We start from the raw sequence: 894,984 nt of genomic DNA, 5'->3' as shown, positions 1-894,984 counted from the left end.
TGTGCCGTAAATGACCTGAACGCCGCCGGGTGTTGCGATGATCCTTGCGCTCGACACTTCCACTGCCGCATGTACGGCCGCTCTGTTCGCGGCGGACGGCACGCTGCTGGCCAGTGCGGACGAACGAATCGGGCGTGGCCATGCGGAGCGGCTGGTGCCGATGATCGACGCGATGCTGGCCGGGCGGCAGCCCGACCGGATCTTGGTCGGCTGCGGTCCGGGAAGCTTCACCGGGCTGCGCGTGGCGATCGCTGCGGCTCATGGAATGGCGATCGGGTGGGGCGCCGAACTGGCGGGCTTTTCCTCTTTGGCGCTGTTGGCGGCAGGGGCACCCGGTGCCGGAAACGTTGCTGCCGCAGTCATCGGTGGTCACGGGGAATTGTTCGTCCAGGACTTCGCTCGCCCGCCGCTGTGCGCCACGGCCCCGCTTCGCAATCTCCCTCCCGGTGACGCGGCACCGGTCACCGAGGCGCAATTGGTGGTCGGTTCGGGCGCCGGGTTGCTCGTCGAAGCGCGCGGTTATGGGGAGATCCTCGACCTGCTCCCCTCTGCCCGTCATGCGTTGCTGCTGTCCGGCGGCCTTGCCAACCTCGATCCCAAACCGATCTACGCGCGCGCCCCGGACGCGAAACCACGCGTCGCATGAGCACCGTCCAGCCTCGATTGATCACCCTGCATGCCGCGGGCTGGGACGATCTCGACATGGTCATGCAAGTGATGGTCGACGCCTTCGAACCTGAGTTCGGGGAAGCCTGGACCAGGGCGCAGTGCGCGGGCATCCTGCCCATGCACGGGGTGCGGATGAGCATCGCCCGGCTGGCCGACCGGCCGCTGGGCTTCAGCCTCGTCCGGTCCGTCGCCGACGAGGCGGAGCTTCTTTTGCTGGCGGTCTGCAAACATGCACGCCGAGCCGGCATCGGCAGCCGGCTGGTTGAACATTTCATCGACACCGCTCGCCAGACCGGCGCCCACCGCCTCCATTTGGAGGTTCGCGACGGCAACCCCGCAGTGGCGTTGTATCGCAATCATGGCTTCAGCGAAGAAGGACGGCGGCCGCGTTATTATCGTGGGCCAGATGGCCAGCAATACGACGCCTTGACCATGTCGCGTCAGGTCTGAAACGAGCCTTTATTGCTTGCTCTCGAAGAAGCAGGAGCTTAAGTCGCGGCGCGTGTAGCAACGACTGTGCTACTATTCTTGAACTTAAGTCGGGGAGGCTCGGTCCCATGAACGATAATGACGAAGTCAACGAAACACTGATTGCTTTGACCGCGGATATCGTCGCGGCCCATGTCAGCAACAACAGCGTGGCGGTCAACGATCTGCCGCAACTCATTCAAAATGTTCATGGCGCCTTGTCGGGGCTGAGTGGCAAGCAGAATGTTCCGGAAGCCAAGCCGGAACCCAAGGTTCCGATCCGCTCGTCGATCAAGCCGGACTATATCGTCTGCCTGGAAGACGGGAAAAAGCTGAAGATGCTGAAGCGGCACCTGATGACCCATTATCAGATGACCCCGGACCAGTATCGGCAGAAGTGGGGCCTGAACGCCGATTACCCGATGGTTGCGCCCAACTATGCCGAGCAGCGGCGCACACTGGCCAAGTCGATCGGGCTTGGCACCAAGCGCAAGCGGGGCGCACGCACAGCCAAGTAACCACCTTCGTCACGTCGGTGAAGACCAGCGTTCGGGCAGCATGATGCCGAACATCCGCCGGATGCTGGTCTCCACCGACTGACGCTTTCCTCTTTGACGTTGCGCGCACCCGCGCCTACCTCTGCGACAATGCACCGCACCATCGACATCGAGGCTCTCTGCGCCGAAAAGGGCCTGCGTATCACCGAACAGCGCAAGACCATCGCGCGCGTCATTTCGGAGGCCGAGGATCACCCCGACGTGGAATCGCTTCACGCTCGCGCTTCGGCGGTCGATCCCAACATCTCCATCGCGACCGTCTACCGGACCGTTCGGCTGTTCGAGGAGGCCGGCATCCTCGAGCGGCACGAATTCGGGGATGGCCGCTCGCGATACGAGGCTGTTACCGACGAACATCATGACCATCTGATCGATGTCGAAACGGGCAAGGTGATCGAGTTTCATGACGAGGAACTCGAAAATCTGAAGAAGCGCGTCGCCGAAAAGCTTGGCTTCCGCCTCGTCGATCACCGACTGGAGCTTTACGGCGTCGCACACGACCGCGATCGATAGGCCGTCCTCACGGCTGCTGGCGAGTGCCCGCCTGCTGGCGATGGTCGTGTGGCTTGGCCTCTGCGTTCCACTGCATTTGCTCGCCCGGCTTATCGGTCGCTCCGGCTGGCCCCGCAGATTCCTGCGCGGGATCGGGTGGATCGCGGGCGCGCGGGTCCGGCAGGACGGCACCCCCGCTGCTCCCCATACCTTGCTCATCGCCAATCACGTCAGCTGGCTCGACATCCCCGTCCTGGCCGGCGCGACCGGGTGCGCTTTCGTCGCAAAGGACGAGTTGAAAGGTCATCCGGTGATGCGGTGGCTGTGCGTGGAGAACGGAACGGTCTTCGTTGATCGGGCCGACAAGCGCGGCATCGCCGGTCAGGCGGCGGACATGGTGGAGGCCATCGGCCGCGACCGCCCGCTGACCCTGTTTCCCGAGGGCACGGTGGGCGACGGCGGCCGCCTTCTCCCCTTCCGCCCGGCTTTGCTAAGCGCTTTCGCGCCGGCTCCTCAGAATGTGAGCATCCGTCCGCTCGCTATCGACTACGGCCCGGCCGCTCGAGAGTTCGGCTGGCCGCACGGCGAGAGCGGCAAGGAAAATTTCCTTCGCCTTCTTGGACGGCGCAGAACGGTGACAGTCACTCTTCACCTCCTGCCGCCGCTGCCTCCGCTCTCCGATCGCAAGCGTCTCGCTCGCGCGGCACATGACGCGGTGGCGAACGCTCTGGCTCCTAGCGGCGTCGCTCCGGCTGCCGTATAGACGGTCGAAATGACGCTTCCCACGACTTACCGAATCAAGTCCTTTGGCTGCCAAATGAACGTCTATGACGGCGAGCGCATGGCGGAACTGCTCGGCGCCGAGGGCATGCGGGCCGCGGCCGATGGCGAGGACGCCGACCTGGTCGTGCTCAACACCTGCCATATCCGTGAAAAAGCCGCCGAAAAGGCCTATTCGGACGTCGGCCGGCTCCGGCGTGAAGACGGCAGCAAGCCGTTGGTGGCACTGGCTGGCTGCGTCGCCCAGGCAGAAGGGGCGGAGGCGCAGCGGCGTTCGAAGCTGATCGACATGGTGGTCGGACCGCAGGCCTATCATCGGCTGCCCCAAATGGTTGCCGACGCGGCCTCCGGCCGTCGCACCGTCGACACCGACATGCCGGCAGCGGCCAAGTTCGACTTCCTGCCGCGCCGCCGGCGTTCCGGACCCTCCGCTTTCCTGTCGGTCCAGGAAGGCTGCGACAAGTTCTGCACCTATTGCGTGGTGCCTTACACGCGCGGAGCGGAAATCAGCCGGCCATTCGCCGATATCGTGGCCGAGGCCGAGCAGCTGGTTTCTGGCGGCGCGCGGGAAATCACCTTGCTGGGACAGAACGTCAACGCCTGGGAAAGTGACGGTCGCGACCTTGCCGCGCTGATCCGCCACCTTGCGACCTTCGGCGAGCTGCGGCGGATCCGCTACACGACGTCGCACCCCGTCAACATGGGCGATGCATTGATCGCGGCGCACGCCGAAGTTTCGAAGCTGATGCCGTACCTTCACCTGCCGGTTCAGTCGGGCAGCGACCCGATCCTGAAGGCGATGAACCGCAGCCACTCGGTCGACAGCTACCTCAAGACGATCGGGCAGGTGCGCGCCGCCCGACCAGACATCGCCATCTCCGGCGACTTCATCGTCGGCTTTCCCGGAGAGACGGGCGAGGATTTCGAGGCCACGCTGCAAATCGTCGATGCGGTGCGTTATGCGTCGGCCTTCAGCTTCAAATATTCACCCCGGCCAGGCACTCCGGCCGCCACGATGGAGAACCAGATTCCTCACCAGGTCATGGACGAGCGGCTCCAGCGTCTCCAGGCGCGATTGGCCGAGCATAGCACCGCCTTCAATGCCGCCAGCGTCGGCCGCACGACCCGGGTGCTGATCGATCGGGTCGGTCGCCGGCCCGGCCAGATGATCGGCAAGTCACCTTGGCTCCAATCCGTCTTCCTCGAAACTAAGGCGAAGATCGGCGACATGATCGACGTCCGCCTTACCGCGGCGTTGCCCAACAGCCTCGCGGGTGAGGAACTGGCGCATGAAGCGGTGGCAGCCTGATGGCCAAGCGTGAATTTGCCGGTCTTCCGGCCGCCGTCGACCTGCCCGAGCGAGCCCGGCTGGAGATCGAGTTCGAACAGCCCTACCTGCTCGGCCCGCTGTTCGGCGATTACGACCGTCACCTTCTCGCCATCGAGGACCGGTTGCAGGTCAACATCGCCGCCCGCGGCAACCGCGTTCAGATCGAGGGCGAACCCGACAATGCGGCCCGCGCCCGCGACGTGCTGGTCGGCCTCTATAACCGCCTCGACCAGGGTCATGACATCGACATGGCTGCTGTCGAAAGCGTCATCGGCATGGCCGCTCAACGACAGCTGGACGGTATCATCGACGACGAGGTCTCGGCCGCACCGCGGGTGATGATCCGCACCCGCAAGAAGACCATCGTTCCGCGGTCCACGGTGCAGACCGCCTATATGGAGGCGCTCGCCCGCGAGGATATGATCTTCGCCCTTGGGCCGGCAGGCACTGGCAAGACCTATCTCGCCGTCGCGCAAGCGGTGGCAATGCTGATCGGCGGACAAGTGGATCGCCTGATCCTGTCGCGTCCCGCGGTGGAAGCGGGCGAGCGGCTCGGCTTCCTGCCCGGCGACATGAAAGAGAAGGTCGATCCCTATCTTCGCCCGCTCTATGACGCGCTCTACGACATGCTCCCGACCGAGCAGGTCGAGCGGCGCATTGCGAGCGGCGAGATCGAGATCGCCCCGATCGCCTTCATGCGCGGGCGGACGCTGAACGACGCTTTCATCATCCTCGACGAAGCGCAGAATACCACCCCGCAGCAGATGAAGATGTTCCTGACCCGCTTCGGCATGCGTGCGCGCATGGTGATCTGTGGCGATCCCAATCAGACCGATCTTCCGCGCGGGGTCGAAAGTGGCCTCGCCGATGCGGTCGGCAAGTTGGAAGGTATCCCCAAAATCTCCATGATCCGCTTCGGCGCCGCCGATGTTGTCCGCCACCCACTCGTCGGCCGGATCGTCGAAGCGTATGAAGGCCCGGCTCGATGATGCTGGAGATAGCGCTGGAAGCCGATGGGGAATGGGACAGTAGCACCGACTGGGCGGCGCTTGCCCAAGCTGCCGCCCGGGCCGCCATTGCCGAAAGCCGTTTTCCGATGCTGACCGACATCGATCGGCCGGTCGAGGTGTCGCTCCGCCTCGCCGCCGACGAGGAGGTGCGGGCGCTCAACGCCGAATGGCGGGGCAAGGACAGGCCGACCAATGTCCTGTCCTTTCCCATGGCGGAGGAAGAGGAATTAATCTCCGCCGCTCGGCCCGGCCCCGAACTCATGCTGGGGGATATCATACTCGCGCATGGCGTCTGCGGACGCGAAGCGGACGAGAAGGGCCTGCGACTGGCCGACCACGCTGCGCATCTGATGGTGCATGGGACTCTGCACCTGCTGGGCTATGATCACCACGACGAGACCGAGGCCGCCGACATGGAGGCGCGCGAAACCCGCGCCCTGGCCCGGCTCGGAATCGCGAATCCTTACGAGGATGCGGCCTGATGGCGACCCAGCCTGACACCGGTTCCCGCTTGTGGCGGGGGATGCGTCACCTGCTGTTCGGCGACGAGAACGAGCCGACACTCCGAGATCAGATCGAGGAAGCGATCGAGGAGGCGGAGGACAGTCGTCCCGTCAGCGGGGACCTGTCGCCCCTCGAACGGCAGATGCTGAAGAATCTGCTGCATTTCGGCGACCGGACCGCCGGCGACATCTGCGTACCGCGCGGGGAGATCGTATCGGTCCCGGGCACCATCAGCATGGATGACCTCTACAACGCTTTCGCCGAGGCTGGTCACAGCCGCTTGCCGGTGACGGGCGACAGCCTTGATGAGGTCATTGGCATGATTCACATCAAGGACGTCTTCAACGCTCACCTCGACAACGGCTTCTCGCCAAGCCTGGCCGACATCCTGCGCGATCCGCTGTTCGTTCCCGAGTCCATGGGGGTCCTCGACCTTCTTGCCCGAATGCGTGCTCAGCGGGTCCATCTTGCGATCGTGGTGGATGAATTCGGCGGCACCGAAGGCCTCGTCACCATCGAAGACGTGGTCGAGGAGATCGTCGGCGAGATCGAAGACGAACATGACGAGGCGGAGGTGCAACTGCTGGCGCACCTTGAGGACGGCTTGTGGGAAGCCGATGCGCGGCTCGAGCTCGAAGAACTGGCCAAGACGGTGGATGCGCGGCTGGTCGCCGAAGAAGATGAGGTCGATACGCTTGGCGGCCTGACCTTCATGCTCGCCGGCCGGCTGCTGGACCCTGGGGAGAGCGTGGAGCATCCTTCCGGCTGGCGGCTGGAATGCGTCGAAGCCGACGAGCGCAAGATGAAACGCCTTCGCCTGCATGCCCCGGACGCCGCGGCGGCGATCGACTAGGCCGGATCGAGCAACTTGCCTTACTTCCCGACCGTCCGCGCGTAGGCTGTCGCATGTCTACCGCTGCCAGCGCCGAGTCAACGCCGACGCCTACAAAGATTGCGCCGGCGCCGCGGGATCAGGACCGGGGATTCTCGAACGGCTTGGGCCGTCTTTCGGGAACAGCGCTGCTCGTCGGGCTGCTTTCGGCGCTTAGCTTCGAGCCGCTGGGCTGGTGGCCGCTCATGCTTCTTGCCTTCGCGGGGCTGGCAGAGGTGATCGCCAGAACCCGATCCTTGCGCGGCGCGCTCTTCACCGGCTGGTTGTTCGGGGTCGGGCAATTTGTGCTTGGCCTCAACTGGATCGCCACCGCCTTCACCTATCAGGCGGCCATGCCGGCCTGGCTGGGCTGGATCGCAGTGGTGCTGTTGAGCCTTTACCTGGCGGTGTACCCGGCGCTCGCCGCCGGGCTGGCGTGGCGCTTTGGACAGCATAGCCGCATCGCGCTGGTATTGGCGCTGGCCGGCGGATGGGCGGCGACCGAGTGGCTCCGTGCGAAGATGTTCACGGGCTTTGCCTGGAACCCGGCGGGCGTCACGCTGGTCGACACTTGGTGGCGAGAGCCCGCGCCCCTGCTCGGCACCTATGGCCTGTCGATGCTGGTCGTGCTGGTCGGCGGGTCCTTGTGGTTGCTCGTTCGAGGAATCAGCTGGCGCTTTCCGTTTGCTGTGGGGACGGCGGCGGTGCTGCTGATCGCCTGGCCTTCGCCGACCGCCTATCTCGGCGGCGATGCTGTTCTTAAGAGTTTTGATGCCGACGCTCCGACCGCAGGCCCAAGATTGGAAGCCGACCGGACCGCCATGGCAGCACAGATGGCCGCGGTGGCTCCGCCGGCACCGGCGGCGGCACCGGTACCGACTGCGCCTCCACCACCGCAATCGCGGGGCGGGCCACTTCCGTCCACGGCAACCAAGACCTGCCCTGGCGGTACGGTCGTCCCGGCGACGGACAACTGCCCTGCGGTCGCACCCGCGCCCCCGGCCTACCCGCCCCCTCCCCCGCTCCCGCCCGAGAACCGGGTGCCGCCGCTGCCGCTGACATCGGCGCAGGTCGACGAAGAATTGCGCAACTGCGGCCAGTGCTTCAGCGCCATCCGCGTGGTGCAGCCCAACATCGGGCAAGAAGACAAGTGGCGTCAGGGACTGGAGGACGAGGCCTTTGCTCGCCTCGGCGCGCTGTCTTCCGGCGGCGAGAGCGGACCTCGGATGCTGATGTGGCCGGAAGTGGCGGTGCCGGTGCCCTTCCAGATCCTCGGCCCCAATGGATTGGCGCTGCCCGTAGCGCTGCCCGGGCTCAACCGCGCCGACCGCTTGGGGCGCGAAGGCGACACGCTGGTGACCGGCGCCTTTGCCCTCGCGTCCGACGCGCAAGGCCGGATCACCGGCAACACCAATAGCGTGTTCGTGGTCGACTGGATGGGCCGGGTCACCGGGCGCTACGACAAGGCGCACCTGGTGCCCTATGGTGAATATCTGCCGATGCGGCCGCTGCTGGAAGCCATCGGCCTCTCGCAGCTGGCGCCGGGCATTGGCGATACCATCCCCGGCCCGGGCCCGCGTACCCTCGCCGTTCCCGGCTTCGGCCGGATGGGCGTGCAGATCTGCTACGAGATCATCTTCTCGGGCGAGGTCGTCGATCGCGCCAACCGCCCGGACTACATCTTCAATCCGTCCAACGATGCCTGGTTCGGCGCCTGGGGCCCGCCCCAACATCTTGCCCAGGCTCGGTTGCGAGCGGCGGAGGAAGGCCTGCCCGTGATCCGCTCCACCCCGACCGGGATCAGCGCACTGGTCGACGCGCGGGGCGAACTGCTGCAGTCGATTCCCTGGCGCACGGCGGGCGCGTTCGACGCCGCCATTCCCCCGCGCACCAACCAGCCGACCCTCTTCGGCCGCTTGGGCAACGCGCTGCCGCTGACCCTGGCCTTCATCACCCTCATCATCGCCATTGGCATCGACGCCCGTCGTCGCTACAGGCGCGTCATATAAAGCTTTCCTTATATCCTTATCCGCCGTCTGTCGGCCTCAAGGGAAATCATGCGCCAGTCCTACCTATTCACCTCCGAATCCGTCTCCGAAGGCCACCCCGACAAGGTCGCGGACCAGATCAGCGATGCGATCGTCGACCTGTTCCTGTCGAAGGACCCGGAAGCGCGAGTCGCGTGCGAGACCTTGGTCACCACCCAGCGGATCGTGATCGGCGGCGAAATCCGCTGCAAGGGCGCGTATGACGAGGAACAGTTCGCCGACACCCACGGCTGGGCGCCGGGCGTGCGCGACGAGATCGAGCAGGTCGTGCGTCACACGGTACAGCGCATCGGCTACGAACAGGAAGGCTTTCACTGGCAGACCGCCAGCTTCGACAACCACCTCCACGGCCAGTCGGAGCATATCGCTCAGGGCGTCGATGCCAGCGGCAACAAGGACGAGGGTGCCGGGGACCAGGGCATCATGTTCGGCTATGCGACCGACGAAACGCCCGACTACCTGCCGGCGACGCTCTACTACAGCCACAAGATCCTGCAGCGCATGGCGGCCGACCGCCATTCCGGTGCGGCGCCCTTCCTTGAGCCGGACGCCAAAAGCCAGGTAACCTTGCGCTACGAGAATGGTGAGCCGGTTGCCGCGACCGCAATCGTCGTCTCGACGCAGCACGCCAAGGGCTATCACAACGGGCCGCAGGAAGCGCACCTCAAAGACTATGTGAAGGCGGTGGTGGCCGACATCCTGCCGGCCGGGCTACTCTCGGACGAGACGGTCTACCACATCAACCCGACCGGCGCGTTCGAGATTGGCGGCCCGGACGGCGACGCTGGGCTCACCGGACGCAAGATCATCGTTGATACCTATGGCGGTGCTGCCCCGCACGGCGGCGGCGCGTTCAGCGGCAAGGACCCAACCAAGGTTGACCGGTCAGCCGCCTATGCCGCGCGCTACCTCGCGAAGAACATCGTTGCCGCGGGCTTGGCCAAGCGCTGCACAATCCAGCTGGCCTATGCCATCGGCGTGTCGGAGCCGCTGTCGCTCTATGTCGACACGCATGGCACCGGGACGGTCGCCGACGATCAGCTGGAAGCGGCGATCGGCCGGATCGGCAAGCTCGGTGGCCTGACCCCGCGCGGCATCCGCACCCACCTGGGCCTCAACAAGCCGATCTATGCGGCGACGGCGGCCTATGGCCACTTCGGGCGCAAGGCCGAAGGCGACCTTTTCCCGTGGGAGAAGACCGACCTTGGCGACGACCTGAAGGCTGCGCTGGCGGCCTAGCTGGCGACCGGAACAGCGGTGAGCTTTCCCGAAGCAGTTTCGGGCCGTCGGCCCATCGACCAGTTCGACTGCATTCGGACCTTCGGATTCGGCACGCACCAGATTTCGCCGCCGTCATCCATGGCGACCACCCACAACAGGTCGAATTCAGGACCATAGTCGATGACCGCCATCGCGGCGCCCTTGCCTCGATCGAGCACATGCATGGGGAGTGGCGGGTTGAGTTGGGTAAACGCCATGAATGAACCTTTGCGACGAGAGCTGCCAGCTAGAACGGATGGCAGGCACTTGGTGTCCCGACCCGTGCCAAGGACCGTAGTCAAAGAAGGATCGGGCCGATGACCGCGCACAAATCGGGCGATCCCCTGACGCTCAATCGGCTTTACGGCCGTTCGAGCGGACATAAGCTGCGGCAAGGCCAGCAGGAACTGATCGACCGCCTCCTTCCGCAACTGGAGGTGCCGGCGGACGGGGAAATCAGCTCGGCCACCCTGTTCGGGGACGATCGCCCATTGCATTTCGAGATCGGCTTCGGCTCGGGCGAGCACCTTGCGCATCGCGCGGACCTGCTGCCGGATCACGGGTTCGTCGGCGCCGAACCGTTCCTCAACGGGGTTGCTACCGCCCTCGGCCACGTCCGCGACGGCGCGCTGGGCAATGTCCGGCTGCACATGGGCGATGCACTGGAAGTCTTGCGGCGGGTGCCGGACGGCGCGCTGACGATGCTGTACCTGCTGCACCCCGACCCGTGGCCCAAGGCGCGCCATGCCAAGCGGCGGATGATGAACGACGGCCCCCTCGACCTGTTCGCGGCCAAACTGAAGCCTGGCGGCGAGTTCCGGCTCGCGACCGACCATCCGGTCTATCTCGAATGGGCACTCACCGTCATGGCCCGCCACACTCACCAGTTCGAATGGTTGGCAGAGAAGCCGGACGACTTCTTGCAGCCCGTCGGCGGCTGGATCGAGACCCGCTACGGCGCCAAAAGCCGCCGCGAGGGCCGGCGACCTTACTATCTGAGATACCGACGGGTCTGATCATACCGAGCTGATGTCCGACTCGGGTGGCCCGCGGTCATCAACCTGTCGCGACTACCTCCGCGTCAGCCTCAGCAGTCGCCCCTGACTCGCATTGCGCTCATCCTCCAGCACATACAGCGCTCCGTCCGGCCCCTGCTCGACCTCGCGAATGCGGGCCCCCAACGGGATGCGCTCCACCTCGCGCGCGGTGTTGCCGTTGATGATGACCCGCACCAGCCCCTGCGAAGACAACCCACCGATCAGGGCGCTTCCCCGCCAGTCCGGAAAGTCGCTGCCGGAATAGAAGATCATGCTGGAGGGAGAGATCACCGGGGTCCACACGACCTCGGGCGCGTTGAATTCGGGCCGGGTGCTGTGATCTGGAATGACCCGGCCGTCATAATGGTCGCCGTCTGACACGAGCGGATAACCGTAGTTGGAGCCGCGCTCGAGATGATTCAGTTCGTCGCCGCCGGCCGGACCCATCTCCGCGCCCCACAACCGTCCGTCCGCAGCCCAGGCGAGCCCCAGCACATTGCGATTGCCCATCGTCCAGGCCTGGGCGCCGACACCGCCCCGCGACGCCCAGGGATTATCGCTCGGTACCGACCCGTCCGGATTCAGTCGAACAATCCGGCCGAGGTTGGCGTTCTCGTCCTGCGCCGGGTCGAACTTCTGCCGCTCGCCCGAGCTGATGTAGAGCTTGCCGTCCGGGCCGAAAGTAATGCGGTGCGAGAAGTGGCCGGATCCGCTGACCTTGGGCGACTGCTTCCAGATGGTCCGCACATCTTCCAGCCGAGGCGCACCCTGACCCATCACCAGTCGGGCTGTGCCGACCACTGCCCCGCTTAGTTCCCCTTCAGGCTCGACCCAGCTGAGGTAAACCCGCTGGCTGCCGGCGAAGTCGGGCGCCGCGACGATGTCGCCAAGACCGCCCTGCCCCTCGACCTTGATATTGCCCGGAACGCCCGAAACTTCCTGCCGCCGGCCGTTCGACACATCGACCAGCCACAGTTTGCCGCCCTTTTCGGTGACCAGCGCCTGGTTGGTCAGCGCGCGTCCGCTACCCGGGAGAAAGGCCATCGCCCACGGCGCGTCGAAATCTGCGATCGGTCGCGCCTGGACCGACCCGCCGCCTCCGCCGCGAGCCTGGTTCGCCGTTGGCTGCGCACCGGTCCCGGTGGCGTTCGCCTTGTCGGAAGGCGCTGCCGAACAGGCGCCGATGAGAAGGATGAGCGTTGCTGCTTGCAATCGTACGTTACGCATTCCCATCTCCTGCCTATCCTCTTTGCCGCCGGCCAGCCGGTAGAAAGTCCAGTCTATCGTGCGCCCAACGTCATTACTCAGTTTGGCCACGGCTGTTCCGCCGCATTCGGTGAATCAATCCGAAGCCAAGGCCAAGGCGCGGGAGATGTTCTCCGGTCGAAAGGCGCTTTTCGATCGGCTGCAAGGCGTTTTCGACAACGCCGGCATCGATCAGCGCAACATTGTCGCCCCGGTCGAATGGTATGAAGGGGATCACGGCTGGCAGGCGCGCAACCAGCTTTACCTCGAGGCCAGCGAGCGGCTGTTCGCCAAGGTGGCGGCCAAGGCGATCGCTCAGGCAGGGCTGGCGCCCGACGAGATCGACGGGGTGGTCACCGCTTCGACCACCGGCATCGCGACACCCAGCCTGGAAGCGCGGGTCGGTCCGGCTCTGGGCCTTCGCAACGACGTCAAACGCGTACCGCTGTTCGGATTGGGCTGCGCGGGCGGCCTTTCGGGGCTGGCGACCGCCGCGCGGCTGGCCGCGGCCGATCCGGGTAGCCGCTGGCTGTTCGTCACGGTGGAAACCTGCTCCATCTCAATCCGCCTCGACAGCGACGATCCGGCAGCCTTGGTGGCGACTGCCCTGTTCGGCGATGGCGCCGCCGCGGTTGTGGTGGGTGCGCCGGGACCCGCCAGGGTCCTCGGACAGATCATCGCGGCGGGCGAGCAGATGTGGCCGGACACGCTCGGCATCATGGGCTGGCGGGTCGAGGATCCCGGTCTCGCCGTGGTCTTCGACCGAGCAATCCCGCCCTTTGTCACCGCCGAACTGCACGACGCGCTGACGACGCTCCTCGCGTCCTTCGGCGTCCCGTGGAGTGACATCGGCCGTCTCTGCTCGCACCCCGGCGGAGTGAAGGTGATCGACGCGATCGAGGCGGCGATGAGCCTTCCTTCCGGATCGCTCGACCTCGAGCGGGACGTTCTGCGCGATCATGGCAACATGAGCGCGCCGACCGTCTTATTCGTGCTGGAGCGCCTCCTTTCACGCGGGCTCCCCGAGAAAACCTTGCTGACCGCCTTCGGTCCTGGCTTCACCTGCGCCGGAATGCTGCTGGAGCGCGCCGCCTGATGTGGCCGGCCATCGCCATCCTCGCCTTCGTGACACTGCAGCGCCTGGCCGAGCTGATGCTGGCCCGCAGCAACACCCGCGCGCTGCTGGCGGCGGGGGCGAAAGAATATGCGCCAGGTCATTACCCGCTGATCGTGGCCGTTCACACCGGCTGGCTTGCGGCACTCTGGTGGCTGGCCCCCGGCGAGGCGATCCATCTGCCGCTGCTGCTGCTCTTCCTTCTTCTGCAGCTTGGCCGGGTATGGGTCATTCGCACCCTTGGCCCGCGCTGGACCACGCGAATCATTATGCTGCCCGGAGCGCCGCTGGTCACCGGCGGTCCGTTCCGGTTCGTGTCCCATCCCAATTATCTCGTGGTGGTTGGGGAGATCGCGGTGCTCCCGCTAGTGTTCGGCCTGTGGCAGGTGGCGTTGCTGTTCAGCCTTCTCAACGCAGTTGTGCTCACGATCCGCGTGCGCGCCGAGAACCGCGCGCTGGCAGGGCTTGCGGCCTCGCGCTAAGCTCGCGCCATGCGTGCCTTCGCTGTTCTCGCCCTGCTGATCAGCAGTTGTGCTACCATCCCGCCGGCCGCTCCGGCCCAGGGATTTTTCGATCACCTTGGCTCGTTCTGCGGACAGGCGTTCGAAGGTCGGATCGTTAGCGCACCTGTTCCCGCCGACTCCTCATTCGCGGACAAGCGGCTCGTCATGCATGTGCGCGATTGCTCTGCCGACACCATCCGAGTGCCGTTCCATGTCGGGGACGACCGCTCGCGCACCTGGGTCATCACGCGCACCGGCAGCGGGCTCCGCCTGAAGCACGACCACCGGCACGAGGACGGAACCGAGGACAAGGTCACCCAATATGGCGGCGACAGCACCGGCGCCGGCACGCCGACGAAGCAGGACTTCCCCGCTGACGCCTTCACTCGGGACCTGCTGGTGCGGGAAAATAATCCGGCTGGCGTGGACAATGTGTGGACGCTTGAGTTCACCGCCGCACCAGCCTTTGCCTACCAGCTTCGGCGGCCGAACCGCCACTTTCGCGTCGAGTTCGACCTGGCCCGCCCCATCTCGCCACCGCCACCGCCGTGGGGCACTCGCTGACGGCGCTTGCCTGTCCCTTGTCCGCCGCCTATATGCGCATTTCCTCCTCACATCGTTGATGCTGGCGAGGCTGCTCCGGGGTCCGGGGTGGCACGAGGGGGTTTGGATTTTTGCCTGAGGCCACATGGACCTGAACACGCTGCAAGAACTGATCGAACCCGAGGCGAAGGCGCTCGGCTTCGATCTCGTGCGGGTCGCCTGGTTCCCGCGCGGTCTTGAGGGCAGTGACGAACCCACGCTGCAGGTGATGGCCGAACGCCCGGATACGCGTCAGTTGATTATCGATGATTGCGCCGCTCTCTCGCGTGCGATCTCCGAGCGACTGGATGCGCTGGAGGAAGCGGGCCGCGACCCGATTCCCGAAGCCTACCGGTTGGAGGTCTCGTCGCCCGGGATCGATCGTCCGCTCACACGCCTCAAGGACTATGCCGACTGGGCCGGGCACGAGGCTCGCCTTAAGCTCGCCCGCGAGGTCGACGGCGCGAAGCAGGTGACTGGCGATATCGAGGGTGTCGACGGCGACACCGTCCGTATTGCCGGCTCCAGGGGCACGCGCGAGATTCCGTTCGACGCCATCCAGTCGGCCAAGCTCCTGCTGACCGACAAGCTTATTCAAGCCACTGCGCCCCTCTCTACCGAGGGCGCTGACGAACTACTCACCCAAGAGGAAGACTAACGACATGGCCACTGCCGCGCCCGCAGCACCGACCGCCAACAAGGCCGAGCTGCTCGCCATTGCCGACAGCGTCGCCCGCGAGAAGCTGATCGACCGCGGCATCGTGATCGAGGCGATGGAGGACGCCATCCAGCGTGCCGCCCGCGCCCGCTACGGCGCCGAGAACGACATCCGCGCCAAGCTGGACGGTGAAACCGGCGACCTGCGCCTGTGGCGGGTGCTGGAGGTGGTGGAAGAGGTGGACGACCACTTCAAGCAGGTCGACCTCAAGGGCGCGCAGAAGCTTCAGGCCGACGCGTCCATCGGCGACTTCATCGTCGATCCCCTGCCCCCGATCGAGTTTGGCCGGATCGCCGCGCAGGCCGCCAAGCAGGTGATCTTTCAAAAGGTCCGCGACGCCGAGCGCGAACGTCAGCACGAGGAATTCAAGGACCGCGTCGGCGAAGTCATTACCGGCGTCGTCAAGCGCGTCGAGTTCGGTCACGTAGTGGTTGATCTCGGCCGCGCGGAGGGTGTCATCCGCCGCGACGCGCAGATCCCGCGCGAAATGGTCCGCGTCGGCGATCGCGTTCGCTCGCTGATCCTGCGCGTGGCGCGCGAAACCCGTGGGCCGCAGATTTTCCTCTCGCGCGCACATCCGGACTTCATGAAGAAGCTGTTCGCCCAGGAAGTGCCGGAAATCTACGACGGCATTATCGAGATCAAGGCCGCTGCCCGCGATCCCGGCTCCCGCGCCAAGATCGGCGTCATCAGCCACGACGGCTCGATTGATCCGGTCGGCGCCTGCGTCGGCATGAAGGGCAGCCGCGTGCAGGCTGTCGTCCAGGAACTGCAGGGTGAAAAGATCGACATCATCCCCTGGAGCGAGGACACCGCGACCTTCGTCGTCAACGCGCTCCAGCCGGCAACCGTCAGCCGCGTCGTCATCGACGAGGAAGAAAGCCGGATCGAGGTGGTGGTCCCCGACGACCAGCTGAGTCTCGCCATCGGTCGACGCGGCCAGAACGTGCGCCTCGCGTCGCAATTGACGGCGTCGCAGATCGACATCCTGACCGAGGCCGACGCCAGCGAAAAGCGTCAGCGCGAGTTCGTCGAGCGCTCCGAGATGTTCCAGAACGAGCTGGATGTCGACGAGACGCTTGCCCAGCTGCTGGTCGCAGAGGGATTCACCAGTCTGGAGGAAGTCGCCTACGTCGAGGCCGACGAGATCGCTTCCATCGAAGGCCTGGATGAAGACATCGCGTCCGAATTGCAGAGCCGTGCCGGCGAAGCGCTTGAGCGTCGCGAGGCGGCTGCTCGTGAAGAGCGCCGGGGGCTCGGCGTCGAGGATGCGCTGGCCGAGTTGCCGCATCTTACCGAAGCGATGCTGGTCACGCTGGGCAAGGCGAATATCCGCACGCTCGACGACCTCGCCGATCTCGCCACCGACGAGCTCATCCAGAAGAAGCGTCCCGAACCGCGCCGCCGCGCCGAGAACGCGCCCCAGCGTGAGCAGGACAAGGGTGGGGTGCTGGCGGAATATGGCTTGTCCGAGGAACAGGGCAACGAGATCATCATGGCCGCCCGCGCCCACTGGTTCGACGACGACGCAACGGCGTCGGACGAGCAGCACGAGGCGGTGACGCCGCAAACCGAGGAGGCCGCCGATGCGGAGTCCTCGCAATGATCGCCTGACGCCGCAAAGCTCCGAACGAACCTGCATCCTCTCGCGTCGCACCGGGTCGCGCGAGGATCTGATCCGGTTGGCGCTTGGCCCTGACGGTCAGGTCCACCCCGACGTGCGCGCCAAGGCTCCGGGCCGGGGCGCGTGGGTCGGCGTGCCGCGGATCGCGCTCGACACCGCCAACGCGAAGGGCAAGCTGAAGGGTGCGCTGGCGCGAGCGTTCAAGACTGGTGCGCTCACCGTTCCGGACGATCTGGGCGAACGGACCGAGACTGCCCTTCGCCAGGCGGCACTCGACCGGCTCGGTATGGAGGCGCGCTCGGGCAACCTGATCAATGGCAGCGACCGGGTCGAACAGGCGTGCCGCCAGGGCAAGGTTCGTCTGCTCCTCTATGCCCGCGACGCGGGCGAGGACGGCCGGCGAAAGCTCGATCAGGCGTGGCGGGTCGGCGGAGCCGAGGATCTCGGCTATCGCGGCGGCTTGGAAATCCCGGCGGAGCGCACCATGTTGAGCATGGCGCTGGGCCGCGAAAATGTGGTACATGTCGCGTTGACTGACCCCGCTGCCGCGGCGCGTGTCCTGCACGCGCTCTCGCGGTGGCGCGCTTTCATTGATCCCGATGCTGGGTTAGGGCGCGGCGACGCTGCCCCGAACGACGCTTCGGCTGAACTCGAGACGAAGGAATAGAATGACCGACCAGACCGACAAGCCGAAGCTCGGCACCCGGCCGCCGCTGGGGATCAAGCGCACGGTTGAGACCGGCAAGGTCAAGCAGAGCTTCAGCCACGGACGCTCGAACACGGTGGTGGTCGAGGTCAAGAAGCGCCGCATCCTGGGCAAGCCGGGCGAAACCGCTCCGGCCGCCGAGGCGCCGAAGCCGGTCGAGGCAGCGCCGGCTCCTGCTCGCCCGGTGCAGCAAGCACCCGCTCCGCGCCGCTCTGCCGCCGACGACATTGCCGCTCGCAAGGAAATGCAGACCCGCCTGCTGCGTGAGGCCGAAGAAGCGCGCATGACCGCGCTGGAGGAAGCGCGTCGCCGCGAAGAGCAGGCCAAGCTCAATGCGACCGAGGACGAAAAGCGCCGGGCCGAAGAGAATCGCCGCGCCGAAGAAGAAGCTGCCCGCCGCGCCGAGGAAGACACCAAGCGCCGCATCGCGGAAGAAGCCGAAGCCGCGCGCCGCGCCGACGAGGAAGCGCAGGCGGCGGAGAACGCCCCGGTGTCGACCGCTCCTGCCCGCCCGGTGGGTCAGCAGTTCACGCCCGTTCGGCGCCCGGAACCGGCAGCAGCACCGCGCCGTCCGGAACCGGCTCGTCCGTCACGTGGCCGCACCGATGATCGCCGCCACTCGGGCAAGCTGACCGTCACCCGCGCCCTTTCGGGTGAAGGCGACAGCCGCGCCCGTTCGCTCGCCGCGCTGAAGCGCGCCCGCGAGAAGGAAAAGCGCGCTCACCAGAACAGCGGACCGCGCGAAAAGCAGGTCCGCGACGTGGTCGTGCCGGAAAGCATCACTGTCGGTGAACTCGCCAACCGCATGGCCGAAAAGGCCGCTGATCTAGTGAAGGCGCTGTTCAAGATGGGCAGCCCGGTCACGGTCAACCAGGTGATCGACCAGGACACTGCCGAGCTGCTGGTGACCGAGTTTGGCCACAACATCCAGCGCGTGTCCGACAGCGACATCGACATCGACACCTCTGCCGACACCGACGCCCCCGAAACGCTGCAGCCGCGTCCGCCCGTCGTGACGATCATGGGTCATGTCGACCACGGCAAGACATCGTTGCTTGACGCCATTCGCGGCGCAAACGTGCAGGCGGGCGAAGCGGGCGGCATTACCCAGCACATCGGCGCCTATCAGGTGAAGGTGCCGTCGGGCGACCGGGTGACCTTCCTCGACACCCCGGGCCACGAAGCGTTCACGGAGATGCGCGCCCGCGGCGCCAACGTCACCGATGTTGTGGTGCTGGTGGTCGCGGCCGACGATGGCCTTCGCCCCCAAACTGTGGAGGCGATCAACCACACCAAGGCTGCCGGCGTTCCGATGATCGTCGCGATCAACAAGATCGACAAGCCGGAAGCCAAGCCGCAGCGCGTCCGCGAGGAACTGCTGCAGCATGAGATCGTGGTGGAGGCGATGGGCGGCGACGTGCAGGATGTCGAGGTCTCGGCGCTCAAGGGCACCAACCTGGAAGGCTTGCTCGACGCCATCGCGCTGCAGGCTGAAATTCTCGAACTGAAGGCCAACCCCGACCGCGCCGCCGAAGGCACTGTGATCGAGGCGAAGCTGGACAAGGGTCGCGGTCCGCTCGCGACCGTGCTGGTGCAGCGCGGTACGCTCCGGGTCGGCGATGTCATCGTCGTGGGCGCCTCCAGCGGAAAGGTTCGCGCCATGATCGACGATCATGGCAAGCAGGTGAAGGAAGCCGGACCGTCGACCCCGGTGGAATTGCTCGGTCTGGGCGCAGTTCCGTCGGCCGGCGACCAGCTGACCGTTGTCGAGAACGAGGCCCGCGCTCGCGAAGTCGCCGATTATCGCCAGGGCGTGCTCGATCGGAAACGGACCACTGCGGCGCCGATGAGCCTGGAGAACATGTTCGCCAACCGCGCCTCCACCACCATCGAGTTCCCGCTGGTGGTCAAGGCCGACGTGCAGGGTTCGGCCGAGGCGATCGTCAATGCGCTCAATCGCCTGTCGACAGACGAGATCAAGGTCCGCATCCTCCACTCCGGCGTGGGTGCGATCACCGAGAGCGATGTCACCTTGTCCAGCTCGACCGGCGCGCCGATCATCGGCTTCAACGTCCGTCCGAACGCCAAGGCACGTGAGTTCGCGGAGCGGAATAAGGTCGAGCTGCGCTACTACGACGTGATCTATCACCTCACCGACTGGGCCAAGGGTGCCATGGCGGGCGAACTGGGACCGGAGATCATCGAAACAGTGGTCGGCCGAGCCCGCGTCCAGGAGGTCTTCCCGGCCGGCAAGCGCGACAAGGCGGCTGGTCTGCTGGTGCTGGAAGGCGTCATCCGCAAGGGCCTCAACGCCCGCCTCACCCGCGAGGACGTCATTGTCTCCAAGACCACCATCGCTTCGCTGCGCCGGTTCAAGGACGACGTGGCGCAGGTCGTCGCGGGGCTGGAATGCGGCGTGCTGCTGGCGGACACCAACGACATCAAGGCCGGCGACAGCCTGGAAGTCTTCGAAGTGGAGGAGCGCGCACGGACGCTATAGGCGCTCGTGTTGTCATCGCGGAGAGCGAAGCGACGACCCAATTCGTGCCGCAACGCTGAATTGGCTCGCTTCGCGCGCAATGACGATAAGGCTTGATCATGCGCAAACAAGAAACAGCCGAAGGCCGCTCCGTTCGCCTGCTCCGAGTGGGCGAACAGGTGCGCCATGTCTTGAGCGAGGTGCTCCAGCGGGGCGACGTGCATGACGAGACGCTGCAAAGCCACCTCGTCAGCGTCACCGAAGTGCGCATGTCACCCGACCTCCGCCACGCGACCGTGTTCGTAAAGCCGTTACTCGGGCAGGATGAGGAGGTCGTGCTCAAGGCATTGCGGACCAACACCGCCTATCTGCAGAGCGAGGTCGCCCGCCGGGTCAACACGAAATATGCGGCCAAGCTCAAATTCCTGGCGGATGAAAGCTTCGATGAAGGCGGCAAGATCGACTCGATCCTGCGCTCGCCGAAGGTTGCCCAAGACCTGGACGAGGAATGACGCGGCTCTGCAATCCCATCACCGGCGATCGCTGCACTGCACTTCCCTTCTCCGAAGAACATCGCGCGGCCTTGAAGGCGGCCTGCGCTGAAGACGGCGACATCTGGCAATTGTACATGGCCGACTTCGGCCCCAACGGTTGCGACACGGCGATCGATGCGCTGCTTGCCCGTCCGGACTGCTGCACCTTCGTGCTGTTCGACGGAGAAGAGTTGGCCGGAATGTCGAGCTACCTCGGCATCGACCAAAGCCGCGGCGTGCTCGAGATCGGCAGCACCTATTATGCGCCACGCTTTCGCGGGACGGGATTCAATCGCCGAATCAAGGACATGAGGCTCCGCCGCGCTTTTGCCCGCGGTTTCCGCCGGGTCGAGTTCCGTGTCGATCAGCGCAACGAACGCAGCCAGGCGGCCTTGACCAGGCTTGGGGCGGCCCGTGAGGGCGTGATGCGTGCCGACCGGATCACCTGGACCGGCCATGTGCGCAACACGGTTCTCTTCTCCATTCTCAAGGATGAATGGCGCGGCTAGACCCCGTGCGTGGCCAAGCTTTATTTCTACTACGCCGCCATGAATGCGGGGAAATCGACCACACTGCTTCAGGCCGACTTTAACTATCGCGAACGCGGCATGCGGACCATGCTGTGGACCGCCGCCCATGACGATCGCTCCGGTTACGGCCGAATCGCGTCCCGGCTGGACATCGGCGCGAATGCGCACGTCTTCCACCCCGACACGGATTTGTTCGCATCCGTCGAGAAGGAACGGTCGAAGCAGGATCTCCATTGCCTCCTGCTCGACGAAGCGCAATTCCTCACACGCGAACAGGTGCTGCAGCTTTGCCGACTGTGCGACGAGGCGGACCTGCCGGTCCTCTGCTACGGCCTTCGCACCGACTTCCTTGGCGCATTGTTCGCCGGCAGCGCCGCGCTTCTGGCGCTGGCCGATGCCCTGGTCGAACTGAAGGCGGTGTGCGAATGCGGGCGCAAGGCGACCATGAACCTTCGGGTCGATGCGCAGGGGCGGGCGGTCAGTAGCGGCGAGCAGACCGAAATCGGCGGCAACGATCGCTATATCGCCCTGTGCCGTCGCCATTTCTTCACTCGATTGCGCGACAGCGACGCTTATCGCCCCGCCATCGCCGGCTAGTCTTCGTCATCCTCTTCGTCGATCTGGTCGCTGGCATAGCGCCACCACATGAGGGCGGAGGTTCCGGTCGCCGACAACCGGGCAAAGGCAGCGCTGGCCAGCAGGGCCGCAGGCTCACGGCTGACCGCAAGGAAAGACACGGCGGCGCCCGCAGTGCCCAAGGCGAACAGGATCATGCTGGGCCGGTTGCGCGGTACGAGCCTTGCCAATCGGCTGTCCAGCTTCCCCACCTCGCGGCCGGTTCGCGCAGCGAAATTGCCGAAGGGGCCAAGGAAAACCGAGGCCAGCGACTTGATCAGACGATAGCTCAAGCGCCGCCGCGCACTGGCTTCGGTGCGGCCAGCGACGAGCCCGAATGCCAGCGGCTCGACCGGCGGTCGGTTGCGCGGGGCACGTCGCGGCGCAAAGAGCAGCGTGGCGATCAGGCCGCCCCAGTCGCGTGCGGCAAGGACAACGGCCGCCGCCACCCACGGCAACTTCAGCAGCAAAATGACGGCCGCGCTGACCACCAGTGTCACTGCCGACCCCATGCGCCAGGTAACGACCCGCTGCTTGTCGGCCACCAGCAACAGGCCCGGATTGCGGGCCGGGATGCTGGCTCCGACGATGGCAACGATTGCCGCCGCCTTGTCCATGTCGCGCAAGTGGAGAAAGGTGACGAGCGCCGCCAGCAGCAAGGCACTAGCGAGCAGACCGAACAGATCGATCCGCCACGCCCGCCGGCGTGATCGTCGCAGCACGTCCGGCTCACAATCGACGTGAGATCCCAGCACCTGCCCGGTCTCTAGCGTCCCGATCGCGCGAATGGCCTGCACGAACGCGGTTGCAGCAAGCAACCGCACCGCGTCCGCGTGACCGATCGTGATCCCGATCATCAGCCACGCCAGCAGCCAGGCGCCGAAGGGCAGATACTCCTTCAGCGCGAGGCGGACTGCCATCGGCCCATATTTGTCGAGGTGCTTTATGGTTCTGACTTCGCGTCTGACGGCCTGGCCTGGCGCTGCCCGTCGCACAGGCCGGTGATGACCTCTACATATTTGTACAGTGATGCGCGCCGCGAAAAGGCCAACGCTCGCTCGCCTGGCCGAATGGCATCCGGGCCGGCCTGCTTGAGCAGGGCTGCGGCCATTCCGGCGGCATCGCCGGGATCGACCAATATGCCAAAGCGACCATCGTCGAGGACTTCCGCCGCGCTGCCGGCGGTGCGCGATGCTACCACCGGCGTGTCGCAGGCGATGGCTTCGAGCAGCACGTTCGACGATCCCTCTCGCCAGGATGGGAGCGCCACCACCGCAGCGCGCGCCATATAGGAGATCGGGTTGGAGGTATGCGGCAGGACCATCATCGCTTCACCGACCCCCAACGCCTCTGCCTCGTTCAAGAGCGCCCGGTATTCGGGACCTTCGCCGATAATCACCAGTTTCAGGGGACGCGACCGGCGGGCGATTGCGAGCGCCTCGACCAATGTGGCGAAATTCTTCTGCTTGACCAGTCGGCCAACCGCAACGACCACCGCATCCTGGCCTCCGCTCGTCAGCCACGGATGGGGGCACTCTGCCGCCGCGCGCTCGCGTACTTCCGACAGGTCCACACCGTTTGGGATGACGATGGCACGACTGGCAAGCTTCGGGCCCGCCAGTGCCTGTTCGCTCAGCAAGTGGGGAGATACGACGATAATGCGGTCCGCGCGGCCGATAATCAGGCCAAGTTTTCGACCCCGCCACCACCGTCTGATCCGCCCTTCCCGCTCCTTGGCGGAAGTGCGCCGGGGATCGTTGCTGATCCGCACCACCGTTCGGCACTGAGGCCAGGCCGGAGCGGCCAGCATGCACAGCAGATGCCCTTGGTTGCCGGCGGAAAACAGGACATCCGGCCTGACCTCCCGAAGTGCGCGCCGCAGCGCCGCCAGCGATCGGCGCATCCGATCCCGGCGCGTGCCGATCACCGCTTCGGCAAGCGCCGTGACAGCGACCCCTTCCGGAACATCACCGCGCTTGGTGCCGGCCGAACTGGCGGCCAGCAAATGGACTTCGCAGCCCGCGCGGCGCAGCGCCGCCGCGATGGCGATCGCGTTGGTGACCACGCCCGTCGGGCTGAAATCGTCGACGAAGATCGCCACCTTGATCGGCTGATTACCGTTACCTGGCACGACCACTCCGCTGTTTCGCGGCCATCGTTTGGCATGTCGCACAGCCAAAGGCGAGACGGCGGACCGCTTGAACGAGCGCATCGCCCCGCCTAACGCGCCGCTGCCATGAAGATCGCCTATCTCGCCCGGCGGCCCATTCCCTCACGCAACGCTCATGCCGTGCAGATCGTGAAGATGTGCGCGGCCTTTGCGGGCGTCGGGCACCAGGTCGATCTATTCGCCTACCCCGGTGAGGACGAAACCGACCTGTTCGGCCGTTACGGCGTCCCACATAGCTTCGATGTCCATTACCTGCCGCACAACTGGGGCGCTTTTGCGAAATGGCGGCACGTCGCAGGCCTGCTGCGCTCCCGGCGGCTGCGCGAGGCCGACCTTCTGTTCGGCCGCGACATCCTGTCCTTGAGCGCCTGCGCCCGCCTCGGCACTCCCTTGGTCTATGAAGCTCACCTCATCCCCGCACCCGGCTCGCCCGGCGCGAGAAAGCTCGGCTATCTGTTCGGACGGCCGAACTTCTCCCACTTGGTTTGCGTCACCTCCACGCTGGCCGAACGCTACCGGCGGCAATTTCCGGCGCTTGGTTCGAAGCCGATCCTGGTCGAGCCCAACGCCGCGGCCGAACCCGCTGAGGGCGGGCCCGCGCAAGATTGGCCGGGACGACTAGGCGCAGTGCAGGTCGGGTTTGTTGGTCGGCCGTTTCCCGGCAAGGGAATCGAGATGCTTGCGGCCGCCGCCGAACGCTTGCCGGGCATCGATTTCCACGTGGTTGGGGCCCACGCATCGGAGGCTCAGTGGCTGACGGCCGATCTTCCGGCTAACCTCCGGTTCCACGGTTACAGGCCGCACGGCGAGTTGCCCGGCATCTATCGACGCCTCGATATCGCGGTGGCCCCCTATGGAGCCGAGGTGATGAATGCTTCCGGGGTGGAAAGCGCGGCGATCACCTCGCCGCTCAAGCTGCTGGAATATTGGGCGGCGAGTCTGCCGACGATCGTATCCGACCTGCCCGGAGTCCGCGACGTCGTGCAGGACGCGGCGGTGACGATCATCGTCCCGCCCGGCGACGCGGCCGCTTTCATCGCTGCCCTCCAACAACTCGCGGCCGACGCGCCGCTACGTGCTAAGATGGCGACGGCCGCGCGCGAGCGCTATCTTTCCCACCACACCGTTGAATCACGCGCCCGGCGGGTGCTGGCACCGCTGGAGCAATCATGAACAAAGCGAATATCGAACCACTGAACGGCCGCGTGTGCGTCATGGTCCACGGCTGGCCGCGGCTGTCGATGACGTTCGTGGCCCAGGAACTGCTGGGGTTGGAACAGCACGGGATCAAGCTGCTGATCGCAAGCTATGGTCCGCCCGACACCATTCGCCACCCGATCCACGACCGCATTCAGGCAGACGTCCTGCGCCTGCCCGACGGCCGCCCCCAGCGCAGCCGGCTTCGCGCCGCCTGGCGAAAGGTGCGCGGCCTGCCGGGATATCGCCGGGCCCGCAAGGAATTCGCCGCCGCGATGCTGGCCAAGCCGAAGCGCCGCACCTGGCGCTGCTTCGCCCGCGGCGTCATTCTCGCGGCCGAGCTGCCATCCGACACCCGGATGATCTACGCGCACTTCATCAACACGGCGACGGATGTCGCGCGCTACGCCGCCATCATCACCGGCCTGCCCCTCGCGGCCAGTGCTCATGCCCGCGATATCTGGACCAGCCCCGACGGCGATACGCGGCAGAGGCTGCGGTCCCTCGAGTGGGTCGCCACCTGCACCAGGTCCGGCGCCGACCACCTGCGCACGCTGACCGACCGTCCGGACAAGGTACACCTCATCTACCACGGTCTCGATTTCGGCCGCTTTCCTGCCGACCCGCCCGAACGGGCCCGGCGCGATGGATCCGATCCGGCCGATCCGGTGGAGCTGCTTTCGGTCGGGCGTGCGGTCGAAAAGAAGGGCTTCGACATTCTCCTTCAGGCGCTGGCGACCCTTCCGCCAGACCTCCGGTGGCGCTGGCACCATGTCGGCGTAGGCCGGATCCTCGACCGGTTGCGGCGACAGGCGCAAGACCTTGGCCTCGGCGATCGTCTCGTCTGGCACGGCGCCAGGGACCAGACCTATGTGATCGACCGTTATCGCGACTGCGACCTGTTCGTGCTCCCCTCGCGCGAGGACTCCGCGGGCGATCGGGACGGTATGCCCAACGTGCTGATGGAGGCACAAAGCCAGGGCGTCGCCTGCCTTTCGACCAACTTTTCCGGCATTCCCGAATTGATCGACGACGGTGAGACCGGCCTGCTGGTCCCCCCCGGAGAGGTCGAACCGCTACGTGCCGCGCTGGAGCGATTGATCCGTTCGCCCGACTTGCGAGAAACGCTTGGTCAGGCCGGCTTTAGGCGCGTGCGGGACGTGTTCGAAGCGGACACCGGCATTCGCAAGATCGCCAGCCTCATTCGCAGCACCGTCAGGTGAACGCAGCGGAAATTCACGGCTGGATCGTGCTCGACAAGCCGGTCGGCAAGGGCTCAACCCCGTGCGTGGGGGCGGTCAAGAGAGCGCTTCGAACCGCAGGCTATGCGAAGCTTAGGGTCGGCCACGGCGGCACCCTCGATCCTCTGGCCAGCGGCGTGCTCCCCATCGCGATCGGGGAAGCGACCAAGCTGGCCGGCCGGATGCTGGACGCAACCAAAGCCTATGACTTCACCATCCGCTTCGGCGAAGAGACCAGTACGCTTGACGCCGAAGGAGAAGTGGTGGCCCGAAGCGACCATCGCCCGACCTTTGGACAAATCCTGGACGTTCTGCCCCGCTTTACTGGCGAAATCGAGCAAACGCCGCCTGCCTTTTCAGCGCTGAAGGTGGATGGCAAGCGTGCCTATGACCTCGCCCGCGCGGGCAAGTCCGTGATGCTCGACGCGCGCCGGGTCACTGTCCATCAGCTTGAACCCGCCCCGGTCGGCGACGCCAAGGGACTGGTGGAGGAGATCACCCTGTCGGCCACCGTCAGCAAGGGCACCTACATCCGCTCGCTCGCACGCGACATTTCCCACGCCGTGGAGACGGTCGGCCATGTCGTAATGCTTCGCCGAACGAAGGCGGGTCCGTTCACCCTGGATCAGGCGATATCGCTGGACTTTCTCGATGAACTCGCTAAGGCGCGCGACCTGACAAGGGGGGTACTCCCGCTGACCGCGGGGCTGGACGACATCCCGGCTCTTCCTGTCACCTCCGAGGATGCCCTGCTGCTCCGCCAAGGACGGCAGCTTCTCGGAACGCTCGCGAAACCGGGCCTTTATCTGGCGACCGACGATGATCGTCCGGTCGCGCTAGTGGAGGCATCGGCCGACGGCTGCAAGGTCGTCCGCGGGTTCAACCTGTAGACTTTTTCAAAGGAGTAAACCCGATGTCGATTACCGCTGAGCGCAAGCAGGCGCTGATCAAGGAGCACGCCCGCGACGCCAACGACACTGGTTCGCCGGAAGTGCAGGTCGCGATCCTCACCGATCGCATCCTGACCCTCACCGAGCATTTTAAGACCCACGCGAAGGACAACCACTCCCGCCGCGGTCTGCTGATGATGGTCAACAAGCGGCGCTCGCTGCTGGACTATCTCAAGCGCGAAGACGCGCAACGCTACACCGACCTGATCGGGAAGCTGGGTCTCCGCAAATAACAACAAAAGGGCGCCTTCGCGGCGCCCTTTGCCTATCCGGGCACCTTGCAATCCGGTGAGTTGCCCAAGGGGTTCAAGAACACACCCCGAACCGCCCGTGAGCCGGACAGCTCACGAACAGCTGCCCCCGCTTCGCATCCGGCGACGGGGTAAAGGAACGCAAATGTTTGACATCAAGACTGTAGAAATCGACCTCGGCGGCAAGACGCTGAAGCTTGAAACCGGCCGCGTTGCCCGTCAGGCCGACGGCGCCGTGCTCGCCACCATGGGCGAAACCGTGGTGCTCTGCGCCGTGACCGCTGCCAAGTCGGTGAAGCCGGGTCAGGACTTCTTCCCGCTGACCGTCCACTACCAGGAAAAATTCTCCGCCGCCGGCCGTATCCCGGGCGGCTTCTTCAAGCGTGAGCGCGGCGCGACCGAGAAGGAAACGCTGACCAGCCGCCTGATCGACCGCCCGATCCGCCCCTTGTTCCCGGAAGGCTTCTACAACGAAGTCCTCGTGATCGCGCAGGTCCTGTCCTACGACGGCGAGAACGAACCGGACATCGTCGCGATGATCGCCGCGTCGGCCGCCCTCACCCTGTCGGGCGTGCCCTTCATGGGCCCGATCGGCGCCGCCCGCGTCGGCTTCAAGGATGGTGAGTACATCCTCAATCCCTCGCCCGAGCAGACCAAGGAAAGCGACCTCGACCTGGTCGTCGCCGCCACCGGCAGCGCCGTGATGATGGTCGAATCCGAAGCAAAGGAGCTGACCGAAGAGCAGATGCTCGGCGCCATCGTCTTCGCGCACGAGGCGTCCAGGAAGGTCGTCAACGCGATCTGCGACCTCGCCGAGCAGGCCGCCAAGGATCCGTGGGAGCTCAACCTGATCGACGACAAGTCGGCCACGCTCGCCAAGCTCAAGGACGTGATCGGCGCGGACCTTGAGGCTGCCTACAAGCTGACCGGCAAGCAGGACCGGCAGAACGCGATCAACGAGGCGCGCACCAAGGCGCGCGACGCGTTCAAGGACCTCGAGGAGAGCGACCCGGCCCAATATCTCGCCACGCTGAAGCTGGTGAAGAAGCTGGAAGCCGACGTCGTCCGGGGTGCCATCCTCAAGGAAGGCCGCCGCATCGACGGTCGCGACACAAAGACCGTTCGCCCGATCGAAGCGATGGTCGGATTCCTGCCGCGCACCCACGGTTCGGCGCTGTTCACCCGTGGTGAAACGCAGGCGATCTGCACCACCACGCTTGGCACCAAGGACGCCGAACAGATGATCGACGGGCTTGAAGGCCTCTCCTACCAGCGCTTCATGCTGCACTATAACTTCCCGCCCTACTCAGTCGGTGAAGTCGGCCGCTTCGGTGCGCCGGGCCGCCGCGAAGTGGGTCACGGCAAGCTGGCCTGGCGTGCGCTGCACCCGATGCTGCCGAGCGCTGAAGAGTTCCCGTACACCATCCGCGTCCTGTCCGACATCACGGAGAGCAACGGCTCTTCGTCGATGGCCACGGTCTGCGGCGGTTCGCTGTCGATGATGGACGCGGGCGTTCCGCTGAAGCGTCCGGTCGCTGGCATCGCCATGGGCCTGATCCTCGAAGGGCAGGACTTCGCGGTGATCAGCGACATTCTTGGCGACGAGGACCACCTCGGCGACATGGACTTCAAGGTCGCGGGCACGTCCGAGGGCATCACCAGCCTGCAGATGGACATCAAGGTCGCCGGCATCACCGAGGAGATCATGACGGTGGCCCTCGCCCAGGCGAAGGACGGCCGCGCGCATATCCTCGGCGAAATGGCCAAGGCGCTCGACAGCACGCGTGGTGAGCTTTCCGCTCACGCTCCGCGGATCGAGACCATGCAGATCAGCAAGGACAAGATCCGTGAAGTGATCGGCACCGGCGGCAAGGTGATCCGCGAGATTGTCGCCACCACCGGCGCCAAGGTCGACATCGACGATGAAGGCCTGATCAAGATCAGCTCGTCCGATCTCAAGCAGATCGAGGCGGCTCGGCAGTGGATCCACGGCATCGTTGCCGAACCGGAGCCCGGCACAATCTACACCGGCAAGGTCGCCAGCCTGGTCGACTTCGGCGCATTCGTGACCTTCATGCCCGGCAAGGACGGGCTGGTGCACGTGTCCGAGATCAAGAATGAGCGAGTCGAGAACGTCCGCGACGTCCTGACCGAAGGCCAGGAAGTGAAGGTCAAACTGCTCGAGGTCGACCAGCGCGGCAAGGTTCGCCTGTCCATGCGGGTCGTCGATCAGGAAACGGGCGCGGAGCTGGAGGATACCCGTCCGCCGCGTGAGCCGCGCGGCGACCGTGGTGATCGCGGTGACCGCGGTGACCGGGGCGGCGATCGTCGCCGGGGCGGCGGTGACCGCGACCGTGGGCGTGGCGGCGAAGGTCGGGGCCGGGATGACCGCGGCCCCCGCAGCGACCGCGACAACCGCGGCGAACGCGGCCCGCGCCGGGACCGTGAAGGCGGCAACGATGACGGCCCCGCGCCCGAGTTCGCGCCGGCCTTCCTGACTCGCAACGACGACTAATCATCCCCAACGACTTTGGCGATCTCGTCGAGACGGAGGGCTCCGTAGGGCAACCTGCGGAGCCCTTTTCGTTGGGCGCCGATGGGCGCCCACCCAAAGCGGAAGAGGGGCTGGCGATTTAGGTAAAGGATGGTGGAAGCGGTCTGGGTAGATGGGCCGACGGTTGCTGGTCGGGCCAGGCGCACTTTCCTTTTTGCTGCTGGTCTAAGTCGTGGGGGGCGGCAGCCGCCTGGTGATTCCGGCCTGCCGGACCGCATGGTGGCCCGGAACATGGCTGCCAACCAAGCGCTCTCTCACTTCAATCAGCGAAGGAGTCCCAGATGCCGCAAGCCACGATCTACCGAATGGTCTTGCCCGATCACGAATGCCCGTTTGGCCGGCGCGCCAAGCAAATGCTTGAAGACAACGGGTTCGAGATTGAAGAGCACATCCTTGCTTCCCGGGGTGAGGTCGACGATTTCAAGGCGAAACATGGCGTTGCAACCACTCCGCTCATTTGGGTGGATGGGGTTAAGGTCGGCGGCTCCGACGACCTGTCCAAGTTCCTGAATGCCCAAGCCTGATTACCACCCGAACCGTTACGCTATCGATTCGGCGGGAACACTGGTTCAGCAAACCCGTTTAGCTTCTCGAAAAGTCAATAACAAAATGAGTTACGTAAATGAGAAAGCTAGCGATCGCGCTGGCGGCGTCGGGATTGTACGCCCTCAGCATTCCTACGGTGGCCAGCGCGGCCATCGAAACTGAAGAAGCCAAGTCCGAAGCCGCGGCGCACGCCGATGAGGCCCGGTGGGACATGGTGGAGACTTTTGGGCCGAAAGCCCTTCGGCCGGGCCAGTTCTTGTGGGCCAAGGATATGGGGTCTGGCGACGCAAGGGTTGTCGTCAGCTTGTCGGAACAGATGGCCTATGTTTATCGCGGTGACCGGCTTGTCGGGATCAGCACCATATCCAGCGGCAAGCCTGGTAAGGACACTCCGACCGGCATCTTTCCGGTAAAGTTCAAGAAGCCGATGCATTACAGTCGCAAGTACGACAACGCTCCCATGCCGCATATGCAGATGCTCGATGACTACGGTATCGCGCTCCACGCGGGTTTCGTTGCCCCTACTCCGGCCAGCCATGGTTGCGTCCGGCTTCCCAAGGCCTTCGCGGCCAAGCTTTACCAGCTGACCAACGTCGGCACTCCCGTTCTGATCGCCGCCTGAAGCGGCGTTCTCCCGGCGGCGGCGTCTCCCCTGCGTCGCCGCCGGCCTAACCCTTCGACCGTTCGTCGCGCCGCGCCTCGGCCCCGACGCAAGCACGCTTGACCTTTTGGGCGTTTGCCGATGACCTTTGCCGGATAACGATAACATAAGGGTTCAGGTGTCATGATCGTCGCTGCCCGGCAGCACCTGCAGCAGGCAGGTGAGACCTACTTCGAGCATCTCCGCTTCGCCTCTCTGGTTGGCGCATTGCTGGTGGCGGCTGGGATCGCCTGCGTGGTCCATGCCATCATCCCTGCCCTGTGCCGAACCTCCGCGAGCGGCATCGTGAAGCTGGTGAGCGCCTTGATGCTCAACCGCTCGCGCACCCGGGCAACTGCCAGGGCGGCATCGGGGCCGCTAGTTTTCATCGGCCTGCTCGGCTTGTGCACGCTGTCCGCCGCCTTGTTGATCGCAGGTGGTCTGCACGTCGTTTCCGCGGCGCTGGCACTGCTTCTTGCGGGCGTTCCGGCGGCCTATCTCCTCAGCAATCCCGATCTCGAGCCGGTCGACTAAGCCACGGTTCTTAGCTGCGGGCGCGCGGAGGCCCGCCGCGGCCTGCAACAGCGGCGATATCCGGCGCGGCTTGTTCGACCTGCTCAACCGCTGGCTCCGGGCGCGGCGGCTGGCCGGGCTTGCTGTCAAGTTCCATCCAGTCGCGGAACTCGAGGTGGTAGAGCATGTCCATGACCTCGAACTCCAGGCCGCCAGGTTGGCTGGTGCTGCTGTTCCACATGGCGACGACCCCGCTCTTGCGGGCAGGGTCAAACAGGATCAGCGAGCGATAGCCCGCGACTCCGCCGCGATGACCGACGATTTGATGCCCCGCATAGTTGTAGCTGCGCCAGCCGAGACCGTAGTGAGCATCGCCCACGCGCTCCAGGAATTTGCGCAGCCGGCCACGTTCGCCGGGCGTCTTCACCAGCGGCTGATGAATGGTCTGCAGCAGATTGGCGGGCAGCACCGATGGCATTCCGCCGGTCTGCGCAATCATCCACAGCGCCAGATCCTTGATGTTGCTGTTGACACCACCGGCGGCCGGTACCCGATAGTATGGCTCCAGAACCTCCAGCGGACGCCGACCGGCGCTGTGCGGTCGCGCCCAGCTCCTGGCATTGACCAGGCCTTCGCGGGTCATGGTTGCGCTGGTCATGCCGATCGGGGCGAACAGTTGCTCGCGAACCGCTTCGCTGTAGGGGCGGTTGGTGGCGCGCGCGACGATGTCGCTGGCGGCGTCATAGGCGATGTTCTGATAGCTCCAGCAGCTTCCGGGTGGGCAGATCGCATTTAGCGAGGCAAGCTGCGTCCGCAGCGCTGCGGGCTGCTGCCCTTCCTCGAGCTTGTTGTCGAGCGCGTTCCGGTAAAGCCCCAGCCGGTGGCTCAGAAGATCGCTGACCGACGCACGATACTCCGCTCCGCCCGGAAGCTTCAGCCCCGGAGCGTAGTTCACGACTGGCGACGAAAGATCCACTTTGCCCTGCTCGGCAAGCTTGGCGACCATGGTTGAAGCGACGCCCTTGCTGACGCTCGCCCAGCGGAACACGGTTTCCGGCGTCACCTTCTCGCCCGACCCGGCCAGGGTTTCGCCGTAGCCTCCGAGAAAGGTGATCCGACCATCTTCGACCACGCCCACGGCCAAACCGACCATATTTGGTTTCTGCACCATCCGCTGCAGGCGTGCGTCGAGGGCACGATAATCGATGTCGCGCCGGGCCTGCGGGGCAACCTTCGCGAGATGAAGGTTCGCGGCGGCCGGGTTCGTCTGTGCCTGGGCGGGCGCTGCCGGCTCGACGACGCGGACGCTCGCAAGCGCAGCGACGACGAACAGGGCGGCCCCAGCCCCCAGCATGATGGTTTTCTTCAGTGTAACGTCCTCCCCAAGCGGCGTTCTGGTGCGGCTTGGCGCGGCACTCAACGGCCTGCCGTGCAGCGTGCGGCGAAGCGATGCGGCGGCGAGACAGAGCGCCAGCTGCTGGAAATACCAACGTCCGTCGCCTACAGTGGGTCCATGCAATTCCTCCGCACCCTGTTCTGGGTCCTTTTGGCGGTATTCCTGGCGATCATGGCGCGGAACAATTGGTCCGACGTCACGCTCAACCTGTGGGGTACTCTACAGGCTGACATCAAGATCCCACTCCTGATCGCCATCGCCTTCACCCTTGGGTTCCTGCCAACCTACCTGATTTTACGAGGTCAAGTGTGGGCGCTGAAACGCAGGCTGCTGGTGCACACTCGTTCACCCGAGGTGGTGCAAACTCCTGCAGCGGCGCCGACGACCGTATCTGATCCAGTCCAACAAGAACCATTGCAGGCGTGACCAACCCGGTATTCGTGGCGATCGATACGCCGGATCGTGCACGCGCCCGCCATCTGGCCGAAGCGGTGAGCGGGCATGTCGGCGGACTGAAACTCGGACTGGAATTTTTCGCTGCCAACGGACCGTCTGGTGTTGCCGCGCTTTCCGATCTTGGTCTTCCGGTCTTTTTGGACCTGAAGCTGCATGACATTCCAAATACCGTCGCGAAAGCGATTGATGCTCTACGGCCACTTCGGCCCGCGGTGCTGACCGTGCATGCTGCGGGGGGCGCTGCAATGCTGGCGGCCGCAAAGACTGCCGCACCGGCAGGAACAAAGGTCGTCGCGGTGACCGTGCTTACGAGTCTGGACCGGGACGATCTGGAGGACACTGGCGTTAGCGGCAAACCAGCGGACCAAGTTGTCCGACTTACCCGCCTTGCTCAGCGCGGCGGCTGCGACGGAATCGTTTGCTCGGGCGCGGAAGTCGCGATGGCGCGACGGCTGTGGCCGGGTGGTTATTTGGTCGTGCCCGGCATCCGGCCGAGCGGCGGCGAGCAAGGCGATCAGAAACGCATCATGGCGCCGGCTGAAGCCATTGCGGGCGGGGCGTCCATGCTGGTCATCGGCCGCCCGATCACGGGCGCGGAGGATCCGCGCGCGGCCGCGAAAGCAATCGCAGCTTCCCTCTAGGGGCCAGCGGGGCTAGGCGCGACCTGATTTTATTGAACGAGATGAACCGATGAATTGGCTCAGCCGGGTCCGGAATGGCATTCCTTTCCTCCCCAAGCGGCAGGTCGCCGACACCCTCTGGCACAAGTGCAAGAAGTGCGACTCGATGATCTTCTCAAAGGAGTGGGAAGACAATCTGTGGGTCTGCCCGCGTTGCGATCATCACGACCGGATCCGCGCGCGGCAACGGTTCGACACGCTGTTCGACGAATCACAATATCAGCTGCTTCCCTCTCCAGAGGTGCGCGAGGATCCACTCAAGTTCCGCGACACCAAGAAATATGTCGATCGGCTTCGCGTCGCCCGCTCCACTACGGACGAGCGCGATGCCTTTTTGAATGCCCGGGGTCGCATTGACGGCCGAGAAGCGGTCATCGGCGTCCAGGATTTCGCCTTCATGGGCGGATCGATGGGAATTGCAGTTGGGGCAGCCTTCGTTGCCGGCGTAAGGGCCGCAATCTCAGCCGGCGCGCCCTACATCGTTTTCACTGCGGCCGGCGGCGCACGGATGCAGGAGGGCATTCTCAGCCTGATGCAAATGCCGCGTACCACGGTTGCGCTGGCGCAGTTGCGCGAAGCCGGACTGCCCTACATCGTGGTCCTGACCGATCCGACGACCGGCGGCGTTACCGCTTCCTATGCAATGCTCGGCGACGTTCAGCTTGCGGAACCTGGCGCCCTCATCGGGTTCGCTGGACAGCGTGTTATCGAACAGACGATCCGCGAGAAGCTGCCCGAGGGGTTTCAGCGGGCCGAATATCTGCTGGAACACGGCATGGTCGACATGGTCACACCCCGGGGCGAGCTCAAGCAAACCTTGGCGAAGCTGATCGGCTATCTGGTGCCGGAGAAAGCGGTCGCCTGATGGCCGGAGCCGTTTAGTGAGCGATTGGGCGCGCTCGGACCATCGGGGCGTCCAACGACAGTTGGATCGGCTTGCGACCCTTAGTCCGGGCGGGGACCGTCTAGGATTGGAGCGGATAAGGATCCTGGCCGACAGGCTCGGCCGTCCACAGGACTCGCTACCGCCGGTATTTCACGTCGCCGGAACCAACGGCAAGGGTTCAACCTGCGCCTTCCTCCGCGCGTCGCTGGAGGCTGCCGGCTACCGGGTCCACGTTTTCACCTCGCCGCATCTTGTCCGCTTCAATGAACGCATCCGCCTTGCGAGCGAGCTGATCGGCGACGAGCAACTCGCCTCGCTTCTTGAAGAAGTGCTGGGTGCAAGCGATGGCGTCGGTCCGAGCTTCTTCGAAGTGACGACCGCAGCCGCCTTCCTCGCCTTCGCCAGATCGCCGGCCGATGCGCTGGTGCTGGAGGTCGGCATGGGCGGCCGCCTTGACGCCACCAATATCGTCGAGCGCCCGCTCGTGACCGGCATCGCCTCGCTGGGCCTCGATCACCAGCAATGGCTCGGCCAAAGCATGCACGAAATCGCCGGCGAAAAGGCGGGGATTTCCAAGCCGGGGGTTACGCTGGTCACCCTCGATTACGAAGAAATTGCCAGCCAGCGCATCCGCAAGGTCGCAAACGAGCGGGGATCTCCGCTCAAGGTATTGGGCCACGACTGGCACATCGCACCCGATAATGACGGCAGTGTTTACCGCGACGGAGCAATAGAGCTGCGACTTCCGCAGCCCGGCTTGCCGGGCGCTCACCAGAGCCTGAACGCCGGCCTCGCCGTCGCCATGCTCCGCCAACAGAGCACGCTCAAGGTCTCTCCCGAAGCCCTTTGCGCTGGCATCGCGCGGGCGCGTTGGCCGGCGCGGCTCCAACAGCTGAAGGATGGTCCTCTCACCGATGGCCGGACCGTCTTCCTCGATGGAGGACATAATCCGGAAGCCGCGCACGCCGTGGCCCAGGCAATCCGACCGCACGCGCCGTTCACACTCATTACCGGATGTCTACGCGGCAAAGACGCGCGCGGTATCCTGCAGCAGTTCCAAAACCTTGCGAGCAAAGTCGCAACGGTGCCCGTGCCCGCCCATGACTGCTACTCGCCAGACGAACTTGCCACCATCGCACAGAACCTAGGTTTTGCGGCAAGACCGTTTCAAGATGTAGTCGCCGCAGTCCAAGGAACCTCGCCAGACGGGCCGATTCTGATCGCCGGTTCGCTGTACCTCGCCGGGGAGGTGCTGCGCCTGAACCACGAAGTCCCGGTTTAGGCCACGTCTCCCTCAGCAGCACGCGCGGCATCCGCCTGGGACATCATCTCCGGCGTTGCCCGCGACCGCTCCCGCTTGTCGCGCATCCATTCCAGTACGCAGAACGCAACAGCGATCAGGCCAAGGGCAGCGGTAAAACGGAAAACCGGAGCATAGCCGACCTGCTCGATCGCTTCGCCAAGCGCCGCGCGCCCAAGGGAGCCAACCAGAAATGTCAGGGAGGACAATAGCGCGTACTGCACCGCGCTGTACCGCTTTGACGCGATGGAACTTAGGTAGGCCACGAACGCCGCCCCCGCCAAACCGCCGGCAATGTTCTCGCCGGAGATAGCGACCATCAAGCGGATCATCCGCATATCCGGATAAAGCTGATCAAGCAGGAAGAGCCGCGAGAAGCCGTCGATGAACGGCGCCCCGGCGGCTAGGTCGGCGTACAACAGGTTTGATCCAGCAGCGACGGCCGCGCCGATCATGAGTGTCGGCATGCGTCCGATGGTGGCGAAAAGTATGCCGCCAAGCGCGATGCCGGCAATGGTCATGAACACGCCGAAAATCTTGGACGCGAACGCAACCTCGTCGTTGGTGTAGCCCAGCTCGTCGAGGTAGAATGGGAAGGCAAACGGTCCCCAAATACTGTCGCACAATCGGTAGCTGAGGATTAGGCCGAGCACGAGGATCGCGCCCCACCGTAGACGCGCGACAAGCTCCACCAGCGGGAGAACCAGAGCAGAATAGGCATGATCGGCGGCCCGGCGGCCGGTCGACTTCGCGGGCGCAGCTGACTGTAGAACGCTGCCGGGCCGGTTGCGCACACCATGCAACCAGGCAGCGACCGCCGCCGGCAGAATGACTGTCGCCGCCACAATCCACGGACCGATCTGCTTGGTGAAGTCACCCGCCTTGGGGGTCGCAGGATCGTCCGGATAGAGCAGTGCTACCGTCATGAAGCGGCCGATGGTCCAAATCGCCCAGGCCCATCCAAGACCGACAACGGCGAGCGCGATGCCCCGCAGGCGTGGATTGATCGCACCGGCTTGGCCGAGTTCGCCCTCTATCCCGCTGCTTGCCGGCCGTGGGGTGTCGGGTGCGGCCAACGTGGCGATTATCGCGATCGCCATCATCCCGCCCATGATCGCATAGACCAGCGGCCATCCGATCCTCGCGGCCAGAACCAGCGCAAGAGCGCCGCCGACCAGCGCCGCCACCCGATAGCCAAATTGGTAGATGGTCGAGAGAATCTCCAGCGGTGCCTCATCGTCCGCCACATCGATCCGCCAGGCGTCGATAACCACGTCTTGGGTCGCGGAGAAAAAGGCCGCCACCGTTGCGATCAGCGCGAAGGTTCCGATCGCCGCCGTGGGGCTGGTCATAGCAAGAAAGACGAAGCAGGCGCCCAGGATCAGCTGGCACAGCAACAGCCAACTGCGCCGCCGCCCGAGCCGTTCGAGCCCCGGCAGCCGCAAGGAATCAACCGCTGGAGACCACAGGAATTTGAAGGCATAGGCAAGTCCGATCCAAGACAGGATGCCGATGGTTGCCAGATTGATCTGCTCTTCGCCCAGCCAGGCGTTCAGGGTGCCGATCAAGAGGGTGTATGGGAGGCCCGCGCCGAAGCCGAGGGCCAGCATGACGGCGGTCTTCCGGTGTTGCAGGGCAACTTTCAGCAGCCTCCAGCCTTTCAGCTTTCTCGGCTCTTCCGCCACCCCAGCCGCCACAGTCGCCATTCAGTAACAACTCCACCGTTTCTCCCCGAGACCCTAGCCGCTTGCACCGCGCGCGCAACAGGCGCAGTCTTCAGTTGAAATGGACGCACCGCTCCGCTCGTCGCGCCCGACTGCTGGGCAACGCGCGCTGGCCGATCGGCTTGCCCTCGGCCAGCCGGAACTTGGCGGCGCCATCGACCGTCTGCAGTCCAGCATCTATCTCGATCCGGATCGGTACCGGCGCGAACAGGAAGGGCCCTTCACGCAACTCCCGCTGCTGCTCGGGCCGTCGGCACTGCTGCCGAATTCGAATACTGCTGTGACCCATGACGAATACGGCGTTCCGCTGATCATCAGCCGCGACGCACGTGGCCGGATCCGGGTCTTCGCCAACGTCTGCCGCCACCGTGGCACCCGGCTGCTCGAAACGTCAGAGGTGGTCCCCGCCACTCGGATCGTTTGTCCCTATCACGCCTGGGCCTACAAGGCGGACGGCCGCCTGGCCGGGGTTCCCCGCGCTGACTGTTTTCCAGGCCTCGACAAGACCGATTATTCTCTCCGAGAATTTCCGAGCCTGGAGAGCGGCGGCCTCATCTGGTTCAGCCGCTCAGCCGATCCGAACTTCGCTGGAGTGGAAGCGCTGGCGTCCGATATGGACGCGTTCGGCATGGCCGGCCTTTATCTTTATCGGCGAAAGACCCATCGGGTCGCCAGCAACTGGAAGCTGGTGATCGACGCGTTTTTAGAAAGCTATCACGTCCAGCGGTTGCATGCCCAGACGATCGCCGCTTTCTTTGCCGACGGCGTCACGGTCTCCGACCAAATTGGACTTCATCAACGCGCCGTGGTCGGGCGGACCGATTACCTAGCTGGGATCGACCGCGACGACTGGACCCAGCTGCGCCGCGCGGTCACTTATACCTACCAGCTCTTCCCCAATTCCGTCGTCATCGTCTCGCCCGACTATATCAACTTGCTCATCAGCTACCCACAGGGGATCGGCTTGACAGCCGTTGAGGATCTGATGCTGATCCCCGAGCCACCCCAGACGAACGAAGCGGAGGCGCATTGGCGCAAGAGCTGGGAGCTGTTGGACGGGGGCACTTTTGGCGCGGAGGATTTTCGCGCCGCAGCCCTCTGTCACCGAGGACTTAAGTCGGGTCTGATCGATGAAATCACGCTCGGCACGCTCGAGCATGGAATCACCGAATTTCACCGCAAAATGGAAGGGGCGATCGCCTAGTAAAGCACCAGGCCATCGACCTTGGGAATTTTTTCTCCGCCCAGTTTCCGGTCGATCGCCTTCAATGCCGACCGCAAGGTCCGCTCTTGATAAGGCTTTAGCATATACCCGAGCGCGAGTTCTTCGGCGCCCTGCGGCGGCGTTGCAGTTACGAACAGGACTGGAATGCCGCGCCGCTTGGCCTCCCGGGCAACATCATAGCCGTCGCGCACTCCGGCGAGGCTGATGTCGGTCAGAATCAAATCGACACCGCGCGGGTCCTCGTCATCATCGCCGCTTGCTGGCAATTCTTCCAGTTCGCTGTCGAGCGCCTTTACCGCGTCATCATATTCGTCGACGGTCGCAACCACTTCGTAGCCAGCATCGGCGACCATGGTCTCATTGTCGAAAGCGACCAGCGGCTCATCTTCGACGATGAGGATACGCTTGACGATCCGCTTGCGCTTGCTGAACAGCACTCGTGCACCCCTAACCCAAGGAAATTGACTTGCCGCCGGAACGAACGAATGGCGCCCCTGTGCCGCAAAAGCGGACGCAGAAAAAGAGCGTCCCGGCGAAAGGGCCCAAACCTGGCGGTCCACCGCCAGCACGCGAGGCCGGTGCGCAGCGAATCGCCAAGCTGCTGGCCCGTGCAGGCATTGCCTCGAGGCGGGATATCGAGCGTATGATCGCAGACGGTCGAATCGCTCTGGACGGCAAGACGCTCGACACACCGGCGACTCTGCTGACCACGCTGGCGGGTGTCACGGTCGACGGAAAGGCGGTACGGGCGCCTGCTGCCGCACGACTTTGGCGCTTCTACAAGCCGCCTTCCTGCCTTACCGCCGCCAATGATCCCAAGGGGCGCCCGACCATCTATGATCGCTTGCCGGAAGGCTTGCCGCGGGTAATTCCGGTCGGGCGCCTCGACTTCATGACGGAGGGCCTGTTGCTGCTCACCAATGACGGCGAGTTGAAGCGGCAGCTGGAGCTTCCAAGCACGGGCGTGGTCCGGCGCTACCGGGCACGGGCTTTCGGCGAGGTGACCCAGGACCAGCTCGAGTCTTTGAGCGAAGGCGTCGAAATCGAGGGCGTTCGCTACGGTTCCATCGATGCCAATCTGGAGCGGCGCACCGGTCGCAATTGCTGGATTGAATTGTCCCTCACGGAAGGGAAGAACCGGGAGGTCCGGCGTGTGCTGGCCTACCTAGGACTACAAGTCTCTCGCCTGATCAGAACCGAATACGGCCCCTTTAACATCTACGACCTCGACCCGGGGCAAATCGGCGAGGTGCCGCGCGAAGATCTCTTCCGCTTCGGCCAGACTTTGAAATGAGAATCATTGCTGGACGCTGGCGGGGGCGGAAACTCATTGCGCCGGCGGGACAGGCAACACGGCCGACCGCCGACCGGACTCGAGAGACCCTTTTCAATATGCTTTCCAGTCGCGTCGGCAGTTTCGACGGACTTGCAGTTGCGGATCTGTTCGCCGGCAGCGGCGCGCTTGGGCTGGAGGCCGTATCTCGCGGTGCGGCCACCATTCTGTTCGTCGAGAACGACATGGCCGCTCGCCGCACAATCGAGGCAAATACCAAATCCTTGGAATGCGACGTTTGCACCATCGCCGCCCATTCCGCGCTGCATCTCCCGCCGGGCCGCAGTTTCGACCTTATCCTGGCCGACCCCCCTTACGCCCCGAACAGTGGCTCCAAGGTTCGGACTGCGGTTGAGGAAGCAGGCTGGCTTACCCTGGGAGGCTGGCTCGCGATCGAAACGTCGCGCGGGGACACAGTCGATCCGGGGAATCTGATCTTAGAAGCGGAGCGGGACAGCGGGGCTGCTCGTCTGACGCTTCTACGCCGGCCAGCCTAACTTTTCGCGGTCTTGTTCCCGCTGCTGCTCATTTCCTTAAGCAGCCGCGCTCCGATTGCTGCCGCTGCTGCCTTGCCGGCAGTCTTCACGGCCGCGGTCGACTTGACCTTGGCGGGATCGTTCGCTCCGCTTTCGGCGATCGCGGCGACCGCAGCCAGAGCGCCGACGGCCAGCAAATCGCCAACCAAAGGATGATCAAGCACCTTCGCGAGAGATTCCAGACCACCGTGATCCTTCTTGAACTTCTTGTCGGATTTCTTTGCTTTTTGCGTTTTAACGCTGGGGCCGCTGGCGATGACCTCTAGCCTCGGGGCCGCATCTTTTGATTTTTTGGCCTTTTTGTCCTTTGCCACGACCGTCGACCTCCCTGTTCCGTGCCCTGCCATAATGGGTGGCGTGGTTCGTCCGCGCAAGGCAGCAGATAGATCGTCGCCCAGCTAACCGGAGGCAACCATCCGTTAACCTGATTGTTGACACTATTGTCAGCAGTAGACAGGCTACCGATATGAGAGCCGCAATGTATCGTTACGCCGTGGGTATCCAGCCAGCCGACATCGACCATATGGGTCACGTCAATAATAGCGTGTATCTGAAGTGGGTTCAGGACGCGGTAGTCCAATATTGGGAAAAGGTCGCGCCTGCTGAGGCGGTGACCAAGCACCTATGGGTCGCCCTGAAGCACGAGATCAATTACCGCCGTCCAACCTTTTTGGAAGATGCGGTAGTCGCAGATGTGATCGCCGAGCGCGTCCAGGGAGCCAAGGCACTCTTCACAACGGTCATTAAGCGGGGCGAGGAGGTGCTGGCCGAGGTTAAGAGCACCTGGTGCTGCCTTGATGCCAATTCCCTGCGTCCGGCCCGACTGGCGAAGGATATCACGAGCCGATTCCTGCCAACGTCAAATCAGGACTGACGCACCTTCATGTCGTCCGCCAACGGTCTCATCCGTATCGGTATCGGCGGTTGGACCTATCCTCCTTGGCGTGGCCTTTTTTACCCGCCGGATTTACCTCAGGCCCGCGAACTCGAATATGCCGCCCGCCAGCTAGGGGCGATTGAGATCAACGCGACCTTCTATGGACGGCAGAATCCGAAGAGCTGGGAAAAGTGGGCGGCAGCGGTGCCGGAAACATTTCAATTTGCTGTCAAGGGCAGCCGTTTTTGCGTGACGCGACCTAGGCTTGCCGACGCCGCGGAGGGAGTGAAGCGCTTTCTAGACCAGGGGCTGGAACGACTGGAAGGCAAGCTTGGTCCGATTCTCTGGATGTTTGCCGCACGGCGGCAGTTCGATCGGGAGGACATCGCGCAGTTTCTAGGTTTACTGCCTAAACAGCTTGGCAGTACGAAGCTTCGTCATGCAATAGAACCGCGCCATAACAGTTTTCACGACGACGCCTTCTACACGTTATGCCGTGATCATGACGTTGCAATAGTCTTTGGCGATAGCGATGAGTTTCCAAGCATAGACTTAGACACCGCCTCATTTAGCTACGCCCGCCTCCAGCGAATGCGAGAAGATGAAAAGACGGGCTACGGCGATGCTGAATTGGAAGGCATTGCGAAACGCGCGGCTTCCCGAAGCTCGCAAGGCAAGGACGCCTATATTTTCATGATCAACGGTGCGAAAGTCCGCGCCCCAGCCGCCGCTGCCGCCCTTCAACAGCGGCTTGGCATTGCGCCACCGCGGTAGCTCCTCCATCACATTGCCATGCGTACCGACGATCAGCCGATCCGCCTCTCTCTCATTGCTCCCAACGGCCGCATGGGACAGGCCATTACCAAAGCAGTTGCGGAGACCGCCGAATTCTTGATCGATCAGGATCACGCCGACGTTCTGGTCGACTTTTCCGCTCCGGAGGCGCTCGCTGCAACGCTCGAGCGCGCGCAGACAAGCGCAGTTCCGGTGCTGATTGGAACTACCGGTCTGGATGATCTTTCCGGCAAGCGACTTGAGGAAGCGGCACGAAATGTCGCTGTTCTTCGTGCTGCAAATACCTCTCTCGGCGTCGCCCTGTTGTCAGACCTGGTGGAACGGGCCGCCCGCGTCCTTGGGCTGGAATGGGACATCGAAGTCCTGGAGATGCACCATCGCCACAAGGCGGACGCGCCTTCCGGAACCGCTTTTGCGTTGGGCGAGTCTGCGGCCCGCGGGAGAGGCCAGGCGCTAGTTGCGGAAGTGGGGCGGAGCGGTACGGACTTGGTCCGAGAGGAAGGTGCAATCGGCTTCGCGGCCCTGCGTGGTGGCACGGTCGCTGGCGACCATGACGTAATTTTTGCAGGCCCCAAAGAGCGCCTGATCCTCTCGCATCGCGCTGAAAGCAGGGTCATTTTTGCACGTGGCGCGCTTGCCGCCGCTCGCTTCCTTCACGGCCGAAAACCTGGCTTATACACAATGCATGACGTTATCGAGGCCATGTGAAGCGGACGCAAGTCTTCGAGTTCTACCGCCGCCTGGCAGAGCTTAACCCGCATCCAGAAGGGGAGCTCGAATGGCTTAACCCGTACACCTTGTTGGTGGCCGTTGCGCTATCTGCTCAGGCGACGGACGTCAGCGTCAATCTCGCTACGAGGAAGCTTTTCGAGGTCGCCGACACACCGGAGAAGATGCTCGCGCTTGGTGAGGATGGCGTGCGCAAGCACATCAAAACGATCGGCCTGTTCAATACGAAAGCGCGTAACGTCATTGCTGCAGCCAGGCAGCTGGTCGACCGCTTCGGTGGGCAGGTTCCGAAAGATCGCGACCTGCTGCAATCTCTTCCAGGAGTGGGCCGCAAAACCGCTAATGTCGTGTTGAATATCGCTTTCGGGGAGCACACGATCGCGGTCGATACCCATGTGTTCCGCGTATCCAACCGCACCGGTCTCGCTCCTGGCAAGACGACGCTGGAGGTGGAGGAGAAACTCGAGAAAGTGACGCCGGAAATCTTCCGCTTGCATGCCCATCATTGGCTGATTCTGCACGGCCGCTATATCTGCAAAGCTCGCAAGCCCGAATGTTGGCGCTGCCCCGTCGTCGACCTATGTCGCTATAAGCCCAAGACGCCTGCTCCGCGCAGCTTAGTGCCAGCTACGCTCGAAGCGGCGACCTAAGCCGGTCAATAGCTCATATTGCGACTGGCCCGAGGCTGCCGCAGCCGTCTCGAGCTCGAAGTCGAGCATGACCCAGTCGCCCTCAGCAAGCTCCGGTGCCGCTCGGCAGTCGAGAATGACAAGGTCCATGGAGACCCGTCCAAGCACGGCGAGTGTAGTGTCCCCGATCCGGCCTGAGCCGCTGGCTGAAAATCCGCGCCAGTAACCATCGGCATAACCGACATTGATGACGGCCGCCTCCATGTCCTCCTGTGCCGTGAAGGTCGCGTTATAGCCGCACGATTCGCCAGCTTTGACGACACGACGCTGAACCACCTGAGCTTCAATGAAGGCCACTTGCCGAATATTTTCCTTCGCCTCGGTACGCGGAATGCCACCGTAAAGAGCTAGGCCCGGTCGTACCAAGTCGAACGAATATTCGGCCCCCAGCATGATACCGGCGCTATTGGCGAGGCTGTATCGGCCAGCGGAAATGCTCGCCCGCGCCGCCAGAAAGCGCTGGAGTTGTAACGCATTGAGATCATGATCCTCATCCGCACAGGCAAGGTGGCTGTGCAGGGTGTGGATCGTTAAGCCTTCGAGGACCCCCGCTTCCTCCGGTCGCAGTCCCAGCCGATTCATCCCGGTGTCGATCATCACGTCACAGCTTCGCTCTGGCCACATCTGCCGCCAGCGCGCGACTTGCAGTGGCGTGCTGAGGACAGGTCTCGCGCCGATCTCTCCGGCGATCGCCACATCGTCGGGTCCGAATCCATGAAGCACGGCGAGGTCGGCGGCGAAGGGGGCCAGCTCGGCCGCCTCCCACCAACTCGAAACGAAGAAGTCACGGCAGCCGGCCGAGATCAGCTGGTCAGCAACAGCCCGGGCGCCAAGCCCATAACCATCCGCTTTGATCGCTGCCCCGGCGGGAACCCCCGCCTTGCTTGAAAGCCATTTCCAATTGGCCGTCAGGGCAGCCTTGCTGCAGGTTAATCGAAGGGGCCGGTGCATGCCCAGGCCCTATCGAGCGCCGCTTGCCGCGTCGAGGTCGTAGATCCCTCCCCTTCCCTGCCCAACCAAAAAAGGGCCGGCATGAAGCCGACCCTTCTCTAGTGTCACCCGCGTTCGGGAGCAGGTGGCGGCGGCGGCGGCGGCGGAGGAGGTGCCGGGCACGCGTCAGTCGCCAATATCACCGAACCATCCGGACACGTCTGGGTCGCCGGTGGCGGAGGAGGCGGAGGTGGCGGGGGCGGAGGTGGTGGTGGAGGCGGAGGCGGCGCCCCGAGGTTGAAGATCAGCGACGCCAGCAACGAATGAGACCGGAACTTCCCGTCCAATTCCAGCGGAAGTCCCTGAACATCCTCGTCTTCGAAGTCGAACTTGGTATTGAAGAAGCGATACTTCAGCCCAAGATCGATATTATCGCTGACCGGAAGTCGCACTCCGGCGAGTGCTTGCCAGGCAAAACTGCGATCCTTACCGCTGAAACCGCCAACGAACGGGTCGAGATCAGCCTTCATCTTGAGCCGAGCAAGACCGGCACCGACGCCGACAAAGCCGTTCAGCCCATCGTCGCTTCCGAAATCCAGCAAGCCATTGACCATTCCCGACCAGACCCGCGTCCTGGCATCGAACTCCGCGTCCGCCGGGGCACCGACGAGCAGGTTAGCCGCGCGGGCATCGCCCTTCGCGCGCTTGTAACCAAGCTCACCCTCAAGCCGGAAGGCACCAAAATCATAGCCCCCGATCAGATCCAGGTCGACGCCTAGCTTGTGATCGATCGTAATCGCATCGTCCGTATCGACGTCACCGATCGAATAATCGATATCGGTGTCCTGTGCGCGCAGCAGGCCCCCTTCTATGCCGACGTATGGACTGCCGTCCCGAGCGAGCGCAGGCCCGGCCCCGATGCTTGACGCCAGAGCAGCTGCTAAAACAAGCTTACGCATGCGATCCCCTTTCTTGGTAGGACTCGATCGCACCATAATGGTGAGACTGGGTCGGGGGAAGGGCGTAAGCCTTTGCCTTCGCTCGTCTTGCCGCAAGCGCGTTCACGAAGTCGCTCTCTTGATCGGGTCGACCTGACCGGTGAAGCTGTTTTGCCTCTGCAACTCCCCGAAGCTCGATCATCACTAACCGCAGAAAAGCGTCATCTACGCTATCCAGTCGACCAGGACCGAAGCGGCCCGGGAAGGCAGGAAGCCGCCAACGTCAGCAACTTCAACCTTAATTTGTTCGCCTTCAAACGGCTGCAACGAACTCCTTGAGATAACGGCACCTTCGCCCGTAACATCAAGGGAGATCGAGCTTACAAGTCCACTGATAAGCACGCTGTAAATCCGGTCTTGCGCGGACCCCATATCTTGACCAACTGTTGCTTGATTGAGGTCTAGAAAAGCGCGCCCGCGCCAGCTTAGCATGAGATCACGGCTTTCGGTGACTCGAGCCTGAAGGTCCACCGGGCTGGGCCTTCGCATGCTTTCCCCCGTGACCAAGATCCGTGCAGTGCTCTTCCCGTCGTCATCGCGCAGCCCATGCGCAGTACCGGTCACCTCCAGCCCAATGCATTGTCGGGTCAACTCGACAGGAACGAGGGCGTTTTCCTCGATAAGACAGAAAAACTCTCCAGCCTGATGCAGGCTCATCGCCCATTCGGTTGCTCGCACGCCGCGCCTGAGTTCGGTCAACCGGAACCGCCCGGCGCCTAGTGGCTCCGCATTTCCAAACTGCAGCATTTCTTGCCCCAACAACGCGAGGTTTGCCCCTGCGGCCAACCCACCAGCGTCAGCGTTTGAAAGCCAATCGCTCGCATGATGAAGCTGAACGATCACCGCGCTGGCGTCGCCCGCCACCCCGCCAGACGCCGCTTCGAGGACGGTCTCGGATCGGCCAAAGACCGTACGCTTCCGCGGAGTCGAGGTCGCTACGATCACACCACCGGTCGCCACGCTGACAGGAACCGGCCGCCACGGGGACGCGCCACCTGCCGCCGCAACATAAATGATGGGCTGAGGGGAAACCTCATCGCGAGGTGGTAACTCAATCAATCGAAGTTCGGTCCGTGAGGCAACGACGTCTGGTTCCTGCACGGGACGGCCACCATCGGAGGGCCGTGCGGCTGTCGGAGCAGTGCGGAATTGAACGCAATCCACGATCACCACAAAATCGTGGAGGCCTACCTTTTCAACGAGCCAGTGCTTAGCCTGCCCGTCGAGACTCAGAAGGTCCCCGGGTACTAGATCCGAGAACGCTAAGGGAAGTCGGACCCTAACCTTTGCTCGCTGATGCCACACCTCAACGAGTGCTTTGGCGGCCCAATCCTTTGCTTCGTTGGAACCTACTGCGGCCGGAAGCTCGGCTCGTTCTACTACCCGCCCTTCGCTTCCGGCATGCACGTGCTGCTCGCCCCGTTGGTAGTTCAGCGCCGGGTCGTAATAGGCGAGCGACAGCGTGGCGGGCAGTTCCGAAAGGGGAACCCGACTATGTTCAATCGGCGGGGTGGCCGCGGAACCACACCCCATCCATTGGCTTCGGACACCGGTCACTCGCTCACCGGTTATCTCATGAATCCGTCCGTCAAGGTCCGCCGCCTTGAACTGGGTGATCGAAAGAAGCGGTTCAATTGCTTCGCCGATCGACCCACCGTAAGCGGCATAACCGACCAACGCTCGATCGTCTTTCGCCTTGATGATGGATGCGCTCGCATCGTCGAGGATGTCCTTGATCGCAACAGGCCCCGGATCGGACTCCAATTCAAAGGTAATAGCCGGAATGCGGTTGCCGAAGCTGGCCAGCTGCATCTGTTCGAACACAGCCACAACCAACCCACGGAAAGCCGGCGTGCGCCCGATACCTTCGATCGACGAGATCAACGGGTCGATCGGCTGGTCCTCCGAACCGTCGTAGAAGCGAAACTTCGTCGGGACCTTGAAGTCGCCCTTCACTCCCCGCAGCAGCCTCCCGTCAGCCCAAATTCGACGCACGCGCTGAGCTGGGCGGGACGAAAGCGCTACCGCGAAGCTGGCAGAATAGCTGTAGGTCTGTGTGCCGGGACCGCCCTTCCCCGTTGGAACCAGTTCCCCGCTTTCGATAAGGTCCGTGGACCAGATCACTGTTCCTGCTACCCGCATCGTCCCGTAGACCCGCGGGATCAGGCTTCCATACTGGGACGTCTGCACCGACAGATCGCCGAGGCGCGGACCCTGCCGCACCTGACCGAACAGCGATCGATCGATGGACTGTCCGGCTACACTTCCCAGGACCGCGCCCCAGGGTCCGGCAAGGGCCGCCCCCGCCGCTCCAAGAACCAGAGTTGCCAATTCTACCTCCCTTGCCGCTTGCGTCGGCGGTACACGCGCCGCACAGGCCAATCGCGAGTGGTTGGAGTTTCGACGACCCGGCCGATGGCCCCGTCGGCGTGAACGAAGCTTTCTCCGCACCAAATTGCCAGGTGCAGGCAACCATCCATAGGCTCCATCACGATTACGTCGCCCGCTCGAGCGTTTGCCTTTGAGACCCTTCGAAATATCGGCGCAGCACATCCATCCAGTTCGGGAAGGTGCTTTCCAAGCAGCCGATAATTAGATCGGCCAAAATCGCCCGGAAGCTGGTGCGCCGCAAGCACCAGGCCAATGCAGTCCAGGCCAAGTTCGGTACTTCTGCCATGGACGCGAAAAGGCGTTCCGATCGCCGATCGGGCACGCTCTACCACATCGCTATGCATATCAGTTGCCCGGGTAGCGGGTAAGCAGGTCGTTCCCGGGGAGATAAGGCTCCGCTCGAAAATTTTCGGCGTTTCGAAAGCGCTCGATGCAGGTTGCAAGCCGCCTGTCGCAACCTTCGGTCACGAGCAAGACGTCACCTGGCCGGATGGTGTCGTGCGGCATATTCTGCAGGCTGATTTTTTGTCCTTCCGCATGGAGAACCCTCGTCTTCAGACCCGTGTTATTCCCCCGAATCCACCGCGCGAGGCCTTGATCGAAACGCTGGTCGACCACGTCCTTGACGACCAAGCCGTCGCCCTCTGCTTCGATAACCGTCAGGCGAACTGATCGGCCGGCCAGATCAACGCGACATTTGCGGTCACCAAGTTCAGCGCGACACTCCGGCGAAGTATGGGGGCATACCGGTGCTTTAAGTTTTGCGCTGGCGCCAACTAGGTCGGCCCGGACGCTGAAACTCTCGACTGTTAACTCGCCCAATTCGCCCGTGATCAGCCGCACCGTTCCGCCAGCCGGATCCGTCCAGTCCACTTCGTCCAGAATTACTCGGGCACCATCCCATCGGCCACCAAGTAGATCCTCCTTTGACAAGGCCGCGCTTGACAGGGTGCCCTCAAGTTCCCCGGGCATCTCGCCGATGCCGCCTTTATTCACCGCTGCTGGCGATGGACCGGCGTCCGGATGATAAACAATGCCTTCACGGTTAAGTGGGCGATCTCCACTCGTCAGCGCGATTCCGGCACCATCTCTTCGCTCCATCTGCCAGCAGAAAGTCTTGCTGGTGACCGGTTGGTCCAATGGGTCGCCAGTCATGCCGCTTCCCTGATCTCAATCAGCGGAACGCTAGGCGCGTCACCCGCTCGGAAGGTGGCGCGACTGATTTCAAGCCGATCCTCGGCGAAACGCACGGGCACATCGAACAGAAATCCTGCGCGCACTTCCGAGCCTTGGGCGGGCGGGGCATCGAACTGAATGACTCCACCCGCTTCCAGGGTCCAGCCAGCCACATCTGTTCCATCGATGGTGACGGTGATCGTGCCATCGATTGGCCGCGTTATCCGCCTGACTTCTCCGGAGCCATAACGTTTCTGGAGCGGGAAGTTGCTACGCAGACCATCGCCTGTTCCGAGCAACTGATCCGTACCGGACGGCTCCCCAGTCATCTCGGCCGAGCTGAAATCATATGGATCGCGAAACCGGAAGCCGATTGCATTGCCTCGCCGCTCGCGAAAGAAGGCGAGCAGCGTTTCCATCTCTCGATCGCTTCGAACCCCCGGGCCGGCGTCGAACCGCAGCCGGGCCTGGCTCCAGTTCGCGTTGCGGAATTCAAAGCCACTGGCGCTGGTGACCACTGCTGTCGAAACGATGGGACAGACACTTGCCTCTGCCCCGATTTCAATTGGAAACAGAACGTCGTCGAATGCCGGTAAAGCCACTTCTTCGCCCCTGAATAAAGTTAGGCCATCCCGCACCACCTGTGGGAAAGCCCAGATGAAGATCTCTCCAACTCCTCGCTGCTGCGCCTCGGTCGCGGCCTTCACGACTTCTTGCCATTGCTGGCGGTCTTCGCTCGTAGCGACGAACCCGGATAAGTAGTGCTGCTGTTCAGGCTGATAGCCCAACCGCTCGCTAGCGAGTGCAATCGCCGCCTGTCGCTGCTTTGCCCGCCCTTCGGTCACCCATTCGTAATCCTCCAACTGCAGAATATCGAATGCAGGTCGTGACCAGCCCGCCGGTAGGTTCAGGTTCAACAGTCCAGGCGCATTCGGCCGGATGGAACCGGGCAGGTAAGTCAGCAGAAGCAGCTCTGCATTTGGCGCGGCCGACCGAACATGCGCCGCTATCCTCGCGGTCGCGTTCGCGAGCATGTCTCCTGCCCGTTTCAGCAGGTTGGCCACCTTAGGCGCCTGCTCGCCCCGGACATCATCGATCCGCACTATATCGGCCCCCCAGGCAGCTTTCGCTGTCTCATCGTAAATGCAGGGCGTCTGATCCCTCGCGATCCACCACCAAGGTTCACCGATCTGGATTTTCGGCTTCAACCCCGCTGCGGTTGCAAGCTCCGCAAGCTTGACCGCGACGCGACCGATGAATGCTATTCCCTCGCCACTTGCCGGCGATACCAAGGTGCTTGGCGGATCGTAGCCCGTTAGGGCGGGCGACCCATTCCAGTCCCGCTGCTTCCAGGAGTCAGGGCAGAACATGTCCAACAGCTCGAAGGACACGGACCAAATCACGTCGAAGCCAGCACCCGCCGCAGCGTTGGCAAAGGACTGGTGCCATGCCCAAGCCGCATCGTTGAAAGCCTCGCCTTCACTTACGAGGCCAGCGGGATTTAGCGCAAAGTAATGGCTCATCCCGATGTAGTGATTAATGACCCCGCGATATCCGAGGCGCTCGATGCTCTCGACCGCGCGTTCCGGGGGAATGTTGTACATGTCGTCGTATGCGGTGCAGATGCGCAGCCCGTGTTCCGGGACCCATGCGTCATTGCGCCCGAGAACGCTGCCTGAACCCTCCGCGCGGAGATTGCTGATAGTGACCGATCCGCCGGTCGGCGGCGACACAAACGCCTCGCTTCCGGCCTCATACCCCGGCGGCGCCAGGCTGATGAACATACGGTCGATGTCATGCGGGTTCACCCGCGATGCTTCGGACGGAAGATTGAAACCGCCATCCAGTTGATCGAAAGACAGGCTGATCTCGGCCGCCTCTGGCGTCCCGACCGCGTAATTCCATAAGCGAACGAACCATGTCTGCGAGGTTCCGTCGGGATCGCGACCCTCGATCGTCAGCGTCGGTCCGTTCAGCTCATTGAGCTTGATCAACCCGCTCGATTGCCACCGAAAGCTCAGTCGACAATTGCTGTAGTCGCGCTTTTCCTCACGGCGATGTGCCGGGTGGGCGAAGCGATCGACGCTTTCATAAATGAGCCCAACAAGATCGCCCTTACGAAGATGGCAGGTCCGCACGACGAAACTGTTCGGATCGGATCCACGAACGATGCTGGCCATCGAACCACGCGGGAAATCGACGGTCCAGTGCATCGGGTCGAAACGTTTGACGAAGCCCTGCTCGATGGGCGCATCGTCCCTTGTGAGCCAGTACTTCATTGTCCGCCCTTCAGCATGGCGGTTCGCACCGCCCGTGCGATCTGCCGTGAGGATTGGCGCAACGCCTGAGGCTCGGACATCTGGTGCCCTTGAACCGAGATGTTCACACGCACCTCCCGGCTTGCCGCCCGGGGAAGTTGTTCGACGCGGCCACCCCCACGCGGCACGAACACTTCCGGCCCACGTTCGCCCACCAGATACGGCCGACCGCCATCGACCGGGCCGCCGGTCGCGCGCCCGGGCAATCCGATCAGCGAGCTCAGTATTCCCGGCGCCGAAGTCGCCCCCAGTCCGCTGCCCATAGCCGAGCGAAGCGACGCCGCGGCGATCTCGGCCATTGCGCTCAGGGCAACCCGCTTGAGATCGTCAAAACCCAGCTTTCCCGAGATGATGGCCTTCGCCAATGCCCCTTCGATCATTCGGCCGGCACGGCCTGCCCCTTGGGCCAACGGGCCTTCCAGCTGGTTGCGCATCGTTGCGACGTCCCGGGCGAAGGCGCCGGTATCCGCACGGACGCTGACCACCAGCCGTTCGATTTCATTGTCCAATGCTTGTCACTCCGTCTGGAAAGCGAGCCCGCAAATGTTCCAGCAGGCGCCGATCGCAGCTTTCTCCTGGCTCCGCGGGTGCTTGAAGCGCTGACAGGAACTCAGAAGGCGTCGACGCCCAGAACTCTGCCGGTCGCCAGCCGAGATGCGTCGCCGCGACATGCCAACAGCGCAGGGCCGAGTGCGCGAAAGTCACGGCTCAGCTGCCCTGCAGGATTTGACCCAGGATTGCCCGAAGCGCTGGCGTCGCCGACGCGAGTCCGTTCGCCACGACCGCCTGGCCGATCTGCAGGTGACTGAGATCCGGCTCCGCCTCACGCGCGAGATGGTGAAACAGCGTCGTCATCTCACTCAGCTTCAGCTCCCCCGCCGAAGCGCGCTCCACCAGCGAGAACAATGGGCCCAAATCTTCTTCCGCTGCCACAAGGGCTTGAAAGGTCGGGCGAAGCACGACGGTGCGGCCCGCTACATCGATGCTTGCTTCACCGCGGGCCTTGTTTGCCCGGCTCACAGCGAAACTACCTGTCCCGAGCTTTCGAAGGCCAGCGTATAATTGCGCTCCCCGTTGAAATCGCCGGCATATTCCAGCCTCGTGACCAGAAACGTGCCGCGCATCCGTTCGCCGCTTTCAAAGCTGAGCTGGTAATCGTGCAATTCGCCATTCAGCGCGAATGATCGCAGCTGGATTTCCGCCTCACTCCCCGTGAAGATGCCGCTTGCAGCAACCGACACGGATCGGACTCCGGCTCCCGAAAGCAAGTCGCGCCAGCCGTCACTGCCTTTGTTGGTGATGTTTACCGCGTCTCCATTGATCGCAAGCTGCGTGGTTTTGAGGCCCGCGACGGTCCTGAAGGTGGATGGATCGCCGTCGTCGGCAACCTTCAACAAAAACGCACTACCCCTTTCGGCTGCCACTTTATTCTCCTTCCGATTTCAATAGCCGCGCGCGATAATCGAGCGCGGCGGCCCACGGCCCCGCGACGTCGCGGACGATCCGCTTGCGAGTGAATTTCAAGGAAACAAGCTTCCACCCGTCGACACGGGCGACCTGCGTCATCAACTTTTCAAGGCGGTCTGCGATACGCTGCAGGCGGGTCGGCTGGTCGTCCCACAAGGTCAGTGCGACGGCGACCTCCCGTCCTTCGCCGCTCTTGTGGCTCCAATCGGTTTCAAGTCCCGCATCGACGATCACATACGGAAAGGCCGCCCTCGCCGGCGGCCCATCGAACAGCCCGTTTACTTCTTCGATCTCTCGAAGCAGCTCGACTGCCGCGGTCTGCAGCGCCAGCCCCGCGCTCATTGGTGACCTCGCAGCTTCGCATTCAGCAGCCAACGCCGCAGAAGGTGGCTTCCGGTTATTACAACAGTGTCCCCGCTTTGCTCGATCAGCGCGTCGGGAAGCTCATTTTTTGCTGACCTCGCAGCTTCTTCCAAACGCTTTCGCACCTGCTCTTGCAGGATATTCTCGGCCCGTTGTTTAAGTTGGTTCACGCGCGCACCTCCTCGCATCTCAGCACAAGCCTGTCGGGCGTTCGCGGATCGTCGATGATCTGCCTGACTGTGAGGATCCGGTCCCGCCATTGCACACGTTGATCGATGGAAACGCCGGCAAGCGGGCGGAGGGCGATGCGGTATCGCGGCATCTGGCTTAGCGTCATGCCCTCGGTCTCGGTGCCGACCCCATCCGGTGCCACCGCGGCACTACATTCGGCGAACGCGATCCAATCGCCGACCAGTAAGCCGGCTGTGGTCCTCGCATGGTCCTGGCGCAGCAGCGTCACTCGCTCGCGCAGCGTTCCAGCAAATTCACTCATCGGCCGAAACTCAAGATCCGGTAGGGCCTCCACAAAGCGGTTACTGTCGCCGGTGGTTCGGCTGCTCCACTATCCCGGGACGCATAGAGGTGAGCGATCATGCGCAGAACGCCATGCCGGATCGGCTCCGGCACCCCGTTCCGATCTGCAGCCAGCCCCGCGGTCCCCCGCACCTCGATCCGGCTTGCCTGCGGATTGCGCACGCGCAACCAGGCCCGTCCGTTGGCGTCCAGGTCAACGTCGTAGGCGCTGGTGCCCAATTCCTCGGCTGCGTCGAACCCTCGCACTTTTAGAACCTGATCGATCGATCGGATCGGCATGGTCGAAAGCGGCTGGAAGGCCCCTGTGGGAGAAAGCTGCTCTTCGAATGGACGCTTCACCACCGCCTGATTGATGAAGCTTTCACAAAGCTCGCTGACGGTTCGGATCAGGCCGGCGAGGATCGCATCGTCATGCCCTTCGTCCAACCGAACGAATGCTTGCGCCTCGCCAAGACTGACGATCGGAGAAATCCGCCCGCCCATCAGCGTTGCTCCACGCGGATCGTGATCGACCTGCGGTCCTTTGCACCGGCTGCGGTCTCGACCAAATTGAACGCCTGATAGACCTTGCCGTTCTCGCCCCCGCCAAGGGTGACAGCGGTGGTACCCTCGCTCATCTGACTCGCCATGACGGTCAGTCCGCCCGGCTCCTCGGGTTCAATCGTCCAGTCGCTGGCGGCGAGAATGTCGCCGTCCAGATAATCGCTGCTCCAATCGATCGCGTAATCGATCTCGGCAGCCGGATCCTTCAGCAGGAGCGGCATCGGCTTTCCTTCTTGTTCTGATTTGTCGAACGATCCTGCTCAGCGAGGCTGAGGGCGATGTTCGCGGTCGGCAACGGCTTTTGCGGTTCGTTCGGAGGGCGTTCGCTTGATGGGCACACGCCCGGTTTCCGCTACACTGCCATCGGCGAGCGATTGGCTCCCGAGGCTCATCGCCCCGGCTCCGCAGGGAGCATCGCTGATTTACCGGTCATGCGATTAGCCCATGTCCGGTCGCTGCCCTCAATCGAGCGAGCAGGGCGTTCAGCTTCGCCTTCGTTTCGTTCGCAACGGATATGGCGCTGGTTAGGTCGGTGGCGTCGGCTGCCGCGACGTCCGCTACAGCTTCCCCGCGCGGACCGACCACCTTGGTGTCGCCGACCCGGATATTTCCGTAAGCCACGTTGATCCCCAGGGTGTCCACGATGAACACCTGCGGACCGTTCGAGATCTCGAAGATATGGGCAAGGTTTTGCGGCGCCATGTACAGGTTGTGGCCGTCAAGGCTTGCCACGATGTAGCCCTTGAAGCCCTGGTCGACTCCCCCGAGCACTTGCCGAAGCCGGAACTGCTGTGCCTGGATCTGCTTCTCGGCGTAAAGATTTTCGCCGCTCTGGATCGTCCCTTGGGCGACCACGTTGCCGTCGGTGGCCGACATCACCGCAGCGCGAATGTCGCCGCTCATGCTTCGGACGACACTATTGCCACGGCTATACACGGTCACCCGGCTATCGATGAAACTGAAGCCGCAATCAGTCTCGACATACGGGTTAAGAACGCCCGACGAGTTGTTCGGCCCTGCGACGCAGAACCCACCTCCCGGTCGGAGCGGCAGGCCGCTCCTCCACGCAGGCAGCCCTCCCGACCCGGTGAAGTCCACGTAAAGCCAACCCTGGTTGTCGGCCGTGGTACCGGATGGAGGATTGGTCGTGGCCCAGGTCACTTGATTGGGAACGACTTGGTAGAGCTTGCCGGCGTGCGTGACCATGCTGGCCGGACGATGGACGGTCCCCGGCCCGCGTCCGCACGTCGCAAGGTGCATATTGGTATAGGTGTTTCCCAGAAACGAGAGGTCGTGGATGCCGAACTGGCGGGCTCCGACAACCGACAGGTCCACGACATTGATCGCGTTGACGTCCCCGCCCTGGCAGTAGAAGCCGTTGCGAACGCTCTCGACCCACACATTGTCGATCTTCGAGCAGTTCGCGTTGCCCTTGAACGGCGCCGCCACGTCCGCCACCGCATGGATGCCGTCGCCTGCCCAATACTGGACCATGCAATCGCGGATCGTGAACTGGCTGCGGCAATGGATGCCGTGCGCCTCGCTCTCTGCAATGGTGCCGTCGTAGTTGCCGATGATCCACAGACCCTCGATGACAACGCCCGAAGCGCCTTCCAGGCCTGCTCCCGTTCCACTGGCGCCGACAGTGTTACCATTCTGGATGCGCAGGCCGGTGACCGTGCTTGTCCAGCGCAGCTTGGCACCAGCGCTCATTCGGGTACCGGTCGACCTGATGCGTAGGCCGGCTCGCAAATCGATCGTCGCGTCGAAGTCGTATGGCCGCGGGTCTGGAGGGAAGAACAGTTCGAACCCACCCTTGCCATAGCCGCCCGCAACGCCGAGTGCGCTCAAGGTTGCCAAGCAGGCGTTCAGCGCCGCAACGTTCTGCGCGGCAGTCTTGCCTGGCAGGACGCCGAACCACTGAACGTTGACCGGGCCATCGAACTGCCGGATCCAAGCACCGTCCGCAGCCGATCCGCCGACAGGTGGCACTAATATGCCTTGCGCTTCATCAGCCGCCGCCAACGCGCTGAAATCACCGGACTGGAACAGGAACGTTCCTTCCCGGCCATTCTCGCAAAGCAGCACAGGCACGTTGTTCCGAACCTCGGTCGCAGCCATGGCTGCACGGTCGGCAGCGTTGAAGACCGTCGGTGATGTCGCGCGACCGGCCTTGTCGAACCACTCGGCGGCAGCAACCAGCGCGATGGTCTTCGGACCAGCGCTGAAATTAACGAGCGGTCCGCTGATCGGCTCGCGGCTGATGGTGCCGTCGGCGTGCAGCGTTCCCCGGCCGACCTCGCGTTCTGCGGGACGGGCGCTGTTCTGAACGCAATAGTAGAACCGGTCACCGGCGCTCAGCGAGTCCGCGAAACTCGAATAGCCCGGTATGGCGGCACCCGGTACCAATGACCCAGTGCCCTGACTGATGCTGGTGGTCCGCACCAGGTCGACGAACCTGGGCGTGAATGGGACGGCCATGCCCTCTCCTGTGATAATTGTGATGCTGTGATCGCGGCAGCGCCGGCCGGGCGGAACGCTCCGCCCGGCCGGCCTCTGGTCAGGCGAACTTCAGAAGCTTGATCGCTTCGGAGTTGACCACTTGGCCACCCACGCGCTTGGTCGCGTAGAAATAGACGTACGGCTTGCGCGTGTAGGGATCGCGCAGGATGTTGGTCTCCGCCCGCTCGGTGATCACATAACCCGCTTTGAAGTTGCCGAAGGCGATCGACAGGCTATTGGCCGCGACGTCCGGCATGTCTTCGGCCTCGACAACCGGATAGCCGAGCAGCGTCGACGGCTGTCCCGCCGCCAGCCCCGGCTGCCACAGGAAAGCACCGTCCGCGGTCTTGAACTTCCGCACCGCTGCCGCCGTCGCCGAATTCATCACGAACACCGCGCCCTGCCGATAAGGCTGGCGCAGCGACTGGACGAGGTCGATCAGCTTGTCTTGCGGATTGCTCGCCGGGAAACCGCCCGCCACGCCCGTGCCGATCGTCTGCAGCGTACCCATCGGCCGGACGCCGTCCGCCGTGGCCGCATTGGGCGATGCCAAGAAGCCGAGCGGCTGGTTGACACCCGTGCCCTTGACGAAGGCGACACCTTCGGCCCGCGCGAATTCGCTCGCGATCTCGTTCGCCAGCCACTCCTCCACGTCGAACATCGCGTCGTCCAGCATGTGCTGGGAAGCGGCCGGATTGGCGTACAGCTCACCGCTTGCCGGAACCACTTCAGTGAATACCGGAGTGGCAGTCTCCGGCCGCGCCGCCTCGAGCCCGACCCAGCCCGATGGCGCACCGCCGGTGGTGATGAGCTTGCGGTAGTTGGAGCTGCCGACCTTCACCACATTTGCGATCGCTCGAATAGGCGAGATCGCGACTAGCGTGCGGTCGATCCGCTCGTCGATCTCCCGCGGAATCGCAAAGCCGCCCGCTCCCATGCTGGCGTTGTCCAGCGACTTAGCCTCCAGCCCGCTCTCGATCCCCCGACGCAGGAACTGGTCCACGAAGCCGCTCGTCTCCTGCGACTTGACGCCGTCCAGCATCGGCCGGCTACCAGCGATGACGCCCTCGGCGACACGCGCCTTGAGCAGATCGAGCTCTTCTTTCAGCGACAGCCCGCCGTCTTCCAGCTCGAGCATTTCGAACGACTGCTCCAGCGTATCCGCCTTCACTTCCACCATGCACTCTTCTCCACGCAAAAAAGCCCCGACCGCGGTTGCGGACGGGGCGGCTGCTTGCAGCCTGTTGGAAAGGGTCATGCCCTGACCCTTCGAACCTGTTGTGTCAGCTCTCCAGCGCGTGAATCCGCGCTGACGGCTGCATCGGATTGCTGACGACGCTGACCTCGATCAGATCCAGATCGATCAGTTCGCGCACGCCATCCTGACGCTTCGCCTCCCGGACCCGATATCCAAAGCTCAACCCGGCAAGACTGCCGGCCCGAAGCGCTCGTGCGACCTCCCCGGACCGGCCGGCCCCGCCGACCGTCCCAATTACCCGCAGGCCGCGTTGGTCCTCGCCGATCCGCTCGATCCTGCCGATCACGGCGCCGGGCTTGTGTTGCCATAGCAAGGGTATAGACCCCCGGCGTTTCAGGGTTTCGCGGAACGCGCCGGCCCTGACTACGTCGCCCCCATTATCCAACCGGTCGAACACTGCGGCATAGCCGGCGAAGCGGACAGCCCTTCCCCGCTCAGACACGGAACAGCTCGGTCAGCCCGAACCGCACCGCCAATCCGATTAATAGCGTGGCCATCAGGATCCGGATGACCCACGCCACGACCGCCTGCCACGCGCTGCGTTTGGCGTCGCGCCACGCGCTCAGCAGCTGACGCAGCTCATCCATGTCGCGCCGGGCCTGCTCGTCCGACAAACCGAGGCTCGACAACGCCCGGGCGGCGCCGACCTCGCTCGATTCCTCAACAATCGCCCGCAGCGTGACCAGGTCAGCAACCCGGCCATCCGCCTGCGCGACCAGCTGCGCCAGCAGCGTTTCGCGCGCTCCTCGATCCACGCTCATCATTCCCCCTCCCCTGATCCGTAGCCGACCAGTTCGCGCTTCTCCGCCCGCGACAGGAACCCCGCAGCCTCGACTTGCGACCACAGCCGCTCCCGCTCTTCGGACAATTCGCTGACCTTGTCGGTGTCCACCGCGACCCGGGACTTGCCGTACCAATCCGACAGGCCGGTCGAGAGGCCGTCCAGGATCTGCGTCGCCAGCGGCAGCACGGTTTGGCGGAACAGGGCCCGTCCAGCCTCTCGCAAGTTGGCGTAGCTCGTGTCGCCGGGCAGCCCCAGCAGGACCGGCGGCACTCCGAACGCCAGCGCGATGTCCCGCGCGGCCGCCTCCTTCAAGGCGATAAAATCCATGTCGGCGGGTGTCAGGCTGATGGCCTGCCACTTCAGCCCGCCCTCCAGCAGCAGCGGCCGCCCGGCATTCTCGCTGCCGGAAAAGATCCCGTCCAGTTCCGACCGCAGCCGAGCGAACTGCTCGGCGCTAAGATGCGCTCCGTCGCCCGGCTCATAGACCAGCGCGCCCGACGGCCGTGCCGCATTGTCGAGCAATGCCTTGTTCCAACGTGTCGCCTGATTGTGCAGCGCCGCCGGCGCTGCCGCCGCCTCCAGGCAGCCGAGTCCCAGCTGATCGCTTCCCGGGTGAAGCGCCTTTAAATGAATGATCTGCCGCCTTCCCAAGGCGTCGCGGGCCGCGATCCGCTCTGGCTGGCCGGGGCCTACCCGATACAGGTAGGCCGTCGGCCAGCCACGCGGGTCCGCCACCACCGACACCCGCTCCGGCCGCAGGGCATGAAGCTCCCCCACGCCGCGACCCTGCGCCACGCATTGCACGAACGCATTGCCGTGAAGCAGCAATTGGGCGGTGATGGCCTGGAGGAATGCGGGGTTCTCGATCAGTTCGACCACCCGCTGCTTTCCCTCCAGCGCGTAGATGGGCAACGCTGCGGTGGCCCCGGCCACCAACCGCACGGCGCGCTGCCCAACCGGGTTTTGGACGTAAACTTCGTTCAGCTTTGCCTGATAGCTGGTCGGGAAACCGCCGCGGTCACCGGCACCACCACGCGCCCACTCCGGCAGCAGTGGCAAGGGTGCCAGCGCTTCTACCGACTTGCGTCCGAACCAGCCCATCAACGCACTTCCTTCCGTGACCGAATGCCAACAAAAAAGCGGACCGTTTCCTCGTAAGGAAGCGATCCGCCCCAGGCCGAAGCCCGATTCGTCCAATGTTCACTTATGTGCCGGGATAGCGTGACGATGTCAAGCCTTTTGTGCCTATATGGTTCTTCAAAAAGTTCTAAGGCGTCTCATTTTGAACCATAAGGTAGCGGAGTCGGAATTGAAGATGACCGAAGGGTGAAAGCGCTGCCGAGGTCAGTCTTGCCCCTTGGGACTTTCTCGTGCATAGGCCCCCGCAACCGGGGTTCGGCTGTGGCCAGACCCCGGTTTGCTTTTGAGAACGACAGCCGGAGGGGCTTGCCACGGGGGCAAGTCAACGATCGGCCAACATGTGAGACAAGCAACATGCCTCTTTACGAGCATGTTTTCCTTGCGCGTCAGGACCTGGCCCAGGCCCAGGTCGATGCGCTCGCGGAAAACGCTACCAAGATCATTCAGGACAACGGCGGCTCGGTGGTCAAGACCGAGACTTGGGGCCTTCGCAGCCTCGCCTATCGCATGTCCAAGAACCGCAAGGCACATTATGTGATGCTGGACATCGACGCCCCGGCGCCGGCGCTTGCCGAACTGGAGCGCCAGACGGGCATCAACGAAGACGTCATCCGCTTCATGACCATCCGCGTCGACGAGCATGAGAAGGGCCCGTCCGCGATGATGCGCCGGTCCGAGCGTGATCGTGAGCGGGGTCCTCGTGGCGACCGTCCTGACCGCGGCGATCGACCCGATCGCGGCGACCGTCCCGACCGCGCCGAACGTGCGCCCCGTGAAGACATGGAGGCTTAACCCATGGCCCGTGCATTTTTCCGCCGCCGCAAGTCCTGCCCCTTTTCCGGCAAGGACGCGCCGAGCATCGATTACAAGGACGTCCGTCTCCTTCAGGGCTTCGTGTCCGAACGTGGCAAGATCGTTCCCAGCCGTATCACCGCGGTGTCCACCAAGAAGCAGCGTGAGCTGGCGAAGGCGATCAAGCGCGCCCGCCACATCGGCCTGCTTCCCTATGTCGTGAAGTAAGGAGCGCCCAGATGGACGTTATTCTGCTTGAGCGCGTCGAAAAGCTTGGTGGCATCGGCGATGTCGTGACCGTCAAGAACGGCTTCGCTCGCAACTATCTTCTTCCGCGCAAGAAGGCGCTTCGCGCTAACGAAGCGAACCGCAAGGTCTTCGAGGCCAATCGGGCCAAGATCGAATCCGACAACGCCGAGCGTCGCACGGCGGCCGAGGCTTCGTCCAAGGGCATCGACGGCAAGACCGTACAGTTGATCCGCCAGGCTTCGAACACGGGCCAGCTCTACGGCTCGGTGTCCGCTCGTGACATCATCGAGGCGCTGGAAGCGGACGGCGCCAAGGTGACGAAGAGCCAGGTGGTCCTGGATCGCCCGATCAAGACGATCGGCATGCACGAGATCAAGGTCTCGCTGCATCCGGAGGTTTCTGTGACGGTGAAGGTCAACGTGGCCCGCTCGCCCGAGGAGGCCGATCTCCAGGCCCAGGGCGTCGATGTCATGGCTCAGATGTTCGAGCGCGACAACGCCGGCTTCACCGAGGACTACGACCCCAACGCGGAGCCCGGTGCATCGGCCGAAGGCAGCGCCGATGCCGCTCCCGCAGAGGGCGAGGAAGCGACCGAAGCTTAAACCGCTACGGCATTTTGCAGGTAGAAGGGCCGTCGGATCACTCCGGCGGCCCTTTTCCGTTGGGCGCAACCGCCTCGGTCCATCGCAAATGGCGGGAACGGACACCGCCTAATTCTTGTTGTCATCTCATGAGCTTGGGGCAGCCGTGAGGAGGAACAAGATGAATCAGGATAACAACCAGACCGGTCAGCAAGGCTACGGCCGCGATCGGGATACCGATCGGCAGAACCAGGCCCCCCAGGGACAGCAGCAGAACCAACCCGAAGGACAGCAGTCCGGCCAGCAGCCGGAAGGCCAGCAGCAGTCGCCGGCATTCGGCCAGCAATCGCAGCAGCAACCACAAGCGTCCCAAAATGCTCAGCCGCTGGGTGGAAACGACAGCAGCAGTGGTTCCGGCACGACCATGAGCAGCGGCAGCAGCACCGGCGACACTGGTCAGGCGAGCTATGGCAATAGCGGGCAGTCCGATCAGATGACCCAGTCGCAAAACCGCCCGGACATGGGTCAGCAAAGCGACATGGGTCAGGGCAACGCCGGCAGCCAGTCCTCCTCAGCTTTTATCGGCGGTCAAAGCAGCGGTGACGACATGGGTCCCGGTGGCACGGGCTCCGCTGGCTTCTCACCCGACGGTCAGCCGCTTGGCAGCGCTGGCGGCGGCTATGGCGGATCCGATCAGACGTCGGGCGGGTCGCCCGTTCAAACGGGTGGTCAGTCCGGCACTGGCATGGCGCAGGGGTCCACCGGCCAGGACTTCGCCGATCAGGGCCAGGGCGCGATGAACGAGGATCTGATGGGCTCGGACGAAGATGACTCGGGTACAACCGATATTGAGACCGAGCGTAGCCAGGGACGCGAAAACGACATCGAGGGCAGCTCGCTCTAAGCCCGATCGATGCTGAACAGGCGCCGCGTCTCCCTCGTGGAGGCGCGGCGCTTCACTATTTGCCGACCTTCGCCAGGAAGGCTTGCTCGCGTGCCAGCAGCGGAGCGAAGCTCGGCCGCGACAGAATGCGCTCGGCGAACGCCGTAGTTCGTGGATAAGCGACCGGATCGATCGTCGCTCGGGCATAGGCCGCGTTGGCCAGCGGACTCGCGACCGCAATATCGGCGAGGGAGATGCAGTCGCCGACAAGGAAACCTTCGGCGGGAATGGTGCGCTCGAGATAATCTAGGATAAGAGGAAACTCTTCGCGCTCCGCCGTCGACGCAACCTGCTCATTGCCCTCGCGCTTGAGAAACACTGGCGCCACGACCCGATTGAAGAAGATCTTGGCGAGGCAGCCCATCAGGATGGTATCGGCAAATTCCTCGAACCATATTGTTGTCCCGCGTCGCTCGGGTTCGCTGGGGATCAGGACCGGTTCCGGAAACTTTGCTTCCAGATAATGTACGATCGCGCTTGAGTCCGATAGGCTGAAGTTTCCGTCGATAAGCGCCGGCATCTTGCCGAAAGGACTTGCGGCTCGAAAATCCGGATTCTGGTCACCGATCCCGACGGGGCGACTTTCCACGGCCACCTGCTTCTCCGCCGCGAACGCCAGTGTCTTGCGGACGAACGGTGAAAACGACGAACCGTACAGGATCAAGGCAGCCTCCCCCGCAAACATTCATGTGCGCCCGATGGGCCGCTCACTTCAGTCGGTAATAGTCCGCTACGCGATCGAGCGCGAGTGTTAGCACCAGCTTGCCGGCACGCGCCGGCCAGCCCAGCGCGGTCTCCGCGTCTCGCATCCCCTCGCCGGCGCACACCACACGCCACAGGATGTCCGACAGGCCCGGTCCCGCGGCGTCCACCGCGGCTTGGAAACGCTCTTTTGCCTTCATCTGCGCTTCCGCCGGGTGCCAGTCCGCACTTCCCCCGCGCCCGCGCGCGACCGGTGCCGCGTCCCAGCGCATCGTGACGCTCGGCGATAACTGCGCCCGCTCCCAATCGAATCGTAACTGTTCGCCGGCATCGAACTGACGCCGGCTGATATGGCCGCGGGACATGAGCCACCCAAGGGGAGACTCGGTCAGGTTCACGGTCACGCTGCGCGCTGGCCGACCGCGCGGACCATTGCCCCGACCCACTGGTCGCTCCTCCATCAATCGCCCGGATACCTCCACCACCGATCATTCTCCCGCTAACTCGATTCGCAGGTCCTCTTGCCACGACGATGATTATGTAGGACAGCATGTTTTCACCGTTCTGGTTAGGGGGACATTGACTTGATCACGCGCATCCGGGAAGTCAGAAAAGCCAAAGGATTGACGCTCGATGACGTGGCCCGGCGTTGTGCGCCACCCACCACGCCTCAAACCGTAGGACGGCTGGAAACCGGGATGCGAACCGTGTCGGTTGGATGGCTCAACCGGATCGCGGCCGCACTTAGGGTCGATGCGACCGATCTGGTTGACCATCCGCAGCCCGACGATCTGGAAGTTGTTGCGACAGTCACTGCGGTCGGGGCCGTCGCGCCCAAACGTGCAATCCGCATCCTCCCGCCGCGTACCTCACCAGGCCAGATCGCCATCAAGGTTGCCGGCGCAATAGGCGACTACCGCGCTGGTGACGAACTCTGGTGCGATCGCCTTGCTTCCGAAGAATTCGGCCGCGCTCTCAACCGCGACGTCTTAGTCCCGCGGCCAGGTGGGCGGTTCCTGTTCGGGCGGCTTATCGGACGCGAAGGAACGAAGCTTCATCTGCTGCCGCTGGGTACGGGAACTCGTCAGACGGTGGTCACAGACCCCACCTGGATGGCGCTCGTAGTCAAACTGGTTCGAGATTTCTGATCCGAGGCCGGTCATGGTGGGCGCTGACGGGCTCGAACCGCCGACCCTCTCGGTGTAAACGAGATGCTCTACCAACTGAGCTAAGCGCCCGGCCGGCTGCGCTGCTGCCCTGTCTGGCCCTGCCGGTCAAGCGCCCATCCTTCAGATCACAGCGATCTTGCCGACCTCCGCGAGATAGTGGCGAAGCGCGGCGCTGGTGGTCGAGGCAAGCTCGATAAAAACGCGTCGGCCGTCGTGCGGATCGTCGCGTCGGATCAACATTCCCTGCTCGGTCATGCTCCTTATCCAGCGCAGCGCCGTGGTCGGCGGTACCGCTGCGGCAATGCACAGGCTCGACACCGGAACGCGGTGCTGCACAATCTCCGCCTGCAGAAGGTCCAGCAGCATGTCCCACGCCGGGTCGGCGAAAAGATCGGCGGGCAGATAATTTGCGCGTAGGCGGCGGGCCCGGATGATCTTGCGTACCGTATCGGCTGCCACCATCGGGCCATCGCCCGGTTCCACGGGCTTGGAGGTGCTCTCCGGGGCGGGCGCACTCGACAGCCGAGCCAGCGCGGAGGCAATGCGGTTGACCTCTTCGCTCAGCTGACGAAGCCGCACCGTACTGCCGTCGGAAGCCACGTCGGACAGATGCCGGGCAACGCCCGCGCCCGATGCGGCGAGGGCCAGGGCGGCGACGCGCTCGGGCTCGTCAGCATCAATCAGCAGTTCGACCGAAGGCTCGGCAAGGTTGCCGACCAATTCATCCACCAGGCTTACCGGCGCGGCCACGATCGCCGGATACCGCTGCTCCGTGCGGTCAGCGCCGACCCGGTCAAGCAATTGCCGATCGGCGTCGCTGATGGCGTCGTCCAATTCGATCCAGACCAGGCTGGTCCGTGCCTGCTGGTCGAGACGCTGGATGGCGCTGGTCGACGGAAGGGCCGCCGCCACGCGCCAGCCGGACTGCTCGACATCGTGACGGGCTCTTTCGAGCGCGGCGTGGGAGTTGCCGAACACCAGGGCCGGTGCGGACTCCCAACCAGGAAATGCATCAGTGGTACAGGCAAAAGCTGCGGTCATGGCATTCATCCAGAATGGTCAACCGAGCAACGTCCGCCTACACGAGCACGCGCCAACGACAAACCTAGATTTTCGGTCCGAAATGGATTGGTCTCCTCACGCTCACCGCTCGTTGCACTCCCGCAACTGTATCCGTCGTGTTACTTCGCCGCCATGATCGAGGATCTGGCTGCACTCACTTTAGCGCGCTGCCGGTGGCTCGAGCGGATTCAGGCGGCCCTGGACACCGCCGAGGCTGTGGCAGCCCCGTTGCTGCTTGATCCGACGACTGCAATCGATGCAGCCGCTCTCGACTTGCGGCTGAGGCAAATCAGGGCAGAAGTGATGGACCTTGCCCAGCGGATTGAGGCGGTTACGCTCGCCCCTGAGTGGATGCAGCTCATAGGGCAAAAGCCGCTCACACGCCTTGTGGCAGATCACCTCCGCCCGCAAATTCGATCATGAAGGGCCCTGCGGGCGGCGCGGCGAACCCGCCAGTGGCGACAAACCCGCGGTTGAGGAACGCGGTCTTGCCATAGCGCAGTCCGGTTCCATCTGGCGCATCGACCCGCCCGCCAGCGGCGAGCAGCACCGCATGGCCGGCCGCGGTATCCCATTCGCTGGTCGGCGAAAGACGCGGATAAAGGTCCGCCTTGCCCTCAGCCACGATGCAAAATTTCAGACTGGAGCCAATCGACACATTCTCGCAGCCTGGCGCCGCCGTTTCGAGATAGTCGGCAGTGATCTGATTGAAGTGCGACTTGGACGCGACAGCGACCGTTTGATCGGGTCGCGAACGCGTCGCAATCGACGCGCGCTTGGTCCCTGTTTCGATCCAGGCGCCTTTGCCGACAATACCGGCGAACAGGCGGCCCTGCTCCGGCGCCAGCACGACGCCAAGCTTGGGAAGCGCGCCGATGATAAGCCCGATGTTGACAGTGTAGTCGTCGCCGCCGCGAACGAACTCCTTCGTGCCGTCGAGTGGGTCCACCAGGAAATATAGCTCGTCGTGAGCCGGAATGCGGCCGGCGGCAACCTCTTCCTCCGCAATCACCGGCACGCCGGGCGCTGCCTTCGCGAGTGCGTCGAGAATGATCGCCTCGGCCGCGTGGTCGGCTTCGGTGACGGGTGAGGCATCCGCCTTGCTGGTGATGTCGAAGCCGCGCCGGCGCACGGCCAGGATCGCCTCGCCCGCCTCCCACGCGGCGGCGGCAAGAGCATCGATCAGCGCCCGTTCGTCCATTTACTTGGGCGCCATGCGGATGCCGCCGTCCAGCCGCACATGCTCGGCGTTCATGTAGCCGCTCTCGACCATGAAGACGGCAAGCTGAGCATATTCTTCCGGTCGCCCGAGTCGCTTGGGGAACGGCACCTGCGCCGCCAGCGCATCCTGGACCTGCGGCGGCATCATCGCCACCATCGGCGTCTTGAACACGCCCGGCAGGATGGTGTTGACGCGCACGCCTTCGTTCATCAGGTCGCGCGCGATCGGCAGGGTCATTGCCAGCACGCCGCCCTTGGACGCGGAGTAGGCCGCCTGCCCGATCTGACCGTCCTCGGCCGCGACCGAGGCGGTATTGATGATCACGCCCTTCTCGCCATCTTCCAGCGGCGCCGCGTCGACCATGCCGGCGGCGGAGTGGGCGATGCAGCGGAAGGTGCCGACGAGGTTGATGCCGATCACCAGCTCGAACTGGTGCAGCGGATACTTCTTGACCTCTTTGGTCTCGCGGTCGCGGCCGACGGTTTTCACCGCATTGGCGACGCCGGCGCAGTTGACGAGCACCCGCTCCTGCCCATGCGCCGCGCGAGCCTGCTCGAACGCCGCCGCGACCTTCTCGTCGCTGGTGACGTCGCACTCGCAAAAGATGCCGCCGATCTCGGAAGCGACCTTCTGGCCCCGATCCTGATCACGGTCGAAGATGGCGACCTTGGCGCCCTTGGCGGCCAGAGCGCGGGCGGTTGCTTCGCCCAGTCCTGACGCGCCACCGGTGACTACTGCCGATATGCCGTTGATGTTCATGCGCTTGCCTCCGTCACCCCGGACTTGATCCGGGTCTGCCTGTTTTTGTCTCCGCCAGTCAGAAGAAGAAGGCGGATGCCGGGTCAAGCCCGGCATGACGCCTAAGTGGAAGCATCCACCCGAGCCAGCACCGCATCCACCTGCACTTGAGCGCCAGCCTCCACGTTCAGTTCCGCCACCACGCCGTCGAACGGAGCGACCATCGCATGCTCCATCTTCATCGCCTCGAGCGTCAGGAGGCGCTGGCCCTTCGCGACCTGCTCGCCGGCCGAGACGTCGACGCTCGTGACCTTGCCGGGCATGGGAGCAAGAAGCGCTCCGTCGGAGGCCCCACCGCCGACACTGCCGCGAGAGGCGAGCGCAAATTCATAGGCCTGCCCTTCATAGAAAGTGACGACCCGTTCGCCATCGGTGAAGCCGGAGACGGCCGCGGCCGGTCCGTCGTCAAGGGCAGTGGTCTGGAATCGGCCGCCCGCGCCGAGCGCGACACTTCTGCGGGGCGTGGCGTTCAATCGGAAGCCGGCGAGCCCGCCAGCGGCGGAGTCGTCCATGTCAGCCAACGCCACCATCGCCGCTCCGCGACGAATGAACTCATCCGCCTCGACCGGCGGGACAAGGCTATCGAGCTTTCTTTCAATGAAGCCGGTATCGATCCGGGCGCTGCCGAAATCATCGTCCAGCAAGGCGTTGAACAGGAAGGCGGCATTGGTCCGGACCGGCCATACCTCGACGGCGTCAAGGATCGCGGCCAGTTCACCGATGGCCTCGTCGCGGTCGTCGCCCCGGGCGACAAGCTTGGCGATCATCGGATCGTAGAATGGGGAGATCGCATCACCCTCTTCCACCCCGGTTTCGATGCGCCCATCGTCGCCAAGGTCGAAGTGATCCAGCCGTCCGACACTCGGGAGAAAACCCTTCGCCGGGTCCTCCGCATAAAGCCGCGCCTCGATCGCCCAGCCGTTGATCGATAGCTCGCCCTGCCGCTTCGGCAGCGGCTCGCCGCTCGCGACGCGGAGCTGCCATTCGACCAGGTCCTGACCGGTGATCTCCTCCGTCACCGGATGCTCGACCTGCAGGCGGGTGTTCATTTCCATGAACCAGATGCGGTCGGCGCGGAGACCTTCGCTAGCGTCGGCGATGAACTCTATCGTCCCCGCGCCTTCGTAATTCACTGCCTGCGCTGCCCGCACCGCCGCGCCGCACACCGCCTCGCGCGTGGCCTCGTCCATGCCCGGCGCGGGAGCTTCCTCGATCACCTTCTGATGCCGGCGCTGCAGCGAGCAGTCGCGCTCGAACAGGTGGACGACGTTGCCGTGGGAGTCGCCGAACACCTGCACCTCGATGTGCCGCGGCGAGAGGATGTATTTTTCCAGCAGCACGATGTCGTTGCCGAAGGAGGACGCCGCCTCGCGCTTGCAGCTGTCCAGCGCGTCGGTGAACGCCGCGCCGTCGTCGACCCGCCGCATCCCCTTGCCGCCGCCGCCCGCGACCGCCTTGATCAGCACCGGGTAGCCGATCGCATCCGCCTCGGCCCTCAATCGCTCGGGCGACTGGTCCTCGCCGAGGTAACCCGGGGTCACCGGCACGCCCGCGTCCGCCATCAGCTTCTTGGCCGCGTCCTTGAGCCCCATCGCGCGGATCGAGTCCGGTTTCGGCCCGACCCAGATCAGCCCGGCGTCGAGCACGGCCTGGGCGAATTCGGCATTCTCCGACAGGAAGCCGTAGCCGGGATGTATCGCATCGGCGCCGGTCTGCTTCGCAGCGGCGATAATGCGCTCGCCAACGAGATAACTTTCCCGCGCCGGCGACGGCCCGATATGCACGGCCTCGTCGGCCATGCGCACATGCAGGGCCTTGGCGTCGGCGTCCGAGTAAACCGCCACCGTCCGCACCCCGAGCTTCCGCGCGGTCCGGATGATCCGGCAGGCGATCTCGCCGCGATTGGCGATGAGGAGGGAGGTTATCATTTCGCTAATATTCCCGTCCACATCGATGCGTGACTGCCTTCATGATTCCGCATTCCGGGTTCGGTCAGGATCCGCGGCGTCTCAATCCAGTTGTGAATGCGGCGCTTCGGCTTCTCATGCCAGCTCAGGTTGAAGGCCCAATAGGTACGAAAGAAATCCATTTCGCTATAGGGTAAGTGGTCGTGTATCCACCAAGCTAGGCGCTTCCAGTCTCCTGTGGCCTGAAACCTATCGTAGAACCCGGGAACGACTATGCACGCTGTGGCGCCGATGCAGCCGTTCTCGTCGTGAAGATCCCAGATGTGCTTAGCTGCATTCGCCTGATTGGAGGCGCAGTTCAGTCCGTGCTGGCTACCGAATGCGTTAACTTCCGGCGAACGGTACGCAGAACGGATTGAGATCCGGCCGAATGCGTCCTGAAGCGGCTCGAGCAATTCCTCGCACAGCTTCGATCCGACCGCGATAGCAAGCTCGGGGCGGCTAGGAACGTTTCTAAAGCCGTGCATTGCAGCAATGTCGGAGAACAGGAAGTCTCTTAGGAAGAAGGATTTGGAGAGGCGAACGCGCCCCAACTCCTCAAGCCCCTTCACTGACGCGGGCGTTCGCATCCTCACATCCTGAACACGCCGAATTGCGGCCGCTCCGGTATGGGCGCGTTCAAACACGCCGCGAACGCCAGTCCCAGCACGTCCCGCGTCTGCACCGGGTCGATGATTCCGTCGTCCCACAGCCTTGCCGTCGCGTGCCACGGGTTGCCCTCGTCCTCGTAGCGCTGGCGAACGGGCGACTTGAATGCTTCCGCTTCCTCCGCCGTCCACTTGTCGGCGTCGCGGTGAACCGTGGCCAGCACCGATGCCGCCTGTTCGCCGCCCATCACGCTGATGCGGCTGTTGGGCCAGGTGAACAGGAAGCGTGGGCTGTAGGCCCGGCCGCACATCCCGTAGTTTCCGGCTCCGAACGACCCGCCGATCAGAACCGTCACCTTGGGCACGCTCGCCGTCGCCACCGCCGTCACCAGCTTGGCGCCATGCTTGGCGATGCCCTCCGCCTCATACTTCCCGCCGACCATGAAGCCGGAGATGTTCTGCAGGAACAGCAGCGGAATGCGCCGCTGACAGGCGAGCTCGATGAAGTGCGCGCCCTTGACCGCGCTTTCACTGAACAGGACGCCGTTGTTGGCCAGGATCGCGACCGGCATGCCCCAGATGTGCGCAAAGCCGCAGACGAGAGTGGTGCCGAACAAGGGCTTGAATTCGTGCAGCTCGGAGCCGTCGACGATGCGGGCGATCACCTCGCGGACATCGTACGGCGCGCGGACGTCGTCGGGAATGACCCCGTAGAGTTCTTCCGCGTCGTAGTAAGGGGGGCGCGGCTCGCGCGTGCCGATGCCCGCGCCCGCTTCGTCGCCGAGGTGGCTGACGATATCCCGAACGATCGTAAGCGCATGCTCGTCGTTTTCGGCGAGGTGGTCGACCACGCCCGACTTGCGCGCATGGAGGTCGCCGCCGCCGAGATCCTCCGCGCTGATCTCCTCCCCCGTCGCGGCCTTCACCAGCGGCGGGCCGGCGAGGAAGATCGTGCCCTGGTTGCGGACAATGACGCTCTCGTCGCTCATCGCCGGCACGTAGGCGCCGCCCGCCGTGCACGACCCCATCACGCAGGCGATCTGCGCGATGCCCTTGGCCGACATGTTCGCCTGGTTGAAGAAGATGCGCCCGAAATGCTCGCGGTCGGGGAACACCTCGGCCTGATGCGGCAGGTTGGCGCCGCCCGAGTCCACCAGATAGATGCACGGCAACCGGTTCTGCTCGGCGATCTCCTGCGCGCGGAGATGCTTCTTCACCGTCATCGGATAATAGGTTCCGCCCTTCACGGTGGCGTCGTTGGCGACGATCATCGCCTGTCGGCCGGACACGCGGCCGATCCCCGCGATCATGCCCGCGCCGGGCACCTCGCCCTCGTACAGGTCGCAGGCCGCGAGCTGCCCGATTTCCAGGAATGGTGAGCCGGGGTCGAGCAGGCGTTCGACGCGGTCGCGCGGCAGCAATTTGCCGCGGCTTACATGCCGCTCGCGCGACTTCTCGTTGCCGCCAAGCGCCGCCTGAGCGACATCGGCGCGAAGCTTCTCCGCCAATGAGCGATTGTGCGCGAACCGCGCGCGATATTCCTCGCTGTCGGTCTGAACCTTGCTGTCGATCCGGGGTGCGCTCATTGGGCGAGCGGCGCCCCGGCCCCAATCACTTCGCGCCCGATCAGCATGCGCCGCACCTCATTGGTGCCCGCGCCGATGTCGAGCAGCTTGGCGTCGCGGTAAAAGCGCTCCACCGGCCAGTCCTTGGTATAGCCCGCACCGCCCAGCGCCTGCACCGCCTCGTTCGCGACCTTCACCGCGCTTTCGCTGGCCAGCAGGATCGCGCCCGCCGCGTCGAAGCGGGTGGTCTTGCCGGCATCGCAGGCCTTGGCGACCTGATAGACATAGGCCCGGGCCGAATTCAGCGCGACGTACATGTCGGCCACCTTGGCCTGCATCAGCTGGAAGCTGCCGATCGGCTGGCCGAACTGCTTGCGTTCGCGGACATAGGGCAGGACGACGTCAAGGCAGGCCTGCATGATGCCAAGCTGGATCCCGGCCAGCACGGTGCGCTCATAATCGAGGCCGCTCATCAGCACGCCGACGCCGCCATTCTCCGGTCCCATGACGTTCTCCGCGGGCACGAAACAGTCGTTGAACACCAGCTCCGCGGTCGGCGAGCCGCGCATGCCCATCTTGTCGATCTTCTGACCGATGGAGAAACCCTCCATGTCCTTTTCGATCAGGAAGGTCGTGATTCCGCGGCTGCCCTCGCCGGTCTTCGCATAGACCACCAGTGTGTCGGCATAGGCTGCGTTGGTGATCCAGAACTTCGTGCCATTGAGCCGATAACCGTTGCCGCTTCTATCCGCGCGAAGCTTCATCCCGACAACGTCGCTTCCGGCGCCCGCCTCGCTCATCGCCAGCGCGCCGACATGCTCGCCACTGATCAGCTTGGGCAGATATTTCGCCTTCTGCTCCTCGTTCGCCCATCGGCGAATCTGATTGACGCACAAGTTGGAATGCGCGCCGTAGCTGAGGCCGACCGAGGCCGAGGCTCGGGCCACTTCCTCCTGTGCGACGACATGTTCGAGGTAACCGAGGCCCAGCCCGCCCCATTCCTCTTCGACCGTGATGCCGTGGAGGCCAAGCTCGCCCATCTGGGGCCATAGTTCGATCGGGAAACGGTCGGCGTGATCGATTTCCGCAGCGATGGGAGCGATTCGGTCGGTTGCGAACCGCTGCGTCGTATCACGGATGGTTTCCGCCATCTCGCCAAGGTCGAATTCAAGGGTCGGTGTTGACATGGCCTCGCGCTAGCAGAGCGCGAGAGGCTTGGACAAGGCAGCCTTCAGGCTTATGTGCGCTGCAACATTTTTTGCCGGAGCATTTGTCATGGCCTCTGCAGCCACCGATCCCGTCGTCATCCTTTCCTATGCCCGCACCCCGATGGGCAGCATGCAGGGCGCGCTTGCCGACGCCAGCGCGACCGATCTCGGCGCCACGGCGGTCAAGGCCGCGGTCGAGCGGGCCGGGGTATCGGGGGAGGACATCGACCGCATCTACATGGGCTGCGTGCTTCCCGCGGGCCTCGGCCAAGCGCCCGCGCGACAGGCGGCAATAAAGGCCGGCCTTCCGGCCAGCGTGCAGGCGACCACCGTCAACAAGGTCTGCGGATCCGGCATGCAGACGGTGATCATGGGCTCCGAAGCGATTGCGATCGGCAATGCGGACCTGATTGTCGCGGGCGGCATGGAGTCGATGACCAACGCCCCTTATTTGCTGAAAAAGCATCGCTCCGGCGCGCGCATCGGCCACGACACGGCCTATGACCATATGTTCCTCGACGGCTTGGAAGACGCCTATGAGGAAGGCCGCGCGATGGGCAGCTTTGCCCAGTGCACCGCGGACGAATATCAGCTCACCCGCGAGAGCATGGATGCCTATGCGATCGAGTCCTTGAACCGTGCAAAGTCGGCCATTGATCATGGCGGCTTCGCGGATGAAATCGTGCCGGTGACGATCAAGAGCCGCGCCGGCGAGACCGTGGTGGACACCGACGAGGCACCGGGCCGCGGCCGCCCCGACAAGATCCCGCAGCTGAAGGCCGCCTTCGCCAAGGAAGGCACCATCACCGCGGCGACCAGTTCCTCCATCTCCGACGGCGCGGCCGCCGTGGTGCTCGCCCGCGAATCGCTTGCTCGTGAAAAGGGCGCGCAGCCGATCGCCCGCATCGTCGCGACCGCCGCTCACGCCCAGGCTCCGGCCGAGTTCACCGTCGCCCCCATCGGCGCCATCCATAAGGTACTCGACAAGGCTGGCTGGTCGATTGGCGATGTCGACCTGTTCGAAATCAACGAGGCGTTCGCCTGCGTCGCCATGTTTGCGATGAAGGATCTCGGCATCGGACACGACAAGATCAACGTCCACGGCGGCGCTACCGCGCTCGGCCATCCGATCGGCGCCAGCGGCACGCGCATCATCGTCACTTTGCTGAACGCATTGAAGCAGAAGGGCCTCAAGCGCGGCATCGCCAGCCTGTGCATCGGCGGCGGCGAGGCGACCGCAGTGGCGATCGAATTGGTTTAATCGAAGGATGCAATGATTGGGCAGGGTCCGGCGCGACCTTCCCCACATTCTTTCGCAAGGCGGCTTAACGACCGCCGGGCGGCCTGCAACTCGGCGATCTTCCCGTCGAGAACCGCGATGCGTTGTGTCGCCAGCTGGTGGGCCCTCGCGCGATCCTCGCCCGCATCGAGCGTCAGCAACTCGCCGATCTCGGCCAGCGTGAAGCCCGCCGTCTGCGCCTGCCGAATGAAACGCAGCCGACGCAGGTCGCGCTCGCCATAACGACGGATTCCGCCCGCCCGTACAGGCTCGTCCAGCAGCCCTTTGCGCTGGTAGAAGCGAATGGTTTCCACTCCAACCCCGCCTGCCCGCGCCAATGCGCCAATCGTCAGGTCGATCATGCTTGACTCCGTACCATGGTACGGGAGCTAAAGACATGGCCTGTTCGTTGAACCAATTTAAAAGGCACGTCTCATGACCAAGTTCGAAAAGATCGAGGCTGCGTCGGGCAAGGCCGCGGCGCTCTACCGGATGGTCATGCCGGGCCACACTTGCCCCTACGGGCTGAAGGCCAAGCACCTGCTAGAAAGCCGCGGGTACAGGGTCGATGATCATCACCTCACAACCCGTGACGAGACCGACGCCTTCAAGGCGCAGCATGGTGTCGCCACCACGCCCCAGATTTTTATCGGCGGCGAGCGCGTCGGTGGCTACGACGATCTGCGCCGCTTTCTCGGCAAGCGCGTGCCCGCCCAAGGCCAGACCAGCTATGTGCCCGTCATCGCGCTCTTTGCGATGACCGCATTGACCGCGCTGGCGCTCAGCACCGGACTTTTCGGAACGCCCTTCACCATCCGCGCCGCAGAATGGTTCATCGGCCTGTCGATGGTCGTCCTCGCGCTCTTGAAACTGCAGGACGTGGAGAAGTTTTCCTCCATGTTCCTGAACTACGACCTGCTGGCGAGACGGTGGGTGCCGTATAGCTACGTCTATCCATTCGCGGAGGGGCTGGCCGGCGTCCTGATGGTCGGCGGACTGTTGCACTGGCTTTCCGTGCCGATCGCCCTGTTCGTTGGGACCGTCGGCGCCGTGTCGGTCTTCAAGGCAGTCTACGTCGACAGGCGCGAGCTGAAATGCGCCTGCGTCGGTGGATCGTCGAACGTGCCGCTCGGCTTCGTCTCGCTGACCGAAAACCTGATGATGATCGCCATGGCGCTGTGGATGGCGCGCATGTGGTGGTGATCAGTCCAGTGTTTCCCCGGCGTTGATGCCCCAGATATCCGTGAAACGGATGAAGCCGTCTCGCTTGCCGATCTGGATGTGGCACCAGTTGTTCTGGCAGTCCTCGATTCGTCCGACGACGCCGGGCTGAGCCTGATAACGGACTCGGCTCCCTTCCTCCGGACGGGCGTGGATCGGACGGGGCTCCTCCCCCCGAACGATGGCCGTCCGCCGGTCGCTGAGCAGGGTGACCAGCATCCAGCCCTGCACGCCGTCCGGGTCCTCGATCAGCCGCCAGTTGGGATAAAGCTTGAGCACGCGGATCGGCAGGTCGCGGCGTTTATAGAGCCACACGCCAGGATAATTCTTGCCCGGGCCGGTCCGCATCATCGCCTCACCTGACGCGATCGACGCCCAATAGGGCGGCGTCTTGTCTTGGGCCGACCCGGACGCGGCAAGCGCCAGTGCAACCGCCGCGAGAACACCCCTCTTCACGCCTACGCCCCCGTCCGGATCCGATCCACCAACTGCCCGACCGTAGGCACGAAACCGTTGGAATAGAACGGGTCCGTCTTGAAGCGGAAGGCGGCGTGACCGGCGAACATCAGGTTCTGATCGACCGGCCCGCCATGAGCGATATCCTGGAGCGTCTTCTGAATGCAGAAGCTGCGCGGGTCGGCCAGCCGCCCAGTGCTGTTCTTTTCATTGTCCGCCCAGCTGGAAAAGCTGCACTGCGACAGGCACCCCATGCAATCGGCCTGGTCCTTGCGGATGATCTTCTCGTCTTCCGGTGTCACGAATACCAACGTGTCGTCCGGCGTCTTCATTGCGTTGGTGAAGCCCTGCCCGAACCATTCGCGCGCATGCTGAAGGTCGCCCTTGGTCACCCAATAGTTTTTCTTGGTCCCGATGCCGACATCGAGTTCGAACGCATGGTCGCCGACCGCCTCCCTGGTGAAAGCGATCTGGCGCTCCGACCGGGCTTCCAGCCAGCGCAGGAACGGGTTGCGCACGGCGGACGAGTAAAAGCCGGTGGGCGAGAATTTGTGCAGCAGAACATCGCCCTCTTCCAGCGTCATCAAACGAGCCTTCCATTCGGGCGGGATCGGGCTTTCCTGCGTCAGCAGCGGGCGGGTGCCGAACTGGAACATGATTTGCCCAAGTTCCGGATTGTCGATCCAGTCTTCCCACTCGTCCAGCCGCCAGACCCCACCGGCCATGACGATCGGCACGCTGTCGGGGATGCCACCTTCGCGCATTACGGCGCGCAGCTCGGCGACGCGTGGGTAGGGATCCTGCGGCGCGCGGGGGTCTTCGGCGTTCGACAGGCCGTTATGGCCGCCCGCCAGCCACGGATCCTCGTACACCACCGCGCTGAGCAGGTCAGCGACCTTTGAATAAGCGCGCTTCCACAGGGCGCGGAAGGCCCGGCCGGACGACACGATCGGCAGGTAGGACACGCCGTATGACGCCGCGATCTCGCTCAATTTGTAGGGCATGCCAGCGCCGCAAGTGACACCCGCGACCAGACCCTTGGTCCGTTCCAGCACACCGTGCAGGACGCGTTGGGCGCCGCCCATTTCCCAGAGGACGTTAATGTTTATGGCGCCTTTGCCCGAGGCCATCTCGTAGGCCTTCTTCACCTGCGCCACCGCGCCTTCGATGGCGTAGTGAACCAGCTCGTCATGCCGTTCGCGGCGCGTCATTCCCTGGTAGACCTGGGGTATGATGCGGCCTTCGGGATCGTAGCTGTCAGCATTCACCGCGCTGACCGTGCCGATGCCGCCGGCCGCCGCCCATGCGCCGGAGCTTGCGTGATTGGTGGCGCTGACGCCCTTGCCGCCTTCCACCAACGGCCAGACTTCGCGGCCGCGATACATGATGGGCTGGAGCCCCTTGAACAACGCTTGTCTCCTTGAGTGCTTGCGCGCGCTATACAGGCGGCGTAGCCAAACGCGCTACAAAAACGCTTCAAGCTCAAAGTCGAGCCCGACATCGACCGCCGGCGCCGATTGGGTGATGCGCCCCACCGAGATGTAGGTGACCCCGGTCTCGGCGATGGACCGGATCGTATCAAGATTGACCCCGCCCGACGCTTCGGTCGGTACGCGTCCGCCGACCAGTGCCACTGCCTCGCGCAGCAGCGGTACCGGCATGTTGTCCAGCAGCAGGCGCTCGGCGCCCGCCGCCAGTGCAGGCTCGATCTGCTCGACCCGGTCGACCTCGACCTGGATCTGCAACTCCGTGTTCGCCGCCTTTGCCCGGCGAACGGCCTCGGCCACGCCGCCATTCACCGCGACGTGGTTGTCCTTGATCAGCACCCCGTCGTCCAGCCGCATGCGGTGGTTTTGTGCGCCACCCATGCGCGCCGCATATTTGTCGAGCAGCCGCAGCCCGGGAAGGGTCTTGCGCGTATCCAGCAGGATCGCGCCGGTGCCCTCGATCGTGTCGACATAGCGCCGCGTCAGGGTGGCGATGCCGGACAGGTGCTGCAGCGTGTTGAGGGCCGACCGCTCCGCCGTCAGCATCGCGCGCGCATTGCCGGAAAGGCACATCAGCACGGTGCCCGAGGCAACCTTGTCGCCGTCCTGCACCGGCGTGTCGATCCGAACCTCACCATCCATCGTCCGGAAGAAGGCGGCGGCGATGTCGAGACCCGCGACCACGATCGGCTCCCGGCAATTCATGGTGGCCGAAAAGCGGGCATCGCCGTCGATGGTCGCCGCGGAAGTCACGTCGCCGCCCGATCCCATGTCCTCGGCGAGCACGCGGCGGACAAAATCGGCAAGATCGAATTCGGTGAAGCTCATGGGGTCCAGCCGTTACGGCGCGGCGCGCAGGCGGACAAGGCTCAGGCCGGGCTGGCTTCCTCTGCGGCCGCCCGACTCTGCTGCTTCCATCCTTCGGCTCCCTTGCGGAACTGGGTGGGCTCGGCCGCTTCGAAGGCGGTGCCTGTCCAGCGCTTCAGCGCGATGGTGACCGTCGCGCCGTCAACCTCGATAATATTGAAACTCTGCTCTTCCTCCCGCGTGCGGACGGACGTGGCCGTTCCCGCCTGCACGACCAGCGCGCCGCCGGCGCGGGTGACGAGCTCGCTTGCGTGGTGAGTGGATGCCCTGTGATTGTGCCCGGCCAGCAGCAGGTCGACGCCGATCTCATTGACCGCATCGATCGCCAGTTCCTGCCGGCCGATCGCCTCGCCCAGTTCGCCCCCGTCGTTCACCGGCAGTGCAAACAGCGGATGGTGGGTCACGAGGATCCGGACGTACTCCGTCGGAACCCGCGCGAAATTGTCGCGAATAAGCTCGATCTGCTCGCGGTTTATCCGCCCGTCCTTGAAGGTCAGCGAACGCGCGGTGTTGATCCCCAGCACCGCGGCCCCGGGCAGTTGGTGAAAGGGACACAGCGTGTCGTCCACGAAGCGGCGATAGCGCGTCAGCGGAGACAGGAAGCGGCGCAGCACATCGTACAGCGGGACATCGTGATTGCCGGGCACCGCCAAGACTTCATGCCCCGCGTCGCGCACCCGTTCGAGGAAGGCGCACGCCTCCTGGAACTGCTCGGTCCGGGCCCGCTGGGTGAAGTCGCCGCTGATGACAACAAGGTCGGCTTCGGCCCGGTCCACCTCGCGCTCGACGGCGGAAACAATGACGGGATCATGAGCGCCGAAGTGGAGATCGGACAGGTGGATGAGACGAGGCATGATCCTCTAACGACCGCTCGTCCGTTCTGTTCACCGTCCGCTGGCCTGAGCTTGTCGAAGGACTGTTCGTGCCTTTACCAATGCCTAAGAAGGACAGCCCTTCGACAAGCTCAGGGCAGCGGGTAAACGAAAGCCTATGGACCGTACCTCCGCCAACACCGGCACGCGTGAAGTCTCCGATCGGCTGCGCTTCGACGAGGCCGCACTCGCCCGCTGGATGGAAGGCCATGTCAGCGGGTTCGCCGGGCCGCTGACTGTCAGCCAATTCAAGGGCGGCCAGTCCAATCCGACCTATCAACTTCACACCCCCGGCGCGTCCTATGTCCTGCGTCGCAAGCCGCCGGGCAAGATCCTGCCGGGCGCCCATGCGGTGGAGCGCGAATATCGGGTGATGAAAGCGCTTGGCGGCGAGGGCTTTCCAGTTCCACGGGTGCATGCGCTGTGTGAGGACGACGGGGTCATCGGCACCGCCTTCTTCGTGATGGACATGGTTCCGGGGCGGATCGTTTGGGAAGCCCAGTTTCCCGGATTGTCCCACGATGCGCGAGCGGCCCACTTCGACGCGATGAACGCCACCATTGCCCAGCTGCACGGCCATGACCCAATTGCCATCGGCCTTGGCGATTATGGACGGGCGAGCGGTTATGTCGAACGACAGGTCGCGCGCTGGTCAAAACAATATACCACCGACACCGACGGCGGCCGGGTCGCGGACATGGACCGGCTGGTCGACTGGCTGGCGCGACATCTGCCGCCGGACAGCGGCGAGGCGCGGGTCACCCACGGCGACTTTCGCTGCGACAACATGATCTTCGACGTGGAGCGGCCGCGGGTTCGTGCGGTGCTGGACTGGGAACTGTCCACCCTGGGCGACCCGGCAGCGGACTTCACCTACCATTGCCTGATGTTCCGGATGCCCGCCGGAATCTTCACCGGCCTTCAGGGCCTGGACCTGCAGGCCCTCGGCATTCCGTCCGAAGAGGAGTATGTGGCAGACTATTGTCGGCGCACCGGGCGGGATGGCATCGCGGGGTTCGATTATCTGATCGTGTTCAACCTTTTCCGGCTGGCGGCCATCATTCACGGCATCAAGGGCCGCATGGTGCGCGGCAGCGCCAGCAGCGCGCACGCGGAAGCGACCGTGCAGGCGCTGGAACCGCTTGCAGCATCCGCCTGGCAACAGGCGCAGGCCGCCAGGCTGTAAGGTGGACGCGCCGCGGCAGCGTTCGAGCGGGACCACCCTCGACGATGCCGCACCCAGCATGGCGGAGGTGCAGCGGACCTTTCGCCGCATCCCCGTGGTTCGAGTGGCGACCACGGCAGTCCTGCTGGCCTTCGCCATCCTGCTTGCCCGCTTTGCCTGGGAATTGCCGCTCGCCCGCAATGCCGAACGCATTTTCTACGACACGCGCGCGCTGCAGGCGGCGATGTACCGACCGGTCCCCCAGGACAATCGCATCGTGCTGGTCACCTATAACCAGGACACGCTGCGCAATACCGGCAAGCGATCGCCGCTCGACCGCGCACTGCTTGCCCGGGCCCTGACCGCGCTGGACGCACTCGGCCCTCGCGCGATCGGGATCGATATCCTGATCGACCAGGCCCAGCCGGAAGATCCGCAGCTGCTTTCCACCCTCGGGAAGATGCAGACACCAGTGTGGCTGGCCTATGCCACCAACAGCTACAATGCCCGCGACGTCGAGGACTGGCAGCAGCAGTTCATGGACCGATTGCGTGCGGGTCTGCGCGGCACCAACGTTCGATCGGCAAGCATTCGGCTGGAGGCCGATCCCGACAATGTCATGCGCGCCTGGCCTAGTCCGCGCCCGGGCCTGCCGCCATTCCTTCCCGTCGCCATGGCCGGGCAGACCGGCGCGCCCCAATACACCGGAAGCATCCGCTACCGGATGCCCGACACCGCGGACGGGGCCGTGTTCCTCAACCTGCCCATCGACAGTTTCGCCGATCCGGCGGTGGCAGCCGCCTTTGCCGACTTTGTGCGCGGCCGGTTCGTGTTGATCGGCGGCGACTTCCCTGATCTGGACCGGTTCGGAACGCCTGAAAGCCTGCTTGCCGACGAGACCACCAGTTTCGGAAGCAATTACCGGGAAAGCATGCCGGGCGTGGAGGTGCACGCGACCATGCTGGCGCAACTGCTGGACGGCAGCCTGCCCAGGCCGACCGGCGCCGTCGGGCTGTGGCTCCTCGCCCTGCTGGTGGTGTTGAGTGGTGCGTTCACCGCCATGCTGGACGTGCGCCCCTGGGTGCTGGCGCTGGCGTTGGTTGGCCAGGTCGGATTCTTCGTCGTGATTCCGTTCTGGTTGCAGATCATCGGGGTCGACACCCGCGACCTGCCGGCGGCGGGTTGGCTGGCCGGCTGGCTCCTCGGCTTCTTCGCGACGGAGGCGGCGGTCCGCGCCCTCAGTTCCGAGCAGCGCCGCTTTGCCCAATCGGCTCTTGGCAAATATCTGCCCAAGGACATTGCCGCGCAAATCCTTCGGGAGCCCGAGAAGCTCTCGCTCACTGGCGAGAAGCGACCGATCTTCGCGCTCTTCACGGACCTCGAGGGGTTCACCAAGCTTTCGCATCGGATGCCGCCGGATCAGGTCGCGGTGCTGTTGAATGCATATCTGGACGGCATGTGCGCCATCGTGCTGAAGCATGGTGGCACCATCGACAAGTTCGTGGGCGATGCCATCGTTGCGATCTGGGGCGCGCCGATCGCCCGGCCCGACGACGGGGAGCGGGTCGGCAGGGCCATGCTGGAGATGATCGCCTTTGCCCGCTCCTTTTCGCCCGCCGAGGAGGATTCGCCGACCCTCGGCCGCACCCGGGTGGGCGTCCACCATGGGGAGGCGATCGTCGGCAACTTCGGCGGCCGAGACCGTTTCCAGTACACCGCGCTGGGCGATGTCATGAATTGCGCGGCGCGCCTGGAATCCGCCAACAAGGCGCTGCGCACCTGCGGCCTGATCAGCGACGATGCGATGCGACTGACCGGGCTCGACCTGTTCCGCCCGATGGGCCGGATCGTGCTTGCCGGGCGGCACACCCCGATCGTGGTCTGGGAGCCCGCACCCGACATGAACCCCCTCGACCGGCAAGCGCTCAAAGACGCCTGGACGGCCTTCGATGACGGCGACCTGTCAGCAATCAACACCGTCAAGGCGTTAACTCTCGCTTATCCGGATGATGCAGCATTGCAGCTTTTCGTGTATCGGCTGACGGAATCGACGCCTGGCGGGCATGTCGAGTTAAGGGAGAAATAGGGGATGAAAGCCGCTGTTCTTCTTGGCGCGCTGCTGTTCGGTGCCGCCTCTTCGGCCACGGCCGCGGTCATCGTGGTGCGTTCGTCGGGACCGTCGGCCGGGCAATATCCGACCGGCAAATCCCTGCCTGACGGCGCTCGCGTGACGCTGCGCGGCGGCGATACGCTGGTGCTGCTCGACGCCAAGGGGTCGCGCACGCTGCGTGGTCCGGGCAATTATCCGGTGGCCGGTGGCGGGAAGGCGGCCGCGACCAGCTTTGCCGCGCTGGTCGCACAGGGGTCGGGTCGGCGCGGGCGCGTCGGCGCCGTGCGGCCGGTCCCATTCCCGCGGCAGATTTGGCACGTCGCCGTGGACGGGAGCGAGACCTTCTGCTTCGTCCAGCCCTCGGGCATTCGGCTTTATCGCGACAATGTCACGGATGAGCGGGCGGTCACCGTGCGCGATCTCGACACCGGCAAGTCGGCGACCGTCACCTTCGCCGCACGGCAACAGATCGCTGATTGGCCCGAAGCGGTTCCGCTGCGGGATGGCGCGCGCGTTCGGGTCGGATCCGGCGAGCTGCGGGCGGAGGCGGTCAACGCCGGCACCGGCTTCACCGACCTTGGCACTGCCCTGATCCAGGCCGGCTGCACCCAGCAGCTGGACTTGCTCAGCGCCGCGGCTGCTCCCGCGGCCGAGTAAAGAAACTCCCCGTCGGCGGTGCCGACGGGGAGCGGGTTCACTCAGTTCACCGGAAAGCCACGCCGACGCAGCAAGGCGGTGACGTCGGGGTCGCGTCCGCGGAACTGGCGATAGGCCTCTGCGCGGTCCGTCTCGTTGCCGGTCGAAAGTAGATAGGTCCGGAACGCGTCGGCGGTCTTCTTGTCGAAGGGGTTCCCAGTCTCTTCGAAGGCCGCCCAAGTGTCGGCGTCCATCACTTCCGACCAAAGGTAGGAATAATAGCCGGCCGAATAGGCGTCGGACGAGAAGAGGTGCCCAAACTGAGGCAGCCGGTGACGCATCACCATCTCCCGCGGCATGCCGAGCGACGCCAAGGTTTCCCGCTCGAACCGGTCGGGATCGACGACGCCATTGGGATCGGTGTGAAGCCGCATGTCGACCAGCGCCGATGACAGATATTCCACCGTGGCGAAGCCCTGGTTGAATGTCTCCGACTTCTCGATCTTGTCGACCAGCGCCTTGGGCATCGGCTGCCCGGTCCGATAATGTTTGGCGAAGCGGTCGAGCACGGGCCGGGTGAGCAGCCAATTCTCGTTCACCTGGCTCGGATACTCGACGAAGTCCCGCTGCGCCCCGCCCAGGCTGGGATAGTTTACGTCGACCAGCAGGTAGTGGATCGCGTGCCCGAATTCGTGGAACAGGGTGGACGCGTCGTCCAGGCTGATCAGCACCGGCTGGCCCTCGGCCGGCTTGGTGAAATTATTGTTGTTGGACGCCAGCACGAGGTTGTCATTCAACAGCCGCGCCCGGCTGCGGTAGGTCGTCATCCACGCGCCCGACCGCTTTCCCTCGCGGGAGAAATTGTCGAGGTAGAAGAGTCCGACCGGCTGGCCCTCACGCGTGACCTCGAAGGTGCGCACGTCCGGGTGGAAGACCGGCACCTGGCCCGTGTTCTCCTTGAACTGGAGCCCATACAGCTGGCCTGCCGACCAAAACATGCCCTGCACCAGATTATCGAGTTGCAGGTACGGCTTGATCTCGTCTTCGCTAAGATCGTACTTCGCCTTGCGGACCTTCTCCTGATAATAGCGGAAGTCCCACGGTTCGATGGTGCGGACCCCATCGCGGCGGGCGAACGGCTGCTGGTCGCGGACCTCTTCCTTGACCCGCGCCACGGCCGCCGGCCAAACCCGCATCATCAGCTCCATCGCGCGCTGCGGCGACTTGGCCATCGTGTCCTGCATCCGCCATTCGGCATGGCTGCCGAAGCCAAGCAGCCGGGCGCGGTCGGCCCGAAGCTTCACGATCTGGGCGATCAGCTGGTTGGTATCGTTCGCCCCACCATTGTCGCCGCGGTTCGTGAAGGCCTTGAACACCTTCTCGCGCAACGCCCGGTTGGAGCCGAAAGTCAGGACCGGTTCGACCGCCGACCGGGTATTGCGGATGGCGAAGGTCCCCGCCGGCAGTCCCTTGTCCTTGGCCACCGCGGCGGCGGCGTCGCGCACGTCCTGCGGGACGCCGGCCATCTCGGCCGCACTCGCCTGGGTGAAAGTGCCTTCATCGGCCAGCAGGCGCGAATTGAACTCGCTGAACAGCGAGGCGAGCCGCTGGTTGTAGCCTGACAACTGCTGCTTCTGCGCGGCGTCCAGCTTGGCGCCGTTGCGGACGAAATACTGGTAGCTGCGCTCCAGCAGGCGGGTCTGCTTGGCATCGAGGCCAAGCGAGGCCCGGTTGTTGTACAGCGTCTCGACCCGCGCAAACAGCTTGGGATCGAGCGTGATCTCGTCGCTCGCGGCCGACAGCTTGGGCGACCATTCTTTGTCCAGCGCCTGGACTTCCGGCGTGGACAGATTGTCGGTGTAGACGCCAAAAACCGAACCGACGCGGCCCAGCCGCTGCCCGGCGCGCTCCATCGCCTCCACCGTGTTGGCAAAGGTCGGCGCTTCCGGATTGTTCGCGATCGCCTGATATTCGCGGCGCTGTTCGTCGATCGCGAACTGGAAGGCCTCGGAAAAGTCCGTCGCCTTGACCTTGTCCCAGGGCGGCACCCCGTCGAACGGTCCGGTCCAGTCGGCCAGGAGGATATTGTCGGGCACCGCCGGTGCCGCCGCCACCGGTTCGGCCGCCGCGGGAGTCATGCCGGCGGCCGCCACGGGAGCACCGCTTTCGGCGGTAGTGCAGGCCGACACCGCCATCAGCGCGGTTCCGGCCAGGAAAAATTGCTTGAGCATGCAGTCAGCCTCTCGATCGTTTCGCCGCCGCACTGCCCCGGCTGACCCGGATCGGCAAGCGGCGGATCGACAAATGGACAGACGGCGGCCATCGCCACCTCCTCTGCACTTGCGGGCCTGAATGCAAGCTTAGCTAAGCTGCTGATTTTTCCAGCATATCGCCTGCAAGCAGAAGCAACAGCTTGACGTCCATCGCAACCCCGGCCGAACGCCGCTCCGCAACGAAGCGCCCGATCTCCCCCTTGGGCACCAGATGGACCACGATCTCCTCTTCGCCGTGCACTCCGCCGCCTTCGCCGATACGGCGCACGTCATGCGCGCGCACCAGGGTAAAGCCTTCGCTGAGCATCCCGGGTGAGGCATGAAAATCGCCCAGCCGCTCGATCCGCCCGGCAGTGAACCCGGTCTCTTCTTCGAGTTCCGCCACCGCCGTGCCTTCGATCGTCGCGGATGGATCATGATCACCGACCAGTCCGGCCGGCAGTTCCAGGCAACGCCCGCCGACGGGCGCTCGCTCCTGCTCGACTAATATCCAGCAGCCGTCATGTTCTGCCAGGACCACGACCGCGCGCACCCCGCCGACCCGACCCGCATATTCCCATTTGCCACGCGTGACCGCCTGCACGAAGCGACCCTGCCACCGGATCTCGGGAGGCTGGTCGAAGTCCGGGTCCCTAGAGCTCAATCAGCTTGTCCGGAATCTCGTTGGTGTCCGCAGTCGAGCGCGGGAAATGCTGCTCAAGCACCTCGCCGACGATCTCGATCGCACCGATCAAGCCGTCGGCGGCACGCCCTGCCCGCATTTCGGTGACCAGCGTCGCCATGGCGTCGGCCCAGGTGTCAGGCGTGGTCACTTTCACGATCGCCTCGTCGGCGACGAGCTCCGCGCGATGCTCGGCAAGCGACAGGTAGATCAGGACCCCCGTGCGCCCGATCGTGCGCCGCTCGGCAGCCGCTCGAAACAAGGCGATCGCGCGCCTTCGCACCCGCCGGCTCTTGGTCGCACCCGGGGTCATGGCCAGCCGCAAGGGGCGGTATTTGAGGACCAGCAGCGCCACCATGAAGGCCAGCACGGCCAGGCACATGAGGAAGAACAGCACTCCGCCCAGCGCCGGCTCCGCGCCCCAGCCGAGGTTGAAGACGAGGACGTGCAAGGATTTCAGATGGTCGGCGAAAGCCGCTGCGAGAGCGAGCACTGCGATTAGCGCCAGCACGGCCCAATGCAGTGCGACATCATGGTAAGCGTCAGATTCCCCGCTTACCATTGTGACAATCTCGCCATCGCTTTTGCCTTCAGCAGCGGCGATCGCCTGGCTGACGCGCTCGTGTTCCTCGTCCGTGAACCGCAGCGTTACCATGATCCGGACGCTCCCCCGCCGCCGAACGACCCGCCGCCGCCGGAAAAGCCGCCAAAACCGCCGCCCCCGCCGAAACCGCCGCCGCCGCCCCAGCCGCCGCTGCCCCTTGACCCTCGGGAAAGCGCGTCGAGGCCCCACAAAATCACCGCCGCGTCGCCGGAATCGAACCCGCGCCGCCGCTTGCCACGCACCCTGCGCCCCCCGGCGCCTCGCGCGAACGAGAGCAGCACGAAGGCGACGATCATCCCCCAGAAGATCAGCGAAACGGGATTGAACCCGCCGCCGCCGGAGCTGCGCTGCCGTTGCGCCGAACGCGATTGCGCCGCCTCGACCGCTGCCCGCTCGGCCACTTCCGGTGGCGCCGCCAGCTGGGCGATCAGCGCATTGACCCCGGCCTTGATTCCGCCCGGCATGTCGTTCGCCTTGAAGCGGGGAATGATCTGCTCGTCGATCACCCGGTTAGAGAAGGCGTCAGTCAGGATCGGTTCCAGGCCGTACCCGACCTCGACTCGGACCTTACGCTCGTTGGGCGCGACCAGCAGGATTGCGCCATTGTCGGCGCCTTCCTGCCCGATGCCCCACTGCCGGCCAAGCCGATAGCCGTAGTCCTCAATCTCGTAGCCACCGAGGCTTGGCACCGTGGCGACCACCAGCTGCCGGCTGGACCGATCCTCCAGCGCCTGCAATTCGCCGGTGAGTTCCGCTTCGTCGGCTGGCGACAGAAGGTTCGCCTCGTCGACGACACGGCCCGTGAGCTTGGGAAAGTCCTGCGCATGGGCCGATCCCGCGACAAACAGCAGCAGCAGCAACAATGCTGTCAACCCGGCGAAAGCGGAGGCCCTTCTCCCCAGCCATCCGCGTCGCCGAATGGACAGGCGATGGATCCCCGCGGTCGCGGGAATGACGGAGGTATGGATCACCTGCCGCAGCTTATTGAACGTTGAAATTGACCTGGGGAGCGACATCGGCGTTCGGGGTCACCGCCTGGAACGGCACCTTGGGCTTGGCGCCGTAGAAGATCTTGGCGCCGATCGCATCGGGGAAGGTGCGGATGGTGGTGTTATAGCTCTGCACCGCTTCGTTGTAGTCCTGACGAGCGATGTTGATCCGGTTTTCCGTGCTTTCCAGCTGCTGCTGAAGATCGCGGAAATTCTGGTTGGTCTGCAGCTGCGGGTAAGCCTCCTGCAATTGGCGCAGCGGAATAAGCGCGGTGGATAGCTGCCCCTGCGCCTGGCTGAACCGGCGAACGGCTTCCGGATCCGACAACTGTTCGGGCGTCAGGGTGATCTGCGCCGCCCGGGCGCGCGCCTCCGTGATCTCGCGCAGCGTGTTGCGCTCCTGCGCCGCTGCGCCCTGCACGGTGGCGACCAGGTTCGGGATGAGGTCCGACCGGCGCTGATACTGGCTTTGCACGTTGGCCCACTTGGCGTTGACGTTTTCCTCGGATGTCGGGACCGAGTTGAGGCCGCATCCGGCGAGGCTGACAGCAGCGAGCGGAGCCAGGAGGCCCAAGCGGCGAGAAATGGTCATGGCAGGTCGTTTCCCCTGAAAAACGAAACTGTGCCTTAGGTAGATGACACACTTCGCGCTTTCAATGCGCATCGCATGATCAGGGAAAGGCAAGTGGAGGGCTTCTGTTGCTCGGTGCCCTCCGGACCGCCGGAATCCCCTTCTGTTGCCCGGTGGGGTCCAACCGCGCTTTTGTCTTTGTAACTTAGTCCGTTAGGACATCAGTTACGCAGCAATCGCGAGCGCCTCGTTATCGTTGGCACTTGTGTGAAAAGCGGTTTTACGGCTCACTTCAGCCGGCTGGCAGCCAGAACTTTACTGCATCCGTCGATCCTGTTTCGCCCCCATCAGCAACGGCGCGATAGAGCCCCCGCTCCAGTTCCCTCGCGCCGCTGCTGGTGGAGGCGCCGGGGTACTGCCCCCCGGGTCCGAAATGCCTATTCCAACCAGCAATCTACCAACATAGCCGGTTGCCCGGCCTGACCTATTTAACCCTTTGTCGCTTGAGTCTCAAGGAGAGACCCGTCACAAAGCGTGACGGAACCGAACCGAAAGCACTCGCGTTTGGACGGACCAAGCGGATATTCAATGTTCGCTCAACGAGAACCGTAAGGGGAAAGCACATGAAGAAGATTTCTTTCGCGCTGGTTGGCGCCGCTTCGCTCGCGCTGGCGGCTTGTGGTGGCCAGGGTGACGATTCGCTCGGCGACAACGTCAACGACAACTACGAAGCCGCCGCTGACAACCTGGAAATGATGGCCGACAACACCGGCAACGCCGCTGCTGCCGCGACTCTGGAGAATCAGGCCGACGCGCTCGAAGCCGAAGGCGATCGCCGCGAGGAGGCCATCGACGAGGCCGACGTGAACGCCGCCAGCCCGGCCGAAGCGAACGCCGCCGTCAACGCGATGTAAGCTTCCTGCCCTCGTGGCAAGCGGAAAGGCCGGCCTCCCGCGCGGAGGTCGGCCTTTTTCTTTGCTTCCCGGACGCCTAGGTCGGGCGAGCGATGAGCGACCAAGCAATCCCCGCCGCGACCCTGGTCGTCATGCGCGATCGGACGGACGGTCCTCCGGACCTGCTGATGGTCACCCGGACCAAGCGGATGGCTTTCGCGGGCGGGGCGATGGTTTTCCCCGGCGGGCGGATCGACGATGCCGACGTCGCGCTCGCGAACAACGAGGTGGACGCCGCCCGCGTGGCCGCGATCCGCGAGACGATCGAGGAGACCGGGCTGCCGGTCGCTCTTTCCCCCACCCCCGCAACAGACTTGCAGCACGCGCTGCACACAGGCGCGCCCCTCACCGAGCTACTCCAGCGTCACGAACTCACCCTCGACCTTGAGGCCCTAATTCCCTTTGCGCGCTGGAAGCCCGCCTTTCATCAAGCGCGCCGGTTCGACACGCTCTTTTTCCTGGCCCGTGCACCGGCAAGCGATTGGCCGCTTCGTCCGCAGCCCGGCGAGTGCGACAGCGCCGAATGGGCGTCCGCCGCCGAGGTCCTGCGCCGCATTGCCGCCGGCGAGGCCAGCGCGATCTTTCCGACCGTGCGCAATCTGGAGCGACTGGCGCGGCTCGGCTCCTTCGACGAAGCGGTCGCGCATGCCCGCGCGCACCCGATCGAGACCGTAACCCCCTGGATCGAGGACGCCGACGGCGAGCGCTGGCTTCGCATTCCCGATCATCTTGGCTATCCTGTGACCCGCGAACGCCTGACCGACGCGATCCGGGCCTGAATCCCGGTTGGCGCGTTGGGCCGCGCATGCGTCGCTCAATTTTCTGGTTCCTGCTCCTCTCCGCGCTCGCCGTTCTGCTGATCGAGGCGCGCAGCTGGATGTCCCGTCACCCGCAGGAAATGCCATGGACCAAATTAACGCTCGATCAGCCCATCGGCCGCTTCACCGCCGCCAAGATCGCGAACCTGGGCGATGACGCGCCGCGCTGCCGGACCTTGTTGGAGCAAGCCGGTGCGAGCGATCGGCCGGCCCCTTCCCGTGAGCCAAGCGCGCAATGCGGCTATAGCGACGGGACGCTGCTGCGACCCGGCAATGCTCGCACCGCCGGCTTTTCCCCAAGCGGACTCGTCACCAGTTGCCCGGTCGCGGCCGCGCTGCTGTTATGGGACGAGCGCGTGGTCCAGCCGGCGGCGCGAAAGCATCTTGGCGCGCCCGTTCAAAGCTTCGTCCATGCGGGGAGCTATTCCTGTCGGCGCATCTACGGCCGGGGCGAGGGCGCATGGAGCCAGCACGCCACCGCCGATGCCGTCGATATCCTCGGCTTTCGCCTGAGCGACGGACGCACGGTTTCCGTGCTGGGCGACTGGGAGGGCGAAGATCCCTCGGCATTGTTCCTGCGCGAGGTCCGGGACGGAGCCTGCCGCCTATTCAGCACGACTCTTTCGCCCGACTATAACGCGGCGCACCGCGACCATCTGCATCTCGACACCACCAACCGCGGCCGCGCCGGCTGGACGGTCTGTCGCTGACGAATCGACGCGTCTGCAAACGAAAAAGGGACCCGCCGGCCCCGGCGAGTCCCTCCTCGAACTGTTTCAGCCCTGTCGGACGATGCTTACGACAGATGCTTGGACAGGTGCTTGTTCATTTCGAACATGGTGCAGCGGTCCGTGCCGAAGACCTTCTTCAGCTTGTCGTCAGCCACGATTTCGCGCTTGTTCTGCGGATTCTGAAGGTTGTTCTTGCGGATGTGATCCCAAACCTTCGACACCACCTCGCTGCGCGGCAGCGGATCGTTACCCACAATCGCGGCGAGGTCCGGCGACGGCTGTACTGGCCGTGCGAGACCGCCCCCTGCCTTACGCCCAGTCCCGCTCGATGCTTTTGCCATTAGGCCCTCCTGTTGTTCCGACCGAGAGGTAGAGCGCAAACAGACGGCCTTTGCAATGGCCCTTACAGAGGGAATCGGACTTAACGGCGCAGAGGGAACGGGACGACCTTGTTGGCGGCGTCGTGACCGATATCCGCGCGCCCGCCGAAGGGGACGCCCGACCGTTCGCACCAATCGCGGACGATGGCTTCCTCATCGGAACCGAACGGCCGGTCGTTCTCCCTGACCGCGCAACGACCGAGGCGGATTTGCCGAAGTCCTTTCAACGCAGCCTGCGAAGTCACATGAAACAGGAAGCGGTCGAGCCGGTAATGCTCCTCGTCCACTTCCTCGACCAGCAACTCGGCCCCGGCGAAGTCCGGCTCCAGCGGCGTCCCCAACAGGCTCGACAGCACGACGAGGTTGAAGGCGAAGGCTGGCCCATTCAGTCCGGGTTCGAGAGCGTCCGCGGCGTCGTCCACCAACCAGTCCAGCGCCCGGGACGCAGCCCCTTCCCCGCCGCTGCGGAGCACGTCGCTGGGCATCGGGCCGTGCGCGACCCGGGCCCCGGCCTTGTGCAGCGCGGCGAGCAGGAAGCCGCCGTCGCTGTAGCCGAGATAGGTTTTCTTCAGGGCTGTTGCCGGGAGGTCCCGGGCCGCCAATTCCGCAATCCGGTTGGAGCCATAGCCACCGCGTGCGAACCATATGGCATCAACCGACGGGTCCTCCGCGACCTCACGGAACGCTGCGAGCCGCGCGGAGTCGCTTCCTGCAAAATGACCGTCTTCAACGAAGCATTGCGGATGGATCACCAGGTCGACGCCGCTTCGCGCGGCAGCCAGCGCCTTTACCGCTTCCGCCGCGTCGCGCTTCAACGGGCAACTCGGCGCAACCACCGCAATCCGCATGCTTACTCCGTTTGCCTGTGTGCTCCGGACCCAATAGGGCGGCGGCGATGAATCAATCCAGCTTCTTCTTCTGCGGTATCGGCGGCAGCGGCATGCTGCCCCTCGCCTGTATCGTTCGTGCGACCGGCGCCAAGGTGGCCGGCTCCGACCGCGCCCTCGACGCCGGGCGGCTCGCGGCCAAGTTCGACTATCTCCGCTCGCTCGGCATCCAGCTCTTTCCGCAGGACGGCAGCGGGCTTGGCGAGGGCATGACGCTGGTCACCTCGGCCGCCGTCGAAGAAACGATCCCGGACGTCCAGCGGTCGCGCGAGTTGGGTCTGGTGCACCTCACCCGACCGCAGCTGCTCGCCCAACTATTGAACGCAGCCAACCGTAGCGTTGCCGTCGGCGGGACGTCGGGCAAGTCCACTGTCACGGGAATGATCGGCTGGATCCTTCATGCCTGCCATCTTCAGCCGACCGTGATGAACGGCGCGGTGATGAAGAATTTTGCCGCGCCTTCGTCACCCTTCGCGTCGGCGCTGGTCGGCGATCCGGAGCTGTTCGTGTCCGAAGTGGACGAGAGCGATGGCTCCATCTCGCTGTACCGGCCCGAAGTCGCGGTGCTGAACAACATCAGCCTCGACCATAAGGAAATGGACGAATTGCGCAGCCTGTTCGGGGCCTTCGCCGGGCGGGCTCAGAGGGCGGTGGTCAACCTCGACGATCCTGAAACGCGCGCCATTGCCGACGCGGTGCGGGGCGCGGTCGGCTACGGCTTCGACAGTCCCGGCGCGGAAGTCATGGGGCGCAACCTTCAGCTACGAGCGGACGGCGCATCCTTCACCGTGCACGCCGGCGGCGACAGTCACGAGGTCAGCCTGGCGGTGCCCGGCCGCCACAACGCGTCCAATGCGCTGGCCGCGCTCGCCGCCGTCCGCGCCCTGGGCGTCCCGCTGGCCGAAGCCGCGCCGGCGCTTGGTCGGTTCGCCGGCTTGAAGCGGCGGCTGGAAACGGTCGGGGTCGGCAATGGCGTGCAAGTGATCGACGATTTCGCGCACAACCCGGACAAGATTGCCGCGACCTTGGCCACGCTGACCGCCGATCAAGGCCGTCTGCTGATCTTTTTCCAGCCGCACGGATATGGTCCGTTGGCCAAGATGGGTGACGAGCTGGCGCGGACCTTTGCCGCCGGCCTGCGTGGCGGCGACCTGCTGATCCTCTCCGATCCGGTCTATCAAGGCGGGACGGTGGATCGCTCCCGCGGCTCCGACTGGCTGGCCGATGCGGTCCGCTCCGCGGGTGGCAAGGCGGAGCATGTCCCCGCCCGTCCGGAGATCGCGGACCGCCTGCTCTCCGAAGCAAGGGCAGGCGATCGCATCGCCATCCTAGGCGCGCGTGACGACACGTTGAGCGAGTTCGCGGGCGACCTCCTGCGGAACCTTGAGGGTCAAGCCGATTTGTGAGGCGATGCCTCACAGCGGACAAACGACAGGCTGGAAACTCGACCGCTCGGAGCGAGAGAGGCTGCTGGAGCAGTTTCCGCCGAACTATGATCAATCGGTCGCCGACCATGTCACGCTCAAACCGGGCGGCACCGATCTACCCGGCGAAGTGGTCGCGGCGATTGTCGGCCGAACCGATGACGGCCGCGGCGTGGAAGCGCTGGTCGTAACGATCGACGGCAGCGTCGACCGGCCGGACGGGTCGACCTACCATATCACCTGGTCGCTGGCAGCTGGACGGCGCGCAAAGGAAAGCAACGATGTGCTGAAGGAGCGCGGCTGGCGGGAGCTCGATCATCCCGTGCCTATCACGCTGACGCCCGCGCGTTTCTGATGCCCCATCTTTTCCTCGATGCCGACGGCGTGCTTGCCGACTTCGACACGGGCGCAAAGCAGCTGCTCGGCATGCTTCCCCATCGCTTCATCGAACGATACGGGAGGAAGGAATTCTGGCGCCGCTTGGCGACCGCACGGGATTTCTACGCGAACCTGCCGCTGCTGCTGGATGCGATGGAATTGTTCGATGCGGTGGAGCATTTGCGCCCGACGATCCTGACCGGCTTGCCACTAGGCAATTGGGCGGCGCCCCAGAAGGTCGAATGGGCGGCCAAGCATTTTCCTGGCACGCCGATCATCACCTGCATGGCGCGCGACAAGTATCGATACATGCAGCCCGGCGACGTGCTGATAGACGACACCCCAACCCACCGCGGGGCGTGGGAGAATGCCGGGGGCATTTTCATTCTGTACCAGAGCGCGCGGGCGAGCCTGATGGAGCTCGCCCGCATATTTCCGTCGGTAACGCTGGCCGCTTAAGCCGCGGCGGCGACGTCCACCTTTTCCACCCATTCGGGCCAGAATACCGGCTCGCGGTTCGACCAGCCAGGCGCGGTCGCCGCGCTTTCGCTGATCGATTGGAGCAGGCTCCGGCGGCGGTCAGGATGCAGGTGCGGCAGGGCCGAGGCCGCGCAGAAGGCAGCGGGAAGCCACGGGCGCGCCGCGGCGCCTAGCAAGCGCTCGTAAAGGAACCGATAGGCCGCGAAATTCGGGATGCGGTCCTGTCCAAGGTCGAACGCGGTCAGGGTAATCAATATGCCCATGAAGGGCTCGATCGTGTCCAGCCCGCTGTCGTCCGGCACCTGGAGGCGCAGCGCGTCGAGCTGCTTGTAAAGCCGGCCCTGGGCCCGGATCGAAGCGGCCTCGCCCTCGTCCCTTGCCCAGCATTCCAGCGCGTCACGGCGGCCGTAGGCGACGTCGAGCGAGCGGCGCAGGTACCGCTGGGTCGCCTTTGGAAAAGCGGCGAACTCCTTGATCTCGCTCAGCAGCAGCGCGCCCCCGGCAGGCTGGCTGGTCCGCGTCGTCATGATCCCGACTCCTTTACCTTCAGGCGGGACCATGCGGCCAACTCGGTTGCAACTTGCTTAACCAAGATCCCACCCCCCGTTCACAATTGAACAGAGGGATTCCCTGTCAGCAAGCGATGATGCGCACGGTTCGTCGCATGCGCATCACCTGTGACTGCCGTGCAACGGGTGACTTTTTCACCTTGCCCGCGCGTTAGCAGGCCCGACCCTCAGTCCGGAAAGCCGGACGAGGCCACCGGCTCGTCCTTCTGCCCCGGCTGGGACGAGGACGGCGGGTCGGAGGCGTCCATGGATTCGTCGCTGCCCACATCGACCTTGGTGTCGAGATCGTGGGGGTTCTTGCGCAGCTTCTTTTCCAGCTCATGCTCCGGGTCGGCCGACAAAACCGGCGGCGGGCAATTCTCGTCGAGCTTCCTGTCTTCCACGATCATTCTCCTTTTGGCTCCGTAACGGACGGCCGCGCGGCGCGTTCCGATCTGGCTGCTTTCGACAGGCGGCCTTCCTGCTTCTGCCAGCCGCCCGCCCCTCCGTTGCGCTTCGCGGCACCTCCGCGCAAAGTCACCGACCGATGAATATGCTTCCCGATGCGGAGGCCATGCTGGACGGCAGGGCTTCGACCGACCCGCGGCGTTTCGCCGACTGGCGGCTGGCGGCCAAGATTATCCTCGGTTTCTGGGTCGGCTATGCGCTGACGGTGGTGGCGCGCGCCTTCCTCGGCAACGATCCCGTGACGGTGCTGCAGAACAAGGTGCTGACGCTCACGGCCGGTTCCCTGCTGACCTGCGTCATCTATCTGGCGATCAAGCTGTTCGCGCCCGGCAGCAATTTGCGCCGGCAGGCGATGGTTGCCGGACTGGCGTCGATCTTCGCCGCCGTGGCGCTGGCGTCCACGCTCATCGCGGCCGAGGGTCAGATGCGGTCCAGCAAGGAAGAGTTCCGCTTCCAGGCGCGCGAAGGGTTCGTGGTCGTGCAGAAGGGCGACCAGATCCGGATCGAGAAAAGCGCCGCCGATCCCGTCATTTTGACCATGCCCAAAATGAGCGAGCTCAAGCAGTGGGATCAGTTCCGGCTGGCGGCGGACACCACGGTGGTCTGGCTGTTCTTCTTCGTCGCATGGAGCGCGGTCTATCTCGCCACCGTGAGCCAGAGCCGCGCGCTGGCCCTTCAGCGCCGCGCCGCGCTGGCCGAAAGCGCCGCGCAGGCCGCGCAGGTGCGGGCGCTCCGTTATCAGGTCAATCCGCACTTCCTGTTCAATACGCTCAACAGCCTGTCCTCACTGGTGATGACGGGCCGGCCGCAGGAAGCGGAAACCATGATCCTGAAGCTGTCGACCTTTTTTCGCACCAGCCTGTCGCTCGATCCCAATGCCGACGTCACGCTGGCCGAGGAAATCGAGCTGCAGCGCCTGTATCTCGATATCGAGAAAACCCGCTTTCCTCGCCGGCTGAAGGTCGAGATCGACGTCCCGGCGGAGGTCGCTTCGGCCCGGCTGCCGGCGCTGATCCTGCAGCCAGTGGTTGAGAATGCGATCAAATACGGCGTGTCGGCGACCAAGGACAAGGTGACGCTGCGGATCGCCGCGCGCGAATCGCAGTCGAACGTGCTGGAGCTGGAAGTGACCAACCGCGGCGGCGTTGCCTTGAAGGCGCCGCGGCACCAGCATCCCGCAAGCACCGGCGTTGGCCTGACCAATGTTTGCCAGCGCCTCGACGCCCGCTACGGACGCGCCGCACGGTGCAGTTTCGGTCCGCTCCACGACGGCGGCTATCGTGTACTCATGACCCTGCCCCTTGATCGCGATCCCAGCCGTCCAGATGAGTGAGCCAGCCTTAAAGGTCCTTGTCGTCGACGACGAGCCGCTCGCGACCGAGCGGCTTCAATTGCTGCTGGCCAGGGTTCCTGGCGTCGACCTGGTCGGGACCGCGTCGGACGGCGAAGCCGCCGTGCGCATGGCGGAGGCGCTGGCGCCAGACCTCCTTTTGCTGGACATTGCCATGCCCGGCCTCGACGGGATCGATGTCGCCAAGGCGCTGTCGGGCCGCTCCACCCCTCCCGCCGTCGTGTTCGTGACCGCCTTCGACCAATTCGCAGTCGCCGCCTTCGAAGTGGCAGCCGTCGATTATCTGATGAAGCCGGTCGACCCCGCCAGGCTCGACCTTGCCTTGGCGCGGACCCGCGCCCACCTCGATCGCCGCAACGAAGGCGGAGCGGCCGAGCCCGCGCAACCGCTCTCGACCGGCCGCTTCCTGGAAGAATTCTGGGCGTCAGACATCACCGGCCTGGTTCGCATCGCTACCCGTGACATCGACCGGATATCGGCCGAGCGTGACTATATGCGCCTGCATGTCGGCCCGCGCAGCTGGCTCATCCACCACAGTATGAGCGCGCTGGAGGAAGGCCTTGATCCGGCGGTTTTCGTCCGGCTGCACCGATCCGCCATCGTTCGCCGCGACTTCATTGCCGGCTTTCAACGCAACCCCTCGGGCCGCTGGATCGCGCGCCTGTCCGACGGCACCGAACAGCCCGTCGGCCGGCTCTACGCCGAAAACGTCAGGGTCATCGCCGGCCGCTGATCGCCCGCGTCATGTCTACCGGCCCCACTAAGGAGCTGGAGGCTGCCTGTATTCGTGTCCGGCAGGGGCCGCTGGACGCTTGCCTGGGCCGGCAGGGGCCGCCGGCCCTGGGGAGGCGACCGGCGGCGGCGACTTCATATTGGTGAGGGGTTGCGGCGCGAGCCCTTCGTCATCGGGAGAAGAAGGTCCTGCCCTCGCGCCGCCCCTTCCTGTTAGGAGCCGAGGCAGCGTTCGTCGTGGCGGTATCGACCGGCGCTGCGCAATGCTCGGTGAGCCGACGAAGCGCGGGCAGGAGATTACCAATCGACGAACGACGACCGCCTCAGGCGGGCTGGCTTAGCTCGTCTTCCGCGTCGTCGGTCAGCGTGTCGCCTTCCTGCCTCGCGACCGCCCCGGTCACCGCAACGTCGGCGGTGACATTGCCCAGCGTGCGGAAGATGTCGGGAATCGTCTCCAGCGCGATCAGCAGCGCCAGTGGCTCGAGCGGGATGCCCATTGCTAGGCTGATCGGACCAATCGACGTGACAAAGCTGACCTGCCCCGGCAGGCTGACCGCTCCGATTGAGGCCATCGTCGCGACCGCAACGCCCGCGGCAAAGTTCCACGGGCTGACCTCCACGCCCAGCCAGTGCGCGACGTACATCGCGACGCCGACGTTCATGGCAGGACCGGTGGCCCGGAACAGCGCCACCGCCATCGGCAGCAACACATTGGCCTTGCCCTCGTCCACGCCCAGCCGGTCGGCCGCCTTCAGCATGGCCGGCAACGAGGCAAGCGACGAGCGGGTGGAGATCGCCACCGCCGATGGTCCCGCCATTGCCCGCAGGAAGGCCACCGGCCGGAACCGGGCGACCGCCAGCGCAATGAGGTAGGCGACCAGCGTGATGCCCACGCCCAGCAGCGAGATCAGAACCACATAATGCGCGACCGCACCTAGCGCCGCGCCGCCTGCGCCCGCGCCGACGGCGAAGCTCAATGCCAGCACGCCGACGGGCGCGACCCACAGCACCCAGCCGATCACGATCAGAAGCGCGTCGGCCACGGCCTCGAAAAAGGCGAGCGCGACGTTGCGCTTGGCCTGATCGATCCGTGACAATGCAAAGGCGAAGATAACGGTGAAAAAGACCAGCGGTAGGATCTGGTCCTCCGCCGCCGCCGCGATGGGGTTGGCCGGGATGATCGACCGGAAGAAGTCGGCAAAGCCCGGCACGGCCCCCTGGGTGACCGACTGATCGACGCCCGCGAGTCCGGCCCGGAGCGCTTCGGCACCCGCCGGCGGCAATGGGAACAGCGCCACCAGCGCCGTCATGCCCACCCCTCCGAACACCGCCGAAAAGATATAGAAGGCCAGGAACCACAGCACCGCTCGCGCCGCGATCCCGCCGGCCCGCGCAGCCTCGGCGCTGCCGCAGATCCCGTTCACCAGCAGCGCGACGATCAGCGGAATGACCGTCATCTTCAGCGCATCGAGCCACAGCCCGCCGACCAGGTTGGCAACCTGCACCAGCGGCTCGCGCAGACCGTCGCCGGCACGAATGGACAGGATTCCCAGCGGCAGCCCGGCGATCAGCGCCAGCAGGATCGGCCAGGGGGAGGTCCGGCCGGTGGAGATGCGGCCGCTGGGCTGATGATCGGTCATTGAAACTTTCTTGAAAGGGCAAGCAGCCGGATCATCGATCAAGCCGGCATGGCTGCCGTCGCCCGAGCCGGCAAGATGGCATCATCGTTCAACGGCTTTCAAGACCATTGGATCAGCCATCCGCTCAATCGCCCATGAGCCAGCGGATCTTCCCGGTATCAACGGCCCGGGCAGGCTTTCCGTCGAGGCCGACTGCCGGGATATATTTGGCCCGTCGCTGCACGATCGCACAGCTCTGAGCATCCAGAGCGGCAATCCCGCTGGTTTGAACCAGCGTGCAGTCCGCCACCCGTCCCTGTTCATTGACCAGCACCACCATGACGACGGTGCCCTCCTGCTCCTGACGGAAGGCGGGACGGGGATAGTCGTCCGACGAGAAATAGCTTGCCAAGGCAGCTTTCGGCCCCGTCTTGACCGTGGCCGGTCCGTCCTTCTCCGCATAATTCCAGTGTCGGCCGAGATCGGCGACGCATTCCCGCACCACTTTTAGCAGCGGCGTGAGCCCCCGCACGGTCAGCGTTTCCTCCAGCCCGTCGCCCGCACGGATCTCCAGCGCGCCGCCATCCCCCCAGGCGGCCACGTCCGCGCTTGGGAGATTGAACAGGGTAATGCGGCGCTTGCCCTCGGCACCGGAAAACGCGAGCGCCGTAGTCGGCTTGGCCACGCCGCCGTTCAGCCGGATGCTGCCATTCAACTGTTGCGGCGACAACGTCCCGCGGCTCTCCTTAAGGACCGCCAGTTGGAGCACGTCACCCTGCACGGGGGCCTTGATCGCAAGCGTCAGCGGCCGCTCCGCCGTTCCGAATTCCCGCGAGGCGAGACATTGACTGTCGGCGAAGTTCACCACCCATTTGCCCGTGGGCGCTCTCGCCGCGGCAGGCTCCGCAGCGGTCAAGGTAACGGACGCGAAAGCCATCAATACGCCGAACATCGTTTCCCCCTGAATGGTTGGACCGGCGGTTAGTACCGGCGGGGACCTGGCCGGTCCATCGCCCGCTTGGTCGAAAAGTTTCTTGGCACGCGCGAACCTTGAGCGCCCCGCCCGCGTTAGTGCCCCGTAACTTTCATCTTCAGGGAGATAGCATATGGCTCATGACGGTACCGGCGTCCTCGAAACGCTCACCACGACCCTTATCGACAGCATCAACGGTTACCGCGACGCGGCCGAGAATGCCCACAACAACGAATTCCAGCAGCTCTTCCGCCGCATGGCCGATGACCGCAGCCGGGTGGCCGAAGACCTGCGAGCCGAGGTCCGGCGCCTGGGCGGCAACCCGCCCGACGATGGCAGCTTCCTGGGCAGCGCGCACCAGAGCTTCCTCGACCTGAAGGCCGCGATCACCGGCCGCGACGACAAGGCGATCATCAACGAGGTCGAGCGTGGTGAGGACTATCTCAAGGAGAAGTTCGAAACCGCGCTCAACAACGCCGATCTGGCACCCGAAAGCCGCTCGGTGGTGGAACGCGCCTACCAGTCGGTACGCGAAGGCCACAACAAGGTGCGTGATATCAAACACGGTTTGGAGGCCTGAACCGTGGGTATTTTCGACAAGATCAAGGGCGCCATTTTCGGCCACAAGGATCCGGGTCCTGGCAATCGGCCCCAGATTCCCGCCGGAATGGCCGGCGGTCCGACGCTTCAGCACGGGCAGCAGCCCGGCCAGACCTCATCGGTCGGACAGCAGGCCGGCACTTCGCCCCAGCCCCAGCCGCAGGGGCAGCAGCAGCCGGTGGATGTCGACCAGACGCTCGCCCGCATCGCCAGTGAGAAGGGGAACCCGGACCTCAACTACAAGACGTCGATCGTCGATCTGATGAAGCTGCTCGGCATCGATTCCAGCCTCGACAATCGCAAGGAGCTGGCGCGTGAGCTGGGCTATACCGGCGAACTGGACGGCAGCGCGGAGATGAACATGTGGCTGCACCAGGCCACCATGAAGCAACTCGCCCAGCATGGCGGCAACGTTCCGGCCAGCATGCGCGATTAAGGTGTCACGCTTCCCCAGGGCGTGCCGAGGAAGGGCGGCGGGAGCAATCCCGTCGCCCTTTCGCTATCGTGTCACCCGGGTCAGAATCAACTCGATGAATGCGGTTCGGGGGCCGGCCGCGTCGCCGTCGTCCGCTGCCGCGACCGAATAAGGTCCGGGAAACAATCGCTTGCAGTCTGGCGGAGTCACCGCTGGTCCCGGTTGTAGCGAGTCGCGCATTGTGCAACCGGTCAAGCTTCCGTCCGCGCCGACCTGCAGCTCGGCCGACAGGTGACCCAGCTTTTCGCCGATGATCGAGCGGTTGGCGGACGGGGCGCCCGGCACCATCCGGGCGTAGGATCGGATGGTGACTTCTTCCGCATTCTCACGCTCTCGCCAAGCCAGCATCCGCGCGATGTTCTGAATGCTTCGATTTTCGCAGCTGTTGACGAAGCGCGGCGCCGGCGGCGTCAATTGTTCAGTACAGCGGATCTGGTGATCGCTGCCGACCGCGAATGTCACTTCGCTTTGCCACGGTGCGAACGGTACCCGGCGCTGGGGTGGAAGGACCCAGCGAATCCGGGTCGTCTCGGCCGAAGTCACCGCGCGTCCGCTCGCATCACGCGCCGGTTCGAAGCGGGCCCGGGTCCGCAGAATGCGGCAAGTCGCGACATCGAGCGCGGTGGATCCGCTCGACTTGATCAGGCTGCAACGCTCTACCCGCCCATCCTCGCCAATGGTCAGGGCGACCTCCGTCAGCCCCTCCTGCCCCAGCCGCAAGGCCTCCGACGGGTAATCATTAGCCGAGAGCAGCCGCGGCAGCGGCTGGGTCGCGACCGGCTTGACTGCGCGGCCGAACAATTCCGCCGCTGGCGGCTGCTGGTCGATGATGGGCGGCACGGTAATGACCGGAACGGGCCGGACAGGAGGCACGATCCGCGGCGGCGCGGCCGGCACGAACGCAAGAGCAAGCGAAACGGACAAGGGCACGGACCTCGTGATGCAACTAGCAGGCGGTCCATCGTGCCGCCCGAAATCCGCCGCGTCCAGTGACCATGCGGTCGCGCTCACGGCGTTTGGATCAAGTCTTCCGGCAGCCAAGTCATACAGCGCCCGCTGCTCTGCGGCTAATCGATCGGCCAACTTCCAGCAGGGGCAGGGTTTATCATGAACTATCTTCCGCAGTTGAACCGCATTTTCCTGACCGACGGCGGGCTCGAGACCGACATGATCTTCAACCGCAAGATGGAGCTTCCCTTCTTTGCGGCCATCGACCTGCTCGGAAGCGCAGCGGGCAGACAGGCCCTCGACCGCTACTTTCGGGAGTATCTTGAGCTCGCCCGTACCCACGGCGCCGGCCTGGTGCTGGAAAGCCCGACGTGGCGCGCAAGCCAGGATTGGGCCGAGGCCCTGGGGCTGACCCCGCAGGAACTGGACGGGCGCAACGCCGAGGCGATCCGGCTGCTTCATGCTCTTCGGCTCGAATATTGGCCGCTGGGCGTGGCAAGCGTGATCAGCGGTTGCATCGGGCCACGCGGAGACGGCTACGATCCCGGCCGAATCACCACGGCGGAGCAGGCCTTCGCCTACCACCACCGGCAGGCCGCTGCACTGGCCGCGGGCGGGCCGGACATGATCTCGGCCATCACCATGACCAACGTGCCCGAAGCGATCGGGATCGCCAACGCCGCCCGCTCGGTTCAGCTTCCGGCCGTGATCTCCTTCACGGTGGAAACCGACGGGCGGCTGCCGACCGGTGACACGCTTTCCGGCGCAATCGCCGAGGTCGATGAGGCCACCGGCGGTTACCCGGTCTATTACATGGTGAACTGCGCCCACCCGACCCATTTCGCCGACGTTCTGGCCAGCGGCGAGGCTTGGACGCGACGCATTCGCGGCATTCGCGCCAACGCATCGCGGTGCAGTCACGCCGAGCTGGATGACGCAATCGAACTCGACATCGGCGACCCGCAGGACCTGGCCCGTCTGTACCGCGACCTTTGCGCAGTCCTGCCCGGCCTCACGGTTCTCGGCGGCTGTTGCGGCACCGATATCCGCCACCTGGCGCAGATCGCCGCCACCTGCGTGAAGCCCGCCTTGGCGGAAGCCTGTTGAAGCGAAATACGCTACAATGAGGACGCCTCGTTGGAAGGAATTCAGACATGAACTGGCTTCATTCGGCCCTTGCGGCTGGACTCGTCATTTCCGGCGCTGCAACATCGGCCCAGCCGACCCCTCCACCGACCGTCACGGTTGTCATGAGCAGCTACGCCTACGCTCCGGCTCCGCTCACGCTGACCGCCGGTCGACCGGTCCGGCTGCAGTTCCGGAACATCGCGGGCAAGAGCCACGACTTCACCGCGCCGGAGTTCTTCGCCAAGGCGCGCATGCTCTCCGGCAGTGCCCCGGGCGGCAAAATCACACTCGGCGCCGAACAGACGACGGTCGTGGACCTGGTTCCCGCTGCCGGCACCTATCGGGTGCATTGCAGCAAGTTCCTCCACTCGGGGCTCGGCATGAAAGCGCAGATCGTCGTGCGGTAAGGATTAACTAGCGCCGTGCGATAAGCCGCTCGATGGCATGGTGATGGGCTTGCTCGTCGCCGGCCAGCCGTTCCAGCACGGCACGTAGTCCGACCAGTTCCTGTTCGGACAGGTGCTCGATCCCGATGAAGGCGTTACGCGCCGCCTTGTTGGCGCGAATGAGCTCGTCCAGCTTTGCCTGGATTGCGGACGCATCGCGGTTCTGCGCGTTCTGGATCAGGAACACCATCAGGAACGTGACGATCGTGGTGCCGGTGTTGATAACCAGCTGCCAGGTGTCGGACCAGCCGAAGATCGGGCCGGACAGCGCCCACAGCAGGATGATCGTAAAGGCCAGCACGAAGGCCCACGGTTGCCCCGCCGCCGCCGCGACCCGCCCGCTGATCCGTTCGAACAGTCTGTTCATTGCCGCCTGTCCCCCTGCCAAGGGTCCAGCTTGCCCCCAATCGGAACTTCCCTGCAAGCTGGCGCGCTATTCTTTCCTTGCCTAGGGTTCCGACCTGGATCGGGAGCGCAATAATGCTTGGGTACGGGCCTTTCGAACATTGCCGCGCCGGCCTTCCCGGTCGCGAGCCAGAAGCCGCCTGCGGTCACGCGACTGCGGCCCGGGCGGAATGAGGCGCGAAAGGCTTGCAATTCTCCTGCACGATTTTGCGGGGGGCGGCACCGAGCTCGTCGCTTTTCGAATGGCCAGGCTGTGGGGCGAGCAGGGGCGGCAGGTCAACTTCATCTGCGGCAACCCCGGCGATCCGCTGCACCGGACGCTCCCTCCCGGGGTGAGCCTGATTCATCCGCCGCAACCCATCCCGCGCGGTGAAGGGTCGCGGCTGCGGCTGGGGCAGGCCGCTGCCGAGATCTGCCGGCAACGCGACATTGAGGGATTGTTCATTCCCGGGAATTTCTATTTTCCGGCCCTGGACGGCTTCACCCACAAACGCCGGGATGAGAAACCCTTCATCGTCTGCAAGCTCAGCAGCAAGCTCGACCGACCGGACCGTCCCTTCTTCCGGCGGTGGGGCGCGCTCAGGGTGAAGCGGAAGCATCTGCGCAAGGCGGATGCGGTCATCGCCATGTCTCCGGCGCTCGCCGAGGAAGCGCTGCGGCTTCTCGGACGGCTGCCTCTCCAGGTCATTCCCGACCCCATCCTCGATCCCGAACGCGATCGTCCGACCGGCGACAGCGTTCCCAGAAGCGGCCTTGTGACCGCGGGACGTCTGGATCCGGCCAAGGATTTCGCGCTGGCGATCCAGACCCTGTCGCATTTGCGCGATCCAGTAATGACGTTAACGATTCTCGGTGGCGGGCCAGAGCAAGCGGCGCTCGAACGACAAGCGCAAGACCTTGGCCTGACCGAACGCGTCTTCTTTCCCGGCCGCATGCTCGACATCAAGCCGTGGCTGAGGAGCGCTCAGGCCTTCCTGCTTACCTCGCAGTTCGAAGGCTATCCGGCGGTTGCGGTCGAGGCCCTCTCCCAGGGAACTCCGGTCGTTGCCACGTACTGTTCGCCGGCAATGCGCGAGATCGTCAATTCGCCGGCGCGGGGCGAGGTCGTGGCGTCCTCACGCCCACAGGATCTCGCCCGTACAATCGATCGGGTGCTCGCCCGCCCATTGCCGGCAGCGGCCGACACGGAGGATTTGTGGCGGCTGCACGACATTGACACCGCAGCCATGCGATACCTGCAATTGTTCGACAGCTGACCACGGCGCTTGGAGTGCGCTCGCCGCTTCCTGAGCGCGCAACCCTCGCCCGTTCAGCGCACAGCCAAGACTGGCACATGCGAAATGGGGGCTGGCATTGCTGCCAGCCCCCACTGCGCCGAGCGTTGGATTTGCCGGTGTTCCTTGCCGATCGCACCCTTGCGGGGCATTCGTCCGGATCCTTGCGCACCAGCTCAGGCGTCGCGTTGTCGAAAAGCCATGTCCTTTCATCAAGGACCCTTTCCCCGCCTGTCTCCTCCGGTCCCTTGCGGGTGCCGGTATCCTCAAGCGGTTCCGCCGTCGCTCGCCCCGTCTTCCGACCATGGAGGATTGCTCCTCCTTACCGGAATTCGTTTCCGCCCCGAGGGGCTTGTGAGCAGCCCTTCCGTCTTGCGACGTCCAGGCTTCGCTTCGGCTGTCTCCGGTTCCGGCCGATCCAGCGCTGCTCTTTCGAGCGGCATGCCTTCACTTGCCGGTCCTTCGACCCGGTCATCCCGGGCTCGTCACCCGTTCGACCTAACCTTTCGTTCCGCGGCCCTTCTTGGGACGATCGCTCACCGTGCCGTCCTGACGATCCTTGCGGACCTTCCGACTTGCCTGGCGAGGAAGATCATCTCTTCCGGCGCCTCTTGCCGACCATGCTCCGGATGTTCCCGGGCCTTCTGGCCACGACATCCTGGGGAAGCCGTCGCTGAACTGACCACATGTTCATTCCGTCGCCTTGCCGGCGGAGATCGGATGCTTGTCGTTCCTGCCAGCGTCTGCCTTTCGGCGTGTTCCGGCCGGGGCGTCTGCTCCCGATCACCCATGCAAGGTGCGCTCAAAAGTGAGTCGCGCAAAGCGAAATCTTTCTCGGCTCGTCTGTGGATAACGGGGATATGACGCATAACTGTTCCGCTTCCGCAACCTCCCTCGCGGTTGCCGTTTCGTTCTCCTCAGCCTACCTCCCGAATCGTGTCCGAAGTCCCCGCCCCCACCGCCGACCCCGCCTATCTGCAAGGCTTGAACGAGCCGCAGCGCCAGGCCGTGCTCACGACCGAAGGCCCGGTCCTCGTCCTCGCCGGGGCGGGCACCGGCAAGACGGCCGCGCTCACCGCCCGGCTTGCGCACCTGCTCGCCACCCGCCGCGCCTGGCCCAGCCAGATCCTCGCCGTCACCTTCACCAACAAGGCCGCGCGCGAGATGAAGGAGCGGATCGCGCACATCACCGGCGGCGCGGTGGAAGGCATGCCCTGGCTCGGCACCTTTCACTCCGTCGCCGCCAAAATGCTTCGCATCCACGCCGAGCTCGCCGGGCTGCAGTCGAGCTTCACCATCCTCGACACCGACGATCAGCTGCGGCTCTTGAAGCAGCTGATCGCCGCGGCCGACCTCGACGAGAAGCGCTGGCCGGCCCGTCAGCTGATGGGCTGCATCGACCGCTGGAAGAATAAGGGCTGGACGCCCGAGCACATCGACGTGGGCGAGAGCGAAGCCTTCGCCAACGGCCGCGGGGGCGAACTCTACCAGCAGTATCAGGACCGCCTCCGCACCCTCAACGCCTGCGACTTCGGCGACCTCCTGCTCCACATGCTCACCATATTCCGCAAGCATCCGGACGTGCTGGAGCAATATCGCGACCGCTTCCGCTATCTGCTGGTGGACGAATATCAGGACACCAACGCCGTCCAGTACGAATGGCTGAAGCTGCTGGCCGAACCGCGCCGCAACCTGTGCTGCGTCGGGGACGACGACCAGTCGATCTACTCGTGGCGCGGGGCGGAGGTCGCCAACATCCTCCGCTTCGAACAGGACTTCCCCAACGCGACGGTGATCCGGCTGGAGCAGAACTACCGCTCCACCCCCCACATCCTCGGCGCCGCCTCCGGCCTCATCGCCAACAACTCCGGCCGCCTCGGCAAGACGCTGTGGACGGAGCTCGACGTCGGCGACAAGGTCCAGGTGGTCGGCGTGTGGGACGGCCCGGAGGAGGCTCGGCGCATCGGCGACGAGGCCGAGGCGCATCAGCGGGACGGCGGCTCCCTCAACGACATCGCTATCCTCGTCCGCGCGCAGTTCCAGACCCGCGAGCTGGAAGACCGCTTCATCGCCATCGGCCTCCCCTACCAAATCGTCGGCGGTTTCCGCTTCTACGAGCGCGCCGAGATCCGCGACGCCCTCGCCTACCTCCGACTGGTGCAAAGCCCGGCGGACGACCTCGCCTTCGAACGCATCGTCAATACCCCCAAGCGCGGGCTTGGCGACAAGGCGGTCCAGCGCATCCACGCCGCCGCCCGCGCCACACGCCAACCCCTGCTGCTCGCCGCCGCGCAGATGCTCGACAGCGACGAGCTCACCCCCCAGGCACGGCGCAGCCTCGGCCGCTTCGTCGGCGATTTGGCCCGCTGGCGGGAGATGCACCTAAACAGCTCCTCTCCCTTGGGGGAGGTGGCAGCGCGTAGCGCTGACGGAGGGGTACCCCCTCAGTCGGCTGCGCCGACAGCTCCCCCAAGGGGGAGCAGCAGCGGCGTCTTCGCGGCAGCCGCCGAACTCACCAAGGGCAACCGCTCCGCCCCCCACGCCGAGCTCGCCAAAATCATCCTGGAAGAGTCCGGCTACACCGCCATGCTCCAGGCCGAGCGCTCCGCCGAAGCCGCCGGCCGGCTCGAAAACCTCACCGAGCTTGCTCGGGCGATGGAGGAATACGAATCCCTCTCCGCCTTCCTCGAGCACGTCAGCCTCGTCATGGACAACGACGCCAACCGCGACGGCGAAAAGGTCACGGTGATGACCATCCACGCCGCCAAGGGGCTGGAGTTCCCGATCGTCTTCCTCGCGGGCTGGGAGGAAGGCGTCTTCCCCTCACAGCGATCACTGGACGAAGGCGGCCTCGCCAGCCTGGAGGAGGAGCGCCGCCTGGCCTATGTCGCCATCACCCGCGCCCGCCGCCGCGCCACCATCCTCCACGCCGCCAACCGCCGCATCTACGGCCAGTGGACCAGCTCCATCCCGTCGCGCTTCGTCGCCGAACTGCCGGACGAGCATATCGAACAGGAAACCACCATGACCGGCGGCGAGAGCCTCTGGCGCGCCCAGTGGAGCGAACGCGAAGACCCCTTCGCGCATCTGGCCTCCGGCGCAAGCAACCGCGCTAGCACGAGAGGTCCAGGCTACCAGCGGGCCGCCGGCCTCGGAAATTCGGATGCGGCGGCAAGCTTCCGGGCGCAGCTGAACGACCGTTCCGGCCGCCCGCAGCTAAGCCGCTACACCACCCAGCCGATCGAAGCCAAAGCCTCCGCCGTCTCCCTCGGCAACAAAGGCCGCGCCGACCTGGCCCTCGGGCAGCGCGTCTTCCACGGCAAGTTCGGCTACGGCACCATCGCCATCATCGAAGGCAATAAGCTGGAGATCGACTTCGAGCATGCGGGGCGGAAGCGCGTGCTGGATAGTTTTGTGAGTGTGGGGTGAGCGGCTCGGCTATTCGTGTAGTGTCCACTTAGAGCCCGCCGCGCCCATGATGGACGTTTGCGCCGGCCTAGACGATGCCGGTAATCGGACGTTCGTTCAGCGAGTTCAGCCTTCACGCATTCTTCGCTTTCTAAGCTTTGCTCAAGAACGAGGCTTTGGTGGAAACGCCAACCCTTCGTAGCTAGCTTGATCCAGAGTGCAGTCAACTAGTTCAAGGAATTTCGGCTTGGTTAAGCCGACTTGTCGAGCCATCTGCCCCAGAAGGCTATCACCAATAGTCTTGTATGAGCTGCCCCCGCTCATCATCGTTTTCACGCGGCTGATGATCGCCGCGCTGATCCCCGCCACCCGCGATCCCGCCGAACGCGCCCGCATGCGCGACGCCCGCGATACCCTCCCAGGCTTTGGAAGCGATTTGCCGTGACCGGCACATCGACGGGACGTACCCGTCACCTTATCGCCGCGGCGGGCCCTTGCGCGGTCCCTTCGGTCCCCGCGGGCGCGGCGGTCCGCCGCCGGCCGCGATATGCTCGGTGGGAGAGGTGCTCGGCTCCACCAGGATGCCGTCCTGGGCCATCGCCGCCGAATTGCGGCGCAGCGATTTCACGAAGTTGGGCACCGACTTGGCGCTCACCTCGAAATAGGTCTCATTAGCTGCCATGCGGATCGCGCCGATGTCATTGCGCACCACATGGCCGATGCGGCAGATCAGCGGCAGCAGCCAGCGCGGGTCGGCCCCGTGCCGCCGCCCGGCATTGATCTTGAACCAGCTCGACCCCTCGAACCCGGCGCGGGTCCGTGGTTCGCCCTCGGCGCTGTCACCCAGAATGTCCTCCGGCGCGGGCAGCTTGGTCGCCAGGGCCTTGACCAGCGCGGCCGCCACCGCGTCCGGACCCAGTTCGGTCAGCAGCTGCGTGGCCAGGGCCCGCTCCTCCTCCTCGACCTCGACCGGCGCGCGGAGCTTGTCCAGCATCCGCTCCCGGTCCCGGCTCTTGATCTCCTCGGCGCTTGGCGGCGCGATCCACTCGACCGGGATGCGCGCGCCCTTCAGCATCATGTCGACCCGCCGCCGACGCATGTTGGGCACGATCAGCACCGCCGTGCCCTTGCGTCCGGCCCGCCCGGTCCGGCCGCTGCGATGCTGCAGCGCCTCCGCGTCGCGGGGCAGTTCGACGTGGATCACCAGGCTGACCGACGGCAGGTCGATGCCGCGTGCGGCAACGTCCGTCGCGACCAGCACCCGCGACTTGCCGTCGCGCAGCGCCTGCAGCGCGCGGTTGCGCTCGTTCTGCGCATGCTCGCCCGACAGGGCCACCGCCTCGAACCCGCGCTCGGTCAGGCTGCCGTGCAACCGCCGCACCGCCTCGCGGGTGGCGCAGAACAGGATCGCCGTCTCCGCGTCGTGGAAGCGGAGCAAGTTCACCACCGCATGCTCGATATCCGGCGGCGCCACCGCCACCGCCTGGTATGCGATGTCGCCGTGCCCCTGCGCATTGCCGATAGTCTCGATCCGCAGGGCATCGCGCTGGTACCGCTTGGCCAGCGCCACGATCGGCCGCGGCATGGTGGCGGAAAACAACAGCGTCCGTCGCCCGTCCGGGGTCGCGTCGAGGATTTCCTCCAGCTCTTCGCGGAAACCCATGTCCAGCATCTCGTCCGCTTCGTCCAGCACCACGGCCTTCAGCGCCGACAGGTCCAGCGCCCCCCGCTCCAGATGGTCGCGCAGGCGGCCGGGCGTTCCGACCACGATGTGCGCGCCGCCCTGCAATGCGCGCCGCTCCTTCAGCGGGTCCATGCCGCCGACACAGGTCACCACCCGCGCGCTCGCCTCGGCATACAGCCAGGTCAGCTCGGTCGAAACCTGCAGCGCCAGTTCGCGCGTCGGGGCGATCACCAGCGCCAGCGGTTCGCGGCTCCAGGGCAGCTTGCCGTCGTCCAGCAGCTCGCCCGCGAACGCCAGTCCGAAGGCGACGGTCTTGCCCGAACCGGTCCGGGCGGACACCACCAGGTCGCGGCCGGCGGCTTCGGGAGCGGACACGGCGCTCTGAACTTCGGTCAGCGTGTCGTAACCACGCGCGGCAAGGGCCTGCGCAAGCACAGCGGGCAGATTATCGTGGGGCATGTGGCCGCCCTTAGCCGCGAATTGCGGCCACGGATAGGCGGCGTTCCTACGCCTTGCAAATCACGGCGCCGACCGCGGCGATCCGCTCCACCCCGGCTTCGGCGTAAACCCTGTTGTCCAGTTCTTCGCCGAACACATCCGGATCCAGCTCTTCATAGCGCAGGGTGCAACCGGCCTCGTCGATCGCTTCGGACAGGGCCGTCAGCAGCGCATCCTCGCCGTTGACGATGGGCGAGCCGGTGTAGAGCAGCATCGTACCGCCCTCCGCCAGGCGCGCCGCGCCCTCCCTTGCCCAGTCGAGCGACGTGCGGGCGCCCAGCATGTCGCCACCGTCACGATAAGCCCGGCCCTGCGGGTCGGCGACATAAGGCGGATTGGCGATGATCAGGTCGACCTCGCCATCCACCGCCTCCAGCCCGCCGTTCACTAGGGCGACCGTGATCCCGGCCGCGGCGGCGTTCGCGGCCGCGATGTCCAGCGCGTTCGCGTTTATGTCGGTCAGGCTGATTCGCTCGGGCTCCAGCATCAGCGCGGCGCTGATCCCCGCCGCGCCACTGCCGGTGCCAAGATCGACCAGATGATGGACCTCGTCCGGCGCTTCGGCCTCGACAAAGCGCATGAACCGATAGGTGTCCGGCCCGAAGAAGACGCTATGCTGCTGGTCCGTCGGGAAAGCCGAGTGGAGGAACAATCGCCCGTCCAGGGTCGATACCCGCACCGCGCTGCGCAACGATCCGCCTTCTGCTTCCAGCACGCCTGCGTCGCGCATCAGTTCCGGCAGTGGTCCGGGTAGCAGCCCGTCGGCGAACGGCATGCTCCACCCGAACACATCCCTGAGGTCGCGGGCCTGCTCCCCCTTACGACGCTGCAGCACCCGTTCATGGGTTTGCGGGGTCACAGTGGTGAAATCATATCCCAGGTCGTCCAGCTCACGCAGCAGGGCGACCAGCGCGGCGCGTTGGTCCTCGGTCATGCGAGGGCTTTAGCGGGTGGGTGGCGGCTGGCTAGGCCCAGAGTTCCCGGCGATAGCGCTCAAAGCAGCGCTTGCCGGCCGTCAGCCGCATCAGCGCACCTTCGGCCATTGCCGTGGCGCGTCGCGGATCCTCCGTGACCAGCGGCAAGATCGCCTCCTTGTTCCACTCCTCGCTGTGCTTGACGTCGAGTGTGGCATGCAGGTCGAAATAGCGGCGCGTGGGCGCGTCGAGGCCAAGCCGGCGCATGCCCCGACCGGTCGCCGCCGAACGGGCGGGCGCCGTGAGCTCGATCGCGCCAAGCGCGCCGACCGAATGCCAGGCATAGCGCCGGTTTGTCGCCATCGCGGTCATGGAGTTGGCCAGCGCCAGGCTTTCCCACACCGTCGACTCGATGCTCGGCTCTAGCCCAAGTGTCTGCACGACATAATGCAACATCGGGCCATGCATTCCCTTTGGATTGCCGCGTCCCATCTCATCCCAATAGTTGCGCGCCAACTCCAGCTTGGCACGATCGGGGATGCGGACCTGCGTCAATGCGACAAGGTCATCGAAGCCCGCCTCCCCGGCGGCTTCCTGCGTCAGATACCATTTCAGTTCGTCGAGGGACGCCTGATGCTCGATCCACTCGAACAGCGGATCATGCTGGCCTGGGCCATTCGGCTCCAGGTCCTCGAACCAGGCGATGAAGCCGTCCGGGTCGGTCGGCGCCATCGCCGCCTGCTCACGCACCTCCGACCGGGCCTCTTCCAGGAAACCCAGTTCCAGCCGAGCCCAATTGAAATCGCGCTCCAGAGCACCGGGATTTTCGTCCGGGAACGCCGGCGCGAGCCGATCCCGGTTCCAGTGCGCAAGTGCCTGCTGGAACCGATCGTTGAGAAATTGCGAGCTTGTGTTCGGCTCTGACTTGAAGCGGGTCGCCACGTGCTGTTCCGATACAAAGGGATTTGCATCGAATAGCGCTCCGGTCAGGCGCTGGTTCCCCGTCCTAACCTCGATCAGGCCGAAAGACGGTACTGTTTCAGCAGGTCATACAGGGTCGGACGGCTAATCCCGAGCAGCTTTGCGGCGCCCGAGATATTATGCTCCGTCCGGACCAGGGCCTGGTGGATCGCTCGCCGATCGGCAGCCTCCCGGGCCGCGCGCAGGTTGATTGCCAGCCCCTCCCCCTCGACGGCCGGCGCCCGAAGATCGAGGTCGGCGGCCGTAATCTGCTTGCCGTCGGCCATGATCACCGCCCGCTTGATGCGGTTTTCAAGTTCGCGGACATTGCCGGGCCAGGCATGCCCGTCGATCAGCGCCACTGCATCGGGGGCAAGGCCGGCCACCGGCCGCCCGAGTTCACGAGCGAATCTGGCGACGAAGTGGCGGGCCAGCAGCACCGCATCGCCCGGGCGTTCGGACAGGCTCGGGATCGGGATCACGATCTCGGCCAAACGATAGTAAAGATCCTCGCGGAACCGTCCGTCCGCACACATCGCGTCCAGATTCTGATGGGTTGCGCATACGACCCGGGTGTCGACCGCAATGGGCGCACGGCCGCCGATCCGCTCGATCACCCGCTCCTGCAAGAATCGAAGCAGCTTGACCTGCAGCGGCAGCGGAATGTCGCCCACCTCGTCCAGAAACAGAGTGCCGCCCTGCGCCAGCTCAATCTTGCCAGGGGTCGTCTTGATCGCACCGGTGAACGCGCCGCGCTCGAACCCGAACAATTCGGCTTCCAGCAAATTCTCGGGGATCGCCGCGCAGTTGATCGCGATGAAGGCGCCGGCGGAACGTGGACTTTTCTCATGGACCGCGCGCGCAAGCAGTTCCTTGCCGGTCCCGCTTGCACCGAGCAGCATTACCGACACGTCCGCTGGCGCGACCCGCTCCACTGTGCGCGCCACCTTCAGCATCTCCGGCGCCGCGGAGATGATCGAACCGAGGACGGTGGTGCCCGCGCCCACGCCCTCCGCCAGCCGGCGGTTCTCCGCCTCGATGTCGTGCAGGTGGAAGGCCCGCGCCACGATCAGGCCAAGCTCATCGATATCAACCGGCTTACGGTAAAAGTCGTAGGCGCCGAGCGCGATCGCCTTGAGGGCGCTTTCGCGGGCGCCGTGTCCCGACGCGACAATCACCTTGCTATCTGGCTTCACGCTCAACAGCTCGGTGAGGCAGGCGAAGCCTTCTGCCGTTCCGTCCGGGTCGGGCGGCAGCCCGAGGTCCAGCGTGACCACGGCGGGCTCGTGCAGCCGCAACATGTCGACCGCCTCCGCCCGCGTGCCGGCAATCACGACCTTGTAGCCGTCATAGGCCCATTTCAGCTGCCGCTGCAGGCCTTCGTCGTCCTCGACGACCAACAGGACGGGTAGCTCGGTGTCGCTCATGCGGTCATGCTTTCCGGTGTTGCGCCCGCCGCGGGCAAAAGAATGGAAAAGTGCGTTCCGGCACCCGGCCGGCTGGTGACGGACAATTCACCCCCCATCGCCAGGACGAGCGCGCGGGCCTCATAGGCGCCGATCCCAAAGCCGGAGTCCTTGGTCGAGGCGAACGGCTGGAACAGGCGGGAGCGGACGAATTCGGCGTCCATTCCGCAGCCCTTGTCGATGATCTCGACCGCGACCTGCTCCCCCGCTGCGCTGACCCGGATCGTGACGGGCTGGTCGGGTTCGCTGGCGTCCAAGGCATTCTGGACGAGATGGGAGATCGCCTGCTCGAGGCCGGCCGCATCGCCGCGGACCAGCAGCCCGGTCGGGCCCAGCAGCCGCACTTCGCGTCCGCCCTTGCGGGCCGCCACCACCGAGGTCAGCAGCGACCGGAGAGAAAACACGGCACTGCCGGGAGTCCCCGCCGTTCCGGCCTTTGGGGCCAGTCGGGTCAGCAGATCATTCATCTTGCCGACCGAACTTTTCAGTGTCGCCACCATGTCGGCGCGGAATTCCGGATTGTCCGCATGGCGCTCGGCATTGCGGGTCAGGAGGCTCAGCTGACTCACCAGATTCTTGATGTCGTGAAGGATGAAGGCGAAACGCCGGTTGAATTCCTCGAACCGCTGCGCATTCATCAGCGCCTGCTGGCCATGCGCCTCGGCCAACGACGAGGCCGCCTGCCGGCCGGCGGTGCGGAGAAGGTCGAAGTCCTCCCAATCCAGCGGGCGGCGATGGTCCGGTGCAGCCATCAGCACCAGCCCGATCGCGCGGTCGCGGTGGATCAGCGGAACGCCCGCCCATAGCCGTTCCTCGTCGAGCATCGCATCGGGCACCGGAACGGCCGCTTCGCCAATACCAGCGCGAACCGGATCGAACTCGACGATGCGTCCCTCCGGCGCGAGGTCCTGCCAGAACGCTTCGATTTCAGTTCGAGAGCCAAGCGGCGGCAGGCGGTTCGGCCAATTCCAGCTGGCCTCGATCGCAAATCCGCTTTCGTCCATGCTCAGCAGCAAGCCCGCGGGCGCGTCGACGATATCCGCCAGCGCCTTGATTACGCGCTCGGCCAAGGGCGCATCGGAACCGCTTCGCCCCAGCGTTCCGGCGAAGCGAAGCCACTCGGACCGATAGTCATAACGATGCTCGAACAGATGCTTGGCGACCTTGACCTTCAGCCACGCGCGCGCTTTGGGCGAGGGCAGCAAGACGAGCGCGGCGACCGTCATCGCTGCGAGCGCCAAGACGGCCAGGCCCCTGGCCCATTGCCAATCGCTGTTGTCCAGCACGGTCGCAAGCACGGCCATCACCACGAAGTAGGAGCAGATCCCCAGCAGGGAGAGCGATTGGAAGGTGGCTGCCCGGGACAGGCTGAAGCGCCAGCCGTTTTTCTGGTTCATGCCGAGCGCGAACAATGGCGCAATCGCCGCGATGAAGGCACCGCGAGCATCATAAAGGCCGCGGCTCAACACTGGATCGATAGAGTTGAAGGTGTAAAGATTAAGATCGTAGATCCAGGTCAGGGCCAGCGCGAGCATGACGAGGCGGATCGATGTCCGGGTCGAAGTCGCGGCTTGGCCGTAAAGATTGTGCACCAGCACCAGCGCTCCCGCCGCTGCTGTGAGACGCAGCACGGTCGCGGTCTGGCCGAGCCCCGCACCGCCGTCCGAACCCGCGCGAAGGGGGGTGAGCAGATCCAGGACGAACTGCAGCGCCAGCACGGCGGCCACCGCCGCATAGACCAGCCGGACACCGCGCAACTGGCGCTCTTCTTCCTGCCGCATGGCCGCCAGCGCGTAGAGCAGTCCGATCCATATGAGGTTGCGGGCGGTTTCCGCGTGACCGGCGAGCAGGCCCTGCGGCGCAATGGCGGTCAGCCAGCCCCAAGCGGCGGTCAGCAGAAGCCCGGCCAGGAGGACGCGCTGCACCGGTGCCCGAACCCCGTCCCGCAACTGCCAGATCAGGAGCGCGGCGAACATCAGCGCGGCCAGCGCATGGCTCCAGAACGAGAGCAGCGCGCTCACGTCCGGCACCGGATTGTCAGAATAACCGACATGCCGAGCACTGTCGGTAGAATTTACAAATATACTCCTAACGCCCGCGGGCGAGCGCGCGACTTCGCTACTTCTTCAATATGTCCAGGGCGGCGAGTGTCATGGCTTCGCTCGCCGTCGCGATCACGGCTTCGGCGTCGGGCGCCCAGAAGGGCGAATGGAGCGAAGGAAGCCTGGCCGCGTCACCGCCCGCCGCCTGCCATTGCTGCGCGGGGGTCCCGCCGACCCAGAAGATCAGGCTTTCCATGCTCTTGTCGGCCAGCCAGAAGCGGCTGAAATCCTCGCCGCCCATAACGGCCGGCACCTTCTTCACCCGCTCCGCGCCGAAGCTGGCGGTGAACAGCTCGAGCGCGCGATTGGACAGCCGGTCGGTGTTGAAGGTGGACGGCGTGAACATCTCTTCGCGCACCGTCACCACCGGCATGCGGTCCTCCGGCATTCCCGCAGCGATGGCTTCACCCCGGGCGATTCGACGGATCCCGTCGAGCAGCAGCTTGCGCACTTCGGGGGTGTAGCTGCGCACCGTCAGTTGCAGCCGCGCTTCGTCCGAGATGATGTTGTGCTTGGCGCCGGCCTGGAAGCTTCCAACCGTCACCACCGCCGGATCCTGCGGGCTGTTCTCACGGCTTACCAGGGTCTGCAACGTGGTCACGATGCGGCTGGCAAGGACGATCGGGTCCTTGGTGGTCTGCGGATACGCGCCGTGGCCGCCGACGCCCTTGACGGTGATGTCGACGCTGTCGACGTTCGCCAGTGCATAGCCGGGCGTCACTCCGATGGTGCCGGCTGGCAATGCGGCCGCGTCGTGAAAGGCAATCACCGATGACGGTTTCGGAAAGCGGCTGTAGAGGCCGTCGTCCAGCATCGCCTTGGCGCCCTCGCCGGTTTCCTCGCCCGGCTGCAGGATCATCACCAGCGTGCCTGACCACTGTGCCTTCATGGCCGCAAGCCGGCGCGCAGTGCCAATGAACGCCGCCATGTGGGTGTCGTGGCCGCAGGCGTGCATGACGCCCGTTTCCACGCCGGAATTCGCCTTGGCCCGCGTTTTGGAGGCGTAGGGCAAACCGGTCTGTTCGATGACCGGCAGGCCGTCCATGTCGGCCCGGATCATCAGCACCGGCCCAGCCCCATTGGCCATGACCGCGACCACGCCGGTCTTGCCGACCTTGTCCGTCACCTTGAAGCCCAGCTTGCGAAGTTCCGGCGCCAGCCGTGCGGGCGTCTTCACCTCCTGCATCGAGAGCTCGGGGTTGGCGTGCAGTTCCCGATACAGGCTCATCAGCTGCGGCATGTCCCCCTGCACCGCCTCACGGACGGTAGCGGCGGAAGCAGGTGCCGCAATGATTGCGGCGGCGGCAAGGAGGAGGATCTTCATGCCTCTTTGTACTCCGGCACAAGCCGCGGTCCAGCCACTCATTCAGGGGGATGTCGGAACCAGCTCCAGCACGTCCACCAGACTTTCGAACCGCGGATAAGGCATCACCAGCCGCCAGCGCGCCGGCCCGATCCGCTCGACATAGCCGGCCAGATCGCGGTCGCGGTCGCCGCCGTACTGCATTGCCCGGGACTCATCACCCAGCACCAGCGTGCCGAGGAAAACCTGCCGCAACGGACTATCGGGAAAGATCAGGCCGACCTGGCGCTGCGACCCCGACAGCTTGGCAAATCCCTGAAGGTCGCGCTCCTGCCTGATGCGGCAGCGGAAGGCGGGATAGGCGATGTAGTCCAACAGTCCGCTGCTCTTCGCGCCGACCTTGATCACCCGGCAGCGATATTCGCCGTTGGGAATGGGCCCGCCGCCCAGCGCCGCATCCGGCTGCAGCAACGGGCCTTCGGCGCGAATGCTGGCCGCATGCCCGGCCCGCTCTGCTTGCCGAAGCGCCCGAAGCCAGGCCTCGCGCCAGTCCCGCAACCGCGCGCGATCCTCGTCGGTCACGACTTGTCGCCAGTCCCGGACGGCGGCTGATCCCTCAAACTCCGGGCGCCCCGGGACCGCGCATCCGGCAAGCGGCGCCACGGCGGCAAGCAGAAGCAACAGGTTACGCATGTCCGGCAGCCTATTGCGCTGTCCAGCCCCCGTCCATCGACAAGTTGGCACCGGTGATGGAGCCGGCCTCGGGCCGGCACAGGTAGAGCGCCAGGCTGGCGACCTCGACCGGCTCGACGAAGCGCTTGGTCGGCTGGGCGGCGAGCAGAACATCGTTCATCACCTGCTCGCGGGTCAGGCCGCGGGTCTTCATCGTGTCCGGGATCTGCGCCTCGACCAGCGGGGTCCAGACATAGCCCGGGGAAATGCAGTTCACCGTGACACCGTCCCGCGCCGCCTCCAGCGCGACCGACTTGGTGAAGCCGGCGACGCCATGCTTGGCGGCGACATAGGCGCTCTTGTTCGGGCTCGCGACCAGGCTGTGGGCGCTGGCGGTATTGATGATCCGGCCCCAGCCGCGCTGGCGCATGGACGGCAGGCACAGCCGCGTCGTGTGGAACACGGCCGACAGGTTGATCGCGATGATCGCGTCCCACTTCTCCGGCGGGAAGTCGTCCACCGGCGCCACATGCTGCACGCCCGCATTGTTGACCAGGATGGAGGGTGAGCCAAGCTCGTTGGTGCACAGCGCCACCATTTCGTCGATGGCGTGCGGATTGGACAGGTCGGCGTCCGAATAACCCGCCTCGTCGCCGGCGAGCGTCGAGAGTTCCTGCCGGATCGTTTCGATCTCCGCCTTGTCGCCGAACCCGTTCAGCATCACCCGCGCGCCTTCGGCGGCCAGCGTCCGCGCGATCGCCAGGCCGATGCCGGAGGTCGATCCGGTAACCAGCGCAACCTTGTCTTTCAGAAGCATGCTATAGTCCTCCACTCACACGGCCTGTTGCGCGCCGCCGATTGGTTTGCAACCGTTACGGGTCCCGAGGCATTTGCGTCGGCAAGGGAGACAAGAATGCGGCTCGACGATCCTGGCAGCAGCGACAATTTCATCGACCGTACGGGACAAAGCGGCGGATCGCCGCTGCTGGGCGGTGGCGGCGGGCTCATCGGGCTGTTCCTGCCGCTGATCCTCAGCCGCTTCGGCATCGTCGGCATCCTGATCCTTGCGCTTGGCTATTGCGCCCTTTCCAGCATGGGGGGTGGCGGCATCCTGTCCGGCGGGGGCAGCAGCACGCAGCAATCCGCCCCCGGACAATCGCGCCTGTCGACAGAAAATGAGCGGCTGTTGACCAGCGTTCTGGAATCGACCGACCGAACCTGGGGCGCGCTGTTCCAGCGAGCGGGACAGCGATACGCGGAACCGCGTCTGGTCGCCTATACGGGTGGCACCCAAACGGCGTGCGGCCTCGGCCAGGCAGCGATGGGACCATTTTATTGCCCGGGCGACCAGAATATCTACATCGACCCGGCCTTCTTTAATGAGCTCAGCCAGCGCTTTGGTGCGCCCGGCGACTTCGCCCAGGCTTATGTGATCGCGCATGAGGTCGGGCACCACGTCCAGAATCTCGAAGGTACGCTGGACCGGGCGAGCCAGGCGCAGAGCCGGTCGAACACGGTCGCCGGCAATCAGGTGCAGGTCGGCGTCGAACTACAGGCCGATTGCTACGCGGGGGTCTGGGCCGCCAATGCCCGCAACGCTGATGGCAGCGCGATCATCGAGGCGGGCGACATCGAGGAAGGGATGCGCGCGGCCGAAGCCATCGGCGATGACACGCTGCAGCGCCAGACGCAGGGTCGCGTCGTACCGGAAAGCTTCACCCACGGCTCCTCGGCCCAGCGCATGGAAGCCCTTCGCCGCGGCCTCAGCACCGGCAATCCGGCAAGCTGCAACTACAACCAGGTGTAAGCGATAGGCGACGAACCCCGGCTTCGCGCCGGGGTCGTGCTTTACAAGCGAACCAGCATCTTGCCCGTATTGGCACCCGAAAAGAGGCCCAGGAACGCGTCCGGGGTCTTCTCCAACCCGTCCATCACCGTATCCCGGCTCTTGACCTGTCCGCCGGCGACCCACGGCCCCATCTCGCCATAGAATTCGGCCATGCGCGGCATGTAGTCGGTGTAGATGAAGCCTTTGAGCATGATCCGCATCGCGATCACGCGCATGATGTAGCGGAAGCACATCGGCTCGGCGGCATTGTAGCCCTCGATCATGCCGCAAATGGCAAAGCGCGCGTCCTTGCGGGCGTGGGCGAAGGCGGCGTCGAGATGGTCGCCGCCGACATTGTCGAAATAAACGTCGATGCCCTTCGGCGCGGCCTCGGCCAGGCTCTTCACCAGCGGCCCGGCCTTGTAGTCGACCACCGCATCGGCACCGAGCGAGCGGACAAATTCGCACTTCTCGGCCCCGCCGGCCGAGCCAATTACCGTCATGCCCCTGGCCTTGGCGATCTGCACCACCGCCGACCCGACCGCGCCGGCGGCGGCCGACACGAACACGATGTCGCCCGCTTTCGCCTGCGCCGCCTCGAGCAGGCCCCAATAGGCCGTGCCGCCGGTGAGCCCCAGATTGCCGAGGAACGCCTGCGGCTCCACGCCCGGAATTTGCGGCAGTTTGTTCAGCGCACTGCCCGGCACGACCGCCTCGTCGCGCCAGCCGGCCATGTGCAGCACGCGATCGCCGGGCGCGAAGTTCGGATCGCGGCTCTCGACCACCTCGCCGACCGCGCCCCCCTCCAGAGGTTCGCCGATCTGGAATGGGGGAACGTAACTCTTCACGTCATTCATCCGGCCGCGCATGTAAGGGTCCACCGACAGCCACTGGTTGCGGACATGGACCATGCCTTCGCCAAGCTCGGGCAGGGCGATGTCCTTGAACTCGAAATTGTCGCTGGTGGGCAGCCCGGACGGGCGGCTCTTGAGGTGCCAGGCGCGGGGCATGTCGGATCTCCTGTTGCGGGTACTGCTGGGCTCTAGGCTTTCGCGCTCAAACGGAAAAGGCCCGGCCGCCTTTCAGCGGCCGGGCCTTCCTCAGCACCAGGATATGGCGCTTCAGGACGTCTTGCTGTCGTCCTCGTAGGTGCCGGAGAAGCTGCGATCCAGCATGTGCGGGCCATCGCTGCTCGAGGACGTCGTCGAACGCTGCTCTTCGCGCATCCGCTCGGTGCGATCCTCGTCGCGGTCGCTTCCGAAAAGACCGCCCAGGATCCCGCCGCTCGAACGGCTGCGATCGTCCTCGCGCTCTTCGGTCAAGCGGCTGCGGATGCTGTCCTTGGTGCCGGACAGATAGACCTTGTTGTCCTCGACCTTCTCCAGCAGCGTGCAGGAGAAGCTGCGATGGACGCCGCCGGCTTCAGGGTCGTTCTTGGTCAGGATGACCTTGTCACCCCGAACCTTGTCGACAGTGCCGATGCGCTCGCCATTCTGGTCGACCACCTCGGCATGCTCCTGAATGGAGTTCAGCATCTGCCGCTTGGTCTGCTTCTGCTGACGCCAGCCCGAGAATTCATTCTCGAACTTGGACTGATGCTCGCGCCGATAGTCCTCGTAATCATTGTCGAGGTCTTCGATCTGACGCTGGCGCCAGCTCGAATAATGATCGTCGTGCGCGCTGCGACTGCCGCCGAACGCCGCCGCTCCAGCCGCTGCGGCGCGGCCCATCATGCCGCCGCTCTGGCGACGGCTGTCGTCATCGCCCCAGCCGCCATAGTTGTAGCGCTGCCCGCCCGAGCGGTCGCGGTCCTGGTCCTGGCTGAAATCCTGCCGGCCATATTGCTGCTGGCCGTAGTTCTGGCTGCCCATGCCCGAGCGGCTGCTCTGGCTGGAGCCGCGGCCATAATCGCCGGTCATCGGCCGGTAATCGTCGTCGCGATCGCGGCCGCTGCTGCTGCCGAAGAATGCGCCGCGATCGCGCTCATAGTCGCGCCGGAACTCGGACCCTTCGTCATCGCGGCCGCGCGACTGGAAGCTGCCGCCACCGGTCTGACCATAGCCAGATGGATAGCGCGAGCTCTGCCGCTCATAGCCGCCGCCACCGAAGCCGCCGCTTTCGCCGCCACCGCGACCATATTGATTGCGATAATCGGCCTCGTCACGGCCACGGCCGTAGCTGCTGGACTGACCGCCGCTGAACAGGCTGCCCCGGTCGAAGCCGGAGCGCTCATCGTCGCGCCCGCGGTGATCGGAAGAGCCGCCAAAACCACGCTGCTCGCTGCGCTCACGGCCTGGGCCGTAGCGGCTGCTCTCATTGTGGCTCATGCGGTCGTCCTGGTGACGCCGGCGCTCCGCTTCCTCATCGCCGAACCAGCTCTGCACCTCGTCCCGCGCGCGCTCGAAAAAGCCGCGGTCGTCATCCCGTCCACGGCCTTCGCTGCCGCGATAGCCGCGCTCGCGCTGGTCATTGTCACGCCAGCCGCCTCGGTTCTCATACCGATCGTAAGCCATTACAACTCCTCCAAAGGGTCATGCGGCCGCGGGCGGGGGTGCCCGCCGCATGGAGACTTTTAAACGAGCCTCGAGAGGGGCTGGTTCCAGCCGGGAGAAAGGTTGCCGGGCCGGAATGACAGGGACCAGCGGTGAGGCGATGACAGCCGTTGCAAGGGGGGCGAACCACCGCTAGAGGGGCGCGCAGCAACCGGTGCGGGGCTGTAGCTCAGATGGGAGAGCGCTGCAATCGCACTGCAGAGGTCAGGGGTTCGATTCCCCTCAGCTCCACCAGCCGCCCGGTGCTTTCCGTCAGGTCGAAGTCGTCCGGATCCGTGCCCACGGACCGGTGATCGCCAGCGTCCGCCCAGGCGCATAGGCGTTCACGAACAGGGTCGTGCCGTCCGGGGAGAAACACGCGCCGGCAAGCTCCGTGTCCGCGTGCAGCCGGGCGAAGGTGTAGATGCGCCCGTCCGGCCGAACCCCGCGCAAATGGTTGGTCTTTCCGTCCGTCCGGTCCTCGCAGACGATCAGGTCGCCCCACGGCGCGATGGTCAGGTTGTCGCCATAGTCGAAGACGTCGGCATCGCCGCTTTCCACGAACAGTTCGATGCTGTCCGGCGATCCCGGGCGATAGCGCATGATCTGGCCATGCCGTTTCGGCCCGCCGGAGGTGCAGGTGAAGTAGAGCTCGCCGCGGCCGAACTCGATGCCTTCACCCCGCGCGAAAATCGCCGCGCCCGCCGCCCGGCCCCGCTGCCGAAGGTCGTCTTCGGGGCTGTGGACCGCATCCAGATCGATCCAGCGGACGCCAAGCGGCTGCCGGAGCGGCATATCGCCGCTGTTCCAGTTGCGCGTGTCTGCGCGCGCCTGTCCGGTCAGCGCCAAGGACTGCAGTCGGCCGCCACGGCCGATGCGGCGTTTGTCATTGGGCAGGAAGCGATAGAACAGCCCGTCGTCCCGGTCCTCCGTCAGGTAGACGACGCCGCTCAGCGGATCGATCGCTGCCGCTTCATGCCGAAACCGGCCCATGTCGGTCAGCCGAACCGGCTGCACGAGGCCGCGGTGCGCGGACGGCACCTCGAAGATCCAGCCGTGCGAGCGGCTGACCTCCGGCCGGGCGATCGTGGTCTCCTCACAGCTGAGCCAGCTACCCCACGGCGTGGCACCGCCCGCGCAATTCACCGCGGTGCCCGCCAGGCTCAACCATTGCTGCAACCGCCGCCGCGACGCGAGATCGACGATGACGGTGCTGGTGCCGCCCGGCAGCACCCGCCCGCTCCCATCGGTCCCGAAGTGCGGCGATTTGCGCAGCCGGTCGCGCAGCCGCTCACTGGCTCCCGCCGGTCCTTTGGCCCCGGCGTCGGCCTTCAATTCGTGGTTGCGGACCAGCGCGACCTTGCCGCGCCCAGCGGCAAAGCAGGCCATGCCGTCGAAATGATCGGGGGCGATGAAGCCGTCGTCCATCGCCTCGCCGGCCTGGCTTACGACCGCATAGCTGAAGCCGGCCGGCAAATCGAAATAGGCCCGGGGGTCGGGGACCAGCGGCCCAAATCCGGACGTTTCGTTGCGATAGGGTGCCGGGACCTGTGCAGCCCTTTGATGAAGCCAGTCCGCGCGCGCGGGCAGCGCTCCGAACGCGATGCCGGCCGCGGCTGCTCCGGCGAACCCGCGGCGATCAACCAGCACCATTGTCAAAGGCCCAGCGCGCGTTGCACGTCGGACCAGGCAACCAGCTTGAAATTCTGCCGCTCACCACCTTGCGCCGGCTGCTTCAGGCCGTCCTGCACCACCAGCAATCCGCCCGGATAGTCGAGGCCGAAATCGCCGAGCACCAGTTCGATCCCGTCCGTCTCCTCCGTGCCGTCGAACCGGCCGGCTCCGATCCGGAAGCGTCCGGCGAAGCGCATGTCGGGCAGGGTGAAGACGGCATAGGCGTTGTCGCCCTGGCTCGAGGCCACCAGATAGCCACCGTTCGCCCCGTTGGGCGCCAGCGCCAGCCCTTCCACGTCCGCGAACAAGCGTTGCGAATCCACCCGCGCCACCAAAGCGCCGCTCGGCTTCGCGGTCGGTCTGGCATCGAAGCGCCAGATCCCTGTCGCCTCTTCGCCGACGTAAAGCTCCGCCCGGCGAGGGTCGACCACGCAGCCCTCCGGCTGGCTGGCCAGCTTCAGCGATCGCACGATCGTCCCCTTGCCGGTCCGCGGATCGAGCCGGACCTGGTGAACGGCCCCTTCCTTCAAAACGGAAAAAGCGAACAGGTCCGCGCCGGCGCGCCACAGGCACACGCCGTAGGCCTCCCCGGCCCCGCCCGGCGCGGAGCCGACCGGTGTCAGCCGGGCCGCGGTCGTGTCGAGCCGGTACATCTGTAGCCTGGCATTGGTGAGGTCGTTGCGATCGCTCGCCACCACCACCACGCCGTCGGCGCCAAGATCGATGAGGTCGACATTGTTGACCTGTCCCGCGGAAACGAAGGAGCGCACCCGCCCGTCGAGGCCGTAGACGTAGAGGCCGGCTTTCTTGTCGGTCGCGACGATCAGGCTGTCCGCCGGCCGCTGGACGTTGCGCCAGATTGCAGGGTCGTCGGCGGCATCGGCGTTGGCGGTGCCGACCGGGACCGTCTCCCCGCGGGCGGCGACGGTCGCGGTAGGCACGGCGGAGTTGCCGGCCGGCGACGTGCCGGTGCACCCGGCAAGCAGCAGCGCGGACAGGGCCAGGACGAGACGCATCAGAAGGCGTACCGGGCGATCAACTGGAACACGGGCCCGGCCTCTTCCTGTTCAAGCTCATACTCGTCGAAGTCGCGATTGAGCTGGTCGTCGATCGTATCGAACTTGTTGAACACTTCCTTCTTCTTCCCGTTGAGGAGGTTCGATCCGACGGCGCGAATGGTCAGCTTGTCGAACAATCTCTTCTCCACGAACATCTCCAGGTCGGCGCCGTAGGTTGTGCGAACCTCTTCGCCAACGATCCGGTCCCGGGCCGGACCCTGCTTGCGATAGGTCACACCGAACGCTGCATCCCACGCCCGCAGGTTCTGGATGAAGCCGACGTTGTACACAAATCGCGACTGGCCGTTGAACCGGCGCTTGCCTGCGAAATCGCGGACGGAGCTGTCCAGCAGCGACAGATTCCCGAATACGCCCGTGTCCCGCAGGCCGATGACGCCGAGGCTCGCCGACAGGTCGAATTCGATGCCCCAGGCCTTGCCGTCGCCCGTGTTGCGCGGCTGAAGCACGAACGTCCCCTCGCCCTCCGACCCTTCGAGGCCCGTATTGGCGACTTCGACCAGGTCCTTCACCTTGCGATAGAAGACATTCACCCCGGCAACGCCGGTGCGGCCGATGCGGCGTTCATAGCCGACGTCCGCGCCCCACGCCGTTTCGGGTTTCAGGTCCGGGTTGCCGAGCAAATCGTTCTCGCCCAGCTCGCCTTCCAGCAGCGCCGGGGCGATGAAATCGAAGCGTGGCCGCCGATTGGTGCGGGCGACCGAAACCGTGAATCGGTCGCGCGGCGTCAGGTCCGCCTTGATCGAGGCGGACGGCAGCCACAGGCCGTAATCGTTGCCGAAGCGGTCGCCTTCCACCAGGTCGCGGATGCGCACCCTGGTATGTTCATAACGGACGCCGACTTCCCAAGAGACGACCCGGCCCTTGCCTTCGACCAGTGCAAACAGGTCTCGGCGATGTTCCCTGACCTCGTTGAGGCCGCCCGTGACCGGCTCATATTCCGCGAACGGTTCGGCCAGTTCGTCGGGCAGATTATCGGACCGATCCCAACCGCGCAGCGCCGGGTCCAGCTCCAGTTCCTGCTCGCCCTCGCGAATGTCGGTATCGCGATCCTTGTTCTGCATGAAGCCGCCGAACTGCAAATCGATTCCGGCGCCGAGCGGCAGGCGGTGATCCAGGCCCAGCGAGAGTTCCTTGTCCTTGATTCCGGTCAGCGTGCGAGCGCCTTCGAACGCAATGTCGTCATCGTCGAAGTCGATCTCGAACTCGGTCTCGTCGCGGTCTTCGTCGAAGCTGGCATAGGTCGCCCGGAACCGGGTTTCTCCCGCCGACCATGTGTGCGCAAGTCTTAAGCTGGCGTTCCAGCTGTCCTGATCGATCCGCGCGATGTTGGAGTTGTCGGTGAGCAGCCCTGCGACGTCGCCTTCGCCGTCAGGCACCGGGTCGAACTCTCCGGACGGCGCGTTATACTCGAACGACCGCTCGGTCTCCTTGCGGTCGGTGTGCACGTAGAAGCCGCCAAGCTCGATCCTGGTCGCGCCAAGGTCGACGGCATATGAGGCGTTGGCATTATAATCCGTCCCGTCGCGGACGTCCGTCTGGTCCTCGCGATTGTCGAAATCCTCGGTTTCGAAGTCGGGGTTGTTTTCGGGCGAATCGCCGTAGCGCAGGCTGCGCTTTTCCTTGGGATTGTAGCGCCCCTGCACCGTTCCCCCGACCAGCAGCCGGCCCGGCCCGACCTTCCCGCCGTAGACCAGCCCGACGCTCGCCTTCACCTCGCCGTCGTCGAACAGCAGGCCGCCGGCGCGGACGTAGCCACCGTCCAGCGCATAAGCGTCCCGCAGCACGATGTTGAGCGTGCCCGCGACCGCGTCGGCAGCGCGCCGGGCGGAGTTGGAGCGGACGATTTCGACCCGATCGACCAGTTCCGCCGGAATGCGGTCGAGGAAAAAGCTGCGGTCCACATTCGACCCCGGCACCTTTTCCCCGTTGATCAGGATCTGGGTGTAACCGGGATCAAGCCCGCGTAGCCGGGCACCGTCGCTTTCGATCACGTCGGACAGGAAGGTGACGCTCGGCACCCGCTTCAGCGCGTCCCCGATGGTCAGCGGCTCGAAGCGCTGAAAATAATCGGTGTCGTAGACCAGCACCGGCTCCGTGGTTTCCGACCGATTGCGGAACCCGATGTCGGCCTGCACGACCACTTCGTGCGCGGTTCTCTGCTGATCGTCGGTGACGGCCGTATCGGTGACCGCGGCCACATCGGTGCCGGCTGTGACCGAGACTTCGCTCGCCAGAGCCGGCGACGCCAGCATTGCCAGGCAGGACACGCCGGCCAAGGCGCCGGTTCGAACCACGTTCATTTGCAACAACCCCCGTTCAAATGACTGAAACCGGGGCGCTAGGGCGTGGGAGAGACTTCGCCGTTACCCGCGTTTGTCAGTTCGGGGTCTGGTCGGGGACAGTTCGATTAAGCCAGTGTCCGCTGGACCGCGGCATGCCAATTGCCGAGCAGCGTCGCCCGCCGCGCCTCGGCCATCGCCGGCGTGAAGCGATCGCGCGCCTGCCAGGTTGCGGCGATCTCCGGCAGCCCGGACCACAGCCCAGCGACAAGTCCGGCAAGGAAGGCGGCGCCCACCGCGGTCGTTTCGAGGTTCGCCGGCCGCTCGATCGGCACCTCCAGCACATCGGCCAGGAACTGGCAGAGCCAGCCGTTCGCCGCCATGCCGCCATCGACCCGCAGGGCCGACAAGGCACCGCCGTCGGACACCATCGCGTCCAGCAGGTCCCGCGTCTGAAAGGCCACCGCCTCCAATGCCGCGCGCACCAGCTCGGCCGGGCCGCTGTCCAGCGTCAGCCCGTAGAGCGCAGCGCGCACGTCCGGCTTCCAGTGCGGTGCGCCGAGGCCGGTGAACGCCGGGACCAGGGTCAGCCCATGATCCTCCCGCGCCTCTCGTGCCAGCCGCTCGGTGTCACCCGCCTCGCCGACCAGCATCATCCGGTCGCGCAGCCATTTCACGGCCGATCCGGCGACGAAGATCGATCCTTCCAGCGCATAGCTGGTCCGCCCGCCGATCCGCCACGCCGGCGTGGTCAGCAGCCGGTGGCCGGACTGGACCGCCAGGTCGCCGGTGTTCAGCAGCAGGAAGCAACCGGTGCCATAGGTCGACTTCGCCATTCCCGGCTCGAAACAGGCCTGCCCGAACAGCGCGGCCTGCTGGTCGCCGATCATCCCGCATACCGGCAGCGAGCGGCCAAAGAGGCCCTCCTCCGTGCTGCCGTAAAGCTCGCTGTTGCCGCACACCTCCGGCAGGACGGCCTCGGGCACTTTGAACACGCCGCACAATTCCCGGTCCCAGCAACCGCGGTGGATGTCGAACAACATTGTCCGGCCGGCATTGGTCACGTCGGTCCGGTGCACCGAACCGCCAGTCAGCCGCCACAGAAGAAAGCTGTCCACCGTCCCGAAGGCCAACTCGCCGCGCTCCGCCCGTTCGCGCGCGCCCGGCACATGATCAAGCAACCAGGCGAGCTTGGTGGCGGAGAAATAGGGGTCGAGCAGCAGGCCCGTGCGCTGCTGGACGAGCGGCTCAACGCCCTCCGCCCGAAGCCTGGCGCAGGAGTCTGCCGTCCGCCGGTCCTGCCATACGATCGCCCGATGAACCGGCTCGCCCGTGGCGCGATCCCACAACACAGTGGTTTCCCGCTGGTTGGTGATGCCGATGGCGGCGACGCTGGCCGGATCGACCGTCGTCAAGGCCTCCTGTGCGGTCGCCGTCACCGCTTGCCAGATCTCCTCCGGATCGTGCTCCACCCAGCCGGGCTCGGGATAATGCTGGGTCAGTTCCCGGCGGGCTTCGAAAACCACCCGGGCCGCCCGGTCGAACAGGATGGCGCGGGTGGAGGTGGTGCCCTGGTCGATCGCCAGGACGTGATCGGCGGTCATCCGCCCGGCTGGTCCTTGCCGGCTTCGGAATCGCTTTCCAGCATGGTCGCGCCGGCCCCGGTGGTCTGGGCGTCCACCCCGGCGCGAGTCACCAGCACGGTCGTGCCGGGCACGATCACCGACCGCATGGCGGTCACGAACGGCGCGGGCAGCCCCATCTGCTCGACGCCGCGCGTGCTGGTCACTTCGCCCGACCGCGTGCTGACCACCTCCCCGCCGTCCTGCCGGATCGCCGACACTCCGACCTGGATCCATTCGTTTCGGCCGTCGCGAGCCCTGGTCATGGTCAGGACCTGCGGGGTCAGGCCCTCCTGCCGGATCACGGCGCGCGCCCGGCCGATCTCCACCCCGCCGCGGAGCACCACCACCTGCTGGTCGCCGGTCGACACGATGATCGACACCGGCCCCTCCGGAGCCAATTGCGGGTTCCAGCTGAATTCCTGCGCCGTCCCGAGCGGAAGCCGGCGGGCGGCGGGACCGCCGACGTCGGCCGGTGTCAGCACGCCCGCCGCAGGCCGCTTCACCGGTGCCCCATGTTGCCCGGCGATCACCACCGTTCCGCCAAGCTCGGTGATCCGGAACAGCAGGCGGCTGAATTCCATCGGCAGGCGCACGCAGCCATGGCTCGCCGGATAGCCGGGCAAGTTGCCGGCGTGCAGCGCCACGCCCTTCCAGGTCAGCCGCTGCATGTTGGGCATCGGCGCATTGTCATAGGTCGAACTGCGATGATCGCGGTTCTTCTGCAGGATGGTAAACACGCCCGAGGGGGTCTCATACCCCGGCCTGCCCGAGGAAATGGTGCTGACCCCGATCCGGACGCCGTTGCGGTACACCGTCGCCCGCTGCCGATCGAGGTCGACATAGACAAGGACCGGCCCGCGCGGTGCGACGTCCGGCGCCCACACCCAATCGCCCGGCTTCAGCCGTTCGGCCTCCCGCGCGAGCGCGGCCGGAGACGACACTTTGGCCCCTGCCGCGACGGCCGGGGCGGCGGCACAGGCGAGGGCCGATGCGACAACCGCAGTCGCAAACCGGTGGGTCATGTCACCGCCGTCCTTTCCGCTCGGTTCAACGCCGCAGTTCATCGCTGCGGATAAGCACAAAGCTAACCCGTCCCGGCGACGCTTTCAAACCGGCGGAGCGGAGCGCGTGGGATCTTCCTCCGCAAGCCCGTCCGGCTGACTGGAACTGCCGGCCAATCCGGCCCCCATCCCCACTCCAAGCCCGCCGCCGGCCGCCATGCCCGCGCCCGCGCCCGCGCCCGCGCCGCTGCCGCGACCGCCCCGTTCACCCCCTTCGCGACTGCCCTCACCCCGCCCGCGCCCGCCTCCGGTCACCGGCCGCAGCGGCCCTTGCCGGGGAATTTCCAGGTCCGGCGGAATGCCGTCGAGGTCCAGCGCTTCACGGATGAAGTTGCGCAGCGATACCACCAGCTCCCCGGTGTGCACCGCGCGGCCCGCCACCATTTCACGCGCGGCCGCGGCGGCCAGCCGGACCTGCTCGTCGGTGCCCAGCAGGATGATGTCGGACAGGGCTGCTTCCACCGCGTCGCGCATCCGCCGGGCGCGCTCGTTGGCCGTTGCCTGCTCGATCAGCGGGTCCTGCCCGGCCAGTTCCCGCAGGTCGCGCAGGTGACGCGGATCGACGCTCAGGTCGCCGGTGAAGGATCCGCCCAGCGTCTTGTAGGCCGCGATCAGGGTCCGCAGCCGCTCGTTGATCTGGCGGTTCTCCCGCTCGCGCTTTTTCTGGATGGTGGTCATCACCAGCAGGCGGATGCCGACCGCAACCAGGGTGATCAGCGCCAGGCCGAGGACAGTGGACAGCAGGCCGCTCCAACTGGTGAAATCCACTTCGCGCATCGTCAGCCTCCCGCCAGTTGCTCCGCCATTTCGGCCACCTCCAGCCAGCGGTGTTCCGCGGCGTCCCTGTCCGCTCGCAGACTGGCGATGTGGTCCATCAACGCGGCGAACCGCTTGGGGTCGCGGGTATAAAGGTCCGGGTCGGCCAGCGCGGCTTCGTCCTTGACGATCGCCGCCTCCAGCTTCTCGATCTCGCCGGGCAGCCGGTCGAGGTCGCGCTGGTCCTTGTAGGACAATTTGGTCGCGGCCGGCGGCGGAGCGGGCGGCGACCCGGCAGATGCCTTGACCCTCGCCGGCGTCCCGCGCGGTCCACTGCGCTGCCGCACCCAGTCTTCGTAGCCGCCGGCCACGATATCCACCTTGCCCGACCCGTCGAGGCCCAGCGTCACCGTCACCGTACGGTCGAGGAAATCGCGGTCGTGACTGACCAGCAGCACGGTGCCTTCATAGTCGGCGATCACCTCTTGCAGCAGGTCCAGCGTTTCCAGGTCCAGATCGTTTGTCGGCTCGTCCAGCACCAGCAGGTTGGACGCCCGGGCGAATTCGCGCGCCAGCAACAGCCGCGACCGCTCGCCGCCGGACAGCGCACCGACCGGCGTTTCCGTCATATCGGGCGAAAACAGGAATTCCTTCAGATAGCCCTTGATGTGTTTCTTGACGCCGCGCACGTCGATCCAGTCCCCGCCCCCCGCCAATACGTCGCGAACGCGCTTGTCGGGCGACATCAGCTTGCGCTGCTGGTCGATGACGATGCCCGACAATGTCTTGGCCAGCGTGATGCGGCCCTGGTCGGGCTGCAGTTCGCCGGTCAGCAGCTTCAGCAAGGTGGTCTTGCCTGCCCCGTTCGCACCGACGATGCCAATCCGGTCGCCACGCTGGATCCGCAGGGAGAAGTCGCGGATGACGGTGCGGTCGCCGCCTGTCCCAGGCTCAGCCGCGGGGTAGGACTTCCACACCCCTTCCGCCTCGATCACGCTCTTGGTCTTGCTGTCGTCCTTGACCAGCCCGAGTTTCGCGACCCCGGGTCCACCGATCATCGCGGCCCGCGTAGCGCGCATCTCGTTGAGCTTGGCCAGCCGCCCCTGATTGCGGCGGCGGCGGGCCGTAACCCCGCGCTGCAGCCAGTGCAGCTCCAGCTTCAGTTTGGCGTCCAGCTTGTCGGCGGCGCGCTCTTCCTCTTCGTAAACCCGTTCCGTCCACGCATCGAACCCGCCGAAGCCGATCTCGGCCCGCCGCATGATGCCGCGGTCCAGCCACAGGCAGCTTCTGGTCAGCCGAGTTAGAAAGGTCCGATCGTGGCTGATCACCACGAAGGCGCCCTTGAACCGCCCAAGCCATTCTTCCAGCCAGTCAATCGCGGCCAGGTCGAGATGATTGGTCGGCTCGTCCAGCAGCAGCACGTCCGGTTCCTGGGCCAGCGCCCGGACGATCGCCGCCCGCCGCCGCTCGCCACCGCTCGCGGTAGCCGCGTCGCGCGAAAGGTCGATGCCAAGCTGCGTGGCGATCGCCGCCGCCTCGTGCGCGGCCGGAGCGTCGTCGCCGGCCAGGACCCAGTCCTCCAGCCTTCGGTGTGCGCCCATCGGCGGGTCCTGCTCGAGCAGCACCACTTTCGTGCCCGGCACGATGGTGCGCCGCCCCTCATCGGTGTCGATCGTGCCGGCCAGGCATTTCAGCAGCGTCGTCTTGCCCGCGCCGTTGCGCCCGATCAGCGCCAGCCGGTCGCGGGCCCCGATATGAATGTCGAGCTGGCGGAACAACCAGCCGTCGCCCTGCACGAGGCCGAGGTTTTCAAATGATAGGATCGGGGCAGCCATGACGCCCCTCTACCCCGGCACGCGCCCGGGTCCAGCCGTCAACGCGCCCAAATGGCTGCCGGAACGCTGACCGCACTATTCATAACTCATTCAAAGCGCTGTGCTACAAGCCGGTTCAAGAGATTCGCATGAACCTGTTTCGTACCCTTCTTGCCGCGACCATTGGCGCCGGCCTGCTTGCCGCACCCGCGACGGCCCAGCGTCCGCGTGACCAGGATCGCGCGTTCAAGGCGACCCAGGAAGGTCGCTCGATGCCGCTCCGCTCGATCGAGCGCCGGGTCATGCCGTTCATGGACGGCGCCGACTATCTTGGACCTGAATTCAACGGCCGCAACTATCGGCTGAAGTTCATGCGCGGCGGCCGGGTCATCTGGGTCGATGTCGACGCCGCGACCGGCCGCATCGTTGGGCGGTCCGACAACTGATTTTCGTCATTGCGAGGGGCGGAGCGACACGCCAGTCCAGTCCCGGGAGCTGGCGTGTCGCTATGCCCGCAAGGACGATCAGGCGTTTCGCGCCCTCTCCCCCTTCTTAATCGTTCCGTCTAAGCAACCGTTCAGCTTCGCGGGTGTTCATCGCCCCAAACGGAACAAGGAAACGAACTGATGCGCGTGCTGATCGTCGAGGACGAACCCAATCTGGGGCGGCAGCTTCGCTCGACCCTGGAAGGCGCCGGATATGCCGTCGACCTCGCCACCGATGGCGAGGACGGCCACTACCTGGGTTCGACCGAAAGTTATGACGCGGTCGTTCTCGACCTCGGTCTGCCCGAGGTCGACGGCCTGACCGTGCTCGATCGCTGGCGCAAGGAGGGGCGCAAGATGCCGGTGCTGGTGCTGACTGCCCGCGACAGCTGGTCGGACAAGGTCGCCGGCCTCGACGCCGGGGCCGACGACTATCTCGCCAAGCCCTTTCAGACCGAGGAACTGATCGCTCGTCTGCGCGCGCTGATCCGCCGTTCGTCCGGCAATGCCTCGTCTGAACTGATCGCCGGCGATATCCGGCTCGATACGCGCTCGGGCAAGGTGACCAAGGCGGGTGAGCCAGTGAAGCTGACCGCGCAGGAATACAAGCTGCTGTCCTACCTGATGCATCACAAGGGCAAGGTGGTCAGCCGCACCGAACTCATCGAGCATATCTACGACCAGGACTTTGACCGTGACTCCAACACGATCGAGGTCTTCGTGACTCGCATCCGCAAGAAGCTTGGCGCCGACGTCATCACCACCATTCGCGGCCTCGGCTACAGCCTGGAGGAACAGGCGGCGTGAATGCCGAAGCCCCCGGCCTAGCCGCGGGCTCCAAGGCTCCGGCGGAAGGTCCCGCGGTGGCATTGCGACCGCGCGGCACCGGATCGCTTACCCGCCGCATGATCGTTGTCGCGGCGCTGTGGATCTCGCTGCTTCTGCTTGTCGGCGGCTTCGCGCTCGACCGCGTGCTGACCAACAGCCTGGTGCGCAATTTCGACGCCCAGCTGGAATATGTCGTCAACGCCATGATCGCTGCCTCGGAGATCGATCCGGAAGGCGAGGTCGCCTTCAACCGCCCGCCCGCCGACCAGCGCTTCATCGAACCCAACTCGGGGCTCTATTTCCAGATCAGCGGGATCGGCGCGGATAGCTTCCCGTCGCGGTCGTTGTGGGATCGCCGGCTGGAGGTGAAGGACAATTACTTCCACGTCGAACCGCACTTCTACGACAGCAGCGAATTTGTGGACGAGCCACTCCGGATCGTCGAACGCGACGTAATTCTCCCCGGCTCGGAAACACGCTGGCGTTTTCAGGTCGCCCAGAGTCGTGAAGCCATCGACAAGGACGTAGCCGAACTCCGCACCACCCTCGGCTGGAGCTTCTTCGTCCTGGGCCTTGGTCTCGTCGTCCTCGCCGCGCTGCAGACGCTCTATGGCCTGTGGCCGCTCCGCCGCGTCCGAAGCGAGGTGATGGCGATCCGCTCAGGCGCCAAGACCCGCATCCCCGACGACTTCCCGGACGAGATCAGGCCCCTGACCGAAGAGATCAACCAGCTCCTCGCCCACAACGAGGATCAGGCGGAAGAAGCGCGCCGCCATGCCGGCAACCTCGCCCATGCGCTGAAGACTCCACTCACGGTCATCACCAACGCCGCCACAGCCGCTGCGCCCGACCTTGCCGACACCGTCTGCCGGGAAGCGACGACCATGCGGCGACAGGTCGACCATCACCTCGCCCGCGCCCGCGCCATCGGCCGCCGCGCCTCCGCACAAGCCCGCGCGCCGGTGTGGGAAAGCCTCACGGCGGTCCAGCGGGCGGTGGAGCGCATGTACGAAGGCGTTGCGGTGGATATCGCCGGCGAGAAGCGCGCCGAGGTCCGGGTCGAACGCCAGGACCTCGACGAAATGCTCGGTAACCTCGTCGAGAACGCCGCGAAATACGGCGGCGGCCGCGTGTTCGTTACCGTTGAGCGAAGCGGCACCGACATCTCCATCGCGGTCGAGGACGACGGCCCGGGCATTCCCGCCGCCCTGCGCACCGAACTCTTTACCCGCGGCAAGCGGCTCGACACCACCGGCAAGCCGGGCACCGGCCTCGGCCTCGCCATTGTCCGCGACGTTGCTGAAATCTACGGCGGCTCCGTCACGCTGGAGGAAAGCGAGGACCTCGGGGGCCTGCTTGCCCGGCTGAAGCTGCCCGCCGGCTAGGCTTGCCCCCACTCCCAACCGCGACTAACTCGCCCCCGTGACCGCCTCCCTCCACTCGCTGACCCCAAGCCGCGCCCCGTCGCTCGACCCGATGATCGCGCTGACCGCCGCCGACATGAACGGCGTCAACGCCATCATCCTCGACCGGATGCAATCGGAAGTGGTGCTGATACCCGAGCTTGCCGGCCACCTCATCGCGGGCGGCGGCAAGCGCATGCGGCCAATGCTGACGCTCGCCAGCGCCTGTCTGCTCGACTACCCCGGCACCCGCCACCACAGGCTGGCGGCCGCGGTGGAGTTCATCCACACCGCCACCCTGCTCCACGACGACGTGGTCGACGGCTCGGGCATGCGGCGGGGCAAGCGGACCGCCAACCTGATCTGGGGCAATCCCGCCAGCGTGCTGGTCGGTGACTTCCTCTTTTCCCGCGCTTTCGAACTGATGGTCGAGGACGGGTCCTTGAAGGTGCTGCGCATCCTGTCCCACGCAAGCGCCGTCATTGCCGAGGGCGAGGTGGATCAGCTGACCGCCCAGCGTCAGATCGGCACGGATGAGGACAAGTATCTGCGCATCATCCAGGCCAAGACCGCCGCCCTGTTCGCCGCCGCCTGCCGCATCGCCCCCGTCGTGGCCGAGGCTGGCGAAGAAGCGGAAGACGCGCTCGAAAGCTACGGCCGGAATCTTGGCATCGCCTTCCAACTGGTCGACGACACCATCGACTACACCAGCGAGAAAGCGACCAGCGGCAAGGACCTCGGCGACGACTTCCGCGACGGCAAGATGACCCTGCCGATCATCCTTGCCCATGCCCGCGGGTCCGAGGCGGACCGGCGCTTCTGGGCTCAGGCGATCAGTGGTGAGCGGGTCGGCGACGACGATCTCGTCCACGCGATCGGGCTGTTGCGCGACACCGGTGCGATTGTCGATACGCTGGAACGCGCCCGCCTTTACGCCCGCCGCGCGATCGACGCGCTCGCCATGTTCCCGGCCGGCAAGGCCAAGTCCGCCCTGACGGACGCCGTCGAGTTCGCGGTTGCCCGGGCTTACTGAGGCCGCGCTTGCCTACTGCGGCGGGAACTCGGTCTCCGGATAGAGGCGCACGCAGGTCGGGAAATCCGAATATCCCTCGGCGGGCAACTGCCCGGTTTCCAGCAGGAACCGGCATTCCAGGGCTGCACGGCCTTGGGCCGAGACGCGCTCACCCGCGATGCACTCTCCCAGGCTGATCGGGAAACCCTCATAGTCGTTTCGCAACAGAGTCTCGCACGTCGACTTGATCTCGCGATTATCCTCGCGCGGAACAGCCGCGGCCAGGGTGCTCAGGGGCAGACTGGTCAGGACGGTGGCGCAAACCGCCATCAGGCAGAGCAATCTCATGGAACCCTCCACAGATACAGGCTTACCGGAGTCGGGAGTATATCATGAACCAATGGCTTCCCGAGTCCTGCTCCCCTCAATGCGATTGCTTCGGCAACATCTAGTTGAAATCCGTGGTCTTTTCTGACAATTCAAATGCATGATCAACCGCAAGAGCATCTACGGCCTCGTCGCCTTCGCCGCCCTCACCCTCGGCTCCGCCGCCCACGCCGCGACCATGACCATGTTCAAGTCGCCGACCTGCGGCTGCTGCGGCAAGTGGGCCGAATATGCTCAGCAGCACGGCTTTCAGGTGAAGACGGTCGCGACCGAGGGCATGGCGGCGGTCAAGAAGCGTCTGGGCGTTCCCGACAGCCTTGCCAGCTGCCACACCAGCGTCGTGAACGGCTATGTGATCGAAGGGCATGTTCCTGCGGCCGACATCAAGCGCCTGCTCGCGCAAAAGCCGAAGGCGCGCGGGATCGCCGTTGCCGGCATGCCGATGGGCTCGCCCGGCATGGAGCATGGCAATCACCGCGAACCTTATGCCACCATGTTGATCGGCAAGGACGGCAAGGCGACGGTCTTCGCCCGGCATTAAAGGCTGGCGGCCTTGCCGGGCTGCCTGGATTTTCAGAACTTTATTTTGAGCCGGACCATGATCCGGTTCGACGGGAACCCGCCCACATTGGCGTGTTCGGTTTCGGCTGCGAGGACCGTTCCCTTTCCCAGGCTCTTCTCGGCCTTGATCGGCCCGGTGGGCTCTTCGGCGATCTGCGGCAGCCGGTAAGGGCTGCGGCTGTCCTTTCGGCCGCAGACGACGACATCGGCATCTTTTCCTCGGCGCGAGCATGGATCCGTCAGTGTAAGATCGATCCGGCCGGGCGCGTCAGCACTCGCCTGCAACAGCATCGACAACGCCAGGAACACGGCTGTCTCCCGCTCACTCCTCAGCCGGTATAGCGACGCTGAGAGACGAAGCCATCGCCTTTCCTCCGCGCTCGCTTAGTTCAGGTGGGCTGGCCCAACCCCCGCTGCATCGTCGCCGCGCACGTGCGCTCGTTCAGCCGGCGAATGGCGATCCGGGCCGGTGTCTCGAAATAGCGATAGCTATAATGCGAGGCCGCCAACACGAGTGCGGCCGAAACGATATTCGCGACGCCCCACCACGCTTCCGGCACCGGCTCCACTCCGACGACCAGCGGCCGCAGCATATAGATCGGCATGTGCAGCAGATAGACCGAGAAGCTGATTGCCCCGAGCCACTGCAGCAGGCGCGTCCGGGCCAGCCGTGAGAACGGCTCCCGGCATGCCAGCGCGATCAGCGCCGGCCAGACCAGCGCGGACGACAGCAGCTGGTCCAGCCGCCCGATGTCCAGCACCCGAAAAGTGACGATGAAGCCGGCGACCAGCACCATCCCGAGCACCGCCGCGGGGATCCTCTGCACCTGTGGCCAGGCGTGCCACAGCAGGCATCCGGCGGTGAAACCGAACAGGCCGCGCACAACATACAGGTTCAGTACGCCGCTCAACAGCAGCACGAGCGACGCCAGCAACACCAGCAGATAGCGGATTGGCAGGCGCCCCGGCATCCAACGCACGGTCGTGAAGAAGACCAGATAGGCAGCTATCTCCGACGTCAGCGACCAGGCCGCGATATTGAAGCTGTGATACTCCTCAAGCCCGCTGCGCTGCAGGAACAGCAGGTTGAGCACGAAGTGATACGCGTCGTGTGGCCGCCCGCCATAGACCGCCAGAATCGAGGGCATGGTCAGCAGCAGCGCGACCAGGATCAGCGTTGCCAGATGCAGCGGGTAGAGCCGGGCCCAGCGGCTAACGATGTAATCGCGCCAGGTCACGCCGTCGCTCAAGCCGCCGCGCTCCCGGTCGAGATAAACATGCGACATGACGAAGCCCGACAGCACGAAGAACAGGTCGACCAGCGACGTGCCGTCCTCGTACAACCACCCGAACGGACCCACCTCCGCCAGCGGACCACCGCGCACGCCGCTCAACAGGTTGAAGTGCGAAAAGAAGGCGACGCCGCATGCCGCCAACCCGCGCAGTGCGTCGATCTCGGGCAAGTGCTGGCGGTTCATTCGTCCCGCATAGTGCGGCTTGGTTAAGCGGACGTCAAAGCATCGACCGACGGATCAAAACCCTGTCCTACTTGCCGCCGATCTGCCACTGCAGACTTCATGACCGAGCCCGCTCGCCCGGCTAGCCTCCCCCCGATCCCGCTGCCGCTTCGCAACCGTAGGCGAACAAATGGGGGACCTAATGTCCAACTCGTCCAAGTTGCACTTGCGGAGGGGGCGCAATGAGCGGCCGTCCGCTCCCGATCCAGGCCGTCCTCCCCGACCTCGTCGCCGCCCTGCGCGACCAACCGCGCGCGCTGCTGATCGCCCCGCCGGGTGCGGGCAAGACTACCGCCGTCGCGCCGGCTCTGCTTACGGAATCGTGGTGCACCGGCCAGGTCCTGCTGCTCGTCCCCCGACGCCTTGCCGCCCGCTCGGCGGCCGAGTTCATGGCGTTGCAATTGGGCGAGGAGCCCGGCGGCACCATTGGCTACCAGACCCGGCTGGACAGCCGGACGGGCAAGTCCACCCGCATCATCACCATGACCCACGGCGTGTTCCTGTCGCGCATCCAGGCCGACCCGGAGCTTGCCGGCGTGTCCGCCGTCCTGTTCGACGAAGTGCACGAACGCAGCCTCGACAATGACCTTGCCCTTGCCCTGACGCTCGATGCCGCAGCGGCACTGAGGGATGACCTGCGGATCGTCGCCATGTCCGCGACGCTGGACGGCGAGCGTTTCGGCCGGTTGCTCGGCGACCCGCCGCGCATCGAGAGCGAAGGCAAGAGCCACCCACTCACCCTCCACCATATCGGGCGCGATCCGGTTGCACGGATCGAGCCGCAGATTGCGGCCGCCTGTCGCCGTGCTCTGGCCGAACACTCCGGATCGCTGCTCGCCTTCCTGCCCGGCGTGGCCGAGATCGAGCGCACCGCCGACTCGCTTGGCGCGCTGCCGGCCGGAACCGTTCTCCACAAGCTGCATGGCGGTGTCGATCCGCGCGACCAGCGGGCCGCGCTTGCGGCGCCTGCGCCCGGCACCCGCAAGCTGGTGCTCGCGACCAGCATCGCGGAAACCAGCGTCACGCTGGAGGACGTTCGCATCGTGATCGACAGTGGGCTTGCCCGCCGTCCGCGCTACGATCGGGGGGCCGGCCTTACCCGGCTCGTCACCGAACGCGCCAGCCGCGCCGCCATCACCCAGCGCGCCGGCCGCGCCGCCCGCCAGGCGCCCGGCATCGCGATCCGCTTGTGGGAGGAAGGCGCAAACGCCGGCCTCCCGGCCCATGACCCGCCCGAAATCCTCGAGGCCGACCTGTCGAGCCTGCTCTTGACCTGCCTGTTGTGGGGGGAGGCGGACCCGGCGCGCCTGCCCTTCCTCGATCCGCCCCCGCCGGCGGGTCTGGCGGAAGCCCGTGACCGGCTGCTCGCACTGGGAGCTCTTGGGAACGACGGGCGTATCACCGACCACGGTCGCGCCATTGCCCGTCTACCACTCGAACCCCGCCTCGCCCACATGCTGATCGAGGCGCAAGCGCGCGGGTACGGGGCGGCGGCCGCGCATGCCGCCGCTTTGCTGACCGAGCGCAAACTTGGCGGTAATGACCCTGATCTGGAGCTTCGACTGCGGCGCTGGATGAACGACCGCTCGCCACGGGCCGAGGGCGCAAGGCGAATGGCGCGGCGCTGGGCTGCTTCCGATCAGCCGAAAGGACAGGCAGAAGGACTGCCGCTCGCAATCGCCCTCGCCTTCCCCGATCGCCTGTCACGCCGCCGCGATACAAGCGGGGAACATTGGCAAAGCGTGGGCGGTCGCGGCTTCCGCCTCGACCCGACCTCCCCGCTTGCCCGTTCGCCCTGGCTCGCGGTTGCGGAGGTCGCCGGCGCTGCGTCGGGGGCACGCATCCTCTCCGCCGCCGCGATCGAGGAAGCGGACGTGCTCGCCCTATTCGCGGATCGCGTTGAAAGCCGGCACGACGGCAGCTTCAATCCAGCCACCGGGGCGGTGACCCCGACCCGCACCCGCCAGCTTGGCGCCATCCGCCTGTCGAGCGGCCCAGATCCCAGGCCCGACCAAGCCTCCATCGAGAATGCGTTGCTGGCGGGCGTTCGCGCGCATGGCCTCCACCTACTCCCCTGGACCGATACGGCCGCTCAGGTCCGGGCCCGTGCCGCTTTCGCCGCCGCCCATGACCCCGCCATTCCGTCGCTCGGCGACGAGAGTTTGCTTGAGCGGCTCGAGGAGTGGCTCCCGGCCTTGCTTGCGGGCAAGCGGCGGCTGTCGGACATCGATGTTTTCGCCCTGCGGCAGGCACTCGACAACCTCCTCGGCTACGACGGCAGGCGTCGACTGGACCAACTTGCCCCGGCCGATTTCGCGTCTCCGGCGGGAAGCCGGCACCCGATCGACTACCTCGCGGCCGGCGGTCCGACCGTCGAGGTTCGGGCGCAGGCGCTGTTCGGGCTTGCGGACCACCCGATGCTGGCGAACGGCCGAGTGCCGCTGACGCTCGCCATCACCTCTCCTGCCGGGCGGCCCATTCAGACCAGCCGCGACTTGCCCAGCTTCTGGACCGGCAGCTGGCGCGACGTCGCCAAGGAGATGCGCGGGCGCTATCCCAGGCATCCCTGGCCCGACGATCCCGCCACTGCCGCCCCGACGCTGCGCACCAAGCGGGCCGAGGGCCGGCGCGCTTGATTTGTCGGGCATCATCCGCCACGTGAGCCGCACCATGCCCACCGCCCGCATCATCGAGCAGGATCGCAAGACCACCTCTTCCGGCCGTGCCAAGACCGGCAAATGGACGCTGGAGTTCGAAAACAGCCGGCCGCAGCGGCATGACCCCCTGATGGGCTGGGTCGGCAATGCCGACACCCGAACGCAGGTTCGGCTCGCGTTCGACACCAGGGAAGAGGCCGTCGCCTATGCGGAAAAACACGGCTTTGCCTACCACATCGTCCCCGCGCCGCCGGTGAAGCTGAAGCTGCAGGCCTACGCCGACAACTTCCGCTAGGGCTCAGCCGGTTCCGCGTTCTGCCAGAAACGCTTTCATCATCGGCTGAAGATTGGAATCATAGGTCGCGAGCACGTGGCGCGGCCCGGCGACCTCGAAGTGCGTAAGCAGCCGTTCGCCGTCCCAGTCGTGCAGTGCGAAGGCAGGCGGATCGGCGATGATCAGCGCTCGCCCATCGGGGTACATCGGGTCGACATCATCAAGGTCCAACGCGACCAGCGGCGCGGTCGAGGGCGCCACCACCAGCGGCTTGCCGGCGAAGCTTGCCGCGATCGGCCGGTGAACATGGCCACACAGCATCGCCTTCACCTGCGCAGCAGGCGCGACCACGGCGCGCAACCGCTCTACCCACCCTTCATGCGGCAGTGCACTCATCCATGGAATGCCGGTGTCCAGCGGCGGGTGGTGCAACACCAGCACCGTCGGCTGGTCGGGCCGCTCCGCCAGCCGCTCGGCTAGCCATGCCGCGCGCGCCTCGCAGAAGGTCCCGCCATGCCGCCCCTCGTCGAGCGTATCGAGCACGATGAACCTCAGGCCGCCGTGCTCGGCTTCGTACTGAACGAAGCCATTGGCATCTCTGGGCACGTTCGGAAATTCCGCCGAAAATTCCGCACGGCTGTCGTGGTTGCCGACGGCGAACAGCACCGGTCCCTGCCATCGCCCGACAAGCGCGTGAACATGGTCATAAGCCCCCTGGTCGTCGCCATGCTCGACCAGGTCGCCGCTGACGATCAGCAGATCGGGGCGGGGCCGGATTTCGCCGATCTGGTCGACGACCATGTTCAGGCGGCGGACGTTCAGCTCATGCGGATTATCGCGGTCGAAGCCGATGTGAAGGTCCGTGATCTGCGCGATCAGCATCGTCCATCGTCCTGCTGCCAGCCGCGCATCGATCCCCCCAATCTGCTCCCCTTATCCCGTTATAAACAAACTCCCGCAGTGCGCCAGCTTGCCAAGCGCGGAGTTTGCGTCCACTTCTCGCCGCGCCGGATCGCTCCTCTTTTCAGGGGCTTCCTTCGTGTTTTCTGCGTCCGTCTGGATCGTCATCGGCACTCGGCCCGAAGCGATCAAGCTTGCCCCGGTTGTCCACGCCCTCGAAGCGCGAGGACTGGTCCCGCTGCTGGTCGTCACGGGCCAACATCCCTCGCTCGACCTTGCCGCCTTCGGCCTTGCCGGCCGGGCGACGCTGCTGCTCGGCTGCCGCGGCCGTCCCAATCCGCACCTGTTCAGCCGCGATGTCTGCGAGACGCTGGTCCCTGCCCTAATGTCTCAGCGACCCGAGCTACTGCTCGTCCAAGGCGACACCTCCAGCGCGCTGGGCGGCGCGCTCGCGGGCTTCGTTACCGGAACGCCGGTCGGGCATGTCGAGGCGGGCCTGCGCACCCACGACCCCCTGCTTCCCTGGCCGGAAGAAGATAACCGCGTCGCCATCGACGCCGACGCCGAACTGCTCTTCGCCCCCACCCAGCTGAGCGCAGCCAATCTTCGTGCCGAACGGGTGCGCGGCGAGATCCATGTCACTGGCAACACCGCCATCGACGCACTCGCCGGATTGGTCGGCCCGCTACCTGCGTCGTCCACGCCGACCTCCGGGCGCCAGCGATTGTTGGTGACCTGCCACCGCCGCGAGAATTGGGCCGACGCATTCCGCCCGATTGCCACCGCCCTTGTTGCCCTCGCCGATAAGGGCAACCGGCAGGTCGATGTCGTTCTGCATCCCAACCCGGCCCAGGCCGCGACCATGACAGATATGCTGGCCGGCCGGTCTGGCGTCGCATTGCTCCAACCGATGGAGCATCCGGAAATGATCGCTGCCGTTCGATCGGCCACGCTGGTGCTCAGCGATTCCGGCGGCCTTCAGGAAGAGGCCCCTGCGCTCGGCGTTCCGCTGCTCGTCCTGCGCGACAAGACCGAACGCCCGGAAGGCATCGCCAGCGGCAACATGCTGATGGTGGGAACCGAGACCCTTCGCATCGTTGCCGCTGCCCGATCGCTGCTGGAGAATCCGGACGCGCTCGCCGCGATGGCGCGGCCATGCCTGCCCTATGGTGACGGGCACGCCGCCCCCCGCATCGCCGCGATCATCGCCCATTGGCTCGCCGCCCGTCAGGCCCCAGCGGAGCGGCTGATCGCCTGATTGACTAGCACCGCCCACGCCGCCATATGCGCCCCTCTCCCGCTTCACGGCCCCTTCGTCTAGCGGTCTAGGACGTCGCCCTCTCACGGCGAAAACACGGGTTCGAGTCCCGTAGGGGTCACCAGGCCGGTGCCTGGCCTGCAGTCGAGCAAGGGATCTGACGCGTCCGTAGCGACCCCGTCAGATGTTGCTCTGGTCGGCGGGCACGTCGCTGGGGATTGTGGCAGCGCCATCGGCCGCTATCGGACATTCCGCATCCACGTCGACGCCGTAGCAGGTCATCGACAATGACCCCATCGCATAGCCGCGTACCAGCGCCTTCGCGCCCTTGTTCTGCGCTGCGGCCAACCCCGCCGTGTAGAGCAGCGGGATGAAATGATCTGGTGTAGGGACCGCCATCGCGTAATCTGGATGCTCAACGAGCTTCAGGACTGCCGAGGGATCTTCCGTCAGCAATTGCTCGGCGGCTCGATCGAAGCGCTCGTTCCAGTCGAACGCGCCATCGGGATCGTGCCATTGCACCCGGGGCAGGTTATGAACGACGTTGCCGCTGGACAGCACCATGACCCCGCGGTCGCGTAGCGCGGACAGCCGGGCACCCAGGTCCAAATGATAGTTCATCGGTTTTAGCGCGTTGATGGAAAGCTGAACCACCGGAATATCCGCGTCCGGATACAGGTGGGCAAGCACGCTCCAAGTGCCATGATCGAGGCCCCATTGATCCTGGTCGAGACCGACCCAGGTCGGCTTCACCTCTTCCGCGATTTCCTCTGCAAGCTCGGGAAGCCCGGGCGCCGGATACTGGAACTCGTTGAGCGCGGGCGGAAAGCCGTAGAAATCATGAATGGTCCGCAGTCGCGCCATGGCCGTGACCGCCGTCGCGCCAATGAACCAATGGGCCGACACGACCAGAATGGCGCGCGGTCGCGGCAGGTCTCGACCCATGCCGGCCCATGCGCGGGTGAAATCATTCTGTTCCAGCGTGTTCATCGGGCTGCCATGACCGATGAACAGAGCCGGCATGCGCGCTTCGGTGTCCGCCATCTCAAAGTCCTTCGTTCAAAAGTGCTTGGTCATCGGCAACAACCGGGTTCCTGCCCGAGCCGACAGAGTTGAGTCGCTAGATCCGTCCAGCCGTTACGGCGATCTCATAACAACCATTCCACCGGCAATAGGGATAGGCCTGCAATGACCAGCCGGCTCCAGCCCGTGGTGCCGGGCTCGGTCCGGTGAACGATTTGCCGACCGCCCTGCCGCTCGACCCATTCCAGACCTCCGTCACGATCCAGCCGGACCTCGTAGGCGGCAGCGGGTAACGCATCAGCCAGACGCTGCTCGACGAAGCCGGTCAGCGCGGGACTGTCGATGACGAAGCCAAGCTCCGTATTGAGCCGCGCCGAGCGCGGGTCGAGATTGAAGGAGCCAACGAACAGTCGGCGCCCGTCAACCGTGAAAGTCTTGGCGTGCAGGGCCTGCCCGGCGCCTTGCGGGACGCCGCTGGCCGAACCGCTGCCGCCACTGCCCGGAGTGCCACTGCCGCGCCCCGTTCCGCGCCAACTTCGTGCGGCCGCGATCGCTCCGACCTCCCGTTTCAATTCCCACAAACGCACCCCGGAGCGCAGCAGCGGCGTTCGATCACCTGCGTATCCGGAGTGGACAATCGGGACGTCCGTGGCCTCGAAGGCGTTCGTGACGACCTGTACGCGAGCCCCGCGATCGACTGTCGCGCCAAGCTTTGCCACCAGCCCTTCGGTCGGCACGAAGTAGCCGGAAACCAGCCCCAGCCGGTTCGTAGGCACGCCCAGGATTTGCTCCAGCTGTGTGATCAGGAGCTCGCTGCGTTTGACCTGGCCAAGCGCCTTGGCGGGGTCGTCACTGACCAGCGTGACATTGGCCCAGCTGAGCGGAAGATTACCAGCGCTTAGCCGCTGAACGACCTGCGTTTCCCGAATGGACCGCATATAGTCCCTGGCCGCCTCAGTACGGCGATCAGCGCGCTTAGGGGGAACCGCAAGTGCGTTTTCGTCCAGGATAGTCTCGGCGGGATAGGCGGACGCGCTGTTCCAGTAACCATCAAAGTCTTGCGACGTGTCCTGTACGATCGGGCCGATCGCGAGGGTATCAAGATCCACGAACAGAGCTCCGCCCCCCGCCCCGAAATATTCGTCCCCGACATTGCGGCCTCCGATCACCGTTGCCTGATTGTCGACGGTAAACGATTTGTTGTGCATCCGGTGATTCAAGCGGCCAAAGTCGGCGACCCAACCCAGCAGCCTCGGCCAGCGAATCGTGAAAGGATTGAACAGCCGAAGTTCGATATTCGGATGCGCTGCCAGCCGCGCCAGCAGCGGATCGAGGCCGGCCGTGTTGTTGTCGTCAAGCAGAAGCCGGACCCGAACGCCCCGATTCGCAGCGGCGCGCACCTCGTCGAACAGCAAGCCGCCCGTCAGGTCGTCGTGCCAGATGTAATATTGAATATCGATGCTTCGTTCCGCTGCCCGCGCCATCAGGATGCGGGTGGCGAATGCTTCGCGCCCGTCCCACAGCAGTCGGAGCCCGGACTGACCCGGGCGGGTCCGCAGCTGATCCCGAATTGATCGAGCGAGCGAAGTGGTGCCGTCGGGCTCGATTGCTCGGGATATCTGCCGGCCGGCTAGGCCAGGAAGCGGATTGAGCGCCCGAACAACAAGGATGGTCGCGAGGAAGCCGACGACTAGCGAGCCAGTCCAGACGACCCAGCGCCTCACTGTGCGAGACCCGCCGGACCCGCCCTACCAATCACCAATCATTACCGCTGAAGGCGGTCGCAGGGGAGGGTTGCGTTGTTGATGTCGGTGTACACGTAGTTGTCGCCCGAACGGAGGACGGAAATGCCTTGACCGGCATAACGGACGCCGAGATCCGACGGCACGCGCGACAGAACGAACTCGCGCCCTTCGCTGTCGCGAACGGTCGCGGCGCTGCCGTCATGACTGATGTCGAGACGGATCGTCGATCCACAAACGAGGTGGGTAACGCCGGCAGCGGAATTGTTTGTCGTCGCGCAGCCGCCCACCAGGGTCGCGCCCAAAACCATCATCGACCACCGCATCGCCGTTCCTCGCCCTTCGTGCCGAAGTATGGGGAATGAGTGGCAGCAGTCAGGGTTCCGCGGACTCAATCGAGCGACGCCCTTTGCTGCCGCCGCTGCTCATCGCATAGGGCGAACCGTCGTTCGACAGGAGCACCGCTACCCAGCGGCTGCTGTCGAACTTTGCGCAAATGAGCATCAGGATCAGGGTCAGCGGCACCGACAGGAAGGCGCCGGTCATGCCCCAGAGCGACGTCCAGAATGCCAGCGACAGCAGAGTCGCGACCGGGCTGATGTTCTGCGTCTGGGCTTGCATGGTTGGATAGACCAGGTTGCCGATGATGAAGGCAACCACCTGGATGCCGCCAAAGATCGCGATCGCCTGCCAGAGGGTCGGGAATTGCAGCAGGGCGAACAGCGCGGGCGCGACCGATCCAACGGTCACGCCAAGGATCGGAATGAACGACAGCAGGAAGAGGACAAAGGTCCAGAACAGCGCATTGTCGAGGCCGACCGCGAACATGATGAGGCCCGAGCCGGCGGCGAGCATCAAGCCGGTCAGCGTCTGCACCCAGACATAGGTCTGGATATCCTCGCCGACCTGTTCAAGCCCGTCGAGGATGATCGCCGAGCGCGACCGGCTGCCGGCCATGTTTCGCACCTTGCGCGCGACCTTGCGTTGCTCGGCGAGCAAGAACACGAAGTAGAGAACCACCAGCAACAGGGTCGAAAACAGCCCCTGCACCCCGGCCAGGAGCTGGCCGGCGATGCGCGGCACGCTGATCTGGCCGATGACGGTGGAGATATGCAGCGGCTGTTGAAGATCCCACGACTGGCTCGCCTGCTGCAGAAGCCCTTCGATCCTCGCCACCAGAGCACTGCCCTGCTGCACGATCTGGGTCACGCCCTGGACGAGGACGGTTACGGCCACGGAAAACATGGCGATGATCACGACCGCAGCCACGACCGACACCAGCAGGTCGGGCATCCAGCGCCAGCGATGACCAATCGCTCGGACCAACGCCTGGACCAGCACCATCAGCACCAGCGCGATCACCAGTGGGATCAGGATGTCGCGCAGGAAATACAGCATCGCCAGCCCGGCGGCAGTACCCACGATGACAGACGCGACATTGATCTGCCTTGCCCTGTCCATCCACTGATCCTTCGACTGACGAATTAGGGATGCTGGATACCGAATGGAGCTTGGGATGACGAGCCGCTTGGCATGACTTCACAATCGGCGCTAATTGTCGCTGCCGCAGCTATCAGCCGCCGGCAATTCGCGGAGATGACGATGGCCGACGCAGATGTTCGCAAGCCCAGCCCCGCCCCCGCGACCACCGCAATGCGGGCGCTGTTCGATGCGCAGCACCGGGCGTCCCGCCGCGAAGCGCCGGCAGACCTTGGGCGGCGGCTCGACCGCTTGAATCGGCTGGCCGCGCTGGTGAAGACGCATGGCGATGCCTTCGCCGACGCCATTTCCAAGGATTTCGGCACCCGGGCCCGGATCGAAACCGAATTGATGGAATTGGTCCCGACCCTTGGCGCGATCCGTCATGCCCGAAGCAACCTCGCCCGCTGGATGCAACCGGAGCGGCGCCACGTCGGCATCAACTTCCGACCCGGCAAGGCCTGGGTCCGGTACGAACCGCTGGGCGTCATCGGCATCATCTCGCCGTGGAACTACCCGCTGAATCTCGCCCTCTCGCCGCTCGTCGACGCATTCGCCGCCGGCAACCGGGCGATGCTGAAGCCGTCCGAACTGACCCCCGCATTCAGCGAGACCCTCAAAGCCGCCATTGCGGAATATTTCGATCCCGAAGAAGCAACGGTCGTAACCGGCGGCGTGGAAGTGGGGCAGGCTTTCGCCTCCCTCCCATTCGACCACCTGCTGTTTACCGGTTCCACGTCGGTCGGGCGCCAAGTCTATAAGGCGGCGGCGGAGAACCTGGTGCCGGTCACGCTGGAACTGGGCGGCAAATCACCGGTCATCCTGTGTGACGATTACCCATTGGAAAAAGCCGCCCGAAGCATCGCGTTCGGCAAGTTCCTGAATGCGGGTCAGACCTGCATCGCGCCCGATTACGTGCTGGTCCCTGAAGACAAGGCGGAGGCCTTGGCCAACGCGCTGCTGGCCGAGGTCCGCAAGGGCTACCCCAAGATTGCAGGCAATCCCGACTATTCGGGCGTGATCAGCGAGCGGCATCGCCAGCGGCTGCTCGACGCAGTGGCCGCGGCGCGCAACGGCGGAGCCACGGTGCTGACCTATGAGGAGGAGGAGGCGATCGCGGCCGGCAAGGTACCGCCGACTGTCGTGCTGAACGCGCCTGAAGAGACGATCCTCGCGAGTGAAGAAATCTTCGGCCCGGTCCTGCCGATCGTCCCGTTCCGCAAGCTGGACGATGCAATCGCCTATGTGAATGAGCGTGACCGCCCGCTGGCGCTCTATTGCTTCAGCAACAACAAAGCCGCGCACCAGCGCGTGCTCGACGGGACACTATCGGGCGGAGTGACGCTTAACGGCACGCTGCTCCACATCGCGCAGGAAAGCCTGCCGTTCGGCGGCGTGGGTCCAAGTGGCATCGGGGCCTACCACGGGCAGGAGGGATTCAAGCGCTTCAGCCATGCCCGCGCGGTGCACAGGGTCGGCTTCATCAATATGTTCGAGCGGCTTGGTCCCCCGTGGGGCACGATGGCCCGGCGCATGGCCGGGATGATGCTGAAGCGAAGCTAGGCCGCGGCGCTCAGCGACGGGCAACCGCGGATCAAATCGGCTGCCTTTTCGGCGATCATGATCGTCGGCGCGTTGGTATTTCCGCTGACCAGCCGGGGCATGATCGAGGCGTCCACCACGCGCAGCCCGTCGATTCCGTGAACGCGCAACTCCGCATCCACCACCGCGCGGGCGTCGCGGCCCATCGCGCAGGTCCCGACCGGGTGGTAGATCGTCGTCCCATATTCGCGCGCATAGTCGAGCAATTGCTGATCGGTCCGGACGTCCGCACCCGGCTTGGTTTCATGATCGATGTAGCCGTCGAGCGGGTCGGTCGCCGCGATCCGCCGGCCCCAATGCAGCGCTGCGATCACCACCTGCTGGTCGATCGGGTCGGCCAGATAGTTGGGTGCGATCGCCGGGTGATCGTCGGCGTCGGCCGAGCGCAGGTGCACCGATCCGCGCGATTCCGGCCGCAGCTGGCACGGCGCGATAGTCAGGCCCGGTTCCCTTTCCAGCTCCATCTTCTGCTCGTTGCTGAGCTTCTCTGCGTCCATGGTCGCAGGCAGGATGTGGAACTGGATGTCCGGCCCGGCGAGGTCCGGCCGCGACCTGCAGAACACGGCGACATGCGCGGCCGACAGCGTTAACAACCCACGCTTGTGGGTCAGGTAGCGGCCTACCTCGCGCAGGAAGCGCGGGCCGCGCGCCAGTTCGTTGACCGACACAATTCCCTTCTTCAGCCGGTAAGTTTCGCCGACCACGAAATGGTCCTGCAAATTCTCGCCAACTCCGGGCAGGTCATGCACCACCTCAATGCCGAGCGACCGTAGCCGCTCGCCCTGCCCGATGCCCGACAGCTCGAGCAATTGCGGCGAATTGATCGTGCCGCCGCACAGGATGACCTCGCGGCGGGCGCGCACGACCCGGGTTTCTCCGCCTTGCCGATATTCGAGGCCCGTCGCGCGTCTGCCGTCGAACAGTAGGCGGCGGGCCAGCGCTCGTGTCTCGACCCGCAGGTTCGGTCGGCCCATGGCCGGATGCAGATAGGCCACCGCCGCCGAACAACGCCTGCCGTCCCGGATGTTTACCTGGAACCAGCTGACGCCTTCCTGCTCGGGTCCGTTGCAATCGCGCTGGGGCAGGCCGAGCGATTCACAAGCCTTGATGGCCGCCTCGCTCACCTCATGCGTGTCCGCGGGGTCGCCGACATATAACGGGCCACCGGTCGCGTGGGTGTCGCAAGGTCCCTTCGCCTGGTGCTGCGCCTTGCGGAAATAGGGAAAGACGTCGTCCCACGCCCAGCCCTCGCAGCCGAGTTGGCGCCAATGGTCGTAGTCGCTGCGTTGTCCGCGCACATAGAGCATGGCGTTGATCGAAGACGACCCGCCCAACACCTTGCCGCGCGGCCAGACGTGCTGGCGGCCATTCGTTCCGGGGTCCGGCTCCGTCTGGTAAAGCCAGTTGACCTTGGGATCCTTCAGCGTTTGCGAATAGCCGATGGGGACATGGATCCACATGTTGCTGAGGAACTGGGACGGTTCCTTGAACGGACGATCATCGCCGCCCGCCTCCAGCAGGATGACTCTGGTGCGCGGATCCTCGCTCAATCGGGCAGCAAGCACGCAACCGGCCGAGCCCGCGCCGACGATCACATAATCCGCTTCGAGCTCGTCCCGCGCCATCGTCGCCGCTGCTCCTATTCGATCACGCTCCGCACGAAGCGGGCGCTTTCCTGTGGCACGGTGAACGGCAGCATATGCCCACCGTCCGTCAGTGTAAGCTTCGCGCCGGGGATTTCGCGCGCCGTCTTCTCTCCGTGCAACCGGTAGTCGAGGATGTTGTCGTGCCGCCCGTAGAAGATGCCGACCGGCATTTTCATCTCAGCATAGGCCGAAACCAGCTGCTCCGCCTCGCTGCTTGCGTCGGCGAGATCGGTTGCCGCACCCTGAAAAGCGCCGGGCCGAAGCCCCAGCGCGCCGCCGCCGTCGACAAGGAAATTGTCCGGCACGGGGTCCGGCTTGAACACGGCCGCCAGCGTTTTCTCGCTCATGGCCTGCCCGACCGGCACGGCGATCGTCCACGCTACCAGCGGCAGCAGCGCGGGCGGAACCACCAGACCCTTGAAGACCTCAGGCACGGATTCGATCCGCTGGGTCGCCGGGGCGATCAGCGCCAGCGCGCCGACCTTCTCGGGATGCCGGATCGCAGTCGCGAGGCTCAAGGCACCGCCGAGCGAATGGCCGACCAGCACCGGCCGGTCCAGGGCCAGGTGGTCGATCAGCGCGGCGATCGCTTCCGCCTGTTCGGCCAGATGCGCGCGGCCGCTGGCGAGCCGGGGCGAATAGCCCGATCCTGGCCGGTCGACCCGGATCACCCGATAGTCGCGGGCCAGATCGTCGATCATCTCTTGCGCAAAATTTCGCATCTGGCCGGCGAGACCGTGGATCAGCAACAGAGGACGGCCCTCGCCGACCTCATGGACGTGCAGCCGGTACTCGCCGGCCTGGACGATGCGCCCGTCCATGGGAACCGTCGCTTCCGCCTTTCGCGCAGTCCGCGCCGAGTAGAAGCCAGCGCCGAGCAAGCCAGCGCCAAGGGCAACGCCACCAATCAGCCAGTTCCTCATGACATGCTCCGCTTCAGGATGTTCCAGTAGCCGACCGGTAGCAGTCGTTCGAACAATGCGCCCGCCCTGGCGTCCTTGCCGACGATCACCCGCGGCTTGCCGCGCTCCGCGCCCGACACGATGATTTCGCCGGCCTGTTCCGGGGGCATCACCAGGAACTGCCTGGTGAACCGCTCCCGCTCCGACTCGATTAGATCGGTTTCCGCGTTCGACAGGCCCTTCGGCGTTCGCGCATTCCGGGCGATATTGGTGCGGACGCCCCCGGGATGCACGGTCGTGACGCCGACACTGGACCCGGCCTCCTCGAGCTCTTTCCGGAGCGATTCGGAAAAGCCGCGCACCGCGAACTTGCTGGCGCAGTACGACGTATTGCCTGGGGGCGCGATCAGCCCGAACAGGCTGGAGATATTGATGATCCGCGCGTCGTCGCTTTTTTTCAGGTGCGGCAGGAACGCGCGGGTCAAGCGGACGACGGCATGGAAATTCACCTCCATGCACCAGTCGAAATCGTCCTCGCCGACCTGCTCGAACGTTCCGCCCACCGCAACGCCCGCGTTGTTGACCAAAATGTCCACGCGCCCATGTTGGGCCAAGACCAGCTCCGGCAAGGCAGCGGTGGCGGCGCGATCCGTCACGTCGAGCACATGAGTGCTGACCTTGACGTCGCGCAGCAGCGCCGCGGTTTCCTTCAGGCCGGCGGGATCGCGGTCGACCAGCGCGAGGTTGCAGCCGCGCCGGGCCAGCGCCTGGCTGATGCCGCGCCCGATCCCGCTGCCGGCTCCGGTGATTACCGCCACGCGTCCGGCGAGTTTCATGCTGTCTCCCTGGTCAACGATCGGCTGGGCGGGATCGCGGCCACTCGCCCGAATTCCATGACGCCGTCCTCTACCTTGCCGAGCTTCAGCGACGCCATGTCCAGAGCGTAATTCTGGTGCAGCTTCCACGGCGCGCGATTACCCTGCTTGGGCAGGATCTTCAGCGCGCGCTGCACATAGCCCGACGTGAAGTCGAGGAAGGGGATTTCCTCGACGTCCGACTCACGCGCCGGCAGTGCGATGTCCAGTTGCTTGGCCGACATATGATTCAGCAGGCGGCACAGATAGCCCGATGTCAGGTCCGCCTTCAGCGTCCAGGACGCATTGGTGTAGCCGAAGCTGTAGCTGAGATTTGGCACGTCGCTGAACATCATGCCCTTGTAGGTCATGCTGTCACTGAGATTCCGGCGCACTCCGTCAACTCGAAACTCGACATCGCTCAGCAGTTGCAGCTTCAGGCCCGTCGCCGCCACGACGATGTCGGCTGGCAATTCCCGCCCGGAGTTCAGCCGCACCCCCGTTTCGGTGAACCGCTCGATCGTATCGGTGACGACCTCCGCCCGGCCATCGCGGATGGCGGCGAACAGATCCGCATCGGGCACCAGGCAGAGTCGCTGATCCCACGGATTGTAGGCAGGCTTGAAGTGGGTATCGATCTCGTAATCCGGCGGCAATTCCTTCATCAGCCCCTTGCGAAGCAGCTTTTTCATAATTGCCGGGCGGCGCCTCGAAAGCTGGAAGAAGGCCTGCTGCATCAGCACGTTGCGCCAGCGCACGACGCCATAACTCGCCTTGTCGCCGAGCAACCGTCGAAGCCGGTTGGCGGTTTTGTCGACCGCGGGCCGGCTGACCATGTAGGTCGGTGAACGCTGTAGCATGGTGACGTGGGCTGCACCGTCCTTCGCAAGTTCGGGCACGATCGTGACAGCGGTCGCGCCGCTACCGATCACCACCACATGTTTGCCGCGGACATCGAGCTTTTCGGGCCAGAATTGCGCGTGGAAGAATTCACCCTTGAACCGGTCCACATCGGCGAAGTCCGGCAGGTACGCCTCCCGGTAATCGTAATAGCCCGAACACATGTGAACCCAGTTGGCGGTCAGTATGATCGACTCGCCGGTATCCATCCGCTCTGCCGTGACCGTCCAAAGGGCGCGCGCCGAGTCGAACTTCGCGCTCTTCACCTGATGGTGGAAGCGGATGTGGCGGCGGATGTCATACTTATCGGCGACGCGATTGACGTAATCGAGGATCGACGGCCCGTCCGCGATCGCCTTGCACTCCGTCCATGGCTCGAAGCTGTAGCCGAGCGTGTACATGTCGCTGTCCGACCGGATGCCGGGATAGCGGAACAGGTCCCACGTTCCCCCGATCGCGGGCCGCCCTTCCAGGATCGCAAAGGAGCGTCCCGGACAGTAACGCTGCAGATGCCAGGCAGTACCGATCCCCGACAGGCCGGCGCCGACGATCAGCACGTCATGGTGGCCGGCGGCGGTTTCCGGCCCGGTGCCTGCTTGCAAGCGCTGCTGTTCCGTCATGTGCAGCGTCGATGCTGCCCTTGACAGGTTGCGATAAGCAAGCGGAATGTTGGTCGGTGCCCTGGAGGCGGGCGCGCAGTCCTGGATGTGCAGGCAATACGTTGCCCAAACCTCCAGGTGATCCGCTCAGGTGGGCTCGGAGGGGGGAACCGACCATGTTGACCAAAAACCTTGTTCTGTTTGCCGGCGTTTCGACCGTCGCATTACTCGCGAGCCCCGCCGCCGCGCAGACGGTCCCGGAACCGGAGGGAACGACCCAGAGCGATGTGCAGACCGGCGCCGGTGCCGACGGGACCCAGTCGGGCGATGCGCAGAGCGCAACCACCCAAAGCGCCGAGCCCGAGGCCAGCGCCACGACCGACGCCAGCGGCGACATCATCGTGACCGCCCAGCGCCGCTCCCAAGCCTTGCAGAGCGTCCCGATCTCCGTCTCCGCTTTCACCGGCGAAGCACTGGAACGGCAGCAGATCGAGAATGCGTCGGACCTGCAGCTGACCCTGCCCAACGTCACCTTCACCAAGACGAACTTCACGTCATCCAGCTTCACCATTCGCGGCATCGGCGACCTGTGCGTCGGTTTCTCGTGCGATCAGGCGACCGGCATTCACGTCAACGACATGCCGCTGACCAGCACCCGACTGTTCGAGACCGAATATTTCGACCTGGAACGAGTCGAGGTGCTGCGCGGTCCGCAAGGCACGTTGTTCGGCCGCAACGCCACGTCCGGTGTGGTCAACTTCATCACCGCCCGGCCGAAGCTAAGCGACTTCGAGGCGAGCGTTTCGGGCGAAGTTGGCAGCTACAAATCCCGCAAGCTGACCGGCATGGTCAACATTCCGCTGGCCGAGGATGTCGCCGCTGTTCGGCTAGCCGGTTATTATCTGAAGCGCGATGGCTTCACGAAGAACATCTTCGACGACAGCCGGATCGACGGGCGCGACCTGTACGCGATCCGCGGCACTTTCCGGCTGCGGCCTTGGGAGGGCACCAACCTCGATCTCATCTACTATCGCTTCCGCGAAGACGACGACCGCAGCCGGATCCAGAAGCAGCTGTGCAACAACGATCCGACCGGCATCCTCGGCTGCTTGCCCGACAAGCTCGACTTCGAGACGGTGAACGGCAAGGCGACGCTGGCCGCAACGCTGTCGTCCCGGCAGTTCATCAACGCTGCCTTCATCGGCGCCTATGCCCCGCCCGGCGGCCCTTCCCTGGGGTCGTTCCTGTCGGTTCTCGGCTCCGGACTTGGCCTCGTCGACCTGAACAATCCGATCGACCCCTTCTACGCCGGTGTTGAGAACCCGAACGACCTGCGCACCGTCAACATCGACTTCAAGCCGCAATACAAGGCCAAGGAAACCCATTTCATGGCCAAGCTCGACCAGGAGCTTGGGGAGCGGTTCACGCTGAACGTGACCGGCGGCTACGCCAAGAACATCGTCGACAGCCGCACCGACTACAATCTCGTCGCCGCCAATTCTTTGGTCGGTAACACCGGACTTGCGGCCCTCGCGGCCCTCGCGGCCCGGCCGGGGACCGACTTTCCCTTCTTCGGCAACATCAATCCCTATACGCAGGCTGCGGCGGCCCTGATCCCCAACGGCCTCGGCGGGCCGTTCTGCGTGTCGGAGACCAACCTCAACTACACCGGCATTTTCGGCGGCAACCGCAACAGCTGCTCCAATGCCGGGGGCGATTACGATCGGTCGCAGTCGACCGCGCGGCAATATTCGGTGGAGGCGCATCTCGACTCCAATTTCGAGGGACCGTTCAACTTCCTGCTGGGCGGTATCTGGCTCGATAACCGCTTCACCGATTCCAATTATTACGTCGCGTCCTACGGGCTGGACTATGCCGCGGGCGTCATCGGCGCGGTTACCGCCGCAGCACTGCGCGAGCAGGGTTTGCCAGTACCGAACGCGTTCCTGGCGCCGCCGTTCTTCAACTCGGAGGTCAAGGACTTCCGCTTGAAGAGCTACGGCATCTTCGGCGAGGCCTATTTCGAGGCGACCGACCGCCTGAAATTCACCCTTGGTCTGCGCTATAACAACGACCGGAAGCGGCAGGTTGCGCGCGCGCCGATCCTGTCCTGGCTGGTGCCCTATGGGCTGGGCGACGCGAACGATTCTCCGCTGATTGCCGAATATGACGCTGACGCGACCACGCCGGGCAATCAGGAATATGCCGTCAGCAAGGTGAAGTTCGGCCGGTTCACCGGGCGTGCGGTGGTGGATTACCAGCTGACGCCCGACAATCTGCTCTATGCGTCAGCCTCGCGCGGTTACAAATCGGGCGGCCTCAATCCGCCGATCGACCCGACCTTCAATGTCAGCCCGACCTTTGATCCGGAAACGATCAACGCGTTCGAAATCGGGTCGAAGAACACGTTCCTGGACGGGATGATCCGATTGAACGGGTCGGCCTTCTACTATGACTACAAAGGCCTGCAGCTTAGCCGCATCGTCGGCCGTACGTCGGTCAACGACAACACCGATGCGACCATCTGGGGCGGCGAACTGGAGGCGATCTTCCGGCCGACCCCCGACCTGTTGATCAACGCAGCGGCGAGCTACCTGAAATCCAAGGTCAAGGGCCTGAAGCTGGTCGATCCGCGCGATCCGTCGGGCGGGCGCAGCGACGCCGTGATCATCAAGGATCTGCAGGGCGGCGCGAACTGCGTCGTGACCTCGTCGTTGGGGGCACCCTTCGCCAACGGTTACGTCGCGGCAGTCAACGGGTCGCTCGGCCTCAACGGTCCGATCCCCGTTCCGGCGACCAATACCACCGGCGCGTTCAGCCTGTGCGACGTGCTTCGCGCCAACGCGACGCCGGACATCACGGTGAACGAAGGGATTGCGGAGGATCTGTCGGGCAACGAACTGCCCCAGGCCCCCAACGTGAAGCTGTCGCTGGGGGCGCAATACACCTTCCGCCTCGGCAAGGGCCTGACGCTCGTGCCCCGCGCCGACGTCGCTTACACCGGCAGCTTCTTTGCGCGCAGTTTCAACCGCCCGATCGACAAGGTGGACAGCTTCACCGTCGTGAATGCGCAGATTCAGCTGAACGGTCCGGACGATCGCTGGAACCTGCGGGCGTTCGTGAGCAACCTCACCAACACCGACGCGATCACCGGGCAATATGTGACAGACGCCTCGTCAGGCCTGTTCACCAATGTCTTCACGGTGGAGCCGCGAGTGTTCGGCGTCGGGGCCGGGATCAAGTTCTAGCGTGCGGGCGGCCGGGTGCCGATCGCCCGGCCACCGTTACAGTCGCAGCGCGGCAAACCCGATGCCGGCCAGCAGGACGGCCGTACTCGCCGCCAGTGCAGCGGCAGCCGTCCGTCCCTGACGGCCGGCGTAGGCAAGCGTCACGCCGATCTTCAGGGCCATGTTCGCCACGATCGTCCCCGCGAGCGCGATTGCCGCCAGTGGCCGCGCCAGGGATTCGAGCGGAAGCTGGGAGAGTGTCACGATCGCAGCGTCCACGTCGAAGCTGCCGGTGATGAACAGGGACAGCGCCGCCCCGCCGGAGCCGTAGCGCGCTTCCGTCCAGCGGGTCAGCACCGCCCCTGCCGCAACGATCGCCACGAACCCGAAGGCGGGCAGTAGCTCGATCGGATTGCCGGGTTGCTCGCAGGTGGCGTCGGTTTCAGCCGGACGCCGCCGCCAGAGGAGCCAGAAGACCAGCAGTCCCGCCAGCGTGGCCGGCCCGACCAGCATTGCGAAGGCCGGCAGCGTCGACGGGGACAGCAGCGCGGTCAGCAGCAGCACGCGCAGATACATGACCGCGGACGCAAGGGCGATGCCGGCCGCATAGGGCCCGCTATCCCCCGCCCCCAGCCGACGGGCCAGCGTCGCGGTCACGGCCGTCGAACTATAGGCCCCGCCGATCAGCGCGGTCGCAAGCGTTCCCTTGCTTGCCCCCACCCACCGGTTGGCGATGTAGCCGGCGAACGAGAAACCGGTGACCAGCACGACGACCAGCCACAGCTGGAAAGGGTTCCAGGCGCCATAGGGGCCGAAGCTGCGGTCGGGGAGGAACGGCAGCACGGCAGCGACGATTACCGCGTATCGCGCAAAAGCCTGGACATCGTTGGCGTCCAGCCGTTCGATCAGCCCGTGCAATTGGTCGCGTGCGGCGAGGACCAGCGTGATCACCGCCGCAGCTGCCACCGCCAGTGCCGCTTGGCCTGCCCCGGCCAGCAGCCCCAGGCTCACCGCCAGGATCTGCGCGACAAGATTGGTGACACTTTTCTCGCTGTCCTTGCGAGCATAGGCGATCAGCAGGGGCGCCACCATCGCGAACGTCAGGACCGCCGCGACCGCGGGATGGGCCAGGCTGCCCAGCAGCGCAGCCAATCCGCCGCCTGCGCCAAGCAGCGTGAAAGTGCGCACGCCGGCTACCCGCGTACCGGCCTCCGCCTCGCGTTGCTGCCAGCCGCGTTGGACACCGATCATCGCCCCGCAGGCGAACGCCGCGCCGAGCTGCAGGAGCGGGGCCGTACTGATCGCCCCCGAACTCACGTCAGAGAACGTATTTGAACCGGATGGTCTGGCTGGAGGCGCCGGCCGGCAGAGCGAATCGAACATCCTGGAACGCCGGCGGGCGCATGCGGATGGTCGGGTTATTGGAAAAGGCGAACCCTTCGCGCGGAATCCGCATCATCATGTCGAGCTTCGAATTTGCGTTCTCGTCATGGAATGCAAGGAGCGCATAGGTACCAGGCGCGACGTCATGGAACGCCACCCGCCCCGCTTTGGCCGCCGGAACAGTCAGGCGAACGGCGCGCGGGTCCTTCTGGCACTCGAGGAAGCGGCTCGCCGCCTGTGTCAGGCAGAAGTGCACGACGCCCTTGGCGTTTCGCAGGCCCTGCGTGGACACCGTCAGATCGTTCGTTGGCGCTGTGGGCGACGCAGCAGCGAGGGACGAGAAGCAGGCTAGGAGGACAAGTAAACGGTTCATGGAGACGAACTATCAGGCAAAATCCTGCCGGTCCATGAACCGAACGGCGGATTTGGCACTTGGGGGTGCACCGCGACTTGGCTAAGGCCCCTGAGGTGACGGCGCCGCGTTTCGACCTGCTGATCCTGGGCGGCGGCCTCGCGGGGGGTCTGTGCGCGCTCGCCCTGGCTCAGCGCCGACCGGAGTTGACTGTCGGCATCGTCGAGCCGGGCGACCGACTTGGTGGCAATCATCTCTGGTCGTTCTTCGACACGGACGTCGCGGAGCGCGACCGAAGCTTTGTGGATCCGCTGATCGTCCATCGCTGGCCCGACTATTCGGTTCATTTTCCGCAGCACCGGCGGCGGCTCGCGCAGGGCTATCGCTCGATCGAAAGCGAGAGGCTCGACGCCGCCGTCCGCGCGGCCCTGCCCGCCGATGCGATCATTCGGGCGGCTGTGACGTCGGTGACGCCGGCCTCGGCCACCCTCGACATTGGCGAGACGATCACCGCCCGCGCAGTGCTGGACGCTCGCGGCGGCAAGGGCGAAGGGCTGCTTCTTGGCTGGCAGAAGTTTGTCGGCCAATTGCTGCACATCCCGCAAGGTCATGGGATCGGTGAGCCAATCGTGATGGATGCAACGGTCGATCAGACCGATGGCTACCGGTTCGTCTATTGCCTGCCCTTCGGCCCGACCGAGCTATTCGTCGAGGATACTTATTACACGGACGGTCCAGAACTCGATCGTGACCTGCTACGGGACCGGATCGGCGAATATGCGGCGGAGCGGGGGTGGCAGATCGCGGGGCGCAGCCGCGAGGAAGAAGGCCAGCTGCCGGTGGTGATCGGAGGTGACTTCGAGCGATTTTGGCCGGGCGGAGATCCCGTAGCCAGGGCCGGTGCTCGCGGCGGGTTTTTCCATCCTTTGACCAGCTATTCACTGCCGGAAGCGGTGCGTTTCGCCTCCTGGCTTGCCGACGATCTGCCGCTCGAGCGCCTTGGCGCTGCGACGCGGCGCCGGGCGAAGGCCCATTGGCGCCGCAGCTGGTATGACCGGTTGCTCGCCCGGATGCTGTTTCGCGCCGCGGACCCGGCAGACCGTTATCGCGTGCTGCAGCGCTTTTACCGCCTTCCGGCCCCCTTGATCGCGCGCTTCTACTCCGGTCAGAGCACGCTTGCCGACCGCATCCGCATTCTTGTCGGCAAGCCGCCCGTTTCCATCTCGAGGGCGCTCAAGGTTCTGAAGGAGCCCAGGTGAAGACTGCAATTGTCATCGGTGCGGGGTTCGGCGGCCTTGCACTCGCCATCCGCCTGCAATCCGGCGGGGTCCAGACGACCATCGTCGAAGCGCGCGACAAGCCGGGTGGCCGGGCCTTTGTGTGGGAACGTGATGGCCACGTGTTCGACGCCGGACCGACCGTGATTACCGACCCAGACTGCCTTCAGCGGTTGTGGAAACTGTCCGGGCACGACATCTCGCAAGACGTGGACTTGCTACCGGTGACGCCCTTCTACCGCCTCGATTGGCCGGACGGCACGGTGTTCGACTACACCAACGACGACGCCAAGCTGCGCGCGTCGATCGAACGGCTCAACCCGCGCGACTGGGAAGGCTATCAGCGCTTCCTGCGCTACTCGGAAGGCGTGTTCCGGGAAGGCTATCTGAAGCTTGGCACGAAAGCGTTCGAAAGCCCGATCGACATGCTCAAGGCCGCCCCGGCGCTAGCCAAATACCAGGCCTGGCGGTCGGTCTATTCGATGGTGGCGAGCTTCGTCGAGGAAGAGCATCTTCGACAGGCGCTCAGTTTTCATACGCTGCTGGTCGGCGGCAACCCGATGACCTGTTCGTCCATCTATGCGCTGATCCACAAGCTGGAGCGCGACGGCGGCGTGTGGTTCGCCAAAGGTGGCACCAACCAGTTGATCGCCGGCATGGTCCGTCATTTCGAACGGCTGGGCGGCCAGCTTCGGCTCGCCGATCCGGTCGTGGCGATCGAGGTCGAGGATGAGCGTGCCACAGCGGTCCGCACCCGTTCCGGCTGGCGCGGCAACGCCGACGCGGTCGCCTCGAACGGTGACGTGGTTCACAGCTATGGCCTGATCGAAGGCTCTGCTCGAGGCCCTGCGCAAGCCCGGGCAATGAAGCGCAAGCGGTTCAGCCCCTCGCTGTTCGTGCTCCATTTCGGGCTGGAGGGGACGTTTCCCGATATCCCACACCATACGATCATGTTCGGCCCGCGTTACCAGGGGCTGCTGGGCGACATCTACAATCGCGGCAAGCTGGCCAGCGATCCGTCGCTGTACCTGCACCACCCGACCGTCACCGACCCGGCGATGGCTCCGCCGGGGTGCTCGACCTTTTACGCCCTTGCTCCCGTGCCGCATCTCGGGAAGGCTGAGATCGACTGGGATGCCGACGGGGAACGCTATGCGGATGTCATCCTCGACACGCTTGCGGAGCGTCTGATCCCCGACATTCGGGAGCGAATCCGAGTGCAATTTCACTACACGCCAACCGATTTCGGCCGCGATCTCGGCGCGCACCTCGGCTCCGCCTTCAGCCTGGAACCGGTGCTGTGGCAAAGCGCCTGGTTCCGCACTCACAACCGGGACGACAAGATCCGCAACCTGTTCTTCGTCGGTGCTGGAACCCACCCGGGCGCCGGCATTCCCGGCGTGGTCGGCAGCGCCGAGGCAACCGCGGGTTTGATGCTCGCGTGATTGCAGCGGATGAACGGGCACGGCTGGTCGAAGCGGCATTGCGGAGCATTTCCGCAGGCTCGAAAAGCTTTCGATTTGCCAGCCAGTTATTCGATCTTCCGACCCGCGAGCGAAGCTGGCTGCTCTACGCCTGGTGCCGGGCCTGCGACGATGTGACCGATGGGCAGACGCTGGGGCATGACGCGGTGGCCCCCAGCGATCCGGCTGAACGCCTCACCTTTCTGAAGGCGATGACGGCCAAGGCGCTGGCCGATGAGCCGACCGAAATCGTCGCATTCGAGGCGCTGCGCACGGTTGCAAGGGAAAGCGCGATCCCCAAGGCGGTCACCGACGATCACCTCGCCGGCTTTGAGCGGGATGCGGCCGGCTGGCGACCACAGACCGAAGACGACCTTCTGTCCTATTGCTATCAGGTGGCCGGAGCCGTTGGCGTGATGATGGCATTGGTCATGGGTGTCGAACCCGGCGACGAGGAAACACTGGATCGGGCCGCCGACCTGGGGATCGCCTTCCAGCTGGCCAACATCGCCCGCGACATCGTCGACGACGCGCGGGTCGGCCGGGTCTATCTTCCCGCGGACTGGCTGCGAAGCGAAGGCCTGGAACAGGCTGATCTGGCTGAGCCCCGGCACCGGCCGGCGTTGGCGCGCCTGGCGATGCGGCTGTCGCGGATGGCGGACGCCTACCGCCGATCCGCCCGGGTCGGGGCCGCGCGCCTGCCGTTCCGCAGCCGCTGGGCGGTCCTGTCCGCCAGCGGCATCTACGGCGAGGTCGCGACCCGCGCGGCCGCACTCGGCCCCCGCGCATGGGACGAGCGGATCACCACGTCGAAGGCGGAAAAGGCGGCGCTGGTAATGGAGGCTTTTTGGGAAGCGCTTATGCCGGCTCGGCCGGTTCCGCGGTCCGGTCTGTGGACACGTCCGCGCCACGGCCCTTCGGCGCCCTGACCTTCGCGCCTCGGCTGTCCGCCAATGCCCGCTTCAGTCGCTCGACGGGCGGCGCATAGATAAAGCCGAAACTGACCGCCCCGTCCCGGCTTTCGACCGCGTGGTGAAGCTTGTGCGCCTGGACGATCCGCTTGAAATAGGTCGAGCGCGGGACGATCCGATGTGGCACGCGACCATGAACGATTGCGTCATGGAAGCCGAAGTAGATGATGCCGTAAAAGGCGACGCCGGAACCCACCCACGTGGCCCAGTCCCCCCAGCCGAGGTTCAGCCCGCCGTAGATCAGCAGCACGGACGGCAGTGCAAACACGACGGCGTACAGGTCGTTGAGCTCGAACCAGCCGTTGCGTTCGCGATGGTGGCTTTCGTGCAGGAACCAACCGATGCGCGAGTGCATCACCCACCGGTGCATGGCGTAGGCAAAGCCTTCCATCAAAATGACGGTGGCGACGAACAGACCGACGCCGGCAAGCAGGGACATGAGCGCCATATAGGACGGCTCAGTCCCGGACGGAAGCTGGTCAGCCGTGCTCGCTCAAGAACCGCATCAATTCGGCGAGCGTGCTTTCCATCTGGTCCTGCATCTGGCTGACCAGCTCATTCTCGCGCATGCCTTCATGATCGAGCGGCTTGGAGTAGCTTTCGCTGAATGCCTTCAGATCGCTGGCGTCGAACACCCCGCGGGCGACCAGCTTGGCCAGGATCACCAGCAGGCCGTTGGTGTTGGCGATGGTACCAGCGACCAGTGCCTCGTCGACCATGGAGAGACTCTGGCCAGGGACGATGGACGATGTGTCGGTTTCGCTATCGGACATGGGCTCGAGGTAAGCCGACAAAAGCGCCTGTCAATCGACCCAGCGTTTCAGCAAGGCCCACCGCGCCGCCTTGTCGGCGAAGGGCAGCGTGTAGGCCGGCGAGGAGGACGGAAGGTCGATTAGCGTATAGGCCGTGTCCTGGAGGGCCCTCCGCCCAAGCCGCGCAGCGGTGCCGCCATTGAACGCGATCGCTTCGAGCGCCGGAAGCGTTGCGGCCAGTTCCGCCAGCGGGTTCGACTGGATCTGCCGCATCGCGCCGTCCAGGCCGCCGTGCCGCCGTGCGCTTGCCACCGCGTCCCACAGCCCGACACGATGGTGCAGCAACGTTTCGAGCCGTGAAGCATAAGGCAGATCGTCCAGCCGCTCGTCCAGAACTCCTCCGATCAATCGCCAGAAACCATTTTGCGGATGGGCGTAATAGCGCTCGGCCCTCAGCGAGGCTTCGCCGGGAAGGCTTCCGCACACCAGCAGTCGCACGCGCTGGTTCACGACCGGCGGCAGGCAGGACTTGGGCGGCGGCTCCTCCACCCCCATGTTCCTGCCATGCTCAGAGCGATCTACCTAGGCGCAATCATCGCCGCGATCCTTGCCTTGCGACAGAGCACGCAAGTGGAAAGACGCCCCGACCGCCGCTAGAGCGGCTTCGATGGACGCGTCCGACCTTCGCATTGCCCTCGTCTCCGGCAATTATAATTACGTCCGCGATGGGGCCAACCAGGCCCTGAATCGACTGGTCGATTATTTGCTGCGGCACGGTGCCAAGGTCCGCGCCTATGCTCCGACGGTCGCCAATCCCGCCTTTCCGCCTACCGGCGATCTGGTCTCCGTACCGTCCATCGCTGCACCGGGCCGGGGTGAGTATCGGCTGCCGATGGCGCTGACCCGGCGCGTCCGCCGGGACCTTGCCGACTTTGACCCGAACATCGTCCATATCGCCAGCCCCGATATCGTCTCCCACCGCGCCGTGACCTGGGCGCGGCGGCGCAATATTCCAGCGATCGCGTCCGTTCATACGCGCTTCGAAACTTACCTTACCTATTACCACCTCGAGCCGCTGGAGCCGGCGGTCCGCGCGATCCTGCGGCGACTGTATCGTCGCTGCGACGCGTTGCTGGTTCCCGCACAGTCAACCGCTGCGGTGCTTCGCGCGCAACGCATGAACCGCAATATCGCGATGTGGTCGCGCGGAGTGGATCGCGAGCAGTTCAATCCTGACCGTCGCAGCCTGGATTGGCGTCGCTCGATCGGCATAGCGGACGATGAGCTCGCGATCGCCTTTCTCGGTCGGATCGTGATGGAGAAAGGGCTCGATGTGTTTGCCGACACGGCCGACGAACTCACTCGCCGAGGGGTCGGTCACAAGGTGCTGGTCATCGGCGAAGGGCCGGCCCGCCCCTGGTTCGAGCAGCGGTTGCCGGCCGCGATCTTCCTGGGTCACCAGGAAGGCAACGACCTCGCCCGCGCGCTCGCCAGTGCGGACCTGTTCCTCAACCCGTCGGTGACGGAAACCTTCGGCAACGTGACACTGGAAGCCATGGCCTGCGCACTGCCGGTGGTGGCGGTATCGGCAACCGGCGCGACGAACCTGGTTCGCGACGGAGAAACGGGAACGCTGGCCGAGCCGGGCGACGTGGGCGCGCTTGCCGACGCCCTTGCCGCCTATATCGCGGAGCCGGACCTCCGCCGCCGTCACGGGAAGGCGGGACTCGCCTTTGCGAAGACGCAGGACTGGGACACGATCAATTCGGCCGTGGTCACCACCTACCGCCGCGCGATCGAACGCCGGGAGCGATTGCAGCGGATCAAGGGCTGATCATTTCAGCCGCTCGATCCGCCGGGCGGCATCGTCCAGTATATCGGTCACCTCCGCCAGCAAATCATCGTTCCAGCCGTCGCGGGCGACCCGATTGCGCATGGCTTGCATGAGGTTGCCGACGGCTCGTCCAATTTCGGGGCGGCTGTGTTCGCGTCGCGAGGAGCCGGTTGCCTCCAGCCGCTCGAACAGGCGTTCGATCTCTTCCTCATTCTCACCAAGATGGACCCGCCCCTCGTTGGTGGCAGCGAACTTCTTTCGAGTGCCGTCGCTGGCCTGGGCCTCGATCAGTCCCATGTCCTCCAGCAGCGTCAGGGTCGGATAGACGACCCCAGGGCTTGGGGCATAATCGCCGTGCGTCAGTTCCTCGATCGCCCGGATGAGGTCGTAGCCATGACGGGGCTCATCGGCGATGAGTTTCAGGAGCACGAGCCTGAGCTCGCCCGAACCGAACATCCGGCGCCTGCCGCCATGACGCCCGCCACCCCGGGTCCCGGAGCGAGGCCCGTCGCCGAACTCGAAATGGATGCCGCCTGGAAAGCCCCAGCCCCGTCCGCCCATCAGGAACAACGGATGCGGCCAACGTTCGCCTGAACTTCCGCAGCCACGATACCAGCCCATAGCTTATCTCCTATCTAAGCTGTATTGAGATATATCTTAGATCGGGCGGACGCAAGAGGTCTGGCGAAGTCAGCGGCGCACTCCTAAAGCGGCGGCAATGGCCGACCTGTTTGAAGATGTTGCGCCGCCCGACGCGTTCACGCCCGCCGCCAGTGCGCCCCTCGCGGACCGGCTCCGGCCGCAGCGCCTCGACGAGGTGGTGGGGCAGGAACATCTGACCGGTCCCGACGGCGCGATCGGCCGCATGGTCGCCGCCGGAAAGCTTTCCAGCCTTATTCTCTGGGGGCCTCCGGGCACCGGCAAGACCAGCATCGCGCGGCTGTTGGCCGATGCGGTGGGCCTCCGCTTCGTCCAGATCTCTGCCGTGTTCAGTGGCGTCGCCGATCTAAAGAGGGTGTTCGCCGAGGCGCGCGATCACGTCAGGCTCGGACGCCGCACCTTGTTGTTCGTGGACGAAATCCACCGTTTCAACCGCGCGCAGCAGGACGGATTCCTGCCTTACGTGGAAGACGGCACGGTCACGCTGGTCGGCGCCACGACCGAGAACCCCAGCTTCGAACTGAACGCCGCGCTGTTGAGCCGCGCGCAAGTGCTGATCCTGCGCCGCCTAGACGCCGCGGCGCTGGAAAAGTTGCTTGGTCGAGCCGAGGAGGATGTGGGGCGTCCCCTCCCCACCACAGCGCAGGCGCGCGCTGCCCTGCTCGCCAGCGCGGACGGCGACGGCCGCTTCCTGCTCAATCAGGTCGAAACGCTCTACGATGTCGAACTTGAGGGGCCTCTCGATCCGGCAGGTCTTGCGGCTTTCCTTCAACGGCGGGTGGCGGTCTACGACAAGGATCGCGAGGGTCACTACAACCTTATCTCGGCCCTGCATAAGTCGATCCGCGGGTCCGATCCGCAGGCCGCACTCTATTATCTCGCGCGGATGCTGACGGCTGGAGAGGAACCGCTATTCGTCCTGCGCCGCCTGACCCGCGCCGCAGTCGAGGATATAGGCCTCGCCGACCCGCAGGCACTGGTGCAATGCCTCGCCGCGAAGGACGCCTATGATTTCCTGGGTTCGCCCGAAGGCGAGCTCGCCATCGTGCAGGCCTGCCTGTACCTCGCCACGGCGCCGAAATCGAACGCTACCTATCTGGCGCAGAAGGCTGCGTGGCGAACCGCGAAGGAAACCGGTTCGCTCATGCCGCCGCAAACCATCCTTAACGCGCCGACCAAGCTCATGAAGAGTGCCGGATATAGCGAGGGCTATCGTTATGACCATGACCTGCCCGACGCTTTCTCCGGCCAGAACTATTGGCCCGACGAGCTGGTAGCGCAAAACTTCTATGAGCCGACCGACCGCGGGTTCGAAAGCCGAGTGCGCGAGCGCCTTGGCTGGTGGCAGGAGCGTCGAAAGGCGTTAAGCGAACAAGGATAAACAGGAGGGCAGCCGTGTACCAAACACCCACCACCGATTATTATCGGGATCAATTGATCCTGTGGGGACCGAAGATCCTCATCGCGGTCATCATCCTTGCGGTTACCTGGGTCGTCGCTCGAGCGGTCAGCTGGGCCATCGCCAGAACGATTTCCCGCACCCCAGCTCTCCAGAAGCATACCCCGGGAAACCAGCATGAGACTGTTGGCCACCAGCTGGGCACGATCGCCAAGCTGATCATCTGGCTGGTCGGAATCATGGCTGCGCTGCAGTATTTGGGCATCGGCCAGATTCTGGCGCCGATCAATGCGCTGACCAACGACATCTTCCACTTCCTGCCGAAGCTCCTCGGCGCCGGCCTGATCTTCTTCATCGGCCTGATCTTGGCCCGCATTGCGCGCCGGCTGGTGGAAACTTTGCTTGCTGCCGCCAATGTGGACGGGTGGATGGCCCGCGCAGGGCTCGGCGATCATCCGAGCACAGTTCGGAGCGACCCGGCGGCAGTCCCGCCCGGCGCGGTGCCGGGAGCGCCGCGCGCCACCGTTGCCCGCGCGCTAGGAATCCTGGTCTTCGCACTGATCATCATTCCGACCAGCATCGCTGCGCTGCAAGTGCTCGGCATCGAGGCGATCAGCGGCCCGGCGATCAATATGCTGAACCAGATCAGCGCCGCCATTCCCCGCATCCTGACGGCCGCGCTATGGCTCGGCATCGCCTTCATTGCGGCCAAGTTCCTGAAGACCATCATCGAAGGCATCCTGCCCCCGACTGGATTCGACAACGCGATCCGCTCGACCGGCATGCTCCCGACGGGAACCCAACCCTCGCGCGTGGTCGCCAATGTCGCGTTCATCGTCATCATGCTGGCGGCGTCGATCGAAGCGGCGCGGCAGCTGGGTGGCGACACCATCGCCATCTTCCTCATTCAGGTGACGGAGCTTGGCAGCAAGGTGATCTTCGGCACGCTGATCATCGTCGCCGGCATCTTCCTGGCGCGGGTGATCGCAAAGCTGGTCGGCTCCAGCACCGGCGAGGGCGGCTATGCCCAGACCATCGTGCGCTACGCCATCATCGCGCTATTCACGGCCATCGGCCTCACATTCATGGGGCTGGCCAATGAAATCGTGATCCTGGCATTCGGCTTGATCCTCGGGTCCGCGGCTGTGGCGACGGCATTGGCATTCGGCCTTGGTGGGCGCGATGCCGCCGCGCGAGTGCTCGAGCGCTACGCTGACGAGGTGCCGCCGCCTTCCAGCCGTCCGCGCACGCCGCCGCGGCTGAAGGGCAGCACCCCGCCAACCGACGAGAGCAAGGCGCCATTGGTGTGAGGGCGAGCTTCACCCGCTTCGTTGCGATCGATTGGTCGGGGGCAAAGGGGCGGCGGCATAAGGGAATTGCGATCGCCGAGGCGCGGGGGGACGATGCTCCGCGCCTCGTTCGCCCCGATCATGTCTGGAGCCGGGAGGAGGTCGCCGACTGGCTGATCCGCGAAGCGGCGCGAGAGCCCACGCTGTTCGGGTTCGATTTCTCCTTCGCACCCCCCTTTCACGAGCATGGAAGTTACCTGCCGGGCGAGACTGACGTCCCTGAGTCCGCTCGCGAGTTCTGGGCCTATGTTGATGCTGCTGCTCCCGACGAAGACCTCGGCGCGGCCAGCTTTCTGGAACAGGTCCACCGCCGGCACTTCTACTTCGGCATCGCGGATGGGGTGAAGGCTGACTTCGTCCGGTTCCGCCAGTGCGATCACCGGCTGAACGCCCAAGGTGGCCGCAAAACGGCCAGCGCTTATGACGCGATCGGCGCAGCGCAGGTGGCGAAAGCGAGCTTTTCCGGCATGCGGCTGCTCCATCGGGTCGACCCGCACATCGCCATCTGGCCCATGGACCCGCTGCCGCCGGAGGGCAGTGCGGTGGTCGAGATTTATACCCGCATCTACCTTCGCAAAGCCGGAATGAGCGGCGCCAAGCTGCGCAGCCGCGCCGACCTCAATCGCGCGCTCGCCGGCCTTGGCAGCCCGCCCGTGCGACTCGGCTTCGAACCGAACGACCACCAGACCGACGCGCTGGTCACGGCCGCCGGAATGCAAGCCCACGCGGCAGACCCCGCCACATTCGCTCCGGAGGGACTAGCCCCCCACCTCGCCCGCACCGAGGGCTGGACCTTCGGCATCGTCTGACGCATGGGAGCCGGCACGTAGGACGTAAATCTGGGCCGGCTTAGCACAGTGGTAGTGCAGCGGTTTTGTAAACCGAAGGTCGGGGGTTCAAATCCCTCAGCCGGCACCAGCGCGGACACCCCTGTCGCAATCAAAAGTCGCTGAACAGCGGCCCCGATGGGGCGGCCCGCGCGGGGCGAGGAAGTCGGTCGCCCCAGCGAAGGATGACGGTTTGCGGCATTTCGGCGGCTATCTGGTGCCATCCGGCGCCAAGCTCGATTACGTCCGTGGGCTGGCGAGCGATGCCATCGATCACGACTGGGCTGCCGCTTTCTACCGTGTACGGCCCGGCGGCCAGCAGTTCGAATCTGACCGGCTGCGGACCCGCCCGGAGCTGTCGGCCGAGCACCCAGATCGGTCCATAATGCTGCACAAACTGCTGGCGGAGCATCGTTGCGTCCGCGGGCAGGAGGCGACCGGGGGTTGCTCCGGTAAGACCCGCTTCGAGCCAGGGGCTGTTCACGATGACGAACCGGGCGCCCCGCTCAACGATGGACTTGCGAAACCGCGGAACGCCCGCTGCTTCATAACTGCTCATCCCCCAGCCGCTCATGAAAAATCCGGCCTGCGGCTCACCCGCCAGCATCGAACTGCGATCAATGTAAGGCGTGCCTGCCGGAAAGATTTCGCGAGCAGCAGCAATGATGCGCCGCTGCCCATCAAGCACCGATCGATCAATGGTCGAGGCGTGCCACAAGGCGCCTGCCATCATCGCGATCGCCAGGAATGGCACCAGCCGCCGAACCTCGGCACGCTCGGCAGCGATCGCGATCAGGGCAGAGGCTGGCGCAAGCATGAAGGGGAAGAAGTACGGAAAGGCGTTGCGATAAAGCGGCAGGCTTGCCAGCGGGAGCAAGAAGACCAGCGGAAAGAGTGCCGTGAACCGGTCACCTTGCTTTGCCGTTCTGAGGATCGAGGCAAGGCCCAATATCAAGAGCAGCCAGTGAAGCGGATTGGCGATCAGGCTGCGAATGAATTCCAGCTTACGCGGGAACAGGGTCTCACCGCCGAGCACCTTCCGCGCCTTGCTGGAAACCTCGACCTGCGACGCGTCGACCTGGCCTAATGCGGCATGATGGACCGCGAACAGCAGCGCGAACACAACAATTGCGGCAATCGCTCCACCGACCAGTCGCGTGCCGGTCGTCCGTCGGGTGCAGCGCTCGCGAAGCCGATGGAGCGCAACGGCGCCGAGCAGCGGTAGGTAGATCGCCGACTTGATCGTGATCAGCCCGGCAAGCGCGATAGCAGCGCCTGCTCCTCCACAATCCAGGCTTTTCAGACGGGTCCTAAGCAGCAGGACGGTCGCGCTCATCAACAAGAAGGTGACGATCGGGTCGTACCGCAGGCTGGCGCCGTGTTTGAGGACGAAGCTGAAACTCACGAATGCCAACGCCGCAAACAGTGCGCTCTCTCGCCCAACGAATGAGCGGCAAAGGCGATAGACCAGTGCAACGGTGGCCCATTCCAGCAGGAGCATCACCAATCGGCCAACGATGATCTGGTCGATCTGAGTTCCGGGAAGCAAAACCAGCCAGCCCAGCAGATGGACGTGGAACGTCTGCAGCGGCGACGTCAGCTGTCCCTGGCGATAAAGATAGATGTCGGCGAGAAAGCGGAACTCGTCCCAATTGATCGGTTGCAGGAAGGCGAGGCCGAGCTGCAGCATCAGGCACAAAGCAAGGCCTGCATACAAAAGCCCTGTTCTGACCTGCGCAGAGGTGCCGAAGCCTGTGCGCCAAGAGAGCGGAACGGCGGTCACCGTGCGCTGCTGCGCTTCGCCTTGCCATTTGCCGGGAAAGCATCTTTTGCCGGCCGCTCCCCTCCCTCCATTCGCCGGACACGCTCAAGCGTCGTTTCCAGCAACTGACGATTGCGGCCGATCAGGTCGGCGATGATACCGAACATGATTGCAAACACGCCCAGGATCAGCAGCACTCCGCCCAGGATCAACGATTGGATATGTCCATCGCCTTCCCCGACGGCGTAGAAGTATAGAAACCGCACAATCGGCAGAAATCCGGTCACCACTGCCAGCAACCCGACCAGTACGAACAGTTTCAACGGATTGTACATCGCCCATGACCGGGCCATCGCCAGGCCGGTATTCATCATGAAATGCGGGATACTTCTAAACAGCCTGGATGGACGAACGGCCGCATTAGTACGCACAGGAACCGACTCGATCGCCATCCGCTTGCGCCCGGCCTGGATCAGCATCTCCACCGTGTACGAGAAACTCGACGTGATGAAGATGCGCTGCGCCGCGGACCGGCTGATGGCGCGGAAACCGCTGACCGCGTCGCTGACGTGCGTTCGCGACAGGCGCTGAACCGTTGTTGACCCCAGCACCTGGAGCATCTGTTTCCCACGGCCGAAGTGGGCATTGCTGCGGACCTGGCGATCGCCGACGACGATGTCCGCGCGCCCTTCCAGGATAGGAGCGATCAGTGCGGGAATGTCTCTCGCGTCATACTGATTATCGGCGTCAGTATTGACGATAATATCGGCCCCGGCGGCGAGTGCGCCGTCGATCCCGCTTTGGAAAGCCGACGCAAGGCCCCGGTTGGTGCGATGGCGGACGACATGATGCACGCCCCAGCGGCGGGCCACCTCGGCCGTGCCGTCATGGCTGCCATCGTCGACAACCAGATATTCGATCGTGTCGATGCCGGGGATTTCGCGAGGCAGTTGAAGCAAGGTTTCCGCAAGCGAGGCGGCTTCGTTGTAGCAGGGGATCTGAATAACAAGCTTCACGTCGCGTCGTCCCGAAGGCGCCGAACCGGCGTCTTTGTGCCTCAGGAACTAGGGCCACGTGGTTAATAAAGCGCTATCCATCAGGGAATGGCAAGTGCGCCGCCGTCTTGCGCCGCGCGGTGCAACCCGTGTGGGGCATCGGTAGTTCTGATAAATATGCGGACACTGGTTCTGGTGCTTGGCGATCAGCTGTCGGCAAACCTTTCCTCGCTGCGCGTCGCCGAGCGCGCCGATACGACCGTTCTGATGGTCGAGGTGGCCGAGGAAACCACCTACGTCCGCCATCATCGCCGCAAGCTGGCCTACATTCTGTCGGCCATGCGCCATCACGCGGAAGCGCTCCGTTCGGCGGGATGGGAGGTCGACTATGTGCGGCTCGATATGGAGCACCGCCCGACCAGCTTTACGGGGGAAGTTGCAGCGGCCATTCAGCGCCACACCCCGGACCGGCTTATTGTTACCGAGGCCGGTGAGTGGCGGGTGCAGCAGATGCTGGATAGCTGGCAGACATTGTTCGGACTGCCGGTCGAGATCCTGCCCGACGACCGCTTCATCGCCAGCCATTCCGTGTTCCAGGACTGGGCAGAGCGCCGGTCGGACCTGGTCATGGAATATTTCTACCGCGAACAGCGTCAGCGCACCGGCCTGCTCTTGACCGACAAGGGCAAGCCGGAGGGCGGCCGCTGGAACTACGACAAGGAAAATCGCAAGCCGGCGGAAAGCGATCTGTTCATGCCGGAGCCCCCTTGCTTCCCCGCCGACAGGATCACGGCCGAAATTATCGCCATGGTCGAGCAACGCTTTCCGAAGCTGGGCGGTAGCCTGACGGACTGGGACCTAGCCGTGACCCGAGATGACGCGCTGAACGCGCAAGCCGCATTTCTCGATCAGGCGCTATGCAACTTCGGCGATTATCAGGATGCAATGGTCTCCGGCGCGCACCGGATGTGGCATTCGCATCTGTCGCCCTATCTCAATTCGGGTCTGCTGGATCCGTTGGAGCTTTGCCGTGAGGTGGAGGCGCGCTACCGGGCCGGGGCTGTGCCGCTTAACTGCGCCGAAGGCTTCATTCGTCAGATCATCGGATGGCGCGAATATATGCGCGGCATCTACTGGCTCGCCGGTCCGGACTACATCGAGCGCAATTTCTTCGGCGTGGAGCGCCGCCTGCCGAGCTTTTACTGGACCGGTCGGACGGACATGCATTGCATGCGCGACGCGCTGCAGCAGACCTGGCGCTACGCCTATGCCCATCACATCCAGCGGCTGATGGTCACCGGCAACTTCGCCCTGCTGATCGGCGCCGATCCGCACGCCGTGCACCTGTGGTACATGGAGGTCTACCTCGACGCTTACGAATGGGTGACGCTGCCCAACACGCTGGGGATGAGCCAATTCGGGGACGGCGGCATGGTTGGCACCAAGCCTTATGTCTCGACCGGCCAGTATATCAACCGGATGTCAGATTATTGCGGAGCCTGTCGCTACGACGTGAAACAACGCCTTGGGCCCGACGCCTGCCCTTTCAACAGCTTGTACTGGCACTTCCTGGACCGCAATCGCGAAAGGCTTGGCGGCAATCGGCGCATGCGCAACGCTTACGCCAGTTGGGACCGGTTCGAAGCGGATATGCAGGACGCGATTCGCGCCCAGGCCAAGGCCTTCATCGGCGGGCTGGACGAGGCCCCCTATGGCCCCGAACCAGAACGGCAGGCTTAGGCGGCCTCCGCCAGCTCGCGTACGTCCTGCTCGGGCGCGGCATTTGCCGACGCCAGGGTCGGCTGAGCAGGGCTCATCACTCCGGCGGCAACGGTCCTCACTGGAAAGATCAGGCGTGACACGAGGACCAGCAGGCCCAGACCGAAATAGGTCGCGAATGCACCGATCGGCGAGAACAGGATGGCGCTGGCCAGCGGAATGCGCAGCCACAGCGGATTAAACCCGAAATCGTCGCCCAATGCCTGGCATACGCCGAACAGCGTGTCGGCGCGGAGGAGCGGGTTGGTGGGCGTGGCTTCCATGATCTTCAAAACTCCTGCGACGTTGGGGCGGGCAAGCCGCCTTCACGCCAAGTCGATGCATAGCCCGTGCCAGCTTTCAGAAAGCTTGCGTTTTCAGCGATTTGGCTTTTGTCGCCGCTCCGACCGGCTCGACATCCTCGGGAAATACAACGCCTAGTTGGTAAGGCCCACCAACTGCTGCAAGGGCGTTACAAGCTGGAGCCTGTCGTTTCCGCCAGCCGGATCCGGGTCGCGGTGTCGGGCAGCGGGTATTTGTTGCCGGCGGCGCAATTGAACAGCATGACCCGCTCATTGCGCCCGATCAGCCCGCGTTCTAGCGCCAGCCGCCAGCCGGCCAGGACCGCACCGCCCTCCGGGCACAGCAATACGCCATCATCATGCGCCGCGTCGCGGACGCCCGCCGCAATTGCGTCTTCCCCGACCGCCAGCGCCGCGCCGCCGCTCTCCCGCACGGCGCGCAAAATGAGGAAGTCGCCGACCGCCTTGGGTACGCGAATGCCCGTCGCCATCGTCGCCGCGCCTTCCCAGCGTTCGGCGAATTCGTCGCCCTGTTCCCAGGCGCGCACCATCGGCGCGCAGCCTTCGGCCTGAATAGCGTACATCCGCGGCCGTTCAGGGCCGATCAGACCGATCGCCTCCAGTTCGGCGAAGGCCTTCCACATGCCGATCAGCCCGGTCCCGCCGCCCGTCGGATAAAAGATCGCGTCCGGCAGCTTCCAGCCAAGCTGCTCGGCGAGTTCCAGGCCCATCACTTTCTTGCCCTCGGCCCGATACGGCTCCTTCAGGGTCGACAGGTCGAACCAGCGCCCCGCCGCCGCACCCTCGGCCACCAGCCGGCCACATTCATCGATCTGCCCGTCGGCGACGAATACCCGAGCTCCATAGGCCGCAGTCTCCGTGACGTTGATCAGCGGCGTTTCGGATGGACAGATGGCGGTCGCCTGCATGCCGGCCGCCGCCGCATAGGCAGCGAGCGCCGCGCCGGCGTTGCCGTTGGTGGGCAGGGCAACCGATTTGATGCCGAAGTGCCGGGCCATGCTGATCGCCATCGCCAGCCCGCGCGCCTTGAACGATCCGGTGGGCAGCCGCCCCTCGTCCTTGACCAGCAATGGCGCGACGCCGGCCCGCTCCGACAAGCGCGTCAGTGGCAGCAGCGGCGTTTCCACCTCACCCAGACTGACCGGCTCCGCCCCTTCCGGCAGCGGCAGCAACTCGCGCCACTTCCACATGCCGGCGGGGCGCTCCGCCAGCATTTGACGGGTCAGCACGCCGCGGATCGCGTCCGTGTCGTACCGCACCAGCAGCGGCCGATCGGCCTTGCTCAGATTGTGGGGAACGCCGGCGGGATAATGCTCGCCGGTCAACGAGCACTCGAGGTGGGTCACGTACATGACCCAACCCCTAGGCGACTGACGTCAGAAGCTGAAGCGTGCCGACAACCGGATATCGCGGCCCGCCAACGGTACGAAGTCCTTGGTGAAGCTGGCATGTCGCCGCGCGTCGACGTCGAAGATGTTGTTGGCGCTCAACACCACGGTCGTCTCGTTCCGCTTGCCCCACGGGTGCCAGGCCAAGGAGGCATTCACCAGCGTGTGACCGTCGGTCGTGGTCTCGAAGTCCGCGACTCTATCCTGATCGGCGACCCATTCGACCTCGCCGCGCAAGTCGAAGTTACCGCTCTGCGCCTCGAGACCTCCAAGCACCCTGAGCGGCGGGATACGCGGCACCGGGCCCTCGCCCTTGATGGTGGCACGCACATAATCGACCACGCCGTCGGCGACGAAGCTGACACCGCCCGTCTCGAACAGGCGAGCCGACGCCTCGACTTCGATGCCCTTGTAGGTCGCGTCGCGCTGGAAATAGCGGAATACCGGCAGCTCATCCTCTTCCTCGCCGGTCGCCGTTTCGTAGATGAAGTCGTCAAAACGGTTGATGAATCCGGTCACGTTGAAGCTGTACCCCGGCCGGTCGTGGCGGAAGTAGAGCTCGGCGCCGAGGCTCTTCTCGTTCTTCAGGTTCGGGTCGCCGATTTCGAACGCCTGAGTCGCGATGTGTGGCCCATTGGAGAACAATTCCTCCGCGGAAGGCGCGCGGGTCGTGCGCGAGAGGTTCAGGCCAATTTTCGTCTGCGGTGCGACCGAGTAGCTTGCACCGGCGGCAAGCGAGAAGGCGTTGAACTTCCGTTCGATATCCAGATCACGCGAACGCACGTCGGTTCGCTCGAACCGGGCGCCGGCTTCAAGGCCGACCTTGCCCAGCGAGAGCTCCTGCAAGGTGAAGAGGCCGAGCTGGTCCGTCTTGTTGGGCGGTACGAAGGCCTCGGCACCGATGGCATCGAAGTTCCGGTGAAAAAATTGCACGCCTGATGCTCCGCGCCATCCGTTGCGCTCGGCCTGGGCCAGTTCCAGCCGGCCCTCGACGCCCTTGGACTTGAAGACCGTGCCGACCTCATCGCCCTCGAACTCGGTGTGCTTGTAGTCGGACAGGCCCGCGCGAAGGCGAATGCTGTCGATGAATGCTCCGCCAAGCTCATACTCGCCGCGCAGATCCCACCGGTTCTGCTTCAGGCCGATCGTGACGAATTCCTCGCCATGCTCCTCCTCGGCGAGCAGCTCGACCCCTTCTTCCTCTTCATGGGCATGCTCGGCACCCGGACGAGTCGGCACGCCATAGTCGCTCTCAAAGCGGGTGTAGGCGACGCCGATGTTCAAAGGACCGCGGATGTAAGCCAGGCCTGCGCCATAGCTCTTCTGCTCGGTCGCGGAATTCGGGATCTCGCCCCTCCGGTCAGCGAGTTCCAGTGCCTCGACGGCCTCCTCGGCATGCTCCTCCGCCAACTCCTCCTCGGCGATTTCGCGCTGTTCGGCGCGCAGCCGCGGGCTGAGCACATAGCCGCCTGCCCTCAGGTCATCCGTTTTGATGAAGCTGCCATGGACATTTAGCACCAGGCCGGTCCCGCCAAACGCCACGTCCGCCGCCGCGCCGATCGAGCGCTCATTCGCCGCGGATGCGAGGCCGCCGGTCACGTCGACGTGATAACCGCCTTCGGGTGCGGCCCGCGGAATGCGGCGGTCGATCACGTTGACCGCACCGCCGATCGCCTGACTGCCGAACAGCAGCACGGCCGGACCACGCAGCACTTCCACGCGCTCGGCGGTCAGCGGATCGATCGTCACCGCGTGATCGGCCGATGTGTTGGAGACATCGATCGAACCGATTCCATCAGTCAGGACGCGGATGCGCTCACCCTGGAACCCGCGCAGCACCGGGCGGGACGCTCCCGGCGTGAAGCTGGTCGCGGAAACCCCCGGAAGGCGGGTCAGCGTATCGCCAATCTGCGCGCGCACGTCGCGCTGCAATTCCTCACCCTGCAACACGGATTTGCCAGCAAGCAGGTCCAGCCCGACATAAGGGGCCGTGACAACGATGTCGTCCTCCTCATGGGTATTATGCTCATGACCGGCAGCAGTGTGCGGAACCTCGTCCGCCGGCGACGACTGCTGGGCGAGGACAGGAGCGGACATGGCGAAACCGGTCGAAGCGAGAAAAAGAAAGGGAAGTCGCACTTATAGCCTCCAGAAAGCTGCAGCGCGCCCCTATCGGATACGTTGTTACATCACAACCGAGCCGTAGGCTGTGCGCGACGAACGAACATGAAAAAAGGGACGGACTGCATCCGCCCCTTTTGCCGGTGGGTGGTCTGGTTCAAGTCAATAGTCGATTCCGCTGGCGATCTGCTCCAGCTTGCGGACGCGTTCCTTCAGGTCGGCGATCTCTATCCGACCGCCCGTCATCCGGGAAAGCTGATCATGCTCCAGGGCAGGGCTGGCCAGCTCCATCTTGCGGACTTCCAGCCACGCTTGCCAGCCTTTGAGCGCAACCGCTGCGGCGATCACCAGCGCCGTCAGCCCGAGGGCGCCGATCGCGAGGATGCTTTCAAGCGGCATCATTTTTCTTCTCCTCCTTGCGCAGCGCTTCGATCTCGCGCGCGAGTTCGTGATTTTGGCTGTTGAGGTGATGGTCGATGGCCATCATCCGGCGATCGGTCGGGTCCAGCTTTTCGCGCAGATCGCGGATCGAGTGACGGTCGCGAGCCGAGTCTTCCATGCGGTCGAAGTCGGATCGTTCGCGGCGGCCCAGCGCCCTGTTGCGGGCGGCGGCGCCGATCACCCCCAGGATGATGTACGCCACGACCGCCTGCCAGAAGGACACAAAGGTCAGGACGGGCACTGCGACGAAGGCGATCCGGACGAAGGTCGGGTCGATGTTCACCGCGCGGCCGATGCCGGCGCACACTCCCAGCAGCTTCTTTTCGCGAGTGTCGAGCATGAAGGGGGGCAGCTTGCGGTTCATGGGTACAGGTTCCTTAGCGCCGCACGGCGGAAAACAGCGCGCCGAGCGAAGTGGCGAGAATGATATCGAGTGTGTCCAGCAACTGGGCAACTGGAGCAGCAGGCGCGAGGACGGCAGTTTGCGCCTCGATCCGCCCGATCTGCTCCAGTCGTCCGCGGCGGACTACCGGGCCGTTGGTCGCGTCAAGCATTGGCGGCGATCCGGACCGGAAGATTGACGGCCTGTGCCGGAGCGACGGCCGAACCGACGGTAATGGTGCTCACCAGAATGGCGGCAATGGCGGCAAGGAATGCGGACTTGACGTTCATTTCTTTTACTCCCTGTCGGCCCAGCCAATCAGCGGCGAGGCCATGCCCCTTCTATTCAAGGGGCGTGCCAAATCCGGATTTCTGTCGTTTTCATGAATGAACCCGTATTCATGGATGGCGGTTTGGGACTTCGCACCAACCACAGTTGGGAATTCCCACCAATCGGTGTGCGGGGAACTTCGTTGCAGTTCCGGCGCTGTGCCGGCAACGAACCATCAAGTAAGCAGGAGACAAGGTCATGTTCGGCAAGATCGCCGGTGCATTCGTCGGCAGCAAATTGGCTGGCCGCAACGACGGCCTCAAAGGCGCTATCCTCGGGGCGGCGGGCGCTCGCGTCGCAAGCCGCGGACTGGGCCGGTTCGGCACCGTCCTGGCGCTCGGTTACGGCGCAAAGAAGCTTTACGACTGGAATCGCTCGCGCAAGGCGCCGCGCTATCCGTCAAGCGCGACCCCGGGGAGCCGCGGGAATCGCACGCAAGGGGTGTAATGGATTGAGCAGCGCCGCTTCCACCGGGAAGCGGCGCTTCGCTCAGGCCTTTTCGGCCTCGCCATCGCCCGCTTCGTCCGCTGGCGGGTTTTCGTAATAGGGTTCGACGATTCCCTTGAGCTTGACCGTCATCGGGTTGCCGAACCGATCCCGGCTGCGGCCGGCGGCGACCTTTATCCAACCCTCGGACACCGAATATTCCTCGACGTTGGTCTTCTCGGTTCCGTTGAAGCGGATGCCGACCCCTCGCTGCAGCAGGTCGGCATTAAAATGCGGGCTGCGCGGGTCGAGTGAAAGGCGATCGGGAGGAGTGTCGGACATGGGACTGCGCCCTAGCGCCCGGCCCAAGCGACGGTCAACCGTTGCCGCCCCTGCCCCCTTGGACTAAGCGGCTTGCCGACATGAGCGAAGCTGACCCTCAGGCCCGCCGCAACGCACCGGCGCTGGCCCTGCACGTGCCCGAGCCGCCCTTCCGGCCCGGCGACACGCCCGATTTCTCCTCGATCGAGGTGCCGCCCGCCGGCGCCGCGCCGCGGCCCGATACGGGCGTCGAGGCCCGCGAAACCTTTGCCCTCACCAATCATATCGTCCGGGTGCTGGACGAAACCGGTCGTGCGGTTGGCGCCTGGGACCCGAAGCTCGATCCTGACACACTGCGGAAGATGCTGCGCGACATGGTCACCGTTCGGGTGTTCGACGATCGCATGTACCGCGCCCAGCGGCAGGGCAAGACCAGCTTTTACATGAAGTGCACCGGGGAAGAGGCGATCGCGGTCGCCACCGCTGCCGCGATGGATCGCGACGATATGCACTTCCCGACCTATCGCCAGCAGGGTCTGTTGGTATCGCGCGGCTACCCGCTAGTGAAGATGATGTGCCAGATCTACTCCAACTCCGGCGATCACATGAAGGGGCGGCAGTTACCCATCATGTATTCGGACAAGGCGCATGGCTTTTTCTCGATCTCCGGCAACCTGGGCACTCAATATCCCCAGGCGGTCGGCTGGGCGATGGCGAGTGCGATCAAGGGCGACAGCCGGATCGCGATGGGCTGGATCGGCGACGGAGCTACCGCGGAGGGCGACTTCCACTCGGCGATGACCTTTGCCACGGTCTACAATGCGCCGGTCGTCCTGGCCGTAGTCAACAACCAGTGGGCGATCAGCAGCTTCAGCGGCATCGCGGGCGCGGAGCGTGCTACCTTCGCCAATCGGGCGATCGGCTATGGAATGGCCGGGCTGCGGGTCGACGGTAACGACGCGCTGGCCGTCTATGCCGCCGTCCAGTGGGCAAGCGAGCGGGCCCGTTCGAACAATGGGCCAACCTTGATCGAATTCTTCACCTACCGCGCCGAGGGCCACTCAACGTCGGACGATCCGACCGGCTACCGCCCCGCAGGCGAGGCCCAGGCCTGGCCGCTCGGTGACCCGATCGAACGGTTGAAGCAGCACCTCATCCTTATTGGCGAGTGGGACGAAGAGCGTCAGGCGGAGCTTCAGAAGCAGGCTGACGCCGAGGTGCGCGCCGCCCAGAAGGAAGCCGAAAAGCTCGGCATCCTGTCGCAACAGGGATTCGAAGACATCGGGTCAGTATTCGAGGACGTCTATGCCGACGTTCCCTGGCATCTGCGCGAGCAGCGCGAGGCCGCGCTGGCCGAAGCCCGCACCTATCTGGGACGCGACGTCCGATGACTACGCGCAACATGATCGAGGCAATCAATGACGCCCACCGCGTCGCAATGGCGGCCGACCCCGACATCGTCGTCTTTGGCGAAGATGTCGGCTATTTCGGCGGCGTCTTTCGCGCCACCGCCGGGCTGCAGCAGGAATTCGGCAAGACCCGCTGCTTTGATGCGCCGATCAGCGAAGGCGGGATCGTCGGCGCCGCGGTCGGGATGGCGGCCTATGGCCTGAAACCCGTGATCGAGATTCAGTTCGCCGATTATATCTACCCCGGCTACGACCAGATCGTCTCCGAGGTCGCGCGCATGCGCTACCGCACGGCGGGCGAGTGGACCATGCCGATGGTCATCCGCACGCCCTACGGCGGGGGCATCTTCGGCGGGCAAACCCACTCGCAATCGCCCGAAGCCCTTTTCACGCACATCGCCGGCATGAAGGTGGTGATCCCCTCGACGCCATACGATGCCAAGGGATTGCTGATCGCGGCGATCGAGGATCCGGATCCCGTTCTCTTCATGGAGCCGAAGCGGATCTACAACGGTCCATTCGATGGCCACCACGATCGCCCGGTGAAGCCTTGGGCGAAGCATCCGGCGAGCGAAGTGCCGGACGGTCACTATACAGTGCCGCTCGGCAAGGCTGCCGTCGTCCGCCCAGGAGGCGACCTTACCGTGCTCGCTTACGGCACGATGGTGCATGTCGCGCTGGCGGCAGTCGAAGAAAACGGCATCGATGCGGAAGTGATCGACCTTCGCACCCTGCTTCCGCTCGACATGGACACGATCGAGCAATCGGTGAAGAAGACCGGCCGCTGCCTTGTCGTGCAGGAGGCGACGCGCACGTCCGGCTTTGCTTCCGAACTTGCGACCCTGGTGCAGGAACGGTGCTTCTATCACCTCGAAGCGCCGGTGGGACGGGTCACTGGCTGGGACACCCCCTACCCCCACGCCTACGAATGGATCTACTTCCCCGGCCCGATCCGGATGAAGACTGCCCTAGAAAAGGTCATGGCTGACTGATGGCTACTTACCAGTTCAAGCTCCCCGACATCGGCGAAGGCATTGCCGAGGCCGAGATCGTCGCCTGGCACGTCAGTGTCGGCGACCGGGTGGAGGAAGACCAGCAGCTTGCTGACATGATGACGGACAAGGCGACGGTGGAGATGGAATCCCCGGTTGCCGGCACGATCAAGGCGCTGGCCGGCGAGGTCGGTGATCAGGTGGCGATTGGATCCGTCCTGGTCGAGATCGAAACCGAGGGCACCGAAAGTGCTCCGGCCGAAGCAGAGAAAGTGCCGCTGGCCGATGGGGCTGCGGTCCCGACGCACGCGCAGGAAGAAGCCAATCCGACCTTGGATGTGACGGAAGAAACCACTTCCGCGAAGCCTGAGGTCCAACCCGAAGCTGCGAAGCTAGAGCCGCAGCCGTCCGAGCCGCCGCGAACCTCGAGCGAAGAGCACCAAGTCCTTGCCTCGCCTGCCGTGCGGCAGCGTGCCCGCGACCTCGGCATTGACCTTGCTCAAGTGAAGACCGCATCGGATCGCATCCGCCACTCAGATCTCGACGCCTATCTTCTCTACAACGGCGGTCAGGTCTCAAGCCGCGGTTCTGCACCGCGCTCCGACGAGCAGATCAAGGTTGTCGGCCTTCGGCGCAAGATCGCGGAGAATATGCAGGAGGCGAAGCGCCGCATCCCGCACTTCGCGTTGGTCGAGGAATTCGACGTCACTGCGCTGGAGGACGCCCGCGCGATGATGAACCGCGACCGCGGCTCCAATCCGAAGCTGACCCTGCTTCCGTTTCTGATCACGGCGCTCACTCGTGCGCTGGGCGATTGGCCAATGATCAACGCGACCTACGATGATGAGGCGAACGTCATCACCCGCCATGGCGCGGTCCACATGGGCATGGCAGCGCAGACGCCTTCGGGCCTGATGGTGCCGGTCATCCGCAATGCGGAGCGACTTTCCGTGTGGGATCTCGCGTCCGAGATTGCCCGCCTGTCGGATGCCGCCAAGACCGGCAAGGCGACCCGGGAAGAACTGTCGAACCCGACCTTCACCATCTCCTCGCTCGGGCCGATGGGCGGCATTACCTCGACCCCGGTGATCAGTCCGCCTCAGGTCGCGACCATTGCGGTCAACAAGGTCGAGGAAAAGCTCGTCCCGCTGAACGGCGAGATCGAGGTCCGCAAGCGGATGAACTTGTCATTGAGCTGCGACCACCGCGTCGTCGACGGTTGGGACGCAGCGAGCTTCCTTCAGGCGTTGAAACCCCTGATCGAAAACCCGCTGCGCCTGTTGGCCTAGACCGCGGGCCGACGGTCGCGTTCAAGAGAGCCGTCCACGCTGAGCCGGCCGGGACCTGAGAAGAAGAAGAACAGGAAGACGAAGCAGTAGAGGATTGCTGCGTCACCCATGTTGTTGACTGGCCAGAAGTTCTGCGGCGCGTGAGCGATGAAATAGGCGGCGGCCATCGTTCCGGACGCAAGGAAAGCTGCCGGCCGGGTGAACAGGCCGAGCGCGATCAACGCACCGGTGACCAGCTCGATCAGGCCCGCGATGGCGCCGGGTCCATCCAGCGCCAAACCGCTGCCGGCCCGCTCGCCAGCCGGAAAGGACAGGAACTTCTGGGTGCCGTGGGCCAGGAACAAAAGCCCGCTCATAATCCTGAGCACACCCAGCATCAGCGGCGTCATTTCCGTCAAACGATTGGTCATCGATTTCCCCTGGTAAGAGCTTCGCCACCGCGAACGTGCCCATCAGGCCGCGAGCATTTCCATTTCGCCCAGCGCGTTCGCGACGGCCTTCTCCCGCACCTCGGGTCCGACTGCAATGCCATCGCCCGCGACGAACCCGGGCGTGATGCCACGCAAGATGACCTATGCGCTGACCGAACCGAACTCGGCAGCTCATTGCGTGAGCCGGTGAAAGCGCTCGGAGACAGGGCAATCGCGCATATCAACTATATCCGAGCGGCGCAGGACCGGTTCGATCAGCGCATCGACGCTGCGACCTAGTTCCCGAGCGCGCCTTCAACGGCTAGGGCGATGCCATGCTGAAGCCCGCTGCCGCCCCCGATATCGAAGCCCTGAAGCTGCTCGACGAGCGGCTGCGCTGGCTGTCGTCATGGACCATACATCACGCCAACCACGTCCGGGAGAGCGCGGACGGGCTGAAGGTCGGCGGCCATCAGGCCAGCTGCGCGTCCATGACGGCGATCATGGCCGCACTTTATTTTCACACACTCGGCCCCAACGATAAGGTGGCGGTGAAGCCGCACGCCGGGCCGGTGCTGCACGCCATCCACTACCTGCTCGGTACTCAATCGCGCGAGCAGCTGGAGAACTTCCGCGGCTTTGGCGGAATGCAGAGCTACCCGAGCCGGACCAAGGACCGAATTCCGGTCGACTTCTCCACCGGCTCAGTCGGCCTTGGTGTGGCGATCACCAGCTTCGCCTCGCTGATCCAGGACTATCTTACCGCCAAGGGCTGGCTGCCCGAGAAGGATCGCGGGCGGTTCGTGGCGCTGGTCGGGGATGCGGAGCTCGACGAGGGGAATATCTACGAGGCGCTGATCGAAGGCGCCAAGCACGACGTCCGCAACCTGTGGTGGGTACTCGACTATAATCGCCAAAGCCTGGACGCGACCAGCTCCGACAGGATGTTCCAGCGGTTCGACGAGATTTTCCGGGCGTGCGGCTGGCGCGTCGTGGATCTGCGGTACGGCAAGGCCCTGGATGCGGCGTTGACCCATCACGACGGGGCGCCCGTTCGGGCTTGGCTGGAGCGTCTGCCGAACGCCGATCATAGCGCGCTGCTGTATCAGGGTGGGGCTGCGTGGCGCACCCGGATCGCCGGCGATCTTGGCAAATCGGCCGACAACTTCCTGAACGCCCACGACGACGCGGCCCTGGCCAGATTGATGACCGACCTTGGCGGCCATTGCATGGAGACGCTGGTCGAAGCCTTTGACGAATGCGCCGCCGATGACGTGCCGACGCTGTTCATCGCCTGGACGGTGAAGGGCTGCGGACTGCCGTTTGCCGGGCACAAGGACAATCACGCCGGGTTGATGAATCCGACCCAGATGGCCGCCCTGCGCGATCAGATGGGCATCGCGGAAGGGGCCGAGTGGGAGCCGCTGGCCGGTATCGGCGACAACGCCCGGGCCGGAGTGCAGGCGTTGATCGAATCGGCTCGGATCGCGCGCGAAAAGAAGCCGCGCAGTTTCGGGCAGGTTGCCGTCCCGTCCCTCCCCGCCCCCTCCGGCGAGGAGCAGAGCACTCAGGCGGCCTTCGGGCGCATCCTTCTCGACCTTGCCAAGTCGGGTCATCCGCTGGCGGATCGCATTCTCACGACCTCGCCCGACGTAACCGTGTCGACCAACCTCGGCGCCTTCGTGAATCAGCGCGGGCTGTTCCGGCGACAGGACGTGGCCGACGTGTTCGCCAAGGCGAGGATACCGTCGGCGCAAAAATGGGGCATGTCCGCGACCGGCCAGCACATTGAGCTGGGCATTGCGGAGAACAATCTATTCCTGATGCTCGCTGCCGCGGGTCTCGCCGGCGATCTCTGGGGCGAGCGGCTGGTGCCGATCGGCACCCTTTATGATCCGTTCATCGCCCGCGGCCTCGATGCGCTGAATTATGCCTGTTACCAAGACGCGCGCTTCCTGCTGGTGGCCACTCCCAGCGGCATCACGCTGGGGCCGGAGGGCGGCGCACACCAGTCGATCAACCCGCCGCTCATTGCTTTGGGCCAGCCGGGACTGCGACACTACGAACCGGCCTTCGCGGACGAACTGGCCGCCATGATGGAAGAAGCCTTCCGGCTGATTGATGATCCGGCCGGTGAAAGCACCTACCTACGGCTGTCCACCCGCAACCTTCGCCAGGTTGAGCGCGCGGATGAAAGTTGGAAGGCGGATGCGCTGGCCGGTGGCTATTGGCTGCGTGAGCCCGGCCCAGGTTCGGAGGCCGCGATTGTCGCCATGGGTGCGGTCATGCCGGAAGCTCTGTCCGCATGGGAGGAGCTTAGCGCCGACCTGCCGGGCATTGGGCTACTGAGCGTGACCTCACCCGACCTGCTTCATCGCGGCTGGACCGACGCGCAGGCGAAACGGTGGAGCGGACAGCGCGTGCCGAGCCATGCCGAACGGTTGCTTTCCCGCCTGGCCCCTAAAGCCGGGCTCGTCACCTTGTGTGACGCAGCACCCGCGTCCCTGTCATGGCTGGGCGGCGTGCTGGGCCAGCGCGTCGCGCCGCTCGGGATCGAACGGTTCGGCCAGACCGGCAGCCTGCCCGACCTCTACGCCGCCTACCGGCTGGATGGAGATGCGATCACCGAAGCCGTTGCCGAGCTACTCCTGCCCGCTTAGGACGGGGTATGCCCGGACGCTTCTTCAACGAATGGCAGGTCGGCGATACCGTCGCTCACCCGATCACTCGAACGGTGACGGAAACGGACAATCTCCTGCTGTCCACTCTCACCCACAATCCTCAACCGCTGCACCTCGACGCGGAGGTCGCCGGCCAGACCGAGTTTGGCCGGATTCTCGTCAACAGCTGCTTTACGTTCAGCCTGGTAGTTGGCGTATCGGTCGGAGAGACCACGCTTGGCACACTGATCGCCAACCTTGGCTTCGACGAGGTACGCTTTCCCAAGCCCGTCTTCATCGGCGACACGCTGCGGATCGAAAGCGAGGTGGTTGACACCCGCGCCAGCAAATCGCGACCGGGCGCGGGCATCGTTACGTGGGAACACCGGGCCATCAATCAGCGCGGCGACGCGGTCTGCACCATGAAACGCTCCGCTCTTCTGCAGGGCCAGCCGACATGAGGGAGCCGCGGAGCTGGCTGTTCGTCCCTGCGGACAGCGAAAAGAAGATCATCAAAGCACTCGAAAGCGAAGCCGACGCGGTTATCTTCGACCTCGAAGACAGCGTTGCAACGTCAGAAAAGGCGCGCGCCCGCGAGATTCTCAAGGGCCTCGACAAGAGCGCCAACGGTCCAGCGCGCTGGGTTCGGATCAATCCGTTGGGGTCCGACCACATCAAGGACGACATCAGCGTCTTCGCTTCGCCCGCTTTCGCCGGCGTCGTCCTGCCCAAGGCGGAAAGCGGAGCGGACGTCGCCGAGTTGGCCCATCGGACCGGCAACCTGCCGATCCACGCCATCGTCACGGAGACCGCGGCCAGCCTGTTCGGCCTGTTGTCCTACCGGGGTGCGCCCTCGCTCGCCGCCATGAGCTGGGGCGCCGAAGACCTCTCCGCCGCCCTTGGCGCCGCCTCCAAATATGACGGCGATGGAGGCCTCAGTTTCACTTATCGGATGGCCCGCTCGCTTTGCCTGGCAGGAGCGGTCGCCGCCGGGGTGCAGCCGATCGACGGCGTGTTCGCTGACTTCCGGGACGAGGTCGGCCTCACCGCCGAGGCGCGCGCCGCGGCCGGCGAAGGCTTTACCGGCAAGCTTGCCATCCATCCGGCGCAAGTTGCCCCGATTAACGCAGCTTTCACGCCTTCGCCGGACGAAGTCGCCCACGCTCAGGCCATTATCGACGCCTTCGCTGCCGATCCGACTGCCGGAGTGCTCAGCGTGAACAGCAAAATGGTGGATCGTCCGCATCTGATGCAGGCGCGGCGCGTTATCTCCCGCACGCAATCAGGAGATTAAGACTTGCCGACACCAGCCACCGGTTGGGGCACCGACGCGCCCGATCAGCCGCTCCGCCCCATGCACTTCGAGCGCCGCGACCTGCGGCCGGACGACGTTGCCATTCGCATTACCCATGCCGGGATCTGCCACAGCGACCTTCATACCTGCCGCAACGACTGGCGCGGCAGCCGCTATCCGGTGATTCCGGGTCATGAAATCGTGGGCGAAGTTACCGCCATCGGTGACGAGGTGACCCGCCACCGAGTGGGCGACATCGTCGCGGTCGGCTGCATGGTCGACAGCTGCATGGAATGCGACCAGTGCCTGGAAGGCTGGGAAGTCTTCTGCCGCAAGGGCTGCGTCCAGACCTATAACAGCAAGGACTATCACGACGGAACGGTCACCAAGGGCGGCTACACCGACCACATTGTCGTTCGCGATCACTTCGTGCTCAAGGTGCCCGAGGGGATGGATGTCAGCCGGGTCGCGCCGTTGCTGTGCGCAGGGATCACCACCTATTCGCCGCTCCGCCAATATGAAGTCGGCGCCGGCGACAAGGTCGCGGTGGTGGGCCTTGGCGGGCTCGGCCACATGGGCGTGAAGCTCGCCGCGGCGATGGGGGCCCACGTCACCATGATCACCACCACCCCCTCCAAGGGCGAAGACGCCCGCGAACTCGGCGCCCACGACGTCATCATCTCGACCGACAAGGAGCAGATGAAAGCTGCGGCGACCCGCTTCGATTTCATTCTCAATACCATTCCGGTCAGCCACGAGATTGACCAGTATCTCGAACTGCTCGGGCGCTCCGGCCGAATGGTGATCGTCGGCGCTTTGAACGAGATGCCGGGATTCACCGGCGGCAAGCTCGTCTGGTGGAACCGCGCGGTCGGTGGTTCGGCGATCGGCGGCATTCCAGAAACGCAGGAGATGCTCGATTTCTGCGCGGCCAAGGACATCTATCCGGAGATCGAGACCATCCGCATGGACGAGGTCAACGAGGCCTATGAGCGGCTGCTGAAGAACGATGTCCGCTATCGCTTCGTAATCGACATGAGCACATTGGAGGCCCTTCCCGCATGAGCGACCATTCCGTCTTCCCGGTTCCGGCTGACTTTCAGGCCCGGATCGGGCGGGCGGAACTCGCTGCCTTGCACGAGGCGCATGCTCGCGACCCTGACGCATTCTGGCTGGAGCAGGCACGGCGGCTGGATTGGGCGCGGTTCCCGCACACGGCGGGCGACTGGTCGTTCGATGCCGGTGATTTCCACATCCGGTGGTATGAGGACGGGCAGCTCAACCTTTCGGTGAACTGCCTCGACCGTCACCTCGTCGAGCGTGGTGACCGCAGGGCCCTGATCTTCGAGCCGGATGAGCCCGGCACCGGCCGCGCCGTCACGTATCGCGAGCTGCACGAAGAAACCTGCCGCTTCGCCAATCTCCTGAAGCAGCGCGGAGTCGGGCGCGGCGACCGGGTGATGATCTACATGCCGATGATCCCGGAGGCGGCGGCGGCGATGCTTGCCTGCGCCCGGATCGGAGCGGTCCATTCGGTGGTGTTCGGCGGCTTTTCGCCCGAAAGCCTCGCCGGGCGCGTCGAGGATTGCGGCGCCCGCGCGATCATCACCGCGGATGAGGGCGTTCGTGGGGGGAAGAAGATCCCACTCAAGGCCAATGTCGATGCGGCGTGCGCTGCAAGCCCAGGCATCGAGACGGTAATCGTGGTGACCCGCACCGGCGCGGACGTCGCAATGACGGACGGGCGCGACGTTTCCTATGCCGCCGTGCGCGACAGCCTGCCGACCGTTTGCGAACCGGAGGTGATGAACGCCGAGGACCCGCTGTTCATCCTTTATACTAGCGGATCGACGGGAAAGCCGAAGGGCGTGGTCCATACGACCGGCGGCTATGCGGTTTGGGCGGCAACCACCTTCGACTGGATATTCGGCCCGAACGAGGACGACATCTTCTGGTGCACCGCCGACATCGGCTGGATCACCGGGCATAGCTATGTAGTCTACGGTCCACTGATGAACGGCGCGACCAGCGTCATGTTCGACGGAGTCCCCAACTATCCCGATTTCGGTCGTTTGTGGGACACGGTCGATCGGCTGGGCGTCACCATCTTCTACACCGCCCCCACCGCGATCCGAGCGCTGGAACGCGAAGGCGACGAGCCGGTCAAGCGCCATAGCCGCAGGTCGCTGCGCCTGCTCGGAACGGTCGGCGAGCCGATCAATCCGGAGGCCTGGAACTGGTATCATCGCGTGGTCGGCGACGGGCGCCTGCCGATCGTGGATACCTGGTGGCAGACCGAGACCGGTGGAATCCTCATGTCGCCGTTCCCCGGCGCGACTGACCTCAAACCCGGTTCGGCCACTCACCCACTTCCGGGCATTGAGCCATTGCTGGTCGATGCGGAGCACCGCGTGCTGGAGGGTCCGGCAAGCGGCAATCTTTGTCTCGCGTCTTCATGGCCGGGCCAGATGCGAACCCTGTGGGGTGATCACGACCGCTTTTTCCAGACCTATTTCACCGCCTATCCCGGTCTCTATTTCACCGGGGACGGCTGCCGCCGGGATGAGGACGGCTATTATTGGATCACCGGCCGGGTGGACGACGTGATCAACGTCTCCGGTCACCGCATCGGCACCGCCGAAGTGGAGAGTGCGATCGTCGCGCACCCGCTCGCCGCCGAAGCGGCGGTTGTCGCGGTCCCGCACGACATCAAGGGTCAGGCGATCTACGCCTTCGTGACGCTGACCGCCCGCAGTGAGGGCTCCGACGCGCTCAGAACCGAGATCAACGCGGAGGTTCGCAAGCACATCGGCGCTCTTGCCGTGCCCGAACGCGTCCAGTTCACGCCAGCCCTGCCCAAAACCCGCTCCGGCAAGATCATGCGCCGGATCCTGCGCAAGATTGCGGAGGGCGATCTTGGCGCCTTGGGGGACACCTCGACCTTGGCCGATCCCGGCGTGGTCGACGCGCTGGTCGCGGGCCGGAACAGCTAGGCCAGGCGTTGGCGCCTCTCATGCGCTCCGTTCTCATTCTCACCCTGCCTCTCACCGGTTGCGCCAGCGCGCAACTCCCCGCGGCGGAGCAGGCAATATTCGATCCGCTGACCTTTTTCGCGGGACGGAGCCACGGAAGTGGCTCGCTGAAGGTCTTGTTTTCGCCTGCTGTGCCAGTCGGGGTGGAAAGCGCAGGTCTCGGCCAACCTGATGGCTTGCTTTTGCGCCAGACGATCCGTGAAGGGGACAAGCCACCGCGGACCCGGGAATGGCAGATGCGCCGCGTCTCGCCAGGACGCTATGTCGGCACGCTTACCGAAGCAGAAGGGCCCGTGATCCTCAGCGCTCGCGGGCCCAGGGCCTTCATCCGTTACCGTATGCGTAACGGGATGACCGTGCGGCAGCAGCTTGCCCTGCAGGCCGATGAGCGCACGCTGCTCAACCGGCTCGAAGTCAGAAAATGGGGTGTGCCGGTCGCCCGGCTGTCCGAGACGATCCGCAAGCTCGACTAGAAATTCACCGGCGCCTGGACATAGCCGTACCAGCTGACGGTCGGCCGGCCGCTCGCGTCGGTGGCGGGCCGAAAGCGCAAACGCTCTTCGACCAGGCGGCAGGTCCATTGATCGACAATCGGATTGCCGCTCGATCGATCCACGCGGCAGTCGGTGGCGCGTCCGTCGAGCTGAACGCGGACCGCCACGAAGATCCGCCCGCGCCGCGGCCACGCGCGTAGCACCTCGCGTGGATAGTCGCGGCCGGTCAGGGTCGTCTCGGGCAACACCGACGGTCGCGTACCCTCGCCGCCACGGCCGCCGCCGCCAGTGCCTGACCCGGCGCCGCCGCTGCCCGTGCCGGTATCCACTCCGCCGGCGCCGGTTCCGGGACCGGGAACCGGCGCTGCGCCTTGGGTCGGCTGGGTTCCCTGAGCCGGAGTTTCGCTTGCCACTACCGGGGTCGGTCTCGGAAGCTCGACCCGCGGAGGCGGCACGACCACGGGGGTTGCGCGGCTTTCGATGTTCGGGGGACTTGCCTCCCCTTCCTCGCGTTCCTGGCGTTCTTCCGGAATTTGCTCGACCTCCGGCCGCGGGGGAACCGGCTCGATCACGTCGAAAGCGTCGATCGGCGGCTCGGTCTCGCGATCCGCGACCCGCACCTGCCCCGCATAAAGCAGCGCCAGCACGATGCCGGCGTGCACCAGCGCAACTGCGATGATGGCGCCAGTCCGGTCGCGGGAAGTGAGGACAGATCGTTGCATTGCCGACATCAACGCAATTGCGCGGCTGCCGCTCCCTCTAGCCGAAGATCCAGTCGAGGCTCATCATCGTGGCCAATCCCGCCATCAATGCCGCGGTGGCGACGCCCTCGTTATGCTCGCGGTGGGTTTCGGGAATAATTTCGCTGGAAACAACCCAAATCATTGCGCCGCCGGCGAAACCGAGACCCCAGGGCAGCAATTCGGAGGAGATGCTGATCGCGGAGATGCCAAGCAAGCCGCCGACCGGTTCGATCAGTCCCGTGAGCAGGGCGATGAAGAACGCGAACAAACGGCTATAACCAACCGCCGCCAGACTTAATGCTACCGCCAGCCCCTCCGGCATGTTCTGCAAGCCGATGCCAAGCGCAGTGGCATAGCCGGCCGATTGGTCCGGACTGCCAAAGCTGACCCCGACGGCCAGCCCTTCGGGGAAATTGTGCAGCGAGATGGCGATCACGAACAGCCAGATGCGCGCCAGCTTGCTGCGCTCGGCGCCCGACTGCGGACCGGAGATGAAATGCTCGTGCGGGGCGAGCCGATTGACGAGGTGCAGGGTCCCGGCCCCAAGCAGCACCGCCCCGGAGACGATGAACGCGGCGACAGTCCTGCTGCCACCATGCAGGTCGCCTGCAGCTTCGAGGCCCGGGATGATCAATGAGAAAAAAGATGCCGCGAGCATGATCCCGGCGGCAAACCCCAGGAAAGCGTTCTGCACTTTCTGGGACATGGACCGGACAAAGAAGACCGGGAGCGCGCCAAGCGTCGTGGCCTGCCCGGCAAGAAAGCTTGCCAGTGCGCCCGTCGCGATCAGCCCCCAATCCATCGTCTTCGCTCATAGCGGCAATGCGGGCGCTGCCAAGCGCGTCAGGCCGGAAGGATGTCGATCCGCATTTCCAGCTTCATTTCGCCGCCCGGCTCCAGCACTTGCAGACCTAGATCATGCCAGCGCTCTTCCGGCTCATTCAACGCGGCATTGGCATGGGTAACCGGCTCGGCGACGAAGATGCCGCCGTCGGTCGGAGAATAAAGCTGGAAAAAGCCAGCGGTCGGCGAAGTCAGGCGGATTTTGAACGGCCAGGCTGGATCGCGGATCGTCGCAAGTCCGCCCCACCCTGCGAAGCCGTGATCCAGACCCTGGCCACACACGTGCCTTTCGCGAAGGTCATAGCGGTCGATCGCCGGGCGTCTAACGGTCGGCAGCACGATGTCGTTGATCTCCCACACATCGGTGACATGGGTGTCGAGGATCGTCTCCGACGAGCAAGGGAAATAGGGGTGCTGCCCCAGGCCGCAGGGCATGGGATTGTCGGAATCATTGCGACAAATCAGTCGGACGAGCAGCCCACCTTCATCAAGCGCGAACTGTTGCAGCGCTTCATACGTCCAGGGCCACTCCCCCGCTTCATGGGCATAACGCAATGTTGCATCCTGGTTGCCCTGCGCTTCCACGACCCACTCCCCGAGCCAACCTTGGCCATGCAGCGGGCTGGGGTCGCCCGCCATGTTTGGCTGCAGCCGGATTTCCCGGCCGCGAAAGTCGAAGCGCCCATCCCGGATGCGATTGACGAATGGCACCAGCGGGAAGCTAGCCATGGCGAGAACGTTATCCGCGCCGGTGTGGCTTTCCCGCAATATGGGTCGGCGCTGCTGGTCGCTCACCCAAGTGAAATTGCGGATACTTCCACCGATAGAAGGGCTTAGCTCCAACTCCAATTGCCCCGCGCGAAGCTGCAACGGATGTTCCATCGGCACCGAACTGAACCCTTCCATTCATTCGCGTTCACCCGGACGCAACGGCGTTGGGGATAAGTCGCAATTCTTCGTTGCGCCGAGATTCTTGACGGCGCAACTAGTCCTTCGAGGGGACTGGGGAGGAGAGGACCATGCGTACGCGCGTGAAAGACTTCATCGAAATCGGCGACCTGACGTCGCTCGACCGGCTGATCACGACGCTGACCGCGCTGCGGGACAGCTTGCCCGAAGGCGCCGAGCCGGAGTTGAAGATGCGCGGTGACGACGTCTTCGGGCGCCGTTTCTCGATCAGCTACTTCCGCGAGCTGACTGCCGAAGAGATGGCGCTCGACGCCAAGTACAGCCTCGGCAAGACGGCCGGCGAGCAGATCGCCGCGCTCGCCCGGAAGCTGGAAGGCGTCGAACTGGGCACACGGAAGCGTAAGGCGGCGTAACCTTCGGGCAGCGCCGGCTAAGACCGGGGCACACCGCTCACCATTCCGCGAACGTACCGTCCGAGTGACGCCAGACCGGGTTGCGCCAGCGATGCCCGTCCTTCGCCACCTCACGCACCGCCGCTTCGTCGATGGTAACGCCTAGTCCTGCCTTCTGCGGGATCGCCAGATGACCGTCGTCCGGTGTCAGCACTTCCGGGTCCGTGACATAGTTCAGAAGGTCGTGCCCGACGTTGTAGTGGATGCCCAGGCTCATTTCCTGGATCGCGACGTTGGGTGTGCAGGCGGCGAGCTGCAGGCAGGCCGCGAGCGCCAGCGGACCGAGAGGACAGTGCGGCGCGACCGCCACGTCGTAAGCCTCCGCCATCGCCGCGATCCTGCGGCATTCGGACAGCCCGCCGGCGTGGCTCAGGTCCGGCTGGATGATGTCCACCGCTCCACGTTCGAAAAACGGTTTGAAGTCCCAGCGTGAATAAAGCCTCTCCCCGAGTGCAATCGGGGTCGAAACGAGCTCGGCGATTTGTGCCAGCCCTTCCGGGTTTTCGCTAAGCAGCGGTTCCTCGATGAATAGCAGGCCGAGCGGCTCCAGAGCCTTGGCGAGTTGCTTCGCCATCGGACGGTGCACCCGGCCGTGGAAATCGAGCCCGACGTCCATCCCCTGGTTTTGCGCGGCCTCGACCCGCTTGATAACCTCGTCGAACAGGCGTGGCGTGCCGATCCAGTCGAGTTCGGCCGTGGCGTTCATCTTGACCGCGGTGAAGCCCTGTCCCTTCCGCGACGCAGCGGCGCTCTCGATCTCGTCGGGACGGTCACCACCGATCCACGCGTAGGCGCGAACCCGGTCGCGGACCCGTCCGCCCAGCATCTCCCATGCAGGTACGCCGAGCGCCTTGCCCTTCAGGTCCCACAACGCCTGCTCAAATCCGGCCAGCGCGCTCATCAGCACCGGTCCGCCGCGATAAAATCCGCCACGATAGGTGATTTGCCAGATGTCCTCGATGCGCCGGGCATCGTGCCCGATGAAGCGGTCGCGGAGCGGCTCGAAGGCGCCCAGCACAGCCTCGCCATGCCCTTCCAGGCTAGCTTCCCCCCAGCCCACTGCGCCGTCGGTGGTTTCGACCCGGACAAACATCCACCGCGGCAGGACCAGAAAGGTCTCGATCCGGTCGATCTTCAGTTCGGCCATGGCCATCACGCGGCCTCCGGATTTGCAGCTTGCTGCGGTTCCAGCGCCAGGCCCTTGTTCTGCGCATCGTCGGTCGGCCGCGGCGGCCAGCATTGCTGGCCCGGCGGCACGACCGGCACCGCGAGACATAGGGAGGAGGCCGGCAAGACGTCCCGCCAGTCCTTGATCAACTGCTTGTAGGCCTTGCCGACGTTGCGGATGTTGCGATCCAGGTCGAACAGGCCGAGCGGATTGATGTTGCCGTTCTTCTCACGCAGGGCCGTGTCCCAGTCGACCTGATCGGTCAGCGAATACCAGGTGAAGCCCACGGTGGGGATGCCGACGTTGCGCAGACGCAAGACGTTGGCCCATTCCTTCCATAACCACTGCACCGCTTCCTGGCCGGTCGGGCCCTCGCGCATGTTGGTCTCGGTGTGCATGATCGGCAGTCGATACCGGTTGTGGTACTGACGGGTAATCTCCGAATAGCCGAACACCTCGCCTGCCGCCTCGGTACGGCCGTCGGCGTGCACGCGATGCTCGTTCGTTCGGTAATAATCGTTGCCAAGGATACAGTGCTGCTTCAGTCGATTGTGCAAGAAGAAGTGATACTCCTCCCGGCTCATGCCGTTATCCATCAGATACTCGTACATCTCGCTATCGACCCGACGGCCGTAGTTGAGGTCCAGGCTGAGGAATCGGCGGGCGTTGAGCAGTTCGGCAGGTCCGATCGCAGCTGGTGAGTCGGCATGGAAATATTCCGATGACTCCGACTGGATGAAGATCGCGTCCGGCCGCAGCTTCAGAATCTCGATCATCGCTAGCACGTTAGCCTTCACGATATGCTTCAGTGCCGTCACGAAGCCCAGATCGGTTCGCAGCTGCTCATTCCACCAGCCGTAGCGAGCGGAGAAGACCGCGCAGATGAACATCTCGTTCACTGGGGTATAAAGCTGCACCCATGGGTAACGCTCGGCAAAGGCGTGCGCGTAGGCGGCGAAGAGCGCGGGGAAATCGGGGTTCTGGAAGTTTCCAATCCAGTCCGGCACCCCGAAATGACAAAGATCGACGATCGGCGTGATTTCGCGGCGCCGAAGATCGTTCAGCGTGAGGTCCGCGAACTCCCAGTCGTATTTGCCCGGCCCCAGGAAGGCCTTGTGCAGCGGCGGCCCGAAACGAAGATACTCGATCCCGATCTCTTCAACGCAGTCGAAATCCTCGCGCCATCGGCGATAATGATCGCTTGCCTCCATCTGGTCGACGCGGGTCTTGCCGTTATGGATCGTGGGGATGCTGTTTTCGATCCCGGTAGCGAACATGAAATTAGCGATGACGGCCTCCGGTCGGTCGCGTGGTGATCAGTAAAGTCAGCCGGCGAACGGCTGATCGGCGATGCCGTTCACATCAACATCGAGCATAAACAGTCCGCCGGCATTTGGTTGCCTCGCAAGTTGCTCCGGATCCAGTCCGATGCTGGCCGAGGTGACATACAGCCGGTCAAGATCCGGTCCCCCAAAGGTGCAGCTCGTGGGCCGAGACACGGGCATCTGCCACTCGCCAAGCCGATCTCCTTCGGGGGAGACCCGGCGGACGCACCAACCATCCCAGAAGGCAATCCACAGGCAACCCTCACCGTCCACGGTCAATCCGTCGGGGAAGCCTTCGCGTTCCTCCCATCGGGCAAATTCGCGGCGGCCGCCCGGCATCCCGTCAGGGCCCACGGTGTAGGCGTACGTCAACTGCCGCGCGCTGTCGTTGGCGTAAAGGTAGCGTCCGTCCGGGCTGAATGCCGGACCGTTAGTGACCCGGAAACCGTCATCGAAGCGGGCGCAGGTGAGGTTCTTGTCGATCCGGTAGAATGCCCCGGACGCTTCAGCTTCCAGATCATCCATCGTGCCTGCGTGGAAGCGGCCGCGTCGATCGACCTTCCCGTCGTTAAAGCGGTTGGTCGGACGATCTTCCTCCGGGTCGAACAGCAATTCAAAGCGATTGGCTTCGGGGTCGATATGGGCGATCCCGTGTTCCGTGCCGGCGATGAACCCTCCACTGCTTCGAGGCGCGATCGATCCGACCTTGAACGGGGTCGGCCAGGCGTCCACCGCTCCGTCGTCGCGCAGCCGGAAAATCAGCCGTCCCTTGATATCGACCCAGTAGAGCGCCTGCTCCGCCGCCAACCAGATCGGACCCTCGCCCAGCACTGCGTGGACGTCGGCGACGAGGATAGCAGCTGAATCACCGGTCATGGCCTGCTGGGATAGCGGCCCCGCCAGACAAAAAACAGCGGAGCCATCGTGCGGCTCATCGCTTTTGGTGCAATGGACGGCGGCATGTGGACAAACGGCATCATCGCGGTTGACTGGGGCACGACCAACCGGCGCGCCTATCGGCTGGACCCCACGGGCAAGTGCACGGCCGAGTTCGAGGACGACAAGGGCATTACCGCAATTGCGGAGGGCGGCTTTCCCGCGGCCGTCGCCGAGATCCGCCAGCGATTGGGCGACTTCCCGCTGCTGATGGCGGGCATGATCGGCTCCAACCGAGGCTGGATGGAAGCACCCTATGTCCCCTGCCCTGCCGGGGCAGATACGCTTGCGGGCAAGCTGCTGCATGTTCCGGGCGAACGAGCTGCCATCGTTCCCGGTCTTTCCTTTCTCGACGATCACCGCGCCGATGTCATGCGGGGCGAGGAGGTACAGCTGTTCGGCGCTGTCGCCGCTGGTCTGATCCCGCCCGACAGCGACGTCTGCCATCCGGGCACACATAATAAATGGGCCGACCTCAGCGGCGGCAAGGTCGTGCGGTTCCGCACGGTGATGACGGGTGAGATGTTCAATCTGCTGCGCGAAAGCAGTATTCTCAGCCAGTGGCTAGAAGCGGAGGTGAAGCCGGACGACGCCTTCCGCGCCGGGGTGCACCGCGGCCTCGCTGGCGGCGCCATCACCGCCGAACTGTTTTCTGTCCGCGCCGGTATCTTGCTTGGCCGCCACGACCCGGCCGGAGCATCGGCGTTCACCAGCGGCTTGCTGATCGGGGCGGATGTCCGGACCGGGCTCGCCGATGGTCCGGCAAACCGCGAGGTTGTCGTAATGGGTCGTCCAAAATTGACCGGTCTCTACGCCGCCGCCGTGGCGGAAGCCGGCGCTGCTGCGCGGGAGGTGGACGGCGAACGGGCTTTTCTTGCCGGCATCAACGCCATCGTGGAGCAGCTAGCGTGACAGCCCTTGCCGAATTCGAACGACGGTTCGCCGCCTGCCCGTTGGTCGCGATCATCCGCGGGGTTCGCCCCGATGAGGTCGAGGCGATCGGCGAAGCGCTGGTTGCCGGCGGCATTCGTATCATCGAGGTTCCCCTGAACTCCCCGGACCCGCTTGATAGCATCCGGCGATTGTCCCGCACCCTCGACGGACGCGCGCTGGTGGGTGCCGGCACCGTGCTCGACGAGCGCCAGGTTGGTGAAGTCGCCGAAGCCGGCGGGCGGCTTGCGGTTTCGCCTAATACCAATGTGGCGGTGATCCATGGGACGGTCATGGCCGGCATGGTCTCAAGCCCCGGCTATTTCACGCCGTCTGAGGCGTTCGCCGCCCTTGCTGCCGGCGCCCACGTGTTGAAGCTGTTTCCTGCTGAAGGTGCGACACCCGCAGTGTTGAAGGCACAGCGGGCGGTCTTGCCCAAGGACCTGCCGGTGCTCGCCGTTGGGGGAATTCAGCCGGAGGGAATGCGACCGTGGCTTGAGGCCGGCGCAAACGGCTTCGGCCTTGGCGGCGGCATCTATCGACCGGGCCAATCGCCTGAGGAGACCGAGCGCCGCGCGCGCGCCCATGTCGAGGCGCTGGGCAGATGAAACCTCTACGCACCGCGATCATCGGCTTCGGCAAGATCGCCTCCGATCAGCATGTCCCGGCCATCGAAGCCAATCGGCGGTTCGAACTGGCGGCAAGCGTCAGCCGACAGGGCAAGGGACCTTCGCCGAACTTAACAAGCCACCAGGATCTGCTTGCGGCTGGGCTCGATCTCCAATGCGCGGCGATCACCACGCCGCCCGGTCCTCGCTACGAGATCGCCCGCGACTGCATCGCCGCCGGTCTTCACCTGTTGCTGGAAAAGCCCCCCACCGTCACCTTGGGAGAAATCGAGGAACTACAGCAATTGGCCCAGGCCAAGGGGACCACCTTGTTCACCAGCTGGCATGCGCAGGCCAACCCTGCTGTCGAGGCGGCGGCGGCGCTGCTCGAGGGCAAGCGCATCGCATCGATGGAGATCATCTGGCACGAATATGTTCACAAATGGCATCCCGGTCAGCAGTGGGTCTTCGAAGCAGGCGGGTTCGGCGTATTCGACCCCGGTATCAACGCCTTGTCCATCGCCACCCGCATCTTTCCCGGCGCCTTGTTCGTGCGGCAAGCCTTGCTAAGCGTGCCGCAAAACGCACAGACGCCGATCGCCGCCGAACTGATCCTCGGAAGCCCAGCCGCCGATGGGGAGCTTCGCTGCAGTCTCGACTGGAGAAAGACCGATGGCGAGGAGTGGACCATCGCGATCGTCACTTCTGACAACCTTCGGGTAGAGTTGCGCGATGGCGGGTCCAGGCTGCTGGTGGACGGTCATGAGGAAGATGCCAAAGGCCCCGGCGAATACCCGGAGCTCTACCGCAAGTTCGCCGACCTCATCGACAGCCGAGAAAGCCTGGTCGACGTCGCGCCCCTGCGGCTGGTGGCAGATGCGATGCTGGTCGGCCGGCGCGAACCGGTCGCGCCTGTGCAGGTCTAGTCGCGCAGCGAAAGCCGGTCTTCGCCGTCGTCATTGTCGGCGTGAGGTACCGCCGGGCGGATCATGGGTGCGGGCCGATCACCGCGCGAGGGCCCTTTTCCCTCGACCTCCGGCCACCCGTCCCGCCAGACGATCTTGTCCATCAGCAGCACGCGACGAGTATTGATCTCGTCTGACGCCTTCGCCCGTGGGCGCAAGCGGTCGACCCCATGGTAAAGGATCCAATCGTCGCCCGCGTCATCCTGCGCGATGGCATTGTGGCCGACCGCGAGCCAGCGATCGTTCTTTTCCACCACCAGATATAGCGGCCGCGACCTGAGCTCGAACGGGCCAGTCGCGCGCTTCGAACGGGCCACCATCACCGCATAATGCGCGCGGGGTCCGCAGCAGTTGTCGCCTGAATAGAAGAGATAATAATAGCCATTGCGCCGGATCACCCACACGCCTTCGACCAGCCGCTGATATTCTTCCGTGTCCTCGGTCGCGATGACGGGAATGAGGTCGACCGGCTCGCTGCCGGGCTTGAAGGAAATGCGGTCGTCGGCAAGTTCCTGCACCTTGATCGGGCCGAACCCCGAGCCCCAATACAGAAGCTTCTTGCCCGTCGCCGGATCATCGAAGGCAAAAGGATCGATGTTCACGAAACCTTCGCCGGATTGCAGCGGTCGTCCGCTGTCGACGAATGGACCTTCCGGCTTGCGCGAGGTCGCGACCGCCAGGCAGAGGCCGTGCTGGTCGTCGGACAAGGCTGTGTCGGGCTTAGCCGAATAATAGAGATAATAAATCCCGCCGGAATATCTGATGTCGGGTGCCCAGAAGTCCTGGGTCTTGCTTGCCCAGACCGGTTTCTGCGGCAGCACGTCGGGCAATTGCTCCCAGTTCACCAGGTCGGTGGACCGTGCCGCCTGGATATTGCGCATCGTCTCGCCACCTTGCGTCGCGTAGACATAGAAATAGCCGTCCTCCGCTCGGATCACCGTGGGATCGGGAAAATCGCTGTCAATCACCGGGTTGCTATAGGTCGGTGCAGTCTGCGGCGTGGGAGTCGGGCGGGCGACTAGGCCGACAGTCGCCGGCGCAACAAGCAAGTTTTGCATCTAGCCGTTGATAGCCCGGCTCACCTGGCAGGCAATCGAGCCGTAGGACCAGTTGCGCATTTCCGGGAACCGCGGCACCCGGGCAACAGGCCCGGCTTTGCGTCTTCCAATGCCTGTCGACGATTCTACATCTGCCGCCATGGCAGATTGTCCAACCGCGCCTATGCTCTTCGACGTCCAAGCGTCCGAGAACGGCGATGGTACTGATATCTCCGTCAGCGCGAACGACGGGAAGACGCGCCGCTACCACATTGGTGGCGGCGACCCGGTTCATTACGATCATTTCTATGTCGAACTCGCGCGTGATTTCGGGACGCGCCCGCCACGCCATTTCGATGAGTCATTGCCGTCGACAAGCGAACCGCCGTGGCAGCCGCTCATCACCGACAATCTTCATCCTCGCATCCTCACTGGTTACGGCGACCCCGCTGTGCTTCGGACGGAAGAGGGCTGGATCCTTGTCGCCACCTCCAATGACGCGCCGGACGCCTTTCCAATCCTCCGTTCGACCGATCTTCAGACGTGGGAACCGCTGGGCTTTGTGTTCGAGGAGGGGGGGACTCCGGCCTGGGCGCGGGCCGGACGCACGCAGGCCGATTTCTGGGCGCCGGAGATTGCTCGTGTCGGCGATGAATATTGGTTGAGTTACACAGCGCGCGCGCTGGACAACAGCTTGGCGATCGGTCTCGCGCGTTCGTCTTCACCCGCCGGTCCCTGGGACGACTTGGGCAGGCCACTTCTGACGGGCAGCGTGATCGACAGCCACATCCATGTGGACGAGGACGGGTCGCCGTGGCTGTTCTGGAAGCGCGACACCAATAGTCATTGGCCGCGCCCGCTGGCCGGCCTTCTGCGCGAGCATCCGAGTTTGATCGCGGAGCTTTTCGACCACGAGCAAGATCGTCGCATGGCCGCCTTTTGCGCGGCCATCCAGCCATGGGCCAACACGCGCCGGCCAATGGAGCGCTTTTTCCTCATGCAGCCGCTGATCCGGGCGGCGCTGGGCAATTGGCGCAAGGTCCGGGCCGCCCTGACCGACAGCGGAATCGCTACCCAGATCGTCGAGGACATGTCCACGCCGATCCTTGCGCAACGGCTCAGCGTGAACGGCTCCGCCCTGATCGGACAAGCGCAACAGGTCCTTGCCAACGACCTCGACTGGGAAGGACATCTCATCGAAGGCCCGTGGGTGACCCGGCAGAACGGACGATACTGGCTGTTCTACGCTGGCAACGACTTTACCTCGCCAATGTACGGGATCGGGGCGGCAGTCTCCGACCACCTGCTTGGTCCGTACGAGAAACAGACCGAGCCGTTGCTGCGATCCACGACAAGCTGGTTGGCGCCCGGCCATGCGTCCGTAAGCGAAGGGATCGACGGTCGGCCCCAATTGTTTTTCCACGCCTTTCACCCGGGTACGGGCGGCTATAACGAGTTCCGCGCTTTGCTGACGGTCGGGCTAGATTTCTCCGATACGCACGTAACGTTGCGGCCGATCTGACCAAAAGGAATTCGGTGTCGGTGCATCTCGTCGCTCCTTGTCTTTCCCCTACGGTGGAGCCCTTCCGCACCGGCACCCGCCGGTCGGGCACCGTACTATCCTTCAAGGATTTGCGAATGCTGCGAATCTAACACCATGCCACCTGCCCCCCTGAGGCGAGTGGCAGGACGCCCTCGACTAGCGCGAAAGAGCCATGATCGCTTGTTCGAACAGCGCCGGGGTCGCGGCGGCGAGGACGTCCCCGCCCGACAAATCATCGCCCCCACGCCAGTTGCCGATGACCCCGCCGGCCCCCCGCACCACCGGCACCAGCGCGTGCCAGTCATGGCGCTTCAAGCCCGTTTCGGCGACCAGATCGATGTGCCCCGCCGCAAGTCGGGCGTAAGCAAGCGCGTCCAACCCGTAGCGGGTCACCCGGCTGGCGCTGCGGAGACGAGCGAAAGCGTCCGCCTCAATCTCATCGAACAGAAACGGGTCGGTGGTCGCAAGCCGCGCGTCCGCCAGGGTGGTGCAACTGGAGCTCCGAAGCACCGCGTCGCCGAGCCATGCCTCGCCGGGCAAGCCGATCACGAGCTCATCGAGCACCGGCGCATCGATGAAACCGCCGACCACAGCGTCGCCCTCGGCCAGACCGATCAGTGTCGTCCAGCTCGGCAGTCCGCAAATCAGCGCGCGGGTGCCGTCGATCGGGTCGAGCACCCAGCGTCGGCGTGCCTCCGCACGGACCAGGCCAAACTCCTCGCCCTCGATTCCGTCCTCGGGGAAACGCTCTTCAATGGCCGCCCGCAAGGCCAGTTCGGTGGCTCGGTCCAATTCGGTGACAGGGTCATAGGCTCCGGCCGCCGCCTTGTTATCGGCTTCGGGTACCGCGGCCCCAAGGGTGACGGAACGCGCAACGGCGGACAAATGACGGAAAAAAGCGTGCAAAGCCTGGGACACGCAGGATTTCTTAGCGGCTTCACCGCGTTCGGCCAGTGCCTTGCGCCCTCGCCGTGGAACAAGGGGCTGATACAAGAGCTTGTGGCCCTGATGTTTGGGCTAGACAGCAAGGTCTGCTAGCGCCGCGCCGGCCAAGTCTGCTTTGCTGATCCGGCAAGGCAGATTGCGGCGTTGCAGGACCTCGACGAATATCGGACGGTCGTGATTTGGGAGGCAGCCACAAGGACAATGGGGAGCCAAGTGTACGCATGAGGTCGGAGAAGAGCATGAGCGAGTTCCCCATCAAGCGCGCGCTGGTCGCTGGCGGCGCCGGCTTCATCGGCTCCCACCTGGTGGATCGCCTGCTGAATCAGGGTGCGGAAGTCGTCGTCATCGACAATTTCCAGACCGGGCGTGAGGCGAACCTCCGTCACCTGACCGGCGAACGGCGCCTGACTCTGGTCGAGGGCGACATCTGCGACCCGCTGCCGGCCGCGCTGAAGGGCCACTTCAGTCATATCTTCAACGCCGCCTGCCCCGCCTCTCCGCCCGCGTACCAACTCGACCCAGAGCACACCATGCTGACCAACGTGCTGGGCACCCGGAACCTATTGCGGCGCGCCGAATCCGACAGCGCTCGCTTCCTGCAAACCTCGACTAGCGAAGTATACGGCGACCCGGAGGTACACCCACAGAAAGAAGATTACCGAGGCTGGGTGAGCTGCACCGGGCCGCGCGCCTGCTACGACGAGGGCAAGCGGGCGGCGGAAACGCTTACGTTCGACTTCGAGCGACTGGGCCGTGCGCATGTGCGGGTCGTGCGCATCTTCAACACTTACGGACCACGCATGGACCCCGAAGACGGCCGGGTTGTCAGCAACGTCATTTGCCAGGCGCTGACCGGCGAACCGATCACGATTTACGGTGACGGCAGCCAGACTCGCAGCTTTTGCTACGTCGACGACACGGTGGAAGGCATTTTAAGGCTGATGGCTTACAACGGTGCGCAGCCAGGACCGGTGAATCTTGGCAATCCCGACGAAATGACCGTATGCGATCTGGTCGACCGTGTCATAGCACTGACCGGGTCGACCAGCGATATTGTTCAGCAGCCCCTCCCCCAGGATGACCCGCGTCGGCGCAAGCCCGACATCGGACGGGCGCGTAGCTTGTTGGGCTGGGAGCCGAAGGTGTCGTTGCAGGCGGGTCTCGAGGCGACAACCGCTTACTTCGCGCAGGAATTGCTCGCTGGGCAGCTTTTCCACGGCGGACCTGCGCATCGGCCAGCGCTGGCCGCCGCGGAATAAGCACAGGGCGCGGGCGAACCGTTAGAGGATGAAGTCGCTCGCGTTCAGCTGGATGGGACCCACGACCACAATCGCGAAATCCGCCACGCCATCGCCGTTCACGTCGCCAGTCACGACCGTATGCGCTGGATCGCTGGTGTCCGCCCGAAGCTGTCCTGCCACTCCACTGAAAGCCGCGCTGCCAATGAACTTGAAGGCCTGGTCGCCGGTCGTGGCGCTGACGGCGTCGATGGTTTTCAAGTCGATCTTGTCCTTGCCGACCTGGAAGTCGAAGATCTGATCCGGCGCCGCGACCGAGCTTTCGGCCACGGAATTGAAGTCGAACACGTCGCTTCCGCCATTGCCCCACAGCCGGTCCGCGCCGGAGCCGCCGACGATCGTGTCCTTGGCCGCGGAGCCAAGGATCGTATCGTCGCCGCTGCCGCCCTTGATGCTGCTGATTCCGACCAGCGTCACATTGGTAAAATCCAGCACGTCCGCAGCGCTGGTTCCGGAAATGGTCACGGATGCAAAGCCGTTGGAGGTGATGAGCTCGACGCCGCTGATGCTCGAAAGACCGATGACCGTGTCCTTGGCCGCCGCTTCGATCCGGTCGATGCCGGCGCCGCCGTCAACAGCATCGAAGCCGTGGCTGCTGCCGCTGAAGCGAATAACGTCATCGCCCGTGCCGGCCGCGATCCGGTCATTGCCCGTCCCGCCGGTGATCCGATCGTTGCCGCCGAGTGTGGTGATCACATCGTTTCCGCCAGCTCCGTCGACCACCCAATTCTCGTCGCTGGTGGCGTCGAGGACGTTGGCGGAACTGGTCCCGGTCAGCGTCCGGGTGGTCGGCATCGCGGCGGTCGCGGACTGGTTGAGCATGATCTCAATCACCCGCCCGTCCGCCACCTGGTCTCGGCCGTAGTCCGCAACCCACAGGCTGAGATTGCCCGATCCGTCGCTCGAAGGCGCAAGCACCAGGCCCTTGGGATAGACCCGCAAGCCATCGGCCTGTGGATACTGGCCAAGCACATCAATGACGTCGATGACCAGGCCGGCGCGGGACACGACGAAGATGCTCGTGCTGAAGCCCCCGCCAATGTAGAACACATCACGGACCGGGTCGTAGGCCAGCCCCTCAGCACCTGAATCCGCGGCGTTCGGGTCCACGATCGGAGAGAATGTCGCGGGCAGTTGCACCATCGAAACGAGCTTCCCGGCCTGGGTCACCTCGTAGATGCGCCGATCGTTCTCGCTCATGATGAACAGGTTGCCGTTCACCGGATTGATACTGATGTCTTCCGGATCTTCCGCCCCGAACGAAGTGGTGGAGAAGGAACTGATCACGACGCCGGGGTTGGCCGGGTCGATCTGGAATATGCGCTTTAGATTGTCGTCGGCGATGAACAGGCGCTGCGTCCCATCGGGAGCGGTCCAAGCGGCGACGCCGGTCGGCTCGCTGGTGAAGCCCGTCATGGCCGAGTTGGCCACCCGCTGACCCTGACCGTTCATCTCGATAAGGTTGAGCGAGCCGAAGAACGGGGTTTCGTCGATCTCGGAATCGACGATGAAGAAGCGCCCGCTTACCCAGTCGTAGGCAAGGCCGGTCGGATCCGGAGTTCCAAGGGCCTCTGCGTCCGTGCTGCCGGGAACGCCGTAGGAGGATCCGGCAAAGACGTTCACGCCGCGAACCAGCGTTCCCGCATCGTCGTTCAAAATCGTCCCGCTCGCGCTGCCCGCGGTGATCGAAGCGCCTCCGGTTGCGCCGGACAGAGTGAGCTGAAACGCCTCGTCCGCCTCGATCGCATTGTCCCCAGCGACCAGGATCGTGATGGCCTTGGACGCCTCACCGGCCGCGAAAACCACGGTTCCGCTAGGCAGGACGCCGCCGGAGAAGTCGGCGAAGCTGGCTGCACCGACACCCGCCGCGGACACGGCATAGTTGACGCTTACGGCATGGGAGAGGTCACCGGACCGATTGACCGTGAAGCTGAATTCGGTCGGAGCCGAGGAACTGCCCTCCGCCGCGCTAACCGGCCCACTTAGCGCCAGCTGGCTCGATGCTTCGGAAGCGAGCATGTAGGTTACGGAGAGGCGCGGCGCGACAGACCCCTCCGAGGAACGGAAGTCCCAGCCATTGGTGCTTCCGGCCGCGAACAGCCACCCCTGGTTGGCCTGGTTCGCGCTTGCTGCATCGCTGGCCGAGGCCACCCAGCCGAGCAGGCTGGAGGTCACATCGAAGCTGCGCAGGCCAGTCGAAACGGAGCCGATGACCAGGTCCGCGTCGCTCACTGTTTCCGCGCCGATCTGCACTCCGCCGATCAAGGAATTCCAGGTCGACTGCTCGTTCCACCCCGCCGTCATTCGATAAAGCGATGCGGCGTTGCTGGATTCGTTGGTGGTATCCAGCGTTAAGGTGGCCGATGTAATGCTCGCGCCGAACGGGATTTGTCCCGGCCCGTCGCCCCAAAGATTGTCGAACGCCAGCAATGCCTGGATGTTAATACCGGAGCCACCGTCCACCTGGACCGCCGTGCCGTCGCCCGCGATCGAAGGCTTCGCCTCAAACAGGGTCACGTCACGCGTGCCGGTATAGCCGGCACCCTGCTGGAACGTAACGGTGGTCGGCATTTCTATCCCCTTTTAACGCAACGCACTACCGCGGACGATCCGTGCAAAAGCACATAACCGCGTTGTTAACCATAAGCGATGCACGTATGTTGAGTTCCAATTTAACACACATGTAATCAAAGGTTAATGCAATCGGCTGTCTTGGCGATGCAGAATGGGTTACTGATTGGCGTTGAACGAGCGGAAAACCGCGGTTGTAGGGTGGTAGTGGAGAGGTGGCTCGTCCTCTCGTTGGTTGCGGAGGGGACGTGGCGGAAGATTTACCGGTTCGCCTGGAAGGGGTCCTCGAGGCCGGTTCGGCTGAAGAGATGAATGGGTTGACTGTCGGAACGGGGCCAACACTCTCCATCGTTATCTGCGTGTACAACACTGCGCCCTACCTGCAGCAATGCCTGGACAGCCTGTCGGCGATCGTCGGAACGTCCATTGAGATCATCGCCGTCGACGATGCCTCGACCGATGGCAGCCGCGGCATCCTCGATCAGCATGCGGCTCGCGAGCCACGGTTGAAGGTCGTGGCCATGCCGGCAAACGCGGGCGCCGGACCGGCCCGCAACGCCGGCCTCGTCATTGCCCGTGGCGATTATATCTGGTTTGTCGACAGCGACGACTGGATCGCGCCCGACGCGCTGGCAACGATCGTTCCCGCCCTGGCCGCCGACCCGGACGTGTTGCTGGTCGGCTGGCAGCGGATCTTCCCGGATGGCCACACATTGCCCTGCCCAGCAGAGGGCCTGCTCGCCGATGCGCCTCCCTCGTTCACGCTCGACGAATGGCCTCAGGCCATCCGCATCCTCCACACTCCGTGGAACAAGATCGTCAAGCGCAGCTTCCTGGCCCAGACCGATTATCGTTTCAGCCCGGGCCGATACCAGGACATTTCCTTCACCTATGTTCTGCTTGCGGCGGCCAAGCGGATCAGCGCAACGCCCACGACCCTCGTTTATTATCGCCAGCATTGCCTCGCGGCGACCCGATCTCCCGGGGTTGCACATCTTGCCGTGCTGAATCAGTGGGATCAGACCTTCTCGTCGATCAAGCAGGCCGGCCACGGCCGCGCGACCATTCTTCACCCCCTCTTCAAATACATGAACTGGCATCTGCAGGAGGTCGTGAAAAACGTCGAGCGCCTGCCTTCCTCTGCGCTGCAGGACTATTCGGACGGTGCCAAAGCGCTTTGGCGCAAGCATCGACCGGCTGGATACCAGGGCGCTTCCGCCGGCCAACGGATACAAGGCGTCCTGCTCCGAAGCGGTCGCAAGGGCGCGACCCTTCTCCGGCTGGGAGCCAAGGTTTCCGCCATGGCTCGCCGCGCCCTGGGCTTCCCGCACCGCCCTTTGTCCCGACTCGGCGCGTTTTCGAATCCGCCGGCTGCCGCCGAAACGAAGCCGCCTCTTCCCTCGCTCGAGCCCTGAAGTTCGACCTTCCCACGCGCGGGCACCGCCATGACGCGCGCAGCAAACTATCCTGACTGGGCGGCTCAACGGCCAATGGGGGCCCGGTTACGAGATCTGCGCTTAGCGATCTTTAAACAGCAAGAACTGCGGCAGCAAAACTGCGCTTGCTCATTTACTACGCATTTAACGATTCTTGGTCTTTTTAATGTAACTCCCCGTTTTAACTAATCTTTTCCAATTGGGTCCTGATTAAAGACCGACGACATCGAATCGTCGGTCAGTTGAGATGACGTAACGAACTGCAAAGTTCTAACAGAAGTCATCTTCAACACCGCCGATTCCCGGGGGGGAAACACCTTGGCTACTATTTATGTAAGCCCGCTTGCGAGCGGAAACGGTTCTGGTTCGTCCATCAGCAACGCGATGGCGTTCAGCAATCTCAATGCGGCCATCAAGGCCGCTGGCCCCGGTGGCTCCGTGTTGCTGCTGGCCGACAAGGGCGTCTACAAGACCAGCGGCACGATTTCGCTTAGCGCTGGCGGAACCGACGCCGCACCGGTGACCTTGAAAGGCATCGATAGCTCGGGGGCCGCAGCCGACATTCAGATCTACGGAAACCGGGGCGCCTACTCGCCCGGCATGACCGCGGTCGGGAACGATGTCTTCCGCCTGTTGTCGGGTGCGAACAACCTGAAGTTCGAAGGCTTCGACTTCTACAACGTGCAAACCGGCTTCCGGTTCGGCGCCGATGCTCGCAACATCACCATCCAGAACATGGAAGGGACCAACGTCCGCTGGTTCATCAACGACGTGGTCAGCGGAACCGCGACCAGCGCCAGCGTGACCGGGCTGACGATCCGCGACGTTGACGTTCAGGGCTTCTCGCGCAGTGTCATCACCCTTCGCTACGACACGAACAACGTCTTGATCGAGCGCGTGACGGGCAACAGCAAGTATCAGGACGGCGATGGCCTGGCGACCGGCATCCTGCTCGACGGTACGGTTCACAATGTCGTGATCCGCGACAGCACGATGATGAACGCGATCGCCAGCGGTGCGACCGGCAGCTACTGGAACGGCGACGGTTTCACTGCGGAACGGGGCGTTTACAATCTGAAGCTTGAGAACACCCGCGCGATCGGCAACGCCGACGGCGGCTACGACCTCAAAGCCAGCAACGTCGTCATGACCAACGCCTATGCCGAGGACAACGGCCGCAACTTCCGGCTGTGGGGCCAGAACGTGCAGCTGATCAACCCGGTCGGCGTCGACCCGCATATTCGCGGCGGAAGCTCGAGCCAGGGTCAGATCTGGATCGGGGACGGCGCGACAGTGACCCTGACCGGAGGCAAATTCGCCGACGCCGGCAGCGCAACCCGAGTGATCGACAGCAGCGGCAAGCTGGCGCTTAGCGGTCTTACCATCTGGCATGCCGCGGGCGGCACACTGACGGTCGGTTCCGGGATTTCGGGGATGAGCGGCACGATCATCAAGGACGTGACCGCCACCGGCAAATACTCCCTCAACGGCGAGACATACCTCGGTAGTAATGCGGGCACGACGACGACCACGCCAGAACCGACCTCGCCGCCACCGCCGACGGTCACCGCGGACCCAGTTCCGACCACCAGCGGAACCTTGAACGGTACCAGCGGCGACGACGTGTTGACCGCGACCGGCAGCGGTGCCTGGACCCTGTCGGGCGGTGCCGGCAACGACGCCCTGACCGGCGCGGGCGGAAACGACCGTCTGATCGGCGGGTCGGGGAACGACACGCTGAGCGGCGCTGCGGGCAACGACCGGTTCGAGTTTTCCGGCACCAGTGGCGGCTATGACCGTGTGGATGGCGGTACCGGCACCGATCAGATCGTCGCGACCGCCAACGGGACCATCATCGGCCTTCGCAGCATCACGGGGGTGGAAAGCGTCTCCGCCAACGGCTTCACCTCGGTCACGATTGGCGGCAGCAATTCGTCCGACGTGCTCGACTTCAGCAATGTGACGCTGACCGGCATCTCCTCGATCAAGGGTAACGAGGGCAACGACACCATCCGCGGCTCGGCCGGCGCCGACGTCATCTATGGCGGTTCGGATGCGGACGTGCTGACCGGCAACGGCGGCGCGGACATCTTCGCCTATTCCTCGATCAGCAACTCAAACATGAGCAACATCGATCGCATCACGGACTTTAAGGTAGGCGTGGATCGCATCGACCTGTCAGCGCTGGATGCCTCAAGCAGCGTGACCGGTAATCAGGCCTTCCGCTTCATCGGCGAGGCTGGATTTACGAAGAGCGCCGGCGAGCTGCGGATCGACCGTACCACATCGGGCGTGACCAAGGTGTTTGCCGACACCAATGGCGACGGCGTTGCCGACTTCTCGATCAACCTGACCGGCAGCCATGCGCTTAGCTCCGGCGACTTCATCCTGTAAGACGAAGTCATATCGGCGACTGACGGAAGGGGAGCACTGCGGTGCTCCCCTTTTTTTTGATCAGGATTCGCGCAACGAGCGGAACAGATGCTGTGACAGCGGCTCGAACAGATACTGCAACGCGGTCCGCTTGCGCGTCGTGAAGACAAGTTCGACCGGCAGACCGGGTCGAAGCTGCCCGCTACCCAGCACATGCCGAACCTGGCGCAACTCCTGCGGGGTCACTTCGACCTCCGCACGGTAGAAGGAACGTCCGGTCTTCTCATCGTTGAAGGCGTCGGCGGAAATCGTCCGCACCCGCCCGCTGAGCAGCGGCAGACTGCGATCCTCGACGCTGCTGAATCGCACCTGGGCGACCTGACCTTCATAGATATCGTCTGCCCCGCGTGGATCGACCTGTGCCTGGATGACCAGCTTGGGATTGCTCGGGACGATGTCCATTAGCGTCTGACCGGGTGCGACCACCCCGCCGACGGTGAAGACGCTGAGGCCGACCACCGTTCCGGCGACCGGGGCACGGACCCGCGCCCGCGCCAGTTGTTCGCGCGCAGACACCAGCCTCGGCAGCACTTCTGACAGCTTGGCCTGCGTGTCGCGAATCTCCTTGGCGACGTCCGCCTTGCTGGCGCTGCTGACACTGAGCGATTGCATCCGCGTTTCGCCCATGCCCTCACCGGCGCGTGCCACCTCCGCCGTCATGGCCGACTCGCGGCCACGAAGCTCCTCGAGCAGCCGCTCGGCTTCGCGCACCCGGTTGGTCGCCGCAAAGCCCCGCTTCTCCAGTTCCTTCAGGCCGGCAATCTGATCCGCCAAAATCTTCTGCTGCCGCTGCAGGGAGGCGCGCTGTTCGGCATAGCCGGACTGCTGCTCGGACAATTGACGCGACCGCTGCCCAAGAACCCCCTGCTGCGCCTGGAGGCTGGCTTGAGTGGCGCGCAGCTGCGAACGTTGCAACGCCAGCGCCTGCGCCGCGATCGGCTGATCGTCGGCCGGCAGCTCCGCGAACTCGGCCGGGACCGGGAAATTCGACTGGCCTTCAGCCTCGGCCATCAGGCGCGAGCGCTGCGCCAGCAACGTCAGATAGTCGCTCGTCAACGCCCGTTCAGAGGCGCGCAAGTCGGGTGCCGACATCTCGACCAGCAGCTGACCCGCCGCGACATTCTGCCCTTCACGAACCCGGATCGCGGTCACTACGCCGCCCTCCCGGTGCTGGACGGACTGCCGGTTGCCCGACACCGCAACCGCGCCGGCCGCATGAACGCCGGCATCCAAGGGGACAAAGGCGGCCCAGCCGAGCAGGACGACAAAGAAAAAGAAGGCAATCGCACCGCCCGTCCGCACGTCCGACCGCGGATCGTCGAGCGCTTCGGTGCCGCCTTTGACCCACTGCGGCTGGATGATCTGCAACTGGTTCATTGAGCCGCCTCCGGGCTTGGCAGGGCAAGACGCTCCATGACCTCCCGCGCCGGCCCGAGCAGCTTGGGTCGGCCGGAATCGAGGACGAGCAGGCGGTCGGCGCACTGCAATATGGACCGGCGATGCGCGATCAGCAGCACGGTTGCGCCGCGGGTCTTGGCCGCGACCAGTGCGCGCATCAGCGCCTCCTCACCCTCCCCGTCAAGAAAGGCATTGGGCTCGTCCAGAATGAGCAAGGCCGGCCCCCCATAAAGCGCACGCGCGAGGGCGATCCGTTGCGCCTGCCCGCTCGACAAGCCTGCGCCTAATGGGCCCAGCTGCATATCGTAACCGCCGGGCAACCGCAGGATGAGGTCGTGGACTCCCGCAGCCTTGGCAGCGGCGATGACCTGCTCATCGAGGTCGGCCGCACCACCGTCGCGCCACACGTCGAAGCGGGAGATATTGTCCTTGATCGACCCCTGCAGCAGGCTCGGTTCCTGCGGCATGTAGCCGATAAACCGGCCCAGCACGTCCGGGTCCCAGTCCAGCTGATGCGCGCCATCGATGCGTACCGCGCCGATTTCCGGTGTGACCGCTCCGGCAATCACCCGCGCCAGCGTCGATTTGCCCGACCCGGTAGGGCCTACGATGCCGAGGATCTCGCCAGGAGACGCCTCGAACGACACGCCGGCCAGTGCCGCTCGTCCGTCGCTGCCCCGCAAGGCGACGTTCTCGACGGCGAGCTTGCCGCTCGGGGCAGGCAGCGCCGTGTAAATCCGCGCGCCTGCGTCCGATCCGAGCGCATCCGCCAGCCGCGCCAGCGCGGCACGGGCGGAGGACAGGCTCGACCAGCCCCCGGTCAAGGCATCGATCGGCTGGAGCGCACGTCCGATCAGGATGGAACTGGCAATAATCGCGCCGGCCGAGATCCGCCCCTCGATCGCCAGCAGCACGCCCAGGCCCAGCGCAGCCGACTGTACGAAGAGGCGCAGGAAGCGGCTGAGCGCTGAATAGCGGCCGCCTTTGAAGCCGGCGGAAACCAGCGTCCGGATGGCGCCTCCGCGTTGCGCCATCTGCCGGTTCACGACCGCCCCGACCATGCCCAGACCCCGCAGCGTTCCCGCATGGACCGCGGCACCCTGCTCGGCCGCATGCGACGCCGCCATCACTTGCGACGCCTGCCCGACTGCATCGCTGGTGACCTTCTGGTTCCTCAAGGCGACCGCGATGAGCAGGGCGATGCTGGCAATGGCCAATATGCCGACCCAGAAATGGAGTAGAAAGCAGACGATCACGAAAATCGGGACCCACGGCAGGTCCATCAGCGCCGCGGTCGCCGGGCTGCTGACCGCCTGCCTGACATTGTCCAGGTCTCGCATGGCCTGCACGCTTGGTCCATCGCCCCGCGACAGGGCGCGCCGCAGCAGCTGCGGGGAAAGCAGCGCGTCCAGTCTTGCGCCCGCCCTGACCAGCAGCCGGCCGCGGATCACGTCCAGCAAGGCCAACGTTACCAGGGCTGCAGCCAATGCGAGCGTCACGAACAGCAGGGTCAGTTCGCCGCCGGTCGGCAGGACACGATCATAGACCTGCAGCATGTAGATCGCCGGCGCGAGCATCAGCAGATTGAGCAGCGAACTGAAGACCGCGGCCGCGACCAGATGCGTCCGGCTGGCCCGAACCGCGTCGGCCAGCGTAGGTGGAAGGGTCAGGCCTGCAAATTTCAAGCGTTATGTCCAAGCTGGTCCGCCACGCCGACGCTATTTGCGCCAGCGTGAAGGTCAACGATGCCGCGCCCCCATTGTGCGCCTCCTAGAGGAGCGCGACCGCCCTGCCAAGAAGAAGACGGCAACGGGTTGGTCGACGAGCGGCAAACCACAATTTAGAGGATCGAGCGCAGCAGCAGTCCGATCTCAAGCCATAAGATGGTGGTCAGTCCGACGATCGCCAGAAGTCGGAACAAGGGTGGCAGCTTACGCTCGGCATTGTGTCCGGCGGACAGGGTCATCGCCCCGGCGCGTGTCGCGTGCGCAGGCCGCAGCCCGTGTCGCAACGGTCGCCACCGCCTGGAAGCCGCCGCCATCGCACCCTGCCATATGGCCGGCGCAACTTGGTCCCGTTCTGTCCAACGGGCCGGTGCATTAACCAATAACCCCTCCCCCGACTGTGCTGGAATGACGCAGTTTCAACGGAGGATCAAGCGCTTGCTCGCACTTGAATATCGACTCGGTGGAACAGATCGGTTAACAAGTCATTTAAGACTTTGAGTTGAGTCGCTTAATGCTTGCGCAACAGAGGGGAATTTTATGATCGGTTCGGCCTCCAAAAGGACGGTAGCGATCTTGGCGGCGGCGTCCTTGCTGAGCGCAGGCGGTGCAGCGGTCTGGTTTTCCGATCTCGCGCCGGTCGATGCATCGGCCAAGTCGCCCAGCCTGTTGAGCATGTTGCGCGACCGTTCGCCCGGCGATCGCGCCAAGGGCGCGGCGTCCAGCAAGAAGGCCCCGGTCAGTGCCGTATTGGCGGAACGCACCCCGGCAGCCAAGATGCGGCCGGCCGTGGCCCCAGTCGCGCTTGCTTCCCCCGCTGCGGTGACGCCCGCTGTTGCCGGCGCTGCCGTCCCTGTTCCGCTTGCGGCGGCCCCGCTGGCGGCTGCCGCGCCTGCGCTGCTTCCGGCGGCCGCGACTGGCAGCTCCTTGTTTGTCCCGCCGCTGTTCCTCCCGGGCGGCGGCGGCGGATCTTCGCTCATCATCCGGACCGTGACCCCTCCAGGTGGCGGACCTCCGCCCGTTCCCGGCGTTCCCGAACCGCAAAGCTGGGCGATGATGATCCTGGGCTTCGGCTTCATCGGGGCGCTGCTCCGGCGTCGGCGCCGGCTTGCTGGCGGTAGTCTTGCCCCGACCCTGGCGACTGCTGCCTCCGGTCGGTGATCTTCTCCGGCGGAGCGGTTATGCTCCGGAGGTCCAGCAAGCTTTCCGGCCTTTGGTTTCGTGGTTGCGCCTCGATTGTCGCAACCTTGGCGATTCCCCTGCTGGTCGGGGCTTGTCAGGATTCAACCCAATCTTCGCCATCCCTGCCGGTCGAGAACGCCGCGCTGACCGGCGTCCGCACGCAATTCGCCGAGCCACAAACCCTCCAGCTGCCGGAGTTTGGCCGCGAAGGCCGACCGATCCAGAGCCTCCTCAATGTCCCCCGGCGGATGAGCTTCGGCGAATATGCCTGGGAGGCCCAGGGCGTCCCGCCGGGGCGGATCTGGATGGTCGTCGATCTGGAAGCGCAGACAATGTCCGTGTTCCAAGGCAATAACGAGATTGCGACGACCGTGCTGTTGTTCGGAATGGACAAGAAGCCGACGCCGACGGGACGCTTCCGGATCAAGTTCAAGGATGCGGACTATTGGTCGCGCACCTATGATGCGCCCATGCCATATGCGCTGATGCTGACCGACGATGGTGTCGCGATCCACGCCAGCGAAGTCGAGTCCGGCTCCGCCACTCATGGATGTATCGGCGTGCCGGTCGATTTCGCGCGGCGCCTGTTCGCCGTGGCGAAAACCGGCGATGAAGTGGTCATCTCCCGAAGCCTTCGATCGACGACGGCGTAAAAGCTGACGATGGCCTCGGCACCGCTGTCCCTGTCACTCGCTCAAGACGCTGAGCCGAGAAACTGGCCCGCGAGGCCGGCGGTGCCGATGCTGCTGCTCTTGGCGGGAATCGCCGCGCTGGCCGTTCCGACGCTGGTCACACTTGCCCGCGAATATTGGAGCACGGAGAACGGCGTTCACGGCCCGCTCTTGCTGGTCTCGGGGCTGTGGCTGCTGCTTCGTTCCCATGACAGCTTGACCATCCGGTCCTCACGGCCGCCGGTTGGCTGGCTCCTGCTCACCCTGGCGCCGCTATTACTGCTCTATGTTTACGGACGCGCCATGGGCGTGCTTACCGTCGAAAGCGGCGCGTTGTACCTCCTCCTTTTGGTGCTTGCGCAGCATTACTGGGGCTGGGCGACCTTGCGACAGCACTGGTTTCCGCTGCTATATCTGGCCTTCCTGATCCGCCCCCCCTCAGGCGTCGTTGCGGAATTGACGCAGCCTATCAAGCTATGGATTTCTGAAGTCTCCACCGATCTTCTTTATTGGCTGGGCTATCCGATCGCGCACTCGGGCGTGAGAATTCAGATCGCGCAATATGAACTCCTCGTGCAGCAGGCCTGCGCGGGGTTGGGGTCGATTTTCAGCCTTGCGGCGATCGGTCTTTTATATCTTCACCTGGTGTCCCCGGCGCGCGGTTCGGCAAGGGTGTTCCTGATGCTTTGCATCATCCCGCTGGCGGTTCTCGCCAACCTGTTGCGGGTCATCCTGTTGATCCTGGCGACGACCCATCTCGGGGAATCCTTCGCCCAGGGCGTGCCGCATGAGCTGGCCGGGATCCTGACTTTCGGCCTGTCGTTGCTAGGTCTCTTCCTGCTGGATCAGGCCGTCGGTGCGGTCATGCGCAGGCGCTCCGGGGTCCCCGCGCAATGAACGCGGTAGCGACTCCGCTTTCCACCCGGCGGGAGCTGTTGGTCGGCGGCGTTCTTGCCTGCACAGCCGTGGCCGCCGGCACATTACGTTACCGCGCCGACACTGGTTCGACCCGGAGTCAGGGGCAACTGGATCGACTCGTTCCCGGTCGCCTAGGGGCCTGGGAGCAGGCCCCATTCGCAAACCTTCTCATCCCCGTCGGCGAAGGGGCTGAGGAACGTAGCTACGACGACTTGGTGACCCGATTTTATCAGCACCCAGACGGTACCGGCATCATGCTCTTGATCGCCTATTCGGCCTCTCAAGCCGGCGAAACGGCACTGCATCGTCCGGAGGTATGCTACCCTGCGGCGGGTTTCGACCTGTCGCGGGCACCGGACACCCGCGTCGCCTTTCCTCCGCTGCAGATCCCCGCAGCGACCATGACGGCGATGGCCCCGGGCCGAGTGGAGCAATTGCTATACTGGAGCAGGGTCGGTCACACCTTTCCGACGACCTCCCTCGAACAGCGCATCGCAGTGCTGAGGCAAAGTTTGTCCGGGCGCCTTCCCGATGGCGCGCTGGTCCGCATGTCGATGATCAGCGACGACCGGGCCACCGCTCTTGCCCGTCTGAAGGGGTTCGCTGGCGCCCTTCTGACGGCTGGCGGAATAGACCTGCAACGCTTGTTGATCGGCCGTCAATGACGGGTGCCGCGTCGTCCCACTCCGAGGATGAACCAAGCCGTATAGGCCAGCACCAGGCCGATGGTCAGCGTTGCCGGAAGGTGCATGCCCTCGTTGCCCATCCAATTGGCGAATGCACAACCGACCGCGGCGAGCAGGTAATGCCACAAGCTCGCGTCCTCATTGTCGGCCGCGATCGATTGCTGCAGGAACCGGGTGACCAACCCGGCGAAGATGAACATCGTTATCCAGTCGTAAGCTGTTTCCATTGCTGAACAACCCTATGTCACTTGCACGGGCTTCGTCCAATCGGCCAAGGTTTTGGACTGGATCGGTCGCGGCGCTGGTCTTGGCGGCCTTGGTCGCCGCCTGTCGGAACGATGCCCCCAAGGGCCAAGTGATCGCCGACGTGAACGGTGAAGAGGTCACGATCGCCGAGTTGAACGAGGAGGCACGGGCTCGCGGACTTTCGATCGGCGCCGACCCGTCCCTTCAGCAGGCTCTCTTGCAGGATCTCGTCGATCGCAAGCTACTGGTCCAGGCGGCAAGACAGGAGAAGCTGGATCGTACGCCCGAATATCTTTTGGCCAGCCGGCGGGCGAGCGAATTGGCGCTTGCCCAGCAATTAATCGCCAGGCGAACGGGCGAGGTGGGCCGACTGACAAGCGAGCAGCTTCGCGGGCTGGTCGACGACAATCCCCACATCTTCGGGGCGCGTGCCATGCTCGCGGTCCAGCAGGTGACTTTCAATGTGCCTCAAGAGACCGATCCGCGGTTCCTGTCGGACGTAGACTCCCTTGCTTCGCTCAAGGCGGACCTCGCGAGTCGCAACATCCCCTTTTCCGAGTCGCGGGAAAATTGGGACTCGGCCGCCCTCGATAAGCGATCGGCGACCCGGCTTTTATCGGCAGAAGCGGGCGACGGGGTTCTGCTCTTGCAAACGCCCGGAAAAACAACCGCAGTGCAGCTGTTGGCCAAGAGCCCGCAGCCCGTGGAGCCCCAGCGACTCGAGCCTACAGCGCTGGAATTAATACGAAATCAGCGCGCCCAGCAGGCTGCGGAACAATCCATCGCCGCAGCTCGGAAGGCAGGGAAGATTAGCTTCCAGCGAGGATATGAGCCCGAACGCTGACTTAGAATCGTCCCGCGATTGGCCACAAATAACAGCAACGAACGTTAGGAACTTGCCAACTGTCAGCACGTTGTCATATTACTTAACGGAAATTTAAGACCGCTAGCCGATCGTTGCTGGTGGCCCCGGGCAAGGGCAGTAAAAGTGAGCGGGAGCGCATTGAACCAATCCGAGCGCGCAAGGCGCGTGACTGCTCCCGCGGCGCCGGCAGTCGCGATCCCGAATCCCGTCGTTCATCCCGTATCGCAGGTTGCGCTGAATCCGATCTTTCCGGCCAATAGCCGGCGGCAGCGGGTCGCGGCCTACCGTCTGCTGCTTGTCACCGATTTGCTATGCATCTTCCTCGGCTTTGCAGCCGGAACGCTGGTGCGATTCGGCGATTTCGGCGACTCGACCTGGCTTAGGATCGGGATGGCCGTCGCTCCGCTGTTCCTCATCAGCGCCATGCACAATCGCGCTTACAGCCTGGAAACGCTGCAGTCGGTATCGCTCGGCGTGTATCGCGCGATCCTCGCATTCGCCAGCGCCCTCGCCGTCCTCTTTGTCATCTCCTATTTCCTCAAAGCCGAGCAGGATGTTTCGCGCCTTTCCGTCGGCGCCGGCATGGTCGTCGCCCTGCTCGCCCTGGCGGTGTCGCGCAACATCGCCGGAGCGCACCTGAAGCGTTCGTTCAACGGTGCCCTCACCTCCACGGTTGTGATCACCGACGACGAGAACCCTGACCCGATTCCTGGCGCACGCGTACTCAACGTAGGCGAACTCGGCATCCGGCCGGAGCCTCGGAATCCGGCGATGATCCAGCGCCTTGTTCGCCTGCTCGACGGGGCCGACCGGGTCGTGATCTTCTGCTCACGCGACATCTGCGCTGCCTGGGCGGCGATGCTCAAGGGCGCAAACGTCCGCGGCGAGATCGTCGCCGACGAGGTATCCGCGGTTGGCCCGGTCGCAATCGGTCGTCTGGGCAGTCACACCACCTTGATCGTGTCCAGCCGCCCGCTTTCAGCCCAGCAGCAATTCGTGAAGCGGGGATTTGATTTGATCCTGACCGTGCCGGCGCTGATCTTCCTTGCACCACTGATGTTGGTGGTGGCGATGGCGATCAAGCTCGACAGTCGGGGTCCGGTCCTGTTCAAGCAGCAGCGCGTCGGTTTCGGCAATCGGCTGTTCAACGTGTACAAGTTCCGCAGCATGGCCGCCGCCGCGTCCGACGACCTCGGCACGACCTCGACCGCGCGCGACGATGCGCGGGTGACGCGGCTGGGTCGGTTCATCCGCTCCACCAGCATTGATGAGCTGCCGCAGCTTTTCAACGTATTGAATGGGACCATGAGCCTGGTCGGACCGCGGCCTCACGCCATGGGCTCGTTTGCCGGATCGCGCCTGTTCTGGGACGTGGACGATCGCTACGCCCACCGGCACATGCTGCGTCCGGGAATCACCGGCCTGGCCCAGATCCGGGGCCTGCGCGGGACGGCCCATCACGAGGAAGACCTCAGCCGCCGCCTTCAGTCGGACCTTGAATACATGGCCGACTGGTCGATCGGGCGGGACATGATGATCATCGTCAAGACCTTCAGCGTCCTCGCCCACCCCAACGCTTATTGATCAGCCCGAAGCGGCGTGGCCGCTGACGCGGTCAGGCGGCTGCCCGGCGGTAAACGGCGAGCGTCTGTTCGGCGATGCGGTCCCAATCGAATCCCTTTCGCATCCCCTCGACATCGTATCTGAAACGTTCGGCAGGCATACCAAGGCACGTTGCCAACGCGTCGACGTCGCCCACCGAAAAGTAATTGTCAGGCCCAAGCCCCACATCGAGATTCGGCTGAATGTCGCTAAGCAGCAGCGGGGTGCCGCATGAAGCTGCCTCAAGCGCCGAGATTGGCAGGCCTTCATGGAAAGACGGAAGCACGAAAAGATCGGCTTGTTCGTAGAGGCGGCGCAAGATCGCCCGTGGCTGGGAGCCAAGGAAGCGGACCCGGTCGTTCGCCCGATCGAGCAGCTTCCGTGACCAGGCCGAATCGTGGATGTCGGAACCGGCAATCACGAGCGTACGCGTGTCCCCACTGCGTTCGAAGGCTTCCACCAATTGATCGAAGCCCTTCTCCGGGACGAGACGGCCGACGGCAAGAACATAACGGTGGGGGCGGAGGCCGAAACGTTCCATAACTTCGGTCGCGGGTACGTCGTCCGGGAGGGTCGGAGCGCCATTGGGAATATAGTGGATCGTGTCGGCCTGCCGCGGATATCGCGCCTGTAGATCCCGCGCGAGGCTCGGCGCGACGGCAATCACCTGATGGGCCCAGCCGACCCCCAAACGCTCGCCGAGGCGCAGCATGGTCTTGGCGAATCTGCCCCACTTGGCACGGTCGTAGTCGGCGCCGTGATGGGTCATCACGACCCGCAATCCCAGCAATCGGGCCAGCGGCGTGAGCAGGGCGGGGCCGATCGCATGGATATGGACGACGCGGCCATGGCGGGCTGCGTGCAAAATCGCGAAAAAGGTGGCGACGATCGCTTCGCTGCTGGCCTGGCTGGGCGCCGGAAAGCCGCGAACGGCAACCCCCCGATATTCGCTGCGGCCGGCCGGAACGAAGCCGTTGCGACCCAGCACCTCCAACGACAGGTCCGGCGCCAAGTCCGCAACCCGCGGCAGAAGCTCTTCACAATGCGTCTCCACGCCGCCCATCACGCCCGGAATGCCGCGCAGCCCGGTCACGAAGAGGGGGGTCAGCGGCACTGATCTTAGCGTTCGGCGGCGAGCAATGGCTCCACCGCGCGGATCACCTGGGCGTAACTGCCCTGCTCCGTGATGCGGCCCTGCTTCATACGATAGACGATATCGCAGCCACGTAGCGTCGTGACACGGTGGGCGATCATCAACACGGTGTAGTCGCGTCCCAGGCGATGCAGCGACCGCATGATCCCGGCTTCGGTTTCATCGTCGAGCGCGCTTGTCGCCTCGTCGAGCACCAGGACCGATGCCTGCTTGTACAACGCCCGGGCGATGCCCAGCCGCTGTCGCTGTCCGCCCGACAGACGCACGCCACGCTCACCGATTTGCGTGTCGAGTCCCTGAGGAAGGCCTTCGATCAGTTCCTTCAACTCGGCCTGCTCGCACGCCCGCCACACTCTTGCATCGTCCACGTCCTTAAGTGGAACACCGAATGCGATGTTCTCGCGGATGGATGTGTCGGCGAGAAAGATTGCCTGCGAGACATGGGCGATCTGCTTTTGCCAGCCGCGCACATTGCGTTCGTCCAGCGGTTGGCCGTCGATCAGGATGCGACCCGATGTCGGCGACAGGAGGCCCATGACGATGTCCATCAGCGTGCTTTTGCCACTGCCGCTTTTCCCCACGATTCCGACCCAAGAACCGCGCGGAATGGTGAGGCTGACATCGCGGACAACGAACGGGCCGTCGGCACCATAACGATAGGAAATGTCTTCCAACGTCAGGCTTGAATTGAGCGGAAGGGGCGCGATCTTACCTGCGAAACGGGGCGGGATCGGCCGCTGCAGCAATTCAACGATGCTGATGAACATGGCCTGGTTGCCAAGAATGTTGGCCCAGGCGTTGTACATCTGCTGCAGCAGCGGCAGCAGCCGTTGCGCACCAAGCGCCAGAACGGCGAGGATCGGCAGCGACCCCGCAAGCGTTCCGTTGACCGAATTGAGCACCACGGCGATGCCCACGATGAACACCATGCCCAAGGCTTCGACGATGAACCGTGGTGTCACCGCGATCAGCGCGTTGGCCGCCTCTGCCTTGCGCAGTCCGTTATCCAGCCGCGCAAACTTGCGCTTGTAGACCTTCTGCGAATTGTCGATCAGCACGTCGCGGATGCCGCCGAGGCCTTCCTGCACCGCCTGGATCCGCTCTCGCCGCATGACGCCGATCGAATCGGCATTCCGCCGCAGACGGGCCCGAGTGATGACTGACACCACCAGATAGATACTACCAAACCCGAAAAGGGCAGCCAGTGCGACGGTCGGGTTCAGCAGCAGCAGACCGCCCAGGATGAAGATCGACAAGGTTGCAGCGGACAGGCCCTGCATAAAGGGCAACAGCATGCCCGACAGCAGGCGCTGGACGTTGTTGACGGCCGAGATGATCTTGCTGCTGTTGAGCTGTGCATGGAATGGATAGGGCTGGTGCAGCATCCGGTCGTAGAGCCCGACGCCTAGATCGTAGGTCAGGCGGAAGGCAAAGCCCTGCGTCGACCAGGCGAGTACGATCCGGATCACCGCGGCGACCAGTGCGACCAGGCAGAACAGACCGGCCAAGATCGGCAGGGTCAACGCTGCCGGATCGATCCCCAGCCGTGCAATCTCGAGTCCTGCTCGGGAGTTTTGCAGGCTGGCTGGGTCGGCCATGAACGACAGCAACGGGAACACCGCCGCAAGAGTGAAAACCTCAGCCAAGCCTCCGAGCAGCATCAGCGCTAGTAGGCCGAGCGCCTGGAAGCGGCGCCGCTTGGGCAGGAAATCGATCACAAGCCACCGCGCAGCAGACTTCAGACCCGCCTCGGTGAGCGGCGCACCTTCACCCGCTTCCCGGCGCACCGCCTCGAGGATCTCGGCTTCGCTGTCGATCACAGATTTCAAAGGTCGCTGTCTCATACTTTGACCGGATGGAGCGCCGGCCGCTCGTTGAAGCGGACGAGCCCGAACTTCCGTTCCGTTTGGAAGAACAGGGTATAGCCCCACAACAGCCCGAACACGATGTTCCCCTCGATCAACCACAACGGCATTGTCGCCAAATTCAAAACCAGGAAGCTCAAGTGCGCGGCGACAAGCTTCCAGCGGTGCGCCCTGGCGCGCAATGCGGCGAACAGACCGACGGCGAATAGCGCAATGAGCGTCAACAGGCCGACGATGCCATATTCGTAGAGATAGCTTACGAAACTGTTGTGGGCGTAGGTGAGGAAGGTCCCCTGCCAGCTTTCCGGTCCATGGCCGACGAGTTTCTGCAGTTCTCCCCCCTGCTTCCACCCGTCGATATATTCGCTCCAGATTTGCGTCCGACCGGACAGCAGCTGGCGGTCATCCCGGGTAATGTCTGCTGGATCCTTGATGATGCCGGCGCCGCTTTCCACCACTGTGCGCAGATCCTGAAAACGTTCGAAGCTGATGAGCGCGACGCTGGCGCCCGCGACGAGCAGCAGCCCGATCAGCGCGCTGATGGTGCCACGCAGGCGTGGCGCCACGGGACGCGAGGCGGCGTAGAGGAGGAAATAGAGCAGCAGCGGAAATGTCGCCAGGATCGCGGTCCGGTAATTGGCGAGCAGGATGCTCGCGATCCCCGTCGCAAACAAAATCAGTTTGACTAGCGCGGGCAGCGTTCGATCGAGTGCGACCGCGACCAGGAGGGCAACCACTCCGATCGAGAAGGCCGCTTCATGGTAATAGCCGCCAATGTAGGAGGCGCCGCCCGAACCCTCGGTGGACTTGGGCACATCGAACAGGAACGACAACGCCTGCAGCAAGAGCAGCGGTGCAAAGCTAAGGATCAGGGCACCGATGAAACGACGTTCCTCCCCGCCCTCGAGCGCTCGCATGGCATGCAGCGCGATCATTAGGAACAGTCCGTATTTGGTTATCGGTTCGAATGCCGCCATCAGCGCGCCGTTGGCCAGAGCACTGAGAAAAATCGCGCCGACCACGGCATAAAGCACCGGCGGGGTACGCCGCAGCAAAAGGGCTTTCGGTAAAAGCACCGCGCCAAGCAGGAACAGGCTCGCCGAACCGAGCGCGGTCAGCGACAAAGACCCGGCAACCTGCTGGAACGTCACTTCGTGGAAGGACGACAGCATGAAGCGCAGCCAGCAGGCAAATACCACGTAACGCGCGCTGGTGGACGGCGCGATGCGCAGCGCCACGAACAGTGTCAGCATGAGCAACCCGCTCGCGGGCAGCTGCGCCGACATCGGCAATCCGGGTGCTTCGAAGGCGTTCACGGACGACCTCCCGACCTGGCATCAAGAGTCTGCGACACAATCAGCCAGTAGCTCTGAACCTGCCGCGCGACGGAAAAGTCCGTCACGCGCTGGCGGCCTGATTGGCGTAGCCTTTCGTAAAGGAGTGGCTCGTCGAGCATTCGCAATGCCGTCGCCATCGCCTCGACGTCGTCCACCGCCACCAGCAAACCGCCTTCGCCGACCTCGACCATGCCGGCAGTCGGGGCACTGGTGACCTGCAGGATTTCCGCCGGGCTGAAGCGGCAATCGCTTGCGACCACCGGGACTCCCAACGCCATGGCTTCGAGCAGCGAATTGCAAAAGCCCTCGTGGCGGGAAGACAATAAAAAAGCTTTGCTCCGGGCGAGCACCGCGAAGGGGTTCACGACGTAGCCGGGCAGGACAAGACGATCGCCTAGTCCCAGCCTGTTGCCAAGAGCGCGAAGTCCCGCCCGTTCCGAGCCCTCGCCCAGGATCAACAGCCGCCCAGGCCGGCCACTGCGGGCGAAGGCCAGAATCGCCGTCGGCAGATTTTTCTGGGGCTCGAGGCGCGCCATCATCACGATGTCGTCGTCGGTTACCGGAACGGCCGGCGCCTTGCGACCCTCCGTTCTGACGGCTTCGAGATCGACCGGATTATTAACGACATCGATCCGGCTCGGATCAATTCCATACTCGACACGAAGGGCGTCGCGGATGCCCGCCGATACGGCGATGATTCGGTCGGCGCGACGATAGCCAAGTCGCACGACGCTTCGCGCCAGCCAGGGGAAGCGGCCATGGCCAAGCTGCGCGGTCGTGTCGTTCCGCTCACTGATGACTACCGGGCAACCTACCGCCCGCCCCGCTACGGATGCCGCGACGTTTGCTCGGGTCAGGAAGCTTATGATCATGTCGGGCTGCAGTTCACGCGCGAGCCCCGCCAATTGCGTGGTGCTGCGGACGAGCGAGCCGCGACCGTCGAGCCTGTGCAGCACAATCTCGGCCGGCAACTGGTAGGCTGATGGCTCGCGATCAATCAGGGCGACGTGGACATCATAGGCCTGCAACTGCCGAGGCGAACTTCGCAGGACGGTCGTGAAGACTCGTTCCGCCCCGCCGCCCGCCAGCGAGTTGATGACGAACAGCAGGCGAGGCCGTTTCGCGGACGCGACGACCTCGTCGTTCGCAAGGGACGACTCTGGTCCGGCAGGCTGGGGCCGGCCGGCGGACGTTTCCGCAAGCTTCAGCAATTCGCTAGGCCGCCTTCGTTCCGTAGCTTTGATAGTAATAAACGTCGTCGCCAAGGCTACCCATGGAGCTCCAGCTCAAGGAGACCCGCGTCAGGACCGAACCGACAATCTTGGCTTCGGCCCGGTTGAGAAGCTTGATCGCCTTCCTCGCCACCTCGACCGGCGTGCGGCGCCAGCGGACCAGCAGGATCACCCCATCCGCCATCGCCGAAAGCGCCCGGCTCTCGGCGACGGGCAGGACCGGCGGCGTTTCGAGGATGACGAGATCATACTGGTCGCGCACCTGGCGAAGCAGGGCCTGCATTCCCGGCGATGTCAGGACGTCGACTGCGGGCTGCGGGGAGACGCTGGCAGCCAGCACCTCGACCCCGGTGACGTGATCGCGGACGATTGCGTCCGCCAGACGTGCCCGGCCCTCCAGTACCTCGTAAACCCCGGCGGTCGCGCCAGGCGCAAGATAGTCGGTGCAGCTGTGATGCCGAAGGTCGGCGTCAATGATGAGCACCCGGCTGCCGGCCATGGCGCAGGATCGCGCCAGGCAGATTGACGTCGCAGTCTTGCCCTCGTCGGGAACGGCCGACGTGATGGCCAGCACCTTGCCCGCCTGCTTGTCCTGACCGAGCCTCAGGCTGGTGCGGATCGTGCGCAGCGATTCGGCGAACAGTCCGGTCGGATGCTCGACCAGATGATCGGCAATCGATCCGGGCGTGGGATCCTTCAGCGGCGCGTCCTTGACGGTCTCGACGTCGGGGATCGCGGCCAGCAAGGGAAGGCCAAGTTCCTTCTCAGCCTGCGCCTGATTCAGCAATCCACCTTCGAAATTCTCCAGCGTGCTGACAACCAACCCGCCCGCGAGCAGCGCCATCAGCACGCCGCCGAGCAGGTAAGCAGTCGAATTCGGCGATGACGGGGTGGCCGGAGGCGCCGCATAGGCAACCACATAGGCCTTGCTGCGCTCCGTGCCCTGAGCGGCCAGCTTCTGGCGATACTGATCGAGCAACGAGGCATAAAGCGTGCGCGCCGCCTCGGCGTTGCGCTGCAGTTCCCCCAGCTGAACGGACGCGCTGTTGGCCCGCATGAGGTCGCCTTGTTGACGGTTGACGGAGCTGCGCAAGGAAGCAGCGCGATTTGAGGCGACGCCCGCTTCGGCCGCGACGCCCTGCTGCACCCGCGACTGCTCCGCCGCCAGCGCCTGATTGATCGACGCGAGTTGCTCGTTCACCGCAACCAGCGCCGGATAGCCGTCTGCATAACGCTCGCGCAGCTCGGCCTGACGCGCCGACAGCTTCGCCTGCTCTTCGCGCAATGAATTGATGGCCGGGGAAGACGTGACGTTGGCGAGCGACGCCCGGCTGCCGGCCTTTGCCCGAGCCGCCGCGGCTTCGGCCTGCGCCTGCGCCAGCTGCGCGTTCAGGTCCTGCATCGTCTGGTTGGCAGCGTCGCTGTTGGCGGCGAGATCGATTAAGCCCGTGCGCCCGCGATAGGCCGCCACCGCCCGTTCCGTCCGCAGCAGGTCGCCGCGCACCAGGCCGATCCGGTCGCGCAGCATGCCGATCTCCTGCGATAGCCGTTCGGCTTCGCTGGACCGCTGACCGCCGGTGTAGGCGTTGATCGCTGCGTTCACCACACGAGCGGCGAGGATCGGGTCGTTTGCATCATATTTAACGGCGATGGCGTAAGATTCGCCTGCTCGGCTAGCCTCAAGCCCGCCCTGCACCGCACGAATGGCGCTATCCCGCGATCCCGGCACCTCCGGCGCGGCGCCCTGCGGCTTGCCGAAGCCAGGCATGTTGGTGAGGTTAAGCCCGTCCACCACCGCTGCCGCCACGGCAGGCGAGCGGATCACCTGCACTTCGGTGTCGACCGAAGAGGAGTCGGTGGTGAGCGGCTTCTGATCGTTGCGGGTGGTAGCAACCAATTCATCCAGCCGGCGGTCCAGCGCGACGGTCCCGATCGCTTCATAGCTGCGCGGGGTCAGGACATAAGCCATCGCCACCAAGAACAGTACGCCACTGACGGTCAGCATCAGCGGAATGGCGCGGCGGCGCAGCATCTGGATGATGTTGCGAGGGTTGAGCAGCCCGTTTTCGCCTTCCGCTTCCTGCTCGCGAACAAGGGTGAACTGGGTCATGCAAACGCTCCTTGGCCCTGGCGACAGGCGGGTAACTGGAAGGCTGAAAGATTCGGAAAGGTCATATCGTCAGGTCCGACAGCCCGCGCCCAGGCTGATGCGCGAGCCGCTTCTGTCGCCAGCGATTAGCGGCGTCCCGGGGGGCAGGCGCAGGTCGCAGCGATCGATGACGATGGTAGCCGGCCCATCGATCCGGATCAGCGGCGCTCGTCCGCGAGATGTTGCAACGAAGCGCGCGATTCGCACCTCGGCTCCGCGGGCCAGCCATACGTGCGCATTGCGTGGGTCGGCACTGGTCAAAGTGCCGGCCCGCACGGTGCGCCAGAAGCGATAGTTGCGTCCGTTGCGCTCGGCCGTCAGCCCGTCGAGCGACGTTCGACTGCTTTTAAGATCGAAGCCACCATCGCTGTTATCGGAAGCCCGCACCCGATTGATGGTCAGCCCGTCGACGGGCCGTTCCGAAGCGACGCCATCGCCGTTGGTGTATTTCCCGATCTGCTCAACCATGCGGAAGCCTGTGGCGGTCCCGTTCTCGATCAGAATGTCGCGACCCGTCTGCACGGCGATACCGATCGGCAGGTTGCGGCCCGCTTGCGGCTGTGCGCGCATCGCCAGGCGGAAGTCGCGGATTTGCACGCCAGCTGCGTCTCCGCGAATCCTAATTCCGTCGCGCTGCAATTCGGTCGCGGTGATTCCCCGAATGGTGAGGTTGCGCACCCGGACCTTGGGGTTGCTTTCGATGGCCCGAAAGGCGCCGCTGAGATTCAGCGGACCAATGACCCGATTCCGGACCTCGCCCTTGAGGTTGATCGCCGGGGCCTGCGGATTTGCCGCTGCCGTGACTCCAATCGCCACCAGCAGCAAGATGGTCGCGCGACAAGCCCCGGTCACCCTTGCGCTCCGAACGCGGGGATCAGCCGGGTCGGGCGATCGCCATAGTCATAGACGTAAAGGTTGGCGGACGCAGACCGGGACGGGTCGAACTTGGTCAGCAGCACGCCGGCAAAGCGGGCGCGGCCGTCGGCCAGTCGCCGCAACGCTCCACGCACCTCATTCATCCGCGTTCGCGCTGATTCGACCACGAAGATGGTGCGGCCGGCCGCGGCGGCCATGCGCGGTGCATCGGCCAGGCCCAGCACAGGCGGCGCATCGATGATCACCACTTCATAGTCCCTCGCCAGCCGCTTCAGCAGCGCCTTGAACTCCTTGCCGCTCAGCAGCGAGGCGGGGCTGGCCGGCGCGGGTCCGGCCGGCATGATATCGAGGTCGGGCGTCGAGGTCCGCAGGATGGAGGCTTCCACCGTGGACATGTCCGCCAGCAGGGTCGACAGTCCCAATGGCGATGAGACGTCGACATAGTTGTGGAGCGAGGGCTTGCGCATGTCGCCGTCGACGATGATCGTGCGCCGCCCGCTCAGGGCGAAGTCGCGCGCCGTGCCCCAGGCAGCGGTCGATTTGCCCTCGCCGGGACCACTGCTGGTGAACAGCAACACGTGCGGCGTGTTGCGGGGTGCGGATGCCTCCAGCGAACCGCGCAGTGCGTAATGCGCTTCCGACAGCTGCGAACGGGGGTCGAGCAGGGCTTCGGCGGGACTGCGGGTCTTGGGCAATACACCCAGCACCTTCAGGTTCAGCTCGCGTGCCAGGCTATCTGGCGAATAAAGCGCGTCGTCGCGCAGCCAGCTCACCAGCAGGTAAAGCAAACCAAGCGCCAGCCCGATCAGCCCGCCAATGAGGCTCGCCAGGATCGGCTTGGGTGAAGTCGGCTCGGTGGGAGGAGTGGCAGGGTCGATGACCTGGCCGAAACCGGAGATCTGTCCCGATTGCACCGCGGCCTGATTGAGCTGGGCCAGCAGCGTATCGTGCAGCTGGCGCTTGCTGTCCGCTTCCCGCTTAAGCCGATTGTAGGCAAGGCCTTTGCCCTGGTCCGACAAGGTCTGGCTCTGCAGTCGGCTGACCGCGCCAGCCATGTCCTGTTCCTGCCGAAGGGCGACTTGATAACGCTCGCGGATGGAGCGCTTGACGTTGGTGCCGACCGCTTCGACCTGCCGATTGATCTCGGCGATCTGGGCCACGGCGCCCTGGACCTCCGGGTGGGTTTCAAGCCGGCGTTGACGCTGTTGTTCCAGGACCGCCTGTGCTTCCGCGGACTTCTGGGTCAGCTGCTGCACCGCCGGGTTGCCAAGCACTTCGGGCAGGCTCGACACGGGGGTGCGCTGCGCCTCCTGCCACCGCTGCTCGGCGGCGATACGCTCGGCCCTGGCGCGGGTGTAGGCCTCCGTCATCTGGCCAAGTTTTTCGCTATTGAGCGAATGCGGCGCCGACCCACCGGTCACCGAGGAAGTGCCTGCGCTGGGATCGATCAGTCCGGCCGCACGGGTGTAATCGACCAGCGCCCGCTCCGCGCTCGCCAATTCCGTTCGGGTCTGCGCCAGCCGCTCGCCCAGGAAGCGGCGTGTGCGGTCCGCGCTTTCCTGCTGCTGCTGAAGTTCCGATTGCTGGTAAACGTCGAGATATTGGTTCGCGAGAGTGGCGGAAACCGCCGGATCACGGCTGGCGAGGCCGAAGGTGACCACGGCCGAGTCTGCCGGAACATCGGCATCGACTGCACTGTGAAGCCGGTCGACCAGGGCATCCTTTCCGATCCCGGACCCGGTTGCAGTTAAGCCGAATGCACGGGCAACGGCCGGGTTTCGCGCAAGTCCGCCCGCATCGGCGACCTTTTCCGCCAGTGCGCGGCTTTCCAGCACCCGCACCTGACTTGCAGCTTGCGTCCGCGCGCCTTCGGCGTCCCCACTTCCGCCAAATTGAAGCGCAGCTTCCGCTCGATATACCGGCGGCGAAAGATAGGCGTATAGCGCACCAGCCGCGACGCCGAGCAGGGTCAATGCGAGGATGATCCAGCGGGCCCGATGGAGCGCCTCCCAAAAGCCGCTCCGCTTCTCGACCTCGTCACGGAATGGCGGAACAGGGGCAAAACCAGCGTCGGGAGAAATCTCCCGCCCACCGTTCACCGGAACAAGGTTTCCCCCGACGTTCACGCCTGCGTCCTCACGGAATACCGGTCAGGATCCGGAACACGCCGTTCAACGGGTTCACCGCCAGCACGTTCTGCCAGGCTTCCTTGCTGCGCGAGTGACCAACGATCACGACGTCGCCCGGGGCGAGCGCGGGATCGGGCGCTGCGCCGCGCCGGATCTGGTCGACGTCGAACAAGGCCCCCATGCGCTGTCCGTTGATGGTTCGGAATACCGCAACCTCGTTCGTCGCGGCGAGCTTGGTTTCGCCCCGCGCAAGCGAAATGGCCTGCAGCAGGCTGGTCGCCCCGCGAATATCGAACACACCAGCCTGGTTGACCTGGCCCTGCACCGTGATCTTCTCCGGCGCGGAGCTGGCGATTGCTACGGACACCTGCGGACTGCGCAGATAACGGCCGGCAAGCGAGGCCGCGATCGCCGAGCTTAGCTCAGTGGTGGTTTTTCCGGCAGCCGGAATGGCGCCCACCAACGGCATGTTGATGTTGCCGCGGGCGTCGACCTGCAGCGGCGCGTTGGCCGGAGTGGACAGGTCCGGCTCCTGGAACACGTTGACTGACAAAGTGTCAAAGGGGGCGATGCGATACTCGCCGGTATTCGGGGCTTGTGGCAGCGCAGTGTACGCCGCAGCCCCCGAAGGAATATTCGCTCCGGACAGGCTTGCCCCGGTGGCGCACCCTGCCAGAACAACCATCATTCCGATGGCAATCAAACCCCGGTACATGAACCCCTCCATCAACGCAGTGGGACGTTGGCCGAACCGCAGGAGCCCAGCTTTCGAACAAGCCTTAAGGTTGCAGTGTGACGAATGTTCCGCCTCCGGTCCAGATTTTTAACAACAATGTTACAATGCAGATTAACTCATGTTAAACGCAGATCGACCTTGTGTCTCTTATTCACTCGGCTCGCCGAAAGGCACGATCAATCTGCGGGCTTATGAACCTGTTTACCACGGATTGTATAAATCCGGATTAAAAGTTTTCGGCCGCTGAAGGGGTTTATAACCGAATTGTGATCCATAATCAGACAACCCTGCCCTCCATCTTCCATGTGGAACGCAGAGCGCTCGACCAGGTGAGGGACGTGCTCGAAGAGCATGGGCTGTCCACTGCGCGGGCCGTGGTGCTGTGCGGACGGAGTCATTCACACGGGTTGGCAGTGTCGGTCGCGAAGCAGTTCGAAACTGCCGACGTCGAAGTGGTGCGTGACTATTCGGAAGCGGAGGCCACGCGCCTCACGATGCGATTGGCGGCATCGCGCACCACCTTGATCGTGGCGCTTGGCGGAGGTGGCGTCATCGACGTCGCGAAGCGGGTGTCCAAACTCTATGGAATCGCCTGTCTCGTAATCCCGTCGGTCGTCTCGAACGACGGGCTGATGTCCCCCATCTCGGTATTGAAAGCATCACGCGGGCGGTTCGACAGCCTGCCCGCGGCAATGCCGATCGGTGTCATCGTCGATCTCGACGTCGTGATGGCTGCGCCTAAGCGCTATCTTCGCGCATCCGGCGGCGACCTTCTGTCCAACCTCAGCGCGACAAGTGACTGGCGTCATGTGGTGGCCCGTGGCGATGGCCCACGAATGAACGACATCGCCTATCACTTGTCGCGCAACTCGGCCGAAACGTTGGTCCACTGGCGCGACTGCGACGTACGCGACCCCGATTTTGTCCGCAACCTCATCATCGCCCAGATCTATTCCGGCATTGCCATGAGCATCGCGGGCACCAGCCGACCCTGCAGCGGTCCCGAACACCTGATCAGCCATGCGCTCGACGAATTGGATCTTACGTCCGACGTGTTGCATGGGGTGCAAGTGGGCAGCGCGTGCCTGTTTACCTTGCACCTGCTCGGCGAGTTGACCCCGGCGGTAGTGCGCTTCACGGATGCGATGAAAATACCGTTGCGCTGGGTCGACCTACTTCCAGACGGGGCGCGAGCGGCCGACGTGATCGCCCGGGCTCGCAAGGTTCGCTCGGAGCGGCGGACCATCCTCGACGATTTTTCCGACGAGCATCTGGTTGTCGAACTCAAACGACTCGACGAGGCGATCGCGGAGCTCGCCGTCCCGGACCCTGCCGAAGGGTCCGCGGATCCGTTGCCGAACAAAGCTGTCGCCTGACCGTTGGGGCGCCGGCCAAGCATGAGCAATGAAGACGTTGGAGGGGGCGTGAGCGAATCGCGGACGGAGACTGTGTTGGTGGTCGGCGTGTTCGATCTCTTCCATGCCGGACATGTCAGCCTGCTCCAACGAGCGCGGGCGTTGGGCGAGCGGCTGGTCGTGATCATCAACGGCGACAGGCTAACGGCAAGCTACAAGCGCCAGCCAATCATGAGCGAGAGCGATCGTCGGCAATTGCTCGAAGCGTGCCGCTTCGTCGACGCGGTGGAAATCAGCAACGACTACAGCATCCGCGACGCCGTGCTTCGGCACCGGGTGACCAAGATTGTCCATGGCGACGACTGGGACGAAGAATCATACAAGCGCCAGATCCGCTGCGATGACAGCTTCCTCGCCGAAGCAGGGGCCGAACTTGTCTGGCTGCCCTATACCCCCGGGGTAAGCACCTCGGACATCATTCGAGCCTGCGCCGAACGCTTTAACGAGGATCGCCCTTCAGGAACCGCGACCAGCGCGGGGGCCTAGCATGCAGTTTCTCAAGTCCGTTTCGACACTGTTCGGGAATGCGGTGGTGCATCCGCTGGCCGCGACGTTCCCGCGCAATCCGGACTTGTGGTTGTTCGGCGCGCCGGCCGGCCGGTTCGAGGGCAATAGCAAATATCTTTATCTCTGGCTCAGCCAGAACGGTCATCGACCACGCCCTATCTGGCTAACGCCAAACGCCCATCTTGCTCGGCAATTGCGGGCTCGAGGCCTGCTGGCCGAATGCAGCGAGAGCGCTGCCGGCATGCGGTTGGCCGCACGCGGCGGGGTATTGTTCGTCAATGACAACAGCAGCGACGTGCACTTCGGGCTGACTGGTGGTGCAAGGGTTTTCAACCTTTGGCATGGGGTCGGGTTGAAAAATGTGATGTTTGGATCGTCGGTCGGGGTCAGCGCCGCGCTTCGCCGTGCGACGGCTGGCGCGGTTGGCCGACTTCGGTCGATGCGGCGGCTACAACGGCCGGACTGGATCCTGTCGACCTCTCCCGAAATGTCCGACCGCTTCTTCGCGCGCTGCTTCGACGTGCCGTCCGATCGCGCGCCGGCGCTTGGCTATCCGCGCCTCGATCCGCAGCTCGATCCGGCACTGAAGGAGCTGGCGCTTTCGTTCGAGGACTATTCGCCGGTTGCCACCCGGCCAGGCGAGCGAGCCATCCTCTACGCCCCGACGCTGCGCGAAGGCGCCGACGGTGATTTCCTCTCCACCGCGCTGCCCGACCTTGGCAAGCTGGCGAACGCTCTCGCGAAACAGCAGGCACGCCTGTTCCTCAAGCTCCACCCGAAGATGGGCGAGGCCAGCAACCGGGAACTGCCAGCATCGATCACCGTGCTGCCGGACGCCATGGACCTGTACCCTGTCCTCGACCGCTTCGACGCGCTTGTTACGGACTATTCGTCGCTCTTCTTTGACTGGATCGCTACCCGGTCGGCGGGCGCGGTGCTCTACAGCTTCGACCTTGCCGAATATATCCGCGTCGAGCGCGATCTCGCGTGGGACTATGACGAAGCCACCGCCGGGGAGCGTGCCGGCAGTTTCGAGGAACTGTGCCGGCTTATCGCCGACGGGCGCGTGTTCGCGCCGATCGCTCCTCTTCGCCTCAGGCTGCTGCGAGATCGTTTCTGGGGAGGCGACCTGCATCTGCCGACCGCGTCCGAGCGAATTCGCGATTTCATGATGGCGCAGCAGGTGGCGAAATGAAGCCTCGGCGCTATCTTCGCGGCCCACGCAGCCGCTCCCTGCTGTGGCTGCCCGGCGCGATCTTTCGCAAATTCGTGACGACCGTGATGGGCTTGCTCGATCAGGCGGTCGCCAAGCAGCCCCGCCGGGTGGTGCTGGGGAGCGACAAGGCGCTCAAATACAACGGCAATCCGCGCAGCCTCTTCGAATATCTCGCGGACAGGCCCGGGTGGGACGCTTGGTGGCTGACCTCGTCCCCTCAGGTCATGCGGCAGATCAACGAGCGATATCCCGGGCGAGCGCTGCGCGCCTGGTCCTGGAAGGCGCTGCGCATGGGGCTCACCGCGCAATGGCTCGGCTTTTCCCACTCGCGCTACGACCTTGGCTGGTTCGCCTATCTCTGCCGTCCGCGCTTCATCTACCTTAATCACGGGGTTCCGCTGAAGACCATGGGCTTTGCCAAGGCCTATCACGATCCGACAGTTGCGAGCGCCGCTCGCGGCATGGGTGCGGTCATCTGTTGTTCTGAGGTCGAGGCCGATCTGTGGGCCCGCGCCTATGATTTACCACTAGAAGCGATGTGGATCACGGGCACGCCGCGCAACGATCGACTGTTTCAGGACGGTTCGAAGGAGCGCAGTCGTCTCGGCACCGCGCCAGGGCAGCAGCTCATCCTCTATGCGCCCACCTACCGGGAGTCGGGACCGCTGGCGGATTACCTGCCGGTGCCTGGGCTGGAACCCATGGCGCTGGTCGACCAGCTCGATCGCTACGATGCCGTGCTGCTGGTCCGGCCGCATTATTACGAGTGGAGCGCTGCGAACGCGATGGTGGAGCGGATCGGCTCGCCGCGCATCCGGCTGGCGGACGAGAGCATCGTTCCCGATGTCAACGAGCTCCTTCCGGGCGTCGACATTTTGATCACCGATTACTCGTCGATCTACTTTGACTTTCTGTTGCTGGACAGGCCGATGATCTTTTCCTGCCACGATCTGGATGATTATATCCGCGATCGGGGGCTGATGATGGATTACGATCCCAACACGCCGGGTCCAAAAGTCCGGACCGCCGAAGAATTTCTGGAACAGCTGAAGCTGACCCTTCGAGGTCTGGATCCCGCGCGTGCACTTCGGGCCGAGCTGCGACGGAAATTTCACCGCTTTCCTGACAATCGATCGGCCGAACGGATTGCACGGCGGATCGCAGACGGCCCCTAACTTCGCCGGGCAGTCGCGGAGCCGAATAGGGTCGAGCGGAACTCCTCCAAGGTCGCGAAGATGTGCCGGTTTGCCTCATATTCTTCCAGCAGGCGCGCGAGCCCGGGGACCAGTTTCCCGCCTGCCTTCACTTCGGCCGCCATCTGTCGATCGCCGGCTTTTTGCCCGTCTTCGCGCGCTCTGATCCTGACCAGCATGGCCGCCACAGCCTGCCGCTCGGCATCACTTGCGCAGCTGTTTCCGGCCTTGTCGACATAGGCGATCGCAGCGTCGACCAACCAGCGGGACGCGGTGTCCGTTGGCGCGCGACCGCGACGAGTGTTGGGCGCGGCGCAGCCGGACGTCGTAGCGGCGAATTCGCCGAGCGCCGGGATCGCGAGCAACTTCACATTCTTGATCTCAATGCCGGCATAGGGTTGCAGTTGGCCCAACAGGGTCCGCAGTTCTCCTTGGAGCCGGGTCCGCTCTTCGCGAAGCAGACTGCCTTCGCGCAAACTGACATAGCTGCCGGTCGCGGCGAACTTGTCGAGTTCGGCATTAAGCGCCGCGACCTGCTCGCCCGGGTTAGGCTCAGCCAGTTGCCTGGAGATCAGAACCGGGTCAGGCGTGCCCTTCAGCGTTGCAAGATAGTCCCGATATTGTTGAACGGCGGGATGGTTCGCGACTTCGCTCATTTGCCGTCGGATTGCGTCCCCGGCAGGAGACTGGACCTTGCCATCGGCAAGCAGGTGAACGACGCTGATCAGATCGAGCCGCGGATCCTCGGTCAGCGCGACCTCGACCGGTTCCGACAATTGGGTGTTCCGACCATTGCCATGCAACGCCAGCGCGGCAGTGCGAAGCTGGGCCGGATCCGACCGCTCGCCGGCATAGCGTTGGGTGAATGCGGGGCGTCGGCCCCAGGCGCCGTCCCAGCGATAGAAGATATGACGGCCGATCTGGCTGCTTTTGGCCAGCGAATAGGCCCAGTACGGCACGACATAGTCGGCGTGGTAATGGGTCGCCGTTCCCACGGCCGGCAGAACCGACCCGGTCAGCGCCGCCTCTGCCACCTTCCGCGCGGCGGCCCACTTTTCGCGAGCGGGAGCGCGCGTCAGGGCGCCGTCGCAGGTGAAGGTGAACTGGCAACCCGTGTCCCGGGTGAACCCTTGATAGACGACGGCGCAGACGCTCGCCGGAAAGGCAGGATGGCGAACCCGGTTCAGGATCACCTGCGCGACCCCGCGTTGCCCGTCGAGCGTCTCATTGGCGGCTTCGTAGTAGATGGCCGCGGTCAGGCAATCGAGCGCCCGCAGATAGTCGTTCGACCTTGGCGTAAGCTTAAAGGGGCGGGCGGCCTGGATGGGGTCGCTCGTGAAGGGAATGGTGGCGTTGACCGCGACCGCTTCCTCTGGCGCGACGGGTTTGAAAATCATGCTCGGCAAGGCTGGGGGTGGGCCGCTGAGCAGGCTTTTCGTCGCCGTCCCATTCGGCGGGGTAAGGCCGCGGGCCTGATTGTGAATATCGATGACCGTCAGGCCGCCCGCAAGAAGCAGAAGGCAGGTTAAAAATGCGATGCTTTCCCGCGAAGCAAGAATGCCCTCGGCATGCTGAAACTTGCCGCGCAGAATGATCGGGTCCGTTACCACCGCACCTCTTGGGCCAAGCAGAATAGCCGCGGCGCATAACAGCGACGCGGCGGGCTTGGGAACGGGACAACGAAGCTTGTCCCGACCTGTTCCGGAAACCTTGCAAACAGCGCCGGCAGCGCTTAGGCCCCATCCTGTTGCCGGGCACGCTCGCGAGCGCCCGTAATCCGGCCACGGCAGCCGTGCAGATGATACTGGGCCTTGAAACGGGTTTCGGCATTGCCGACGACGCTGGCGACCAACGATTTGGCGAAGTTCTTCAACAAGCTGGCGTACAACCGGACGGGAACCCCGTTGGCGGTCAGCCTGCCGCTTGCCCCCTCCCCGCGCAGCGCCCTCGACATGGTGTTCCGGTAATGGCGATGAAGCGCCCATTCCGGCGTGCAGGACTCGGCTTCGACATAATGACATACCACCGCTTCGGGTACGTAGACTTGCCGATATCCGGCGGCTGCCAGCCGCATCTCCAGGTCGGTTTCAAGTCCGGTCGGATTGGACGCAGTGCCGACGCGCATTGCCCCTGGACCAAGGGTCAGACTTAGACCACCAACGCGCTGGATGGCTTCCACGAACGCACCGTAGTTCGCCCCGAGAAACCAGGGCCAACTATGGTCGGCATTCCATCCCGTTACGGAAGGAGGAAGAAATTTCATCAGCCACGGGGGCGGCGCTTGTTCGCATTCCGTCGTGATGGGACCGCCATAGAACGCCTGCGACCCGTGTTGAGCCACGGCGCGTTCGTACGCGACAAAAAGGTCCGGAGCGATGCTCACGTCATCGTCGAGGAACAGCACGAACCCGTTTTCGAGCTGATCGAGTGCATGCTGCCGGGCACGGCCGGAACCAGCCTGTTCCACGAATTGATACTCAACCGTCAGCGCAGATGAAGCGCAAATCTCCTCAGCCCCTGCCCGCTCGCCATTTTCCACTACGATGATTCGAAGTTTGCTCTGTGGTGGAGCGGCTTGTTCGAGGCTCCGCAACGTCCGGCGCAGCATTTCCGGCCGCTTGTAGGTGGCGATAATCACGGTGAACGTCATTGAGCGAACTCTCCATGCCTCAAGCTCCGCCGTCTATGCCGGGCAGCTGAGAGCGCTTTCGACCTACGGATAACCGGCCTAGCGCTGCACATAATAAATTTGCAGCATGGAAATTAGTAAATAACGATTCAACGGATAGGTTAGCGTGGGATAGCGGGTCCAACGAGACCATGCGGAAGGCATTTGATGGGTTGGGGCATCCGGACCAAGATCGCGAAACTAGTCGGACGCCCGCGCCGACGGAGTTTGCGCGCGCGGCGTTTTCTTCAGAAAGGCGTGTCGGTCGACCAATTCCTCAGCCAGCTGACCTCCGCCGGAATTCGTTACGCAGTGCTCAGGTGGTTCGATACGCTGCCCGAAGTCGCACCAGGCGAAGATATCGACTTGCTCGTCGCGGACGGTGATCTTGCCAGCGTGGAGCCACTACTCACCCTGTCGCCACGCGACGACACTTGCCAGAAAGTCGATATCTATACGGAGAGCGGCATTCGGGGGACGAGCTTCCGGAACGTGGGCTACTTTTGTCCGGAACTTGCCTCACGCATTCTTGCAAATGCTGTGCTGCTCAAAGGGCGCTACAAGGTGCCATCGCCTGCAGATCATTTTGACTCGTTGGCCTTTCACGCCGTCTATCACAAAGGCGACGCCTCCGGCCTGCCACGCAGCGCTGGAGCGCCCGTCCAGCCGGCGCGTTCCGACCATGATTATCTTCAAACCCTCACCGAATTGCGGCCGCATGCAACGGCCGCCGTCGAACTCTCCCTGGAGGGACTGGACCGCTATCTTTCGGAAAAAGGCCTGGCTCCAGCATGCGATACGCTCGACCGGTTTCAAACCGGCAACACATGGCTGCGGGAACGCCAGCTCGCGTCCCGTCAGGACATCGGGGCACTTGCAGGTTTGATTGTTTTCGTCGTCCGTCAGGCGGCTGTGGATTTCCTTCCGGACATCACCCGAACGATTGACCGTTACGGGCTGGAAGTCCTCCGCACGGCCCCCTTGGCCGACCGAGACCGGGAGCGCGTGCGCCGCACCATCCGCGGCGGTAATTGGGGTCAAGGGCCATTCCCCCGGAGCGGTGGCGATCCCGCAACCCTTATCATGGCCTATGATTACACCCGCGGGACCGAGACCGGACCGGATGGCCAGGCCATCAACCGCAGAGGACTGCAGGCTAAATATGCTGTTCGAGCCCTGATACAGGCCCGCCTTCCGACGGAAGAGCGGTTCAACCCTTTGCATTCATCCGATAACGGCTGGCACAGCCTTCACTGCCTCGAAGCGCTCGAAGATCCGGCTTTGATCGATGAACTCAAGACCCAGATCGACGACATCGATCAGCAGCTTGCCGCAGCCTGGCCGGAGATCAAGGAACTGAATAGGGGCCGCCGCGCCCGGAGCGTGATCGTCGATCACCCGGTCCACGGTCAGACCGTTGCGAAGCTGTTTCGCCCGGGAGCCAGGCGATTCCTGGAACGGGAGATCATGGCACGCCAAGAACTGGCCGGCGTTGCACTGGTCCCTCGCCTCCTCGAGCATGGCGACAATTGGATCCTATCACCATTCTTTCGCGACACCCACGAGCACGTCCGCCGGTGGTTGCGCGGCACGTCCCAAGTCCAACTTACCAAAGCTGCAATCCGCTCGACGATTGACTTTGTTCACGAACTAAGGAAGCGCGGCCTGTTCCTCTTGGACATGACAAGTCACAATCTCATAACGGATCCGAGGGATGGCCTCCTCCTGCTGGATTTCGAATTTCTTCAACAATATGGGCAGGAACTACCGCCGCTCGAGCAAGACTATACGGTGCGCGGGGAAGCTGCTTCCGACCATTTCGACGGGCCCGTTTGGGGAGCGAAAAAGCGTTGGGGATCGCATTTCTCGAAATCTCTTTTTCACCCCGGCATTATCGGGCTTTCCCACTCGGATCTGACGCGTTCAGGCTGGGGAGTTTACGGCGCCTTGAAGATGCATGCAGTGCTGCTCTGGTGGTATGCACTTGCGCGGTGGAAGGATCGTCGCCGGCTCAAGCGGTAAAGGGTCGCTCTCGCAGTCAGCCTTGCCAGCTTAATTACCGAAGGATCGCCCTTGGGCTTCCTCGATCTTCAAGCAGATCTCCAGCGAGGTGAGGACCCGCAGTCGTTCCGTATGGTCGACCGCGCCGGAAAGATGCTCTGCCCAGAGCGCTGCGGGGTCGAGCCACGTCACGACGCCGCGGCGATGGAGATCGGCGATGTTCTCGCTGACAACGGTTCGGAGCCGCTTGTTCTCGCGCATCTCATTGCCTGTCCGCCGATGCGGATTGGAATTGCGCGTCGACTCCCGTCCAACCAACCGGGCCGAGCGCGACCTTATGCGTCGCCTAAGCGCAGTCAGTTCCTTGCGCCAACCCGGTGCAGCTATCGCGGCGCGACCATTGGTGGCCGGGATGGCGTACAGTCCCGGAAAAGCTCGGCCGAGCGCCTGCTTGTAAACGACCTGTTTGTACCGAAGATGACGCGGAAGGCCGAGCCAGAACCGCCAGCTCTGCTCCAGCGCGAACGGCGTCACCGTGTTGTAGCTGCCGGGAATCCTGTTCGCAATGTAATAGGTCTGACGAACCGCGACATCCAGTTGATCATCGTAAGCGAGCGCAGCCCCCTCGAGCAAAGGATTGGCGGGAAGCTTCGCAGCATAGTCGAACCCCGGCGGGGCCAGCTTCAACCTCGCGACATTGCCGGCGAAAAAGTCGACCGCGTCGCCCCACGCCGTCGGAGCCAGCGGCTGCTTGAGGTGCGATCCGGACATCGCATCCCCCAAAAACCCATCCCAGAATACGCAGTCGTCTCCGAAGGCCTTGTAGATGCGGTAATTCTGGAAGCGCGCTCCAACGATGAACGAGGGCGGAAACGAACGGTCCAGGGCCGAATTGACGAGTTCCTCGGTACTCCATTCCGTGTCGGGGATCAGAATGCGCTGGTGCCTTACCCCTGCAGCGCGCGCCACCTGAGTGGCGAGTTCCAATTCCTCGTTGCCGGCGTATCCATAGGTACAGGCCGTGATGCGGCTGGGGTCGACGCCCTGCAGCAGGCTCCCCAGAACGGCCCTTGAATCGAGGCCGCCACTCAACAGTACCACATGCTGGGCGCGCGGTTTTGCTGCAACGCCGGTCTCGGCCATTTTGCTGAGAACCCGTTGCGCCTCGCGCACCGCCGTTTCCTCTTCGATGTCGTAGTCGTTCGCGGCAAAGCTTGCGTCGAAAGCCTGAAGGATGGCGAATGGATCGCCCGCTCGAGCCGACGGAAGGTAACCAAAGCTTGCATAGGTGCGGATAGAAGCGTCATCGTCGAGGAGGGTCGATACCGCCATCGTTGTCATCAGTGACACGGCCTACGGACGCTAGCAAGTTTAGTGGCGCGACGTCGGTGCGTCAGGCCGGGACACGCATTCAGGGTTCAGGATCGTGCAAGCCAGACGGACATGCCGACGGTCGGACCCATCTCGAAATGCCGAAACTGGCGGAGTGTCAGCTTTGATGGTCCCGCCTATTGGGAAGCCGGCGATGACTGGCGACTCTAGAATCGTGCGTCGATCGGATAACCAATGTGAAAGTCGTTATCCGCGATGAAGTTGGTGAAGCTCACACTGATCGATGCGTCGAGCGCCTCGACGTGGTGCCACCAGCCGACGGGCAAGAAGATCGCATCGCCCGGCTCGATGATGCATTGCAATAAGGTCGGAAAATCCTGTTCGGACCGTTGCTCCCACTGAGCGGGAACACGATCGCTGAAACAATATATTCTGTTCTGCATCCGCCCCGTTTCCCACGGCGGCACCATCAGCACTCGCTTGCGACCCATCAATTGCACAAGCAGGTTGTTGGTGAGATCGTGATGGAACGGGGTCAGCGTGTCCTTGGGTCCAAGCCAGAAGATTCTTTGGTCAGGACGTGTGCTGTCAAGAAAGGGGAGCGGACCGATGTCGCCCCAGATCGGCTCCAACGACTTCCTGTTCGCGGCGTTGTTATAAGCGGTCACATAGAAGTCGTTGCTGGGGACATCGGCCCTGATCGCCTCCGTAACCAATCGCAGCGGCAGACATCTTCTGTGCCGGTCTTTCGCAAGCTCGTAATCTGCCGCGCTTTCACGTTCGCCCTGCAGCTCGACGACGGCATCACCAACGCGGCTGTCGAGGTAATCGAGCGACCACAACTGGCGCGCTGGCCAGTGCTCAACCATGCCGGTGAGGATCACCGGACGGTTGGTTCTGTAGTACCGCTCGAGGAACTCTCCAGCCCCGATTGCGTGAGCTCGGTCGACCGAAAGCTCTGCAGTCCCGGTGGCGGCGAGTCGACCGTGGATTTTGAGGAGCCAATCGCGCTTCTCGAGACGTCGTCGGAGCGTGTCTGCGGCCCGAAAGAACGGGTCTCCAGCAGCGCGGCGGAGCTCGTAATCGGCAACGGAAGGCTGACAGCCCGCAGCAATCAGGCGTTCACGGATCTCAGGGATTTGCGCGCCCTCGAGAAGCGCCTCGGCAATTAGCGTACGCTTGTCGTTACCTGCTGTAGCCGGCTTGTTCATGACGTCGCGCTTTCGACCTGCTTAGTGCACGAGGTCCCGGGCCCGCTCTATGGCGGCGATTCCGCGCTGGCCACTACGGCGGTCGAGCTGGACCACGATATCGATCACCGACGCGGCATAATCGAGCGTTTCAGCACGGGTCAGGCCAATCCCTGTTTGCATCGCCATCAACCCGATTTGTTCGAGAGCTCCGCGAGGCGAATTGGCATGGACGGTCGAGAAGGATCCGGGGTGACCCGTATTGATGGCGCGGAGGAAGCTGACCGTTTCCTTGCCACGAAGCTCGCCTAGCACGATGCGGTCGGGCCGAAGCCTGAGCGAGGCCTGCAGCAGATCATCGGCGCCGATCTTTGCTTCGCCAAGCTCCCCCTTCACGGCGATCAGCCCCACCCCGTTCGGACCGGGAAGGCGCAGCTCCGCCGTATCCTCGACGAGAACCACCCGTTCCTCCGTCGGGATTTCCCGGAGGAGGGCATTCAGGAAGGTCGTTTTGCCTGTGGACGTGCCACCCGCGATCAGGATGGTGCGCCGGGCCCGCACCGCATGGCGCAGATAGGTAATCGGTTCGGCAATGGGGTCTGGCTCTTCTGCCTGCTCGACCGGCCGGATGGGACCTCGATCATAAGCATCGAGCGGAAGGTCTAACAGTCGATGCCGGCGGATGGCCAAGGCCCAGTGCTGACGCGTCGAAGGAGGTCCGCAGAGCTGAATGCGCGCTCCGTTTGGCAAGGTCGCGGAAAGCAGCGGATGTTCGCGATTGATCCCCTGGTGGCTGATCCGCGCCACCTGCTGGGCGAGGCGATGGAGGAGAACATCGTCCACCGCAGGCGCATCGATGCGCTGCATCCCGGAACTGCTCGAATCCTCGATCCAAAGCTCGCCCGGCCTGTTGACCAGGATCTCCGTCACAGTTTCTTTCGCAAGCCACGTCCTGAACGGCGCTAGATATGCATCCAGATAGGCGCTGCGCAGAGTGGCCTGCTCCTCGCCGGGCCGTAGCGGCAGGATCTCACCGGTCACTCCGTTGCAACCCGCGAGAAGTCGAGGTCGCGGGCCGTGAAGACCCGGATCGGCTCTCCTTGCCGGACGCGAACCGTCGGGCCGATTTGCCCGTTTTGATTGAGGGCCGTCGAGGCCGCGGATTGACCGCCGCCGACGAAAGTGGTGGCACTCCCGGCCAGATTGGCCAAACCCCCGATAACCGACAACAGCATGGCCGAACCGAAGCGTTCGAAGAAGTGGCTGTTAACCTTGCCGGCAAGGCCGGCAGTGCCGGAGTAGCCGACTGCCGGCGAGGCCAGATTGACGGAAACACCGTCGGGCCGGATCAAGCGCGTCCAGACGACATAAGCCCGCTTCTGACCCGCTTGCAGGCCGCTTTTGTACTCGCCGATCAGGCGGGAAGATCTTGGAACAAGCACGCGGCTCCCATCAAAGGAGCGGACGTCCGAGCTGACCATCGCCCGCACAAAACCCGGAACGTCCGTGTTGATCGCCGTCTCCAGAACCGCCGGAATCAAGGTGCCCTGGGTGACGGTGGTCTTTGGATCGACCATCGCAGTAGCGGTGGCCTTCGAACCTCCGACCCCGCCGATGCGTGAAGCGAAATCTTCGTTGCTGTTGCCGGTTGCGGCGGCGGCGGGCGTTCCCGAAGGGCTGGGGAGCCCGGGCAAGGCGCTGGCGTCGAACACCACCGTGGGAGATGACAGAGGATCCGGCCGGGCAGCAGTGACGGCCTGGTTTTGCGGCGGCTGTGCGAGGACGGCGCTCGGCGGCGGTGCGGGCGCAACGCCGGCTGAAGGTGCGGGAGTGATCGCCTGCGGAGGAACGGCCGGGGCCTGCTGCGGCGCCGCATCAGATCGTGCGGACGGCTGGGCCTCGGCGGGTGCAACGGGCCGCGTCTGCTCTTCGGTGCGCGTTCCGCTCATGCTCCAGAAGGTAATCGCCCCCAGGGCAACCACGAAGGCTACACCCGCAGCCATGCCGTAGCCCTCGGAGCGGGGCTTGCGCTGGGAAACCATCGGTAGAACGTTGCGGGTTGCAAGATCGATGACCTCCGCACCCATGTTCTCCCTGGGATCGGAATCGTTCGCTGCCGACAGGCGATCGCGTGACCTTGTTTGCAGGCGCATTGCATTATCCTCCTACGGACGCGCGATGTTGCCGGCGGCAGCAACTTGGGCCGGCTTGGTTGCCGGCTCTGCGGCCCGAGCATACTGGAGTGTTGCCATGTCCTTGCCGGCCCGCAGAACGATCAGGGTGGGCACGCCCTCAATCGCAATGACATCATTGCGAACGGCATAATTGACCGGACCTTCCTCGCCCTTCTCATTGCGCATGAGAATCGCGGGCACCTGGACGCCCGGAGTCCAGCTTAGATAGGTCGTATTCCCATCATCGTAGACGCGCGCGGGAAGCAGCTTGGTCTTGCCCTTGGAAATCCAGCCATAGTTCAGAGTGGCTGGGTCGGAGGGACGAGCCCCAAGCGCGATCTGCGTCTCCTCGGTTGACAAGGCCGGACCGCGCATCTGAGGCTTGGTCGACTTGTCGTCGGCCGGGTAGCTGAACCGAAGCAGGTACACCGGCTTCGCGGCCGGCGACGCGACGAGGTCGAAGAAGTAGCTGCGCTTGTCGGTTACCACGGTGAGATTGGTTTGGGCGCGGGGCGCAAGCGGTTTCACGAACAAAAGGTTTGCACGCTTGTTCGGGGTGACCTGCCAACTGTTCGAATCGCCGATTGCGACATTCTCGATATGCTCGTCTTCCGAGAAGGCGATTGTCGCCTGAACGCCTGCACGGCCATCGATACGGACGACCTCGTCGGCGGCGTACAGGCGCGACGCCAGCCGGCCGTCGGCGGCGAAAGCTGACGGGGTCCCCGCCAGCAAACTCAAGCTGAACAAAGCCAAGCGGATCATCGAAACATCTCCCGGGGGATCGCGGTAGTTGGGCGGAACCGGCTCCCGACCCCGCGGGGTCGGTGCCGGGCAGGCGTTTGCAATGGACCAGCGGCGGCATGAACCGGGGTCACTACCCCCGGGCGGTTAGCGATCATCGGAGCGGTCGGATGTGCGGGGAGGACATTCGCGGCACTGGACGCAGCAAGTGCCGCGCCCATCGTCCGGGCGCTTCCGGCTGAGGTAGTCTGCTGCGTGGCAAGCATGCTGGAGGTGCTGACGGTTTCACCGCGTATGGACGAGGGAGAAGGTTTGGCGTTGCCCCCTTCGCGACCATTCTCCGCCAGCCCGAAAACGGTCCAGCCATTCACCATGGTCGCGGCAACCTTCATGACCATGACCATCAGCGCGACATGGACTGCCGCGATCAAAAACAGGGCCATGGCCGCACGACCGTCGACCCCTTCTGCCCCTCGCAATTGCACAACGACCGGGACCGCGAGCTCAATCATGAAGCTCCCGCCGAGCACGGCGAACAGGGGCGCGACGGAGGTCAGGACAACGCCGCGCAACCAGCCGGCGAACAATCCGCGGGTTCCGCCAAACAGGGCGAGCACGACAAAGACGGGGCCGAGCGTAAGCAGGACCGCAAGCGCGATGCGGGCCGTCACGAGGACACCGACCGTACCGAGCATCAACAAAACGGCAGCGAACCAGATTAGATTGGTCGGCGTGAACGTCCCTGAGGCTGAGGCTGCGGCGGCAGCGGCTGCCCCCGGATCGCCGCCGGCTGCGGCCTGAGCGGCATCAGCGGATGCCGATACCTCCGCAATCGAGGCGAACAGAATGTCGATCTTGTCGCCGAAAATCTGGGTCGCGGACCCGCCCGTCCCGGTCAAGACCCCGGCGATCTGGTCGGGCGCGCCAACCGCGAGGTTCCAAACGACACCCTGGTATGCGACCCAGCTGGTCGCAAATGTGAGTACCAGCCCCAGGGTCAGCATTCGGGGGGTCAGCGCGGAAACGCCCAGCCTGCTCCGGCCGGTCAAAAGGGAAAAGGCGAAGAACGCGATATAAAGGGTCAGCAGGATCGTCAGCGCGGGGAGCAGCGAACCGCTGCCGCCGAACAGGCGCCCGAACGCACTCGCCGTCGCCTCGTTGGAGAGGCAATCGACTGCTCGAAGCGCTGGCGCAACGCCGGCGCTGGCGCCTGCGGCGAGTTCCTCGCATCGGCTCATTCGGCGGCCACCCAGATCGGCGCGGAATTCTCATCCGGTTCACCCGGCCATGCTTCCCCGGTAAGCGAGGAATACCAAGCGGCCGGCGCGTCCCCGTAGGATTGACGCAAGGAATCCAACCGCCGGACGCTGCTTTCGCGACCCGACAGAATGGTGATCAGCTCCGGCATTCCGGACAGGTCCAGGCGAACCACCACGGACGCGTCGGCCTGTCGGATGAGGAAGCAGCGGCTGTGAACCGGAAGGGTGCGGATGAGGTCCAGCTCATGCGCCGTGAGCCCAAAACCGTCGCAATAATCCTCGGCACGCGCACGGGCATTCGGCATGAAGATCATGGTGGCGGTCTGCTCCACCAGCGCCGCGGAGATGCGGCTGTCGAGCGCGTCCCGGGCCGACTGCGTGGCAAAGCCGACGAGCGCATTGCGCTTACGAAGGGTCTTCAGCCAGTCACGGATGCGCGCGGCAAAGACTTCATCGTCGAGGGCCTTCCAGCCCTCGTCGATCAGGATCATGGTCGGGTCGCCATCGAGCCGTTCTTCAATTCGATGGAACAGGTACATCATCACCGGAGTGCGCAGCCGCGGAGACTCCAGCAGCGCGGTCATGTCGAAGCCGATGACTTTGGGCGACAGGTTCAGTTCGTCACTCGGATTGTCGAACAGCCAGCCATGCTCCCCGCCCTGCAACCAAGGCTCCAGCCGGCTGGCAAGGTCTCCTGGCTGAGGACGGCGAGCGCCCGCGAGCAATTCGCGGAAATGGGACAGCTGCCGAAGAGCCTCATCGTTGGCATAAGCGGCATCCACCGCCTGCGCGATGACTGCGGTCTCCTCCGGACCATTCGCGTTCAGCAGCACGCCAAGCCAGTCGCGCAGGAAGGAGCGGTTAAGGGCATTGTCGGACAAGGCCAAAGGATTGAAACCGGTTGGCAGTCCCGCCGCGATACGGCTGTAACAGCCGCCGGTTGCCCGCACGAACACTTCTGCACCGCGGTCCTTGTCGAACATGATCGTGCGCGGAGAGAACTTCTGCGCTTGTGCGGCAAGAAAGTTCATAACGACCGTCTTGCCCGAGCCCGACGGTCCGATCACCGTGAAATTGCCAAGATCACCCTGGTGGAAATTGAAGAAAAACGGAGTGGAACTGGTGGTCTGCAACAGTGTGACCGCATCCCCCCAATGATTGCCGGACGCTTGGCCGATCGAAAAACCATGGAGCGAACTGAAGCACGCCATATTCGCGCTGGAGATCAATGCGCGCCGTACAAGGTAGCCCTCATTGCCCGGAAACTGACCCCAGAACGCTGGCTCCAGGTTGACGTCCTCACGGACTCCGACCGCGCCTGCATCGGCCAATGCGCTTGCACAGGCGGCGGTAAGCTCGTCCAGTCGATCAAGCCGGTCAGAACGGACCAGCACGGTCAGGTGATGATCGCCGAAGCCGACCGATCCCACGCCAAGTGCGTCGCGAGCAGAATGCATCTCGCGGCGCTCCGCCATAGCTTCTTCATCGGCCGACTTGAGCCGGCGGATCGCAAGGTCGATCCGTTCACGAGCGACCTGGCGATCCGCCGGGGCATAGGTTTCGGTAAGAACCAATTCACAAGGCAGTCGAAGAAGCGCATCGGTGAGGCCAGGCCCGGTGCTGTCGGGGTAATCCTTCAAGGACAGGATGGATGCGAACTCGCTACCTCCCGCCCCGCGCAATTCCAGGGCATCTAGCCCGAAGTTCACACGGCGGTACGGCAGCATTCGACCGAGGTCCGTACCATCCGAGGGACGGCGCACCGGGCGCATTTCCCCGTTGTAAAGAGCGGACAGTAGTTCGAGCACTTCGGAGCAATTCCCGCTCGTCCCTTCGTAATCGCCGATTAAGCGCGCGCCATATCCGCCTAGCGAGGCGGCAATCGATGTCGCCGCGGCTCGGAGAGCGCGAAGATCGGTGGGGTCGGCCTCGATCTCTGAAGCGCGCTGTTTTGCGCGGCGCTGCAAGCGCTCTGCCCAGCCGACCTTCCCCCTGGCCGGCCGTCGAACAAGAGTGACGAACTGGTCGTTCACAAAAAGCGCGCCGCCGCGGAGGCTATCTCGCCAGCGCGCATCGATGTGCGCAGCCATCGGATCGTCGAACGCCGCCTCCAGTTCAACGTCGACGCGACGTCGGACGACGTGGTGGTAGAGAACGAACCGAGCGTCGAGCGTGCTCCGCAACAGCAGCTCCCGCGTCGCGGAGTGGGAGTTCAGTTCGATGGTGTCGGCCGTTTCGAAAGGAAGTCCTGGAACCAACAGGGACAACATCACCGAACCGTCGCGCAGGAGTACGACGTTCTCGTCGATCATGGACAGGTAAGGCAACCGATCTCCGGCGTGCGCTTCCTTCTTTGCCCATGCGAGGCCTGAAGTCATCTTGGGCACGACGCGGTCTCCTCTCAGGCCGAGTAGCTGTTGCAGCCCCACAGCTTCCAATTACGGACGCGGGGGCAGCGACTGACCTTGGTCAGCCAAAGGTCGAACACTCTTGGTTCGCGCATACAGGCGAGATAGCCGACAGCGTGGATCATCAACGCGATCGGCAGCGCGAGAAAGCTGCGAGTGATCAGAAACAGCTCAGTCGTGACTGCAGCGTTGATGATAAAGAAACTGTAGGTCACGCCGGCAAACATCTGCGGACGGGTGAGCGCGCGATGCACCGGATAGCGGGAGAGTTCCACGTCCGATCAGACGCCGCTGACGGCCTGAATGCCGGAGACGATTGCCCCAGCTCCGAACAATACGAAGCAGCCGATGATGACGGTGGCGCCCATGCGCCAGTTCAGACGTCCGGTCAGCATCATGAAGCCAACCGCCGCCACGGCCATCACGGCGATCGCGGTGGCTACGTTGCCCATCAAAGTGCCCTGCAGCCACTGAAGCGCCGAGACGATAGGGCCGGATCCTTGCGGGTCAGCGGCCTGGGCCGAGGCTGCCTGCGCAGTCAAGGAAAGGCCGAACGCGACAATCAAGCGGTGCAGATGCATCTTCATCTCCGAACGTTTTGCGACAGCCGCGTTAGAATGGCGGCGACATAATTCCGTGTTTCCGAAATAGCGGGTACTCCGCCCGCGCGACGAACCCGGCCGGGCCCAGCATTGTATGCGGCAAGTGCCTTCTCGACGTCGCCACCGAACGCATCAAGCTGCATTCGGAGGTAACGCGCGCCGCCCTCCAGGTTGGCAAAAGGATCATCCGGGTTGACGCCCAGGTCGCGCGCGGTGCCAGGCATAAGCTGGGTCAATCCGCGAGCGCCGGCACTTGAGACAGCGCCCGTTCGCCACCGGCTTTCCTGCCAGACCAGCGCTTCGATCAGGCTTGGACTAAGATCATATCGAGCTGCAAGGTCGGCGACCTTGGCCCGCCACGGAAGCGGGCCCGCGCTCCACGGGGCCTCAGTCAGGTGAGCCGACGCTTCCGCAGAAGTTGGAGGCGGTTCGACAATGCTCGCCGCCGGCGGGCCGCCAGCGACCCAAGCGGCTCCCCCTTTCCCCACTTCCATGACGTCCGCGCGAGCGCCAGTTGCGCCTAACAGCAACATGGTCGCGGCTACCGGATATCTGATAGATTTCATGCGACTCATGCCCGTTTGCCCTCGACGTCATTTGCATACGCTATGTGACACAGCTGTTACTTCCGGCAGGCAGTTTGGCCGACTTCGTGTTGCCCTCTGCCGCCTCATTCCCTCGGCTCGTTGTTAGCCGCGCTCCGCCTGTGGCTCGGGCGGAGGCGGGGGCGCCGGCGGCTGCGGACATGTCACCGAAATCTCGACGACGCTGCCATCCGCACAGGTTTGGGTCGCAGGTGGCGGCGGCGGCGGCGGCGCTGGCGTAGCGACGACATCCGGCATCGCTCTCCCAACCTTGGGAGCAAGCTTCACTGACGCACTAATCGAGAAGATGCGGCCTTGGTCGTAGGTGTTGACGTTGATCTCGTTGTCGCCGGCGCTCTGGGTTTCGATGTGGCGTCGACCAGTGAGGTTTCGGGCCTCAAACTTCAGCTCGAGTTCGCGGTCGAGAACAGTGAAACCTTCGCGCGCGACGAAGTCGAGCCGCAGGCCTGGCCGCTCGATCACGTCCGGCTGCGGGAACAGGCCATTGAGGCCGCGGCTGACGACCCGCTTGCTGGCGTAGGTCAGCAGGAAGGTTTGCTGCGAAAGGCGGTCGCGGTGCTCCGGTCCAAGCTGAAGATTGAGGAGGTGCTTGGATTGGCCGGTCATCGGCGAGCCATTCTGGAAGTAGTCGCTTGCGACTGCTTCCCCGACACCGAAGATGTTCGTGGTGTCGCCTTCGCCGACCTTCAACTTCGATTTGCTATAGGTGTAGTTGCCCACGGCCACGAGCCGGCGGCCACGGAAGATGCCGCCCAGGCTATCGAGACCGAAATACTTCTGCACCTCGAACTCGGCGCCATAGAGCGTCGCTTCCGGCGCATTGGCGAACGATGTCTGGAGATCGCCACCGGTAACGAAGGTTTCGATCGGTCGCTTGATCTTCTTGTAGAAGCCGGCGGCCGCAACCCGCTGGTCAGGGCCGAAGTACCACTCCAGTCGTGATTCAGCGTTGAACAATTCGCTGTCCACCAGGAGCGGGTTGCCGCGGTAGAGGCGGTTCGACTCCGGATCGAAATAGAATTGGAAGATCAGCTCACGGAACTGCGGCCGGGCAATGGTCTTCGACGCACTCAACCGCCACTGAATTTCTGGCGTGATCTGGAAGGTCGCCGTCGCGGCCGGCAGCCAATAGGACTTTCGCTGGAGAGTGGCCGGAATATCGGCGATATCGTCGTCGAACACGGGAACCGCGGCGACTTCCTGCCTGCCCTTTTCATAGCGAACGCCAGCTTCGAGACTGAGCCAGTCCGTGAACTGCAGATTGGCTTTGCCATAGCCGGCCAACACCTTGAGCTTGGCGTTGAATTTCGGCGCGGTCTCGTTCGTTTCGACAAGATCGATATCGAAGAAATCGATCACACCGGGTGAAAGCAGCAGATCCGGTCGCAGGGTCGCGACTGCGGTCGGAAGGGTGCTTGGCGCGATGAACGAGAAATCGCGCCGCTCGCTGTCGCGGTCCTGATTGGAATATGCAGCGCCGAAGGTCACCGAATATCCGGGTGCGAACTTGTAGCTCAAGTCGGCGGCCGCCGAATAAAGGTCTTCGTTCAGATTGGAAAAACTGACCGTGGCATCGCCGCCGTTGCCGTTATTGAGACGATTGATGAAAAGGGCGCCAAACGGATCATCCGGGTTGTTGGTCCGAACGGACTCGTAGAACAGCTCGAACGGCGCTTCCCGCTGCGAATTTGCATAGCCCGCACGCAGGTCCAGGCTGATCCGGTCGGTCGGCTTCAATTCGCCAGCGAGTTGCGTGTTGATGAGCTGACGCTCGTACCAGCCGGTGTCCTGTTGCAGGAAGTCGACGTTGGTGCCCTGCCGGTTCCCGATGCCCAGTCGCGCCTGCTTCAGGGTGTCTCGAATGAACAGGTTGGTCCAGCGGATCTGGTTCTGGTTAAATGTCAGACCCAGTCCAAATAGTCCGTTAACGACGATCCGGTTGTCGGTGATGACCCGCCGGAAATCAGTCTCGAGATCGGAAACGTCCGCACTCAGGGAGCCTTGCTGGATTGCGTCGCGGGTCAGCCATCTGTTGCTGTAACCGACGCCCGCAATCAGGCCGAGGTTGCCAAAGCCCAGTTCCCAATTGGTGCCCCCCGAAATATTCACGGACCAGTTTGCCGGGATGTTGTTGTTGCGCTGAACGACAGAGTTGCGCCCGGTGGCGATCTGGCCGGCAATCTGCTGGCGGTCTTCACCGGTCAGCTGGGGCAACCGTTGTCCGCTATCGAAGAAATTCTGGAGACCTGACGGAATGTCGCGCGTTCCGTTGTCGAAGCCGGTCCAGTCACTCCGACTGCCGTAGTAAGTGTAGCCAAGATTGTTGGTGGTGAATGTATCCCAGCCGACGCCTGCCCCCACGGTTAGGAACGGCTCCCGCGGCGCGGACTTCGTCGTCAGATTGATGACGCCGCCGCCGAACTCGCCGGGGTAATTGACCGAGTAGCTCTTCTGCACGAGCGACGAAGCGATCACGCCGGTGGGAAACAGGTCCAGCGGTACCACGCGCTTGAGTGGTTCAGGACTTGGGAGCGGCGAGCCGTTGAGAAGCGCCAACGAATATCGATCGCCCAGTCCGCGGACATAGACATAGCCAGAGCCAACGACACTCAAACCGGTGACGCGGCCAAGCGAGCCGGCGATGTTGCCCTCGCCGGTACGGGCGATCTGTTCGCTCGACAGCACGCTCACGACCTGAGTCGAGGTCCGTTCCGGATTCGCGCGCCGGCGACCGCGGACGACGATCTCCTCGCCGCCACCGGGGGTCGACACCTCTACGGGGGGCGCATCGGCGGCTTGCGAATCCGCCGCATCGGCGGGCGGCTGGGCGACCTCTTCGCCAGCCGTCGGAGTGGCGGCAGTCGGGGCGTCTGGCGCATTCTGCGCAACGGCCATCGACGGCAAGACAACAGCGGTTGAACCCAAGAGCGCGCTTGCGAGCCGCGACTTTATCGACATGGAAAATTCCCCAGAGTTTAGGTGCGGCAATGGGGGGCGGCATTGCGGCCGCCCCCCTCTATCTCTCAATGTGTCCTGCCCGTCAGGTCGTCGGCAGCGAGGTGCAGTCCGTCACCGCGCCGAAGTTCGCGATGTCGCTGTTGCAGGTCCAGCCTTGATACCAAGTATCACTACCGGTCCACGCGGCGCCGATGCGGTTCGGCGAGGGAAGGTTGAAAAAGCCCGAGAAGGTGGTCGGGTTGGTGGCAACAACCGCATTCTCGTTGGCGCCATTGATGAAGAACCCGGTCAGGGTGTTGGTGAACGCGTCGTTGTTGTTGTTGCCGGCGAAGATGGCGGCAACCTCGGCGGGAGTGTAGGCGAAGGCACCGTCCGTAATGTACTTCGTCGCTCCGCACTGGAGCACAACCGAGCGGGCCGTCAGCGTTACTCGATCCGACGTGCTGCCGGAGCCCGTCAGGCGAACGCATTCATTGTCCGGTGTCACCACGACGCCGTTGATCAGCGTATTGTCGGAGTTGCCCCGGAAATGCAGAGCGGCAAGGGCGTTCGCGCCGTTGTTGCTGGCACTGACCTGGTTCTGTCGTGCGACGAAGTTTGCAACCTGCAGCTTGGTCCGCGGCAGGTTGGTTTCGTTGCCGTTGGAGTCGATCTCCATGAGCGCGTCACCAAACCCGGGCCGCTGAAGCAGCAGGGCCCACTGGAGGTTCATCTGAGCCCCCGTGTCAACGTCCAAGCTGTCGTCGTCGGCGCCGGTGGTGATGAAATACTTCATGTTCACGGCGCCGCCGAAGAACTCGCCACCGTCATCCGAACTGTTGTGCGCCTGGATGTGGTCGAGGATCGTCCCGGTTCCGGTTGCCCCGGTCGTGATCGCCTGCAATTCCCGGTTGGCGCCGAGCACAAAGCCGGAATAGCGGATCTGGACATAGCTCATCCGCCCAGCGCTGTACCCGTTGTCCACACCACCGAAGCGAGCCGAATCGGCCGCACCCTCGGTGTCGCGCTCACAGGTATGGGTCGCCGCAGCACCGGTGGCGACGCCGACGTTGCAGTCCGTCGTGAAACCGCGGCCCAAAAGCACGACCCCGCCCCACTGGCCCTGGGACGAATTGGTGGCGGTTCCAATGACGTTTTCACGGCTGGTGAAGATGATCGGTTGAGACGCGGTGCCGACCGCGTTGATCCTGTTGCCGCGATTAACCGCAAGCCACGAAGCGCCAGGCTCGGCCATGAAGATCACGCCCGGATCCACGCCAAGGGTAACGTTGGTGTCGGCAGTCAGCGAGGTGCTGCCGCAGCCGACTGTCGGGGTGACGAAGGGTGCGCCAGCGGTCGGCGCCACGCGGCCACCGTCGCAGCCGACGTTCACCCGGCCGGCGATCTGGTAGACGAGACCGCTGACCTTGGGCAGGTTGACGGATGCCGAGATGACCCCGGGCAGGCGGCACACGCGATAGGATCCGGTCGGGCCCGAGACGGTGCCCTGGTCGGCAAGCGTCAGTCCAGTGATGGTCGGGCATGCCGCCGCCGCGGTTGTCGGCGTGGGCGTCGGGGTTGGCGTTGGGGTCGGAGTGGGGGTGGGCGTCGGATTGACGATGACGGTGCCCCCGCCGCCGGAAGCGACATCGTCCGCTCCTCCGCATGCGGTCAGAATCGTGGCGCCGACGCTGACCAGCAATAGTTTACGGAATTGATTGCGATTGAACATGCCCTGTCTCCGCTCCCTGGAGTCTTAAGAAGACGCGCGAGGCGGTCGGCGTGAGTCGCCTGCCCCGTTCGATCTCATGGGCTGGGCTAGGAACGGTCAGTGACAGCGCAATGTGCCAAACATGACAGAACGCGGACTCTCCACCGGTGTGCGAACTGAGCACCACATGAACGAAAAGTTACAGAACGTTTGCTCGTTGATGACAGGAGTGTTACAAATCCGCGGCTAGAGGGGAGGCATATGGACCGCATCAGAGCCCTTTTCGTGGCAGCGTCCGCGCTGTCGTGGTCCGCATTGGCGACTGCTCAACCGGCGGAGTTCGGCTATCCTCGGGATTCCCTGGGGATGAGGGCTATTCTGTCAGGGGATTATTCCACTGCGGAACGCCAGATCCGTGCAGGAAAGGTGTCCCAGGACGACCCCGCGCGATCCCTGAATCTTGGCCTGGTGATGCTCAAGACCGACCGCCCGGCTGAAGCGGCCAGACTTTTCGAGAAGGTCCTGCTCGCAGACAATGTCGAATTGATGCTTGCGGATGGGCGGCTGGTTACGTCCCATTACGTGGCCTTGCGGGCGATGGACCGGATTCAGCGCCAGGGACGCTGAGGATCGCTAATCGAGAATGCTAGCTGCCGACCGGCCGCTCGCGAAACCATTTGGTCAGGATGTACTTGGTCCCCTTCCGGACCTTCATGCCTTGATGAAGTGTGGCCTCGTTCGTTGAGCTATCCGGCAGCAGGTTATTCCAGGCGAGCAATTTGCCGGTCTCCGGCTGAACCGTTTTGCCGATCCGCTTGAACCGTGTCGCGCCGCCTTCATCGGGCACGTTGAGGTAGACCATCGCGGTCCAGGTCCTTTGCCCTCCGTGAGCCGTATGAACCAGGAAATCGTACCCGCCCGGATTGAACGTGTCGGTGTGCGGGCCGAACTCCTGACCCGGGGCGTAGCGTTGTCCCTGCAATGGCTCCCCGAAAGCCGCCGGAATACCAAGAAGCGCCGAGATACGATTATCGATCGCGCCTATCACCGGTATTCTGGAATCGAGATCGCATGTCTCGCTGGTGCGGTAATTGGCGATCCCGACGTCGTCCGCGATCGTCGAAGGTCGTCGGTTGCGGTCAATAAGCTCCATCAAGGCTGCGCATTCGCGAGGGTCAACGAACTCCCGAACGATAAAGAGTTCGAGCTCACGCGAGGGCACGCGCTGGACACGCGCTGTGGTGGCTTCGCCCTCAAGACTCTTATTCAAGAGAGCCGATCCTGGTAGTCCGGCCACCTCAACCTCCAGCCTTCGCGCCACGTTGCGATGCCTACGCTAGAACAACAGGCTCGCAAAATAGAGGGTAATTTTGGGCGCTCTCGAAACCGGTTCAAAGGCACGGCGCGGCTCCGCGCTCGACCGCTACGCAAGGCTTCCGGTGACAAAGGCTGAATGGCGGAGAGGGTGGGATTCGAACCCACGGTACGGTTGCCCGCACGCCGCATTTCGAGTGCGGTGCTTTCGACCACTCAGCCACCTCTCCGCGAGTATGAGCCAGCAAGGGTCCGGCGGGAGGGCCGGATGGTCGCGGGCGGCGCTTTAACAGCGCTCCTCATGCTTGCCTAGCCCGTGCTCAAGGGCGGGTCGAAATCGTTCGGCAGCCGCCCGATAAGCGGATGGTGACCAGTCTTGTAATCGGCGCCTCGGGCGGCATCGGAGCGGCGCTGGCCGACGCGATGTCGGCTGCGGGCGACACGGTTGTGCGGCTCGCCCGCCGTCACGGGGATATCGATTTCGAGGCGCCCGCCAGCATCGAGGCCGCTGCCGAGAAGTGCGCCGGCAAGGCCCCGTTCACCAGGATCATCATTGCCGTCGGCATGCTTCACGACGAGGCGCTGCAGCCGGAACGCAGCCTACGCGATCTCGATGCAGAACGCCTCGCCCGAAGTTTCGCGATCAACGCCATCGGCCCCGCCCTGGCCCTGCGTCATTTTCTACCGCTGCTTGCGTCGGACGGCCGGGCCGCCGCCCTGTCCGCGCGGGTCGGCAGCATCACCGACAATCGGCTGGGCGGCTGGTACGGCTATCGGGCGTCGAAGGCGGCGCTCAATCAATTCGTTCGCACCGCCGCGATCGAGCTTGCTCGGACGAAGCCACAGGCGCTGTGCGTTGCGCTTCATCCAGGGACCGTCGACACCGGCATGAGCAAGCCGTTCCAGCGCGGCGTGCCGTCAGACAGGCTATTCGGCCCCGGCTATGCCGCCGAACGGCTGCTGGCGGTGCTTGACCGCCTGACGCCGGCCGATAGCGGCGGCTTCTTCGATTGGGCGGGTGAGACCGTCCCCTTCTAGCGCTTGCCTGTACGGCGCGGCGCACTAGATTGCAGCCATGACGAGTGTCGAACGTTCCCTCGATATGACCGGCGAGACCATCGCCCCGCCCGTGGCCCGCGCCCGTTTTGGGATCGGTGAGGTGGTGCGCCATCGCCTGCTCGACTTCCGCGGGGTGATCTTCGATGTCGATCCGGTGTTCGCCAATTCGGAGGAATGGTATCAGGCCATCCCGCCCGAAATCCGGCCGCACAAGGAACAGCCCTTCTATCACCTGCTCGCCGAGAACGCCGAGTCGAGCTACGTCGCCTACGTCAGCCAGCAGAATCTGGTGCCGGACGAAGAGGATGAACCGATCGATCATCCTGCGATCGACGGTTTGTTCGACGGCTTCCAGCCCGGCCGCTACACCTTGCGCCGCGAACACAAGCATTAGGGCTCGGTCGCCCCTTGCCGCGGTCTTCCGGCGAGCGCGGATTTCGCCCGCGGGTGCCGCCTCTTCCGGTTGACACCATAACCACCCTCCCCTAGGCGGCACGCTTTCCGCGCATCGCCGTGCCCCATGGCGCGCGTCCGCGTGGGAGCGAGACATTCTAGACCAAAGAGAAGAGCCAATGTTCGCAATCGTGCGCACGGGCGGCAAGCAATACCGCGTTGCCCCGGGAGACAAGATCGTTGTCGAGAAGCTGGACGGCAATGCCGGCGACAGCATCACCCTGTCCGACATCCTCCTTGCCGGCGATGGTTCGGACCTCAAGGGCACGGACGGACTGACGGTCGGGGCCGAGATCATCGCCCAGGCGAAGGGTGAAAAGGTGACGGTGTTCAAGAAACGCCGCCGCCATAATTACCGCCGCAAGAAGGGCCATCGTCAGCAGCACACGATCCTGCGCATCGTCAGCATCGGTGACCAGAAGGCAGAGCAGGCTCCCGCCAAGAAGGCTGCCAAGGCCGCTCCGGCCGCTGAGACCGCTCCGGCCGCCGCCGAGGCTGCTCCCGCGGCTCCGAAGAAGAGCAAGGCCAAGGCCGCGCCGGTCGACACGGCCGAGGTCGCGAGCTCCGAGGGCGTGGTTCCGGCCGATGCCGGTACCGAGGCAACCAACGACGTCTCGACTCAGAATGCTGCACCTGCTAAGGGCAAGGGCAAGAAGGCGGCTCCGGCCCCCACTCAGACCGAAGAGTAATCGACGATGGCACATAAGAAGGCAGGCGGCTCGTCGCGTAACGGCCGCGATTCAGAATCGAAGCGCCTCGGCGTGAAGAAGTTCGGCGGCGAAGCGGTTCGCGGCGGCAACATCATCGTGCGTCAGCGCGGCACGCGCTGGTATCCGGGCGACAACGTCGGCCTGGGCAAAGACCACACCCTGTTTGCGCTTACCGACGGCCGTGTTGCGTTCCGCGATGGCCGCCAAGGCCGCAAATACGTGCATGTGGAAGCCATGCCGGCAATTACGGAAGCAGCGGAATAGGGACTGGTCAAGGAAGGGCTGGTCTCCACGAGGGGGCAGCCCAGCCGAGGTCCGAACAGGGTTTCGAAAAGGGAGAAGAGGGAAGCCCCCATGAGGGGCTTTTCTTATGCTCCCAGCATAAGAAATTTTCCGCCGCCTGACGGCGAAGAAGCACCCCTCATTCCCGTTTCTTTTTCTTCTCCCGAAACTGTCACGAGGACCGGTTAGCGGGCCTCGAGCGGGGAGAAGTGAAGTGTTCGCACGGACCACAAGACTGCTGCTGAGACCGGGCTGGGCCGAAGATGCGCCCGCACTTGCCGCGGCGATCGCCGACGAGCAGATCGTTCGCAATCTGGCCACGGCACCCTGGCCCTACGGCCTGAAGGAAGCCGAAGCCTTTCTGGCGGCACCGCGGGATCCAGCGCTACCGACCTTTCTCCTGTTCGCCCGGACCAGCGGCGACCCCGAGCTCATCGGTTCGTGCGGCCTGGGCCGGCGGCCGTCGGGGGCGGTTGAACTTGGCTACTGGATCGCCCGGGCGCATTGGGGAAAGGGCTACGCAACGGAGGCATCGCGCCACCTGCTCGAGATCGCACGGACCCTCGGCCTTACCCGGCTGGAAGCCAGCCACTTCGTGGATAATCCGGCAAGTGGCCGCGTGCTGGAGAAGCTTGGCTTCGTGCCGACCGGCCTGACCGCGCCTCGCCTCAGCTGCGCCCGCGGCGTGGAAGCAATGAGCAGGGTTCTGCGGCTGAGCCTGACCGCGCGGTCGGAACGCCTGGCGGCCTGACGGTGTCACTGTGGCGCGGGCGTGGGAGGCCGCTCAGACGGCTCGCCGCACCCGCCTGGTCGGCGGCTCCTGCCGATAGTCATAGGTCGCGTCCCAGCCTTTGATCAGGTGACGGTCGTCCTCGTTCCACGGATGGAAGCGAGGCAGGAAAAAATGCAGCCAGCCGCCGCCGACCTTGCGGAACATGCCCGGCGAGCCCCACAGGGTCCATTGCAGCCGGAGGAACACGCGCCATCCGGTCAGCCCGTCCTGGCGCAGAAGCTCCATCGCCCCTTCCGTCCGGTGGACAATGAAATTGCGCGTGACCAACAGCATCATCAGGCTCTTGATCTTCCACCGCTTCCAGCGAGACCAATCTTTCGTGGCCGCCAGCCAGGTGTCGTAGGCCACGCCCTTGTGCTCGATCTCCTCGACCGCGTGCCAGCGCCACAGGTCGGCAGTTGCGGGGTCCGCGTTCTTCAAATGTCGCGGGTTGGCCAGCAACTCGTGCGCCACGATGGCGGTAAAATGTTCAAGGCACATGGTCGACGCCAGACCGGCGATCTTCGGTCGGGAGCGAACCAGCTCCAGCTGCTCGTCGACACGCTGTTCCAGCAGGGTCAGGTCGTAACCGGCATCCTCGGCCCGCTTGTTGAAGGCGACATGCTCCCGGCTGTGAATGACTTCCTGGGTGGTAAAGGCCTTGATCTCACCAGCCAGCTTCGGGTCGGCCGCGCCGGCGACGTCACGGAAGTCACGCACGGATTCGACGAAGTGCGCTTCGCCCTTGGGAAAGGTCGCGGACAGGGCGTTGTAGATGGCGGTCTGATAGGGATCGCCGCCCAGCCACCAGCGCGCCGTCTTGTCGCCGCGTCCGAACCGCCGATCGCGCGGGGTGATGGTCAGGTCCTCGGGCGTGACCGAGATCCGCTTCAGGGTTGCAACACTCATGCCTGTCCTCCACCAGAGGGTGTTACGCCTATGCGGTATTGCTTACAAGAATGTCAATAAAACTGCTCGGACGCAAAAGGGTTTCACCGCAGGAAAGCCGCGCGGCAGCGCTCGCTGCTGCGCGCGCTCTGCTGAAGGCGGACGGTGCAGCGGCGGTCACCCTGCAGTCGGTGGCGAACAGGATCGGCCGCACCCACGCCAATCTCCTGCATCACTTCGGCTCCGCGGCCGGCCTGCAGCGCGCGCTGGCCGAGGACATCGCCCTCACCGTATCGGCGGCAATCGAGGGCGTGATCGAGCAGCGCCGGTTAGGCCAGGCCACGGAACGCCACGTCATCGACGCCATGTTCGATGCCTTCCGCCGCGAAGGCGCAGGCGAACTGATCGGCTGGATTGCGCTGACCCGCCAGCGAGAAGCCCTGGAACCGGTTGTCACGACGATCGAGCGCATCCTTCGTGTCATGAAGGCGACCGGCGACGACCGCCCGGTGGACCGAATGACCCTGGGCCTGACGCTGCTGGCGATCGGTGACAGCCTGGTCGGTGAGGAAGTCGCGCGCGCCTGCTCCCTTCCTCGGGAAGCCGTGCGCGAAGTGGCGGTGACCCAGATCGAGGCGCTGGCCGGCGAAGCGCTGCGGGACTGAACCGCCCATCTGGCAAAGCTATTGCTGGGCGACTATCGATCGACGAAACCGATGGCCTCCTATCTCCCCACGCTCCGTCAGCTGCAATATCTGGTCGCCCTGCGCGACAGTGGCCATTTCGGACGTGCCGCCGAACGCTGCTTCGTCACCCAGTCGACCCTTTCCGCCGCGCTGCGCGAACTGGAAGCCGTGATGGGCATCACGCTGGTCGAACGCACCAGCCGGGTCGTGCGCTTCACGCCCGCCGGGGTTGCACTGACCGAAAAGGCCCGGCGCGTCCTGCGCGAAGCGGAAGAGCTGGTGGATATGGCGCGCGCGGCGGGCCAACCGCTCGCCGGAGACCTCAGGATGGGCGTCATTCCGACGATCGCGCCATTCCTGTTGCCGACCGTCCTGCCCCGACTGCGCGAACGCTTTCCCGACCTTAAGCTCTACTTGCGCGAGGAAACGAGCCAGGCCGCCTGTGAATCGCTCCAGCGGGGCCAGCTCGATTGCGTGCTGCTTGCGATGCCGTTCGCGTGCGGCGACGTGGATAGCGCGCCGCTGTTCGACGACCCACTCGTCGTCGCCTTTCCCCCAGGCACGAACGATCTGCCCGATGCGGTCGAACCCGACGAGCTGGCCCCCGGTCGCCTGCTGTTGCTGGAAGACGGCCATTGCCTGAAGGAACACGCCCTGGCCGCCTGCAATCGACCGGATCTGCGAACTGGCTCCCTGATGCTCGGCACGTCGCTGCACACGCTGGTGCAGATGGTGGATAACGGGCTCGGCGTGACCCTTATCCCGCAGATGGCGGTCGACGCCGGGGTGCTGGCGTCGACCGGCATTACCGTGCGGCCACTCCGGTCGGAAAGCGCCGCGCGTGAAATCGCGTTGATCTGGCGCCGGGGCAGCCCGCGGGCGGAGGAGTTTCAGCTGCTTGCCGAAACCCTCCGCCCTTGAGGATTAGGCCGCGCCGGTCGCCACGTCGCGGGACACCTTGCGGTCCGGCAGCAGGTCGAAGCGGTCCGCGTTCATCACCTTGGTCCAGGCGTGCACGAAGTCGCGCACGAACTTCTCTTCGTTGCCGCGCTCCGCATAGACTTCGGCGGTGGCACGCAATTGGCTGTTCGACCCGAAGACCAGGTCGGTCCGGGTCGCCCGCCACTTGGGCTCACGACCCTTGCGGGCATAGCCGATGAATTCTTCGTCGCTCGACGAGTCTTCCAGATCCCAGAAGGTTTCGTTGTCGAGCAGGTTGACGAAGAAGTCGTTGGTCAGCTGCCCCTTGCGGTTGGTGAGAACGCCCTCGGGCTTGTCGCCATAATTGGCGCCGAGCACTCGTAGGCCACCGAGCAGAACGGTCATTTCCGGCGCGGACAGGCCAAGCAGCGATGCCTTGTCCAGCAGCAGTTCTTCCGTCTTCACCGGCTGACGCGACTTCAGATAATTGCGGAAGCCGTCGGACTGCGGTTCCATCCAGACGAAGCTGTCGACGTCCGTCCACTCCTGCGTCGCATCGCCGCGACCGCCGTGGAACGGAACTTCGACATCGAAGCCAGCGTCCTTCGCCGCCTTCTCGACTGCTGCCGAACCAGCCAGCACGATCGCATCGGCCAGGCTCATCGACCCGCGAAGCTCATTGAGCTTGTCGAGCACAACCTTGAGCTGCTCCGGCTCGTTGACCTGCCAGTCCTTCTGCGGCGCAAGTGCAATGCGCGCGCCGTTGGCGCCGCCGCGGTGATCGGACTTGCGATAGGTCGACGCCGACGCCCAGGCCGTCTTGACGAGCTGCGACACGGAGAGACCGCTCGCCAGCACCTTCTCCTTGAACGCGCTCGCCTCGGCATCCGATGGCGCGGTGCCCGCCGGCACCGGGTCCTGCCAGATCAGGTCCTCGGCCGGGATTTCCGGCCCGAGGTAGCGGATCTTAGGCCCCATGTCGCGGTGGGTCAGCTTGAACCAGGCGCGAGCAAAGGCGTCGTCCAGCGCCTTTTGGTCGTCCTTGAAGCGGAGTGAAATCTCGCGGAATTCCGGATCCATCTTCAACGCCATGTCCGCCGTGGTCATCATGGTCGGTACGCGCTTCGACGGGTCGCGGGCGTCAGGCGCCAGGTCCTCGGGATCGGGGTTGATCGGGGTCCACTGCTTGGCCCCGGCCGGGCTCTCCACCAGCTCATAGTCGTATTTGAACAGCAGGCGGAAATAGTCGCCGGTCCACTTGGTCGGGTTGTTTGACCAGCTGCCTTCGATTCCAGAGGTGGTGATGTGGCCCTTGGCGATCTCGTCCACGTCGGTCATCCAGCCGAAGCCCTGCCGATGGATTTCTTCTGAGCTCGGGTCCTTGCCGAAGCTTTCCGCGGGCTTGGCGCCATGCGCCTTGCCGAAGGCGTGCCCACCGGCGGTCAGCGCCACCGTTTCCTCGCTGTTCATCGCCATGCGCAGGAAGGTCGCCTTCATGTCGCGCGCCGACTGCAACGGGTCGGGGTTGCCGCCCGGCCCTTCCGGATTGACGTAGATAAGGCCCATCTGGATGGCGGCGAGCGGCCCTTCGAGCTCGGGCAGTTCCTCCGTGATGCGGGTCTGGGCGCCCTGGTTGACCCAGATCTCTTCAGCACCCCAGAAAGTGTCGCCCTCCGACTGATAGACGTCCTTACGGCCGCCGGCAAAACCGAGCACCGGGCCGCCCATGCTTTCGATTGCGACATTGCCGGCGAGGATGAACAGGTCGGCCCAGCTGATGTGCTTGCCGTACTTCTGCTTGATCGGCCACAGCAGCCGCCGGGCCTTGTCCAGGTTTCCGTTGTCCGGCCAGCTGTTGAGCGGCTCGAACCGCTGCTGGCCCGAATTCGCTCCGCCGCGCCCGTCCGTGACGCGATAGGTGCCGGCCGCGTGCCAGGCCATGCGGATCATGAACGGCCCGTAATGGCCGTAGTCCGCCGGCCACCACTCCTTGCTGTCGGTCATCAGCGCCGTAAGGTCGGCCTTCAGCGCCTGATAGTCGAGTTGGCCGAACGCTTCCGCATAATCGTAGTCGGGGCCCATCGGATCCGGCGACGTGCCATGCTGGTGAAGCATGTCGACGGGCAGCGCGTCGGGCCACCAATCCTTGTTCTGCCGCCCCAAGAGCGAGCGGACCTTGGTTTCGCGCATCGGGCAGCCGCCGCCGAGATCACCAGTCTTCGCGTCCATGATCATATCCTCCTGAATTCCAGATGGTCGCCCTACGGCAACTCGGCAACAGTCGGAAACGATTAAACTTGGTTGGTAGCAAGGACAAAATCGATGGATGGTGGCCTGGCTCAGTCCATGTGCTTGAGACCGGTCCGCAAATAATCCCATCCCGTGATCAACGTAAGGGTCGCAGCGGCCCACAGGCTCGCAAGGCCGACCCAATGCACCCACTCGGCCTGCGGTACCGCGCCGGCCAGGATCAATGCGCCGAGCGCCACCAACTGGAAGGTGGTCTTCCACTTGGCGAGGCTGCTGACAGGCATCGAGACCTTCAACGGCGCGAGGAATTCGCGAAGGCCCGACACGAAGATCTCTCGCAGCAGGATGGTCAGGGCCGGAAGGATGTGCAGCCCGTGGATCAGTGGCTCGCCACTCTCCTTGCGGGTGGACACCAGCATCATGATCACAGCGGCGACCATGATCTTGTCCGCGATCGGATCGAGGAACTGGCCCAACCGGCTGATCTGGCCTTGAGCCCGCGCCAGATAGCCATCGAAATAATCGGTAATCCCGACCAGGCAGTAGAGGATGAAGGTGATGAGGTAATCGACTGGCGTGGGCCGCCACAACAGGAACACCAGGATCGGGACCGCAAGGATTCGCGACAGCGTGAGAAGGTTGGGCAGCGACAGCATGGATCGTGTGCCCCTAGCGCACTCGAAGCCGGCTGTCAGTTAACGAGGGACCAGGCGATAAGGGTTTGGCCGGATCGGGAAAGCTGGCTATGCCCGCCGCCTCTGCCACCGGGAGAGCCCCGCCCCCTTGTTTCAGAATGTCACCCATCTGCTTCGATCGCGGCGCTTCCTGCCGCTATTCGTGACGCAGTTCCTCGGCGCCTTCAACGACAACCTGTTTCGCACCGCGATGGTGATGCTGGTGATCTACGGCATTTTCCGTTCCGCCGAACAGGAAGCGGCCTTCAGCGCGGTCGCGGGCGGCTTGTTCATCCTGCCCTTCTTCCTGCTGTCGGCGCTTGCCGGACAGCTGGCCGACGCGATCGACAAGACGCGCATCATTCGGGCGGTGAAAACGGCGGAGATCGGCATCATGGTCTTCGGGGCGGCCGGCCTGCTGCTACATAACATCCCCCTTCTGCTCACCGCGCTGGCCGCGATGGGCGTGCATTCGACTTTCTTCGGACCGATCAAATACGCGATCCTGCCGCAGCACCTGCGCGACGATGAGGTCCTGGGCGGGACCGGACTGGTGGAAGCGGGGACCTATATCGCGATCCTGGGCGGCACGATCCTGGGCGGTATCCTGGTGCTGCAAAATCCGGACGGCAGCTACCATGCCGAGTGGGCCGCCGCCGGCGTACTGATCGTGGCTGTTCTCGGGCGCATCTCCGGTCACTTCGTCCCCGCCGCGCCACCGGTCGATGAGCCGGATAACGACCCGGAGTTTCCCTCCCGCGGGCTGGACTGGCATATCCTTCGCGCCTCCGTCCGCCTGATCAAGGCCACCATGCATATCCCGCGGCTTTTCATGGCGATCATGGCGATCAGCTTCTTCTGGGCGATGGGCGCGGTTCTGGCCGCCCAGTTTCCGCCACTCGTCAAGAACGTGTTCTTCGGCAATCAAAGCGTCGCTACCCTGTTCCTGGCGATATTTTCGGTGGGAGTTGCGGTCGGATCGGTGGCGATCAACCGGCTGCTGAAAGGCGAAGTTTCCGCCCGCTATGCCCCGGCATCGGCCCTGGGCATGGGCTTTTTCGTCCTGCTGTTGTTCGTCCTGGCCCGCACCTGGCCCACCAGCGACCGGCTGCTCTCGCTTGGACAGTTCCTCGCCGATCCGAAGGCGCTGCTGGTCGTGGCCGTCCTGTTCGGGGTGGCGGTCGCAGGCGGAATGTTCGTCGTGCCGCTCTATGCCTTCCTAACCACCACCGTGCCCAAGTCCGAAACTGCCCGCACGGTCGCAGCGAACAACATTGTCAACTCGGGCGCGATGGTCGCGGCGACGCTGATCCTGACCGGCCTGGTCACGGTGGGGGTGTCGATCGCGGGAACCCTGCTGCTGGTGTCGGTGGGAAGCCTGGTTTCCGCTTGGCTGGGGTGGAAGCTGCACCTGGCGTGCGACCTGCCGTCCTCGGCGATCAGGCGATGAATAGGCTGACGCTCAAAAAACCCGCCGCATAGGTCAACAGGAACAGCTTCAGGTCCGCGGAAACGTCGCGCTCCCCGGCCGAGGCGGTGACGGCCTGTGGCCCGATGATCTTCGCCCGGATGGCATGAACCGGCATTCGCATGGCAAAAGTCCTAACAAGACGTTTACCATTCGCAACGCGGCTTTTGCGTCGCTTGCTCCCGCCGTCCCGCCGCGGGACAGGATGCAACCAATATCGCTGGACTTTCCCCGCGGGGCTGTTGGGCTGAGGTGAGCGGCGGCGACCCGGTGATTGCTGCCGCCAGCACCTCGCTGGCTGTTTTCGCGCACAGGTTTGAAGTTGTGGCCGCGGCCACGGGCTGGGTCCCCGTCCGTGCGGACGGCGGGACTCGAACCCGCACGCCCTGGGGCAGAAGATTTTAAGTCTCCAGCGTCTACCGGTTCCGCCACGTCCGCACGGCGTGCTTGTTGGGCGGAGGATGATCGAGGTCAAGGGCTGAGATTTGCAGGATGGACGCCTGCTTCAAGCCACTGAGAGCGTGAGTTCGGCTCGCGCTGGTCGGGGCCGGAGAGTCAGCCTTCCAGAACCCTGATGCGACTTACGCGTCGCTGGAGCCAGAACGCTCCGCGGACGCTATTCGGCAGTCACTTCGCCAAGGTTGAGCCGCTCACGCATTTCCTTGCCGGGCTTGAAGTACGGCACGCGCTTGGCCTCCACGTCGACACTGGCGCCCGTGCGCGGATTGCGGCCGACGCGGGCGTCCCGCTGGCGGGTGGAAAACGCGCCGAAGCCGCGCAGTTCGACGCGGCCGCCGGTGGCAAGCTGTTCGGTGATCGAATCAAACAGCGCGGAGACAAGATCCTCCACCTCGCGCTGCGTAAGGTCCGGAAAGTCGCCGCACAGCTTGTGCACCAGTTCCGATCGGATCATGCCTGCTCGTTCCCCGCTTAGCCTTACAGTCCAGACGCTTACCCCGACCCAAGCTGTCAGAAGATGAACGGGTGCGCAAGCAAGCGAGCTGTTCAAAAAAGTCAAAGGGCGCGACGATCCCGGCCGCCGCGCCCTTTGATGCCTTACTTCTTGGTGGCCGCATCCTTCAGCGCCGCGCCCAGGATGTCGCCGAGCGACGCACCCGAGTCGGAGCTTCCGTACTGCGCAACCGCCTGCTTTTCCTCGGCGATCTGCAGCGCCTTGATCGAGAAGGTCGGCTTCTTGGACCGGTCGAAGCCGGTGACGAGTGCGTCGAACTTCTGACCGACCTGGAAACGCTCCGGCCGCTGCTCGTCACGATCGCGGCCAAGATCGGTCCGCTTGATGAAGCCCGTCGCGCCATCGTCGCCGACTTGCACCTCAAGACCGCCGTCGCGAACTTCCAGAACGGTGACCGTCACGGTCTCGCCCTTGTTCGCGCCCGTGCCGGTGCCACCGCCGACGGCGACCCCGCCCCGCTCGAGCTGCTTGATGCCCAGGCTGATGCGCTCCTTCTCGACATCGACGTCCAGGACCTGCGCTTCGACGCGCTCGCCCTTGCGGTGCAGCTGAAGCGCATCCTCGCCCGACACGCCCCAAGCGATGTCCGACATGTGGACCATGCCGTCCACGTCGCCGTCGAGGCCGACGAACAGGCCGAATTCGGTGGCGTTCTTGACTTCGCCTTCGACGGTCGAACCGACCGGGTGCTTCTCCGCGAAGTCGGCCCAAGGGTTGGTCTGAGCCTGCTTGAGGCCCAGCGAAATCCGACGCTTCTCCTGATCGACCTCGAGGATCTTGACGTCGACTTCCTGGCTGGTGCTGACGATCTTGCCCGGGTGGACGTTCTTCTTGGTCCAGCTCATCTCCGACACGTGGACGAGGCCCTCGATGCCCGGCTCGAGCTCGACGAAGGCACCATATTCGGTGATGTTGGTAACCCGGCCGCGGAACGTGCCCTCGATCGGATACTTGGCCGATGCGCCTTCCCACGGATCGCTTTCCAGCTGCTTCATGCCAAGGCTGATGCGCTGCGTATCGCGATTGATGCGAATGATCTGCACCTTGACCGTGTCACCGATGTTTATGACCTCGCTCGGGTGGTTGACGCGCTTGTAGCTGATGTCCGTGACGTGCAGCAGGCCGTCGATGCCGCCCAGGTCCACGAACGCGCCATAGTCGGTGATATTCTTGACGACGCCGTCGATCACCTGACCCTCGGCCAGCGACTGAATAAGGCCGCTGCGCTGCTCGGCGCGGGTTTCTTCCAGGATGGCCCGGCGCGACACCACGATGTTCCCGCGGCGACGATCCATCTTCAGGATCTGGAACGGCTGCGGCAAGTCCATCAGCGGCGCGACATCGCGCACCGGACGGATATCGACCTGGCTGCCCGGCAGGAAGGCCACGGCACCGCCCAGGTCGACCGTGAATCCGCCCTTCACACGACCAAAGATCACGCCGTCGACACGGTTGCCGGCCTCGAATTCCTTTTCCAGCTTGTCCCAAGCTGCTTCGCGACGGGCGCGGTCACGGCTGAGCATCGCTTCGCCGTTCGCGTTCTCGACCCGGTCGACGTAAACCTCGACCTTGTCACCGACGTTGAGCTCCGCCTTCTGACCCGGCGCAGCGAACTCACGCAGCGGCACGCGGCCTTCGCTCTTCAGGCCGACGTCGATGACCGCGAGGTCGTTTTCGATCGCCGTAACCGTACCTTCGACGACGCGGCCTTCGAATGCCTCGTTCTCGCCGCCAAGTTGTTCGTTCAGGAGAGCCGCGAAATCATCGCGCGTTGGGAAAGCCGTAGTGGCCATGAGGATGTGATACTTTCAGTCTTTGTTTCGTTTGCCGCCAGCCGGACCACCATGGTCGGCTTGCCATCTGGCGGGCCTGGAAACCCGGTAAACGCCTGCCCGGCCCCATGCCGGCACAAGCGTCCCGTGAGCAGGAAGAGCGAGCAAACCTGCCGATGCGACAAACGCGTCAGGGGGCGTGGCCTCATGACGACCGACCTGACCTGCGCACGCAAAGGACGAGCTTGCCCGCGAGTCTGACTACTCGCAGGACGTGGCGCCCTTAGCCCAGAGTAGCTCGGGAGGCAATGAAGGCGGCACGCGCGGGAATCGAAAAGGCCACGGGGACATGCCCCGTGGCCTCTCGATCGTCAGGTCGGACCTGGGCGAACCCGGATCCATCCCGACAAAAGCGCTTAGCCGCGCTCCGGAGCCGGCGGCGGCGGCGGCGGCGGGGGCGGCGGCAGCGGGCAGCTGTCGGTCGCCAGGATCACCGAACCGTCCGGGCAGGTCTGCGTCGCCGGGGGCGGCGGAGCAACCGGAGCAGGCGGCGGCGGCGGCGGCGGCGGAGGAGCCGCTTCCGGAGCGCCGAAGTTGAAGATCAGGCTGGCCAGCAGCGAGTGGCTGCGGAACTTCTGCTCGAAGTTGCCGAACGCCGCGATCCCGGCGCCGTCGTCAAAGAACGGCGTGGTTTCGTCGAAGAAATCGAGCTTGCCGGTGCGGAAGTAGCGATACTTCAGGCCGAGATCGATGTTGTCGCTGACCGCAGTACGAACACCGGCGATGAGCTGGTAGGCCCAGGCGTTGTCCTTCTCGCCAGCGAACTTGACGCGAGCGCGACCGACGCCGCCACCGGCGTAGAAGCTGACGCCGTCTTCGTTGCCGAAGTCGACGAGGCCGTTGAGCATGCCGGACAGAACCTTGGCGCGGCCGTCGAGGTCGAAGTCTTCATCGGCGATCGGGCCGAGGTCGTCTTCGAGCTCGCCGCTGAACTCGAGGTTGTCGAGCTTGGCGCGCTTCTGGCTCAGTTCGCCTTCGAGGCGGAACATGCCGAAGTCGTAGCCGACGATCACGCCGAGATCGAGACCACGCTTGTAGTCGATGCCGATCGCGTCGTTGTAGTCGGTCGTGATGGTGCCATCACCGGTCGCGTCAACGATCGTGATGTCGACATCCTGGTCCTTCGGGAACAGGACGCCCGCTTCCAGACCGAGGTAAGCGGAACCGTCGCGCGCGGCGGCCGGGCTGGCCATTGCCGCGGCCGAAACGGCAGCCGCCAGGAGGAACTTCTTCATTACTATCCCCTTCTATTGTGGGTTGAGCAGGTGCAGCCCTAACCGACCCGCACCTTAAGAGTTGCAGAATTCTGCCGACATCCGGGGAAACAGCGGAGCACTGTTGCAGCGCAGCAACATTCCCTGTTAGCAACCTTTCGTTACCGCAATCGCCGAAATGCAGAAAAACTATTTGGCGCCAGTTCGATAGCTGCGGCAGCCATGTCAGGACCAATGAAAAGGCCGGCTCGAACACGAACCGGCCCTAACATGCAGCCTTAAATCCGAAAGCAGCCAGTTCGAGAAACTAGCCGAGCATTTCCTGCTCGAGCTTCTTGGCCATCTCTTCAATATTCTCGGGCGGCCAGCCCGGGATGTCCATGCCTAGGCGCAGACCCATGGACGCAAGCACTTCCTTGATCTCGTTGAGGCTCTTCCGGCCGAAGTTCGGCGTGCGCAGCATCTCGGCCTCGGTCTTCTGGACGAGGTCGCCGATGTAGATGATGTTGTCGTTCTTAAGGCAGTTGGCCGAACGGACCGACAGCTCCAGCTCGTCCACCTTCTTGAGCAGGTAACGATTAAGCTGGTTGGTGTCGGCGGTCGCTTCCGGCATGGACGAACCGGCGCTCGGCGCCGCGGCCTGGCCGATCATCGGCGAGGAGCTCCGGATCTGGCCGTCGTCGAAGCCGACGAACAGGGCCAGCTGATCCTGCAGGATGCGCGCGGCATAGCCGACCGCCTCTTCAGGGCTGACCGTACCGTCCGTCTCGACCGTCAGGGTCAGCTTGTCATAATCAAGCTCCTGCCCGACGCGGGTGTTCTCGACCTTGTAGGCGACCTGACGAACCGGGCTGTACAGCGCGTCCACAGGGATAAGGCCGATCGGCGCGTCGGCCGGGCGGTTCGCCGAAGCGGCGACATAGCCCTTACCAATATCGGCCGTCAGTTCCATGTTGAGCGTCGCACCCTGGTCGAGGTGGCAGATGACGAGTTCGGGGTTGGTGATTTCGATGTCGCCCGAGGTCTGGATCTGGCCGGCGGTGACTTCACCCGGGCCGGTGGCGGTGAGGTGCAGCCGCTTGGGCCCCTCGCCTTCCATCTTCAGCGCGACCTGCTTGATGTTGAGAACGATGTCGGTGACGTCCTCACGCACACCGGCAAGGCTCGAGAACTCGTGAAGCACGCCTTCGATCTTGATCGACGTGACAGCGGCGCCCTGAAGCGAGCTCAGGAGCACGCGGCGCAGCGAATTGCCCAGGGTCATGCCGAAGCCACGCTCCAGCGGCTCGGCCACGAACACGGCCTTGCGGCGAGCATCGCCGCCGACCTTGCGCTCCAGCGCGTTCGGCTTCTTCAATTCCTGCCAGTTCTTTGCGTTGACGGCCATTTTGCTTCCTTGGCAGCGGGGCGGCGACGTCTCGCCAGGCCCCTGTTATCGTTATCGTTTGCAAACCTTGCGGCCGAAGATCACTCCGGCCGTGAGGCTTAGACGCGGCGACGCTTGGACGGGCGGACGCCATTGTGCGGAATGGGGGTCACGTCGCGGATGGACGTGATCTGGAACCCGACCGCCTGCAACGCCCGAAGCGCGCTCTCGCGGCCCGAGCCCGGACCCTTCACTTCGACTTCCAGCGTGCGAACACCGTGGTCGGCGGCCTTGCGGCCCGCATCCTCGGCCGCGACCTGCGCGGCGTAGGGGGTCGACTTGCGGCTGCCCTTGAAGCCCATCATTCCGGCCGAGCTCCAGGCAATCGCATTGCCCTGCGCGTCGGTGATGGTGATCATGGTGTTGTTGAAGCTGGCGTTCACGTGGGCGACACCGGCCGTGATGTTCTTGCGCTCGCGGCGGCGAAGGCGCTGGGGTGCTTGAGCCATTGGTCTCTACATCCTGAAACTATGTTGCGTGCGGAGGCGAGCCTCCGTCGGAAAGAGGAAGGGTGAGGCACGTCACCACGCATGTAGCGTGGCGCCGAGCGCCCCAGCTTGGTTACTTCTTCTTGCCTGCGATCGGCTTGGCCTTGCCCTTGCGGGTGCGCGCATTGGTGTGCGTGCGCTGGCCGCGGACCGGCAGGCCCTTGCGGTGACGCAGGCCACGATAGCAGGCCAGGTCCATCAGCCGCTTGATGTTCATCGCGGTCTCGCGGCGAAGGTCACCCTCCACCGTGTGATCGGCGTCGATGGTTTCACGGATCTGCAGGACCTCCTGGTCCGACAGGTCCTGAACCCGGCGCTCGGAAGCGATGTTCAGCTTGGCGGCGATTTCCTTCGCCTTGGTCCGGCCGATGCCGTGGATGTAGGTCAGCGCGATTTCCACGCGCTTGTTGGTCGGGATGTTCACACCCGCAATACGTGCCATGTGTTCCTAGTTCTCCGTCTGCTCCACAGGGCACTCTCGAGTGCCCCATCTCGTCGCTGGGACCCGCCACCAACGGAAAAACGGCGGACGCAAGACATGCGCCGCCGGTCACCGGAGGAACGGGATGCGGCGCAGATATGTGTAGGAGAGCCTTGAGTCAACCGCTTTGCGGATGGATTGCACCTCCGCTACAGCCGAACGCAATGGAGCGGCTTTCCCTGTCGGACGGCATCCCCGATCGGTTCCGCGGGGCTATCGTCGCACTTGGCAATTTCGACGGTTTCCACCTCGGCCACCAGGCGGTGGTGGGGCGGGCGGTCGCGCGGGCGGCGCATGAGGGACGCCCGGCGATCGTCGCAACCTTCGACCCGCATCCGGTCCGCTTCTTTCGCCCGGATGTGCCACCGTTCCGCCTGACCACACTGGATCAGCGGCAGCGGTTGTTCGCCGGGGCGGGCGCGGACGCGATGCTGGTGTTTCGTTTCGACGCCTGGCTGGCCGGCACGAGCGCGGAGGATTTCGTGGCCAGGCTGCTGGCAGAGCAGATCGGCGCGGCCGGGGTGGTCACGGGCGAGGACTTCACCTTTGGCGCGAAACGCGGTGGCAATGTCGAGGTGTTGCGTGAACTTGGTGCGCGATACGGTGTCACGGCGGAGGCGGTGGCGCCAGTGGCGCTGAGCGAGGAACCGGTCAGTTCAAGCCGCATCCGCGACGCGCTCCAGTCCGCCGACCCGGGCACCGCCACCCGTCTTCTCTCTCGCCCCTTCGCCATCGCGGGCAAGGTGGAGCATGGCGACAAGCGTGGCCGAACGCTGGGCTACCCCACCGCCAACATGCGACTTGGCGACTACCTGCGGCCCACCTACGGCATCTACGCGGTTCGGGCCCGGCTGGACGACGGCACCGAGCATGCTGGGGTGGCGAGCCTCGGCATCCGCCCGACCTTCGATCCGCCGGCGGAACTGCTGGAGACCTACCTGTTCCACTATGGAGGCGATCTTTATGGCCGGACGCTGGATGTGTCGCTGCACGCCTACCTGCGGGGTGAAGAGAAGTTCGAGAGCATGGACACGCTGGTCGAGCAGATGAAGCAGGACGAGGCCGAGGCCCGGCGGCTGCTGCTGCCCTCGTCATCCCGGCCTTGAGCCGGGATCCGCCTTCCTTTTGCTTAGGAAGAAGAAGTCAGACCCCGGATCAAGTCCGGGGTGACGACGCATTTTGCATTATCGACAAGCCCCGCTAGAGCCGCGCGCAAATGTCAGACGCCGAACAAAAGCCAGACTACCGCTCCACCGTCTTCCTGCCGAAGACCGACTTTCCGATGAAGGCCGGCCTGCCGCAGAAGGAGCCGCAGATCCTCGCCAAGTGGCAGGAACAGGACCTCTACGCCCGCATCCGCGAGGCGCGCGCCGGGCGGGAAAAGTTCATTCTCCACGACGGCCCGCCTTACGCCAACGGCGACATGCACATCGGCCATGCGCTCAACCATATCCTGAAGGACATGGTGGTGCGCACCCAGACGCTGCTGGGGAAGGACGCGCCCTACGTGCCCGGCTGGGACTGCCACGGGCTGCCGATCGAGTGGAAGGTCGAGGAGCAGTACCGCAAGAAGAAGCGCAACAAGGACGAGGTCCCCCCGGCCGAGTTCCGTGCCGAGTGCCGCGCCTATGCCCAGCATTGGGTCGACGTGCAGCGTGAGCAGCTGAAGCGGCTCGGCATCGGCGGTGATTGGGACCAGCCATATCTGACGATGGACTTTCAGGCCGAGGCGACCATCGTCTCCGAGCTGATGAAGTTCGCGGAAAGTGGCCAGGTCTACCGTGGCGCCAAGCCGGTGATGTGGAGCCCGGTCGAAAAGACCGCGCTGGCCGAGGCCGAAATCGAATATGAGGACGTCACTTCGACCCAGATCGACGTGGCGTTCGAGATCGTCGAAAGCCCTATCCCTGAGCTGGTCGGCGCCCATGCAGTGGTGTGGACCACCACGCCGTGGACGATCCCCGTCAACCAGGCGATCGCTTATGGTGAAGAGGTCGAATATGAGTTGATCGAGTGGGGCGATCCAGCGCGGAAGTTCCTCGTCGCCAGTGCGCTTAAGCCTGCCCTGATCAGCCGCCTGAGCGACGAGTTGCTGCGGGACCAGGACGCACCATCGATCGACCTGCCGCTGGAGTGGCACGAAAATTTCCTCGCCGAGATGGATGCGATCGAGGCGGCCGACCCGTCCCCCGAACCGACCCGCTGGACGGGCTCGGACCTCGCCGGCACCATCGCCCGCCACCCGATGCACCACCTCGGCGGCTTCTTCGCTCGTCCGCGACCGCTGATCCCCGGTCACCACGTCACCACCGATGCCGGCACCGGCCTCGTCCACATGGCGCCCGACCATGGGGAGGAGGATTTCGAGGTCTGCAAGGCGCACGGCATCGACCCGGTGTTCGCGGTCGAGGGCGACGGCAAATATCGCGAGGATTGGGCGTGGCTCGGCGGCCAGGGTTCGGTCATCAACCAGAAATTCAATGCACCGGACGGCCCGATCTGCTTCGACCTCCGCGAAGCGGGCGCGCTGCTCTCCGCCGGCGATTTCCGCCATAGCTACCCGCACTCGTGGCGCTCCAAGGCCCGCGTTATCTACCGCTGCACCCCGCAATGGTTCATCGCGATGGATAAGGAACTCGCCCCTCTCCCAACAGGGGAGAGGGAGGGGCCCGCTGCGCAGCAGTGGGAGGGTGAGGGGTGTGACAGCTCACCCAAGCACACCCCTCACCCTTCCGCGGCTTCGCCACTCCCTCCCTCTCCCCGCGGGGGAGAGGGGCTAACTCTGCGCGAAACGGCCCTCAACGCCATCGCCGCCACCCGCTTCATTCCCGAAAAGGGCCGAAACCGGATCGGCTCCATGGTGCAGGACCGCCCCGACTGGGTCATTTCCCGCCAGCGCGCGTGGGGCGTGCCGATCACCCTGTTCGTTGAGCGCAAGACCGGCAAATACCTGGTCGATGCAGAGGTCAACGCCCGCATTGTCGTCGCCATCCGCGAGAAGGGCGTCGACGCCTGGAGCGAAGAGGGCGCTGCTGCCCGCTTACTCGGAGAAGGCCGCAATCCCGACGATTTCGAGCAGGTCACCGACATTCTCGACGTCTGGTTCGACAGCGGCTGCACCCATGCCTTCGTATTGGAAAGCGGCCGCTGGCCCGAGCAGCGCTGGCCCGCCGACCTCTACCTCGAAGGCTCCGACCAGCACCGCGGCTGGTTCCAGAGTTCGCTGATGGAAAGCTGCGGCACCCGCGGCCGAGCGCCGTACGAGGCGGTCCTGACCCACGGCTTCACCATGGACTCCAAGGGCATGAAAATGTCCAAGAGCCTGGGCAACACCATCAACCCGCTCGACCTGATGCGCGACAATGGCGCGGACATCCTGCGGCTGTGGGCGCTGTCGGTGGACTTCACCGAGGACCACCGCATCGGCAAGGAGATCCTGGCCGGGGTCGCGGACAGCTATCGCAAGCTCCGCAACACCTTCCGCTACCTGCTCGGCGCGCTCGACGGGTTTGGCGAAGACGAGCGGGTCGCCGACGTGTCCGAGATGCCGGAGCTGGAGCGCTACATGCTCCACCTGCTCGCCACCTTGGACGCAGAACTGAAGCGCGCCACCGCCGAGTTCGACTTCAATGCCTACACGCGCGCATTGACGGACTTCTGCAACAACGACCTGTCAGCCTTCTTCTTCGATATCCGCAAGGACTCGCTCTACTGCGACGCGACCGAGGACGCGAAGCGCCGCGCTTATCGCACCGTGCTCGACACGTTGTTCCATGCCTTGGTCCGCTACGCCGCCCCCGTGCTGGTGTTCACCGCCGAGGAAGTCTGGGGCACGCGCTATCCGGACGGTGGGTCGGTGCATCTGCTGGAGTGGCCGCAGGTCGGCGAGTGGGCCGACCCGGCACTGGCGGAGCAATGGACCGCCCACCGGATCCTGCGCGAGCAGGTCACCGGCGAGATCGAGCCGCTGCGCCGCAATAAGACGATCGGCTCCAGCCTGGAAGCCCGCGTCGCACTCGGGGTCGCCGATGCCCAGGACCGCCCAGCCCTGTCGTCGGATGAGCTTGCCGAGCTGTTCATCGTCTCGGAAGTGCTGGTGGACACGACCAGCGTCACGGAAGGACCGGCAGTCATCGTGCACCGCACCAATTACCAGAAATGCGACCGCTGCTGGCGCCACTTGCCGGAGGTGACCCCGGACGTCGGCCTCTGCGCTCGCTGCGAGGAGGTGGTCGCGTGAGCCATTTTCCCCGCACCGGCCTGCTCGTCGCACTGGTCATCTTCATCGCCGACCAGCTGACCAAGTGGCTGGTGGCCGGGCCGCTCGGCCTGACGGAGCTTGGACAGCAGCTGCACCTCCTGCCCTTCTTCGACCTGACGCGCGTCCACAATCACGGCATTTCGCTCGGCCTGCTCACGGCCGCCAACGACACGCATCGCTGGCTGCTGGTCGCCTTCACGGCCGGCATCGCGGCGGTCGTCAGCTACTGGCTGTGGAAAGAGCCCAAGCGCGGCGACCAGATCGCGCTTGGCATGGTGCTGGGCGGAGCGTTGGGAAATATCGTCGATCGAGCTCGGTTCGGCTATGTCCTGGACTTTGCCGACCTGCACATCGGTGACTTCCGACCCTTTTTGGTCTTCAATGTCGCCGACGCAGCGATTAGCATCGGCGTGGTGATCCTGTTATTGCGGGCGTTCCTGATTAAAGACGCCCGCCCTGAGGAGAAAGTGAACAATGCGTAGCTCCACTGCCCTGCTGACCGGGCTTGTCGCCGTCAGCCTTACGGGCTGCAGCTCCATCTTCGGCGGGGGCGAGGCAAGCCGGCTGGACGAGTTCGCCGTGGCCCGCAACGCGCCGCTGGTGATCCCGCCGGATTATTCCCTCACTCCGCCCGCGCCGGGCACTGCCAGCCTGTCCGCCTCCGATGCGCAGCAGCAGGCGATCCAGGCCCTGTTCGGCGGTCCGGCCCCGCGCTCGGCCGGTGAGACCAGCCTGCTTGAAAAGGCCGGTTCCGACCGTGCCGCACTCGGCATCCGCAGCCTGGCGGGTGATGCCGGCACGCAGGTGGTCGACAAGGGCGAGACCACGCGGACGATCATCAATGCACCGGAAGGCGACACGCAGGTCGCGTCGGTTTCGACGCCCTGATGAACGGAGGAGACGGGGCGATCATGGACGATAATCTTTCCGCACGGTTGGTTGAGGTCGAAGCCATGCTTGACCGATCGCGCCGCCGCTTCGAGGAAGGCGCCAAGCTGGTCGAGGAAGCCCACCGGGCGATCGCCGAGATGCAGCAGCAATTGATCGGGGCTCCATCGACCCACGGCCGCGACGATGGCGACGAGGTCGCCTCGCGAATGCTCCAGTCGCTCCGCGCCAGTGGCGGCGAAATGCCGGCGACCCTGTGTGGTGGCCGACTGGCGGTCGACCAGGTCCAGCGGCTGATCCGGATCGACGGGCATCCCATTGCCATTACCGAGATGGAATATCGCGTGCTGGAGCTGCTGGCATTCGCCCGCAACAACGTCGTCACGCGCACGATGCTGCTGAAGCATCTCTATCGCCGAGCCGACGACCAGCCGCAGCCCAAGATCATCGACGTGTTCATCTCCAAACTGCGCAAGAAGCTTCGCATGGCCTCCGGCGGTGCGGAGTTCATCGAGACGATCCCGCAACGCGGCTGGATCCTGCGCGACCTGGAAACCGCTCCCGCCGCCGCCTGAATGCGCGATTGGGGGATCGCATGAACCGCCTCGTCCCGCTGCGGGACGGGTGCAGCGCGCGATCTTCACATTTTGTTAGCCATTGCCCACCACACCCAAGGGCATGGCGCAACCGCTTCCAAGCCCCTTAACGCCGGACGGCTCCTTCGCTCCGGCCGTCGATGACACCGCTCACGCGGTCGCCCATCTCGCGAGTCTGCGGCAGGCCTTGCGCACGGCGGACATGATGGCCGGCAAGACGAGCGAGCAATTGGCCCAGCCGATCGCCCTTCAGGAGGCCTGGATCGACCTTCCACCAGCGACCCGTCGCTGTTTCGAAGCCCGTGCCAACCGGGCCGCCCGCTCCGCCGGACGCGGTTTCGAGGTGATCTTCGCAGGACCGGTCAACCCGGCCGCCACCGAGGTGCTGTCCGAGCGACTGCGGGCCGACCTTGCCCGGATCGAACAATTGTTCGCGGGCCGCTAGGCCGCCGGACCAAGTTCCTTGGGCGTGGCCGGGTCGCTGCCCCACTCGCTCCAGCTACCGTCATAAAGTCGGACCGCGTCGTTCCCTAGCAGGTGCGCGGCAAAGATCAGGCTGTTGGCCGTGACCCCCGACCCGCAGGTGGCGACGAAGGGCCTGGATGGATCAACACCGGCCTGCTCGAACGCGGCGCGAAGCTCGTCGCGCGACTTGAAAGTGCCATCTTCGCGGTAGAGCGCGGAGTAAGGCAGGTTCCGCGCGCCTGGGATATGGCCGGCTGCAACCCCCGGCCGCGGATCCTTGTCGCTTCCCTCGAAGCGCGCCTGGCTCCGTGCGTCCACCAGCGGCGCGCCCAGCCCCGCCAGCACCGCGGCCTTGTTCACCACCCGCCCCGCGTCCGCAACGGCTTCGAAAAATGCATGGTTCGCCGGCGGATATCCGCGCTCGACCGGACGGCCTTCGGCCAGCCACTTGCCCAGCCCGCCGTCGAGGATCGCGACATGAAGTGGTCCGAAAAGGCGGAGCATGAACCAGGCGCGGGCGGACGTCTTGAGCGCACTGTCGTCGTAGATGACGATCCGGTCGTCCTCGGACACGCCGAGGTCGCGCATGGCGGAAGAAAACTGCTGCGCGGACGGCAGCATGTGAGGGGACGCTGCGTCATGGTCGCTCAACGCGTCGATGTCGAAGAAGCGGGCGCCGGGAATGTGGCGCTCCTCATATTCGGCACGCGCATCGCGATTGTCCGCGGGCATATGCCAGCTGGCATCGAGGACGGTCAGGCCCGGACTGCCCAGCTGGCCCGCCAGCCATTCCGTCGTCACCAGATCGTCCATCATCCTCTCCCGCGATAGCTGGCCACACCCTGGTCCGGGACCCACAACCCCTCGGGCGGAGCGCCGGACTGCCAGAACACGTCGATCGGGATGCCGCCCCGGGGGTACCAATATCCGCCAATGCGCAGCCAGCGCGGCGTCATCTCCGCGAACAGCCGCTGACCGATGCCGACCGTGACATCCTCGTGAAAGCCGCAATGATTGCGAAACGCGCCGAGGAACAGTTTCAGGCTTTTGCTCTCGACGATCGTCTCGCCCGGCGCATAGTCGATCACCAGGTGCGCAAAGTCCGGCTGACCGGTGACGGGACACAAGGACGTGAACTCCGGCGCTGCGAACCGGACCAGATAAAGGCTTCCTGCCCGCGGATTCGGCACATAGTCGAGCTCCGCTTCCTCCGGGGACGCGGGAAGCCCGCTGGTCTGGCCCAGGTGCTTGGGGGTCATCGGACGTTGGCCTCACGCGGGGGGATCTCGGCGGGGTCGTGCGGGGCGGTTGCCGCCGCGTTACGCCGCGTCCAATTGTACAGATAGGCGATGGCGGCCGCGAACAGTAGCAGGCCGAGCGGGACGGCCAAGGGGAAGTCTTCGACCAGGGCCAGCGGCGTGTCGTCGTCGGTCGCCGCGACGATCCCGGCAAACGCCACGCCGAACAGGCTTTCACCCACGATCAGCCCGGTCGCCATCAGGACGCCGAGCCGCTCCTTGAATTCGAAGTTGCCCGACCGCGCGGCCCAGCGATTGTAGAGATGTCCGATCAGCGCGCCCAGCGGGATCAGCAGGGTCAGCGCCATCGGCAGGTAAATGCCCATGCCGACGGCCAGGGGCGGCATCGCGCCCCGCTTCGAACGCCGCAGCGCCTCGTCCACGACGATCACCGCAACGCCGATGAGTGCACCATAGCTGATGAGGTCCCAGCGCAATGATCCGCCTAGAACCCCTTGGGCGATCGCTGAGATCAGCGCGGCCTGGGGGGCAGCGAGCGCGTTCTCGCCGGCGCCCGGCGCACCCTGGAAACCAAAGGCGCTGTTGAGCAGGTCGAGGATGGGCGGGATCACCACCGAACCGAACAGCACGCCAAGCACCAAGGCCACCTGCTGCCGCCAGGGTGTTGCGCCGACCAGCTGTCCGGTCTTCAGATCCTGCAGATTGTCGTTCGAGATGGTCGCGACGCCGAACACGATGGCGGTCACGAACAGGGCGAATGCCACCAGGCTCTGCGCCGACGCCTCGTCCACCCGTCCGAACAGCGCCGCGAGGATCAGGGAGATGCCGAGCACCGCGAGGATGCCCACGCCGGAGATCGGGCTGTTCGATGCGCCGATCAGCCCGGCCATGTACCCGCATACGCTGGCGATGATCACTCCGACGATGAGGATATAGCCGATCGACAGCCCGATGGTGGCGCCGGGGTTGGCCGCGATCGGGCCGGTCTGGGCAAAGCCGTACAGCAGCAATCCGATCGGGATCATCGACAGCAGGATCGTGCCGGCGATCAGGCCGATCGGCAGATCCCGCTCGGTCAGTGCCAGGCTATCCTGTCCGCCGGCCTTGCGCGCCCGGCTGGCGGCTATCGCACCCGAAATGCCGCGGCCGATCGGGCCGAGGATCTTGAGCAGGGTCCAGATCGCCGCGACGCCGATGGTCCCCGCACCGATGAATCGAACCTGCTCACGGAAGACCCCACCGACGAAGGCGTCGAGCTCGGTCCCGGCCGGCGCCGGGGTCAGCCCGGTCAACCACGGGACCAGCACGGCCCAACTGATCAACAGGCCGACGAACATGGCGATGCCGACGGCCAGCCCGACCAGATGACCGACGCCGATCAGCGCCATCGACAGGCTCGTGGAAACCGTGGTGGCGCCTGCTCCAACCCGGAAGGTCGTCGCAGCCTCGGCCGCGACCAGCTTGAACTGGGCGAACAGCGCGAAGGCCGCGCTCGCCAGCGACGACAGGGTGATGGCGCGCAGACCCTTGCGGTTCTCCTCGGCCCCGCCGACGCCAGCGCCGACCTTGAGCACTTCGGCCGCCGCAACGCCTTCGGGATAGGGCAGGTCCGATCCCGTCACCAATGCCCGCCTGAGCGGCACCGAATACATCACGCCCAGCACGCCGCCGATGGCGATCACCGCGACGCTCAACCAATAGGGAAAACCGGTCCACCAGCCGACCATCACCAGGCCCGGCAACACGAAGATGATCGCGCTCAGCGTTCCCGCCGCGGAGGCGATCGTCTGGACGATGTTGTTTTCCTGGATCGTCGCATTCCGCAGTGCCCGGAGGACCGCCATCGAAATCACCGCCGCCGGAATAGACGTGGCGAAGGTGATGCCGATCTTGAGGCCCAGATAGACGTTTGCGGCCGTGAACAGCAGCGTCAGGATCGCGCCCAGAATGATGCCGCGGAAGGTGAGTTCCCTCAGCGGCATGGTCGCCGCGGCAGGAGACGCCGTCACTGTTGCCAAGCTCTTACTCCCAACCGCGCGCAAGGAAGCGCGTTGCAAAGGCGCAGTGAAGCGCAACGCCCCGCTGCAGCCACTCTTCGTGAATGGTCATCTTGGCATTGTGCAGCGGCGCCCGGCTGGCCGCCTCCTCGCCGGGCGGGGCAACGCCGATGAACGCCATCGCGCCCGGCACCTTCTGCAGGACATAGGCAAAGTCCTCGCCGCCCATGATCGGGTTGGGTATTTCCTGGTACGCCTCCGCCCCGAACAGGTCGCTGCTGACCTCCTCGACCAGCCGAACGGCGCGCGGATCGTTGCGGGTGGCGGGATAGCCCTCGTCGATCCGCGCCTCCGCTTCGCATTCGTGGGCGGCGGCGACATGTTGCATCACCCGCACAAAGGCGCGGCGTCCATCCTGGCGGGTGTCGTCGGACAGGGTGCGCAGCGTGCCGAGCACGTCCACCTCGTCGGGAATCACGTTGTGCGTGAAGCCGGCATTGATCCGCGTAATAGAGAGGACGGCCGGGTCGAAGAACCGGGTCCGGCGAGCGATCCAGCTTTGCAGCGCGCCGACCGCCTCACAGGCGACGGGGATCGGGTCCACCGCATCATATGGCATCGCGGCATGGCCGCCCTTGCCGCGGATCTTGGCGATCACCGTGTCCGTCGAGGCCAGCAGCGCGCCCGGCCGGCTGACGACCTGCCCGCCCGGCAACGTCGGCCAGATGTGCAGCGCGAAGGCGGCGTCGGGGACAGGGTCGTCCAACAGCCCGTCCGCCATCATGTGCCGAGCGCCATGATGCCCTTCCTCGCCCGGCTGGAACATGAAGACGACCGTGCCCTGCAGGCTCGACTGCTGGGCGCACAGGATCCGCGCCGCCGCCGCCAGCATCGCCGAATGGGTGTCGTGGCCGCAGGCATGCATCTGGCCGGCAGTCCGCGACGCGAAGTCCAGTCCGGTTTCCTCATGGATCGGAAGCGCGTCCATGTCGCCGCGCAGCAGCACGGTCCGCCCGGGTTGGCCGCCGCGCAAAATCGCGACGAAGCCACTGGTCGAGGTGGAGTCGCGGATCTCCAGCGGCAAACCGTCAAGCGCCGCTTTCAGCTTGGCCGTGGTCCGGGTGCAGTGCAGCCCCAGTTCGGGATCGGCGTGAATGGCGCGACGAAGCGCGATCATGTCGTCGAACTCGGCCGCAGCCGCGGCGGAGAAATCGGTGTTCAACAGGCTCATGCGGTGCGGATGCGCCGTCACGCGCCCGCAATCAAGTGTTCGTCATCCCGCACCTGTTCCGGCACCTTTGCCCCTCGGCAGCCGGGCGAGGCCTAACCCAGCCTGTGATGACGAAGCCTATTTCAACAATCCGCCAAGGATTCCGCGCAACAGGCGGTTGCCCAGGCTCCGTCCGACCGAGCTGGCCGCCGACCGGGTGGCACTTTGCACGGCCTTGTCGAACATGGTGGGTCTGGCCGCTTCACGCGCCCGGCGGGCTTCCTCGCGCTCGGCCTCGCGGCGCGTGCGCTCCTCAAGGCGTTCCTGCTCGCGCTGCAGGCGCTCCTCCTCGCGCCGCGCCGCCGCGTCGGCCCGAGCCTGTTCCTTTGCCAGCCGCGCATCCTCTTTGGCTTTCAGCGCTGCCTGCTTGTCAGCCTCCGTTTGCGCCTTCGCGGCGGCCGCGGCAGCGCTGGCCTCGGTCGCCTTCGCGCCAAGCACTTCCTCGGCACTGTCTCGGTCGAGCAGTTGGTCGTATTTGCTGCCGATCACGTCCGTGGTCAGCAGCACGGCGCGCTCGTTCTTCTCCAAGGGTCCAACGCGGCTGCCCGGCGGCTTGATCAATGTGCGCTGGACGGGGGACGGCGCGCCGTCCGGCTGCAGCAGTGATACCAGCGCTTCGCCCACTTTCAGCTGAGTGATCGCGCTCGCCACGTCGACCTCGGGGTTAGGGCGGAAGGTCTCCGCCGCGCTTTTGACCGCGGCCTGGTCGCGGGGAGTGAAGGCGCGCAGGGCATGCTGGACCCGGTTCCCGAGCTGTCCCGCGACCTTGTCGGGAATATCGATCGGGTTCTGGGTGATGAAATAAACGCCGACGCCCTTTGAGCGGATCAGCCGCACGACCTGCTCCACCTTTTCGAGCAGCGCGGGCGGCGCGTCCTCGAACAGCAGATGCGCCTCGTCGAAGAAGAAGCACAGCTTGGGCTTGGGCTGGTCGCCGACTTCGGGCAGCAGCTCGAACAGTTCGGAAAGCAGCCACAACAGGAAGGTCGCGTACAGGCGAGGGGAGGCCATCAATCGGTCGGCAGCCAGGATATTGACCACCCCGGCCCCGCTCTCGTCCAGCTTGAGGAAGTCTTCGAGCGCGAGTGCCGGTTCGCCGAAGAAGTTGCTCGCGCCCTGACTGCGGAGCTGCAGCAGCGAACGCTGGATCGCGCCGACGCTCGGTTTGGACACATTGCCGAACCGCAGCGTCAGCTCGTCCGCTCGCTCGCCCACGCTGATCAGCATCGCCTGCAGGTCGTCGAGGTCGAGCAGCAGCAACCCTTCCTCGTCGGCGACGTGAAAGGCGATGGTCAGCACGCCCTCCTGCACCTCGTTGAGGTTCATCAGGCGGGCCAGGAGCAAGGGCCCCATTTCGCTGACGGTCGTGCGGACGGGATGGCCCTGCTCCCCGAACAGGTCCCATAGCTGGACGGGACAAGCCGCATAGCGCCAGTCGCTGTCGCCGATGTCGGCCGCGCGGGCGGCGAAGGGCTCGTGGGTCTTTGCGGTCGGCGAGCCGGGCATGGCCAGCCCGGCCAGGTCGCCCTTCACGTCGGCGACGAAAGTCGGAACGCCCGCTGCGCTGAAGCCCTCGACCAGCCCCTGCAGGGTCACCGTCTTGCCGGTGCCGGTCGCGCCGGCGATCAGCCCGTGGCGGTTGGCCCGACTTAGCTCCAGCCGCTGCGGATTGGCACCACCGCCGGCCGCGCCGATGAAGATGCTGGTGATAGGCTGTGTCGCCAAGGCTCGCTCCCCCATATGATCAGGGAAGCGAGCCTAGCGGTTAGCGGGCCGCGATGTCGACCGCGAAGAAGGCTTCGGGTGCCTGCCCGCGCTTCACGAGCAGCAGGACCGAACGCCGGCCCGCGGTGCGAGCGGCGTTGACCCGCGCGGTGACGTCTGCGGCACTGGTCACGACCTGGCGGTCGACAGAAATGACCAGATCCCCACGACGAAGCCCCTTCTCGGCCGCATCGCTGTTGGGATCGACCCGGGCGATGATCACGCCGCGAGCATTGGTCGGCAGGTTGACCGCGCGCGCGATCTCCGGCGTCAACGGCTGCAGCGAAAGCCCGAGCGCCTGTGCCGGGGGCACGGGGCTCGACTGGTTCTCGTCGCTGTCGGGGAAGGCGTTGCCGCCCGATCCCACCTGCCGCGCCAGTTCTTCTTCGGTCGGGCGCTGCTGCACCTGCACCTGGGCCACGCGGCGGCGACCGTCGGCACCCACCACTTCGACCGGTACGCGCTGGCCGACCGGCGTGTTCGCGATGAGGAAGGAGACGGTGTTCTCTTCGGTCACCGCCCGCCCGTTGACCGAAAGGATCACATCGCCCTGGCGGATGCCGGCCCGATCGGCCGATGCGCCCGGAACAACCGAGCGAACCAGTTCGCCCCGGCCCTTCGGAATATTGAGCGATGCGGCGAGATCGTCGTCGTTGATCGGCTGAAGGCCGACACCAAGATAGCCCCGCTCCGGCCGCTGGCCGCGGCGCAGGCTGTCGATCACCGGCCGGGCCAGTTCCGCCGGGATGGCAAGGCCGATGCCGACGTTGGCGCCGGTCGGGCTGATCAACGCCGAATTGATGCCGATCACGTTGCCGGCCATGTCGAACATCGGGCCGCCGGAGTTGCCCATGTTGATGCTGGCATCGGTCTGGATGTAGCGATCATAGGCGCCTGCCCCGGTGATCCCGCGGTGAAGGGCCGAGATGATGCCGGCCGTGACCGAGCCGCCCAGGCCATAGGGGTTGCCGATCGCCACCACCCAGTCGCCGACCCGCGCGCGGGTGCTGTCACCCCAGTTCACGAACGGCAGGTTGCGGCCCTCGATCTTCAGCAGCGCAAGGTCGGAGGGCGGATCGCGACCGATGATCCGGGCCGGAAACTCCCGCCGATCCGGGAGGGTCACCGTCACTTGGTCCACCGTGCCGTTGCCGCCGGCGCCCTGGATCAGGTGATTGTTGGTGACGATATAACCGTCGGCCGAGATGATGAAGCCGGATCCCAGCGAACCCGTCTCACGCGTGCGCGGACCCTGGCTGCCGCCCTGCCCGCCTTCGGGCGTCGGCGCACCGAAGCGGCGGAAGAATTCTTCCAGCGGATCGCTCCCTTGCGCCCGGACCGGTACCCGCTGGCGGGTGGAGATATTGACCACGGCGGGTTGCAGCCGGGCCGCCAGATCGGCGAACGAACCCGGTGCTCCGGCACGGGGCGCCATTTGCGCGGGGGCATTCTGGGCAACCTGTGCGCCGACTGGCCCGGTAGCGACCGAAAAGGCCGTCCCTCCGATCAACAAGGCTGCCGCGACACCATAGGCATAGCGCACTGGGGAAAACTCCTTCGGCGACGTCATTGCATGTCCTTTAAACGAGTTGGCCGTGTTCAGCGGTGCTAGGTCAAGCGCCTGAATGCTGTTTGAATAACGAAACTATCTCCGCTGTGGTTCTGTGAACTCACGCAGGAATTCGTTCTGCGGGGAGAGAATCATGGTGGTCGGGTTCTGCGACCGGCCGCCGTTCTCACCGAGGAACGTCGCTTCATAGCTCTGCATGGCGCGGTAGAAATTATAGAATTCCGGATCCTTGCCGAAGCTTGCGGCATAGGTCTGCGCGGCTTCCGCGTCGGCATCCGCCCGGATGATCTGCGCGCGCTTGGCGCCTTCGGCCCGGATCGAACGCGCTTCCTGTTCACGCGCCGTGCGCATGCGCTGGAACGCGGACTCGAGCGGGCTGCCGTCGGGAAGGTCCGCGCGCTTGATGCGAACGTCGACGATTCGGACGCCATATTGCCGCGCGACCCGGTCCACACCCTGGCGGATGGCCTCCATGACACCCTCGCGCTCGGGACTGAGCAGGGACGCGAACTCGCGCTTGCCGAGCTCGTTGCGCAGAGCGGAGCCCAGGATGGGGCGAAGCTGGTCGGTCACCCGCTCTTCCGAACGCGCGGTGATGTACATTCGCAGCGGATCGACCACGCGGTACCGGGCGAAGGCATCGACCTGCAGGCGCAGCTGGTCGGTCGACAGCACCTGCTGCCGCTCCATGTCCACATCGCGCACGCGCTTGTCGATCCACACGGTGTTCTCGATGAACGGGATGCGCCAGTTCAGGCCTGCCTGGGTTCGCCCGAGAATCCGGTCGGGAGCGCTCAGCCGGACGATCAGCGCCTGCCGCGTTTCGGGAACGATGATCACGCTCGACAGCAGGGTTATCAGCGCGAACAGGATTACGAAGCCCCACAGGATGGGCCGGCGAAGGATCGCGTCGATCATCGGCCTGCCCCCTGCGGTTGAGCATTCGCAGCGGGAGGATCCTGGACGGCGGGCGCGGTGGTCCGCTGGCCCTGGTTCTGATTGAGCGGAAGATACGGAGTCACGCCCGGCGCTTCCACGATGGTCTTGTCCACGTTCTTCAGCACGCGCTCCATGGTTTCATAGTACATGCGACGACGAGTGACCTCGGGCGACAAGCGATATTGTTCGTAGATGCGGTCGAACGCGCCCGCCTCACCCTGTGCCTTCTGCCGCAGCTGAAGTGCGTAGGCATTGGCCGAGTTGATATAGCTTTGCGCCTCCTGCTGCGCGGCCGTCACGTCCTTGAAGGCTTCGTTGACCGCCGCCGGCGGATCCGCCTGGCGGATGGCGACGCCCCGGATGACCACGCCCGACTGATAGCTGTCGAGGACCCGCTGCATGGTTTCCTGGACCTGCGCCTCGATCTCGCCGCGACGCTGGCCGATCGCCTCGTCAAGCGTGACGGTGCTGAGGGCCGCCCGCATGGCGCTTTCGGCGACCTGCTGGATGGTTTCTTCCGGGTTCTGGAGCTCGAACAGATATTGCTCGGGATCACGAATGTTCCACCGGACCGAGTAGGCGATGTCGATGATGTTCTGGTCGCCCGTCAGCATCAGCGTCTCTTCGGCGGCCGAGCCGAGATCGATGTTGCGGATATTCTCGACGTCGATCTTCTGTACACGCTCGAGCGGCGCCGGAAGGGTTATGCCGATGCCGGGGCTGAGCGTTCGGCTGTAGCGGCCAAGCTGGGTCACCACGCCGCGCTCTTCGGGCGCGATGCGATGCACGGTGGTGAAGAGCAGCCACAGCGTCGCAAAGGCAATCAGGCCCCAGACGACCATCGACCGATTGGGACCGCGTCCGCGTCCCGCCGGGCCGCCGAACCGCTCGCGGCCGCGGCGCAGCAGTTCATCCAGGCTGGTGACATTCCCGGTTGCCGGGCCGGTTGGCCGCCGCGGCGCGCCATCGCCCCAGGGGCTGTTGCCGGCCTTGCGGGGCGGCTCGCTGCCACCCGTACCGCCACTACCGCCGCCCATCGGACCCCAGGGTCCCTTGCTGTCGGCCCACAATCCGCGGGCCCTGTGGGCCCACCCCGCAATCATGCTCATGGCGCAAGATATAGAAGCGGACCGGCAGATTAACAGTGGGGCCCCGGAACAATCGGCGCGATTGCGCGAAAGGGGCACCGCGCCTAGTCCGCACCGATGAACCTGGCGGACCTTCTTGCCCAAACCACCGATGCTTCGCGCGTCCGTTCCGCGCGCCTGGTGGATGGTGTCGCAACGGTGGTTGCCGATGCCACCGGTCTGTCGGCCGCGGATCGCAAGGCGCTGGAACATCGCCTTCAGACGGCGGCACTCTCGCTTCCGGAGGCTCGTGACGCCCGCATCGCATTGACCGCGGCCAAGTCCGCTGGTCCCCGGCTGATCGCGGTGGGCAGCGGCAAGGGCGGGGTCGGCAAATCCACCGTGTCGGTGAATCTGGCGGTTGCTCTCGCGCGCCTCGGCAAACGGGTCGGGATCATCGATGCCGACATCTATGGCCCCTCCCAGCCACGACTGTTGGGGACGAGCGAACGGCCCGAGGCCCGTGAGAAGCAGCTGATTCCGGTCGAGGCGCACGGCGTGAAGCTGCTGTCGGTCGGCCAACTCGTCAGTGAAGGCCACGCGCTCGCCTGGCGCGGGCCGATGGCTTCGGGCGCGCTGACCCAGCTGGTGGAAGGCGACTGGTCCGACCGCGATCTGCTGATCGTGGATCTGCCGCCCGGTACCGGGGACGTGCAACTGTCCCTTTTGCAGAAGTCGCGCCCGTCGGGCGCCGTGATCGTATCCACGCCCCAGGACCTCAGCCTGATCGACGCGACCCGGGCGGTGGACCTGTTCCGCAAGTTGTCCGTCCCGATCCTCGGCCTGATCGAAAATATGGCCGGCTACGATTGCCCGCATTGCGGCAAGCCCTCCGACCCGTTCGGGAGCGGCGGCGCGGAGGCGGAGGCGCAGCGGCTCGGCATCCCCTTCCTCGGCCGACTGCCGCTGTCCGCTACCCTGCGCGAAGCATCCGACGCGGGAACACCGCCGGCCGCCGGCACCGGCCCCGCTGCCGACGCCTTCCGCTTGCTTGCCGAGAAGCTGCTCGGGCAGTTGGATACCGCCGACGCCCCGACCGTTAAGCCCTGATGCTGACCCGCGACGACGAACTCGCCAAACTCCTCTCGACCAGCCGCACCATCGCCGTGATCGGCGCATCCGACCGCCCCGACCGGCCGAGCTATGGCGTCTCCAGGTTCATGGCCGATCGCGGCTGGCGCGTTCTTCCCGTCAATCCGCAGATCACCGGCGAACACCTCCACGGCGAATACGTCTGGCACGACCTCGGGCAGATCGGCGTGCCAATCGACATCGTGAATATCTTCCGCCGGCCGCAGGCAGCCGGCGAAGCGGTCGATCAGGCGATCGCGGCCGGCGCCAAGGCCGTCTGGCTGCAGCTGGGCGTGATCAACGAAGACGCGGCCGCCCGTGCCGAAGCTGCCGGTCTGAAGGTCGTGATGAACCGCTGCATCAAGATCGATGCGGCACGGCTCGGGATCAGCCCGCCGCCACCGTCATCTCGTGAATAAGCACGGTCGGCGCATCGATCCCGCGCCGAAGCGCAAGGTCGCTTCCCGGCTCCAGGGTCGCGAACATGTCCTTGAGGTTCGACGCGACCGTGATCTCCGCGACGGGCCGGACGATCTCGCCCCCTTCGATCAGGAAGCCGGACGCGCCGCGCGAATAGTCGCCGGTCACGCCGTTCACGCCCTGGCCGATCAGCTCGGTAACCAGGATCGCTCGAGGGTAAGCTGCCAACAATTCTTGCCGGCTCCGTTTGCCGGGCAACAACGTGAGGTTGCTCGGCGCGGCCCCAGGGGCCCCGCTGACGCCCCGCGCCGCGTGGCCGGTGGGCGCAATCCCCAGCTGCCGGGCGGCGGCACTGTCGGCAAGCCAGGTGGTCAGCACACCGTCCGCCACGAGGTCGATCGCCCGCACCGGCAGGCCCTCGCCGTCGAACGGCCGCGACCGCAGGCCGCGCGGCCGATGGGGGTCGTCCCGGATCGTCACGCCGGCGGCAAATACCTGTTCGCCAAACCGTTCCAGAAGAAAGCTGGTCTTCCGTGCGATCGCCGCGCCGCTGATGGCACTGCTCAGGTGACCAAGCAGAGAGGTCGACACTCGCGAATCGAACAACACCGTATAGCGGCCCGGTTGCGGCTTAATGGGACCGACCCGTGCAACCGCCCGCTCCGCCGCCTCGCGACCGATCCCCTCCGGATCGTCGAGATCGGCGAAATGGCGGGCGCTATGATAGTCGTAGTCCCGCTGCATCGCCGGCCCGTCGCCCGCAACCACGCTGGCCGATATGCTGAACCCCGACGAGCGATACGACCCGGCAAAACCGCCCGAGGTCGCCAGCGCGACCGTGCTGCGCGAGGCAGAAGCGGAGCCCCCGTTGCTGTTGGTGACGCCTGAAACGGCGCGGGCCGCGTTCTCCGCCCGAAGGGCCATCGCGCGCAGCTCGGCCGGCTGGGGCTCATGGGGATCGAAAGTGTCGAGATCCGGAGCGCCATCGGTCAGCAGCAATTCTTTCGGCGCAAGCCCGGCGTACGGATCTTCCGGCGCCTCGCGCGCCATCGCCACGGCCCGCTCAACCAACCCCGCAAGCGCTTCGTCCGAAAAATCGGACGAGGCCACCGAAGCCGACCGCTGGCCGTCGAACACACGCAGCCCGATCTCCTGCCCTTCGGAACGGCTGACGTCCTCAAGTTCGCCCAACCGGACCGACACGCTGCTGGACATGTCGGCCACCAGCATGGCGTCCGCCGCGCTGGCTCCGCTCCTTTTGGCCAGCTCCACGAGTCCGGTGGCGATATCCTGTGCGTGATCGGGGGTCAGCATGGCGTGGCTGTAGCGCCTACTCGGCGGCGCTCAACCCCACGACCAGGCAGGCGAGAAAGACCAGCAGGCCGGTGGTGCGATTGGATCGGAACAACGCCAGCGCCTTGTCGCCGTCATCCGGATCGGCCTGCACTACCTGCCCGGCAAGGTGCAATGCCGCCGGCAGCAGCGCGAGCAGCGCCAGCCACTCCGGCCGCACCCGCCAAAGCGCGGCACCCCAACCGACCACCGCCAGCAGGTAGAAGACCGCGACGCCCAATGCCGCCCGTCGCCCCAGCGCCCGAGCGCTGGACTTTACGCCGACCAGCGCGTCGTCCTCCTTGTCCTGAATGGCGTACAGCGTGTCGTAGCCGACGACCCAGACGACGCTTCCCAGCCATAGCCACAGCGGCGCCCAATCGAACGAACCGGTCACCGCTGGCCAGCCGACCAGTCCGCCCCAGCTGAAGACCAGTCCCAACCACGCCTGCGGCCACCAGGTGATCCGCTTCATGAACGGATAGGCGGCGACGAGTGCAAGGCTGCCGAGAGCGATGATCTGCGCCAGCGGCTGAAGCTGGAGCAAGACGACCAGTCCAACCAGCGACAACGCCACCAGCAGGGCCCAGGCCCCCTGCACGCTCACCCGCCTGGCTGCCAGGGGCCGCAAGCGGGTTCGCTCTATCTGCGCATCGAGGTCGCGATCGACGATGTCGTTGTACACGCAACCGGCCGAGCGCATGGCAAAAGCGCCCAGGGCGAGCCACAGGAGCAGGCCCCAGCGCCCGCCGACTCCAGCGAGCGCCACGCTCCATGCGCAAGGCCAATACAACAGCCAGGTCCCGATCGGTCGATCGAGCCGCATCAACGAGGCGAACGGCCTTGTCCGCCGCGGCAGTACGCCGATCAGCCCGCGTCGTTCGCTGTCGGGTACCAGGTCGCTTACAGTCATGAGTATCGTTGCTTAGCGGAGGAAATCGGCAGTTTCGAGCAAGCGCCGCAGGCCGCAAGCGGTTTGCAGGGTTGTTAATTTAGGCGTAAACGGACCCCTGCTTCCAGCCCTCGGAGGCACTGCAAGATGAACCAGCTCACCGTTGTTGCGTGCTTGGCGTTCGACCATCGCGCTCCTGCCGAAGGTATGCAGGAGTTCAAGAATTGCATTCTCGGCTGCCCCTATGTGGACCGGGCGATGGAGGTTTGCGGCACGTTCGATCTGATCGTCCAGGGGCACTGCGAGGACATCGCCGAGTATACCGCCAAGATGGAGCTGTTGCGGGAACCTCTTTCGGCGTTCGTGTCGCGCATCGAAACCAGCTTCGTGGTTCGCACCATCGATCGCAGGGTCGAGGGCGGGGCCACGACCGCGTTGTGGCTCCCCTGCCAGAACGGCCGCAAACGGGTAGAAAGCCACCTTATCGACAAGGTCGTCGCCGAGGGCGATTACATGAAGGTCCACGTCGGTGAATGGCACTGCCTTGTCCACGCCACGATGGAGCGGCTCTATAAGCGACTGAAGGGGTGCGGTTTCGTGAAGCTGCACCGGTCCTGGCTGGTCCGCGTCGGGTTCATCGAACGGCTCGTCCACAACGATAACCGCTGGGTCGCACGGCTGCTCGATGGAACCCACGTCCCGGTCGCCAAAAGTCACGTGCAAGACGTGCTTCGGATCATTTCCGACGAGTCGTCGAAGGCTGAAGCCATTTCATCGTCCACCGAACAGCCAGCCGAGTTGCCAAGTGTTATTAACGAAAAGATAATGAACTCTCACTCCTGATCGTCGAAAAGGCACCAGCGGTTGCACTCGGAGCGATCGTGCAGGAGGACATCATGGACAGCCGGAAAATCGCATGCCTGATAGCTGCAGGCTTTCTCGGGTTCGGACTGGTCGGGGCGGCGACCCAGGCTGCAAGCGCGCCGAGCCCCGATGTCACGGTAAAGGGACAGACCATCGATCCCGAGCTTCAACGGGCCGTCTATTATGGTGACCTGAACCTTGCCCTTCGTCCCGCTCAGAAGACCTTGAAGCGGCGGATCTCCAACACCGCGTCCGATCTTTGCTGGGAACTGAATGGCATCAACGAGACAGACATGTGCACCGTGTTCGCGATCCGCAGCACGGATGATCAGGTCGCTGCCGCCATCCGTCGGGCGGAGCGCCAGATGGCCGGACTTCCGGTCGGACCTCAGGTTGCCATCTCGATGGTGATCGGCGCGCAATAGCGAGTTGATCCGACCGAAGCGAAGGAGCGGCGTCAAGCCGCTCTTTTGCTGCCCAATTGCTCGGTTGGCAGTCGCCAGCGGTGGGTAGGCAGCGTCGGCATCATCCGCGCCGCGGGCGGTGCAGTTCCTTGATCCACGGCAGGATGACTTGCCAGCTAAGTTCCCGTTCGAAGCAAACGCCCGCCAGATCGCCGCGCTTCCAGATGACTTCGCCAGGTGGAATGCCCAATCCCTCCAGGAACAGATTGATCGGCTCCCCGACCGGCGGGATCTCGCCACCCTCCACCTGCACACCGCCAGCGGAAATGTTGCGAATCACGGCGGGCAGGAACCGGTCGGCGACCTTGATCCACGCGCTGCAGCGCACTTCCACCCGTGGCATGGTGCGTCGATCGGCCGGCTGCGCCACCAATTCCCTGGTAATCAGCGCCATGACGTCGATCGGCCGGGTGAAGCGCAGCCCGACGTCCTGCTCGCCGCGCCAGGCAACCACCGCGTCCACTCGCTGACCGTTTCCAAGCTCGGCCGCGACTCCGGCCCCCAACGGCAGGTCCAGCGCCCCGCGCAAGGTCGCGCCCAGGGGCGAGATTTCCTGAACCTCCGTGTCCACGGCGATCCCGCCGATCATCAGCCGGACCGGATCGAGCGGCTGCTCGTCCCGCGGAGCCGACGCAGGCACGTCCAGCCAGGGCAACCTGGATGGCAAGACGAAGGTCGTGGCCGTGGCGGCGTTGGTCACCTAGCGTCCCTTTGCATGCGCTTGGGGCCACAGCCTTGCGCCTTGACCCTAAGAAAATGCTAACGGAAGGCGGTTTCCATGTTCCCCGCCACCGACTCCCCGCTGGCCGTTGCCCAGACCGTTCAACTGGCAGTCGCGCCCGTGTTCCTGCTGGCCGGGGTCGGGGCCTTCCTCAACGTGTGCGCATCCCGTCTTGCGCGGATCGTCGATCGGGCCCGCGGGCTCGAACCGAGGGTGCTCGCCAGCCGCGGCGATGAGCACGACCGGTTGATCCGCGAAATCCGCATCCTCGATCGCCGGATGGCGCTGGTCAGCCGGGCCATCTTCCTGTCGGTCCTGTCGGCTGTGCTGACGTGCCTGGTGGTCGTGCTGTTGTTCGCCGCCGGCCTGACGGGCGCCCATGTCGGGACGGCCATCGCGCTGCTGTTCATCGCGTCGATGATCAGCCTGGCGTTCGGTTTCACCATCTTTCTGTTCGAAACCCGCATGGGCGCGCGCGCGGTCCGAATCCGCCCCGCCATCCTTGAACATGAAGAAGACGAAGCCGTCGGCGACTAGTTCGCCAGCAGCGTTCTGACCGATGGTGGCGTCGGCACGCTGGCCCCCGGGGTGTTGTAGCGTTGCCAGCCGCCCGGCTTCCTCAACCCAGCCTCCATCGCATGGTCGCCCGGTTGCAGAACGAGATAAGCCGCCCCGCCGTCCCCGATCGTCACCAGCACGCCATCCTCTCGCGTCAGGTGGCTTCCCCGGCCCATCTGCAGCCGGAAATTGCCGACGTCGGGGCCGAGCAGGGCGTTCAAGTCGACAGTAATCGGACTTTGCTGCAGCAGCCCGCTTTCCGCTGGCCTGCGACCCACCAGCTGCGCCAGGGCCGACCAGTCCCCCGGCGCCTCGGTCATGGTGCCAAGGTCCGGCGGAACCGTGTTGGCGGCGATGGTGTCGTCACCGCCGCAGGCCGAAAGGGCGGCCGTCACGAGTAAGATGATCAATGGCTTCATGACAACCTAACGCGCGGTTCGCTCGACAGGAGCCAGCCGGCCCCGTAAGCGGCTGCCGAAAACCAACAGATATCCAACAGGAGCCGCCCCTTGATCACCGCCAGCAGCCTCCTCGACCGAGTCCTGGTCCTCGAAATGGTTCGAGTAACCGAAGCCGCCGCCATCGCTGCTTCCAAGCTGGTCGGCCGAGGCGATGAAAAGGCCGCGGATCACGCGGCAGTGGAAGCGATGCGCGCGGCCTTGAACGAGTTGCCGATGGACGGCACGGTGGTCATTGGCGAGGGCGAGCGCGACGAGGCTCCGATGCTCTTCATCGGCGAAAAGGTCGGATGCGCCCAAGGCAGCGGCCCGGCGATCGACATCGCGCTCGATCCGCTTGAAGGAACCACCATCACCGCAAAGGCCGGGCCGAACGCGCTGGCGGTACTGGCCATCGCCGAGAAAGGCTGCCTCCTGAACGCGCCCGACGTCTACATGGACAAGCTGGCGATCGGCCCGGGCTATCCGGACGGCACCATCGATCTGGCGAAGAGCCCGACGGAGAATATTCGCGCGATTGCCGCCGCCAAGGGCGTGGAACCCAGCGAGATCATCGCCTGCGTACTCGATCGTCCGCGCCACGCGTCCATCATTGCGGAACTTCGGGCGCTGGGCTGCGGAATCGTGCTGATCCCGGATGGCGATGTCGCCGGGGTGATCGCGGTGACCGATCCGGAAACCACCGTGGACGTTTACATGGGCCAGGGGGGAGCGCCGGAAGGCGTGCTCGCGGCTGCGGCGCTGCGGTGCGTGGGCGGGCAGATCCAGGGCCGGCTCGTGTTCCGCAACGATGACGAGCGGGCCCGCGCCGCCCGCTGGGGAATCGAGGATCTCGACCGCATCTACCGCCTTGAGGACATGGCCAAGGGTGATTGCATCTTCGCGGCGACCGGCGTCACCGACGGCTCGCTGCTTGAGGGCGTGAAGCGCCACAAGGGCTATCACACCACCGAAAGCATCGTCATGCGCGCCAGTTCCGGCACGGTGCGGCGGGTCTATGGCGAGCATAACCGCGGCCGCTGACCCTTGAAGCCCGGAGCGGTGACCGTATTATAAAGCTATGACAGCTGCCGTCGCAGAATTCGAAGAACTGACGTCGGGCACCGGCCTCGAACCCGTGGATCGCGGCTACATCAACGTGCTCCGCGGACGGACGCTGATGAGCTGGCTGCCGGTCGTGATCGGCGCGCTGGTGCTTGATGGTGTCGGACTCGACGGCACTCGGTGGCAGGGGGCGCTCAGTGTTGGCGTACCCCTGCTGGCGCTCATCACGGTGGTCACAGCGCCGCCGCGCATCTGGAAGCGGCTGGGCTACCGCCTCCACCCGGCCTTGCTGCAAGTCGTGCGCGGCTGGCTCTTTCATGCCGACACGGTCGTTCCCTTCGTTCGGGTCCAGCATATCGACGTGACTCGTGGCCCCCTCGACAAGCTGTTCGGCACGGCGACGCTGATCGTCCACACCGCCGGCACGCACAACAGCATCGTCACCCTGCCCGGTCTCGCGCCGGAGCGGGCGGGAGAAATCCGCGATCTTATCCGCGGCCACATCCGTTCGGACCTGGACTGATGGACGCGCCGGTGAGCGCGGACCTCGCCGCGCCCGAGCGGCTTCACCCGCTGATCCTGTTGACCGGGCTGGGCGGCACTCTGCGCGGCGTCGCCGGGGGCTATGCGGGCATCGGCTATCTGGCGGTGACCGGCCGGCTCGAAATCGCCCTGATGCTTGCCGGCTTCCTCTTCGTCGGCCTGCTGATCGGCCTGTTCCTCTACTGGCGGCGATTCGAATATCGTGTCGGCGCCCATGAGATCCGGATCGACAGCGGCATCATCAGCCGCACCCACCGCTCGATCCCGTTCGACCGCGTGCAGGATGTCGACCTGGAACAGGGCCCGATTGCCCGGCTGCTCGGCATCGCCAAGGTCAGGTTCGAGACGGGCGGCGCCAGCGCCGGTGGCAAAGAGGAAGGCGTGCTGCCGGCGATCGCCCTCCGCCGGGCCGAAGCGCTCCGCGACCATGTCCGCGCTCGCCGCGGAGTTCAGCCGCACCCGCACGCCGAAGCCGCGGAGGAACAACCAACAGTCTTCGCAATGGATCTTCGCCGCGTACTGCTGGCCGGATTGTTCAACTTCAGCCTGGCGATCTTCGCCGGACTGTTCGGCGCTACGCAGACGATGGGCGACCTGATCGGCTTCGATCCATTCGAGCGGCAATTCTGGGAACGACAGCTTAGCGGCAACCCGCTGGTCGAATATGCCGCACAGCACCGGGTGGCCGCGGTTTTGGCAGGGCTTGCGCTGCTGGTCGCGGCCGGCCTCGCCACGGGTCTGCTGCGCACGCTGCTGCGCGACTACGGGTTCCGGCTCGATCGCAGCGGCAATGGCCTTCGCCGCCGGCGCGGCTTGCTGACCAGAACGGACGTGACCGTTCCCATCCGCCGGGCGCAGGCAGCACTGATCCGGACCGGCCCGATCCGCGACGCGTTCGGATGGGTGGAATTGAAGTTGCAGAGCCTTGCGCAGGACGAGGGCGGCAAGGGCGACACGGTTGTTGCCCCGCTCGCCAGCCATGCGGAAAGCCAGCGCATTCTGGCCGAACTCGATTGGCAGACCGCTCAGCCGGAAGCTGGGTGGGAGCGCGTTTCGAAGGCTTACATCTGGTCATTGGCGCTTGGGCTTGCCCTGCCGTTCATGATCGTTGCTTCGGCGCTGGGGGTCCTCATTGCCTTTCCGATCTATCTGGCCCCGGGGGTTCAGGATCAGATCCTCGAACGGCTCGCACCTGCGCTGATCGCCCTCTCCATCCTGCTCGGCGCCATGCTGCTTGGCGTTGCCGCGCGCTGGCTGGCGTGGCACCGGACCGCGTTCACCTTTGCCGATGATGCACTGCATGTGCGGACCGGCTGGTGGCGGCGGCGAACAACGATCCTCCCGCTTCGAAACGTCCAGAGCGTCGATCTTACCGAGAATGTGGTGAGCCGGCGCTTCGGCATTGCCCAGCTGACAGTCGGGGTTGCCGTCGGCACCGGCTTCTCCGGCCATTCCATTCCCGCCCTGCCGCGAAAAAGGGCGAGTCAGGTTCGCGACGCTCTGCTATCCCGCTTCGCATGAGTTTTGCCTTGGGGGTGGAAAGGTCGCTGGGCGGACAGCCCTGGCGCTGGCGGCGGCCGCAGGACGGGGAACTGACGCCGGACGCGCTGGTGGACGAACTGCTGCTCGCCCGCGGAGTGGAGCGCGCCGATCTTGCGCGCCACCGCCAGCCCACCATTCGGGACTTCCTGCCCGACCCCTCCGTGTTCCGGGACATGGACAAGGCGGCGGCCCGGGTCGCCGATGGGATCGAACGGGGCGAGCAGATCGCGATCTTCGGCGATTACGACGTCGACGGCGCGACCAGTTCGGCGCTGTTGACCCTGCTGCTGCGCCGGCTCGGGATCGACCCGGTCACCTACATCCCCGATCGAATGACCGAGGGTTACGGCCCCAACGCCGCCGCCTTGCTCCAGCTCAAGGCCGGAGGGGCCGGACTCGTCATCACCGTCGACTGCGGCGCGCAGGCGTTCGACGCATTGCAGTCCGCGCATGATGCAGGGCTCGATGTGGTCGTCGTCGATCATCACCAGTGCGCCTCTGCCCTGCCCCTGTGTCACGCGTTGGTGAACCCGAACCGTCTGGACGAGGACCAGCTTGGCGCGGCGCACGGCCATGTCGCTGCGGTCGGAATGGCTTTCCTGCTGGGAGTGGCCCTAATTCGGGAGTTACGTCGCCGCGGGCATTTCGCGGCGCGGCCGGAGCCGAAGCTGCTCGATCTGCTCGACCTGGTGGCGCTTGGTACCGTGGCGGACGTCGCCAAGCTTCACAGCCTCAATCGCGCGTTCGTCGCGCAGGGCCTCAAGGTCATGGCCGGCGCGCAGAACATCGGCCTGGCCGCCCTGGCTGACGCCGCCCGGCTGACCAAGGCACCCAGCTGCCGCGACCTGGGCTTCGCACTCGGGCCGCGAATCAACGCGGGGGGACGGGTCGGCAAGTCGGACCTTGGCGTGCGCCTGCTGACCACCACCTGCGCGCAAGAGGCGCGTGATCTGGCAGCCGAGCTGGATCGTCTCAACGAGGAACGTCGGGCCATCGAACAACTCGTGCTGGACGAAGCCATGCTCCAGGCCGAGCAGCAGGGCGACGCGCCGGTAATTCTCGTGAGCGGCGCCGGCTGGCATCCCGGCGTGATCGGCATTGTCGCGGGCCGCATCAAGGAACGATTCGGCCGCCCGGCGATCGTCGTTGCGCTCGACGATGGGGGCACCGGCAAGGGTTCCGGCCGTTCGATCAGCAAGGTGGACCTGGGTGCCGCGGTTCTCGCAGCGAAGGATAGCGGACTGCTGGTGGCCGGCGGCGGACACGCGATGGCGGCCGGCCTGACCGTCGCTCCAGGCGGGGTCGAGCCACTGCGCGCTTATCTTCAGGATCGGATGGCGGCCGATGTCGAACAGGCTTTGGCCGGCCGTGCCCTGCTGATCGATTCCGTTTGCGCCCCGCGCGGCGTTTCGGCCGGCCTGTGCGAGGCGCTGGACGCGGGCGGCCCCTACGGCGCCGGCTGGCCAAGCCCGCGCATCGTTTCCGGCCGCGCACGTCTGCTCAAGGTCGGAATCGTCGGCAATGGCCACGTTCGCGGGCTCGCCTGCGGCGATGACGGGGCCTCATTCAAGTGGATCGCCTTCCGCTCCGCCGACACGCCGCTCGGCCAGGCCCTGCTTGCTACGCCCGGCGATCGCCACCTGTGGCTCGCCGGATCGATCAAGCGGGACGAGTGGAACGGTGGCGACAAGGCGGAAATGCACCTCGATGACGCCGCACTCGCTTGACCGCCACGGACCGCTCCCCTAAGCGCACCTCCGCCTGTTCATGGCCCCTTCGTCTAGCGGTTAGGACGCGGCCCTTTCACGGCTGAAACACGGGTTCGATTCCCGTAGGGGTCACCACCACCTTCCTGCGGTGGCGATTTGACGACAGAACACCGGCATTTGAAATGGTGGCCAATCGCCGCTTCAGCGGGCAAGGCAGCCCGATGCTAGCCAAGCCGCCTGCGACCCTTCTTTCCAGCGCAAGCCTGTTCCTCGATTTTGACGGAACGCTGGTCGAACTCGCCCCATCGCCGGATACGATCGCAGTCGATGGCGGGCTCACAAGCCTGCTGGACCGTCTCGGCGAATTGCTGGACGGCCGCCTGGCCATTCTCACTGGCCGTTCGGTCCGCGACGTGCGTTCCTACCTCCATCCGACCGGTCTTGCGGTCGGGGGCAGCCATGGGCTGGAGCATGCGGAGGCGGGCGAAGACCCGGCCGCCGTCGATCGCCCCGCGTCACTCGACGGCGTGATCGAACAGTTACGGCGATTGCAGGCCGCTCATCCCGGCGTACTGGTCGAGGAAAAGCCGCTTGGCGTTGCGCTTCACTTTCGGCAGGCCCCGCACGCCGAGGAGCTATGCCGGGCCGCGGCGATGGAGGCTGCGACGGCCACCGGCCTCGAGCTCCAGCCCGGAAAACTGGTGTTCGAACTCAAGCCTGCGGGAGCCGACAAGGGCCGGGCGCTTTATCGCTTCATGCAACAACCGCCCTTTGCCGGAACCCGCCCGATCTTCCTTGGGGACGACCTCACCGACGAGCACGGGTTCGCCGCTGCCCGCAGGCTTGGCGGTGCCGGCGTCCTGGTCGGCGATCAGCGGCCGACGGAGGCGCTTTATCGCCTGCCCGATGTGGACTCGGTCATGCGGTGGCTGAACGAAGCAGTCGAGGCGCTGGCATGAGCGATCTCAACCTCTGGCCGATCGGCAACTGCCAGGTCAGCGCGCTCATCGATCGAGCCGGCTCATTGGTCTGGGCTTGCGTTCCACGGATCGACGGCGATCCCGTCTTCTCCAGCCTGCTGGGCGGCGAGCAGCCCGAGCATGGCTTCTGGGCGATCGATCTCGACGACTGCGTGTTGGTGGAGCAATCCTACCTCCGCAACACGCCGATCCTGATGACTCGCAAAACGGACGCCAACGGCAGCGCCATCGAGATCATCGATTTCTGCCCGCGCTACCGCCGCGACGGACGAACCTATCGGCCGGCCGCGTTCGTTCGGCTGATACGGCCGCTCAACGGAAGTCCGCGCATCCGGGTCCGGCTCCGTCCGACCCGCGACTGGGGCCGGCCCGCGGACCTGCTTCCGGGCGGTTCCAATCACTTGCGGGTGGCCAACTCCGACATGAACATGCGCCTCACCACCAACGCCCCAGTCGGCCTGATGCGGGAGGAACGCATGTTCCGCCTGGAACAACCGCTGACCTTTTTCCTGGGACCGGACGAAAGCTTTAGCGGCGAGCTTCACCGGTCCGGACAGGACATGCTTGCCCGCACCACGTCGGAATGGCGCGAGTGGGTCCGGGGCCTGGCGACGCCGCTGGAATGGCAGGAAGCCGTGATCCGCTGCGCCATTACGCTCAAGCTTTGCCAGCATGAGGAAACCGGTGCGATCGTCGCGGCCCTAACGACTTCGGTGCCCGAACACGCGAATTCCGGCCGTAACTGGGACTATCGCTACTGCTGGGTGCGCGATGCTTATTATACCGTCCAGGCGCTGAACCGGCTCGGTGCGCTCGATGTGCTGGAGGGTTACCTTCAATATCTCCGCAACATCGTCGACTCCGCCCGGGGCGGACATATCCAGCCGCTGTACGGCGTCGCCGGCGAGGCCACTCTCGCCGAGCGCGAGGAGCCCGGGCTGCCGGGGTATCGCGGGATGGGTCCGGTTCGGGTCGGGAATCTTGCCTTCGAACAGGTTCAGCACGACGCCTACGGGCAGATTGTTCTGTCCAACGTGCAGGCCTTTTTCGACGAGCGTTTGTTCCGAAAATCCACCGTCGAGGATTTCCAGTCGCTCGAACAAGTCGGGGATCGGGCCTTCGCGCTTCACGATCAGCCCGACGCAGGGCTGTGGGAGTTGCGCGGCCGCAAGCATATCCACACCTACTCTGCTGCCATGTGCTGGGCCGCCTGCGACCGCCTGTCGCACGCCGCCATTGCCTTGGGCCTTCACGATCGGGCTGCCCATTGGGCGGATCGGGCGGAGGTCATCCGCCGGCGGATCGAGGGCGCAGCCTGGCGGGAGGACAGCAAGCGCATGTCGGCCACCTTCGAAGACGACAACCTCGATGCCAGCCTCATCCAGCTGCTCGACCTGCGCTTCCTCTCCCCCGACGATCCCCGCTTCGAAGGAACGCTGAAGGCGGTGGAGGATGGGTTGCGGCGCGGATCGCACATGCTCCGCTACGCGACGGAAGACGATTTCGGCCTGCCGGAAACTGCTTTCAACGTTTGCACCTTCTGGCTGATCGAAGCCCTGCACGCGACCGGGCGGGAGGAGGATGCCCGCGCGTTGTTCGACGAGATGCTAGCACGTCGGACCGACGCCGGCCTCCTGTCCGAAGACATCGACCCGCAATCCGGCGAATTGTGGGGCAACTATCCGCAGACCTACTCGCTGGTTGGAACGATCAATTGCGCCGTCCTACTCAGCAAACCCTGGAGTGCCATTCGATGAGCCGCCTGATCGTCATCTCCAACCGGGTCACCGTCGCGTCCGACGGATCGCAGGGCGGGCTTGCGGTCGCGCTGACGTCCGCCCTTCGCCAATCGGGCGGGCTGTGGTTCGGGTGGTCGGGCGAACAGACCGAAGAATTCAGCGGGCAGATCACATTTCGCCGCGAGGGCGGGGTCACGACGGCAACGGTGGATTTGGAGGAACAGGACGTCGACGAATATTACAACGGCTACGCCAACCGGACGCTTTGGCCGCTGTTTCACTATCGGATCGACTTGGCGGAATATGAGCGCGACTTCGCCGGTGGCTATCAGCGGACCAACCAGCGCTTCGCGGATACGGTCCTCCCGCTGATTGAGCCGGACGACGTTGTCTGGGTGCAGGATTATCACATGATCCCGCTGGGGCGCGAGCTGCGGGCCCGCGGGTGTCGCAACCGGATCGGCTTCTTCCTCCACATCCCGTGGCCCCCACGGCGCCTGCTCGCGACGCTGCCCGAGGCAAATGAGCTGGTCCGGTCGCTCGCCGCTTATGACGTGGTCGGCTTTCACACCGACGAATGGCTGCAGAGCTTCGTCGACTATGCCGTCGCGGAATGCGGTGCGACCTATGCGGACGAAGTGCTTCAGCTGGACGGCCAGGAGGTGCGCCTGCTGACCTGTCCGATCGGCATCGACGCCGCCGAGTTCAGCGAGCTTGCCAGTAGCGAAGAGGCCCGCGCCACCTGCGATCGGATGCGGGAAAGCTCCAACGGCCGGGCGCTGATCGTCGGCGTCGACCGGCTCGATTACTCCAAGGGACTGGAGGAGCGGTTCCAGGGCTACGAGCGCTTTCTGGTGGAAAACCCCGAGGAGCGGAAGGAAGTGTTCCTCCTGCAGATCGCGCCGCCGTCACGCGGGACGGTGGAAAGCTACCAGCGCATCCGCAACGAGCTGGAAGGACTTTCCGGCCGCATCAATGGGGCGCACGCCGATCTCGACTGGGTGCCGATCCGCTACGTCAACCAAGGCTACCCGCGCGACGTGCTGGCCGGCGTTTACCGCTCCGCGCGGATCGGGCTCGTCACCCCGCTGCGTGACGGGATGAATCTGGTCGCCAAGGAATTCGTCGCCGCGCAGGATCCCGAAAACCCCGGCGTGTTGATCCTTTCGCGTTTTGCCGGTGCGGCCTGTCAGCTGCCGGATGCCCTGTTGGTGAATCCCTACAGCGCGGAGGAACTGTCCGACGCGATTCGCACTGCGCTGGCCATGCCGCTGGGTGAGCGAAAGCGGCGTTGGCAGGCGATGTTCGATAACGTCCAGACCGAAGACGTGATGTGGTGGCTGAAGCGCTTCACGGACGCGCTGGTGCCGGCAGCAGTCCAGGCCTAGCCGGCCGCGCGGGCGCTCGCGGGGCGGTGGCGATGCGCGACTCCGGCGCGACGCAGCCGGTCCGGGTAAGGGGGTAGCGCCCCCAGCGTCGGCTTGCCGAACAGATACCCCTGGACATAGCGGACTCCGAACAGGCGAAGCACGGCCAGTTCTTCCTCCGTTTCCACGCCCTCCGCGATGACCTCGGTCCCCAGCCGCCGCATCAGCAGCACCAGGCTTTCCAATATTGCGCGCTTGCGGTTGTCGCGGTCGATGTCGCGGATCAAGTCCATGTCGACTTTGACCATGTCGGTGTGCACGGTCGACAACCGGGCAAGGCCTGCATGACCGGTGCCGAAATCGTCGATCGCGGTCGTGAAGCCAAGTTCCCGATAGGCGCTGACGATCGCCTGGATATGAGCCGCGTCGACCTTTTCGTTTTCGCTATATTCGAAGATCAGGCGATTGGCCGGAAAGCCAACCTCCCGCGCCGTATCGAGCGTGAGCTGGGCGCCCAGGCGGGGCGAGGTCACGGCGGAAGGCAGGAAGTTGATCGACAGCTTGGCCCCTGTCGCGACGATGCCGGCCGCGGCCGCGTCCCGGATCGCGGTCACCCGGCAAGACTGGTCGAAACTGCCGATCTGCTCGGCATCCACCTGTCCGAGCACGAACGCCGCGCCCTGCCCGTCGCCACCGCGGATCAGCGCCTCATAAGCAAACACCCGTTCACCCTGGAGGTCGATGATCGCCTGAAACGCGGCGCGGGTTGCAAGCTTGAAGCCATTGGTCATGAAGAGCTTTGTAAGACCCAAGCGTAAAGAAACCCGCACCACCGCCACCGAATGGGCGGCAGTCCGCATTTACTTTTTGCGCCGCCCGGTGAAGAGCGGCCACCATTCTGGAAAGAGAGCGCCGCGATGATTGAAGCCGAGTTCTGGGACTATGAGGAGCCGGGCGAGTGGGCCGACGCGGTCGCCGGCGACATTGGCTTCATCGTCGAAAGTGCCGTCGAAGCGCGCGACGCCGCACTGCTTGCGCTGCCCGGCGATGCTCCGGCTGCGGTGCTCGACAAGCTGTCGTCTGCCAAGCTGCCGTGGAAGAAGGTCGCCATCATCGCGACGGACGATCTGCCCGTCGCCGTGGACAACCCCAACAGCCGTGCGCGCGCTCTTGCCCAGCGCTTCCTGCCGCTCGGCGCGCGGGTCGTGCCCTTTGGAACTCCCAACGCCGATCTCGCGATGGCCGGCAACGCGGCCGATGCCCGCCTGCAGGACCTGCCCTGGCCGCCGGACCTTGCCTGGCTGACCGTCGGTTCAGCTGGCGAGGTTGCGGGTCTGGCCGACGGACCGGACCTGCAAAATGCGCTCGATGCCCCCAAGGCGAGGCGCGCCGTCGGCCTGGCGCCCGCTTCGGGCGAGCCGCGCGTGACCTTGACCCGCTCGGCGCTGCTTTCCGCCCGCGCCATCCTGATCACGGTCGAAGGCGAGGAACGCAAGGACCTCGTGGAGCGCGCGATCGCCGATGGGCAGAGCAGCAAATTGCCGGTCGGCCGACTGCTGGCGGAGGCCGAGCAGCCGATCGACATTCACTGGATCGCCTGAGGGCTACCTCAACCGCTCGGCGTGCCAGCCGATATGCTCGGCCATGAAGGTCGAGATGAAGTAATAGCTGTGATCGTAACCGCCATGGCGCCGCAGGGTCAGCGGCTGGCCGGCACTGGCGCAGGCCTCCTCGAGCAGCTCGGGCTTCAGCTCCCGCTCCAGGAATGGGTCGGCCTCGCCGATATCCACCAGGAGGTCCGGCAAGCGTCTGCCCTGCCCGATCAGCGCGACGGCATCGTGCTGCCGCCACTCCGCCCGGTCGTCACCCAGGTAGCGTGAGAACGCCTTCTCCCCCCACGGAACCTGCGCCGGCGCAACGATCGGCGCAAAGGCCGACACGCTGCGGAACGATCCTGGGGAGCGCAGGGCGACCGTCAGCGCGCCATGACCACCCATCGAATGTCCGCTGATTGCCCGCCGGCTCATGTCGAGCGGAAACTGCGCCGCGACGAGGTTCGGCAGCTCCTCGGTGACGTAGCTCCACATGCGGTAATGCCGTGACCATGGCTCCCGCGTGGCATCCACGTAGAAGCCCGCGCCCAGGCCGATGTCCCAGCCCTCTTCGTCGGCCACCCCCTCGCCCCGCGGGCTGGTGTCGGGAGCAAGGAACGCCACGCCATGCTCAGCGCAGGCGGCCCGATATTCGCCCTTGTCGGTCACGTTGGCGTGGGTGCAGGTCAGCCCCGACAGATAGGTCAGCAATGGCACCGGCTGCCGCTCCGCCTGTGGCGGCAGGAACAGCGAGAAGGTCATGGGCGTGCCGGTCGCCCCCGACTGATGGGTGCAGACCAGCTGCCGTCCACCATGGCTCAGCGCCTCGCTGACAATCTCCAACGTCATTGCGCCGGGCGATGGATGGCGCACAGCTTGTTACCGTCCGGGTCGCGGACGTAGCTCAGGTGCATGGCGCCGAGTGCGCCCTGGCGAAGGCCGGGCGGATCTTCGGCCGAGGTGCCCCCGTTCGCCACCGCCGCGTCGTGGAAGGCGCGGACCTGCTCGGGCGAATCGCACTTGAAGCCGATGGTGCCGCCATTGGCGGGGCTGGCCGGCTCGCCATTGATCGGCTCCGACACGCAAAAGGTGCCGCCGTTGTGCCGGTAGAATAGCCGAGCGTGCCCGCTGTCGGCCACGTTGCGAAGTGGCTCGCCGGAGAATCCCAGTGTTCCAAGCACCGCATCGTAGAAGCGGCGGGACCGATCGAGATCGCCGGACCCGACCATGATGTGATTGAACATGCGCCTGCCTCCTTCAGTAAACCACGACCGACCGGATGCTTTTGCCCTCGTGCATCAGGTCGAACCCCTTGTTGATCTCGTCGAGGCTGAGCACATGGGTGATCATCGGGTCGATCTCGATCTTCCCGTCCATGTACCAGTCGACGATCCTCGGAACATCCGTCCGCCCCCTCGCTCCGCCGAATGCGGTTCCGCGCCAGTTGCGGCCGGTGACGAGTTGGAATGGCCGCGTCGCGATCTCCTTCCCGGCCTCGGCAACACCGATGATGATGCTGGTCCCCCAGCCCCGGTGACAGCATTCCAGCGCGGTCCGCATGACCTCGGTATTGCCGGTGCAGTCGAAGCTGTAGTCAGCCCCGCCGTCTGTCAGCTCGACCACCTTGGCGACGATTTCCTCCCGGCTCATGCCCTTGGTATTGAGGAAGTCGGTCATGCCGAACTTGCGACCCCACTCTTCGCGGTCCGGATTGATGTCGATGCCGATGATCCGGTTGGCCCCGGCCAGCCGCGCGCCCTGGATGACGTTGAGCCCGATGCCGCCGAGTCCGAAGACCACCACATTCTCGCCGACCTGGACCTTGGCGGTGTTGACTACCGCCCCGACACCGGTCGTCACGCCGCAGCCGATGTAGCAGCTGGTCTTGAAGGGGGCGTCCTCGCGGATCTTCGCCACGGCGATCTCTGGCAGCACAGTGAAGTTCGAAAAGGTCGAACAGCCCATGTAGTGGAAGATCGGCTGGCCGCGGTAGCTGAAGCGGCTGGTGCCATCGGGCATGACGCCCTTGCCCTGCGTCGCGCGGATGGCAGTGCACAGGTTGGTCTTGCCGGACAGGCACGACTTACACTGGCGGCATTCGGGCGTGTACAGCGGGATCACATGATCGCCCGGCACGACGGACGTCACACCGGCCCCCACCTCACGGACGATGCCGGCCCCTTCGTGGCCCAGGATCGAGGGGAACAGCCCTTCGCTATCGAGCCCGTCGAGCGTGTATGCGTCCGTATGGCAAATGCCGGTGGCCATGATCTCGACCAGCACCTCGCCGGGGCGAGGTCCCTCCAGGTCGACCTCGACGATCTCCAGCGGGCGTTTGGCTTCAAAGGCGACGGCGGCTCTGGTCTTCATGAAGGCATCTCCTCGGCGCGCCTGTTGCCACGCGATGCGGGGTCGGCCAAGCTCTTCGTCGGGAGGAATGTCGGATGGGCTGGGCTGGCGGAAAGCATGCGCTGATTACCGGTGGAGGTACCGGCATCGGTGCGGCTGCCGCCCGAGCGCTTGCGCAGGAGGGCGCCAGGGTCAGCCTGATCGGTCGCCGGGCGGAGCATCTGGGTCAGGTCGCGGACGAAATCGGCGGTGTCGCCGTCACTTGCGACGTGACCGACCGGGACGCGACCGAACGTGCCTTCGCCGATGCGCGGGCGGCGAACGGGCCGTTCGACTTCGTGATCCTGAACGCCGGCATCGGTGACAGTGCGCCATTCGTCCGCACCCCGCGTGAGACATGGGACCGGATTATCGCCACCAACCTGACCGCCCTGTTCGACGGGGCGCAACTCGCCTTGCCCGATCTGCTGGAAGGCAATGGAAAGCGGCTGGTGATCGTGGCGTCCGTCGCCGGCCTGCGGGGCGCAGCCTATGCCGCCCCCTATGTCGCGTCGAAGCATGGCGCTGTCGGCCTGACCAAAAGCCTGGCGCTGGAATATGCCAGGACCGGTTTGACGGTGAACGCCGTGTGCCCGGCCTTTGTCGACACGCCGATGGTGGACGACAGCGCCGCCAGGATCGCCCGGGTCACCCGGCGCAGCGAGGCGGAGGCGCGGCAAAGCCTGGCAGCATTGAATGCCAATGGCCGATTGGTCAGCGCGGCCGAGGTCGCGCACGCGATCCTGTATCTGTGCCATCCCGACGCGGGCTCCGTCACGGGCGCCTGCCTGACGGTCGATGGAGGCACCACGGCATGAGCGTGGACCCGCAAACGCTGGAGCCGACCCACTTCCTCTGGTCGTTCGCCGATGGGGTAGCGACAATCACCCTCAACCGGTCGGAGCGGAAGAATCCGCTGACGTTCGAAAGCTATGCCGAACTCAGGGACCTGTTCCGGGAACTCGAGCATACCGGCGCGGTTCGGACGGTCGTACTGACTGGGGCCGGAGGCAATTTCTGCTCCGGCGGGGACGTGCACGAAATCATCGGCCCGCTGACCCGGATGGACGAAGGCGGGTTGCTGAAATTCACCCGAATGACGGGCGATCTGGTAAAGGCGATGCGCGCCTGTCCGCAACCCATCATTGCCGCGGTGGAAGGGGTCTGCGCCGGCGCGGGCGCGATCCTGGCGATGGCCAGCGACCTGCGGATCGCCTCGCCCGAGGCCAGGACCGCCTTCCTGTTCACCCGGGTCGGACTGTCGGGCGCCGATATGGGGGCATGCGCGATCCTGCCCCGGATCATCGGTCATGGCCGGGCAGCCGAGCTCCTGTTCACCGGTCGGACCATGGACGCCGAAGAAGGCTTGCGCTGGGGCTTCTGGAACCGCCTGTCCGACGATGTCGCCACAGAAGCGGCGAAGCTTGCCGAATCGCTCGCGCGCGGACCGACGCGGGCCCATGCCGTGACGAAACGGCAGCTGGATGCCGAGTGGGATATGTCCATCGACGAGGCGATCGACGCCGAGGCGGAGGCGCAGGCCGAGTGCATGCAGACAAAGGACTTCCATCGGGCCTATCAGGCCTTCGCCGCCAAGCGGACGCCTGAGTTTCGCGGTGATTGACGCTGCTGTCCTACAACCAATGGCTTGGGCTAGGCTCCTCTCGATGAGCCACTCGCAAGCACTGCGGATGCTTCCTTGTTCCTGCGCGGCGACGCTTGCAGGAATGGCATTTCCGAATGCACGTGGGCGTTACCTTTGTCACCTTACTGCGCCCGCCCGATGACCGAACACTGCTTCCCGGCCGCAGTTTCGTCGGCACCAAGCGGCCACCTGGACTGGCCCTTCTATGAGCCACACCATCGTGAAGTGTGGGGTTGGGCCGACGACTGGTGCGCCGCCAACCCGCACATCGACCACTTGGATGTGGATGCCAGCTGCCGCACCTTGGTCCACGCTCTGGGTGAAACGCCGCTGCTGCAGCTGGCCGATCCCTACAGCGTGCTCGGCTATTCGATCCGCTCCATCGCCATCGTTCGCGAGCGGCTGGCCTTTCACTCCGGCCTTGCCGACTTCGCCTTTGCCATGCAGGGGCTAGGCCTCGGTCCTGTTATCGATCGCGGCAGTGACGAGCAGAAGCTGGATTGGGGTTCCCGGGTCGCTCGCGGCGATGCTATTGCCGCCTTTGCCCTGACGGAGCCCGAGGCTGGCTCCGACGCAGCCAACCTCCGCATGGAGGCAAGACAAGTCGACGGCGAGTGGCTGTTGTCAGGCGAGAAGAGCTATATCTCCAACGGCACCATTGCCGACTTCTTCACCGTCTTCGCCCGCACCGGTGGCGCGGGTCACGGCGGCCTGTCCTGCTTTCTTGTCCCCTCCGCCACGCCGGGCCTCAGCGTTGCCGAGCGGATCGAGGTGATCGCCCCGCACCCGCTCGCCCGCCTGCGTTTCGATGAGGTTCGCCTGCCGCTGGACGCGCTGGTTGGCGCTCCTGGAGACGGCTTTGCCATCGCCATGCGCACGCTCAATCGCTTTCGGGTCAGTGTCGGTGCCGCAGCCCTCGGGCTCGCCCGCCGCGCGTTGGCCGAGGCCTTGGGGTTCAGCCGCTCCCGCCGCCTCGGCTCCGGTACGCTGGCCGACAATGCCGTGACTCAAGCGAACCTGGCGGAAATGGCAACGATGATCGACGCGTCCGCCCTGCTTATCGCTCGGGCCGCTTGGGAACAGGATACCGAGCGCTACGCCAGCCAGCGGCGCACCGCCGCAATGGCCAAGCTCCACGCGACCGAAGCGGCGCAGAAGGTGATCGACATGGCGGTCCAGCTGCACGGCGGCCTTGGAGTCACCAAGGGCGCCAAGGTGGAGGAACTTTATCGGGAAATCCGGGCGTTGCGCATCTACGAGGGAGCCTCCGAGGTGCAGCGCCAGATCATCGCCCGGGACCTGTTGAAGGAGCAGCGCTGATGAAGGCCCTACTGCCGCCCGGCTGGCCGCGGCCCAAGGGCTACAGCAACGGCATGGCGGCGCGGGGGCGCGTGATTTTCACGGCCGGCGTGGTCGGCTGGGACACGGACGAGCGCTTCGGCAGCGACGCGCTCGCGGGGCAATTCGCCCAGGCGCTGCAGAACGTCCTGACGATCCTCGCCTGCGACGGGGCGGGGCCGCAAAACATCGCCCGGCTGACCTGCTATGTAACGAGCATCGAGGAATATCGCGCATCGCTTGCGGACATCGGCGCCGCCTGGAAGACGATCATCGGCGCACATTATCCAGCGATGGCGCTGGTCGAGGTCGTGCGACTGGTGGAACCCGCCGCCAAGATCGAGATCGAGGCAACGGCGGTCGTGCCCGAATGAGTTACGATCGCTTCGTTCGGGACCGGCTGCCCCCGTCCGAGCTGCTGCCCGAGTTCCGCTTCGACTTGCAGGAATTGCACTATCCCGAGCGATTGAACGCCGCCGTCGAATTGCTGAACGGCGGCGCGCCGGACGCGCTCGCGGTCCTCAACGAGCACGGACGGTGGACCTACGGCGAACTCGACGATTTCTCCGGGCGAATCGCCCGCCTGCTGGTCGAGGAGCATGGCCTGCAGCCCGGCAATCGAGTGCTTCTGCGAGGGCCGAACGGCTACACGCTGTTCGCCGCCTGGCTCGGTGTGCTGAAGGCGGGGGGCGTGGTCGTCGCCACCATGCCGCTCCTCCGTCCAGGCGAGATTGCGACGGTGATCGACAAGGCGGAGATCAGCCACGCGATCTGCGACAGCCGCTTTATCGGCGATCTTCGCGAAGCCGTGTCGCAGACCCGCTTCGTCAAGACCATCGTCAAATATGATGGCGACTACGGCCGGGGGGAGCTGGAAACCCGGACCCGTGAACTTGCGCCCCTGCCCCCGCATGACACGGCCAGCGACGACCCCGCCCTGATCGCCTTCACCAGCGGCACTACGGGAGCGCCGAAAGGCTGCGTCCACTTCCACCGCGATGTACTCGCGCCTTGCGACAGCTTCGCCAGCCACCTGATCGGCCTGAAGCCGGGCGACATCGTGCTGACCTCGGCCCCGATTGCATTCACCTTCGGGCTTGGAGCGACTTTGCTGTTCCCGCTGCGCGCCGGTGCCGCGACGGCAACGCTGGAGCAGGCAAGCCCACCGGCCATGCTGGAAGCAATCGCCCGGCACGGAGTTACGCACCTGGCCACCGCGCCGACCGCCTACAAGGCGATGCTGGCCCATCCCGGACTCGATCGCGCGCTCAACAGCTTGCGGGCCTGCATCTCCGCCGGAGAGCATCTTCCCAAGGCGACCTTCGAGGCGTGGGAGCAACGGACCGGCATCCGCATCATCGACGGCATCGGTTCGACCGAGCTGATGCACATCTTCATCTCCGCCAGTGGCGACGACATCCGCCCCGGTGCGACCGGCCGCGCAGTGCCGGGCTACACGGCCACCCTGCTCGACGCGCAAGGCGACGAGATCGCCGGCGAAGGTCCCGGCCGCCTCGCGATCAAGGGGCCGACCGGTTGCCGATACCTCGCCGACGAACGTCAGCGCGACTATGTCTGCAACGGCTGGAACGTCACGGGCGACACCTATCGCCGCGATGAGGACGGCTATTTCTGGTACCTGGCTCGCAGCGACGACATGATCGTCAGCTCCGGCTACAACATCGGCGCGCCCGAGGTGGAGAGTGCGCTGCTGGCGCACCCGGCCGTCGCCGAATGCGCCGTCATCGGCGTTCCCTGCGCGGAACGGGGGCAGAAGGTGAAGGCCTTCGTCGTGCTGGCCGACTTCGCGGAGCCAAGCGCCGAGCTGACCGAAAAGCTGCAGGCATTCGTCAAGGACAGCATTGCCCCCTACAAATATCCGCGCCTCATCGAGTTCGTGACTGCCCTTCCCAGGACCGCCACCGGCAAGCTTAGGCGCAGCGAATTGCGCGGCCGCTGATCACTCGAATTCGACGATGACCTGATCCACGCTGAGGCTTTCCCCCGCGCCCACCGGGGTGGCTTTTACGGTGGCGCTCTTCTCCGCGCGCAGGATGTTCTCCATCTTCATCGCTTCGACCACCGCGACGGGCTGCCCCGCCTCGACATGATCGCCGACCTTGACGTCCAGCCGGGTCAGCAGGCCGGGCATGGGCGCGATGAGGAACTTGGAAAGGTCCGGCGGGACCTTCTCGATCATGTGCCGGGCAAGCTCCGCGACCAGTGGCGTCATGACCGTAACCCGATGCGTCGCACCGCGGGTCGTCATCTTCCATGAGCGGCCGGCCTTGGCCACGAGGACAGTGCGCTGACGCGGGCCGATCCGGGCGCGGACAAGACGCTGTCCCGGTTCATAGTCGGCATCGAGCACCTGCGGATCGGCGCCATCCACGACCACCCGGTCGAGCTCGAAATGGACCCTGTGCTCGGCGCCGCCATCCAGCCGCACGACATGATCGTCGGGAACGGAGACCGGTCCGCTGAGCTGTCCATCGATCAACGAGGCGCGCCGCTCCTGCACCGCGCCGATGAAAGCGGCAATGGCGGCAAGGTCGGCGCTCAGCATCTCGTCGGTCGGAGCGCCGGTGAAGCCGTCGGGATATTCCTCGGCGATGAAGCCGGTGGTGAGATTGCCTTCCCGGAAGCGCGGGTGCTGCATCAGGGCGGAGAGGAAATCGACGTTGTGGCCGATGCCCTGGATGTCGAACGCGTCCAGCGCCTCGATCTGCGCGTCGATCGCAGCTTCGCGGGTCGGGGCCCAGGTAACGAGCTTGGCAATCATCGGGTCGTAGAACATCGACACCTCGCCGCCTTCGAACACGCCGTCGTCGATGCGAACGATTGGAGTGTCATTGCCGTCATTCCCGCGAAGGCGGGAATCCATCTCCTGATCTTGCTGAAGAGTCGATGCCTTGGGAGTTGGACCCCCGCCTTCGCGGGGGTGACGGGTAGGAAGTGGGGGCTGATAGCGAACCAACCTCCCCGTGCTCGGCAGGAAACCGCGATAGGGGTCTTCCGCGTAGACGCGGTTCTCTACCGACCACCCGTTCAGCTTGATGTCGTCCTGGGTGAAGGCGAGCTTCTCGCCGGCGGCGACGCGGATCATCTGCTCGACGAGATCGAGGCCGGTCACTTCCTCGGTCACCGGATGCTCCACCTGCAGTCGGGTGTTCATCTCGAGGAAGTAAAAGCTCTTGCCTGTCGGATCCTTGCCCGAGACGATCAGCTCGACCGTGCCGGCGGAATAGTAGCCCACCGCCCGCGCCAGCGCGACCGCCTGCTCCCCCATCGCCTTGCGCATTTCGGGCGTGACGAAGGGCGACGGCGCTTCCTCGACCACCTTCTGGTGGCGGCGCTGGATCGAGCATTCGCGTTCGCCCAGGTAAAGGATGTTGCCGTGCTGGTCGCCCAGCACCTGGATCTCGATGTGGCGCGGGTCCTCGATGAACTTCTCGATGAACACGCGGTCGTCGCCAAAACTGGCGAGCCCCTCGCGCTTGGTCGCCTCGAAGCCTTCGCGCACGTCCTTTTCGCTGTACGCCAGCCGCATCCCTTTGCCGCCGCCGCCGGCCGAAGCCTTCATCATCACCGGATAGCCGATGTCGGTCGCGATCTTTACCGCATTGTCGGTGGTCGCGATGTCGCCGAGATAGCCGGGCACGACGTTGACCCCCGCGTCGCGAGCCAGCTTCTTGGACTCGATCTTGTCGCCCATCGCCGCGATTGCGTTCGGCGGCGGGCCGATGAAGGCGATGCCGGCGTCCTTCAATGCTTCGGCGAAGCTGGTCCGCTCCGACAGGAAGCCGTAGCCGGGATGCACCGCCTCCGCGCCGGTCGCCCTGCACGCGTCGATGATTAACTCGGCCTTGAGGTAGCTCTCGCTCGCCGGCGCCGGCCCGAGCCGGACGCTTTCGTCCGCCATACGTACATGCGGCGCGCGAGCGTCGGCGTCGGAATAGACCGCCACGGTCTTGATGCCCATGCGCTTCGCCGTGCGGATCACGCGGCAGGCGATTTCCCCGCGATTGGCGATCAGGATCTTGGAGAACATTCTTATTCTTTCCAAAGGATACGGCCGGTGCAGTAGGCGTAGCTCACCAACCCGAGCAAGATGACCACCAGCCCTACAAGAAACTGAGCACCGCCGTCCCACAGATCATGCTTGGCGATCAACGTGGTAGAGAACCAACCAGCGACAAACGTTACGAAGCTCCAAGCGATAAGAAGCAGAATCGCGGCGAAGAGTCGCGCTAAGCCAATCACTCAGCCGCCTCATCCATCGGCGGCTTGTTGTGTCCGAGTAGGCGCAGCACTTCGTCGGCGGCGTCGGCGAGGTTGGTGCCGGGGCCGAAGATCGCCTGCACGCCCGCGGCGCGGAGCATGGCGTAGTCTTGGGGTGGGATGACGCCGCCGGCGACGACCTTGATGTCGGCTCGGCCCATTTCCTTGAGGGCGTCGATCAGTTCGGGGATGAGCGTCTTGTGCCCGGCCGCGAGGCTGGAGGCGCCGACCACGTCGACCTCGCTCTCAACCGCCAGCTCGGCCGCCTCGCGCGGGGTCTGGAACAGGGGGCCAGCGACGATCTCGAAGCCGAGGTCACCGAATGCGCTCGACACCAGGTTCGCGCCGCGGTCGTGGCCGTCCTGGCCCATCTTGGCGACCAGCATGCGCGGCTTGCGGCCCAGGCGGGAGGCGACGGCGACCGTGCCCTGCTTGGCCTCTTCCCAACGGAGGTCGGAACGCTTGCCGTAGATGCCGGAAACCGGCTCGGGCTTGGTGGCGTAGCGGCCGAAGGCGCGTTCCAACGCGTCGGAGATCTCGCCCAGCGAGCAGCGCACCCGCGCCGCTTCCACGGCGAGCGCGAGCAGGTTTTCACTACTGCGCGCACCCTGTTCAAGCGCCTCGAGCGCCGCGCGGGCCTGCGCGTCATTACGGCTGGAGCGCATGGCTTCCAATCGTGCAATCTGTCCGGCGCGGACCTTGGCATTGTCGACTTCGAGGATGTCGAGCTCAGGCTCGTTCTCCAGCCGGTAGCGGTTGACGCCGACGATGACCGTTTCGCCGGTATCGACCTTGGCCTGGCGCTCGGCGGCGGCTTCCTCGATGCGACGCTTCGGCAGGCCCTCGGCGACCGCCTTGGTCATCCCGCCGTGCGCTTCGACTTCCTGGATAAGGGTCCAAGCCCGCTCCTCCAGTTCGCGCGTGAGCGCTTCGACATACCATGACCCGCCGAGCGGATCGGCGACGGCGGTGACGCCGCTTTCCTCCGCCAGGATCAGCTGCGTGTTGCGGGCGATGCGAGCGGAGAAGTCGGTCGGCAGCGCGATGGCTTCGTCGAAGCTGTTGGTGTGCAGCGACTGGGTGCCACCGAGCACCGCGGCCAGCGCCTCGATCGTCGTCCGCACGATGTTGTTGTAGGGATCCTGCTCGGTCAGCGACACGCCGCTGGTCTGGCAGTGGGTGCGCAGCAACTTGGACTTCTCCGACTTGGCGCCGAGATCGGTCATGATCCGCGCCCACAGCGTGCGCGCGGCGCGCATCTTGGCGACCTCCATGAAGAGGTTCATGCCGATGCCCCAGAAGAAGCTGAGGCGCGGTGCGAAGGCGTCGATGTCGAGCCCGCTCTTCACCGCGGCGCGGACATACTCCATGCCGTCGGCCAGCGTGTAGGCCATCTCCTGCACCGCCGTCGCTCCGGCCTCGTGCATGTGGTAGCCCGAGATGGAGATGCTGTTGAACTTCGGCATCTCACGGCTCGTGAAAGCGATGATGTCGCTGACGATCCGCATCGAGGGTTCGGGCGGATAGATGTAGGTGTTGCGGACCGCGAACTCTTTGAGGATGTCGTTCTGGATGGTGCCCGAGAGCGCGGCTCGCGGCACGCCCTGCTCCTCGCCCGCGACGATGTAGAAGGCCATGATCGGCAGCACCGCGCCGTTCATGGTCATGCTGACGCTCATCTCGCCGAGCGGGATGCCGTCGAACAGCAGCTTCATGTCCTCGACGCTATCGATCGCGACGCCGGCCTTGCCGACATCGCCGGTAACGCGCGGATGGTCGCTGTCGTAGCCGCGGTGGGTGGCGAGGTCGAAGGCGACCGACAAGCCCTTTTGCCCGGCGGCGAGGTTGCGGCGGTAGAAGGCGTTGGATTCCTCGGCGGTGGAGAAGCCCGCATATTGGCGAATGGTCCACGGTCGCCCGGCGTACATCGTCGCATAGGGGCCGCGGGTATAGGGCGCGACGCCGGGATAGCCGCTGTCGATGTGCGCGGCGTCCTGTGGGCCGTAGACGGTTTTGAGGGTGATCCCTTCGGGCGTGGTGCGGCGAAGGTCGGCGCCACGCGCTTCTTTCGTGGCCAGGCTATGCCAGGCTTCGTACTTGTCGTCGGACATGAAGACCCCTCTACTCCCCGGGGTCGGCGGGTCCAGTGCAAACGATGTTGTCGAGCCTAAAGCATTCCCATTCGCCGCATGCTGCAGCATTGCTTTCCGGCAAAGATCATATGGTCCAGCAGCGTCACGTCCAGCGCTTCGGCGGCGGTGGCAAGGCGCCGGGTCGCGCGCGTGTCCGCAGCGCTCGGCCGCGGATCGCCCCCGGGATGGTTATGAGCGATCACCAGGCCGGCGGTGCCGTGCCGGGCCGCGTCCGCAATGATGGAACGAAGCGGCAGATCCACCATGGCGCTCGTGCCCTCGTAACGGGCAAGGTGGATGCATCGCGCGCCCTCATCGACATGGGCGACGAGCAGCACCTCGTCGCCCCCTGTCGGGAGGCACTTTTCGAAGAATGCCTGGGAGGCTTCGGCTCCCGCCAGGATTGCAGCAGATTCGGCACGCTGAAGCATGGGGGGCGGGTGACCCAGACCCCGTCGGGCGACAACAATGATTGAGTCCGATGCGGCGGGACCCCGCCGTGCCCCCAAGCAAAACTATATCCGTTTCGGACCAAACTCCCGCTCTCGCGTCCGGAGAGCGGCCCGGCTAAGCTCCGTCTTATGCAGCAGTATCATGAGTTGATGGCGCGAATCCTCGAGGAAGGGGTGGCGCAGCAGGATCGAACCGGAACCGGCACCCTGTCGATCTTCGGCGCCCAGATGCGTTTCGGCCTGGCTGATGGGTTCCCGCTGGTCACGACCAAGAAATTGCACCTCCGGTCGATCATCGTCGAGCTGCTGTGGTTTCTGCGCGGCGACACGAACGTGCGCTGGCTTCAGGACCAGAGGGTGAGCATCTGGGACGAATGGGCCGACGAACACGGCGACCTTGGTCCGGTCTACGGCCAGCAATGGCGCCACTGGCGAACGGCGGATGGACGCGAGATCGACCAGATCAAGGGGCTGGTCGACCTGATTCGGCGTGATCCCGCATCCCGGCGGCAAATCGTGACCGCGTGGAACCCGGGAGAAATCGAACAGATGGCGCTGGCCCCGTGCCACTGCCTGTTCCAGACCCAGGTCGCGGCCGGACGGCTGCACCTGCAGCTGTATCAGCGCAGCGCCGACTTTTTCCTGGGAGTGCCCTTCAACATCGCGAGTTATGCGCTGCTCACCCACATGCTCGCGCGCGAATGCGGTCTCCAGCCGGGCAGCTTCGTATGGACCGGTGGCGACGTCCATCTCTATTCGAACCATCTTGAACAGGCACGGCTGCAGCTGTCACGCGAGCCCAGGCCCTTGCCTCAATTGAAGATCAAGGATCGCGGCCAGGACCTGTTCGGCTACGAGCTGGAAGACTTCGAGGTGGCCGGCTACGAGCCCCATCCCCACATTCCTGCGCCCGTGGCGATCTGATCGGCTCGCAGAAAAAAATATTCGTTATGGCACCGTCTCGTCTAAGCCGCGTTTGTTCAGCCGTTAGACAGGAGAACGAACCATGCTTCGCAAGGTAATGACTCTGGCCCTGATCGGCAGTTCGCTGGCGATCGCGGCCTGCAACACGGTGCGCGGTGCTGCGGAAGACGTGAACTCGGCGGCCAACGCAGTCGACAACCAGTTGTAATCTGGGCCATGGGTCATTTCGGTTTTGCAACGGAGATGACCAATGGTTCGTAGGATTGTGACGGTGGCATTGATTGGCAGTTCGATGGCGATTGCCGCATGCAACACCGTCCGCGGTGTTGGCGCGGATATCACCACCGCTGCCAATTGCACCGAGAACACCATCCAGGGTGGTCGCTGCTAAAAATCACCACCTAGCCAAGCGAAAAGCCCCGCCGGAGTTCGCTCCAGCGGGGCTTTTTTATCGCCAGTCGCTAACCCTCCCCCTCCAACACGGAGGGGGAGTTTATAGCATTAATCTTGCAGGTAATCCCCAGCGTCGGCGTCGGAGCCGTGACCGCTGGTCACGACATCCGCCAAGGGATCTTCGCCCGTCCCAGCGGTGTCGTCACGGGTCGAACGGGCAAGCTCCGCCGCCCGCAATTCCTCCGCGGAATCCGGCGCGACCAGCGCTTCGGCCAGCTTGCGCTGAGCGGCGCGCAGCGAAGCGTCGCGGCTCGACGCCGCCACCCGCAAACGGTTCATTCCGGCACCCGTACCGGCCGGGATCAGGCGACCGACGATCACATTCTCCTTGAGGCCGTTCAGCGTGTCGATCTTGCCCTGGACAGAGGCCTCCGTGAGGACGCGCGTCGTTTCCTGGAAAGACGCCGCCGAGATGAAGCTGCGGGTCTGCAGCGACGCCTTGGTGATGCCCAGCAACACCGGCTTGCCCGACGCGGGACGCTGCCCCTTGCCAAGCTTGCTGTTGATCTCGTCCATCTCCTCGCGGTCGACCTGCTCACCCTTCAACAGCGTGGTGTCGCCGTCGTCGGTGATCTCGACCTTTTGCAGCATCTGCCGGACGATGACTTCGATGTGCTTGTCGTTGATCTTCACGCCCTGCAGTCGATAGACCTCCTGAATCTCGGACACGAGATACTCGGCCAGTGCGACGACACCCAGCGCCTCCAGGATATCGTGGGGATCGGGCGAACCGCCGACGAGGTTGTCGCCGCGCTTCACATAATCGCCCTCCTGCACGTCGATGACGCGCGACTTGGGCACCAATTCCTCGTGCGGATCCGAGCCGTCGTCCGGAACGATCGCGATCTTCCGCTTGGCCTTATAGTCCTTGAGGAACTGCACCCGGCCGGAAACGCGGGCGATGATCGCCTTGTCCTTGGGCGTGCGGGCCTCGAACAACTCGGCAACGCGCGGCAGACCACCGGTGATGTCACGCGTACGCGCGGCTTCCCGCGGCATGCGCGCCAGCACCTCGCCGGCCTCGACCTGCTGGCCGTCCTCGATCGCGACGATCGCGCCGGCCGCAAGGCGGTAAACGCCAGCCTCCGCAGCGTCCTGGCCAAGCAAAGTCAGACGGGGACGCAAATCCTCCTTCTTCGACTTGGCCATGTCCTCGGTCACCACGCGCTGCGCGATGCCCGTGGACTCGTCGGTCTGCTCGGTCATGGTCCGATTCTCGATGAGGTCCTGGAACTTCACCGTGCCGGCCTTTTCGGTGATCACCGGGCTGAAGCTGGGATCCCACTCGGCAATGCGATCGCCCTTGCTGACGATATGCCCGCTCTCGCACAACAGATGCGCACCGTACGGGACGCGGTGCGTGGACAGCTCGCGCCCGTCCATGTCGAGGATCGCGATCTCGCCCGAGCGCGACAGCGAGATGTGCCGTCCGCGGGGATCGGTGATGGTCGGCATGTCACGCAGTTCGACGGTACCGTCGACCGGCGCTTCGAGGTTCGACTGCTCGTTGAGCTGGGCCGCGCCGCCGATGTGGAACGTCCGCATCGTCAGCTGAGTGCCCGGCTCACCGATCGACTGAGCCGCGATGACACCGACTGCCTCCCCGATGTTGACCGGCGTACCGCGGGCAAGATCACGCCCGTAGCACTTGCCGCACACGCCCTGACGGCTTGCGCAGACCAGCGGCGAGCGGATCTTGATCCCCTGCACGCCGGCAGCCTCGAGCTTGGCGACCATCGGCTCGTCGAGCAGCACGCCCTCGCCGACCAATGTCTCGCCGGTCTTGGCGTCCACCACGTCTTCCGCCGTGGTCCGGCCAAGCACGCGGTCGGAAAGCGACGCGATCACCGCGCCGCCCTGGACAATGGCGCGCATCTCCAGCGCCTGGTCGGTCCCGCAATCCTCTTCGATGATCACCGCGTCCTGCGACACGTCGACCAGCCGGCGCGTCAGGTACCCCGAGTTCGCCGTCTTCAATGCCGTGTCGGCCAGGCCCTTACGGGCGCCGTGGGTCGAGTTGAAGTATTCAAGGACGGTCAGACCCTCCTTGAAGTTCGAGATGATCGGCGTTTCGATGATCTCGCCCGACGGCTTGGCCATCAGGCCGCGCATGCCGGCGAGCTGCTTGATCTGCGCCTGGCTGCCACGGGCGCCCGAGTGCGCCATCATATAGATGGAATTCACCGGCTTCTCGCGCCCATCCTCGCCCTTCGGCGTGGCGGAGATTTCCTTCATCATCTCCTGCGCCACGCGGTCGCCGCAACGCGACCAGGCGTCGATCACCTTGTTGTACTTTTCCTGCTGGGTGATCAGGCCGTCCTGATACTGCTGCTCATAGTCCTTCACCAGCGCGCGGGTTTCCTCGACGAGGTCCTCCTTCGACGCCGGGATGACCATGTCGTCCTTGCCGAAGCTGATGCCGGCACGGAATGCGTGGCGGAAGCCGAGCGCCATGATGCCGTCGGCAAACAGGACGGTCTCCTTCTGGCCCGTGTGGCGATAGACTTCGTCGATCACGTCGCCGATGTCCTTCTTCGTCAGCAGCCGGTTGACGGTTTCGAACGGCACCTTGTGGCTCTTCGGAAGAGTTTCGCCGAGCAGCATTCGGCCAGGGGTGGTCTCGAAGCGCTTCATGTAGGTCTTGCCCGCTTCGTCGGTCTGCGGGACCCGGCTGATGATCTTCGAGTGCAGGGTCACGGCTCCGGCCGCGATCGCCTGGTGCACTTCCGCCATGTCGGCGAGCAGCATGCCCTGGCCGGGCTCACCCTCCTTCTCCATCGACAGGTAATAGAGACCAAGCACCATGTCCTGCGACGGAACGATGATCGGCTTGCCGTTGGCGGGGCTGAGAATGTTGTTGGTGGACATCATCAGCACGCGCGCTTCCAGCTGCGCCTCGAGGCTCAGCGGAACGTGCACGGCCATCTGGTCGCCGTCGAAGTCGGCGTTGAACGCAGCGCAGACCAGCGGGTGAAGCTGGATCGCCTTGCCCTCGATCAGCACCGGCTCGAACGCCTGGATGCCCAGACGGTGAAGCGTCGGCGCGCGGTTCAGAAGCACGGGATGCTCGCGGATCACCTCGTCGAGGATGTCCCAGACTTCCTTGCGCTCCTTTTCGACCCACTTCTTCGCCTGCTTCAGGGTCATGGAGAGACCCTTGGCATCGAGGCGCGAGTAGATGAACGGCTTGAAGAGCTCGAGCGCCATCTTCTTCGGCAGGCCGCACTGGTGAAGCTTGAGCTCCGGACCAGTGACGATGACCGACCGGCCCGAATAGTCGACGCGCTTGCCGAGCAGATTCTGGCGGAAGCGGCCCTGCTTGCCCTTGAGCATGTCGCTCAGCGACTTGAGCGGACGCTTGTTGGCGCCGGTAATCGTGCGGCCCCGGCGGCCGTTGTCGAACAGCGCATCAACGGCTTCCTGCAGCATGCGCTTTTCGTTGCGGACGATGATGTCCGGCGCGCGCAGCTCCATCAGCCGCTTCAGGCGATTGTTGCGGTTGATGACGCGACGATACAGATCGTTGAGATCCGACGTCGCGAAGCGACCGCCGTCCAGCGGCACGAGGGGGCGCAATTCGGGCGGGATGACCGGAACGACGTCCAGGATCATCCACTCCGGACGGTTACCGGATTCCAGGAAGCTCTCGACGACCTTGAGGCGCTTGATGATCTTCTTGGGCTTCAATTCGGACTTGGTGACCGCAAGCTCCTCGAGCAGAACCTTGCGCTCGCCCTCGAGATCGAGATCCATCAGCATGATCTTGACGGCTTCGGCGCCGATCCCGGCCGAGAAGGCGTCCTCGCCATACTCGTCCTGCGCGCTCAGCAGCTCGTCTTCGGTCAGCAACTGATACTTCTCAAGCGGGGTCAGACCCGGCTCGATCACCACATAGCTCTCGAAGTACAGGATGCGCTCGAGCTGCTTCAGCTGCATGTCGAGCAGAAGGCCGATGCGGCTCGGCAGCGACTTCAGGAACCAGATGTGGGCGACGGGCGCGGCCAGCTCGATGTGGCCCATGCGCTCACGGCGGACCTTCGACACGGTCACTTCCACGCCGCACTTTTCGCAGACGATGCCCTTGTACTTCATCCGCTTGTACTTGCCGCACAGGCATTCGTAGTCCTTAATCGGACCGAAGATGCGGGCGCAGAACAGGCCGTCACGCTCCGGCTTGAACGTGCGGTAGTTGATCGTCTCCGGCTTCTTGATCTCGCCAAAGGACCAGCTGCGGATCTTGTCCGGGCTCGCGATGCCGATCTTGATCTGGTCGAAGGTCTCCGGCTTGGCCACCGGGTTCGCGAAATTGGTCAGCTCGTTCATCTTTTCTCGTCCTCACTCCCCTCGCAACACCGGAGGGGCTGGGGTGAAATCTCTCGTCAGGCGTTGCCCCTCCCCACCGGTGGAGAGGGGCATCGGCTCGATTATTCGGCAGCCAGGGCGGGCGGCTCGTCGTCGAGGTTGTCGACGCTGTCGAGCTCCACGTTGAGGCCCAGCGACCGCATTTCCTTGACCAGCACGTTGAAGCTTTCCGGAATGCCGGCCTCGAACGTGTCGTCGCCCTTGACGATCGCCTCATAGACCTTGGTCCGGCCGATCACGTCGTCGGACTTCACCGTCAGCATTTCCTGCAACGTGTAGGCGGCGCCGTAGGCCTGGAGCGCCCAGACCTCCATTTCGCCGAAGCGCTGGCCCCCGAACTGCGCCTTACCGCCCAGCGGCTGCTGGGTGACGAGGCTGTACGGCCCGATCGAACGCGCGTGGATCTTGTCGTCGACCAGGTGGTGCAGCTTCAGCATGTAGATGTAGCCGACGGTCACCTTGCGATCGAACGGCTCGCCGGTGCGGCCATCGAACAGGGTGACCTGGCCCGACGCGTCGAGCCCGGCCTTTTCCAGCATGAACGCGACGTCCGGCTCACGTGCGCCGTCGAACACCGGCGTGCCCATCGGCAGGCCGCCGACGAGGTTCTGCGCCAACTCATGCACACCCGCGTCGTCACGCTCGTCGATCGCAGAGGCGTATTGCTCGCCATACATGTCCTTCAGCTTGGCGCGCATTGCCTGCGCATCCTTGCCGGCGAACTCGGCACCGCGATGATGCATGTCCTCCAGCATTTCCCCGATCTGCTTGCCAAGACCGCGAGCGGCCCAGCCAAGGTGCGTTTCGAAGATCTGCCCGACGTTCATGCGCGACGGCACGCCAAGCGGGTTCAGGACGATGTCGGCATGGGTCCCGTCCTCGAGGAACGGCATGTCCTCGATCGGCAGGATCCGCGAGATGACGCCCTTGTTGCCGTGACGGCCGGCCATCTTGTCGCCCGGCTGCAGCTTGCGCTTCACCGCCACGAACACCTTGACCATCTTGAGCACGCCCGGCGGCAGCTCGTCGCCGGCTTCCAGCTTCTGGACGCGGTCCTCGAACTTGCGCGTGATGACACCCGCAGCTTCGTCGTACTGTGCCTTCAGTGCCTCGATGTCGGCCTGGCGGCTGTCGTCCTTGACGGCGATCTTCCACCAGTCGTGCTTTTCCGCCGCTTCCAGCGTCTCGGCGTCGAGCGTCGCGCCCTTCTTGATGCCCTTGGGCACAGCGGTCGCCACCTGGCCGAGCAGCATTTCCTTAAGACGCGCGAAGGTCGCACGGTTGAGGATCGAACGCTCGGACTCGGCGTCGAGGCGCAGGCGGTCCTTTTCCTCCGTCTGGATGGCGCGGGTGCGATCGTCGATGTCGATGCCGTGGCGGTTGAAGACGCGCACGTCCACGATCGTGCCCGTGACGCCCGGCGGCAGGCGGAGCGAGGTATCACGCACGTCGCTGGCCTTTTCGCCGAAGATGGCGCGAAGGAGCTTTTCCTCCGGCGTCATCGGGCTTTCGCCCTTGGGCGTGATCTTGCCGACCAGAATGTCGCCCGGCTCGACCTCGGCGCCGATATAGACGATGCCCGCCTCGTCGAGGTTGCGCAGGGCTTCCTCGCCGACGTTCGGAATGTCCCGGGTGATGTCCTCCGGCCCAAGCTTGGTGTCGCGGGCCATGACCTCGAACTCCTCGATGTGAATCGAGGTGAACACGTCGTCCTTCACGATCCGCTCGGAGATCAGGATCGAGTCTTCGTAGTTGTAGCCATTCCACGGCATGAACGCGACGAGCACGTTGCGGCCGAGCGCCAGCTCACCGAACTGGGTCGAGGGACCGTCGGCGATGATCTCGCCCGCTTCCACCGTGTCGCCGACCTTCACCAGCGGACGCTGGTTGATGCACGTCGACTGGTTGGAGCGCTGGAACTTCATCAGAGTGTAGATGTCGACGCCCGACTCACCCGGACGAAGCTCGCTGGTCACGCGAATGACGATACGGGTTGCGTCGACCTGATCGACCACGCCGGCCCGGCGCGCGCCGATCGCCGCACCGGAATCGCGCGCGACCGTCTCTTCCATGCCGGTGCCGACCAGCGGAGCGTCCGCCTGGATCAGCGGAACGGCCTGACGCTGCATGTTCGAGCCCATCAGCGCGCGGTTCGCGTCGTCGTTCTCCAGGAACGGGATCAGCGAGGCCGCGACCGAAACGAGCTGCTTCGGGCTGACGTCCATCAGCGTGATCTGTTCGCGCGGAGCGATCAGGAAGTCGCCCGCCCGGCGCGAGGAGATGATCTCTTCGGCGAAGCTGCCGTCCTCGTTCAGCTCGGCGTTGGCCTGCGCAATGGTATGCTTGGCCTCTTCCATTGCCGACAGGTAGACGACCTCGTCGGTGACCTTGCCGTCGATCACCTTCCGATACGGGGTCTCGATGAAGCCGTACTTGTTGACCCGGCTGAAGCTGGCGAGCGAGTTGATAAGGCCGATGTTCGGGCCTTCCGGCGTTTCGATCGGGCAGATCCGGCCATAGTGGGTCGGGTGGACATCGCGGACTTCGAAGCCCGCACGCTCACGGGTCAGACCACCCGGCCCGAGCGCCGACACGCGGCGCTTGTGGGTCACTTCCGACAGCGGGTTGGTCTGGTCCATGAACTGCGACAGCTGCGAGGAGCCGAAGAACTCACGCACCGCAGCAACGGCCGGCTTGGCGTTGATGAGGTCGTTGGGCATGACGGTCGAGACGTCGACCGAGCTCATCCGCTCCTTCACCGCGCGCTCCATGCGGAGCAGGCCGACGCGATACTGGTTTTCCAGCAGCTCGCCGACCGAGCGGACCCGGCGGTTGGCGAGATTGTCGATGTCGTCGATATCGCCCTTGCCGTCCTTGAGGTTCACCAGCTCCTTGACGACAGCGAGGATGTCCTCGCGGCGGAGCGTCGTGACCGTGTCCTCGACGTCGAGGCCCAGGCGCATGTTGAGCTTGACCCGACCCACGGCCGACAGGTCGTAGCGCTCCGGGTCGAAGAACAGGCCGTAGAACAGCGCGTCCGCCGTCTCACGCGTCGGCGGCTCGCCGGGGCGCATGACGCGGTAGATGTCGGACAGGGCCTGGTCACCGTCCTCGGCCTTGTCGGCCTTGAGCGTGTTGCGGATCCAGGGACCGGTGTTGACGTAATCGATGTCGAGCAGCTCGAGTCGGTCAACGCCGGCCTTGTCGAGCTTTTCGAGGTTCTCGGCGGTGATCTCGTCACCGGCCTCGACGTAGATTTCGCCGGTCGACTCATTGATGAGGTCGAAAGCCGAGAAGCGGCCGAAGATTTCCTCGGTCGGGATGATGAGGTTCTGCAAGCCTTCCTTACCGGCCTGGTTGGCGCGGCGCGGAGTGATCTTTTCGTTGGCCTTGAACACCACTTCGCCGCTGTCGGCGTTGGCAATGTCGAACTGCGGCTTCTGCCCGCGCCACTGTTCGGCGACGTAGGGGATCTGCCAGCCGTTCGGTCCACGAACGTAGGCGACCGTATTGTAGAACTCGGCCAGGATGTCCTCGCTGGTCAGGCCCAGCGCGTGCAGCAGCGCGGTGACCGGCAGCTTGCGCTTGCGATCGATGCGGACGTTGACGATGTCCTTGGCGTCAAACTCGAAGTCCAGCCAGCTGCCGCGATACGGAATGACGCGGGCGGCGAACAGATACTTGCCCGACGCGTGGGTCTTGCCACGGTCATGGTCGAACAGCACACCCGGCGACCGGTGCATCTGCGACACGATCACGCGCTCGGTGCCGTTGATGATGAAGGTGCCGTTCCACGTCATGAGCGGCATGTCGCCCATGTACACGTCCTGCTCCTTGATATCGATGACCGACTTGGCTTCGGTATCCGGATCGATCTCGAACGAGGTCAGGCGCAGGGTGACGCGCATCGGCGCGGCATAGGTCAGCCCGCGCTGGCGGCACTCTTCGGTGTCGAACTTCGGGTCCTCGAGGACATAATGGTCGAAGTCGAGATGGGCGGTGCCGGCGAAATCCTGGATCGGGAACACCGAACGCAGGGTCTTTTCCAGGCCCGAGACATAACCGGTGGCGGGGTCGGAGCGGAGGAACTGCTCATACGACTCCCGCTGAACCTCGATAAGGTTCGGCATGTCGCTGATCTCGTGGATGTTGCCGAAGATCTTGCGGATGCGGCGCTGCTTGGTGAAGCGGCCCGAGGAGGTGTTGTTGGGAGCGTCGATCGCCTTGGTGGCCATGGTTCTTCCTGCGCTTCGGACGCACGGCATGGCCGCGAGCCCTGATCAAAGTCGGCGCGGTTCCTGGGAGTTCCTCACCATACGTGCAGGCCGATGCGCGTTTTCGGCCCGTGTCCCGGTGAGGACAGGAAAAGCCCCGGGCGCACGAAAGCGTGCGGCGGAGCCGTTATGTGTTGGATGAACTCCATATACGCCGCCCTGTAGGAATTGGAAGGGGGCGCGAGATCAATTTATCAGCGCGTGGTTTCGCGCTCCGACGGGCAATTTTGAGGGAAGGCGCGCTGAGTCGCCAATCCCTCCAATCTCCCATTCCCTCCCAGCCGCGGCGCAATTTTGCGGATAATCTCCGTTTAAGGTAAAGTTCGGCGGAGCTTACGGGGGTAACGCCATGCCATTTCGTCACGCCCACTGGTGGATTCTGGGCAGTTTCCCGCTTGCCGCCCTGGCGTTCTGGCCAAACTATCTGTCGGCTTTCGGTACCAGTCCCTGGTCCTACCACCTGCACGGCGCAACCGCGTCCCTGTGGCTGGTCCTGCTGGCATCACAAAGCTGGACCATTCACCACCAACATCGCGCCTTTCATCGCTCCGCTGGGCTCGTCAGTTTCGTCCTGTTTCCCTTGTTTCTTGCAGGCGGCGCCGCGATTTTCGTCGTGATGGCGCAACGCTTTGTGGAAGGCGCGTCGCCTTTTTATCAGCTTTACCCGCCTCGTCTTGCCTGGCTCGACTTCGTCGCGATCGGTGGGCTCGCCTGGTTCTACTTCCAGGCTCTGCGTTTTCGCCACAACGTCGGTCGCCACTCAAGCTGTCTGCTTGCCACTGCGATCTTCCTGTTGCCGCCCATGCTCGGCCGACTTGCGCCCCTGGCGATGGGCCTCGACCCGTCGATGCCGGATTTCTTCGAGCGGCTTCACGCGGGGTTTCATTGGGGCAACATCGCGACCGCCGCGATCGCTTTCCTGCTCGCCTGGCGAAGCGGCCGGAACGGGAAGCCGTTTGCGATCGCCGGGTTGCTGGTCCTGCTTTCCAGCGCCTTGTTCGAGGTTCCCGGAGGCACTCGTGCCTGGTGGTCGGTTTATCCGGTTTTCGCGAGCCTCCCCACTGCTGCCCTCGCTCTCGCCGCCGGACTGATGGGCGCGATAGTGGGCTGGGCGGGCTGGACCGCGGGCAAGCGAGCCGGCACGTCGCCCACCGGCACGCTCCCGGTATGAGGACCGAGAACGCTACGAGGGAACGCTAGGCCCCTTCCCTGTCTATTGTCCTAGCCGGTGCCGCGTCGGAGCCGTCAGTTCCAGCCTTGGCGTCGCTGTCGCCCTGCTCCGCGATATCGAGGGCGGGTGCCGTCTCGACCATGCCGTGGAGCGTGCCGCCGTGTAGCCCAAGTTCTTTCATCAATCCGTCGATCATCGGCACCTGCGCGCGGTAGGCCAAGGCAAGCGAAACCGGTCAAAGCGCTGGGTCAGCGTGGGTCGCGGTAATAGACCAGTTGGTGACTGGTCGCGAGAAGCTGGCCATTGGGGCTCCACAGCTCGGCCGACTGATCGTGAAAACCGCGATCGAAGATGCGGCTGTCGGCAACACCAAGCAATGGTTGGCATCCGAGCTCAGCAAGATCGTCTTGAGTGGCATGGAAGAATACGGTCAGCGTGACCGTCCCGAAGGGCAGCATCTGGCGCCTGAGATGGATGATGCGTCCGAAGAAGACGTCGCACAGCGCCGTGAGACTGATATGGTCAAGCGACCGGGGCGGATCGTCGGCGATCCACAGGACGGATCGAAGCCGACCAGGCTCCTGCCCCGTCTCCAGCGGACCGTGCCCAAAGCGCATGTCGTAGCGCTCGGTCCATCCGGGGCCGACCGGTGGGAATCGCTCCAGTTGTTCGCGGGGTTGCGCGTCCGGCGGCAGCGAGGCGAGATGCCCGAAGGTGTCCGGTCTGGTCGCTGTCAGGGCGGTCGCCGTGGTGACCACCTGACCGTCCTGGCTCATGATCATCGACCAATGCTGCGTCGATCCACCGGTCCGCACGGGCATCGCCTCGATCAGCATCTCGCCGCGCGCGACGGGTGCACAGAAATTGACGGTGAGTGCAACTGGCTGGCCTCGCCGCTCCGAATGATCGAGCACAGCCCGCATCATCAGCGCGGCAACGATGCCGCCGAACGGTCCCACCATATTCCAGTATGCATCATCTGACCGCGCGCGGAACAAGTTGACGCCGGCCGGCTCCAACCGGGTGGCAATATCGAACGGGTGAGGGTCGGCCATTGAGGGACCTCTGACTTGGCGCGGGTCCGGAGGGCAAGAAAAAAGGGCGGTCCCGAAGGACCGCCCTTTCCTATTGCAGTGTAGGAAACCGAGTGCTTACTTGAGCTCGACGGTGCCGCCGGCTTCCTCGATCTGCTTCTTGATCTTCTCGGCTTCGTCCTTGCCGATGCCCTCCTTGAGAGCCTTCGGAGCGCCTTCGACCAGCGCCTTGGCTTCGCCCAGACCCAGGCCGGTGATGGCTCGGACTTCCTTGATGACGTTAATCTTCTTGCCACCGTCGCCGGTGAGGATCACGTCGAACTCGGTCTTTTCCTCAGCGGCCGGAGCAGCGGCGCCACCGGCGGCCGGAGCGGCGGCAACGGCGGCAGCGGCCGAAACGCCCCACTTTTCTTCGAGGGCCTTGGCCAGCTCAGCGGCTTCGAGGACGGTGAGCGCCGACAGCTGGTCGACGATGTTGTTGATGTCAGCCATTTGAAAAACTCCAGATCAGAAAGAGAGAGATAATTTTGCGCGCTTAGGCAGCGTCTGCTGCGGCGTAAGCGCCGAAGACCCGTGCCAGCATCGCGCCCGGCTCGTTGATGGTCCGCGCGATCTTGGATGCCGGAGCCTGAATCAGGCCGATCATCTTCGCACGAAGCTCATCAAGGCTGGGCAGCTCGGCCAGCGCCTTGATCCCATCGACGTCGAGGACAGTGTCGCCCATCGCCCCACCCAGGATCTCGAACCGATCCGTGGTCTTGGCGAAATCGACCGCAACCTTGGCGGCTGCGACCGGGTCAGGCGAGGTGGCCAGCGCGGTTGGGCCCTTCAGCAGTTCGCCGAGGGGCTGGTAGCGCGTGCCGTCCAGCGCGATGAGAGCAAGCCGGTTCTTCGCAACCTTGAACTGCGCCCCGGCGTCGCGCATCCGCAGGCGGAGATCGGTCGACTGGGCGACCGACAGACCGAGATTACGGGTGATCACCACCACGCTGGTCTCGGAAAACACCTGCTTCAGCTCGGCAACCAGATCCGCTTTTTCATTGCGATCCATGCCAACTCCAATGTTTTCGGCCAAGGCACGAGCCAAGGCCGAGGTTCAACCGACTTCCCGAGGGAAGCACGAGTGTCCGTGGGGTTGGGAGTGTGCGCCATTGAACGCACATGGGCCTGCGAGAAACCGCAGGTCGTAAATCTCTCTTCCCCGTCTAGGCCGGAAATTAAGGGCAAGCCCACCAGCTGTCTCGGACGGAACGCCCGGCACGAAGCCGAGCGACGAGCGCGCCTATAGCCGAATGGCTGCGCCGATCAACCCCGGCCCTGCGGCAAGCGGTGCGGCGGGCCTGCCGGTTCATGCGTTCAGGGCCGGAAGTTCAAGCGACGAGGAGGATCTTATGTCTGGGTATCGCGGCGATGGATATGGCGAGCATGGGAACGTCGGCGACGAGAATTTCCGGTGGGGCGACGGGCAAGGCGGCGCCCCCGAGCGCGGCGCCGCCCGCGGGAATCTGATGGGCCGGGCCGAGGAGAAGGTGCGCAGCTTCGTGGAACGCGACGACGATTCCGGCCGCGGCCGCGACCGCGACCGGCCGTTGGCGGAGGATCCCCGCGCCGTGCGCGCGGCCGACGAGTGGCGGCAGCGGCACGGCCGCGAGGGTTACGAGGGCAGCTATGGCCTACATGACGAAAGCTATCGCCAGTATCGCGAGCGGCATCTGGAGGAACTCGACAACGACTATCGCGAATATTGCCGCGAGCACGGCCATGAGTTTTCGAGCGCGTTCGAAAACTGGCGAACCAGCCGGCGGGAGCCGGGCGCCCGGACCGGCGCGTCGGGACAGGGTGATCCCGTGATCGACGGGACCGGTGGAAGCCCGATCATTGAGCCCAGCGAATCATCGTCGATCGGCAGCCCGCCGTCGGTAACCTATGGTGCGGGTGATTCCAGCGGCGGCCTGATGGGGGACGAGAGCGGCGGCGCGATCAGCCTGGGCGATGCCACCGGTGCACAGTCGCCAACCGGGACGACGAGCAAGCGTACCCGGCGCTAAAGGACAACCGGCACTCGCGTCCTTGCCAAAGCTTGGAGCGAGTGCCGGTGAAGCTGGGCGGTCGCGGTTTAGAAGCTGACCGCCGCCCGGCCGTAGATGTAGCGGCCGTTGAAGCCGAACGGCGAGAAGATCGAATACGGGATGTAGATCTGGTTGGCCGGGTAGAAGGTCGCCGGTGAAGAGCCCGGACGCTGGCCGAACGGAGAACGGTCGGGATAGACGTCGAACAGATTGTTGGCGCCCAGCGCAAATTCCATCCGGCTGCCGCCCGGGTTGTAGCGAAGCTCCAGGTCCGTGATCCACTTGCGGCCGAGGAAGATGTCGTCGGGGCCGTAGGCGGTCAGGCTAAGCGGATCGTCGAGCGGCGCGGCGGCGCCCGGCGAGACCACCTTGCCGTAGCGGGTGGTGCGCGCGGTGAGGCCGAAGTGACCAAGATCGCCGTCCGCGCTGAGCACGATCTTGTCGCGCGGCTGGCCTTCGGTGAAGCGGAGGCCCTCGACCCGTCCGAACAGGACGATGCCCGGAATTTCGGCCAGCGGCCCGACCGCATCCAGCCGCTTGTCGATCTTGGTCTTGTTGTAGTTGTAGGCCGCGGTCAGCGTCCAGCGGCCGAGGTTTCCGGCGCGGAAATTATAGGCGGCGACCAGGTCGACACCCCGGGTGGTGGTGTCGAGGCCGTTGATGAAGAAGCGGGCCGCGGCGACCTGGGGGAAGCCACTGGCCGCCAGCAGCGCGGTAACTGCAGCCTGCACCGGCGCGGTGTTGCCAGTGCCGCCCGTGCCGAGCGTTTCGGTCAGCACGATCCGGTCGTCGATGCCGATCTGATAAAGGTCGGCCGTCAGCGTCAGACCGCGGAAGGGATTGGCGGTCGCGCCAAGGCTGAGGTTGATCGACTTTTCAGGCTTGAGGTCCTGCGCGCCGAGCGCCCGGGCCGCCGGCGCCTCCACCGCCAGTGTGGCGATGTCCACCGGCACGCCGTTGATGAAGTTGGTCGACGTGGTGGTGAAGAATTGCTGGTGCAGCGACGGCGCGCGGAAGCCGTTGGAAACCGAGCCGCGGATGGCATAGCCCTGGATGGGCTCCCACCGCGCGGCGAATTTGCCGTTCCAGGTCGAGCCGAAGTCGGAATAGCGTTCGAACCGGCCGGCCAGCGTGGTGGTGAGGCCGGCGACGATGTCGGTGTCGAGTTCGGCATAAGCCGACCAGCTGTGGCGGGCCTCGTTGGTGCGGCTGGCCTCCGGAATGCCAGGGAAGCCCTGCGCACCGACCGGCGCGGCCCGGCCGGGGAAGGCGCAAGTGCCAACCAGCGGATCGGCAACCGACGCGGTGAACACGCCTCCCTGCACGGTGCAGTCGGCCGCCGTGGTCGTGATGGTGGCACGGAAGAACGGGCCGATGGCGTAGGACTGGAACTCGCCGGGACGGATCTTGAAGCGTTCCCGGCGATGTTCGGCGCCGACCGCGACCGACAAGGGCTTGGCGAGGCCGATCGCAAATTCACGGCTGAAATCGGCGTTGATCAGCCACTGGCCATAGCGCAGTCCACCGGCATCGAAGTCGCGCTGGCTGTCGGGCCCGAAGGAGGTGTTGAGGGTGTCCTCCACCCGGTAATCGAATTTGTTGTGGCCCCGCCCAACGGAGAAGTCGGCATTCCAGCCGGCAATCTGGCCCCGGGCGCCGAACGTCAGCGCATAGTCCTTGAGGTCGGTGTTGATGAGCGGAAGGAAGCCGATGTCGGTCAGCGGAACGAAATTCAGCGAATTGGGCGCCTGTCCGGGGAGCAATACGCTGAAGTCACGGTTCTGGACGCTGCCACCCTGGCGCCAGTTGGCAGCGCTTTCCGCCTTGCGTTTGCCGTAGGAGCCAAAGGCATAGGCCTCCCAGTCGGGCGTGATATCCAAACCGGCATTGAGCAGCAGGTTGAGATCGCGCGACTGCGGGTCGCCGAACCGGAACTGGAGCCGGTCGAAGGTCACTTCCCGCGGGTCGAACGCGCCGCCCGGACGATTGAAGTTGGGCCGCAAATCATATCCGGCGCGATTGGTATCGTCGCGCTGGCGGAACTCCGCCGTCAGGTTGACGAAGCCGGATTGGGCGATGGGGAGGCCGAAGTTGATTCCGACCGTCGCCTGGGTGCCGTCGCTGATCCGCCGTTCGCCGTCCGTGCTGGCGAGCAGATAGCGATTATCGGCCGGGTCGAGCTGCGGCTGTCCACCGGGCGTCAGAACCAGTCCGGTGACCCGGTCCACGTCGTCGGGCTTGGTATAATATTGGCCATAGGTGAAGCTCGCCCGGCCCCCGCGCGATGCACTTTTCAGCTGGATGTTAATGACCCCGGCGATAGCGTCCGAGCCATATTGGGCGGCGGCGCCATCGCGCAGCACTTCGACCCGACTGATGGCGAGCCCGGGGATCAGGTTGAGGTCGACCGCGGCGCTACCCCGGCCGACGGTGCCGTTGATGTTGAGCAGCGCGGAGACATGGCGGCGCTTGCCGTTGATGAGCACGAGCGTCTGATCGGGACTCAAACCGCGCAGCGTTGCCGGGCGCAACGTATCCGAGCCGTCGGCGATCGAGGGCTGCGGGAAATTGAAGGACGGCACCAGCTGGTTGAGGATTTTGTTGGTTTCGGTCTGGCCGGTGTTGGCGATTGCTTCCGACCCGATCACGTCGATCGGTACCGGGCTGTCCGCCACCGTCCGATCGGAGCGGCGGGTGCCGGTGACGATCACCGTCTGTTCGGTCGGCGCCTCGGCCTGGGCCTGGGCTGCCGGCTCCTGAGCGACGGACTGGTTTTCCTGGGCGAGCGCCGGGCACGCGAGCGTCGCGGCACCGGCAAGAAGCACTAGCTTGGTGGTCTTCAGCATCGATCATCCCCCGTTGTCGCGGAGCACCGCCAACGAGCGAGAGGTTCAACCCAATAATGCCTTATGGCAAGGGGATTTAGGACGGTATCCGGCGAAAGCCATGATCGACCCCGGCCGCCCATGGTCGGTGCAGCACCATTGCCCGGAAAGGGCGCGAGATTGAAACAATCTTGCCGCCGAGCGTGACTTCGAACTCGCAAAACCTTCGGCCTTGGGTTCGCCACGATCAGGCCGTAAGGGGCCGGCCATGCTGACCATCAATGGAATCACGGTACGCCTCGGCGGGCGTACGATCATCGACCGCGCGTCCGCGACGATCCGGCCCAACAGCCGGGTCGGGCTGATCGGCCGCAACGGGGCGGGCAAGTCGACCCTGATGAAGGTCATGATCGGCCAGCTGGAACCCGACGAAGGCGAGATCGAGATGCCCAAGCGCACCCGCCTCGGCTACATCGCGCAGGAAGCGCCGAGCGGCACCGCAACGCCTTTCGACACCGTCCTTGCCGCCGACGTCGAGCGGGCGGCGCTGATGGAAGAGACGGAAACCTGCACCGACATGGATCGGTTGGGTGATGTCCATGAGCGATTGCTTGCGATCGACGCCTACAGCGCTCCGTCGCGGGCGGCGCGGATCCTGCTCGGCCTCGGCTTCGACGAGGAGATGCAGGGGCGACCGCTCGACAGTTATTCGGGCGGATGGAAGATGCGCGTCGCGCTTGCGGCGCTGTTGTTTTCCGAACCCGACATCCTGCTGCTTGACGAGCCGTCCAACCACCTGGACCTGGAAGCGACGCTGTGGCTGGAAAGCTTCCTCAAAAGCTATGCCGGGACGCTGGTGGTGATCAGCCACGAGCGCGACCTGTTGAATAATGTGGTGGACACGATCCTGCACCTCGATGGCGGCAAGATCGCGCTGTACGCGGGTGGCTACGACGACTTCGAGCGGCAGCGCGCCGAGCGGGCGGCCCAGCTGGCGGCGGCCAAGGCGTCGCAGGACGCGCAGCGGGCGCGCCTGCAGGACTATATTGCGAAGAACAGCGCGCGGGCATCGACCGCCAAGCAGGCCCAGTCGCGGGCCAAGATGTTGGCCAAGATGCAGCCGATCGCGGCGCTGGCCGAGGACCCGATGCTGAGCTTTGCCTTTCCCAGCCCGACGCAGCTGAAGCCGCCGCTGATCACGCTGGAGATGGCGGCGGTCGGCTATGCGGAGGCGCACCCGGTGTTGAGCAAGCTCAACCTGCGGATCGATCCGGACGACCGGATCGCGCTGCTCGGGCGCAACGGCAACGGCAAGACGACGCTGGCGCGGCTGCTGGCGGCGCAGCTGGCGCCGATGGAGGGCGGCATGAACGCCTCGGGCAAGATGCGGGTCGGCTATTTCACCCAGTATCAGGTGGAGGAACTGCACGGGTCGGAGACGCCGTTGCAGCATATGACCCGGGCGATGGAGGGCGCGACCCCGGGCGCGGTCCGCGCGCAGCTCGGGCGGTTCGGCTTTTCCGGCAACAAGGCGACGACGCAGACCGACAAGCTGTCCGGCGGCGAGCGGGCGCGGCTGGCGCTGGCGCTGATCACCCGCGATGCGCCGCACCTGCTGATCCTCGACGAACCGACCAACCATCTCGACGTCGACGCGCGCGAGGCGCTGGTGCAGGCGGTGAACGATTATGACGGCGCGGTCATCCTGATTAGCCACGACCGGCACATGGTCGAGCTGACCGCCGACCGGCTGGTGCTGGTCGAGAATTGCGCGGCGGTCGATTATCCGGGCAGCATCGACGATTACATCGACTTCGTGCTGGGGCGTAACCAGCCCAAGGCGCCCGCGAAGCCGAAGGCGGCCAAGCCCGATCGCAAGGCCGAGGCCAGGGCGCGCGAGGATGCGCGATCCTTGAAGCGCGCGGCGGCGGAAGCGGAAGCGGAGAGCGCGCGGCTGGCAGCGCAATGTTCCGACATCGACAAGGCGATGTTCGACCCGGCGGGAGCGGACCCGAAGCTTGCGTCCTTGCCGATGAGCGAACTGGTCCGGCGGCGGGCGGAAGTGGCCGCCGCGCTGGCGCTCGCGGAAGCCCGCTGGCTCGAGGCCAGCGAGCAAATGGAGCGCCAGGCCGCCTAGCGGCGCTGCGTCAGTGGGCGTGGGCTGGGGTGCTCCTGCGGCCGGCCGCGGGATCGTCGCTGTCTTCCCACCAATAGGGCTGGCGCTGTCGGTTGCCGGTCACCTGCTCGTTGAGGGTCGCCGCATCGTAGAGCCGCCCGCCGAGCATGACCTGGCGCACCTTGTCGGTGTTGCGGATGTTGGCGAGCGGATCGGCGTCGAGGATGACGAGGTCGGCAAGCTTGCCCGCCTCCAGAGTGCCGAGGTCGCGGTCCATGCCGAGCGTCCTGGCGGGCATGACGGTCGCCGCCTGGAGGGCCTGGAGCGGGGTCCAGCCGCCCTTGGCGAAGCTCCACATCTCCCAATGGGCGCCGATGCCGTCCTGCTGGCCGTGGGCACCGATGTTCACCTGGATGCCGCGATCGGCGAGCTTGCGCGCCTCGCGCGCGGCCCAGGTGTCGGCGTAATCCTCCTCGGGCGCGATTTCGCGGCGGGCGCTGCCGGCGGCGAGCGTTCCGGGCGGGACGTGCGCCTTCAATAGCGGGTGTTCCCACAGGTTCATGCGGGCGCGCCAATAGGGGTCGGCGCCGGGACCGCCATAGGCCACGACCAGGGTCGGCGTGTAGTTGACCTTCGTCTGCGACCACAGCTGCAGCACGTCGCCATAGAAGACGCTGCCCGGCACGTTGTGTTCGACCGTGGCGTTGCCGTCCTGGATGAGGCTCATGTCCATGTTGAACAAGGAGCCGCCCTCCGGCACCACCAGCATGTTTTCGGCCTGGGCGGCGGCGACGACCATCTGGCGCTGTTCGCGGCGGGGCTGGTTGTAGTTCTTGACGCTCATTGCCCCCTGCGCCTTCAGGCGGCGGACATGGGCCAGCGCGTCCTCGAACTTGCCGATCTCGGCGAAGGCGCCGGCGGCCCTGGCGCCGTAGATGATTTCCCCGGTGGAGAAGATGCGGGGCGCGAGGATGAGCCCGGCGCGCTGCATCTCGGCGGCGGCGAAAATCTCGGTAGCGCTGTTCGATGGGTCGTGAATGGTGGTGGTGCCGAGCGCGAGGTTGGCCATCGCCGACCAGTTCTGCTGAGGCGTGAAACCGCCCTCCCCCATCGGTCCGTGGGCATGGGCGTCGATGAAGCCGGGGACGATCGTCTTGCCGGTGACATCGACCGTCGGAACGCCGGCCGGGACGGCGAGCTCGCCGCGGCGGCCGACAGCCTCGATCCGGTCGCCGCGCACCAGGACCACGCCGTCTTCGACGATCCCGCCGTCGACGCCGCGCATGGTGATGACTCGGCCCCCGACCAGCGCGACGCGGCCGGTCGGCTTGGCGGCCGCGACCGTCCGCGACAGGCCGATGCCGCTGGTCGGAATCGTGTACGAGCCGCCGAAAATCGCGCCCGTGTCGGCGGTGAAGAGCGTCGGGCCGATGCTCCAGTGCACCCGCCGGCCACCGCCCGAGAAGTGCATGAAGTCGCCGCCCCCCTGGCTCAAGCGGACGGCGGGAAGCGCGCCTTTTTCCGTTGCCGCCGCCACGTCCTGCGCGCCGGGCAGGAGGGGCATGAGGAAGGCCTCGTAATTCTGCCGAAAAGCGACCGACTGACCGTCCGGCGCGACTTCGAAGTCGCTGGCGAGGTCACCGGAGGCATGGACCCGGCGAGCCTCACCCGACAGATCGGTGCTGATCAGCTGCAGCTTGTCGTCGGCTCGCAGGGTCATGAACAGGCGGTCGCTGGACGCCCCGAATTGCGGCGTCGCCGTGCCCCGCTCGACGAGCCGCGGCTTGCCGCCGCTGGCCGGGACCACATAGCTGCCGGAATCGCGGTTCCACTTGTCGGCAGTGAGCCCGCCCCCGGACCCGGCCTCGAAGGCGATCAGCCGACCGTCGGGGGAGAAGCTGGGCGCGGCGTAATGGCCGGGTTCGGTGGTGACGACGCGGGCCCTGCCCCCGCCGGCGCCCACCGTCATGATGCGGCCGAGCGTGCGATCGGTCCAGCTGACAAAGGCGATCGAGCGACCGTCGCGCGACCAGCTTGGCCAGCCTTCGAAGGCCCGATCGTCGCCCCGGGTGAGCCGCCGCGGCGCACCGCCGGCCGCGGGCTTCACCCATAGCTTGCCGAGGCTTTCGAAGACGATCCGGCTGCCGTCTGGCGAAGCCTTGGCCCAGCGCACCATGCGCGTTTCGAAACTGTCGGGCGCAACCGACACCTGCGGGTGGAGCGAGGTCGCGACGACCCGGTCGTCGGACACCTGGAAACCGATGTCCCGCGCAGCGCCGCCGTTCACCGGCACCCGGCGAATCTTGCCGCCGCTCCACAGCACGACCTCCCGGCTGTCGGCGGTCCAGTCCATGTTCGGATAGACGCCGGTGACGGCCCAGGTTTCCTGCATGTCCTGATCCGGCAGGTCGAGCAGCTTGCGTTCGTTGCCGCTGGCGAGATCGCGGACAAACAGCTTGGATTTGGCGCGTTCGCGGCGGACGAAGGCGAGGAACTTGCCATCGGGGGACGGGTTGGGGCGGACCGCGCCGCCATTGCCGCCCGTCACCCGGTGGGTTTCGCCCGTTTCCAGTTCGTAACGCTCGATCGCGAACAGCGCGCGGTTGCTGTCCTGCGCATATTGAAAGACGCCGCCGGGCGTGATGTTGCGCGTAAAGTAGATGTGCTTGCCGTCCGGCGCGAAGGTCGGTTCGCCAAGCTCCTTCTGGAATTTCTCGTCGACCCGCTTGACCAGCTGGACGCCGGTGCCGCCATCCACATGGTAGAGCCACACCTCACCGGTGCCGAGCGAGCGAGTGGTGGTGAAATGCTTCTTCGCGACGATGTAGCGGCCGTCCGGGCTCCAGCTCGGCTGGTTCAGGAGGCGGAAGTCTTCCTTGGTCAGCTGCTTCGCGTTCGAGCCGTCGGCATTCATCACCCAGATATTGTCGCCGCCGCCCCGGTCGGAAACAAACGCGATCCGGGTACCGTCGGGCGACCAGCGCGGCTGCTGTTCATAGGCCAGCCCGGCAGCGATCCGGGTCGGTGTCCCACCGACGATCGACATGACATAGATGTCGCCGAGCATGTCGAACGCGATCCGGCGTCCGTCGGGAGAGACGTCGACGTTCATCCACGTCCCCTCGTCCGTGGCGATCGGCACCCGGCGCAAGGTCAGGCCGCGCGGCGATTCCACGTTCCACTTCGGCGCCTCGGCGTTGGCGCCTTCCTCGCGCGGGGAGGTGGCCGGCGGCGCATGGGCGGACGCGGCATCGGCCGGGGAAACCGGCGGGGGCGGCACATCCTGCGCCAGAACCGGAGCCGCGCTGGCAAGAAGGACACAGGTGAACGCGAGTTTGAGGGTCATCGAAAGCCTTGTTCCCGGGGAAGAGGGCGGAGTGCGGGCGCAGCCGCCGGCATGGGCCGTGCTGGCAGGATGGCGAACCCCGGCGAAGCACGCAACCGGTTAAAGCAGACCCGCAAATGATCGCCGCCAGCCGGCCGAGTGCATGGTCGGTTCGCGCTTGGGCAAAAGGACGACCGCCCAGCTATTGCAGCAAGCGCTTCAGCCCTTCGGCCACGCATTGCCGCGGTTGATCGGCAACATGGGTTGCAACCCCCGTTTCGGCCGCGATGTGCTCCGACAACAGCGCGCTAAGCGCGCCGCCGCCGGTGAGCGTGATGCCGTCTTCCAAGATGTCCTCGGACAGTTCCGGCGGCGTTTGTCCAAGGGCGTCGCGAACGGCGCGGCCGATCAGTTCCACCTGCCTGATCCAGACCGGCCGAAATTCCTCGGCCGGGAGCGACAGGGTTCGCGGCAAACCCGAGGCCGTGTCCAAACCGCGCACCGGGACGAGCTCGTCCAGCCGGCCGGTCGCCAGCAGGGTCGAGAGCCGCAGCTTGAACTGCTCGGCCTCCTTTTCGCCGATCTGGAAACGATGATGGAACATCAGGTGGTCGGTCAGCGCCTGATCGAGCGCGTCGCCCCCGCCCCGGACCGACTTGCTGAGGCAGATCGAACCCAATGAGATCACCGCCACCTCGGTCGTGCCCGCACCGCAGTCGACGACCATGCGGCCGCGGGCTTCGTCGACATCGATCCCGAGGCCGATGGCGGCGAGCAAAGGTTCGGGAACCAGCCGGGGCGCCCCGAAGCCCGCGTCGAGGGCCGCCGTTTCGAGCGCCCGCCGTTCGCTGTGGGTTGCGTCCGCCGGGATGCCGATGGTCGGGCGGATCCGGCCAAAGCGGCGGCGAAGCGTAATGGTATCGCGTACGAAATGAAGCAGTTCGCGGGTCGCCCGCATGTCGCTGAGCACGCCGTTGCGGAGCGGGCGTACGATCTTCAGCGGCTTGGCGACGCGGCCGACATAGCTGCTGGCTTCCTGGCCGGCGGCCACGAACCGCGGCACGGCGTCAAAGCCCTGAAAACAGCAGACCGACGGCTGGTCGAAGACCACGCCGGTTCCGGCCGCGACCACGATCGTGTTGGCCGTGCCCAGGTCGATGCCGATGGCCGGCGCGGAGGCGATGTCTTTAGCGAACATGGACGGTCTCTAGCATGGACGGCGTGAACTCACATGGGGGAGATGCAAGGCGTCACCGACACCGTGCGTCAGCGCTGCCGGACGGCAAGGATGGTGAGCGAGCGCGGCCGGCCATCCGGATAAGGCCAGTCGATCCGGCCGCCCACCGGCATGCCGATCAATCCCGCCCCAACCGAGGTCATGACGGAAACGCGCCCTTCCTCGATATCGGCGGCAGCCGGCAGCACCAGTTGGACGGTCCGTTCCGCCCCCGTGGCATCGTCGCGGAACACGACCTCCGACCCGATCCGGACGACGTCGGCGGGAAGGTGTTCTGCGGGATGCACCTCGGCTCGCTCGATCTCGTCCATGATCGCCTGGGCAAGGTCCGGATTGCGACCCTGCATGGCGAGGGCGAGGCCCGCAATTACGTCGTAGTCGGCCTCGGAAAGATGGATGCGCGGCTGATCGGGTGCGCGGCCCTGGGCGTCGATTGTCATGATGCGTGATCCGATTCTGGCAGCTTGAAAGACTGGGACGATCCGTCGCTGACCCCAGGCTGAAGCTTTACCAAGCGCAACCTGGGGCTAGCAGCCCGCGAGGAGCTGTCCCGAGCGGTACAAGAACCGATGGAAGAAGGGCGCGTGGCTCACGTGCGAAAGGTCGGCCCCGGACAGGTCAATGTCAATGCACGCGTTCGCCGCCTGGTTGGCCGGCGCCGTGTTCGCCCGAGTCGAACAGCGGCCCGATAGTGGCCTCGCCCGCGCTTACGCAAGGTGACCGACCACCCGCCCTATCGACTTGGGTCAGGGCAAGTTTGTTCCTGTTTGGTTTGTTTTACCTTGACATTGTAACGCTGTTTCGGTAAACCGCCAAACGGTGGGAGCGAGCCGCGGATCTTCGGGTCCGCGGCTTTTTTGTTGGGGAGAGCAATGAGCGAAGACCTGGACATCAAGCGCACGAACGGGCGTGCACTACAGCGGCGCAAGGAGCGAAAGGACGCGTTCGGAAAAGCCAAGCAGAAGCTTTTCCTCGGGCACTTCGCGGGGACGTGCAACATCAAGAAATCATGCGAACTGGCGGGCGTGGACCGATCGACCGTCTACATGCGGCGCAACAGCGATCCCCAATTCAAGGCGGCCTGGGCGGCAGCGCAGGAGCAGGGCTATGCCACCCTGCGAGCCGAGCTGGTTCGGCGGAGCCTGGAGTTCCTGCAGGCAATCGTTCCGGATGAAAACGCGGAGGCGACCCTGGCCGGGATGGACGCCAAGCTGATCCTGAGCGTCCTGCAGCACAACGACAAGACGATCGGTCGCGAACCGGGTGACGTTTATCCGCAACGGTCGGACGTGGCCGGCGCTACCGAGCGGCTGGCGAAGCTGCTGAAGCGGATGAAGTTGGAAATGGAAGATGCGGCGCCGGCAGCCCGCCCGGCCCTGCCTGCGCCGGACGCAGGAAAATGACCGCCGCCGATCCGCGCGCGCTGCTGCGGCGCCTGGCGCGCGAGCCGGCGGAGCGGCAGATGCGCTTCTGGAAGGAAACCAGCCCGGCCGACAAGCGTGCGCTGGCCTGGGCATGGGCGGCCCACCTGCGCGACAACCAGCGGCCGCCGCTTGGCGACTGGCGGGTGTGGCTCGTGCTGGCCGGACGCGGCTTCGGCAAGACCCGGCTGGGAGCGGAATGGGTGCTGGAGGAGGCACGGCGCAATCCAGGGGCGCGGATCGCGCTGGTCGGAGCAAGCATCGAAGAAGTCGACCGGATCATGGTCGGCGGCGAAAGTGGGATCATCGCCTGCTCGCCGCCGGGAGAGGAACCGGAATGGCTCGTTTCCAAGGGCCTGCTTCGGTTCCGGTCGGGTGCGGAGGCGCAGGCTTACTCGGGCGCTCATGGGAATGGGCTGCGCGGGCCGCAGCACCATGTCGCCTGGTGCGACGAGCTAGGCAAATGGCGCGAGGCGGACGCGACCTGGGACAATCTGCTGATGGGGCTGCGGCTGGGCGATCACCAGCAGGTGGTGGTGACGACGACGCCGGGGCACGCCAAGCTGCTGAAGCGGATCAAGGGCCAGCCCGGCACGGTGGTGAGCAACGGCCGCACGCGTGACAATCTGGACCTGTCGGCCGGCTTCCGCGAGGCGATCGAGGCGGCCTATCGCGGCACCCGCCTGGGGAGGCAGGAGCTGGACGGCGTGGTGCTGGACGAGGCCGACGGCGCGCTGTGGACCCGCGAGCTGCTGGACCGCTGCCGAGTGGCTGGTGGCACGCTGGACCTGCGGCGGGTGGTGATCGGGGTCGACCCACCCGCGAGCGAGAAGGGCGACGCGTGCGGCATCCTGGTGTGCGGGATGACGGGCGACGGACGGGCCGCGGTGCTGGCCGACGCAAGCTGCCGGGGCGAGGGGCCGAGCGGCTGGGCCGGGCGGGTCGCGGCGGCCTTCGACCAGTGGCGGGCGGACCGGGTGGTGGCGGAGGCCAATAACGGCGGCAACATGGTTCGCAGCGTGCTGGAAACGGTCGCCCCCACGCTGCCCCTCACATTGGTCCACGCGACCCGAGGCAAGGGTGCGCGGGCCGAGCCGGTGGCGGCCCTATTCGAAAGCGGCAAGGCCTGCCTCGCCGGTTTCTTTCCCGAGCTGGAGGACGAGCTGACCGCACTGACGCCGGGCGGCTTCGTGGGCAGCGGATCGCCCGATCGGGCCGATGCCATGGTGTGGGCGATCACCAACCTGATGTTCGCAGGCGGCCATGCGCCGGCGCTGCGGCAGCCCTAGGCGGGGGCAAGCGGGGTTGCTACGCCCCGCGTCCATGAGCCTTGTCATCCGTCCGGTCGCCAGCAAGGCCGACCGCCGCCGCTTCGTCGATTTCCTGTGGGCGGTGTACCGGGACGATCCCCATTGGGTGCCACCCTTGAAGGACGAGGAGCTGGGGCTGATCGACCCGGCGAAGAATCCGTGGTGGCAACATGCCCGCGCGAAGCTGTGGCTGGCGGAGCGCGACGGCCAGGTGGTGGGCCGGATCAGCGCCCAGGTCGATCAGCTGGTGCTGGAGCATATGGGGGCGGGCACCGGCATGATGGGCATGCTGGAAGCGCTGGACGAGCAAGCGGCCGCAGCGTTGCTGTCGACGGCGGAGGAGTGGCTCCGCGCGCAGGGCATGACCCGCGTGCTTGGCCCGGTCAGCCTGTCGATCTGGGACCAGCCGGGGCTGCTGGTGGAAGGCTTCGACGAACCGCCGACGGCGATGATGGGGCATCACCGGGGCGAATATCGCGAATGGGTCGAAGCGGCTGGCTACGCCAAGGCCAAGGACCTTTACACCTATGAACTGGACATCCGGATCACCATGATTCCGATGATCCAGCGGCTGATCGATGCGGGCAAGCGCAGCAGCCGGATCCGCATTCGGCCGGTCGACAAGAGCCGCTTCGGGGAGGAGGCGGAGATCATCCTGGGGCTGCTGAACGATGCATGGTCGGACAATTGGGGCTTCGTCCCGTTGACCGAGGCCGAGATCGCCTACGCCGGCAAGAAGCTGAAGCCGATCATCTTCGAGGATCTGGTTTATGTGGCGGAGGTGGACGGCGAGCCGGCGGCGTTCATGATCACCATTCCCGACATCAACGAGCTGATCCGCGATCTTAACGGGCGACTGTTTCCGTTCGGCTGGGCCAGGCTGTTGTGGCGGCTGCGGAGGCCCCGGGTCAAACGGATGCGCGTGCCGCTGATGGGAGTGGCGAAACGGCTGCAGGGAACGCGGCTGTCGGCGCAGCTGGCATTCATGCTGATCGAGCAATCGCGGATCCATTCGGTCGAGCGCTATGGCGCGACGCATGGCGAGTTCGGATGGGTGCTCGACGACAACCAGGGGATGATGAGCATCGCCCAGTTGCCGGGCGCCGACATCAACAAGGTGTACCGGGTCTTCGAGAAGGCGCTTTAGCGACCTAGCGGGCGAAGCGAACGCCCGAGCGGTTGGCGAACGACCAGCGGATCTGGCCTGTCAGGTGGCCGATGCGGGCAAGTTCGATGGTGACCCGCTCCCCGATCGGAAAACTTCCGGTGACGCAGCAGCCTTCGAGCGACAGGTCGCTGACAACGCTGTCGAGCGTTTCGCCATCCTGTCGGATCAGCCGGGCATCGAGGCATACCGGATGACGGTTCTGCCGCTGCTGGCGTGCGCAAGACGGTGCCTGGTCCACGACGCAAGGCGTTAATCGCCGGGTCGTGAAGCCTGGGTTTCAAATGACGGTAAGCGGCGCGTTAGGCACGCGGCCATGGCCACCCTAACGGCGAGTAAATTCCCCGATTCCGCGCATGGCAACGGGCGTCCAGGTGCGGGGGCCCTCGTCGGTACGGAACGGCGCCAGCTTGTCACTGCCCCTGGCTGGCGGGCCGACCAGGAATGCGGCGGACGAGCGGCCATGCACACCGCCGGCCCGATAGCCGATGTTGAGCGCCAGGATCGGAACCACCGCCTGGCCGCCACCGACCGCATATTCGCGAAAGGCCGAGCGCGCCATCCGCACCGTCGGCTGCAGCGGAAGCTGGCCGAGGGGCGAGAGGACCTCGGCGGCGAAGGCGGTGCCGTCGGGCCGGGCGTAAAAGGCCGCCAATTCCTTTTCCTGATCGGGGCCGGCGTTCAGGACCAGCGCCTCGATCGCGATGTCGCGGGCCGGAACGCTGCCGCTGTTGGTGAGCGTCAGATCGAAGTGGATCTGCAATTCGTCATCCGTCAGCACCACGGCCCGGGTCGTGATTTCATTGTCGAGCCAGGCGCGCAGCCGGGTCGAAACGATCCCGCCGGACGGCGCAGGAGTCGGTGCCGGAGTTGGCTGGGGAACGGAAACCGGCGGGCTGGGCGCCGGCGCGGGCACTGCCCGGGGGGCCATAGCCGGGGCCGGGCGCGGCTGAGGCGTCGGCAGCGGCGGCAGGTCATCGGCCTGGGCTGCAACGCCGGCAAACGCGAGACGGCCGGGGTCGGCCTGTTGGGCGGAGCGGCGGCGATAAAGGAACCACAGCCCGGCCGCGACCGCCAGCAAGGCCAGTAGCCAGGGCAGGACTGCGGGAAGGCCGGTCGCGCCGTCGGTCGGAAGCGGGGCCGGGACGAAGGGCGTCGGTGCGGGCACTGCGACCGGCGGCGGCGCAGGTGTTGCCGACCCCGCGTCGAATCCCGGCGATGCCGCGGCGTCGGTGGCGGGCGGAAGGACGACGCTGGCCCCACCCGGAGACGCGACGGAGGTCGCGGGCGGGCTCGCGGGCCGCTGAGTGGTGGAAGGAGCCGGACGCTCGGCCGGTGCGGAGCGAGGCAGCGCCGCGGTTTCCGAGGCGGGGGTACGATCGGTGGATGGCGGGGTAGAGGGCTGGGCGGGCGCCTGTTCCGCCGGCTGTTCCCGGTTGCCGCCGAGCGAGAAGTCGCGCAGCTGTTCGGGGCCGACCGTGCCTTCACGCGGCGGCGGCGGCGGGGCTACGACATTGCTTTGCGCGCCCGCCGCGGAAGCGGAGGCCAGCAACAGGGTGGCAAGCAGCGGACGCGGGGCGCGGAGCACGAGAACGATCAGTTTCCTATTCCGATAGCCGGCAACCCGACGGGCGCCCCCGCGCCCGGGCCGGCCTTGCAAAGCGCGCGCCTCATGCCCGCTCCGCCGCGCCGGGGCAAGGGTGTTTGCGCCCTGACGAGCGTCCACCAGCACCAGCCCGGCGTTCGCCAGCGCCGCGATTCGGAGCGAAGCTTACCCTGCTACGCCTGCGGGATTTGGATCAGCGCCGCCGCATATTTGCACGCCTTGTCGGCGTAATGGGCGGCCGAAACGAGAAGCATCTGCCGTTCGGCTTCGGTTAGCGGCCGGATGGCGCGGGCCGGGCTGCCGACGATCAGGGTTCCGGGATCGAAGGTCTTGCCTTCCGTCACCAAGGCGCCAGCGCCGACGATGCAGCCGGCGGGTATGACCGCATGGTTGAGGATTCGCGCGCCCATGCCGATCAGGCTGCCCTGCCCCACCGTGCAGCCGTGGAGGATCGCCTGATGTCCGACCGTGACCCTAGCCCCGATCGTCAAGGGCGCGCCCGGGTCGGAATGGCCGATCGCGCCGTCCTGGAAGTTGCTTTCCTCGCCCAGCACAATCGGCGTGTTGTCGGCCCGGATGACCGCCCCGAACCAGACGCTGGCCCGGGCGCCGAGGCGAACGTCGCCGATGAGGTCGGCGGATGGAGCGGCCCAGGCCCCGTCGGCCAGGGTCGGGGCGGCATCGTCGATGGCGTAGAGCGGCATGCGCCAAGTCTAACGGGATGGCCGGACAGCGTCACCTGTCCCAAAACAGGATGGTTAACCGGTACCGGCTGCCGCGTCGTGGTCCGGCGGCATAACAGGGACACAGCCAGTCCGGAGTTTGCTTTGGCATGAACGACAACCACCGCCGCAGCGACCGCCGCCAAGGGACCGCAAAGGTCACCTTTCGCCGGCCTTCCGGCTTGTCCCATGCGACCCGTCTGCGCGACCTGTCCTGCCATGGGTGCAGGATCGATATCTTCGAACGACTGGAACCCGGACAGACGATCTGGGTCACCTTGCCTAGTCTTCGGATGCTGTTGGCCCGGGTCAGTTGGGCCGACGAATGGATGGCGGGGCTGGAATTCGACCGCCCGATGCATCCGTCGGTCTTCGATCATCTGGCAGCGAGACTCGTCGCCTAACAGCTTCGGCCAAAAGTTCGCTTCTTTTCTGTTCCTTTACGGGTTAGCCGCGCGGTGATGCTCGATATAACGACTCGGGACAGTGACGCGTTTCTGGAAAACGGGGGCGAGTGCGGGCGGCTGATCGCCGAGCGCGACTGGTCGGCCACGCTTGGTCCGATCGAACAATGGTGCCCCAGCCTTCGGACCGCCACCTCCATATTGCTCGCCTCCCCCGTGCCCATGGTGATGCTGTGGGGCGAGGACGGGGTCATGATCTACAACGACGCCTATTCGGTCTTTGCCGGCAGCCGCCACCCGGCCCTGTTGGGATCGAAGGTGCGCGAAGGCTGGCCGGAGGTCGCCGATTTCAACGATCATGTGATGAAGGTCGGGCTGGCCGGGGGAACCCTGCAGTTCCGCAACCAGGAACTGACGCTGCACCGCAATCAGGGCCAGCCCGAACGGGTTTGGATGAACCTGGATTATTCGCCGGTGCCGGGGGACGATGGGACGCCGGCCGGGGTGCTGGCGATCGTGATCGACACCACGCAGCAGGTGAGGGCCGAGCAGCGATTCAAGCTGCGGTTCGAACTGGACGAGCAGTTGCGGGCGGCCACCGGACCCGAGGATGTCGCCAGCATCGCTTCGCGCCTGGTGTCCGAACAGTTCGGCGGCATGGAAGCCGGTTACGCCGAACTGGTCGACGGCGGCGAGCGGATCTTGCCCATCGCGATCTGGAAGGCCGGCGCGGCTCAGCCGTTCGTCGGCAAGCCCTTGCCCGCGGACGATTTCGGAGCGCATTTCGCCGAGGTCAGGTTGGGCCGGGACGTGGTCGTCGACGACGCGGCAAGCGATGCGCGGACCAGCGCGTCGTTCGACCGGCTGACCGAGGTCAGCGCCGCGGCCTTCATGATCCTGCCGCTGGTGAAGCAAGGCGCGCCGATCGGATATTTCTTCGTAGTTTCGGAGCAGCCGCACAAGTGGAGCCGGGACGAGCGCGGATTGGTGCGCGAAGTCGCCGAGCGGGCCTGGGCGTCCATGCGCAGAAGCAAGGCCGAGCAAGCCCTGCGCGAAAGCGAGCAGCTGTCGCGCGAAACGTCGCTGCGGCTGGACGCCATCCTGAACAACACCACCATGGCGGTCTTCCTGATGGACGACCAGCAACATTGCGTGTTCGCCAATGCGGCAGCCGAGCGGCTGACGGGCTACAGCTTCGAGGAATTGTCGGCGCGGCCGCTGCACGACGTCATCCACAATAAATATCCGGACGGCCGGCCTTATCCCCTGCACGAATGCCCGATCGACCGCGCCCTGCCGGAGCGGGCGAACATGCAGGGCGAGGAATTGTTCGTTCACAAGGACGGGCATTTCTATCCGGTCGCCTTCACGGCGAGCCCGCTGCTGAACCAGGACGGGGTAGCGGTCGGGACGGTGATCGAAGTCCGCAGCATCGCCGAGGAAAAGGCGGGCCAGTTGGCGCTGCGGGAAAGCGAAGAGCGCTTCCGCAACATGGCGGACAATACGCCCGTGATGATGTGGGTCACCGATCCGACCGGCTATTGCACCTATCTCAACAAGCGCTGGTATCAGTTCACCGGCCAGGGCGACGGCGCTGGCGAGGGACTGGGCTGGATCCAGGCCGTCCACCCGGACGACCGGCCGATTGCCGAAAAGGCGTTCCTCGACGCGAATGGACGCGAGGAGGATTACACGGTCGAGTTCCGGTTGCGGCGGGCGGACGGAACCTATCGCTGGGCGCTGGATGCGGCCGCAGCCCGGTTCGACGATTCCGGAAAATTCCTCGGCTATGTCGGATCGGTCGTGGATATCGACGAACTGCGCGAAGCCGAACAGACGGTGCGCAACAGCGAGGCGATGCTGCGCGGGGTGCTGGAACAGATGCCGGTAGGCGTCGTCCTGGCCCGCGTGCCGGGCGGCGAGGTCATGTTTCAGAACGAGGCCGCCGAAGACATTTTGGGCGCCCGGATCCTGCCGGACAATGCGGCAAACTACGACCACTACGGCGGGATCCACGACGATGGTCAAGCACTGAGCGCGAGCGAATATCCGCTGGCGCGTACCGTGCTGACGGGCGAGACCGTGACCGCCTTCCCGATGCGGTATCGCAAGCCGGACGGGACCATCGTCTTCCTCGAGATCGATTCGGGGATGCTGGAAGACAGCCCGACCGGGTCCGACCTTGCCATCTGCGTGTTCAGCGACGTTACCGAGCGCAAGAAGGCGGAACAGCACCAGCGCCTGCTGATCGATGAACTGTCCCATCGGGCGAAGAACCTGCTGGCGATCATTCAGTCGGTCGCGCAGCAAAGCTTCAAGGGTGAACGCGAGCCGGCCGAAATGGTCCGGGCGTTCGAAGGGCGGCTGGGCGCGCTGGCGGCGGCGCATGGCGTGCTGACCCGTGAGAAGTGGGAAGCGGCGCCGATCAAGCGGATCATCTGCGACACCATCACCGCAGTGAAGGCGGACGACGACCGCCTGGTGCTGGTCGGGCCGGACCTGCTGGTCGCGCCCAAGACGGGGGTCAGCCTGGCGATGGCGATCCACGAGCTTGCCACCAACGCGACCAAATACGGCAGCTTCAGCGTCGACGGCGGCTCGGTGCACATCCACTGGCGGGTCGAGGACGCCCGGCTGAAGCTGGAGTGGCGCGAGCGAGGCGGTCCTCCGGTCTCGCCACCCACCCGGCGCGGCTTCGGCAGCCGGATGATCGAGCGGGGACTCGCGGCGGAATTGGGGGGTGAGGTCAGGATCGACTTCCAGCCCAATGGCCTGGTTTGCACGGTCGACGCACCCCTGCCGGAGATGGGGAAGTGAGCCTGGCGGGCAAGCGCATCCTGCTGGTGGAGGACGAAGCGGTGATCGCCTTTGCGGTCGAGGACATGCTCGACGAGCTGGGCTGCCAGGTGGTGGGTCCGGCCTTCCGCCTGGACGAGGCGGTGGAGCTGGCCGGCAGTGCGGCAATGGATGCGGCAATCCTGGACGTGAACCTCAACGACCAGCGCAGCTTTGCCGTGGCTGACGAACTGAACCGGCGCGGCGTGCCGTTCCTGTTCGCCACCGGCTATGCCGAGGGCGGCGTGCAGTGGGACGGACGCGAGGTCGAGGTGCTGCCCAAACCCTACAAGAAGGACGAGATCGCCGCGGCCCTGGCCCGGCTGCTGACCGCCTGACCCTTGGGAGGGGTTGCGGAGCGCGTGCCTGCTCGCTAATCGCGTTACATCGTTTTAACACGTTGTAACGGATATGATCGCACCGACCCGGGATTTCGAGCGGCTCACGGACGAGCTTTGCAACGCGCTGCTGGCGCCGAACGACGCGGCAGAGATGCGGCTGTTGCTGACCGACCTGCTGACTCCGGCCGAAGTCCGCACCCTGGCCGAGCGCTGGCACGTCGCGCGCCTGCTGGACGGAACGGACCTGTCCTATCGCGAGATCCACGACGCCACTGGGGTCAGCACCACCACCATCGTTCGGGTCGCGCGCTTCCTGAAACAGGAGCCGCATCAGGGGTACCGGCGGACCATCGACGCGCTGGAGACGACCCATGCTGATTGATGCGGAGCGGTTGCACATTGCGGTGCAGAAGTCGGGGCGGCTGTCCGACCTGTCGCGGAAGCTGTTGTCCGACGCCGGCCTGCGCATTGCCAACGGCAAGAATGCCCTGACGGCCCGGATCGAGAATTTTCCGGCCGACCTGATGTTCGTGCGCGACGATGACATTCCGACCTTCGTCGCGGATGGCGTATGCGAATATGGCATCGTCGGCGAGAATGTGCTGCGCGAGTTCACGCTGGGCGACGGCGCGGAACGGTGCGAGGTGCTGGCGCCACTGGGCTTTGGTCACTGCACGCTGAAGCTGGCGATCCCCGAGCGCGAGGAATGGCACGGCGCCGAGGCGCTGGCCGGCAAGCGCGTCGCGACGTCCTATCCCAGGATCGTGGGCGACTGGCTGCGGCAGCGGCAGGTCGATGCGCAGGTGGTGGAAATGAACGGCGCGGTGGAGCTTGCCCCGCGGCTGGGCATCGCGCCGATCATCTGCGACCTGGTCAGTACCGGGGCCACGCTGGAGGCGAATGGGCTGAAGGCGGTGGAGACCGTGCTGGACAGCGAAGCGGTGCTGATCCGCACGCGAAAGGCGGTCGCGCCGGTGAAGGCCGAACAGGGCGAGCGGCTGGTGAAGCGGGTCGGCGGCGTGCTGGCGACGCGGGACGCCAAGTACATCATGCTCAACGCGCCGAGCCAGGCCCTGCCGGCGATCACGCGATTGCTGCCGGGGGCGGAGGCGCCGACAATCCTGCCGCTGCATGGGCGGCCGGGACATTTCGCCGTGCACGCCGTGTGCCGCGAAAGCGTGTTCTGGGAAACGCTGCAGGAACTGAAGGGAGTCGGCGCATCGGCGATCCTGGTGCTGCCAATCGAGAAGATGCTGCCATGATGCGTCTGATATGGAGCGCGCTGTCAGCGGACGAGCGGCGGGCAGCGCTGGCCCGTCCCGAAGGGCGGGCGGCGGCCGGGTTGAAGGACCGGGTGCGGGCGATCGTCGAGGATGTGCGGGCCGGCGGCTGGGATGCGCTGGTCGCTACGGCGGAGCGGATCGACGGCAGCGCGCCGAAGCTGGTTGCGGTGGCGGCTGGCGCGGCCGAGGCGCGCGCCTCGCTGAGCGGCGAGCAACTGGCGGCGTTCGAGTTGGCGGTGGGCAACATCCGTCGCTTTCACGAGGCTTCGCGGCCGGCCGATTTCAGCGTCGAGACCATGCCGGGGCTGACGGTGCGCAAGCTGTGGCGGCCGATCGACCGGGTCGGGATCTATGTGCCGGGCGGCGCCACGCCGCTGTTCTCCACGCTGCTGATGCTGGCGTTGCCGGCACGGGCGGCAGGAGTAGATGAGCTGGTGGTGGTGACGCCGCCGCGGGCCAACGGCAGCCTCGATCCGGTGGTCGCCCTTGCGGCCGAAGCCTGTGGGATCGAGGCGGTGTGGACCGTGGGCGGCGCGCAGGCGATTGCGGCGCTGGCATTCGGCGCTGGCGAGATCGCCCGATGCGACAAGATCTGTGGGCCCGGCAATGCGTGGGTCGCCGAGGCCAAGACCCTGGTGTCAGGCATGGCTGGTGGGCCGGCGATCGACCTGCCGGCGGGCCCGTCGGAACTGCTGGTGATCGCCGATGACGGGGCCGAGCCGGAAGTGGTGGCGGCGGACCTTTTGAGCCAGGCGGAGCATGATGCGGCGGCGCAGGTGGTGCTGGCGACGAATAGCGAGGCGCTGATCGGCGCGGTCGAGCGCGAAGTCGAGCGGCAGCTTGCGGCCCTGCCGCGCCGCGAGATCGCGGAGCGGTCGCTGGATGCGGCCCGGCTGCTGCTGGTCGCGTCGCTGGAGGAAGCGGCGGAGGTGGCGAACGCCTATGCGGCGGAGCATTTGTCGCTGAACGTGGCGGAGCCCGATGCGCTGTTGCCGCTGATCCGCAACGCCGGGGCGGTGTTCGCCGGGCGAAACGCGGCCGAGACGTTTGGCGATTATTGCGCCGGGTCATCGCATGTCCTGCCGACCGATGGCGCGGCGCGGGCCTGGAGCGGTGTGTCGGTGGCGAGCTTCATGAAAGCCATGACCGTGCAGGAACTGACCGCTGACGCGGCCCGTGCGATCGCTCCGGCGGCGGCGGCGCTGGCGCGGCTGGAAGGGCTGGAAGCGCATGCGCGGGCAGCGGATACGCGATTGCAAACGGTGGCGGCATGAGCCTGGCGGAGAGGTTGGCGCGGCCGGAGGTGCTGGCGCTCGCGCCCTTCGATCTCGGCCCCCGGGCCGACGCGTTCGGGGCGGAAACGATCAAGCTGGACGCCAATGAGAACCCCTTCCCGCCGCTTGGGCCGGCAGGAGTGAACCGGTATCCCGAGCCGCAGCCTGGGGCCCTGCGGGCGTCGATGGCGGCGCTTTATGGGGTAGCGGCGGATCAATTCCTGGTCACGCGCGGCGGCGACGATGCGATCGACCTATTATGCCGGACCTTTCTTCGTCCCGGCGTGGATAGGGTGGCGGTGTGCCAGCCGACCTTTTCGGCCTATGCGCACTTCGCCAGATTGCAGGGCGCGAAGGTGATCGAGGCGCGGCTTGCGGCCGACTTCCGGTTCGACGCCGAAGCAGTGCTGGCGGCGGTCGCAAACCTGCCGGACGTCAAGCTGTTGTTCGTCTGTTCGCCGAACAATCCCACGGGGACGCCGGTCGACCCGTCCGAAGTGCTGCGGCTGTGCGATGCGCTGCCGGATACGCTGGTGGTGCTGGACGAGGCTTATCTGGAGTTCAGCGCCACGCCGACCTTGGGGGCCGAGGCGGTGCGACGCGAAAACCTCGTGGTGTTGAAGACCCTGTCCAAGGCATTCGGACTGGCAGGTGCGCGCATCGGCGGCTTGCTTGGGCCAGCACAAACCATCGCAACCATCGCTCGGGCTGCCCCGCCTTACCCGTTGCCGACCCTGTGCATCGATGCCGCCCTGGCGGCGCTGTCGCCGGCGCGGCGGGCGGTGCACGAGGAGCGGATCGAGCAGATCGTCGCCGAGCGACAGCGCCTGGCGCCGCTGCTGGCGACCTCGCCCATCGTGACGCGCATTCATGAGAGCGCGGGCAACTTCCTCTTCCTGGAAGTGGACGATGCCCCGGCGCTGGCGGAGCGGTTACAGCGGCTGGGCATCAAGGTGCGCTTTCGGGAGAATGCCGCCCCCGGTGGCGTGCGGCTGACCATCGGCATGCCCCCCGAGAACGAGGCTGCGCTGCGAGCGTTCGGAGTGCCGGCCCCTGCCCTTCCCCGTTCGCGGGCCGCCGCCGTTGCGCGGGACACCAAGGAAACGAAAATCGCGGTGGCGGTCGACCTCGACCGGGCCGAGCCGCGGCGGATCGACACCGGCCTGCCGTTCTTCGATCACATGCTGGATCAGGTCGCGGCGCACGGCGGCTTCAGCCTGGTGATGAGCTGCGAAGGCGACCACCAGATCGATGCGCACCATAGCGTGGAGGACTGCGCCATCGCGCTGGGCCAGGCGCTCGACAAGGCGCTGGGCGACCGGCGCGGCGTCGGGCGGTTCGGCTTCGCGCTGCCGATGGACGAGACGGAAGCACAGGTGCTGATCGACCTGTCCGGCCGGCCCTTCAGCCGGTTCGAGGGCGAGTTCACGGCCAGCCATGTCGGCGCTTACCCGACCGAGATGACGCCGCACGTCTTTCGCAGCCTGGCGGACAGCCTGCGGGCAGCGATCCATGTGACGGTGAAAGGCGAGAACGACCATCACAAGGTCGAGGCCTGCTTCAAGGCGTTCGGGCGGGCGTTGCGGCCGGCGCTTGCGATCGAAGGGCGCGGCGACTCGCTACCCAGCACCAAGGGGCTGTTGTGAGGCTGGCGCTGGTCGATCTGGGCTTCGGCAACCTCGGCTCTGTCGGCATGGCGTTCGAGCGGCTGGGCGTAACGCCGGAGCGGACGAGCGATGGCGCGGCGATTGCGGCGGCGGACAAGGTGGTGCTGCCAGGTGTCGGCCATGCGGGCTTTGCGATGCGGCAGATCGACGCGGCCGGCCTTAAGCCGGTGCTGCGCGGGCTGCGGCAGCCGCTGCTGGGCATCTGCCTTGGCATGCAGCTGTTGTTCGAAGCGAGCGATGAAGACGGTACCGAGTGCCTCGGCCTGCTGCCCGGACGCGCTCGCGCTCTGGAGGCGGCGCCGGGCCGGCCGGTGCCGCACATGGGCTGGAGCAGGCTTGAGGTCGAAGACGAGCGCATCGGGCTGACGTCCGGCGAGCATGTCTATTTCGCGCACAGCTTCGCCTGCGACGACGGTGCCGCGACCGTGGCCCGGACCCAATATGGGCGCAGCGTCCCGGCGGTCGTCCGGTCGGGCAATCGCACCGGGGCGCAGTTCCACCCCGAGCGATCGAGCGCGCCGGGGCGGCGGTTCCTGGAAAGCTGGCTCGCGGCATGATCATCTATCCCGCCATGGACCTGATGAGCGGCGCGGCCGTGCGCCTGAAGCAAGGCCGGTTCGACGAGCAGACCCGCTACCCGACCGATCCCGCCGACGCGCTGCGCGGATTTGCAGCGGCGGGCGCGGCCTGGGCGCATGTGGTCGACCTGGACGGCGCGCGAGCGGGCGAACCGGTGCAGCACCGGCTGATCGGGGAGCTGGCGCATGCGGCCGACATCAAGCTGCAGGTTGCCGGCGGCATTCGCACCGCCGGACATATCGCGCGACTGTTCGAACGCGGAGTCGCGCGGGCCGTGGTGGGCAGCCTGTGCGTGACCCGCCCCGAACTGGTGAACAGCTTCCTGGAAAGCTTCGGCCCCGATCGGATCACGCTGGCGCTGGATGTGCGGGTGGTGGACGACGAGCCCAGAGTGGCGACGCACGGCTGGCAGACCGATAGCTCGCTGTCCCTGTGGGAGGCGGCAGCGCGCTTTCCTTCGGCGCGGCATTTGCTGCTGACCGATATCGGTCGTGACGGGATGCTCGAAGGGCCGAACTTTGCGCTTTACGAGAAGGTGGCGCAGCGGCTGCCGGGCCTTGAGGTCCAGGCCTCGGGGGGCGTGACGTCGCTGGAGGACCTGACGCAGCTGAACACCGCGGGCGCGATCGTCGGCAAGGCGCTGTGGGAAGGCCGCATGCAATTGGAGGACGCCATTGCCTGCGGCTAGGATCATCCCCTGTCTGGACGTTGCCGGCGGGCGCGTGGTGAAGGGCGTGCGCTTCGCCGGCCACCGCGACGTCGGCGATATCGAGGAGCATACGGCCTTTTACGTCGAGCAGGGCGCGGACGAGCTGGTGTTCTACGACATCGGCGCAAGCCCGGAAGGGCGGACGGTCGACCTGTCGTGGGTCGAGCGGGTCGCGCGGCTGATCGACATTCCATTCAGCGTGGCCGGCGGCATCCGCTCCCGCGATCAGGCGGCGGCGGTGCTGGCGGCCGGCGCGGACAAGGTGTCGATCAACTCGCCGGCGCTGGAACGGCCCGCGCTGATCGAGGAGCTGGCGCGTGATTTCGGCAGCCAGTGCGTGGTGGTCGGGATCGACAGCCTGGCGACGGCAGACGGCTATCTGGTCAAGCAATATACCGGCTCACCGGACGCGACCCGCGATGCGGGCCGGCACACGCTCGAGTGGGCCCGGGAGGCGGCAGAGCACGGTGCGGGCGAGATCGTCTTGAATTGCATGGCCGAGGACGGCGTGCGGCGGGGCTACGACATTGCCCACACGCGCAGCGTGGCGGAGGCAGTTCCAGTGCCGGTGATCGCGTCCGGCGGAGCCGGTGCGCCCGGGCACTTCGCGGCGGCATTCGACGCCGGTGCGAGCGGCGCGCTGGCGGCGACGGTGTTTCACGACCGGCTGATCCCAATCCCCGAGCTGAAGGAGTACCTCGCATCATGCGGGATCGACGTTCGCCGCTGACGATCGAGGCGATCGATACGCTGGCCTGGGACAAGATGGAGGGGCTGCTGCCCGCGGTCGTGCAGGACGGGGCGAGCGGGCGGTTGCTGATGCTCGGCTACATGGACCGGACGGCGCTGAAGGCAACGCTGGAGAGCGAGTTCGCGACCTTCTGGAGCCGATCGAAGGACCGGCTGTGGCAGAAGGGCGAAACCAGCGGCAACCGGCTGGCGGTGCGGGCAGTGCACGAAGACTGTGACGGGGACGCGCTGCTGGTGCTGGCCGAGCCGCAGGGACCGACTTGCCACCAGGGAACGACGAGCTGCTTTGGCGGCGAGCCGGCCGGGCCGGGCTGGTTGGCCGACCTGTCGCGGATCGTGGCCGAGCGGGCCGGGGCGGACGGAGCGAGCAGTTATACGCGGCGGCTGCTGGATGAAGGTATTGGCCGGATCGCGCAGAAGGTCGGCGAGGAAGGGCTGGAAGTCGCGCTGGCGGCGGTCTCACGCGGGCGGGCCGACGTGGCGAGCGAGGCGGCGGACCTGCTTTACCATCTTGCCGTGCTGCTGGAGGCGACCGGTCTGGACTGGGGCGACGTGGTCGCGACCCTGCGCCAGCGCCATCGCGGCTAGTCTGCCGCGGGAGCGGTCAAGCGCAGTCCGAGCCACAAAGTGCGCGGTGTGGCGCGTTCGGTCAGACCATCGCTGGAGATCGCCGCGACCACACGCTTGTCGAGCAGATTCTCCGCCCGGAACTGAAGCTGCAGGTGGGGCGAGATCGGCAAGGTACCGGCCGCGTCCACCGTGAGTGCTCCGGGCAGACGCGTCTGGTTGAGATCGTCCTCCCATTGCTTGCCGACATAGCGGAACAGCAGCGACGTGCTGCGGCCGCGATCCTCCCAGCTGCCGCCGAGCGAACCCGTATGGCGCGGGGTCTGCGCCGGCTGAAAGCCGTCAAGATCGCCCGGGTCGTCGATGCGCGGATCGAGCAGGCTCGCGGCGGCGGTAAGGCTCCAGGCCCCGGATCGCCAGCTGCCGGTGGCCTCAACACCGCGCACCCGGATTGCCGAGAGGTTCTGCCGCTGGCGATAGGCGCCGCCAGCCGCGACGAAGCCGACGCCGGGAAAGAGGCCGGGTCCCTCGCCCAGGGTGACGTTGGCAATCGGGTCGCGCAGGCGATTGGCGAAGGCGGTCAGCGAAAGATTGGCCGAAGAGCCCTCCAAGCGCAGGCCCGCCTCCGCCCCGGCCAACCGCTCCGGCTTCAGCAGCGGGTTGGCCGCGGTCGCATCGGGACCCGCGCGAAAGGGGCGGAATAACTCGTTCAGCGTCGGCAGGCGCCAACCCGCATAGGCAGCCCCGCGCAGGCTGGCGCCCCGGCCGAGTTCCACCCCTGCGGCCGCCCGGCCGGTGGGTCGCCAGCCGGTGCGAACGGGAAACCGCTCGTCGGTCAGAAGTGCGCCGGTCAGCAGCGAGCGCTCGCGCCGGACGCCGTCCGCGATCCGCCAGCGATCCAACCGGACCGCGCCGCTCAGGCTCACCGGTCCGCTCGTCCAGCCAAGCTCGGCAAAGGCGCCGGCGGTTGCGCTGCGTCCGCCGGCGACCCGGTCGCGGGTCGGCTCGGCATCGACATAATTGGTGAGTTCCTCGGAGCGGCCGCGGGCGAAGCGGGCATCGGTGCCGACCCGAAGCTGCAGGCCGGGCCCGAGCGAGGGCCTCAACTCGGCGCTCCAGCCGATGGCGGTGCCGGGCACATGGTCCTGCAGGGACACCCGGCGAACCTGTGTCCGTCCGTCGTCGATCGCGGCGAAGCTGCTGCTGAAGCGGCGGGCCTGGGCATAGCCGAGCAAGGTCCACGGCAGCCGCCCCCGGTTCACCAGCCGGACCGATCCGTCCAGTCCGCGCGTGGTGTTGCCGGTGAAGGCCAGGCCCCGCTCCCGTCGGTCGACGAACCCGGCCAGGTTTGCTTGCAGCTCGGTGTCGGTGGCGAGCGGCACGAGCCAGCGCATCCGGGCGGCGGCGTTGCGGTAGGGCGACGGGCGGTCGGCGGGCCCGCGCTGATCCGCGATGATCGGGACGAAGCCGTCGCCGCGTGCCGCCTGGACACCGACCTGGAGACGGCCGCCGCCCACGGCGACGCCGCTGCGGAATCGTCCCTCGGCGGCCGTTCGGCTGCCGACTTCGAGTTCTGCCGCCGTTGCGGGATCTGCGGCGCTGGTCAGGAGCACCGCACCGGCCAGTGCCCCAGGCCCGTAGGACACGCTGCCACCACCCCGCACGACACGAACCTCGGCGAGGTCGAGGACAGAGAAAGCGGGCCAGTTGATCCAGCCGCCGAACGGGTCGCTCTGCGGCACGCCGTCCAGGACCACGAGAGCACGGCTGGCGGCGTTGCCGCCCAGCCCGCGAAGGGTGAGGCCCTGGCTGGTGGGATTGGCGCTGGCGGCATCCGAGCGGCGGAACAGCTGCACACCGGGCACCTGCTTCAGCAATTGATCAACCCGGCGGGTGGGCGATAGACGGATATCGCGCTCGTCCAACGTAACCACGTCGAGCAGGGCTTCGGGCGCAGGATCCGGCAGGGCGCGTCCGGTCACAACGACCTCCTGCACCGGCTGATCCGTCACGAGAATTGGCTGCGCATCCATCACCGGGCCATGCAAGGATGACTTGGAGATCGCAAGGCTCCACGGAAGCTGCGCATTTCGTCGGTCAGCCTTGCTCCGGCGGCGGCTAGCGGACAGGATTGCAGGAGCATATTTTCACGGGGGCCTCCAGCGCTTGAAAGCGAATACACTCGTTTTGTTCGGCGCCACCGGCGACCTTGCCGCACGCATGCTGCTGCCGTCCCTTTATGGTCTGGAAGCGGACGGGCTGTTGCCCGATCGTCTTCGCGTGATCGCGACCGCTCGAACCGAGCAGGACAACACGGCGTTTCACGACCATGTGCTGGTCGCCCTGAAGGCGCATGTGCCGGACGGTTTGCACGATCCGGACACCGCGGGCCGGTTTGTCCAGCGGTTCCATTACGTACCGCTCGATGCCCGTGATGCCCCAGGCTTTGCGCGGCTGGCGGAGGCGGTAGGCCCCGAACCTGGGGAGATCGCGATTTTTCTGTCGACGGCGCCCGAGCTGTTCAAGCCCACCATCGACAACCTTCAGAGCGCCGGACTGGCAGGTCCGAATGTCCGTCTCGCCCTCGAAAAGCCGCTTGGGTCCGACCTCGCCTCCAGCCGGGAGATCAATGACGCCGTCGCGGCGGCCTACCCGGAAGAGCATATCTTCCGGATCGATCATTACCTTGGCAAGGAAACGGTCCAGAACCTGCTTGCGCTTCGCTTCGCCAACATCTTGTTCGAACCCTTATGGAGCGCGCAGCATATCGATCATGTCCAGATCACGGTCGCCGAGACGATCGGGCTGGAGGGGCGCGGTCACTATTACGACGGCGCCGGCGCCTTGCGCGACATGGTTCAGAACCACATGCTGCAATTGCTCGCGCTGGTGGCGATGGAGCCGCCGGCCAGCTTCGATGCGGCGGCCATCCGCGATGAAAAGGTGAAGGTGCTTCGCTCGCTGCGGCCGATCACGGCGGAGCGGGTCCAGGAGTCCGTGGTGACCGGCCAATATGGCGAGGGCGCGGTGCTCGGTCAGCCGGTGCGGGGTTATCTCGATGAACTTGGCCACGCGTCCGGCACGGAAACCTTTGTCGCGGCGAAGGCGCACGTCGACAATTGGCGCTGGGCCGGGGTGCCCTTTTACCTGAGGACCGGAAAGCGGCTGCCCGAGCGCCGGACCGAGATCGTGATACAGTTCCGCTGCATCCCGCATTCGATGTTCGCGTCGCGCGGGGCCAGGACGTCCCCAAACCGCCTGCTGATCGCCATCCAGCCCGAGGAGAATATCCGCCTCGAGTTGATGGCCAAGATGCCGGGCCTCGATCGCAACGGTATCCGCTTGCGCGAAGTGCCGCTGGACATCCGGCTGCCTGACGCATTCGCCGACACGCGCCGGCGGATCGCTTACGAGCGCCTGCTTCTCGACCTGTTGGAAGGTGACCCCACCCTGTTCGTCCGCCGCGACGAGGTGGAGGCGCAATGGCAGTGGATCGATCAGCTTCGCGCAGCCGCCGCTGCGGCCGGGATGACGCCGCGGCGCTATGCGGCCGGCAACTGGGGTCCGTCGGCGGCGATCGCTTTGGCCGAACGCGACGGGGTCAGCTGGAATGACTGACGCGCAGTGGCACCGCCATGGCGATCGCGATGCGTTCGTCACCGCTGTCGCCGGGCAAGTGGCGGAGGTCATCGAACATTCGGTCGCCGCCCGCGACCAGTGTCTGCTTGCAGCGCCGGGAGGAAGCACGCCGCGGCCGATCTTCCAAGCGCTGGCGAGAGCGCCCTTGCCGTGGGACAAGGTGACGCTGGTGCCGACCGATGAGCGGCTGGTCGGGGAGGGCAGCGCGCTCAGGAATGACCGCCTGCTCCGCGAGAGTTTCGCACTCGCTGGCCCCAATATCCGTTCGCTCGTTCCAGCCGACCTTGAGGTCGCTGCGGCCGGCCTGGCAGCCCAAGTCGTCCTTCAGGAACTGCCCTGGCCGCCGGACCTTGTTTGGCTGGGCATGGGAGAGGACGGACATACGGCCTCCCTCTTCGCCGGCCCCGATCTCGAGGCGGCACTGAACGCTCCCGATGGCCAGCGGGCAATCGGGGTGCGGCCGGAACCCCTGCCGCCGGAAGCGCCCGTGTCTCGGGTGAGCCTGACGAAAGCGGCCATCCTTTCCGCCAGATCGTTGATGGTCACTATCACCGGCGAAAGGAAGCAGGCGTTGCTGGAACAGGCGTTGCGAGAGGGTGACAACTCCCGACTCCCGATTGGCCGGGTGCTGGCCGGCGCTGCACAACCGGTCAGCATCCACTGGTGCCGGACATGACCCTGGACCCCCGCATTGCCGCAGTGACCGAGCGGATCGTCGAGCGTTCGCGCCCCTTCCGCCGTCGCTACCTGGAGCTGATGGCCGCACAGGCCGAGCGCGGGATCAGCCGGCGCCGGATGAGCTGCGGCAACTTTGCGCATGGCTTTGCGGCGGCCGAGGACGACAAGGACCGTATTCGGGCCGATACCGCCCCCAACATCGGCATCGTTACCGCCTACAACGACATGCTGTCGGCCCATCAACCCTATGCGCGATACCCCGAGCAGATGAAGATCTACGCGCGCGAGGTCGGCGCCACGGCGCAGGTCGCGGGCGGCGTTCCGGCGATGTGCGATGGGGTCACGCAAGGCCAGGACGGGATGGACCTGTCGCTGTTCAGCCGCGACACCATTGCCCTGTCGACGGCGGTCGCCTTGAGCCATGGCATGTTCGAAGCGGTCGCGCTGCTGGGCATTTGCGACAAGATCGTGCCGGGGCTGCTGATCGGGGCGCTGCGTTTCGGCCACCTGCCGATGCTGCTGGTGCCCGGCGGGCCGATGCCGACCGGGCTGCCGAACAAGGAAAAGCAGCGGGTCCGGCAGCTCTATGCCGAGGGCAAGGTTGGACGCGACGAGCTGCTGGCCTCCGAAGCGGCGAGCTACCATTCGCCCGGCACCTGCACCTTCTACGGCACCGCCAACAGCAACCAGATGATGATGGAGTTGATGGGGCTGCACATCCCCAATGCCGCCTTTGTCCAGCCCAACACACCGTTGCGCCAGGCGCTGACCCGCGCCGCGGTGCGCCGGTTGGCCGAGCTGGCCGCAAGCAAGGCGAGGCCGCTGGCGCAGTGCGTGGACGAACGGAGCATCGTCAATGCGGTGGTCGGCCTGCTCGCCACCGGCGGGTCCACCAATCATGCGATCCACCTGCCGGCCATCGCCCGCGCCGCCGGCATCGTCCTCGACTGGGAAGACCTGGACGCACTGTCCGCCGCGGTGCCGCTGCTCGCGCGGGTCTATCCCAATGGGTCGGGCGACGTGAACGACTTCCATTATGCCGGCGGCATTGCCTTCGTCGCGCGGGAATTGCGGGCGGCCGGGCTGCTGCACGGCGACATTCTGACGGCCGGTGCGGACGCGTTCGAGAGCTATACGCAAGTTCCCGAACTGCGAGGCGATCGGCCCGTCTGGCGCGACGTGGGTGAAAGCCGCAACGACACCTTGCTGAGGCCAATCGCAAACCCGTTCATGCCTGATGGCGGCATGCGGCTGGTGCAGGGCAATCTCGGCCGCGCGACATTCAAGACCAGTGCGGTCGATCCGTCGCGGTGGACGGTCGAGGCCCCGGCGCGAATCTTCGCGGATCAGAACGCGGTACTGGCCGCATTCCAGGCCGGCGACCTGGACCGCGATGTGGTGGTGGTGGTTCGCTTCCAGGGCCCGCGCGCCAACGGCATGCCCGAACTGCATAAGCTCACCCCCACGCTGGGCGTTCTGCAGGATCGCGGCCACCGGGTTGCGCTGGTCACCGATGGACGCATGTCGGGGGCGAGCGGCAAGGTGCCCGCGGCGATCCATGTTTCGCCCGAAGCGCTCGGCGGTGGTCCGCTCAGCCGTTTGCGCGACGGGGACATCGTGCGGCTGTGTGCCGAACGAGGAGAGCTGTCGGCGGTCGGCATCGACCTCGCCGCGCGAGACCCCGCCGCTGCGCCGCCGCCGCCCGAGGGAACCGGCCGGGAATTGTTCGCCATGATGCGGCTGGAGTGCGACGATGCCGAGCGCGGCGCCTCGGCGATGCTTGCGCTGATGGAGCAGGAGCGCAGCGCATGAGGCGGATCGTGACGGCGGACATCGGCGGCACTCATGCCCGCTTCGCCTTTGCGCAGATCGCGGCGGGCCGAGTGGTCGAACTGTCGGAACCGGTCACGCTGAAAACGGCGGAACATGCCAGCTTCCAGACGGCCTGGGAGGAATTCGGCCGCCGCTCGGGGTCGCCGCTTCCGGACGAACTGGCGATATCGTTCGCTGGACCGGTGGGCGGCGAACTGCTGAAATTGACCAACAACCCGTGGGTCATCCGGCCGGCGCTGATGATGGACCAGCTTGGCGTCGCGCGGTTCACAATTGTCAACGATTTCGGCGCGGTCGCGCACGCGGTTGCGTCCCTGGACGGCAGCGCCTTCACCCATCTGTGCGGCCCAAGCCGCCCCCTGCCCGATGCGGGCATGGTGACGATCCTTGGTCCCGGCACCGGGCTTGGTGTCGCTGCCCTGCTCAGGCGCGATGGCCGAAGCGAGATCATCGAGACGGAGGGTGGCCATGTCGACTTCGCGCCGCTCGATGCGCTGGAAGACCGCATTCTTGTCGAGCTTCGCCGCAGCTTCCGACGGGTGTCCGTCGAGCGGCTGATCTCCGGCCGTGGCCTCGTCAACATCTACGAGGCGCTGGCGACAATCGAGAAGCGGCCGGCAGCGATCCATGACGAAAAAGAGCTGTGGGCGGCGGCGCTGGAGGGCCGCGACAGTCTGGCGGGGGCGGCACTGGACCGTTTCTGCCTGACGCTTGGTGCGGTGGCCGGTGACCTTGCACTGGCGCAGGGCGCAGCGGCGGTGGCGATTGGCGGGGGCCTTGGCCTGCGGCTGGCGGCGCACCTTCCCCGATCGGGCTTTCGCGACCGCTTCATTGCCAAGGGTCGGTTCGAGCGACGGCTCGACGAGATGCCGGTGAAGCTCATCACCTATCCCCAGCCCGGCCTGTTCGGCGCCGCAGCAGCTTTTGCAGGACAACACGGATGATCGCCATCGACGAGATGATGAGTGCGGCCCCCGTGATTCCGGTGCTGGTGCTGGACGGCAGTATCGATCCCGTCGCCTTGGCCGAGACGCTGGTCGGCGCGGGGTTGCCGGTACTCGAAGTCACCCTGCGCACTCCGCAAGCGCTTTCCGCCATTCGGGAGATGGCCAGGGTGCCGGGCGCGATCGTCGGAGCGGGAACGGTGCTGAACGAGGGCCAGCTCGATCAGGCGCTGGCGGCCGGAGCGCAATTCATCGTCGCCCCGGGCCTGACCGACGGCCTGACCCGGGCCGCGATCGCGCGCGGGGCCGCCTACCTGCCCGGGGTGGCGACGGCCGGAGACATCATGCGCGGTCTCGACCACGGGCTGACCCGGTTCAAATTCTTCCCTGCCGAGACGTCCGGCGGCCTGAAGGCGCTGAGCGCGCTTGCCGGGCCGTTCGGGGAGGTGACCTTTTGTCCTACCGGCGGGATCACGGCCGATTCAGCGCCGCAGTGGCTGGCCCATCCGGCGGTCCGCTGCGTCGGCGGCAGCTGGATCGTGCCGAGGGGCAGGCCCGACCTCCGGCAGATCGCGGATCTCGCCCGATCGGCGTCGAAGCTGCGGACTTGACCGCTTGGAGATCGACGCGGCGCTCAGGCCCAGCCTGATGGCCATCTGGCTATGAGGCGGAGCCGTCGGCGACCGTGACATCCTTGACGTTGTCGTCGCTGATCCGGTCGATCCGGAAGTTATAGGGGTCGACCCCGGCGAATGTCGGCTTGGCCTTGCTGCGCAGCACGATCTTCTGGACGCCGCCGCGCACCGGCTGCCGGCCAAGCGCCAGCACTTCCTTCCGCGAGAAGGCGCCCAGTCCCGGGCGGGCGGTGAACAGGCCGATCTCGATCGGTTCGGCCAGCGCCACCCTGGTCTCCACGCCCTTACCGTTGGCCGTGAACTTGTCGGCGGCAATGGTCAGCGTCGTTTCCCACTCGTCCTCGACCTTGCGCGTGACGGCATCGACGACCTTGAGATCGTACAGCGTGATCCGTTCGAACAGGTCGCCGATCAGCCGCTGCTGCTCGGGGGTGCGGGCTTCCCGACGGAGTTCGGCAATCAGGTCGACCGACCGGTGGTAGGGCGGACCCTTGAAGCGCTGGGCCGCGACAAAGCGTTGCAGCGCGCGGTTCACCGCCGCCTCGCCCAATTGTTCCTGCAGCAGGTACATCACCACCGCGCCCTTGCGGTAATGGATGTAGCCTTGGCTCTCGACCCGGTTGAGCGGCAGCTCTTCGACCGCCTCCCCTTTGCGGCCGCCGAGGTAGGAATCGAGTTCATATTTCAGGAAACGGCGGATCTGGTCCGGACCGTACAGCTTCTTCATCACCATCAGCGCGCTGTACTGCGCCAGCGTTTCGCTGCTCAGCGTGCCGCCCTGCATGTCGGACCCGACCGCCTGGTGGCCCCAATATTGATGCCCGATCTCATGCGCGATCACGTAGGTGGTGAAGTCGATCTTTTCCGGATCGTTGGTGTTCGCGTTGAACCCGATCGATTCCGAATAGGGCATCGTCCCGGCAAAGGCCTGCGCAAAGCTTTCGTAGCCCGGAAACTCGATGATGCGGGCATGGTTGAATTGATAAGGTCCGAAGTTCTGCCGGTAGTAGTCGAGCGACAAGGCCATGGCGCGCAGCATCTTGGGCACGTTCCAGTCGTGGCCGGGATGATAGAGCACCTCCAGCTCGACGCCGTTATGGTTGCGCCGCGCCACGTCGTAATCCGCCGATTGGACCGAAAAGAAGTTCAGGATCGGCGCCGGGCTGACGAAGCGCGCGGTCCGCCGGCCGTTGGCGGTCGTGTCGGATACGCGATTGCCGGGGGCGACGGGCATCTGGCCGGCATCGGTGGTGAGGCGGATGTCCGACATTACCCAGTCGGCATTGCCGATGTCGTTCCAGCGGGTGGCGGACATGTCTTCCAGCTTGGCCGGGCGCAATTCGGCCGGAAGGCCCTGGCGCCGGCGCTTGGTCCGGTCGCTCAACAGGCCCTGGCGGTTCATGCCGATGATCGGAGCGAAGCTGGCGTTGTTGATGAAGGTGCCGTTTTCCAGCACATCCGTCGCCGGGGCTCCGGCGCGAAACCCGCGCCGCCACACTTCCGAGCGGAAAGCGAGATCGGCGGTCTGCCCCGGCATCAACGGCTGGTCGAAGCGGTAGATGCGATATTTGAACCGGTCGTCGTTGCCGACCAACCGCGCGCCCGTCAGTTCCAGCCGTGAATAAACGGTATCGTCGCTGCCCTGCCGGATATGCACGTCGCGGATCGGGACGTCCCACTTGTTGACGAGGCGATAGCTGCCGGCCGTCACCATCCGCCGTTCTGCCGGATAAAGCTGCACGTCCAGCTTCACAGCTGTGACGTTCGGCTGCGGCAGCCGCTCATAACGCAGGTATTTCTTCTCGAAGTCGGCGAGGTCCCGTTCGGCCATGTCTTCGGTGACGTAGCGATTGTGGACCTTGATGTTCTGATAGGCGTAGGCACCCGTCCCCGCCATCGCGACCGCCGCAGTGCCGGCGATGGCCCACGGCAGCCGGTTGCCGGGACGGCCCAACCGCCGGAGCCGGGTGCGAACCCCCAGATCCGTGCCGCGCGGCCACAGCAGATGCGCCACGACCGCGAGAATTACCGCACACATCAGCCAGTAGAATTGCAGGGTCGCCGCACCCTTCCAGAAGCTGCCTGCGCCGACGAAATCGCTCAGCGGCACCGATGGTGATGCGGCGTAGATATAGAGCGGGTTGGAATAGCCCATGTTCGACAGGAAGATTGTGCCCACGAACCAGACGAAAATAATCCCCCAACCGACATATTTGTTGGGGCTGAGGACCTGCACGACCACCGCGAGAATGGCGATCAGCAGGCCGTCGATCGCGGCGGGAATGATGAACCACGCGAAATATTCGGGGATGCCCAGCCGGGGTGCGCCGGCAGTCAGCTGATAGACGAGGCCGGTCAGCATTGCGACGATGTTAAGCGTGACCAGCACCAGCAGGATCGCAAGGATCTTGGGCACCGTCATGACCCAGGCCGGCACCGGAGTGGAATCGATGAGTTCGTTGAGCTTTCGATCCCGCTCCCGCCAGACCAGTTCGCCACCGTAGAAAACGGCGATCATCAGGATCACCGCCGAGAAATTGTTGCGGGCCGTGCTGATGGTATCGGCCAGCGTCGGGTAATCGGACGTGCCGTACATGCTGCTGCCCAGCCACAGGCCGAAGCACGTGTTGATGATCGCGAACAGCGCCAGCACGCTCAGGCCGGGGCTGGTCAGCACCTGCCGCATCTCGATCCGCAGCCGGGTGGTGAACTGGGTCAGACGTGACGGGGTCCGGTCGCGCGCCACCACGGTGTCTCCGCCGAGGGTCGGCGCCGCCGCCGCCGCAGTCGCCTCGCGAGCCTCGCGCCGGGCAAGCTTGCGGAGCTTGCGTTTCGACGGCGCCCGCTCGGTCATCGAGAAACGCCAGAGCGTTATGCCCAGGAACAGGAGGCCGAGCACGATCGCCCACGCCCGGTTGAAGGCAATGGTCCCCGCGAAATCGACCAGCCGACCGTTCATTTCGGCCTGGGTCCAGTAGCGCGTCGCTTCGCGGAGCGCGCCGTTGCCCAGCGGTTCCCACTGGGCGAAGGCCTCACGATATTCGATCTTCTGACCGGCGACGCTGATGGTGATGAGATATCCCATAACCAGCAGGACCGCGCCGATATAGCTCGCCATCATCGACCTCAGCGTGGTCGCGAGCGCGAACAGCACCGCACTGGTCAGGAAGATGTTGGGAATGGCGAACAGCAGGAACGGCCAGGCGTAGTAGCCGAACCGCTGCGGCCCGATCGTTTCCGGATCGACCCATGGCATGGCGGCGCCGATCGCCAGCCCGAGCGGGACCGCGAGGAACCCTGCCCAGGCGATGGTCACCCCGCCGAGGAAGCGGCCAATGACGATCTGCGCACGCGTCACCCGCGTCGCGCGGATGATGGGGGCAAAGCCGCTGGTCTCGTCGCGAACGATGGCGTTGGCCACGAACGCGGTGATCACGAAAAGGTAAAGGATCGTGAAGCTGGAATGCGCGATGGCGATGGCGAACGGCGCATTCTCATGCACGGCCCCCGGGGTGCCGATACTGACGTTTTCGCTGGCGGTAAGGCCGAAGCCCAGAAGGAAGAAGATCGCGACCGAGACCCAGAACACCGGGTTCTTCAGCTGGTAGCCGATCTCGAAGCGGGCGATGCCGAGCAGCATCTTCATCGCTCAGGCCGCCCGGCGAACGGTGGACAGGGTCGAGAAATAAACGTCTTCCAGCCCGCCCTCGACCGGGTCGAACCCCGCGATCGGCGTATCGGACAGGACATGGATGATGGTTTGCCCGGCGAACAGGCGGGTCGAGATCACTTCATGATCGGCCTGGTACTGTTCCAGCTCGGCATGGCTGATCGCCTTGCGCCACACCTTGCCCCGGGTCGAAGCGATCAGGTCCGCCGGCCGGCCTTCCAGCTGCAGGCGGCCATTGGCCAGCACGGCCATCCGCGGACAAAGGTCTGCGACGTCGTCGACGATGTGGGTCGACAGGATCACCACCACATTGTCGCCGATCGCGGCCAGCAGGTTAAGGAAGCGGTTGCGCTCTTCCGGGTCCAGCCCCGCGGTCGGCTCGTCGACGATGATCAATTCCGGGTTGCCGATCAGCGCCTGGGCAATCCCGAACCGTTGGCGCATGCCCCCAGAGAAACCGGCGATCGACTTGTCGCGCACCGCCCACAGGTTGGTCTGATTGAGCAGCGTTTCGACCACCGCCTTGCGCTCGGACTTGGCGGTGACGCCTTTCAGCACCGCCATCTGATCCAGCATCGCGTAGGCGGAGACGCGCGGATACACGCCGAAATCCTGCGGGAGGTAGCCAAGCGTCCGCCGCAGCCGATCCGGCTCCGCCAGGACGTCGATGTCGCCGAACCGGATCGACCCGGCCGTTGGCGCCTGCAGCGTCGCGACGGTCCGCATCAGCGTCGACTTGCCCGCGCCATTCGGTCCAAGGAGCCCGAACATGCCGCGCGGAAGGGACAGGTTCACATCGTCCAACGCCACCGTGCCATTGGCGTAGGTGTGCGAAAGGTTGGCGATCTCAAGCATTTACTGGCCCCCCGGCCGCCTGCCCCGATGCCGGCCGCCCACCTTCATTGGCTAGCGATGAGGGTCGGGCCGGGCAATCGGCCCTTCGACAAGCCGACGAACTGCGGTTTCGGTTACCTGGAGGAAATGGCTCCTGCTCAGGAAGCCGTGGTGCCCAGGAGAGGACTCGAACCTCCACGCCCTTGCGAGCGCCAGCACCTGAAGCTGGTGCGTCTACCAATTCCGCCACCTGGGCACAGGAGCTTGTTGTTTCGCTGGTAGGCGGCGGCGCTTAGAAGGGGGTGGGGCAAGCTGTCAACGCCTCGGGCCATCAAAATATCACTGGCCTTCCGTTCGCCTTGTCCACTCCCCTGCCGGGCGCTAGGGCAACGCCCCATGATCGACCCTGCGATTGACTGGCGAACCCGCATCATCACGGTGCTTGGCGGCGGCGGCTTTATCGGCCGGTATGTTTGCGAGCAGCTGCTGAAGACGGGTGTCCGGCTGCGGGTTGCACAGCGCAACCCGCGGCAGGCCTATTTCCTTCAGCCCCTCGCCGCTGTCGGGCAGCTCGATGTCATGAGCGTCGACATGACCCGGGCGGAGACTTTGGATCGCGCGGTCGACGGCGCATGGGGCGTCATCAACCTGGTCGGAGTGTTCAGCGGCAACCTGCAGGCGATCCATGTCGATGCGCCGGGTCATGCCGCCCGGCGTGCCCGCGAGGCGGGGGCGGCAAGCTTCGTCCACATCTCCGCCATCAATGCCGATCCGAGCAGCCCGTCGGCGTATGGTTCGACCAAGGGCAAGGGCGAAGCGGCGGTGCTGGCGGGCTTCGATACCGCGACGATCATCCGGCCAAGCCTGGTGTTCGGCCAGGAGGATCAGCTCACCAATCGCTTCGCGGGAATGGCGCGGATGCCCTTCCTGCCGGTGCTTGCAGCCGGCCGGAAGTTCCAGCCGGTCTATGTCCGCGACCTGGCGCAGGCGATCGCGCAGGCGGCGCTCGATCCGGAAGATCATGGCGGTCGCACGTACGAGATCGGTGGCCCTGAGGTCATGACCATGCATCAGCTGAACGCCGCCATCGCAGCGGCCGCGGGGCAGAAGCCGGAAATCATCGACCTTCCGGACTTCGTGGGCGAAGCGATGAGCCGGCTGGGCTTTCTGCCGGGCGCGCCGATGACCCGGGATCAGTGGCTGATGCTGGCCAAGGACAATGTGGTGCACGACGGCATGCCGGGACTGGAAGCGTTCGGAATCGCGCCGACCCCGCTGGCGGCGGTCGCGCCCGACTGGCTGGGCCGGTTCCACAAGGGCGGGCGGTTTCAGGGCAAGCACCGCGCCAGCCAATCGAGCGCAGGCTAAGTCCACAGCGTGCCGATCCTCTGGCTGGTCATCATCCTCGGCGTCGTCGAGGGTCTTACCGAATATCTGCCGGTCAGCTCCACCGGCCACCTCATCCTCGCGACCGAGTTGCTCGGCTTTCGCGCCGAGGATTGGGAAGCCTTCAACGTCGCCATCCAGCCCGGCGCGATCCTGGCGATCATCGTGCTGTATTGGCGCACGTTCTTCGACGTCTTTGTCGGCCTGTTTCGCCGCGACCCCGATGCCTGGCGGTTCACCCGTAACCTGATGGTTGCCTGCGTGCCGGCGATCGTGCTGGCGCTGATCATCGGCGACTATATCGAGGCGCTGCTGGCGAACGCGCTGGTGGTGGCCTGGGCGCTGATCATCGGCGGGGTCGCGATCCTAGTGATCGAACGCAAGGTTAAGCCGCAGGAATGCGGGGGCGTGCACAAGCTGACGCTGCGTCAGTCGGCGGGGGTCGGGCTGGTCCAGTGCCTGGCGATGATCCCCGGCGTGTCGCGGTCGGGCGCCACCATCCTTGGCGCCATGAGCCTTGGCGTCGACCGCAAGACCGCCGCCGAGTTCAGTTTCTTTCTCGCCATGCCAACGTTGAGCGGGGCAACCGTTTATTATCTCGCCAAGAACCACGACCGGGTGCCGGCCGAGATGTACGGCAATATTCTGATTGGATCGGCGGTGTCGTTCGTCGTGGCGTTGATCGTGGTAAAATTGTTCGTCGGCTTCGTAACGCGGTACGGGTTCGGCCCGTTCGCCTGGTACCGCATCATCGCAGGCGCGGCGGCACTCGTCTGGCTGACACTGCGCTGAACGGACGTTCAGGCAAGCACAAGGCTTCGGGTGTAGATTGGCCCTGGTAATTCGATTCGGGAACCGACCATGCGCCTAATGATCCTCCCCTTGCTGCTGCTCGCAACGCCGGCCGCTGCCCAGACCGCGGTGCCGCAGCACTTGCCGCCCGAGGTGGCGAGCGGTCAGGTCGTCGACCGGCTGCAACCGATGCTTCGGGCGATGAGCCGCGCCTTTCTCAACCTGCCGGTGGGCGAGCTGGAAGCGGCGGTCGAAGGCCGGCCGGTCACCCAACGGGACCGCACCAAGACGCTGAAGGACGCGACCGGCATGGACGAGCGCGAGCTGGACCAAAGCATCGCTGCCAGCACCGGCACGCTGAAGGCCGGCACCCAGGCGATGGCCCGGTCCTGGCCGGTGATCAGCCGGGCGTTGCGTGAGGCCGGGGAGGAGATGGAGAAAGCCATCGCCAACGCGCCTTCGCCCGTTTATCCGAAGCGATAGCTGTCTTCGTCGTCGCGAGGGTGCGCGGACCAATGGGACCTCACGCCGCTGGGTTGCCGCGTCGCTGCGGTCCCCGCGATGACGCACGAGTATAGACGCCACTCCACAGCGCGCTAAAGCTTCCGCCCCATGTGGCAGCTACTTCAATTTCCCCTGTGCCCCTTTTCCCGCAAGGTTCGTCTGGTGATGGCGGAGAAGGGCGTGGCGGTGGAGCTGCTGCGCGAGCATCCATGGGAGCGGCGGGACGAGTTCGTCGATCTGAACCCGGCGGGCGAAACGCCGGTGCTGGTCGAGCCGGACCAGGGCATCACCCTGATCGGATCTCAGCCGATCGCCGAATTCTTCGAAGAAACGATCGACCGGATGCCGCTGATCAATGGCAATGCCGTGATGCGGGCGGAAATCCGTCGGCTGGTGGAATGGTTCGACCAGAAGCTGTTCCGCGAAGTGGTCGAACCGCTGATGGTCGAGCGGATGAGGAAGCGGCTGGTCAGCCACGAAAGCCCCGACACCCGCATCCTGCGCGACGCCATGCGGGTTGCCAACAACCATCTGGATTATGTCGATTATCTGCTGGACCATCGCCGCTGGATCGCGGGTGCCTCGCTCAGCCTGGCCGATTTCGCCGCCGCCGCGCATCTGTCGGTGATCGACTATCTCGGCGCCGTCGACTGGCGCGGGCACAAGCAGACCAAGGACTGGTATTCGGTAATGAAGTCGCGCCCGTCGTTCCGTCCGCTATTGGGCGAGCGAATGGACGTCATCGTTCCGCCGACCCATTACGACAAGGTCGATTTCTAGCGCGATTAGGCGTCCTGCCGCCGCCGTGGTAATGCCGACCCATCGCGCGGATGATCTTGTCGGTAGGCTGCGCGGCTGAGAGACCTTTTGCGCTCCCGCTACCAATAGCCGGAGCTGCCCCATGACTTTCATCTTCTCGAACGACAGCACTACGAGCGCCGCCGCATGAGCCGCGTTCTCAACCTGAAGATCGACGAGGCCACCGCCATCGCCCACTGCCAGGCCGCCAAGGTCGGTATCTCGGCATTGGAGAACCTGCCCGAAGGCGGCGTTCGCCTGGTCGCGCAAAGCGTCGACGGGGCTGAGCGCTTGCGCAAGAAGCTGAAGAGCCACTTGCTTGCCGGCGAAGTCCGCCGTGCGCGTTACCGGCCGCTTCGCTCCTATTCCTAGGGGCGAACGTTCCTAAGGCCACCCATCGCGCCTGGACCGCTGGCAGCAACGACGGGGAAACGCCGGTGGCTTGGCGGCCGATCAGCCGTTTAGCGGAACTGCGGCGACCAGATAGTTCAGCCGCAAATCCTCGCTGAGGTGCAGTCCGCGCGCTGGCGAGACGGCGATACCCTCCATATCGCAGACCTTCAGCCCCGCGTCCGCCAGGAGCGCCGTCATGCGGTCGGGCGGAATGAAGCTGTCATAATCGTGAGTGCCCTTGGGAATGCGTCCCAAGCCTTCGGCCAGGGTGATGGTCAGCAGCTTCGACCACGCCGTGCGGTTGGGCGTGCTCAGGATCAACAGTCCGCCGGGAGCGAGGCGGAGCGCTAACGAGCGCAGAAAGGCCGACGGCGAGGCGACGTGCTCGATCACTTCCATCGCCGTCACGAGATCGAATTGGCCCTCCAGCTCCTCCACCCCGCAGGCCCGATAGGTGATGGACAGGCCCTGCCTCTGCGCATGTTCGCGGGCGGCAGCGATCAGTTCAGGGGCCGCGTCGACCCCCGTGACCTGCGCACCCAGTCGGGCGAGCGGTTCGCACAACAGGCCCGCGCCGCAGCCGACGTCCAGCGCGGTCCTGCCGGCCAATGGGCGGAGCGAGCGCTCGTCCGACTGCCAGTGCTGGTCGACCTTGTCGCGGATGTAGGCGAGGCGCACGGGATTCAACTTGTGCAGCATGGCCGAGGCGCCGTCGGGATCCCACCAGTCGCCCGCCATGGCGCCGAAGTGCTCGGCCTCGCGGGCCACGATGCTGGTGGGCGCCTGGGACAGGCCCTCGCTCGTACTTGTTTCAGCCATGCCTCACCCCTAACAGGGCGCGGCTTTCAACCCAAGGAACTCTCGCGCCCACCATGCCCCGCATCGTGATGAAATTCGGCGGCACCTCCATGGCGGGGATCGAGCGCATCCTGAACGTCGCGGCGCTGGTTCGGCGCGAGGCGCAGGCGGGCAATCAGGTGCTGGTGGTCGTCAGCGCCATGGCCGGCGAGACCGACCGGCTGGTGCAGCTGTGCCGCGAGGCGGCCGCGCTCCATGACCCGCGCGAATATGACGTGGTAGTGGCGAGTGGCGAGCAGGTCACCGCCGGGCTGCTGGCGATGACCCTGCAGAACATGGGACTGGAGGCGCGCAGCTTCATGGGCTGGCAGCTGCTGAAAGCCAGCGGCACGCACGGCAACGCGCGGGTCGAAGCGGTCGAAAGCGGCGCGCTGGACGAGGCGCTGAAGGCCGGCACCGTGTGCGTCATCCCCGGCTTTCAGGGCGTCAGCGAGGATGGGCGCATCGCGACGCTCGGCCGCGGCGGATCGGACACCAGCGCGGTGGCGATCGCGGCCGGGGTCAAGGCCGACCGCTGCGACATCTACACGGACGTGGACGGCGTCTATACCACCGACCCGCGGATCGTGCCGCGGGCACGCAAGCTGGATCAGATCACGTTCGAAGAGATGCTGGAATTGGCCGGTGTCGGCGCCAAGGTGCTGCAGGTGCGCAGCGTCGGGCTGGCGATGCGCGAAAAGCTGCCCCTGCGTGTATTGTCAGCGTTCGAGGACGCGCCCGGCACCGAAATCGTAGAGGAACTCGACCCCGCCATGGAACGCCACGCCATCGCCGGCATCGCCGCCGACCGCAATGAAGCGCGCATCACGCTGACCGGGATCGCCGACAAGCCGGGCACGGTCGCAGCCGTGATCAAGCCGCTTGCCGAGGCGGGGATCAGCGTCGACATGATCGTGCATGCCGCAACCCCGAATGCAGGAGCGAGCGATCTGACCTTCACCGTGCCCCGGGCGAGCCTTGGGCAAGCGGTGGCTGCGATCGAGAACTGGAAGGGCGACATCGGCTACCAAGCGCTGTTGACCGACGACCAGGTGGCCAAGGTGAGCATTGTCGGCGTCGGCATCCGTTCAAACCCGGAACTGGCGGCGCGCATGTTCGATACGCTCGCCGAGCGGCGCATCAATCTGCTGGCGGTCACCGCGAGCGAGATCAAGGTCAGCGCGCTGGTTGCGCTGGACGAACTGGAACTGGCCGTGCGGGTGCTGCACACCGCCTTCGGCCTGGACAAGGAACAGGTTTCTTGAGCGAACAACGACTGGCCGAGCTGTGGAAGCGCGGCACGGATTTCCTCGGCACCGAGCACGCCATCATGGGCGGAGCGATGAGTTGGGTGTCGGAGCGCAACCTGGTGTCGGCGATCAGCAATGCGGGCGGGTTCGGTGTGATCGCATGCGGGGCGATGACGCCCGATCTGCTCGATACGGAAATCGCGGAAACCAAGGCGCGGACGGACAAGCCGTTCGGCGTCAACCTCATCACCCTGCATCCGATGCTGTCCGATCTGATCGACGTGACCGCGAAGCATGGCGTCGGCCATGTGGTGCTGGCGGGCGGGCTCCCGCCGGGCGGAGCGATCGAGAAGATCAAGGGCACCGGCGCCAAGTTGATAGCCTTTGCCCCGGCACTCTCGCTCGCCAAGAAGCTGATGCGCTCGGGCGCGGACGCGATCGTGATCGAAGGCATGGAGGCCGGTGGTCACATCGGGCCGGTTTCGACCAGCGTCCTGGCGCAGGAGATCCTGCCGCACATCTGCAACGATATTCCGGTGTTCGTCGCCGGCGGCATCGGCCGGGGCGAGGCAATCGCGGCCTATCTGGAGATGGGCGCGGCCGGCGTGCAACTCGGCACGCGGTTCGTCTGCGCGACCGAGAGCATCGCCCATCCCAACTTCAAGAAAGCCTTCATCCGCGCCTCGGCCCGCGACGCGGTACCGAGCGTGCAGCTTGACCCTCGCCTGCCCGTAATCCCGGTGCGAGCGCTCAAGAACAAGGAAACCGAGCGGTTCGCCGCCAAGCAGCGCGAGATCGCCGATCAGCTGGACGGCAAGGCGCTGGAGATGGCCGAAGCGCAGCTGCAGATCGAGCATTACTGGGCGGGAGCGCTGCGCCGCGCGGTCATCGACGGCGATGTGGAAACGGGCAGCGTCATGGCCGGCCAATCGGTCGGCATGGTGAAACAGGAAGAGCCTACGACCGCGATTATCGCCGAGTTGGTGGAGGAAGCCGCCACCGCACTCGCCCGTCGCGGCTGAAAGCGTCACAAAAGGGCAACGCTTCCACGCGGAGTGCGGAGGTGGCCGAATGGCTCCCTTGCAAGTCGTCATGGGGCGTGGAACGTCGGCGTCATCGCAATTTATACCTCGGGGGAGGGATTCATGTTTAAATTCAATGCGGCCCGCGCCGCCCTGCTCGCTTCCGCACTGTTGGCCACTCCGGCCGCGGCGCGCGACACGTTCAATCAGACCGTCTTTTTTGGCGACAGCCTGACCGATGCGGGCTTCTTCCGGCCGTTGCTGCCGGTCAGCGTGCAGCCGTTCACCGGCCAGTTCACCACCAATCCGGGCGATGTCTGGGCCCAGGTTCTGGCCGATTTCTACGGTACCAATTCCGATCCTAACGGCAACGGCCAGACCGGCGACAATTACGCGGCCGGCGGGGCCCGCGTGGGCGTGGACACGGTGGGCGCGCTTGGTCCCATTCCGTCGCTCGCGACCCAGGTGAACACTTATCTCGCCAGCAACGGCGGCGATGCCAATCCCAACGCGCTTTACACCGTATGGGGCGGCGCGAACGACCTGTTCACCGTTACGAATGCCGGCGCCAATCCGGCCGTCGTGGTGCCGTCGGCCATCGCCGCGCAGGTCGGGATCGTGCAGACCCTGACCGATGCGGGCGCCAAATATATCCTGGTGCCGACCGTTCCGGACTTCGGCGTCACTCCGGCGTTCCGCGCGCAAGGGCCGCTGGCGCAGGCGCAGGGCACCGCCCTCGTGACCAGCTACAATAATGGCTTGTTCGCGGCCCTTGGGGCGGCCGGCCTGCGGGTCATCCCGCTCAACACCTTCAGCCTTATTCAGGAGGTGGTCGCAGACCCCCGGGCCTATGGCATCGTCAACGTCACCGGCACGGCCTGCAACCCGCAGATCACCGCCAATTCGCTGACCTGCAACCCCACCAGCTACGCGACGCCCAATGCGCCGAACGAATATCTCTTCGCCGACGGCGTCCACCCGACGACCGCAGCGCATCGGGTCGTCGCGCAATATGCGATCTCCGTAATCGAGGCGCCGCGCCTGATTTCGCAGCTGTCGCATAATTCCGCGATCACCGGCCGCAGTCGCGCCGACCGGGTCGCCCAGCATTTCGCCGGCGGCGAGGGCCAGGGCCTGCGCTGGTGGGCAAGCGGCCGTTACGACGTGCAGGGCGATGACCGGACGGAGAACAAGGGCCCGGGTCTGTTGCTCGGCCTCGACTGGGCGAGCGGCGATCTGGCGCTCGGCGCATTCGGCGGATGGGGCCGGACCAAGTTCGACCTGTCGGCCCAGGGTGGCGACGCGCGGCAGACCGACAAGACGCTGGGTGTGTTCGCGGGTTATTCCGGCTCGACCTTCTGGGCGAACGGCCAGGCCAGCTACAGCTGGCTCGACGCCGACGTCGATCGCGAGGTCCGTCTTGGAACGGCAACGCGTGTCCACAGCGGCTCGCCCGACGGCCGCAACGTGACGCTCGCCGCGCAGGCGGGCGCCAACTTTGCGTTCGGGGCCCTCACCGCGGGTCCGGTGGTCGGGCTGACTTCCCAGAAGGTGCGGATCGACGGCTATTCGGAATCGAACGGCGATCTTTCCACTGCCATCCGCTTCGGCAAGCAGAAGTATAATTCCCTGCTCGGCAGCGCCGGCCTTCACGCAAGCTATGCGGTGAACGAGGTGACCAGCCCCTACATCCGTGCAACCTACGACCGGGAATTCAACAAGGTCCGGCGCGACCCGACGGCCGAGCTGCAGACGATCGACACCCTGCCCTATGCCGTCCCCGGCATCGACTGGGACCGCAGCTATGGCACGGTGACAGCCGGGTTGCGGACGACCTTTGCCGGGATCGACGCCAACGTCGGTGCCAGCACCACGGTCGGTCGCGATGGCGGCCAGGATATCTCGGGTTTCCTGACGGTCGGTCAGCGCTTCTAAATCGGCACAACGAACTGAAAAAGGCCGCCCAACCGGTTGGGCGGCCTTTTTTGCGTGCGTCGAACAAGAATGGCGACCACGCGTTCTGCGGGTCGTGCCACGCTATTACCTTCATCTGTTCAACCATTTCGGTTTCGTCCACGACGAAGAGGGACATGATTATCCGGACATCGATTCGGCGCGCGAAGCGGCGGTGGTGAGTGTGCGGTCGATCCTGTCGGAGGAAGTGCTGAAGGGGCGGCTGGACCTGAACGGCCGGATCGAGATTGCCGACGGCGGGCGAGCCACCTGCGCCACCGTCCCGTTTGCCGAGGCCCTATCCCTCCACCTGCCTGGCTGCGAGGCATGATCGATGCGCATCTGAAGCGCCTTCGGGCCCGCGACGACATCAGCCCAGACGAGGAGGCTGCGATCCGCTCGCTGGTCAGCGAAGTGCGCGACCTTCCGGCCGATCATGTCGCTGTACAGCGTGGGGTGACGCTGGAGTTCAGCACGCTCCTGCTCAAGGGCCTGATGGTCCGCTACAAGGACCTGCCGACCGGAGCGCGTCAGGTTACCGAAATTCATGTGGCCGGCGACTTTGCCGACCTTCACAGTTTCACCTTGAAGAATCTGGATCACGACGTGGCGACGATCACCCGCTGCCAGATCGCGATCGTGCCGCACGAACGGCTTATCCGGCTGACCGAACAACATCCCCATCTCACCCGGCTTTACTGGTTCCAGACCAATCTCGACGCGTCGATCCACCGCGAATGGGAAGTGTCGCTGGGACAGCGCAGCGCGCTGGAGCGAATGGCGCATCTGTTCTGCGAAATGGAGGTGCGGCTGGGCATCGTCGGGCTTGCCAACGGTGGCGTGTTCGACCTGCAGCTGACCCAGGAGGAGCTGGGGCACTGCCTCGGCATCACCTCCGTGCACGTGAATCGGACGTTACAGCTGCTGCGTGACCAGGATGCCGTCGAGTTTCGCAGTGGCCGGGTCTTCATTCGCGACCGCGAGAAGCTCCGCAGCATCGCCGGCTTTTCGCCCGACTATTTGTATATCGATAAGCGCCGGCTCTGATCAGGAACGATCTCGTGTCTTCGAAGTCACAGCCTCGGCTGGAATAAATCGTTAATTGCTTGCTGCTGGACGGACTTTAACGAGCTGTTACGACTTGCCCGCCCATCGGGCCGTGCCGAATAGTTCAAGTGTTTCAGGGGGATTTTCATAATGTCGAAGGCTTTCATCGCCTGCGCGCTGTTGTGCGCGCCGGCCGCCGCTGCCGCGCAGGTCCTTGCGCCAGTTTCCGCACCGCCGATCGCCGCGCCTGCCACCAGCAACGCCGTCCTGCGGACCGGCACGGAAGTGCCACTTAAGTTGATGGAAGAGCTGACCACCAAGGGCAAGATGCTGCGCGTTGGCCAGCGGTTCCGGATGGAGGTTGCCTCGCCGGTTATGGTTCAGGGCGTCACGGTCATTCCGGTCGGCAGCCCGGCGGTGGGCGAGATCATCTCGGTCCGCAACAAGGGCATGTGGGGCAAGTCCGGCCACCTGGGCGCCCGCGTCCTTTACGTGACCGTCAACGGCCGCCAGATTCGCCTCAGCGGCGCGTTCGACGACAAGGGCGTGGCCGGTGGCATCGGCGCGGTTGCGGTCTCTGCGATCGTCTTCGCCCCGGCCGGCTTCTTCATGACGGGGACCAGCGCCCGCGTGCCTATGGGTGCGGCGGTAAAGGGTTTCGTCGACGAAGACGTCCAGCTGTCGATCGCGTCGGCGGCGCCCGGTCCGATGACGGTCAGCGCGGCGGCGCCGGTCGCCCAGTAACGGCCTGAAGACGGGGCCGGTCGTTCTTGCCGCCAGCCCCGCTTCTACCGCTCGCTTGGCGCTTGGGCAGGTTCCTGTTAGCCCGTTCGCATGCCCACCGCCGCCGCCAGTTCCGCTCGTGAGATCCTGACCGGGCTTCACGACGTGATGGCCAAGCGGGCGACGGCGCAAGCCAAGCTCGATCATGTGGTGGACCTCATCGCCGAGGCGATGAAGAGCGAGGTCTGTTCCATCTACCTGTTGCGCGACAACAGCCTCGAGCTGTTCGCCACCCACGGCCTGCGCAAGGAAGCGGTGCACGTGACCAAGCTGGCGCTCGGCCAGGGGCTGGTGGGCTCGATCGCGGCGGAGGGCCGAATCCTCAACCTCGCGGAGGCTTCCTCCCATCCGGCCTTCGCCTATCGGCCGGAAACGGGCGAAGAGAGTTTCCACAGCTTCGCCGGCGTTCCCATCGTTCGCCGCGAAGCCGCCATCGGCGTGCTCGCCGTCCAGCACGCCGAGGCTCGTCGCTATGACGAGGTCGAGATCGAGGCGCTGCAGACGGTGGCGATGGTGTTGTCCGAACTGATCGCCGGGGCCCGGCTGGTCGATGGATCGGACCGCGGGCGCAGCCGGGAAGGCATGGTCCGCCTGGCCGGCCTGAAGCTGGTCGCCGGAATGGCCCGTGGCAGTGCGGTGTTTCACCAGCCCCGCGTCCTGGTCGAGCACACGGTCGCCGAGGACACCGAGTTGGAGCGGGCGCGGGTCTATTCCGCGTTCCGCAAGATGCGCGAGCAGATCGAGCATATGACGCGGGAGGCCGAATTCGGCACTGCCGGCGAGCATCAGGAGATCCTCGAGACCTACAAGATGTTCGCCTACGACGAGGGCTGGTCGCGGCGGATCAACGAGGCGATCGACAGTGGTCTCACCGCCGAGGCCGCGATCGAGCGGGTCCAGCAGCGCACCCGCGCCCGGATGCAGGAGATCGACGATCCGCTGCTGAAGGAGCGGATGCACGACCTGGAGGATCTGTCGAACCGCCTTCTCCGGATCGTCTCCGGGCGGCTGGGTACGGCCGCGCAAACGGGGCTCAATCGCGACACGGTGCTGATCGCGCGCAACATGGGGCCCGCCGAACTGCTGGAATATGATCGCCGCCGGCTGCGCGCGGTGGTGCTGGAAGAAGGCTCGCTGACCAGTCACATGGTGATCGTCGCCCGCGCCATCGGCGTCCCGGTGATCGGCCGGGTGCCCGATATCCGGCACATCGCGAACGAAGGCGACATGGTGCTGGTCGATGGCGACCAGGGCAGCATTGTCGTCCGCCCGACCGGCCAGACCGCGACGGGCTTCGACAACCGCATGGCGATGAGCCAGCGGCGGCGGGCGGAATATGCCGCCATTCGTGCCGAGCCGCCGATCACCCGCGATGGCCGTCGCTGCACCCTGATGGTGAATGCGGGATTGGCGGAAGATGCTTCGTTGCTCGAACAGACCGGGGCCGACGGCATTGGCCTGTTCCGGACGGAATTCCAGTTCCTCGTATCGGCGACCCTGCCCGGCCGGGACAGCCAGATGCGCCTTTACCGCTCCGTGCTCGACGCGGCTGGCGACCGACCGGTGGTATTTCGCACGGTCGACATCGGCGGCGACAAGGCGCTGCCCTATCTGATCGATGAAAAGGACGAATCCGAAAACCCGGCAATGGGCTGGCGCGCGCTGCGCCTGTCGCTGTCCCGCACCGCACTGATGAAGGCGCAGGCACGGGCCTTGATCGAAGCCGCCGACCGACGGGTGCTCAGGGTCATGTTCCCGATGGTCTCCGAGCCATGGGAATATGAAGCGGCCCGGACCTTGTTCGAGGAACAGATCGCCTGGGCGCGCGCCAACAAGCGACCCGCGCCCGAGCGGGTCGAGTTCGGCGCCATGCTGGAGGTGCCGAGCCTCGCCGAAGTGCTCGACCTGATCCTGCCGCGGGTCGACTTCCTGTCGATCGGCACCAACGACCTGACTCAATTCCTGTTCGCCGCCGATCGCGCCGACCCGCGGCTGGCCGAGCGATATGACTGGCTTAGCCCGGCAATCCTGCGCTTTCTGCGGCGAGTCACACGGCAAGCAACCGAAGCGGGGGTCCCGGTCCGGGTCTGCGGGGAGATGGGCGGCCGTCCGCTGGAGGCGCTGGCGCTGATCGGCATCGGCATCGACAATTTCTCGATCACCCCGGCCGCCGTCGGCGCAGTCAAGGCCATGATCCGATCGCTCGATGCGTCCGCGGCGCGGGCCAAGCTGGAGACCCTGCTCGCCCGGCCACCCCGCGACATGCGCAAGACGCTGACCGACTGGGCGAAACGACAGGGCGTGGCGCTGGGCTAACGAAGCGAAGCGCAAGCGTTGACAGCGCTGGCCGCCTCCACAACAAGGCGCGGAGCGAGTGCGTCACCGGGCGGGGAACGGCATGGCCGAAGAAACGGAATTCGAAGGACCGGCAAGGCAAACGGTAGGCGAGCGCCTGAAGGCCGCGCGCGAGGCCGAAAAGATTAGCCTTGAGGACATCGCGGCCCGGACCCGCATTCCGACCCGGCATCTGCAAAGCCTGGAGGCGAGCGACTGGTCGAAGCTTCCAGCGATCACCTACACGGTCGGCTTCGCCAAATCCTACGCCGGCGCGGTCGGGCTGGACCGGACGGAAATCGGCGAGGCGTTGCGCGCCGAAATGGCCGGGCTGCCGGGGCGCGCGACCTCTTCGCCCGAGGTGTTCGAGCCCGTCGATCCCGCGCGGGTCATGCCCAAATGGCTGGTGCTGGTGGCAGTGCTCGCGGTGCTGGCCGTCGCCGCTTTCTTCCTGTTCATGCGCCAGCGCGACCTGCAGGGCGAAGAAACGCCGGTAGTCGCCGAGGGCCCAGCCGACACCGCCGTAGCGCCTGCAGCGGGGGCGCCTGCCTCGGCTCCGGCTGCCACGCCGACTGGTCCGGTGGTGATCACCGCCAACGAGCCGACCTGGCTTCAGGTGTCCGAGCGGGCCGGAGGGCCGTCGCTGTTCCAGGGCGAACTGGCGGCCGGGCAGAGCTATGAGGTGCCGGCCACCGCGACCGCGCCGGTGCTTCGGACGGGCCGTCCGGAAGCCATCCGTATTTCGGTCGGAACCGCGGACGCGCCGCCGGTCGGGCCTGCCGCCACCACCGTGCGCGACGTCAGCCTGCTGCCCGCCGACCTGATGCGTGGCGGCGGCGCAACGGCGCTTCCGCAACCGGCCCCGCCACGTCCCTGATTCATCGGCGCGCAAGGCAGTCTATGAGCAGCCTTCCGGACCGGTTCGACCTTTCAAGAGACAGATAGATCATGCGCCTCCTGCTTTCCTCCGCCGTTCTTTCCCTTCTCCTCGCCGCTGCCCCGGCCGCGGCGCAGCGCCAGCTGAGCCCCGAGCAGCGGGTCGATCGGCTGGAACGGCAGGTGCGTCAGCTGCAGGGACGGGTCTTTCCGGGTGGCCAGCCCGCCAGCACGGCGGGCGTGTCGGACGATCCCGCTGCCAGTCAGGTGGTGGTGACGGCCCTGTCCAACCGGCTCGACAACATCGAACGGCAGCTGGCCGAGATCACCCGCCTGTCGGAGGAGAACGGCAACCGGCTGGCGACCATGGAGGCTGAGCTGGCGCGCGTTCGCGCCGACAGCGACGGGCGCCTCCGCGCACTGGAGCGTGGCGCTCCCGCAGCCGCCACGACACCGGCTCCGGCGGCCGGCGGCGGGACTGGCAGCGCGGCTGCGGAACCCGCGCGTTCGGCCACGGCGCTGCCGGCGGCGACCGGCAACTTCGCCGCGGACGGCGAGGCGGCGTACGATGTCGGCTACCAGCTATGGACCCAGAAGCGTTACGATCAGGCCGTTTCAGCGCTGCGGGCGATGGCCTCGGCATTTCCCGGCCACCGCCGGGTCAGCTGGGCCAACAATCTTGCCGGACGGGCGATGCTCGACAAGGGCGAGCACCGGGCGGCGGCCGAAGCCCTGCTTGCCAACTATCGCGGAAATCCGCGCGGCGAACGTGCGCCCGACAGCCTCTATTACCTCGGCCAGGCACTGGTCGCGCTGAAGCAGTCGACCCAGGCGTGCAAGGCCTATGCGGAGCTGGAAGAGGTTTACGGCGCCAACCTGCGCGCCGACCTCAAGAACCTGCTGCCGGCCGCCAAAAGCAAGGCGGGCTGCCGCTAGCCGGATCAACTTCCCGGTTGCGGGAAGGGTCGGAAAGACGCAAGCGGGCGTAAATCCCCAGCTGGTTCAATCCGTCTCATGACGATCCCGCCCGACGACCTGTCTCGTTTCTGCGCCGATCTCGACCGGCTGGTCTCGCCGGGCGATCAAATCGGCGTTGCCGTGTCCGGCGGCCCTGACAGCCTGGCGCTCCTGCTCCTTGCGGCGGCCGCTCGCCCAGACCAGGTTGTGGCAGCGACGATCGATCACCGCCTCCGGCCCGAAAGCGCGGCAGAAGCGGCGGGCGTTTCACGGATCTGCGACCGGTTGGGCGTGCCTCACGCAATTCTGCCAGTCACCGTGGCACCGGGCGCAAGTGTGCAGGCCCGGGCGCGCCAAGCGCGGTACGAAGCACTGGCGACCTGGTCGGCCAAGCGCGGCATCGTCGCCCTTTTGACCGCTCATCACTTGGACGATCAGGCCGAAACGCTGCTGATGCGGTTGGCTCGCGGCGCGGGCGTTGGCGGCCTTGCCGGCGTTCGCGAAAGCCGGGAACTGGCGCCGGGGACTCGCTTGGTCCGCCCGCTCTTGCGCTGGCGCAAGCAGGAACTGGTGACTTTGGTGGAGCGTGCAGGGCTGGAGGCGGTGGACGACCCGGCCAACCGCGACCTGCGCCACGACCGGACCAAGGCGCGCGCTGCGCTTCGCCAACTGCCCGTCCTCGATCCCGAGGCGCTGGCGGCCAGCGCAAGCTGGCTTGGCGAAGTCGACGTGGCCTTACGCTGGACGGTCCAGCAACTCGCCGCCGAGCGGATGGAAGCCAAGGACGGGACGGTGACCATGGCAGCAGGCGATCTTCCGCCCGAGTTGCAACGGCGGCTGCTTATTGCGGCGATGAAGCAATTGGGCGCTCCGCCGCCGCGCGGCGCCGACCTGCAGCGCGCGGTGGCGAAACTGTCGGCAGGGGGCCGCTGCACCCTTGGCGGACTTGTGTTGAGCGGCGGCGATTGCTGGACCCTGCGGCGGGAGATCAGGGGAGCGCGCCGGTCCCAAGGGGCGCCAGCGGGTCGCGCCCGCCGGACATGAAACTGCGTACGCGGACGGCGAACCCATCATAGACGGCCCGGGCGGCTTCGGCGATGGAACGCGGCCGGTCGGACCCGCCCCGGGCGAAGAAGGCCACCGCGACCCGGCGCCCGTCCGGCATCGTGATATAGCCGACGTCGCTGGTGTAATTGTTCAGCGTCCCAGTCTTGTTCTGTACCTGCGCACCATAGGGCATCAGGCCGCGAATGCGGTTCTTGCCGGTGATGCAGCGCCCCATGGTGGTCAACAGATACTGGCGGCTGGGCGACTTCAGGACGTTGCCGCGATCGAGCGTGCGAAGCAGTGCGACCATCGCTTCGGGCGTGCTGGAATCGCGGATGTCCCACAGGTCCCGCTTGTCGGCCAGAAGGCGCGCAATGGTGCGGTCTACGCGAATGCCGTGCATTCCGTTGAAGTTCAGCCACGTCTGCACGCTGCGCGGGCCGCCCAGGTCCCGGATCAACAGGTCGGTGGCGTAATTGTCGCTGCGGATCATCATCGCCTGGATCAGCTGATCGGCGGTGCGGCTGCCGATCCGATCCCGCAACGAGCGCCGGCCATGATCGACTTGCGCAAGGTAAGCGGCCGCGACGGCGATCTTGACCGTGCTGGCCATGGGATAGGGCTGATTGCCGTTGATGCTGACGGTTTCACCTGTCGTGAGGTCAAGCGCCGCAAGGCCGATGTCGCCGCTCCGCCCCGCCAGCAACCAGGACAGCCGCTGCTCCAATGGCTTCAATTCCGGCGACGAAGCCGCGAACGCTGGCTGAGCCGCAAACGCAAACATCCAGCAGACGAAGGCAAAAAGGCGCATCGCCACTCCTCGTGAAACAATCCGGTTGGTTAGCGGTATCATCGTTAACAAAACCCTATTGTTCCAGCTCGTCCCATCGCGGAACGGACTCGTCTCGTCGATTGCCACCGCTTCGGACATATCTGTACACCTTCCTTAACGACGGCTGCACCATCCGGTAGTCATGCGAGAACTGGCGTCATGATCACGGTCGAGACGATCGTCGGCGACGGTGAGACGCGCGCCCCGCGAACCAACCTGTTTCTTGCAGCAACCATGTCGTCGGCCGGCGAAGGCCAGCAGCCGGTCAAGATCCGCAACCTGTCCCCGAGCGGCGCGATGGTTCAGGCGGCCGTCCTCCCCGTCCGGGGAGCCACCGTCCGCTTGTCGCGCGGCCGGTTGCAGGTGGGCGGAACCGTGGTGTGGACCGACGGAGCGCGCTGCGGGGTGGCGTTCGACGGCGGCGTCTCGGTGCGCGACTGGATGGCCAACCCTGCCCCGGGCGCGGGGTCCGCGCGGCGGGCTGCGGAACCCCTGTCGGTGCCGTTTCACCTGCAGCTTGCGGCCCGTCTGCTCGAGCAGTTGGGGGAGGCGCTTTGTGCCGACGCCGACATGCTGATGCGGCATGGCACAGATCTCCAGAAGCTGGATATCGCCGTCCAGATGCTGAACGCCAGCGCCGGCGCGCTGCAGAACCGGGCCGACCAGCAGCAGCGCCTCGGCGATCTTCGGACCAGCGCCGAGGAAGCGCTGCGCCCGATGCACGGGTAGGCAAGCCGGGCCCCGCAGCATTCGGTTGTTATTCACCGGTCCGGTCCTACATTGCAGGTCGACCATTCTCAGCGGACTCGGGAACAGATGAACGACAAGGAAAAGAAGCCCGGCAACCCCTGGACCAAGAGCCTGCTCATTTGGGCAGCGGTCCTGTTCGGGCTGGTGTTGTTTGCGCAGATGATCGACGGCGGCAGCCGCGCGGCGCAGGGCGATCCGATCGCTTATTCCGATTTCGTGCGCCAGGTCGACGAAGGCAACGTTCGCTCGGTCACCACCGCCGCCGGAACCACTGGCATGCAGGTGATCACCGGCAAGCTCGCCAACGGACAGAATTTTCGTACCACCGCCCCGGCCGATGCGCAGGTCACCGACCGGCTGATCGGCAAGGGCGTGACGGTGCAGGCGAAAGAAGCCGAGCAGTCGAGCTTCTGGCTGATCCTGTTGTACCAGTCGCTGCCGTTCATTTTGATCCTAGGCGTCAGCTTCTTCATCATGCGTCAGATGCAGAAGAATGCCGGCGGTGGCGCCATGGGCTTTGGCAAGAGCCGGGCCCGGATGCTGACCCAGAAGGAAGGCCGCGTGACCTTTGCCGATGTGGCCGGCATTGATGAAGCGCGCGAAGAGCTGCAGGAAATCGTCGAGTATCTGAAGGATCCGGGCAAGTTTGCGCGCCTTGGCGGCAAGATTCCGAAGGGCGCGCTACTGGTCGGGTCGCCCGGAACCGGCAAGACGCTGCTGGCCCGCGCCATCGCGGGTGAGGCGGGCGTGCCCTTCTTCACCATCTCCGGCTCCGACTTCGTCGAGATGTTCGTCGGCGTCGGCGCGAGCCGCGTGCGCGACATGTTCGAGCAGGCCAAGAAGTCCGCGCCCTGCATCGTCTTCATCGATGAGATCGATGCGGTCGGCCGTCACCGCGGCGCGGGCCTCGGCAATGGCAACGACGAGCGCGAGCAGACTCTGAACCAGCTGCTGGTCGAAATGGACGGCTTCGAGGCGAACGAGGGCATCATCATCATCGCCGCGACCAACCGTCCGGACGTGCTGGACCCGGCCCTGCTGCGCCCCGGCCGGTTCGACCGCCAGGTGGTCGTGCCGCGCCCCGACATCGAGGGCCGCGAGCAGATCCTTGGGGTGCACATGAAAAAGGTGCCGCTGGCGCCCGATGTGGATGCGCGCACCATCGCCCGCGGCACGCCGGGCTTCTCGGGCGCTGACCTTGCTAATCTCGTCAACGAAGCGGCGTTGCTGGCCGCCCGCAAGGGCAAGCGGCTGGTCGCCATGCAGGAGTTCGAGGAAGCCAAGGACAAGGTCATGATGGGGACCGAGCGCAAGTCCATGGTCATGACCGAGGATGAGAAGAAGATGACCGCCTACCATGAGGCCGGCCACGCCGTGGTCGCGCTACACGAGGCGGCGTCTGATCCGATCCACAAGGCCACGATCATTCCGCGCGGCCGCGCGCTCGGCATGGTGATGCGCCTGCCGGAACGCGACAATTACAGCTATCATCGGGACAAGATGTACGCGAACCTGGCCGTCGCCATGGGCGGGCGCGTCGCCGAGGAAGTCATTTTCGGCTACGACAAGGTCAGTTCGGGCGCATCATCCGATATCCAATATGCCACCAGCCTGGCCCGCGACATGGTCACCCGCTGGGGTATGTCGGATGCGCTCGGGCCGTTGCAATACGCCGACGCCGACGAGGAAGTGTTCCTGGGCTATTCCATGAACCGGCAGAAGCAGATGTCGAACGAGACCGCGCAGCTGATCGACAAGGAAATTCGGCGCATCGTCGACACTGGCTACGACCGCGCCAAGCAGGTGCTAACCGAGCATAGCGAAGAGCTAGAAACGCTGGCCAAAGCATTGCTTGAGTATGAGACGCTCAGTGGCGACGAAATCCGGATCGTCCTGGACGGCGGTTCCATCGATCGCGGCTCGAGCAGCGCACGGCCGGCCATTCCGACCGCGGGATCGTCCGTTCCGAAAAGCCGCAAGCCCGCGGGAGGTCTGGGCGGGGCGGCTCCGGCGGGCGCCTGAGCGCGCGCTTTGTTCACTTCGCGTTCAAACAGATAAGCCCTTCTTCGCGTCACCGCGGAGAAGGGCTCATCTCTTTGCACCGACTGTTCTTGCTTCCGTTGCTGCTGATCGCCTCGCCGACCCTGGCGGCCGGGTCCGGGACTGCGCAGCACTTTCTCGATCGCGCGAATCGATTGGTCGCCAAGGGCCCGCTCGCGCTGTTCGACGCCGACTATAAGCGCCTCCGGGCCGAAGCGGTTCGGGCCGGCGATTCGATCCGGCTCGACCGCGAGGCCGCCGAGCGCGCCCGCCGCCCGATCCTCTATTGCTCGCCCAAGCCGCGCGCGGAGCTGGGCAATATGGAGTTCATCCGCGGGCTGGAGGCAATTCCCTCCGCCCAGCGCCAGCGCATGAGCCTCAAAGACGCCATGCTGCTGGTGCTTCAACGCAAATATCCCTGCCGGCGCTGACCGGCATCACCTCCGGAGGACCGATGCGCCCATCCCTGTTGCTTGCCGTCTTCGCATTGCTGGTGCCGTCGGCCGCCGCCGCCCAATCCATGAACGCGGAAGTCTTTCACAAGCGAGCCACCGCCTTGGTGAAGAAGGGGCCGATGGCGCTGTTCAGCCGTGGCGAGATCAAGGCCCTGATGACGGAAGGCCAGGCTGCGGGCCAGCGCGCGAGGGACATCCGGCTCGCAACCCTGAAGGCCGGTGGCAAGCCCCGCTCCTGCCCGCCCGAAGGCAAGCAGAGCATGAGCAGCGACGAATTCATGAAGCGGTTGTCCGCCATTCCCCAGGCGGAACGGGCCCGCATTGACATGACCGAGGCGATGATCCGGATCTCGGCCCAGAAATTCCCCTGCCGGGCCTGACCTTTCAGGTCAGAGCACCGACCGCCGTGACGATCCCCATCCACAGCAGCAGGATGGTTGCCGCAGCGAACAGCAGCAGGATCGTACGGACCAGCGCCCCTGTCCTGTTCAGTCGGTAAGCGCCCTTCAGCTGGCGATAGATATGCCACGGCGGGATCAGCGCCAGCCAGGGGATGTAGCCGCCGGCACCGATGGCCGACATCAAGCCGCCGAGGATGACCAGCAGCATCATGAAGGCGAGCGAGTAGGTCACGAAGACGGTGTGATCGAACATCTTGCGCCGCCGTAGCGGAAACAGCAGCCGCAAGGCCGGAACCGACAGCGGAATAAGCAGCCAACTGTAGGTCGACGCGGCTTCCTGAACCTTGGTCATTGCCTGCTGCGGATCGGCGGCTGCCTTGGTCACCGCACGTCGCACCCACTCGGGGCTTCCGTTCAGTCCCTGAATGGGCGCGTCGGAGCTTCCGGATCGAAGCTTTTCCAGATCGGCAATGTCCGACTTCGCTCGCTCTATCCGCAGTTCCACCTGCGCAATGCCCGCATCCCCGGCCCGCAGCCGTGCTCGCTCCGCCTGCAACTTCTGCAGGTTTGCCTGCTCTTCGCGCACGGCTTCGGCGTAGAAATTCTGTGGATCGCTGATCGTCGGCATGGTGCCGGTGACGCCAAGCACCGCGAACATCAGGAAGACGGTGAAGAGGTAGAGGCCGACCGGCGAGATGTAGCGGACCCGCTCGCCCTCGACGTAGCGACGGGTGAGGTCGCCCGGACACCAGGCGAGCATCGGCAGCGTCCGCCAGAATTTGCCGTCGAAATTGAACAGGCTTGCGATCAGATCGCTGCCGAAGGCGCCAAGCGAACGGTGCACCTCCGCCTTCTGGCCGCAATTGGAGCAATACGCTCCGCTCAGCGGGGCGCAGCAGTTGAGGCACCAGCGCGGACGGCCCGCTTCGGCAATCGGCTCCGCTGCGTTCATTCCTTCCTTCCCCCGCAACAGATTGGCAGAGCTGCCGCCGCCCTGCTAGCCCCCGTCTGTGCGGCGCATCGGCCTACTTGGGGGAAGCTTCAATCCCGCCCATCGCGGGCACCGGCGGATGAGCCTGGCTGCGCTCGACGCTCTGGCACTGGACGAGGTGTGGTGGTTGGTGAGTCCCGGCAACCCGTTGAAGCCCGCCGCCGGCATGGCGCCATTCGCGGCGCGCATGGCCTCCGCCGCCGGCATGGCTCGCCGGGCGCCCATCCGGGTCAGCGATTTAGAAGCGAGGGTCGGCACCCGCTTCACGGTCGACACCCTGCGCCTGCTGCTCGCCCGCCATCCCCGCGACCGGTTCGTGTGGCTGATGGGTGCAGACACTGTGGCGCAATTTCATCAGTGGAAGGATTGGCGGGGTTTGGCGAAAAAGGTCCCGATTGCCGTGCTTTCCCGTCCGGGGTATGAGGATGACGCCCGCGCGGCTCGCGCGATGGGCTGGCTCCGGCGCTTCGTCCGCCCTCGGAGCCAGGCACGGCAATGGACGCGTTGGAGTGCACCGGCGATTATCTTCCTGAGGCTTCCGCCCGACCGGACCTCCGCCACCGCCCTCCGCGCGCTCGACCCCGATTGGCATCTTCGTTTCGCCGGCAACACGACGCCCGGTTCACGCGTTGACGCCGCAACCAGCAACAGGAGAAAACTTGGCCGACGACACCACTAAGACGGCCCCGTCCGTCGAAGAACTGCACCGCACCGTCCTCCAGTCACTGGATGACGATCAGGCGGTGGAAGTCGTCTCCATCCCGCTGGCCGGCAAGTCCAGCATTGCCGATCATATGGTGATCGCTTCCGGGCGCTCGACCCGTCAGGTCGCCAGCATGGCCACCAAGCTCGCGGAAAAGCTGAAGCGCGAATATGGCAAGATCGCGCGCATCGAAGGCCTGCCGACCGCCGACTGGGTGCTGATCGATGCCGATGACGTGATCGTGCACCTGTTCCGGCCCGAAGTCCGTACCTTCTACAATCTGGAACGGATGTGGGCATTCGGCGACGACGAAAAAAAGCCGGCCAGCGCGTCGGCCTGATTGCCGCAAGTGACAGCGTGGCCGAGGGTCCGCAGCCAGCTATTGGCCGTTGCGCAATGACGCGGATCTGAGTTCTTGCTCCTTCACATCATTGCCCGGGGGAAGATCGGCCGCTCGCCGGAGGCGGAATTGGTCGATCGCTACCTGAAGCGCGTCGGCTGGCCGACGAAGCTGACCGAACTGCCCGACCGCGGTGGCGCCGCCCCGGCTCCTGCCAACAATCCGGTTGTCGTTGCTCTGGATGAACGCGGCGAGGCTTTGTCCTCCACTGCCTTTGCCCGCAAGCTGGAGGGGTGGCGGGATAGCGGACGACGCGAAGTGCGCTTCCTGATCGGTGCAGCCGACGGGCACGGCGAGGAACAGCGCCGGTCCGCCGACCTCCTGCTGAGCTTCGGTCCCGCGACCTGGCCGCACCTGCTGGTCCGGGCCATGTTGGCCGAGCAGCTGTTTCGGGCCACGTCGATCCTTGCCAACCATCCCTATCATCGCGAAGGCTAGCGTTCGATGCGCCGCCTTTTCCTCCTTGCCGCCGCACCCCTGCTCATCTCTGCCGCCGACCCCGTTGCCGTGGCGCGTGCGGAGGCCGCGGCGGCCGAACGCGAGGTGCGCCGCCTTGAGGCGGTCGCGGCCGAAGCGCGAAGCGAGGCGGAGCGTTTGGCGGCCCAGCAGGCCGCTGCGGGCGCCGCGATCCTGGCCGCCGAGGCATCATTGAGCGCGGCGGAAGAACAATCGCGCCGCCTTTCTCGCCAAGTCGAACGCTACCGGCAGCGCCTGGCCGAAGGACAACGCCCTGCCGCCCTGCTGTTGGCCGGGGTGGCGCAAATGGGTCGCCGGCCGCCGCTGCTCGCGCTTGCCGACGGTGCCAGCCCGCGCGAATTCGTGATCGCCCGGGCCCTCGTCGACTCCAGCATCCCCGCCATCGAAAAACGGACGAGGGTCCTCCGCGCCCAGGCCGAACAGGGCGAACAGCTGGCAGCAGCCGCCGCCGCCGCCCGCGGCGAGCTTCTCGACCGGGGCGAAGAACTGCGGTCCAGGCAGTCACGGCTCGCCTGGCTGGAAGCACAGGCGAACGCTCGTTCGATTGCTCTGGGCGGTGAGGCCCTGGCTGCCGGCGATGTTGCGCTCAGCCGGGCCGTGCAGGTTGGCGGCGCATCGTCCCTTGCGGCCCGGGAGGCAAGCGCCCGACGGCTCGCGGCGCAGCTCGCCACCTTGTCCCCAGCGCCAGCGCGCCCGGCACCCGCGGAAGGCAATCCGGTGCCGCCGGGCCTTGTCTGGCAGATGCCGGTCACCGGCGCCGTTCTCAGCGGGTTTCACGAAGTCTCGGCCAGCGGCGTCCGTTCGCGCGGCCTGACGGTGCAGGCGCCGCGCGGAGCTCCGGTGATAGCCCCTGCCCCGGGCCGTATCGTTTTCGCCGGTCCGTTCCGCCGCCATGGCGGGGTGCTGATCATCGATCATGGCGAAGGCTGGATGACCCTATTGACGGAGGTCCGCAGCAACCTCGCCGTCGGCAATCGGGTCGCCCGGGGCGATGTCATCGGGCGGACGCTGGGCCCGCCGACGGTGGAGTTGACCCGAAACGGGAGGCCGCAGGACGCCGCTCTCATCGCCCGTTCATCTGCCGCCCTGTCAAATGGCGGTCGCAACAGTTAAATGGGGCAGCAGACCCCCACAGGATTCGCGCACATGATCCGCAAGCTCCTTCCTCCTCTAGCCCTCGTCGGGGCCCTCGCGCTGGTGCCGGTGACCACGGCCTCCGTCGCAGCGGCGGATGTCGACACCTACAAGGAACTCGAGACCTTCATGGGCGTGTTCGAGCGCGTGCGCGCCAACTATGTCGACCAGGTCGATGATCACACGCTGATCAAGGGCGCCATCGACGGCATGCTGGCGGCGCTCGATCCGCACAGCGGCTATATGGAAGGCGCCGACTTCCAGCAGCTCAAGACGACCACCGATGGCAATTACGGTGGCCTTGGCCTGTCGGTCTCGATGGAAGACGGCACGGTCAAGATCATCACTCCGACCGAGGATACCCCGGCCTATCGCGCCGGCCTGAAGGCAGGCGATTACATCACCCATATCAATGGCGAGCTGCTCTACGGGCTCGACCTCGACGAAGCGGTGGAAAAGATGCGCGGCGCGCCGGGCAGCGGGATCAAGCTCAGCATCGTCCGGCCGGGCCGCGACAAGCCGTTCGACGTTTCCCTGGTCCGCGAGCGAATCGTGCTCCGCCCGGTCAAGTGGGAGATCAAGGACGGTGTCGGCATCGTCAATATCAACAGCTTTTCCGGCAATGTCGGTCAGCAGACCGAAGCCGCGCTGACCGCGATCGACAAGGCGCTGGGCGGCAAGGCGGTCGGCTATGTGGTCGATCTTCGTTCTAATCCGGGCGGATTGCTCGACCAGGCGATCCAGGTGTCCGACGCTTTCCTTGAGCGCGGCGAGATCGTGTCCGAGCGCGGTCGCGCCAAGGACGATATCGAGCGCTTCTATGCCAAGCCCGGCGATCTGACCGGCGGCCGGCCGGTGGTCGTGCTGGTCGACGCGGGCTCTGCATCAGCCGCAGAGATCGTCGCCGGCGCGCTTCAGGACCAGCGCCGTGCGGTGGTGATGGGCGAGAAAAGCTTCGGCAAGGGCTCCGTCCAAAGCGTGATCCAGCTCGGCCAGGATAGCGCGCTGCGCCTTACCACCGCCCGCTACTACACGCCGTCGGGCCGTTCGGTGCAGGCCGGCGGGATCGATCCGGACATCTATGTCCCGCAACTCAGCGATCCCGACTACAAGGACCGCAAGGTGGTCCGTGAAGCGGATCTTCGCCGCCACTTGCTCAGCCAGACCAAGGTGGACGACGAGCTGCTGCAGCGCGACGATTCGCCCGATCCGCGTTTCACCGCCACGGCTGCAGAGCTGGAGAAGAAGGGCATCAAGGACTTCCAGCTCGACTACGCCATCAAGACGCTGAAGCGGCTGGCGCCGGCGACGCCGAAGACGGCGGGCGGCGGCGGACCGGCCAAGACCCGTTAGTCCAATGAACGCTCCGACCGGCAGGCTGGACAACGGCGCCGACGTGCGCGGATCGGTCGGGCTGGCCCAGTGGCTCAGCATCCTGGTGCCCGCGGGCCTGCTCGGCGGAGCGCTGGGCTCGCAATATCTGGGCGGCCTGAACCCCTGCGAGATGTGCTACTGGCAACGCTGGCCGCACTGGGCAGCCTTGGCGCTTGGTGGCTTGTCCTTTTTCGTGCCGAACCTGCGCCGTCCGCTGGTTCTGCTGGCAGCGCTGGCCATCGCCATCTCCGGCGCGATCGGGGTGTTCCACGCAGGCGTCGAATGGGGTTGGTGGGAGGGTCTCACCAGCTGCACGGCGACCGGTGCCCAGTCGCTCGAGAATATCCTGTCCGCACCGATCGTCCGCTGCGACCAGGTCCAGTTTCAATTCCTCGGCCTCAGCATGGCCGGCTGGAACGCCACCATTTCCATTCTTGCCGCGGGAGCGATCGCATGGCTGACCTTGCGCCAACGCTGAGCAATTCCCTGCCCGAACGACCGCGCTGGCGGCCTGGAGATCGGCGGCCGGACCGTGCGTCCATGCTGCGGGTCGACCAGGCCGGCGAATATGGCGCGACCCGCATCTATGCCGGGCAGCTGGCCGTCATGCGCAGGTCCTCGCCGGCCGCACACCTGGTGACGCACATGGCGTCGCAGGAAGACCGTCACCTGGCCCGCTTCAACCAGATGATGGCGGAGCGCCGGGTCCGACCGACGCTGTTGCAGCCGCTTTGGCACGCCGGCGGCTTTGCCCTTGGCGCAGTCACGGCGTTGATCTCCGAAAGCGCCGCCATGGCCTGTACGGACGCCGTGGAGACAGAAATCGATAAGCATTATGCCGAGCAGCTCGAGCAGCTTGGCAATGACGATCCGGAGCTGTCGGCCGACATTCTCCAGTTCCAGGCCGAAGAGCTGGAACATCGCGACACGGCGCGGGAGGCGGGCGCGATGGACGCTCCGGCATACCCGGTGCTGACTGCGGCCATCCGCGGCATTTGCAAGGTCGCGATCGGCCTGTCCAAGAAGATATGAGGCAACGCCTGGGCGGTGTCGGCCGTTGTGAGCATCGAAAGGAAGCCAAGATGTTTCGAGTTCTGACTGCCGCCGGACTGTTCGGCAGCGCCGCGTTGGTCGCGCTGTCCCCTGCGACCGCCCAGCAAGCCACCGGAACGGACGACAGCATTTCCGAGATCATCGTCTACGGCAACGACCCCTGCCCGCGCTCGACCGACGATGATGTCGTGGTTTGCGCGCGCAAGCCGGAAAGCGAGCGCTACCGCATTCCCGAACGGCTCCGCCAGGGCGGCGCGCTCCAGAGCCGCCAGGCCTGGGCTGCCCGCGCGCGCAGCTTCGAGATAAACACCCGCCGAGGCGTGAACAGCTGCGACGCTGTGGGCCCGTCGGGTCAGAGCGGCTGTCTGCAGCGGATCATCGATGAGGCGCGGGCGGAGCAGCAGGAAGCCGTTGCCGGGAACACCCCGCCCGAGCAATGAGCTGCACGGAATTCGCCGCCTAGGATCGCGCCTTTTCTGCCGCGATCCAGGCGGTGATCTGCGCGTCGAGCGCATCCATCGGCACAGAACCCTGGCCCAGCACCGCGTCATGGAAACGGCGCAAATCGAACTTCGCCCCCAATTCGCGCTCGGCGCGTGAGCGGAGTTCGCGGATCTTCAACTCGCCGATCTTATAGGCCAGCGCCTGCCCGGGATTGGAGATGTAACGGTTCACCTCGGCATCGATGTTGGCTTCGGTAAGCGTGCCGTTGTCGCGGAAATACTGGACCGCCTGTTCCTTGCTCCAGCCCTTGGAATGGATCCCGGTGTCAACCACCAGCCGAATGGCCCGCCACATCTCGTAGCCAAGGCGGCCCATATCCTTTTGCGGAGTATCGTAGATGCCCATCTCGATCCCCAGCCGCTCCGAATAAAAGCCCCAGCCCTCGACGAAAGCGGTGAAGAAGGCGAGACTGCGGCGCCACTGCGGAATGGTCAGCTCCTGTTGCAGGGCGATCTGCTGGTGGTGGCCGGGCACCGCTTCATGCACGGTGAGCGCCGGTATCTCCCACAAGGGCCGCTGATCGAGCTTGGTCGTGTTGACGAGGTAAAAACCCGCAAGCCCGGTTTCCGGTGAGCCAGGCTGATAGCGGGCCGTCGTATCGCCCGGCGCGGTTGCCAGGTTCATCGGCCTGATGCCGTAGGGCAGGCGCGCCATCCGGCCGATGACGGATGGCATCTTGCCGTCGATGACCTTGGCTTGAAGTGCGGTCGCCTCCAGCAATTCCGTATCCGACTTCACGTACCACTTCGGGTTGGTCCGCATGTCCGCGATCATCGCTGCACGGCTAGCAAAGCCTGCTTTGGCCGCGACCTGATCCATCTCGCCCCGGATCCGCGCAACCTCGCCAAGGCCGAGCTGGTGGATCCGGTCTGGCGTCATGTCTGTCGTGGTGAAAGATCGCACCAGTGCCGCGTAATATTCGCGTCCCTGCGGAAGCGCCGACACGCCAACGGTCTGGCGACATTTGGCTTTCAGTTCACGCTCATAAAGAGCACCGAACTCGCGATAGGCGGGATTGATGCGCCCGCTGATGAGGTCACGCGCCTGCCCCTGGAAGGCGGTCCAGTCGGCCGCGGCGATGCTGGCTGGCTTCGACGCCGCAAAGGGCAGGTAGAAGCGTGATTTGGTGGCGTCGTCGGCGATCTGGCCGCTGATTGTCTCGCCGAAGCGGGTCATGGTGACACACGGCTGGACGAAGCCCTCACGCGCGGCCTTGCGGCTGATCTCTCCATAGGCCCGCATCCGGTCCGGAATCTGAGCCAGCCGAGCCAGATAATTGGCGTAATCCGCGCGGGTGCGGAAGGCGAGATTCTCCGCCAGTCCGGCAAGGTTGTCATGATAGCTGCCGAGAATCGAGTACAGCATCTGACGCTGGCCGAAGCGGTTGAATTCAACCTGCTCGCTCAGCAGTGTCCGGAGAATCGCTGCGTTGGTCCGCTCGTCCCCGTTGAATCCATTCTGCGGAATGGCATTCAAGCGCCGCAGAAAGCCGGCCGCAACGGCCGCCTGACGGTCGAACTCGGCGAGGCTCAATGGTGACAGCTGGCGATCATAGTCTCCAACACCCACCGAGCTTGCCAGCGTCGGGTTGGAGCGGAGCGCTTCGGCCCAGATCTCTTCCTGCAATGTGCTGAAATCTTCGGATGGGCCGGCTGCGACGGGCGCCGCCAACGACAGTGCCGTTGCCGCAAGTGCGAACGAAATGAAGCGCATCGTTATTGTCCCCCCTGGTCACGGCAGGAAGGCCCATCGGCGACGACCCGTCAAGCGAGCGTTGCTCCGGCTTGCCGTCATCCAACTACCGTTGCGCGCGCGGAACGGATGGACTGCCCCCTTCGTTGCCAGCGCCAACAGGAGGAACGACATTCATGAACGCCAGTGCGCGCCTGACGACCTTGACCCGCCTCGGCTTTGCAGCACGAGGCCTGCTTTACCTGACGATCGCCTACCTGATCGTGCAGACGGGACGCGCGGAGGATACCACCGGCGCGCTCGAAGCGCTGGCCAGCGGTGCGGGCAAGTGGTTGATGATACTGGTGACGCTTGGCCTTGCCGCTTACGGTTTGTGGCGGCTGTCGGACGCAGCGTTCAACATCGAAGGCCACGATCGCGACAAGAAGGGAACGGTTGAAAGGGTTGGCGCTGCCGCCAGTGGCCTCGTGCACTTGTTCTTGGCTTGGCAGGCCGTCCGCTTGATCGGAAGCGCCCGGGCCAGCAGCGGTTCGGGCGGTCAAAGCGGTGCCGAGGAAGGCGCGCAGACCGCCCTCTCCTTGCCCGGCGGCCAGCTGCTGCTCCTGATCGGCGGTCTGGTGCTGATCGGAGTCGGCCTCTACCAGTTTGTGAAGGCCTACAAGTTCAGCTTCTGCAAGCATCTGGACCGCAGCGTCGCGGACGAACCGTGGGTGCGCTGGACTGGCCGCGGGGGCTATGCCGCGCGCGGACTCGTCTTTCTGATCAGTGGTTTCTTCCTCGCCCAGGCCGGTATGCAGGAGCAGGCCAGCGAGGCGGGCGGAATGGCCGAGGCCCTCGCCTGGTTGACCAGGCCCTGGGATACGCTGGTGGCCATCGGATTGGCGTTGTTCGGCATCTTCAGCCTGATCGAGGCGCGGTATCGGATCATCCACGACGTCCCCGTCGATGGCATGGCCCAAAAGGCCCGATCCAAGCTTCCCATCTGACGGTAAGCGGCGGAAATACAAAGAAAAGCTTGCTCGTCCTAGCGATAGAACATATATCGAACAAATGGCGCAGCTCGACACTCGGGAAAAGTTGGCGATCCTTGCGGACGCCGCGAAATACGATGCGAGCTGCGCCTCATCCGGCACTACGAAACGTGACAGCCGGGGAGGCAAGGGCATCGGATCCTCGGAAGGCATGGGCATCTGCCATGCCTACGCGCCCGACGGCCGGTGCATCAGCCTGCTTAAGATCTTGCTGACCAACAGCTGCATCTTCGACTGCCATTATTGCATCAATCGCAAGAGTTCGAACGTTCGCCGCGCCCGGTTCACGGCGCAGGAGGTCGTCCACCTCACGCTCGCTTTCTACAAGCGCAACTATATCGAGGGTTTGTTCCTTTCCTCCGGCATTATCCGCTCGTCGAACTACACGATGGAGCAGCTGTTCGAGGTCGCGCGCTCGCTGCGTGAGGACCATGATTTTCGCGGCTACATTCACCTGAAGACGATCCCGGATGCCGATCCTGAACTTGTGCGGCAGGCGGGTCTTCATGCCGATCGCGTGTCCATCAACGTGGAGCTGCCGACCGAGCCGGGACTGCAGCGGCTCGCTCCGGAAAAAAGTGCCGGTCAGATCGAAGATGCGATGCGCGACATGAAGGGCGCGATCGAGGACACGCGCGATGCCAGGAAACGATTCAAGTCGGCGCCCAAATTCGCTCCAGCGGGCCAATCGACGCAGATGATCGTTGGCGCGGATTCGGCGACCGATACGGACATCGTGCGAAAGGCGTCGACACTCTATGATCGGTTCGCGCTTCGGCGGGTCTATTATTCGGCTTTCTCTCCAATTCCGGATGCCAGCGCGGTTCTGCCGTTGCAGCGACCGCCGCTCATGCGGGAGCATCGGCTTTACCAGTCGGATTGGCTGATGCGCTTCTACGGGTTCAAACCGGCCGAGGTGGCAGATGCGGCCGAGCCTTCCGGGATGCTTCCGCTCGACATCGACCCCAAGCTGGCCTGGGCGCTCAAATTTCGCGAACATTTTCCCGTCGACGTCAATCGCGCCAGCCGCGAACAGCTGCTGCGTGTTCCGGGGCTTGGGACTAAGGCGGTGGATCGGATCATCAAGTCGCGCCGGTTTCGGACCTTCACGCTGGACGACGTGGCCCGACTGACCGTCAGCGTCGCCAAGCTACGTCCGTTCATTGTGACCAGCGACTGGCGGCCGACACTGCTTACTGACCGCGCCGATCTCAGGAGCCTGGTCACGCGCAAGACCGAGCAGTTGGAGCTATTCGCCGCCTGACCCGTTCGGCTCGCGTAACAAAAAGGAGCGAACCATGGCCGGCGCCGACATCTTCGATCGTTTGAAGCAGGATCACGACCGTCACCGCGAGTTGCTCGACAAGCTCGGCAAAACGTCCGGCGATTGTGACGAACGGCGGGAGCTGTTCGAAACATTCAAGGTCGAGGTGACGGCCCATGCTGCCGCGGAAGAAGAGACGCTGTACGCCACAATGCTCGCTCGCGAGGAATTGCGGCACGATGCCGTTCACTCCGTCAGCGAGCACAAGGAAATCAGTGACCTCATCGAGGAACTTGAGGAAGCCGACATGAGCTCGTCCGGCTGGCTGGCCAAATTCAAAACCTTGGCCGAGCGCTACACGCATCACATCGATGAGGAAGAGGAGGAGATGTTTCCCGAAGCCTCTGACGGACTGAGCGATGAAAAAGTGGTCGAGCTGAAGGCCCTGTTCGACAAGCGCAAGCCGGCAGAAATCGAGCGGGCGAAAGTTGGCGCCGACGAAGGCGACGAGCGGGAGTGAAACTTGCCTGCTGACGGTTCGCGATCCGGCCCGCGCCGGGTGGTGCTGGGTTCGCAGGACGACTTCGAGGGCTGGCGCGATGCTGCGCGCAATCTGGCCGAAGCAGGAGTCGCACCGGCCGACGTCGTCTGGTCGGTCGAAGGCGGCGACGCGGAACTGTTCGGCGGCGACGCCCCACCACCTGCCACCGCGCCCAGCTTTGCCGTTCCCCGCCAGTTCGTCGACCTCGCCAAGGCGGCGATCTGCCATTCCGATCCGGAGCGCTTCGCCCTACTCTACGCTTTGCTGTGCAAGTTGCGCGGCAACCGGCGGGCGATGGAGGACCGCGCCGACCCCTTGGTCGACCGGCTGGAGGGCCTCGCCAAGGAAGTGCGCCGTGACGCGCACAAGATGCATGCCTTCGTCCGGTTTCGGGAAGTAGCGGACGACGAAGGCGAGCGCTTCGTCGCCTTCTTCGAACCGGATCATCATATCGTCCGGCGCGAAGCCGGATTCTTTCAGCGTCGCTTCACCAACATGCGCTGGTCGATCTTGACGCCGGAACTGTCGATCCATTGGGATGGCGAAAAGCTGACGGAGGGTCCGGGTGCGACCCGCGCCGAGGCGTCGGATGGCGATCCCCTCGAGGAGACGTGGAAGACCTATTACGCCAGCATCTTCAACCCGGCACGGCTCAAGAAGAAAGCCATGTTGAAGGAGATGCCAAAGAAATACTGGCGCAACATGCCGGAAACCTCGCTCGTTGCGCCGCTAATGGCGGGTGCTCGCGCACGGGAGCTGGAAATGATCGAACGATCGGCGGTGAAGGATGGCAGGGCTGAGGCAGTCGCGGCCGAACGCCAGCTGCAACCCGGCGGCAATCTGCGCGCAAGCTGGGAAGCGCTGCTGGCCGAAGCACGAGCCTGCACCCGCTGCCACCTGTACGAATGCGCGACCCAGACGGTCTTCGGCGAAGGCCCGCTCGATGCCCGAATCCTATTTGTCGGCGAACAGCCGGGCGACCAGGAGGACCTGGCCGGGCGCCCGTTCGTGGGGCCGGCCGGCCAGCTGTTCGACGAATCTTTGCAACAGGCCGGGATCGACCGGGCACAGACCTACGTCACGAATGCGGTCAAACACTTCAAGTTCGAACAGCGCGGCAAGCGGCGCATCCATTCCAAGCCCGACGCCGGCGAAATCGAGGCCTGCCGCTGGTGGCAGGAACAGGAGCGCGCGCTGATCCGGCCGCCGCTGACCGTCGCGCTTGGGGCCACGGCGGCGCGCTCGCTCATCGGCAAGACGGTGACGATCAGCCGCGCGCGGGAGGCCCCGCTGACCCTCGCCGATGGCAGCGAATGCTGGGTGACGGTGCACCCAAGCTTCCTCCTGCGCATACCGGAAGAGGATCGCCGGGCGAACGAACGGGCGCGCTTCGTCGAGGACCTGAAGCGCATCCGGGCGAGGAGCGAGGAGCTCGCCTAAAAATCCGCCCGCAACGTGACCCGTGCCGATCGCGGCGCCCCCGGGGCGATGTTGTTGTTGTTATGCGCGGTCGGAAAATAGTCCTTGTCGAACAGGTTTTCGACATTGACCTGCGCCTCGATCCCAGGGGCCAGCTTGTAATAGGCCGCGGCGTCGACGCGGGTGTAGCCGGGCAGCGCCACCAAATTATCGACCGCCGCAAAGCTCTTCGAGCGCGAGAGAATGCCAAGCCCGAGTGCGAACGGCTTGCTGAACTGATACTTGGTCCATAGCGACGCGCTGTGCCTGGGCACCAGCGGCACCTTGGAGCCCGCCAGCGCCGCAGTCGTATCGCGGCGGATCTCCGACTTCTGCAGGGCATAGCCGGCCGACACCTGCCAATGATCGCTGATGCTCCGTTCCAGCCCCAACTCCAGTCCTCGGGTCCGGGTCGCGCCGGTCAGGACGATGCGATCCTCCGAATCGCGCGCCTGAGTATTCTTGCGGTCCAGCTGGTATAGGGCGGCGGTCGCCAGCAGGCCGTCCAGCGGCTCCCACTTCGCGCCAAGCTCGACATTGTCGAACCGCTCCGGCTTCAGTGCCTCCGTCGTGACGGAAAGACCGCTGAACTGTTCGCCGGACTGCGGCAAATAGGAGCGCGAATAGCTGGTGTAGACCGACAGGTTGTCGGCGGGCTTCAACACCACGCCCACCCGCGGCGACACGAGATTGTCCGTCCTCTTTCGCGTCGGGACGCCCTCACGCAGATCGTCGACCTTCAGGGTGAAGCGATCGAAGCGGAGGCCGGCGACGATTTCCAGATAATCGGTCGGGCGTACTTGCCCCTGCACATAACCGGCGGCAATCGACGCCCGGGTCCGATTGTCAGCATCGGATGCGCTGCGCGCATAAGTGACCTCGAAATCCTCGGTCGGATCATCCAGTGACACGCGATTGCGGCCACCGGCAAAGCTACCGCTCAGGCGTTGGTTGCGGCTCCGCTGCCGACCAAGCTCCGCACCCACCAGCCAGGTCTGGTCCATTCCCATGAGATCCCCGGTCCAGACGAGATCGGTCTGGCTGATGAGGTTCCGGCGGTCGTTGCGGCTGTTGTAGGCGCCCAGCACCACCTCGTCCGCCACCGGATCGAGCCGGGTCGGGTAGATGTTCTGGTAGAATTTGTCATAGTCGGCGAGCAGCGTACGGTTCCGCAGGGTCAAGCCTTCGGCCAGCCCATGTTCGACGGCAATGCCGGCGATCTTGACGTCCGCGTCCGCATAGCTGTCGTCCGGGTCGCCAAAGAAGACCCGATCGAAGCCGGTGAGCGGGCGATCGATCGTCGCAGCATTGTCGTCGTTGTTCGACGGAATGCCGCGATCCGTGGTGCGCCGGTCATGGAAATATTCGTATGACAAATCGATGCGGGTATTCGGTCCGGCAAGGATGCCGAGCGTCGGATTGATCCCGTAGCGTTCCAGATCAACATGTCGCCGGAAGCTGTCGCCGTCCTCGTACATCGTGTTGACCCGCAGGCCCACCGCACCACCCAGGGCGAGATCGACGTCCGCCGTCCCCCGCGACCCACCGAAGCTGTCGTGGCTGGCAATGATCTGCTGGGCATCGCCCAGGCTGGCGCGCTTGGTCACGCGGTTGATGATGCCGCCACCGCCGCCACGACCGAAGATCATTGCGTTGGGCCCCTTCAGCACCTCGACCCGATCGAGATTGTAGAAGTCGCGGAAATATTGCGCGTCATCGCGGAGGCCGTCGACGAAGAAGTCGGCGGTGGTGTTGTTGCCGCGCAGGGTCAGCTGATCGCGATTGGCCTCGCCGGTGCCCGGCGTCGCGCCAGGCACGAACAGCAACAGGTCGCCGATCGAGCGAAGGGACTGGTCCTCGATCTGCGCTTCGGAGACGACCGACATCGCCTGCGGGATGTTACGAACCAGCGTGTTGGTCCGCGTCGCCGTGCTGGTCGACTTGATGCCATATTCTTCGCGCTGGCCAGTCACCGTTACCGTCGGCTGCTCCTCAGCCACGGCCGCCTCCCCAACCGCGCCGGCCTCGGGCGCATTCGCAGCGACGGCGGTCGCTGCAAGGGTGAAGGAGGACGCCGCGCCGAGCAGCGCGTGAACAACGGTACGCAATGGCTTTCCCCTAGTGAACGACTGACTCGTTTCGTTTCGGTGGAGGCCGATTAGCGCTAATGCGAGTTATTCGCAACAACCCCAGGCCAATGAAGCGAGAAAGCTCATCAATCTGGCCGGCTTAATCGGTTTCGTCGTTCGACCCGTAGCGGCAATCCGTTCCGTGGACGCATCGTCACCATGCCCGCCACTTCGACCCGCCGACCGGAGACTGCGAAGCGCCAGTCGCGTAACCAATGTGCCAGAATGCTCAATGCTTCCACGGTGGCGAAGTGCGCGCCGACGCAGATGCGTGGCCCGGCCCCGAACGGCAGATAGGCATAGCGGTCCGGTTTGGGTCGCTCTGGTGCGAATCGCCGGGCGTCGAAGTGGTCGGGATTGTCCCACAGTCGCCGACTGCGATGGATCAGCCAGGGCCATACGGATACAATGTCGCCGGGCTCGATCTGCTCACCATTGGGCAGCGTGTCGGCAGCGATCGCCTGCCGGTCGAAGCGGGGGGCGGGCGGATACAGGCGCAACGATTCCTGCAGAACCGCGTGAAGTCCGGGCAAGGATGCGCTGACCGGGATATCGAAAAAGTTTGCCGAAGCGAGCGCCATGGCGGCTTCGGCGGCCAGTTCGTCCTGCAGCTCGGGCTGCTCCGACAACAAGTAGAGCGTCCAGGCGAGCGCATTGGACGTGGTCTCGTGGCCCGCGAGGTAGAAGGTCGCCGCATTGTCGACGGCCAGCGTCCGCGCCTCGCCCGGCGCAAAACGGTCCTGCAGCGCAGCGATCATGCCGCCAAGGAAATCGTCGTTCGGGCCGGCGCCCGCGATTCGCTCATCGACCAGCCGTGAAAGGGTCTCACGAAGATAGCGCTGTCCCCGCGCGCCCGCCCGCGCTGTCGGACTGAGTGGAACCATCGGCAGACCGAGGAGGGCCTGAAGACGCGGTTCGGATATCCCATCGAGCGCTGCCTTGATCTGCCGCAACGCCTCGTCACTCACCAGTCGCGGATCGGCGCTGAACAGGCTTTCAGCGATGATCAGCATCGTCGCGCGGGTTGCGTCCACCGCGACGTCCCGGACCTGTCCGTCCCGCCACTCCGCCGTGGCCCGCGCGGCCGTCTCGCCGAATACCGGCCGGATCCGCTCAACGGCAGTTGGGGAAAAGCTTGCCGCCACGATCTTGCGCTGCTCGCGCCACATCTCGCCGTCGGCGGTCAGCAGGCCGCGTCCGATGACCGGCCCGAGGAGCACCTTCACCACTGACGGCTTCTCGTAATTGGCGGAGTTAATCTTGACGACATGCTCGACGAGGCTGGGATCGAGCAGCACGTGCACCCGGAATTTTAGCACCTTGCGCCGGTAATAAGGCAGTTCGAACATCCGCTCTGACCATCCGGCAACACTGGTCCTGGCTCGCTCACCGAAGAAGCCGCGCCAGGTTGCGACCGGACCGGCCGGACGCGGAGGGTGCGTTGGGACGAACGAATTCATTCGGCGGCCAGCAATGTTTCGGCCCCACCCAGATCAACGGACACCAGGCGACTGACGCCCTTTTCGACCATCGTGACGCCATAGAGCCGATGCATCCGGCTCATAGTCACGGCATTGTGGGTGACGATCAGGTAGCGCGTATCGGTTTCGCTCGTCATCCGCGCCAGCAGGTCGCAGAAGCGCTCCACATTGGCATCGTCCAAGGGCGCATCGACCTCGTCCAGCACGCAGATTGGGGCGGGGTTGGTCAGAAACAGGGCAAAGATCAACGCAACGGCGGTCAGCGCCTGCTCGCCCCCCGACAGCAGGGTCAGGGCGGTCAATCGCTTCCCCGGAGGCTGGGCCATGATTTCGAGTCCGGCCTCGAGCGGATCGTCGCTTTCAACCAGTTCCAAATGCGCCTGACCACCATCGAACAGGGTCGTGAACAGGCTGCGGAAGTGGCGGTCGACTTGCTCATAGGCCTCAAGCAGCCGGACACGACCCTCGCGGTTCAGGCTGCCGATCGAACCACGCAAACGATTGATCGCCTCCTGCAGCTCATCGCGCTCGGCCGCGCCATGCAGCCGCGACTGGTCGAGTTCCGCCAGCTCCTGTTCGGCGACCAGATTTACCGGCCCCAGTCGTTCGCGCTCCCCCGTCAAACGTTCGAGCGTCGCGCTTTCCTCCGCCGGATCGCCGGGGTCATTCGGGTCGAAGCCAAGCCTGCCCGGCAGCAGTGGCGGTGGACATTCGAACTTTTCTCCGCAGACCCGGCCATATTCGATCCGCCGGGCAACCTGCGCTTCCGCCCGGGCATCCGCGCCGGCCCGGCGCTCACGAGCGCCGGCCAGTGCCTCGTTGGCCTGCGCCACGGCTGCGGCAAGTTCACCAGCGGCTGCGCCCGCTTCGCGCTCCGCCGCCAGCGTCGCAGCCACCCGCCCTTCGCTGTCGCCAAGCTCGGCCTCCAGTTGGGCGATCTCCCGGGTCAGCCGTCCCGGCTCGCCGCTTAGCGCATCCTTCTCGCCGGCCAGCGTGGCAGCGCGTTCAGCCGCATCGTCGATCCGCCTGACCGCCGCTTCGCCCCGCTCGCGCCAAGCTTGCTGCTCTCGACCGGCGACCACCAGTCGCTCGCGATCGGCGGCAGCGGTCCGAGCCAAGGTGGCCGCTTCGGCCCGCAGATCGGCGACGACCTGGCCGCGCCGGCCCGCATCGGTGCGCGCGGCCCCGATCTCGTTTTCAAGCAATTCGGCGTCGGGCAGCACCGACAGCGCCCGCTCGGCTTGCGCCAAGGCTTCGCGCGCCGCAAGCCGCACCGGCTCCATCTCCGCCGACTGTTGGGCCAGCATCGCCCGCTGGCTGGCAAGCCGTTCCAGCGCCGAGGCCGCAATATCCTCCGCGCGCGCCGCTTCGCGCCCGTCGCGTTCGGCGGCTGCAATCGCCTGCCTCGCCGCATCGGCCGCAGCCCGGGCGTCCGCCATCGTAGCGGCGATCGACCGGCGACCTTCCTCGGCTTGCATCACTTTCGCCCGCAACGGCGGCAACTGGCCCTCGATCTCGGCCAGCCGATTCTGCCGAACCAATCGCTCCGCCGCCGCCGCGCCCGCGCCGATGGACACAAAGCCGTCCCAGCGCCGCATCCTGCCGTCGGCGGTGACGACCCGCTGCCCAACGGCAAGCGCCTGTCCGTGGTCCTCTCCGACCCCGATCTGCCGCAAGCGCCGCAGCAATTCGGCCGGCGCCGCCACATGGTCGGCCAATGGCACCAGCCCATCGGGTAACACCGGATCATCGACCTCGACGTCGCTTCCGCCCCAGAAGCGCGCTCCGACACCGCCGACCGGCGCGTCGAGTTCGTCGCCGAGCGCTGCCGCCAGGGCATGCTCATACCCCGGTGCGGCACGAACGCTCGCCAGGGCCGCGCCACTGCCGTGGCTGACTGCCTTCGCCAGCGCGCGTTGCTCTGCCTCGGCGGCTGCCAGCGCCGCGCGGGCGGCGGCGACCGCGCTTTCCGCGTCGTCGCGGTGTTCAGCAGCAGTGGACCGGGCCGCTTCGGCAACGCTTAGCCGATGTTCCGCCTCCGCTTGCGCGGCGCCCGCCTGCGCCCGTCGCTGGAACGCCTCGGCTTTCGCACGCTCCTCGGCGGTGCCATTCCCGAACCGGGCCGCCTGAGCGCGCAGCCGCTCCGCCTCGCCTTCGATCCGGGACTGGTGGGACCGTGCCGCGTTCAGCGCAGCCTGAGCGACGCTTTGTTCGGCCTTCATCGCGGCCTGCCGCGACAAGAAGCCTGCGAGTGCTGCTTCGGCTTCCCGCGCGGACGCTTCGGCCTCGGTCAGGGCCTTTCCGATCCGCGCGCTTTCCTCGTCTCCGCTGGCCAGGCGATCGTTGATGGCGCTTCGCTCGGCCTCGAGCGCGGCAACGGCCTGCTCGGCATCTTCGCGCAGCGACCGCTCGCGCATGCGCTCCGCCTCAAGCTGGCCGGAGAGACGTTCCAGCTCCGTCAGGCGTCGCTGTGCCGAATCGAGTTTCGCTCTCGCCGTCGCCAGACGATGGGCAAGGGCCTGTCCCGCTTCCCGCGCCGCGCTGGCCTCCGAGCGGCGGCTCGCCACCTCAACGGCAGCCCGATGCTGCGCTTCGGAAGCCTCCGTCAGCCGGGACCCTAGCGCGGCCACCTCCGCCTGCGCAGCCCTGGCATCTTCCGCTGCAGCCTGCGCCAATCGGTCCGCATCGGCCCAACGGCTGTAGATCAGCCGGCCCTCGGCAAGGCGGATGCGATCCGTCAGCCCGCGATAACGTTCCGCCACCCGCGCCTGCCGTTTCAGCGCCGCCGCCCGTGCTTCCTGATCGGAGAGAAGCTCGTCCAGTCGCTGGAGGTTGGCTTCGGTTGCGCGAAGCTTTTGCTCCGCATCCTTGCGCCGCGCGTGAAGACCGGCGATCCCGGCCGCCTCTTCTAGCATCTGCCGGCGCTCGACCGGCTTGGCCGCGATAACCGCACCGATCCGCCCCTGGCTGACCAGCGCGGGCGAGTGAGCGCCGGTCGCCGCATCCGCGAACAACAGGGAGACGTCCTTGGCGCGAACGTCGCGCCCATCGATTCGATAGGCCGATCCGGCTCCCCGTTCGATTCGCCGGGTGACCTCGCTTTCCCGTGCCTCCGCTCCCGGCCCTTCGACCAGCAGCGACACCTCGGCAAAATCCCGCGCAGGGCGGCTGGCCGTGCCCGCGAAGATGACATCTTCCATGCCCCCGCCACGCAGCGACTTGGGGCTGCCCTCGCCCATCACCCAGCGAATGGCTTCCAGCAGGTTCGACTTGCCGCAGCCGTTGGGCCCGACAATTCCGGTCAGGCCCGGCTCGACGCGCAGCTCGGCCGGTTCGACGAAGCTTTTGAAGCCGCTGAGTTTCAGCCGGCGAAAGCGCAATCCGTCTACCCCCCGGCCCGGCGGTTACCCGCCGAGCGCTTCCCTGATCTGCGGCTCCAGCGTTTCCCAGGCCGCCGCATTCTCGGCCAGCTTGCCGTTGATCAGAAAGGCCGGCGTGCCGGGAATATTGTAGGTCGAAGCTGCGTCGCTGTTCATCTGAACCAGCTTTTCGATCTCACCCTGGTTCGACAAGCATTGCGAGGTCCGTCCCGATGGCAGCCCGCGCTGCGCTGCCCAGCTCTGCAAACCGGCAAATTCGGCGAAGCGGGTGAACTGCTGTCCGGGCGGCAGCGCCTGGGCGGCCTGCACCTGCGCCTGCGGCACGGCCTGGAACCGCTCGAAGATCGCCGTCTGGTCGGCGAACATCCCGTCGGTCAGCGTGAAATACTGCGGAGTCGGTCCGGCACAGCGGGCGATGAGCGACATGGTGATGTCCAACGGGTCGCGCACGAAGTTGCGCAGTTCGAACGCGACCTGACCCGTCTTAACGTACTTCTCCATCAGCTGCGGAGCGCCTTTTTCGGAAAACTCGGCGCAGTGCGGACAGGTCATGGAGCTGAATTCGACCAGCTTTACCGCTGCATTGGGGTTACCGACCATGATCCCGCCTTCGTGGGTTTGGGTCACGGTCTTCGTCCAGTCGCCGCCGTTCGGGGCGGGCACCGGCGTTCCGACCGGGCCCGACGTGTTGGTTGCGGCCGTCTGATTTCCATCGCTGCCGCCTCCGCAGGCGGACAGGAGCGCGGCGACGGCAAGCAGTGCGAACTTCTTCATCAAGACACCTTTGGCAGGTTGAACGTTGGGATGACGGGGGCGGGATCAACCCGCGGCGCGCCAGCGGAGGCGGCAAGCCGCCCGGCAAGCGATTCAAGAACAGTGCGAAGTTCCGGGTCCGCAATCTCGCGCAGCCCCTCGCCAAGCTCGGCCGGAACGGGCGCGGGCTGCGGCCGAACCGGACGGGAGGCAGCCTTGGGTATCGCGCCTTGGCGGAAGGACAGTCGCGCCACGGCCTCATAACCAAAGAAGCGATTGACCCGTTCGATGATCGTCGGCCCCAGGTGTTGCATCAGCGGGGCATGGGCGCCCTCGACCACCAGGGTCAGCGTTCCGCCGGCCTTCCTGCCCGCCGGAAAGCGGATCGATTCGGGGGCGGACACCCGGGCATAGCGTGGCCCGACGATCTCGGCCCAGCGGCTGACCACTGCACCCTGCACGAAGCCGAACCGCTTGAATGCCATTCCGCCGATCGCGCCGACCATCTCGCCCGCGGCACGTGCGCGGTTCTGCCGCAGAGCCTCCCCCAGATCCTTTCGCTTCGTCATTTCCGCCGAACATGCCATAGCGCGGCCATGCATGCCAGCGCGGCGGAGCGACTTCTCCACCATTATTCTGTCCAGGCCCGGGACCTCCCCTGGCGCGCACCGCCAGGAGCGCCGCGGATGGCGCCGTACGAGGTGTGGCTGTCCGAAGTCATGCTCCAACAGACCACGGTGGCGGCGGTTATGCCGCGCTTTCGCCGCTTCATCGAACGCTGGCCGACGATCGAGGCGTTGGCCGCTGCGCCAGAAGCGGAGGTCCTCGGCGAATGGGCGGGCCTTGGCTACTACGCCCGCGCCCGAAATCTCATCGCTTGCGCCCGCATGATGGCGGAGCAGGGTGGCTTTCCCGAGGACGAAGCGGCGTTACGCAAGTTGCCCGGCCTTGGCGACTATACAGCGGCGGCAGTGGCCGCGATCGCCTTCGGGAAGGATGCCGTACCGGTCGACACCAATGTCGAGCGGGTAGTGGCGCGGGTCTTCGGGCTCGGAAACAAGCCGGATGTGCGCGCGGCCGCCAAGGGCTGGTGGCCGCAGGGGCGTGCCGGCGACTTCGCTCAGGCCCTGATGGACCTGGGCGCAACGGTTTGCCGGCCTAAGTCGCCGCTATGCACCGAATGCCCTGTGATGGGCGACTGCACCGCAGCAAGGCTTGGAACTCCCGAAGCCTTTCCGACCAGGCCGGCGAAAAAAGTTCGGCCCCATCGGTTCGGAATCGCCTGGTGGCACCGCCAGGCCGATGCCGTCTGGCTGACCCGCCGCGCGCCCAAGGGGTTGCTGGGTGGCATGGCCGCCCTGCCCGGGCCCGAATGGAGCGATGCGCGGCCGGAGCTCGAGCCACTGGTGATCGCCCGCCACGGCTTCACCCACTTCAGCCTTGATCTGCTGGTGGTGCCCGGCCCCGGCAAGCCAACGGGCGAAGGCTGGTGGCAGCCGCTGGACGGCCTGGCCGAGGCGGGCCTGCCTACCCTGTACCGAAGAGCGGTCGAGGCCGCCCTCCTCGCCGAACGGGAGCCGCGCCTTGCCGCCTGAGCCGTTCTTCAGCGGCAGCGGCCTGGATCGCGCCGATCTGCTGCGTGCCCAGCCGGAGCGCCTGCATCGGCTCGCAACCGGTCCCGCCGCGCGTGAACTGCGTTGGGACGGGGGCCTGCCCGCCCTCGATCCCGACGGCCGGCTGCAGTGGCAGGACGTGACCACGGCCGAGCTATTCCTCGGTTTTGCGGCAAGCCATCCCTGCTTTTCGGCTTTGTCGCCCGACAGCCACGATTACCGCGCACAGTTCGCCGCGCTTGCCCTGCTGCACCCTGATGACGCGCCGCTCTTTGCCGCCGCACTTAGTCTCGCCAATTGGCATCGCCGCCATCGCTTCTGCTCCAATTGCGGTCAGCCGTCCGAGATCGTTCGCGGCGGCTGGTCGCGTCGCTGCCCGGCCTGCGAGGGCGAACATTACCCGCGCGTCGACCCGGTCGTCATCATGCTTGCCGAGCACGACGGCCGCGTTTTGCTGGGCCGCCAGCCGCAGTATCCACCCGGACGCTATTCCGCACTCGCCGGCTTCGTCGAGGTCGGCGAGACGCTTGAGGCCGCGGTCGAGCGCGAGTTCGGTGAGGAGGCCGGCATTGCCGTTGCCGAAATTCGCTACATCTGCAGCCAGCCGTGGCCTTTCCCGTCGTCGCTGATGATCGCCTGCACCGCCCGGGCACTCGACGACCGCCTGACCATCGACCGGACGGAACTGGACGATGCACGATGGTTTTCCCGCGACGAGGTCCGCGATTCGCTCGCGGGCTTGACCGATGCGGCCTTCCTTCCGCCACCGCCGTTTGCCGTTGCGCGCACCCTGATCGAACACTGGCTGGACGCTTGAAGAAGCGTTGCGCGCCCCTTAAAGGACCGCCAGCTTTTCGTCTCTTTTCTCCGGAACCCAACACCCATGGAAGATCGCAACAACACTGTCGCCGGCTGGGTCCTGTTCGCGGGTATCGTCGCGCTGGGCGGGTCGCTGGTCGCGGGCGAGGTGTTCAAGCCCCACCGGCCGGAGAAGATGGGTTATCCGATCGAAGGCGTAGAGGTCGAGGGCGAGGGCGGCGAGGCCGAGCAGCCGATCGAATTCTATCTCGCCAGCGCCGACGCCGCCAAGGGCGCGGAAGTGTTCAAGAAATGCCAGGCCTGCCACACGGTCGACCAGGGCGGCGCAAACGGCCTTGGCCCGAACCTGTGGGCCACCATGGGCAAGCCGCATGGCCATGTGCCGGGCTTCGCTTATTCGGACGCCCTCAAGAGCGTTCCGGGCGTGTGGGACTGGAAGAGCATGAGCGAATGGCTCGCCAATCCGAAGAAATATGCACCGGGCACCAAGATGACATTCGCGGGGCTCAGCAACCCTGAGGATCGTGCCAACGTCATCGCGTTTCTCAACAGCAAGAGCCCTTCGCCGCTGCCGCTTCCGGCTGCTCCGGCGGCCGGCGCCGCTCCGGGCGCGGACGGCGACAAGGCCGCCGCCGAAGCCGATGACGCCAATGCGCAGAAGGCGGAGAACGAGCCCGTTCTCAATGAGCAGAAAGCTGCTACGGGCGGTGCCGCGAACATCGGCGGCGAGGGTGCTTCCAACCTGACCGGTCCCAACCCGACCCAGCCGAGCCGTCCTCAGAATTAAGCACTCGGCGCCCCTCCCCGCCGCTGCGGCGATGGGCTAGGCTGGGGCGCATGAACATCCTTCTGACAGGCGCCAGCCGAGGCATCGGCAAGGCTGCCTTCGATGCGCTCACCGCCGCCGGCCATCGCGTCGCCGGTCATTCGACCAGAGGCGGTGACGGTCTCCTCGCCGGCGACCTTGCGGATGCCGCGACTCCGCGCGCCTTGTGGGACAAAGCCGTCGCTGCGCTCGGCGGGCGGATCGACGTGCTGGTGAATAACGCGGGCGTCTACGAAGCGATCAGCGACGATGCCTCCGATGAGGAGTGGCACCGGGCCTGGGCACGGGCCATGACAGTGAACCTGCAGGCATCGAGCGACCTCACCCGCCTGGCTGTTCAACATTTCCGGCAGCATGGCGGCGGCCGGATCGTCAACGTTGCCAGCCGGGCCGGCTATCGTGGGGATTCGCCCCAGCATTGGCATTATGCGGCGTCGAAGGCGGCGATGATTGCCGTCACCAAGACAGTTGCGCGTGGCTACGCCGGCGACAACATCCTCGCCTTTGCGGTCTGCCCCGGCTTCACGGTCACGGAAATGACTGCAGAGTATCTCGCCAGCCGCGGCGGCGAGAAAATTCTTGCCGACATCCCGCTCGGGCGCGTCGCATCGGCGGCGGAGGTCGCTGAAATCATCCGTTGGCTTGCCACCGAGGCGCCCGCCGCGTCCACCGGAACGATCGTGGACATCAACGGAGCAAGCTATGTCCGTTAGCGCGATCGCCCTGGCCCTCCTGCAGCAGGTCGTCATCCCACTCGGAAATCCGCCCCAGATCGAGCGCCCTCGCGCGCCGATCGAACAGTCGGGCCCCGCATGGGAAGCGGCCTGCGGAGACTCCGACGATTGGGATCGCCGCGCGCCGCCTGTCCGAATCCACGGCAACACCTATCTGATCGGAACCTGCGGTATCGCCGCCATCCTCGTTGCCGGCAGCGACGGCCATATCCTGATCGACGGCGGTACGGAGCGGGGCGCTGAGGTGATTGCCGACAACATCCGGTCGCTCGGCTTCAAGCTGACCGACATCCGCTATCTGCTTTTCAGCCACGAACATTTCGATCACGTCGGCGGCACTGCCCGACTTCAGCAGTTGACCGGCGCATCGCTGATTTCCTCTGAACGTGCGCGCCGGGTCATGGACACCGGCCTCGACGATCCGCAAGATCCGCAGGCGGGCATGCACAAGCCGTTTCGCGCTGCGACCGTCAACCAGGTGATCGCCGACGGCGGGCAGTTGCGCCTGGGCAATCTGATGCTCGCCGCGATCGCAACACCCGGTCACACGCCAGGCGCGATGAGCTGGCGGTGGGAAAGCTGCGACGGCGGGGTTTGCCGGACGATGGTCTATGCCGACAGCCTGTCGCCAATCAGCCGCGATGATTACCGCTTCTCCGCGCACCCCGAATATCTCGCGGCCTTTCGCGCCTCCATTGCCAAGATCGCAGAAGGACGCTGCGAAATCCTCATGACTCCGCATCCGTCCGCCAGCGCGATGAAGGAGCGGATGACCGGCAAGCAGCCGCTGTTCGATCCCTCCGGATGCCGCAACTATGCCGCGGCCAAGACGCGGCAACTCGACGAACGGTTGGCGAAGGAACAGGCTGGGGCGTCCAAATGAGCTTCCGTGTTACCCTCCCCTGTACCCGCGCCCAAGCTGAGAACCTGGCCGACGCGGAGCTATTGTTCCCGGAACTCGAGTCTCCTCCGGTTCTCGTCGCCGATGAACCCGATCCGGCCAAGCCCGACGATTGGCTGATCCACGCCTATCTGGAGGAGGAGCCGACCGGCGAGCTGCTGGCCGTCCTTTGCGGCATCACCAGCGGGCCACCCCGGATCGAGCGGTTGGACGAAGAGAATTGGGTGGCGAAGAGCCAGTCCGGGCTGGAGCCGATCCGGGCCGGCCGCTTCTTCGTTCATACGCCGACGCATGCCCCCGACCCCACAGCGATCAATTTCGAAATCGACGCCGGGCTCGCCTTCGGCACCGGCCAGCACGCCACGACCGCCGGCTGCCTCGAGGCGCTCGACCGGCTGAAACGTGCCGGCAAGTGCTTCGCCAACATCGCCGACATCGGTACCGGCACCGGCCTGCTGGCCTTCGCCGCCCGGAAGCTCTGGCCGACGGCTCACGCCATAGCGACCGACATCGATCCCGTGGCCGTCGACGTTTCTCGCGAGAACGCACTGATCAACTCGGTCCCGATCGGCCATGGCGCTGGGGAACTGCTGCTGGCAATAGCGGATGGGATGGAGCACCCGCTGCTGACGGCACGGGCGCCGTTCGACCTGCTCATCGCCAACATCCTTGCCGGCCCGCTGATCGAACTTGCCCCTGCCTTCGTGGCAGCCCTGCGTCCCAGCGCAACACTGGTTCTCGCCGGCCTGCTCCACACTCAGGCCCAGCAAGTGGTCGCGGCTTATCGCGCCCTTGGCTGCGCTGTCAGCGAAGAAGGCACGGGCGAGTGGCGGGTCCTGGTGCTGGAAGGGCCCGCTTAAAGCGGGGCAAGACGGCTCGTCAGCCGCTCAAGCTGCGGCCGCGCATCGCTTCATGCCTGCGGGGTGCAACGCAAAGAGTTGCACGGTCAAGCCACCGAGACGATCTGCGCCCATTCCTCCTCATTGACGACCCGGATCCCAAGCTCCTCGGCCTTCTTCAGCTTTGACCCGGCGCCCGGTCCCGCCACTACCAAGTCGGTCTTGGCGCTGACCGATCCGGACGCTCGCGCGCCGAGCCGCTCGGCCTGTGCCTTGGCTTCGTCCCGGCTTAGCGTCTGCAACGATCCGGTGAAGACGATCGTCTTGCCTGTCCATTCCGTCTGCCGCGCCGAACTGACGTAGGTCGCGGGCCGGGCAAGGCCGAGCAGCTCCGCAAGCTCTTCGCGATTGTGCGGTTCGTGGAAGAAATCGTGCACGGCCTCGGCGACCACCGGACCCACGCCTTCGACGCTCGACAGCTCTGCAATCCCGTTTTCGCCCGCAGCGGCACCCTGCAGCGCTTCGATGGTGCCGAAGCACTTCAGCAGGTCCTTGGCCGTGACGATCCCGACGTGACGGATGCCAAGGCCAAACAGCAGCCGCGCCGGATCGAAACCCTTGCGCGCTTCGATGGCCGCAAGGAGATTGTCGACGCTCTTTTCCTTCCAGCCCTCCCGAGCGAGAAGGTCACCGCGATGTTCGGCCAGCTTGAAGATATCGGCGGGTCCGGTGAGCCAGCCAAGCGTGGCAAATTCCTCGATGCTCTTTTCGCCTAAGCCATCGATGTCCATCGCGCCGCGACTGACGAAATGCTTCAACCGCTCGATCCGCTGCGCCGGGCAGATCAGGCCACCCGTGCAGCGAACATCGACCTCGCCCTCCTCGGCCACGGCTTCGGACCCGCACTGGGGGCAGTGATCCGGAAAGACGTAAGGGTCGCGAGGCTCGTCGCGGGTCAGGTTCTCGACCACTTGCGGGATGACGTCGCCCGCCCGCTGGATGCGCACCCGGTCGCCTTCGCGAAGACCGAGCCTCGCGATTTCATCGCGGTTGTGAAGGGTGACGTTGGCGACGATCACGCCGCCGACGCCGACCGGTGTGAGCCGCCCGACCGGGGTCAGCTTGCCAGTTCGCCCGACCTGGATCTCGATCCGCTCCAGCGTCGTTTCTGCGCGCTCGGCGGGAAACTTGTGGGCCAGACCCCAGCGGGGAGCCCGCGCGACGAAACCAAGCCGCTCCTGCCAGTCCAACCGGTCGACCTTGTACACGACACCGTCGATGTCGAACGGCAGGTCGGCCCGGACGTGCTCGATCGCCGCATAATGGGCCAGCGCCTCATCCACCGTTTCGCAGCGGCGGAACAGGTCGGACACCGGAAAGCCAAGCTCGCGCAGCCGCTCCACCGCCGCGCTTTGCGTTGGCCTGAGCGGCTCCGACAACTCGCCCCAGCCGTGGGCCAGGAAGCGCAGCGGCCGCGCCTGGGTAATTGCCGCATCCTTTTGCCGAAGCGACCCGGCCGCTGCGTTGCGGGGGTTGGCGAACAGCTTGCCGCCCGCTTCCGACTGTCGCTGGTTCAGCGCAGCGAAGTCCCCCTTGGACATGTACACCTCGCCGCGCACCTCCAGCACCTTCGGCGCTCCGGCAAGCTGCTGCGGAATGTCGGAAATCGTGCGGACGTTGGGCGTGACGTCCTCGCCGATGCTGCCGTCGCCTCGCGTTGCCGCCAGAACCAACCGCCCGTTTTCATAGCGCAACGAACAGCTCAGTCCGTCGATCTTGGGCTCGGCGGTCAGCACGACCGCTTCGGCATCAGCCAGCGACAGAAAGCGCCGCACTCGCGCAACGAAGTCGGTGACTTCCTCTCCCGAAAACGCGTTCTCAAGGCTGAGCATCGGCCGGGCATGCGCGACCTTGGCGAGCGCGGAAGTTGGTGCCGCACCCACCACCGCCGAGGGCGAATCTTCCCGGATCAGATGGGGGAAGCGTGCCTCCAACTCGGCATTCTCCTTGACCAGCGCGTCATAGTCCGCGTCGCTGATCTCCGGAGCGTCCTGGTCATGGTAAAGCCGGTTGTGGCGCGCGATCTCCCGCGCCAGCCGCATCAGCCGGTTGGCGGCTTCGGCCTCTGTCATGTCATGCTCTCGAGAAGTGCAGCAATCTTGTTGACGCTGTTCATGTTGCGAGCCGTGCCGTGCTTCACCGCCGCCAGTTTTAGCTTGGACGATCCGATGCCTCCGCCATAGGAAACGTAGATGGCGCGCGGGCCCAGTGCCAGCCGCTCACCGTTCAGATCACGCGCTTCCGTCAGCATGGCCGCGGTCGGCTCCGCGTCCATTACGTGCGCCATGACCCGGCTTGGCTTGTCGTCATTGAATGGGTTGCACACCGCCAATTCGCGCATCTCGTCGGCGGAGCGCACAAATACGGCCATGGGCTTATCGAAGAATTTTTCGATCTCGGCAGCAACGAGCGCTGTGACCTCAGCTTCGCCAGCCTTGCTTTCAAACAACAGGTTACCGCTGTTAATAAAAGTGCGAACCGCGGCGAACCCGCAGCGTTCGCCCATTTTCACAAGTTCGGACATCGGCAGCTTGCCGGTGCCTGAGACATTCACCGCCCGCAGCAGCGCCACATAGGCAGTCACCCGAACAATTCGTCCAGGAACAGTACCAGACTGGCCCAACTGCGGCGCGCGGCGGCCTTGTCGTAGGCAACACCATCGACCCCCAGCTGATGCGCCTGCGGATTGGTGAAGCCGTGACCGACATGACCGTAGGCGTAGATCTGCCAGTCGGCCCCGCCCGCGGTCAGTTCCTTGCCCAGCGCGACCACTGCTTGCGGAGGAACCATCGGGTCGTCCCAGCCATGATAGGCCGCCACCTTGGCCTTGATCGGCCGCGGATCCAGCCCGGGCGGATCGAACAGGCCATGGAAGCTAGCAACGCCCGCGACCTCCGCTCCCGCGCGCGCCAGGTCGAGGACGCACAGGCCACCGAAACAATAGCCGATCGCGGCGATGCGCCGGGCATCCACACCATTCTGCCCTTGCGCCTGTTCCAGCACCGCCAACATGCGGTCGCGCAGCGCCGAACGGTCGCCCTTCAGCCTTCCCATCTCCTCGAACATCGTGTCCCGCGCTGCGCCGCGCAGATGCTTGCCGAAAAGGTCGGCGATGAAAGCATGGCATCCCAGCCCGTTCAGCCGCCGCGCGAAGCCGCGTTCGAGTTCGCTAATTCCCATGACGGTCGGGACGATGATGACCGTTCCACGCACATCGCCCGACGCCGGCATGAAGACATGCTCCAGCGCCTCGCCCTGAAACTCCTGTGCTACTGCCTGTTCGCTCATGCCGCCTCCAACAAACGTGCCGCCTGGGCCCGCGCCTCCTCTGTCACCGCCGCCCCGGAGAGCATTCGTGCGATCTCCTCCCGCCGCTCGTCGCGGGACAGCAGCCGAACGGTGGTGCGGGTGCCCTCAGGCCCGTGGTTCTTCTCGATCCGATAATGATGCGCGGCCCGGGCCGCCACCTGCGGCGAATGGGTGATCACCAGCAGTTGCGAACGCTGCGCCAGCCGGCTCAACCGTTCCCCGATCGCGCTAGCCACCGCCCCGCCCACTCCCCGGTCGATCTCGTCGAAGATCATCGTCGAAGCTCCGCCCGCTTCGGCAAGCGCAACCTTGAGTGCCAGAATGAAGCGCGACAGCTCGCCTCCGGACGCGATGCGCGTCAGGGCCCCGAAAGGCGCCCCCGGATTGGTGGAAACCGTGAATTCGATGCGGTCGGTACCCGTCGGCCCCGGCGGCGCGTCGGACAGGCTGGTCCGAAAGGAGGCCGCCTCCAGCTTCAGCGGTGCCAGCTCGGCGGCGACGGCGGAATCGAGTCGCGCGGCAGTGGTCCGGCGCAAGTCGGTCAACGCAGCCGAAAGCTCCCGATAGCGCGTCTCTGCTGCAGCCAGCTCCCGCTCCAGCTCTGCGATCCGCTCGCCGCCCGCCTCGATCAGCGTCAGCCGCTCTGCCATCTGCTCCCCGAACGCCGCCAGTTCGTCCGGCTCGACCCGATGCTTGCGGGCCAGCGCACGAATGTCGAACAAGCGGCTTTCGACCGCCTCCAGGCGCTGGGGATCGAACGCCAGCGCATCCGCCGCGCGGTTGATGCGATCTTCCGCCTCGGCCGTTTCGATCACCGCCCGGTCGAGTGAGGCCAGCGCTTCTGCCAATAGTGGATGATGAACCGCACCCCGCTCGATCCGCCGTGCCGCGGCCCTGAGCTGGGCCAGGGCTCCGTCCGAACCACCGAGCAGTTCATCCAGCCCCTGCAGCGCCTCGCCGGCCTTTTCGCCCGCCTGCATGGCGGCGCGTTGCTCGGCGAGAGTCGTCTCCTCGCCGCGTTCCGGCGCGAGCTTGGCGATCTCTTCCACGGCGAAGGTCAGATAGTCGCGATCCCGTTCGGCCAGCTCAGCGGCTGCTCGTGCCTCCGCCAGCGCTTCGGACAGTCGCGCGACGCTATTCCAGGCCGCCGTGACGGCCGACACCTCGATCCGACCGAAGGCGTCCAGCAGCTGCCGATGGCCTTTGGGATTGAGCAGCCCGCGATCGTCATGCTGGCCGTGGATTTCTATCAGGGTGCCGCCCACTTCGCGCAACGTTCCGGCCGAAGCGGCAACTCCGCCGATGAAGCCCCGGCTTCCCCCGTCTGCCCTGAGTTGTCGGCGAAGCAGGAGAGGCTCGCCCGCTTCAGCTTCGATTCCCGCCTGGGCCAGCAGGTCCATCGCCGAATGATCCGGCGGCAGGTCGAATGCCGCCGTCACCGACGCCGCGTCTTGCCCATTTCGTACGAGGCCGCTGTCGGCTCGCGCGCCAAGGGCCAGCCCAAGCGCGTCCAGCAGGATCGATTTACCCGCGCCGGTCTCACCGGTGAGGACGCCGAGACCCGGGCCGAACTCCAGCTCAAGCCAGTCGATCAGCACAACGTCACGGATCGCCAGGCTCAATAGCATGGCGTTGGCTTACGCGATGATTTGCCGGGCGTTAAGCCGCTTCTGAGCAGCTCAGCTCTGGGTCGCGGCCGCCTGCTGCTGCGGCCCGTGCCGCTGGATCAGCTCATAGGCGCGCTGGTACCAGTCCGTACCCGGATAATTGCGCCCTAATACGGCTGCGGTCTTCTGCGCTTCCGCCGGAATGCCGAGCGCCAAATAGCTTTCGGTCAAGCGCATCAATGCCTCGGGCGTGTGACTGGTCGTCTGGTACTTGTCGATGACGTTGCGGAACCGGGTCACCGACGCGAGCCAGTTGCTCGACCGCTGGTAAAAGCGCCCGACTTCCATTTCCTTGCCGGCGAGATGGTCGTTGATCAGATCGAGCTTCAGGCGGGCGTCGACCGCGTACCGGCTTTCCGGATAACGGCGGATCAATTCATTGAACGCATCCTGTGCCTGCTGGGTTGTCTTCTGATCGCGGGTCACGTCCGCGATCTGATTGTAATAGCTCATCGCGATCAGGTAGTTCGCGTAGGGCGCATCCTTGTTGCCCGGATGGATCGTCAGGAAGCGCTGGGCCGAGCTGACCGTGTCCGGATATTTCTTCGCCATGTAATAGCTGAAGGCGCTCATCAGCTGCGCCCGCCGCGCCCATACGGAATAGGGATGCTGGCGCTCGACTTCGTCGAACAGCTTGGCCGCCTCCTCGTACCGCTGGTTGTCGAGGCGCTCCTTGGCGAGGCCGTAGAGCGTGTTGACGTCGCTTGCGACATAGCTGGTGTCAGTCTTGACACCGTTGCGGGCGCAACCGGCGGCCGGGATGATGATGACGCAGGCGAGGAGCGCCGCCGCGGTACGGGAAAGCTTCATGGGGTGCCTTCTAGCGCTGCCCTTGGGCAAGGGAAAGCGCACTCATCGCAAGAGGGAGATGAACCGCCGCTGGCCGTCAGACGACTGCTCCGTCCGGGCGCGGCTTCGCGATCGTCGCGGTTTCCTCGTCCGTCCGGACAAAGCTGTCCGGCTTGACGCCCAGCCAGACCAGGACCGGCGCGGAGATATAGATCGACGAATAGGTGCCGATCACCGTGCCGAGGAAAATGGCGAAGGTCAGCCCGAAAATCACCTGAGGTCCAAAGATCAGCAGCATGGCGAGCGCCAGCAGGATCGATCCCGAGGTGACGATCGTGCGCGACAGCGTCTCGTTCAGCGACAGGTTCAACAGCGGCACCATCGCCATCTTGCGATATTTGCGCAAATTCTCGCGAATGCGGTCGTAGATCACGACCGTGTCGTTCAGCGAATAGCCGATCACAGCCAGGAAAGACGCCACGATATTGAGGTCGACCTGCCATTGTGTAAGCGCGAAGAAGCCGAGGATCATCGACACGTCGTGAAACAGGGTGGCCAGCGCGCCAACGCCAAACTGCCATTCGAACCGGAACCAGATGTAGAGTGCAATGCCGAGCATGGCGAGCGCGATCGCCAGCGCGCCGTCCTGCGCCAGTTCCTCCGAAACCTTCCCCGACACCGTTTCGACGGAATCGACCCGGCTGCTAGGATATTGCTGGGCCAGCATCTGCCGGACCCGAGTGGCGGCGGCGTTGGCGGCGGCATCTCCGCCTTCCGGACGCGGCAGACGGATCTGGTAGCTGGTCGGCCCACCGAACTCCTGGATGCTGGCATCGCCGAGTTCGAGGCTGTTCACGCGAGACCGGAGTTGCTCGACGTCGACCGGCTGGGTGAAGGTCGTGCGAACCATCTGCCCGCCGACGAAGTCCACGCCCAGACTGAGGCCGCGGACGCCCACCAGCGTTAGGCTGGCGATGGTGGCCAGGATCGACAGAATGAGCGCGATATTGCGCACGCCCATGAAGTCGATGTTGGTGTTGTCGGGGACGAGCTTGAGCAGCTTCATGGCTTTGGCAACGCCTTAGATATGGAGTTCACGCGGCCGCTTCCGCTTGACCCACAGGGCAACCAGCATGCGGGTGAAGTTGACGGCGGTGAAGACGGAGGTGACGATGCCGATGAACAGCACCACGGCAAAGCCGCGGATCGGGCCGGACCCAAAGTAGAACATCAAGGCCGCGGCAATGGTGTTGGTGATGTTCGCATCGAAGATGGCGGTGCTCGCCTCCTTGTAGCCGGTTTCCAGCGCATCCAGGATCTTGCGCCCCCGTTTCAATTCCTCACGAATGCGCTCGTTGATCAGCACGTTGGCATCAACGGCTGCACCGATAGTCAGCACGAAACCGGCGATTCCCGGTAGGGTCAGCGTCGCGTTGAAGATCGCCATGATGCCCAGGATCATCAGGGCGTTCACGATCAGCGCGATGTTGGCGTAAACGCCGAAGCGGCCATAGGTCACCAGCATGAAGACCATCACTGCGAGGATGGAAATCACGGAGGCGATCGCGCCCTTTTCGATCGAATCCTTGCCGAGATCCGGACCCACCGTCCGCTCCTCGATCACGTCGAGCTTCACCGGCAGCTTTCCCGAGGCAAGGCTGATGGCCAGCGCGTTGGCGCTTTCCACCGTGAAGTTGCCGCTGATTTGCGCCTGGCCGCCGAGGATCGGCTCGTTGATGTTCGGCGCGGACAGCACCTTGTCGTCGAGGATGATGGCGAACGGCTTGCCGACATTCTCCTGGGTCACCCGCCCGAACCGGCGAGCGCCGGCCGAGTTGAACGTGATGGAGACGACGGGCGCACCCGATTGCGATTCGAAGGTCTGCTTGGCGTCGACCAACTGCTCGCCCGACACCATCACCCGGCGCTGCACGGCGATGAAGCCGGTCCCGTCGGCCAGCGGAAGCACCTGGCTGCCCGCCGGCGCTCGTCCCTGTGCGACGAGCGCCGGGTCGGCGGTCTGGTCGACCAGCTTGAATTCCAGCCGCGCGGTCTGCCCGATCAGCTGCTTGAGGGACTCGGGATCGTCGACCCCCGGCACCTGCACGAGGATGCGGCGCTCGCCCTGATTGATGACGGTGACTTCGCGGGTACCGCCCGGATCGATGCGGCGGCGGACCACGTCGCGGGCCACGGTCATCGCATCGCGCAGGCTGGCCTGAATGCCCGCCTGGGTCGGCGTCATGACGACCCGGTTCCCGTCCTGGGCGGTGACGTCCCAAGTTCGGGTCCCGGTCAGGCCGACCGGTTGCGTCAGGGTCCGCATCCGCTCCACCGCGGCATCGAGTTGGGCCGGGTCGCGAACGATGAAGCTTACCCGACCGTCGCTGGTGGACGTGTCGCCGATCTGGATCCGCGGATCGCGACGCAGTTCGGTCTGGATGTTTTCTTCCATGGCGGTGAGCCGCTGGCGCTGCGCATCCGCAAGATCCGCTTCCAGCAACAGGTGGCTGCCGCCCGCCAGATCGAGACCCAGGCTGATCCGCGCTTTCGGAAGAAACGATGGATATCGTTCCATCGCCGATGCCGGCAGCAGGCTGGGGATCGCGAACAGGATGCCGAGAAGGATCGTCAGGCTGATCGCCCACACCTTCCAGCGCGGAAAATCCAGCATCAGTCGTTGGCCGGCTTCGCTTGCGGATTGATCACGGACGTGATGGTCGACTTGACGATCCGCACCTTCACGCCCTGCGCGATCTCGACCTCGGCTTCATTGTCGTCGACGATGCGGGTGACCTTGCCGCGGATTCCGCCGCCGGTGACGATCTCGTCGCCCTTCTTGACCGCGGCGATGGTCGCCTGGTGCTGCTTCATGCGCCGCTGCTGCGGGCGGATCATCAGCAGGTAGAAGATCAGGAAGATCAGGACCCACGGCAGGATTCCCACCAGGAATCCGGCGGTGCCGCCCGGCGGACCGGCGGCAGTCGAAGCGGCGGCAGAGGTCAGGAGAAATGCGCTGGACATGGAGCGATGCTGACTTTCGGGTCCTTAGCCAAGATGGTCGGGGCGACTGGATTCGAACCAGCGACCCCCACACCCCCAGTGTGATGCGCTACCAGGCTGCGCTACGCCCCGACCGATGGCACCCGGCGAAGAGTCCGCCGGGCGATAGGCGGCGCATCTAGTTGCCGTGGCCCAGCAAAGCAAGCATTGGCGGACGGGATGAAGCGGCGGCGGCAACGGCGGGGATGGGGAAGGACGCTGCTGCTGGCAGTCCTGGGCTTGCCCCTGCTATATCTCATCGCCTCCCTGGTGGGGTCACTGCTGCCGGTTAATCGGAACTGGGAAGAGCCGGAGCACGGGACCATCATCTATCTTCGCTCAAACGGCATCCATGTCGACATCGTCATGCCGGCCGTTGCCCAGGGGCTGGATTGGCGGCCCTATTTTCCGCGTTCCGCATTCCGGTCTGCGCCCGCTAGCCCGCGCTGGTTTGCCTTTGGTGCCGGCGAGCGGCGCGTCTATCTCGATACCCCGACCTGGTGGGACCTGACTCCGCGTACTTTATGGTCAGCGCTGACGGGCGGCGAACGCGTGGTCCATGTCGAGCGGACGACCGAACCCGGCATTGAACTTCGCCCAATCCGCTTGCGCCCGGCCGAATATCGCCGTTTGTGGGCCTCCATCCGCTCGGAACTCACTCTCGACGGCGCCGGCAAGCCCATCAAAATCGACCACCCCGGCTATTTCGGCGACGACAGCTTCTTCGCAGGCCGCGGCAAGGCCAGCGCGCTGACGACCTGCAACAACTGGGTAGCCGACCGGCTGCGGACCGCTGGCGTCAGGACCAGTTTGTGGAGCCCATTCGCCCAAGGATTGATGTGGCGCTACCGCCAATCGCGACCAGCCTCGCGCTGACGCAAGGTTGTGCGGCCTACTCTCCAGGATAGCGGTCGAACCGCGGCAACTCGCCCAGTTTCTCCATCCACCCAATCCGCTCGGCCAGCTGAATCTCACCCTGCAGCGGAAATGCATCGGGATTGTCGAGCGTCGCCGACTGAATGTCGATCTGATCCGGGAAGATGACCTCATTGGTGTAAAACAGACCCGTCCCGCATTTGGGACAGAAGTGCCGCTCGGCATGTTCCGAACTGCGATAGCGAGCCGGCTCACCCATGATGGTGACCGCATCCTTCGCGAACAGGGACCAGCCAACGGCCGGAGCCCCACTCGCCTTGCGGCAATCCGTGCAATGGCAGAGCGCATGATGGACCGGCTGAGCGCCATCCTTCACCTCATACCGGATCGCACCGCAATGGCAGCCGCCTTGCTCGCCCATGCCAATCTCCCTTGCCGCCGAGCGAGTCGCTCGCCACCAGAAGTGTGGAGCAAAGGTTAGAACATTACAAGAACGGCTGCTAAAGAACGTAGCGGCTGAGATCGGCATTGCGCGCGATCGAGCTCAGCTGCTGCTCGACGAACGCGGCGTCCACGCGCAACGTCTCGCCCTGCCGATCCTCCGCCTCGAAACTGATTGTTTCCAGCAGCTTCTCCAGCACGGTCTGCAAGCGCCGCGCGCCGATGTTTTCGACCGACTGGTTCACCTCCGCCGCGATCCGGGCGAGCGCGCGAATGCCGTCGGGAGCGAACTCCACGCCGACATTTTCCGTCGCCAGCAATGCCCGATACTGCTCGGTCAGGCTCGCCCGAGTGTCCGTCAGGATGGCAACGAAATCATCCTCGCTCAGCGCCGTCAGCTCGACCCGGATCGGCAGGCGGCCCTGCAACTCTGGCAGCAGATCCGCCGGCTTGGCGACATGGAACGCCCCGGAGGCGATGAACAGGATATGGTCGGTCTTGATCGGCCCATATTTTGTGGCGACGGTGGTGCCTTCGATCAGGGGCAGCAGGTCGCGCTGCACGCCCTCGCGGCTGACCGAACCGCCGCGTACGTCGGACACCGCGATCTTGTCGATCTCGTCCAGGAACACGATCCCGTTCGCTTCCGCATCGGCCAGCGCAGCCCGGTTCACATCGTCCTGGTCGAGCCGCTTGTCCGCCTCCTCCTCGACCAGCTTGGCAAAGGCGGCCGGGACTTTCAGCTTGCGCCGCTTCTTCGGCGGGCCGCCCATCGCCTTGCTCATCATTTCGCTGAGGTTGATCATGCCGATCCCGCCGCCGCCCGGCAGGTCGAACGGCATGGCCGGAGCTTCCGCCACCTCGATCTCGACCTCGGCGCCATCCAGGCTGCCGTCGGTGAAACGCTGGCGAAAAGACGCACGCGTGGCTTCGCTCGACCCCTTGCCAGTCAGCGCATCGAGCAGCCGGTCCATCGCCGCGTCCTCCGCCGCCTCGCGAACACGCTCGCGCCGGCGCTCCTTTTCCAGTCGCACCGCTTCCTCGACCAGGTCGCGAGCGATCTGCTCGACGTCGCGGCCAACGTAGCCGACCTCCGTGAACTTGGTTGCTTCGACCTTGACGAACGGCGCATCGGCCAGCTTGGCCAGCCGGCGGCTGATTTCCGTCTTGCCGCAGCCCGTCGGCCCGATCATCAGGATGTTCTTGGGCGTCACCTCTTCGCGCAACTCGGGCGAGAGGCGCTGCCGCCGCCACCGGTTGCGCAGCGCCACTGCCACCGCGCGCTTGGCGTCGGACTGGCCGATGATGTGTTCGTCCAGGGCCTTCACGATGGCCTTGGGAGTCAGATTATCGTTCATGTTTTCCTAGACTGTCTCGACCGTCAGCCGATCGTTGGTGAAGACACACACCTCGGCCGCGATCTGCATGGCGCGGCGCGCGAGTTTTTCAGGATCGCTCTCATAATCGGCGAGGGCCTTGGCCGCCGACAGCGCGTAATTGCCGCCCGAACCGATCGCCGCGATCCCGCCCTCGGGCTCCAGCACATCGCCATTGCCGGTCAGGATCAGCAGCACCTCGGCATCGGCGACGATCATCATCGCTTCCAGGTTGCGGAGGTATTTGTCGGTCCGCCAATCCTTCGCCAGTTCGACCGCCGCGCGCAGCAACTGGCCGTGGTGGGTTTCCAGTTTCTTCTCCAGCCGCTCGAACAGGGTGAAGGCATCCGCGGTCGCGCCGGCAAAGCCGCCGATCACCTTGCCATCCTTGCCCAGACGACGCACCTTTCTGGCGTTTGGCTTCATCACGGTGTTGCCCATCGACACCTGCCCGTCACCGGCGATCACCGTACGGCCGTCCTTCTTGACGCCCAGGATGGTTGTCCCGTGCCAGCTTTCCATATCGCTCCCGCTCACTTGGTTGAGCGGGAAGTGGGAAGCGTGGTTGCCGAGCGCAAGAAAGCGGCGGCATCGGCCAGCACCGGCAGGCGAGTGCGGAACGGTCGAGACAGGCTGACCACCGGGTCGGCATGATTGGCGCCAGGATAGATTTTCAGGGTCACCGGAGCGCCGACCGACGCCAGCCGCTCGGCGAGGTGACGGCTGTTCTTGGCGTATACCAGCCGGTCGGTGCTCCCATGCATCAACAGCATCGGCGGCGCGTCCGGTCGCACCCAGCTGACCGGCTGGGTTTCGGCAGGATTGGGCCAGAACCCGAATGTCGCCCGACCTCGATATTCCCGGAAGGGAAAGAAGTCGTAAGGGCCGCTGAGCAGCGCCGCGGCCTTGATCGCGTTGCGGGGCAGTTGCACCCCGGACAGCCAGCGCGTGTCGAGTGCCAGCATGGCGGCGATATAAGCACCGGCGGAGTGGCCGGACACGGTGATGCTTGCCGGATCGCCACCATAGCTCGCGATGTTCCGCCAGACCCAACGCAGCGCCATCGCCCCATCCCACATGAAGCCGGGATAGCGGGTCAGGGGAGCGAGGCGGTAGTCGGGAACCACGGCGACAAAGCCTTCGGTGGCGAAGGCGGCACCGGCAAAGCCGTAATCGGTGCGCGATCCCGCATGCCATCCACCGCCATAGAAGAATACGACGACCGGCAGGCGCTCGCCGGCCTTACGCCGCCCGGCCGGCACCCAGATGTCGAGTTGGTGCCGTCCGTGCGGGCCATAGGCAATGCCATCGGCAGCCTTTCGCGCGCGCCCTCGGCCGGGATATAGCCGGTCGACCGCATTGAGCAGCGCTACCGGGCTCCATCCACGGCGATCGACGAACTCGGCCACAGCGGTGGGGACGCTGCGCCAGCGGGAGCGCTGCGCCCGCGCTGCCATCAGGCCGGCACCGCGCCCTTGTGCGATCGATGCCGGCGCAGGTGCGGACGGCGGCGCCATTGGCGGCGGATCGGATCGAACAGACTGCGCCGGGTCATGCCCTCGAACATGGCATCGGGGCTTTTGGGATCAAGCAGTTCGGTGTCGGAAATGAAGGCGGTCGCGCCCGTCGGTTTCTCGATCGGCAGTAGGGCCAAACTCTTGCCCGGACCGCGCAACGCCTCGATCGTCGCCAGCAGCGATCCGGTCTCGGCGAAGCGCTGCGCCACCTTCGCTTCCTCGCAGCCGAGGTGCTCGGCCATCAGACGGGTGCGCAACCCCGCGATGCCGTCGCGGTCCTGCTGGCCTTGGGCCTGAAACGCGAGATCGCATTCGCTGTCCAGGCCGAGGCTTCGATTGTTGAGATTGGACGATCCCACGCGCAGCACCTCGTCGTCCACGATCATGATCTTGGCATGGACGTAGATATCCTGCCCATTCTTCGTTTTGGGCGTGAAGATGCGAAAGCGATTGTCCGGGTCGGAGCGGCCGATGATCTGCGCCAACCGGCAACGCGTCGCATCCATGGCCATCTGCTCCAGCCACCCTTCGGCCTTCAACGGCCCGACCAGTACGATCTCGGGAGGGTCGGGTTGCTCGAGCCGCTTGATGATCGCCGCGGCGATGTGGGGCGCGGTGAAATACTGGTTCTCGATATAAATGAACCGCTTCGCCGAAGCGATCATGTCCTCGAACAGAGTTTGCACTTCCTGCACCCGCGGCCAGTCGCGATAGGCCGCAGTGTTCCGGGCGATCGCCAGGTCGACGGAGCGGAATTGCGGCTCCAACCCGTCGGGCCAGACCGGCTCGGCATCCGTGATCTGCGGCAGTTCCTCTTCGGTGGCCCGCATCCAGCGATCGCGGGCCACGGCACCGATCGCTGCCGCCGCCGCGCCGTCCACCGCCATGGTCGCGTCGTGCCACGGGCCATAAGGCTTGCCGTTGGGCCTCCGCCGTCCAGGTTCGTCATCCCGATGGGCTGGCTTGTCCCAGCGGTCCCCGGTCATGTCGATTCCGCCGCAGATGGCGAAGCTGTCGTCGATCACCACGATCTTCTGATGGTGGCTGCAGCCGGTCGGATGGGCGTGATCGAAGCGGAAGCGGATGCTGTGCTGCGCCGCCAGCCGGGCGTACCAGGCCACCGCCTTTCCGCGCACCAGCCACTTCAATGCGCCGACGTCCCATTTGAGGATCAGGATCGGGACGTCCGGCTTTTTCTCGCTGAGGTCGAACAGGAAGTCGCCCAGCGTTTCATCCTGGTTCGCTTCCTCGGTCCGATCCAGCTTGATCCGCGGATCGAAATCCCAGCCGATGATCAGGATCCGCTTGGTGGCCTGCAGCATCGCCTGACGGATCACGCGGTAATAATCGCAGGCGTCGACGATCACCGCCGCATTGTCGGCCTGTTCGACTCGCCAGCAGTTTCGACCCGGTTCGAACAGCGCCATTTCCTCTCCTTGCCCGTGCACGGCAAAAGACGAAAGAGCGCTGTTCGTTCCGTGAGCGCAACACTCCTCGTGAAACTAGCGCTCGACGCCTTTGACCTTCCCCCAGGTCCGCGCCGCGGTATAGCCGAGGTAGCCGGTCCCGAAGAGGGCGTAGAGCTCTTCGGGGATGCCGCGAAGGTAGGCGGTCATCCCTTCCGCGATCCCCTTCGCCATGGCCGGACTGGCGGCCGAGATCAGCCCCATCGGGATCGCCCACAGGATCAGCGCGTACATCATGTACAGAAAGCTCGGCCGCGCCCGGCTGGTCCAGGGGTCGGTGCTGTTCGCCTCGGCGATGATTGCCTGCATCTGCTGGGCAATGGCGGCCGCCTCCTGGTCGCCCTGCAACTTGATCAATTCCAGCTTTGCCCGATCCCGTGCCTGTGGGTCTGGGATGATCTTGTCGATCAGCTTGGCGAGCGGACCGACGACGGCTTCCAATAATGCCATGTTTCAAAACTCCCGTTGGTTTGCTCAGCCGATGTTTTTGCCAATCCGGTTCGCCAGCCAGCCGTAGAGAAAGGCTTCGTTAGCCGGCCGTTTCTCTGCCAGGCGAAGATAACGCTCGCCCTGCAAAGCTTCGAGCGCACGAAGCAGCACCCGCTCACCAGGTTCCTCCCCACGCAGCGCAAAGAAGCGATCCAGCGCCTGCAGGGTTAACGGACCGACCCGCCCATCTGGTACCAAATCGGCGTAATCAAGCCCGTTTCGATTCAGCGCGGTCAAAGCCCGCTGAAGGAAGGTCGCCGCGACGCCCGGACCCATGTTCGCGCCCGTGTCGAACAATTCGGCGCCGATCTTCTCCGAGCGCTGGGCGACCTGATGGAAGCGTGGCCGCAGCCAATACAGCCGAGTGTAGATTGCAACGGCATCCTCGCGCGGCAGGTCGGCCATCGCCCCGCTATAGCCATGCGCCCTGGCAACCGCTTCGGTAATTCCCCAGCAGGTCGGGCCGCCCCGATCGGCGGGGTGATTCACATAACCGCCTTCCCGCTCGATTAACTCATCAATCAAATCTTCAACGCACACACCGTTCGTCATCCGTCCGCATCCCACTCTCACTCACTCCGAGCGAGGTGCACTAACCGTATAGGTTGGTTGTAGGACAGTGTTTTGTGCGTTATATGATCCGGTGATCGTGATCGCCCTACCCGTCGCCACCGAGAGCGCGGTACAGGGTCACCCCGTTGCGCGCCTGCAGCAACCGTACGGCCACCAAATTACGTTCTGCCGAGTAGGCCGAGCGCTGGGCATCCAGCGTATTGAGAAATGGATCGATCCCCTCGCGATAACGGGCAGTGACCAGCCGCAAAGTCTCGCTCGCGGCCTGCGTTCCGCGTCGGGTAGCCGCGACCCGGTCGGTCAGCGTACTCTTGTCGGCCAGTGCGTCCGCCACCTCGCGGAAGCCCGTCTGGATCGCGCGCTCATAGGTTGCCACTGCCGCCTGCCGCTCGGCCCGGCGCACGTCCACCGTTGCTCGCGCCGACCCACCGCTGAAAATCGAATAGCTCAGCCCGGGGCCCGCCGACCAATTGAATGAGCCGGCGCTGAACAGCCCGCTCAGCGTTTCGCTGGCGAAGCCTAGCAGTCCAGTCAGCGAGATGCGCGGGAACAGCGCGGCGCGGGCCGCCCCCACCTCCGCGTTGGCGGCGCGCAGCTCATACTCCGCCTGGATGATGTCGGGCCGCCGCAGCAGGATCCGCGAATCGAGCCCGGCGGGCAGCGAGGCGATCGTCGGCGCGGCCTCGTCCATCGATTGCGGCAAAAGGCTCCGATCGACCGGTGCGCCAACCAGCAGCTGCAGCAAATTGGCATCCTGGGCCAGCAGGGCTCGTTGTTCGGCCAGGTCGGCCCGCGCGGTTTCCAGCACCTGCTGCGCCTGCAACAGGTCCGTCCGCGGTGCGATACCGCCGCGCAGTCGCGCTTCGGTCAGCACCCGGCTTCGTTCCGCGCTGCGCACCGTATTTTCGGCGATGGCGAGCAGGCTCGCATCGGCAGCATGGCGGAGCCACGCGTCGGCGATGTCCCCGATCAACGCGACCCGCGTGGCCCGGGCTGCCGCGCCGGTGGCCAGCAGTCGCTCCTGCTGCGCCCGGGTCAAAGAGGCGAGCCGGCCGAACAGATCGATCTCGAACGAAGGGAGAATGCTGATCGACGGGCTGAACTGTACGCCAGTCGTCTCGCCGGTCGCGGGATCGCGGCGTGGGTTGGCCTCGATGCTCGCACTGGAATCCACCTGCGGCAGCTGCGCACCGCGGGTCACCCGAACCTGCGCGCGAGCGGCCGCGATGTTGGCGGCCGCAATCCGCAAATCGCGGTTGTTGACTAGCGCCTGGGCGATCAGCGTCTGCAATCGAATGTCGCGGAACACGTCGCGATGGGTGAAGTTCGGCAGCGCCGGCGCCTCGGTCAGATAGGGGTCACCAGCCGGCCAGCCGGGCGGCACCGGCGCGGTCGGCCGCTCGTAGCGCGGATCCATCGACACGCATCCGGTTAGCGCCAGCGCGCTTGCCGCGATCGTCAGCTTTCTCATGCGGTGGCCTCGGCTGGCGGGGCGGAGCGGCTGCGCCAGCGCTCGCGAATGATCTTTAGGCCGTCACGCGCGCCGCGGCGAACGAGAACGAAGAACAGCGGGATGTAGAAAATGGCCAAGATGGTGGCGGTCAGCATGCCGCCGATCACGGCCGTTCCGATTGCGATCCGGCTGTTGGCTCCAGCGCCCGTGGACAGGGCCAGCGGCAGTACGCCGAAGATGAACGCGAAGCTGGTCATCAGGATCGGGCGGAGCCGGATGCGGGCCGCTTCCATCGCGCTATCGAACACGCTCTTGCCCGCCCGCTCCGCCTGCTCGGCGAATTCGATCATCAGGATGGCGTTCTTGGCGGCAAGGCCCATGGTGGTGAGCAGGCCGATCTGGAGATAAACGTCATTCTCCAGTCCGCGCAGGGCGACCGCAAAGACAGCGCCGACCAAGCCCAGCGGGATGACCAGCAGCACTGCGACCGGGATAGTCCAGCTTTCGTAGAGCGCAGCCAGACACAGGAACACGACCAGCAGCGACAGGCCATAGAGCAAAGGCGCCTGACCCGACGACAGCCGCTCCTGAAAAGAGGCGCCGGACCAGGCGACGCTGGTCCCGGGGATCCGATTGGCAAGCTCCTCCATCCGCATCATCGCTTCGCCCGAGCTGACCCCCGGCGCGGCTTGGCCCTGAATCTCGAACGCGGGCACGCCCTGGAAACGCGAGAGGCTGCTCGGGCCGGTGCTCCAGCCGGTTTGGGCGAAGGCGGAAAAGGGCGACATCTGTCCGTCCGCCCCCCGCACATACCATTGCGACAGGTCGGACGGATCGGACCGATAGGGCGCATCGCCCTGGACATAGACCCGCTTGACCCGGCCGTTGTCGATGAAGTCGTTGACGTAGCGCCCACCCCAGGCCGTCGCGAGAGTGTTGTTGACGTCGCCTTGATTGAGGCCAAGCGCGGTCAGGCGCTGCTGGTCGACATCGACGTCCAGGCTGGGGACGTCTGGCAAGTCGCTCGCGCGGACCGACGCCAGCAGCGGGTCGTTGGTCGCCTCGGCCACCAGCCGGTCGCGCGCCGCCTGGAACTGCTCGCGGCTCATTCCGCTGCGGTTCTGCAGCTGCATGTTGAACCCGCTCGACTGGCCAAGGCCGCGGATTGCGCCGGGCACGGAGGCGAACACCTGCGCGTCACGAAAACCGCGGAAAGCGCCGGACGCGCGTTCCACGATGGCGTCGGCGGTATTCTCCGGTCCCGGCCGTTCGTCCCACGGCGCAAGATTGATGAAGCCTTGGCCGGTGTTCTGGCCACTCGCACCGCCGCCGCCGCCGCCGCCCGCCACGGTGAACACGGTGGCGAGGTTCTTGGACTCATACTTGTTGAGATAGGACTCGATCTGCCGTTGCACTTCCAGCGTGCGCTGTTGCGTGGCGCCCGCCGGCAGACGGAACTGGATGCTGGCCGCGCCCTGGTCTTCCGTCGGCAGGAAGCTGGTCGGCAGCCGCTGGAACAGCACAATCAGGATCGCGCAGGTGATCCCGTAGATCGCCAGGAACAGCCACTTGCGGTTGATCACCGTCGCGACCGCGCCAGTGTAGCGCTCGATGCCCCGATTGAAGCTGCGGTTGAACCAGTCCTGCGCTCGATAGACCCGCTGCCGCCACGGCCCGGCCCCATCTCGCTCCGCCACCTCCTCTTCGGCGGATTTGCGCGCCTTGAGCAGTGTCGCCGTCAGTGCAGGACTAAGGATCAGCGCCACCAGCACTGACAACACCATGCACGAGATGATGGTCAGCGAGAATTGCTGGTATATGACCCCCGTCGACCCCCCAAAGAACGCCATGGGCAGGAACACGGCCGACAGCACCACCGCAATCGCCACCAATGCGACCTGAATTTCCTTCATCGAGATGATGGTGGCTTCGCGCGGCGTCATGCCGGGGTTTTCTTCCATCAGCCGCTCGACGTTCTCGACCACCACGATTGCGTCGTCGACCAGCAGGCCGATGGCTAGCACCAGCCCGAACAGGGTCAGCGTATTGATGGTGAAGCCCGCCAGATAGAAGATTGCAAAGGTGCCGAGCAGCACCACCGGCACCGCGATCGCCGGCACGAGCGTGGCGCGCCAGCTTTGCAGGAAGACGAACATAACGATCACCACCAGCACGACCGCTTCCAGCAGCGTCTTCACCACTTCCTCGACGGACAGCTTGATGAAGTTGGTGGTGTCGTTGGCGTAGGCGACCTTCAGGCCTTCGGGAAAGTTGGCCGACAATTGCTCGACCCGGGCCTTGATGAGTTCGGCCGTCGCCAGGGCGTCGGCACCCGGGGCCAGCGAGATTGCCATGCCGGCGCCCGGATGGCCGTTCAGGCGGCTGATCGCATTGTAGCTTTCCGCGCCAAGCTCGACCCGGGCGACATCGCGGATGCGAACGGCCGCACCACTCGGCTCGGTCTTCAGGATGATGTTCTCAAACTGCTCGGGGGTCTGCAGCCGCGACTGGGCGGTGACCGTGGCGTTCAATAGCTGGTCGCGGCCCTGCGGCAGACTGCCCACCTCGCCGGCCGCGACTTCGGTATTCTGATTCTGGATGGCAGTGATCACGTCGCCCGGCATCAGCGCGACGGACGCCAGCCGGGCCGGATCGAGCCAGATGCGCATCGCCCGCTGCGATCCGAACACGTTGACGTCGCCGACGCCCTGCACGCGGGACAGCGGGTCCTGAATGTTGGAGGTGAGATAATCCGACACGTCGATATTCGACCGGCGATCGGTCTCGTCATAGACCCCGACGATCAGCAGAAAGTCGGGGTTCGACTTGGTCACCCGGACGCCCTGCTGCTGGACCTGTTGCGGCAGGCGCGAAACCGCTTGCTGGATCTGGTTCTGGACCTGGACCTGCGCGGTGTCGGGATCGGTGCCCTTTTCGAACACGGCCGAGATGCTGACCGACCCGCGCGAGCTGGAGGTCGACGAGAAATACAGCAGGCCGTCGATGCCGGTCAGTTGCTGTTCCAGGATCTGCGTGACGCTGTTCTCGACGGTTTCCGCCGATGCGCCGGGGTAAGTCGCGCGGACATTGACCTGCGGCGGCGCGACATCCGGATATTGCTCGATCGGCAACTGGGTGATCGCCCCGATGCCCGCCAGCATGGTGATGATTGCCAGCACCCAGGCGAAGATCGGACGGTTGATGAAGAGTTGGGACACGGGTTAGCGGCCGCGTCCCTGACCGTTGCCACCGCCCCCGGCGGCGGCGGACGGGCGCGGAGCGATCCGCTGCGGCGTGTTGGCCGGTACGGCGCGGACCGCGGCGCCCTCACGCAGATTGGCCAGTCCCTGGGTGATGACCCGGTCGCCGGGCCGGAGCCCGCCGGTGACGACCCAGTTGGTATCCACCGTGCGGTCGGCGACGACCTCGCGTCGCTGCGCCCGGTTGCCGCCGACCACGAAGACATAGGCCTGACCGCCGATGTCGCGCTGCAAAGCGGTTTGCGGGACCAGGATGGCATTCGGCGTCACCGCCTGGATGAAGCGCGCCTGCACGAACGATCCGGGCAGCAACGTTCCCTGCGGATTGGGAAAGCGGGCCCGCAAGGTCACGGTGCCGGTGCTTTCGTTGACGACGATCTCCGAAAATTGGACGTCACCGGTGTAGCCATATTCGCTGCCATCTCCCAGCAGCAGGCGCACCTGCGTGCTGCCCGGCTCAACGCCCCCAGTCGCCAGCGCCCGGCGCAGCGTCGTGAGGTCGGCCGCCGATTGCTGTATATCGACATAAACCGGATCGGTCCGCTGGATCACCGCCAACGGTTCGGTCTGGTTGGAGCTGACCAACGCGCCCTGGGTGAACAGCGACCTGCCGATCCGTCCGCTAATCGGGGCGCGGATCGTGGCGAAGCGCAGGTTGATCCGAGCCGTTTCCAGCACCGCATTGTTCTGGCTGACGGCCGCCCGCGCCTGGCGGGCCTGCGCCGCAGCGTCGGTATATTCCTGCTGGCTTACCGCTTCGATCTCGGCCAGCGGGCGGTAACGGTTGGCCCGCGCCTGCGCCGCTTCGGCTGCAGCCCTGGCACTCGCGACGTTGGCGCTCGCCTCGTTGACCGCCGCCCGATAAAGGCTGGCATCGATCTGGTAGAGTGGCTGGCCCTGCCGCACGACACTGCCTTCGGTGAAAAGCCGGCGCTGGATCAGTCCAGTCACCTGCGGACGGACTTCGGACGTTTCCAAGGCGACCACGCGACCGCCCAGCTGGTTGACGACCGGCACGGAGCTCGCCTGCACTACGACGAAGCCGACTTGGGTCGGACCACGGGGACCACCCTGAGCCGCCGATTCTTCCGCCCCTGTGCACCCGTTAAGCGTCGCAAGCGCGGCGACTGCCCCAACAAAAGCAAGTCGACGCGGTACAATTCGAAAGGTGTCGAGGGACTGAAGCAGCGCTGATGGCATTCGGGCGTTCTCAATCTTCCAGACTTCAGCCGAATAGCTGAACGACCGGTTCGGCAGATGGCTCCGAACCAAACTTCAGCGCCAAACACCCAATTGACCGGCTCTGGAACTGCGACGGGTCGGGAGCCGGGCAGATGACCATTCGTCGGGAAGTCGACAAGGCAGCACTAAGGCTACCCACCGCACTACAAGAACGAATTGTCCTCCCGGTCACACGGACCGTAACAGCGCCGTTCCGGGTTTACCCGTGAAGCGGGACCTGCAACAGCGGCGAACCGTTCCCTGGCGGGGACTGCAAGGAGACCGTCACATCGACCAGCTCACTTCCGACCCCGACCTGATCGCGGCCCGCAACGCGCTGGTCGAAAGCGACGCGCGCTTCAACACCCTGGCCGACGCGTTGCCGCACATGGTCTGGTCGACCCTGCCCGACGGCTTTCACGATTATTACAACGCGCGCTGGTATGAATTTACCGGCGTGCCCGCGGGCTCGACGGACGGCGACGAATGGAACGGCATGTTCCACCCCGACGATCAGCCGCGCGCATGGGAACGCTGGCAGCACAGCCTCAAGACCGGCGAGCCCTATGAGATTGAATATCGTCTGCGCCATCGCAGCGGGGAATATCGCTGGACGCTCGGGCGAGCCCTTCCCGTCCGTTCCGAGGATGGCCGCATCATCCGCTGGATCGGGACCTGCACCGACATTCACGACGCCAAGGAGCAGGCCGCCCTCAACGAGATTCTCAGTCGGGAACTCAGCCACCGCATCAAGAACATTTTCGCGGTGATCAGCGGTCTCATCGCTATGTCCGCCCGCGACGATCCCGGTCAGAAAGCTTTCGCCGCCCGGCTTCAGCAACGCGTCGCCGCGCTCGGCCGGGCGCACGAGTTCGTCCGTCCGCACAGCGAACATTCCGCCCCTGCTGCGCCGACCGACTCATTACACGGCATCTTGCGCGAAATCCTCGCTCCCTACCCGGCGCTCGATGACGGGCGCATCGGGCTGCATGGCGAGGACGTGCGCGTCGACGACCGCGGCGCCACGCCGCTTGCCCTCCTGGTGCATGAGCTTGCCACCAACGCGATGAAATACGGCGCCTTGTCCCGCCCAGACGGAACGGTGCGGATCGAGACCATCGTCGATGCGGAAAACCTTACCCTGCGCTGGCAGGAACGTGGCGGCCCGCCCATCGCGGGCGCACCCGACCGGCAAGGCTTCGGGACCCGCTTGAGCGAACTTAGCGTCGTTCAACAGCTTGGCGGCACCATCAGCCGCGATTGGGGAGCCGAAGGGTTGTCAGTCGAGGTTATCGTCCGCCGGCAGCACCTGATCCGCTGATCAGCCGAATAGCCGGAGGCAAGGGGGCGCCTCGACCGCGCGACCGCGCCGCGTGCCGAGCGCATATTCCACCGCCTCCTTCACGATCCGCTCGTCGGTCGGCTTGGTGATCACTCCGATGGTGCCCGCGATGCCTTCGCCAAGCAGCCCAGGATTGGCGGTGACAAACAGCACCGTCACTCCCTTGGCGCCCAGTTGCGCGCCGATCTCCGGCCCCGTGCACCCGTCGCGCAGGTTAAGGTCGACCAACGCTAGGTCCAGCGGCTCGTCGAAGTAACGCCGCGCGGTCGCCAGATCGGGCACAATCCCGACTGGCTCATAACCCAGCTCATGCAGCGTCGCCTCCAGATTGATGGCGACGAGCATCTCGTCCTCGACGATCAAAATCCGAGCAGACATAACCCTTCCTGAAGCAAAGTTTTGTCGTCCAACGGACAAAGCGCGTTTTTGTTCAAAACCAAAGGCTGGTGCGGCCTTAGAAACCGGTACACACAAACCGCTGTCCTCCAGCTAGCCTCTTTGGTTAGCTCCTGTCATCACGTCAAACTGATGGACGGCATTCATGGGAGATGCGGGGTGTGGCGCGTTGCAGCCGTAGGCCCCTGCGACATCGCCGCCCCCACCCCGGGCCGCTGCCGAGTAAGCCGATGATCAGGCCGACCTTATCCGTGGTTCGGCCCCGCCGACCTCCCTTAGCCCTCATCCCCCATCCGTAGCGCAGCAATAAACGCCTCTTGCGGGATGCTGACGCTGCCATACTCCCGCATCTTGGCCTTGCCCTTCTTCTGCTTGTCCAGCAGCTTACGCTTGCGGGTCGCGTCGCCGCCGTAGCACTTGGCTGTCACGTCCTTGCGCATGGCGCTGATGGTCTCACGGGCGATGACCTTGCCACCGATCGCGGCCTGGATCGGGATCTTGAACAGGTGGCGGGGGATCAATTCCTTCAGCCGCTCGACCATGCCGCGGCCACGCAGTTCGGCAGTACCGCGGTGGACGATCATGGACAATGCGTCGACCGGCTCCTCGTTGACCAGGATGCTCATCTTGACGAGGTCGCCCTCGCGGTGGCCGATCTGGTGATAGTCGAAGCTGGCATAGCCCTTCGACATGCTTTTGAGCCGATCGTAGAAGTCGAATACCACTTCGTTCAGCGGCAGCTCGTACGTCACCTGCGCCCGCCCGCCGACATAGGTCAGGTTCTTCTGGATGCCGCGGCGGTCCTGGCACAGCTTCAGGATGGGTCCGAGATATTCGTCCGGAGCGTAAATGGTCGCCTCGATCCACGGCTCCTCGATGCTCTCGATCCGGTTAGGGTCGGGCATGTCGGCCGGGTTGTGCAGCTCGATCGTCTGCGCCGGCTCGTTCTTGGAATGGCTCAGGACCATTTTGTACACCACGCTCGGCGCGGTGGTGATGAGGTCAAGGTCGTATTCGCGGGTCAGTCGCTCCTGGATGATCTCCAGGTGGAGAAGGCCCAGGAAGCCGCAGCGGAAGCCGAAGCCAAGCGCCGCGCTGGTCTCCATCTCGAAGCTGAATGACGCATCGTTGAGCCGCAGCTTATACAGGCTGTCGCGCAGCTTCTCGAACTCGGCCGCGTCGGTCGGGAACAGGCCACAGAACACCACCGGCTGCACTTCCTTGAAGCCCGGCAGCGCTTCCGCGGCAGGCCGCTTGGCGTCGGTCACCGTGTCGCCCACGCGGGCCTCGCTGATCTCCTTGATCTGCGCGGTGATGAAGCCGACCTCGCCAGCGCCGAGCTCATTCAATTGCTCGATCTTCGGGCGAAAACAGCCGACGCGGTCCACCAGATGCGTGGTGCCGGCCTGCATGAACTTGATCTGCTGGCCCTTGCGCAGAGTGCCGTCCATCACCCGCACCAGGATGACGACGCCAAGGTACGGATCGTACCAGCTGTCGACCAGCATGGCCTTGAGCGGCGCGTCAGGATCGCCCTTGGGCGGCGGAATCTTGGCGACGATCGCTTCCAGCACGTCGTCGATGCCGATCCCGCTTTTGGCGCTGGCCAGCACCGCGTCGGACGCGTCGAGGCCGATCACTTCCTCGATCTCCGCCCGCACCCGCTCAGGCTCCGCGGCGGGCAGGTCGATCTTGTTGATGACCGGCACAATCTCATGGTCATGCTCGATCGATTGGTAGACGTTGGCCAGCGTCTGGGCCTCGACGCCCTGCGCTGCGTCGACGACCAGCAGCGCCCCCTCGCACGCGGCCAGGCTGCGGCTGACTTCATAGGCGAAGTCGACGTGGCCCGGCGTGTCCATCAGGTTGAGCTCATAGCCCTTCCATTCGAGGCGTACCGTCTGCGCCTTGATGGTGATCCCGCGCTCCTGCTCGATCTCCATGTTGTCCAGCATCTGCCCGCGGGTCATCTCGCGCTCGGTTAGTCCCCCGGTCCGCTGGATCAGCCGGTCGGCCAGCGTCGACTTGCCGTGGTCAATATGGGCGATGATCGAAAAGTTGCGGATCTTGGAAAGCGGGGTCATGTCGCCGCGCCGCTAGCAGGTCGCTCGCCCCCTGTCAGCCGCCCCAGACGATGTGCACGAACAACCCGCGGTCGCCGTGCCCTCCGCCCAATAAGCATCCGCACCCTGACCGGCGCAATCCGCTGGAGCGGAGCGCCGGTCGAAGGGACTCTGCCATTCGTCGAAAGCCATTGCGCGTTCACCCGCGACCCCTACCATCGGCGATGCGTAGATTTTTCCGTTGGAGCTCAACCCCATGACGACCCTGCCCCGTCTTGCTTTCCTGTTGGCGAGCGCATCGCTTGCCGGCGTGACGCTACCGCCTGCCGCCGTGGCCCAGTCCAGCGCTGCGTCGTCGCAGCCGGTGCCCGTGCCCGCGCTCGTGCGCCAGGTCGCGATTCCCAACTCCTCCTTCAAGCTTGCGAACGGCCTCACCGTCGTCGTTCACGAAGATCGCAAGGCTCCGATCGTCGCAGTCAGCGTCTGGTACAACGTCGGATCCAAGGACGAGCCGCAGGGCAAGACGGGCTTCGCGCACCTTTTCGAGCATCTGATGTTCAACGGTTCGGAAAACCTTTCGGGCGACTTCTTCACTTACCTGCAGCAGATCGGTGCGACCGACTACAACGGGACGACCAGCTTCGACCGCACCAACTATTTCCAGACCGTGCCGCGGGGCGCGCTGGAAAAGGCGTTGTTCATGGAGTCGGATCGCATGGGCTATCTGCTCGGTGCGGTGACGCAGGAGAAGCTGGATAACCAGCGTGGCGTCGTACAGAACGAAAAGCGACAGGGCGACAATCGTCCGGGCGGCCTGGTGTTCTACGAAGTGCTGAAAGGCCTGTTCCCGGAAGGCCATCCCTATCGGCACAGCACCATCGGCTCCATGGCCGATCTGGACGCTGCCAGCCTCACCACCGTGCAGGATTGGTTCCGCGACAATTACGGCCCGAACAACGCGGTGCTGGTGCTTGCCGGCGACATCAACGCGGCCGAAGCGAGGCCCCTGGTTGAGAAGTATTTCGGCGCGATCAAGCGCGGCCCGGTGAACACCCCTGCGCAGGCGGCCGTTCCCGCCGCGACCGCGCGCGATACCATCGTCATGAAGGACCGCGTCGCAGCCACCAGCGTATCGCGGTACTGGGCGGTGCCGGGCATGCTCGACAAGCAGTCGGCGGCGCTCGACCTCGGCGGCAGCGTGCTTGGCGGTCTTGCCTCATCCCGCCTCGACAATGCGCTGGTACGCGATGAGAAGTTGGCCGTTAGCGTCACCGCCGGCAATCAGGCGTTTCAGCGGGTCGGCATTTTCCAGGTCAGCGCGACCGTCAAGCCGGGCGTAGATGTCGCCGTGGTGGAACGCCGCCTGGATGAGATCATGGCCGACTTCATCGCCCGGGGCCCCACCGCCGCCGAGCTCAAGCGCGCCGCCACCAGCGAGGTCGCGGGTCGTATCAAGGGGCTGGAGCAGGTCGGCGGCTTTGGCGGCAAGGCCGTCGCGCTCGCCGAGGGCCAGGTGTACGCGGGCGATCCTAACTTCTACCGCCGCAACCTGCGCGAACTGGCGGCCGTTTCCCCGGCCGACGTGCGGACTGCCTTTGGCCGTTATCTGTCCCGGCCGCCGCTTAAGCTTCGCTTGGAGCCGGGCGAGCGCCCGCCGTACGAGGAGGCCAAGGGGGCGCCGAAAGTCGCTGCGGCCGCCAGCGCTCCGCCAGCGTCGACCAAGCGTGAAATACCTTCGGTTGGTCAGTTGGCCGCGCTCGATTTTCCGGACGTCCAGCGCGCCCAGCTTTCGAATGGTGTCCGCGTGACTTATGCTCAACGCACGGCCGTTCCGGTTACGCAGATGGCCATGCTGTTCAACGCCGGGACCTCGTCGGACGCGCCCAATGCTCGCGGCCTGCAGAGCATGATGATGAACCTTCTTCCCGAAGGCGCCGGCTCGCTGACCTCGCAGCAGATTGCCGAGCGGTCGGAAGAGCTTGGTGCCAGCTTGACCACCAATAGCGGCATCGATCGCAGCACGGTGTTCCTGTCGGCGCTTTCGGCCAACCTGTCGCCTTCGCTGGACCTGCTTGAAACGGTTGTGGAGCAGCCGACCTTCGCCCCGGCGGAAGTTGAGCGGGTCCGCGCCCAGATCCTGACCGGAATCGCACAGCAGCAGAAGGATCCGAACGGGATCGCCCAGCGTGCCCTGCCGGCATTGCTGTACGGCGAGAACCACCCCTATGGCGGCGTCAGCGACCCCAAGGCGATCGCCGCGCTTTCGCGCGCCGACCTGATCTCCGCGCAGCAACGCTGGCTCAGGCCCGACAACATGGAGGTGTTCGTCGTCTCCAATCTGCCGCTCTCGCAGGTCGTGCCGCAGCTTGAGCGTCGTTTCGGCAATTGGCAGGCCCCGGCCGTGCCAAAGGGCGTAAAGAGCTTCACCGCCCCACCGGCCCGTCCGACGGCGCCACGGATCGTTCTGATCGACCGCCCGGGCTCACCGCAGTCGGTGATCGTCGGCGCGCAGATCACACCGGTGAACCCGCGCAGTGACATCGTGCCGGTCACGGCCGCGAGCGAGGTGCTGGGCGGCAACTTCCTGTCGCGCATCAACATGGACCTGCGCGAAACCAAGGGCTGGTCCTACGGCGTTCGCTCGAACTTCGCCTTGACGCAGAACACCGCGCCGTACGTCATCAGCGCGCCGGTTCAGGCCGATCGTACCGGCGAGTCGATCACAGCACTGAACCAGAACATCACGGACATTCTGGGCAACAAGGGCGTGACGAACGAGGAACTGACCCGATTGGTCAGCAACAACGTCGATGCGCTGCCCGGGCAGTTTGAAACCAGCTCGGCGGTGCTCTCCGCGCTTATCAACAACAGCCTTTACGGACGGCCTGACAATTATCAGGAAACCCTTGCCGGCAAGTACCGGTCGCTGACCGCCACCGGCCTCGACGCGGCGCTTAAAGGTGCGGTCGATCCGAACGGTTTCGTCTGGATCGTGGTCGGCGAAGCCAGCAAGGTCCGGCCGCAGCTGGATAAGCTCGGCTATCCGATCGAGGTCGCACAACCTCGGTAAATAACGCGCGCAAGCGGCAGGTTCGACATCGAGCCTGCCGCTTGAATAAGATCGGACAAGCACGAAGCAGCTCTCAGCGCACCTCCGCGGCGCTCCAGAATGGAGACGGGCGTCAGTAGACGGACTTGACCGTACCGCACGCAATGACATCATGAGGTTACGGCAGCCGGGTTGCTGAATCCGTGATACCGTCATGGCTCAGGAAACGGGTCGGCGAGGGGTCAAGGCTGATGAAGCTCCGCAGCCATATGCTTTCTGTTGCAGAGCGGGTTGCCGGCCATTTTTCCGATCGGGCCTACCTGGGCCTTCGGTATCGACGAAAATACGGCGCCTGGCCAAGGATCCGAAATCCGCGCAGCTTCAGCGAACATCTGCTCCGCTACAAGCTGACGTCGCGCAGCGACCCGCGGCTGCCGCGCTTAACGGACAAGGTTGCGGTCAAGGATCATGTCGCACGCTTGATCGGCCCGGAGCATGTCATCCCCACCCTGTGGAACGGGCCCCAGTTGCCACCTCGTAATGAATGTCTCTGGCCCAAACCCTACGTCCTCAAATCAAGCCATGGCTGCGATCAGACGATCCTGGTGCGTTCAACGGATGAAGAGAACTGGGATGACATCGAAAGGCGTGTCTCCATATGGCTGGCATCGCAGTACGAGATCGGCCGGCAGAACCGCGAGTGGCATTACGCCCGGATATCGCCCGGCCTGCTGGTCGAGCCGATGATCGGCGACGGGATTGCCCCGCCGTCCGATTATAAGTTCTTCGTGTTCTGCGGCAGGGTCGAACTCGTATGGCGTGACGATGGTCGGACGACCGACCACCGCCGGGTGATCTACGACCGTGAATGGGTGGCCCAACCGTTCGATTTCAACAAGCCGCGCGGTGAGGTCTGCCCCGCCCCGCCGTCCAGTTTCCCGTTCATGATCGAGTTGGCCGAACGCCTCTCGCAGGACTTGGAGTTCGTGCGCGTCGATCTCTATGAGGTCGACGGTCACGTCTATGTCGGGGAACTGACCTTTTTCCCTGCTGCCGGAAACGGGCAATTTCGTCCGCGCGACGCCGACCTCTACGTCGGCGGCCTGTGGTCACAAGCCCTCGAGCGCAAAAAGGCGGTCAAGCTCGCTCCCTAAGGCGGGTGACGTGCCCCATCTTCCGGCCCGGCCTGGGCTCGCCCTTGCCATACAGATGCAGCGACGCGCCTGGCTCGGCCACCAACTCCGCCCAGCGATCGACATCGGCACCGATCAGATTGTCCATCCGGGCGCCAGCCGCGCGCAAGTTTGTGGCGCCGAGCGGCAGGCCACAGATCGCACGGATGTGCTGATGAAACTGCGAACTCGCCGCACCCTCGATCGTCCAGTGACCGCTGTTGTGCACCCGGGGCGCGATTTCGTTGACGAGCGGCCCGTCGGAACAGGCGAAAAACTCGACCGTCATCACTCCGATATGATCAAGCCGGTCTGCAATGCCTTTGGCCATGCGCCTCGCCGCGTCGGCATGGCGCAGTATCTGTTCGCTCGCCGGCACGGTTGATCGGCGCAGGATACCGCTCTCGTGGCGATTTTCCGGCAAGTCGAAAAACGCGATCTCCCCACCGGCCGCGCGACCGAGGATGATGGAGAATTCAGCGTCGAAGGCGACACCCTGCTCGGCGACCGCAGGCTGCTCGCCGATGTCGCTCCACGCCGCGGAAGCGCCGTCCTCCGAGCGGATCCAGGCCTGCCCCTTGCCGTCGTAGCCGTAGCGCCGGGTCTTCAGGACCACTGGGCAGCCAAGCTCCCGGACGGCCGTCTGCACGTCGTCCAAGCTATTGACGGCCCGCCATGGCGCGACCTCGGCGCCGCTGTTTTCGATGAATGTCTTTTCCTCCGCCCGGTCCTGCGCGACCGCAAGCGAGCGGCATCCCGGTCGAAGCTTGTTCGTGATGGTCGCCAGTGGTTCGACGGGCAGGTTCTCGAACTCGTAGGTGACAACGTCACAGCGCGCCGCAAAGCTTTCCAGCGCCTCCCGGTCGTCGAAGGCGGCACGGGTGAACTGCGCCGACACGTCCGCCGCACAGGGTGCGTCGTGCGGATCGAAGATGTGGCAGCGGTACCCCAGCTCTGCCGCCGCCATGCTGAGCATCCGGCCAAGCTGGCCGCCGCCGATGATGCCGATCGTGCTGCCGGGCGGTATCACTCGGGTCGCTCGGCAACGCTTTCGGTCTGCCGGGCGCGCCAATCCTCGAGCCGGCCCGCCAGTGCCTCGTCGCCGAGAGCCAGGATGGATGCCGCCAGAAGTCCCGCATTGATCGCGCCCGGCTTCCCGATGGCGAGCGTTCCGACCGGTACGCCTCCGGGCATCTGGACGATCGAAAGCAGGCTATCCATGCCCTGCAGGGCCTTGCTCTCGACCGGCACGCCCAGCACCGGCAAGCTGGTCATGCTGGCGGCCATGCCCGGCAGGTGGGCAGCGCCCCCGGCGCCGGCGATGATCACCTGGATGCCGCGGTCCCTGGCGCCGCGCGCGTAATCGTACAGCCGTTCGGGCGTGCGGTGGGCGGATACCACCCGGCTTTCGTGGGTTATGCCAAGCGCGGACAGCGTATCGGCCGCATGGCGCATCGTGTCCCAGTCGGACGAGCTGCCCATGATGATCCCAACCGCAACGCCGCTCATCTCTGTTTCCACGCTCCCGGACTGGATGACGCTTTAGGAAGCTAGTGGCCGGGGCGCAACGGGATCAGAATCCACATGGGCAGCGATTGCGGTTATGAAGAACCCGACTTGTTGCTTGGGGCGACCATGGAAAACCAGCCTGACTGCTGTGACAAAAGCGAGTTGGTCGAAGAGGTTGGACGTCTGCGGGCCGAGATTGCCCGCTTGCAGAATCGGATCGAGGATCTCGATCGCCTCGCGCATTACGACAGCCTGGTGCCCCTGCTCAACCGGCGTGGTTTCATGCGGCAGCTGGAAAAACTGATCGACCGCACCGACCGCTACGGCGATGGCGGCGCGATGCTGTTTGTCGACGTGGACGGACTGAAGCTCTTGAACGACAGCTTCGGGCACCATGCCGGCGACGCCGCGCTGGTGCACGTGTCCCAGCTGCTGCGCGGAGGAGTCCGGCAGAGCGATTGCGTTGCCCGCTTCGGTGGCGACGAGTTCGCGATATTGCTGGAACGGGTCAACATCGATGAGGCAAGCGAGACCGCCGCCCGCCTGGCCGACCTGATCGCGGGCAGCGAATTCCGGCACGACGGCCGCCTCATTCCACTGTCGGCCGCGATCGGCATCGCCGTCATCGAGAAGGGCGATCGGTTGGACGCGGTGGTCAACCGTGCCGACCGTGCAATGTATGAGGAGAAAGCGGCCGCCTAGCTGTCTGGCCGCGCGCTCAGCGTTCGCTCAGATAGTAACGGTCGCGAACCGACAGATCGTCGCCAAGCTCGTAGACGATCGGCTGCCCGGTCGGAATTTCCAGTCCGACGATGTCGGCATCGGAAATGCCCGACAGATGCTTTTCGAGCGCGCGGAGGGAATTGCCGTGGGCCGAAATCATGACTCGCTTGCCCGCCTTGAGCGCCGGCGCGATCTCCGTCTCGTAATAGGGCAGCACCCGCGCGATCGTGTCCTTCAGGCTTTCACTCGATGGAACGGCCACCCCGGCATAGCGCCGCTCATGCTGTAACGAGGCATAAGGGCTGTCGTCATCCAGTGGCGGCGGGGGAATGTCGAAGCTGCGGCGCCAGATCTTGACCTGTTCGGCGCCGACCTTGTCGATCATCTCCTGCTTGTTGAGGCCCGTCAGTCCCCCATAGTGCCGCTCGTTCAGGCGCCAGTCCTTGGTCACGGGCAACCATAAAGACCCCAGCGCATGCAGCACCAAGTGCAACGTGCGGATGGCGCGGGTCTGAAGCGAGGTGAAGCAGCAATCGAACTCCATGCCTTTGGCCTTGAGCAGTTCGCCGGCTGCCCGGGCCTCCTCGATACCCTTTTCCGACAGGTCCACATCCCACCAGCCGGTGAAACGGTTCTCCAAGTTCCATTGCGACTGGCCGTGGCGAAGCAGGACAAGGGTCGGCATAAGCTCAGGCCTTTTTCAGGTCGGGCAGGATGGCGTGCAGCGCATCCAGGCAATGGTGGGCGAGATATTTGGACCGTTCCGGGCTCCAGCCATGCTGCGGATCGGGGAGGTCGAAATTGTCCTTGAATGGCATTTCCAATGTCATCGACAGGCAGCCGAAGCGTTCGGCCAACTGGGTGGTGGACATGCTCATGTTGGCCTGACCGGGCGCCGCGATCTCATAGCCCTGCGTGGTCTGGAAATCGGGGCACAGGCGCTCGAGCGTGTCGCCGAAAAGGCCGAACAGACGCGTCTGCCGCTCGGTGATCGAAGGGATGCCTTCAAAGCCGGCGAGGAAATTCGCCGGGATCGCCTCGTCGCCGTGGATGTCCATCGCGAAAGCGGGCGGCGCGGCGTCCATCGCCGCCAGTACACATTTCACCTCCGGGCTCTTCTCGGCGCTCGGCGCATGCCATTCGCGGTTGAGATTGGTGCCGACAGCGTTGGTCCGAAGATGCCCGCGCCTGGATCCGTCCGGATTCATGTTCGGCACCAGATGGAAGGTGCATTCGGCCCGAAGGACGCGAGCGACGGGGTCGTCGCGGTCGGCCAGCTTCTCGAGCGCGCCTTCCATCCACCATTCCGCCATGCTCTCGCCCGGATGCTGGCGGGCGTAAATCCATGCGGTCAGCGGCCCGTCGCCGATCGTCAGGCAATCGATGTCCTGCCCGTCCAGGCTCTGCCCGAGCGAGCGGTAGGTGACCCCGTCCAGCATGGCGAAGGTGCTGATGAGATCGTGATGCCGCTCCATCGAATAAGGCGCAAAATAGGCCAGCCAGCAGACATCGCTGTCCGGCGTGAAGCGGATGGTCAGCACGCCATCGGCGTAGCTCGTCTCCGGGACGCATACCCAGTCTTCCCGGTCGTAGGACAAGCGCGCCTTGTAGTCCGGCCAACCGTTCGGATAGGCGCTGCCCGCGCAGTTGAGGATGCGCAGCTCCACCGGCTGGTCCAGCCCGCCCATCAGCTTGAAATGGAACCACTGGTAGAAGTCGGAGTGCGCGTCGTTGACGATCTCCAGGTCGAATCTGTTGCCGTCCGTTCGAACGACCCGGATGTTGCCGCTGTCGAACGCGCTCGAGATGGTGATCGCCATAGGTCTCGCTTCAAGAAATTGGTGGTTGAGCCGCAAACGCAGCGGCTCTTAAGGCCGGCACCCTTGCCTCGCCAGTCGGAAAACGTCTAGCGGCGCCCTGGGCGGGTGGTTTCAGGGAGCAATATCAAGGCTTATGGCGTCCTCTTCCGTTCGTCCAACCGTCCTGGTCACCGGCGGCGCCGGTTATATCGGTAGCCACGCCGTCCTTGCGCTGAACGACGCCGGCTGGCCGGTCGTCGTCATCGACGATCTTTCCAACGGCCGCCGCGAGGCCGTGCCGGAAGACGTGGCATTTCTTCAGGCCGATATCGGCGATTCCGCTGCCGTCGCACCGTTCATGCGGGAACATGGGGTCGACGCGATCATGCACTTCGCCGGGTCGATCGTCGTCCCCGAGAGCGTCGTCAATCCGCTGGAATATTATCGCAACAACACGGTTGCGACCCATAGCCTCATCGCCGCGGCGGTGGCCGGTGGCATCAGGCACATCCTGTTCTCATCGACCGCCGCGACCTACGGCCAGCCCGACCGCGTCCCGATCGACGAAGAAACGCCGACGGTTCCGATCAATCCTTATGGGTCGTCCAAGCTGATGACCGAAACGATGTTGAAGGACTGCTCGGCCGCCTACGGCTTCAACTATGGCGCCCTGCGCTATTTCAACGTCGCCGGCGCCGATCCTGCGGGCCGTTCGGGCCAGGCCGGCAAGGGGGCGACCCACCTGCTCAAGGTCGCTTGCGAGGCGGCAATCGGCAAGCGCAGCCACGTCGATGTCTTCGGCACCGACTACCCGACCCCCGACGGCACCTGCATTCGCGACTACATCCACGTTTCCGACCTCGCCGCCGCCCACGTCGCGGCGTTGGAGAAACTGATTGCGGAGCCAGACGAGAACCTGACGCTGAACTGCGGTTACGGGCGCGGCTTCTCCGTCCTCGAAATGCTGGATGCGCTCGACCGGGTGAACGGCACGCCGGTGCCGCGCCGCATGGGCGAACGCCGCGCCGGCGATCCTCCGCAACTGGTCGCGTCGAACCGCCGCCTGGTCGAACGGCTCGGGTGGGCCCCGAAGCATGATGCCATCGAACACATCATCGGCACCGCGCTCGCCTGGGAAAAGCGGCTGGCCGAGCAGGAGTAAGCCGATCCTTCGACGCATTCTGGTCGCGCCACTGGCGGCACTCGGGCTCCTTGGGGCCGCACCGCCCGTTGCCCTGCCTGCCGACGGCGCCGCGGCACGCATCCGAGCGGACGTGTCGTTCCTTGCCGACGACCTGCTCGAGGGCCGTGCCGCCGGCACTCGGGGCCATGAGCTCGCAGCCCGTTACGTCGCCGCCCAATTCCAGCAGATCGGCCTGGCGCCCGCCGGGGAAGCCGGCACCTATTTCCAGCGGGTGCCACTGCGCCGGGCGGCGCATGATGGTACCCCGAGCGTTTCACTGATGGCAGGCGGCCGCCAGATGACGCTGGCGTGGGGCAAGGACGTCGCTGTCCGGCCAAGCCTGACAGAGCGCGAACGGACCATTCGCTCGGGACTGGTCTTCGCCGGGTACGGCATTGCCGATCCGGTGCTCGGCATGGACGACTTTCGCGGCCTCGACGTGCGCGGCCGGACGGTGGTCGTGTTTGCCGGTACGCCGACTGGAATGGACGGCGAGGTCGCCGCACATCTCGGCTCGCAGAAACCGCGCATGGCCGCCGCCGCAGGCGCGGTCGGCATCATCGAGATCGGGCGCACCGGGGGCTCGCCGCGCCTTGGGCAATATGCCCGCGGCAAGGCAGTGGACTGGGTCGACGCGGCAGGCAACGCCGGCAGTGATCCGAAAGGCCTGCGTTTCCGCATGGCGGTGTCGGACGAGGTCGCCGCGCGTCTCTTCCAGGGCGCGCCGCAGTCGCTTGCCGCAGTTCGCGCCGCCTATAACCGGTCCGGCGTTCGACCCGTCGGCTTTCCGCTTGCCTCAAGCGTGACGGTCAGTGCGCGAACCAGCTGGGAAGACTTCACCAGCCCGGCGGTGCTCGGCCGCCTGTCCGGCTCCGATCCCAGGCTAGCCGCGGAACATGTGGTGCTGATGGGCCATCTCGATCATCTTGGCATGAAGGAAAATGCCCGGCCGGGCGAAGACCGGATCTACAACGGTGCGCTCGACAATGCGGCGGGAGTGGCCACCATGCTCGAGGCGGCCCGGGCCTTTGCCCGATCGGCCAGCCGGCCGCGAAGGTCGGTCCTGTTCATCGCGCACACCGCCGAGGAACTCGGCCTGCTCGGCGCAGACTATTGGGCCTCGCATCCGACCGTCCCGATCGATCAGGTGGTCGCAGCCGTCGACCTAGACATGCCCGTTCCGCTCTATCGCTTTACCGACGTCGTTGCGTTCGGCGCGCCGCACAGCACGGTCGCGCGGACAGTGGCGGCCGCTGGCGCGACAATGGGCATCGGCGTTTCGCCCGATCCCATGCCGGAGCAGAATATCTTTGTCCGCTCCGACCATTATCCGCTCGCGCGACGCGGCATCCCGGCGATCCTGCTGTTCACCGGATACGGCGGCGGCGGAAAGCCGGTGTGGGACCGGTTTTTCGCGACCAGCTATCACGATGTCGACGACGATCTTGCCCAGCCGATCCTGTGGGATCAGCTTGCCCGCTATTCCGACCTCAACACGCGCATCTCGCGCCGCCTTGCCGACGATCCGGCCCGCCCGCGCTGGTACAAAGGGAGCTATTTCGGTGCGGCGTTCGCGCCCGGCCAACCAAAGGCCAGCCGCTAGGCGCCGACCGTCTGCTGCTCGCCCTTCACCCAGGACAGCGCCTCGTCACGCTGCTCGGGCAGGAATACGCGGTAGGAAACGAAGGGCAGCATGGCACTCTCCAGCCGGGTCCAGAAGCGGATCCACGCCTGGTCGGCAACGACTGCAACCCGGCCGAATCGGTTGAGCTTGCCGATGAGGGGCATGGCCCGGGCCGTGTAGGAAGGAAGGCCGCCGACCTCGATGCTGTGGATGCTGTGCGTTTCCACGAACACGTGCACCTTGCGCTCGCCGGCCATCATGGGATCGAGACGGTCCATGATCGCATCCATGTCGGCCGCGGTCAGCCGGTCCGAAACCTTGAGGGCGATGACATCGTCGGGGGCGTCGATGAATTGCAGCATTGCGTGGCTCCTTTCCTGCTCCGCAACTTGACTCGCCTCCCTCTCTACCATAGGGGCGCGCCGAAGCCTTCGGGCGTCATCCAACAACTTGTAGTTCGAACGGGCAGTCACCGGTCATGAAGATTCGCAACTCTCTCAAGTCCCTCAAGGACCGCCACCGGGACTGCCGGGTGATCCGCCGTCGCGGTCGCACCTACGTCATCAACAAGACGAACCGCCGGTTCAAGGCGCGGCAGGGCTAAGCGTCCCCGGGGCGGTGTTGCCCCGGCACGCCGCCGCCGACGCCTCCGTTTACCGCTATTCTTAAACGCCTCGCCGTCATTGGCGGTTCATCTTTGTTCGCCTATAGGTGCTTCCGACAAGGAGCGCATGCGATGAAGACGTTGTTCAGGGCCATTCTGCCGGCCGCCGCCGTGGCGCTTGCCGTCGGCGGGGGTGCGTCCGTGGCGCACGCTCAAAGCCAGCAGACCCCCAAGGGGTTCAGCTACGAGATCAAGGATGGCAAGCGCGTGCCCCGTCCTGGCAACCGGATCGTCAATCCGGACGGTAGCTGGCGCGAGGAAACGCGGCAGGGCAATTGCGTCACCATCAAGGAAAAGACTGCCCAGGGCGAATATAAGGAAAGCCGGCGCTGCGATTAAGTCGCCGCGAGTGAAACAAGAAAGGCCGCGCCGAAAGGTAGCGGCCTTTTCTTTGAGGCGAGCGGGGTCGCGAGGCCTTTCACCAATTGCGGATTGTGATCTCCATGTCGCCGAGCGACCAGCCGGGACCCCGATTGATCGCGATCAGGAGCACGAACAGGGCGACGGCGAAAGCGACGACGCCGATCCCGACCATCCATGCTTCCCGCTCACGCAGCTCCGCCCTGGTCATGACCCGAGGCGGCGGCGGGGGCGGGTCCCGGCGGATGCGCGAGATGCGCACGCCGCGACCTTTCGACAGGTCGACGGTCTGCTTGCGAGTGGGCAACGGTGCGGCCATTCCGGTAAGATAGTCCCCAAGCGGTTAGGATCGGGTTAGCGCCGCGCACCTGCCCCAAAGTCCATGATCCGCGATCGCCCGTTGCTCGTTGTTGGCCGGGAAGGAGAAGACACCATGTCCGACACCAAGGGTCACGGAAGCCACGCCGCGAAGCGCGCCAACGCCACCGCCGCCAAGGAAGGTAAATCGAACCCCCGGCAAAGCAGCAAGGCGCAGTCCATCCTCGGCAAGAAGGGGGCCGCCGCCAAGAAGAAGGGCTAAACGCGCGCTGGACGGCTTCAGGCGGCGAAGCGGCTGACGAACTCGCTGGTGGCCGAGCGGAAGTCGCCGATCTGCTCGGAAAAACGGCTGAAGCCCTGCTCCACCTGATCGATGTCTTTGGCGACGCCCTCCGTGTCCGAACGGATCGCGGCGATCGTGCTGCTCATCGAATCGGCGGCCAACGCGGTTTCGTCCACGGCGGCCGTGATCATGGTCACGGTCTGTGCCTGCAATTCCATCGCCTGACGGATCCGGTCCGCGCTGGTCTGGACCTCCTCGACCGTCGACTGGATGGAGCCATTGGCGTCCACCGTCTGCCGGGTGGCCTGCTGAATTGCGGTGATCTTGGCAGTGATGTCGTCGGTGGCCCGGGCGGTCTGGCTGGCAAGGCTTTTCACCTCCTGCGCGACCACGGCGAAGCCACGGCCGGCATCGCCCGCTCGGGCCGCCTCGATGGTGGCGTTGAGAGCCAGCAGATTCGTCTGCCCAGCAATGTCGCGGATCAGGCCGAGGATCGACTCGATCGCCTCGACATGGCCGGAGAGCATCTGGCTGACCTTGACCGCCTGACTGGCCTGATCGCCCGCCTTCGTCGCCACCCCCGCCGCGATCTCGACCTCGGACCGAGCGTCCTCGATGGCGCGGATTAGGCCGGCGGCAGTCTGGGCCGCCTCCCGCATCGCGACCGCGGACTGCTCGGCGGCGGCGGCGACTTCGCTGGTCTTGCCCAGCATGCCGCGCGCCGAAGCCGAGGTGGTCCCCGCCTGATTGCGCAGCTGATCGTTCTCCGCGACGCATTTGGTGACGACACTCATCACCTTGCGGTTGAACTCGGCCGCCTGTTCGGCCTGCCGGGTATCGACGGTCGCCCGGGTGATGGAAATGGCATGATGCACGAAGACGTCGATCTCCAGCGCTTCGACTTCCGACAAGGTGCGGCAGGCGGCAGCGATATCGTCCTCGTCGGTAATAGTCGCCCTGATGGCGGCATAGGCCGCTTCCGTTTCCGCGTTCAGCCCGGACAGCAGGGTCGACAGGCTGAGATCGGCGGCCAGCGCCTTTTCGACGAAGCCGCGGGCCGTCGCGACCCACGCGCCGTCGTTGAGGCGGAGGAACTTGTCACGAAGGTACGGCACGATCTTCTTGGCCAGCGCTTCGACCTGGTCGTCGCCGATCTGGTCCTTGAGATCTTCCGAGCGGCGATAGCGGCGCCAGAATTCGCGCGCGATTTCCATCTCCGCCGCGTCGATCCGGCCCCACAAGGCGGCCGCCCGCTCCGACAATCTGCCGCCGCCGTCATAAAAGCGCAGCCCCCGCGCGAGGTCGTAATCGTGCGCCTTGCCTTGCCGTGCCGCCATGGAAGTCTTCACCCGTACTGATTTGATCCCTGGGCGACCTTCTGCCCCGCAATGGTTAAGGGCGGGTTAGAGCGGCACGGTCCTTCTGCTGCCTTGCCCTGACGCGCACCGGGCCTTAAGCGGCTGACCATCTTCCGTTTGACCGAACAGGCAAGGCATTCATGGCCCGAAACACTGCCCGGCCGCTGTCCCCGCACCTCACCATCTGGCGCTGGGGCCCGCACATGCTGGTTTCCATTCTCCACCGCGCCACCGGCATGGCGCTGACCATCGCCGGCCTCGCGCTGCTGACCTGGTGGCTGCTGGCGTTGTCCGGATCCGCGTCCGGCTACTCCGACTTTTCGGCGGCCGCGTCGCACCCGCTGGGCCTGTTCGTCCTGATCGGCCTCACCTGGGCCTTCTTCCAGCATACGCTGTCGGGCGTCCGGCACCTGATCATGGACGTCGGGGCCGGGTTCGAGCTCAAGACCAACAAGTCGATGGCGGTCGCAACGATCGTCGGCTCGCTGCTGCTGACGGCGGCGCTGTGGGGCTACCTTCTGCTGGGGCGCGGCGCATGACCGGCCCGAAGGACATGGGCCGGCACGACCGGATGAATGTCGCGGAAGGCAAGACCGCGCTCGGGCGCGTCCGCGGCCTTGGCTCGGCCAAGCATGGCGGCGACCACTGGATCCGCGAGCGGGTAAGCTCGGCCGCGCTGCTGCTGCTTGGCGTGTGGTTCATCGTCTCGCTGCTGCTGCTGCCCGATCTTGGCCAGGCAACCGTGGCCGAATGGCTGCGTACGCCGCTCGGCTTCGTCCCGATGGCGCTGTTCGTCTACCTTGCGTTCGAGCACAGCCTTGAAGGCGTGAAGGTCATCATCGACGATTATCAGGGTGACGAGGGCGGCCGCATGATGTGGCACATTGTCAGCCTCTTCCTACATGTAGGCGCAGGGGCGCTGGCGCTGTTCGCGCTGGCCCGGATCGCCTTCGGAGCTGCTTCCTAAATGAGCTATCAGATCATCGATCACGTCTATGACGTCGTTGTCGTGGGCGCCGGCGGCGCTGGCCTGCGCGCCACCATGGGCGCGGCTGAAAAGGGGCTGAAGACCGCCTGCGTGACCAAGGTCTTCCCGACCCGCAGCCACACCGTCGCCGCCCAGGGCGGCATCGCGGCGAGCCTCGGCAACATGGGTCCGGACCACTGGACCTGGCACATGTACGATACGGTGAAGGGTTCCGACTGGCTGGGCGACCAGGACGCGATCGAATATCTGTGCCGCGAGGCCCCGGCCGCCGTGTACGAGCTGGAGCATTACGGACTGCCGTTCAGCCGCACGGACGACGGGCGCATCTACCAGCGCGCGTTCGGCGGAATGACCCAGAATATGGGCGAAGGCCCGGCCGCGCAGCGCACCTGCGCCGCGGCCGACCGCACCGGCCATGCGATGCTTCATGCGCTCTACCAGCAGAGCCTGAAGTATGACGCCGATTTCTTCGTGGAATATTTCGCGCTCGACCTCATCATGGTCGACGGCGAATGCCGCGGCCTGATCGCCCTGTGCCTCGATGACGGTTCGATTCACCGCTTCCGGGCCCAGGCAGTCGTGCTGGCGACCGGCGGCTACGGGCGCTGCTATTTCTCGGCGACCTCCGCCCACACCTGCACCGGTGACGGCAACGCCATGGTGCTTCGCGCCGGCCTGCCGCTGCAGGACATGGAATTCGTGCAGTTCCACCCGACCGGCATCTACGGCGCGGGCGTACTGATCACGGAGGGCGCGCGCGGCGAGGGCGGCTACCTCACCAATTCCGAAGGCGAGCGCTTCATGGAGCGCTATGCTCCGTCGGCCAAGGACCTGGCCTCGCGCGACGTCGTGTCCCGCTCGATGGCGATGGAAATCCGCGAAGGGCGCGGCGTCGGCAAGGAGAAGGATCACATCTTCCTTCACCTGGATCATATCGATCCCAAGATCCTGGCAGAGCGCCTTCCGGGCATTACCGAGACCGCCAAGATCTTCGCCGGTGTCGACCTGACCCGCGAGCCGATTCCGGTTACCCCGACGGTCCACTACAATATGGGCGGCATCCCCACGAACTATCACGGCGAAGTCGTCACCCTGCGCGACGGCGATCCGGACGCCGTCGTGCCCGGCCTGTTCGCGGTCGGCGAGGCAGCCTGCGTGTCGGTGCACGGCGCCAATCGCCTGGGCTCGAACAGCCTGATCGACCTGGTCGTGTTCGGCCGCGCCGCCGGCCATCGGCTTAACGAAGTCGTCAAGGGCGGCACTGCCCAGAAGCTGCTGCCGAACGACTCGGCCGACCTGGCCCTTGCCCGCCTCGACAAGTTCCGCCACGCCAATGGCGGCACGCCGACCGCCAAAATCCGCAACGAGATGCAAAAGACGATGCAGGCCGATTGCGCCGTGTTCCGCACCGAGCGGACCCTGGCCGAAGGCGTCGGCAAGATCGACGCGATCTACGCCGGTCTGCAGGACATCAAGACGACCGACCGCAGCCTCATCTGGAACACCGATCTGGTCGAGACGCTTGAGCTCGACAACATGCTCGGGCAGGCCGTGGTCACCATGCACTGTGCCGCGAACCGAAAGGAAAGCCGCGGCGCGCACATGCACGAGGACTTCCCCGATCGGGACGACGCCAACTGGATGAAGCACACCGCGGCCTGGTTCAAAGGCTGGGGCGGGCAAGGTGGCCAGGTGGCGATCGACTACCGCCCGGTGCACCAGTACACGCTCACCGAAGAGATTGCGTACATCAAGCCCAAGGCCCGGGTGTACTGACCTTCGTGCCCATCTGGGCCGCCTTGAGCCCAGCGGTGCTGCTGGCGATCTACATGACGCTGACGCGCGGATGGCGGATCACGACCTCCACCTTGGCTTCGGCCGCGCTGGCGACGGCCGCACTTGCCGTCGCTGATACATTTGGCGTGGTCAGTACGAACGGCGGGACGATCGCAAACATTTTCTTTCTCGCGATCATCGTCGCGGCACTGGGGGCCGGTATCGGAACCCTGCTGCGAGATCGGTTCAACCGTTCGACTTGACGGCGAACCGTGCATTTCTGTAGATGAACTGAATTATCCCGTCAGGAGTGTGTGCGTGGATCAGCCGAGCCCGACCGCCAAACTGCTTCGCGCAATCGGGATCGCGGCGCTGCTTTCCATCGGTATCTTCGTTACCTGGCTGCTGGTGTACGACCGCCAGTCGCAGTCGCAGGAGGCCCGGCAGAGCATCGCGCAAGGCTGGGGCGGGCCGCAGGTCGTCGGCGGGCCGGAGCTCTCCATTCCGTTCAAGGTGACCACGCCGCAGCAGACCGATCCGGCCGGTCGGGTGATTACGCCGGCCGGAACCACGGAGAAGCGGCTGGTCGTCGCACCCGCCGGCGTCGATCTTTCCACCCGCATTGCCCCCGAGCGGCGCGCCCGGTCGATCTACGAAGTGGTCGTCTATCGCGCCGCCACGCAGGGCCGCGCGACCTTTTCGGTGCCGGCCGACCTGTCCCGGCTTGGCGTTCCGGATGGCGCGCTTGAGTGGAACCGCGCCGAGGTTCGCTTCGGCGTCAGCGATCCGCGCGGCCTGTCCGCCAATCCGGTCGTCCGGGTGAACGGCCGGCAGCTTGCGCTCGGGCCCGGCGGGGGCACCAGCACGGTCGCCACCGGCTTCTACGCGCCGCTCGACCTGTCCGGCGCGACCGCCGGCCGCTTCTCCGTCGACTTTTCCTACATGCTGCGGGGCAATGGGTCCTTCACCCTTGCACCGCGAGCAGGCGATACCGCCTGGACCGTCCGCTCGCCCTGGGTCAATCCCAGCTTCAACGGCGGCTTCCTGCCGGAGCAGCGCTCCGTCACGAAGGATGGTTTCGAGGCGACCTATCGCATCGGCAACCTCGCGCTGGGCCGCTCGCTGCTATTCGTGGAAGGCACCGAGGCCCCGCCGCCGCCGCAGTCCCCCGGAGTCGAAGTCGCTCCGCCGGTGCGGATTCCCGGCGTCGCGGACGGTCAGATGGCGATGGCCGGCATCGACCTGATGGAGCCGGTCAATCTTTACAGTCAGGTCGACCGGGCAACCAAATACGGTTTCCTCTTCATCGGCTTCACCTTCCTTGCCTACCTGCTGTTCGACATCATCGGCGGAGTTCGCGTGTCGCCGATCGAATACCTGCTCGCCGGGGCCGCGCTGGTGCTGTTCTTCTTTCTGCTGCTGGCCTTTGCCGAAGTGATCGGCTTCACGCCCGCCTACCTCCTCGCCAGCGCCGCCATCGCCGGCCTCAATACCGCGTATTCCGCTGCCGTGCTGAAGAGCTGGCGGCGCGGCGCGGTGATCGGGGGCATCCTGCTGGCGCTGTTCGCCATGCTCTACATCCTCCTGAGCCTCGAAGCGTTCAGCCTGCTGATCGGATCGCTGCTGCTGTTCGCCGCGCTGGCCGGGACGATGTACGTGACCCGCAGGCTCGACTGGACCGGACAGCGGCGAATGGAAGCGGAGGCGCTTTGACCTCGCGGTGAAAGCCGCCTACCCGCGCCACCGACATGACCGATCCCATTCCTCCCAAGCGTATCTTCCCCGACGCCAAGGTCGACGCCGAGGCCGCGGAGCATATTCCGTCCTCACCGCAGACCGAAAGCCCGGCGTATAAGCTCGCCTTCCAGGACACGGACTTCCTGCTGCGGCAGGATCTGCGTCCGGTGCGCTTCCAGCTGGAGCTGCTGAAGCCCGAGCTGCTGCTCGACGAACAGCAGATCGGCTCGACCTTCGTGTTCTACGGCTCGGCCCGGGTGCCGGAGCCGGCCAAGGCGGACGCGGTGATCGCCGCTGCGCGCACCGGCAGGCAGCGCCTGATCGCCGAGCGACTGAAGGCCAAGTCGCACTATTATGAGGTAGCGCGTGAGCTTGCCCGGCTGGCCAGCACCACCGAGCGGGACGACGAAGGCAAGCGCCACTTCGTGGTCTGCTCAGGCGGCGGGCCAAGCTTCATGGAGGCCGCCAACCGCGGGGCCGAGGATGTCGGGGCGGAGAGCATCGGGCTCAATATCGTGCTTCCGCACGAACAGCTGCCGAACCCGCACGTCACGCCGTCGCTCAGTTTCCAGTTCCATTATTTCGCATTACGCAAGATGCACTTCCTGCTGCGCGCCCGCGCGGTGGCGGTGTTCCCGGGCGGATTCGGGACGTTCGACGAGATGTTCGAGCTTCTGACCCTGATCCAGACCGGCAAGGTTCGCCCGCTCCCGATCCTCCTTTATGGCCGGGAGTTCTGGAACCGAGTGGTGAACTTCGAGGCGCTGGTCGAAGAAGGCGTCATTTCGGAGGGCGATCTCGACCTCATCACCTGGTGCGAAACCGCCGAGGAAGGCTGGGCGGCCGTCGTCGACCATTACGACGAAAGCACGCCCGCCAGGGCAGCCGCCCGAGGCTGAAACCCCGGCGGCGCCCTCTTATCAGGCCGCCGATGCGATCTGGGTCGATCCGAACATCTGCGGCATGGCCTGAGCGTCGAAACCATAGGGATCGCCGCGGAAGACGACGCCGGTCGGGCTTGGCGCCACGGTCATGTAGGTCATGTAAATCGGCACCGGCCGCGGCAGCGGGATGACCTGCTCAGGCTGGTCGGACGGCTGCACGCCGCGCGGGAAGACCCACGACGCGAAGCGACGGTAATCCTCCAGCCGGACGCAGCCGTTGCTGATCCAGCGGTTGGTCAAGTTGAATTTTTCCTTGATCGGCGTGTCGTGCAGATAGATGCCGAAGTCGTTCGGCATCTCGAACTTCATCTCGCCCATCGAATTCCACGGACCGGGCTTTTGCCGGACGAGCATGGTCGGCTCCTTGCGGCCAGAGGCCACCGCCTTCCAGTTGATCGTCTTCGGATCGACCCGCTGCGGGTTCGGGCCCCAGTCGGACAGCACTTCGTAATGGAATTGCTGGAAATAGCCGGTGCCCATCTCGCCGACCTTCTTGGCGGTCAGGCTGCGGACCAGTTCGGGAGGCACGTGCCAGTAAGGGTTCGCCTTGGCGTTGCGCATCAGCACGGCCATCATCGGCGTCTTGGTCTCCGGCGCGCCGACGATGACCTTCATCCCATCGACCAGGCGGTCCCGGTCGAACAGATAGGTCTGGGCCGACCCGCTATCGACCACCACATAGCGATTGAAGGTGCCGGTGGTCGGAAGCCGCCACGCGCGCTCCATGTTGATCGCGATACGGCGTTCGTAATGTCCCGCGCCACGGTTCAGCGAGGCAATGGTCGCGCGCCCGGCGATCCCATCTGGATTTCCAAGGCCATGGACCTGCTGATAAGCGGACACCGCCTGCGCCAGCCGTTCATCGTAGCCGCCGGCCGCCGGCAGCCCGAGCCGCTGGCGGAGCGCCGCGACGCGCCGCCCGGTCGAGCCGCGCTTCAGCGCCGCGCCGGCAGGAATCTTGACCTGCGGCAGTCGGCCATAGGTTGCGCGATACTGCTGCAGCCCGCGCGCCAGGTCGAGGAACATGGGGTTGGGCTGATTGCGCCGCGACGCCGCCGGATTAAAGATCCGCGAAAGCCAGTTCTGCGGTCGCTGCTTCTTGCGGGCAACCGTGCTCATCTGCGGATCGACGTAGACGAAATCGATGCCCTGCTTGATCGACCGCGGCACCGCAACCGGTTCGTCGCCGCGCGGGCCGACTTGAGCAGCCGCCGGAGCCGATATCGCGAGCGCCACCGCGCTGAAGGCAAAAACCATGTTCTTCATAGGCTTAGCGCCGCATACGAGCAGCGCACTCCCTTGTTGTCCGTTACCAAACGCCCTGCCGAACCAAGCGTTGCGCTGACCTGAACGCGCTTCTTCTACCGCATGGCGCGCTTGTTCATGCGCATCTGCTTCTGCTTGCCGAAACGGGTCTTGCGGGTACCGGGCTTCCCTTCGGTCGAATGCCCCACCCGCGGCGCGGCGCGCTGGTGGTCAGGAATGCCGAGCTCGTCTTCCTCCAGCCGCCGGATCTCGTCGCGCAGCCGGCCCGCTTCCTCGAACTCCAGGTCCGCCGCAGCCTTGCGCATCCGGCTTTCCAGGTCGCTGATGTAGGCCCGCAGATTGTGGCCGACGAGGTGGGGCCGCTCGTCGTCGCCGGTGTCCACCACCACCCCGTCGCGGGTCGAGACATGGGCGATGATGTCGCTGATCTGGCGCTTGATCGTCTCGGGGGTGATGCCATGCAGGCGGTTGTATTCCTCCTGCTTTTCGCGCCGCCGGTTGGTTTCGTTAAGCGCCCGCTCCATCGATCCGGTGATGCTGTCGGCATAGAGGATCACGCGCCCGTCGACATTGCGGGCGGCCCGGCCGATGGTCTGGATGAGCGACGTCTCGGAGCGGAGGAAGCCCTCCTTGTCGGCGTCCAGGATCGCCACCAGCCCGCACTCGGGAATGTCGAGCCCTTCGCGCAGCAGGTTGATGCCGACCAGCACGTCGTAGACGCCGAGCCGCAGGTCGCGGATCAGCTCGATGCGCTCCAGCGTCTCCACGTCCGAGTGCATGTACCGGACCTTGAGCCCCGCCTCGTGGAGATATTCGGTCAGGTCCTCGGCCATGCGCTTGGTCAGCGTCGTCACCAGCGTGCGGTAGCCGACGCGCGCCGTCTTCTTCGCCTCGTTCACCAGATCGTCGACCTGATCCTCGACCGGCTTGATCTCGACCGGCGGATCGATGAGGCCGGTGGGGCGGATCACCTGTTCCGAGAAGACGCCGCCGGTCTCATTCATCTCCCACGGACCCGGGGTTGCGGAGACGAACACCGACTGCGGGCGCATCGCCTCCCACTCGTTGAAGCGCAACGGCCGGTTGTCGATGCAGCTCGGCAGGCGGAAGCCATATTCCGCCAGTATGATCTTCCGCCGATGATCGCCCCGCGCCATGGCGCCGATCTGCGGCACGGTCTGGTGGCTTTCGTCCACGAACAGCAGCGCGTTGTCGGGCAGATATTCGAACAAGGTCGGCGGCGGCTCGCCCGGCAGTCGGCCGGTGAGGAAGCGGGAATAATTCTCGATGCCGGCGCATGAGCCGGTCGCGGCGATCATCTCCAGGTCGAAGTTGGTCCGCTGCTCCAGCCGCTGCGCCTCGAGATAGCGGCCTTCCGCGTTCATCTCTTTCAGCCGCTCTTCAAGCTCGTGCCGGATCGCGCCCATCGCCTGCTTCAGCGTCGGGCCAGGGGTCACATAGTGGGAGTTGGCGTAGACCTTGACGCTGGCGAGGCTGGCGACCTTCTTGCCGGTCAAGGGATCGAACTCGACGATGTCCTCGATCTCGTCGCCGAAGAAGCTCACCCGCCAGGCGGTGTCCTCATAGTGCGAGGGAAAGATTTCCAGATTGTCGCCGCGCACCCGGAAATTGCCGCGGGCAAAGGCCTGGTCGTTGCGCTTGTACTGGAGCGCGACCAGCTTGCGGATGATCTCGCGCTGGTCGGCGCTCTCGCCCTTCTTCATCGAGAAGACCATGGCGGAGTAAGTCTCGACCGAGCCGATGCCGTAAAGGCAGGAGACGGAGGCGACGATGATCACGTCATCCCGCTCCAGCAGCGAACGGGTGGCCGAGTGGCGCATCCGGTCGATACCCTCGTTCACCGAGCTTTCCTTCTCGATGTAGGTGTCGGTCCGTGGGACGTAGGCTTCGGGCTGATAATAGTCGTAATAGCTGACGAAGAACTCGACCGCGTTGTCGGGAAAGAAGCTCTTGAACTCGCCATAGAGCTGCGCGGCGAGGATCTTGTTGGGCGCGAGGATCAGCGCGGGGCGCTGCGTTTCATGAATAATCTGCGCCATGGTGAAGGTTTTGCCGGAGCCGGTGACGCCCAGCAGCACCTGGCTCTTCTCGCCCTCGTCGCGGATGCCGCTGACCAATTCGCGGATCGCGGTCGGCTGGTCGCCGGCGGGCTGGTAGTCCGACTTGAGAACGAATCTGCGCCCGCCTTCCGCCTTTTCGGGGCGGGCGGGACGATGCGGCGTGAAGGATTCGCCGGTGTCCGGCTCGGCGAGGGAAGTGCGGATCTGGATGGCCATTGCGGGCGAATATGGGGTCGGAGGGCGCGGGGGGCAATTCGCGCCATGTCCTACGAAGTTTCCGAACTTTCCATGGTGAGGGTGTTTTGCTTTTCGCTGCGTCTGGGGTGAAGGCTTCAGGCTGGAGGATCGACGATAGCAAAGAGCCCGCGGCGGACCGCGCGGGAGGGTGAAGCAGCCGAAATCCTATTGTTCAAGGATCATCGTCACCCCGGCCTTGAGCCGGGGTCCGCCTTCACCTCTGGCCGATTGGTAACGGCGGAAAACCAAGGTCTTCGGCAAGATCGCGCCAAGTCGGATTCACGGCATTGACCAGCTCATACTTCCATTCCCGCAGCCAGCGCTTGACCTGCTTCTCCCGCCGGATCGCAGTGTCCATCTCTTCATGGCGCTCGAACCAGACGAGGCGTTTGATGCCATACTCTGCCGTGTAGCCGCCCAGTGCTTCGGTCCGGTGCTGATGGATGCGCTTAATCAGATCGGACGTCACGCCGGTGTAGAAGGTGCCGTGCGATGATCGGGCAAGCAGGTAGACGCAAAGTTCTTTCATGCGAGTGCAGGTGTGAAGGTGAAGGCAGACCCCGGGTCAAGCCCGGGGTGACGGGAGCGTGGTCGACCTGATTACCGCCACCGCGAGGGCGAGACCCCTCCGTCAGCGCTGACGCGCTGCCACCTCCCACAAGGGGGAGGAGCTAGGAGACGCTCGCTCCGTTCGTCAGATGTCAGTTCTAGGTGGAAAGCGGACATTCGTTCATCGCCTAGCTTGACCTTCCTCGCTCTGGCATCACCCGCGTTCAAACGGGGGTAAAGCATGACGCAACGATACGGATTATGGGGCGGCTTGGCGCTGTTTGCGCTGCTCCTCATCCTCCCCCCGCCCGCGTCCATGCCGATCCTCGCCTGGCGAACAACGGCGTTGGTCGCGTTGATGGCGGTTTGGTGGATGACGCAGGCGCTGCCGCTCACCGCCACCGCGCTGCTCCCCTTTCTCCTGCTCCCCGCCTTCGGGGTGATGAGCGCGACGGACGCCGCCGCCACTTACTACAGCCCGATCCTGTTCCTGGTGCTGGGCGGGGCGATCATTGCGCTGGCGATTGAGCGGACGGGGCTGCATCGCAGGCTCGCGCTGGCGATCGTAAAGCGGGGCGGGTCGACCCCGGCGGCGACGCTGTTCGCGTTCATGATCGCGACCGCAATCATCTCCATGATCGTCAGCAACACGGCGACGACGCTGATCATGATGCCGATCGCGCTGGCGGTGCTCCATGCCGCGCGGGTCGAGCCGGGGGAGACCGGCGGCTTCGCGGGGGCGCTGGCGATGGGGATCGCCTTTGCCGCCAGCATCGGCGGGCTGGCAACGTTGGTCGGATCACCCACAAACGCCATCGCCGCCGGGATCATCGAGCGCTCAACGGGCCTGCGGATCGATTTCCTCACCTGGGCGAGCTACGGCGTGCCGCTGGTCCTCATCGCCATTCCGCTGTGCTGGCTGATCCTGATGCGGGTCCAGCGGGTGCAATCGACCGACTTCGATCCCGCCGTCGCCATGCGCGCCATCGGTGAGGCGGGTCCGTGGAGCAGCGCGGAGAAGCGCCTCGTTCCCGTCATTGCTGCGGTGGTCGCGGCCTGGACCCTGCTGCCGCTGATCAATGACCTGTTGCCCCGGGACGTGCTGGTCGACGGCACGGTGGCGGTGCTCGGCGCGCTGCTGCTGTTCGTGCTTCCCGACGGCAGTGGGCGGCCGATCCTGACCTGGGCCGAAGCCAATCGCGCGCCGTGGGACGTGATCATGCTGTTCGGCGGCGGCCTCGCGCTGGCGGCCGGGATTGGCGAGAGCGGGCTCGCCGAATGGCTGGGCGTGGCGCTGCGTCCGCTCCAGTCGGTGCACCCGCTGGTGGTCGCATTGGTGCTGACCGGCCTCGTCATCCTGATCACCGAGTTCGCCAGCAACGTCGCCGCGGCCTCAGGCATCATTCCGGTGGTCGCCGGCATCATTGCCGCGACGGGGATCGACCCGATCCTGCTCGCCCTTCCCGCCGCCTGGGCCGCGAGCTGGGGCTTCATGCTGCCGAGCGGCACCGGGCCGAACGCGATCGCCTGGGCCACCGGGCACATCGCCCTGCCGCGAATGCTCAAGGCCGGGCTGTTGCTCGATGTGGCCGGCGTGCCGCTGATGGTCGGGACGGTGTGGCTGCTGGAGCCGCTGATCGGCTAGCCGGCGCGGCGCTTGCCGAGCCAAGCCTGCATCTGCGTGATCTCCTGCTGCTGTTCCTCGATCATCTTGGCGGCCAGCGCCTTGAGCTCGGGGTCGCGGCCGCGGACCAGTTGCTGCCGCGCCATGTCGATCGCGCCCTGGTGATGGGCGATCATCATGTTGGCGAAATCAACGTCCTGGTCGCCGGTCATCGGCGTAGACGAATGCTGCATCCCCGCGCCCGCATTGGCTTGCTCGGGGGGGGCCGGGACGTTGCTGCCGCAGGCGGCGAGGGACAGGGCAAGGGCGGCGAGTGGAAGCAGGCGCATGAATGATCTCCTTTGCGCGTCCGAACGCGGCAGGCGCGGGTGTGGCTCCCGGCGGCGTTAGCGGCTAGAGCGCCGGCCATGACAAACGAGTCCGAACTTTCCGGCGCGCCTTCGAAGCGCAGCCCCAAGCCGTCGCCGACCACCATCGGCAACCACAAGCTCAACGCTTCCACCCTGATGATGGGCTATGGCTTCGACCCGGTGCTGAGCGAGGGTTCGCTGAAGCCGCCGATCTTCCTCACCTCCACCTTCGTGTTCGAAAGCGCGGCCGACGGGAAACGTTTCTTCGAAGGCATCACCGGCAAGCGGCCGGGCGGCGCGGAGGGACTCGTCTATTCGCGCTTCAACGGGCCGAACCAGGAGATTCTCGAGGACCGGCTGGCCCTGTGGGAGGATGCGGAGGACGCGCTGGCCTTTTCCAGCGGCATGTCGGCCATCCACACGCTGCTGATGACTTATGTCCAGCCGGGCGACGTGGTGGTCCATTCGGGCCCGCTCTATGCCGCGACCGAGACGCTGATCGCCAAGATCCTCGGCAAGTTCGGGGTGAGCTGGATGGACTTCCCGAGCGGTGCGACCCGCGAGGAGATCGACGCGGTGATCGCCGCCGCCAAGGCCAAGGGCCGGGTGGCGATGATCTACCTCGAAAGCCCGGCCAACCCGACCAACCAGCTGGTCGACGTGGAGGCGGTGCGCGCCGCCCGCGACGCGGCCTTCGGCGAGGACGAGCGTCCGCCGATCGCGATCGACAACACGTTCCTGGGTCCGCTGTGGGCCAAGCCGTTGGCGCAGGGCGCGGACGTGTCGGTCTATAGCCTCACCAAATACGCCGGCGGTCACAGCGACCTCGTCGCCGGCGGCCTGACCGGCTCCAAGAAGGTGCTCGCACCCGTGCGGATGATGCGCAACACCATCGGCACCATCTGCGACCCGAACACGGCGTGGATGCTGCTCCGTTCGCTGGAAACGCTGGAGCTGCGCATGACCCGCGCGGGCGAGAATGCCGCCAAGGTGTGCGAATATCTGCGCGGGCACGAGAAGGTGGAGAGCGTCGGCTACCTCGGCTTCCTGGAGGAAGGCTCGCGCCAGGCCGACATCTACAGGCGGCATTGCACGGGGGCTGGGTCGACCTTCTCGCTTTATCTGAAGGGCGGGGAGCGGGAGGCGTTCGCGTTCCTCGACGCGCTCAAGATCACCCACCTTGCGGTCAGCCTTGGCGGGACGGAGAGCCTCGCCAGCGCACCGGCCGCCATGACGCATCTCAGCGTGCCGGACGAGCGCAAGCAGGCGCTCGGGATCACCGACAATCTGGTGCGCATCTCAATCGGCGTGGAGCACCCGGACGACCTGATCGCCGATTACGAGAACGCGCTGCGGGCGGTTTAGAATTCGTCATTGCGGGCGAAGCGAAGTAATCCAGGTTCCCGCCGCTGGATTGCTTCGTCGCTGCACTCCTCGCAATGACGTGATTTGGCCTAGCCCCAGTCCTCGATCCGCCAGCCGCGCGTCGTCGCGAGTTGGCGGAGCCGGGCGTGCGGGTTGACCGCCACCGGCTCATCGCTCCACTCAAATACCGGCGCGTCGCTGGCGTGATCGGAATAGAAGCGGACATGGCCGTGCTTTCCGGTCAGCCCTGACCGCTCGACCCAGTCGGCGACCATCCGCATTTTCGCCGGGCCGTAGCAATTCTCGCCGTCGATCTTTGCGCGCACCCGCTCATCGAGGCCGAGGACCGAGCCGGTCCCGATCGTGTCGTCAAAGCCCAGCCGCTCGGCGATGGCCGCCGCGTAGAGGCGATAGCTGGCGGTGGCCATGATCACCCGCCGCCCCTCCGCCTTGTCCCGCGCGATGGCGTCCCGCGCGCCGGGGCGGATGTTGGTCGCGACCTGCCACTCGGCGAAGCTCTGCACCAGCGGCTGCAGTTCGCGCGGGTGGATCCAGTGGCCGATCAGCAGGTGATGGTTGATCTCTTTCAGCTTCGCCCGGTCGATCAGCTTCAGCAGATAGGCCAGCATCGAGCCGACCACGAGCGGCAGGAAGACGAGGCGCCACGGTGCTCGGCGAAGCGCGCAGTGCAGCAAAAACGGCGTGTAGGTCGCGCGCCGGGTCACCGTGCGGTCCATGTCGTAGATGGCAAGATCCATCAGGCGCGCCCGTCGAGGATCGCGTTGACCAGCGTGTAATCCGCGGCCTTGTCGACATCGATGGCGGCGAGCGGATCGCTCATCACCACACCCTTGATGCGGATGCCAAGGCTTCGGCTGAGGCCTCTCGCCGTGCCATGGAGGTCGCGCACCCGCAGTACCGCGCCGAGGAACAGCGGCACGCCCATCTGCAGCAGCACGCGCCAGCCCTTCTTGCGATCCTGCTCGATCGCGCGCCAGCGTTCGATCCCGATCGCCGCGCGGGGATTGGTGAGCGCGAACAGGTTGGCGCCGCTGTAGCGCTCTCGCCCGAAGCGAAGCCAGGTCCGCTGCGCCTCGGGAAAGCGGTTCATCATGTTGCTACGGGCGACGAAGCCGACTGCCACGTCGCAATCCTCGGCGCCGGCCAGAAACTCCGCCACCATTGCCGGGGTGAGCAGCGCATGGTCGGCGGTGGTGACCAGCAGCGGGTAGCGCGTCGCCGGATCGGCGCAGATCGCCAGCAGGGTCGCGGCGATCGTCGCCTGAGACCGTTCCGCCTTCACGCGATCGTCGATGGGCAGCACGCCATCCAGCCGCGCCGGCTCCTGCCCGAGCACGCGGATGCACTCAATCTGCGGCTCCGCGAGCAGCGAACGGATCGGGCGCAGCACCATCGGCTCGCCCTTGATCGGAAGCAGCGGCTTATAGTCGCAGCCCAACGACCGGGTGAGCGGGTCGCCGCCGGGCCGCGAACCGGCAAGCAGCAGTGCGGTCCACGTCACGGGCGTCAATCGAGCCAGCTGACGATCTTGCCGCCGCGGTCGGCCACCGCCTCCGCCTGCGCCAGCCGTACCGCATGGAATATGAGGCTTACAACCGACCACAGCGCGACCAGCTGGATGCCGATATCCGGCCGCCCCGCGAGCAGCGAGGCAAACAGGATGATCATGTTCGGATTGCGACGCGCCGTCACCAGCCGGAACTTGCTGTCGACCGGCCGCCAGACATGGATGTGCATTCCGAAGCGATGCTTGAACCACCCTTCGATCCCGCGACCGAGGACGTAGGCGCCGACGATCACCGCGACGACTGCGCCCTTGTACACCTCCTCCAGCTGGTGCCCGGCGGTGCCCAGCCCGTGCACCCACGCCCACCACCAGAAAGGAGGGTGGAGGAGGTCGGTGCCATGGTCGAACACGTCCCCCCATTTCGACGATTGGCCGGTGCAGCGGGCAAGCTTTCCATCGACCGTGTCGAGCACCATGAAGACGAAGCCGGCGGCAAAGCCGGTCCAGTAGCTGCCGATCCAGAACAGCCAGAATGCGGCCACGCAGAAGGCGAAGCCGATCAGCGTTACCATGTTGGGCGTCATGCCGGCCATCGCCGCCCAGCGGGTCAGCCAGAAGGCGGGCCGCCGCCACAGGTAGAGCGTCAGCACGTCGGTCACGCCCTTGTACGCGGCGTCGTAGAAGGCGCGTTCCACCGCCAGGCTGTTGCCCACGCTGAGCGGCATCACGAACGGCCGTTCACGCTTGCGCAGCTCGAAATAGCTGAGCTCGGCGGTGTCGGCATCGAGCATTTCCAGCCCGGCCGGCGTCAGGTCAGGCCCGAGCATCGCCGCGATCATCGCGTCGGCCTCGCCGGCCGGCACATTCGCAAGCACCGGCCGGCCGTCCTTTGCCAGCACCGTTCCCGGCCGCCGGGCGAGCTCCTTCAGCCAGGCGGGATCCCAGGCGAACTGGAGATTGCCGAGCAACAGGTCGCCGCCGCCGTCGGACGCGCCCGCGGCGATCGGCAGACCCGCATTTGCCGCCAGCCGTTCGGCACGGACCCGCGCGGGTTGCCCGAACAGGCAGGCGTTCGTCTCGCCGATGGCAAGAAAACGGGGCTTGGACGAAGGGGAAGTGCCGCTCAACATGTGTCGAGGTGCCTACTTGCCCAAGCGGGGCAAGAAAAGGGCAGCTTCTCTCCAGCGCCTTGTCTGTGCCATTCTTTTCGCGCAATCAGTCTCCTGAATGGCTGCAACCGAAGCTTCCTCCGACCCGAAGGACACCAATCTTTTCGCGCCGGCCGGCGCGATGACGATCGGTCGCGCCGGTTCCATGTCGCGCGAACTGGACGACATGCCCGATCCGCTGACCATCGACCTCAGCCGGATCGAGCGAATGGATACGGTCGGAGCCTGGCTGGTCCATCGCGCCGTACGCGACCGCGGGGCGCAGGTCACCGGCATCCACGAGGAATGGCAGGATCTGCTCGATCAGGTCGCCGAAGCCGACCATCCGGCCCGGGTCATTCCCGAAAAGGAAGGCGGCGTGGTCGCCGAGCTGGGCGCGGCGACGATTGACTCAGGGAGGACGCTGGTCGGCCTGCTGGGCTTTTTCGGCGCGACGCTGATCGGCTTTCTCAACCTGTTCAAACAGCCCAAGCGCTTCCGCTTCAATGCCGTGGTGCAGCGCTTCGATGTGGTCGGTGTTCGCGCGTTGGGCATCATCGGCCTGATGAGCTTCCTGATCGGCATCGTCATCGGCCAGCAGGGCGCGGTTCAGCTGCAGCAGTTCGGTGCCGAGGTCTACACGGTGAATCTCGTTGGCCGGATCACGGTCCGTGAGCTTGGCCCGCTGATGACGGCGATCATGGTCGCCGGTCGGTCGGGCAGCGCGTTCGCGGCGCAGATCGGGACCATGAAGATCACGGAAGAGGTCGACGCGATGCGCACCATCGGCGTGTCACCGATCGAAGCGCTGGTGATCCCCCGGATGATCGCCTGCGTGCTGATGATGCCGCTGCTCGCCTTCTGGGCGATGATCGCGTCGCTGATCGGGGGCGGCCTGTTCTGCTGGGTGAGCCTTGGCATTCCGCCGCTGACCTATATCCAGCTGCTGGGCGACGTGGTGCCGGCGACCGACCTGTGGGTCGGACTGATCAAGGCGCCGGTGTTCGGTTTCATCATCGCACTCGCTGGCTGCTTCCAAGGCATGCTGGTGGCCAACGATGCCGAGCAGGTCGGCCTCAAGACCACGGCCGCCGTGGTCCAGTCGATCTTCCTGGTGATCGTGCTCGACGCCGTGTTTGCCGTCTTCTTCAGCTCGGTCGGCTGGATTTGACGGCCTCGTCGTCCGTTCCGGTGCTGCCCGAGGGCGAGACCCCGATCATCAAGGTGCGCGGGCTGCGCAACGCGTTTGGCGACTCCGTGGTCCACGACAACCTCGACCTCGACGTCCGCCGGGGCGAGATCATCGGCGTGGTTGGCGGATCGGGTACCGGCAAGTCGGTGCTGATGCGCTCCATCATCGGGCTGCAGACGCCGGAAGCGGGCGAAGTCGAGGTGCTGGGCGAAAACATGATCGGCCGGTCGGAGGACGAGGCCAAGAACATCCGCCGGCGCTGGGGCATCCTTTTCCAGAATGGTGCGCTGTTCTCCACCTTGACCGTGGCCGAGAATGTGGAGGTACCGATCCGGGAATATTTCCCGTTCATCAAGCCGCCGCTGCTGGACGAGATCGCGGGCTACAAGATCGCCATGTCGGGCCTGCCCCCGGATGCCGGCGCAAAATACCCGTCCGAATTGTCCGGCGGCATGCGCAAGCGCGCGGGGCTTGCGCGGGCGCTGGCGCTGGATCCGGAACTGCTGTTCCTCGACGAGCCGACGGCGGGATTGGACCCGATCGGTGCTCAAGCGTTTGACCAGCTGATCCTCAACCTGCGCGAGAACCTCAACCTGACTGTCTTCCTCATCACTCACGACCTCGACAGCCTTTACGCCATCTGCGACCGGGTGGCCGTGCTGGCCGACCGGCGAGTGATCGCGGTGGACACGATTGATCGCTTGCTCCAGTTGGATCATCCTTGGATTCAAGAATATTTTAACGGGCCGCGCGGACGCGCTGCCGCGGCAGCGTAGCGGGGACGCGAAGAAGGGCCATGGAAACTCGTTCCAACCAAGTGCTGGTGGGCAGCGTCGTGCTGGCGCTGCTGATCGGCTTGCTGCTGTTCGCGGTCTGGATCGCCGGCCTCAATACCGAGCAGCGGCGCTGCTTCGACATCTATTTCAGCCAAGGCGTCGGCGGCCTCAACCGCGGTTCGAATGTCAGCTTCTCCGGCGTTCCGGTGGGCCAGATCACCCGCATCTCGCTGCTGCCCGACCGGCCCGAATTCGTGTGGGTTCGAATCGAGGTGAGCGAGGACACCCCGGTGCTGCAGGGCACGACCGCGCAGATCAAGGGAGTCGGCTTCACCGGCGTGTCCGAGATCCAGCTGGACGGTGCGGTCAAGGGTGCGCGACCATTGACGCAGCCGGGTCCGCAGGGGTGTCCGGTGGTGCCGTCCTCCTCCGGCGGCTTGGGCGCGCTACTCAACTCCGCGCCGGAACTGCTCGACCGCATCCAGCGGCTGACCGAGCGCCTGACCGAGTTGCTGAGCGATCGCAATCAGAACGCGATTTCCGACATTCTCGAGAACGTCGACACGACCACGCGGGTGCTCGCAGAGCGGGCGCCGGAACTGGCCGACACGGTGGCCGATGCCCGGATCGCCGCCCGCAATGCCAGCGAGGCGGCGGCCAATGTCGCGCGGCTGGCGAACAGCACCGACCGGCTGGTGAACGAGCAGGGCCGCCCCGCGGCGGAGGACCTGCGCAAATCGATCGCTTCCATCCAGCAGACCACCGCCAACATCGACGCCCTGGTCGCGGACGCCCGCCCCGGCGTGCAGAACCTGACCAAATCCACTCTGCCCGAAGTCAATCGCCTAGTCCGCGACCTGCGCGACCTGACCGAAAGCCTGGACGGTGTCAGCCAGCGACTGGAACAGGGCGGCGTGACCGGCGTGCTCGGCCCGCCCAAACTGCCGGACCACAAGCCTGGAAAGACTAATTGATGCGCGCCTTTCGCCTCGCTCTCCCACTCGCCGCCGCGCTTGCCCTGTCCGCCTGCTTCGGCGGTGGCAAGACGCCGGCCACGCTGCTCACCCTGACGCCCCAGGCCGCGCCGGTGCAGATCGCCCGCTCGGCCTCTGCCGGCGAAGCGGTCACGATCGAAGCGCCCGGCATCAGCAAGGAGATCCGGCAGGTGCGGGTTCCCGTGCTGGAGGCGCCCGGCCGCGTCACCTATGTCGAGGACCTGCAATATGTCGACACGCCCGACCGGCTGTTCCAGCAGCTACTGACTGAGACGGTGAAGCGCACCACCAGCCGGGTGGTGCTGGATCCCAGGCAGTCCTCGCTCGACCCGGCCCTGCGCGTCACCGGCACGCTGGAGCGCTTCGGCTATGACGCCGCCACCGGTCAGGTGATCGTGATCTTCGACGCCAGCCTGTCCACCGGCGGAGGCGCGCGAGTGGAAACGCGTCGGTTCGAGGCGACCGCACCGGCCGACGGAACCGCCGCGACGGTCGGCCCGGCGATCAACCAGGCCGCCAACGCCGTTGCGTTGCAGGCAGCCCAGTGGATCGGCGGCTGAGGGTGTCAACCTAGCGACTTGCTCGCCTGCTCGAACACGTCCTTGCTGAGACCAGGGGTCGCCACGATCCGTTCCAGCGCCGCGCGCATCAGGCCGGCCCGGCCCGGCTCCAGCTTGCGCCAGCGGCCGAGCGGGGGGACGAAGCGGGCGGCGGTTTGCGGATTGAGCTTGTCCGCCTCCAGGATCATTCCGGCGAGGAAGTCGTAGCCGCGGCCATCCTCGCGGTGGAACGCGAATGGCGACGCCGTAAACGCACCGACCAATGCCCGCAGCCGATTGGGGTTGGCGAGCGTAAAGTCCGGATGACGGGCGAGCCGTTCGACCGTATCGATCGCATCGTAACGGTTGGTCGACGCCTGCACTCCGAACCATTTGTCGATCACCAGCTGATCGTGGCGGTAGCGGTCGTAGAATGTCGCCAGGGCGGCCTCCGCGGGTGGGCCGCCCAGCATCGCGAGCACGGCCAGGGCCGATTGCCGCTCGGTCATGGTCCGGGCACCCTCGAACTGCTCCTTTGCCAGCTGAGTGGCCTGTGCGGGCTCACCGGCCGCCAGATAGCCCAGCGTCGCTGCCCGCAGCCGCCGCAGGCCCTTGTCGGCGCCCGACCGGCTCTCCGGGTCGGCGGCGGAAGCAGCGCGATAATGCTCGACGAGTTCGGAGCCGAGCGCCTGCCCGACCGCCGCGCGCAGGCCGTCACGCACCTTATGCACCTGGGCCGGATCCGACGTTTCCAGCCGTTCCGCCAGCAGGGTCTCGCTCGGCAGGATGATCGCATCTGCCTTGAACGCCGGATCGAGCGCATTCGACTGCAGCGTCGAGCGGATGGCCGCGATCACCGGCTCGGCGTCGACATGGTCGCCCCCGATCCCGCGCAACAGCTCGCGCAGCATCAGCTCCTGCACCGCCTCGTAGCGGGCGAAGCTGTCGGTGTCGGCCACCGCCAGCGCCTCGAGCTCGCCGGGCCGGCGCTCCGCCTCGACGATCACCGGCGCGGAGAAATGGCGGTTGATCGAAAGAAAGGCAGGTTCGCTTGCGGGCAGGTCGATGGTCTGCTCCGCCTCATGCAGCAGCACGGTCTGCTCGGGCATCGCCTCCGCCAGACTGTCCCGCCCGATCAACGCGACCTTCAACGGGATGAGCATCGGCTGCTTTTCCGCCTGTCCCGGCGTAGATGGCAGGATCTGCCGCAAATGGAGGCGAGTCGCCTGACCGACCTGCTCCAGCCGCGCCTGCACACGCGGCGTTCCGGCCTGCGAATACCATAGGCGGAACTGCGCCAGGTCGATCCCGCTGGCGTCCTCCATCGCCTTGACGAAATCCTCGCAGGTCACCGCCTGCCCGTCGTGCCGCGCGAAATAGAGGTCCGTCCCCGCGCGATATTGATCGGGCCCAAGGATGGTGCGCAGCATGCGGATCACCTCGGCGCCCTTGTTATAAACGGTCGCGGTGTAGAAGTTGGCGATCTCCATGTAGCTGTCCGGCCGGATCGGGTGGGCGAGCGGCCCTGCATCCTCCGGGAACTGAGCGGCCCTGAGCGTCCGGACCTGGTCGATCCGCTCCACCGCTTCCGACCCCATGGCGGCCGAAAATTGCTGGTCGCGAAAGACGGTCAGCCCTTCCTTCAATGACAGCTGGAACCAGTCGCGGCAGGTGACCCGATTGCCCGACCAGTTGTGGAAATATTCGTGCGCGACCACCGCCGCGATCGCGTCGAAGTCCGCATCGCTGGCGGTATCGGTATCGGCCAGGATGTAGCGCGAGTTGAAGATGTTGAGCCCCTTGTTCTCCATCGCGCCGAAGTTGAAATCGGCGACGGCGACGATGTTGAACCGGTCGAGGTCGTACTCGCGGCCATAGGCCTGTTCGTCCCAGGCCATCGACGTCTTCAGTGCCCACATCGCATGTTCGGTCTTGGGAAGGTCGGCCTCGCGAACCCAGATCCCAAGCTCGACCTCGCGCCCGCTCGCCGTGATGAAGCGGTCGCGATTGACCGCCAGGTCGCCGGCGACCAGCGCGAACAGGTAGCAGGGCTTGGGGAACGGGTCTTCCCACACCGCCCAATGGGTGCCCCCCTCGCCCTCGCCGCTGTCGACCGGATTGCCGTTCGCCAGCAGCACGGGGTAGCGCCTCTTGTCGGCGCTCATCCGAACCCGGTAGCGGCTGAGGACGTCGGGACGATCCGGAAAGAAGGTGATGCGGCGGAAACCTTCGGCTTCGCACTGGGTGCAGAGCAGGCCGCCAGAGGCGTAGAGCCCCATCAGCTGCGTATTCCGGTCAGGGGCGATCACAACCTCGGTCTCGATGACCGCCGAAGCGCCCTCGATCGCAACGACCAGCGTGCCGCCTTCCATCCGGTGTTCGACCGGCACGCCGTCGACCCGAACGGCGATCAGCTCCAGTTCCTCGCCGTCGAGCCTAAGCGGCCGGTCGTGCTCGCCGTTGCGGTCGACCTGCAAGCGCGCACGCACCACCGTGCGCGCCGGGTCCAGATCGAACTCCAGCTCCAGCGAAGGGACCAGCCAGTCCGGCGCCCGGTAGTCCTCCCGGCGAACGATTGGCGGAGTGGCGGGGGCAGTGGCTGGGCGGGCGTCTAGCATGGGATGGGATTTAGGCAGCCGGCACGAAAGTCGCTAGCCCGACCGCGGCGGACCGGTTAGCCTCCGTGGCGGGGGAGAAATCAGCTCATGAGCAGCTTTGCGCTTGCCGCCACGGCAGCCTTCGACGTCGACGCGGCAACGCAGGCCTATCTGAACATGGTCCAAGGCGCAGCGCGCGAACGATCCAATGCCTATTTCGAGGGCGGCTATTGGCTGCTGTTGTGGAGCACTGTGTTGAATGTGCTCGTGAACTGGGCGCTGCTCCACTTCGGTTGGTCGGCGCGCTGGAGTGCCTGGGCGGGACGAGTGACCCGGCGGGAATGGCTAAGGCCCGCGCTCTACGCGCTGCCCTACATTCTCGCGACCACGCTGATCATGGCGCCATGGTCGATCTACACCGGCTTCTTTCGCGAACGCTCTTACGGCCTCATGAACCTTTCGCTCGGCGGCTGGCTTGGCGAACAGGGTATCGGCTTTGCCCTTTCGCTGGTCGTGATGCCGCTGGTCCTGATGGCGCTATTCGCGGTGGTCCGGCGGGCACCGCGCAGCTGGTGGCTTTGGGGCACGGGGGTCGCGGTCGCCCTGCTCACCTTCGCGGCTCTCATCAGTCCGGTCTTCATTTCCCCGCTGTTCAACACCTATCAGCCCATGGCCGAGGGACCGCTGCGCGATGAAATCCTGGCCATGGCCAAGGCGAACAACATCCCGGCGGACAATGTTTACGTCTTCGACGCGTCCAAGCAGACCGATCGAATCTCGGCAAACGTCAGCGGCCTCGGCCCGACCGTCCGCATTTCGCTGAACGACAATCTGCTCAACCGAACCTCGCCCGAAGAGGTCAAGGCGGTGATGGGGCACGAGATGGGCCATTATGTCCTTGATCATGTCCTGAAGCGCATCCTCAGCGTCGGGCTGGTGCTGCTCACGCTGTTCTTCGTCCTGTGGTGGGTAACGCCGAGGCTGCTGCGCCGCCACTCGGACCGATGGAAGGTGGCCGGGCCGGCCGATCCCGCGGCGCTGCCGGCCTATGCGATCGTGGCCGGCATCGTCATGATGCTGATGACCCCAATCCTAAATTCGATCACGCGCGTCAGCGAGATCGAGGCGGACAGCTTCGGACGCGATGCCGCGCGGGAGCCGGACGGCTTCGCGCGGGTCGCCATGCGCCTGTCCGAATATCGCAAGCTGGAACCGGGCAGGCTGGAGGAAATTGTCTTCTTCACCCACCCGTCGGGCTACAACCGGGTCCGGGCATCGATGGAGTGGAAGGCTCGCCACCTCAATGAACTGCCGCCGGCCGAGCGCGCCATCCAGCGCCCGCCGCCGCTACCGCCGAAATCCTAGTCGGCGACCGGCGGCGGCGCGGGCGACCGGCGGCTCATCACCGCCAGCACCATCCCGCCGATCGCCAGCGATGCGCCGGCCGCCGAAAGAATCGTCCATTGATAGCGTTCGAACAGCGTCGACAGCGCCATGGCGACGATCGGCACCAGCGCGCTTGAATAGGCCGCCTTGCCGGGTCCGATCTTGCGCACGACCGGAAAGTAGAGGCTGAAGCACAGGGCGGAGGCAAAGACGGCGAGATAGATGAGACCCAGCCAGTAGGTCAGTCGCCATTCAATCACCGGTGGCCCGGCGATGGCCAGTGCCAGCGCTCCGTCAACCGTCGCGCCGGCCAGCATCGCCCAGGCGAGCATGGTCAGCACGGGAATGTGGCGCGCCCGTTCCGTCGCCTGCAGCACGTTGCTTAAGGACGCCCCGAGCACGCCCAGCAGGGTCCAGCTGATCCCCGCCACCACTGCCGCGGCGTCTGCCTGGTCGCGCCGAAGCTCCTGCCAGAACAATAGGCCGATACCGGCGATGGCGACGGCGGAGCAGGCCATGAACCTGCCGCCCGGCTTCTGCCCGAGCAGCGCCCATGCGAGCAGGCTGTTGGGGATCAGCAGCAGCGCGAATACCGTCGCGACCAGCCCGGAGGTGATATAATGCTCGGCGACATAGACCGCGTTGAAATTGATGCAGAACTGGAACACGCCGATTGCGGCGACGAACAGCCAGTCGGACCGGGCGAGCCTCAGCGGTGACTTCTTCCACCTGGCGATGGCGAACATGGCGGCGGCGGCGATGATGAAGCGGTAGGTCACCGACCATTGCGGCGGTACCGCCCCAAGCTGATCGCGGATAACGATCCAGGTCGACCCCCAGATCAGGGTGAAGATGATGAAGGGGAGAGCCACTCCCCTCGCGCGCTCGCTCACAAGGCGCGGATGGCGGCGGCCAGCCGATCGACCGCGGCAAGGTCCTGGTCCCAGCTGGTCACCAGCCGGGCCTCGCCCACCCCCCAGTCGTAAAAGTCATAGCCCTGGGCCCGCAGGTCAGCCGCTTCGTCGGCCGTTAGCCGAAGGAAGATCTCGTTTGCCTGCACCGGGTAGACCAGCCGCTCGCCCGCCGCGGCAGCCAACCGTTGCGCGGCATCGTTGGCGATGCGGGCGTTGGTCAGCCAGATCTCCTCGTCCAGCATGGCCAGCAATTGAGAGGCCAGATAGCGGCCCTTGCTGAGCAGGTGCCCGGCCCGCTTGCGCCGCCGGATCACGCTGTCGACAAGCTCGGGCTTGAACAGGATCAACGCTTCGCTCGACAGCCCGCCGTTCTTGACGAAGCCAAAGCTCAGCGCGTCCACCCCCGCCCTCCACGTCAGCTCGGCAGGTGAGGCCCCGGTCGACACCACCGCATTTGCGAAGCGCGCGCCATCGAGATGGAAGCCGAGGCCGTGCGTATGCGCAAACTCGCCTAGCGCCGCCGTTTCCTCCGGCGTGTAGACGAGGCCATATTCCGAAGCGTTGGTAATCGACAGGGCGTGCGGCTGGGTCTGGTGCACGTCGGCGCGGATGCGTCCACGCGCTTCCGCCACAGCGTCGACCGTCAGCTTGGCGCCCGGCCCATCGACCAGCAGCAGCTTGGCCCCGCCCGAAAAGAACTCGGGTGCGCCGGCCTCGTCGACATTGATGTGCGCCTCGCGGTGGCACAGCACACCGCCATAGGGCGGGACCATCGCCGCCAGCGCAAGGCAGTTGGCCGCGGTGCCCGTCGTCACCCACAGGGCCGTGACATCGGTTTCGAACAGGTCGGAAAAGGCGGCGTCGAGCTTCTGGCTCCAGGCGTCGCCGTCGTAAGCGGTGTCGAGCCGGTTGGCCGCGATCATCGCCTCAAGGACGGCGGGGTGCGCGGCGGCGGCGTTATCGGAGAAGAAGCGCATGGTTCCCACTACCTCCCGCTGGTCTGAAGACCAGCGATCTTTTGCGGCGACCTGCCACTGGCGGGTCGCTCTTCGCAAAAGATGGTGCTGCCGGTGAGGATTGAACTCACGACCTCAGCCTTACCAAGGATGCGCTCTACCACTGAGCTACGGCAGCACTGTCCGGGGGACGGGCGGGCCTATGGCCGCGCGGCCTCCGCTATGTCAAGGCAAGAGAATGAGCGACAAGGATAAAGCCGAACGGCTGGCCGCGCAGCTGCGGGAAAATCTGCGCAAGCGGAAGGACCAGGCGCGCACCAAAGAGCGGCATAAGTTGACGGAAGATACCGCTCGCCCTGAGCGGAGCAACGAAGGAGCGTAGGCGAAGGGCGTTCTCTCGTGCTTGCGCCCTTCGACTACGCTGCGCTTCGCTCAGGACGAGCGATCACAGCGCAGCGCACGCCTTCTCCAGCCACGCTCGTTCCTCACCGTCCAAGGTCGGCCCGATCTTTTCCACCACCTGCCGGTGATAATCGTTGAGCCACTGAACCTCGGCCAAGCTCAGCATCTCGCGGACGATCAGCCGCCGCTCGATCGGGGCGAAGGTCAGCGTCTCGAAGCCGAGCATCTCCTTTTCCGCCCCATCGATCTCGACCGGCACCACCAGCACCAGATTCTCGATCCGGATACCGTATTCGCCCGTCTTGTAATAACCCGGCTCGTTCGAAAGGATCATGCCCGCGGCCAGCGGCTCGTCGCCGCCGGCATAGGCACCGCCGACCGGCGCGATGCGCTGCGGCCCTTCGTGCACCGACAGGAAGCTGCCGACTCCGTGTCCGGTGCCGTGCGCGTAATCCAGCCCCGCCTCCCACAGCGGCCGCCGGGCAAAGCTGTCCAGCTGCCCGCCCCGGGTGCCCTTGGGGAAGACGGCGGTGGCGATGGCGATATGGCCCTGCAGCACGCGCGTGAAGCGGTCGCGCATCTCGGCCGTCGGCTCGCCGATCGCCAGCGTACGGGTGATGTCCGTCGTGCCGTCGACATACTGTCCGCCCGAATCGATCAGGTACAGCGAGCCCTGCTCCAACTTGCGGTTGGTCTTTTCGGTGGAGCGATAGTGGACGATGGCGCCATTCGGCCCAGCGCCGGAGATGCTGTCGAAGCTGAGGTCGCGCAGTTCCGGGTTTTCCCGCCGCAATGCCTCCAGCTTGTTCGAAGCGGTGAGCTCGTCCAGCTCGCCCGCTGGCGCCTCCGACTCGACCCACTTGAGAAAGCGCGCGATCGCCGCCCCGTCGCGCACCTGCGCCGACCGATGCCCCGCCAGCTCCGCGTCATTCTTGATCGCCCGCGGCAGCACCGTCGGGTCGCGGACCGCGACCACGTTCGCTCCCGCGCCTTCCAGCGCCTCGAAGATCGCCGCGACCGACCGCTCCGGATCGACCGCCACCGTCTTGCCACCCAAGCCACCGAGCGCGTCCTCGAACGCCGACCGCTCATGCAGCCGGACCCCGTTGCCGAGGTGCTGCATCAGGTCCGGCGTCACCTTTTCACCCGCCACGAACAGGTCGGAGGTACCGTCCGCATGGACCAGCGCATAGGCCAGCGCGACCGGGGTGTGGCTGACGTCCGTGCCGCGCACGTTGAAGGTCCAGGCGATCGAATCCAGCGCCGCCAGCACCGCCGCGTCCGCCTTCTGCTCGCCCAGCCAGTCGGCAATGGTCTGCCGCTTGTCAGCGGAAGACCGCCCGGCCAACCGCTCGGGATGCACGGCCAGCGCGGCCTTTGACGCCTCGGGCCGATCCGCCCACACCCGGTCGATCGGATTATCCCTGACCGGCACCAGGCTCGCGCCCTTCGCGCCAAGCGCCTTGCCCGCCTGCTCCACCCAATCCTTGCGGTGCAGCCACGGGTCGTAGCCGATCCGCGCCCCTTCCGGCGCATGTTCCTTCAGCCAGCCGGCAATGCTCGTCTCCGGCACCGACTGATACTGCCACTGCTCGCCGTCGACCTGTTGACGCACCTGCAAAGTGTAGCGCCCGTCGGTGAAGATCGCCGCTTCCGCCGGCAGCACAACTGCGCTGCCTGCCGATCCTTCGAACCCCGTCAGCCAGGCCAGCCGCTGCGCATAGGAGCCGACATATTCGCTCATATGCTCGTCGGTCAGCGGCACGACAAAGCCGTCGAGGCCATCGGACTTGAGCTGGACACGGAGGGCGGAGAGGCGGTCGGCGTAAGTGGACATGGGCCGCCCTCTACCGCGCTTTTGCGCTGGACGCAGCAGCCTCTTGTCGGTGATGAGGTTGGCAACCCATCTGTGGAGAGACCATGCGCCTGTTCCCCCTCGCCGCGGCGTTGATCGCGGCCAGCCCACTCCCCGCTTCAGCCCAGAAAGTCCCCATGAACCGAGCCGCCGAACTCCCCGCCCCGCCCAAGGCCGAGCAGCGCCCTTACGCTTACGAACGGCACGGGATTCGCATCGAGGACCCTTATGCCTGGCTGCGCGACAAGGATTATCCCAAGGTCGATGACGCGGATGTGCTCGCCTACCTCAAGGCGGAAAACGCCTATTTCGATGCGTGGAAGGCGCCGCGTCAGCAGCTGATCGACACGCTGTTCGAAGAGATGAAGGGTCGGCAAAAGGAGGATGATTCCTCCGTTCCGGTCAAGGATGGCGACTATCTCTATTGGTGGGCGTTCCAGCCGGGCGCGCAATATCGGCAGTGGTATCGCAAGCCGGTGAAGGATGGCGCGCTCGCACCCGCTCGTCCTGAGCGAAGCGCAGCGAAGTCGAAGGGCGTTTCTCCCGACCAACGCCCTTCGACTTCAGCTCCTACGGAGCTTCCGCTCAGGACGAGCGAGGGAGAACTCATCTTCGATGAGGTGAAGGAAGCGGCGGGCAAGGAGTATTTTCGCCTTGGCGCAATGGAGGTCAGCCCGGATGGCCGCCTCGCCGCCGTGCTGATCGACGACAACGGCTCCGAGCGGTTCAAGCTGAAGATCCGCGACCTCCTCACTGGCAAGGACCTGGAGACGGTCACCGAAGTCGGCATCGGCTCGCCGGTGTGGACCAGCGACAGCAAGGGCGTGGTGTTCACGGAGGTGAACGATAACTGGCGCAGCTACCGCGCCCGCTACCACCGGGTCGGCGCGCCGCTGGGCGAGACCCGCACCCTATACGAAGAAACGCTGGACAAGGGCTTTTCGGTCGGTGTCGGCCAAAGCCAGGACAAGAGCCTGATCTTCATCGCCACTGGCGACAACACCACCAGCGAGGTGCGCTTCGTTTCCGCGTCCGATCCGACCAGGCCGCTGACGCTCATCAGCCCGCGAAGCAAGGACCGGCAGTATGAAGCCGACGCGGCGCACGGCCGCTTATGGATCCTCACCAACGACAAGCACGTCAATTTCCGCGTGGTGTCGGCCGATCCGAAGACCCCGGGCAGATGGACCGAGGTCGTCCCCGGCTCCGACCGCACCTACCTGCGCGGCCTGACCAGCTTCCGCGATCACCTGGCGCTGACCACCCGGGTCGACGGTCTCGATCAGCTGATCCTGCGCGATTACCGGTCGGGTGCGGAAAAGCGCATCCCCTTCGCCGAAGCGAGCTACAACGCCGGCTTTGGAAGCAATCCGGAATATGCGCCCACCGCCTACCGCCTGAGCTACAGCTCGATGGTCACGCCGGGCACGGTCTACGACTATGATCCAAAGACGGACAAGCTCACCACCTTGAAGGTGCAGGAGATCCCGTCGGGCTACGACGCTTCGCAATACGCAACCGAACGGCTGATGCTGCCGACCCGCGACGGCAAGCGCGTTCCGGTCTCGGTCGTTTACAAGAAGGGCTTCAAGAAGGACGGCAGCCAGCCGCTGTTCCTCTATGCCTATGGCGCCTACGGCTATGCCATTCCGCCCAGCTTCTCCGCCTCGCGCCTCAGCCTGCTCGACCGCGGCTATGCTTATGCCATCGCCCACATCCGCGGCGGCGACGACCTTGGCTACCAGTGGTTCCTCGACGGCAAGCTGACCAAGCGGACCAACACCTTCAACGACTTCGTCGATGCGGCGAAGGGTTTGGTCGCGGCGAAGTTCACCTCTCCCGGCAAGATCGCCGCCCAGGGCGGCTCGGCCGGCGGCGAGCTGATGGGCGCGGTGGTGAACTCGGACCCCGACCTGTTCGGCGCCGTGGTCGCCGACGTGCCCTTCGTCGATGTTCTCAACACCATGCTCGACGACACGCTGCCGCTCACGCCGGGCGAGTGGCCGGAGTGGGGTAACCCGATCACCGACAAGGCCGCATTCGACTATATCCGCAGCTATTCGCCCTACGATCAGGTCAAGGCCCACGCCTACCCGCCGCTGCTGATCACCGGCGGCCTCAATGACCCGCGCGTCACCTATTGGGAGCCGGCGAAATGGGCCGCCAAGCTGCGCGACACCAAGACCGATACCAACACCCTGCTCTTGAAGATCAACATGGGCGCGGGTCACGGCGGAAAGTCGGGCCGGTGGGACAGTCTGAAGGAACAGGCGGAAGCCTATGCCTTCGTGCTGACGGAAAACGGCGGGGCGGAGTAGCCGAGCGTCATTGCGAGCGTAGCGAAGCAATCCATTCGCTCTTGCGGCGAGAACTGGATTGCTTCGTCGCTCCGCTCCTCGCAATGACGAGGTGACATGACCAACCCCGTCTTCACCCTCCAGCTCACAGCCCTGCCCGAGCACATCGACGAGCTCGGCCACGTCAACAATGCGGTGTGGGTCCAATGGATTCAGCAGGTCGCGCTGGCGCACTGGTACAGCCTTGCCGACCCGCGCCACGCCGAAGACTATTTCTGGGTGATCGTCCGCCACGAGATCGACTATCTCCGCCCGGCCTTCGAAGGCGACGTGGTCACCGGTCGAACCTGGGTCGGCGAAGCGCCCAAGGGCGCCAAGTTCGACCGGCTGATGGAGTTCACCGGCCCGGACGGGAAGGTGCTGGTCAAGGCGCGCACCACCTGGGCGATCATCGACAAGGCGGCCGGTCGCCCGATCCGCGTGCCGGCGCAGGTGGTCGCGCCATTCCTTTCTCCCGTCACTCCCGCGTAGGCGGGAGTCCATTTCGCAAGCTCGGAAACGGCGAGGCGGTCGGGAGATGGATCCCCATTTTCGCGGGGATGACGGCGGAGCTAGCGAGGATTATCGTGACTTGGTGACCCGTCCCATCCTCCATGACTATTTCCGCTCATCGGCCAGCTACCGCGTTCGCATCGCGCTCAACCTGAAAGGCGTCGAGTACGACCGCCATCCCGTCAGCCTGGTGGACGGCGCACAGAAATCGCCCGAGTATCGCGCGCTCAATCCGCAGGGCTTCGTGCCGATGCTGGAGATCGACGGCCTGAAGCTGACCCAGAGCCTCGCCATTTTAGACTATCTCGACGCCAAGCACCCCGATCCGCCGTTCGTGCCGAAGAAGCCGGGCGACCGGGCACATGTGCTGGCGCTCGCGCTGACGATCGCTTGCGACATCCACCCGCTCAACAACCTCCGGGTGCTGAAATATCTCAAGAGCGAGTTCGGGCAGGAGCAGGACGCCGTGGACCGCTGGTACCGGCACTGGGTCGCCGAAGGTCTCGCCGCGCTCGAGGCGCTGGCCGCGCCACGCGCCGGCCGGTTCCTGTTCGGCGACCAGGTCGGCATGGCGGACATTTGCCTGGTTCCGCAGCTGTACAATGCGCGCCGCTTCGACGTGCCGCTGAAGCCTTACCCCACGCTGGTCCGCGCCGACGAAGCCGCCAGCGCCCTCCCCGCCTTCATCGCCGCCCACCCCGACAATCAGGAGCAGCCATCATGAACCGCGTCGACGCCATCAACGCCGGAATGACCGGAGCGACCGCCCTTGCCGAAGTCGACATTCCCAGCATGGCCGGCAAGGTCAGCGAGGAAGAGTGGAAGCTCCGCATCGATCTCGCCGCCGCCTACCGGCTGGTCGCGCATTACGGTTGGGACGACCTCATCTTCACCCACATGAGCGTAAGGGTGCCCGGCCCCGAGCATCATTTCCTCCTCAACCCCTACAATCTGATGTTCGAGGAGGTGACCGCTTCCTCTTTCATCAAGGTCGACATCCACGGCAATGCGGTCGAACCGACGCCGTTCATCACCAACCCGGCGGGCTTCACAATCCATTCTGCGGTTCACATGGCCCGCGAGGACGCACATGCGGTCATCCATCTCCATACGCCTCACGGTCAGGCCGTCGCGGCGCACGAAGAGGGGCTGCTTCCCCTCACGCAGACGGCGATGCTGGTCGGCGGCGACCTGGCCTTCCACGACTATGAGGGCGTCGCCACCGATCATGACGAGCGCGAGCGGATCGTCGCCGACCTCGGCACCAAGAGCGCGATGCTTCTCCGCAATCACGGCACGCTGACTGTCGGCGAGACCGTCGGCGAGGCGTTCATCCGCATGTATTTCCTGGAACGCGCCTGCGAAGCGCAGATCTACGCCCTGTCCGCCGGCGACCGGATCAACAACCCGCCCCAAGGCACCCCGGAAGTCGCTGCCCAGCAAGGCGCCATGGGCCTGAAGGTTGCCGCGAAACTGCTTGCGTGGCCCGCGCTGCTCAGAAAGGCGTACCGGCTGGACCCGGGGTTCGCGACTTAGCTTTTTCCGGCAACCGAATTGGCAAGAGAGCGGGCGTTCTCCCGAAGCTTCTCGATTTGCTTCGCCATAAGGTCGCGGACATTGCATGCGGTTTTCCAAGTCAGCGCATGCGTCCGCAATGTGGGATCGTTGGGGCTGCGATGAGCCATCGCCAGCAGCCATTGTTCGTCACGCCCGCGCCATACAGTCAAAACACCATGCGTTAAATGCGCGCGCCACTCGACCCAAGATGCCAACTCTGCCAGCGTGCCGGAAATCGCTTGGCCTTTGGCAGCGAAGGGACCTTTGCTGCCCGTCACATCCCGCAAGTGCGCAAACGCCGGACCAACCAGTTGACCAACTTTAACCTTGTCACCGTGCTTGGGGTCGCGGTGGAGATCTCGAAGCAAATCCTCGACGATGACCTCCAGTTCAGCAAAGTGTTGGATGCACTCTCCGCGCCAGCGGTCGGCATTTGCAGACATGCCCTTGAAGGCGTTTGCGTCGTTGAGAGCAGAGTTAGCGGCAACAGGCTGAGCATGCGCGTTCATGCCCCGGCTTTAAGCATCGAAAAGCTAAGGTTGCGTTTAGGCAACGCTGCGGCTTCGCCCGCGCAACCATCTCCCGGATGGTCGCACTCAAGCATCGATAAAGTGGTCGGGGAGAGAGGATTCGAACCTCCGGCCCCTGCCTCCCGAAGACAGTGCTCTACCAGGCTGAGCTACTCCCCGACCGGAACCCGCTGTTTAGCGGGAGCCAAGGCGAGGCGTCCTTTAGCAGGCAATCGCCGGAGCGCAACCATGTCCTGAGCCTGACGATGGGCGATTCAGTGTCCACCGGCGCGGAGCATCTGGTCGACCCGGACCAGCTTTTCCCGCGGTGCGCCGGCCCGGGCGGCGGCCACCTCGGCGGCTTCGATCTTCTGCCAGTCGGCAAAGGGCACGGGATCGCAGCCTCGGCTGGCCAGCAAACGGTCGAGGCCGTCGGGCCCGTCCCGGCCCGACCCTTCGCTGCCGGGCGGCATGGCGGCCGCGATCTGTTCAGCGACCTCCTGTCCGTCCGGCCGGTTCGTACCGATGGTTCCGGTCGGCCCGCGCCGCGCCCAGCCGACGGCGTAGAGCCGCTCCCCAATGAGTCCGCCCCGGTTGGAAAAGCGGCCGAGCCGATCGTCGTAGGGGACGCCCGGGATCGGCGGCGATGCATAACCGATGCAGGTCACCACCAGATTGGCATCGACGCTGTATCTTTCGCCCGTTCCCTCGGCGGTCCCGTCGGGCAGCAGCCGGGTCCGTTCCACCAGCACCCGCTCCGCTCGCCCGTCACCTTCGATCGCCAGCGGCTTGGCGAAGAAGTCGAAGACGATCCGCTTGGGCTTGGCGGCGTCCGGGCCCGCCGCCGCGAACTCGCGCAGCAGGCCGATCGACTTGCGCTGGCCGGGCTCGAACGCTTCGTCGGTGGCAGGCGGTGGGAAGTCACCCGCGTCGACCACCGGGGTCGCCACCTCCAGATGGCCGAGCTCGCCCAGCTCTTTTGGTGTCATCGCGATCTGCTGCGGCCCGCGCCGGCCGAGAATGGTGATGGTGGAAACCGATGAATGCGCCAGCGCCTCGAAGGCATGGCCGACGATGTCCGATCCCGCGAACTCGGTCGGTGTCTTGGACAGGATCCGCGCCACGTCCAGCGCAACATTCCCGTTGCCGATCACTGCCGCGCTGGCGCCGTCGAGCGGCGGGTGGAGATCGGCGAAGTCGGGATGGCCATTGTACCAGCCGACAAAGGCCGCCGACCCGACCACACCCGGCAGGTCGTCACCGGGAATGCCGAGGCGCCGGTCGTTGGGAGCCCCCGTGGCAAGCACCACCGCGTCGTAATAATGGCGCAGCTCCTCGACCGAGACGTCGGCGCCAAGGTGGACGTTGCCGAGGAACCGCACCCCGGGTGACAGCGCCACCTTCTCGTAGCGCTTGGCCACGGCCTTGATCGACTGGTGGTCGGGCGCCACTCCGAACCGGATCAGGCCGTACGGCACCGGCAGGCGGTCGAGAATATCGATGCTGGCTTGCTGCCCATAGGCCTTGGCCAGCGCCTCGGCCGTGTAGAAGCCGGCCGGCCCCGATCCGATCACCGCGAAATGGTGCATGCCCGTTGCTCCCTCTTTGCGCGGAAGCCTAACGCCCCATCGCGCCGGGGCAAGCCGGTCAGCCCTTGCTGCGATCCTCTAGCAGCAGATCGCTGCACTTGCTTTTGAGCGCGGCCTCGATCGGGCGGGCCAGCATCGCCAGCATGCCGGGCAGCTCGATGCGGCAGCGGACGTGTTTCTCCTCTACGTCGATCCGCGCATCGACAGTCTGGCCAAGCGCACCGACCTGCAGGTCGAGCCGCGAACCGACCCAGTTGCTGGTCACCTGCGCCCCGCCGGGAATGTAACCCTGCAGCTTGTGAATGTTGGCGGCGATGCGGCGCTGAGCCTCCTCGCGGCCAAGCTGATGCGGCAAGTCGACCTGTATGGGTTGGTTCATGCCATCGGACGTGCGCTGTCCGCAGTGTCTTTTCAAGCCGCGGCGCGTTATACTGTTTCCATGAGCCAGCTTCTCGCGCTTTTAGCCGTGGCGGCGGCCAGCGGTTCCGCGGCCGGCAGCCCGGGCTATCATTCGCCCGCCTGGAACCCGGCGGCGGGCTATGTCACGCTCGGCCAGGACGAAGCCGGCTATCGCGCATGGATGACCCGTTCGCCGGTGCGGGCGGCGCAGGTGTCGGCCTTCCACAATTATCTCGACCAGGCAGGCGTCGCCTATGTGGTCCCCACCTGGCAGCTGCTGCGCACGGCCAGCCAATGGCAGCGCTGCGGGTCCGAGCCGTTCACCGTCCCGCCGCTCGACGAGTGGGCGAACGTCGTGAATACCCTGCGCTACGTCCGCGACTACGTGATCCCCGCCGTCGGTCGGGTGGAGGCGGTTTCCGCCTACCGCAATCCCGTGCTCAACCGCTGCGCGGGCGGCGCTGCGAAGAGCGTTCACCAGCACCTGTCGGCGATCGACATGGTGCCGTTGACCCCGATCAGCCGCGACGAGATGATGCGCCGGCTGTGCCCTGCCCATGCGAACGAAGGTCCGCGCTACTCGGTGGGCCTCGGGTTCTACACAAAGCACCGGTTCCATGTGGACACCTGGAAGTTCCGGACCTGGGGTCAACGGGACAGCGGCAGCGTCGCCTGTCCGCAGTCGTACGAGATGGCGCAGCGTGCCAGGCGCAGCACTGCGCCGGTCGCAGCTGCGGCAACATCGGTCGCCAGCCTTCCGGCCGGGCCGAAGATCATCTCCGCGCCGCCCGCCGATGCGGTCGATCCGCTTGCGCCATTGAAATAAGCCGTGACCTCTTGTGTTGCTGAAACGCAACACTAGCTTGGGTTCCGAGAAGAGGGGACACGAGCTTTCATGGACTTCGAGAAACTGACCGATCGCGCCAAGGGCTTTCTGCAGGCGGCGCAAACCATCGCGGTGCGCGAACACCACCAGCGGATCGCGCCGGCCCACCTGCTCAAGGCGCTGCTGGACGACGAACAAGGGATGGCGGCTGGCCTGATCAATGCGGCGGGCGGGGACGGCAAGGCAGCCCAGCGCGAAGCCGATGCCTTGATGGGCAAGATCCCGGCGGTGACCGGATCGGGAGCGACCAGCGCGCCTGGCCTGGATGGTGATACGATGCGGATCCTCGACCAGGCCGGCGAGATCGCGAAAAAGGCGGGCGACAGCTACGTCACGGTGGAGCGGATCCTGCTTGCCATGGCGCTCGCCAAGGGGACCGACGTCGGGAAAGCGCTGGCAAACGCCGGGGTCACGCCGCAAAACCTCAATGCCGCGATCGACAAGTTGCGCGGCGGACGCACCGCCGACACGCAGGGCGCGGAAGACCGGTACGATGCGCTGAAGAAATTTGCGCGTGATCTCACCGATGCAGCCCGGCAGGGCAAGCTCGACCCGGTTATCGGCCGCGACGAGGAAATCCGCCGCACCATTCAGGTGCTCGCCCGCCGGACCAAGAACAACCCGGTGCTGATCGGTGAGCCGGGCGTCGGCAAGACCGCCATCGCCGAAGGCCTCGCGATCCGCATCGCCAACGGCGACGTGCCGGATGGCCTCAAGGACCGCCGCCTCTTGTCGCTCGACATGGGTTCGCTGATTGCCGGTGCGAAATACCGGGGTGAGTTCGAAGAGCGCCTCAAGGGCGTGCTCGACGAGGTGAAGGGTGCCGCGGGCGAGATCATCCTGTTCATCGACGAGATGCACACGCTGGTCGGCGCGGGAAAGAGCGAGGGCGCGATGGACGCGTCCAACCTGCTGAAGCCGGCCCTGGCCCGTGGGGAGCTTCACTGCATCGGCGCGACGACGCTCGATGAATATCGCAAGCATGTCGAAAAAGACGCTGCGCTCGAGCGGCGCTTCCAGCCGGTGTTCATCGGCGAGCCGACGGTCGAAGACACGATTTCGATCCTGCGCGGCCTTAAGGAGAAGTACGAGCTGCACCATGGCATCACGATCACCGATCCGGCGATCGTTGCCGCGGCGATGCTCAGCAATCGCTACATCTCCGACCGCTTCCTGCCCGACAAGGCGATCGACCTCATGGACGAAGCTGCCTCGCGCCTGCGGATGGAGGTGGAATCGAAGCCGGAGGAGATCGAGAATCTCGATCGCCGGATCATGCAGCTCAAGATCGAACGGGAGGCGCTCAAAAGGGAAAAGGACGAGGCATCGCGCGACCGCCTGCAAGCCTTGGAGGCCGAACTCGCCAATCTAGAGCAGCAGTCCGCCGAACTCACCAGCCGCTGGCAGGGCGAGAAAGAGAAGATTGCCGCCTCGTCCAAGGTGCAGGAGCAGCTCGACGCCGCCCGCATCGAGCTGGAGCAGGCGCAGCGGTCGGGCGACCTCGCCAAGGCGGGCGAACTGCAATACGGCCGAATTCCAAGCCTCGAAAAGCAGCTGGAGGAAGCCCGCTCGGCCACTCAGCACGCGATGCTGCGCGAGGAAGTGACGGATCAGGACATCGCCTCTGTCGTCAGCCGGTGGACCGGAATCCCGGTCGATCGCATGTTGGAAGGCGAGCGGGAAAAGCTGCTGCAGATGGAGCAGGCGATCGGCAAGCGCGTGATCGGCCAGGAGGAAGCGGTACGTGCCGTTTCCACCGCCGTTCGCAGGGCCCGCGCCGGCCTGCAAGATCCCAACCGGCCACTCGGATCATTCCTGTTCCTGGGACCAACCGGCGTCGGCAAGACCGAGCTCACCAAGGCACTGGCCGAGTTTCTGTTCGATGATGCGACCGCGATGGTCCGCATCGACATGAGCGAATTCATGGAAAAGCACGCGGTCGCCCGGCTGATCGGGGCTCCGCCGGGCTATGTCGGCTATGAGGAAGGCGGCGTACTGACCGAAGCTGTGCGGCGCCGGCCCTATCAGGTCGTGCTATTCGACGAAGTCGAGAAGGCGCACGGCGATGTTTTCAACGTACTGCTGCAGGTGCTCGACGACGGTCGCCTGACCGATGGCCAGGGTCGCACGGTGGATTTCACCAATACGTTGATCATCCTGACCTCGAACCTCGGCTCGCAATATCTGGCTCAGCTGGGGGAAAACGAGCCGGCCGAGAAGGTGGAGGGGCAAGTGATGGAGGTGGTGCGCAGCCATTTCCGGCCGGAGTTCCTCAACCGGCTGGACGAGATCATCCTGTTCCACCGGCTGTCGGCCAGCCATATGGCGCCGATTGTCGACATTCAGGTGGCGCGCCTTGGCAAGCTGCTGGTGGACCGCAAGATCACGTTAGAGCTGACCGAAGCCGCGCGCGCATGGCTTGGGCGCGTCGGATATGATCCCGTTTATGGCGCCAGGCCCTTGAAGCGAGCGGTGCAAAAGTATCTGCAGGACCCGCTGGCCGACCTGATCCTCCGCGGCGATGTCCGTGACGGGCAGACCGTACGGGTCGACGAAGGCGACGGCGGATTGAAGATGGAACCGGTCTAAGCCGATCTGGCCGGCAACGTCTGATCGGCCCAGCGTAGCGCCCGGTCGATCCGGACCCCGTGAGCCGACAGCAACGCATTGTCTTCGGCGAAGCGGCGGTCGGCGGAATAGGTGGCCCCACGCTGCTTCGCGTTGCGGCCACGGTGCAACGCGGCTGCTTCGTCCAACATTGATCCGGTAAGATCTAGGTCGAGGACCCGCGCCGTCTTCACCACGGCTTCGCCGAGATCGTCGCGAATTTCGTCGAAGCTGACGATGTCATAAGCTTGCACGCTCAGCGCGCTGGTTGCGGCGGCGAACAGTTGCTCCTGCATCCAGTGGACCGCGAGCACCATGCGCGCCGCGCGATCGAGCGGGTCGTTCGTTTCAGCGGCCGAAGCCCGCCATACGGGCGGGGCACCGGCCACAACGGCAGAGAGGTGCTGGCCGAGGCTAAGAACGAATGCCAAACGATCGCGACCGCCCCTCAACGCGGCAATGAGCGCATCGCGCGGTGTCGTTGTGATGAAGAGCGCGCGCAGGCCTGCACGGCGGGCCAGTGCCGGAAGCAAGGAATTTGCCCAGTTCGACGGCTTGATGACGTTCTGTTCGCCTTTGACGAATGGCCGCCGCAGCAGGTGCAGAGCAAGGTCGAGGCAGTTATCGGCCGGCGCTCCGCCACGCGCTGCATCGCTCAGATCGACCAGAATGTTCGGCTCCCGTGCAACAAAGACACTGCCCGGGCGATCAATGATCGTGGCAAGGAGGGTCGAACCGCAAAAGCCCATATGAAAGATCAAACGGTCGGGCTGAGGGCTGTTATCCAACTTCGCGGCCAGCGCTTGTTCAAGCGGCACGCAGATCGGTGCGGCTACCGAGAAGTCGCTCCGCCCATCGATAAAGGGCTCACAAGTCAGCCGGTCGCGCGTCGTGGGTCGCAGTTCCAGCGTCCCTTCGGCGACGTTGATCCGGTGCGGGAAGCAGCACGGATCGTTCAATAGCGAGGCCAAATCCATCAAGGTTGTTGGCCAGCACGCAGCCACCCCGTGACCGAGTAGCGCCGGTATGGACTGGCACGGCTGACCTCCGACACGCTGTGCATCACCGGGACGCGGAAGATGTTGAGAGTATTGAAGCTTGGCGTCAGCCCGCGTGACACATGACCGTCGGGTCCATGAAACAGCAAGAGCCCGCCCCACTCGATCCGCCAAGTGGGGGTCAGGTTCAGCACATAGGCGGCGCGCCGTTGCTTGCCTTCGATCTCATCGTCATGACCGGTCAGAAAGTCGCCGGGCGCAAAGGCCGTGGCCTGGGCATCGGCGTAACCAATGTCTTCAGCGCCGGTTACTCGCCGGAGCATCTCCAGACCCGGACCGTTCGACATGGCGCTTGCAAGCTTCGCCAGCAGGTCGTCCGACGAAGCGCGCTCCGCCGCCGGGTCGGGAACTCGGATGCTTTCATAGCGATACTGGAATCCGGTTCGCGCCTGCGCGTACACCGCTGCGTCCAGCGCTTGCGCCTGCGCCGGCTCCATCGCCGCCCGGGTCAGGCGATCAAGCTCGACGAAGCCGCTGCTGGTCGTCAACACCTGCTTCCAGTCCGAGCGGCCGCGCAACAACTGGTGAAGCGCAGTCGCGTCCGCTTGATCGAGGAAGTCGGGGACCTGCACATAGCCGTTGCGCGCGAACGCCTCCGCAAGCTGTTCGACGTCGTCGCGCGCCGCCAATCGAACCATGGTCACCTCCGTAGCGGCGCCTTGTAATGGCCTTGGCATCTGTGGAAAGGCTTTGCGCGCATGATCCGCTTGTTCGATCTCAACCCGACGCTCGACCGCAACCGGCTTGCTGAAGATTTCGCCCAAAATCAGCGACTGCAGATCGGCGATCTCCTGACCCCGGAATCGGCCCGCAATCTCCATCAGGTATTGGCGACCCAAACCCCGTGGGGCCTCGCCTATCGAGCCGGCGTCGACGCCCCCGAGAATATTCGGCGTGAGCGCCTGCCACAGATGGGCCGCGACGAACTGACGTCTCGGCAAAAGCGCTTGCACGACGCGCTCGCGGGCGACGACTATGGTTTTCTCTACTCCCAATACCCCATTCTCAATGCCTACAAGGAAGGTTGGGCGCCGGGCGGTCCGCACGATGCGATCATGGAGCTCATCAATGACGAGCCCTTCCTGCAATTGATTCGGGACGTCACTGGAATCCCACAGCTGGTGAAGGCCGATGCGCAGGCGACGCTTTATGGGCCCGGCCAGTTCCTGGCGATGCACGACGACAGCCATGTCGCAGAGGGTTGGCAGGTGGCCTATGTTCTCAATCTGTGTGCGATCGATTGGCGTCCGGACTGGGGCGGCTATCTGAATTTCTACGATGAGGCCGGCGACGTGATCGAAGGCTTTCGGCCGCGCTTCAATGCGCTGAACATCTTTCGAGTACCTCAACCGCATAACGTTGCGTACGTCCCGCCGTTCGCCCCCGTGGCGCGTTATGCGATCACGGGCTGGTTTCGCGATCGATGAACGGGAGCGTTGCCAGCACTGAGGTCCACCGCCTCTTCGCACAGGCGGAAGAGGCGTTCGCAAATCGGCGTGACGGTGATGCGGCGACCCTTCTCGGTCAGGTGCTCGAGCTGAACCCTGCCCATATCGCTGCGGTCCACCTCAGCGCGCTGGTAGCCAAGCGACAGCGGCAGTTCGATCGGAGCGGCCGGTTGTTCGAAGAGGCGCTGCGACTGGCACCTGTGGATCCATCCATCCTGACCAACGCGGGCAATCTCCTGGCTGAGACGGGACAGGCCGATGGGGCGATGCAGATGTATGCGCTGGCAGTCACGGCCGATCCGCGCTTCGTCGCGGCTCGGCTGGCCCGCGCATCCCTCCTGCAGCGACTCGGCCAATACGAAGAGGCGTTGGCGGAACTCCGCACGTCCGAAGATCTCCAGCTCGGCTTGCCGCAGATCAGGAGCATGCGGGGCGGGGTCCTGTTGGCGATGGGCCGTTTTGCGGATGCGCGTCAGGCTTATTCGGAGGCGCTCACGACGGAGCCGAGCCGCTTGCCGGCGTTGGTAGGCGCGGCAACTGCAGCGATGCAGCTGGGCGAGGACGACGCACCCGACCTGCTTCGCCGCGCGCTGAAGATCCGACCGGGGGACCCGCAGCTGACGTTGCAACTGGCTGAAGCGTTGGAGGCGGGGGGGCATGAAGATGCCACCCTTGCACTGGAAGCGGCGGTTCAGCGCAATCCTGACTGGCTGCAAGGGCAATTGACGCTGGCGCGCATGCGTTGGGAGGCCGGCGAGGGCAGTCGCTTCGTCCGCAGCATCGAGCAACGGCTGGAACAAGAGCCACGCAGCACGTCGATGTGGGAAGCGTTGGCCATGGCCCTTGCCACGGCGGATCGGCATGGCGAAGCGGCGGCGGCGGCGCGGGACGGGCAGAACGCGGTGGGCGGGCATCCGGGATTGCTGATGATCGAGGCCATCGAATCGTCCGAGGCCGGAGATATCGAGGCTGCCGATCGCGCTTTCGCGCACGTGCCCGCGGAGATGCCAGGGATCAAGCTCGCAGAAGCGCGTCATCGGTTGCGCACCCGGCAACTCGATTTGGCCCAGGTACTGCTCGATGCTGCATTCGCCGAGAACCGGTGGGACATTACCGCTTGGGCCCTGCAGGGGATATTGTGGCGTTTCGCCGGTGATCCGCGCAATGAGTGGCTGCACGAGCAGCCCGGGCTGGTCGCAGCGCACGACCTGCCCCTTGATTCCCAGGCGATCGAAGCGATTGCCGACCGATTGCGCTCGCTCCATCGGACCAGAGCGCATCCCCTCGGTCAGTCCCTGCGCGGTGGCACACAAACCCGCGGTCGCCTGTTCGAGCGACGTGAAGCGGAAATCCGGCAACTTCGCGAAGCGGTCGAGGCGACCCTGGCGAAGCACTGGGCGGACCTGCCGCGAGCCGACCCGGAACACCCGTTGTTGCGCCACCGCCAAGGTCAGCCGAGGCTGGATGGAAGCTGGTCCGTTCGGCTGACCGGTGGCGGCTTTCATGTCGCGCACATCCATCCGCACGGTGTCATCTCATCCGCCTGCTACTTCGTAATTCCGGACGCCGGAACGAGCGGAGAAGGCTGTCTGGAGGTTGGGGGAGCCCCGCCGGAACTCGGGCTGGACCTGAAAGCATTGCGATCATTTGCACCCGCCCCCGGGCGAATGGTGCTGTTTCCGAGCACCATGTACCATGGCACTCGTCCGTTTCACGAGGGCGAGCGTCTGACGGCCGCATTCGACGTGGTCATGGCCTGACTTGGACAAGCAGGCGGCCTGGAATGCATATTGGAGCGGACCGGCGGCGCGTGCCGGTGGGGGCTGCGTTCCCGGTCGGGCGGCACCGCTTGAGACTCTGCAGCAAAGGCTGTGGAGCGAGGTTGCGCACTCCTTGCGCAAAGGCGCTGCTGTGCTGGATCTCGCCACAGGTGACGGGGCGGTCTTGCGGCGCATGCGGCAGGTTCGGCCGGACTTGAAACTGACAGGGGTGGATGCCGCTGCAAACCTGCCAAAGGTGGCAGGCCTGTCGATCCGACCGGCTGTTCGCGTAGAAGCCTTGCCGTTTCGGGGCGACACATTCGACCTGATTACCAGCCAGTTCGGGATCGAATATGGCGACGTTGATAGCGCGGCGAGAGAGGCTGCACGAGTTTTGCGCGGCGGGGGACGCTTCGGCTTCCTTGTCCATCATTCGGACGGCGCGATCGTCCGTCACAATCGAGCGCGCCTGGCGGCGCTGCAATGGGCAACCGATGACAGCGGGGCGCTTGGAATGGCGCGCAACGTGGCGCGAGGTCGGACCATGGCGCCGTTGCCGACGCCCCCCGCCTTTGCGGAGACCGTTCGGGAGGCCATGCACCGCTTTCCCGGGCAGTCCGCGGCATTCGAGTTCACCGAAGCCGTGAGACGGTGCCTGGAGGGAGGGGCGCAGGCTTCTCCACAGAAAACCCTGCGAGCGCTTGAAGAGCTTGATCAGATGGCCACCGGAGAAAAGCTGCGGCTGGCGGCTTTGCTGGACGCCGCACTCGACGAGGCCGGCGCTGTGACGTTGGCGGAGACACTGGAACGGGCAGGCCTCGCGGTAGGAGTGCGCGCACCGGTGGGCGACGACGGCGGACAGCCGCTCGCCTGGTGGATCGCCGGCGAAAAGGACGGCTCCCCAGCACGCCGCTGATCGGAGCGATCCGAAGATCTAATAGACGACCATCGCGCTGGGAGCGGGCGTGCCCATTCGGCGGACAATCTGCGCCGGCTCCATTGCACAACGGTAACTACAAATAGAAAGGGCGGCGGACCGAGATCCACCGCCCTTCCTGTCCGTGGGTTACCCGAAGCTTAGAACTTCAGGGCAGCGCTCACGAAGAAGTCCCGACCAAGAACGTCATAAACGCCCGGGAAGGTGTTGGCCTGTTCCTGGTTGTCGCCGATGACCTTCGGCTTCTTGTTGAACAGGTTGTTGATGCCCAAGTTCAGCGTCACGTTGTCGGTCGCAGCGACCGAGAAGGCGAGGTCGAACAGGTTGTAGGCCGGCAGGCGCTCGACGATGTAGTCGACCTCATCGTCGTCGTCCTTGACGGCGTTCAGGTGCCGCCAGCGGATGGTGCTGGTCAGCGGACCGTCGATCCACGACAGACGGCTCGACCACTTCCACTTCGGCGTCGGAGTACCGCAGAGGTTGCCGAACTTGCCGGCGCACTTGATCTGCGTTTCCGGAACACCCTCGATGACCTCGGTCGTGCTCTCCTTGGTCCAGCTTCCCAGGAAGAAGAAGCTGAGACGCGAGTTGTTGCCAAGCAGGCCGAAGTTCAGCGGCTGGGTGTAGTCGACCGACCAGTCGACGCCCTTCGAAATCAGGCGACCCAAGTTCTGGTTGAGCGCCGTGACGACGAATTCACCAGCACCCGAAAGGCTGCCCGACGGATCGCGGTTGATCAGCTGGCAGATCGGGTTGCTCGCGTCCTGAACCGTGTTGTAGCACAGGTCGAGAACACCGCCGACGCCACCGCCGGCCGGCGAGATCACGTTCCGAACCTCGATGTCGTAATAGTCGACGGTCAGGTTCAGGCGCGGGATGAAGCTCGGGCGGATGATGGCACCGATAGTGTAGGTATCACCCACTTCTTCCTCGAGCAGTGCGTTACCGCCGAACAGGCCTTCGATCTGGCTGTTCGGCTGCAGCGCTGGGCTGCCCACGGAGCCGGCCGGAACGCCCGTAGCGATACAGGTGTCACGGATCGGACCAGCGGGGATTGCCGCCGGGGTTGCGCACGGATCGGTCGCCGCCGGGAAGCCGACGGACTGACCGCCGAACAGCTCGGCAACGTTCGGCGCGCGCACTGCGCGCTGATACTGGCCACGGAACGTGATGTCCCGGATCGGAGCAAGCTCCGCACCCAGAGCGTAGGTCCATACGCCGCCCACCGCGGGAAGCGAGTAGTCGGAGTAACGGACGGCGCCGTTCAGCTCGAAGCGGTTGATGAAGTTGTCCTGGATGAGCGGCACGCGCAACTCACCGAAGATTTCCTTCACATTGTAACCGCCCTTGGTGGGGTCGCCGGCGTTGAAGCCGACCACGTCACCCGAGGACAGTGCGGTATCCGGAAGGAACTCCGCCGAAACCTTGCGCCACTCCGCGCCGACCGCGAAGCCAACCGCGTCCGTCGCCCAAGGCGACTGGAACAGGTTGCCCGAGACGCTGCCCGACGCGACCTGAAGAACCGAGGTGTCCTGGTTCTGCGAGTTGATCGCAACGGCGTCGATGCACTCGGCGCTCAGCTGATCCTGCCCGAAGATGTTGCAGGTGCCGTTCTGAACGTTCGCGGTGAACGCCGAGCGGCTGACGTTGCCGATCTGGACCTGCGAATTCTTCGTCCGCGAATACAGATAGTAGGCGTCGTAGTTCAGGTTGTCGGTGATCGCACCCTTGACCCCGCCGACCACGCGGAAAGCGTTGCGGTCGTCGGTGTTCACCCGGTTGGCGATCTGCGTGAAGCGATAGTTGGCGGTCAGGCGAACGATGTCCGGACCGGTAACCGTCGCGAACGGCAGGGCCACCCCGGCAGCGGTCGCCGCAGCGTTGGCTGCCAGCTGGTTGGCCGCGACTTCACGCAGTTCGGTGCAAGTCGCCGCGCTGATGTAGCTGGTCGGCGTATCGCAGAACGCGTCGTTGCCGAGGTTCAGCGTCACACCCTGGGTGATCGGAGTCGCCGCCAACTGGTTCACGACCTGGTTGTTGACGAACGCGACCTCGGCATAGGCGTTGACGCCTTCCGTGACCTCGTACTCGCCGTAACCGCCGAGGGTCCAACGCTTCTGCGGAACCATCAGGTAGTTGGCCGGCGCGTAGTTGTACGCGAAGTTGCCGTCGAGGTAGTTCTGCGCCGTGCCAGGGGTGGTGAAGATACCGCCCAGCAGATTTGCGTCGAATACCGTGTTCTCGCCGACACCGATGCAGCCCGCGTTGCGTGGGGGCTGGCCTTCGCCGCCGCAGCTCGCGCCCGCACCGATGGCAAGCTGACCCGGGGTCGTGAAGCGACCCTGCGGAACGTTGGCCGAACCGCCCTGGATCAGGCCGTCGTCACCGTCGATCAGAGCGAAACGCGAAAACTTGCGCGCATCCTGGAAGATGTCGCCGCGGTTGTAGTACTCACCGTAAACGGCGACGTTACCCTTGCCATCGGCGAACTGGGTTCCGATCGCGCCGTAGACGTTCCAGCGAGCGCCATCGCCCTTCTGGGTGATGGAATACTGGCCACCGGCAATCATGCCGTTGATGTCGCGGCGCAAACGGAAGTTGGTGACACCCGCCAGGGCGTCCGAACCGTAAACGGCCGACGCACCACCGGTCACCACGTCCACGCTCTCGATCAGGAACGACGGAACGGTGTTCAGATCGGTGATCTGGTTGGTATCATAGAAGATGTACCGGCGGCCGTTGACCAGCACCAGGTTCCGCTGCGCGCCGAGGCCACGCAGGTTCAGCGTCGCGACGCCGCCACCCGGGTTGTTCGAGAAGGCGCTGAAGCCCGGAACCACCTGCGGCAGGGTGTTGATGACCTGCTCGACGTTGACGGAGCCCGACAGCGCGAATTCTTCGTCCTGCACCACGGCCAGCGGGCTGGTGGAGGTCAGGTCGCGGCGCGCGATGCGCGAACCGGTGACGACGACTTCCGTCGTTTCTTCCCCGGTTGCACCTGGGTCGGCCTGACCCGCGTTCGGATCGGCTTGCGCTTCAACAGCGTTTTCCGGCTGCTCGTCCTGCGCTTGCGCGAACGCAGGCGAGGCAAGGCTGGTAGCGCCGATGAGAAGCGTCGACGCCAACAGGCGCTGACGATAAGTCATCTTCATCGAAATTCCCCTCAAATAACCACAAAATTCAGTCTTGGCCGACCCTGCAGGCTCACGCCGGCCCCCGCAAAAAACGGCGTTCACCGTTCTTCAACACGGTCGTCTAAGCCAGCGCCTCTCGGCTAGGCAATGAGTGGAGGCGGTCGGCAGGCAACTCTGCGTCACGTTGTAGCAAAAAGGTCACAGACGTTTCGGGCCTGTCAGGTATCGTTCCGTCATCGGTCATGAGGCTGCTTGCCTGCCTGCCCGGCACGCCATAGGCTTAGCTTGAAAAGGGGATGGGCCAGATGAAAATCGTTGCCGCAGCGTTGGTTGGGCTGATGTGGAGCGGCGTTGCCGCTGGCCAGGCCAAGGCGCCGCTACCGCCGCCCGCCGCGCTTGCCCGAGTGCTCGATTGCCGCACGCTGACGGATTCGGCCCAACGCCTTGCCTGCTTCGATCGGGAGGTGGCGGCGATGGGTCAGGCGCAGGCCAGCGGCGAATTACTGACAATGGATCGTCAGCAGGCGCAAAGGACTCGGCGATCGCTGTTTGGGCTCGCGCTGCCGAACCTGGGCGTCTTCGGGGACAATGACCCGGCAGCTCCAATCCAGCCGCTGGAAACCACCGTCACGCTTGCCCGTCAGGATGGATCGGGGCGCTGGATCTTCGACTTGGCCGAGGGCGGTCGCTGGCAGCAGCTCGATACCCGCGAACTGATTGTGGAGCCACGTAACGGAACGAAGATCCGCATCCGGCGCGCGGCAATGGGATCTTATCTTGCCAATGTGAACGGCGAGACGGCGATCCGGGTCCAGCGAGTCAAATAGGTCAGCCGACCCGCCGGACGACCTCCCGCTCGGCCTCGGTCAGGAGCGGATTCCATGTATCGATGATCAGAATGGCGCGCGGCTGGTCGCTGTTGTTCCATGCCTCGTGCTCGATCGTGTCGTCGAACGCCCAAGCCTCCCCTTCGCGCCACTCCCGGGTCTCGCCGCCGACCCGGAAACCGCAGCCGGGCGGCACCACCAGCGGCAGGTGCACGGTGGTGCGAGCGTTGGTGGAGCCAGTGTGTGCCGGGATCACCGTGTGCGGCTGCAGCACCGAGAACATGGCGGTCGGGCCCTTGCCAGGGATATCCAGCATCGGCAGCGACGCGATGATATCGGCGGTACGGGGGCAGCGGCGGCAATGCTCCTCGTGGCGCCGTCCATTTTCCCACAGGAACCAGGCACTCCATCGAGGCGAATGATTGAGCTCGCGCCACTGGTTGAGTGGCTCGCCCGGCTTGAATTGGACATAAGGCCGAAACTCCGGATCGTCCTCGGCCCACAACGACAGGAGCTCGGCCCGGATGACGTCGGTTTGACGTTCCAGTTCCGAAAACCAGGGGAACAGGTCGCGGGGAAAATATTCGAAGGCGGGCAGGAACGGGAAATGCCCGGCGGTCGGCTGATTGAGGTAGATCCGCCGACGACCGGCGCGATGGGCGGCGAAGGCCGCGGCCCGGCCAAGGTCCGCTTCCGGAGCGCTTGCCGCAACGGCCGCCAGAGCCGCCTCGTAGCGCTGCCACTGACTTTCCCCATGCTCGTCCACGAACCGGCGAGCGGCCTGGATCTGCTGCGCCAACGCCGGCGGAAACTGCTGAGCGGGATCGAGCCCCTGCAGCAGCAAGCGATACAGTTCGGCGGATTCTGCTTCCTTGCCCAGCAGCCGCAGCACTTCCCCCTTGGCGAGGATGGCCGGCAAAAAATATTCGTCCCGGGCGAGCGCCTGCTCAATCGAAGCAAGTTCGCCCTCCGCATCACCGGCCGCGCGCTGCGCCTTTGCCAGATTGAACCAGGCGAAGGGCGGATCCGGATCGACCGTGACGGCCTGCCGCAAACTGGCAATCGCAGCCTCGCGGTCGCCTCGGTCAAGCTGAATCAGGCCGAGGAGATTCCATGCCGGTCCGGCCGTACGGTCGGCGTCGACCGCCCGCCGCGCGAGAGCCTCCGCCTCCTCCAACCGGCCGGCCTGACGCGCCTGGCTGGCCTGCGCCAGAAGGGTGCGGGCCTGCTCAGGCGGTGTCAACGAGATGAGGCCCGCTGTTCCGCCCGCGCGCTGGCCGCCGCGTCGATGTACGGTTCCTGCCGCGCCACGCTCCAATAGCGCAGCTGGTCGAGCGGGATGGCGACCCCCGTCACTGCGCAGCGGACATGATCGCCCTCGCTGAGCAAGCGGAAGGTGCCGGCGAGATAGTGGATGCGGGCCTCACGGCCGCTACCCTGCATCAGCATGGGTCTTGAGTGTCCTCGTTGTCGAACAAGCCAGGTTGCGGGGCGACATAGGCGGCGCGGGGCTTGCGCTCAACCCGCCGGGGTTCCGGTCGGCCTGTGGCGACGATCGCCTCGATCTCGCCGTCCGCGAATCGCAGCCGAAGGTCGCCCGCCGCGCGCGCGTCGGTGGCGTGAACAAGCGTTCGCCCGGACCGGTCGGTGACCCGGACGAAACCACGCGACAGGGGCCGTTCGGGATGCACCAGCATCGCCATCTTCCACGCCGCGGCAAGCTTATCGGATAGGCGCTCGACCTTGTGCACGAGCAGGTCGGGGCGCAGGCGCGGGACGACATAGTTCATCGCCGCTTCGGCTTTATGCGTACGCGCCAGCAACGCCCGGGGGAGACGATCGCCCACCTCGTCGAAACGCTGCTGCCGTGGTGCCAGCAGGGCGACCGGCTCCGGCAAACGGCACGTGGTCAGCGCCAGCCGTTCCCGGGCGAGCTCCGCCCGGCGGCCGAGGCAGCGGCGCTTGCGGGCGGAAAGATCATCGAGTTGGGCAAGGAGTTCGGCCCTCACCGGCACCGCCAGTTCGGCGGCGGCAGTTGGCGTCGGCGCGCGCAGGTCGGCGGTATGGTCGATCAGCGTGGTGTCCGTTTCGTGCCCAACCGCGCTGATCAGCGGGATCGGGCAGTCGGCGGCAGCCCGCACCACTTCCTCCTCGTTGAACGGCCACAGGTCTTCGATCGAGCCCCCGCCGCGCGCGACGATCAGCAGGTCTGGCCTTGGCTCGATCGTCGGAAAGTTCCGGATCGCGGCTGCAATGCGCGCGGACGCCCCCTCGCCCTGGACGGCGACGGGCCAAACCATCACGTGCGTGGGGCAACGGTCTTCCAGCCGGTGCAGGATGTCGCGGATCACCGCCCCGGTCGGGCTGGTCACCACGCCGATGACCCGTGGCAGGAACGGCAATCGGCGCTTTCGGGCTGGATCGAACAGCCCCTCGGCGGCGAGCGCCCGACGACGCTTGTCGAGCAGGGCCATCAGCGCGCCCTCGCCAGCCAGTTCCATCCGCTCGACAACGATCTGATATTTGGACCGACCGGGATAGGTCGTCATCTTGCCGGTGGCGATCACTTCTGCGCCGTCCTCGGGACGGAAGGCCAGCGCGCCTGCGCCGGAGCGCCAGATGACCGCATCGATACAGGCGCCATCGTCCTTCAGGGTGAAATAGCAATGGCCCGACGCGTGGCGCTTGAAGCCGCTGATCTCCCCGCGCACCCGAACCCGTCCGAAACCATCTTCCACCGCGCGCTTCACCGCGCTCGCGAGTTCGCTGACGGTGAATGGCGGCGCGTTGTCGCCGGGGGATTGCTGGGCTAGGAGACCGGGCGTGTCGGGCGGCGAGATGATCAATATCCTGCTTTTGGGTTCGGGCGGCCGCGAAGATGCGCTGGCCTGGCGGCTGAGGCAATCGCCAAGCTGCGGTCAGCTGATCGCAGCGCCTGGCAATCCGGGGATTGCCCGCTGGGCCGAATGCGTCGCACTCGATCCCGCGAACGGCGCCAAGGTGGTGGCCTTTGCCCGACAGCACAATATCGGCCTGGTGGTGATTGGGCCGGAAGCGCCCCTGGTCGCCGGCGTCGCCGACGCCTGCCGGGCGGCGAATATTCCGGTGTTCGGGCCCGATGCGGCGGCGGCCACGCTTGAGGGAAGCAAGGGCTTCACCAAGGACCTTTGCGCGCGGGAGGGCATTCCGACCGCCGCCTATGTCCGGGTCGATACCGCGGCCGCTGCGATGGCGGCGCTGCACCGCTTCTCCCTGCCAGTAGTCATCAAGGCCGACGGTCTGGCGGCAGGCAAGGGCGTCACCATTGCCATGACGCGGGCCGAAGCCGAGCAGGCGATTGCTGCGGCCGGCGACGGCCCCATGGTTATCGAGGACTTCCTGGAAGGGGAGGAAGCCAGCCTGTTCGCCCTCGTCGACGGCGACATTGCGGTTCCGCTGGCCTCGGCCCAGGACCACAAGCGGGTTGGCGAAGGCGATACCGGCCCCAATACCGGCGGCATGGGGGCCTATAGCCCGGCAAGGGTGCTGACGCCCGAACTGGAAGAGCGGGCGATGGCGGAGATCGTGCGTCCGACCGCGCGGGCCATGGTTGCCGCCGGGACTCCGTTCAGCGGCGTCCTTTATGCCGGGCTGATGCTGACGGCCGACGGGCCCAAGCTGATTGAATACAACGTCCGCTTCGGCGATCCCGAGTGCGAGGCGATCATGCCGCGGATTAAGGGCGACTTTGCCGCGATGCTTTATGCCGTCGCAACCGGGCGCCTGTCGGAACAACAGCCGCTCCTCCTATCCGACGAGATCGGCATGACCGTCGTGGTCGCGGCACACGGGTATCCTGGTACGCCGCGCAAGGGCGGTCTCATCGACGGCATCGAAGCCGCCGAGCGGGTGCCCGGCGTCACGGTATTCCAGGCCGGGACCGCCCGGCACGGATCGGGCGCGCTGCTTGCTTCCGGAGGGCGCGTGCTGGCGATCACCGCGCTTGGGCGGACCCTCGCCGAGGCCCGGGCGCGAGCCTATCGGGGCGTTGACGCGATCGACTTTGCCGACGGCTTCCATCGCCGCGACATCGGCTGGCGCGAACTGGGGCGCGAAGAGGCATGAACAACGGCAGGATCCTGCTGATCGGAGCGATCGCGACGTTGCTGGTGGCGGAGCTTTACCACGGCCCGCTGGGCGGAGCGGAAACGCTTCGGGATCGCATCGAACGCTCGGCCCGTGCCGAGCTGGACCGCAACGAGATGGTCCAGGTTCAGGCTCGCCTGGCTGAAAAGCCGCTTAGCCGCACTTTGGTCCTCTCCGGCCCAGCCGACGACTTTCAACGCCGGGCGCTCGTGGAAATCATGGGCGAGCTGCCGGGCGTCGACCGGGTAAGATGGGACGCGGCATCACTCGCTGCGGACGGAGCGCGCCCATGATCCCGTTGTTCGTTGAAGCCGCGTTGCTGGGGCTGGGCGGATATTTCGCCGGGGTCGGCGCCGCGTGGCTCGCTTACCTGCACCTGCGTTATCAATCGAGAGGATGGAAATGAGCGAACTCTGGTCGGCTTACTGGCCGGTCGTCCTGATCGCGGTCATCATCGGCCTGGTCACCGGCGTTTTGATCTTGCGGCCGAAGCAAAAAGTGACTTTGAGCAAGGAAACCGCGCCGATCCGGCCGCATATGACGAGTGCCGACCAATCGGCGAAGGCGGTCGCCGGCCCTCGCCATGACCCGCCGGTCCCGGCCAATCGGGATGACCATGAGGGCAATGGCCTGGTGGACGAAGCGGCTGCGGCCACCAGCGACGTGGTGGGGCAGATCATCGGTGCGCCGGTCCACTCGAACCTGCCCGGAAGCCACGGGGTCGCGGACGACCTGCAGCGGATGAAAGGCGTTGGTCCCAAGCTGGCCGGCCTGCTTAACAGCCGCGGCATATTCTCCTTCGAACAGATCGCTGCGCTGACCCCCGACGAGGTCCAGCGGCTGGATACCGAACTCGGCGCCTTCAAGGGCCGACTGGCGCGCGACCGGATCGTCGAGCAGGCCGGCTATCTCGCCCGCGGCGACCAGGCCGGCTATGAAAGCGCCTTCGGCAAGCTCTGACCGCTTATAGCGCGGCTTCCTTGTCCTCCTCGCGACGGCGCTTCGGCGCGCAGGTCGCGAGGAGCTTGTCGATCTTGCGGCCGTCCATGTCGACGACCTCGAACTTCCAGCGGTCGTAGGAAAAGGTTTCGCCGGTCTCCGGCAGCCGCTTCAGCACGGACAGGGCGAAGCCCGCGACCGTGGAAAAGTCGCGGTCGTCGGGCATGTTGAGCCCAAGCTGATCTTCCAGCACGTCCGCGCTCGCGGCACCGGATACCAGCCAGCTGCCGTCTTCCCGCTCCACCAGCGGCGGATCGTCGTCCTCGACATCATGACGGAATGCGCCTGCCAGCGCCGCCAGGATCGAGCCCGGCGTCACGATCCCGTCCAGGTGGCCATATTCGTCGTGCACCAGCGCCAGCGGCACTTCGGCCGTGCGCAACACGTTGAGCGCGTCCATCGCATCCATCATGTCGGGAATGATTGGCGCCTTGCGGGCCAGAGCCCGCAGGTCGAGGGGGCGCCCCTCCATCAGTGCATCCAGCATGTCGCGGGTCTGCACCACGCCGACGATAGCCTCGACACTCCCTTCCGCGACGGGAAGGCGGCTGTGCGGCGTTTCCGCCAACGCTTCACGGATCTCCTGCGGAGTTGATGAGACGTCGATCCAGTCGACCTCCATCCGCGGCGTCATCACCTCGCGCACCGGCCGATCGGCCAGCCGAACGATCCCGGAAATGATCGCCCGCTCGCTTTCCTCCAGAACGCCAGAGGTGTGCGCCTCCGCGACCACCAGATGCAGCTCTTCGGCGGTGACCTGATTCTCCGTCTCGCGCTTCAGCCCGAGCATCCGAAAGATGGCGGCGCTGGTACGATCGAGCAGCCAGACCAGTGGTCCGGCTGCCTTGGACAGCCACAGCATCGGCCGGGCGACCAGCGCGGCGATCGGCTCGGGCGAGCGAAGCGCGAACTGCTTGGGGACGAGCTCGCCGACGATCAGCGAGGCAAAGGTGGTAAGGGCGATCACCAGGCCGAACCCGATGCTCTGCGCCGTTTCTGGCGCGATGCCGAACTGTTGCAGCCGCTGTGCGACCGGAGCACCCAAGGACGCTCCGGAATAGGCGCCGGCCAGGATCGAGATCAGGGTGATGCCGATCTGTACGGTGGACAGGAACCGGCCGGGGTCGGCCGCGACCTTGAGCGCGGTTGCAGCGCCCCCGCTGCCGGCCTTGGCCATGGCCTTCAATCGGGCCTCGCGCGCGGAAACGATGGCGAGCTCGCTCATCGCGAACACGCCGTTCAGCACGATCAGTGCAAGGATCAGGACCAGGTCGAACCAGGGAAACGGGAGCAAGTCGTCGCTCATCAAGGAAACAGCTATTAGCCTTCACTACCAGGGAATGCCAAGCACGGGTTCGTGCCGGGCACAGAAACAATGATCCACGCCGCCGTTTCCGCCCCTAACCGCGCCGGGCCGCGAAGAACCGTTTCAATTGCGCGGCTGCCTCCTCCTCGCCGATCCCGCCAAGCACATCCGGCTGGTGGTGGCAGGTGGGCTGGCCGAAAATGCGTGGCCCGTTCACGACCCCACCGCCCTTCGGATCCTCCGCCGCGAAGCGCAGCGCTCCGATCCGCGCAAGGGCGATGGCGGCGGCACACATTGCGCACGGCTCCAGGCTGACCCAAAGCGTGCACCCGTCCAGTCTCGGCGAGGCAAGCGCTTTCGCGGCCTGCCGAATCGCGACGATTTCCGCGTGCGCGGTGGGATCGAGATTGCCGCGCATGGCGTTGCGCGCTTCGGCGATGATCTCGCTTCCGCGCGTGACGACGGCGCCGACCGGCACCTCTCCGGCCGCAGCCGCTTCGCCGGCGAGATCGAGGGACCGGCGCATCGGGAAGGGCAGCGGAAATACCACCTTTCCCCGCTAGCCCAGCCGTGCGGGCAAGTCAGCCTTACTGCTGCGTTGCGTTCGTATCGGAAACGCCGGCTTGCGGCGCGGTCGGTTGAGCCTGCTGTGGTTGCGGCTGAGGCTGAGGCTGACCCGACTGCTCACCGCCACCTGCCGGACGCACTTCAAGCCGGGGAACCTTCACCGTCGCCTCGCCCGAACCGATCGCGACTTGCCCAGTCTCGACCTCCAGCTTGGGCGCCTGCCCGGGCTGGACCCTCAGTTTCCCGTCCTCGACCGCGACAGCGGGGGCCTGCGCCGGTTCGGCAGTGTTCAGGTTGATGAAGCCCGTTGCAATCGCGCCAATGGCTACGACCACCAGCAAAATCAGGACTAGCAGGATACCGCGCATAAGGTCGTCGCTCCTTGACGTAAGATCGTTTCGGAGGGTGAACGCTCGGCTATCGAAGCGGTTGCGCGGTTGACGCGGGCAGGACGAGCGGTTATCCGGCCGGCCTTTCCAGGCGCCTCTGCGGCGCCCGCTTTACATTGGGATAGCAAATCATGTCGCGCGTTTGCGAGCTGACCGGCAAGGGCCGGCAGGTGGGCAACAATGTTTCCCACGCCAACAACAAGACCAAGCGGACTTTTCTGCCCAACCTGCAGAACGTCACGCTCATCAGCGATTCGCTTGGCAAGAGCGTCAAGCTGCGCGTGTCCACCCACGGGCTTCGTTCGGTGGAGCACAATGGCGGTCTCGACAATTGGCTGACGAAGACCAGCGAGGACAAGCTGGGTCCGACGGCGCGCAAGCTTAAGCGCGAACTGGCCAAGAAGGCGCAAGCGGCGGCCTGAGCCCCGTGCGCCGGAGGCGAGGCTTCGCTCCGGCTTTGGCGTTTCCTGGATTATTCGACGCCGGACGGGCCTGCCCGATCCGGCGTTCGACCTTTGGCCTGAATGTCCAGCATCAGGAGCAGGGTCCGGCGCCAGCCGTCATTGTCGGTGACTGCCCAGACCCGGACATCGCCGTTTGCCGTTTCCTCCGCCGCAAGCCCTTCCACATTGTCGAGCGCTCCAAGCGGCAAAGCTCCGATTTGTCGCACCCGGTAGTTGCCACCGCTGGTCCGCTCCAGCCACCCAAGGCGATTGGTGATTCCGTTAACGCCAATCGCCCGCTGCGCCACGAGTAGCCTGCCGTCCGGCAAGCGCACGGCCTCGCTGATCGCGCCCTGCGCCCCTTCCAGACGAACCGCGCTTCCATCCGCCGTCTGAATCACCGAGCCGCCCTGCTCGGGAAGCAGCAAGGGCTGCCCCGTATCGTCCAGCAAAAGCGCCTCCACGCCCTTGTTGACGCTCCACTGACGGTCTCGGAGCGACAACATCTCCCAGCCACGGCGAAATTCGCGATCGTAGAACCAAAGGCTATGCTGGAACTCAAAAGCGATCCACCAGCCGTTCCGGCGTTCGTCCCAGGCCAACGCTTCACTGTCCCGGTAACGTTTGAAGGTTGGCCAGCCCGGGCCCGACGGCAGGTCGCGCAGGCGTGCGACCCGACGTCGCATTGCCGGTAAGGGAAGCTCGACCGTCACCCCCGAATCGGTCACTGCCAGCAAACCTGTTGGCGTCACCGCGAGACCGGACAGCCCCGCCAGCCGCGGATCGTCCGAACTGACGCGCCATGCTCCGCCGATTCGAATGCCGTCTCCGACCGTGGCGCGACGGGCCAGTTCGAGCCTTTCGTAGCGGACCTCCGCCACTCGCGTCGGTTGCGGACGGCGATCCGGCCCCTCGTAGCGAGTATCACTGCGCAGGGTCAAAAAAGCGAACAACATCAATAACATGACAGCTGCAAACCTGAATATTGGCTGCAAGCGCCGTTCAGGCAGGTTCAACCGGGGGTCGACCATAAGCCCTTGAGCGGAAGGGATTTCTCCCCTGTCTTCCTGAACCGCGACATTTCCCTCGCGTCGCGTATCGAGGGCGGGCCCGGTGCCGGTTGCGTATCCGCGCCGGGCCCTTCCATCCTCCTTCAGCGCTTTTCGAACAGCATCGCCAGCTGCTCCACCAGCGCGCCGCCGAGCTGCTCGGCATCCATAATCGTCACCGCCCGTTCGTAATACCGTGTCACGTCGTGACCGATGCCGATCGCCGCGAGCTCCACCGGGGAGCGGCTCTCAATCCAGCCGATCACCTGCCGCAAATGCTTTTCGAGGTAGGCGCCCCCGTTGGCGCTGGCGGTCGAATCGTCGACCGGCGCCCCGTCCGAGATCACCATCAGCAAACGCCGCTCTTCCGGTCGCGCGATCAGCCGATTGTGCGCCCACAACAGCGCTTCGCCGTCGATATTTTCCTTCAGCAATCCTTCCCGCATCATCAGGCCGAGATTGCGGCGGGCGTGGCGATAAGGCTCGTCGGCCCGCTTGTAGACAATATGGCGGAGGTCGTTCAGCCGACCCGGATTGGGCGGCCGGCCTTCGCTCAACCATGCTTCGCGGCTTTGCCCGCCCTTCCATGCGCGGGTGGTGAAGCCGAGGATCTCGGTCGCCACTCCGCAGCGTTCCAAAGTCCGGGCAAGAATGTCCGCGCTGATTGCCGCGATGCTGATGGGCCGCCCGCGCATGGACCCTGAATTGTCGATCAGGAGGCTGACCACAGTATCCTTGAAGTCGGTCTCCCGTTCGACCTTGTAGCTGAGCGAATGACCCGGCGAGACCACCACCCGTGCCAGCCGCGCAGCGTCGAGCAGTCCTTCTTCCTGGTCGAAATCCCAGCTGCGAGCCTGTTGTGCCATCAAGCGCCGCTGCAGCCGGTTGGCGAGGCGGGTGACGACCGAGGACAACGCCCCCATCTGCCCGTCGAGATAGGCCCGCAGGCGGTTGAGCTCCTCCTCGTCGCACAGGTCGCCGGCCTCGACGACCTCGTCGAACCGCTGCGTAAAGGCCTTGTAGTCGCCACTGAGCTCGGGTTCGGTCGGTCGGCGGTTGGGGCGCGGGGTGGAGCTTTCGTCACCCTCCTCGCCGGGGGTCATTTCCTCGTCGTCGAAGTCCTCCGCCTGGGCGTCGTCATCGTCTTCATCGCTGCCGTCCTGCTCGGCGCGCATCTCCGTCTCGCCCGACGACGGCGACTGGTCCTGATCCTGGTCGTCGCTGTCGTTGTCGCCGGAATCCTCGCCCTCTTCGTCCTCGCCACCTTCGTCCGGCTCTTCCTCGCTGGGATCGGCCGCAGCGGTAAGATCGAGATCCTCGAGCAGTTTTCGGGCGAGCGCCGCGAATGCGGTCTGGTCGTCCAGTGCAAGCGCCAGCGCATCGAGATCGCCGCCCGCCTTCTCTTCGATCCACGGGCGCACGAGCTGAAGGCCAGCTTCCGCGCCCTTGGGTGGTGCCGCCCCGGTTAGCCGTTCGCGGGCGAGCAGGCTGAGGGCGGTTGCCAGCGGCACCTCTTCCGAATTGCGCGCCCGCCCGATCGCATCCGATCGAACCCGCGCCTCCGTCAGCTCGGATAGATTGGCACGGACACCTGGCATAGTCCGCGCGCCCAACGCCTCCACTCTTGCTGTTTCGAGCGCATCGAACACTGCACGGGCGTCGGCCTCGGCCGGCGCTCCCGCGCCATGCAGCCGCGCATCGTGATATCGCAAGCGAAGGGCAACGGCGTCTGCCGCGCCTCTGGCCTCGGCGACCAGGCGAGGCGCAAGGCCTGGCCCCGGCGAGGCCACTCGCGCCAGCTTGCCACCGCTCGCTCCGCTGTCGGACGCGAATGCAACCTCGACCTCCGGATCGCGCGCAATTGCCCGGGCAGTGCCGGCCAGCACCTGCCGGAATCGGTCGAGCGGGGTCGTCTCGGCCATCAGGCTTGCCTTACCTGTGCGGGCGCAGCAGCATCGCGGCGGGCATCGGGGAGGGTGACATGAAGTCGATGACTGTAAAGATGCGGATGACCGACGCCGAGTATCGCGCCAACCTTGCCGGACTGAATACTTTTTTCGGAGCTGTGCTCGGTTTCGTCATTTCGGGCATTGAAAACCTGGAGCCGCTGCGGTTCGGCTTGATGCTCGTGCTGCTGGCAGGTGCGGTCGTATCGATCCTTTACATTTCCGCTAGCAAGCACCGAATCACCTACTCGATCTACACGCTTGCCATCGTGCTGGCGTTGCCGTTCGTGGCGGAACCGTGGCTGCCGGACGGAACCACCCTCCCGGGCAAAATCCAGCCGACCCTCCTTGTATGGACGCTGTTCGCGATCTTCGTCGAATTCGCTCCGCGGCATCGGGATGGGGAAACGGCGCATTCCGACGAGGGCTAGGCTTTCGCCGCGATGCTTTCCGGCAGGTCGGCGGCGAAGACCCGCTGGTACATCTCGGCAATGAGCGGCCGCTCGCTTTCATCGCACTTGTTGAGGAAAGACACGCGGAAGGCGAAGCCGACGTCGCCGAAGATCAAGGCGTTCTGCGCCCAGCTGATCACCGTGCGCGGGCTCATCACCGTCGAAATGTCGCCGTTGATGAATGCTTGCCGGGACAGTTCGGCGACCTTGACCATCTTGTCGACCGTCGCGCGCCCGTCCGGCTTGTCATATTCGCCCGACTTGGCGAGCACGATCTGCGCTTCGACCGCGGCCGGCAGGTAATTCAGGGTGGTGACGATGTTCCACCGGTCCATCTGCCCCTGATTGAGCGCCTGCGTTCCGTGATAAAGACCGGTGGTATCGCCGAGGCCGATGGTATTGGTGGTGGCGAACAGCCGGAAGAAAGGATTGGGCCGGATCACCCGGTTCTGGTCGAGCAGCGTGAGCTTGCCTTCAACCTCCAGCACGCGCTGGATGACGAACATCACGTCCGGCCGGCCCGCGTCATATTCGTCGAATACCAGTGCGACCGGGTGCTGCAGCGCCCATGGCAGCAGCCCCTCGCGGAATTCCGTTACCTGCTGGCCATTGCGAAGCACGATGGCATCGCGCCCAACGAGGTCGATGCGGCTGATATGCGCATCGAGGTTGATGCGGATGCACGGCCATTTCAGCCGCGCCGCGACCTGTTCGATGTGGGTCGATTTGCCGGTACCGTGATAACCCTGGACCATAACGCGTCGGTTCTTGGCGAAGCCGGCGCAGATGGCGAGGGTGGTATCCGGGTCGAACACATAGGCGGGGTCCAGGTCCGGGACCCGCTCGTCCGCTTCGCTGAACGCCGGCACTTCCATGTCGCTGTCGATGCCGAACGCGTCGCGCACCTTCAGCATCTTGTCCGGCGCGCTCATCAGCGTCTCGCCGGTCGGGGTTTGTGCTTCGTTGGAGATGTCGGCCATGAACGCGCCTTAGCTGGCCGCCGCGGGTGCCTCAACTGGCCTTCGGGGGCAGGGTGAAGAGCGACAGGAAACGCCTGGCGAGCTTCACGTCTCCCTCAATCTGCAAAAGTTCCAGCGGAGCGCCGCCATAGACCACAGCCGCGACGCTGGTTGGCTCACCGCTGACCAACGCTTGCCCCTCCTCCACCAGCCCGCGCCGCACCTCGATCGCGCCGTCCATGACCTCGGCGAGATACACCATCTCACCGAAGCGAAACGCCACCTTGCCCGCGAAGCCCTCGGCCCGCTCCGGATTGAGCATGGCGGTGAAGCTCAACATGATCGACACACCCGACAGCGGCAGAGTCGGGTCGTGCGCCGGCGAGCGCGCGGCCCAGCGCCCGAGTTCGCGGATCAGGACAGCGGTCTCCAACCCCCACTCGGTCGCCTCGTAGACCTGGACCGACGCGGGCGGCGGCAGCCTGCGTCGGCGCACGAGGCCGCGGGCTTCCAGGTCGCCCAGTCGCTGCGTCAGGATATTCGCGCTGATTGCCGGCAAGTCCGAGCGCAGGTCCGAAAAGCGCCGCGGGCCAAGCAGCAGTTCCCGCAGCACAAGCAAGGCCCAGCGTTCGCCGATCAACTCCAGCGCATGGGCTGTCCCGCAGGCGTCGTCGTACCCCCGCCTCGGCTCGCTTCGCCGCTCTTTAGTTAGCTTTTCTGACTTCACGGTTGCAATGTATAACCTAGCGCGGCATGGTTCAAGGACTATCGAGTCGCATCAGGAGTTTTCGGGCATGCCCCAGATGATTTTCATCAACCTGCCAGTCACGGACCTTGATCGGTCGATCCGCTTTTACGAGGCGGTGGGCGGCAGGAAGGAACCAAAGTTCTCCAATGACGCGGCCGCGATGATCATGCTGAGCGACGTCATCCACGTCATGCTGCTGACCCACGATTTCTACCGGACTTTCACTGCCAAGCCGATCGCCAATGCTCACCAATCGAGCCAAGTCCTGCTTTGCCTGTCCGCCGACCGACGCGAGGACGTGGATGCGCTGGTTGAGCAGGCAAGCGGCGCCGGCGGGCGCGCCGATCCCGGGCCCAGGCAGGAAATGGGCGATCTGATGTACGGCCGCAGCTTCGAGGATCCCGACGGCCATCATTGGGAAGTCATGTGGATGGATCAGAATGCGGCCGAGCAGGGTGCGGGCGCGCTGCAGGACGCCTGACCGAACCGAAGCAGGGAGAAACGACCATGACCTACATTGAAGGTTTCGTTGCTGCGGTACCGACCGCCAACAAGGACAGCTATCTGGAGCACGCGCGCGGCTTTGCGCCGATCATCCGCGAGTTCGGTGCCAGCCGGATGGCCGAAACCTGGGGCGACGATGTGCCCGACGGGAAGCTCACGGACTTTCGCAAGGCCGTGCAGGCCAAGGAGGACGAGACGGTGGTCTTCTCGTGGTTCGAATATCCCGACCGCGCGGCCCGTGATGCGGCCAACAGCAAGATGATGAGCGACCCGCGCATGGCGCAGATGGGCGCCGACATGCCGTTCGACGGCAAGCGCATGATCATGGGCGGCTTCGAGACCATCGTGGACGAACGTGGCTCGGGCACACCAGGCTACACGGACGGCTATGTGATGCCGGTTCCCACGGACAAGAAGGACGCATACCGCGCGCTGGCGCAGGACATGGCCGGCAAGTTCCGGGACTGGGGTGCGGTCCGCGTGGTTGAAGCGTGGAGCGACGACGTGCCCACCGGCAAGGTCACCGATTTCCAGCGCGCCGTGCAGGCGCAGGAGGGCGAGGCAATCGTCTATTCCTATGTCGAATGGCCCGACAAGCAGACCCGCGACGCCGGCTGGGCCAAGATGATGGAGCAGGAGCCGGGAGAAAGCCTCGAAATGCCGTTCGACGGCAAGCGCATGTTCTGGGGCGGCTTTCGCCCGATCCTCGACACCGCGGCGGAGTGAGCGACATGGCCGAACAGGGCGGCGCTTTCATCTGGTACGAACTGCTGACCACCGATCCCACGGGCGCAAAGCGCTTTTACGATTCGGTGGTCGGCTGGACGGTCGCGGAGGAGCCGGTCGCACCGGGCCTCGAATACCGGATGATCGGGCGCTCGGACGGCGGCAACGCGGGTGGGGTCATGACGCTGAACGAAGAGATGCGTGCGAATGGGGCGCAGCCGATCTGGCTCGGCTACATTCATGTATCGGATGTCGATCGGGCGGTCGGCGCAGTGGAGCGCGACGGCGGCAAGGTCATGATGCCCGCATGGGATCAACCGGGCGTCGGCCGGCTCGCAATGGTTACCGACCCGAGCGGCGCCGCCTTCTACCTGATGGATCCGCTGCCTCCCGAAGGCCGGGAGGACGCGGTCAGCGACGTCTTTTCCGTCGACCGGCCCCAGCACATCCGCTGGAACGAATTGTGGAGCGACGACCCCGCCGGCGCCATCGACTTCTACACCCGCCACTTCGGCTGGGTGCAGGAAGGCGACATGGATATGGGGGAGATGGGGAAGTACCAGTTCCTCCATCATGGCGGCGTGTCGATTGGGGCCGTGATGAAGACGATGCCAGACATGCGCAGGTCGATGTGGAACTTCTACATCGGCGTCGATGACATCGACCGGGCGACCGACGCGATCCGCGCGGGCGGCGGGCAGGTGTTCCAGGAACCGATCGAGATTCCGGGCGGGGAATATTCGGTTAACGCCACCGACCCCCAGGGCGCAATGTTCGGGCTGGTCGGCCCGCGCCGGCAGTAAGGAGTGCAAAAATGGCGGACAAGCTCATCACTTGCCTGTGGTTCGATCACGGGCAGGCCCGCGAAGCTGCGGAATTCTACGCGCGCACCTTTCCCGACAGCCACGTCGGCAAGGCGATGACTGCGCCGGGTGACTATCCCGACGGTCACCAGGGCGACGAGCTCACGGTCGAATTCACCGTGCTTGGCCGAGCGTTCGTCGGCTTGAACGGAGGCCCCGCGTTCAAGCCCAACGAGGCGGTAAGCTTCATGGTCGTTACCGACGATCAGGAGGAAACCGACCGCTACTGGAACGCCATCACGCAGAATGGCGGACAGGAAAGCGACTGCGGCTGGTGCAAGGACAAATGGGGCGTCTCCTGGCAGATCACCCCGCGCGTCTTGCTGGACGGCAATAGCGATCCCGACCCGTCCACCGCACGGCGCGTGTTCGAAGCAATGATGACCATGAAGAAGATCGACGTCGCGACGATCGAGGCGGCACGGCGAGGGGCACTGGCGAATGCGTGAGATCCGGGGCAGCGCGTTCGTGTCGCTGGACGGGGTGATGCAGGCGCCCGGTGGTCCGACCGAGGACCCGACCGGCGGTTTCCGCCACGGCGGCTGGCTCCCGCAGTTCTTCGACGACGAGGTCGGGCAGGCGATCGACGCTTTTTTTGCAGGCGAGTACGACTTGCTGCTCGGCCGCCGGACCTATGACATCTTTGCCGCTTACTGGCCCTATGTCGGCGGCGAAGCATCCGGCATCGGCGAGGTCTTCGACAAGACCGGCAAGGACGACGGCGAGGCGGCGGCGATGGACATGGGCCGGGCCTTTACGGAGGCCAGCAAATATGTCCTGACCCGCGGCTCGCCCGACCTTGGCTGGTCCAATAGTCATCGCCTCGGCAGCATGGACGAATTGCGGCGGGTGAAGGAGGGTTCGGGACCGAAGCTGCTGATCCAGGGCAGCAGTACCATCTACCCGGCGCTGCTTGCCGAAGGGCTGCTCGACCGCCTGACCGTCATGATCTTTCCGGTGGTTCTGGGGAGCGGCAAACGCCTGTTCGGCGAAGGCACTTCCGCCGAAAAGCTGCACTTGGTCGACCACAAGGTGACGCCGTCCGGCGCGGTGATCGCCACCTACGAACCCGCCGGCAGGGTCGAACATGGCTGGGCCGGCCCCCAATCGAGCAGCCAGCGCGAACAGGTGCGTCAGGCGGCAATCGCGGAAGGCCGCTGGTAATGCTGCAACTCCACGGCCACCCCTTCTCGTCCTACTGCTGGAAGGCGCTCATCCCGCTCTATGCGAACGACACCCCGTTCGAATTCGTGCCGATGGCCCCCGACCGCCCGTTGAGCGAGCAGTTCCCCGGCAAGGTCCACCCAGGCGGGCATATCCCGGTTCTGGTGGACGGCGCCAGGGTGGTGATCGAAGCGACCAGCATCGTCGAACATCTGGCGGTGCACCACCCCGGCCCCGCACCCCTCATCCCGGCCGATCCGGCCGAGGCGGCGGTCACGCGAATGATCGACCGCGTGTTCGACAATTATGTGATGGGCGGCATGCAGCGCGTGGTCGCCGCTCATTTCAAGGATCGCGACAGGCCGGAACTCGGCCTTCGGGAGCAGCCTATCGAAGCGGAAATCGCAGGCGGCAAGGCCAAGTTGCTGCGCGCCTACCGCTGGCTTGAGCAATGGCTGTCGAGCAACGCGCTTCCGCCGCATGTGTCGCTCGTCACCTGCGCCGCCGCGCCCTCGCTATTCTATGCCGATTGGATCGAGCGCATCCCCGCCGATTGTCCCCGGGTCGCAAGGCTCCGCGCCGAGTTGCTTGCGCTTCCGCCGGTCAGCCGCTGCGTCGAGGACGCCCGGCCCTATCGTCCCTTCTTTCCCCTGGGCGCGCCGGACCGCGATTGACGGGTCAAAGATACAATGTAACATCGACGGGTCTTTGAGGAGCCCGTCATGCGTTATCTTGCCTTGCTCGCCACCCTGCCGCTGCTCGCAGCCTGCCAGCCCGCGCCCAACCCCGATCCGCGCGGGGTGGAAAAGGGCGAAACGCTGCTCACCATCTCCGCGACGGGCCGCGCCGAAGCCCGTCCCGACGAGGCGCGCCTGCGGATGGGGGTGGTCAGTGTCGGTCCGAACGCCGGAGAGGCCAGCCGGCTCAACCGCGAAAAGATGGAGCGGGTTACCGCCGCGCTTGCCCGGCTGGGCGTCCGGCCGGATGATCTTCAGACCCAGAACCTGTCGCTGGAACGGATCGACTATGGTCGCGAGCGCGGCCAGTTCCGCGCCTCCAATGTGATCGAGGCGCGCCTTACCGACATGAACCGGGTGGGCGAGGCGGTGACGGCCGTGACGGAGGCGGGCGCCAATCTGCTCGGTGGACCGGACCTGCGCGTTGCCGACCGGGAAACCGCCAATCGGTCCGCCTACGCCAACGCCTTCAAGGCCGCGCGCTCACGGGCGGAAGCCTACGCCGACGCTGCCGGGCTCAAGATCGTTCGCGTGGTGAACATCGTGGACGGCGGCGAATATGGCGTCCCCTCTCCTCCGCCGGTCGTTCGCACCGAATCATTCGCCGTCTCCGACGCCGCGGTCCCCGTGGCCCCACCCCCTCCGCCCGGCGCGCCGTTCAACCCGGGCATCAACCGCACCGAAGTCCGCGTCCGCGTCGACTTCGCCCTAGAGCCAGGCTGATCGGACGCGATCGGGTCAGGCGAAGGCCGGCGCTTTCCGCAAGGTCGCCCAGGCCTCCAGCACCTGGCCAAGCTTGCTCTCGTGCCGCCGATCGCCGCCGTTCCGGTCGGGATGATATCGCCGAACCAGCTCTGAATAACGCTGGCGCACCGCATGAAGATCGGTGTCGTCGCCGAGCCCCAGGACATGAAGCGCCCCCAGCTCCGTTCCTGAGAAACGCGCCGGCTTTGCCGGAGTGCGGGCGCGTGGCCCGAAGCGTCCGCCGATCGCCTCCAGCGGATCGCGAAAATCACTCCACGCCGGCGCCGGATCCACCCCGCCATGCGCAAACGCCCGGGTTGCCCGGTCCCAGCCGGCCACGGGCGATTGCGCCCGTTCGATTTCGTCCGGACTCATCCCGCTGAAGAAATTGTAGCGCGCATTATGCTCGCGCACATGCTCAAGGCACAGCCATTGCCATTCGCCCGGCCCGTCGAAGGTCGGCGCGGTCAGCGGCGCCTTGAACTCGCCGGGCGCAGCGCATCCCGGCACCGCGCAATGCGCCGCCGCCCCTTCTACCCGGCCGTGAAACTTCGGTTGTCGCGACGCCACTGGTGCCTTCCGTCGGTAAGCCGGCCTATATAGGCTCCATGGACGCCCCTTCCACCGGTCCCGTCGCGCGGGAAATCACGAATCGCCTCACCCAGGCGCTCGCACCGACGAAGCTGCAGCTTCGCGACGACAGCGAACAGCATCGCGGCCATGGTGGCTACAACCCGGCCGGCGAGTCGCACTTCAGCCTGCTGATCGAGAGCGCGCGCTTCGCCGGCCAGAGCCGCGTTGCCCGCCAGCGCATGGTCTACCAGGCCTTGGGCGACCTCATGGACGAACGCGTTCACGCCCTCTCCATCACTGCGAAGGCGCCCGGAGAATGAACAACGAAGCTTACGACAGGAATGGGCCAATCCTGATGAGCCTGGCCCCGGTCAGCCACGACCTCGGCGGGTTCAAGGTCCATCGTACCTTGCCGCACAAGCTGCGAACCATGGTCGGGCCGTTCATCTTCTTCGACCAGATGGGTCCCGCGCGGCTGGGCGTGGACGAAGGCATCGACGTGCGCCCGCACCCGCACATCAATCTCGCCACCGTCACCTACCTGTTCGAAGGTGCGATCAATCATCGCGACAGCCTCGGCACCCTTCAACGGATCGAGCCCGGCGCGGTCAACCTGATGACCGCCGGCCGCGGCATTTCGCACTCGGAGCGCTCACCCGCCGACCAGCGCAGCGTCGGCCCGGTGCTCGACGGCATTCAAACCTGGATTGCCCTGCCGCAATCCTCCGAAGAGCAGGATCCCGCGTTCGAACATGTCGCCGCCGACCACCTTCCGCTGATCGAAGGTGACGGCATCCGCCTCAATCTCATCATGGGCGAGGCCTATGGCGTTCGTTCGCCGGTGACGCAGCATTCGCCCAGCCTTTACGCCGCCATCGACCTCGCGCCCGGCGCTTCGCTGGAGCTGGAGCGCGAAGCCGACGAGCGCGCCATCTATCTGCTCGACGGCGACGCCCGCGTGGATGGCCACCAACTCCAGCAGATGCACCTTGTCCTGCTTGCGCCCGGCCACAAGCCCCTCCTCCGCTCCGAGCGCGGCGCCCGGCTCATACTCTGCGGCGGCGCACCGATGGATGGCGAACGCCACGTCTGGTGGAATTTCGTCTCTTCCAGTCGAGAGCGCATCAACGAAGCCAAGCGCGCGTGGAAAGCCGGCGAATTTGCGCTTCCACCCGACGATCACGACGAGTGGATCCCGATCCCCGAGGTACCCAAAACGGTAAGCTACCCGTGAGGCGGGCGGCCGTCGCCGTCGGTACCGCCCTGCTCACCAGCTGTGCGACGCTGCCGGCTCAGAAACTCGGCTGGTACTGCACCGCCGACGCCACTGCCGGACCCATTCGCGCGCGGGCCTTTCGCTTGCTGGACTTCGAGGGCCGGCTGCGCACGGGCCGTGCGGAATGGTACTATAATCCGGGCAATGAGCTGGTCGACGCCCAAGCCGAGTGGCAGCTTGGCCAACCCATCCTCGACTATCGGGAAGCAAGGGTCACGATCCGCCATCATGTTCTTCCGCCCGCGGACCTTGGCCAGCTGGTCGTCTACACCGATGTCGGGACGTTGCGCGCGCCCTTTGCGAAAGCAACCGTGCGCTCGCTCGAGCTTCGCGGCGAGCAGCTCATGGCCCTGCGCGACAAGGACACGTCCTTCGGGGTTCATACCTACAATCCGCGCGGGCAACTGATGGGCGGATCCGGCATCGAGTGGACAATATTCGATCAAAGTTTGGCGCTCGCCCGCCGGCTGGACGCGCAAACATCGGCCAAGGCGTCGGACTATCGTCGGCAATGTCAGCGCGAAGAGAGGATAATCGTCACATGACCGAATTCCGCCGCATCGCACTTTCCACCGGCGTGACCCTCAACGTCGGCTTCGATGGGCCGGAGGATGGTCCTGCCGTGATTTTCCTGCACGGCTTTCCGGAATCGCATCGCACCTGGCGAAAGCTGGTGCCGCTGCTGTCGGATCGCCTGCGGATGATCATGCCGGATCAGCGCGGCTTCGGCGCTTCCGATGCACCGCGGGGCGTCGACGAATACACCACCGACAAGATACTCGCCGACCTGTTTGCGCTGGTCGACCGGCTTGGCCTCGACCGGTTCGCGCTGGTCGGCCATGATTGGGGCGGAGCGGTCGCCTGGGCGGCGGCGCTGCGCGGCGATCCGCGCCTCAGCCGTCTGGCGATCATCAACGCCCCGCACCCGGTAATATTTCAGCAAAGCCTGATCGAGGATGCCGACCAGCGCGCCGCCAGCCAGTACATCACTGCCTTTCGCACATCTGGCTTCGAACAGGCGGTCGAAGCGATGGGCTGGGACAGCTTCTTCGACAAAAGCTTCGGCGGGCACGTCGACCTCGCCTCCATCTCAGCGGAAGAAAAAACCGAGTATCTCGCCGAATGGACACAGCCCGGCGTCTTCACCGCCATGCTCAACTGGTATCGCGCCGCCCCGATCGTCGTGCCGCCGGAGGGCGTCACGGTGCCGCTTCCCGATTTCCTCCTTCGCGCTTTTCCCAAGGTGACGGTGCCGACGCTGGTGGTCTGGGGCATGAAGGACAAGGCGCTGCTGCCGATCCAGCTCGACGGCCTGGATGCGCTGGTCGCGGATCTGCGCATCGAGCGCATCGCCGACGCCGGTCACTTCGTCCCGTGGGAGTGGCCCGATGCGGTGGCGGCGGCGCTCGGGCCTTTCCTTGCCGCGGCGGAACAGGCATAGGCCCCCGCCTCATGTCCGCACCGACCCGCTCCCGCTCGCGCTCCGCCGCGCGCCTCGCCGCCGTTCAGGCGCTCTACCAGCTCGAGATGGAGGGCACCCCGGTGCCGCAGCTGCTGCATGAGTTTCATCAGCACCGGATCGGCATGGCTGTCGATGGGGCCGAACTGGCGGACGCGGAGATCGATTTCTTCGACGATCTGGTGAAAGGCGTCGAGGCCCGGCGGCTCGAGATCGATCGCCTTGTCACAGCCGAACTCGCCCAGGGCTGGAAGCTTGAGCGGCTCGATCGGTCGATGCGCGCCATCCTGCGCGCCGGCACCTATGAGTTGCTGGCCCGGGCCGATGTTCCGGTCGGGACCGTGATCAGCGAATATCTCGACGTCGCGCACGCCTTCTTCGACAAGAAGGAAGTTTCGTTCGTGAACGGTCTTCTCGATGCCATCGCCAAGGGCGTGCGGGGCCAGTGATCCGTCATCCCCGCGAAGGCGGGGATCCATCTCTCGAAGCTCCGGCGCGCTCAGTCGCAAGGAGATGGACTCCCGCCTCCGCGGGAGTGACGATGAACCGATGACCACCGAACACTCCATCCTCCAGCGACTGCGAACCATCGCGACCAGCCCGGCGGCGCGCGGCCTGCTCGACGACGCGGCCGTGTTGGACGGGCTGGTGCTGACCCACGATACCATCGCCGAGGGCGTGCATTTCCTCCCCGACGATCCGCCTGCCTCGGTCGGGTGGAAGCTGGTGGCGGTCAACCTGTCCGACCTGGCGGCCAAGGGGGCCCGCCCGGCCGGCGCGCTGCTGTCTTTGACGCTTCACGAAGACGGCTGGACGGACGCGTTCCTGTCGGGCGTCGCCGCCGCCTGCGAAAGCTACGGCCTGCCGCTGCTGGGCGGCGACACGATTGCGCTTCCACCAGGCGCTCCCAAGGTCCTTGGGCTCACCGCCATTGGCCATGCCGGCAACCATGTGCCGAGCCGGAGCGGCGGCCGGCCGGGCGATCGGCTGTGGCTTGCCGGAACGCTCGGCGACAGCGCCGCCGGGCTTGCCCTCCTGCAGGAGGATGCCAAGGCGGACGGCCCGCTGGTGGACATTTATCGCCGCCCGGTTCCGCTGCTTGCCGCCGGTCAGGCACTGGCACAGTTTGCGACCGCGGCCATGGACATCAGCGACGGCCTGCTGCTGGACCTGTCCCGACTGAGCGCGGCCAGCGGCTGCGGCGCGACCATCGATCTTGACGCGCTGCCCCTCTCCCGCGCCTTCATCGCCGAGCGCGGACAGAACCGTGCGGCCCGCATTTTCGCCGCGACCGGAGGCGATGATTACGCCCTGCTGCTCGCCATGCCTGCCGACTGGGCCCCGGTAACCGCTTTTTTACCTTACCGATCGACACTGTCTGCGATCGGCACGCTGACCGAAGGTTCGGGCATCATTCTGACCGACGCCGCCGGCAACGTGCCCTTGCCGGAGCACTTGGGTCATGAACACCGCACTTCCTAGCTGGCGTCACACAGCAGTTGCACTTGCCGGGCTGCTGTCGGGCGCGCTGACGGCGTTTCTGCTGGCCTAGACAGGCCGGATTTCCCGCTTACAACCTCCCCCGGTTCTTCGTGCGGCGTCCTGCCGCGAGCGCAAATAGGGGGTGCTCCACGACATGACGGTGACCTTGATTGCGATCGGCTGCGGGCTGATCGCCGTACTTTACGGACTATTGACCAGCCGCCAGGTGCTTGCCGCACCGGCCGGCAACCAGCGCATGATCGATATTGCCGGGGCCATTCAGGAAGGCGCCCGCGCTTACCTTGCCCGCCAATATACCACCATCGCCATCGTCGGCGTGGTCGTGGCCGTGCTGGTCGGCCTGTTCCTGGGCCTGACCGCCGCGATCGGATTTGTGGTCGGCGCCGTCCTGTCCGGCGCGGCCGGCTTCATCGGCATGAACATCTCGGTGAAGGCCAACGTCCGCACGGCCGAAGCGGCGCGCACCTCGCTGCAGGGCGGTCTCACCGTGGCCTTCCGCTCCGGGGCCATCACCGGGATGCTGGTCGCCGGCCTGGCACTGCTTGCCATCGCCGGCTTCTTTTACGTGCTGGTCGGAGTCCAGGGTAATGCGCCCAACGACCGGATCGTAATTGATGCCCTGGTGGCGCTTGCGTTCGGCGCGTCGCTCATCTCGATCTTTGCGCGTCTGGGCGGCGGCATCTTCACCAAGGCCGCCGACGTCGGCGCCGACCTGGTCGGCAAGGTCGAGGCCGGAATTCCGGAAGACGATCCCCGCAACCCGGCGGTGATCGCCGATAACGTCGGCGACAACGTCGGTGACTGCGCCGGCATGGCAGCCGACCTGTTCGAAACCTATGTCGTCACGGTCGGTGCGACCATGGTCCTCACCGCGCTGCTGATCGGCACTGGCGCCGACAATATCATGGCGCTGATGAGCCTGCCGCTGATCGTCGGCGGCGTCTGCATCCTGACGTCCATCATCGGCACCTATTTCGTGCGGCTCGGCAAGGGCCAGTCGATCATGGGCGCACTTTACAAGGGCTTCTGGACGACGGCCCTGCTGTCGATCCCTGCCCTTTTCATCGTCACCACCTTCACCCTGGGTGACCTCAATCAGGTGATCGGCGGCGCGGAAGCGGCAGGTACCGATCTCGACCTCGGGTCGGCCGTTGCCGAGCAGACCGGCGGCTTCACCGGCTGGGATCTCTACTTTTGCATGCTGATCGGCCTGGCCGTCACCGGCCTGCTGGTGTGGATCACCGAATATTACACCGGCACCAACTACCGCCCGGTCCGCTCCATCGCCAAGGCGTCGGAGACCGGCCACGGCACCAACGTCATCCAGGGCCTGGCGATCAGCCTGGAATCGACTGCCATGCCGACGATCGTGATCTGCGTCGCGATCATCGCTTCCTACCTGCTCGCCGGCCTGATCGGCATCGCCTTCGCCGCGACGGCAATGCTCGCGCTGGCCGGCATGGTCGTGGCTCTCGACGCCTATGGCCCGGTCACCGACAATGCCGGCGGCATCGCCGAGATGGCCAACATGGAGGATGAGGTCCGCCACCGCACCGACGCGCTCGACGCGGTCGGCAACACCACCAAGGCGGTGACCAAGGGCTATGCCATCGGCTCAGCCGCGCTGGCCAGCCTCGTCCTGTTCGGCGCCTACACCACCGACCTGCAGGAGTTCGCGGGTGCGCTCGGCATCAGCGAGGCCGGCGTCGATTTCTCGCTCAGCAACCCGTATGTAGTGGTCGGCCTGCTCCTCGGGGCGCTCCTGCCTTACCTGTTCGGCGCAATGGGCATGACCGCCGTCGGCCGCGCGGCCGGCGATGTCGTTATCGACGTCCGCGACCAGTTCGCCAACAACAAGGGCATCATGGACGGTACCAGCCGCCCCAACTACGCCCGCACCGTCGACCTCGTCACCCGCGCAGCGATCAAGGAAATGATCGTGCCCTCGCTCCTGCCGGTGCTGGCCCCGATCGTCGTTTACTTCGTGATCGCTGCCGTGGCCGGGCGTGAACAGGGCTTCGCGGCCCTGGGCGCACTGCTCCTCGGCGTAATCGTCTCGGGCCTGTTCGTCGCGATCTCGATGACCTCGGGCGGCGGCGCCTGGGACAACGCCAAGAAGTACATCGAAGACGGCAACTATGGCGGCAAGGGTTCCGAAGCCCACAAGGCGGCGGTGACCGGCGATACCGTCGGCGATCCCTACAAGGACACCGCCGGCCCGGCCGTCAACCCGATGATCAAGATCACCAACATCGTGGCTCTGCTGCTCCTTGCAGCATTGGCTGGTCACGGCGCGGTGTAAGCGGCCCGCGCCAAGCAAGCGAAACGCCCCGCCCGGTCCTGCCGCGGCGGGGCTTTTCTTTGTTATGTCATTGATTAAGCTACGCGTGCCGAAGACTGGGGGACGTCATGTTGCGTGCGCGGGTTTCAATGCTTTTCGTATCGGCCGCGATTGCGGCGGCAGCGGGATCGGCGTCGGGCTGGGCGCAGACCGCGACCCGGCCGACGGTCGCCCAGGCACAGCCGTATCCCTTGTCCGTCTTTGCGCAGTTCCCGGCCCTCGATCGGCCCCGAATCAATACGGACGGAACGGCCATCGCGGCGAAAGTGCGCCAGGGGGACGAACAGGTTCTCGCGCTGATTCCGCTCGATCGTCCGAACGCCCGGCCCGTACTCATCGCGCGGGACGGCGAATTCAACGCCCGCGATGAGATGCGCGCAGCCAATTGGCTCTGGATCGACCCGGACAATCTTTTGATCACGGTGGTGGCGCGAACCGATCTCGATGGCCAGAATGTCGATTCAAGCCGATTGATCGCTTGGAACCGGAAGACCGGAAAGCGCACGCTTCTCGGCTGGGAAGGCACCTTCGTTCAAGGCAGCGATCTGCTGTGGCACTCTCGGGAGGGAAGGCCCCGAATCCTGCTAGGGCGCCTGGCCGCTGGACGGGGCTTCGAGCGTCTGGGAAATCAGGAGGTGGTGGAGGTCGACGTCACCAGTGGCAGGCACGAGGTCGTGCTTAAGCCGGCAAGAGGCGTCGCTAACTGGTATGCCGACGGCGCGGGCAACATCAGGCTCGGGCTGAGTTCGGACGCCGACACCGGCAAGATCACCGCCTTGTATCGCTCGAGCGGAAGCGGGCCTTTCAGGACCATCATCCGCCAGAAGCAGGAACGCTACTCCACGGTTCCGATCCCCCTCATCTTCCTGCCGAATGAGAAGGCGATGGTCCTTAGCCGGCATGAGGGGTTCAGCGCCGTTTACGAACTCGATCTCGCTACGATGGAGTATGGGCGCAAGGTCTTTGGAGTACCCGGTTACGATGTCGATGATGTCGACGCCAACGAAGCCCGCAACGCCCTTGAACGGGTGTCGGTAATCAAGGACCGCATGGAGCATCATTGGTTCGATGGCCGTCTGAAGGATATTCAGATGGTGCTCGACGAGACGTTCGGTGCCGGCAAGGCTTACATCGCATCCACGGATCGGCCGCGGCAGAATATCGTCGTTCGGGTCGGAGGACCGGACCAGGCCGGCGCTTTCTACCTCTTCAACACGGAAACCGGGTCGACCCGGCAGATCGCCTGGATCAACAACACGCTGAAAGACGCACGGCTCAACCCTGTGCGAACGGTTCGCTACAGGGCGCGCGACGGCAAGGAGATTTCGGCCGTGCTGACGCTGCCAAGGCTGAAGCCGGCAAAGGCGCTGCCGCTGATCGTGCTGCCGCACGGCGGGCCGTGGGCGCGCGACGATGAAAGCTGGGACATGTGGGCGCAGCCCTTGGCCGAACTGGGCTATGCCGTGATCCAGCCCAACTATCGCGGCTCCAGCGGTTACGGCAAAGCGTGGGAAGCGATGTCCGACGGCAATTGGGGCAACGCCATGTCGGACGATCTCGATGACAGCATCACTTACCTGGCTTCCCAGGGAATCGCCGATGCCAAGCGAGTCTGCATCTTCGGCTGGTCCTATGGGGGCTATGCGGCGGCCCGTGCCGCGCAGCGCAACCCTGACCTTTACCGCTGTGCTATCGCTGGCGCGGGCGTTTACGACCTTCCCAAGATGACGGCCTACGACCGCAACTATCTGGGGAACTACGGGTCAAAGTATATCGGCTCGGCCGCCAGCAAGCTCAGCGACGTATCGCCGGCGCGGCTCGCCGCGACGAAATGGGCCCCAATCCTGATCGTTCACGGCGCCAAGGACCAGCGGGTACCGGTCGCGCAGGCTCGGTTCCTGGTCGAACGTCTCAAGGCCGCTGGCAAGGTCGAGGGCCGCGACTTCGTCTACATCGAGCAGCCGCGCAACACCCATAACCTCCCGTTCGAGGCAGATCGGCTTCAACTGCTGGGGGAAGCGCGAAAGTTCCTTGCGAAGCACAATCCCGCTTGAGGCGAAGCGGACAGGAGGCCTACTGGGTCGGTCTCCCTTTGCCTTTAAGCTGGCACGCGTCTAAGAGGCGCGCGTTTTCGCACGTACAATTGAAAAGGTTTGCATGGCCAAGGAAGAACTTCTCGAGATGCGCGGGCGCGTAGTGGAGCTGCTGCCCAATGCCATGTTCCGCGTCGAGCTCGAGAACGGCCATGAGATCCTCGGCCACACGGCCGGCAAGATGCGCAAGAACCGCATCCGCGTCCTGACGGGTGACGAGGTGCTGGTCGAACTGACCCCGTACGACCTCACCAAGGGGCGGATCACCTACCGCTTCATGCCCGGCCGCGGAGGCCCTCCCGGCTACAACGGCTAAGCCGTTCCCGTGCGGCTGATCCTCGCCTCGGCAAGTCCGCGGCGGCTTGACCTGCTTGCCCGCATCGGCGTCGTGCCCGACGAGGTCCTGCCGGCCGACATCGACGAGAGCGTGCCGGCCGGTGAGCTGCCCCGCGTTCACGCGCATCGCCTGGCCGGGGAAAAGGCCTTGGCGGTCGCCGCGAGCCACCCGGACGCGCTGGTCCTTGCCGCCGACACGGTGGTTGCCGTCGGGCGCCGAATCCTGCCCAAGGTCGAGGACGAGCCGACCCTGCGCCGCTGCATGGCCCTTCTGTCAGGCCGCCGTCATCGGGTGCTGACCGGCGTCGCGCTTGCCGCGCCGGGGCAGAAGCTGCGCAGCCGAGTGGTGGAAACGACCATCGCCATGAAGCGGCTTTCGACCGAGGAAGTCGATTTCTACGCTGGCCATGGCGAGTGGCGCGGAAAGGCGGGCGGATATGCGCTGCAAGGCTATGGCGAGGTTTATGTCCGCCACATCGCCGGCAGCTATTCCAATGTCGTCGGCCTGCCGCTCGCCGAGACTCGCCAGTTGCTGAAGAGCGCGGGCTTTCCCCTTGCCTGAGTGGGTGATCGAGCGCGGCATCGGGGAGACCCGCGCCGCCTTGATCGACCAGGACCGGATCATCGAGGCGCGGATCGTCCCCGACGGCACGCTGGCGGCTGGCAGCATCGTCGAGGCGCGGCTGAAGAATGTCGGCATCAACGGCCGAAACGCCATTGCCGCCGCTCCCGACGGGACCGAGCTGCTCCTCCCGGGACGCCCCCCCGGTGTCGCGGAGGGATCAAGCCTGATGGTGGAGATCACCCGCGAAGCGATTCCCGGCATCGAGCCCTGGAAGCGTCCTCTCGCCCGTCCCAGCGACAGCCGGGTGCCAGCGCTCGCCGGCGCGCCAGGCCGACCGGCGCGGGCGGGAGAGCTGGACGCAGCGGGCTGGCCCGACCTGATGGAGGAGGCCGCGACCGGTCTGGTCGGCTTTCCCGGCGGCACGCTGACGATTCACCTCACGCCGGCAATGACCCTGATCGACGTGGACGGGACGCTGGAACCCCACGCGCTCGCGACGGCCGGCGCCGCTGCTGCGGGAACGGCGATCCGCCGGCTGGGGATCGGCGGCTCGATCGGCATCGACTTGCCCACCACTCCCGGTAAAGCGGCACGCGCCGCCGCCGCCGCTGCACTGGATCGAGCCCTGGCCGATACAGCCTTCGAGCGGACGGCGGTGAACGGCTTCGGCTTCCTGCAGCTGATCCGCCCGCGCCGCCACGCGTCTTTGCCGGAGATCATGGCCGGCGACCCTGCCGCTGCGGAGGCCCGTGCCCTTTTACGCCGCGCGAGTGCTCATATCGGCTCGGCGCGCCTGGCCGCCGCGCCGGCCGTAGTCGCCGTGCTGAAGCAGCGTCCCGCCTGGCTCGACGCCCTGGCGAGGCAGGTCGGCGGCAACGTCACCTTGCGCGAAGACCCGTCCCTTGCCATTTCCGCGGGCCATGCCGAACCCGTCTAAGCCCCGGAAAGGCTGCCCGTTATGCGGCAAGCCCAGCGCACCCGACTTCACCCCCTTCTGCAGTGCGGGTTGCAAGGATCGCGACCTGCTGCAGTGGCTTGGTGACGGTTATCGCATTCCCGGCCCGCCTGCCGATCCCGGGCTGGACAGCCTTGGAGACGACGGTTAGGGGAGCGCTTCCCGCCGCGGCCTGCCGGTCGCCTGTGCGTGGGCCCAGGTAGCTCAGTTGGTAGAGCATGCGACTGAAAATCGCAGTGTCGGCGGTTCGATCCCGTCCCTGGGCACCATTCTAAACAAGTTCGCAGAGACTAGGCACCTGGGAACGGGAGTTTCCGGCCGAACTTGCGTCCAAATTCACGTCTCTGAACCTGGCGATCTCATGAAGACTGCGCCTCTTGCCGCCGACTATCTCCGATGCTGTCGAGGGGAGCACCGGGCAATCAGAGGAAATATGGCCGTTTCAGACAAAAATGCGGTGTTCTGAGCGGAAACGCGGTGTGAGGCTGGAGACGCGGAAACTCGGCTCGAAAGACCCTTAATAGAAAGCGAACCGGCAGCGCCAAGTCTTAGATCGGGCGTTCTGTCATCGAGTTCTTGCGTCTGGAAAGACCCACTTGCCGGCGTTCAGACGTGCTTTGCTCAATGCTCGTAAGCCGCCGTTTGTTCTTGTGCGCCCTAGGTCCATGGGGCGGTTCCTGCCGGTTGGCTGCCGTGAGCCGAACAGCTGAAGCAGACGCTTCTTCGCAGCGGAGCGACGCAGGCCTGATCCAGGCGCCGCATGGGGAGCGCGAACCTCTTCAAGGCAATGGCGCCGGGCGGCTCAACGCTAGACGCCACGAGTACCACTGCACTTCAGGCAACCGGCTTCCACCGCGATGGCTGTATCGAGCGACTTGCCGTTCAGGAACGACAGGTTGGCCGACATGGCCCGTTTAGGGCAGCCAGCGAACAACAGCTCGCGCAGCAGCGCGGACGCGAGCAGCAGGCCCGCCCCCATTGAGACGAAGCTGGCGGAGAACGCGCCGCCATGATCCAGCGCTGCGGCTCGGAACCGACTCTCTCCGGCGCTGCCGCACTGCGGAGCATCTAGATGGTCGAGAACCTCCCCCAGATGTTCCGGTGCGACCTTGCCGGCGAGGAACAGCGCGCGCTCCTTGCGGTCAAGACTTCGAACCTGCTGTTCTAAGATGCGCACTCGCTCCCCATCGCGGGCTGGCGGGTTGTGGCAGGCCAGGCAGGCTGTCCCGGCCCGCACGTCGTAAGTCATGGCCTTCGCCGAGAGCCCCTCGGTGCTGCCGCCGAACACCAGCCGCGGCGCTAGCCCTTGGATGTCATGGCGCGAGTTCCCCTTGTCGACGCAGCTGACGACGATATCGTAGCGGCCCTGTTCCTCAGCCTCCCGCAAATCTCGGCCGAGACGCGGATGAACGTCTCCGACATAGGATGCTAGGCTCTGCGGAAAGGCATGCACGGTCCAGCGGGTACCGGCCGTGAAACGCGTTACGGCCTCTACCTTGGGTCGGCACCCTACAGCATCCTGCTCGCCGGCCAGAAAGCAGCGGTTCAGGTTGGTCTGGTCGTGCCGGTCGTCGTCAATCACGACTACGGCACCCGTGAGGCCAGTCTGAGCCAGACAATAGACCAGAGCCTGCCCTACCGCTCCCGCCCCTACGAGGTAGAAGGGAGGCAGAGACTGCCCGCTGAGGCGCGGACCGTCCTCCAATTCATCCCAGCCGGCGGCCCACCCCCCACTCCACAGCGAATATCCGAGTCCGTCGAGCAGGCGGCCGCGCCGCGAGATGCCCCTCCCGCGCTTGAAGACCTCTCCGGCCAAAAGCGCGGCAGCCATGAGCGGGCCTAGGGGGTTCGGATCGTCCGAGGTGAGGAAGGAAGGTGCTTTTTCGCTGGCGCCAACCCAGGCACGCCAGCCTGCCGCCATGCCGACGAGCACCGGGCAGGTCGCCAGATGCGTCTGCGGAGCGCCAAGGTGGATCTCCAGATCGACGGCGCTAAAGCCGTCACCCCGCTCAACTCCGACTTCGCCACTCACGGCCCAGCGCGCCAGCGCGATGGCGGCCGCGATCAGCGTACTCACTCCTGCGTCCGGGACCCTGGTGCGGAGAGGCACCTCGTCGGCGACGATCTCAATCGAGTCCACGAGGTCGGTCAGGCGACAAAGGTTGTTGATCAGGCCGATCAGCATAACCTGCCCAGCGACCGCGCGCGCGCTCTCATGGTCGATGCGGATGCGCAGCCGGAGCCTGCCGCTTGAGGACGGCGCCAGCAGGCCCTCGACAGGCCGGAGATGCCGATCGGAAATGCGCATCACGGACGAAGGTCTCGCACGAGCACGGCGGCCTCCTTCGTCGCGACCACCCGCCGCGCAGCAACGGCCGGTGCCAGTAGGTGCCAGTAGCCGTCCTGCCATTCGTGCACGCCTACCTGCTGCGGCCAAGGCGCGGACCACACGGCGTAGTTCGGGAAGACGAGAGACAGCGAGCGCGTGCTGCTCGCCATCCAATCGTCGAAGGGCGAGTGCTCCACATAGGGGCCCGGGTGGCTGTGGATCTGGGCGAGCGGCTTTAGTCCCACAGCGGCGACGAGATCGACCATCTGACTCATCGCAGCTGAGGGCACACGGTAGGTGCGCGGCAACATCACCTGCTGCGGCGCGATCACCGCCGCGACCGTGCCGCCGCCGGTTGCATCCCGTGTGCCATACCAGAAGGCCCCAGCCTCACGCCGGCCGCCCGCGCGGAGCAGTTCGATGGTTGCGACGATCACGTTGACGGGCACGCGCAGGACCGCCGCCGACGGCATGTACGGCCTGGAAGCCGGCTGGCGACGGCCGTCATCCTCATCCAGCATGGGGTGTCCTCCCGGAGTAGTTTTCCTGAAATGCGCGGCCGATCGCGTTCAGCGTGACCAGGAACGTGTCAGTCTCCCGCCACAGGAACCGCTCGTCACCGCCGTGCAGCACGTCATAATACTCGTAGGTCGCGGAGCAGCAGACCAGTTGGAGGTGCCGCCCATCCGATGACCGGTAGCTGGGGTGAACATTGCAGTAGCCGGCGGTTAGCTGCGGCAGATGATGCTGATCCTCGCCCAGCACGTAGTTCCGGGTCTGGGGATTGACGAACTGTGCCGATGGCGGCCAGCCGCGCCCAGTCCGGAAGTGCAGTCGGAGCAGATATTGCTCCAGGTTCTCACCCAAGATGCCGACCATCGGCACGAACAGCGTGTTGGCACCGGAACTCGACCATCCCAGCTGATCAATTCCGCTTGCACCCAGCCCGGTGAGCACGCGCGGCAGCGTCTCCGCCAGCGCGCGGGCTCCCGCGGCAAGGTCCAGGCCAGGGCGCTCTTGGAAGTTCGCCACGTCAGGCGCCGCCGGTCTCGGCCACGATTTCGAAGTGCAGCGTCTTGGTCAGACCGCTGGCAAGGGCCTGCTCGAGCGTTAGCTGTAGATGCGGCATGAGGTCGGCACTCTTCTTCTTGGGCCCGCCGCCCTCGACCGCCTGCAACGTGTCGCGCTCCTGCTTCGGGATGGTCAGCTTGGCGTAGGCGAGATCCCACATCGCCTGCAGCGTGCCGTGCATGGCGAAGCCGAAGTCCACGTCTTCGACCTCGCCCACGTGCAGCACATGCACGACCTTCTCCTTCTGGTCCTTGCCTTCCTTCGCCATGAGTCGCCTCCAATATAGTTCCACGTCGTGTGACGCTCTTTTATATGGCTGACCGACTGCCGACTCGCAAGGTCTAAGTTCCACTAGATGGAACTATTACGCTTGCCACAGCGAGAAAGCTATGCGAGGGTGAGATGAAGCTGATGGGGACAGGGAAGCTACACGCGCTCGCGGCAGATGGGGTTGGCGTGGTCGCCAGCGCTGCGTTATCGCTGCGTGCGGAACTCGCATTGGCGGACTGGGAGGACCCTTCGGACGCGTCCGAAGCCTTTCCGACCGCGCGGGTTGAGCAACATCGGCTCACCATCTCGCTGCCGGCGGACCACTGCGTCGTCGTCGCGATCAACTACGCCGCGTCGGTCGCGCTCATCGAGTTCGCGGGACACAAAGATTCCCACCGGCCCTCACGTACCGGCAAGACAAGGAAGCAGCCGTGACCCTTAAGCCAATTCGCTCGGAAGAAGACCATGAGCGTGCGGTGACCGAGGCTGCCGCGCTCATGGCGCGAAGCGACCAGAAATCAATTGACCGCCTCGAGGTCCTGCAGGCGCTTGTTGAGCAATGGGAGCGCAGGCGGTTCATCTTCTCGGCGGCGACCCCGAGCGAAGCGATAAAGTTTCGAATGGAGCAGGGCGGCCTCAAGCCACGGGACCTCATACCCTATCTTGGCTCTAAGTCCCGCGTCTCAGAGGTCCTGGCCGGTGAGCGCCAACCAACAGTCGACCAGATCAGGGCCCTGAGCAAGCACCTGGGCATACCCGTGGAGTCGCTGATCGGGAGTGCCAAGCATGAGGCAGCGCGCAGGCCGTCAAAGGCCTCGACCTCCGCTATAGAGAAGCTCCGCACGCTGGGAGTGATGAAACCTCTTGAGCAGATCGATGCCTTCCTGGACCGCGTTCAACGCGGAGCGCCTGCGCTAGCGATGCTCCGTAAGAGCAGGACGGATCGCACAAACGCGAAAACGGATCTCGGGGCTCTCGAGGCGTGGTGCGCCGCGGTTCTCCTCAAAGCCGAGGAGAGGACGCTCCCATCGGGCAAGCGCGAAAAGAAGGACCTCAAGTTCGCCCGTCGCATCGCGCAGCTCAGCGCCCGCGCGGACGGGCCGGCCCGAGTGGCGGACGAACTCGCCAAGGCAGGGATAATCCTCGTCTTATTAGACCACCTCCCCGGGACCTTCTTGGACGGTGCGGCGATATGCCGCGGCGACGGGGCACCCGTGATAGCTTTGACGCTTCGCCACGACCGCCTGGACAACTTCTGGTTCACGCTCCTTCACGAACTCGCCCACGTAATACTGCATCTCGGCGACGGTACCTCGATCATCGTCGACGACCTCGACGTGAACAGCTCGATGGGCATCGAGGCCGAGGCGGACGAGTTTGCGCGCGACGCACTCATACCGGCCAAAATCTGGGCCAAGTGCGACACTCCGGACCTCTCTACGGAGGACTTGCTCGAAAGTGCGGAAGAAGCAGGAGTGCATCCCGCTATCGTGGCAGGCAGGTGGCGATGGCAGCATGGAGATTACCGGCGCTTTTCGCGGCTACTTGGCAGGGGAGAGGTGCGAGAGATTCTCGGCTGATTTTGCCATTCGCCTCGACGCAGCCGAACGTCAGAGAAGTGCTAAGCAGCTCGGTGCTTCGCGCCGGCAGACGTCTGCTATCCACCGCTAAGGCCGGAAAGCAGCCGTTCTGCTTTCCACCAGTCGAAGACAGCCACGAGTTCCCGGCTGAATGTTCTAACCTAATTGTAAGGGGAATGCCCTCTGAGGGATTGACCTGCCGATTTCCGACATTTGTTCAACCGGCGGCCGCATCACCGCGCGCGACCCTGACGTGAGTGCGAGGTCGCCTCAGCTTGAAACTCACTCGCGAGGCGCTCGCGCAGACCACGAACGAGTAGAAGGGGTGAGGCGATCGCCGAGTCTCTCCATCACACCTCAATTCGACCCAAAATTCTGCAGCCGCTAGGCAGAAATCTCCGCAAGACGGGCTAGGAATGCTGCTTTCGCGGTTACCGGATCGAGGCTGCTAACGACAATGTCGGCGGGTACGATGTTGTTGTTTTCAGCCCAGTCTGCGCAGCCGGTCGACATAATTTGCAACTGCTCCGCGGCGAGCACCTGGAGATCGATGGGCTTGATCGCGACCTTGTAGTCCGGCTTGAAGCCGAACCGGGTCGCAATCGCTTCTTCGACACGGGCTTCGATGGCCTTAAAGTCTGGGAGCATCTGCTTAAGCGGACGGGTAATGTCCCCGATGAATGCCTCGGCGGCGTCGTGCAGCAGCCCCTCGAGTGCATATTCTTGCGGCACCAACCGGCTTACAATGATCGAGTGCTCCGCAACGCTGTAGAACGAGCGGCACTGTCCGGCATAGCGGCAGGTCTGCGACAACCCATGTGCGATATCATCTATCGTAAAGTCGCTTGCCCAGGGGTCAAGGAAGTCGAAGGTGGCGCCGCTGGAAAGCATTATTGTCGGGCCCTTTTCGACCCTCACGCCAACGATGTGCCGCAACATGTTCATGATGCGCTCCCCCCTCACAGCACGTTTATTGATTGCTGCGGGAGAATTCGAGCTAATTTTTGGATCATGACGGTGAGCCTCTTTGGATCAACGCTCGACTTGTAATTTCGATTCATTGCGACAATCCTTTTCCGGCTCGGGCCACCTCAATTTTGTCGGTGAATCATGGATTTTTTGATTGTCCTGTCTGGCCCAGTGGCCGTCGGGAAAACGTCGTTCGTTGAGGCGCTGGCTGGCCTTGGAGGCGCGCGCCGGATCTCCACGAGTGCCTACCTTATTGCGCAAGGAGCCGAGAACGAACGGGAGGCGCTGCAGAAAGCTGGTGCGGCGCTCGACAAGGCGGACGGGGGCAAGTGGGTTGTGAAGGCGCTGAACTCGCAATTGGAGGAAGGCGACACGCTGATTGTCCTCGACGCGGCCCGCATTCCGGGTCAGGTCGACGCTCTTCGTGCGGCATTCGGGGACAAGATGGCACACATCCATCTTCACGCGAACGACGACATTCTCTCCCGCCGCTATCTTTCCCGGAGTTCCGACCGGCGGGAGTTCTCGACCTACGGCCAGGTCAAAGCGCATCCGACCGAGGCTGCCGTGCCGGAGCTCGAGAATCACGCCGATCTAGTTCTCGATACGGACTACATCGACCCGGACAATCTTGCCGCCACCGCTCTCGCCCTGATTGGCCGGCCGGTTCCGAAGGGCGAGGGTATCGTCGACGTTATCGTCGGTGGCCAATACGGTAGCGAGGGCAAAGGCAATATCTGCGCGCACATCGCCAAGGACTACAACGCCCTCATGCGGATCGGCGGTCCGAACGCGGGCCATATGGTGTTCGATCCCTACTACAAGTTCGTTCAGCTTCCGTCAGGCACGGGCAATAACGACGAAGCGCTGATCCTTATTGGTGCCGGATCGACGCTCAACCTTGCCCAGGTCCTGATGGAGGTCCGGGACAAGAAGTTGACCAAGGAGCGCCTGACGATCGACGGCCAAGCGATGGTTATCGACGATCAGGACATGCGTGACGAGGATAGCCTTGAGGGGATTGGCTCGACCCGTCAGGGGGTCGGGGTCGCGTCGGCACGCAAGATTCTCAATCGCTCTCAGCAGATCTACGGACCCAAGGTCAGGCTGGCCCGCGACGTAGACCAGCTGAAGGAATTCGTTGGCGACGTCCGCGCCGTCCTCGACTGTCTCTTTCGTGAGGGGAAGAAGGTGCTCCTGGAAGGGACGCAGGGCACGCTGCTAAGTATTCACCACGGCTTCTATCCGCACGTGACGTCCCGCGAGACGTCGGTGGCGGGCTGCCTTGCCGATGCCGGCATCGCGCCTGGCCGCGTCCGCAAGGTTATCATGGTCGTCCGCACTTATCCGATTCGGGTCGGCCACGGCAAAAAGGATGAGCATGGGAAGGTCGGCCACAGCGGCTGGATGGGCCGGGAAATCGAGTTTGAGGTCGTCGCCGAGCGATCGGGCCTTCCGCTCGACCAGATCCTGAATACCGAGAAGGGATCGGTGTCGAAGAAGCCGCGGCGCGTTGCCGAGTTCGACTGGGGCCAGATCGCGCGGGCGGCTGCTTTGAACGGGGCGACCGAGATTGCGGTAACTTTTGCCGATTACCTCGGCGCCGAGAACGCCGAGGCAGCGACGATGGACGAGCTGAATGAGGCCGCGAAGGCGTTCATCAGCCAGCTCGAGGCGGTCACTGGCGCCAAGGTCACGCTTGTGTCGAAGGCGTTCTCCATCGACGGCGTGCTTGAGGACGTCAAGTGAGAGAAGAAACGCTAATCGCGCAATACCCCCGCCTTTTTCACATGGCGCACGATGGCGCCTGGCCAGCACTCGAGGCGCACGGCCTTATGAGCGTAGAGGCGCTGGTTGATCAATACGGTGTCGAGGAGCCGCTCCGCACCCAGCTTTTGGCGAGGCATCGCCCCGAGAGCGTGCCCATTGAAGCCGATGGTCTTCCTGGCGCCGTAGTGCGCGACCAGAAGCCAATGTCGAATAGCGCTTTGGAAAAATGCCTCCCGGCGGGCATCACGCCCGAACAGTGGTACGAGCACCTCAATTCGTATTCGTTTTTTTGGCTGCACCCTAATCGGGTCTGGCGGCTGGTGAATGGGGACGCGTACCGAGGCAGCCATCAAACCGTCCTGACGATCGACACGAAGAGCTTGATCGAGAAGTACCGCCACACAATTCGGCTAAGCCCGATCAATAGCGGCAGTACGATATTCAAACCCCAGCCACGGTCGTTTGATACCTTCATGACGATCCAAGACTTCCCGTTCGAGGCAAGAAAAAAAGGCCGTCCGCTCGAAAACGTCGTGTCGGAACTGGTGGTGAAGCATTCCGTACCCGATCTAAAGGACCATGTGCTGGCCGTACATCGGGTGAAATCCGGAAAGCCGATCCAGAGGATTTGGGCGTCGCCTAAAGCGAGTGCCGGCGATCACCCCTAAGCGGCTGCGACGCTTACCCGTGCCGGCGCACCTTTTCGCCGGACAAGGTCAGCAAAGTGGCTAGTCGCGCCAACCTCGCCACGCAATATCACGCCGTCGCCCTCTGGCAGTGCATCAAGAAAATCGCGCAGTGCTTGAAGGCCGCGGTTCACGTCGAAGTCAGCCCAAGCTTCCGGTTCGCCGGGCACAAGAACATCGCCGAGAGTTTCGGTCGCGCCGATATGGCACTGGACGAGCCACGCTCGGGCACCGTCGTGAACCCACTCCAGGCGCACCGTGCCAAACAGGCGTGAGATGCGGGAGTGAAGGGTTCTTACGTCTTCTAGAACATCGGCAGGAAGGTTTTCGGGCCTAGCGGTACCCAGCATGAAGGCGTCACCCTCGCCTTTGAGACCCTCTACAACGAGCTTACCGGTCTGATCGACGATCGCCGCTCCGCTGAAGCGTGCGTTGATAGCGTCTTGGCAGAGGACTGAAGCAAGAATCGTTCCTCCGGGATCCTCGTTGGCCAAGAGCTTGAATGGATCGAGCCACCCTTTGTGCGTCGTGTATAGCCCCGGCTGCGGTTCGAACGGCGACGTTCGGATCCAGCGCTCCGCCGAGCCAGTAGGCTGCCCAAAGCTGAATGGCGCAATTCTTCGTGGAATGACGACAGTCCTTGGAACCGGGGCGCTCATCTGATCTGCGATCAGGAGACCAAACGCCTTATCACCGATCATTCTGCTGAAGCGATTGGGCCAACGGACGGCTGGCGTCGCCGGTTGCGGCACGTCCTTTTCGTGCTCCCAGATCAATGTGTGGGTGGTTCGCCAGCCGCGAGGCCTGGGATGTATCGAGAACTCTGTCCGCTCTCCTTCAGCGCACTGTAGGTCAGGGCGGAACCCGTAAACCTTCGTCAGCAGTTCGATTCCGGTGTTAAACGGCATCGAGGCGACGCCGGGCTTTTCAACGCATCTTGGGGTGTCATCGGGTGAGAACTCGATAATCGTTCCTTGAACGACGCCGGAGACTCCGCCGTCATTGATGTCCACGGTCTCATTCGCGATCGTCGAGAGACCCTCCGCAGTGAGACGTTCCAGATGGCTGATAGCGGTGTTGAGATCGTCGAGTCCGTAAATGAATTCCCTGCTGCGCGGGTCACCGGGCATATAGCTGCGGATATTGATCTGTCCCTCGGGACTACACGCCAGCAGGTCCTTCAGAGCTTCACGATAGCTGAGGTAAATTTGATTAGGATCTCGATTCGCGATCCGAGCGAAGCTCTGCACAGGGCCGGACGTTCCAGGCCGAAACGAGATGAACTGGGCGACGTTTCCGCGGAGCGCCAAGCGATTGAGAATCTCGTCTTTGAAATGCTGCATCGTTCTCCTTTTCCATTCTTCGTCTCAATCGCAAGCCGCGCAGGCAGATATGGGCGCTAGGTCGGCGCATTTTCCTGCATGAACGATCGTCGGCTATTCGCCGGCGGTTACCCGAAGGCAGCCGGTCCGCTTTCCGCCATCAGCAGACATAAAGGCGCCGCTGAACGGACGTCTGCTTAGGGCGGAAGGCGCGTCATCGGCACAGGCAGACGCTGCAACATCGTTTGCTGCGCCGACCACGAAATCGGCATGTTTCGAATGCGCGCCAGCGTCTGGCGAGTAAGTCTTGGCGTTTGGCGCCCGTGGAGGATGTTAGAGACGATCCCTGGAGACAGAAAACCCAATTTGACCAGGACGGTGAAGTAGTCGGGGTGCATGCCATGGGCTTGAGCAACTTCGGTCAAGGGGCGGCCGCCTGAGCCTTCGAAAGCCCTTCGCGCTTCCCACGCCCGAACTATCAACTTGATCAGTCCTGGGTCTTGTTGCGCCATGGCTGGAGGGCCGGGGATGGTGAGCCTGACCTCCCTCGTGCGCCTAAAAAGCTCACACAGTACTACCAAGCGACGCTTAGCCGGAGAACCACTCACGCCCGTTAACCCCAGGCCGCTTTGAATAAACTCTATGCTGATTGATTGCCTGCCGACCGCTACACTCGAGACCAGCTTACACAACGTCCTTCGCGCTTCTGCTCGGTCATTGCCTGCCAGGATCGCCGCTACACGCTCCGCGTTGCGAAAGACGTTCTCCGTCTGAGAGGCTGCTAAAGCGTGATCAAGCAGCTCTAAGATGGCGGCCTTATCGAGCAGTAGTTGCTGAAGGCGATCGATCACGATCCGCTCAAGATCTCCTGCCGGCACTCGGATCGCCATCGTGTCGTCAGACGAACGATCCTGCCGAGACACGTAGTAGTGATAACGCTTGTTGTGCTTGACACTGAAGTTCGGTGTCATCTTCCGGCCCTGATCATCCCAGACGAGCCCAATAAGCAACGGATCTTCGCCGTTCACGGTCGCTTTGGCAGGGCAAGGCGCGTTCGAATTGAGGCGTTCCTGGACCCGATCGAACAAGTGCTGCGGAAGGATGCCATCGTGCCTTCCATCGTAGGTCTCACCGCCGTGCGCTACGCGGCCGATGTATAGGCAGTTTCGCAGCAATACGTACAACGCCCCGCGGGTGAATGGCTTGCCGCCGGTCACGTTGCCGGCCCGGCTGGTGCGCAGTTTAGAAATCATGCCCCGGCGGCGTAGCTCGGTCTCGAGCAAGAGCACCGAACCGAGTTCCAGGTACCGCTCAAAGATCTCTCGAACCGAGGCTGCTTCAGGCTCATTCACGATCAGGCTGCGATCGCTGACGTCGTACCCTAAGGGACAAACGCCTCCCATCCACATGCCTTTCTTCTTCGATGCAGCGATTTTGTCGCGAACACGCTCCGCCCCCACCTCTCGTTCGAACTGCGCGAATGACAGCAGCACGTTGAGCGTGAGGCGACCCATGCTGGTGGTCGTGTTGAAGGACTGTGTGACCGAGACGAAGCTAGCTCCTGCCACATCAAGAACATCTACGATTCTGGCGAAGTCTGACAGTGCACGTGTCAGTCGGTCGATCTTGTAGATAACGATCACGTCGACTTTGCGCGCCGCAACGTCCGCAAGCAGTCGCTTTAGGGCCGGGCGCTCCAGGCTGCCGCCCGAGAAACCACCGTCATCGTATCTCTCAGAAGAGCATTCCCATCCTTCGTGACGCTGACTGGCGACATAAGCCTCGCAAGCCTCTCTCTGAGCGTCCAAGCTATTGAACGCTTGATCGAGACCCTCATCAGTCGATTTGCGCGTGTACACCGCGCATCGGACAATCTTCGGATCTTCACACATTGACCGAGCTCGGCGCAGGCTTACTCACTGGCTGCCGAAGGCCGAAGAACCTCGGGCCTGACCAGCGCGTGCCTGTAATCTCCCGGGCGATCTCGCTTAGCGACGCAAAGCGCTGGTTACGAAAGAGGAAGCCCTCGTCTAGCGCGGTAACACGATGAGTTTCTCCTCCCCACTCTCGCAGAAGCGTGGTCCCCGATTTGACGACGGCATGCCGCTCGAGATCGAGCGAGCCTGACTTTCGAAGCTGCGCCGACAATTTCTGCAGCTTGCTTGTCAAAGCTGGAGGGAAGCGGCCAAACTCCTTTTCCTGGAGCTTCCACACGATCGTACGCACGAGTAGGTCGCGGGCCAAGCCCTTAGGCATCTGCTTGTCGGGATGAGCTCGGTGCCATGCCTCGCGAAGGACCGGCAGGGGAAGCTTGGTAAGGCGGTCAATTTCCGCCGCGATCGTGATCTCGCCCATCGTGATGTCAGCTCCAGAATGTGAGGGAGTTTGCCTCCCCCACGAGCTGAAGCCGGTCGTCACCGGCGTGCGGGCGTCTTCGGGGGAAGCCTCAGTGAGCGTGTTGCTCGGTGTTGGACGCTTTGCGAGCGAATTCTGCAGCCTCACGGCTGAGGTGACGGGGCGATCTTTAAGCGTCGCCAATCTTACTTGCTCAACGCCACGAATTGGGCTCGAATTGATGAGGCATTCAGGGGAAACAAATTGGCGAGCGACGCAGAGCGTATTCGTAATCTTGCTTTGTCCGACTTCATCGAGCCGGCGCGTAGGAGGGGGGAAGCCTCAGTCACCATCACCGCGCGCGATGTCCACGATCGCCTTGGCTTAAGCGCTGCTCACGCCAATGTTTGCCAGGCCCTCGCCGGGCGCCGGCTGATGCAACTGGCCAGAGTCCCCGCCCCGAAAATGGCGGGGCCGATGGCAAGCAGCACAACGACCTTTACCTACGATCTAACGGTGGACGGCCCGACCCTTGCGATCGACCCGGGCCCCTACTGGCTCGTCGGTTCCTCATTCGGACGTAAGGACGACCAAACGGAGCGATTTCTCTCCGAAGGCATCTGGGAGGTCGATGGTCCGTCAGACTCTGATCAGTCGCATGTTCGGTCAATGAAGCCAGGAGAGAGGATCGCAATTAAGTCCACCTTCGTTCAGAGGCACGGCGTCCCCTTTGACAATCGTGGCCTAGGCGTGTCGGCGATGCGGATTAAGGCGCGGGGCGTCATCACCGCAAACCCCGGTACGGGTGCCCGGGTGGAGGTTGCCTGGGAGGCGGACCCACAACCGAGAGATTGGTACTTCTTCACCAATCGGCAGACGATTTGGCGGGTGGAGCCGGACACGAACTTCTCGGTCGCTTTGATCCAATTCGCGTTCGAAGATGTTCCGCAGAAGCTCGAGCTGTTCTTGGCGGACGACTATTGGTCCAAGATGTACGGGCAGGGTGAGGGCGTCCGCGGGCCCCGGTTTTGGATTGAGAAGACCTTAGTATCCGGCCGCCCCGATCGCCTCGAAGGTGAGCATGCCTTGGGCAAGGCGTTGTGGTCGCCCCAGAAATCCAAAGACGATCGCGACATCTACTCCGCGATGACGAAGGTGCGTGAAGGTGACGTCGTGTTCCACTTAACCGACAACCGGGCGATTACAGATGTGTCTGTCGTTGCCGGGCCGCTTGATGAGTCGTTCACAGGTGTGGAGGGCACTGAATGGGCCAATCAACCGGGCTATCGGATTCCTTTGCAGGAGCATGTCAGGCTTGAGCCGGCCCTACCGCGAGAGGAGTTCCTCGCGGCGGAGCCCTTTTCCTCGCAGCTCAAGGAGCTCGTCGAAGGGGGAGCAAAGGGAGTCTTCTTCAACAAGCGGCTTGAGCTCAACCAAGGCGCGTACCTGACCGAAGCGACGCCTACTCTCCTCGCGATTTTGAACGGTGCCTATCAGAGATACTCTGGCAAAGACCTGCCGTACGCTCCGAGCCTGGACGTGGGTCAGGCGACAACACCGATTGAGGCCTACTCGCTCGATGATGCGCTCAAGACGCTCTTTCTCGAGCGGGGCGTCGCTGAGGACATCCTTCTTCTGTGGAAAGCGAAGAAGAACGTAATTCTTCAAGGTCCACCAGGCGTTGGGAAATCGTACGCCGCACAGCGGCTGGCCTATGCCCTAATGGGCCTTCGAGATCGCGATCGATTACGGTTTGTCCAATTCCACCAGTCTTACTCGTACGAAGATTTCGTCGAAGGCTTTCGGCCGACCGAGACCGGCTTCGCGCTAAAATCTGGCAAGTTCGTCGAGTTCTGCCGCGAGGCAGAAGGAGATCCTGACCGCACCTATGTTTTCATCATCGATGAGATCAATCGCGGAAATCTCAGCAAGATCATGGGCGAGCTGATGGTTCTGATCGAACCAGACAAGCGCGATGCTGAGTGGGCCATGCCACTCGCATCCGGGCGAGCGCCGTTCTTCGTTCCTGACAATGTATATCTGCTGGGATTGATGAACACCGCGGACCGCTCGTTAGCGGTAGTGGACTATGCTCTGCGTCGTCGGTTTGCGTTTGTTGATCTCCAATCGAATCTCGCGTCGCCTAAATTTCGAGCACAGCTCATCGGGGCGGGTGTCTCCGACGCTCTAGTCACGAAGCTGATCGAGCGGATTAATCTTCTCAATGCTGAGATTGTGAGTGACGTCGCGAACTTGGGCCCGGGGTTTGCAATCGGTCATAGCTTCTTCTGCGCTGGCCCCGCCCCTGATGAGACTGAGACCGACTGGTACTCTCGAGTGATCCGCACCGAGATCGCGCCGTTGCTCCGGGAGTATTGGTTCGACGCTCCCACCAAAGCTGAGCAGTGGACCGAGCAACTTCTCGCGGCACACTGAGCCAGTCCGTCGTGATCCCGATCGAGAACATCTACTACCTGTTCTGTTACGCTTGGAATAGGTTTGAGGAGGCTCAGGCGATCCCGCTTGGCGCCTCCCCAAGCCCCGACCTGCCGAACCTACTAGGACGAGCGCTGCTTCATGGAACCAGGAGTTTGCTGCGCCGAGGTCTCGATCGCAACTACCAGGACCGGACAGAGGACCTTGCCACTGTGCGCGGCCGCATCGAGCTTGGCGACACGATGCAACTGCAAGCGAGAAGCATCCGTCGGCTGGTTTGTGAGTTCGACGAGCTCAGTCATGACTTGCTGCACAATCAGATCATCAAGGCGTCCTTGCGCCGCTTAGCGCGCGCGAAATCCATCGATAAAAGCCTTGCGAGGGAGCTCGTGCGAACGGCTGCGCGCATGCCAGATGTGACCGACATTTGGCTCGACCGCTCGGCCTTTGCTCGGGTCCAGCTTCACCGCAACAATGCCTATTACGACTTGCTCCTCAAAGTCGCTGAGCTCGCATTTGACTGCTTGCTCCCCGAAGCGGGCGGCGATGGCTTCGCTTTTCACGACATCCTGCGGCACGAAGTCAAAATGGCCCGGGTGTTCGAGGATTTCGTGCGCAATTTTTACCGCACTGAGCAGAGCTCGCTCCAAGTGCTGCCCCTTACGATTGCATGGGACGCAGTACCGCTATCAAGAACAGGGATCGGGCGTCTGCCTGCAATGATCGCAGACATCTATCTGAAGGGTGCCGAGCGGCGCCTGATCATCGACACCAAATACTATGCGAATGCCCTCCAGCGCAGCTTGCACGGCACCGAAAGCTTTCAGTCGGGCAACCTCTACCAGCTCTTCGCATACTTGAAGAATGTGGCCGCAGACCCGCTCTTTGCGAGCTGCGAGGGGATGCTGCTATATCCGATGAACGGCATTCGGCTCAAAGAAACGTTCCTTGTGCAGGGGCATCCCGTCACGCTTGCCACGATCGACCTGGCTCTCCCGTGGACCGAGATCGCCGAGAGCCTCCTATCGTTATTAAAACCGATGGAAGCTCAGGCTGCCTAGAGCTGTCCACCTCGGACCAGCAACGATGTCGCCGCTACATCAACAACGAGGCGAGATCGGCTCGCTGTACCGACAATGCGGGAAGTTAGAGCAGCCGAGGAAGCGACCGTGAGCACCTTCCCGCTCAATCAATGCTCCGTCGCACGTCGCGACCCCGCACCGGTTCAGAGTTAAGCGGGGCTGGTGTCGACCGCTCTGCTGCTGCCGTCTCTGCCTCCATTTGAATGCCCAAGGGGCCTCTGGGTTTTCAGTTGCCCAGAGACCTCGCCGGTGGCGTCGAGCATCCTCCTGAGCTGAGAAGTACTCTTCCTCGCGATCGAAAGAATATTGCTCAACAACCCAAGCCCACCCGTTCACAACCATCTCAAGTTCTATGTTTCGTGTGACCATTCGGGCGTTCCGCACCGTCCCTTGCCCGACCCTGCCGTTCACGAAGTAAGCCACATGCCCTTCGACCAATTCCTCGGTCACATAAGCCATGCAGAGCATGCGCTTATATTGATCCAGAGGAAGGTGGGGAGAAGACTCCTTAACGATGGGATCGACGCGCAGTTGTTTGCCTGCGATCAGATGGCACAACGCCTGCTGAGCATCCGGTCCGAAGGGCTGCCTCATTTCAGGAGCATCGATGAATGCGAAACGAAATGGGATGCGAGGCACCCATTTCTCATGCACTGGATGCCAGACATCAGCGGCAAAGCCATCGCCGTCGAACACCTTGGTCGGCCTGACCCACAAGAAATCGGTGTTTTCCGCCACCTCCGGTGTGTCCGGGGCGATGATGGGTTGCGGGTTGAGTGGCATTGTTCTTCAGCAGCGGTGATGATCGCAGCAGGGCTTACGGCAAGGGGTTTAAGATCAAGAAAGTGTCCGTAGATGGCCGTGAGGAGACCGTCGGCTTCGGAGCGGCGAACCACGAAACCGGACATTTCCGCCTCAGCCCTAAAGCAGCTAACTTTTCATCTTGAGCTCCGAGTTTCCGGCTGCCTCCGTAGACCGTAAGTTGTTGCAGCCTCACCGGAAACTTTTGTGGGCTCTTGCCGGGTGTGGGGTGAGATCGCTCAATATTTCCATCATCCCAATTGCCAACGGACTTTCACAGGAGGCATCGTTGGCCATCGAAAAGATCACACTTACGAGCATCAGGAACCTCCTGGTCTACGAATACGAGCCTGAGAAGGCTTTGGCCCTCCAGAAGTGACACCGGCACCTGGAGAGCCTGATGGACCCGGAGGAGGCTTGACCGGCGGCGAAACCCACGGCTGCCCACCCTCACTTACGGCTGCAGTAGAACCTCTGGACCCATCAAAGAGGGAGCGGTCTGCAGCCATTGCCGAGCTGACAATCTGATATATCCTGCATCCCCGGGGGGGCCGTGGTGAAAATTTTGCATACAAGCGATTGGCACCTTGGGCGCCAGTTCCAAGGTTTGCCTCTTTACGAGGATCACGAGGTCATCTTCGAGCAAGTCCTTGCTGCTCTGGTGGCGCACAAGCCGGACGTTCTGATCATCGCAGGCGACCTTTTTGATCGTGCTGCTCCACCAGCGTCAGCAGTGCGCCAGTTCAACCTGTTCATCGCCCGCGTCAGGTCGAGCTGCGAAGCGGCTATCGTGCTCATCGCCGGTAATCACGACTCCGGCGATCGAATTGGATCGATGGGTGTCTTCGCGGGAGGCGTCGAACGAGCGCTCGTCCGCGGGCCCCTCGACCCGGTCGAAAGACCGCTCATTGTGCATGACGATGCTGGACCCGTCGCGATTTCAGCCTTGCCCTTCGGCTATGAGTATGCCGCTCGGGAATGCTTCGGCCAGGAAGATATCGATTGCCCAGCCAAGGTGCTTGCAGCGCAGATAGCCGCGGCACGCGCCCAAGTCCCCGCCGGCGCCAGGTGGATCGTTGTCGCTCATGCTTTCGTCGAAGGCGCTCAAAACACCGAAAGCGAGCGACCGCTCGGGCGAACCGTCGGCGGCATTGAAACGATACCCTCAACGATCTTCGCCGACGCGAATTACGTGGCGCTGGGTCATCTGCATCGAGCCCAGGCGGCCGGCGCGGATCACATTCGTTACTCGGGTTCGCCCCTCGCTTTCGGCTTCGATGAGGCGGAGCAGCCGAAGTCGATGACACTCGTTGAACTTGATGCGAAGGGCGCGGTCTCCTGCGAGCTCATTCCGTTTCACCCGCGGCGCCGGGTTCGCCGGCTAAGAGGCCAATTTTCCGAGCTCATCGCCGCAGAGCCATCGGAGGATATCGTGCAGATCGTCCTCACCGATCCAGAACCTCTAATCGACCCGATGAAGCGGCTCCGCGAAGTTTATCCCAACGCGGTCCAGCTCACCTATGAGCGTGACACCCCGCAGGGTGACGTTGACGCTTCGTCCGAGGCGGCTTCTCTCGACACGCCTCATCAGCTGATTGCCAGGTTCCTCAGCGACGTTCGCGGCGAACCAATGGGTGAGAAGGAAGAGACGCTGGTCTCGACCGCGGTAAACTCCCTCGAGCTGACGGACACCGACGAATGAAGCCGCTGAAGCTCGTTATGCAGGCCTTCGGCCCCTACGCTGAGCGCGAGGAGGTCGACTTTCGCGATGCGGTCGCCTCCGGGCTGTTCGGCATCTACGGCCCGACTGGCGCTGGCAAGTCGTCGATCTTCAGTGCGATGACCTTTGCTCTGTTCGGCCAAGCCGCAAAGCCTGAACAGCCGATCTCCACGTTGCGATCCGACCACGCGCAGCGGGAAGTCCTGACAGAGGTCGAGTTCGCATTCGAGCTTGCCGGCAAGACCTACTACTTGAGACGTCGACCGGACCAGTTGCGTCCCAAAGAGCGCGGCGTTGGCGAGACTTCGGAAAAGCACTGCGCCTGGCTTTTCGACGCGACCGGGATTCCGCTCGAGGAGCTAAGCGCTTCGAACCCCGGCCGCATCTTAGCGGAGAAGAGAGTCACGGACGTCGATCGAGCCGTCCACGACCTCCTCGGATACGGGCAGGTTCAGTTCCGTCAGATCGTGCTGCTCCCGCAAGGACGGTTCGAGGCCTTCCTCGCCTCCAGCAGCAATGAGCGGCTCGCGATCCTGCGCGAGCTTTTTGACGTCTCCCTCTACCGGCAGCTGACGGAGAAATTCTCGGACGACGCCAAGGCGGCCGAACGCGAGGTCCAGGAAGGGCGCCAACTTTGCGCGGCCCGCCTAGGAGAGAAGGGCTTCGAGAGTTCAGATGCCCTTCGCGAAGGAATCGCGCGTGCGAAGGAAGATGCGAAAGCTGCACAGAAACTTGCTGCCGAAGCCGAGGCGGGCCGTGCCGCAGCTACGGAGGCCTATCTCAAAGCTCAAGGTATCGATGCTCGGTTCGTCGAGGCAGAGGTAGCGCAGGCAAACCTGCGAGCGCTGGAAGAGCAAGCTGCGGAAATCCAAAAAGCCCGCGAGAGACTCCTTCGGCTCAAGCTCGCCGAACAGCTATCGGATCTCGATCAGGAGCTCGGCGAGGCAAAGGCCGCGGTTGGACGAGCAGGGGCTGACGTCAAAGAGGCGGAGGGCAGCCTCGGGGACGCGAAAAATAAGGAGCAAGGTGCGAAAGCGGCGCTCGAGGTCGAGCTGGCGCGAGCTTCGGAGACAGTGGCGCGTCGCCGGGAACGTGACACAGTCGCTCGTCACGCCGCTCTCTTCGAACGCACCGCAAGCCTTCGCGAAGAAGCCGCAGCTGCAGCGGAGGCTCATCGGTCCGCTGAAACCGCGTTACGGACAGCTCGCGACGACCAAACTAGGCTGGAGACCAGGCGGCAGCAACTGGAGCGATCGCTCGCCTCCGCCCGAATCGCCCTGGTCGAACGGGTTCGCATCACCTCCAACCTGCAAACCGCAAGAACGGCGCTGTCAGCAGCCAAGGACCACGAGGCTCTGAGGCGGTCCGTCGACGAGGCCGCAACGGCAACCAACGGCGCTGAAAAGATCTGGGAAGCGGCACGTGATGCACGGCAGCAGGCCGAAGATAATTACCGGCTCCTCAGGTCCCGGCTCGTCGCAGCGCAGGCGCAACGCCTCGCCGCCAATCTAGTGGACGGAGAGCCGTGCCCGGTATGCGGCTCTTCCGATCATCCACGGCCGGCTGCAGGAGATCCCGCATCAGCAAACCTTGAGGTTGAATGCCAATCGGCGGAGGCGACCGTGACGTCTCGGCAGAAAGCCGAAAGCGAGGCGCATTCCAAGCTCGTGGAGGCACGAACGAGTCAGCGAGAACGGTCCGAAGCGCTTCAGAAACTGCCTGCTCCGGAAGCGAGCACCGCGGAGCTCTCGACTACCGTTTCTACGCTTGAAGGAAGCCTCCGCAACCTCGGTCCCGAGGCAGACGTTGCTCAACTCGACGAGCAGGTTCGCACTACACAAACTGCCCTGACTGCGGCCGGCACGACCGTCGATGCGGCCAGGGAGAAAGAACAGAAAGCCAGCAGAGCCGTTGCTCTCTCGGCGCAGGAACTGAAGCTCGCGCTTCAGGAAATTCCCGACCGGCTCCACTCGACGATAGCGCTCACCCGCGAGCAAGAACGGCTAGATTCAGAAATCGCGAACCGCGTTTCAGCATTAGAAGCCGCCCAAGAAGGCCATGCGACTTCTCAAGCCGCATCGGCCACCGCGAACGCCAACCTCGCTAACACTCAGAAGCGGCTCGCGGAGGAGCTGGCGCGAGCGCAGCGGCTCGCGGATCAGCTGGACACCAGGCTTTCGGAGCAAGGTTTGTCGGCCGAGGAGTATGGAGAGCTGAAGCGAGAGCTCAGCCAAATCGCGATTCTTTCAGACCGTTGCGACGAGCACGACCGAAACCTCAACTCGGCAAAAGGCCGGGTGGAGCAAGCCAAGGCCGCCATTGCCGCAGTAGAGCGCCCCGACCTGATTGTCCTCGAGCAAGCACAATTGGAGGCGGAGAGCGCCGCCAAGGCCGCCCGCGACGCGTCAGCAGAGGCGTCAGCAGGCTTAAAGACGCTTCAGACGCTGGCAGATGACCTCAAGAGCGAATTCGAGCGCCTCGAACTTATCGAGGCGAAAAGCGGTCCCTTGCGGGCGCTCGCGGCCGCCTTCAGGGGAGAGAACCAGGCACGAATACCGCTCGAAACCTACGCGATTGGGACGCTCTTCGATCACGTCCTCGCATCGGCGAACTTGCGCTTCGGACCCATGAGCGGCGGACGATATCGCCTGGAGCGCAACGTTGAGGCAGCAGGAGGGCGCGCAAAGCGCGGGCTCGACCTCCGCGTTCATGACGTGCATACCGGCCGCGCTCGGGAGATCTGCACACTCTCGGGCGGTGAGACCTTCATTGCGGCCCTATCGCTTGCCCTCGGTCTCTCGGACGTGGTCGAGACCAGCCATGGCAAGATCCGGCTCGATACGATCTTCATCGACGAAGGCTTTGGTAGCCTCGACGCCGAAGACGAGAGCGGGACACTCGACCAGGTCCTCCAGGTCCTTCAGAACATTGTGGGCCGGAACCGCGCCGTCGGCGTCATCTCACACGTGTCGCTCGTTCAGCAGGCGATCCCGAACGGCTTCACAATTCGCAAAGAGCTTTGTGGGAGCTCCGTCGAGAAACGGGCGGCGTAGCCTCGCTCGAGAGGGCATCCGGCACCGAGCTACGGGACGAGGATCCTCCAGCGATTGGAGCGCTTGTAGCGTTCGAGCTCCCCGCGCCGCGACATCGCATCTAGCCAACGTTCCAGCGGATACGTGCCGTTCGAGAAGCCCGTCAGGCGAATGAACCTGTCAAGAAACTCGGATTGTGCCAACTCTCCCGCGCCTGAGTGCGACCGCACGTACTCCGAGAATTCCTCGTAGCTGCTGATCGTCTCGACGGAGCGTTCAACCTCCTCTCGGACACGCCCTTCCAAAGCGAGATCGTTATTCAGAACAACACTGCTGAAGCTGGTCAGCGCCTCTCGATCCCCCGTCTCGGCAAGGGCGCGAGCTACCTGTCCGACGAGATACCAGTTGAAGTCGCCCGACCAGCGGTAGTCATCCAGGAAGAGCAAATTATCCTCTTCGTCCAGCTGATCATCGGTCGCCGACGCGATCCACTCCTCGCGATCACCGACCACCTCGATCCCGGCCTCCGCCGCTTCGGTTCGCAGCCACGCAATCGCATCGTGTCGCAGGCGAACGGCCTCAGTCAGCAACGCTATCGCCTTCGCTAGCGCCTGTGGGTCATCGAGGTCGTCGAGCGTGCTGGCTCGCTTGTTGAGCCGGTTAAGAGCTTTGACGGCCGTGTGATCTTCGAATTTCTGGGTGAGGCTCCAGATATCCACCTCGTCTGGTCCGTCCTCGTCGGGCGCGAAGTCCCCAGCATCATCTCGCCTGCCCACGGCCTTCCCCGAGAGCATCTGGCCAGCGGCCTGCTGAAAGAGCTTTCCAACCTCATCCTCGGAAAAGCCGGTCAGCAGCAGTATCTTGGCTGCAGAGCCGAGAACCTCTTCCGCCAAGGCTTCGCGGTTCACCCCTCCTACACTGATGCTGTAAGTCACCATAGAACCTCCCGGAGAGGCGTCGGGCCCCTTCGCGTGTAGCACTCCCACCTTCTGACCGCTTTATCCAGCCAACTCTGATCCAATCCAGGCCGCAGTCGCCTCCTCCGAGGCGCGTTGGATACGAGAGGCAGAACATAAGCGGCCGCGCCTGGCTGGAGGCGGCCCGCAGCGAGGAGGCGGAGCCCGTCCTTCGCCTGCTGCCGTCCGTGTCCTGAGTCGTAGCGGAACGACCGTCTTGAGCTCGCGCGAGCAACGCTGCCCCGTGTCTCTCAAACAGCGCCGGGAACTTTTGGACATGAGCGAACGGCAGCTTCTGGGATAGCTGGTCCGCGGTCTCAATGTCTTCCTCGGGCGCTAAGCTGTCGTCGTCGCTCCCCATGAACGAGCGTCCGTTATCCGCCCTCAAAACCCGAAAGCTGTCGTTCCGCTTCCCACCATGAGCGGGCGATCGGATAAGCAAGGCTGATTGACGGCAGCTGGCCGAACGCAGACGGTCTGCTTCCCTTCAGTTCTTGGCCAATCACGGACCTTGGGCGAAGGATCACCTGCCCGCCCAAACCAAAACTATCGAGTGCCCGCGCCCGAAGGAGTTCCCCTGGAAAACTTCAGCCATGTGAGATCGTGCCGCCACATCGTACGGAACAGCAGCCAAAAGCCTGTCACCGCCAACCATGCCATAGCTATGCCAACGGTCACTATGAGCGGGTGGTTGAAGCTGGTGCGCTTGGCATAGTCCATGTTGTGGAGCATCCAGAAGAAGTCCCACCAGCGCCAAGTGTCATTCCTGCGTTCCAGGACCGCGCCGGTAGTGCCTGACACATAGTAACTGCTGTGTCGGTCGTCGCGGAATGCGACCTGCCAAATCGGTAATTGGTGTTCTCGAACAGCTAGCGTCAATTCGGTGAGCGGCGTCACATGGGCAACGACTGCGCGATCCGGATGAGCAGCGGCAGCAATTAGCTGAGCCTCGCGCTTCCCTATCTGGACTGGCAAGCCGGTAGCAGCGTTGAACAGGCGGACACCCGCGCTTGGGGAAGTCACCAGTAGGTGCTGGCCCCAAGGCAGCGGCTGGAGCGACACCTTGGTTACAGACTGGCCAGCAAGCGCCTGCTGGACCCGTGGCCACGCGACTGGCGTGGCTCGCAGCCCCGGCGTGCTCTGTCCGCCTCGCTTGCCCCCGGCGACCTCCTCCATGTTGAGCAACGCCATGGCAGTGCCACTGATTGCCCACAGCAGGAATTGAACGCCGATGATCAGGCCAACCCATCTATGGATGCGACGGAGCCAGATCGACTTGATGGTCATGCTCGTGCCGCTCCCTTCTTCTTTTTTCTCGGGAAGGCATAGAGCAGAAGCCAGGCACCTGAGAGGGCGAGCAGGACGGTGCCCCAGGTGAAAACACGCAGCACCAGGTTGTTGACGTTCTCGCGCTCATCATAGTCCATGATGTGCAGCATCCAGACGAAGTCGAAGATACGCCAAAGCTCATGACGGCGTGAAACCAACTCGCCGGTCGTCGGCGAGAGGTAGAGCGTCGGCTTGTTCCAGTGCGCGAACTCCACGCGCCAGAGCGGCGGCTTCCGGCCCCTTATCTCGCCCGGAATGTCGGTGATCAGCCTCGCAGACGAGATTGGCTCGGGGCCGGTGTAGTATGAGCGGGCGAGCGCCCGGACCTGCTGCTCCATTGGATGGGCAACAGCCTCTCCGTTTCTAGCGTCGACAACTTGCTCACCAGCTTGACCGGTCAGGACATAGACCGGTCGGCTATCGATCCACGCCAAACGGACATTCTCGGCACCGGAGGACGAAGCCAGGGCGATCGGATCTCTCAGCGTTGCCGCATCTACGCCCGGTGGCTGCTGATGGCGCACGAAGTGATCGCCATGGATCGTGTCGATGTGGATCGAGGTCATGTAAAGGCCGCTGAGCGACCAAACGACCACTTGCAGGCCAAGGAAGAGGCCAAGCCACTTGTGAGTTTTTCGGGCAATCACATGGCTGCGCATCAGTTGATGATCGCTCCCCCAGCGAGTTTGGTGGCGGGCCGGCAGGCCACTGCCGGCCCATTTCTTCTGAGGATGACGGAAGGGATAAGCTCGCGCCAATCGAGACCCATCACCTTCTCATCCGATCAGCAGTGCCCTGCTGCGCGATGCTCCGGAGCGCAAGTCGATGCCGCAGGGGCAGGTTCGGCCTTTGCAGGAGGCGCGGCGCTTGCCTTCGGCTCGGCCGGACGGGCAGCTGTTGTGGCTTTCGGCTGAGCCTTCGGTTCGGCCTTAGCCGTATCTGCCGGTGCGGGTTCTGCCTTGGCCTGCGCAGCGGTCTTCGCTCCCGATTGCTGCATAGCGCTCTGCATCGGTTCGCCCCGCAGCATGGCTTCAACCATGGCGATTTCCTTCTGCTGATCCGCGCGAGTCTTCTGGATCTGGCTGCGAAGCGTGCCTGTCACTCCGTTCGCAAGAGCCACGTCCGACATCGCCACAGCACCCTTATGGTGCTCCAGCATCTTGCGCATGTAGGTCTGCGAGATATCCGCGCCCGAAGCCGCCATCATCTTCTGGTGCATGTCCATCATGGCAGGACGGTAGAGTTCGGCGCTGCGCTGGTCGGGCGCACCCTCCTGAACGAGTTTCTGGAGATCCTCGATCTCCTTACCCTGCTTGGCGATCGTCTCCCGCGCCATCTTTGCGACGTCGGCGGTGGGGTTTTGGTCCAGAACGATGCGGGACATGTCTACCGCGCCTTGATGGTGCACGATCATCTTCTTGAGCCAGTTTTGGCCGACGTCGCTGCCGACCGCAGCCATCATCTGCTCGTCCATGCGCATCTCGGCTTCCCCAAAGGGCCCGCTCATCTGCATGGAGTTGCCTGCTGCCATGTTGGCATCCATCGAAGTCTCGTTGGCGGCGACCTGATTATCCGCCGTCGATCCGCATGCGGCCAGCGCAGCAGTAGCCATCAGCAGAGCCGTGAATTTCGTTACCTTGTTCATGTTCGTTCTCCTTGAGAGCCGCCCCGCTCAAGTCTTGTATGTCTTGGCCGATCAGCCCTTCACTGATCGGTAGATGCGAGTTCGACCGTCTGCACCGAACGCAACCACGTTGAATGGTTCTTTCGTGCCATCCGGACTTTCCATGCCAGGTGACCCAGTAGGCATTCCTGCTACCGCGATCCCCTTGATGTCCTTCGGACGTTCGCGAAGTAGCCTGTCGACATCCTCAGCGGGAACGTGACCTTCGATAACGTAGCCGCCAACGAGGCTGGTGTGGCAGGAAGCTAGATCCGTTGGCACGCCATAGCGCTGCTTCACCGAAGCCATGTCTGGCCGATCCGTCACTCGCACATCGTACCCGGCTTGGCGGGCTCGCTCGGCCCAGAGCGAACAGCAGCCGCAGTTCGGGTCTCGGAAGACGGTGATGACTTCAGCCTTCGTCGGCGCAGTCGCTTGAACTTGAGTTGCTGCCGACTCACCCGTCGCTGCCTTGTTGATGACAGGTTCCGAAGTGCCGCAGCTCGCAAGCAAGGCACTCATCAGGGCGCACGATGCGGGGACCTTCCAGCGCCTCCTCGCTCCATCTTCAGCTTTCATGACGAACCTCCATCAGCCTACTTACATTCGCGCCATGATCTGCTTCATCTCGTCGATCTCACGCTGCTGAGCAGGAATGATCTCCCCGCATAGACGCTTGATCTCGGCGTCTTTGATCGTCGACTCGCGGCACATCAGGATCGCACCGGAGTGATGCGGGATCATCGAGCGCAGGAACTGCTTGTCGCCAACCAGCCATTGCTGACGCGTCGCCAGGAAGGATAGGACGAGGACAAGGGCAAAGATTGCGTGCAGCGCCATGTTCAGGCGCTTGTTCTTATACATGCCCCCCATCATGATCAGCATGAGCGAGCCCATCGGCGCCCACATCATCAAAGCCATGTAGAAGAAGTTCACGTTCTGGATGAACTCGCCAAGCGAGTTGATCATCGCGAACATGACAAAGTACATAATGGCCAAGCTGATCGCGAGATTCAGCGCGAGCAGCCAGTAGTGCCTTCGCATCATTGCGGGATCGTTCATCTCTCCGTTGTGGTGCTGTGACTGCTGCATGTCCTAACTCCTCACCAGTTCAAGTGTGCGATCCCATGGATTAGCGACCCGCCGAACCAGCCCTGGACGGCAATCGCGGCGGTCATGACTGAGAGCGAGAGGACCATCCCGGCACCCCGATCTTCCCACGGTCGACGCCAAGCCCAGAGTGCTAGCGCAAGTCCCCCGAGCCCGATCGCCGTTCCAAGCCAACGATGTGCAAGCAACAGGGGATCCGGATCGAGCAGCTCGAAGCCAGCGTTAAACCAGCCAAGAAGCGCCGCGAAGGGCGCAACGACTCCGCCGGCAACCACCAGGAACTGAACCGGGGCACCGAAAGCCGGTCGCCGCCTGCCCACCACTGCTGTGAACAGGGCCGCCGGAAAGAAGGCGATAGGAAAATGCACGATGATCGAATGAAAGGCGCCCAGCCATGTTCGCAGCCGTTCGAAGAAACTCATCTTCGAGCGGTCCGTGGGCGTCATCATCATCTCACCCATATTCTCATGCATCTCGCCGGGTGACATCTGAGCGGCAGAGGCTTCGGGCTGCTGCTGCTGCTGCCTCTGAGCGGAAGCGGCTTGCTGCTGCTGCAGTCGCTGCTGTGCAGCCAATTGCGCCTGCCGCTGCTGCTTGTGGCCCTCATGAGCAGCGGCCGAGGCCGAGAGCACCACTAACGCAGCCCAAAGCAGCACAAAGCCGATGACCAGCTGGCGCCAGACTGATCTGCCAGGTTGAGTGAGGGTCATTGCGTGCGTGGCTTTCGGCCCGAGTTGTGCATCATGACGATCTTCCATCGACCATCATCCTTGCGGAGGACGCTTGTCGCTACGCCGACGCGATCCACGGTTTCGCCGCCCTTGGTCTCGATGCGGTACTTGTAGGTCTCAACCGCGTGGGCTGCCGCTGGTCCAAGCAGGTGAACATCCACCTTGTAGTCCGAAAAGCGGAATGACCTGAGCTCACGCAACTCGGGACCGAGGTGATGCGCGAGGTAGTTGGCGTACGTACCCTCCACACCGCCGGTCTCGAAGATCGCAGAGTTCTTCATGAACAAGCGCTCGGTGTTGGACGCGTCAAGTTTCTCAATCGCAGCCTTGTACTGCGCAAGAACGGTCTTGATTGCCGCGACTTCAGCGCGCTGGGCTGCGGCCGGCAGCGCTCGACTGGGCTGAGCAACCGCTGGGGATGCAACGAGCAGTGCGACGCTGAGCAAAAATGCGTGCTTCATCTAGCCTCTCCTTAGAACCAGGTTCGTACGCCGATGAGCAGCTGGAGAGCGCCCGCCTTCTCGCCCTCGGCTCGCCTGTAACTGGCGGTTCTGCCGAAAGCGCGCTCGTACTGAACACCAATGTATGGAGCGAACTCACGCCTGATGTCGTATCGAAGGCGAGCACCGAACTCAGCCTTGGATAGCCCAGCGCCTACCCCGATTTCACGGCTATTCTGAGCGGCAAAGTCGAACTCAACCCTTGGCTGCAAGATGAGCCGCTGCGTTATGCGCTGATCGTAATAGCCACCAACGCGAGCGGAGAGCTCGCCCTTGTTCGACAGGAAGAGCGCGCCCTCAACGTCGAAGAAGCTGGGGGCAAGTCCCTCCAACTGCACGGTGGCGTACACGCGCGATGGGTTCGGCTCGAAGTCATAGCGAAGCCCGCCTTGCACATTCCAATATGGGTCTATTGCGTGGCTGTAGAGGGCCTGGACTTCGGCGCTCTCAATGCCCTCACCGAAGACGCCTTCACCTTCGGTCTTGAGCCAGAACCGGTTTATGTCGCCGCCGTACCAGGCTTCGCTTTCCCAGCCGTAGCCATCAGCGCCCTTCCCAGCTCGATATTCAGCGATGTTGTTCAAGACCTGGAAGAACTTCTGGTCGCCATGAAACTCTTCGAGGTGGTGACGCCCCATGTCCATGGCCGCTCGGCCGTAGAATGCGTCCGCTGCATTGGCGGTGGGTACAGGCGGCGGTGGCGCGTTTCCGGCCGGAAGGTTGGTGCCCTCGAGCGAAGCACTGGATTGACCCGAGCCTTGGTCCGGACTCGGCGTGCAGTGACCCATGGCTGCATGCTCGGGCGGACAGGCCGTCTGAGCTGGTGCAGACTGAGCCTTGGGGGCGGACACTGACTGAGCCTGGGACGCCGAGGGTGTGCAGTGACCCATCGCCGCATGATCGGGCGGACAAGCGGTCTGACCCGTTGCAGCTGCAGGAGCAGCTGGGGTCGTTCGAGCAGGCGCTGCCTGCACCGTTGTTGGAGCTGCGAGTGTGCAATGTCCCATCGCGGCATGTTCTGGCGCACAGGTCGCCTGCGGAGGCGTCGATCGAGCCCGCGCAGCTCCCGAAGCCTGTTGCTGCGGGGGCAGAGTCGGCTGAGGTTGGGGGGCCGGCGTACAATGGCCCATGGCTGCATGCTCGGGCGGACAGGCAGACTGTGCGGTTGAAGTCGACGCAGGCCTTGTTCCTGCCCCGGGCTGCTGTCTTTGCACGGGTCGAACGGGCGCGGGCGTGCAGTGGCCCATGGCGGCATGCTCCGGAAGGCAAGCAGACTGTGCTGACGTACTTGCGGCAGGCTGATTGCTGTGCCCTGCATGTTGCGCTGCTGCAGGTGCTGCCGGCACGACAGCCGCTGCGGCTCCAAGCAGAGCCAGCTTAAGAGGCGAGGTCATTTTGCATGTCTCCCTGCAAGGGGCGCACGGTGACGACCCGCATCATCCCGGCAGTCATGTGGTAGAGGTTGTGGCAGTGGAACGCCCAGTCGCCGGCCGCATCGGCGGTCACGTCGAACGTCATTTTGCCTCCTGGCGGCACGTTCACGGTGTGCTTGCGAGGGGCGTAAGCACCATGGCCAGTGACCAGTTCGAAGAAATGCCCATGCAAGTGGATCGGGTGGGGCATCATGGTGTCATTCACCAATGTGACACGCACCCGTTCGTTAAGCCGGAATGGAATGGGATCAGCGGGATCGCTGAGCTTCTTGCCATCAAAGCCCCACATGTAGCGTTCCATGTTACCGGTAAGGTGGATTTCCAACTGTCGGGTCGGTGCGCGGACATCGGGATTGCGCTGAAGGGCCACTAGATCACGATAGGTAAGCACCCTGTGATCCATGCCCTCGAGGCCCTGCGGTGGCTCGCCAGTTCGATCCATCGGCATCGGCGAGATCGACTGGACACCAGGGTTCTTGTCGACCTGAGGCGCGTTCTTGAAATCACGCATGCTCATGGATCCGTGATCCATACCCTGCATGGCGCCACCCTGCGCCGAAGAATGGTCCATGCCTGCCATCGAGCCAGCCGCAGCGGGTCCAGCAGCGCCATGACCCATGGCAGCGTGGTCCATGCCGGCCATAGAGCCTTGCCCCATGCTGCTCATCGTGGCTGCTACGGCCGCTCCGGCGGCAGCCTTGATCGTTCCGTGGTCGGTGGGCTCCTTCCAGCCCGTCAGCTTCCACAGATTGCGGGACGCGTTCTGCTCAGCCGAGGGATCGACACCTCGCCGAACGGCAACGTTCGGAATGTTTGGTCCGTCTGCGGCCATACCGCCATGGTTCATGCCGGCCATCTCGCCATGATCCATCCCCGCCATGCCGCTCATATCCATACCCATGTCTTTCATGGTGAGCAGGGGACGGGGGCGGAGTGGTGGAACGGGCGCGAACATCCCCTCGCGCGGCGCAAGCGTGGCTCGACCCATTCCAGACCGGTCGATGGCCTCGCTGACGAAGCTGTAGGCGCGGTCCCCGGGGGTGACGACGACGTCGAACGTTTCAGCGACGCCGATCTGGAACTCATCCACGGTAACGGGGCGGACATTCTGACCATCCGCTTGGACGACCGTCATCGGCAGGTCAGGGATGCGGACATTGAAGTTCGTCTGGGCCGACGCGTTGATGATGCGAAGCCGCACGCGTTCGCCGGCACGAAACAGGCCCGTCCAATTGTCGTAAGGTCCGTGGCCATTGACCGTGAAATTGTAGGTCGATCCAGTGACGTCGGCGATGTCGGCGGGGTCCATCCGCATCTTGGCCCATTCACGCCGCTCCTTGGCAGGCATGTCGCGGCCGGCAAGCGCACCCGAGAGGGTCAGGCGCTGATGGTTGAAGTAGCCACCGCCCATCTGCTTGAGCTTCTTGTAGACCGTGGCGCCGCTCAGCGGCGTGTGATCGGAGAGGACGAGCACGTGCTCGCGGTCGTAAGCGACAGGATCAGGCCCGACCGGATCGATTATGATCGGGCCATAAAGGCCATCCTCCTCCTGGTAGGCCGAATGCGAATGGTACCAGTACGTCCCGTAGTGGGGGACCGCGAACTCGTAGGTGAAGGTCGAGCGAGGCATGATGCCTGGAAAGCTGACGCCTGGAACCCCGTCCATCTGGAAAGGCACGAGCAGCCCGTGCCAGTGGATCGAGCTCTCTTCATCAAGCGTGTTCTGCACCCGCAGGCGTACACGCTCACCTTCCTTGAGGCGGACGAGCGGAGCTGGCACGGTGCCGTTCACTCCGATGGCGCGGCTAACCTTGCCGTCCACCTTCACGGCGACTTGGCCGATCGTCAGAGCGATATCAGAGCCGCTAACGGTAGGTAGCGGCCGAGCGATCCCGCGAGACACGGTCTGTGCCCAGGCGGGCATAGCAGCAGCGAAGCCGACGCCGGCACCGCCAAGGGCGGCGGCGCGCAGAAACTGGCGCCGCTCGAGAGCGAGCTTATCAAACATGTAGGATCCTTGCGGAGTCATGGCGCGAAAGGGGGCCGGCGGCGGCCCTAAGGCGCACCGCCAGCTTCCTCAGAGCGGCTTAGTGCTGGTGACTGCCGGGTGCGGCAGTCTTGGACATGTCGTGGCCCGCGTGCGGATCGGTGCCAGCCTTCATGTCATGGCCCATCTTGGAATGGTCCATCTTGGAATGGTCCATGTCCTTGCAGCAGTCGGACTTCATGTCCTTGCAGCAGGGCTTGTCCATTTTCTCGCAGCAGGTGGCCTTGGGAGCAGGCGCAGGAGCAACCTGGGCCTGAGCAACCGCCGGAAGAGCAATTGACAGAGCGATTGCCGTCAGAATCTTGTTCATGTGAGTCTCCGTGAAATCGAGAATTTGTTCGATTTCACGCAGATCGTGGAGGAGGTGTAGCAAGCTCGCGCGGTGAGCCAATCAGGACGATTGATGGCGACGATGTGACGTCCGCATGGATAACCATGTGGTCCGCAGCGGGAGCTGTCGGTGTCACTGCAATACCCATGCACATCGATGCACAGCAGTTCTTGCCGGGCACCTTCTCGGGCTTGGAGCCCTCATCAGATGCCCCATCGCAATGCGCGGATGCACTCGTCTGCTGGTGGTGCGAAGATGTGGGAGCTGACTGCTGCTCCATTGCGTTCGCCGTCACCGGGGCCACAAGCACCGCCAGCGCCAGAAGCGCTTGCAGAAGCCCTCGAAGGCTCGTGATGTGACGTAGCAGGTGCATTATGTCGGCTAGTAGGCCCAATCCGTTCTAGACGCTTCCGTTCCCTGCTGGGCCGGGCTCTATCATGAGATGCCCATATAGGGTTTGACACTGTGTCAGGGTCAAGTGCCTTCTAGTTTACACTTTGCGGATTCAAGGCCCGCCAAGATGGGGCAATCAGGCCTATCATCACCGCTGCAGGCATCGGCAAGGCCCTGCAGAGTGGCCCGCATCTCCTCTAGTTGGCGGGCCTTACGGCCGAGTTCTTCTGCCCTGGCGAGAGCCAGTGTCTTAACATCGGCGCTGGAACGGGAACGGTCCTGCCAAAGCTGCAGAAGCTGCCGAATGTCCTCGATAGGAAAGCCGACGTCTCTCGCTCGTCCTATGAAGTGAAGCGTATGGAGATCGCGCTCGTCATAATCGCGATAGCCGGAGTCGCGCCTGGCTGCCTGAGGTATCAAGCCGATCTTCTCGTAGTGCCGGATCATCCGCTGGCTTACACCGCTTGCCGTAGAGATTTGCCCGATTTTCACGCGAACCGACGCTCCTCAACGCGAATCCGACCAAAGGGCCGACCAGCGAGTCTCCTCGTTTCAAGATTGTAGGACGGAATCTCCGCACTTGGACAGCAATCAAACTGGCACTGCCAAGGTGATCCTCTCAGCTGTCAAGAGCCGCTTTCCATCACGTGGCCGATTTTTCGCGAGGAGGCTCATCGAGAACCTCAGTCGCCAGGAAGACACAAATGAGGCAGCCACGGGCTAAGTCCAAAGTTCTTGGGGACTAGCCTCCAAAAGACTCATCGGTTAATCCCGATAAATGACAGCGGAAGAAGCTCTAGCCGCGCTGGCGGCGCTCTCGAACCCGACCCGGCTTGAGACTTTCCGGCTCCTCGTCCGACGGGAACCCACCGGGCTTACGACAGGCGAGATCGTGAGCCAGATTAGTATCACCCAAAGCACCTTATCCACACACCTTGCAGTGCTTGCGAAGGCCAAACTGGTGCGAGCCGAAAAGCAGGGCCGCAATCAGGTCCAGCATGCCGAGGTCGATACGCTCCGCGAGCTGATGCTCTTCCTGGCCAAGGATTGTTGCAGTGGAAGTCCGCAACTCTGTGACCCGCTGATCGCCGAACTCACCTGCCGCTGACGGAACCGCCCATGACCGACATCGTGATCTACCATAATCCTGCCTGCGGCACGTCGCGTAACGTGCTGGCAATGATCCGCAACTCCGGCGTCGAGCCCCACGTGGTCGAGTATCTGAAGACCCCACTGGCGCGGGCCTTGCTCGTCGAGTTGATCAAACGAGCCGCAATGAAACCACGCGACCTGCTGCGGGAGAAGGGCACCCCCTTTGCTGAACTTGGACTGCAGGACGCCAGTCTCTCTGACGAGGCGCTGATCGACGCTATGATCGAGCACCCGATACTCATCAATCGGCCTTTGGTGGTGACGCCCTTGGGAGTGAAGCTCTGCCGCCCATCCGAGGCGGTGCTCGATATCTTGCCCGATCCCCAAGGCGGCGCCTTCGCCAAGGAGGATGGCGAGCAGGTAGTCGACACCGCTGGCCAGAAGCTGAGCTGATGGAGCAGCTTTCCCGCCCTGAGCGGCTTGGATTCCTCGATCGCTGGCTCACGCTCTGGATCTTCGCCGCGATGGCTCTGGGCCTAGTGCTCGGCAGCGTCTTCCCGGGCCTGCCATCGGCGCTGAATGACCTGTCGATTGGGTCGACCAACGTGCCGATCGCGATCGGCCTCATTCTGATGATGTACCCGCCGCTGGCACGTGTCCGTTACGACGATCTACCGAAGGTGTTTGCAGACAAGCGCGTGCTTGCCCTGTCGCTGGTCCAGAATTGGCTGATCGGCCCGGCCCTCATGTTCGTGCTCGCCGTTATCTTCCTGCGAGACAGCCCTGAATACATGACGGGCGTCATCCTGATCGGCCTCGCGCGATGTATCGCCATGGTGCTGGTCTGGAACCAGCTTGCGCGGGGCGACAACCAATATGTCGCAGGCCTGGTGGCCTTCAATTCCATCTTCCAGATCGTCTTCTTCAGCGCTTACGCTTGGCTGTTCCTCAGCTTCCTTCCACCGCTCTTCGGTCTTGGGGGCAGCGTGATCGACGTGAGCTTCTGGACGATCGCCCAGGCGGTGCTGATCTACCTTGGGCTGCCCTTCTTGGCCGGCTTCCTGACGCGTCGGCTACTCGTCGCGAAACGGGGGGCGGATTGGTACGAGGCCGTGTTCCTGCCGCGGATTGGCCCGATCACGTTGGCTGCGCTGCTCTTCACCATTGTCGCCATGTTCACGCTGAAGGGCGGTGACGTGGTGCGCTTGCCGATAGACGCCATCCGGATCGCTATTCCGCTCACCATCTACTTCGTGGTGCAGTTCCTGATCAGCTTCTTCATGGGCAAGCTGATCGACGCAGACTACCCCCGAACCACGGCAATCGCCTTCACCGCCTCTGGCAACAACTTTGAGCTGGCAATCGCGGTCGCCATTGCTGCTTTTGGCTTGGCATCCCCAGTCGCATTCGCAGCAGTCATCGGGCCTCTTGTCGAGGTGCCCGTCCTTATCCTGCTCGTTCACGTGGCCCTGCGGCTTGGACGCCGGTGGTTCCCATCGACCGCGCCTGCCTAAGGACATCGGATGCCGCTTCGAACTCTTGCCGATGCCGACTATCTGCCCGCGCTCGAATGGGCCTACATCTTCAACCGACTCGCGAACGGCTTAGGCTCAAACGACCCGCCGCCGCGCATCCTCTTGCTCTACGGGTCGCTGCGAGAGCGGTCCTACTCGCGCCTTTGCGTTGAAGAGGCGGCGCGCCTGCTACAGTTCTTTGGCTGCGAAACGCAAATCTTTGATCCTTCAACGTTGCCGCTGCCCGATCAGGTCGTCAGCGACGACCATCCAGCCGTTCATGAGCTTCGCGAGCTGTCGCTCTGGTCCGAGGGACAAGTCTGGTGCAGTCCCGAGCGCCACGGCCAGATCACCGGTGTGATGAAGGCACAGATTGACCACCTTCCGCTGGCCATGGGCGGGATGCGCCCGACCCAAGGTAGAACGCTGGCTGTCATGCAGGTGTCGGCCGGGTCGCAGTCGTTTAACAGTGTCAACACCCTACGCATCTTGGGCAGGTGGATGCGCATGTTCACCATCCCGAACCAGTCGTCGGTCGCTAAGGCCTTCAACGAATTTGATGAGCGTGGCCGGATGAAGCCCTCGAGCTACTATGAGCGGATCGTCGACGTGATGGAGGAGCTGGTTCGCTTCACCGTGCTAATGCGCCCGCATACAGCCTCGCTCGTGGACCGCTACTCCGAACGCAAAGCGGCCGATTTGCCGGTCGATAGAGGGAAAGACTTGTCGAGCATTGCTCTTGGTGGCCGCTAAGGAGATCCACTTGGCTATTGTTTGCGGTCCTAGAACAATCCCGCCGGTGTTTGGTTTGGGTGGAAGGCGGACGTTGCTCGCAGCTTCCCTAAAAGCTAATCGGTCGCAATGCCTTCCTCTGACAAAGCGGTCGCCACCCTTGCTGCGTTGACGAGCACAGGCGGCGTCACGGCCGCAGCCGCGTGCTGCATACTTCCGTTGGTGCTTGCAGGTGTGGGCGTTGGAGCGTCCACATTGGCGCCGCTGGTCCCACTACACTGGCCGATCACCGCCGTAGCCCTCCTCTGTTTGGCAGGGGGGTGGGGCCTCTATGTTCGGCGCCGGAGAGAGTGCGCTCGGCGCTCAGAATGCTCACCACCGGCCCGAAGCACACTAGTCTTACTAACTGTGGCCTCAGTTCTTGTGCTCACATCGGCCGCATGGCCTTTACTTGAGCAGCCTCTCATGCGGGCTCTTGGCGGATGATTGTTCCAACCTCCACGCTCACCTGCCCACAGTGCGATGGCAACTCCACTGACGTGATGCCAACGAACGCATGCCAGTTCTTCTATGATTGCAAGCATTGCGCAGCCATCCTGAGGCCCTTGCCGGGGGACTGCTGCGTTTACTGTTCATTCGGTGACATACCCTGTCCTCCGATCCAAGAAGCTGAGCAGAATGGTGGAGAGGGCTGCTGCTCGCCACGCTAGCAGCACTTCAGGGCTAAGTTGATTCTGCGGTTAGTTCTGGATGAGTCGAATGAGGGTGCCATCAGGGTCGATGAGCGCTGCTATAGTTAAGCCGCTTTCCTCGACCTTAGGCGGCTGCATGCGCGGGTGGCCCCAACCCCGCTCCTCAACATCTGCCGCCAAGCATTCAGAGTAGAAGCCAGCTAGGTCATCTAGTCGGAGGCAACAGCTAAACCAGCTTTCCAGTGGATTGAGATCCGGATGGGGGAAAAACTCCAATGAAAGGCCGTCACGCCTCAGGATCATCCACCCGTCGTCTTTCCACGCCTGCTCAAAGCCGAGCTTTGCGTAAAAGGCAGATGTAATCTCAAAATTACGGGAAGGCAGGTTGGGAGTTACGTGATCCATAGGGCGACTCTAGCTGATTCCTGCCGATTGTCCGCAACCGCTCGAGAGCGTACTTGAGCTTAGCTGAACGAACTTCCGCTGAGACCAGCATCCATGCACAACAGCCACTACTTTGAAGCGCTTCTCACAGCTGCACACTCCGGAGCCGCAAGGCGTTGCCGATCACCGATACAGAAGAGAGGCTCATGGCTAAGGCGGCGATCATAGGAGAGAGTAGGATACCGAAGACGGGATACAACACGCCGGCCGCGATGGGCACCCCAAGCGCATTGTAGCCGAAGGCAAACATGAGGTTCTGGCGAATGTTGGCTGTCACCGCTCGGCTGAGCCGCCGCGCGCGCACAAGGCCGGTCAGATCACCCCTCACCAGAGTTACGCCCGCACTCTCAACCGCAACATCTGCGCCCGTTCCCATCGCGATTCCGATATCGGCTCGGGCAAGAGCAGGAGCATCGTTGACCCCGTCTCCGGCCATGGCGACCACTCGGCCCTGCTCCTTCAGTCGCTCGATCGCTGCATCTTTGTCGGCAGGCAGCACGTCGGCGACTACCTCGTCGATCCCGAGCCTCCGAGCGACTGCTTCAGCCGTACGGCGATTGTCGCCGGTCAGCATGATGATGCGCAGGCCCTCTCTATGAAGACCGGCGATGGCCGCCTCGGTGGTTTGCTTGACCGGATCGGCGACTGCGATGAGCCCTGCGGCTTGCCCATCTACCGCGACAAACATCACGGTCGCGCCTTCATCCCGGTGCTTGCCGGCAGAGGCCTCTAGCTCCTGGGCATTTGCGCCTTCCGCCAGCATCAGCGCGCCATTGCCGATTGCTGTCCTGCGGTTCTCGATCTTCCCGACCAGTCCCTTGCCGCTGATCGACTGGAAGTCGGTCACCGACGATGGGAACAAGCCACGCTCCTCAGCGCCCCTGACGATTGCGTGAGCAAGCGGGTGAGCACTGGAAGCCTCTAACGAAGCCGCAATTCGCAGCAGCTCCTCCGGGGACAAGGTCGTGGAAGGCTCAACTGCCACCAGACCTGGCTTACCTTCGGTAAGCGTGCCGGTCTTGTCGACGACCAGGGTATCAACGCTGGCAAAACGCTCCAGAGCTTCGGCATTCTTGATGAGCACGCCTGATTGCGCGCCCTTCCCGACGCCAACCATGATCGACATGGGCGTGGCCAGTCCCAGAGCGCATGGACATGCAATGATGAGGACGCTGACCGCAGCAACTAGCGCGAAGGCAAGACGGGGCTCCGGCGCGGCGAAGGACCAGATTGCGAACGCAATCACTGCAACGGCAATCACGGCTGGTACGAACCACGCTGAGACTTGATCGACCTTACGCTGAATCGGCGCCTGGCTGCGCTGCGCCTCAGCAACCATCTGCACGATGCGTGAGAGCATGGTCTCTGATCCGACCCGGTCGGCGCGCATGACGAAGCTGCCGTCGCCGTTGATTGAACCGCCAGTGACCGCAGATCCGGTCTCCTTGGCAATCGGAAGCGGCTCTCCGGTCAACATCGACTCGTCCACAGAAGACGCGCCTTCAAGTACTTCCCCGTCGACAGGGATTGCTTCGCCAGGCTTGACCCTGAGCTGGTCGCCACTCCTGACCATATCGAGCGGAACATCGCGTTCCTTACCAGCATGGATCAGGTGCGCAGTCTTAGGCGCAAGGTCGAGCAAGGCTCGGATCGCTGAGCCGGTCTGCTCACGGGCGCGTAGCTCCAGAACCTGGCCGAGCAGCACCAAGGTCACGATCACCGCCGCCGCCTCGAAGTAAAGGCCGACGCCGCCATCGTGGGTGCGGAAGGCGGGTGGGAAGAGTTGCGGGGCTACGGCTCCCACGATTGAATAGGCCCAGGCGATGCCGGTTCCAATCGCGATCAGGGTGAACATATTGAGGTGGAGGGTCTTGAGACTCTGCCAGCCGCGTACGAAGAACGGCCAGCCACCCCACAGCACAACCGGGGTTGCCATGACGAGTTCGACCCAGTCCAGCGTGCGACCGCCAATAAACTCGATTGTCGTTGGCCAGAAGTGCCGAAGCATGACGAGGACAAACAACGGCGCGGACAAGGCGGCCGACACGACGAAGCGCCGGCGCATATCGAGATACTCTTCCGACGGCGCGTTGTTTGGATCGAAGGCCTTCGGCTCCAGGGCCATGCCGCAGATAGGGCAGGTGCCAGGTCCGATCTGCACGATTTCTGGGTGCATCGGGCAGGTGTATTCGACGTCGGCCGGAGCCGAGTCCGGGGTTGCTTGTGCCGGATCGAGATAAAGCTCCGGCCTGAGCTCGAAGCGCTCCCGGCACTTTGCTGAGCAGAAATAATATTTCTTGCCGCCGTGCTCAGCTTGGTGCGGGGTGGTCGCCGGATCGACCGTCATGCCGCAAACGGGATCAATGACCTTCTCTGCTGGCGCATGCTCGTGAGAGGCTTTGGATCTATGATTGTGGCCGCAGGCAGAGCCGGGTGCGTGAGAATCTTTTTGCATAGCCGACACCAGATGCACCCTGACATCATGTTAGAGTCAAGAGTGGTTTATCTGGAACGAACGACGCGCGTTGGTGGGCTCGCAATGTCGGCTTGTGGCACGGCCAGTTGTCTGCTCGAACGACCGAGATGGGCGCTTTTCGGATGTTCGACCCACCTCAAATGTCGGGCGAACAGCCCAGATGATCGTTCGTGCCGTCTCCGTGCGCAGACGAGCCTGGTTAGCTCTCGTAGGCAGACCACCAGGCGGGCCAGCGAACTTTGTTAGGCATACGAGCAGCGGCGAGGACAATCCTTTGCTCATCCACTGCAAGCTGCCGATCCCCAAGGCGCGCTAGGGCTTCTTCGATCACCCAAGTCTCAAGCGCAAGCCGAGCACTGGGCCTGTATCCATCCAGTAACGTCGCAATGCCGAGTTGTTGGATCGTTTCGCGGAGATCACCAGGTTCTGGATAGACCGAGTACACGACTACCCGAGATTGCTGCGGGGGCGAGTGCAGAGCATCAAGCTCGAAAGCTTGAAGTGCAGCTCGCGTCATCATGCTGTCACCTGCTAGCCCCTTCGCAGTCAGCTGGAGTAGAAATGCTTCATCAGCGCGCACGCGTCGTTCCACTCCGCCTTCGCGCAGCGTTACCATTTGACCCAGGATAGCATCGTAAGGGTCTTTCTCTCGCTTCCCACGCGGCCTTCCCCGAGGATTGCCGCTTGTTCCCGGCCTGAACCTGGAGCCGATTGGCGGACAGCCCCAACCAACCTTTCCATTTTGATCGTCACTCATGATCGGGACCTTGCGGCCAGGCGACGGAGTCCGGATCGCGAGTTTGCGACTTAAGCGCGCGAATGTCTTTGTTGCTAAGCTGACGGCCTTTGCCCCGAGCTAGGCCGCGTGCGACAGCCCAAGGCTCTAGCACTAGCTGCGGTCCGCCGTGCGACTGAGACATCCCGGGCACCTCGGCGGCAATACCCAGAGCAAGCATGGCCCGGTCGACGCTTTGAGGTCTGTCCTGTTTGACGAGGAACGTCACGAGAGTGCGTCGCGCGGGCTCGTTGCCCTTCTCATGCGCCTGGATCCGCTTGAGTATCTCACGGATGGCCATTCGCTTGCCTGCAAGTGCCTGCTGGAGCGTTTTGTAGAGAAGCGCCTCCGCGAGGGTCAGCTCGCGTTCGATCCCGTCCATCTGAACTTTGATCTTGCGACCCCGAAGCTGGGCGAACGGCGAATCCGACCCGGTCTGACAACGGCCCTGAGGCTTGCCCTTCCGAGGGCCCGCCCTCCCGGACTTCGAGCGAGCCGATGCTTTAGGATGGGAGATCTCATGCATCGGAGCCGCCTTCGACTGTCCGACGCGGAGTTCCGCCGGTCATGGCGGTCCAGCGATCGAGAGCCACGTCTACGTAGGCCGGATCAATGTCGAGACCCCGAAATCTCCGCCCCGTACGCTCACTGGCTATGAGGGTAGTGCCCGAACCTAAAAAGGTATCAAGCACGAGGTCGCCACGCTGTGTGACATCCTGGATTGCGTCAGCGACCAATGCGGTGGGCTTTACGGTCGGGTGCAGCTTCAGGTCGCCACGCTTGGCGCCCTGGAACGAGTTAACGGAAGCATAGTCCCATACGTTCGTGCGGTTGCGACCGTGCCGCCCAAGCTCAACTGCGTTCGTGTGGGGCGCCGTGCCGACGCGGTAGACAGACACGAGCTCGTGCTTTGACCGGTAAAGGGACCCCATTCCGGCGTTGGACTTGTTCCAAACACATAGGTTCAGCTGATCGCCGTAGAGCTCGTCCCCTACGGCCGTCAGATCCCCCATGTGCCGCCAGTCCATGCAAACGAAGTGGACGGCGCCATCGCGGGAACTTGCAACGCAGTTACCCACGGTTGCCATGAGGAATGAGCGAAATTCCGAGGTGCTCATTTCCCCGGACGCCATGGCGAATTCCCGGTGTTTCGTTTTGACGTTGGCATGACCCTGTATGGCGACGTTGTACGGAGGGTCGAGGAAGCAGCAGTCAACTTTGCCCCAACCACCAATAACTTCCCGAACAAAGGCGGCGTCACGTGCGTCGCCACATCCAATCCGATGGTCTCCCAACTCCCATATATCTCCGAGGCTAGCCCGCGGCTCGGCCCTTACCTCCGGGATGGCATCGTCGTCCGGGTCAGCCACCGGGTTTAGCAGGACATCGATTTCGCCGCTTGAGAAGCCGGTTGCTTCAAGATCAATCTCGATACCACCTGACACCAGCTCGCCGAGCTCAAGCCGCAGCAGGTCAACATCCCAGCCAGAGTTGAGAGCAATCTTGTTATCAGCCAACCGCAGTGCCCGGGCCTGGTCCGGAGTGAGGTCTCGAAGCTCAATCACTGGGACGCTGGTTAAGCCAAGTTCGCGAGCAGCAATTAGCCGCCCGTGACCAGCAATGATTACGCCAGCATTGTCGACAAGAATGGGATTGGTAAATCCGTTAGCTTTGATGGAGGCCCTAAGTTGCGCAATCTGTTTACGTGGGTGTAACCTAGCATTGTTGACATAAGGAATGATGTCATCTAAAGCTTTGTGGGTAAGCCGGATAGACATTAAGCAAAGTCCTTAAGTAAGTACGTATGTGCGGTAGGCGCACAACTTGTACCATCCTACGGACTCCTCGAACTATTGGCAATGTTGGCTGTGCGCTATTTCCGGTCGTGCGGCAGGTCTTCGTCGCTACGTGAGCGCCGGGCATTGTCGATGCGCGGTCTGTTACGACCCCGATCAGCATCTGTTATTTGGGTTTTTAGGGTCTGTTCCGAAGATGGATGCAGGCGCGCCGCCGTGAGCTTCGGCTGGACGAAATCCCTAGATTTTCGGAGTCCGTCAGGCGCGAGACTGATCGCGACCGGCCTTCTGATGAGGCCCGTTCGTCAGATTTTCCCTGTTATGGGGCGGAGACCGGTTCGCTCAGGACTGCGTCCCGCACCATCGCTATGGAAGCCGCGAATCCGCTCAGGAGCAAATGGGGGATGATCCGGCCGACGCGATCCTGAGCACCGCGCCGCGCAGTTCCGCAAGGCACGATCTTGCGGCAGAAAACGCCCGAGATCAGCCTGCAGTCACCAAATCATCGATGTATTGTTGCAGGCCGACCGTTCCCCGGATGGGCCGGTCTGGCGTCTCATATGCTTCGTCGGCCGTGATTTCGGTCATTCGGGCATAGGACCGCGCTGCCGTCTCGGAGAAGCCGAGCTTCCGGTACGCTGCTTCCCACTGATCGCGGGGCGTTACCAGCGGCTTGACCGGCCGGCCAAGTGCCCGCGCAAAGGCGTCCGCTACGTTCCGTGGAGAATAGCGCGCTGGACCCTCGACGTAGTGGATCGCCTCCGTGCCTGGGGGCTCCAACAGCAGCCTTGCCGCCACTGCTCCCAAATCTGAAGGCGCGACCATCGGAAGTTCGAAATCGGCAGGATACATTGTCGGCAGCACGCCGTCCGCGCGAGCCGGCGCGACCATCGCGTCCCAGTTGCTCATGTAGTAAGCTGCCCGAATGATGCTGTGGGGGATGGCAAGCGCCCGCAGCCCTTCTTCCATCTCGAACAAGGTATTCAGGTCCCCGAGATAATCTCCCGGTTGGGCGCCATATGTTGATTGGGCGACGATCGTTTCCAGTTTCGACCCTTGGATCGCTTCAAGCAAAAGCCGGACAGTGGCTTTCTCGGTAGCGTCGGTGTCCGTATTCGGCGCCGCGGGCGGATTGAGAAGGAACAATCGGGTTCCAGCCGACAAGGCTCGGCGCATCGCTTCGACGTCGCGGACGTCGGCAACCGCGATCTCCGCACCCAGCCGGGCCAGCCTCTCCGCGTTCGCCGGATCGCGGGTTACGGCAGTGACGGGATGCCCGTCACGTAGCAAAGCCTTGGCGGTGGCCGATCCGACATGACCGGTTGCGCCGACAATCACGAACATTCTTGCCTCCTTCGCTAAGGCGATACGGCGAACATTGACTTGGGTTCAGGCGAAAACCTCTGCTCCCTGCTGCGCACCCTCGTCCACGTCCGCCTCGTGTTCCGCCGCAACGCCCTGCTCCAGCGCCCTCTCCTCAGCCGCCAGCTCCTCGGCGTCTGCCGCGGTGATTCCGAACCTTGCCGCCACATCGGGCGCGAAGCGGAGCAGGTCGGGACGGAGCTTGATGATCGACACGTCCTTGGACTTGCCCTCCATCATCACGTCAAATTCCAGCCCGTCGGCCATGCGCATGAAGGTCGCGAACTCGAACGGGTTGGTGAAGTCGCTGTGCCCCGTCCAGATCGGCGGTAGCAGCACGGTCTTGACCCGCGCAGTCGCCTTGACCGGCGCCTTGGTCAGTTCCTTCGAATTGGCTCGCCGCCCAGCCTTGGCCGCCGCCCGCTGCTTGGGCGTGATCGCTCGCTTCACCTCGCGCATCTCCGTCCGCGGCGAGGAGAAATGGATCTTGGGCCGCGCGCTGTCGCCCCAGGTCGCGAGGAACTTCTCCAGCGTATCGCGCATGTCCAGGCGTTCGGGATTGAGGCACCAGAAATGCTGATAATCGAACACGCAGCGCACGCCCGTCCGCTCCTGGATCCACAAGACATCGGCGGCGGAAAAGCGGATGTCGTCATTCTCCAGCACCAGCCTGCGCTTCACATGCTCCGGGCACTGGTTGTATCCGTCGATCCACCGCGCCCGCGACGCCTCCCGATCATCATAGACCCCACCGACATGCGTCACGAGCACCGCCTCGGGGCCGCAGCCCATCCGATCGAGCATTTCAGCCTGGCTCGACAAGTCCCAGATCGACTTGCGGGTCAGCTCCGGGTCGGGACTGTTCAGAAGCACGAATTGCGACGGGTGGAAGCTCAGGCGGATATCGAGCTCGCGCGCCTTCCTGCCGAATGCCGCCAGCTCCGCATCGCTCTCCGCCACCATGTTGTGGAATTGCGGCATGTCGGGGTGCGTCGCATAGGGCGCGATGTCCGAGCTTAGCCGGTACATGTCTATGTCGACCCTGGCGCAATAATCCAGGACCTGGTCGAGATGCTCCAGGCTGCATTTGAGATGCGGGTTCTTCTGCCAGCGGCGGGTATCGTTCGATTTGAGGCCGGGCACTCCCAGCACCTTGACCGGAAAGCCCAGCCTCAAGGGGCGGGTGGGCGTCGAACTCATGCGATCTGCTCCTCAGGGAAACCGAGCTCGGCAACGAAGCGATTCCATTCGGGAATGCGCAATGCGCCGCCGCTCGCGGCACGGTGCCCGCTGCCATATTCGCTGCCAGCGCCGTCGGGGCGCCGCTGCGCAAAGAAGTCGATCAGGTCATGTCCCGCCGCCGTTCGTGCCGCGAAGTGGACCCAGCCCGGGCGATAGTCCCGGTTGGCCGCGATCACGACCTTGTCCTTCAACCGCCCGCGCCACGCTTGCGCGATCAAGGGATGGATCTGGCACTGCGAGGCCAGCGGGATCAGCGCAATTTCGCCCCGCACCTTGGGGGCTACCCGGCGCGCAACCTCCATCTCCGCCTTGACCTCCTCTTTGGCGGTCAGCAGCTGCGTGGTTTCCGGATGCTCCCCCGACAGCAATTCCTTGGGGGAGCTGCACTTGAGCAGCAATTTGAGCGCGGGCGTGGCATCGGCGCTGGCCGTGCGGCGCGGCGCGTTAATCAGCGATACGGCATTGCGAAGCGCGGTTTTGCCATAGCGCTTTTGCGCCTCGGCCAGTTCGGCGAAACCCTTGTTCTCGGCCATGTCGCCGATCAGTCCGACCGCCGCCAGCCACAGCAACTCGGCGGGCGCTTCCATCGCCCAGAACGCCAGCAGTGCGGAGGTCGGCTCCGGATCCCAGCCGTTCCCGCTGATCACCATCGCCTCGCCCGGCGTTCCGGTGGGCACATGGTGGTCGATGAGCATGGTCGGCGTGCCCGGCAGGATGTCTCCTTCCCGCACCCCCAGGTCAGTCGCGATGATCGCCGCTGGCGCACGTGCGCTCAGCTCGGCGCGCACGTCGCGGTCCCACGGGTTCTCGCCCTTGCCCATCAAACGGACATCCGCCTCGCCCAGCGCGCGCTTGAGGATCGCCACCGCGGCCAGTCCGTCCGCATCGAAATGGCCGAGGATGAGCGGCGGGCCTCCGTTGCGCTCCCGCCAGTAGGCGAAGGTTGCGCCGATCTGCCGGGGGTCCGCTTCCATGAGGGGTGAACGTCACGACCGGCAGCTTGTGCCGCGCTGGTCCAAAGCCCATCTCTCCCCAACCCCCCGAACAACAGGAGACCCGTCGGATGATCACCCGCACCGCCACCGCCCGCTACGAAGGCACCGGCAAGACCGGCAAGGGCTGGATCTCGACCCAGTCCGGGGTTCTCAAGGACCAGCGCTACGGCTTCAACACCCGCTTCGAAAATGAGCCCGGCACCAATCCCGAAGAGCTGATCGCTGCCGCCCATGCCGGCTGCTTCACCATGGCGCTGAGCTTCGCGCTCGCCAAAGCGGGCGTCGAGGACGGCACGCTGGAGACCGAGGCCCGGGTCAAGCTCGATCAGGACGGCGCGGGCTTCAAGGTCACTCGCTCCGATCTCCGGCTTCGCGCCACCGTACCGGGCATCGAGGAATCCCGCCTGCGCGAACTCGCCGAGGAAGCCAAGACGAACTGCCCGATCTCCAAGCTGCTCAATGCGGAGATGAATCTCGAGGTGGAAATCGGCGCCGACGCCTCCACCTGACACCGGCGGGGCCGGCTTGCGCGCGACGGGGTAGCTGTGCGAGGCGGTCGCATGGCCGCCGAAAACAGCAACAGCTCCGAACGCAACGCCGGCCTGCTGCTGATGGCAGCGGCCGCGGTGGCCCTGGTGATTGCGAATTCGCCGCTTGCCCCCGCCTACCACGACAGCCTCAACAGCTATGTCGGTCCGCTGACCATCCATTACTGGATCGCGGACGCCTTGATGGCGATCTTCTTCCTGCTGGTCGGGTTGGAGGTGAAGCGCGAATGGTATGACGGCCAACTCGCCACCCCCGAGGCCCGCCGCTTGCCGATGATCGCCGCCGCGGCCGGGATGGCGGTGCCGGCATTGGTCTACAAGATCGTCACCGGATTCGACCCGGCGCTGAGCAGCGGTTGGGCCATCCCTGCCGCGACCGACATCGCCTTCGCCCTTGGTGTCCTGGCGCTGCTTGGACCGCGCGTTCCGGCATCGATCAAGGTGTTGCTGGTTACGATCGCCATCATCGACGACATCGGCGCGGTTCTCATCATCGCGCTATTCTACACCGCCGACCTGAATGTCGCAGCGCTCGCAGCATCGGGCGTGATCGTCAGCGCAATGGCGGCGATGAACATGTTCGGAATTCGCAAACTCTGGCCCTATCTGCTCGCGGCCGTCGGCTTGTGGGTTGCCGTCTTTCAGTCCGGCATCCATGCGACCATCGCCGGCGTCCTCGCCGCGCTCACCATTCCGCTCGGGCGGGGCGAAGCGGTCTCTCCGCTCAAGGTCCTCGAACACAAGATCCATCCCTGGGTGATGTTCGGGATCGTGCCCTTGTTCGGTTTCGCCAGCGCCGGGGTCACCTTTCCCGGCGCGGACGCGATCCTCGACCCGCTGCCGGTCGGCATCGCGCTCGGACTGTTCGCCGGCAAGCAGATCGGCGTGTTCGGCTCGATCTGGCTGGCCGACCGCACCGGCGTCGCGCTCAAGCCGGCAGTGCTTTCCTGGTCCCACATCTACGGCGCTGCTCTCCTGTGCGGTATCGGCTTTACCATGAGCTTGTTCATCGGCGCGCTCGCCTTCAGCGATCCATTACTGGTCGACGAGGCGAAGATCGGCACGCTGGTCGGCTCGCTCGCGTCGGGCCTGCTTGGCTACATCGTCCTGGTGTGGAACAAGCCGATACCAAGCTCGCCCCGTGACACGGACGAGGCGGAAGAAATCTTCGGCGAGGATGCCGATCGGGACCCGACCGTATGCAACGACGAATATTCGCGCTGATCCTTCCCCTGCTGCTTGCCGCCTGCGCCACGTTCGGCGCCTCGACCGATAGCCTCGACGCCGCTGCTCGGGATTATGTCCGGCTCCAACTCGCCATCGGTGAGAAGGAAGACGGCTACATCGACGCCTACTACGGCCCCGACCGGCTGAAACAGGAAGGCCAGGCGCTCGCCGCCCGCAGTTCGCTTCCGCAGCTCCGTTCCGCGGTTGCCGCGCTTGCCGCTCGCGTCGCCGCGCTGCAGGCGTCCGAGCCGCGGCGCGCCGCATTTCTTCAGGCGCAGCTCACCGCGGCGGATACCCGGTTGCGGATGCTGTCCGGCGAAAAGCTCCGCTTCGAGGATGAAGCCGTGGGCCTGTTCGGCGTGCGTCCGGAACTGAAGCCGCTCTCCGACTACGATCCGGTGCTGGCTCGCATCGACCGCCTCCTGCCGGGCGAGGGCGCGCTATGGCAGCGCGTCAATGCTTTCTCCGACCGCTTTGTCGTCCCGCGCGCGCGGCTGGACACCGTGTTCCAGACCGCAATTGCCGAGTGCAAGGCCCGGACGGCGCGCCATATCGGCCTGCCGCCGGGCGAGCGCTTCAACATGAGCTTCGTGACCGGCAAGAGCTGGTCGGGCTACAACTATTATCTTGGCGACTACCAAAGCCGCATCGAAATCAACACGGACTTGCCCATCAGGATATCCAGAGCGGTCGATCTCGGCTGTCATGAGGGGTATCCGGGGCACCACGTCCTGAATGCGCTGCTCGAACAGCGCTTGGTGCGCGAGCGTGGCTGGCTCGAGTTCAGCGTGTATCCCCTCTACTCTCCCCAATCGCTGATTGCCGAAGGCTCGGCCAACTACGGCATCGACCTCGCCTTTCCCGGCGCCGAGAAGCTCGCCTACGAAACCCGCGTTCTTTATCCGCTCGCCGGTCTGCCGACCGCGGATGCGGCCCGATTCGATGCGCTGACCACCGCTACCCGCGACCTCGGCGGCGCCCGCTTCACCATCGCCCGCGAGTTTCTGGAAGGACGGCTGAGCGAAGAGGAGGCGGTGCGTCTCACCCAGAAATACCAGCTGATGAACGAGGCTCGCGCCCGGCAATCGATCGCCTTTACCAAGCAGTATCGCAGCTACGTCATCAACTATGGGCTTGGTCGCGACATGGTGCAGGCATGGGTCGAGGCCGCGGGTCCCGACCAGGCCGAGCGCTGGAGGCGGATGGAGCAACTGCTGAGCGAGCCCTCGCTGCCAAGCGATCGTCTCGTCCGTTAATGCGCTGCTTCTGGGACGAGCGGCAGCGCGCCCACGCGCCCGCTTCCGAATTCTTCAACGGCGCGCTTCATCCCGCCGCAGAGCATGCCGGCCGGGTGGACGCGGTGCTCGCCGCAATTGGGCCGACCGAAGCGCCGCGCGATTGGGGATTCGAGCCTCTGCAACGCGTGCACAGCGCGGAATACCTGCACTTTCTGGAGCATGCCTTCACCGACTGGCGTGCTGCCGGGCGCCAGGGCGATGCCTTTCCCTACAGCTTTCCCGTGGTGGGGCGGCGGCCCCTGGACCTCGACCGGATCGACGCGCGGCTCGGTCAATACAGCTATGACACCGCCACGCCCATCGGCGAGCATAGCTGGCAAGCCGCCTATTGGGGTGCGCAGTCCGCCCTGAGCGCCCTCGATGCCGCGCGGCAGGATGGCAGCGCCTTCGCCTTTTGCCGCCCACCCGGACATCATGCCGGGCGCGACTATCTGGGTGGCTACAGCTACCTCAACAATGCCGCCATCGCAGCCGAGCAGGCGCTTGCCACAGGCGCTTCGCGGGTCGCCATCCTCGACGTCGACTATCACCACGGCAATGGCACGCAGGATATCTTTACCGGCCGGGACGACGTCTTGTTCGCCTCCCTCCACGCCGATCCCCGCACCGACTACCCATTCTTCTGGGGCCATGCCGACGAGAGCGGCGGCAACGTCATGAACCTGCCGCTGCCGCGCGGCACCGAGTTCGCCGCTTATGACGAGGCGCTTTCCCGAGCACTGGCATGGCTGGCAGCAGGCGCCCCGGAGCTTCTGATCGTCAGTTTCGGCGCAGACACCTATGCCGCCGATCCGATCAGCCACTTCGCCATTCAGACCGGCGACTACACCGCGATGGGCAAGCGCATCGCCGGATCAGCTTTGCCGACGTTGATCGTCATGGAAGGCGGCTACGCTGTGGACGCGCTTGGCGCCAACGTTGCCGCGTTCTTGAGCGGTTTCTAAGGAACGGCTTCAGCCGACCCTAGGCCAGAGCTGCTACAGCTTCTCCGTCAGCTCGGGCACGATCTTGAAGAGGTCGCCGACCAGGCCGACGTCCGCGACCTGGAAGATCGGGGCTTCCTCGTCCTTGTTGATCGCGACGATAACCTTGCTGTCCTTCATACCCGCCAGGTGCTGGATCGCGCCCGAAATGCCGATGGCGATGTACAGCTCCGGGGCGACGATCTTGCCGGTTTGGCCGACCTGATAGTCGTTGGGCGCATAGCCCGCGTCGACCGCCGCGCGGCTGGCGCCGACAGCGGCGCCCAGCTTGTCGGCCAGCGGGTCGATCAGCTGGTGGAAAGTATCGCTCGACCCCAGCGCACGGCCACCGGAAACGATGATCTTGGCGCTCGTCAGCTCGGGGCGCTCGCTTTCGCTTGCTTCCATCGAGACGAAGGACGAGCGATCGTTCGACGCGCCAGCGTCGACCTGCTCGACCGAAGCCGAGCCGCCGCCGCGCTCCGCCTTGTCGAACGCGGTGCCGCGCACAGTGATAACCTTCTTGGCGTCTTTGGAACGCACGGTCGCGATGGCGTTGCCGGCGTAGATCGGGCGCTGGAACGTGTCCGGCCCCTCGACCGCGATGATGTCGCTGACCTGCATCACGTCCAGCAGTGCCGCCACGCGCGGCGCGATATTGCGCCCGGTCGTGGTCGAGCTTGCAAGCAACACGTCATAGCCTTCCATCAGGCGGGCGACGAGCGGCGCGACCGCCTCGGCCAGCTCATGATCGAGCGCGGCATCGGAGGCGACCAGCACCTTCGACACACCCGCGATGCTCGTAGCATCATCGGCCGCCGCGGGTGCACCGCTGTCCGTCAGCAACAGGTCGACGTCGCCGCCCAGTTTCGCCGCCGCACCAAGGGTTGCGAGCGTCGAATCCTTGACCTTGCCGCCGGCGTGCTCACCCAGAACCAGAATCTTCATGCCACCGCTCCCAGCGACTTCAGTTTTTCGACCAGCTCGTCCACGCTGCCGACCTTGACGCCGGCCGAACGCTTGGACGGCTCGACCACCTTCAGCGTCTCCAGCCGCGGCGCGGTATCGACGCCATAGTCGGCCGGAGCCTTGGTGGTCAGCGGTTTCGACTTGGCCTTCATGATGTTGGGCAGCGAGGCATAGCGCGGTTCATTGAGGCGCAGGTCGGTGGTGACGATCGCCGGCAGTTTGAGCGCCACCGTCTCCAACCCGCCATCAACTTCGCGGGTGACGTTGGCGCTGTCGCCATTGACCTCGACCTTGGAGGCGAAGGTCCCCTGCCCCCAGCCGAGGAGCGCGCCAAGCATCTGGCCAACCTGGCTCGAGTCATCGTCGATCGCCTGCTTGCCGAGCAGGAACAGCCCGGGCTGCTCCTGCTCGGCGATCTTGGCGAGGATCTTGGCCACGGCCAGCGGCTCGACCTCGTCGTCCGTCTGCACCAGGATTGCGCGATCGGCGCCCATCGCCAGCGACGTGCGCAACGTTTCCTGCGCCTTGGCCGGTCCGATGGAGACGACCACGATCTCGGTCGCGGCACCCTTTTCCTTGAGGCGGATGGCCTCCTCGACGGCGATCTCGTCGAAGGGATTCATGCTCATCTTGACGTTGGCGAGATCGACGCCCGTGCCGTCCATCTTCACCCGCGGCTTAACGTTGTAATCGATCACTCGCTTGACGGCGACCAGGACCTTCATTCCGCTTTCCCTCTTCTTCGTCGTGCCGGACCTGATCCGGCATCCGCCTGCCCTTCTTCTAACGCTATCGGAAGAAAGACGGATCCCGGCCCAAGGCCGGGGTGACGGATGAAAACCTTCAGGCCGCCTTCTTGACCTCGGCGACGATCTTCGCGGCCGCGTCGCCCAAATCGTTGGCGGCAACGATCGGCAGCCCGCTTCCGGCAAGGATGTCCTTGCCCTGCTGTACGTTGGTGCCTTCCAAGCGCACGACCAGCGGCACCTTCAGATCCACCTCGCGGGCCGCGGCAACGATGCCGTCGGCGATGATGTCGCACTTCATGATGCCGCCGAAGATGTTGACGAGAATGCCCTTCACGGCCGGATCGGCGAGGATGATCTTGAACGCCGCCGTCACCTTTTCCTTGGACGCGCCGCCGCCGACGTCGAGGAAGTTGGCCGGCTCCGCGCCGTTCAGCTTGATGATGTCCATCGTCGCCATGGCCAGGCCCGCGCCGTTCACCATGCAGCCGATGTCGCCATCCAGCTTGATGTAGGCGAGGTCGTATTTGGACGCCTCGATCTCCTGCGGATCCTCTTCGGTCAGGTCACGCAGCTCGGCCAGGTCCTTGTGGCGGAACATGGCGTTGGAATCGAAGCCGACCTTGGCGTCGAGCACCATCAACTGGTTGTCATCGGTGATCGCCAGCGGATTGATCTCGATCTGCGAGGCGTCCGTACCCTGGAAGGCGGCGTAAAGCCCGGCAAGAACCTTGGCCGCCTGCTTGGCGAGGTCGCCCGTCAGCCCCAGCGCCGCCGCCACCGCGCGACCGTGGTGCGGCATCAGTCCGGTGGCCGGGTCGATGGTGATGGTATGGATCTTTTCCGGGGTATCGTGGGCGACATCCTCGATGTTCATGCCGCCTTCGGTCGAGGCGACCACCGCGATCCGGCCGGTCTCACGATCGACCAGCAGCGCGAGGTAGAATTCCTTGGCAATGTCAACGCCGTCCGTGATGTAGAGCCGCTGCACTTCCTTGCCGGCATCGCCCGTCTGCACGGTCACCAGCGTCTTGCCCAGCATCTCCTCGGCATGCGCGCGCACTTCCTCGATCGACTTGGCGAGCCGCACGCCACCCTTGGCATCGGGTCCAAGCTCCTTGAACTTGCCCTTGCCCCGGCCACCGGCGTGAATCTGCGCCTTGACCACCCACAGCGGCCCGGGGAGCTGTTCGGCGGCCTTCACCGCCTCCTCGACGCTCATCGCGGCATGGCCGGCGGGCACCGGGACGCCATATTTCGCAAGCAGTTCCTTGGCCTGGTATTCGTGGATGTTCATGGTTGGGGCGCGCTCGATCTGATGGGATGAAGTCGAGCGCGCCTAGAGCACAACAGGGGCCGGAATCCAAGCCGCCCTAATGGCCGGGATGGTGGGAATGGTCCTCGGCGGTCGCGGCCGGGCCGTGCTCGGTAATGGCCGCGATCCGCCGCTGCTGCTCGGGCGTGAGCAGGCGTTTCCACTGCGCGTCGAACATTGCCCAGCCATGCTCGGCCATGGTGTTGACCTCACTCTTGTTCATCGTGCGGAGCCCTTCGCGGACATGAGCTGCGGCGGCCCGGCAGGCGGCGTGAAGCTGCGCCTTCACCTTGCCGGAGGCGTTCGCGATCCAGATGCCGCCGTCAATGCTCTCCGCGCAGCCCTTGTCGGCCGCGAGGTTGAGCCCGCGCGCCGCTGCCTCGCTGGCGCCGTCGGCAAAGCTGAGCGGCAGGTTCAGCTTGGCATATGGTACCGCGCGATTATGGTGGGCGAACGGTCCGTCGGGGTTGCGGATCGAGCCAACCCAGACGTGCGCCATCGCCATCCGCCCCCGTTGACCCCAATGCTGGTTCATCCAGCCGGTCGCGATCCACCGCAGCACCGGACGCTCCCTGGTCGCGGCGTCGACCGCGGTGCGGAAGTCGTGGACGTGCCACTGGTCGACCGTGCCCGCAAAGCCCTCCGGCAGCGGCTCGCCGGGTGCCAGGCGCACGTTGAAGCTGACACCGGTCAGCACGCGCCGACCACCGATCCAAGTGTACATGAGGTTCGACGGTCGGCGAAAGTCGAGCGGCTGGCCGCCCTGATAGTCGATCCCGCCCTTATCAAGAGGCAGGGACCAATGCTCGCCCATCAGCGGCGAATCGCCGCCGAATTTCGTCCAGCCCTCGCGATTGGCGACGTTGAAGTCGGCATAGCGGGCGACGGCCTGCTCGACCACGCGGAGCTGGGCCTGGGCGGCGGGCGGCATAGGTGCAGCGCTCACGGTGGCTGCGGCCAGCAAGCTGTACATGGCCACCCCGGTGAAGCCGTTCCCCTGAACACGCGCTGACGTTAAGGAACAGTCCGTGAACGGCACGAGTCCTCTGCGGAAGATCATCCACGTCGACATGGATGCATTTTTCGCCAGCGTTGAGCAGCGCGACAACCCCGAGCTGAAGGGAAGGCCTGTCGCGGTCGGTGGCGGGCATCGTGGGGTGGTCGCGGCCGCAAGCTATGAAGCGCGCGTATTCGGGGTCCGCTCGGCAATGCCCTCGGTCACCGCGCGCCGGCGCTGCCCCGACCTCATCTTCGTGAAGCCGCGGTTCGAGGCCTATCGCGAAGTGAGCCAACAAATCCGTGCGATCTTCGCCGACTATACCGACCTCATCGAGCCGCTGAGCCTGGACGAGGCCTATCTCGACGTGACGGAGGACCGGCACGGACTGGGATCCGCGCGCGCGATCGCCGAAGAAATCCGCCGCCGGATTCGGGAAGAAACCCAGCTTACCGCCTCGGCCGGTGTGTCCTACTGCAAGTTCGTCGCCAAGCTCGCCTCCGACCAGAACAAGCCGGACGGGCTGTGTGTCATCCCGCCCGCCAAGGCCGCACCCTATATCGCCACCCTGCCGGTCGGCCGGTTCCACGGCATCGGCCCCAAGACCGCCGAGCGCCTGGCCGCCATGGGCATCCATACGGGCGCCGACCTGCAGGAGCTCTCGCTGGTCGAGCTGGAGGGACGCTTCGGCAGTTCGGGCCAATGGTATTGGCGCATCTGCCGCGGGATCGACGAGCGTCCGGTCCGCTCGTCGCGACAGGCCAAGTCGGTCAGTGCCGAGCGAACCTTCAACGACGACCTCCGTTCACCCGAGGCCCTGCACGCCGAGCTGGAGCGGGTGGCCGGGCTAGCCTGGGTCCGGATCGCCCGTCACGAGGCGGCCGGTCGCACGGTGACGCTCAAGGTGAAGTTCGCCGACTTCCAGCTGATCACTCGCTCGCGCAGCTTTACGGTGCCGGTCGCCGACCAGGAACGGTTCCTGCTGGCGGGCCGCGAATTGCTCGACGCTTTGCTGCCAGTTCCCAAGGGCGTGCGGTTGCTCGGCCTCGGCATCCACAACTTAATCGTGGTTAATCACGGAGTTCCGGTTCAGCTGGGACTGGAGATTTGAATCGGTTTGTGTTAAACACTGGCGCTTATCAGATCACCGAGCACCTGCCGGCGGTCGCTAACACTCAGGATCGTTTCACAGAGGAAGAGCCACGGCCATCGGTCGACTTGGGGGGACCGTTTGCACGCGGCACTTCTTCCTCACACGCAAGGAAGGTCAAGGAATGGCAGCTAAGGCGCTTAGCTTCGACGTTGGCGATTATGTAGTCTACCCCAAGCATGGTGTTGGCCGCGTCGTTGAACTGCAAAGCACGGAGATCGCGGGCACCAGCCTGGACCTGTACGTGCTTCGTTTCGAAAAGGAGCGCATGACGCTCCGCGTGCCCGTCAACAAGGCCGAGGGCGTCGGCATGCGCAAGCTGTCGAGCGACAAGACCATGACGGCCGCGCTCGAAACGCTCAAGGGCAAGCCCAAGGTGAAGCGCACCATGTGGTCGCGCCGCGCCCAGGAATATGAGGCGAAGATCAATTCCGGCGACCTGTCGTCGATCGCCGAGGTGACCCGCGACCTGTTCCGCCCGGACGATGCGCCCGAGCAGAGCTATTCGGAGCGGCAGATTTTCGAGGCGGCCTCGTCGCGTCTGGCGCGTGAGCTTGGCGCCATGGAGCAGACCGACGAAAAGGCCGCGCTGGCGAAGATTCTCGACATTCTCAACAAGGCCTGGCCGATCCACAACAAGGCCAAGGAAACTGCCGACGGCGAGTAAACCGGTCGGCCGTTTGTGGTCTTCGAACAAAGGGCGCTGTCCAGCCGGGCGGCGCCCTTTTTCGTTGCTGCGAACGTCGGGACCGCTTCGACGAACGGGGGCGCCGATGCTTGTCGCTCGCCTTGCCCTGCTGTATTGCCTGCATAACACAGAGGGAGGTTCTCGATGCGCCCACGTAAATTTGCTGCCGCCGGCATCATCGCCGCCGCCGGCACGCTTGCCGCCTGCAATGCCACCAAATCGGAAGAGCCTGGCCGCGCCATCAGCCGCTCCTATCCGGTCGGCGCGTTCGACAAGATCGAGGTTGCGGGCCCCTATGAAGTGAGCGTCACCACGGGCGGACAGCCCAGCGTGCAGGCGCAAGGCGGCGAGAACATCCTCGCGCGCACGGTCGTGGAGATCAAGGACGGGACGCTGGTCATCCGACCGGAGAAGCGCAACGGCATGAACTGGGGTTGGTCGGGGCGGAACGCGACGGCGCGGTTCGCCGTCAGCGTACCGGCGCTGTCCGCGGCCACCATCGCGGGATCGGGCGACATCTCCGTCGACCGGGTGACGGGCCAGCGCTTCCAGGGCGAGATCGCAGGCTCGGGGGGCCTTAAGCTGCCCGACGTGCAGGTTGGCGAACTGGGGCTTGAGATCGCCGGCTCCGGCAATGTCGAAGGCCGCGGCCGCGCCACCCGGGCAAACTACACCATCGCCGGCAGCGGCAACATCCTTGCCGGCGGCATCGCCGCCGAGCGGCTTGATGCGGAGATCGCCGGCTCGGGCAATATCGAGGCCAATGCCCGCGCCAGCGCCAATGTCGATATCGCGGGGGTCGGCAATGTCACCGTGACCGGGGGCGCGCCCTGCAAGGTCAGCAAGGCCGGCATCGGCAACGTCGATTGCTCTTGACCGGCTGTTAACCATGGGGCGGCGATAGGGGTGGCATGATCCGCGCCGCCCTTCTCGCCACCGCCCTGTTCGCAACTGCCGCTCCGGCCGCCGCCGCCCAGCGCAGCTACACCGTCACCAGCTTCGACCGGATCCGCGTCGAAGGCCCGTATTCGGTGCGTCTCGCAACCGGGGTCTCACCGTTTGCCCGAGCCACCGGCAGCAGCGCTGCGCTCGAAGCATTGAGCGTGGTGGTCGAAGGCCGCACCCTCACCATCCGCCGCAATCCCTCCGCATGGGGCGGCTATCCAGGCCAGGCGCAGCAGCCGGTCGAGCTTACGGTCGGCACCCATGATCTCGCCACCGCGATCCTCAACGGCGCCGGCACGCTAAGCATCGACAAGGCGCGCGGCCTGTCCTTCGAATTGTCCGTGCAGGGCGCCGGGCGCGCAGACATCAGCGACGTTGCGGTCGATCGGTTGGTCGTCGCCCTTTCGGGCACCGTCACCTCCAGGGTCGCCGGCAAGGCCCTCAAGATGACCGCCATCGTCCGCGGCGCTTCCAGCCTCGATGCCTCGGCCCTGCAAGCGCGCGACGGCTTGCTCAGCGCCGAAGGCCCCGCCCAGCTTTCCGCCACCCTTCGCGATACTGTGCGCGTCGACGCCACCGGCGTCGCCCAGGTCACGGTCGCCGGCAAACCCGCCTGCACGGTGAAGCTGCTTGGATCCGCCAGCGTCAGCGGCTGCGAGCGGACCCGCTAGACCAGCGCCAGCGCCGTCAGTCGGCCGTAGAGTCGCGGCGGCAGCGTCCCGATCCCGCTCTCGTCGCCGTCTCCTGGCAACGGCGCGTCCTCTTCGGTAAGATAGCGCCAGCCCTGGTGCCCGCGCTTGGGCTGCGGGGCGAAACCCTGCAGCGCCCCGGCGCACACGATATCGATGCGGCCGTCGGGCCGGTCCTCGAACCGCAGGATGGTTTGGCAGGCGACCATCCGATGCTTGACGATCCAGTAGAGCGAACCCCCGACCAGCTCCTCCATTCGCTTGGGCCGCATGCGCGTCACCACCCGGATCTCGCCGTCCGCGACCCGACCCGCAATCCGCTTCTCCAGCGCCTCGATGGTCCGGCAACCAACCGCGACCTTGGTCATGTGAAGCTTCGGCATCGCCGCTGCGTTAGCCGGACAGCGCTTGGCGGATCAATGACTTACCCGGTCAGCCCAACGGCCGTGGCGAGCCCCAGGAAAATAAGGAAGCCCATCGAATCCGTGACCATCGTGACGAAGATGCTGCTTGCCACCGCCGGATCGGCGCGCAGCCGTTCCAGCGTCAGCGGGACCAGCACCCCGGCAAAGCCGGCGATCAGGATGTTGAACAGCATCGCCGCCGCGATCACGCCGCCCAGCTGCGGGCTTTGCAGGATCAGCGTCACCGCAACCCCGACGATGGCCGCGATCGTAAGGCCGTTCATCAACGCCACCCGCATCTCGCGCCCGACTGCCCGCCAGCGGTTGGACCCTGTCAACTGGTTGGTCGCCAGCGCGCGCACGGTCACCGCAAGGGTCTGCGTGCCCGCATTGCCACCCACCCCGGCCACGATCGGCATGAGAGCGGCCAGAATTGCCAGCCGCTCGATGGAACCCTCGAAGGCACGAATGACGGTGGACGCCAGCAGGGCGGTAAGCAGATTCGCCATCAACCAGCGCACGCGCGCCTTGTAGGTTTCGCGCACCGGCTCGTTGATGTCGCCATCGCCCGCGCCAGACAGCAGCAGCACGTCCTCGCTGGCCTCTTCCTGGATGATGTGGACCACATCGTCGACGGTGATCATTCCGACCAGCCGCCCATTGCCGTCCACCACTGCGGCGGACACCAGCGCATATTTCTGGAAGCGCAGCGCAACGTCTTCCTGGTCCATGTCGACCGGGATCAGCGTCTGCTCATGGATCATGATGTCGCTGACCTGCACGCGCCGCGGGCTGCGCAGGATCGTGGAAAGCTTGCACGTGCCGACGGGGTGGTGCGCGGCATTGACCACGAACACTTCCCAGAAGTCGTTGGCGAGTTCGTCCTCGGAGCGGAGGTAGTCGATCACCTGCCCCACCGACCAATGCTCCGGCACCGCGATCAGCTCGCGCTGCATCAGCCGGCCGGCGGTCTCCTCGCCATAGGTCAGCGCTTCCTCGATCGCCGCCCGGTCGTCGGGCTCCATGGCGCGAAGGACGGCCCGTTGCTCGTCCTCCTCCAGGTCTTCGATGATCGCGACGGCGTCGTCCGTGTCGAGCTCGCCGGCGATCTCGGCCACCCGCTCGGGCGCCATCTCGTCGATCAGCGTCTCGCGGACGTGCTCGTTCATTTCGGCGATGACGTCCGCGTCGACCAGCTCGGCCAGCGCCGCCACCAGCCCTTCGCGCTCGTCGGCGCGCGCCAGCTCGATCAGGTCGGCGACGTCGGCCGGGTGGAGCGGAGCCACCATCGCCTTCGCGGTCTGGAAGTCGCCCGCCTCCACCGCATCCAGCACGTCGTCGACGAAGGCCGGGCGCAGCCGATCCTCCTCGTCCATCACCTTGCTGTCGGGCTCGGCCTGGTGCGGCGGCGCAGTCGCCAGCTCTGCTTCCGGCGCAGGGGTGACGGTGGCGATTTCCTCGCGCTCGCTCATGTGCCTCCCCTCGCTGTATGGCGTGTCGCACTCCTATGTCCGCATGCCAACTGGCGCAAGCACGCGTGGACGCCTACATGGCCGCGATCCAATCAAGACGGAGAATTTCCATGGCCGACACGCCGCAGACCCTGACCCTTACCCTGTCCACCGGCGGCGACGTCGTGATCCGCCTGCGGCCCGACCTCGCGCCTGGCCATGTCGAGCGGATCGCCGACCTTGCACGCAGCGGCTTTTACGACGGCGTGGTCTTCCACCGGGTGATCCCGGGCTTCATGGCCCAGGGCGGCGACCCGACGGGCACGGGCATGAGCGGATCGGACAAGCCCGACCTCAAGGCCGAGTTCAACAGCGAGCCGCACGTTCGCGGCACCTGCTCGATGGCCCGCACCAATCAGCCCAATTCGGCCAACAGCCAGTTCTTCATCTGCTTCGACGACGCCCGCTTCCTCGACAAGCAGTACACCGTGTGGGGCCAGGTCGAGAGCGGCATGGAGCATGTCGACGCGCTGCCGGTCGGTGAGCCGCCGCGGGAGCCCGGCAAGATCGAGAAGGCGACGGTCGCCTGACCGTTCGCCCTTGCGAGGAGCGAAGCGACGCGGCAATCCAGCGGGGGGCGGAGCCGGGTTGCCTCGCTTAGCCCGCAATGACGGAGCTTGACCGATGACCCAGCCTGTCGCCCTCATCACCGGTGCGTCTGCCGGGCTTGGCATCGACTTCGCCCGGCAATTGTCGGCCACGGGTGCCCGGCTGGTGCTGGTCGCCCGTCGCAAGGACCGGCTGGAGAGCCTCGCCGCCGAACTGGGCAATGCCCGCGCGCTCGCCATCGACCTGGCCGAGCCGGGCGCCACCGCAAGGCTGATGGCCGACCTCCAGGATCACGACGAGCATGTCGACCTGCTGGTCAACAACGCCGGCTTTGGTTTGGTCGGCAAATTCGCCGAGCTGGACGGGCCGAAGCAGCGGCAGATGGTCGATTTGAATTGCGGCCTCCTGACCGAGCTTGCCCGCGCGGTGTTGCCTGCCATGATCGAGCGCAATCGCGGCGGCATCCTCAACGTCGCGTCCACCGCCGCTTTCCAGCCTGGTCCCTACTCGGCGGTCTATTATGCCACCAAGTCCTATGTGTTGAGCTTCACCGAGGCACTGCACGAGGAAGTGCAGGGTACGGACGTCCGGGTGACGGCGCTGTGCCCCGGCCCGACACGCACCGAATTCTTCGAAGCTGCGGGCTATCGGGGCGGCAGCGCGCTCGAAAAGTTCGCCATGGCCAGCGCGCCCGTGGTCGCCGCCGGTCTGGCCGGTCTCGAGCGGGGTGACGCGGTAGTCATCCCCGGCGCGATGAACAAGGTCGGTGCGCAGGGCCATCGATTCCTGCCCCGCGCGGTGCTGCGCAAGTTTGCCAAGCTGCTGAAGTAGGCCCGCGCGATGCCGTGCTGTCCTACTCGTTCGGACCGCGCTATGGCCCCGCCAATGGCCAGCCGCTCGCGCCATACTTTCACCATCCGCGTGTCTTCATGGCGCTCCTCCAGGGGGCGAAAACATGGGGGACGTAGTGTCCATGTTGTCCAAGTTGAAACGGCCCGGGCATCGGAATCACCCCTTTTTTCATTTCGGCCCCGTCCCACATTGAACCCGCGCCGCCCGGCCTGTGTTGGGTTTGGCAGAGGAGTTTTGAATGGCTGATGTCGATACCCAGGTTCGCAAGCTTCAGGTCGCGAACCTGCCCCCGGCCGATAGCGGCCGCGGGATAGCCCGCCTGCCGCGCAAGCTGATGGACCAGCTGGGACTGTCGGACGGCGACGTGGTCGAGATTATCGGCAAGCGTTCCACCCCCGCCCGCGCCGTCCGCCCCTATGGCGACGATGAAGGACTCGACATCATCCGGCTGGATGGTCTGCAACGGGCCAATGCCGGGGTCGGCTCCGGCGATTTCGTGGAGGTCCGCAAGACCGCCAGCAAGCCGGCTACCCGCGTCGTCTTTGCCCCTGCCCAGAACAATATCCGTCTTGCCGGCTCGACCGAGGCGCTGAAGCGCAGCTTTGCCGAACGGCCCCTGACCGCCGGCGACACGGTCGCGACCACCGGTCACCAGCGGGTCAATGCCGACATGCCTGAACAGGTGCGGGCGATGCTCAATGCGCCCGCCTTCGCACTGCAGGAAATTCGCCTTGCCGTGGTTTCGACCACCCCGCGCGGCATCGTCCATATCGACGATGGCACCCAGGTCGAGCTGCTGCCCGAATTCACCGAGCAGCATGGCGAGCGGCGCGCGGACGTCACCTACGACGACCTGGGCGGCATGACCGCCACCATCGACGCGCTGCGGGAGATGGTCGAGCTGCCGTTGCGCCATCCCGAACTGTTCCAGCGGCTCGGTGTCGATCCCCCCAAGGGCGTGCTTCTTCACGGCCCGCCCGGCACCGGCAAGACCCGTCTGGCGCGCGCGGTCGCCAACGAAAGCGACGCGCAATTCTTCCACATCGCCGGTCCCGAGATCATGGGCTCGGCGTACGGCGAATCGGAAAAGAAGCTTCGCGAGCTGTTCGAAGAGGCAAGCCAGGCTGCCCCCTCGATCATCTTCATCGACGAGATCGACTCCATCGCGCCCAAGCGCGGTCAGGTGACGGGCGAAGCGGAAAAGCGTCTGGTCGCGCAGCTGCTGACCCTGATGGACGGGCTGGAGCCGAGGCAGAACCTGGTGGTGATCGCCGCCACCAACCGGCCCGAGGCGATTGACGAGGCGTTGCGCCGTCCGGGCCGCTTCGACCGCGAAATCGTGGTCGGCGTGCCCGACGAGAACGGCCGGCGCGAAATCCTCGGCATCCACACGCGCGGAATGCCGCTCGACGGCGGGGTCGACCTCGACGATCTTGCGCGCCGCACCTACGGCTTCGTCGGCGCCGATCTGGCCGCCTTGACCCGCGAGGCCGCGCTGGAGGCGGTCCGTCGGATCATGCCCGAAATCAATCTGTCGGACGGCAGCATCCCGACCGAGGTGCTCGACAAGCTGTCGGTCGTCGGCTCGGACTTCGATAATGCGCTGAAGCGTGTCCAGCCCTCCGCCATGCGCGAGGTGATGGTTCAAGTGCCGAACATTACCTGGGAGGACGTCGGCGGCCTGGATGCTGCCGCGGCCAAGCTCAAGGAGGGTGTCGAACTCCCCCTGAAACATCCTGAGGCGTTTCGCCGCCTCGGGATCCGCCCGGCCAAGGGTTTCCTGCTCTACGGCCCGCCCGGCACCGGCAAAACGCTGCTGGCCAAGGCCTGTGCGCGCGAAAGCCAGGCCAATTTCATCGCCACCAAGTCGTCCGACCTGCTCAGCAAATGGTATGGCGAAAGCGAACAGCAGATCGCCCGCCTGTTCGCCCGCGCCCGCCAGGTCGCGCCGACGGTGATCTTCATCGACGAACTCGACAGCCTGGTCCCCGCCCGCGGTGGTGGCATGGGTGAGCCGCAGGTGACCGAGCGGGTGGTGAACACCATCCTTTCGGAGATGGACGGACTTGAGGAACTGCAGGGCGTGGTGCTGATCGGCGCCACGAACCGGCCCAACCTGATCGACCCGGCCCTGCTTCGTCCCGGCCGCTTCGACGAGCTGGTCTATGTCGGCGTCCCCGACACGGCCGGCCGCCGCCGCATCCTGGCGATCCACGCCAAGGAAATGCCGCTCGCCAATGATGTGGACCTGGAATCCCTGGCTCGCCGGACCGAGCGGTTCACCGGCGCCGACCTCGAGGACCTCACCCGCCGGGCCGGGCTCAACGCTCTGCGGCGCGGCCTCGACGAGGGCACGGTCACCATGGCCGATTTCGAGGCCGCGCTCAGTGAGACCCGAGCGTCGGTCACGGAGCAGATGCTGGAGGAATATGCCCGCATCCAGGACACGCTGAAATCGGATGCGGTGCGGCCGGACCGCGGCGGCGGGATCGGCTTCGTCTCACCCGGCATGCTTCGCCCCAGGCCGGACGGAAAGCAGCCTTAGCGCAGGCGCCGGACCGCCCAGGGCAGCGACGCCAGCAACCCAAGCGCCGCCACCCCGAACGGCAGATGCGGGTCGATGGCATAAAGCAGCATGCCGACACTTGGCGCGGCGATGTAGCTGATCCCGTTGGCCGAGGTGATCACCCCGGCGACGGCGCCCTGCTCGGCCAGCGGCACCGACAGGCTCGCCCCGGCGGTGAATCCGGGCCGGGTGAAGCCGAAGCCCAGGCTGGAGATGCCGAAGCCGAGGACTAGGCCGTAAAGATCGTCCGCCACCATGGTGACGGCGAGGCCGGCCACCGCGATCGCGCTCCCCCACAGGATCAGCGATCGAGGGCTGAGGTTCAGCTTGGGGATCAGCCCCCACTGCGCCGCCAGCGTCGCCGCCGCGCCCGCCATCATGACGATCGCGATCGGCCCCTCGGACCCGTTGGGCTCGAGCCGCAGCGTGTCGATCACGAAGAATCCGATCGAGGTCAGCCCGGCAGCCTGCGCATGACCCGCGATCACGCCCGACATGATCCACGGCCTGATCCGCTCGTCGCGCCAGCTTAGCCGCTTCATCCGCTGGGGCGCCATCGCCGCTTTCACGCTGGCGCCGGTGATCATGGACGCGAGGCTCGGATAGCTCATCGCCGCGCCGCGTCCCTTGCCCGGTCCGCCCACATCTTCCGGCAGCCACAGCAGTATGGCCAGGAATACTCCAAGCCCGATGATCGCGAAGGCGAACAACGGCCCGGGCAGCCCTACGAGTGGAAGCACGAACAGGGGGGCCAACGCCGGACCGACGATGGTCCCCAATCCAAAGGATGACGACAGCGCTGACAAGGCCGAAGTGCGCGCCGCCCGCCGCGTCTTGCTCGCCAGATAGGCCTGGGTCGCGCTTGGCGTCGCACAGCCGAGCGACCCGTAAATCGCCCGGAACAGCGCAAACAGGCCGAACGTCGCCGCCCCGGCGATCCAGCCGTTCAGCCCGGCGACCAGCACCAGCCCGCACAGGGTCATCGACACGATGAACCCGCCTAGGCCGAGCAACGTCAGTGCCTTGCGTCCATGATGGTCGCTCTTCTCCGCCCAGAACGGCGCCAGCCACACCCACAGCACGGCGCTCCAGGTATAGGCCACCGCAACCCAGAAATCGGCGATTCCGATGGCGCGCCCAATCGCCGGCATGACCGATTGCAGCGCGGTGTTGCCTGCGGCCGCGACCAGCATCGCGCTGAACAGCAGCAGGAAATGCGGCGTGGTCAGCGCCGACCCGGCAACTTTCCGGCGGGGAGAGACATCGGCCATGCCCGTGGCCTGTAGCGTGCCCTAGGAACTTGCCAAGGCGGCACGCATTTGCTTGGAAACGCGTTCTTCCCGCCCTATCGGAGCCCTCATGCAAGCCACGTCAGCCCGCGCGCTTAAGGAACAGCGCCGCCTTCAGCGCCGCCAGGCAAGACGCGGCCGCCCGAATCCGCAGCTGCAGTTTCTCCGCGGCTTCCTGAAGCACCCGGTGATGGTCGGCTCCGTGATTCCGTCGTCCTCCAAGCTCATCAACAAGATGCTTGCGCCGGTTGATTGGGCGAACGCGAAGGTGTTCGTGGAATATGGCCCAGGGGTCGGCACCTTCACTCGCCCGATCCTGGAACGGCTCGCCCCGGACGCGACGCTGGTGACGATCGACACCAACGAAGATTTCACCACCTATCTGCGCGAATCGATCGACGACCAGCGCCTGCTGGCAGTGACCGGTTCCGCGGCGGACGTTGAAAAAATCCTCGCAGATCGCGGCTTTTCGCACGCCGATTACGTGCTGTCAGGCCTGCCCTTCTCGACCCTGCCGCCAGGCGTGGGCGACGCAATCGGCGCGGCGACGTCCCGCGTCATCCGGCCCGGCGGCGCTTTCCTGGTCTACCAGTTCAGCCCCAAGGTGCGCGACTTCATCGCCCCGGTGTTCGAACGCATCGAGCGCGGTTTCGAGTGGATCAACGTTCCGCCGGCCACGCTGTTCTGGGCTTACCGCGAGCCCAAGTAATCTACCTCTCCGTGCCAAAATTGAGCCGGCGGGTGACGTTGTAATCCATAGTGGTCACCAACCAATGGCTCACCGTCCACTTGGCCCGGCGGAGCCAGCCGGCCCGCTGCTTGTGCAATTCCGGCGTGATCGCAACGCTGTCCGCCAATTCCCCGTCGAAATAGGCCCGACACTGCTCGGCAAAAGACGGATCGTCGATCCGCACCATCACCTCCAGATTGAGATGCAGGCTGCGGAAGTCGAAGTTGCTGGAGCCGATGTGCACGACGTCGTCCACGATCACGAGCTTGGAATGGAGCTTGGCCGCATCGTATTCGTACATTTCGACACCGTTTCGCAGCAGTTTCGAATAGGTGTGACGGGCCGCGGCGATAGTGGCGTTGTTGTCTGATCTGGCCGCGGTGATGATCCGGACCCGCCCGCTGCGACCGGCTCGCGCCAGCCGCCGCATCATTGCGAACGGCGGGGAAAAGTAAGCACTGATCAAATCCAGTCGGCTGCTGTTGACGATCTCCCGGGCAATCTGGACCGGCCACGGGTTGCGCCGGCGCATTGGACCGGAAAACCACCATTGAAGAGCGCCCTTGCGCTGGGAATGGCGCTGGATGATCCGCCTGAGACTGCGAATCCGCCCGCCTTTCTGCGCGCTCCAACGCCAGATCGCGTCGAAGTAGCGGCCGGCCGCCCGTACCGCCGCCCCGTCGAGCAGCAGCCACAGGTCGCGCCAATGTTCGGGTCCGTGATCGCTGACATAATGCGTATCGATATTGGCGCCGCCGGTGATCGCCCTGTGGTCGTCCACCACCAGCAACTTCTGGTGATTGCGCAACAGATATCGACGCCCCAGGCTAGGGTGGAACAGGATGAACCTGCCACCGGCCTCCGCCACTGGCGCAAGGAACGCGGCGGTGATCGAGGAGCCGAACCCATCGAGGAGGAGGCGCACCTCGACCCCCCGCCCCGCCGCGCGAAGCAACGCGTCGCGCACGGTTTCACCAGTTGCATCCGCATTGAACATGTAAAACAACAGCTTGATGCTGTGCTGGGCCTCATCGATGAGGCGTAGCAGGACGTCGAGTCGTTCCCGCCCGCCTTGCAGCAATTCAAGATGCGTTCCTGCCACCGTTGCGGTGATCCGCGACGTTGCCGAGGGCATGGGGTCGGCTTCGGCCATGCCTCGACTTGGAGCGGCGAAAGACACGTGGCAAGGGTTGATGTGAGAACACGCCGACGCGACCAGCCAAGCCAGTTTTCTTGACTTGGTGCCAGCCTCTCCCTAGGTGCGATGCTCTCCGTTTCCAAAGATTTGCGAAAAAGGCAGGCCGTCCATGGCACGCGTCACCGTCGAAGATTGCGTCGACAAGATTCCCAACCGCTTCGACCTGGTGCTGCTTGCGGCCCAGCGGGCCCGGCAGATTTCCGGCGGCGCGGACCTGACGATCGACCGCGATCGCGACAAGAACCCGGTGGTCGCGCTGCGCGAAATCGCGGAAGAAACCGTCCGCCCGGCCCACCTTAACGAGGCGGTCATCAGCAGCCTCCAGCGCGTTCGCATCGACGAAGAGGACGAAACGGACGAGCTGGCGAGCCTGAGCGAATCGGCCGAGGCTCTGCGCCTCACTGCTGCTGCCCCGCCGCGTCCGACGCCAAGCGGCGGCGACTACGAGTAAGCGCTGGCGCCGCCCTTAGGCGGCGTCGCTCGTAGCCAGACCAAGCTGTTCGCTTCGTCCGGCGTCGCCCTGGCTGCCGTCGATCCACATCAGCTCATGCAGTTTGAGCTCGCGCCCATCATGGGCGTGGATTGCGATCTTTCGGATGGGCTTGCCGTCCCGGACGTCGGCCGCGACCAGATCGTTGCTGCCGTGACCCCATTCCAGGCCCCACTGGCGTAACGCCAACACGACGGGCAGCAGCGCTTCGCCCTTGGGCGTCAATGAATAGATGACCTTGCGCCGGTCGCACGGGTCGGCCGATCGCTGCAGCACGCCCCCGGCCACCATCTTGGCCAACCGGTCCGACAGAATATTGCGGGCAATGCCGAGGCACGCCTGAAACTGCTCAAAATGCTGCAGCCCGTTGAGCGCGCCGCGAACGATGAGGAAAGCCCATTTTTCGCCGACCAGTTCGATCGCACTTGGCAACGGGCAACGGCGGGCAGCCGCCTTGAAGGCATCGATGTGCTGGATATTGCGAGCCAAGCACGCGCTCCTTTCCATTCGGCCCACGGAAAGAAGCACATCCGCAGCCGATTGAACAGATACGGATGTGTAACATGGATCAGCCGGGCGCGCGACGCGTCACTTATTCGCACTTGCAACATGTGTCCCGCACAGCCCACATAGCGGCAGTGCTGCGCCAATATGAGCTGGTCGAGCGGGTACGCTCCTACGACCCCGACGCTGACGAGGGGCTGATCAATCGCGCCTATGTCTTCTCGATGAAGGCGCATGGTTCACAGACGCGGGCGTCGGGCGACCCTTATTTCAGCCATCCGATCGAGGTGGCTGGCATCCTCACCGACCTGAAGCTGGACGACGAGACCATCGTCACGGGCATCCTTCACGACACGATCGAGGATACGGTGGCGACCGCGGACGAGGTCGAGCGACTGTTCGGGGCCAACGTCGCCCGGCTGGTCGATGGCGTTACCAAGCTGTCGAAGATCGAGGCGCAGTCGGAAAACGAGCGTGCGGCGGAAAATTTGCGCAAGTTCCTCCTCGCGCTATCCGACGATATCCGGGTCCTACTTGTGAAGCTGGCCGACCGGCTGCACAACATGCGGACGCTTCACCACATCCAGAACGAGGACAAGCGCCGCCGAATCGCGCGCGAGACCATGGATATCTATGCCCCGCTCGCCGAGCGGATCGGCATGTACGAAATCATGAACGAGATGCAGACGCTGGCTTTTCGGCAACTCGAGCCGGATGCCTACGCATCGATCACCCGGCGGCTGGCCCAGTTGCATGCCGAAGGCGGCGATATCGTCAGCCGTATCGGCCTCGGCCTCCAGCTTCACTTGGCCGACAATGGCCTGGAAGCGGAGGTCACCGGCCGGGAGAAGCACCCGTACAGCATTTGGAAGAAGATGGCCGAACGGCACATCAGCTTCGAGCAACTGTCAGATGTGATGGCGTTCCGGGTCATCGTCGGCAATGTCGAGGACTGCTATCGCGCGCTGGGCCTGATCCACCAGCGCTGGCCGATGGTCCCAGGGCGGTTCAAGGACTTTCTCTCCACGCCCAAGCGCAACGGGTATCGCAGCCTGCATACCTCCGTCATTCATGACTCCAAGATGCGGATCGAGGTCCAGATCCGCACCCGCGAGATGCATGAGCGGGCGGAGCGCGGCCTGGCGGCGCACTGGGCCTACAAGGAGGGCAAGCCGGTCGCGGACATCAAGGTGCCGTGGATCGACGATCTGGTCGAAATCCTTGACCATGCCGACAGCCCCGAAGAGCTGCTCGAACACACGCGGATGGCGATGTACCAGGATCGGATCTTCGCCTTCACTCCCAAGGGCGAGCTGATCCAGTTGCCGAAAGGCGCAACGCCGGTCGACTTCGCCTACGCAGTGCACACCAGGCTTGGCGACCAGACGGTCGGCGCCAAGGTGAACGGGCGGGTCGTACCGTTGCGGACCCTGCTGGAGAACGGCGATCAGGTCGAAATCCTGACCTCCGATGCCCAGCATCCTCAGCCGTCATGGCTACGATTCGTTGCGACCGGCAAGGCCCGATCGGCGGTGCGTCGTTTCGTTCGACACAAGGAGCGTGACGAAACCATCGAGCTTGGCCGCAAGATCTATGACGAGATCGTCGCGCGCCTGCCCGTCCCCCTCGCCAAGGAAGCGCTGCCGCGGGCACTGAAGAAACTGAAGATCGAGGACGAGGACGCGCTGATGGTCGCGATCGCCCGCAAGCGATTAAGCGACGACATGCTGATGGAAGCGCTGGTGCCCGGCTCCACCGGCGGCGACGTCGCCCCGCGGCCGGCGGCGCAGCGTCAGGCGATTTCGATCAAGGGCCTGACCGCCGGCGTCGCCTTCCACCTCGCGCCCTGTTGCCACCCCGTGCCCGGGGACCGGATCGTGGGTCTGCGGCGTGAGGACGAGGAGATCGAGGTTCATGCGATCGGGTGCGAAAAACTAGCGAGCGGGATTGACGCCGACTGGCTCGACCTTGCCTGGGGCGATGGCTCGGACGGCGCCACGGCGCGGCTGTGCATCATCCTGCGCGACGTGGCCGGCGCGCTCGGGGTGATGGCCGGCATTCTGGGCGGCAAAGGCGCCAATATCATCAACCTGCAGCTCGTCCACCGCGACGGATCGTTCCACACCTTCCATGTCGATGTGGAAGTGCACGACCTGGCCCACCTCCACGCCATCGTCGCGGCGCTGCGGGCGGCGGATCAGATTTCGACTGCGGAGCGGATCTAGCCGGCGGGCCGGCCCCGCGCCCGCTCGGCACCGCCGGCGGCCAGCACCGCCAACGTCACGAGATCGGTCGCACTCGCCGTCATCGGCGCGATCTGGACCGGCAGCTTCATGCCGACCAGAAACGGTCCGAGCACATTCTCGCCACCCACCGCGCGGAGTAGCTTGGCCGACAGGCTGGCCGATTGGAGCCCCGGCATGATGAGAATGTTGGCCGGACCGGTCAGCCGGCTGAATGGGTAGAAACGACGCTGCATCTCATGATTCAGGGCAAGCTCGGGCGACATCTCGCCTTCATATTCGAAGTCCGTTTCCCGGCTGTCGAGGAGCGCGACCGCTTCGCGCAGAGCGCCGATGTAGGCGCCGGGAGGATTGCCGAATGTCGTGTAGCTGGTAAACGCGACCCGCGGCTCCTGGCCCATGCGGCGGGCGAAGGCGGCCGAGCGGGTCGCGATCGCGGCCAGCTCCTCGGCGGTCGGCCGTTCGGTGACCGCGGTATCCGCGATCAGCACCGTCTGGTTCTGGCCCACCACGATGTTGATGCCGAAGGGTGTCGCGCCATCATCGTCGATGACCGTCTGGACCTGCTTCAAAGACTGGCTGAATGGGCGGGTCGTGCCGGTAATCATCGCATCCGCCTCGCCCAGGGCGAGCATGGCGGCAGCGAAATAGTTGCGGTCCTGGTTCACCATCCGCTCGATCTCGCGGCGAAGGTAGCCTTTGCGCTGCAGCCGGGCATAGAGATGATCCACCGCCCGCCCGACCAGCGGCGAGTTGCGGCTGTTGAGCACCTCAAAGCCGGACGGGTCATCCACTCCCAGCTCCTTCAGCCGGTCGTGCACATCCTCGCGCCCGACCAGCACCGGAGTGCCGAGTCCCCCGTCCTTGAACGCGATCGCGGCGCGAAGGACATTGTGCTCTTCCCCTTCTGCGAAAAGGACCCGTTTCGGATTGGCCTTGGCCGCCTCATAGGCGAGACTCAGCACCGACACGGTGGGATTGAGCCGCGCGCGGAGCGACTGGCGATAGGCCGCCATGTTGTCGATCGGCTTTTGCGCCACGCCCGAGCGCATCGCCGCCTCGGCCACGGCCGCGGGCACGACCTCCATCAGCCGTGGATCGAACGGAGCGGGGATGATGTAGTCGGCCCCGAAACGCTGGCTCATCCCGCCATAGGCCGCCGCGACCTCTTCCGGCACCGCTTCGCGCGCCAGATTGGCGAGCGCCTGGGCGGCGGCGATCTTCATCTCGTCGTTGATCGCCCGCGCGCGAACATCGAGCGCGCCGCGGAAGATGAACGGGAATCCAAGGACGTTGTTGACCTGATTCGGGTAATCGGAACGGCCGGTCGCGACGATCGCATCCGGCCGCGCGGCCTTGGCCTCGGGCGGCGTGATCTCGGGATCCGGATTGGCCATGGCGAAGATGATCGGTTGGGCCGCCATGTCCAGAACCCATTCCGGCTTTAATGCCTTCGCCGCCGAAAGGCCGAGGAAGACGTCCGCACCGACGAGCGCATCGGCCAGCGTCCGCCGGTCGGTTTCCACCGCATGCGCGCTTTTCCATTGATCGAGATCGTCGCGGCCCTTGTGAATCACGCCCGCGCGGTCGCACATGATGACCTGGTCGCCGCGGACCCCCATCGCCTTGATCAGTTCGGTGCAGGCAATGGCGGCGGCACCGGCGCCGTTTACGACGACCTTGATGTCCTGAAGCTGCCGGCCGGTCAGCAGGCAGGCATTGATCAGACCGGCCGCGGTGATGATCGCGGTGCCGTGCTGGTCGTCATGGAACACCGGAATGTTCATTCGCTCACGCAGCGTCTGCTCGATCACAAAGCAGTCGGGCGCCGCGATGTCCTCAAGGTTGATGCCGCCGAAGCTCGGCTCCATCAGCGCAACCGCCTCGATGAATGCCTGGCAGTCCTCCGTCGCCAGCTCGATGTCGATCGAGTCCACATCGGCAAAGCGCTTGAACAGGACCGCCTTGCCTTCCATCACCGGCTTGGACGCAAGTGCGCCAAGGTTTCCGAGGCCAAGGATCGCCGTGCCGTTGGAGATCACGGCAACGAGGTTGCCCTTGGCCGTGTAGTCGTAGGCCGCGGCAGGGTCATCGGCGATGGCGCGCACCGGCACAGCGACTCCGGGGGAATAGGCGAGGCTGAGGTCCCGCTGCGTCGCCATTGGCTTGCTGGCGATGATCTCGATCTTGCCGGGCCGGCCGCGCGCGTGGAAGTGGAGGGCCTCGGCCTCGGAGAACTTGACGTTGCTTTCGGACATGCCCGAGCCCTTAACCCCCGTTTCGCAGCGCGACAAATCGCGGTAGGCCCCCACCATGGCCCGGGCCGACGTCCAGCAAGGTTCGGGGGCGACCCCGATGATGCAGCAATACCACCGCCTCAAGGCTGAGGCCGGTGACGCCCTGTTGTTCTATCGCATGGGCGACTTTTTCGAACTTTTTTTCGAAGATGCCCGGATCGCGGCCGGGTGCCTCGACATTGCGCTGACCGCGCGGGGGTCGGACGCCGGAGAGCCGGTGCCGATGTGCGGCGTGCCAGTGCATTCGGCGGAAAGCTATCTGGCTCGCCTGATCAAGGCCGGCCACCGCGTGGCCATTGCCGAGCAAACGGAAAGCCCGGCCGAGGCCCGCAAGGCGCGGGGGTCTAAGGCGCTGGTCGAGCGGGCGATCGTCCGCCTGGTCACTCCCGGAACGCTCACCGAAGACGCGTTACTCGACAGCGCGGCTCCCAACTGGTTGGCGTCGGTCGCGCGCATCGGCGACGATTGGGGCATTGCCGCCGCGGATATCTCGACCGGTCGGTTTGAGCTGATTGCCTGCGGTCCCGGCGACCTGCAGTCAGAACTTGCACGCCTGTCCCCGGCGGAAATCATTGCGGACGGTGAGCATCGCGGTGTCCGCTGCACGCCAGGCAAGGGCGGTTTCGATCCAGCCAGCGGTGAGCGTGCGCTGAAAAACCGGTTCGGCCTGGCCAGCATCGATGGTTTCGGAGAGCTTGGCCGGGCCGAGCTTGCGGCCGCCGGCGGACTACTGGCCTATCTGGACGCAACGCAGAAGCAGGCCACCGCCTTCCTCGGCGCTCCCCACCGGATCGAGCGGTTGCAGCATATGGCGATTGATTCGGCGACCCGCACCAGCCTGGAGATCTGCCGCACCAGCGACGGCCAGGTCGCCGGGTCGCTGTTGGGGGAAGTCGATCGCTGCGTCACGGCGGCGGGACGGCGTATGTTGGGAGGCGATCTGTCAACGCCCCTGCTGGGGCGGCGTGACATCGATGCGCGGCTGAACTTCGCCGCCTGGTTGCATCAGGACGCGCTTCGGCGTGGCCGGGTTCGCGAAGCGCTGCGGGCGATGCCGGACATCGGCCGGGCGCTCGGGCGGCTGGTTGCCGGGCGGGGCGGTCCCCGCGACCTCAGCTCGCTTCGCGGTGGGCTCGCCGCGGCGTCCGGCCTCCGGCAGCAGCTGGCCTCCGAACCCGACCGTCCGGAACTGCTCGAAAGCCTGCTGCCGGACCTTGTCGGGCACGAGGCGCTTGTCGCTCGCCTGACGGCAGCGCTGATCGAATCCCCCCCGCTGGATGCGGCCAAGGGCGGCTATATCGCCGACGGCTACGATCCCGAGCTCGACCGGCTTCGCGCTGTCTCGTCGGACGGCCGTCGTGCGATCGCCGCGCTCGAATCGGCCTATCGCGAAGCCACTGGCATCGGTTCGCTCAAGATCCGGCACAACGCCGTGCTGGGCTATCATGTGGAGGTTTCCGCCAGGCACGCGGACCGCTTGATGGCGGCAGATAGCGGTTTCACGCATCGCCAGACCCTGGCCGGAACCGTCCGCTTCAATTCGCCCGATCTTCATGCCGAAGCCAGCAGGGTCGTGGAGGCGGGTGCCCACGCGCTTGCGGCCGAGGCTGCCCATCTGGAGGAGCTGACCGCCCTCGCGGCGTCGGCGGCTCCGCAGATCATTCGGACCGGTGATGCGGTCGCCCGCATCGATGTGGCCGCAAGCCATGCCGAACGCGCCGCGGAAGGCGGATGGTGCCGACCGCAGTTGGCCGATCAGCCATGTCTCGAGATCGAAGGCGGGCGGCATCCGGTGGTGGAGACTGCCCTGGCCGCAGCCGGCGAGCGATTCATCGCCAATGACTGCTCATTGGGGCCCGCCGACAGGCTGTGGCTAATCACCGGGCCCAACATGGGCGGCAAGTCGACGTTCCTGCGGCAAGTGGCATTGATCGCACTCCTCGCGCAGGCCGGCAGCTTCGTCCCAGCGGGCCGGGCCCGGATCGGGATCGTCGATCGCCTGTTCAGCCGCGTCGGCGCGTCCGACAATCTGGCGCGCGGGCGCTCGACCTTCATGGTCGAGATGGTGGAGACTGCCGCGATCCTGGCCCAGGCAACGAAGCACAGCCTGGTCATCCTCGACGAGATCGGGCGCGGCACGTCGACCTATGACGGCCTCGCGATCGCCTGGGCAGTGGTCGAAGCGATGCACGACCGGGTCGGCGCCCGAACCCTGTTCGCCACCCATTACCATGAGCTGACCCGACTGTCGGACCGGCTGGACTGCCTATCGCTTCATCATGTGCGCGCCCGCGAATGGAAGGGCGACCTGGTCTTGATGCACGAAGTCTCCGCCGGGGCGGCCGATCGGAGCTACGGGATCGCGGTCGCGCGACTGGCGGGGCTGCCGCCGGCAGTCGTCGCGCGGGCCAAGGCGGTGCTCGCCAAGCTGGAGGCGGGGCGAGACGCGACGGGCGGTATCGCGGCCGGCCTCGATGACCTCCCCCTGTTCGCCGCTGCCCCGCCGCCGGAGCAGGTCGACGAAGTGCGAGAGGCGCTGGAGCAGGTGGATCCAGACGCGCTCAGCCCGCGGGAAGCGCTGGATGCGCTTTACCGGCTGAAGCGGCTAGCTGCCGAGCACGGTTGATGCTCCACGAACGCTTCGAAGCGGTCGGTGAGAAGCGCCGGATCATCGATCGTCGGACGCTTGGGGAGCAACTAGCCAGTGGCGCAGACGCATCGACCTTGCTGGGTGAGGCCCTGTCGGCAGGTCGCAGCGAAATCGCCCGGCGGATTGCCCGGGATCCGGCGAGCGGGCGCGTCCATGCCGCCGCGACCGCCTACCTGACCGATCAGCTGGTTCGGCTGGCCTTCGATCATTCGGCCGCAAGCCATCCAAACCCGAATCCGACGGCGGGCGAACGCATCGCTCTGGTGGCGCTGGGAGGCTACGGCCGGGGAGAAATGGCGCCGTTCAGCGACGTCGACCTTATGTTTCTGACCCCTCATCCGCGCGCACCCTGGTGCGAGCAGGTGGTGGAAGCGACCCTGTACCTGTTGTGGGATCTGAAGCTGAAGGTCGGGCAGGCCAGCCGAACGGTGCCTGAACTCTTGGCCTTGGCTCGCAGCGACATGACCGTGCGGACCGCAATGCTGGACGCCCGCTTTCTGTGGGGCGATCAACAGTTGTTCGAGGACGCCTGCGCTCGGTTCCGGCGCGAAATCGTGGTCGGCAGCGCGGCGGAATTTGTGTCGGCGAAATTGGGCGAACGCGATGAACGGCACGTCAGGATGGGGGACAGCCGCTACGTCGTGGAGCCCAACGTGAAGAGCGGCAAAGGGGGTCTTCGCGACCTCCATACGCTTTATTGGATCGGCAAATATGTGCATGGGGTTGCAAGCCCGGCCGAGCTGGTCGGTGCGGGCCTGCTTTCGGTGGCTGAATTCCGTCGCTTCGACCGGGCCGAACGCTTTTTCTGGTCGGTGCGCTGCCATCTTCACCTCGCGGCCGGCAGGGCCGAGGAACGCCTGAGCTTCGAGTTCCAGCGGCAGATTGCGGCCGCCATGAATTACGCCGACCGGCCGGGAAAGTCCGCGGTCGAACGGTTCATGCACTTCTATTTCCTCCAGGCTAAGACCGTCGGCGACCTCACCGGTCTTTTTCTGGCGCAGCTGGATGAGCAGTTGGGACAGAAGAATCGTCGCTTCGTTCTGCCGACCATCAAGCGCCGGCCACGCCGCCTGAACGGCTTTGTGCTCGACCGCGGCCGGCTGTCGGTCCCGTCAGCGGCTTTCCTGGCCGAGCAACCGACGCGTCTGCTGGAATTGTTCGCGCTCGCGGCGCGCGAGCAGATCGACATTCACCCCGAAGCGATGCGAGCGGCGGCGGCGAATGCCCGGCTGGTGGACAAGGTCCGCCACGATCCGCTGGCCAACGCGCTTTTCTTGAACGTCCTGACAGACCCGAACCGGCCGGATGTCGTGCTTCGCTGGATGAATGAAACCGGCGTGTTTGGCCGTTTCGTGCCCGACTTCGGACGCGTCGTCGCCCAGATGCAGTTCGACATGTACCACCACTACACGGTGGACGAGCACACCATTCGGGCGATCGGACTACTGGGGCGGATCGAACGTGGCGAACTGAGCGAAGACCATCCCCTTTCGACCGCGCTGTTCCGCCAGATCGGCTCCCGTCGAACCCTTTACGTTGCGGTGCTGCTGCACGACATCGCGAAGGGCCGGGGCGGCGATCATTCCGAACTTGGTTCGGACATTGCACGCCGTCTTTGCCCGCGCCTTGGGCTAACCGCCTCGGAAACAGACACGGTGGCCTGGCTGGTTCGTCATCACTTGCTGATGAGCTTCACCGCGTTCCGACGCGATCCGGCCGATCCGAAGACTATCGACGACTTCGTCGCTGCGGTCGCTAGTCCGGAGCGATTACGGCTTTTGCTGATCCTCACCGTGGTCGATATCCGTGCCGTCGGCCCCGGCACTTGGACGGACTGGAAGCGCCGGCTGCTGCGCACCCTTTTCGATCAGGCCGAAGAGCGGTTGCGCCTTGGCCACAAGCAACGTGGCCGGGCCGAAGTGGTTAGCGCCAAGCAGCAGCAGCTTGGGCGAGACCTTGGCTGGCCAACAGGCGCGCTGCGCGCTTACTTCCGGCGACTGCCTGACAGCTATTGGATTGCCGAGCCGCCCGAATGCCTATTCGCCAACGCCAAGCTGATCGCGGAGGCGGAGAGCCGGATCGGGGACTCCGCCCCAAAGGTGAGGATCGAAGGTCAGGAGGATGGCGCAACGCGGGTGACGGTATTTGCACCCGATCGGCCAGGCCTGTTTTATCGGATCGCGGCCGGGCTCGCGGCTGGCGGAGCGTCGGTGGTCAATGCTCGTATCCACACGACTCGCGACGGGCTGGCACTCGACAATCTGCTGGTTCAGAACGGTCAGGGGCTCGCCTATGCCGACAAGCGGCTTCGTACCCGGCTGACCCGAACCGTCGAAGCGGCCCTGGCCAGTCCTGAGCCCCCTCGACCACCCAAAGTTGCTGCGTCCCCGGAACTCGCGCCGTTCACGGTGGCTCCGGCCGTGACGATCACCGGGCGAGCGTCCCGGCGGACCACCGTGGTCGAGGTCAACGCCCCGGACCGGCCCGGTCTGCTGGCGACCCTCGCCGGGGCCATCCACCAACTGGGGCTCGTCATTCACTCGGCCCATATCGCGACCTATGGCGAGCGGGCGGTGGACGTCTTCTACTTGACGGACGCGGCCGGCCATAAGCTTGACGATGGGACGGCCGAACGCTTGCACCACGGCCTGCTTGCTGCAGTGGAACGCGGTCCACTCGCGAATTGAAGTCCGGTCAGCTTCAACGAAAAAGGGCCCCGCTGATCGCGGAGCCCCCTTCCTTATCGATCGCCCGGGCTTAGCCCCGCTCAGGCGCAGGCGGCGGCGGCGGAGGCGGCGGCGGTGCAACCGGGCAGCTGTCGGTCGCGAGGATCACCGACCCGTCCGCACAGGTCTGGGTTGGCGCCGGCGGCGGCGGCGGCGGGGGTGGCGGCGGAGCGGCCTCGGCCACGCGGACCGGCGGCGCCCACTTGCCACGCAGGGTAATGCCGAAGGTCCGCGGCTCGGCCAGGAACACACCGTACAACTGGGTCGAGCGGTTATAGAAGCCCTCGGTCAGTCCACGCTCGGTCCCGCGACGCGTTCCGCTACCCTGAAGAAGGGCATCGAAAGCAACCTGCTTATAGTCCGTGTCGAACAGGTTCTGCGCCCACAACTCCACTGACCAGCGGTCGTTGCGGTCGCGGAGGCCTAAGCGGGCGTTGAACACGGTGTAGCCGTTCTCCACCTTTTCGATGTCGAGATCGGAGCCAGTGTTGAACTGCGACTGGTGGCGGGCGTCGATGTAGACCAGACCCTTCAGATTGTCGCCGATCGGCGGGGTCCACGCCAGGCTGGAGGTGACGGTCCACAGCGAGCTGTTGGACAGGCGCCGGCCCGGCAGCTGGAACAGCGCCGTCGGAAGCGGCCGGCCGTCGGTGCCGACCAGATTGTCGCGATACTTGGTGTTCGAATAGGTCGCACCGAAGTTGAAGTTGACGTTCGGCAACGGCCGGCTGAACAACTCGAATTCCACGCCGCGCGAGCGAACGCCGGCGCGTGTGCCGCCGTCGCAGGCCCCGGTGCCCGGAGGGGTACCGTCGTTGTCGGTGTCGGCGCCGTTCAGGTCATCCTTGCAGCTGTTGATGTTCTCAACGAGGAAGTTGACCCCGTTGAAGGTGTTCAGCTGGAAGTCCTTGAAGAGTTGTTGGTAGACGGCGACGTTGATGTCGATGCCCCGGCCGTTGAACTTCGCGCCGAGCTCGACGGCGTCGTTGATTTCCGGCTTGAACTCGAGCTGGTCGGCGCTTGCCACCTCGGCGCAGCGCCCGAACGGATCGGCAGCGGCGCCGGTGTTGGCCGATGTGCAGATCGCGCCCGCGGCAAGCGTCGGGGGAAGGAACGGTGCCAGCGGCGCCGGCTGCGCGGTGAGGAAGATCGCGCGGCTGAGGGCCGAGCGGTCCAGGTTGAAGCCGCCCGCCTTGTAGCCGCGCGAATAGGAGGCGTAGGTCAGCAGGCTGTCCGTCGGCTTGTAGCTGAGCACCACGGTGCCCGACAGCTTGTTCTCCTTGCGCTTGCCGTCGAGATCCAGCGCGCCACCCGGGACGCTCGGGATGACGCAGGGCAGCGTCGACAGGCCGCCAAAGGGGTTCAGCGCGTTGGTGCTGCTGAAGCCGGTGCAGATGCTGTTGTTGTCGCGCAGCTCGGCATCCAGCTTCTTGCGCTCCATGGTGTAGCGCGCACCGACCGTCAGCTTCAGGCGGTCGGTGAACGAGAAGATGTTGTGGGTGAACAGGGCCAGGTTGTTGCTGGTCTGCTTGAAGTCGTCGATGAAGCCCGTGTCCTCGAAGCTGAGGAAATCCGGGACGAACGGACTGGCGAACGACAGCGCCGCGAAGCCGCTGTTGTTGGTCAGCGGGCCCGACGTGGCGAACGCGCCGAGGACCGGGGCGCTGGCACCGAACAGCGGCGCAAAGGCAGCAGCGCCCGTGGCGAAGCAATTCGGGTTGAGCGGATTGACGATCCCGCCCGCGGCTGCGGCGAATTGTGCCGCCAGCGCAGGGTTGGTCGCAGCCAAAGACGTCGCAAGATTGCCGGCCGTGCTGGCGAAGTTGAGGCCGATGAGGCAGTTCGCGAAGCGGGTGTAGTCGCGGCCGAATGCAAGCGTGTCGACGCTGCGCAGCTTTTCATTGGCGTAATAGCCGCCGACCAGCCAGTCGAGCTTCCCGCCGAGCCCCTCACCCTGAAGGCGAACTTCCTGGCTGAGCGTCTTGAAGCGGTTGAAAGCGATGTCGCCGTCGCGATAGACCAAATCCAGCAGGCCGTAATCGACGTCCGTCCCGCGCTTGTAGTCGTTGTAGCGGTAGGCGGTGACGCTGGTGAGTTCCGCGCCGCCGAAGTCGTAAACGGCCTCGGCCGACAGGCCCCAGTCCTTCACGTCGGAACGATAGTTGCGGCCCGGCGAAATGGTCACGTCCCGCTCGAACGGATCGTCCTGAACGGCGTCCGGGTTGAGCGTCAGCGCCTGGATGATCGCCTTGAAGGTGGACGGCGCGGCCTCGGACGAGCCCGGTCCGGTGTTCACATAATCGGTTGCCGGCAGGTACGGCGCGGCGCAGCATTCCTCGTTCCGGCGGGTATAATCGCCGATAATCCGTACCGAGAAATCGTCGGTCGGCCGGTACAAGAGCTGACCACGAAGCAGCCAGCGGTCGCGATCGTTCACGTCGCGGCCCGAGATGATGTCCTTGAGCAGGCCGTCCCGCTTGACCATGATACCGTCCACGCGGAACGCCAGCGCGTCGGTGATCGGACCAGTCACACCCAGCTCGAAACGCCGGAAGTCGTAGTTGCCGATGGTGACTTCGCCGTTCACCTCAGTGGTGAACTTCGGCCGCGCGGTGATGACGGAGATCAGGCCGGCGGACGCGTTGCGGCCGAACAGCGTGCCCTGCGGACCACGCAGCACTTCGACGCGCTCGACCTGGCCCAGTTCGGTCAGGCCGACGCTGGTGCGCGAACGGTACACGCCGTCGATGAACAGGGCGACGGAGCTTTCAAGGCCTGGGTTGTCGCCAACTGTGCCGATGCCGCGGATGCGGGCGGTGGAGGCGCCGGCCTCCGACTGGGTGGAGGAAACCAGCAGCGAGGGAGAGACCTGCTGCAGCTGGCGGATATCGCTGGCGCCGGTGTTGTCGAGCTGCCCGGCGGTGACCGCGCTGACAGCGAGCGGAACATCCGAGAGCGCCTCGTTACGGCGGGTCGCGGTGACGACAATGTCGCCGCTGTCCTGCACCTCCGTCGGGTTCGGCTCCTGCGCGGTCGTTGCCTGCGCGTCTACCGCTGCGCCTTCGGCGGTTGCGCCATCCGTGGGCTGGGCCGAGCCCTGATCGGTATCGGTCTGTTGCGCCCAAGCCGGCGTGGAAATGGCGAAAAGACCGGCCGAAAGCAGCCAAATGGACTTGCGCATGAGTACCCCTCCAGAATCCTGTTGGGGTTAGTGCTAGTGCAGCAACGCCTCTGACGGAAGCGACGGGGGCGGGTTGCTCAAAGCAATCCATCGCCCCTGTTACTCGGAAGCAACATGATGCGTTGCAGCAAAGTTAACAGCTTTTGCTGCAACGCAGCGCGTTATTTCGGGGCGAGCACCATCAGCATCTGGCGTCCTTCCATCCGTGGATGGGCCTCGACCTTGGCAATCTCACCGGTTTGCTCGGCGACGCGTTGCAGAACCGCCATACCGAGCTGGCCGTGCGCCATCTCGCGGCCCCGGAAGCGCATGGTGACCTTGACCTTGTCACCTTCCTCCAGGAACTCGACGACCTTCTTCATCTTCGTGTCGTAATCATGGTCGTCGATGTTGGGACGCATCTTGATCTCCTTGATCTCCTGCGTCTTTTGCTTCTTGCGCTGCTCGTTGGCCTTTTTCTGGGCTTCATATTTGAAGCGGCCGATGTCGAGGAACTTCGCGACGGGCGGATCGGCGTTGGGACTGATCTCGACCAGGTCGAGGCCCACGCTGACGGCCTGTTCGTAAGCTTCGCGCGTATACATCACGCCCAAATTCTCGCCGTTCTCGTCGATCACCCGGACCTTCTGGGACTGGATGAACTCATTGTAGCGAGGGCCGGTGAATTGCGGCGGCGCCTGCGGGCGGCGCGGATAGGGCGGTGGAATGAAGCAATCTCCTTAAGGCAATTGGGGTTCAGCGCCGCGAGCTAAGGCTTTCACGGCCCGAATGGAAGGGGGCAGCCCGCCAGGGCCGCAGAATTCAGCCACGATGTGGCGGTCCGGCGTCAGTTTGCAAGTCGGCGCCTCTCCCCGTCGCATCTGCCGCACACTACATTGCCGCCCATGCGTGTGGAGAGTTTGCCGGGATGTTGAGAGTGTTGGTTGCGATCGCAGGCTCGCTGGGCTTTGCGGCCCTGATCGCGGTCTACCATCGTGCCGGTCCAGCGATGAGCCGCCTGTGGCGCGCGATCCTGATCGGCCTGGCGTCGCTGCTGGCGCTGGTCGGGCTTGCGCTGGGCGTAGCAGGACTGGAATTCGACCAGATGTGGGCGGCAGTGGTCGGCCTGGGAGTGCTGCTGATTGCGGCGCGGATCGGCTGGTCGGCTCGGCGCCGCCAGGGGCGGGCGGGCGAGAGCCGCAGCGGCCTGCCCTCGACCGCTGACCTGCTCGACCCCCGCTGGCGCAGCTTCGAACGCCTGCTCGGCGCGGCGGACCAGCGGCGGGCACGGGCGGCGCGGGCGTCGATCCGCGGCTTCCTGGCCGAGCGGGACTCGCCCGGCCTGTCTGCATCGCACCAGTCGCTGCTGCTGTCGCTGGAACGGCGCGTGCCGGAGCTGCTGGACGCCTGTCACGATCGCTGCCGACGCGGCACGGCGGAGGAGCGGCGCCATTATCTGGATGGTACCCTCGACCGGCTGGAGCAGATCGGCCGTCAGGCGGAGCTGGCCCGTGAGGAGGTGCGCGGCGCCGACGACCAGCGGCTGGAAGTGCTTCACCGCTATTTCGACGGGGTGACGGACAGCCACCGCCGTCCGGAACTGCCCAAACCCTAGCGCTTGCCGCGCCAGCCCAGCGAGCGGCGGTTCAGCTCAGGAAGGTCGATCTTGCCGGCAAGGACCTGCTCGCCGAGATCGATGGCGGTGGCGAGCAACGGTTCCGGCGCGTGGCGATAGGCCGGCCGGGCCGCGATGCGCTCGTACCAGCAGCAGCCGCCGGCATTGTCGAGCAGGACCCGTTGAAAGCAATGGTCGTTGCGGATCGGCCAGCCGCGGATCACCGCGACCGCCGGCAGCGCCGTTCGCGTGAGGTGCAGCCAGCGGCGTTCCAGATCAGTCCGGTCGGGCAAGGTCCGGCGCAACGGCCTCGGCGGCGATCATCCGGACCGCTTCGTCCAGGCTCATGACGAGTTGCCGCTCCTCCGACCCGAGCCGCCGCAGCGCGACGGTGCCTTCCTCGGCTTCGCGCTTGCCGACGACCAACAGCAGCGGAACTTTGGCGAGGCTGTGCTCGCGGACCTTGTAGTTGATCTTCTCGTTACGAAGGTCGACGTCGGCACGGAGGCCGGCTGCCTTGAGCCGGGCCGCAACCTGCTGGGCATAGCCGTCCGCATCCGAGACGATGGTCGCGACCACGGCCTGCACGGGCGCCAGCCATAGCGGGAATTTGCCCGCGTAATGCTCGATCAGGATGCCGATGAAGCGCTCATACGAGCCGAAGATGGCGCGATGCAGCATCACCGGACGATGCCTTGCGCCGTCCTCGCCGATGTAGCCGGCATCGAGCCGATCGGGCAGCACGCGGTCGGATTGGATGGTGCCGACCTGCCACGTGCGGCCGATCGCGTCGGTCAGGTGCCATTCGAGCTTGGGCGCATAGAAAGCGCCCTCGCCCGGCAGCTCTTCCCACCCATATTCCGGCGTGGCGAGGCCGGCCGACACCACCGCATCGCGCAATTCATTCTCCGCCTTGTCCCAATCGGCGTCCGAGCCGAACCGCTTGTCGGGCCGGAGCGCGAGCTTGATCGAATAGGTGAAGCCGAAATCCTGGTAGATCCGGTCTGCGAGCGCACAGAAGGCACGGACCTCGTCCACGATCTGGTCCTCGCGGCAGAAGATGTGGGCGTCGTCCTGCGTGAACTGACGCACACGCATCAGCCCGTGCAGCGCGCCGTGCGGCTCGTTGCGGTGGCAGCAACCGTTCTCGTACAGGCGCAGCGGCAGGTCGCGATAGCTCTTGATGCCCTGGCGGAAGATCAGGACGTGCGCCGGGCAATTCATCGGCTTGAGTGCCATCCAGTCGGCTTCACCGCTGATAACGGGACCTTCGTCTTCGGTGTTCGGGACCTCGTCGGGAATGACGAACATGTTCTCGCGATACTTGCCCCAGTGCCCTGACTGTTCCCACTGGCGGGCGTCCATCACCTGCGGGGTCTTCACTTCCTGGTAGCCGGCCGCGTCGATCGCGCGGCGCATATAGGCCTCCAGCTGGCGCCAGATCAGGTAGCCGTTCGGATGCCAGAAGATGGAGCCGTGCGCTTCCTGCTGGAGGTGGAACAGGTCCATTTCCTGCCCAAGCTTGCGATGGTCGCGCTTGGCGGCCTCCTCCAGACGGGTCAGGTGCTCGGCGAGTTGTTTCTTGTTGAGCCAGGCCGTGCCGTAGATCCGGCTCAGCATCGGGTTCTTGGGATCGCCGCGCCAGTAAGCACCCGACACCCGCGTCAGCTTGAAGGCCTGCGGGTCGAGCTTGCCGGTGGAGGCCAGGTGCGGCCCGCGGCAAAGATCCATCCACTTCCCGTCGCCTTCACCGGATCGGTACATGGTGATCGGCTCGCCCTCGGGCAGTTCCATCACCCATTCGGCCTTGAAGGTCTCGCCAGTGCGGCGGAAGAAGTCGCGGACGTCCTCGCGTTTCCAGACTTCGCGGATCAGCGGCTCGTCGCGGGCAATGACGCGGCGCATCTCTTCCTCGATGGCGGGCAAGTCCTCGTCCGTGAACGGGCCGCGCTCGGCGGCCGGCGCAAAGTCGTAGTAGAAGCCGTCGTCCGTCGCCGGACCGAACGTGATCTGCGTGCCGGGAAACAGGTTCTGCACCGCCTCGGCAAGCACGTGGGCATAGTCGTGGCGGACCAGTTCCAGCGCATCCTTTTCATCGCGCAGGGTGATCAGCGCGAGTTCGGCGTCTTCCTCGAACGGGCGGGTGATGTCGCGCACTTCGCCGTTGATGCGCGCAGCAAGCGCGGCCTTGGCGAGGCCGGGTCCGATCGCGGCGGCGACGTCGGCGGGCGTCGAGCCTTCCGGCATTTCCCGCACAGAGCCGTCGGGGAGCGAGATTCGGAACATCTTGGACATGGGCCGCGCATTAGCGGGTGCGGCGCAGCATTTGCACCCCCTTCTGCCGGGTTTAGCGCTCGGCTGGCTGGCGGCTGAGGACCAGGGGCGCGGGGCAACCGTCGATGCGGCGGTCGACTGCGGCAAACATCATGGCGTCCGGCAGCCGGTCGAGGATCTCGGCCTGCGGAGTCTCTCCCTGCCTGCGGGCAAGAGACATGGGCGTTTCCGGGCAGGTTGCGGGCTGGGCCTGCGGGTTCACGACCGGCATGTCGGCGGCGAGACTGGACCGCGGATCAACCGGAGCGCCGAGGATCAGCGCGGCAATGGGAAGCAACAGCGCACGCATGACTCACCTCCTTACAGGGGAGTCATACCATGAACGGCCCTAGACGGTGAAGCTCTCGCCGCAGCCGCAGGCGCCCTTGGAGTTGGGATTGTCGAAGACGAAGCCCGCGGTGAAATCATCCTCGCGCCAGTCCATGACGGAGCCGATGAGGTACAGGATTGATCCGCCGTCGACGTAAAAGGTCCCGCCGGGGGTTTCGATCTTCTCGTCGAAGCGGTCCTCCGTGGTGACATAATCCACCGAGTAGGCGAGACCGGAGCAGCCGCGACGCGGGGTCGAGAGCTTGACGCCGATGGCGTCTTGCGGCGCGCGGCTCATCAGGTCGGCGATGCGCTGCTCGGCGGCAGGCGTCAGCGTGATCGCGGCTGGGCGGGTGCGGGTCTTGACGTCGGCCATCACAGCATTCCCAGTTCGAGGCGGGCTTCGTCGCTCATTTTCGACGGGTCCCATGGCGGATCCCAGACGAGCTTCACCTCCGCATCACGCACGCCGGGGACGGACAGGACGCGCAACTCCACCTCTCCCGGCATCGACTCGGCCACAGGGCAGTGTGGCGTCGTCAGGGTCATGGTGACCACCGCGTCGCCATCCTCATCGACCGCCACGTCGTAGATCAGGCCGAGCTCGTAGATGTCGACCGGGATCTCAGGATCGTAGATGGTTTTCAACGCCTCGACGATCGCCGCCTGCACGTCGCCGCCCGGGCCGTGCGCGGGCGTCTCGGCCGGCTTCTCGGCGAGGAAACCGGCGAGATAATCGCGCTTGCGTTCAAAGGTTTCGCCGGCGCTTTCCACCCGGACGCGCGGCGGCGGGGTCACCTCCGTGACTTCCTCAACCTCGATCTTGCGTTCTTCGCCCATCATCCGAATATCTTCTTCACACGCTTGAGGCCGCTCACCAGCGCATCGATGTCGCTGCTGTCCGAATGCGCGGCGAAGCTGGCGCGGCAGGTCGCCGGAACACCCAGCAGGTCCATCAACGGCTGGGCGCAATGGTGACCGGCCCGGATCGCCACGCCCGCATCGTCCAATATGGTGCCAACGTCGTGTGGATGAACCCCCTCGACGGTGAAGCTGACAATGCCGGCGCTTTCTTCCGGGCCGTAGAGGGTAACAAAGCCGAGCGCACGGAGCCGGTCGCGGCACTCGGCGACCAAGGCCGCTTCGTGGGCATGGAGGCGCTCGACGCCGATGCCTTCGACCCAGTCGATCGCGGCGGATAGGCCGATGCCGCCGACGATGTGGGGCGTCCCGGCCTCGAACCGCTGCGGCGGGGGCATGAAGGTGGTGCGCTCGAACGTCACGCGGTCGATCATCGCGCCGCCGCCCTGCCATGGCGGCATGGAGTTTAGCAGCGCCTTGCGGCTCCACAGGACGCCGATGCCGGTCGGGCCGTAGAGCTTGTGGCCGGAGTAGGCGTAGAAGTCGGCACCGATCTCGACCACATCGACCGCCAGGCGCGGGGTGGCCTGGCAGCCGTCCAGCAGAAGCAGCGCGCCCTTGCTGTGCGCGATCTCGGCGGCGCGCTGCGCATCGAGGATGGAGCCGAGCACGTTCGAGACGTGCGCGAAGGCGACGACGCGATGCTGGTCGGTGAGAACGCGTTCGGCAGCGTCGAGGTCGATGCGCCCGTCGGCTGTGAGCGGCACGACATCAATTTCGTAGCCGGCGAGCTGCCACGGCACGATGTTGCTGTGATGCTCCAGAGCGGAGAGGAGGACGCGGTTGCGGCCTTCCTTCGGCAGCGCGTGTGCCACCAGGTTGATCGCCTCAGTCGCGCCGCGGGTGAAGACCAGCTCCTCCGCCGCGCCGCCGATAAGGTTGCCAGCGCGGGCACGGGCTGCCTCGTAGGCGAGCGTCATGTCGGCCGATCGCTGGTAGATGCCGCGGTGCACGGAGGCGTAATCGCGGGCGTAGGCTTGGGTAATGGCGTCGATCACCGCCTGCGGCTTCTGCGCCGAGACGGCGGAATCGAGATAGTGCCAGTTGGCGATGGCGGGAAACTGGTCGCGGACGTTGAGGGCATCGGTCATCCCGGGTCTGACGCGGGATCCGCCTTCACTTGCGAAGGCAGGCAGACCCCGGCTCAAGGCCGGGGTGACGAGATCGGGCTTGTTCACCTCACGACCTTCCGCAGCGCCGCGCGGCTCGCCTCGATCAACGCCTCGCGCTGGCCCAAGTCCGGTACGTCGTCCCACAGCTGCAGTACGAAGCCTTCGAGCAGCAGCGCCTTGGCCTCGGCCGGTGGCAGGCCGCGCGAGAGGGCGTAGAACAGCTGATTGGGGTCGAGCTCGCCGACGGATGCACCGTGAGCGCACTTCACGTCGTCGGCGTAGATCTCCAGCTCCGGCTTGCAGTTCGCCGTCGCGCCGCGGTCGAGGAGCATGGCCTTGACCGACTGTTCGCCATCGACCTTCTGCGCATGGCGGGAAACCGCGACCTTGCCGAGGTAGCTGCCGGTCGCCTTGCCGGCGAGGACCGAGCGGACGTATTGGCGCGAGGTGCCGTTGGGCTCGACGTGGCGGACGGCGGTGACGATTTCCTGCGTCGCGCTATCCCCGCCGATGTTGGCCCCGTCGAAGGTGAAGTTGGCGCCGTCGCGGACTTCGACGTCCAGCTCATAGCGGCCGTATCGGCAAGCGGTGTTGAGGGCGAAGATCGATAGCTCCGCGCCGGGTTCGAGGATGATCTCGGCGCGGCGGACCTGCACGGGTTCGTCCGTCGGCAGCAGCACGTGCCACTGCTTCTCGCCAGCCGGAATGACCATCTGCCCGGGCGCTTCGAGGTCGCTCCAGACTCTCTTCAGTGCGTCCAGATCGGCGTAGCGCCAAGCCTCCTGGGCACGGGTGGGGAACGGCACGGTCATGCGACTTCCGCGTAGCCCTCGCGCTCGAGCTCGTGAGCGAGTTCGGGGCCGCCGCTGCGGGTGATGCGGCCGGCGGTGAGGACGTGCACGCGGTCGGGCTGCACATAGTCGAGCAGGCGCTGGTAGTGGGTGATCAGCAGCACGCCGCGATCCGGCGCGCGCATGATGCGGTTGATCCCCGCGCCGACGATGCGCAGCGCGTCGATGTCGAGGCCGCTGTCCGTCTCGTCCAGCACGGCGAAGCGCGGACGCATGATGCCCATCTGCACCATTTCCATCCGCTTCTTCTCGCCGCCGGAAAAGCCGACGTTGACCGGGCGCTTGAGCATCTCGACGTCCATCCCGAGCTCCGCGGCTTCGGCGCGGGCGAGGCGGATGAACTCCGCGCCGGACAGCTCCGCCTCGCCGCGGGCGCGGCGCTGGGCGTTGAGGCTCTCGCGGATGAATTGCATTCCGGACACGCCGGGGATTTCGACCGGGTACTGGAAGCCGAGGAACAGCCCGGCGGCGGCGCGCTCGTGGGGTTCGAGGGCGAGGAGGTCGAGGGTTTCCCCCTTGTCATTGCCGCCCCGTACCCCGTCATTCCCGCGAAGGCGGGAATCCATCTCCCGACCGTCGTTCAGGGCTGATGGTGCAGGAGATGGACCCCCGCCTTCGCGGGGGTGACAGGTTGGAGTGAAGGAGACGGAGCCCCCCGTCACCTCATACCCCGGCCGCCCGCCGAGCACATAAGCCAGCGTCGACTTGCCCGCCCCGTTCGGCCCCATGATCGCATGCACCTCGCCCGCCGGAACGGTGAGGGTGAGGCCGTTCAGGATCGGCTTGTCCGCGACGGTCGCGTGGAGGTTGGTGATTTGGAGCATGTTACTTCTCTTCAGCGACCATTCGCGCCACCACGTTGCTGGCCCAGCGGATTGTCGCGCTGTGAATCAGCTGTTCTTTCTCTGTGGCGCTCGGCACGGGATGGTCAGGGTGGTTCGTCGAGATGACGTCAGCGATTGCGTCACGAGCACCATCCCGTTCGTGCGAGCACTGCGTTTTGATCCGCTCAAGAATGACCTCGAGTGGCTGGTACTTCTTCTCGCCAGCGGCTTCATTGGCCTGCACAATAGGAGCGAGACACTTCTGATAGTCCAGCACAGCGACCTGCTGAGGTGTCCCCCCTGCGAGGACTTGGGCAGCCAAAACTAGCATCATCACCCCACGCTCCCCTCAAGGCTGATCCCCAACAGCTTCTGCGCTTCGACCGCGAATTCCATCGGCAGCTGCTTCAACACCTCGCGGGCGAAGCCGTTGACGATCAGCGCCACCGCAGCTTCCTGATCGAGGCCGCGGGCCATGGCGTAGAACAGCTGGTCCTCGCTGATCTTGGACATGGTCGCTTCATGCTCGATGGTCGCGGTCGGGTTCTTGACCTCGATGTAGGGCACGGTGTGCGCGCCGCACTGGTCACCCAGCAGCAGGCTGTCGCACTGGGTGAAATTGCGGACGTTCTCCGCGCCGGGGAGCACCTTCACCAGCCCGCGATAGGTGTTGTCGGAGCGTCCGGCGCTGATGCCCTTGGACACGATGGTCGAGCGAGTGTTGGCGCCGATATGCACCATCTTGGTGCCGGTGTCGGCCTGCTGCCGGTTGTTGGTCAGCGCGACGGAGTAGAACTCGCCGACGCTGCCTTCGCCCTTGAGGATGCAGCTAGGGTACTTCCAGGTGATCGCGCTGCCGGTTTCGACCTGGGTCCAGCTGACCTTGCTCCGCGCGCCGGCACACATCGCGCGCTTGGTGACGAAGTTGAAGATGCCGCCGCGCCCTTCCGCATCGCCCGGATACCAGTTCTGGACGGTGGAGTATTTCACCTCTGCATCCTCGTGGGCGAAGATCTCGACCACCGCGGCGTGAAGCTGGTTCTCGTCGCGCATCGGCGCGGTGCAGCCTTCCAGGTAGCTGACGTAGCTGCCCTTGTCGGCGACGATCAGCGTACGCTCGAACTGGCCGGTGTTCTCCGCATTGATGCGGAAATAGGTCGACAGCTCCATCGGGCAGCGGACGCCTTCGGGGATGTAGACGAAGGTACCGTCGGAAAAGACCGCGCTGTTGAGGCAGGCGAAGTAATTGTCGCGCTGCGGCACGACGCTGCCGAGATACTGGCGGACGAGGTCGGGAAATTCCTTCACCGCCTCGCTGATCGAGCGGAAAATAACGCCGGCCTTGTTGAGCTCCTCACGGAAGGTGGTGGCGACGGAGACGCTGTCGAACACCGCGTCCACCGCGACCTTGCGCGCGCCCTCGACGCCGGCGAGCACCTTCTGCTCCTCGATCGGGATGCCGAGCTTTTCGTAAGTGCGGCGAATTTCCGGATCGAGCTCGTCCAGCGAGGCGATGGTCGGGCGCTTCTTGGGCTCGGCGTAGTAGAAGGCGTCCTGGTAATCGATCTTGGGGATGTCGAGCTTGGCCCAGTCGACCTCCTCCATCTCCAGCCAGGCGCGATAGCCCTTCAACCGCCATTCGAGCAGCCACTCCGGCTCACCCTTCTTGGCGCTGATGAAGCGGACGGTGTCCTCCGTCAGCCCCTTGGGCGCGAAGTCGGACTCGATGTCGCTGGTGAAGCCCCACTCATAGGTGGCAAGCTTCTTCGCCGCCTCGTGCGCTTCGCGGTTCTTGAGGGTCGTTTCTTGGTTCATGCGACTTCCAGATGACGCTCACGCGCCAGTTGTTCGAGTGTCACCGCGGCCAGCGCCCCGCGAACAGCCTTGCTGACGATGCTCATGTGCGGCTTGACCCGGCACATGGCGTCCAGCGCGCAATCGCTTTCCTCGTCTGACCCGCTGCACTGGGTCATGGCGATTGGGCCTTCGACGGCTTCCACCATGTCGGCCAGGCTGATGTCGGCCGATAGGCGCGCCAGCACGAAGCCGCCGCCCGCGCCACGAATGCTGTTGAGCAGGCCAGCGGAGGCGAGCTTGCCCATCAGCTTCTGGGCGGTGGGAAGCGGCACTCCGGTCTCTTCCGCCAGGACCGACGCACTCAGCCGGGCGCCCGTGGGAGCACGGGCGGCAGCGGTCATGATCACGACCGCATAATCGGCGAGATGGGTCAGGCGCATCTAATCGGAGCTTTCCCGTCCGATTTAGGGCAAGGGCCGCGCAAAAACAACCGTCACCCCGGACTTGATCCGGGGTCTGCCTTCCTTTTGCCTGATAAAGAGAAAGGCGGATCCCGGCTCAAGGCCGGGATGACGACGTCAGATCAAGCTTTCGTCCGCGCGATCCAGTCGTCCACGCGCTTTTCCAGCATGTCGAGCGGCATGGAGCCGGACAGCAGGATGGTGTCGTGGAACTGCCGGTCGTCGTACCTGGCGCCAAGCTCGGTCTTGGCCTTGGCGCGCAGTTCCTCGATCTTCAGCTTGCCGATCATATAGGCGGTCGCCTGACCGGGATAGACGATGTAGCGCTCGATCGCCTTGACGATGCCGCCCTTCGCGTCCGCGCTATTGTCCTCGACGTACTTGATCGCCTGTTCGCGGGTCCAGCGCTTGTGATGGAGGCCTGAGTCCACCACCAGCCTGATGGCGCGGTGAAGCTCCAGCTGAAGGCGGCCGAAGTCGCGGTAGGGGTCCTGGTAGAGGCCCATCTCCGTGCACAGCTTTTCGGCGTAAAGGCCCCAGCCCTCGTCGGTCGCGGTATAGCCGCTGAACTGGCGGAAGGGCGGAACCTCGCCTTCGCCAAGCTCGGACAGCAGCGCCCCTTGCAGGTGGTGGCCGGGCAGGCCTTCGTGACAGTAGAGCGCCTCGACCTCGGTCGAAGGCATGTCGTTCATGTTGTAGAGGTTGACGTAGTAGATGCCGGGACGCGAGCCGTCGGGCGGCGGATCGTTGTAAAAGGCCTTGCCTGCGCTCTTCTCGCGGAACGGCTCGACGGCCTTGATCTGAAGTTCGGTCTTGGGGAGCCGGCCGAAGAAGCGCGGCAGGGCGGCGGCCACCTGCTGCTGCGCCTTCAGCGATGCATCGAGGTACATCTGCTTACCCGCCGCGGTGTTCGGGTAGTAGAACTGCTTCGAGGTCCGCATGTGCTCGAAGAAGTCCTGCAGCGAGCCGGTGAAACCGACCTTGTCCTTGATGGCGGTCATCTCGCCATGGATGCGCGCGACCTGGTCGAGGCCCAGCTGGTGGATCTCGTCGGGGGTCAGGTCGGTGGTCGTGTAGAACTTCGTCAGCGCGCGATATTGCTCGGCGCCGTTGGCGAAGCGCCAGATGCCGTCGTCGCGACCGGCCTTGGCCTGCTGCGCCTGCATCGCGGTGATGACGCGCTGGTAGGCGGGCTTGAGGTCGCGGACCATCGCCGTGCGGGCGGAGGCCAGCAGCCGGTCCTTGGTGGCCTGGTCCGTCTGAAGCTTGCCGACCTTGGTCTTGAAGTCAGCCCACAGGTCATTGTCCTTACCGCCGTCAAACGGAGCGCCCCGAATGATGTTGCGGCTGTCGGCGATGACGTAGGGATAGACCCAGCGCGGGGCGAGCACGCCCATCGCCTCCCGGGCCTTGGCTTCGGCAACGGCCTGGTCGAGATAGCGGGCGATGGCGCTGATGCGGGAGACATAGGCCTCCGCGTCCGAGACGTTGTCGACCTTGTGGATGTTGATCAGGAACGCCGGCCCGTCGCTCTGCGCGCCGTTCATCTGATCGAACACCAGGCCGTTCTTGCGGTACGGCCAGAGCGAGTCCGAGCGGGCGATGCGGTAGAGGAAGAGGTCGTAGCTCAGCTGGTCTTCCGGGCTCAGCGTGGCGCGCTGGAAGCGGCGCTGCAACTCGGCGGCGTAGCGCTGATCGAGGGCGCGGTTGGCCTCGGCCGCGGCGTCGGTCAATTCGTCCCACTTGCCGTAGTCCGCATCCTTGATGCCGCGATAGGCTTTCGACAGCGGCGACAAGTCGAGTTCGGCCTTGTCATATTCGTCGAAGAAGGCGGCAAGCTCCGCATTCTTGGCCGGGACGGGCGTGGGGGTCGTGGCCGCCGGAGCAGCGTCCGCAGCCGGGGGCGGCGCGACCAGAGTATTCGGCTGGGTCGTCGCGCAGGCGGCGAGCAGGGCGGTGGAAGCGAGCAGGAGGATATGCTTCAAGGAGCGGCCTTTCATTCAGCGTTGGCTTCTTTCAAGGGGAAGGCCGGGGCCGGATCAAGTCCGGCCTGACGAAAGTTTCGACAAACGACCGGAAGCGCGCTTGGTTTTTTACTCACTTTTCCGCCCGATCATGTTCCGGCTGGACGCTGAGCGGGCCCATGCCCTGACAATCGCAGGGCTCCGAAGCCTGCCGACACGGTTCACGACCGCGTTCCCGGCGTCCCTGGAGAGCGAGGTGGCCGGCTTGCGCTTTCCATCGCCGGTCGGACTTGCAGCGGGCTTCGACAAGGATGCCGAGGTGTTCGACGCGATGCTGGCGCTAGGCTTCGGCTCGGTGGAGGTCGGCACGATCACGCCGCGGCCGCAGCCCGGCAACCCGAAACCACGACTGTTCCGGCTGGTTGAGGACCGGGCGGTGATCAACCGCTTCGGCTTCAACAGCCGCGGGCAGGCAGACGCATTGAGTCGACTGTCGCGTCGCAAGCGGAGCAAGGGGATCGTCGGGGTCAACATCGGCGCCAACAAGGATTCGCCGGATCGCATCGCGGATTATGTCGCGGGCGTTCGGACCATGGCCCCGCACGCCGACTACCTGACGATCAATATCAGTTCGCCCAACACGCCGGGGCTGCGAGCGCTGCAGGATGAAGGCGCGCTGCGCGAACTCTTGTCCGCGACGCGGGGGGCACGGCCGCTGGGCGGTCCGCCGGTGTTTCTGAAGGTCGCGCCCGATCTGGGCGAGGGGGAGCCACGGCAGATCGTGCGGGCGGCGGTGGATCATGGGGTCGACGCCTTGATCGTGAGCAATACGACCGTTTCCCGGCCCGTGCTGCGATCGCGCCATGCCGGCGAGAGTGGCGGGCTGTCGGGCGCTCCCTTGAAGTCATTGGCGCTCGATGCCCTGCGGCGGTTCCGGTCCGAGACTGGCGGCGCGCTGCCCCTGATCGGCGTCGGGGGGATTGCCACCGCCGATGACGCGTGGGAGCGGATCCGGGCGGGAGCAAGCCTGGTCCAGCTGTACAGTGCGATGGTCTACGCAGGTCCGGGCATCGCCCTACGGATCGCACGGGGACTGGCCGACAAGCTGGCGCACTCGCCTTATGCCAGCATTGCCGAGGCGGTGGGGACGGAGTAGCCCGGCGCGATGCGTGCCCGTTTCCTGCCATTGCTAGCCGCCAGCCTCGTGCTCTCCGGCTGCGTTTCCACCCCCGCGACCAATCCGCCGCGATTGGCGTCGACCGTTCCCGGCATGGTTTCTGCGGCCGATCCTCGTGCCGCCGCAGCCGGCGCGGAAATGCTTCGGCAAGGGGGCAGCGCGGCGGATGCGGCGCTGGCGACCTTGCTGGCGTTGACGGTGGTCGAACCGCAATCGAGCGGGATCGGGGGCGGCGGGTTCCTGGTCTATGACGATGGAGGGCCCGATCCGACGACCTACGACGGTCGCGAAACCGCGCCCGCTGCCGCCAGCGAGACCTGGTTCTTTGTCGACGGCAAGCCGCTGAGCTTTCCGGCCGTGATACCCGGCGGCCGAAGCACAGGCGTTCCGGGCAATGTGCGAATGATGGCCGACGCCCACCAGGATCAGGGGCGGCTCGCATGGGCGCGGCTGTTCGGTCCGGCCATCCGGTTGGCCCGCGATGGGTTCCGGATCACGCCGCGACTGTTTGCGTCGCTTGAGCGGAGCAAGACCACCGCCGCGCTGACCCCTGCCGGCCGTGCGCTCTTCTACCAAGCCGATGGCTCGCCGAAGCCGGTCGGCAGCCTGGTTCGCAATCCCGAGCTGGCGATCTTTCTGGAACAGGTGGCGCGGCGCGGACCCGACCATTTCTACGCCGGGCAGAACGCAGCAGCGATTGCCTCCGCAGTCCGCAATGCGCCGACCAACCCGGCGCCGATGACCGCCGCCGATTTGGCGAGCTATCGCGCCAAGGAGCGGCCACCGGTCTGCGGCAGATATCGTGAGTATCGCATCTGCGGCATGGGGCCGCCCTCGTCGGGTGGCAGCACCGTTTTCGCGATCCTGAAGCAGCTGGAGCGCTTTCGCCTGGGCGACTTGGGCCCCCAAAACCCGCAAAGCTGGCACCTGATCGCAGACTCGATGCGCCTCGCCTTCGCGGATCGTGATCGATATGTCGCCGATCCGGACTTTGTGGCGGTGCCGACCGCTGGGCTGTTCGACCCGGCCTATCTGCAAGCACGGTCGGCGTTGATTCAGCCTGGCCGAGCGCTCGCCAAGGTCGAGGCGGGGGTTCCCCCTGGCGCGAGGCAGATGGCGGCAGGCCTGACCCCGGAGATCATCTCCACCTCCCATTTCGTCGCGGTCGACCGCTGGGGCGAGGTGGCGTCGCTGACCTCCACCATCGAAAGCGCCTTCGGGTCGGGTTTGATGGTCAACGGCTATTACCTCAACAATGAGCTGACCGACTTCAGCCTGGTGCCGACGGTCGACAATGACTGGGTCGCCAATCGGGTGCAGGCCGGCAAACGGCCGCGCAGTTCGATGGCGCCGACCATCGTCTATGGTCCGAACGGGCGGGTACGGCTGGCAGTGGGCGCGGCGGGTGGGCCGACGATCATCGCCCAGGTTGCAAAGGCGATTATCGGCGTGGTGGACTGGGGGATGAGTGCACAGCAGGCGCTGGCGGCGCCGGTACTCTATGCGCCGGGCGACACCGTGTTTCTGGAGCGGGGCAGCGCGTTGGAGGCCATGGCGCCGGCGCTGCGCAGCTACGGCCACAAGGTCCAATTGCGGGAAGCCAGCTTCAAGGCGAATGCAATCGAACGGGTGAACGGGCGCTGGGTGGGCGCAGCCGATCCTCGCAGCGAGGGGGCAGCGGTCAGCGAATGAGCAAGCGCACACAATTGGAGCATTTCCCAAATCTGGTTGCCATGTTCCTGGCGCGGGTGGCGGAGCGTGGCGACAAGCCGTTCCTGTGGGCGAAGCGGGACGGCCAGTGGCGCTCGATCAGCTATAACGAAGCGGCGCGCCAGGTGGCGGCTTTGTCGGCAAGCCTGCTGAAACTGGGGCTCAAGCCTGGGGACCGGGTGATGCTGGTTTCCGAAAATCGCCCGGAGTGGCTGATCGCGGACCTCGCCATCATGGGCGCGGGCTGCGTCACCGTCCCCACCTACACCACCAACACCACCCGCGATCACACCCATATCCTGGGCAACAGCGGAGCACGGGCGGTGATCGTGTCCAGCCAGAAGCTGGCCAGAACCCTGGTCCCCGCCGTGCTGTTCTCGTCAGACTGCCACGACGTCATCGGAATGGAGGATATTCGCACCGGGCAAGGATTGGAGGGCGCCAATTTCCATCACTGGGACGAACTCATCAAGGGGGGCGGCGACCTCGATGCGCTCAAGGCGCGGATCAGCGGCATTGGCCGGGAGGAGCTGGCCTGCCTCATCTACACGAGTGGCACCGGCGGCGCGCCGCGCGGTGTTTGCCAGCATCATGGGGCCATCCTGCACAATGTCGCGGCCTGCACCGACGTCATCGCCAATGATTTTGGCTGGGACGACGAGGTCTTCCTGTCGTTCCTGCCCGCCAGCCACGCTTATGAACATAGCGGTGGGCAGATGTTCCCGATCGGCCTTGGCGCGCAGATCTATTTCGCCGAAAGCCTGGAAAAGCTCGCGGCCAACATCGAGGAAGTGCGGCCGACCATTATGGTGGTGGTGCCGCGACTGTTCGAGATGCTCCGCCAGCGCATGCTGAAGACGATCGAGAAGTCGGGAGGCCTGTCGAAGAAGCTGCTCAGCCGCGCCCTGGAGATCGGCGCGGAGCGGTACGAGAAAGGTTCGATCAGCATGGCCGACAAGCCGATGGATCTGCTTCTGGGCATGACCGTCCGCAAGAAGGTCGCGGCGCGATTCGGCGGACGGATCAAGGCGATGGTATCGGGCGGAGCGCCGTTGAACCCGGAGGTCGGCGTATTCTTTCTTTCGCTCGGGCTCACCATGCTGCAGGGCTATGGCCAGACGGAAGCGGGACCGGTCATCAGTTGCAACCGGCCAAGGGCGGGAGTGCGGCTCGACACCGTCGGGCCGCCGTTGCTCAATACCGAGGTCCGCTTTGCCGATGACGGGGAGTTGCTGGTCCGCGGCGAACTGGTGATGCACGGTTACTGGAAGAACGAGGAAGAGACCGCCCGGGTCCTGAAGGACGGCTGGCTGCATACCGGAGATGTCGGCCATTTCGACGACAAGGGCCGGATTCGGATCACCGACCGCAAGAAGGACCTGATCGTCAACGACAAGGGCGACAATGTGTCTCCCCAGCGGGTCGAAGGCATGCTGACACTGCAGCCGGAAATTGCGCAGGCAATGGTGGTCGGCGACCGGCGACCGCACCTGGTCGGGCTGCTGGTGCCCGAAGCGGAGCTGGTCACCCAAATGAAGGGTGATCGGGCGGCGATCCGGGCGGCCTTGGGCAAGGCGGTCGACCGGGTGAACGCCGACCTGTCCGTGATCGAGAAGGTCCGGCGGTTCGCGATCGCCGACGATGCCTTCACCGTCGACAACGAAATGCTGACCCCGTCCATGAAGATCAGGCGGCACGTGATCCGCGCCCGCTACGGCGAGCGGCTGGACGCGCTTTACGGCAAAGGGGCCTGATCAGCCGCGGCGCGGCAGGCTGTAAGGCACGAACTCGCCGAAGCTGCACGACCCGACCGTGAAGCGGGAGCCGGTGTCGAAGACCTGGGCGATCTCGCCCCGGCACAAGCCCCCCGAGCCGAACTGACGCGTGACCAGCGCCGTCCCAGGCCGCCCAAGTCCCGGGCAACCGCCGAGCATTTCCGTCCGCCAGTAGCGATTGCCGTCGCGGAACAGGACCGTGTTGTCGTCGATCACGATCATGTCCTGGCTACGGAAGGTCGGCAGGCAACTTTGCGGAGTGCCCGCGACGCGGCCAGTCAGATACCGGTCGAGTTCCTGCTGGGCTTGTGGACTGCGCACCTGTTGTTGAGGCGTGGCCGCACAGGCGGCGGCGGCGAGCGCGGAGCAGAGGATGAGAGGAAGGCGCATGGCGTCACTCCGGATTTTCGAAAGTCGTTACGCTACAACGCACAAAGGAGTTGCTCCGCTCCGTCTTAACGGAAGCTGTCCTTACCCTCCCGCAGCGCGCGGAACTCATCGACCGACTTCGCCCGGAGGAACGGGTTGGTCGCGCGTTCCTGGGCAATGGTCGTCGGCAGCGTGATCCGGCCTTCCGAACGGAGCGCCTCGGTCTCGGTGAACCGCGCCCGGATCGCTTCGCTGGCCGGCTCGACATACGCCGCGAAGCGCGCGTTGGAGAGGGTGTACTCGTGCGCCGGATAGACGCGAGTGTCGCCGGGCAAGGCGGCCAGCCGTCGGAGCGACTGATGCATTTGTTGCGGCGTGCCCTCGAACAGGCGGCCACAGCCCATGGCGAACAGGGTATCGCCCACCAGTGCGGCCTTGTGATCGGGCAGGATGAAGGCGATGTGGCCGAGCGTGTGGCCGGGCACCTCCCAGATCTCGGCGCTGGCGCTGCCGATCTCGACCCGGTCGCCTTCACGAAGCCCATGATCGAGGCCGGCGAACTTGCCCCGCTCCGCTTCCGGCCCCCAGACCCGTGCGCCGGTGGCGGCGACGACGCGAGGAATGCCGGCGGTATGATCGGGATGCCAATGGGTGATCAGGACCTGCCCGATGGTCCAGCCGCGCTCGGCGACGCCCGCCAGCGCCGCCTCCCCGTCACCCGGATCGACCACCGCGGTGTGGCCCGTGTCGCCGTCGTGAAGCAGCCAGATGTAATTGTCCGACAACGCCGAGACGGCGACGATCTCCATCACCATTCGCCCGTGTTGGGCATGGATGCCCAGGGCTCGGCGGGCGCCTGGGCACCCCCCTTCTGCAGGAGCTCGATCGAGATGTTGTCGGGGGTGCGGACGAATGCCATGCGACCGTCGCGCGGCGGCCGATTGATGGTGACGCCGGCGTCCGACAGGCGCCGGCAGGTCTGATAGATATCGTCCACCTGATAGGCGAGATGGCCGAAGTTGCGGCCTCCGCGATAGTCTTCAGGGTCCCAATTGTAGGTCAGTTCGACCTCCCCGCCCTCGTCGCCCGGCACACCGAGGAAGATCAGGGTGAAACGGCCCGCCTCATTGTCCATTCGGCGACGCTCTTCGAGGCCGAGCAGGTTGAAGAAACGGACGGTGGCTTCCGGGTCGGTCACCCGGATCATGGTGTGGAGGAACTTCATGCCGCCTCACTTGGGCAGGCGCGGGGCGGCAAGCAAGCCCAACGCTTGCTTGGCGGCCTTGCCGGTCGGGCTGTTGGGCTCGGCCACGGAAGCTCGTGTCCAGTAATCGCGAGCCTTGGCCTCTTCGCCTTTCGCGTGCGCGACGTGGCCGGCCTGGAACAGCATCAGCGCTTCGTTCGGGGTCAATGCCAAGCCGCGATTGACCGCGATCTCGGCTGCAGGGAGATCGAGTTCGCGCAAGGCGAGGGCCGATGCGAAGTACCAGAGGAAGGGATCGCTCGCGATGGTCGACTCCGCTTCCTTGGCCTTTGCCCGGGCGAGCTTGAGGTCCCCTTGCGCTTCGGCGACCCGGGCACGGTCGAGCAGCGCTTCGCCGCGCTGTTCTGCCTGGAGACCGGCGCCGGCGAGCGCCCGGTCGAGCGCCAGCGCGGCCTTGCCCGGCTGCCCGGCGGCAAGCCACATGTTGCCGGCTGCCGACAGCGCACGATCCTTGACCGGACCGTTGGCGTTCGCGGCGACCGTTTCGAACTCCGCGGCGGCTTCGGCGAAACGGCTGGCGCTGCTGGCGGCGACGGCGCGGCACTGGGCGCCCGCGAGCCCGCTGGCACAGGACGGCTGGGCGGCGGCAAGGGCGGTCGAGGCAGCAAGGGCGAGGAGGATCATGCGGCAAGCTCCAGAAGGTCGGCGGCGGCGCGCAGGATCGTGCGGATCTCGTGCGGCGCGGACAGGCGATGCCCGCCGCCCTTGACCGTCCACAGCTGGACATCGGCTGAACGCAGCTGAGCAAGCAACCGCTCGGCAATGTCGAGCGGCACCTCTTCGTCGGCAGTGCCGTGGATCAAGCGGACCGGACAATCGATCGCGACCTGTTCGTCCAGCAGTTTCAACCGCTGGCCCGATTGCCAGAAGGCAAGCGTAGTCAACTCCGATTCGCCGCCATAGGAGTTGGGTCGTTCAAGGTGTCGGGCGCTGTCCAGGATCCGGCGATCATTCGCGTCATAACCCCAATCAGTAAAGTCGGGCGCGGCGGCGATACCGAGCAGGCCGCGAACGCGATCCGGTCGACGCAACGCCAGGTGCAGCGCGATCCAGCCCCCCATGGACGATCCGACCGGAATCAACGGGCCGTCGGTGACGTCGGCGACGGCCAGCGCCTCCGCCAGCCAGCGGTCCAGCGTTCCGTGCGTGAACTCTCCGGGCGACAGGCCGGTGCCGGAATAGTCGAACCGGGCCATCCCGACTCCGCGCTCGGCCGCCCAGGCGTCGAGCGACAGGGCCTTGGCGCCATCCATGTCGGATGCATAGCCAGGTAGGAACAACAAGGTGGCAGGGGCCGATTCCTGACGGATGCGGGTGGCGATTCGCCGGCCCTCGACCTCGATGAAGCCAACGTCCGCGTTCATCGGCCACGTTCAACTTTGACAAGATGGACACTACGTCCCCCATTGGTCCGCCTCCCGCGGGAGGTCGCGGGAGGCGGAATGGGGCAAGGCGCTGGAGGGGTCATCCGGTCGCCCTTACCCCAGTCGGGCCGGCGTAGGACAGCGGGTTCAGCGGGCCGCGAGCCGGTCCCGCGCGGCCAGTCCGGCGAGCGCTTCCTGCTGGCCGGCGCGGACGAGGTCGGCACGGCAGCGGCGCACGTCCCGCTTGCCGGCCGGGTCGGCCGACGATGCCTCGCCGCATGCCTCGGCAGCGGCATTGGCCAGCCGTTGGCGTAGCAGGGCCTGGCCGTCCCTGCTCCGAAGGTCGAGGTCGCGTGTCGCAACGCTGACGGACACGGTCGCACCGGGCATTGCGGCGACGGCGGGCACGGGCAGGGCGACAGTCAGAGCCGCGAGGCCGGCCGCCGCGGTGAACAGCGCCGACGCGAAAGTGGAACTGAGCTTGGTCACGGTAAGTCTCCCTGTCTTCGATCAGGGCGACCATATGAAGCATGTCGATGCCGACCGGGAGCAACGATGTTGCGTCTCCGTTCTGCAGATTTGCAGACCTAAGCGGCTCTCCTAGAACCCGAGGGTGAAGCGCATGGCAGCGCCGATGTCGGCCCGCGCGTCCGCGAAGTGGCCCGGCTGGCGACGGGCAAACAAGTTGCCGCCGATCCAGCCGGCGCCGTCCCACAGCCCGCGACTGTAGCTCAATTCCGCCGCGACCTCGCGGCCGCGCGGGGCGAGCGAGTAGTCGGTCCAGCTGAGCTGCGGCGTTTCGGTGGCGTAGCTGTAGGCGGTCGGCAGCAGGAGCTTCAGCCCGCCCTGCTCGATACGGAGCGGTTGGGACACGCGCAGGCCAAGCCGGTCGCCGCCGACGAACACGCCCGCCTTATCGAGTTCTACGGCATAGGCGCCGCTGCGGAAGTTGCCGCCGGCAAAGCTGGTCCAGCCCTGACGGGCCGAAAGCGCGGCCGAAACCCCGCCACCCAAGCTGCGGCGCGCCTCCAGATCGACGAAGCTGCTGCTGGCGCCGCTGCCCCCGCCAAGCGCGGAGACGAGTTCCCCGCCCAGCACCGTGCGCTTCTCCTCGAGCCGGCCAAAGCCCGCGGACAGGGCCGTCCCGCCGAGGCGGCGGTCGACGGTCAGGCTGGTCCAGCGGTAGGACGCGTCGCCACGGGCATTCTGGGGCCGGATGCCGTTCCAGATCTCACCGGTTTCGCCGGCGAAGGTCACGCCCGTTCCACCAAAGTCGTGGCGGACCGCGAGACTGTTGCCGCGGCTGGCGGTGAAGCCATGATCGCCGGCGACATCGCGGGCGATGAGGAAATTGCCGCCACTGACCCCAGCCAGCCGGCGCGACATGGACTTGGCCCCTTCCTTGAAGCCCAGCGCCATCGCGGTGCGATCGCTGATCTTGGCCACGATCGAGCCGGCCATGAGGCGTGACTTGCGCAAGTCTTCGGGGCCGATATCGGTCGCCTGCATGGCAAAGCTCTGGCGGCCGTCGCGGCGCTGGCTGACGGTCATGGCAACGCTGATCGGCCCGGCGGCCGAGCCGGCGGTACGGAAGTCGCCGACCAGCGCGCCGCCAAGCGGCTGCGCCTGCGGTGCGCTGCGAATGGAACGGGCAAGATCGACTGCGAAGGCGCGCGAATAGCCGTCGAGGACAATGGCCCCGATCGACTTTCCGCCCTGCCCGGCGTCGCCCGCCGGCGGCGGGGTGGTGCCTGTGGTATTGGCAATCGCAGTCTGCGTGCCGGCCAGCGTGGTGGTGCCGATCGGCTGGAACGCGCGGTCGATGTTTAGGCGGCCGCGGCCGTAAGTGCTGTCGATCCCGGGGGTGCCAAGGTCGTCGGCGCTTCGGAACAGGATGTCGACGATCTGCGCGCCGCTGAGGTTGGGGAACGCCTCCGCCAACAGCGCGACGGCACCGGAGATAGTCGGCGCCGCAAAGCTGGTTCCGTCGTAGAACACGCCCCGGCCGTCGAGATTGATCGAGCGCGCTCCTCCGCCCAATGCGGCAAGATAATTGCTGGCCGAGGTGCCGGCGCGATTGGAGAAGTCGGAGATCTGGTCGGTCGCGGAGGTGCCCTGGGGCGAGGCGATATAAGTGCCGACCGAGCCGGCGATGATGACCATGGTCGAGAAATTGCGAGCCGGAATGGCTGCGAACGCGTCGGGATTGGCGCCTTCCGGCTTGTCGCCGTCGTTGCCGGCCGAAATGACCAGGATCACGCCCTTGTTCACCGCATAGGAAAAGGCGCTCATGGCCGCCGGGCCCGGCCCACCGCCGCCGAGGGACAGGTTGATCACCTTCGCCCCGCCATCGACCGCAGCGCGCACCCCGGCGGCGATCGCCGTATCGCCGAAGCTGCAGCCGTCCTCTTCCGCGCAGCTGCCAGGAGTGTCGGCACGAAAATTCAGGATGGTCGCGTCGAAGGCCACGCCGTGCATGTCCACACCGTTCTTGTTCGCGGCAATAACAGCGCTCACCGCTGTGCCGTGACCGTCCTCGTCGCTGATTCCGCGGCTGCCAGCGACGTCGCGCGAGATGGACATGTCGATCCGGCCGGCGAATTCCGGCAGCGACGGCTTGATACCGCTATCGATGACGCCGACCTTGACGCCCAGACCGCTCCAGCCCTTGTCGTAGGCGGCAAGCGCGTTGGCCGCGACGGCCGTGTTGCTGCGGAAATATTCGCTGGTGTTGTACGGCCCGGGCGTGCCAGTCAAAGTGGGGGGTGGAGGCGTCGTCGGCGGCGGCGTCGGAGTCGGCGTGGGTGTGCTGGTCGTCGGCGGGGTCGAGATCGGTTGCGGGCGTGACGTTCCTCCACCACCACCGCCGCCGCCGCATGCCCCCAACGCCAGCGCAAGCGCGCAACTGCCGCTTGCCAGACCGATCTTCCTCATACCCACCCCGATGACAAGTCGCTGATTTCCTGCAGCTTTTGTTACGAAGCCATGGTTAACAAAAGCTTTCAATTTGCCCAAGCTCACAAAAAGGTTACGGGCGCGGCATGCCGGCCACACTGCCCCAGCCGTTCGACCGGGTGAGCGACTGGATCTTCGATTTGGACAATTGCCTGTATCCCGCGTCGACCGGGCTGTTCGGACTGATCGACGAGCGCATGGGCGCTTATATCCAGCAGTTGCTGGGCTGCGATCCACACGAAGCACGGCGGGTGCAGAAAGCGCATTTCCACGCCCATGGAACGACGCTTGCGGGGCTGATGGCCGAGCACGAGGTCGATCCGCACCATTTTCTGGCCGATGTGCACGACATCCCGCTGGACCGGGTTGCGCCCGACGAGCGGCTGGTTCGCGGGCTGGGCCGATTGCCGGGGCGCAAATTCGTCTTCACCAACGGCGATGCGCCTTACGCCAGGCGCGTACTGGAGCGGATCGGCGCGCACGACCAGTTCGAACATCTGCACGACATCCATGCGTCGCAGCTTCGGCCAAAGCCCGACCCGCACGGCTACCGGCTGCTGTGCGAAACCCATGGGATCGACCCTTCGAGCGCCTGCCTGGTGGAGGACATGGCGCAGAACCTGCGGCCGGCCAAAGCTTTGGGAATGATCACCGTGTGGGTGGACAATGGGTCGGAGCGCGGCAATCACGACGCCGATCCTGGCCATATCGACCTGACGATCGCCAACGTCGGCGAGTGGCTGCACGAGTTATTGGGAGACGAAAAGTGAGCGAGCTTGCATCCGTGATCGACGCCGCCTGGGACGACCGGGACAGCGTCGGGACCGAGACCAAGGGCGAGGTGCGGGCGGCAGTCGACAAGGCCATCGCGTTGCTCGATTCGGGCGAGGCGCGAATTGCCGAGAAGGTGAATGGCGAGTGGCAGGTCCACCAGTGGCTGAAGAAGGCCGTGCTGCTCAGCTTTCGTCTCAATCCGATGGAGCTGATCGGCGGCGGGCCGGGCGCGGCGCAGTGGTGGGACAAGGTGCCGAGCAAGTTCGCCGGCTGGACCGAGGCCGAGTTCAAGGCCGCCGCTTTTCGCGCCGTGCCGGGTGCGATCGTCCGCCGCGGCAGCTTCATCGCTCCGGGCGCTGTGCTGATGCCGAGCTTCGTCAATATTGGCGCGCGGGTCGGCGAGGGCACGATGGTCGATACCTGGGCGACGGTCGGCAGCTGCGCCCAGATCGGTCGCAACGTCCATATCTCGGGCGGCGCCGGCATCGGCGGTGTGCTCGAGCCGCTGCAGGCCGGGCCAGTGATCATCGAGGACGACTGCTTCATCGGTGCCCGTTCTGAAGTGGCCGAAGGGGTGGTGGTCGAGCAGGGCGCCGTGCTGTCGATGGGCGTTTTCCTTGGCGCGTCGACCAAGATCGTGGACCGGGCGAGCGGCGAAGTGATGTACGGCCGGGTGCCGGCTTATTCCGTGGTGGTGCCGGGCGTTCTGCCGGGCAAGGACGACGGCCCGGGCCTGGCGTGCGCGGTGATCGTCAAGCGGGTCGACGAACGGACGCGGAGCAAGACCAGCATCAACGAGTTGCTGCGGGATTGAGAATTCTCTTTATCTCCCGTCACCTTCGCTGACGGAGATAGTCGAGTTCTACTTGGCTTCGCTGAGCAGCTTCGCCGCCGCCGAACCAGTCCAGTCCATGTCGCCGGTGAAGCGCCAGATTTCCTTGCCGTCGGAGCCGTACAGCACGGTGGTCGGAAGGATGGACGCTCCGAGCGCGCTCGACAGGTCCATCTTGCTGTCCTGGAACGGCTCCAGCGAGACGTTGCGGTCGTCGAGGAAGGCGGTGACCTTGGCCTGATCGCCCATGTCCTGGCTGAGCGCGAGCACCTGCGGCGCGCCGGGGCGCTTGCTCAGCGCATCCAGCGTCGGCAGCTCCTTGACGCAGGGTGCGCACCACGTCGCCCACAGGTTCACCAGCAGCGGCTTGCCCCGAAAATCCGCAAGGCTGGCGGGTTGGCCGTCCTGATCGGCGAACTGCACGGCCGGCGCGGGCTTGCCCGCCTGGCTACGGTCGAGCCCGGCCACGGAGCCGGAGGGGGAACTGCCGTTCGCTTGGCTTGGCGCTTCGTTTTGCCTATCGCAGCCGGCAAGGACCATCAGGGCCAGGACGAGGATGAGCGCGCGCATGGGTTCGCCGATAGGGACGGCTGCGAAGCTTGGGAAGCTTGGCCTTTGGGCCGGGCTGGCGCTGGGCCTTGCCGCCTGCGGCCGGATCGGCGAATTGCAGCCGCCGCCGGGCCAGTCGCTGCCGATCAAGCCCAAGATGGCGCGCAGCACCCCGACGCCGGATGAGTTGCTGACGCCGCCCTCCTATGCGCGGCCGGAGCGCATCGATGAAATCCAGAGCCGCAACCGCCCGCGCGAAGCCGACCGCTTCGACCTGCCGCCGCCCGACGGAGGCGCGGCGCCGGTGGCCGAAACCAACACCCAGGCGGAAGACCGCGTGGACGATCCAGGACCAGCAACGCCCCAATGACCCACAGCTTCAAGCCCGTACGCAAGGCCGTTTTCCCCGTCGCCGGCCTCGGCACCCGTCTGCTTCCGGCAACCAAGACCATGCCCAAGGAGATGCTGACGGTGATCGACCGCCCGCTGATCCAATATGCGGTGGACGAAGCGCGCGAGGCGGGGATCGAGCAGCTGATCCTGGTCACCGGCCGCGGCAAATCGGCGCTGGTCGATTACTTCGACATGAGCTTCGAGCTGGAATCGACCATGCGGGCCAAGGGCAAGGACCTGTCGGTGCTGGACCGCAGTCGCGTGCCGTACGGCGAGCTGATCAGCGTTCGGCAGCAGGAACCGCTGGGCCTTGGCCATGCCGTTTGGTGCGCCCGGCACGTGGTCGGTGACGAGCCGTTCGCGGTGCTGCTGCCCGACGATTTGATGGCGGGGACGCCCGGTGCACTGAAGCAGATGGTCGATGCCTACAACGAGGTCGGCGGCAACATCGTCTGTGCCGAGGAAGTCGCGGCGGAGAAGACAGCCAGCTATGGCATCGTCACGCCGGGAGAGACTCGCGGCACGCTGACCGAAGTGCGCGGTCTGGTTGAAAAGCCGAAGCCCGAGGTCGCGCCCTCACTGCTGGGCGTGATCGGGCGTTATATCCTGCAGCCCGAAGTCATGGGTGTGCTGGACGCGCAAGAGCCTGGCGCGGGCGGGGAAATCCAGCTGACCGATGCGATGGCCAAGCTGATCGGCACGCAGCCGTTTCATGCGGTCAAGGTGGACGCGGTGCGACATGATTGCGGCGACCGGGCAGGCTATGTGCGGGCCACGATCCAACTGGCGTTGGGCCGCGAGGATCTGCGTGATGTTGTTCGACAGGCAGTGGCGGAAGGTTAAGCCGCCGCGACTGTGCGGGCCATCCGGTCCTTCAATTCGCCCACCTCGATCGCCCGCCGGGTGACCCTGGCGTCCATGGCGGCCATGTCGGCGCGAAGCTGACGCACGCCGTCGGCACGTTGCAGTTGACGGGCGATGCGTGCCGCCAGCACCTCAAAATGGAACGGCTTCACCACCACGTCGTCCGCGCCACCCTCCAGGGCGCGGACGACGCCGCCCGTTTCCGAGCGTCCGGTGATCAGAATGACGGGGATGTCGCGCCAGGCAGTCTGCCCGCGAATTGCGCCGGTCAGCGCGATTCCACTCATCGGCGCCATGGTGAGTTCGGCCAGGATGAGGTCGGCGGGCGACCGGTGCATGGCGGCGAGCGCGGCCAGACCGTCGATCGCGGTCGCGATGCGGTAGCCCTCACCGGTCAGCCGGCGGGCAAGAAGCGCCAGGTTGGACGGTTTGGGATCGACGATCAGGATGCGCGGGCTGCTGGCGGGGTCCATTCCCCGAAAATGAAGGGGAATGGTTAACGAAGTCCTAAGGCATCCCCGCGACTATGCCTCTAGCTCGACGTCCCAGTAGAGGTAGTCGCGCCAGCTTTCGTGCAGGTAGCCCGGTGGAAAGCTTTTGCCGTGGTCTTGCAATTGCCAGCTGGTCGGGCGGATCGGTTCGCGATGGATCGGCATGCCGGCCTGGCGCGGGGTGCGACCGCCTTTCTTGAGATTGCAGGGGGCGCAGGCCGTGGCGACATTTTCCCATGTGGTCCGCCCGCCCTGGGCGCGGGGAATGACATGGTCGAAGGTCAATTCGCGCCCCGACCCGCAGTACACGCAGCGGAAGCGGTCGCGGAGGAACAGGTTGAATCTCGTGAAAGCGGGGAATTCGTTGGGACGGACGAATTGCCGAAGCGCGATGACGCTGGGAAGCTTCAGCGTATGGGTCGGCGAATGGACCTCCCGCTCGTAGTGGGCGACAACGTCGACGCGCTCAAGGAACATCGACTTGACCGCCGTCTGCCAGGGCCACAGGCTCAAGGGATAATAGGACAGCGGGGTGTAGTCCGCGTTGAGGACGAGGGCGGGGCAACTGTCGGGATGGCGGATGAGGTCGGGATGGTACACGCGCGCTCCATTCGGTTCAGACCGAACCTGCGCTCTCCGGGCCCCGTCGCACGCAAGGAGGAGAGACCGTTTTCGATCGCTTCCCTTGTGACGCACCGGATGCCAGCCCGGTGTGACGGCGCCATGAATCGCAAGTTGCAGATTCGGGGTCAAGAGAGGTGTGCGTGACAACCTCAAGATTTGCGCCCTCCCCCACCGGACGGTTGCATCTGGGCCACGCCTATAGCGCCCTGTTGGGGCGGGCGTCCCAGCGGTGGCTGCTAAGGATCGAAGACCTGGATCCGGGCCGAAGTCGGCCGGAGTTCGTGGGCGCCATCCTGGATGACCTCGCCTGGCTGGGATTGCGGCATGACGGCGAATTGCTGGTCCAGTCGGAGCGGACGGAGCTCTATGCCGCGGCGCTGGACCAGCTGAAGGCACAGGGGCTGGTGTTTCCCTGCTTCTGCACGCGGGCGGACATCGCCGCCTCGCTGACGGCGCCGCACGGTGATGCTGGCAGCGGCTATCCGGGAACTTGCCGAGGTTTGCCGGACGATCCCGACCGGCGCGCGACGACGCCGCACAGTTGGCGGCTGGACAGCGGCAGGGCCATCGCACTGGCGGGCCTTCCGGGCTGGCGCGAAGCCGACAGGCGACGCTTCGACAGCGATCTTCACCAGATCGGAGATGCGGTGCTGGCGCGAAAGGATGCGCCGTCCTCCTATCACCTCGCCTGCGTAGTCGACGATGCGGCGACCGGCGTGAACCTGGTGGTGCGCGGGGCGGATCTGAGACCCTCGACGCCGGTGCAGCGGTTGCTGCAGGTTCTGCTGGGATTGCCGGAGCCGACCTATCTTCACCATCGGCTGATCACGCACGCCGATGGCCGCCGGCTGGCCAAGCGCGACAAGGCGCCGACGCTGCAGGCGTTGCGTGAGTCCGGTGTCGACGGTCGGGAACTGGCGGAAAAGCTGCGGGTGGACGTTCTGCCCTATGGCTTTCGGCTGGCCGATGCCTAGATACGAGGGGTCATGAATACCCTCCTCATCATCGCCCTCATCGTGGCCATGGGCGCCACGGCATATGTGCTGGTGCGCGGCGTCATCGCGATGGCATCGGGCAAGGTCGGTAACCAGGAACAGCAGCAACAGTGGATGCGCAAGCGCGTGCTGTACCAGGGCATCGCGATCCTGATCGCGGCGCTGATCCTGGTTTTGGCCGGCGCGGGTAGCTGAACCCTGGTCAAGCTCAACCAAATCTATACCCGCACGGGGGACGGCGGCAGCGCCGGGCTGGTCGACGGCAGTCGGGTTAGCAAGGCGTCGCTGCGCATGGCTGCAATCGGCGATGTGGACGAAGCCAATAGCGCGGTCGGCGTGGCCGAAGCCCTGCTGGACGGCGATGCGGCGACCTCGCTGCGGCGGATCCAGAACGAACTGTTCGATCTTGGCGCCGACCTCGCCACTCCGGACGGGATCGAAGGAGCGCTGCGGATCCTGCCCGAGCAGGTCACTCGGCTCGAGCGCGAGATCGACGAGATGAACGAAACGCTGACGCCGCTCACCAGCTTCATTCTGCCGGGCGGATCGCCCGCGGTCGCCGCGTTGCACTTGGCGCGCGCCGTGACCCGCCGGGCCGAGCGGTCGGCAGTCGCATTGCATGAGCAGGCCGCGGTGAATGCCGCAGCGCTGGCCTACCTCAATCGCCTGTCGGACCATCTGTTCGTCACGGCTCGCCATGTCGCTGCAACGCAGGGCGGCGACGTGCTGTGGGTGCCCGGCGCTACCCGGTCCTAAGCCGGTAGGGACCTTTACCAAGGCGAAGCGTTAGCCATGGCGACATCAAGGAGTGCGCCTGTGCCGCTGACCGCCATCGCCATCAATTGCACGCTGAAAGCCAGCGGCAAGGAGCTATCCTCCACCGACAAGATGATCGGGCTGATCGGGGATGCCCTCAAGAAGCATGACGTGACGCTGACCGAGACGATCCGGCTGGCCGATCACGACATCAAACCGGGCGTCGAATCCGACATGGGCAACGGCGATGCCTGGCCCGATATTCGCCGCCGGATCCTCGACGCGGACATCCTGATCTTCGGGACGCCGATCTGGCTGGGACAGATGTCGAGCATCGCCAAGCGCGCCTTGGAGCGCATGGACGCGTTCCTCAGCGAAACCGACGACAAGGGGCGGATGCCGAGCTTTGGCAAGCTGGCCGTCGCAGCCATCGTAGGCAACGAGGATGGGGCCCACAACACCACCGCCAGCCTGTTCCAGGGCCTGAACGACGTGGGCTGGACCATTCCGGCGGGCGGCGCGGCCTATTGGGTCGGCGAAGCGATGCACAAGACGGACTTCAAGGATCTGCCGCAGGTCCCGGATGAAGTGACGGAAACGGTCGAGATGCTGGCGTCCAATACCGCCCATCTTGCGAAACTGCTTGGGCAGGCAAGCTATCCGGGCGTAGAACAACAGGCATGAACGCTCCGGGCACTATCCGGATGGCGAGCCTCAGTGACCGGCTGAAGGCGACCCGCGCGCTTACGCTGGCGCTGGCTGACCCGCTGTCGGATGCCGACGCGACGATCCAGCCGCACCCCGACGCCTCTCCCGCCAAATGGCATCTGGCGCATACGACTTGGTTCTTCGAGACGTTCGTTCTGCGCGATCATGTGAGCGGCTACGCGCTGTACGACGAGCGCTGGCCTTATCTCTTTAACAGCTATTACGAAGGCGAGGGCGAGCGCCATGCCCGCCCAAGGCGCGGCATGATCAGCCGGCCAAGCCTGGACGAAGTGCGGAGTTGGCGCCGAGCGGTGGACGGCGCACTGGAGCGTGCCCTGCCCTCGCTGCCCGAGGCCGCACTGGAATTGGTTGAGCTTGGTATCAGCCACGAGCAGCAGCATCAGGAATTGTTCCTGACCGACATCCTTGCGACCTTCGCGGAGAACCCGTTGGAACCAGCCTATGGTGCGCTGCCGCCGGTAAGCTGCCATGCCATCGAGCCGCTGACCTGGCTGCCCGGACGGACCGGCGAGGTCGAGATCGGAGCGGCCCGGAACGAATGGGCGTTCGACAGCGAGCGGCCGCGCCATCGGACGCGGCTGCACCCGCACAGCATCGCGCATCGCCCGGTGACCAACGGCGAGTGGCAGGTGTTCATCGACGATGGCGGCTATCGCAACGCGGCCCTGTGGCTTGGCGAAGGCTGGGATTGGGTGCAGCGCGAAGAGATCCGCGCACCGCTTTACTGGCATGGGGACGGGAGCGTCTTCACGCTTGGCGGGCGGCGCGAGATTGAGGCCGCGGCCCCGGTGACCCACGTCAGTTTCTACGAGGCGGATGCCTTTGCGCGCTGGGCAGGAGCGCGGCTGCCGACCGAAGCCGAGTGGGAAGATTTCGCCGCCTCCGCCGATCCGTCGGGCGGGCATCAGCTGGATCGGGCCGGGCCGGTGATCCCACAGGCCGGCGGCGCGGTGTTCGGCGACGGATGGAACTGGACCGGTTCGGCCTTCCTGCCCTACCCCGGCTTCCGCCCGGCCGAGGGAACCGTCGGCGAATATAACGGCAAGTTCATGTGCGGCCAGTTCGTGCTGAAGGGCGCCAGCTGCGCGACTCCGCGCGGTCACAGTCGGGCGAGCTATCGCAATTTCTTTCCGCCGGCCGCGCGCTGGCAATTCACCGGAGTGCGCCTTGCTCGCGACAATTGATCCGGCATTCCGCAACGACGTGCTGAAGGGACTGCGCCAGGAGCCGCCGTCCATCCCCGCGCGCTGGCTGTACGACGAACGGGGCTCGCAGCTGTTCGACGATATCACGCGGCTGCCCGAATATTATCCGACGCGGACCGAAACGGCGCTCCTTCACCAGATCATGCCCGAAGTGGCGGAACGGGTCGGTCCGGGGCTGGCGGTCGTCGAATTCGGCGCCGGATCGCTGACCAAGACGCCGATCCTCCTGGAGGCGATCCAGCCGGCGCTCTACGTCCCGGTGGACATCAGCGGCGATTACCTAAGGGCCAGTGCGGCGCAGCTGCAGGAGCGGATGCCCGACCTGCCGATCCATCCGGTGGAAGCAAATTTCGGACTGGAGATGGATCTGCCGGATGCGGCGATGCAGCACCCACGGCTGGGCTTCTTTCCGGGATCGACGATCGGCAACTTCGTGCCCCGCACGGCCACCGACCTGCTACGCCATTTCCGGGCAACGCTCGGCACGGGCGCGCTGCTGCTGATTGGCATGGACCGGGTCAAGCCGGTCGAGCGGCTCGTTGCCGCATATGACGATGCGCAAGGGACGACGGCCGCCTTCAATCTCAATTTGCTGGAGCGGATCAACCGGGAGCTGGACGGTGACGTTCCGGCCGATGCCTTTCGGCACGAAGCGCGCTGGAACGACATCCTGAGCCGGATCGAAATGCATCTGGTCGCGAACCGGGACGTCGACTTCCGGATTGCCGGCGAACCGTTCCACTTTGCCGCCGGCCAGACCATCCACACGGAAAACAGCCACAAGTACGGGCCGCGCGGAGGCCGGATGCTGCTGCTGGCCGGGGGCTGGACCCCGCTGAAGGAATGGACCGATCCGGATCGCGACTTCGCCCTAGTGCTGGCGGAGGCCCAGCCAGAGCGATTTGCACCCTGATCGCCGTGTTGCTCCGGTGAGACGGCCCGGCTAAGCCCACCTCCATGTTGCTAGCACTGTTCAATATCGCCGACCTGCTGCTCCGGGCGCTCGGCTGGCTCGTCATCGGCCAGGTGATCCTGAGCTGGCTGATCGCCTTCAATGTCATCAATACCAGTTCGGACGGCGTTCGGCGGTTCGTGCAGGGGCTCGATCGGTTTCTCGACCCACTCTACCGGCCGATCCGCAAGATCCTGCCCGACTTCGGCGGGCTGGACCTGTCGCCGATCGTGCTGCTGATCGCGATCCAGATCGTCCGCATGCTGCTAGGCGGCTTGGCCACCGAGCTTGTCGTCGCGGGGACATGAGCGCGGCGATCATCGACGGGAAGGCGGCGGCGCAGCAGCTTCGCCAGCGCCTTGCCATCCATGCCGATTTCTTTCGCGCCGCCACTGGTCGGCCGGCCGGTCTGGCGACGGTTCTGGTCGGCGAAGATCCGGCAAGCGCCGTCTATGTCCGCTCCAAGATCAAGGCGACGCACGAAACGGGGATGCATGGCGTTCATCACCCGCTGTCGGCGGACACGCGCGAAGCCGACCTGCTGGCCCATGTGGCCGAACTCAATCGCGACCCGGCGGTGGACGGCATCCTGGTCCAGTTGCCGCTGCCCGCGCAAATCGACGCGGCACGGGTGATCGACGCGATCGACCCCGACAAGGATGTCGACGGCTTCCACGTGGTCAACAGCGGCCGGCTTGCCGTCGGCGACCCCCGCGCGCTGGTGCCCTGCACGCCCCTTGGCTGCCTGCGCCTGTTGAAGCAGCAGCTCGGCGACCTCAGCGGCGCGGAGGCGGTGGTGATCGGCCGATCCAATATCGTCGGCAAGCCGATGGCGCTGCTGCTGCTGGGTGAAAGCTGCACAGTGACGGTTGCGCACAGCCGCACCAGGGACTTGCCGGAGGTCTGCAGGCGGGCGGACATCCTGGTCGCCGCCGTCGGCCGTCCGGAGATGGTGCGCGGCGACTGGATAAAGCCGGGCGCGACCGTGATCGACGTGGGCATCAACCGCATTCCTGCGACTGAGGGCAAGACCCGCATCGTCGGCGACGTGGCCTTTGACGAAGCCCGCGAGGTCGCCGGCGCGATCACGCCGGTTCCCGGCGGAGTGGGTCCGATGACCATCGCCATGCTGCTTCGCAACACCCTGGTCGCGGCCCACCGCCGCGCCGGACTTCGTCCACCGGAAGGACTGTAGATGCTTGGTCTGCTGATTGCCGCCGCCCCCATCGTCACTGCGGTCGATGCCGAACGCGCCTTTGCCGCCGATGCCCAGCGGATGGGACAGTGGAGCGCGTTCCGGAAGTGGGCCGACCCGACCGCCGTGATGTTCGATCCGCAGGCGGTGTGGGCGCAGGACTATCTGAAGGACCGCAAGGACCCGCCGCGCTCGGTCGAATGGTCGGCGGCGCGCAGCTGGGTCTCGTGCGATCGGCGAACCGCGGTGAACACTGGTCCGTGGCGCAATCGCACGCAGCGGACCACCGGCTATTTCACGACGCTGTGGATGCGCCAGGCGAGCGGCGACTGGCGCTGGACGGTGGATGGGGGAGACACGCTGCGCACGCCGATCTCCTCGCCGCGCCAGCCGGTGGTGCGCCGGGCCTCCTGCGCCAACCCGCGCCTGCGAACGCGGCAGATAGAGGCGGAATATGCCCGTCCGCTCAACCGGGCCCAGCCCCCCGGTGACAGCGGCTTTTCCCGTTCGGCCGACGGAACCCTGCTGTACCAGTGGCGGGTCGAAGCCAGCGGTGCACGACAGACCCGCGTCCGGCTGTGGACCGGGCGGCAATTCGCCACCGTTCTGGAGCAGAAGGTGGCAGCACCAGCCAAATGATCGAGCTGTTCGTTTCTGCCTTTGTCACCTTGCTGGTGATCGTCGACCCGCCCGGCTGCGCGCCGATCTTCGCCGGGCTCACCAAGGGTGCCGATCCGGTGCATCGGCGGGCGATGGCGATTCGGTCGGTGCTGGTCGCCTGGTGCATCCTGGTCTTCTTCGCGCTGTTGGGCGAACCGTTGCTCAGTACGTTGGGAATCAGCCTGTCGGCCTTCCGCCTGGCGGGCGGCATCATGCTGTTCATGATTGCGCTCGACATGGTGTTCGAGAAGCGGACCGAGCGCCGCGAAGAGCGCGCACGGGAGATCGAAGGGACGCCGGAGGCAGAGGATATCTCCGTCTTCCCGATGGCTATCCCGATGATCGCAGGACCGGGATCGATCGCGTCGGTCATGCTGCTTTCGGCGCGGGCGGAGGGGACGGTGGAAGGAATCACCGTGTTCGCGGCCATGACTGCCGTGCTGCTGCTGACGCTGCTCGCGCTGTTGGCGGCCGGGCCGCTGATGCGGCTGATCGGGGCCAAGCTGGAAGCCATGATCACCCGCATCCTTGGCGTGATCCTGGCCGCGCTCGCGGTGCAGTTCGTGCTCGATGGTCTGGAACGCAGCCTGCCGGGCCTCGCCGGCTGACGGGTTTAGCGCACGACCCGCCACATCCGGAACGGGCTGTCCTTGGGCAAGGGCACCCGCTGTAGCCAGCCGGGCACCTGCCCGCGCTGCAACTGTCCGTAGAATCCCTCTGGCGCCGCGGCCATGAAGACCGTGGCCTGGCTCATGTTCGGGCAGATCAGCACATAATCGGCGCGGTGGCGGGTGATGATGGCGCGCGCGTTGTCGGCACTTCCCCGGAATGCCTTCATCGTGTCGGCGATCGCCGGGCCGTTGCGGTGATATGGCCCGGCGATGCTGTTGTGATGCGTGACAGTGATCAGTCGCGGCGCCAGGTCGACAAAGGTGAAGACGGTGCCCTTGGGCAGCATCGCGATCGGGCGCATCGCCGCCAGCGTCGGACACAGCGCATTGGCGCGATTGATCGTCTTCTCACGCTCGGACACTGCGTCCTTGCGGATCATGCTGACCGCGAGCGGCCCGACCGCGCCCAGGCCGACAAGGAATGTGATCGACACACCAAGCACCGACACCAGCGGGTTCTTCGACCGCCAGAAGATCGGGGCGAGCACCCATACCAGGCCGACTGCCCCGGTCACGGCGAGGAACTGCGCAGCCGGGCTGGCGCGGGTCTGCCACAACAACAGTGCGGCGGAGGCGAACGCCAGTATCGCGACCGCCAGGGTCCGGCGAAATTGATCGCGCTCCCCGCCCCAGGCGCGCCAGATCAGCACGCCCCAACCGATCAGGCCGACGACGGGCAGCGTGGCGGCCGTGATGCTGACCCGCCAGGCGTGCTCATAGATCGGCTTCGCTTCGCGCACGTTGCTGAGCCACAGGCGCTCGACCTCCGGCGATACGCCTTCGAGCCGTGACAGGCACTGCGGCCAGGCCAGCGCGTGCCAGCCGGCCACGATCAGCCCCGCACCCGCAGCGAGCGCCACGCGCGCGCGCCAGTCGGCCGGAGACACCCAGGCGAGCAGCAGCAAGAGCGCGCCGCCGACCAGCGCATCGGACAACCACACCGGCGAAAGCGCGTCGCACACCGGCAGTCGATTGGCGTAGGAGGCGAACAACAAATAGCCGAGCGCAGTGCCGCCGGCGAGCGAAAGCGCATAGGTGGCCAGCCGCCCCCGCTGACCCCGGTCATCGATCCACATGAGCACCTGCGCCGCACCGCAGATGGCGAGGTAGATCAGCATTTCCAGGCCGATCGCCAGCGACAATGCGGTCGCCGCGCCGGTGATGAAACCGCCCCGCCGGGCTTTCGGATCGGTCAGGCCGAGCACCGCCAGCGCCAGCATCGCCAGCTGCCAGCCGTGGTGGTCGATGCGGGTGGGCATGAACATGCCGTTGGTGGCCGCCGCGAAGAACAGCGCCACAAAGGCGAGCGGATAGGCTTCCGGACTGACCAGCCGGCGGACGATCGTCGTCAGACACAGGGTGAGCGGAAGGTAGGGAATGAGCGGGGCGACGGCGACCGCGAAGCGCTCCGCATTCGCGCCGGTGGTGAACAGCTTGCCAAGGATGATCAGCGCGGCGAGCGGCAGGTCGACCAGCCGCGACCAGTGGATGTTGGCGCCCGTTGGCGGGTCAAGCTTGTACTGACGAAGGTCGAACCAGTCCTGTCCGGCGAGCAGGGCGCGAACCTGGCTCATGCGCATGTTGTCGTCGGTATCGTTGAGCTGGAAGATGTGGATTCCGGTCCAGCGCTGCCACAGCATGTACGCGGCGGCGATCAGCCACATCGCCAGGACCACGCGCACCCAGTGCCGCGAGGCCCAGTGAAGGCTGCTCGATTCCGTCTGCAACGCGACCCCTCCGCCCAAGAAACGCTGGCGCTGTAACTGCCCAGCGGTAAAGGGCAAGGAAAGACCATGATTGCAGCCCTTCCCCCACACCAGCGTGAAACGTTCGGTCAGATCATGCGCTTCGGCCTGGTCGGCATCGGGCTGACGATCCTGTATGCGGCGATCTACTGGCCGCTGGCGACCTATGTCATGTGGCCGGTGTTCGCGGTGGTGATCGCCTTTGCCGTGGCGGTCAGCGTCGGCTTCTTCCTTCACAGCCGATGGAGCTTTCGCGGGCACGGCAAGGTGGAGGACAGGCGGACCAAGCTGCAGTTCCTGACCGTCCAAACCTTTGGCTTCCTGCTCAATGCGGGTTTCACCTGGATCGCGACGGACGTGCTGGGCGGCCCGACCTGGTGGCCGCTGGTGCCGGCGGTGCTGGTCACGCCGTTCGCCACTTATCTTCTCAACCGCCTGTGGGTGTTCGGCTGATGGAACGCGTCGTCTACGATCGTATGGCGGAACTGGATCAGCGGCACTGGTGGTACCGGGCGCGGCGCGAGGTGCTGGCCGACCTCATTCGACGCAAGGTGCGTCCGCCGGCGAACGCGCGCGTGCTGGAAATCGGCTGCGGCACCGGCCACAATCTGGCGATGCTCGGCGAGTTCGGCGCTGTCGATGCGATCGAGGTCGATCCCGCGGCGCGAGCGATGGCGGAAAAGCGGCTCGGGCGGCCGATCGGGTCAGCGCCGCTTCCCGAACTCGACGGTGTCGACAAGGGGGCCTACGACCTCATCGGCAGCTTCGACGTGATCGAGCATATCGCCGACGACTCCGCCGCGCTGACAAGCATTGCCGAACGGCTGAAACCCGGCGGCAAGTTCGTCATGACCGTCCCCGCGCACCAGTGGATGTGGTCCGCGCACGACGTGGTGAACCACCACCAGCGGCGCTATTCCAAGGCCGGTCTCAAGCGGCTGATGGACGGATCGCCGTTGAGGCTGGAGGCGATCGGCTATTTCAACAGCCTGCTCTTTCCGCTCGCCGTCGCCGCGCGCCTCGCGGGCAAGCTCACCGGCAAGGACGACAGCGACGACGCGCTGCCGCCAAAGCTGCTCAACACGGTCCTGGAAAAGGCCTTCGCGGCCGAACGTCACCTGGTCGGCAGGGTCCCGCTGACGCCGGGGCTGTCGCTGTTCGCAGTCGCGTCGGCCCGCTGAGACGGCCGGAGTTCGGCAACCTGACCGAGCCGCCCGTGCCGCCGTTCGGTACGGCCGGCGATTTCCTGCACGATGTACAGGGGCCGTTCCTTGGCCTGACTGTAAAGCCGGCCGATATATTCGCCCATCATCGCCAGCACGAACATCTGCACCGCGCCAAGCACGACCACGACGAGCATCAGCGAGGTCCAGCCCTGGATGCTCTGGCCGGTGACGAACGCGTACAGGATATAGAGCACGATCAGCAGCGAACCGAAGCTGAGCAATAGCCCGAAGTGACTGGCAAGTTTCAGCGGCGCGGACGAGAATCCGGTCAGCGCATCGAGCGCGAAGCGGAGCATCTTGCGCAGCGGGTATTTGGTCTCGCCGGCCGCGCGCTCGGCCCGGTCGTAGAGGAACGGAACCTGGCGAAAGCCGATCCACGCGACCATCCCGCGAACGAAGCGGGCCTGCTCCGGCATGGCGAGCAATACGTCCAGCGCGCGACGGGTCATCAGTCGGAAATCGCCGGCATCCACCGGGATGTCGATTTCGGTCGCGTTGGCGAGCAGGCGGTAGAACGCATGAGCGGTCGCCTTTTTGAAGCGCGTCTCGCCGGCCCGGGTTCGGCGAACGCCGTAGACGACGTCGGCCCCCTCCGTCCGCATGGTTTCGAGCATCGGGCCGAGCAGTTCGGGCGGATCCTGCAGGTCGGCGTCGACGATCAGGATGAGGTCGCCCCGCGCAAGGTCCAGCCCGGCGGTGAGCGCCAGCTGGTGTCCGTGGTTGCGGGACAAGTCGAGACAGACGAGCCGGGGATCGGCGGCGGCCAGGCTTCGCATCAAAGACCAGCTGCCGTCGCGCGAGCCGTCGTTGATGAGGACGATCTCATAATCCTCGCCCACCGACCCGCGGGCGGCATCGGTCAGCCGGCGGTGAAGCAATTCCAGGCAGGCTTCCTCATTGAAGCAGGGAACGACGATGGACAGCAGGGTCATGGCCGCTGCGTAGCGTCTGCGCCCGGCAGGCGGTAGAGGGCCGACCCGTTTGGTCCCTGCCAGACCTTGCGCGCATCGCCGAGCAGCGCCGGGTCGAAGGGAGGCGGATCGATCATCCAAAGGTAATCGAACGCCTGCCGCGGAAAGCGCTGCAGCATCATGTCGACCGGAAAAGCGGACGGCAGGCCGCAACGCGGGTCACGGACCAGATTGGACGGGTCGTATTTCCAGAAGCCCGCCGGCTCGTAGGTGACGTCGAGCAGCTTGGCGCCAGGCGTCTGCCAATGGTCGTTGGAGAAGCCGTAGCGGCGCGCCACCACCATTCCGCCAAGGTGCGCATTTCGCCACATCGGCCAGCCGCCGTCCTTGCAGCTGAGCCCAACCATGCTGACCACCCGGGCCCCCATCGGCACGCGATCCAAGGCCGCAAGCTGCCGTTGCTGGTCGTTGGCGGCGATCGCCATGCTGACGGTGACGCTGGCGGTGCGCGCCAGCAGAAAGGCCAGGGCCAGCGCCGCGATCACCCGGGCGAAGCGCAGGGGTGTTTCCCCCTTGAAGCGGATCGCCAGCACCGCCACCGCGATGGCGAACGGCACCAGCCGCATGTCGGCATAGGCCGATCCGAAAATGATACGGGGCAGCAGCGCGAATGCCGCCGACAGCACGAGGAAGGTGAAGAACAGCATCCGCGAAAAGGTCAGCTTTGGAATGAGGACGGCCAGCGCCAGCACGGCCCCGACAATGCCGATCGAAACCTGGTCGAACAGCCGCCAGCGATCGCGCAACGCCATCTCGATCCAGCGGCCCTTGACCTCCCAATTGAACCAATCGGCCGTTTCTCCGCCCGCTCCTTCCCGCCAGGCGAGCATGAGCAGCATCGGCGGTGCCAGGCTGAGACAGTGAAAGGCCGCGCGCGGCGCCGACATGATCCAGCCGCGGCCCCGGTCGTGCTGCCGGACCGCTTCGGACGCGAACGCGAGAAGGCCGAGCAGCCCCCAGCCGAAGGCATGGGTCAGCCAGACGACGACGCTGATGGGAATGAACAACGCCGCGCGAAGCCGCGTCTTGCCGAGCCGCCCGAGCCGCAGCCAAAGACCGAACGCCAGGAACGCGAAGGCGACGGACAGGGCATAGTTGACGAAGCCGAACAGAAAATGGTGACCGTAGGCGAACGGCAGCGCGAACATCACGGTCGGTGGCAGGCGATAATGCACCTCGCGTGCGGCCCACAGCATGCCCGCGACGGTCATCGGCGGGATGGAGATGACGATCAGCTTCACCGCCGGCTCGAGCCCGACCAGCCTACCGAGTGGATACACCAGCAGGTCGACGCCCAGGTTACCGACGATTCCCCAGCGGAACTCGTAGAAGCGCTGCAGGCTGCTGCTGTCGGCAAGATCCAGCATGACCCGGTAGCGTCCGATATGACCGAACAAATCCACCAGCGGCGGAATCGGCGGATAGAGCAGCGGAACGGCCGACAGCAGGATCATGGCGACGACGAAGGTCCGGGTTTCCCACCATTCCTTCGGCCGGGTCACGGCAGCCACGTTCGGCGGAGAGGCGATCATCCAGTCCATGCGGAGCGACTCCCTAGCGCGCCGCGTGGCGTTTGCCATCCTTATGACAAGCGGTCCGGGTCGTCAGGCGACGGCGGCCTGTGGCGCAACTGTCTCGTGGGGCCGGTCCAGCGCATCGGCGATCCGGCCGCTCACCTTCCACAGGCCGATCGTCAGTGCGGCGGCGGCGAGGCCATCGACCGCATAATGCCACCCAAGATGGAAGGAGCCGATCCAGATCAGCACGGCATAGGCGGCAAAGACCGACCCGACGATCCGGTTCAGTCGGAAAGCCCCCAGCGCAAACAGCACGGCCAACCCGTTATGGACCGATGGCATCGCCGAGATGCCCGCGCCGGTTTCCAGCGAACTGCTGCCAAAAGTGTTGAGGAGCATGGCCTGGTTCTTGAGCGCGGCGAGCGGCGTACCGACCCCGGCCTGCGCCTCCATCAGCCGCTGGCGAAGCTGATCGAAGGACTGGTTGGGCTCGACGAAGTGCGAATAATAGCAGGGACCAGCAGCCGGAAGCAGGAAGGCGAGGATGCTGCCGATCCCGATCCACACGCCGATATAGGTCAGCATATATTGCGTGCGCAGCCGATAGCTGGAGGCCGGCAGATAAGCGCACACCGCAAGGCCCACCGCCATCGGCACGAACCAGCCGTGATAGGCGCTGTCGATCATCAGGGTCAGTTCGTCGGAGGCGAACAGCGCGTGACTGACGCGCCACGGATCCTGGCCGAAGAACAACGCCCGATCCATGGCCGCGAACAGCGGATCGAAGCGAAAGCCGGCGAGCGGCAAGACCATCTGCTTGTAGGCGTTGAACGAGGCCATCAGCAGCGCGAACAACAGCGGCGGCCACAACAGCGAGACGCAACGATCGCGCTCCCAGCGGGCACTTAGCACGGTGCGCAGGAATTGCGGCAGGAACGGTTCTCGACCGCTGCGAAGGGCAGCAACGCCGAGTCGGACGAAATTGAGAACCAGGCCGACGAAGACCCACAAGGCAAAGCTTGCGATCAGGTAGCGGGTCAGCATGCGGCCGAAGTCCATCGCATCGACGCGCCCGCCGGCCAGGACGAGAGTGAGATAGATCCCGACGATCGCGACGCCGAGCGATGCTGCCTTGATCTCACGCACTTGGAACATCGCCGCTGACGCTTTCCGCTTCCCTGCTCGAGCGGCAGCCGTAATCGACTTATGGTAAAGAATTGCTTGATGGGCAGCCGGCGCCAGCAGGCTGCACCGCGGCTGTCCAGGCCGTTCAACCCGGGGAAAGGCCATTCGTCGTACCGAAACTTGAACAAGGGTCCGAAGGAGTTTCCACCATGAATTTCAAGCTATTGGCCGGTGCCATCCTTGCTCTTGCAGCGACCGGTGCCGTTGCCCAGGCGCCGCAATGGGGCGCTGCTCCTGGCCTGCGCGATGGCGTGCAGACCCGGGCCGAGGTCGTACAGCGGGCGCAGCAGCGCTTCGTGCAGAGGGACGTGAATCGTGACGGATTCCTGACCCAGCAAGAGCTGCGGCAGGGCCGGCAGGCGATGCGACAACAGCGCCAGCGGACCGTCGACCCCGCGCGCCGGGCCCAGCGGACCGAGCGTGCCTTCGCCCGGCTCGACCTCAACCGCGATGGAATGATCAGCCGCCAGGAGTTCGCCCAGCGTCAGGCAATGCGCGGCGAGCATGGAATGCGCGGCCAGCGAATGGGAATGCGCGGCGGAATGGGTGGCCGAATGTTCGCGATGGCCGACCGCAACCGCGACAATCGCCTGTCCTTGCAGGAAGCGACCGGCGCGGCGCTGCAGCGGTTCGACCGGACTGACCTCAACCGCGACGGACGAGTGACGCGCGAGGAGCGGCTGCAATTCCGTCAGCAGTGGCGCGGGCAGCAGCGCGGCTGAGCCATTCTACCAACGACCAGAAGGGTCCGGCGAGCGTATCGCCGGACCCTTTTCTTTTGGCCGCGCGGCAAGCTACCACGCCGGCATCCTTTTCCTGTCCGAGGTGTTCGATGCGCTTTGTTTCCAGGCTTGCGGCCAGTGCCGCCGTGCTTTCCCTCATTCCCGCCGCCGCCCAGGCGGACGAGGGCATGTGGACCTTTGATGCCTTTCCTGCCGCCCGGATGAAGGCGGCCTATGGCTGGGCGCCGGATCAGGCCTGGCTGGATAAGGTCCGCGCCTCGGCGGTGCGCCTGACGGGCGGCTGTTCGGCCAGCTTCGTGTCCGATGCCGGCCTGATCCTCACCAACCACCATTGTGTCGTCAGCTGCCTGCAGGACCTTTCCACGGCGCAAAACGATATCGTCGCCAACGGCTTCACCGCCGCCAACCGCGCGGCCGAGCGCCAGTGCCCTGGTCAGCAGGCAGAAGTCGTGACCTCGATCAGCGACGTGACCCGCGACGTCCAGACCGCGATCGGCTCGGCCACCGGCGAAGCGGCCGTAAAGGCCCGCGACGCGCGCATCGCGGAGATCGAGAAAGCAGGCTGCACGGATACCGCGACCACCCGCTGCCAGGTCGTGCGGCTGTATGGCGGCGGCCAGTACAAGCTCTACCGGTATCGCAAGTACAGCGATGTCCGCATCGCCTGGGCGCCGGAATTCGCAGCGGCCTTTTTTGGTGGCGATCCCGACAATTTCAATTTCCCGCGCTACGCCATGGATGCGGCGTTCCTCCGGGCGTACGAGAACGGGCGGCCGGTCGCGACCCCGGCTCACCTGCAGTGGGCGCCCCGCGCCCCGCGGGACGGTGAGGCCACCTTTGTCGTCGGCAATCCCGGATCGACCCAGCGCCTGCTGACCAGCGAGCAGCTTGCCTTCCAGCGGGAGGTCGCGCTGCCGATCACTCTCGCCACGATGTCGGAACTGCGCGGCCGTTTGATCGCGGCGATGGATGCCAGCCCCGAGCGCAAGCGCGAGGGCGGCGATACGCTGTTCGGCGTCGAGAACAGCCTGAAGGTCATGATCGGGCGGGTGAAGGCGCTGAACGACCCGGCCTTCACCGCCAAGCTGGCGGCGGCCGAGGCCGACCTTAAGCAGCGCTCGGCCGGAAACGCCGCGATCGGCAATCCGTGGGCAGACATCGCCGGGGCCGTGCGCGCTTACCGTGACATCTACATTCCCTACCGGTTCAGCAGCCCGCAGAGCGACCTTTACGGCTATGCCGAGGCACTGGTCCGGGCCGCCGACGAGCGCGCCAAACCGAACAGCCAGCGGCTGCCGGGCTATACCGACAGCGCGCTGCCGCTGCTGGAAAAGCAGGTGACCGACGCCCGGCCGATTTATCCGTGGCTGGAACAACTGCAGCTGGAATGGAGCTTGTCGAAGGCGCGTGAGTATCTGGGCGCCGACGATCCGCAGACGCGCCTGTTGCTCGGTCGCGAGTCGCCGGAGCAGCTCTCGCGGCGGCTGGTGAGCGGCACCCGGCTGGCCGACCCGGCATTCCGCAAGCAGCTGTGGGAGGGCGGCAAGGCGGCGATCGATGCGTCCAACGATCCGCTGATCCAATATGCCCGCAAGCTGGACGTCCGGGACCGTGAGCTGACCCGCCTGTACAACGAACGGTACGATGGGCCGGTGACCGCTGCCCAGGCGCGGCTCGCGACCGCTCGGTTCGCAGCCTATGGCGACACCGTTTATCCGGATGCGACCTTCACCCTGCGCATCAGCTACGGCAAGGTCGCAGGCTGGACCGAGCGTGGCCAGCAAGTCCCGACCCGCACGACCCTGGGCGGTGCGTTCGAGCGGGCCACCGGCGCGGAGCCATTCAAGCTGCCCGAGGCCTTCGTGCGCAACGAGGCGCGGATCAACAAGACCACGACCTACGACTTCGTCACCACCAACGACATCATCGGCGGCAATTCCGGCTCACCGGTGATCGACCGGTCGGGGGCCGTGATCGGGGCCGCGTTCGATGGCAACATCCATTCGCTCGGGGGCAACTACGGCTACGATCCGAACCTCAACCGGACCGTGGTCGTTTCCACCGCCGCGGTCGACGAAGCATTGCGCAATATCTACCCGGCGCCGGCGCTGGTGGCCGAACTGCGCGGCCGGCGCCGCTAGGCGGGAACTGGCGGAGGGGTGGCGCGATACCGCTCCTCCGCCTGCTCCAGATAGTCGCGGGTAATCGGCAGCGCCCGGCGATCACGGACATATTGCACCTGGAAATTGTTCATCGCGCCATGTTCGAAGGCGACGATGCCGCCCGACAGGTAGAATTCCCACATGCGAAAAAAGCGTGGGTCGTATAACGCCTCGATCTCCGGCCGGTGGTTAACGCAGTTCGCCAGCCAGTGACGCAGCGTATAGGCATAGTGGAGCCGCAAGGTCTCGACGTCGGTCGTGATCAACCGCACGGACTCCGCCGCCTCGCTCATCTGGCTGAGGCTTGGCAGGTGATAGCCGGGGAAAATCCATTTGTCGGTGAATGGGTCCGGCCCGCCGGCCGAGCCGTACTTCCCGATGCTATGGAGCAGCATCACGCCATCGTTTGCCAGGAGATCCCGGCATTTGGCGAAGAACTCGCGGTAGTGCGCGGCGCCGACATGTTCGAACATGCCAACGGACACGATCCGGTCGAACCTGCCGGTGACCGCACGATAGTCGATCAGCTCGAACCGGACGCGGTCGGCCACGCCGGCCTGCTCGGCCCGTTGTCGCGCGACCGCGAGCTGTTCCTCCGATAACGTCACCCCGAGCACGTCAACATCGGCCGCGCGATTGAGGTAGAGCGCCATGCCGCCCCAGCCGCAGCCGATGTCGAGCACGCGCTGGCCCGGCTGCAGGTAGAGCTTGGCGGCGATATGCGCCTTCTTGTCGGCCTGCGCCTGCTCCAGGCTATTTGCCGGATCGCGGAAGTAGGCGCAGCTATACTGAAGGTCGGGGTCGAGGAAGAGCCGATACAGGCGGCCATCCAGATCGTAGTGATGGGCGACATTTCGCTTCGAGCGCACAGCCGGGTTGCGGCGCAGGAGCTGGCCGACCCGACCGAGCCGCTTTTTCCTGAGCTTCCCCTTGTGCCCGCCCGCTTCGAATGGGTTGGCGCCGACCACCAACTGGAGGAGATCGAGGATCGTGCCGTCCTCGACCGTCAGTCGGCCGTCCATGTACATCTCGCCGATGCCCAGCCGCGGGTTTCTGAGCACGGAAAGCAATGCCGCTCGGTCGTGAATCCGGACGGTGCGGTGATCGCCACCGCCCCTTCCGAAGGTTTCGCGGCGGCCATCGGGCATGATCAGCGTCAATTGCCCGACCGGCAGCATGCCATCCACAAAACGCCCGACCAGACTCATCGCTCAGAACCCCCGGTTTCTTTTGAAGCCTAGCGCGGGGACAGGGCCCAGCGCAAAGTGGAGGCCAGGCCATAGGTTGCAGCGCCAACGGCCGGTGCGCCGAAACCGGAGGTGCGCAGGCCATGCATCCGGCGAGCCCAGGACGGCAGCAGGTCGATGGCTGACTGCATCAGCAAGGCCTGGACCGGAAGCGCGCTGAGCTTCGCCGGCGGGGCGCGAGTGATGATGTCGCGCACGGTACGGCTGCGCTCGTCGGAACGCAGTTCGGGAATGAAGCTGTCGAGAAGCGCCTGCGCGTCATGGTCGGCGGCCGGCACGGGATCGGCACCGAGCATGAGTGCGACCGGGGCGACCTCGGCCCAATAGGCGTCTCGGTCGGACCGGCTCATGTTCGGCTTGCCGAAGCGGCGCCATCCCGCCAGGAACATGGCGGAGCCGGCCACGTGCACGAACGCCAGCAGGCGGGGATCGTTGGCATCGTAGGATGCGCCGTCGGGCAGCGAACCGTTCACAGACGAGTGAATGCGGCGAACCCGCGCGATCGCCGCTTCCGCCTCGTCGCGGGCGCCGTAGGTAGTCACGGCGATGAAGCGTGCGGTGTTGCGCAACCGGCCGTGCATGTTGCGCTGAAAGTCGCTGTGGTCCCACACCCCGGCCAGCGCCTTCGGGTGAAGCATCTGCAGCAGCAGGGCGGCGATTCCGCCGACCATCATGGCCGTCACATCCCCATGCACGCGCCAGGCAGCGCCGCCTGGCGGGCACAGCGCGTCGGGCGAGGATTTGATCGGCTCCTGCCCTTTGCCACGGTCATTGAAAAAGCTGACCACTTCGCCGGCGATGCGGCGGCGAATCAGTTCGGCGGGGGGCGCAAGCGAAGCCATATCGCGCCCAACGCGCGGCTCAAGCCGCCTGCTCCCGGTCGATGTCGGCCCGGCGGCGCTTTTCAGCGGCAGTCTTCAACTGACCGCATGCCGCATCGATGTCGCGGCCGCGGGGCGTGCGCACCGGCGCCGAGATGCCGGCTTCGAAGATGATGTTGCTGAACGCACGGATTCGCTCATCCGTCGAGCATTCGTACGGCGCCCCCGGCCAGGGATTGAAGGGAATCAAGTTGACCTTGGCCGGAAGCCGATAATGACGGATCAGGCGGACCAGTTCGCGCGCATGCTCGTCGCTGTCGTTCTTGTCCTTCAGCATCACATATTCGAAGGTGATGCGGCGGGCATTGTTGGCGCCCGGATAGTCGGCGCAGGCCCGCAGCAGCTCCTCGATGCCGTACTTCTTGTTCAGCGGCACGATCTCGTCGCGGATTTCCTTGGTCACCGCATGCAGCGATACCGCCAGGTTGACCCCGATCTCCTCGCCGGCCCGTTCCATCATCGGCGCCACGCCGGAGGTCGAAAGGGTGATGCGCCGCTTGCTGAGACCAAGCCCGTCGCCGTCCATGACGATCTTCAGCGCATCACGGACATTGTCGAAATTGTAGAGCGGCTCACCCATCCCCATCATGACGATGTTGGTCAGCATCCGGCCTTCCGGCTGGCTTGGCCATTCCCCCAATGCGTCGCGGGCCAGCATGACCTGTCCGACGATCTCGTGCGGCTCCAGATTGCGGACCAGCCGCATGGTGCCGGTATGGCAGAATCGGCAGTTAAGGGTGCAGCCGACCTGGCTCGACACGCACAGCGTGCCCCGATCCGCATCGGGAATGAACACCATCTCGAAATCATGGCCGTCGTCGGTCTTGAGCAGCCACTTGCGGGTCCCGTCGGTGGACACCTGCGCTTCCATGACGTCCGGACGGGCGATGTTGAATCGTTCCGCCAACCAGGGTTGCTGCGCCTTGGCGATGTCGGTCATCAGCGCGAAGTCGGTCACCCCGCGGTTGTAGATCCAGTGCCAAAGCTGCTTGGCCCGCAGCTTGGCTTGCCGCGCGTCCATGCCGGCGTCGGCCAACGCGGCGCGAATCGCGTCGCGTGAAAGTCCGACCAGCTCCCGCTTTCCATCGGCGCGTGCCGGCGCGGCGCGCGGCACGGGCACGGGATCGATCGGGCCGGGAATCGGCATCAAAATGGTATCGGCGCTCATGAGAGTGCCCGCATGTAGTGGCAAATGCGGCTTTTTTCTAGCGCCGCCGCGAACAGGCGAGCGCGGCGGCATCGATTGCGGTCGGAGCGCCGCCGAGCAGGTAACGATCGGTATGGCCGCCGGACGCGGATCGGAACCGTAGCCGCATGTCGCCCGCCTGGCGAATTGCGGCGATGATGGCCACCTCCTGCGAGGGTCCGCTGCTCCACGCATCGAAGCCCCGTGTGACCAACTGGAACGGCCGCCCACTGATCAGCAGCAGCGCCTGGCTGCCCGGACGCGACAGCCGGCTCAGCCGAAAGTGAAGTTCGCCCTGCCGCCGGCCGGTGTCGGGGCGGTCGAAGCTGATGCTTGCGGAGGCTTGCTGCCGCCCCTTGGGCGCGAGCAGTTCCGATCGTGCAACGGCGGCGCAGGTGCGTCCCCCGCCGCGCTCCAGCGCGCTCCAGTAAGGGCCGGCATAAAGCGTTCGCGCAGCAGCCGGCTGCTCGGTTGCCGCCATCAACGCGAGTGCGGCGATCAGTGGTCTTAGTGCCGGGTGTCGGCCGCGGCCTGCTCGGTGACGGCCTGCTGGATTGCGCCGTTGAGACCGATGGACGCCACGACCATTGCCGCCCCCGCCAGAGCCAGCCCCAGGGCGATCTCGGGAACGGCAGCCCCGGCAGTGTCGCGCAACAGCTTCTTCATGGCTTTTCGCCCCGCCTTGCGATCGTCCGCCCATCCGGACCAGCGAGCGTCGCCCCAACACCTCCGTTAACCATGAGTCAAGAGCAGTCGTTAATCGTAGCGGCTGCCGAAACGACCGCAGCGCAAGGCAAGCGGTTGAAGTTCTGATGAAAAGGCGGCGCGGCAATGATGGCACGGATTGTTCATGCCGCCCCGGACCGGACCGGCGCAAGGCCATCCGACCAATTGACTGTGGCCGAGTCGCACCGTTCTGAAGTTTCTTTTCTGAAATTAGCGGACCTTCTTGAGCCCATACCTTTGCTATGACACAGAGGCGCCGCTCGGTTGATCTGCTCTCGTGGAGCGCGTTTTGTCCCGAGCCTTTCGAAATCACTGCCTGGCATGACTGCCGTGCTGCTGGAGCGGCTGGCGTCCGAACTGGCCTTGTTCGCGGCGCTTGGCTTTCTGCTCTTCTCCCTCGATGATCTCGCCGTGGATCTGCTGTATCTCGCGCGGCGAATGACCGACGGGCGGGAGCGGCTGAGCCTGGCCGCCTTGCCTGACCCTCGTGAGCCGGGCTGGCTGGTCGTGACCATCCCGGCCTGGGACGAAGCCGCCGTCATCGCGCCCATGCTGCGCGCCACGCTTGAGCGCCTTGATCATCCCGATTTCACCTTGTTGGTGGGCCACTACCGCAACGACCCGGCAACGGCGGCGGCAATCCGAGGCGTCACCGATCCGCGCATTGTCCCGATCGAGGTACCGGTCGACGGCCCGACGACCAAGGCCGATTGCCTCAATCATCTCTACACCGCCCTTGGACGGCTGGAAGCGGAAGGCGGCCGCTCGGCGAAGGCGATCGTGCTCCACGATGCCGAAGACCTGGTGCACCCGCATGAACTTCGGGCGTTCGATGCCTTGATCGAGCGTGCCGCGCTGGTGCAGCTGCCGGTCGTTCCGCTGATCGATCCGGCGTCCAGCTGGGTCGCAGGTCATTATTGCGACGAGTTTGCGGAAAGTCACGGCAAGGACCTGGTGGTGCGGGAAGCCGTCGGCGCCGCGGTGCCGCTGGCCGGCGTCGGTTGCGCGATCGCTCGGCGGACCCTGGAGGCCCTGGCGACGGAGAACGACGGCAAGCCCTTTGCCGGCGGCAGCATGACCGAGGATTATGAGATGGGCCTGCGCGTAGGCGCGCTTGGTGGACGGACACTGTTCGCTCGGCTGGCGGATCCGGGCGGCCGCCCGGGCGTGGTCGCCAGCCGGGGCCACTTCCCGGCGACCCTGGGAGCCGCGGTACGACAAAAGGCACGCTGGGTCGGCGGCATCGCCTTTGCCGGATGGGATCGGCTCGGCTGGCGCGGCGGCTGGGGCGAGCGGTGGTTCCGGATGCGTGATCGCAAGGGCCCGCTGGCGGCAGTGCTGCTGTTGTCGGGTTATGTCGCTGCCCTGCTGTGGGGGCAGCTGGCGCTGGCCACCAGCCTGGGCGCACCTCCTCCGCCGGCGCCGTCGCCGCTGCTCATCCTCTTGTTGAAGGTCAACACCGTGCTGCTGCTCTGGCGTTTGTTCATGCGGGCGGTCTTCACCGCCCGAACCTACGGCCTGGTCGAGGGCCTGGTTTCCCTGCCTCGCGTCGTGGTTGGCAACCTGATCGCAATCCTGGCCGCATGGCGCGCCTTTTCCCTTCACCGGCGCGGTGGGCCCCGGCAATGGGACAAGACGGCGCACATCTTTCCGCAACTGGCGGTGCGGTCGTGAGCGCGCCCGTGCGTTTTCTTGCAGTGGCGGTGTTCGGCTGGATCACGGTGCGCGCCGCCGGCGAAGTGCTGATGGTCGAGCCGCTGCCGCTGGTGCCGCTCCCCGCACCCTCCAGCCCCGTGCCGCAGATGAGCGAGGTCGAGCCGCAAGCCGTGCCGATCGAGGTCGGCTATCAACCGGCATCGGCGATGCCGGCGACCGGCCCCTACCCCTATCCCCCGATGCAGCCGGCATTTGCGCAACCCTATGCGCGTCCAGTGCCCGTGCCCTTCTATTATCCGGTGGCAGCGCCCGTCAGCCACTATCCGGCAGCGATGCCGCACAGCGCACAAGGCGGACGAGACTGGGCAAATGGGACAATCGCGCCGGGTCCGGACTTCAGCGACATGCCGGCGGCCGGTGCGGCGGGCGACACCGAGTTGGCATTCGCGTCCCCCACCAGCGGCTTTACTCCGCGCCGCGCCGTTCCAAGCTTTGTCGGGACGAAGCCGGTGGAGGTGACTGGCCTGGCCAAGCTGGACCGACTGAGCCTGTCCGCCTGGGCGCTGGTGCGCCAGCCCAGCCGAACGGTGATCGACCCTCGCCTGCCGGTAACCACGCCGAGCGGACTTGCGGCCGGGGGGCAACTGGGCGGCAGCCAGGCCGGGGCACGGTTGACGTATCGCGTCAATCCGCGCCTCGCCGCCAATCTGCGGGTGTCGGCACCGATCAATCCGCAGACCCAGACCAGGATGGCCGGAGAGGCTGCCCTTGGCGTGTCGTGGCAACCGTTGAGTGCCTTGCCAGTTCGGGTCATGGCCGAGCGCCGACAGGCGTGGGGTGGCCCAGCCGGCGGCGGGCGCAACGCCTTTGCAGTCTTGGCCGAAGGCGGGACTTATGATCAGCGGCTGCCCTGGAACTTCCGGCTCGACGGCTATGGCCAGGCTGGCGTGGTGAGCGTTCGCGACAAGGCCTGGTTCGTGGACGGCGGCGCGACCGTATCGCGCCCGTTGTTCGGACGGTTTGCCTTGGGCGCCGGTGCCTGGGGCGGGGCCCAACAGGGGCTGACCCGCCTCGACGTCGGGCCGCGCATGTCCATGCAACTGTTCCCGGGGATCCGGACGCATCTCGACTACCGCTATCGGCTGGTCGGGAAGGCCGAGCCGGGCAGTGGCTGGGCGGTCACGATGGGGGCGGATTTCTGAGCCGACTCATGCCGGGCGGGCAGTGCCGCCTTCGACGCGAAAGCGGGTCGCCCGCCCAATCCCCTCGAACAATGCCGCCTCGGTCGCCGTCATCCATACCTGGCCACGTCCCTCGAGCCGGGCGAATAGCGCCTCGCGACGGGCCGGATCGAGATGGGCGGCAACCTCGTCGAGCAGCAGGATGGGCGACGCGCGGCGACGGTCGGCGACCAGTTCGGCGTGCGCCAGCACGAGGCCGAGCAACAGCGCCTTCTGCTCACCGGTCGAACTCCGCGCCGCTGCCTGACGCTTGGCGGCGTGAGTGACCGCAAGATCCTGACGATGCGGACCCTCGGTCGCCCGCCCGGCGGCTGCATCCCGTCCGCGATTGGCGCGAAGGGTCGCAGCGAGATCGCCTTCGTGCCAGCCCTCAAGTGTCATTGAGGCGCGGGCAAACCGATCGTCGGGTGCGTGCTCCAGCCGCTCCGCTAGCAGCGTCACGGTTCGTCCGCGGGCCTCGGCGAGGCTCGAGCCATGGTCGGCCATGCCGGCCTCCAGCGCGGCAAGCCATTGCGGATCGCCCCCTTCCGGCTCGGCCAACAGCTTGTTCCTGGCTCTCATGGCCGCCTCGTAGCGAGCGGCGTGATGAGCATGGGACGGCTCGAGCGCGAGCACCAGGCGATCGAGGAAGCGGCGGCGATCACCGGCACTCCCGCTAAACAGCCGGTCCATGGCCGGCGTCAGCCACAGAATAGACAGCCACTCGGCGAGGCTGTTGACGGACGCGGCCGCCCCGTTGACGCGCACCTGCCGCCGCTCCGGAGCGGCCGGCAGCGTCCCCGTCCCAAGGTCGGTGTCGTCGCTTCGGGCGGCAACAGCAAACCCGCCTGGCCCATCGCTCCGGGCCATTTCGCCCAAGGCAGCTCCGCGCAGGCCCCGTCCGGGTGCGAGCAGGGACACGGCTTCCAAGATGTTGGTCTTGCCGGCGCCATTCTCGCCGAACAGGCAATTGAAGCCTGCTCCCGGCGCGATCAGCAATTCGGGATAGTTACGGAAATTGGTGAGGCTAAGGCGGGCGAGCGCCACTTCAGCCGACGGCGGCCAGGCCGCCCCGTCCCCCTCGGGCCCATTTGATCGCCATCAAGACCAGGATCATCACGATTGGCAGGTCCAGAAAGGTTGTGTAGAACAGCCACGCGTCGGTGGAGACCAGCTTCACAACCACATAATTGGACCCGGCCATGAACACGCCGGTCAGCCCCATGCCGATAGCCAGACGCCTCTCGTCGATATCGTTATAGGCGATGTAGCGGTTCATGCCGTGGCCAAGACGACGGCCCTTCAGCACCAGCCCGTCGAACAGGAAGCAAGCTGCGCCGATCAGGCCGACGATGGTGGAGCGCTGCTTGATCAATTCATCGTCCTCGAACGCGATGGCGAAGCCTGCGGTGATTAGCAGCATCACCACTCCGAAGAGGGCCAGGCCACCGATCAGGTCGACCTTCACAAAGCGCTGCGCAACGACGAGGGCAAGCCCGACGCCCGCACCTATCAGCGCCGCAGTCCTGAGGTCGATCATTTTGGCGACGACGAAGAACAGCAGCCCGGTGGCAATGTCGACCAAGATCGGCACCTTGTTGCGCTTGAGCTTGTCCGGGTCATAGGCGGGGGATCCGCGCGAATTGGTCTGGGAAATCATCTTGGCCGCACGCTCGGGAAAGGCGATGCGCTTGCCGGGATGGCTCTCGTGCATCAGCCTTCCGTCGACGTGCACGGCGATGCCGACCCTGGTCCAGCTGTTGTACCCAGCCTCGACCTCGACCTTTTCGCCATCGGGGAGGGTTGCCGTCAGCCTATGGGTGCGAATTCCCTCCGGGCCCGAGGTCGGCGTGAAGTCGGCCGCGACCTGCTCGCCGTCGATCCACAGCGAGCTGTAATTGCCAGACAGCCGGGCATCGAACAGGACGATCGCCTCGTGCCACCCGATGCGAAACGGACGCTTATAGAGCCAAAGACGGGTGCCGCGATTCGTCGCGGCTTCGGGTTGGTCAGCCACCTGACCTTCGTGGCCATGGCTTGCCGAAGACCGTCAGGCTGATGGTCGGGCCGACTTTCTCGGTCGTGCTCACTGAGCGAACCACATCCGCCCTACCGTCCGGCAATGTTCCCGCACGACCGTAACTCGAGTATCGGTTCTGACACTGGGCGGAAGGTTCAAGCGTCGAAACGCGGTCAGAAGCGACGTCAGGCGCATTACACCCTCATCGGCATCAATACGTAAAGCGCGTTCGACTTGTCGTTCTCCCGCAGCAAAGTCGGTGCTGCAGCATCCGCCAAGTGAACCTCGACGCTGTCACCGTCGATCTCGTGCAGGATGTCGAGCAGGTACCGGGCGTTGAACCCGATCTCCAGCCCGTCGGCGCTATAGTCGGCTGGCAATTCTTCGGTGGCGACGCCGTTTTCGGGGCTGGTGACCGACAGGGTGACCCGATCGCGGTCCACGCCGATTTTCACCGCGCGGGTCTTTTCGCTGGCAATGGTCGACACCCGGTCGACGCCAGCCGCGAAAGTCTTGGGATCAAGCTTCAGCAGCTTGTCGTTCGCAGTCGGAATGACCCGGTTGTAATCGGGGAAGGTGCCGTCGATCAGCTTGCTAGTCAGCACGGCGTGACCCAGCACGAACCGGATCTTGGTGGCTGACAGCGACACCTCAACGGTGCCTTCGACCTCGTCGAGCAGCTTGCGCAGCTCGGCCACGCATTTGCGGGGCACAATCACGTCTGGCATCCCGTCGATTCCATCCGGCTTCGGCACCGTCACCCGGGCCAGCCGATGCCCATCGGTGGCCGCGGCTTTCAGCTGATCGTCGGCGATGTGGAGGAAGATGCCCATCAGATAATAGCGGGTCTCTTCGGACGAGATGGCAAAGCGCGTCTTGTCGATGATCTGGCGCAGGGTGGCGGCCGGCAGTTCGAACCGGGTTGGCAGGTCGCCTTCGGCGATAACCGGGAAGTCGTCGCGCGGGAGGGTCGAAAGGTTGAAGCGCGCCCGGCCGGCGACGACCTGCATCTTGCCTTCCGACGCCGACAGTTCGACCTGGCTTCCCTCAGGCAGCTTGCGGACGATATCGAAAAAAGTGTGGGCGGAGATGGTGGTGGCGCCCGGTTGCGACACGTTGGCGGGTACTGCTTCGTCCACCTGAAGGTCGAGGTCCGTCGCCATCAGCCGGATGGAACCATCCTCGCGCGCGTCGAGCATCACGTTCGACAGGATGGGAATGGTGTTGCGCCGTTCCACCACGGACTGCACGTGGCTGAGGCTCTTCAGAAGAGTGGCCCGTTCGATCGTCGCCTTCATCGCGCTGCTATGCCCTTTTGCCCCTTGGGGACCACACCCGTCCGACCGGATGCACCCGCTGTTGGAGTGCTGTTATAGCGAGCGGATTGTGCGGTGCCAGTGGCGTTTGCGAGGGAAAAAGGGCTTAGGCGGCAGGCGGGGCGAGCAGCTTGTCGATGGAGTGCAGGACGCCGTTGCCGACCACCCGTTCGTTACCGGTCATGGTGGCGCGGGTTCCAGCAGAATCGGTAATGACAATCGTGTCGCCCTGTTTGGTCGCGGTCAGCGTGCCGCCGCCAAGACTGGCCAGCATCGTCTTGCCGCCGCCGGCATCGATCGCCTTGCCGATGTCGGCTGCCAGCATCGTGCCGGGCAGGACGTGGAAGGTTAGTACGCGGGTCAATTCCTCCTTGCCGGCAGGACTGAGGAGCGTCTGCATGCGCGCTTGCGGGACCTCGGCGAATGCCTGGTCGGTGGGCGCCAGCACCGTGTACGGCCCGGCTCCGGAAAGGGTCGGCTTCAGGCCAGCCGCCTCGACCGCCTGGGCAAAGCGACCATTGCCGATCGCGTCGGCGATAGTCCCGCTCGGCCGCACCGGGCCCGCCACGTTCGCGGCGGCGTTGGCTCCCTCAGCGTTGCCGCCCCCGGCCTCGTTGCACCCCGCGATCGCCAGCGCCAGGGCGCCGGCAAGCAAGACACGCTTCATCTGTTTCTCCTGAAAAACGACGGGCGCGGAGCCGCTCGATCGAGAGCGGCCCCGCGCGCGCAAACGACCTAGACCAGCGCCTGGATAACCGCCTGGATCAGTCGGGTCTTCGGGTCGACCTGATAGATGTAGCCGTCCGAATAACGGTACCAATTATCGTCCGTGTCGTAATAGCGGTCCCGGTACGAATAGGGCACGTTGTAGACATCATACCCTACCGGGAGCGGCTGTCCGACCGCCAGGTCGCCGCCAAGCAGCGCAACGATCGCTTCGACCACGCCCGACGAGCGGTTCACCTGGTAAATGCCACCGTCGCCATAACGATACAGCCAGTCGTCATCGTCCCGATAATAGGGCTGATACGGCTCGGGCACGTTATAGAAGCTCACATAGTCGAGCGGATACCGCTCCCCGGCGTAATAATAGTCGGGGACGTAATCGACGCCGTAGCCCCACAAGGGCGAATAGCCGTCGATCCGATCCGAATTGCGCGAGATTCGATAGATAAGCCCGTCGCCTTCGCGGTAATAATAGTCGTCATTGTCCGGATACCAGTTGCGGTATGCGCCCGGCAGCAAGCTAGCCGCGAATGCCGCCGGCAGTGCCCGTCCGACCAGCTTCTTGGCCTGGCCCGGCGGCAGACAGCCGTTGTTCTTGGCTGCCAGACCCGGCGGGCAGCCATTCAAGTCGCGGCGGTCATAGTCCGCATAACGAAACGAATAACCGTCTCGCCGGTCGCGGTCGCGGGAAACGAAGCGGAGACCATCGTCCCGGCGCCGATCGAAACGATCCTCCCTCAAACGATCACGGACTCGTTCCAGGCGATTGTCGCGCTGACGCGCTTCGCGGATACGCTCGGCGCGGTTTTCCCGGATACGGGCCTCGCGGACGCGGTCGTTGCGGCGTTCGCGCAATTGCTCATCGCGACGGCGAACCTCGCGGACGCGGTCGTTGCCGCGAGCGGCGCGGATCCGTTCGCGATTCTGCCGCCGCTCGGCACGCGCTTCGCGCCGATCGGCTGGGCGCACCCGATCCTCCAGCCTAGCGCGCCGTTCGACACGCTCCGGCCGACGTTCCGCGCGAGCCTGTTGCTTTCCGCCGCGGCGTTCCGCCCGGGCCCGTTGCTCACCACCACCGCGACGCTCGGCACGAGCGGCCTTCTGGCCGCCGCCGCCGCGTTCGATCTTGGCGGGCTTGCCGCCACCACCCCCGCCGCCGCCCCTGTCGGGCTTCGAGGCAACTGGTGCAGCGAGAGCGAGGGCCGCAACACCGGCGGCCAAACTCAGCATACGCATGGAGATTCTCCTTTCAGTGAGCCTTAACGGCTTGTCGAAGCGCAGCGTTCCCGCACTCGACGGAGGGAACGGTCTATCTACCGCTTCCCAGGTGAACCCCGGATTTCCGCGTTTCCTTGCTTAGGTTCAGCTTACGTGGCCGGGTTCGTCCACCCAGTCACGCGTCAGCCAGCGGGAGGCCAGCAGCGCTAGGATCGACGCGATCAGGTAGAAGCCCAGTGCCCCCACCGCCGCGTAGCGCAGGCTGTCCGGACCATAGGTTTCGCGCAGGGCATCGGACACCGCACCGATTAGCAGCGGACCAACACCAAGCCCGATGAGATTGTTGATCAGCAGGAAAAAGGCGGAGGCGGTGGAGCGCATCGGCCGTTCCACGAGGTTCTGTACCGCCGTGGTCACCGGCCCGAGCCAGAGAATGTTGAGCGCGTTCGCGAACACCAGCGGCAGCCAGGCCAGCCACAGATTGTCGGTCGTCAGCCCGAACAGGAACAAGGGGGTGGTGATCAGCCAGGCGATGGCCGGCAGCCGTGCATACCAGCGCTTGTCGCCATGGCCGAGCCGGTCGGCCAGCACGCCGCCTGCGAAAACGCCGAGCACCCCGCCGATCAGCAGTAGGCTGCCCATGAACTGGCCCGCCTGGATCAGCGTCAGGTCATAGCTGCGGATCAGTACGGACGGAATCCAGGTAGCGAGCCCGTAGCCGACGAGGGAGCTGAGCGAGGCGGCGAAAGCCATCAGCCAGAAGCTGGGCTTGCGGGATACCACCGCCCAAACCTCACTAAGACGCACGGAAGTGGTCGCCTGAGCGGTTTTCCGAGGCGGATCGCGGACGACCCAGAGAAATGCGGGCACCAGGACCACACCCAGCACACCCATGATCAGGAATGCGGCGCGCCAGTTGATGTAGGTCGCAATGTACGCACCCACGAGCAGCCCGCTGCCCAGGCCAATCGGTACGCCGAGTGAGTAGATACCAAGCGCCTTGCCGCGCCGTTCGGGAGGGAAATAGTCGGCCAGCAACGCGTAGGACGGCGCGACACCGCCCGCCTCCCCAACTCCGACCCCCAGCCGGAACAGGAACAGCGACCAATAACCCTGCGCCGTGCCACACAAGGCCGTGAAGGCGCTCCATACCGCCAGGGATCCCGCGACGACGCGGCTGCGACTGGTGCGGTCGGCGAGGTAGGACAAGGGCACGCCAGCGACCGAATACAGCAGGGCGAACGCCAGGCCGGCGATGGCCCCGAACTCCGTATCGCTCAGCGACAGATCTTCCTTGATCGGCTGCGCCAGGATGCTGAGCAACTGCCGGTCGAGAAAATTCAGGATGTAGGCGAACAGGAGGAAGGTGAGAACGAGGTTGGGGCTGCGCGTCAGCGCCGGTGCACGGGATGCCATGATTTGTGGGTGGCACGGGGCGCCGGACATGCCAAGCGCCCCGTGCCCTCAACCGATCAGTAGCGGGCGGTCAGGCGCAAGCTGACGGTCCGCGGCGCACCGAAGTAGACGGTGCGGATATTTCCGATCGACGAGAATTCCTGACCATCGGTCTTGTACAACTTGTCGAACAGATTGTTGCCGTACAGCCCGACCGAAAACTGCTTGGTCGAGTTTTCCCACACCACCCGGGCATCGGCCAGCCAGTAGCTCTTCTGGAACAGGCCTTCGATCTCCGTCTCCGTGTTGGTGAACGTATTGTCGACCGACAGCGCATGACGCGAACGATATCGGGCCTGCCCGCCAAGGGTGATGCCGCCGGCGCCGCCGAGGTCGAAGGAATATTGCGACCCGAAGCGCATCGTCCACTTCGGCGAAAAGGCGGGCGTCTGAAATGCGCGGCTTCCGTCGAAGTCGGAGAAGCGACGGTCGTTGAATTCCTTGTACTCCGCATCGAGGTAGCCGATCTGGGCGTCGAGCAGCAGGTCGCGGATCGGGGTCCAGGCGGCCTCGAGTTCCGCGCCCCGAATACGCAACTTGCCCGCATTCAGCACCGACAGCAGTGGAGTGGGCGGGGTAGTGCTCTCGTCCAGTTCCGAGACCCGGGCCTGGAAATCCTTGTAGTTGTTATGGAACACCGCGAAGTTCAGGCGCAGCTGACGGGCAACGGTGGTCTTCAGGCCGGCCTCGAACGACTGGACGGTCTCGGGGTCATAGGCCGTTGCGGATCCAAGCTCGTTGGCGCGGCCGTTGAAACCGCCCGACTTGAAGCCCTTGGCATAGCGCAGATAGGCCATGGTCACCGGGCTGAAGCGATAATCGATGGACGCCATCGGGGAGACATCGGTCCAACTGTCCTTCCGGTCGAACACAAACGGCGCCACGCTGGTGAGCAGCGGTGAGCTCGAAAAGGTCGAGGTGGTGCGGAAGTAATCCTTTTCTTCGCGCGTCCAGCGAATTCCGGCCGACAGGCGCAAGGCGTCGGTCACCGCGTAGCTGGCGTTGGCGTAGGCGGCGTAGCTGTCCGTGCGCAGGTCGTCGTCGATGGTGCGCAGGAAGGTCGGGAAGTTGGACGGCCCAAGAAGGAAATCGGGGAGGATTCCCCGGAAGATCGTCAGGTTGACCAGGTCGTCGGCAAACGCCTCCTGATGCGAAACATTGTTTTCCCGCAGATAGTAGAGGCCCGCCACTCCGGACAAGCGCTCGCCCGAATAGGCCAGCTGAAATTCCTGGCTGAACTGGTTCTGGGCAACATCCACCAGTACGTCGCCGACCTCGGCGGCGGTCGCGTCGATGTCGATATAGTCCCTCGTCGACAGCTCGCGGTAGGCGGTGATCGAGCGGAAGGTCAGCGCATCGGTCAGATCGTAGGCAGCCGTGCCCGACAGGCCCCAATGCTTCAGCTTTGTCGAGTTGGGCAGGCCCGGCGTTGTTTCGACCGTGAAGTCATAATCGTCGGGATCACGCTCCAGCGGCACGATGACCGTCGGAGTAAAGAGGTTGACCAGGTCGTTGAGCGGCGCACCAGTGTTCAGCTTGGCGTCGTCCTTCGAATAGTCGGCCGTAAAATCGACGCGGAAGCGATTGCTGACGTCCAGCGCCAAAGTGCCGCGCAGGCCGAACGAATCGCGGTCGTTATACTCGCGGTCATCGTTCCGGTCCTCGACATAGCCGTCCCGCTTCGCCCGCATCACCGCGAGCCCGGCGGAGACACCCTCCACGACCGGACCCGAGATCGAGCCACGCAGCTCCACTTGGTCGTAGCTGCCAACCGTCAGCGAGCCGTTGGCACGCAAATCCTTCCCCGGGCGGCGGGATACGAACTTGATCGCGCCGCCGATGGTGTTCTTTCCATAAAGCGTGCCTTGCGGACCGCGCAGCACCTCGACCCGTTCCACGTCGAGCAGATCGAGCTGATTGCCGCGGATCCGGGACAGGTAGACGTCGTCCACGTACACGCCGACCGCGGGGTCGAACGTCTGCAAGGCGTCGGGCTGCCCGATGCCGCGGATGTAGATGTTGGTGGCGTTGGACGAGCCACGCCCCTGGACGATGTTGAGGTTGGGAACCGCACCCTGAAGCCCGCTCGTATCCGTCGCCTGAAGCCGGTCGAGGGTGCGTTCGTTGAACGCTGAAACGGACGCCGGGACGCGCTGCAGCGTCTCCTCGGTCCGGCGAGCGGTGACGATGATATCGCCGGTTGCAGTGTCCGTTTCCTCGTCGTTTTGGGCGCCAGTCGCTTCGGCGGCAGGCGGCTGGTCGGCCGCGTCGGCGCTGGTCTGCTCGGCAGACTGCGCCACTGCGGGAGTGGCAAGGCCCAGCAGGGCGGCCGAGCCAAGCAGGACACGCACGGTACGGAACGACATAAAGAAACTCCCCCATCTTGACGCGTGCCCGACTCCCGGGTTGCGCCGCCTTGCACCAACCGATACTGAAAGTTGAACCGTCTTTCAACTTGGTCCTATCACGATTGGCGGACGGCGGGGCAAAAGGGGGAATATGAGCGACGCCAGGGTGAAGGGGCGCGGCTCGGTCGGCACTGATTCGACGACGCGCGCCAAAGCCAGCGACGGCAAGGCCCCGCGAACGCCACGGGGCGAGCGCACGCTTCGCCGCATTCTCGATGCAGCTCTGCAGGAATTCGGCGACCGTGGCTTCGCTGAAAGCTCAATCGTCGGGATCACCGGGCGAGCGAAGGTCGCGTTGGGGACTTTCTACACCTACTTCGACAGCAAGGAGGCGGTGTTCCGCGCGCTGGTTGGGGACATGTCCGATCAAGTCCGGCTGGCGGTCGCTCCGGCCTTGGGCGAGTCGAGCGATTCACTGGATGGCGAGCGCCGGGCGCTGGCGGCCTTCCTGCGCTTCGTCCGCCGCAACAAGCAGGTGTACCGCATCATCGACGAAGCCGAATTCGTCGACCCCGAGGGATTTCAGCGCCATTATCGCAGCACGGCAGACCGGATCGCTAGCCGCCTCGAACAGGGTGAGCGGCGGGGTGAGTTTCGCCCGGTGCAGGATGAGTTCGAGAGAGAGGTGCAGGCATGGGCGCTGATGGGCGCCAACGTCTTTCTGGGCCTGCGCTTCGGCGTGTGGGGCGACGAGGATGAGGAGCGCGTGGCCGGCGCCGTCAATAGCCTGCTGAGCGAAGGGCTCGTGGCCCGCCGGTCATAGCTTGCGGGCGAGGTGCGCAAACCGCTCCACATCCGCCTCGTCATGGTAAAGCCCAAGCCCGATCCGCAGCACATCGCCGCGCACGTCCGTTACACAATGGTGGGTCGCCAGGGCCGCCTGCCACTTGGCGGCGCGAGGATCGCGCAACGCCAGGAACCGGGCATGCGGACCGCTACCAAGCGGGTTGAGCAAGTCCGCTGTGCCAAGTGGACTCGACGAGATCTCGGCGAGCAGCCGCGCCTGGAGGGTCGCGATCCGCCGACTGATGATCGCAGTGTTCAGCCCTTCTCCGGACAGCATTCGCCGAATTGCGTTAAACCGATACAGCGCGGAAGGGTCGAAGGTCGCTCCCATGAACCGCATCGCGTCGCGGGCGTAACCGACGTGACCCGGCGGCAAAGACAGATCCTCGAATTCGGCATACCAGCCGGTGACCGGTGGCCGCTCGCCAAAGCCGGGAGGGCAATGCATCAGGCCGATCCCTTCCCCCGCCATTGCGTATTTATACCCGCCGGCGAGGAAAAAGACGCGGTCGCCAAGGCCGCCTAGCGGCTCCGGCACCGCCATGAAGCTGTGATAGCCGTCGATCACCACCCACGGGCCGGCCGGATCGGCAAACGTCGCGAGTTCCTCCACGGCCGCGAAGACCTGCCCGCTGCCGAACAGTAGCTGGCTTACGAGAATCAGGTCAAAGCCGCCGCCGGACGCCTGCTCCACAAACCGCTCGGCAAGGGTATCGAAGGGTTCCGCCGCAATGATCGTCTGCTGGATTTCCCCGGCCTCGACCCACCGCGCGAACTGACGACGCGCGCTGTGAAATTCTCCGTCGGTGGTCAGGATCCGCAGTGGCTTGCCGGCCCGGCGCGGTGCGGCCGCGGCCAGTCGAACCAGGAAGTCATGGGTGTTGGCCGCGAACACGATCGCGTCGGGTCGCCCGGTCCCTAGCTCTTCCGCGACATGGCGCTGGGCTTCGGGCCACACTTCGCCCATGATGCGGTCCCATTTGGCGTCGGCCAGGCGGGCGGCGTCGTTCCAGCACTCGACCTGCCCGTCGAAGCTGACGTCGGGCCACAAATGGTGGCTGTGCGCCGCCATGTGCAGCCGCTCCGGCGCGGCCCCCAGGGAGCGGGAAAAAAGGTGCTTGAAGCTCACAATTCGGTGCGCAGCGACCAGAGTTCGGGAAAGGCGCGCTTGGTCAGGGTTGATTCCAGATATTTGACGCCCGCGGAACCGCCGGTCCCGGTCTTGCCGCCGATGATCCGCTCGACCGTCAGCACATGCTTGTGCCGCCAGCCCGCGAGCGCATCATCGATATCAACCAGCTTTTCCGCCAGCTGGTAAAGCTCAAACCACTTTTCGGCGTCGCGGTAGACGTGGAGCCAGCTGCTCGCTCCGGCCCGACGGCGGGCTGCGTCTGCCTCTTCCCACAGGCTGGGTTCGCTAAGCGCGAGCTCCAGCCGACGATGCCCTTCCGTACCTCCCTCGTAATAGTCGAGAAACCGAGGGTCCTTGATGCCAAGGCGATATTCCAGTTCGCGGAACTGAGCCGACTGAAAGCCGGACGATGTACCGAGCACGTCGCGAAAGCGACCGTAATCGACCGGGGTCAACGTCGCGAGCACGTCCCAGCTCAGGGTCATCACCGACTGGATGCGGCTGACCCGCGCCAGCGACTTGTAGGCCTCCGCAAATCGATCGGCCCGAACCTGCTGCACGGCAAGCTTCACTTCGTGCAGCATCTGCTTCAACCAGAGTTCCTTGGTCTGGTGAATGATGATGAACAGCATCTCGTCGTGCAGCGCGGATAGCGGCCGTTGCGCCGCCAGCAGCGAGTCGAGTTGCAGATAATCGGCATAGGTCATGCCGTCCGGGTGCGCCGTCATGCGAAGACGCTTAGGAGAAAAGCCGGGACGCGGGTAGCACCTTACTGGCGCGGCTGATTGCCCCCGGGCAGACCGGCGTTGTTGACCACGCCGATGTTGCCGAAGATTTCCTCAAAGAAACTCTTCTCGCGGCCCAGCGTCGGCGTTTCCTTGCCGTACGGATCGATCGACGCGATCAGCTCCTTACCAGTGCGATCGATCGAAGTGACGTTACCCGCCGCGTCGAACCGGATCCGCATCACTGTCTGATCCGTGACCCGAGGCAGCCGGAAGGCGATCGCCGTGGTGCCGCGGCTGACATAATACCATTCGTTGGGATCGAACTGGCCAGTGAAAGTCGGGCGGCCCAAAGTCCGCGTGACCGAATCCTTGTTGTCGACACCGACTTGAACGGCGGACGCAAGCTCCTGGTCCATGATGAAGCCCTTGCGGTCACGATATCCGGAGCAACCCGCGATAAGGGCGGCTGCAGCGGCGAGAACCGCGACCTGAGACAAACGAACGGCCATGAACCTTGATACTCCTGCCCTGCGCCCTTGCGCCGGTTCGTGCGCGGGTCAATATCCCGGGCAGCCCTCGGCGCGCAAGTGAGGCGCGGCATGACGCGGTTGTTCTGAACGGAGGATGAGTATGGGCTCGCTGATGCGACTGTTTCGGCGCGAGGAGCGGATGGCAGCGCCGCTGTATGCGCAGGTGGTCGCCCGCGCCCGTCAACCGCACTGGTATCTGGACGGTCAGGTGCCGGACACGCTGGAAGGCCGCTTCGCCATGCTTGCAACCCTGCTGGCACTGGTCGACCTGCGGCTTGAGAACGGCGGCGAAAATGCGCGGCTGGCCAGTGTCAGCCTGGCCGAATGTTTCGTCGAGAACATGGATGCCGAGCACCGCCAGCTTGGTACCGGCGATCCGGTCATGGGCAAAAAGGTCGGCAAGCTGATCGGTGCGCTGGGCGGCCGGGTCGGTGCGTGGCGCGGGGCGGTCGACGGCCGCGAAAGCTGGGAGGCGGTGACGGAACGAAGTGTCTACCGTGGCGCCAACGTCGCCGAGGCTGCGCAGCAGCATGTGGAACGGCAGCTGAGATTGTTCTGGGCAGGTCTCGAAAGCCGCAGCGACGAAGCCCTGTTGGAAGGAGCGCTGCCATGACCGGCTTTGCTCACCATCTGAACCTCATGCAGATCCGCGATGGCGAACGCCTGGACCTCAGCGCCGACGAGGCCGAACGCGACGCGATCGCCCAGCGGTTGCGGCTTCCTTCGCTCGGCCGATTCGATTGCCATGTGGTGCTCGAACGCGATGGAGAGCGGGTCACTGCAAAAGGGCGCATCAAGGCGCTGCTGGAACAAAGCTGCGTCGCGACGGGCGATCCTGTCCCGGCCAGCCTCGATGAACCCTTCGAGTTGCTGTTCCTGCCAGAGCCGACGCCCGAACCCGATGCCGACATCGAATTGTCCGAAGACGAGTGCGACGTGGCCTTCCACGATGGGCAGACGATCGATCTCGGCACCGCGCTGGCCGATACGCTTGCGCTTGCCCTCGACCCTTATCCGCGAAGCCCGGTTGCCGATTCGACGCTGCGCGAGGCGGGGGTGCTGACGGAAGAACAGGCCGGCCCCTTTGCGGCGCTGGCCGCGCTGAAGAGGAAGCTCGAATAGCTTAGAACGGAACGTCGTCGTCTAGGTCGTTGTCGAAGGTCGCAGGCTGAGGACGTGACTGGCCGCCCCGGCCTGCGCCACCGCCGCCGCTGTAGCCGCCAGAGCCGAACCCGCCGTCGTCATAGCTGCCGCCGCCGAACCCGCCGCCGCGACCACCGCCGCCGCCTTCGCCCCGGCCATCGAGCAGGACCATCGAACTATTGAAGTTCCGCAGCACCACCTCGGTCGTGTAGCGGTCGTTGCCGGACTGGTCCTGCCACTTGCGGGTTTCCAACTGGCCCTCGAGATACACCTTGCTGCCCTTCTTGAGGTACTGCTCGGCCACCCGGGCCAGGCCTTCGGAAAAGATCGACACATTGTGCCATTCGGTCTTTTCCTTGCGCTCGCCGGACGTGCGGTCCTTCCAATTTTCCGACGTGGCGACGCTGAAGCTCACCACCTTGCCGCCGTTGGCGAAGCTGCGCGATTCCGGGTCCTTGCCCAGGTTGCCGACCAAAATGACCTTGTTGACGCTGCCCGCCATTCAAATCTCCATGAATCTGGAGACCAGCTATAAGCCGAGCGCCACTGCCGTCCAGTAGGTTGCGCCCGCAGCGATGTAGGCCAGCGCAAACAGATAGCCGACCATGAATGCGGGCCATTTCCAGCTGTTGGTCTCACGCCGGGTGACGGCGATCGTGGAGATACACTGCGGGGCGAAGACGAACCAGGCGAGGAAGGCCAGCGCCGTCGGCAGCGGCCAGTTGCCGCCCAGCCGCTCCTCCAGGCTTTGGTTCATCTGCTCCTCGTCCGATTGATCGATCGCATAAACGGTGGCGATGGCCGACACCGCAACCTCACGCGCTGCCATCGCCGGAAGCAGCGCGAGCGCGATGTCGTGATTGAAGCCGATCGGCTTCACGACAACCTCGATGCCCGACGCGATCCGCCCGGCAATCGACACCTCGCTCTGCTTTTCGCCGGGTCCGGCCTGCGGGAAGCTCGCCAGCGCCCACAGCACGACCGTGGTCATGAGGATGATTCCGCCAGCCCGCTTCAGGAAGATGACCGTCCGTTGCCACAGGCCGAGCGCGACGTCCTTGACCGCCGGAAGCTGATACTTGGGCAGCTCCATCATGAAGAAACTGGAAGCGCCGCGCGCAACGGTCTTGCGCAGCAGCAGCGCGGCGCCGAGGGCGCCGACGATTCCGGCAAGGTAGAGTGCGAACATGACAACGCCCTGCAGGTTCACGCCGGGCGCCACGTTCCGGTCGGGAATGAAGGCAGCGATGATCAAAGTATAGACCGGCAGCCGGGCCGAGCAGGTCATCAGCGGCGCCACCAGGATGGTGGTGAGGCGATCCTTCTCGTTATCAATGGTGCGTGTGGCCATGATTCCCGGGACCGCACAGGCAAAGCTGGACAGCAGAGGAATGAACGCCCGGCCGGAAAGGCCCGCGCGGCTCATCAACCGGTCCATCAGGAAGGCCGCCCGAACCATGTAGCCGGTGCCTTCCAGCAACAGGATGAACAGGAACAGGATCAGGATCTGAGGCAGGAAGACCACCACGGCCCCGACGCCACCGATCACACCGTCGACCAGCAGGGATCGCAGCCACCCCTCCGGCAGCGCTTCGGTCACCGCTGCGCCCACGGCTTCCATGCCGCTTTCGATCCAGGCGATCGGCGCCTCGGACCAGGCGAATACCGCCTGGAACATGGTGAACATGACGACCGTCAGGATCAGCGGCCCGGCAAGGGGATGCAGCAGGACGCGATCGAGCCGATGGGTCCAGCGGCGCACGGGCGTCTCGCTGACCAGCGCGGCTTCCGCGATCGCCCGCGCCCGGCGGGCCGGATCGAGCGGCTGTGCGCGCGGCTGCGGCTTCGGCCCGAGCAACTGTTGGGCGAGCGCCTCACGCACCTCATCGGTACCGCGACGGCGAACGGCCACGGTCTCGATCACCGGCACGCCCAGTTCGGCCGACAGCCGATCCGCACTGATGTCCAGCCCGTCGCGGCGAGCCATATCGATCATGTTGAGCGCAACCACTGTCGGCAGGCCAAGGCCGATGAGTTGCAGGGCAAAGCGGAGGTGGTTGTCGAGGTTGGATGCGTCAACGACGATCAGCAGTCCGTCCGGCCGCCGCTCGCCCGCGAACTTGCCAAGCAAGACGTCACGCGTGACCGCCTCGTCCGGACTCGACGGGTCGAGCCCGTAAGCGCCGGGCAGATCGACCAGCTCGACCGGCCGCCCGTCCGGCAAGGCCGTTCGCCCGCTTTTCCGTTCGACCGTGACCCCGGGGTAATTGCCGACCTTCTGGCGCGCGCCGGTCAGCGCGTTGAAAAGGGCGCTTTTGCCGGCATTGGGATTGCCGACCACCGCAACGAGAGGTGCCGGGTTCACTTGGGTTTGGTTCCGTTCAGGCGGTCAGACTGACCTTGATCGCCCGGGCATGGCTGCGACGGATCGCCACCGTCATCCGGCCTACCCGAACGGCCAGAGGATCCTGACCAACCGGGCCATGATGCAGCGGTTCGACCATCACGCCCTCGTCGAACCCAAAGTGGCGAAGACGGCAGGCCTCGCCCGGGTCGAGCAGGTCCCAGTCGACATCGTGAATCTGCGCCCGACTACCGACGCCAAGTTGGTCGAGGGGCAATGCAAAATGCGAGGAGGGAGTCGCGACCGTCATTTCTGCGACTGATTATCAATAACGAAAGGCGCTGGCTAGTGGGTTTGTCCGCTCCGGTCAGCGCGGCGGGTAGCGCAGGCGAGCGACGAAGCGGGTGAAGCTCGGCCGCCGATCGCTGCCGGCCCGCCAGTCGGCCTTCCACTTTTCAAACCGCATGACCTCGTCGATGCGGCGATCGAGGAACGCGGCCGTGGCAGTAAAGGCTTCGCTCTCGTCATTGAGCCAATGCAGGAGAACAGAGCCGTAAACAGCCGACAGGGTCAGCCGCTTGGTGTAATGATTGTAATCGGTCGCCGTGTCCCCGGCGATACGCCACATCACGTCCGCACTGCGCCACGCCAACCTCGCCGCTGCGGACAGGTTCTGCGGCATGGCGAGGATCGCCAATGCCCGTCGGATCGACTCACGCGCTGGAGCCTGAACCTGAAGGCGCGTCCATAACAATTCCCGGATGCGCGCCCGGATCTTCATGGAGGCAATTCGCTCGGCCGGAAATGCTGCCTCCAGCTCGCGGTCGACGGCCTGGCCGTAAAGGTCGATCAAACCGACCGGATCCTTTGGGCAGGCGAGCCTGGCCTGCGCCCGTTCGACCCCGGCGGCATCGGCGGCGGCGTCCACGGCAGCGGGTGTCCAGCCATCGAACGCGGCGTTTTCGCCAATGGAAAGGGCAAGCTGGCGGCGGATGCGCTCCAGGGGGGTGACCAAGTCCATGCCGCTCAAGTGGTCCTTTCGGGCGGTTCGCGCAAGCGTACCAGCACCAAGGCGGCAGCGATTGCGAGCGCCCCGAGGAAATCGAGCGGGGTCAGCGTCTCACCATAGGCCAGCCAGCCAATCACCGCCGACAGGGCCGGCTGCGTCAGCAGTGCGAGCCCAACCACCAGCGGCGGCACGACCCCGAGCGCATAGACCAGCAGCCCCTGGCCAACCACCTGACTGCCCAACGCCAGCAGAACGACGCCGGTCCAGTCGGACGGAAACAATCTTTCCCCGGTCAGCAGCGCCCACGGAAGCAGCATGGCCGCACCGAACAGGCTCGCGAAGATCACCGTCGGAAGCGGCTGTAATTCGCCGCGCGCACGCTCGATCAGGATCAGGTAGCCAGCGTAAAGCAGTCCGGCGAGCAAGGACAGGAGGTCCCCCCTCAAATGGCGGGCGGAAAGCTCCGCACTGCCCCACATCAGCGCCGCGCAGCCCGCCGCCGCCAGCAAGAGCGCGCTGCCCTGACGCGCGCTTGGCCAACTTCTCACCAGCCACAGGCCATAGGCCGCGAACAGGAAGCTGGAGATGTTGCCGAACAAGGTCGCATTGGCGAGCTTGGTCAGCGGAATGCCCGCGTGCCATGCAATCAGATCAGCGGCGAAGAAGAGCGCAGCGAATGCGACGGCGACGATGATGCTCGGGCGGGGCAAGCGCAGCGGTTGCCCGGCGGCGACGGCAATCATTGCTAGAAACGGCAGGGCCAGCGCAAGGCGCCAAAAGCCCGCCGCCCCCGGGCCGACGTCCGACAGACGGACCAGCCATGGGCCGAGCGCAAGTGCTGCGTTGCCGACCAGCAGGGCGACGAAGGCGAGCGGGGAAGCGCGGGAAGAACTCACCCCCAGCCCCCTAGCCAAGCGCCGGTCTCGTGACCATCTGTGGCGCCATGCCAGACCTTTTCGACCCCATCACCATCGGCGACCTCCGTCTGCCGAACAGGATCATCATGGCTCCGCTCACGCGCGGCAGGGCCACTCGCGAGGGCGTGCCGACACCGCTCATGGCGGAATATTACGCCCAGCGCGCGGCCGCCGGGCTCATCATCTCCGAGGGCACGGGCACCAGCCCGGAGGCGCTCGGCTGGCCGTTCGCGCCCGGTCTGTGGACCGACGCCCAAGTGGAGGGCTGGAAGCCGGTGACCGAGGCTGTTCATCGTGCCGGCGGACGGATCGTGGCTCAGCTATGGCACATGGGGCGCCTCGTGCATCCCGATTTCCTGGCTGGGGAAGCGCCCCTTTCGGCCAGTGCCACGACCGCGCCGTTCAAGGCCCACACCTATGACGGCAAAAAGCCGTACGAGCTGGCTCGCGCCGCAACGCTTGATGATCTTCGCCGCACCATCGACGACTATGCCCATGCCGCGCGCAACGCGCTTGCGGCCGGGTTCGACGGGGTGCAGCTGCACGGCGCCAATGGTTATCTGATCGACCAATTCCTGCGCGACGGCACCAACCTGCGCGAAGACGATTACGGTGGTTCTGTCGAGAACCGGGTCCGGCTGTTGCGGGAGGTCACACAGGCCCTGGTGGCGGAGGCAGGCGCCGGGCGAACCCACGTCCGGCTTAGCCCCAATGGGGAGGTGCAGGGATGCAACGACAGCGACGCGCATACACTCTTCACGGCAGCCGGCGCTGAACTTGGCAAGCTCGGAATCGCCAGCCTCGAGCTGCGCGAGCCGGGCGATCAGTCGACCTTCCTGCCGACCGACGTCGCCCCGGTCAGTCCGGCGATCCGCAAGGTGTTCGGCGGAGCCTTGATCCTCAATTCGGACTATGTCGGTGATACCGCGCAGAGCCGGCTGGAGGAGGGCGTCGCCGACGCGATCAGCTTCGGCCGGCCGTTCCTGGCCAACCCCGACCTGGTCGATCGCCTGCGGACCGAGGCAGATCTCAACGAGCCTGACCCACGGACCTTCTACACACCCGGGCCGGAGGGCTACACCGACTATCCCAGTCTGCCGGAACAGCGCGCCGCCTGATTCATTCTCCTGCTGGAAAAGGAGTTTCGTAATGGGCAAGGATTGGCGGGTTGGAGCGTTGGCCGGTGGCGGCCTGCTACTGGGGTTGGGGATTGCCTACGTCCTGCGCGAAAAGGCCACTCCCGGTCCCGATTACCGGGTCCTGGTCAGTGACCGCGAGTTCGAAATTCGAAGCTATCCGGCGATCACCGTTGCCGAGACGGTCGTTCGTGGGCCGCGCAAGGACGCGCTCAATCAGGGTTTCCGGCGGCTGGCCGACTATATCTTCGCCAAGTCCCGCTCCGGCGAGGAACTGCCGATGACCGTGCCCGTCTTGCAGGACGCCGGCAACCCGATGAGCAGCGATCCGCCGATGTTCGACGATGCTCTGGCGGAAGGCTGGCGGGTCCGCTTCGTCATGCCCGAAGGGCGCGATGCGCTTGATTTGCCGGAACCCCCCGAAGGCATCGAACTGGTCGAGGTTCCGGCCCGCCGGGTCGGGGTGGCCCGTTTCAACGGAGTGGCCGACGATCATCGGCTGATGGCGCATGAAGATGCGCTGCGGGGCTGGCTGGCCCGACACGGCGAGACTGCCGCTACTGCAGAACCGGAATATGCCTTTTACAATTCCCCGATGATCCCGCCGCCGCTTCGGCGCAACGAGGTGTTGCTGGCGCTCGGCTAGGCGAAGCGTTCCTGGACCTGTAGCAGGGTCAGCGCCGCACGGGCGGCATCGCCGCCCTTGTCGCCCTGCGTCGGGTCGGCCCGGACAAGCGCCTGTGCCTCGTTCTCGACCGTCAGGATCCCGTTGCCTACCGGCATGCCGTCCATGGTGAGCGCCATGATCCCGCGCGCGCTTTCGCCGGCGACGATTTCGAAATGATAGGTCTCGCCGCGGATCACGACCCCCAGCCCGACATATGCGTCGAATTCGCCCCCGTCCGCCGCCACCGCGATCGCCCCGGGGATCTCCAGCGCGCCCGGGACGGTGATGGTCTCATGGGCGTGACCAGCCGCCTCCAGGACCACTCGACAACCCTCCAGCAGCATGTCGTTCAGATGACCATAGAAGCGCGCTTCGACGATGAGGACCTTCGCCACTTAACTGTTCTCCGGGCAGGGAATGGAGCGCTCCTCGACGATTGCCAGGCCATAGCCGGCCAGCCCGACGGGCGAGTGGCGCGTATTGGTGAGCAGGATCATGTCGTGAATACCAAGGGCCGCCAAAATCTGCGCGCCAATGCCGTAGCTGCGGAGGGCTTCACCTTCCTCGACCTGCTTGCCGGCGCGGCGGTCGGCCGAGCGGGACAAGGAGCCCGGGGCGGCGGCATGCAGCGCCACGACCACGCCCGATCCTTCATTTTCGATCATCCGCATGGCGCCGTGCAACAGGCCCGACCGCGAGCAGCTTTCGCCAAGCACATCCGCAAACAGGTCGAGACTGTGCATGCGCACCAGAACCGGCTGCTCGCTGTTGATCGGACCTAGCACCAGGGCAAGTTGCTCGGCCCCGGTTGCCTTGTCCCGAAACACCTGCGCCTGCCAACTCTTGCCGCCCGCACTGACGAACGTCGTGTCGGCCACGCGCTCGACCATGTGGTCCTTCTTCAGCCGGTAGGCGATGAGGTCCCGAATGGTTCCGATCTTGAGGCCGTGGGCACGGGCGAAATCGACGAGGTCGTCGAGCCGGGCCATGGTCCCGTCCTCGCGCATGATTTCACAGATCACGCCAGAGGAGTTGAGTCCGGCCAAGCGTGATACGTCGACCGCGGCCTCCGTATGGCCAGCACGTACCAGTACGCCCCCCGGCCGGGCTACGAGCGGGAAGACATGCCCGGGGGACACCAGCGCATCGGCACCGTTGGCGGAATCGATCGCCACGGCGATCGTGCGGGCCCGGTCGGCGGCGCTGATCCCGGTCGTCACACCGGTTTTGGCCTCGATCGAAACGGTGAAAGCGGTTTCATGGCGCGTGCCGTTGGTGCGGGCCATCAGCGGCAGCTGCAGCTGCTCGACCCGCTCCTGCGTCAGCGCGAGGCAGATCAGTCCGCGGCCATGGCGGGCCATGAAATTGATGGCATCGGGAGTCGCCATTTGCGCCGGGATGACAAGGTCGCCCTCGTTCTCGCGGTCGTCATCGTCGACCAGAATGAACATCCGGCCGTTGCGCGCCTCGTCGATGATCTGTTCGGCTCCGACCAGGACCTCGGTCGTGCCTTTTTGCAGAAGTTTCTCAAGGCGCAGCAGGGTGTCGGCGGTCGGGTTCCAGTCCGCGGAGCCCAATTTGCGAAGGGAGTTTGGATGCAGCCCCGCCGCACGAGCAAGACCGGCCCGGCTGATCTCTCCCGTCTCGATGATCGCGTGCAGCCGATCGATGAGGTTGGTAGACATAACGCCGAACTTTAATCACACTGCGATGTGATGTCTAGCTGACGCGATGCACTTTCTGATGGTCTCGGGCAGGCAACATGCGCTGCAGATAGCGAGCCAGGATATCGACCTCCACATTCAGCTGTCGGCCAGCTCTGAGGTCGCCAAGCGTCGTCAGCGAACTTGTATGCGGGATGAGATTGATGGCGAAATGGGTACCGTCGTCGGCGTCGCTCACCTCATTGACGGTCAGAGACACGCCATCCAGCGTAATCGAGCCCTTGGCGCTGATCATTGGGCCAAGCTCCCGGGCGACACGAATTCCGACGCGGGTGGAGTCGCCCTCGGGGCAAAGGCCGATCACGTCCCCGAGACCGTCGACATGCCCGGTCACAAGGTGCCCGCCAAGCTCGTCGCCCATTCGCAGCGCGCGTTCCAGATTCAACCGCGCGCCCTCCGTCCACAAGCCCGGCGCCGTTCGCGACCGGGTCTCGCCCGAGACATCCACGGCAAACCAGTCGGAGCCCTTGTCCACCACCGTCAGGCACACGCCCGAACATGCGATCGAGGCGCCGAGGTCGACCCCGCCTAGGTCGTAGCCGCAGCCCACAATCAGACGCAGGTCGCCGCGTTGCTCGACAGATCGGACCGTGCCGATATCGGTGATGATGCCGGTGAACATTAGCGAACGCGCTCGTAGACCTCGAGCCGGTCGATGCCAAGCGCCTGCTCTGCTGCGACCCGCCAGCGCCCATGAGCGTCGCCGATCGCGTCGAGACCAATATAGCCAACCGACGACTTCCCTTCTCCGATGATGATCGGCGCGCGATAGAGCAAGATGCGATCGACCAGATCGGCGGCGAGGAAGGCCGTTGCCGTCGAGGACCCACCCTCGACCAGTAAGTCGTTGACGTCATGAAGTCGGAACACGTCTTCGGGCGCACGAAGAGTCGCCCAGCCGTCAACTGCCTCCCCGCGGGTCAGCAAAGCACGGCGCGGGGAGCGGTCCTCCAGGCCGGGCAGGCGAACGTCCAGTTTCGGCTGGTCGGCCAAAAAGGTACCACGGCCCACCAGAATCATGTCGGCGCGCGCCCGTTCCAGATGGACATGGGCGCGCGCATCTTCTCCGGTGATCCATTTGGATTCACCGGACGGAAGGGCGATCTTGCCGTCGATCGACAAGGCCAGCTTGAGGGTGACCAGCGGCCGCCCGAGCCTCAGCCTGGAAAACCAGCCCGACATCGATTGCCGGGCCGCCTCGGCTCCCAGTCCCACGTCGACCTGCACACCAGCAGCTTGCAGCCGCTCGAAGCCACCCCCGGCGGTCCGGTCATCGGGATCCTCGAGCGCGCCCACCACACGGGCGACGCCGGCGCTGGCGATAAGGTCGGCGCAGGTCGGGCCGCGCACGCTTCGGTGAGCGCAGGGTTCCAGGCTGGTGTAGAGGGTGGCTCCGCCGGCTGCCGCGCCCGCTTGGCTAAGCGCAGCGGCCTCCGCATGAGGCCGTCCGCCGGGCTGGGTAGCTCCCCGCCCCACAATGATGCCTGACTGGACGATCACGCAGCCGACATTGGGATTGGGAGCGGTCGTTCCACGTGCCGCAGCGCCAAGGGCGATCGCCTCGGCCATGAAGCCGGCGTCACTCAATGCCGAGCTGATCCTGCAGTTTGCGATACTCCTCCTGCCGCGCCTTCTGCGCCGCTTCTCGCTGCGCCTGCCGCTCCTTCTGGTCGGCAATGATGTCGGCGTCGGTCCGGTCCGGGCCGTAGCTTTCGACATAAACGACCTCGGCCGGCGGGGCCGTATTCACCGTCGCATCGAGGAAGAAGACGACGATGATGACTGCCGTGATCAGCAGTGCAAGCAGTGCTCCGATCGTCTGCTCACGGCTTCGCCGGGACAGGAATGCGCGCAGATCGGCCCAGGCGACGCGCGGGCTGGACGGGCGGGGAAAGACGGGCATCGCCTGAAGATAGGGCTGGCGAACGGCCGCCGCCAGCCCTTCACCTTTTCAGGCGTCGTCCAGTCGGAACCGGAGCGTAATCACAATCGAAGTCGCGATCGCCTTTCCGTCGGCCTGCGCCGGCTTGTATCGCCAGTGTCGGATCAGGTGAGTTCTGGCCGAAGCGAGAAACTCGGGATCTGCCGTGCCGACCGGATCGACCGAAATCACCCTGCCACGTTCATCGATGCCGAGGCGCAGACGAAGGCTCGCTTCTTCTTCCAGCCGGATCTTGCTTGCGGGGTATGGCGGGCGGAGCCGATCCCCGGAGGTGAGCAGGACGGCCTTGCTGCTCACACCCGGTACCGGCGTCGGGAGCGGCACCGGGACCGGGACTGGCACTGGAGTCGGCTCCGGATTTGTGCCGACAAGCGGTCCCGGATTCGGCGGTGCTGGAGTGAGGTCGATTAATGGTCCTGGCCGCGGGGGTACCGGCACCAGCGTCGGCGGGCTGTCGATTGCCGAACGAGGCGGTTGCGGCGACGGCTCGGGCGGGCGCGGCTGTATCTCGGGTTCGGGCGGCAGTGGTTCGGGCACGTTGAAGACATCGGTGATCACCGGCGGCAGACTGCGTGCCACGTCCATCCTCGCAGTCGCAAGCAAAGCAAGTGCGACAGCGTGAGCACCGACGATGAGAACCAAAGTGGGCGGGCTAACCTGGCGACGAGAGTGGCGGTGAGCAGCGTAAGCAAGCATGACAACCTCCTTCAACAAGGAGGCAATGTTACATCATAACATCTATCCCGCAAGGGCTGATAGTTACACCGCGTATCTCTCGAACTGGCGGATTTCAGCCGTTAGCGGCCGCGCGTAATCGCTCGATGCTCAGTGCGCGCCCGATTCGCTCCACAAGCGGCTTCATTTCCGGCCCCGAGTCGCGGCCGGTAAGTGCGCGTCGCAGTGGCAGGAATAACGCCTTGCCCTTGCGGCCTGTCCGCTCCTTAAGCACGCTGGTCAGTGCGTGCCAGGGATCGTCCGACCAATCGATGCCTTCCGCGACGTCGGCCGCCTCAGCGACGAAACGGCGGTCTGCCTCGTCGAGCGAGGCGGTTCCAATGTCGCCATCAAGAACGGGGAGCCACTCGCCGATCTCGTCAAGTCGATGCAGCGAAGACCGCAGAATTTCCCAATCTCGAGCGTCCAGCGGCGCCGGAAGTCGGTCGGCCACGGCGCTATAGGGTGATATGTGCAACAGCTTGGCGTTCAGCAGCGTCACGTCGGCAAAGTCGAAGTGCGCCGGCGCCCGTCCGAAATGGCCGAAATCAAATCCCTCGGCCAACGCATCGATGCTGGTGAGCGGCTCGACCGGAAGCGACGTTCCCAGCCGGCCGAGCAACGACAGTAACGCCATCGGCTCGAGTCCAGCTTCCCGTACTGCCGGTACCCCGACTGCTCCCAGCCGCTTGGACAACTTGCCCTCAGAGGCGACCAGCAGCGCTTCGTGAGCCAGCTGCGGCGGCTGGTGACCGAGCGCGGCGAACATCTGCAGCTGCACCGCGCTGTTGGACACATGGTCCTCGCCGCGCACGATGTGGGTGACCCCAAGGTCGATATCGTCGATGACGCTGGGCAACAGGTACAACCAGGAACCGTCCGCCCGACGGATGACCGGATCGCTAAGGAGGCTCGGGTCGAACCGCTGTTCCCCCCGAATAAGGTCTGTCCAGCCGATCGGCTGGTCATGGTCAAGGCGGAAGCGCCAATGCGGGGTGCGACCTTCGACGGGTTGGTTTTCGCCTATGGGGCGCTCATAAACCGGCGGCAGGCCTCGCCCGAGCAGGATCTTGCGGCGCAGCTCCAGCTCTTCGGTTGTTTCATAACAGGCGTAGACCCGCCCGCCCGCACGCAGCCGTTCGAATTCGCGCTCGTAAAGATCGAAGCGGTCCGATTGGCGGACGCCGTCATCGGGATGAAGGCCAAGCCACGCGAGGTCGTCGCGAATCTGTTCCTCGTTCTCGACCGTCGACCGCGCCCGGTCCGTATCGTCGATCCGCAGCAGAAACCTGCCGCCATGACGTCGCGCGAAGAGGAAGTTGTGCAGCGCCGTACGGATGTTGCCGACATGCAGGCGGCCGGTCGGGGATGGGGCGAAACGAGTGACAACGCTCATGATCGAGCGCCTAGGCGGCAGTCCGCACTCGGTCAAACCGCAGGGCAGTGCCTTGACTCATGCGCGTGCCGTCCGGAACGCGTTGGTGATGGGATAGCGCCGGTCACGGCCGAAGTTGCGGCCCCCGATCTTCACCCCAGGCGGCGCCTGCCGTCGCTTGTACTCGGCCCGCAGGACTAGCTTCTCCATCTCGGCGACGATCTTCAAGTCGGCACCGGTGCTTGCCGCCACCTCGGCAACCGAACGTTCCTCGTCGACCAGACCGACCAGGATCGGATCGAGCAGGTCGTAGGGCGGCAGGCTGTCTTCGTCCTTCTGGTTCGGGCGAAGCTCGGCGGAGGGCGGCTTGTCGATCACCCTTTGCGGCATCACCGGACCGGCCGGTCCAAGCGCACCTTCGGGGCCTATCCGATTGCGCCACCGTGACAAGGCGAACACGGTGGTCTTGTAGGCGTCTTTCAACACCGAATAGCCGCCGGCCATGTCGCCATACAGCGTCGCATAGCCGACGCTCATCTCGGACTTGTTGCCGGTGGTCAGCAGCATGTGTCCGAAACGGTTGCTCAAGGCCATCAGCGTGGCCATTCGCAGCCGCGACTGGATATTTTCCTCCGCAAGACCCGGCCGCGTTCCGGCAAAAGCTTCGGCCAGCATCGTTCCAAGGGCCTCCACGCCCGGGACGATCGGAATGACGTCATGGCGGCAGCCGAGCAGTCGTGCACATTCCTTGGCGTCCTCGACCGAGGCACTGCCGGTATAGACCGACGGCATCATCACGCCCCAGACCTTGTCCGGCCCGAGCGCGTCCACCGCCACCGCCGCCGACAAGGCGCTGTCGATGCCCCCAGAAAGGCCCAGGATCACGCCCGGAAAACCGTTGCGAACGACATAATCGCGCAGCGCCACGACCATCGCATGGTAGATATCGGCGGGATAATCGTCGAGCACATCGCGCTCCCGCGACAGACAGACCCAACGCCCGTCCGTGCCTCGCTCCCAATCGGTCAGCAGCAGACGTTCTTCCCAGTCGGGCATCTGGACCACCAGTCGGCCATCCGGATTGACCACGAACGATGAGCCGTCGAACGCCAGCTCGTCCTGCCCGCCGACCCGATTGAGGTAGACCATCGCCAATCCGGTACTGCGCACCCGTTCTTCGATCAGAGTGCGGCGGATATGATCCTTGTCGAGTTCGTACGGACTGCCGTTAGCGACCAGCAGCAGCTCCGCGCCCTCGGCCGCAAGGTGGGCACACACGTCGTCCAGCCAGATGTCCTCGCAGATCGGCAGGCCGATTTTCACCCCCCGGTATTCGAACACACTCGGCAGCGGACCGGCGGCAAACACCCGCTTTTCGTCGAAAGTACCGTAGTTGGGCAGCTCTCGCTTCAGCGTCACGAACAGTTCGCGCCCCTCGTCCGCGACGATCATCGCGTTATAGGCCTTGCCCTCGCGCACCACGATCGAGCCGAAAATCAGCGCCGGCCCCGGCTCGGCGGTCAGCGCGACGAGCCGGGCCGCCTCTTCGGCCGCGCGCGCGAGAAACTCGGGCTTCAACACCAGGTCCTCGGGGGGATAGCCGGTCAATTGGAGCTCCGGCACCAGCAGCACGTCGGCATCCGACGCCTCTCGCCGCAGCCGCAAGATCGCCTGGGCATTGCCGGCCAGATCACCGACCTTTTGATTCATCTGGGCGAGGGCGATGCGGAGGCGGGTCGTCATGGCGCTATCTCTAGCGGGCGGCACACTTTCGTCCAACGCCATCGCCCGCTAGAGGGGGCCAGCTTCCTGGGGGTGTGCAATGAAACTGCTGGCCGGCAACTCGAACCTTCCGCTTGCCAAGGCGATCTCCGACTATCTGGAAATCCCTCTCACCCAGGCCAGCGTGCGCCGGTTCGCGGATGAAGAAGTGTTTGTCGAGATCCACGAGAACGTCCGCGGGGAGGACGTTTTCCTGATCCAGTCGACCAGCTATCCCGCCAACGACAATCTGATGGAATTGCTGATCTGCATCGATGCGCTGCGCCGCGCGTCGGCCAAGCGAATCACGGCCGTCGTTCCATATTTCGGCTATGCCCGGCAGGACCGAAAGCCAGGCCCACGCACCCCGATCAGCGCCAAGCTGGTGGCCAATCTCATCACTACCGCCGGAGCCCATCGCGTCCTGTCGGTCGATCTGCATGCTGGACAGATCCAAGGCTTTTTCGACATTCCCACGGACAATCTGTTCGGCGCGCCCGTGATGAGCGCCGACATCCACGCCCGCTTTGCCGATCGCGAGATTACGGTGGTGTCGCCGGACGTCGGGGGCGTCGTCCGGGCCCGCAGCCTTGCCAAGCGACTCAACAATGCGCCGCTGGCGATCGTCGACAAACGCCGCGAACGCGCGGGCGAGTCGGAGGTCATGAACATCATCGGCGATGTGTCGGGCAAATTCTGCGTGCTGATCGACGATATCGTCGATTCGGCTGGCACCCTGTGCAACGCCGCCGCGGCCCTGCGCCAACAAGGTGCGACGGATGTGGTGGCGTACGTCACCCATGGGGTCTTGTCCGGTGGAGCGGCCGCTCGTGTAGCCGGCAGCGAACTGACCGAATTGGTGGTCACCGATTCGATCTTCTCCGGCGAGGTCGGGGAAGACTCTCCGAAAATCCGCCGCCTCACCATTGCGCCGCTGCTGGCCGAGGCGATCCGGAGAATTGCGGACGAGTCGAGCGTTTCCAGCCTGTTCGACTAATCACAACCGGAGCCCCTCCATGCCAACCGTTTTGATCACCGGCGCCAATCGCGGCCTCGGGCTGGAATTCGTGCGCCAGTATCGAGGCGAGGGCTGGGATGTGATCGCCACCGCGCGTCAGTCGTCGGTCGAGCTGGAGGCGGAGGGGATGGAGGTCCTTGACCTGGACATGAGCGATCTTCAGGCGGTCGCCAACTTGCGCCTTGAGCGTCCACTGGACCTGTTGATCGCCAATGCGGGCACCTACGGTCCGCGTGAAGCCACCAATGCCGCGGAAGCGCGCGAGTGGCTCGACACCTTCGCCGTCAACACCGTGGCGCCTTATTTGCTGGCTCAGGCCGTGCTGCCGCAGGTGCGTTCGGCGAATGGCAAGCTGATCGCCATCAGCACGCGGATGGGCTCGATCGCGGACAACATCAGCGGCGGCTTCCTGGCCTACCGCTCGTCCAAGACCGCGCTCAACATGGCCTGGCGCACGCTAGCCCTCGCCAACCCGGATCTCACCTGCGCGGTGCTTCATCCGGGTTGGGTCCAGACCCGCATGGGCGGCGCCAGTGCGCCGGTCACGCCTGGCGACAGCATCGCAGGCATGCGCCGCGTCATTGCGGGGCTTTCGCCCCGACAATCGGGCGACTTCCTCGACTATCAGGGTCAGCCGGTGCCCTGGTAGGGAATCACAGCTTCACCTCACCCTCGTCACCACCGTCCCAATAGTGCACCCGGGTGGCGCGGGCCTTGATCATGGCCAGGTTCGGCGTGTCGATGCCCTGTTCGAACCAGCGGTCGAGATCCTTGGTCCAGTGCTCGGCGAACTGCGCCTTGTCGCGAATGACTTCGGCCTCGGCTTCGACCGAGATGAAGATGCCCGGCTTGCCAAGGATGCTGCCCTTGCCCTGAAAGCCGAGGCCGATCTGCGGGTCTCGACCAATGTCCTCCACGGTGTGCGAATCCGCCCAAGTGAAGAAATAGCTGTCACCGTCATAGTCGACCTCGCGATTGTTGCTCATCGGGCGGGCGGCGATGGCGCCGTTGGCGGCGCGGGTGGAAAGCATGCAGAAGTCGATGTCGCGCATCGCTTCGCTCAAGTCGGACAAGCTATTGTCAGCCATGGCGGTGATCTCCAGTTCAACAGTCCGCCCCTAACGCGCAGGTCGCCGGTTTGGAGCCTGCCTCAGTCCTGCTTGAGCACGGCAGTCGACCCGATCGACCAGCGGAAGCCGAATGGGTCTTCGATCTGGCCGTACCGGTCGCCCCAGAACTGGTCGGCCAACGGCATTCGCTCCGTCGCGCCAGCCTCGAGCGCCTGATTCCACAGAGCGTCCGAATCATCGGCCTGAAGGTGCAGGGTGAAGCTTCCCGGTGAGGCGGCGGCACCGCCATATTCCGGAAAATCGTCGTTCAGCATCAGGCTGCCGCCGTTGACCTGAAGGTGCGCGTGCATGATGCGCTTGCCATCGTCCGCAAGATGCGGTTCGTCCCTCAGTTTCGCGCCAAAGGCCCGGCGGTAGAAGTCGATGGCTTCCGCGGCGCGTCCGTTACGGATGGTGAGGTGGGGCAAGACTCCGGCCCAGGATTGCTGTTCACCTGATTGTGTCACCGCGACTCTCCTTGCCTTGTGAGACGCAGCCCCTTATAGGCGCCCGCTTTCCAGCTTAGTGGAAAAACAAACGGCCCGGCCAGTGAGGGCTGCCGTGGCGGTTTGCATAACGTCGCCCCGCAAGGGGCAACAAGGAGACGAAAATGCCCAAGCTCAAGACCAAGAGCGGCGTGAAGAAGCGCTTCAAGCTCACGGCCACCGGCAAGGTGAAGCATGGCGTCGCCGGCAAGCGCCACCGGCTGATCAGCCACAACGCCAAGTACATCCGCCAGAACCGCGGCACCGAAGTTCTCGCCGACGCCGACACGGCGCGCGTGAAACTTTGGGCGCCCTACGGCCTTAAGTAAGGAGCGGATAAGACATGGCACGCGTCAAAAGGGGTGTAACCACCCGCGCCAAGCACAAGCGGATCCTGGAAAATGCGAAGGGCTATTATGGCCGTCGCAAGAACACCATCCGCATCGCCCGCCAGGCCGTCGAGAAGGCCGGGCAGTACGCCTATCGCGACCGCAAGGTAAAGAAGCGGAGCTTCCGCGCCCTGTGGATCCAGCGCATCAACGCCGCCGTCCGCGCCGAAGGCCTGACCTATGGCCAGTTCATGCACGCGCTGAAGGTCACCGGCGTCGATCTCGACCGGAAGGTGCTGGCCGACATGGCGATGCACGAGGGCGCGGCGTTCACCGCACTGATCGCCTCGGTCCGTGGCAACGTCGTGGATGCAGACAAGCAGCGTGAGCAGCAGCAGAGCGCTGCTTAAGCGTTCAAGCGTTTCACGTGAAATGACGAAGGCGCCGCGGGTAACCGGGGCGCCTTTTTCGTTTTAAACCGGGTGACGTGGGTCAGGGCGCAACCGGTGTCCGTTCCAGCGCAGCCCGATCCCACCCGGCGAGGGCCGCTGCCGCCTCGTACGTCGATTGCAGGAATGCCGTTAATTCGGCTTCCGGGGCGGCGGAACGCTGGACAGCGGCATAGGGGAGGACAAACTCCCCCATTCCTTCATCAAAGCGTGCCGCGGTTGGAGCGACCGTCGCCGTCCGGAACCCCGTGGGCTCCGGATAAGCATAGCTGTAGAAGATGGGTTCTGCCCCCGTCGCGCCGCCCGGCCAGAAACCCGCGCTCGACACCTCGTGGCTATAGGCTTCACGAGTGATCCTGTCGGGAAGACCGGGGACGCCGCCCGGGTGCTCCGGTGCAGACCGTCCGGAAAAGCGGGTCACTGCCAGGTCGAAGCTGCCCCAGAAAAAGTGCACCGGGCTGGCCTTCCCGCCGAAGCCGGCACGAAATTGTTCAAATACCGGGAGCACGAGGGCCAGCGCACGAAGCAGGCGCCGCGCCGCCTTCGGGTCATAGTCTCGCGGGGTATCGTCTTCAGTGAAAGGGACGGCGTTCTCGATCTCGTTCGGCCGATGGTGAAAGTCGCTCGGCAATCCGTGGCGCTTGAGCATGGCAATCACGCCTGCATGGATTTGGGCCACCGTGCGGCCCACCAGCGGCACCAGGTCGTGAGCGCCATCACTGACGACGAGTGTCACGGCATGGTGACAAAGGTCGAGCGTAAGGGTGAAGCTTCTTCCGCTGGCAGCAATTGGCGCGATCTGCAGCCCGTCGGCGCGCGGGTGAAGGGTCGCGTGCCAGCCGTGATTCGCCCAGGGTGCATGCGCCACACGCAGCTTGCCCAGCATCTGGCTGACCAGGTGAAGCACGGCCCAGGTCGGCGCATCGGTTGCTGGGTTCAGGTCCGGCCAACTATGCACGTGCTGCTCCGGCGATCCGCGTTTCGCAGTTACGACAGCAGCGGATAGGCCGGCAGAGTCAGGAACTCCTCACACTCGTCATCGAGCACCATTCGCCGAAATAGACCGGCCGCTTCGCCGATCCGCGGCACGTCGCCCAGGGCCACCAATTCCGCTTCGAACAGCCGTTCAAACAGGTCGCGGGTGAAAGTCTGCCCGTTATCCAGCGGGGCCTCGAACTTGAGCCACTGCCACAGTTGCGTCCGGCAGATTTCCGCCGTCGCGGCATCTTCCATCAGGTTGTAGAGGGGCACCGCCCCTTTGCCGCCGAGCCAGGCGGCGAGATATTGCACGCCGACGCGAATGTTTTCGCGGGCACCCTCCTCGGTGCGAGGACCCGTGTGCAGCTCCAGCATCTCGTCCCGCCCCGGCACCCGGTCGGGCATCCGGTCGAGCTGGTTGGGGCCGGTCATCTGCGCGAACGCGTCCATCGCCACGGGCACGAGTGCGGGGTGCGCGACCCAAGTGCCGTCATGGCCGTTGCCGACCTCGCGCAACTTGTCGGCGCGGACCTTGTCCATCGCCGCCTGATTGGCTGCCTCGTCGCCCTTCACGGGAATAAAGGCCGACATCCCGCCCATGGCGAACGCGCCGCGCCGGTGGCAAGTCGCGATCAGCCGCAGCGAGTAGGCGGCCAGGAACGCCTTATCCATGGTCATCGCCGAGCGGTCAGGCGTCAAACGCGACGGGTCTCGGCCGAACCGCTTGATGTAACTGAAGATATAATCCCACCGACCGCAGTTGAGCCCGACGATATTCTCCTTCAGCGCGAACAGGATCTCGTCCATTTCGAACGCCGCCGGCAGCGTCTCGATCAGCACCGTCGCCTTGATTGTTCCGCGCGGAAGGCCGAGCCATGCCTCCGCCACCGCGAACACTTCGCTCCACAGCTCTCCCTCGAACCGGCTTTCGAGCTTGGGCAGGTAGAAATATGGACCCGACCCCGCTTCCAAGGATGCCTTCGCGTTGTGGAAGAAATACAGGCCGAAGTCGAACAGGCCACCGGCGAGCGGGTCGCCATCGACGGTCAGGTGCCGCTCGTCGAGGTGCCAGCCCCGAGGACGGACCTTCAGCACTGCGGGCGTGTCGCCAAGCCGATATTCCTTGCCGGTCCCGGGATCGGTGAAACCAAGCGTTCCCGCCCAGCGCGCACGCAGGTTGAGCTGACCTTGCAACAGCTCGTCCCACGCGGGGGCGGTGGCGTCCTCGAAATCGGCCATGAACACCTTCGCGCCGCTGTTGAGCGCGTTGATGACCATTTTCGCGTTGGTCGGCCCGGTGATTTCGACCCGGCGATCCTGAAGGTCCTGAGGGATGGCGCCCACGCTCCACTCGCGGTCGCGTATGTCGCGCGTGGCTTCCGGGAAGTCGGGCAACTCCCCGGCATCGAATTTCTTCTGCCGTTCCGCCCGCGCAGCCAACAACGATCGCCGCCTGGGCTCAAACCGCCGATGAAGGTCGCTCAGGAATTGCAAAGCGTCGGGCGTGAGCAGCGAATCGGCGCCTTTGACCTCACTCGCGGCCGCGTTCACCTGCGACCGATCCATTACCGTACTCACGCGCGGGGCGCCTCCGGCTCGACGCAGATCGAGTAACGCTCGGTCGCTCCGCAGTGATCGCGGAAGGTCAGCCGCTGCCATTCCATCCGAGCTTTCACTTCATCGTTGAACGGCCCGCAGACGCGCTCCGTCCCCGGCTGAATCTGCTTGAATGCGCAGTCGGCATATTCGCCGCCGACGATCCAAAAACGCTGTCCCATCGGTTTTCTCCCTTTACTCGGCCGCGACGAACTGGGCGGTCTCGGTGGATTCACCAAGTGCGGTGGTGGAGGCCTGTCCGGCGCTGACCGCAGTGGCAATGGCGTCGAAATAACCGGTGCCGACCTCGCGCTGGTGGCGCGTGGCGGTGTAGCCGTCCTTTTCCGATGCGAACTCGGCCTGCTGGAGCTCGGAATAGGCCGACATGCCGTGATCCCGATAACCCGACGCCAATTCGAACATGCCGTGATTGAGGCTGTGAAAGCCGGCCAGTGTGACGAACTGGAACCTGTAGCCCATGGCGCCAAGCTCGCGCTGGAACTTGGCGATGGTGTCCTTATCGAGCTTGGCCGCCCAGTTGAACGATGGCGAGCAATTGTAGGCGAGGTGCTTGCCCGGATGCACCTTGTGCACTGCTTCGGCGAACTTGCGCGCGTCTTCCAGGTCGGGATGGCTCGTCTCCCACCACAGGAGGTCGGCATGCTCCGCGAAAGCCAGGCCGCGGGCGATGCAATGGTCGAGACCGCTGCCCTCGCGAAGCCGGAAAAAGCCTTCGGGCGTGCGCTCACCGGTAATGAACTGGCGATCGCGCTCATCGACGTCCGAAGTGATGAGCTTGGCGCTTTCTGCATCGGTGCGGGCGACCAGCACGGTGGGCACTCCGCAGATGTCGGCGGCCAGGCGTGCGGCATCCAGATTGCGGACCGCCGCCTGGGTCGGAATCAGCACCTTGCCGCCCAGATGGCCGCACTTCTTCTCTGACGCCAATTGGTCCTCGAAGTGCACGCCTGCCGCGCCGGCCTCGATATAGGCCTTCATGATTTCGAAGCAGTTCAGCGGTCCGCCGAAGCCAGCCTCGGCGTCGGCGACGATCGGCACGAACCAGTCGCGCTTGGCACCGCCTTCGAGATGCTCGATCTGGTCGGCGCGCTGCAGCGTGCGGTTGATACGCCGCGCAAGCTCCGGCCCGGCGTTGGCCGGATACAGCGACTGGTCGGGGTACATGGCGCCGGCGGTGTTCGCGTCGGCCGCGACCTGCCAGCCGGACAGATAGATCGCCTGAAGCCCGGCGCGGACCTGTTGCATGGCCTGGTTGCCGGTCACCGCACCAAGCGCGCGCACCGGTTCATCCTGGCCGTTCAACAATTCCCACAGCTTGAGGGCGCCCCTGCGTGCGAGCGTATAATCGATCGGAACCGATCCGCGCAGGCGCAGGACATCCTCGGCCGAATAAGGCCGATCAATGCCGTCGAAGCGGCCGGGAGGAGCAGAAACGACTTGGTCAAAACTTGCCACGGAACAACAACCCCTGATTAGCGAAGAATTGCCCCATGAACCCTGCTTGACCCGAGTCGGTATCGGCAAAAACTGCTTCGATGTCATAAGTTGACTTGTGATTCTGAGTGATCTTTGACAACCTGCCGGAATGATGACGGAGCAGAAGCTCTTCCTGGGCCATCGCCTGCGCCGCCTGCGCCGCGAGCGTGACCTGTCGCAGACCGCGATGGCGACGAGCCTTGGCATAAGCCCAAGCTATCTCAATCATCTGGAACGCAACCAGCGGCCGGTGACCGCGGGGCTGCTGCTGAAGCTGGCCAACGGCTTCGGCATCGACATCCTGTCGTTCGCATCCGCCAATGGTCACAAGACCGGTCCGGACACGTTGGCGGAGATCTTCGCCGACCCCCTGCTGTCCGACCTTGGCGTGCCCCGCTACGAGCTGGTGGAGCTGGCGCACAACTCACCATCCGTCGCCGACGCGGTGTCGCGACTGTACGGCGCCCTCAAGGAAAGCCAACGGCTCCCGGTCGTTGAAGATGTGGAGGATGTCCGCGCACTGGTGACGCCCGAGAACTGGGTGCGTGACTATATTCAGCAGCATCGCAATCATTATCCCGAGCTGGAGGAGGCCGCGGAAACGCTCGGCGGCGCGCTGAGCGATCCCCTGTCGGTGGCCGAACCGCTGCGCCGCCGGCTGAAGGAAGCCTGGGGCATAACCGCGCAAGTCATCCCCCAATCGCAGCTGGGCAACCTCAGCCAGAATTATGACGCGGACCGGCGATTGTTCGTCATCTCTTCGCAGCTTCGAGCCGAGAACCGGACTTTTGCACTCGCCTACCAGCTGGCCACCGCCGAGTTCGCCGGCCTGCTCGACCGGATGGTGCGCGAAGCCGCCCCGCCTGACGAGGGTATCGCGCAACTGCTGCGGATGAGCCTTGCCAACTACGCCGCTGGCGCAATCATGATGCCTTATGGCAAATTCCTCCGCTCAGCCGAGGAAATGCGCTATTCGATCGATCGGCTGTGCGGCGAATACGGCGCCAATGTCGAACAGGTGGCGCACCGGCTCACCACGCTCAATCGTCCAAACGCGCGCGGCGTGCCGTTCTTCATGCTGCGGGTCGACCCGGCCGGGAATATCTCCAAGCGCTATGCGGGGGACAAATTTCCCTTCTCCCGCTTTGGCGGCACCTGTCCACGCTGGAACCTCCACGCGGCCTTCCAGGCCGCGGGCCAGGTCGTGACGCAGCTGATCGAGACGCCGGACGGCCATCGCTACTTCACGGTGGCCCGCACCATCGAGCGGCCCATCAAGGCGGAGTTGGCAGGCGGACTACTGGCGATCGGTCTTGGCTGCGACATCGAATACGCACACAAGTTGCACTGCGCCGAAGGCATCGACCTGATGCACGCGCCGGTCACGCCGGTCGGGCCGGCCTGCAGCATCTGCCCGCGCATGGATTGCGCCTATCGCGCGACACCTCCCGCCGGCCGTAAGCTGGCAGTCCACGAAAACCGCAAGACGATCTCGCCTTACCCCTTCCTGGCCGCGTGACGAGCGCATACCGGTTCGCTAAGGCCGCGCGCCATGAGTGACGTCACACAAACGCTAAGCCGTATTGCCGCCGCCGGGGACCTCGCCGCGCTGGACGCTGTCCGGGTCGAGGCCTTGGGCAAGAGCGGGTGGGTGACCGCGCTATTGAAGACGCTGGGTCAGATGAGTCCGGAGGATCGCCAGGTCCGCGGGCCAGAGATTCAAGGTGTGCGCGCGCAGGTTGCCGACGCGATCGCCGAGCGCAGGGCCGCGCTCGAGGCCGGCGAACTCGAGCGCAAGCTGGCGACCGAAAAGATCGATCTTTCGCTTCCGGCTCCGCCCCGTCCACAAGGCAGCATCCACCCCGTCAGTCAGGTCATGGACGAACTGGCTGAGATTTTCGCCGACCTCGGCTTTGCCGTTGCCGAAGGGCCGGAGATCGAAACCGACTGGTACAATTTCACCGCCCTCAACATGCCCGAAAGCCATCCGGCCCGGGCGATGCACGACACCTTTTACGTCGCGCAGAGCGCTCCAGGCGAACCGCAGCGGGTGCTGCGGACCCACACCTCGCCCGTGCAGATCCGCGCCATGGAACAGCACGGAGCGCCGATCCGGGTCATCGCACCCGGCCGGGTGTACCGCTCCGACAGCGACGCGACCCATACGCCGATGTTCCATCAGATCGAAGGGCTGGTGATCGACAAGGCCATTCATCTCGGTCACCTGAAGTGGACGCTCGAGACATTCCTCAAGGCCTTCTTCGAGCGTGATGACGTCGCGATCCGCATGCGGCCGAGCTATTTTCCCTTCACCGAACCCTCCGCCGAAGTCGATGTCGGCTGGTCCACCGTGAAGGGACGTCGCGTCGTCGGGGGTCAGGAAGGCTGGATGGAAGTGCTTGGCAGCGGCATGGTCCACCCCAAGGTGATCGCTGCGGCCGGGCTCGACCCAGACGAATGGCAGGGCTTCGCCTTCGGCACCGGCGTCGACCGGCTGGCGATGCTGAAATATGGCATGGACGACCTCCGCGCATTCTTTGACGGCGATCTGCGGTGGCTCAGGCACTATGGCTTCAATGCCCTCGCCGTGCCCACGCTCAGCGCGGGAGTCGGCGCATGAAGTTCACCTTGTCCTGGTTGAAAGATCACCTGGACACCCGATCGGGCGTTCAGGAGATTGCGGACACTCTCACCCGGATCGGGTTGGAGGTCGAACAGGTTACCAACCCCGCCGAGGCGCTCGCGCCGTTCAAGGTCGCCCGGGTGCTGACCGCCGAGCCTCATCCTCAGGCCGACAAGCTGCAAGTGCTGACCGTGGACACCGGCGACAGCGCTCCGCTGCAGGTTGTGTGCGGTGCACCCAACGCGCGGGCCGGGCTGGTTGGTGTTTTCGGCGGGCCTGGCACCTATGTTCCGGGCTCCGGTTTTACGCTCAAGAAAGCAGCGATCCGGGGGGTCGAGTCCAACGGGATGATGTGCTCCAGCCGCGAACTGGAGATGGGTGACGATCATGCCGGCATCATCGAATTGCCGGGCGATGCTCCCGTTGGTGCAAGCTTCCCGGCTTATGCCGGCCTCGACGATCCCGTATTCGACGTCGCCTTGACGCCTAACCGCCCCGATTGCCTGGGCGTACACGGCATTGCCCGCGACCTTGCCGCGGCGGGGCTCGGCACCCTGCTCGACCGGCCGGTTCGACCGGTTGACGGCAAGTCTGCGAACCCGGTCTCGATCCAGGTTCAGGACGATAGCGGCTGCCACGCCTTCGCCGGACGACTTATTCGCGGCGTTCGCAACGGCCCTTCGCCCGACTGGCTTCAGCGCCGACTGACAGCGATCGGGCTGCGGCCGATTTCTCTGCTGGTCGACATCACCAATTTTTTCACAATCGATCAGGCTCGGCCGCTCCACGTCTACGATGCAGCCCGGCTTCAAGGGAGCATCACCGCTCGGCGCGGGCGCGCCGGTGAGCGGTTCCTTGCGCTCAACGACAGGGAATATGAGGTCACGTCGACCGACTGCGTCATCGCGGACGACGCCCGCGTGCTCGGACTCGGCGGGATCATCGGCGGCGCGGACACCGGCGTGACCGACAGCACGACCGACGTGCTGCTGGAATGCGCCTGGTTCGATCCGGAAACCATCGGCAAGAGCGGCCGGCATCATCAGGTCAGCACCGATGCCCGGGCGCGATTCGAGCGCGGCGTTGATCCCCTGGTACTCGAAGCGATGATCGAGTCGGCGACCGCCATGATCATCGACCTGTGCGGCGGCGAAGCATCCGACGTCACCGTTGCCACCACGACCGACTGGGTGGACATTCTCACCCCCCGCTTCGTCGCCCTAAGTCCCGAACGCGTCGAGAGCCTGGCTGGCCTGCATGTGCCGGCCGACGACCAAGCCGACATTCTCGAACGGCTCGGCTTCCGGTTGGAGACTGCCGGATGGGTGCCGCCCGGCTGGCGTCCGGACGTCGATGGCGAGGCCGACCTGGTGGAAGAGATCGCCCGCATCGTCGGCTTTGATCATGTCCCGGCAACGGCCCTTCCTCGCGACGATGGAGTGGCCAGGCCGACGGCCACCCATTCGCAGAAGCTCGAGCGGCGGGTCCGGCGGGCAGCGGCCGCGGCGGGACTAAACGAGACCATCACCTGGAGTTTCATCGGCGAATCCGAGGCGGAATCTTTCGGCGGGGGATCCTGGACCCTGGCCAATCCGATCAGCGAAGAGATGAAGGTCATGCGGCCTTCCCTGCTGCCCGGCTTGTTGTCCGCCGCCAGGCGAAACCTTGACCGCGGGGCATCGTCGGTGCGGCTGTTCGAACTTGGCCGTCGCTATCTTGCAGACGGAGAGCGGCCGACGTTGACATTGCTCCTGGCGGGTGACGCCCACCCCCGCGATTGGCAGGTTGGCAAGGCGCGGCCCTTCTCCGCCCTCGACGCCAAGGCTGAAGTTCTTGCCCTCCTCGAAGCAGCCGGCGCTCCGACCGCGAACCTGCAGGTGTTCGCCGACGCCGGCGCGGCCTATCATCCCGGTCGATCGGCGACCCTCAGACTGGGCCCGAAGACTGTGCTCGCCGCCTTTGGTGAACTGCACCCACGATTGGCGAAAAGCTTCGACGTGCCCGCCGGGACCCAGGTTGCGGAGCTGTTCATGGACGCGATCCCGCCATCACGGAACGCGGACCGTGCCCGGCCGGCTTTTACCCCGCCGACCCTGCAACCGGTTACCCGTGACTTCGCGTTCATCGTCCCGTCGGATCTCACCGCGGATGCCCTGGTTCGTGCCATTCGGGGCGCCGACAAGTCGCTGATTGCCGACGCAAGAGTTTTCGACCGCTATCTTCAGGAGAATGGAGAGCTGAGTCTGGCGATCGAGGTGACGCTGCAGCCGACGGACAAGACGTTGACGGAGAGCGAGATCGCGGGGGTGTCAGGAAGGATTGTCGCGGCCGCAGCAAAGCTCGGGGCGGCTCTTCGCAGCTAGACCTCGAGGTGGTTGATAGCGGCGTGGACCCGCCCTTCGACCTCGTCACGTTTCAGGCCAGCCGGAATGACATCGCCGATAAGAACCCGAATGGTCCCGGAACGCTTCAGCAAACCCCGGCCCCAGATCCGGCCACTATCGAGCGCCACTGGCACGACAGGCAGGCCCAGCGCGCGGTACAGTCCGGCAAAACCGGGCCGCAGCGGCGGCGATTGCCCGACGGGCACGCGCGTGCCTTCCGGGAAGATGACGACCGGACGCCCCGACGCGACCGCCTGTTTGGCGCGCACCATCATTTCCCGCAGCGCACTGGCACCGGCCTCTCGGTCCACGCCGATCACCCCGTAACGTCGGGTTACCCACCCGAACAATGGCATGGTCGTCAGCTCGCGCTTCATCACGACCACCGGCGTGTCGACCAACCGGAGAACCTCGACCGTTTCCACCATCCCCTGGTGCTTGAACGCGACCAGATAGGCTCCGGGGGGGATCGTGCCGCTTATCTCCCACCGAATGCCGAGCAGGCGCGTCACCAGAAAGTGATGAAAGTCGGCCCAGCCATGCACGATCGCCTGCACGGGCCGTTCGCCGAATGGGGCCGCGGCAAAGACGCTAAGCACGTAGACCAGCGTGCCCGGATAGAAGAGCAGGGTGAACAGCACCGAACGAACCCACTGCATCAGATATCCAGCCATACCGCGGCGCGCCGAAGCACGTACTTGTTGTATTCGAGGAACAGGGTCGGCAGCTGCGGACGGGTCGCCACTGCGTCCGCAACAATGACGTACTCTTCGCCAAGATGCCGCCGGAATTCATATTCCGCCCGCCGCATGTGCCAGTCGTTGGTGATCAGCCGCAGCGTCCGATAATCGCGCTGCTTCAGCCAGCGGCCCGCTTCCTCGGCGTTCGACCGCGTATCGACGCTCTCCGAACCTAGATCGACGCAGCAGCGCAGCGTGCGCGCCGCCGCCGGCCCAAGCCGAGCACGGAGATCACGTTGCCGCACGCTAGGGTCGGCACCGGCAATCAGCATGCGCTTCGCCTCGCCTTTCTTCATGAGTTCGATGCCGCGCTCGATGCGGTTGGGACCACCCGTCAAAACAACGATGGCGTCGGTTTTCTGAGCCGCCGCCGGCACGCCGAGGCTGACCGAAAACAGCACGAAGCCAAGCGCGTAGAGCAGCAGAAGGAAGGCAGACAGGCGGACGATCATAGGTTCGCGCGCAATGCCCGCAGGAGAGTGTATCTGGCAACCAGGGTCGCCAGCATCGCAGCGCCCAATGGAACCAGCATCAGCCACAAAAGATCGACCTGCCGCAGTATCGGACCGCCGGCGAAATCCCCCAGGAGTCCGCCTGGAGCGCTTCCCACAAGCAGGAGGACTCCTCCGGCCGCGACCGCTCCCGCCATCCCGCCCCCGAGGGCGTCAAGCGCAATCCTGCGCTGAAACAGCGCTGCCAGTTGCTCATCGGTAGCACCGATGCCGTGCATTACGTCGACCGTACCGCGATTGGCTTCGAGCGCGGCCCGGGTCGCCAGCACGACCGCGGCGGCGGTGGCAAGAATCATGAGCAGCACCAGTCCGGCTGCGAGCCATTGGAGGGCCCGCAAGGATTGCAGCAGTGGGCCAAGCTGTTCCCGGTAACTCAGCACCCGGGCGCCAGGCGCTGTCGTCCGCAACCGTGCTTCCAACCCGCGAACGTCGGCCCCCGGGGCGAGTTCGAGATCGATCAGACCGGGAACGGGCAGCGCGGCTCCGTTGGCGACGTCGGGGCCGAGCCAGCGCTCCAGAGTCGCACGAACCTCGGCTTCGGGAACCACGGCGGCGGCAGTGACGCCCGGCGCCCTTCGCGCGGCGGCCGCCGCTGCCTGGACCGTGCGCTCGCCGTCGGGAATCTGAACCGAATAGCGGGCTGCCACCCCCGCCTCGACCACGCGGGCGGCATTGGCGAGCGCCAGGCCCGCTGCTGCGACCACCAGCGTCACAAATGTCATGATCGCGATCACCCAAGGCGCCGGACGCCCGCGCTGATCGTGCAGCAATCGGCGCTGGTGCTGTGGTGGCGCGATCCAGCCGAGCATTTAACGTGCCTCTGCCACGCGCGGCGGATGGCGAAGCAGGCCGGTGGGATCGACCAGCCGGCCGCCTTCCAGCCGAAGCAGCTGCGAGCCAGGCTTGCCCGCGATCAGCGACAGGTCGTGCGTAGCGACCACGATCGTTGTCCCAAGCCGGTTGAGGCTATCGAAGAGGTGCAGCAGCCGCGCCGCCATCTCAGCATCGACGTTGCCGGTCGGTTCATCCGCAACCAGCATTTCGGGATGGCCGACCACCGCGCGAGCGATCGCTACGCGCTGCTGCTCGCCGCCGGACAGGGTCGCCGGCTTCGCACTGGCCCTGTCCGCCAATCCGACCCAGGCGAGCAGTTCGCGGACCGAATGTTCAACCTCGGCATCCGGCTGCCCGGCGATACGTAGCGGAAGCGCGACATTGTCGAAGGCGGACAGGTGCCGGATCAGGCGAAAATCCTGGAACACCACACCAATTCGGCGCCGAAAGGCGGGCATCGCATCGCGGGAGGCTTCGCCAAGCTCTTCGCCGAACAGCCGGATACGTCCGCGTGTGGGGCGCTGGGCTAGGTAGAGAAGTTTGAGGAGAGAGGTCTTGCCCGCGCCAGACGGACCGGTGAGAAAATAAAAGCCGCCGCGCTGCAACCGAAACTGCAAATCGCGCAGCACTTCGGCGCCGGTGCCGTAACGCAGGCCGACGCTGTCGAACTCGACAATGGCATTGGCCGACGCGCTCACCCCATTCCCCACCGCTTCCCAGCCCTTCATCTGTCGCATAATCGCGTCCGCCTTGCCAATGGCGCTCCGGTCGGGTTTACGAGAGGCGAGCAAAGCAAAAGGGGCGAAGAAAGCCATGATCCTCACCTGTCCGGCGTGCGGCACGCGTTACGCGGTGAAGGACGGCGCAATTCCACCCGGCGGACGACAGGTCCGCTGCGCCAGTTGCAAGCATAGCTGGCACCAGAACCCCGAAGGGGAAGGTGCGCCAGCGCGGCCGGTCGACTCCGGCGACGATCATGGCGCCAGCCTCGCCCCCCACACAGCGGTCCAGCCGACCGCCGTCTCGCATAACGATGAGGAGCAGACGTCATCGGAGACCGTGCTGACTGAACACGGTCACTCCAATGTTCGGACGGAGGAGGTTGCGCCGACCGAGGATTGGGATGCCCATCCGTTACCGGAGAACAGGGCCGCATACCCGCCCGTCGAGACGGCGCCTTCGCCACTTCCACAACCTGAAGCCGAGCCTCCGGTTGTGACCGAACCGTTGGCGGAACCGGAACCCGAACCGGTCTTGGCAGCGTCGGCGACTGGGTTGGATGCGGCTTCGGAACCCGACTGGCAGGCACAACAATCTGGGCCCGCGAGCGAGCCGGTCGATGATTTCGCCGACTATGGCTATGGCCAGCACGAGGTCGAGACTCCTCGCCGTCGCGGATTAGTCGGCCTGCTGCTGGCCATCGTCCTGATTGCAGCGTTGGTGGTCGCGTTCTGGTTCCTGGCGCCGGTCGCATGGAAGCAGCGCCTGGGCATCGCACAGAGCGACGCCAGTCCCCTGGTCGTTCAGCTGGATGAAACCAACCGCCGGACACTGGCGAGCGGCAATGAACTGCTGGAGGTGACCGGCAAGGTCATCAACCCGACCGACCAGCCGCAACGCGTCCCTCAGATCGAGGCGATGCTGCGCAGCCTTCAGCAGAAAGTCGTGTATCGCTGGACCATCCCGCCGCCGGCCCCGGTCCTCGCGCCGGGCGGAAGCGCGACGTTCAACAGCGCCGAGCTGCTGACGGTGCCCGCCGACGCGGCCTGCCTCAGCGTGTCGACGGTCTCGGCCGAGAAGGCTCCGCTCGAGCCCTGCACGGCGCAAAGCCAGCAGGTCGAAGTTCAGCCCAGCTGAGGCGGTTGCGCGGGGGCGGAGGCGCTGCTAGAGGCCCCGCCTTGCCAGCGGCGGTCCCACGGTCCGCCGACATCATGATGCGGTCGTGGCGGAACTGGTAGACGCGCAACGTTGAGGTCGTTGTGCCCGAAAGGGCGTGGAAGTTCGAGTCTTCTCGACCGCACCATGATCAGCAGGAAGGTTGCAAGCAGGTTTCAGCCCGGGCGCAAGCGCCGCAGCGCTTGCGATCACCGCAGTTCCGCTGCGGGGTCCTTGGATTCGGAAGTCAGCGCTGGCTTTGATGGGGCCTGGAAGAGTTCAGCCGCCTCCGGATACAGCCCGACCAGCAGTTGCTCGGCCATGCGGGTCAGCAGCGGCTGCACTGCCTCAATCACCGCCTCTCGGCCATCGCGCGCCCGGTCCCACGCCCGGCGCAGTGCCTTGGCCTCGCTAGCGACCACCCTCTCGACCGCTGCCTGCCAGTAGGTCGGATGTTCGCCCTCCTCCCATTCGCCACGTCCACGTCCGAAATGGGCCACCGCGAGGTAGCGGAGCAGCGCCGAGCGGGTCAGGCCGGCGAGGAAGTCCTCCGACCAGCGGATCGCGTTGAGTTCCTCGCCCCGCGCCATGTTGAAACCCCGCGCCGCAGTCTTCGCCCCGAAGGCGCCCAGGACCGACCCGACAAGCATCCCGGCCCCAAGCGTCATCCCGCCCGCGGCAAGGTCGGCCGCCAAACCTCCGGCCGCGCCGGACACCAGGCCCCCCAGCATGGTCGCGACGCCTTCGCGGGCCGGAGCACTTTCCCGATAATCGTCCTTCAACCGCTTAAGCACTTCGCGCGCGGCACGACCGGACAATTGGTGCAGCGCGATCAGTTCGTCCGTCGAGCGGCGGATGTCCGCATCCAGGCGCTCGGCCAGCGAGCCCATGGCTCGCCGGGCTTGGGGGGAGCTGTCGCCACTGACCGGGTTGAGGATCGCGCCCCGCACCCGGTCGGCAAGGTTGCGCTCCGGCAACTCTTCCCGGTCCATGGCGGCCGCGGTCAATTGCTCGGCGAGAACCTGCATCGACGCTCCGAAGCGTTGCAGATTGCGCTCCGCCCACGCGCCACGAAGGGCAGGCATGGCCGCTGCCTTGTCCGGCGGAAGCAGCGGCGTCACGACCCGCAACAGTTCGCCTTCCTGCACCCAGCAGCGCGCAAAGGCGTCCAAAGTCAGCGTGTCACGCACCAGACCGGTGTGGGCCAGGTGGCGACTCCAGCGCTGTTCGTCCTGCTCCCCCTTGTCCGACGGCGGCCCCGTTTGATTCAGCAACAGCACAATCGGCTTTCCGATCCAGCCGAGCACCTCCATCTCCAGTTCCACGTAGGCCGCACCGGCCGGGTCCTCGGCGGCGTTGACCAGATAGAGAATGACGTCCGCCTCTTCCCGCGCGTTGCGAACCGCCTGTTGCGAAGACCACAGGGGCCGGTCGCGAAAGCGGTCCCACACCTGGGTCAGGAACCAGCCGATGGGGTTGCCGGAGTTGCGCAGCCGGGTCACGAGGCGCTGGGTGTCGCCGAAACCGGGCGTGTCCCACAGCATCAGCGTGTCGTCGCCCGCCTGCAGCAGGACATAGCCGGTCGCGACATCCGTCACGTGCGCCGCGTCACGCACCTCCCCGACGTCGCGGCCCAGCAAGGTCCTGACCAGCGTCGTCTTGCCCGCGTTGGTATGGCTGATGAGGCTGAGGTTGACCGTAACGCTCATGCCGGCACCGGCGAGCGCTGCAGCGCCTTCTCCAATCGGTGGGCGCCGTCGACTGCGGCATCCTCGCCGAGGCCAATCACGACTGGCTCGGTTCCGGTCGGCAACAAAACTTGGCGCCAGGCCGCAATCCGTTCGTCCACGCGACGGTTGGCCGACGCCTGTCCGCCGAACCGCTCGCGCAGGCTGCTGTCATCCAGCAAAAAGGTGAGGCCGGTGCCCCCTCCACTCAGCCGGTCACGCACGGCCTGGGCAAAGGCACCGTGATTTTCCGCTTCCGGAGTGGACGCGAGATTGAACAACAGGAACAGCTGGTCGGCGTCACCCAACGCCTCCGTCTCCGCGGCAATCCAGTTGTCCTCGCCACCGTAGGGGACTGGCTCGTCGAAGCCGACGCGCATGCGTTCGCCCATCGCTGCTCCCAGCATTCGTTCCAGGCGCTCGCGGGCGATCGGTCCCGGATTGAAGCCATAAGGGACCACTCGCGCCCGCCCCGCTTCGCCGAGCGCGTTGCGAAGCAGGCTGCGAACATAGAAATCCTCGCGTCCCGGGACCGGGACCCGCCGTTCCAGCACACCGGCGCGGATCGCGCTCCACAGCGTCAGCACCAGGCGCGGAATGATTACGAACAAGGCGGCGGTGACCGACCACAGGATCAGCCAGTCCCCGGCATTCTCCGCACCGCCCCTCAGCTCGCGCAGCCGCTCCGCCCCTGGCAGGTCGATCCCGGTCAACCAGCTTGCGGGTCCGAATAGCAACGATAAAAAGGCGGCGACCTCGACCTCCGCACCCGCCCAGGTGCCCGCCCAGCCGGCCTGATACTCCGCCGTGTAGCGGGCCCGCACCAGCATCCCGCCGATGATCCCGATCGCGAACATCGCCGCCCCAAGGTGCAGCGTCCGGCCTGCGCGGTAACCGGTCAGCTTTCTCGCAGCGCGCGACCAGTCGCGGACGAAGCGGGCAACCCCCCGCTCCAGGCTCGGCTGCGCGGCCAGGCGACTGGCGGCCGGGCGTCCGATCCGCTCCACCAGGTTCAGCAGAGGATGACCTTTCGGCCCGCGCCTGAGGGCGGCGACGGCCAGCCACAGGTAAACCCCGAGATTCCAGGCCAGCATGCCAAGCAACGGAAAGGCGAGAATGTTGAGCCGCTCCCCGTCCAGCCGATGGCTTAGAAATCCCAGCACCAGCGCTGCCAGCGGAACCCCCCAGCCGACCCAGTGCGGCCAGCGCGACAATCCGCAAGCGCGCTTCAAGGCCGGAAAGCGCGACAGCAAACGTTCCAGCGCCAGGTTGGCGCGACGGTGAAGAAATCGGGCGGTGCTCGTCCGATCGTCGCCGGGCGGGCAATCCCGCAATGCGGCGGCGGTGGCGTAGTCCCGGTCTTCGCGGGTCAGCACCGCCCCTTGCGTATCCTCACTCTCGATCGCACGGAGTAGCAGCACCTCGCGCGCGGCGGGCTCAGGCAGTCGAAGTGGCCTCATCGCGCTTCACAACGGGCGAGACGGCGGCAGGATGCACCCTTTCACCCGACGGTTGGCATCCCCACATGAATTGCCATGACCGATCAACCCTCCACCGACCTCCCGCACAGCGAGGACGAATGGCGTCGCAAGCTTGGCCCCGCACGCTATCGGATCCTCCGCGAGGCGGGCACCGAAGCACCCTGGACCGGGGAGTTGCTGAGCAATAAGACGGCGGGCGAATATCGCTGTGCCGGCTGCGGAGCGCCCTTGTTCGAGAGTGACTGCAAATACGACAGCGGGTCCGGCTGGCCGAGCTTTACCGCCCCCGCGGACGAAGCGGCGGTGACGGAGATCACGGACAGCAGTCATGGCATGCAGCGGACCGAGGTTCGGTGCGCCCGGTGCGCGGGTCATCTGGGACACGTCTTCCCCGATGGCCCGGGCCCGGAGGGTCTGCGCTATTGCATCAATTCGGCCAGCCTCGACTTCGCGCCATCGACGGACGACAGGAAGCAGGCAGAGTAGTTCTTGCGGGGCCGGAAAGCTCCCCCTAGACCTTCGCTCACATGGCCGCTCCGCCCCGCCGACCCCCGCCCCGCGCCACTCCCGCCGCTGCCGCTGCTCCGAAGCGGGGCTGGTTCGGTCGTCTGGTGAAGTTGGGCCTGATCGCAATCATCGCCGGCCTGATCGCACTGGTGGTGGCGGTGGGCGTCGCGATGACCCAATTGCCGAGCTATGGGGAACTCGCCCGGCGGTCCGACCTCGGGCAGATGATCCGGGTTCGTTCGGCTGACGGCAAGCTGCTCGTCTCACTCGGTCCAAGCTTTGGCCAGTGGATTCCGTACGAGAATATTCCCGCGCCGATGCGCTCGGCGATGATTGCCGTGGAGGACAAGCGCTTCCGCATGCACCCGGGCGTCGACCCGATCGGTATTGCCCGGTCGGTCAAGGTCCGCGCGCAGACCGGCCGCTGGACGCAGGGCGGATCGACGATCACGCAGCAGCTCGCCCGGAACATCTTCCTCACCAACAGCCGCACCTTTGGCCGCAAGGTGAAGGAAGCGATCCTGGCCCTCGCGCTGGAAAGGAAGTTCAGCAAGGACCAGATCCTGGAGCTGTACCTGAACCGCGTCTATTTCGGCGGCGGCGCCTACGGCATCGATGCCGCCAGCCGAACCTTCTTCGGCCACCCGGCGACGCAGCTGAGCCTCGGCGAGGCGACGATCATCGCCGGCCTGGTCAAGGCCCCGTCAAACTATTCGCCGACGGCTGATGTCGAGGCCGCTCGGGGCCGGGCCGACGTCGTGCTGCAGACGATGGCGGACAACGGATTCATCAGCCAGGCCGCCGCCGCCAACGTGGACCCCGCGCGCATCGTGGTGACCCCGGCGCAGAAGCAGAACAGTGTCCGCTACTTCACCGACTGGGCCTTGCCGCAGCTCGACACGCTGATCGACGAAACAAGCGATCCCATCGATGTCTGGACCACGCTCGACACTCGGATGCAGGCGGCGGCCGACAGGGCGATCAACGCCAATACACCGTCCGGCGCGCAGGGGGCGTTGGTGGCGCTTGATCGGGACGGGGCCGTCCGGGCAATGATCGGCGGCAAGGATTACGTGAGCTCGTTGTATAACCGGGCGACGCAAGCACAGCGCCAGCCGGGTTCGGCCTTCAAGCTGTTCGTTTATCTCGCCGCGCTGGAATCGGGCATGAAGCCGACCACCACGCTGGTGGATGAGCCGGTGACCATCGATGGCTGGACCCCGCGCAATTCCACCCGAACCCATCTCGGCACCGTCACCCTGCGCGAGGCGTTCGCCCGTTCGATCAATACCATCAGCGCCAAGATCGGAGCAGAACTGGGCTTCTCGACCATCGCCGACATGGCGCATCGGTTCGGCATCTCCGGGAATATCTCGACCTACCCGTCCATGGTGCTGGGCACCTCGGACGTACGGCTGATCGACATGACCCGGGCCTATGCCGCCGTCGCCAACCGCGGGATCGGCGCCGTTCCCTATGCCATCACGCGGGTCGCCACCGCCGACGGGCGCCTGCTGTACCGCCATGAGCGTACCGAGGACCGGGTCCTCGTGGCTCCCTGGGTCGCTGCGGGCATGACCGATCTGCTCCAGACCGCCGTCCTGTCCGGGACCGGCCGAGCCGCCCAGATCGGGCGCCCGGTGGCAGGAAAGACCGGCACGACCAGTTCCAACAAGGACGGTTGGTTCATCGGCTTTTCGTCCGGCATCACCACCGGCGTGTGGATGGGCCGTGATAACGCTCGCCCGATCGCCGGCCTGCAGGGCGGTACGGCTCCGGCCCGCGCGTTCCACGATTTCATGGTCGTCGCTGTCGCCAATCGCCCGGTGGAGGAATTCGAGACGGAAGTGCCGATGCCCGATTGGCAACTGGACCCGGAAGAGCAGGTCTACGCTGGCGATGATCCGCTGGCAGCCGAGCAGCCTTTGGTCGATGCGAACGGCAATCCGATCGGCGTTCAGCCGGCCGAGCCCTTGTCGCCACAGCCCTATGGCGAGCAGCCCCCCGCCGGCCCACCCGACCAGACAGAACTCGACCGCATCTTCGGCGGTTCACCGCCTCCGCGCGAAGGCGCGCCGCAACCGATCGAGCGCTTTCCACCGACGCCATCAGCTCCGCCCGACCAGCCGCAGCGCCGGCCCGAGATCGCGCAATAAGGCGCGCGCATCGCGCACCGGCCCACCAAAGAGCCGTTCCTCCGCCCGTTTGAATGCCGCGGAGTGATCCATATGCAGTCGGTGGGCAACCTCATGTGCGACGACGAAACGAAGCGCCTCGGGCGGTGCCATGATCAGGCGCCAGCTGTAACGGATCGATCCGTTCGTCGAGCAGCTTCCCCAGCGCCTTGTCGGGTCGCCGACTGATACCCGGGTGACGGCCACGCCGGCTGGCGCCGCGATCCGAGCGGTTTCTTCGCTCAATACCTGCCGCGCCTGCCCTCGTAGCCATTGCTCGACGCGGCGCGGCACGCTCTCGGACGGTCCACCGACGATCAACTCGCCGCCAATCAGCCGAGGAGTGCGAGCATCCGCTTCGATCCACCGAATGATCAGGTCGTTGCCGTGGAAGGGTATCATCGCTCCGTCCGCCAGAGCGACTCCCGCGGGCGCACGGGCCAATTGCAGTTCGACCCACTCGCGCTGTTCGCTCGCCCACCGCAAGGCCGCTCGCGCCGACCCTCGTGCGGGCATGGTCAGCCGCAGCAGCTTGCGTTCATGATCCACGCGCAGGCGGAGCCGGCAGGCTCGGGCATGTCGCCGGACCGCTACCGCCAGCGGCAGGCCCGGAACATCAAAGGTCGCGGTCGACAAGGTGAAACTCAAGCTCTCCGGCGTCGACCTCGCTGACGGTCCAGCCGCGCGTCGACATGCCTGCCTCGTGGACCGTGTCGCGGCTACCGCTCACCAGATAATGCCAGTCCGGCAGAGGCTGTCCGTGCGCGCGCAGCCGATAGGCACAGCTTGATGGAAGCCAGTCCAGACCATCGACCTTGCCCGGCGACAGCTGCACGCAATCCAGCACATGTTTGGCCCGATTGGGATAATCGCCGCACTGACCGGTTCGGCGATCGAGCAGCTTGCAGGCGACGTTGGTCGGGTAAAGCTCGCCGGTTTCATCGTCCTCCAGCTTGTGGAGGCAGCAGCGGCCGCAGCCGTCGCACAGCGCCTCCCACTCACCGCGATCAAGATCGGTAAGCGGCTTGTTCCACCAGGGATCCGATGAGGCGCTGCCGTTCATAGCCATGCCAGCTGTGGTCTGCTAAGCGCCCGCTTTCAAGGGTTACGCAATCGGGCTGGGGCATAATGCTCAATCATGTGAAGTGCTTGACGCTGGCGGTCGCGCTGATGACCGTGCCAATCGCGGCAGATGCGCAATATGCAAGTACCGGGATCCAGTTCCTCCAGGCGGTCAAGGAACGCGACGGGGCCAAAGCCAACGAACTCCTGCGCGCCAACGGTTCGGCAATCATCAATTATCGCCCTGATGGCGGCGATGAGCCCGCCTTGCACACCCTTGTCGCCCGCCGCGACATCGAATGGCTAGGCTTCATGCTGTCGTCCGGTGGCGATCCTAATCTGCAAAGTACGAAAGGTGACACGGCCCTGCTGGTCGCCGCCAGGAACGGCTGGCTGGATGGCGTCAACCTGCTGCTCCGTGGCAAGGCGCGCGTCGATCTTGGCAACCGGATGGGCGAAACGCCGCTGATCGTCGCCGTCCAGCAACGCCAGACCGCAGTGGTCAAGCGATTGCTCGAAGCGGGGGCCAATCCGGACAAGACCGATAATGCCACTGGGCGGAGCGCACGCGACTATGCGAAAGAAGACCGCCGCTCGACCGAGCTGCTGCGCCTGATCGAGACCATCAAGCCGACCGGCGCAAGGCAGGTCGCCGGACCGAAGCTTTAAGCAACTACTGCCCGAAACCGATCGTCGGATCAATCTGGGCCGACAATCGCCGGGCAGCGCGTCGCGCGAAACGTAGCAATTCCGCCTTGCGTCGGGCGGGCGCAAGCGGCCGTTGCGCCGCCTCCCGGATCACGGCGGCGTCATAGCGGTCGGCCACGATCAGCCCTGCCGAACCTGGCAGGAAACGCTCCTCGCCACACACCGCCGCCAGCGGTGCCGGAACTGCCCAGAAGAAGCGGTCGCAATATTCGAGATAGTCGGTCCACTTCGAATCGCCGATCAGATCGGCCTTGCTGACCTTGATCTCGACGATGGTCAGCCCACCTTTCGGATCAATGGCCATCAGATCGGCCCGCCGGCCATTGGGCAACGGGACTTCGCAAATGGAAAACAAGTCCTGCCGGCAGAACAGCCGCGTAACCCCACGTGCGACCTCACCGGCGACGGGTGGCTGATCGGCGAAACAGCCGGGTTCCGGCAACAGGGGATCGGGCGCGCTACTCACGCCCTGTTACTAGAACAAAAGGAGGACGTGAGCTAGGCTTAGCGGTAGAAGACGTGATTGCCCACGGTCGCGACGCGGGTCAGCTTCCAACCCGGGCTGACGCGGCGGGCATGGAAGAACAAGGCGCGTGGAACCGGCCCGTCATGCAGCTCCTGGTCGACGATGCGAGCGATCGCGACCGCATTCTTCCACTGCGTTCCGCCCTTCGCGACGGCCGGCCAACGGCCACCGCGAACGAACGAGAATTGACCGCGCTGGAACAGCACGCCGCAGTAGGAGGACGGGAAACGGCCCTTGCTGTTGGCCCGGTTGGCGATCACCTGCCCAACGGCAAGCTGACCCGCCAGCGGCTCACTCTTCGATTCGAAGTAAATGCCGACCGCCAGGCACTCTAGCTCGCGGCTGCCCGGATCAGTCCCGCGCAATTCGGCGACCTTGGCCGCCAACGTCGCACCCTTGGGCGGAAGCGGCGCTTCGCTTTCGTCCGGCTCGGCAATCGGCGCAAGCGTATCAGGCTTGGCAGGCGAAACAGCTGGAATTGCAGACGCGGCAGGAACAACATCGTTGGTGTTCGTAGTGGGGACGACCGGCTCAACCGAATAGGGCGTCACCTGCGCGGGTGCCACCGACCCAGCGGTCAGAACAAGGCCCGCAACCAGAACAGCCAAACGATGAAACATTCTTGATCCATGCTCGTGCGGTGGACCGGCGTGGAGTGCGCAACAACAAGCTGTGAAAAGCTCGCGCAAACTGCTGATCCCCCGTCTCGCGCGGCTCCCGCGTTAGGCCTTTGCCTGCCCGCGGCGGAAGCTCTCCGCTAATACGAGTTCCTCCGTTCACCGCATTTAAGAGCGGATCAACCTTCGGCGGTCGTTTCAGCGACGAACTGTTCAGCGGATGGGATGTCCAGTTCTAAAATCCAGCAATCGGGGTCATTACGTCGGGCCCGCGCTAGATATTGTGCCACCTCGGTCGAATCGGCGGATTTCGGACCTGTCAGCCCCCACGCGTAGCGGCCGGTCAGGCCCAATCGGCGCTCCAGCAGGGCGTGATGCAGGCCCCGCTCCGTAACCGCGAGAATGATGGCTCCGCGTTCCGGGTCCCCCCGATTCAGCACGGTACCGAAGCCACCGAGCGTTTCGGCCCGGCGCAGCAAAGCGCTCGCCTCCACCCCAGCGGATAGACGGTCAGGCAGCGTCGCGCTCATCGACGCCGATCAATACGGCGGCCAGCGCATCGGCCGACCGGGCCCCGCGCAGCTTTTCCAATGTCGGGGCATGCCGCACCGTCCGGCTAATGGCCGCCAGCGCTTTCAGATGCTCGGCTCCCGCGTCGGGGGGCGACAACAGGAAAAACGCCAAATCCACCGGCTGGCCGTCCACGGCCTTGTAGTCGATCGGTTCCGACAGGCGGGCGACCTGGCAATAGATCCGGCCAAGATCGGCGAGTTTGCCGTGCGGGATCGCGACCCCGTTGCCGAACCCGGTCGAGCCAAGCCGCTCTCGCTCGGCCACTGCAGCGATCACATCGGCCGGATCCAGCCCGAGCCGCTGGCCAGCCATCTGTCCAAGAATATGGAACAAACCCCGCTTGTTGGTCGCCGGCAGGGCGGTCTTGACCGAGTCGAGATCGACGAAATCTGACAGATGCATACACGCACTCGCCAGGCGTCCTGCAATCGTGCAGCCGCCTGTCTAAAAGGGATGGGCTCGCCTCAGCCCCGAGGTTCGACCCAACCGATGGTCCCGTCATCCCGGCGATAGACCATGTTGAAATGGCCCGTGCCGGAATTGCGGAACATCAACGCATTGGTGTTGCGAAGGTCCATCATCATGACCGCGTCGCTGACGCTGGCCGCCGGGATGTCGACCCGGGTCTCCGCGACGATCGGGGGATGCTCCGGCGCGGGCTCCTCTTCCGCCATCGGCGCGGCGAACACGGTGTAGCCGGCATTCTCGTCCAGGGTCACGGCACCGTTCACGTCCCCCTTTCGTTCGCGCAAACGCGACACGTAGCGACGCAGCTGCCGCTCGATCTTGTCCGCGGCGCCTTCGAACGCGAGATGGGCGTCGGGCGCACGGTTGCTCGCCTTCAGGACCATGCCCTGGGCCACCGGTGCAACAATATCGCAGGTGAAGCCATTGTCATGCGGACCCTTGCCGAAGGTCACATTGGCGCCGATCGCGCGGGAGAAATACCGGTCGGCAAGCGCCGTTATCCGCTCCGACACATGACTTTGCAGCGCCCCACCCGTTTCGACCTGGTGACCAGCGACACGAACTTCCACGATCGTGTGTCCTTTCTATTCAGCCCTGTTTTCCGCGCTTTTTGCCTTGCACTCGGCAGCGCGGCCGCGTCAACTGGTCGCCGCGATCCCGAAGCTTGGGACCCTGGACCAGAGCGGTTCCTTCAGCTTGGCCACGAATTGGGCGTGGCGCGCCAGCTCTTCAAGCGATGCCGCATGCGGGCGCGCCGGACGGACAGGCCGATGCGCCGGACTGCTGACGCGGATCTCTTCGGCAGCGGTCCGTACCGGCTCGGCGACCAGGCCAAGACCGATCTGCCGCCCACCGCTCAACTCGACATAGACCTGAGCCAGCAGCTGTGCATCCAGCAACGCCCCGTGCTTCACCCGCTGGCTGCGGTCGACCCCGAAACGGGAACAAAGCGCGTCCAAGCTGTGCTTCGCTCCCGGGTGCCGCGCCCGGGCCATCATCAAGGTGCACACCATCCGGCTGAGGCAGACCGGATCGCGCCCGCACCGCTCAAGCTCGGCGTTGAGGAAGCCGAAGTCGAAGGTGGCATTATGGGCAACCAGCGGAGAGTCGCCGATGAAATCAAGCAATTCTTCGGTCTTGTCGCCGAAGAGAGGCTTGTCCGAAAGGAAAATGGCGGACAGCCCGTGGACGGCCTCCGCTTCGGACGGCATCGACCGTTCGGGATTGAAATAAGCATGAAAGGTGCGACCGGTCTCACACCGGTTGATCATCTCGACGCAGCCGATTTCCACCATCCGGTCGCCACCGGCCGGGTTGGTGCCGGTGGTTTCCGTATCGAATACGATCTCGCGCATGAAAAGGTTATGCGCCTGCCGCCAGCCCCAGTCCAGCAAGGATCGCATCGACCTGGCGCTCCGTCGCTGCCAGTGACCCGCCCGTGTCGATGACGAAGTCTGCCCGCGCACGCTTGTCTGCGTCGGGAAGCTGTCGTTCGAGCATGGCTCGGAACTTGCGGTCGGTCATCCCGGTCCGGCCAAGCACGCGCTGCCGCTGAAGCGCGGCCGGCGCCGACACGACGATCACGCGGTCGAACGCATCCTCTCCACCAGTCTCGAACAGCAAGGGAATGTCGAACAGCAAAGCCGGGGCATCGGAATGCTCGTCAATAAAGCGCTCCCGCGCATCCTGGACCGCCGGATGAACCAGGGCTTCCAGCTCGGCCAACTTTTCTGGCCGGCTCAGGACGACCATGGACAAGGCATCGCGGTCGACTGCCCCGTTCCTGGTCGTGCCGGGAAAACGGTGCTCGATCGCCGATACCAGTTCGCCGCCGTAGCCCTGCAACTGACGGACGACCGCGTCCGCGTCGAAGACCGGCACACCGCGCTTTGCGAATATGGCGGCGACGGTGGACTTGCCCATGCCGATCGAACCGGTGAGCGCCAGGCGCTTCATGCGCTCAACAACTTGCGCAATTCCCGGTCGAGGTGGCGCGGAGCCGCAGCCCCGAAGAATAAGTGGAAGGAGGGAGCGGCCTGCGCCACCAGGATCTGCAAACCGTCCACGATCCTCAGGCCCCGCCGCCGCGCGTCTGCCAGCAGTGGGGTTTCCAGCGGGTGATATCCCATCTCGAGCACGATACCGTTCTCCCGAACGCAACCGGCGTCATAAGGCAAGGGCCCTCGCCCTGCCATGCCGAGCGGGGTGGCGTTGACGAGCAGATCGCAGGTCGGCAGCGGCTCGCCCCACGGAATCGAACGTACGTGCCGTTGATCCGCCTTGGCCAGGAACGCATCCAGGGCTACCCGGTTACGGGCTGCGACCATGACGGGATCATAGCCTAGGCTCATCAACACCCACGCCGTCGAATAGAGCATTGCTCCGCTGCCTAGCACCACGGCGGTCCGCGTAATTCTTTGCGCGGTTTCACCAGCGGGATGGCGCCGCCCGCCATCGAGCGTCAATAGCGGCTCGATCAGCCCGTGAATGTCGAAATTAAAGCCTTCCAGCCGACCTGAGCGCACTGTCGCGACATTGACCGGCTCAGGCGGAAAGCTGGGGTCGTGATGCTTGTGAACATGCGCAAGCGCCGCAAGCTTGTGCGGCATCGTGATATTGCACCCACGCCAATCAACATCTCGACGTCGCGTCTCGAAATAGGCGGCAAGCTGGTCGCCCGTAACCCGAACGGCGCGATAGTCTCCGGCTAGCTTCAGCTTATCGAGCCAGAAACGATGGATCAGGGGCGACTTGCTATGAGCGATGGGGTCGCCGATCACCTCGGCATACGGAATCGATGACGTCATGACGGCAGCAATCTGCGCTGCCGTAGTGCGCCCAGTAGAGGCAGCAGTGGCAGGCCAAGCACCGTGAAGTGATCGCCGCCGATGCGCTCGAACAATTGCACGCCGGGCCCCTCCAGCCGGAACACCCCTACACAATAGCTGACCTCTGGCCAGTCTGCCGCAAGGTAGCCATCGATGAACGCCTCGCTAAGGGGGCGGACCTGCAATCTTGCGGTGTGCGCTTCGGCCCATTCTATCTTGCCGTCCTTGGTCAGTGCGACCGCGCTGGTGAGCAACATGTCCTTGCCGGAAAAGAACCGCAGGTGGTCGGCTGCCTCCTCCACATCTCGCGGCTTGGAGAAACGCTGGCCCGCGACCGACACGAGGCTGTCGCTTCCGATCACCATGGCGCCGGTTTCACGTTTGCTTACGGAAAGCGCCTTCGCACCGGCCAACGCGACCGCCAGCGTTTCGTCGTCGCCGCCGTGTCCGCGCTTGATCTGCTCCTCGTCGACGTCCGGGGCCACAACCCGGAATTGAACTCCGGCATTCCGCAGCAGAGTGCGGCGGATCGGCGAGGTCGATGCAAGGACAAGGTCCATATTTGTTCCTGTGGAAAAGCCGGTGGTTTGCCTTAGCGCGGGTCAGGGGGCGGACCAAAGAGCGGTTTTGTCCCAAACTGGCTGCTGTTCTGCGGCGGATTCTATCCACGGCCCTCGGAAAACATCCCCAAGCTGTGAATCATGGGGGACGACACAATCGACTCGGCATCGTTGCTCGTACGGCGATTCGTCCACCCTGTTGGCAAAAGTGGGACGTGCGCCTATTCCCCGGCTTCCGCGAGCCTTCAAACAACAACTCCCTTTTTAAGAATCTATAAGAAAGAGAAGAGAAGGGTGGCCGCTCTCCCCGCAACTGAACCGACCGATAAACCGCTTCTGGCCGTACTGCGGGGCGAACGCCGCGATCCGCCGCCCGTGTGGATGATGCGTCAGGCCGGTCGCTACCTGCCAGAGTATCGTGAGCTGAGGGCAGCCAAAGGCGGCTTCCTCTCCATGGTCTACGATCCGGAGGCGGCGGCCGAGATCACCTTGCAGCCGCTGCGCCGCTTTCCACTCGACGCGGCAATCCTGTTTTCCGACATCTTGATCGTGCCCCATGCGCTCGGCATGGAATTGAGCTTTGTCGCCGGCGAGGGCCCACGGCTTGCCCCTCCGCTTGCGAATGCGGTGCTGGACGGCCTCCAGGGCGCGCCACAGCACCTCGAAGCAATCTACGCTACCGTGCGTCGGGTAAGGGCCCAACTCGCGCCTGAGACGACCTTCCTGGGCTTTGCCGGGAGTCCGTGGACGGTCGCGACTTACATGGTTGCCGGCGAAGGCAGCCGCGACCAGGTCGAAGCCAGAACCATGGCCTATCAGGATCCAGGCCGATTCGGCGCCATCATCGCCGCGGTCGAAGAAGTGACGCTTACCTACCTCATCGGCCAGGCCGACGCCGGCGTCGATGCGGTGCAGTTCTTCGACAGTTGGTCTGGAAGTCTCGCTCCAATGGAGTTCGAGCGCTGGGTCATTGCCCCGACCGCCCGGATCGTCGAACGGCTGCGGGCGGCGCGGCCACAGCTGTCGATCATCGGCTTCCCCAAGGGAGCCGGCGGAAAGCTGTCCGCCTATGCTCGCGAAACCGGCATCGACGCGCTCGGCCTCGACGAAACGGTTGATCCGGTCTGGGCGCATTCCGTCCTGCCCGACGGCTTGCCGGTCCAGGGCAATCTCGACCCGCTGGCGCTGATTGCGGGTGGCGCTGCCCTCGAACAATCGGTTGAACGGATACTACGTTCGCTTGAGGACCGGCCGCACGTGTTCAACCTGGGGCACGGCATTCAGCAGACCACGCCCATTGCGCATGTGGAACAACTGCTGCGCCTGTTGGGCAAGACGCTATGAGCGGCCTGCTTGCTTATTCCGGCTGGCTTGGCGCGGCCTATCCGTGGGTCAAGGCGGCGCATGTCACCTTTGTGATCTTCTGGATCGCGGGCCTGTTCCTGCTGCCCCGCTTCTACGTCTATCATCATGCGACCACGCCTGGGTCGGCGGAGGACCGGGCCTGGATCGAGCGTGAGCAGCGCGCCCGATCGATCATTCTTACGCCGGCGATGGTCATCGTATGGCTGTTGGGGCTGGCGCTCGCTTTTCATCTCGGGGCATGGGGTCAGGTCTGGTTCTCAGCCAAGCTCGCCCTCGTAGTTGCGTTGACCGGCTATCAGGGGTGGATGGGTGCGTATGGGCGCAAGCTGGCCGCCGGAGCGCGACCCTTGGAGAACCGCACCCTTCGGATCATGAACGAGATACCGGGCATTGCGACTGCGATCATCGTGGTGCTGGTGATCGTAAAGCCCTTCTAAGCCAGTGAAAGAAATCCTCCTGCCGCTCTGGCTTGCGGTGGCTTGGATCGTGGTGATCTACCTAGCCGGTTTCGGACTTACGGGCATGATGCGGCCCCGCCTTGCAAGGAAGTTTCTTTTCGGCTTCGCCCAAAGCCGGAAGAGCAACGCGTTCGAAGCCGTTTGCCGCGGAACTGCGGGCTTGGCATTCGCGCAACTCGACGATTATCTTGACTGGCACGGGTGGGCGCGCCTGCTCGGGGGTTTTCTGATTTTGACCGCGGCGCTGATGCTGCTGTTCCCCGGATACCACCAGCGCTTGGCTCCACGCCTCGTGGGCTCTGTGGTCGGCTATATGCCCTTGGTCGGTCTTGCGTCGATTGTGTCGGCAGCGGTGCTGGCCTTTGCCCTTATCGCGGGGCTGGAATGAGGCATTGTTGACTTGCGCAACGCGGGGACATAGTCCCGCTCCTATACGGCCGCACCGGCCCGTATCCCCTTCGCCGGTGTGACCGCCTTCCTTGTTGCGGTCTTGTTTCAGCCGTCCGGCTATCCTTCCCGAGAAACTCCAGGTTCCCCATGCATCTCAAAGACTTGAAGCAAAAATCGCCCGCTGAGCTTGTGGCTCAGGCTGAAGAGATGGGGGTCGAGGGCGCCTCTACTCTGCGCAAGCAGGACCTGATGTTCTCGATCCTGAAGGTGCGGGCCGAAAGCGGCGCCGAAATCATCGGGACGGGCACCATCGAGGTGCTGAACGACGGCTTTGGTTTCCTTCGGTCGCCCGAGGCGAATTACCTGGCCGGCCCGGACGATATCTATGTCACGCCGCAGATTGTCCGCCGCTACGGCCTTAGGACCGGCGATACCGTCGAAGGTGAGATCCGCGCCCCCAAGGACGGCGAACGCTACTTCGCACTGACCAAGGTCAATCAGGTCAATTACGACGACCCCGATGCGGTACGCCATCGGGTCAATTTCGATAATCTGACGCCGCTCTACCCCGACAGCAAGTTGCGTCTCGACACGCTCGATCCGACCATCAAGGACAAGAGCGCGCGGGTGATCGACATCGTCGCTCCGCTCGGCAAGGGCCAGCGCGCGCTGATCGTCGCTCCGCCGCGGACCGGCAAGACCGTCTTGCTGCAGAATATCGCCCGAGCGATCACCGACAATAACCCCGAAGTGTTCCTGATCGTGCTGCTGATCGACGAGCGGCCCGAGGAAGTCACTGACATGCAGCGATCGGTGAAGGGTGAGGTAATTAGTTCGACCTTCGACGAGCCGGCCTCGCGCCACGTGCAAGTCGCGGAAATGGTGATCGAAAAGGCAAAGCGCCTGGTCGAGCACAAGAAGGACGTCGTTATCCTCCTCGACTCCATCACCCGCCTGGGGCGCGCCTACAATACGGTCGTGCCGAGCTCAGGCAAGGTGCTGACCGGCGGCGTCGACGCGAACGCCCTGCAAAGGCCGAAGCGCTTCTTTGGTGCCGCCCGCAACATCGAAGAGGGTGGCTCGCTGTCCATCATCGCCACCGCGCTGATCGATACCGGGTCCAAGATGGACGAGGTCATTTTCGAAGAGTTCAAGGGCACCGGCAACAGTGAGATCGTGCTCGACCGCAAGGTCTCGGACAAGCGCATCTTCCCGTCGCTGGACGTCGGCAAGTCCGGTACCCGCAAGGAAGAGTTGCTGGTCGACCAGGCCATCCTAACCAAGATGTGGGTGCTTCGCCGGATCCTCATGCAGATGGGCACGGTCGATGCGATGCAATTCCTTCTCGACAAGATGAAGGATGCGAAGTCGAATGAAGATTTCTTTGCGTCGATGAATCAATAATCTGGTCCGCGCCTTTGCTTTTTACTCACGAGTGGGAGCCAGGCGCGGCGTTGCCCGTTCCCGCTAGCTGCTCGTTATTCCATAAAGTCGGAGAAATCTGTTGCTTGATCTGATCCTTTCCAGCGCATCGGCGGCGGTGAGCGCGGTCCCTGCGGGGTTCGGCGGACCGGCCGACATCTGGGCGTCGATCATCAAGGATTTCTCCAACATCACGGAGCCGGCGGCGTTCTCCGCCTTCATCCAGGTGTTGATGATCGACCTCGTGCTGGCGGGCGATAACGCAATCGTCGTCGGCGCACTGGCCGCTGGTCTTCCGGCCGAGCAGCGCAAGAAGGTCATTCTGATCGGCGTACTTGCAGCACTGGTGTTGCGTATCCTGTTCGCGCTGATCGTTACTCAGCTCCTGCAGATTGTTGGCCTGATTCTGGTCGGCGGACTCCTCCTGTTGTGGGTCGCTTGGAAGATGTGGCGCGAGCTTCGCCACACCGGTGAAAGCGCGGGCTCACCGGAAGTCGCAGGTGACGAGCACAGCGGCCTCCGTCCCGCCAAGAGCTTCGCTGGTGCCGCCTGGGCGGTCGCTGTTGCCGACGTCAGCATGAGCCTGGACAATGTCCTGGCAGTGGCCGGCGCGGCGCGCGATCATCCCGGGATCCTGATCGTCGGCTTGATCTTTGCGGTTGCCTTGATGGGCCTCGCCGCGAACATCATCGCCCGGTACATCGAACGTTACCGCTGGATCGCCTACGTGGGCCTCGCAGTCATCCTGTGGGTTGCTGTAAAGATGATCTACGATGGCTGGATCGATCCGCAGGTCGGCCTCGGGCGCTTGTTCGCCTGAGCGGTATTCCGATTTCAAGTGAGCGGTTGATGGCCGACACCATCTTCGCTCGCTCCAGCGGATCGCCGCCGGCGGCCATTGCGGTCATTCGGATTAGTGGATCGAAAGCGCACGAAGCCGGCGCAGCCCTGTGCGACGGCCCCATCCCACCAGCGAGAAACTTTGCGCTTCGTGTCTTGCGCTCGCCCCAGGGTATCGTGCTGGATGAGGCGTTGGTGCTCCGGTTCGACGCCCCGGCCAGCGCGACGGGGGAGGACCTGATCGAACTCCATTGTCACGGCGGTCGAGCGGTGGTGGCCGCGGTGCTGAACGCGCTTGGGGAAATCACAGGCCTGCGGCAGGCGGAGCCAGGCGAGTTCACGCGCAGGGCGCTCGCCAACGGGCGGTTGGATCTCACGGAAGCGGAAGGACTGGCCGACCTTCTGCAGGCCGAAACCGAAGCGCAGCGCAGGGCGGCAGCCTCGATTGCCGGTGGGGCCGTTCGCCGCCAGATCATTGAATGGCGCCGCCAACTGGTCGAACTTTCTGCCCGCGCCGAGGCAGCGATCGATTATGTTGGGGACGAGGACGAAACGTCGCTCGACGTAGGTGGGCTGATTTCTGACGCACATCGTCTGGCCGATGAGATGCAGGAATGGCTTGACCGGCCACGGTCCGAGCCTCTCAATCATGGCCTCCGGGTCGTGCTGGCGGGACCTCCAAATGCGGGCAAGTCGAGCTTGCTCAATGCCCTGACCGGGAGCGACCGGGTCATCGTCAGCGCGGAGGCGGGGACGACCCGCGATGTGGTCGAGGTCCGCGTGTCGTTAGAGGGTTATCCCTTAATTCTTGTCGACACTGCCGGTCTTAGAGAGGTTGAGGCCGGCGTTGAAGCAGAAGGCATCCGGCGCGCACGGGATCAAACCGACATCGCGGACATGGTGCTTTGGTTGGGAACACCCGAGCAAGCCCCAGAACATAATCGACTTGTTCAGGTTCACCCACAGGCGGATCGACCTGGGCGGCAATCTCCACCGCCGGGTGCTTTGGCCGTGTCGGCTGTTACAGGATCTGGATTAAGTAAGCTAGCCGCCGAAATCATCGCTCATGCGCAGGTGATATTGCCCTCCGATGGCGAGATTCCGTTGAATGAGCGGCAAGCTCAACATGTTCGTGAGACGGTCGAAGACCTGCGGGTAGAGGCCCAGTCGAGCATTGTTTTGGTGGCAGAGCATCTTCGCGGAGCCAGAATGGCGCTTGATCGGGTGACGGGGTTGAGCTGCCTCGACGATATGTTAGACGCTCTCTTCTCCCGTTTCTGTCTAGGCAAATAATCTGGTCAGTAGCCTTTGTTTCACGTGGAACACTGCGGCTCAAAGCGCGAAAATGTATGACGTTGTTGTAATTGGCGCAGGACATGCGGGGTGCGAAGCCGCTTCAGCTGCGGCGCGCCGAGGCGCGCGTACCGCACTGCTGACATTCCGTGCATCGGACTTGGGCCAAATGAGCTGTAACCCATCAATTGGTGGGGTCGGAAAGGGCCATCTCGTTCGAGAGTTGGACGTATTCGACGGGCTGATGGCTCGGGCGGCGGACCAAGCAACCATCCATCGCCGCATGCTGAACCGCAGCAAAGGTCCCGCCGTGTGGGGTCCCAGGGTGCAGGCGGACCGGACATTGTACGCAGACGCGGTTCGCAAGCTGCTTCCAAGACCATATTTGGACCTGCTGGTCGGCGAAGCTGTCAGCCTCCAGGAAAAGAATGGGCGCGTCGAAGGCGTGGCGCTCGGCGACGGATCGCTGCTACCGTGCCGAGCGCTCGTCGTTGCCACCGGCACGTTCCTCGACGCCCGCATCTTCATCGGTGAGCGGAGCGAAGTTGCCGGGCGGCGAGGGGAGGGATCGGCCGTCGCGCTTGGCGCGCAACTCAGGGAGATTGGTCTTGGCAGCGGCAGGCTAAAAACCGGCACCCCGCCGCGGCTCGATGGGCGCACCATCGACTGGGGTCGGCTGGAAGAGCAGCCTAGCGATCGCGATCAGTGGCGCATGAGCAGCCATCCCGAAGAAAATGAGGCGCCTGCTCAACTCCGCTGCTCCATTACCCGCACAAACGCCCGCACCCATCAGACGATTGCCGAGGCCTTTGATCGCTCGCCCCTTTTCTCTGGCTCGATTGAGGGAAGGGGACCGCGCTATTGTCCGTCGATCGAGGACAAGATTCGCCGGTTCGAGGATCGGGACGGCCACCAGATTTTCCTTGAGCCGGAGGGTCTGCGGTCGCCGATCGTCTACCCTAATGGGATCTCGACCTCGCTGCCCGAGGACATACAGCGAGACTTCATCAAAACCATCAAAGGCTTGGAACGGGCGGAGATATTGCGGCCGGGCTACGCTGTCGAATACGAATATGTCGATCCGCGTAATCTCCGGAGCACTCTGCAAACGCGCCAATATGACGGGCTGTTTCTTGCCGGCCAGATTAATGGGACAACCGGTTATGAAGAAGCTGCCGCGCAAGGGTTGGTAAGCGGGCTCAACGCTGCTGCCTATGCGCTGGGTGAAGACGAAGTCCTCTTCGATCGGCGATCGAGCTATATCGGGGTAATGGTGGATGATCTGACCCTGCAAGGTGTCTCGGAACCATACCGGATGATGACGGCGCGGGCCGAGTATCGTTTGAGTCTTCGCGCGGACAATGCGGTGGCTCGTTTAGGATGCGCGGCGCTCCAGTCAGGCGCCGTCGGGCCCGAGAGAGCTAAGCAGATTGAAAAGCATCTCCACTTTCGGACCACGGAAGCGTTCCGAGCGAGCGAGGAAGGACAAGCTGATCTGCTTTATGCCCCATATGTGGAGCGGCAGCATCGGGAATGGGCGGCGATCGACAGAGACCGCTCGGTGATAATTCCGGACAGCTTTGAATATCGGTCGATTCCTGGCCTGTCGTCCGAGATGGTCGAACGACTGGAAGCGGCCTCGCCGGAGCGGTTAGACCAAGCGTCACGAGTTCCCGGGGTAACGCCGGCTGCGCTCTCTGCTCTGTACCTCGCCTTATCTCGCGCCGCCGCATGATCGATCGGTTAACGGCGCTGTCAGGACGAGATGTTTCACGTGAAACATTGGCAAAGCTTGAGAGGTTTACCGAGCTTCTGCTCTCTGAGAATGATGCGCAGAATTTGATCTCGACTTCCACCGTCGATGACATTTGGGACCGGCATATTGCAGATTCTGCCCAGCTCAGTTCGTTCGCGCCGAGCGATGGAACCTGGCTCGACATCGGGGCTGGCGCAGGTTTGCCGGGCGTGGTTCTTGCAATCCTGACTGCGCAGCCAATTGTGCTAGTCGAACCAAGGAAATTGAGGGCGGCCTTCCTGCAACGCTGCGTGACCGACCTGGGCCTGACCAACGCCCGCGTAGAATGTGCGAAAGCCGAGCGTGTTTCGGGCTCGTTCGATGTCGTAACGGCGAGAGCGGTAGCCTCCCTGGATCGACTGTTTGCGATGGGGCTTCACTTGTCCCATGAATGCACGCGATGGATCCTGCCAAAAGGGCGTAGCGGCGCAAAGGAACTGGCAGAGGCCAGGCAGAACTGGCAGGGTGAGTTCCGCATAGAGCGAAGCGCTACCGATCCCGACGCCGTGATCGTGGTTGCCGAACGTGTCAGGCCCAGACATGGGCGTAGGGGTGGGACATCCGCATGATCCGGATCGCGGTTGCAAATCAGAAGGGCGGCGTCGGCAAAACGACAACCGCAATCAATCTTGCCACTGCACTTGCTGCGACTGGATTGAAAGTTCTTCTTCTCGACCTCGATCCACAGGGAAATGCGTCGACCGGTCTAGGGCTGAACCATGCGGATCGTCAGCATAGTAGCTACGATCTGTTGCTGGGTGAGGCGACGCTGGACGCGGCAGTGGTGCCCAGTCGGGTGCCAAGACTGGACTTGTTGCCGGCGACCCAGGATCTGTCCGGCGCCGAGGTGGAATTGGTTGGTTACGACCGCCGCACCCATCGACTGGCCGATGCGCTGGATGCCGCAACAGACGGCAGGTGGGACGTTTGCCTGATGGATTGCCCGCCATCGCTTGGTCTTTTGACGGTCAACGCGCTGGTGGCAGCGCGTAAATTGCTGGTCCCGTTACAATGTGAATTCTTTGCCTTGGAGGGGTTGAGCCAATTGCTGCAGACAGTGGAGCGCGTCCGCGCGGGCTTCAATCCTGAACTCTCGATCCTTGGGGTGGCGCTGACCATGTTCGACCGGCGCAACAGTCTTTCGCGCCAGGTCGCGGAAGATGTCCGCGCATGCCTTGGCAGCGCGGTGTTCGATACCGTGATCCCACGTAACGTCCGGCTATCGGAAGCGCCGAGCCATGGGTTGCCGGCGCTGATCTACGATCTTCGTTGTTCGGGCAGCGAAGCCTATGTTCGACTGGCGCGAGAGGTCATTGCCAGGCTTCCCAGGTCGACACCCACCGCGGAGGCGGCATGAGCGAGCAGCGCGCACGCGGACTTGGGCGTGGGCTATCGGCCCTGCTGGGCGACGCCCCCGATAGCGGGGAAGGGGCGGGCCGGGGGGGCATCCGCGAAATCGATGTGGCTTCCATCGTCCCGAACCCGCAGCAGCCGCGCCGGCATTTCGCCGAGGAAGCGATTGCCGAACTGGCGGACTCGATCTCGCGCCGCGGCGTCCTGCAGCCGATCCTGGTGCGGGATAGGGGGAACGGCACTTACGAGCTAATCGCCGGGGAGCGGCGTTGGCGGGCGTCGCAACGCGCGCAACTCCACCGTATTCCCGCGATCATTCGGGAATTTGACGCAGGAACCACCGCCGAAGTTGCGCTAATCGAGAACATTCAGCGCGAAAACCTTAACGCGCTGGAAGAGGCAGATGCCTACGCCCAGCTGATCAGCAGTTACGGTCATACGCAGGACGCCCTTGCCAATCTGGTCGGAAAATCCCGCAGTCACGTCGCTAACCTATTGAGATTGCGGGATCTTCCCGAGTTCGTTCGAGACTCCCTGCGTCGGGGCGATATCAACATGGGGCACGCCCGGGCGGTCGCTGCTGCGGAGGATCCGGAGGCGCTAACCCGGCGCATCATTGCCGACGGCCTATCCGTCCGGCAGGCGGAGCAGCTGACCAAGTCAGCACGGCCAGGGGGACGGCAAGAGAAGGGTGCGGGGACGCGCCAATCTGCGGACGGAGATGCCGACATCCAGGCTCTTGAACGGCAGCTGGGCGACCTGCTGGGCCTCAAAGTGAAGATCATTGCGAAAGGTGGAGCAGGCACGGTGGGCCTGCACTTCTCGAACCTCGATCAGCTGGATCTGATCTGCCAGCGTCTTTCCGGCGAACCGATCTAATCTAGCGGCGCGAAGAGCGCGCGATCCTGACCAGCTCTTCGCCCAACGCTGCGCGTTCCGGAGGTGAGCGAAGGAGGAGTTCGCGCTCAAGTTGAGCAATCTGCTCTAGCAAACGCGAGAGGCGTTCACTTGACCATCGCGGTAGGGCTGTGGCGGCAACCGTCTTGTCCCTCTTCCACGCTGACGCCATGACGGCATCGACGCGCTGACCGGAATCGATCTTCGACTGCAACCCCGCCAGCATCAGCGCGCGTCGCTGGAGCGCGCGCATGACGGGAATTGCGTCGGCGGAACCAGCAGCGATCTGATCGAGCTCCTGAACCAGCCGCGCGACGTCGCCCGAAAGGGCAAGGTCACCGGCACGACCGTTATCTGCTTCGGACGCATCCGCGCCGAGCACTTCCACCACATCTTCTGTCAGGTCGCCGGGCGCGTTCGTATCAACATTCAGATAGAGCGCAAACTTGGCCAACTCCTGAGTGATGATTGCGCGATCGTTCGCCGCCTGGGACGCGATCCGCGATGCCAGGGGCGGGTCAATTCGCAGGCCGAATTGCCGACCGATCTCCGCGACAAGGCGGTCGGCATCGCGACCCTCGGGCATGAAGGACTGATGCGCAATCGCATGTTTATGGCCTTCGACCAGCTTTAACAGGCCAGAGGTCTTCTTCAGCGCCCCAGCAACGATCACCACAATGTGATCGGTTTGCGCCGCGTCCAGCACCGCTTCAACGGCAGGAAGGACCTCTTCTCCCGCCGGTTCGACCCACAATAATTGCGCCGAACCAAACATCGAGATGGCACATGCCTCGGAAGCGAGTGCGCCAGCATCACTCCGCAGCGAGGCGCCCGTAAGGCTGCGCTTCTCCGCTCCAAGGCTGCGCAGCAATTGTGATGCTAACGCGCGGGAACCGGCCTCGTCCGGACCGTAGAACAGGTAAAGCCGCAGGCGTGGATCGGGACGCTCGGCCGCGCCGGGGAATTGACCGCGCGCCGACTTCACCGCGACCGAGGCGCGCGGGTCGCGAACAGTGCCAGACGGGCAACGATCTGGTCGGCGATGATCTGACTCAGCCGTTCGGCAGCCGTCTGCTCGGCGGCGACAGTCGCATATTCCGATCCGACCACGTCGATCCCCGCGTCGGATCCAGCGGTCGCGTCAAGCACAACTTGCCCCGTGGCCGCATCAATCAAGCGGTAACGCGCCCGCAGCGTTCGACGCTCTCGCGTAGCGCCGGAATCGCCGCGGATACCGAAGCCGGTGATGTCGTCGTCCAGCTCCGCCTCGAGACGGTAGCGAGCAGCGCCGCTTTCCGGCTCACCCAGACGATCGACCAAAGCGGTCCGCACCAACCATCCGACCTGGCCCTCGATCGGCGCGACAGAGATGGTTCGCAATGACGTTGCGACCACGCCCTGCGAACCGTCGGCATACAGAGGGCGAAGGCCGCAACCCGACAGGCCTACTGCCAACAACAGGAGGGGAAGGGGGCGGATCACAGGACGATGTTCACAAGCTTGTCGGGAACCACGATCACTTTCCTGGGCTCAGCGCCTTCCACCAGCCGCAGGATTTTCTCGGTTCCAAGCGCCAATTCCTGCAACCTGCCGCGGTCCAGTCCGCGCGGGGCGACAAGGGTGTCGCGCAGCTTGCCGTTCACCTGGATCGCGACCGTGACTTCATCGTCGACCAGCAGGGCGGGGTCGTGCGCCGGCCAAGCCTGATCGACGATGAGATCGCTGTTGCCGAGCACCGCCCAGGCTTCCTCCGCCAGGTGGGGCGCCATGGGCGCAACGAGCAGTATCAGCGTGCGGACGGCTTCGCTGCGGGTCGCACTCGACTTGGCCTTCTCGATCGCATTGGTGAGCTCGTAAAGGGCCGCCACCGCCTTGTTGAACTGCAACGCTTCGATCGCCTGGCCGACCGCCGCGATTGCCTTGTGGAGGCGGCGGGCAAGATCGCGGTCGTCGCCGCTGCCAATGCTTTGGGTCGTTGCCAGGCGCCACACGCGCTGAACGAAACGGGCGGCACCCTCAATGCCGCCGATCGACCATTCAAGATCGCGCTCGGGCGGCGAGTCCGATAGCATGAACCACCGCACTGCATCCGCGCCGTAGCGGTCGACGATGGGTTCCGGATCGACCGTATTCTTCTTCGACTTGGACATCTTCTCGACCCGGCCGGCCGTAACCGGGAGACCGCTTTCGATGTGGATCCAGTCATCCCCCTCGCGCCGAACCTGATCGGGACTCAACCAGCTTCCGTCGCCAGCCTTGTATGTTTCGTGGGTCACCATCCCCTGGGTGAAAAGGCCCTTGAACGGCTCGGCCATGCCTATCTGGCCGATCTTCTGCAGGGCCCGGGTCCAGAACCGGGCGTAAAGCAGGTGCAAAATCGCATGCTCGACCCCGCCGATATATTGCGCAACCGGCAACCAGGCCTCGGCCTCGGCCCGGTCGAACGGCCTGTCGCCGGGCTGGCTTGCGAAGCGGATGAAATACCAGCTGGAATCGACGAAGGTGTCGAGCGTATCGGTTTCGCGCGACGCCTGGCCGCCGCAGCCGGGGCAGGTCACGCGGCGCCACCCGTCATGGCGGTCTAGCGGATTGCCCGGGACGTCGAAGCTGACGTCTTCGGGCAGGACGACCGGCAACTGCTTACGCGGCACGGGCACGGCGCCGCAGCGATCGCAATGGATGATGGGGATCGGCGTTCCCCAATAGCGCTGGCGGCTGACCCCCCAATCGCGCAGTCGATATTGCGTGGAGCCCTTGCCCCAACCGGCGCTTTCGGCCTGACGGATAATCTCGGCCGTGGCCGCGTCGGTGGTCATGCCGTCGAGGAAACGAGAGTTGACTGCAACGCCTGAACCGGTTTCGGCCTCGGTGACTGAAAGGCCCGCATCATTGACGCTGGCGGCGACGACTCGGCGGATGGGCAGCTTGTACTTGGTCGCGAATTCGAAGTCGCGGGCGTCGTGGCCCGGCACCCCGAACAGTGCGCCGGTCCCGTAATCCATCAACACGAAGTTCGCGATCCACACCGGGAGGCGCCAGCTGGGATCGAGCGGGTGGACGACCTCCAGCCCGGTGTCGAAACCCAGCTTCTCGGCCGTTTCGATCTCGGCGGCGGTGGTCCCGCCCAACCGGCATTGCGCGATGAATTCCGCGACATCGGGCCGCTGGGTTGCAAGCTGCTCCGCGATCGGATGTCCGGGTGAGATCGCCACGAAACTGGACCCGAAGATCGTATCCGGGCGAGTGGTGAAAACGTCGATGTCGCCGGCGCCGTCCGCGCGTTGGAACGCGAACCGGAGGCCGCGGCTCTTGCCGATCCAGTTTTCCTGCATCAGCCGAACCTTGTCGGGCCACTGATCGAGGTCGCCCAGGCCCTGCAGCAGATCTTCGGCGAAATCGGTGATCCTGAGGAACCACTGGCTGAGCTTGCGCCGCTCGACGGGTGCTCCGGAGCGCCAGCCGCGCCCGTCGATCACCTGTTCGTTCGCAAGCACGGTCATGTCGACCGGATCCCAGTTGACCTCCGATTCCTTGCGATAGACCAGCCCGGCCTGGAACAGGTCGAGGAACAGCGCCTGTTCATGCCCATAATAGTCGGGCTCGCAGGTCGCGAGTTCGCGGCTCCAATCCAGCGCGAAGCCGAGCCGCTTCAATTGTGCGCGCATGGTGGCGATGTTCTGGCGGGTCCAATCGCCGGGATGGACCTGCCGCTCCATTGCCGCATTTTCAGCCGGCATGCCGAAGGCGTCCCACCCCATCGGATGGAGGACTTCCATACCCTGCATCCGGCGAAAACGGGCCAGCACGTCGCCCATGGTGTAGTTGCGCACGTGACCCATGTGGATCCGCCCCGACGGATAGGGGAACATCTCAAGCACATAGCTTTTGGGCTTGGGACTGGCGCTGTTGGCGCGGAAACAGCCCGCCGATTCCCACCGCTCCTGCCAGCGGGAGTCGCTCGCCGCCGGATCGAAACGGTCGGTCATGAAGTCTCCGTGTGAGTTAGCCGGCGATGGTCGCGCGGCGGATGTCGCGGGCGCGGGTCAGGATCACGTCCTCAAGCTTCTGGACTGTGGCGGCGCTGACCGGGGCGTCCACCCACTGGCCGCCCTGATTAACCTGGCGGCTGGCAGCGACGCGCAAGGCATCGGCGCGCAGTTCTTGGTCGAGGATGGAGACGGTCAGCTTGACCCGCTCGCCCGGGCTGTTCGGATTCGCGTACCAGTCGGTGACGATTACGCCGCCGTTGCTGTCGGCGGTAATCAGCGGTGCGAAGCTCAATGTGTCGATCGCTGCGCGCCACAAATAGGTGTTCACGCCGATCGACGTCAGCCGCGACGGCGCAAGGTCGACCGGAGCCGAACGATTGCGCGCACAGCCCGCGGAGAGCAGCGCCAAGGGAATCAGCGCGGCGGAAAGGAAACGGGTGCGGTTCATCGACGATCCTGCTTCGTGGCAAAAGGGATTGGCGGCGTTTATAGGCGCTGGGCGGAGCGCCGCAAGGGAGAGCGCGTCCACGCCGGGTTGTGGATTCAATGTCACATTGCGGTACGATTCCGGGAAGTGTCGTGGAACATTCATATGGCCGGGGCTATATGAACTTCACAGGGAGTGAATGGACTCGATGATCAGGGGCCGGATCAGCAAGGGAAAATTGGCGGTGGCACTTGCCACGGCCAGCCTTCTGCTGCCTGCGACCGTGGTCATCGCGGCGCCGTCCAAGAGCGGCGACAAGCCCCCCGCCGTGGCCTTGAGCTTCGAGCGGAGCTTCACACCTGCCCAGGCCGATCCCCGCCTTGCGGCCGCATTGGCAAGCCGGCCGGCTTTGGCCAGCGACTTCGGATTCACGCCGGCGGCGTCCAAGCGGCGTCCAAGCCAGGTTCGCGTGGCAATTCGTGCGCGTGCAGCGACTCCTGCCCAGGCGCGGGACGTGGCGGTCCGTTCGACGGCGGAAGGCGTGTCGCTTACTCCGGCCAGCTACAATCTTGGCGTTGCGGTCGGTTGGCGGCGGTTCGCCGTCTCCGGCGACGTCGCCAAGGGTTCGGCTGCCAACCCGGCACTCGGCAGCCGCGAAGGCGCAGCTGTTGGCGTGAGCTATAATTTGAAGCGGTTCACCGGCCGCGTAGCCGCCAGCGCGGATCGCCCGGACGGCCGCGCCTCGACCGCGCTCGCGAACAACAGCACCTACGCACTCGACGTGGGCGGTGCCTATAATCTGTCGAGCAAGGTCGCGGTCACGGGTGGTGTTCGCTACAAGATCGAACGCGAGAAGATCGCCACCTTCTCCGACCAGCGGCGTGACAGCCAGGCGGTCTACGTCGGCACCGCCATAAAATTCTAAGGCTGAGCCGCCGAGCCGCACGAGCGGATCCGCAGCGATCTAGCCTGGCGTGAGACACGACGAAGCCGGGCCTTTGTAAGACAGCCAGCAGTCAATGCCCGCATAGCCGTGGAAACCCGGCCCAAGCTCACTTATTCGCTGCCGATCCATCCCGCCCAGTGCAACGGCGGGACAGCCTGCAAGTCGAGCGAACCTCAGCGCTTCTGCTTTGCCCAAGGCCGACGCGCCGACATGGGAGCGGGTGGGGAACACAGGCGACACGAACACCAGCGCCGCTCCATCCTGCCTGGCCCGAAGTGCCTCGGCCTCAGTGTGCACGGCGCGGGAGAAGGGCAGCGTCCCCGGCCGGTCGGGGTTATGGACCAAGCGTGCGCCTAGCCGCAGAGCAAGTTGTTCGTCCCGCGCCACGGCCAGCAGCGCTTCCCTCTCGCTGGCGGCCTGAGCCACCTGGCGGCCAAGCGCCGACCGTTGTGCCGATCCCAGCGAATAGTGCCGAAACACCACGCCTCCATGCCGCGGCAGCCGCGCGATCGCCGACCACAGCCGGTCGCCCATCCGCTCATCCGTCATCAGCCATTCACGCGGCCAGCGTTGCGTGCTCATGCGCCGCCCTATAGCAGCGCGCGGTGACCAACGCCGCCACTCGACTGGAAATCGTTCGCCAGGGCATCGAGCAAGGCTGCCGGATTGCGGGCCGCCCCCGCGGCTCCGTCCAGCTGATCGCCGTGTCCAAGACCCGTTCCCGCGAAGAGATCGAAGCCCTGATCGACGCCGGGCAGCGCGATTTCGGTGAAAGCCGCGTGCAGGAAGCACGGGAAAAGTGGATCGAGCTTCGGGCGCGCCATCCCGACGTGCGATTGCACTGCATTGGCCGCCTTCAATCGAACAAGGCCGACGAAGCCGTGGCGTTGTTCGATACGATCCATTCGCTCGACCGCGCGAGCCTGCTCGACGCCCTGGTCCGGGCGGCCGAACGATCCGGCCGCCATCCGCAGGTCTACATTCAGGTCAATGTCGGGGAGGAAGAGCAGAAGGGCGGCGTCGCGCTGGCGGAGCTGCCGGCCTTCGTCGAGCGAGTCCGGGCTTCGCCTTTACCGTTGGTCGGCCTGATGGCGATTCCACCGCTCGGTCCGGAACCGGCGCCTTATTTCGCGCTTCTGGCCAAGCTGGCCGCGCGGCATGAACTGGTCGGGCTGAGCATGGGAATGAGCGGGGATTACCGGACCGCGGCCATGCTGGGCGCCACGGCCGTGCGGGTCGGCTCCGCCCTGTTCGAAGATTAGGGCAGGTGCCCGCTCCGTGCCCGCTTGACCGCCAGATAGTCGGCATTGTGCGGATTGGCGGGCATGTGGTGGGCGACGCGTTCGACGACGCTGATGCCGGCCTGCTCCAGCCCTGAAACCTTCGCCGGATTGTTGGTCAGCAGCCGAACCTTGTCCAGGCCGAGCGCCTTTAGCATCGCGGCGGCCAGGCCGTAGTCGCGTTCGTCGTCGGCAAAACCAAGGCGGCGGTTAGCGTCCACCGTGTCGAGTCCGCGATCCTGCAGCTGATAGGCGCGGATCTTGTTGGCAAGGCCGATGCCCCGGCCCTCGTCCCGCAGATAGAGAAGAACCCCCGCGCCTTCCACCGCAATCAGCTTCAACGCCTGCCGCAGCTGAGGCCCGCAGTCGCACTTGAGGCTGCCGAACACGTCCCCGGTCAGGCACTCGCTGTGCAGGCGGACCAGGGGCGGCCGGCCGGCCGGCGCGCCGACAATGACGGCGACGTGCTCGCTGCCGTCCTCGGTAGCGCGAAAGACGGCGATCTGCGCCTCGACGGCGAGATCCTCGATGGGCAGCCGCGCACGGGCTGCCAGCGTGACAGTCGACCGGCGTTCGGCCGCGAATACGCTGGCGGGGTCCACCGTCACCGCCGCCTCGCCGCCGGACACCCATGCCGCCGGCAGCAGTCCCGCCAGCCGGCACAGCAGCATGGCCGCCGCAGCCGCTGGCGGATCGGTGAGTTCGCATGGCGTCAACGGGCCGAGTGGGGCGCGGCTGAAGTCCCCCGCCGGGTCGGCCAGCGAGCGCATGGCGGCTTCATCGAGCCATTGTTCGCGCTGCAGGAGCACGGGACGCGCCGGATCGGTGGAAGCGATCCGGTTGCCAAGTTGAAGAGCCGCTGCCCGCTCGCCGCTCAGCAACAGCTTGGCGCCGATCGGAGCGGCTCCGGTCTCGACCGACACGATGGTAAGGCGCCCTAACTGGACGGCCTCGCCTTTGCGCAGCGCGTCGAGAGCGTTGCGCACCTCGCTCAAAGCGAAAGCTCGAGCACCAGCGGCACATGGTCCGACGGCCGCTCCCAGCTGCGGCAGGGCTCCAGCACCCGGTGGCCGGTGGCCTGCGCCGCAAGCGAGGGAGAACACCACATGTGATCGAGTCGGCGCCCTCGGTCGCTCGCTGCCCAATCCTTGGCGCGGTAGCTCCACCAGGTGAAATTGCGGCCCGGCGCAGGCACGAACCGGCGGCCCAGGTCGACCCAGCCATGCGCCTGCTGCAGCCGATCCAGCTTCTCGACCTCGATCGGCGTGTGGCTCACGACATCCAGTAACGCCTTGTGATTCCACACATCGCATTCCAGCGGGGCAACGTTGAAGTCGCCAACGATGATCGTCGGCTCCTTGAGGCCTTCCGACCACCGGGTCATCCGCGCGAGGAAATCGAGCTTCTGGCCGAATTTAGGATTGAGCGCGCGGTCGGGAATGTCGCCGCCGGCCGGCACGTAGACATTTTCCAGCCGAATGCCGCCGGGCAGCCGGGCACCGACGTGTCGGGCCTCGCCATTGTCCTGCCAGTCGTGTGCGCCTGGCTCTTCCAGTGGCAGGCGAGACAGGATGGCGACGCCGTGATGCATCCGCTGACCGTTCAGCTGGTGGTGCACATAGCCAAGGCGAGTGAAGAGTTCGCTCGGAAAGACATCGTTATGCGCCTTGGTTTCCTGCAGGCATAGCACGTCGGGCTGCTCTTCCTGCAGGAAGCGCTCGACGATGCCCGCACGGGCGCGAACCGAGTTGATGTTCCAGCTGGCAATTTTGAGGGTCGTCACGGCGCCACCGCTTAAGGGACTCGGTCCGGATAGGCAAAGGCCCCCGCTCCGGGGGCATGGAGCGAGGGCCGACCAAGCGTTCGTCACGCGAGGTGGTCGAGCCGGCCCGGGTAACAGGGGGAAACCCCAAGCCAATGCCACGACCAATGTCGCTAATATGTCATGCGGCCTGTCGGAAACATGAACGGTAGCAAATTAAATACTGGTTTTCCCTCGTTTATTTCCGCTTGGACGGTTCGGCATAGGTGAAGGCGCTTTCCGGCACCGCGACGTTGTAGCGCTGGTTGTCCAGCTTCACCGTGGTGCGCTTGTTCTGTGCGTCGATCGCCGTCCAGCCTTCCAGCAGCAGACCGCCGGGCGCGCTGGGGGACTTCACGAACGCTAGAATAAGCGTCCCGAATTCGGCCCGGCGATTGTCGCGGGCACGCACCAGCACCACGCGCGGATCGCTGGTCGGCAGCAACCGGGCGATGCGCGACAGGTCGGGCTGGGGCGACAGGAGCACGCTCAAGGGTGAGCGAGCGATCGGCCAGCTCGATTTCTGCCCGACGTCATAGTCGATGAAGGTCAGGTTACGGCCGTTGGCGACCATCAGCATGCTCGCGCCGCTGCCGTAGGAGAAGCGGATCTTGCCCGGGCGCTTCAGCTGCAGATTCCCGCGAACCGACCGATTGCGCTGGTCGGTCTGGACGAAGCTGGCCGTCATCGACTGGGTGGCGGCCAGCGATCGCTCGACCTGGGCCAGACCGCTGGTCTGCGCCACGGCCGCGCCGGCGCCGCCGATGGTCGCGGCGATCGCGACGGGCGCAAGCAGACGCGCGGAGAAAGTGGCAAACTTCATGGAATAACTCCTGATGCAAAAACCTTGGCCTGCCCCATGCCGCCGAGCCGTTGAATGCCCTCTGAACCCAGCGGTTCCCGTAGGTTCAGGGAACGCGCCGATCAGAGCGGATGGCCGTCCATGTCCATCAGCACTTCGCGCCGGCCGACATGGTCGGGCTGGCCGACCCGACCGTCCTTTTCCATGCGCTCGATCAGGCGCGCGGCCGAATTGTAGCCGATGCGCAGCTGCCGCTGCAGGTAGGAGGTGGAGGCCTTCTGGCTTTCGGCCACGATCTGGATCGCCTTGCGGTACAATGCGGTCTCCGCATCCTCCTCGCCGTCGGGGGCGCCGTCCAGCTGGTAACCGCCGTCCTCAGGCTCCTCCGTGACCGCGGAAATATAGTCCGGCACGCCCTGACGCCGCCAATGCTCGGCCACCGCGCGGACCTCCTCGTCGCTGACGAAGGGCCCGTGCACGCGCAGGATCTGCTTGCCGCCGGGCATGTATAGCATGTCGCCCTTGCCCAGCAGCTGCTCGGCCCCCTGTTCGCCCAGGATGGTGCGCGAATCGATCTTGCTCGTCACCTGGAAGGAGATGCGGGTTGGCAGATTGGCCTTGATGACGCCGGTGATGACGTCAACCGAAGGGCGCTGCGTCGCCATGATGAGGTGAATGCCCGCCGCCCGCGCCTTTTGCGCCAGCCGCTGGATCAGGAACTCGACCTCCTTGCCGGCCGTCATCATCAGGTCGGCAAGCTCGTCCACCACCACCACGATCTGCGGCAGCACCTCGTATTCCAGCTCCTCCGTTTCATAGATCGGCTGGCCGGAATCGGCGTCATAGCCGGTCTGCACCCGCCGCCCGAGCTTGGTCCCACGCGCCTTGGCGTCGAGCACCTTTTCGTTGAAGCTTTTCAGCGCCCGGACGCCCAGGCTCGCCATCATGCGATAGCGCTCCTCCATCTGCTCCACTGCCCATTTGAGCGCGCGGATGGCCTTTGCCGGTTCGGTAACAACGGGCGAGAGGAGGTGCGGGATGTCGTCGTAGACGCTGAGTTCCAGCATCTTGGGATCGATCATGATCATCCGGCACTCGTCCGGCCCCATCCGGTAGAGCAAGGACAGGATCATGCAGTTGAGACCGACCGACTTGCCCGACCCGGTGGTTCCGGCGACCAGCAGGTGGGGCATCGGCGCCAGGTCGGCGATGACCGGATCGCCGGAGATGTTCTTGCCCAAGATCAGCGGCAGGCTCATCGACTGATCCTCGAACGCCTGCGACGCGATGAGCTCGCGCAGAGCGACGGTTTCGCGCTTCGGGTTGGGCAGCTCGATGCCGATGACGCTGCGGCCCGGGATGGTCGCGACGCGGGCCGACAGAGCTGACATGTTGCGCGCGATGTCGTCGGCCAACTGGATGACGCGGCTGGCCTTGATCCCGCTGGCGGGCTCCAGCTCGTACATGGTGACGACCGGTCCCGGGCGGACCTCGACGATGTCACCACGGACATGGAAATCCTCGAGGACCGATTCGAGCAGGCGAGCATTGCGCTCCAGCCCGGCGCGGTCGACCGGGTTGCGGCCACTTTCAGGCGGCTGGGCGAGCAGTTCGATCGGCGGCAGGGAATAATTGTCGCCCAACGCCAGGCTCTGCTGCTGGGACCGGGCGACGCCCTTTGCGCCCTTCTTTGCCGCCGGAGCGAGCGCGCTGGCGGGTTCGGTCACGGCAACTGCCGGACGCGAGCGCGGGGGAGCCGCAGGCGGCGACTCGTCCCGCTCCTTGCGTTCGCGGACGGCAGTACGCCGCGGCGCGGGCGCGCGTTCACCCGGGGTGCGGCGCATCACGCCCGCCATCCAGCCCCGCTCTTCTGAGCGAAGCCCAAGCGCAAGGAACGCGAGTGCGAGTCCGCCCAGGCCAAGCATGACGATCAGCGCGAGCCGCACCGGCCCTGCGATCGCCGGATCGCCGATCCGGTCGATTCCGAACTCCATACCGTTCGCGCCACCAAGCCCGAGCGCCCCGCCCCATCCCCCCGGCAGACCGGACACCGCAGATCCCGCGGTCAGGCCGAGCGCAATCCCGACCAGCAGCGCCCCCAAGGCGCTGATCGACAGCATCCGGCCGATCCGGCCAGCGTCCTGTCCACGCAGCAGGCGAATGCCCGACAAGGCCAGCACCGGCAGCAACAGGACGGAGCCAAGGCCGAACAGGGTCAGCAGCAGGTCACTGGCATAGGCGCCGGGGGTGCCGAGCCAGTTGCTCGGTGGCCCGGCGGCGGCGGTCATCCAGCTGGGGTCGGTCGTCGAATGCGTCAGCAGCGCGACCGCCAAGGCAATCCCCAGGGCGAGCAGCAGTGCGCCCGCCGTCCGCAGGGCAAAGACCCGCAGGCTTTCGCTCAGCTTGTCGCGCCAATCGGGCTCAAGTTCGCGCCGTTGCGCCCGCCCCGCCGCCGTCGCCATAATACCCTGATCCCACCCTTCGAAATACCGTGACGTCATTGTGCCTTCCGCCGGACTCTTCGGTCAAGGATGACGCGCGGCGAGGAACCTCCTACATTGCAAATATGCAACGTGCCGATGTGATCATCCTGGGTGGCGGACTGGTTGGCCTTGCGCTCGCCGCCGCGCTCGACAGCAGCGGATTGTCGTCGATCGTGATCGATCCGGCCGACCCCGACCAGCGCCGCGACGCCGCTTTCGACGGGCGTACCAGCGCGGTCAGTTCGTCCAGCATGCGAATGCTCCGAACGGTCGGCGTGGCCGATCATCTGCCGGCGCCCGGCCATCCGATCCGCGCGATCCGGGTGGCCGACGGGCTCGACCCCGGCGGCCTGACGTTCGAACCCGGGGACGATGGCGAACCGCTTGGCCACATGCATGAGAACCGCCACCTGCGGGCGGCCCTTCGCTCGCGGGCCGAGGCGGGCGAGGGCGTCACGCTGCGGTGGCAGAGCGCCGCCGCCGCCATCGACCGCGGCGATGCCGGGGTGACCGTGACCCTCACCGACGGGACCGAGCTGGCCGCGCCACTGCTGATCGTGGCGGAAGGGCGCAATTCGCCGACTCGCGAAGCCGCCGGCATTCGGATGGCAAAATGGCGCTACGACCACGCCGCGGTCGTTTCCACGCTCGCCCATCAATATCCTCACGAGGACGTCGCCTACGAGATCTTCTATCCCGGCGGCCCCTTTGCGCTGCTGCCGATGAGCGATCTGCCCGACGGCAGCCATCGCTCGGCCATCGTCTGGACGGTCCCGGCGAGCGACGCGCAAGGTTGGATGAGCCTGCCGGACGAGGATTTTGCTGCCGAGGCCGAGGCGGCGATGGGCGGGTTCCTCGGGCAGGTACGGATGATCGCACCCCGGTCCACCTACCCGCTCGGCTTTCATCACGCCGCGCGAATCACCGACAAGCGGATCGCGCTGATTGGCGACGCCGCGCACGCCGTTCACCCGATCGCGGGCCAGGGCCTCAACCTCGGGTTCCGCGACGCCGCCGCTCTGGCCGAAGTGCTGGTCGACGGCGCGCGGCTGGGCCTCGACCTCGGCGATGCCCAGTTGCTCGCCCGGTATCAACGCTGGCGGAGCCTCGACATACTGTCGGTAGCGCTGGCCACCGACAGTCTGACGCGTTTATATTCGATTCCCGGGCGCACGGCCTCGGCCGTCCGACGGCTGGGCATGAGCCTGGTCGACCGGGTCGGGCCGCTGAAGGACCGGCTCAACGCGGAAGCACGGGGCACCAGCGGCGATCTGCCCCTGCTGCTTCGCGGCCTGCCGATCTGACCGGTTATTGAAGCCGGGCGGGTCCGCCCGTCCCGCCCTGCGCCGCGCGCAGGAACTGCATCAGCTGGACCAGCAGGTCGGCCCGTCCGTTCAGCGTTTCCGCTTCGAGCAAGGCCTGCTTGGCGCCGACATCGAACGGCGCGACCTGGGCGATCGCGTTGACCAGCATCTCGTCGTCCAACCGGTTCACCGCCGACCAGTCGACCGTCAGGCCCATCGCATCGCCCAACCGCCGGGCCTCCCGCTCCACCTCCGAGCGCTGGGCCAGGCCGAGTGGCTCTGGCTCTTCGTCGGGAAATGCTGCGGCATCGACGTCGGCCTGACGATAGGCGGTGCCGGCGTCTGCTTCGGCGATCAGGCGGAAACGGGTGGAGCCCTGGAGGACAATGTTGAAGCGGCCGTCGTCCAGTTCCTCGAGCCCGACAATCTCGCCGACGCATCCCACCCGGTAGAGCTGCGGATGCGACGGGTCGTCCCCCGGACCCTGCGGCTGGATCATGCCGATCCGGGCCACGCCGGCTGCCGCGTCTTCCACCATCGACCGGTAGCGCGGCTCGAAGATGTGCAGCGGCAGTTGGCTGCGCGGGAACAGGATCGCGCCGGCCAGCGGAAACAGGGGCAGGCGGATGGTCCCGCTCATGTGAACAGCAGGGCCGACAGCCGTCGCCGCTGGCCGCGCGCCCATGCGTCCTCGAGGCCGGCCGCCTCCAGCAGCTGAAGGAAGCGGGTCCGTGCAGCGCCCTCGTTCCATTCGCGATCGCGGCCGATGATCTCGAGCAGGGCTTCGGCCGCGCCCTCGCGATCGCCATTCGCCATTCGCGCACCGGCGAGGTCGTAGCGCGCCTGGTGGTCGTCGGGGTTCGCGGCCACCTGCGCCTCAAGCTCGGCGGTCGGACTCGCCGGGGCGGCGGTCGCCAACGACCAGGCGGCGCGGGCGCGCGCAATCGCGGGATCCTTGGCGTCGGCCTCGTCAACCGTATCGAGCAGGCTGGCGGCGTCGTCCACACGGCCCTGGGCCAGCATCGCTCGGGCCAAGCCGCCGATCACTTCCGGGTGGCCGGGCGCCATGTCGCGGATCTGGCCGAAGATGTTTTCCGCACGCGCCGCATCGCCGCCGTCCAGCACCTCCTCGGCCATGGCGATCAGCGGCTCGATTTCCGCTTCCAGCGCCTGCTCCTCGCCACGGACCTGCAACTGGCCAAGCAACTGGTCGAGCGCCCGCTTCAACTGGCCTTCGCTGCGGTATTGCGTGAGGTCGGCCACCGGCTGCCCGCCGAACAGCGCATACACGGTCGGGATCGACCGGATCTGGAACTGGGCGGCAATCACCTTGTCCTTGTCGACGTCGATCTTGACCAGTTTCACGCCTTTGGAGGCGTAATCGGCGGCGACCTTGTCCAGGACCGGACCCAGTTGCTTGCACGGCCCGCACCATTCCGCCCAGAAATCCAGGATGACCAGGTTGGTCATCGACGGTTGGAGGACGTTCTCCTGAAAGGTGCGGACCGCCTCCCGCTCTTCCGGACTGAGACCAAGAGTCGCCACGCATGCACCTTTCTCGTTGGAACGAGGCGCATATGAGCGCAGGGGCGGGCCGTCGCAAGGCTGGCGGATGAGGGGCTTGCGCCGCGCGGAGGCCCCCGCTATCTGCGCCGCCTCACCCGGCCGGTATCTTACCGGTCCAGTCGCCAGAGCGGGCGTAGCTCAGGGGTAGAGCACAACCTTGCCAAGGTTGGGGTCGAGGGTTCGAATCCCTTCGCCCGCTCCAGCGATTTCAAGGACTTACATCGAAAAGCTATCTTAGTGGCTCATTATTGGGGTCACTTTGGGGTTCATTTTACTGTTTAAGCCTCAGAGGTATGCGCCCCCTCCAAAAAGGGGCCGGCACGTCCAGTTGCCTCTTTGATCTGCTTCGCGCCTATCCAAGGTACTTAAGGACTCAGCAGACTGCCTGAAGCGGACCTTCGCTCAATCTCGACTTACGACTGCTCGTGGTGGGAAGCGGAACGGCGGCTTTCGGGTCTGCACCGGTAGATAACAGACGTTCGCCCGTGCGAAGCTCCGGCGACGGCTTAGCGCCCATTCCAGTCGCTCTGGGTCGATTCTGCGCAACCCGAAAGCAGCCGCTTGTTCAGCTGAGGTCCCAATCTTAATCTCGACCTTGGCGGATTGCTTCCGGCGCAAGCTGCTGAGGGTCAAGTCAGATCGGCACCTGACGGCCGGAGCTATCTCGCAGAGGCGCGACCTTCAAAGAAGTTAAAGCGGGTGCGGCTTGCACAACGGAGTTGCCAAGCCATGGACCGTGATTCCTATCTGGAAGAACGACTCGATCTTGATCTTCGGCACTCACAGTTTTAAGAGGAGCAGGCGGACCGGGCCCCTCTGGCGTGGCGCTCCTCTGGCGAGATGAAGCCAGGCGGCGCCTGCGTGATGTCGGACCGCATCGGAATATCCGATGTGTGGCCCCTCGCGTGACCCCTCGAACCCGTGCGTGGCGGCTCCCTCGGCTCTTCCGATCGGTTCATCAGCTGAACGAGGAGGAACTGACCAATGACAGCACGAATGTCCCGCCTTCTGGAAACGCACCAGCGGATCGACCAGGCCCTGCGCGAGGAGCAGCGTCGCCGCCGGCCCGATCCTACCCGGACCAGCCAACTCAAGAAGCTGAAGCTGCGGGTCAAGGACATTCTCTACCGGATGGCCCGGACCAGCGCGCAGGTCTGACCTAAGAATAAACACGGGAAGGGGCCGGGGGCACCGCCCTCAGCCCCTTCTACTTGCCAACAGGGATGGATGAACGATGCCCGAATTTCTGATGTATGAATGGCTGACCAAGCCCTTGTGGCTATGGTTCAGCTTCCTTGCCATCGTGATAGTGCTGCTGGCGTTTGACCTTGGCGTGCTGCACCGCAAGACCAAGGAGATCGAGGTTCGCGAGAGCCTGATCCTGTCGGCGCTCTACATCGGCCTCGGAGTGCTTTTCTCGGGCTTCGTCTGGTGGGCCTTTGAAGGCGAGCGCGCGGGGGCGAGCGCGGCCGAAGCGGCTACCATGCTGAGCGGCTGGGAAGCGGCCAAGCTCTACCTCACCGGCTTCGTCGTGGAGAAGAGTTTGGCGATGGACAACGTCTTCGTCATCGCGATGATCTTCACCTATTTCGCGGTGCCGCGCATGTATCAGCACCGCGTGCTCTTCTGGGGCATCCTTGGCGTGATCGTGCTGCGCGGCATCATGATCGGCCTCGGCGCGACTCTGATCAGCCAATATGGCTGGGTGCTCTATATCTTTGCGGTGTTCCTGATCCTGACGGGCATCAAGATGTGGATGACGGCCGAGCAGGAGTATGACGTATCCTCCAGTCCGGTGCTGAAGTTCATCCGCCGCCGCTTCAACGTCACGGACGAGCTTCACGGCGAGAAGTTCTGGGTGAAGAAGCCGGATCCCAAGACCGGCAAGCTGGCCTGGTTCATGACCCCGCTGTTCCTGGCTCTGATCATGGTCGAGATCGTCGACGTCGTGTTTGCGGTCGACTCGGTGCCGGCGATCTTTGCGATCACCACTGACCCGTTCATCGTCTACACGTCGAACATCTTTGCCATCCTTGGCCTTCGCGCGTTGTATTTCGCGCTGGCGGCGCTGGTGCACCGATTCCATTATCTGAAATACGCGCTGGCCCTGCTGCTGGTGTTCATTGGCTCCAAGATCTTCCTCGCCGACCTGCTTGGCATGGAAGGCGGCAAGTTCCCAGCCAACTGGAGCCTCGGGATCACCTTCGCCATCCTTTTTGGTGGCATTGCTTACTCGCTTTGGAAGACCCGACACGAAGGTGCTTCTATGCGCGATGTGAGCGATCCGATGTAAACTACGCTAGCGTCCGAAGAGGTCGCAAGACGATGACTGAGCTTATGCCCGGAGTGACTCGCTTCCAGGCATAAGCTCGGCGCTCGCTGAATGTCCGCTCGCGAGAATTGAGCCCTTGAACCAGACCTTCCGCTTGCGGCCACAAGCAGCCGTTGAGCAGGGAAGGTCCGCTTAGCGCCCATGCAGGTCGTTGATAGAATCGCTAAGGGCACCCGATAGCAGACCCTGCAATCCTCGCCGCTAAGATTGGAGGGGCCGGATTGAGGGCATGCACACTGCCGCTGAAGGGCGCTCAATCCGCGTGCTGCCGAGAAAAAAGCGTTCACAATTTGTCGTGCCTACACCGCCGCACGACGCCACAGGCAAGATTATCTTCGTTCTAATCTGTCAGCTTTCTCGCCAAGGTCTTGCACCGGTTTACGGATATCTTGGATGTCCCGTTCTACCCCATCGGCTTGTTCGTCGAGTCGGCGGACCGAACTGCGCTGCTGCTGGACTGCTTGTCCTACTTGATCGGCCTGATTGCCGGCGTTGCGGATCGAGCGCCTGACATTTGCGATGTCGTCACGGCTCGAGACCACGTCGCGCTCAAGCTTTTCGGCGCTGCGAGCAAAGCTGTTGATACCCTCGCTTGCTCCGCGCACCTGCTCAGGGCGCACGCTACCCAACAGCCGCTCTACACTCTGCTGCCATTCTGCTGTCGAACGCCGGGTCTGGTCCAGCTTCCTTGCCGCGTCAGCCTGGCCCGTCTGATCAAGCGCCCGAACCGCACGGTCGAGCGTCTGCGACACCTGCACTGCTTTCGCGGCAGGATCGGTGGCGGTCCCGCCCTGGACGGCGGCAATCGTGCCGACGATGTCCTCATCAGGCGGGTTGATCAACGGTCCGTCGGTTGATGGCAGGAGCACCAGGACTGCGGAGCCATCGAGCAGTGACCGGCTGATGTCCGCTCGAAAGCCGGCGTGCACCGGCAGATCAGTGTCGAGCGCTACTTCGACGGTGGGCCCGCCAACTTCGCCGGCCGACAGATAGATCTTATCTACCCGGCCGACCCGAACCCCGGACATGGTCACCGGCCCTCCGACTGCCAAGCCCGAAACACTTTGGTTGAAGGAGATCCTGTACTTCGCACCATAGGTGCTTGTCCCGGCACCGATGTACCAGGCGAAGAAAACCAGTCCGACAACCAACAGCCCGCAAACGATGGCGACGAGCAAACGGTTGGACCGTGTTTCCATCAGTTGCCAAGTCTCGCGGGCACCACCGGAGGTGCCCAGCCTAGTCCAAGCGACTTCTGCACGGCGATGTAACTGCCGGTGAGCGCCGCTGTGGCGCCTCGCAGGTTCTGCTCAGCAAGGGTCAACTGGCGCTCTGCTTCCAGTAGTTCGGCACGGGCCGTGGTTCCGGCGTTGAACCGCTGCCGGGTCAGCCTGGCCTGGCGCTCCGCGGAAGCTCGGACGTCCGCGAGCGCTGCCACCTGGCGTCGCTGCTGTCCGAAGCGGGCAAGGGAATTTTCCGCATCCTGAAGGGCACCGAGCACTGCCTGCCGGTAGCGCGCCTCGGCTTCCTCGAGACCGCTCCTTGCCTGCCTCACACGAGACGCATTGCGACCGAAATCGAGAAATTGCCACTGTATCTGCGGAATGGCGATGGCGCTGATGTTGCCGAGATCGAACAAGTCACCCGGCTTGGTGCCACCAAGCCCAAGGATCCCCATGAAGCTGATCCGGGGGAAGCGCAGGGCTTCGGCGACCCCGATCCGCGCTGTCGCTGCGGCAAGGTTGCGCTCGGCGGCGCGCACGTCTGGGCGACGCTGAAGCAATTCGGCAGGATTTCCGACCGACACGACCGCCGGCGGAAGCGGCACTTCGGCCGGAGCAGCCAATAGCCCGTCGACACTGCCGGGGGCGCTGCCGGTCAGGGTCGCCAAGGCGTTGAGATACACGTCCCTTTCGGCTTCGGCGGCTGCGACTTCGGCCTCAGTGCTCCGGAGGGCGACCTGCGCACGCTCGACCTCGTAGGCAGCGGTGGTCCCACGCTGGAACCGTTGCCGGGCGGTCGCAACGGCTTGCTCTTGAAGCGCCCGAGCGCGGCCCAGAGTGTCGATCCGGTTCTGCCGTTCGCGCAGATTGACATAGGCCTGACCAACCTCCGCTGTCAGCTGCACCTGAGCGTCGATCGCGTTTGCCTCGGCCGCTCCGAGCTGGGCGTTTAGGCTCTCGATCTGGCGGCGCGAGGCGCCGGCGAACTCCAGCTCCCAGTTGGCGTTCAGGCCAAGATTGAAGAAGTTGAGGGACGAGATGTCGTCTGATCCGCCCTCCGCTGGCGGAGCGCCGGCAGAGCTGCCGTTGTTGTCCGTGCCAAGGTCGACGCCCGGCAACTCGGCGCGCACGTAGGTGCCCTGCGCCGCGACGGTAGGATAGCGGTTCGCCTGTTCCTGACGCACCGACTCGCGAGCTTGGCCAATCCGCGCCCGCGCGATTTCGAGCGACGGATTGCTGCTGAGCGCCCGCGTCTGCAACTCGGTAAGGACTGGGTCGCCGAGCTGCGTCCACCACGAAGACAGTCTGGGCGACTCTGGGGTGACCAAGCCCCCTCCCCGGACGAAGTTTGCGGAAGGTGTTGCCGCACCAAGAGTTCCCGGACCCTTGTAGTCAGGTCCCGAGGTGCAGCCGGCGAGCAGAAGGGCGGCAGTAAGGGCAATCAGCGGGAAGCGCATCTCGATCCTTTGGGCATCAATGCATTGACAGCGACATCCCCTTGGGAAGGGGTCGCAGGAACAGGACAAGGGGAACCGACAGCGTGGTAATGATGGTCATGCCGAAGAAGATGTCGTTGTAGGACATGACAAAGGCCTCGCGCTGAATGGTACCGGCAAGAGTCCGAAAGGCGGCCTCGAGACTGCCGAGCGACTGCTGGAGCCCGCCGAGGTAGGACTGGACGTCCCAACCGTTGGCATTCAGCGACTCCTCCATCCGCCGGCTGTGCAGCCAGCTGCGCTGGTCCTGCACGGTCGCCAGCCCTGCAAGCGCGAAAGACCCTCCCAGATTGCGCGCGGCGTTGAAGATTCCGGAAGCATCACCGGCATCTTCCTTGGTGACCGATGCTACGGTCGCCTGGTTCAGGAACAGCATGCAGAAGACGATGCCCACGCCCCGCATCAGCTGGCCCGGGATGAAGTGAGAGCCGGCGGTCTCGGCCGTCAGGCCGGCGCTGATCCAGCCGCTCCATGCAATGATGGCCAGGCCGCCACCCACTGCAATGCGGATGTCGAGCCTGGGAATGAGGAAGGGGACGATCGGCATCAGCAGAAGCGCTGGAAGCCCCATGTAGAAGATGATCCACCCGGTCTGAAGCGCATTGTAGTCGGCAATGATCGCGAGAAACTGCGGAATGACATAAGTCGTGCCGTACAGCACCATGCCGAGCACGAGACCCATCACCACCACGCTGCCGAACTGCCGGTTGAAGATAAGGCTGAGCTTCAGCACCGGCTTGCGGGCAGTCAGTTGGCCCCAGGCCAGCATGGCGAAGCCAAGCAGGGTCATGATAGTCAACTGAACGATCAGGGTGGATTCGAACCACTCCTCGCGATGTCCTTCTTCTAGCACGACGGTCAGGCCGCCCAAACCCAGGATCATCCCGGCAATGCCGAACCAGTCGGCGAAGCGCAGATAATCCCAGTCAGGCTTTTGGTGCGGCAGGCCGAGCAGCAGCAGCAGCACCAGCACGGCACAAACCGGCACGTTGACGAAGAATGCATAATGCCAGCTGAGGTTCTCGGTCAGCCAGCCGCCCAACAGCGGGCCCACCACCGGACCCAGGATGACGGTGACTCCGAACAAGGCCATGCCGATTGGCTGCTGCCGGGCAGGCAGACGGGTGGCGACGATAGTCATGGCGGTTGGGATCAGCGCGCCACCCATCAGTCCCTGGCCGGCCCGGCCAATGATCATGGTGGTGAGGTCAGTGGCAATTCCGCACAGCATCGAAAAGGCGGTGAACATCACGACGGCGATCAGCAGCAGCGTGCGCAAGCCCAGCAATCGCTCCAGCCAGGCGCTCAGCGGGATGATGATGATCTCCGCGACCAGGAATGACGTCGCGATCCAGGTGCCCTCCGAGCCGGACGCCCCGATCTCGCCCTGAATGGTGGGCAGCGCGGAATTGACAATCGACACGTCGAGGGTGGCGAGCAGCGCGCCGAGGCTGCCTGCCGCAACGGCGAGCCAGGCAGATAGGTCGGCCCGTTCCTCTCCCCGTCGGGCAGGAATGGAGGCGGCGGCGGCGGTCGCCATCGGGTCTAGCGACGCCCTTCCTGCGCCTGACGCACGCGTTCCAGCTCGCCCTTCGCGCCGCGCGTATCCACCGTCACGTGGACCGACATGCCCGGTATCAGCAGCCGGCGGACTTCCGGCCCGGCCTGGATCGCGATCCGCACCGGAATTCGCTGCACGATCTTGGTGAAGTTGCCGGTCGCATTCTGCGGCGGAAGCACGGAGAATTGCGCGCCTGTCCCGGGCGCGAAGCTGGCAACCCGGCCGGTCAGCTCTAGGTCCGGAAGGGCGTCCACTTCAACGCGGACCGGCTGGCCCGCCCGCATTAGCCCGACCTGCGTTTCCTTGAAGTTCGCCTCGATGTAGAGCTGCTGCGTCGGAACGATGGTCATCAGCCGCGTTCCAGGCTGCACGAATTGACCGACGCGGACCGCCAGATCTCCGACTCGGCCCGCGATGCTTGAGCGCAAGACTGTCGATTCCAGGGTCACGTTGGCCGCTTCGAGCTGAGCCTCAGCGGCGCGGCCCTGCGAGCGGGCTTGCTCGACTTGGGTGCGCAGGGTGCCGAAACGGCGCTGCGCCGCCAGCAGGTCGGCCTGTCGGGTCGCCAGCTGTGCACGAGCCTGCTGCTGCTGCTGAATTAGCTGGTCCAAACGCTCGCGCGGCTCCGCGCCGGAGGCCGCGAGGGGGCGGTAGCGCGCGACTTCACGACTGGCGAACGCGAGGTCAGCCTGCGCTGCCGCCAATTGGGCCTGAGCCCGCTCCGCCGATGCCTGTTGCTCGGCAATCTGCGCCTGGACGGTGTTCGCGCTCGCCCGTGCCGCCTCGATTTGAGCCTGCAACTGCGAGGTCTGAGCGCGGTAATCACGATTGTCGAGAAGAGCGAGCTGCTGGCCCTGACGGACTTCCGCATTCTCCTGGACAAACACCCGCTCGACGTAACCGCCGACCCGGGGCGCAACGATCACGCTGTCGGCCTGAACAAAGGCGTCGTTCGTGCTCTGTTGGTATTTGCCGTAGCTTTCGTTCTGCAGATACCACCACAGGACGCCGCCCGCCACGATGACAGCCAAAATCAGCAGGCCGAGACGCACCTTGGGATTCGACAAGGGCGAGCTGCGCTTCTCCTCCCCAGTGTCGGCCGCAACGTCACCCGACTGGGTCACCATGTCCATTTGGGTCCTCGATCAAGACTCGTTCGTTTGAAGCGGCGCATTGCACCAAACTATATTCTGCCGCAATACCATTTCATATGGCACCTCAGCATCGCCCCATTATCGAAATCTCGAAGCAGCTCGCCTGGACCTACCTGCGGCTGCAGCGGATGCTGGATCGCTGTCTCGCCGGATCGGAGGCGTCGGTCGCGCGGGTGCGGCTGCTCGCCTACGTCGCCGACGGACCCAAGCGTTCCACCGACATTGCATCCTTCTTCGGTCATGCGCCGCGCACCGTCACCGAGGCGATAGATGCGCTCGAAGCGGCAGGACATTTAAGACGCCGAGTTGTTCCCGAAGACCGCCGGGTCAAGCTGGTGGAATTGACCTCTGCCGGCCGCGAGGTGCTTGACCGAGCCCAGCCGGAATATGAGCGCCTGCTCGCCGAAACCGTGGGAACGCTGGAAAAGTCCGAACTGGCCGGACTGGATGCCGCCTTGTGCAAACTGTCTCAGCGGATCGAAGCCGTGGAAGCCGAGCTCACCCGCGCCAGCAATTGCGTAGGGTCGGGCAGGGAGTGAGCATGAACGAGCGAACCCCCTCCGAGACCAGTCTTGGCCGGACGATGGGCGAACGGGAGCGTTTCGCCCAGATCGTCGGGATCTTCGGACGGCACGGGCTGAGAGGCTTGGCATCCCGTCTCGGCTTGGGCGGTGCTCGCGACGAGGAGATGGAAACAGCCCGCCCTGAAGCGGTAGTCGCCGTGCTTCGCGACCTCGGCCCGGTGGCGGTCAAGTTCGGCCAGATCCTTGCGATGCGCAGCGATCTTCTCGGCCCCGACTGGATCCGCGCACTCTCGACCCTGCAGGACCGGGTTCCCGCACTGCCATTTGATCGCATCCGACCCGCAGTCGAGGAGGCGATCGGCGGGCCGCTCGACAGCTATTTTGCAAGCTTCAATCCCGAACCCATTGCCGCCGCTTCGATCGCGCAGGTCCATGCTGCGACCCTGCCGTCTGGAGAGCGCGTGATCGTCAAGGTCCGCCGACCGGGGATCGAGCGAACGGTCGATGCCGACCTGCGGCTGCTCCGCCGCCTGGCGCGCACCGCCGAAAAGCGCATTCCCGAAATCGCCCGGATGAAGCCCGACGAACTGCTGCGCTATTTCGCCGAAAGCCTCGACCGGGAAATGGACCTGTCCGCCGAAGGCCGGGCAAGCGATTCGATCGGCGCCTTCCTCGCCGGCCTCGGAGTGCGGACGGCGCGGTTCGAGTGGGAGCTGACCGGGCGCCGGGTCAACGTCCAGGGACGGCTGGAGGCGATCCCCGCCACCGACCTTGCCACCGCGCGAGAGCGGGGAATCGACCTCACAAAAGTCGCCCGCACCTACGCCCAAGCCGTGCTTCGGATGATCATCTTCAACGGTCAGTTCCATGCCGACCCGCACCCCGGCAATGTGCTGATATTTCCGGACGGAAGCATCGGGTTCATCGACTTCGGAGCGGTCGGCACCCTGCTTCCCCGCCGGCGGGAGGAACTGGTCCGGCTGGCCCTCGCCATCGCGGCCGACGATCCGGCCGGAGTGATCGACGTGCTGATGGTCTGGGCCGGCGATCCCCCAGTCGACCGCATCCGGCTGGAATTCGAGCTGGCGGCGCTGATCGACGAATTTCGCAACGTGGTTCTGGAGCAGGTCGACCTCGCCCGCATCTTCAACCAGGTGTTCGGCCTGCTGAGGGACTTCGAACTGGCGCTTCCGCCCGACCTTGCGCTTGTGCTTCGGACCCTGCTCACCGCCGAGGGCTTCGTCCGTCGTATCGACCCAGCCTTCGACATTGGTGGCGAGCTGGCGCCGATCGCCCGCCAATTGGTGAGCCAGCGCACCAGCCCCGCCCGGCTAGCCAGGGAGGGGCGCAAGCTGGCGGCTGCGCTCGGCCGGGCGGCGCTCAGCGCGCCCGAGCTTATCGGACAGGTGGAGAAGGTGGCCCGCACCGGCAGTCTGCCGGTCAGCCTCGATCCGCGAACGATTGAACAGCTTGGTCAGCGACGCTCCTCGCACGTGCGGTCCGATCCCCAACTGCTGCCCGCCGCCTTGATCGTCGCCGGAGCCATTCTGGCAGGAACCGAACCGCTGCTGGGCTTGGTAAGCGGTAGCCTGGCAGTCGGCCTGCTCGTCTTCGGGCGCGTGCGCAAGTCGTAAGGACGCGCGGGCGCAGCGGGGCGTGCTCAACATAGTTTCTGCCAGCACTCATTTCGAGCAACTCCGCATGTGCTATTTAGGCACGATGATTTTGCTAGGATCGCTCTCGCAATCGCCCGCAAGCCCAAGCACTGGCAGCGATAACGGTTTCGAGTCAGTGCAGGCTTATGGACTCCGTCTTCGCCAAGCGGCAGCAAGCGCAGTAAGCGTCCGCATGTGACTGCTAGCTCCTCATAAGCAGACGGTCTTCTGTCGGCCAGGTGCGGACGCACAAGCTGCGAGTGGTGGGCTGGCGCACCAGCCCACCTCAAGCTCACACTTCAGTCGCCTCGGCCAGCGCCAAGGCGTCTTCCACTTCGACGCCTAGGTAGCGGACAGTTGTCTCGATCTTTGTATGCCCGAGAAGGATCTGCACGGCGCGCAGATTCCCTGTTTGCTTGTAGATCAGGGCTGCCTTTGTGCGCCGGAGCGAGTGGGTGCCGTAATCCTCCCGCCGTAAACCAATCGCAGTCACCCATTCGTCGACCAGGCGTGCATATTGTCGAGTGCTCAGATGAGCGAGCCGGTCAGTGCGGCTGGGAAAGACATACTCTTCAAGAGAGCCTCCTCTCCGTTCGAGCCACTGGAGCAGGCTTGTGCGGGCTGGCTCTAGAAGCTCGAACTGCACTGGGCGGCCCGTCTTTTGTTGAACGATGAGCGCTCGTTCACGGATGCGGGCACCACTTACGAGCTCCTCGATCCTGATCTTCACGAGATCGCAACCCCGAAGCTTGCTGTCGATCGCGAGGTCGAAAAGCGCACGATCGCGGAGGCGGTGCTCCTGCTCCAGGAAGAAGCGCACGGCCCAAACCTGCTTGGGCAGCAGCGGCCGCTTGGCACCAAGCTTACGGCCAACATTCCACGCAGGACGGTCTTCCTGACCGGGATCGTAGATTGCATGTCCCATGCTTCATCTCCTCAGGCCAACAGCGGCCGAGAAGAAAACGCGGGCACCGGCTGGGCTTGGGTCGTCCCAGCGACCGGCGGTAAGGACCGTTAGAGACGGTCGATGCGCGATATCTAATCAGTGGCTCGCGCTTCAATGTCAGCCTTACGAGCCTAAATTAATGCCGGCACCAATTTCGAGAAACTAGGGCCCGAATCCGTGCGCTTCCGGCGCAGCCATCGAAGGGACGACCCATGGACGAATTTGCCCGGTTGATGAGCATGGAGGGTGTGCGTCCTCTTGATCAACCGAAAGAAAAATCCCGCAGTCTGACTGAAGGGTCAGGCCCAGTCTCTGGCGAAGGCGCCGTGACCACGCCGGAATTGATCCCCGGTGGCCACGCGTGGGTTAGAGGTCCCCGCGCGCGCACTGCGCTGGAGACGGCGCTTGAGCGCCTCGCCACTGAGGTCCGCGATGGCCAACGTGGCTGGGCGACCGGCATTCGTCAGGATGGTAAGACTGTCACGTTGCCTGCCTCGTCAGGAGCGGCGGCGCTGCTTGGCACCGCAGATCGCCAGTCGCTGCGCCTTATGATCGTCGGTGGCGACGGCTGGACGTTCGTCATGCATCCGCTGATGGGCGTCGCGACCCTGGATGAGGACCCCGCCTAGATCCCGTGAACGTACGTCCGGTTGCGGGGCGTGGCAGAGCTGCACTGAACGTCGGCTTGTGGGTCTTTCCAGACATCGCGGCTCGGTGAATGAATGTCTGCTTCCTAACCCTAAGTGCCTTGAAGCTGCCAATCCGCGGCGGGCCGCAAGCTGACAAGAAGAGCCATCGGAATAGCGCCTGAGGCCGCTTCGTCGAAGCCTCTCTGGCGCGCCCGTAAGATCGACCTGTAGGCTCCGGTCACCCGACAGCAGTGCGGGCTGCAACGCTAAAGGAGTTCGCGGTGCAACCCCGAAGAGGCGTTCGACGGTCCATCTATATAGTAGCCCATGACCAAAGAGGGCTACATGCCAAACCCAGAACTGCTCACCATTCCCGAGTTTATCCGTTGGGCGCGCATCGGACGCACCCGCGTATACGAGGAAATCGCCGGAGGCGCCCTTCGCGCCCTGAAAGTCGGAAGGCGGACCCTCATCAAGCACGAAGACGCAATCGCGTGGCTCAACAGCAAGCCAGCACTTACGGCGAGGGCGGACCGATGAGCGCGGCCGATCGAAGCACCGCTGACCCCTTTATCCTGTTGAGTGAGCTAGCACGACTGCCAGGCGTTAATCGGACGGCGATTGAACTGGCCATCCGCGTCCGCAAGCTCACCGTGATCTCTCGCCACGGCAGATACTGGGTCCACCGACTAGACGCCAAGGACTGGCTGGCATGGCGCGCTTCTTTGGCCGCTCAGCCCACCCCGCTCCACCAACTAGAACTTTGAGACGCCACATGGCCAAGAAAACCCCGTTGCCTCTTCGTCGTCAAACAGACCCCATCCACTTTGTCGCCGCAATCAATTGGTGCCAGCAGCTCGGCCTGCCAGTGGTTCGCTGCTCGGACTACCAGATCAAGGTCGGACCCTGGTCCTTCTACACCCGAGGCTCTTTCCACCACGACGGGGACCACCGGCGCCGTGGCATGGGATTTCCATCGTTCAAATTCGCGGTGGAGGGCTGGCTTGAGGAAGAAGGGCTCAGCGAGGCGATTAATCGCTAGGGGAGTTAGCCAGGAATGCTGCAAAAGCAGCAAAAACTGCATTGCAAAAGCCTTGCACAACTACAATTTCGAAGAAGCTCCCTTGCAGGTCAAATCGAAGATCTCCTCTTCGAACAAGACCTTGGACGCCTTTCCATCAATACTATTCTCACCCCCTTTCCGGGGGAGGATTATTTTTTAGGTTTTAAATCATGAATGTTTTTGCCGCTGCCTGCTCGAAACCTCTGCCGCTGCCGCTGCCAATGCCACCTGCCGGCTTCGATGTCTGTGTTGATGTGTTGAAGCCATCTCGCGCCGCTGCCCTGGCCCGTGCCGTTCATGAGGGCCCATTGGAGGGTCACTACCTTAACGGACAACTTTGGATGCGCCGCGCTGACATTCATAACCTGCTGCCGCCTGGCCACTGCACCTATGACGAGCTGGACGACTGCTGCTTCATTCCTGCCGCGGAGACGCCTCGCTCGGACGGGGCCGGAGCCGGGGCAGCTTAGAAGCCCCGGCCCGCTTAATGGAACTACGTCGAATGAATGGATTGCGCTGTAACAAAAGTCACTTGCTTTACCCTTTATGTTCAAAGCCTTACCGACTGCCGATTCCGAAGCTTCGACAAAAAGCGGCGAACTTGGTGAACGCTTAAATGTCGAGTTTGCGCAGCATCTCGGTTAGTTCATCTGATCGGAGGGCAGCCTGGAAATGCCGGAGGAATGTCCCGTTCAAAACCTCCTCGGCATAAGGAGCGCCCCAGAAGCAGCTTTTCATCTGAGCGAGTTCGGAGATGTTCTCCGAGCTTGCCGCAACTCGGTTGACGCGCGCGCAGTAGCTCCGATCCCCCTTCCACTTACGAGAGTGCGACTTGAACAAGGTCAGCAAACTGGTTGGTTCTCCAGCTCGGGTACGGACGGGTCGCTCGGCGCTGCTCTTTAAAACATAGCTGACCAACCCGGCCTGCTGCCGCACTCGTTCATCTAAGTCCCTAGGGTATTCTCCCTTGAAGTTGGTCGCTCTGCTGTCGACTGCCTGCCCGAAGTTGCGACGAGCCCAGCCCTTGAGCCAGGCGTCCAGGTTCACGCCGAGGCCTCGGGGGACGACCACAAGCTGATGTGCATGGTGGCCGTGTGACGTCTTCGCGTCCTCATGTGCGTAGAGGAAGTAGTGCGGTAACTCGTAGCCCCAGTACTTGCCATAGCGATGAATCTTGTCGGTCAGGGCCTCGTTCAGTTTGGTCAGGGTGCTGGCAGCCTCGCGTTCGCCGGATATGCCCAGCTGAGCGAAGTTGATCGTGATCATGCCATTAAAAGCAACCCCATCCTGATCGTTCATGAAAGCAACGCTGCGCAGCAACTTAGTGGTCTTTTTACTAGGGATCTTCAGCTTCATCGGACAGCTCCAAAATCAGCCTCACCCGACGCAAGGCCCTATATGGAGCAAAATATAACGTCTCTTATTCGTTTCGAGTTCGCAACGAGGGTTTGAAGGTCTGTAAGCAGCGCGATGCGTCAGCTGAATTCTCCTGGTTAATAGGAGAGCTTCCTTGCCCCGCACCTATCTTCCGATTGTCCCAACCAATGCCCTTCGCCGTCATCGGGTCCACGAACCATATGACACTAGGTTTCGCTCCGCCGCCCGCCTTCTGCAAAGCCTGTGGCGTGCTGAAGAGGGACTGCCGATCGGTAGCTATCTCCGATCGAGTGGTGACAGCTCGCGCCTCGGATCGATGATCACCGAGAAAGCAGGCGAGCGCGGCAGCAACTTCCTTCTGCCCGAAATCGCGCGGCTGGCTCGTCGTGAGGTCTCTTACCGGCAACCGGGTGCGCTGATCGAGGAACGTCGGCTGTGGTGCAACCTGCTTTCGTCGATGCCGATGACCCTGAACCTGATCGGGCCGCTTAGGCTGGACCTGAAGCTGGCGACCAGAATGTTGCGGGTGATGTTTGGCGATCTTGCCGAGGCCGTCGTGGACGGCGTGTTGTTCGAGCATAGTCCCGGTCGCGGCTCGGCTGACCTCACCCACGACGCGACAGCCTTCGATGCGGTGCTTACCTATTCACGGGCAGACGGTTCGCGCGGCTTCGTAGCAATCGAAACCAAGTACAGCGAGAGCCTCGGTCAGCCTGTGCGGCCGCTCAACTCCCGGTACCGCGAACTGGCCCAATTAGCGGATCTCTACCGAGACCCGGACATCGACGAGCTGATCAGTGGCCCCTTGAACCAGTTCATCCGCCAACACCTGTTGGCGCAGGCTACGCTCCTGCGCGGCGACTTCAGCGAAGGGCGATTCATCGTCATTGCGCCCGAGCTAAACTCACCAGTGCAGGCCGGCATTCGCAGTTATGCCGGCACGTTGGCCTCGCCGAGTGCAGGGCAGGTCGGCTTTTCCTCGATCACTCTGGAGCAGATGATCGAACTTCTGCGCCAGTGCGGCGAGCGCGGCTATGCCCGTCGGCTGCATGCACGCTATTGTGACTGGTCGCGTGTCGACGAGGTAATCGAGGCGGAAATCGCCATGATGGGCCGGCCGATCCAAGTCGGGAATGACAATGCGTCGGATGAGGCAGTCTTGGCCTCGAGCAATGCTGCCTGAAGCAAGCTAAGCCACCATGTCCGCCACTGACCACTTCGCCAGGATAACGCAGCAAATTGCCCAGGCCGTGGAAGCCGGAGCGGCTAACTTCGAAATGCCGTGGCATCGCTGGGGGGAAGGTTTAGCCCAGCCGATCAACGCCGTGTCCGGTCGGCAATATCGAGGTATCAATGTCCTCTTGCTGTGGGCCACTGCCGAGCGGGAAGGCTTTCGCACCGGACGTTGGGCAACCTTCCGGCAATGGACGGAAGCAGGCGCCAAGGTCCAGAAAGGTCAACGAGGAACGGCTGTCTTCTTCTGGAAGAACGCAGCCTTCCAGGAAGACGAAAAGGCAACTCAGAGCAACCGTCCACGGGCGCACTACATTGCGAAGGTCTACTGGGTCTTCAACGAAGCTCAGGTCGATGGCGTCGAGCCCGTGTCAGCGCCAACGCGCCGGTCACCAGCCGAGCGGATTGCGGTGGCCGACGCCTTCGTCGCCGCGACTGGAGCTGCGATCTACCACGGGGGCGACCAAGCCTGCTTCGTGCCCTCCGCTGACCAGATCCGGCTGCCCAACTTTGAGCGATTTAGGAGTGCCGACGCCTTCTACGGGGTCGCGCTCCATGAGCTTGTTCACTGGACAGGAGCCAAGCACCGGCTTGCGCGCGACCTAACAGGACGGTTCGGCTGCGAGGCTTACGCGATGGAGGAGCTGGTGGCTGAACTCGGCTCCGCGTTTCTGTCGGCGCATCTTGGCCTGTCGATCGAGCCCCGCCCAGACCATGCCAGTTACGTCGCGTCCTGGTTGAGGGTCCTGAAGGGTGACAGCCGGGCTATACTGACTGCTTCCTCCAGGGCACAGGAAGCAGTCGACTATCTCATTGAGTTGTGTGGGTCGGCGCATGATGCCGGTGGGCTCGTACACAAGCGGGCAGCCTGATGGGGCAAGCATCCAAAACAGCTGCACCGATCACGTCCTGGCAGGCATATGCGCAATCGCATGTCGGACTGGTTCGCGATGGCAATGAAGACGCTTGCGCCGTGTCAGCCACCGATCAGCGTGTGACAAGCTGGACCGGCAGACTTTCAGGTCAGGACGGCTGGGCCTTGATCGCGGACGGAGTTGGCGGACACGTCGCCGGTGAGACGGCGAGCGCACTTGCCGTTGAGTTAATGCGGCCGATGATGTCGACGCTGCAGACGGACGAGGATATCCAGGAAGCAGTGAATGTCGCTGATGAAGGCCTGTTCATGGCCATGGAAATGCGGCGCGAGCTTCGCGGTATGGGAACGACGATTGCAGGCGTACTGCTGCGGCCGGGCGGATTTGTTGCCTTCAATGCCGGTGACAGCCGGGTTTACGTTTTCGACGATGTTGTACTCACCCAGCTCAGCGTCGACGACGCAACGAAGCGAGGCCAGCTGCTGCAATGCCTCGGCGGTTTTCAGGAGCCAGTCCCGCTCTTTGTTCACACGCGCCAGCGCCGGCTGGAATGCAACGCCACAATCATAATCTGCACGGACGGGCTGACCGACCTTCTTGCTGACGTCGAGATTGCGGAGATTTTAGCGAGTCGGCCGACAGATCCAGCGATCGCACTTGTCGACGCAGCGCTGCAGGCAGGAGGGCATGACAATGTGTCCGTCATCGTGGTCCAGGGCACCTGACGGTGTCGGCTGCTGTTCGGATCTGATCCTTTGCGATGAACCTCAAGCCAATCGGCCCAGCTTAGGACCTAACATTGCGACAGTGCCAATCCTCGGGTGTCAGTCCTATCGAAGCAGCGGTGCGGCTCAGCAAAAGCAAAGTTGCCGCTTACGAAATCTGCCCTCGCCGGCTTTGGCTGCAGGTCCATCACCCTTCACTAGCTAATTACGATAGAGATACGCTCAAGGTCTTCGCGGCCGGCCACATGGTTGGGGAGCTAGCTCGTGCTCGCTACCCCAATGGTGTGTTGGTTACGCCAGGCCACAGGGAGGTCGACGAGGCATTGGCCCGTACGGCTGAGCTTATTCGTGCCCCTGTGCAGCACCCAATATTCGAAGGTGCGTTCATGCGGGACGACGTGGTCATCCGTGCCGACATCCTCGAGCCAGACGGCTGGGGCGGGTGGAAGTTAGCCGAGGTCAAGAATTCAAGATCGGTGAAAAGATATCAGTTGCATGATGCTGCAACTCAAAGCTGGGTCATCCAAGGCAACAACATCTGTCTATCATCGGTCACCATCCGACACGTACAGCGGCCCGTTAGGTCGGCAAACAACATCAGTCGCACGCGTTTTATCGATGCCGACGTTACCGCCAATATCCGATCGCTCGTTGCGGGCCGACAGCGGGTCGTAGAGTTGGCCAAGGACGTCGTGCGGTCACCAGAGCCGACAACCAAGCCCGGCCCGCAATGCGTTCGGCCCTTCCGATGCGAGTATCGTACTCACTGCGGCACTTGAGTTAGGCATAAGCTCAGCATCTGCTTCCAAGGGCTGCTTAGGGCCGTCAGGACAACGTCCGGCTGCGCGGCTGAGATGGGGAAAGCGCCCGCTCGAGAGCAAAGCAATCCATACTGTATTCTCATTCGCTGCGGACGTAGCCTCATCTGGAAGAGTGGGAGCCATCCTCGGAGCGTAGCGTTGGTTGTGCCATGACCCGCCCCGTCTTGCTGCTACTCCCACTGTCTCTCACCGCTTGTGCCAACGTTCCGGAGGTAATTTCAGCCAGTCCGAAGTCCCGCGCATGCGACCCAGTCGCGCATAGTCCGGGCGAGCTCGACATCAGCCCGGATTTCGTAAGGCTCGAGCCGTTCGTCTACCCGTTCATCGAGAGGGTGACTCCCGTCGCCGGTTTTAGCCACCTCTGGATAGAGCACCAGCCGCACTACCATGTTGTGGCCACTTTCACTCGGCCGCCGCCGCTTAGCGAGGTGCAGCGCCTTGCACCGCCCGAGATCCGAAACCGTATTGAGGTTCGCACTGCCAAGCGCAGCCGCTATGAAATAGCTTTCCTCCGAGACACAATTGCCAAGAGTCCGGGCAGCCGGACTCACCGGCTGGAGCAGCGGGTACAATCCGAAGACCCAATGTTTTGAGATCAGCGTCGCGTCGGCTGAGACGATTGCGCGGGTGCGCTCCTCATTAACACCTGAGGAGCTGTTAGATGCGGATTTGCGAGTCGGCCCAGTCCCGAACCCGCTCTAGGGCGATCAGGGAAGATGCAAACGGAATGCGGACGGCTCCCTTTCGCCGCCAAGAGAACGTCAGGTCTTCGAGTCATGAACACGTAAGCAGACACTCGTTCAGGTCAGCTGTGCTCTGCCTCGCAGAGTTGGTGGTCCGCCAACGAACGCATGATGTTGCAGCTGCGTATCTGACCGCCACGGCACTCCGTGATCATCCGTCTAAGCTCGCTTTGCAGCTGCCGAAGCTGAGCAATCTTGCCCTCGACCGCGCTCAAATGACCGCTGGCGATCCGATCTGCCTCGCTACAGTCCCCGCCTGGTTGGTCCGCTAAGTCGAGCAGCGAACGAATGTCTGCAATATCGAAGCCGAGCCCGCGGCAGTGTCGCACGAAGCTCAAGCGCTCCACGTGTTCTAGCCCGTAGTCGCGGTAGTTGCCGTCGGTCCGCAACGGTTCTGGCAGCAATTCAATGCGCTCGTAGTAGCGGATTGTCTCAGCGTTGGTGCCAGTCGCCCGTGCGAGTTCTCCGATCTTCATCGTTCTGACAGCCTTGACCCTGTAGCCACTACAGGGACCATATGACGGTTATGTCGAGTCGGTCGAGGTGACAAATGGTATGTAACAGCTGCGTGTCGGACACTCCAAGTGTCACTGTTGATCCGCGATGGCGACAAGCCCTGTGGATCGCCCTGATCGTCAACGCCGGGATGTTCGCCGTTGAGTTATATGCCGGCTCGGCCGCGGACAGCCACGCGCTCAAGGCCGACGCGCTCGACTTCTTCAGTGATGCCGCGAACTACGCCATTTCGCTGCTGGTTGCCGGCATGGCGCTGGCATGGCGGGCTCGTGCAGCCTTCTTCAAGGGCGCGACCCTGGCGCTGCTCGGCGCCTACATCCTTGTCAGTGCCAGCTGGGCAGCCTGGAACGGGTCAAGCCCGCAGCCAGAAACGATGGGAGTCATCGGCTCGCTCGCGCTGTTGGCGAACATCGGCGTCGCCCTGATGCTGTTCCGCTTTCGCTCCGGCGACTCCAACATGCGCTCCGTGTGGATCTGCTCGCGCAACGACGCAATCGGCAACGTGGCGGTCATCGCCGCCGCAGCCGGGGTCTTCGGCACGGGCACTGCCTGGCCGGATTTGATCGTCGCCGGCATCATGGCGACACTGGGCATTTGGGGTGGAATCCAAATCATGGCTCATGCGAGGGCCGAACTCTCTGCGCGGCCTGTTCATGCGTCCTGATCGCCCTGCTTTAGGCGCGCTTGTCTGGGGTGCTTTGGGCTTTCTGCTGGCAGGTTTGCTGCTGGCTGCTTACTTCCGGCTGGCGGCGCCTGCAGCCCAGCTCGACGACCATGAGCTCGACGAGCGGGCCCGAACGGGGAAGACCAGGTGAGCCAACCTCAAGCGGACGGCGATGCACAGGGTCCTTCCGTGAAGGCGGACAGCCCCCGCGTTCTCGTGCCGCCTCCGCTGATCTTTGCTGGTATGGTTTCAGCTGGCCTCGCGATTGACATGCACCTTCATGAGTTCGGGCTTCCTCAGGGCTTTGCCACCCTGCTGCTGGTGGCGGCGCTTGGCCTGATTGGCGCGGCATTGAACCTCTTCCGGCGGCGCCAGACACGCCCCGAGCCCTGGCAGCCCGCGTCCGCCCTGGTGGTGACCGGCATTTACCGGTTCACGCGCAATCCGATGTATCTGGGAATGGCAATGTTGTCCCTGGCCGTCGCCATCTTCTGCCAGAGCCTCGGTGCGGTCTTCTTGTCTCTCCTTGCAACTGCCTTGATCGACCGCTTCGTCATCAGCCGAGAAGAAGCCTATCTTCAGCGCCGCTTCGGGGGTGAATATCTGGCCTACAAGCAGCAGGTGCGGCGATGGCTGTAGCTGCGCGTTCCCATTCCCGGTCGCGGCTGCTAAGGCGCCGAGCAATGCCTCGCCTAACCGCCATCGTCAGCGCCCTCCTGCTTGTCCTCATGTTGTGGACGGGAACGACGGCGCACGCGGCCGAGCGGCTCGACTGCATCACGATCGGGGCGGAATCGACCGGGCACTACGACGGCGACCCGGACCAGACTCCGAGCAGCTCGGACAAAGGCGTTGCTCATCATCATACATCCTGTGGCGGTCATCAGCTTGCCGCCCCTGGCGATGTCCCCAACACGACCTTGGCCCCGGTTAAGTCACCCTCCCTGTTCGGCGACCTCGCTGCCGGAGTGCCCGGGCGGGAGCCCGATGGTCGGCTGAGGCCCCCCATCGCCTGACACTGACCCAAGCCCGTCGACACGGGCTCGATCGCAGTTGTCAGGAGTGATCCATCATGAAGTTTGTAGCAGCCGCGACTTGCGTCGCGGCGGCGGTAGCGGCGGCGTCTGCTTCCGCTCAGGTTGGTAATCCCGCCAGCCCGGCCGTTGGCCGTCCTCTGTCCACGGCACCAGCCGGCCCGCCGTCACCAGTCTTAGCGCTGCCGGTGGCGCCGCGCACTGGCCCCCTTCCGCGTAGCCTCAGCCTCGCTCAGGCGCTGGACGAGGCAGCCGCGCGCTCACCCGCGATCGTCGCCGCTCAGGCCGAACTGGCGGCAGCCGAGGCCCGAGCCCGTCAGGCCGGAGTCCGCAGCAATCCTGAGCTCAGCTTCGAGGTCGAGAACTTCGCCGGAACCGGTGAATTGCGCGGTCTCCGTTCGACGGAGGCCACTCTGGCCGTCAACCAGCGCCTCGACCTTGGCGGCCGCCGCTCCGCGCGGGTCCGCGCAGCCCAGGCGGATATGACGGTTCAGCAATTGCGCCTTGCGGTCGCGAAAGCTGACCTGTCACAGCAGGTTCGGGAACAGTTCGCCCGATCCGTGACCGCCCGCGAACGGCTGGCCCAAGCGACGGAGAATGTAGAGCGGGCTCAGCGGTTTGCTCGGGTGGCGCAAATTCTGGTGGATGCGGGCCGCGATCCGCCGCTCCGGGCGCTTCGAGCCCGGTCCGCTCTCGCTCAGGCCGAGGCGGAGCGGGAAGTCGCCGAGGCTGACGAGCTGACAGCCCGATCCTCACTTGGCGCGCTGTTCGGCGTGCGTGAACCAGTTGCGGAGGTCACCGGACAATTATTGGATCTCAAACCGCAGACGATCAATGCGGAAGCCAGCCTGGAGGTGCGCCTTGCCGACGCCGAGCGCATGGCTTCCGAAGCGGCCCTCCGTCAGCAGCTCGCAGAGCAGCGGCTTGATCCGGCTGTGGGATTGGGCGTCCGCCACGTCCGCGAAACCGGCGACTTCGGGTTGGTGGCCGGAGTCTCGATGCCGCTGCAGGTGTTCGATCGCAATCGCGGCAACATCGACGCGGCGCGGGCCGGCGTCGCCGCAGCCGAGGCCCGTCGAGCGACCGCGATATCGGGCGCGACCGCCCGAGCAAGGAACGCCATCGCCAACGTGCAGGCGGCGCAACGGCGCGTTCTAGCACTCGACGTGACAGCCGTTCCGGAGGCGGCGGAAGCGTTGCGCTTGACGGAGCGCTCCTATGCTGAAGGCCGAGCCACCCTGCTCGAGCTCCTAGATGCTCAGAACGCCTACACCTCAGCGCGAACCGCACTCACCGATGCCCGGCTCGCCCTCGCGCTGGCGACGGCCGAACTCGGCCGCATCGCTGCTCAATAGGAACCCCACATGCAGACCCTTCGCGATTTGAAGATTATCCAGCTGTCCGACAGGAACCGCCTGCTCGCCGGAATTGCCGCTGCAGCTCTGGTGGCGGGTGTGGGAGGAGTGCTGATCGGCCGCTCGATAAGCGACCCGGCGCCAGCTGTTGCAACCAGTGCCGAGCCGGCTGAAGAGGCCGAAGAGGAGCATGGGCCGGAGGGCTTCATCCCGATGACCCCCGAGCGGCTCGCGTCTAGTGGTATCGCCGTGGAGCGGGTTCAGCCGGGCTCGCTGCTCAGCGAAATCATCGCGCAGGCCACGGTTGCCGCTCCGCCCGAAGGTCAGGCGCTGCTGACCGCCCGCGCCGATGGTGCGGTCATCCGGATCAATAAACGCCTCGGAGATCCGGTCGGGGCAGGCGAAACGGTAGCTCTTCTGGAGAGCCGCGAGGCAGCTGCCTTCGTCGCGGAGCGCAACGCGGCAGCGGCCCGGGCCCAAGCTGCGCGGGCCGCAGCCGCCCGTGAGCAGCGATTGTTTGATGCCAAGATCACCGCTCGGCAGGACCTGGAGGCAGCGGTAGCCGCCCGGCGTACGGCCGAGGCCGAATTGCAGCGGGCAGAGGCGGCGGTCAGCGCTGCCGGTGTGACTGGCGGCGGGCGCTACCTTGCCGTTCGCAGTCCAATCGGCGGCCGGATTACCAAGGTCGACACTCAGCTTGGCGCCTACGTCTCAGCGGGAGCCGAGCTGTTCAACGTCTCGGATCCGCGCCGAATCCAAGTGGATGCGTCCGTTCCGGTCAGCGACGCCCAGCGCATCCAGCCCGGCGACAGAGCCCAAGTCGAATTGCCGAACGGCGGGCTCGTGGAAGCCCGGGTCCGGTCGGTCACCCCGGCGCTCAATCCGGAAAGCCGCGCAGCCACTGTGGTCCTCCAGCTTAACGGAGCTCCCGGCGGACTGACCCAGGGTCAGGCCGTCCGAGCTCGAATTACGCCGCGCGGCAGCCAGGAAAGCGGCATCATCCTGCCGGAAGAAGCGGTCCAGCAGATCGAAGGCCGCGACATGGTGTTCGTCCAGAGCAAGACCGGCTTCCAGGCGGTGCCGGTCTCGGTCGGTTCCCGTAGCGGCGGCCGGATCGAGATCCTTGACGGCCTCAAGGCCGGTCAGGTGGTCGTCACCCGCGGTGCCTTTGTTCTGAAGTCGCAGCTCGGCGCCAGCGAAGCGGAGCATTGATGTTTACGCCCTTCCGCTCCGCGCCTCCTCCTTTTGCAGGATCAACCGACCGATGATCGCTCGCCTTATCGACGCCGCTATCCGCTTCCGCTGGGCAGTGCTGGCGTTGACCGCGCTGGTCGCTGCCTATGGTGCCATTCAGCTATTCCGCCTCCCGATTGATGCGGTGCCGGACATCACCAACAAGCAGGTGCAGGTGAATGTGTCGGCTCCGCAGTTCAGCCCGCTCGACATGGAGCGGCTGGTAACCTTCCCGGTCGAAACGGCGCTCGCCGGTATCCCTGGCCTCGACTACACTCGTTCGATTTCTCGCAACGGCTTCGCCCAGGTCACGGCCGTGTTCGACGAGGACGTGGACCTGTACTTCGCCCGGCAGCAAGTGGCCGAGCGGCTGGGTCAGGCTGGAGAAGCCCTGCCCGACGGCGTGCAACCGCAGATGGGTCCGGTTTCGACCGGCCTAGGCGAAGTGCTGATGTGGTCAGTCAGCTACCTGCCAACTGCCACGACGCAATCGCCGAAGGTTCCCGGACGGCCCGGCTTCCAACCGGATGGCTCCTACCTCACCCAAGAGGGCGAACGGCTGACGGACGAGACGTCTAGGCTCGCGTACCTCCGCACGATTCAGGATTGGATCGTCCGGCCACAGATCCGCAGCGTCGACGGGCTTGCCGGCGTTGACAGCATCGGCGGCTATGAAAAGCAGTTCGTGGTCCAGCCTGATCCAAATCGGCTGGCCGCCTATGGCGTTTCCTTCACAGACCTCGCCGAGGCGCTGGAGAAAGCCAACATCTCGGTCGGTGCTAACTTCATCCAACGAGGCGGCGAAGCCTTTCTGGTTCGAGCCGACGCCCGTATCCGTCACATAGACGAGATCGGGCGCACGGTGATTGTCACCCGGAACGGCGTGCCCGTCACGGTCGACAATGTTGCTGCTGTGAAGCTTGGCGGCGAGCTGCGCACCGGTGGCGCTACCCTCAACGGCAAGGAAGTGGTGATCGGCACGGCCTTGATGCTGGCCGGCGAGAATAGCCGAATCGTTGCGCAGGGCGTCGCCGAACGGCTGGATGAAGTGGCGAAGTCGATGCCGCCCGGGATCAAGGTAACCCCGCTTTATGACCGTTCGTCGCTTGTCGATGCGACCATCTCCACCGTCGAGAAGAACCTGCTGGAAGGCGCGTTGCTGGTGATCGCGGCCCTGTTCTGGCTACTTGGCAATATCCGGGCGGCGATCATCGCCGCCCTGGTAATCCCCTTGTCGTTCCTGATGATGGCGATCGGGATGAACCGGCTCGGAGTCTCAGGCAACTTGATGAGCCTTGGCGCGCTCGACTTCGGCCTGATCGTGGATGGCTCAATCATCATCATCGAAAACGCCCTAAGGCGCCTGGCCGAGCGGCAGCATGCCGAGGGCCGTCTACTCAACCTTGGGGAGCGCTTACACGAGGTGTTCGAGGCGTCACGCGAGATGGTCCGGCCGACCATCTTCGGACAGATCATCATCTTGCTCGTGTTCGTGCCGCTGCTGACCTTCACGGGGGTTGAAGGCAAGATGTTCACTCCGATGGCGATCACCGTCATCCTCGCGCTGCTCGGTGCCTTCATCCTCTCCCTGACCTTTGTCCCGGCGATGATCGCCGTGCTGATCCGGGGCAAGGTATCGGAAGAGGACGTCGGCTTCATCCGCTGGGTCAAGCGACGTTACGAGCCGCAGCTTGCCAGGGTGTTAGCGGCTCCCCGCAAGTGGGTGCTGGCTGGCGTTGGCACCTTTGCGGTTGCCGGCCTGCTGTTCACGACGTTGGGACAAGAGTTCATCCCGCAGCTCGATGAGGGTGATGTCGCGATGCAGGCGATCCGCATTCCATCCACTTCGCTCGACCAATCGCTCGAAATGCAGAAGCGGGTCGAGATGGCGATCGCCAGCTTGCCGGAGGTTGCGTTCATCTACTCCAAGACCGGCACGGCCGAGGTTGCTACCGATCCGATGCCTCAGAATGCCTCGGATGCCTTCATCATCCTCAAGCCTGAAGACCAGTGGCCGGATGGCGTGGACAGCAAGGATGACATTGTCGAGCGGGTCGAGACCAAAATGGCTACCCTGGTCGGCAACGGCTTCGAGGTCAGCCAGCCAATTGAGATGCGTTTCAATGAGCTCATAGCGGGCGTGCGCGGAGACGTTGCAATTAAGTTGTTCGGGGACGACCTGGACCAGCTCGAACGGCTTGCAGGCCAGGTCGCCGCCACCATCAGCAAGGTTGAGGGCACTGCCGACCTCAGGGCGGAGCAGACTGGCGGCTTCCCGACTTTAGAGGTGCAGTTCAACCGGGATGCCATCGCCCGCTACGGCCTTTCGACCGAGGAGGTCGCCAACACGGTTGCGGCTGGCCTAGGCGGCCGTGAAGCCGGGCTGGTGTTCGAAGGCGATCGGCGGTTCGATATCGTCGTTCGGCTCGACAACCTAACCCGCGACAACCTCGATGCGATCGGCGCCCTGCCAGTGATGCTGGAGGCAAGCGGGTCCGGGCCACGGTCCTCAGTCCCGCTGCGAGAACTGGCCACCTTCCAGTTCACCGAAGGCGTCAATCAGGTCAGCCGGGAAAACGGCCAGCGGCGAATCGTCGTTCAGGCAAACGTCCGTGGCCGTGACCTCGGCTCCTATGTTGAGGCGGCGCGGTCAGCGGTGGAGCAGGAAATCAAGCTGCCGCCGGGTGTGTTCATCCAGTGGGGCGGCCAATACGAGAATCTGCAAGCGGCCTCCCGGCGCCTGTCGATCGTCATTCCGGCGGTGTTCGCGCTGATCTTTGGCATCTTGTTCGTGGCCCTGCGCAGCGTGACGGCCTCGCTCGCCGTCTACTCGGCAGTGCCTCTCGGGCTTGCCGGCGGGGTGTTCGGCCTCATGCTGGCCGGCTTGCCCTTTTCCATCTCGGCAGCAGTCGGGTTCATCGTGCTGTCTGGTGTCACCGTGCTCAACGGCCTGGTGGTGATGACCGGCATTAAGGAACGGATTGATGGCGGCATGCCGATTACCGAGGCGATCTCTTCGGGGATGATGGAGAAGGTCCGGGCCGTCCTGATCACCGGCATCGTCCCGGCAATCGGCTTTGTTCCGATGGCGATCGCCTCGGGGCGGGGTGCCGAGGTGCAGAAGCCGCTGGCGGTTGTGGTCATTGCCGGCTTGATCATTGCCACCCTGCTGACCCTGTTCGTCCTGCCCGCAATCAGTCAGCTGCTGCTGCATCGCTCCCGGAAGAAGCATGTCGGGGGCGAATACTCCGATGAAGACGCGCTCGGGCGCGAGCCGACAGCAGAGCCGGCGTAAGAGGAGGTCAGAGTGATCAATCGTCGCACGATGATGGGCATGTTGTTGGCTTCGTTGCCGGCCGCTGCTTGCGCTCAACCAGCCAAAACTGCCTCTATAACTGTCTACAAGTCCCCCTACTGCGGGTGCTGCGGGGCTTGGGTCGATCATCTAAGATCAAATGGGTTCAAACCTGACGTTCGCGAGATGGAAGATGTGAGTCCCATCGCAAACAAGCTTGGGGTTCCAGCGAAGCTCCGGTCCTGTCACACCGCATCGATCGACGGCTACTTTGTTGAGGGACATGTACCCGCAGTTGACATCCGCAGGCTGCTTCGGGAGCGGCCAAGCGCCCGAGGCATTGCCGTTCCCGGGATGCCCATTGGCTCCCCGGGTATGGACCAAGGTGGCCGCCGAGAGACCTTCATCACGGTTCTCGTCAGACGGGATGCCACTCCGATACCTTTTGCCCGACATTCAGCCCGGGAAGCTCAGTGATGGCACATGATCACGCGGGACATGCTCACAGCCATGCTGCCGGAGCGAACAGCCGAATGCTGGCGATCGCCCTAGCACTGACGACGTTGTTCCTGGTTGCTGAATTAGTAGGCGCTTACCTTTTCAACAGTCTCGCCCTGCTTTCCGACGCAGCGCACATGTTTACCGACAGTGCCGCGCTGGCCATCGCGCTGGCTGCGGTGAAGATCGGCCAACGCCCCCCCGATGACGTCCGCACCTTCGGGTACCGGCGTTTTGAAATTTTAGCAGCGGCCTTTAACGCCCTTCTGCTCTTCGCTGTGGCTGGTTACGTTCTGTACGAAGGCATTCGGCGCTTCTTCGAGCCTGCCGAGGTTCAGTCCACCGGGATGTTGATCGTTGCCAGCATCGGTCTCGTCATCAACATCATCGCCATGCGGCTACTAGCTGCTGGCAAGGATCAGAGCCTTAACATCAAGGGCGCCTACCTGGAGGTCTGGGCAGATATGCTCGGCTCACTGGGCGTAATAGCGGGCGCAGCGATCATCATGTTCACAGGCTGGAGCTGGGTGGATCCGCTGGTGGCGATCGCCATTGGGCTGTGGGTTCTTCCGCGCACCTGGATCTTGCTAAAGGACACAACGCGCATCCTGCTGGAGGGGGTGCCTCGCAGCATCCACCTTAGGGAGCTGCGAGCTGCTCTTGCCAGTACGCCGGGCGTAGCTGGGGTTCACGACTTGCACGTCTGGTCACTCACCAGCGATGATCACAGCCTGTCGGCGCACGTCGAACTCAGCGACGGAGCTGACTTCGAAGATGTTCGGACAGCTGTCGCGCAAATGTTGGACCAAACCTACGAGATCACGCACGTCACTCTCCAGCTCGAACGGGAGCCCTGCGGAGATAAGGACGCGCTGCACCCTTGAGGTTCTACGTGCATGGTTAAGCAAGCACCGAAGGCTGGCCGAGTTGGTCCCCCAACGAAGGGCGTTCCAGGGACCCTCTATGACTTCGTCCGTCGTCATCTTGGTCAGTGCGGGGCAAGCTGCACGCGCGACGAGCTGCTGAAGGCGATCAGAGCGTCGCCAGACCTCAGTCAGCGACTCGATGCTGGCCGTGGGTACGGAGCTCTCCTACGCAACATGTACCACAGCGGGGACGTCCTGCTTGAGGGCCACACTGTCCGCGCTTCAGCAAGAGCGCTTCGAAGATTGAAGACCACGCCGTGAGCGTTGTTGTATGTAGCGATGGTATGCTCGCTGACAATGAAGAGCCGACACTGGCGGCGCGCACCCCTGAATGGCCGCTTGCGGACCATCTACTTCTAAGTTTCGGATATGCTGAACCTGGACCTACAAGGACGTCAGCTGATTCCCTAAGCATGGTTAGTCGGCCTCGCGGCCCTTGCCCACCTGAGATCGTGTCGCCACATTGTTCGGAACAGCAGCCAAAAGCCTGTTGCCGCCAGCCATGCCACGCTTGTCACCTTTTACGGCGCTGACCCGGCTTGTGCTTTCCGCTGTCGCTTAGCTGCCATCGCAGCCCTCTCATCGCGAGCGTTTTGCGCTAAGAGCCAGACGGGGAGGGATCAGCTCCGGAGCTACGGTCACGGCCTATCTGACGGCATTTGGGCGCACCCCAAGCGCGACTGCCTTGGCATCCGCTAAGCTAGTCCTCGTTCCACTCGGCAATGAGCTCGATCACGCGGCACTGCGACGCGCGACCACCTAAACAGGAGGTCGCCACCTTCTCCAGTTCGGCTTTGAGCACTTCAAGCCGCGAAATGCGCTTCTTGACATCGAGCAGGTGCCGCTGGGCGATGTCGCCCGCCTCAGCGCAATCCTGGCTGGGCTCGTCCGAAAGCCGCATCAGAGAACGAATTTCGTCTGTGGCAAACCCTAGTGATCTACCGTGCCGGATGAATCTCAAACGTTGGAGATCGCCCTCCCGATATACCCGACGCCCTGACTCGGTGCGTTCCGCAGGCGGCATTAACCCAATGCTCTCGTAGAATCGGATTGTGTTCACCTTGGTTCCGGTTCGCCTCCCAAGGTCACCGATCATGTAAGTCTTAGCCACTACTTGATCCTCCAGTCCCTGGAGGATTTAAAGATTTCGGGTGCCAACTCAAGGAGCCCCTCATGCAGAACAGCTTCACGCCTGCATTAGGCCGAGCAAGTCTCACCAAGGTTTACGACACGGCCATTCGGCTTCTGACGCGTGAACAGGTTTGGCGGGGCCGGCTGGTGCGTGAAATCGCACCCAAGCCGAATGATACGATCCTCGATGTAGGGTGCGGGACCGGGTCGCTCGCGATCCTGCTGAAACAACTTGAGCCGTCCGCCAGAGTGATCGGGCTGGATCCCGACACAGAAGCGCTAGGGCTGGCGTCCGAGAAGGCACGTCGAGCGGGCGTCATCATTGAATGGCAGCAGGGTTTCGCACGGGATGCGGCACGTCGCCCGGGCAGCCTAGATAAGGTCGTCTCGAGTCTGGTCTTCCACCAGGTTCCCCTCAGAGAGAAACAGGCCGGCATTTCTGCGATGCTGTCCGGCCTAAGATCGCAGGGTTGCGCTTTTATCGCTGATTATGCGCATCAGCCTGATCCAATCATGAGAGCTCTGTTCCGGACGACAGTGCAGTTGCTCGATGGAAAGGAAGATACCCAGCCCAATGCTGATGGCTTGCTAGAAACACTGATCAGGGAAGCGGCCAATGCGGCGATCCGCCCTGAAGCTATCATCCGGACTTGGACCGGGGCGATCAGTATCTTCAAATTCGTCAAACACGAAAGTGTTGAGAATGCCTCTCAATAGGCTTGCTCCTCCAGCCACTGGAGGTTGTATCAGGCTGCCATGTCCACGAACGAATCAGACAGCTGTGGCTGCACCGGTGATGTAGCGCGCGCGAGCACTGATGATGCATATCGTCGAGCCCTTTGGCTCGTTGTCATCTTAAACGTTGGCTTCGGCTTATGCGAAATCGTAGGTGGTTTCATCGCCGACAGTCAGGCCCTCAAGGCCGATGCCTTGGATTTCCTAGGTGACGGCTCGATCACCTTTGTCGGACTGCTAGCGCTAAGCTGGAAAGAGAGAACTCGAGCAAGGGTCGCCTTAGCTCAGGGCATTTTCCTCGGAGCACTGGGTGTGTGGGTGCTTGGCATGGCTGCTTGGCGCTTCGCGACGGCGACCCCGCCAGAAGCGGAACTCATGGGTGGCTTAGGTGTCGTCGCCCTCATCGTGAACGTCGCGGCCGCCGTGATCTTGGGTCGATTCCGTGAGAGCGGGGATGCCCAAGCGCGTGCTATTTGGCTGTTCTCACGCAACGATGCTCTGGCCAACATCGCGGTGATCATCGCTGCCATTTTGGTCTTTGCGCTCAACAGCGCGCTGCCGGACATCTTGGTCGCCGTCGGTATCGCCGGATTGTTCCTCCACTCTGCGTGGGAGATCATCGCCGACGCCCGAAAGGAGCTTCGGGAGCGTCCATGAGCCTTCTAAGATCCACCTGGGCTGCAATCTTAGCGATTGTTCTTGCGGTAGGCTTCACCCTACCTGCGCATGCGGAAACCGCCCCTGCGCAGACGATCTGGCGACTGCTCGACTATGTAGCCGTCGACTATTCCGGTGCGGTCGCCAACGGTCGTGTTATCAATCAGGCTGAATACGTGGAGATGGAGGAGTTCTCCAGCAGCATCCAAGCACGGATCGCTGAGCTTCCCCCCCACGCGGCCCGCGCAGAGCTCCTTCGCGAAGCAAAGGGGCTCAAAGCTTCCGTGACGTCGAAGGCAGAGCCTGCGCTGATCGCAACCAGCGCAAGGCAACTTGGCCGGAAGCTACTTGCGGCTTACCCAGTCCCTCTTGCACCGAGCAGCCTGCCAGACCTTGGTCGCGGCGCGGCTCTTTACGCGGAGAATTGTTCTAGTTGCCATGGCGCAAGCGGCAACGGGCGAGGCCCCGCCGCCAAGGGCATGGACCCTGCTCCCATTGATTTTACTGACCGTGCGCGTGCTCGGGAGCGAAGTCTGTTCGGTCTCTACCAAGTGATTGAGCAGGGGCTTGAAGGTACGGCAATGCCATCGTTCGCCCACCTTTCGCCAGAAGACCGTTGGGCGCTCGCCTTTCACGTAGGGCAGTATGCCAATCCGAAAGCGCTGACGGATGCCGGGCGACACGCGCTGGACAAGAGCAAGACCGCGCGTGGGAAGCTTTCTGACATTGAGGCTCTTGTGGCGATGACTCCTGCGCAGCTGGAGCAAACCCTGGGTGCTGATGCACCCGCGATCATGGCCTTTTTGCGGGCAAACCCTGAAGCTCTTACGCCTGATACAGCTGGGTCGCTGACGCTCGCAAAGGATCGGCTGAACCAATCCGTTGCAGCCTACCGGCGGGGTGATCGCGATGCGGCGACCGACCTTGCCCTCTCTGCATACCTCGACGGCTTTGAGCCTGTTGAACCGCTCCTCCGAGTTCGGGACGCCGCTCTCATGACCCGGATAGAAGCCGCCATGGCAGAGCTACGGGCTGGCATCGATCGCGGCGCCTCAGTGAACGAGGTTGCCGCCCAAGTTGGAGCAGTTCACGCGCTTTTCAATGACGCGGAAACTCAGTTGAGCCCGGAGCGCGCCAGCACTGCATCAAGCTTCCTGGGTGCCTTCACGATATTGCTTCGCGAGGGGTTGGAAGCCCTGCTTCTCGTCATCGCAATCATCGCTTTTCTGAAGAAAGCCGATCGGCAGGACGTGATGGGCTATGTCCATGGTGGATGGGTCACTGCGCTTGTAGCCGGCTTCGCAACTTGGGCGGCCGCGACCTTTGTCATTGGCGTGAGCGGGGCAAGTCGTGAGCTAACCGAAGGCTTCGGCTCGATCTTTGCAGCTATTATCTTGCTGTCCGTGGGCGTCTGGATGCACGGTAAATCGCAAGCTGGAGCTTGGCAGCGCTACATAGCGGAACGGCTTAGCAAGGCCCTTTCGAAGCGTTCTGCATGGTTTCTGTTTGGGCTCACCTTCCTTGTCGTTTACCGCGAGGTCTTCGAGACAGTCCTCTTCTACGCAACACTCTGGAGCCAAGGGAATGGCGGCGCCATCGCAGGGGGAGCGCTGTCAGCTCTCGCACTACTTGCTGTTATTGCGGTCGCCATGCTGCGCTTCAGCCGTAAGCTCCCGATCGCCAAGTTCTTCTCCTACAGTTCCGCTCTGATTGCGGTCCTCGCCGTTGTTCTTGCCGGCAAGGGTGTAGCAGCCCTCCAGGAAGCTGGGATGATCGACGTACGACCCGTCGCTTGGGTGCCTCGTATCGATCTCGTTGGCCTTGCCCCCACCGTTCAGTCGATGCTGGCCCAGGTGGTTATGCTGACGGCGGTTCTATTCGGCTTCTGGTACAATCGCTGGGTGGCCCGGCAACGCAGCACGCAGGCACTCCCAGACGGGCAACCCGCATGATCGGGTTACAAGAGGAAAGGGACGTGCTCTGTGCCAGATGGTGAATAAATGACGCGAGGGTTTGGGGGCCCTTGGCCTGGTCGCACGGCCACAGGAGCGGTCATGGTGATCGTTGCTACCTTCGCACTCGATCAATTCACCAAGGCGGAAGCGTTTGCCTATGTGGCGCGCTTTGGCGATCTTGAACTGGTCTCGTTTCTAACCATTACGGCCGGAACGAATTCCGGCGTCGCTTTCGGTATGGCGACAGCAGCGCACCCGTTGCTTCTGACTGGCATCGCCGCTGTGATCTCGGTCGCCGTCGTGCTCCTGATGCGCAACGCGCACGGCGGGGTACGGAAGGCGGCGCTTGGTGCTATTCTCGGGGGCGCGCTCGGCAACATCGTCGACCGCGTAATGTTCGGCGCCGTACGTGACACGATAGACCTCCATTGGAATGGTTGGCACTGGCCTACCTTCAACTTGGCCGACGCCTTCATCTTCATCGGCGTGCTGGTACTTGTCTTCAGGCCAGAGCGAGCACAGTCGAAGAGCGAGAGCAGCCTAATCGATGGATCCTCTAAGCGGGACAAGTCGGCCTAATGAACGAGCGACGGCCGGTCCCGTCGCCGCGACTCCCGCTTTCGGATCACCAGAGCCGTCGCTGGTTGTCCGAAAAAAGCGCTAAGCTGACGTTAGCTCATCCCTCTGCGGATCGAAGCCAAGTGGCCGTCTAACCTACGCGAATCTCAGGCGCCGTAAGTTCCCTGGCCCACTTCTCCAGAGCCTCGCGCTTCTCCTGAGCGAAGCCATAGATATTGTAGCGGGCCTGAAGCCCTTTCAGCGCATGGCCAAGCACGAGCTCGGCTACAACCTCGCCAACCTCAAGGCGGCTGAGATGCGTCCGGACCGTTCGCCTTAAGTCGTGCAAGGAGAACCTTTTCATCGGCACTCCCAAGATCTTCTCCGCCTTCACGTGCAGGAGGTTCATCGTCTTTCGCGCGACTCCGGCGATGGGCTTCTCGCCGTTGGTCGTGGTGAGCATGAAGTCGCCACCGTTGAAGCAAGTAAGCCCGTCGAAGGTTGCTACGGCAGCATCCGGTAGAGCCACAAGGAAGTCCTTGCCGCTTTTATAGTGCTCAGGTGGGATCAGGAGCGTTGCAGCCTTGGCGTCATACCAAGTCCAACGCGCCGAGCAGATTTCGCTTTCTCGGCAGCCCGTCAGCATCAGAAGCCGGATAGCTTCACCCCAGGGATGAGCGAGCTGATGGCTCGCCGCCCACACCGCCTTCGCCTCCTTCATGGTCAGGAAGCGCTGACGCTTTTCCAGCTTAGGAGCGGGCACGTCTCGAAAGGGGTTCTCCTTCACCCGGCCAGACCGACGACCCCACTCGAACAGCATGGAGCCCCACTTTCGTACCTCAGCAGCCGCACCGTTCTTGAGCTTTTCGGCTTCCTGACTGTCGGCATCGCCCTGCCGAACGTCGGCGATCAGCTTGCGAGCATCGCGCTCCTTAACGGTGCCTGCTGGCATGTTCCCCCAGGTGGCACGCATGTGCCTGTCGAGAATCCACCTGGCGTTCCGGGCCGAACGCATGGTCTGCTCAGCATGGGTGAGGTAATCATCGATGAGTGCTTCCACCGTGTCCCTGCGATCGATGGCGTTCTCTTCGAAGGTGTCGATAGGATTTTCGCCTCGTTCGACCGCCTCAGCGTAAAGGCTGGCCTTTGCTCTCGCTGCCTTGATGCTGACCGCCGGATAGGTGCCCAAGCTCGCCCGGAGATAGCTTGCGCCGTTCAGCTGCGTGCCCCGCGCAGTCGTCCCGCCCGCTCCGCGCACCCGGAATCGGTAGGCCCAGGTCGGCCGGCCCCTCGGACCTACCCGCAAGCTCAACCCGTTGACCTTGTCGTCCTTCAGCTCGATCCTAGTAGGAGGCGGTTTATTCAGCAAAGCCTTCAACTGAACGTCTGATAGGCCCTTGGGCATGAATTGGGGTCCAAATTGGGGTGCAAAATACAGCGGCTCTGGCCGAACTGGACCGGACGGAACCGGACAGTCCTGAATACATCTTCCTTGTAGCGTCAAAGGCTTACCGGACAAGCAAAATCACTGCCGAACCTCGCCGGATGCAAGAACCCAAAGTTGCCAAGGTTGGGGTCGAGGGTTCGAATCCCTTCGCCCGCTCCAGCACTTGCGGCACTGATCCGGGTTGCCTTTCTTCCCTGGACCTTTCGGCGCCCTATTCGGGCGCGACGATCAGAGTGACGTTTTGTGCGGAGGTTTTCCCTACGCTGAGCGAGGCAAGTTCGTCGATCCGGCAAGAGGGACGCGTCGGCGCCTCGAACACGGCCGACACCGCACCGGGCCGAAGTTTGGCGGAGCGGGAGCCGACCTGCCAGCGTAGCTCCGTCTCCTGTCCCTCGCGGGGCAACGCGGTCAACCGATACTGGCCCGTGCCGCTGTTCAGCCACAGGCAGACAGGCGCTCCCGCTTCGGGCCGCAGCGCCGGGCGATGAACGAAGTTCAGCTTGCCCGTCGCGGCCACGCTGGCGGTGATCCGGATGGATCCGGTGGAGGTCGCGCCGGCCACGCCGTCCTGGCCGGCCGCGCTCGCCTGAACGCCGAGATCCAGCACGGCAGCACCGACCCCGGCAAGGATGGCTCGCGCGACCAGACCGTTCGACATTGTTTGGCCTCCGCCAGGAACGACACCGGTTAAACGACCGGTAACCCATTTATGTTCTTGTCGGACAGGGTGCTGCGGCGATCGTGCCAGAATCTTGCAGAAATCACCGTTTACGACCGATTCGGCCCGCCTGGTGATGCCCGGATTCACCGCTTCCGCTCTGGCACCGCGCCGCGATTGACCAAAATTTAACAGTTATCGGGTCCATTACGGAGGAGATCAGCTGGCGAGTCTGGCGGGTCTTCAACATTGGTGTGGGGATTTTCCAACATGACTTCATTCGTTTTCGGTCGTCGTCTGGCGGCTGTCTTGCTTGCGGGGGCCGGTCTTGCCGGCACGGCGCAGGCCGCGACCCAGGGCAACCTGGGCGCCACCTCGACCGGTACGGTCGTGATCAATGCCTCGGTTCCGGCCCAGGTCCGGATCAGCGGGCTGGAAGACGTGAACTTCACCGCGGTCGACCCGACCAACGACGTTGCCGCCGCCCAGAACGTTTGCGTCTGGAGCAACAACGCCAACAAGCGCTACCGGATCACGGCATCGGGCAGCGGAGCGAGCAGCGCCTTCACGCTGGGCAGCGGTGCGCTTCCCGCCATTCCCTATTCGGTCCAGTGGGACGACGTGTCGGGCGCCACCAGCGGTGATGCGCTGGCCACCGGCACTGCGCTCGGCAGCCAGACGTCGGTCGCCACCAATCCTTCCTGCACCGGGCTGAGCAACGAAAGCGCCAGCCTGATCGTCCGCATGGCCGCGGCCGACCTGCAGGCGATGCAGGCGCAGACCAGCTATACCGGCACGCTGACCCTGACGGTCGCGCCCGAGTAAGCAAGGCTCCAGGTGGCGCTCCAACCGACAGCCACCGGGACGACCAGAAAGCGGGGCGGTCACCTGCCGTCCCGCTTTTTTGGGGCCGTTGCCGGAATATGGTTACTGGCGGGTTCACACCCGGCAGGGGCGCAAGAGCGATTCGTTCGCATCTCGAAGCTGAGCGACGTAAACTTCGGATTGCTGGCCGACTTCAATAGCGATGCCGTACGCCGCCAGGATCTTTGCGTGTTCAGCGGGCGTCCCAATCTCGGGTACAATGTGCGGGCGACCGGCACCGGGGCAGGCGGAGCCTTCTCGCTCAGTAACGGGATCGACGCCCTTCCCTACCAAGTACAATGGGCTGCCAGCCCCGGCCAGACCAGCGGTTTCAACCTCATCCCCAATGTGACCCGCACCGGCCTCGTTAGCAGCGCGGCCCAGCAGACCTGCAGCAACGGCCCACCGACCACCGCCACCCTGATCGTGCTGATCCGCGCGGCGGCGCTGCAGGCGTCAGCCGGCGGCGCCTACAGCGGCACGCTGACGTTGGTGATCGCACCCGAATGAGCGCGGGCGCTTCCCGATCGCGTACACCGCGCTACGCGTCGCTGCTGGCGAGCTGTGCGCTGGCCGTGCCGCTGCCGGCACTGGCCGCGAGCACGAGCGCGTCCAACACCCGGGCAGGGGGAGCGGCGTTCGAAGCGAAAGTCGAGGCGCCCGAAGGCTTCGGGGACCTGACCTCCGCGCGCGACTTCCTGGCGGACCTTTACGTCGGCGGACGCCGCATGGGCGAGGTGCGGCTGACCAGCACGGGGTCCGCCATCCGTTTCCAAGACCCGCGATCGGTCGCAGCGCTGGTCCCCAACCTCGCCGATCCCCAGACCCTGGTCGCGGCCATCAGCACGGAGCTGGCGGCCAACGCGGGCAAGATCTGCTCCGCGCTGAACGGCACCGATTGCGGCCGGCTGCAACCGGAGGTCGCAGGCGTGATCTTCGATGAGGACCGGTTCCGCGTCGACCTCTTCCTGGCGCCCGGCCTGCTCACCACCGTGTCCGCGGTGCAGCAGGGCTATCTCGACGCTCCAGAGGCCGGCCTGTCGCTCGCCAGCTCCTTCGGCTTCACCCTGGCCGGTGCAGGCGATCAGCGAAGCTATCAATTGCAGGCGCGCAACATCGTGGGGCTGCGCAACGGTCGGCTGCGCAGCAACGCGGTGCTGGCCAGCCGACAGGGCTTGCTGGTCGATGACCTGGTGGCGGAAATCGACCGCCCGGGCTGGCGCTACTCGGGCGGCCTGTTCTGGGCGCCCGGTTCCGACTTTACGGGCCGTCGCCGAATGCTGGGGATTGGCGTTTCGACGCAGCTCGACACGCGGATCGACAAGGACTCGTTGCAAGGAACGCCGTTATTCCTGTTCCTTCAACAATCTGCGCGGGTGGACGTGCTGATCGACGGTCGCCTGGTGACCTCGCAATTCTACGACGCCGGCAACAACCTGCTCGACACCAGCATGTTGCCGACCGGGTCCTACCCGGTGGTGCTCAAGGTCTACGAAGCGGGCACGTCCCCGCGTGTGGAGCAGCGCTTCTTCGTGCGCACGCCCGCAATGGCTCCGCTCGGAAGAGCGCAATATTTCGCCTATGCGGGGATGATGGCCGACACCCGCAAGGGCCGACCGATCAGCCTGACCGACGCTTTCTATGCGCGCGCCGGAACTGCCCGCCGCCTTAGCCGCGACCTTGGCATCGAGGTCGCCGTCAGCGGCACCAACGGCAAGGCGATCGCCGAAGCGGGCGCCGTGCTCGCCACCCGCTTCGCCACCGTTCGCGCGCTCGGTCTTTTCTCCAGCAAGGGCGACCGCGGGGCCCTGGCACAAGTCAGTTCCGGCGACCTCGGTCCCGTCAGCTTCACCTTCGATCTGCGCCGCATCGATTCTGCTGAAGGTGGCCCGATCCTGCCGGTGCCGGCCAGTCCGGACAGCTTCTCCGGCAGTGTACCGACGCCGGCCCAAGCTATCGGCGGCCGTTACACGCAACTGACCGGCACGGCGGGCCTGTCGCTGGGCAACATCAACCTGCAGCTGCTGGGTTTCTTGCGCAAGGATCGCGGGACCGCGGCGACCTACAGTGTCGGACCGAGCATCAACTGGCGGCTGGTCGGCCTGCCCGGCATGCAGTTGACGCTTACCGCCGATGCCCAGAAGACCCAGTCCACGACCGCCGCCTTCATCGGTGCCCGGATGCTTGTCTCGCGCGGCGGCTTCTCGGTGGCAAGTGCGGCCGGCAGCTCCTGGCAGGGCGGCTCGACGGGCCACGGAGCACGACCGGTCGGCGGCGTGTCGGGACAATGGTACCGCCAGATCGACGAGCAGACGGAGGTCAACGCCCTCGCGGGGTTCGACCGGACCGGCCAGGAAACGACGGCCAGCGCCGGAGCGGCGCTGCACAGCCGGTTCGGGGTCGCGCGCGCCGATGTCCGCCACCGCTTCGACGCCGGCGAGCGCCCGGCCACCGAATATATCGTCAACCTCCAGTCGGGCGGCGCGCTGACCGCGGGCGCACTTCAACTGGGCGGCCGCAACCTTGACGAGAGCGCCATCATCGCCAGTGTCGAGGGCACCGGTGGCCCGTTCGAACTGCTCATCGACGAGGTCTCCCAGGGCCGCATTGCCGGCAACGGCTCGCTGCCTCTGTTCCTGCGGCCGTACCGTACTTACCAGCTGCGCCTGCGCGCCGTTGGCGGCCAGGCCAGCGATTATGATTCGGGCACCCGCAGCATCACGCTGTACCCCGGAAACGTGGTGCAGGCGGTGTGGCGCGCGGTGCCGGTCGTGACCCTGTTCGGGCGGGCGCTCGATACGTCGGGCCAGCCGGTCGGCAGCGCTCTGGTCGAAGCACGGCGGGGGTCGGGGCAAACGGACGAGGAAGGCTGGTTCCAGGTCGACGTGAGCGATGACGCGCAGCTTGGTTTCACCCGCGACGACGGCAGCAGCTGCAAGGTGACGCTCGGCCGGATCGATCGCAGCAAGGATTATATCAGAGTGGGAGACGTGACGTGCCGATGAAGTCGTTCCTGGTTCGGGCCGCTGCGGGAATGCTGCTGACGGCAGCGGCGATCCCCGCCTCAGCGGAGATCGTGTTGAGCCAGCTGATCGTCGAGCTCGGGTCCGGCAAGGACCAGCGCGGCGACATCGAAGTTCGCAATCTCGACAAGGAGCGGGCTTATGTCCTGGTCGAACCGCAGGAAGTGGTCAGCCCCGGCCTGCCCGGCGAGCAGCGATCACGCGAGCGCGATCCGGAAAAGCTCGGGTTGCTGGTCTCGCCCGCCCGCATGGTGCTGGAACCCGGCCAGACCCGGCTTCTGCGCGTGGCGCTGGCAGGTCCCGCACCGGCCCGCGAGCGCGTGTATCGAATCACGGTCAAGCCGACCACGGGCAAGGTCAGCGCCGACGTCTCCGGGCTGAAGATCCTGATCGGATACGAGGTGCTGGTGCTGGTCCGCGCAGGGGAAAAGAAGCCGCAACTCGTCGCCACGCGCACCGGCCGGACGCTTGCCATCCGCAACACCGGGACCGGCAGCGTCGAACTCGCAGACGGCAAGCAGTGCGCCGCGAAGGACCGCTGTCAGCCGCTGGCCGGCAAGCGACTTTACGCCGGTGCGCAATGGCAATGGACCTTGCCGGGCGAAGGACCAGCCGATTTCATGGTCATGAGTCCTGCGGGCAACGTTCGGCAGAGTTTCTGATCGTTCGTCCGCTTGCGCTTGTGTCGGGGGGGTGACCTGTTAAGCCGAGCCAATGCTGATCGACTTGGGGCAGGGGGCACCCCAGACCTTCCAGGCGGATGTTGCGGTGATCGGGGCTGGCGCGGCTGGCCTTACGCTTGCCCGGCGGCTGCTGAGCCACGGTCGGTCGGTCATGCTGATCGAAAGCGGTGGGTTCGATCATGAGCCGGCCGCGGCCGACCTCAATCGCGGCGAAGCGGTCGGTCAGCCGTACTACGATCTCGTCGATACCAGGCTGCGCTTCTTCGGCGGCACTACTGCCATCTGGGGCGGCCGCGCGGCCGAGATGGACCCGATCGACTTCGAGCAGCGCGATTGGGTCCCCTGGTCGGGCTGGCCGTTCCGCCATGCGGAGATCGCGCCCTACTATCGCGAGGCCCGGGCACTGCTCGACTTGCCCGAAGTCGATCCCGCGACTGGCTCGCCCTTGCTCGATCGGCTCGACCCCGGCCGGCTGTCGGTGCGGCACTGGTTGATCGACCTCCAGTTCGATCGCTTCGGCCGCCGGCGCAATGCCGACCTGCTGGCCGACCCCCGCCTGACGCTGCTGACTCACGCCACTGTCACCAACATCCGATTGGCTGCCGACGGCCATGCCGTCGATGGCCTCGACGTCCGGGGGCGAGGTGGCTCCGCGCACCGGGTCACCGCCAAGGAATATGTGCTGGCGGCGGGCGGGTTCGAGAATCCTCGGCTGCTGCTGGCCTCCAACTCGGTCCAGAAGGCGGGCGTCGGCAACGACCGCGACCTCGTGGGCCGTTTCTTCATGGAGCATCCGCATGGGCGCGGCGGCCGCATCCATGGTGCTCCCGCCTGGCAGCTGCTGCGAGCCTTCCAGAAACGCCGGCTGGGGCATCAGGAAACCGCCGCGCTGCTGACGCTCTCGCCTCAGTTGCAGGCGAAGCATCGCATCTTGAATAGTGCCATCACCATTGCCGCCAGACCCCCGGCCAGCGGCAGCCAGCCGCTGCTGACCGCCACCTATCTGGCGGCCAAGCACCGGTTCGAACCGACGGAACGCGGCCGGGCGTTCTGGAAAGGCTACAAGACGGTCGGCCGTTACCTGCGCCAGGGGCTGGGACCCGTGTATGGTTGGGCTCGCCACCGCCTGCGCTCGGACGAGCTGGTTCTGGTGCTGCGCGGCGAGCAGGCGCCCAACCCCGATAGCCGGGTCACCCTGTTGCCGGACCAGCGTGACGCCACGGGGGTTCCGCGCATCAGGCTGGATTGGCAGTTGCTGCCGCAGGATCGGGAAAGCGTCGCTGCCTTGGTGGACGTGCTGGCGAGCGAGGCCGAACGGCTCGGCCTGGGCAAGGTCGAGGCAGCCCGGTGGCTGGCCGACGATTCGGTCAATTGGGTCAGCGATCCGCTGGTCAGCGTCCACCCGCTTGGCGGCTATCATCACATGGGCACGACCCGGATGGCGGACGACCCCTCACGCGGCGTCGCCGACGGTTGGGGACAACTTCATGGCGTCAGCAATCTGCATATCGCCGGATCGTCGCTGTTTCCGACCGGGGGCTGGGCCAATCCGACGTTGACGGTTCTGGCACTGGCCCTGCGCACCGCCGACCGGATCGCCGGAAAGGCCTAAAGGCTGACCATCGAGCCGTAGCTTGCCTCGTGCTGGTCGATCACGGCCCGCACCACGTCGTTCATCAAGTTCATGCGGGTGATGAGCGGCGTCGAGGTTCGCTTGATCATCACCGCGACGGAATAGCTGCGGCCGTTGGGTGCAGTGACGATCCCGATGTCGTTGTAACCCGCCTGTACTCCGCCAAGCACCTGGCCGGTGCCGGTCTTGTGACTGAGCGTCCAACCCGGCTTCAACCCGCCGCGAAGCCGGTTCTTGCCGGTCCGGGTATTGCCCATGATCGTTAGAAGGCGCGCGGTGGACGATGGTGACAGCAGCTCGCCGCGCTTCAGCCGAGCCAGCGTGTCGACCAGGGCGTAAGGCGCCGCGCCGTCGTAGGGGTCCTCGATATAACGATTGAACAGCGACTGGCGCACGCTCATCGGCAAGGCGTTTCGCGCCTTGTAGAAGGCATCGCCGATCGAATAGCTCTGGCTCCAGGTCAGGCCGGCAATGCGCGACTGAAGGGCGCGTTCACCATCGTAGAAGCGAATATCCCCCAGTCGGCGACTGGCGATAAAGGCCCGCACGGTGTCCGGCCCTCCGGCGACGCGCATCAGCTTGTCGTTGGCGGTGTTGTCGCTCTTGGTGATCGCGTCGACCAGCAGCGCTTCCACGGTGGTGGTGTAGCTGCCCCCGCCGATGACCCGCTGGGCAATCGGTTGGTTGAACAAGGTGAGGTCGCTGCGGGTCAAGGTCACGGGCTGATTCAATCGCAGCCGGCCGCGATCCACCTGATCCATTGCGGTAAGGGCCACCATGAACTTGCTGACACTTTGCTGGGGGAACAGCTCTTCACCGCGCCAACCGGTCCGCCAGCCGGTATCCACCGACTGGACGGCAATTCCGACGCGTCCATTGAAACCCCGGGCCAGCGCATCGATGCGGTTTGCCAGCGCTGCCGGCGCCGGGCTTGCCGTGGCCCGAAGTGATGGGACGCCTTGCGCGCTGACGCTCGCCGGGCCGGCAATGGTTGCCAGCACTACCGCCAGTCCCTTCATCAGACGAAGTGACGTCATGAAGTCGAACCCCCTGCAGATCACCCGATTGATCTTGCGCAACTATTCGCCGGCGAGGCTGAACAAAGGCTGTTCAACGCCGCCTTCGGTCCAGGAATCGCAAAAGCGGGAGTCCGTGGCAAGCCTTTAGCGGCCGAGCAGCGCGGCGCTCTCGATCTCGTCCAGTGCCCGATGCGCGACCACATAGGTTCGCGCGCGGCCGACCCAAGCGCCGGCCTTGCCGATGCCGGGCAGGCGCATCGCCTCGGCGAGTGCCTGGTCCACCTGTCCCGCCGCCAGCCGTTGCCGGGCGCGTTCGGCGGTCGCCGAGGGGCGTTGGCTCGGCCGGTCGGCACGGCGGATCATGATCAATGAGCCGAGCTCGCGTTTGGTCGCTTCCCACACACTTTCGTCGGTGCCACCCCGGCTGAGTTCGGGGGCGAGCGCGTCGAATTCGGCGGTCAGCTGGTCGAGCCGGACCGGCGTCCGCGACGCGGTGATGACCGCGGCCACGGCCTGCCGGTGAGACGCCCCGAACCGGTCCGCCAACAGCGGCTCGAGATAACCCAGCGCCACACCGCGATCGATCGCCCGGCGCGCGGCGAAGGCGACCAGCAGCGCGTCCGCCCGCCCGGCCGATCCGGCCACTTGCTGCGTTGCGCTTTCCAGCCGGGCCAGCCGCAACTCGAGTGCCGTTACGCGGGCGGCATCATCGGGATTGCCGAGCGCGGCGGGGTTTCCGCCCGGGCCCAATCTCAAGGCCGGCGACACCGTTGGTCCTGGCAAGATTGGCGCCGGCGCGGCCACCCCGAAGAAGCGCGCGGCCGGCTCGTAGCGGGCAAGTCCCCACACCGCCGCCCCAGCCCCGGCCAGCAGAAGAAGCAGAACAAGGAGCAGCCAGGCGGCGATGCCAAGGCCCCGTCGAGGCGCAGTTGAAGTCATTCCGGCGGCGATTCTTGGCACAGGCGCGCGGCCAGGGAAAGCAGCGCCGCGTCATTGGGCCGGTCGGCGACGGCAACCTCTAGCCAGCCTGCGCCACACGCCTCGGCCGTTGCGCCACTGATCGCCACAAGGCTGATCGCGGCGCGGTCCGCCACCAGCTCCGCCAACTGGGCTCCGGCGCGGGGCGAATGGACCAGCACGACCGCGCCGTCGAGGACTTGCAAGGGCGGTGGCGGATCGGCCGTGACCGAACGATAGACCGCGAGCGAACTGATCTGCTGGCGGGGCGACGACGGGGCGCGCCGATCTTCTCCGCACAGATGCAGCAAACGGAGATCCGCAGGCAGTGACGCCAGCAGTTCGTCCACGCCGCCGCTGCCGATGCTCGCCACGACGAAACCGGCTTGGGAAGCCGCTGCCGCGGTCTCCTGCCCCACGGCATGGACCGGCAGGTCGATGAGCTTGGCTAGCGGCGGCCCGGCGTGACGAACGGCATTGGCGCTGGTCAGGAGCAGACCGTCGAACGCTTCGGGCGCGGGCATCCGCCAAGCCATTCCCTCAATTCGGAACAAGGGCAGCGCAACGGCGTCCAGCCCATGATCCTGTGCGCGGCGAATGGTTGCCGCTGCGCCGGGCTCCGGGCGGAGCACCACCAGCCGCTTCATGTAAACAGCATTCGGATCGCCGGGGGCGCCCGACCGAGCAGATCGGATGCCAGCAGCGCCGGGGCATCGTCGCCGGTAGCGAACCGCACCTCGCCCGCGACCCGCTCCTGCCCCTCGGTGCTGAGCAGTTCGGCGCGTAGCCACAAGCGCCCGTCGGCACCTTCGATGGCAAGTGCGGCTACGGGCGAGTGACACGACCCGCCGATGGCTCGCGCGAATTGCCGCTCCGCCGTGACCGCGGAGGAGGTGGGCGAGTGGTCGATCGCCGCCAGGAGACCGCGCATCTCGTCATCGTCCCGGCGGCACTCCGCGCCGATGGCGGCCTGCGCTGGGGCGGGCAACATGACGTCGGTTTCGATCGCGCAGCCTTCATCGATTCCAAGGCGGTCCAGTCCCGCCGCAGCAAGGAACGACGCATCGAACTCGCCCGCTTCGATCTTCAGCAAACGCGTGGCGACGTTGCCGCGAATGGGCGCCACCGACAGGTCCGGCCGCTGCCGCAGCAGCTGGGCGGCGCGTCTGGGCGAAGAGGTGCCGACCCGGGCGCCCTGGCTCAGCGCATCGATCGACGGCGCCCCGATCAGCCGGTCCCGCACGTCGGCCCGGGGCAGCATCGCGGCCACGCACAGCGCTGCCGGCCGCTCGCTTTCAACGTCCTTCATCGAATGGACGGACAGGTCCGTTTCGCCATTCAGCACGTAGGCATCCAATTCCTTGGTCCACAGCGCCTTGCCGCCGACCTCCGCCAACGGCCGATCCTGGATCCGGTCGCCACTGGTCTTCACCGCCTTGATGAGAACGGTGCCGGCTTCCCAGCCATGGGCCGCCTCCAGCGCCGCCGCGACCATGCGGGCCTGCGCCAGGGCGAGCGGGGAGGCGCGGGTGCCGAGAACAGGAGGTCGCTGCATCTTGACCTCCCCCTAGTGCATGTCGCCGCCTTCGGGCAAAGGGCATTCCCAACCCATGTCATTCATCCTCGGCCTTGAATCTTCCTGCGACGACAGCGCCGCCGCGCTCGTCACCAGCGACCGGCGCATCCTGGCGCAGGCCGTAATCGGCCAGAATAGCGCACATCAGCCCTTTGGTGGGGTCGTCCCGGAAATTGCCGCCCGCGCCCATGTCGAGGTCTTGCCGGGCCTGATCCGGCAAGTGCTGAAGGACGCGAACGTGCAGGCGGGCGAGGTCGACGCGATCGCGGCCACCGCCGGGCCCGGCCTGATCGGCGGCGTCATGGTCGGCCTGCTGGCCGGCAAGGGGCTTTCGCTGGCGCTCGGCAAACCCCTCCTCGCGGTCAATCATCTGGAAGGCCACGCCCTGTCGCCGCGGCTGACCGACCCCAGCCTCGGCTTCCCCTATCTGCTGCTGCTTGCCAGCGGCGGGCACTGCCAGCTGCTGGAGGTCCGCGGCGTCGGCGACTATCGCCGGCTCGCCACGACGATCGACGATGCGGCGGGCGAGGCGTTCGACAAGGCCGCCAAGCTGCTTGGCCTGCCCTATCCCGGCGGCCCCGCGATCGAGGCGCTGGCCGCGGGCGGCGACCCCCACGCTGTCCGTCTGCCACGACCGCTGGTCGGATCCGGCGAGCCGCATTTTTCCTTCGCCGGGCTCAAGAGCGCGGTCCAGCGTGCCGTGCAGAGCGGGAGCCATCGGCCGGAGGATATTGCCGCCTCGTTCCAGCAGGCCGTAATCGATTGCCTGGTCGACCGCACCCGATTGGCACTCGAACAAAGCGATGCGCCGGCCTTGGTCGTGGCCGGCGGCGTGGCGGCAAACCATCGGATACGCTCGGCGCTGGCGGACCTGGCGCAGGCGCAGGGCCGGCAATTCTCAGTCCCGCCCGGCTGGCTGTGCACGGACAATGCGGCGATGATCGCCTGGGCCGGAGCGGAGCGGCTCGCGGCCGGGCTGACGGACGACCTAGACGCCCCGGCCCGGGCTCGCTGGCCGCTCGATAGCGCGGCGGAGTCGGTCAGGGGAGCGGGGGTGAAGGCATGACGATCACACGTATCGGCGTCATCGGCGGCGGTGCCTGGGGGACGGCGCTGGCACAGGTCGCGGCGGGGAAGGGGCACGAAACCCTCTTGTGGGCGCGCGAGCCGGAGGTAATCGACGCGGTCAATGCTCGGCACGAGAACACGGCGTTCCTCGCCGGGGTCCCGCTCAGCCCCGCGATCCGCGCCACGAACGACGCGGCGGAACTGGACGGCTGTGACGCCTGGCTGGTCGTGACCCCGGCCCAGCACATGCGCAGCGTGCTGTCGTCGGCGCCGGCCTGCGGCCGACCGCTGCTGCTGTGCTCCAAGGGCATTGAAGGGGCCAGCGGAGCACTGCTGCACCAGGTCGCGCATGAGGTTTGCCCCGATGCCGACGTCATGGTCCTGTCCGGCCCGACGTTCGCCCATGAAGTGGCGGCAGGCCTTCCCACCGCCCTGACCCTCGCCGCCGCCGACCTCGGCAAGGCCGAGCAGGTCCGTGAGCGGCTCGCGCTGCCGGGCTTTCGCATTTACCTGAGCGACGATGTCGCCGGGGCCGAGGTCGGCGGAGCGGTCAAGAACGTGCTGGCGATCGCCTGCGGGGTCGTCGAGGGCAAGGGCCTCGGCCAGAATGCCCGCGCCGCATTGATCGCCCGCGGCTTCGCGGAGATGAGCCGGTTCGGCGGCGCCTACGGGGCCCGGCGCAAAACCCTGGCGGGGCTATGCGGGCTTGGCGATTTGGTGCTCACCTGCTCCTCGACCAGCAGCCGCAATTTCTCCCTCGGCAAGGGTATCGGCGAAGGCCTGAGCGCGGCCGAACTGCTGGCCGATCGCAAGACGGTGGCGGAGGGCGCGTTCACCGCCCCGGTGCTTCATCGGCTGGCACAGGAACGCGGGATCGACATGCCGATCGTGGCGGCAGTGAACGCGCTGCTGAGCGGCGCCGTCGGGGTCGACGAGGTGCTGGAGCAGCTGCTGAGCCGGCCACCGCGCGTGGAAGCCCATTAGATGACGTCAGAAGTCCCAGGCGATCCCGTTCTTTTCCCAATCGCCGTAGCGGGTCGGCTCCGGTCGCGGCTTGTCGCCGCGCGGGGGCTCGGCCGGCTCGACGGCCTGCGGCGTCGGCACCGGCGGCGACCTCGACAAATAGGCGGGCGGATCGAGATGCTTCGGGCGTTTCATGACGGGAGAGATGGGCGTTGAAACCGGCAAAGCCAAGCGCTCCCGAGGGACTCGGATCCCGGCGTGCAGCGCTGCAGTTGCTGGACGCCGTGCTGCGCCGCGGCCAAACGCTTGAATCGGCCGCGCAAAATGTCGCGGCGGACGACAAGCCGCTGGCACTCGCCATCGCCGGCGAGGCGCTCAGGCGCTTGCCGGATCTCGACGCACTGATCGACTCCGCGACGAGGCAGAATCTACCGGATGACGCCAAGGCGCGCGCTGTTCTGCGGATTGCGCTCGCTCAGAAGATGGCGCTCAACGTACCGGATCACGCCTTGGTGGCCACGGCGCTTCCACTGGTGGACGGTGGCCCTCGGCGACTGGTGCACGGGGTCCTTGGCACATTGCTGAGGCGGGGGATCGAGCGGGCCGACGAAGCTGCTCTGCCAGAGGATGTCGAGAAGCGCTGGCGGTCGGCCTGGGGCGATGACGTCGTGGCGGCGGCACGGCGGATGATCGTCCAGCGCCCGCCGCTGGACTTGAGCTTCGCCGACCCGGATGCAGCCTCTGCCTTTGCCGAAGCGCATGGGGCCGAGCAGCTTGCTCCCGGTCACGTCCGCCTGCACGGCGGCGCGTCGGTCACCAATCTGCCGGGTTTCGGGGCGGGTGGCTGGTGGGTGCAGGACCTGGCGGCCTCGCTCCCGGGCCGGCTGATGCCGGCCGGCCCGAGCCGGGTGCTGGATCTCTGCGCCGCTCCAGGCGGCAAGACGATGCAATTGGCGGCCGCCGGCCATCGGGTCACCGCCCTTGACCGATCGGCAAGTCGTCTCAGGCGACTTGCCGAGAATCTGGCCCGCACCGGCCTCCAGGCGGACACCGTCGTTGCCGATGCTCTGGACTGGCCAGGTGGCGAGTTCGACGCCGTGCTGCTCGATGCGCCCTGCTCCGCCACCGGCACCTTTCGCCGCCATCCGGAAGTCATTTACCGGGCGCGCCGATCGATCATTGAGGAAGGCGCCGCCCTCCAGACCCGCCTCCTTGCCCATGCCGCAACGCTGGTCCGTCCCGGGGGCGTCCTCGTCTACGCTGTCTGCTCGCTGGAGCCGGAGGAGGGCGAACAGGTCGTCACCGCGCACGATCAGCTTCGGCTCGACCCGATCCGGCCGGACGAACTGCCGGCGGGGATCGCACCGACTGAGCGGGGCTGGCTGCGGGTGTTGCCCGGCATGCTGGAGGACAAGGGCGGTCTCGATGGCTTCTTTGTCGCCCGGCTTGTCCGCCCGCCCGCTTAGCGTCTAATCGACCCCATGGTCCTGATCGCTCCCTCCATCCTGTCCGCCGACTTCGCGAAACTCGGGGAGGAGGTCCGGGCGATCGACGCCGCGGGCGCCGACTGGATCCATATCGACGTCATGGACGGTCATTTCGTGCCCAATCTCACCATCGGCCCGGCGGTGGTGAAGGCGCTTCGTCCGCACTCGGCCAAGCCGTTCGACGTGCACCTGATGATCTCGCCGATCGACCCGTTCCTTGATGCCTTTGCCGAGGCCGGTGCCGATGTCATCACCGTGCATCCGGAGGCCGGGCCGCACCTCCACCGGACCATCCAGCGCATCAAGGGACTCGGCAGGAAGGCGGGCGTTTCGCTCAACCCCGCGACCCCGGCGAAGATGCTCGACTATGTGCTCGAGGAGATCGACCTCGTGCTGGTGATGAGCGTCAATCCCGGCTTCGGCGGCCAGAAGTTCATCTCCAGCCAGCTGCGCAAGATCGAAGCGATCGCCAAGCGGATCGCCAAGGAAGGGCTGGACGTTCAGTTGGAGGTGGATGGTGGTGTCGATGCGGCGACCGCGCGTCAGTGCAGCGACGCGGGCGCCACGGTGCTGGTGGCCGGAACGGCGGCCTTCCGCGGTGGGCCCGGCGCCTACGCGACGAACATCTCCGCGCTGAAGGGGGCCGAGTGAGCGCAGACGCGGCGAGTCGGGCCGCCGTCCAGAAACTGGGCCGACGCCCCTTGCTGTCGCGCCTGTTCGGACGCGGCAAGCAGGCGCTGCGCCTGACCGCCGTCCCGCGCGATCACGTGCAGGGCGATCGCGCGCGGGGCGATCAGCTGCTGGCCGGCAAGCTGATTCACGGCTCGGCCATGCTGGCCCTGCCGGAAATCGACTTCGCGGACATCGGCTCTGAAACGGGTATCGCGCGCGAGCTCCAGGGTTTCTCCTGGTTGCGCGATCTCGCGGCGGCGGCATCGCGCGACCGTGGCGCGCGCCTCGCTGAGGCGGTGGCCGGGCGGTGGCTGCTGGCCCATGGCCGGAAGGTGGACGCGGCCTGGGCGCCGGCTTTGTGGGGGGAGCGGCTGCTGTTCTGGACTGCCTACGCGCCCTATCTTCTGTCCAGCAACGACGCCAACTACCGCTCCGCCTTGCTGAACACGGTCTCCCGCGGGGTCCGGCATCTTGCCGCCAACGCCGATAGTGCCGCGCCCGGGCTCCCGCGCATTACCGCATGGGCCGGACTGACCGCCGCAAGCCTGTTGCTTGAGGGTGGTGTGCATCGCGTGGCGCGGGCTGAAGCCGGCCTTCTTCGGGCGCTGGCCACCGGGCAGGCCGAGGACGGCGGCCTCCTGTCGCGCAACCCCGCGGATCAGGCGCTGCTGGTTGATCGCCTCGGCCTGCTTCGCGCCGCCTACCACGCGGCCAAGCAAAGCATGCCCGAAGGCCTGGAAAGTGCGGCCACTGCGGCCCTCGCCGCGCTGCATGGCGTCACCATGGGCGATGGTGCGCTCGGCAGCTGGCAGGGGGGCAATCCCGGCGAAGTGGCGCGGATCGCGGCGCTGATCGAAGGCTGCGGTCTGCGCGCGCGCCCACTGCGCCAGGCCCGCAGCTGGGGCTACCAGCGGCTGACCGCGCTCGGCACGGTAATCGTGGTCGACGCGGCCCCGCCGCCCCCGACCCGCGTCGCGCGGATCGGCTCCGCCTCGACCCTTGCCTTCGAGCTGAGCGACGGGCCGCAGCGGCTGGTGGTCAACTGCGGCGGGCCGGGCAACCTGCCCACCGACATCCCCCCGGAACTTGCCCTCGCCCTGCGCACCACCGCGGCCCACAGCACGCTGACGCTGGGGGACACCAATTCCACCGCCCTTCTGGCCGACGGTTCGCTCGGCAAGGGTGTTGAGGAGGTGACGCTCGACCGGCGCGAGGACGACGAGTTCAGCCGGCTGGAGGCAGGGCATGATGGCTACCTGCGCGGCTTCGGTCTGCTACATACCCGCGGCCTCGCCCTCGCCAATGACGGCAAGGAAGTGCGCGGGCAGGACAAGTTGGCGCCACGCGGCCGCAAGAAGATCAAGGACGCCGCCCCCTATGCCATCCGATTTCACCTTGCTCCCGGGGTCGAGGCCGTGCCGACTGCCGACGGCATGGGCGCGATCCTTCGCTCGCCCGGTGCACCGCCATGGAACTTCCGCTGTCGCGGCGCGCAGCTTGAAGTGGAAGAAAGCGTGTGGGTCGACGGCAGCGGTCGGCTGACCGGTACCACCCAACTTGCCATTGTCGGGGAAGTGTCGGCATTGGGGGCCGAAATCGGCTGGCAGTTCCGCCGGTCGTCCTGACGCACAGCCAAGGAGCACCCATGACCGATCTCGCGCCCGTCCGCCGGGCCCTCCTGTCCCTGTCGGACAAAGCCGGCATCGAGGAACTGGCCGCGGGGCTTGCGGCAAAGGGCGTCGAGTTGGTGTCCACCGGGGGCACGGCCCTCCGGCTGCGCGAACTCGGGCACCGGGTGCGCGACGTCAGCGAACTGACCGGCTTTCCCGAGATGATGGACGGCCGGGTGAAAACGCTTCACCCCAAGGTCCACGGCGGCCTGCTCGCGGTGCGGGACAATCCGGAGCACCAGGCCGCGGCCGAGCAACACGATATCGCGCCGATCGACCTCGTCGTCGTCAACCTTTACCCCTTCGAGCAGACCGTGGCCCGCGGCGCGGCTCGTGACGAGGTGATCGAGAACATCGACATCGGCGGGCCGTCGATGGTTCGCTCCGCCGCCAAGAACCATGCTCATGTCGCCATCCTCACGGACCCGGTCGATTATCCGGCGCTCTTGGCCGAGCTCAATGAACATGGCGGCATGACGTCGCTTGCGCTGCGCCGTCGATTGGCGGCCAAGGCCTTTGCGCTCACCCAGGCCTACGACAGCGCCATCGCCAGCTGGTTCGCTTTCGCCGACCAGCGGGAGCAATTGCCCGACGTGCTGCCGCTCGCCCTGCGCAAGGGACCGGCGCTGCGCTATGGAGAAAACCCGCACCAGTCGGCCGCACTGTACCTGCCGCAAGCGTCGTCGGCCGGTGGCGTGGCCCGGGCCCGCCAGGTGCAGGGCAAGGAATTGAGCTACAACAACCTCAACGACGCCGACGCCGCCCTCGAACTGGTCGCCGAATTTCGTGACGGTCCGCCGGCTTGCGTGATCGTCAAACACGCCAACCCGTGCGGAGTCGCCTCAGACGACTCCTTGCTCGGTGCCTACACAGCCGCGCTGCAGTGTGATTCGGTTTCGGCGTTCGGCGGCATCGTGGCCCTCAATCGTGGGCTCGACGGAGCGACCGCCCGGGCGATCACCGACATCTTTACCGAGGTTGTGATCGCGCCCGCCGCCGACGAGGAGGCGATCGCCGCCTTCGCGGCAAAGAAGAACTTGCGCCTGTTGCTGACCGGCGAGCTGCCCGACGCACGGCGCCCGGGCCTGATGCTCAAGAGCATCGCCGGCGGGATGCTGGTCCAAAGTCGGGACAACGGCGTGGTCCTGGGCAGCGAATTGAAGGTGGTCACCCGCCGCCAACCGACGGCCGAGGAAGTGGCGGACTGCCGCTTTGCCTGGACGGTCGCCAAGCACGTCAAATCCAACGCCATCGTCTATGCCCGGGACGGCGCCACCGCCGGAATCGGGGCCGGCCAGATGAACCGCCGCGATTCCGCGCGTATCGCAGCCGCCAAGGCGATCGAAGCGGCTGAAACGCACGGCTGGGCCGAGCCGCGCACCGTCGGCTCGGCGGTGGCGAGTGATGCCTTCTTCCCATTCGCCGACGGGCTGATGGCTGCCGTGGAGGCCGGGGCGACGGCCGTGATCCAGCCGGGTGGGTCGATCCGTGATGACGAGGTGATCGCCGCCGCCGACGAAGCAGGCCTCGCGATGATCTTCACCGGAATGCGCCACTTCCGTCACTAAACAAGCTCCGCGCCGATCCCTCGGCCTAGCGCGCCGGCTCCGACGTCGTCCCCGGCGCCGGCAGGTTCGCCTGCAATTCGGCGATATCGGCCTTGCGCATACGAAATAATTCGCGGTCCTCAGGGCCGAAACCCTTGCGCCAGATCACGACTCCAAACGCTGCCAGGATCGCCGGGATGCCAAGCAGCAGCTCGATCCACTCCGGAAGCCAGGTCGCCAGCTGCCCGACTAGCGCAGCGGCCGCCGTGGCCCAGACGATCGGCCACCGCCAGCCGCTGACCGGCGCACCGAGCAATCGTGACAGCAGCCGGGCCTTGGTCACGGCCGCTACGCCCAGCGCAAGCATCAGGGCGATCGCAGGCGCGGTCGCCTGCCAGGTCTCGGGCCATTCGAGCCGGCGCATTCCCAGGATGAGGGCCACCGTCAGCACTGCCTGCAGGCCGATCATCAGCAGCGACAGCACCATGTTGCGGTGCCGCGCGATATAGATCAGCGCCGCTTCGCTGGTGGTCGCCGTCGCCGCGACCACTTCCGCGGCCAGCAGAAAGGCCAACGCCGCGGTCCCGGCTACGAACGCCGGGCCGACCAGGCCCATCACGCCCTCACCCGGAATTCCAAGCGCCAGCGCCACCGCGGCTTGCGCTGCGATGACCCAGAAACCGACCTGCCGGACCTGACGGGCCACCGCCTTGCGATCCCCCTTTTCCAGGTTGCCGGCGATGACCGGGCCCAGGATCGGGTCGAAGCTGGTCTTCAGCTTGGACGGCAAAGACGCGACGTTCTGGGCGACGTAATAGATCCCGACCAGCGCGGGCGACGCGAACAGGCCAAGGATCGCGATGTCCAACCGGCGGCTGCCCCATTCCACCATGTCGGCCGCAGCAACCGGCAGATAGCGGCGGGCCATCTGCCACGATGTGGCCGGCTCGGGCCGCCAGCCGTGGGCCATGCCATAGGTCCGGAAGAACGGGATCGCCGAAGCGACCAGCGCTCCGACCATCGACAGCGCATAGGCCAGGATCAACCCGTCGCGCTTGGATATGAAGGCGAAGGCAAAGGCCGCGATGCTGATCGTCCACGGTTCAACGATGGCTCGCGCGCGGACCGTCGCGCCGACGTCGTGGCGATACGCGAGCGCGGCCAGCATGACGTCTGACCAGGCCAGCGCGATCACCGCCACCGGCAGCAACCATTCGAGACCGTGAATCTCGGAATTTGGGAACATCGCCTGCGGAAAGACGAACAGGACCGTCATTCCGATTGCCGAGCCGACGGCCGCGACCAGTAGCGCGTCCCAACAGGTGCACACGTCGGGCTTGCCGCCCTGGGCCAACTGCTGCGCCAGGCCGCGCTTCAGGCCCAGCGTGGCAAGTTGGGCGGCAAGCTCGACGATGAGGACGGCATAGGCGAAGCGGCCGAGCGCTTCGGCGCCGTACATCCGCCCGGCGATGAACAGGAACGGCAAGCGCGCCGCGAGGCGAAGGACGAACCCAAAGAAATTGATACGGCCGCCTCGCGCCAAGGCTGCCAGGTCGGCGGACGGGGCTGCCTTCGTTTCGGGCTCGCTCAATGCGCCTCGCCCCAGTGCGCGCCCCAGCCGACTTCCACGTCGAGCGGTACCGTCAGCTTGACCAGCGGCTCGGCGGCCTCCGCCATGACCTTGCGGACGACTGCGGCGGCCTCTTCTTCTTTTCCGTTGGGGACTTCGAACACCAGTTCGTCGTGAACCTGCAACAGCATTCGCACGTCGGGCAAACCGGCCTGGCTGAGCGCTCCGTTCATCCGGGTCATCGCGCGCTTGATGATGTCGGCGCTGGTGCCCTGGATTGGGGCGTTGATCGCCGCCCGCTCGGCCCCGGCGCGAAAGCTCGGGTTTGACGCACGGATGTTGGGAAAGTGGGTCTTCCGGCCGAACAAGGTCTGGCTGAAGCCATGTTCGCGCACGAAGCTCAGCGTCCCGTCGATATAGCCGCGGATTCCGGGGAAGCGCTCGAAGTAGCGGTCGATGATCCCCTTGCCCTCCTCCTTCGAAATGCCCAGCCGACCCGCCAGGCCCCAGGAAGAGATGCCGTAAAGGATTGCGAAGTTGACCGTTTTCGCCTTGTTGCGGGTATCGCGATCGACGTGACCGAACAATTCCTCGGCCGTCATGTTGTGGATGTCCTCGCGGGCGGCGAACGCTTCCTTTAGCTGCGGTACGTCGGCCATGTGCGCGGCCAGCCGAAGTTCGATCTGGCTATAGTCCGCGCTCATCAGAACATGGCCGGGCTCCGCCACGAAGGCGTCGCGGATCTTGCGGCCGATCTCCGTGCGGATGGGGATATTCTGCAGGTTCGGATCGGTCGAGCTCAGCCGCCCGGTCTGCGCCTGGGCCAGCCCGAAGCTGGTGTGAACCCGGCCGCTGTCGGGATTGATCTGTGCCTGCAGGGCGTCGGTGTAGGTGCTCTTGAGCTTGGTCAGCTGGCGCCATTCCAGGACCAGCCGGGCGACGTCCACGCCTTCGCCCGCCAGCCGCTCCAGCTCATTCTGGTCGGTCGAATAAGCCCCGCTCTTGCCCTTGCGCCCGCCCGGCAAGCCCAGCCGATCGTAAAGCACCTGACCAAGCTGCTGCGTCGATCCGATCTGGAACGGTCCGCTTGCGGCTTCGAACACCCGCTCCTCAAGGCTTGCGATTTCGGTCGAGAACTCGCCCGAAAGCCGCGCCAGATAGTCGCGGTCGACCTTGACGCCATGCCGTTCCATGCAGGCGATCACCGGGACCAGCGGGCGATCGACCAGTTCGTAGACGCGGGTGACGTTCTCGGCTGCCAGCCGTGGCTTCAGCCGGTGCCAAAGGCGCAGCGTGATGTCCGCGTCCTCCGCCGCATATTCGGTCGCCTGCGGCAGCGGGACCTTGTCGAAGGTGATCTGGCTCTTGCCCGTGCCGCAGACCGATTTGAACGGCAGGCATTCATGTTCGAAATGCTGCTTGGCAAGCTCGTCCATGCCGTGCCCGCCCACCCCGCGGCCGGCGTCCAGGGCAAAGCTCATCAACATGGTGTCGTCGACCGGGGCGACCGCCACGCCATGTTTGAAGAAGATCGTTTCGTCGTATTTCAAATTGTGGCCGATCTTGAGGACGGCCGGGTCTTCCAGCAGCGGCTTCATCCGGGAAATGACCAGTTCGAGCGGCAGCTGCTGCGGCGCCTCGGCGAACATGTCGACGCCGCTGTGTCCCACCGGGATGTAGCAGGCCCGGTTCGGCTGCGTCGCCAGGCTGATCCCGGCCAGCTTGGCGACTACGCAGTCGATGCAATCGGTTTCCGTATCGATCGCGACGAACCCCTGCCGCTGAGCCTCGTCGATCCAGCGGTCGAGTGCGTCCTCGCTCACCACCGTTTCATAACCGGACCGGTCGACGCTGATCTGCTCGGAGGGCGGCGGTGCGGCGGTCAGCGTGGCCGTCGCCGACATCACCGTCCCGCCACCGCTGGAGCTGCGCGATCCGGCGCCCTCTCCGACCATCCGGTTGAGCAGCGTCTTGAACCCCTGTTCCTCAAGAAAGGCCTTCAACGGTTCCTTGGGGATGCCGGTCAGCGCCAGCGCGTCCAGCGGTTCGGGCAGATTGGCGTCGCATACCAGCCGCACCAGCTCACGAGAAAGGCGAGCGTTATCGGCATGATCGATCAGCGACTGTTTGAGTTTGGGCTTGGTGATCTGATCGGTGCTTGCCAGCACCGTGTCGAGATCGCCGAACTGCTGGATCAACTGGGTCGCGGTCTTCGGCCCGATGCCGGGGACGCCGGGCACATTATCGACACTGTCGCCCATCAACGCCAGCACATCGCCGACCTTGCCGGGAGGTACGCCGAACTTCTCGATCACTTCCGCCTCGCCGATCCGGCGATCGTTCATGGTGTCGAGCATGTCCACATCACCATCGACAAGCTGCATCAGGTCCTTGTCGGAACTGACGATCGTGACCTTCCACCCGGCCCGGCGCGCTTCCGTCACATAACAGGCAATGATGTCGTCCGCTTCCAGCCCGTTCTGCTCGATGCAAGGGATCGAAAAGGCGCGGGTTGCGACCCTGATCAGCGGGAACTGCGGCACCAGGTCCTCAGGCGGCGGCGGCCTGTGGGCCTTATACTGATCGTACATCTCGTTGCGGTGCGTGGATTCGGACGCGTCCAGGATGACCGCCATGTGCGTCGGTCCGTCCGACTTGTTGAGCCCGTCCGCCAGCTTCCACAGCATGGCGGTATAGCCGTACACGGCGCCGGCCGGCTGCCCATGCCGGTTCGTCAGCGGCGGCAACCGGTGATAGGCGCGGAAGATATAGCTGGACCCGTCGACGAGGTAGAGGTGGTTCTGTGTCGGCATGAACGGGCGGGTTTAGCAGGGTGCGGCGGAGAGGAAAGGGCGAGGAGGCACTGTCGGAAAACGGTCTTCGTTCGGTCGTTAAAGTTTCTTAACCTTTTCGTACGAAGATCGGGCGACCGGAGCGTAGTTTATGCCGTTGCCTGCATTGTTGACACCCATTGCCGAGAACCCGGAGCTTCGCTTGTCGGAGCGGCGGACGCTCAAGCTGCTGGTCGATGGACAGGCGGCCGAGGGCTCCGGCAAGCAGACCGCGCTATTGCATGACGTGTCGGCTGGCGGTTTCCTGATCGAAAGTCTGGAGCCGCTGATGATCGGCGATCATCTGCAGGTCGACCTGCCGGAGATCGGGACGGTTGGCGGAACCGTGGTCTGGTCGAGCGGCGGGCTGTTCGGTTGCCGCTTCGACAGCCGGCTCAGCAAGGGAGCAGTCAGCGCATTGCTGCTGCGGGCTTCGCCGGCCAGGGAAACGCCGCAGTTGCTGGCGCAGTGGGAAGCTTCGTTCGCCGATGCGCTACCGGTTGACCCGGTGTCGGCGGGTTCAGCCACTAATCTGGCCATCGCCGAACAGAAGCTCGCTCCTGGCCTCAGGCTCGCGGTGATCGGCGGCGCCTCGCTCGGCCTATGGTTGCTGATCTTTTCCAGCGTTGGACTGATCTAGCAGCGGCCCCCGCGCTAAGGGACGAGAACCGTGTCCCGGGGCTCGGCCAGCAGCCGCGGATAATCCAAGTTATAGTGCAGCCCGCGGCTTTCCTTGCGGTGCAGCGCGGAGCGGATGATGAGGTCCGCGACTTCAACCAGATTGCGCAGTTCGATGAGGTCGGGCGTCACCCGGAAGTTGGCATAATATTCCGTGACTTCCTGGCGCAGCATGTCGATCCGCCGCTTGGCCCGTTGGAGCCGTTTGGTTGTCCGGACGATCCCGACATAATTCCACATGAAGCGGCGGATCTCGCCCCAGGTCTGGGCGATCACCACTTCTTCATCGGAATTGGTCACCCGGCTTTCGTCCCAGTCACGAATGGCGGCGGGGGCCGGGAGCACGTCCCAATGATCTAGGATGTGCCGCGCCGCGGCCTGGCCGAACACCAGGCATTCGAGCAGCGAGTTCGAGGCGAGCCGATTGGCCCCGTGCAATCCGCTTTCCGTCACCTCGCCGGCGGCATACAGGCCCGGCGCATCGGTTCGGCCGTCGAGGTCCACCACCACCCCGCCGCAGGTGTAATGCTGCGCGGGCACGACCGGGATCGGTTCCCGGGTGATGTTGATCCCCAGGCCCAGCAGCTTCTCGTAGATATTCGGGAAGTGCCCCTTCACGAACTCGGGTTCGCGGTGACTGATGTCGAGGTGGACGAAATCGAGACCCAGCCGCTTTATCTCATGATCGATCGCCCGAGCGACCACATCTCGCGGTGCAAGCTCGGCGCGTTCGTCGAAGCGGGGCATGAAACGTTCGCCGGTCGTGGGGAGCTTTAAGTGCCCACCCTCCCCGCGCACCGCCTCGGTAATCAGGAAATTCTTGACCTGGAGATTGTAGAGACAGGTCGGGTGGAACTGCATCATCTCCATGTTCGACACCCGGCACCCGGCGCGCCAAGCCATCGCGATGCCGTCACCCGTCGCGCCGCGCGGCGCAGTAGAGTAAAGATAGGTGCGCCCGGCCCCACCGGTGGCCAGCACCGTCGCCCGGGCAGTGACGGTTTCCACCCGCTTGTTCTTGCGATTGTAGGCATACAGCCCGCGCACCGCGCCGTCGCTGCTGAACCGGTCGGCATGGCGCCCGGTCACCAGGTCCAGCGCCATCATGTCGGGCAGCAGCGTGATGTTGGGTTGCGCCGCCGCCGCCTTCTCCAGGGCCTGTTGAACGGCCCAGCCGGTAGCATCGGCGACATGGACGATCCGCCGATGGCTGTGGCCGCCCTCCCGCGTCAGGTGGAGCGCGCCCCCTTCTTGGGCGAACGGCACGCCAAGGTCGATCAGCTGGGCGATGGCAGCCGGGGCCGCCCCCACGACATGTTCGACCACCGCCCGATCGTTGAGCCCGGCGCCGGCGACCATCGTGTCCTCGACATGCGCCTCGAAGCTGTCACCCTCCTCCAGCACCGCAGCGATCCCGCCTTGCGCCCAGCCGGTGGCCCCCTCGCCCAGCGCCCCCTTGGCGATCACCGCCACCTTGCGATGCGGCGCCAGGTTCAGCGCCGCGGTCAGGCCTGCCGCGCCCGAACCGACAATCAGAACGTCGTAGGCCGGCGTGCTCAAGAGACCGTCCGGCCGTTCATGACCTGAAGCTCATCGCCGTCAGGCGCTTCCCATTCGCCTTCCATGAAGTCGAACATGCCGCGGTCCACTGGCATCCGATAAGTGTCGCCCCGTTCAAGGTTGCGAGCGTTCACACGTTCCCAGCGGACATCGGTTGGAATGTCGAGGTGGTGAAGGACCGCCCGAGCGCCCAGCTTTTCGACAAAACCGGCAAATGCGCGGCGATGGTCGGCCTTGGTGAACCCGAGGTCCAGAACTGACGGCACTGCAATCCTGGTCAAGGCGGCGACCTCGTCCCGGATCTGAGCCTCGCACCGGTCGATCCGAGCCAGCGTCCATTCGAATTCGATCGGTTCCGGACTGTCCATCCAGAACAGGGTCGTCATCCATTCATCGATGGAAAATCGTACGGCGCCGATCTCTTCTGCGAGTTTGCGGGCATAGGTCGTCTTGCCGGCGCCCGTCCCTCCGGCAATTAGGTGAACTTCAACCATTGTCGCGCACCAGCTGCAGGAACACATCCTCCAGGTCCGGGTCGCGCGTGGTCACGTCGACGATTCCATAGCCGTCACGGCCCAGCGCCGCGAGCACTTCACCCGCATTCACCTGGTCCTTGCGATACGTGATCGTCAGCTGCCGCTCGCCGGACACCGCGATCTGCTGGAAGCAGGGCGCGTCAGGCGCCGCCATGACGTCACGATCGACCGTGACCACGACATTCTTTTCTTGCGCGCGTCCGACCAGTTCGCGGGTCGGCTCATTGGCAACGACCCGACCGTGATTGATGATGGCGATGCGGTCGCACAGCTGTTCGGCTTCCTCGAGGTAGTGGGTCGTCAGCACCACGGTCACGCCCTCGCCGTTCAGCTCCTTGACGTAGCTCCACAGCTGCTGGCGAAGCTCGATGTCCACCCCCGCCGTCGGCTCGTCCAGCACCAGAATGGGCGGCGAGTGAACCATTGCCTTGGCCACCAGCAGCCGCCGCTTCATGCCGCCACTCAGGGTCCGGGCATAGGCATTCGCCTTGTCGGTCAGGCGCATGGCGGCGAGCAGCTGGTCGGTGCGCCGTTCCGCCCTGGGCACGCCGTACAGCCCGGCCTGGATCTCCAGCGCCTCCCTAGGCGTGAAAAAGGGATCGAACAGGATTTCCTGCGGCACGATGCCGATCGACAACTTCGCGTTGCGCGGGTGCTCGTCGATGTCGAAGCCCCAGATTTCCGCCCGGCCTTCGCTTTTGACCACCAGCCCGGCAAGGATGTTGATCAGCGTGGACTTTCCCGCGCCGTTGGGCCCGAGCAGTCCGAAGATCTGCCCCCGAGGCACTTCCAGGCTGACGCCGTCGAGCGCCCGCTTGCCGCCTGCATAGGTCTTTCCCAGGCCTTCGATCCGGATTGCCGCGTCGCTCATGGCCGAGGGGCATAGCGGCCACATCCCGCTTATTGAAGGGAGCGGGCCGAAGGGCTACCTCGCGAGACATGGATGTCCAGCCTTCTTCAACGCTTCCGCCGCCCGAGGTCTTCCGGGTGAAGACCACCGCTGTCTCCTGCGACGGGGGTGGTGAGATCGAACCCTCACTTGGCCACCCGCGGGTTTACCTGCGGATCGACGAGAAGGGCTTTGTGGAATGCGGCTATTGCGACCGCCGCTTCGTGCTGGAGGGCGGCCCCGCCGACACGCCCGAGTGACTCTGCACGATCCTCGCCGGTTCATCTATCGCGACACTCTCGACCCCGGGGAAGCCCAGCGGCTGGTCGCCCGGCACCTGGCGGGGTGCGATGATGGCGAACTCTATCTCCAGTATCGCTCGGCGGAGATGTTCGGCTTCGACGACGGCCGGCTGAAGACCGCCGATTATCATACTGAAACCGGCTTCGGCCTGCGCGGCGTGTCCGGCGAGATGACCGGTTTCGCCCATGCCAATGAAATCAGTACGGCTGCGATCGACCGGGCTGCCCAGACGCTGCAATTGCTCGATCCCGCCAAGGGCAAGATGGCCGCGCCTCCTCCGCGGACCAATCGCGCCATGTATGGTCCGGACAACCCGCTGAGCCTCATTCCCTTTGCGGACAAGGTCGCGCTGTGCCAGCGGATCGATGCGGCGGCGCGCGCGCGTGACCCCCGGGTGGCGCAGGTCAGCGTGCATCTGCAGGGCAGCTGGTCGGTGGTCGAAATTGTCCGCGCCGACGGGTTCGTCGCCACCGACGTGCGCCCGCTGGTCCGCCTCAACGTCAGCATCGTCGCCAAGTCGGGCGAGCGGCGCGAGACCGGTTCGCACGGGCTTGGCGGGCGCTACCTTTACGACCGGCTGTTCGACGAAGCGGTCTGGGGTCGCGCCATCGACAAGGCGCTGGCCCAGGCCTTGGTCAATCTGGAGAGCGTTGCTGCCCCCGCAGGCGAGATGACGGTGGTCTGCGGACCCGGCTGGCCAGGCGTGCTGCTTCACGAAGCCGTCGGCCACGGCCTGGAAGGCGACTTCAACCGCAAGGGCACCAGCGCCTTTTCCGGGCGCATCGGCGAGCGGGTCGCCGCCCCCGGGGTCACGGTGGTGGACGAAGGCGCGATCGAGAACCGTCGTGGCTCGCTGTCCATCGACGACGAAGGCACGCCGACCGGTCGTACAGTTCTGATCGAGGACGGCATCCTCAAGGGCTATATGCAGGACCGCCACAACGCCCGGCTGATGGGCGTCGAGCCGACCGGCAACGGCCGTCGCGAAAGCTTCGCCCACGCGCCCATGCCGCGCATGACCAATACCTTCATGCTCGGCGGGCAGGACGATCCCGACGAGCTGGTCGGGCGGGTCAAGCAGGGTATCTACGCCAAGAGCTTCGGTGGCGGGCAGGTGGATATCACCTCCGGGAAGTTCGTTTTCTCCTGCACCGAGGCTTACCTGATCGAGAACGGCAGATTGGGCGCGCCGATCAAGGGCGCGACGCTGATCGGCGACGGTCCCAGCGTGCTCACCCGGGTCAAGGGCATCGGCAACGACATGGCGCTGGACGAGGGCGTCGGTGTTTGCGGCAAGGGCGGGCAGTCGGTTCCCGCCGGAGTCGGGCAGCCCACGCTGCTGATCGATGGCTTGACGGTCGGCGGCACGGCCTGATGGCCTGGCAGGATGAAGTCCTCGATTTCTGGTTCGGCCTCTCCGACGAACAATGGTTCAAGGCGGATGACGCCCTCGACGCGGAGGTCCGTAAGCGGTTCGAAGAATTGTACGAAGAACAGCGGCAGTTCCCGGCGAACGCGTTCCTGAGCGACCCGCGCACTGCCCTTGCCGCGGTCGTTCTGTTCGACCAGTTCCCCCGCAACATGTTCCGCGGGCATGCCGACCAGTTCGGAACCGACCTGCTTGCCCTCCAGATTGCCAAGGGGGCGATCGCGCGGGAGCTGGATCAGGCGCTCTCGCCGCGCGAACGCGGCGTCCTCTACATGCCGTTCCAGCATAGCGAGGACCTCGACGACCAGCGCCAGTCGCTGCTGCTGTTCACCGACCTCGACTATGGCAATCAGCTGGAATTCGCGCAGAAGCACCATGACGTGATCGCCCGCTTCGGCCGCTTTCCGCATCGCAACGCCGTGCTCGGTCGGCAGCCGCGGCCCGAGGAGATTGCCGCGGGCGACGTGTCTCCTTTCTGACGTGAGCCTGGTCGAGCTTGCCCGCTTCAACACCCGGGTCGAAGCCGATGTCGCGCGCATGACGCTGGAAAGCCACCAGATCGATGCCGTCCTGTTCGATGCCGAGATGCACAGCTATCTGGGCGTCGGCTTCCTGATGCCCGTGCGGCTGATGGTGCTGGACGACGACCGCGCCGACGCGGCCGACATTCTCACAAAAGGTGGCTTACTGCCGCCAGGCTGAACCCGGCCTCGCCCGCGCGCCGCTCCAGCTCGTCCCGGGGCACGCCCTCCTCGCGACACGCGACCGCCCAGGCCAGGGTGGAGCGCATGCCCGACCGGCAGTAGGCCAAGAGCTTGCCCTCACCGGTCAGCGCCAGCGCTTCCCGCATCGCCTCGATATGCGCCGGTCCCATGCCGCGCGCGATCGGGACATGGCGATACTCCAGCCCGGCCTCGCGGGCGGCGGCTTCGATCTGGTCGCTGGTCGGCTGTCCCGGGTCTTCGCCATCCGGCCGATTGTTGACCACGATGGTGACGCCCTGGGCCTTGGCTTCGGCCAACTGCTCCGGCGCGATCTGGCCCGAAACCAGCGTTCTGTCGTCAAGCTGCCGGAACATGACCGTTCGTCGCCTCCTGTGAATTGACGCTCGCTTTGACAGGCTCTTGGGTCCGACGCCAGCGCGCCCGGATCGTCTCGCTGGTCTCTCGGCTTTCGTCATGGCTCCAGCCCGGCTCCCGCAACAGGTAGCGCAGCTTGTTGCGCCATCCCGGCGCCCGCCACATATCCTGCGCGATCCCGGCCCACTCATGCACCGCCGCCCACAGGATGTTGAAGCTGCCCAATTGCTTCATGATGCCATAGCGGGGCCGGTCCTCGTCCACTTCCGGCTCATACGTCCCGAACAGCTTGTCCCAGACAATGAATACGCCGGCATAGTTACGATCGAGATAGCGTGGGTTGACCGCATGATGGACCCGGTGGTGCGACGGCGTGTTCATCACCGCCTCGAACCAGCGCGGGCAGCGCCCGATCACCTCCGTGTGGATCCAGAACTGATAGATCAGGTTCAGGCCCGCACAAAAGAACACCATTGTCGGCGGAAAGCCGATAAGGAACAAGGGCAGCCGGAACAGGAAGTTCAGGCTGAAGAAGCCCGTCCAGGTCTGCCGCAGCGCGGTGCTGAGATTATAATGCTGGCTCGAATGATGGATGACGTGGCTGGCCCAGAACCACCGCACCCGGTGGGCCGAACGGTGAAACAGGTAATAGGCCAGATCGTCGAGCACGAAGCACAGCGCGAACGCCCACCAGGTCCAGGGCACATCGACCAGCCGCCATTGCCAGACCCAGCCTGCCAGCGCGAAGACCGCACCGCCGGTCAGCGCTCCGGCGACCAGGCTGCCGGTACCCAGTCCCAGCGAGGTCAGCGTGTCCTTGCCGTGAAAATAGGCCTGCCGCCGCGACCGCGCCACCAGCCACTCCGCCGCCAGCAGCAGCACGAAGCCGGGTATTGCCCAGTGCACGGGGTCGGGCAGGTTCATTTCGGCCTGCTTATCGCAGGTTGAGCAGGTTCACGCAAAGGCCTGCACGACCTTCAGGAACGCGTCGCCATAGCGCTCCAGCTTGGCCGCGCCGACGCCGCCGACCTCGCCGAGCGCGTGGCGGTTGAGTGGCCGGGCGGCGGCGATCTCCCGCAGGGTGCTGTCATGGAAGATGACATAAGGCGGTACCCCCGCCTCCGCCGCCAGCGTCCGCCGCGCCGCCCGCAACGCGTCGAACAGCGGGTCGGCCGGACCTTCCTCACGATCACGACGGCGACGCGCCTTGCGGGGCGGCGGAACCGCGATCGCCAGCGCCTGCTCCCCCTTCAGGATCGGCTTGGCCCCGGGCCCGAAGCTCAGTCCCCCATAGGCATCCGCCCGTAAGGCATCGCGCGCAATCAGCGCCCGCGCGACCGGCCGCACCAATGCCAGTTCATCCGCCGAACAGATGCCGAACACGCTCAGCTTGTGATGCCCCAGCGTGCGCACCTTCTCATTGTCGTTCCCCGCCAGCACGTCCGCCAGATGCCCGACGCCGTAGCGCATCTCGGTCCGGAAGGCGGCGGATAGCAGCTTGCGGGCGACGTCCGTGGCGTCGCGCGTTGCCGGCGGGTCGAGGCAATTGTCGCAATTGCCGCAATGCTCGGGCGGATCCTCGCCGAAATGGCGCAGCAGGATCGCCCGGCGGCAGCCCGGCGCCTCGACCAGCGCCGCCAGCGCGTTCAGCCGCTCGCGCTCGCCAGCCTGCCGCTCGGCCGGCGTGTCCCGCTCGATCCGCAGCCGCGCGCGGGCGAAATCCTCCGCGCCCCAGAACAGCCACGCCTCCGCCGGCTCCCCGTCGCGCCCCGCCCGGCCGGTCTCCTGATAATAGCTTTCGATCGACTTGGGGATACCGGCATGGGCGACGAACCGCACGTCCGGCTTGTCGATCCCCATGCCGAAGGCGACGGTTGCCGCCATCACCATCTCTTCGGACCGCACGAACGCTTCCTGGTTGCGCGCCCGCACCGGCGCCTCCAGCCCGGCATGGTAGGGCAGTGCCGGCCGCCCCGTCGCGCCCAGCTGCTCTGCCAGCTTTTCGGTCGCATCGCGGCTGGTGGCATAGACGATCCCCGGTCCCGGCACCCGCCCGAGCAGCTCCTTCAGCTGCCGCCCGATGCCATCGCGCGGCACCACATGATAGCGGATATTGGGCCGGTCGAAGCCGGCGACGATCAGCCCTTCCTCGGGGATTCCGAGCTGCTGCAGGATATCGCTGCGCGTCCGCCGGTCCGCCGTCGCGGTCAGCGCCAGCCGCGGCGCCTCCGGCCGGTCCTCCAGCAAGCCGCGCAGCAAGCGATAGTCGGGGCGGAAATCATGCCCCCATTCCGACACGCAATGCGCCTCGTCGATGGCGATCAGCGAAAGGTCGACCCGATCAATCAGCCGCCGGAACCCCTCGCCCGTGGCCCGTTCCGGTGCCACGTAAAGCAGGTCGAGCTCGCCGCCGAGCAGCCGCCCGACCACCGCTTCCCGGTCATCGGCCGAGGTCAGCGACGCCGCCTTGATCCCAACCGCATCGGCGGCGCGGATCTGGTCGTGCATCAGTGCGATCAGCGGACTGATTACCAGCGCCGTTCCCGGTCGCGCCAGCGCCGGCAGTTGATAGCACAGCGACTTGCCCGCCCCCGTCGGCATGACCGCCAGCGTACTGTCCCCACGGAGTACGCGGCCGACCACCTCTTCCTGCACCCCGCGGAAATGGTCGAAGCCCCAGACGGATTTGAGCAGCTGATGCGGATCGGTCACGGCCACGCCTTTGCGGACCCGAACGCGCCTGCGCAACCTTGCTCCGCCTGCCTGCAGCGTCCACACGGCGCATAATGACCGTAAGCGTGGACATGGGGCTGGACCCGGGGGGCAGTTCCGCAACCATCGACCTGGAAGAATTGCTCGCCACCCGCCTGCTGGTGCAGGGCAATTCGGGTTCGGGAAAATCGCACCTGCTGCGCCGCCTGCTCGAACAGAGCGCGGGCCAGGTGCAGCAGGTGGTGATCGATCCCGAAGGCGATTTCGTCACCCTGTCCGACCGCTACGGCCATGTCGCGGTGGAAGCCGCCGAACTCCACGAAAAGGACATCGCCCGCCTCGCCGGCCGCATCCGCGAGCATCGCGCCTCGGTCGTGCTCAGCCTCGAAGGGCTGGAGGCGGAAGGCCAGATGCGCTGCGCCGCCGCCTTCCTGTCCGGCCTGTTCGATGCCCCGCGCGACCATTGGTATCCCGCGCTGGTGGTGGTGGACGAAGCGCAGCTGTTCGCGCCTTCAGGCGGCGGCGAGGTCGCGGAGGACGTCCGCCGCGCCAGCCTGTCGGCCATGACCAACCTCATGTGCCGCGGCCGCAAGCGCGGCCTGGCCGGCATCATCGCCACCCAGCGCCTCGCCAAGCTCGCCAAGAATGTCGCGGCGGAGGCGTCCAACTTCCTCATGGGCCGGACCTTCCTCGACATCGACATGGCCCGCGCCGCCGACCTCCTCGGCATGGAGCGCCGCCAGGCCGAAGCCATCCGCGACCTGCCGCGCGGCACCTTTCTCGCGCTCGGCCCCGCCATCTCCCGCCGCCCGGTGTCGGTGGCGATCGGCCCGGTCGAGACTCAGGCCCGGTCGATGAGTCCCAAGCTGGTCCCGCTGCCAGCGGCCAGCGCGGAAGGAGAGATGCAGGGCCTCCTGTTCGCGCCAACGGAGCAACAAACAACCGTCACCCCGGACCTGATCCGGGGTCCGCCTGCCTCCGCCCCATCAGAAACCCTCCTTGAGAAACTAGCAGCGTCGGTCGCCACACCTGCTCAAGCCGCACCCGACAGATCGGACGAAGAAACCGCCACCATCACCGCCGAGACCCTCCGCGCCCTCACCGCCGATCCCGACAGCGCCGGCCGCTCGGCGAGCGTCCTCTACCAAGACTTCACCATCCGCTGCCGCATGGCCGGCCTCGGCCGTGCGCCGCTAGACCTCCCCGCCTTCACCCGCCGCCTGTCCATGGCCCGCGCCGGCCTGTTCGACGAAGACGACAGCTGGGCCCCCGCCCTGGAAGCCGCCAACGACCTCCCCGACGACATGCTCGGCCCCTTCCTGCTGCTGGCCCGAGCCGCCCGCGAGTCCCGGCCTTGCCCAAGCGACGAGGAGATCGCCGCCAGCTACGGCACTGCCAGCCTCGGCCGAGCCCGCCGTCTGCTGACCTACATCGAAAGCCGCGAGTTGATCGTCACCCGAGTGGACCTGAGCGGCAAGCGGTCGATTGCGATTCCGCGGCTGGGGTGGACGACGGCGGCGGCGTGAGCAGCGGATGTTTGCTTTCGACCCATTGCGGTCATCTATGTGCCCCTGCGCAGGCAGGGGCCCAGACAGGCTCCGCAGGAGCCTTCATAGCAGTGTCGGATAAAGATCCATCCCAGTCCGGGTTCATCGACTCGATCGAGCTGAGCTTCCACTGGCGCTTCCATTTCTTCTTCTGTAGCTCGCGCCGTCGGGCCTCCTGCAGATCGCTGTGAATCTCGCACCACACGAGCCGCTTGCACCCGTGCTTGGCCGAGGACTTTGGCTTCTCGCCCTTGCCGCTTCGCCGAAGATAAGGCGGACCACGGCTCAAGGCCGGGGTGACGGTGGTGCTTGAACAATAGGATTTCGCCTGCTTGGCTCCTTCGGGGCAGTGCTGCCGCCCGGCTCTTTCTCAACCTGAATAGCTTGATCGTTACGGGTGCGACGATCCGACTCCGACAACTCCGACAACCCCCGTTTAGAATCCCGACAGGTGTCGGAGTCGCTTAAATCAGTGGGTGTTTCAGCCGCTAATCGCTTGGAGGGAGGCGTCCTATCGCCGCGGCAGTAGCTTCTCGCAAACCGCGCCGCGCTCCCAGGCTTAGATTAGCGTCCGGGCGCAAACCGCCGGGAACCGCTTATTCCGCCGCTTCCTGCATCTCGCGCTCGGCCTGCTGGCGCGCCCACATATCCGCATACAGCCCACGCCGACGCAGCAGCTCGGCATGGGTGCCCTGCTCGGCGACCCGGCCGTCGTCCAGCACCACGATCTGGTCCGCCCCGACCACCGTCGACAGCCGATGGGCGATGGTGATGGTGGTGCGGTTCTCGGCGATGGCGTTGAGCGTATCGAGGATCGCCTCCTCCGTCCGGCTGTCGAGCGCGCTGGTCGCCTCGTCCAGGATCAGGATCGGCGGATTCTTGAGCAGAGTGCGGGCGATCGCCACCCGCTGCTTCTCGCCGCCGGACAGCTTGAGGCCCCGCTCGCCGACCATCGCCTCATAGCTGTCGGGCAGCATGGCGATGAAGCGGTCGATCGCCGCTCCCTTCGCCGCGCCCTCGATCTCGTCCTGACTCGCGCCGTCCCGGCCGTAGCCGATGTTGTAGCCGATGGTATCGTTGAACAGCACCGTGTCCTGCGGCACGATCCCGATCGCGGCGCGAAGGGATGACTGCTGCACCTCGCGGATGTCCTGCCCGTCGATGGTGATGCGCCCGCCTTGCGGATCGTAGAAGCGGTACAGCAGCCGGGCGAGCGTCGACTTGCCCGCCCCGGACGGCCCGACCACCGCCACGCTGGTCCCCGGCGGCACCTCCAGCGTCACGCCCTTCAGGATTTCGCGCTCCGGCTCATAGCCAAAGTGGACGTCCTCCAGCCGGACATGGCCGCGTGCGACCTGCAGCAGCGGTGCACCGGGCTGGTCGATCACCTCGGCCGGCGTATCGGTCAGCTCGAACATCGCCTCCATGTCAATCAGGCCCTGGCGGATCGAGCGGTACACCCAGCCGAGCATGTCCAGCGGCCGGAACAGCTGCATCAGCAGGCTGTTGACCAGCACCACGTCGCCGGGCGTGAACCGTCCCTGCGCCCACCCCCAGACGGTAAAGCCCATCGCTCCGGCCATCATCAGGTTGGTGATGAAGCTCTGCCCAATGTTGAGCCAGGCGAGCGAGGTCTCGTTCCTGACCGCGGCGTGCGTGTAGGCGGCGATCGCGCCGTCGTAACGCTTGGCCTCACGCTCCTCCGCGCCGAAATACTTTACTGTCTCGTAGTTCAAGAGGCTGTCGACGGCCCGGCCGATCGCCTTGTTATCGACCTCGTTCATCTCGCGCTGGATCTTGGATCGCCACTCGGTCACCCAGCGGGTGAAGCCGATGTAGACGGCCACGATCGCTAGCGTCGCGACAACCATGCCCGCGCCGAACTTCAGGCCGAAGATGATGCAGATGGCGGTGAGTTCGATGATCGTCGGGGCGATGTTGAACAGCAGGAAATAGAGCATCATGTCGATGCTCTTGGTCCCGCGCTCGACGATCTTGGTCAGGCTGCCGGTGCGCCGCTCCAGGTGAAAGCGCAGCGACAGGTTGTGGATGTGGCGGAACACCCGCGCCGACAGCCGCCGCGCCGCGCTCTGCCCGACCTTCTCGAACAACCCGTTGCGGAAATTGTCCGCCAGCACTCCGCCGAACCGGGCCACTGCATAGGCGACGACCAGTGCAATGATGACGCCCGCGGCCTGGGCCGGCCCGCTCATCCGGTCGATCACCGCCTTGTACAGGAAGGGCATGCCGAGCGTCGCGGCCTTGCCAAGCAGGACCAGGAACACGGCGGCCACCACCCGCAGCTTCAATTCCCGTTCGCCCGCCGGCCACAGCATCGGCAGAAAGCGGACGAGTGTGCGCCACCCCTTCGTCTTGGGGACCGCCCCCTCTGCTGCCGCTGTTGCCATGCTGCATCAGGTAGGCAGCAGCGTGAGCCGCCGCAATCGGCTCGGGCGAAATGATTGGAACTGCCTGCTTATTTCCCGGGTTGTGCCGGCAAGTTCATCGGAAATGAGTATTGGTTATGGGTCCTGCAGCTTACGTCATCGCCATCCTGGGTTGTGCCGACGGTTCAGCCGCTTGCCAGCCGGTCGCTACCGTCCCAACCCGTTATGAGAGCCAGGCCGCCTGCTCGGCCGCGACGGGAGCCGCCCTAGCGAGCAACGCGGACTTCGACTTCCCCACAATCATTGCCGAATGCCGCGCCGTGTCGCCCGTCCCCGCCGCCCAGTCGAAGGAGCGGCCCGTGGCGAAGGGCGTTGTCTCCCGCGAAGGCTGAGCCATTCCGTTGCTCGGCCGCATGACGGAGCACATGATGGCCGAGACGATCGATCCCCCCACTCGCGAAGAGACGAAACTGCCGGGTAACGAGCATGAACTCGACCCGAAGCCCGATTGGCAGCCCCGCTATCCAGGCTCAAACCGCCTCAAGGGCAAGGTGGCGATCGTCACCGGCGGGGACAGTGGTATCGGCCGGGCCGTCGCCGTGTTGTTCGCCCGCGAAGGCGCCGATGTCGCCATCCTGTATTTGAACGAGCATCAGGACGCCGCCGACACCAAGAATTTCGTCGAAGCGGAGGGGCGCCGCGCCATCTGCATTCCCGGGGATCTCGGTTCCAAGCAGTTCTGCGAAGAGGCTGTGCAACAGGTCGTCGACACATTCGGTAGACTCGACATCCTGATTAACAATGCCGGCGAGCAGCATCCGGACGAGAAGATCGAGGACATCACCGAAGAGCAGCTTCGCCGCACGTTTCAGACGAACATTTTCTCCATGTTCTTCCTCACCCAGGCCGCCATGCCGCACCTGAAGGAAGGCGCCCGGATCGTGAATTGCACGTCGGAAACGATGTACAAGGGTGCGCCGATCCTGCTCGACTACAGCGCGACCAAGGGTGCCATCACCGCTTTCACCCGTTCGCTCGCCAAGAACCTGGTCGAAAAGAAGATCCTCGTGAACGCCGTCGCCCCCGGTCCGATTTGGACGCCGCTAAACCCGTTCGGCGGACAGCCGCCAGAAAAAATGCCGGAGTTCGGCAAGAACACACCGATGGGCCGGCCAGGCCAGCCGAATGAGGTCGCGCCGTGCTTCCTGTTCCTGGCTTGCGAGGATTCCAGCTACATGACTGGCCAAGTGCTGCACCCGGACGGCGGAGACACGATGTCGAGTTGAGTTGGGAAATTGCGCTACCTTTCGGGCTGACTCACTGCGGCCTTGCCAGCCCCGGTATGCCTTATCACTGATATATAAGAAAGAATACTTTTGGCACGCCCCATGCATATGTAGCGAGGTGGGCCCGGCGGTCGGGTCTACGTCAGTTCAAAAGGGGAGTGCCAATCATGTTCGTTTCATCGTCGCCCATCCGCCAGGTTGCTGTCAGCTTCGCCGGTGCTTTCGTGGCCGCCTTGCTCTTCGTGTCCGCCGCCGTCGGACCGATCCCCATCGCCTGAGCCGAACAGAGAGGAGGGTGGTACAATGAACGGAAAATTCTTGCTCAACCGGCATGACGCAAAGCTGATGGGCGTCGCTGCCGGCCTGGCGGACTATACCGGGACAGACCCTTTGCTGGTTCGCCTCGGAATGATCGTGGCGGCGTTGATCACCGGTCCCGCCGCCGTCATTCTTTATGTCGCAACCGGTTGGCTCGCCTCGGATCGTTGAGGCGAGCCTCCCTTTACGTAAAGCGACTGTTCTTCGCCGCGACAGCCTGCTAGCCCCGCGGTCGTGCCGAGGGAGGGAATGTTCAAATGTCCACCCTGGCCGCGCTGTGGCTGCTTGCCGCCAGCCCATCCGCCACGCTGGTGATCTATCGCGATACCGCGGAGCCGCTTCTTTTCAGGCCGACACTGCTCATCAATGGACAGGAGATCGGCGGCCTCGGCGAGAAGCGATTCCTTGCATTCGAGCTTCCACCCGGGAAATACCGTATCGAGGCTCGTTGGCCGAAACTTTCCGGACATAAGTCCGCAACCGCGGTCGTCATGGCCCGCGGCGGCGCCGAGACTTACGTCGAACTGACCGGGAGGGCAGCATTCTGGCGTACGCCCGCGCTGACCATGTTGGTCGAGCGACCTCCGGCCGACGGGGCGGCCCGGGCTGCGGCGTGTTGCAAGCCCGCCAATTAGATGGACCAATGGCCCGCTACGCATGACGGCCGATCTGCGCTATGACGATCGACCCTGATAGTGGGAGTGCGGTCATGGACGACGGTGAGCGGCACTATTCTGACGAGCAGGTAACCGGCGCCAGCAAGGAAGGGGTGGTCCGCTATGTGCTGGGCTTTTCCCTGCTGTTCATCGTGATCGCCATGTCGGCAGTCTGGATCATTCCTTCGCTGATCGATTGAGCGGCGGCGATCTCCGGCGGTCTGGCCATGAGCAGCGGACTTGCCCATAGATCCGCCGATGAACAGCGCAGCGGCAGGGGAGGCGCGGCGGCGGATGTCGCCGCTTGCCGGATTGGTGAAACGGGCCCTGCTGACCGGCTTCGACCGGGCCGGATGGGACGTCGAAGGCAATCTGCCACTGCCGCCCAAGGTGGTGATCATGGGGGCGCCGCACACCAGCAACTGGGACTTCATCGTTTTCATGAGTGCGATGGAGAAACTGGGGCTGGAGGCGCATTTCATCGGCAAGCATAGCCTGTTCCGCTGGCCGGTCGGCGACTTCATGCTGGGCATGGGCGGCATTCCGGTCGATCGCACGGCCCGCAACGACCTGACCGAACAGGTCGCGGCGCGGATCCGGGCGGCGGAGCGGTACGCATTGGTGATCGCCCCGGAAGGAACCCGCGAGCCGACGGCCAGATGGCGCACCGGCTTTTACCGGATCGCGATGGCGGCCGGGGTGCCGATCCAGTGCGCCGGACCGGACTATCCGCGCCGCCGCGGCGTGTTCGGGCCGGTGATCCACCCCACCGGAGACTTCGAGCAGGACATGGTCGCGGCCTGGGCCTTTTTCCGGACCCTGAAACCGCAACATCCGGAACGCGCGCTGTTCCCGGACGGCTTCGGCATGGACGGGCCGCCCGCCGCGCCGTAGCTTCGCCCCGCTCAACCGGAGAGTTTCGCCCATGCGCCGACTGCTGCTCGCCTCCGTCCTGGCCCTTGGCCTGTCCGCCCCGTCCTCCGCTGCGCTTCCGGTCGGGGCCAAGGCGCCCGATTTCCGAACCGCCGGGGCGCTGGCCGGAAAAGCGTTCCGGCTGCATTTGGCCGAGCAGCTGACGCACGGGCCGGTGGTGCTGTATTTCTATCCCAAGGCCTTCACCCAGGGCTGTACGTTGGAGGCCAAGGCGTTCAGCGACGCCATGCCGCAGTTCCGGGCCGCCGGCGCCCGGGTGATCGGGATGAGCGCGGACGATTTGCCGACCCTGCAGAAATTCAGCGTGGAGGGCTGCCGCGGCAAATTCCCAGTCGCCACCGCCAGCCCGGCGGTGATCGAGGCCTATGACGTCAAGCTGCCGCTGGTCCGGATGACCAGCCGCACCAGCTACGTCATCGCGCCCGACGGCCGGATCGTGATGGTCCACAGCGACATGAGCTGGAAGGAGCATGTCGCCAGGACGCTGGCTGCGGTGCAGGCCCTGAAGCGCTAGCGCAACCCAGCGGCAGCAAACCGCAAGAGGCGATGGGTCTACACGGGGGCGAGGCATGGACGCGTTCTCATATCTGTCGGTATTGCTGTCGATCATCCTGGGCTTGGCGATCACCGAGGTTCTGCAGAAATATCGGAGCCTGATCCTGTCGCGCGCCCGCGTGCGCCTCGCGTGGCTGCCGATATTGTGGTCGGTGCTTGTCCTGCTGCTGGTGGTGCAGCACTGGTGGGCGAGCTTCGGCCTGGCCGAACGGACTCAATGGACCTTCGCGGACTTCCTGGTCACGCTTGTGCTCACCGGCCTCATCTACATGATGGCGGCGGTCGTCCTGCCCGACATTCCCGCCGACGAGCCGGTCGACTTGCAGGCCCATTACTGGCGCGAGCGGCGCGCTTTTTTTGGACTGTTCGTGGTGGCCGTCACCTGGAGTATCCTGCGCGAGTGGCAGCTGGAAGGGCGGCTGCCCAGATTTGAGAATTTGGTGTTCCACGGGCTGTTTATCGCGGTCGGCCTGATCGGCCTGATCACTCGGCGCGAGCGCGTTCACCAGGCCCTTACCCTGCTGATGACCGGCGTGTTCGCAGCCTACGTCGTCCTGCTGTTCGCTCGCCTCGACGGGTGAGTCAGCCGCAGCATCCGACGGCTCAATGGGCGGGGCGAAGAAGGCGTCGCGTTCGGCGTCTTCCTCCGTGCGCTGGTCGGCGAGTTCGCGATCCCGGCGGGCGTCGAGGATCGCGCTTTCCGCGTCCGTGCAGTCGCGCTGATAATCGGGATCGGACCAATGGCCGTCCTCAACGCCGTCGAAATCGGCCGGCGGCGGAAAGTTGGTGCGCCAGCCGCCGTCTTCTTCCCAGACCCGATCGGACGGATCGGACGGCCCGCCGACAGCATCATTCGGGGGGTTGTCGGAGTTGTCGGAGTCGCCGTTTTCCGCCGTTCCAGAGGGGCCGAATATGGCCAGGGCGGCGCACAGATCTTCTTCCGAGCCGGTGCGAAGCGCCTTCAGCGCCGCGCGGTAATCGGCCTTGGTCGCGGCGCGGGGGGTGGCGTCGGCGAGGGCGGCAGCGACCGCCGGCGGTTCGGCCTCGGCCTCCTTGTCGAGGCGGCGGAGCATCGCATAGGCCAGGCGATTGTCGAAGTAGCGCCGCTCCCCGACCAGATCACCGTCGCGATAGATGTAGTCGACCGACCCGTTCAACGAGCGTTCCAGCAGCGCGTCGGCCAGCCGGGTGCGCGCGTGGCTGAGCGCGCCCGCCCAGGCGGCGGCGAACAAAGGATTGCAGCGGCGGTGCTGGTAGCAGGTGTCGCGATGCCGGCCGACCGCGCGCGCGGCCTGGGTGACCATGCCGGTTTCGGCCAGCACCTCGCAGAAGCGAGCCATCAATTCGCCGGTGAAGACATCGTGCCGCTCGGCCGGGGCGCCCGGCGCGGCAGGTTCCGGCTCATGGGCCGAGGCGGGCAGTTGCGGCAGCAGGACGCCGTTGGACGTCACGTCGTAGAAGACGAAGTCGTCGCGCAGGTCGACGGCGCCGGGCTGAGATTCGTGCGGATGCGTCATCCGGCAGGATGGAGCACAAACGACTGGCTGTAGGACAGAATTTTCTGCCGGGGAGGCAGATGGTCGGCCGTCGCGCCTTGTGCGGCCGCGCGCGCATTCTACCTTGGGCAGGACGCAACGGAGAGAAAACGCCATGCAATGCCCAACGGACGGAACGACGCTGCAAATGAGTGAGCGGGCCGGGATCGAGATCGATTATTGCCCGCAATGCCGGGGCGTGTGGCTGGACCGGGGCGAGTTGGACAAGATCATCGAGCGGTCGGACCAGGCCGAGGCGGCCGCCGCCCCGCCGCCGCAACCGCAGGCGCCCCCGCAACAGCAGCAGCAAGGCGGGCCGTGGGGCCAACCGGCCTATCCGCCGCAGGGTTATGACCCGCGCTATGGCCACAAGCCCTACAAGCGCAAGAAAAGCTTCCTGCACGAACTGTTCGACTGAGCGGCGAGGACCGCGCCGATGGGTGCGGAGCGCGTGAACCGGGCCGAGGCGCGGGCGGCGGTGCTGGCGCTGCTGGACGAGCGGGCCGCGGGCGCGACCATCTGCCCGAGCGAGGCGGCGCGGGAGCTGGCGGCGGCGGATGGAGCCGAGGACTGGCGGGCGGAGATGGGGGCGGTGCATGCGGCGGTGGACGCGCTGGTGGCCGAGGGTTCGGTGCGGCTGAGCTGGAAGGGCGCGGCGCTGACGACGCGTGACGGGCCGTATCGCATCGCCCGGGCGGACGAGAAGTGAGCGAGGGCGACCCGTTCGGGCTTGAGCGGTTCGTCGCGGCGCAGGCGGATGGGGTGTACGAGGGCGCGCTGAACGAACTGCGGGCGGGCGCCAAGCGGGGGCACTGGATCTGGTTCATCCTGCCGCAGCTGCGCGGGCTGGGGCGGAGCGCGATGGCCGAAGGTTACGGGATCGCCGGGCTCAAAGAAGCGCAGGCCTATCTGGCGCACCCGTTGCTGGGGGCGCGCCTGAACAAATGCGTGATGGCGGTGCTGGGCCATGCGGGCACGCGGACGGCCGAAGAGATGCTGGGCGCGGTGGATGCGGCCAAGCTGCGGTCCTGCCTGACGCTGTTCGAAGCGGCGGGCGGCGGGGGGACGTTCGCGCAGGCGCTGGATGCGCTATATGGCGGCGAGCGGGACCCCGCGACGTTGCGGCTCGTTCGATAGCACAAACCCATCACAGGAGAGTTTCATGGCCAAGGGTCAGATGAAGTCGAACAAGGAAGCGCGCAAGCCGAAGGCGAAAAAGGAAAAGACCATCGCCGCCAATCCGTCGACCAAGGGCGGCGGCGGGCTGGAGCAATTGGAGCATCTGAAGAACCGGTAGGCGGGCGGTGAGCGAGAACTGGCACGAGGAACGGCACCGGCTGGAGCGGCTGCTGGCCGCGATCGAGGCGGGGACGGTGAGCGATGCCGACCAGCAGGAGTTGAGCCAGCTGCAGGCGACCACGCCGGAGAACATCGCGGCGCTGAAGGCCCGGCTGGCGCTGCTGAACGGGCGGATCGGCGAGGAGTGAGCGGCAGTGGCGCGCCCGCGCCGGCCCCGCGCATCCTGGTCGATGCCGACGCCTGCCCGGTGAAGGACGAAATCTATCGCGTCGCCTGGCGGCGCGAGGTGCCGGTGGCGGTGGTCAGCAACCAATGGCTGCGCGTGCCGGACCATCCGCTGGTGGAGCGGGTGGTGGTGTCGGACGCGTTCGACGCCGCCGACGACTGGATCGCGGAGGCGGCGAGCGGCGGCACGGTGGTGATCACCGGCGACATATTGCTGGCCGACCGTTGCCTGAAGAAGGGGGCTTGCGTGATCGGCCACAATGGCAAGCCGTTCACGGACGCGAGCATCGGCGGAGCGCTGGCGACGCGGGCGATCATGGCGGACCTGCGGGCGGGCGGCGATGTGGTGGGCGGGCCGGCGCCGTTCACCAAGGCGGATCGGTCGCGGTTTTTGCAGGCGTTGGATGAGGTGTTGGTGCGGGTGGGAGTAGGTGACGAGCTTTCTACGACCAGCAAGCACGCGTCAGCCCCTTGACATTTGTGCTTGCAGAAAGGCTTGGCAGCAAGCATAAGCACTCACTTACGGCGTTCAGTGAGGGCCCTATGAATTTGAATCCGCAGCGACTTGGTGGACAGGCTAGGGCTCAGGCTCTTAGTTCGGAGGAGCGCCGACGCATCGCTTCTGAGGGAGGACGTGCAAGGGCGCAAGCCTTAGCCACGTTGCCGCGTGTGGAGTTCTCGGGCGTACTTGCCTTAGGTGAGTCGTCTATACCATGCGCAGTGCTGAGCGATGGTCGGCGAGTCTTGTCCGAGACGGGCATTACCGAAGCAATCCTCGGCAGCCGGAGCGGAGCCTCAAAACGACTCAAGCAAGCGCAGAAAGGGACGGGGACCCACCTCCCAATTTTCATCGCGCCAGGGCAACTCGCACCATTTATCGACCAAGCGCTGTCGGACGGCCCTCTTCAACCGATTGCCTATCAGGACGGCCGTCGGACCGTTGTGGGCTTTGATCCGCGCGTATTACGTGCTGTTTGCGAGGTTTGGCTGAGAGCGCGAGAAGCCGGCGCTCTCCAGAAGCAGCAACTGGATAAAGCTCAACGGGCCGAAACACTGATGCGTGCGCTCGCCGATGTCGGCCTCATTGCACTGGTCGACGAGGCTACAGGCTATCAGCGCTTTCGAGCGCGAGACGAACTTCAGCAGATACTGGCCGCATATATTGCACCCGAGTTGCTGCCTTGGTCCAAACGTTTTCCGGACGCTTTTTATGAAGAGCTACATCGCGTGCGGGGCTGGAAATATGAACCCGGCAGTCACGCCCGTACCGCCTATATTGGCAAGCTAACGAACTCATTAATTTACGAACAACTACCGCCAGGCGTCCTAGAAGAGTTGAAAGCGAAGAACCCAGTGAACCCTGCGACAAAGCGCAGAAAGCACACCCACCATCAACTGCTGACGGTCGAAATCGGTCATTCTCATTTAGAGAAGCAGATAGTGTCGGTGACGACCCTCCTCCGCATCTCTGACAGTTGGAAGGAGTTCACGCGCTTGTTTGGAAGGGCTTTCCCGCCCGGCCCCGGTGACCTGTTTTCGCTTCCCGCGCCCGAGGAGCCCAACGACTCCTGCTCTGCGGGGAACTGACCGGTGGCATTCCCAATCGAGAAGAAGCTTGTGGTAGCTGTCACCTCGACGGCGTTGTTCGACTTTTCTAAAGAACACGCTATTTTCATCAACGAGGGACTCGAAGCCTTTCGGGCATACCAGAGCGAACACCGCCACGATGTGCCATCTCCTGGCTCGGCTTTTCCATTCATTAAACGACTACTGCACCTAAACGAGGTGTTTCCAGAGCAGTCTCCTGTCGAGGTTGTTATCTTATCTCGAAATGATCCGGAGGCGGGGCTGCGGATGATGGATGCAATGCCCCACTATAGGCTTAACATCACCCGCGCATCTTTCCTTTCTGGAAAAGCACCGTACCCGTTCATGGCTGCAGTCAATGCCTGCTTATACCTCAGCACTAATGAGCATGAGGTTAAGGAAGCGGTGGCCGCAGGTCATCCGGCGGGGTACGTTTTACCATGCGCGGCGAGCGACGATGACGGAGACACACAGCTCCGCATAGCATTCGATTTCGACGGGGTACTGGTGGACGATGAAGCCGAAGCAAAATACGCCGACGGTGGATTGCCGCTGTTTCATCATTACGAAGTTGAGAATAAGGATCGGCCGCTCCGTGACGGGCCGTTGATGCCATTGATGAAGCGGTTATCGGCGATACAGTCGCTCCAGGATGAACAATCAAACCGGGTCAACAACCCAGAGAAGGCGATCCGAATTTCGATTGTTACCGCCCGCAACGCTCCAGCCCACGAGCGCCTCATCAACACCATGAAGCATTTGGGACTTGAGGCGGATGAACTGTTTCTTACCGGTGGCATCGAGAAAAAGGGTTTTCTTGAGGTCATCAAGCCGCAAATCTTCTTCGATGATCAAATTGGCCACCTCAAGCCAGCGGCAGCGAATACCCCGTGTGTGCACATTCCGTTTGGCATACGAAATCAGGCGCCTCCTCAGGCAGCAACGGAAACGAAGAACCAAAAAGTTCGCAGTCGAACTCTTTAGCCTCCTGAGGGACCAGCCGGAAAAGGCTCCTCCCGACCCCGCTTCACCTTATGCTCGGCGATCGCCTGGTCGATGGCGGCGATGCGTTGGCGTTCGGGGGTGTCCTTGGGCAGGCCCTTGAGGCGGCAGGTGGCCCAGAGGGTCTTGCGCTCGGACTCGAGCTTCTTGAGGTAAAGGTCGGCCATCGGGGTCCTCGCTGCGCTGCTGCTCTTCCGTCGTTCGTGCCGGCTGGTGCTTCGCTCATCGCCAGCTCGGCCGGCGAGTGTCCTCTTTCCGGGGACCAAGCTTTATGGCCTCCCTCTCCGGGTCAGCGGAAGACGCAACTGACCCCCGCCCACATATGCGCGATCTTTGCGTTCCGGCCGGCCCCGTCAAGCAGGCCGTGAAGATCGCCGGCGCTGAACTCGGTGCCGAGCGTCGTTTCGCTGAAGGTGGCGGCAAGCGCCTCGGTCAACTGGGTGCGGGTGCTGCCCGGACCGATGCCGGCGGCGGTGGCGACGGCCGGGCCGGCCGGCGTCGCGGCGCGGCCGTCGAGGGCCCAGCCGGCGAACTTGCCGCCCTGATAATAGAGCTTCAGCCCATCGGGCCAGGCGGCATAAGCGAGCGGGCCGGCGCCGCATTCGCCCTGGGTGCCGGTGCCGGGCGAACCGCGAAAGGCGAGCACCGATTCTACCTGGGCGCGCGGGGTTCCGAAAGGCAACGGGCGGGCCGAGCCGGTCTTGCGATCGAACAGGCGCAATCCCTCGCCATCCACCGCCAGCGCCGGATCCTGCCTGGCGGCGGGCGCGGCGGAGGTGTCTGGCTGAACGGCGTTGGCCGGGGAGGGGGAAGGAGCCGGTGGGACCGCGGCGGGCTGCTGGGCGACGGGCGGGGCGGCGGCCGCGTTATCGGCGGGGTCCTGCCGGGTGCAGGCGCCCAGCAGCAGTGCGGCGAGTATGGCGCTGCGGCTCATTCGGCTGCCGGAAGATAGAGGTCCCCGCCTTCGCGGTAGCGGGCGGACATTTCGGCCATGCCGGCTTCGGGGTCATCGGGGGAGCGCCCTTCGACAGGCTCGGGACGAGGGGGCGTCGAATTGATCAGCCCTTCTTCCTGGAGCCGGGCAAAGTCGCGGACTTCTTGCGTGATCTTCATGCTGCAGAACTTCGGCCCGCACATGGAGCAGAAGTGGGCGGTCTTGGCGCCTTCCGCGGGGAGGGTCTGGTCGTGATATTGCTCGGCCGTGTCGGGGTCGAGCGACAAGTTGAACTGGTCGCGCCAGCGGAACTCGAAGCGGGCGCGGGAGAGGGCGTCGTCGCGCAGCTTAGCGGCCGGGTGGCCCTTGGCGAGGTCGGCGGCGTGGGCGGCGAGCTTGTAGGTGACGACGCCAACCTTGACGTCGTCGCGGTCGGGCAGGCCGAGATGCTCCTTGGGCGTGACGTAGCAGAGCATGGCGGTGCCGAACCAGCCGATCATCGCCGCGCCGATGCCGCTGGTGATGTGGTCGTAGCCGGGCGCGATGTCGGTGGTGAGCGGCCCGAGCGTATAGAAGGGCGCCTCGCCGCACACCTCGAGCTGCTTGGTCATGTTCTCGCGGATCTTGTGCATCGGCACGTGCCCGGGGCCTTCGATCATGACCTGGCAGTCATGCTCCCACGCCTTGTTGGTGAGCTCGCCAAGGGTGTAGAGCTCGGCGAACTGGGCTTCGTCATTGGCGTCGGCGATGCTGCCGGGGCGGAGGCCGTCGCCAAGGCTGAAGGCGATGTCATAGGCCTTCATGATCTCGCAGATCTCGTCGAAGCGTTCGTAAAGGAAGCTCTCGCGATGGTGGGCGAGGCACCATTTGGCCATGATCGAGCCGCCGCGGCTGACGATGCCGGTGACGCGCTTGGCGGTCAGGGGGACATAGGGCAGGCGGACGCCGGCGTGGATGGTGAAATAGTCGACGCCCTGCTCGGCCTGCTCGATCAGCGTGTCGCGGTAGATCTCCCAGGTCAGGTCCTCGGCGATGCCGCCGACTTTCTCCAGCGCCTGGTAGATGGGGACGGTGCCGATGGGGACGGGTGAGTTGCGGATGATCCATTCGCGCGTGTCGTGAATGTTGCGGCCGGTGGAGAGGTCCATGACCGTGTCCGCGCCCCAGCGGGTCGCCCAGACCATCTTGTCGACCTCGGCCGCGACTTCGCTGGCGACGGCGGAATTGCCGATGTTGGCGTTGATCTTGACCAGGAAATTGCGGCCGATCGCCATCGGCTCGGATTCGGGGTGGTTGATGTTGTTGGGGATAATCGCGCGGCCGCGGGCGATCTCGTCGCGGACGAATTCGGGGGTGACGTGGTCGGGAATGGCGGCGCCGAAGCTTTCGCCGTCGCGCTGTGTGGCGAGAGCGGCTTCGCGGCCGAGGTTCTCGCGGACGGCGACATATTCCATTTCCGGAGTGATGATGCCCCGGCGGGCGTAATGCATCTGGGTGACGTTGTGGCCCGGTTTTGCCCGCAACACCGTCTTGCGGACGTTGGGGAAGGGCTGGACGCCGCCGGAGCGGTCGGGGCCGAGCTGGCCGTTGTCTTCGGGTCGGACCTCGCGCTGGTCGACTTCCTCAACGTCGCCGCGGGCGCGGATCCACTCGCGGCGAAGTTCGGGCAGGCCGGCCATGATGTCGATGCGGGCATTGGGGTCGGTGTAGGGGCCGGACGGATCGTAGACGGTGACGGGCGGCTCGCCGCTGGAAGGCTCCAGCACCACTTCGCGCATCGCGACCCGCAAGGGGCCGACGTGAATCTTGCGCGACCCGCGGATGGGGCCGGTGGTGACTTTCAGTTCGGTGCGTGCGGGTACGTCGGCCATATGTCGTCCTCTCCAATGGAGGGACGACGGGTGAAGCGCCGCTCCCTCCCTACGCCGGGAGCCATCTGCCTATGGCATTTGGGCCGGATCAGGTTCAGCGGGTCGGGCGGAGTTGCACCGCCCCTCTCAGCCATACGGCTCCCCGGGGATTGGACGCTATTAGGCGCAAGCCGAGGGCCGCGCCAGAGGCGTTAGCGGCTGGGCGCGGCGGTGCGCAGCTCGGCCTGGGTAATGACGCCGTCCTTGTTGCTGTCGAGGCGGGCGAAGCGCGCTTCCATGCCGGTCCTGAACTCGGCGCTGGTGACCTTGCCGTCCTTGTTGCCGTCCATCGCCAGCACGGGGGCCGGGCCGGGTTCACGGCTGGGCTTGAGGCCGCGGACCAGCTCGGCCCGGCTGAGCGAACCGTTCTTGTCCGCGTCGAGCTCGGCCATCATCTCGTCGGCCCGGCGGTCAACCGCTGCGGCGAGCGCCTTGGCCCGGGCGGCGTCGATCTCGGCCGCGGCGAGCGTGCCGTCCTTGTTGGTGTCGATCGTGCCGAATTCGCTTTGCACGTTGGCGAGATACTGGGTCTTGCTGAGCGACTGCGGCGCGGCCGGCTGGGCCTGCGCGTGAAGCACGGCCGGGGCGCCGAGCAGCGCGGCGGCGAGAAGGGGGGCAGCGATACGCATGATGCGGTGATCTCCGTTGAATTTCCGCTCGCTGTGTAGAAGGTCGCGCCATACAGCAATATGAACGCTTCCAAACGTGGCGCTAACCGGCCAAATGGCACGCCCATGGCGCTGACCCACCTCGATCGGCTGGAAGCCGAAAGCATCCACATCATGCGCGAGGTCGCGGCCAGCGCGCAGCGGCCGGTGATGCTGTATTCGATCGGGAAGGATTCGGCGGCGATGCTGCACCTTGCCCGCAAGGCGTTCGCGCCGGGGCCGTTGCCGTTTCCGCTGCTGCATGTCGATACGACCTGGAAATTCCGCGACATGTATGCGCTGCGCGACCGGGTCGCGGCGGAGCACCGGCTGATCGTGCATCGCAATCCTGAAGCCGAACACCGAGGCATCAACCCGTTCGATCATGGTCCGTTGCACACCGACATGTGGAAGACCGAAGGATTGAAGCAGGCGCTTGTCGCGGGCGGGTTCGACGCCGCATTCGGCGGGGCGCGGCGGGACGAGGAGAAAAGCCGGGCCAAGGAGCGGATCGTGTCTTTCCGCTCGGCCAGCCATCGCTGGGACCCGAAAAGCCAGCGGCCGGAGCTTTGGAACCTTTACAATCTTCGGCTGGGCAAGGGGGAAAGCGTTCGCGTCTTTCCCTTGTCCAATTGGACCGAGATGGACGTATGGGAATATGTCCGTCGGGAGGGCATCGAGGTCGTGCCGCTTTACTTCGCGGCGGAGCGCCCGACGGTGGAACGCGACGGCGCACTGCTGATGGTGGATGACGAGCGCTTCCGGCTGGAGCCGGGCGAGCAGCCGGTGATGCGCAAGGTGCGGTTCCGGACGCTGGGCTGTTACCCCTTAAGCGGCGGGATCGAGAGCGAGGCGGAAACGCTGGACGACATCATCGCCGAGATGCGCGCCAGCTCCACCTCCGAGCGGCAGGGCCGGATGATCGATCGCGACGCGGGTGATGCCAGCATGGAAAAGAAGAAGCGGGAGGGCTATTTCTGATGGCTAACGTCATTCCCGCAGAGATGGACATCCCGCTTCCGGAAGACTGGTGCCGGTTGGCGTTTCGGGAGATGGATCCCCGCCTTCGCGGGGATGACGGGCGTATTCGCTGATGGATCTCTTGCGCTTCATCACCTGCGGCAGCGTGGACGATGGCAAGTCGACCCTGATCGGGCGGTTGCTGTATGACAGCAAGCTGATCCTGGACGATCAGCTGGTCGCGCTGGAGGCGGACAGCCGGCGCGTCGGCACGCAGGGACAGGACATCGATTTCGCGCTGCTGGTCGACGGGCTGTCGGCCGAGCGCGAGCAGGGCATCACCATTGACGTCGCCTACCGTTTCTTCGCGAGCGCAAAACGAAAGTTCATCGTCGCCGACACGCCGGGGCATGAGCAATACACCCGCAACATGGTGACCGGCGCGTCGACCGCGGATGCGGCGGTGATCCTGGTCGATGCGCGCAAAGGGGTGCTGACGCAGACCCGGCGGCACAGCTTTCTCGCGAAACTGGTCGGCGTGCGCCACTATATCCTGGCGGTGAACAAGATGGACCTGGTCGATCATGACCAGGCCGCCTTCGACACCATCGTGGCCGATTATCGCGAATTCGCCGCGGCCGCGGGCGTTCCCACCTTTGCCGCCATTCCGCTGTCCGGCCTCAAAGGCGACAATGTCATGGTGCGCTCACCAGCCATGCCGTGGTACGATGGGCCAAGCCTGCTGGAGCTGCTGGAGAGCCTGCCGGTCGATGAAGCGGCGGGCGCGGAGGCGGCGTTCCGCCTGCCGGTGCAATGGGTCAGCCGGCCAAGCCACGATTTTCGCGGGTTCGCCGGACTGGTCGCGTCCGGCCGGATCAGGCCTGGCGATCCGGTCCGCATCCTGCCCGCCGGGACCAGCAGCCGGATCGAGCGGATCGTGACCTTCGACGGCGACCTCAACCAGGCGGAAGCGGGACAATCGATCACGCTGACGCTGGCCGACGAGGTCGATTGTTCGCGCGGAAGCGTGATCGCAGCGGCCGAGCGTCCGCCGCAGGTCGCCGACCAGTTCGAGGCGGATCTCGTGTGGTTGTCGGAGGAACCGCTGCTGCCGGGGCGCGGCTATTGGCTGCAGCTGGCGACGCAGAGCGTCACCGCGACGGTGCAGGCGCCCAAATATGAAGTGAACGTCAACACGCAGGAACATCTGGCGGCCAAGACGCTGGAGCTGAACGGCATCGGCGTGGTGGAGCTGGCGACGGACGCGCCGATCGTGTTCGAGCCTTATGCCGACAATCGCGCGCTGGGCGGCTTCATCCTGATCGACAAGCTGACCAACGCGACCGTGGCGGCGGGAATGATCCATTTCGCGCTGCGGCGGGCGAGCAACATCCATTGGCAGGCGCTGGAGATCAGCCGGGAAGCGCACGCCCGGCAGAAGGGGCAGAAGCCGTGCGTCGTATGGCTGACGGGCCTGAGCGGCGCGGGCAAGTCGACCGTTGCCAATCTGGTCGAAAAGAAGCTGCACGCGCTGGGGCGGCACAGTTTCCTGCTGGATGGCGACAATCTGCGCCACGGCCTCAACCGCGACCTCGGCTTCACCGACGCCGACCGGATCGAGAATATCCGGCGGGTCGGCGAAGTGGCGAAGCTGATGGCCGATGCGGGCCTGATCGTGATCACCGCCTTCATTTCCCCGTTCCGGGCGGAGCGCGAGATGGTCCGGCACATGCTGCCGGACGGCGAATTCGTCGAAGTGTTCGTCGACGCGCCGCTGGCCGAAGCGGAAAAGCGCGATCCCAAGGGTCTTTATGCCAAGGCACGGGCCGGGGAGCTCAAGAACTTCACCGGCATCGACAGCCCCTATGAACCGCCGGCCGCGCCAGATCTGCGAATCGACACAACCGAAGTGAGCGCGGAGCAGGCGGCCGAGCGGATCGTGAGCCTGCTGGAGCGGATGGGGCGGATTTAGCGGGTCAGGCCGCCGGCCTTCATTTCCGCCGGTGAGACATAGCCGTCCTTGTCGGCGTCGAGCCGATCGAAATTGACCAACGTCGCTGCGCGATGTTCGACCAGGCTGACCTTGCCATCGCGATTGGCGTCCATCCGAATGAGGGTCGCGGGCAGCGCGCCAGTTGGTGGCGGGGGCGGCGACATGGCGGCGAACTCGCCGGGGCTGATCGCGCCGTTGCGATCGACGTCCAAACGAAGAAACAGCGCGCGGTTGCGGGCCTGCGCCTCGGCAGCGATCCGTGCCCGCTCCGACTGCTCAAGCTCCTTGCGGCTGAGAACCCCGTCACGATCGGCGTCGCCAAGCCGGAATTGCGCGTCCATGTCCTGCAGGAATCGGGCACGCGCCAGCGGCTGTTGCCTAGCAGGTGCTTGCGTGGCTGGCTGTACCGCCTTGCCCGATAGCGCAGGCTTGCCCGGTGCAGCCGGCCGGGTCTGAGACAGGGCTGGCGAGGCGCCAAGAACAACAAACGCCAAACCGAAACGCAACGCGACAGACATGAAAACTCCTGCAGGCAGAACGGAACCCCAAAAAAAAGGGTTGCAAGTTCAAGGTCAAGTAAAACCGAAACCAATCGTCAAGAATGGTTTGGAATTAGAACATCCGGACCACCTTAATACCGGCTGGTACTTCGCTTGCGCATATGTCCACAATGGATCGAATATATCTATGTTGACAGTCGCAGCGTTCTTACACTCTTTTATCTTCAGCTCGAAGTAAGAGCAGCGGGCCCGCTTGGACCCGCCAGTAACGAGAGGGGTATTCATGAATTCGGTAAAGTTTCTCGGCTCGAGCGCGATCGCGCTCGGCATCGCTATGGCTGCGGCCGCACCTGCCCAGGCGCAGGAAGTCTGCCTGACCAGCAACGACGGCGGCGTAACGTCCGCTCCGTCGGGTACCGCTACCGGTACGGATTCGCTCGCCTGCGGTGAGGGTTCGACCACCGGCACCAACGTCAACTCGGTGGCGCTCGGCGCCGGTTCGGCGACGACTGCTGACAATCAGGTCAATGTCGGCAACCGCACGGTCGGTGGCGTCGCCAACGGCAGCATTGCCGATGGTTCGACCGATGCCGTCACCGGCGACCAGCTGTTCGATACCAATTCGCGCGTCACGGCGGTGGAAGACGTCAACGCCACCCAGAACCTGGCCATCGCCAACAACACCAACGACATCGCAGCGCTGGAGACGGATGTCAGCGATCTCGACACCAGGGTCAGCGCCGCCGAGGCTGATATCACGGATCTCGACACGCGCGTCACGGCCAACGAAGCCGACATTACGGCTCTCGATACGCGCGTCACCGCTAACGAGGCGGATATCACGGATCTCGACACCAGGGTCACCGCCGCCGAGGCCGACATCACGGCCCTCGACACGCGTGTCACGACCAACGAGACCGACATCGCCGATCTGCGGACGGACGTCGACGCCAACACGGCCGACATCGCCGATCTGGATACCCGGGTCGACGGCGTCGAGACGGACGTGGCCGCGATCCAGGCCAGCGATACGACGCAGAACGCCGCCATCGCCGATCTGGACGATCGCGTGACGACCAACGAAACCGCCATCGCCGCCAACAGCACGGCCATTGCCGATCTCGACACGCGGGTGACCACGAACGAGAGCGACATCGCCGATCTGCAGATCAGCGATGCCGCGCAGAGCGCCGCCATTGCCGCCATCAATGCCAACAGCGACAACAGCGCATTCATCGCCTTCAACAGCGGTGTCGGCACGCCGGCCTCGGCCACGGGCGCCAATGCGATCGCGCTCGGCAGCGGCGCCTCGGCCGCCGGCGCCAACTCGGTCGCGCTGGGCACCAATGCATCCACCGGCACCTTCACCAATTCGGTGGCGCTCGGAGCAGGAAGCGTCGCGACCGCGAACAACCAGGTCAACGTCGGCGGCCGCACCATCTCCGGCGTCACTGCCGGTGCGCTGTCCGCGACCTCCACGGACGCGGTCAACGGGTCGCAGTTGTTCGCCACCAACAATCGCGTGTCGGCCCTTGAAGCGCTGGCGCTCGATTTCGCGGGCGACGTCGATCGGCTGGACAGCCGCGTCGATCAGGCCAACGACCGCGCCGCTTCCGGCACGGCCGTCGCCATCGCTCTGGGCGGTGTCAGCATGATCCCGGGCAAGAGCTTCAGCCTGAGCGGCAGCGTCGGCACCTATCGCGGTGCGCAGGCTGCGGCGCTGAATCTCGGCGCGATGATCAGCGAGAGCGCCTCGGTGAACGCCGGCATCGCGACCGGTTTCAACAAGGGCGGCAAGGTCGGCGCGCGCGTCGGCTTCAGCGTCGGCTTCTAAGCCGGACCGGCCTGGCCGGGCTTGCGCCCGGTCCGACCGTTACTGACGGACGGGCGGCTTTCCCCGGCGGGGAGGGCCGCCCGTTCTGTTGCTGGCAGCGCCGCAGCGTAGCGCGTGGGCAAGCGGATCGAAGCGGATGGCGCGGCCGATCCGGGCGGAGTAAGCTTGGCCGATCATTCGGAGCATCGAACCGATGGCGTTCCGCCTCGTCCTGCTGACTGCGCTGGTGCTGGCACCTGCGGCCCTTCGGGCCGACAGCTCCGCACAGCCGGCCATCGCGCGACCACAGCCGGTACCGACGCCGCAGCTTCGACCGCCCTCGCCGGCGACGATCGACGATGCATTGGCGATCGGCGGGGAGGACATCGCGGCGCGGAAGGCGAGTAGCCGGATGACAGTGGATGTTCACCTGAACGGCGCGGGCCCCTTCCGCTTCCTGGTCGATAGCGGGGCCGACACGTCCGTGGTCGGGCGCAAACTGGCCGAGCAGCTGGCGCTTCCGCTGACGACCCCGGTGACGGTGCACGGCATGACGGGCAGTGCCCTGGTGGACCGGGTCAAGGTCGACGAACTGCGCATGGGGCCGATCAGCACGCGCGACCTGCAGCTGCCGGCCTTGAGCGAAACCGATCTGGGCGGGACCGGCCTGATCGGCATCGATGCACTGGCGCAGCAGCGGCTGATGATGGACTTCGAGGCGCGGATCATCAGGGCCGAGGACGCGCGCGAGAAAGCCCGGTTCGTGAATGGGGAGATCGTCGTCGTGGCGCGGCGTCGGCGCGGTCAGCTGATCCTGACCCAGGTGCGCGCAGCGGGCCTGCCCGTGCAGGCGGTGGTGGACACGGGATCGGAGATCACCATTGGCAATCACGCGCTGCGCGACCGCCTGATCCGCGGCAATCGCGACAAGTTCGTGCCGGTCAATGCGATCGGCGTAACGGGGGAAAGCCGCGAGCTCCAGGTCGCCCGGATCGGCGAGCTGCGGCTGGGGTCGGTTACGCTTCGCAACGTTCCGATCGCCTTTGCCGACCTGCCGCCGTTCACCCTGTTCGGCCTGAATGAGGAACCGGCGCTGCTATTGGGCACCGACCTGCTGCAGACGTTTCGCCGGGTGTCGCTGGATTTCCGTGCGCGCAAGGTGCGCTTCCAGTTGCGGCGGTGCGGGCCAAGCGGGGTGGTGGTCAGCACGTCGCCGGAGTTCCGGCTGACACGGCTGTCGACCGACAACGAGGCGGTCTGCCGGCGCTAGGGCGGGACCTCTTGCCACTTGCCAAACCGAACCCATGCGGGACCGGGGCCGCGGCTTGCTTGCGATTGAATACCAGTTAAGTGTCTTGCGCTGAACAGATGGGGTGCCATTCCAAGTGCAGAGCAAGCATTATCTGACGCTTGACGCGATGCGTGGCGTGGCCGCGATTGTGGTCGTCATCTATCATCTTCGGCGGACCGTACCGGGACTGGAATTTCATGGCGGACTGGCCGTGGACTTCTTCTTCATCCTGAGCGGTTTCGTGATCGCGCACGCTTACGATGACCGGCTCCGCGCCGGGATGACCAAAGTCTCGTTCTTCGAGCGGCGAATGATCCGGTTGTACCCGATGTATCTGCTCGGCGCGCTGTTCGCGGCCGCCGCGGCATTGAGCGGGCTGGAGGGGCCGCCCGGTGCGGCGCTGCCGCCCGGGGAACTGGCCGCTGCGATCACCCTGTCACTGCTATTCCTGCCCAACCCGTTTTCTTCTTCGATGTATCTGAACGGACCCGCCTGGTCGCTGTGGTACGAACTTCTGGCCAATCTGGGCTATGGCTTCTTCCACTGGCTGACCCGGTTATGGGTCCTGGCCGCTGCCGCCGCGCTGTGCTTCGCTTTTCTGGCCTGGAGCGCGCTTGCGAAGGATGAGTTCGATCTCGGCTTCAAGTTGCGAGACTGGCCCTGGGGTTGTGCGCGCGTCGGTTTCGGATTTCTGACCGGCGTGATCATCTATCGCTGCCGCCAGCTTTTCGAGCGGGTTCCGCGCCTGCCGCCAACGCTGCTGCTGCTGCTGGTGGCCGCCTGTCTGAGCATGCCCAATGTTGAAGGACTTTCGGGTCCCTACGCGCTGCTGTTCGTCGCGGTGCTTGCGCCGGCGCTGGTGATCGCCGGAACGCGCTCGGAGCCCAGCGCCAGGGAGGCCGGCGCGTATGTGTGGCTGGGTCGAATCTCCTACCCGCTCTATGCCATCCACCGGCCGCTACAGTGGATGCTGTTCGCGGCGGTGCCGACGGCGGGGATTTATCAGTCCGTCGGGCTGGCCGCGGCATTCCTGGTTGCAGTGCTGATCCTCTCGGCCACCCTGGAGCAGTGGTACGAGCGGCCGGCGCGGGCCTGGCTGACCCGGTGGAGCAAACGGCGGCTGTCGACGTCCGAGCTTGCGGCCGCGCCCTGACCTACCAGCTGTAGCCCACGCCGAGGGCGCCGAACCATTGCGTCCGGCTGCCGCGATCGGCGACAATCGGACTGTCGGCGATGTCGCCGAGGAGGCGCTTGTAGCTGCCGCTGCCAAACAGGCCCCAGCCCTTGCGCGGGTCGCCGGAAAGGGAGTGGGCGACGAGCAGTCCGGCCTGCCAGCTTTTCATCCCGCCGTCCGAGAAACGGTAGGCGGGCAAGCCGCTGTCGAACGAGCCTTCGGCGTCAATACCGAAATAATAGTCGGCGAAGCGGCGGCTGACGAAATCGGCCGACCAGGAGAGGCCGACGAAGGTCGTACGGCTGACCGGCGTGCCGAAGTCGATCGAGGGGCTGAGCACCCAGCTTTCGTGCGCGTTGCCGAGATCCTTGACCGCATCCAGGCGGACGCTGAGCGAGTCGTAGGGATTGGTCAGGCCCTTGTAGGTCAGGCCGGCGAAGCCGCCCGCCTCGATCGCCACCCTGCGATCGCCCAGCGCATCGACGGCATCGTCCTTGACCTTGCCGGTGCGATTGAGGCGGACGCCGACAATGGGGCCGGCATCCAAACTCAAGCCCTGCCGGTCGGGAACGAGATCGGCATAAAGATAGGTGCCGCGCGAGAAGATCGAGATGCCGCCGACCTTTGCCCGGACGATCCCGCCGGGGATGACGCGGTAATTGTCCGAGCCTTCATAGTCAGGGACGAAAGCGACTCCGAGGCCGAGCTGGAAGCTGTCGCTTTGGTCGTTGGGATCAGGCAGCGGCTGTTCGGTCGCGGGGCCGACATCCTGCGCGACGGCGGGCACGGTAGGCAGCAACACCGCCGCAGCGGCAAGCAGGATGCGCTTCATGGCTAGTCCCCTGTCAAAGTCCGGATCAGTCGCCGTGACCGGGCTCCGGCGAGAAATATTTGTCGTACTTGCCGTCCTCGCCCTTGTGCTGGTCGGCGTCGGCCGGCGTCTGATCGTTCTTGCGCGTGACGTTGGGCCATTGGGCCGAGAAGGTGGCGTTCAGTTCCAGCCACTTCTCGTTGCCGCCTTCGGTGTCGGGCAGGATCGCCTCCGCCGGACATTCCGGCTCACACACGCCGCAGTCGATGCATTCGTTGGGATTGATGACGAGCATGTTCTCGCCCTCGTAGAAGCAATCCACCGGACAGACCTCAACGCAGTCCATGTACTTGCAGCGGATGCAGGCGTCGGTGACGACGTAGGTCATGTGCTTGTCTAGCTCCCTTGTTGCCAAGAGCGCTATTGCGGGCGGTCGGTTCCGTCAACGGGGGGCCGTTCGGGTAACTCTTCGTAGAACGTCCGCGCTTCGCTGGCGGGGCCACGGCGTTCGGGCAGGCCGAGGACCCGCAGGACCCGGATTTGACCCCTCAGCGGAAAGGCCAGGGTGCTTCCAATGCGGACCGTGTCGCTGACCTTTTCGACGCGCCTGCCATCGATGCGGGTGCGGCACTGCTCCAGCAACGCCTGCGCCTGGGTCCGGCTTTTAATCAGCCGGACCATGTAGAGATATTTGTCGATGCGCATGGTCGTCATTGCGGGCGCAGCTTGGTCGCTTTGCTCATCGCAAGGACGCAGGCCGAATGGCTCACCGCTTCAGACCCGCAAGGGCGGCAAAGGCGTTGCCGGGCCGGTGCGGGGCCGGGCGTTCGGGGCGGCCGTGCTGACCGCGCCATTTCCAACTGTCGCCGGAAGGACGGAAGCCGACGTCCGCCATCAGCCGGGTCAGCGCCGTCTCGTCGAGACCGAGCGACGTCGCGAGCTGGCGATCGATCGGGTCTTCGCCTTTCGCCGCACGAACCTTGTGGGCGTGGGCGGCGAGCCGATCGGCAAGGTCGATGCGGAGCCACTGCCGTCCCAGCCGGCGATAGGCGAGCGCCGCGCCGCGCGGGTCGGCATCGCCATCGAGCAGGGCCGCGCCGGCCGCGGGGAGGCGGGGCATGGGATCGTTGCCGCGCACCGCCATCAGCGCTGCCCGCCAGCGCTGCGCCTCCGGCTTCAAGAGCGAAGGAACGAACACGTCGAGTGCGCCAAGCCGCACGCGCAGCTTATAAAGGGCGGCGCGGTCGTCCTTCGTCAGCTGGCCAATCGGTGCGGCCAAGACCTTGCGCGGAAGGACCCCGCCGGCGTCCGCAAGCATGGCGGTCAAGGCGCGGATCGCAGGGGTCTGGTGCGGATCGGACGAGGCGCGGGCCAGCCGATGGAGGTCGCCGAGATGACGGGCGACCTGCTGTTCCACCCAGCGTTCCATCCGGGCCCGAAGCGCGGCGCGGATCGGTGCGGAGAGGCGGTCGAGCGGACGGGCGGTGCGCAGCGCCGGTTCGGTCAGCGAGCGGCCGGGCGAGAGGCGCGCGAGGGTCTGGCCCTGCCAGCCGACGGCAAGCTCGCTCCCGGCCTCGCCCAGCAGGGCGAACTTGTCATCGTCTCCGTCGGCCAATTCGCGTGCGCGGCGGTCGAGTTCCTCGCCCAGGCGACGCTCGGCGGCGGCAAGAAGCAGGCGCTTGTCGGCCAGGCGAGCCGCCGGATCGACCTTGAAGTCGAACCCGGTCAGGTGGCCAATGGGTTCGGGCCCGACGCTGACCTCCCCATCGGCGGCGACGGTGACCGGCAGCGCGTCCGCCCCGCGCGCGCCGATGTCGCGGACCAGTACGGCGGTGCGGCGATCGACGAAGCGCTGCGTGAGCCGTTCATGCAGGGCATCGGACAGGCGAGCCTCGACCGCGCGGGTGCGTTCGGCCCATTTCGCCGGTTCCTTCAACCAGTCGGCGCGATGCGCGATGTAGGCCCAACTGCGCACCCCGGCGAGACGGTCGGCCAACGCCTCGATGTCGCCCTGGACATTGTCGAGCCGGGCAACCTCGGCGGCGAACCAGTCGTGCGCGATGTGGCCGCCTTCGCCGATGTAGCTGAACACGCGGCGGACCATCCGGGCGTGGTGCATCGGCCCGACCTTGCGGAAATCGGGCAGTCCGCATGCGGCCCACAGCTTGCGCGCCTTGATCCCGCGGGCGGCGGCGATGGCCGGGTCCTCGGCGATCAGCTTCAGCACGGCGAGGTCGATCGCCAGCGGCGCCGGGCGGAGCAACGGATCGTCGCTGCGCATCTCGAGACTGGCGATGAGCGCCCGCACGTCGGCGAAGTCGAGATCGGGATTGCGCCAGTAAAGATGGTCGAGCGGGCGGAAACGATGCTCCTCGATGGCGAGGATCTCTTCTTGGGTGAAGGCGGGGCCGCCTTCGCCGCCGAGGCCCAGCGTGCCGAAGGTGCCGTCGCGCTGGTGCCGCCCGGCGCGGCCGGCGATTTGCGCCATTTCGGGGATGGTCAGGCGGCGATCGCGGCGGCCGTCGAACTTCTCGAGGCCGGCGAAGGCGACATGGCTGACGTCCATGTTGAGGCCCATGCCGACCGCGTCGGTGGCGACGAGATAATCGACCTCCCCGCGCTGGAACATGGCGACCTGCGCGTTGCGCGTGGCCGGGGAAAGGGCGCCCATTACCACCGCGGCCCCGCCCTTGAAGCGGCGCAGCATCTCGGCCAGCGCATAGACCTGCTCGGCCGAGAAGGCGACGATCGCACTGCGCGGCGGGAGGCGGGACAGCTTGGCCGAACCGGCATAGCGCAAGGTGGAGAAGCGCGGCCGGCTGACGATCTCCGCCTCGGGCACGAGCTTGCGGACCAGCGGCTTCAGCGTGGCGGAGCCGAGGATCAGGGTTTCCTCGCGGCCCCGGGCGCGGAGCAGGCGGTCGGTGAACACATGGCCGCGCTCCGGATCCGTCCCGAGCTGGGCTTCGTCCACCGCGCAGAAGGCGACGTCGCTGGCGACCGGCATCGATTCGACCGTGCTCAGCCAATAGCGGGCGGTGGGCGGCGCGATGCGTTCCTCACCGGTCAGCAGGGCGACGGAGGCCTCGCCTTTCAGCGCCACCACCCGGTCGTAGACTTCGCGCGCCAGAAGCCGCAGCGGAAAGCCGATCACGCCGGAGGAATGGGCGCACATCCGCTCGATCGCCAAGTAGGTCTTGCCGGTGTTGGTGGGGCCAAGGATTGCCCGGACGGAGCCGTCGCCGCGAGTGGCCATGCGGCGAATGTGGGGTGAGCGGGCCCGAAAGCGCAAGCGCTAAAGATGCTTTGCGGCACGGCTTAGCGCCGCGTTAACCCTATTGCCCGAAAACGGCCGGCGATGTTCCACGGGCGGATAGTGGCGGAGGCGGGCGCGCCGGTATCGATGACGGTGCCGGTGTTCGGCTTGCGTGCGCCACCGCGGCCGGGCTGGCGCGAGCGCGGTCTGGTGGTCGACCTGGCGATCGATCCGTTCAGCCGGCGCTGGTGGCAGGGCCTGCTGACCTTGGCGGGTTTGACCCTGTCGGTCGCATTGCTGGCGCCGGGACTGGAGCCGCTGGCGGGGGGCCGCGCGGCCGAGGTGCTGGAAGGGGCCGAGGCCGAGCAGGTGGCGGCGATGGGCATTGGTCCGTTGTCGGCGGGCTCGCGCACCGGGTTGCCGATGACGGAGACGGCAGCGGTGGAACCCCTGGCCGAAGCGCCCGCACGCACCACGCTGACGCTGTTCGCGACGCTGACGCCGGGCGACACGATTTCGCGGATGCTGATCCGCAGCAACGCCGCGGCCGGCGATGCCGTCCGAGCCGAGCAGCTGATCCGATCGGCGGGCCGGCCGGTGGTCCCGGGCACCGCAGTGCAGTTCACCCTGGGCGCCGCGACCGGCGGGCGGCGGAGCGTGGAGGCCGTCAGCCTGCGGCCGGCGCTGGACCTCAAGCTGGACTTGCGGCGCAGCGGCGGGGTGCTGACGCTGCGGCGGACGGCGATCCCGCTGGACCTCAGGCCGCTGCGACTGCGCGGAAAGGTCGGGGCGGGGCTGTACTGGTCGCTGCGGTCGGCCGGGGCGTCGCCGGCCATCGCCAGCGCCTATTTGCAGGCGCTGGCGACGCAGATCGAGGTCGGGAGCGAAATCGGGGCCGAGGACCATTTCGACCTGGTGCTTGCCAATCGGCGGGCGGCGACGGGCGAAAGCCGGACCGGCCCGCTGCTTTATGCCGGGCTGGATCGGGCCACAGCGCGCGACCTCAAGCTGCTGCGCTGGCCGGTCGGCGGACGGCCGACCTGGATCGACGCGGCGACGGCGGGCGAGACTCCGCAGGCGTCATCGAGCGGAATGCGCTGGCCGGTGCAGGCGCGCATCACTTCCGGCTTCGGCTGGCGGGTCCATCCGATCCTGCGCTTCGGGCGGATGCACAAGGGAATCGACTTCGGCGCGCGCTGGGGAACGCCAATCGTGGCGGCCGGAGACGGGCAGGTCGTTCGCGCCGGCTGGTCCGGAGGCTATGGGCAGCAGGTCCGGATCGCCCATGCCGGCGGCCTCGTCACCAGCTATTCGCACATGAGCCGGATCGTTGCGCCGAGCGGAACGCCCGTGCGTCAGGGGCAGCTGATCGGCTATGTCGGGTCGACCGGGCTGTCGACCGGGCCGCATCTTCATTTCGAGACGCTGCGCAATGGCGTGGCGGTCAACCCGATGGGCGTCCGCTTCGTCAGCGCCGCACCGGTCGATCCGCGGGCGGCGCAGGCGATCAAGGCCCGGCTGCGGGAATTGCTGGGAAGCTAGTCGAGCTGCGGCGGCTCCAGAAACAGGCCGCCGGCTTCGCTGCCCAGCGCCCAGCGGATCTGGGCCGGAACCGCCCCGTGGCGCCCGGCCTTGAGCCAGACCCGATCGCCGGCCAGCAGCTCACCGGCGTGCTCGATCCGAAACCCGCTGCCCGACAGGTCGCGAATCTTCACCGGCAGTTCCCTCCCATCGTGGGTGGTGAGGGTCGCGCGCATGTTCACGTCGGTGCGTGGTGCGCGGGTCGGGGTAGGCTGCGCCATCATGGCCGCGCTCGCGCACCGGCGGCGGAGAGATTTCGTCCGCGCCTGTCCAGCGACCCTCCGCCATGCCCGACAATCACCGCGATCCCCATCGATGCCCCGCTTCCAAAGGAGCAATCGCTTTAGCGCATGCGGAAAATCGGCCGTTCTGGACCAGTTTCGATCCGCTTACGGGATTGCTCGGTCTCATTAAGTCGTTGATGAAGGCGTCAATCTCAATCCGGATTTTACCCGGATTGTTGATCGGGGTTGGCTGGGGCTGGTTGTGCGGGGGCGTAACGGGGCATGGCAGAGGGGGCATCGCAGGACGCGCGGGGGGTTCGCGGCTGGATAAGGCGCGACGACGTGCCCCTGCTGCTAGCCTATGCGCTGCTGTTTCATGGGGCGCACAGTCTGGCAGCCTGGTGGGGCGGCCCCGGCTTCTATTCGCTGTGGTTTCCGGCAGCAGGCATTCGCTTTGCGCTGTTGTGGGTATTCGGCGCTCGGCTGACGCTGGCGGTGACGCTTACGGAACTGGTCGTGCAGATGCTGGCCGACGTCTTGCGGATCGGGGCGCCCGACTGGATCCCGATGGCGATTTCCATCGCTCGGCCGGCCATCGCCTACGGCCTGGCGATCGCCGCAGTGCGCTGGCTGACCCGTCACCGCCGAAGCCCCCTGTCCACCCCGCCGATGCCGATCGGCTTCGCCGCAGTGCTGGCACCGGTGGCAGCCGCGCTGTTCGCGCTGCCCTGGTCGCTGCTGCGGCCCGATCTAACGGGAGTCGCAAGCGCGCGCGACATCGTGGCGTCGCTGGCCACCTTTGCCACGGGCGACTTGCTGGGCGTGCTGCTGGTCGCGCCGCCACTGATCGCCGGGGCCGAATACTGGCTTGGCCGCGATCGGTTGCGCTGGCGCTGGCCACAGCCGGGGGCGGTGCTGGAAGGCGGCGGCGTGCTGTTGGTGGCGCTGCTTAGCGTATGGATGCTCATTTCCTTGCAGATCGGCTATTCGGGCATGCCGCTGGTCCTTGCCGCCTGCTGGATTGGGCTGCGGTTCGGGCGGGTCGCGGCGTGGGGCACCAACGTGGTCGTGGCGGGCCTGGTATTTCCACTGACGTCCCGAGTTGCCGACATGAACAGCCGGCTGGACCTGCACATGGCGGTCGCCGCGGTCGCGGTGGCGGGATATGTCGCGGCAAGCTTCGCCACCGCCACACGCAAGAGCCGGGCGGAAATCGCGCGGCGGGACCGGCTGTTGTTCCATGCGGAGCGGCTGCGAACGCTTCGCGCCATGTCGGTCGCGGTGATCCACGAGGTCAGCCAGCCGCTGTCGACCCTGGTCCTGGAAACGCGGCACCTGCGCCAATCCGTGGAACGCGGCGGTAACCCGGAACTGGTCGATACGGCCCGGCTGGTCGAGGCCAAGACCAGTGCGCTGGCGGACATGACCCGGCGGCTGCGCGACTTCGGATCGCGTGGGGAGGATGGGCAATGCTCCTTTCCGGTCGGACGCTGTGTCGACGATGCCCTGGCACTGCTGGAACATGAGGGCCGCCGGGCGCGGGTGACGGTCCGGATGGACGAGCCTTCTGCGGCAGCGCGCATACGGGGCAACGGGGTGGAGCTGACTCAGAGCCTGGTGAACCTGCTGCGTAATGCCGTGCAGGCCGGCCGCGAAGGTGGGGAAGTCTTGCTGACGGTCCGCGGAACGCGGGCAGAGGTGCAGATCAGCCTGGAAAATGAAATCCATACCCCGCCGCCGCCGGGCGGAATGGGTGTCGGCAGCATCATCGCCCGGGCGATCATCCAGGCGGCCGGCGGCCGCATCCGCCAGCGCGAAATGCGGCTCGGCACGATGGTGACCGAGGTGTTCCTGCCGGTGGAGCCGGGCAAGTGAGCGCGGAGGTCCGGGTCCTGGACGACGATCTGGATCTGGCGGCCAGTGTCGCGCGCCTGCTTGGCCGCGCCGGATATCGCGCGCGGGCGTCCTCGAGTCCGGCCGACCTATTGGCGGAGATGGCAAGCGTACCGCTGGCCTGCGTCGTGACCGATATCTCCATGCCCGACATGAGCGGCTTCGACTTCGCGGAAGCCGTGCGCCGGGCCGATCCGGGGGTCGCCATCGTCTTCATGACGGGATGGCCGACCACCCAGGATGCGGTGGATGCGATCCGGCGGCACGGCGGGGTCGATTATCTGGACAAGCCGCTCAGCGAGGCGCGCCTTCTTGCGTCGGTTGCGGAAGGGGTCGGCTGGTCGGATGAACGGCGACGGGTGCTGGCCCGGCTGGCGCCCCTGTCGCGGCGTGAGCGCGATGTGCTTGGCCTGCTTGCGCGCGGTTATTCTAACAAGCTGGTGGCGGCCGAACTGTCGCTGTCGGTGCGCACGGTGGAGGACCATCGCGCAGCAATCATGCGCAAAACGGGCGCGGGGACGATATCGGAGTTGATCGGGCTGGTGGCTGTGTTGCGGTAAGAGGGGGTGCAGAGCGTGCTTTCGACCCATTGCGGTCATCTATGTGCCCCTGCGCAGGCAGGGGCCCAGACAGGCTCCGCAGGAGCCTTCATAGCAGTGTCGGATACAGGTCATTCCAGTCCGGGTTCATCGACTCGATCGAGCTGAGCTTCCACTGGCGCTTCCATTTCTTCATCTGTAGCTCGCGCCGTCGGGCATCCTGCGAATCGCTGTGAATCTCGTACCAGACGAGCCGCTTGCACCCGTGCTTGCGGGTGAAGCCGGCAACAACGCCCTCTCGGTGCTCCCAAGCACGCTTTACCAGATCGCCGGTCACGCCGATGTAGAGCGTGCCATTGGGCCCACTGGCCATGATGTAGACGTAACCCGACCTCATTCGCCGCGACTGACCGTGCTTCCGCTAAAGCTCCAGCACGGGTCTGGACCCCTGCCTTCGCAGGGCTACTGCTAGCGTCTGGCCTCCACCAGAAGCAGCTGTCATGGGAGGTAATTCCATGACGTCGGTCCTGTCGCGCCGGCGCGCTTATGCTTGTTACTACCGCCCGTGACCCCGCCACCTTTTGATGGTGCGGCCGATGATCTCCTGCTCGCCGCCGACCTCGCGCCACAGTGCGGCGAAGCTGGGGTCGGAGGAGGCTGGGCGCTTTTCCGGGTCGAGATCGTCGAAGCGGACCCGGATGGGGATGGCGACGCCCTCACCGCAGACGATGCATTCGCGATTGCGCAGTGCGGGGATGGCGTCGAGGAAGCCGCGCGCGCCTTCCGGCATGGCAGCGCGGACGCAGGCCTGGTCGCGGTCGTTGTTGAGGCGCATTGAGATGATGGTGCCGCACTGCGACAGCACGCCTTCGGCAAGATCGGACGGGCGCTGCGTGATCAGCCCCAGCGACACGCCATACTTACGGCCTTCCTTGGCGATGCGTTCCAGGATCTTGCGGACCGCCTGGGCACCACCGTTTTCGTCCTTGGGGACGTAGCGGTGGGCTTCCTCGCAGACCAGCAGGATCGGGCGCTGCGCCTCCGTGCGCGACCAGATGGCATAGTCGAACACCATCCGGGCAAGCACGGACACGACCACGCTGGTGATGTCGGACGGCACGCCTGACACGTCGACGATGGAGATCGGCCGGCCGTTGGCGGGCAGGCGGAACAGCTTGGCGAGGAAGCTGCCCATCGTGTCGCTGACCAGCATGCCGGAGAACATGAAGGTGTAGCGCGGGTCGGCGCGCAGCTCGTCCAGCTTGTTCTTGAGGCGCTGATAGGGCGTGGTGTCGCCGGCGCGGTCGAGCTTGCCCATTTCGGCGACGAGGATCTGATTGAGATCGGTCAGCAAGTAGGGAATGGGCGAATCCACCGTGACCTTGCCCGCGCTTTCCGCGGCCTTGGTCTTCATCCGCGCGGCCAACAGGCACTTGGCGAGGATGTCGGCGTCGCGCTGCCGCTCGGCCCCGTCGGTGGTCAGGAACACCTCGCAATGCTCCTCGAAATTGAGGAGCCAGTACGGCAGCTGCAGATTGTCGACGTTGAACAGTTCGCCGCAATTCTTGAACGCGGCGCTATATTCGCCGTGCGGGTCGATCATCACGATGTGACCTTCGGGCGACAGCTGTGAAATGCGATGAAGCACCAGCGCGACGCTGGTCGACTTGCCGGTACCGGTGGATCCGAGCACGGCGAAGTGCTTGGACAGCATCGGATCGACGTAAAGCGCGCCGCGGATGTCGTCGGTCGGGTAAACGGTGCCGATCTCGATATGCGGTTCGTCGCTGGCGGCGAAGATCGAGCGGAGGTCCTCGGTGGTGACCGGGTGAACCGCGCTGCCGGGAATGGGGTAGCGCGTGACGCCGCGACGGAAGCTGTTCATCCGGCCGGAGGATTCGCGGCTGCCTTCGCCGAGGAAGTCGATCATGGCGGTGATGGTGCCGTCGTCGTCGCGCTTCATGGTGCGGACGTTGGCGATCAGCCAGCTGGTGCCGACCGCCATCTTCACCTGACTGCCCACCTGACCCGACATGGCGACAGACGGGTCGGTATGGGTCTGGAGGCTGGTCAGCCGTTCGGTGTCCATCCGGATCTTGGAGCCCGACCCGGCGATCTCCAGCACTTGGCCGATCGGCGCCTGGTTCTGGTGGGGCGAGGGCACGTGGCCGCCCGTGGTCTCCTCGTCGGTGTAGCTCGACAGCTCACTGAGGAACTGCGTCAGGCTGACATCGTCGGTCATCGAAATCCCGCTTCCCATCTCGTGAATTGAACGAGACTGCGGTTAACGCCGCGGCAGTTAAGATTTCGCTTAGGCGCCCCGGCGGCGGAAAGCGGCGGCGGCGGCCCAGCCGAGCAGCAGCGGTAGCAAGACCGCGGCGAGGCCGTAGAGCAGTTCGTTGCGAACAGCGGCCATGGCGACGAACCGTTCGAAGCCGGACTGGCCGACCTCGATTTCCTTGGTCGCGGCGGCGATGACCTTGCCGCGGTCGATCAGAAAGGTTTCGGCGGTGTAGGTGCCGAGCGGGACCTGGCTGGGGATGGTGATCCGGGCGCGGTACAGCACCCCTTCGCTGATCTCGACCCCGTCCGGATCCTCATAATACAGGCCCTCCCGCTGGCGCAGGTCGAGCAGCCCGGCCTCGAACCGGCGCTCCTTTTCCGGCTGCGCGCCGCCGCCGGGCGACAATTGGAGGTTCTGGAGGCCAAGCTCATAGATTGCCGCAGTGCGCTCATCGACCAGCTCGCCGATCGGGGCGGAGGAGGCGACGGCGTAGAAGCCGGGGGCCGAGCGGAAGCGGTTGCTGTCGGCGTTGGTCCAGATTCCGGCGATCTTCTGCTTTTCGCGGACGATGATCGGCTGCGACGGCCCGCGCAGCACCACCACCACATCGGCTTCGCGCGTGGGCGTGCGGCCGCCGGGGTAAAGGATGGCGCCGAACAGCAGCAGCTGGGCGCCGGTGAAGCTGTACTGAATCCGGATGGACCGGGCCGAGATATCGGGCACCAGTCGGGGCCCGGATTGCGCCATCGCGAGCGGCACCAGGAGGAACAGGACAAAGGCCCGCCAGCGCCGCATCACAAATACTCGATCGAGAAGATCTCGTCGGGCCGGTAGGTGAGGCCCAGCGCCATGCGCAGCGTCACGAGCAGGATGATGATGGCCAGCGTGAGCCGCAGCAGGTCCGGTTTGACCCGGGTGGTGAGCAGCGCGCCATATTGCGCGCCGACCACACCGCCGACGAGCAGCAATGCTGCAAGCACGATGTCGACCGACTGAGTGGTGAGCGCGTGGATCATGGTGGTGGCGGCGCTGACCGCCAGGATCATGACCAGGCTGGTCCCGACCACCACGCGCGCGGCCATCCCGAGCAGGTAGATCATGGCCGGGACGAGGATGAAGCCGCCGCCGACGCCGAGCAGAACGGTGAGGATTCCGGCGACGAAGCCCAGGGCCAGCGGGGCGATCGGCGAAAGATACAGGCCCGAGGCATAGAAACGCCACCGGCCGGGAAGCCCCGCCACCCACTTGTTGTGGCGGGCGCGAGGCTTGTCCGGCTCATTGGGGGAAATCCAGCCAAGGGCGAGCGCCGCGTCGCGCAGCATCAGCAGGCCGATCGAGCCTAGGAGCAGCACGTACATGAGGCCGATCACCGTATCGATCTGCCCGGTCGCCTGGAGCAACCGGAAGATGCCCGCGCCGACCAGGCTGCCGACCAGTCCGCCCGCGATCATCACGGCCGCCATGCGCATGTCGACGCCGCCGCGCCGCATGTGGGCAAGCGCGCCCGACACGCTGGCGCCGGTGATCTGGGTCGTGGCGGAAGCGACGGCGACGCTGGGCGGGATGCCGTAGAAGATGAGCAAGGGCGTGGTCAAAAACCCGCCGCCGACCCCGAACATGCCGGACAGGACGCCCACCAGCCCACCCAACGCCACGATAAACACGGCGTTGACCGACATTCCGGCGATCGGGAGGTAGATGTCCATGCCTTGTCGATCGGCCTAGCGGCAAAGTGCGGCGGGGCAAAGGCGGCGAGTGGCCCCAAGGCCGGCATTAGTGGACTATTCATCAACAAGGCCCTATGTGGACCTCCGCGAGACGCCCTTAACAAGCGGCGTGATCGGCTCAACGAAAGCCGGCCTGCGTCTCGAACTGTCCGAAGTTCTCCACATCACGCGGGGTTCTTTAATCACCCCGACCCGAGCGCTGCTGGCGCCTGGGCGATTTGCTTGTGGAAATCAGATGACTTTTGAACAACTCGGCCTGTCCCAGGCCCTGCTTGGTGCGCTTTCGGCCAAGAATTACAGCAAGCCGACGCCGATCCAGGCGCAGGCTATCCCGACCGTGCTGACGGGCCGCGACCTGCTGGGCATCGCCCAGACCGGCACCGGCAAGACCGCCGCCTTCATGCTGCCGTCGCTCGACCGGCTGGCCAAGAACCGGCCGCAGTTCCTGAAGCCGGGACAGATCCGCATGCTGGTGCTGGCGCCGACGCGTGAGCTCGCCTCGCAGATCGCGGCCAGCGCCGAGGCCTATGGCGCGCAGATGAAGGCGAGCGTCGGCGTGATCTTCGGCGGCGTCGCCAACCAGAAGAGCGTCCGCACCGTCAGTCGTGGGCTGGACGTGCTGGTGGCCACTCCCGGCCGGCTGCTCGACCTCGTCGACCAGCGCGCGCTCAGCCTGCGCGATCTTGAAATCCTGGTGCTGGACGAGGCCGACCAGATGCTCGACCTCGGCTTCATTCACGCGCTGAAGCGGATCGTGCAGCTGATCCCGGCCAAGCGGCAGACGCTGTTCTTCTCGGCGACCATGCCAAGGACGATCAAGAGCCTGGCCGACACCTACCTCACCAACCCGGCGGAAGTCGCGGTCACGCCGGTGGCGACCACGGCCGAGCGGGTCGAGCAGCAGGTGACCTTCGTCAACCAGGCCGAGAAGACCGCCTTGCTGACCCTGTTCCTGCAGACGCAGAAGATCGACCGGGCGCTGGTGTTCAGCCGGACCAAGCATGGCGCGGACAAGGTCGTTCGACTGCTGGCGGCGGCGGGGATCGCCAGCAACGCGATCCATGGCAACAAGAGCCAGCCGCAGCGCGAGCGGGCGCTGTCGCTGTTCCGGTCGGGCGAGGTGCCGATCCTGGTCGCAACCGACATTGCCGCGCGCGGGATCGACATCCCGGGCGTCAGCCATGTGATCAATTTCGATCTGCCCAACGTGCCGGAGCAATATGTCCACCGCATCGGTCGTACGGCGCGGGCCGGCGCGGACGGCATCGCCGTGGCGTTCTGCGCCGATGACGAGCGGGCGTATCTGCGCGACATCGAGAAACTGACCCGGCAGAAGGTCGACGTGGTGCCGCTGCCCGCCGGCTTCACCCAGGCGGTCGAGGCGATCAAGCGTCTGAAGCCGGAGCCCAAGCGCGCTCCCCAGCCGTCGCGCAACAACACCAAGCTGCGTCAGGGCCGCGGCCGCGACGCCGATCCGCGCCGTGACCAGCTTCCCCGCCACGACCCGCGGGCCGACATGCCGCGCGGCGACGAGCGGGTACATGGCCAGTCCCAGCCCCGCCATCCGCGCCCGGCCAAGGCGCACCCGCACGCCTATGGACGCCCGCAGGGCGAAGGGCGGACGGTGGCCAACCCGGCGCGGGCCGCGCAGGGAGGCCGCCCGTCGAGCGCCGGCCCGGGCCGGCCCGCCCAGGGTGGACGACCGGGCGGCAACGGCGGCGGTCGCGGCCGCGGCGGCCCGTCGCGGCAACGCTCCGCCTGAGGCTGGCCTAAAGCCGGTAGCAACGGGCAACCGAGCCGTATGTTCTTCCTCCTGCCTTCAAGAGGAGTAAGACCATGCGCTTCACCATCGTGGCTGCCGCCCTGTTGCTGTCCGCCTGCGGCTCGCAACCGGCCGAGACGAACAACGAGATCCTGACCGACGAGACCGCCATGAACGATCCCGCCACCAATCTGGGCATGGGGACGAACATGGCGGCCGGCGGCGCTGGGACCGTAACTGTCAACGTCAGCGGCGTTCGCGCCAACGGCGGGCCGGTGCTGGTCGCGCTGCAGCGCGAGGGCGATTTCGCCAAGCAGGCCGCCGCCTACACGGCCAAGGTCGACCCCACCGGCACCAGCGTGACGGCCACCATTTCGGGCGTGACGCCCGGAAGCTATGCCGCCGCCGTGGTTCAGGACACCAACAATGATGGCACCTTCACCATCGGCGAAACCGGACCGACCGAGCCGTTCGGGTTCAGCGGATCGGGCCAGAGCGGAGCGCCGACCTTCGGCCCGGCCGCGTTCGACGTGGCGGAGAATGGCGGATCGGCGACGGTGACGCTGTCGGGCGGCCAGTAACCCGCTAGCCGGCCGAACAGGATAAGCGGCAAGGCCTTCGCGTACGCGCGCATGCGCGTGACATCCGGGGCTTTGCCGCTATATCCTCTATATGGCCAGCGATCCCAATCAGAACAGTTACGGCGCCGACAGCATCAAGGTCCTCAAGGGGCTGGATGCGGTGCGCAAACGGCCGGGCATGTACATCGGTGACACCGACGACGGCTCGGGCCTGCATCACATGGTGTTCGAGGTGTCGGACAACGCCATCGACGAGGCGTTGGCGGGCCATTGCGACCGGATCCTCATCCAGCTTAATCCCGATGGCTCGGTCACGGTCGAGGACAACGGCCGCGGTATTCCGACGGGCATCCACGCGGAAGAGGGCGTGTCGGCAGCCGAGGTCATCATGACCCAGCTCCACGCCGGCGGTAAGTTCGAGAACACGTCCGACGACAACGCCTACAAAGTGTCGGGGGGCCTCCACGGCGTCGGCGTGTCGGTGGTGAACGCGCTGTCCGAGTGGCTGGACCTCACCATCTGGCGGGACGGCGAGGAGCACACCATGCGCTTCCGCCACGGCGATGCCGAAGCGCCGCTGCGCGTTGTCGGTCCCGCGCCCGAGGGCAAGAAGGGCACGCAGGTCACCTTCCTGCCCAGCCCGGCCACCTTCAAGATCACCGAATTCGACTTCGAGAAGCTGGAGCACCGCTACCGCGAGCTCGCCTTCCTCAATTCGGGCGTGCGGCTGGTGCTGGTCGACGCGCGCCATGAGGAGCGGGTCGAGCATGAGCTTTATTATGAGGGCGGGATCGCCGCGTTCGTGAAATATCTCGACCGGGCCAAGAACCCGCTGTTCCCCGATCCGATCGCCATTTCGGCGGTGCGCGACGGCATCGGCATCGACGTCGCGCTGGAATGGAACGACAGCTATTACGAGAACGTCCTCACCTTCACCAACAACATCCCGCAGCGTGACGGCGGCACCCACCTGGCGGCGTTCCGCGCGGCGCTGACCCGCACGCTCAACAATTATGCCGACCGATCGGGCCTGCTGAAGAAGGAAAAGGTCGGCCTGACCGGCGAGGACATGCGCGAGGGCCTGACCGCGATCGTCTCGGTCAAGCTGCCCGACCCGAAATTCGGCAGCCAGACCAAGGACAAGCTGGTCAGTTCGGAAGTCCGGCAGCCGCTGGAAAGCCTGATGGCCGACAAGCTGGCCGAATGGCTGGAGGAAAATCCGCAGCACGCCCGTTCGATCGTGCAGAAAGTGATCGACGCCGCGGCGGCTCGCGAAGCGGCCCGCAAGGCGCGCGAGGCGACCCGCAAGTCGGTGATGAGCGTTGCCTCCCTGCCGGGCAAGCTGGCCGACTGCCAGGAGAAGGATCCGGCCAAGTGCGAGCTGTTTCTGGTCGAGGGTGACTCGGCCGGTGGATCCGCCAAGCAGGGCCGCAACCGCCACAACCAGGCGATCCTTCCATTGAAGGGCAAGATCCTGAACGTCGAGCGGGCGCGGATGGACCGGATGTTGTCGTCCAAGGAAGTCGGCACGGTGATCCAGGCGCTCGGCACCGGCATCGCGACCGGGCTCGACCGCAGCGGCTTCGACCTCGACAAACTGCGTTATCACAAGATCGTGATCATGACGGACGCCGACGTCGACGGGGCGCACATCCGCACGTTGCTGCTGACCTTCTTCTACCGGCAGATGCCCGAGCTGATCGAGGCCGGGCACCTCTACATCGCCCAGCCGCCGCTCTACAAAGTCGCGCGGGGCCGGTCGGAAGTATATCTGAAGGACGATTCGCAGCTCGACGAATATCTCGTCGATGCGGGGCTCGACGGGCTGCAGCTGGAGACCGCCAGCGACGTTCGGCAGGGCGCCGACCTGCGCGCGCTGGTCGATCATGCCCGCCGGGTCCGCACGCTGATGCGCTATGCCCCCAAAAAGTATGATTCGACCCTGCTCGAGGCGCTGGCGCTGGCCGGCGCGCTCGATCCGGAACTGCCGCAGGACGGTCGTCGCGTCGCGATCGAACAGGTCGCGAGCTGGCTTCAGCAGGGCGATTCGGAAGGACAATGGTCCGGCGAGCTGGCGACCGAGGGCGGCTATCTGCTCAAGCGGTTGTGGCGCGGGGTCACCGACGTGACCATCGTCGAGCCGAGCTTCATCGCGTCGGCGGAGGCGCGCAAGCTTCACGCCCTGATGAAGGAACAGGTCGAGACCTACGCCCGGCCGTCCACGTTGCGCACGCTCAAGAAGGGTGCGCAGGCCGAAGCGGAGCCGACCGTCGGTCCAGGCGAGGGTGAAGAGGCGGTCGAGGTCGCTGCGGCCGACACCAAGGGCAAGCCGATTGCGATCACCCGGCCGAGCGAATTGCTGGACGCCGTGCTTGCCGCCGGCCGCAAGGGGTTGAGCATTCAGCGCTACAAGGGGCTGGGCGAGATGAACGCCGAGCAGCTGTGGGAAACCACGCTCGACCCCGCCAATCGCTCGCTGCTGCGGGTCGAGGTGGCGCAGGCCGATGTCGCGGACGAGATCTTCACCCGCCTGATGGGCGACGTGGTCGAACCCCGCCGCGAGTTCATTCAGGAGAATGCGCTTAGCGTCGCGAACCTGGACGTTTGAGGAACGCAGCCGAAGCGCTGGCGGTTAGCGAGCCGTGAGTTCTCACCCCATCACCGTTGCGTCCTACAACATGCGCAAGGCGCTGGGCACCGACCGGCGGCGCAATCCGCAGCGCGTGCTGGACGTGCTGCACGAGATCGATGCCGACGTGGTGGCCCTGCAGGAGGCGGACCGGCGGACCGGTGGGCGCGCGTCGGCGGTGCCGCATGAACTGATCGACACGCACGCCCGCTACAAGCCGGTGCCACTTGGCGTGAAGAACCGGCGAATCCTGGACCGCATGCCGAAGGTCGGCGCGCGGGTGGACGAGCTGCTGAACGTCGATACCCGCAACATCGGCTGGCACGGCAACGCACTGCTGGTGAAGCCGCATGTCGAGGTCATGGACGTGGCCGCGCTGGAGCTGCCGACGCTGGAGCCGCGCGGAGCGGTTCTTGCCGAGTTGCTGATCGGCGACCGGCCGCTGCGCGTCGTGGGATTGCATCTCGACCTGTCGGGGCTGTGGCGTCGGCGGCAGATGCGCGCGATCCTGAACGAGATCGCGGCCCGCCCGAACAAGATGCCGAGCGTGCTGATGGGCGATACCAACGAATGGCGTTCGGCCGCCGGCTGCCTGCGGGATCTGGACGGTCATTTCCGGATCGCGCCCACCGGCCCAAGCTTCCATTCGCGCCGGCCCGTGGCGGCGCTCGACCGGATCATCGTCGACAAGGAATTGCGGATCGAAGCTGCGGGGGTCCATCACAGCGCCTCGGCGCGGTTGGCCAGCGACCACCTACCGATCTGGGCGCGCCTGTCCTTCTAGGCCGCCTTGCCGGCAATCGCGCGCTGCCGGCGCCGCTGGATGCTGGAACCGATCCCGATCGCCTCGCGGTACTTGGCGACCGTTCGCCGGGCGAGATCGAAGCCCTGCGCTTTGAGCAGTTCCACCAGCGTATCGTCGGACAAGATGTCGGTTTCTGCCGCGATCAGCTTGCCGATCGCGGCCTTGACCGCCTCCGCCGACGCGCCTTCGCCACTGTCGGCTGCGACGCCTGAGCGGAAGAACCATTTCAGCTCGTAGAGGCCGCGGTCGCAAAGCAGATATTTGTTGCTGGTGACCCGGCTGACTGTGGATTCGTGCATTCCGATCGCCTCGGCCACCTTGGCGAGCGTCAGCGGCTTCAGCGCCGCTACGCCGTCGCGGAAGAAGCCGTCCTGCTGGGTCACGATCTCGCTTGCGACCTTGACGATGGTCCGCGCCCGCTGGTCGAGCGCGCGCACCAGCCAGTTGGCGCTTTGCAGCGATTCCGACAGCCAGGCGCGGCTTTCCTTGCTTTGGGGGCCGCTCTTGAGTTCGGCATAGTAGCGCCGGTTGACCAGCACGCGGGGCAGGTTGGCGCTGTTGAGTTCAACCGTGAAACCCTTGCCGACGGCGCGAATGATGACATCCGGTTCCGGAGCGCTGTCCGGCTCCGGCGCGAACCGGCAGCCGGGCTTGGGATCGTAGGCGCGCAGTTCGCGCACCATGTCGGTGAGGTCGTCGTCATCGACCCCGCAGATGCGCTTCAGTGCGGCCATCTGACCGCGCGCGAGCAGGTCGAGATTGTCGATCAATCGCGCCATGGCGGGATCGTAGCGATCGACGGCCTTGGCCTGGAGCGCCAGGCATTCGGCGAGCGAGCGGGCGCCGACCCCGGGGGGATCGAAGGATTGCACGAGGTTGAGCCCGCGCTCCGCGTCGGCCAGCGACACGTCCGCCGAGCGGGCAATGTCGTGAAGCGAGGTCTGCAGCCAGCCGGTCTCCTCCAGTTCATGGATGATGGCTTCGGCCGCGCGCGCCGCCGCGCCGCCTTCGCCGGCGAGTTGCGCCATCAGATGTTCGCACAGACCGCTTTCGCACGAAGCCAGGCGATCGAAGTCGAAGGCCTCTTCCGCCTCTCCGCCAGTGACTTCATAGGCGCTGTCACTATCAAGTGCGGCCTCGGTCCAGTCGGCATCGAGCGCTTCCTCGCCGCGCGAAGCGAGTTCGTCCGCGCCCTGTGGGTCGGGCGCATCGTCGCCGACCTCCCGGTCCTCACGGACAACCACGGACTCGTCGCTGCGCGCGACTTCGAGCAGGGGATTCTTGGCGACCTCCTCGGCGATCACCGCTTCGATCTCGAGATTGCTGAGCTGGAGAAGCTTGATCGCCTGCTGCAGCTGCGGCGTCAGGACCAGCGACTGGGAGGCTCGAAGGTGCAGGCCGGGCGCGAGGCTCATGCCCTCGATATCCTAGAGCGCGAAGCTCTCGCCGAGGTAGAGCCGGCGGACGTCCGGGTCCGCCACCAACGCCTCGGGGCTGCCTTGGAAGAGGACCTGGCCGTCGTAGATGATGCAGGCGCGGTCAACGATATCGAGTGTTTCGCGGACATTATGGTCGGTGATCAGCACCCCGATGTCGCGGCTCTTGAGGTCTTTGACCAGATCGCGAATGTCCGAAATGGAGATAGGATCGATGCCGGCGAACGGTTCGTCCAGCAGCATGATCTTGGGTTCGGCAGCAAGCGCGCGGGCGATCTCGCAGCGGCGCCGCTCGCCACCGGACAGGGCCATGGCGGGCGCATCGCGCAGGGCGGTCAATCCGAACTCGGACAGCAGCTGCTCCAGCCGGTCTCGCCGCGCCTGCTTGTCGGGCTCGGCCACTTCCAACACGGCAACGATGTTTTGCGCCACAGTCATTCCGCGAAAGATGCTGGTTTCCTGCGGCAGGTAGCCGAGCCCCAGGATCGCGCGGCGGTACATGGGAAGGCCGGTGATGTCGCGCCCGTCGAGCAGGATGCGCCCCGCGTCGGGCTTCACCAGGCCCATGACCGAATAGAAGCAGGTCGTCTTGCCCGCCCCGTTCGGTCCGAGCAGGCCGACCACTTCGCCCCGGTGCACGGAAAGCGAGACATCGTGCAGCACCTGGCGCTTGTCATAGGCCTTGGCGATCGAGTGAACCTCGAGGCCGCGCACCTCCGTGGCCGCGGGAATCGCGGCGTCGGTCGAGATGCGGGTGTCGAGCATTGGTCCGCGCTCAGCTTCCGCGCTGAGGCACGGTGAAGCGGCCAGTCACCCGTCCGCCGCTCTGGCCCACGCCTGCCGGGCCGCCGTCGATCACCGCGCGGCCGCTATTGAGGTCGATCACCAGCCGGTTGCCGTTGACCACGCTGTCGCCGCGGTTGAGCTGGACGTCGCCGATGAGGGTGATGAGCTTGCGGTTGAGGTCGTAGACCCCGAAGCTGCCACGCGCGGTTTCACTCGGCGAGCGGACGGTTACTCCACCGGCCGCGTCCAGGCGATCGATCTCGATCCCACCGGCACTGCTGTAGTTGATGGTCAGGCGCGCCGTTTCCAGGGTCAGCTCTTCCTGCCGGACGCGCACGTTGCCCGACATGATCGCCCGGTCGGCGCGGTCCTGCACCTCAATCCGATCGGCCGCCACATCCACCGGTGCATTGCTGTTGTGCCCCTTGAGCGCCGATACGGGCTCGCGCGCCTGCTGCGCCAGCGCGGCAGACCCTAGCCCGGCCGAAGCGAGCGCGAACGCAACGAGAAAAGCTTGCCCCATGGACCTCATCTGACCGCCCCTTGCCGGATTTTCAACCGTGCACCGCCATCAAGCACGATGGTCCGGGCGCCGAGGTCGGCGCGCACCCGGGCCGCCTGGAACTCGCCGAGCTCGATCCGGCCGCTCACCCCGCCGTCGAGGCCGAGCCGCTGCGCGCGCAGGTCGCCGGCGACACCGCCCGCCGCAACGCCGCCTTCGTCCCCCGATCCCGTGGCGGAACCGCCGGTAACCGTGCGTTTCTTGAGATCGACCAGGACGTTCTGGCTGACCAGTTGCTCCCCGTCCGGACCGTTGACGCGGACCGGCCCGACGATCTGCACCTGTTGCCGGTCGAGGTTGTAGCGGCCCTGATCGGCCCGGATGGTCGCGGGGCCGTTCTCCAGCCCGAGCCGCGCAAACATGCCCCGGATGTCGACGATCGGCGCATCCGACGAACGCTGCAGCGCCCGGTCGGCCTGGATGATGAACGGCTGTCCCTTGTCGTCCCGCCCGGAGTAGCGCGCGGATTCGACGCGCATCCGTTCCGGCGCGCTGTCGACTTCGTTCTTGTCGAGAATGAAGCTGACCTCCTGTTGCTTGGTCAGCGGCGCCATCAGCAGAAAGGCGGCGAGCACCCCCACCGCGCTCGGCAGGCCGACCTTGAGCAGGCGCACCAGCCGGTCGTGCCGGCTGCCGGGCTCGGCCCAATGTTCCTGTTCCTCACGCTGATGGATGGCGGCTTCAGACATGGGCGAAGATGTCCTGTTCCGGCCAGCCGGCAAGGTCCAGCAGCGCCCGGTGCGGCAGGAAGTCGAAGCAGCCCTGGGCCAGCGCGGTGCGGCCTTCGCGGGCCAGCCGCTCGTCGAGCTTTTCCTTCAAGGCATGAAGATAGCGAACGTCGCTGGCAGCATAGTCGCGCTGCGCGTCGTTGATGTCCGGCGCACCCCAGTCGCTGGTCTGTTGCTGCTTGTTGAGATCCTGGCCGAGCAGTTCCTTGACCAGTTCCTTCAGGCCATGGCGATCGGTGTAGGTCCGGACCAGCCGCGACGCCGTGCGGGTGCAATAAAGGGGGGCGGCCATGATCCCGAGATAATGCTGCATGATGGCAATGTCGAAGCGGGCGAAATGATAAAGCTTCAGCCGGGCCGGATCGCCGAGCAGAGCCTTGAGGTTGGGCGCGCGATAATCGCTGCCGGGCGAGAAGCGGACCAGATGCTCGTCACCGTTTCCGTCCGACAGCTGCACGAGACACAGCCGGTCGCGGCCCGGGTGAAGGCCCATCGCCTCGGTGTCGACCGCGATCGGGCCGGGCCCGAACAGGTCGGTGCCGGGCAGGTCTTCTTCGTGGAAATGGATGGCCATGATGCTCCTATTGGGGTGCGGACGCCCCGCGCTCAACCCGCCTCTGTGCGGAGCCCGCTTAACCCGCCCTTGCTCGGCATGCCAGGAATCGGCTGGAGCAAGGGTGGTTTTTCGGCTAAGTGATTCGAATGGTGCGTGTGTCTCCTTGGCGCGCGCCCGTGACCGGTTGCGCCGTTGAGCCCAGCGCGTTGGTTTGAATCGTTTAGGGCGACAGGAAGTACGGACTGCATGGGTTACGATCGAGGGCGCAAGGGTGATCGCGGTGGGCGCGGTCGCGACAAGGGTGGTGATTTCGGCGGCGGTGGCGGCGGTGATTTCTACGGCGGCGGAGACCGGGGCGGTTTCGGCGGCGGCGGCGACCGCTTCGGCGGTGGCGGCGGTGGTTTCGGCGGCGGTGATCGCTTCGGCGGCGGCGGCGGCGGCGGTTATCGCGGCGGTGGCGGCGGCGGCTTCGGCGGCGGCGATCGTTTCGGCGGTGGCGGCGGTGGTGGTCGCTTTGGCGGCGGCGGCGGCGGCGGGTTCCGCGGCGGCGGCGGCGGCGGCGGGGGAATGCCTCCGCAGGTCGTCGGCGAAGGCAAGGGCGTGGTCAAATTCTTCAATCCCCAGAAGGGCTTCGGCTTCATCGTACGCGATGACGGCGGCGAAGATGTGTTCGTCCACATCTCGGCGGTCGAGCAGGCCGGTCTCACCGATTTGGCCGACGGTCAGCCGCTTGAGTTCACGCTGGTCGATCGTGGCGGCCGGGTTTCGGCCACCAACCTCAAGATCGACGGCGAGCCGATGGCGGTGGAACGCAGTGGCGGAGGCGATCGCGACTCGGCCGGCGGTGGTGCCGGCGGTCCGCAGCGCCAGCTGACGGGCGAAAAGGCCAGCGGCACGGTCAAGTTCTTCAACGCCATGAAGGGCTTCGGCTTCATCCAGCGCGATGACGGCCAGCCGGATGCATTCGTCCACATTTCGGCCGTCGAGCGCGCGGGCATGCCGTCGCTCAACGAAGGCGACCGGCTGGAGTTCGAGTTGGAGGTCGACCGGCGCGGCAAGACCGCGGCGGTGAACCTGCATCCGCTGCAGCCGGAGTAGGCTTTCTCGCGAACGCGAGGGCGGAAGGGCCTGTCGGAGTGATCCGGCAGGCCTTTTCCGTTTGGGCGCAGGTGGTTCTCAGCGAGCCGGGGAGATTACGCCCCATGCGGCTTGCAGGGCATCATGCGTTGCGGCAGCAAGCGTCAATGCGGCGAAAAAGGTCCTAAAGGTTGCGCACGGTGGGGACGGAAGCCCGGGCAAGTCTGCTGACGCGCGGGCGGAGGGCCGCCCGACGGCTGCTCGGTCGTGGACGGCCGGGCGTCGGCCAAGTGCGGTGGGGCGACCTGGGGCGGGCCACTCCGATCGATCGAAACTTCGGCTATGATCGCGGCGGGCCGATCGACCGCTTCTACATCGAGGCGTTCCTGAAGCGACATGCGGCCGATGTGCAGGGCCATGTGCTGGAGGTGAAGGACAGCGGCTATACGCGGCTGCTGGGCGGAGAGCGCGTGACCAGGGGCGACGTGCTCGACATCGACGACGCGAACCCCGAGGCCACCATCGTCATCGACCTCAACGACGCCGCAGCACTGCCGAGCGATGTGTTCGACTGCATCATCCTGACCCAGACGCTGCAATTGATCTTCGACTTCGACAAGGCGTTGGCGGACTTGCAGCGGAGCCTGAGGCCGGGCGGCGTGTTGTTGCTGACGGTTCCGGGGCTGACGCCCGTGCGCACCCGGACGATGACCTGGTATTGGAGCTTCACCGAACTGTCGATCGCGCGCCTGCTGGAGAAGCATTTTCCTGCCCGTGTCACGGACCTCGTGACGTTCGGCAACCTGCGGTCGGTCACCGCTTTCCTATATGGGCTTGGAGCAAGCGAGCTTCCCGCCGAAGAGCTGGAACGACAGGACCTCGACTATCCCATGATCATCGGCGCGCGCGCGGTGAAGTCGGGGACATGATCGGGCCAGGCCGGATTGTGAAGCGTGCCGCGCAGGTCGCCCGGAGGGTCAGGTCACGCGCTGTGATCCTGATCTATCATCGGATCGCCCCGATGCAGAACGACCCGTGGCGGCTGATCGTCACGCCCGCGAATTTTGCCGACCAGTTGAACATGCTGCGGGCATCGGGCGCGCGGATCGTCCATATCTCGCAATTGGCGCGCGAAGTGGCGGAGCGGCGGACGGTCAAGGGAACGGTGGCCGTCAGCTTTGACGATGGATATGCCGACAACCTGCACGAAGCGCGCCCGTTGCTGGAGCGATTTTCGATCCCGGCGACGCTGTTTGCTACCTCCGGTTACATCGACGGCATCGATGAATTCTGGTGGGACACGCTTGAACGGGTGTTCCTGACGCCGGGCGAGTTGCCCGCCAGCCTCCGGATCGATGCGCCAGAGGGCCAGCGCGAGTTCCATCTCGGCAAGGATGCCCGGCTGACCCCGGACGGTGCGGAGCGGCACGCGAAATGGCAACCGTTCGCCTCGCCGCCGACCGCGCGTCATCGGGTGCATGATGAGCTCTGGACACTGCTCGTCTCCCTGGAACCGGTGCAGCGATCACGGATTGTCGCGCAGTTGCAGGCGTGGGCCGGGGTGGATCGGCAAGCCAGACCGTCGCACCGGGTCCTGACCAGCAGCGAACTGCGCCAGCTGGCCGGGGACGATCTGATCGAGATCGGGGCGCATAGCGTCACGCATCCCGGGCTTGGCATGATGCCTGCCCATATTCGCCGACAGGAGCTGGAGGGCAGCAAGTCCCAGCTCGAGGCGATGCTGGGGCGGCCGGTCCGAGGAATGTCATTCCCGCAGGGCCGATCGTCGCCCGAGGTTCAGCGTGAGGCCCTAGCGGCAGGCTTTGCGTTCGCCTGCGGGTCGATGAACGAGGCGGTCACCGTCCGATCGAGCATCACCCATCTGCCGCGGCTGTCGGCGCGGAACTGCAACGGCGAAAAGCTGAAAAGGTTGATCGGACAGCATCTCCCGATTTGACGCGGCGGGGACGTGCCTGCGCTGGGGCGTCAGTCCGGGCGCCGGAAGGGAAGCTCGTCACGAAGTGCTTCCAGTTCGAACGCAACCGCTGTGCGTTCCTCCTCCACGAAGCGCTCAACCGCTTCCCGGAAAGCGGGGTGGGGGATGAAGTGGGCCGAGCGAGTGACGACCGGCTCGTAGCCCCGGGCCAGCTTATGCTCGCCCTGCGCGCCTGCCTGCACGCTGGCGAGGCCATGAGCGCAGGCCCACTCGATCGCCTGATAGTAACAGAGTTCGAAGTGGAGAAAGGGCACGTCCTCGGTGCAGCCCCAATAACGGCCGTAAAGCGTGTCGGCGCCGATCCAGTTGAGGGTGCCGGCGATCGGATGGCCGTCGCGCAGGGCGAGCAGCAGCAGGATCCGGTCACCCATGCTGTCCCCCGCCAGGTCGAAGAAGGCGCGGGTGAGGTAGGGGCGGCCCCATTTGCGGCTGCCGGTGTCCTGGTAGAAACGCCACATGGCGTCCCAATGCTCGGGACGGATTTCCGCGCCGCGCAAAGCGACAAACTCAAGGCCGGCCCTTGCTGTTGCCCGCTCCTTCCTTACCGCCTTGCGCTTGCGGCTGCTGAGGGCGGCGAGGAAGTCGTCGAAGCTGCCGTAGCCACGATTGAACCAGTGATATTGGAGGCCCTCGCGGATCAGCCACTGCCGATCCGAGAACAGCGGCACCTCGTCTTCGGCAATGAACGTGGCATGGGCTGAGGACAGCCCGTTCTGGCGCACGATCGTTTCGACTGCCGCCAGCAGGGCTTGCGGCCGATCGCCCAATAGCCGTCGACCAGGGACAGGCGTGAAGGGGATGGCGATCTGCAACTTCGGATAATATTCGCCCCCCGCCCGGCGCCATGCATCGGCCCAGCCGTGATCGAACACATATTCACCCTGGCTATGGCTCTTGAGATAGGCGGGCGCGGCCGCCGCCAGCTCCGCGCTGTCCTCGATCAGGATCGGCAAGGGGGTCCAGCCGCTACGCTCTCCGACGCTGTTCGAGCCTTCGAGCGCGGACAGGAAGGCGTGGCTCAGGAACGGATCGCCTGATCCCGCCAGCCGATCCCAATGGGCGGCCTCGATGGAGGATATGTCGCTGCCGATCCGGGCGGTTACGGTCTCACGGTCGGCCATCGCCCTCCCAGATAAGTACGTCGGCGGCGTTTGCCAGCGCCTGGCGTTGGCAGCCGTCGATGATCGTCCAGGCCGCAACCGGCATGCCCGCGGCGCGCTCGGCCTGCACCCAGGATGCGATCGCGTCGTCCTGACGCAGGGCAAGGAAGGTCGGATCGGCGCGCTCCACCCACCACGCGGGGCGGTTTTCGCCGATGTTCTCCAGCAGCAGTCCCCGTGGCAGGTCGGGACGGTGTTGGCCGAACCAATGCCCCACCTCCGGCGAGAAGCTCATCACGCCGATCAGACCAGTGTAACCCGCGATGTGATTGGCGACCGTCTCGCTGAGGGTGTCGATATTTGGCACTGGCTTTAGTTCGAGCAGGAGCGGGACCCGGCCGCCCACCAGCGTGAGCAGGTCGCGCAGGGTCGGAATGCATTCTTCGCTGTCACCAAGCCGCTGGCCGCGAAGCTCGTCCGAGTGGAGAGTCGCGGTGTCGCTGGGCTGGCCGCACATGCGCGCGAGGTCGGGGTCATGGAACAGCACGACTTCCCCATCGCTCGACAGCCGGAGGTCGCATTCGATCCCGGCGCCAAGCTCCAGCGCCGCACGGAATGCCGCCATGCTGTTTTCGGGAACGCCGGCGCCGTGGAGCCCGCGATGGGCGAAGCCAAGCGGGTCGGCGAGCAGGAGGTCAGTCGCGGATGGCGACGACCGCATCCACTTCGACCGCGACGCCGAGCGGCAGCACCGGAACGCCGACCGCCGAGCGGGCGTGTCGCCCGGCCTCGCCAAACACGTCCTGCATCAGCTCGGACGCGCCGTTGGCAACCTTGGGCTGGTCGGTGAAATGGCCGGCCGAATTGACGAACACGCCGAGCTTGACGATCCGCTCCACCCGGTCGAGCGAGCCCAGCGCGGCCCTGATCTGGGCCAGCAGCATGATTCCGCAGCGGCGAGCGGCGGCCTGCCCGGCAGCGAGGTCAACGTCTTCGCCGAGCCGTCCGGTGATCAGGCTGCCGTCCTCGGCAAAGCTGATCTGGCCGGATATGTGAAGAAGCCCATTCGCCTCCACCGCCGGAACGTAGGACGCAACCGGAGCCGCTGGCTCCGGCAGGGTGATGCCGAGTTCGGCGAGACGGGTATCGATGCTCATGAAACTTTCGGTGGCCTTTGCCTTCCCGGCGGTCAAGAGCTCGTTCGTCCTAAGGGCACGCCCGCCAGTGTCGAGGTCGAAGGGCGTTGCCCAAGAACGCCCTTTGACTTCGCTGCGCTACGCTCAGGACGAACGGAGCTCCTCCTTCCTGGTGACGCTGAAGCCGGCAAAGCTTTGACTGGTCGGCATCAATTCGAGCGTGTTGATGTTGAGATGCGGGGGCAGGGTGGCGACCCACCAGATGGTCTGGGCAAGGTCGTCGGCCGTCATCGGATCCATGTCGGCATAAAGCTGGTCCGAAGCCGCTTGGTCGCCTCCGGTTCGGACCAGGGTGAATTCGGTTTCGGCCATGCCGGGCTCAATCGACGTCACGCGAACGCCGGTTCCGGCAAGATCGCAGCGCAGGTCGAGGCTGAACTGGCGCACAAAGGCCTTGGTCCCCGCGTAAACGGCGCCGCCCCGGTACGGATAGGTCGCTGCGACGGAGGACAGGTTGATGACAGCGCCCTTGCGCTCGATCAGTTTGGGGAGCAGCGCGCGGGTGAGCGCCACCAGGCCGGTGATGTTCGTTTCAATGACCTGGTCGAGCCGGTCCCATTCCTGCTCGTGCAGCGGATTCGCCGGCGGAGCGAGACCCGCGTTGTTGAGGAGGAGATCAAGCTCGCCCCACTCGCCGCTCAGCTGATTGAGCGAGTCGAGGCCAGCCAGGTCGCGCATGTCGATCTCCAGCGGCAGGAAGCTGCTGCCCAGTTCGTCCTGAAGCGCGCGAAGACGATCGCCCCGCCGGCCGGTGCCGATCACTCGCCAGCCATTGCCGGCAAACAGCCGGGCACTGGCCGCGCCGATGCCGGCGGTCGCCCCGGTGATGAGGATGGTCTTTGTCATGCGGCGTCCTGCAGGCGGTCGAGGATCCAGGGTGTAGCGGTCGCCCAGTCGTCGATTCGGGCATGTGCGTGTTCGGCCGTTTCCGTGACTGCGGCCAGGCGCGGCTCAGCGATCATGTGCAGGCGGTACGTATCGGGAGAATATTTGGCGACGGACGTGTGGTGAACGGCAAGGTCGTCGACGAACAGGCTGCGCTGGGCGCCGTGCCGTTCGACCAATCGCCGCAACGGCTGGCCCTTGCCACCCTGATTGCACACCACTTCATGACGGATGCCATGGGTCGCCAGCTGGTCGACCCGCCAGGGCTGGGCGACGTCCGGCAGGTTCGTCAGAATGACGATGTCCGCAACTTCGCCCACTGCGCCAAGGGCTTCGATCGCGCCCGGGACGAGCGTCTGCCGATGCATTTCCGTCCGGAAGAAGCCGCCGAGATGTTCCCACACCTGATCCTTGGGGACCGGTTCGCCATTGGTCCGGTATCTGAGGGCCGTGGCGAGGTCGCCATGTTCGGGTTGGAAGTCGATTGCGTGCGCTTCTCCGAGCCAGTCGGAGAAATGGGACACCATGTGCAGGAGGACTTCGTCGCAATCGGTGACGAGCAGGGGCCGGGTCATGCCTCGAGAGCGCTCCGCGCCGCGACCAGTTCCTCGGGCTTCAGGGCGAGTTCGTCGGCGACGGCCACAAGGTCGGGTTCGTGGGCTTCCAGGAAGCGCAACACTTCTGCCAGCATGAGCGGATCGGCGGCGCCCGCGCGAAGCTCGTCCGCGGTCAGGCCCGACAGCGCGAGCAACCGCTCGGCCCTTGCCGAGTCCCGAAGCGTGACAGCAAGAGCCTGCAAGGCAACGATTGCCGGTTCTGGCACGTTTGTGGCGGTTCTGATCATGGCGTATGCTATGGTTGCGGCTTGATGGGAGCGGATTGCTTGGCCAGGATCCTGGTTGTCGAGGACAATGCGCTGAACATCAAGCTGTTCTGCGACCTCCTTGCTGCGCATGGCCATGAGCCGCATGCGGTGACCGACAGCCGTGAGGCGTTGGAACGAGCGCAGGCGGTCGCGCCCGAACTCATTATCACCGACATTCAGTTACCGCACGTCAGCGGACTGGAGCTGATCGGTCACTTTCGCGCCGATCCGGACCTGCAGCAGGTGCCAATCATGGCGGTGACCGCTTATGCCGGCGCAGGCGATGAAGACCGGGTCCGTGCAGCCGGAGCGTCGGCCTATGTGTCGAAGCCAATTTCGGTGATGCGGTTCGTCGAAGAGGTGACCGCGCTGCTGGCGACGAACGGCGAGCCGGTCCCGGCAAACTAGAGCCGCACAAGAAAGGGCGCCAATGGCGCCCTGAGCCGCTGCCGCGGCATTTCCTGCTGGGTCCCGGATCAGAGTCCGGGATGACGAGCTGAGAGGGTCGTTACTTAATCTTCGCTTCCTTGAACTCGACGTGCTTGCGCACGACCGGGTCGTACTTGCGGAAGCTCATCTTCTCGGTCTGGTTGCGCGGGTTCTTCTTGGTTACATAGAAGAAGCCGGTGTCGGCCGTGCTGACGAGCTTGATCTTGACGGTTGCCGGCTTGGCCATCGTTCCAGTCCCGATTGTGTCACAAAAAACAAAGAGCGGCGAAAGCCGCCGCTCGGTCCGGCGCTCCATGACGCCCCGGCTCCGCCTTGTCAAGAAGTTGCGGCCGTCTTCCCTTTGTCACCGGGACTTAGGAGGGCCTTAACCTTCGTTGCTCATCCTGCCGGAGATAACGGAGGGTGAGTGCATGGCCGAATCGGTGAAGGGATTGAGCCGCGATCTCAGCCATTGCCTGCGCGAAATCAACGGCCGCGCCGATCGCCTGTCCCCGCTCGATATCCACGCTCGCATGGACGCCATCCGTGAGCTTGCTGCACGGGACGGCTTGAGCGGACTGGAGGCGCTGGCGAGGCAGTCGGCCCAGCTTGCCCTGCTGCCCGGGTGCAGGGTGGCCACCGCCGAATGCCTTGCGCACCTGGACGATGCGCTGGCGGCCGCGACGCCGCAGCAGCGCCAGGCGGTGCTGGCAGCGGTGGCCGTACGGCTGCACTAGGTTCGGAAACGAAACGGCCGCTCCGCGCATTGAGCGGCCATGCGCGCCTTTTCCCAGCTTCTCGACGCGCTGGTCTATACCCGCAGCCGCCTCGCCAAGCTGAAGCTGATCGGCGACTATCTGAAGCGGACGCCGGACCCGGACCGGGGTTACGCGCTGGCGGCGCTGACCGGCACGCTCGACATCCCAGCGGTCAAGAGCGCAGTCATCCGCGGCCTTGCCGAAAGCCGGGTCGATCCGCTGCTGCTCCGGATGAGCCACAATTATGTCGGGGATCTGGCCGAGACGGTGTCGCTGCTGTGGCCCTCGCCCGAGGGTGAGCTGGACGACGGCACGATCACCATCACCGAAGCCATTACCCGGCTGCGTTCCGCGAGCCGGTCGGACGCGCCGGCCGAGCTGGCGCGGATGCTCGATCACCTGGACGCGTCCGGCCGTTTTGCCCTACTCAAGCTGGCGACCGGCGAGCTGCGCGTCGGTGTCAGCGCGCGCAATTCGAAGCAGGCATTCGCCGACGCGTTCGGCCTGGATGTCGAGGCCGTCGAGGAGGTCTGGCACGGGCTGTCGCCGCCGTATCTGGAACTGTTTGCCTGGGGTGAAGGGCGGGGCGAGCAGCCGTCGGTGCACGACGTGCCGGTGTTCCGCCCGTTCATGCTGGCCCACCCGCTGGAGGAGGGGAAGGTCGAGTTCAAGGACTATGTCGCCGAGTGGAAATGGGACGGCATCCGCGTGCAACTGGTCCATGCCGGCGGGCAGACCCGGCTGTACAGCCGGACCGGCGACGACATCACCGGCAGCTTTCCCGAGGTGGCGGCGGCATTCCAGACCCCCGGCGTCTTGGATGGCGAGCTGCTGGTGCGGGGGGCCGGCCAGGGGGCCGACGAGCATGGCGGCACGGCGGCGAGCTTCAACGCGCTGCAGCAACGGCTGGGGCGCAAGATCGTCAGCGCGAAGACGCAAAGTGAATATCCGGCGTTCGTCCGGCTGTACGATTTGCTGTTCGACGGCGCCGAGGATCTTCGCGAGCGGCCGTGGGAAGACCGGCGGGCGCGGCTGGAGGCGTTCGTGCCGCGGCTGGATGCCGAACGGTTCGACCTGTCGCAGCTGATCGCGGCCGCGAGCTTCGAGGAACTGGCCGAAATCCGATCGGGCGCGCGCGACGCCAGCATCGAGGGCATGATGCTGAAGCGACGCGATTCGCCCTATGTCGCCGGCCGCCGCGTGGGCCTGTGGTACAAATGGAAGCGCGATCCGCTGACCGCCGATTGCGTGGTGATGTATGCCCAGCGGGGATCAGGCAAGCGGTCCAGCTTTTACAGCGATTACACCTTCGGCTGCTGGGCCGAAGACGGGGAGCTTTTGCCCGTGGGTAAGGCCTATATGGGCTTCACCGATGAGGAGCTGAAATGGCTCGACCGGTTCGTGCGGCAGAACACGGTCAACCGCTTCGGGCCGGTGCGGGAGGTCGAGAAGACACTGGTGTTCGAGGTTGCGTTCGATTCGGTGCATTTGAGCAAGCGCCATCGCAGCGGGCTGGCGATGCGTTTTCCCCGGATCAGCCGAATCCGCCGGGACAAGCCGGCGCACGAGGCGGACCGGGTGGAAACGCTGCTGGGCATGGTGACTTAAAGCGTCTTCTCCAGCACGACGAATTCGAGGTCGTCGCGGATGGGTAGGCCGAAGCGCGGGTCGCCATACGGAAAGGGGCGACGCTCCCCGGTAAGCCGATAGCCGCGGCGCTCGTACCAGGCGATGAGTTCCGGGCGCTGCGCGATGACGGTCATCTCGATGCGTTGCGCAGCTAGAAGGTCACGGCCCCAGTTCTCAGCGGCGGAGAGGAGTTGCTTGCCGATGCCGCCGGCCTGTCGCGCCGGATCGACGGTCAGCATGCCGAGATAGCAAAGCCCGGCGCCCTTGTCGGTCAGGGCCACGCAAGCTGCGGGGCCGCTCCCATCCCGCCACATCAAAAGATGCTGCGAATCATCGGCAATCATCGCGGCAAGCGTCTCGAGATCGGTGCGCTGACCGCCGAGCAGGTCCGCCTCATGAGTCCAGCCTTGCTTGGCCGGGTCGCCGCGATAGGCGCGCTCGATCAGGGCGTGCAGCGCCGGGAGATCGGCCGGTGTCGCAGGTTCAAGCCTCATGCACCGCGACCTCGTGGCCCGCGGCACTGGCCTTGCCGCGATACATGCCGCGCGTGGTGAACCCCCACGCCGCTTCGCCGCGCGGCGACACGGCGATCAAACCGCCCGAGCCGCCCAGGGCGGTAATTTCGGCCAGCACGGCGTCGAGAGCGGTCTGCAGATCCTCACCCAGCATGCGCATTCGGGCCGTGATCTCGTGCGCGGCGGCGACGCGGATGAAATATTCGCCCGAGCCGGTCGCACTGATCGCCGCCGCACGGTCGTCGGCATAGGTGCCAGCGCCGATCAGCGGCGAGTCGCCGATCCGGCCCCAACGCTTGGCGGTCAGTCCGCCGGTCGAAGTGGCGGCGGCGACATGGCCGAACGAGTCCACCGCGACCGCGCCGATGGTGCCGTATTTGACGTCAGCGTCGAAGCCGCCGCCGCTGGCGAGGACCTTGTCAAGCTGGGCGCGCCGTTCGGGCGTCTGGAACCAGCTGGGGTCGACGGTTTCCAGCCCTTGTTCGCGGGCAAATTCTTCGGCACCGTCGAAGCTCAGCAGAACATGGGGGCTGTGCTCCATCACCGCGCGGGCGGCGCCGATCGGGGAGCGGATGGTGCGCAAGCCAGCGACTGCGCCGGCCGACCGCGTGCGGCCGTCCATGATCGCGGCGTCCAGTTCGATACGCCCGTCATGCGCAAGCACGCTGCCGCGGCCAGCGTTGAACGCCGGGTCGTCCTCCAGCACCCGCGCGGCGGCTTCGACCGCGTCCAGCGCGGCGCCGCCGGCGGCGAGAATGCGCTCACCGGCGAGAAGCGCTTGCCGCAGTCCCGCAAGGCCCGCCGCCTCTTCCGCACCGCTCAACTGCATGGCGCCGCAGCCGCCGTGGATCACCAATTGCCAATTTGTCATGCTTCCCGCCCTAGCCCGGACGATTCCGCTTGCGCAATCGGCTGCATGCATATTAAAATGATATCACTTAGATATGGGAGGAACAGGGGATATGATCCATCTCGACGCAAGCAAGGAGCGGCCGGCCTCGACCTCGAGCGGCTACCTGATGCTGCTGATCATGCTGCTGGCGCTCGCGCTGCAGATTTATGGCATCATCAATCTGGCGAACGACAATGCCAATGCCCTCACCATCACGGCGACGGCGGTTGCGCCCGTGCTGCTGATCTTCATCCTGAGCGGCTTCTATATGCTTCAGCCCAACCAGGCGGCGGCAATCACCTTGTTTGGCGACTATCGCGGAACAGACCGCACGACCGGTCTGCGCTGGGTGCTGCCGTGGTTGATGCGGCAGAAAGTATCGGTGCGCGCCAACAACTTCATCTCCGACCGGATCAAGGTCAACGATCAGCGCGGTAACCCGATCGAGATGGCAGCGCAGATCGTGTGGCGGGTGGTCGATACCGCGCAGGCGCTGTTCGATGTCGACGACTACAAGGCGTTCGTGACGGTGCAGGCGGAAGCCGCGATCCGGACCATCGGCTCGCGCTATCCCTATGACGATTTCGAGCATCTGGAAGTGACGCTGCGAGGCAATCAGGACAAGGTCGGCGATGAACTGCGGTCCGAGCTCAACGAACGGCTCAAGGTCGCCGGAATCTCGGTCGACGAGTGCGGCTTTACCCACCTTGCCTATGCGCAGGAAATTGCGGGCGCGATGCTCCGGCGGCAGCAGGCGCAAGCGGTGGTCGCAGCGCGACAGACGCTGGTCCATGGTGCGGTCGGCATGGTCGAAATGGCGCTGAAGCAGCTGTCGGCCAAGAACGTCGTTGAACTGGACGACGAACGCCGGGCGGCGATGGTTTCCAATCTTATGGTGGTGCTGTGCGGCGAGCGGGACACGCAGCCAGTCGTCAATACCGGGACGCTGTACCAGTAAGCGCCATGGCGGAGCGCAAAGCCTTTCCGCTGCGGGTGGACGCCGGGCTGTGGGCGGCGGTGGAGCGCTGCGCCACAGCCAACCTGCGCTCCGCCAACGCCGAGGCCGAGTGCCTGTTGCGGGAAGCGCTGAAGGCCCGAGGCGTGCGGCTTGAACCGCCTCAGCCGGTCAAACGGGGCCGGCCAATGAGGGAGCAGAAGTGATGAGCGAAGGTCCGGAATGGTTCGCGCCGAAGCGCTTTGGGCTGGGTGCCGGCCTGCCGATCGCCTGGCAGGGTTGGGCGTTGTTGATCGGCTACCTCGGCGCGCTGGCGCTCAGCATCTGGATGTGGGGCGAAGATGGCGCGGTAACCCTGGCGATCGTGCTGCCGCTCACCGCCGTGCTGATCGTCGTTAGCTGGAAAACCACCCGCGGTGGCTGGCGCTGGCGTTGGGGCGAGGACGACTAGTCGCGTCGCCGCTCGGGGGCCTTCCCCTCCAGCAATGCCTCGTCGAGCATGCGCCCAAGCCTGAGGCCCCCCGCGAGAACCTGGCGACGGACGGGTGCGAGCAGCGCCTGGACGTCCGCCTCGTCGAGCACCGGGCGCTCTTTTGGAGGGGGACCACAGGGATCGGCCAGCAACGAGCCGTAAGCATAGGTCCGGGCGTTGCTCCAGCCCTCACGACTCCAATCCTCGGCCGTGCCGCCGGCAAGCGTCCTGCGTTCCTCGGTCGATAGCGCCTCCACGAAGCCGCGAGCGCGGGTGCGAAGGGGCAGGTCGTTGGTGCCGTTCGCGGGGGTGACCGGGGTCGTGATCGCCCGCTCGGGGAGCCAGCCGTCCCACATCGAGTGAAGATTGGTGCGGCCGGCGATTACGCCGTAGCTCGTCCGCACATCGTTGCCGCCACGGTCATCGCGGTCGCCGGCGTGCATCGGCTGGGCGAGATCGCCGACGAAGTGGGTGAGATAGGCCAACGCCATGACCCGGTCCCGAACCGGTAGCTTGCGGTCGGCGAGGAGGCGGGCGTTACGCTCGATCTGCGCCGAGACGCAATTGCCGTCCTTGCATGCCTCCTTGAGGTCGAACGGCTTGCAGATGTCGACATTCTGGTAATGCCAGCTGTTCTGATAGCTGAAGCGGTCGCCCATCGGCTTGATGCAATCGGCCCAGACGCTGGCGTCCTCGATGCTGGTGATTGGACAGTCGGGGGTTTCGAGATGCCAGCTGGCGCGGACAAGTCGACTGATCTCCGCCCGCGTTTGCGGCTTCATCGATTCCCATGCGATCGCCGCGACAAAGCGGTGACCATAGTCCCAGTAAGCAGCGGCAGGCGCGGCGGCGAACAGCGTGCAGAGCACGGCGAGAAGACGGAGAATCGGCACCCCGACGCTATAGGAAGCGCCTAGGCCAACGACAATTCGTGCAATTCATTGACCAGCCGCCACTCGCCGAGGTCTGCCAGCATGATACGGCCGGCCTGCTCGGTCAGGTCGGCGATTCGCGGGAGGCCGCTGGCCACGCGAAGGTCCGCGGCGACGCGTTCCAGCTGGCCCGCCGTCGAGCGCGATCGGGCCGCAAGTGCGCCGTAGTCGCCCTGAACCCTGATACCGAAGATGGCCGCTCCCAAGGCCGGCAGGCCGGCCGACAAGGCGGTGATCCAATTGCCATGGTCACGCACCAGTTCAGGCGCGAACTCCAGGCCGAGGATAACACAAAAGGTCACGGCAATGGTCGCCAGAAACAGCAGGAGCGCGAGCTTCTCCAGTCGGCCGTCGAAAGCCTGGACCTGCTGGGCATTGCGCACGTTGTAGGCGATCTGCGGTTGCAGTTCGCGCGCTGCGATCGCCTCCGCCAGGCTGGGCAGGTCGGCGGGGCTCAACCGGCCGGCGGGACATCCCGTGGTGCGCCAGAAGGCGGCGGCGTACCAGTCGATCCACCGCCGCGCGACGGGCTCCGCGGCGGAGCCCGGCGGGTCGGGTGCGGCAATGCCGAGCAGCTTCAGGCTGCGCATCGGTCGCAAGCGTTCCGCGATTTGCCGATAATCGAGCCAACGCTGGTGCCAGCAGCGACGGGAACCCACCACCGTGTTGAACACCACCGCCAGGATGACCAGAAATTCGGCGATGGCGAGCAGCAGGGGGTTGGCCGGCGCCACCAGCCCGGACAGCCCGATCCAGGCACCGAGGGCCGCGAGCAGGAAATTGAAGATGTGGCTCGACCGATAGGTCTGCGCAAAATGGGTGGCGAGCCGGTCGCTCCACTCATAAGCGGCCTGCAATTGGTCGAGGGGCGTTTCCACCCCGAGTTTCTCGACGCACGATCGGCGGTATTCGGTCCATTCTGCGCGGGTGGCCGTCACCTTTGGCCGTGCGGCGAGGTCGCGGGCCGACAGCCGGTGGGTGCCGGCGAGGGTCATCAGCAGGGGGTATTCCAGGCGAAGGCTGAACCGGCGCGGACTTTCGGTCAGGAAGCGGCGCACGAACGAACGCTCGATGGGAGCCGGCGGAGGCGCTAGCAGCGCGCGCATGACGCCAAGCAAAGCGGTGTCGTCGGCTGGCCGCCCGCAATTCCGGTCGCCCGGTGCGGTCACCACCACCGGATCGAACGCGCTCCACAGGAGGTCGCCGATCGCGTCCTGATCAGGCGATAGATGAAGGATCGGCGTGCCTCGCAGCAGCGCGGCGTCGACCGTCTCCGCAGTGCCGCCGCGCCCCCGTGCGGGCAACCCGTCCCATACCGCGAGCAGAACGTCGCAGTGGGCCACCGTTGCGCGGCCGGCCATGGTGAAGGCCTCCGGCAACGCCTGGTCGTCGCCGGGCAGTTCCAGCACGCAGCGGCTTTGCCGAAGCAGGGTCGCCAAGCCGTCGGCTTCGCTGGGCGACATCGACGCGGCGTAGCGGTCGCGGGCCATCGGCAGGACGGCCTGGATTTCCCAGCCCCGTCTAAGCGCTTCATTAGCAGCCAGCTGGTCGGCACCGCCGGCCAAAGGCGTGACCAAGGTCAAGACCGGTGGCTCGTCCGAGAAAATCTCGCGCTCCTCCGCCCAGACCTGCAAGGCGGCCGTCTCAAGCGCTTCGAGAGCGCCGGCGATCCGCTGGGTCACGGCTTCCAACCGATCTCCAAGCGCCTCGATCCGGTGGCCGGTCACGCCCAGCGTGAAGCCGAACGATGGCCGCGGCGGCGAGTCCACGCCTAGGGGCGCTCGCCGAGCTGAAGCCGCTGAAGGCTCTTCAAGGTCAGCGCCGGCCTGACCCGCGGCCTTTCGAGAACAGCCAGAGGATGCCCGCGACGGCAGCCGCCCCAAGTACCGCTACGCCGACCGCTTGTTCGGGGGTGAGGGCGCGGTTCAAGGTCACCCCACTGTTGCGATTGCTCCACCCGGGATCGAATGGGATGTATGTGGACGGGTCCGAGCCGTCGTCGCCGTCTTCGAGCAAATTGATGGTGAAACGATAGTCCTCGACGGTCTTATTGTCGTTCTGGACGATGAGCAGGCATTTATCGGACCATTTCGCCTCGATGCCGGCGACCGTGGACGGGCAATCCGGACAATCCTCGCTCTTGTCGCCCGGCTTGATCCAGAACACCTGGCTGCAGTCCGAATGGAAGCGCAGCGTCGCGCCGGAGAGATTCTGCAGGTGGATCTGCACCCAATGGACCTGGTCGTGCTTCATCCCCAGGTCTTTCTTGTTGAACTTGAGCCGTGATAGCGGAAAATCCAGCGGTCCCGGCATCCAGATCTTGTAACCGCCGCTGGAACGCTTCTTCGCCTTCAGGCGGACATCGTAGGGTACGGCGTTGGCGGGTGCGACTGGCTGAGATGGCATGCTGCTTCCTTCCTTCTGGCGTACGATGAAGCGCTAAACACTGCCGTTTCCGTTCTTCACGCCCGGATCGTGATAATCGATGATCGTAGGATCCGAGCTTGGATCTCCGACGCGTGAGAAATTCAGGCGAAAGGACAGCAGACACTCGGTTTCGTTCGTGTTGTGCACGATCAGTCGCCGGCCGTCCCGGCTGACGTCGACGCCTTTGAATTCGCCCAGCGGATCCTGCGACGGATTGGGCGGGCATTCCGGTTCGGTCGTGATGTCGCCGCGAGCGACCCAGATGGCCTGCCTCGGGTCCGGGTGGAAGCGGCGCGTGCCGCCGGGATCGTCGAGTTCGAACACGACCTCGTGCCAATCCTCCTTCTTAAGATTGTCCTGCTTCTTGTAGAATTCGAGCCGCTTCTTGGGCTGCTTCGCTTCGAGCATCTCGAAACCACCTCCGGCCAAGGCCTTGATGGTGACGGGCCGTTCCTTTCCATGTCCCATTGTCCTGCTCCCCTTGGAATTGCGATCAGTCTGCCCGGTAACCCATGCCCGCCAACTGTCGCTGGAGCTCAGCAGCACCAGCGGTATCTCCGAGGCTGGCGAAAAGCTTGGCACGTTCACTCAATTCGCGGGGCGTTTCCCCGATGTCGCGGGGCCAAAGCGACAGGCTTTCGGTCCAGCGTTGGCGTGCGCCCTGCCGGTCACCGGAGGCCGCCTGAATGTCGCCGGCGAGCTTGGTCAACATTGCGAGTTGAAGGCGGTCCTCGACCCAGTTGCTGTTATGCGCGCGGGCGGCGGCGAGACTTTGGCCAACCTGTAGCAAGGCCTCGCCCGGACGCCCCTGGGCGAGAGCCAGGCGGGCTTGTTGCGCGCGGCAGCGGGCCAGCCGGGTCTGCCAGCGAGCCACCGCCGGATCGCGCCTGGTCAGCGTTTCCGCGAGGCTGCACGCCATGTCGATGTGGCGACCGGCCTCCGGCAGTCGGCCCAGTCGCAGCATGAGATCGCCAGCGACCTGCTGGGCGCCCGTGCTGCGATCCATCCACTCGGCGCTGGAAGGCTCCGTCGCCCGAAGGGCCATGCTGATCCTGACGGCCTCACGCGCGTGCGCCTCGGCGGACCCGTTCTCACCCAAGGCAAAGCGAAGCAGGGCGGCGGCCTGATGAGCGACCATTGCCTTGTCCTGCAAGCCGGTGTCGCGCGGGTCCGCGGCGCTGTTGCGAGCCAGAATGGCAAGCTGGGCATCGCGAAAGGCGACTGCGCGTTTCAAGCCGCCGGAGCGTTCCAGCGCATCGGCCAGAAACGCCAGCGTTTCGCCCTTCTGATCCAGATAGGCCCGATTGCCGGGATCGGCGGCGAGCAGCCGGTCGGTCCGCGCGAGGGAACGGGCAAACAGCTGCGCCGCGTCCCTCGCCTTGCGCTCCTCCAGCAAGACGGCGCCGACGTTCTGATCAGCATAAGCGCCTTCGAGTTGCCAGCGCGATTCACGAGGTTGAAGGGCGATCATTCGATCGGCCAGAGACTGATATTCGCGAAAATACCGCAACGCTTCATCCCGCTGGCTGCGCTGCATCGCGATGCTGCCGACGTAGAAGACGTTCTGGGCGTGATCGAACAAGCGCTGCGGATTATCGGGATCACGGCGAAGAGCCTCGGCGGTGCCGGCCAGGCCTTCGCGGTAGCGGCGGAGCGCGCCTTCGAGGTCCCCCCGCCGCTGGGCGATGTCGCCCATCAGGGTGAGCGCCCTGGAGCGCTGGGCCAAGGCCTCGTCCGACAAGTCGCCCTTGTTCTGGCGCTCGTAAAAGGCGAGCACCCGGCTGCCGACCGCGTCGAGTGCATCAAGGCGGCCGACCGGCTCCAGCTTGTCTTTCAGATCACCGATCATGAAACCGACCAGGCTTTCGGCCTCGCGCCGCTGGTCGCGGGCGGCGTCGCGGGCCTGGATGGCGGTAACGGCGAGCGTGCTGGTCAAAGCCATGCCCGCGATGGAAGCGGCGGTCACCAGGACCATCTTGCGGCTGCGGCGCACTTCCTCGCGATGAACAAGCTCGTCGAGGCGGCAATCGAGCATTCCGGCGACGATCTTGAGCAGGCCGGCCTGGCGACCATCTGCGCTCTCGCGAAAGTCGGCGGCGACGGGCTCGGCCGCTTCTCCAGTCGGACGGCCGCGCGCATCGTAGCGCTCCCGCAGCGCCGGGGGGAAGCATTCCTCCGCCTCGCGGCCCGGGATGGCGCTGGCGTTGGGCAGGCCGGCGAAGATGGCAGCCAGCACCTGCCCGTCCGGACGCATCCGCCGGAAGCTGCGGATCTCCTCGTCGACCCAGCGGCTTTGCGCGGCGGCGGGGGAGCAGAGCACGATCAGGTGGCGCGAACATTCGATCGCTTCCCTGATTTCCTGCGTCAGGTCGGTGGATGCGGCCAACTCACTCCGGTCTCGAAAGATCGGGGCGAGGCTCCTGGGAATCAGGAACCGCTTGGTTCGCCGCCCGACGAGCGCTGCTGGCACCCGGAATTTCTCGAGCGCTCCGTGCAGCCAGGCGGCTTCGGCGGCATCGGCGTGGCTGTAGGAAAGGAACGCCCAGTAGCGCTGGACGAAGGGCGCGCGCTTCGCCGTCCGCCGGGGTCGGGCGGCACTGCGACGCGACAGGACGGCCGATCCTTCCACCCTTTTGATTTCCCCGAGTCTTAACGGGGCGCATTAACAGAAAATCAGGGAATTCTCCACGCTTTGCCGGTTGCCTTGGTTCTGTAGCGCCGGTCCTCTATATCCCCGTCATGTCCATTCGTCCGTGGCGCGATATCCAGCGCCGACCCTCCCGGCAGATCATGGTCGGTAACGTGCCGGTCGGCGGCGATGCGCCGATCACCGTTCAGACCATGACCAATACGCCAACTTCCGACGCGGCGGCGACCATCGACCAGATCCGGCGGTGCGAAGAGGCGGGGGTCGATATCATCCGCGTGTCGTGCCCGGATGTGGAAAGCACCGCCGCGCTGAAGGAAATCGTGCGCGCGGCCAACGTTCCGATCGTTGCGGACATCCACTTTCACTACAAGCGCGCACTGGAAGCCGCCGACGCGGGCGCGGCTTGCCTGCGGATCAACCCGGGCAATATCGGCTCGAACGAGCGGGTGGCGGAAGTGGTGCGCGCGGCCAAGGCCAATGGCTGTTCGATGCGGATCGGAGTCAACGCCGGCAGCCTCGAGAAGCACCTGCTCGAGAAATATGGCGAGCCCTGCCCGGACGCGCTGGTCGAAAGCGCGCTCGACCATGTTCGCCTGCTCGAGGACAATGACTTTCGCGAGTACAAGATCAGCGTGAAGGCGTCGGACGTCTTCCTCGCGGTCGCGGCCTATTCGCAGTTGGCCAGCGAGCTCGATTGCCCGCTGCATCTCGGCATCACCGAAGCGGGCGGGCTGATCGGCGGCACGGTGAAGAGCTCGGTCGGCCTCGGAATGCTGCTGTGGAGCGGGATCGGCGATACCATCCGCGTGTCACTGTCGGCAGAGCCGGAGGAAGAGGTTCGCGTAGGGTACGAGATCTTGAAGAGTCTGGGCCTGCGCCATCGCGGGGTGCGGGTCATCTCCTGCCCGAGTTGTGCGCGGCAGGGCTTCGACGTGATCCGCACGGTCGAGAAGCTGGAACAGCGCCTGCAGCACATCCGGACGCCCATGAGCCTGTCGGTGCTCGGCTGTGTGGTGAACGGGCCCGGCGAAGCGCGCGAAACGGATATCGGTGTGACCGGCGGCGGAAATGGCAAGCACATGGTCTATCTGTCGGGCGTCACCGACCACCATGTTTCTGACGAAGGCATGGTCGACCACATCGTGCGGCTGGTCGAGCAGAAGGCGGCTGAAATCGAGGCGGCCAACGCCGTTGCGCCTACGCCGGAACTGCACGCGGCCGAATAGCCTAGATCGGGTCGGCGAACTCCACGCGCCAGAAGGCGGTGGCGACGTCCTCGATCCCGAAATCATTGTCGTTGACCAGCAGCAGTGTCCGGTCGTCGAGCAGGACCATGCCTTCCAGGTCGGCGTTGACCTCCGGGTGGTCGTCGGTCGATAGCAGGACCCGCTTGCGCAGCACCGGCAGGTCGAGCGTCCCTGCGGCGCTGAGTTCCTCGACGGTGGGCCGGGTTTCCGCGAGCGCATATTCGTCCGGCAAGGCGCAGCCGGGGTCGAGTTCGATCAGATACAGCTTGGTCGTCTCCGACCCTCGCTCCAGCAAGAGCAGCCGGTTGCTGCCGACGCACAAAAGCTCGCTGACCTTGATGTCGGAGCGTTGGAGATCCCCCTTGGCGACATCGCGGCGGAAACTCGCGGGCTCATCGAGCGGCACCAGATATTGCGCCAGCAGCGCGCCCGACTCTGTATCGAGGGTCCAGAGCCGCACGTGCCGGGCGGCGGCGTGGGCTTGCTCATCGGGATGCGCGAGCGGGCTCTGGAACAGGAGGTGGAGGCGAGCGCCATCTTCCGACAAGGCGATAGCCTCGAAGCCGCGATTGACCTGGCGAGCGGCGGCGAGCACGGGCAGAACGCCTTCGACCGGATAGGGTGCGCCGGCGAAGCTGGCTTCGCTGCCTTTCGGCACCCAGCGAACACGGACTCGTCCATCCGGCGTAACCCGCAAGAGCGATGGACCATATTCTTCCCCAATCCAGAAATCGCCGTCCGGGTCGACGGCAATGCCCTCGCTGTCCACGCCGCCGGGGTCGGGCCGAAGGGGGGAGCCGTCAGGGCGCAGAGCGGGCTCCATGCGGCTGTTTGCGCTTCCTGGCGTCGGCAGGCCGCTAAGTGGTTCGCCGTCTTCACCGGTGATCGGAAAAGCGCGGACCAAATGTATCGCGTCGTGATCGATGCGAAGTTCGGCGATGGTCGGCCCAATGTCGAGCGCCGGCATGATCTTGGCGCCGCGTTTGGCATGGGCGACGCCGTCCATGCCGTAGGTTTCCACCGCCAGGTCGATCTTGAGATTCGGTCCCCGATCGCCGACCGCGAACAGCCGCCCGTCCGCCGTTCGAGCAAGGCCCGAACCCAGGCCCCGAAGGACCCTCATGGCGCGGCGGGGAAATGGCATGGTAGCGAGCAGTTCGTCTGCAAAGTGGAGGCGAGTGAATTTCGGAGTGCCCATCGCTTGGCAACGAGCGCGGCAGGGGAGGGTTGCGCAGCGCCGGCAATCGCGTAGCGGCAGCGGATGCCGTCGCGCCGTCATTCTCCAGCTATAGCCTTTCTGGTCGGGACCCTTGGCATTGCCCTGTTCTCATTGATGGACGCGGTGATGAAAGGGCTGGTGCTGGCAATCGGCGTCTATGCGACCATGCTGTGGCGCAGCTTTGCAAGCGTGGGTCTGTCGGGGGCGATGTACCTGCCCGGACGTTCCGGGTGGCCGGCGCGGGCGGTGCTGCGGTTGCATGTGACCCGCGGGGTGTTGACCACGGTGATGGGGCTGCTGTTCTTCTGGGGCATTGGACGCGTGCCGCTGGCTCAGGCGATCGCCCTTGCCTTCATCGCGCCGCTGATCGCGCTTTATCTTGCGTCGGTCTGGCTGCACGAGAAAATCGGCCCGCGCACCTTGAGTGCCTCGCTGATTGCATTTGCCGGAGTGCTGGTGATCTTCGTTGGCCAGGCGCAGGCCGATCTCGGCCGGGAGGCGTTGCTGGGCAGCCTGGCCATATTGCTGTCGGCGGTCTGTTATGCCGTCAACATCATCCTGATGCGGCGGCAAAGCCTGGCAGCCAAGCCGCTGGAGATCGCCTTTTTTCAGAACCTGACAGTGGGCGTGACACTGCTGCTTGCGCTGCCGCTGGTCGGAACGGCGATACCGCCTGCGGATCAGTGGAGCTGGATCCTGCTGGCGGCCATCCTTTCCACCTTGTCGCTGCTGCTATTGAGCTGGGCCTATGCCCGGGCCGAAGCCAGCTATCTGGCCGCGACCGAATATACCGCCTTCCTGTGGGCGGCCCTGTTCGGCTGGCTGGTGTTCTCCGAGCCCTTGTCGCCGTTCACGCTGGCCGGCGCGCTGCTGATCGTTGCCGGCTGTTTGCTGGCGGCGCGCAAGCCGAAGCAGGCCAACCCCCACCTCGAAGTCGCAGCCTAGGAGAGCCGTTCGATGGCCTGGTTCCTACTCATCCTCGGTGGCCTGTTCGAGGTCGGCTTCACGACCGCGCTGCGATTCGTAGACGGCTTTCGCAACCTGCCGTGGACATTGGCTTTCCTGGGTGCGGTGACGATGTCGATGGGCCTGCTGGAATATGCCGCGCGGACGATCCCGATGGGGACGGCCTATGCGGTGTGGACCGGCATTGGTGCGGTCGGCACGGTGGTCGTCGGCATGGCCTTCTTCGATGAGCCGGCGAGCACGGTAAGGGTCCTGCTGATCCTGCTGATCATTGCCGCCATCGCGGCCCTGAAGCTTACCGCTTGAGGTAAGGCGCGATTGCCGGGCTTTGCTCGATCGAGCGGAAGAACAGGGGTGGCGGTAAAGGCCCGCGCGCTTGCTCATAGGCGTAGCCAAGGTTCAGCAGGTCGCCATCCGCCCACTTCGGCCCGATGAAGCTAAGGCCGACAGGCAGTCCTTTGACCGAGCCCATTGGCACGGTGAGGTGAGGGTAACCGGCCACCGCGGCAAGTCCGCCGGCACCGCCGCCGCTGATCTGGTCGCCATTGACCGCGTCGATCTTCCAGGCCGGTGGCATGGTCGGGCCGACGAGCGCAACGACATTGTATTGCTTCAAAAGCCGGTCGATGCCGTTGGGCCCGGCCGCGCGGAAACTCGACGCGCGCGCGCGCCGGTAAGCCGGGTCGCTTGTCCCGCGCGTCTTTTCCGCCTGCTCAAAGGTTTCTTGCCCAAACAGAGCCAGTTCGGTGCGAGCGTTGGCCGTGTTGAAGGCGATGACGTCCGCCAGGTTCCTGACCGGGATCGGCGCCGGGCTGGAGCGAAGGTAGTCGGCCATGCCCGTCTTCAGCTCGGCCAGCAGGACGGTGAATTCATCGCGTCCGATGGCGCCACGGTCGCCGCCGAACTCCTTTATCTCGACCAGGGTTGCGCCCTGCGCCTTAAGGACTGCAAGCGCGGCCTCGAACGGCTGGTCGGTCCCGAAGCCCGAGGCGAAACGCATGACTCCGATCCGCTTGCCGCGAAGCGCGCCTCCATCGAGCAGATATTGGGAACGCTTGTAGCGGTCGGCCTCGCGAGTGGCGGGGTCGGCCGGGTCGCTGCCGGCCATCGCGGCCAGCAGCAGGGCCGCCTCGGCCACGCTGGCGGTCATGGGCCCCGCCGTGTCCTGCGAGACGCTGATCGGCACGATGTGGGTCCGGCTGACAAGCCCGACGGTCGGCTTCATGCCGACAATACCATTGATCGCCGCCGGACAGGTGATGGAGCCATCGGTTTCGGTGCCGATCGCCATCCGGACGAGGCCCGCGCCGACGGCCGCGCCGCTGCCGCTCGACGAGCCGCACGGGTTGCGGTCGAGCGCGAACGGGTTGCGGGTCTGCCCACCGACTGCGCTCCAGCCCGAAATCGAGTTGTTGGAACGAATGTTCGCCCACTCGCTCAAATTGGTCTTGCCGAGGATCACCAGACCCGCCGCGCGAAGGCGTGCGACCAGCGGCGCGTCGCGGTTGGTGACGTTGCCGAGAAGCGCCAAGCTGCCTGCGGTCGTGGGTAGCGGACCGGCGACCTCGATATTATCCTTGATCAGGATCGGCTGACCGACCAGCGGCCCGCCCTTGCCCGATGCGTCGATCTGCCGAGCCTGCGCCAGCGCCGTCGGATCGAGCGCCAGGACCGAGCCGACTTGCGGATCGATCCGCCGCACCCGTTCGATGGCGGCCCCGGTCTGGTATTCGGCAAAGCCGGGGCGCTGCGCGTGCGCCGGGCTGGCGAGGGCTGCTGCGACAATCGCAGCGCCGGCAAACAGGTGAAGATTCAAGCGGTTGCCTCCGGCAGATGGGAAGAACGCTTCATTCCATCCCCTTCTGCCGGACACAAGCGCGTAAAGTCAGTCCTGGACTTCGCGGCCTTCACCGATGGCTTCGTCACGGTCCTGGAAGCTGACGTTCCTGGCACGCTCAAGGCCGTCGCGGATGACCTGCAGCGCCTCGTCGCGCCCGCCCCAGCGACCGACGCGAGTCCACTTTTCGGGCTCCAGGTCCTTATAGTGGGTGAAGAAGTGGGCGATCTGCTCCATGACGATGGGGGGCAGGTGCTCGCCTTCATGCACGTCCTGATAGTATGGCGAGGTCTTCACCTCCGGCACTGCCAGCACCTTCTCGTCACCGCCCGCTTCGTCCTCCAGGAAGAGCACCGCGATCGGGCGCACCCGGACCACGCAGCCTGGCATGAAGGGCGAGCGCGCAACGACCAGGCAGTCGAGCGGATCGCCGTCGTCGCCCAGCGTGTGCGGAATGAAGCCGTAGTTGGCGGGATAGCGCATCGAGGTGTGGAGGATGCGGTCGACGAAGATGGCGCCGGACTTCTTGTCCAGCTCATACTTCACCGGTTCGCCACCGATCGGCACTTCGATCAAGACGTTGACGGACTCAGGCGGGTTGTCTCCCGCCGGCACGAGATCAAGGTTCACTTTGGCTCCAGAAGGATGTCGAGGGCGCCCCGCCCACTGCCGACTTTGGTGAAGCGCGGATAGCGCAGGCCGCCGTTCCAGGAAAGGGGCACGCTGCGCACCTCTTCGCCGCGCTTCACGGTCAGCGTGATCGGGGTCGTTCCGCCCTTGGCTGCGGTGATCCGCTCCTTGATCGCGGCTTCGCTGAAGGCGCGGCCGTCGACCGCAATGATGCTTTGACCAACGGTCAGCCCGGCGCGGAAGGCGGGACTGCCCCACTGAACGCCGGTTATCTTCCCGTCCTTGTCCAGCGACAAGCCAAGCGAATAGCTGAGATCGGTCGACTTGCCCGATCGCATGGAGGCAGCGTGCGCCGGCGTCGGCTCCTCCCCGAAGTCGAGCCGGTATCCCGAGCGTGTAAAGCCGGCGAGCGGTGCGCGTTCGCTGGGGCGATTGACCCGCTCGTCCAGGAAGCGCGCCCAGTCGTAACGGTATACGCCGTTCAGGGTGCTCACCACCTCGGCGAAATCATAGGGGAGGACGCCCCAGTCGCCGTTTCGCATGCCGAAGAACGCCTTGGCGAAATCGTCCATGCCGCGGCGGTTGCCGGTGCCCTGGCGGATGATGGCGTCGGCCTCCGTCCAGATCAGCAGTCCTTCGTTATAATAGTCTTCGCTACGCTGCCAGCTGGTCCACGCCTTGGGTCGCCGGGCGGAGATGATGGGATCGTTGGTCGTGTCACCAAGCGGCCGCCACGTGCGCCCTTCGCGAGCGTCCAGCGAGGCGGCGATCACCGCCAGCTTGTCGAGCACCTGTTGCTTGGTCGACAGACCTGAGCGGGCCTCGAGCACATAGCCCCAGAATTGGGTCTGTCCTTCATAGACCCACAGCATGGAGTTGCGCATCGGGGTGCGGAAGTCTGGCGTGAACAGGTCCGCGCCGCGACGGAATTTGCCGTTCCAGCTGTGCACGAATTCGTGCGGCAGCAAATTGTGATCGGGGAGGCTCGCTTCCCAGTCGATGAAATAGCCGGGATCGTTCTGGTTCTCGCTGCTGCGATGATGCTCCAGCCCGATGCCGCCCAAGCGGTCGGTGATCGCATGGAGGAAATCATAATGGTCGTAGTGACGCGCCCCGAACAGCTTCAACGACTGGCTGACGAGGTTGCGGTGTTTGGCGAGCACATCGGCGGATACGGCCAGCTCGCGCGGGTGGTCGGCAACGGTATTGAGCGTGACTCCGTGACCGAGGTCGTCGGCGCGGAAATACCTGCCTGCGAAGACCGGCGAGTCCTGCAGCGTTTCGTAGCTGACGGTGCCGTAGCTGATCCGGCTGCCCGCGCTCGCGCTCGCGCGCAGCGCGGTCGCGGCCCGCCAGCCCGCCGGGTAGGTGACGGTGGCACTGACCGGGATGCGGCGGGTGAAATAGCCGGCCGGATAAAGGGACACGTCCTCGAACTGCAGGTTCAGCATTTCGCGCGTGACGAGGATTCGACCCTGGTCGGAGGACGTCGGGGTCAGATACTGGAAACGGGCTTCGATCTCGGTCGTGCCGGCCGGCACGTCGAGGTGGAAGGCGTAGATGTCGACCGGATCGCGGATCCAGGGGATGACCTGCCCGCCGGCCCGAAAGGTCAGGCCGGCGAGCTTGTCGAGCTCGCCGCGCGGCGCATGGTTGCCGGGGATCCACTGCGGGAACAGCAGGGTCATGCGTCCGGGCGCAGCCACCGGAATGGTCTGCCGCACCTGCCAGATGCCTTGCTGGATGTCGGTCACGTCCACCTCCAGCCGCATCGTGCCGGGATAATCCACGTCGCGGGCGGCGGGCACGGTGCTGACGATCGGCACCGGCTGCGGGGCGCTGTTCTGGGCGGTGGCGGGAAGTGCGGCGAACAGGGCCGCGAGGAGAACGGGAATGCGCATGGCGCCCTGCTAGCCATGCTCCCGCGCAGCCGCTAGGGGCGCAACCCACATTATGGCGCAAATCCAGACCCCCCAGCCGGTTCGCGGCACCCAAAGCATGCTTGGCGAAGAGGCCGACCGGTTTCACGCGGTGGTCGGCGCCTTCGATCGCGTGCGCCGTTTGTTCGGCTTCAAGCGCGTCGAATTGCCGGTGATCGAGGCGACCGCGGTGTTCGCCCGCTCGCTCGGCGAGACCACGGACGTGGTGTCGAAGGAGATGTACACGTTCGAGGATCGCGGCGGCGATTCGATCACTCTGCGGCCCGAGTTCACGGCGGGGATCGCGCGGGCCTATCTGACCGAAGGCTGGCAGCAGTTCGCGCCGCTGAAGGTGGCGACCCACGGCCCCGCCTTCCGCTACGAGCGGCCGCAGAAGGGACGATTCCGCCAGTTCCACCAACTCGACGCGGAGATCCTGGGTGCGGGTGAGCCGCAGGCGGATGTCGAGGTGCTGCTGTTCGCCGACCAGTTGCTCAAGGAACTGGGGCTGGGCGAGACGGCGGTGCTGAAGCTCAATACGCTGGGCGACCCGGCGACGCGGCAGGCCTGGCGCGACGCCTTGTACGATCATTTCAAGGCGCACGCCGCAGAGCTAAGCGACGACAGCCGCGACCGGCTGCAGCGTAATCCGGTGCGGATCTTGGACAGCAAGGCCCATGGCGACTGGCCGATCGTCGACAGCGCGCCGGCAATCGACGCCTTCCTGACGGGCGAGGCCGCAGATTTCTTTGCGGCCGTGACGGATGGCCTCGATGCCGCCGGAGTGCAGTGGGAGCGGGCGCCGCGGCTGGTTCGCGGGCTCGATTATTATCGGCATACGGCGTTCGAGTTCATGACCGACACGCTGGGCGCGCAAGGAACGGTGCTGGCCGGCGGCCGCTATGACGGCTTGATCGAAACGCTCGGTGGGCCGCACACGCCGGCAATCGGCTGGGCGGCGGGGATCGAGCGGCTGGCGATGATGATCGGTGCGCCGGCGGCCGAGCGGCCGGCGGCGGTGCTGGTGCCGATGGGCGCGGCGGCCGAGCGTGCGGCGGTGACGTTGCTCGCCGATCTGAGGCGGCAGGGCATTGCGGCGGACATGGCGTATCGCGGCAACATGAAGAAGCGGATGCAGCGCGCCGCGGCGAGCGGTGCTGCCCATGCCGTGATCCTGGGCGACGCGGAGCTGAAACAGGGCGTGGCGCAGGTCAAGGATCTGGCTACGGGTGAACAGCGGGCGATGGCGCTCGACCAGGTGGGAACGGCCATCCGCGCATGAGCCAGATCAGTTCGGAACGAATCGCCCAGATCGAGGCGAAGAAGCATGAGCTGAGCCAAGCGATGGCGTCTGGCACGCTGGCCCCGGACGAGTTCGTGCGGCTGTCCAAGGAATATGCGCAGGTCGAGCCGGTGGCCGCCGCCGCGCGCGAGGTTCGCCGGCTGCGCGCTGAGCTCGACGTGCTGACCGGAATGGCGGCCGACGCCAGCGCCGAGGCGGAGTTGCGCGAGATGGCGGAAGCCGAGATCGAGGATATCCGGGCTAAGCTGCCCGAGGCCGAGCGCAGCCTGGCCGTGCAACTACTGCCCAAGGACTCGGCGGACGAGCGCGCTGCGATGCTGGAGGTTCGCGCCGGCACCGGCGGCGACGAAGCCGCGCTGTTCGCCGGTGACCTGCTGCGCATGTACCAGCGCTTTGCCGAGGAGCAGGGCTGGAAGTTCGAGCTCATCTCCGCATCCTCCGCGGATGTCGGCGGCTACAAGGAAGCGGTGGCATCCATCAACGGGGCCGGGGTGTTTGCCAGGCTGAAGTTCGAAAGCGGCGTCCACCGGGTCCAGCGCGTTCCAGCGACGGAAAGCGGCGGGCGCATCCACACCTCCGCAGCGACGGTGGCCGTGCTGCCCGAAGCGGAGGAAGTCGATGTCCACATCGACGACAAGGACCTGAGGATCGACGTCTACCGCTCGTCGGGGCCCGGCGGCCAGTCGGTCAATACGACCGACAGCGCGGTCCGGATCACGCACTTGCCGACCGGTCTGGTCGTTATCCAGCAGGACGAAAAAAGCCAGCACAAGAACAAGGCCAAGGCGCTGAAGGTGCTCCGGACCCGATTGTTCGAACTCGAACGCGAGCGGTTAGCGAACGAGCGGGCGGGCGCGCGCAAGTCGATGGTCGGATCGGGCGACCGGTCGGAGCGCATCCGGACGTATAATTTCCCGCAGGGGCGAGTGACGGACCACCGGATCAATCTGACGCTGCACAAGCTGCCGGAAATCCTGGAAGGGCCGGGGCTGAAGGAACTGACCGATGCGCTGATCGCCGAGGACGAGGCGCAGCGGCTGGCTGGCCTGGAAGAGGCGTGAAGCAGGTCAGTCGGGCGCTGAGCGAGGCAGCGCTCCGATTGAAGCCGGTCAGCGATACGCCGCGGCTCGATGCCGAACTGCTGATGGCCTGCGCCCTGGGAATCGAGCGCGACGCCCTGTTGCTCGATCCGCCGGCGCGCCCCGTTCCCGCCATCTTCGCGGACTTCGTCGAACGGCGGCTGGCAGGTGAGCCGATCGCCTACATCACCGGCCGTCGGGCCTTCTGGAACATCGAACTGGAAGTCGGCCCGGGCGCGCTTATTCCTCGCCCGGACAGCGAAACCCTGATCGCCGCCGCGGCCGAGCATTTCGCGGGCACGGAGGGTCCGCGCCGGATCCTCGACCTCGGTACGGGGCCAGGCACGCTGCTGCTCGCCGCGCTCGACCAATGGCCGCGGGCGACCGGCCTTGGCGTCGACCAGTCGGCCGAGGCGCTCGCCTATGCCCGCCGCAACGCCGAGCGGCTGGGGTTGGCGCACCGGGCCTATTTTCGTCTGGGCGACTGGGCGCGCGGGATCCACGAGCGGTTCGACCTGATCCTGTGCAACCCGCCCTATGTGGCGAGCGACGCGGAGCTTGGCCGGGGGGTCCGGGAACATGAGCCGGCCGAGGCACTGTTCGCCGGCAAGGAAGGCCTCGACGATTATCGTCGCCTCGCACCCGAGATTGGCCGGTTGATCGAGCCGGGCGGCCTGGCCTCGATCGAGATCGGGTTCGACCAGGCCGATTCGGCAACGAAGGTTTTTCGTTCCGAAGGGCTCGAGCCGCGCCTGGCCCATGACCTCGGCGGGCGTCCCCGCGCGCTCCTGATTCGGGGCGCGGCCACAAATCGCTTGGAAAAGGGCAAAAGCCGCATTACATCTACGCGCAGGGACGGGGCCGCCTCACGCTAAATCAACAGCCTGACGCCTCCCGTTGCTACCCCCGATGCAATCGGTCGTGACAGCGCGCAGGCATTGCGCGCAGCCATGACGACAAGGGGCACCGCGGCGCTTTAATCCGGCGCCGTGCGGCTGCCGCTCGCATCAGGGGTCGGTTGTCACGCGCTGTTGGAGAATGACAAGCGCCAGTGCGACGGGGAACAAGGATTTGATGAACAATCGCCAGGGCGGCCGCAGGCGCGGTCGCGGTGGGCAGTCTCCCAGAGGCATGTCCGGCAGTGCCGGGGGGAATGCCCGGGACAATCGGCAGCGTGGCAATGCCGCGCAGCTGCTCGAGAAATACAAGGCGCTTGCGCGCGATTCGCAGCTCGCCGGGGACCGGGTCCAGACCGAATATTACCTGCAATTCGCCGACCATTATTTCCGCGTTCTCAGCGAAACCCGCTCCCGTTTCGAGGACCAGCGTCCGCGTCGTGACGACGACGACGATGGCGAAGAAATCGACGACGAGATCATGGAGGGCGAAAGCGACGACGAGCCGCGCCAGGATCGTCGTCGCGAGCGCGACCGACCGGAACGCGACCGGCCAGACCGGGGTGAGCGGTACGAGCGGGGAGACCGTCCGGAGCGAGCGGAGCGGCCGGAGCGTTCCGATCGACCCGAGCGTTCCGAGCGCTCCAATCCGGGCGAGGCTGAGGGTGGCGAGCGCCGCGAGCGCTCGAGCCGCGATCGCGACGACCGGGGCGAGCGTCGCCCACGCCGCGAGCGTCTCAATGGCCGCGATCGCGACGAAGGCGAGGCTGCGGAAGAGGCCGCGCCCAGGATCGCACAGGACATCCTTCCGCCCGCCATCGGGGTCGCGTCCGAACAGCCGGACGCGGGCACCCGCGGTGATGATGACGAGGCCCCCCGCCCGCGCCGCCGAACCCGGCGGGTGCGTCCGGTCGAGGACGAGGGCGAGATCGCTCCGGCAGCCTGAGTGCATCGGGCTTGAAACGCACAGGGCGGCAGGCTTCGGCTTGTCGCCCTTTTTCTTGTAACTTTACCGTCATACTCTCGTCACTCGACAGACGCGCAGCGCACCTAGGCGGGTCATTGAGCGAGTCAGAGGGTCAGGGGGTTTTGCGATGAAGGCACCGATCGTGAGTGCGCTGTTGTGCGGGACGGCAATGATGCCCGCGGCGCCGGCATGGGCCCAGGACAATTCACCTGCGATTTCCGCGCCCATCCCGGAGGACTCCCAGGCCAAGATCGATCGCCTGGAGGAGCAGGTCCAAGCGCTGCAGAAGTCCATCGACGAGCTGAAAGGCGCGATGGTCAAGGCAACGCCCAGCTGGAAGGGCGCGCCGCAATATGAGGACAAGGAAGCCGGCTGGTCCTTCAAGCCGCGCGGTCGACTGATGTACGATGTCGGCTATGTCTCGAACCCCGACGACGACAATATCCTGACCCGCAATCTCGGCTTCAACAGCCGCTTCCGCCGAATCCGCCTCGGTGCGGAGGGGACCATTCCAGGCGGTTTCGGCTACAAGGCGGAAATGGATTTCGCCAACGGCTCGGTCGGCTTCGGCGACGTGATCCTGACCTATTCGCCAAAGGACCGACCGTACAGCCTGACGCTGGGCAACCATGAGACGCTGAACGGCCTCGAGCAGATCAGCAGCTCCCGCTACATCAGCTTCCTCGAGCGCTCGGCTTTCAACGAGGCGTTCATCAACACTCGCCGGCTGGGATTGTCGTCGACGCTGGCGAACAAGGCCGGGGACCTGCGGCTGAGCGCGGGGCTGTTCGCAGCCCATTCGATCGACAGTTCGGTCGACAACGACGGCTGGATCGGTGCGGCTCGCGCAGTCTATTCGCCGAAGCTTGGCGACAATCAGCTGCACCTCGGATTGAACTACCAGTACCGCAATTTTCAGTCGAACAACGGAACGACCGTGAATAGCGGCGGTGCAGGGTTGCCGTCCACCAATCAGCAGGCCCGCTATCGGGCGCGGCCGTTCAGCCAGACCACCGACGTCCGTTTCGTGGACACCGGCAATTTTGCGGCCAAGAGCGACCAGATCGTCGGGGTCGAGGCTGCCGGCATCTTCAAGTCGCTCCATGTCGCGGGCGAAGCGCAGTACCTGAAGACCAACGCCTACGGCCGCGGCGCGACCTTCGATGACGCCAACGATTTCTTCCCCACCCCGAGCTTTCTCGTCGCGGACGGCGACCCCTCCTTCTGGGGCGGCTATGTCGAGGTCGGTTATTTCCTCACGGGTGAGACCCGTGGTTATCGCAATGGCCTGTGGGACCGGACCAAGGTGCTGAAGCCGTTCAGCAAGGGCGGTTGGGGCGCATTCCAGGTGAATGGCCGCGTCGACTATCTCGATCTCGACTCGAACAAGCTCAAGCGCGGCTTCACCAACGACTTCGCGACGGGCGGGTCGCTGTCGTCGATCAATCTGACCCGCGGCGGCAAGCAGCTAGGCCTGCTGGGCAGCCTGGTGTGGATCCCGGAAGACTATTTCCGGATGTATTTCCAGTATGCCCGGGCAAACATCACCGGAGGTCCGTTCAGCGACGATATCGACGAGGATGCCGGCAAGCCGTTCGACAAGCGTGACTTCATCGTCGATGTCTTTTCCGCCCGAGCGTCCATCGATTTCTAAGCCGTTGGACGAACGCGACATTTGCGCAACAGCGGACAAACGGTAACAATCGGCTGTCTGCTGTTCGTTTGACGTTCATGTAACAAGATATCAACATGGCCTCCGTTCGAAGGGAGTGCCCATGCGTTCAATTATCAGCCTTTGCCTCGCGGTCGCCGCAGTGCCCCTGGGCGCTCAGACCATCCCCATGCCCGAGGCGAGCGCGCAGGGCGACGTCGCAGTCACCATTTACAACAACAATCTGGCGTTGGTGCAGGACCGGCGCGAGATCAACCTCCCGGCCGGTCGCTCGCGGCAGGAATTTCCCGATGTTTCGGCGCAGATCCGCCCCCAGACGGTGACCCTGACTGGGAACGGCCTCGGCATCGTCGAGCAAAATTTCGACTATGACCTGCTGTCGCCCGCCGCCCTGATGCAGAAGGCGGTGGGCGAGACGATCACGCTGGTGCGGGTCAATCCGGCGACCGGGGCCGAGACAAGGGAGCGTGCGCGGGTGCTGGCTGCGAATGGCGGCGTGGTGCTGCAGATCGGCGAGCGGATTGAGGTGCTGCGTGATGACGGTCTGCCCGTCCGGGTGGTATTCGACAAGGTGCCGGAAGGCCTGCGGCCGCGGCCCACTCTGTCGGTAACGTTGACCGCGCCGCGCGGCGGGCGTCAGCCGGTGACCCTGACATACCTGACCCCCGGGCTCGGCTGGCAGGCAGATTATGTCGCGCTGTTCGACGAGCGTGCCGGCATGCTGGACGTGCAGGGCTGGATCACGCTCAACAACGAGAGCGGTACGGCTTATCGCAACGCCAATACGGTGCTGGTCGCCGGCGCGGTTGGGCAGGAGCCCGGCGGCTATGCGCGAGGAGGGGTGTATTATCCGCCGCCACCGCCGCCGCCCGCGCCGGACGGGCCGCTGCGCCGTCCCGGTACGGAAACCAGCGGGCGTGAACGCCTGGGTGATTTCTACCTATACCCACTGCCAGAACGGACCACGATCGCCCAGCGGCAGCAGAAGCAGGTGAGCTTCCTGGACGTCAGCGGAACGCCCGCATCGCGGGGTTACGAGTTCCGCAATCCCTGGCTGGGAACGCTGCAACAAGCGTCCAGCGCAGCCACCGTGTTGCGCTTTTCCAGTTCACGCCAGCAGGGCTTGGGCGATGCGCTCCCGGCCGGGACGATCCGAGTCTATCAGCGCGATGCCCGCGGCAATCCCCAATTCGTCGGCGAACACCGGATCAATCATACACCGATGGGCTCGGCCATCGCCCTGCCGACAGGTGAAGCCTTCGACGTCAAGGTCCAGCCAGTGGTCGAGAGCCGTGAGCGGCTGGCCAACGACCGCTGGCGCACGACCATGCGTTATACGCTGAGCAATGCCCGACCCGACCCGGTCACCGTCAATCTTCTGCAGTCCGGACTGTATGGCGACACGAGGGTGGTCAGCCAGACCCTCAACGGAGACCGCCGCTCGGCCGACGAGATCATGTGGCGGGTAACGGTTCCGGGCAACGGCCGGACCGAGGTCCGCGCCGTGTTCGAAACCGGCTATTGATCGGGTCGATCGTGCGGCGCCTGCTGCTCGGCCTGTCACTCGTGGCCGGAGTGCCCGCGAGCGCGGGGGTCGTCACCTCGCCCGCGCCGGAGCGGGTCGCGGTGACGCTGTACCGCGACCCCGGCCGCGCGCCCGAGGCCGCCCTGAACCTGGAGTGGTTAAACGGTTTTGCGCTGGTCAGCGAGGTTCGCCGGGTACGCTTGCCCGCCGGCGAATCGGATCTTCGCTTCGAAGGTGTCGCAGGTGGCATCCTGCCGCAGAGCGCCATTGTCACCGGCCTGCCGGGCGAAGTGGTCGAGAAGAATCGCGACGCCTACCTGCTGTCAGCCGCCAGCCTGGTCGAGCGCTCGCTGGGGCGGCGCGTTCATCTGCGCCGTACCGACCGGGCGACCGGACGAGTGCGCGAGCAGGAAGCGGTGATCCGGTCTGGAGCGGAAGGAGCGCTGGTGCTGCGGACCGGTGACGGCTTCGAGGCCCTGCGCTGCAGCGGCCTGGGCGAAACCCTGGTCTACGACGGCGTGCCCGAAGGCCTGTCGGCCAAGCCGACCCTGTCCATCCGCACCCGCTCGACACGACCGGTTGAGGCAACCGTGACCCTGTCCTATCTCAGCTACGGCTTCGACTGGCAGGCCAACTATGTCGCGACCTTGAATCCGGCCGGCGACAAGCTTGATCTGTTTGCTTGGCTGACGCTGGCCAACGGCGACGAGACCAGCTTCCGTGATGCCAGCACCCAGGCCGTTGCGGGGCGGGTCAATCAGGAGCGGGTGTGGCAGGGCCGGCCCGCAAGTGAGCGGCTAACGCTGCGCTGCTGGCCCGGACAGACCACCAGCGACATCCCGCTGGATGCGGCCGAAGAGATCGTGGTCACCGGCAGCCGCATTTCGTCCTACGCTCTTGCGCCCCCGCCACCCCCGCCACCTCCGCCGGCGGCCGAACGGGGCGGCGACATGGAGGCGGCCCAGGAGGAGCTGGGCGATCTGAAGCTTTATCGCATTCCGGAACTGGTAACCGTCGCGGCGAACAGCCAGAAGCAGGTGCGCTTCCTGCAGCGGAGTTCGGTTCCGGTCGAGTTCGTCTATCGCGCCAGTGCTGCCAGCGAAGGCCAGGGATGGGGTTCGATGACCCGGGTTGCGATCATCAGGAATCGGCGGGGCGGTCCGCTAGGCGTACCGCTGCCGGGCGGTGAGTTCCTGCTGTTTGCATCCGGGGCGGCCCGCCCGCTGTTGCTTG

870 protein-coding genes, 14 tRNA genes, 1 other RNA gene, 2 pseudogenes and 1 riboswitch (1 of these 888 only partly in view) are annotated in these 894,984 nt (G+C 65.1%); of the genes and pseudogenes, 442 read left to right on the top strand and 445 right to left on the bottom strand.

Features of this window, described 5'->3' with window-relative positions:
* Window positions 1-37 precede the first annotated feature (37 nt).
* From tsaB to metK, 11 genes are all read left to right on the top strand, one after another.
* Window positions 38-646, top strand: coding sequence for a tRNA (adenosine(37)-N6)-threonylcarbamoyltransferase complex dimerization subunit type 1 TsaB (gene tsaB, locus AC4GYS_RS07225; RefSeq protein ID WP_491108415.1), 609 nt, complete (start codon window positions 38-40; stop codon window positions 644-646).
* Window positions 643-1,119: a GNAT family N-acetyltransferase gene (locus AC4GYS_RS07220; RefSeq protein ID WP_491108414.1), complete on the top strand. Its 477-nt coding sequence runs from the start codon at window positions 643-645 to the stop codon at window positions 1,117-1,119. The genes tsaB and AC4GYS_RS07220 overlap by 4 nt, the downstream gene beginning before the upstream one ends.
* Window positions 1,120-1,226: 107 nt before the next feature.
* Entirely contained in the window at window positions 1,227-1,655 is a 429-nt protein-coding gene (locus AC4GYS_RS07215) for a Ros/MucR family transcriptional regulator (protein ID WP_491108413.1), read from the top strand.
* Window positions 1,656-1,784: 129 nt separating this feature from the next.
* Window positions 1,785-2,207, top strand: a complete 423-nt coding sequence (locus AC4GYS_RS07210) for a Fur family transcriptional regulator (RefSeq protein ID WP_491108412.1) — start codon at window positions 1,785-1,787, stop codon at window positions 2,205-2,207.
* Entirely contained in the window at window positions 2,143-2,949 is an 807-nt protein-coding gene (locus AC4GYS_RS07205) for a lysophospholipid acyltransferase family protein (RefSeq protein WP_491108411.1), read from the top strand. The genes AC4GYS_RS07210 and AC4GYS_RS07205 overlap by 65 nt, the downstream gene beginning before the upstream one ends.
* Window positions 2,950-2,958: 9 nt before the next feature.
* Complete coding sequence (miaB, locus tag AC4GYS_RS07200) at window positions 2,959-4,275, top strand: tRNA (N6-isopentenyl adenosine(37)-C2)-methylthiotransferase MiaB (protein WP_491108410.1); 1,317 nt, start codon at window positions 2,959-2,961, stop codon at window positions 4,273-4,275.
* The gene (locus AC4GYS_RS07195; protein ID WP_491108409.1) at window positions 4,275-5,285 is read left to right on the top strand and encodes a PhoH family protein; all 1,011 of its coding nucleotides are present in this window, start codon (window positions 4,275-4,277) and stop codon (window positions 5,283-5,285) included. Before miaB ends, AC4GYS_RS07195 begins: the two co-directional genes overlap by 1 nt.
* Window positions 5,285-5,788 carry an rRNA maturation RNase YbeY gene (ybeY, locus tag AC4GYS_RS07190; protein WP_491109373.1) on the top strand — a complete coding sequence of 168 codons (504 nt, stop codon included), beginning with the start codon at window positions 5,285-5,287 and terminating at the stop codon, window positions 5,786-5,788. Before AC4GYS_RS07195 ends, ybeY begins: the two co-directional genes overlap by 1 nt.
* Window positions 5,788-6,663, top strand: a complete 876-nt coding sequence (locus AC4GYS_RS07185; RefSeq protein ID WP_491108408.1) for a hemolysin family protein — start codon at window positions 5,788-5,790, stop codon at window positions 6,661-6,663. Before ybeY ends, AC4GYS_RS07185 begins: the two co-directional genes overlap by 1 nt.
* A 143-nt stretch (window positions 6,664-6,806) precedes the next feature.
* Window positions 6,807-8,690 (top strand): apolipoprotein N-acyltransferase, encoded by a 1,884-nt coding sequence (lnt, locus tag AC4GYS_RS07180; protein ID WP_491108407.1) that lies wholly within the window; start codon window positions 6,807-6,809, stop codon window positions 8,688-8,690.
* Window positions 8,691-8,738: 48 nt separating this feature from the next.
* Window positions 8,739-9,968 (top strand): methionine adenosyltransferase, encoded by a 1,230-nt coding sequence (gene metK, locus AC4GYS_RS07175; protein WP_491108406.1) that lies wholly within the window; start codon window positions 8,739-8,741, stop codon window positions 9,966-9,968.
* Here metK and AC4GYS_RS07170 read toward each other — a convergent pair.
* Complete coding sequence (locus tag AC4GYS_RS07170) at window positions 9,965-10,207, bottom strand: hypothetical protein (RefSeq protein ID WP_491108405.1); 243 nt, start codon at window positions 10,205-10,207, stop codon at window positions 9,965-9,967. The two genes, metK and AC4GYS_RS07170, sit on opposite strands and share 4 nt — an antisense overlap.
* 99 nt (window positions 10,208-10,306) lie before the next feature.
* Here AC4GYS_RS07170 and trmB point away from each other — a divergent pair, with 99 nt between their 5' ends.
* Window positions 10,307-11,005 (top strand): tRNA (guanosine(46)-N7)-methyltransferase TrmB, encoded by a 699-nt coding sequence (trmB, locus tag AC4GYS_RS07165; RefSeq protein WP_491108404.1) that lies wholly within the window; start codon window positions 10,307-10,309, stop codon window positions 11,003-11,005.
* Between the two features lie 54 nt (window positions 11,006-11,059).
* Here the strand turns inward: trmB and AC4GYS_RS07160 are convergent, their stop codons facing one another.
* Window positions 11,060-12,253, bottom strand: coding sequence for a PQQ-dependent sugar dehydrogenase (locus AC4GYS_RS07160; protein WP_491108403.1), 1,194 nt, complete (start codon window positions 12,251-12,253; stop codon window positions 11,060-11,062).
* 58 nt (window positions 12,254-12,311) lie between these two features.
* On the opposite strand from AC4GYS_RS07160, the gene AC4GYS_RS07155 reads away from it, so the two are divergent.
* The 10 genes from AC4GYS_RS07155 to AC4GYS_RS07110 all read left to right on the top strand — a co-directional run bounded on the left by AC4GYS_RS07155 (window position 12,312) and on the right by AC4GYS_RS07110 (window position 21,657).
* A complete protein-coding gene (locus tag AC4GYS_RS07155; protein WP_491108402.1) occupies window positions 12,312-13,367 on the top strand; it encodes a type III polyketide synthase in 1,056 nt (351 codons plus the stop codon).
* Window positions 13,367-13,867 carry an isoprenylcysteine carboxyl methyltransferase family protein gene (locus AC4GYS_RS07150; RefSeq protein ID WP_491108401.1) on the top strand — a complete coding sequence of 167 codons (501 nt, stop codon included), beginning with the start codon at window positions 13,367-13,369 and terminating at the stop codon, window positions 13,865-13,867. The genes AC4GYS_RS07155 and AC4GYS_RS07150 overlap by 1 nt, the downstream gene beginning before the upstream one ends.
* Window positions 13,868-13,876: 9 nt before the next feature.
* Complete coding sequence (locus tag AC4GYS_RS07145; RefSeq protein ID WP_491108400.1) at window positions 13,877-14,452, top strand: hypothetical protein; 576 nt, start codon at window positions 13,877-13,879, stop codon at window positions 14,450-14,452.
* Between the two features lie 124 nt (window positions 14,453-14,576).
* Entirely contained in the window at window positions 14,577-15,128 is a 552-nt protein-coding gene (rimP, locus tag AC4GYS_RS07140; protein ID WP_491108399.1) for a ribosome maturation protein RimP, read from the top strand.
* A 4-nt stretch (window positions 15,129-15,132) separates the two neighbouring features.
* Window positions 15,133-16,794 carry a transcription termination factor NusA gene (gene nusA / locus AC4GYS_RS07135; RefSeq protein WP_491108398.1) on the top strand — a complete coding sequence of 554 codons (1,662 nt, stop codon included), beginning with the start codon at window positions 15,133-15,135 and terminating at the stop codon, window positions 16,792-16,794.
* Window positions 16,775-17,479, top strand: a complete 705-nt coding sequence (locus AC4GYS_RS07130) for a DUF448 domain-containing protein (protein ID WP_491108397.1) — start codon at window positions 16,775-16,777, stop codon at window positions 17,477-17,479. The genes nusA and AC4GYS_RS07130 overlap by 20 nt, the downstream gene beginning before the upstream one ends.
* Before the next feature lies 1 nt (window position 17,480).
* Window positions 17,481-20,018, top strand: a complete 2,538-nt coding sequence (gene infB, locus AC4GYS_RS07125; RefSeq protein WP_491108396.1) for a translation initiation factor IF-2 — start codon at window positions 17,481-17,483, stop codon at window positions 20,016-20,018.
* 98 nt (window positions 20,019-20,116) lie between these two features.
* A complete protein-coding gene (rbfA, locus tag AC4GYS_RS07120) occupies window positions 20,117-20,509 on the top strand; it encodes a 30S ribosome-binding factor RbfA (protein ID WP_491108395.1) in 393 nt (130 codons plus the stop codon).
* Complete coding sequence (locus tag AC4GYS_RS07115) at window positions 20,506-21,039, top strand: GNAT family N-acetyltransferase (protein ID WP_491108394.1); 534 nt, start codon at window positions 20,506-20,508, stop codon at window positions 21,037-21,039. The genes rbfA and AC4GYS_RS07115 overlap by 4 nt, the downstream gene beginning before the upstream one ends.
* 9 nt (window positions 21,040-21,048) lie before the next feature.
* Window positions 21,049-21,657 carry a thymidine kinase gene (locus AC4GYS_RS07110; RefSeq protein WP_491108393.1) on the top strand — a complete coding sequence of 203 codons (609 nt, stop codon included), beginning with the start codon at window positions 21,049-21,051 and terminating at the stop codon, window positions 21,655-21,657.
* On the opposite strand, the gene AC4GYS_RS07105 is transcribed toward AC4GYS_RS07110, so the two are convergent.
* Window positions 21,654-22,595, bottom strand: a complete 942-nt coding sequence (locus tag AC4GYS_RS07105; RefSeq protein WP_491108392.1) for a hypothetical protein — start codon at window positions 22,593-22,595, stop codon at window positions 21,654-21,656. The two genes, AC4GYS_RS07110 and AC4GYS_RS07105, sit on opposite strands and share 4 nt — an antisense overlap.
* 23 nt (window positions 22,596-22,618) lie before the next feature.
* A complete protein-coding gene (locus AC4GYS_RS07100; RefSeq protein ID WP_491108391.1) occupies window positions 22,619-23,806 on the bottom strand; it encodes a glycosyltransferase in 1,188 nt (395 codons plus the stop codon).
* Between the two features lie 105 nt (window positions 23,807-23,911).
* On the opposite strand from AC4GYS_RS07100, the gene AC4GYS_RS07095 reads away from it, so the two are divergent.
* From AC4GYS_RS07095 to AC4GYS_RS07060, 8 genes are all read left to right on the top strand, one after another.
* Window positions 23,912-25,018 (top strand): glycosyltransferase family 4 protein, encoded by a 1,107-nt coding sequence (locus AC4GYS_RS07095; RefSeq protein WP_491108390.1) that lies wholly within the window; start codon window positions 23,912-23,914, stop codon window positions 25,016-25,018.
* A complete protein-coding gene (locus AC4GYS_RS07090) occupies window positions 25,015-26,265 on the top strand; it encodes a glycosyltransferase family 4 protein (protein WP_491108389.1) in 1,251 nt (416 codons plus the stop codon). Before AC4GYS_RS07095 ends, AC4GYS_RS07090 begins: the two co-directional genes overlap by 4 nt.
* A complete protein-coding gene (truB, locus tag AC4GYS_RS07085) occupies window positions 26,262-27,173 on the top strand; it encodes a tRNA pseudouridine(55) synthase TruB (protein WP_491108388.1) in 912 nt (303 codons plus the stop codon). Before AC4GYS_RS07090 ends, truB begins: the two co-directional genes overlap by 4 nt.
* A 23-nt stretch (window positions 27,174-27,196) precedes the next feature.
* Entirely contained in the window at window positions 27,197-27,466 is a 270-nt protein-coding gene (gene rpsO / locus AC4GYS_RS07080) for a 30S ribosomal protein S15 (RefSeq protein WP_491108387.1), read from the top strand.
* 163 nt (window positions 27,467-27,629) lie between these two features.
* Entirely contained in the window at window positions 27,630-29,999 is a 2,370-nt protein-coding gene (gene pnp, locus AC4GYS_RS07075; RefSeq protein WP_491108386.1) for a polyribonucleotide nucleotidyltransferase, read from the top strand.
* A gap of 320 nt (window positions 30,000-30,319) precedes the next feature.
* Window positions 30,320-30,562, top strand: a complete 243-nt coding sequence (locus tag AC4GYS_RS07070; protein ID WP_491108385.1) for a glutaredoxin domain-containing protein — start codon at window positions 30,320-30,322, stop codon at window positions 30,560-30,562.
* Between the two features lie 98 nt (window positions 30,563-30,660).
* Complete coding sequence (locus AC4GYS_RS07065) at window positions 30,661-31,206, top strand: L,D-transpeptidase family protein (RefSeq protein WP_491108384.1); 546 nt, start codon at window positions 30,661-30,663, stop codon at window positions 31,204-31,206.
* Window positions 31,207-31,368: 162 nt separating this feature from the next.
* A complete protein-coding gene (locus tag AC4GYS_RS07060) occupies window positions 31,369-31,758 on the top strand; it encodes a DUF6356 family protein (protein WP_491108383.1) in 390 nt (129 codons plus the stop codon).
* A gap of 10 nt (window positions 31,759-31,768) precedes the next feature.
* Here AC4GYS_RS07060 and AC4GYS_RS07055 read toward each other — a convergent pair whose 3' ends face one another.
* Window positions 31,769-33,256: a serine hydrolase domain-containing protein gene (locus AC4GYS_RS07055; RefSeq protein ID WP_491108382.1), complete on the bottom strand. Its 1,488-nt coding sequence runs from the start codon at window positions 33,254-33,256 to the stop codon at window positions 31,769-31,771.
* On the opposite strand from AC4GYS_RS07055, the gene AC4GYS_RS07050 reads away from it, so the two are divergent.
* The 4 genes from AC4GYS_RS07050 to AC4GYS_RS07035 all read left to right on the top strand — a co-directional run bounded on the left by AC4GYS_RS07050 (window position 33,251) and on the right by AC4GYS_RS07035 (window position 36,437).
* A complete protein-coding gene (locus tag AC4GYS_RS07050) occupies window positions 33,251-33,559 on the top strand; it encodes a hypothetical protein (RefSeq protein ID WP_491108381.1) in 309 nt (102 codons plus the stop codon). The genes AC4GYS_RS07055 and AC4GYS_RS07050 overlap by 6 nt on opposite strands.
* Window positions 33,556-34,230 carry an orotidine-5'-phosphate decarboxylase gene (gene pyrF, locus AC4GYS_RS07045; protein ID WP_491108380.1) on the top strand — a complete coding sequence of 225 codons (675 nt, stop codon included), beginning with the start codon at window positions 33,556-33,558 and terminating at the stop codon, window positions 34,228-34,230. The genes AC4GYS_RS07050 and pyrF overlap by 4 nt, the downstream gene beginning before the upstream one ends.
* A 49-nt stretch (window positions 34,231-34,279) precedes the next feature.
* On the top strand, window positions 34,280-35,134 hold the full coding sequence (gene accD, locus AC4GYS_RS07040; RefSeq protein WP_491108379.1) for an acetyl-CoA carboxylase, carboxyltransferase subunit beta: 855 nt from the start codon (window positions 34,280-34,282) through the stop codon (window positions 35,132-35,134).
* A gap of 106 nt (window positions 35,135-35,240) precedes the next feature.
* Window positions 35,241-36,437, top strand: a complete 1,197-nt coding sequence (locus tag AC4GYS_RS07035; RefSeq protein ID WP_491108378.1) for a bifunctional folylpolyglutamate synthase/dihydrofolate synthase — start codon at window positions 35,241-35,243, stop codon at window positions 36,435-36,437.
* Here the strand turns inward: AC4GYS_RS07035 and AC4GYS_RS07030 are convergent.
* Complete coding sequence (locus AC4GYS_RS07030; protein ID WP_491108377.1) at window positions 36,434-38,161, bottom strand: AmpG family muropeptide MFS transporter; 1,728 nt, start codon at window positions 38,159-38,161, stop codon at window positions 36,434-36,436. The genes AC4GYS_RS07035 and AC4GYS_RS07030 overlap by 4 nt on opposite strands.
* Before the next feature lie 79 nt (window positions 38,162-38,240).
* Between AC4GYS_RS07030 and AC4GYS_RS07025 the strand changes: the two genes are divergently transcribed.
* A complete protein-coding gene (locus AC4GYS_RS07025) occupies window positions 38,241-39,383 on the top strand; it encodes an aromatic ring-hydroxylating oxygenase subunit alpha (RefSeq protein ID WP_491108376.1) in 1,143 nt (380 codons plus the stop codon).
* Here the strand turns inward: AC4GYS_RS07025 and AC4GYS_RS07020 are convergent.
* The gene (locus AC4GYS_RS07020; protein ID WP_491108375.1) at window positions 39,380-39,964 is read right to left on the bottom strand and encodes a response regulator; all 585 of its coding nucleotides are present in this window, start codon (window positions 39,962-39,964) and stop codon (window positions 39,380-39,382) included. The genes AC4GYS_RS07025 and AC4GYS_RS07020 overlap by 4 nt on opposite strands.
* 83 nt (window positions 39,965-40,047) lie before the next feature.
* Between AC4GYS_RS07020 and AC4GYS_RS07015 the strand changes: the two genes are divergently transcribed.
* Window positions 40,048-40,698 carry a pseudouridine synthase gene (locus AC4GYS_RS07015; protein WP_491108374.1) on the top strand — a complete coding sequence of 217 codons (651 nt, stop codon included), beginning with the start codon at window positions 40,048-40,050 and terminating at the stop codon, window positions 40,696-40,698.
* Window positions 40,695-41,234, top strand: a complete 540-nt coding sequence (gene rsmD, locus AC4GYS_RS07010) for a 16S rRNA (guanine(966)-N(2))-methyltransferase RsmD (RefSeq protein WP_491108373.1) — start codon at window positions 40,695-40,697, stop codon at window positions 41,232-41,234. Before AC4GYS_RS07015 ends, rsmD begins: the two co-directional genes overlap by 4 nt.
* On the opposite strand, the gene AC4GYS_RS07005 is transcribed toward rsmD, so the two are convergent.
* A complete protein-coding gene (locus AC4GYS_RS07005; RefSeq protein ID WP_491108372.1) occupies window positions 41,231-41,587 on the bottom strand; it encodes a hypothetical protein in 357 nt (118 codons plus the stop codon). The genes rsmD and AC4GYS_RS07005 overlap by 4 nt on opposite strands.
* Before the next feature lie 164 nt (window positions 41,588-41,751).
* Here AC4GYS_RS07005 and AC4GYS_RS07000 point away from each other — a divergent pair, with 164 nt between their 5' ends.
* The 4 genes from AC4GYS_RS07000 to nth are packed head-to-tail and all read left to right on the top strand — an operon-like array spanning window position 41,752 to window position 44,324.
* Window positions 41,752-42,147, top strand: a complete 396-nt coding sequence (locus AC4GYS_RS07000) for an acyl-CoA thioesterase (RefSeq protein ID WP_491108371.1) — start codon at window positions 41,752-41,754, stop codon at window positions 42,145-42,147.
* 9 nt (window positions 42,148-42,156) lie between these two features.
* Window positions 42,157-42,924, top strand: a complete 768-nt coding sequence (locus AC4GYS_RS06995; RefSeq protein ID WP_491108370.1) for a DUF72 domain-containing protein — start codon at window positions 42,157-42,159, stop codon at window positions 42,922-42,924.
* A gap of 18 nt (window positions 42,925-42,942) precedes the next feature.
* Window positions 42,943-43,653, top strand: coding sequence for a 4-hydroxy-tetrahydrodipicolinate reductase (dapB, locus tag AC4GYS_RS06990; protein WP_491108369.1), 711 nt, complete (start codon window positions 42,943-42,945; stop codon window positions 43,651-43,653).
* Window positions 43,650-44,324: an endonuclease III gene (gene nth / locus AC4GYS_RS06985; RefSeq protein WP_491108368.1), complete on the top strand. Its 675-nt coding sequence runs from the start codon at window positions 43,650-43,652 to the stop codon at window positions 44,322-44,324. Before dapB ends, nth begins: the two co-directional genes overlap by 4 nt.
* On the opposite strand, the gene alr is transcribed toward nth, so the two are convergent.
* The 20 genes from alr to AC4GYS_RS06885 all read right to left on the bottom strand — a co-directional run bounded on the left by alr (window position 44,292) and on the right by AC4GYS_RS06885 (window position 60,728).
* Window positions 44,292-45,314, bottom strand: coding sequence for an alanine racemase (gene alr, locus AC4GYS_RS06980; protein WP_491108367.1), 1,023 nt, complete (start codon window positions 45,312-45,314; stop codon window positions 44,292-44,294). The two genes, nth and alr, sit on opposite strands and share 33 nt — an antisense overlap.
* A gap of 104 nt (window positions 45,315-45,418) precedes the next feature.
* Window positions 45,419-46,252: an outer membrane protein gene (locus AC4GYS_RS06975; protein ID WP_491108366.1), complete on the bottom strand. Its 834-nt coding sequence runs from the start codon at window positions 46,250-46,252 to the stop codon at window positions 45,419-45,421.
* Window positions 46,253-46,456: 204 nt separating this feature from the next.
* Window positions 46,457-48,622 carry a phage tail protein gene (locus AC4GYS_RS06970; RefSeq protein ID WP_491108365.1) on the bottom strand — a complete coding sequence of 722 codons (2,166 nt, stop codon included), beginning with the start codon at window positions 48,620-48,622 and terminating at the stop codon, window positions 46,457-46,459.
* Window positions 48,623-48,624: 2 nt separating this feature from the next.
* A complete protein-coding gene (locus tag AC4GYS_RS06965; RefSeq protein ID WP_491108364.1) occupies window positions 48,625-49,026 on the bottom strand; it encodes an NlpC/P60 family protein in 402 nt (133 codons plus the stop codon).
* Window position 49,027: 1 nt separating this feature from the next.
* Window positions 49,028-49,837, bottom strand: coding sequence for a DUF2163 domain-containing protein (locus AC4GYS_RS06960; protein WP_491108363.1), 810 nt, complete (start codon window positions 49,835-49,837; stop codon window positions 49,028-49,030).
* Window positions 49,834-52,137, bottom strand: coding sequence for a DUF2460 domain-containing protein (locus AC4GYS_RS06955; RefSeq protein WP_491108362.1), 2,304 nt, complete (start codon window positions 52,135-52,137; stop codon window positions 49,834-49,836). The genes AC4GYS_RS06960 and AC4GYS_RS06955 overlap by 4 nt, the downstream gene beginning before the upstream one ends.
* Window positions 52,134-52,685, bottom strand: coding sequence for a tail tape measure protein (locus AC4GYS_RS06950; protein ID WP_491108361.1), 552 nt, complete (start codon window positions 52,683-52,685; stop codon window positions 52,134-52,136). Before AC4GYS_RS06950 ends, AC4GYS_RS06955 begins: the two co-directional genes overlap by 4 nt.
* Window positions 52,675-52,881 (bottom strand): phage tail assembly chaperone, encoded by a 207-nt coding sequence (locus AC4GYS_RS06945; protein ID WP_491108360.1) that lies wholly within the window; start codon window positions 52,879-52,881, stop codon window positions 52,675-52,677. The genes AC4GYS_RS06950 and AC4GYS_RS06945 overlap by 11 nt, the downstream gene beginning before the upstream one ends.
* 3 nt (window positions 52,882-52,884) lie before the next feature.
* Window positions 52,885-53,196: a gene transfer agent family protein gene (locus tag AC4GYS_RS06940; RefSeq protein WP_491108359.1), complete on the bottom strand. Its 312-nt coding sequence runs from the start codon at window positions 53,194-53,196 to the stop codon at window positions 52,885-52,887.
* A complete protein-coding gene (locus tag AC4GYS_RS06935) occupies window positions 53,193-53,600 on the bottom strand; it encodes a phage tail tube protein (protein ID WP_491108358.1) in 408 nt (135 codons plus the stop codon). The genes AC4GYS_RS06940 and AC4GYS_RS06935 overlap by 4 nt, the downstream gene beginning before the upstream one ends.
* Before the next feature lies 1 nt (window position 53,601).
* Window positions 53,602-53,985 carry a tail completion protein gp17 gene (gp17, locus tag AC4GYS_RS06930; RefSeq protein WP_491108357.1) on the bottom strand — a complete coding sequence of 128 codons (384 nt, stop codon included), beginning with the start codon at window positions 53,983-53,985 and terminating at the stop codon, window positions 53,602-53,604.
* A complete protein-coding gene (locus tag AC4GYS_RS06925; protein ID WP_491108356.1) occupies window positions 53,982-54,176 on the bottom strand; it encodes a hypothetical protein in 195 nt (64 codons plus the stop codon). Before AC4GYS_RS06925 ends, gp17 begins: the two co-directional genes overlap by 4 nt.
* A complete protein-coding gene (locus AC4GYS_RS06920; RefSeq protein ID WP_491108355.1) occupies window positions 54,173-54,499 on the bottom strand; it encodes a head-tail adaptor protein in 327 nt (108 codons plus the stop codon). Before AC4GYS_RS06920 ends, AC4GYS_RS06925 begins: the two co-directional genes overlap by 4 nt.
* Window positions 54,496-55,023, bottom strand: coding sequence for a head-tail connector protein (locus AC4GYS_RS06915; RefSeq protein WP_491108354.1), 528 nt, complete (start codon window positions 55,021-55,023; stop codon window positions 54,496-54,498). Before AC4GYS_RS06915 ends, AC4GYS_RS06920 begins: the two co-directional genes overlap by 4 nt.
* Window positions 55,023-55,304, bottom strand: a complete 282-nt coding sequence (locus tag AC4GYS_RS06910) for a phage fiber-tail adaptor protein (protein WP_491108353.1) — start codon at window positions 55,302-55,304, stop codon at window positions 55,023-55,025. The genes AC4GYS_RS06915 and AC4GYS_RS06910 overlap by 1 nt, the downstream gene beginning before the upstream one ends.
* 208 nt (window positions 55,305-55,512) lie before the next feature.
* Entirely contained in the window at window positions 55,513-57,564 is a 2,052-nt protein-coding gene (locus AC4GYS_RS06905) for a hypothetical protein (RefSeq protein ID WP_491108352.1), read from the bottom strand.
* Window positions 57,565-57,643: 79 nt separating this feature from the next.
* On the bottom strand, window positions 57,644-58,765 hold the full coding sequence (locus AC4GYS_RS06900; RefSeq protein ID WP_491108351.1) for a phage major capsid protein: 1,122 nt from the start codon (window positions 58,763-58,765) through the stop codon (window positions 57,644-57,646).
* Between the two features lie 103 nt (window positions 58,766-58,868).
* Window positions 58,869-59,285, bottom strand: coding sequence for an HK97 family phage prohead protease (locus AC4GYS_RS06895; RefSeq protein WP_491108350.1), 417 nt, complete (start codon window positions 59,283-59,285; stop codon window positions 58,869-58,871).
* On the bottom strand, window positions 59,278-59,604 hold the full coding sequence (locus AC4GYS_RS06890; protein ID WP_491108349.1) for a DUF6127 family protein: 327 nt from the start codon (window positions 59,602-59,604) through the stop codon (window positions 59,278-59,280). Before AC4GYS_RS06890 ends, AC4GYS_RS06895 begins: the two co-directional genes overlap by 8 nt.
* Window positions 59,604-60,728 (bottom strand): phage portal protein, encoded by a 1,125-nt coding sequence (locus AC4GYS_RS06885; RefSeq protein ID WP_491108348.1) that lies wholly within the window; start codon window positions 60,726-60,728, stop codon window positions 59,604-59,606. Before AC4GYS_RS06885 ends, AC4GYS_RS06890 begins: the two co-directional genes overlap by 1 nt.
* Before the next feature lie 393 nt (window positions 60,729-61,121).
* Between AC4GYS_RS06885 and rpsF the strand changes: the two genes are divergently transcribed.
* The 4 genes from rpsF (at window position 61,122) to AC4GYS_RS06865 (ending at window position 63,293) form a co-directional block, all read left to right on the top strand.
* On the top strand, window positions 61,122-61,559 hold the full coding sequence (gene rpsF / locus AC4GYS_RS06880; protein WP_491108347.1) for a 30S ribosomal protein S6: 438 nt from the start codon (window positions 61,122-61,124) through the stop codon (window positions 61,557-61,559).
* Between the two features lie 3 nt (window positions 61,560-61,562).
* On the top strand, window positions 61,563-61,787 hold the full coding sequence (gene rpsR / locus AC4GYS_RS06875) for a 30S ribosomal protein S18 (RefSeq protein ID WP_491108346.1): 225 nt from the start codon (window positions 61,563-61,565) through the stop codon (window positions 61,785-61,787).
* A gap of 11 nt (window positions 61,788-61,798) precedes the next feature.
* Window positions 61,799-62,410, top strand: coding sequence for a 50S ribosomal protein L9 (gene rplI, locus AC4GYS_RS06870; RefSeq protein WP_491108345.1), 612 nt, complete (start codon window positions 61,799-61,801; stop codon window positions 62,408-62,410).
* A gap of 160 nt (window positions 62,411-62,570) precedes the next feature.
* The gene (locus tag AC4GYS_RS06865) at window positions 62,571-63,293 is read left to right on the top strand and encodes a hypothetical protein (protein ID WP_491108344.1); all 723 of its coding nucleotides are present in this window, start codon (window positions 62,571-62,573) and stop codon (window positions 63,291-63,293) included.
* Between the two features lie 55 nt (window positions 63,294-63,348).
* Here AC4GYS_RS06865 and AC4GYS_RS06860 read toward each other — a convergent pair whose 3' ends face one another.
* Both AC4GYS_RS06860 and AC4GYS_RS06855 read right to left on the bottom strand, forming a co-directional pair.
* Window positions 63,349-64,017: a glutathione S-transferase family protein gene (locus AC4GYS_RS06860; RefSeq protein ID WP_491108343.1), complete on the bottom strand. Its 669-nt coding sequence runs from the start codon at window positions 64,015-64,017 to the stop codon at window positions 63,349-63,351.
* 22 nt (window positions 64,018-64,039) lie between these two features.
* Window positions 64,040-64,495: a DUF6456 domain-containing protein gene (locus AC4GYS_RS06855; protein ID WP_491109372.1), complete on the bottom strand. Its 456-nt coding sequence runs from the start codon at window positions 64,493-64,495 to the stop codon at window positions 64,040-64,042.
* Between the two features lie 123 nt (window positions 64,496-64,618).
* Here AC4GYS_RS06855 and AC4GYS_RS06850 point away from each other — a divergent pair, with 123 nt between their 5' ends.
* On the top strand, window positions 64,619-65,182 hold the full coding sequence (locus AC4GYS_RS06850) for a helix-turn-helix domain-containing protein (protein ID WP_491108342.1): 564 nt from the start codon (window positions 64,619-64,621) through the stop codon (window positions 65,180-65,182).
* Between the two features lie 14 nt (window positions 65,183-65,196).
* On the opposite strand, the gene AC4GYS_RS06845 is transcribed toward AC4GYS_RS06850, so the two are convergent.
* The 8 genes from AC4GYS_RS06845 to AC4GYS_RS06810 form a co-directional block, all read right to left on the bottom strand.
* Window positions 65,197-65,272, bottom strand: a tRNA-Val gene (locus tag AC4GYS_RS06845).
* A 51-nt stretch (window positions 65,273-65,323) separates the two neighbouring features.
* Window positions 65,324-66,181: a hypothetical protein gene (locus AC4GYS_RS06840; protein ID WP_491108341.1), complete on the bottom strand. Its 858-nt coding sequence runs from the start codon at window positions 66,179-66,181 to the stop codon at window positions 65,324-65,326.
* 460 nt (window positions 66,182-66,641) lie between these two features.
* Window positions 66,642-67,466, bottom strand: a complete 825-nt coding sequence (gene cysQ, locus AC4GYS_RS06835) for a 3'(2'),5'-bisphosphate nucleotidase CysQ (RefSeq protein WP_491108340.1) — start codon at window positions 67,464-67,466, stop codon at window positions 66,642-66,644.
* On the bottom strand, window positions 67,467-68,246 hold the full coding sequence (locus AC4GYS_RS06830; protein ID WP_491108339.1) for an SDR family oxidoreductase: 780 nt from the start codon (window positions 68,244-68,246) through the stop codon (window positions 67,467-67,469). It abuts the gene before it with no gap.
* Between the two features lie 101 nt (window positions 68,247-68,347).
* Complete coding sequence (locus AC4GYS_RS06825; RefSeq protein WP_491108338.1) at window positions 68,348-70,213, bottom strand: acetyl/propionyl/methylcrotonyl-CoA carboxylase subunit alpha; 1,866 nt, start codon at window positions 70,211-70,213, stop codon at window positions 68,348-68,350.
* Window positions 70,210-70,821, bottom strand: a complete 612-nt coding sequence (locus AC4GYS_RS06820; protein ID WP_491108337.1) for a hypothetical protein — start codon at window positions 70,819-70,821, stop codon at window positions 70,210-70,212. The genes AC4GYS_RS06825 and AC4GYS_RS06820 overlap by 4 nt, the downstream gene beginning before the upstream one ends.
* A gap of 2 nt (window positions 70,822-70,823) precedes the next feature.
* Window positions 70,824-72,425 (bottom strand): carboxyl transferase domain-containing protein, encoded by a 1,602-nt coding sequence (locus AC4GYS_RS06815; RefSeq protein ID WP_491108336.1) that lies wholly within the window; start codon window positions 72,423-72,425, stop codon window positions 70,824-70,826.
* Window positions 72,422-73,591: an isovaleryl-CoA dehydrogenase gene (locus AC4GYS_RS06810; protein WP_491108335.1), complete on the bottom strand. Its 1,170-nt coding sequence runs from the start codon at window positions 73,589-73,591 to the stop codon at window positions 72,422-72,424. Before AC4GYS_RS06810 ends, AC4GYS_RS06815 begins: the two co-directional genes overlap by 4 nt.
* An 88-nt stretch (window positions 73,592-73,679) precedes the next feature.
* Between AC4GYS_RS06810 and AC4GYS_RS06805 the strand changes: the two genes are divergently transcribed.
* Window positions 73,680-74,873, top strand: a complete 1,194-nt coding sequence (locus tag AC4GYS_RS06805) for a thiolase family protein (RefSeq protein WP_491108334.1) — start codon at window positions 73,680-73,682, stop codon at window positions 74,871-74,873.
* Here the strand turns inward: AC4GYS_RS06805 and AC4GYS_RS06800 are convergent.
* Complete coding sequence (locus AC4GYS_RS06800) at window positions 74,870-75,253, bottom strand: MerR family transcriptional regulator (protein WP_491108333.1); 384 nt, start codon at window positions 75,251-75,253, stop codon at window positions 74,870-74,872. The genes AC4GYS_RS06805 and AC4GYS_RS06800 overlap by 4 nt on opposite strands.
* 73 nt (window positions 75,254-75,326) lie before the next feature.
* On the opposite strand from AC4GYS_RS06800, the gene AC4GYS_RS06795 reads away from it, so the two are divergent.
* Window positions 75,327-76,094, top strand: coding sequence for a MauE/DoxX family redox-associated membrane protein (locus AC4GYS_RS06795; RefSeq protein ID WP_491108332.1), 768 nt, complete (start codon window positions 75,327-75,329; stop codon window positions 76,092-76,094).
* On the opposite strand, the gene AC4GYS_RS06790 is transcribed toward AC4GYS_RS06795, so the two are convergent.
* Genes AC4GYS_RS06790 through AC4GYS_RS06775 form a run of 4 tightly spaced genes read right to left on the bottom strand, consistent with a single transcriptional unit; the run spans window position 76,095 to window position 79,776 of the window.
* A complete protein-coding gene (locus AC4GYS_RS06790; RefSeq protein ID WP_491108331.1) occupies window positions 76,095-76,568 on the bottom strand; it encodes an SH3 domain-containing protein in 474 nt (157 codons plus the stop codon).
* A 2-nt stretch (window positions 76,569-76,570) separates the two neighbouring features.
* The gene (locus AC4GYS_RS06785) at window positions 76,571-77,977 is read right to left on the bottom strand and encodes an NAD(P)H-dependent flavin oxidoreductase (protein ID WP_491108330.1); all 1,407 of its coding nucleotides are present in this window, start codon (window positions 77,975-77,977) and stop codon (window positions 76,571-76,573) included.
* A 54-nt stretch (window positions 77,978-78,031) separates the two neighbouring features.
* Window positions 78,032-78,883, bottom strand: coding sequence for a carboxylating nicotinate-nucleotide diphosphorylase (gene nadC / locus AC4GYS_RS06780; RefSeq protein WP_491108329.1), 852 nt, complete (start codon window positions 78,881-78,883; stop codon window positions 78,032-78,034).
* Between the two features lie 41 nt (window positions 78,884-78,924).
* Window positions 78,925-79,776: a metallophosphoesterase family protein gene (locus AC4GYS_RS06775; protein ID WP_491108328.1), complete on the bottom strand. Its 852-nt coding sequence runs from the start codon at window positions 79,774-79,776 to the stop codon at window positions 78,925-78,927.
* Window positions 79,777-79,912: 136 nt separating this feature from the next.
* Between AC4GYS_RS06775 and AC4GYS_RS06770 the strand changes: the two genes are divergently transcribed.
* The 3 genes from AC4GYS_RS06770 to AC4GYS_RS06760 are packed head-to-tail and all read left to right on the top strand — an operon-like array spanning window position 79,913 to window position 83,726.
* A complete protein-coding gene (locus AC4GYS_RS06770; protein ID WP_491108327.1) occupies window positions 79,913-80,980 on the top strand; it encodes a phosphotransferase in 1,068 nt (355 codons plus the stop codon).
* Window position 80,981: 1 nt separating this feature from the next.
* Window positions 80,982-83,045, top strand: a complete 2,064-nt coding sequence (locus AC4GYS_RS06765) for a CHASE2 domain-containing protein (RefSeq protein ID WP_491108326.1) — start codon at window positions 80,982-80,984, stop codon at window positions 83,043-83,045.
* 3 nt (window positions 83,046-83,048) lie between these two features.
* Window positions 83,049-83,726 carry a hypothetical protein gene (locus AC4GYS_RS06760; protein ID WP_491108325.1) on the top strand — a complete coding sequence of 226 codons (678 nt, stop codon included), beginning with the start codon at window positions 83,049-83,051 and terminating at the stop codon, window positions 83,724-83,726.
* 41 nt (window positions 83,727-83,767) lie between these two features.
* Here the strand turns inward: AC4GYS_RS06760 and AC4GYS_RS06755 are convergent, their stop codons facing one another.
* The 6 genes from AC4GYS_RS06755 to ssrA all read right to left on the bottom strand — a co-directional run bounded on the left by AC4GYS_RS06755 (window position 83,768) and on the right by ssrA (window position 89,321).
* Window positions 83,768-85,936 carry a M3 family metallopeptidase gene (locus tag AC4GYS_RS06755; RefSeq protein WP_491108324.1) on the bottom strand — a complete coding sequence of 723 codons (2,169 nt, stop codon included), beginning with the start codon at window positions 85,934-85,936 and terminating at the stop codon, window positions 83,768-83,770.
* Between the two features lie 133 nt (window positions 85,937-86,069).
* Window positions 86,070-86,621 carry an NUDIX hydrolase gene (locus AC4GYS_RS06750; protein WP_491108323.1) on the bottom strand — a complete coding sequence of 184 codons (552 nt, stop codon included), beginning with the start codon at window positions 86,619-86,621 and terminating at the stop codon, window positions 86,070-86,072.
* Window positions 86,611-87,294: a TPM domain-containing protein gene (locus AC4GYS_RS06745; RefSeq protein ID WP_491108322.1), complete on the bottom strand. Its 684-nt coding sequence runs from the start codon at window positions 87,292-87,294 to the stop codon at window positions 86,611-86,613. Before AC4GYS_RS06745 ends, AC4GYS_RS06750 begins: the two co-directional genes overlap by 11 nt.
* On the bottom strand, window positions 87,288-88,115 hold the full coding sequence (locus tag AC4GYS_RS06740) for a TPM domain-containing protein (RefSeq protein ID WP_491108321.1): 828 nt from the start codon (window positions 88,113-88,115) through the stop codon (window positions 87,288-87,290). The genes AC4GYS_RS06745 and AC4GYS_RS06740 overlap by 7 nt, the downstream gene beginning before the upstream one ends.
* Window positions 88,116-88,224: 109 nt before the next feature.
* On the bottom strand, window positions 88,225-88,824 hold the full coding sequence (locus tag AC4GYS_RS06735; protein WP_491108320.1) for a LemA family protein: 600 nt from the start codon (window positions 88,822-88,824) through the stop codon (window positions 88,225-88,227).
* Between the two features lie 131 nt (window positions 88,825-88,955).
* Window positions 88,956-89,321: a transfer-messenger RNA gene (gene ssrA, locus AC4GYS_RS06730) on the bottom strand.
* A gap of 105 nt (window positions 89,322-89,426) precedes the next feature.
* On the opposite strand from ssrA, the gene AC4GYS_RS06725 reads away from it, so the two are divergent.
* From AC4GYS_RS06725 to AC4GYS_RS06715, 3 genes are all read left to right on the top strand, one after another.
* Window positions 89,427-89,717, top strand: a complete 291-nt coding sequence (locus tag AC4GYS_RS06725; RefSeq protein WP_491108319.1) for a hypothetical protein — start codon at window positions 89,427-89,429, stop codon at window positions 89,715-89,717.
* Window positions 89,718-89,809: 92 nt separating this feature from the next.
* Window positions 89,810-90,535, top strand: a complete 726-nt coding sequence (locus AC4GYS_RS06720; protein WP_491108318.1) for an NUDIX domain-containing protein — start codon at window positions 89,810-89,812, stop codon at window positions 90,533-90,535.
* 26 nt (window positions 90,536-90,561) lie between these two features.
* Window positions 90,562-91,284 (top strand): extensin-like domain-containing protein, encoded by a 723-nt coding sequence (locus AC4GYS_RS06715; RefSeq protein WP_491108317.1) that lies wholly within the window; start codon window positions 90,562-90,564, stop codon window positions 91,282-91,284.
* An 86-nt stretch (window positions 91,285-91,370) separates the two neighbouring features.
* On the opposite strand, the gene AC4GYS_RS06710 is transcribed toward AC4GYS_RS06715, so the two are convergent.
* Window positions 91,371-91,646 carry an SWIB/MDM2 domain-containing protein gene (locus AC4GYS_RS06710; RefSeq protein ID WP_491108316.1) on the bottom strand — a complete coding sequence of 92 codons (276 nt, stop codon included), beginning with the start codon at window positions 91,644-91,646 and terminating at the stop codon, window positions 91,371-91,373.
* An 80-nt stretch (window positions 91,647-91,726) separates the two neighbouring features.
* The gene (locus AC4GYS_RS06705; protein WP_491108315.1) at window positions 91,727-92,533 is read right to left on the bottom strand and encodes an LD-carboxypeptidase; all 807 of its coding nucleotides are present in this window, start codon (window positions 92,531-92,533) and stop codon (window positions 91,727-91,729) included.
* A 47-nt stretch (window positions 92,534-92,580) separates the two neighbouring features.
* Here AC4GYS_RS06705 and AC4GYS_RS06700 point away from each other — a divergent pair, with 47 nt between their 5' ends.
* From AC4GYS_RS06700 to AC4GYS_RS06690, 3 genes are read left to right on the top strand one after another with little or no spacing between them, the layout of a single operon-like run.
* Entirely contained in the window at window positions 92,581-93,978 is a 1,398-nt protein-coding gene (locus AC4GYS_RS06700; protein ID WP_491108314.1) for a Mur ligase family protein, read from the top strand.
* Window positions 93,979-93,982: 4 nt separating this feature from the next.
* Entirely contained in the window at window positions 93,983-94,351 is a 369-nt protein-coding gene (locus AC4GYS_RS06695; protein WP_491108313.1) for a hypothetical protein, read from the top strand.
* The gene (locus tag AC4GYS_RS06690; RefSeq protein WP_491108312.1) at window positions 94,351-94,833 is read left to right on the top strand and encodes a 5' nucleotidase, NT5C type; all 483 of its coding nucleotides are present in this window, start codon (window positions 94,351-94,353) and stop codon (window positions 94,831-94,833) included. Before AC4GYS_RS06695 ends, AC4GYS_RS06690 begins: the two co-directional genes overlap by 1 nt.
* Here the strand turns inward: AC4GYS_RS06690 and AC4GYS_RS06685 are convergent.
* Both AC4GYS_RS06685 and AC4GYS_RS06680 read right to left on the bottom strand, forming a co-directional pair.
* Window positions 94,830-95,381, bottom strand: coding sequence for a P-loop NTPase family protein (locus AC4GYS_RS06685; RefSeq protein WP_491108311.1), 552 nt, complete (start codon window positions 95,379-95,381; stop codon window positions 94,830-94,832). The two genes, AC4GYS_RS06690 and AC4GYS_RS06685, sit on opposite strands and share 4 nt — an antisense overlap.
* A 209-nt stretch (window positions 95,382-95,590) precedes the next feature.
* The gene (locus tag AC4GYS_RS06680; protein WP_491108310.1) at window positions 95,591-95,806 is read right to left on the bottom strand and encodes a hypothetical protein; all 216 of its coding nucleotides are present in this window, start codon (window positions 95,804-95,806) and stop codon (window positions 95,591-95,593) included.
* 143 nt (window positions 95,807-95,949) lie between these two features.
* Between AC4GYS_RS06680 and AC4GYS_RS06675 the strand changes: the two genes are divergently transcribed.
* Window positions 95,950-97,203: a sensor histidine kinase gene (locus AC4GYS_RS06675; RefSeq protein WP_491108309.1), complete on the top strand. Its 1,254-nt coding sequence runs from the start codon at window positions 95,950-95,952 to the stop codon at window positions 97,201-97,203.
* On the top strand, window positions 97,196-97,954 hold the full coding sequence (locus AC4GYS_RS06670; protein ID WP_491108308.1) for a LytR/AlgR family response regulator transcription factor: 759 nt from the start codon (window positions 97,196-97,198) through the stop codon (window positions 97,952-97,954). Before AC4GYS_RS06675 ends, AC4GYS_RS06670 begins: the two co-directional genes overlap by 8 nt.
* A 322-nt stretch (window positions 97,955-98,276) precedes the next feature.
* On the opposite strand, the gene AC4GYS_RS06665 is transcribed toward AC4GYS_RS06670, so the two are convergent.
* Together AC4GYS_RS06665 and AC4GYS_RS06660 are read right to left on the bottom strand one after the other, a co-directional pair.
* On the bottom strand, window positions 98,277-99,593 hold the full coding sequence (locus AC4GYS_RS06665) for a dicarboxylate/amino acid:cation symporter (RefSeq protein WP_491108307.1): 1,317 nt from the start codon (window positions 99,591-99,593) through the stop codon (window positions 98,277-98,279).
* Between the two features lie 124 nt (window positions 99,594-99,717).
* A complete protein-coding gene (locus AC4GYS_RS06660; protein ID WP_491108306.1) occupies window positions 99,718-100,524 on the bottom strand; it encodes an energy transducer TonB in 807 nt (268 codons plus the stop codon).
* A gap of 154 nt (window positions 100,525-100,678) precedes the next feature.
* On the opposite strand from AC4GYS_RS06660, the gene AC4GYS_RS06655 reads away from it, so the two are divergent.
* The gene (locus AC4GYS_RS06655; protein WP_491108305.1) at window positions 100,679-101,125 is read left to right on the top strand and encodes a ferritin-like domain-containing protein; all 447 of its coding nucleotides are present in this window, start codon (window positions 100,679-100,681) and stop codon (window positions 101,123-101,125) included.
* 3 nt (window positions 101,126-101,128) lie between these two features.
* On the top strand, window positions 101,129-101,581 hold the full coding sequence (locus AC4GYS_RS06650; protein ID WP_491108304.1) for a DUF3597 domain-containing protein: 453 nt from the start codon (window positions 101,129-101,131) through the stop codon (window positions 101,579-101,581).
* A gap of 63 nt (window positions 101,582-101,644) precedes the next feature.
* Here the strand turns inward: AC4GYS_RS06650 and AC4GYS_RS06645 are convergent, their stop codons facing one another.
* The gene (locus tag AC4GYS_RS06645; RefSeq protein ID WP_491108303.1) at window positions 101,645-102,517 is read right to left on the bottom strand and encodes an energy transducer TonB; all 873 of its coding nucleotides are present in this window, start codon (window positions 102,515-102,517) and stop codon (window positions 101,645-101,647) included.
* A gap of 210 nt (window positions 102,518-102,727) precedes the next feature.
* Here AC4GYS_RS06645 and AC4GYS_RS06640 point away from each other — a divergent pair, with 210 nt between their 5' ends.
* Window positions 102,728-103,675 carry a homocysteine S-methyltransferase family protein gene (locus tag AC4GYS_RS06640; protein WP_491108302.1) on the top strand — a complete coding sequence of 316 codons (948 nt, stop codon included), beginning with the start codon at window positions 102,728-102,730 and terminating at the stop codon, window positions 103,673-103,675.
* A gap of 47 nt (window positions 103,676-103,722) precedes the next feature.
* Complete coding sequence (locus tag AC4GYS_RS06635) at window positions 103,723-104,103, top strand: cupredoxin domain-containing protein (RefSeq protein WP_491108301.1); 381 nt, start codon at window positions 103,723-103,725, stop codon at window positions 104,101-104,103.
* A 7-nt stretch (window positions 104,104-104,110) separates the two neighbouring features.
* Here the strand turns inward: AC4GYS_RS06635 and AC4GYS_RS06630 are convergent, their stop codons facing one another.
* Window positions 104,111-104,509, bottom strand: a complete 399-nt coding sequence (locus tag AC4GYS_RS06630; RefSeq protein WP_491108300.1) for a low affinity iron permease family protein — start codon at window positions 104,507-104,509, stop codon at window positions 104,111-104,113.
* Window positions 104,510-104,717: 208 nt separating this feature from the next.
* Here AC4GYS_RS06630 and AC4GYS_RS06625 point away from each other — a divergent pair, with 208 nt between their 5' ends.
* The 3 genes from AC4GYS_RS06625 to AC4GYS_RS06615 all read left to right on the top strand — a co-directional run bounded on the left by AC4GYS_RS06625 (window position 104,718) and on the right by AC4GYS_RS06615 (window position 109,674).
* Complete coding sequence (locus tag AC4GYS_RS06625) at window positions 104,718-105,803, top strand: glycosyltransferase (protein ID WP_491108299.1); 1,086 nt, start codon at window positions 104,718-104,720, stop codon at window positions 105,801-105,803.
* Window positions 105,804-106,757: 954 nt separating this feature from the next.
* Window positions 106,758-109,250 carry an ATP-dependent helicase gene (locus tag AC4GYS_RS06620; protein ID WP_491108298.1) on the top strand — a complete coding sequence of 831 codons (2,493 nt, stop codon included), beginning with the start codon at window positions 106,758-106,760 and terminating at the stop codon, window positions 109,248-109,250.
* 280 nt (window positions 109,251-109,530) lie between these two features.
* Entirely contained in the window at window positions 109,531-109,674 is a 144-nt protein-coding gene (locus AC4GYS_RS06615) for a hypothetical protein (protein ID WP_491108297.1), read from the top strand.
* 30 nt (window positions 109,675-109,704) lie between these two features.
* Here AC4GYS_RS06615 and AC4GYS_RS06610 read toward each other — a convergent pair whose 3' ends face one another.
* The 8 genes from AC4GYS_RS06610 to AC4GYS_RS06575 all read right to left on the bottom strand — a co-directional run bounded on the left by AC4GYS_RS06610 (window position 109,705) and on the right by AC4GYS_RS06575 (window position 119,645).
* The gene (locus tag AC4GYS_RS06610) at window positions 109,705-111,372 is read right to left on the bottom strand and encodes a DEAD/DEAH box helicase (protein WP_491108296.1); all 1,668 of its coding nucleotides are present in this window, start codon (window positions 111,370-111,372) and stop codon (window positions 109,705-109,707) included.
* A 46-nt stretch (window positions 111,373-111,418) separates the two neighbouring features.
* A complete protein-coding gene (locus AC4GYS_RS06605) occupies window positions 111,419-112,345 on the bottom strand; it encodes a methyltransferase (RefSeq protein WP_491108295.1) in 927 nt (308 codons plus the stop codon).
* A 31-nt stretch (window positions 112,346-112,376) separates the two neighbouring features.
* On the bottom strand, window positions 112,377-113,267 hold the full coding sequence (locus AC4GYS_RS06600; protein WP_491108294.1) for an iron-containing redox enzyme family protein: 891 nt from the start codon (window positions 113,265-113,267) through the stop codon (window positions 112,377-112,379).
* Window positions 113,268-113,341: 74 nt separating this feature from the next.
* Window positions 113,342-114,712 (bottom strand): PEP-CTERM-box response regulator transcription factor, encoded by a 1,371-nt coding sequence (prsR, locus tag AC4GYS_RS06595; RefSeq protein ID WP_491108293.1) that lies wholly within the window; start codon window positions 114,710-114,712, stop codon window positions 113,342-113,344.
* Entirely contained in the window at window positions 114,709-116,772 is a 2,064-nt protein-coding gene (prsK, locus tag AC4GYS_RS06590) for an XrtA/PEP-CTERM system histidine kinase PrsK (RefSeq protein WP_491108292.1), read from the bottom strand. Before prsK ends, prsR begins: the two co-directional genes overlap by 4 nt.
* A gap of 97 nt (window positions 116,773-116,869) precedes the next feature.
* Window positions 116,870-118,177 (bottom strand): amidohydrolase, encoded by a 1,308-nt coding sequence (locus tag AC4GYS_RS06585; RefSeq protein ID WP_491108291.1) that lies wholly within the window; start codon window positions 118,175-118,177, stop codon window positions 116,870-116,872.
* A gap of 42 nt (window positions 118,178-118,219) precedes the next feature.
* Window positions 118,220-118,849, bottom strand: a complete 630-nt coding sequence (locus tag AC4GYS_RS06580) for a DUF4893 domain-containing protein (protein ID WP_491108290.1) — start codon at window positions 118,847-118,849, stop codon at window positions 118,220-118,222.
* Window positions 118,850-118,859: 10 nt separating this feature from the next.
* Entirely contained in the window at window positions 118,860-119,645 is a 786-nt protein-coding gene (locus tag AC4GYS_RS06575; RefSeq protein WP_491108289.1) for a 3-hydroxybutyrate dehydrogenase, read from the bottom strand.
* A gap of 96 nt (window positions 119,646-119,741) precedes the next feature.
* Here AC4GYS_RS06575 and ypfJ point away from each other — a divergent pair, with 96 nt between their 5' ends.
* On the top strand, window positions 119,742-120,635 hold the full coding sequence (gene ypfJ, locus AC4GYS_RS06570; RefSeq protein WP_491108288.1) for a KPN_02809 family neutral zinc metallopeptidase: 894 nt from the start codon (window positions 119,742-119,744) through the stop codon (window positions 120,633-120,635).
* Between the two features lie 41 nt (window positions 120,636-120,676).
* Here ypfJ and AC4GYS_RS06565 read toward each other — a convergent pair whose 3' ends face one another.
* Both AC4GYS_RS06565 and AC4GYS_RS06560 read right to left on the bottom strand, forming a co-directional pair.
* Entirely contained in the window at window positions 120,677-121,666 is a 990-nt protein-coding gene (locus AC4GYS_RS06565) for an NADP-dependent oxidoreductase (RefSeq protein WP_491108287.1), read from the bottom strand.
* A gap of 111 nt (window positions 121,667-121,777) precedes the next feature.
* The gene (locus tag AC4GYS_RS06560; protein ID WP_491108286.1) at window positions 121,778-123,169 is read right to left on the bottom strand and encodes a DUF2171 domain-containing protein; all 1,392 of its coding nucleotides are present in this window, start codon (window positions 123,167-123,169) and stop codon (window positions 121,778-121,780) included.
* A 197-nt stretch (window positions 123,170-123,366) separates the two neighbouring features.
* Here AC4GYS_RS06560 and AC4GYS_RS06555 point away from each other — a divergent pair.
* Window positions 123,367-123,442, top strand: a tRNA-Ala gene (locus AC4GYS_RS06555).
* 18 nt (window positions 123,443-123,460) lie between these two features.
* Here AC4GYS_RS06555 and AC4GYS_RS06550 read toward each other — a convergent pair.
* The 7 genes from AC4GYS_RS06550 to AC4GYS_RS06520 all read right to left on the bottom strand — a co-directional run bounded on the left by AC4GYS_RS06550 (window position 123,461) and on the right by AC4GYS_RS06520 (window position 133,496).
* On the bottom strand, window positions 123,461-124,840 hold the full coding sequence (locus AC4GYS_RS06550; protein WP_491108285.1) for an alkaline phosphatase PhoX: 1,380 nt from the start codon (window positions 124,838-124,840) through the stop codon (window positions 123,461-123,463).
* 2 nt (window positions 124,841-124,842) lie between these two features.
* Entirely contained in the window at window positions 124,843-125,877 is a 1,035-nt protein-coding gene (locus AC4GYS_RS06545) for a phytase (protein ID WP_491108284.1), read from the bottom strand.
* Entirely contained in the window at window positions 125,877-128,240 is a 2,364-nt protein-coding gene (locus AC4GYS_RS06540) for a TonB-dependent receptor plug domain-containing protein (RefSeq protein ID WP_491108283.1), read from the bottom strand. The genes AC4GYS_RS06545 and AC4GYS_RS06540 overlap by 1 nt, the downstream gene beginning before the upstream one ends.
* Window positions 128,241-128,347: 107 nt before the next feature.
* Entirely contained in the window at window positions 128,348-129,823 is a 1,476-nt protein-coding gene (glpK, locus tag AC4GYS_RS06535) for a glycerol kinase GlpK (RefSeq protein ID WP_491108282.1), read from the bottom strand.
* The gene (locus AC4GYS_RS06530; RefSeq protein WP_491108281.1) at window positions 129,820-130,866 is read right to left on the bottom strand and encodes a L,D-transpeptidase family protein; all 1,047 of its coding nucleotides are present in this window, start codon (window positions 130,864-130,866) and stop codon (window positions 129,820-129,822) included. The genes glpK and AC4GYS_RS06530 overlap by 4 nt, the downstream gene beginning before the upstream one ends.
* 84 nt (window positions 130,867-130,950) lie before the next feature.
* A complete protein-coding gene (locus AC4GYS_RS06525; RefSeq protein ID WP_491108280.1) occupies window positions 130,951-131,682 on the bottom strand; it encodes a hypothetical protein in 732 nt (243 codons plus the stop codon).
* A gap of 2 nt (window positions 131,683-131,684) precedes the next feature.
* The gene (locus tag AC4GYS_RS06520) at window positions 131,685-133,496 is read right to left on the bottom strand and encodes an ABC-F family ATP-binding cassette domain-containing protein (protein WP_491108279.1); all 1,812 of its coding nucleotides are present in this window, start codon (window positions 133,494-133,496) and stop codon (window positions 131,685-131,687) included.
* Between the two features lie 128 nt (window positions 133,497-133,624).
* Here AC4GYS_RS06520 and AC4GYS_RS06515 point away from each other — a divergent pair, with 128 nt between their 5' ends.
* The 4 genes from AC4GYS_RS06515 to AC4GYS_RS06500 all read left to right on the top strand — a co-directional run bounded on the left by AC4GYS_RS06515 (window position 133,625) and on the right by AC4GYS_RS06500 (window position 137,224).
* Window positions 133,625-133,921: a hypothetical protein gene (locus AC4GYS_RS06515; RefSeq protein WP_491108278.1), complete on the top strand. Its 297-nt coding sequence runs from the start codon at window positions 133,625-133,627 to the stop codon at window positions 133,919-133,921.
* 180 nt (window positions 133,922-134,101) lie between these two features.
* Window positions 134,102-134,767 carry a response regulator transcription factor gene (locus AC4GYS_RS06510; protein ID WP_491108277.1) on the top strand — a complete coding sequence of 222 codons (666 nt, stop codon included), beginning with the start codon at window positions 134,102-134,104 and terminating at the stop codon, window positions 134,765-134,767.
* Between the two features lie 98 nt (window positions 134,768-134,865).
* Window positions 134,866-136,173: a sensor histidine kinase gene (locus AC4GYS_RS06505; RefSeq protein WP_491109371.1), complete on the top strand. Its 1,308-nt coding sequence runs from the start codon at window positions 134,866-134,868 to the stop codon at window positions 136,171-136,173.
* Window positions 136,174-136,264: 91 nt separating this feature from the next.
* Window positions 136,265-137,224, top strand: coding sequence for a polyprenyl synthetase family protein (locus tag AC4GYS_RS06500; RefSeq protein WP_491109370.1), 960 nt, complete (start codon window positions 136,265-136,267; stop codon window positions 137,222-137,224).
* 12 nt (window positions 137,225-137,236) lie between these two features.
* On the opposite strand, the gene AC4GYS_RS06495 is transcribed toward AC4GYS_RS06500, so the two are convergent.
* On the bottom strand, window positions 137,237-137,551 hold the full coding sequence (locus tag AC4GYS_RS06495) for a hypothetical protein (protein ID WP_491108276.1): 315 nt from the start codon (window positions 137,549-137,551) through the stop codon (window positions 137,237-137,239).
* A 139-nt stretch (window positions 137,552-137,690) separates the two neighbouring features.
* Here AC4GYS_RS06495 and AC4GYS_RS06490 point away from each other — a divergent pair, with 139 nt between their 5' ends.
* A complete protein-coding gene (locus AC4GYS_RS06490) occupies window positions 137,691-138,131 on the top strand; it encodes a DUF411 domain-containing protein (RefSeq protein ID WP_491108275.1) in 441 nt (146 codons plus the stop codon).
* Window positions 138,132-138,163: 32 nt separating this feature from the next.
* On the opposite strand, the gene AC4GYS_RS06485 is transcribed toward AC4GYS_RS06490, so the two are convergent.
* Together AC4GYS_RS06485 and AC4GYS_RS06480 are read right to left on the bottom strand one after the other, a co-directional pair.
* Window positions 138,164-138,460, bottom strand: a complete 297-nt coding sequence (locus AC4GYS_RS06485; protein ID WP_491108274.1) for a hypothetical protein — start codon at window positions 138,458-138,460, stop codon at window positions 138,164-138,166.
* A gap of 80 nt (window positions 138,461-138,540) precedes the next feature.
* On the bottom strand, window positions 138,541-139,629 hold the full coding sequence (locus tag AC4GYS_RS06480; protein WP_491108273.1) for an acyltransferase family protein: 1,089 nt from the start codon (window positions 139,627-139,629) through the stop codon (window positions 138,541-138,543).
* A 221-nt stretch (window positions 139,630-139,850) separates the two neighbouring features.
* Here AC4GYS_RS06480 and hrpB point away from each other — a divergent pair, with 221 nt between their 5' ends.
* Both hrpB and AC4GYS_RS06470 read left to right on the top strand, forming a co-directional pair.
* On the top strand, window positions 139,851-142,304 hold the full coding sequence (hrpB, locus tag AC4GYS_RS06475; RefSeq protein ID WP_491108272.1) for an ATP-dependent helicase HrpB: 2,454 nt from the start codon (window positions 139,851-139,853) through the stop codon (window positions 142,302-142,304).
* A 34-nt stretch (window positions 142,305-142,338) separates the two neighbouring features.
* The gene (locus tag AC4GYS_RS06470) at window positions 142,339-142,620 is read left to right on the top strand and encodes an ETC complex I subunit (protein WP_491108270.1); all 282 of its coding nucleotides are present in this window, start codon (window positions 142,339-142,341) and stop codon (window positions 142,618-142,620) included.
* Between the two features lie 3 nt (window positions 142,621-142,623).
* On the opposite strand, the gene AC4GYS_RS06465 is transcribed toward AC4GYS_RS06470, so the two are convergent.
* Window positions 142,624-143,481 carry a phosphodiesterase gene (locus AC4GYS_RS06465; protein ID WP_491108269.1) on the bottom strand — a complete coding sequence of 286 codons (858 nt, stop codon included), beginning with the start codon at window positions 143,479-143,481 and terminating at the stop codon, window positions 142,624-142,626.
* A 157-nt stretch (window positions 143,482-143,638) separates the two neighbouring features.
* Here AC4GYS_RS06465 and wecB point away from each other — a divergent pair, with 157 nt between their 5' ends.
* Together wecB and AC4GYS_RS06455 are read left to right on the top strand one after the other, a co-directional pair.
* Window positions 143,639-144,757 carry a non-hydrolyzing UDP-N-acetylglucosamine 2-epimerase gene (gene wecB, locus AC4GYS_RS06460; RefSeq protein WP_491108268.1) on the top strand — a complete coding sequence of 373 codons (1,119 nt, stop codon included), beginning with the start codon at window positions 143,639-143,641 and terminating at the stop codon, window positions 144,755-144,757.
* Window positions 144,758-144,805: 48 nt separating this feature from the next.
* Window positions 144,806-144,881, top strand: a tRNA-Glu gene (locus tag AC4GYS_RS06455).
* Window positions 144,882-144,937: 56 nt separating this feature from the next.
* Here AC4GYS_RS06455 and ygiD read toward each other — a convergent pair.
* The 4 genes from ygiD to AC4GYS_RS06435 form a co-directional block, all read right to left on the bottom strand.
* The gene (gene ygiD, locus AC4GYS_RS06450; RefSeq protein ID WP_491108267.1) at window positions 144,938-145,801 is read right to left on the bottom strand and encodes a 4,5-DOPA-extradiol-dioxygenase; all 864 of its coding nucleotides are present in this window, start codon (window positions 145,799-145,801) and stop codon (window positions 144,938-144,940) included.
* 104 nt (window positions 145,802-145,905) lie between these two features.
* The gene (locus tag AC4GYS_RS06445) at window positions 145,906-147,504 is read right to left on the bottom strand and encodes a phospholipase D family protein (protein ID WP_491108266.1); all 1,599 of its coding nucleotides are present in this window, start codon (window positions 147,502-147,504) and stop codon (window positions 145,906-145,908) included.
* 41 nt (window positions 147,505-147,545) lie between these two features.
* Window positions 147,546-147,836, bottom strand: coding sequence for a hypothetical protein (locus AC4GYS_RS06440; RefSeq protein WP_491108265.1), 291 nt, complete (start codon window positions 147,834-147,836; stop codon window positions 147,546-147,548).
* 61 nt (window positions 147,837-147,897) lie between these two features.
* Complete coding sequence (locus tag AC4GYS_RS06435; protein ID WP_491108264.1) at window positions 147,898-148,983, bottom strand: AI-2E family transporter; 1,086 nt, start codon at window positions 148,981-148,983, stop codon at window positions 147,898-147,900.
* A gap of 141 nt (window positions 148,984-149,124) precedes the next feature.
* On the opposite strand from AC4GYS_RS06435, the gene AC4GYS_RS06430 reads away from it, so the two are divergent.
* Entirely contained in the window at window positions 149,125-150,564 is a 1,440-nt protein-coding gene (locus AC4GYS_RS06430) for a coniferyl aldehyde dehydrogenase (RefSeq protein ID WP_491108263.1), read from the top strand.
* On the opposite strand, the gene AC4GYS_RS06425 is transcribed toward AC4GYS_RS06430, so the two are convergent.
* From AC4GYS_RS06425 to AC4GYS_RS06410, 4 genes are read right to left on the bottom strand one after another with little or no spacing between them, the layout of a single operon-like run.
* Window positions 150,561-152,228 carry a GMC family oxidoreductase gene (locus AC4GYS_RS06425; RefSeq protein ID WP_491108262.1) on the bottom strand — a complete coding sequence of 556 codons (1,668 nt, stop codon included), beginning with the start codon at window positions 152,226-152,228 and terminating at the stop codon, window positions 150,561-150,563. The genes AC4GYS_RS06430 and AC4GYS_RS06425 overlap by 4 nt on opposite strands.
* A gap of 14 nt (window positions 152,229-152,242) precedes the next feature.
* Window positions 152,243-153,172: an alpha/beta fold hydrolase gene (locus AC4GYS_RS06420; RefSeq protein WP_491108261.1), complete on the bottom strand. Its 930-nt coding sequence runs from the start codon at window positions 153,170-153,172 to the stop codon at window positions 152,243-152,245.
* A complete protein-coding gene (locus tag AC4GYS_RS06415) occupies window positions 153,169-153,987 on the bottom strand; it encodes an SDR family NAD(P)-dependent oxidoreductase (protein WP_491108260.1) in 819 nt (272 codons plus the stop codon). The genes AC4GYS_RS06420 and AC4GYS_RS06415 overlap by 4 nt, the downstream gene beginning before the upstream one ends.
* Window positions 153,984-155,525 carry a flavin-containing monooxygenase gene (locus tag AC4GYS_RS06410; protein WP_491108259.1) on the bottom strand — a complete coding sequence of 514 codons (1,542 nt, stop codon included), beginning with the start codon at window positions 155,523-155,525 and terminating at the stop codon, window positions 153,984-153,986. Before AC4GYS_RS06410 ends, AC4GYS_RS06415 begins: the two co-directional genes overlap by 4 nt.
* Before the next feature lie 155 nt (window positions 155,526-155,680).
* On the opposite strand from AC4GYS_RS06410, the gene AC4GYS_RS06405 reads away from it, so the two are divergent.
* Window positions 155,681-158,752 (top strand): TonB-dependent receptor, encoded by a 3,072-nt coding sequence (locus tag AC4GYS_RS06405; RefSeq protein ID WP_491108258.1) that lies wholly within the window; start codon window positions 155,681-155,683, stop codon window positions 158,750-158,752.
* A gap of 36 nt (window positions 158,753-158,788) precedes the next feature.
* Here AC4GYS_RS06405 and AC4GYS_RS06400 read toward each other — a convergent pair whose 3' ends face one another.
* Window positions 158,789-160,048, bottom strand: a complete 1,260-nt coding sequence (locus AC4GYS_RS06400) for an MgtC/SapB family protein (protein WP_491108257.1) — start codon at window positions 160,046-160,048, stop codon at window positions 158,789-158,791.
* 1 nt (window position 160,049) lies between these two features.
* Entirely contained in the window at window positions 160,050-160,487 is a 438-nt protein-coding gene (locus AC4GYS_RS06395) for a DUF2141 domain-containing protein (RefSeq protein ID WP_491108256.1), read from the bottom strand.
* 95 nt (window positions 160,488-160,582) lie between these two features.
* Here AC4GYS_RS06395 and crtY point away from each other — a divergent pair, with 95 nt between their 5' ends.
* The 3 genes from crtY to AC4GYS_RS06380 are packed head-to-tail and all read left to right on the top strand — an operon-like array spanning window position 160,583 to window position 164,135.
* Window positions 160,583-161,725 carry a lycopene beta-cyclase CrtY gene (crtY, locus tag AC4GYS_RS06390; RefSeq protein ID WP_491108255.1) on the top strand — a complete coding sequence of 381 codons (1,143 nt, stop codon included), beginning with the start codon at window positions 160,583-160,585 and terminating at the stop codon, window positions 161,723-161,725.
* Window positions 161,722-163,188: a phytoene desaturase gene (locus tag AC4GYS_RS06385; protein ID WP_491108254.1), complete on the top strand. Its 1,467-nt coding sequence runs from the start codon at window positions 161,722-161,724 to the stop codon at window positions 163,186-163,188. The genes crtY and AC4GYS_RS06385 overlap by 4 nt, the downstream gene beginning before the upstream one ends.
* Window positions 163,185-164,135 (top strand): phytoene/squalene synthase family protein, encoded by a 951-nt coding sequence (locus AC4GYS_RS06380; protein WP_491108253.1) that lies wholly within the window; start codon window positions 163,185-163,187, stop codon window positions 164,133-164,135. The genes AC4GYS_RS06385 and AC4GYS_RS06380 overlap by 4 nt, the downstream gene beginning before the upstream one ends.
* Here AC4GYS_RS06380 and AC4GYS_RS06375 read toward each other — a convergent pair.
* The 3 genes from AC4GYS_RS06375 to AC4GYS_RS06365 are packed head-to-tail and all read right to left on the bottom strand — an operon-like array spanning window position 164,065 to window position 165,484.
* Complete coding sequence (locus AC4GYS_RS06375; protein WP_491108252.1) at window positions 164,065-164,616, bottom strand: sterol desaturase family protein; 552 nt, start codon at window positions 164,614-164,616, stop codon at window positions 164,065-164,067. The genes AC4GYS_RS06380 and AC4GYS_RS06375 overlap by 71 nt on opposite strands.
* A gap of 40 nt (window positions 164,617-164,656) precedes the next feature.
* Window positions 164,657-164,950 carry a hypothetical protein gene (locus AC4GYS_RS06370; RefSeq protein WP_491108251.1) on the bottom strand — a complete coding sequence of 98 codons (294 nt, stop codon included), beginning with the start codon at window positions 164,948-164,950 and terminating at the stop codon, window positions 164,657-164,659.
* Window positions 164,951-164,980: 30 nt separating this feature from the next.
* Complete coding sequence (locus AC4GYS_RS06365) at window positions 164,981-165,484, bottom strand: DNA-deoxyinosine glycosylase (RefSeq protein ID WP_491108250.1); 504 nt, start codon at window positions 165,482-165,484, stop codon at window positions 164,981-164,983.
* A 112-nt stretch (window positions 165,485-165,596) separates the two neighbouring features.
* Here AC4GYS_RS06365 and AC4GYS_RS06360 point away from each other — a divergent pair, with 112 nt between their 5' ends.
* Window positions 165,597-166,763: a glycosyltransferase family 4 protein gene (locus tag AC4GYS_RS06360; protein ID WP_491108249.1), complete on the top strand. Its 1,167-nt coding sequence runs from the start codon at window positions 165,597-165,599 to the stop codon at window positions 166,761-166,763.
* Here AC4GYS_RS06360 and AC4GYS_RS06355 read toward each other — a convergent pair whose 3' ends face one another.
* Window positions 166,764-167,384, bottom strand: coding sequence for a PadR family transcriptional regulator (locus AC4GYS_RS06355; protein WP_491108248.1), 621 nt, complete (start codon window positions 167,382-167,384; stop codon window positions 166,764-166,766).
* Window positions 167,385-167,481: 97 nt separating this feature from the next.
* Between AC4GYS_RS06355 and AC4GYS_RS06350 the strand changes: the two genes are divergently transcribed.
* The 4 genes from AC4GYS_RS06350 (at window position 167,482) to AC4GYS_RS06335 (ending at window position 171,089) form a co-directional block, all read left to right on the top strand.
* Window positions 167,482-168,804, top strand: coding sequence for a replication-associated recombination protein A (locus AC4GYS_RS06350; protein WP_491108247.1), 1,323 nt, complete (start codon window positions 167,482-167,484; stop codon window positions 168,802-168,804).
* Window positions 168,805-168,818: 14 nt separating this feature from the next.
* On the top strand, window positions 168,819-170,132 hold the full coding sequence (locus tag AC4GYS_RS06345) for a mechanosensitive ion channel (protein ID WP_491108246.1): 1,314 nt from the start codon (window positions 168,819-168,821) through the stop codon (window positions 170,130-170,132).
* Complete coding sequence (locus AC4GYS_RS06340; protein WP_491108245.1) at window positions 170,129-170,980, top strand: hypothetical protein; 852 nt, start codon at window positions 170,129-170,131, stop codon at window positions 170,978-170,980. The genes AC4GYS_RS06345 and AC4GYS_RS06340 overlap by 4 nt, the downstream gene beginning before the upstream one ends.
* Before the next feature lie 34 nt (window positions 170,981-171,014).
* Window positions 171,015-171,089: transfer RNA gene (locus tag AC4GYS_RS06335), tRNA-Thr, on the top strand.
* Between the two features lie 21 nt (window positions 171,090-171,110).
* On the opposite strand, the gene AC4GYS_RS06330 is transcribed toward AC4GYS_RS06335, so the two are convergent.
* The gene (locus tag AC4GYS_RS06330; protein WP_491108244.1) at window positions 171,111-172,688 is read right to left on the bottom strand and encodes a hypothetical protein; all 1,578 of its coding nucleotides are present in this window, start codon (window positions 172,686-172,688) and stop codon (window positions 171,111-171,113) included.
* 89 nt (window positions 172,689-172,777) lie between these two features.
* Entirely contained in the window at window positions 172,778-173,776 is a 999-nt protein-coding gene (locus AC4GYS_RS06325; protein WP_491108243.1) for a glycosyltransferase family 2 protein, read from the bottom strand.
* 156 nt (window positions 173,777-173,932) lie between these two features.
* On the opposite strand from AC4GYS_RS06325, the gene AC4GYS_RS06320 reads away from it, so the two are divergent.
* Window positions 173,933-175,495, top strand: coding sequence for a cryptochrome/photolyase family protein (locus AC4GYS_RS06320; protein WP_491108242.1), 1,563 nt, complete (start codon window positions 173,933-173,935; stop codon window positions 175,493-175,495).
* Here AC4GYS_RS06320 and AC4GYS_RS06315 read toward each other — a convergent pair.
* The 7 genes from AC4GYS_RS06315 to AC4GYS_RS06285 form a co-directional block, all read right to left on the bottom strand.
* Window positions 175,492-175,797 carry a PspC domain-containing protein gene (locus AC4GYS_RS06315; RefSeq protein WP_491108241.1) on the bottom strand — a complete coding sequence of 102 codons (306 nt, stop codon included), beginning with the start codon at window positions 175,795-175,797 and terminating at the stop codon, window positions 175,492-175,494. The genes AC4GYS_RS06320 and AC4GYS_RS06315 overlap by 4 nt on opposite strands.
* A gap of 188 nt (window positions 175,798-175,985) precedes the next feature.
* Complete coding sequence (locus tag AC4GYS_RS06310; protein ID WP_491108240.1) at window positions 175,986-177,188, bottom strand: threonine synthase; 1,203 nt, start codon at window positions 177,186-177,188, stop codon at window positions 175,986-175,988.
* Window positions 177,189-177,212: 24 nt separating this feature from the next.
* Window positions 177,213-179,321 (bottom strand): TonB-dependent receptor, encoded by a 2,109-nt coding sequence (locus AC4GYS_RS06305; protein WP_491108239.1) that lies wholly within the window; start codon window positions 179,319-179,321, stop codon window positions 177,213-177,215.
* Between the two features lie 186 nt (window positions 179,322-179,507).
* Entirely contained in the window at window positions 179,508-179,747 is a 240-nt protein-coding gene (locus AC4GYS_RS06300; protein WP_491108238.1) for a hypothetical protein, read from the bottom strand.
* The gene (locus AC4GYS_RS06295; RefSeq protein ID WP_491108237.1) at window positions 179,734-180,150 is read right to left on the bottom strand and encodes a PspC domain-containing protein; all 417 of its coding nucleotides are present in this window, start codon (window positions 180,148-180,150) and stop codon (window positions 179,734-179,736) included. Before AC4GYS_RS06295 ends, AC4GYS_RS06300 begins: the two co-directional genes overlap by 14 nt.
* A gap of 13 nt (window positions 180,151-180,163) precedes the next feature.
* Entirely contained in the window at window positions 180,164-180,340 is a 177-nt protein-coding gene (locus tag AC4GYS_RS06290) for a hypothetical protein (protein ID WP_491108236.1), read from the bottom strand.
* On the bottom strand, window positions 180,333-180,458 hold the full coding sequence (locus tag AC4GYS_RS06285) for a hypothetical protein (protein ID WP_491108235.1): 126 nt from the start codon (window positions 180,456-180,458) through the stop codon (window positions 180,333-180,335). The genes AC4GYS_RS06290 and AC4GYS_RS06285 overlap by 8 nt, the downstream gene beginning before the upstream one ends.
* 238 nt (window positions 180,459-180,696) lie before the next feature.
* Between AC4GYS_RS06285 and AC4GYS_RS06280 the strand changes: the two genes are divergently transcribed.
* Entirely contained in the window at window positions 180,697-180,945 is a 249-nt protein-coding gene (locus AC4GYS_RS06280; RefSeq protein WP_491108234.1) for a hypothetical protein, read from the top strand.
* A 42-nt stretch (window positions 180,946-180,987) separates the two neighbouring features.
* On the opposite strand, the gene AC4GYS_RS06275 is transcribed toward AC4GYS_RS06280, so the two are convergent.
* A complete protein-coding gene (locus AC4GYS_RS06275; RefSeq protein WP_491108233.1) occupies window positions 180,988-181,266 on the bottom strand; it encodes a DUF3297 family protein in 279 nt (92 codons plus the stop codon).
* Window positions 181,267-181,346: 80 nt separating this feature from the next.
* Between AC4GYS_RS06275 and AC4GYS_RS06270 the strand changes: the two genes are divergently transcribed.
* The 3 genes from AC4GYS_RS06270 to AC4GYS_RS06260 are packed head-to-tail and all read left to right on the top strand — an operon-like array spanning window position 181,347 to window position 184,935.
* Complete coding sequence (locus tag AC4GYS_RS06270; RefSeq protein ID WP_491108232.1) at window positions 181,347-182,636, top strand: 3-methyl-2-oxobutanoate dehydrogenase (2-methylpropanoyl-transferring) subunit alpha; 1,290 nt, start codon at window positions 181,347-181,349, stop codon at window positions 182,634-182,636.
* The gene (locus AC4GYS_RS06265; protein WP_491108231.1) at window positions 182,633-183,646 is read left to right on the top strand and encodes an alpha-ketoacid dehydrogenase subunit beta; all 1,014 of its coding nucleotides are present in this window, start codon (window positions 182,633-182,635) and stop codon (window positions 183,644-183,646) included. Before AC4GYS_RS06270 ends, AC4GYS_RS06265 begins: the two co-directional genes overlap by 4 nt.
* Window positions 183,646-184,935, top strand: coding sequence for a dihydrolipoamide acetyltransferase family protein (locus AC4GYS_RS06260; protein ID WP_491108230.1), 1,290 nt, complete (start codon window positions 183,646-183,648; stop codon window positions 184,933-184,935). Before AC4GYS_RS06265 ends, AC4GYS_RS06260 begins: the two co-directional genes overlap by 1 nt.
* Here the strand turns inward: AC4GYS_RS06260 and AC4GYS_RS06255 are convergent.
* Window positions 184,932-185,345, bottom strand: coding sequence for a DoxX family protein (locus tag AC4GYS_RS06255; RefSeq protein WP_491108229.1), 414 nt, complete (start codon window positions 185,343-185,345; stop codon window positions 184,932-184,934). The two genes, AC4GYS_RS06260 and AC4GYS_RS06255, sit on opposite strands and share 4 nt — an antisense overlap.
* A gap of 335 nt (window positions 185,346-185,680) precedes the next feature.
* On the opposite strand from AC4GYS_RS06255, the gene AC4GYS_RS06250 reads away from it, so the two are divergent.
* Genes AC4GYS_RS06250 through AC4GYS_RS06225 form a run of 6 tightly spaced genes read left to right on the top strand, consistent with a single transcriptional unit; the run spans window position 185,681 to window position 192,804 of the window.
* Window positions 185,681-188,005 (top strand): thiamine pyrophosphate-binding protein, encoded by a 2,325-nt coding sequence (locus AC4GYS_RS06250; RefSeq protein ID WP_491108228.1) that lies wholly within the window; start codon window positions 185,681-185,683, stop codon window positions 188,003-188,005.
* A gap of 8 nt (window positions 188,006-188,013) precedes the next feature.
* On the top strand, window positions 188,014-188,466 hold the full coding sequence (locus AC4GYS_RS06245; RefSeq protein WP_491108227.1) for a MaoC family dehydratase: 453 nt from the start codon (window positions 188,014-188,016) through the stop codon (window positions 188,464-188,466).
* Complete coding sequence (locus tag AC4GYS_RS06240; RefSeq protein WP_491108226.1) at window positions 188,463-189,299, top strand: HpcH/HpaI aldolase/citrate lyase family protein; 837 nt, start codon at window positions 188,463-188,465, stop codon at window positions 189,297-189,299. The genes AC4GYS_RS06245 and AC4GYS_RS06240 overlap by 4 nt, the downstream gene beginning before the upstream one ends.
* Window positions 189,300-189,302: 3 nt before the next feature.
* A complete protein-coding gene (locus tag AC4GYS_RS06235) occupies window positions 189,303-190,364 on the top strand; it encodes an NAD(P)-dependent alcohol dehydrogenase (protein ID WP_491108225.1) in 1,062 nt (353 codons plus the stop codon).
* On the top strand, window positions 190,361-192,292 hold the full coding sequence (acs, locus tag AC4GYS_RS06230; RefSeq protein ID WP_491108224.1) for an acetate--CoA ligase: 1,932 nt from the start codon (window positions 190,361-190,363) through the stop codon (window positions 192,290-192,292). The genes AC4GYS_RS06235 and acs overlap by 4 nt, the downstream gene beginning before the upstream one ends.
* A gap of 20 nt (window positions 192,293-192,312) precedes the next feature.
* Window positions 192,313-192,804, top strand: coding sequence for a DUF3833 family protein (locus tag AC4GYS_RS06225; RefSeq protein ID WP_491108223.1), 492 nt, complete (start codon window positions 192,313-192,315; stop codon window positions 192,802-192,804).
* Here AC4GYS_RS06225 and AC4GYS_RS06220 read toward each other — a convergent pair.
* The 3 genes from AC4GYS_RS06220 to AC4GYS_RS06210 are packed head-to-tail and all read right to left on the bottom strand — an operon-like array spanning window position 192,801 to window position 195,317.
* Window positions 192,801-193,547, bottom strand: a complete 747-nt coding sequence (locus AC4GYS_RS06220; RefSeq protein ID WP_491108222.1) for a TonB family protein — start codon at window positions 193,545-193,547, stop codon at window positions 192,801-192,803. The genes AC4GYS_RS06225 and AC4GYS_RS06220 overlap by 4 nt on opposite strands.
* 37 nt (window positions 193,548-193,584) lie before the next feature.
* Window positions 193,585-194,370, bottom strand: a complete 786-nt coding sequence (locus AC4GYS_RS06215; protein WP_491108221.1) for a ZIP family metal transporter — start codon at window positions 194,368-194,370, stop codon at window positions 193,585-193,587.
* Window positions 194,371-194,411: 41 nt separating this feature from the next.
* Window positions 194,412-195,317 (bottom strand): aldose 1-epimerase, encoded by a 906-nt coding sequence (locus AC4GYS_RS06210; RefSeq protein WP_491108220.1) that lies wholly within the window; start codon window positions 195,315-195,317, stop codon window positions 194,412-194,414.
* Window positions 195,318-195,430: 113 nt separating this feature from the next.
* Here AC4GYS_RS06210 and AC4GYS_RS06205 point away from each other — a divergent pair, with 113 nt between their 5' ends.
* A complete protein-coding gene (locus AC4GYS_RS06205) occupies window positions 195,431-195,733 on the top strand; it encodes a hypothetical protein (protein WP_491108219.1) in 303 nt (100 codons plus the stop codon).
* 37 nt (window positions 195,734-195,770) lie between these two features.
* Here AC4GYS_RS06205 and dgoD read toward each other — a convergent pair whose 3' ends face one another.
* The 3 genes from dgoD to AC4GYS_RS06190 are packed head-to-tail and all read right to left on the bottom strand — an operon-like array spanning window position 195,771 to window position 199,141.
* Window positions 195,771-196,925 (bottom strand): galactonate dehydratase, encoded by a 1,155-nt coding sequence (gene dgoD, locus AC4GYS_RS06200; RefSeq protein WP_491108218.1) that lies wholly within the window; start codon window positions 196,923-196,925, stop codon window positions 195,771-195,773.
* Complete coding sequence (locus AC4GYS_RS06195) at window positions 196,925-198,217, bottom strand: family 1 glycosylhydrolase (RefSeq protein WP_491108217.1); 1,293 nt, start codon at window positions 198,215-198,217, stop codon at window positions 196,925-196,927. The genes dgoD and AC4GYS_RS06195 overlap by 1 nt, the downstream gene beginning before the upstream one ends.
* Before the next feature lie 48 nt (window positions 198,218-198,265).
* Window positions 198,266-199,141: an SMP-30/gluconolactonase/LRE family protein gene (locus AC4GYS_RS06190; protein ID WP_491108216.1), complete on the bottom strand. Its 876-nt coding sequence runs from the start codon at window positions 199,139-199,141 to the stop codon at window positions 198,266-198,268.
* 48 nt (window positions 199,142-199,189) lie between these two features.
* Between AC4GYS_RS06190 and AC4GYS_RS06185 the strand changes: the two genes are divergently transcribed.
* From AC4GYS_RS06185 to AC4GYS_RS06175, 3 genes are read left to right on the top strand one after another with little or no spacing between them, the layout of a single operon-like run.
* Entirely contained in the window at window positions 199,190-200,113 is a 924-nt protein-coding gene (locus AC4GYS_RS06185) for a 2-dehydro-3-deoxygalactonokinase (protein WP_491108215.1), read from the top strand.
* On the top strand, window positions 200,110-200,739 hold the full coding sequence (locus AC4GYS_RS06180) for a 2-dehydro-3-deoxy-6-phosphogalactonate aldolase (RefSeq protein WP_491108214.1): 630 nt from the start codon (window positions 200,110-200,112) through the stop codon (window positions 200,737-200,739). Before AC4GYS_RS06185 ends, AC4GYS_RS06180 begins: the two co-directional genes overlap by 4 nt.
* Window positions 200,736-201,665, top strand: coding sequence for a Gfo/Idh/MocA family protein (locus AC4GYS_RS06175; protein ID WP_491108213.1), 930 nt, complete (start codon window positions 200,736-200,738; stop codon window positions 201,663-201,665). Before AC4GYS_RS06180 ends, AC4GYS_RS06175 begins: the two co-directional genes overlap by 4 nt.
* On the opposite strand, the gene AC4GYS_RS06170 is transcribed toward AC4GYS_RS06175, so the two are convergent.
* Window positions 201,662-202,762 (bottom strand): family 43 glycosylhydrolase, encoded by a 1,101-nt coding sequence (locus AC4GYS_RS06170; RefSeq protein ID WP_491108212.1) that lies wholly within the window; start codon window positions 202,760-202,762, stop codon window positions 201,662-201,664. The genes AC4GYS_RS06175 and AC4GYS_RS06170 overlap by 4 nt on opposite strands.
* A 139-nt stretch (window positions 202,763-202,901) precedes the next feature.
* Between AC4GYS_RS06170 and AC4GYS_RS06165 the strand changes: the two genes are divergently transcribed.
* Window positions 202,902-204,263, top strand: a complete 1,362-nt coding sequence (locus AC4GYS_RS06165) for a glycoside hydrolase family 43 protein (protein WP_491108211.1) — start codon at window positions 202,902-202,904, stop codon at window positions 204,261-204,263.
* A gap of 177 nt (window positions 204,264-204,440) precedes the next feature.
* On the opposite strand, the gene AC4GYS_RS06160 is transcribed toward AC4GYS_RS06165, so the two are convergent.
* Window positions 204,441-205,202 carry an inositol monophosphatase family protein gene (locus AC4GYS_RS06160; protein ID WP_491108210.1) on the bottom strand — a complete coding sequence of 254 codons (762 nt, stop codon included), beginning with the start codon at window positions 205,200-205,202 and terminating at the stop codon, window positions 204,441-204,443.
* Window positions 205,203-205,468: 266 nt separating this feature from the next.
* On the opposite strand from AC4GYS_RS06160, the gene AC4GYS_RS06155 reads away from it, so the two are divergent.
* Window positions 205,469-206,488, top strand: coding sequence for a UDP-glucuronic acid decarboxylase family protein (locus tag AC4GYS_RS06155; protein WP_491108209.1), 1,020 nt, complete (start codon window positions 205,469-205,471; stop codon window positions 206,486-206,488).
* A 21-nt stretch (window positions 206,489-206,509) separates the two neighbouring features.
* On the opposite strand, the gene AC4GYS_RS06150 is transcribed toward AC4GYS_RS06155, so the two are convergent.
* Window positions 206,510-209,098, bottom strand: a complete 2,589-nt coding sequence (locus AC4GYS_RS06150; protein WP_491108208.1) for a M10 family metallopeptidase C-terminal domain-containing protein — start codon at window positions 209,096-209,098, stop codon at window positions 206,510-206,512.
* 248 nt (window positions 209,099-209,346) lie between these two features.
* Between AC4GYS_RS06150 and AC4GYS_RS06145 the strand changes: the two genes are divergently transcribed.
* Together AC4GYS_RS06145 and AC4GYS_RS06140 are read left to right on the top strand one after the other, a co-directional pair.
* Window positions 209,347-210,513: a glycosyltransferase family 2 protein gene (locus tag AC4GYS_RS06145; RefSeq protein ID WP_491108207.1), complete on the top strand. Its 1,167-nt coding sequence runs from the start codon at window positions 209,347-209,349 to the stop codon at window positions 210,511-210,513.
* Window positions 210,514-210,918: 405 nt separating this feature from the next.
* The gene (locus tag AC4GYS_RS06140; protein ID WP_491108206.1) at window positions 210,919-212,928 is read left to right on the top strand and encodes a M10 family metallopeptidase C-terminal domain-containing protein; all 2,010 of its coding nucleotides are present in this window, start codon (window positions 210,919-210,921) and stop codon (window positions 212,926-212,928) included.
* 60 nt (window positions 212,929-212,988) lie between these two features.
* On the opposite strand, the gene AC4GYS_RS06135 is transcribed toward AC4GYS_RS06140, so the two are convergent.
* The 3 genes from AC4GYS_RS06135 to AC4GYS_RS06125 form a co-directional block, all read right to left on the bottom strand.
* Complete coding sequence (locus AC4GYS_RS06135; RefSeq protein WP_491108205.1) at window positions 212,989-214,344, bottom strand: HlyD family type I secretion periplasmic adaptor subunit; 1,356 nt, start codon at window positions 214,342-214,344, stop codon at window positions 212,989-212,991.
* Window positions 214,341-216,050, bottom strand: a complete 1,710-nt coding sequence (locus AC4GYS_RS06130) for a type I secretion system permease/ATPase (protein ID WP_491108204.1) — start codon at window positions 216,048-216,050, stop codon at window positions 214,341-214,343. The genes AC4GYS_RS06135 and AC4GYS_RS06130 overlap by 4 nt, the downstream gene beginning before the upstream one ends.
* Before the next feature lie 155 nt (window positions 216,051-216,205).
* A complete protein-coding gene (locus AC4GYS_RS06125) occupies window positions 216,206-216,331 on the bottom strand; it encodes a hypothetical protein (protein WP_491108203.1) in 126 nt (41 codons plus the stop codon).
* A 298-nt stretch (window positions 216,332-216,629) separates the two neighbouring features.
* Here AC4GYS_RS06125 and AC4GYS_RS06120 point away from each other — a divergent pair, with 298 nt between their 5' ends.
* From AC4GYS_RS06120 to AC4GYS_RS06105, 4 genes are all read left to right on the top strand, one after another.
* Complete coding sequence (locus AC4GYS_RS06120; RefSeq protein ID WP_491108202.1) at window positions 216,630-217,250, top strand: PEPxxWA-CTERM sorting domain-containing protein; 621 nt, start codon at window positions 216,630-216,632, stop codon at window positions 217,248-217,250.
* A gap of 86 nt (window positions 217,251-217,336) precedes the next feature.
* Entirely contained in the window at window positions 217,337-217,924 is a 588-nt protein-coding gene (locus tag AC4GYS_RS06115; RefSeq protein WP_491108201.1) for a L,D-transpeptidase family protein, read from the top strand.
* Between the two features lie 87 nt (window positions 217,925-218,011).
* The gene (gene xrt / locus AC4GYS_RS06110; RefSeq protein ID WP_491108200.1) at window positions 218,012-218,839 is read left to right on the top strand and encodes an exosortase; all 828 of its coding nucleotides are present in this window, start codon (window positions 218,012-218,014) and stop codon (window positions 218,837-218,839) included.
* Entirely contained in the window at window positions 218,836-219,525 is a 690-nt protein-coding gene (locus AC4GYS_RS06105; RefSeq protein WP_491108199.1) for an exosortase C-terminal domain/associated protein EpsI, read from the top strand. Before xrt ends, AC4GYS_RS06105 begins: the two co-directional genes overlap by 4 nt.
* Here AC4GYS_RS06105 and AC4GYS_RS06100 read toward each other — a convergent pair.
* On the bottom strand, window positions 219,519-219,773 hold the full coding sequence (locus tag AC4GYS_RS06100) for an XrtV sorting system accessory protein (protein ID WP_491108198.1): 255 nt from the start codon (window positions 219,771-219,773) through the stop codon (window positions 219,519-219,521). The two genes, AC4GYS_RS06105 and AC4GYS_RS06100, sit on opposite strands and share 7 nt — an antisense overlap.
* A 128-nt stretch (window positions 219,774-219,901) precedes the next feature.
* Between AC4GYS_RS06100 and AC4GYS_RS06095 the strand changes: the two genes are divergently transcribed.
* Together AC4GYS_RS06095 and AC4GYS_RS06090 are read left to right on the top strand one after the other, a co-directional pair.
* Window positions 219,902-220,636, top strand: coding sequence for a hypothetical protein (locus tag AC4GYS_RS06095; protein WP_491108197.1), 735 nt, complete (start codon window positions 219,902-219,904; stop codon window positions 220,634-220,636).
* A gap of 186 nt (window positions 220,637-220,822) precedes the next feature.
* Window positions 220,823-222,241: a sugar transferase gene (locus AC4GYS_RS06090; protein ID WP_491108196.1), complete on the top strand. Its 1,419-nt coding sequence runs from the start codon at window positions 220,823-220,825 to the stop codon at window positions 222,239-222,241.
* A gap of 31 nt (window positions 222,242-222,272) precedes the next feature.
* Here the strand turns inward: AC4GYS_RS06090 and AC4GYS_RS06085 are convergent, their stop codons facing one another.
* The 8 genes from AC4GYS_RS06085 to AC4GYS_RS06050 all read right to left on the bottom strand — a co-directional run bounded on the left by AC4GYS_RS06085 (window position 222,273) and on the right by AC4GYS_RS06050 (window position 233,715).
* On the bottom strand, window positions 222,273-223,373 hold the full coding sequence (locus AC4GYS_RS06085) for a glycosyltransferase family 4 protein (protein WP_491108195.1): 1,101 nt from the start codon (window positions 223,371-223,373) through the stop codon (window positions 222,273-222,275).
* A gap of 5 nt (window positions 223,374-223,378) precedes the next feature.
* Complete coding sequence (locus tag AC4GYS_RS06080; RefSeq protein ID WP_491108194.1) at window positions 223,379-225,256, bottom strand: ABC transporter ATP-binding protein; 1,878 nt, start codon at window positions 225,254-225,256, stop codon at window positions 223,379-223,381.
* On the bottom strand, window positions 225,253-226,593 hold the full coding sequence (locus tag AC4GYS_RS06075; protein WP_491108193.1) for an O-antigen ligase family protein: 1,341 nt from the start codon (window positions 226,591-226,593) through the stop codon (window positions 225,253-225,255). Before AC4GYS_RS06075 ends, AC4GYS_RS06080 begins: the two co-directional genes overlap by 4 nt.
* Complete coding sequence (locus tag AC4GYS_RS06070) at window positions 226,590-227,825, bottom strand: glycosyltransferase (protein ID WP_491108192.1); 1,236 nt, start codon at window positions 227,823-227,825, stop codon at window positions 226,590-226,592. The genes AC4GYS_RS06075 and AC4GYS_RS06070 overlap by 4 nt, the downstream gene beginning before the upstream one ends.
* Window positions 227,826-227,829: 4 nt before the next feature.
* Window positions 227,830-229,956 carry a GumC family protein gene (locus tag AC4GYS_RS06065; RefSeq protein WP_491108191.1) on the bottom strand — a complete coding sequence of 709 codons (2,127 nt, stop codon included), beginning with the start codon at window positions 229,954-229,956 and terminating at the stop codon, window positions 227,830-227,832.
* A gap of 69 nt (window positions 229,957-230,025) precedes the next feature.
* Window positions 230,026-230,847, bottom strand: coding sequence for a hypothetical protein (locus AC4GYS_RS06060; protein ID WP_491108190.1), 822 nt, complete (start codon window positions 230,845-230,847; stop codon window positions 230,026-230,028).
* On the bottom strand, window positions 230,844-232,997 hold the full coding sequence (locus tag AC4GYS_RS06055; protein WP_491108189.1) for a GumC family protein: 2,154 nt from the start codon (window positions 232,995-232,997) through the stop codon (window positions 230,844-230,846). Before AC4GYS_RS06055 ends, AC4GYS_RS06060 begins: the two co-directional genes overlap by 4 nt.
* Window positions 232,998-233,007: 10 nt before the next feature.
* Window positions 233,008-233,715, bottom strand: a complete 708-nt coding sequence (locus tag AC4GYS_RS06050; protein ID WP_491108188.1) for a polysaccharide biosynthesis/export family protein — start codon at window positions 233,713-233,715, stop codon at window positions 233,008-233,010.
* 287 nt (window positions 233,716-234,002) lie between these two features.
* Here AC4GYS_RS06050 and AC4GYS_RS06045 point away from each other — a divergent pair, with 287 nt between their 5' ends.
* The 4 genes from AC4GYS_RS06045 to AC4GYS_RS06030 are packed head-to-tail and all read left to right on the top strand — an operon-like array spanning window position 234,003 to window position 238,049.
* Window positions 234,003-235,112, top strand: coding sequence for an iron-containing alcohol dehydrogenase (locus AC4GYS_RS06045; protein WP_491108187.1), 1,110 nt, complete (start codon window positions 234,003-234,005; stop codon window positions 235,110-235,112).
* A gap of 48 nt (window positions 235,113-235,160) precedes the next feature.
* Entirely contained in the window at window positions 235,161-235,637 is a 477-nt protein-coding gene (locus tag AC4GYS_RS06040) for an FAD synthase family protein (RefSeq protein ID WP_491108186.1), read from the top strand.
* 1 nt (window position 235,638) lies between these two features.
* On the top strand, window positions 235,639-236,853 hold the full coding sequence (locus AC4GYS_RS06035; RefSeq protein WP_491108185.1) for a CDP-glycerol glycerophosphotransferase family protein: 1,215 nt from the start codon (window positions 235,639-235,641) through the stop codon (window positions 236,851-236,853).
* Entirely contained in the window at window positions 236,850-238,049 is a 1,200-nt protein-coding gene (locus tag AC4GYS_RS06030) for a CDP-glycerol glycerophosphotransferase family protein (RefSeq protein ID WP_491108184.1), read from the top strand. Before AC4GYS_RS06035 ends, AC4GYS_RS06030 begins: the two co-directional genes overlap by 4 nt.
* Here AC4GYS_RS06030 and AC4GYS_RS06025 read toward each other — a convergent pair.
* Window positions 238,046-239,677, bottom strand: coding sequence for a cell wall hydrolase (locus tag AC4GYS_RS06025; protein ID WP_491108183.1), 1,632 nt, complete (start codon window positions 239,675-239,677; stop codon window positions 238,046-238,048). The two genes, AC4GYS_RS06030 and AC4GYS_RS06025, sit on opposite strands and share 4 nt — an antisense overlap.
* 122 nt (window positions 239,678-239,799) lie before the next feature.
* Entirely contained in the window at window positions 239,800-240,717 is a 918-nt protein-coding gene (locus AC4GYS_RS06020) for a glycosyltransferase family 2 protein (protein WP_491108182.1), read from the bottom strand.
* Between the two features lie 186 nt (window positions 240,718-240,903).
* On the opposite strand from AC4GYS_RS06020, the gene AC4GYS_RS06015 reads away from it, so the two are divergent.
* The gene (locus tag AC4GYS_RS06015) at window positions 240,904-242,757 is read left to right on the top strand and encodes a hypothetical protein (protein WP_491108181.1); all 1,854 of its coding nucleotides are present in this window, start codon (window positions 240,904-240,906) and stop codon (window positions 242,755-242,757) included.
* 30 nt (window positions 242,758-242,787) lie between these two features.
* Here AC4GYS_RS06015 and AC4GYS_RS06010 read toward each other — a convergent pair whose 3' ends face one another.
* From AC4GYS_RS06010 to AC4GYS_RS05955, 12 genes are all read right to left on the bottom strand, one after another.
* Window positions 242,788-244,068 carry an asparagine synthase-related protein gene (locus AC4GYS_RS06010; protein WP_491108180.1) on the bottom strand — a complete coding sequence of 427 codons (1,281 nt, stop codon included), beginning with the start codon at window positions 244,066-244,068 and terminating at the stop codon, window positions 242,788-242,790.
* Between the two features lie 206 nt (window positions 244,069-244,274).
* Window positions 244,275-245,279, bottom strand: a complete 1,005-nt coding sequence (locus tag AC4GYS_RS06005; RefSeq protein ID WP_491108179.1) for a cupin-like domain-containing protein — start codon at window positions 245,277-245,279, stop codon at window positions 244,275-244,277.
* Between the two features lie 21 nt (window positions 245,280-245,300).
* The gene (gene virB11 / locus AC4GYS_RS06000; protein ID WP_491108178.1) at window positions 245,301-246,299 is read right to left on the bottom strand and encodes a P-type DNA transfer ATPase VirB11; all 999 of its coding nucleotides are present in this window, start codon (window positions 246,297-246,299) and stop codon (window positions 245,301-245,303) included.
* A complete protein-coding gene (locus tag AC4GYS_RS05995; RefSeq protein ID WP_491108177.1) occupies window positions 246,296-247,411 on the bottom strand; it encodes a TrbI/VirB10 family protein in 1,116 nt (371 codons plus the stop codon). The genes virB11 and AC4GYS_RS05995 overlap by 4 nt, the downstream gene beginning before the upstream one ends.
* Window positions 247,412-247,423: 12 nt before the next feature.
* The gene (locus AC4GYS_RS05990) at window positions 247,424-248,197 is read right to left on the bottom strand and encodes a TrbG/VirB9 family P-type conjugative transfer protein (RefSeq protein ID WP_491108175.1); all 774 of its coding nucleotides are present in this window, start codon (window positions 248,195-248,197) and stop codon (window positions 247,424-247,426) included.
* Window positions 248,194-249,414 carry a TrbL/VirB6 family protein gene (locus tag AC4GYS_RS05985; RefSeq protein WP_491108174.1) on the bottom strand — a complete coding sequence of 407 codons (1,221 nt, stop codon included), beginning with the start codon at window positions 249,412-249,414 and terminating at the stop codon, window positions 248,194-248,196. The genes AC4GYS_RS05990 and AC4GYS_RS05985 overlap by 4 nt, the downstream gene beginning before the upstream one ends.
* Window positions 249,411-251,813, bottom strand: coding sequence for a VirB4 family type IV secretion/conjugal transfer ATPase (locus AC4GYS_RS05980; protein ID WP_491109369.1), 2,403 nt, complete (start codon window positions 251,811-251,813; stop codon window positions 249,411-249,413). The genes AC4GYS_RS05985 and AC4GYS_RS05980 overlap by 4 nt, the downstream gene beginning before the upstream one ends.
* Window positions 251,814-251,836: 23 nt before the next feature.
* Window positions 251,837-252,118, bottom strand: a complete 282-nt coding sequence (locus tag AC4GYS_RS05975) for a VirB3 family type IV secretion system protein (protein WP_491108173.1) — start codon at window positions 252,116-252,118, stop codon at window positions 251,837-251,839.
* 6 nt (window positions 252,119-252,124) lie between these two features.
* Complete coding sequence (locus AC4GYS_RS05970; RefSeq protein ID WP_491108172.1) at window positions 252,125-252,430, bottom strand: TrbC/VirB2 family protein; 306 nt, start codon at window positions 252,428-252,430, stop codon at window positions 252,125-252,127.
* Window positions 252,427-253,020, bottom strand: coding sequence for a lytic transglycosylase domain-containing protein (locus tag AC4GYS_RS05965; RefSeq protein WP_491108171.1), 594 nt, complete (start codon window positions 253,018-253,020; stop codon window positions 252,427-252,429). Before AC4GYS_RS05965 ends, AC4GYS_RS05970 begins: the two co-directional genes overlap by 4 nt.
* Window positions 253,021-253,134: 114 nt before the next feature.
* On the bottom strand, window positions 253,135-256,008 hold the full coding sequence (locus AC4GYS_RS05960) for a TonB-dependent receptor domain-containing protein (RefSeq protein ID WP_491108170.1): 2,874 nt from the start codon (window positions 256,006-256,008) through the stop codon (window positions 253,135-253,137).
* Between the two features lie 82 nt (window positions 256,009-256,090).
* Window positions 256,091-257,719, bottom strand: coding sequence for a beta-helix domain-containing protein (locus tag AC4GYS_RS05955; protein ID WP_491108169.1), 1,629 nt, complete (start codon window positions 257,717-257,719; stop codon window positions 256,091-256,093).
* Between the two features lie 345 nt (window positions 257,720-258,064).
* On the opposite strand from AC4GYS_RS05955, the gene AC4GYS_RS05950 reads away from it, so the two are divergent.
* The gene (locus tag AC4GYS_RS05950; RefSeq protein WP_491108168.1) at window positions 258,065-258,325 is read left to right on the top strand and encodes a hypothetical protein; all 261 of its coding nucleotides are present in this window, start codon (window positions 258,065-258,067) and stop codon (window positions 258,323-258,325) included.
* Between the two features lie 19 nt (window positions 258,326-258,344).
* On the opposite strand, the gene AC4GYS_RS05945 is transcribed toward AC4GYS_RS05950, so the two are convergent.
* Window positions 258,345-258,968, bottom strand: coding sequence for a prolyl hydroxylase family protein (locus AC4GYS_RS05945; RefSeq protein WP_491109368.1), 624 nt, complete (start codon window positions 258,966-258,968; stop codon window positions 258,345-258,347).
* 184 nt (window positions 258,969-259,152) lie between these two features.
* Window positions 259,153-259,242: transfer RNA gene (locus tag AC4GYS_RS05940), tRNA-Ser, on the bottom strand.
* Between the two features lie 133 nt (window positions 259,243-259,375).
* On the opposite strand from AC4GYS_RS05940, the gene AC4GYS_RS05935 reads away from it, so the two are divergent.
* The 5 genes and pseudogenes from AC4GYS_RS05935 to AC4GYS_RS05915 all read left to right on the top strand — a co-directional run bounded on the left by AC4GYS_RS05935 (window position 259,376) and on the right by AC4GYS_RS05915 (window position 262,267).
* A complete protein-coding gene (locus AC4GYS_RS05935) occupies window positions 259,376-260,050 on the top strand; it encodes an SDR family NAD(P)-dependent oxidoreductase (RefSeq protein ID WP_491108167.1) in 675 nt (224 codons plus the stop codon).
* Between the two features lie 37 nt (window positions 260,051-260,087).
* Window positions 260,088-260,465, top strand: a complete 378-nt coding sequence (gene hspQ / locus AC4GYS_RS05930; RefSeq protein ID WP_491108166.1) for a heat shock protein HspQ — start codon at window positions 260,088-260,090, stop codon at window positions 260,463-260,465.
* A gap of 178 nt (window positions 260,466-260,643) precedes the next feature.
* Window positions 260,644-260,997, top strand: a pseudogene (gene rplU / locus AC4GYS_RS05925) (50S ribosomal protein L21); the annotation flags it as partial.
* 222 nt (window positions 260,998-261,219) lie between these two features.
* On the top strand, window positions 261,220-261,498 hold the full coding sequence (gene rpmA, locus AC4GYS_RS05920) for a 50S ribosomal protein L27 (protein ID WP_491108165.1): 279 nt from the start codon (window positions 261,220-261,222) through the stop codon (window positions 261,496-261,498).
* Between the two features lie 232 nt (window positions 261,499-261,730).
* Entirely contained in the window at window positions 261,731-262,267 is a 537-nt protein-coding gene (locus AC4GYS_RS05915) for a GNAT family N-acetyltransferase (RefSeq protein WP_491108164.1), read from the top strand.
* A gap of 33 nt (window positions 262,268-262,300) precedes the next feature.
* Here the strand turns inward: AC4GYS_RS05915 and AC4GYS_RS05910 are convergent, their stop codons facing one another.
* Window positions 262,301-263,197, bottom strand: coding sequence for a metal-dependent hydrolase (locus AC4GYS_RS05910; RefSeq protein ID WP_491108163.1), 897 nt, complete (start codon window positions 263,195-263,197; stop codon window positions 262,301-262,303).
* A 50-nt stretch (window positions 263,198-263,247) separates the two neighbouring features.
* On the opposite strand from AC4GYS_RS05910, the gene AC4GYS_RS05905 reads away from it, so the two are divergent.
* Together AC4GYS_RS05905 and AC4GYS_RS05900 are read left to right on the top strand one after the other, a co-directional pair.
* A complete protein-coding gene (locus AC4GYS_RS05905) occupies window positions 263,248-263,841 on the top strand; it encodes a TetR family transcriptional regulator (protein ID WP_491108162.1) in 594 nt (197 codons plus the stop codon).
* 51 nt (window positions 263,842-263,892) lie between these two features.
* Window positions 263,893-264,783, top strand: coding sequence for a LysR substrate-binding domain-containing protein (locus AC4GYS_RS05900; RefSeq protein WP_491108161.1), 891 nt, complete (start codon window positions 263,893-263,895; stop codon window positions 264,781-264,783).
* A gap of 3 nt (window positions 264,784-264,786) precedes the next feature.
* Here AC4GYS_RS05900 and katG read toward each other — a convergent pair whose 3' ends face one another.
* Window positions 264,787-267,012, bottom strand: coding sequence for a catalase/peroxidase HPI (katG, locus tag AC4GYS_RS05895; protein WP_491108160.1), 2,226 nt, complete (start codon window positions 267,010-267,012; stop codon window positions 264,787-264,789).
* A 110-nt stretch (window positions 267,013-267,122) separates the two neighbouring features.
* Complete coding sequence (gene pgsA, locus AC4GYS_RS05890; RefSeq protein ID WP_491108159.1) at window positions 267,123-267,689, bottom strand: CDP-diacylglycerol--glycerol-3-phosphate 3-phosphatidyltransferase; 567 nt, start codon at window positions 267,687-267,689, stop codon at window positions 267,123-267,125.
* Window positions 267,690-267,816: 127 nt separating this feature from the next.
* On the opposite strand from pgsA, the gene AC4GYS_RS05885 reads away from it, so the two are divergent.
* Window positions 267,817-269,157: an MFS transporter gene (locus AC4GYS_RS05885; RefSeq protein WP_491108158.1), complete on the top strand. Its 1,341-nt coding sequence runs from the start codon at window positions 267,817-267,819 to the stop codon at window positions 269,155-269,157.
* On the opposite strand, the gene AC4GYS_RS05880 is transcribed toward AC4GYS_RS05885, so the two are convergent.
* The 8 genes from AC4GYS_RS05880 to rpsM all read right to left on the bottom strand — a co-directional run bounded on the left by AC4GYS_RS05880 (window position 269,147) and on the right by rpsM (window position 275,550).
* Window positions 269,147-269,299, bottom strand: coding sequence for a hypothetical protein (locus AC4GYS_RS05880; protein ID WP_491108157.1), 153 nt, complete (start codon window positions 269,297-269,299; stop codon window positions 269,147-269,149). The genes AC4GYS_RS05885 and AC4GYS_RS05880 overlap by 11 nt on opposite strands.
* Before the next feature lie 232 nt (window positions 269,300-269,531).
* A tRNA-Leu gene (locus AC4GYS_RS05875) sits at window positions 269,532-269,613 on the bottom strand.
* Between the two features lie 178 nt (window positions 269,614-269,791).
* Window positions 269,792-270,088: an integration host factor subunit beta gene (locus AC4GYS_RS05870; protein ID WP_491108156.1), complete on the bottom strand. Its 297-nt coding sequence runs from the start codon at window positions 270,086-270,088 to the stop codon at window positions 269,792-269,794.
* Window positions 270,089-270,231: 143 nt separating this feature from the next.
* Window positions 270,232-271,941, bottom strand: a complete 1,710-nt coding sequence (gene rpsA / locus AC4GYS_RS05865) for a 30S ribosomal protein S1 (protein WP_491108155.1) — start codon at window positions 271,939-271,941, stop codon at window positions 270,232-270,234.
* A 395-nt stretch (window positions 271,942-272,336) separates the two neighbouring features.
* Window positions 272,337-273,215, bottom strand: a complete 879-nt coding sequence (locus AC4GYS_RS05860) for an outer membrane protein (protein ID WP_491108154.1) — start codon at window positions 273,213-273,215, stop codon at window positions 272,337-272,339.
* Between the two features lie 286 nt (window positions 273,216-273,501).
* Window positions 273,502-274,581, bottom strand: a complete 1,080-nt coding sequence (locus AC4GYS_RS05855) for a DNA-directed RNA polymerase subunit alpha (protein WP_491108153.1) — start codon at window positions 274,579-274,581, stop codon at window positions 273,502-273,504.
* A gap of 98 nt (window positions 274,582-274,679) precedes the next feature.
* Window positions 274,680-275,069: a 30S ribosomal protein S11 gene (gene rpsK, locus AC4GYS_RS05850; protein ID WP_205481127.1), complete on the bottom strand. Its 390-nt coding sequence runs from the start codon at window positions 275,067-275,069 to the stop codon at window positions 274,680-274,682.
* Window positions 275,070-275,181: 112 nt separating this feature from the next.
* Window positions 275,182-275,550 carry a 30S ribosomal protein S13 gene (gene rpsM / locus AC4GYS_RS05845; RefSeq protein WP_491108152.1) on the bottom strand — a complete coding sequence of 123 codons (369 nt, stop codon included), beginning with the start codon at window positions 275,548-275,550 and terminating at the stop codon, window positions 275,182-275,184.
* A 203-nt stretch (window positions 275,551-275,753) separates the two neighbouring features.
* Between rpsM and AC4GYS_RS05840 the strand changes: the two genes are divergently transcribed.
* The 6 genes from AC4GYS_RS05840 to AC4GYS_RS05815 all read left to right on the top strand — a co-directional run bounded on the left by AC4GYS_RS05840 (window position 275,754) and on the right by AC4GYS_RS05815 (window position 281,779).
* Complete coding sequence (locus AC4GYS_RS05840) at window positions 275,754-276,695, top strand: bifunctional riboflavin kinase/FAD synthetase (protein ID WP_491108151.1); 942 nt, start codon at window positions 275,754-275,756, stop codon at window positions 276,693-276,695.
* 110 nt (window positions 276,696-276,805) lie between these two features.
* Window positions 276,806-279,829, top strand: a complete 3,024-nt coding sequence (gene ileS / locus AC4GYS_RS05835; RefSeq protein WP_491108150.1) for an isoleucine--tRNA ligase — start codon at window positions 276,806-276,808, stop codon at window positions 279,827-279,829.
* Entirely contained in the window at window positions 279,826-280,332 is a 507-nt protein-coding gene (lspA, locus tag AC4GYS_RS05830) for a signal peptidase II (RefSeq protein WP_491108149.1), read from the top strand. The genes ileS and lspA (AC4GYS_RS05830) overlap by 4 nt, the downstream gene beginning before the upstream one ends.
* Entirely contained in the window at window positions 280,325-280,738 is a 414-nt protein-coding gene (locus AC4GYS_RS05825; RefSeq protein ID WP_491108148.1) for a DUF3035 domain-containing protein, read from the top strand. The genes lspA (AC4GYS_RS05830) and AC4GYS_RS05825 overlap by 8 nt, the downstream gene beginning before the upstream one ends.
* Window positions 280,739-280,761: 23 nt before the next feature.
* Window positions 280,762-281,313 carry a winged helix-turn-helix domain-containing protein gene (locus AC4GYS_RS05820; RefSeq protein WP_491108147.1) on the top strand — a complete coding sequence of 184 codons (552 nt, stop codon included), beginning with the start codon at window positions 280,762-280,764 and terminating at the stop codon, window positions 281,311-281,313.
* 82 nt (window positions 281,314-281,395) lie between these two features.
* Window positions 281,396-281,779 carry a hypothetical protein gene (locus AC4GYS_RS05815; protein ID WP_491108146.1) on the top strand — a complete coding sequence of 128 codons (384 nt, stop codon included), beginning with the start codon at window positions 281,396-281,398 and terminating at the stop codon, window positions 281,777-281,779.
* Here AC4GYS_RS05815 and sseA read toward each other — a convergent pair.
* From sseA to hflK, 8 genes are all read right to left on the bottom strand, one after another.
* Window positions 281,776-282,615 carry a 3-mercaptopyruvate sulfurtransferase gene (gene sseA, locus AC4GYS_RS05810; protein WP_491108145.1) on the bottom strand — a complete coding sequence of 280 codons (840 nt, stop codon included), beginning with the start codon at window positions 282,613-282,615 and terminating at the stop codon, window positions 281,776-281,778. The two genes, AC4GYS_RS05815 and sseA, sit on opposite strands and share 4 nt — an antisense overlap.
* On the bottom strand, window positions 282,612-283,058 hold the full coding sequence (gene queF / locus AC4GYS_RS05805) for a preQ(1) synthase (RefSeq protein ID WP_491108144.1): 447 nt from the start codon (window positions 283,056-283,058) through the stop codon (window positions 282,612-282,614). The genes sseA and queF overlap by 4 nt, the downstream gene beginning before the upstream one ends.
* Complete coding sequence (locus AC4GYS_RS05800; RefSeq protein WP_491109367.1) at window positions 283,055-285,040, bottom strand: OPT family oligopeptide transporter; 1,986 nt, start codon at window positions 285,038-285,040, stop codon at window positions 283,055-283,057. The genes queF and AC4GYS_RS05800 overlap by 4 nt, the downstream gene beginning before the upstream one ends.
* Before the next feature lie 40 nt (window positions 285,041-285,080).
* A complete protein-coding gene (locus AC4GYS_RS05795; RefSeq protein ID WP_491108143.1) occupies window positions 285,081-286,286 on the bottom strand; it encodes a M20 metallopeptidase family protein in 1,206 nt (401 codons plus the stop codon).
* 117 nt (window positions 286,287-286,403) lie between these two features.
* Window positions 286,404-288,050 carry a helicase HerA-like domain-containing protein gene (locus tag AC4GYS_RS05790; protein WP_491108142.1) on the bottom strand — a complete coding sequence of 549 codons (1,647 nt, stop codon included), beginning with the start codon at window positions 288,048-288,050 and terminating at the stop codon, window positions 286,404-286,406.
* 40 nt (window positions 288,051-288,090) lie between these two features.
* Complete coding sequence (locus tag AC4GYS_RS05785) at window positions 288,091-289,659, bottom strand: Do family serine endopeptidase (protein ID WP_491108141.1); 1,569 nt, start codon at window positions 289,657-289,659, stop codon at window positions 288,091-288,093.
* A 75-nt stretch (window positions 289,660-289,734) separates the two neighbouring features.
* Window positions 289,735-290,574: a protease modulator HflC gene (hflC, locus tag AC4GYS_RS05780; RefSeq protein WP_491109366.1), complete on the bottom strand. Its 840-nt coding sequence runs from the start codon at window positions 290,572-290,574 to the stop codon at window positions 289,735-289,737.
* The gene (gene hflK, locus AC4GYS_RS05775; RefSeq protein ID WP_491108140.1) at window positions 290,574-291,707 is read right to left on the bottom strand and encodes an FtsH protease activity modulator HflK; all 1,134 of its coding nucleotides are present in this window, start codon (window positions 291,705-291,707) and stop codon (window positions 290,574-290,576) included. Before hflK ends, hflC begins: the two co-directional genes overlap by 1 nt.
* A gap of 96 nt (window positions 291,708-291,803) precedes the next feature.
* Between hflK and AC4GYS_RS05770 the strand changes: the two genes are divergently transcribed.
* Together AC4GYS_RS05770 and AC4GYS_RS05765 are read left to right on the top strand one after the other, a co-directional pair.
* Window positions 291,804-292,775, top strand: coding sequence for an Mrp/NBP35 family ATP-binding protein (locus AC4GYS_RS05770; RefSeq protein ID WP_491108139.1), 972 nt, complete (start codon window positions 291,804-291,806; stop codon window positions 292,773-292,775).
* A complete protein-coding gene (locus AC4GYS_RS05765; protein WP_491108138.1) occupies window positions 292,775-293,215 on the top strand; it encodes a CoA-binding protein in 441 nt (146 codons plus the stop codon). The genes AC4GYS_RS05770 and AC4GYS_RS05765 overlap by 1 nt, the downstream gene beginning before the upstream one ends.
* Here the strand turns inward: AC4GYS_RS05765 and AC4GYS_RS05760 are convergent.
* Together AC4GYS_RS05760 and ubiA are read right to left on the bottom strand one after the other, a co-directional pair.
* On the bottom strand, window positions 293,184-294,530 hold the full coding sequence (locus tag AC4GYS_RS05760; protein WP_491108137.1) for a TldD/PmbA family protein: 1,347 nt from the start codon (window positions 294,528-294,530) through the stop codon (window positions 293,184-293,186). The genes AC4GYS_RS05765 and AC4GYS_RS05760 overlap by 32 nt on opposite strands.
* Window positions 294,531-294,546: 16 nt before the next feature.
* Entirely contained in the window at window positions 294,547-295,461 is a 915-nt protein-coding gene (gene ubiA, locus AC4GYS_RS05755) for a 4-hydroxybenzoate octaprenyltransferase (RefSeq protein WP_491108136.1), read from the bottom strand.
* Between the two features lie 126 nt (window positions 295,462-295,587).
* Between ubiA and AC4GYS_RS05750 the strand changes: the two genes are divergently transcribed.
* Both AC4GYS_RS05750 and AC4GYS_RS05745 read left to right on the top strand, forming a co-directional pair.
* Window positions 295,588-296,283 carry a LytTR family transcriptional regulator DNA-binding domain-containing protein gene (locus tag AC4GYS_RS05750; RefSeq protein WP_491108135.1) on the top strand — a complete coding sequence of 232 codons (696 nt, stop codon included), beginning with the start codon at window positions 295,588-295,590 and terminating at the stop codon, window positions 296,281-296,283.
* 53 nt (window positions 296,284-296,336) lie between these two features.
* Window positions 296,337-296,729, top strand: a complete 393-nt coding sequence (locus AC4GYS_RS05745) for a UrcA family protein (RefSeq protein WP_491108134.1) — start codon at window positions 296,337-296,339, stop codon at window positions 296,727-296,729.
* A 100-nt stretch (window positions 296,730-296,829) separates the two neighbouring features.
* Here the strand turns inward: AC4GYS_RS05745 and AC4GYS_RS05740 are convergent, their stop codons facing one another.
* Complete coding sequence (locus AC4GYS_RS05740; RefSeq protein ID WP_491108133.1) at window positions 296,830-297,468, bottom strand: PilZ domain-containing protein; 639 nt, start codon at window positions 297,466-297,468, stop codon at window positions 296,830-296,832.
* Window positions 297,469-297,546: 78 nt separating this feature from the next.
* Between AC4GYS_RS05740 and AC4GYS_RS05735 the strand changes: the two genes are divergently transcribed.
* Complete coding sequence (locus AC4GYS_RS05735) at window positions 297,547-298,026, top strand: DUF2721 domain-containing protein (protein WP_491108132.1); 480 nt, start codon at window positions 297,547-297,549, stop codon at window positions 298,024-298,026.
* Here AC4GYS_RS05735 and AC4GYS_RS05730 read toward each other — a convergent pair.
* On the bottom strand, window positions 298,023-298,466 hold the full coding sequence (locus AC4GYS_RS05730; RefSeq protein WP_491108131.1) for a hypothetical protein: 444 nt from the start codon (window positions 298,464-298,466) through the stop codon (window positions 298,023-298,025). The two genes, AC4GYS_RS05735 and AC4GYS_RS05730, sit on opposite strands and share 4 nt — an antisense overlap.
* Before the next feature lie 90 nt (window positions 298,467-298,556).
* On the opposite strand from AC4GYS_RS05730, the gene glpX reads away from it, so the two are divergent.
* From glpX to otsA, 8 genes are all read left to right on the top strand, one after another.
* Window positions 298,557-299,528: a class II fructose-bisphosphatase gene (gene glpX, locus AC4GYS_RS05725; RefSeq protein WP_491108130.1), complete on the top strand. Its 972-nt coding sequence runs from the start codon at window positions 298,557-298,559 to the stop codon at window positions 299,526-299,528.
* A 37-nt stretch (window positions 299,529-299,565) separates the two neighbouring features.
* Window positions 299,566-300,072 carry a PH domain-containing protein gene (locus tag AC4GYS_RS05720; RefSeq protein WP_491108129.1) on the top strand — a complete coding sequence of 169 codons (507 nt, stop codon included), beginning with the start codon at window positions 299,566-299,568 and terminating at the stop codon, window positions 300,070-300,072.
* A complete protein-coding gene (locus tag AC4GYS_RS05715; protein WP_491108128.1) occupies window positions 300,072-301,613 on the top strand; it encodes a PH domain-containing protein in 1,542 nt (513 codons plus the stop codon). The genes AC4GYS_RS05720 and AC4GYS_RS05715 overlap by 1 nt, the downstream gene beginning before the upstream one ends.
* The gene (gene recJ / locus AC4GYS_RS05710) at window positions 301,610-303,361 is read left to right on the top strand and encodes a single-stranded-DNA-specific exonuclease RecJ (protein ID WP_491108127.1); all 1,752 of its coding nucleotides are present in this window, start codon (window positions 301,610-301,612) and stop codon (window positions 303,359-303,361) included. Before AC4GYS_RS05715 ends, recJ begins: the two co-directional genes overlap by 4 nt.
* 42 nt (window positions 303,362-303,403) lie before the next feature.
* Window positions 303,404-303,478: transfer RNA gene (locus AC4GYS_RS05705), tRNA-Glu, on the top strand.
* A gap of 86 nt (window positions 303,479-303,564) precedes the next feature.
* Entirely contained in the window at window positions 303,565-304,302 is a 738-nt protein-coding gene (otsB, locus tag AC4GYS_RS05700) for a trehalose-phosphatase (protein WP_491108126.1), read from the top strand.
* Window positions 304,299-306,080, top strand: a complete 1,782-nt coding sequence (locus AC4GYS_RS05695; protein ID WP_491108125.1) for a glycoside hydrolase family 15 protein — start codon at window positions 304,299-304,301, stop codon at window positions 306,078-306,080. The genes otsB and AC4GYS_RS05695 overlap by 4 nt, the downstream gene beginning before the upstream one ends.
* On the top strand, window positions 306,077-307,450 hold the full coding sequence (gene otsA / locus AC4GYS_RS05690) for an alpha,alpha-trehalose-phosphate synthase (UDP-forming) (protein ID WP_491108124.1): 1,374 nt from the start codon (window positions 306,077-306,079) through the stop codon (window positions 307,448-307,450). The genes AC4GYS_RS05695 and otsA overlap by 4 nt, the downstream gene beginning before the upstream one ends.
* Here otsA and AC4GYS_RS05685 read toward each other — a convergent pair.
* Window positions 307,447-308,220 (bottom strand): EAL domain-containing protein, encoded by a 774-nt coding sequence (locus tag AC4GYS_RS05685; RefSeq protein WP_491108123.1) that lies wholly within the window; start codon window positions 308,218-308,220, stop codon window positions 307,447-307,449. The genes otsA and AC4GYS_RS05685 overlap by 4 nt on opposite strands.
* Before the next feature lie 126 nt (window positions 308,221-308,346).
* Here AC4GYS_RS05685 and AC4GYS_RS05680 point away from each other — a divergent pair, with 126 nt between their 5' ends.
* Window positions 308,347-309,030, top strand: coding sequence for a 6-phosphogluconolactonase (locus tag AC4GYS_RS05680; RefSeq protein ID WP_491108122.1), 684 nt, complete (start codon window positions 308,347-308,349; stop codon window positions 309,028-309,030).
* 3 nt (window positions 309,031-309,033) lie between these two features.
* Here the strand turns inward: AC4GYS_RS05680 and fghA are convergent, their stop codons facing one another.
* The 3 genes from fghA to AC4GYS_RS05665 are packed head-to-tail and all read right to left on the bottom strand — an operon-like array spanning window position 309,034 to window position 311,391.
* Window positions 309,034-309,870 carry an S-formylglutathione hydrolase gene (gene fghA, locus AC4GYS_RS05675; protein ID WP_491108121.1) on the bottom strand — a complete coding sequence of 279 codons (837 nt, stop codon included), beginning with the start codon at window positions 309,868-309,870 and terminating at the stop codon, window positions 309,034-309,036.
* Window positions 309,867-310,265 (bottom strand): VOC family protein, encoded by a 399-nt coding sequence (locus AC4GYS_RS05670; protein WP_491108120.1) that lies wholly within the window; start codon window positions 310,263-310,265, stop codon window positions 309,867-309,869. The genes fghA and AC4GYS_RS05670 overlap by 4 nt, the downstream gene beginning before the upstream one ends.
* Before the next feature lie 13 nt (window positions 310,266-310,278).
* Window positions 310,279-311,391: an S-(hydroxymethyl)glutathione dehydrogenase/class III alcohol dehydrogenase gene (locus tag AC4GYS_RS05665; RefSeq protein ID WP_491108119.1), complete on the bottom strand. Its 1,113-nt coding sequence runs from the start codon at window positions 311,389-311,391 to the stop codon at window positions 310,279-310,281.
* A 74-nt stretch (window positions 311,392-311,465) separates the two neighbouring features.
* Here AC4GYS_RS05665 and AC4GYS_RS05660 point away from each other — a divergent pair, with 74 nt between their 5' ends.
* The 5 genes from AC4GYS_RS05660 (at window position 311,466) to AC4GYS_RS05640 (ending at window position 316,352) form a co-directional block, all read left to right on the top strand.
* Window positions 311,466-312,227: an SDR family NAD(P)-dependent oxidoreductase gene (locus AC4GYS_RS05660; RefSeq protein ID WP_491108118.1), complete on the top strand. Its 762-nt coding sequence runs from the start codon at window positions 311,466-311,468 to the stop codon at window positions 312,225-312,227.
* A complete protein-coding gene (locus AC4GYS_RS05655; protein WP_491108117.1) occupies window positions 312,224-313,033 on the top strand; it encodes an enoyl-CoA hydratase family protein in 810 nt (269 codons plus the stop codon). Before AC4GYS_RS05660 ends, AC4GYS_RS05655 begins: the two co-directional genes overlap by 4 nt.
* A gap of 159 nt (window positions 313,034-313,192) precedes the next feature.
* Window positions 313,193-314,374, top strand: coding sequence for an acyl-CoA dehydrogenase family protein (locus AC4GYS_RS05650; RefSeq protein ID WP_491108116.1), 1,182 nt, complete (start codon window positions 313,193-313,195; stop codon window positions 314,372-314,374).
* Entirely contained in the window at window positions 314,374-314,766 is a 393-nt protein-coding gene (locus AC4GYS_RS05645; protein WP_491108115.1) for a RidA family protein, read from the top strand. The genes AC4GYS_RS05650 and AC4GYS_RS05645 overlap by 1 nt, the downstream gene beginning before the upstream one ends.
* The gene (locus AC4GYS_RS05640; protein ID WP_491108114.1) at window positions 314,763-316,352 is read left to right on the top strand and encodes an AMP-binding protein; all 1,590 of its coding nucleotides are present in this window, start codon (window positions 314,763-314,765) and stop codon (window positions 316,350-316,352) included. The genes AC4GYS_RS05645 and AC4GYS_RS05640 overlap by 4 nt, the downstream gene beginning before the upstream one ends.
* Here the strand turns inward: AC4GYS_RS05640 and AC4GYS_RS05635 are convergent, their stop codons facing one another.
* From AC4GYS_RS05635 to AC4GYS_RS05625, 3 genes are all read right to left on the bottom strand, one after another.
* Window positions 316,353-318,443 (bottom strand): ATP-binding protein, encoded by a 2,091-nt coding sequence (locus AC4GYS_RS05635; RefSeq protein WP_491108113.1) that lies wholly within the window; start codon window positions 318,441-318,443, stop codon window positions 316,353-316,355. It abuts the gene before it with no gap.
* A gap of 208 nt (window positions 318,444-318,651) precedes the next feature.
* Window positions 318,652-320,784, bottom strand: coding sequence for a methylmalonyl-CoA mutase (gene scpA, locus AC4GYS_RS05630; protein ID WP_491108112.1), 2,133 nt, complete (start codon window positions 320,782-320,784; stop codon window positions 318,652-318,654).
* Between the two features lie 56 nt (window positions 320,785-320,840).
* Window positions 320,841-321,236 (bottom strand): JAB domain-containing protein, encoded by a 396-nt coding sequence (locus tag AC4GYS_RS05625; RefSeq protein ID WP_491108111.1) that lies wholly within the window; start codon window positions 321,234-321,236, stop codon window positions 320,841-320,843.
* Window positions 321,237-321,386: 150 nt separating this feature from the next.
* Between AC4GYS_RS05625 and AC4GYS_RS05620 the strand changes: the two genes are divergently transcribed.
* The 3 genes from AC4GYS_RS05620 (at window position 321,387) to AC4GYS_RS05610 (ending at window position 322,572) form a co-directional block, all read left to right on the top strand.
* Entirely contained in the window at window positions 321,387-322,181 is a 795-nt protein-coding gene (locus AC4GYS_RS05620) for a thymidylate synthase (protein WP_491108110.1), read from the top strand.
* A gap of 82 nt (window positions 322,182-322,263) precedes the next feature.
* Window positions 322,264-322,389, top strand: a complete 126-nt coding sequence (locus tag AC4GYS_RS05615; RefSeq protein WP_491108109.1) for an entericidin A/B family lipoprotein — start codon at window positions 322,264-322,266, stop codon at window positions 322,387-322,389.
* Window positions 322,390-322,431: 42 nt separating this feature from the next.
* The gene (locus AC4GYS_RS05610) at window positions 322,432-322,572 is read left to right on the top strand and encodes an entericidin A/B family lipoprotein (protein WP_491108108.1); all 141 of its coding nucleotides are present in this window, start codon (window positions 322,432-322,434) and stop codon (window positions 322,570-322,572) included.
* 110 nt (window positions 322,573-322,682) lie between these two features.
* On the opposite strand, the gene rpoC is transcribed toward AC4GYS_RS05610, so the two are convergent.
* Window positions 322,683-326,957, bottom strand: coding sequence for a DNA-directed RNA polymerase subunit beta' (gene rpoC / locus AC4GYS_RS05605; protein WP_491108107.1), 4,275 nt, complete (start codon window positions 326,955-326,957; stop codon window positions 322,683-322,685).
* Window positions 326,958-327,058: 101 nt separating this feature from the next.
* Complete coding sequence (gene rpoB, locus AC4GYS_RS05600; RefSeq protein ID WP_491108106.1) at window positions 327,059-331,231, bottom strand: DNA-directed RNA polymerase subunit beta; 4,173 nt, start codon at window positions 331,229-331,231, stop codon at window positions 327,059-327,061.
* A gap of 388 nt (window positions 331,232-331,619) precedes the next feature.
* Here rpoB and AC4GYS_RS05595 point away from each other — a divergent pair, with 388 nt between their 5' ends.
* On the top strand, window positions 331,620-332,441 hold the full coding sequence (locus tag AC4GYS_RS05595; RefSeq protein WP_491108105.1) for a hypothetical protein: 822 nt from the start codon (window positions 331,620-331,622) through the stop codon (window positions 332,439-332,441).
* Between the two features lie 25 nt (window positions 332,442-332,466).
* Here the strand turns inward: AC4GYS_RS05595 and AC4GYS_RS05590 are convergent, their stop codons facing one another.
* The 4 genes from AC4GYS_RS05590 to rplJ form a co-directional block, all read right to left on the bottom strand.
* Window positions 332,467-332,637, bottom strand: a complete 171-nt coding sequence (locus AC4GYS_RS05590; RefSeq protein ID WP_491108104.1) for a hypothetical protein — start codon at window positions 332,635-332,637, stop codon at window positions 332,467-332,469.
* Window positions 332,638-332,689: 52 nt separating this feature from the next.
* Entirely contained in the window at window positions 332,690-333,496 is an 807-nt protein-coding gene (locus AC4GYS_RS05585) for an acyl-CoA thioesterase (protein WP_491108103.1), read from the bottom strand.
* 96 nt (window positions 333,497-333,592) lie between these two features.
* A complete protein-coding gene (gene rplL / locus AC4GYS_RS05580) occupies window positions 333,593-333,967 on the bottom strand; it encodes a 50S ribosomal protein L7/L12 (protein WP_491108102.1) in 375 nt (124 codons plus the stop codon).
* 43 nt (window positions 333,968-334,010) lie between these two features.
* Window positions 334,011-334,526, bottom strand: coding sequence for a 50S ribosomal protein L10 (rplJ, locus tag AC4GYS_RS05575; RefSeq protein ID WP_491108101.1), 516 nt, complete (start codon window positions 334,524-334,526; stop codon window positions 334,011-334,013).
* Window positions 334,527-334,866: 340 nt separating this feature from the next.
* Here rplJ and AC4GYS_RS05570 point away from each other — a divergent pair, with 340 nt between their 5' ends.
* Window positions 334,867-335,523: a hypothetical protein gene (locus tag AC4GYS_RS05570; protein ID WP_491108100.1), complete on the top strand. Its 657-nt coding sequence runs from the start codon at window positions 334,867-334,869 to the stop codon at window positions 335,521-335,523.
* 68 nt (window positions 335,524-335,591) lie between these two features.
* Here AC4GYS_RS05570 and AC4GYS_RS05565 read toward each other — a convergent pair whose 3' ends face one another.
* Window positions 335,592-338,390, bottom strand: a complete 2,799-nt coding sequence (locus AC4GYS_RS05565) for a TonB-dependent receptor plug domain-containing protein (RefSeq protein ID WP_491108099.1) — start codon at window positions 338,388-338,390, stop codon at window positions 335,592-335,594.
* A 247-nt stretch (window positions 338,391-338,637) separates the two neighbouring features.
* On the opposite strand from AC4GYS_RS05565, the gene AC4GYS_RS05560 reads away from it, so the two are divergent.
* Window positions 338,638-340,506 carry an ABC-F family ATP-binding cassette domain-containing protein gene (locus tag AC4GYS_RS05560; RefSeq protein ID WP_491108098.1) on the top strand — a complete coding sequence of 623 codons (1,869 nt, stop codon included), beginning with the start codon at window positions 338,638-338,640 and terminating at the stop codon, window positions 340,504-340,506.
* Between the two features lie 10 nt (window positions 340,507-340,516).
* Here the strand turns inward: AC4GYS_RS05560 and AC4GYS_RS05555 are convergent, their stop codons facing one another.
* The 3 genes from AC4GYS_RS05555 to rnk all read right to left on the bottom strand — a co-directional run bounded on the left by AC4GYS_RS05555 (window position 340,517) and on the right by rnk (window position 345,487).
* The gene (locus AC4GYS_RS05555; protein WP_491108097.1) at window positions 340,517-343,831 is read right to left on the bottom strand and encodes an amidohydrolase family protein; all 3,315 of its coding nucleotides are present in this window, start codon (window positions 343,829-343,831) and stop codon (window positions 340,517-340,519) included.
* Window positions 343,832-344,012: 181 nt separating this feature from the next.
* On the bottom strand, window positions 344,013-345,008 hold the full coding sequence (locus tag AC4GYS_RS05550) for a rod shape-determining protein (protein WP_491108096.1): 996 nt from the start codon (window positions 345,006-345,008) through the stop codon (window positions 344,013-344,015).
* Between the two features lie 68 nt (window positions 345,009-345,076).
* Window positions 345,077-345,487, bottom strand: a complete 411-nt coding sequence (gene rnk / locus AC4GYS_RS05545) for a nucleoside diphosphate kinase regulator (protein WP_491108095.1) — start codon at window positions 345,485-345,487, stop codon at window positions 345,077-345,079.
* A 432-nt stretch (window positions 345,488-345,919) separates the two neighbouring features.
* On the opposite strand from rnk, the gene AC4GYS_RS05540 reads away from it, so the two are divergent.
* From AC4GYS_RS05540 to AC4GYS_RS05530, 3 genes are read left to right on the top strand one after another with little or no spacing between them, the layout of a single operon-like run.
* The gene (locus tag AC4GYS_RS05540) at window positions 345,920-346,450 is read left to right on the top strand and encodes a hypothetical protein (protein ID WP_491108094.1); all 531 of its coding nucleotides are present in this window, start codon (window positions 345,920-345,922) and stop codon (window positions 346,448-346,450) included.
* Window positions 346,447-347,757: a DNA-packaging protein gene (locus tag AC4GYS_RS05535; protein WP_491108093.1), complete on the top strand. Its 1,311-nt coding sequence runs from the start codon at window positions 346,447-346,449 to the stop codon at window positions 347,755-347,757. The genes AC4GYS_RS05540 and AC4GYS_RS05535 overlap by 4 nt, the downstream gene beginning before the upstream one ends.
* A gap of 34 nt (window positions 347,758-347,791) precedes the next feature.
* Complete coding sequence (locus AC4GYS_RS05530) at window positions 347,792-348,925, top strand: N-acetyltransferase (protein WP_491108092.1); 1,134 nt, start codon at window positions 347,792-347,794, stop codon at window positions 348,923-348,925.
* Window positions 348,926-348,929: 4 nt separating this feature from the next.
* Here AC4GYS_RS05530 and AC4GYS_RS05525 read toward each other — a convergent pair whose 3' ends face one another.
* The 3 genes from AC4GYS_RS05525 to AC4GYS_RS05515 all read right to left on the bottom strand — a co-directional run bounded on the left by AC4GYS_RS05525 (window position 348,930) and on the right by AC4GYS_RS05515 (window position 351,253).
* Window positions 348,930-349,184, bottom strand: coding sequence for a PilZ domain-containing protein (locus tag AC4GYS_RS05525; RefSeq protein WP_491108091.1), 255 nt, complete (start codon window positions 349,182-349,184; stop codon window positions 348,930-348,932).
* Between the two features lie 84 nt (window positions 349,185-349,268).
* A complete protein-coding gene (locus AC4GYS_RS05520; protein WP_491108090.1) occupies window positions 349,269-350,531 on the bottom strand; it encodes a hypothetical protein in 1,263 nt (420 codons plus the stop codon).
* A gap of 191 nt (window positions 350,532-350,722) precedes the next feature.
* Window positions 350,723-351,253: a gamma carbonic anhydrase family protein gene (locus AC4GYS_RS05515; protein ID WP_491108089.1), complete on the bottom strand. Its 531-nt coding sequence runs from the start codon at window positions 351,251-351,253 to the stop codon at window positions 350,723-350,725.
* Between the two features lie 128 nt (window positions 351,254-351,381).
* Between AC4GYS_RS05515 and AC4GYS_RS05510 the strand changes: the two genes are divergently transcribed.
* The 11 genes from AC4GYS_RS05510 to hisIE all read left to right on the top strand — a co-directional run bounded on the left by AC4GYS_RS05510 (window position 351,382) and on the right by hisIE (window position 361,701).
* Entirely contained in the window at window positions 351,382-351,675 is a 294-nt protein-coding gene (locus AC4GYS_RS05510; protein WP_491108088.1) for a PilZ domain-containing protein, read from the top strand.
* Window positions 351,676-351,732: 57 nt separating this feature from the next.
* A complete protein-coding gene (locus AC4GYS_RS05505) occupies window positions 351,733-354,492 on the top strand; it encodes a PAS domain S-box protein (RefSeq protein ID WP_491108087.1) in 2,760 nt (919 codons plus the stop codon).
* Entirely contained in the window at window positions 354,489-354,848 is a 360-nt protein-coding gene (locus AC4GYS_RS05500; RefSeq protein WP_491108085.1) for a response regulator, read from the top strand. Before AC4GYS_RS05505 ends, AC4GYS_RS05500 begins: the two co-directional genes overlap by 4 nt.
* Before the next feature lie 73 nt (window positions 354,849-354,921).
* Complete coding sequence (locus AC4GYS_RS05495) at window positions 354,922-355,233, top strand: YerC/YecD family TrpR-related protein (protein ID WP_491108084.1); 312 nt, start codon at window positions 354,922-354,924, stop codon at window positions 355,231-355,233.
* Window positions 355,223-356,113, top strand: a complete 891-nt coding sequence (hisG, locus tag AC4GYS_RS05490) for an ATP phosphoribosyltransferase (protein ID WP_491108083.1) — start codon at window positions 355,223-355,225, stop codon at window positions 356,111-356,113. Before AC4GYS_RS05495 ends, hisG begins: the two co-directional genes overlap by 11 nt.
* Window positions 356,110-357,408 (top strand): histidinol dehydrogenase, encoded by a 1,299-nt coding sequence (gene hisD, locus AC4GYS_RS05485; protein WP_491108082.1) that lies wholly within the window; start codon window positions 356,110-356,112, stop codon window positions 357,406-357,408. The genes hisG and hisD overlap by 4 nt, the downstream gene beginning before the upstream one ends.
* On the top strand, window positions 357,405-359,054 hold the full coding sequence (hisC, locus tag AC4GYS_RS05480) for a histidinol-phosphate transaminase (RefSeq protein ID WP_491108081.1): 1,650 nt from the start codon (window positions 357,405-357,407) through the stop codon (window positions 359,052-359,054). The genes hisD and hisC overlap by 4 nt, the downstream gene beginning before the upstream one ends.
* On the top strand, window positions 359,051-359,632 hold the full coding sequence (gene hisH / locus AC4GYS_RS05475; protein ID WP_491108080.1) for an imidazole glycerol phosphate synthase subunit HisH: 582 nt from the start codon (window positions 359,051-359,053) through the stop codon (window positions 359,630-359,632). Before hisC ends, hisH begins: the two co-directional genes overlap by 4 nt.
* Window positions 359,629-360,342, top strand: a complete 714-nt coding sequence (locus tag AC4GYS_RS05470; RefSeq protein ID WP_491108079.1) for a 1-(5-phosphoribosyl)-5-[(5-phosphoribosylamino)methylideneamino]imidazole-4-carboxamide isomerase — start codon at window positions 359,629-359,631, stop codon at window positions 360,340-360,342. Before hisH ends, AC4GYS_RS05470 begins: the two co-directional genes overlap by 4 nt.
* A complete protein-coding gene (gene hisF, locus AC4GYS_RS05465; protein WP_491108078.1) occupies window positions 360,329-361,093 on the top strand; it encodes an imidazole glycerol phosphate synthase subunit HisF in 765 nt (254 codons plus the stop codon). The genes AC4GYS_RS05470 and hisF overlap by 14 nt, the downstream gene beginning before the upstream one ends.
* On the top strand, window positions 361,069-361,701 hold the full coding sequence (gene hisIE, locus AC4GYS_RS05460; RefSeq protein ID WP_491108077.1) for a bifunctional phosphoribosyl-AMP cyclohydrolase/phosphoribosyl-ATP diphosphatase HisIE: 633 nt from the start codon (window positions 361,069-361,071) through the stop codon (window positions 361,699-361,701). Before hisF ends, hisIE begins: the two co-directional genes overlap by 25 nt.
* Here hisIE and AC4GYS_RS05455 read toward each other — a convergent pair.
* Entirely contained in the window at window positions 361,698-363,713 is a 2,016-nt protein-coding gene (locus AC4GYS_RS05455; RefSeq protein WP_491108076.1) for a TonB-dependent receptor, read from the bottom strand. The two genes, hisIE and AC4GYS_RS05455, sit on opposite strands and share 4 nt — an antisense overlap.
* 187 nt (window positions 363,714-363,900) lie before the next feature.
* Between AC4GYS_RS05455 and zwf the strand changes: the two genes are divergently transcribed.
* From zwf to eda, 5 genes are read left to right on the top strand one after another with little or no spacing between them, the layout of a single operon-like run.
* Window positions 363,901-365,298: a glucose-6-phosphate dehydrogenase gene (zwf, locus tag AC4GYS_RS05450; RefSeq protein WP_491109365.1), complete on the top strand. Its 1,398-nt coding sequence runs from the start codon at window positions 363,901-363,903 to the stop codon at window positions 365,296-365,298.
* A complete protein-coding gene (pgl, locus tag AC4GYS_RS05445) occupies window positions 365,291-365,995 on the top strand; it encodes a 6-phosphogluconolactonase (protein ID WP_491108075.1) in 705 nt (234 codons plus the stop codon). Before zwf ends, pgl begins: the two co-directional genes overlap by 8 nt.
* Window positions 365,992-367,809, top strand: coding sequence for a phosphogluconate dehydratase (edd, locus tag AC4GYS_RS05440; protein WP_491109364.1), 1,818 nt, complete (start codon window positions 365,992-365,994; stop codon window positions 367,807-367,809). Before pgl ends, edd begins: the two co-directional genes overlap by 4 nt.
* Window positions 367,806-368,774: a glucokinase gene (locus tag AC4GYS_RS05435; protein WP_491108074.1), complete on the top strand. Its 969-nt coding sequence runs from the start codon at window positions 367,806-367,808 to the stop codon at window positions 368,772-368,774. The genes edd and AC4GYS_RS05435 overlap by 4 nt, the downstream gene beginning before the upstream one ends.
* The gene (gene eda / locus AC4GYS_RS05430) at window positions 368,771-369,385 is read left to right on the top strand and encodes a bifunctional 4-hydroxy-2-oxoglutarate aldolase/2-dehydro-3-deoxy-phosphogluconate aldolase (protein WP_491108073.1); all 615 of its coding nucleotides are present in this window, start codon (window positions 368,771-368,773) and stop codon (window positions 369,383-369,385) included. The genes AC4GYS_RS05435 and eda overlap by 4 nt, the downstream gene beginning before the upstream one ends.
* 49 nt (window positions 369,386-369,434) lie before the next feature.
* Here eda and AC4GYS_RS05425 read toward each other — a convergent pair whose 3' ends face one another.
* The 3 genes from AC4GYS_RS05425 to AC4GYS_RS05415 form a co-directional block, all read right to left on the bottom strand.
* Window positions 369,435-373,055: an ABC transporter permease/M1 family aminopeptidase gene (locus AC4GYS_RS05425; RefSeq protein WP_491108072.1), complete on the bottom strand. Its 3,621-nt coding sequence runs from the start codon at window positions 373,053-373,055 to the stop codon at window positions 369,435-369,437.
* A gap of 3 nt (window positions 373,056-373,058) precedes the next feature.
* Window positions 373,059-373,934 (bottom strand): ABC transporter ATP-binding protein, encoded by an 876-nt coding sequence (locus AC4GYS_RS05420; protein ID WP_491108071.1) that lies wholly within the window; start codon window positions 373,932-373,934, stop codon window positions 373,059-373,061.
* A gap of 148 nt (window positions 373,935-374,082) precedes the next feature.
* Window positions 374,083-374,169: transfer RNA gene (locus AC4GYS_RS05415), tRNA-Leu, on the bottom strand.
* Between the two features lie 140 nt (window positions 374,170-374,309).
* Here AC4GYS_RS05415 and AC4GYS_RS05410 point away from each other — a divergent pair.
* The 5 genes from AC4GYS_RS05410 (at window position 374,310) to AC4GYS_RS05390 (ending at window position 377,765) form a co-directional block, all read left to right on the top strand.
* A complete protein-coding gene (locus tag AC4GYS_RS05410; RefSeq protein WP_491108070.1) occupies window positions 374,310-375,281 on the top strand; it encodes a complex I NDUFA9 subunit family protein in 972 nt (323 codons plus the stop codon).
* A gap of 9 nt (window positions 375,282-375,290) precedes the next feature.
* Window positions 375,291-376,091, top strand: a complete 801-nt coding sequence (locus AC4GYS_RS05405) for an undecaprenyl-diphosphate phosphatase (protein ID WP_491108069.1) — start codon at window positions 375,291-375,293, stop codon at window positions 376,089-376,091.
* 69 nt (window positions 376,092-376,160) lie between these two features.
* Entirely contained in the window at window positions 376,161-376,574 is a 414-nt protein-coding gene (locus AC4GYS_RS05400; protein ID WP_491108068.1) for a hypothetical protein, read from the top strand.
* A 129-nt stretch (window positions 376,575-376,703) separates the two neighbouring features.
* Window positions 376,704-377,375: a glutathione S-transferase family protein gene (locus AC4GYS_RS05395; protein ID WP_491108067.1), complete on the top strand. Its 672-nt coding sequence runs from the start codon at window positions 376,704-376,706 to the stop codon at window positions 377,373-377,375.
* Window positions 377,376-377,540: 165 nt separating this feature from the next.
* A complete protein-coding gene (locus tag AC4GYS_RS05390; protein ID WP_491108066.1) occupies window positions 377,541-377,765 on the top strand; it encodes a hypothetical protein in 225 nt (74 codons plus the stop codon).
* 81 nt (window positions 377,766-377,846) lie between these two features.
* Here the strand turns inward: AC4GYS_RS05390 and ubiG are convergent, their stop codons facing one another.
* Window positions 377,847-378,605: a bifunctional 2-polyprenyl-6-hydroxyphenol methylase/3-demethylubiquinol 3-O-methyltransferase UbiG gene (gene ubiG, locus AC4GYS_RS05385; protein ID WP_491108065.1), complete on the bottom strand. Its 759-nt coding sequence runs from the start codon at window positions 378,603-378,605 to the stop codon at window positions 377,847-377,849.
* A gap of 53 nt (window positions 378,606-378,658) precedes the next feature.
* Here ubiG and AC4GYS_RS05380 point away from each other — a divergent pair, with 53 nt between their 5' ends.
* The 10 genes from AC4GYS_RS05380 (at window position 378,659) to tilS (ending at window position 389,889) form a co-directional block, all read left to right on the top strand.
* Entirely contained in the window at window positions 378,659-379,888 is a 1,230-nt protein-coding gene (locus AC4GYS_RS05380) for an aspartate kinase (RefSeq protein WP_491108064.1), read from the top strand.
* The gene (locus tag AC4GYS_RS05375) at window positions 379,885-380,895 is read left to right on the top strand and encodes an NAD(P)H-dependent flavin oxidoreductase (RefSeq protein ID WP_491108063.1); all 1,011 of its coding nucleotides are present in this window, start codon (window positions 379,885-379,887) and stop codon (window positions 380,893-380,895) included. Before AC4GYS_RS05380 ends, AC4GYS_RS05375 begins: the two co-directional genes overlap by 4 nt.
* A 123-nt stretch (window positions 380,896-381,018) precedes the next feature.
* Window positions 381,019-382,830 (top strand): autotransporter domain-containing protein, encoded by a 1,812-nt coding sequence (locus AC4GYS_RS05370; protein ID WP_491108062.1) that lies wholly within the window; start codon window positions 381,019-381,021, stop codon window positions 382,828-382,830.
* A 94-nt stretch (window positions 382,831-382,924) separates the two neighbouring features.
* A complete protein-coding gene (locus tag AC4GYS_RS05365; protein ID WP_491108061.1) occupies window positions 382,925-383,179 on the top strand; it encodes a DUF6894 family protein in 255 nt (84 codons plus the stop codon).
* Window positions 383,176-383,895, top strand: a complete 720-nt coding sequence (locus tag AC4GYS_RS05360; RefSeq protein ID WP_491108060.1) for a Crp/Fnr family transcriptional regulator — start codon at window positions 383,176-383,178, stop codon at window positions 383,893-383,895. Before AC4GYS_RS05365 ends, AC4GYS_RS05360 begins: the two co-directional genes overlap by 4 nt.
* A gap of 150 nt (window positions 383,896-384,045) precedes the next feature.
* On the top strand, window positions 384,046-384,639 hold the full coding sequence (locus tag AC4GYS_RS05355) for a hypothetical protein (protein ID WP_491108059.1): 594 nt from the start codon (window positions 384,046-384,048) through the stop codon (window positions 384,637-384,639).
* 90 nt (window positions 384,640-384,729) lie between these two features.
* Window positions 384,730-386,994, top strand: a complete 2,265-nt coding sequence (gene ptsP, locus AC4GYS_RS05350) for a phosphoenolpyruvate--protein phosphotransferase (RefSeq protein WP_491108058.1) — start codon at window positions 384,730-384,732, stop codon at window positions 386,992-386,994.
* An 82-nt stretch (window positions 386,995-387,076) separates the two neighbouring features.
* A complete protein-coding gene (locus AC4GYS_RS05345) occupies window positions 387,077-387,889 on the top strand; it encodes a helix-turn-helix domain-containing protein (protein WP_491108057.1) in 813 nt (270 codons plus the stop codon).
* Window positions 387,890-387,960: 71 nt separating this feature from the next.
* The gene (locus tag AC4GYS_RS05340; protein ID WP_491108056.1) at window positions 387,961-388,824 is read left to right on the top strand and encodes a tol-pal system YbgF family protein; all 864 of its coding nucleotides are present in this window, start codon (window positions 387,961-387,963) and stop codon (window positions 388,822-388,824) included.
* 78 nt (window positions 388,825-388,902) lie between these two features.
* On the top strand, window positions 388,903-389,889 hold the full coding sequence (tilS, locus tag AC4GYS_RS05335; protein WP_491108055.1) for a tRNA lysidine(34) synthetase TilS: 987 nt from the start codon (window positions 388,903-388,905) through the stop codon (window positions 389,887-389,889).
* On the opposite strand, the gene AC4GYS_RS05330 is transcribed toward tilS, so the two are convergent.
* Window positions 389,834-390,703 carry a serine hydrolase gene (locus tag AC4GYS_RS05330; RefSeq protein ID WP_491108054.1) on the bottom strand — a complete coding sequence of 290 codons (870 nt, stop codon included), beginning with the start codon at window positions 390,701-390,703 and terminating at the stop codon, window positions 389,834-389,836. The genes tilS and AC4GYS_RS05330 overlap by 56 nt on opposite strands.
* A 180-nt stretch (window positions 390,704-390,883) precedes the next feature.
* Between AC4GYS_RS05330 and AC4GYS_RS05325 the strand changes: the two genes are divergently transcribed.
* The 4 genes from AC4GYS_RS05325 to AC4GYS_RS05310 all read left to right on the top strand — a co-directional run bounded on the left by AC4GYS_RS05325 (window position 390,884) and on the right by AC4GYS_RS05310 (window position 394,349).
* The gene (locus AC4GYS_RS05325; RefSeq protein WP_491108053.1) at window positions 390,884-391,453 is read left to right on the top strand and encodes a PilZ domain-containing protein; all 570 of its coding nucleotides are present in this window, start codon (window positions 390,884-390,886) and stop codon (window positions 391,451-391,453) included.
* An 87-nt stretch (window positions 391,454-391,540) separates the two neighbouring features.
* The gene (gene ftsH / locus AC4GYS_RS05320) at window positions 391,541-393,496 is read left to right on the top strand and encodes an ATP-dependent zinc metalloprotease FtsH (RefSeq protein WP_491108052.1); all 1,956 of its coding nucleotides are present in this window, start codon (window positions 391,541-391,543) and stop codon (window positions 393,494-393,496) included.
* 74 nt (window positions 393,497-393,570) lie between these two features.
* On the top strand, window positions 393,571-393,945 hold the full coding sequence (locus AC4GYS_RS05315; protein WP_491108051.1) for a hypothetical protein: 375 nt from the start codon (window positions 393,571-393,573) through the stop codon (window positions 393,943-393,945).
* A gap of 23 nt (window positions 393,946-393,968) precedes the next feature.
* A complete protein-coding gene (locus AC4GYS_RS05310) occupies window positions 393,969-394,349 on the top strand; it encodes a hypothetical protein (protein ID WP_491108050.1) in 381 nt (126 codons plus the stop codon).
* A 4-nt stretch (window positions 394,350-394,353) separates the two neighbouring features.
* Here the strand turns inward: AC4GYS_RS05310 and AC4GYS_RS05305 are convergent, their stop codons facing one another.
* On the bottom strand, window positions 394,354-395,322 hold the full coding sequence (locus tag AC4GYS_RS05305) for a DUF3667 domain-containing protein (protein ID WP_491108049.1): 969 nt from the start codon (window positions 395,320-395,322) through the stop codon (window positions 394,354-394,356).
* Between the two features lie 58 nt (window positions 395,323-395,380).
* Here AC4GYS_RS05305 and AC4GYS_RS05300 point away from each other — a divergent pair, with 58 nt between their 5' ends.
* The 8 genes from AC4GYS_RS05300 (at window position 395,381) to AC4GYS_RS05265 (ending at window position 400,942) form a co-directional block, all read left to right on the top strand.
* Window positions 395,381-396,040, top strand: a complete 660-nt coding sequence (locus AC4GYS_RS05300; RefSeq protein WP_491108048.1) for a nicotinate-nucleotide adenylyltransferase — start codon at window positions 395,381-395,383, stop codon at window positions 396,038-396,040.
* Window positions 396,021-396,404, top strand: a complete 384-nt coding sequence (gene rsfS / locus AC4GYS_RS05295; protein ID WP_491108047.1) for a ribosome silencing factor — start codon at window positions 396,021-396,023, stop codon at window positions 396,402-396,404. Before AC4GYS_RS05300 ends, rsfS begins: the two co-directional genes overlap by 20 nt.
* Before the next feature lie 75 nt (window positions 396,405-396,479).
* Window positions 396,480-396,902, top strand: a complete 423-nt coding sequence (locus tag AC4GYS_RS05290) for a 23S rRNA (pseudouridine(1915)-N(3))-methyltransferase RlmH (protein ID WP_491108046.1) — start codon at window positions 396,480-396,482, stop codon at window positions 396,900-396,902.
* Window positions 396,903-396,908: 6 nt separating this feature from the next.
* Window positions 396,909-398,054, top strand: coding sequence for a murein hydrolase activator EnvC family protein (locus tag AC4GYS_RS05285; protein WP_491108045.1), 1,146 nt, complete (start codon window positions 396,909-396,911; stop codon window positions 398,052-398,054).
* 33 nt (window positions 398,055-398,087) lie between these two features.
* Window positions 398,088-399,428, top strand: coding sequence for a S41 family peptidase (locus AC4GYS_RS05280; protein ID WP_491108044.1), 1,341 nt, complete (start codon window positions 398,088-398,090; stop codon window positions 399,426-399,428).
* 4 nt (window positions 399,429-399,432) lie between these two features.
* Window positions 399,433-399,927 (top strand): disulfide bond formation protein B, encoded by a 495-nt coding sequence (locus tag AC4GYS_RS05275; protein WP_491108043.1) that lies wholly within the window; start codon window positions 399,433-399,435, stop codon window positions 399,925-399,927.
* Window positions 399,903-400,481: a demethoxyubiquinone hydroxylase family protein gene (locus AC4GYS_RS05270; RefSeq protein WP_491108042.1), complete on the top strand. Its 579-nt coding sequence runs from the start codon at window positions 399,903-399,905 to the stop codon at window positions 400,479-400,481. The genes AC4GYS_RS05275 and AC4GYS_RS05270 overlap by 25 nt, the downstream gene beginning before the upstream one ends.
* A gap of 50 nt (window positions 400,482-400,531) precedes the next feature.
* Window positions 400,532-400,942, top strand: coding sequence for a hypothetical protein (locus AC4GYS_RS05265; RefSeq protein ID WP_491108041.1), 411 nt, complete (start codon window positions 400,532-400,534; stop codon window positions 400,940-400,942).
* 19 nt (window positions 400,943-400,961) lie between these two features.
* Here AC4GYS_RS05265 and AC4GYS_RS05260 read toward each other — a convergent pair whose 3' ends face one another.
* Entirely contained in the window at window positions 400,962-402,719 is a 1,758-nt protein-coding gene (locus tag AC4GYS_RS05260) for a DUF885 domain-containing protein (protein WP_491108040.1), read from the bottom strand.
* 155 nt (window positions 402,720-402,874) lie between these two features.
* Here AC4GYS_RS05260 and AC4GYS_RS05255 point away from each other — a divergent pair, with 155 nt between their 5' ends.
* The 4 genes from AC4GYS_RS05255 to AC4GYS_RS05240 all read left to right on the top strand — a co-directional run bounded on the left by AC4GYS_RS05255 (window position 402,875) and on the right by AC4GYS_RS05240 (window position 406,974).
* Complete coding sequence (locus AC4GYS_RS05255) at window positions 402,875-403,684, top strand: DUF1206 domain-containing protein (RefSeq protein WP_491108039.1); 810 nt, start codon at window positions 402,875-402,877, stop codon at window positions 403,682-403,684.
* 64 nt (window positions 403,685-403,748) lie between these two features.
* A complete protein-coding gene (locus AC4GYS_RS05250) occupies window positions 403,749-404,993 on the top strand; it encodes a putative DNA modification/repair radical SAM protein (RefSeq protein WP_491108038.1) in 1,245 nt (414 codons plus the stop codon).
* Window positions 404,994-405,027: 34 nt separating this feature from the next.
* Window positions 405,028-405,513, top strand: a complete 486-nt coding sequence (locus tag AC4GYS_RS05245) for a hemerythrin domain-containing protein (protein WP_491108037.1) — start codon at window positions 405,028-405,030, stop codon at window positions 405,511-405,513.
* A 39-nt stretch (window positions 405,514-405,552) separates the two neighbouring features.
* Window positions 405,553-406,974 carry a UdgX family uracil-DNA binding protein gene (locus tag AC4GYS_RS05240; RefSeq protein ID WP_491108036.1) on the top strand — a complete coding sequence of 474 codons (1,422 nt, stop codon included), beginning with the start codon at window positions 405,553-405,555 and terminating at the stop codon, window positions 406,972-406,974.
* Here AC4GYS_RS05240 and AC4GYS_RS05235 read toward each other — a convergent pair.
* The 5 genes from AC4GYS_RS05235 to AC4GYS_RS05215 all read right to left on the bottom strand — a co-directional run bounded on the left by AC4GYS_RS05235 (window position 406,971) and on the right by AC4GYS_RS05215 (window position 415,304).
* On the bottom strand, window positions 406,971-409,100 hold the full coding sequence (locus AC4GYS_RS05235) for a TonB-dependent receptor (protein WP_491108035.1): 2,130 nt from the start codon (window positions 409,098-409,100) through the stop codon (window positions 406,971-406,973). The genes AC4GYS_RS05240 and AC4GYS_RS05235 overlap by 4 nt on opposite strands.
* A 107-nt stretch (window positions 409,101-409,207) precedes the next feature.
* A complete protein-coding gene (locus AC4GYS_RS05230) occupies window positions 409,208-410,581 on the bottom strand; it encodes a cytochrome P450 (protein WP_491108034.1) in 1,374 nt (457 codons plus the stop codon).
* Window positions 410,578-413,982 carry a chromosome segregation SMC family protein gene (locus AC4GYS_RS05225; RefSeq protein ID WP_491108033.1) on the bottom strand — a complete coding sequence of 1,135 codons (3,405 nt, stop codon included), beginning with the start codon at window positions 413,980-413,982 and terminating at the stop codon, window positions 410,578-410,580. Before AC4GYS_RS05225 ends, AC4GYS_RS05230 begins: the two co-directional genes overlap by 4 nt.
* 24 nt (window positions 413,983-414,006) lie before the next feature.
* Window positions 414,007-414,756 (bottom strand): DsbA family protein, encoded by a 750-nt coding sequence (locus tag AC4GYS_RS05220; protein ID WP_491108032.1) that lies wholly within the window; start codon window positions 414,754-414,756, stop codon window positions 414,007-414,009.
* A complete protein-coding gene (locus AC4GYS_RS05215) occupies window positions 414,756-415,304 on the bottom strand; it encodes a DUF721 domain-containing protein (protein ID WP_491108031.1) in 549 nt (182 codons plus the stop codon). Before AC4GYS_RS05215 ends, AC4GYS_RS05220 begins: the two co-directional genes overlap by 1 nt.
* Window positions 415,305-415,331: 27 nt before the next feature.
* Here AC4GYS_RS05215 and AC4GYS_RS05210 point away from each other — a divergent pair, with 27 nt between their 5' ends.
* The 6 genes from AC4GYS_RS05210 to AC4GYS_RS05185 all read left to right on the top strand — a co-directional run bounded on the left by AC4GYS_RS05210 (window position 415,332) and on the right by AC4GYS_RS05185 (window position 420,488).
* Window positions 415,332-416,330, top strand: coding sequence for an A/G-specific adenine glycosylase (locus tag AC4GYS_RS05210; RefSeq protein WP_491108030.1), 999 nt, complete (start codon window positions 415,332-415,334; stop codon window positions 416,328-416,330).
* Window positions 416,320-417,165, top strand: a complete 846-nt coding sequence (gene nudC / locus AC4GYS_RS05205) for an NAD(+) diphosphatase (protein ID WP_491108029.1) — start codon at window positions 416,320-416,322, stop codon at window positions 417,163-417,165. Before AC4GYS_RS05210 ends, nudC begins: the two co-directional genes overlap by 11 nt.
* Before the next feature lie 66 nt (window positions 417,166-417,231).
* Entirely contained in the window at window positions 417,232-417,954 is a 723-nt protein-coding gene (locus tag AC4GYS_RS05200) for a c-type cytochrome (RefSeq protein ID WP_491108028.1), read from the top strand.
* Between the two features lie 50 nt (window positions 417,955-418,004).
* Entirely contained in the window at window positions 418,005-418,706 is a 702-nt protein-coding gene (locus AC4GYS_RS05195; RefSeq protein WP_491108027.1) for an SDR family NAD(P)-dependent oxidoreductase, read from the top strand.
* Window positions 418,696-419,610: a subclass B3 metallo-beta-lactamase gene (gene bla / locus AC4GYS_RS05190; protein ID WP_491108026.1), complete on the top strand. Its 915-nt coding sequence runs from the start codon at window positions 418,696-418,698 to the stop codon at window positions 419,608-419,610. The genes AC4GYS_RS05195 and bla (AC4GYS_RS05190) overlap by 11 nt, the downstream gene beginning before the upstream one ends.
* Window positions 419,607-420,488, top strand: coding sequence for a 50S ribosomal protein L11 methyltransferase (locus tag AC4GYS_RS05185; RefSeq protein ID WP_491108025.1), 882 nt, complete (start codon window positions 419,607-419,609; stop codon window positions 420,486-420,488). Before bla (AC4GYS_RS05190) ends, AC4GYS_RS05185 begins: the two co-directional genes overlap by 4 nt.
* A gap of 86 nt (window positions 420,489-420,574) precedes the next feature.
* Here AC4GYS_RS05185 and ligA read toward each other — a convergent pair whose 3' ends face one another.
* The 9 genes from ligA to AC4GYS_RS05140 all read right to left on the bottom strand — a co-directional run bounded on the left by ligA (window position 420,575) and on the right by AC4GYS_RS05140 (window position 429,427).
* Window positions 420,575-422,599 (bottom strand): NAD-dependent DNA ligase LigA, encoded by a 2,025-nt coding sequence (ligA, locus tag AC4GYS_RS05180; protein WP_491108024.1) that lies wholly within the window; start codon window positions 422,597-422,599, stop codon window positions 420,575-420,577.
* Window positions 422,596-423,099 carry a DUF1697 domain-containing protein gene (locus tag AC4GYS_RS05175; protein WP_491108023.1) on the bottom strand — a complete coding sequence of 168 codons (504 nt, stop codon included), beginning with the start codon at window positions 423,097-423,099 and terminating at the stop codon, window positions 422,596-422,598. The genes ligA and AC4GYS_RS05175 overlap by 4 nt, the downstream gene beginning before the upstream one ends.
* 8 nt (window positions 423,100-423,107) lie before the next feature.
* Window positions 423,108-423,815, bottom strand: coding sequence for a dienelactone hydrolase family protein (locus tag AC4GYS_RS05170; RefSeq protein ID WP_491108022.1), 708 nt, complete (start codon window positions 423,813-423,815; stop codon window positions 423,108-423,110).
* On the bottom strand, window positions 423,812-425,464 hold the full coding sequence (recN, locus tag AC4GYS_RS05165; protein ID WP_491108021.1) for a DNA repair protein RecN: 1,653 nt from the start codon (window positions 425,462-425,464) through the stop codon (window positions 423,812-423,814). Before recN ends, AC4GYS_RS05170 begins: the two co-directional genes overlap by 4 nt.
* A 51-nt stretch (window positions 425,465-425,515) precedes the next feature.
* Window positions 425,516-426,313 carry an outer membrane protein assembly factor BamD gene (locus AC4GYS_RS05160; protein WP_491108020.1) on the bottom strand — a complete coding sequence of 266 codons (798 nt, stop codon included), beginning with the start codon at window positions 426,311-426,313 and terminating at the stop codon, window positions 425,516-425,518.
* A 76-nt stretch (window positions 426,314-426,389) separates the two neighbouring features.
* Window positions 426,390-427,358, bottom strand: coding sequence for a protein translocase subunit SecF (gene secF, locus AC4GYS_RS05155; protein WP_491108019.1), 969 nt, complete (start codon window positions 427,356-427,358; stop codon window positions 426,390-426,392).
* Between the two features lie 15 nt (window positions 427,359-427,373).
* Window positions 427,374-428,966, bottom strand: a complete 1,593-nt coding sequence (gene secD / locus AC4GYS_RS05150) for a protein translocase subunit SecD (protein ID WP_491108018.1) — start codon at window positions 428,964-428,966, stop codon at window positions 427,374-427,376.
* The gene (gene yajC / locus AC4GYS_RS05145; protein ID WP_491108016.1) at window positions 428,966-429,316 is read right to left on the bottom strand and encodes a preprotein translocase subunit YajC; all 351 of its coding nucleotides are present in this window, start codon (window positions 429,314-429,316) and stop codon (window positions 428,966-428,968) included. The genes secD and yajC overlap by 1 nt, the downstream gene beginning before the upstream one ends.
* Before the next feature lie 34 nt (window positions 429,317-429,350).
* A tRNA-Pro gene (locus AC4GYS_RS05140) sits at window positions 429,351-429,427 on the bottom strand.
* Window positions 429,428-429,514: 87 nt separating this feature from the next.
* Between AC4GYS_RS05140 and AC4GYS_RS05135 the strand changes: the two genes are divergently transcribed.
* Window positions 429,515-430,210 carry a TIGR02117 family protein gene (locus AC4GYS_RS05135; RefSeq protein WP_491108015.1) on the top strand — a complete coding sequence of 232 codons (696 nt, stop codon included), beginning with the start codon at window positions 429,515-429,517 and terminating at the stop codon, window positions 430,208-430,210.
* Window positions 430,211-430,226: 16 nt separating this feature from the next.
* On the opposite strand, the gene AC4GYS_RS05130 is transcribed toward AC4GYS_RS05135, so the two are convergent.
* The 10 genes from AC4GYS_RS05130 to AC4GYS_RS05085 form a co-directional block, all read right to left on the bottom strand.
* Window positions 430,227-430,631: a GFA family protein gene (locus AC4GYS_RS05130; protein WP_491108014.1), complete on the bottom strand. Its 405-nt coding sequence runs from the start codon at window positions 430,629-430,631 to the stop codon at window positions 430,227-430,229.
* 79 nt (window positions 430,632-430,710) lie between these two features.
* Window positions 430,711-432,009 carry an ATP-dependent protease ATPase subunit HslU gene (gene hslU / locus AC4GYS_RS05125; RefSeq protein ID WP_491108013.1) on the bottom strand — a complete coding sequence of 433 codons (1,299 nt, stop codon included), beginning with the start codon at window positions 432,007-432,009 and terminating at the stop codon, window positions 430,711-430,713.
* Window positions 432,010-432,015: 6 nt separating this feature from the next.
* Window positions 432,016-432,549 carry an ATP-dependent protease subunit HslV gene (gene hslV, locus AC4GYS_RS05120; RefSeq protein WP_491108012.1) on the bottom strand — a complete coding sequence of 178 codons (534 nt, stop codon included), beginning with the start codon at window positions 432,547-432,549 and terminating at the stop codon, window positions 432,016-432,018.
* A gap of 11 nt (window positions 432,550-432,560) precedes the next feature.
* A complete protein-coding gene (locus AC4GYS_RS05115; RefSeq protein ID WP_491108011.1) occupies window positions 432,561-433,484 on the bottom strand; it encodes an alpha/beta hydrolase in 924 nt (307 codons plus the stop codon).
* On the bottom strand, window positions 433,484-434,971 hold the full coding sequence (locus tag AC4GYS_RS05110) for a phospholipase D-like domain-containing protein (RefSeq protein ID WP_491108010.1): 1,488 nt from the start codon (window positions 434,969-434,971) through the stop codon (window positions 433,484-433,486). The genes AC4GYS_RS05115 and AC4GYS_RS05110 overlap by 1 nt, the downstream gene beginning before the upstream one ends.
* A 75-nt stretch (window positions 434,972-435,046) precedes the next feature.
* Window positions 435,047-435,460, bottom strand: a complete 414-nt coding sequence (locus AC4GYS_RS05105) for a holin family protein (protein WP_491108009.1) — start codon at window positions 435,458-435,460, stop codon at window positions 435,047-435,049.
* Window positions 435,461-435,484: 24 nt separating this feature from the next.
* A complete protein-coding gene (locus AC4GYS_RS05100) occupies window positions 435,485-436,051 on the bottom strand; it encodes a glycoside hydrolase family 108 protein (RefSeq protein WP_491108008.1) in 567 nt (188 codons plus the stop codon).
* A gap of 106 nt (window positions 436,052-436,157) precedes the next feature.
* Window positions 436,158-437,543, bottom strand: a complete 1,386-nt coding sequence (locus AC4GYS_RS05095) for an efflux transporter outer membrane subunit (protein ID WP_491108007.1) — start codon at window positions 437,541-437,543, stop codon at window positions 436,158-436,160.
* A complete protein-coding gene (locus AC4GYS_RS05090) occupies window positions 437,540-440,743 on the bottom strand; it encodes an efflux RND transporter permease subunit (RefSeq protein ID WP_491108006.1) in 3,204 nt (1,067 codons plus the stop codon). The genes AC4GYS_RS05095 and AC4GYS_RS05090 overlap by 4 nt, the downstream gene beginning before the upstream one ends.
* A gap of 3 nt (window positions 440,744-440,746) precedes the next feature.
* Window positions 440,747-441,985: an efflux RND transporter periplasmic adaptor subunit gene (locus AC4GYS_RS05085; protein WP_491108005.1), complete on the bottom strand. Its 1,239-nt coding sequence runs from the start codon at window positions 441,983-441,985 to the stop codon at window positions 440,747-440,749.
* Between the two features lie 247 nt (window positions 441,986-442,232).
* Here AC4GYS_RS05085 and AC4GYS_RS05080 point away from each other — a divergent pair, with 247 nt between their 5' ends.
* Complete coding sequence (locus AC4GYS_RS05080) at window positions 442,233-443,327, top strand: PAS domain-containing protein (protein WP_491108004.1); 1,095 nt, start codon at window positions 442,233-442,235, stop codon at window positions 443,325-443,327.
* Here AC4GYS_RS05080 and AC4GYS_RS05075 read toward each other — a convergent pair whose 3' ends face one another.
* Both AC4GYS_RS05075 and lepA read right to left on the bottom strand, forming a co-directional pair.
* Window positions 443,328-443,726, bottom strand: a complete 399-nt coding sequence (locus tag AC4GYS_RS05075) for a response regulator (RefSeq protein ID WP_491108003.1) — start codon at window positions 443,724-443,726, stop codon at window positions 443,328-443,330.
* A gap of 293 nt (window positions 443,727-444,019) precedes the next feature.
* On the bottom strand, window positions 444,020-445,828 hold the full coding sequence (lepA, locus tag AC4GYS_RS05070; RefSeq protein WP_491108002.1) for a translation elongation factor 4: 1,809 nt from the start codon (window positions 445,826-445,828) through the stop codon (window positions 444,020-444,022).
* A 235-nt stretch (window positions 445,829-446,063) separates the two neighbouring features.
* Between lepA and AC4GYS_RS05065 the strand changes: the two genes are divergently transcribed.
* The gene (locus AC4GYS_RS05065; protein WP_491108001.1) at window positions 446,064-448,877 is read left to right on the top strand and encodes a M16 family metallopeptidase; all 2,814 of its coding nucleotides are present in this window, start codon (window positions 446,064-446,066) and stop codon (window positions 448,875-448,877) included.
* 230 nt (window positions 448,878-449,107) lie between these two features.
* Window positions 449,108-450,010: an ATP-grasp fold amidoligase family protein gene (locus AC4GYS_RS05060; protein WP_491108000.1), complete on the top strand. Its 903-nt coding sequence runs from the start codon at window positions 449,108-449,110 to the stop codon at window positions 450,008-450,010.
* Here AC4GYS_RS05060 and AC4GYS_RS05055 read toward each other — a convergent pair.
* On the bottom strand, window positions 449,994-451,058 hold the full coding sequence (locus AC4GYS_RS05055) for a 5-(carboxyamino)imidazole ribonucleotide synthase (RefSeq protein ID WP_491107999.1): 1,065 nt from the start codon (window positions 451,056-451,058) through the stop codon (window positions 449,994-449,996). The genes AC4GYS_RS05060 and AC4GYS_RS05055 overlap by 17 nt on opposite strands.
* Window positions 451,055-451,537, bottom strand: a complete 483-nt coding sequence (gene purE / locus AC4GYS_RS05050) for a 5-(carboxyamino)imidazole ribonucleotide mutase (RefSeq protein WP_491107998.1) — start codon at window positions 451,535-451,537, stop codon at window positions 451,055-451,057. The genes AC4GYS_RS05055 and purE overlap by 4 nt, the downstream gene beginning before the upstream one ends.
* Before the next feature lie 126 nt (window positions 451,538-451,663).
* Here purE and AC4GYS_RS05045 point away from each other — a divergent pair, with 126 nt between their 5' ends.
* The gene (locus AC4GYS_RS05045; RefSeq protein WP_491107997.1) at window positions 451,664-452,239 is read left to right on the top strand and encodes a GGDEF domain-containing protein; all 576 of its coding nucleotides are present in this window, start codon (window positions 451,664-451,666) and stop codon (window positions 452,237-452,239) included.
* 16 nt (window positions 452,240-452,255) lie between these two features.
* On the opposite strand, the gene gpmA is transcribed toward AC4GYS_RS05045, so the two are convergent.
* A complete protein-coding gene (gpmA, locus tag AC4GYS_RS05040; RefSeq protein ID WP_491107996.1) occupies window positions 452,256-452,945 on the bottom strand; it encodes a 2,3-diphosphoglycerate-dependent phosphoglycerate mutase in 690 nt (229 codons plus the stop codon).
* 4 nt (window positions 452,946-452,949) lie between these two features.
* Window positions 452,950-454,080, bottom strand: coding sequence for a M14 family metallopeptidase (locus AC4GYS_RS05035; protein ID WP_491107995.1), 1,131 nt, complete (start codon window positions 454,078-454,080; stop codon window positions 452,950-452,952).
* 133 nt (window positions 454,081-454,213) lie between these two features.
* Here AC4GYS_RS05035 and galE point away from each other — a divergent pair, with 133 nt between their 5' ends.
* Together galE and AC4GYS_RS05025 are read left to right on the top strand one after the other, a co-directional pair.
* Entirely contained in the window at window positions 454,214-455,221 is a 1,008-nt protein-coding gene (galE, locus tag AC4GYS_RS05030; protein WP_491107994.1) for a UDP-glucose 4-epimerase GalE, read from the top strand.
* Between the two features lie 112 nt (window positions 455,222-455,333).
* A complete protein-coding gene (locus tag AC4GYS_RS05025; RefSeq protein WP_491107993.1) occupies window positions 455,334-456,845 on the top strand; it encodes a M20/M25/M40 family metallo-hydrolase in 1,512 nt (503 codons plus the stop codon).
* Here AC4GYS_RS05025 and AC4GYS_RS05020 read toward each other — a convergent pair.
* Window positions 456,842-457,228: a SpoIIAA family protein gene (locus AC4GYS_RS05020; protein WP_491107992.1), complete on the bottom strand. Its 387-nt coding sequence runs from the start codon at window positions 457,226-457,228 to the stop codon at window positions 456,842-456,844. The two genes, AC4GYS_RS05025 and AC4GYS_RS05020, sit on opposite strands and share 4 nt — an antisense overlap.
* 116 nt (window positions 457,229-457,344) lie before the next feature.
* Between AC4GYS_RS05020 and ykgO the strand changes: the two genes are divergently transcribed.
* The gene (ykgO, locus tag AC4GYS_RS05015) at window positions 457,345-457,470 is read left to right on the top strand and encodes a type B 50S ribosomal protein L36 (protein WP_029941846.1); all 126 of its coding nucleotides are present in this window, start codon (window positions 457,345-457,347) and stop codon (window positions 457,468-457,470) included.
* Window positions 457,471-457,602: 132 nt separating this feature from the next.
* A complete protein-coding gene (locus AC4GYS_RS05010; RefSeq protein WP_491107991.1) occupies window positions 457,603-457,869 on the top strand; it encodes a hypothetical protein in 267 nt (88 codons plus the stop codon).
* 79 nt (window positions 457,870-457,948) lie between these two features.
* Here AC4GYS_RS05010 and AC4GYS_RS05005 read toward each other — a convergent pair whose 3' ends face one another.
* The gene (locus tag AC4GYS_RS05005) at window positions 457,949-458,209 is read right to left on the bottom strand and encodes a hypothetical protein (protein WP_491107990.1); all 261 of its coding nucleotides are present in this window, start codon (window positions 458,207-458,209) and stop codon (window positions 457,949-457,951) included.
* Between the two features lie 114 nt (window positions 458,210-458,323).
* On the opposite strand from AC4GYS_RS05005, the gene AC4GYS_RS05000 reads away from it, so the two are divergent.
* A complete protein-coding gene (locus AC4GYS_RS05000; protein ID WP_491107989.1) occupies window positions 458,324-458,470 on the top strand; it encodes a hypothetical protein in 147 nt (48 codons plus the stop codon).
* Window positions 458,471-458,487: 17 nt separating this feature from the next.
* On the opposite strand, the gene AC4GYS_RS04995 is transcribed toward AC4GYS_RS05000, so the two are convergent.
* Entirely contained in the window at window positions 458,488-459,828 is a 1,341-nt protein-coding gene (locus AC4GYS_RS04995) for a methyl-accepting chemotaxis protein (protein WP_491107988.1), read from the bottom strand.
* A gap of 161 nt (window positions 459,829-459,989) precedes the next feature.
* Here AC4GYS_RS04995 and sdhC point away from each other — a divergent pair, with 161 nt between their 5' ends.
* From sdhC to AC4GYS_RS04965, 6 genes are read left to right on the top strand one after another with little or no spacing between them, the layout of a single operon-like run.
* Entirely contained in the window at window positions 459,990-460,388 is a 399-nt protein-coding gene (gene sdhC, locus AC4GYS_RS04990; RefSeq protein WP_491107987.1) for a succinate dehydrogenase, cytochrome b556 subunit, read from the top strand.
* Complete coding sequence (gene sdhD / locus AC4GYS_RS04985; protein ID WP_491107986.1) at window positions 460,385-460,816, top strand: succinate dehydrogenase, hydrophobic membrane anchor protein; 432 nt, start codon at window positions 460,385-460,387, stop codon at window positions 460,814-460,816. Before sdhC ends, sdhD begins: the two co-directional genes overlap by 4 nt.
* Window positions 460,817-462,613, top strand: a complete 1,797-nt coding sequence (gene sdhA / locus AC4GYS_RS04980; protein WP_491107985.1) for a succinate dehydrogenase flavoprotein subunit — start codon at window positions 460,817-460,819, stop codon at window positions 462,611-462,613.
* A gap of 5 nt (window positions 462,614-462,618) precedes the next feature.
* Window positions 462,619-462,876: a hypothetical protein gene (locus tag AC4GYS_RS04975; RefSeq protein ID WP_491107984.1), complete on the top strand. Its 258-nt coding sequence runs from the start codon at window positions 462,619-462,621 to the stop codon at window positions 462,874-462,876.
* Window positions 462,877-462,931: 55 nt separating this feature from the next.
* Entirely contained in the window at window positions 462,932-464,326 is a 1,395-nt protein-coding gene (gene creD / locus AC4GYS_RS04970) for a cell envelope integrity protein CreD (RefSeq protein WP_491107983.1), read from the top strand.
* Window positions 464,327-464,361: 35 nt separating this feature from the next.
* On the top strand, window positions 464,362-465,249 hold the full coding sequence (locus tag AC4GYS_RS04965) for an LOG family protein (RefSeq protein WP_491107982.1): 888 nt from the start codon (window positions 464,362-464,364) through the stop codon (window positions 465,247-465,249).
* 21 nt (window positions 465,250-465,270) lie between these two features.
* On the opposite strand, the gene AC4GYS_RS04960 is transcribed toward AC4GYS_RS04965, so the two are convergent.
* From AC4GYS_RS04960 to AC4GYS_RS04950, 3 genes are all read right to left on the bottom strand, one after another.
* Window positions 465,271-466,560: a L,D-transpeptidase family protein gene (locus AC4GYS_RS04960; protein ID WP_491107981.1), complete on the bottom strand. Its 1,290-nt coding sequence runs from the start codon at window positions 466,558-466,560 to the stop codon at window positions 465,271-465,273.
* 95 nt (window positions 466,561-466,655) lie between these two features.
* On the bottom strand, window positions 466,656-468,857 hold the full coding sequence (gene uvrB / locus AC4GYS_RS04955; protein WP_491107980.1) for an excinuclease ABC subunit UvrB: 2,202 nt from the start codon (window positions 468,855-468,857) through the stop codon (window positions 466,656-466,658).
* A gap of 235 nt (window positions 468,858-469,092) precedes the next feature.
* Complete coding sequence (locus AC4GYS_RS04950) at window positions 469,093-469,407, bottom strand: GIY-YIG nuclease family protein (RefSeq protein ID WP_491107979.1); 315 nt, start codon at window positions 469,405-469,407, stop codon at window positions 469,093-469,095.
* A 261-nt stretch (window positions 469,408-469,668) separates the two neighbouring features.
* Between AC4GYS_RS04950 and AC4GYS_RS04945 the strand changes: the two genes are divergently transcribed.
* On the top strand, window positions 469,669-471,072 hold the full coding sequence (locus tag AC4GYS_RS04945) for an SLC13 family permease (RefSeq protein ID WP_491107978.1): 1,404 nt from the start codon (window positions 469,669-469,671) through the stop codon (window positions 471,070-471,072).
* On the opposite strand, the gene AC4GYS_RS04940 is transcribed toward AC4GYS_RS04945, so the two are convergent.
* Window positions 471,069-471,380 (bottom strand): DUF305 domain-containing protein, encoded by a 312-nt coding sequence (locus AC4GYS_RS04940; protein ID WP_491107977.1) that lies wholly within the window; start codon window positions 471,378-471,380, stop codon window positions 471,069-471,071. The two genes, AC4GYS_RS04945 and AC4GYS_RS04940, sit on opposite strands and share 4 nt — an antisense overlap.
* 78 nt (window positions 471,381-471,458) lie before the next feature.
* On the opposite strand from AC4GYS_RS04940, the gene AC4GYS_RS04935 reads away from it, so the two are divergent.
* The gene (locus AC4GYS_RS04935) at window positions 471,459-472,766 is read left to right on the top strand and encodes a cystathionine gamma-synthase family protein (protein ID WP_491107976.1); all 1,308 of its coding nucleotides are present in this window, start codon (window positions 471,459-471,461) and stop codon (window positions 472,764-472,766) included.
* A gap of 89 nt (window positions 472,767-472,855) precedes the next feature.
* Here the strand turns inward: AC4GYS_RS04935 and AC4GYS_RS04930 are convergent, their stop codons facing one another.
* Genes AC4GYS_RS04930 through AC4GYS_RS04920 form a run of 3 tightly spaced genes read right to left on the bottom strand, consistent with a single transcriptional unit; the run spans window position 472,856 to window position 475,421 of the window.
* Complete coding sequence (locus AC4GYS_RS04930) at window positions 472,856-473,524, bottom strand: HAD family hydrolase (protein WP_491107975.1); 669 nt, start codon at window positions 473,522-473,524, stop codon at window positions 472,856-472,858.
* On the bottom strand, window positions 473,524-474,288 hold the full coding sequence (locus AC4GYS_RS04925) for an NTP transferase domain-containing protein (RefSeq protein ID WP_491107974.1): 765 nt from the start codon (window positions 474,286-474,288) through the stop codon (window positions 473,524-473,526). Before AC4GYS_RS04925 ends, AC4GYS_RS04930 begins: the two co-directional genes overlap by 1 nt.
* A 5-nt stretch (window positions 474,289-474,293) precedes the next feature.
* Window positions 474,294-475,421, bottom strand: coding sequence for a CDP-alcohol phosphatidyltransferase family protein (locus AC4GYS_RS04920; protein WP_491107973.1), 1,128 nt, complete (start codon window positions 475,419-475,421; stop codon window positions 474,294-474,296).
* Between the two features lie 100 nt (window positions 475,422-475,521).
* On the opposite strand from AC4GYS_RS04920, the gene AC4GYS_RS04915 reads away from it, so the two are divergent.
* From AC4GYS_RS04915 to AC4GYS_RS04900, 4 genes are read left to right on the top strand one after another with little or no spacing between them, the layout of a single operon-like run.
* On the top strand, window positions 475,522-476,613 hold the full coding sequence (locus AC4GYS_RS04915) for an ABC transporter permease (protein ID WP_491107972.1): 1,092 nt from the start codon (window positions 475,522-475,524) through the stop codon (window positions 476,611-476,613).
* Window positions 476,610-477,410: an ABC transporter ATP-binding protein gene (locus tag AC4GYS_RS04910; protein ID WP_491107971.1), complete on the top strand. Its 801-nt coding sequence runs from the start codon at window positions 476,610-476,612 to the stop codon at window positions 477,408-477,410. Before AC4GYS_RS04915 ends, AC4GYS_RS04910 begins: the two co-directional genes overlap by 4 nt.
* A 20-nt stretch (window positions 477,411-477,430) precedes the next feature.
* Window positions 477,431-478,384: an MlaD family protein gene (locus AC4GYS_RS04905; protein ID WP_491107970.1), complete on the top strand. Its 954-nt coding sequence runs from the start codon at window positions 477,431-477,433 to the stop codon at window positions 478,382-478,384.
* A complete protein-coding gene (locus AC4GYS_RS04900; RefSeq protein ID WP_491107969.1) occupies window positions 478,384-478,965 on the top strand; it encodes an ABC-type transport auxiliary lipoprotein family protein in 582 nt (193 codons plus the stop codon). The genes AC4GYS_RS04905 and AC4GYS_RS04900 overlap by 1 nt, the downstream gene beginning before the upstream one ends.
* A gap of 5 nt (window positions 478,966-478,970) precedes the next feature.
* On the opposite strand, the gene pepN is transcribed toward AC4GYS_RS04900, so the two are convergent.
* On the bottom strand, window positions 478,971-481,562 hold the full coding sequence (pepN, locus tag AC4GYS_RS04895) for an aminopeptidase N (protein WP_491107968.1): 2,592 nt from the start codon (window positions 481,560-481,562) through the stop codon (window positions 478,971-478,973).
* Window positions 481,563-481,649: 87 nt separating this feature from the next.
* Here pepN and AC4GYS_RS04890 point away from each other — a divergent pair, with 87 nt between their 5' ends.
* Window positions 481,650-482,906 (top strand): M48 family metallopeptidase, encoded by a 1,257-nt coding sequence (locus tag AC4GYS_RS04890; protein WP_491107967.1) that lies wholly within the window; start codon window positions 481,650-481,652, stop codon window positions 482,904-482,906.
* Here AC4GYS_RS04890 and AC4GYS_RS04885 read toward each other — a convergent pair.
* The 3 genes from AC4GYS_RS04885 to AC4GYS_RS04875 all read right to left on the bottom strand — a co-directional run bounded on the left by AC4GYS_RS04885 (window position 482,903) and on the right by AC4GYS_RS04875 (window position 484,975).
* On the bottom strand, window positions 482,903-483,820 hold the full coding sequence (locus AC4GYS_RS04885) for a DMT family transporter (RefSeq protein WP_491107966.1): 918 nt from the start codon (window positions 483,818-483,820) through the stop codon (window positions 482,903-482,905). The genes AC4GYS_RS04890 and AC4GYS_RS04885 overlap by 4 nt on opposite strands.
* Window positions 483,817-484,818 (bottom strand): threonine aldolase family protein, encoded by a 1,002-nt coding sequence (locus tag AC4GYS_RS04880; RefSeq protein WP_491107965.1) that lies wholly within the window; start codon window positions 484,816-484,818, stop codon window positions 483,817-483,819. The genes AC4GYS_RS04885 and AC4GYS_RS04880 overlap by 4 nt, the downstream gene beginning before the upstream one ends.
* 82 nt (window positions 484,819-484,900) lie before the next feature.
* Window positions 484,901-484,975, bottom strand: a tRNA-Thr gene (locus AC4GYS_RS04875).
* Window positions 484,976-485,035: 60 nt separating this feature from the next.
* Between AC4GYS_RS04875 and AC4GYS_RS04870 the strand changes: the two genes are divergently transcribed.
* Entirely contained in the window at window positions 485,036-485,179 is a 144-nt protein-coding gene (locus AC4GYS_RS04870) for a hypothetical protein (RefSeq protein WP_491107964.1), read from the top strand.
* 63 nt (window positions 485,180-485,242) lie between these two features.
* Here AC4GYS_RS04870 and AC4GYS_RS04865 read toward each other — a convergent pair whose 3' ends face one another.
* Window positions 485,243-487,036, bottom strand: a complete 1,794-nt coding sequence (locus AC4GYS_RS04865) for an aminopeptidase P family protein (protein ID WP_491107963.1) — start codon at window positions 487,034-487,036, stop codon at window positions 485,243-485,245.
* 155 nt (window positions 487,037-487,191) lie between these two features.
* Here AC4GYS_RS04865 and AC4GYS_RS04860 point away from each other — a divergent pair, with 155 nt between their 5' ends.
* The 4 genes from AC4GYS_RS04860 (at window position 487,192) to AC4GYS_RS04845 (ending at window position 491,439) form a co-directional block, all read left to right on the top strand.
* Window positions 487,192-489,372, top strand: a complete 2,181-nt coding sequence (locus AC4GYS_RS04860) for a S9 family peptidase (protein ID WP_491109363.1) — start codon at window positions 487,192-487,194, stop codon at window positions 489,370-489,372.
* A 96-nt stretch (window positions 489,373-489,468) separates the two neighbouring features.
* Entirely contained in the window at window positions 489,469-489,882 is a 414-nt protein-coding gene (locus tag AC4GYS_RS04855; RefSeq protein WP_491107962.1) for an acyl-CoA thioesterase, read from the top strand.
* Window positions 489,883-489,928: 46 nt separating this feature from the next.
* Complete coding sequence (gene maiA, locus AC4GYS_RS04850; RefSeq protein WP_491107961.1) at window positions 489,929-490,627, top strand: maleylacetoacetate isomerase; 699 nt, start codon at window positions 489,929-489,931, stop codon at window positions 490,625-490,627.
* Window positions 490,628-490,695: 68 nt separating this feature from the next.
* A complete protein-coding gene (locus AC4GYS_RS04845) occupies window positions 490,696-491,439 on the top strand; it encodes a class II aldolase/adducin family protein (RefSeq protein ID WP_491109362.1) in 744 nt (247 codons plus the stop codon).
* Here the strand turns inward: AC4GYS_RS04845 and AC4GYS_RS04840 are convergent.
* From AC4GYS_RS04840 to AC4GYS_RS04825, 4 genes are all read right to left on the bottom strand, one after another.
* On the bottom strand, window positions 491,436-491,969 hold the full coding sequence (locus AC4GYS_RS04840; protein ID WP_491107960.1) for a hypothetical protein: 534 nt from the start codon (window positions 491,967-491,969) through the stop codon (window positions 491,436-491,438). The two genes, AC4GYS_RS04845 and AC4GYS_RS04840, sit on opposite strands and share 4 nt — an antisense overlap.
* A 103-nt stretch (window positions 491,970-492,072) precedes the next feature.
* Window positions 492,073-492,149 (bottom strand) — tRNA-Pro (locus AC4GYS_RS04835).
* A gap of 95 nt (window positions 492,150-492,244) precedes the next feature.
* Complete coding sequence (locus AC4GYS_RS04830) at window positions 492,245-493,558, bottom strand: FAD-dependent oxidoreductase (RefSeq protein ID WP_491107959.1); 1,314 nt, start codon at window positions 493,556-493,558, stop codon at window positions 492,245-492,247.
* A gap of 58 nt (window positions 493,559-493,616) precedes the next feature.
* Window positions 493,617-493,937: a polyhydroxyalkanoic acid system family protein gene (locus tag AC4GYS_RS04825; protein ID WP_491107958.1), complete on the bottom strand. Its 321-nt coding sequence runs from the start codon at window positions 493,935-493,937 to the stop codon at window positions 493,617-493,619.
* Between the two features lie 60 nt (window positions 493,938-493,997).
* On the opposite strand from AC4GYS_RS04825, the gene AC4GYS_RS04820 reads away from it, so the two are divergent.
* Together AC4GYS_RS04820 and clpB are read left to right on the top strand one after the other, a co-directional pair.
* Window positions 493,998-494,783, top strand: a complete 786-nt coding sequence (locus tag AC4GYS_RS04820) for a D-Ala-D-Ala carboxypeptidase family metallohydrolase (RefSeq protein ID WP_491107957.1) — start codon at window positions 493,998-494,000, stop codon at window positions 494,781-494,783.
* Window positions 494,784-494,852: 69 nt separating this feature from the next.
* On the top strand, window positions 494,853-497,432 hold the full coding sequence (gene clpB / locus AC4GYS_RS04815) for an ATP-dependent chaperone ClpB (RefSeq protein ID WP_491107956.1): 2,580 nt from the start codon (window positions 494,853-494,855) through the stop codon (window positions 497,430-497,432).
* On the opposite strand, the gene AC4GYS_RS04810 is transcribed toward clpB, so the two are convergent.
* Together AC4GYS_RS04810 and AC4GYS_RS04805 are read right to left on the bottom strand one after the other, a co-directional pair.
* Entirely contained in the window at window positions 497,429-498,427 is a 999-nt protein-coding gene (locus tag AC4GYS_RS04810; RefSeq protein ID WP_491107955.1) for a hypothetical protein, read from the bottom strand. The two genes, clpB and AC4GYS_RS04810, sit on opposite strands and share 4 nt — an antisense overlap.
* Window positions 498,427-499,146 carry a 2OG-Fe(II) oxygenase gene (locus AC4GYS_RS04805; RefSeq protein WP_491107954.1) on the bottom strand — a complete coding sequence of 240 codons (720 nt, stop codon included), beginning with the start codon at window positions 499,144-499,146 and terminating at the stop codon, window positions 498,427-498,429. Before AC4GYS_RS04805 ends, AC4GYS_RS04810 begins: the two co-directional genes overlap by 1 nt.
* A 60-nt stretch (window positions 499,147-499,206) precedes the next feature.
* On the opposite strand from AC4GYS_RS04805, the gene AC4GYS_RS04800 reads away from it, so the two are divergent.
* From AC4GYS_RS04800 to AC4GYS_RS04790, 3 genes are read left to right on the top strand one after another with little or no spacing between them, the layout of a single operon-like run.
* Window positions 499,207-499,935, top strand: a complete 729-nt coding sequence (locus AC4GYS_RS04800; RefSeq protein WP_491107953.1) for a 2OG-Fe(II) oxygenase — start codon at window positions 499,207-499,209, stop codon at window positions 499,933-499,935.
* Window positions 499,932-501,716, top strand: coding sequence for a 2OG-Fe(II) oxygenase family protein (locus tag AC4GYS_RS04795; RefSeq protein WP_491107952.1), 1,785 nt, complete (start codon window positions 499,932-499,934; stop codon window positions 501,714-501,716). Before AC4GYS_RS04800 ends, AC4GYS_RS04795 begins: the two co-directional genes overlap by 4 nt.
* A 1-nt stretch (window position 501,717) precedes the next feature.
* Window positions 501,718-502,632, top strand: coding sequence for a methyltransferase domain-containing protein (locus tag AC4GYS_RS04790; protein ID WP_491107951.1), 915 nt, complete (start codon window positions 501,718-501,720; stop codon window positions 502,630-502,632).
* Between the two features lie 161 nt (window positions 502,633-502,793).
* Here AC4GYS_RS04790 and AC4GYS_RS04785 read toward each other — a convergent pair whose 3' ends face one another.
* Complete coding sequence (locus AC4GYS_RS04785) at window positions 502,794-505,805, bottom strand: TonB-dependent receptor domain-containing protein (protein ID WP_491107950.1); 3,012 nt, start codon at window positions 505,803-505,805, stop codon at window positions 502,794-502,796.
* Between the two features lie 278 nt (window positions 505,806-506,083).
* Here AC4GYS_RS04785 and AC4GYS_RS04780 point away from each other — a divergent pair, with 278 nt between their 5' ends.
* Entirely contained in the window at window positions 506,084-506,614 is a 531-nt protein-coding gene (locus AC4GYS_RS04780; protein WP_491107949.1) for a hypothetical protein, read from the top strand.
* A gap of 1 nt (window position 506,615) precedes the next feature.
* Here the strand turns inward: AC4GYS_RS04780 and AC4GYS_RS04775 are convergent, their stop codons facing one another.
* Genes AC4GYS_RS04775 through xseA form a run of 3 tightly spaced genes read right to left on the bottom strand, consistent with a single transcriptional unit; the run spans window position 506,616 to window position 509,454 of the window.
* The gene (locus AC4GYS_RS04775) at window positions 506,616-507,857 is read right to left on the bottom strand and encodes an aspartyl/asparaginyl beta-hydroxylase domain-containing protein (RefSeq protein WP_491107948.1); all 1,242 of its coding nucleotides are present in this window, start codon (window positions 507,855-507,857) and stop codon (window positions 506,616-506,618) included.
* Entirely contained in the window at window positions 507,854-508,063 is a 210-nt protein-coding gene (locus AC4GYS_RS04770; RefSeq protein ID WP_491107947.1) for a DUF2093 domain-containing protein, read from the bottom strand. Before AC4GYS_RS04770 ends, AC4GYS_RS04775 begins: the two co-directional genes overlap by 4 nt.
* Window positions 508,057-509,454 (bottom strand): exodeoxyribonuclease VII large subunit, encoded by a 1,398-nt coding sequence (gene xseA, locus AC4GYS_RS04765; protein WP_491109361.1) that lies wholly within the window; start codon window positions 509,452-509,454, stop codon window positions 508,057-508,059. Before xseA ends, AC4GYS_RS04770 begins: the two co-directional genes overlap by 7 nt.
* A 1-nt stretch (window position 509,455) precedes the next feature.
* Between xseA and purD the strand changes: the two genes are divergently transcribed.
* From purD to AC4GYS_RS04750, 3 genes are all read left to right on the top strand, one after another.
* Window positions 509,456-510,718, top strand: a complete 1,263-nt coding sequence (gene purD / locus AC4GYS_RS04760; protein ID WP_491109360.1) for a phosphoribosylamine--glycine ligase — start codon at window positions 509,456-509,458, stop codon at window positions 510,716-510,718.
* Window positions 510,715-511,032, top strand: a complete 318-nt coding sequence (locus tag AC4GYS_RS04755) for a hypothetical protein (protein WP_491107946.1) — start codon at window positions 510,715-510,717, stop codon at window positions 511,030-511,032. The genes purD and AC4GYS_RS04755 overlap by 4 nt, the downstream gene beginning before the upstream one ends.
* A 109-nt stretch (window positions 511,033-511,141) precedes the next feature.
* Complete coding sequence (locus tag AC4GYS_RS04750; RefSeq protein WP_491107945.1) at window positions 511,142-511,699, top strand: helix-hairpin-helix domain-containing protein; 558 nt, start codon at window positions 511,142-511,144, stop codon at window positions 511,697-511,699.
* A 4-nt stretch (window positions 511,700-511,703) separates the two neighbouring features.
* Here the strand turns inward: AC4GYS_RS04750 and AC4GYS_RS04745 are convergent, their stop codons facing one another.
* From AC4GYS_RS04745 to AC4GYS_RS04735, 3 genes are all read right to left on the bottom strand, one after another.
* Window positions 511,704-513,044 carry a hemolysin family protein gene (locus tag AC4GYS_RS04745; protein ID WP_491107944.1) on the bottom strand — a complete coding sequence of 447 codons (1,341 nt, stop codon included), beginning with the start codon at window positions 513,042-513,044 and terminating at the stop codon, window positions 511,704-511,706.
* A gap of 94 nt (window positions 513,045-513,138) precedes the next feature.
* The gene (locus AC4GYS_RS04740) at window positions 513,139-513,570 is read right to left on the bottom strand and encodes a nucleoside deaminase (RefSeq protein ID WP_491109359.1); all 432 of its coding nucleotides are present in this window, start codon (window positions 513,568-513,570) and stop codon (window positions 513,139-513,141) included.
* Between the two features lie 61 nt (window positions 513,571-513,631).
* Window positions 513,632-513,979 (bottom strand): hypothetical protein, encoded by a 348-nt coding sequence (locus AC4GYS_RS04735; protein ID WP_491107943.1) that lies wholly within the window; start codon window positions 513,977-513,979, stop codon window positions 513,632-513,634.
* Between the two features lie 152 nt (window positions 513,980-514,131).
* Between AC4GYS_RS04735 and rpmB the strand changes: the two genes are divergently transcribed.
* A complete protein-coding gene (rpmB, locus tag AC4GYS_RS04730) occupies window positions 514,132-514,422 on the top strand; it encodes a 50S ribosomal protein L28 (RefSeq protein ID WP_491107942.1) in 291 nt (96 codons plus the stop codon).
* 50 nt (window positions 514,423-514,472) lie between these two features.
* Here the strand turns inward: rpmB and AC4GYS_RS04725 are convergent, their stop codons facing one another.
* Together AC4GYS_RS04725 and cobT are read right to left on the bottom strand one after the other, a co-directional pair.
* The gene (locus tag AC4GYS_RS04725) at window positions 514,473-515,408 is read right to left on the bottom strand and encodes an esterase-like activity of phytase family protein (RefSeq protein WP_491107941.1); all 936 of its coding nucleotides are present in this window, start codon (window positions 515,406-515,408) and stop codon (window positions 514,473-514,475) included.
* 188 nt (window positions 515,409-515,596) lie between these two features.
* Window positions 515,597-517,414 carry a cobaltochelatase subunit CobT gene (gene cobT / locus AC4GYS_RS04720; RefSeq protein ID WP_491107940.1) on the bottom strand — a complete coding sequence of 606 codons (1,818 nt, stop codon included), beginning with the start codon at window positions 517,412-517,414 and terminating at the stop codon, window positions 515,597-515,599.
* 59 nt (window positions 517,415-517,473) lie between these two features.
* Here cobT and AC4GYS_RS04715 point away from each other — a divergent pair, with 59 nt between their 5' ends.
* The gene (locus tag AC4GYS_RS04715; protein ID WP_491107939.1) at window positions 517,474-517,869 is read left to right on the top strand and encodes a hypothetical protein; all 396 of its coding nucleotides are present in this window, start codon (window positions 517,474-517,476) and stop codon (window positions 517,867-517,869) included.
* On the opposite strand, the gene cobS is transcribed toward AC4GYS_RS04715, so the two are convergent.
* Window positions 517,866-518,870 carry a cobaltochelatase subunit CobS gene (gene cobS, locus AC4GYS_RS04710; RefSeq protein ID WP_491107938.1) on the bottom strand — a complete coding sequence of 335 codons (1,005 nt, stop codon included), beginning with the start codon at window positions 518,868-518,870 and terminating at the stop codon, window positions 517,866-517,868. The two genes, AC4GYS_RS04715 and cobS, sit on opposite strands and share 4 nt — an antisense overlap.
* Before the next feature lie 31 nt (window positions 518,871-518,901).
* Window positions 518,902-519,576, bottom strand: coding sequence for a winged helix-turn-helix transcriptional regulator (locus tag AC4GYS_RS04705; RefSeq protein ID WP_491107937.1), 675 nt, complete (start codon window positions 519,574-519,576; stop codon window positions 518,902-518,904).
* Between the two features lie 67 nt (window positions 519,577-519,643).
* Between AC4GYS_RS04705 and AC4GYS_RS04700 the strand changes: the two genes are divergently transcribed.
* The 7 genes from AC4GYS_RS04700 to AC4GYS_RS04670 are packed head-to-tail and all read left to right on the top strand — an operon-like array spanning window position 519,644 to window position 524,314.
* Window positions 519,644-520,078: a VOC family protein gene (locus tag AC4GYS_RS04700; protein ID WP_491107936.1), complete on the top strand. Its 435-nt coding sequence runs from the start codon at window positions 519,644-519,646 to the stop codon at window positions 520,076-520,078.
* Window positions 520,079-520,104: 26 nt separating this feature from the next.
* Complete coding sequence (locus AC4GYS_RS04695) at window positions 520,105-520,827, top strand: DUF1428 domain-containing protein (RefSeq protein ID WP_491107935.1); 723 nt, start codon at window positions 520,105-520,107, stop codon at window positions 520,825-520,827.
* Between the two features lie 5 nt (window positions 520,828-520,832).
* Window positions 520,833-521,630, top strand: coding sequence for a VOC family protein (locus AC4GYS_RS04690; RefSeq protein ID WP_491107934.1), 798 nt, complete (start codon window positions 520,833-520,835; stop codon window positions 521,628-521,630).
* Window positions 521,631-521,641: 11 nt separating this feature from the next.
* Window positions 521,642-522,139, top strand: coding sequence for a VOC family protein (locus AC4GYS_RS04685; RefSeq protein ID WP_491107933.1), 498 nt, complete (start codon window positions 521,642-521,644; stop codon window positions 522,137-522,139).
* Window positions 522,132-522,854 (top strand): dihydrofolate reductase family protein, encoded by a 723-nt coding sequence (locus tag AC4GYS_RS04680; protein WP_491107932.1) that lies wholly within the window; start codon window positions 522,132-522,134, stop codon window positions 522,852-522,854. The genes AC4GYS_RS04685 and AC4GYS_RS04680 overlap by 8 nt, the downstream gene beginning before the upstream one ends.
* Window positions 522,854-523,528 carry a glutathione S-transferase family protein gene (locus tag AC4GYS_RS04675; RefSeq protein ID WP_491107931.1) on the top strand — a complete coding sequence of 225 codons (675 nt, stop codon included), beginning with the start codon at window positions 522,854-522,856 and terminating at the stop codon, window positions 523,526-523,528. Before AC4GYS_RS04680 ends, AC4GYS_RS04675 begins: the two co-directional genes overlap by 1 nt.
* 48 nt (window positions 523,529-523,576) lie before the next feature.
* The gene (locus AC4GYS_RS04670; protein WP_491107930.1) at window positions 523,577-524,314 is read left to right on the top strand and encodes an SIMPL domain-containing protein; all 738 of its coding nucleotides are present in this window, start codon (window positions 523,577-523,579) and stop codon (window positions 524,312-524,314) included.
* A 15-nt stretch (window positions 524,315-524,329) separates the two neighbouring features.
* Here AC4GYS_RS04670 and AC4GYS_RS04665 read toward each other — a convergent pair whose 3' ends face one another.
* Window positions 524,330-524,905, bottom strand: coding sequence for a J domain-containing protein (locus tag AC4GYS_RS04665; protein WP_491107929.1), 576 nt, complete (start codon window positions 524,903-524,905; stop codon window positions 524,330-524,332).
* A gap of 38 nt (window positions 524,906-524,943) precedes the next feature.
* Here AC4GYS_RS04665 and AC4GYS_RS04660 point away from each other — a divergent pair, with 38 nt between their 5' ends.
* From AC4GYS_RS04660 to AC4GYS_RS04600, 13 genes are all read left to right on the top strand, one after another.
* On the top strand, window positions 524,944-525,228 hold the full coding sequence (locus tag AC4GYS_RS04660; protein WP_491107928.1) for a BolA family protein: 285 nt from the start codon (window positions 524,944-524,946) through the stop codon (window positions 525,226-525,228).
* Window positions 525,225-526,142, top strand: coding sequence for a pirin family protein (locus AC4GYS_RS04655; protein WP_491107927.1), 918 nt, complete (start codon window positions 525,225-525,227; stop codon window positions 526,140-526,142). Before AC4GYS_RS04660 ends, AC4GYS_RS04655 begins: the two co-directional genes overlap by 4 nt.
* On the top strand, window positions 526,139-526,729 hold the full coding sequence (locus AC4GYS_RS04650) for a hypothetical protein (RefSeq protein ID WP_491107926.1): 591 nt from the start codon (window positions 526,139-526,141) through the stop codon (window positions 526,727-526,729). The genes AC4GYS_RS04655 and AC4GYS_RS04650 overlap by 4 nt, the downstream gene beginning before the upstream one ends.
* Window positions 526,726-527,625, top strand: coding sequence for an alpha/beta fold hydrolase (locus tag AC4GYS_RS04645; protein ID WP_491107925.1), 900 nt, complete (start codon window positions 526,726-526,728; stop codon window positions 527,623-527,625). Before AC4GYS_RS04650 ends, AC4GYS_RS04645 begins: the two co-directional genes overlap by 4 nt.
* 11 nt (window positions 527,626-527,636) lie before the next feature.
* A complete protein-coding gene (nusB, locus tag AC4GYS_RS04640; protein ID WP_491107924.1) occupies window positions 527,637-528,092 on the top strand; it encodes a transcription antitermination factor NusB in 456 nt (151 codons plus the stop codon).
* Window positions 528,093-528,192: 100 nt separating this feature from the next.
* Window positions 528,193-529,125 (top strand): thiamine-phosphate kinase, encoded by a 933-nt coding sequence (gene thiL / locus AC4GYS_RS04635; RefSeq protein WP_491107923.1) that lies wholly within the window; start codon window positions 528,193-528,195, stop codon window positions 529,123-529,125.
* Window positions 529,126-529,279: 154 nt separating this feature from the next.
* On the top strand, window positions 529,280-531,448 hold the full coding sequence (locus AC4GYS_RS04630) for a sodium-translocating pyrophosphatase (RefSeq protein ID WP_491107922.1): 2,169 nt from the start codon (window positions 529,280-529,282) through the stop codon (window positions 531,446-531,448).
* Window positions 531,449-531,576: 128 nt separating this feature from the next.
* Complete coding sequence (locus AC4GYS_RS04625; protein ID WP_491107921.1) at window positions 531,577-533,541, top strand: alpha/beta hydrolase family protein; 1,965 nt, start codon at window positions 531,577-531,579, stop codon at window positions 533,539-533,541.
* 103 nt (window positions 533,542-533,644) lie between these two features.
* A complete protein-coding gene (infA, locus tag AC4GYS_RS04620) occupies window positions 533,645-533,896 on the top strand; it encodes a translation initiation factor IF-1 (RefSeq protein WP_029941555.1) in 252 nt (83 codons plus the stop codon).
* Between the two features lie 9 nt (window positions 533,897-533,905).
* Window positions 533,906-534,478 carry a Maf family protein gene (locus AC4GYS_RS04615; protein ID WP_491107920.1) on the top strand — a complete coding sequence of 191 codons (573 nt, stop codon included), beginning with the start codon at window positions 533,906-533,908 and terminating at the stop codon, window positions 534,476-534,478.
* Window positions 534,471-535,418 (top strand): ribonuclease, encoded by a 948-nt coding sequence (locus AC4GYS_RS04610; RefSeq protein WP_491107919.1) that lies wholly within the window; start codon window positions 534,471-534,473, stop codon window positions 535,416-535,418. The genes AC4GYS_RS04615 and AC4GYS_RS04610 overlap by 8 nt, the downstream gene beginning before the upstream one ends.
* Window positions 535,402-535,587 carry a DNA gyrase inhibitor YacG gene (locus tag AC4GYS_RS04605; protein ID WP_491107918.1) on the top strand — a complete coding sequence of 62 codons (186 nt, stop codon included), beginning with the start codon at window positions 535,402-535,404 and terminating at the stop codon, window positions 535,585-535,587. Before AC4GYS_RS04610 ends, AC4GYS_RS04605 begins: the two co-directional genes overlap by 17 nt.
* Before the next feature lie 42 nt (window positions 535,588-535,629).
* A tRNA-Phe gene (locus AC4GYS_RS04600) sits at window positions 535,630-535,705 on the top strand.
* Between the two features lie 539 nt (window positions 535,706-536,244).
* Here the strand turns inward: AC4GYS_RS04600 and AC4GYS_RS04595 are convergent.
* The 4 genes from AC4GYS_RS04595 to AC4GYS_RS04580 are packed head-to-tail and all read right to left on the bottom strand — an operon-like array spanning window position 536,245 to window position 539,104.
* Complete coding sequence (locus tag AC4GYS_RS04595) at window positions 536,245-537,744, bottom strand: ThiF family adenylyltransferase (RefSeq protein WP_491107917.1); 1,500 nt, start codon at window positions 537,742-537,744, stop codon at window positions 536,245-536,247.
* Window positions 537,744-538,286 carry a Mov34/MPN/PAD-1 family protein gene (locus AC4GYS_RS04590; protein ID WP_491107916.1) on the bottom strand — a complete coding sequence of 181 codons (543 nt, stop codon included), beginning with the start codon at window positions 538,284-538,286 and terminating at the stop codon, window positions 537,744-537,746. Before AC4GYS_RS04590 ends, AC4GYS_RS04595 begins: the two co-directional genes overlap by 1 nt.
* Window positions 538,276-538,797, bottom strand: a complete 522-nt coding sequence (locus AC4GYS_RS04585; RefSeq protein ID WP_491107915.1) for a hypothetical protein — start codon at window positions 538,795-538,797, stop codon at window positions 538,276-538,278. Before AC4GYS_RS04585 ends, AC4GYS_RS04590 begins: the two co-directional genes overlap by 11 nt.
* Window position 538,798: 1 nt before the next feature.
* Window positions 538,799-539,104, bottom strand: a complete 306-nt coding sequence (locus tag AC4GYS_RS04580; RefSeq protein ID WP_491107914.1) for a hypothetical protein — start codon at window positions 539,102-539,104, stop codon at window positions 538,799-538,801.
* A 134-nt stretch (window positions 539,105-539,238) separates the two neighbouring features.
* Here AC4GYS_RS04580 and AC4GYS_RS04575 point away from each other — a divergent pair, with 134 nt between their 5' ends.
* Window positions 539,239-539,541 (top strand): hypothetical protein, encoded by a 303-nt coding sequence (locus AC4GYS_RS04575; RefSeq protein WP_491107913.1) that lies wholly within the window; start codon window positions 539,239-539,241, stop codon window positions 539,539-539,541.
* Entirely contained in the window at window positions 539,538-540,686 is a 1,149-nt protein-coding gene (locus tag AC4GYS_RS04570; protein ID WP_491107912.1) for an ImmA/IrrE family metallo-endopeptidase, read from the top strand. The genes AC4GYS_RS04575 and AC4GYS_RS04570 overlap by 4 nt, the downstream gene beginning before the upstream one ends.
* Window positions 540,687-541,070: 384 nt before the next feature.
* On the opposite strand, the gene AC4GYS_RS04565 is transcribed toward AC4GYS_RS04570, so the two are convergent.
* The gene (locus AC4GYS_RS04565; protein WP_491107911.1) at window positions 541,071-541,631 is read right to left on the bottom strand and encodes a hypothetical protein; all 561 of its coding nucleotides are present in this window, start codon (window positions 541,629-541,631) and stop codon (window positions 541,071-541,073) included.
* A 165-nt stretch (window positions 541,632-541,796) separates the two neighbouring features.
* Here AC4GYS_RS04565 and AC4GYS_RS04560 point away from each other — a divergent pair, with 165 nt between their 5' ends.
* Window positions 541,797-543,404 carry an adenylosuccinate synthetase gene (locus AC4GYS_RS04560; RefSeq protein ID WP_491107910.1) on the top strand — a complete coding sequence of 536 codons (1,608 nt, stop codon included), beginning with the start codon at window positions 541,797-541,799 and terminating at the stop codon, window positions 543,402-543,404.
* Window positions 543,401-544,093: a DUF7002 family protein gene (locus tag AC4GYS_RS04555; protein WP_491107909.1), complete on the top strand. Its 693-nt coding sequence runs from the start codon at window positions 543,401-543,403 to the stop codon at window positions 544,091-544,093. The genes AC4GYS_RS04560 and AC4GYS_RS04555 overlap by 4 nt, the downstream gene beginning before the upstream one ends.
* Here the strand turns inward: AC4GYS_RS04555 and AC4GYS_RS04550 are convergent.
* The 3 genes from AC4GYS_RS04550 to AC4GYS_RS04540 form a co-directional block, all read right to left on the bottom strand.
* Window positions 544,090-545,454, bottom strand: a complete 1,365-nt coding sequence (locus tag AC4GYS_RS04550; RefSeq protein ID WP_491107908.1) for a hypothetical protein — start codon at window positions 545,452-545,454, stop codon at window positions 544,090-544,092. The genes AC4GYS_RS04555 and AC4GYS_RS04550 overlap by 4 nt on opposite strands.
* A 176-nt stretch (window positions 545,455-545,630) precedes the next feature.
* Window positions 545,631-547,292, bottom strand: a complete 1,662-nt coding sequence (locus AC4GYS_RS04545; RefSeq protein WP_491107907.1) for a recombinase family protein — start codon at window positions 547,290-547,292, stop codon at window positions 545,631-545,633.
* A 25-nt stretch (window positions 547,293-547,317) separates the two neighbouring features.
* Window positions 547,318-547,788 carry a DUF2924 domain-containing protein gene (locus tag AC4GYS_RS04540; protein WP_491107906.1) on the bottom strand — a complete coding sequence of 157 codons (471 nt, stop codon included), beginning with the start codon at window positions 547,786-547,788 and terminating at the stop codon, window positions 547,318-547,320.
* A 243-nt stretch (window positions 547,789-548,031) separates the two neighbouring features.
* Between AC4GYS_RS04540 and AC4GYS_RS04535 the strand changes: the two genes are divergently transcribed.
* Entirely contained in the window at window positions 548,032-550,203 is a 2,172-nt protein-coding gene (locus AC4GYS_RS04535; RefSeq protein ID WP_491107905.1) for an AAA family ATPase, read from the top strand.
* Window positions 550,204-550,214: 11 nt separating this feature from the next.
* Window positions 550,215-551,264, top strand: coding sequence for a 5-methylcytosine restriction system specificity protein McrC (locus AC4GYS_RS04530; RefSeq protein ID WP_491107904.1), 1,050 nt, complete (start codon window positions 550,215-550,217; stop codon window positions 551,262-551,264).
* A 39-nt stretch (window positions 551,265-551,303) separates the two neighbouring features.
* On the opposite strand, the gene AC4GYS_RS04525 is transcribed toward AC4GYS_RS04530, so the two are convergent.
* The gene (locus AC4GYS_RS04525; protein ID WP_491107903.1) at window positions 551,304-552,023 is read right to left on the bottom strand and encodes a thermonuclease family protein; all 720 of its coding nucleotides are present in this window, start codon (window positions 552,021-552,023) and stop codon (window positions 551,304-551,306) included.
* A 38-nt stretch (window positions 552,024-552,061) separates the two neighbouring features.
* Between AC4GYS_RS04525 and AC4GYS_RS04520 the strand changes: the two genes are divergently transcribed.
* The 3 genes from AC4GYS_RS04520 (at window position 552,062) to AC4GYS_RS04510 (ending at window position 556,859) form a co-directional block, all read left to right on the top strand.
* The gene (locus AC4GYS_RS04520) at window positions 552,062-552,232 is read left to right on the top strand and encodes a hypothetical protein (protein WP_491107902.1); all 171 of its coding nucleotides are present in this window, start codon (window positions 552,062-552,064) and stop codon (window positions 552,230-552,232) included.
* Between the two features lie 407 nt (window positions 552,233-552,639).
* Window positions 552,640-553,788, top strand: a complete 1,149-nt coding sequence (locus AC4GYS_RS04515) for an exonuclease SbcCD subunit D (protein WP_491107901.1) — start codon at window positions 552,640-552,642, stop codon at window positions 553,786-553,788.
* Window positions 553,785-556,859 (top strand): AAA family ATPase, encoded by a 3,075-nt coding sequence (locus AC4GYS_RS04510; RefSeq protein ID WP_491107900.1) that lies wholly within the window; start codon window positions 553,785-553,787, stop codon window positions 556,857-556,859. Before AC4GYS_RS04515 ends, AC4GYS_RS04510 begins: the two co-directional genes overlap by 4 nt.
* Window positions 556,860-556,888: 29 nt before the next feature.
* Here AC4GYS_RS04510 and AC4GYS_RS04505 read toward each other — a convergent pair whose 3' ends face one another.
* The 12 genes from AC4GYS_RS04505 to cueR all read right to left on the bottom strand — a co-directional run bounded on the left by AC4GYS_RS04505 (window position 556,889) and on the right by cueR (window position 567,823).
* On the bottom strand, window positions 556,889-557,746 hold the full coding sequence (locus AC4GYS_RS04505; protein ID WP_491107899.1) for a hypothetical protein: 858 nt from the start codon (window positions 557,744-557,746) through the stop codon (window positions 556,889-556,891).
* A gap of 594 nt (window positions 557,747-558,340) precedes the next feature.
* Entirely contained in the window at window positions 558,341-559,081 is a 741-nt protein-coding gene (locus AC4GYS_RS04500; protein ID WP_118857929.1) for a PepSY domain-containing protein, read from the bottom strand.
* Window positions 559,078-559,881, bottom strand: a complete 804-nt coding sequence (locus AC4GYS_RS04495) for a PepSY domain-containing protein (RefSeq protein ID WP_240325594.1) — start codon at window positions 559,879-559,881, stop codon at window positions 559,078-559,080. Before AC4GYS_RS04495 ends, AC4GYS_RS04500 begins: the two co-directional genes overlap by 4 nt.
* Window positions 559,882-559,907: 26 nt before the next feature.
* Window positions 559,908-560,768 carry a DUF305 domain-containing protein gene (locus AC4GYS_RS04490; protein ID WP_491107898.1) on the bottom strand — a complete coding sequence of 287 codons (861 nt, stop codon included), beginning with the start codon at window positions 560,766-560,768 and terminating at the stop codon, window positions 559,908-559,910.
* A gap of 51 nt (window positions 560,769-560,819) precedes the next feature.
* Entirely contained in the window at window positions 560,820-561,365 is a 546-nt protein-coding gene (locus AC4GYS_RS04485) for a DUF411 domain-containing protein (protein ID WP_491107897.1), read from the bottom strand.
* Window positions 561,366-561,386: 21 nt separating this feature from the next.
* Window positions 561,387-561,878 (bottom strand): DUF305 domain-containing protein, encoded by a 492-nt coding sequence (locus AC4GYS_RS04480; protein WP_491107896.1) that lies wholly within the window; start codon window positions 561,876-561,878, stop codon window positions 561,387-561,389.
* 11 nt (window positions 561,879-561,889) lie between these two features.
* On the bottom strand, window positions 561,890-562,654 hold the full coding sequence (locus AC4GYS_RS04475) for a DUF2231 domain-containing protein (protein ID WP_491107895.1): 765 nt from the start codon (window positions 562,652-562,654) through the stop codon (window positions 561,890-561,892).
* Window positions 562,603-563,088, bottom strand: a complete 486-nt coding sequence (locus AC4GYS_RS04470) for a YybH family protein (RefSeq protein WP_491107894.1) — start codon at window positions 563,086-563,088, stop codon at window positions 562,603-562,605. The genes AC4GYS_RS04475 and AC4GYS_RS04470 overlap by 52 nt, the downstream gene beginning before the upstream one ends.
* Window positions 563,089-563,099: 11 nt before the next feature.
* A complete protein-coding gene (locus AC4GYS_RS04465; RefSeq protein ID WP_491107893.1) occupies window positions 563,100-563,771 on the bottom strand; it encodes a copper resistance protein B in 672 nt (223 codons plus the stop codon).
* Window positions 563,772-564,504: 733 nt separating this feature from the next.
* Window positions 564,505-566,568, bottom strand: a complete 2,064-nt coding sequence (locus AC4GYS_RS04460) for a copper resistance system multicopper oxidase (RefSeq protein WP_491107892.1) — start codon at window positions 566,566-566,568, stop codon at window positions 564,505-564,507.
* A 79-nt stretch (window positions 566,569-566,647) separates the two neighbouring features.
* A complete protein-coding gene (locus tag AC4GYS_RS04455) occupies window positions 566,648-566,917 on the bottom strand; it encodes a hypothetical protein (protein ID WP_118858523.1) in 270 nt (89 codons plus the stop codon).
* Between the two features lie 495 nt (window positions 566,918-567,412).
* Window positions 567,413-567,823, bottom strand: coding sequence for a Cu(I)-responsive transcriptional regulator (gene cueR, locus AC4GYS_RS04450; protein WP_118857936.1), 411 nt, complete (start codon window positions 567,821-567,823; stop codon window positions 567,413-567,415).
* 286 nt (window positions 567,824-568,109) lie between these two features.
* On the opposite strand from cueR, the gene AC4GYS_RS04445 reads away from it, so the two are divergent.
* The 5 genes from AC4GYS_RS04445 to AC4GYS_RS04425 all read left to right on the top strand — a co-directional run bounded on the left by AC4GYS_RS04445 (window position 568,110) and on the right by AC4GYS_RS04425 (window position 571,379).
* Window positions 568,110-568,439, top strand: coding sequence for an ArsR/SmtB family transcription factor (locus AC4GYS_RS04445; RefSeq protein WP_491107891.1), 330 nt, complete (start codon window positions 568,110-568,112; stop codon window positions 568,437-568,439).
* 11 nt (window positions 568,440-568,450) lie between these two features.
* Window positions 568,451-568,876: an arsenate reductase (glutaredoxin) gene (gene arsC, locus AC4GYS_RS04440; protein ID WP_118857938.1), complete on the top strand. Its 426-nt coding sequence runs from the start codon at window positions 568,451-568,453 to the stop codon at window positions 568,874-568,876.
* The gene (arsB, locus tag AC4GYS_RS04435; protein WP_118857939.1) at window positions 568,876-569,937 is read left to right on the top strand and encodes an ACR3 family arsenite efflux transporter; all 1,062 of its coding nucleotides are present in this window, start codon (window positions 568,876-568,878) and stop codon (window positions 569,935-569,937) included. Before arsC ends, arsB begins: the two co-directional genes overlap by 1 nt.
* Before the next feature lie 9 nt (window positions 569,938-569,946).
* A complete protein-coding gene (gene arsH, locus AC4GYS_RS04430; RefSeq protein ID WP_491107890.1) occupies window positions 569,947-570,690 on the top strand; it encodes an arsenical resistance protein ArsH in 744 nt (247 codons plus the stop codon).
* 461 nt (window positions 570,691-571,151) lie between these two features.
* Window positions 571,152-571,379 (top strand): GDCCVxC domain-containing (seleno)protein, encoded by a 228-nt coding sequence (locus AC4GYS_RS04425; RefSeq protein ID WP_275896713.1) that lies wholly within the window; start codon window positions 571,152-571,154, stop codon window positions 571,377-571,379.
* A 30-nt stretch (window positions 571,380-571,409) separates the two neighbouring features.
* On the opposite strand, the gene AC4GYS_RS04420 is transcribed toward AC4GYS_RS04425, so the two are convergent.
* The 8 genes from AC4GYS_RS04420 to AC4GYS_RS04385 all read right to left on the bottom strand — a co-directional run bounded on the left by AC4GYS_RS04420 (window position 571,410) and on the right by AC4GYS_RS04385 (window position 580,430).
* Window positions 571,410-571,766 carry a bleomycin resistance protein gene (locus tag AC4GYS_RS04420; RefSeq protein ID WP_491107889.1) on the bottom strand — a complete coding sequence of 119 codons (357 nt, stop codon included), beginning with the start codon at window positions 571,764-571,766 and terminating at the stop codon, window positions 571,410-571,412.
* A 124-nt stretch (window positions 571,767-571,890) separates the two neighbouring features.
* On the bottom strand, window positions 571,891-574,260 hold the full coding sequence (locus AC4GYS_RS04415) for a heavy metal translocating P-type ATPase (protein ID WP_491109358.1): 2,370 nt from the start codon (window positions 574,258-574,260) through the stop codon (window positions 571,891-571,893).
* 220 nt (window positions 574,261-574,480) lie between these two features.
* Window positions 574,481-575,038 carry a DUF5681 domain-containing protein gene (locus AC4GYS_RS04410; RefSeq protein ID WP_491107888.1) on the bottom strand — a complete coding sequence of 186 codons (558 nt, stop codon included), beginning with the start codon at window positions 575,036-575,038 and terminating at the stop codon, window positions 574,481-574,483.
* Window positions 575,031-575,582, bottom strand: a complete 552-nt coding sequence (locus tag AC4GYS_RS04405; protein WP_240325598.1) for a DUF5681 domain-containing protein — start codon at window positions 575,580-575,582, stop codon at window positions 575,031-575,033. The genes AC4GYS_RS04410 and AC4GYS_RS04405 overlap by 8 nt, the downstream gene beginning before the upstream one ends.
* On the bottom strand, window positions 575,575-576,834 hold the full coding sequence (locus AC4GYS_RS04400; RefSeq protein ID WP_491107887.1) for a site-specific DNA-methyltransferase: 1,260 nt from the start codon (window positions 576,832-576,834) through the stop codon (window positions 575,575-575,577). The genes AC4GYS_RS04405 and AC4GYS_RS04400 overlap by 8 nt, the downstream gene beginning before the upstream one ends.
* A 501-nt stretch (window positions 576,835-577,335) precedes the next feature.
* Window positions 577,336-578,196, bottom strand: coding sequence for an NmrA family NAD(P)-binding protein (locus AC4GYS_RS04395; protein ID WP_491107886.1), 861 nt, complete (start codon window positions 578,194-578,196; stop codon window positions 577,336-577,338).
* Window positions 578,197-578,241: 45 nt separating this feature from the next.
* Window positions 578,242-579,414: a UV DNA damage repair endonuclease UvsE gene (gene uvsE / locus AC4GYS_RS04390; protein WP_491107885.1), complete on the bottom strand. Its 1,173-nt coding sequence runs from the start codon at window positions 579,412-579,414 to the stop codon at window positions 578,242-578,244.
* The gene (locus tag AC4GYS_RS04385) at window positions 579,411-580,430 is read right to left on the bottom strand and encodes a DHH family phosphoesterase (RefSeq protein WP_491107884.1); all 1,020 of its coding nucleotides are present in this window, start codon (window positions 580,428-580,430) and stop codon (window positions 579,411-579,413) included. The genes uvsE and AC4GYS_RS04385 overlap by 4 nt, the downstream gene beginning before the upstream one ends.
* 89 nt (window positions 580,431-580,519) lie before the next feature.
* On the opposite strand from AC4GYS_RS04385, the gene AC4GYS_RS04380 reads away from it, so the two are divergent.
* From AC4GYS_RS04380 to AC4GYS_RS04365, 4 genes are read left to right on the top strand one after another with little or no spacing between them, the layout of a single operon-like run.
* The gene (locus tag AC4GYS_RS04380) at window positions 580,520-580,960 is read left to right on the top strand and encodes an OsmC family protein (protein WP_491107883.1); all 441 of its coding nucleotides are present in this window, start codon (window positions 580,520-580,522) and stop codon (window positions 580,958-580,960) included.
* A 51-nt stretch (window positions 580,961-581,011) separates the two neighbouring features.
* A complete protein-coding gene (gene nhaA / locus AC4GYS_RS04375; RefSeq protein ID WP_491107882.1) occupies window positions 581,012-582,223 on the top strand; it encodes a Na+/H+ antiporter NhaA in 1,212 nt (403 codons plus the stop codon).
* Window positions 582,199-583,482, top strand: a complete 1,284-nt coding sequence (locus AC4GYS_RS04370) for a hypothetical protein (RefSeq protein WP_491107881.1) — start codon at window positions 582,199-582,201, stop codon at window positions 583,480-583,482. Before nhaA ends, AC4GYS_RS04370 begins: the two co-directional genes overlap by 25 nt.
* Complete coding sequence (locus tag AC4GYS_RS04365; protein ID WP_491107880.1) at window positions 583,482-584,468, top strand: histone deacetylase family protein; 987 nt, start codon at window positions 583,482-583,484, stop codon at window positions 584,466-584,468. Before AC4GYS_RS04370 ends, AC4GYS_RS04365 begins: the two co-directional genes overlap by 1 nt.
* Before the next feature lie 33 nt (window positions 584,469-584,501).
* On the opposite strand, the gene AC4GYS_RS04360 is transcribed toward AC4GYS_RS04365, so the two are convergent.
* The 4 genes from AC4GYS_RS04360 to AC4GYS_RS04345 form a co-directional block, all read right to left on the bottom strand.
* Window positions 584,502-585,434 (bottom strand): electron transfer flavoprotein subunit alpha/FixB family protein, encoded by a 933-nt coding sequence (locus AC4GYS_RS04360; protein WP_491107879.1) that lies wholly within the window; start codon window positions 585,432-585,434, stop codon window positions 584,502-584,504.
* Window positions 585,431-586,180, bottom strand: a complete 750-nt coding sequence (locus AC4GYS_RS04355) for an electron transfer flavoprotein subunit beta/FixA family protein (RefSeq protein ID WP_491107878.1) — start codon at window positions 586,178-586,180, stop codon at window positions 585,431-585,433. The genes AC4GYS_RS04360 and AC4GYS_RS04355 overlap by 4 nt, the downstream gene beginning before the upstream one ends.
* Window positions 586,181-586,298: 118 nt before the next feature.
* Window positions 586,299-587,498, bottom strand: coding sequence for an ADP-forming succinate--CoA ligase subunit beta (gene sucC, locus AC4GYS_RS04350; RefSeq protein WP_491107877.1), 1,200 nt, complete (start codon window positions 587,496-587,498; stop codon window positions 586,299-586,301).
* Window positions 587,499-587,574: 76 nt separating this feature from the next.
* Window positions 587,575-588,462 carry a hypothetical protein gene (locus AC4GYS_RS04345; protein WP_491107876.1) on the bottom strand — a complete coding sequence of 296 codons (888 nt, stop codon included), beginning with the start codon at window positions 588,460-588,462 and terminating at the stop codon, window positions 587,575-587,577.
* A gap of 82 nt (window positions 588,463-588,544) precedes the next feature.
* Here AC4GYS_RS04345 and dinB point away from each other — a divergent pair, with 82 nt between their 5' ends.
* The 4 genes from dinB to AC4GYS_RS04325 all read left to right on the top strand — a co-directional run bounded on the left by dinB (window position 588,545) and on the right by AC4GYS_RS04325 (window position 591,967).
* Window positions 588,545-589,624, top strand: coding sequence for a DNA polymerase IV (gene dinB / locus AC4GYS_RS04340; protein WP_491107875.1), 1,080 nt, complete (start codon window positions 588,545-588,547; stop codon window positions 589,622-589,624).
* Between the two features lie 163 nt (window positions 589,625-589,787).
* The gene (locus AC4GYS_RS04335) at window positions 589,788-590,330 is read left to right on the top strand and encodes a CarD family transcriptional regulator (protein ID WP_491107874.1); all 543 of its coding nucleotides are present in this window, start codon (window positions 589,788-589,790) and stop codon (window positions 590,328-590,330) included.
* A 165-nt stretch (window positions 590,331-590,495) separates the two neighbouring features.
* On the top strand, window positions 590,496-591,227 hold the full coding sequence (locus tag AC4GYS_RS04330; protein WP_491107873.1) for a head GIN domain-containing protein: 732 nt from the start codon (window positions 590,496-590,498) through the stop codon (window positions 591,225-591,227).
* Window positions 591,228-591,262: 35 nt separating this feature from the next.
* On the top strand, window positions 591,263-591,967 hold the full coding sequence (locus AC4GYS_RS04325; RefSeq protein ID WP_491107872.1) for a GIN domain-containing protein: 705 nt from the start codon (window positions 591,263-591,265) through the stop codon (window positions 591,965-591,967).
* Here the strand turns inward: AC4GYS_RS04325 and AC4GYS_RS04320 are convergent.
* Together AC4GYS_RS04320 and mgtE are read right to left on the bottom strand one after the other, a co-directional pair.
* Complete coding sequence (locus tag AC4GYS_RS04320) at window positions 591,964-592,368, bottom strand: DUF1489 family protein (protein WP_491107871.1); 405 nt, start codon at window positions 592,366-592,368, stop codon at window positions 591,964-591,966. The genes AC4GYS_RS04325 and AC4GYS_RS04320 overlap by 4 nt on opposite strands.
* Before the next feature lie 41 nt (window positions 592,369-592,409).
* Entirely contained in the window at window positions 592,410-593,861 is a 1,452-nt protein-coding gene (mgtE, locus tag AC4GYS_RS04315) for a magnesium transporter (RefSeq protein ID WP_491107870.1), read from the bottom strand.
* A 110-nt stretch (window positions 593,862-593,971) separates the two neighbouring features.
* Here mgtE and AC4GYS_RS04310 point away from each other — a divergent pair, with 110 nt between their 5' ends.
* The 3 genes from AC4GYS_RS04310 to AC4GYS_RS04300 all read left to right on the top strand — a co-directional run bounded on the left by AC4GYS_RS04310 (window position 593,972) and on the right by AC4GYS_RS04300 (window position 597,846).
* Entirely contained in the window at window positions 593,972-594,430 is a 459-nt protein-coding gene (locus AC4GYS_RS04310; RefSeq protein ID WP_491107869.1) for a peptidylprolyl isomerase, read from the top strand.
* Between the two features lie 94 nt (window positions 594,431-594,524).
* The gene (locus tag AC4GYS_RS04305; protein WP_491107868.1) at window positions 594,525-595,280 is read left to right on the top strand and encodes an SDR family NAD(P)-dependent oxidoreductase; all 756 of its coding nucleotides are present in this window, start codon (window positions 594,525-594,527) and stop codon (window positions 595,278-595,280) included.
* Window positions 595,281-595,539: 259 nt separating this feature from the next.
* Window positions 595,540-597,846, top strand: coding sequence for a CDC48 family AAA ATPase (locus tag AC4GYS_RS04300; protein WP_491107867.1), 2,307 nt, complete (start codon window positions 595,540-595,542; stop codon window positions 597,844-597,846).
* On the opposite strand, the gene AC4GYS_RS04295 is transcribed toward AC4GYS_RS04300, so the two are convergent.
* On the bottom strand, window positions 597,843-599,138 hold the full coding sequence (locus tag AC4GYS_RS04295) for an MFS transporter (RefSeq protein ID WP_491107866.1): 1,296 nt from the start codon (window positions 599,136-599,138) through the stop codon (window positions 597,843-597,845). The two genes, AC4GYS_RS04300 and AC4GYS_RS04295, sit on opposite strands and share 4 nt — an antisense overlap.
* Before the next feature lie 88 nt (window positions 599,139-599,226).
* Between AC4GYS_RS04295 and AC4GYS_RS04290 the strand changes: the two genes are divergently transcribed.
* On the top strand, window positions 599,227-599,865 hold the full coding sequence (locus AC4GYS_RS04290) for a class I SAM-dependent methyltransferase (protein ID WP_491107865.1): 639 nt from the start codon (window positions 599,227-599,229) through the stop codon (window positions 599,863-599,865).
* A 1-nt stretch (window position 599,866) separates the two neighbouring features.
* Here AC4GYS_RS04290 and AC4GYS_RS04285 read toward each other — a convergent pair whose 3' ends face one another.
* Window positions 599,867-601,039, bottom strand: coding sequence for a phospholipase D-like domain-containing protein (locus AC4GYS_RS04285; protein ID WP_491107864.1), 1,173 nt, complete (start codon window positions 601,037-601,039; stop codon window positions 599,867-599,869).
* 154 nt (window positions 601,040-601,193) lie between these two features.
* Between AC4GYS_RS04285 and rpoZ the strand changes: the two genes are divergently transcribed.
* Window positions 601,194-601,535 carry a DNA-directed RNA polymerase subunit omega gene (gene rpoZ / locus AC4GYS_RS04280; protein ID WP_491107863.1) on the top strand — a complete coding sequence of 114 codons (342 nt, stop codon included), beginning with the start codon at window positions 601,194-601,196 and terminating at the stop codon, window positions 601,533-601,535.
* 15 nt (window positions 601,536-601,550) lie between these two features.
* On the opposite strand, the gene AC4GYS_RS04275 is transcribed toward rpoZ, so the two are convergent.
* A complete protein-coding gene (locus tag AC4GYS_RS04275; protein WP_491107862.1) occupies window positions 601,551-602,063 on the bottom strand; it encodes a winged helix-turn-helix transcriptional regulator in 513 nt (170 codons plus the stop codon).
* Window positions 602,064-602,212: 149 nt separating this feature from the next.
* On the opposite strand from AC4GYS_RS04275, the gene AC4GYS_RS04270 reads away from it, so the two are divergent.
* Window positions 602,213-604,303 (top strand): RelA/SpoT family protein, encoded by a 2,091-nt coding sequence (locus AC4GYS_RS04270; protein WP_491109357.1) that lies wholly within the window; start codon window positions 602,213-602,215, stop codon window positions 604,301-604,303.
* Here AC4GYS_RS04270 and AC4GYS_RS04265 read toward each other — a convergent pair.
* On the bottom strand, window positions 604,300-606,579 hold the full coding sequence (locus AC4GYS_RS04265; protein WP_491107861.1) for an NADP-dependent malic enzyme: 2,280 nt from the start codon (window positions 606,577-606,579) through the stop codon (window positions 604,300-604,302). The genes AC4GYS_RS04270 and AC4GYS_RS04265 overlap by 4 nt on opposite strands.
* A gap of 55 nt (window positions 606,580-606,634) precedes the next feature.
* Between AC4GYS_RS04265 and mutS the strand changes: the two genes are divergently transcribed.
* Together mutS and AC4GYS_RS04255 are read left to right on the top strand one after the other, a co-directional pair.
* Window positions 606,635-609,244, top strand: coding sequence for a DNA mismatch repair protein MutS (mutS, locus tag AC4GYS_RS04260; RefSeq protein WP_491107860.1), 2,610 nt, complete (start codon window positions 606,635-606,637; stop codon window positions 609,242-609,244).
* Window positions 609,244-611,955 (top strand): [protein-PII] uridylyltransferase, encoded by a 2,712-nt coding sequence (locus AC4GYS_RS04255; RefSeq protein WP_491107859.1) that lies wholly within the window; start codon window positions 609,244-609,246, stop codon window positions 611,953-611,955. The genes mutS and AC4GYS_RS04255 overlap by 1 nt, the downstream gene beginning before the upstream one ends.
* 70 nt (window positions 611,956-612,025) lie before the next feature.
* Here AC4GYS_RS04255 and AC4GYS_RS04250 read toward each other — a convergent pair whose 3' ends face one another.
* Window positions 612,026-615,175: a TonB-dependent receptor gene (locus AC4GYS_RS04250; RefSeq protein ID WP_491107858.1), complete on the bottom strand. Its 3,150-nt coding sequence runs from the start codon at window positions 615,173-615,175 to the stop codon at window positions 612,026-612,028.
* 161 nt (window positions 615,176-615,336) lie between these two features.
* Complete coding sequence (gene infC / locus AC4GYS_RS04245; RefSeq protein WP_491109356.1) at window positions 615,337-615,882, bottom strand: translation initiation factor IF-3; 546 nt, start codon at window positions 615,880-615,882, stop codon at window positions 615,337-615,339.
* Between the two features lie 209 nt (window positions 615,883-616,091).
* On the opposite strand from infC, the gene AC4GYS_RS04240 reads away from it, so the two are divergent.
* Window positions 616,092-616,769, top strand: coding sequence for a hypothetical protein (locus AC4GYS_RS04240; RefSeq protein WP_491107857.1), 678 nt, complete (start codon window positions 616,092-616,094; stop codon window positions 616,767-616,769).
* Here AC4GYS_RS04240 and AC4GYS_RS04235 read toward each other — a convergent pair.
* The 12 genes from AC4GYS_RS04235 to AC4GYS_RS04180 all read right to left on the bottom strand — a co-directional run bounded on the left by AC4GYS_RS04235 (window position 616,766) and on the right by AC4GYS_RS04180 (window position 627,363).
* Window positions 616,766-617,062 (bottom strand): GCN5-related N-acetyltransferase, encoded by a 297-nt coding sequence (locus AC4GYS_RS04235; protein WP_491107856.1) that lies wholly within the window; start codon window positions 617,060-617,062, stop codon window positions 616,766-616,768. The two genes, AC4GYS_RS04240 and AC4GYS_RS04235, sit on opposite strands and share 4 nt — an antisense overlap.
* Window positions 617,046-619,064: a threonine--tRNA ligase gene (gene thrS / locus AC4GYS_RS04230; RefSeq protein ID WP_491107855.1), complete on the bottom strand. Its 2,019-nt coding sequence runs from the start codon at window positions 619,062-619,064 to the stop codon at window positions 617,046-617,048. The genes AC4GYS_RS04235 and thrS overlap by 17 nt, the downstream gene beginning before the upstream one ends.
* 52 nt (window positions 619,065-619,116) lie before the next feature.
* Window positions 619,117-619,392: a hypothetical protein gene (locus AC4GYS_RS04225; protein ID WP_491107854.1), complete on the bottom strand. Its 276-nt coding sequence runs from the start codon at window positions 619,390-619,392 to the stop codon at window positions 619,117-619,119.
* A gap of 39 nt (window positions 619,393-619,431) precedes the next feature.
* Window positions 619,432-619,788, bottom strand: a complete 357-nt coding sequence (locus tag AC4GYS_RS04220) for a HesB/IscA family protein (protein WP_491107853.1) — start codon at window positions 619,786-619,788, stop codon at window positions 619,432-619,434.
* Window positions 619,788-620,252: an SUF system Fe-S cluster assembly protein gene (locus AC4GYS_RS04215; RefSeq protein ID WP_491109355.1), complete on the bottom strand. Its 465-nt coding sequence runs from the start codon at window positions 620,250-620,252 to the stop codon at window positions 619,788-619,790. The genes AC4GYS_RS04220 and AC4GYS_RS04215 overlap by 1 nt, the downstream gene beginning before the upstream one ends.
* The gene (locus tag AC4GYS_RS04210) at window positions 620,252-621,424 is read right to left on the bottom strand and encodes an aminotransferase class V-fold PLP-dependent enzyme (protein ID WP_491107852.1); all 1,173 of its coding nucleotides are present in this window, start codon (window positions 621,422-621,424) and stop codon (window positions 620,252-620,254) included. Before AC4GYS_RS04210 ends, AC4GYS_RS04215 begins: the two co-directional genes overlap by 1 nt.
* Before the next feature lie 83 nt (window positions 621,425-621,507).
* Window positions 621,508-622,257, bottom strand: a complete 750-nt coding sequence (locus AC4GYS_RS04205; protein ID WP_491107851.1) for a SufD family Fe-S cluster assembly protein — start codon at window positions 622,255-622,257, stop codon at window positions 621,508-621,510.
* Window positions 622,254-623,120, bottom strand: coding sequence for a Fe-S cluster assembly ATPase SufC (gene sufC / locus AC4GYS_RS04200; RefSeq protein WP_491107850.1), 867 nt, complete (start codon window positions 623,118-623,120; stop codon window positions 622,254-622,256). Before sufC ends, AC4GYS_RS04205 begins: the two co-directional genes overlap by 4 nt.
* 1 nt (window position 623,121) lies before the next feature.
* Window positions 623,122-623,454 (bottom strand): hypothetical protein, encoded by a 333-nt coding sequence (locus tag AC4GYS_RS04195; RefSeq protein ID WP_491107849.1) that lies wholly within the window; start codon window positions 623,452-623,454, stop codon window positions 623,122-623,124.
* Window positions 623,454-624,935, bottom strand: coding sequence for a Fe-S cluster assembly protein SufB (gene sufB, locus AC4GYS_RS04190; RefSeq protein ID WP_491107848.1), 1,482 nt, complete (start codon window positions 624,933-624,935; stop codon window positions 623,454-623,456). The genes AC4GYS_RS04195 and sufB overlap by 1 nt, the downstream gene beginning before the upstream one ends.
* Window positions 624,932-625,357, bottom strand: coding sequence for an SUF system Fe-S cluster assembly regulator (locus AC4GYS_RS04185; protein WP_491107847.1), 426 nt, complete (start codon window positions 625,355-625,357; stop codon window positions 624,932-624,934). Before AC4GYS_RS04185 ends, sufB begins: the two co-directional genes overlap by 4 nt.
* Window positions 625,358-625,500: 143 nt before the next feature.
* The gene (locus AC4GYS_RS04180; protein ID WP_491107846.1) at window positions 625,501-627,363 is read right to left on the bottom strand and encodes a DUF885 domain-containing protein; all 1,863 of its coding nucleotides are present in this window, start codon (window positions 627,361-627,363) and stop codon (window positions 625,501-625,503) included.
* Window positions 627,364-627,463: 100 nt separating this feature from the next.
* Here AC4GYS_RS04180 and AC4GYS_RS04175 point away from each other — a divergent pair, with 100 nt between their 5' ends.
* Genes AC4GYS_RS04175 through AC4GYS_RS04165 form a run of 3 tightly spaced genes read left to right on the top strand, consistent with a single transcriptional unit; the run spans window position 627,464 to window position 631,983 of the window.
* Window positions 627,464-628,498, top strand: a complete 1,035-nt coding sequence (locus AC4GYS_RS04175) for a quinone-dependent dihydroorotate dehydrogenase (RefSeq protein WP_491107845.1) — start codon at window positions 627,464-627,466, stop codon at window positions 628,496-628,498.
* A 9-nt stretch (window positions 628,499-628,507) separates the two neighbouring features.
* Window positions 628,508-630,211 (top strand): gamma-glutamyltransferase, encoded by a 1,704-nt coding sequence (gene ggt / locus AC4GYS_RS04170; RefSeq protein ID WP_491107844.1) that lies wholly within the window; start codon window positions 628,508-628,510, stop codon window positions 630,209-630,211.
* On the top strand, window positions 630,208-631,983 hold the full coding sequence (locus AC4GYS_RS04165; protein ID WP_491107843.1) for an AMP-dependent synthetase/ligase: 1,776 nt from the start codon (window positions 630,208-630,210) through the stop codon (window positions 631,981-631,983). Before ggt ends, AC4GYS_RS04165 begins: the two co-directional genes overlap by 4 nt.
* On the opposite strand, the gene AC4GYS_RS04160 is transcribed toward AC4GYS_RS04165, so the two are convergent.
* The 7 genes from AC4GYS_RS04160 to AC4GYS_RS04130 all read right to left on the bottom strand — a co-directional run bounded on the left by AC4GYS_RS04160 (window position 631,984) and on the right by AC4GYS_RS04130 (window position 637,935).
* Complete coding sequence (locus AC4GYS_RS04160; protein WP_491107842.1) at window positions 631,984-632,394, bottom strand: hypothetical protein; 411 nt, start codon at window positions 632,392-632,394, stop codon at window positions 631,984-631,986.
* Window positions 632,395-632,459: 65 nt separating this feature from the next.
* On the bottom strand, window positions 632,460-633,182 hold the full coding sequence (gene gloB / locus AC4GYS_RS04155) for a hydroxyacylglutathione hydrolase (protein WP_491107841.1): 723 nt from the start codon (window positions 633,180-633,182) through the stop codon (window positions 632,460-632,462).
* On the bottom strand, window positions 633,182-633,598 hold the full coding sequence (locus AC4GYS_RS04150; RefSeq protein WP_491107840.1) for a VOC family protein: 417 nt from the start codon (window positions 633,596-633,598) through the stop codon (window positions 633,182-633,184). Before AC4GYS_RS04150 ends, gloB begins: the two co-directional genes overlap by 1 nt.
* Before the next feature lie 6 nt (window positions 633,599-633,604).
* A complete protein-coding gene (locus AC4GYS_RS04145; RefSeq protein WP_491107839.1) occupies window positions 633,605-634,261 on the bottom strand; it encodes a tetratricopeptide repeat protein in 657 nt (218 codons plus the stop codon).
* A complete protein-coding gene (locus AC4GYS_RS04140) occupies window positions 634,258-635,001 on the bottom strand; it encodes an alpha/beta fold hydrolase (RefSeq protein ID WP_491107838.1) in 744 nt (247 codons plus the stop codon). The genes AC4GYS_RS04145 and AC4GYS_RS04140 overlap by 4 nt, the downstream gene beginning before the upstream one ends.
* Window positions 635,002-635,148: 147 nt before the next feature.
* Window positions 635,149-635,490 (bottom strand): UrcA family protein, encoded by a 342-nt coding sequence (locus AC4GYS_RS04135; protein WP_491107837.1) that lies wholly within the window; start codon window positions 635,488-635,490, stop codon window positions 635,149-635,151.
* Window positions 635,491-635,601: 111 nt separating this feature from the next.
* On the bottom strand, window positions 635,602-637,935 hold the full coding sequence (locus AC4GYS_RS04130) for a S8 family peptidase (RefSeq protein WP_491107836.1): 2,334 nt from the start codon (window positions 637,933-637,935) through the stop codon (window positions 635,602-635,604).
* A gap of 107 nt (window positions 637,936-638,042) precedes the next feature.
* Here AC4GYS_RS04130 and AC4GYS_RS04125 point away from each other — a divergent pair, with 107 nt between their 5' ends.
* Both AC4GYS_RS04125 and dapD read left to right on the top strand, forming a co-directional pair.
* Window positions 638,043-638,726 carry a pyrimidine 5'-nucleotidase gene (locus AC4GYS_RS04125; RefSeq protein ID WP_491107835.1) on the top strand — a complete coding sequence of 228 codons (684 nt, stop codon included), beginning with the start codon at window positions 638,043-638,045 and terminating at the stop codon, window positions 638,724-638,726.
* Window positions 638,723-639,544 (top strand): 2,3,4,5-tetrahydropyridine-2,6-dicarboxylate N-succinyltransferase, encoded by an 822-nt coding sequence (gene dapD / locus AC4GYS_RS04120; protein WP_491107834.1) that lies wholly within the window; start codon window positions 638,723-638,725, stop codon window positions 639,542-639,544. The genes AC4GYS_RS04125 and dapD overlap by 4 nt, the downstream gene beginning before the upstream one ends.
* Window positions 639,545-639,592: 48 nt before the next feature.
* Here the strand turns inward: dapD and AC4GYS_RS04115 are convergent, their stop codons facing one another.
* The gene (locus tag AC4GYS_RS04115) at window positions 639,593-640,132 is read right to left on the bottom strand and encodes a TlpA family protein disulfide reductase (RefSeq protein WP_491107833.1); all 540 of its coding nucleotides are present in this window, start codon (window positions 640,130-640,132) and stop codon (window positions 639,593-639,595) included.
* Here AC4GYS_RS04115 and AC4GYS_RS04110 point away from each other — a divergent pair.
* The gene (locus AC4GYS_RS04110) at window positions 640,131-640,481 is read left to right on the top strand and encodes a hypothetical protein (RefSeq protein WP_491107832.1); all 351 of its coding nucleotides are present in this window, start codon (window positions 640,131-640,133) and stop codon (window positions 640,479-640,481) included. The genes AC4GYS_RS04115 and AC4GYS_RS04110 overlap by 2 nt on opposite strands.
* Entirely contained in the window at window positions 640,478-641,347 is an 870-nt protein-coding gene (locus tag AC4GYS_RS04105) for a UTP--glucose-1-phosphate uridylyltransferase (protein ID WP_491107831.1), read from the top strand. Before AC4GYS_RS04110 ends, AC4GYS_RS04105 begins: the two co-directional genes overlap by 4 nt.
* On the opposite strand, the gene AC4GYS_RS04100 is transcribed toward AC4GYS_RS04105, so the two are convergent.
* Both AC4GYS_RS04100 and AC4GYS_RS04095 read right to left on the bottom strand, forming a co-directional pair.
* The gene (locus tag AC4GYS_RS04100; RefSeq protein WP_491107830.1) at window positions 641,344-641,841 is read right to left on the bottom strand and encodes a response regulator transcription factor; all 498 of its coding nucleotides are present in this window, start codon (window positions 641,839-641,841) and stop codon (window positions 641,344-641,346) included. The genes AC4GYS_RS04105 and AC4GYS_RS04100 overlap by 4 nt on opposite strands.
* Window positions 641,842-641,892: 51 nt before the next feature.
* Complete coding sequence (locus tag AC4GYS_RS04095; protein ID WP_491107829.1) at window positions 641,893-642,459, bottom strand: HNH endonuclease; 567 nt, start codon at window positions 642,457-642,459, stop codon at window positions 641,893-641,895.
* Between the two features lie 158 nt (window positions 642,460-642,617).
* On the opposite strand from AC4GYS_RS04095, the gene gluQRS reads away from it, so the two are divergent.
* From gluQRS to AC4GYS_RS04045, 10 genes are read left to right on the top strand one after another with little or no spacing between them, the layout of a single operon-like run.
* Window positions 642,618-643,457, top strand: coding sequence for a tRNA glutamyl-Q(34) synthetase GluQRS (gene gluQRS / locus AC4GYS_RS04090; RefSeq protein ID WP_491107828.1), 840 nt, complete (start codon window positions 642,618-642,620; stop codon window positions 643,455-643,457).
* Window positions 643,458-643,469: 12 nt separating this feature from the next.
* Window positions 643,470-643,673, top strand: a complete 204-nt coding sequence (locus AC4GYS_RS04085; protein ID WP_491107827.1) for an HIG1 domain-containing protein — start codon at window positions 643,470-643,472, stop codon at window positions 643,671-643,673.
* 3 nt (window positions 643,674-643,676) lie between these two features.
* Window positions 643,677-644,234 (top strand): cob(I)yrinic acid a,c-diamide adenosyltransferase, encoded by a 558-nt coding sequence (locus AC4GYS_RS04080; protein ID WP_491109354.1) that lies wholly within the window; start codon window positions 643,677-643,679, stop codon window positions 644,232-644,234.
* Between the two features lie 60 nt (window positions 644,235-644,294).
* Window positions 644,295-644,918: a flavodoxin family protein gene (locus tag AC4GYS_RS04075; RefSeq protein ID WP_491107826.1), complete on the top strand. Its 624-nt coding sequence runs from the start codon at window positions 644,295-644,297 to the stop codon at window positions 644,916-644,918.
* A complete protein-coding gene (gene egtB / locus AC4GYS_RS04070; RefSeq protein WP_491107825.1) occupies window positions 644,915-646,147 on the top strand; it encodes an ergothioneine biosynthesis protein EgtB in 1,233 nt (410 codons plus the stop codon). Before AC4GYS_RS04075 ends, egtB begins: the two co-directional genes overlap by 4 nt.
* Complete coding sequence (egtD, locus tag AC4GYS_RS04065) at window positions 646,131-647,081, top strand: L-histidine N(alpha)-methyltransferase (RefSeq protein ID WP_491107824.1); 951 nt, start codon at window positions 646,131-646,133, stop codon at window positions 647,079-647,081. Before egtB ends, egtD begins: the two co-directional genes overlap by 17 nt.
* Before the next feature lie 44 nt (window positions 647,082-647,125).
* Entirely contained in the window at window positions 647,126-647,428 is a 303-nt protein-coding gene (locus AC4GYS_RS04060; RefSeq protein WP_491107823.1) for a YggT family protein, read from the top strand.
* Window positions 647,425-648,315 carry a bifunctional methylenetetrahydrofolate dehydrogenase/methenyltetrahydrofolate cyclohydrolase FolD gene (folD, locus tag AC4GYS_RS04055; RefSeq protein ID WP_491107822.1) on the top strand — a complete coding sequence of 297 codons (891 nt, stop codon included), beginning with the start codon at window positions 647,425-647,427 and terminating at the stop codon, window positions 648,313-648,315. The genes AC4GYS_RS04060 and folD overlap by 4 nt, the downstream gene beginning before the upstream one ends.
* Entirely contained in the window at window positions 648,316-648,954 is a 639-nt protein-coding gene (locus tag AC4GYS_RS04050) for a hypothetical protein (RefSeq protein ID WP_491107821.1), read from the top strand. It abuts the gene before it with no gap.
* Complete coding sequence (locus AC4GYS_RS04045; RefSeq protein WP_491107820.1) at window positions 648,951-649,583, top strand: MarC family protein; 633 nt, start codon at window positions 648,951-648,953, stop codon at window positions 649,581-649,583. Before AC4GYS_RS04050 ends, AC4GYS_RS04045 begins: the two co-directional genes overlap by 4 nt.
* A gap of 5 nt (window positions 649,584-649,588) precedes the next feature.
* Here the strand turns inward: AC4GYS_RS04045 and AC4GYS_RS04040 are convergent, their stop codons facing one another.
* A complete protein-coding gene (locus AC4GYS_RS04040; RefSeq protein WP_491107819.1) occupies window positions 649,589-651,373 on the bottom strand; it encodes an AcrB/AcrD/AcrF family protein in 1,785 nt (594 codons plus the stop codon).
* Window positions 651,374-651,439: 66 nt separating this feature from the next.
* Here AC4GYS_RS04040 and AC4GYS_RS04035 point away from each other — a divergent pair, with 66 nt between their 5' ends.
* Both AC4GYS_RS04035 and AC4GYS_RS04030 read left to right on the top strand, forming a co-directional pair.
* Window positions 651,440-651,844, top strand: a complete 405-nt coding sequence (locus AC4GYS_RS04035) for a GtrA family protein (protein ID WP_491107818.1) — start codon at window positions 651,440-651,442, stop codon at window positions 651,842-651,844.
* Complete coding sequence (locus AC4GYS_RS04030) at window positions 651,844-652,572, top strand: class I SAM-dependent methyltransferase (protein WP_491107817.1); 729 nt, start codon at window positions 651,844-651,846, stop codon at window positions 652,570-652,572. The genes AC4GYS_RS04035 and AC4GYS_RS04030 overlap by 1 nt, the downstream gene beginning before the upstream one ends.
* Here AC4GYS_RS04030 and AC4GYS_RS04025 read toward each other — a convergent pair.
* From AC4GYS_RS04025 to AC4GYS_RS04015, 3 genes are all read right to left on the bottom strand, one after another.
* Window positions 652,506-653,549 (bottom strand): glycosyltransferase family 2 protein, encoded by a 1,044-nt coding sequence (locus AC4GYS_RS04025; protein ID WP_491107816.1) that lies wholly within the window; start codon window positions 653,547-653,549, stop codon window positions 652,506-652,508. The genes AC4GYS_RS04030 and AC4GYS_RS04025 overlap by 67 nt on opposite strands.
* Complete coding sequence (locus AC4GYS_RS04020) at window positions 653,546-655,129, bottom strand: hypothetical protein (protein WP_491107815.1); 1,584 nt, start codon at window positions 655,127-655,129, stop codon at window positions 653,546-653,548. The genes AC4GYS_RS04025 and AC4GYS_RS04020 overlap by 4 nt, the downstream gene beginning before the upstream one ends.
* A gap of 63 nt (window positions 655,130-655,192) precedes the next feature.
* Entirely contained in the window at window positions 655,193-656,260 is a 1,068-nt protein-coding gene (locus AC4GYS_RS04015; RefSeq protein ID WP_491107814.1) for a phosphatase PAP2 family protein, read from the bottom strand.
* A 179-nt stretch (window positions 656,261-656,439) separates the two neighbouring features.
* Here AC4GYS_RS04015 and AC4GYS_RS04010 point away from each other — a divergent pair, with 179 nt between their 5' ends.
* Together AC4GYS_RS04010 and AC4GYS_RS04005 are read left to right on the top strand one after the other, a co-directional pair.
* Window positions 656,440-657,012 (top strand): EF-hand domain-containing protein, encoded by a 573-nt coding sequence (locus AC4GYS_RS04010; RefSeq protein WP_491107813.1) that lies wholly within the window; start codon window positions 656,440-656,442, stop codon window positions 657,010-657,012.
* Between the two features lie 110 nt (window positions 657,013-657,122).
* Window positions 657,123-659,174 (top strand): S46 family peptidase, encoded by a 2,052-nt coding sequence (locus AC4GYS_RS04005; RefSeq protein WP_491107812.1) that lies wholly within the window; start codon window positions 657,123-657,125, stop codon window positions 659,172-659,174.
* Here the strand turns inward: AC4GYS_RS04005 and AC4GYS_RS04000 are convergent.
* Genes AC4GYS_RS04000 through AC4GYS_RS03980 form a run of 5 tightly spaced genes read right to left on the bottom strand, consistent with a single transcriptional unit; the run spans window position 659,171 to window position 663,175 of the window.
* Entirely contained in the window at window positions 659,171-660,403 is a 1,233-nt protein-coding gene (locus AC4GYS_RS04000; RefSeq protein WP_491107811.1) for a class I SAM-dependent methyltransferase, read from the bottom strand. The two genes, AC4GYS_RS04005 and AC4GYS_RS04000, sit on opposite strands and share 4 nt — an antisense overlap.
* Before the next feature lie 29 nt (window positions 660,404-660,432).
* A complete protein-coding gene (locus tag AC4GYS_RS03995; RefSeq protein WP_491107810.1) occupies window positions 660,433-661,284 on the bottom strand; it encodes an oxygenase MpaB family protein in 852 nt (283 codons plus the stop codon).
* A gap of 19 nt (window positions 661,285-661,303) precedes the next feature.
* Window positions 661,304-662,491, bottom strand: a complete 1,188-nt coding sequence (rlmN, locus tag AC4GYS_RS03990) for a dual-specificity RNA methyltransferase RlmN (RefSeq protein ID WP_491107809.1) — start codon at window positions 662,489-662,491, stop codon at window positions 661,304-661,306.
* A gap of 37 nt (window positions 662,492-662,528) precedes the next feature.
* The gene (locus tag AC4GYS_RS03985) at window positions 662,529-662,990 is read right to left on the bottom strand and encodes a hypothetical protein (RefSeq protein ID WP_491107808.1); all 462 of its coding nucleotides are present in this window, start codon (window positions 662,988-662,990) and stop codon (window positions 662,529-662,531) included.
* 26 nt (window positions 662,991-663,016) lie between these two features.
* Entirely contained in the window at window positions 663,017-663,175 is a 159-nt protein-coding gene (locus AC4GYS_RS03980) for a hypothetical protein (RefSeq protein ID WP_491107807.1), read from the bottom strand.
* A gap of 381 nt (window positions 663,176-663,556) precedes the next feature.
* Between AC4GYS_RS03980 and AC4GYS_RS03975 the strand changes: the two genes are divergently transcribed.
* Together AC4GYS_RS03975 and AC4GYS_RS03970 are read left to right on the top strand one after the other, a co-directional pair.
* Window positions 663,557-664,909, top strand: coding sequence for a glycosyl transferase family protein (locus tag AC4GYS_RS03975; protein WP_491107806.1), 1,353 nt, complete (start codon window positions 663,557-663,559; stop codon window positions 664,907-664,909).
* A gap of 8 nt (window positions 664,910-664,917) precedes the next feature.
* Window positions 664,918-666,093, top strand: a complete 1,176-nt coding sequence (locus AC4GYS_RS03970; RefSeq protein WP_491107805.1) for a hypothetical protein — start codon at window positions 664,918-664,920, stop codon at window positions 666,091-666,093.
* A gap of 6 nt (window positions 666,094-666,099) precedes the next feature.
* Here the strand turns inward: AC4GYS_RS03970 and recF are convergent, their stop codons facing one another.
* From recF to AC4GYS_RS03935, 7 genes are all read right to left on the bottom strand, one after another.
* Window positions 666,100-667,158: a DNA replication/repair protein RecF gene (recF, locus tag AC4GYS_RS03965; RefSeq protein WP_491107804.1), complete on the bottom strand. Its 1,059-nt coding sequence runs from the start codon at window positions 667,156-667,158 to the stop codon at window positions 666,100-666,102.
* A gap of 1 nt (window position 667,159) precedes the next feature.
* On the bottom strand, window positions 667,160-668,128 hold the full coding sequence (locus AC4GYS_RS03960; RefSeq protein ID WP_491107803.1) for a septation protein IspZ: 969 nt from the start codon (window positions 668,126-668,128) through the stop codon (window positions 667,160-667,162).
* 197 nt (window positions 668,129-668,325) lie between these two features.
* Window positions 668,326-669,429 carry a DNA polymerase III subunit beta gene (gene dnaN, locus AC4GYS_RS03955; protein WP_491107802.1) on the bottom strand — a complete coding sequence of 368 codons (1,104 nt, stop codon included), beginning with the start codon at window positions 669,427-669,429 and terminating at the stop codon, window positions 668,326-668,328.
* Between the two features lie 124 nt (window positions 669,430-669,553).
* Window positions 669,554-670,114 carry a fasciclin domain-containing protein gene (locus tag AC4GYS_RS03950; RefSeq protein ID WP_491107801.1) on the bottom strand — a complete coding sequence of 187 codons (561 nt, stop codon included), beginning with the start codon at window positions 670,112-670,114 and terminating at the stop codon, window positions 669,554-669,556.
* Between the two features lie 68 nt (window positions 670,115-670,182).
* Window positions 670,183-671,409 (bottom strand): hypothetical protein, encoded by a 1,227-nt coding sequence (locus tag AC4GYS_RS03945; protein WP_491107800.1) that lies wholly within the window; start codon window positions 671,407-671,409, stop codon window positions 670,183-670,185.
* 126 nt (window positions 671,410-671,535) lie between these two features.
* Window positions 671,536-672,807, bottom strand: coding sequence for a spinster family MFS transporter (locus AC4GYS_RS03940; RefSeq protein WP_491107799.1), 1,272 nt, complete (start codon window positions 672,805-672,807; stop codon window positions 671,536-671,538).
* A 56-nt stretch (window positions 672,808-672,863) separates the two neighbouring features.
* Window positions 672,864-675,212, bottom strand: a complete 2,349-nt coding sequence (locus tag AC4GYS_RS03935) for a TonB-dependent receptor (protein ID WP_491107798.1) — start codon at window positions 675,210-675,212, stop codon at window positions 672,864-672,866.
* 133 nt (window positions 675,213-675,345) lie between these two features.
* On the opposite strand from AC4GYS_RS03935, the gene AC4GYS_RS03930 reads away from it, so the two are divergent.
* Window positions 675,346-676,017: a TetR/AcrR family transcriptional regulator gene (locus AC4GYS_RS03930; RefSeq protein ID WP_491107797.1), complete on the top strand. Its 672-nt coding sequence runs from the start codon at window positions 675,346-675,348 to the stop codon at window positions 676,015-676,017.
* Here the strand turns inward: AC4GYS_RS03930 and AC4GYS_RS03925 are convergent.
* The 3 genes from AC4GYS_RS03925 to AC4GYS_RS03915 are packed head-to-tail and all read right to left on the bottom strand — an operon-like array spanning window position 676,012 to window position 678,409.
* Window positions 676,012-677,169 carry an aminotransferase class V-fold PLP-dependent enzyme gene (locus tag AC4GYS_RS03925; RefSeq protein ID WP_491107796.1) on the bottom strand — a complete coding sequence of 386 codons (1,158 nt, stop codon included), beginning with the start codon at window positions 677,167-677,169 and terminating at the stop codon, window positions 676,012-676,014. The two genes, AC4GYS_RS03930 and AC4GYS_RS03925, sit on opposite strands and share 6 nt — an antisense overlap.
* Window positions 677,166-677,900, bottom strand: a complete 735-nt coding sequence (locus tag AC4GYS_RS03920) for a tryptophan 2,3-dioxygenase (protein WP_491107795.1) — start codon at window positions 677,898-677,900, stop codon at window positions 677,166-677,168. The genes AC4GYS_RS03925 and AC4GYS_RS03920 overlap by 4 nt, the downstream gene beginning before the upstream one ends.
* A gap of 41 nt (window positions 677,901-677,941) precedes the next feature.
* The gene (locus tag AC4GYS_RS03915) at window positions 677,942-678,409 is read right to left on the bottom strand and encodes an outer membrane protein assembly factor BamE (protein ID WP_491107794.1); all 468 of its coding nucleotides are present in this window, start codon (window positions 678,407-678,409) and stop codon (window positions 677,942-677,944) included.
* Window positions 678,410-678,530: 121 nt separating this feature from the next.
* On the opposite strand from AC4GYS_RS03915, the gene AC4GYS_RS03910 reads away from it, so the two are divergent.
* A complete protein-coding gene (locus AC4GYS_RS03910; protein ID WP_491107792.1) occupies window positions 678,531-679,043 on the top strand; it encodes a ubiquinol-cytochrome C chaperone family protein in 513 nt (170 codons plus the stop codon).
* Window positions 679,040-679,552, top strand: a complete 513-nt coding sequence (locus AC4GYS_RS03905; protein ID WP_491107791.1) for a YceD family protein — start codon at window positions 679,040-679,042, stop codon at window positions 679,550-679,552. The genes AC4GYS_RS03910 and AC4GYS_RS03905 overlap by 4 nt, the downstream gene beginning before the upstream one ends.
* A 1-nt stretch (window position 679,553) precedes the next feature.
* Here AC4GYS_RS03905 and ssb read toward each other — a convergent pair whose 3' ends face one another.
* The 5 genes from ssb to AC4GYS_RS03880 are packed head-to-tail and all read right to left on the bottom strand — an operon-like array spanning window position 679,554 to window position 683,822.
* The gene (ssb, locus tag AC4GYS_RS03900) at window positions 679,554-680,075 is read right to left on the bottom strand and encodes a single-stranded DNA-binding protein (protein WP_491107790.1); all 522 of its coding nucleotides are present in this window, start codon (window positions 680,073-680,075) and stop codon (window positions 679,554-679,556) included.
* Between the two features lie 27 nt (window positions 680,076-680,102).
* Window positions 680,103-681,938 (bottom strand): ferrous iron transporter B, encoded by a 1,836-nt coding sequence (feoB, locus tag AC4GYS_RS03895; protein ID WP_491107789.1) that lies wholly within the window; start codon window positions 681,936-681,938, stop codon window positions 680,103-680,105.
* A gap of 16 nt (window positions 681,939-681,954) precedes the next feature.
* Window positions 681,955-682,227 (bottom strand): FeoA family protein, encoded by a 273-nt coding sequence (locus AC4GYS_RS03890; RefSeq protein WP_491107788.1) that lies wholly within the window; start codon window positions 682,225-682,227, stop codon window positions 681,955-681,957.
* A gap of 57 nt (window positions 682,228-682,284) precedes the next feature.
* Window positions 682,285-682,938, bottom strand: a complete 654-nt coding sequence (locus tag AC4GYS_RS03885; RefSeq protein WP_491107787.1) for a COQ9 family protein — start codon at window positions 682,936-682,938, stop codon at window positions 682,285-682,287.
* Window positions 682,939-682,943: 5 nt separating this feature from the next.
* Window positions 682,944-683,822, bottom strand: coding sequence for a DMT family transporter (locus AC4GYS_RS03880; protein WP_491107786.1), 879 nt, complete (start codon window positions 683,820-683,822; stop codon window positions 682,944-682,946).
* Window positions 683,823-683,869: 47 nt separating this feature from the next.
* On the opposite strand from AC4GYS_RS03880, the gene AC4GYS_RS03875 reads away from it, so the two are divergent.
* Window positions 683,870-684,961, top strand: a complete 1,092-nt coding sequence (locus AC4GYS_RS03875; RefSeq protein ID WP_491107785.1) for an alkene reductase — start codon at window positions 683,870-683,872, stop codon at window positions 684,959-684,961.
* A gap of 31 nt (window positions 684,962-684,992) precedes the next feature.
* Window positions 684,993-685,625, top strand: a complete 633-nt coding sequence (locus tag AC4GYS_RS03870) for an SOUL family heme-binding protein (protein ID WP_491107784.1) — start codon at window positions 684,993-684,995, stop codon at window positions 685,623-685,625.
* Here AC4GYS_RS03870 and ribH read toward each other — a convergent pair.
* The 8 genes from ribH to AC4GYS_RS03830 form a co-directional block, all read right to left on the bottom strand.
* The gene (gene ribH / locus AC4GYS_RS03865; RefSeq protein WP_491107783.1) at window positions 685,622-686,041 is read right to left on the bottom strand and encodes a 6,7-dimethyl-8-ribityllumazine synthase; all 420 of its coding nucleotides are present in this window, start codon (window positions 686,039-686,041) and stop codon (window positions 685,622-685,624) included. The genes AC4GYS_RS03870 and ribH overlap by 4 nt on opposite strands.
* Complete coding sequence (gene ribB, locus AC4GYS_RS03860; protein ID WP_491107782.1) at window positions 686,042-687,331, bottom strand: 3,4-dihydroxy-2-butanone-4-phosphate synthase; 1,290 nt, start codon at window positions 687,329-687,331, stop codon at window positions 686,042-686,044.
* 34 nt (window positions 687,332-687,365) lie between these two features.
* Entirely contained in the window at window positions 687,366-687,992 is a 627-nt protein-coding gene (locus AC4GYS_RS03855) for a riboflavin synthase (protein ID WP_491107781.1), read from the bottom strand.
* The gene (ribD, locus tag AC4GYS_RS03850) at window positions 687,992-688,939 is read right to left on the bottom strand and encodes a bifunctional diaminohydroxyphosphoribosylaminopyrimidine deaminase/5-amino-6-(5-phosphoribosylamino)uracil reductase RibD (RefSeq protein ID WP_491109353.1); all 948 of its coding nucleotides are present in this window, start codon (window positions 688,937-688,939) and stop codon (window positions 687,992-687,994) included. Before ribD ends, AC4GYS_RS03855 begins: the two co-directional genes overlap by 1 nt.
* Before the next feature lie 10 nt (window positions 688,940-688,949).
* Window positions 688,950-689,273, bottom strand: coding sequence for a hypothetical protein (locus AC4GYS_RS03845; RefSeq protein WP_491107780.1), 324 nt, complete (start codon window positions 689,271-689,273; stop codon window positions 688,950-688,952).
* A gap of 48 nt (window positions 689,274-689,321) precedes the next feature.
* Entirely contained in the window at window positions 689,322-689,897 is a 576-nt protein-coding gene (locus tag AC4GYS_RS03840) for an energy transducer TonB (protein WP_491107779.1), read from the bottom strand.
* 205 nt (window positions 689,898-690,102) lie between these two features.
* Window positions 690,103-691,422 (bottom strand): glutamate--tRNA ligase, encoded by a 1,320-nt coding sequence (locus tag AC4GYS_RS03835; RefSeq protein WP_491107778.1) that lies wholly within the window; start codon window positions 691,420-691,422, stop codon window positions 690,103-690,105.
* Between the two features lie 57 nt (window positions 691,423-691,479).
* Window positions 691,480-693,144, bottom strand: a complete 1,665-nt coding sequence (locus AC4GYS_RS03830; protein ID WP_491107777.1) for an NAD+ synthase — start codon at window positions 693,142-693,144, stop codon at window positions 691,480-691,482.
* 79 nt (window positions 693,145-693,223) lie between these two features.
* Between AC4GYS_RS03830 and AC4GYS_RS03825 the strand changes: the two genes are divergently transcribed.
* Together AC4GYS_RS03825 and AC4GYS_RS03820 are read left to right on the top strand one after the other, a co-directional pair.
* Window positions 693,224-694,159, top strand: a complete 936-nt coding sequence (locus tag AC4GYS_RS03825) for a ribose-phosphate pyrophosphokinase (protein WP_491107776.1) — start codon at window positions 693,224-693,226, stop codon at window positions 694,157-694,159.
* A gap of 19 nt (window positions 694,160-694,178) precedes the next feature.
* Window positions 694,179-694,829: an SDR family oxidoreductase gene (locus tag AC4GYS_RS03820; protein WP_491107775.1), complete on the top strand. Its 651-nt coding sequence runs from the start codon at window positions 694,179-694,181 to the stop codon at window positions 694,827-694,829.
* Between the two features lie 4 nt (window positions 694,830-694,833).
* On the opposite strand, the gene AC4GYS_RS03815 is transcribed toward AC4GYS_RS03820, so the two are convergent.
* Both AC4GYS_RS03815 and AC4GYS_RS03810 read right to left on the bottom strand, forming a co-directional pair.
* Entirely contained in the window at window positions 694,834-695,268 is a 435-nt protein-coding gene (locus AC4GYS_RS03815) for a pyridoxamine 5'-phosphate oxidase family protein (protein WP_491107774.1), read from the bottom strand.
* Between the two features lie 62 nt (window positions 695,269-695,330).
* On the bottom strand, window positions 695,331-695,756 hold the full coding sequence (locus AC4GYS_RS03810) for a VOC family protein (protein WP_491107773.1): 426 nt from the start codon (window positions 695,754-695,756) through the stop codon (window positions 695,331-695,333).
* Between the two features lie 143 nt (window positions 695,757-695,899).
* On the opposite strand from AC4GYS_RS03810, the gene rpmI reads away from it, so the two are divergent.
* Complete coding sequence (rpmI, locus tag AC4GYS_RS03805; RefSeq protein WP_029941637.1) at window positions 695,900-696,103, top strand: 50S ribosomal protein L35; 204 nt, start codon at window positions 695,900-695,902, stop codon at window positions 696,101-696,103.
* A gap of 14 nt (window positions 696,104-696,117) precedes the next feature.
* Window positions 696,118-696,513, top strand: a complete 396-nt coding sequence (gene rplT, locus AC4GYS_RS03800; protein WP_491107772.1) for a 50S ribosomal protein L20 — start codon at window positions 696,118-696,120, stop codon at window positions 696,511-696,513.
* Between the two features lie 82 nt (window positions 696,514-696,595).
* Here the strand turns inward: rplT and AC4GYS_RS03795 are convergent, their stop codons facing one another.
* Genes AC4GYS_RS03795 through aceA form a run of 4 tightly spaced genes read right to left on the bottom strand, consistent with a single transcriptional unit; the run spans window position 696,596 to window position 700,602 of the window.
* The gene (locus AC4GYS_RS03795; RefSeq protein ID WP_491107771.1) at window positions 696,596-697,510 is read right to left on the bottom strand and encodes a DUF5996 family protein; all 915 of its coding nucleotides are present in this window, start codon (window positions 697,508-697,510) and stop codon (window positions 696,596-696,598) included.
* A 29-nt stretch (window positions 697,511-697,539) separates the two neighbouring features.
* On the bottom strand, window positions 697,540-699,108 hold the full coding sequence (gene aceB / locus AC4GYS_RS03790) for a malate synthase A (protein ID WP_491107770.1): 1,569 nt from the start codon (window positions 699,106-699,108) through the stop codon (window positions 697,540-697,542).
* Window positions 699,105-699,308, bottom strand: a complete 204-nt coding sequence (locus AC4GYS_RS03785) for a DUF4170 domain-containing protein (protein WP_491107769.1) — start codon at window positions 699,306-699,308, stop codon at window positions 699,105-699,107. The genes aceB and AC4GYS_RS03785 overlap by 4 nt, the downstream gene beginning before the upstream one ends.
* Window positions 699,309-699,321: 13 nt before the next feature.
* Window positions 699,322-700,602: an isocitrate lyase gene (aceA, locus tag AC4GYS_RS03780; protein WP_491107768.1), complete on the bottom strand. Its 1,281-nt coding sequence runs from the start codon at window positions 700,600-700,602 to the stop codon at window positions 699,322-699,324.
* Between the two features lie 130 nt (window positions 700,603-700,732).
* Between aceA and AC4GYS_RS03775 the strand changes: the two genes are divergently transcribed.
* Genes AC4GYS_RS03775 through pheT form a run of 3 tightly spaced genes read left to right on the top strand, consistent with a single transcriptional unit; the run spans window position 700,733 to window position 705,609 of the window.
* Window positions 700,733-702,142, top strand: a complete 1,410-nt coding sequence (locus tag AC4GYS_RS03775; protein ID WP_491107767.1) for a helix-turn-helix domain-containing protein — start codon at window positions 700,733-700,735, stop codon at window positions 702,140-702,142.
* Between the two features lie 33 nt (window positions 702,143-702,175).
* A complete protein-coding gene (gene pheS, locus AC4GYS_RS03770) occupies window positions 702,176-703,243 on the top strand; it encodes a phenylalanine--tRNA ligase subunit alpha (RefSeq protein WP_491107766.1) in 1,068 nt (355 codons plus the stop codon).
* On the top strand, window positions 703,240-705,609 hold the full coding sequence (gene pheT, locus AC4GYS_RS03765) for a phenylalanine--tRNA ligase subunit beta (protein WP_491107765.1): 2,370 nt from the start codon (window positions 703,240-703,242) through the stop codon (window positions 705,607-705,609). Before pheS ends, pheT begins: the two co-directional genes overlap by 4 nt.
* Here the strand turns inward: pheT and AC4GYS_RS03760 are convergent.
* The 4 genes from AC4GYS_RS03760 to ftsE are packed head-to-tail and all read right to left on the bottom strand — an operon-like array spanning window position 705,606 to window position 708,453.
* Window positions 705,606-706,289, bottom strand: a complete 684-nt coding sequence (locus AC4GYS_RS03760; protein ID WP_491107764.1) for a lysophospholipid acyltransferase family protein — start codon at window positions 706,287-706,289, stop codon at window positions 705,606-705,608. The two genes, pheT and AC4GYS_RS03760, sit on opposite strands and share 4 nt — an antisense overlap.
* A complete protein-coding gene (locus AC4GYS_RS03755; RefSeq protein WP_491107763.1) occupies window positions 706,289-706,822 on the bottom strand; it encodes a YdcF family protein in 534 nt (177 codons plus the stop codon). The genes AC4GYS_RS03760 and AC4GYS_RS03755 overlap by 1 nt, the downstream gene beginning before the upstream one ends.
* On the bottom strand, window positions 706,819-707,691 hold the full coding sequence (locus AC4GYS_RS03750) for a cell division protein FtsX (protein ID WP_491107762.1): 873 nt from the start codon (window positions 707,689-707,691) through the stop codon (window positions 706,819-706,821). Before AC4GYS_RS03750 ends, AC4GYS_RS03755 begins: the two co-directional genes overlap by 4 nt.
* Window positions 707,692-708,453, bottom strand: a complete 762-nt coding sequence (gene ftsE / locus AC4GYS_RS03745; protein ID WP_491107761.1) for a cell division ATP-binding protein FtsE — start codon at window positions 708,451-708,453, stop codon at window positions 707,692-707,694. It lies immediately after the preceding gene.
* 76 nt (window positions 708,454-708,529) lie between these two features.
* Here ftsE and AC4GYS_RS03740 point away from each other — a divergent pair, with 76 nt between their 5' ends.
* Together AC4GYS_RS03740 and AC4GYS_RS03735 are read left to right on the top strand one after the other, a co-directional pair.
* Window positions 708,530-709,573, top strand: a complete 1,044-nt coding sequence (locus AC4GYS_RS03740; RefSeq protein ID WP_491107760.1) for a zinc-ribbon domain-containing protein — start codon at window positions 708,530-708,532, stop codon at window positions 709,571-709,573.
* A gap of 79 nt (window positions 709,574-709,652) precedes the next feature.
* Window positions 709,653-709,739, top strand: a tRNA-Leu gene (locus AC4GYS_RS03735).
* 61 nt (window positions 709,740-709,800) lie between these two features.
* Here AC4GYS_RS03735 and AC4GYS_RS03730 read toward each other — a convergent pair.
* Together AC4GYS_RS03730 and AC4GYS_RS03725 are read right to left on the bottom strand one after the other, a co-directional pair.
* Window positions 709,801-711,300, bottom strand: coding sequence for a GTPase domain-containing protein (locus AC4GYS_RS03730; protein WP_491107759.1), 1,500 nt, complete (start codon window positions 711,298-711,300; stop codon window positions 709,801-709,803).
* A complete protein-coding gene (locus AC4GYS_RS03725) occupies window positions 711,297-712,778 on the bottom strand; it encodes a hypothetical protein (protein ID WP_491107758.1) in 1,482 nt (493 codons plus the stop codon). Before AC4GYS_RS03725 ends, AC4GYS_RS03730 begins: the two co-directional genes overlap by 4 nt.
* 75 nt (window positions 712,779-712,853) lie before the next feature.
* Between AC4GYS_RS03725 and msrB the strand changes: the two genes are divergently transcribed.
* Together msrB and AC4GYS_RS03715 are read left to right on the top strand one after the other, a co-directional pair.
* Window positions 712,854-713,285, top strand: a complete 432-nt coding sequence (gene msrB, locus AC4GYS_RS03720; protein WP_491107757.1) for a peptide-methionine (R)-S-oxide reductase MsrB — start codon at window positions 712,854-712,856, stop codon at window positions 713,283-713,285.
* A 41-nt stretch (window positions 713,286-713,326) separates the two neighbouring features.
* Window positions 713,327-715,462 (top strand): transglycosylase domain-containing protein, encoded by a 2,136-nt coding sequence (locus AC4GYS_RS03715; RefSeq protein WP_491107756.1) that lies wholly within the window; start codon window positions 713,327-713,329, stop codon window positions 715,460-715,462.
* Here the strand turns inward: AC4GYS_RS03715 and AC4GYS_RS03710 are convergent.
* A complete protein-coding gene (locus AC4GYS_RS03710) occupies window positions 715,415-716,128 on the bottom strand; it encodes a M48 family metallopeptidase (RefSeq protein ID WP_491107755.1) in 714 nt (237 codons plus the stop codon). The two genes, AC4GYS_RS03715 and AC4GYS_RS03710, sit on opposite strands and share 48 nt — an antisense overlap.
* Window positions 716,097-716,543: a YcgN family cysteine cluster protein gene (locus AC4GYS_RS03705; RefSeq protein ID WP_491107754.1), complete on the bottom strand. Its 447-nt coding sequence runs from the start codon at window positions 716,541-716,543 to the stop codon at window positions 716,097-716,099. Before AC4GYS_RS03705 ends, AC4GYS_RS03710 begins: the two co-directional genes overlap by 32 nt.
* Before the next feature lie 65 nt (window positions 716,544-716,608).
* On the opposite strand from AC4GYS_RS03705, the gene AC4GYS_RS03700 reads away from it, so the two are divergent.
* Window positions 716,609-717,211 carry an ankyrin repeat domain-containing protein gene (locus AC4GYS_RS03700; RefSeq protein ID WP_491107753.1) on the top strand — a complete coding sequence of 201 codons (603 nt, stop codon included), beginning with the start codon at window positions 716,609-716,611 and terminating at the stop codon, window positions 717,209-717,211.
* Window positions 717,212-717,215: 4 nt separating this feature from the next.
* On the opposite strand, the gene AC4GYS_RS03695 is transcribed toward AC4GYS_RS03700, so the two are convergent.
* From AC4GYS_RS03695 to AC4GYS_RS03655, 9 genes are all read right to left on the bottom strand, one after another.
* Entirely contained in the window at window positions 717,216-717,695 is a 480-nt protein-coding gene (locus tag AC4GYS_RS03695; RefSeq protein ID WP_491109352.1) for an MmcB family DNA repair protein, read from the bottom strand.
* Window positions 717,696-717,754: 59 nt separating this feature from the next.
* Window positions 717,755-718,396 carry a cell wall hydrolase gene (locus AC4GYS_RS03690; protein WP_491107752.1) on the bottom strand — a complete coding sequence of 214 codons (642 nt, stop codon included), beginning with the start codon at window positions 718,394-718,396 and terminating at the stop codon, window positions 717,755-717,757.
* 176 nt (window positions 718,397-718,572) lie between these two features.
* A complete protein-coding gene (locus AC4GYS_RS03685) occupies window positions 718,573-718,923 on the bottom strand; it encodes a DUF1491 family protein (RefSeq protein ID WP_491107751.1) in 351 nt (116 codons plus the stop codon).
* Complete coding sequence (locus tag AC4GYS_RS03680; protein WP_491107750.1) at window positions 718,904-719,368, bottom strand: PTS sugar transporter subunit IIA; 465 nt, start codon at window positions 719,366-719,368, stop codon at window positions 718,904-718,906. Before AC4GYS_RS03680 ends, AC4GYS_RS03685 begins: the two co-directional genes overlap by 20 nt.
* Before the next feature lie 62 nt (window positions 719,369-719,430).
* The gene (gene hpf / locus AC4GYS_RS03675) at window positions 719,431-720,003 is read right to left on the bottom strand and encodes a ribosome hibernation-promoting factor, HPF/YfiA family (protein WP_491107749.1); all 573 of its coding nucleotides are present in this window, start codon (window positions 720,001-720,003) and stop codon (window positions 719,431-719,433) included.
* Between the two features lie 69 nt (window positions 720,004-720,072).
* Entirely contained in the window at window positions 720,073-720,789 is a 717-nt protein-coding gene (gene dnaQ, locus AC4GYS_RS03670; RefSeq protein ID WP_491107748.1) for a DNA polymerase III subunit epsilon, read from the bottom strand.
* 7 nt (window positions 720,790-720,796) lie between these two features.
* Window positions 720,797-721,390, bottom strand: coding sequence for a dephospho-CoA kinase (coaE, locus tag AC4GYS_RS03665; RefSeq protein ID WP_491107747.1), 594 nt, complete (start codon window positions 721,388-721,390; stop codon window positions 720,797-720,799).
* Window positions 721,387-722,241, bottom strand: coding sequence for a shikimate dehydrogenase family protein (locus AC4GYS_RS03660; protein ID WP_491107746.1), 855 nt, complete (start codon window positions 722,239-722,241; stop codon window positions 721,387-721,389). Before AC4GYS_RS03660 ends, coaE begins: the two co-directional genes overlap by 4 nt.
* Window positions 722,238-722,822, bottom strand: a complete 585-nt coding sequence (locus tag AC4GYS_RS03655; protein WP_491107745.1) for a Maf family protein — start codon at window positions 722,820-722,822, stop codon at window positions 722,238-722,240. The genes AC4GYS_RS03660 and AC4GYS_RS03655 overlap by 4 nt, the downstream gene beginning before the upstream one ends.
* Window positions 722,823-723,116: 294 nt before the next feature.
* Between AC4GYS_RS03655 and hemE the strand changes: the two genes are divergently transcribed.
* From hemE to AC4GYS_RS03605, 10 genes are all read left to right on the top strand, one after another.
* Window positions 723,117-724,166 (top strand): uroporphyrinogen decarboxylase, encoded by a 1,050-nt coding sequence (gene hemE / locus AC4GYS_RS03650; RefSeq protein ID WP_491107744.1) that lies wholly within the window; start codon window positions 723,117-723,119, stop codon window positions 724,164-724,166.
* Window positions 724,163-724,624, top strand: a complete 462-nt coding sequence (locus tag AC4GYS_RS03645) for a CopD family protein (protein ID WP_491107743.1) — start codon at window positions 724,163-724,165, stop codon at window positions 724,622-724,624. Before hemE ends, AC4GYS_RS03645 begins: the two co-directional genes overlap by 4 nt.
* A gap of 4 nt (window positions 724,625-724,628) precedes the next feature.
* Window positions 724,629-725,033 (top strand): hypothetical protein, encoded by a 405-nt coding sequence (locus AC4GYS_RS03640; RefSeq protein ID WP_491107742.1) that lies wholly within the window; start codon window positions 724,629-724,631, stop codon window positions 725,031-725,033.
* 149 nt (window positions 725,034-725,182) lie between these two features.
* The gene (rho, locus tag AC4GYS_RS03635) at window positions 725,183-726,439 is read left to right on the top strand and encodes a transcription termination factor Rho (RefSeq protein ID WP_491107741.1); all 1,257 of its coding nucleotides are present in this window, start codon (window positions 725,183-725,185) and stop codon (window positions 726,437-726,439) included.
* Window positions 726,440-726,539: 100 nt separating this feature from the next.
* Window positions 726,540-727,277 (top strand): YjbE family putative metal transport protein, encoded by a 738-nt coding sequence (locus AC4GYS_RS03630; protein ID WP_491107740.1) that lies wholly within the window; start codon window positions 726,540-726,542, stop codon window positions 727,275-727,277.
* 29 nt (window positions 727,278-727,306) lie between these two features.
* Window positions 727,307-728,590, top strand: coding sequence for a tRNA uridine-5-carboxymethylaminomethyl(34) synthesis GTPase MnmE (mnmE, locus tag AC4GYS_RS03625; protein WP_491107739.1), 1,284 nt, complete (start codon window positions 727,307-727,309; stop codon window positions 728,588-728,590).
* Between the two features lie 52 nt (window positions 728,591-728,642).
* Window positions 728,643-730,325, top strand: a complete 1,683-nt coding sequence (gene mnmG / locus AC4GYS_RS03620) for a tRNA uridine-5-carboxymethylaminomethyl(34) synthesis enzyme MnmG (RefSeq protein ID WP_491107738.1) — start codon at window positions 728,643-728,645, stop codon at window positions 730,323-730,325.
* Entirely contained in the window at window positions 730,322-730,954 is a 633-nt protein-coding gene (gene rsmG / locus AC4GYS_RS03615; RefSeq protein ID WP_491107737.1) for a 16S rRNA (guanine(527)-N(7))-methyltransferase RsmG, read from the top strand. Before mnmG ends, rsmG begins: the two co-directional genes overlap by 4 nt.
* Complete coding sequence (locus AC4GYS_RS03610) at window positions 730,951-731,742, top strand: ParA family protein (protein ID WP_491107736.1); 792 nt, start codon at window positions 730,951-730,953, stop codon at window positions 731,740-731,742. Before rsmG ends, AC4GYS_RS03610 begins: the two co-directional genes overlap by 4 nt.
* Entirely contained in the window at window positions 731,739-732,617 is an 879-nt protein-coding gene (locus tag AC4GYS_RS03605) for a ParB/RepB/Spo0J family partition protein (RefSeq protein ID WP_491107735.1), read from the top strand. Before AC4GYS_RS03610 ends, AC4GYS_RS03605 begins: the two co-directional genes overlap by 4 nt.
* Window position 732,618: 1 nt before the next feature.
* Here the strand turns inward: AC4GYS_RS03605 and holA are convergent, their stop codons facing one another.
* The 4 genes from holA to AC4GYS_RS03585 are packed head-to-tail and all read right to left on the bottom strand — an operon-like array spanning window position 732,619 to window position 737,072.
* Window positions 732,619-733,620 (bottom strand): DNA polymerase III subunit delta, encoded by a 1,002-nt coding sequence (gene holA / locus AC4GYS_RS03600; protein WP_491107734.1) that lies wholly within the window; start codon window positions 733,618-733,620, stop codon window positions 732,619-732,621.
* Entirely contained in the window at window positions 733,617-734,117 is a 501-nt protein-coding gene (gene lptE, locus AC4GYS_RS03595) for an LPS assembly lipoprotein LptE (RefSeq protein ID WP_491107733.1), read from the bottom strand. Before lptE ends, holA begins: the two co-directional genes overlap by 4 nt.
* Window positions 734,114-736,621, bottom strand: a complete 2,508-nt coding sequence (gene leuS / locus AC4GYS_RS03590) for a leucine--tRNA ligase (protein ID WP_491107732.1) — start codon at window positions 736,619-736,621, stop codon at window positions 734,114-734,116. The genes lptE and leuS overlap by 4 nt, the downstream gene beginning before the upstream one ends.
* Window positions 736,622-736,637: 16 nt before the next feature.
* Window positions 736,638-737,072, bottom strand: a complete 435-nt coding sequence (locus AC4GYS_RS03585; RefSeq protein WP_491107731.1) for a DUF3576 domain-containing protein — start codon at window positions 737,070-737,072, stop codon at window positions 736,638-736,640.
* 178 nt (window positions 737,073-737,250) lie between these two features.
* Here AC4GYS_RS03585 and AC4GYS_RS03580 point away from each other — a divergent pair, with 178 nt between their 5' ends.
* Window positions 737,251-737,976 carry a porin gene (locus AC4GYS_RS03580; protein WP_491107730.1) on the top strand — a complete coding sequence of 242 codons (726 nt, stop codon included), beginning with the start codon at window positions 737,251-737,253 and terminating at the stop codon, window positions 737,974-737,976.
* A gap of 39 nt (window positions 737,977-738,015) precedes the next feature.
* Here AC4GYS_RS03580 and AC4GYS_RS03575 read toward each other — a convergent pair whose 3' ends face one another.
* Window positions 738,016-738,579, bottom strand: coding sequence for a thiamine phosphate synthase (locus tag AC4GYS_RS03575; RefSeq protein ID WP_491107729.1), 564 nt, complete (start codon window positions 738,577-738,579; stop codon window positions 738,016-738,018).
* A gap of 23 nt (window positions 738,580-738,602) precedes the next feature.
* Between AC4GYS_RS03575 and AC4GYS_RS03570 the strand changes: the two genes are divergently transcribed.
* Entirely contained in the window at window positions 738,603-739,259 is a 657-nt protein-coding gene (locus tag AC4GYS_RS03570) for a YggS family pyridoxal phosphate-dependent enzyme (protein WP_491107728.1), read from the top strand.
* Here the strand turns inward: AC4GYS_RS03570 and ribA are convergent.
* The 4 genes from ribA to AC4GYS_RS03550 form a co-directional block, all read right to left on the bottom strand.
* Entirely contained in the window at window positions 739,256-740,263 is a 1,008-nt protein-coding gene (ribA, locus tag AC4GYS_RS03565) for a GTP cyclohydrolase II (protein ID WP_491107727.1), read from the bottom strand. The two genes, AC4GYS_RS03570 and ribA, sit on opposite strands and share 4 nt — an antisense overlap.
* Before the next feature lie 5 nt (window positions 740,264-740,268).
* Window positions 740,269-741,060, bottom strand: a complete 792-nt coding sequence (gene xth / locus AC4GYS_RS03560; protein WP_491107726.1) for an exodeoxyribonuclease III — start codon at window positions 741,058-741,060, stop codon at window positions 740,269-740,271.
* Between the two features lie 217 nt (window positions 741,061-741,277).
* Window positions 741,278-741,901, bottom strand: a complete 624-nt coding sequence (locus AC4GYS_RS03555; protein WP_491107725.1) for a LolA family protein — start codon at window positions 741,899-741,901, stop codon at window positions 741,278-741,280.
* A 101-nt stretch (window positions 741,902-742,002) separates the two neighbouring features.
* Entirely contained in the window at window positions 742,003-744,381 is a 2,379-nt protein-coding gene (locus AC4GYS_RS03550) for an FtsK/SpoIIIE family DNA translocase (protein WP_491107724.1), read from the bottom strand.
* Window positions 744,382-744,446: 65 nt separating this feature from the next.
* Here AC4GYS_RS03550 and AC4GYS_RS03545 point away from each other — a divergent pair, with 65 nt between their 5' ends.
* Window positions 744,447-745,667, top strand: a complete 1,221-nt coding sequence (locus tag AC4GYS_RS03545) for an FAD-dependent monooxygenase (RefSeq protein ID WP_491107723.1) — start codon at window positions 744,447-744,449, stop codon at window positions 745,665-745,667.
* Between the two features lie 4 nt (window positions 745,668-745,671).
* Here AC4GYS_RS03545 and AC4GYS_RS03540 read toward each other — a convergent pair whose 3' ends face one another.
* Both AC4GYS_RS03540 and AC4GYS_RS03535 read right to left on the bottom strand, forming a co-directional pair.
* Complete coding sequence (locus tag AC4GYS_RS03540; protein ID WP_491107722.1) at window positions 745,672-746,307, bottom strand: LON peptidase substrate-binding domain-containing protein; 636 nt, start codon at window positions 746,305-746,307, stop codon at window positions 745,672-745,674.
* Window positions 746,304-747,212: a tetratricopeptide repeat protein gene (locus AC4GYS_RS03535; protein ID WP_491107721.1), complete on the bottom strand. Its 909-nt coding sequence runs from the start codon at window positions 747,210-747,212 to the stop codon at window positions 746,304-746,306. Before AC4GYS_RS03535 ends, AC4GYS_RS03540 begins: the two co-directional genes overlap by 4 nt.
* 148 nt (window positions 747,213-747,360) lie before the next feature.
* On the opposite strand from AC4GYS_RS03535, the gene AC4GYS_RS03530 reads away from it, so the two are divergent.
* The 3 genes from AC4GYS_RS03530 to AC4GYS_RS03520 all read left to right on the top strand — a co-directional run bounded on the left by AC4GYS_RS03530 (window position 747,361) and on the right by AC4GYS_RS03520 (window position 749,526).
* Window positions 747,361-747,435, top strand: a tRNA-Gly gene (locus AC4GYS_RS03530).
* A gap of 794 nt (window positions 747,436-748,229) precedes the next feature.
* The gene (locus AC4GYS_RS03525; RefSeq protein WP_491107720.1) at window positions 748,230-748,391 is read left to right on the top strand and encodes a DUF465 domain-containing protein; all 162 of its coding nucleotides are present in this window, start codon (window positions 748,230-748,232) and stop codon (window positions 748,389-748,391) included.
* Between the two features lie 76 nt (window positions 748,392-748,467).
* The gene (locus AC4GYS_RS03520) at window positions 748,468-749,526 is read left to right on the top strand and encodes a TerC family protein (RefSeq protein WP_300974263.1); all 1,059 of its coding nucleotides are present in this window, start codon (window positions 748,468-748,470) and stop codon (window positions 749,524-749,526) included.
* A 368-nt stretch (window positions 749,527-749,894) separates the two neighbouring features.
* Here AC4GYS_RS03520 and AC4GYS_RS03515 read toward each other — a convergent pair whose 3' ends face one another.
* The 4 genes from AC4GYS_RS03515 to AC4GYS_RS03500 are packed head-to-tail and all read right to left on the bottom strand — an operon-like array spanning window position 749,895 to window position 754,972.
* The gene (locus tag AC4GYS_RS03515; RefSeq protein ID WP_491107719.1) at window positions 749,895-750,743 is read right to left on the bottom strand and encodes an MlaD family protein; all 849 of its coding nucleotides are present in this window, start codon (window positions 750,741-750,743) and stop codon (window positions 749,895-749,897) included.
* A gap of 20 nt (window positions 750,744-750,763) precedes the next feature.
* On the bottom strand, window positions 750,764-752,245 hold the full coding sequence (locus AC4GYS_RS03510; RefSeq protein ID WP_344705343.1) for an efflux transporter outer membrane subunit: 1,482 nt from the start codon (window positions 752,243-752,245) through the stop codon (window positions 750,764-750,766).
* 16 nt (window positions 752,246-752,261) lie between these two features.
* Complete coding sequence (locus AC4GYS_RS03505) at window positions 752,262-753,824, bottom strand: DHA2 family efflux MFS transporter permease subunit (protein WP_344705342.1); 1,563 nt, start codon at window positions 753,822-753,824, stop codon at window positions 752,262-752,264.
* A 5-nt stretch (window positions 753,825-753,829) separates the two neighbouring features.
* Window positions 753,830-754,972, bottom strand: a complete 1,143-nt coding sequence (locus tag AC4GYS_RS03500) for an HlyD family secretion protein (RefSeq protein ID WP_491109351.1) — start codon at window positions 754,970-754,972, stop codon at window positions 753,830-753,832.
* 83 nt (window positions 754,973-755,055) lie between these two features.
* On the opposite strand from AC4GYS_RS03500, the gene AC4GYS_RS03495 reads away from it, so the two are divergent.
* Complete coding sequence (locus tag AC4GYS_RS03495; protein WP_491107718.1) at window positions 755,056-755,538, top strand: MarR family winged helix-turn-helix transcriptional regulator; 483 nt, start codon at window positions 755,056-755,058, stop codon at window positions 755,536-755,538.
* A gap of 2 nt (window positions 755,539-755,540) precedes the next feature.
* Window positions 755,541-757,157: an ABC1 kinase family protein gene (locus AC4GYS_RS03490; RefSeq protein ID WP_491107717.1), complete on the top strand. Its 1,617-nt coding sequence runs from the start codon at window positions 755,541-755,543 to the stop codon at window positions 757,155-757,157.
* 313 nt (window positions 757,158-757,470) lie between these two features.
* On the opposite strand, the gene AC4GYS_RS03485 is transcribed toward AC4GYS_RS03490, so the two are convergent.
* Window positions 757,471-758,103, bottom strand: a complete 633-nt coding sequence (locus AC4GYS_RS03485) for a tyrosine-type recombinase/integrase (protein WP_491107716.1) — start codon at window positions 758,101-758,103, stop codon at window positions 757,471-757,473.
* A 233-nt stretch (window positions 758,104-758,336) separates the two neighbouring features.
* Here AC4GYS_RS03485 and AC4GYS_RS03480 point away from each other — a divergent pair, with 233 nt between their 5' ends.
* The 3 genes from AC4GYS_RS03480 to AC4GYS_RS03470 all read left to right on the top strand — a co-directional run bounded on the left by AC4GYS_RS03480 (window position 758,337) and on the right by AC4GYS_RS03470 (window position 759,795).
* Window positions 758,337-758,753 carry a hypothetical protein gene (locus tag AC4GYS_RS03480; protein WP_491107715.1) on the top strand — a complete coding sequence of 139 codons (417 nt, stop codon included), beginning with the start codon at window positions 758,337-758,339 and terminating at the stop codon, window positions 758,751-758,753.
* 345 nt (window positions 758,754-759,098) lie between these two features.
* Window positions 759,099-759,293, top strand: a complete 195-nt coding sequence (locus AC4GYS_RS03475; protein ID WP_491107714.1) for a helix-turn-helix domain-containing protein — start codon at window positions 759,099-759,101, stop codon at window positions 759,291-759,293.
* Window positions 759,294-759,528: 235 nt separating this feature from the next.
* The gene (locus tag AC4GYS_RS03470) at window positions 759,529-759,795 is read left to right on the top strand and encodes a hypothetical protein (RefSeq protein WP_491107713.1); all 267 of its coding nucleotides are present in this window, start codon (window positions 759,529-759,531) and stop codon (window positions 759,793-759,795) included.
* A gap of 633 nt (window positions 759,796-760,428) precedes the next feature.
* Here the strand turns inward: AC4GYS_RS03470 and AC4GYS_RS03465 are convergent.
* Window positions 760,429-761,172 (bottom strand): hypothetical protein, encoded by a 744-nt coding sequence (locus tag AC4GYS_RS03465; protein ID WP_491107712.1) that lies wholly within the window; start codon window positions 761,170-761,172, stop codon window positions 760,429-760,431.
* 154 nt (window positions 761,173-761,326) lie between these two features.
* Between AC4GYS_RS03465 and AC4GYS_RS03460 the strand changes: the two genes are divergently transcribed.
* The 3 genes from AC4GYS_RS03460 to AC4GYS_RS03450 are packed head-to-tail and all read left to right on the top strand — an operon-like array spanning window position 761,327 to window position 764,026.
* A complete protein-coding gene (locus AC4GYS_RS03460) occupies window positions 761,327-762,376 on the top strand; it encodes a PGN_0703 family putative restriction endonuclease (protein ID WP_491107711.1) in 1,050 nt (349 codons plus the stop codon).
* Between the two features lie 16 nt (window positions 762,377-762,392).
* Window positions 762,393-763,298, top strand: a complete 906-nt coding sequence (locus AC4GYS_RS03455; RefSeq protein ID WP_491107710.1) for an ArdC family protein — start codon at window positions 762,393-762,395, stop codon at window positions 763,296-763,298.
* A complete protein-coding gene (locus tag AC4GYS_RS03450) occupies window positions 763,298-764,026 on the top strand; it encodes a PP2C family protein-serine/threonine phosphatase (protein ID WP_491107709.1) in 729 nt (242 codons plus the stop codon). The genes AC4GYS_RS03455 and AC4GYS_RS03450 overlap by 1 nt, the downstream gene beginning before the upstream one ends.
* Window positions 764,027-765,652: 1,626 nt before the next feature.
* Here the strand turns inward: AC4GYS_RS03450 and AC4GYS_RS03445 are convergent.
* Complete coding sequence (locus tag AC4GYS_RS03445) at window positions 765,653-766,066, bottom strand: MerR family transcriptional regulator (RefSeq protein WP_491107708.1); 414 nt, start codon at window positions 766,064-766,066, stop codon at window positions 765,653-765,655.
* 74 nt (window positions 766,067-766,140) lie between these two features.
* Here AC4GYS_RS03445 and AC4GYS_RS03440 point away from each other — a divergent pair, with 74 nt between their 5' ends.
* The 8 genes from AC4GYS_RS03440 to AC4GYS_RS03405 all read left to right on the top strand — a co-directional run bounded on the left by AC4GYS_RS03440 (window position 766,141) and on the right by AC4GYS_RS03405 (window position 775,069).
* Complete coding sequence (locus AC4GYS_RS03440; protein WP_491107707.1) at window positions 766,141-766,770, top strand: cation efflux transmembrane domain-containing protein; 630 nt, start codon at window positions 766,141-766,143, stop codon at window positions 766,768-766,770.
* A gap of 270 nt (window positions 766,771-767,040) precedes the next feature.
* A complete protein-coding gene (locus AC4GYS_RS03435; RefSeq protein WP_491107706.1) occupies window positions 767,041-767,409 on the top strand; it encodes a methyltransferase family protein in 369 nt (122 codons plus the stop codon).
* Window positions 767,410-767,453: 44 nt separating this feature from the next.
* Window positions 767,454-767,786 carry a hypothetical protein gene (locus AC4GYS_RS03430; protein ID WP_491107705.1) on the top strand — a complete coding sequence of 111 codons (333 nt, stop codon included), beginning with the start codon at window positions 767,454-767,456 and terminating at the stop codon, window positions 767,784-767,786.
* 56 nt (window positions 767,787-767,842) lie between these two features.
* Entirely contained in the window at window positions 767,843-769,159 is a 1,317-nt protein-coding gene (locus AC4GYS_RS03425; protein WP_491107704.1) for a TolC family protein, read from the top strand.
* A gap of 9 nt (window positions 769,160-769,168) precedes the next feature.
* Window positions 769,169-770,371 carry an efflux RND transporter periplasmic adaptor subunit gene (locus AC4GYS_RS03420; protein WP_491107703.1) on the top strand — a complete coding sequence of 401 codons (1,203 nt, stop codon included), beginning with the start codon at window positions 769,169-769,171 and terminating at the stop codon, window positions 770,369-770,371.
* Between the two features lie 52 nt (window positions 770,372-770,423).
* Window positions 770,424-773,687 (top strand): efflux RND transporter permease subunit, encoded by a 3,264-nt coding sequence (locus AC4GYS_RS03415; protein ID WP_491107702.1) that lies wholly within the window; start codon window positions 770,424-770,426, stop codon window positions 773,685-773,687.
* Between the two features lie 30 nt (window positions 773,688-773,717).
* Window positions 773,718-774,164 (top strand): DUF411 domain-containing protein, encoded by a 447-nt coding sequence (locus AC4GYS_RS03410; protein ID WP_491109350.1) that lies wholly within the window; start codon window positions 773,718-773,720, stop codon window positions 774,162-774,164.
* Between the two features lie 56 nt (window positions 774,165-774,220).
* Window positions 774,221-775,069 carry a cation diffusion facilitator family transporter gene (locus AC4GYS_RS03405; protein ID WP_491107701.1) on the top strand — a complete coding sequence of 283 codons (849 nt, stop codon included), beginning with the start codon at window positions 774,221-774,223 and terminating at the stop codon, window positions 775,067-775,069.
* A gap of 742 nt (window positions 775,070-775,811) precedes the next feature.
* Here the strand turns inward: AC4GYS_RS03405 and AC4GYS_RS03400 are convergent.
* Window positions 775,812-776,207 carry a MerR family transcriptional regulator gene (locus AC4GYS_RS03400; protein WP_491109349.1) on the bottom strand — a complete coding sequence of 132 codons (396 nt, stop codon included), beginning with the start codon at window positions 776,205-776,207 and terminating at the stop codon, window positions 775,812-775,814.
* A 77-nt stretch (window positions 776,208-776,284) separates the two neighbouring features.
* On the opposite strand from AC4GYS_RS03400, the gene AC4GYS_RS03395 reads away from it, so the two are divergent.
* From AC4GYS_RS03395 to lspA (AC4GYS_RS03380), 4 genes are all read left to right on the top strand, one after another.
* Complete coding sequence (locus AC4GYS_RS03395; protein WP_491107700.1) at window positions 776,285-776,959, top strand: class I SAM-dependent methyltransferase; 675 nt, start codon at window positions 776,285-776,287, stop codon at window positions 776,957-776,959.
* A gap of 39 nt (window positions 776,960-776,998) precedes the next feature.
* A complete protein-coding gene (locus AC4GYS_RS03390) occupies window positions 776,999-777,634 on the top strand; it encodes a cation efflux transmembrane domain-containing protein (RefSeq protein ID WP_491107699.1) in 636 nt (211 codons plus the stop codon).
* The gene (locus AC4GYS_RS03385) at window positions 777,631-779,586 is read left to right on the top strand and encodes an FTR1 family protein (protein WP_491107698.1); all 1,956 of its coding nucleotides are present in this window, start codon (window positions 777,631-777,633) and stop codon (window positions 779,584-779,586) included. Before AC4GYS_RS03390 ends, AC4GYS_RS03385 begins: the two co-directional genes overlap by 4 nt.
* Window positions 779,587-779,688: 102 nt before the next feature.
* Window positions 779,689-780,168, top strand: coding sequence for a signal peptidase II (lspA, locus tag AC4GYS_RS03380; protein WP_491107697.1), 480 nt, complete (start codon window positions 779,689-779,691; stop codon window positions 780,166-780,168).
* 130 nt (window positions 780,169-780,298) lie between these two features.
* Here the strand turns inward: lspA (AC4GYS_RS03380) and AC4GYS_RS03375 are convergent, their stop codons facing one another.
* The gene (locus AC4GYS_RS03375) at window positions 780,299-781,552 is read right to left on the bottom strand and encodes a tyrosine-type recombinase/integrase (RefSeq protein WP_491107696.1); all 1,254 of its coding nucleotides are present in this window, start codon (window positions 781,550-781,552) and stop codon (window positions 780,299-780,301) included.
* A 253-nt stretch (window positions 781,553-781,805) separates the two neighbouring features.
* Entirely contained in the window at window positions 781,806-782,252 is a 447-nt protein-coding gene (locus AC4GYS_RS03370) for a hypothetical protein (protein ID WP_491107695.1), read from the bottom strand.
* A 270-nt stretch (window positions 782,253-782,522) separates the two neighbouring features.
* Here AC4GYS_RS03370 and AC4GYS_RS03365 point away from each other — a divergent pair, with 270 nt between their 5' ends.
* The 5 genes from AC4GYS_RS03365 to AC4GYS_RS03345 all read left to right on the top strand — a co-directional run bounded on the left by AC4GYS_RS03365 (window position 782,523) and on the right by AC4GYS_RS03345 (window position 788,434).
* The gene (locus AC4GYS_RS03365; protein WP_491107694.1) at window positions 782,523-783,077 is read left to right on the top strand and encodes a hypothetical protein; all 555 of its coding nucleotides are present in this window, start codon (window positions 782,523-782,525) and stop codon (window positions 783,075-783,077) included.
* 228 nt (window positions 783,078-783,305) lie between these two features.
* Complete coding sequence (locus tag AC4GYS_RS03360; RefSeq protein WP_491107693.1) at window positions 783,306-783,626, top strand: hypothetical protein; 321 nt, start codon at window positions 783,306-783,308, stop codon at window positions 783,624-783,626.
* Window positions 783,623-786,121 carry a TcfC E-set like domain-containing protein gene (locus tag AC4GYS_RS03355; protein ID WP_491107692.1) on the top strand — a complete coding sequence of 833 codons (2,499 nt, stop codon included), beginning with the start codon at window positions 783,623-783,625 and terminating at the stop codon, window positions 786,119-786,121. Before AC4GYS_RS03360 ends, AC4GYS_RS03355 begins: the two co-directional genes overlap by 4 nt.
* Window positions 786,118-786,801, top strand: coding sequence for a fimbrial biogenesis chaperone (locus AC4GYS_RS03350; protein WP_491107691.1), 684 nt, complete (start codon window positions 786,118-786,120; stop codon window positions 786,799-786,801). Before AC4GYS_RS03355 ends, AC4GYS_RS03350 begins: the two co-directional genes overlap by 4 nt.
* 52 nt (window positions 786,802-786,853) lie before the next feature.
* Window positions 786,854-788,434: an FAD-dependent oxidoreductase gene (locus AC4GYS_RS03345; protein ID WP_491107690.1), complete on the top strand. Its 1,581-nt coding sequence runs from the start codon at window positions 786,854-786,856 to the stop codon at window positions 788,432-788,434.
* On the opposite strand, the gene bla (AC4GYS_RS03340) is transcribed toward AC4GYS_RS03345, so the two are convergent.
* The 4 genes from bla (AC4GYS_RS03340) to hemC form a co-directional block, all read right to left on the bottom strand.
* Window positions 788,431-789,492: a class A beta-lactamase gene (gene bla / locus AC4GYS_RS03340; protein WP_491107689.1), complete on the bottom strand. Its 1,062-nt coding sequence runs from the start codon at window positions 789,490-789,492 to the stop codon at window positions 788,431-788,433. The genes AC4GYS_RS03345 and bla (AC4GYS_RS03340) overlap by 4 nt on opposite strands.
* 126 nt (window positions 789,493-789,618) lie before the next feature.
* Window positions 789,619-790,413, bottom strand: a complete 795-nt coding sequence (locus AC4GYS_RS03335; RefSeq protein ID WP_491107688.1) for a hypothetical protein — start codon at window positions 790,411-790,413, stop codon at window positions 789,619-789,621.
* Complete coding sequence (locus AC4GYS_RS03330; protein WP_491107687.1) at window positions 790,410-791,078, bottom strand: uroporphyrinogen-III synthase; 669 nt, start codon at window positions 791,076-791,078, stop codon at window positions 790,410-790,412. Before AC4GYS_RS03330 ends, AC4GYS_RS03335 begins: the two co-directional genes overlap by 4 nt.
* Entirely contained in the window at window positions 791,075-791,986 is a 912-nt protein-coding gene (hemC, locus tag AC4GYS_RS03325) for a hydroxymethylbilane synthase (protein ID WP_491107686.1), read from the bottom strand. The genes AC4GYS_RS03330 and hemC overlap by 4 nt, the downstream gene beginning before the upstream one ends.
* A 55-nt stretch (window positions 791,987-792,041) precedes the next feature.
* Here hemC and tsaD point away from each other — a divergent pair, with 55 nt between their 5' ends.
* Together tsaD and AC4GYS_RS03315 are read left to right on the top strand one after the other, a co-directional pair.
* Window positions 792,042-793,073, top strand: coding sequence for a tRNA (adenosine(37)-N6)-threonylcarbamoyltransferase complex transferase subunit TsaD (gene tsaD, locus AC4GYS_RS03320; RefSeq protein ID WP_491107685.1), 1,032 nt, complete (start codon window positions 792,042-792,044; stop codon window positions 793,071-793,073).
* Window positions 793,070-794,059, top strand: a complete 990-nt coding sequence (locus AC4GYS_RS03315; protein WP_491107684.1) for an NAD(P)H-dependent glycerol-3-phosphate dehydrogenase — start codon at window positions 793,070-793,072, stop codon at window positions 794,057-794,059. Before tsaD ends, AC4GYS_RS03315 begins: the two co-directional genes overlap by 4 nt.
* Before the next feature lie 6 nt (window positions 794,060-794,065).
* Here the strand turns inward: AC4GYS_RS03315 and AC4GYS_RS03310 are convergent, their stop codons facing one another.
* Window positions 794,066-794,233: a DUF1674 domain-containing protein gene (locus AC4GYS_RS03310; RefSeq protein WP_491107683.1), complete on the bottom strand. Its 168-nt coding sequence runs from the start codon at window positions 794,231-794,233 to the stop codon at window positions 794,066-794,068.
* A 17-nt stretch (window positions 794,234-794,250) separates the two neighbouring features.
* Here AC4GYS_RS03310 and AC4GYS_RS03305 point away from each other — a divergent pair, with 17 nt between their 5' ends.
* From AC4GYS_RS03305 to purH, 4 genes are read left to right on the top strand one after another with little or no spacing between them, the layout of a single operon-like run.
* A complete protein-coding gene (locus AC4GYS_RS03305; protein ID WP_491107682.1) occupies window positions 794,251-795,504 on the top strand; it encodes an RsmB/NOP family class I SAM-dependent RNA methyltransferase in 1,254 nt (417 codons plus the stop codon).
* A 15-nt stretch (window positions 795,505-795,519) separates the two neighbouring features.
* Window positions 795,520-796,176, top strand: coding sequence for a ribulose-phosphate 3-epimerase (rpe, locus tag AC4GYS_RS03300; RefSeq protein ID WP_491107681.1), 657 nt, complete (start codon window positions 795,520-795,522; stop codon window positions 796,174-796,176).
* Window positions 796,173-797,822, top strand: coding sequence for a heparinase II/III family protein (locus AC4GYS_RS03295; RefSeq protein ID WP_491107680.1), 1,650 nt, complete (start codon window positions 796,173-796,175; stop codon window positions 797,820-797,822). The genes rpe and AC4GYS_RS03295 overlap by 4 nt, the downstream gene beginning before the upstream one ends.
* Window positions 797,823-797,842: 20 nt before the next feature.
* Window positions 797,843-799,435, top strand: a complete 1,593-nt coding sequence (gene purH / locus AC4GYS_RS03290; RefSeq protein WP_491107679.1) for a bifunctional phosphoribosylaminoimidazolecarboxamide formyltransferase/IMP cyclohydrolase — start codon at window positions 797,843-797,845, stop codon at window positions 799,433-799,435.
* A 25-nt stretch (window positions 799,436-799,460) separates the two neighbouring features.
* On the opposite strand, the gene AC4GYS_RS03285 is transcribed toward purH, so the two are convergent.
* Together AC4GYS_RS03285 and polA are read right to left on the bottom strand one after the other, a co-directional pair.
* A complete protein-coding gene (locus AC4GYS_RS03285; protein WP_491107678.1) occupies window positions 799,461-801,005 on the bottom strand; it encodes a lipopolysaccharide biosynthesis protein in 1,545 nt (514 codons plus the stop codon).
* Window positions 801,002-803,797 (bottom strand): DNA polymerase I, encoded by a 2,796-nt coding sequence (gene polA / locus AC4GYS_RS03280; protein ID WP_491107677.1) that lies wholly within the window; start codon window positions 803,795-803,797, stop codon window positions 801,002-801,004. Before polA ends, AC4GYS_RS03285 begins: the two co-directional genes overlap by 4 nt.
* A gap of 130 nt (window positions 803,798-803,927) precedes the next feature.
* Here polA and AC4GYS_RS03275 point away from each other — a divergent pair, with 130 nt between their 5' ends.
* On the top strand, window positions 803,928-804,455 hold the full coding sequence (locus AC4GYS_RS03275) for a PilZ domain-containing protein (RefSeq protein ID WP_491107676.1): 528 nt from the start codon (window positions 803,928-803,930) through the stop codon (window positions 804,453-804,455).
* 14 nt (window positions 804,456-804,469) lie between these two features.
* Here the strand turns inward: AC4GYS_RS03275 and nadB are convergent, their stop codons facing one another.
* Genes nadB through AC4GYS_RS03260 form a run of 3 tightly spaced genes read right to left on the bottom strand, consistent with a single transcriptional unit; the run spans window position 804,470 to window position 807,460 of the window.
* On the bottom strand, window positions 804,470-806,053 hold the full coding sequence (gene nadB / locus AC4GYS_RS03270) for an L-aspartate oxidase (protein ID WP_491107675.1): 1,584 nt from the start codon (window positions 806,051-806,053) through the stop codon (window positions 804,470-804,472).
* Complete coding sequence (locus tag AC4GYS_RS03265; RefSeq protein ID WP_491107674.1) at window positions 806,050-806,547, bottom strand: P-loop nucleotide/nucleoside kinase family protein; 498 nt, start codon at window positions 806,545-806,547, stop codon at window positions 806,050-806,052. The genes nadB and AC4GYS_RS03265 overlap by 4 nt, the downstream gene beginning before the upstream one ends.
* Complete coding sequence (locus tag AC4GYS_RS03260; RefSeq protein WP_491107673.1) at window positions 806,540-807,460, bottom strand: ABC transporter ATP-binding protein; 921 nt, start codon at window positions 807,458-807,460, stop codon at window positions 806,540-806,542. The genes AC4GYS_RS03265 and AC4GYS_RS03260 overlap by 8 nt, the downstream gene beginning before the upstream one ends.
* A gap of 68 nt (window positions 807,461-807,528) precedes the next feature.
* On the opposite strand from AC4GYS_RS03260, the gene AC4GYS_RS03255 reads away from it, so the two are divergent.
* The 4 genes from AC4GYS_RS03255 to AC4GYS_RS03240 are packed head-to-tail and all read left to right on the top strand — an operon-like array spanning window position 807,529 to window position 809,912.
* The gene (locus AC4GYS_RS03255; RefSeq protein WP_491107672.1) at window positions 807,529-807,738 is read left to right on the top strand and encodes a zinc-finger domain-containing protein; all 210 of its coding nucleotides are present in this window, start codon (window positions 807,529-807,531) and stop codon (window positions 807,736-807,738) included.
* Window positions 807,735-809,156: a metalloprotease TldD gene (gene tldD, locus AC4GYS_RS03250; RefSeq protein ID WP_491107671.1), complete on the top strand. Its 1,422-nt coding sequence runs from the start codon at window positions 807,735-807,737 to the stop codon at window positions 809,154-809,156. The genes AC4GYS_RS03255 and tldD overlap by 4 nt, the downstream gene beginning before the upstream one ends.
* Window positions 809,156-809,689 (top strand): DUF924 family protein, encoded by a 534-nt coding sequence (locus tag AC4GYS_RS03245; RefSeq protein WP_491107670.1) that lies wholly within the window; start codon window positions 809,156-809,158, stop codon window positions 809,687-809,689. Before tldD ends, AC4GYS_RS03245 begins: the two co-directional genes overlap by 1 nt.
* 1 nt (window position 809,690) lies before the next feature.
* Window positions 809,691-809,912 carry a putative signal transducing protein gene (locus AC4GYS_RS03240; RefSeq protein ID WP_491107669.1) on the top strand — a complete coding sequence of 74 codons (222 nt, stop codon included), beginning with the start codon at window positions 809,691-809,693 and terminating at the stop codon, window positions 809,910-809,912.
* On the opposite strand, the gene AC4GYS_RS03235 is transcribed toward AC4GYS_RS03240, so the two are convergent.
* From AC4GYS_RS03235 to recQ, 3 genes are read right to left on the bottom strand one after another with little or no spacing between them, the layout of a single operon-like run.
* Window positions 809,881-810,288, bottom strand: coding sequence for a protein tyrosine phosphatase family protein (locus AC4GYS_RS03235; RefSeq protein ID WP_491107668.1), 408 nt, complete (start codon window positions 810,286-810,288; stop codon window positions 809,881-809,883). The two genes, AC4GYS_RS03240 and AC4GYS_RS03235, sit on opposite strands and share 32 nt — an antisense overlap.
* Complete coding sequence (locus tag AC4GYS_RS03230; protein ID WP_491107667.1) at window positions 810,272-811,213, bottom strand: sterol desaturase family protein; 942 nt, start codon at window positions 811,211-811,213, stop codon at window positions 810,272-810,274. The genes AC4GYS_RS03235 and AC4GYS_RS03230 overlap by 17 nt, the downstream gene beginning before the upstream one ends.
* A gap of 30 nt (window positions 811,214-811,243) precedes the next feature.
* Window positions 811,244-813,001 (bottom strand): DNA helicase RecQ, encoded by a 1,758-nt coding sequence (gene recQ / locus AC4GYS_RS03225; RefSeq protein WP_491107666.1) that lies wholly within the window; start codon window positions 812,999-813,001, stop codon window positions 811,244-811,246.
* A gap of 74 nt (window positions 813,002-813,075) precedes the next feature.
* Here recQ and AC4GYS_RS03220 point away from each other — a divergent pair, with 74 nt between their 5' ends.
* Entirely contained in the window at window positions 813,076-814,527 is a 1,452-nt protein-coding gene (locus AC4GYS_RS03220) for a helicase HerA domain-containing protein (protein WP_491107665.1), read from the top strand.
* A gap of 617 nt (window positions 814,528-815,144) precedes the next feature.
* On the opposite strand, the gene AC4GYS_RS03215 is transcribed toward AC4GYS_RS03220, so the two are convergent.
* Window positions 815,145-816,956: an ABCB family ABC transporter ATP-binding protein/permease gene (locus tag AC4GYS_RS03215; RefSeq protein WP_491107664.1), complete on the bottom strand. Its 1,812-nt coding sequence runs from the start codon at window positions 816,954-816,956 to the stop codon at window positions 815,145-815,147.
* A gap of 116 nt (window positions 816,957-817,072) precedes the next feature.
* Here AC4GYS_RS03215 and AC4GYS_RS03210 point away from each other — a divergent pair, with 116 nt between their 5' ends.
* The 7 genes from AC4GYS_RS03210 (at window position 817,073) to AC4GYS_RS03180 (ending at window position 820,642) form a co-directional block, all read left to right on the top strand.
* Window positions 817,073-817,327, top strand: a complete 255-nt coding sequence (locus AC4GYS_RS03210; RefSeq protein ID WP_491107663.1) for a hypothetical protein — start codon at window positions 817,073-817,075, stop codon at window positions 817,325-817,327.
* A 21-nt stretch (window positions 817,328-817,348) separates the two neighbouring features.
* Window positions 817,349-818,221: an SDR family oxidoreductase gene (locus AC4GYS_RS03205; RefSeq protein ID WP_491107662.1), complete on the top strand. Its 873-nt coding sequence runs from the start codon at window positions 817,349-817,351 to the stop codon at window positions 818,219-818,221.
* 303 nt (window positions 818,222-818,524) lie between these two features.
* A complete protein-coding gene (locus AC4GYS_RS03200) occupies window positions 818,525-818,710 on the top strand; it encodes a PspC domain-containing protein (protein ID WP_491107661.1) in 186 nt (61 codons plus the stop codon).
* Between the two features lie 86 nt (window positions 818,711-818,796).
* Complete coding sequence (locus AC4GYS_RS03195; RefSeq protein ID WP_491107660.1) at window positions 818,797-819,174, top strand: hypothetical protein; 378 nt, start codon at window positions 818,797-818,799, stop codon at window positions 819,172-819,174.
* 74 nt (window positions 819,175-819,248) lie between these two features.
* Window positions 819,249-819,395: a hypothetical protein gene (locus AC4GYS_RS03190; protein WP_491107659.1), complete on the top strand. Its 147-nt coding sequence runs from the start codon at window positions 819,249-819,251 to the stop codon at window positions 819,393-819,395.
* Window positions 819,396-819,453: 58 nt separating this feature from the next.
* A complete protein-coding gene (locus tag AC4GYS_RS03185) occupies window positions 819,454-820,089 on the top strand; it encodes a 1-acyl-sn-glycerol-3-phosphate acyltransferase (RefSeq protein WP_491107658.1) in 636 nt (211 codons plus the stop codon).
* 31 nt (window positions 820,090-820,120) lie between these two features.
* The gene (locus AC4GYS_RS03180; RefSeq protein ID WP_491107657.1) at window positions 820,121-820,642 is read left to right on the top strand and encodes a peroxiredoxin; all 522 of its coding nucleotides are present in this window, start codon (window positions 820,121-820,123) and stop codon (window positions 820,640-820,642) included.
* Between the two features lie 67 nt (window positions 820,643-820,709).
* Here the strand turns inward: AC4GYS_RS03180 and AC4GYS_RS03175 are convergent, their stop codons facing one another.
* Complete coding sequence (locus AC4GYS_RS03175; RefSeq protein ID WP_491107656.1) at window positions 820,710-822,200, bottom strand: hypothetical protein; 1,491 nt, start codon at window positions 822,198-822,200, stop codon at window positions 820,710-820,712.
* A gap of 133 nt (window positions 822,201-822,333) precedes the next feature.
* Between AC4GYS_RS03175 and AC4GYS_RS03170 the strand changes: the two genes are divergently transcribed.
* The 8 genes from AC4GYS_RS03170 to AC4GYS_RS03135 all read left to right on the top strand — a co-directional run bounded on the left by AC4GYS_RS03170 (window position 822,334) and on the right by AC4GYS_RS03135 (window position 826,313).
* Window positions 822,334-822,636, top strand: a complete 303-nt coding sequence (locus AC4GYS_RS03170) for a TFIIB-type zinc ribbon-containing protein (RefSeq protein WP_491107655.1) — start codon at window positions 822,334-822,336, stop codon at window positions 822,634-822,636.
* 18 nt (window positions 822,637-822,654) lie between these two features.
* Window positions 822,655-822,927 (top strand): DUF3253 domain-containing protein, encoded by a 273-nt coding sequence (locus AC4GYS_RS03165; protein ID WP_491107654.1) that lies wholly within the window; start codon window positions 822,655-822,657, stop codon window positions 822,925-822,927.
* A complete protein-coding gene (locus AC4GYS_RS03160; protein ID WP_491107653.1) occupies window positions 822,924-823,355 on the top strand; it encodes a DUF1810 domain-containing protein in 432 nt (143 codons plus the stop codon). The genes AC4GYS_RS03165 and AC4GYS_RS03160 overlap by 4 nt, the downstream gene beginning before the upstream one ends.
* Window positions 823,356-823,380: 25 nt before the next feature.
* On the top strand, window positions 823,381-823,515 hold the full coding sequence (locus AC4GYS_RS03155) for a hypothetical protein (RefSeq protein WP_491107652.1): 135 nt from the start codon (window positions 823,381-823,383) through the stop codon (window positions 823,513-823,515).
* Between the two features lie 7 nt (window positions 823,516-823,522).
* The gene (locus tag AC4GYS_RS03150) at window positions 823,523-823,705 is read left to right on the top strand and encodes a hypothetical protein (RefSeq protein WP_491107651.1); all 183 of its coding nucleotides are present in this window, start codon (window positions 823,523-823,525) and stop codon (window positions 823,703-823,705) included.
* On the top strand, window positions 823,702-824,217 hold the full coding sequence (locus tag AC4GYS_RS03145) for a YaiI/YqxD family protein (RefSeq protein ID WP_491107650.1): 516 nt from the start codon (window positions 823,702-823,704) through the stop codon (window positions 824,215-824,217). The genes AC4GYS_RS03150 and AC4GYS_RS03145 overlap by 4 nt, the downstream gene beginning before the upstream one ends.
* Window positions 824,218-824,486: 269 nt before the next feature.
* Window positions 824,487-825,329 carry a P63C domain-containing protein gene (locus tag AC4GYS_RS03140; protein ID WP_491107649.1) on the top strand — a complete coding sequence of 281 codons (843 nt, stop codon included), beginning with the start codon at window positions 824,487-824,489 and terminating at the stop codon, window positions 825,327-825,329.
* A 3-nt stretch (window positions 825,330-825,332) separates the two neighbouring features.
* Window positions 825,333-826,313, top strand: coding sequence for a 5'-nucleotidase (locus AC4GYS_RS03135; RefSeq protein ID WP_491107648.1), 981 nt, complete (start codon window positions 825,333-825,335; stop codon window positions 826,311-826,313).
* Here AC4GYS_RS03135 and AC4GYS_RS03130 read toward each other — a convergent pair.
* From AC4GYS_RS03130 to AC4GYS_RS03115, 4 genes and pseudogenes are all read right to left on the bottom strand, one after another.
* Window positions 826,310-826,498, bottom strand: coding sequence for a hypothetical protein (locus AC4GYS_RS03130; RefSeq protein ID WP_491107647.1), 189 nt, complete (start codon window positions 826,496-826,498; stop codon window positions 826,310-826,312). The genes AC4GYS_RS03135 and AC4GYS_RS03130 overlap by 4 nt on opposite strands.
* 122 nt (window positions 826,499-826,620) lie before the next feature.
* Window positions 826,621-827,265: a hypothetical protein gene (locus AC4GYS_RS03125; protein ID WP_491107646.1), complete on the bottom strand. Its 645-nt coding sequence runs from the start codon at window positions 827,263-827,265 to the stop codon at window positions 826,621-826,623.
* Between the two features lie 142 nt (window positions 827,266-827,407).
* A pseudogene (gene thiC / locus AC4GYS_RS03120) lies at window positions 827,408-829,136 on the bottom strand (phosphomethylpyrimidine synthase ThiC); the annotation flags it as partial.
* 29 nt (window positions 829,137-829,165) lie between these two features.
* Window positions 829,166-829,291, bottom strand: a riboswitch (TPP riboswitch).
* Between the two features lie 36 nt (window positions 829,292-829,327).
* Window positions 829,328-829,804, bottom strand: coding sequence for an EF-hand domain-containing protein (locus tag AC4GYS_RS03115; RefSeq protein WP_491107645.1), 477 nt, complete (start codon window positions 829,802-829,804; stop codon window positions 829,328-829,330).
* 105 nt (window positions 829,805-829,909) lie between these two features.
* Between AC4GYS_RS03115 and cysD the strand changes: the two genes are divergently transcribed.
* Together cysD and cysN are read left to right on the top strand one after the other, a co-directional pair.
* Entirely contained in the window at window positions 829,910-830,803 is an 894-nt protein-coding gene (gene cysD, locus AC4GYS_RS03110; RefSeq protein ID WP_491107644.1) for a sulfate adenylyltransferase subunit CysD, read from the top strand.
* A gap of 112 nt (window positions 830,804-830,915) precedes the next feature.
* The gene (gene cysN, locus AC4GYS_RS03105) at window positions 830,916-832,754 is read left to right on the top strand and encodes a sulfate adenylyltransferase subunit CysN (protein ID WP_491107643.1); all 1,839 of its coding nucleotides are present in this window, start codon (window positions 830,916-830,918) and stop codon (window positions 832,752-832,754) included.
* Here the strand turns inward: cysN and AC4GYS_RS03100 are convergent.
* The gene (locus tag AC4GYS_RS03100) at window positions 832,751-833,293 is read right to left on the bottom strand and encodes an EF-hand domain-containing protein (protein ID WP_491107642.1); all 543 of its coding nucleotides are present in this window, start codon (window positions 833,291-833,293) and stop codon (window positions 832,751-832,753) included. The genes cysN and AC4GYS_RS03100 overlap by 4 nt on opposite strands.
* Window positions 833,294-833,558: 265 nt before the next feature.
* On the opposite strand from AC4GYS_RS03100, the gene AC4GYS_RS03095 reads away from it, so the two are divergent.
* The 3 genes from AC4GYS_RS03095 to AC4GYS_RS03085 all read left to right on the top strand — a co-directional run bounded on the left by AC4GYS_RS03095 (window position 833,559) and on the right by AC4GYS_RS03085 (window position 837,532).
* Window positions 833,559-835,109: a YadA family autotransporter adhesin gene (locus tag AC4GYS_RS03095; RefSeq protein ID WP_491107641.1), complete on the top strand. Its 1,551-nt coding sequence runs from the start codon at window positions 833,559-833,561 to the stop codon at window positions 835,107-835,109.
* A gap of 193 nt (window positions 835,110-835,302) precedes the next feature.
* A complete protein-coding gene (locus tag AC4GYS_RS03090) occupies window positions 835,303-836,358 on the top strand; it encodes a retroviral-like aspartic protease family protein (RefSeq protein ID WP_491107640.1) in 1,056 nt (351 codons plus the stop codon).
* 103 nt (window positions 836,359-836,461) lie between these two features.
* Entirely contained in the window at window positions 836,462-837,532 is a 1,071-nt protein-coding gene (locus AC4GYS_RS03085; RefSeq protein WP_491107639.1) for an acyltransferase family protein, read from the top strand.
* A gap of 1 nt (window position 837,533) precedes the next feature.
* Here the strand turns inward: AC4GYS_RS03085 and AC4GYS_RS03080 are convergent, their stop codons facing one another.
* Genes AC4GYS_RS03080 through AC4GYS_RS03065 form a run of 4 tightly spaced genes read right to left on the bottom strand, consistent with a single transcriptional unit; the run spans window position 837,534 to window position 841,620 of the window.
* Entirely contained in the window at window positions 837,534-838,385 is an 852-nt protein-coding gene (locus AC4GYS_RS03080) for a MipA/OmpV family protein (RefSeq protein ID WP_491107638.1), read from the bottom strand.
* 25 nt (window positions 838,386-838,410) lie between these two features.
* A complete protein-coding gene (gene fdxA / locus AC4GYS_RS03075) occupies window positions 838,411-838,752 on the bottom strand; it encodes a ferredoxin FdxA (RefSeq protein ID WP_491107637.1) in 342 nt (113 codons plus the stop codon).
* Between the two features lie 32 nt (window positions 838,753-838,784).
* On the bottom strand, window positions 838,785-839,078 hold the full coding sequence (locus AC4GYS_RS03070; protein ID WP_491107636.1) for an RNA-binding S4 domain-containing protein: 294 nt from the start codon (window positions 839,076-839,078) through the stop codon (window positions 838,785-838,787).
* Between the two features lie 52 nt (window positions 839,079-839,130).
* Complete coding sequence (locus tag AC4GYS_RS03065) at window positions 839,131-841,620, bottom strand: helicase-related protein (RefSeq protein ID WP_491107635.1); 2,490 nt, start codon at window positions 841,618-841,620, stop codon at window positions 839,131-839,133.
* A gap of 120 nt (window positions 841,621-841,740) precedes the next feature.
* Between AC4GYS_RS03065 and AC4GYS_RS03060 the strand changes: the two genes are divergently transcribed.
* The gene (locus AC4GYS_RS03060) at window positions 841,741-843,162 is read left to right on the top strand and encodes a M23 family metallopeptidase (RefSeq protein WP_491107634.1); all 1,422 of its coding nucleotides are present in this window, start codon (window positions 841,741-841,743) and stop codon (window positions 843,160-843,162) included.
* Here AC4GYS_RS03060 and AC4GYS_RS03055 read toward each other — a convergent pair.
* Entirely contained in the window at window positions 843,159-843,425 is a 267-nt protein-coding gene (locus AC4GYS_RS03055) for a PilZ domain-containing protein (protein ID WP_491107633.1), read from the bottom strand. The two genes, AC4GYS_RS03060 and AC4GYS_RS03055, sit on opposite strands and share 4 nt — an antisense overlap.
* A 282-nt stretch (window positions 843,426-843,707) precedes the next feature.
* On the opposite strand from AC4GYS_RS03055, the gene AC4GYS_RS03050 reads away from it, so the two are divergent.
* Window positions 843,708-845,300, top strand: a complete 1,593-nt coding sequence (locus AC4GYS_RS03050; RefSeq protein ID WP_491107632.1) for an MASE1 domain-containing protein — start codon at window positions 843,708-843,710, stop codon at window positions 845,298-845,300.
* Window positions 845,297-845,878, top strand: a complete 582-nt coding sequence (locus AC4GYS_RS03045; protein ID WP_491107631.1) for a response regulator transcription factor — start codon at window positions 845,297-845,299, stop codon at window positions 845,876-845,878. The genes AC4GYS_RS03050 and AC4GYS_RS03045 overlap by 4 nt, the downstream gene beginning before the upstream one ends.
* An 88-nt stretch (window positions 845,879-845,966) precedes the next feature.
* On the opposite strand, the gene AC4GYS_RS03040 is transcribed toward AC4GYS_RS03045, so the two are convergent.
* The 4 genes from AC4GYS_RS03040 to AC4GYS_RS03025 form a co-directional block, all read right to left on the bottom strand.
* Window positions 845,967-846,254 carry a GIY-YIG nuclease family protein gene (locus AC4GYS_RS03040; protein WP_491107630.1) on the bottom strand — a complete coding sequence of 96 codons (288 nt, stop codon included), beginning with the start codon at window positions 846,252-846,254 and terminating at the stop codon, window positions 845,967-845,969.
* Between the two features lie 159 nt (window positions 846,255-846,413).
* On the bottom strand, window positions 846,414-848,099 hold the full coding sequence (locus AC4GYS_RS03035; protein ID WP_491107629.1) for an ATP-binding protein: 1,686 nt from the start codon (window positions 848,097-848,099) through the stop codon (window positions 846,414-846,416).
* 69 nt (window positions 848,100-848,168) lie between these two features.
* Window positions 848,169-848,936, bottom strand: a complete 768-nt coding sequence (locus AC4GYS_RS03030; RefSeq protein WP_491107628.1) for a TIGR02186 family protein — start codon at window positions 848,934-848,936, stop codon at window positions 848,169-848,171.
* Complete coding sequence (locus AC4GYS_RS03025) at window positions 848,936-849,847, bottom strand: sulfite exporter TauE/SafE family protein (protein ID WP_491107627.1); 912 nt, start codon at window positions 849,845-849,847, stop codon at window positions 848,936-848,938. The genes AC4GYS_RS03030 and AC4GYS_RS03025 overlap by 1 nt, the downstream gene beginning before the upstream one ends.
* Before the next feature lie 256 nt (window positions 849,848-850,103).
* Between AC4GYS_RS03025 and AC4GYS_RS03020 the strand changes: the two genes are divergently transcribed.
* From AC4GYS_RS03020 to AC4GYS_RS03005, 4 genes are all read left to right on the top strand, one after another.
* Window positions 850,104-851,630 carry a DEAD/DEAH box helicase gene (locus AC4GYS_RS03020; RefSeq protein WP_491107626.1) on the top strand — a complete coding sequence of 509 codons (1,527 nt, stop codon included), beginning with the start codon at window positions 850,104-850,106 and terminating at the stop codon, window positions 851,628-851,630.
* A 74-nt stretch (window positions 851,631-851,704) separates the two neighbouring features.
* On the top strand, window positions 851,705-852,211 hold the full coding sequence (locus AC4GYS_RS03015; RefSeq protein ID WP_491107625.1) for a DUF2141 domain-containing protein: 507 nt from the start codon (window positions 851,705-851,707) through the stop codon (window positions 852,209-852,211).
* Between the two features lie 91 nt (window positions 852,212-852,302).
* Window positions 852,303-854,819, top strand: coding sequence for a DNA topoisomerase (ATP-hydrolyzing) subunit B (gene gyrB, locus AC4GYS_RS03010; protein ID WP_491107624.1), 2,517 nt, complete (start codon window positions 852,303-852,305; stop codon window positions 854,817-854,819).
* A 34-nt stretch (window positions 854,820-854,853) separates the two neighbouring features.
* The gene (locus tag AC4GYS_RS03005) at window positions 854,854-855,624 is read left to right on the top strand and encodes an endonuclease/exonuclease/phosphatase family protein (RefSeq protein WP_491107623.1); all 771 of its coding nucleotides are present in this window, start codon (window positions 854,854-854,856) and stop codon (window positions 855,622-855,624) included.
* Here the strand turns inward: AC4GYS_RS03005 and rpoN are convergent.
* From rpoN to AC4GYS_RS02980, 5 genes are read right to left on the bottom strand one after another with little or no spacing between them, the layout of a single operon-like run.
* Window positions 855,621-857,060 (bottom strand): RNA polymerase factor sigma-54, encoded by a 1,440-nt coding sequence (rpoN, locus tag AC4GYS_RS03000; protein WP_491107622.1) that lies wholly within the window; start codon window positions 857,058-857,060, stop codon window positions 855,621-855,623. The two genes, AC4GYS_RS03005 and rpoN, sit on opposite strands and share 4 nt — an antisense overlap.
* A 12-nt stretch (window positions 857,061-857,072) precedes the next feature.
* On the bottom strand, window positions 857,073-857,846 hold the full coding sequence (gene lptB, locus AC4GYS_RS02995) for an LPS export ABC transporter ATP-binding protein (protein ID WP_491107621.1): 774 nt from the start codon (window positions 857,844-857,846) through the stop codon (window positions 857,073-857,075).
* A gap of 10 nt (window positions 857,847-857,856) precedes the next feature.
* Window positions 857,857-858,390, bottom strand: a complete 534-nt coding sequence (locus tag AC4GYS_RS02990) for an LptA/OstA family protein (RefSeq protein ID WP_491107620.1) — start codon at window positions 858,388-858,390, stop codon at window positions 857,857-857,859.
* 5 nt (window positions 858,391-858,395) lie between these two features.
* Entirely contained in the window at window positions 858,396-859,118 is a 723-nt protein-coding gene (gene lptC / locus AC4GYS_RS02985; protein WP_491107619.1) for an LPS export ABC transporter periplasmic protein LptC, read from the bottom strand.
* Entirely contained in the window at window positions 859,111-859,731 is a 621-nt protein-coding gene (locus AC4GYS_RS02980) for a ribonuclease D (RefSeq protein ID WP_491107618.1), read from the bottom strand. The genes lptC and AC4GYS_RS02980 overlap by 8 nt, the downstream gene beginning before the upstream one ends.
* A 228-nt stretch (window positions 859,732-859,959) precedes the next feature.
* Between AC4GYS_RS02980 and AC4GYS_RS02975 the strand changes: the two genes are divergently transcribed.
* The 3 genes from AC4GYS_RS02975 (at window position 859,960) to AC4GYS_RS02965 (ending at window position 862,747) form a co-directional block, all read left to right on the top strand.
* Window positions 859,960-860,811: a cold-shock protein gene (locus tag AC4GYS_RS02975; RefSeq protein ID WP_491107617.1), complete on the top strand. Its 852-nt coding sequence runs from the start codon at window positions 859,960-859,962 to the stop codon at window positions 860,809-860,811.
* Window positions 860,812-860,990: 179 nt separating this feature from the next.
* Complete coding sequence (locus AC4GYS_RS02970; protein ID WP_491107616.1) at window positions 860,991-861,719, top strand: methyltransferase domain-containing protein; 729 nt, start codon at window positions 860,991-860,993, stop codon at window positions 861,717-861,719.
* Window positions 861,716-862,747 carry a polysaccharide deacetylase family protein gene (locus AC4GYS_RS02965; RefSeq protein WP_491107615.1) on the top strand — a complete coding sequence of 344 codons (1,032 nt, stop codon included), beginning with the start codon at window positions 861,716-861,718 and terminating at the stop codon, window positions 862,745-862,747. The genes AC4GYS_RS02970 and AC4GYS_RS02965 overlap by 4 nt, the downstream gene beginning before the upstream one ends.
* 29 nt (window positions 862,748-862,776) lie before the next feature.
* Here AC4GYS_RS02965 and AC4GYS_RS02960 read toward each other — a convergent pair whose 3' ends face one another.
* From AC4GYS_RS02960 to AC4GYS_RS02935, 6 genes are all read right to left on the bottom strand, one after another.
* Entirely contained in the window at window positions 862,777-863,907 is a 1,131-nt protein-coding gene (locus AC4GYS_RS02960) for a GNAT family N-acetyltransferase (protein ID WP_491107614.1), read from the bottom strand.
* Window positions 863,894-864,607, bottom strand: coding sequence for a glycerophosphodiester phosphodiesterase family protein (locus AC4GYS_RS02955; RefSeq protein WP_491107613.1), 714 nt, complete (start codon window positions 864,605-864,607; stop codon window positions 863,894-863,896). The genes AC4GYS_RS02960 and AC4GYS_RS02955 overlap by 14 nt, the downstream gene beginning before the upstream one ends.
* Entirely contained in the window at window positions 864,582-865,043 is a 462-nt protein-coding gene (locus AC4GYS_RS02950; protein WP_491107612.1) for a RidA family protein, read from the bottom strand. The genes AC4GYS_RS02955 and AC4GYS_RS02950 overlap by 26 nt, the downstream gene beginning before the upstream one ends.
* A 123-nt stretch (window positions 865,044-865,166) precedes the next feature.
* Window positions 865,167-865,928, bottom strand: coding sequence for an SDR family NAD(P)-dependent oxidoreductase (locus AC4GYS_RS02945; RefSeq protein ID WP_491107611.1), 762 nt, complete (start codon window positions 865,926-865,928; stop codon window positions 865,167-865,169).
* Window positions 865,925-866,542, bottom strand: coding sequence for an HAD family hydrolase (locus tag AC4GYS_RS02940; RefSeq protein WP_491107610.1), 618 nt, complete (start codon window positions 866,540-866,542; stop codon window positions 865,925-865,927). Before AC4GYS_RS02940 ends, AC4GYS_RS02945 begins: the two co-directional genes overlap by 4 nt.
* Entirely contained in the window at window positions 866,539-866,790 is a 252-nt protein-coding gene (locus AC4GYS_RS02935; protein ID WP_491107609.1) for a DUF3572 family protein, read from the bottom strand. The genes AC4GYS_RS02940 and AC4GYS_RS02935 overlap by 4 nt, the downstream gene beginning before the upstream one ends.
* A gap of 60 nt (window positions 866,791-866,850) precedes the next feature.
* On the opposite strand from AC4GYS_RS02935, the gene AC4GYS_RS02930 reads away from it, so the two are divergent.
* A complete protein-coding gene (locus AC4GYS_RS02930) occupies window positions 866,851-867,240 on the top strand; it encodes a response regulator (RefSeq protein WP_491107608.1) in 390 nt (129 codons plus the stop codon).
* A gap of 100 nt (window positions 867,241-867,340) precedes the next feature.
* Here AC4GYS_RS02930 and rpmG read toward each other — a convergent pair whose 3' ends face one another.
* On the bottom strand, window positions 867,341-867,508 hold the full coding sequence (gene rpmG / locus AC4GYS_RS02925) for a 50S ribosomal protein L33 (RefSeq protein ID WP_294171859.1): 168 nt from the start codon (window positions 867,506-867,508) through the stop codon (window positions 867,341-867,343).
* Window positions 867,509-867,692: 184 nt separating this feature from the next.
* Here rpmG and AC4GYS_RS02920 point away from each other — a divergent pair, with 184 nt between their 5' ends.
* Both AC4GYS_RS02920 and AC4GYS_RS02915 read left to right on the top strand, forming a co-directional pair.
* A complete protein-coding gene (locus AC4GYS_RS02920; RefSeq protein ID WP_491107607.1) occupies window positions 867,693-867,998 on the top strand; it encodes a hypothetical protein in 306 nt (101 codons plus the stop codon).
* Window positions 867,999-868,037: 39 nt separating this feature from the next.
* Window positions 868,038-869,627: a cisplatin damage response ATP-dependent DNA ligase gene (locus tag AC4GYS_RS02915; protein ID WP_491107606.1), complete on the top strand. Its 1,590-nt coding sequence runs from the start codon at window positions 868,038-868,040 to the stop codon at window positions 869,625-869,627.
* Here AC4GYS_RS02915 and AC4GYS_RS02910 read toward each other — a convergent pair.
* Both AC4GYS_RS02910 and AC4GYS_RS02905 read right to left on the bottom strand, forming a co-directional pair.
* Window positions 869,624-870,142 carry a GNAT family N-acetyltransferase gene (locus tag AC4GYS_RS02910; RefSeq protein ID WP_491107605.1) on the bottom strand — a complete coding sequence of 173 codons (519 nt, stop codon included), beginning with the start codon at window positions 870,140-870,142 and terminating at the stop codon, window positions 869,624-869,626. The two genes, AC4GYS_RS02915 and AC4GYS_RS02910, sit on opposite strands and share 4 nt — an antisense overlap.
* Window positions 870,132-871,034 carry an isoaspartyl peptidase/L-asparaginase family protein gene (locus AC4GYS_RS02905; RefSeq protein WP_491107604.1) on the bottom strand — a complete coding sequence of 301 codons (903 nt, stop codon included), beginning with the start codon at window positions 871,032-871,034 and terminating at the stop codon, window positions 870,132-870,134. Before AC4GYS_RS02905 ends, AC4GYS_RS02910 begins: the two co-directional genes overlap by 11 nt.
* Window positions 871,035-871,125: 91 nt before the next feature.
* Between AC4GYS_RS02905 and AC4GYS_RS02900 the strand changes: the two genes are divergently transcribed.
* From AC4GYS_RS02900 to AC4GYS_RS02890, 3 genes are read left to right on the top strand one after another with little or no spacing between them, the layout of a single operon-like run.
* Window positions 871,126-872,013 (top strand): SPFH domain-containing protein, encoded by an 888-nt coding sequence (locus AC4GYS_RS02900; RefSeq protein WP_491107603.1) that lies wholly within the window; start codon window positions 871,126-871,128, stop codon window positions 872,011-872,013.
* A 5-nt stretch (window positions 872,014-872,018) separates the two neighbouring features.
* Window positions 872,019-872,216: a type II toxin-antitoxin system antitoxin gene (locus AC4GYS_RS02895; protein WP_491107602.1), complete on the top strand. Its 198-nt coding sequence runs from the start codon at window positions 872,019-872,021 to the stop codon at window positions 872,214-872,216.
* A complete protein-coding gene (locus AC4GYS_RS02890; protein WP_491107601.1) occupies window positions 872,216-872,461 on the top strand; it encodes a hypothetical protein in 246 nt (81 codons plus the stop codon). The genes AC4GYS_RS02895 and AC4GYS_RS02890 overlap by 1 nt, the downstream gene beginning before the upstream one ends.
* Here the strand turns inward: AC4GYS_RS02890 and AC4GYS_RS02885 are convergent.
* The 5 genes from AC4GYS_RS02885 to AC4GYS_RS02865 are packed head-to-tail and all read right to left on the bottom strand — an operon-like array spanning window position 872,458 to window position 878,470.
* Complete coding sequence (locus AC4GYS_RS02885; RefSeq protein WP_491107600.1) at window positions 872,458-873,375, bottom strand: S1/P1 nuclease; 918 nt, start codon at window positions 873,373-873,375, stop codon at window positions 872,458-872,460. The genes AC4GYS_RS02890 and AC4GYS_RS02885 overlap by 4 nt on opposite strands.
* 20 nt (window positions 873,376-873,395) lie before the next feature.
* Window positions 873,396-875,183, bottom strand: a complete 1,788-nt coding sequence (locus AC4GYS_RS02880; protein ID WP_491107599.1) for a DUF4231 domain-containing protein — start codon at window positions 875,181-875,183, stop codon at window positions 873,396-873,398.
* 46 nt (window positions 875,184-875,229) lie between these two features.
* Window positions 875,230-875,820, bottom strand: a complete 591-nt coding sequence (locus AC4GYS_RS02875) for a hypothetical protein (RefSeq protein WP_491107598.1) — start codon at window positions 875,818-875,820, stop codon at window positions 875,230-875,232.
* A gap of 33 nt (window positions 875,821-875,853) precedes the next feature.
* Entirely contained in the window at window positions 875,854-876,309 is a 456-nt protein-coding gene (locus AC4GYS_RS02870; protein WP_491107597.1) for a hypothetical protein, read from the bottom strand.
* Window positions 876,310-876,334: 25 nt separating this feature from the next.
* The gene (locus AC4GYS_RS02865) at window positions 876,335-878,470 is read right to left on the bottom strand and encodes a TIR domain-containing protein (protein ID WP_491107596.1); all 2,136 of its coding nucleotides are present in this window, start codon (window positions 878,468-878,470) and stop codon (window positions 876,335-876,337) included.
* Between the two features lie 110 nt (window positions 878,471-878,580).
* Here AC4GYS_RS02865 and ispG point away from each other — a divergent pair, with 110 nt between their 5' ends.
* A complete protein-coding gene (ispG, locus tag AC4GYS_RS02860; protein WP_491107595.1) occupies window positions 878,581-879,717 on the top strand; it encodes a flavodoxin-dependent (E)-4-hydroxy-3-methylbut-2-enyl-diphosphate synthase in 1,137 nt (378 codons plus the stop codon).
* Between the two features lies 1 nt (window position 879,718).
* Here the strand turns inward: ispG and AC4GYS_RS02855 are convergent, their stop codons facing one another.
* Window positions 879,719-880,861 (bottom strand): esterase-like activity of phytase family protein, encoded by a 1,143-nt coding sequence (locus AC4GYS_RS02855; protein ID WP_491107594.1) that lies wholly within the window; start codon window positions 880,859-880,861, stop codon window positions 879,719-879,721.
* 138 nt (window positions 880,862-880,999) lie between these two features.
* On the opposite strand from AC4GYS_RS02855, the gene AC4GYS_RS02850 reads away from it, so the two are divergent.
* On the top strand, window positions 881,000-881,902 hold the full coding sequence (locus tag AC4GYS_RS02850) for a DMT family transporter (protein ID WP_491107593.1): 903 nt from the start codon (window positions 881,000-881,002) through the stop codon (window positions 881,900-881,902).
* 12 nt (window positions 881,903-881,914) lie between these two features.
* Window positions 881,915-882,229, top strand: coding sequence for a DMT family transporter (locus tag AC4GYS_RS02845; protein ID WP_491107592.1), 315 nt, complete (start codon window positions 881,915-881,917; stop codon window positions 882,227-882,229).
* On the opposite strand, the gene AC4GYS_RS02840 is transcribed toward AC4GYS_RS02845, so the two are convergent.
* From AC4GYS_RS02840 to AC4GYS_RS02830, 3 genes are all read right to left on the bottom strand, one after another.
* Window positions 882,219-883,739, bottom strand: a complete 1,521-nt coding sequence (locus tag AC4GYS_RS02840) for an amidase (RefSeq protein WP_491107591.1) — start codon at window positions 883,737-883,739, stop codon at window positions 882,219-882,221. The two genes, AC4GYS_RS02845 and AC4GYS_RS02840, sit on opposite strands and share 11 nt — an antisense overlap.
* A gap of 69 nt (window positions 883,740-883,808) precedes the next feature.
* On the bottom strand, window positions 883,809-884,390 hold the full coding sequence (ppa, locus tag AC4GYS_RS02835) for an inorganic diphosphatase (protein ID WP_491107590.1): 582 nt from the start codon (window positions 884,388-884,390) through the stop codon (window positions 883,809-883,811).
* Window positions 884,387-886,291 carry a M61 family metallopeptidase gene (locus AC4GYS_RS02830; RefSeq protein WP_491107589.1) on the bottom strand — a complete coding sequence of 635 codons (1,905 nt, stop codon included), beginning with the start codon at window positions 886,289-886,291 and terminating at the stop codon, window positions 884,387-884,389. The genes ppa and AC4GYS_RS02830 overlap by 4 nt, the downstream gene beginning before the upstream one ends.
* A 52-nt stretch (window positions 886,292-886,343) precedes the next feature.
* Here AC4GYS_RS02830 and hisS point away from each other — a divergent pair, with 52 nt between their 5' ends.
* From hisS to AC4GYS_RS02795, 7 genes are all read left to right on the top strand, one after another.
* Entirely contained in the window at window positions 886,344-887,591 is a 1,248-nt protein-coding gene (hisS, locus tag AC4GYS_RS02825; protein WP_491107588.1) for a histidine--tRNA ligase, read from the top strand.
* Window positions 887,588-888,673, top strand: coding sequence for a peptide chain release factor 1 (gene prfA, locus AC4GYS_RS02820; protein WP_491107587.1), 1,086 nt, complete (start codon window positions 887,588-887,590; stop codon window positions 888,671-888,673). Before hisS ends, prfA begins: the two co-directional genes overlap by 4 nt.
* Window positions 888,670-889,566, top strand: a complete 897-nt coding sequence (prmC, locus tag AC4GYS_RS02815) for a peptide chain release factor N(5)-glutamine methyltransferase (RefSeq protein WP_491107586.1) — start codon at window positions 888,670-888,672, stop codon at window positions 889,564-889,566. The genes prfA and prmC overlap by 4 nt, the downstream gene beginning before the upstream one ends.
* A gap of 163 nt (window positions 889,567-889,729) precedes the next feature.
* A complete protein-coding gene (locus tag AC4GYS_RS02810; RefSeq protein WP_491107585.1) occupies window positions 889,730-890,533 on the top strand; it encodes a DUF4167 domain-containing protein in 804 nt (267 codons plus the stop codon).
* A 148-nt stretch (window positions 890,534-890,681) separates the two neighbouring features.
* Window positions 890,682-892,208 carry an OprO/OprP family phosphate-selective porin gene (locus AC4GYS_RS02805; RefSeq protein WP_491107584.1) on the top strand — a complete coding sequence of 509 codons (1,527 nt, stop codon included), beginning with the start codon at window positions 890,682-890,684 and terminating at the stop codon, window positions 892,206-892,208.
* Window positions 892,209-892,329: 121 nt separating this feature from the next.
* Window positions 892,330-893,751 (top strand): DUF4139 domain-containing protein, encoded by a 1,422-nt coding sequence (locus tag AC4GYS_RS02800; protein WP_491107583.1) that lies wholly within the window; start codon window positions 892,330-892,332, stop codon window positions 893,749-893,751.
* Window positions 893,752-893,762: 11 nt separating this feature from the next.
* Window positions 893,763-894,984: the 5' portion of a DUF4139 domain-containing protein gene (locus AC4GYS_RS02795; RefSeq protein ID WP_491107582.1), read on the top strand. It continues 266 nt past the right edge of the window; only the first 1,222 of its 1,488 coding nucleotides appear in the window; the start codon lies at window positions 893,763-893,765; the stop codon falls past the right edge of the window.

The organism is Sphingomonas sp. SP1, assembly GCF_058313395.1.
The sequence above is the reverse complement of the archived record's forward strand: the minus strand, read 5'-3'. Positions and strand labels throughout refer to the sequence as shown.

What these genes read in the sequence shown, in the direction of transcription:
- tsaB (WP_491108415.1), top strand. Translation starts at nt 38, where the DNA reads ATGATCCTTGCGCTCGACACTTCCACTGCCGCATGTACGGCCGCTCTG.
- AC4GYS_RS07220 (WP_491108414.1), top strand. Translation starts at nt 643, where the DNA reads ATGAGCACCGTCCAGCCTCGATTGATCACCCTGCATGCCGCGGGCTGG.
- AC4GYS_RS07215 (WP_491108413.1), top strand. Translation starts at nt 1,227, where the DNA reads ATGAACGATAATGACGAAGTCAACGAAACACTGATTGCTTTGACCGCG.
- AC4GYS_RS07210 (WP_491108412.1), top strand. Translation starts at nt 1,785, where the DNA reads ATGCACCGCACCATCGACATCGAGGCTCTCTGCGCCGAAAAGGGCCTG.
- miaB (WP_491108410.1), top strand. Translation starts at nt 2,959, where the DNA reads ATGACGCTTCCCACGACTTACCGAATCAAGTCCTTTGGCTGCCAAATG.
- AC4GYS_RS07195 (WP_491108409.1), top strand. Translation starts at nt 4,275, where the DNA reads ATGGCCAAGCGTGAATTTGCCGGTCTTCCGGCCGCCGTCGACCTGCCC.
- ybeY (WP_491109373.1), top strand. Translation starts at nt 5,285, where the DNA reads ATGCTGGAGATAGCGCTGGAAGCCGATGGGGAATGGGACAGTAGCACC.
- AC4GYS_RS07185 (WP_491108408.1), top strand. Translation starts at nt 5,788, where the DNA reads ATGGCGACCCAGCCTGACACCGGTTCCCGCTTGTGGCGGGGGATGCGT.
- metK (WP_491108406.1), top strand. Translation starts at nt 8,739, where the DNA reads ATGCGCCAGTCCTACCTATTCACCTCCGAATCCGTCTCCGAAGGCCAC.
- AC4GYS_RS07170 (WP_491108405.1), bottom strand. Translation starts at nt 10,207, where the DNA reads ATGGCGTTTACCCAACTCAACCCGCCACTCCCCATGCATGTGCTCGAT.
- trmB (WP_491108404.1), top strand. Translation starts at nt 10,307, where the DNA reads ATGACCGCGCACAAATCGGGCGATCCCCTGACGCTCAATCGGCTTTAC.
- AC4GYS_RS07160 (WP_491108403.1), bottom strand. Translation starts at nt 12,253, where the DNA reads ATGCGTAACGTACGATTGCAAGCAGCAACGCTCATCCTTCTCATCGGC.
- AC4GYS_RS07150 (WP_491108401.1), top strand. Translation starts at nt 13,367, where the DNA reads ATGTGGCCGGCCATCGCCATCCTCGCCTTCGTGACACTGCAGCGCCTG.
- AC4GYS_RS07145 (WP_491108400.1), top strand. Translation starts at nt 13,877, where the DNA reads ATGCGTGCCTTCGCTGTTCTCGCCCTGCTGATCAGCAGTTGTGCTACC.
- rimP (WP_491108399.1), top strand. Translation starts at nt 14,577, where the DNA reads ATGGACCTGAACACGCTGCAAGAACTGATCGAACCCGAGGCGAAGGCG.
- nusA (WP_491108398.1), top strand. Translation starts at nt 15,133, where the DNA reads ATGGCCACTGCCGCGCCCGCAGCACCGACCGCCAACAAGGCCGAGCTG.
- AC4GYS_RS07130 (WP_491108397.1), top strand. Translation starts at nt 16,775, where the DNA reads ATGCGGAGTCCTCGCAATGATCGCCTGACGCCGCAAAGCTCCGAACGA.
- infB (WP_491108396.1), top strand. Translation starts at nt 17,481, where the DNA reads ATGACCGACCAGACCGACAAGCCGAAGCTCGGCACCCGGCCGCCGCTG.
- rbfA (WP_491108395.1), top strand. Translation starts at nt 20,117, where the DNA reads ATGCGCAAACAAGAAACAGCCGAAGGCCGCTCCGTTCGCCTGCTCCGA.
- AC4GYS_RS07115 (WP_491108394.1), top strand. Translation starts at nt 20,506, where the DNA reads ATGACGCGGCTCTGCAATCCCATCACCGGCGATCGCTGCACTGCACTT.
- AC4GYS_RS07105 (WP_491108392.1), bottom strand. Translation starts at nt 22,595, where the DNA reads ATGGCAGTCCGCCTCGCGCTGAAGGAGTATCTGCCCTTCGGCGCCTGG.
- AC4GYS_RS07095 (WP_491108390.1), top strand. Translation starts at nt 23,912, where the DNA reads ATGAAGATCGCCTATCTCGCCCGGCGGCCCATTCCCTCACGCAACGCT.
- AC4GYS_RS07090 (WP_491108389.1), top strand. Translation starts at nt 25,015, where the DNA reads ATGAACAAAGCGAATATCGAACCACTGAACGGCCGCGTGTGCGTCATG.
- rpsO (WP_491108387.1), top strand. Translation starts at nt 27,197, where the DNA reads ATGTCGATTACCGCTGAGCGCAAGCAGGCGCTGATCAAGGAGCACGCC.
- pnp (WP_491108386.1), top strand. Translation starts at nt 27,630, where the DNA reads ATGTTTGACATCAAGACTGTAGAAATCGACCTCGGCGGCAAGACGCTG.
- AC4GYS_RS07070 (WP_491108385.1), top strand. Translation starts at nt 30,320, where the DNA reads ATGCCGCAAGCCACGATCTACCGAATGGTCTTGCCCGATCACGAATGC.
- AC4GYS_RS07065 (WP_491108384.1), top strand. Translation starts at nt 30,661, where the DNA reads ATGAGAAAGCTAGCGATCGCGCTGGCGGCGTCGGGATTGTACGCCCTC.
- AC4GYS_RS07060 (WP_491108383.1), top strand. Translation starts at nt 31,369, where the DNA reads ATGATCGTCGCTGCCCGGCAGCACCTGCAGCAGGCAGGTGAGACCTAC.
- AC4GYS_RS07050 (WP_491108381.1), top strand. Translation starts at nt 33,251, where the DNA reads ATGCAATTCCTCCGCACCCTGTTCTGGGTCCTTTTGGCGGTATTCCTG.
- accD (WP_491108379.1), top strand. Translation starts at nt 34,280, where the DNA reads ATGAATTGGCTCAGCCGGGTCCGGAATGGCATTCCTTTCCTCCCCAAG.
- AC4GYS_RS07030 (WP_491108377.1), bottom strand. Translation starts at nt 38,161, where the DNA reads ATGGCGACTGTGGCGGCTGGGGTGGCGGAAGAGCCGAGAAAGCTGAAA.
- AC4GYS_RS07025 (WP_491108376.1), top strand. Translation starts at nt 38,241, where the DNA reads ATGGACGCACCGCTCCGCTCGTCGCGCCCGACTGCTGGGCAACGCGCG.
- AC4GYS_RS07015 (WP_491108374.1), top strand. Translation starts at nt 40,048, where the DNA reads ATGATCGCAGACGGTCGAATCGCTCTGGACGGCAAGACGCTCGACACA.
- rsmD (WP_491108373.1), top strand. Translation starts at nt 40,695, where the DNA reads ATGAGAATCATTGCTGGACGCTGGCGGGGGCGGAAACTCATTGCGCCG.
- AC4GYS_RS07000 (WP_491108371.1), top strand. Translation starts at nt 41,752, where the DNA reads ATGTATCGTTACGCCGTGGGTATCCAGCCAGCCGACATCGACCATATG.
- AC4GYS_RS06995 (WP_491108370.1), top strand. Translation starts at nt 42,157, where the DNA reads ATGTCGTCCGCCAACGGTCTCATCCGTATCGGTATCGGCGGTTGGACC.
- dapB (WP_491108369.1), top strand. Translation starts at nt 42,943, where the DNA reads ATGCGTACCGACGATCAGCCGATCCGCCTCTCTCTCATTGCTCCCAAC.
- alr (WP_491108367.1), bottom strand. Translation starts at nt 45,314, where the DNA reads ATGCACCGGCCCCTTCGATTAACCTGCAGCAAGGCTGCCCTGACGGCC.
- AC4GYS_RS06975 (WP_491108366.1), bottom strand. Translation starts at nt 46,252, where the DNA reads ATGCGTAAGCTTGTTTTAGCAGCTGCTCTGGCGTCAAGCATCGGGGCC.
- AC4GYS_RS06965 (WP_491108364.1), bottom strand. Translation starts at nt 49,026, where the DNA reads ATGCATAGCGATGTGGTAGAGCGTGCCCGATCGGCGATCGGAACGCCT.
- AC4GYS_RS06960 (WP_491108363.1), bottom strand. Translation starts at nt 49,837, where the DNA reads ATGACTGGCGACCCATTGGACCAACCGGTCACCAGCAAGACTTTCTGC.
- AC4GYS_RS06955 (WP_491108362.1), bottom strand. Translation starts at nt 52,137, where the DNA reads ATGAAGTACTGGCTCACAAGGGACGATGCGCCCATCGAGCAGGGCTTC.
- gp17 (WP_491108357.1), bottom strand. Translation starts at nt 53,985, where the DNA reads ATGAGCGCGGGGCTGGCGCTGCAGACCGCGGCAGTCGAGCTGCTTCGA.
- AC4GYS_RS06920 (WP_491108355.1), bottom strand. Translation starts at nt 54,499, where the DNA reads ATGAGTGAATTTGCTGGAACGCTGCGCGAGCGAGTGACGCTGCTGCGC.
- AC4GYS_RS06915 (WP_491108354.1), bottom strand. Translation starts at nt 55,023, where the DNA reads ATGGGCGGGCGGATTTCTCCGATCGTCAGTCTTGGCGAGGCGCAAGCA.
- AC4GYS_RS06910 (WP_491108353.1), bottom strand. Translation starts at nt 55,304, where the DNA reads ATGCCGCTCCTGCTGAAGGATCCGGCTGCCGAGATCGATTACGCGATC.
- AC4GYS_RS06905 (WP_491108352.1), bottom strand. Translation starts at nt 57,564, where the DNA reads ATGGCCGTCCCATTCACGCCCAGGTTCGTCGACCTGGTGCGGACCACC.
- AC4GYS_RS06900 (WP_491108351.1), bottom strand. Translation starts at nt 58,765, where the DNA reads ATGGTGGAAGTGAAGGCGGATACGCTGGAGCAGTCGTTCGAAATGCTC.
- AC4GYS_RS06890 (WP_491108349.1), bottom strand. Translation starts at nt 59,604, where the DNA reads ATGAGCGTGGATCGAGGAGCGCGCGAAACGCTGCTGGCGCAGCTGGTC.
- AC4GYS_RS06885 (WP_491108348.1), bottom strand. Translation starts at nt 60,728, where the DNA reads ATGGGCTGGTTCGGACGCAAGTCGGTAGAAGCGCTGGCACCCTTGCCA.
- rpsF (WP_491108347.1), top strand. Translation starts at nt 61,122, where the DNA reads ATGCCTCTTTACGAGCATGTTTTCCTTGCGCGTCAGGACCTGGCCCAG.
- rpsR (WP_491108346.1), top strand. Translation starts at nt 61,563, where the DNA reads ATGGCCCGTGCATTTTTCCGCCGCCGCAAGTCCTGCCCCTTTTCCGGC.
- rplI (WP_491108345.1), top strand. Translation starts at nt 61,799, where the DNA reads ATGGACGTTATTCTGCTTGAGCGCGTCGAAAAGCTTGGTGGCATCGGC.
- AC4GYS_RS06865 (WP_491108344.1), top strand. Translation starts at nt 62,571, where the DNA reads ATGAATCAGGATAACAACCAGACCGGTCAGCAAGGCTACGGCCGCGAT.
- AC4GYS_RS06860 (WP_491108343.1), bottom strand. Translation starts at nt 64,017, where the DNA reads ATGTTTGCGGGGGAGGCTGCCTTGATCCTGTACGGTTCGTCGTTTTCA.
- AC4GYS_RS06855 (WP_491109372.1), bottom strand. Translation starts at nt 64,495, where the DNA reads ATGGAGGAGCGACCAGTGGGTCGGGGCAATGGTCCGCGCGGTCGGCCA.
- cysQ (WP_491108340.1), bottom strand. Translation starts at nt 67,466, where the DNA reads ATGGACGAACGGGCGCTGATCGATGCTCTTGCCGCCGCCGCGTGGGAG.
- AC4GYS_RS06830 (WP_491108339.1), bottom strand. Translation starts at nt 68,246, where the DNA reads ATGAACATCAACGGCATATCGGCAGTAGTCACCGGTGGCGCGTCAGGA.
- AC4GYS_RS06825 (WP_491108338.1), bottom strand. Translation starts at nt 70,213, where the DNA reads ATGATAACCTCCCTCCTCATCGCCAATCGCGGCGAGATCGCCTGCCGG.
- AC4GYS_RS06820 (WP_491108337.1), bottom strand. Translation starts at nt 70,821, where the DNA reads ATGCGAACGCCCGCGTCAGTGAAGGGGCTTGAGGAGTTGGGGCGCGTT.
- AC4GYS_RS06815 (WP_491108336.1), bottom strand. Translation starts at nt 72,425, where the DNA reads ATGAGCGCACCCCGGATCGACAGCAAGGTTCAGACCGACAGCGAGGAA.
- AC4GYS_RS06810 (WP_491108335.1), bottom strand. Translation starts at nt 73,591, where the DNA reads ATGTCAACACCGACCCTTGAATTCGACCTTGGCGAGATGGCGGAAACC.
- AC4GYS_RS06805 (WP_491108334.1), top strand. Translation starts at nt 73,680, where the DNA reads ATGGCCTCTGCAGCCACCGATCCCGTCGTCATCCTTTCCTATGCCCGC.
- AC4GYS_RS06800 (WP_491108333.1), bottom strand. Translation starts at nt 75,253, where the DNA reads ATGATCGACCTGACGATTGGCGCATTGGCGCGGGCAGGCGGGGTTGGA.
- AC4GYS_RS06795 (WP_491108332.1), top strand. Translation starts at nt 75,327, where the DNA reads ATGACCAAGTTCGAAAAGATCGAGGCTGCGTCGGGCAAGGCCGCGGCG.
- nadC (WP_491108329.1), bottom strand. Translation starts at nt 78,883, where the DNA reads ATGAGCTTCACCGAATTCGATCTTGCCGATTTTGTCCGCCGCGTGCTC.
- AC4GYS_RS06775 (WP_491108328.1), bottom strand. Translation starts at nt 79,776, where the DNA reads ATGCCTCGTCTCATCCACCTGTCCGATCTCCACTTCGGCGCTCATGAT.
- AC4GYS_RS06770 (WP_491108327.1), top strand. Translation starts at nt 79,913, where the DNA reads ATGGACCGTACCTCCGCCAACACCGGCACGCGTGAAGTCTCCGATCGG.
- AC4GYS_RS06760 (WP_491108325.1), top strand. Translation starts at nt 83,049, where the DNA reads ATGAAAGCCGCTGTTCTTCTTGGCGCGCTGCTGTTCGGTGCCGCCTCT.
- AC4GYS_RS06755 (WP_491108324.1), bottom strand. Translation starts at nt 85,936, where the DNA reads ATGCTCAAGCAATTTTTCCTGGCCGGAACCGCGCTGATGGCGGTGTCG.
- AC4GYS_RS06745 (WP_491108322.1), bottom strand. Translation starts at nt 87,294, where the DNA reads ATGGTAACGCTGCGGTTCACGGACGAGGAACACGAGCGCGTCAGCCAG.
- AC4GYS_RS06735 (WP_491108320.1), bottom strand. Translation starts at nt 88,824, where the DNA reads ATGACCATTTCTCGCCGCTTGGGCCTCCTGGCTCCGCTCGCTGCTGTC.
- AC4GYS_RS06725 (WP_491108319.1), top strand. Translation starts at nt 89,427, where the DNA reads ATGAAGAAGATTTCTTTCGCGCTGGTTGGCGCCGCTTCGCTCGCGCTG.
- AC4GYS_RS06720 (WP_491108318.1), top strand. Translation starts at nt 89,810, where the DNA reads ATGAGCGACCAAGCAATCCCCGCCGCGACCCTGGTCGTCATGCGCGAT.
- AC4GYS_RS06715 (WP_491108317.1), top strand. Translation starts at nt 90,562, where the DNA reads ATGCGTCGCTCAATTTTCTGGTTCCTGCTCCTCTCCGCGCTCGCCGTT.
- AC4GYS_RS06710 (WP_491108316.1), bottom strand. Translation starts at nt 91,646, where the DNA reads ATGGCAAAAGCATCGAGCGGGACTGGGCGTAAGGCAGGGGGCGGTCTC.
- AC4GYS_RS06705 (WP_491108315.1), bottom strand. Translation starts at nt 92,533, where the DNA reads ATGCGGATTGCGGTGGTTGCGCCGAGTTGCCCGTTGAAGCGCGACGCG.
- AC4GYS_RS06700 (WP_491108314.1), top strand. Translation starts at nt 92,581, where the DNA reads ATGAATCAATCCAGCTTCTTCTTCTGCGGTATCGGCGGCAGCGGCATG.
- AC4GYS_RS06695 (WP_491108313.1), top strand. Translation starts at nt 93,983, where the DNA reads ATGCCTCACAGCGGACAAACGACAGGCTGGAAACTCGACCGCTCGGAG.
- AC4GYS_RS06690 (WP_491108312.1), top strand. Translation starts at nt 94,351, where the DNA reads ATGCCCCATCTTTTCCTCGATGCCGACGGCGTGCTTGCCGACTTCGAC.
- AC4GYS_RS06685 (WP_491108311.1), bottom strand. Translation starts at nt 95,381, where the DNA reads ATGACGACGCGGACCAGCCAGCCTGCCGGGGGCGCGCTGCTGCTGAGC.
- AC4GYS_RS06675 (WP_491108309.1), top strand. Translation starts at nt 95,950, where the DNA reads ATGAATATGCTTCCCGATGCGGAGGCCATGCTGGACGGCAGGGCTTCG.
- AC4GYS_RS06670 (WP_491108308.1), top strand. Translation starts at nt 97,196, where the DNA reads ATGAGTGAGCCAGCCTTAAAGGTCCTTGTCGTCGACGACGAGCCGCTC.
- AC4GYS_RS06665 (WP_491108307.1), bottom strand. Translation starts at nt 99,593, where the DNA reads ATGACCGATCATCAGCCCAGCGGCCGCATCTCCACCGGCCGGACCTCC.
- AC4GYS_RS06660 (WP_491108306.1), bottom strand. Translation starts at nt 100,524, where the DNA reads ATGTTCGGCGTATTGATGGCTTTCGCGTCCGTTACCTTGACCGCTGCG.
- AC4GYS_RS06655 (WP_491108305.1), top strand. Translation starts at nt 100,679, where the DNA reads ATGGCTCATGACGGTACCGGCGTCCTCGAAACGCTCACCACGACCCTT.
- AC4GYS_RS06640 (WP_491108302.1), top strand. Translation starts at nt 102,728, where the DNA reads ATGAACTATCTTCCGCAGTTGAACCGCATTTTCCTGACCGACGGCGGG.
- AC4GYS_RS06635 (WP_491108301.1), top strand. Translation starts at nt 103,723, where the DNA reads ATGAACTGGCTTCATTCGGCCCTTGCGGCTGGACTCGTCATTTCCGGC.
- AC4GYS_RS06630 (WP_491108300.1), bottom strand. Translation starts at nt 104,509, where the DNA reads ATGAACAGACTGTTCGAACGGATCAGCGGGCGGGTCGCGGCGGCGGCG.
- AC4GYS_RS06625 (WP_491108299.1), top strand. Translation starts at nt 104,718, where the DNA reads ATGAGGCGCGAAAGGCTTGCAATTCTCCTGCACGATTTTGCGGGGGGC.
- AC4GYS_RS06610 (WP_491108296.1), bottom strand. Translation starts at nt 111,372, where the DNA reads ATGCCCCACGATAATCTGCCCGCTGTGCTTGCGCAGGCCCTTGCCGCG.
- AC4GYS_RS06605 (WP_491108295.1), bottom strand. Translation starts at nt 112,345, where the DNA reads ATGACCGAGGACCAACGCGCCGCGCTGGTCGCCCTGCTGCGTGAGCTG.
- prsR (WP_491108293.1), bottom strand. Translation starts at nt 114,712, where the DNA reads ATGAGCGACACCGAGCTACCCGTCCTGTTGGTCGTCGAGGACGACGAA.
- AC4GYS_RS06585 (WP_491108291.1), bottom strand. Translation starts at nt 118,177, where the DNA reads ATGAAGATCCTCCTCCTTGCCGCCGCCGCAATCATTGCGGCACCTGCT.
- AC4GYS_RS06580 (WP_491108290.1), bottom strand. Translation starts at nt 118,849, where the DNA reads ATGCGTAACCTGTTGCTTCTGCTTGCCGCCGTGGCGCCGCTTGCCGGA.
- AC4GYS_RS06575 (WP_491108289.1), bottom strand. Translation starts at nt 119,645, where the DNA reads ATGCTTCTGAAAGACAAGGTTGCGCTGGTTACCGGATCGACCTCCGGC.
- ypfJ (WP_491108288.1), top strand. Translation starts at nt 119,742, where the DNA reads ATGCGGCTCGACGATCCTGGCAGCAGCGACAATTTCATCGACCGTACG.
- AC4GYS_RS06565 (WP_491108287.1), bottom strand. Translation starts at nt 121,666, where the DNA reads ATGCCCCGCGCCTGGCACCTCAAGAGCCGCCCGTCCGGGCTGCCCACC.
- AC4GYS_RS06560 (WP_491108286.1), bottom strand. Translation starts at nt 123,169, where the DNA reads ATGGCTTACGATCGGTATGAGAACCGAGGCGGCTGGCGTGACAATGAC.
- AC4GYS_RS06550 (WP_491108285.1), bottom strand. Translation starts at nt 124,840, where the DNA reads ATGGTGCTGGTTGATCGCCGCGGGTTCGCCGGAGCAGCCGCGGCCGGC.
- AC4GYS_RS06545 (WP_491108284.1), bottom strand. Translation starts at nt 125,877, where the DNA reads ATGCGTCTCGTCCTGGCCCTGTCCGCGCTGCTGCTTGCCGGGTGCACC.
- AC4GYS_RS06540 (WP_491108283.1), bottom strand. Translation starts at nt 128,240, where the DNA reads ATGAACGTGGTTCGAACCGGCGCCTTGGCCGGCGTGTCCTGCCTGGCA.
- glpK (WP_491108282.1), bottom strand. Translation starts at nt 129,823, where the DNA reads ATGACCGCCGATCACGTCCTGGCGATCGACCAGGGCACCACCTCCACC.
- AC4GYS_RS06530 (WP_491108281.1), bottom strand. Translation starts at nt 130,866, where the DNA reads ATGACCCACCGGTTTGCGACTGCGGTTGTCGCATCGGCCCTCGCCTGT.
- AC4GYS_RS06525 (WP_491108280.1), bottom strand. Translation starts at nt 131,682, where the DNA reads ATGCGCGAAGTGGATTTCACCAGTTGGAGCGGCCTGCTGTCCACTGTC.
- AC4GYS_RS06520 (WP_491108279.1), bottom strand. Translation starts at nt 133,496, where the DNA reads ATGGCTGCCCCGATCCTATCATTTGAAAACCTCGGCCTCGTGCAGGGC.
- AC4GYS_RS06515 (WP_491108278.1), top strand. Translation starts at nt 133,625, where the DNA reads ATGAACCTGTTTCGTACCCTTCTTGCCGCGACCATTGGCGCCGGCCTG.
- AC4GYS_RS06510 (WP_491108277.1), top strand. Translation starts at nt 134,102, where the DNA reads ATGCGCGTGCTGATCGTCGAGGACGAACCCAATCTGGGGCGGCAGCTT.
- AC4GYS_RS06505 (WP_491109371.1), top strand. Translation starts at nt 134,866, where the DNA reads ATGATCGTTGTCGCGGCGCTGTGGATCTCGCTGCTTCTGCTTGTCGGC.
- AC4GYS_RS06500 (WP_491109370.1), top strand. Translation starts at nt 136,265, where the DNA reads ATGATCGCGCTGACCGCCGCCGACATGAACGGCGTCAACGCCATCATC.
- AC4GYS_RS06495 (WP_491108276.1), bottom strand. Translation starts at nt 137,551, where the DNA reads ATGAGATTGCTCTGCCTGATGGCGGTTTGCGCCACCGTCCTGACCAGT.
- AC4GYS_RS06490 (WP_491108275.1), top strand. Translation starts at nt 137,691, where the DNA reads ATGATCAACCGCAAGAGCATCTACGGCCTCGTCGCCTTCGCCGCCCTC.
- AC4GYS_RS06480 (WP_491108273.1), bottom strand. Translation starts at nt 139,629, where the DNA reads ATGAACCGCCAGCACTTGCCCGAGATCGACGCACTGCGCGGGTTGGCG.
- hrpB (WP_491108272.1), top strand. Translation starts at nt 139,851, where the DNA reads ATGAGCGGCCGTCCGCTCCCGATCCAGGCCGTCCTCCCCGACCTCGTC.
- AC4GYS_RS06470 (WP_491108270.1), top strand. Translation starts at nt 142,339, where the DNA reads ATGCCCACCGCCCGCATCATCGAGCAGGATCGCAAGACCACCTCTTCC.
- AC4GYS_RS06465 (WP_491108269.1), bottom strand. Translation starts at nt 143,481, where the DNA reads ATGCTGATCGCGCAGATCACGGACCTTCACATCGGCTTCGACCGCGAT.
- ygiD (WP_491108267.1), bottom strand. Translation starts at nt 145,801, where the DNA reads ATGGCGGACACCGAAGCGCGCATGCCGGCTCTGTTCATCGGTCATGGC.
- AC4GYS_RS06440 (WP_491108265.1), bottom strand. Translation starts at nt 147,836, where the DNA reads ATGATGGTTTTGGGCGCGACCCTGGTGGGCGGCTGCGCGACGACAAAC.
- AC4GYS_RS06435 (WP_491108264.1), bottom strand. Translation starts at nt 148,983, where the DNA reads ATGGACAGGGCAAGGCAGATCAATGTCGCGTCTGTCATCGTGGGTACT.
- AC4GYS_RS06430 (WP_491108263.1), top strand. Translation starts at nt 149,125, where the DNA reads ATGGCCGACGCAGATGTTCGCAAGCCCAGCCCCGCCCCCGCGACCACC.
- AC4GYS_RS06425 (WP_491108262.1), bottom strand. Translation starts at nt 152,228, where the DNA reads ATGGCGCGGGACGAGCTCGAAGCGGATTATGTGATCGTCGGCGCGGGC.
- AC4GYS_RS06420 (WP_491108261.1), bottom strand. Translation starts at nt 153,172, where the DNA reads ATGAGGAACTGGCTGATTGGTGGCGTTGCCCTTGGCGCTGGCTTGCTC.
- AC4GYS_RS06415 (WP_491108260.1), bottom strand. Translation starts at nt 153,987, where the DNA reads ATGAAACTCGCCGGACGCGTGGCGGTAATCACCGGAGCCGGCAGCGGG.
- AC4GYS_RS06410 (WP_491108259.1), bottom strand. Translation starts at nt 155,525, where the DNA reads ATGACGGAACAGCAGCGCTTGCAAGCAGGCACCGGGCCGGAAACCGCC.
- AC4GYS_RS06405 (WP_491108258.1), top strand. Translation starts at nt 155,681, where the DNA reads ATGTTGACCAAAAACCTTGTTCTGTTTGCCGGCGTTTCGACCGTCGCA.
- AC4GYS_RS06395 (WP_491108256.1), bottom strand. Translation starts at nt 160,487, where the DNA reads ATGAACCGTTTACTTGTCCTCCTAGCCTGCTTCTCGTCCCTCGCTGCT.
- AC4GYS_RS06375 (WP_491108252.1), bottom strand. Translation starts at nt 164,616, where the DNA reads ATGTCCCTGCTTGCCGGCGTCGGTCTGTTCGTCGCCACCGTCATTTTG.
- AC4GYS_RS06370 (WP_491108251.1), bottom strand. Translation starts at nt 164,950, where the DNA reads ATGTCCGATAGCGAAACCGACACATCGTCCATCGTCCCTGGCCAGAGT.
- AC4GYS_RS06365 (WP_491108250.1), bottom strand. Translation starts at nt 165,484, where the DNA reads ATGGGGGTGGAGGAGCCGCCGCCCAAGTCCTGCCTGCCGCCGGTCGTG.
- AC4GYS_RS06360 (WP_491108249.1), top strand. Translation starts at nt 165,597, where the DNA reads ATGGACGCGTCCGACCTTCGCATTGCCCTCGTCTCCGGCAATTATAAT.
- AC4GYS_RS06355 (WP_491108248.1), bottom strand. Translation starts at nt 167,384, where the DNA reads ATGGGCTGGTATCGTGGCTGCGGAAGTTCAGGCGAACGTTGGCCGCAT.
- AC4GYS_RS06350 (WP_491108247.1), top strand. Translation starts at nt 167,482, where the DNA reads ATGGCCGACCTGTTTGAAGATGTTGCGCCGCCCGACGCGTTCACGCCC.
- AC4GYS_RS06330 (WP_491108244.1), bottom strand. Translation starts at nt 172,688, where the DNA reads ATGCTGCAGCTCGGCCTCGCCTTCCTGCAACCGATCAATTGGGACGAG.
- AC4GYS_RS06320 (WP_491108242.1), top strand. Translation starts at nt 173,933, where the DNA reads ATGCGGACACTGGTTCTGGTGCTTGGCGATCAGCTGTCGGCAAACCTT.
- AC4GYS_RS06315 (WP_491108241.1), bottom strand. Translation starts at nt 175,797, where the DNA reads ATGGAAGCCACGCCCACCAACCCGCTCCTCCGCGCCGACACGCTGTTC.
- AC4GYS_RS06310 (WP_491108240.1), bottom strand. Translation starts at nt 177,188, where the DNA reads ATGTACGTGACCCACCTCGAGTGCTCGTTGACCGGCGAGCATTATCCC.
- AC4GYS_RS06305 (WP_491108239.1), bottom strand. Translation starts at nt 179,321, where the DNA reads ATGTCCGCTCCTGTCCTCGCCCAGCAGTCGTCGCCGGCGGACGAGGTT.
- AC4GYS_RS06300 (WP_491108238.1), bottom strand. Translation starts at nt 179,747, where the DNA reads ATGATGCCGCTTGAAAGCATCCTCGCGATCGGCGCCCTCGGGCTGACG.
- AC4GYS_RS06295 (WP_491108237.1), bottom strand. Translation starts at nt 180,150, where the DNA reads ATGAACCGCAAGCTGCCCCCCTTCATGCTCGACACTCGCGAAAAGAAG.
- AC4GYS_RS06290 (WP_491108236.1), bottom strand. Translation starts at nt 180,340, where the DNA reads ATGCTTGACGCGACCAACGGCCCGGTAGTCCGCCGCGGACGACTGGAG.
- AC4GYS_RS06285 (WP_491108235.1), bottom strand. Translation starts at nt 180,458, where the DNA reads ATGAACGTCAAGTCCGCATTCCTTGCCGCCATTGCCGCCATTCTGGTG.
- AC4GYS_RS06280 (WP_491108234.1), top strand. Translation starts at nt 180,697, where the DNA reads ATGTTCGGCAAGATCGCCGGTGCATTCGTCGGCAGCAAATTGGCTGGC.
- AC4GYS_RS06275 (WP_491108233.1), bottom strand. Translation starts at nt 181,266, where the DNA reads ATGTCCGACACTCCTCCCGATCGCCTTTCACTCGACCCGCGCAGCCCG.
- AC4GYS_RS06270 (WP_491108232.1), top strand. Translation starts at nt 181,347, where the DNA reads ATGAGCGAAGCTGACCCTCAGGCCCGCCGCAACGCACCGGCGCTGGCC.
- AC4GYS_RS06265 (WP_491108231.1), top strand. Translation starts at nt 182,633, where the DNA reads ATGACTACGCGCAACATGATCGAGGCAATCAATGACGCCCACCGCGTC.
- AC4GYS_RS06260 (WP_491108230.1), top strand. Translation starts at nt 183,646, where the DNA reads ATGGCTACTTACCAGTTCAAGCTCCCCGACATCGGCGAAGGCATTGCC.
- AC4GYS_RS06255 (WP_491108229.1), bottom strand. Translation starts at nt 185,345, where the DNA reads ATGACCAATCGTTTGACGGAAATGACGCCGCTGATGCTGGGTGTGCTC.
- AC4GYS_RS06250 (WP_491108228.1), top strand. Translation starts at nt 185,681, where the DNA reads ATGCTGAAGCCCGCTGCCGCCCCCGATATCGAAGCCCTGAAGCTGCTC.
- AC4GYS_RS06245 (WP_491108227.1), top strand. Translation starts at nt 188,014, where the DNA reads ATGCCCGGACGCTTCTTCAACGAATGGCAGGTCGGCGATACCGTCGCT.
- AC4GYS_RS06240 (WP_491108226.1), top strand. Translation starts at nt 188,463, where the DNA reads ATGAGGGAGCCGCGGAGCTGGCTGTTCGTCCCTGCGGACAGCGAAAAG.
- acs (WP_491108224.1), top strand. Translation starts at nt 190,361, where the DNA reads ATGAGCGACCATTCCGTCTTCCCGGTTCCGGCTGACTTTCAGGCCCGG.
- AC4GYS_RS06225 (WP_491108223.1), top strand. Translation starts at nt 192,313, where the DNA reads ATGCGCTCCGTTCTCATTCTCACCCTGCCTCTCACCGGTTGCGCCAGC.
- AC4GYS_RS06220 (WP_491108222.1), bottom strand. Translation starts at nt 193,547, where the DNA reads ATGCAACGATCTGTCCTCACTTCCCGCGACCGGACTGGCGCCATCATC.
- AC4GYS_RS06215 (WP_491108221.1), bottom strand. Translation starts at nt 194,370, where the DNA reads ATGGATTGGGGGCTGATCGCGACGGGCGCACTGGCAAGCTTTCTTGCC.
- AC4GYS_RS06210 (WP_491108220.1), bottom strand. Translation starts at nt 195,317, where the DNA reads ATGGAAGGGTTCAGTTCGGTGCCGATGGAACATCCGTTGCAGCTTCGC.
- AC4GYS_RS06205 (WP_491108219.1), top strand. Translation starts at nt 195,431, where the DNA reads ATGCGTACGCGCGTGAAAGACTTCATCGAAATCGGCGACCTGACGTCG.
- dgoD (WP_491108218.1), bottom strand. Translation starts at nt 196,925, where the DNA reads ATGGCCATGGCCGAACTGAAGATCGACCGGATCGAGACCTTTCTGGTC.
- AC4GYS_RS06195 (WP_491108217.1), bottom strand. Translation starts at nt 198,217, where the DNA reads ATGTTCGCTACCGGGATCGAAAACAGCATCCCCACGATCCATAACGGC.
- AC4GYS_RS06190 (WP_491108216.1), bottom strand. Translation starts at nt 199,141, where the DNA reads ATGACCGGTGATTCAGCTGCTATCCTCGTCGCCGACGTCCACGCAGTG.
- AC4GYS_RS06175 (WP_491108213.1), top strand. Translation starts at nt 200,736, where the DNA reads ATGAAACCTCTACGCACCGCGATCATCGGCTTCGGCAAGATCGCCTCC.
- AC4GYS_RS06170 (WP_491108212.1), bottom strand. Translation starts at nt 202,762, where the DNA reads ATGCAAAACTTGCTTGTTGCGCCGGCGACTGTCGGCCTAGTCGCCCGC.
- AC4GYS_RS06165 (WP_491108211.1), top strand. Translation starts at nt 202,902, where the DNA reads ATGGCAGATTGTCCAACCGCGCCTATGCTCTTCGACGTCCAAGCGTCC.
- AC4GYS_RS06155 (WP_491108209.1), top strand. Translation starts at nt 205,469, where the DNA reads ATGAGCGAGTTCCCCATCAAGCGCGCGCTGGTCGCTGGCGGCGCCGGC.
- AC4GYS_RS06150 (WP_491108208.1), bottom strand. Translation starts at nt 209,098, where the DNA reads ATGCCGACCACCGTTACGTTCCAGCAGGGTGCCGGCTATACCGGCACG.
- AC4GYS_RS06140 (WP_491108206.1), top strand. Translation starts at nt 210,919, where the DNA reads ATGGCGTTCAGCAATCTCAATGCGGCCATCAAGGCCGCTGGCCCCGGT.
- AC4GYS_RS06135 (WP_491108205.1), bottom strand. Translation starts at nt 214,344, where the DNA reads ATGAACCAGTTGCAGATCATCCAGCCGCAGTGGGTCAAAGGCGGCACC.
- AC4GYS_RS06125 (WP_491108203.1), bottom strand. Translation starts at nt 216,331, where the DNA reads ATGACCCTGTCCGCCGGACACAATGCCGAGCGTAAGCTGCCACCCTTG.
- AC4GYS_RS06120 (WP_491108202.1), top strand. Translation starts at nt 216,630, where the DNA reads ATGATCGGTTCGGCCTCCAAAAGGACGGTAGCGATCTTGGCGGCGGCG.
- xrt (WP_491108200.1), top strand. Translation starts at nt 218,012, where the DNA reads ATGCTGCTGCTCTTGGCGGGAATCGCCGCGCTGGCCGTTCCGACGCTG.
- AC4GYS_RS06105 (WP_491108199.1), top strand. Translation starts at nt 218,836, where the DNA reads ATGAACGCGGTAGCGACTCCGCTTTCCACCCGGCGGGAGCTGTTGGTC.
- AC4GYS_RS06100 (WP_491108198.1), bottom strand. Translation starts at nt 219,773, where the DNA reads ATGGAAACAGCTTACGACTGGATAACGATGTTCATCTTCGCCGGGTTG.
- AC4GYS_RS06080 (WP_491108194.1), bottom strand. Translation starts at nt 225,256, where the DNA reads ATGAGACAGCGACCTTTGAAATCTGTGATCGACAGCGAAGCCGAGATC.
- AC4GYS_RS06065 (WP_491108191.1), bottom strand. Translation starts at nt 229,956, where the DNA reads ATGACCCAGTTCACCCTTGTTCGCGAGCAGGAAGCGGAAGGCGAAAAC.
- AC4GYS_RS06050 (WP_491108188.1), bottom strand. Translation starts at nt 233,715, where the DNA reads ATGTACCGGGGTTTGATTGCCATCGGAATGATGGTTGTTCTGGCAGGG.
- AC4GYS_RS06035 (WP_491108185.1), top strand. Translation starts at nt 235,639, where the DNA reads ATGCAGTTTCTCAAGTCCGTTTCGACACTGTTCGGGAATGCGGTGGTG.
- AC4GYS_RS06030 (WP_491108184.1), top strand. Translation starts at nt 236,850, where the DNA reads ATGAAGCCTCGGCGCTATCTTCGCGGCCCACGCAGCCGCTCCCTGCTG.
- AC4GYS_RS06020 (WP_491108182.1), bottom strand. Translation starts at nt 240,717, where the DNA reads ATGACGTTCACCGTGATTATCGCCACCTACAAGCGGCCGGAAATGCTG.
- AC4GYS_RS06015 (WP_491108181.1), top strand. Translation starts at nt 240,904, where the DNA reads ATGGGTTGGGGCATCCGGACCAAGATCGCGAAACTAGTCGGACGCCCG.
- AC4GYS_RS06010 (WP_491108180.1), bottom strand. Translation starts at nt 244,068, where the DNA reads ATGGCGGTATCGACCCTCCTCGACGATGACGCTTCTATCCGCACCTAT.
- AC4GYS_RS06005 (WP_491108179.1), bottom strand. Translation starts at nt 245,279, where the DNA reads ATGAACAAGCCGGCTACAGCAGGTAACGACAAGCGTACGCTAATTGCC.
- AC4GYS_RS05995 (WP_491108177.1), bottom strand. Translation starts at nt 247,411, where the DNA reads ATGCGCCTGCAAACAAGGTCACGCGATCGCCTGTCGGCAGCGAACGAT.
- AC4GYS_RS05990 (WP_491108175.1), bottom strand. Translation starts at nt 248,197, where the DNA reads ATGATCCGCTTGGCTTTGTTCAGCTTGAGTTTGCTGGCGGGGACCCCG.
- AC4GYS_RS05985 (WP_491108174.1), bottom strand. Translation starts at nt 249,414, where the DNA reads ATGAGCCGATGCGAGGAACTCGCCGCAGGCGCCAGCGCCGGCGTTGCG.
- AC4GYS_RS05980 (WP_491109369.1), bottom strand. Translation starts at nt 251,813, where the DNA reads ATGACTTCAGGCCTCGCATGGGCAAAGAAGGAAGCGCACGCCGGAGAT.
- AC4GYS_RS05970 (WP_491108172.1), bottom strand. Translation starts at nt 252,430, where the DNA reads ATGAAGATGCATCTGCACCGCTTGATTGTCGCGTTCGGCCTTTCCTTG.
- AC4GYS_RS05965 (WP_491108171.1), bottom strand. Translation starts at nt 253,020, where the DNA reads ATGAGTCGCATGAAATCTATCAGATATCCGGTAGCCGCGACCATGTTG.
- AC4GYS_RS05960 (WP_491108170.1), bottom strand. Translation starts at nt 256,008, where the DNA reads ATGTCGATAAAGTCGCGGCTCGCAAGCGCGCTCTTGGGTTCAACCGCT.
- AC4GYS_RS05955 (WP_491108169.1), bottom strand. Translation starts at nt 257,719, where the DNA reads ATGTTCAATCGCAATCAATTCCGTAAACTATTGCTGGTCAGCGTCGGC.
- AC4GYS_RS05950 (WP_491108168.1), top strand. Translation starts at nt 258,065, where the DNA reads ATGAGGGCTATTCTGTCAGGGGATTATTCCACTGCGGAACGCCAGATC.
- AC4GYS_RS05935 (WP_491108167.1), top strand. Translation starts at nt 259,376, where the DNA reads ATGGTGACCAGTCTTGTAATCGGCGCCTCGGGCGGCATCGGAGCGGCG.
- hspQ (WP_491108166.1), top strand. Translation starts at nt 260,088, where the DNA reads ATGACGAGTGTCGAACGTTCCCTCGATATGACCGGCGAGACCATCGCC.
- rpmA (WP_491108165.1), top strand. Translation starts at nt 261,220, where the DNA reads ATGGCACATAAGAAGGCAGGCGGCTCGTCGCGTAACGGCCGCGATTCA.
- AC4GYS_RS05910 (WP_491108163.1), bottom strand. Translation starts at nt 263,197, where the DNA reads ATGAGTGTTGCAACCCTGAAGCGGATCTCGGTCACGCCCGAGGACCTG.
- AC4GYS_RS05905 (WP_491108162.1), top strand. Translation starts at nt 263,248, where the DNA reads ATGTCAATAAAACTGCTCGGACGCAAAAGGGTTTCACCGCAGGAAAGC.
- AC4GYS_RS05900 (WP_491108161.1), top strand. Translation starts at nt 263,893, where the DNA reads ATGGCCTCCTATCTCCCCACGCTCCGTCAGCTGCAATATCTGGTCGCC.
- katG (WP_491108160.1), bottom strand. Translation starts at nt 267,012, where the DNA reads ATGGACGCGAAGACTGGTGATCTCGGCGGCGGCTGCCCGATGCGCGAA.
- pgsA (WP_491108159.1), bottom strand. Translation starts at nt 267,689, where the DNA reads ATGCTGTCGCTGCCCAACCTTCTCACGCTGTCGCGAATCCTTGCGGTC.
- AC4GYS_RS05880 (WP_491108157.1), bottom strand. Translation starts at nt 269,299, where the DNA reads ATGCGAATGCCGGTTCATGCCATCCGGGCGAAGATCATCGGGCCACAG.
- AC4GYS_RS05870 (WP_491108156.1), bottom strand. Translation starts at nt 270,088, where the DNA reads ATGATCCGATCGGAACTGGTGCACAAGCTGTGCGGCGACTTTCCGGAC.
- rpsA (WP_491108155.1), bottom strand. Translation starts at nt 271,941, where the DNA reads ATGGCCACTACGGCTTTCCCAACGCGCGATGATTTCGCGGCTCTCCTG.
- AC4GYS_RS05860 (WP_491108154.1), bottom strand. Translation starts at nt 273,215, where the DNA reads ATGAAGAAGTTCCTCCTGGCGGCTGCCGTTTCGGCCGCGGCAATGGCC.
- AC4GYS_RS05855 (WP_491108153.1), bottom strand. Translation starts at nt 274,581, where the DNA reads ATGGCCGTCAACGCAAAGAACTGGCAGGAATTGAAGAAGCCGAACGCG.
- rpsK (WP_205481127.1), bottom strand. Translation starts at nt 275,069, where the DNA reads ATGGCTCAAGCACCCCAGCGCCTTCGCCGCCGCGAGCGCAAGAACATC.
- rpsM (WP_491108152.1), bottom strand. Translation starts at nt 275,550, where the DNA reads ATGGCACGTATTGCGGGTGTGAACATCCCGACCAACAAGCGCGTGGAA.
- AC4GYS_RS05840 (WP_491108151.1), top strand. Translation starts at nt 275,754, where the DNA reads ATGGAGCGGCTTTCCCTGTCGGACGGCATCCCCGATCGGTTCCGCGGG.
- ileS (WP_491108150.1), top strand. Translation starts at nt 276,806, where the DNA reads ATGTCAGACGCCGAACAAAAGCCAGACTACCGCTCCACCGTCTTCCTG.
- AC4GYS_RS05825 (WP_491108148.1), top strand. Translation starts at nt 280,325, where the DNA reads ATGCGTAGCTCCACTGCCCTGCTGACCGGGCTTGTCGCCGTCAGCCTT.
- AC4GYS_RS05820 (WP_491108147.1), top strand. Translation starts at nt 280,762, where the DNA reads ATGGACGATAATCTTTCCGCACGGTTGGTTGAGGTCGAAGCCATGCTT.
- sseA (WP_491108145.1), bottom strand. Translation starts at nt 282,615, where the DNA reads ATGATGGACGATCTGGTGACGACGGAATGGCTGGCGGGCCAGCTGGGC.
- queF (WP_491108144.1), bottom strand. Translation starts at nt 283,058, where the DNA reads ATGACCCCCAAGCACCTGGGCCAGACCAGCGGGCTTCCCGCGTCCCCG.
- AC4GYS_RS05800 (WP_491109367.1), bottom strand. Translation starts at nt 285,040, where the DNA reads ATGCCGCTGAGGGAACTCACCTTCCGCGGCATCATTCTGGGCGCGATC.
- AC4GYS_RS05795 (WP_491108143.1), bottom strand. Translation starts at nt 286,286, where the DNA reads ATGAGCCTGTTGAACACCGATTTCTCCGCCGCGGCTGCGGCCGAGTTC.
- AC4GYS_RS05785 (WP_491108141.1), bottom strand. Translation starts at nt 289,659, where the DNA reads ATGACGTCGCCGAAGGAGTTTTCCCCAGTGCGCTATGCCTATGGTGTC.
- hflK (WP_491108140.1), bottom strand. Translation starts at nt 291,707, where the DNA reads ATGAGCATGATTGCGGGGTGGGCCCACAGGGCCCGCGGATTGTGGGCC.
- AC4GYS_RS05770 (WP_491108139.1), top strand. Translation starts at nt 291,804, where the DNA reads ATGAACCTGGCGGACCTTCTTGCCCAAACCACCGATGCTTCGCGCGTC.
- AC4GYS_RS05765 (WP_491108138.1), top strand. Translation starts at nt 292,775, where the DNA reads ATGCTGACCCGCGACGACGAACTCGCCAAACTCCTCTCGACCAGCCGC.
- AC4GYS_RS05760 (WP_491108137.1), bottom strand. Translation starts at nt 294,530, where the DNA reads ATGCTGACCCCCGATCACGCACAGGATATCGCCACCGGACTCGTGGAG.
- ubiA (WP_491108136.1), bottom strand. Translation starts at nt 295,461, where the DNA reads ATGACTGTAAGCGACCTGGTACCCGACAGCGAACGACGCGGGCTGATC.
- AC4GYS_RS05750 (WP_491108135.1), top strand. Translation starts at nt 295,588, where the DNA reads ATGAACCAGCTCACCGTTGTTGCGTGCTTGGCGTTCGACCATCGCGCT.
- AC4GYS_RS05745 (WP_491108134.1), top strand. Translation starts at nt 296,337, where the DNA reads ATGGACAGCCGGAAAATCGCATGCCTGATAGCTGCAGGCTTTCTCGGG.
- AC4GYS_RS05735 (WP_491108132.1), top strand. Translation starts at nt 297,547, where the DNA reads ATGTTCCCCGCCACCGACTCCCCGCTGGCCGTTGCCCAGACCGTTCAA.
- AC4GYS_RS05730 (WP_491108131.1), bottom strand. Translation starts at nt 298,466, where the DNA reads ATGAAGCCATTGATCATCTTACTCGTGACGGCCGCCCTTTCGGCCTGC.
- AC4GYS_RS05720 (WP_491108129.1), top strand. Translation starts at nt 299,566, where the DNA reads ATGACAGCTGCCGTCGCAGAATTCGAAGAACTGACGTCGGGCACCGGC.
- AC4GYS_RS05715 (WP_491108128.1), top strand. Translation starts at nt 300,072, where the DNA reads ATGGACGCGCCGGTGAGCGCGGACCTCGCCGCGCCCGAGCGGCTTCAC.
- recJ (WP_491108127.1), top strand. Translation starts at nt 301,610, where the DNA reads ATGAGTTTTGCCTTGGGGGTGGAAAGGTCGCTGGGCGGACAGCCCTGG.
- otsB (WP_491108126.1), top strand. Translation starts at nt 303,565, where the DNA reads ATGCTAGCCAAGCCGCCTGCGACCCTTCTTTCCAGCGCAAGCCTGTTC.
- AC4GYS_RS05695 (WP_491108125.1), top strand. Translation starts at nt 304,299, where the DNA reads ATGAGCGATCTCAACCTCTGGCCGATCGGCAACTGCCAGGTCAGCGCG.
- otsA (WP_491108124.1), top strand. Translation starts at nt 306,077, where the DNA reads ATGAGCCGCCTGATCGTCATCTCCAACCGGGTCACCGTCGCGTCCGAC.
- AC4GYS_RS05685 (WP_491108123.1), bottom strand. Translation starts at nt 308,220, where the DNA reads ATGACCAATGGCTTCAAGCTTGCAACCCGCGCCGCGTTTCAGGCGATC.
- AC4GYS_RS05680 (WP_491108122.1), top strand. Translation starts at nt 308,347, where the DNA reads ATGATTGAAGCCGAGTTCTGGGACTATGAGGAGCCGGGCGAGTGGGCC.
- fghA (WP_491108121.1), bottom strand. Translation starts at nt 309,870, where the DNA reads ATGACGTTGGAGATTGTCAGCGAGGCGCTGAGCCATGGTGGACGGCAG.
- AC4GYS_RS05670 (WP_491108120.1), bottom strand. Translation starts at nt 310,265, where the DNA reads ATGTTCAATCACATCATGGTCGGGTCCGGCGATCTCGATCGGTCCCGC.
- AC4GYS_RS05665 (WP_491108119.1), bottom strand. Translation starts at nt 311,391, where the DNA reads ATGAAGACCAGAGCCGCCGTCGCCTTTGAAGCCAAACGCCCGCTGGAG.
- AC4GYS_RS05660 (WP_491108118.1), top strand. Translation starts at nt 311,466, where the DNA reads ATGGGCTGGGCTGGCGGAAAGCATGCGCTGATTACCGGTGGAGGTACC.
- AC4GYS_RS05655 (WP_491108117.1), top strand. Translation starts at nt 312,224, where the DNA reads ATGAGCGTGGACCCGCAAACGCTGGAGCCGACCCACTTCCTCTGGTCG.
- AC4GYS_RS05650 (WP_491108116.1), top strand. Translation starts at nt 313,193, where the DNA reads ATGACCGAACACTGCTTCCCGGCCGCAGTTTCGTCGGCACCAAGCGGC.
- AC4GYS_RS05645 (WP_491108115.1), top strand. Translation starts at nt 314,374, where the DNA reads ATGAAGGCCCTACTGCCGCCCGGCTGGCCGCGGCCCAAGGGCTACAGC.
- AC4GYS_RS05640 (WP_491108114.1), top strand. Translation starts at nt 314,763, where the DNA reads ATGAGTTACGATCGCTTCGTTCGGGACCGGCTGCCCCCGTCCGAGCTG.
- AC4GYS_RS05635 (WP_491108113.1), bottom strand. Translation starts at nt 318,443, where the DNA reads ATGTTCTCCAAGATCCTGATCGCCAATCGCGGGGAAATCGCCTGCCGC.
- scpA (WP_491108112.1), bottom strand. Translation starts at nt 320,784, where the DNA reads ATGTCCGACGACAAGTACGAAGCCTGGCATAGCCTGGCCACGAAAGAA.
- AC4GYS_RS05625 (WP_491108111.1), bottom strand. Translation starts at nt 321,236, where the DNA reads ATGCTTCAGCGTGCCGAATCTGCTGCAATCCTGGCGGGAGCCGAAGCC.
- AC4GYS_RS05620 (WP_491108110.1), top strand. Translation starts at nt 321,387, where the DNA reads ATGCAGCAGTATCATGAGTTGATGGCGCGAATCCTCGAGGAAGGGGTG.
- AC4GYS_RS05615 (WP_491108109.1), top strand. Translation starts at nt 322,264, where the DNA reads ATGCTTCGCAAGGTAATGACTCTGGCCCTGATCGGCAGTTCGCTGGCG.
- AC4GYS_RS05610 (WP_491108108.1), top strand. Translation starts at nt 322,432, where the DNA reads ATGGTTCGTAGGATTGTGACGGTGGCATTGATTGGCAGTTCGATGGCG.
- rpoC (WP_491108107.1), bottom strand. Translation starts at nt 326,957, where the DNA reads ATGAACGAGCTGACCAATTTCGCGAACCCGGTGGCCAAGCCGGAGACC.
- rpoB (WP_491108106.1), bottom strand. Translation starts at nt 331,231, where the DNA reads ATGGCCACCAAGGCGATCGACGCTCCCAACAACACCTCCTCGGGCCGC.
- AC4GYS_RS05595 (WP_491108105.1), top strand. Translation starts at nt 331,620, where the DNA reads ATGCCATTTCGTCACGCCCACTGGTGGATTCTGGGCAGTTTCCCGCTT.
- AC4GYS_RS05590 (WP_491108104.1), bottom strand. Translation starts at nt 332,637, where the DNA reads ATGATCGACGGATTGATGAAAGAACTTGGGCTACACGGCGGCACGCTC.
- AC4GYS_RS05585 (WP_491108103.1), bottom strand. Translation starts at nt 333,496, where the DNA reads ATGGCCGACCCTCACCCGTTCGATATTGCCACCCGGTTGGAGCCGGCC.
- rplL (WP_491108102.1), bottom strand. Translation starts at nt 333,967, where the DNA reads ATGGCTGACATCAACAACATCGTCGACCAGCTGTCGGCGCTCACCGTC.
- rplJ (WP_491108101.1), bottom strand. Translation starts at nt 334,526, where the DNA reads ATGGATCGCAATGAAAAAGCGGATCTGGTTGCCGAGCTGAAGCAGGTG.
- AC4GYS_RS05570 (WP_491108100.1), top strand. Translation starts at nt 334,867, where the DNA reads ATGTCTGGGTATCGCGGCGATGGATATGGCGAGCATGGGAACGTCGGC.
- AC4GYS_RS05565 (WP_491108099.1), bottom strand. Translation starts at nt 338,390, where the DNA reads ATGCTGAAGACCACCAAGCTAGTGCTTCTTGCCGGTGCCGCGACGCTC.
- AC4GYS_RS05560 (WP_491108098.1), top strand. Translation starts at nt 338,638, where the DNA reads ATGCTGACCATCAATGGAATCACGGTACGCCTCGGCGGGCGTACGATC.
- AC4GYS_RS05555 (WP_491108097.1), bottom strand. Translation starts at nt 343,831, where the DNA reads ATGACCCTCAAACTCGCGTTCACCTGTGTCCTTCTTGCCAGCGCGGCT.
- AC4GYS_RS05550 (WP_491108096.1), bottom strand. Translation starts at nt 345,008, where the DNA reads ATGTTCGCTAAAGACATCGCCTCCGCGCCGGCCATCGGCATCGACCTG.
- rnk (WP_491108095.1), bottom strand. Translation starts at nt 345,487, where the DNA reads ATGACAATCGACGCCCAGGGCCGCGCACCCGATCAGCCGCGCATCCAT.
- AC4GYS_RS05540 (WP_491108094.1), top strand. Translation starts at nt 345,920, where the DNA reads ATGAGCGAAGACCTGGACATCAAGCGCACGAACGGGCGTGCACTACAG.
- AC4GYS_RS05535 (WP_491108093.1), top strand. Translation starts at nt 346,447, where the DNA reads ATGACCGCCGCCGATCCGCGCGCGCTGCTGCGGCGCCTGGCGCGCGAG.
- AC4GYS_RS05530 (WP_491108092.1), top strand. Translation starts at nt 347,792, where the DNA reads ATGAGCCTTGTCATCCGTCCGGTCGCCAGCAAGGCCGACCGCCGCCGC.
- AC4GYS_RS05515 (WP_491108089.1), bottom strand. Translation starts at nt 351,253, where the DNA reads ATGCCGCTCTACGCCATCGACGATGCCGCCCCGACCCTGGCCGACGGG.
- AC4GYS_RS05510 (WP_491108088.1), top strand. Translation starts at nt 351,382, where the DNA reads ATGAACGACAACCACCGCCGCAGCGACCGCCGCCAAGGGACCGCAAAG.
- AC4GYS_RS05505 (WP_491108087.1), top strand. Translation starts at nt 351,733, where the DNA reads ATGCTCGATATAACGACTCGGGACAGTGACGCGTTTCTGGAAAACGGG.
- AC4GYS_RS05495 (WP_491108084.1), top strand. Translation starts at nt 354,922, where the DNA reads ATGATCGCACCGACCCGGGATTTCGAGCGGCTCACGGACGAGCTTTGC.
- hisG (WP_491108083.1), top strand. Translation starts at nt 355,223, where the DNA reads ATGCTGATTGATGCGGAGCGGTTGCACATTGCGGTGCAGAAGTCGGGG.
- hisD (WP_491108082.1), top strand. Translation starts at nt 356,110, where the DNA reads ATGATGCGTCTGATATGGAGCGCGCTGTCAGCGGACGAGCGGCGGGCA.
- hisC (WP_491108081.1), top strand. Translation starts at nt 357,405, where the DNA reads ATGAGCCTGGCGGAGAGGTTGGCGCGGCCGGAGGTGCTGGCGCTCGCG.
- AC4GYS_RS05470 (WP_491108079.1), top strand. Translation starts at nt 359,629, where the DNA reads ATGATCATCTATCCCGCCATGGACCTGATGAGCGGCGCGGCCGTGCGC.
- hisIE (WP_491108077.1), top strand. Translation starts at nt 361,069, where the DNA reads ATGCGGGATCGACGTTCGCCGCTGACGATCGAGGCGATCGATACGCTG.
- AC4GYS_RS05455 (WP_491108076.1), bottom strand. Translation starts at nt 363,713, where the DNA reads ATGGATGCGCAGCCAATTCTCGTGACGGATCAGCCGGTGCAGGAGGTC.
- zwf (WP_491109365.1), top strand. Translation starts at nt 363,901, where the DNA reads ATGCTGCTGCCGTCCCTTTATGGTCTGGAAGCGGACGGGCTGTTGCCC.
- pgl (WP_491108075.1), top strand. Translation starts at nt 365,291, where the DNA reads ATGACTGACGCGCAGTGGCACCGCCATGGCGATCGCGATGCGTTCGTC.
- edd (WP_491109364.1), top strand. Translation starts at nt 365,992, where the DNA reads ATGACCCTGGACCCCCGCATTGCCGCAGTGACCGAGCGGATCGTCGAG.
- AC4GYS_RS05435 (WP_491108074.1), top strand. Translation starts at nt 367,806, where the DNA reads ATGAGGCGGATCGTGACGGCGGACATCGGCGGCACTCATGCCCGCTTC.
- eda (WP_491108073.1), top strand. Translation starts at nt 368,771, where the DNA reads ATGATCGCCATCGACGAGATGATGAGTGCGGCCCCCGTGATTCCGGTG.
- AC4GYS_RS05425 (WP_491108072.1), bottom strand. Translation starts at nt 373,055, where the DNA reads ATGAAGATGCTGCTCGGCATCGCCCGCTTCGAGATCGGCTACCAGCTG.
- AC4GYS_RS05420 (WP_491108071.1), bottom strand. Translation starts at nt 373,934, where the DNA reads ATGCTTGAGATCGCCAACCTTTCGCACACCTACGCCAATGGCACGGTG.
- AC4GYS_RS05410 (WP_491108070.1), top strand. Translation starts at nt 374,310, where the DNA reads ATGATCGACCCTGCGATTGACTGGCGAACCCGCATCATCACGGTGCTT.
- AC4GYS_RS05400 (WP_491108068.1), top strand. Translation starts at nt 376,161, where the DNA reads ATGCGCCTAATGATCCTCCCCTTGCTGCTGCTCGCAACGCCGGCCGCT.
- AC4GYS_RS05395 (WP_491108067.1), top strand. Translation starts at nt 376,704, where the DNA reads ATGTGGCAGCTACTTCAATTTCCCCTGTGCCCCTTTTCCCGCAAGGTT.
- AC4GYS_RS05390 (WP_491108066.1), top strand. Translation starts at nt 377,541, where the DNA reads ATGAGCCGCGTTCTCAACCTGAAGATCGACGAGGCCACCGCCATCGCC.
- ubiG (WP_491108065.1), bottom strand. Translation starts at nt 378,605, where the DNA reads ATGGCTGAAACAAGTACGAGCGAGGGCCTGTCCCAGGCGCCCACCAGC.
- AC4GYS_RS05380 (WP_491108064.1), top strand. Translation starts at nt 378,659, where the DNA reads ATGCCCCGCATCGTGATGAAATTCGGCGGCACCTCCATGGCGGGGATC.
- AC4GYS_RS05370 (WP_491108062.1), top strand. Translation starts at nt 381,019, where the DNA reads ATGTTTAAATTCAATGCGGCCCGCGCCGCCCTGCTCGCTTCCGCACTG.
- AC4GYS_RS05360 (WP_491108060.1), top strand. Translation starts at nt 383,176, where the DNA reads ATGATCGATGCGCATCTGAAGCGCCTTCGGGCCCGCGACGACATCAGC.
- AC4GYS_RS05355 (WP_491108059.1), top strand. Translation starts at nt 384,046, where the DNA reads ATGTCGAAGGCTTTCATCGCCTGCGCGCTGTTGTGCGCGCCGGCCGCC.
- ptsP (WP_491108058.1), top strand. Translation starts at nt 384,730, where the DNA reads ATGCCCACCGCCGCCGCCAGTTCCGCTCGTGAGATCCTGACCGGGCTT.
- AC4GYS_RS05345 (WP_491108057.1), top strand. Translation starts at nt 387,077, where the DNA reads ATGGCCGAAGAAACGGAATTCGAAGGACCGGCAAGGCAAACGGTAGGC.
- AC4GYS_RS05340 (WP_491108056.1), top strand. Translation starts at nt 387,961, where the DNA reads ATGCGCCTCCTGCTTTCCTCCGCCGTTCTTTCCCTTCTCCTCGCCGCT.
- tilS (WP_491108055.1), top strand. Translation starts at nt 388,903, where the DNA reads ATGACGATCCCGCCCGACGACCTGTCTCGTTTCTGCGCCGATCTCGAC.
- AC4GYS_RS05330 (WP_491108054.1), bottom strand. Translation starts at nt 390,703, where the DNA reads ATGCGCCTTTTTGCCTTCGTCTGCTGGATGTTTGCGTTTGCGGCTCAG.
- AC4GYS_RS05325 (WP_491108053.1), top strand. Translation starts at nt 390,884, where the DNA reads ATGATCACGGTCGAGACGATCGTCGGCGACGGTGAGACGCGCGCCCCG.
- ftsH (WP_491108052.1), top strand. Translation starts at nt 391,541, where the DNA reads ATGAACGACAAGGAAAAGAAGCCCGGCAACCCCTGGACCAAGAGCCTG.
- AC4GYS_RS05310 (WP_491108050.1), top strand. Translation starts at nt 393,969, where the DNA reads ATGCGCCCATCCCTGTTGCTTGCCGTCTTCGCATTGCTGGTGCCGTCG.
- AC4GYS_RS05305 (WP_491108049.1), bottom strand. Translation starts at nt 395,322, where the DNA reads ATGAACGCAGCGGAGCCGATTGCCGAAGCGGGCCGTCCGCGCTGGTGC.
- AC4GYS_RS05285 (WP_491108045.1), top strand. Translation starts at nt 396,909, where the DNA reads ATGCGCCGCCTTTTCCTCCTTGCCGCCGCACCCCTGCTCATCTCTGCC.
- AC4GYS_RS05280 (WP_491108044.1), top strand. Translation starts at nt 398,088, where the DNA reads ATGATCCGCAAGCTCCTTCCTCCTCTAGCCCTCGTCGGGGCCCTCGCG.
- AC4GYS_RS05275 (WP_491108043.1), top strand. Translation starts at nt 399,433, where the DNA reads ATGAACGCTCCGACCGGCAGGCTGGACAACGGCGCCGACGTGCGCGGA.
- AC4GYS_RS05270 (WP_491108042.1), top strand. Translation starts at nt 399,903, where the DNA reads ATGGCTGACCTTGCGCCAACGCTGAGCAATTCCCTGCCCGAACGACCG.
- AC4GYS_RS05265 (WP_491108041.1), top strand. Translation starts at nt 400,532, where the DNA reads ATGTTTCGAGTTCTGACTGCCGCCGGACTGTTCGGCAGCGCCGCGTTG.
- AC4GYS_RS05260 (WP_491108040.1), bottom strand. Translation starts at nt 402,719, where the DNA reads ATGCGCTTCATTTCGTTCGCACTTGCGGCAACGGCACTGTCGTTGGCG.
- AC4GYS_RS05255 (WP_491108039.1), top strand. Translation starts at nt 402,875, where the DNA reads ATGAACGCCAGTGCGCGCCTGACGACCTTGACCCGCCTCGGCTTTGCA.
- AC4GYS_RS05250 (WP_491108038.1), top strand. Translation starts at nt 403,749, where the DNA reads ATGGCGCAGCTCGACACTCGGGAAAAGTTGGCGATCCTTGCGGACGCC.
- AC4GYS_RS05245 (WP_491108037.1), top strand. Translation starts at nt 405,028, where the DNA reads ATGGCCGGCGCCGACATCTTCGATCGTTTGAAGCAGGATCACGACCGT.
- AC4GYS_RS05230 (WP_491108034.1), bottom strand. Translation starts at nt 410,581, where the DNA reads ATGAATTCGTTCGTCCCAACGCACCCTCCGCGTCCGGCCGGTCCGGTC.
- AC4GYS_RS05220 (WP_491108032.1), bottom strand. Translation starts at nt 414,756, where the DNA reads ATGAAGAAGTTCGCACTGCTTGCCGTCGCCGCGCTCCTGTCCGCCTGC.
- AC4GYS_RS05215 (WP_491108031.1), bottom strand. Translation starts at nt 415,304, where the DNA reads ATGACGAAGCGAAAGGATCTGGGGGAGGCTCTGCGGCAGAACCGCGCA.
- AC4GYS_RS05210 (WP_491108030.1), top strand. Translation starts at nt 415,332, where the DNA reads ATGCATGCCAGCGCGGCGGAGCGACTTCTCCACCATTATTCTGTCCAG.
- AC4GYS_RS05200 (WP_491108028.1), top strand. Translation starts at nt 417,232, where the DNA reads ATGGAAGATCGCAACAACACTGTCGCCGGCTGGGTCCTGTTCGCGGGT.
- AC4GYS_RS05195 (WP_491108027.1), top strand. Translation starts at nt 418,005, where the DNA reads ATGAACATCCTTCTGACAGGCGCCAGCCGAGGCATCGGCAAGGCTGCC.
- bla (WP_491108026.1), top strand. Translation starts at nt 418,696, where the DNA reads ATGTCCGTTAGCGCGATCGCCCTGGCCCTCCTGCAGCAGGTCGTCATC.
- AC4GYS_RS05185 (WP_491108025.1), top strand. Translation starts at nt 419,607, where the DNA reads ATGAGCTTCCGTGTTACCCTCCCCTGTACCCGCGCCCAAGCTGAGAAC.
- ligA (WP_491108024.1), bottom strand. Translation starts at nt 422,599, where the DNA reads ATGACAGAGGCCGAAGCCGCCAACCGGCTGATGCGGCTGGCGCGGGAG.
- AC4GYS_RS05170 (WP_491108022.1), bottom strand. Translation starts at nt 423,815, where the DNA reads ATGAGCGAACAGGCAGTAGCACAGGAGTTTCAGGGCGAGGCGCTGGAG.
- recN (WP_491108021.1), bottom strand. Translation starts at nt 425,464, where the DNA reads ATGCTATTGAGCCTGGCGATCCGTGACGTTGTGCTGATCGACTGGCTT.
- AC4GYS_RS05160 (WP_491108020.1), bottom strand. Translation starts at nt 426,313, where the DNA reads ATGAAGCTTTCCCGTACCGCGGCGGCGCTCCTCGCCTGCGTCATCATC.
- secF (WP_491108019.1), bottom strand. Translation starts at nt 427,358, where the DNA reads ATGAAGCTGCTCAAGCTCGTCCCCGACAACACCAACATCGACTTCATG.
- secD (WP_491108018.1), bottom strand. Translation starts at nt 428,966, where the DNA reads ATGCTGGATTTTCCGCGCTGGAAGGTGTGGGCGATCAGCCTGACGATC.
- yajC (WP_491108016.1), bottom strand. Translation starts at nt 429,316, where the DNA reads ATGTCCAGCGCATTTCTCCTGACCTCTGCCGCCGCTTCGACTGCCGCC.
- AC4GYS_RS05135 (WP_491108015.1), top strand. Translation starts at nt 429,515, where the DNA reads ATGAAGCGGCGGCGGCAACGGCGGGGATGGGGAAGGACGCTGCTGCTG.
- AC4GYS_RS05130 (WP_491108014.1), bottom strand. Translation starts at nt 430,631, where the DNA reads ATGGGCGAGCAAGGCGGCTGCCATTGCGGTGCGATCCGGTATGAGGTG.
- hslU (WP_491108013.1), bottom strand. Translation starts at nt 432,009, where the DNA reads ATGAACGATAATCTGACTCCCAAGGCCATCGTGAAGGCCCTGGACGAA.
- hslV (WP_491108012.1), bottom strand. Translation starts at nt 432,549, where the DNA reads ATGGAAAGCTGGCACGGGACAACCATCCTGGGCGTCAAGAAGGACGGC.
- AC4GYS_RS05115 (WP_491108011.1), bottom strand. Translation starts at nt 433,484, where the DNA reads ATGGCAGCGCGGGCGCAGCGCTCCCGCTGGCGCAGCGTCCCCACCGCT.
- AC4GYS_RS05110 (WP_491108010.1), bottom strand. Translation starts at nt 434,971, where the DNA reads ATGGCGCTGTTCGAACCGGGTCGAAACTGCTGGCGAGTCGAACAGGCC.
- AC4GYS_RS05105 (WP_491108009.1), bottom strand. Translation starts at nt 435,460, where the DNA reads ATGGCATTATTGGAAGCCGTCGTCGGTCCGCTCGCCAAGCTGATCGAC.
- AC4GYS_RS05100 (WP_491108008.1), bottom strand. Translation starts at nt 436,051, where the DNA reads ATGACGAACGGTGTGTGCGTTGAAGATTTGATTGATGAGTTAATCGAG.
- AC4GYS_RS05095 (WP_491108007.1), bottom strand. Translation starts at nt 437,543, where the DNA reads ATGAGAAAGCTGACGATCGCGGCAAGCGCGCTGGCGCTAACCGGATGC.
- AC4GYS_RS05085 (WP_491108005.1), bottom strand. Translation starts at nt 441,985, where the DNA reads ATGCCATCAGCGCTGCTTCAGTCCCTCGACACCTTTCGAATTGTACCG.
- AC4GYS_RS05075 (WP_491108003.1), bottom strand. Translation starts at nt 443,726, where the DNA reads ATGTCTGCTCGGATTTTGATCGTCGAGGACGAGATGCTCGTCGCCATC.
- lepA (WP_491108002.1), bottom strand. Translation starts at nt 445,828, where the DNA reads ATGACCCCGCTTTCCAAGATCCGCAACTTTTCGATCATCGCCCATATT.
- AC4GYS_RS05065 (WP_491108001.1), top strand. Translation starts at nt 446,064, where the DNA reads ATGACGACCCTGCCCCGTCTTGCTTTCCTGTTGGCGAGCGCATCGCTT.
- AC4GYS_RS05060 (WP_491108000.1), top strand. Translation starts at nt 449,108, where the DNA reads ATGAAGCTCCGCAGCCATATGCTTTCTGTTGCAGAGCGGGTTGCCGGC.
- purE (WP_491107998.1), bottom strand. Translation starts at nt 451,537, where the DNA reads ATGAGCGGCGTTGCGGTTGGGATCATCATGGGCAGCTCGTCCGACTGG.
- AC4GYS_RS05045 (WP_491107997.1), top strand. Translation starts at nt 451,664, where the DNA reads ATGGAAAACCAGCCTGACTGCTGTGACAAAAGCGAGTTGGTCGAAGAG.
- gpmA (WP_491107996.1), bottom strand. Translation starts at nt 452,945, where the DNA reads ATGCCGACCCTTGTCCTGCTTCGCCACGGCCAGTCGCAATGGAACTTG.
- AC4GYS_RS05035 (WP_491107995.1), bottom strand. Translation starts at nt 454,080, where the DNA reads ATGGCGATCACCATCTCGAGCGCGTTCGACAGCGGCAACATCCGGGTC.
- galE (WP_491107994.1), top strand. Translation starts at nt 454,214, where the DNA reads ATGGCGTCCTCTTCCGTTCGTCCAACCGTCCTGGTCACCGGCGGCGCC.
- AC4GYS_RS05020 (WP_491107992.1), bottom strand. Translation starts at nt 457,228, where the DNA reads ATGCTGCAATTCATCGACGCCCCCGACGATGTCATCGCCCTCAAGGTT.
- ykgO (WP_029941846.1), top strand. Translation starts at nt 457,345, where the DNA reads ATGAAGATTCGCAACTCTCTCAAGTCCCTCAAGGACCGCCACCGGGAC.
- AC4GYS_RS05010 (WP_491107991.1), top strand. Translation starts at nt 457,603, where the DNA reads ATGAAGACGTTGTTCAGGGCCATTCTGCCGGCCGCCGCCGTGGCGCTT.
- AC4GYS_RS05005 (WP_491107990.1), bottom strand. Translation starts at nt 458,209, where the DNA reads ATGGCCGCACCGTTGCCCACTCGCAAGCAGACCGTCGACCTGTCGAAA.
- AC4GYS_RS05000 (WP_491107989.1), top strand. Translation starts at nt 458,324, where the DNA reads ATGTCCGACACCAAGGGTCACGGAAGCCACGCCGCGAAGCGCGCCAAC.
- AC4GYS_RS04995 (WP_491107988.1), bottom strand. Translation starts at nt 459,828, where the DNA reads ATGGCGGCACGGCAAGGCAAGGCGCACGATTACGACCTCGCGCGGGGG.
- sdhC (WP_491107987.1), top strand. Translation starts at nt 459,990, where the DNA reads ATGGCCCGAAACACTGCCCGGCCGCTGTCCCCGCACCTCACCATCTGG.
- sdhD (WP_491107986.1), top strand. Translation starts at nt 460,385, where the DNA reads ATGACCGGCCCGAAGGACATGGGCCGGCACGACCGGATGAATGTCGCG.
- sdhA (WP_491107985.1), top strand. Translation starts at nt 460,817, where the DNA reads ATGAGCTATCAGATCATCGATCACGTCTATGACGTCGTTGTCGTGGGC.
- AC4GYS_RS04965 (WP_491107982.1), top strand. Translation starts at nt 464,362, where the DNA reads ATGACCGATCCCATTCCTCCCAAGCGTATCTTCCCCGACGCCAAGGTC.
- AC4GYS_RS04960 (WP_491107981.1), bottom strand. Translation starts at nt 466,560, where the DNA reads ATGAAGAACATGGTTTTTGCCTTCAGCGCGGTGGCGCTCGCGATATCG.
- uvrB (WP_491107980.1), bottom strand. Translation starts at nt 468,857, where the DNA reads ATGGCCATCCAGATCCGCACTTCCCTCGCCGAGCCGGACACCGGCGAA.
- AC4GYS_RS04950 (WP_491107979.1), bottom strand. Translation starts at nt 469,407, where the DNA reads ATGAAAGAACTTTGCGTCTACCTGCTTGCCCGATCATCGCACGGCACC.
- AC4GYS_RS04945 (WP_491107978.1), top strand. Translation starts at nt 469,669, where the DNA reads ATGACGCAACGATACGGATTATGGGGCGGCTTGGCGCTGTTTGCGCTG.
- AC4GYS_RS04940 (WP_491107977.1), bottom strand. Translation starts at nt 471,380, where the DNA reads ATGCGCCTGCTTCCACTCGCCGCCCTTGCCCTGTCCCTCGCCGCCTGC.
- AC4GYS_RS04935 (WP_491107976.1), top strand. Translation starts at nt 471,459, where the DNA reads ATGACAAACGAGTCCGAACTTTCCGGCGCGCCTTCGAAGCGCAGCCCC.
- AC4GYS_RS04930 (WP_491107975.1), bottom strand. Translation starts at nt 473,524, where the DNA reads ATGGATCTTGCCATCTACGACATGGACCGCACGGTGACCCGGCGCGCG.
- AC4GYS_RS04915 (WP_491107972.1), top strand. Translation starts at nt 475,522, where the DNA reads ATGGCTGCAACCGAAGCTTCCTCCGACCCGAAGGACACCAATCTTTTC.
- AC4GYS_RS04905 (WP_491107970.1), top strand. Translation starts at nt 477,431, where the DNA reads ATGGAAACTCGTTCCAACCAAGTGCTGGTGGGCAGCGTCGTGCTGGCG.
- AC4GYS_RS04900 (WP_491107969.1), top strand. Translation starts at nt 478,384, where the DNA reads ATGCGCGCCTTTCGCCTCGCTCTCCCACTCGCCGCCGCGCTTGCCCTG.
- pepN (WP_491107968.1), bottom strand. Translation starts at nt 481,562, where the DNA reads ATGCTAGACGCCCGCCCAGCCACTGCCCCCGCCACTCCGCCAATCGTT.
- AC4GYS_RS04890 (WP_491107967.1), top strand. Translation starts at nt 481,650, where the DNA reads ATGAGCAGCTTTGCGCTTGCCGCCACGGCAGCCTTCGACGTCGACGCG.
- AC4GYS_RS04880 (WP_491107965.1), bottom strand. Translation starts at nt 484,818, where the DNA reads ATGCGCTTCTTCTCCGATAACGCCGCCGCCGCGCACCCCGCCGTCCTT.
- AC4GYS_RS04870 (WP_491107964.1), top strand. Translation starts at nt 485,036, where the DNA reads ATGAGCGACAAGGATAAAGCCGAACGGCTGGCCGCGCAGCTGCGGGAA.
- AC4GYS_RS04865 (WP_491107963.1), bottom strand. Translation starts at nt 487,036, where the DNA reads ATGTCCACTTACGCCGACCGCCTCTCCGCCCTCCGTGTCCAGCTCAAG.
- AC4GYS_RS04860 (WP_491109363.1), top strand. Translation starts at nt 487,192, where the DNA reads ATGAACCGAGCCGCCGAACTCCCCGCCCCGCCCAAGGCCGAGCAGCGC.
- AC4GYS_RS04855 (WP_491107962.1), top strand. Translation starts at nt 489,469, where the DNA reads ATGACCAACCCCGTCTTCACCCTCCAGCTCACAGCCCTGCCCGAGCAC.
- maiA (WP_491107961.1), top strand. Translation starts at nt 489,929, where the DNA reads ATGGATCCCCATTTTCGCGGGGATGACGGCGGAGCTAGCGAGGATTAT.
- AC4GYS_RS04845 (WP_491109362.1), top strand. Translation starts at nt 490,696, where the DNA reads ATGGCCGGCAAGGTCAGCGAGGAAGAGTGGAAGCTCCGCATCGATCTC.
- AC4GYS_RS04840 (WP_491107960.1), bottom strand. Translation starts at nt 491,969, where the DNA reads ATGAACGCGCATGCTCAGCCTGTTGCCGCTAACTCTGCTCTCAACGAC.
- AC4GYS_RS04830 (WP_491107959.1), bottom strand. Translation starts at nt 493,558, where the DNA reads ATGCACCATTTCGCGGTGATCGGATCGGGGCCGGCCGGCTTCTACACG.
- AC4GYS_RS04825 (WP_491107958.1), bottom strand. Translation starts at nt 493,937, where the DNA reads ATGAACCAACCCATACAGGTCGACTTGCCGCATCAGCTTGGCCGCGAG.
- AC4GYS_RS04820 (WP_491107957.1), top strand. Translation starts at nt 493,998, where the DNA reads ATGAGCCAGCTTCTCGCGCTTTTAGCCGTGGCGGCGGCCAGCGGTTCC.
- clpB (WP_491107956.1), top strand. Translation starts at nt 494,853, where the DNA reads ATGGACTTCGAGAAACTGACCGATCGCGCCAAGGGCTTTCTGCAGGCG.
- AC4GYS_RS04810 (WP_491107955.1), bottom strand. Translation starts at nt 498,427, where the DNA reads ATGGATTTGGCCTCGCTATTGAACGATCCGTGCTGCTTCCCGCACCGG.
- AC4GYS_RS04805 (WP_491107954.1), bottom strand. Translation starts at nt 499,146, where the DNA reads ATGGTTCGATTGGCGGCGCGCGACGACGTCGAACAGCTTGCGGAGGCG.
- AC4GYS_RS04800 (WP_491107953.1), top strand. Translation starts at nt 499,207, where the DNA reads ATGATCCGCTTGTTCGATCTCAACCCGACGCTCGACCGCAACCGGCTT.
- AC4GYS_RS04795 (WP_491107952.1), top strand. Translation starts at nt 499,932, where the DNA reads ATGAACGGGAGCGTTGCCAGCACTGAGGTCCACCGCCTCTTCGCACAG.
- AC4GYS_RS04785 (WP_491107950.1), bottom strand. Translation starts at nt 505,805, where the DNA reads ATGAAGATGACTTATCGTCAGCGCCTGTTGGCGTCGACGCTTCTCATC.
- AC4GYS_RS04780 (WP_491107949.1), top strand. Translation starts at nt 506,084, where the DNA reads ATGGGCCAGATGAAAATCGTTGCCGCAGCGTTGGTTGGGCTGATGTGG.
- AC4GYS_RS04770 (WP_491107947.1), bottom strand. Translation starts at nt 508,063, where the DNA reads ATGCTGATGCAGGGTAGCGGCCGTGAGGCCCGCATCCACTATCTCGCC.
- AC4GYS_RS04755 (WP_491107946.1), top strand. Translation starts at nt 510,715, where the DNA reads ATGAACAACGGCAGGATCCTGCTGATCGGAGCGATCGCGACGTTGCTG.
- AC4GYS_RS04750 (WP_491107945.1), top strand. Translation starts at nt 511,142, where the DNA reads ATGAGCGAACTCTGGTCGGCTTACTGGCCGGTCGTCCTGATCGCGGTC.
- AC4GYS_RS04745 (WP_491107944.1), bottom strand. Translation starts at nt 513,044, where the DNA reads ATGAGCGACGACTTGCTCCCGTTTCCCTGGTTCGACCTGGTCCTGATC.
- AC4GYS_RS04740 (WP_491109359.1), bottom strand. Translation starts at nt 513,570, where the DNA reads ATGCGCCGGTCCCTCGATCTCGCCGGCGAAGCGGCTGCGGCCGGAGAG.
- AC4GYS_RS04735 (WP_491107943.1), bottom strand. Translation starts at nt 513,979, where the DNA reads ATGCGCGGTATCCTGCTAGTCCTGATTTTGCTGGTGGTCGTAGCCATT.
- rpmB (WP_491107942.1), top strand. Translation starts at nt 514,132, where the DNA reads ATGTCGCGCGTTTGCGAGCTGACCGGCAAGGGCCGGCAGGTGGGCAAC.
- AC4GYS_RS04725 (WP_491107941.1), bottom strand. Translation starts at nt 515,408, where the DNA reads ATGTTATTGATGTTGTTCGCTTTTTTGACCCTGCGCAGTGATACTCGC.
- cobT (WP_491107940.1), bottom strand. Translation starts at nt 517,414, where the DNA reads ATGGCCGAGACGACCCCGCTCGACCGATTCCGGCAGGTGCTGGCCGGC.
- AC4GYS_RS04715 (WP_491107939.1), top strand. Translation starts at nt 517,474, where the DNA reads ATGAAGTCGATGACTGTAAAGATGCGGATGACCGACGCCGAGTATCGC.
- cobS (WP_491107938.1), bottom strand. Translation starts at nt 518,870, where the DNA reads ATGGCCGACATCTCCAACGAAGCACAAACCCCGACCGGCGAGACGCTG.
- AC4GYS_RS04700 (WP_491107936.1), top strand. Translation starts at nt 519,644, where the DNA reads ATGCCCCAGATGATTTTCATCAACCTGCCAGTCACGGACCTTGATCGG.
- AC4GYS_RS04695 (WP_491107935.1), top strand. Translation starts at nt 520,105, where the DNA reads ATGACCTACATTGAAGGTTTCGTTGCTGCGGTACCGACCGCCAACAAG.
- AC4GYS_RS04690 (WP_491107934.1), top strand. Translation starts at nt 520,833, where the DNA reads ATGGCCGAACAGGGCGGCGCTTTCATCTGGTACGAACTGCTGACCACC.
- AC4GYS_RS04685 (WP_491107933.1), top strand. Translation starts at nt 521,642, where the DNA reads ATGGCGGACAAGCTCATCACTTGCCTGTGGTTCGATCACGGGCAGGCC.
- AC4GYS_RS04680 (WP_491107932.1), top strand. Translation starts at nt 522,132, where the DNA reads ATGCGTGAGATCCGGGGCAGCGCGTTCGTGTCGCTGGACGGGGTGATG.
- AC4GYS_RS04675 (WP_491107931.1), top strand. Translation starts at nt 522,854, where the DNA reads ATGCTGCAACTCCACGGCCACCCCTTCTCGTCCTACTGCTGGAAGGCG.
- AC4GYS_RS04670 (WP_491107930.1), top strand. Translation starts at nt 523,577, where the DNA reads ATGCGTTATCTTGCCTTGCTCGCCACCCTGCCGCTGCTCGCAGCCTGC.
- AC4GYS_RS04660 (WP_491107928.1), top strand. Translation starts at nt 524,944, where the DNA reads ATGGACGCCCCTTCCACCGGTCCCGTCGCGCGGGAAATCACGAATCGC.
- AC4GYS_RS04655 (WP_491107927.1), top strand. Translation starts at nt 525,225, where the DNA reads ATGAACAACGAAGCTTACGACAGGAATGGGCCAATCCTGATGAGCCTG.
- AC4GYS_RS04645 (WP_491107925.1), top strand. Translation starts at nt 526,726, where the DNA reads ATGACCGAATTCCGCCGCATCGCACTTTCCACCGGCGTGACCCTCAAC.
- nusB (WP_491107924.1), top strand. Translation starts at nt 527,637, where the DNA reads ATGTCCGCACCGACCCGCTCCCGCTCGCGCTCCGCCGCGCGCCTCGCC.
- thiL (WP_491107923.1), top strand. Translation starts at nt 528,193, where the DNA reads ATGACCACCGAACACTCCATCCTCCAGCGACTGCGAACCATCGCGACC.
- AC4GYS_RS04630 (WP_491107922.1), top strand. Translation starts at nt 529,280, where the DNA reads ATGACGGTGACCTTGATTGCGATCGGCTGCGGGCTGATCGCCGTACTT.
- AC4GYS_RS04625 (WP_491107921.1), top strand. Translation starts at nt 531,577, where the DNA reads ATGCTTTTCGTATCGGCCGCGATTGCGGCGGCAGCGGGATCGGCGTCG.
- infA (WP_029941555.1), top strand. Translation starts at nt 533,645, where the DNA reads ATGGCCAAGGAAGAACTTCTCGAGATGCGCGGGCGCGTAGTGGAGCTG.
- AC4GYS_RS04605 (WP_491107918.1), top strand. Translation starts at nt 535,402, where the DNA reads ATGCCGAACCCGTCTAAGCCCCGGAAAGGCTGCCCGTTATGCGGCAAG.
- AC4GYS_RS04595 (WP_491107917.1), bottom strand. Translation starts at nt 537,744, where the DNA reads ATGCGCATTTCCGATCGGCATCTCCGGCCTGTCGAGGGCCTGCTGGCG.
- AC4GYS_RS04590 (WP_491107916.1), bottom strand. Translation starts at nt 538,286, where the DNA reads ATGCTGGATGAGGATGACGGCCGTCGCCAGCCGGCTTCCAGGCCGTAC.
- AC4GYS_RS04580 (WP_491107914.1), bottom strand. Translation starts at nt 539,104, where the DNA reads ATGGCGAAGGAAGGCAAGGACCAGAAGGAGAAGGTCGTGCATGTGCTG.
- AC4GYS_RS04575 (WP_491107913.1), top strand. Translation starts at nt 539,239, where the DNA reads ATGAAGCTGATGGGGACAGGGAAGCTACACGCGCTCGCGGCAGATGGG.
- AC4GYS_RS04565 (WP_491107911.1), bottom strand. Translation starts at nt 541,631, where the DNA reads ATGAACATGTTGCGGCACATCGTTGGCGTGAGGGTCGAAAAGGGCCCG.
- AC4GYS_RS04560 (WP_491107910.1), top strand. Translation starts at nt 541,797, where the DNA reads ATGGATTTTTTGATTGTCCTGTCTGGCCCAGTGGCCGTCGGGAAAACG.
- AC4GYS_RS04550 (WP_491107908.1), bottom strand. Translation starts at nt 545,454, where the DNA reads ATGCAGCATTTCAAAGACGAGATTCTCAATCGCTTGGCGCTCCGCGGA.
- AC4GYS_RS04540 (WP_491107906.1), bottom strand. Translation starts at nt 547,788, where the DNA reads ATGGGCGAGATCACGATCGCGGCGGAAATTGACCGCCTTACCAAGCTT.
- AC4GYS_RS04510 (WP_491107900.1), top strand. Translation starts at nt 553,785, where the DNA reads ATGAAGCCGCTGAAGCTCGTTATGCAGGCCTTCGGCCCCTACGCTGAG.
- AC4GYS_RS04500 (WP_118857929.1), bottom strand. Translation starts at nt 559,081, where the DNA reads ATGACCATCAAGTCGATCTGGCTCCGTCGCATCCATAGATGGGTTGGC.
- AC4GYS_RS04490 (WP_491107898.1), bottom strand. Translation starts at nt 560,768, where the DNA reads ATGAACAAGGTAACGAAATTCACGGCTCTGCTGATGGCTACTGCTGCG.
- AC4GYS_RS04485 (WP_491107897.1), bottom strand. Translation starts at nt 561,365, where the DNA reads ATGAAAGCTGAAGATGGAGCGAGGAGGCGCTGGAAGGTCCCCGCATCG.
- AC4GYS_RS04480 (WP_491107896.1), bottom strand. Translation starts at nt 561,878, where the DNA reads ATGCAGCAGTCACAGCACCACAACGGAGAGATGAACGATCCCGCAATG.
- AC4GYS_RS04475 (WP_491107895.1), bottom strand. Translation starts at nt 562,654, where the DNA reads ATGGAAGATCGTCATGATGCACAACTCGGGCCGAAAGCCACGCACGCA.
- AC4GYS_RS04470 (WP_491107894.1), bottom strand. Translation starts at nt 563,088, where the DNA reads ATGAAGCACGCATTTTTGCTCAGCGTCGCACTGCTCGTTGCATCCCCA.
- AC4GYS_RS04465 (WP_491107893.1), bottom strand. Translation starts at nt 563,771, where the DNA reads ATGGACATGGGGCGTCACCACCTCGAAGAGTTTCATGGCGACCAGAAG.
- AC4GYS_RS04460 (WP_491107892.1), bottom strand. Translation starts at nt 566,568, where the DNA reads ATGTTTGATAAGCTCGCTCTCGAGCGGCGCCAGTTTCTGCGCGCCGCC.
- AC4GYS_RS04455 (WP_118858523.1), bottom strand. Translation starts at nt 566,917, where the DNA reads ATGAACAAGATTCTGACGGCAATCGCTCTGTCAATTGCTCTTCCGGCG.
- AC4GYS_RS04445 (WP_491107891.1), top strand. Translation starts at nt 568,110, where the DNA reads ATGACAGCGGAAGAAGCTCTAGCCGCGCTGGCGGCGCTCTCGAACCCG.
- arsC (WP_118857938.1), top strand. Translation starts at nt 568,451, where the DNA reads ATGACCGACATCGTGATCTACCATAATCCTGCCTGCGGCACGTCGCGT.
- arsB (WP_118857939.1), top strand. Translation starts at nt 568,876, where the DNA reads ATGGAGCAGCTTTCCCGCCCTGAGCGGCTTGGATTCCTCGATCGCTGG.
- arsH (WP_491107890.1), top strand. Translation starts at nt 569,947, where the DNA reads ATGCCGCTTCGAACTCTTGCCGATGCCGACTATCTGCCCGCGCTCGAA.
- AC4GYS_RS04425 (WP_275896713.1), top strand. Translation starts at nt 571,152, where the DNA reads ATGATTGTTCCAACCTCCACGCTCACCTGCCCACAGTGCGATGGCAAC.
- AC4GYS_RS04420 (WP_491107889.1), bottom strand. Translation starts at nt 571,766, where the DNA reads ATGGATCACGTAACTCCCAACCTGCCTTCCCGTAATTTTGAGATTACA.
- AC4GYS_RS04415 (WP_491109358.1), bottom strand. Translation starts at nt 574,260, where the DNA reads ATGCAAAAAGATTCTCACGCACCCGGCTCTGCCTGCGGCCACAATCAT.
- AC4GYS_RS04410 (WP_491107888.1), bottom strand. Translation starts at nt 575,038, where the DNA reads ATGAGTGACGATCAAAATGGAAAGGTTGGTTGGGGCTGTCCGCCAATC.
- AC4GYS_RS04405 (WP_240325598.1), bottom strand. Translation starts at nt 575,582, where the DNA reads ATGCATGAGATCTCCCATCCTAAAGCATCGGCTCGCTCGAAGTCCGGG.
- AC4GYS_RS04400 (WP_491107887.1), bottom strand. Translation starts at nt 576,834, where the DNA reads ATGTCTATCCGGCTTACCCACAAAGCTTTAGATGACATCATTCCTTAT.
- AC4GYS_RS04395 (WP_491107886.1), bottom strand. Translation starts at nt 578,196, where the DNA reads ATGTTCGTGATTGTCGGCGCAACCGGTCATGTCGGATCGGCCACCGCC.
- uvsE (WP_491107885.1), bottom strand. Translation starts at nt 579,414, where the DNA reads ATGAGTTCGACGCCCACCCGCCCCTTGAGGCTGGGCTTTCCGGTCAAG.
- AC4GYS_RS04385 (WP_491107884.1), bottom strand. Translation starts at nt 580,430, where the DNA reads ATGGAAGCGGACCCCCGGCAGATCGGCGCAACCTTCGCCTACTGGCGG.
- AC4GYS_RS04380 (WP_491107883.1), top strand. Translation starts at nt 580,520, where the DNA reads ATGATCACCCGCACCGCCACCGCCCGCTACGAAGGCACCGGCAAGACC.
- nhaA (WP_491107882.1), top strand. Translation starts at nt 581,012, where the DNA reads ATGGCCGCCGAAAACAGCAACAGCTCCGAACGCAACGCCGGCCTGCTG.
- AC4GYS_RS04370 (WP_491107881.1), top strand. Translation starts at nt 582,199, where the DNA reads ATGCAACGACGAATATTCGCGCTGATCCTTCCCCTGCTGCTTGCCGCC.
- AC4GYS_RS04365 (WP_491107880.1), top strand. Translation starts at nt 583,482, where the DNA reads ATGCGCTGCTTCTGGGACGAGCGGCAGCGCGCCCACGCGCCCGCTTCC.
- AC4GYS_RS04360 (WP_491107879.1), bottom strand. Translation starts at nt 585,434, where the DNA reads ATGAAGATTCTGGTTCTGGGTGAGCACGCCGGCGGCAAGGTCAAGGAT.
- AC4GYS_RS04355 (WP_491107878.1), bottom strand. Translation starts at nt 586,180, where the DNA reads ATGAAGGTCCTGGTCGCCGTCAAGCGAGTGATCGATTACAACGTTAAG.
- sucC (WP_491107877.1), bottom strand. Translation starts at nt 587,498, where the DNA reads ATGAACATCCACGAATACCAGGCCAAGGAACTGCTTGCGAAATATGGC.
- AC4GYS_RS04335 (WP_491107874.1), top strand. Translation starts at nt 589,788, where the DNA reads ATGGCAGCTAAGGCGCTTAGCTTCGACGTTGGCGATTATGTAGTCTAC.
- AC4GYS_RS04330 (WP_491107873.1), top strand. Translation starts at nt 590,496, where the DNA reads ATGCGCCCACGTAAATTTGCTGCCGCCGGCATCATCGCCGCCGCCGGC.
- AC4GYS_RS04325 (WP_491107872.1), top strand. Translation starts at nt 591,263, where the DNA reads ATGATCCGCGCCGCCCTTCTCGCCACCGCCCTGTTCGCAACTGCCGCT.
- AC4GYS_RS04320 (WP_491107871.1), bottom strand. Translation starts at nt 592,368, where the DNA reads ATGCCGAAGCTTCACATGACCAAGGTCGCGGTTGGTTGCCGGACCATC.
- mgtE (WP_491107870.1), bottom strand. Translation starts at nt 593,861, where the DNA reads ATGAGCGAGCGCGAGGAAATCGCCACCGTCACCCCTGCGCCGGAAGCA.
- AC4GYS_RS04310 (WP_491107869.1), top strand. Translation starts at nt 593,972, where the DNA reads ATGGCCGACACGCCGCAGACCCTGACCCTTACCCTGTCCACCGGCGGC.
- AC4GYS_RS04305 (WP_491107868.1), top strand. Translation starts at nt 594,525, where the DNA reads ATGACCCAGCCTGTCGCCCTCATCACCGGTGCGTCTGCCGGGCTTGGC.
- AC4GYS_RS04300 (WP_491107867.1), top strand. Translation starts at nt 595,540, where the DNA reads ATGGCTGATGTCGATACCCAGGTTCGCAAGCTTCAGGTCGCGAACCTG.
- AC4GYS_RS04295 (WP_491107866.1), bottom strand. Translation starts at nt 599,138, where the DNA reads ATGGCCGATGTCTCTCCCCGCCGGAAAGTTGCCGGGTCGGCGCTGACC.
- AC4GYS_RS04290 (WP_491107865.1), top strand. Translation starts at nt 599,227, where the DNA reads ATGCAAGCCACGTCAGCCCGCGCGCTTAAGGAACAGCGCCGCCTTCAG.
- AC4GYS_RS04285 (WP_491107864.1), bottom strand. Translation starts at nt 601,039, where the DNA reads ATGGCCGAAGCCGACCCCATGCCCTCGGCAACGTCGCGGATCACCGCA.
- rpoZ (WP_491107863.1), top strand. Translation starts at nt 601,194, where the DNA reads ATGGCACGCGTCACCGTCGAAGATTGCGTCGACAAGATTCCCAACCGC.
- AC4GYS_RS04265 (WP_491107861.1), bottom strand. Translation starts at nt 606,579, where the DNA reads ATGTCCGAAAGCAACGTCAAGTTCTCCGAGGCCGAGGCCCTCCACTTC.
- mutS (WP_491107860.1), top strand. Translation starts at nt 606,635, where the DNA reads ATGGCCCGGGCCGACGTCCAGCAAGGTTCGGGGGCGACCCCGATGATG.
- AC4GYS_RS04255 (WP_491107859.1), top strand. Translation starts at nt 609,244, where the DNA reads ATGCTCCACGAACGCTTCGAAGCGGTCGGTGAGAAGCGCCGGATCATC.
- AC4GYS_RS04250 (WP_491107858.1), bottom strand. Translation starts at nt 615,175, where the DNA reads ATGCGCAAGTCCATTTGGCTGCTTTCGGCCGGTCTTTTCGCCATTTCC.
- thrS (WP_491107855.1), bottom strand. Translation starts at nt 619,064, where the DNA reads ATGTCCAAGATGTTCCGAATCTCGCTCCCCGACGGCTCTGTGCGGGAA.
- AC4GYS_RS04225 (WP_491107854.1), bottom strand. Translation starts at nt 619,392, where the DNA reads ATGCGTGCGCTGTTGCTTCCCATTGCCGCGCTGATCCTCGGCGCTCCG.
- AC4GYS_RS04220 (WP_491107853.1), bottom strand. Translation starts at nt 619,788, where the DNA reads ATGGCCGACGTCAAGACCCGCACCCGCCCAGCCGCGATCACGCTGACG.
- AC4GYS_RS04215 (WP_491109355.1), bottom strand. Translation starts at nt 620,252, where the DNA reads ATGGGCGAAGAACGCAAGATCGAGGTTGAGGAAGTCACGGAGGTGACC.
- AC4GYS_RS04210 (WP_491107852.1), bottom strand. Translation starts at nt 621,424, where the DNA reads ATGACCGATGCCCTCAACGTCCGCGACCAGTTTCCCGCCATCGCCAAC.
- AC4GYS_RS04205 (WP_491107851.1), bottom strand. Translation starts at nt 622,257, where the DNA reads ATGACCGTGCCGTTCCCCACCCGTGCCCAGGAGGCTTGGCGCTACGCC.
- sufC (WP_491107850.1), bottom strand. Translation starts at nt 623,120, where the DNA reads ATGCTCCAAATCACCAACCTCCACGCGACCGTCGCGGACAAGCCGATC.
- AC4GYS_RS04195 (WP_491107849.1), bottom strand. Translation starts at nt 623,454, where the DNA reads ATGATGCTAGTTTTGGCTGCCCAAGTCCTCGCAGGGGGGACACCTCAG.
- sufB (WP_491107848.1), bottom strand. Translation starts at nt 624,935, where the DNA reads ATGAACCAAGAAACGACCCTCAAGAACCGCGAAGCGCACGAGGCGGCG.
- AC4GYS_RS04185 (WP_491107847.1), bottom strand. Translation starts at nt 625,357, where the DNA reads ATGCGCCTGACCCATCTCGCCGATTATGCGGTCGTGATCATGACCGCT.
- ggt (WP_491107844.1), top strand. Translation starts at nt 628,508, where the DNA reads ATGCGTGCCCGTTTCCTGCCATTGCTAGCCGCCAGCCTCGTGCTCTCC.
- AC4GYS_RS04165 (WP_491107843.1), top strand. Translation starts at nt 630,208, where the DNA reads ATGAGCAAGCGCACACAATTGGAGCATTTCCCAAATCTGGTTGCCATG.
- AC4GYS_RS04160 (WP_491107842.1), bottom strand. Translation starts at nt 632,394, where the DNA reads ATGCGCCTTCCTCTCATCCTCTGCTCCGCGCTCGCCGCCGCCGCCTGT.
- gloB (WP_491107841.1), bottom strand. Translation starts at nt 633,182, where the DNA reads ATGGAGATCGTCGCCGTCTCGGCGTTGTCGGACAATTACATCTGGCTG.
- AC4GYS_RS04150 (WP_491107840.1), bottom strand. Translation starts at nt 633,598, where the DNA reads ATGAAGTTCCTCCACACCATGATCCGGGTGACCGACCCGGAAGCCACC.
- AC4GYS_RS04145 (WP_491107839.1), bottom strand. Translation starts at nt 634,261, where the DNA reads ATGATCCTCCTCGCCCTTGCTGCCTCGACCGCCCTTGCCGCCGCCCAG.
- AC4GYS_RS04140 (WP_491107838.1), bottom strand. Translation starts at nt 635,001, where the DNA reads ATGAACGCGGACGTTGGCTTCATCGAGGTCGAGGGCCGGCGAATCGCC.
- AC4GYS_RS04130 (WP_491107836.1), bottom strand. Translation starts at nt 637,935, where the DNA reads ATGAGGAAGATCGGTCTGGCAAGCGGCAGTTGCGCGCTTGCGCTGGCG.
- AC4GYS_RS04125 (WP_491107835.1), top strand. Translation starts at nt 638,043, where the DNA reads ATGCCGGCCACACTGCCCCAGCCGTTCGACCGGGTGAGCGACTGGATC.
- AC4GYS_RS04110 (WP_491107832.1), top strand. Translation starts at nt 640,131, where the DNA reads ATGGGTTCGCCGATAGGGACGGCTGCGAAGCTTGGGAAGCTTGGCCTT.
- AC4GYS_RS04115 (WP_491107833.1), bottom strand. Translation starts at nt 640,132, where the DNA reads ATGCGCGCGCTCATCCTCGTCCTGGCCCTGATGGTCCTTGCCGGCTGC.
- AC4GYS_RS04105 (WP_491107831.1), top strand. Translation starts at nt 640,478, where the DNA reads ATGACCCACAGCTTCAAGCCCGTACGCAAGGCCGTTTTCCCCGTCGCC.
- AC4GYS_RS04100 (WP_491107830.1), bottom strand. Translation starts at nt 641,841, where the DNA reads ATGGACCCCGCCAGCAGCCCGCGCATCCTGATCGTCGATCCCAAACCG.
- AC4GYS_RS04085 (WP_491107827.1), top strand. Translation starts at nt 643,470, where the DNA reads ATGAATACCCTCCTCATCATCGCCCTCATCGTGGCCATGGGCGCCACG.
- egtB (WP_491107825.1), top strand. Translation starts at nt 644,915, where the DNA reads ATGAACGCTCCGGGCACTATCCGGATGGCGAGCCTCAGTGACCGGCTG.
- AC4GYS_RS04060 (WP_491107823.1), top strand. Translation starts at nt 647,126, where the DNA reads ATGTTGCTAGCACTGTTCAATATCGCCGACCTGCTGCTCCGGGCGCTC.
- folD (WP_491107822.1), top strand. Translation starts at nt 647,425, where the DNA reads ATGAGCGCGGCGATCATCGACGGGAAGGCGGCGGCGCAGCAGCTTCGC.
- AC4GYS_RS04050 (WP_491107821.1), top strand. Translation starts at nt 648,316, where the DNA reads ATGCTTGGTCTGCTGATTGCCGCCGCCCCCATCGTCACTGCGGTCGAT.
- AC4GYS_RS04045 (WP_491107820.1), top strand. Translation starts at nt 648,951, where the DNA reads ATGATCGAGCTGTTCGTTTCTGCCTTTGTCACCTTGCTGGTGATCGTC.
- AC4GYS_RS04035 (WP_491107818.1), top strand. Translation starts at nt 651,440, where the DNA reads ATGATTGCAGCCCTTCCCCCACACCAGCGTGAAACGTTCGGTCAGATC.
- AC4GYS_RS04030 (WP_491107817.1), top strand. Translation starts at nt 651,844, where the DNA reads ATGGAACGCGTCGTCTACGATCGTATGGCGGAACTGGATCAGCGGCAC.
- AC4GYS_RS04025 (WP_491107816.1), bottom strand. Translation starts at nt 653,549, where the DNA reads ATGACCCTGCTGTCCATCGTCGTTCCCTGCTTCAATGAGGAAGCCTGC.
- AC4GYS_RS04020 (WP_491107815.1), bottom strand. Translation starts at nt 655,129, where the DNA reads ATGGACTGGATGATCGCCTCTCCGCCGAACGTGGCTGCCGTGACCCGG.
- AC4GYS_RS04015 (WP_491107814.1), bottom strand. Translation starts at nt 656,260, where the DNA reads ATGTTCCAAGTGCGTGAGATCAAGGCAGCATCGCTCGGCGTCGCGATC.
- AC4GYS_RS04010 (WP_491107813.1), top strand. Translation starts at nt 656,440, where the DNA reads ATGAATTTCAAGCTATTGGCCGGTGCCATCCTTGCTCTTGCAGCGACC.
- AC4GYS_RS04005 (WP_491107812.1), top strand. Translation starts at nt 657,123, where the DNA reads ATGCGCTTTGTTTCCAGGCTTGCGGCCAGTGCCGCCGTGCTTTCCCTC.
- AC4GYS_RS04000 (WP_491107811.1), bottom strand. Translation starts at nt 660,403, where the DNA reads ATGAGTCTGGTCGGGCGTTTTGTGGATGGCATGCTGCCGGTCGGGCAA.
- AC4GYS_RS03995 (WP_491107810.1), bottom strand. Translation starts at nt 661,284, where the DNA reads ATGGCTTCGCTTGCGCCCCCCGCCGAACTGATTCGCCGCCGCATCGCC.
- rlmN (WP_491107809.1), bottom strand. Translation starts at nt 662,491, where the DNA reads ATGAGCGCCGATACCATTTTGATGCCGATTCCCGGCCCGATCGATCCC.
- AC4GYS_RS03985 (WP_491107808.1), bottom strand. Translation starts at nt 662,990, where the DNA reads ATGGCGGCAACCGAGCAGCCGGCTGCTGCGCGAACGCTTTATGCCGGC.
- AC4GYS_RS03980 (WP_491107807.1), bottom strand. Translation starts at nt 663,175, where the DNA reads ATGAAGAAGCTGTTGCGCGACACTGCCGGGGCTGCCGTTCCCGAGATC.
- AC4GYS_RS03975 (WP_491107806.1), top strand. Translation starts at nt 663,557, where the DNA reads ATGACTGCCGTGCTGCTGGAGCGGCTGGCGTCCGAACTGGCCTTGTTC.
- dnaN (WP_491107802.1), bottom strand. Translation starts at nt 669,429, where the DNA reads ATGAAGGCGACGATCGAACGGGCCACTCTTCTGAAGAGCCTCAGCCAC.
- AC4GYS_RS03950 (WP_491107801.1), bottom strand. Translation starts at nt 670,114, where the DNA reads ATGAAGCGTGTCTTGCTTGCCGGCGCCCTGGCGCTGGCGATCGCGGGG.
- AC4GYS_RS03945 (WP_491107800.1), bottom strand. Translation starts at nt 671,409, where the DNA reads ATGCGTATGCTGAGTTTGGCCGCCGGTGTTGCGGCCCTCGCTCTCGCT.
- AC4GYS_RS03940 (WP_491107799.1), bottom strand. Translation starts at nt 672,807, where the DNA reads ATGGCATCCCGTGCACCGGCGCTGACGCGCAGCCCCAACCTCGTTCTC.
- AC4GYS_RS03935 (WP_491107798.1), bottom strand. Translation starts at nt 675,212, where the DNA reads ATGTCGTTCCGTACCGTGCGTGTCCTGCTTGGCTCGGCCGCCCTGCTG.
- AC4GYS_RS03930 (WP_491107797.1), top strand. Translation starts at nt 675,346, where the DNA reads ATGAGCGACGCCAGGGTGAAGGGGCGCGGCTCGGTCGGCACTGATTCG.
- AC4GYS_RS03920 (WP_491107795.1), bottom strand. Translation starts at nt 677,900, where the DNA reads ATGACGGCGCACCCGGACGGCATGACCTATGCCGATTATCTGCAACTC.
- AC4GYS_RS03915 (WP_491107794.1), bottom strand. Translation starts at nt 678,409, where the DNA reads ATGGCCGTTCGTTTGTCTCAGGTCGCGGTTCTCGCCGCTGCAGCCGCC.
- AC4GYS_RS03910 (WP_491107792.1), top strand. Translation starts at nt 678,531, where the DNA reads ATGGGCTCGCTGATGCGACTGTTTCGGCGCGAGGAGCGGATGGCAGCG.
- AC4GYS_RS03905 (WP_491107791.1), top strand. Translation starts at nt 679,040, where the DNA reads ATGACCGGCTTTGCTCACCATCTGAACCTCATGCAGATCCGCGATGGC.
- ssb (WP_491107790.1), bottom strand. Translation starts at nt 680,075, where the DNA reads ATGGCGGGCAGCGTCAACAAGGTCATTTTGGTCGGCAACCTGGGCAAG.
- AC4GYS_RS03890 (WP_491107788.1), bottom strand. Translation starts at nt 682,227, where the DNA reads ATGACGGTCGCGACTCCCTCCTCGCATTTTGCATTGCCCCTCGACCAA.
- AC4GYS_RS03885 (WP_491107787.1), bottom strand. Translation starts at nt 682,938, where the DNA reads ATGGACTTGGTCACCCCCCTGGAGCGCATCCGCCGCCAGCTTGCCCTT.
- AC4GYS_RS03875 (WP_491107785.1), top strand. Translation starts at nt 683,870, where the DNA reads ATGCCAGACCTTTTCGACCCCATCACCATCGGCGACCTCCGTCTGCCG.
- AC4GYS_RS03870 (WP_491107784.1), top strand. Translation starts at nt 684,993, where the DNA reads ATGGGCAAGGATTGGCGGGTTGGAGCGTTGGCCGGTGGCGGCCTGCTA.
- ribB (WP_491107782.1), bottom strand. Translation starts at nt 687,331, where the DNA reads ATGTCTACCAACCTCATCGATCGGCTGCACGCGATCATCGAGACGGGA.
- AC4GYS_RS03855 (WP_491107781.1), bottom strand. Translation starts at nt 687,992, where the DNA reads ATGTTCACCGGCATCATCACCGATATCGGCACGGTCCGATCTGTCGAG.
- ribD (WP_491109353.1), bottom strand. Translation starts at nt 688,939, where the DNA reads ATGGCCGAGGCGATCGCCCTTGGCGCTGCGGCACGTGGAACGACCGCT.
- AC4GYS_RS03845 (WP_491107780.1), bottom strand. Translation starts at nt 689,273, where the DNA reads ATGCCCGTCTTTCCCCGCCCGTCCAGCCCGCGCGTCGCCTGGGCCGAT.
- AC4GYS_RS03840 (WP_491107779.1), bottom strand. Translation starts at nt 689,897, where the DNA reads ATGGACGTGGCACGCAGTCTGCCGCCGGTGATCACCGATGTCTTCAAC.
- AC4GYS_RS03835 (WP_491107778.1), bottom strand. Translation starts at nt 691,422, where the DNA reads ATGAGCGTTGTCACTCGTTTCGCCCCATCCCCGACCGGCCGCCTGCAT.
- AC4GYS_RS03830 (WP_491107777.1), bottom strand. Translation starts at nt 693,144, where the DNA reads ATGACGACCCGCCTCCGCATCGCCCTCGCCCAGATGAATCAAAAGGTC.
- AC4GYS_RS03825 (WP_491107776.1), top strand. Translation starts at nt 693,224, where the DNA reads ATGAAACTGCTGGCCGGCAACTCGAACCTTCCGCTTGCCAAGGCGATC.
- AC4GYS_RS03820 (WP_491107775.1), top strand. Translation starts at nt 694,179, where the DNA reads ATGCCAACCGTTTTGATCACCGGCGCCAATCGCGGCCTCGGGCTGGAA.
- AC4GYS_RS03815 (WP_491107774.1), bottom strand. Translation starts at nt 695,268, where the DNA reads ATGGCTGACAATAGCTTGTCCGACTTGAGCGAAGCGATGCGCGACATC.
- rpmI (WP_029941637.1), top strand. Translation starts at nt 695,900, where the DNA reads ATGCCCAAGCTCAAGACCAAGAGCGGCGTGAAGAAGCGCTTCAAGCTC.
- rplT (WP_491107772.1), top strand. Translation starts at nt 696,118, where the DNA reads ATGGCACGCGTCAAAAGGGGTGTAACCACCCGCGCCAAGCACAAGCGG.
- AC4GYS_RS03785 (WP_491107769.1), bottom strand. Translation starts at nt 699,308, where the DNA reads ATGGGACAGCGTTTTTGGATCGTCGGCGGCGAATATGCCGACTGCGCA.
- AC4GYS_RS03775 (WP_491107767.1), top strand. Translation starts at nt 700,733, where the DNA reads ATGATGACGGAGCAGAAGCTCTTCCTGGGCCATCGCCTGCGCCGCCTG.
- pheS (WP_491107766.1), top strand. Translation starts at nt 702,176, where the DNA reads ATGAGTGACGTCACACAAACGCTAAGCCGTATTGCCGCCGCCGGGGAC.
- pheT (WP_491107765.1), top strand. Translation starts at nt 703,240, where the DNA reads ATGAAGTTCACCTTGTCCTGGTTGAAAGATCACCTGGACACCCGATCG.
- AC4GYS_RS03760 (WP_491107764.1), bottom strand. Translation starts at nt 706,289, where the DNA reads ATGCAGTGGGTTCGTTCGGTGCTGTTCACCCTGCTCTTCTATCCGGGC.
- AC4GYS_RS03755 (WP_491107763.1), bottom strand. Translation starts at nt 706,822, where the DNA reads ATGATCGTCCGCCTGTCTGCCTTCCTTCTGCTGCTCTACGCGCTTGGC.
- AC4GYS_RS03750 (WP_491107762.1), bottom strand. Translation starts at nt 707,691, where the DNA reads ATGCTCGGCTGGATCGCGCCACCACAGCACCAGCGCCGATTGCTGCAC.
- ftsE (WP_491107761.1), bottom strand. Translation starts at nt 708,453, where the DNA reads ATGCGACAGATGAAGGGCTGGGAAGCGGTGGGGAATGGGGTGAGCGCG.
- AC4GYS_RS03740 (WP_491107760.1), top strand. Translation starts at nt 708,530, where the DNA reads ATGATCCTCACCTGTCCGGCGTGCGGCACGCGTTACGCGGTGAAGGAC.
- AC4GYS_RS03730 (WP_491107759.1), bottom strand. Translation starts at nt 711,300, where the DNA reads ATGAGCGTTACGGTCAACCTCAGCCTCATCAGCCATACCAACGCGGGC.
- AC4GYS_RS03725 (WP_491107758.1), bottom strand. Translation starts at nt 712,778, where the DNA reads ATGAGGCCACTTCGACTGCCTGAGCCCGCCGCGCGCGAGGTGCTGCTA.
- msrB (WP_491107757.1), top strand. Translation starts at nt 712,854, where the DNA reads ATGACCGATCAACCCTCCACCGACCTCCCGCACAGCGAGGACGAATGG.
- AC4GYS_RS03715 (WP_491107756.1), top strand. Translation starts at nt 713,327, where the DNA reads ATGGCCGCTCCGCCCCGCCGACCCCCGCCCCGCGCCACTCCCGCCGCT.
- AC4GYS_RS03705 (WP_491107754.1), bottom strand. Translation starts at nt 716,543, where the DNA reads ATGAACGGCAGCGCCTCATCGGATCCCTGGTGGAACAAGCCGCTTACC.
- AC4GYS_RS03700 (WP_491107753.1), top strand. Translation starts at nt 716,609, where the DNA reads ATGCTCAATCATGTGAAGTGCTTGACGCTGGCGGTCGCGCTGATGACC.
- AC4GYS_RS03690 (WP_491107752.1), bottom strand. Translation starts at nt 718,396, where the DNA reads ATGTTTCATCGTTTGGCTGTTCTGGTTGCGGGCCTTGTTCTGACCGCT.
- AC4GYS_RS03685 (WP_491107751.1), bottom strand. Translation starts at nt 718,923, where the DNA reads ATGAGCGCGACGCTGCCTGACCGTCTATCCGCTGGGGTGGAGGCGAGC.
- AC4GYS_RS03680 (WP_491107750.1), bottom strand. Translation starts at nt 719,368, where the DNA reads ATGCATCTGTCAGATTTCGTCGATCTCGACTCGGTCAAGACCGCCCTG.
- dnaQ (WP_491107748.1), bottom strand. Translation starts at nt 720,789, where the DNA reads ATGCGCGAGATCGTATTCGATACGGAAACCACCGGCACCAACCCGGCC.
- coaE (WP_491107747.1), bottom strand. Translation starts at nt 721,390, where the DNA reads ATGAAGCGCCTGGCGCTCACCGGTTCGATCGGCATGGGCAAGTCCACC.
- AC4GYS_RS03660 (WP_491107746.1), bottom strand. Translation starts at nt 722,241, where the DNA reads ATGACGTCATCGATTCCGTATGCCGAGGTGATCGGCGACCCCATCGCT.
- AC4GYS_RS03655 (WP_491107745.1), bottom strand. Translation starts at nt 722,822, where the DNA reads ATGGACCTTGTCCTTGCATCGACCTCGCCGATCCGCCGCACTCTGCTG.
- AC4GYS_RS03645 (WP_491107743.1), top strand. Translation starts at nt 724,163, where the DNA reads ATGAGCGGCCTGCTTGCTTATTCCGGCTGGCTTGGCGCGGCCTATCCG.
- rho (WP_491107741.1), top strand. Translation starts at nt 725,183, where the DNA reads ATGCATCTCAAAGACTTGAAGCAAAAATCGCCCGCTGAGCTTGTGGCT.
- mnmE (WP_491107739.1), top strand. Translation starts at nt 727,307, where the DNA reads ATGGCCGACACCATCTTCGCTCGCTCCAGCGGATCGCCGCCGGCGGCC.
- mnmG (WP_491107738.1), top strand. Translation starts at nt 728,643, where the DNA reads ATGTATGACGTTGTTGTAATTGGCGCAGGACATGCGGGGTGCGAAGCC.
- rsmG (WP_491107737.1), top strand. Translation starts at nt 730,322, where the DNA reads ATGATCGATCGGTTAACGGCGCTGTCAGGACGAGATGTTTCACGTGAA.
- AC4GYS_RS03610 (WP_491107736.1), top strand. Translation starts at nt 730,951, where the DNA reads ATGATCCGGATCGCGGTTGCAAATCAGAAGGGCGGCGTCGGCAAAACG.
- AC4GYS_RS03605 (WP_491107735.1), top strand. Translation starts at nt 731,739, where the DNA reads ATGAGCGAGCAGCGCGCACGCGGACTTGGGCGTGGGCTATCGGCCCTG.
- leuS (WP_491107732.1), bottom strand. Translation starts at nt 736,621, where the DNA reads ATGACCGACCGTTTCGATCCGGCGGCGAGCGACTCCCGCTGGCAGGAG.
- AC4GYS_RS03585 (WP_491107731.1), bottom strand. Translation starts at nt 737,072, where the DNA reads ATGAACCGCACCCGTTTCCTTTCCGCCGCGCTGATTCCCTTGGCGCTG.
- AC4GYS_RS03580 (WP_491107730.1), top strand. Translation starts at nt 737,251, where the DNA reads ATGGACTCGATGATCAGGGGCCGGATCAGCAAGGGAAAATTGGCGGTG.
- AC4GYS_RS03575 (WP_491107729.1), bottom strand. Translation starts at nt 738,579, where the DNA reads ATGAGCACGCAACGCTGGCCGCGTGAATGGCTGATGACGGATGAGCGG.
- AC4GYS_RS03555 (WP_491107725.1), bottom strand. Translation starts at nt 741,901, where the DNA reads ATGAAGTTTGCCACTTTCTCCGCGCGTCTGCTTGCGCCCGTCGCGATC.
- AC4GYS_RS03550 (WP_491107724.1), bottom strand. Translation starts at nt 744,381, where the DNA reads ATGACGTCACGGTATTTCGAAGGGTGGGATCAGGGTATTATGGCGACG.
- AC4GYS_RS03545 (WP_491107723.1), top strand. Translation starts at nt 744,447, where the DNA reads ATGCAACGTGCCGATGTGATCATCCTGGGTGGCGGACTGGTTGGCCTT.
- AC4GYS_RS03540 (WP_491107722.1), bottom strand. Translation starts at nt 746,307, where the DNA reads ATGAGCGGGACCATCCGCCTGCCCCTGTTTCCGCTGGCCGGCGCGATC.
- AC4GYS_RS03525 (WP_491107720.1), top strand. Translation starts at nt 748,230, where the DNA reads ATGTCCCGCCTTCTGGAAACGCACCAGCGGATCGACCAGGCCCTGCGC.
- AC4GYS_RS03520 (WP_300974263.1), top strand. Translation starts at nt 748,468, where the DNA reads ATGCCCGAATTTCTGATGTATGAATGGCTGACCAAGCCCTTGTGGCTA.
- AC4GYS_RS03510 (WP_344705343.1), bottom strand. Translation starts at nt 752,245, where the DNA reads ATGCGCTTCCCGCTGATTGCCCTTACTGCCGCCCTTCTGCTCGCCGGC.
- AC4GYS_RS03505 (WP_344705342.1), bottom strand. Translation starts at nt 753,824, where the DNA reads ATGGCGACCGCCGCCGCCGCCTCCATTCCTGCCCGACGGGGAGAGGAA.
- AC4GYS_RS03500 (WP_491109351.1), bottom strand. Translation starts at nt 754,972, where the DNA reads ATGGTGACCCAGTCGGGTGACGTTGCGGCCGACACTGGGGAGGAGAAG.
- AC4GYS_RS03495 (WP_491107718.1), top strand. Translation starts at nt 755,056, where the DNA reads ATGGCACCTCAGCATCGCCCCATTATCGAAATCTCGAAGCAGCTCGCC.
- AC4GYS_RS03490 (WP_491107717.1), top strand. Translation starts at nt 755,541, where the DNA reads ATGAACGAGCGAACCCCCTCCGAGACCAGTCTTGGCCGGACGATGGGC.
- AC4GYS_RS03485 (WP_491107716.1), bottom strand. Translation starts at nt 758,103, where the DNA reads ATGGGACATGCAATCTACGATCCCGGTCAGGAAGACCGTCCTGCGTGG.
- AC4GYS_RS03480 (WP_491107715.1), top strand. Translation starts at nt 758,337, where the DNA reads ATGGACGAATTTGCCCGGTTGATGAGCATGGAGGGTGTGCGTCCTCTT.
- AC4GYS_RS03475 (WP_491107714.1), top strand. Translation starts at nt 759,099, where the DNA reads ATGCCAAACCCAGAACTGCTCACCATTCCCGAGTTTATCCGTTGGGCG.
- AC4GYS_RS03470 (WP_491107713.1), top strand. Translation starts at nt 759,529, where the DNA reads ATGGCCAAGAAAACCCCGTTGCCTCTTCGTCGTCAAACAGACCCCATC.
- AC4GYS_RS03465 (WP_491107712.1), bottom strand. Translation starts at nt 761,172, where the DNA reads ATGAAGCTGAAGATCCCTAGTAAAAAGACCACTAAGTTGCTGCGCAGC.
- AC4GYS_RS03455 (WP_491107710.1), top strand. Translation starts at nt 762,393, where the DNA reads ATGTCCGCCACTGACCACTTCGCCAGGATAACGCAGCAAATTGCCCAG.
- AC4GYS_RS03450 (WP_491107709.1), top strand. Translation starts at nt 763,298, where the DNA reads ATGGGGCAAGCATCCAAAACAGCTGCACCGATCACGTCCTGGCAGGCA.
- AC4GYS_RS03445 (WP_491107708.1), bottom strand. Translation starts at nt 766,066, where the DNA reads ATGAAGATCGGAGAACTCGCACGGGCGACTGGCACCAACGCTGAGACA.
- AC4GYS_RS03440 (WP_491107707.1), top strand. Translation starts at nt 766,141, where the DNA reads ATGGTATGTAACAGCTGCGTGTCGGACACTCCAAGTGTCACTGTTGAT.
- AC4GYS_RS03435 (WP_491107706.1), top strand. Translation starts at nt 767,041, where the DNA reads ATGCACCTTCATGAGTTCGGGCTTCCTCAGGGCTTTGCCACCCTGCTG.
- AC4GYS_RS03430 (WP_491107705.1), top strand. Translation starts at nt 767,454, where the DNA reads ATGCCTCGCCTAACCGCCATCGTCAGCGCCCTCCTGCTTGTCCTCATG.
- AC4GYS_RS03425 (WP_491107704.1), top strand. Translation starts at nt 767,843, where the DNA reads ATGAAGTTTGTAGCAGCCGCGACTTGCGTCGCGGCGGCGGTAGCGGCG.
- AC4GYS_RS03420 (WP_491107703.1), top strand. Translation starts at nt 769,169, where the DNA reads ATGCAGACCCTTCGCGATTTGAAGATTATCCAGCTGTCCGACAGGAAC.
- AC4GYS_RS03415 (WP_491107702.1), top strand. Translation starts at nt 770,424, where the DNA reads ATGATCGCTCGCCTTATCGACGCCGCTATCCGCTTCCGCTGGGCAGTG.
- AC4GYS_RS03410 (WP_491109350.1), top strand. Translation starts at nt 773,718, where the DNA reads ATGATGGGCATGTTGTTGGCTTCGTTGCCGGCCGCTGCTTGCGCTCAA.
- AC4GYS_RS03405 (WP_491107701.1), top strand. Translation starts at nt 774,221, where the DNA reads ATGCTGGCGATCGCCCTAGCACTGACGACGTTGTTCCTGGTTGCTGAA.
- AC4GYS_RS03400 (WP_491109349.1), bottom strand. Translation starts at nt 776,207, where the DNA reads ATGATCGGTGACCTTGGGAGGCGAACCGGAACCAAGGTGAACACAATC.
- AC4GYS_RS03395 (WP_491107700.1), top strand. Translation starts at nt 776,285, where the DNA reads ATGCAGAACAGCTTCACGCCTGCATTAGGCCGAGCAAGTCTCACCAAG.
- AC4GYS_RS03390 (WP_491107699.1), top strand. Translation starts at nt 776,999, where the DNA reads ATGTCCACGAACGAATCAGACAGCTGTGGCTGCACCGGTGATGTAGCG.
- AC4GYS_RS03385 (WP_491107698.1), top strand. Translation starts at nt 777,631, where the DNA reads ATGAGCCTTCTAAGATCCACCTGGGCTGCAATCTTAGCGATTGTTCTT.
- lspA (WP_491107697.1), top strand. Translation starts at nt 779,689, where the DNA reads ATGGTGATCGTTGCTACCTTCGCACTCGATCAATTCACCAAGGCGGAA.
- AC4GYS_RS03375 (WP_491107696.1), bottom strand. Translation starts at nt 781,552, where the DNA reads ATGCCCAAGGGCCTATCAGACGTTCAGTTGAAGGCTTTGCTGAATAAA.
- AC4GYS_RS03370 (WP_491107695.1), bottom strand. Translation starts at nt 782,252, where the DNA reads ATGTCGAACGGTCTGGTCGCGCGAGCCATCCTTGCCGGGGTCGGTGCT.
- AC4GYS_RS03365 (WP_491107694.1), top strand. Translation starts at nt 782,523, where the DNA reads ATGACTTCATTCGTTTTCGGTCGTCGTCTGGCGGCTGTCTTGCTTGCG.
- AC4GYS_RS03355 (WP_491107692.1), top strand. Translation starts at nt 783,623, where the DNA reads ATGAGCGCGGGCGCTTCCCGATCGCGTACACCGCGCTACGCGTCGCTG.
- AC4GYS_RS03350 (WP_491107691.1), top strand. Translation starts at nt 786,118, where the DNA reads ATGAAGTCGTTCCTGGTTCGGGCCGCTGCGGGAATGCTGCTGACGGCA.
- AC4GYS_RS03345 (WP_491107690.1), top strand. Translation starts at nt 786,854, where the DNA reads ATGCTGATCGACTTGGGGCAGGGGGCACCCCAGACCTTCCAGGCGGAT.
- bla (WP_491107689.1), bottom strand. Translation starts at nt 789,492, where the DNA reads ATGACGTCACTTCGTCTGATGAAGGGACTGGCGGTAGTGCTGGCAACC.
- AC4GYS_RS03335 (WP_491107688.1), bottom strand. Translation starts at nt 790,413, where the DNA reads ATGACTTCAACTGCGCCTCGACGGGGCCTTGGCATCGCCGCCTGGCTG.
- AC4GYS_RS03330 (WP_491107687.1), bottom strand. Translation starts at nt 791,078, where the DNA reads ATGAAGCGGCTGGTGGTGCTCCGCCCGGAGCCCGGCGCAGCGGCAACC.
- hemC (WP_491107686.1), bottom strand. Translation starts at nt 791,986, where the DNA reads ATGCAGCGACCTCCTGTTCTCGGCACCCGCGCCTCCCCGCTCGCCCTG.
- tsaD (WP_491107685.1), top strand. Translation starts at nt 792,042, where the DNA reads ATGTCATTCATCCTCGGCCTTGAATCTTCCTGCGACGACAGCGCCGCC.
- AC4GYS_RS03315 (WP_491107684.1), top strand. Translation starts at nt 793,070, where the DNA reads ATGACGATCACACGTATCGGCGTCATCGGCGGCGGTGCCTGGGGGACG.
- AC4GYS_RS03310 (WP_491107683.1), bottom strand. Translation starts at nt 794,233, where the DNA reads ATGAAACGCCCGAAGCATCTCGATCCGCCCGCCTATTTGTCGAGGTCG.
- rpe (WP_491107681.1), top strand. Translation starts at nt 795,520, where the DNA reads ATGGTCCTGATCGCTCCCTCCATCCTGTCCGCCGACTTCGCGAAACTC.
- purH (WP_491107679.1), top strand. Translation starts at nt 797,843, where the DNA reads ATGACCGATCTCGCGCCCGTCCGCCGGGCCCTCCTGTCCCTGTCGGAC.
- polA (WP_491107677.1), bottom strand. Translation starts at nt 803,797, where the DNA reads ATGCCGACACAGAACCACCTCTACCTCGTCGACGGGTCCAGCTATATC.
- AC4GYS_RS03275 (WP_491107676.1), top strand. Translation starts at nt 803,928, where the DNA reads ATGCCGTTGCCTGCATTGTTGACACCCATTGCCGAGAACCCGGAGCTT.
- AC4GYS_RS03265 (WP_491107674.1), bottom strand. Translation starts at nt 806,547, where the DNA reads ATGGTTGAAGTTCACCTAATTGCCGGAGGGACGGGCGCCGGCAAGACG.
- AC4GYS_RS03260 (WP_491107673.1), bottom strand. Translation starts at nt 807,460, where the DNA reads ATGAGCGACGCGGCAATCCGGATCGAAGGCCTGGGAAAGACCTATGCA.
- AC4GYS_RS03255 (WP_491107672.1), top strand. Translation starts at nt 807,529, where the DNA reads ATGGATGTCCAGCCTTCTTCAACGCTTCCGCCGCCCGAGGTCTTCCGG.
- AC4GYS_RS03245 (WP_491107670.1), top strand. Translation starts at nt 809,156, where the DNA reads ATGGCCTGGCAGGATGAAGTCCTCGATTTCTGGTTCGGCCTCTCCGAC.
- AC4GYS_RS03235 (WP_491107668.1), bottom strand. Translation starts at nt 810,288, where the DNA reads ATGTTCCGGCAGCTTGACGACAGAACGCTGGTTTCGGGCCAGATCGCG.
- AC4GYS_RS03230 (WP_491107667.1), bottom strand. Translation starts at nt 811,213, where the DNA reads ATGAACCTGCCCGACCCCGTGCACTGGGCAATACCCGGCTTCGTGCTG.
- AC4GYS_RS03220 (WP_491107665.1), top strand. Translation starts at nt 813,076, where the DNA reads ATGACCGTAAGCGTGGACATGGGGCTGGACCCGGGGGGCAGTTCCGCA.
- AC4GYS_RS03215 (WP_491107664.1), bottom strand. Translation starts at nt 816,956, where the DNA reads ATGGCAACAGCGGCAGCAGAGGGGGCGGTCCCCAAGACGAAGGGGTGG.
- AC4GYS_RS03210 (WP_491107663.1), top strand. Translation starts at nt 817,073, where the DNA reads ATGGGTCCTGCAGCTTACGTCATCGCCATCCTGGGTTGTGCCGACGGT.
- AC4GYS_RS03205 (WP_491107662.1), top strand. Translation starts at nt 817,349, where the DNA reads ATGACGGAGCACATGATGGCCGAGACGATCGATCCCCCCACTCGCGAA.
- AC4GYS_RS03200 (WP_491107661.1), top strand. Translation starts at nt 818,525, where the DNA reads ATGAACGGAAAATTCTTGCTCAACCGGCATGACGCAAAGCTGATGGGC.
- AC4GYS_RS03195 (WP_491107660.1), top strand. Translation starts at nt 818,797, where the DNA reads ATGTCCACCCTGGCCGCGCTGTGGCTGCTTGCCGCCAGCCCATCCGCC.
- AC4GYS_RS03190 (WP_491107659.1), top strand. Translation starts at nt 819,249, where the DNA reads ATGGACGACGGTGAGCGGCACTATTCTGACGAGCAGGTAACCGGCGCC.
- AC4GYS_RS03185 (WP_491107658.1), top strand. Translation starts at nt 819,454, where the DNA reads ATGAACAGCGCAGCGGCAGGGGAGGCGCGGCGGCGGATGTCGCCGCTT.
- AC4GYS_RS03180 (WP_491107657.1), top strand. Translation starts at nt 820,121, where the DNA reads ATGCGCCGACTGCTGCTCGCCTCCGTCCTGGCCCTTGGCCTGTCCGCC.
- AC4GYS_RS03175 (WP_491107656.1), bottom strand. Translation starts at nt 822,200, where the DNA reads ATGACGCATCCGCACGAATCTCAGCCCGGCGCCGTCGACCTGCGCGAC.
- AC4GYS_RS03170 (WP_491107655.1), top strand. Translation starts at nt 822,334, where the DNA reads ATGCAATGCCCAACGGACGGAACGACGCTGCAAATGAGTGAGCGGGCC.
- AC4GYS_RS03165 (WP_491107654.1), top strand. Translation starts at nt 822,655, where the DNA reads ATGGGTGCGGAGCGCGTGAACCGGGCCGAGGCGCGGGCGGCGGTGCTG.
- AC4GYS_RS03155 (WP_491107652.1), top strand. Translation starts at nt 823,381, where the DNA reads ATGGCCAAGGGTCAGATGAAGTCGAACAAGGAAGCGCGCAAGCCGAAG.
- AC4GYS_RS03130 (WP_491107647.1), bottom strand. Translation starts at nt 826,498, where the DNA reads ATGGCCGACCTTTACCTCAAGAAGCTCGAGTCCGAGCGCAAGACCCTC.
- AC4GYS_RS03125 (WP_491107646.1), bottom strand. Translation starts at nt 827,265, where the DNA reads ATGAGCCGCAGCGCCATACTCGCCGCACTGCTGCTGGGCGCCTGCACC.
- AC4GYS_RS03115 (WP_491107645.1), bottom strand. Translation starts at nt 829,804, where the DNA reads ATGCGTATCGCTGCCCCCCTTCTCGCCGCCGCGCTGCTCGGCGCCCCG.
- cysD (WP_491107644.1), top strand. Translation starts at nt 829,910, where the DNA reads ATGGCGCTGACCCACCTCGATCGGCTGGAAGCCGAAAGCATCCACATC.
- cysN (WP_491107643.1), top strand. Translation starts at nt 830,916, where the DNA reads ATGGATCTCTTGCGCTTCATCACCTGCGGCAGCGTGGACGATGGCAAG.
- AC4GYS_RS03100 (WP_491107642.1), bottom strand. Translation starts at nt 833,293, where the DNA reads ATGTCTGTCGCGTTGCGTTTCGGTTTGGCGTTTGTTGTTCTTGGCGCC.
- AC4GYS_RS03095 (WP_491107641.1), top strand. Translation starts at nt 833,559, where the DNA reads ATGAATTCGGTAAAGTTTCTCGGCTCGAGCGCGATCGCGCTCGGCATC.
- AC4GYS_RS03090 (WP_491107640.1), top strand. Translation starts at nt 835,303, where the DNA reads ATGGCGTTCCGCCTCGTCCTGCTGACTGCGCTGGTGCTGGCACCTGCG.
- AC4GYS_RS03080 (WP_491107638.1), bottom strand. Translation starts at nt 838,385, where the DNA reads ATGAAGCGCATCCTGCTTGCCGCTGCGGCGGTGTTGCTGCCTACCGTG.
- fdxA (WP_491107637.1), bottom strand. Translation starts at nt 838,752, where the DNA reads ATGACCTACGTCGTCACCGACGCCTGCATCCGCTGCAAGTACATGGAC.
- AC4GYS_RS03070 (WP_491107636.1), bottom strand. Translation starts at nt 839,078, where the DNA reads ATGACGACCATGCGCATCGACAAATATCTCTACATGGTCCGGCTGATT.
- AC4GYS_RS03065 (WP_491107635.1), bottom strand. Translation starts at nt 841,620, where the DNA reads ATGGCCACTCGCGGCGACGGCTCCGTCCGGGCAATCCTTGGCCCCACC.
- AC4GYS_RS03055 (WP_491107633.1), bottom strand. Translation starts at nt 843,425, where the DNA reads ATGATGGCGCAGCCTACCCCGACCCGCGCACCACGCACCGACGTGAAC.
- AC4GYS_RS03050 (WP_491107632.1), top strand. Translation starts at nt 843,708, where the DNA reads ATGGCAGAGGGGGCATCGCAGGACGCGCGGGGGGTTCGCGGCTGGATA.
- AC4GYS_RS03040 (WP_491107630.1), bottom strand. Translation starts at nt 846,254, where the DNA reads ATGAGGTCGGGTTACGTCTACATCATGGCCAGTGGGCCCAATGGCACG.
- AC4GYS_RS03035 (WP_491107629.1), bottom strand. Translation starts at nt 848,099, where the DNA reads ATGACCGACGATGTCAGCCTGACGCAGTTCCTCAGTGAGCTGTCGAGC.
- AC4GYS_RS03030 (WP_491107628.1), bottom strand. Translation starts at nt 848,936, where the DNA reads ATGCGGCGCTGGCGGGCCTTTGTCCTGTTCCTCCTGGTGCCGCTCGCG.
- AC4GYS_RS03025 (WP_491107627.1), bottom strand. Translation starts at nt 849,847, where the DNA reads ATGGACATCTACCTCCCGATCGCCGGAATGTCGGTCAACGCCGTGTTT.
- AC4GYS_RS03020 (WP_491107626.1), top strand. Translation starts at nt 850,104, where the DNA reads ATGACTTTTGAACAACTCGGCCTGTCCCAGGCCCTGCTTGGTGCGCTT.
- AC4GYS_RS03015 (WP_491107625.1), top strand. Translation starts at nt 851,705, where the DNA reads ATGCGCTTCACCATCGTGGCTGCCGCCCTGTTGCTGTCCGCCTGCGGC.
- gyrB (WP_491107624.1), top strand. Translation starts at nt 852,303, where the DNA reads ATGGCCAGCGATCCCAATCAGAACAGTTACGGCGCCGACAGCATCAAG.
- rpoN (WP_491107622.1), bottom strand. Translation starts at nt 857,060, where the DNA reads ATGAGCCTCGCGCCCGGCCTGCACCTTCGAGCCTCCCAGTCGCTGGTC.
- lptB (WP_491107621.1), bottom strand. Translation starts at nt 857,846, where the DNA reads ATGCTCGACACCCGCATCTCGACCGACGCCGCGATTCCCGCGGCCACG.
- AC4GYS_RS02990 (WP_491107620.1), bottom strand. Translation starts at nt 858,390, where the DNA reads ATGGGGCAAGCTTTTCTCGTTGCGTTCGCGCTCGCTTCGGCCGGGCTA.
- lptC (WP_491107619.1), bottom strand. Translation starts at nt 859,118, where the DNA reads ATGTCTGAAGCCGCCATCCATCAGCGTGAGGAACAGGAACATTGGGCC.
- AC4GYS_RS02980 (WP_491107618.1), bottom strand. Translation starts at nt 859,731, where the DNA reads ATGGCCATCCATTTCCACGAAGAAGACCTGCCCGGCACCGACCTGTTC.
- AC4GYS_RS02975 (WP_491107617.1), top strand. Translation starts at nt 859,960, where the DNA reads ATGGGTTACGATCGAGGGCGCAAGGGTGATCGCGGTGGGCGCGGTCGC.
- AC4GYS_RS02965 (WP_491107615.1), top strand. Translation starts at nt 861,716, where the DNA reads ATGATCGGGCCAGGCCGGATTGTGAAGCGTGCCGCGCAGGTCGCCCGG.
- AC4GYS_RS02960 (WP_491107614.1), bottom strand. Translation starts at nt 863,907, where the DNA reads ATGGCCGACCGTGAGACCGTAACCGCCCGGATCGGCAGCGACATATCC.
- AC4GYS_RS02955 (WP_491107613.1), bottom strand. Translation starts at nt 864,607, where the DNA reads ATGCGGTCGTCGCCATCCGCGACTGACCTCCTGCTCGCCGACCCGCTT.
- AC4GYS_RS02950 (WP_491107612.1), bottom strand. Translation starts at nt 865,043, where the DNA reads ATGAGCATCGATACCCGTCTCGCCGAACTCGGCATCACCCTGCCGGAG.
- AC4GYS_RS02945 (WP_491107611.1), bottom strand. Translation starts at nt 865,928, where the DNA reads ATGACAAAGACCATCCTCATCACCGGGGCGACCGCCGGCATCGGCGCG.
- AC4GYS_RS02940 (WP_491107610.1), bottom strand. Translation starts at nt 866,542, where the DNA reads ATGACCCGGCCCCTGCTCGTCACCGATTGCGACGAAGTCCTCCTGCAC.
- rpmG (WP_294171859.1), bottom strand. Translation starts at nt 867,508, where the DNA reads ATGGCCAAGCCGGCAACCGTCAAGATCAAGCTCGTCAGCACGGCCGAC.
- AC4GYS_RS02920 (WP_491107607.1), top strand. Translation starts at nt 867,693, where the DNA reads ATGGCCGAATCGGTGAAGGGATTGAGCCGCGATCTCAGCCATTGCCTG.
- AC4GYS_RS02915 (WP_491107606.1), top strand. Translation starts at nt 868,038, where the DNA reads ATGCGCGCCTTTTCCCAGCTTCTCGACGCGCTGGTCTATACCCGCAGC.
- AC4GYS_RS02910 (WP_491107605.1), bottom strand. Translation starts at nt 870,142, where the DNA reads ATGAGGCTTGAACCTGCGACACCGGCCGATCTCCCGGCGCTGCACGCC.
- AC4GYS_RS02905 (WP_491107604.1), bottom strand. Translation starts at nt 871,034, where the DNA reads ATGACAAATTGGCAATTGGTGATCCACGGCGGCTGCGGCGCCATGCAG.
- AC4GYS_RS02900 (WP_491107603.1), top strand. Translation starts at nt 871,126, where the DNA reads ATGATCCATCTCGACGCAAGCAAGGAGCGGCCGGCCTCGACCTCGAGC.
- AC4GYS_RS02895 (WP_491107602.1), top strand. Translation starts at nt 872,019, where the DNA reads ATGGCGGAGCGCAAAGCCTTTCCGCTGCGGGTGGACGCCGGGCTGTGG.
- AC4GYS_RS02890 (WP_491107601.1), top strand. Translation starts at nt 872,216, where the DNA reads ATGAGCGAAGGTCCGGAATGGTTCGCGCCGAAGCGCTTTGGGCTGGGT.
- AC4GYS_RS02875 (WP_491107598.1), bottom strand. Translation starts at nt 875,820, where the DNA reads ATGCCATCTCAGCCAGTCGCACCCGCCAACGCCGTACCCTACGATGTC.
- AC4GYS_RS02870 (WP_491107597.1), bottom strand. Translation starts at nt 876,309, where the DNA reads ATGGGACATGGAAAGGAACGGCCCGTCACCATCAAGGCCTTGGCCGGA.
- ispG (WP_491107595.1), top strand. Translation starts at nt 878,581, where the DNA reads ATGTCCATTCGTCCGTGGCGCGATATCCAGCGCCGACCCTCCCGGCAG.
- AC4GYS_RS02855 (WP_491107594.1), bottom strand. Translation starts at nt 880,861, where the DNA reads ATGAGGGTCCTTCGGGGCCTGGGTTCGGGCCTTGCTCGAACGGCGGAC.
- AC4GYS_RS02850 (WP_491107593.1), top strand. Translation starts at nt 881,000, where the DNA reads ATGCCGTCGCGCCGTCATTCTCCAGCTATAGCCTTTCTGGTCGGGACC.
- AC4GYS_RS02845 (WP_491107592.1), top strand. Translation starts at nt 881,915, where the DNA reads ATGGCCTGGTTCCTACTCATCCTCGGTGGCCTGTTCGAGGTCGGCTTC.
- AC4GYS_RS02830 (WP_491107589.1), bottom strand. Translation starts at nt 886,291, where the DNA reads ATGCGCATTCCCGTTCTCCTCGCGGCCCTGTTCGCCGCACTTCCCGCC.
- hisS (WP_491107588.1), top strand. Translation starts at nt 886,344, where the DNA reads ATGGCGCAAATCCAGACCCCCCAGCCGGTTCGCGGCACCCAAAGCATG.
- prfA (WP_491107587.1), top strand. Translation starts at nt 887,588, where the DNA reads ATGAGCCAGATCAGTTCGGAACGAATCGCCCAGATCGAGGCGAAGAAG.
- AC4GYS_RS02810 (WP_491107585.1), top strand. Translation starts at nt 889,730, where the DNA reads ATGACAAGCGCCAGTGCGACGGGGAACAAGGATTTGATGAACAATCGC.
- AC4GYS_RS02805 (WP_491107584.1), top strand. Translation starts at nt 890,682, where the DNA reads ATGAAGGCACCGATCGTGAGTGCGCTGTTGTGCGGGACGGCAATGATG.
- AC4GYS_RS02800 (WP_491107583.1), top strand. Translation starts at nt 892,330, where the DNA reads ATGCGTTCAATTATCAGCCTTTGCCTCGCGGTCGCCGCAGTGCCCCTG.